678 protein-coding genes, 7 tRNA genes and 5 pseudogenes (1 of these 690 cut by a window edge) are annotated in these 922,746 nt (G+C 59.2%); 360 read left to right on the forward strand and 330 right to left on the reverse strand.

All coding sequences use genetic code 11. The features are described 5' to 3' along the window. Nucleotides 1-3,147: the 5' portion of a DUF7133 domain-containing protein gene (locus VSP_RS11670; RefSeq protein ID WP_009960786.1), read on the reverse strand. 1,356 nt of this gene lie to the left of the window's left edge; only the first 3,147 of its 4,503 coding nucleotides appear in the window; the start codon lies at nucleotides 3,145-3,147; its stop codon lies off the left edge, out of view. 292 nt (nucleotides 3,148-3,439) lie between these two features. On the opposite strand from VSP_RS11670, the gene VSP_RS39285 reads away from it, so the two are divergent. Continuing rightward, nucleotides 3,440-6,205, forward strand: a complete 2,766-nt coding sequence (locus tag VSP_RS39285; RefSeq protein ID WP_081452505.1) for a WD40 repeat domain-containing serine/threonine protein kinase — start codon at nucleotides 3,440-3,442, stop codon at nucleotides 6,203-6,205. Between the two features lie 442 nt (nucleotides 6,206-6,647). On the opposite strand, the gene thrC is transcribed toward VSP_RS39285, so the two are convergent. Continuing rightward, on the reverse strand, nucleotides 6,648-8,006 hold the full coding sequence (gene thrC, locus VSP_RS11680; RefSeq protein WP_009960788.1) for a threonine synthase: 1,359 nt from the start codon (nucleotides 8,004-8,006) through the stop codon (nucleotides 6,648-6,650). Nucleotides 8,007-8,205: 199 nt separating this feature from the next. Here thrC and VSP_RS11685 point away from each other — a divergent pair, with 199 nt between their 5' ends. From VSP_RS11685 to VSP_RS11730, 10 genes are all read left to right on the forward strand, one after another. Next, complete coding sequence (locus tag VSP_RS11685; RefSeq protein WP_009960789.1) at nucleotides 8,206-9,813, forward strand: ABC-F family ATP-binding cassette domain-containing protein; 1,608 nt, start codon at nucleotides 8,206-8,208, stop codon at nucleotides 9,811-9,813. Nucleotides 9,814-10,242: 429 nt separating this feature from the next. After that, complete coding sequence (locus VSP_RS11690; RefSeq protein WP_009960790.1) at nucleotides 10,243-10,476, forward strand: hypothetical protein; 234 nt, start codon at nucleotides 10,243-10,245, stop codon at nucleotides 10,474-10,476. Between the two features lie 89 nt (nucleotides 10,477-10,565). After that, nucleotides 10,566-12,002 (forward strand): DUF4126 domain-containing protein, encoded by a 1,437-nt coding sequence (locus VSP_RS39290; protein WP_009960791.1) that lies wholly within the window; start codon nucleotides 10,566-10,568, stop codon nucleotides 12,000-12,002. A gap of 158 nt (nucleotides 12,003-12,160) precedes the next feature. Beyond that, nucleotides 12,161-14,380, forward strand: a complete 2,220-nt coding sequence (locus VSP_RS11700; protein WP_009960793.1) for an SLC26A/SulP transporter family protein — start codon at nucleotides 12,161-12,163, stop codon at nucleotides 14,378-14,380. A gap of 147 nt (nucleotides 14,381-14,527) precedes the next feature. Beyond that, entirely contained in the window at nucleotides 14,528-16,402 is a 1,875-nt protein-coding gene (locus VSP_RS11705; RefSeq protein WP_029190364.1) for a potassium transporter Kup, read from the forward strand. Nucleotides 16,403-16,511: 109 nt separating this feature from the next. Beyond that, nucleotides 16,512-18,389, forward strand: a complete 1,878-nt coding sequence (locus VSP_RS11710) for a potassium transporter Kup (protein ID WP_009960795.1) — start codon at nucleotides 16,512-16,514, stop codon at nucleotides 18,387-18,389. Nucleotides 18,390-18,597: 208 nt separating this feature from the next. Continuing rightward, nucleotides 18,598-20,136: a bifunctional phosphoribosylaminoimidazolecarboxamide formyltransferase/IMP cyclohydrolase gene (gene purH, locus VSP_RS11715; protein WP_009960796.1), complete on the forward strand. Its 1,539-nt coding sequence runs from the start codon at nucleotides 18,598-18,600 to the stop codon at nucleotides 20,134-20,136. 128 nt (nucleotides 20,137-20,264) lie between these two features. Next, entirely contained in the window at nucleotides 20,265-21,011 is a 747-nt protein-coding gene (locus tag VSP_RS11720; RefSeq protein WP_009960797.1) for a pyridoxine 5'-phosphate synthase, read from the forward strand. Between the two features lie 19 nt (nucleotides 21,012-21,030). Then, on the forward strand, nucleotides 21,031-21,414 hold the full coding sequence (gene acpS / locus VSP_RS11725; RefSeq protein WP_009960798.1) for a holo-ACP synthase: 384 nt from the start codon (nucleotides 21,031-21,033) through the stop codon (nucleotides 21,412-21,414). 174 nt (nucleotides 21,415-21,588) lie between these two features. After that, nucleotides 21,589-22,797 carry a magnesium transporter gene (locus VSP_RS11730; protein WP_044133510.1) on the forward strand — a complete coding sequence of 403 codons (1,209 nt, stop codon included), beginning with the start codon at nucleotides 21,589-21,591 and terminating at the stop codon, nucleotides 22,795-22,797. 262 nt (nucleotides 22,798-23,059) lie between these two features. Here the strand turns inward: VSP_RS11730 and VSP_RS11735 are convergent, their stop codons facing one another. After that, on the reverse strand, nucleotides 23,060-23,380 hold the full coding sequence (locus VSP_RS11735; RefSeq protein ID WP_009960800.1) for a catalase-related domain-containing protein: 321 nt from the start codon (nucleotides 23,378-23,380) through the stop codon (nucleotides 23,060-23,062). 93 nt (nucleotides 23,381-23,473) lie between these two features. On the opposite strand from VSP_RS11735, the gene VSP_RS11740 reads away from it, so the two are divergent. Then, nucleotides 23,474-24,346, forward strand: coding sequence for a LysR family transcriptional regulator (locus VSP_RS11740; protein WP_009960801.1), 873 nt, complete (start codon nucleotides 23,474-23,476; stop codon nucleotides 24,344-24,346). Nucleotides 24,347-24,358: 12 nt separating this feature from the next. On the opposite strand, the gene VSP_RS43005 is transcribed toward VSP_RS11740, so the two are convergent. The 14 genes from VSP_RS43005 to VSP_RS11815 all read right to left on the reverse strand — a co-directional run bounded on the left by VSP_RS43005 (nucleotide 24,359) and on the right by VSP_RS11815 (nucleotide 37,918). Next, complete coding sequence (locus VSP_RS43005) at nucleotides 24,359-24,694, reverse strand: cupin domain-containing protein (RefSeq protein ID WP_009960803.1); 336 nt, start codon at nucleotides 24,692-24,694, stop codon at nucleotides 24,359-24,361. A gap of 841 nt (nucleotides 24,695-25,535) precedes the next feature. Continuing rightward, complete coding sequence (locus tag VSP_RS39295) at nucleotides 25,536-26,351, reverse strand: urease accessory protein UreD (RefSeq protein ID WP_157210846.1); 816 nt, start codon at nucleotides 26,349-26,351, stop codon at nucleotides 25,536-25,538. Nucleotides 26,352-26,369: 18 nt separating this feature from the next. Continuing rightward, nucleotides 26,370-27,032 (reverse strand): urease accessory protein UreG, encoded by a 663-nt coding sequence (ureG, locus tag VSP_RS11760; RefSeq protein ID WP_009960806.1) that lies wholly within the window; start codon nucleotides 27,030-27,032, stop codon nucleotides 26,370-26,372. 18 nt (nucleotides 27,033-27,050) lie between these two features. After that, nucleotides 27,051-27,725, reverse strand: a complete 675-nt coding sequence (locus tag VSP_RS11765; protein WP_009960808.1) for an urease accessory protein UreF — start codon at nucleotides 27,723-27,725, stop codon at nucleotides 27,051-27,053. Next, nucleotides 27,715-28,146: an urease accessory protein UreE gene (locus tag VSP_RS35060; protein ID WP_009960809.1), complete on the reverse strand. Its 432-nt coding sequence runs from the start codon at nucleotides 28,144-28,146 to the stop codon at nucleotides 27,715-27,717. The genes VSP_RS11765 and VSP_RS35060 overlap by 11 nt, the downstream gene beginning before the upstream one ends. Before the next feature lie 116 nt (nucleotides 28,147-28,262). Next, nucleotides 28,263-29,984, reverse strand: a complete 1,722-nt coding sequence (ureC, locus tag VSP_RS11775; protein ID WP_009960811.1) for an urease subunit alpha — start codon at nucleotides 29,982-29,984, stop codon at nucleotides 28,263-28,265. Continuing rightward, entirely contained in the window at nucleotides 29,981-30,310 is a 330-nt protein-coding gene (locus tag VSP_RS11780; RefSeq protein ID WP_009960812.1) for an urease subunit beta, read from the reverse strand. Before VSP_RS11780 ends, ureC begins: the two co-directional genes overlap by 4 nt. A 25-nt stretch (nucleotides 30,311-30,335) precedes the next feature. Beyond that, nucleotides 30,336-30,638 carry an urease subunit gamma gene (locus tag VSP_RS11785; protein WP_009960814.1) on the reverse strand — a complete coding sequence of 101 codons (303 nt, stop codon included), beginning with the start codon at nucleotides 30,636-30,638 and terminating at the stop codon, nucleotides 30,336-30,338. 24 nt (nucleotides 30,639-30,662) lie between these two features. Then, the gene (locus VSP_RS39300) at nucleotides 30,663-31,274 is read right to left on the reverse strand and encodes a HupE/UreJ family protein (protein WP_009960816.1); all 612 of its coding nucleotides are present in this window, start codon (nucleotides 31,272-31,274) and stop codon (nucleotides 30,663-30,665) included. A 95-nt stretch (nucleotides 31,275-31,369) separates the two neighbouring features. Then, nucleotides 31,370-32,071, reverse strand: coding sequence for an urea ABC transporter ATP-binding subunit UrtE (gene urtE / locus VSP_RS11795; RefSeq protein ID WP_009960818.1), 702 nt, complete (start codon nucleotides 32,069-32,071; stop codon nucleotides 31,370-31,372). A 42-nt stretch (nucleotides 32,072-32,113) separates the two neighbouring features. Further along, nucleotides 32,114-32,881, reverse strand: a complete 768-nt coding sequence (gene urtD / locus VSP_RS11800; protein WP_009960819.1) for an urea ABC transporter ATP-binding protein UrtD — start codon at nucleotides 32,879-32,881, stop codon at nucleotides 32,114-32,116. Beyond that, on the reverse strand, nucleotides 32,878-34,044 hold the full coding sequence (urtC, locus tag VSP_RS11805; RefSeq protein ID WP_009960820.1) for an urea ABC transporter permease subunit UrtC: 1,167 nt from the start codon (nucleotides 34,042-34,044) through the stop codon (nucleotides 32,878-32,880). Before urtC ends, urtD begins: the two co-directional genes overlap by 4 nt. Beyond that, nucleotides 34,044-35,741, reverse strand: coding sequence for an urea ABC transporter permease subunit UrtB (gene urtB, locus VSP_RS11810; RefSeq protein ID WP_044134292.1), 1,698 nt, complete (start codon nucleotides 35,739-35,741; stop codon nucleotides 34,044-34,046). The genes urtC and urtB overlap by 1 nt, the downstream gene beginning before the upstream one ends. Before the next feature lie 680 nt (nucleotides 35,742-36,421). Continuing rightward, the gene (locus VSP_RS11815) at nucleotides 36,422-37,918 is read right to left on the reverse strand and encodes a PLP-dependent transferase (RefSeq protein WP_009960822.1); all 1,497 of its coding nucleotides are present in this window, start codon (nucleotides 37,916-37,918) and stop codon (nucleotides 36,422-36,424) included. Between the two features lie 88 nt (nucleotides 37,919-38,006). On the opposite strand from VSP_RS11815, the gene VSP_RS11820 reads away from it, so the two are divergent. Further along, nucleotides 38,007-39,260 (forward strand): IS4-like element ISVsp5 family transposase, encoded by a 1,254-nt coding sequence (locus VSP_RS11820; protein ID WP_009960198.1) that lies wholly within the window; start codon nucleotides 38,007-38,009, stop codon nucleotides 39,258-39,260. 154 nt (nucleotides 39,261-39,414) lie between these two features. Here VSP_RS11820 and VSP_RS11830 read toward each other — a convergent pair whose 3' ends face one another. After that, the gene (locus VSP_RS11830; protein WP_009960823.1) at nucleotides 39,415-40,584 is read right to left on the reverse strand and encodes a trans-sulfuration enzyme family protein; all 1,170 of its coding nucleotides are present in this window, start codon (nucleotides 40,582-40,584) and stop codon (nucleotides 39,415-39,417) included. Nucleotides 40,585-40,658: 74 nt separating this feature from the next. After that, complete coding sequence (locus VSP_RS11835) at nucleotides 40,659-41,549, reverse strand: alpha/beta hydrolase (protein ID WP_044134294.1); 891 nt, start codon at nucleotides 41,547-41,549, stop codon at nucleotides 40,659-40,661. 7 nt (nucleotides 41,550-41,556) lie between these two features. Here VSP_RS11835 and VSP_RS11840 point away from each other — a divergent pair, with 7 nt between their 5' ends. Continuing rightward, complete coding sequence (locus tag VSP_RS11840) at nucleotides 41,557-42,684, forward strand: Gfo/Idh/MocA family protein (RefSeq protein WP_198141368.1); 1,128 nt, start codon at nucleotides 41,557-41,559, stop codon at nucleotides 42,682-42,684. Nucleotides 42,685-42,895: 211 nt separating this feature from the next. On the opposite strand, the gene VSP_RS40885 is transcribed toward VSP_RS11840, so the two are convergent. Further along, on the reverse strand, nucleotides 42,896-44,668 hold the full coding sequence (locus VSP_RS40885; protein ID WP_009960827.1) for a 3-keto-alpha-glucoside-1,2-lyase-like domain-containing protein: 1,773 nt from the start codon (nucleotides 44,666-44,668) through the stop codon (nucleotides 42,896-42,898). Between the two features lie 133 nt (nucleotides 44,669-44,801). Between VSP_RS40885 and rnr the strand changes: the two genes are divergently transcribed. Continuing rightward, complete coding sequence (gene rnr / locus VSP_RS11855; protein ID WP_009960828.1) at nucleotides 44,802-47,627, forward strand: ribonuclease R; 2,826 nt, start codon at nucleotides 44,802-44,804, stop codon at nucleotides 47,625-47,627. Nucleotides 47,628-47,926: 299 nt separating this feature from the next. Here the strand turns inward: rnr and VSP_RS11860 are convergent, their stop codons facing one another. The 22 genes and pseudogenes from VSP_RS11860 to VSP_RS11960 form a co-directional block, all read right to left on the reverse strand. Continuing rightward, complete coding sequence (locus tag VSP_RS11860; protein ID WP_009960829.1) at nucleotides 47,927-49,381, reverse strand: DUF1501 domain-containing protein; 1,455 nt, start codon at nucleotides 49,379-49,381, stop codon at nucleotides 47,927-47,929. A gap of 123 nt (nucleotides 49,382-49,504) precedes the next feature. Next, nucleotides 49,505-51,109 (reverse strand): hypothetical protein, encoded by a 1,605-nt coding sequence (locus VSP_RS43370; RefSeq protein WP_232289564.1) that lies wholly within the window; start codon nucleotides 51,107-51,109, stop codon nucleotides 49,505-49,507. Nucleotides 51,110-51,148: 39 nt separating this feature from the next. Next, nucleotides 51,149-52,030: pseudogene (locus VSP_RS43950) on the reverse strand (M56 family metallopeptidase); the annotation flags it as partial. Further along, nucleotides 52,027-52,440 (reverse strand): BlaI/MecI/CopY family transcriptional regulator, encoded by a 414-nt coding sequence (locus VSP_RS11870; protein ID WP_009960833.1) that lies wholly within the window; start codon nucleotides 52,438-52,440, stop codon nucleotides 52,027-52,029. The gene VSP_RS11870 and the pseudogene VSP_RS43950, both read right to left, overlap by 4 nt. Before the next feature lie 204 nt (nucleotides 52,441-52,644). Further along, nucleotides 52,645-53,223 (reverse strand): hypothetical protein, encoded by a 579-nt coding sequence (locus VSP_RS11875; RefSeq protein ID WP_009960834.1) that lies wholly within the window; start codon nucleotides 53,221-53,223, stop codon nucleotides 52,645-52,647. Nucleotides 53,224-53,468: 245 nt separating this feature from the next. After that, the gene (locus VSP_RS11880; protein ID WP_156346201.1) at nucleotides 53,469-54,059 is read right to left on the reverse strand and encodes a hypothetical protein; all 591 of its coding nucleotides are present in this window, start codon (nucleotides 54,057-54,059) and stop codon (nucleotides 53,469-53,471) included. 137 nt (nucleotides 54,060-54,196) lie between these two features. Further along, nucleotides 54,197-54,568 (reverse strand): hypothetical protein, encoded by a 372-nt coding sequence (locus VSP_RS11885; RefSeq protein ID WP_009960837.1) that lies wholly within the window; start codon nucleotides 54,566-54,568, stop codon nucleotides 54,197-54,199. Between the two features lie 100 nt (nucleotides 54,569-54,668). Then, nucleotides 54,669-54,869, reverse strand: coding sequence for a hypothetical protein (locus VSP_RS11890; RefSeq protein ID WP_156346202.1), 201 nt, complete (start codon nucleotides 54,867-54,869; stop codon nucleotides 54,669-54,671). A gap of 258 nt (nucleotides 54,870-55,127) precedes the next feature. Continuing rightward, on the reverse strand, nucleotides 55,128-55,727 hold the full coding sequence (locus tag VSP_RS11895) for a hypothetical protein (RefSeq protein ID WP_009960839.1): 600 nt from the start codon (nucleotides 55,725-55,727) through the stop codon (nucleotides 55,128-55,130). A gap of 228 nt (nucleotides 55,728-55,955) precedes the next feature. Then, nucleotides 55,956-56,630 carry a hypothetical protein gene (locus VSP_RS11900; RefSeq protein ID WP_029190369.1) on the reverse strand — a complete coding sequence of 225 codons (675 nt, stop codon included), beginning with the start codon at nucleotides 56,628-56,630 and terminating at the stop codon, nucleotides 55,956-55,958. A 66-nt stretch (nucleotides 56,631-56,696) separates the two neighbouring features. Next, nucleotides 56,697-57,050, reverse strand: a complete 354-nt coding sequence (locus VSP_RS11905; RefSeq protein ID WP_009960840.1) for a DUF2200 domain-containing protein — start codon at nucleotides 57,048-57,050, stop codon at nucleotides 56,697-56,699. A 113-nt stretch (nucleotides 57,051-57,163) separates the two neighbouring features. After that, on the reverse strand, nucleotides 57,164-57,547 hold the full coding sequence (locus tag VSP_RS11910; protein WP_009960841.1) for a nuclear transport factor 2 family protein: 384 nt from the start codon (nucleotides 57,545-57,547) through the stop codon (nucleotides 57,164-57,166). 96 nt (nucleotides 57,548-57,643) lie between these two features. Beyond that, on the reverse strand, nucleotides 57,644-58,126 hold the full coding sequence (locus tag VSP_RS11915) for a DUF4279 domain-containing protein (protein WP_009960842.1): 483 nt from the start codon (nucleotides 58,124-58,126) through the stop codon (nucleotides 57,644-57,646). 145 nt (nucleotides 58,127-58,271) lie between these two features. Further along, the gene (locus tag VSP_RS43955; RefSeq protein ID WP_081452508.1) at nucleotides 58,272-58,862 is read right to left on the reverse strand and encodes a GFA family protein; all 591 of its coding nucleotides are present in this window, start codon (nucleotides 58,860-58,862) and stop codon (nucleotides 58,272-58,274) included. 107 nt (nucleotides 58,863-58,969) lie between these two features. After that, a complete protein-coding gene (locus VSP_RS11925) occupies nucleotides 58,970-59,374 on the reverse strand; it encodes a VOC family protein (RefSeq protein WP_009960844.1) in 405 nt (134 codons plus the stop codon). Between the two features lie 220 nt (nucleotides 59,375-59,594). Continuing rightward, a complete protein-coding gene (locus VSP_RS11930; RefSeq protein ID WP_198141369.1) occupies nucleotides 59,595-60,854 on the reverse strand; it encodes a beta-ketoacyl-[acyl-carrier-protein] synthase family protein in 1,260 nt (419 codons plus the stop codon). 9 nt (nucleotides 60,855-60,863) lie between these two features. Further along, entirely contained in the window at nucleotides 60,864-61,385 is a 522-nt protein-coding gene (locus VSP_RS11935) for a GtrA family protein (RefSeq protein ID WP_029190372.1), read from the reverse strand. Between the two features lie 68 nt (nucleotides 61,386-61,453). Further along, nucleotides 61,454-62,371 carry a sugar phosphate isomerase/epimerase family protein gene (locus VSP_RS11940; protein WP_009960847.1) on the reverse strand — a complete coding sequence of 306 codons (918 nt, stop codon included), beginning with the start codon at nucleotides 62,369-62,371 and terminating at the stop codon, nucleotides 61,454-61,456. A 135-nt stretch (nucleotides 62,372-62,506) separates the two neighbouring features. Beyond that, on the reverse strand, nucleotides 62,507-63,772 hold the full coding sequence (murA, locus tag VSP_RS11945) for a UDP-N-acetylglucosamine 1-carboxyvinyltransferase (RefSeq protein ID WP_009960849.1): 1,266 nt from the start codon (nucleotides 63,770-63,772) through the stop codon (nucleotides 62,507-62,509). 24 nt (nucleotides 63,773-63,796) lie between these two features. After that, complete coding sequence (prmC, locus tag VSP_RS11950; RefSeq protein ID WP_009960850.1) at nucleotides 63,797-64,720, reverse strand: peptide chain release factor N(5)-glutamine methyltransferase; 924 nt, start codon at nucleotides 64,718-64,720, stop codon at nucleotides 63,797-63,799. A gap of 96 nt (nucleotides 64,721-64,816) precedes the next feature. Next, complete coding sequence (locus tag VSP_RS11955) at nucleotides 64,817-65,173, reverse strand: Crp/Fnr family transcriptional regulator (protein WP_009960851.1); 357 nt, start codon at nucleotides 65,171-65,173, stop codon at nucleotides 64,817-64,819. 142 nt (nucleotides 65,174-65,315) lie between these two features. Further along, entirely contained in the window at nucleotides 65,316-66,380 is a 1,065-nt protein-coding gene (locus VSP_RS11960; protein ID WP_009960852.1) for a hypothetical protein, read from the reverse strand. A gap of 71 nt (nucleotides 66,381-66,451) precedes the next feature. Between VSP_RS11960 and VSP_RS11965 the strand changes: the two genes are divergently transcribed. The 5 genes from VSP_RS11965 (at nucleotide 66,452) to VSP_RS35080 (ending at nucleotide 72,684) form a co-directional block, all read left to right on the forward strand. Beyond that, entirely contained in the window at nucleotides 66,452-67,162 is a 711-nt protein-coding gene (locus VSP_RS11965) for a hypothetical protein (protein WP_009960853.1), read from the forward strand. Nucleotides 67,163-67,284: 122 nt separating this feature from the next. Continuing rightward, a complete protein-coding gene (locus VSP_RS11970; RefSeq protein WP_009960854.1) occupies nucleotides 67,285-67,584 on the forward strand; it encodes a gamma-butyrobetaine hydroxylase-like domain-containing protein in 300 nt (99 codons plus the stop codon). A gap of 24 nt (nucleotides 67,585-67,608) precedes the next feature. Continuing rightward, nucleotides 67,609-68,268, forward strand: coding sequence for a hypothetical protein (locus tag VSP_RS11975; protein WP_156346120.1), 660 nt, complete (start codon nucleotides 67,609-67,611; stop codon nucleotides 68,266-68,268). Nucleotides 68,269-68,402: 134 nt separating this feature from the next. Further along, nucleotides 68,403-71,090 carry a phosphoenolpyruvate carboxylase gene (locus VSP_RS11980; RefSeq protein ID WP_044134300.1) on the forward strand — a complete coding sequence of 896 codons (2,688 nt, stop codon included), beginning with the start codon at nucleotides 68,403-68,405 and terminating at the stop codon, nucleotides 71,088-71,090. A gap of 691 nt (nucleotides 71,091-71,781) precedes the next feature. Continuing rightward, nucleotides 71,782-72,684: a DMT family transporter gene (locus VSP_RS35080; RefSeq protein WP_009960858.1), complete on the forward strand. Its 903-nt coding sequence runs from the start codon at nucleotides 71,782-71,784 to the stop codon at nucleotides 72,682-72,684. 108 nt (nucleotides 72,685-72,792) lie between these two features. On the opposite strand, the gene glmM is transcribed toward VSP_RS35080, so the two are convergent. Beyond that, nucleotides 72,793-74,163, reverse strand: coding sequence for a phosphoglucosamine mutase (gene glmM / locus VSP_RS11990; protein WP_044133516.1), 1,371 nt, complete (start codon nucleotides 74,161-74,163; stop codon nucleotides 72,793-72,795). A 161-nt stretch (nucleotides 74,164-74,324) separates the two neighbouring features. On the opposite strand from glmM, the gene VSP_RS11995 reads away from it, so the two are divergent. Further along, nucleotides 74,325-74,906, forward strand: coding sequence for a type 1 glutamine amidotransferase domain-containing protein (locus tag VSP_RS11995; RefSeq protein WP_009960860.1), 582 nt, complete (start codon nucleotides 74,325-74,327; stop codon nucleotides 74,904-74,906). A gap of 4 nt (nucleotides 74,907-74,910) precedes the next feature. Here the strand turns inward: VSP_RS11995 and VSP_RS12000 are convergent, their stop codons facing one another. Beyond that, nucleotides 74,911-76,602 (reverse strand): LamG-like jellyroll fold domain-containing protein, encoded by a 1,692-nt coding sequence (locus tag VSP_RS12000; RefSeq protein ID WP_009960861.1) that lies wholly within the window; start codon nucleotides 76,600-76,602, stop codon nucleotides 74,911-74,913. Beyond that, complete coding sequence (locus VSP_RS12005) at nucleotides 76,592-77,164, reverse strand: sigma-70 family RNA polymerase sigma factor (protein WP_009960862.1); 573 nt, start codon at nucleotides 77,162-77,164, stop codon at nucleotides 76,592-76,594. Before VSP_RS12005 ends, VSP_RS12000 begins: the two co-directional genes overlap by 11 nt. Nucleotides 77,165-77,298: 134 nt before the next feature. On the opposite strand from VSP_RS12005, the gene VSP_RS12010 reads away from it, so the two are divergent. The 8 genes from VSP_RS12010 to VSP_RS12045 all read left to right on the forward strand — a co-directional run bounded on the left by VSP_RS12010 (nucleotide 77,299) and on the right by VSP_RS12045 (nucleotide 91,150). Further along, entirely contained in the window at nucleotides 77,299-80,310 is a 3,012-nt protein-coding gene (locus tag VSP_RS12010; RefSeq protein WP_029190376.1) for a PSD1 and planctomycete cytochrome C domain-containing protein, read from the forward strand. Between the two features lie 35 nt (nucleotides 80,311-80,345). Continuing rightward, nucleotides 80,346-81,827 carry a DUF1501 domain-containing protein gene (locus tag VSP_RS12015; RefSeq protein ID WP_157210849.1) on the forward strand — a complete coding sequence of 494 codons (1,482 nt, stop codon included), beginning with the start codon at nucleotides 80,346-80,348 and terminating at the stop codon, nucleotides 81,825-81,827. A gap of 131 nt (nucleotides 81,828-81,958) precedes the next feature. After that, complete coding sequence (pyrF, locus tag VSP_RS12020; protein WP_009960865.1) at nucleotides 81,959-82,708, forward strand: orotidine-5'-phosphate decarboxylase; 750 nt, start codon at nucleotides 81,959-81,961, stop codon at nucleotides 82,706-82,708. A gap of 111 nt (nucleotides 82,709-82,819) precedes the next feature. Next, nucleotides 82,820-83,806, forward strand: coding sequence for a malate dehydrogenase (locus VSP_RS12025; RefSeq protein ID WP_009960867.1), 987 nt, complete (start codon nucleotides 82,820-82,822; stop codon nucleotides 83,804-83,806). A gap of 397 nt (nucleotides 83,807-84,203) precedes the next feature. Further along, a complete protein-coding gene (locus VSP_RS12030) occupies nucleotides 84,204-85,007 on the forward strand; it encodes a hypothetical protein (protein ID WP_157210850.1) in 804 nt (267 codons plus the stop codon). Continuing rightward, on the forward strand, nucleotides 85,004-89,725 hold the full coding sequence (locus tag VSP_RS12035) for an Ig-like domain-containing protein (RefSeq protein ID WP_009960869.1): 4,722 nt from the start codon (nucleotides 85,004-85,006) through the stop codon (nucleotides 89,723-89,725). Before VSP_RS12030 ends, VSP_RS12035 begins: the two co-directional genes overlap by 4 nt. A 9-nt stretch (nucleotides 89,726-89,734) precedes the next feature. Continuing rightward, the gene (locus tag VSP_RS12040) at nucleotides 89,735-90,532 is read left to right on the forward strand and encodes a hypothetical protein (RefSeq protein ID WP_009960870.1); all 798 of its coding nucleotides are present in this window, start codon (nucleotides 89,735-89,737) and stop codon (nucleotides 90,530-90,532) included. 243 nt (nucleotides 90,533-90,775) lie between these two features. Then, nucleotides 90,776-91,150: a hypothetical protein gene (locus VSP_RS12045; RefSeq protein ID WP_009960872.1), complete on the forward strand. Its 375-nt coding sequence runs from the start codon at nucleotides 90,776-90,778 to the stop codon at nucleotides 91,148-91,150. A 63-nt stretch (nucleotides 91,151-91,213) separates the two neighbouring features. On the opposite strand, the gene VSP_RS12050 is transcribed toward VSP_RS12045, so the two are convergent. Beyond that, a complete protein-coding gene (locus VSP_RS12050; protein WP_009960874.1) occupies nucleotides 91,214-92,467 on the reverse strand; it encodes an IS4 family transposase in 1,254 nt (417 codons plus the stop codon). Nucleotides 92,468-93,299: 832 nt separating this feature from the next. Between VSP_RS12050 and VSP_RS12055 the strand changes: the two genes are divergently transcribed. From VSP_RS12055 to VSP_RS12065, 3 genes are all read left to right on the forward strand, one after another. Next, the gene (locus VSP_RS12055) at nucleotides 93,300-94,112 is read left to right on the forward strand and encodes a lactate/malate family dehydrogenase (RefSeq protein WP_009960875.1); all 813 of its coding nucleotides are present in this window, start codon (nucleotides 93,300-93,302) and stop codon (nucleotides 94,110-94,112) included. Nucleotides 94,113-94,534: 422 nt separating this feature from the next. Further along, nucleotides 94,535-97,216 carry a PSD1 and planctomycete cytochrome C domain-containing protein gene (locus VSP_RS12060; protein ID WP_009960876.1) on the forward strand — a complete coding sequence of 894 codons (2,682 nt, stop codon included), beginning with the start codon at nucleotides 94,535-94,537 and terminating at the stop codon, nucleotides 97,214-97,216. A 157-nt stretch (nucleotides 97,217-97,373) separates the two neighbouring features. Then, on the forward strand, nucleotides 97,374-98,753 hold the full coding sequence (locus tag VSP_RS12065; RefSeq protein WP_009960877.1) for a DUF1501 domain-containing protein: 1,380 nt from the start codon (nucleotides 97,374-97,376) through the stop codon (nucleotides 98,751-98,753). A 200-nt stretch (nucleotides 98,754-98,953) separates the two neighbouring features. On the opposite strand, the gene VSP_RS12070 is transcribed toward VSP_RS12065, so the two are convergent. Further along, on the reverse strand, nucleotides 98,954-99,913 hold the full coding sequence (locus tag VSP_RS12070; protein WP_029190377.1) for a helix-turn-helix domain-containing protein: 960 nt from the start codon (nucleotides 99,911-99,913) through the stop codon (nucleotides 98,954-98,956). Nucleotides 99,914-99,983: 70 nt separating this feature from the next. On the opposite strand from VSP_RS12070, the gene VSP_RS12075 reads away from it, so the two are divergent. Then, complete coding sequence (locus VSP_RS12075; RefSeq protein WP_009960879.1) at nucleotides 99,984-101,201, forward strand: MFS transporter; 1,218 nt, start codon at nucleotides 99,984-99,986, stop codon at nucleotides 101,199-101,201. 45 nt (nucleotides 101,202-101,246) lie between these two features. Here VSP_RS12075 and VSP_RS12080 read toward each other — a convergent pair whose 3' ends face one another. Beyond that, nucleotides 101,247-101,738 (reverse strand): cytochrome c oxidase assembly factor Coa1 family protein, encoded by a 492-nt coding sequence (locus tag VSP_RS12080; protein ID WP_009960880.1) that lies wholly within the window; start codon nucleotides 101,736-101,738, stop codon nucleotides 101,247-101,249. 151 nt (nucleotides 101,739-101,889) lie between these two features. On the opposite strand from VSP_RS12080, the gene VSP_RS39310 reads away from it, so the two are divergent. The 8 genes from VSP_RS39310 to VSP_RS40530 all read left to right on the forward strand — a co-directional run bounded on the left by VSP_RS39310 (nucleotide 101,890) and on the right by VSP_RS40530 (nucleotide 108,042). Next, nucleotides 101,890-102,804, forward strand: a complete 915-nt coding sequence (locus tag VSP_RS39310) for a UbiA family prenyltransferase (protein ID WP_009960881.1) — start codon at nucleotides 101,890-101,892, stop codon at nucleotides 102,802-102,804. A 46-nt stretch (nucleotides 102,805-102,850) separates the two neighbouring features. After that, on the forward strand, nucleotides 102,851-104,035 hold the full coding sequence (locus VSP_RS12090; RefSeq protein WP_009960882.1) for a 3-dehydroquinate synthase: 1,185 nt from the start codon (nucleotides 102,851-102,853) through the stop codon (nucleotides 104,033-104,035). A 41-nt stretch (nucleotides 104,036-104,076) separates the two neighbouring features. Beyond that, nucleotides 104,077-104,529 (forward strand): cyclic pyranopterin monophosphate synthase MoaC, encoded by a 453-nt coding sequence (moaC, locus tag VSP_RS12095; RefSeq protein WP_009960883.1) that lies wholly within the window; start codon nucleotides 104,077-104,079, stop codon nucleotides 104,527-104,529. Between the two features lie 56 nt (nucleotides 104,530-104,585). Continuing rightward, entirely contained in the window at nucleotides 104,586-105,074 is a 489-nt protein-coding gene (locus VSP_RS12100) for a MogA/MoaB family molybdenum cofactor biosynthesis protein (protein WP_009960884.1), read from the forward strand. 24 nt (nucleotides 105,075-105,098) lie between these two features. Continuing rightward, on the forward strand, nucleotides 105,099-105,509 hold the full coding sequence (locus VSP_RS35095; protein ID WP_009960885.1) for a TfoX/Sxy family protein: 411 nt from the start codon (nucleotides 105,099-105,101) through the stop codon (nucleotides 105,507-105,509). Nucleotides 105,510-105,527: 18 nt separating this feature from the next. Then, complete coding sequence (locus VSP_RS12110; RefSeq protein ID WP_009960886.1) at nucleotides 105,528-105,944, forward strand: secondary thiamine-phosphate synthase enzyme YjbQ; 417 nt, start codon at nucleotides 105,528-105,530, stop codon at nucleotides 105,942-105,944. A gap of 108 nt (nucleotides 105,945-106,052) precedes the next feature. Continuing rightward, entirely contained in the window at nucleotides 106,053-107,045 is a 993-nt protein-coding gene (locus tag VSP_RS12115) for a DNA cytosine methyltransferase (protein ID WP_009960888.1), read from the forward strand. Nucleotides 107,046-107,058: 13 nt separating this feature from the next. Beyond that, entirely contained in the window at nucleotides 107,059-108,042 is a 984-nt protein-coding gene (locus VSP_RS40530) for a BsuBI/PstI family type II restriction endonuclease (RefSeq protein WP_044133521.1), read from the forward strand. A gap of 27 nt (nucleotides 108,043-108,069) precedes the next feature. Here VSP_RS40530 and VSP_RS12125 read toward each other — a convergent pair whose 3' ends face one another. The 13 genes from VSP_RS12125 to VSP_RS35105 form a co-directional block, all read right to left on the reverse strand. Further along, nucleotides 108,070-108,396 (reverse strand): putative quorum-sensing-regulated virulence factor, encoded by a 327-nt coding sequence (locus VSP_RS12125; protein WP_009960894.1) that lies wholly within the window; start codon nucleotides 108,394-108,396, stop codon nucleotides 108,070-108,072. Then, nucleotides 108,393-109,451 (reverse strand): DUF72 domain-containing protein, encoded by a 1,059-nt coding sequence (locus VSP_RS12130; RefSeq protein WP_009960895.1) that lies wholly within the window; start codon nucleotides 109,449-109,451, stop codon nucleotides 108,393-108,395. The genes VSP_RS12125 and VSP_RS12130 overlap by 4 nt, the downstream gene beginning before the upstream one ends. Nucleotides 109,452-109,457: 6 nt before the next feature. After that, nucleotides 109,458-110,672, reverse strand: coding sequence for a homoserine O-acetyltransferase MetX (gene metX, locus VSP_RS12135; protein ID WP_009960896.1), 1,215 nt, complete (start codon nucleotides 110,670-110,672; stop codon nucleotides 109,458-109,460). A 71-nt stretch (nucleotides 110,673-110,743) separates the two neighbouring features. Further along, the gene (locus VSP_RS12140; protein ID WP_009960897.1) at nucleotides 110,744-112,213 is read right to left on the reverse strand and encodes a sensor histidine kinase; all 1,470 of its coding nucleotides are present in this window, start codon (nucleotides 112,211-112,213) and stop codon (nucleotides 110,744-110,746) included. Then, nucleotides 112,210-112,860 carry a response regulator transcription factor gene (locus tag VSP_RS12145; RefSeq protein ID WP_029190378.1) on the reverse strand — a complete coding sequence of 217 codons (651 nt, stop codon included), beginning with the start codon at nucleotides 112,858-112,860 and terminating at the stop codon, nucleotides 112,210-112,212. Before VSP_RS12145 ends, VSP_RS12140 begins: the two co-directional genes overlap by 4 nt. A gap of 32 nt (nucleotides 112,861-112,892) precedes the next feature. Beyond that, nucleotides 112,893-114,107 (reverse strand): ABC transporter permease, encoded by a 1,215-nt coding sequence (locus tag VSP_RS12150; protein ID WP_009960899.1) that lies wholly within the window; start codon nucleotides 114,105-114,107, stop codon nucleotides 112,893-112,895. Between the two features lie 98 nt (nucleotides 114,108-114,205). Further along, complete coding sequence (locus VSP_RS12155) at nucleotides 114,206-114,919, reverse strand: ABC transporter ATP-binding protein (protein WP_009960900.1); 714 nt, start codon at nucleotides 114,917-114,919, stop codon at nucleotides 114,206-114,208. Continuing rightward, nucleotides 114,916-116,259, reverse strand: coding sequence for an efflux RND transporter periplasmic adaptor subunit (locus tag VSP_RS12160; RefSeq protein WP_009960901.1), 1,344 nt, complete (start codon nucleotides 116,257-116,259; stop codon nucleotides 114,916-114,918). Before VSP_RS12160 ends, VSP_RS12155 begins: the two co-directional genes overlap by 4 nt. Before the next feature lie 55 nt (nucleotides 116,260-116,314). Continuing rightward, a complete protein-coding gene (locus tag VSP_RS12165) occupies nucleotides 116,315-117,736 on the reverse strand; it encodes an efflux transporter outer membrane subunit (protein ID WP_009960902.1) in 1,422 nt (473 codons plus the stop codon). A gap of 361 nt (nucleotides 117,737-118,097) precedes the next feature. Next, a complete protein-coding gene (locus tag VSP_RS12170; RefSeq protein WP_009960905.1) occupies nucleotides 118,098-119,555 on the reverse strand; it encodes a glycoside hydrolase family 130 protein in 1,458 nt (485 codons plus the stop codon). Continuing rightward, nucleotides 119,552-121,837 carry a glycosyltransferase family 4 protein gene (locus VSP_RS12175; protein WP_009960906.1) on the reverse strand — a complete coding sequence of 762 codons (2,286 nt, stop codon included), beginning with the start codon at nucleotides 121,835-121,837 and terminating at the stop codon, nucleotides 119,552-119,554. Before VSP_RS12175 ends, VSP_RS12170 begins: the two co-directional genes overlap by 4 nt. Nucleotides 121,838-121,956: 119 nt before the next feature. Continuing rightward, nucleotides 121,957-122,706, reverse strand: coding sequence for a hypothetical protein (locus tag VSP_RS12180; protein ID WP_009960907.1), 750 nt, complete (start codon nucleotides 122,704-122,706; stop codon nucleotides 121,957-121,959). A 175-nt stretch (nucleotides 122,707-122,881) separates the two neighbouring features. Next, a complete protein-coding gene (locus VSP_RS35105) occupies nucleotides 122,882-124,036 on the reverse strand; it encodes a ferredoxin reductase domain-containing protein (protein WP_009960908.1) in 1,155 nt (384 codons plus the stop codon). A gap of 177 nt (nucleotides 124,037-124,213) precedes the next feature. Between VSP_RS35105 and VSP_RS12190 the strand changes: the two genes are divergently transcribed. After that, nucleotides 124,214-125,287, forward strand: a complete 1,074-nt coding sequence (locus VSP_RS12190; RefSeq protein ID WP_009960909.1) for a PA0069 family radical SAM protein — start codon at nucleotides 124,214-124,216, stop codon at nucleotides 125,285-125,287. A 57-nt stretch (nucleotides 125,288-125,344) separates the two neighbouring features. Here VSP_RS12190 and VSP_RS12195 read toward each other — a convergent pair whose 3' ends face one another. Next, nucleotides 125,345-127,315 (reverse strand): hypothetical protein, encoded by a 1,971-nt coding sequence (locus VSP_RS12195; RefSeq protein WP_156345543.1) that lies wholly within the window; start codon nucleotides 127,313-127,315, stop codon nucleotides 125,345-125,347. A gap of 167 nt (nucleotides 127,316-127,482) precedes the next feature. Between VSP_RS12195 and VSP_RS35110 the strand changes: the two genes are divergently transcribed. The 11 genes from VSP_RS35110 (at nucleotide 127,483) to VSP_RS12250 (ending at nucleotide 142,017) form a co-directional block, all read left to right on the forward strand. Beyond that, the gene (locus tag VSP_RS35110; protein WP_198141370.1) at nucleotides 127,483-130,698 is read left to right on the forward strand and encodes a DUF1553 domain-containing protein; all 3,216 of its coding nucleotides are present in this window, start codon (nucleotides 127,483-127,485) and stop codon (nucleotides 130,696-130,698) included. 5 nt (nucleotides 130,699-130,703) lie between these two features. Further along, nucleotides 130,704-132,152, forward strand: coding sequence for a DUF1501 domain-containing protein (locus VSP_RS12205; protein WP_029190381.1), 1,449 nt, complete (start codon nucleotides 130,704-130,706; stop codon nucleotides 132,150-132,152). A gap of 14 nt (nucleotides 132,153-132,166) precedes the next feature. Beyond that, a complete protein-coding gene (locus VSP_RS35115) occupies nucleotides 132,167-133,189 on the forward strand; it encodes a glycosyltransferase family 2 protein (RefSeq protein ID WP_009960914.1) in 1,023 nt (340 codons plus the stop codon). Nucleotides 133,190-133,246: 57 nt separating this feature from the next. Next, nucleotides 133,247-135,229 (forward strand): hypothetical protein, encoded by a 1,983-nt coding sequence (locus VSP_RS12215; protein ID WP_009960915.1) that lies wholly within the window; start codon nucleotides 133,247-133,249, stop codon nucleotides 135,227-135,229. Between the two features lie 86 nt (nucleotides 135,230-135,315). Then, nucleotides 135,316-136,437, forward strand: a complete 1,122-nt coding sequence (locus VSP_RS12220) for a glycerate kinase (RefSeq protein ID WP_009960916.1) — start codon at nucleotides 135,316-135,318, stop codon at nucleotides 136,435-136,437. Nucleotides 136,438-136,479: 42 nt separating this feature from the next. Beyond that, nucleotides 136,480-137,412: an ACP S-malonyltransferase gene (fabD, locus tag VSP_RS12225; RefSeq protein WP_009960917.1), complete on the forward strand. Its 933-nt coding sequence runs from the start codon at nucleotides 136,480-136,482 to the stop codon at nucleotides 137,410-137,412. A gap of 96 nt (nucleotides 137,413-137,508) precedes the next feature. After that, nucleotides 137,509-138,510: an enolase C-terminal domain-like protein gene (locus VSP_RS35120; protein WP_157210851.1), complete on the forward strand. Its 1,002-nt coding sequence runs from the start codon at nucleotides 137,509-137,511 to the stop codon at nucleotides 138,508-138,510. 21 nt (nucleotides 138,511-138,531) lie between these two features. Next, a complete protein-coding gene (locus VSP_RS12235) occupies nucleotides 138,532-139,770 on the forward strand; it encodes a M20/M25/M40 family metallo-hydrolase (RefSeq protein ID WP_009960919.1) in 1,239 nt (412 codons plus the stop codon). A gap of 3 nt (nucleotides 139,771-139,773) precedes the next feature. Then, nucleotides 139,774-140,208: an NUDIX domain-containing protein gene (locus VSP_RS12240; RefSeq protein ID WP_009960920.1), complete on the forward strand. Its 435-nt coding sequence runs from the start codon at nucleotides 139,774-139,776 to the stop codon at nucleotides 140,206-140,208. A 125-nt stretch (nucleotides 140,209-140,333) separates the two neighbouring features. Beyond that, nucleotides 140,334-141,254, forward strand: coding sequence for a polysaccharide pyruvyl transferase family protein (locus tag VSP_RS12245; protein WP_157210852.1), 921 nt, complete (start codon nucleotides 140,334-140,336; stop codon nucleotides 141,252-141,254). Between the two features lie 118 nt (nucleotides 141,255-141,372). Next, nucleotides 141,373-142,017 (forward strand): glycosyltransferase, encoded by a 645-nt coding sequence (locus tag VSP_RS12250; protein ID WP_198141371.1) that lies wholly within the window; start codon nucleotides 141,373-141,375, stop codon nucleotides 142,015-142,017. A 1,299-nt stretch (nucleotides 142,018-143,316) separates the two neighbouring features. Here VSP_RS12250 and VSP_RS43010 read toward each other — a convergent pair. Beyond that, the gene (locus tag VSP_RS43010) at nucleotides 143,317-143,937 is read right to left on the reverse strand and encodes a hypothetical protein (protein WP_009960926.1); all 621 of its coding nucleotides are present in this window, start codon (nucleotides 143,935-143,937) and stop codon (nucleotides 143,317-143,319) included. A 16-nt stretch (nucleotides 143,938-143,953) separates the two neighbouring features. Here VSP_RS43010 and VSP_RS12270 point away from each other — a divergent pair, with 16 nt between their 5' ends. The 7 genes and pseudogenes from VSP_RS12270 (at nucleotide 143,954) to VSP_RS12295 (ending at nucleotide 154,258) form a co-directional block, all read left to right on the forward strand. Continuing rightward, nucleotides 143,954-149,569: an RHS repeat-associated core domain-containing protein gene (locus VSP_RS12270; RefSeq protein ID WP_157210853.1), complete on the forward strand. Its 5,616-nt coding sequence runs from the start codon at nucleotides 143,954-143,956 to the stop codon at nucleotides 149,567-149,569. A 374-nt stretch (nucleotides 149,570-149,943) separates the two neighbouring features. Further along, the gene (locus tag VSP_RS12275) at nucleotides 149,944-150,303 is read left to right on the forward strand and encodes a hypothetical protein (protein WP_009960929.1); all 360 of its coding nucleotides are present in this window, start codon (nucleotides 149,944-149,946) and stop codon (nucleotides 150,301-150,303) included. A gap of 301 nt (nucleotides 150,304-150,604) precedes the next feature. Continuing rightward, the gene (locus VSP_RS42185) at nucleotides 150,605-151,432 is read left to right on the forward strand and encodes a hypothetical protein (RefSeq protein WP_156345546.1); all 828 of its coding nucleotides are present in this window, start codon (nucleotides 150,605-150,607) and stop codon (nucleotides 151,430-151,432) included. Further along, complete coding sequence (locus VSP_RS12285) at nucleotides 151,432-152,229, forward strand: glycosyltransferase family protein (protein WP_009960931.1); 798 nt, start codon at nucleotides 151,432-151,434, stop codon at nucleotides 152,227-152,229. Before VSP_RS42185 ends, VSP_RS12285 begins: the two co-directional genes overlap by 1 nt. A gap of 54 nt (nucleotides 152,230-152,283) precedes the next feature. Further along, nucleotides 152,284-152,661, forward strand: a pseudogene (locus VSP_RS43960) (class I SAM-dependent methyltransferase); the annotation flags it as partial. 300 nt (nucleotides 152,662-152,961) lie between these two features. Next, complete coding sequence (locus VSP_RS43375; RefSeq protein ID WP_232289566.1) at nucleotides 152,962-153,426, forward strand: hypothetical protein; 465 nt, start codon at nucleotides 152,962-152,964, stop codon at nucleotides 153,424-153,426. Nucleotides 153,427-153,859: 433 nt separating this feature from the next. Next, a complete protein-coding gene (locus tag VSP_RS12295; protein WP_157210854.1) occupies nucleotides 153,860-154,258 on the forward strand; it encodes a hypothetical protein in 399 nt (132 codons plus the stop codon). A 96-nt stretch (nucleotides 154,259-154,354) separates the two neighbouring features. On the opposite strand, the gene VSP_RS12300 is transcribed toward VSP_RS12295, so the two are convergent. Beyond that, the gene (locus VSP_RS12300; RefSeq protein WP_009960935.1) at nucleotides 154,355-155,089 is read right to left on the reverse strand and encodes a hypothetical protein; all 735 of its coding nucleotides are present in this window, start codon (nucleotides 155,087-155,089) and stop codon (nucleotides 154,355-154,357) included. Nucleotides 155,090-155,165: 76 nt separating this feature from the next. Between VSP_RS12300 and VSP_RS12305 the strand changes: the two genes are divergently transcribed. Next, nucleotides 155,166-156,344 (forward strand): ISAs1-like element ISVsp18 family transposase, encoded by a 1,179-nt coding sequence (locus VSP_RS12305; RefSeq protein ID WP_009959057.1) that lies wholly within the window; start codon nucleotides 155,166-155,168, stop codon nucleotides 156,342-156,344. Here the strand turns inward: VSP_RS12305 and VSP_RS40890 are convergent. The 4 genes from VSP_RS40890 to VSP_RS35130 all read right to left on the reverse strand — a co-directional run bounded on the left by VSP_RS40890 (nucleotide 156,305) and on the right by VSP_RS35130 (nucleotide 159,262). Continuing rightward, nucleotides 156,305-156,652 (reverse strand): glycosyltransferase family 25 protein, encoded by a 348-nt coding sequence (locus VSP_RS40890; RefSeq protein WP_081452513.1) that lies wholly within the window; start codon nucleotides 156,650-156,652, stop codon nucleotides 156,305-156,307. The genes VSP_RS12305 and VSP_RS40890 overlap by 40 nt on opposite strands. An 82-nt stretch (nucleotides 156,653-156,734) precedes the next feature. Continuing rightward, complete coding sequence (locus VSP_RS12310; protein WP_009960936.1) at nucleotides 156,735-157,367, reverse strand: sulfotransferase family 2 domain-containing protein; 633 nt, start codon at nucleotides 157,365-157,367, stop codon at nucleotides 156,735-156,737. A gap of 22 nt (nucleotides 157,368-157,389) precedes the next feature. Continuing rightward, on the reverse strand, nucleotides 157,390-158,025 hold the full coding sequence (locus VSP_RS12315) for a glycosyltransferase family 32 protein (RefSeq protein ID WP_009960937.1): 636 nt from the start codon (nucleotides 158,023-158,025) through the stop codon (nucleotides 157,390-157,392). A gap of 4 nt (nucleotides 158,026-158,029) precedes the next feature. After that, the gene (locus VSP_RS35130) at nucleotides 158,030-159,262 is read right to left on the reverse strand and encodes a GlcNAc-transferase family protein (protein ID WP_009960938.1); all 1,233 of its coding nucleotides are present in this window, start codon (nucleotides 159,260-159,262) and stop codon (nucleotides 158,030-158,032) included. Between the two features lie 197 nt (nucleotides 159,263-159,459). On the opposite strand from VSP_RS35130, the gene VSP_RS12325 reads away from it, so the two are divergent. Both VSP_RS12325 and VSP_RS43015 read left to right on the forward strand, forming a co-directional pair. Then, nucleotides 159,460-159,975, forward strand: a complete 516-nt coding sequence (locus VSP_RS12325) for a hypothetical protein (RefSeq protein ID WP_009960939.1) — start codon at nucleotides 159,460-159,462, stop codon at nucleotides 159,973-159,975. 151 nt (nucleotides 159,976-160,126) lie between these two features. Further along, nucleotides 160,127-160,366 (forward strand): hypothetical protein, encoded by a 240-nt coding sequence (locus VSP_RS43015; RefSeq protein ID WP_198141372.1) that lies wholly within the window; start codon nucleotides 160,127-160,129, stop codon nucleotides 160,364-160,366. 121 nt (nucleotides 160,367-160,487) lie between these two features. On the opposite strand, the gene VSP_RS39320 is transcribed toward VSP_RS43015, so the two are convergent. Beyond that, entirely contained in the window at nucleotides 160,488-161,306 is an 819-nt protein-coding gene (locus VSP_RS39320; protein ID WP_009960941.1) for a VOC family protein, read from the reverse strand. Nucleotides 161,307-161,418: 112 nt separating this feature from the next. Beyond that, nucleotides 161,419-161,934: a DoxX family protein gene (locus VSP_RS12340; protein ID WP_156346515.1), complete on the reverse strand. Its 516-nt coding sequence runs from the start codon at nucleotides 161,932-161,934 to the stop codon at nucleotides 161,419-161,421. Between the two features lie 204 nt (nucleotides 161,935-162,138). On the opposite strand from VSP_RS12340, the gene VSP_RS12345 reads away from it, so the two are divergent. Together VSP_RS12345 and VSP_RS35140 are read left to right on the forward strand one after the other, a co-directional pair. Continuing rightward, on the forward strand, nucleotides 162,139-163,050 hold the full coding sequence (locus tag VSP_RS12345; RefSeq protein ID WP_009960944.1) for a LysR family transcriptional regulator: 912 nt from the start codon (nucleotides 162,139-162,141) through the stop codon (nucleotides 163,048-163,050). An 810-nt stretch (nucleotides 163,051-163,860) separates the two neighbouring features. Further along, nucleotides 163,861-165,358, forward strand: a pseudogene (locus tag VSP_RS35140) (IS1380-like element ISVsp19 family transposase). A gap of 326 nt (nucleotides 165,359-165,684) precedes the next feature. Here VSP_RS35140 and VSP_RS12360 read toward each other — a convergent pair. After that, on the reverse strand, nucleotides 165,685-169,596 hold the full coding sequence (locus VSP_RS12360) for a DUF7133 domain-containing protein (protein WP_009960949.1): 3,912 nt from the start codon (nucleotides 169,594-169,596) through the stop codon (nucleotides 165,685-165,687). 281 nt (nucleotides 169,597-169,877) lie between these two features. Continuing rightward, complete coding sequence (locus VSP_RS12365; RefSeq protein ID WP_157210855.1) at nucleotides 169,878-170,174, reverse strand: hypothetical protein; 297 nt, start codon at nucleotides 170,172-170,174, stop codon at nucleotides 169,878-169,880. 380 nt (nucleotides 170,175-170,554) lie between these two features. On the opposite strand from VSP_RS12365, the gene VSP_RS12370 reads away from it, so the two are divergent. The 4 genes from VSP_RS12370 (at nucleotide 170,555) to VSP_RS12385 (ending at nucleotide 175,882) form a co-directional block, all read left to right on the forward strand. Next, nucleotides 170,555-171,667: a hypothetical protein gene (locus VSP_RS12370; protein ID WP_009960953.1), complete on the forward strand. Its 1,113-nt coding sequence runs from the start codon at nucleotides 170,555-170,557 to the stop codon at nucleotides 171,665-171,667. 21 nt (nucleotides 171,668-171,688) lie between these two features. Beyond that, nucleotides 171,689-172,927 (forward strand): outer membrane protein assembly factor BamB family protein, encoded by a 1,239-nt coding sequence (locus tag VSP_RS12375; protein WP_198141373.1) that lies wholly within the window; start codon nucleotides 171,689-171,691, stop codon nucleotides 172,925-172,927. A gap of 209 nt (nucleotides 172,928-173,136) precedes the next feature. Beyond that, on the forward strand, nucleotides 173,137-174,441 hold the full coding sequence (rsmA, locus tag VSP_RS43380) for a 16S rRNA (adenine(1518)-N(6)/adenine(1519)-N(6))-dimethyltransferase RsmA (RefSeq protein ID WP_044134314.1): 1,305 nt from the start codon (nucleotides 173,137-173,139) through the stop codon (nucleotides 174,439-174,441). 547 nt (nucleotides 174,442-174,988) lie between these two features. Beyond that, nucleotides 174,989-175,882 (forward strand): sugar phosphate isomerase/epimerase family protein, encoded by an 894-nt coding sequence (locus VSP_RS12385; protein WP_009960957.1) that lies wholly within the window; start codon nucleotides 174,989-174,991, stop codon nucleotides 175,880-175,882. A gap of 190 nt (nucleotides 175,883-176,072) precedes the next feature. On the opposite strand, the gene secA is transcribed toward VSP_RS12385, so the two are convergent. The 3 genes from secA to VSP_RS35145 all read right to left on the reverse strand — a co-directional run bounded on the left by secA (nucleotide 176,073) and on the right by VSP_RS35145 (nucleotide 182,488). Further along, nucleotides 176,073-179,270, reverse strand: a complete 3,198-nt coding sequence (secA, locus tag VSP_RS12390; RefSeq protein WP_009960958.1) for a preprotein translocase subunit SecA — start codon at nucleotides 179,268-179,270, stop codon at nucleotides 176,073-176,075. Nucleotides 179,271-179,542: 272 nt separating this feature from the next. After that, a complete protein-coding gene (locus tag VSP_RS12395) occupies nucleotides 179,543-180,079 on the reverse strand; it encodes a hypothetical protein (RefSeq protein WP_009960959.1) in 537 nt (178 codons plus the stop codon). A 369-nt stretch (nucleotides 180,080-180,448) separates the two neighbouring features. Further along, nucleotides 180,449-182,488 (reverse strand): VIT domain-containing protein, encoded by a 2,040-nt coding sequence (locus VSP_RS35145; RefSeq protein ID WP_009960960.1) that lies wholly within the window; start codon nucleotides 182,486-182,488, stop codon nucleotides 180,449-180,451. Between the two features lie 400 nt (nucleotides 182,489-182,888). Between VSP_RS35145 and VSP_RS12405 the strand changes: the two genes are divergently transcribed. Further along, a complete protein-coding gene (locus tag VSP_RS12405; RefSeq protein ID WP_009960961.1) occupies nucleotides 182,889-184,517 on the forward strand; it encodes an NAD(P)/FAD-dependent oxidoreductase in 1,629 nt (542 codons plus the stop codon). Nucleotides 184,518-184,700: 183 nt separating this feature from the next. Here VSP_RS12405 and VSP_RS12410 read toward each other — a convergent pair whose 3' ends face one another. From VSP_RS12410 to VSP_RS12425, 4 genes are all read right to left on the reverse strand, one after another. Continuing rightward, the gene (locus VSP_RS12410; protein ID WP_009960963.1) at nucleotides 184,701-185,654 is read right to left on the reverse strand and encodes a hypothetical protein; all 954 of its coding nucleotides are present in this window, start codon (nucleotides 185,652-185,654) and stop codon (nucleotides 184,701-184,703) included. Nucleotides 185,655-185,728: 74 nt separating this feature from the next. Continuing rightward, a complete protein-coding gene (locus tag VSP_RS12415; RefSeq protein WP_009960964.1) occupies nucleotides 185,729-186,694 on the reverse strand; it encodes a phosphatidate cytidylyltransferase in 966 nt (321 codons plus the stop codon). Between the two features lie 50 nt (nucleotides 186,695-186,744). After that, nucleotides 186,745-187,395: a lysophospholipid acyltransferase family protein gene (locus VSP_RS35150; RefSeq protein WP_009960965.1), complete on the reverse strand. Its 651-nt coding sequence runs from the start codon at nucleotides 187,393-187,395 to the stop codon at nucleotides 186,745-186,747. Further along, nucleotides 187,395-188,096, reverse strand: coding sequence for a CDP-alcohol phosphatidyltransferase family protein (locus VSP_RS12425; protein WP_009960966.1), 702 nt, complete (start codon nucleotides 188,094-188,096; stop codon nucleotides 187,395-187,397). The genes VSP_RS35150 and VSP_RS12425 overlap by 1 nt, the downstream gene beginning before the upstream one ends. 117 nt (nucleotides 188,097-188,213) lie before the next feature. Between VSP_RS12425 and polA the strand changes: the two genes are divergently transcribed. Further along, the gene (gene polA, locus VSP_RS12430) at nucleotides 188,214-191,129 is read left to right on the forward strand and encodes a DNA polymerase I (protein ID WP_009960968.1); all 2,916 of its coding nucleotides are present in this window, start codon (nucleotides 188,214-188,216) and stop codon (nucleotides 191,127-191,129) included. Between the two features lie 53 nt (nucleotides 191,130-191,182). On the opposite strand, the gene VSP_RS39335 is transcribed toward polA, so the two are convergent. After that, complete coding sequence (locus VSP_RS39335) at nucleotides 191,183-191,860, reverse strand: SdpI family protein (protein ID WP_081452516.1); 678 nt, start codon at nucleotides 191,858-191,860, stop codon at nucleotides 191,183-191,185. Beyond that, nucleotides 191,769-192,140 carry an autorepressor SdpR family transcription factor gene (locus tag VSP_RS12440; protein ID WP_009960971.1) on the reverse strand — a complete coding sequence of 124 codons (372 nt, stop codon included), beginning with the start codon at nucleotides 192,138-192,140 and terminating at the stop codon, nucleotides 191,769-191,771. Before VSP_RS12440 ends, VSP_RS39335 begins: the two co-directional genes overlap by 92 nt. 151 nt (nucleotides 192,141-192,291) lie before the next feature. On the opposite strand from VSP_RS12440, the gene VSP_RS12445 reads away from it, so the two are divergent. The 3 genes from VSP_RS12445 to VSP_RS12465 all read left to right on the forward strand — a co-directional run bounded on the left by VSP_RS12445 (nucleotide 192,292) and on the right by VSP_RS12465 (nucleotide 201,686). Continuing rightward, nucleotides 192,292-198,042 (forward strand): autotransporter-associated beta strand repeat-containing protein, encoded by a 5,751-nt coding sequence (locus VSP_RS12445; RefSeq protein ID WP_081452517.1) that lies wholly within the window; start codon nucleotides 192,292-192,294, stop codon nucleotides 198,040-198,042. Between the two features lie 1,893 nt (nucleotides 198,043-199,935). Then, nucleotides 199,936-200,634, forward strand: coding sequence for a 3-keto-disaccharide hydrolase (locus tag VSP_RS12460; RefSeq protein ID WP_009960975.1), 699 nt, complete (start codon nucleotides 199,936-199,938; stop codon nucleotides 200,632-200,634). Nucleotides 200,635-200,726: 92 nt separating this feature from the next. Continuing rightward, nucleotides 200,727-201,686 (forward strand): amidohydrolase family protein, encoded by a 960-nt coding sequence (locus VSP_RS12465; RefSeq protein ID WP_009960977.1) that lies wholly within the window; start codon nucleotides 200,727-200,729, stop codon nucleotides 201,684-201,686. Nucleotides 201,687-201,765: 79 nt separating this feature from the next. Here the strand turns inward: VSP_RS12465 and VSP_RS12470 are convergent, their stop codons facing one another. The 3 genes from VSP_RS12470 to VSP_RS12480 all read right to left on the reverse strand — a co-directional run bounded on the left by VSP_RS12470 (nucleotide 201,766) and on the right by VSP_RS12480 (nucleotide 208,252). After that, entirely contained in the window at nucleotides 201,766-206,796 is a 5,031-nt protein-coding gene (locus VSP_RS12470) for a PVC-type heme-binding CxxCH protein (RefSeq protein ID WP_009960979.1), read from the reverse strand. A 102-nt stretch (nucleotides 206,797-206,898) separates the two neighbouring features. Further along, nucleotides 206,899-207,303 (reverse strand): GxxExxY protein, encoded by a 405-nt coding sequence (locus VSP_RS12475; protein WP_009960980.1) that lies wholly within the window; start codon nucleotides 207,301-207,303, stop codon nucleotides 206,899-206,901. Nucleotides 207,304-207,388: 85 nt separating this feature from the next. Further along, nucleotides 207,389-208,252, reverse strand: a complete 864-nt coding sequence (locus tag VSP_RS12480) for a phosphoenolpyruvate hydrolase family protein (RefSeq protein WP_009960981.1) — start codon at nucleotides 208,250-208,252, stop codon at nucleotides 207,389-207,391. Between the two features lie 164 nt (nucleotides 208,253-208,416). Here VSP_RS12480 and VSP_RS12485 point away from each other — a divergent pair, with 164 nt between their 5' ends. From VSP_RS12485 to VSP_RS12495, 4 genes are all read left to right on the forward strand, one after another. Beyond that, nucleotides 208,417-209,349, forward strand: a complete 933-nt coding sequence (locus VSP_RS12485; protein ID WP_009960982.1) for an AraC family transcriptional regulator — start codon at nucleotides 208,417-208,419, stop codon at nucleotides 209,347-209,349. 39 nt (nucleotides 209,350-209,388) lie between these two features. After that, a complete protein-coding gene (locus VSP_RS42190; protein WP_009960984.1) occupies nucleotides 209,389-209,574 on the forward strand; it encodes a hypothetical protein in 186 nt (61 codons plus the stop codon). 62 nt (nucleotides 209,575-209,636) lie between these two features. Then, nucleotides 209,637-211,775 carry an FAD-dependent oxidoreductase gene (locus VSP_RS12490; protein ID WP_009960985.1) on the forward strand — a complete coding sequence of 713 codons (2,139 nt, stop codon included), beginning with the start codon at nucleotides 209,637-209,639 and terminating at the stop codon, nucleotides 211,773-211,775. Between the two features lie 136 nt (nucleotides 211,776-211,911). Beyond that, the gene (locus VSP_RS12495) at nucleotides 211,912-213,069 is read left to right on the forward strand and encodes a GTP-binding protein (RefSeq protein WP_009960986.1); all 1,158 of its coding nucleotides are present in this window, start codon (nucleotides 211,912-211,914) and stop codon (nucleotides 213,067-213,069) included. Between the two features lie 14 nt (nucleotides 213,070-213,083). Here the strand turns inward: VSP_RS12495 and VSP_RS12500 are convergent, their stop codons facing one another. Next, complete coding sequence (locus tag VSP_RS12500; protein ID WP_009960987.1) at nucleotides 213,084-213,521, reverse strand: hypothetical protein; 438 nt, start codon at nucleotides 213,519-213,521, stop codon at nucleotides 213,084-213,086. 94 nt (nucleotides 213,522-213,615) lie between these two features. Here VSP_RS12500 and moaA point away from each other — a divergent pair, with 94 nt between their 5' ends. Both moaA and VSP_RS12510 read left to right on the forward strand, forming a co-directional pair. After that, complete coding sequence (moaA, locus tag VSP_RS12505; RefSeq protein ID WP_029190390.1) at nucleotides 213,616-214,617, forward strand: GTP 3',8-cyclase MoaA; 1,002 nt, start codon at nucleotides 213,616-213,618, stop codon at nucleotides 214,615-214,617. A gap of 110 nt (nucleotides 214,618-214,727) precedes the next feature. Beyond that, nucleotides 214,728-215,168 carry an NYN domain-containing protein gene (locus VSP_RS12510; protein ID WP_009960989.1) on the forward strand — a complete coding sequence of 147 codons (441 nt, stop codon included), beginning with the start codon at nucleotides 214,728-214,730 and terminating at the stop codon, nucleotides 215,166-215,168. A gap of 779 nt (nucleotides 215,169-215,947) precedes the next feature. On the opposite strand, the gene VSP_RS12515 is transcribed toward VSP_RS12510, so the two are convergent. Both VSP_RS12515 and VSP_RS12520 read right to left on the reverse strand, forming a co-directional pair. Then, nucleotides 215,948-216,655 (reverse strand): MBL fold metallo-hydrolase, encoded by a 708-nt coding sequence (locus VSP_RS12515; protein ID WP_081452519.1) that lies wholly within the window; start codon nucleotides 216,653-216,655, stop codon nucleotides 215,948-215,950. Nucleotides 216,656-216,681: 26 nt separating this feature from the next. After that, entirely contained in the window at nucleotides 216,682-217,650 is a 969-nt protein-coding gene (locus tag VSP_RS12520; protein ID WP_009960992.1) for a LamG domain-containing protein, read from the reverse strand. A 296-nt stretch (nucleotides 217,651-217,946) separates the two neighbouring features. Here VSP_RS12520 and VSP_RS12525 point away from each other — a divergent pair, with 296 nt between their 5' ends. Together VSP_RS12525 and VSP_RS12530 are read left to right on the forward strand one after the other, a co-directional pair. Next, on the forward strand, nucleotides 217,947-219,197 hold the full coding sequence (locus tag VSP_RS12525; RefSeq protein ID WP_009960993.1) for a homoserine dehydrogenase: 1,251 nt from the start codon (nucleotides 217,947-217,949) through the stop codon (nucleotides 219,195-219,197). A 38-nt stretch (nucleotides 219,198-219,235) separates the two neighbouring features. After that, nucleotides 219,236-220,624 carry an FAD-dependent oxidoreductase gene (locus tag VSP_RS12530; RefSeq protein WP_029190391.1) on the forward strand — a complete coding sequence of 463 codons (1,389 nt, stop codon included), beginning with the start codon at nucleotides 219,236-219,238 and terminating at the stop codon, nucleotides 220,622-220,624. Between the two features lie 13 nt (nucleotides 220,625-220,637). Here the strand turns inward: VSP_RS12530 and VSP_RS12535 are convergent, their stop codons facing one another. Beyond that, nucleotides 220,638-221,099, reverse strand: a complete 462-nt coding sequence (locus VSP_RS12535; RefSeq protein WP_157210856.1) for a DUF4112 domain-containing protein — start codon at nucleotides 221,097-221,099, stop codon at nucleotides 220,638-220,640. A 102-nt stretch (nucleotides 221,100-221,201) separates the two neighbouring features. Between VSP_RS12535 and VSP_RS12540 the strand changes: the two genes are divergently transcribed. Continuing rightward, complete coding sequence (locus VSP_RS12540; protein WP_009960996.1) at nucleotides 221,202-221,597, forward strand: DUF423 domain-containing protein; 396 nt, start codon at nucleotides 221,202-221,204, stop codon at nucleotides 221,595-221,597. 224 nt (nucleotides 221,598-221,821) lie between these two features. On the opposite strand, the gene VSP_RS35160 is transcribed toward VSP_RS12540, so the two are convergent. Further along, nucleotides 221,822-223,678: a DUF1592 domain-containing protein gene (locus VSP_RS35160; protein WP_009960997.1), complete on the reverse strand. Its 1,857-nt coding sequence runs from the start codon at nucleotides 223,676-223,678 to the stop codon at nucleotides 221,822-221,824. A 115-nt stretch (nucleotides 223,679-223,793) separates the two neighbouring features. Continuing rightward, nucleotides 223,794-225,173: a hypothetical protein gene (locus VSP_RS12550; protein WP_198141374.1), complete on the reverse strand. Its 1,380-nt coding sequence runs from the start codon at nucleotides 225,171-225,173 to the stop codon at nucleotides 223,794-223,796. A 337-nt stretch (nucleotides 225,174-225,510) separates the two neighbouring features. Between VSP_RS12550 and VSP_RS12555 the strand changes: the two genes are divergently transcribed. The 7 genes from VSP_RS12555 (at nucleotide 225,511) to VSP_RS12590 (ending at nucleotide 242,685) form a co-directional block, all read left to right on the forward strand. Then, a complete protein-coding gene (locus VSP_RS12555) occupies nucleotides 225,511-226,335 on the forward strand; it encodes a PEP-CTERM sorting domain-containing protein (RefSeq protein WP_009961000.1) in 825 nt (274 codons plus the stop codon). A gap of 848 nt (nucleotides 226,336-227,183) precedes the next feature. Beyond that, nucleotides 227,184-228,023 (forward strand): PEP-CTERM sorting domain-containing protein, encoded by an 840-nt coding sequence (locus tag VSP_RS12560; RefSeq protein WP_198141375.1) that lies wholly within the window; start codon nucleotides 227,184-227,186, stop codon nucleotides 228,021-228,023. 105 nt (nucleotides 228,024-228,128) lie between these two features. After that, a complete protein-coding gene (locus VSP_RS12565; RefSeq protein ID WP_009961003.1) occupies nucleotides 228,129-229,367 on the forward strand; it encodes a Tm-1-like ATP-binding domain-containing protein in 1,239 nt (412 codons plus the stop codon). Between the two features lie 224 nt (nucleotides 229,368-229,591). Next, nucleotides 229,592-230,392 (forward strand): hypothetical protein, encoded by an 801-nt coding sequence (locus tag VSP_RS12570; protein WP_009961004.1) that lies wholly within the window; start codon nucleotides 229,592-229,594, stop codon nucleotides 230,390-230,392. Then, entirely contained in the window at nucleotides 230,389-239,994 is a 9,606-nt protein-coding gene (locus VSP_RS35165) for an RHS repeat-associated core domain-containing protein (protein ID WP_009961005.1), read from the forward strand. Before VSP_RS12570 ends, VSP_RS35165 begins: the two co-directional genes overlap by 4 nt. Continuing rightward, nucleotides 239,957-240,628 carry a hypothetical protein gene (locus VSP_RS12580; protein ID WP_157210858.1) on the forward strand — a complete coding sequence of 224 codons (672 nt, stop codon included), beginning with the start codon at nucleotides 239,957-239,959 and terminating at the stop codon, nucleotides 240,626-240,628. Before VSP_RS35165 ends, VSP_RS12580 begins: the two co-directional genes overlap by 38 nt. Nucleotides 240,629-241,356: 728 nt before the next feature. Beyond that, on the forward strand, nucleotides 241,357-242,685 hold the full coding sequence (locus tag VSP_RS12590; protein ID WP_009961009.1) for a universal stress protein: 1,329 nt from the start codon (nucleotides 241,357-241,359) through the stop codon (nucleotides 242,683-242,685). 13 nt (nucleotides 242,686-242,698) lie between these two features. Here the strand turns inward: VSP_RS12590 and coaBC are convergent, their stop codons facing one another. Then, the gene (gene coaBC, locus VSP_RS12595; RefSeq protein WP_009961010.1) at nucleotides 242,699-243,262 is read right to left on the reverse strand and encodes a bifunctional phosphopantothenoylcysteine decarboxylase/phosphopantothenate--cysteine ligase CoaBC; all 564 of its coding nucleotides are present in this window, start codon (nucleotides 243,260-243,262) and stop codon (nucleotides 242,699-242,701) included. A gap of 134 nt (nucleotides 243,263-243,396) precedes the next feature. On the opposite strand from coaBC, the gene VSP_RS12600 reads away from it, so the two are divergent. From VSP_RS12600 to VSP_RS12610, 3 genes are all read left to right on the forward strand, one after another. Continuing rightward, the gene (locus VSP_RS12600) at nucleotides 243,397-245,757 is read left to right on the forward strand and encodes an SGNH/GDSL hydrolase family protein (RefSeq protein ID WP_009961011.1); all 2,361 of its coding nucleotides are present in this window, start codon (nucleotides 243,397-243,399) and stop codon (nucleotides 245,755-245,757) included. Nucleotides 245,758-245,821: 64 nt separating this feature from the next. Continuing rightward, nucleotides 245,822-247,612 (forward strand): ABC transporter ATP-binding protein, encoded by a 1,791-nt coding sequence (locus VSP_RS12605; protein WP_009961012.1) that lies wholly within the window; start codon nucleotides 245,822-245,824, stop codon nucleotides 247,610-247,612. 102 nt (nucleotides 247,613-247,714) lie between these two features. Further along, nucleotides 247,715-248,398 carry a GNAT family N-acetyltransferase gene (locus VSP_RS12610; RefSeq protein ID WP_009961013.1) on the forward strand — a complete coding sequence of 228 codons (684 nt, stop codon included), beginning with the start codon at nucleotides 247,715-247,717 and terminating at the stop codon, nucleotides 248,396-248,398. Nucleotides 248,399-248,519: 121 nt separating this feature from the next. On the opposite strand, the gene VSP_RS12615 is transcribed toward VSP_RS12610, so the two are convergent. The 3 genes from VSP_RS12615 to VSP_RS12625 all read right to left on the reverse strand — a co-directional run bounded on the left by VSP_RS12615 (nucleotide 248,520) and on the right by VSP_RS12625 (nucleotide 251,606). Continuing rightward, entirely contained in the window at nucleotides 248,520-248,870 is a 351-nt protein-coding gene (locus VSP_RS12615; RefSeq protein WP_009961015.1) for a DUF6614 family protein, read from the reverse strand. A gap of 22 nt (nucleotides 248,871-248,892) precedes the next feature. Then, nucleotides 248,893-250,956 carry a TerD family protein gene (locus tag VSP_RS12620; protein WP_009961016.1) on the reverse strand — a complete coding sequence of 688 codons (2,064 nt, stop codon included), beginning with the start codon at nucleotides 250,954-250,956 and terminating at the stop codon, nucleotides 248,893-248,895. Nucleotides 250,957-251,231: 275 nt separating this feature from the next. After that, nucleotides 251,232-251,606, reverse strand: coding sequence for a YciI family protein (locus tag VSP_RS12625; protein WP_075089356.1), 375 nt, complete (start codon nucleotides 251,604-251,606; stop codon nucleotides 251,232-251,234). Between the two features lie 310 nt (nucleotides 251,607-251,916). Here VSP_RS12625 and VSP_RS12630 point away from each other — a divergent pair, with 310 nt between their 5' ends. After that, on the forward strand, nucleotides 251,917-252,396 hold the full coding sequence (locus VSP_RS12630) for a VOC family protein (RefSeq protein ID WP_009961018.1): 480 nt from the start codon (nucleotides 251,917-251,919) through the stop codon (nucleotides 252,394-252,396). Nucleotides 252,397-252,460: 64 nt separating this feature from the next. On the opposite strand, the gene VSP_RS12635 is transcribed toward VSP_RS12630, so the two are convergent. After that, a complete protein-coding gene (locus VSP_RS12635) occupies nucleotides 252,461-253,342 on the reverse strand; it encodes a CHAD domain-containing protein (protein WP_009961019.1) in 882 nt (293 codons plus the stop codon). 32 nt (nucleotides 253,343-253,374) lie between these two features. Next, nucleotides 253,375-253,881, reverse strand: coding sequence for a hypothetical protein (locus VSP_RS12640; RefSeq protein WP_009961020.1), 507 nt, complete (start codon nucleotides 253,879-253,881; stop codon nucleotides 253,375-253,377). A 149-nt stretch (nucleotides 253,882-254,030) separates the two neighbouring features. Between VSP_RS12640 and VSP_RS12645 the strand changes: the two genes are divergently transcribed. From VSP_RS12645 to VSP_RS39340, 4 genes are all read left to right on the forward strand, one after another. Next, nucleotides 254,031-254,810, forward strand: a complete 780-nt coding sequence (locus VSP_RS12645) for a glycosyltransferase family 2 protein (protein ID WP_009961021.1) — start codon at nucleotides 254,031-254,033, stop codon at nucleotides 254,808-254,810. A 6-nt stretch (nucleotides 254,811-254,816) separates the two neighbouring features. Continuing rightward, a complete protein-coding gene (locus VSP_RS12650) occupies nucleotides 254,817-255,926 on the forward strand; it encodes a glycosyltransferase family 4 protein (RefSeq protein ID WP_009961022.1) in 1,110 nt (369 codons plus the stop codon). A 96-nt stretch (nucleotides 255,927-256,022) separates the two neighbouring features. Then, nucleotides 256,023-256,730: a response regulator transcription factor gene (locus tag VSP_RS12655; RefSeq protein WP_009961024.1), complete on the forward strand. Its 708-nt coding sequence runs from the start codon at nucleotides 256,023-256,025 to the stop codon at nucleotides 256,728-256,730. 40 nt (nucleotides 256,731-256,770) lie between these two features. Further along, entirely contained in the window at nucleotides 256,771-258,039 is a 1,269-nt protein-coding gene (locus VSP_RS39340; protein ID WP_009961026.1) for a sensor histidine kinase, read from the forward strand. A 115-nt stretch (nucleotides 258,040-258,154) separates the two neighbouring features. On the opposite strand, the gene VSP_RS35175 is transcribed toward VSP_RS39340, so the two are convergent. From VSP_RS35175 to VSP_RS12680, 4 genes are all read right to left on the reverse strand, one after another. After that, a complete protein-coding gene (locus tag VSP_RS35175; RefSeq protein WP_157210861.1) occupies nucleotides 258,155-258,931 on the reverse strand; it encodes a C40 family peptidase in 777 nt (258 codons plus the stop codon). A gap of 40 nt (nucleotides 258,932-258,971) precedes the next feature. Further along, a complete protein-coding gene (gene mdoH / locus VSP_RS35180) occupies nucleotides 258,972-261,107 on the reverse strand; it encodes a glucans biosynthesis glucosyltransferase MdoH (protein WP_044134323.1) in 2,136 nt (711 codons plus the stop codon). A gap of 23 nt (nucleotides 261,108-261,130) precedes the next feature. Next, the gene (locus VSP_RS12675) at nucleotides 261,131-261,745 is read right to left on the reverse strand and encodes a hypothetical protein (RefSeq protein WP_157210862.1); all 615 of its coding nucleotides are present in this window, start codon (nucleotides 261,743-261,745) and stop codon (nucleotides 261,131-261,133) included. A gap of 62 nt (nucleotides 261,746-261,807) precedes the next feature. After that, nucleotides 261,808-263,466, reverse strand: a complete 1,659-nt coding sequence (locus tag VSP_RS12680) for an OpgD/OpgG family glucan biosynthesis protein (RefSeq protein WP_053332334.1) — start codon at nucleotides 263,464-263,466, stop codon at nucleotides 261,808-261,810. A 217-nt stretch (nucleotides 263,467-263,683) separates the two neighbouring features. Here VSP_RS12680 and VSP_RS12685 point away from each other — a divergent pair, with 217 nt between their 5' ends. Then, entirely contained in the window at nucleotides 263,684-265,045 is a 1,362-nt protein-coding gene (locus VSP_RS12685; RefSeq protein ID WP_009961031.1) for a voltage-gated chloride channel family protein, read from the forward strand. A 128-nt stretch (nucleotides 265,046-265,173) separates the two neighbouring features. On the opposite strand, the gene VSP_RS12690 is transcribed toward VSP_RS12685, so the two are convergent. After that, nucleotides 265,174-266,409, reverse strand: coding sequence for an LL-diaminopimelate aminotransferase (locus tag VSP_RS12690; protein WP_009961032.1), 1,236 nt, complete (start codon nucleotides 266,407-266,409; stop codon nucleotides 265,174-265,176). 231 nt (nucleotides 266,410-266,640) lie between these two features. On the opposite strand from VSP_RS12690, the gene VSP_RS12695 reads away from it, so the two are divergent. Next, nucleotides 266,641-267,018 carry a GxxExxY protein gene (locus VSP_RS12695; RefSeq protein ID WP_029190398.1) on the forward strand — a complete coding sequence of 126 codons (378 nt, stop codon included), beginning with the start codon at nucleotides 266,641-266,643 and terminating at the stop codon, nucleotides 267,016-267,018. 72 nt (nucleotides 267,019-267,090) lie between these two features. On the opposite strand, the gene VSP_RS12700 is transcribed toward VSP_RS12695, so the two are convergent. Both VSP_RS12700 and VSP_RS12705 read right to left on the reverse strand, forming a co-directional pair. Further along, nucleotides 267,091-267,564, reverse strand: coding sequence for a DUF421 domain-containing protein (locus tag VSP_RS12700; protein ID WP_009961035.1), 474 nt, complete (start codon nucleotides 267,562-267,564; stop codon nucleotides 267,091-267,093). Nucleotides 267,565-267,668: 104 nt separating this feature from the next. Continuing rightward, a complete protein-coding gene (locus VSP_RS12705; RefSeq protein ID WP_009961036.1) occupies nucleotides 267,669-268,586 on the reverse strand; it encodes a sugar phosphate isomerase/epimerase family protein in 918 nt (305 codons plus the stop codon). A 219-nt stretch (nucleotides 268,587-268,805) separates the two neighbouring features. Between VSP_RS12705 and VSP_RS12710 the strand changes: the two genes are divergently transcribed. The 4 genes from VSP_RS12710 to VSP_RS12725 all read left to right on the forward strand — a co-directional run bounded on the left by VSP_RS12710 (nucleotide 268,806) and on the right by VSP_RS12725 (nucleotide 277,835). Further along, entirely contained in the window at nucleotides 268,806-270,095 is a 1,290-nt protein-coding gene (locus VSP_RS12710) for a DUF3142 domain-containing protein (protein ID WP_029190399.1), read from the forward strand. After that, complete coding sequence (locus VSP_RS12715; RefSeq protein ID WP_198141376.1) at nucleotides 270,070-272,307, forward strand: hypothetical protein; 2,238 nt, start codon at nucleotides 270,070-270,072, stop codon at nucleotides 272,305-272,307. The genes VSP_RS12710 and VSP_RS12715 overlap by 26 nt, the downstream gene beginning before the upstream one ends. A gap of 791 nt (nucleotides 272,308-273,098) precedes the next feature. Then, on the forward strand, nucleotides 273,099-274,355 hold the full coding sequence (locus tag VSP_RS12720; protein WP_009961039.1) for a hypothetical protein: 1,257 nt from the start codon (nucleotides 273,099-273,101) through the stop codon (nucleotides 274,353-274,355). A 51-nt stretch (nucleotides 274,356-274,406) separates the two neighbouring features. Then, nucleotides 274,407-277,835, forward strand: a complete 3,429-nt coding sequence (locus tag VSP_RS12725; RefSeq protein ID WP_081452527.1) for a substrate-binding domain-containing protein — start codon at nucleotides 274,407-274,409, stop codon at nucleotides 277,833-277,835. Nucleotides 277,836-278,243: 408 nt separating this feature from the next. Here VSP_RS12725 and VSP_RS12730 read toward each other — a convergent pair whose 3' ends face one another. The 6 genes from VSP_RS12730 to VSP_RS35185 form a co-directional block, all read right to left on the reverse strand. Further along, nucleotides 278,244-279,365 carry an acyltransferase family protein gene (locus tag VSP_RS12730; protein WP_009961041.1) on the reverse strand — a complete coding sequence of 374 codons (1,122 nt, stop codon included), beginning with the start codon at nucleotides 279,363-279,365 and terminating at the stop codon, nucleotides 278,244-278,246. Between the two features lie 219 nt (nucleotides 279,366-279,584). After that, on the reverse strand, nucleotides 279,585-280,688 hold the full coding sequence (locus tag VSP_RS12735; RefSeq protein WP_009961042.1) for a type IV pilus twitching motility protein PilT: 1,104 nt from the start codon (nucleotides 280,686-280,688) through the stop codon (nucleotides 279,585-279,587). 71 nt (nucleotides 280,689-280,759) lie between these two features. Further along, on the reverse strand, nucleotides 280,760-281,893 hold the full coding sequence (locus tag VSP_RS12740; protein ID WP_009961044.1) for a type IV pilus twitching motility protein PilT: 1,134 nt from the start codon (nucleotides 281,891-281,893) through the stop codon (nucleotides 280,760-280,762). Then, nucleotides 281,890-282,291: a hypothetical protein gene (locus VSP_RS12745; RefSeq protein ID WP_009961045.1), complete on the reverse strand. Its 402-nt coding sequence runs from the start codon at nucleotides 282,289-282,291 to the stop codon at nucleotides 281,890-281,892. Before VSP_RS12745 ends, VSP_RS12740 begins: the two co-directional genes overlap by 4 nt. Next, nucleotides 282,261-282,671: a phage holin family protein gene (locus VSP_RS12750; RefSeq protein WP_157210863.1), complete on the reverse strand. Its 411-nt coding sequence runs from the start codon at nucleotides 282,669-282,671 to the stop codon at nucleotides 282,261-282,263. The genes VSP_RS12745 and VSP_RS12750 overlap by 31 nt, the downstream gene beginning before the upstream one ends. A 73-nt stretch (nucleotides 282,672-282,744) precedes the next feature. Beyond that, nucleotides 282,745-283,092, reverse strand: coding sequence for an ElaB/YgaM/YqjD family protein (locus VSP_RS35185; RefSeq protein ID WP_009961047.1), 348 nt, complete (start codon nucleotides 283,090-283,092; stop codon nucleotides 282,745-282,747). 196 nt (nucleotides 283,093-283,288) lie between these two features. On the opposite strand from VSP_RS35185, the gene asnB (VSP_RS35190) reads away from it, so the two are divergent. Next, nucleotides 283,289-285,223, forward strand: a complete 1,935-nt coding sequence (gene asnB / locus VSP_RS35190) for an asparagine synthase (glutamine-hydrolyzing) (RefSeq protein ID WP_009961048.1) — start codon at nucleotides 283,289-283,291, stop codon at nucleotides 285,221-285,223. A gap of 10 nt (nucleotides 285,224-285,233) precedes the next feature. Here the strand turns inward: asnB (VSP_RS35190) and VSP_RS12765 are convergent, their stop codons facing one another. Continuing rightward, nucleotides 285,234-285,731: a hypothetical protein gene (locus tag VSP_RS12765; RefSeq protein WP_029190402.1), complete on the reverse strand. Its 498-nt coding sequence runs from the start codon at nucleotides 285,729-285,731 to the stop codon at nucleotides 285,234-285,236. A gap of 136 nt (nucleotides 285,732-285,867) precedes the next feature. On the opposite strand from VSP_RS12765, the gene VSP_RS12770 reads away from it, so the two are divergent. Next, the gene (locus VSP_RS12770) at nucleotides 285,868-287,727 is read left to right on the forward strand and encodes a DUF1549 domain-containing protein (protein ID WP_081452528.1); all 1,860 of its coding nucleotides are present in this window, start codon (nucleotides 285,868-285,870) and stop codon (nucleotides 287,725-287,727) included. Between the two features lie 7 nt (nucleotides 287,728-287,734). On the opposite strand, the gene VSP_RS39345 is transcribed toward VSP_RS12770, so the two are convergent. Next, the gene (locus tag VSP_RS39345; RefSeq protein WP_157210864.1) at nucleotides 287,735-288,652 is read right to left on the reverse strand and encodes a hypothetical protein; all 918 of its coding nucleotides are present in this window, start codon (nucleotides 288,650-288,652) and stop codon (nucleotides 287,735-287,737) included. 76 nt (nucleotides 288,653-288,728) lie between these two features. Beyond that, a complete protein-coding gene (locus tag VSP_RS12780; protein ID WP_009961053.1) occupies nucleotides 288,729-289,886 on the reverse strand; it encodes a Gfo/Idh/MocA family protein in 1,158 nt (385 codons plus the stop codon). A 246-nt stretch (nucleotides 289,887-290,132) separates the two neighbouring features. On the opposite strand from VSP_RS12780, the gene galE reads away from it, so the two are divergent. From galE to VSP_RS12805, 4 genes are all read left to right on the forward strand, one after another. Then, nucleotides 290,133-291,149 (forward strand): UDP-glucose 4-epimerase GalE, encoded by a 1,017-nt coding sequence (gene galE, locus VSP_RS12785; RefSeq protein WP_009961054.1) that lies wholly within the window; start codon nucleotides 290,133-290,135, stop codon nucleotides 291,147-291,149. A gap of 48 nt (nucleotides 291,150-291,197) precedes the next feature. Further along, on the forward strand, nucleotides 291,198-292,070 hold the full coding sequence (locus VSP_RS12790) for a hypothetical protein (protein ID WP_009961056.1): 873 nt from the start codon (nucleotides 291,198-291,200) through the stop codon (nucleotides 292,068-292,070). Nucleotides 292,071-292,318: 248 nt separating this feature from the next. Next, nucleotides 292,319-293,059: an SDR family NAD(P)-dependent oxidoreductase gene (locus VSP_RS12795; protein WP_009961058.1), complete on the forward strand. Its 741-nt coding sequence runs from the start codon at nucleotides 292,319-292,321 to the stop codon at nucleotides 293,057-293,059. 325 nt (nucleotides 293,060-293,384) lie between these two features. Further along, entirely contained in the window at nucleotides 293,385-294,095 is a 711-nt protein-coding gene (locus tag VSP_RS12805; RefSeq protein WP_009961060.1) for an SDR family NAD(P)-dependent oxidoreductase, read from the forward strand. A gap of 85 nt (nucleotides 294,096-294,180) precedes the next feature. Here VSP_RS12805 and VSP_RS12810 read toward each other — a convergent pair whose 3' ends face one another. The 4 genes from VSP_RS12810 to VSP_RS12825 form a co-directional block, all read right to left on the reverse strand. Beyond that, nucleotides 294,181-294,738: a hypothetical protein gene (locus tag VSP_RS12810; protein ID WP_009961061.1), complete on the reverse strand. Its 558-nt coding sequence runs from the start codon at nucleotides 294,736-294,738 to the stop codon at nucleotides 294,181-294,183. Nucleotides 294,739-294,741: 3 nt separating this feature from the next. After that, nucleotides 294,742-295,083, reverse strand: coding sequence for a DUF6717 family protein (locus VSP_RS12815; protein WP_009961062.1), 342 nt, complete (start codon nucleotides 295,081-295,083; stop codon nucleotides 294,742-294,744). 241 nt (nucleotides 295,084-295,324) lie between these two features. Next, a complete protein-coding gene (locus VSP_RS35200) occupies nucleotides 295,325-296,542 on the reverse strand; it encodes a molybdopterin molybdotransferase MoeA (RefSeq protein WP_009961064.1) in 1,218 nt (405 codons plus the stop codon). Between the two features lie 12 nt (nucleotides 296,543-296,554). Next, entirely contained in the window at nucleotides 296,555-297,220 is a 666-nt protein-coding gene (locus VSP_RS12825) for a hypothetical protein (RefSeq protein ID WP_009961065.1), read from the reverse strand. Between the two features lie 6 nt (nucleotides 297,221-297,226). Between VSP_RS12825 and dnaX the strand changes: the two genes are divergently transcribed. The 3 genes from dnaX (at nucleotide 297,227) to VSP_RS12840 (ending at nucleotide 300,130) form a co-directional block, all read left to right on the forward strand. Continuing rightward, entirely contained in the window at nucleotides 297,227-299,299 is a 2,073-nt protein-coding gene (gene dnaX / locus VSP_RS43025) for a DNA polymerase III subunit gamma/tau (protein ID WP_198141377.1), read from the forward strand. 59 nt (nucleotides 299,300-299,358) lie between these two features. Continuing rightward, entirely contained in the window at nucleotides 299,359-299,673 is a 315-nt protein-coding gene (locus VSP_RS12835) for a YbaB/EbfC family nucleoid-associated protein (RefSeq protein WP_009961067.1), read from the forward strand. 64 nt (nucleotides 299,674-299,737) lie between these two features. Then, nucleotides 299,738-300,130: a hypothetical protein gene (locus VSP_RS12840; protein WP_009961068.1), complete on the forward strand. Its 393-nt coding sequence runs from the start codon at nucleotides 299,738-299,740 to the stop codon at nucleotides 300,128-300,130. A gap of 840 nt (nucleotides 300,131-300,970) precedes the next feature. Here the strand turns inward: VSP_RS12840 and VSP_RS12845 are convergent. Further along, entirely contained in the window at nucleotides 300,971-302,926 is a 1,956-nt protein-coding gene (locus tag VSP_RS12845; protein WP_009961069.1) for a phospho-sugar mutase, read from the reverse strand. A gap of 122 nt (nucleotides 302,927-303,048) precedes the next feature. Here VSP_RS12845 and VSP_RS42195 point away from each other — a divergent pair, with 122 nt between their 5' ends. The 7 genes from VSP_RS42195 (at nucleotide 303,049) to VSP_RS12880 (ending at nucleotide 309,390) form a co-directional block, all read left to right on the forward strand. Beyond that, a complete protein-coding gene (locus VSP_RS42195; RefSeq protein ID WP_009961070.1) occupies nucleotides 303,049-303,285 on the forward strand; it encodes a hypothetical protein in 237 nt (78 codons plus the stop codon). Further along, nucleotides 303,269-303,559, forward strand: coding sequence for a type II toxin-antitoxin system RelE/ParE family toxin (locus VSP_RS12855; RefSeq protein ID WP_009961072.1), 291 nt, complete (start codon nucleotides 303,269-303,271; stop codon nucleotides 303,557-303,559). Before VSP_RS42195 ends, VSP_RS12855 begins: the two co-directional genes overlap by 17 nt. Beyond that, a complete protein-coding gene (locus tag VSP_RS12860) occupies nucleotides 303,541-304,467 on the forward strand; it encodes a class I SAM-dependent rRNA methyltransferase (RefSeq protein WP_009961073.1) in 927 nt (308 codons plus the stop codon). The genes VSP_RS12855 and VSP_RS12860 overlap by 19 nt, the downstream gene beginning before the upstream one ends. Before the next feature lie 36 nt (nucleotides 304,468-304,503). After that, nucleotides 304,504-305,790: a histidinol dehydrogenase gene (hisD, locus tag VSP_RS12865; protein ID WP_009961074.1), complete on the forward strand. Its 1,287-nt coding sequence runs from the start codon at nucleotides 304,504-304,506 to the stop codon at nucleotides 305,788-305,790. A gap of 73 nt (nucleotides 305,791-305,863) precedes the next feature. Next, entirely contained in the window at nucleotides 305,864-306,721 is an 858-nt protein-coding gene (locus VSP_RS12870; RefSeq protein WP_156345975.1) for an AraC family transcriptional regulator, read from the forward strand. 234 nt (nucleotides 306,722-306,955) lie between these two features. Beyond that, the gene (locus VSP_RS12875; protein ID WP_009961076.1) at nucleotides 306,956-308,212 is read left to right on the forward strand and encodes an MFS transporter; all 1,257 of its coding nucleotides are present in this window, start codon (nucleotides 306,956-306,958) and stop codon (nucleotides 308,210-308,212) included. A gap of 104 nt (nucleotides 308,213-308,316) precedes the next feature. Beyond that, the gene (locus VSP_RS12880; RefSeq protein ID WP_009961078.1) at nucleotides 308,317-309,390 is read left to right on the forward strand and encodes a Gfo/Idh/MocA family protein; all 1,074 of its coding nucleotides are present in this window, start codon (nucleotides 308,317-308,319) and stop codon (nucleotides 309,388-309,390) included. A 464-nt stretch (nucleotides 309,391-309,854) separates the two neighbouring features. Here the strand turns inward: VSP_RS12880 and VSP_RS12885 are convergent, their stop codons facing one another. The 6 genes and pseudogenes from VSP_RS12885 to VSP_RS35210 all read right to left on the reverse strand — a co-directional run bounded on the left by VSP_RS12885 (nucleotide 309,855) and on the right by VSP_RS35210 (nucleotide 315,247). After that, entirely contained in the window at nucleotides 309,855-310,874 is a 1,020-nt protein-coding gene (locus VSP_RS12885) for an endonuclease/exonuclease/phosphatase family protein (RefSeq protein ID WP_009961079.1), read from the reverse strand. Nucleotides 310,875-310,933: 59 nt separating this feature from the next. Then, on the reverse strand, nucleotides 310,934-311,191 hold the full coding sequence (locus tag VSP_RS12890) for a Sec-independent protein translocase subunit TatA/TatB (RefSeq protein ID WP_009961081.1): 258 nt from the start codon (nucleotides 311,189-311,191) through the stop codon (nucleotides 310,934-310,936). Between the two features lie 183 nt (nucleotides 311,192-311,374). Then, nucleotides 311,375-312,349: an MDR family NADPH-dependent oxidoreductase gene (locus VSP_RS12895; protein WP_009961082.1), complete on the reverse strand. Its 975-nt coding sequence runs from the start codon at nucleotides 312,347-312,349 to the stop codon at nucleotides 311,375-311,377. Nucleotides 312,350-312,664: 315 nt separating this feature from the next. Continuing rightward, nucleotides 312,665-312,925 (reverse strand): annotated as a pseudogene (locus tag VSP_RS43965) (DUF6922 domain-containing protein); the annotation flags it as partial. A gap of 146 nt (nucleotides 312,926-313,071) precedes the next feature. Continuing rightward, nucleotides 313,072-314,073 (reverse strand): alkaline phosphatase family protein, encoded by a 1,002-nt coding sequence (locus VSP_RS12905; protein WP_009961083.1) that lies wholly within the window; start codon nucleotides 314,071-314,073, stop codon nucleotides 313,072-313,074. Between the two features lie 16 nt (nucleotides 314,074-314,089). Next, entirely contained in the window at nucleotides 314,090-315,247 is a 1,158-nt protein-coding gene (locus VSP_RS35210; protein ID WP_009961084.1) for a TIGR03364 family FAD-dependent oxidoreductase, read from the reverse strand. Here VSP_RS35210 and VSP_RS35215 point away from each other — a divergent pair. Then, nucleotides 315,246-316,613, forward strand: coding sequence for a DUF5690 family protein (locus VSP_RS35215; RefSeq protein WP_009961085.1), 1,368 nt, complete (start codon nucleotides 315,246-315,248; stop codon nucleotides 316,611-316,613). The two genes, VSP_RS35210 and VSP_RS35215, sit on opposite strands and share 2 nt — an antisense overlap. A 21-nt stretch (nucleotides 316,614-316,634) precedes the next feature. On the opposite strand, the gene VSP_RS12920 is transcribed toward VSP_RS35215, so the two are convergent. Next, nucleotides 316,635-317,378, reverse strand: a complete 744-nt coding sequence (locus VSP_RS12920) for an AraC family transcriptional regulator (RefSeq protein WP_009961086.1) — start codon at nucleotides 317,376-317,378, stop codon at nucleotides 316,635-316,637. Nucleotides 317,379-317,479: 101 nt separating this feature from the next. Between VSP_RS12920 and VSP_RS35220 the strand changes: the two genes are divergently transcribed. From VSP_RS35220 to VSP_RS35225, 3 genes are all read left to right on the forward strand, one after another. Continuing rightward, a complete protein-coding gene (locus VSP_RS35220) occupies nucleotides 317,480-320,761 on the forward strand; it encodes a bifunctional proline dehydrogenase/L-glutamate gamma-semialdehyde dehydrogenase (protein ID WP_009961087.1) in 3,282 nt (1,093 codons plus the stop codon). 26 nt (nucleotides 320,762-320,787) lie between these two features. Further along, nucleotides 320,788-321,864 carry a Glu/Leu/Phe/Val family dehydrogenase gene (locus VSP_RS12930; protein ID WP_009961088.1) on the forward strand — a complete coding sequence of 359 codons (1,077 nt, stop codon included), beginning with the start codon at nucleotides 320,788-320,790 and terminating at the stop codon, nucleotides 321,862-321,864. 145 nt (nucleotides 321,865-322,009) lie between these two features. Then, nucleotides 322,010-323,959, forward strand: a complete 1,950-nt coding sequence (locus VSP_RS35225) for an OPT family oligopeptide transporter (RefSeq protein ID WP_009961090.1) — start codon at nucleotides 322,010-322,012, stop codon at nucleotides 323,957-323,959. Nucleotides 323,960-324,003: 44 nt separating this feature from the next. On the opposite strand, the gene VSP_RS12945 is transcribed toward VSP_RS35225, so the two are convergent. Further along, nucleotides 324,004-325,230, reverse strand: coding sequence for an AraC family transcriptional regulator (locus VSP_RS12945; protein WP_029190405.1), 1,227 nt, complete (start codon nucleotides 325,228-325,230; stop codon nucleotides 324,004-324,006). Nucleotides 325,231-325,423: 193 nt separating this feature from the next. Between VSP_RS12945 and VSP_RS12950 the strand changes: the two genes are divergently transcribed. Further along, nucleotides 325,424-326,254, forward strand: coding sequence for a PEP-CTERM sorting domain-containing protein (locus VSP_RS12950; RefSeq protein ID WP_157210866.1), 831 nt, complete (start codon nucleotides 325,424-325,426; stop codon nucleotides 326,252-326,254). On the opposite strand, the gene VSP_RS12955 is transcribed toward VSP_RS12950, so the two are convergent. After that, entirely contained in the window at nucleotides 326,238-327,407 is a 1,170-nt protein-coding gene (locus tag VSP_RS12955) for a class I SAM-dependent rRNA methyltransferase (protein WP_009961093.1), read from the reverse strand. The two genes, VSP_RS12950 and VSP_RS12955, sit on opposite strands and share 17 nt — an antisense overlap. A gap of 278 nt (nucleotides 327,408-327,685) precedes the next feature. Here VSP_RS12955 and VSP_RS12960 point away from each other — a divergent pair, with 278 nt between their 5' ends. The 5 genes from VSP_RS12960 to VSP_RS39350 all read left to right on the forward strand — a co-directional run bounded on the left by VSP_RS12960 (nucleotide 327,686) and on the right by VSP_RS39350 (nucleotide 332,720). Then, nucleotides 327,686-328,630 (forward strand): hypothetical protein, encoded by a 945-nt coding sequence (locus VSP_RS12960; RefSeq protein WP_157210867.1) that lies wholly within the window; start codon nucleotides 327,686-327,688, stop codon nucleotides 328,628-328,630. 107 nt (nucleotides 328,631-328,737) lie between these two features. After that, nucleotides 328,738-329,412, forward strand: a complete 675-nt coding sequence (locus tag VSP_RS12965) for a cysteine hydrolase family protein (RefSeq protein ID WP_009961095.1) — start codon at nucleotides 328,738-328,740, stop codon at nucleotides 329,410-329,412. Between the two features lie 67 nt (nucleotides 329,413-329,479). Next, nucleotides 329,480-331,078: a hypothetical protein gene (locus tag VSP_RS35230; RefSeq protein ID WP_009961096.1), complete on the forward strand. Its 1,599-nt coding sequence runs from the start codon at nucleotides 329,480-329,482 to the stop codon at nucleotides 331,076-331,078. Between the two features lie 358 nt (nucleotides 331,079-331,436). Then, on the forward strand, nucleotides 331,437-331,814 hold the full coding sequence (locus VSP_RS12980; protein ID WP_198141378.1) for a cupin domain-containing protein: 378 nt from the start codon (nucleotides 331,437-331,439) through the stop codon (nucleotides 331,812-331,814). Nucleotides 331,815-332,267: 453 nt separating this feature from the next. Next, entirely contained in the window at nucleotides 332,268-332,720 is a 453-nt protein-coding gene (locus VSP_RS39350) for an RNA recognition motif domain-containing protein (RefSeq protein ID WP_009961099.1), read from the forward strand. Nucleotides 332,721-332,810: 90 nt separating this feature from the next. On the opposite strand, the gene VSP_RS35240 is transcribed toward VSP_RS39350, so the two are convergent. Continuing rightward, nucleotides 332,811-333,671 (reverse strand): IclR family transcriptional regulator, encoded by an 861-nt coding sequence (locus tag VSP_RS35240; protein WP_009961101.1) that lies wholly within the window; start codon nucleotides 333,669-333,671, stop codon nucleotides 332,811-332,813. Nucleotides 333,672-333,803: 132 nt separating this feature from the next. Between VSP_RS35240 and VSP_RS35245 the strand changes: the two genes are divergently transcribed. Further along, nucleotides 333,804-336,077 (forward strand): FAD-dependent oxidoreductase, encoded by a 2,274-nt coding sequence (locus VSP_RS35245; protein ID WP_198141379.1) that lies wholly within the window; start codon nucleotides 333,804-333,806, stop codon nucleotides 336,075-336,077. A gap of 157 nt (nucleotides 336,078-336,234) precedes the next feature. Here the strand turns inward: VSP_RS35245 and VSP_RS13000 are convergent, their stop codons facing one another. Further along, nucleotides 336,235-336,834: a 3-keto-disaccharide hydrolase gene (locus VSP_RS13000; protein ID WP_009961104.1), complete on the reverse strand. Its 600-nt coding sequence runs from the start codon at nucleotides 336,832-336,834 to the stop codon at nucleotides 336,235-336,237. A gap of 52 nt (nucleotides 336,835-336,886) precedes the next feature. Beyond that, nucleotides 336,887-338,740 carry a glutaminase A gene (gene glsA / locus VSP_RS13005; protein ID WP_009961105.1) on the reverse strand — a complete coding sequence of 618 codons (1,854 nt, stop codon included), beginning with the start codon at nucleotides 338,738-338,740 and terminating at the stop codon, nucleotides 336,887-336,889. A 214-nt stretch (nucleotides 338,741-338,954) separates the two neighbouring features. On the opposite strand from glsA, the gene VSP_RS13010 reads away from it, so the two are divergent. Further along, nucleotides 338,955-339,779, forward strand: a complete 825-nt coding sequence (locus VSP_RS13010; protein ID WP_044133532.1) for an ABC transporter ATP-binding protein — start codon at nucleotides 338,955-338,957, stop codon at nucleotides 339,777-339,779. A gap of 439 nt (nucleotides 339,780-340,218) precedes the next feature. On the opposite strand, the gene VSP_RS13020 is transcribed toward VSP_RS13010, so the two are convergent. Both VSP_RS13020 and VSP_RS13025 read right to left on the reverse strand, forming a co-directional pair. Continuing rightward, nucleotides 340,219-341,217, reverse strand: coding sequence for a choice-of-anchor A family protein (locus VSP_RS13020; RefSeq protein ID WP_009961108.1), 999 nt, complete (start codon nucleotides 341,215-341,217; stop codon nucleotides 340,219-340,221). A 210-nt stretch (nucleotides 341,218-341,427) separates the two neighbouring features. Beyond that, nucleotides 341,428-343,044: an MFS transporter gene (locus tag VSP_RS13025; protein WP_009961109.1), complete on the reverse strand. Its 1,617-nt coding sequence runs from the start codon at nucleotides 343,042-343,044 to the stop codon at nucleotides 341,428-341,430. Between the two features lie 149 nt (nucleotides 343,045-343,193). On the opposite strand from VSP_RS13025, the gene VSP_RS13030 reads away from it, so the two are divergent. The 6 genes from VSP_RS13030 (at nucleotide 343,194) to VSP_RS39355 (ending at nucleotide 351,489) form a co-directional block, all read left to right on the forward strand. Continuing rightward, the gene (locus VSP_RS13030) at nucleotides 343,194-344,579 is read left to right on the forward strand and encodes an FAD-binding oxidoreductase (protein ID WP_029190407.1); all 1,386 of its coding nucleotides are present in this window, start codon (nucleotides 343,194-343,196) and stop codon (nucleotides 344,577-344,579) included. Between the two features lie 3 nt (nucleotides 344,580-344,582). Then, nucleotides 344,583-345,950: a (Fe-S)-binding protein gene (locus VSP_RS13035; protein WP_009961111.1), complete on the forward strand. Its 1,368-nt coding sequence runs from the start codon at nucleotides 344,583-344,585 to the stop codon at nucleotides 345,948-345,950. A 200-nt stretch (nucleotides 345,951-346,150) separates the two neighbouring features. Continuing rightward, entirely contained in the window at nucleotides 346,151-347,395 is a 1,245-nt protein-coding gene (locus VSP_RS35250) for an exo-beta-N-acetylmuramidase NamZ family protein (protein WP_009961112.1), read from the forward strand. Between the two features lie 130 nt (nucleotides 347,396-347,525). Further along, nucleotides 347,526-348,104 (forward strand): ribosome silencing factor, encoded by a 579-nt coding sequence (gene rsfS, locus VSP_RS43030; protein WP_009961113.1) that lies wholly within the window; start codon nucleotides 347,526-347,528, stop codon nucleotides 348,102-348,104. Between the two features lie 5 nt (nucleotides 348,105-348,109). Then, the gene (locus VSP_RS13050) at nucleotides 348,110-349,366 is read left to right on the forward strand and encodes a competence/damage-inducible protein A (protein ID WP_009961115.1); all 1,257 of its coding nucleotides are present in this window, start codon (nucleotides 348,110-348,112) and stop codon (nucleotides 349,364-349,366) included. A gap of 80 nt (nucleotides 349,367-349,446) precedes the next feature. After that, nucleotides 349,447-351,489, forward strand: coding sequence for an Ig-like domain-containing protein (locus tag VSP_RS39355; RefSeq protein WP_157210868.1), 2,043 nt, complete (start codon nucleotides 349,447-349,449; stop codon nucleotides 351,487-351,489). A 22-nt stretch (nucleotides 351,490-351,511) separates the two neighbouring features. Here the strand turns inward: VSP_RS39355 and VSP_RS13060 are convergent, their stop codons facing one another. Further along, entirely contained in the window at nucleotides 351,512-352,621 is a 1,110-nt protein-coding gene (locus tag VSP_RS13060; protein WP_009961118.1) for an alpha/beta hydrolase family protein, read from the reverse strand. Between the two features lie 399 nt (nucleotides 352,622-353,020). Between VSP_RS13060 and VSP_RS43035 the strand changes: the two genes are divergently transcribed. Next, nucleotides 353,021-353,242: a hypothetical protein gene (locus VSP_RS43035; RefSeq protein WP_198141380.1), complete on the forward strand. Its 222-nt coding sequence runs from the start codon at nucleotides 353,021-353,023 to the stop codon at nucleotides 353,240-353,242. A gap of 199 nt (nucleotides 353,243-353,441) precedes the next feature. Further along, nucleotides 353,442-353,774, forward strand: a complete 333-nt coding sequence (locus VSP_RS13070; RefSeq protein WP_009961122.1) for a hypothetical protein — start codon at nucleotides 353,442-353,444, stop codon at nucleotides 353,772-353,774. 39 nt (nucleotides 353,775-353,813) lie between these two features. Here VSP_RS13070 and VSP_RS42210 read toward each other — a convergent pair whose 3' ends face one another. The 3 genes from VSP_RS42210 to VSP_RS13085 all read right to left on the reverse strand — a co-directional run bounded on the left by VSP_RS42210 (nucleotide 353,814) and on the right by VSP_RS13085 (nucleotide 355,096). Further along, on the reverse strand, nucleotides 353,814-354,038 hold the full coding sequence (locus VSP_RS42210) for a hypothetical protein (protein WP_198141381.1): 225 nt from the start codon (nucleotides 354,036-354,038) through the stop codon (nucleotides 353,814-353,816). A gap of 268 nt (nucleotides 354,039-354,306) precedes the next feature. Beyond that, a complete protein-coding gene (locus VSP_RS13080; RefSeq protein WP_009961124.1) occupies nucleotides 354,307-354,975 on the reverse strand; it encodes a hypothetical protein in 669 nt (222 codons plus the stop codon). A gap of 45 nt (nucleotides 354,976-355,020) precedes the next feature. Continuing rightward, a tRNA-Ala gene (locus tag VSP_RS13085) sits at nucleotides 355,021-355,096 on the reverse strand. Nucleotides 355,097-355,834: 738 nt separating this feature from the next. On the opposite strand from VSP_RS13085, the gene VSP_RS13090 reads away from it, so the two are divergent. After that, entirely contained in the window at nucleotides 355,835-357,931 is a 2,097-nt protein-coding gene (locus VSP_RS13090) for a TonB-dependent siderophore receptor (RefSeq protein ID WP_009961125.1), read from the forward strand. 178 nt (nucleotides 357,932-358,109) lie between these two features. On the opposite strand, the gene pelA is transcribed toward VSP_RS13090, so the two are convergent. After that, nucleotides 358,110-359,834, reverse strand: coding sequence for a pectate lyase (gene pelA, locus VSP_RS39360; RefSeq protein ID WP_198141382.1), 1,725 nt, complete (start codon nucleotides 359,832-359,834; stop codon nucleotides 358,110-358,112). A 172-nt stretch (nucleotides 359,835-360,006) separates the two neighbouring features. On the opposite strand from pelA, the gene VSP_RS13100 reads away from it, so the two are divergent. After that, complete coding sequence (locus VSP_RS13100; RefSeq protein ID WP_053332335.1) at nucleotides 360,007-361,149, forward strand: ISAs1-like element ISVsp7 family transposase; 1,143 nt, start codon at nucleotides 360,007-360,009, stop codon at nucleotides 361,147-361,149. On the opposite strand, the gene VSP_RS13105 is transcribed toward VSP_RS13100, so the two are convergent. From VSP_RS13105 to VSP_RS13165, 13 genes are all read right to left on the reverse strand, one after another. Continuing rightward, complete coding sequence (locus VSP_RS13105; RefSeq protein WP_157210869.1) at nucleotides 361,129-361,299, reverse strand: hypothetical protein; 171 nt, start codon at nucleotides 361,297-361,299, stop codon at nucleotides 361,129-361,131. The two genes, VSP_RS13100 and VSP_RS13105, sit on opposite strands and share 21 nt — an antisense overlap. Nucleotides 361,300-361,389: 90 nt before the next feature. Then, on the reverse strand, nucleotides 361,390-361,797 hold the full coding sequence (locus VSP_RS13110; RefSeq protein ID WP_009961128.1) for a hypothetical protein: 408 nt from the start codon (nucleotides 361,795-361,797) through the stop codon (nucleotides 361,390-361,392). Between the two features lie 62 nt (nucleotides 361,798-361,859). After that, the gene (locus VSP_RS13115) at nucleotides 361,860-362,348 is read right to left on the reverse strand and encodes a hypothetical protein (protein ID WP_009961129.1); all 489 of its coding nucleotides are present in this window, start codon (nucleotides 362,346-362,348) and stop codon (nucleotides 361,860-361,862) included. Between the two features lie 268 nt (nucleotides 362,349-362,616). Next, a complete protein-coding gene (locus VSP_RS13120) occupies nucleotides 362,617-364,797 on the reverse strand; it encodes a carbohydrate binding family 9 domain-containing protein (RefSeq protein ID WP_009961130.1) in 2,181 nt (726 codons plus the stop codon). Between the two features lie 286 nt (nucleotides 364,798-365,083). Beyond that, nucleotides 365,084-365,569, reverse strand: coding sequence for a hypothetical protein (locus VSP_RS13125; RefSeq protein ID WP_075089328.1), 486 nt, complete (start codon nucleotides 365,567-365,569; stop codon nucleotides 365,084-365,086). A 134-nt stretch (nucleotides 365,570-365,703) separates the two neighbouring features. After that, nucleotides 365,704-366,240, reverse strand: coding sequence for a hypothetical protein (locus tag VSP_RS13130; RefSeq protein ID WP_009961133.1), 537 nt, complete (start codon nucleotides 366,238-366,240; stop codon nucleotides 365,704-365,706). Nucleotides 366,241-366,276: 36 nt separating this feature from the next. Continuing rightward, entirely contained in the window at nucleotides 366,277-366,522 is a 246-nt protein-coding gene (locus tag VSP_RS13135; RefSeq protein WP_009961134.1) for a hypothetical protein, read from the reverse strand. A 46-nt stretch (nucleotides 366,523-366,568) separates the two neighbouring features. After that, nucleotides 366,569-367,210 carry a PP2C family protein-serine/threonine phosphatase gene (locus tag VSP_RS39365; RefSeq protein ID WP_009961135.1) on the reverse strand — a complete coding sequence of 214 codons (642 nt, stop codon included), beginning with the start codon at nucleotides 367,208-367,210 and terminating at the stop codon, nucleotides 366,569-366,571. A gap of 11 nt (nucleotides 367,211-367,221) precedes the next feature. Continuing rightward, complete coding sequence (locus tag VSP_RS13145; protein ID WP_009961136.1) at nucleotides 367,222-367,782, reverse strand: hypothetical protein; 561 nt, start codon at nucleotides 367,780-367,782, stop codon at nucleotides 367,222-367,224. A gap of 63 nt (nucleotides 367,783-367,845) precedes the next feature. Then, on the reverse strand, nucleotides 367,846-368,283 hold the full coding sequence (locus VSP_RS13150; protein WP_009961137.1) for a hypothetical protein: 438 nt from the start codon (nucleotides 368,281-368,283) through the stop codon (nucleotides 367,846-367,848). A gap of 124 nt (nucleotides 368,284-368,407) precedes the next feature. Beyond that, nucleotides 368,408-370,291, reverse strand: coding sequence for a hypothetical protein (locus VSP_RS13155; RefSeq protein ID WP_009961139.1), 1,884 nt, complete (start codon nucleotides 370,289-370,291; stop codon nucleotides 368,408-368,410). An 86-nt stretch (nucleotides 370,292-370,377) separates the two neighbouring features. Beyond that, complete coding sequence (locus tag VSP_RS13160; protein WP_009961140.1) at nucleotides 370,378-370,791, reverse strand: hypothetical protein; 414 nt, start codon at nucleotides 370,789-370,791, stop codon at nucleotides 370,378-370,380. 144 nt (nucleotides 370,792-370,935) lie between these two features. Then, complete coding sequence (locus VSP_RS13165) at nucleotides 370,936-372,879, reverse strand: ATP-binding cassette domain-containing protein (RefSeq protein WP_009961142.1); 1,944 nt, start codon at nucleotides 372,877-372,879, stop codon at nucleotides 370,936-370,938. Between the two features lie 109 nt (nucleotides 372,880-372,988). On the opposite strand from VSP_RS13165, the gene VSP_RS13170 reads away from it, so the two are divergent. The 4 genes from VSP_RS13170 to VSP_RS13185 all read left to right on the forward strand — a co-directional run bounded on the left by VSP_RS13170 (nucleotide 372,989) and on the right by VSP_RS13185 (nucleotide 378,477). Further along, on the forward strand, nucleotides 372,989-374,524 hold the full coding sequence (locus tag VSP_RS13170; RefSeq protein WP_009961143.1) for a translocation/assembly module TamB domain-containing protein: 1,536 nt from the start codon (nucleotides 372,989-372,991) through the stop codon (nucleotides 374,522-374,524). A gap of 94 nt (nucleotides 374,525-374,618) precedes the next feature. Next, nucleotides 374,619-376,589 carry a tetratricopeptide repeat protein gene (locus VSP_RS13175; RefSeq protein WP_198141383.1) on the forward strand — a complete coding sequence of 657 codons (1,971 nt, stop codon included), beginning with the start codon at nucleotides 374,619-374,621 and terminating at the stop codon, nucleotides 376,587-376,589. Between the two features lie 52 nt (nucleotides 376,590-376,641). Continuing rightward, a complete protein-coding gene (locus tag VSP_RS13180; protein WP_044133534.1) occupies nucleotides 376,642-377,055 on the forward strand; it encodes a hypothetical protein in 414 nt (137 codons plus the stop codon). Nucleotides 377,056-377,289: 234 nt separating this feature from the next. After that, nucleotides 377,290-378,477 carry a GAF domain-containing sensor histidine kinase gene (locus tag VSP_RS13185; protein WP_009961146.1) on the forward strand — a complete coding sequence of 396 codons (1,188 nt, stop codon included), beginning with the start codon at nucleotides 377,290-377,292 and terminating at the stop codon, nucleotides 378,475-378,477. Between the two features lie 682 nt (nucleotides 378,478-379,159). Here the strand turns inward: VSP_RS13185 and VSP_RS13195 are convergent. Further along, a tRNA-Thr gene (locus tag VSP_RS13195) sits at nucleotides 379,160-379,234 on the reverse strand. 129 nt (nucleotides 379,235-379,363) lie between these two features. Between VSP_RS13195 and VSP_RS13200 the strand changes: the two genes are divergently transcribed. The 6 genes from VSP_RS13200 (at nucleotide 379,364) to VSP_RS13230 (ending at nucleotide 386,070) form a co-directional block, all read left to right on the forward strand. Next, the gene (locus VSP_RS13200) at nucleotides 379,364-379,843 is read left to right on the forward strand and encodes a hypothetical protein (protein ID WP_009961149.1); all 480 of its coding nucleotides are present in this window, start codon (nucleotides 379,364-379,366) and stop codon (nucleotides 379,841-379,843) included. Beyond that, complete coding sequence (locus tag VSP_RS13205) at nucleotides 379,840-380,787, forward strand: hypothetical protein (RefSeq protein ID WP_009961150.1); 948 nt, start codon at nucleotides 379,840-379,842, stop codon at nucleotides 380,785-380,787. Before VSP_RS13200 ends, VSP_RS13205 begins: the two co-directional genes overlap by 4 nt. A gap of 174 nt (nucleotides 380,788-380,961) precedes the next feature. Beyond that, complete coding sequence (locus tag VSP_RS13210; protein ID WP_081452531.1) at nucleotides 380,962-383,139, forward strand: LTA synthase family protein; 2,178 nt, start codon at nucleotides 380,962-380,964, stop codon at nucleotides 383,137-383,139. 666 nt (nucleotides 383,140-383,805) lie between these two features. Continuing rightward, a complete protein-coding gene (locus tag VSP_RS43385; RefSeq protein ID WP_009961154.1) occupies nucleotides 383,806-384,822 on the forward strand; it encodes a DnaJ C-terminal domain-containing protein in 1,017 nt (338 codons plus the stop codon). Between the two features lie 7 nt (nucleotides 384,823-384,829). Further along, on the forward strand, nucleotides 384,830-385,141 hold the full coding sequence (locus tag VSP_RS35275; RefSeq protein ID WP_009961155.1) for a chaperone modulator CbpM: 312 nt from the start codon (nucleotides 384,830-384,832) through the stop codon (nucleotides 385,139-385,141). A gap of 68 nt (nucleotides 385,142-385,209) precedes the next feature. After that, entirely contained in the window at nucleotides 385,210-386,070 is an 861-nt protein-coding gene (locus VSP_RS13230) for a histidinol-phosphatase (protein ID WP_009961158.1), read from the forward strand. A gap of 240 nt (nucleotides 386,071-386,310) precedes the next feature. Here VSP_RS13230 and VSP_RS13235 read toward each other — a convergent pair whose 3' ends face one another. Together VSP_RS13235 and VSP_RS13240 are read right to left on the reverse strand one after the other, a co-directional pair. After that, entirely contained in the window at nucleotides 386,311-387,564 is a 1,254-nt protein-coding gene (locus VSP_RS13235) for an IS4-like element ISVsp5 family transposase (protein ID WP_009960198.1), read from the reverse strand. Between the two features lie 132 nt (nucleotides 387,565-387,696). Then, nucleotides 387,697-389,586: a glycosyltransferase family 39 protein gene (locus VSP_RS13240; RefSeq protein ID WP_009961160.1), complete on the reverse strand. Its 1,890-nt coding sequence runs from the start codon at nucleotides 389,584-389,586 to the stop codon at nucleotides 387,697-387,699. Between the two features lie 123 nt (nucleotides 389,587-389,709). On the opposite strand from VSP_RS13240, the gene VSP_RS13245 reads away from it, so the two are divergent. From VSP_RS13245 to hpf, 6 genes are all read left to right on the forward strand, one after another. Beyond that, nucleotides 389,710-390,243: a hypothetical protein gene (locus VSP_RS13245; RefSeq protein ID WP_009961161.1), complete on the forward strand. Its 534-nt coding sequence runs from the start codon at nucleotides 389,710-389,712 to the stop codon at nucleotides 390,241-390,243. Between the two features lie 88 nt (nucleotides 390,244-390,331). Beyond that, complete coding sequence (gene kdsA / locus VSP_RS13250) at nucleotides 390,332-391,174, forward strand: 3-deoxy-8-phosphooctulonate synthase (protein WP_009961163.1); 843 nt, start codon at nucleotides 390,332-390,334, stop codon at nucleotides 391,172-391,174. Then, nucleotides 391,155-391,991 (forward strand): hypothetical protein, encoded by an 837-nt coding sequence (locus VSP_RS13255; protein WP_198141385.1) that lies wholly within the window; start codon nucleotides 391,155-391,157, stop codon nucleotides 391,989-391,991. Before kdsA ends, VSP_RS13255 begins: the two co-directional genes overlap by 20 nt. Nucleotides 391,992-392,080: 89 nt before the next feature. Then, nucleotides 392,081-393,190 carry a hypothetical protein gene (locus tag VSP_RS13260; RefSeq protein WP_157210873.1) on the forward strand — a complete coding sequence of 370 codons (1,110 nt, stop codon included), beginning with the start codon at nucleotides 392,081-392,083 and terminating at the stop codon, nucleotides 393,188-393,190. A gap of 176 nt (nucleotides 393,191-393,366) precedes the next feature. Then, the gene (gene lptB, locus VSP_RS13265) at nucleotides 393,367-394,065 is read left to right on the forward strand and encodes an LPS export ABC transporter ATP-binding protein (RefSeq protein ID WP_029190413.1); all 699 of its coding nucleotides are present in this window, start codon (nucleotides 393,367-393,369) and stop codon (nucleotides 394,063-394,065) included. Between the two features lie 51 nt (nucleotides 394,066-394,116). Then, nucleotides 394,117-394,716, forward strand: a complete 600-nt coding sequence (gene hpf, locus VSP_RS13270; protein WP_009961168.1) for a ribosome hibernation-promoting factor, HPF/YfiA family — start codon at nucleotides 394,117-394,119, stop codon at nucleotides 394,714-394,716. Between the two features lie 340 nt (nucleotides 394,717-395,056). Here the strand turns inward: hpf and VSP_RS13275 are convergent, their stop codons facing one another. The 8 genes from VSP_RS13275 to VSP_RS13310 all read right to left on the reverse strand — a co-directional run bounded on the left by VSP_RS13275 (nucleotide 395,057) and on the right by VSP_RS13310 (nucleotide 403,533). After that, nucleotides 395,057-396,703, reverse strand: a complete 1,647-nt coding sequence (locus VSP_RS13275; protein WP_009961169.1) for a PrsW family glutamic-type intramembrane protease — start codon at nucleotides 396,701-396,703, stop codon at nucleotides 395,057-395,059. A 429-nt stretch (nucleotides 396,704-397,132) separates the two neighbouring features. After that, nucleotides 397,133-398,143 (reverse strand): glycosyltransferase family 9 protein, encoded by a 1,011-nt coding sequence (locus VSP_RS13280; protein ID WP_009961170.1) that lies wholly within the window; start codon nucleotides 398,141-398,143, stop codon nucleotides 397,133-397,135. Then, nucleotides 398,140-398,862 (reverse strand): metallophosphoesterase family protein, encoded by a 723-nt coding sequence (locus VSP_RS13285; protein WP_009961171.1) that lies wholly within the window; start codon nucleotides 398,860-398,862, stop codon nucleotides 398,140-398,142. Before VSP_RS13285 ends, VSP_RS13280 begins: the two co-directional genes overlap by 4 nt. An 89-nt stretch (nucleotides 398,863-398,951) precedes the next feature. After that, on the reverse strand, nucleotides 398,952-399,728 hold the full coding sequence (locus tag VSP_RS13290; RefSeq protein ID WP_009961173.1) for a hypothetical protein: 777 nt from the start codon (nucleotides 399,726-399,728) through the stop codon (nucleotides 398,952-398,954). A 16-nt stretch (nucleotides 399,729-399,744) separates the two neighbouring features. Next, nucleotides 399,745-400,650: a hypothetical protein gene (locus VSP_RS13295; protein WP_009961175.1), complete on the reverse strand. Its 906-nt coding sequence runs from the start codon at nucleotides 400,648-400,650 to the stop codon at nucleotides 399,745-399,747. Nucleotides 400,651-400,674: 24 nt separating this feature from the next. After that, nucleotides 400,675-401,562 carry an ABC transporter ATP-binding protein gene (locus tag VSP_RS13300; protein ID WP_009961176.1) on the reverse strand — a complete coding sequence of 296 codons (888 nt, stop codon included), beginning with the start codon at nucleotides 401,560-401,562 and terminating at the stop codon, nucleotides 400,675-400,677. Nucleotides 401,563-401,572: 10 nt separating this feature from the next. Then, the gene (locus VSP_RS13305; RefSeq protein ID WP_009961177.1) at nucleotides 401,573-401,848 is read right to left on the reverse strand and encodes an acylphosphatase; all 276 of its coding nucleotides are present in this window, start codon (nucleotides 401,846-401,848) and stop codon (nucleotides 401,573-401,575) included. Between the two features lie 95 nt (nucleotides 401,849-401,943). Beyond that, complete coding sequence (locus tag VSP_RS13310) at nucleotides 401,944-403,533, reverse strand: hypothetical protein (RefSeq protein ID WP_009961178.1); 1,590 nt, start codon at nucleotides 403,531-403,533, stop codon at nucleotides 401,944-401,946. A gap of 180 nt (nucleotides 403,534-403,713) precedes the next feature. Here VSP_RS13310 and folP point away from each other — a divergent pair, with 180 nt between their 5' ends. From folP to VSP_RS35290, 16 genes are all read left to right on the forward strand, one after another. Continuing rightward, nucleotides 403,714-404,565 (forward strand): dihydropteroate synthase, encoded by an 852-nt coding sequence (gene folP / locus VSP_RS13315; protein WP_009961179.1) that lies wholly within the window; start codon nucleotides 403,714-403,716, stop codon nucleotides 404,563-404,565. A 148-nt stretch (nucleotides 404,566-404,713) separates the two neighbouring features. Continuing rightward, nucleotides 404,714-405,757, forward strand: coding sequence for a type I glyceraldehyde-3-phosphate dehydrogenase (gap, locus tag VSP_RS13320; protein ID WP_009961180.1), 1,044 nt, complete (start codon nucleotides 404,714-404,716; stop codon nucleotides 405,755-405,757). Between the two features lie 513 nt (nucleotides 405,758-406,270). Next, nucleotides 406,271-410,200, forward strand: coding sequence for an FG-GAP repeat protein (locus tag VSP_RS13330; protein WP_232289567.1), 3,930 nt, complete (start codon nucleotides 406,271-406,273; stop codon nucleotides 410,198-410,200). Between the two features lie 68 nt (nucleotides 410,201-410,268). Continuing rightward, nucleotides 410,269-411,684 (forward strand): hypothetical protein, encoded by a 1,416-nt coding sequence (locus VSP_RS13335; protein WP_009961184.1) that lies wholly within the window; start codon nucleotides 410,269-410,271, stop codon nucleotides 411,682-411,684. Between the two features lie 169 nt (nucleotides 411,685-411,853). Next, nucleotides 411,854-417,991, forward strand: coding sequence for an RHS repeat-associated core domain-containing protein (locus VSP_RS13340; protein ID WP_029190417.1), 6,138 nt, complete (start codon nucleotides 411,854-411,856; stop codon nucleotides 417,989-417,991). 22 nt (nucleotides 417,992-418,013) lie between these two features. Then, nucleotides 418,014-418,769 (forward strand): hypothetical protein, encoded by a 756-nt coding sequence (locus tag VSP_RS13345; protein ID WP_157210875.1) that lies wholly within the window; start codon nucleotides 418,014-418,016, stop codon nucleotides 418,767-418,769. A gap of 364 nt (nucleotides 418,770-419,133) precedes the next feature. After that, nucleotides 419,134-421,071, forward strand: a complete 1,938-nt coding sequence (locus VSP_RS43390) for an RHS repeat-associated core domain-containing protein (protein ID WP_009961187.1) — start codon at nucleotides 419,134-419,136, stop codon at nucleotides 421,069-421,071. A 35-nt stretch (nucleotides 421,072-421,106) separates the two neighbouring features. Continuing rightward, entirely contained in the window at nucleotides 421,107-421,673 is a 567-nt protein-coding gene (locus tag VSP_RS42215) for a hypothetical protein (RefSeq protein WP_009961188.1), read from the forward strand. Nucleotides 421,674-421,969: 296 nt separating this feature from the next. Continuing rightward, nucleotides 421,970-423,946, forward strand: a complete 1,977-nt coding sequence (locus VSP_RS42220; RefSeq protein WP_009961189.1) for an RHS repeat-associated core domain-containing protein — start codon at nucleotides 421,970-421,972, stop codon at nucleotides 423,944-423,946. 21 nt (nucleotides 423,947-423,967) lie between these two features. Beyond that, entirely contained in the window at nucleotides 423,968-424,567 is a 600-nt protein-coding gene (locus VSP_RS13365; RefSeq protein WP_009961191.1) for an SMI1/KNR4 family protein, read from the forward strand. Nucleotides 424,568-425,066: 499 nt separating this feature from the next. Continuing rightward, entirely contained in the window at nucleotides 425,067-426,464 is a 1,398-nt protein-coding gene (locus tag VSP_RS13370) for an RHS repeat-associated core domain-containing protein (protein ID WP_009961193.1), read from the forward strand. After that, nucleotides 426,461-427,714, forward strand: a complete 1,254-nt coding sequence (locus tag VSP_RS13375; protein WP_009960198.1) for an IS4-like element ISVsp5 family transposase — start codon at nucleotides 426,461-426,463, stop codon at nucleotides 427,712-427,714. The genes VSP_RS13370 and VSP_RS13375 overlap by 4 nt, the downstream gene beginning before the upstream one ends. 203 nt (nucleotides 427,715-427,917) lie before the next feature. After that, nucleotides 427,918-428,370 (forward strand): hypothetical protein, encoded by a 453-nt coding sequence (locus VSP_RS42225; RefSeq protein ID WP_157210876.1) that lies wholly within the window; start codon nucleotides 427,918-427,920, stop codon nucleotides 428,368-428,370. A gap of 86 nt (nucleotides 428,371-428,456) precedes the next feature. Next, a protein-coding gene (locus VSP_RS35285) for an IS3-like element ISVsp13 family transposase (RefSeq protein ID WP_086010718.1) occupies nucleotides 428,457-429,631 on the forward strand; the annotation gives its coding sequence in 2 pieces (ribosomal slippage) (nucleotides 428,457-428,733 and nucleotides 428,733-429,631; 1,176 coding nt in all). 311 nt (nucleotides 429,632-429,942) lie between these two features. Continuing rightward, entirely contained in the window at nucleotides 429,943-430,209 is a 267-nt protein-coding gene (locus VSP_RS13390; protein WP_009961195.1) for a hypothetical protein, read from the forward strand. Nucleotides 430,210-430,923: 714 nt separating this feature from the next. Further along, entirely contained in the window at nucleotides 430,924-431,979 is a 1,056-nt protein-coding gene (locus VSP_RS35290; protein ID WP_009961196.1) for a transposase, read from the forward strand. A 6-nt stretch (nucleotides 431,980-431,985) separates the two neighbouring features. Here the strand turns inward: VSP_RS35290 and tnpB are convergent, their stop codons facing one another. Together tnpB and VSP_RS39370 are read right to left on the reverse strand one after the other, a co-directional pair. Continuing rightward, nucleotides 431,986-432,561, reverse strand: a complete 576-nt coding sequence (tnpB, locus tag VSP_RS43970; protein ID WP_081452532.1) for an IS66 family insertion sequence element accessory protein TnpB — start codon at nucleotides 432,559-432,561, stop codon at nucleotides 431,986-431,988. A gap of 486 nt (nucleotides 432,562-433,047) precedes the next feature. Further along, nucleotides 433,048-434,136 (reverse strand): L,D-transpeptidase family protein, encoded by a 1,089-nt coding sequence (locus tag VSP_RS39370; RefSeq protein WP_009961199.1) that lies wholly within the window; start codon nucleotides 434,134-434,136, stop codon nucleotides 433,048-433,050. 200 nt (nucleotides 434,137-434,336) lie between these two features. Between VSP_RS39370 and VSP_RS13410 the strand changes: the two genes are divergently transcribed. The 3 genes from VSP_RS13410 to VSP_RS13420 are packed head-to-tail and all read left to right on the forward strand — an operon-like array spanning nucleotide 434,337 to nucleotide 439,056. After that, nucleotides 434,337-435,248 carry a sugar phosphate isomerase/epimerase family protein gene (locus VSP_RS13410; protein ID WP_009961200.1) on the forward strand — a complete coding sequence of 304 codons (912 nt, stop codon included), beginning with the start codon at nucleotides 434,337-434,339 and terminating at the stop codon, nucleotides 435,246-435,248. A gap of 44 nt (nucleotides 435,249-435,292) precedes the next feature. Continuing rightward, complete coding sequence (locus VSP_RS13415; protein ID WP_009961201.1) at nucleotides 435,293-437,542, forward strand: c-type cytochrome; 2,250 nt, start codon at nucleotides 435,293-435,295, stop codon at nucleotides 437,540-437,542. An 8-nt stretch (nucleotides 437,543-437,550) separates the two neighbouring features. Further along, nucleotides 437,551-439,056 (forward strand): DUF7133 domain-containing protein, encoded by a 1,506-nt coding sequence (locus VSP_RS13420; protein WP_009961202.1) that lies wholly within the window; start codon nucleotides 437,551-437,553, stop codon nucleotides 439,054-439,056. 1,091 nt (nucleotides 439,057-440,147) lie between these two features. On the opposite strand, the gene ispE is transcribed toward VSP_RS13420, so the two are convergent. Then, complete coding sequence (gene ispE, locus VSP_RS13430) at nucleotides 440,148-441,002, reverse strand: 4-(cytidine 5'-diphospho)-2-C-methyl-D-erythritol kinase (protein WP_009961205.1); 855 nt, start codon at nucleotides 441,000-441,002, stop codon at nucleotides 440,148-440,150. A 195-nt stretch (nucleotides 441,003-441,197) separates the two neighbouring features. Between ispE and VSP_RS35300 the strand changes: the two genes are divergently transcribed. Beyond that, entirely contained in the window at nucleotides 441,198-442,778 is a 1,581-nt protein-coding gene (locus tag VSP_RS35300) for a gluzincin family metallopeptidase (protein ID WP_009961207.1), read from the forward strand. Between the two features lie 12 nt (nucleotides 442,779-442,790). After that, nucleotides 442,791-443,138 (forward strand): VOC family protein, encoded by a 348-nt coding sequence (locus tag VSP_RS13445; RefSeq protein ID WP_009961209.1) that lies wholly within the window; start codon nucleotides 442,791-442,793, stop codon nucleotides 443,136-443,138. 92 nt (nucleotides 443,139-443,230) lie between these two features. Here the strand turns inward: VSP_RS13445 and VSP_RS13450 are convergent, their stop codons facing one another. Together VSP_RS13450 and VSP_RS13455 are read right to left on the reverse strand one after the other, a co-directional pair. Beyond that, entirely contained in the window at nucleotides 443,231-443,968 is a 738-nt protein-coding gene (locus tag VSP_RS13450) for a DUF6794 domain-containing protein (protein ID WP_009961210.1), read from the reverse strand. 195 nt (nucleotides 443,969-444,163) lie between these two features. Further along, nucleotides 444,164-445,384, reverse strand: coding sequence for a KamA family radical SAM protein (locus tag VSP_RS13455; protein WP_009961211.1), 1,221 nt, complete (start codon nucleotides 445,382-445,384; stop codon nucleotides 444,164-444,166). 169 nt (nucleotides 445,385-445,553) lie between these two features. On the opposite strand from VSP_RS13455, the gene VSP_RS13460 reads away from it, so the two are divergent. After that, nucleotides 445,554-446,630, forward strand: coding sequence for a helix-turn-helix transcriptional regulator (locus tag VSP_RS13460; protein WP_009961212.1), 1,077 nt, complete (start codon nucleotides 445,554-445,556; stop codon nucleotides 446,628-446,630). Nucleotides 446,631-446,808: 178 nt separating this feature from the next. Here VSP_RS13460 and VSP_RS13465 read toward each other — a convergent pair whose 3' ends face one another. Then, nucleotides 446,809-448,710 (reverse strand): sulfatase family protein, encoded by a 1,902-nt coding sequence (locus tag VSP_RS13465; RefSeq protein ID WP_009961213.1) that lies wholly within the window; start codon nucleotides 448,708-448,710, stop codon nucleotides 446,809-446,811. Between the two features lie 74 nt (nucleotides 448,711-448,784). On the opposite strand from VSP_RS13465, the gene hprK reads away from it, so the two are divergent. The 3 genes from hprK (at nucleotide 448,785) to ptsP (ending at nucleotide 451,954) form a co-directional block, all read left to right on the forward strand. Further along, nucleotides 448,785-449,762, forward strand: coding sequence for an HPr(Ser) kinase/phosphatase (gene hprK / locus VSP_RS13470; RefSeq protein ID WP_009961214.1), 978 nt, complete (start codon nucleotides 448,785-448,787; stop codon nucleotides 449,760-449,762). Between the two features lie 39 nt (nucleotides 449,763-449,801). Further along, on the forward strand, nucleotides 449,802-450,077 hold the full coding sequence (locus tag VSP_RS13475) for an HPr family phosphocarrier protein (protein ID WP_009961215.1): 276 nt from the start codon (nucleotides 449,802-449,804) through the stop codon (nucleotides 450,075-450,077). Nucleotides 450,078-450,184: 107 nt separating this feature from the next. Beyond that, entirely contained in the window at nucleotides 450,185-451,954 is a 1,770-nt protein-coding gene (ptsP, locus tag VSP_RS13480) for a phosphoenolpyruvate--protein phosphotransferase (protein WP_009961217.1), read from the forward strand. Nucleotides 451,955-451,984: 30 nt separating this feature from the next. Here the strand turns inward: ptsP and VSP_RS13485 are convergent, their stop codons facing one another. Both VSP_RS13485 and rfbD read right to left on the reverse strand, forming a co-directional pair. After that, complete coding sequence (locus VSP_RS13485) at nucleotides 451,985-452,764, reverse strand: hypothetical protein (RefSeq protein WP_009961220.1); 780 nt, start codon at nucleotides 452,762-452,764, stop codon at nucleotides 451,985-451,987. Nucleotides 452,765-453,064: 300 nt separating this feature from the next. Next, entirely contained in the window at nucleotides 453,065-453,955 is an 891-nt protein-coding gene (gene rfbD, locus VSP_RS13490) for a dTDP-4-dehydrorhamnose reductase (RefSeq protein WP_157210878.1), read from the reverse strand. 126 nt (nucleotides 453,956-454,081) lie between these two features. Between rfbD and VSP_RS13495 the strand changes: the two genes are divergently transcribed. Continuing rightward, nucleotides 454,082-455,050: a GDP-mannose 4,6-dehydratase gene (locus tag VSP_RS13495; RefSeq protein ID WP_009961222.1), complete on the forward strand. Its 969-nt coding sequence runs from the start codon at nucleotides 454,082-454,084 to the stop codon at nucleotides 455,048-455,050. Between the two features lie 20 nt (nucleotides 455,051-455,070). Here the strand turns inward: VSP_RS13495 and VSP_RS42230 are convergent, their stop codons facing one another. The 3 genes from VSP_RS42230 to VSP_RS13510 all read right to left on the reverse strand — a co-directional run bounded on the left by VSP_RS42230 (nucleotide 455,071) and on the right by VSP_RS13510 (nucleotide 457,443). Beyond that, on the reverse strand, nucleotides 455,071-455,247 hold the full coding sequence (locus tag VSP_RS42230) for a hypothetical protein (RefSeq protein ID WP_156345625.1): 177 nt from the start codon (nucleotides 455,245-455,247) through the stop codon (nucleotides 455,071-455,073). A gap of 182 nt (nucleotides 455,248-455,429) precedes the next feature. Then, on the reverse strand, nucleotides 455,430-456,422 hold the full coding sequence (locus VSP_RS13505) for an alpha/beta hydrolase (protein ID WP_009961225.1): 993 nt from the start codon (nucleotides 456,420-456,422) through the stop codon (nucleotides 455,430-455,432). A gap of 46 nt (nucleotides 456,423-456,468) precedes the next feature. Then, on the reverse strand, nucleotides 456,469-457,443 hold the full coding sequence (locus VSP_RS13510; protein ID WP_081452534.1) for a 3-hydroxyacyl-CoA dehydrogenase family protein: 975 nt from the start codon (nucleotides 457,441-457,443) through the stop codon (nucleotides 456,469-456,471). A gap of 148 nt (nucleotides 457,444-457,591) precedes the next feature. On the opposite strand from VSP_RS13510, the gene VSP_RS13515 reads away from it, so the two are divergent. The 3 genes from VSP_RS13515 to VSP_RS13525 are packed head-to-tail and all read left to right on the forward strand — an operon-like array spanning nucleotide 457,592 to nucleotide 461,310. After that, the gene (locus VSP_RS13515) at nucleotides 457,592-459,196 is read left to right on the forward strand and encodes a maltokinase N-terminal cap-like domain-containing protein (protein WP_009961228.1); all 1,605 of its coding nucleotides are present in this window, start codon (nucleotides 457,592-457,594) and stop codon (nucleotides 459,194-459,196) included. 54 nt (nucleotides 459,197-459,250) lie between these two features. After that, a complete protein-coding gene (locus tag VSP_RS13520) occupies nucleotides 459,251-460,528 on the forward strand; it encodes an amidase (protein WP_009961230.1) in 1,278 nt (425 codons plus the stop codon). Further along, nucleotides 460,525-461,310, forward strand: a complete 786-nt coding sequence (locus tag VSP_RS13525; RefSeq protein ID WP_232289568.1) for a tetratricopeptide repeat protein — start codon at nucleotides 460,525-460,527, stop codon at nucleotides 461,308-461,310. Before VSP_RS13520 ends, VSP_RS13525 begins: the two co-directional genes overlap by 4 nt. Before the next feature lie 85 nt (nucleotides 461,311-461,395). Here the strand turns inward: VSP_RS13525 and asnB (VSP_RS13530) are convergent, their stop codons facing one another. Further along, nucleotides 461,396-463,399 carry an asparagine synthase (glutamine-hydrolyzing) gene (asnB, locus tag VSP_RS13530; RefSeq protein WP_009961233.1) on the reverse strand — a complete coding sequence of 668 codons (2,004 nt, stop codon included), beginning with the start codon at nucleotides 463,397-463,399 and terminating at the stop codon, nucleotides 461,396-461,398. A 304-nt stretch (nucleotides 463,400-463,703) separates the two neighbouring features. On the opposite strand from asnB (VSP_RS13530), the gene VSP_RS13535 reads away from it, so the two are divergent. From VSP_RS13535 to VSP_RS35310, 9 genes are all read left to right on the forward strand, one after another. Continuing rightward, entirely contained in the window at nucleotides 463,704-471,365 is a 7,662-nt protein-coding gene (locus VSP_RS13535; RefSeq protein WP_009961234.1) for a type I polyketide synthase, read from the forward strand. Nucleotides 471,366-471,369: 4 nt separating this feature from the next. Next, nucleotides 471,370-472,719 (forward strand): condensation domain-containing protein, encoded by a 1,350-nt coding sequence (locus tag VSP_RS35305; protein ID WP_009961237.1) that lies wholly within the window; start codon nucleotides 471,370-471,372, stop codon nucleotides 472,717-472,719. Nucleotides 472,720-472,741: 22 nt separating this feature from the next. Next, entirely contained in the window at nucleotides 472,742-473,722 is a 981-nt protein-coding gene (locus tag VSP_RS13545) for a fatty acid desaturase family protein (protein WP_009961238.1), read from the forward strand. Nucleotides 473,723-474,309: 587 nt separating this feature from the next. Next, entirely contained in the window at nucleotides 474,310-475,053 is a 744-nt protein-coding gene (locus VSP_RS13555; RefSeq protein WP_009961239.1) for a hypothetical protein, read from the forward strand. Nucleotides 475,054-475,327: 274 nt separating this feature from the next. After that, on the forward strand, nucleotides 475,328-476,116 hold the full coding sequence (locus tag VSP_RS13560; RefSeq protein WP_009961240.1) for an outer membrane lipoprotein-sorting protein: 789 nt from the start codon (nucleotides 475,328-475,330) through the stop codon (nucleotides 476,114-476,116). A gap of 91 nt (nucleotides 476,117-476,207) precedes the next feature. Continuing rightward, nucleotides 476,208-476,936: an ABC transporter ATP-binding protein gene (locus tag VSP_RS13565; protein WP_009961241.1), complete on the forward strand. Its 729-nt coding sequence runs from the start codon at nucleotides 476,208-476,210 to the stop codon at nucleotides 476,934-476,936. Beyond that, nucleotides 476,933-478,048 carry an ABC transporter permease gene (locus VSP_RS13570; RefSeq protein WP_009961242.1) on the forward strand — a complete coding sequence of 372 codons (1,116 nt, stop codon included), beginning with the start codon at nucleotides 476,933-476,935 and terminating at the stop codon, nucleotides 478,046-478,048. Before VSP_RS13565 ends, VSP_RS13570 begins: the two co-directional genes overlap by 4 nt. 134 nt (nucleotides 478,049-478,182) lie before the next feature. Further along, nucleotides 478,183-479,295, forward strand: coding sequence for a hypothetical protein (locus VSP_RS13575; protein ID WP_009961243.1), 1,113 nt, complete (start codon nucleotides 478,183-478,185; stop codon nucleotides 479,293-479,295). A 150-nt stretch (nucleotides 479,296-479,445) separates the two neighbouring features. Next, nucleotides 479,446-481,110, forward strand: a complete 1,665-nt coding sequence (locus VSP_RS35310; protein WP_009961244.1) for an esterase/lipase family protein — start codon at nucleotides 479,446-479,448, stop codon at nucleotides 481,108-481,110. A gap of 228 nt (nucleotides 481,111-481,338) precedes the next feature. On the opposite strand, the gene VSP_RS13585 is transcribed toward VSP_RS35310, so the two are convergent. Both VSP_RS13585 and VSP_RS13590 read right to left on the reverse strand, forming a co-directional pair. After that, complete coding sequence (locus tag VSP_RS13585; protein ID WP_009961246.1) at nucleotides 481,339-481,872, reverse strand: cupin domain-containing protein; 534 nt, start codon at nucleotides 481,870-481,872, stop codon at nucleotides 481,339-481,341. A 66-nt stretch (nucleotides 481,873-481,938) separates the two neighbouring features. Continuing rightward, nucleotides 481,939-484,032, reverse strand: coding sequence for a TonB-dependent receptor plug domain-containing protein (locus tag VSP_RS13590; protein WP_009961248.1), 2,094 nt, complete (start codon nucleotides 484,030-484,032; stop codon nucleotides 481,939-481,941). 179 nt (nucleotides 484,033-484,211) lie between these two features. On the opposite strand from VSP_RS13590, the gene VSP_RS13595 reads away from it, so the two are divergent. Further along, a complete protein-coding gene (locus tag VSP_RS13595) occupies nucleotides 484,212-484,607 on the forward strand; it encodes a YciI family protein (protein WP_009961249.1) in 396 nt (131 codons plus the stop codon). 240 nt (nucleotides 484,608-484,847) lie between these two features. On the opposite strand, the gene VSP_RS42235 is transcribed toward VSP_RS13595, so the two are convergent. The 4 genes from VSP_RS42235 to VSP_RS13620 form a co-directional block, all read right to left on the reverse strand. Then, nucleotides 484,848-484,988: a hypothetical protein gene (locus VSP_RS42235; protein WP_157210879.1), complete on the reverse strand. Its 141-nt coding sequence runs from the start codon at nucleotides 484,986-484,988 to the stop codon at nucleotides 484,848-484,850. A gap of 230 nt (nucleotides 484,989-485,218) precedes the next feature. After that, a complete protein-coding gene (locus tag VSP_RS13605) occupies nucleotides 485,219-486,715 on the reverse strand; it encodes an IS1380-like element ISVsp19 family transposase (protein WP_009961251.1) in 1,497 nt (498 codons plus the stop codon). Nucleotides 486,716-486,737: 22 nt separating this feature from the next. Then, nucleotides 486,738-487,391, reverse strand: coding sequence for a response regulator transcription factor (locus VSP_RS35315; RefSeq protein WP_009961252.1), 654 nt, complete (start codon nucleotides 487,389-487,391; stop codon nucleotides 486,738-486,740). 870 nt (nucleotides 487,392-488,261) lie between these two features. Beyond that, nucleotides 488,262-488,534 (reverse strand): hypothetical protein, encoded by a 273-nt coding sequence (locus VSP_RS13620; protein ID WP_009961253.1) that lies wholly within the window; start codon nucleotides 488,532-488,534, stop codon nucleotides 488,262-488,264. Between the two features lie 316 nt (nucleotides 488,535-488,850). On the opposite strand from VSP_RS13620, the gene VSP_RS13625 reads away from it, so the two are divergent. Continuing rightward, complete coding sequence (locus VSP_RS13625) at nucleotides 488,851-490,233, forward strand: OprD family outer membrane porin (RefSeq protein ID WP_081452536.1); 1,383 nt, start codon at nucleotides 488,851-488,853, stop codon at nucleotides 490,231-490,233. A 207-nt stretch (nucleotides 490,234-490,440) separates the two neighbouring features. Here the strand turns inward: VSP_RS13625 and VSP_RS13630 are convergent, their stop codons facing one another. Then, a complete protein-coding gene (locus VSP_RS13630) occupies nucleotides 490,441-490,944 on the reverse strand; it encodes a ferritin-like domain-containing protein (protein ID WP_009961256.1) in 504 nt (167 codons plus the stop codon). 211 nt (nucleotides 490,945-491,155) lie between these two features. Between VSP_RS13630 and VSP_RS13635 the strand changes: the two genes are divergently transcribed. Then, the gene (locus tag VSP_RS13635; protein WP_009961257.1) at nucleotides 491,156-492,394 is read left to right on the forward strand and encodes a Gfo/Idh/MocA family protein; all 1,239 of its coding nucleotides are present in this window, start codon (nucleotides 491,156-491,158) and stop codon (nucleotides 492,392-492,394) included. 491 nt (nucleotides 492,395-492,885) lie between these two features. On the opposite strand, the gene VSP_RS35320 is transcribed toward VSP_RS13635, so the two are convergent. From VSP_RS35320 to VSP_RS39375, 10 genes are all read right to left on the reverse strand, one after another. Further along, a complete protein-coding gene (locus VSP_RS35320; protein ID WP_044134356.1) occupies nucleotides 492,886-493,629 on the reverse strand; it encodes a response regulator transcription factor in 744 nt (247 codons plus the stop codon). Nucleotides 493,630-493,730: 101 nt separating this feature from the next. After that, nucleotides 493,731-493,958, reverse strand: coding sequence for a hypothetical protein (locus VSP_RS42240; protein WP_156346127.1), 228 nt, complete (start codon nucleotides 493,956-493,958; stop codon nucleotides 493,731-493,733). Nucleotides 493,959-494,455: 497 nt separating this feature from the next. Continuing rightward, complete coding sequence (locus tag VSP_RS42245) at nucleotides 494,456-495,019, reverse strand: collagen-like domain-containing protein (protein ID WP_157210881.1); 564 nt, start codon at nucleotides 495,017-495,019, stop codon at nucleotides 494,456-494,458. Nucleotides 495,020-495,081: 62 nt separating this feature from the next. Continuing rightward, nucleotides 495,082-495,879 carry a DUF2092 domain-containing protein gene (locus tag VSP_RS13655; RefSeq protein WP_009961260.1) on the reverse strand — a complete coding sequence of 266 codons (798 nt, stop codon included), beginning with the start codon at nucleotides 495,877-495,879 and terminating at the stop codon, nucleotides 495,082-495,084. Nucleotides 495,880-495,978: 99 nt separating this feature from the next. After that, a complete protein-coding gene (locus VSP_RS13660; protein ID WP_009961261.1) occupies nucleotides 495,979-498,306 on the reverse strand; it encodes an arylsulfatase in 2,328 nt (775 codons plus the stop codon). 97 nt (nucleotides 498,307-498,403) lie between these two features. Continuing rightward, nucleotides 498,404-500,071, reverse strand: a complete 1,668-nt coding sequence (locus VSP_RS13665) for an esterase/lipase family protein (RefSeq protein WP_009961263.1) — start codon at nucleotides 500,069-500,071, stop codon at nucleotides 498,404-498,406. A 47-nt stretch (nucleotides 500,072-500,118) separates the two neighbouring features. Further along, complete coding sequence (locus VSP_RS13670; protein WP_009961264.1) at nucleotides 500,119-500,304, reverse strand: hypothetical protein; 186 nt, start codon at nucleotides 500,302-500,304, stop codon at nucleotides 500,119-500,121. A 75-nt stretch (nucleotides 500,305-500,379) separates the two neighbouring features. After that, nucleotides 500,380-500,541 carry a LuxR C-terminal-related transcriptional regulator gene (locus VSP_RS40915; protein WP_009961266.1) on the reverse strand — a complete coding sequence of 54 codons (162 nt, stop codon included), beginning with the start codon at nucleotides 500,539-500,541 and terminating at the stop codon, nucleotides 500,380-500,382. A 105-nt stretch (nucleotides 500,542-500,646) separates the two neighbouring features. Beyond that, on the reverse strand, nucleotides 500,647-501,225 hold the full coding sequence (locus VSP_RS13680; RefSeq protein WP_009961267.1) for a YdeI/OmpD-associated family protein: 579 nt from the start codon (nucleotides 501,223-501,225) through the stop codon (nucleotides 500,647-500,649). Nucleotides 501,226-501,493: 268 nt separating this feature from the next. Further along, nucleotides 501,494-502,345, reverse strand: a complete 852-nt coding sequence (locus VSP_RS39375; RefSeq protein WP_198141386.1) for a glycerophosphodiester phosphodiesterase — start codon at nucleotides 502,343-502,345, stop codon at nucleotides 501,494-501,496. Between the two features lie 185 nt (nucleotides 502,346-502,530). On the opposite strand from VSP_RS39375, the gene VSP_RS13690 reads away from it, so the two are divergent. The 10 genes from VSP_RS13690 (at nucleotide 502,531) to VSP_RS13745 (ending at nucleotide 511,751) form a co-directional block, all read left to right on the forward strand. Further along, complete coding sequence (locus VSP_RS13690) at nucleotides 502,531-503,172, forward strand: hypothetical protein (RefSeq protein ID WP_009961269.1); 642 nt, start codon at nucleotides 502,531-502,533, stop codon at nucleotides 503,170-503,172. A 311-nt stretch (nucleotides 503,173-503,483) separates the two neighbouring features. After that, nucleotides 503,484-503,762: a DUF4339 domain-containing protein gene (locus VSP_RS13700; protein ID WP_009961271.1), complete on the forward strand. Its 279-nt coding sequence runs from the start codon at nucleotides 503,484-503,486 to the stop codon at nucleotides 503,760-503,762. Nucleotides 503,763-504,394: 632 nt separating this feature from the next. Then, on the forward strand, nucleotides 504,395-505,054 hold the full coding sequence (locus tag VSP_RS13710) for a hypothetical protein (protein WP_075089475.1): 660 nt from the start codon (nucleotides 504,395-504,397) through the stop codon (nucleotides 505,052-505,054). A gap of 45 nt (nucleotides 505,055-505,099) precedes the next feature. Continuing rightward, nucleotides 505,100-506,830 (forward strand): GspE/PulE family protein, encoded by a 1,731-nt coding sequence (locus VSP_RS13715; protein WP_009961275.1) that lies wholly within the window; start codon nucleotides 505,100-505,102, stop codon nucleotides 506,828-506,830. Between the two features lie 46 nt (nucleotides 506,831-506,876). Further along, nucleotides 506,877-508,151: a type II secretion system F family protein gene (locus tag VSP_RS13720; protein ID WP_009961276.1), complete on the forward strand. Its 1,275-nt coding sequence runs from the start codon at nucleotides 506,877-506,879 to the stop codon at nucleotides 508,149-508,151. Between the two features lie 48 nt (nucleotides 508,152-508,199). After that, on the forward strand, nucleotides 508,200-508,631 hold the full coding sequence (gspG, locus tag VSP_RS13725) for a type II secretion system major pseudopilin GspG (protein ID WP_009961278.1): 432 nt from the start codon (nucleotides 508,200-508,202) through the stop codon (nucleotides 508,629-508,631). Between the two features lie 26 nt (nucleotides 508,632-508,657). Next, nucleotides 508,658-509,182 carry a prepilin-type N-terminal cleavage/methylation domain-containing protein gene (locus VSP_RS13730; RefSeq protein ID WP_009961279.1) on the forward strand — a complete coding sequence of 175 codons (525 nt, stop codon included), beginning with the start codon at nucleotides 508,658-508,660 and terminating at the stop codon, nucleotides 509,180-509,182. Then, nucleotides 509,179-509,637 (forward strand): hypothetical protein, encoded by a 459-nt coding sequence (locus VSP_RS39380; RefSeq protein WP_009961280.1) that lies wholly within the window; start codon nucleotides 509,179-509,181, stop codon nucleotides 509,635-509,637. The genes VSP_RS13730 and VSP_RS39380 overlap by 4 nt, the downstream gene beginning before the upstream one ends. A 5-nt stretch (nucleotides 509,638-509,642) precedes the next feature. Beyond that, the gene (locus VSP_RS13740; RefSeq protein ID WP_269724136.1) at nucleotides 509,643-510,317 is read left to right on the forward strand and encodes a PulJ/GspJ family protein; all 675 of its coding nucleotides are present in this window, start codon (nucleotides 509,643-509,645) and stop codon (nucleotides 510,315-510,317) included. A 219-nt stretch (nucleotides 510,318-510,536) separates the two neighbouring features. Next, nucleotides 510,537-511,751 carry an IS110-like element ISVsp10 family transposase gene (locus VSP_RS13745; protein WP_076612168.1) on the forward strand — a complete coding sequence of 405 codons (1,215 nt, stop codon included), beginning with the start codon at nucleotides 510,537-510,539 and terminating at the stop codon, nucleotides 511,749-511,751. A gap of 575 nt (nucleotides 511,752-512,326) precedes the next feature. Here the strand turns inward: VSP_RS13745 and VSP_RS13750 are convergent. From VSP_RS13750 to VSP_RS13825, 16 genes are all read right to left on the reverse strand, one after another. Continuing rightward, entirely contained in the window at nucleotides 512,327-514,606 is a 2,280-nt protein-coding gene (locus tag VSP_RS13750; protein WP_009961284.1) for a secretin N-terminal domain-containing protein, read from the reverse strand. A 15-nt stretch (nucleotides 514,607-514,621) separates the two neighbouring features. Further along, entirely contained in the window at nucleotides 514,622-515,311 is a 690-nt protein-coding gene (locus VSP_RS13755; protein ID WP_009961285.1) for a hypothetical protein, read from the reverse strand. Further along, nucleotides 515,308-515,838, reverse strand: coding sequence for a hypothetical protein (locus tag VSP_RS13760; protein ID WP_009961286.1), 531 nt, complete (start codon nucleotides 515,836-515,838; stop codon nucleotides 515,308-515,310). The genes VSP_RS13755 and VSP_RS13760 overlap by 4 nt, the downstream gene beginning before the upstream one ends. After that, nucleotides 515,825-517,048 carry a hypothetical protein gene (locus VSP_RS13765; RefSeq protein ID WP_157210883.1) on the reverse strand — a complete coding sequence of 408 codons (1,224 nt, stop codon included), beginning with the start codon at nucleotides 517,046-517,048 and terminating at the stop codon, nucleotides 515,825-515,827. Before VSP_RS13765 ends, VSP_RS13760 begins: the two co-directional genes overlap by 14 nt. Nucleotides 517,049-517,177: 129 nt before the next feature. Beyond that, nucleotides 517,178-518,143, reverse strand: a complete 966-nt coding sequence (locus tag VSP_RS13770; protein ID WP_009961288.1) for a type II secretion system minor pseudopilin — start codon at nucleotides 518,141-518,143, stop codon at nucleotides 517,178-517,180. Between the two features lie 21 nt (nucleotides 518,144-518,164). After that, on the reverse strand, nucleotides 518,165-519,373 hold the full coding sequence (locus tag VSP_RS13775) for an ATP-binding protein (protein WP_009961289.1): 1,209 nt from the start codon (nucleotides 519,371-519,373) through the stop codon (nucleotides 518,165-518,167). 80 nt (nucleotides 519,374-519,453) lie between these two features. Then, a complete protein-coding gene (locus tag VSP_RS13780) occupies nucleotides 519,454-521,163 on the reverse strand; it encodes an ABC transporter permease (RefSeq protein ID WP_044133541.1) in 1,710 nt (569 codons plus the stop codon). Beyond that, on the reverse strand, nucleotides 521,160-522,263 hold the full coding sequence (locus VSP_RS13785) for an extracellular solute-binding protein (protein ID WP_081452540.1): 1,104 nt from the start codon (nucleotides 522,261-522,263) through the stop codon (nucleotides 521,160-521,162). Before VSP_RS13785 ends, VSP_RS13780 begins: the two co-directional genes overlap by 4 nt. Before the next feature lie 9 nt (nucleotides 522,264-522,272). Next, nucleotides 522,273-523,370, reverse strand: a complete 1,098-nt coding sequence (locus VSP_RS13790) for an ABC transporter ATP-binding protein (protein WP_009961292.1) — start codon at nucleotides 523,368-523,370, stop codon at nucleotides 522,273-522,275. A 68-nt stretch (nucleotides 523,371-523,438) separates the two neighbouring features. Further along, nucleotides 523,439-524,137 (reverse strand): pilus assembly FimT family protein, encoded by a 699-nt coding sequence (locus VSP_RS13795; RefSeq protein ID WP_157210885.1) that lies wholly within the window; start codon nucleotides 524,135-524,137, stop codon nucleotides 523,439-523,441. Between the two features lie 78 nt (nucleotides 524,138-524,215). Continuing rightward, nucleotides 524,216-524,923 (reverse strand): hypothetical protein, encoded by a 708-nt coding sequence (locus VSP_RS13800; protein WP_009961295.1) that lies wholly within the window; start codon nucleotides 524,921-524,923, stop codon nucleotides 524,216-524,218. 12 nt (nucleotides 524,924-524,935) lie between these two features. After that, nucleotides 524,936-528,439 (reverse strand): hypothetical protein, encoded by a 3,504-nt coding sequence (locus VSP_RS13805; protein WP_009961296.1) that lies wholly within the window; start codon nucleotides 528,437-528,439, stop codon nucleotides 524,936-524,938. A gap of 15 nt (nucleotides 528,440-528,454) precedes the next feature. Next, nucleotides 528,455-533,320, reverse strand: coding sequence for a beta strand repeat-containing protein (locus tag VSP_RS13810; RefSeq protein ID WP_009961297.1), 4,866 nt, complete (start codon nucleotides 533,318-533,320; stop codon nucleotides 528,455-528,457). 157 nt (nucleotides 533,321-533,477) lie between these two features. Next, a complete protein-coding gene (locus VSP_RS13815) occupies nucleotides 533,478-534,242 on the reverse strand; it encodes a type II secretion system protein (RefSeq protein ID WP_157210886.1) in 765 nt (254 codons plus the stop codon). After that, complete coding sequence (locus VSP_RS13820; RefSeq protein WP_157210887.1) at nucleotides 534,239-534,775, reverse strand: hypothetical protein; 537 nt, start codon at nucleotides 534,773-534,775, stop codon at nucleotides 534,239-534,241. The genes VSP_RS13815 and VSP_RS13820 overlap by 4 nt, the downstream gene beginning before the upstream one ends. Nucleotides 534,776-535,504: 729 nt before the next feature. Beyond that, a complete protein-coding gene (locus VSP_RS13825) occupies nucleotides 535,505-538,657 on the reverse strand; it encodes a beta strand repeat-containing protein (protein ID WP_009961301.1) in 3,153 nt (1,050 codons plus the stop codon). An 885-nt stretch (nucleotides 538,658-539,542) separates the two neighbouring features. Here VSP_RS13825 and VSP_RS13830 point away from each other — a divergent pair. Next, nucleotides 539,543-540,874, forward strand: coding sequence for a YncE family protein (locus tag VSP_RS13830; RefSeq protein WP_009961303.1), 1,332 nt, complete (start codon nucleotides 539,543-539,545; stop codon nucleotides 540,872-540,874). A 487-nt stretch (nucleotides 540,875-541,361) separates the two neighbouring features. Here VSP_RS13830 and VSP_RS13835 read toward each other — a convergent pair whose 3' ends face one another. Next, nucleotides 541,362-542,873, reverse strand: coding sequence for a choice-of-anchor I family protein (locus tag VSP_RS13835; protein WP_157210888.1), 1,512 nt, complete (start codon nucleotides 542,871-542,873; stop codon nucleotides 541,362-541,364). A 120-nt stretch (nucleotides 542,874-542,993) separates the two neighbouring features. On the opposite strand from VSP_RS13835, the gene VSP_RS13840 reads away from it, so the two are divergent. From VSP_RS13840 to VSP_RS13865, 6 genes are all read left to right on the forward strand, one after another. Beyond that, nucleotides 542,994-543,329, forward strand: coding sequence for a hypothetical protein (locus VSP_RS13840; RefSeq protein WP_157210889.1), 336 nt, complete (start codon nucleotides 542,994-542,996; stop codon nucleotides 543,327-543,329). 1,144 nt (nucleotides 543,330-544,473) lie between these two features. After that, nucleotides 544,474-546,321 carry an ice-binding family protein gene (locus VSP_RS42250; RefSeq protein ID WP_198141387.1) on the forward strand — a complete coding sequence of 616 codons (1,848 nt, stop codon included), beginning with the start codon at nucleotides 544,474-544,476 and terminating at the stop codon, nucleotides 546,319-546,321. Between the two features lie 501 nt (nucleotides 546,322-546,822). After that, nucleotides 546,823-547,059: an aspartate-alanine antiporter-like transporter gene (locus VSP_RS43975; protein ID WP_157210891.1), complete on the forward strand. Its 237-nt coding sequence runs from the start codon at nucleotides 546,823-546,825 to the stop codon at nucleotides 547,057-547,059. Beyond that, the gene (locus VSP_RS13855) at nucleotides 547,056-548,324 is read left to right on the forward strand and encodes an ATP-dependent 6-phosphofructokinase (RefSeq protein ID WP_009961309.1); all 1,269 of its coding nucleotides are present in this window, start codon (nucleotides 547,056-547,058) and stop codon (nucleotides 548,322-548,324) included. Before VSP_RS43975 ends, VSP_RS13855 begins: the two co-directional genes overlap by 4 nt. Nucleotides 548,325-548,368: 44 nt before the next feature. Next, nucleotides 548,369-551,476 carry a discoidin domain-containing protein gene (locus VSP_RS13860; protein WP_009961310.1) on the forward strand — a complete coding sequence of 1,036 codons (3,108 nt, stop codon included), beginning with the start codon at nucleotides 548,369-548,371 and terminating at the stop codon, nucleotides 551,474-551,476. Nucleotides 551,477-551,507: 31 nt separating this feature from the next. Continuing rightward, nucleotides 551,508-555,308: a GH36-type glycosyl hydrolase domain-containing protein gene (locus VSP_RS13865; RefSeq protein ID WP_009961312.1), complete on the forward strand. Its 3,801-nt coding sequence runs from the start codon at nucleotides 551,508-551,510 to the stop codon at nucleotides 555,306-555,308. Between the two features lie 220 nt (nucleotides 555,309-555,528). Here the strand turns inward: VSP_RS13865 and cls are convergent, their stop codons facing one another. Next, nucleotides 555,529-557,028 carry a cardiolipin synthase gene (cls, locus tag VSP_RS13870; RefSeq protein WP_009961313.1) on the reverse strand — a complete coding sequence of 500 codons (1,500 nt, stop codon included), beginning with the start codon at nucleotides 557,026-557,028 and terminating at the stop codon, nucleotides 555,529-555,531. A gap of 357 nt (nucleotides 557,029-557,385) precedes the next feature. Here cls and rfbF point away from each other — a divergent pair, with 357 nt between their 5' ends. From rfbF to VSP_RS39400, 14 genes are all read left to right on the forward strand, one after another. After that, nucleotides 557,386-558,159: a glucose-1-phosphate cytidylyltransferase gene (gene rfbF / locus VSP_RS13875; protein ID WP_009961315.1), complete on the forward strand. Its 774-nt coding sequence runs from the start codon at nucleotides 557,386-557,388 to the stop codon at nucleotides 558,157-558,159. Continuing rightward, nucleotides 558,153-559,265 (forward strand): CDP-glucose 4,6-dehydratase, encoded by a 1,113-nt coding sequence (rfbG, locus tag VSP_RS13880; protein WP_044133542.1) that lies wholly within the window; start codon nucleotides 558,153-558,155, stop codon nucleotides 559,263-559,265. The genes rfbF and rfbG overlap by 7 nt, the downstream gene beginning before the upstream one ends. A gap of 16 nt (nucleotides 559,266-559,281) precedes the next feature. Next, the gene (locus VSP_RS13885; RefSeq protein WP_009961317.1) at nucleotides 559,282-560,511 is read left to right on the forward strand and encodes a class I SAM-dependent methyltransferase; all 1,230 of its coding nucleotides are present in this window, start codon (nucleotides 559,282-559,284) and stop codon (nucleotides 560,509-560,511) included. A 46-nt stretch (nucleotides 560,512-560,557) separates the two neighbouring features. After that, the gene (locus VSP_RS13890; RefSeq protein WP_009961318.1) at nucleotides 560,558-561,433 is read left to right on the forward strand and encodes an NAD-dependent epimerase/dehydratase family protein; all 876 of its coding nucleotides are present in this window, start codon (nucleotides 560,558-560,560) and stop codon (nucleotides 561,431-561,433) included. Nucleotides 561,434-561,440: 7 nt separating this feature from the next. Then, complete coding sequence (locus VSP_RS13895; protein ID WP_009961319.1) at nucleotides 561,441-562,901, forward strand: glycosyltransferase family 2 protein; 1,461 nt, start codon at nucleotides 561,441-561,443, stop codon at nucleotides 562,899-562,901. A gap of 17 nt (nucleotides 562,902-562,918) precedes the next feature. Beyond that, nucleotides 562,919-564,406 carry a glycosyltransferase family 2 protein gene (locus tag VSP_RS13900; RefSeq protein ID WP_157210893.1) on the forward strand — a complete coding sequence of 496 codons (1,488 nt, stop codon included), beginning with the start codon at nucleotides 562,919-562,921 and terminating at the stop codon, nucleotides 564,404-564,406. 24 nt (nucleotides 564,407-564,430) lie between these two features. Then, nucleotides 564,431-565,867 carry a glycosyltransferase family 2 protein gene (locus tag VSP_RS13905; protein WP_157210894.1) on the forward strand — a complete coding sequence of 479 codons (1,437 nt, stop codon included), beginning with the start codon at nucleotides 564,431-564,433 and terminating at the stop codon, nucleotides 565,865-565,867. A 21-nt stretch (nucleotides 565,868-565,888) separates the two neighbouring features. Further along, the gene (locus VSP_RS13910; protein ID WP_009961323.1) at nucleotides 565,889-567,364 is read left to right on the forward strand and encodes a glycosyltransferase family A protein; all 1,476 of its coding nucleotides are present in this window, start codon (nucleotides 565,889-565,891) and stop codon (nucleotides 567,362-567,364) included. Between the two features lie 30 nt (nucleotides 567,365-567,394). Further along, entirely contained in the window at nucleotides 567,395-568,885 is a 1,491-nt protein-coding gene (locus VSP_RS13915; RefSeq protein WP_009961324.1) for a glycosyltransferase family 2 protein, read from the forward strand. A gap of 92 nt (nucleotides 568,886-568,977) precedes the next feature. Continuing rightward, on the forward strand, nucleotides 568,978-571,518 hold the full coding sequence (locus tag VSP_RS39390; protein ID WP_009961325.1) for a glycosyltransferase family 2 protein: 2,541 nt from the start codon (nucleotides 568,978-568,980) through the stop codon (nucleotides 571,516-571,518). After that, nucleotides 571,512-573,137 carry a glycosyltransferase family 2 protein gene (locus VSP_RS39395; RefSeq protein ID WP_081452542.1) on the forward strand — a complete coding sequence of 542 codons (1,626 nt, stop codon included), beginning with the start codon at nucleotides 571,512-571,514 and terminating at the stop codon, nucleotides 573,135-573,137. The genes VSP_RS39390 and VSP_RS39395 overlap by 7 nt, the downstream gene beginning before the upstream one ends. Before the next feature lie 89 nt (nucleotides 573,138-573,226). Then, nucleotides 573,227-573,610 carry a hypothetical protein gene (locus VSP_RS13930; RefSeq protein WP_156345712.1) on the forward strand — a complete coding sequence of 128 codons (384 nt, stop codon included), beginning with the start codon at nucleotides 573,227-573,229 and terminating at the stop codon, nucleotides 573,608-573,610. Nucleotides 573,611-574,217: 607 nt separating this feature from the next. Beyond that, nucleotides 574,218-574,646 carry an ATP-binding protein gene (locus VSP_RS13935; protein ID WP_009961329.1) on the forward strand — a complete coding sequence of 143 codons (429 nt, stop codon included), beginning with the start codon at nucleotides 574,218-574,220 and terminating at the stop codon, nucleotides 574,644-574,646. A 319-nt stretch (nucleotides 574,647-574,965) separates the two neighbouring features. Next, on the forward strand, nucleotides 574,966-575,640 hold the full coding sequence (locus VSP_RS39400; protein WP_009961330.1) for a response regulator: 675 nt from the start codon (nucleotides 574,966-574,968) through the stop codon (nucleotides 575,638-575,640). Between the two features lie 147 nt (nucleotides 575,641-575,787). Here VSP_RS39400 and VSP_RS13945 read toward each other — a convergent pair whose 3' ends face one another. Both VSP_RS13945 and VSP_RS42260 read right to left on the reverse strand, forming a co-directional pair. Continuing rightward, nucleotides 575,788-576,201 (reverse strand): response regulator, encoded by a 414-nt coding sequence (locus VSP_RS13945; protein WP_009961331.1) that lies wholly within the window; start codon nucleotides 576,199-576,201, stop codon nucleotides 575,788-575,790. A gap of 404 nt (nucleotides 576,202-576,605) precedes the next feature. After that, a complete protein-coding gene (locus VSP_RS42260) occupies nucleotides 576,606-577,490 on the reverse strand; it encodes a response regulator transcription factor (RefSeq protein WP_157210896.1) in 885 nt (294 codons plus the stop codon). On the opposite strand from VSP_RS42260, the gene VSP_RS35365 reads away from it, so the two are divergent. Together VSP_RS35365 and VSP_RS41735 are read left to right on the forward strand one after the other, a co-directional pair. Then, nucleotides 577,380-578,554, forward strand: a protein-coding gene (locus tag VSP_RS35365; protein WP_086010718.1) for an IS3-like element ISVsp13 family transposase whose coding sequence is annotated in 2 segments (ribosomal slippage) — nucleotides 577,380-577,656 and nucleotides 577,656-578,554 — 1,176 coding nt in all. Because the reading frame shifts where the segments join, the coding sequence is not laid out codon by codon here. The two genes, VSP_RS42260 and VSP_RS35365, sit on opposite strands and share 111 nt — an antisense overlap. A 520-nt stretch (nucleotides 578,555-579,074) precedes the next feature. Then, nucleotides 579,075-579,692 (forward strand): annotated as a pseudogene (locus VSP_RS41735) (DDE-type integrase/transposase/recombinase); the annotation flags it as partial. An 11-nt stretch (nucleotides 579,693-579,703) separates the two neighbouring features. Here VSP_RS41735 and VSP_RS13970 read toward each other — a convergent pair. Beyond that, nucleotides 579,704-579,778, reverse strand: a tRNA-Arg gene (locus VSP_RS13970). A 200-nt stretch (nucleotides 579,779-579,978) separates the two neighbouring features. Between VSP_RS13970 and VSP_RS43050 the strand changes: the two genes are divergently transcribed. The 6 genes from VSP_RS43050 (at nucleotide 579,979) to VSP_RS42265 (ending at nucleotide 606,477) form a co-directional block, all read left to right on the forward strand. Next, a complete protein-coding gene (locus VSP_RS43050) occupies nucleotides 579,979-580,350 on the forward strand; it encodes a hypothetical protein (protein ID WP_009961336.1) in 372 nt (123 codons plus the stop codon). Between the two features lie 143 nt (nucleotides 580,351-580,493). After that, entirely contained in the window at nucleotides 580,494-581,078 is a 585-nt protein-coding gene (locus VSP_RS13980; protein ID WP_009961338.1) for an SGNH/GDSL hydrolase family protein, read from the forward strand. Between the two features lie 20 nt (nucleotides 581,079-581,098). Further along, complete coding sequence (gene ku / locus VSP_RS13985) at nucleotides 581,099-581,992, forward strand: non-homologous end joining protein Ku (protein WP_009961339.1); 894 nt, start codon at nucleotides 581,099-581,101, stop codon at nucleotides 581,990-581,992. A gap of 44 nt (nucleotides 581,993-582,036) precedes the next feature. Next, nucleotides 582,037-583,791, forward strand: a complete 1,755-nt coding sequence (gene ligD / locus VSP_RS13990; RefSeq protein WP_009961340.1) for a non-homologous end-joining DNA ligase — start codon at nucleotides 582,037-582,039, stop codon at nucleotides 583,789-583,791. 4 nt (nucleotides 583,792-583,795) lie between these two features. Next, on the forward strand, nucleotides 583,796-584,731 hold the full coding sequence (ligD, locus tag VSP_RS13995) for a non-homologous end-joining DNA ligase (protein WP_009961341.1): 936 nt from the start codon (nucleotides 583,796-583,798) through the stop codon (nucleotides 584,729-584,731). A 728-nt stretch (nucleotides 584,732-585,459) separates the two neighbouring features. Next, complete coding sequence (locus tag VSP_RS42265; protein ID WP_009961343.1) at nucleotides 585,460-606,477, forward strand: autotransporter-associated beta strand repeat-containing protein; 21,018 nt, start codon at nucleotides 585,460-585,462, stop codon at nucleotides 606,475-606,477. Between the two features lie 56 nt (nucleotides 606,478-606,533). Here the strand turns inward: VSP_RS42265 and VSP_RS35375 are convergent, their stop codons facing one another. The 5 genes from VSP_RS35375 to VSP_RS14030 form a co-directional block, all read right to left on the reverse strand. Next, the gene (locus VSP_RS35375) at nucleotides 606,534-606,926 is read right to left on the reverse strand and encodes a DUF1294 domain-containing protein (protein WP_053332337.1); all 393 of its coding nucleotides are present in this window, start codon (nucleotides 606,924-606,926) and stop codon (nucleotides 606,534-606,536) included. Nucleotides 606,927-607,009: 83 nt separating this feature from the next. Next, the gene (locus tag VSP_RS14015) at nucleotides 607,010-607,288 is read right to left on the reverse strand and encodes a DUF4404 family protein (RefSeq protein WP_009961345.1); all 279 of its coding nucleotides are present in this window, start codon (nucleotides 607,286-607,288) and stop codon (nucleotides 607,010-607,012) included. Nucleotides 607,289-607,444: 156 nt separating this feature from the next. Then, the gene (locus VSP_RS14020) at nucleotides 607,445-608,791 is read right to left on the reverse strand and encodes a 3-keto-disaccharide hydrolase (RefSeq protein ID WP_009961346.1); all 1,347 of its coding nucleotides are present in this window, start codon (nucleotides 608,789-608,791) and stop codon (nucleotides 607,445-607,447) included. Nucleotides 608,792-608,947: 156 nt separating this feature from the next. After that, nucleotides 608,948-609,586, reverse strand: a complete 639-nt coding sequence (locus VSP_RS14025) for a phosphoribosylanthranilate isomerase (protein ID WP_029190438.1) — start codon at nucleotides 609,584-609,586, stop codon at nucleotides 608,948-608,950. A gap of 34 nt (nucleotides 609,587-609,620) precedes the next feature. Next, nucleotides 609,621-610,040 (reverse strand): PleD family two-component system response regulator, encoded by a 420-nt coding sequence (locus tag VSP_RS14030; protein ID WP_009961348.1) that lies wholly within the window; start codon nucleotides 610,038-610,040, stop codon nucleotides 609,621-609,623. Between the two features lie 175 nt (nucleotides 610,041-610,215). On the opposite strand from VSP_RS14030, the gene VSP_RS14035 reads away from it, so the two are divergent. From VSP_RS14035 to VSP_RS14055, 5 genes are all read left to right on the forward strand, one after another. Further along, complete coding sequence (locus VSP_RS14035; protein ID WP_157210897.1) at nucleotides 610,216-610,896, forward strand: RNA polymerase sigma factor; 681 nt, start codon at nucleotides 610,216-610,218, stop codon at nucleotides 610,894-610,896. Between the two features lie 124 nt (nucleotides 610,897-611,020). After that, on the forward strand, nucleotides 611,021-613,513 hold the full coding sequence (locus VSP_RS14040; protein WP_009961351.1) for a bifunctional serine/threonine-protein kinase/formylglycine-generating enzyme family protein: 2,493 nt from the start codon (nucleotides 611,021-611,023) through the stop codon (nucleotides 613,511-613,513). 511 nt (nucleotides 613,514-614,024) lie between these two features. Beyond that, nucleotides 614,025-614,588, forward strand: coding sequence for a response regulator (locus tag VSP_RS14045; RefSeq protein ID WP_009961353.1), 564 nt, complete (start codon nucleotides 614,025-614,027; stop codon nucleotides 614,586-614,588). Nucleotides 614,589-614,797: 209 nt separating this feature from the next. Further along, complete coding sequence (locus VSP_RS14050; RefSeq protein WP_009961354.1) at nucleotides 614,798-615,649, forward strand: class I SAM-dependent methyltransferase; 852 nt, start codon at nucleotides 614,798-614,800, stop codon at nucleotides 615,647-615,649. A 200-nt stretch (nucleotides 615,650-615,849) separates the two neighbouring features. After that, nucleotides 615,850-617,034, forward strand: a complete 1,185-nt coding sequence (locus VSP_RS14055) for an AI-2E family transporter (protein ID WP_198141388.1) — start codon at nucleotides 615,850-615,852, stop codon at nucleotides 617,032-617,034. A 69-nt stretch (nucleotides 617,035-617,103) separates the two neighbouring features. On the opposite strand, the gene VSP_RS14060 is transcribed toward VSP_RS14055, so the two are convergent. Continuing rightward, nucleotides 617,104-617,679, reverse strand: a complete 576-nt coding sequence (locus tag VSP_RS14060) for a DJ-1/PfpI family protein (protein WP_009961357.1) — start codon at nucleotides 617,677-617,679, stop codon at nucleotides 617,104-617,106. Nucleotides 617,680-617,780: 101 nt separating this feature from the next. Between VSP_RS14060 and VSP_RS14065 the strand changes: the two genes are divergently transcribed. Beyond that, nucleotides 617,781-618,827, forward strand: a complete 1,047-nt coding sequence (locus VSP_RS14065; protein WP_157210898.1) for a LacI family DNA-binding transcriptional regulator — start codon at nucleotides 617,781-617,783, stop codon at nucleotides 618,825-618,827. A gap of 286 nt (nucleotides 618,828-619,113) precedes the next feature. Here VSP_RS14065 and purU read toward each other — a convergent pair whose 3' ends face one another. Together purU and VSP_RS14075 are read right to left on the reverse strand one after the other, a co-directional pair. After that, nucleotides 619,114-619,974, reverse strand: a complete 861-nt coding sequence (purU, locus tag VSP_RS14070) for a formyltetrahydrofolate deformylase (protein WP_009961359.1) — start codon at nucleotides 619,972-619,974, stop codon at nucleotides 619,114-619,116. Nucleotides 619,975-620,037: 63 nt separating this feature from the next. Beyond that, a tRNA-Leu gene (locus tag VSP_RS14075) sits at nucleotides 620,038-620,119 on the reverse strand. A gap of 1,376 nt (nucleotides 620,120-621,495) precedes the next feature. On the opposite strand from VSP_RS14075, the gene VSP_RS14080 reads away from it, so the two are divergent. From VSP_RS14080 to VSP_RS14125, 9 genes are all read left to right on the forward strand, one after another. After that, nucleotides 621,496-622,338, forward strand: a complete 843-nt coding sequence (locus VSP_RS14080) for a DUF2092 domain-containing protein (RefSeq protein WP_009961360.1) — start codon at nucleotides 621,496-621,498, stop codon at nucleotides 622,336-622,338. A gap of 56 nt (nucleotides 622,339-622,394) precedes the next feature. After that, on the forward strand, nucleotides 622,395-622,997 hold the full coding sequence (locus tag VSP_RS42270; protein ID WP_009961361.1) for a DUF6515 family protein: 603 nt from the start codon (nucleotides 622,395-622,397) through the stop codon (nucleotides 622,995-622,997). 209 nt (nucleotides 622,998-623,206) lie between these two features. Continuing rightward, nucleotides 623,207-624,007, forward strand: a complete 801-nt coding sequence (locus VSP_RS14090; protein ID WP_009961362.1) for a hypothetical protein — start codon at nucleotides 623,207-623,209, stop codon at nucleotides 624,005-624,007. Nucleotides 624,008-624,205: 198 nt separating this feature from the next. Then, the gene (locus VSP_RS14095) at nucleotides 624,206-625,699 is read left to right on the forward strand and encodes an arylsulfatase (protein WP_009961364.1); all 1,494 of its coding nucleotides are present in this window, start codon (nucleotides 624,206-624,208) and stop codon (nucleotides 625,697-625,699) included. A gap of 72 nt (nucleotides 625,700-625,771) precedes the next feature. After that, complete coding sequence (locus VSP_RS14100) at nucleotides 625,772-627,382, forward strand: arylsulfatase (protein WP_157210900.1); 1,611 nt, start codon at nucleotides 625,772-625,774, stop codon at nucleotides 627,380-627,382. Between the two features lie 53 nt (nucleotides 627,383-627,435). Next, nucleotides 627,436-628,875 (forward strand): DUF1254 domain-containing protein, encoded by a 1,440-nt coding sequence (locus tag VSP_RS14105; RefSeq protein ID WP_009961367.1) that lies wholly within the window; start codon nucleotides 627,436-627,438, stop codon nucleotides 628,873-628,875. 106 nt (nucleotides 628,876-628,981) lie between these two features. Beyond that, nucleotides 628,982-630,631: a lipase family alpha/beta hydrolase gene (locus VSP_RS14110; RefSeq protein ID WP_009961368.1), complete on the forward strand. Its 1,650-nt coding sequence runs from the start codon at nucleotides 628,982-628,984 to the stop codon at nucleotides 630,629-630,631. 239 nt (nucleotides 630,632-630,870) lie between these two features. After that, nucleotides 630,871-633,231, forward strand: coding sequence for an arylsulfatase (locus VSP_RS14120; protein ID WP_029190440.1), 2,361 nt, complete (start codon nucleotides 630,871-630,873; stop codon nucleotides 633,229-633,231). Nucleotides 633,232-633,301: 70 nt separating this feature from the next. Next, complete coding sequence (locus tag VSP_RS14125) at nucleotides 633,302-633,487, forward strand: EF-hand domain-containing protein (protein WP_198141389.1); 186 nt, start codon at nucleotides 633,302-633,304, stop codon at nucleotides 633,485-633,487. A gap of 312 nt (nucleotides 633,488-633,799) precedes the next feature. On the opposite strand, the gene VSP_RS14130 is transcribed toward VSP_RS14125, so the two are convergent. Next, complete coding sequence (locus VSP_RS14130; protein WP_009961373.1) at nucleotides 633,800-634,357, reverse strand: hypothetical protein; 558 nt, start codon at nucleotides 634,355-634,357, stop codon at nucleotides 633,800-633,802. Between the two features lie 194 nt (nucleotides 634,358-634,551). Here VSP_RS14130 and VSP_RS14135 point away from each other — a divergent pair, with 194 nt between their 5' ends. From VSP_RS14135 to VSP_RS35390, 4 genes are all read left to right on the forward strand, one after another. After that, complete coding sequence (locus VSP_RS14135) at nucleotides 634,552-635,238, forward strand: hypothetical protein (protein WP_157210901.1); 687 nt, start codon at nucleotides 634,552-634,554, stop codon at nucleotides 635,236-635,238. Nucleotides 635,239-635,314: 76 nt separating this feature from the next. Continuing rightward, nucleotides 635,315-636,682 carry a neutral/alkaline non-lysosomal ceramidase N-terminal domain-containing protein gene (locus VSP_RS14140; protein ID WP_029190441.1) on the forward strand — a complete coding sequence of 456 codons (1,368 nt, stop codon included), beginning with the start codon at nucleotides 635,315-635,317 and terminating at the stop codon, nucleotides 636,680-636,682. A 52-nt stretch (nucleotides 636,683-636,734) separates the two neighbouring features. After that, on the forward strand, nucleotides 636,735-637,652 hold the full coding sequence (locus tag VSP_RS35385; protein WP_009961376.1) for a sugar phosphate isomerase/epimerase family protein: 918 nt from the start codon (nucleotides 636,735-636,737) through the stop codon (nucleotides 637,650-637,652). Nucleotides 637,653-637,684: 32 nt separating this feature from the next. Continuing rightward, nucleotides 637,685-638,965 carry an outer membrane protein assembly factor BamB family protein gene (locus VSP_RS35390; protein WP_198141390.1) on the forward strand — a complete coding sequence of 427 codons (1,281 nt, stop codon included), beginning with the start codon at nucleotides 637,685-637,687 and terminating at the stop codon, nucleotides 638,963-638,965. Nucleotides 638,966-638,991: 26 nt separating this feature from the next. Here VSP_RS35390 and VSP_RS14155 read toward each other — a convergent pair whose 3' ends face one another. Beyond that, complete coding sequence (locus VSP_RS14155) at nucleotides 638,992-639,426, reverse strand: hypothetical protein (RefSeq protein WP_198141391.1); 435 nt, start codon at nucleotides 639,424-639,426, stop codon at nucleotides 638,992-638,994. Between the two features lie 106 nt (nucleotides 639,427-639,532). After that, entirely contained in the window at nucleotides 639,533-640,039 is a 507-nt protein-coding gene (locus VSP_RS14160) for an NlpC/P60 family protein (RefSeq protein ID WP_009961379.1), read from the reverse strand. Between the two features lie 92 nt (nucleotides 640,040-640,131). Here VSP_RS14160 and VSP_RS14165 point away from each other — a divergent pair, with 92 nt between their 5' ends. Continuing rightward, nucleotides 640,132-640,827: a 7-carboxy-7-deazaguanine synthase QueE gene (locus VSP_RS14165; RefSeq protein ID WP_009961380.1), complete on the forward strand. Its 696-nt coding sequence runs from the start codon at nucleotides 640,132-640,134 to the stop codon at nucleotides 640,825-640,827. A 204-nt stretch (nucleotides 640,828-641,031) separates the two neighbouring features. Here the strand turns inward: VSP_RS14165 and VSP_RS41020 are convergent, their stop codons facing one another. From VSP_RS41020 to VSP_RS14180, 3 genes are all read right to left on the reverse strand, one after another. Further along, the gene (locus VSP_RS41020; RefSeq protein ID WP_081452544.1) at nucleotides 641,032-641,922 is read right to left on the reverse strand and encodes a nucleotidyl transferase AbiEii/AbiGii toxin family protein; all 891 of its coding nucleotides are present in this window, start codon (nucleotides 641,920-641,922) and stop codon (nucleotides 641,032-641,034) included. A gap of 52 nt (nucleotides 641,923-641,974) precedes the next feature. Continuing rightward, a complete protein-coding gene (locus VSP_RS41025; RefSeq protein WP_082407887.1) occupies nucleotides 641,975-642,460 on the reverse strand; it encodes a hypothetical protein in 486 nt (161 codons plus the stop codon). Nucleotides 642,461-642,846: 386 nt separating this feature from the next. Beyond that, the gene (locus VSP_RS14180; RefSeq protein WP_009961383.1) at nucleotides 642,847-645,183 is read right to left on the reverse strand and encodes a carboxy terminal-processing peptidase; all 2,337 of its coding nucleotides are present in this window, start codon (nucleotides 645,181-645,183) and stop codon (nucleotides 642,847-642,849) included. A 111-nt stretch (nucleotides 645,184-645,294) separates the two neighbouring features. Here VSP_RS14180 and VSP_RS14185 point away from each other — a divergent pair, with 111 nt between their 5' ends. Then, on the forward strand, nucleotides 645,295-645,912 hold the full coding sequence (locus tag VSP_RS14185; protein WP_009961384.1) for an MBL fold metallo-hydrolase: 618 nt from the start codon (nucleotides 645,295-645,297) through the stop codon (nucleotides 645,910-645,912). A gap of 14 nt (nucleotides 645,913-645,926) precedes the next feature. Here VSP_RS14185 and VSP_RS14190 read toward each other — a convergent pair whose 3' ends face one another. The 6 genes from VSP_RS14190 to VSP_RS14230 all read right to left on the reverse strand — a co-directional run bounded on the left by VSP_RS14190 (nucleotide 645,927) and on the right by VSP_RS14230 (nucleotide 656,286). Next, nucleotides 645,927-647,498, reverse strand: a complete 1,572-nt coding sequence (locus VSP_RS14190; protein ID WP_009961385.1) for an arylsulfatase — start codon at nucleotides 647,496-647,498, stop codon at nucleotides 645,927-645,929. Between the two features lie 210 nt (nucleotides 647,499-647,708). Continuing rightward, entirely contained in the window at nucleotides 647,709-653,822 is a 6,114-nt protein-coding gene (locus VSP_RS43055) for an FAD-dependent oxidoreductase (protein WP_198141392.1), read from the reverse strand. Between the two features lie 126 nt (nucleotides 653,823-653,948). Next, nucleotides 653,949-654,377 carry a hypothetical protein gene (locus tag VSP_RS14215; RefSeq protein ID WP_075087317.1) on the reverse strand — a complete coding sequence of 143 codons (429 nt, stop codon included), beginning with the start codon at nucleotides 654,375-654,377 and terminating at the stop codon, nucleotides 653,949-653,951. A gap of 90 nt (nucleotides 654,378-654,467) precedes the next feature. Further along, nucleotides 654,468-655,019 carry a GNAT family N-acetyltransferase gene (locus tag VSP_RS14220; protein ID WP_009961389.1) on the reverse strand — a complete coding sequence of 184 codons (552 nt, stop codon included), beginning with the start codon at nucleotides 655,017-655,019 and terminating at the stop codon, nucleotides 654,468-654,470. 115 nt (nucleotides 655,020-655,134) lie between these two features. Continuing rightward, nucleotides 655,135-655,884 carry an SGNH/GDSL hydrolase family protein gene (locus VSP_RS14225; RefSeq protein WP_009961390.1) on the reverse strand — a complete coding sequence of 250 codons (750 nt, stop codon included), beginning with the start codon at nucleotides 655,882-655,884 and terminating at the stop codon, nucleotides 655,135-655,137. A 120-nt stretch (nucleotides 655,885-656,004) separates the two neighbouring features. Beyond that, nucleotides 656,005-656,286, reverse strand: a complete 282-nt coding sequence (locus tag VSP_RS14230) for a hypothetical protein (protein ID WP_009961391.1) — start codon at nucleotides 656,284-656,286, stop codon at nucleotides 656,005-656,007. Between the two features lie 134 nt (nucleotides 656,287-656,420). On the opposite strand from VSP_RS14230, the gene VSP_RS14235 reads away from it, so the two are divergent. The 6 genes from VSP_RS14235 (at nucleotide 656,421) to VSP_RS35425 (ending at nucleotide 664,198) form a co-directional block, all read left to right on the forward strand. Next, a complete protein-coding gene (locus VSP_RS14235; RefSeq protein WP_198141393.1) occupies nucleotides 656,421-657,500 on the forward strand; it encodes a substrate-binding domain-containing protein in 1,080 nt (359 codons plus the stop codon). Between the two features lie 167 nt (nucleotides 657,501-657,667). Beyond that, complete coding sequence (locus VSP_RS35420) at nucleotides 657,668-658,225, forward strand: RNA polymerase sigma factor (RefSeq protein ID WP_009961393.1); 558 nt, start codon at nucleotides 657,668-657,670, stop codon at nucleotides 658,223-658,225. Continuing rightward, nucleotides 658,222-658,719, forward strand: coding sequence for an anti-sigma factor (locus tag VSP_RS39435; protein ID WP_009961394.1), 498 nt, complete (start codon nucleotides 658,222-658,224; stop codon nucleotides 658,717-658,719). Before VSP_RS35420 ends, VSP_RS39435 begins: the two co-directional genes overlap by 4 nt. Nucleotides 658,720-658,738: 19 nt before the next feature. Next, entirely contained in the window at nucleotides 658,739-660,199 is a 1,461-nt protein-coding gene (locus VSP_RS43060; protein ID WP_009961396.1) for a TolB family protein, read from the forward strand. Nucleotides 660,200-660,228: 29 nt separating this feature from the next. After that, nucleotides 660,229-662,703: a PSD1 and planctomycete cytochrome C domain-containing protein gene (locus tag VSP_RS14260; protein ID WP_009961397.1), complete on the forward strand. Its 2,475-nt coding sequence runs from the start codon at nucleotides 660,229-660,231 to the stop codon at nucleotides 662,701-662,703. Nucleotides 662,704-662,785: 82 nt separating this feature from the next. Further along, nucleotides 662,786-664,198, forward strand: a complete 1,413-nt coding sequence (locus VSP_RS35425; protein WP_157210904.1) for a glycoside hydrolase family 183 protein — start codon at nucleotides 662,786-662,788, stop codon at nucleotides 664,196-664,198. 29 nt (nucleotides 664,199-664,227) lie between these two features. On the opposite strand, the gene VSP_RS14270 is transcribed toward VSP_RS35425, so the two are convergent. Beyond that, nucleotides 664,228-665,010, reverse strand: coding sequence for an FkbM family methyltransferase (locus tag VSP_RS14270; protein ID WP_009961399.1), 783 nt, complete (start codon nucleotides 665,008-665,010; stop codon nucleotides 664,228-664,230). Between the two features lie 441 nt (nucleotides 665,011-665,451). Here VSP_RS14270 and VSP_RS14280 point away from each other — a divergent pair, with 441 nt between their 5' ends. Further along, nucleotides 665,452-666,906 carry a DUF1501 domain-containing protein gene (locus VSP_RS14280; protein WP_009961401.1) on the forward strand — a complete coding sequence of 485 codons (1,455 nt, stop codon included), beginning with the start codon at nucleotides 665,452-665,454 and terminating at the stop codon, nucleotides 666,904-666,906. A 230-nt stretch (nucleotides 666,907-667,136) separates the two neighbouring features. Here the strand turns inward: VSP_RS14280 and VSP_RS42285 are convergent, their stop codons facing one another. From VSP_RS42285 to VSP_RS14295, 3 genes are all read right to left on the reverse strand, one after another. Then, a complete protein-coding gene (locus tag VSP_RS42285; protein ID WP_009961402.1) occupies nucleotides 667,137-667,604 on the reverse strand; it encodes a hypothetical protein in 468 nt (155 codons plus the stop codon). Between the two features lie 170 nt (nucleotides 667,605-667,774). Beyond that, nucleotides 667,775-670,378: a DNA topoisomerase III gene (locus VSP_RS14290; RefSeq protein WP_009961403.1), complete on the reverse strand. Its 2,604-nt coding sequence runs from the start codon at nucleotides 670,376-670,378 to the stop codon at nucleotides 667,775-667,777. A 180-nt stretch (nucleotides 670,379-670,558) separates the two neighbouring features. Continuing rightward, nucleotides 670,559-672,094: an MFS transporter gene (locus VSP_RS14295; RefSeq protein WP_044133547.1), complete on the reverse strand. Its 1,536-nt coding sequence runs from the start codon at nucleotides 672,092-672,094 to the stop codon at nucleotides 670,559-670,561. 599 nt (nucleotides 672,095-672,693) lie between these two features. Between VSP_RS14295 and VSP_RS35435 the strand changes: the two genes are divergently transcribed. From VSP_RS35435 to VSP_RS35445, 4 genes are all read left to right on the forward strand, one after another. Then, the gene (locus VSP_RS35435) at nucleotides 672,694-674,283 is read left to right on the forward strand and encodes a sodium:solute symporter (protein WP_009961406.1); all 1,590 of its coding nucleotides are present in this window, start codon (nucleotides 672,694-672,696) and stop codon (nucleotides 674,281-674,283) included. 104 nt (nucleotides 674,284-674,387) lie between these two features. After that, on the forward strand, nucleotides 674,388-675,698 hold the full coding sequence (argA, locus tag VSP_RS35440; RefSeq protein WP_009961407.1) for an amino-acid N-acetyltransferase: 1,311 nt from the start codon (nucleotides 674,388-674,390) through the stop codon (nucleotides 675,696-675,698). A 198-nt stretch (nucleotides 675,699-675,896) separates the two neighbouring features. Continuing rightward, on the forward strand, nucleotides 675,897-677,846 hold the full coding sequence (locus VSP_RS14310; RefSeq protein ID WP_156345288.1) for a hypothetical protein: 1,950 nt from the start codon (nucleotides 675,897-675,899) through the stop codon (nucleotides 677,844-677,846). Nucleotides 677,847-677,879: 33 nt separating this feature from the next. Next, nucleotides 677,880-680,033, forward strand: coding sequence for a glycosyltransferase family 2 protein (locus VSP_RS35445; protein ID WP_009961410.1), 2,154 nt, complete (start codon nucleotides 677,880-677,882; stop codon nucleotides 680,031-680,033). A gap of 322 nt (nucleotides 680,034-680,355) precedes the next feature. On the opposite strand, the gene gmd is transcribed toward VSP_RS35445, so the two are convergent. From gmd to dusB, 7 genes are all read right to left on the reverse strand, one after another. Further along, nucleotides 680,356-681,363 carry a GDP-mannose 4,6-dehydratase gene (gene gmd, locus VSP_RS14320; RefSeq protein WP_009961411.1) on the reverse strand — a complete coding sequence of 336 codons (1,008 nt, stop codon included), beginning with the start codon at nucleotides 681,361-681,363 and terminating at the stop codon, nucleotides 680,356-680,358. A gap of 67 nt (nucleotides 681,364-681,430) precedes the next feature. Continuing rightward, nucleotides 681,431-682,633, reverse strand: coding sequence for a DegT/DnrJ/EryC1/StrS family aminotransferase (locus VSP_RS14325; RefSeq protein ID WP_009961412.1), 1,203 nt, complete (start codon nucleotides 682,631-682,633; stop codon nucleotides 681,431-681,433). Between the two features lie 61 nt (nucleotides 682,634-682,694). Continuing rightward, the gene (locus tag VSP_RS14330; protein WP_009961413.1) at nucleotides 682,695-683,750 is read right to left on the reverse strand and encodes an Mrp/NBP35 family ATP-binding protein; all 1,056 of its coding nucleotides are present in this window, start codon (nucleotides 683,748-683,750) and stop codon (nucleotides 682,695-682,697) included. Nucleotides 683,751-683,873: 123 nt separating this feature from the next. After that, on the reverse strand, nucleotides 683,874-685,274 hold the full coding sequence (rpoN, locus tag VSP_RS14335; protein ID WP_009961414.1) for an RNA polymerase factor sigma-54: 1,401 nt from the start codon (nucleotides 685,272-685,274) through the stop codon (nucleotides 683,874-683,876). 89 nt (nucleotides 685,275-685,363) lie between these two features. After that, nucleotides 685,364-686,386, reverse strand: coding sequence for a hypothetical protein (locus VSP_RS14340; protein WP_009961416.1), 1,023 nt, complete (start codon nucleotides 686,384-686,386; stop codon nucleotides 685,364-685,366). 1,468 nt (nucleotides 686,387-687,854) lie between these two features. Then, on the reverse strand, nucleotides 687,855-689,102 hold the full coding sequence (locus tag VSP_RS14350; RefSeq protein ID WP_009961418.1) for a M48 family metallopeptidase: 1,248 nt from the start codon (nucleotides 689,100-689,102) through the stop codon (nucleotides 687,855-687,857). Between the two features lie 129 nt (nucleotides 689,103-689,231). After that, nucleotides 689,232-690,227: a tRNA dihydrouridine synthase DusB gene (dusB, locus tag VSP_RS14355; protein WP_009961419.1), complete on the reverse strand. Its 996-nt coding sequence runs from the start codon at nucleotides 690,225-690,227 to the stop codon at nucleotides 689,232-689,234. A gap of 109 nt (nucleotides 690,228-690,336) precedes the next feature. On the opposite strand from dusB, the gene VSP_RS42290 reads away from it, so the two are divergent. Beyond that, complete coding sequence (locus VSP_RS42290; protein WP_009961420.1) at nucleotides 690,337-690,792, forward strand: hypothetical protein; 456 nt, start codon at nucleotides 690,337-690,339, stop codon at nucleotides 690,790-690,792. A gap of 240 nt (nucleotides 690,793-691,032) precedes the next feature. Here the strand turns inward: VSP_RS42290 and VSP_RS14365 are convergent, their stop codons facing one another. After that, nucleotides 691,033-692,229, reverse strand: coding sequence for a hypothetical protein (locus VSP_RS14365; RefSeq protein ID WP_009961421.1), 1,197 nt, complete (start codon nucleotides 692,227-692,229; stop codon nucleotides 691,033-691,035). Beyond that, nucleotides 692,226-692,768 (reverse strand): hypothetical protein, encoded by a 543-nt coding sequence (locus VSP_RS14370; RefSeq protein ID WP_009961422.1) that lies wholly within the window; start codon nucleotides 692,766-692,768, stop codon nucleotides 692,226-692,228. Before VSP_RS14370 ends, VSP_RS14365 begins: the two co-directional genes overlap by 4 nt. A gap of 418 nt (nucleotides 692,769-693,186) precedes the next feature. On the opposite strand from VSP_RS14370, the gene VSP_RS14375 reads away from it, so the two are divergent. After that, on the forward strand, nucleotides 693,187-694,974 hold the full coding sequence (locus tag VSP_RS14375; RefSeq protein ID WP_009961423.1) for a hypothetical protein: 1,788 nt from the start codon (nucleotides 693,187-693,189) through the stop codon (nucleotides 694,972-694,974). Here the strand turns inward: VSP_RS14375 and VSP_RS14380 are convergent. Continuing rightward, nucleotides 694,911-695,114, reverse strand: coding sequence for a hypothetical protein (locus tag VSP_RS14380; protein ID WP_029190446.1), 204 nt, complete (start codon nucleotides 695,112-695,114; stop codon nucleotides 694,911-694,913). The genes VSP_RS14375 and VSP_RS14380 overlap by 64 nt on opposite strands. 195 nt (nucleotides 695,115-695,309) lie before the next feature. Here VSP_RS14380 and VSP_RS35460 point away from each other — a divergent pair, with 195 nt between their 5' ends. The 6 genes from VSP_RS35460 to VSP_RS14410 all read left to right on the forward strand — a co-directional run bounded on the left by VSP_RS35460 (nucleotide 695,310) and on the right by VSP_RS14410 (nucleotide 700,682). Next, entirely contained in the window at nucleotides 695,310-696,854 is a 1,545-nt protein-coding gene (locus tag VSP_RS35460) for an MFS transporter (RefSeq protein WP_009961425.1), read from the forward strand. A 139-nt stretch (nucleotides 696,855-696,993) separates the two neighbouring features. Then, on the forward strand, nucleotides 696,994-698,577 hold the full coding sequence (locus tag VSP_RS14390; RefSeq protein WP_009961426.1) for an MFS transporter: 1,584 nt from the start codon (nucleotides 696,994-696,996) through the stop codon (nucleotides 698,575-698,577). A gap of 128 nt (nucleotides 698,578-698,705) precedes the next feature. Next, nucleotides 698,706-699,407: a LolA family protein gene (locus VSP_RS14395; protein WP_157210907.1), complete on the forward strand. Its 702-nt coding sequence runs from the start codon at nucleotides 698,706-698,708 to the stop codon at nucleotides 699,405-699,407. A 412-nt stretch (nucleotides 699,408-699,819) separates the two neighbouring features. Then, complete coding sequence (locus VSP_RS14400) at nucleotides 699,820-700,254, forward strand: 3-hydroxyacyl-ACP dehydratase FabZ family protein (protein WP_009961428.1); 435 nt, start codon at nucleotides 699,820-699,822, stop codon at nucleotides 700,252-700,254. 29 nt (nucleotides 700,255-700,283) lie between these two features. Continuing rightward, a complete protein-coding gene (locus VSP_RS14405) occupies nucleotides 700,284-700,511 on the forward strand; it encodes an FmdB family zinc ribbon protein (RefSeq protein WP_009961430.1) in 228 nt (75 codons plus the stop codon). 81 nt (nucleotides 700,512-700,592) lie between these two features. Beyond that, nucleotides 700,593-700,682 (forward strand) — tRNA-Ser (locus tag VSP_RS14410). Between the two features lie 169 nt (nucleotides 700,683-700,851). On the opposite strand, the gene VSP_RS14415 is transcribed toward VSP_RS14410, so the two are convergent. After that, nucleotides 700,852-701,427 (reverse strand): DUF892 family protein, encoded by a 576-nt coding sequence (locus VSP_RS14415; protein ID WP_009961432.1) that lies wholly within the window; start codon nucleotides 701,425-701,427, stop codon nucleotides 700,852-700,854. 129 nt (nucleotides 701,428-701,556) lie between these two features. After that, nucleotides 701,557-701,796 (reverse strand): hypothetical protein, encoded by a 240-nt coding sequence (locus VSP_RS14420; RefSeq protein WP_009961433.1) that lies wholly within the window; start codon nucleotides 701,794-701,796, stop codon nucleotides 701,557-701,559. 381 nt (nucleotides 701,797-702,177) lie between these two features. Here VSP_RS14420 and VSP_RS14430 point away from each other — a divergent pair, with 381 nt between their 5' ends. Then, nucleotides 702,178-704,058, forward strand: coding sequence for a HEAT repeat domain-containing protein (locus VSP_RS14430; RefSeq protein WP_157210908.1), 1,881 nt, complete (start codon nucleotides 702,178-702,180; stop codon nucleotides 704,056-704,058). A gap of 117 nt (nucleotides 704,059-704,175) precedes the next feature. Here VSP_RS14430 and VSP_RS39445 read toward each other — a convergent pair whose 3' ends face one another. Further along, nucleotides 704,176-704,733 (reverse strand): Fur family transcriptional regulator, encoded by a 558-nt coding sequence (locus tag VSP_RS39445; protein ID WP_009961436.1) that lies wholly within the window; start codon nucleotides 704,731-704,733, stop codon nucleotides 704,176-704,178. 301 nt (nucleotides 704,734-705,034) lie between these two features. Here VSP_RS39445 and VSP_RS39450 point away from each other — a divergent pair, with 301 nt between their 5' ends. Together VSP_RS39450 and VSP_RS14445 are read left to right on the forward strand one after the other, a co-directional pair. Continuing rightward, complete coding sequence (locus VSP_RS39450; protein ID WP_009961437.1) at nucleotides 705,035-705,757, forward strand: type II secretion system protein; 723 nt, start codon at nucleotides 705,035-705,037, stop codon at nucleotides 705,755-705,757. A gap of 21 nt (nucleotides 705,758-705,778) precedes the next feature. Continuing rightward, complete coding sequence (locus VSP_RS14445) at nucleotides 705,779-706,591, forward strand: choice-of-anchor M domain-containing protein (RefSeq protein WP_081452546.1); 813 nt, start codon at nucleotides 705,779-705,781, stop codon at nucleotides 706,589-706,591. Between the two features lie 102 nt (nucleotides 706,592-706,693). Here the strand turns inward: VSP_RS14445 and VSP_RS14450 are convergent, their stop codons facing one another. Next, nucleotides 706,694-707,461: a choice-of-anchor M domain-containing protein gene (locus tag VSP_RS14450; RefSeq protein ID WP_009961440.1), complete on the reverse strand. Its 768-nt coding sequence runs from the start codon at nucleotides 707,459-707,461 to the stop codon at nucleotides 706,694-706,696. A 417-nt stretch (nucleotides 707,462-707,878) separates the two neighbouring features. Here VSP_RS14450 and VSP_RS39455 point away from each other — a divergent pair, with 417 nt between their 5' ends. Then, nucleotides 707,879-714,736 (forward strand): choice-of-anchor M domain-containing protein, encoded by a 6,858-nt coding sequence (locus tag VSP_RS39455; RefSeq protein WP_009961441.1) that lies wholly within the window; start codon nucleotides 707,879-707,881, stop codon nucleotides 714,734-714,736. Between the two features lie 48 nt (nucleotides 714,737-714,784). Then, nucleotides 714,785-715,924, forward strand: a complete 1,140-nt coding sequence (locus tag VSP_RS14460) for a CobW family GTP-binding protein (RefSeq protein ID WP_009961442.1) — start codon at nucleotides 714,785-714,787, stop codon at nucleotides 715,922-715,924. A 42-nt stretch (nucleotides 715,925-715,966) separates the two neighbouring features. On the opposite strand, the gene VSP_RS14465 is transcribed toward VSP_RS14460, so the two are convergent. Continuing rightward, nucleotides 715,967-716,365 (reverse strand): nuclear transport factor 2 family protein, encoded by a 399-nt coding sequence (locus VSP_RS14465; RefSeq protein WP_009961443.1) that lies wholly within the window; start codon nucleotides 716,363-716,365, stop codon nucleotides 715,967-715,969. Nucleotides 716,366-716,436: 71 nt separating this feature from the next. Here VSP_RS14465 and hisI point away from each other — a divergent pair, with 71 nt between their 5' ends. From hisI to VSP_RS14480, 3 genes are all read left to right on the forward strand, one after another. Further along, complete coding sequence (gene hisI, locus VSP_RS14470; protein ID WP_029190450.1) at nucleotides 716,437-716,922, forward strand: phosphoribosyl-AMP cyclohydrolase; 486 nt, start codon at nucleotides 716,437-716,439, stop codon at nucleotides 716,920-716,922. After that, nucleotides 716,919-718,016, forward strand: a complete 1,098-nt coding sequence (locus VSP_RS14475; RefSeq protein ID WP_009961445.1) for a GTP-binding protein — start codon at nucleotides 716,919-716,921, stop codon at nucleotides 718,014-718,016. Before hisI ends, VSP_RS14475 begins: the two co-directional genes overlap by 4 nt. Nucleotides 718,017-718,499: 483 nt before the next feature. Then, nucleotides 718,500-719,144 (forward strand): TIGR03943 family putative permease subunit, encoded by a 645-nt coding sequence (locus VSP_RS14480; protein ID WP_157210909.1) that lies wholly within the window; start codon nucleotides 718,500-718,502, stop codon nucleotides 719,142-719,144. A 150-nt stretch (nucleotides 719,145-719,294) separates the two neighbouring features. Here VSP_RS14480 and VSP_RS43610 read toward each other — a convergent pair whose 3' ends face one another. The 6 genes from VSP_RS43610 to VSP_RS14510 form a co-directional block, all read right to left on the reverse strand. Next, a complete protein-coding gene (locus VSP_RS43610; protein WP_009961448.1) occupies nucleotides 719,295-720,017 on the reverse strand; it encodes a DUF4384 domain-containing protein in 723 nt (240 codons plus the stop codon). Between the two features lie 126 nt (nucleotides 720,018-720,143). Then, entirely contained in the window at nucleotides 720,144-721,634 is a 1,491-nt protein-coding gene (locus tag VSP_RS14490; RefSeq protein WP_029190451.1) for a hypothetical protein, read from the reverse strand. Nucleotides 721,635-721,771: 137 nt separating this feature from the next. Continuing rightward, the gene (locus VSP_RS14495; protein WP_009961450.1) at nucleotides 721,772-723,187 is read right to left on the reverse strand and encodes a sensor histidine kinase; all 1,416 of its coding nucleotides are present in this window, start codon (nucleotides 723,185-723,187) and stop codon (nucleotides 721,772-721,774) included. Continuing rightward, entirely contained in the window at nucleotides 723,184-723,879 is a 696-nt protein-coding gene (locus VSP_RS14500; protein ID WP_009961451.1) for a response regulator transcription factor, read from the reverse strand. Before VSP_RS14500 ends, VSP_RS14495 begins: the two co-directional genes overlap by 4 nt. Before the next feature lie 19 nt (nucleotides 723,880-723,898). After that, nucleotides 723,899-724,387, reverse strand: coding sequence for a hypothetical protein (locus VSP_RS39460; protein WP_009961452.1), 489 nt, complete (start codon nucleotides 724,385-724,387; stop codon nucleotides 723,899-723,901). A gap of 112 nt (nucleotides 724,388-724,499) precedes the next feature. Beyond that, on the reverse strand, nucleotides 724,500-725,210 hold the full coding sequence (locus tag VSP_RS14510; RefSeq protein ID WP_044133550.1) for a GNAT family N-acetyltransferase: 711 nt from the start codon (nucleotides 725,208-725,210) through the stop codon (nucleotides 724,500-724,502). 91 nt (nucleotides 725,211-725,301) lie between these two features. Here VSP_RS14510 and VSP_RS35485 point away from each other — a divergent pair, with 91 nt between their 5' ends. From VSP_RS35485 to VSP_RS14525, 3 genes are all read left to right on the forward strand, one after another. Further along, on the forward strand, nucleotides 725,302-726,777 hold the full coding sequence (locus VSP_RS35485; protein ID WP_009961455.1) for a sulfatase: 1,476 nt from the start codon (nucleotides 725,302-725,304) through the stop codon (nucleotides 726,775-726,777). Between the two features lie 47 nt (nucleotides 726,778-726,824). After that, nucleotides 726,825-728,300 (forward strand): sulfatase family protein, encoded by a 1,476-nt coding sequence (locus VSP_RS14520; RefSeq protein WP_009961456.1) that lies wholly within the window; start codon nucleotides 726,825-726,827, stop codon nucleotides 728,298-728,300. A gap of 137 nt (nucleotides 728,301-728,437) precedes the next feature. Continuing rightward, a complete protein-coding gene (locus tag VSP_RS14525) occupies nucleotides 728,438-729,151 on the forward strand; it encodes a carbonic anhydrase (protein WP_009961457.1) in 714 nt (237 codons plus the stop codon). A 117-nt stretch (nucleotides 729,152-729,268) separates the two neighbouring features. Here the strand turns inward: VSP_RS14525 and VSP_RS14530 are convergent, their stop codons facing one another. The 3 genes from VSP_RS14530 to VSP_RS14540 all read right to left on the reverse strand — a co-directional run bounded on the left by VSP_RS14530 (nucleotide 729,269) and on the right by VSP_RS14540 (nucleotide 733,092). Continuing rightward, complete coding sequence (locus VSP_RS14530) at nucleotides 729,269-729,721, reverse strand: MarR family winged helix-turn-helix transcriptional regulator (RefSeq protein ID WP_009961459.1); 453 nt, start codon at nucleotides 729,719-729,721, stop codon at nucleotides 729,269-729,271. A gap of 606 nt (nucleotides 729,722-730,327) precedes the next feature. Beyond that, complete coding sequence (locus VSP_RS14535; RefSeq protein WP_009961461.1) at nucleotides 730,328-731,176, reverse strand: FAD:protein FMN transferase; 849 nt, start codon at nucleotides 731,174-731,176, stop codon at nucleotides 730,328-730,330. After that, a complete protein-coding gene (locus tag VSP_RS14540; protein ID WP_009961462.1) occupies nucleotides 731,173-733,092 on the reverse strand; it encodes a flippase activity-associated protein Agl23 in 1,920 nt (639 codons plus the stop codon). The genes VSP_RS14535 and VSP_RS14540 overlap by 4 nt, the downstream gene beginning before the upstream one ends. 99 nt (nucleotides 733,093-733,191) lie before the next feature. On the opposite strand from VSP_RS14540, the gene VSP_RS14545 reads away from it, so the two are divergent. Continuing rightward, nucleotides 733,192-733,884: a DUF1573 domain-containing protein gene (locus tag VSP_RS14545; RefSeq protein ID WP_009961463.1), complete on the forward strand. Its 693-nt coding sequence runs from the start codon at nucleotides 733,192-733,194 to the stop codon at nucleotides 733,882-733,884. A 13-nt stretch (nucleotides 733,885-733,897) separates the two neighbouring features. Continuing rightward, the gene (locus VSP_RS14550; protein WP_009961464.1) at nucleotides 733,898-734,341 is read left to right on the forward strand and encodes a rhodanese-like domain-containing protein; all 444 of its coding nucleotides are present in this window, start codon (nucleotides 733,898-733,900) and stop codon (nucleotides 734,339-734,341) included. 10 nt (nucleotides 734,342-734,351) lie between these two features. On the opposite strand, the gene VSP_RS14555 is transcribed toward VSP_RS14550, so the two are convergent. Continuing rightward, nucleotides 734,352-734,729 (reverse strand): VOC family protein, encoded by a 378-nt coding sequence (locus VSP_RS14555; protein WP_009961466.1) that lies wholly within the window; start codon nucleotides 734,727-734,729, stop codon nucleotides 734,352-734,354. A 272-nt stretch (nucleotides 734,730-735,001) separates the two neighbouring features. Here VSP_RS14555 and VSP_RS42300 point away from each other — a divergent pair, with 272 nt between their 5' ends. Both VSP_RS42300 and VSP_RS14565 read left to right on the forward strand, forming a co-directional pair. After that, on the forward strand, nucleotides 735,002-735,154 hold the full coding sequence (locus VSP_RS42300) for a hypothetical protein (RefSeq protein ID WP_157210910.1): 153 nt from the start codon (nucleotides 735,002-735,004) through the stop codon (nucleotides 735,152-735,154). A 225-nt stretch (nucleotides 735,155-735,379) separates the two neighbouring features. Next, complete coding sequence (locus tag VSP_RS14565) at nucleotides 735,380-736,774, forward strand: IS1182-like element ISVsp16 family transposase (protein WP_009961471.1); 1,395 nt, start codon at nucleotides 735,380-735,382, stop codon at nucleotides 736,772-736,774. Nucleotides 736,775-736,970: 196 nt separating this feature from the next. Here VSP_RS14565 and VSP_RS14570 read toward each other — a convergent pair whose 3' ends face one another. The 7 genes from VSP_RS14570 to kdsB all read right to left on the reverse strand — a co-directional run bounded on the left by VSP_RS14570 (nucleotide 736,971) and on the right by kdsB (nucleotide 745,439). Continuing rightward, nucleotides 736,971-737,678, reverse strand: a complete 708-nt coding sequence (locus VSP_RS14570) for a PEP-CTERM sorting domain-containing protein (RefSeq protein ID WP_009961472.1) — start codon at nucleotides 737,676-737,678, stop codon at nucleotides 736,971-736,973. 135 nt (nucleotides 737,679-737,813) lie between these two features. Beyond that, nucleotides 737,814-741,704 (reverse strand): FtsK/SpoIIIE domain-containing protein, encoded by a 3,891-nt coding sequence (locus VSP_RS14575; RefSeq protein WP_009961473.1) that lies wholly within the window; start codon nucleotides 741,702-741,704, stop codon nucleotides 737,814-737,816. Continuing rightward, on the reverse strand, nucleotides 741,697-741,909 hold the full coding sequence (locus tag VSP_RS14580; protein ID WP_009961474.1) for a hypothetical protein: 213 nt from the start codon (nucleotides 741,907-741,909) through the stop codon (nucleotides 741,697-741,699). Before VSP_RS14580 ends, VSP_RS14575 begins: the two co-directional genes overlap by 8 nt. A 73-nt stretch (nucleotides 741,910-741,982) precedes the next feature. Then, a complete protein-coding gene (locus VSP_RS14585) occupies nucleotides 741,983-742,519 on the reverse strand; it encodes a hypothetical protein (RefSeq protein ID WP_009961475.1) in 537 nt (178 codons plus the stop codon). Between the two features lie 18 nt (nucleotides 742,520-742,537). Further along, nucleotides 742,538-742,810: a WXG100 family type VII secretion target gene (locus tag VSP_RS14590; protein ID WP_009961476.1), complete on the reverse strand. Its 273-nt coding sequence runs from the start codon at nucleotides 742,808-742,810 to the stop codon at nucleotides 742,538-742,540. 243 nt (nucleotides 742,811-743,053) lie between these two features. Next, nucleotides 743,054-744,664, reverse strand: a complete 1,611-nt coding sequence (gene pyrG / locus VSP_RS14595; RefSeq protein ID WP_009961477.1) for a CTP synthase — start codon at nucleotides 744,662-744,664, stop codon at nucleotides 743,054-743,056. Nucleotides 744,665-744,692: 28 nt separating this feature from the next. Next, the gene (gene kdsB, locus VSP_RS14600) at nucleotides 744,693-745,439 is read right to left on the reverse strand and encodes a 3-deoxy-manno-octulosonate cytidylyltransferase (protein WP_044134397.1); all 747 of its coding nucleotides are present in this window, start codon (nucleotides 745,437-745,439) and stop codon (nucleotides 744,693-744,695) included. Nucleotides 745,440-745,576: 137 nt separating this feature from the next. Here kdsB and VSP_RS42305 point away from each other — a divergent pair, with 137 nt between their 5' ends. From VSP_RS42305 to VSP_RS14615, 3 genes are all read left to right on the forward strand, one after another. Further along, nucleotides 745,577-745,717: a hypothetical protein gene (locus tag VSP_RS42305; RefSeq protein ID WP_009961479.1), complete on the forward strand. Its 141-nt coding sequence runs from the start codon at nucleotides 745,577-745,579 to the stop codon at nucleotides 745,715-745,717. A 111-nt stretch (nucleotides 745,718-745,828) separates the two neighbouring features. Beyond that, on the forward strand, nucleotides 745,829-747,745 hold the full coding sequence (locus VSP_RS35490; protein WP_009961480.1) for a DNA topoisomerase IV subunit B: 1,917 nt from the start codon (nucleotides 745,829-745,831) through the stop codon (nucleotides 747,743-747,745). Nucleotides 747,746-747,825: 80 nt separating this feature from the next. Next, nucleotides 747,826-749,862, forward strand: coding sequence for a DNA gyrase/topoisomerase IV subunit A (locus tag VSP_RS14615; RefSeq protein ID WP_009961481.1), 2,037 nt, complete (start codon nucleotides 747,826-747,828; stop codon nucleotides 749,860-749,862). A 1,912-nt stretch (nucleotides 749,863-751,774) separates the two neighbouring features. On the opposite strand, the gene msrB is transcribed toward VSP_RS14615, so the two are convergent. The 5 genes from msrB to VSP_RS14640 form a co-directional block, all read right to left on the reverse strand. After that, on the reverse strand, nucleotides 751,775-752,200 hold the full coding sequence (gene msrB, locus VSP_RS14620) for a peptide-methionine (R)-S-oxide reductase MsrB (protein WP_009961482.1): 426 nt from the start codon (nucleotides 752,198-752,200) through the stop codon (nucleotides 751,775-751,777). Nucleotides 752,201-752,289: 89 nt separating this feature from the next. Then, entirely contained in the window at nucleotides 752,290-752,667 is a 378-nt protein-coding gene (locus VSP_RS35495; protein WP_009961483.1) for an RNA-binding S4 domain-containing protein, read from the reverse strand. A gap of 62 nt (nucleotides 752,668-752,729) precedes the next feature. Beyond that, complete coding sequence (rsmB, locus tag VSP_RS14630; RefSeq protein ID WP_009961484.1) at nucleotides 752,730-753,974, reverse strand: 16S rRNA (cytosine(967)-C(5))-methyltransferase RsmB; 1,245 nt, start codon at nucleotides 753,972-753,974, stop codon at nucleotides 752,730-752,732. Then, nucleotides 753,971-755,284: a UDP-glucose dehydrogenase family protein gene (locus VSP_RS14635; RefSeq protein ID WP_009961486.1), complete on the reverse strand. Its 1,314-nt coding sequence runs from the start codon at nucleotides 755,282-755,284 to the stop codon at nucleotides 753,971-753,973. The genes rsmB and VSP_RS14635 overlap by 4 nt, the downstream gene beginning before the upstream one ends. A 457-nt stretch (nucleotides 755,285-755,741) precedes the next feature. After that, on the reverse strand, nucleotides 755,742-758,201 hold the full coding sequence (locus VSP_RS14640) for an LptA/OstA family protein (RefSeq protein ID WP_009961488.1): 2,460 nt from the start codon (nucleotides 758,199-758,201) through the stop codon (nucleotides 755,742-755,744). Nucleotides 758,202-758,453: 252 nt separating this feature from the next. Here VSP_RS14640 and VSP_RS14645 point away from each other — a divergent pair, with 252 nt between their 5' ends. Genes VSP_RS14645 through VSP_RS14655 form a run of 3 tightly spaced genes read left to right on the forward strand, consistent with a single transcriptional unit; the run spans nucleotide 758,454 to nucleotide 765,409 of the window. Next, nucleotides 758,454-761,930, forward strand: coding sequence for a transglutaminase family protein (locus VSP_RS14645; RefSeq protein ID WP_009961489.1), 3,477 nt, complete (start codon nucleotides 758,454-758,456; stop codon nucleotides 761,928-761,930). A 42-nt stretch (nucleotides 761,931-761,972) separates the two neighbouring features. Then, nucleotides 761,973-764,480 carry a circularly permuted type 2 ATP-grasp protein gene (locus tag VSP_RS35500; protein ID WP_009961490.1) on the forward strand — a complete coding sequence of 836 codons (2,508 nt, stop codon included), beginning with the start codon at nucleotides 761,973-761,975 and terminating at the stop codon, nucleotides 764,478-764,480. Nucleotides 764,481-764,533: 53 nt separating this feature from the next. Beyond that, entirely contained in the window at nucleotides 764,534-765,409 is an 876-nt protein-coding gene (locus VSP_RS14655) for a transglutaminase family protein (RefSeq protein ID WP_009961491.1), read from the forward strand. Between the two features lie 26 nt (nucleotides 765,410-765,435). Here VSP_RS14655 and lpxA read toward each other — a convergent pair whose 3' ends face one another. Next, nucleotides 765,436-766,233 carry an acyl-ACP--UDP-N-acetylglucosamine O-acyltransferase gene (lpxA, locus tag VSP_RS14660; RefSeq protein WP_009961492.1) on the reverse strand — a complete coding sequence of 266 codons (798 nt, stop codon included), beginning with the start codon at nucleotides 766,231-766,233 and terminating at the stop codon, nucleotides 765,436-765,438. A 432-nt stretch (nucleotides 766,234-766,665) separates the two neighbouring features. Here lpxA and aqpZ point away from each other — a divergent pair, with 432 nt between their 5' ends. Beyond that, nucleotides 766,666-767,361: an aquaporin Z gene (gene aqpZ / locus VSP_RS14665; protein ID WP_009961493.1), complete on the forward strand. Its 696-nt coding sequence runs from the start codon at nucleotides 766,666-766,668 to the stop codon at nucleotides 767,359-767,361. Between the two features lie 1,087 nt (nucleotides 767,362-768,448). Here the strand turns inward: aqpZ and radC are convergent. Beyond that, nucleotides 768,449-769,144, reverse strand: coding sequence for a RadC family protein (radC, locus tag VSP_RS14670; protein ID WP_009961495.1), 696 nt, complete (start codon nucleotides 769,142-769,144; stop codon nucleotides 768,449-768,451). A gap of 74 nt (nucleotides 769,145-769,218) precedes the next feature. On the opposite strand from radC, the gene VSP_RS35505 reads away from it, so the two are divergent. Beyond that, a complete protein-coding gene (locus tag VSP_RS35505; protein WP_009961496.1) occupies nucleotides 769,219-770,100 on the forward strand; it encodes a transglutaminase-like domain-containing protein in 882 nt (293 codons plus the stop codon). Between the two features lie 24 nt (nucleotides 770,101-770,124). Beyond that, nucleotides 770,125-771,024 carry a transglutaminase family protein gene (locus VSP_RS35510; RefSeq protein WP_009961497.1) on the forward strand — a complete coding sequence of 300 codons (900 nt, stop codon included), beginning with the start codon at nucleotides 770,125-770,127 and terminating at the stop codon, nucleotides 771,022-771,024. 62 nt (nucleotides 771,025-771,086) lie between these two features. On the opposite strand, the gene VSP_RS14685 is transcribed toward VSP_RS35510, so the two are convergent. The 3 genes from VSP_RS14685 to cysK all read right to left on the reverse strand — a co-directional run bounded on the left by VSP_RS14685 (nucleotide 771,087) and on the right by cysK (nucleotide 774,402). Then, complete coding sequence (locus VSP_RS14685) at nucleotides 771,087-772,097, reverse strand: polyprenyl synthetase family protein (RefSeq protein ID WP_009961499.1); 1,011 nt, start codon at nucleotides 772,095-772,097, stop codon at nucleotides 771,087-771,089. Between the two features lie 272 nt (nucleotides 772,098-772,369). After that, on the reverse strand, nucleotides 772,370-773,359 hold the full coding sequence (locus tag VSP_RS14690) for a tetratricopeptide repeat protein (RefSeq protein WP_009961500.1): 990 nt from the start codon (nucleotides 773,357-773,359) through the stop codon (nucleotides 772,370-772,372). A 59-nt stretch (nucleotides 773,360-773,418) separates the two neighbouring features. Then, nucleotides 773,419-774,402: a cysteine synthase A gene (gene cysK, locus VSP_RS14695; protein ID WP_009961502.1), complete on the reverse strand. Its 984-nt coding sequence runs from the start codon at nucleotides 774,400-774,402 to the stop codon at nucleotides 773,419-773,421. 134 nt (nucleotides 774,403-774,536) lie between these two features. Between cysK and VSP_RS14700 the strand changes: the two genes are divergently transcribed. Beyond that, nucleotides 774,537-774,821: a 4a-hydroxytetrahydrobiopterin dehydratase gene (locus VSP_RS14700; protein WP_029190458.1), complete on the forward strand. Its 285-nt coding sequence runs from the start codon at nucleotides 774,537-774,539 to the stop codon at nucleotides 774,819-774,821. Nucleotides 774,822-774,833: 12 nt separating this feature from the next. Here VSP_RS14700 and VSP_RS14705 read toward each other — a convergent pair whose 3' ends face one another. Continuing rightward, nucleotides 774,834-775,250, reverse strand: coding sequence for a ketosteroid isomerase-related protein (locus VSP_RS14705; RefSeq protein WP_009961504.1), 417 nt, complete (start codon nucleotides 775,248-775,250; stop codon nucleotides 774,834-774,836). A gap of 207 nt (nucleotides 775,251-775,457) precedes the next feature. On the opposite strand from VSP_RS14705, the gene VSP_RS14710 reads away from it, so the two are divergent. The 5 genes from VSP_RS14710 (at nucleotide 775,458) to VSP_RS39465 (ending at nucleotide 780,270) form a co-directional block, all read left to right on the forward strand. Further along, a complete protein-coding gene (locus VSP_RS14710; RefSeq protein ID WP_009961505.1) occupies nucleotides 775,458-776,435 on the forward strand; it encodes a D-alanyl-D-alanine carboxypeptidase family protein in 978 nt (325 codons plus the stop codon). 77 nt (nucleotides 776,436-776,512) lie between these two features. Then, entirely contained in the window at nucleotides 776,513-777,598 is a 1,086-nt protein-coding gene (locus VSP_RS14715) for a 6-phosphofructokinase (RefSeq protein ID WP_009961506.1), read from the forward strand. 224 nt (nucleotides 777,599-777,822) lie between these two features. Then, nucleotides 777,823-778,302 carry an Lrp/AsnC family transcriptional regulator gene (locus VSP_RS14720; RefSeq protein WP_009961507.1) on the forward strand — a complete coding sequence of 160 codons (480 nt, stop codon included), beginning with the start codon at nucleotides 777,823-777,825 and terminating at the stop codon, nucleotides 778,300-778,302. Continuing rightward, a complete protein-coding gene (locus VSP_RS14725) occupies nucleotides 778,299-779,498 on the forward strand; it encodes an aminotransferase class I/II-fold pyridoxal phosphate-dependent enzyme (protein WP_009961509.1) in 1,200 nt (399 codons plus the stop codon). The genes VSP_RS14720 and VSP_RS14725 overlap by 4 nt, the downstream gene beginning before the upstream one ends. 19 nt (nucleotides 779,499-779,517) lie before the next feature. Next, nucleotides 779,518-780,270, forward strand: coding sequence for a CAAX prenyl protease-related protein (locus tag VSP_RS39465; RefSeq protein ID WP_009961510.1), 753 nt, complete (start codon nucleotides 779,518-779,520; stop codon nucleotides 780,268-780,270). A gap of 627 nt (nucleotides 780,271-780,897) precedes the next feature. Here VSP_RS39465 and VSP_RS14735 read toward each other — a convergent pair. The 4 genes from VSP_RS14735 to VSP_RS14750 all read right to left on the reverse strand — a co-directional run bounded on the left by VSP_RS14735 (nucleotide 780,898) and on the right by VSP_RS14750 (nucleotide 789,420). Continuing rightward, the gene (locus tag VSP_RS14735; protein ID WP_172683164.1) at nucleotides 780,898-782,511 is read right to left on the reverse strand and encodes a hybrid sensor histidine kinase/response regulator; all 1,614 of its coding nucleotides are present in this window, start codon (nucleotides 782,509-782,511) and stop codon (nucleotides 780,898-780,900) included. Between the two features lie 726 nt (nucleotides 782,512-783,237). Further along, the gene (locus tag VSP_RS39470; protein ID WP_009961512.1) at nucleotides 783,238-784,482 is read right to left on the reverse strand and encodes a hybrid sensor histidine kinase/response regulator; all 1,245 of its coding nucleotides are present in this window, start codon (nucleotides 784,480-784,482) and stop codon (nucleotides 783,238-783,240) included. Between the two features lie 31 nt (nucleotides 784,483-784,513). Continuing rightward, nucleotides 784,514-787,384, reverse strand: coding sequence for an ATP-binding protein (locus VSP_RS14745; protein WP_009961514.1), 2,871 nt, complete (start codon nucleotides 787,382-787,384; stop codon nucleotides 784,514-784,516). Nucleotides 787,385-787,413: 29 nt separating this feature from the next. Then, nucleotides 787,414-789,420 carry a response regulator gene (locus VSP_RS14750; protein WP_009961516.1) on the reverse strand — a complete coding sequence of 669 codons (2,007 nt, stop codon included), beginning with the start codon at nucleotides 789,418-789,420 and terminating at the stop codon, nucleotides 787,414-787,416. 180 nt (nucleotides 789,421-789,600) lie between these two features. Between VSP_RS14750 and VSP_RS14755 the strand changes: the two genes are divergently transcribed. After that, nucleotides 789,601-791,232: an NAD+ synthase gene (locus VSP_RS14755; protein WP_009961520.1), complete on the forward strand. Its 1,632-nt coding sequence runs from the start codon at nucleotides 789,601-789,603 to the stop codon at nucleotides 791,230-791,232. 506 nt (nucleotides 791,233-791,738) lie between these two features. On the opposite strand, the gene VSP_RS35525 is transcribed toward VSP_RS14755, so the two are convergent. The 4 genes from VSP_RS35525 to VSP_RS14775 all read right to left on the reverse strand — a co-directional run bounded on the left by VSP_RS35525 (nucleotide 791,739) and on the right by VSP_RS14775 (nucleotide 798,436). Then, a complete protein-coding gene (locus tag VSP_RS35525) occupies nucleotides 791,739-794,069 on the reverse strand; it encodes a peroxiredoxin family protein (RefSeq protein ID WP_009961522.1) in 2,331 nt (776 codons plus the stop codon). A gap of 779 nt (nucleotides 794,070-794,848) precedes the next feature. Further along, nucleotides 794,849-796,051 (reverse strand): glycogen synthase, encoded by a 1,203-nt coding sequence (gene glgA / locus VSP_RS14765; protein WP_009961524.1) that lies wholly within the window; start codon nucleotides 796,049-796,051, stop codon nucleotides 794,849-794,851. 91 nt (nucleotides 796,052-796,142) lie between these two features. After that, nucleotides 796,143-797,543, reverse strand: coding sequence for an MBL fold metallo-hydrolase RNA specificity domain-containing protein (locus VSP_RS14770; RefSeq protein ID WP_009961525.1), 1,401 nt, complete (start codon nucleotides 797,541-797,543; stop codon nucleotides 796,143-796,145). Nucleotides 797,544-797,620: 77 nt separating this feature from the next. Continuing rightward, entirely contained in the window at nucleotides 797,621-798,436 is an 816-nt protein-coding gene (locus VSP_RS14775) for a sugar phosphate isomerase/epimerase family protein (protein ID WP_009961527.1), read from the reverse strand. 178 nt (nucleotides 798,437-798,614) lie between these two features. On the opposite strand from VSP_RS14775, the gene VSP_RS14780 reads away from it, so the two are divergent. After that, nucleotides 798,615-798,689 (forward strand) — tRNA-Met (locus VSP_RS14780). A gap of 264 nt (nucleotides 798,690-798,953) precedes the next feature. Here VSP_RS14780 and VSP_RS14790 read toward each other — a convergent pair. From VSP_RS14790 to vccA, 5 genes are all read right to left on the reverse strand, one after another. Then, entirely contained in the window at nucleotides 798,954-799,715 is a 762-nt protein-coding gene (locus VSP_RS14790; RefSeq protein ID WP_009961531.1) for a hypothetical protein, read from the reverse strand. Between the two features lie 679 nt (nucleotides 799,716-800,394). Continuing rightward, nucleotides 800,395-801,030: a Verru_Chthon cassette protein D gene (vccD, locus tag VSP_RS35530; protein WP_009961533.1), complete on the reverse strand. Its 636-nt coding sequence runs from the start codon at nucleotides 801,028-801,030 to the stop codon at nucleotides 800,395-800,397. 20 nt (nucleotides 801,031-801,050) lie between these two features. Next, entirely contained in the window at nucleotides 801,051-802,250 is a 1,200-nt protein-coding gene (gene vccC, locus VSP_RS14800) for a Verru_Chthon cassette protein C (protein ID WP_009961536.1), read from the reverse strand. 35 nt (nucleotides 802,251-802,285) lie between these two features. Continuing rightward, a complete protein-coding gene (gene vccB / locus VSP_RS14805; RefSeq protein WP_009961537.1) occupies nucleotides 802,286-802,759 on the reverse strand; it encodes a Verru_Chthon cassette protein B in 474 nt (157 codons plus the stop codon). 69 nt (nucleotides 802,760-802,828) lie between these two features. Continuing rightward, on the reverse strand, nucleotides 802,829-806,791 hold the full coding sequence (gene vccA / locus VSP_RS14810; protein WP_009961538.1) for a Verru_Chthon cassette protein A: 3,963 nt from the start codon (nucleotides 806,789-806,791) through the stop codon (nucleotides 802,829-802,831). A 541-nt stretch (nucleotides 806,792-807,332) separates the two neighbouring features. Here vccA and VSP_RS14815 point away from each other — a divergent pair. Together VSP_RS14815 and VSP_RS14820 are read left to right on the forward strand one after the other, a co-directional pair. Further along, nucleotides 807,333-809,165 carry a HEAT repeat domain-containing protein gene (locus VSP_RS14815; RefSeq protein WP_029190460.1) on the forward strand — a complete coding sequence of 611 codons (1,833 nt, stop codon included), beginning with the start codon at nucleotides 807,333-807,335 and terminating at the stop codon, nucleotides 809,163-809,165. 156 nt (nucleotides 809,166-809,321) lie between these two features. After that, nucleotides 809,322-809,960, forward strand: a complete 639-nt coding sequence (locus tag VSP_RS14820) for a hypothetical protein (protein WP_029190461.1) — start codon at nucleotides 809,322-809,324, stop codon at nucleotides 809,958-809,960. A gap of 176 nt (nucleotides 809,961-810,136) precedes the next feature. On the opposite strand, the gene VSP_RS14825 is transcribed toward VSP_RS14820, so the two are convergent. Then, the gene (locus VSP_RS14825; protein ID WP_009961541.1) at nucleotides 810,137-811,537 is read right to left on the reverse strand and encodes an acetylxylan esterase; all 1,401 of its coding nucleotides are present in this window, start codon (nucleotides 811,535-811,537) and stop codon (nucleotides 810,137-810,139) included. 338 nt (nucleotides 811,538-811,875) lie between these two features. Between VSP_RS14825 and VSP_RS14830 the strand changes: the two genes are divergently transcribed. From VSP_RS14830 to VSP_RS14840, 3 genes are all read left to right on the forward strand, one after another. Beyond that, nucleotides 811,876-814,524 carry a DUF1553 domain-containing protein gene (locus VSP_RS14830; RefSeq protein WP_044134407.1) on the forward strand — a complete coding sequence of 883 codons (2,649 nt, stop codon included), beginning with the start codon at nucleotides 811,876-811,878 and terminating at the stop codon, nucleotides 814,522-814,524. Then, complete coding sequence (locus VSP_RS14835; protein WP_009961543.1) at nucleotides 814,521-815,969, forward strand: DUF1501 domain-containing protein; 1,449 nt, start codon at nucleotides 814,521-814,523, stop codon at nucleotides 815,967-815,969. Before VSP_RS14830 ends, VSP_RS14835 begins: the two co-directional genes overlap by 4 nt. Nucleotides 815,970-816,324: 355 nt before the next feature. Next, nucleotides 816,325-817,473 carry an IS4-like element ISVsp14 family transposase gene (locus VSP_RS14840; RefSeq protein ID WP_009961544.1) on the forward strand — a complete coding sequence of 383 codons (1,149 nt, stop codon included), beginning with the start codon at nucleotides 816,325-816,327 and terminating at the stop codon, nucleotides 817,471-817,473. An 878-nt stretch (nucleotides 817,474-818,351) separates the two neighbouring features. On the opposite strand, the gene VSP_RS14845 is transcribed toward VSP_RS14840, so the two are convergent. Continuing rightward, nucleotides 818,352-819,155: an alpha/beta fold hydrolase gene (locus tag VSP_RS14845; RefSeq protein WP_009961546.1), complete on the reverse strand. Its 804-nt coding sequence runs from the start codon at nucleotides 819,153-819,155 to the stop codon at nucleotides 818,352-818,354. A gap of 221 nt (nucleotides 819,156-819,376) precedes the next feature. On the opposite strand from VSP_RS14845, the gene VSP_RS42310 reads away from it, so the two are divergent. Next, the gene (locus VSP_RS42310) at nucleotides 819,377-819,547 is read left to right on the forward strand and encodes a hypothetical protein (RefSeq protein ID WP_009961547.1); all 171 of its coding nucleotides are present in this window, start codon (nucleotides 819,377-819,379) and stop codon (nucleotides 819,545-819,547) included. Nucleotides 819,548-820,060: 513 nt separating this feature from the next. On the opposite strand, the gene ppk2 is transcribed toward VSP_RS42310, so the two are convergent. Both ppk2 and VSP_RS14865 read right to left on the reverse strand, forming a co-directional pair. Then, nucleotides 820,061-821,062, reverse strand: a complete 1,002-nt coding sequence (ppk2, locus tag VSP_RS14860; RefSeq protein ID WP_009961550.1) for a polyphosphate kinase 2 — start codon at nucleotides 821,060-821,062, stop codon at nucleotides 820,061-820,063. 130 nt (nucleotides 821,063-821,192) lie between these two features. After that, a complete protein-coding gene (locus tag VSP_RS14865) occupies nucleotides 821,193-821,543 on the reverse strand; it encodes an aspartate 1-decarboxylase (RefSeq protein WP_009961551.1) in 351 nt (116 codons plus the stop codon). Nucleotides 821,544-821,658: 115 nt separating this feature from the next. On the opposite strand from VSP_RS14865, the gene htpG reads away from it, so the two are divergent. Both htpG and VSP_RS14875 read left to right on the forward strand, forming a co-directional pair. After that, nucleotides 821,659-823,500, forward strand: coding sequence for a molecular chaperone HtpG (gene htpG, locus VSP_RS14870; RefSeq protein WP_009961553.1), 1,842 nt, complete (start codon nucleotides 821,659-821,661; stop codon nucleotides 823,498-823,500). 313 nt (nucleotides 823,501-823,813) lie between these two features. Continuing rightward, the gene (locus VSP_RS14875) at nucleotides 823,814-824,152 is read left to right on the forward strand and encodes a hypothetical protein (protein ID WP_009961555.1); all 339 of its coding nucleotides are present in this window, start codon (nucleotides 823,814-823,816) and stop codon (nucleotides 824,150-824,152) included. Between the two features lie 36 nt (nucleotides 824,153-824,188). Here VSP_RS14875 and VSP_RS14880 read toward each other — a convergent pair whose 3' ends face one another. From VSP_RS14880 to VSP_RS39475, 3 genes are all read right to left on the reverse strand, one after another. Then, nucleotides 824,189-824,422 (reverse strand): hypothetical protein, encoded by a 234-nt coding sequence (locus VSP_RS14880; RefSeq protein WP_009961557.1) that lies wholly within the window; start codon nucleotides 824,420-824,422, stop codon nucleotides 824,189-824,191. A 96-nt stretch (nucleotides 824,423-824,518) separates the two neighbouring features. After that, complete coding sequence (argS, locus tag VSP_RS14885) at nucleotides 824,519-826,285, reverse strand: arginine--tRNA ligase (RefSeq protein WP_009961559.1); 1,767 nt, start codon at nucleotides 826,283-826,285, stop codon at nucleotides 824,519-824,521. A 74-nt stretch (nucleotides 826,286-826,359) separates the two neighbouring features. Next, nucleotides 826,360-827,742 carry an NAD(+)/NADH kinase gene (locus VSP_RS39475; protein ID WP_009961561.1) on the reverse strand — a complete coding sequence of 461 codons (1,383 nt, stop codon included), beginning with the start codon at nucleotides 827,740-827,742 and terminating at the stop codon, nucleotides 826,360-826,362. 164 nt (nucleotides 827,743-827,906) lie between these two features. Here VSP_RS39475 and VSP_RS14895 point away from each other — a divergent pair, with 164 nt between their 5' ends. From VSP_RS14895 to VSP_RS39480, 5 genes are all read left to right on the forward strand, one after another. Then, nucleotides 827,907-829,247, forward strand: a complete 1,341-nt coding sequence (locus VSP_RS14895) for a hypothetical protein (RefSeq protein WP_029190464.1) — start codon at nucleotides 827,907-827,909, stop codon at nucleotides 829,245-829,247. A 253-nt stretch (nucleotides 829,248-829,500) separates the two neighbouring features. Next, nucleotides 829,501-830,850 carry a DUF1501 domain-containing protein gene (locus VSP_RS14900; protein WP_009961565.1) on the forward strand — a complete coding sequence of 450 codons (1,350 nt, stop codon included), beginning with the start codon at nucleotides 829,501-829,503 and terminating at the stop codon, nucleotides 830,848-830,850. Nucleotides 830,851-830,979: 129 nt separating this feature from the next. Then, nucleotides 830,980-833,415: a PPC domain-containing protein gene (locus tag VSP_RS14905; RefSeq protein ID WP_156346148.1), complete on the forward strand. Its 2,436-nt coding sequence runs from the start codon at nucleotides 830,980-830,982 to the stop codon at nucleotides 833,413-833,415. 80 nt (nucleotides 833,416-833,495) lie between these two features. Continuing rightward, a complete protein-coding gene (locus VSP_RS14910; protein WP_009961569.1) occupies nucleotides 833,496-836,315 on the forward strand; it encodes a DUF1549 domain-containing protein in 2,820 nt (939 codons plus the stop codon). Nucleotides 836,316-836,494: 179 nt separating this feature from the next. Beyond that, a complete protein-coding gene (locus VSP_RS39480; RefSeq protein WP_009961572.1) occupies nucleotides 836,495-840,046 on the forward strand; it encodes a WD40 domain-containing protein in 3,552 nt (1,183 codons plus the stop codon). A 510-nt stretch (nucleotides 840,047-840,556) separates the two neighbouring features. Here VSP_RS39480 and VSP_RS14920 read toward each other — a convergent pair. Then, on the reverse strand, nucleotides 840,557-841,810 hold the full coding sequence (locus VSP_RS14920) for an IS4-like element ISVsp5 family transposase (protein WP_009960198.1): 1,254 nt from the start codon (nucleotides 841,808-841,810) through the stop codon (nucleotides 840,557-840,559). Between the two features lie 75 nt (nucleotides 841,811-841,885). Here VSP_RS14920 and VSP_RS14925 point away from each other — a divergent pair, with 75 nt between their 5' ends. Further along, nucleotides 841,886-842,710 (forward strand): TlpA family protein disulfide reductase, encoded by an 825-nt coding sequence (locus VSP_RS14925; protein WP_009961574.1) that lies wholly within the window; start codon nucleotides 841,886-841,888, stop codon nucleotides 842,708-842,710. 352 nt (nucleotides 842,711-843,062) lie between these two features. Here VSP_RS14925 and VSP_RS39485 read toward each other — a convergent pair whose 3' ends face one another. Beyond that, nucleotides 843,063-843,920, reverse strand: coding sequence for a hypothetical protein (locus VSP_RS39485; protein WP_009961575.1), 858 nt, complete (start codon nucleotides 843,918-843,920; stop codon nucleotides 843,063-843,065). Between the two features lie 580 nt (nucleotides 843,921-844,500). On the opposite strand from VSP_RS39485, the gene VSP_RS14935 reads away from it, so the two are divergent. After that, entirely contained in the window at nucleotides 844,501-844,941 is a 441-nt protein-coding gene (locus VSP_RS14935; protein WP_009961577.1) for a hypothetical protein, read from the forward strand. 156 nt (nucleotides 844,942-845,097) lie between these two features. On the opposite strand, the gene VSP_RS14940 is transcribed toward VSP_RS14935, so the two are convergent. The 4 genes from VSP_RS14940 to VSP_RS14955 form a co-directional block, all read right to left on the reverse strand. After that, nucleotides 845,098-846,090 carry a sugar phosphate isomerase/epimerase family protein gene (locus tag VSP_RS14940; RefSeq protein WP_009961580.1) on the reverse strand — a complete coding sequence of 331 codons (993 nt, stop codon included), beginning with the start codon at nucleotides 846,088-846,090 and terminating at the stop codon, nucleotides 845,098-845,100. A gap of 180 nt (nucleotides 846,091-846,270) precedes the next feature. Continuing rightward, nucleotides 846,271-847,722, reverse strand: a complete 1,452-nt coding sequence (locus VSP_RS14945; protein ID WP_009961583.1) for a DUF1501 domain-containing protein — start codon at nucleotides 847,720-847,722, stop codon at nucleotides 846,271-846,273. A 33-nt stretch (nucleotides 847,723-847,755) separates the two neighbouring features. Beyond that, entirely contained in the window at nucleotides 847,756-851,073 is a 3,318-nt protein-coding gene (locus VSP_RS35550; protein WP_009961584.1) for a DUF1553 domain-containing protein, read from the reverse strand. 223 nt (nucleotides 851,074-851,296) lie between these two features. Next, entirely contained in the window at nucleotides 851,297-852,454 is a 1,158-nt protein-coding gene (locus VSP_RS14955) for a Gfo/Idh/MocA family protein (protein WP_009961586.1), read from the reverse strand. A gap of 159 nt (nucleotides 852,455-852,613) precedes the next feature. Here VSP_RS14955 and VSP_RS14960 point away from each other — a divergent pair, with 159 nt between their 5' ends. The 9 genes from VSP_RS14960 to VSP_RS39490 all read left to right on the forward strand — a co-directional run bounded on the left by VSP_RS14960 (nucleotide 852,614) and on the right by VSP_RS39490 (nucleotide 864,652). Then, a complete protein-coding gene (locus tag VSP_RS14960) occupies nucleotides 852,614-853,384 on the forward strand; it encodes an ABC transporter ATP-binding protein (protein ID WP_009961588.1) in 771 nt (256 codons plus the stop codon). Beyond that, the gene (locus tag VSP_RS14965; protein WP_009961590.1) at nucleotides 853,381-855,009 is read left to right on the forward strand and encodes a hypothetical protein; all 1,629 of its coding nucleotides are present in this window, start codon (nucleotides 853,381-853,383) and stop codon (nucleotides 855,007-855,009) included. The genes VSP_RS14960 and VSP_RS14965 overlap by 4 nt, the downstream gene beginning before the upstream one ends. A 46-nt stretch (nucleotides 855,010-855,055) precedes the next feature. Then, on the forward strand, nucleotides 855,056-855,571 hold the full coding sequence (locus tag VSP_RS14970; protein ID WP_009961592.1) for a chemotaxis protein CheW: 516 nt from the start codon (nucleotides 855,056-855,058) through the stop codon (nucleotides 855,569-855,571). Continuing rightward, nucleotides 855,568-857,034 carry a CheR family methyltransferase gene (locus VSP_RS35555; RefSeq protein ID WP_009961594.1) on the forward strand — a complete coding sequence of 489 codons (1,467 nt, stop codon included), beginning with the start codon at nucleotides 855,568-855,570 and terminating at the stop codon, nucleotides 857,032-857,034. The genes VSP_RS14970 and VSP_RS35555 overlap by 4 nt, the downstream gene beginning before the upstream one ends. After that, entirely contained in the window at nucleotides 857,024-857,599 is a 576-nt protein-coding gene (locus VSP_RS14995) for a chemotaxis protein CheW (protein ID WP_009961596.1), read from the forward strand. Before VSP_RS35555 ends, VSP_RS14995 begins: the two co-directional genes overlap by 11 nt. Nucleotides 857,600-857,632: 33 nt before the next feature. Continuing rightward, nucleotides 857,633-859,255, forward strand: coding sequence for a methyl-accepting chemotaxis protein (locus tag VSP_RS15000; RefSeq protein ID WP_009961598.1), 1,623 nt, complete (start codon nucleotides 857,633-857,635; stop codon nucleotides 859,253-859,255). A gap of 46 nt (nucleotides 859,256-859,301) precedes the next feature. After that, on the forward strand, nucleotides 859,302-861,440 hold the full coding sequence (locus tag VSP_RS15005) for a hybrid sensor histidine kinase/response regulator (protein ID WP_081452556.1): 2,139 nt from the start codon (nucleotides 859,302-859,304) through the stop codon (nucleotides 861,438-861,440). Between the two features lie 67 nt (nucleotides 861,441-861,507). Then, nucleotides 861,508-862,569, forward strand: a complete 1,062-nt coding sequence (locus tag VSP_RS35560) for a chemotaxis protein CheB (RefSeq protein ID WP_009961601.1) — start codon at nucleotides 861,508-861,510, stop codon at nucleotides 862,567-862,569. Next, nucleotides 862,562-864,652, forward strand: a complete 2,091-nt coding sequence (locus VSP_RS39490; RefSeq protein ID WP_009961603.1) for a response regulator — start codon at nucleotides 862,562-862,564, stop codon at nucleotides 864,650-864,652. Before VSP_RS35560 ends, VSP_RS39490 begins: the two co-directional genes overlap by 8 nt. An 89-nt stretch (nucleotides 864,653-864,741) precedes the next feature. Here the strand turns inward: VSP_RS39490 and VSP_RS15020 are convergent, their stop codons facing one another. Then, on the reverse strand, nucleotides 864,742-865,221 hold the full coding sequence (locus tag VSP_RS15020; protein WP_009961605.1) for a redoxin domain-containing protein: 480 nt from the start codon (nucleotides 865,219-865,221) through the stop codon (nucleotides 864,742-864,744). 172 nt (nucleotides 865,222-865,393) lie between these two features. Between VSP_RS15020 and VSP_RS15025 the strand changes: the two genes are divergently transcribed. Together VSP_RS15025 and VSP_RS15030 are read left to right on the forward strand one after the other, a co-directional pair. Continuing rightward, the gene (locus VSP_RS15025) at nucleotides 865,394-866,014 is read left to right on the forward strand and encodes a nitroreductase family protein (protein ID WP_009961607.1); all 621 of its coding nucleotides are present in this window, start codon (nucleotides 865,394-865,396) and stop codon (nucleotides 866,012-866,014) included. Between the two features lie 14 nt (nucleotides 866,015-866,028). Continuing rightward, nucleotides 866,029-866,544, forward strand: a complete 516-nt coding sequence (locus VSP_RS15030; protein WP_009961609.1) for a DUF456 domain-containing protein — start codon at nucleotides 866,029-866,031, stop codon at nucleotides 866,542-866,544. A gap of 60 nt (nucleotides 866,545-866,604) precedes the next feature. On the opposite strand, the gene gatA is transcribed toward VSP_RS15030, so the two are convergent. The 5 genes from gatA to VSP_RS15055 all read right to left on the reverse strand — a co-directional run bounded on the left by gatA (nucleotide 866,605) and on the right by VSP_RS15055 (nucleotide 871,307). After that, entirely contained in the window at nucleotides 866,605-868,053 is a 1,449-nt protein-coding gene (gatA, locus tag VSP_RS15035) for an Asp-tRNA(Asn)/Glu-tRNA(Gln) amidotransferase subunit GatA (protein WP_009961611.1), read from the reverse strand. A 57-nt stretch (nucleotides 868,054-868,110) separates the two neighbouring features. After that, complete coding sequence (gatC, locus tag VSP_RS15040) at nucleotides 868,111-868,395, reverse strand: Asp-tRNA(Asn)/Glu-tRNA(Gln) amidotransferase subunit GatC (protein ID WP_009961613.1); 285 nt, start codon at nucleotides 868,393-868,395, stop codon at nucleotides 868,111-868,113. 152 nt (nucleotides 868,396-868,547) lie between these two features. After that, nucleotides 868,548-868,931, reverse strand: a complete 384-nt coding sequence (locus tag VSP_RS15045; protein WP_009961615.1) for a hypothetical protein — start codon at nucleotides 868,929-868,931, stop codon at nucleotides 868,548-868,550. A 17-nt stretch (nucleotides 868,932-868,948) separates the two neighbouring features. Then, the gene (locus VSP_RS15050; protein ID WP_156345982.1) at nucleotides 868,949-869,644 is read right to left on the reverse strand and encodes a hypothetical protein; all 696 of its coding nucleotides are present in this window, start codon (nucleotides 869,642-869,644) and stop codon (nucleotides 868,949-868,951) included. A gap of 31 nt (nucleotides 869,645-869,675) precedes the next feature. Beyond that, nucleotides 869,676-871,307, reverse strand: a complete 1,632-nt coding sequence (locus tag VSP_RS15055; protein ID WP_157210912.1) for a putative ABC transporter permease subunit — start codon at nucleotides 871,305-871,307, stop codon at nucleotides 869,676-869,678. Nucleotides 871,308-871,582: 275 nt separating this feature from the next. Here VSP_RS15055 and VSP_RS15060 point away from each other — a divergent pair, with 275 nt between their 5' ends. Continuing rightward, nucleotides 871,583-873,325, forward strand: a complete 1,743-nt coding sequence (locus tag VSP_RS15060; RefSeq protein WP_198141395.1) for a tetratricopeptide repeat protein — start codon at nucleotides 871,583-871,585, stop codon at nucleotides 873,323-873,325. A gap of 423 nt (nucleotides 873,326-873,748) precedes the next feature. Here VSP_RS15060 and VSP_RS15070 read toward each other — a convergent pair. Both VSP_RS15070 and VSP_RS15075 read right to left on the reverse strand, forming a co-directional pair. Further along, nucleotides 873,749-873,824 (reverse strand) — tRNA-Ala (locus tag VSP_RS15070). A 230-nt stretch (nucleotides 873,825-874,054) separates the two neighbouring features. Continuing rightward, nucleotides 874,055-874,666 carry an RNA polymerase sigma factor gene (locus VSP_RS15075; protein ID WP_009961629.1) on the reverse strand — a complete coding sequence of 204 codons (612 nt, stop codon included), beginning with the start codon at nucleotides 874,664-874,666 and terminating at the stop codon, nucleotides 874,055-874,057. Nucleotides 874,667-875,136: 470 nt separating this feature from the next. On the opposite strand from VSP_RS15075, the gene leuA reads away from it, so the two are divergent. Then, entirely contained in the window at nucleotides 875,137-876,795 is a 1,659-nt protein-coding gene (gene leuA / locus VSP_RS15080) for a 2-isopropylmalate synthase (protein ID WP_009961631.1), read from the forward strand. A gap of 84 nt (nucleotides 876,796-876,879) precedes the next feature. On the opposite strand, the gene VSP_RS15085 is transcribed toward leuA, so the two are convergent. Together VSP_RS15085 and VSP_RS15090 are read right to left on the reverse strand one after the other, a co-directional pair. Further along, the gene (locus VSP_RS15085) at nucleotides 876,880-877,542 is read right to left on the reverse strand and encodes a gluconate 2-dehydrogenase subunit 3 family protein (RefSeq protein ID WP_009961633.1); all 663 of its coding nucleotides are present in this window, start codon (nucleotides 877,540-877,542) and stop codon (nucleotides 876,880-876,882) included. Between the two features lie 73 nt (nucleotides 877,543-877,615). Continuing rightward, nucleotides 877,616-879,397, reverse strand: coding sequence for a GMC oxidoreductase (locus tag VSP_RS15090; RefSeq protein WP_009961634.1), 1,782 nt, complete (start codon nucleotides 879,395-879,397; stop codon nucleotides 877,616-877,618). A 300-nt stretch (nucleotides 879,398-879,697) separates the two neighbouring features. Here VSP_RS15090 and mqo point away from each other — a divergent pair, with 300 nt between their 5' ends. Together mqo and VSP_RS15100 are read left to right on the forward strand one after the other, a co-directional pair. Further along, nucleotides 879,698-881,197, forward strand: coding sequence for a malate dehydrogenase (quinone) (mqo, locus tag VSP_RS15095; RefSeq protein ID WP_009961636.1), 1,500 nt, complete (start codon nucleotides 879,698-879,700; stop codon nucleotides 881,195-881,197). Between the two features lie 97 nt (nucleotides 881,198-881,294). Further along, nucleotides 881,295-882,494 carry a glycosyltransferase family 4 protein gene (locus VSP_RS15100; RefSeq protein ID WP_157210913.1) on the forward strand — a complete coding sequence of 400 codons (1,200 nt, stop codon included), beginning with the start codon at nucleotides 881,295-881,297 and terminating at the stop codon, nucleotides 882,492-882,494. A 69-nt stretch (nucleotides 882,495-882,563) separates the two neighbouring features. Here the strand turns inward: VSP_RS15100 and VSP_RS15105 are convergent, their stop codons facing one another. After that, nucleotides 882,564-883,022 carry an SRPBCC family protein gene (locus VSP_RS15105; RefSeq protein WP_009961639.1) on the reverse strand — a complete coding sequence of 153 codons (459 nt, stop codon included), beginning with the start codon at nucleotides 883,020-883,022 and terminating at the stop codon, nucleotides 882,564-882,566. On the opposite strand from VSP_RS15105, the gene VSP_RS15110 reads away from it, so the two are divergent. Both VSP_RS15110 and VSP_RS39495 read left to right on the forward strand, forming a co-directional pair. Beyond that, complete coding sequence (locus VSP_RS15110; protein WP_009961641.1) at nucleotides 883,021-883,236, forward strand: hypothetical protein; 216 nt, start codon at nucleotides 883,021-883,023, stop codon at nucleotides 883,234-883,236. The genes VSP_RS15105 and VSP_RS15110 overlap by 2 nt on opposite strands. A gap of 76 nt (nucleotides 883,237-883,312) precedes the next feature. Next, nucleotides 883,313-883,786 (forward strand): HNH endonuclease, encoded by a 474-nt coding sequence (locus VSP_RS39495; protein ID WP_009961643.1) that lies wholly within the window; start codon nucleotides 883,313-883,315, stop codon nucleotides 883,784-883,786. A gap of 137 nt (nucleotides 883,787-883,923) precedes the next feature. Here VSP_RS39495 and VSP_RS15120 read toward each other — a convergent pair whose 3' ends face one another. Both VSP_RS15120 and VSP_RS39500 read right to left on the reverse strand, forming a co-directional pair. Next, complete coding sequence (locus VSP_RS15120; protein ID WP_009961645.1) at nucleotides 883,924-885,150, reverse strand: MFS transporter; 1,227 nt, start codon at nucleotides 885,148-885,150, stop codon at nucleotides 883,924-883,926. Between the two features lie 64 nt (nucleotides 885,151-885,214). Then, the gene (locus VSP_RS39500) at nucleotides 885,215-886,072 is read right to left on the reverse strand and encodes a helix-turn-helix domain-containing protein (RefSeq protein WP_009961647.1); all 858 of its coding nucleotides are present in this window, start codon (nucleotides 886,070-886,072) and stop codon (nucleotides 885,215-885,217) included. A 149-nt stretch (nucleotides 886,073-886,221) separates the two neighbouring features. Here VSP_RS39500 and VSP_RS35585 point away from each other — a divergent pair, with 149 nt between their 5' ends. The 8 genes from VSP_RS35585 (at nucleotide 886,222) to VSP_RS39505 (ending at nucleotide 896,423) form a co-directional block, all read left to right on the forward strand. After that, a complete protein-coding gene (locus tag VSP_RS35585; protein WP_009961649.1) occupies nucleotides 886,222-886,953 on the forward strand; it encodes an iron-containing redox enzyme family protein in 732 nt (243 codons plus the stop codon). A 65-nt stretch (nucleotides 886,954-887,018) separates the two neighbouring features. Next, a complete protein-coding gene (locus VSP_RS35590) occupies nucleotides 887,019-887,930 on the forward strand; it encodes a fatty acid desaturase family protein (RefSeq protein ID WP_157210914.1) in 912 nt (303 codons plus the stop codon). Next, nucleotides 887,927-889,051: a DUF3419 family protein gene (locus VSP_RS35595; RefSeq protein WP_009961652.1), complete on the forward strand. Its 1,125-nt coding sequence runs from the start codon at nucleotides 887,927-887,929 to the stop codon at nucleotides 889,049-889,051. The genes VSP_RS35590 and VSP_RS35595 overlap by 4 nt, the downstream gene beginning before the upstream one ends. Before the next feature lie 148 nt (nucleotides 889,052-889,199). Then, a complete protein-coding gene (locus VSP_RS15150; protein WP_198141396.1) occupies nucleotides 889,200-890,012 on the forward strand; it encodes a hypothetical protein in 813 nt (270 codons plus the stop codon). Between the two features lie 78 nt (nucleotides 890,013-890,090). Further along, nucleotides 890,091-891,068, forward strand: coding sequence for a hypothetical protein (locus VSP_RS15155; protein ID WP_009961655.1), 978 nt, complete (start codon nucleotides 890,091-890,093; stop codon nucleotides 891,066-891,068). A gap of 168 nt (nucleotides 891,069-891,236) precedes the next feature. Beyond that, the gene (locus VSP_RS15160) at nucleotides 891,237-894,368 is read left to right on the forward strand and encodes a PSD1 and planctomycete cytochrome C domain-containing protein (RefSeq protein WP_063607731.1); all 3,132 of its coding nucleotides are present in this window, start codon (nucleotides 891,237-891,239) and stop codon (nucleotides 894,366-894,368) included. Nucleotides 894,369-894,414: 46 nt separating this feature from the next. After that, nucleotides 894,415-895,845, forward strand: a complete 1,431-nt coding sequence (locus tag VSP_RS15165; protein WP_009961660.1) for a DUF1501 domain-containing protein — start codon at nucleotides 894,415-894,417, stop codon at nucleotides 895,843-895,845. Between the two features lie 14 nt (nucleotides 895,846-895,859). After that, entirely contained in the window at nucleotides 895,860-896,423 is a 564-nt protein-coding gene (locus VSP_RS39505; protein ID WP_081452561.1) for an AAA family ATPase, read from the forward strand. Here VSP_RS39505 and can read toward each other — a convergent pair. The 3 genes from can to VSP_RS15185 all read right to left on the reverse strand — a co-directional run bounded on the left by can (nucleotide 896,420) and on the right by VSP_RS15185 (nucleotide 899,200). Further along, on the reverse strand, nucleotides 896,420-897,091 hold the full coding sequence (gene can / locus VSP_RS15175) for a carbonate dehydratase (RefSeq protein ID WP_009961664.1): 672 nt from the start codon (nucleotides 897,089-897,091) through the stop codon (nucleotides 896,420-896,422). The two genes, VSP_RS39505 and can, sit on opposite strands and share 4 nt — an antisense overlap. Before the next feature lie 96 nt (nucleotides 897,092-897,187). Beyond that, nucleotides 897,188-898,378, reverse strand: a complete 1,191-nt coding sequence (locus tag VSP_RS15180) for a prenyltransferase/squalene oxidase repeat-containing protein (protein WP_009961666.1) — start codon at nucleotides 898,376-898,378, stop codon at nucleotides 897,188-897,190. Between the two features lie 27 nt (nucleotides 898,379-898,405). After that, a complete protein-coding gene (locus VSP_RS15185) occupies nucleotides 898,406-899,200 on the reverse strand; it encodes a YdjY domain-containing protein (protein WP_009961668.1) in 795 nt (264 codons plus the stop codon). Nucleotides 899,201-899,540: 340 nt separating this feature from the next. Between VSP_RS15185 and VSP_RS15190 the strand changes: the two genes are divergently transcribed. Continuing rightward, nucleotides 899,541-900,302 (forward strand): hypothetical protein, encoded by a 762-nt coding sequence (locus tag VSP_RS15190; RefSeq protein WP_009961670.1) that lies wholly within the window; start codon nucleotides 899,541-899,543, stop codon nucleotides 900,300-900,302. Nucleotides 900,303-900,426: 124 nt separating this feature from the next. Beyond that, nucleotides 900,427-900,669 (forward strand): acyl carrier protein, encoded by a 243-nt coding sequence (locus tag VSP_RS15195; protein ID WP_009961673.1) that lies wholly within the window; start codon nucleotides 900,427-900,429, stop codon nucleotides 900,667-900,669. 116 nt (nucleotides 900,670-900,785) lie between these two features. On the opposite strand, the gene VSP_RS15200 is transcribed toward VSP_RS15195, so the two are convergent. Then, a complete protein-coding gene (locus tag VSP_RS15200; RefSeq protein WP_157210915.1) occupies nucleotides 900,786-901,757 on the reverse strand; it encodes a lysophospholipid acyltransferase family protein in 972 nt (323 codons plus the stop codon). A gap of 23 nt (nucleotides 901,758-901,780) precedes the next feature. Between VSP_RS15200 and VSP_RS15205 the strand changes: the two genes are divergently transcribed. After that, entirely contained in the window at nucleotides 901,781-902,803 is a 1,023-nt protein-coding gene (locus VSP_RS15205) for a M20/M25/M40 family metallo-hydrolase (protein WP_157210916.1), read from the forward strand. A 15-nt stretch (nucleotides 902,804-902,818) separates the two neighbouring features. On the opposite strand, the gene VSP_RS15210 is transcribed toward VSP_RS15205, so the two are convergent. After that, complete coding sequence (locus VSP_RS15210; RefSeq protein WP_009961679.1) at nucleotides 902,819-903,751, reverse strand: AEC family transporter; 933 nt, start codon at nucleotides 903,749-903,751, stop codon at nucleotides 902,819-902,821. 128 nt (nucleotides 903,752-903,879) lie between these two features. On the opposite strand from VSP_RS15210, the gene VSP_RS15215 reads away from it, so the two are divergent. From VSP_RS15215 to ffh, 6 genes are all read left to right on the forward strand, one after another. Continuing rightward, complete coding sequence (locus tag VSP_RS15215; protein WP_009961681.1) at nucleotides 903,880-904,407, forward strand: hypothetical protein; 528 nt, start codon at nucleotides 903,880-903,882, stop codon at nucleotides 904,405-904,407. A gap of 18 nt (nucleotides 904,408-904,425) precedes the next feature. After that, nucleotides 904,426-905,397: a LysM peptidoglycan-binding domain-containing protein gene (locus tag VSP_RS15220; RefSeq protein WP_009961683.1), complete on the forward strand. Its 972-nt coding sequence runs from the start codon at nucleotides 904,426-904,428 to the stop codon at nucleotides 905,395-905,397. A gap of 27 nt (nucleotides 905,398-905,424) precedes the next feature. Next, nucleotides 905,425-906,387 (forward strand): acetyl-CoA carboxylase carboxyltransferase subunit alpha, encoded by a 963-nt coding sequence (locus VSP_RS15225; protein ID WP_009961685.1) that lies wholly within the window; start codon nucleotides 905,425-905,427, stop codon nucleotides 906,385-906,387. A gap of 82 nt (nucleotides 906,388-906,469) precedes the next feature. Continuing rightward, complete coding sequence (locus VSP_RS15230) at nucleotides 906,470-907,609, forward strand: RMD1 family protein (RefSeq protein WP_009961687.1); 1,140 nt, start codon at nucleotides 906,470-906,472, stop codon at nucleotides 907,607-907,609. Nucleotides 907,610-907,722: 113 nt separating this feature from the next. Next, nucleotides 907,723-909,105: a polysaccharide deacetylase family protein gene (locus VSP_RS15235; protein WP_009961689.1), complete on the forward strand. Its 1,383-nt coding sequence runs from the start codon at nucleotides 907,723-907,725 to the stop codon at nucleotides 909,103-909,105. A 55-nt stretch (nucleotides 909,106-909,160) separates the two neighbouring features. Next, a complete protein-coding gene (gene ffh / locus VSP_RS15240) occupies nucleotides 909,161-910,600 on the forward strand; it encodes a signal recognition particle protein (protein ID WP_009961691.1) in 1,440 nt (479 codons plus the stop codon). Nucleotides 910,601-910,802: 202 nt separating this feature from the next. Here ffh and VSP_RS15245 read toward each other — a convergent pair whose 3' ends face one another. From VSP_RS15245 to VSP_RS15260, 3 genes are all read right to left on the reverse strand, one after another. Beyond that, the gene (locus tag VSP_RS15245; protein ID WP_156345363.1) at nucleotides 910,803-911,234 is read right to left on the reverse strand and encodes a hypothetical protein; all 432 of its coding nucleotides are present in this window, start codon (nucleotides 911,232-911,234) and stop codon (nucleotides 910,803-910,805) included. A gap of 853 nt (nucleotides 911,235-912,087) precedes the next feature. After that, nucleotides 912,088-913,242: a Gfo/Idh/MocA family protein gene (locus VSP_RS15255; RefSeq protein WP_009961696.1), complete on the reverse strand. Its 1,155-nt coding sequence runs from the start codon at nucleotides 913,240-913,242 to the stop codon at nucleotides 912,088-912,090. Nucleotides 913,243-913,309: 67 nt separating this feature from the next. After that, the gene (locus tag VSP_RS15260; RefSeq protein WP_009961698.1) at nucleotides 913,310-914,101 is read right to left on the reverse strand and encodes a sugar phosphate isomerase/epimerase family protein; all 792 of its coding nucleotides are present in this window, start codon (nucleotides 914,099-914,101) and stop codon (nucleotides 913,310-913,312) included. A 155-nt stretch (nucleotides 914,102-914,256) separates the two neighbouring features. Between VSP_RS15260 and VSP_RS15265 the strand changes: the two genes are divergently transcribed. Continuing rightward, nucleotides 914,257-915,090: a helix-turn-helix transcriptional regulator gene (locus VSP_RS15265; RefSeq protein ID WP_009961700.1), complete on the forward strand. Its 834-nt coding sequence runs from the start codon at nucleotides 914,257-914,259 to the stop codon at nucleotides 915,088-915,090. Nucleotides 915,091-915,333: 243 nt separating this feature from the next. Here VSP_RS15265 and VSP_RS15270 read toward each other — a convergent pair whose 3' ends face one another. From VSP_RS15270 to VSP_RS15295, 6 genes are all read right to left on the reverse strand, one after another. Then, entirely contained in the window at nucleotides 915,334-916,611 is a 1,278-nt protein-coding gene (locus VSP_RS15270; protein WP_009961702.1) for a putative sensor domain DACNV-containing protein, read from the reverse strand. Between the two features lie 92 nt (nucleotides 916,612-916,703). After that, nucleotides 916,704-917,351, reverse strand: coding sequence for a class I SAM-dependent methyltransferase (locus VSP_RS15275; RefSeq protein WP_009961704.1), 648 nt, complete (start codon nucleotides 917,349-917,351; stop codon nucleotides 916,704-916,706). Between the two features lie 25 nt (nucleotides 917,352-917,376). Next, nucleotides 917,377-919,431, reverse strand: a complete 2,055-nt coding sequence (locus tag VSP_RS15280; protein WP_009961706.1) for a response regulator — start codon at nucleotides 919,429-919,431, stop codon at nucleotides 917,377-917,379. 7 nt (nucleotides 919,432-919,438) lie between these two features. Further along, nucleotides 919,439-919,918, reverse strand: coding sequence for a response regulator (locus tag VSP_RS15285; protein ID WP_009961708.1), 480 nt, complete (start codon nucleotides 919,916-919,918; stop codon nucleotides 919,439-919,441). Continuing rightward, a complete protein-coding gene (locus VSP_RS15290; RefSeq protein WP_029190474.1) occupies nucleotides 919,908-922,163 on the reverse strand; it encodes an ATP-binding protein in 2,256 nt (751 codons plus the stop codon). Before VSP_RS15290 ends, VSP_RS15285 begins: the two co-directional genes overlap by 11 nt. Nucleotides 922,164-922,171: 8 nt before the next feature. Beyond that, entirely contained in the window at nucleotides 922,172-922,744 is a 573-nt protein-coding gene (locus VSP_RS15295) for a biliverdin-producing heme oxygenase (protein WP_009961712.1), read from the reverse strand. Nucleotides 922,745-922,746: the final 2 nt, after the last annotated feature.

Genomic DNA, 922,746 nt, shown 5'->3' on the forward strand with positions numbered 1-922,746 from the left:
CACACGGGTAATGAGGCCGTTCACCACTTCAGGTTTATGGATCATGGCGAGGGCGCGCAGTGCACTTATGCGGGCCGTGTCATCAATGACTTTCTCCACAGCACTGTCGGTAGGGTTCGCGTCAATGATGCCGAAAAGATCCTTGCTCGCACCGGACATGCCGAGGGCTCGGATGGCCACATGGCGGGCGTAGTCGTCCTGTTTGGCATTGAGAAAACGGGCAATATTCAGCGGGCCACGGGGAGCCTGGTCCGAGAGAGCCAGGAGTGTGCGGGCCATCTGCACCGTCAGGCGTGGGTCTTCGTAGATGGAGGAAGTCTTGGTTGAGGCTGCGATGTTCACCGTGCCGAAGGGCACTGATGTCTCATGCAGCTCTGCGCGATAGGCATTGGCCACCACCTGCCAGTCGGCCTCAGTCTCGGGGGAGGCCAGGCTGACGACGAAGTCGGACGGCTGCTTGGCACCCAGGCGCATTGTGTAGATGGCAGCGATGCGGGCAGCAGGGGACAGGTCCTTGTTGCGGAAGATGCCAGCAAGATCGACTGCGACCTCCTTAGTGGCCTTGCGACGCACCAGTTCGCGCTCAGCCTCGATGCGGCGACGGTAGCTGGGGGAGGACAGTTCCTTCACCAGTTCACTATTGGAGGCCTTCGCATAGTTCAGGAGGGGGGCGGCCTTGAAGTCCTTGGGCTTAACCCGCACCACGTAGCCTACGTTCGGACCTGCCCAGTTGAAGGTCGCTCCTTTCCAGCTTGCACAATACACGTTGCTGTTGGCGTCCACATCCGCATCCGTCGGACGCGTCATTTTGATGAAGGGCTGCGGGGCGCTGGTCTCCTCATAGGTGGAGCCTTTGACCTTCACACTGTGATGCCAGAGCGCTCCGGTGCCCCAGTCAGCAGTGAAAGGTGCATTGTTCCATTTGCCAAAGCCGGGCTCGTCGATGTACACCGCACCGCAACCGGAGCCGCCGCCGTAGTCAGCCAGGGGCGTGATGGCTTCGTCTGCGAAGTTCTTGTAAAGGCGGGGATAGCCGTGGTTCTCAAGACCGGTGAAGTGATGGAAGCGCACGTTCCAGCCGCCGCCGTCGTTCGTATTGTCACGGGCAAAGATGTCCATGGTGGGGCTTACGGCCACTTCCAGGATGTTCCGGGTGCCAGTGGAGTAGATCTCCAGGCCAGTACCATCGGGGCGCACGCGAATGACGCCACCGCCACGATGCTGCACCTTGCGGCCATCCGTGCCTTCCGCTTGCATGAAGCCGAAGTCACCGCCAGCGATGTAGAGCCAGCCGTCCACACCCAGGCTCAGGCCGTTGGTGGTGTGGTCGGCGGGGCGGTCTTTGAAGCCAAATGCGAGGTCTTTGACGAGGATCTTCTGCTCATCAGAAACACCGTCGCCATCCTTGTCGATGAAGACAGAGAGGTGCGGTGGGTGCACGAGATAGAGGCGGTCGTGATCCCAAACCAAACCGCGGGGGGAGTCCACGTCTTTGACGAACTCCTTCACTTCATCGGCACGTCCGTCGCCATCCACATCCTTGAGGCGAATGATTCGACCCCGCTTTGGGCTTCGGCCCAGAGATCCGTTGCCATCACTTGAGACATAAAGGGTGCCGTCTGGAGCGGCGGCAACATAGACAGGGTAGTTGACGGCGGGAGGGGTGGCGAAAACTGTTGCCTCGAACCCATCTGGAACTTTCACGTCCTTGAGCACTTCGGCTTCCTGCTCGGCGGTGAGTTTGACGATCTTGGGGGTGATGTCATCTTCATTGGAGGTCTCATCGGCCTTCTTGCCTCCATCTTTTTTCTCCACCGCATTTTCCTTGGCGGTGCCTTTGGCCGCGATGGACTTGATGCCGTCACCCGTGACGGAGATTTCGCGGACGCTCACCCAGCCGGTGCCGGGCGTGCCGCCCACGGTCAGTTTCAGGTACTTCGCATCTTTGGCGGTGAAGCTGTGCGTGGTATCTCCACCCTTGGGGGAGTTGGTCGTGTCGGCCACCACCGTCCACTTTTTGCCATCGGTGGAGGTCTCAAGTTTGTGTGGGTAGATGGGGGCGTTGCTTTCCCAGACGATTTTTGCGCCGGTCAGCGACTGGGGCTTGTCGAACTCAAGCTGCAGCCACTGCGGTCTTCCTCCGCCATTGGCGCACCACCGGCTATCTTTGCTGCCGTCCACGGCTTTCCACGCATAGTTGGCGTTGCCTGATTCCTCGCTCGAGGCGGTAGCCTTCACGGGAGTGGCGTCCCCGGCAGATACAGGCGGAGCCTGAGGCACCGCAGCCGACTGGCTTTTAGCTTTGCCTTCCGTTTTGGCGTTGGCCTTGACGAAAGTCACCTTGTTTTCTCCGGTGAAGGGGATCAGGTAGGCAGGATCAAGCTTGCCGCAGGCCCAGAGGATGCCGCGGGTGAGGAGATCCAGATAGCGGGCGTCGGCGACGGTGTCGTTGTTGTGGCCAATGGTGGTGCTGAAGCTTCTGGCACCAGCCTTCTCATTGGTCCAGGCCACGATGTACTCAACATCCTTCACGCTGCCGTCCTTTTGCTTGATGGACTGTTTGCCCATCGCCAGGGGGTGAGCGTCGAAGATGTTGACGTTATTATAGAGCTCTTCCTTGATCGTCGTCCAGTCCTGGAGTGGCTTGGTGATCGGGTGCGCAGAGTCCACGTACCGGATCGCGATGGGTTCCTGCGGGCCATGGCCGGTGGACTGCAAGCCCAGGTGTTTGAACCAGGCGTCCGATCCCGTGCGGAAGCTGTGCATGGCGCAGTGGAGGTGCACGGAAGGGATGGTCTTGTGCGCGTCCAGGATGCGCTGGAGCACGGCGGGATCCTTCTCTCCGGCTGCGCACTCATCGTGGATGATGATGTCGTAGCCCTTGGCCCAATCTGGGCTGGCATACAACGGCAGAGGCGGGGCGGTTCCCTTGTCATCAGTCCAGATCACATCGACCTGGACGTTTGCGCGCGACTGGATGCCCTTGCTCAGGATCTCCTGTTGCTTGGCGTAGTCATGGCAGCAGCCCCCTGCAATCAGGAGGGCCTTCAGGGGCTTGGGTTTGGCATCGCCCGACTGCGCGGGCAGCATGTGGTAGGAGCTGACCGCAGCCAGCGCGAGAGGTATCAGGAACAGTAGGCGTCGCATAAAAAGCGGAGAATGGGACAGAAAAGTACGGTTGTGAATGTCGGATTTTGCTGGTCTTGCCATCTTTACCGTGAATTTGGCAAAACCAGACGCGTGCTTGTAACCTTTGGTCGCGAAAAAGGGCGATCTGGAGTGAATGACGCTGTCAGAGGAAGTGGGACCTGCATCAGAGACAGGAGATCTTTCCTGCCGGGGGATTGCTGTTTGATCCTGAGAAGGTTGAGCGAATCGGCAAGTGGGAGTACCAAGGGTGCTCGACGTTTTTTGCTTTTTTGCCCAGTCCTGATTGCCGATGCCATTCCCTCCGGTCGCTGATTCTGCTCTGCCTTCGCGCTGTGCTCGTTGTGGCACGCCGGAGGTGCAGTGGGAAGAGATGACCTTTTGCCCGAGGTGCATCCGGGAGTTTTCCGGGTCAGACCGGTTGGGGAAAGTCGGCCCCTATTCACTCGAGACCCTGCTTGGACAGGGGGGCATGGGCTATGTCTATCTTGCCTGCCATGAGAGCACGGGAAGGGCGGTGGCGCTGAAAACACCCCGGCTGGAAGGGCGGGATCGCGAGTTGTTCTACCGGCGCTTCCTCCAGGAGGCGAAGGCACTGTCCGCCCTGGATCACCCCGGCATCCTGCCGATCTACGAGGTGGGGGAGGAGAATGGCGAGCCGTGGTTTGCCATGAAGCTTGCGGAGAGTGGCACCCTGGCAGATCTGATGGCCAGCGGGAAGGGGCGGCTTGATCAGCGGGAGGCCTCCTCCATGCTGGCGGACATAGCCAATGCCGTGCAGTACGCGCATGACCGGGGTGTTCTGCACCGGGATCTCAAGCCCCACAACATCCTTCTGGATGAGCGCGGGCAGGCCATGGTGGGAGACTTTGGGCTGGCCCGTTGGGAGGGGCAGGAATCAACGATGAGCGTAACTCTGCTTGCCCTGGGGACGCCAGAGTACGCCGCCCCTGAGCTCGCTCTTGGCCGGGCTCCTTCAGCAGCGGCGGATATCTACTCTCTTGGCGCGGTCTTTTACCACACGCTGGCAGGGCATCCTCCCTATCGAGGTGCCAACCCGGCAGGCACACTCACGTTGGCGGTGGAAGGCCGGGTGGAACCCTTGACCCAGCACGGGATCGCTGAAGATCTGTGGCAGGTCTGTCGCAAGTGTCTGGAGCCAGATCCCACAGACCGCTACAACACGGCGAGCGAGCTGGAATTGGACCTCCGCTCGTGGCTCGCGGGGGCGGCGGTCAGCGTGCGGCGACTCTCGCCCACCGAAAAACTAAGGCGGGTGGTACGGCGCAATCCCATGGTGACCGCGCTCTCTCTGACCACTGCGCTGGCTCTCGTGCTGGCCCTGGCGGCGGTGGTGGTGGCAGATCGTCGGGTGCTTGGCTACGAACGGGAACGCGGCCAGATGGCGGGACGACTGGCTGAGGAGAGGTTGCATACCGCCCGCCTCGCTCAGGTGGAGTTATTGCTGTCGAGTCGTCGGGCGGGGCAGCGTACCCGGGCGCTGGAGATCGTGAGAGAATCGTGGCACCGCAAACCCGAGCCTGGGTTGCGGGAACTGGCGGTGCGTGCTCTTGCGCTCGGAGACTTTGTTCAACGGGAGGGGCCCACTGTCCTGCCGAGGCGGTTCAGCCTCCCACCGGGCACCACGGAGGCGATGTCACGGAGCAGCCAGCGCCGGGCCAGACTTCTGCCCTCTGATGACGACGGAGACATGGTGCAAATCGTGAGTCCCGCTGGGAATGAGGAAACCGTGCTCAAGCTCGATGGAAAACTGATGGCAATGGCATGGAATGCAGAGGGGGATCAACTCGTGCTCGCCTGCACTGCCATGCGCACCTATCGCTGGAGGGCGGGGACAAAAGAGATGGAAAACCGCCTCCGGCCCCGAGACAGTGCGACGATCGGATTCGTCTGGCACCCTGGAGGCAGGCACATTGCATGTGTGGCGGCGGATGGGGTGTTGTGGATCTGGGATCTGGATCGTGCGGATGAGGTGATCGCCGAGTCTCTGGGCGCGGTGGTGGACCCGTTGCCTGAATGGAAAAATGAGGGGCGAGAACTCGCGTGGCAGGATGCCAATGGCACGCGCCGGCAGATGGTGGTGGTCCTCCCCACAGGCGTGCGCATCTTGCGGCGTCAGAGTGACGGGCTGCGGAGGGAGAATTTCTCCACCATAGCGGTCGATGCCCGGCGGGAGCAGGTGCTGTGGTCCACGGCAAATGGCATCCAGATATGGGAGCCTGTGGTGGGGAGGCAACGGCAAGTGGCCCTCAAGAGCGGGCGCGAATGGATGGGCGTGCGCTTCACCGGGGCTGGTATTCAGACCTGTGGATGGAACTCAGGCTTGCGCGGTCTGACGGATGCGCAGCTTGCGAGCGGCGAAGTTTTGCCGGATCGGCCCGGGGTGTCGCCGTATGTTGGGGCCGTGCTCATGGGCGGCTCCGGAAACGGCTGGCTGGCCCTGTTGCAGGGGCCGCTGCAGCGCTTTGTCGTGGTGAAACCCGGAGTCAAAGGGGCCCGCACCCTGCCTCATCCGCTGCCATACTCTGTCACCTTGAATCATGATGGCAGCCGTGCAGCCACGAGTAGTTTTCAAAATCCCGGCGTCTTGATCTGGGATCTCTCCGGCCCCGGCATGAGCGCGCGCCAGGGACGGGAGCTGGCCGAGGTGGAGCCTGCCGCCTCCCTGGCGTTTTCACCAGATGGAGGGCGCCTGCTTACTGTGAGCAATCATCGGGGTGCGGTATGGGATGTGACTTCAGGGGCGCTTCTCGCCAACCTCGGGGCCGGCGAATCTTTCAGCTTCGGGGCATGGCTGCCAGATGGTCGCACCGTGTTGGTGCAGAATGGGCGTGGCTCGCAACTCTACTCCGCAGAGGGGGGCGAACTTCAGGCCCGGTTGCCACATCCTGCGCCTCTGGCCGGGGATGAACATGTGGCGCTGGCGGTGGATGTGAGGGAAAACTGGATCGCGGAGCAGCTGGAAGACAGCTCAGTGATTCTCTGGGACTGGGACGAGGTGCAGCGTGAACTGACCCAGCTTGGCATGTGGGAGTGATGGCGGGGAGCGGTTGTTGAATCTGGCATTCAACGATCAAATGCCCACTTTATCAGGGAAAAGGTCCGGGTTGGCGCTCTGCCTCAAGAGGACCTAAGGTCCGGCATCATCGCAGCCTTGGGCAACGCCCAAGGTTTGAGTTCTGAAAATTCATAGAGGGCTGAAGGCCCGGTCTCATCAAGCCTGCCCCGATAAGCTTCCCGGAATGACTCCGGGCCTTCAGCCCTCATTCTCTTCAAATACCTGTAACCTTGGGCGCTGCCCAAGGCTGCAATAAAGCCGGGCTTTCAGCCCTTAGCTCGCCTGCGAATTCGGCATGATCGGACCTGCCACCTTTTCCTTGATGGCATTGGTCCCGCATGCGGGACGGACAGGCCACGAATATCCAGCGAGATGGTCCCTGCCGACGCGCTCGGCAGGGGCTGCTCTTTGTGCACCAGCGCTATTCCGCGTGATGCGCTGTGATGAACGCCTTCAGTGCTTCCACATCGGCGGGCAGGGGATTGGTGACCAGGGGCAGCGCCTTCAGCATCTCCAGAGTGGGGTGCAGCGGTTCTTGGCCCGTGGACTGGGTCACTACCTCGGGGAATTTGGCCGGGCTGGCGGTGGCCAGCACGACGCTGGTGCGATCCGCGGCCATGTCGGTAAAGGCGCAGGCGGTATGGGGGTCGGCCACATATTGATACTGCTGCCAGATGCGGGTGATCGTCTGTGCGATGCCGTGATCCGCCATGCGGGAGGCGCGGAAGGTGCCTTCAGGGGAGGGAAGGAGGACCGGAGCCCCGGACTTCATCGCGCCCATGACATCACGAACGCTTTCCGGGTCTTCATCCAGAAGGAAGTAGAGGAAGCGTTCGAAGTTCGACGCCGCCTGGATGTCCATGCTCGGAGCATAGCTGGGCTGGACCTCACCGGGCACGTATTCGCCCTTGGTGAAGAAGCGGTACAGAATGTCGTTGTGATTTGTCGCCACGCGGAAGCCCACGTCCGGCAGACCCATGCGGTGGGCCATCCAGCCTGCAAGCACGTTGCCAAAGTTGCCCGTGGGCACCACGAACTCCACGTTTTTGCGGTTTTCCTCGGGCAGGCGAAGCCAGGCCCAAATGTAATACACGCACTGTGCGAGCACGCGGGCGATGTTGATGGAATTGACCGCTGAGAGGTGCTGGGATGCGGCAAAAGCGGTGTCGCCAAAGGTCTCTTTTACCATGCGCTGGGCGTCATCAAAGGTGCCCGGCACCGGAATGGCGAAGACGTTGGCTGCGCCGGTGCAGGCCATCTGGCGCTCTTGAAGAGGGGCCACCCGGCCTTGAGGATAGAGGATGAAAATGTTGATGCCTTCCTGCCCCATGCAGCCGTGAATGGCGGCGGAACCTGTGTCCCCAGAGGTGGCACCCAGCACCGCCAGACGGTGGCCCGTGTGCGCGACCTGGCGCTTGTAGAGCAACCCCAGCAACTGTAGGGCAAAGTCCTTGAACGCCAGGGTCGGGCCGTGGAAGAGCTCCAGAACAAAGGTACGATCATCCAGCTTCTTAAGCGGAGCCACGTCTGGGGAGTCGAACCGTGCATAGGCCTGAGTGGTCAGGCCCAGCCATTCCTCATGCGGGATGTCGGGCGCAAAAAGAGTGAAAAACTCTGCGGCCAGTTCGGCATAGGAAAGCGTGGCCCACCCGGCCAGTTTGGTGCTGATGTCCGGCCAGGATTCGGGCAGGAACAGGCCGCCATCAGGTGCCAGTCCGGCTTCAACGGCTTCAGCAAAGGTGTGCGGGCGAGTTTGGCCGCGGGTGGAAATGTAATGCATGAGGTGGGCGTGCAGAGGGGCTGGAAAGGTGCCTCAGAATGGGAAAATTCAAACTTCAAATACCAAACTTCAAGAGCGAACGGGTGCCGCTAGGCAGCTGGGAGCCAGCTTGAAGTTTGATTTTTGGGATTTGAAGTTTCCCCGCCGGGGCGTTCGGCATTTGCTTTTCGGCTATTTTGACGGACATAGACGGTCCGCCATGCTGACCCTGCGCAACGTTACCAAGTCCTTCAACAATCGTGTCCTGTTCAAGGATGCCTCCATGACCATCAACTATGCCGAGCGTGTGGCATTGGTGGGGCCGAACGGGGCGGGGAAGTCCACGTTGTTCTCCCTAATCCTGAAAAATGATACGCCGGATGCAGGTGAGATTGAGCGTGATGAGTGGACGACGATTGGCTACCTGCGCCAGGAAGCGGAGCCGACCGGGAATGAAACCATCCTCGACGTCGCTACCGGCAAAGCCGGGGAGATGGAGCGTCTGGAAGCGATTCTGAAGAAGTGCGAGGCGTCAGGCGACGTGAGCTCCATGGAGTATCTGGAGGCTCACTCCCAGCATGAGGCACTGCACAACCCCCAGGCGGAGGCCAAGGCGAAGAAAATTCTGAAGGGCTTTGGGTTTAAGGACGTCGATCAAGACCGCCCAGCCAGGGAACTGTCCGGCGGCTGGATCATGCGCGCCCACCTGACCCGCCTGCTGGTGATCGAGCCCGATCTCCTGCTCCTGGACGAACCTACGAACCACCTCGATCTCATGTCGCTCTTGTGGTTCCGCAATTACCTGAAGAACTATCCCGGCGCGATCCTCCTGATTTCCCACGACCGGGATTTCATGGATGAGATCATCGAGACCACGTATGACATCGATGAGGGCAAGCTGATCGCGTACACGGGGAACTACTCCGACCACGTGAAGCAAAAGGAGGAAGCCTGGGAACGGGCGACCCAGGCGTACCGCAATCAGCAGAAGGAGATTGAACACATTCAGGAGTTCATTGACAAGTTCCGCTCCGTGGCCTCCAAGGCGTCCCAGGCGCAGAGCCGTGAGAAGCAACTTGCGAAGATGGAAAAGCTCGAGAAGCCCAAGCCGCTTCGCAAGGCCTTCCGTTTCAACTTCCCCCAACCCACCCGTATCGGCCAGCGCGCCATCGGGCTGGAAGGCATCCACCAGGCCTACGGTGAGAAGAAAGTGTACAATGGCCTTGATCTCGACATTGAGCGTGGTGAGCGCACCGTGCTGGTGGGGCCGAACGGCGCAGGTAAATCCACGCTGCTGAAGATCATGGCCGGAGTGGTGCCATTCCAAAAGGGCGAGCGCCGTTTGGGGGCCAACGCCAAGCTGGGCTATTTCTCCCAGCACCGCGCTGATACACTGGACCCGGAGAAGACCATTCTCGACGAGGTGCGTGACTCTGCCGCGGATCTGAGGGATGACGACATTCGAGCCATTTTGGGCAGTTTCCTCTTCAAGCGTGAGGATGTGTTCAAGAAGACCAAGGTACTGAGCGGGGGCGAAAAGAGCCGTCTGAATCTGGTGAAGTTCCTCGTGAACCCGCCCAACCTCCTGCTCATGGACGAGCCCACGACGCACTTGGACATCTGGAGCATCGAGGGTCTGATTCTCGCCCTTCAGCGGTTCGAGGGAACGCTCGTCTTCATCAGCCATGACGTGCACTTCATCCGCACTTTGGCGACGAAGGTGCTGCACATCAACGCCGGCCAAGTCACCGCCTTTGCGGGTGATTATGACTACTACCTGGAGAAGAGCGGCATGGAGGAAGATGCGAGGGCCGCGGCCGTTCTATAGACAGGATTAAAAAGATTGGGTCTTGGGTCTTGGGTGGCGCGTTATCTCATGAACCCGGAGGGTTCGCCATGCGTAGCCATGGGTCGGCCGAGCGTAGCGAGGACTACCCATGGAATACTGGACGAGGTATTCTACCGCGGAGCGGTAGGCCCATAGCGGCCAAGAGACGAACTGGGTCCATCGCGGATTGACCTTGGCGGTCGGCAACACGATGGGCCTACCGCTCCGCGGTAGAGGATGTGGGGGCGCGCATCCATGGGTTTCACTCGCTTCGCTCGCTGCACCCAAGGCTACTCATGGTGAACCCTTCGGGTTCGTCGTGGGAGGAGGTGATCCTGTGATTCGCAAGGGCAGATGCCGCCCAAGAGCACCCCTTGAAAATTGAAGTTTGAGGTTTGAATTTTGAAGTTTCCTCTTTGATCTTCTCCCATGGCCCTCGGAACCAAGAACCGTCTGCAGCAAACGGCCCAGGAATGCCGGCAGTACCTTCGTGAAACTCATGCCGACCAGCGGGAGCTTGTGGAGGAATACATCCTTGAGATCGAGGGGCCTGAACATGCGGCGGATCCCGCCCAGTGGAACCAGTTCGTCGATATCAAGCGCAGCAGGGCGGAGATGCTCCTGCGCCTGGACGCGGCGTTTCGGCAGTGGTTGAATGGTTGACTGGAGTCTTCCCTGGCCGGTTCATCCCGCCCGGTCTTTGAACACAGGTGCTGGCGCTTCGTCAGAGGTCGTGATAGCTTGGCTCCAACATGCACATCCTGGAACAACTTGGTGTCGCGCTCGGGCTCGCCTCGCTGGCGGGGGTAAACCTGTACCTTACCGTGCTGCTGGCCGGTCTTGCGGTGCGGTTTGACTGGCTGCATATTGCCGCTCAGCACCAGAATCTAGAAGTGCTGGGGCATCCCGTGGTGCTGTTCGTCGCGGGACTGCTCTTCTGCCTGCAGTTCTTTGCCGACAAGGTGCCGTGGGTGGACTCACTGTGGGACAGCGTGCACACCTTCATTCGCCCGGTGGGCGGCGTTTTGTTGGGCGTGGAAGCGGTGGGCGACATGCCACTCTACGTGAAGGTAGCGGCTGCGTTCCTGGCAGGAGGGGCTGCGCTCACCGCTCATGGGGCCAAGGCCGGTACGCGCCTCCTCGTCAATCAATCCCCGGAACCAGTGAGCAATGTGGCGGTAAGTGTGTCCGAAGATGTGGCCGTGGCTGGAGGCGTAGCGCTGACGCTGCTCAATCCCATGGTGGCACTGATCACGTTTGGCAGCATCCTCATCATCCTGTGGTTGTTGTTGCCCCGTCTCTGGCGTGCTTCCAAGGCAGCATTGTGGCTGGTGTGGAGGAAGCTGCGCATGCCGGGCATGCGGCGGACACTGGCCCAGCCTTTGGAACTAGAAAGGCGGGTCAGCGATGACCTGAAGGATCTGCTTCTGCTTCAGGTGGGCCTTGATGAAAATGACGTGGTGGCCACCGTGCGCTGCCTCAGTGGTAAAGGCCGGGGCGTGCGGGGACTCAGCAGCAATCTGCCAGGTTTGCTGGTGCTGACCCGACAGAAGGATCACGTTTACTTTGCCGCAAGCAAAGGTCTGAGCGACCGGGTTTTTCGGCTGCCGCTGGAAGGTGTGGAGATCCAGACGGACTCCCGTTTTTTAAGTGAAAATCTGTCGCTGGAAGGGGCCGCCTTTCGCGCTGTCTTCCGCTTCCCCAGAGGGGAGGGCGACGTGGTCGAGACGCTGGCTCTCCGCTTGCGGGACAATCCCTTGCCTCAAGACAAAGTGGCGGAGGCTCCGGTGGTTTCAGGAAGCAAACAGGTCCGGATCAAGCCGGGAACGGGGCAGTTGCCCGCTGTTGGTGTGGATGCACCGACTTCGCCAATCATGCGCCCCATTCCAGGCCTTGCCGGGGTTTTAGAATCGCCACCACGATCTGCTGCCGCGTCCGCACCAGAGCAGGTCGGTGCGCCAGATTTGAAAGGGCCCGAGTCTGCCAGCTTGAAGCCGCTGGTCCTCCCGCGGCCCAGTGTGAGCAGTGAGGTGGTCTTGCGCCCCCTGGATGATCCACCCGCGATCAGTGAGCCCCAAGCGGACCTTCCTCTCCCGGCGGATTCCCCGTCAAATGAGGAGTCTGACAAGCCGGCTGAGGGAGCAGAGCCCAAGAAAGAGGCCCTGCCCGCGTTCCCTGCGTTGCCGTAAAGTCGGGCCGTTTTGGGGGCTTGTGACTTTTTTGTTGCACAATAGTGCCGCCTCTTCTGCGGCACCTTCCTATATGAAGGGGGATATCAGCGCTGCGGAGTATTGACGGTGGTGGACTCTCGTCCGTCGGTCCGACGGCCGACTGATCTCTGCCAGTCATGTCTCACCCCCAACGCTCCAAGTCTTCTGCGGCCGCGCCGCCTGTCGTTTCCCGCAAGCTGCCGCATCCCTCAGAGTTTCTAGCTGGGTTTGTGACCTCCCTGGTGGGCTTGGTTTACAGCATCTCTTGCGCCGCCCTCGTTTATTCCGGGAACCTCACGCCCTGGCTGGGTTATGGGCTGGTCAGTTCACTGGTGACGGCGGTCGTGCTGGGGCTCGCAGTGGCGTGGCGCAGTTCTCTGCCGTTTGCCGTGGCAGGACCGGATACCCGGGCCGCTGCCATCCTTGCTGTGGCAGTCTCTGCGGTGGCGGCTAGGGTTGGAGGAACCAATCCCATGACGGCGCTGTGGCTGACGGTGATGACCAGCGGCCTGAGCACCGGTGTCATTCTCTTTCTCCTGGGGCGGTTCAAGGCCAGCCGCTTCATTCGCTTTATTCCCTACCCTGCGGTGGGCGGCTTCCTGGCAGGCACGGGCTGGCTGCTGGTGACGGGGGCGTACAAGGTGATGACAGGGCAGATCCTGACCTCACAATCTTTGGCGGCTCTCATGAACAGCCCCTCCACTCCCATTTGGATGGCGGGGCTGGGTTATGCACTGGTGGTGCTGGTGGCCACGCGCCTGATTTCGCACTATCTGACGCTGCCGTTGTTGGTGATTTGCGGGGTGGGGGTGGCCTACGCTGTTGCATGGGGCAGTGGGATAGGCGTGTCGCAAGCCCGGGAGATGGGGTGGTTTTTTGACATGCCGGCTCCGGTCTCCCTATGGGAGCCGTGGCAGCAACTCCGACTCGATCCCGGTCTGGGACCTCTCATTGCTTCCCAGGCAGGAAACTTCGTGGCGCTCGCGATGGTGATGGCCATCACCATCCTCCTCTCTGCCACAGGGCTGGAACTGAAGACCCGTAGGGATGCCAATCTGGATCTGGAACTGGAGGTCAATGGGTGGGGCAACGTGCTTTCTGGCATGGCGGGTGGCATGGCGGGGTGCCTCTCCATCAACCGCACCCTTCTGAACCACCAAGCCGGTGCCCGCACCCGGCTCGCGGGCGTACTGGTGGCGCTGGTGTGCGCCGTCGTTCTGGTGTTTCGGTGGCCTCTTCTGTCCTACACCCCCAAGCCCTTGCTGGGTGGGCTTTTGCTCTATCTCGGTCTGAGTCTCCTGCATGAGTGGCTCATTCTCAACTGGAGCCGTCTCTCCCGGGTGGACTACGGCATCGTGGTGGTCATTCTGTTGGCGGTTGCGAGCTTTGGCTTCCTGCCGGGTATGTTGCTGGGAGTGGTGATTGCGGCCATCTCCTTCGCCGTCAACTACAGTCGCATCAATGTGGTCAAACACGCCCTCACCGGCTCCCAGCATCGCAGTAATGTGGAGAGATCTCCTGCCGCAGAGCGGTATCTCCAGGAGCATGGGCGGGAGGTTCAGATCTTCTGGCTGCATGGATACCTTTTCTTCGGCACGGCCAACCGGCTGGTGGACGATGTTCGGCGGAAGATTCGCGGTGCCGATGGCAAGGCGCCGGTGAAGTACCTCATCCTCGACTTTGCCCGGGTGAGCGGCATGGACTCCTCTTCCGTGCTGAGCTTTGCCAAGATGCGGCAGACCGCCCGTCAGCATGACGCGGTGATCCTGTTCTGCCGTGTGCCAGAGGCTCTTTCTGAGAAGCTGCATGGGGAGACTCCCAGCAGTGAACGGACGCGCGCGTTTCACGATGTGGACCGGGCGCTGGAATGGTGTGAAGACCAACTGCTGGAGCACGCGGACCGGGAGCGGACACAGTACAACGGCCTGCTGGATCTGGTGAATCAGCAGTTCGGCAGCAGTACCATGGCACGGGCGTTTGTCGGGTATCTGGAGCGTCTAGATGTCACGGCTGGTACTTACCTGTGCCGGGAAGGGGAGGCCTCCACGAGTCTCTACTTTGTGGAACGAGGCCGCATCTCCGTGACTGTGGAGCTGGCCAACGGGCAACAGAAGCGGCTTCGCTCCATGGGGGCGGGGACGGTGGTGGGAGAGATGGGCTTGATTCTGGGGACGCCACGGTCTGCAGCTGTCGTGGCCGATCTGGACAGCCGGGTCTATCGCCTCTCCGCAGAGTCCTTGCGACAGATTCAGCTGGAGGTGCCAGAGATTGCCACAGCCTTCCAACAGTTCCTCCTGCGCCTGCTGGCGAGACGGCTCGTGGCGGCGAATGGTGAAATCAAAGCTCTACTCGATTGATTTTCCGTGGAGGCAAAGAGGTTTGTTTGTAGTTGATAATCAATTGGTTATGAGCGTGTGTGCAGGTTGCCTCTTGCGAAAATCATGCTTCGGTGCATAGGTGGTCTCCCCGTATCATGGGTCGCGGCAACGCGCGAAACCCCTCCAATGTCACAACATAAATCTTCGAGCTGGACGCTGGCGTTGCTTGCCCTAGGGGTGGTGTACGGAGACATTGGGACGAGCCCGCTGTATGCCTTGCGGGAGTGTCTTCATGGTCGCTATGAGGCCGGGAATGCGCTCACCGTTCTGGGTCCTGTATCGCTGATGATCTGGTCGCTGACCATCATCGTGATGATCAAATACCTGTTCCTCCTGAGCAAGGCGGACAATCAAGGCGAGGGAGGGATCTTTGCCTTGTACTCCCTGCTGCGTCAGCAAAAAGCGGGCTTGAGCAAGCGGGCGGTGGGCGTGCTGAGTCTGATCGCTCTCGTGGGGGCGGCTTTGTTATATGGAGACGGCATCATCACTCCGGCCATTTCCGTTTTGGCAGCGGTGGAGGGGATCGAGCGGGTCAGCCCGGGATTGCCGCATTGGGTGATTCCTGTCATTGCGGCTTGTATTCTTCTGGGGCTGTTTCTCGTGCAGCGGCACGGCACAGGGCGCATCGGTGGCAGTTTTGGTCCGGTGATGCTGGTCTGGTTTTCGACTCTGGCCGCGCTTGGGCTCTGGCATCTGCTCCGCGATCCAAGCGTCCTCTGGGCGCTTTCCCCTCACTACGGGGTGCAGTATCTCTGGTATGAAGGAGGGCAGGCCTTCCAGATCATGGGGACGGTGCTGCTGGCGGTCACGGGCTGTGAGGCCTTGTACGCGGACATCGGCCACTTTGGCCGGGAGGCCATGAAGCGCTCTTGGATTTATGTCGCCTATCCGGCGCTCGTGCTGAACTATCTGGGACAGGGAGCGCTCCTCATGAACAATCCCAAGGCGGTAGAGCACCCCTTTTACAGCATGGTGGAAGGCAATCTCCTGATCCCGCTGGTCATCCTGGCGACCCTGGCCACCATCATCGCCTCCCAGGCCATGATCACGGGAGTGTTCTCCCTCACCCAGCAGGCGGTGCAGTTGGGCTTTGTGCCCCGGCTCAAGATCGTCCACACCTCTCCAGACGTCCGCGGCCAGATCTACATGCCGCAGATCAACACCCTGTTGTGCGTGGCGTGTCTCGGTTTGGTGCTGTACTTCAAGGAATCATCCGCGCTGGCCTCGGCCTACGGTCTTTCCGTCGCCTCTGACATGGTGCTCAGCAGCATCTTGCTGTTTATGGTGATGACCCGGCTGTGGAAGTGGGAGACTTGGAAAGCAGCCATTCCAATCACTCTCTTTCTGCTGCTGGAGAGTGGGTACTGGCTGGGCAGCATCTTCAAGCTCTTCCACGGGGCATGGATTCCGCTTATCATCACGGGCCTGCTCTGGATGCTGATGAAAACCTGGCGGGACGGCCGCGCCATCCTCATCAAGCGGGTCACCCGCAGCCTGGTGCCGGTGGTGCATCTGGTGGATGAGATCAAGCGTGGCAAGATTCATCGCGTGCAGGGCATTGGTGTGTTCATGTCATCCTCTGGCGATGGCCTTCCTCTGGTGCTGTTGCATCACCTGAAGCACAACAAGGTGCTGCATGAGGTGGCGGTGTTGCTGACGGTGAAGTTCGAGGAGGAGCCCTTCATCGCCTCAGAGCGCCGTGTGGAGGTGGTGGACTTGCACGAGAGCTTCTTTCGTGTGATCCTGCACTACGGCTACAGCGAATCCCCTGAGGTCATGCGTGACATGTGCCGCGCGCTGAAGGATCGTGGGATCACCAAGCTCAACGACATGAGCTTTTACCAGAGCCGCGAGCTGTTGCTGACCGATGGCAACGGTCGCATGGCAACATGGCGCAAGAAGCTCTTCGTTTTTCTCTCCCGTGTGGCGCGTCCCGCCACCGGCTACTTCCAGCTGCCTTCCCGGCAGGTGATTGAACTCGGTATTCAACTCGAACTCTGATCGACGTAAAACGCCGCCCTGCTGGCATGAACCCTGTTCACAAACCACCCTGCCAAAGTTGAGGGAGAAAATTCTCCCGGACCCGAAATTCTTGAGGGCCGGGAATGCTATGCAACACAACGACACGTCAAAAAGCTGGCCCCTGGCGCTCGCCGCCTTGGGGGTAGTGTATGGGGACATCGGAACCAGCCCGCTGTACGCACTGCGGGAGTGTTTGGGAGAGGGGAGATTCCTTTCGACCGATCCGGTGACGGTGCTTGGGCCTGTGTCGCTGATGCTGTGGTCCTTCATTCTGATCGTCTCAGTGAAGTATCTGCTCATGCTCACCCGGGCGACGAACCAGGGAGAGGGCGGGGTGTTTGCTCTGCTGTCCATCCTCAAACAACCGGTGGCCGGGCTCAGTTCCAAGGCCATCTCGTGGCTGGGGCTCTTTGCCATCCTCGGGGCGGCGCTCATGTACGGGGACGGCGTGATCACGCCCGCCATTTCTGTGCTCTCGGCCGTGGAGGGGTTAAAGGAAATCGACCCCCACTTTGAGCAGTACATTGTGCCGGTGGCGGTGGTGATCCTGCTGGGGGTGTTTTTCGTGCAAAGGCACGGCACCCATCGCATCGGGGCCAGCTTTGGCCCGGTCATGGTGGTGTGGTTTCTCGTGCTGGCCGGGACTGGGATGGTGAATGTGGTGGAGCATCCGGCGGCTCTGAAGGCTCTATCCCCACACTATGGGGTGCGCTACATCCTGGAGCATGGTCACCATGGGGTGGGCATCATGGGCTCGGTGCTGCTATGTGTGACCGGGTGTGAGGCTCTCTATGCAGACATCGGCCACTTTGGGGCCACGGCCATGCGTCGCTCCTGGTTCCTCCTGGCGGGACCGGCGCTTTCCCTGAACTATATGGGTCAGGCGGGCCTGGTGCTGGCGAATCCGGAGGCGCACGGCAACCCTTTCTACCGCATGGTGCCCGGCGGCTGGCTGGTTCCCATGGTGATCCTGGCGACCATGGCGACCATCATCGCCTCCCAAGCGATGATCACTGGTGTCTTCTCCCTCACGCAGCAGGCGGTGCAGCTTGGCTACCTGCCGCGGCTCAAGATCAAGCACACCAACCCCGATCTTCGCGGTCAAATCTACATGCCGCAAATCAACACCCTGCTGTGCGTGGCCTGTCTGGCGCTGGTGGTGGGCTTCGAAAGCTCTGGCGCCCTCGCCGCCGCCTATGGGTTGTCCGTTTCAGCCAACATGGTGCTGAGCACCATCCTCTTTTACGCCGTAGCGGTGCGCGTCTGGAAGTGGTCGCTCTGGAAGGCTCTTGTCCCGGTGGTCGCCTTCCTGCTGCTGGAGTGCTCGTATGTGGCGGGCAGCCTGACGAAGTTGTTCCACGGGGCTTGGATGCCGGTGCTGGCCACCGTCGTGCTGTGGATCGTGATGAAAACCTGGCAGGATGGGCGGGCTATTCTCTGGCGGCTGGTCAAGCAGGGGCAATTGCCGACGGAACACCTCATCGCTGAGCTGGAGAACAACCGGATCACTCGCGTGAAGGGGACAGGCGTTTTCATGAGTGGTACCGCTGATGGTCTGCCGCTGGTCCTGCTCCACCACCTGAAGCACAACAAAGCCCTCCATGAACGGGTGGTACTGCTGACCATCCAGTTCCATGAGGAGCCGTATGTGAAGGAAGAGAAACGGGTGTCTGCCATTGAGCTGGCTCCCAAGTTCCACCGGGTGGTGCTGCACTACGGCTTTGTGGAGTCACCAGACGTGATGCGGGACCTCTGCCATGCGTTGCAATTCAAGAAGATCCACGAAATGAGCAATATCAGCTTCTACCAGGCGAGAGAGCTTCTCCTGCCTACGGGGCGGGGGAAAATGGCCGAGTGGCGCAAGAAGCTTTTTGTCTCCCTGTCCCGCGCTGCCCGTCCGGCTACCGGCTACTTTGACCTGCCCTCCCGGCAGGTGATTGAGCTGGGGATTCAGATGGAACTGTGACAGACCCTGATGCGGGTTGAAGCCGAGACTGTTGGACCGGGTCAGGTGGGGAGCACGTCTGCCCCCTGACCGGATTTAAAATCAAAAATCACAATTTCAAAATTTTCCCTTCACCCCAGCGGCAGAACTCCGGCGTGAAATATTCCCTTTGCACCGGGGGTTTTCCTTCTATGTTCCGCCGCTCGCCCCAGCAACCATCACCTATTTAATGAGCATTCAACGAGCGCTTCTCTCTGTATCCGACAAGACCGGTCTTGCGGATTTTGCCAAAGGTCTGTCTTTGATGGGGGTGGAACTCCTCTCCAGCGGTGGCACGGCCAAGTTCCTGGCAGCGGAGGGCATCGAGGTGAAGGAAGTCTCTGAGTTCACCGGCTTCCCTGAGCTCTTCGACGGGCGGGTGAAGACCTTGCACCCCAAGATTCACGGTGGTCTCCTCCAGCGTCGCGATCTGCCAGAGCACAAAAAACAGGCGGAAGAGCACAACATTCCCTGCATCGATCTCGTGGTGGTGAATCTCTATCCGTTTGAAGAGACCATCTCCAAGCAAGATGTGACCTTGGAAGACGCTATTGAGAACATTGACATCGGTGGCCCCTCCATGCTGCGCTCAGCCGCCAAGAACTACCAGAGCGTGACGGTCATCACCGATCCGGCGGACTACTCGACGGTGCTCAAGGAAATGAACCACAACAAGGGGGACACGAAGCTGTCCACCCGCGAGCGTCTGGCCACCAAGGTCTTCCAGCGTACGGCTGCTTACGACGCCGCCATTGCCCGCTACTTGAACAAGGAGCAGGAGACGGCCAAGAGCTTCAACCTCAGCCTGCCACTCTACAGCGAGCTGCGCTACGGTGACAACCCGCACCAGGAAGCCGCTCTATACGGCAACTTCGGCGACTATTTCGTGAAGCTGCACGGCAAAGAACTTAGCTACACGAACGTGCTCGACATCGAGAGCGCGGCGGGGATTGCCCTTGAGTTCCGTCGTCCTACGGTGGCCATCCTCAAGCACACCAATCCGTGTGGCGTAGGCTGTGCGGACGGGGACCTGCGCGAAGCGTGGGAAAAGGCTTTCGAAACCGACAAGCAGGCGCCATTTGGCGGCGTGATCGTCACGAACCGTCCCATGACCCTTGGCCTTGCCAAGATCATCGGAGAGATCTTCACCGACGTGATCATCGCTCCTGACTACGAGGCGGATGCCCGCGCCCTGCTTCAGAAGAAGAAAAATCTGCGCCTCATCCAGATGCTGCCGAACGTGGCGGAAGCCCTGGCTCAACCAGTGCTGCGCTCCGCTCCCGGCGGACTCATGGTGATGGACAGTGATCCCAAGGCCCTCGGTCTCGACAATATCGAAAGCAAGGTCAAGACCAAGCGTCCTCCGACGACAGAGGAGATCGAAGCCATGCGCTTTGCCTGGCGCGTGGTGAAGCATGTGAAATCCAACGCCATCGTCTTCGCTTCCAGCGACCGGACCCTCGGTATCGGTGCCGGCCAGATGAGCCGGGTGGACTCCTGCCGCATTGCGGTGTGGAAGGCCAAGGAAGCGGGCTTGTCCCTTCAGGGCAGTGCCGTGGGCAGCGATGCCATGTTCCCCTTCGCCGATGGGCTCATCGCCTGTGCGGACGCCGGTGCCACCTGTGCGATCCAGCCGGGCGGATCCATGCGGGATGAAGAAGTCATCGCCGCTGCCAACGAGCGGGAAATGGCAATGGTCTTCACCGGTTCACGGCATTTTAAACACTAGGGGCAGAAAAGTTATGAGTTGAGCGTCAGGAGTTAGGAGAGGGGACATCTCCTCCTGACTCCATAATGACAGACGGTACGACGGCGTGACTCATAATTCCTTCCTCATAACACCTACCTCCTGTATTCATGCTCTCCCTCGGTGTTAACATCGATCACGTGGCGACGCTGCGTCAGGCGCGGTATGCCACCATGCTGGATTCACCCAATGCCGAGCCCGTGCTGCTGGAAGCCGCGCGGGAGTCGGAGGCAGCGGGGGCTCATTCCATCACGGTGCATCTGCGGGCGGATCGTCGGCACATCCAGGATGCGGATGTCTGGCTGCTGAAGCGTGAGCTGAAGGTGAAGCTGAATCTGGAGATGGGCAACACGCCGGAAATTCTGGACATTGCCCTGGAGGTGAAGCCTGACTTCGCCTGCCTCGTGCCGGAGAACCGCCAGGAGATCACCACCGAAGGCGGTCTGGATGTGCCAGGGTACGCCAAGTCCCTCAAGGCAACTACCACCCGGCTCAAGGAGAACGGCACCCTGGTCAGTTTCTTCGTGGATCCCGTGCTGGATCACATCTATGCCGCGGCCGACTGCGGGGCAAACATGGTGGAGCTGCACACCGGCACCTTTGCCAACGCCACCGGGGAAGCCCGTGCGGTGGAGGTTTCCCGTCTGGTGGCGGCTGCCGCGCTGGCCAGGGATCTCGGGCTACAGGTCAACGCCGGCCATGGGTTGACGACGCGCAATCTGCCCGACCTCTTCACAGTTCCGCATCTGGCGGAGCTCAACATTGGGCACAGCCTCGTGGCCCGTGCCATCACCGTGGGCTTGCGCAGGGCTGTGGAAGAAATGCTGGAAGTGATGGCTGCCTACGGGAAGCATTGATCACGTTAAACTTTACTGGATGACACCCTTTTCCACCGGCCTGGACCTGGTCGAGGTGCCCCGCATCCGGGCGCTGCTGGCGAAGCACGGCAATCGGTTTAAGGAAAGAACGTTCACCGCCGGCGAGATTGCCTACTGCGATGCCTGCGCGGATCCCGCCATCCACTATGCCGCCCGTTTTGCGGCCAAGGAGGCTGTGGCCAAGGCGCTGGGAACAGGCTTTGCCGATGGGGTGAGCTGGCAGGATATCGAGGTTCTGAGGGACGGGCGGGGGTGTCCATCGATTGAGCTGCATGGTGGAGCCGTGCATGTGGCGGAGTTGTCCGGGATCAAGAAGGTATTGCTGAGCCTCACCCACACCAAGGAGATGGCTGCGGCCAGTGTGGTGGCCTGTTCAAGCTGAGCCTGGTGGTCTTCGAGGTTCATAGCCGAGTGAAGTCTGCTGGGTGAATTCACTTATGGTGTGGAGAAACAAGGGGCGGGTGCCAATTGATGGCCCGGTTTTCAGCCTCAAGAATCGATGGGTCTGTGTGTGATTTCTCATTTGCCCTCCCGGGGAGAACGGCAAGAATGGGCGATGCTCCCTCGCGAAGACATTGATCAACTGGCTGCGGATACAGTCCAGCGGGCGCCCCATGAGGCTGCCGAACTCCTCACCGGCCACAAGGACGAGGACGTGATCGCGGTGTTGGAGCTGGTGAACCCATTGGTCTGTCAGCAGATCCTGCGTGAACTGGATGATCGCCGTCGGTCGGAACTGCTGGCTTCTGCACCTGTGGAAAAGGCCCGGCAGTGGATGCGGAACCAGGAGTACCCAGAGGACAGCGTGGGCTGGCTCATGGAACCTCCCGTGGCGGTGTTCCGCGCGCACATGACGGTGCGCGAGACCATCGAGGCCATGCGGAAGCTCACCAAGAAGGCCTTCATCACCTATGGCTATGTGACCGATGGCCACAATAAACTTATTGGGGTGCTGGTCTTCCGTGACCTCATGCTGGCCGAGGCGGACAAGAAGCTGAGTGAGGTGATGTACACCAATCTCTTCTGGCTCAACCCCCAGATGGCGTTGACCGACGCCATGAAGAGCACCCTGAACCGGCACTTCCCAGTTTATCCGGTCTGCGACGAGGATGGGCACCTGATGGGCCTCGTGCGCGGGCAGGCTATTTTCGAGGCCCGTGCCATGGAGCTCTCCGCCCAGCCGGGTACCATGGTGGGGGTGAATGAGGAGGAACGTCTCTCCACTCCCATGCCGCGCAGCCTCTGGATGCGCCACCCTTGGCTCCAGTTCAACCTCCTCACCGCCTTCATCGCCGCCGCGGTTGTTGGCGTGTTCCAGAAGACCTTAGACGAGATCGTGATTCTCGCCGCGTTTCTCCCGGTGCTCGCTGGTCAGAGTGGCAACACAGGCTGTCAGGCCCTGGCGGTGTGCCTGCGTGGCCTGACGCTGGGTGACCTCAAGCCCGGTGATGAAAAAATCCTCTTTGCCAAAGAAGGCGTTCTGGGACTCCTGAACGGCGCGCTGGTCGGCGTGGTCGCCGGGGTGGGCATGTACGTCTTTGCCCGCATGCAGGGCAACGAACACGCCTTCATGCTGGGCGTGGTCGTGTGGATCTCCATGATCGCAAGTTGCGTCATCAGCGGATTGTCCGGGGCGTTGATTCCGCTCACGCTTCGTCGTTTCGGGGCCGATCCTGCCACCGCGTCCAGCATCTTCCTGACTACCGCGACTGATGTCGTGAGCATGGGGACCTTCTTGGGGTTGGCGACGTGGTTGATTCGGTAGGGGGGGACGTTAGGGGTTAAGGGTTAGAAGTTGGATGTTCTGAGCCGTGGGAGACTGTCTCGTTACGACTGAGGGGATCTGGCGGTGTAGTCCGACGGTCTCCGACGGTCAGGCAGCGGAGGGATTGCACGTGAAATACCAGGTGGCGCGGCCACCAAACAAAGAGGGCGGCCGGAGCCGCCCTCTGGGGATTTGGTGGGGTGTTTTTTATTGGGGAGGAGTGGCCATTGGGGTTCAGTATCCACTCACAGGGGGCAGGGGCTCAGGCACTGGTGGGCGCCGGAGTGCAATGAAGCGACCGACGCTGCGACAAAGCGCGTGGCACGGAAAAGCCGAGGGCATTCGCCAGGCCGATGCCATAGGAGGGATCGGTCCGAAAGAGGTCACAAATTTGTCGAAGCTGTACCTCGCGCGGCAGCTCTCCCATGAGTCGGGCAATGTTGCCGAAGAGACGCTTCTGAAGATCCGCCGTCATGAACCGGAAAAGATGACCGGGCTGGCTGAATACTTCATTCTCCCCGACGGCAGCTACCGTCGCGGACTTCGGCAGGGGAGCGAACTTGAGTGCAAGAGTGGGTGACATGACGGGAAGATCTTGTCGTTGAATAACCCATTCTTGTTCAGAACTTGCTATAGTTAAAATACTATGTTCCTATTGCGACTATAGATACAGCCTATGGAATTGCATCAGCTCCGTTACATGGTGGCCGTGGCACGGACCGGAAATTTTAGCCGGGCGGCGCAAACCTGCCATGTGTCCCAACCCTCTCTGAGCCAGCAGATTCAGAAGCTGGAGGATGAGCTGGGCGAGCGGCTTTTTGACAGGTTGCGCCGACATGCCAAGCTGACCCAGGCAGGTGAGCGGTTCCTGCCCAGGGCGGTGCGAATTTTGGAGGAGATGGATGCCGCGACCCGGGAAGCGCGGGCTGCCAACGATCTGGATCAGGGCCGGATCACGGTGGGCGTGCTGCCCACCATCGCTCCCTATTTATTGCCAAAGCTCATCGCTGCCTTCAGCGCGAAGTATCCTGGTGTGCAGGTCGTCGTGCATGAAGACACCACGGCCCGTCTCCGGGAGCTGACCGCCGCCTGTGAGGTGGATATCGCGATTGCCAGCCTGCCGCTGCAGGATGAGCGGTTTGAGGTGCGGGAGCTGTTTGACGAGGAGCTGCTGCTGGCCCTTCCGAACAACCACCGCCTGGTGGACCAAAAGAAGATCATTCCAGAGGACTTGCTGGAGGAGAAATTCATCCTCATGAAGGAAGGGCATTGCCTGGGCGATCAGGTTTTGCACTTCTGCCATCGCCAGGATTTTCACCCTCAAGTGAGCTGTCGAAGCGCGCAAATGGAGACGGTGCAGTCGCTGGTCCAGTCCGGCATGGGCATCACCCTTGTGCCCAGGATGGCGCTACAGGAGGATAGATCCGTGAAGCCGGTGTATCGCTCCTTAAGTGACCCCTCGCCAAAGCGCACCATTGTGGCCTTCTGGCCCAGACAGCGCCCTCTGGGAAAGGCGGCGGCCGCCTGGCTGAAGTTGATGGAGGAGTGAGGGGGGCGCTGGTTATTCCTCGCCCCGGTAATAGTCGTCGTCTTCACCCCGCACCATGCGGCGCTCCGGGGATCGGACCAGCCATTTGTTGCTGTCCGGATAGTGGCACGATTCGCCGATCGGATTGTCCGCCACCACGTAGATCAGGAGGTCGGTATCTCCATTGTTGATGAGTTGGTGAGGCTCACCCGGCTTGAAGACAAAGGCATCGCCCGATTCAACGGGCTCGATCCCTGCCTCGTGACGTACGGTGCCGACGCCGGAGATCACGTGGTAAAATTCCCACTGGGCACTGTGAGAATGATAGGGGTACGGTGTGGCTCCAGGCGGAATGCGCAGGATCTCCACATCGAATGGGTGCCGAGTGAGTAGATCTGTGGACTGGGCATCCCGTCCCAGGGCGATGGAAAGTGATTTGCTGGAGCCGAGGAACCGGCCTTTGGGAGCGGAGGAATGGCGCGTGGAATACGACGCCCGTAGTGAACGATCATTGCTCCGAGGAAGGGTGCGAGCCGCAGTTGCGCCAGACCGCCACAACTCCTTCGAGGTAGTCTCTCATCTCACCCATACCCAACGTAGCATCGCTCAAGGCTCGTCAAAGTTGGGCTTGTAGCAGTATCCTCTTCAAGGAAGAGCTTCGCCTGATGTGAAGGGGGGACGCTGAAAGGCAATCTGACGATCAAGCCCCCATGGACTTTCAACACGTGATCCCGACTTGTCGGGATTTTGGGAGTGCGGCGAGAATCGCCGCTTTGGGGAGTCCTGTGTAGGTGGAAATGCCGGATGAAGGGAGCGGAGGATGTGGGCTTCGGTGGGGAACGAAGGGTTCAAGTAAATCACAAGGCCCGGCGAAGGCGGTGATTCTCACCGCAGTCCCAAAAGCGCTGCGCGCTCAGGCGGAGGAGGCGGTGAGGGGGCTTGGGGCCTTTGATCGGCTTGCGATGCTTGAGGGCTGAAAGCCCGGCCTCATAGGAGCCTTGGGCAACGCCCAAGGTTGGCGTTGGTTTAAGATGTTGAGGGCTGTAGGCCCGGGGTTATTCAGGGATGCTCTTCGTGGGCAGGCTCGATGAGGCCTGGCCTTCAGCCCTCTATGAATATTGAGATGCACACCTTGGGCGTTGCCCAAGGCTGTGATGATGCCGGACCTTTGGTCCTTCTGAGGCAGAGCTTCTGCATTGGCAGCCTCCTCTCAATACCTTCCCAGGGTCGGTTGGGCCTTTCCGCGTGCTTGGTAGATCACGGTGCGCAGGTCTTTGAGCAGCTTACGGGTGACCAGGGAGTCCCGGCAGATGGCCTTCACGGTCCAGGCATTCACGTTGCCAGCAAGCGGGGCGGATCCCAGATAGACGGAACTCACATCTCCTCCGAGGGCCTCGACCTCCGCTTGGGGAAAGGGCACGCCCTCTGGCAGGATGACGAAACACCCGAGGTAGTGGGCGAGATCAAACGGGAGGCGAAGGGACTTGAGGCTGGCGTCGTCTGGACGAAGCCGGTAACGCTCCCGGGCAATCAAGACGTCGCCTGACCACACGTCGGTATCCCAGCAGAGCTCCTCGAACTCAAAGGCCTCGCCGCGAGCGACGCGTCCCGGGGAGAGCCACTCAAAGAAGAGAAGTTCGCCGCCGGGCGCGACCTGGATCACATTGTGCTGGCGGTAACGGGCACCGGCGTGGGGAATGAAGGGTTCCGGGTAAAACTCAAGGAAGCCTCCGGCACCCACGGTCATGGTCTGGCGGACCAGGGCGGTATCACCCTTGCGGGAGCGGTACACGCGGCTGGAACTGGGCGTGGTCAGGACCAGAGAGGCCCCTGGATCGACGGTGAAATTCAAATTGATCTCGTCGTTGTCAAAGATGCCCGCAGTGGGATTGACGAGATTGGTCACCAGTGCACCTGCATCCACATGCGGCTTGCTCAGATGCATCGGGGCACAGAAGGACTGCTCCCGTAGGTACGGGATGCTGCCGTCCCGGAGGGCGCAAGCGAGGTGAAGGTGGCCTTTCAAGGGAGGGAGGGCGGACGCTTACACGAAGAGATACTCACGCTTCAGCCAGCCGATGAGATCGTCTTTGCCCTTCTCCGACTTGAGGTCGGCAAACAGGAACGGCCGGTTGCCGCGCATCAGCTTGGCATCGCGATCCATCACCGCCAGATCTGCGCCCACATACGGGGCAAGGTCGGTCTTGTTGATGAGTAGCAGGTCGCTGGTGCGGATGGCCGGGCCGCCTTTGCGCGGGATCTTGTCTCCTTCGGCGACATCGATCACGTAGATGTACGCATCCACCAACTCAGGGGAGAAGGTGGCGGAAAGGTTGTCGCCGCCGCTTTCAATGAGGATCAACTGCAAATCGGGATGGCGCTTCTCCAGCTCGATGACCGCAGCCATGTTCATGCTGGTGTCATCGCGGATGGCGGTGTGAGGGCAACCGCCGGTCTCCACGCCCATGACGCGATCTGCGGTGAGGACGTTTTGCCTGATCATGAACTCGGCGTCTTCACGGGTGTAGATGTCATTGGTGATGACCGCCATGGAGTACTCCTCCTTGAGCCACTGGCTGAGGCGCAGCACGCACATGGTTTTACCAGAGCCCACCGGGCCGCCCACTCCGATGCGGATGGGGCGCTTGGACTCAAACTCGGACCCGTCGCTGGCAGCGGCGGGAGAAGGGGAGGCGGGGAGAGACATGTGAGGAAGGAATGGAGTTTAGGAAATAAAGAGACGTTCCTGCGCTCGGGCATGGCGCATGGAGGAGATTTCCAGGAGCGGATTGAACCAGCCAATATGGGAATTGTCCTCCACACGCATTGCGGACTCGATGTGTGGAGCCAGCGTGGCCATGGCGTGCCGTACGATGAGCTGGCAACGCTCCTGGCCCATGCGCATGAGTTTCATGGAGGCGGTGGCATAGCCGCTGAGGGTCTGCAGGCCGAAGGCGCAGCCCGCAGCAGCGGCAGGCAGGGTGCGCAATTCCAACGCACAGATGATGAGGTGATGACAGGGGGCGTCGCGCTTGGCGTACTGCTCCAGCAGCGCGCTGTTTTCCAGCTTGTGGGCCATGACGAGGCGCCGCGATCCGAGCTGCCGGCTCGCCTGCCGCAGTTCCGCCGCGAGCTTCCAGGCTTCCAATTCGTCGTCCAGCGCGCGGACTGTATTGAGGTCTTCGGCGGCTGCTGCGGCGTGGGCGCGGGCGAGAAAGGGGAGCTCAAAGGCCTTCAAGCTGGGGATGATCTGCTCGTGCAGAAACTTCTCCAGATCTTCCGGTTTGCGGATGTAGTCGCGCTGGGTGAGCTCCTCCAGACCCATGGAATGCGCATAGGCTCCGCTGGGGAACTGGGAGTCATTGACCTGGAGCAGCCAGGGGAGCCATTCAGGAAGCATGGGGCACCACGCGCATGGGGTTGAAGATGGCCATCGCTTCCACGACCTTCCATTTCTCACGCTCAAAGAGCTGGGTGATGGCGGAGTCGTGGAGGATGCGAACGCGATCCGGCAGAACCTGGATGGGGAAGTGCAGGTTGCCCACCTTCCAGCCCACCAGGGCGGCAAATTCAGGCGTGGGCGTTTCGATTTCGTAGATGAGTTCGGGCTGCTGCAGGACGACGTAGTCGTGAGTGCCGGTCTGATGGATGACGCACCCGTGATTGAGGCGGGTTTCCAGATCAAAGCCGAACTCTGTGCCGTCGGGTGCACTGATGCGCCAACGCCTCTTCAAGAACATGGCGCGCTCCACCAAGAGGTGGACCTGTTCCGCAACGGGTCTCACGGATTGGGGGGCAAGTTTGTTCTTGATGAGGATCATGGAAAAGACACAAGACTTGGAGACACAAGACGCAAGACCTGAGTCAGAAGGCGTTGAGGCCCGGACTGGTCAGGAAAACTTGGCATGCGCCAGGCGTGGATACCGGGGAGTGGCCTTTAGAACAGGAAATAACGCTGGGCCATCGGGAGGACGGCGGCAGGTTCGCAGCGGAGTTCCCGACCGTCGGCCTTCACGGTGTAAGTCTCGGGATCCACTTCGATCTTGGGCAGGGCGTCGTTCCACAGCATGTTCGTTTTGCCGATGTTGCGGCAGTTCTTCACGGCGCTGAGCATCTTGTTCAGGCCGAGCTTCTGGACGTTGCCGTGGGCGAGGGAGGCCTCGCTGACGAAGGTAATGTTCGTCTTGTACTTGGCGCGACCGTGAGCGGCGAACTGGGGCCGGTAGAACATGGGCTGCGGAGTGGGGATGGAGGCATTGGGATCGCCCATGTTGGCCATGGCAATCATGCCGCCCTTCAGCACCACTTCAGGCTTCACGCCAAAGAACATCGGCTTCCACACCACGAGGTCGGCGAGCTTGCCCACCTCAATAGAACCCACCTCATGGGAGAGGCCATGGGCGATGGCGGGGTTGATCGTGTACTTGGCCACATAGCGCATGGCCCGGAAGTTGTCCGCTGCGCCGTGGGCGGGGCCGTCCAGCTTGCCAAACTGGGTCTTCATCTTGTGTGCCGTCTGCCAGGTGCGGGTGATGACCTCACCGAGGCGGCCCATGGCCTGGCTGTCGCTGGACATCATGGAAATGGCACCCAGATCATGCAGCAGATCTTCTGCGGCGATGGTCTCCGGCCGGATGCGAGATTCGGCAAAAGCGACGTCCTCCGGAATGCGGGAATCCAGGTGGTGGCACACCATGAGCATGTCCAGATGCTCGTCGATGGTGTTGACAGTAAAGGGGCGAGTCGGATTGGTGGAGGAGGGGAGGACATTGGCTTCTCCGCACACACGAATGATGTCCGGAGCGTGGCCACCGCCAGCGCCCTCTGAGTGAAAGGTGTGGATGGTGCGGCCCTTGAAGGCATTGAGTGTGCTTTCAACGAACCCGGCTTCATTCAGAGTGTCCGTATGGATGGCCACCTGCACGTCCAGTTCCTCCGCGACACCCAGGCAGGTGTCGATGGCGGCGGGGGTGGTGCCCCAGTCTTCATGCAGTTTCAGACCTACGGCACCCGCCAGCACCTGTTCCCGGAGGGGCGGTGCGGTGGAGCAGTTCCCCTTGCCCAAGAACCCAAGGTTCATGGGGTACTCATCGGCCGCCTCCAGCATGCGCTGCATGTACCAGATGCCGGGAGTGCACGTGGTGGCATAGGTGCCGTGGGCCGGACCGGTGCCACCGCCGATCATGGTGGTGATGCCGCTGGCCAGAGCGTGGTCAATCTGCTGCGGGCAGATGAAATGAATGTGGGTGTCGATGCCGCCAGCGGTGATAATGCAACCCTCGCCAGCAATGACTTCCGTGCCCGCGCCGATCACCATGTCGATGCCGTCCTGGAGCAGGGGGTTCCCGGCGTGACCAATGCCGACGATGCGGCCATGCTTCACACCGATGTCCGCTTTGATGACGCCCTGCACGGCATCGATGATCAAGGCGTTGGTGATGACGAGGTCGAGACTGTCGGCATCCAGCGCCAGGGAGGACTGGGCCATGCCATCGCGGATCACTTTGCCGCCGCCAAATTTCACCTCGTTCCCGTAGCCGCCTTTTTCAGCGATGAGGTCGCGCTCGACCTGCACAAAGAGCTCGGTGTCGGCCAGGCGCACCTGGTCACCCGTAGTGGCACCGAACATGCTGGCGTGTTGTTTGCGAGTGATCTTCATGCGTTGGCGGGAGCGGGCAGGGGACCGTTGACGAGGTTGTTGAGGCCATAGACCTCGCGTTTGCCGGCGAATGCGACGAGCTCCACCTCACGGGTGTCACCGGGCTCGAACCGCACGGCAGTGCCCGCCGCAATGTTGAGGCGGAAGCCGAGCGATGCCGGGCGGTCGAAGTGGAGGGAGGTGTTCACCTCAAAGAAGTGAAAGTGACTGCCTACCTGAATGGGTCGGTCGCCGGTGTTGGAAACCGCTACAGTCACCGTGGCCAGGCCGACATTGGCCTCCAGGTCACCGGCACCTTCGGGATGGATGATTTCTCCGGGGATCATGAGGATGGGAGAGGAGCTCGACCAGCTAGCGGACGGGGTGGTGGACGGTGACGAGTTTGGTGCCGTCCGGGAAGGTGGCTTCCACCTGGATGTCGTGGATCATTTCCGCGACCCCTTCCATGACTTCATCCCGTTTCACAATGGTGGTGCCATAGCTCATGAGCTCTGCGACAGACCTGCCGTCGCGGGCACCTTCGAAGATCTCCGCCGTGATGAGCGCGATGGTCTCAGGATGATTGAGCTTCACGCCACGGTCACGGCGACGACGGGCCACATCGGCCGCCACTACCACCAAGAGCTTCTCCTGTTCGCGAGGGGAAAGGTGCATGTGTCTATGAGGAGGCGGTGGAAATCAGACGAAGTGAGTGGCGCAGAAGACGCAGCCAGCAGTGCCCACGGCGAGACCTGCATAACGCCAGGGGCTGGCGGTGATCTGGGCGAAAGGCAGGGTGATGATAGCCCCAAGGCTGACCACCAACAGCGTGCCCAACCACAGGCCCATGGCGAAGAGTCCGCCGGCGTTTTCCAAGCCATGCGCGTTTCCGTGCCAGAATCCGATGGCGGCGACGATGCCGAGTCGGAGAGCCTGGCTGGAGTTTTTGTACAACATCAACATCACACCAAGGCCTAGAACGGAAAGCGCGAGACCCTGCTCAAGAAAAGGGACGCCAAGACCAGCACGGCCCACGGCAGAACCGATCGCCAGCATGCCGAGGAAGCTGGCCGCAAGAGCCAGGCCCATGCGCCTCCCCATGGCATAAGCCAGGAAGCCGATTGCGATAGCGGCCACCAAGTGGTCCAGTCCAGTAAAGGGGTGGGCGATGGCGCTGAAGAAAGACTCGGTGTCAAACTCATCCACTTGATCGCCTTCCGGATGATAGTGACCGGGGTGGGCGGAGAGGCTTTGGACGAGGGTGAGAGTGGCGAGGGGGACGGTTGTCTTGGTGAGATCGCGAAAGGTCATGCGAGGCAGGGATGGGAGTCTGCGGGAGTTTGAGAGATGGACTGGCGGGAGCTTGATGTGGAACGGCGCAAAAGGCAAGACCGACTGGGGCCGGGTCAGACGGTGAGAAACTCCTTGATCATCTCCTCGCTGAGATCCGACATTTTCCCGGCAGCAGCCACCGTGCCACGCTCCAGGATGGTGAAGACGTCGCCCAGTTCCTTGCAGAAATCGAGGTACTGCTCCACGAGCAAAATGCTCATCTGGCCCTCGGCCCGCAACATCTTGATGGCGTCGCCAATCTGGTCGATGATGTTGGGCTGGATGCCTTCTGTGGGCTCATCCAGGATGAGCAATTTGGGATTGGTGAGCAGGGCGCGACCAATGGCGAGTTGTTGCTGTTGACCACCGGAGAGCATGCCGCCCTTGCGCGGGAGGAACTCTTTGAGGATGGGAAAGAGCGTGTAAATGCGATCCAGTTCACCATTGAGCTTCTTGCCACGGGCGATGGGGCCGATGTGGAGATTCTCCTCCACGGTCATGTGGGGGAAAATGTCGCGACCTTGTGGGACATAAGCCAGACCCAGGTGGGCGCGTGCCTCGGGACGCATGCCCTTGAGCTCCGTGCCGGTGAGGTTGATCTGGCCCTTTTCCGCAGCCAGGAGGCCCATGATGGACTTGAGCGTGGAGGTCTTGCCCACGCCGTTGCGTCCCATGAGGCAGAAGACGGACTTTTCCGGGATGGTGAGGTCGATGCCACGCAGGATGCGGCTGCCACCAATGGAGGCTTGAAGGCCGCTGACTTCGAGAACGTTCATGAAGGTGAGGGAGGAGTTCGTTCGGATGTTTGGGCTTTGGCGTCAGGCGGCCTTCGACTTGCGACCGAGGTACACTTCGATCACGCGCTCGTTGCTCTGGACGAAATCCACCGAGCCTTCGCAGAGCACCGAGCCCTGGTGGAGCACCGTCACGCGGCGGTCTTTGGAGATCTGGCGCACGAAGGTCATGTCGTGCTCGATCACCACGATGGTGTGCTTGCCGGCGAGGGAGAGGAGGAGCTCCCCCGTGCGGTGTGTTTCCTCGTCCGTCATGCCGGCGGCGGGCTCATCCACCAGGAGCAGCTTTGCGTTCTGGGCCAGGAGCATGCCGATCTCCAACCACTGCTTTTGGCCGTGGGCAAGCGCACCGGCCTTCCAGTGGGCGCGGTCGGTGAGGTTGATCGTCTTGAGGATGCTCTCAATGCGGTCCTTGTCCTCGGACTTGAGCCGGTAGAAGAGGCTCTTCCACACACTGCGGGAGCCACCCAGGCTGAGCAGCAGGTTTTCAAAGACGGAGTGGTCCGTGTACACTGTGGGGGTCTGGAACTTGCGACCAATGCCGAGGCGGTAGATCTCGTACTCGTTCTTGTGCAGCAGGTCGTGTGTTCCCTCAAACTGGAGCGTGCCCGTGTCCGGCTTGGTGCGTCCGGTGATCAGGTCCAGGAAGGTGGTCTTGCCGGCACCGTTGGGGCCGATGACGGTGCGTAGCTCACCTTCATCCAGGTAGAAAGAGAGATCGGTGATGGCCTTGAATCCAGAGAAGCTCTTGTTCAGGCCTTCGGCGGCGAGGAGGAAAGGTTTCTGGCTCATTCAGCGCTGGGTGAGGAGGGGGTGCTGGGAGTGGGCTTGACCGTGATGGCGGCGGCGGGGATCTGCGGGGCGTCTTCGTCAGCAGCCGAGCGGGACTTGTACTTCACAAAGGCATTGCGCAGTTGGAGAGGGAGACCCACCAGCCCTTTGGGCATGAAGAGCACCGCCAGGGTGAAGCCTGCGCCCAGGAAAAGCAGCCAGTAGTCCGGCATCGCACGGGTGGCCCAGCTCTGCAGGGAGTTCACCCCGATGGCACCGAGGATGGGGCCGATCAAAGTGCCGCGTCCGCCGACAGCGACCCAGACCACTGCCTCCAACGACTTTTGTGTGGTCATCTCACTGGGGTTGATGATGCCCACTTGAGTCACGAAAAGGGAACCGCCAAGCGAGGCGATGATGGCGCACAGTACGAACACGAAAAGCTTGTAGTTCGCCGCAGCGTAGCCGGAGAAAAGCACACGATTCTCGCTGTCACGCACGGCCCGTTGAATGAGTCCGAACTTGGTGGTGGTGAGCCAGCGGCAGCCCGCATAGACGCCCAGCAGCACGATGGCGGTAACGATGAACAACGTCCGCTTCGTGCCGTCACTCCGGATGTCGGCCCCCAAGATGAATCGGAAGTCAGTGAAGCCGTTGTTGCCGCCCATGTTCAAGTCATTGCGGAAGAACATCAGCGCCGCGCCGTAGGTCAGTGCCTGCGTGAGGATCGAGAAATAGACGCCCTTGATCCGGGAGCGGAACGCGAGGTAACCGAAGATGAAGGCAAGAATGCCTGGAATCACCACCACCATGAGCAGCGCAAACGGGAAGGAGTAGAAAGGCTTCCAGATGGCGGGAAGTTGGGTGTGGCCAAGGAACACCAGGAAGTCTGGCAAATCACTCTTGTACTGCCCCAGCTTGCCGATCATGAGCATGAGGTACATGCCCATCATATAGCCGCCCAGGGAGAAGAAGAGGGCCTGACCAAGACTCAAGAGACCTGTGTAACCCCAGAGCAAATCCACGGCGATGGCCAGGATGGCGTAGGAGAGGTACTTGCCCCAGGTGTTGAGCGTGAAGGGGCTGATCCAACCGATGGAACTGGCCAGCGGCAGGATGACGACGAGGAGGAGGGCAAAAGCAAAGAAGATGATGCTTTCGCGGCGTTGGAAGGAGCGGTTCATCAGGATTCGAGGCTGCGGCTGCGGGTGACGAAGATGCCCTGCGGTCTCCACTGCAGGAACAGGATGATGGTGCCCAGCACGAGGATCTTCCCGAGCACCGGGTTGCCGAGGATTTGCTGGAGAGACTGGTCAACGACCCCGATGCCGAGGGCGCTGATGACGGTGCCGATCATGTTGCCGACGCCGCCCACGACCACCGTCATGAAGGAGTCCACGATGTAATTCTGACCGGTGTAGGGACCGACGTTGTCGATCTGGGAGATGAACGCGCCTGCCAGACCTGCCAGGCCACTGCCGAAGCCGAAGGTGAGCATGTTCACGCGCTCCGTTCGCACGCCCATGCAGGCGGCCATGTCGCGGTTTTGCATTACGGAGCGGATGAGGAGACCCAGCGGCGTCTTGTTCAGCACTGCCCAGGTGAGCACGATGATGATGACCGCAAAGCCAATCACAAAGAGACGGTTCCAGTTGAACGCGATGTCATTCACCACCCAGCTGCCAGAGAGCCACGCAGGGCTTTCCAGGGCCACGTTTTGCGGGCCGAAGATGAGGCGCAGCAACTGCTGCATGACAATGGAGACGCCCCAGGTGGCGAGCAGGGACTCCAGCGGGCGCTTGTAGAGGAAGCGGATGATACCGCGCTCCAGGCCGATGCCTACGAGGGCTGCCATGAGGAAACTACAGGGCAGTGCGACGAGGAAGTACACGCTGAACGTGGCCCCTGTGGCATGCATGCCGGGGATGGTGAACGTCAGCGAACTCTGGCTGAATGGCGCGAGCGTGAGCCCGGCACCGAAGATGCACTGCACCACATAAGTCGTGTAGGCACCGACAACGAGCAGTTCACCGTGGGCCATGTTGATCACGCCCATGAGGCCGAAAGTGATGGCCAGACCGATGGCGACCACGAGCAGGATGGAACCGGTGGAAAGGCCGCGGAACATGGTGCCAGCGGTGTTCACCACCTTTACGTGGGCGGCGATCTTCTCCAAGGCGGCAGTGGCTGCGGCGGCGACCTCCTTTTTGCCTTCCTTTGTGGCTTCAGACGCGAGCGTCTTCAGTGCATCCTGGCTGGGGATGGACCCCATGGCCCCGAGGGCGGCGCAAGCCTTGATGCGTTCGGCATCATCGGGCGACTTGAGCTGGGTCAGTGCGATGGATTGTTCGAGGGCCTTTTTCACTCCCGGATGCGTCTCCACCTTTTGACGTTCGAGAAGAGCAGGCAGCTTTTCGAGATTCAACTCCAGGCCCACATCACTGACGGCACGAAGGCGGATCTTGAGATCCGGATTGGAGAGGGCCGCCATGTCTGTGAGATCCTTCATGGCACGGCGGATGTTGGAGTCCGTCTCTGCACCGCTGACCTCGGCCGGGTCAATCAAGATAGGTTTGCCCTCAGCATCCTTGAAAGGGGACTTGTCGAGGACGAGCAGGGCGGCCTGTTTGCCGTCGGCATCCTTCTCGCCGGTGAGAGTCACTGGGGTAATCTTGCCCTCGTCGTCCTCGTGAAGATAGATGCCGCCTTCTTTCCAGAGCGTCAGGAGCTCTGTCGCGATCGGACCTGCATCGGCAGGGATCTTGCGGATCGCAGCCACTTGCTCGGCGCTCTCTTGTTTTGTGAGTGCCTCCACCACCGCGGCTCGCACCGTGGCCTCAGAGGTGGCGGGGCCGTCTGCCGCCAGTGTGCTGGACCTCATCAAGGAGGCCAAGCCCAGTGCGAGCAGGGCACATGTAAAAGTGTTTCGCAAAAGCATGATTGGACGCCCGTCAAAAGCAGCGTCCGTGCCAGATTTAGGAGATCGCTGGCATAAAAATCTCGCACTGTGCCCAAAAGGGGTATTGGGGGATTAGGATTGGACAGAATTAACAGAATTAACGGAATTGGTGTATAGAGCAGGAGGGCTTAAGATGAGTTTGAGCCCTGCACGCGAGATGCGAGTCTCGAGTCCCGGAGGGACTCTGGAGTGGAGCCGGTGGTGAAGGGCCTGTACTCAGGCCGGGAACCACCGGACGACGGGGCATTAGATCATTCCGTCCCGGATGGGACGGCGGACAGTGAGGCGTCGAGTCGTTGATTGGTGCCGACAGGGCGGGCGCATGATCCGGCGTCCCTTCCGGGACGCATGGATAGCGGTATGCAATGTCCGGTGGTTGTCACCACCGGCTCCATTCCGCCGTCCCTCCGGGACGAGTTGCCTGGGCTCTTTGTCCCCTCGGCAACTGCATTGCTTACGCCGACATCAACCCGGGATCCCAAGTGAAAATCACCGCGTCCCTCAGTCAAAACCCAATTCTGTAAATTCCGTTAATTCTGTCTAAAAAATCAGCCTCTGTGCCCTCTGCGTCTCTGTGGTTTATTCCACATTCACTCGCTCACTCACTCCGCTTTCGCCAGCGCCTGTTTCATCCGCTCGATGATGACTTCCGCAGGCTCCAGACCCACAGAGACGCGGATGAGGGAGCGGTCCACACCGCAGGTCTCAGCCCAGTCCAGCTCATCATAGTGGGCGAGCAGGGTGTAGGGGCATACCAGGGTGTAGTTAGTGCCGAGGCTGGGGCCTTTGCAGAACTTCATCGCATCGTACACTGCGGGCGCTTTGGAAGGATCCTTGAGGACAAAGGAAAGCAGGCAACCGTGGCCGCCATCATCACGCTGGAGGTGATCGTAGATGCCGCTCTCATCGACCAGGCTATGATACACCTTGGCGACCGCAGGGTGCTCAGAAAGGTATTCAAAGAGGGCGACGCCGTTGCGGCTTACTGACTTTACGCGGTCCACGTAGTCGCGGGAGTTCTCCTCCAGCACCACGGCATCGCCGCGCCAGAGCTCGTGATCGGCGTGCTTGTTCAGGAACTCGGCAAACTCGTCGTGGAAAGGGGAGTCGCTGTTCAGGATCACGGATCCCGCCAGGACGTCACCCACGCCTGAGAAAGCCTTGGTGAGGCTGGTGGTGACCACGTCAGCGATGAGGAAGGCGTCCACATTGACATTCGTGGCCACGGTATCGTCCACGATGATGGGGATATCCTTCTCCTCAAGGAATAGCATCTCACTCACCCGGCGCAGGTCCACGGTCTTGAGCTGCGGGTTGCTGGGGACCTCGGCAAAGATGCCAGCCAAGGGTTCGGCTTTGATGATATCGCGAAGCTTATCGTAGTCCGCCTCCCCAGTGAAAGGCAGGAAGTGTGCCCCGGTGCCGAACTTTTCCTGGAGCTTCAGCACATCCACATAGGGAAAGTCGAGCTGCACCGTGCGACGCTCGGGCAGCAGGGTGGTGAGCATGCGGTGCACGGCATAGTTTGCAGCCATGCCGGAAGGGAAAAGAAAAACATCCTCTGGACGCTGCCCGGTGATCTCCGCCAAGCGCTCCTTGATAGCTTGATTGGCCCGGGCACCCGCCTCAACGGTGTACTGCTGGCAACCAGCCCCGGTGGCAAACTCCGCCTGACGGATGCTCACCACCTCACCGGCAAAGCGCCAGAATTGCCGGGCCAAATCGTAGGCGGCTCCTGGGAAAAACGTCACTCCCAGGGCTTCCGGCCCATACTCCAACGTGCGAGCGGCATCGACGCGATGGCGACGCAGGTAGTTGGCGCAGCGCTCTGCGTGCACGAGGCGCGGGAAAACCAAGGCCCGCTCGCCCGGTTGGGCGTGTTCCTTCTCCACCTTGTCAAAAAGGGCTGCGATGGCTGGCGGCACAAAGAAGCGGGGATACCCGCTGCGGAACTGACCCACCACGGCCGGATCCTTCTCCTCATACCCGATCACATGCGACCAGAGCGGCAGGCAAACCGAGATCCCATACGGCGTGGGCGGAATGGGCGAGCCGAGGTCTTCGGGTTTGCAGAGGGGGTCGGTCAGAAGGTTGCGCACGTCGAAAAATGATGAATTAGGAACACAGCCGTCCCACAGCGAAACAAAAAGGTGACTGGCGGCCTACCCCACACAGGGTAGGCCTGAGATGAAATTCAAACCAGCCAAAGTCATTGGAAGCGTTCTGGGGCAGCTTTGCAAGCTCATTCCCGGGCACTTGGTCGCGAACCTCTGCGCTCAACACCACCACGGCAGCCAGCCGCGCACCTTCAGTTCCTGGAGTCACGTGGTCAGCCTGCTCTACGCGCAACTGACACACTCCATCAGTCTCAACGATGTGTGCGACAGCTTGAGGCATCATGCCGGGGCCCTCGCTGCCATCCGCGGAGCGACACCGCCAGCCCGCAACACCCTGTCCCATGCCAATAAGAATCGGGACAGCGACCTGATGGAGACCCTCTTTTGGAAGATGTTGGATCATCTCCAGCATCGGCACCCCGGGTTTGGCCTGCGCTATGAAGGACTGCCCCGGCGGTTTAGACGGGCCATCTACGCCATCGACTCCAGCACCATCGCCCTGGTGGCCAACTGTATGAGTTGGGCCAAGCACCGGCAGCGCAAGGCGGCGGCCAAGCTCCATTTGCGTCTCAACCTGCAAACCTTCCTGCCAGCCTTTGCCATCATCGAAGAAGCCTCTCATCATGATGACTCGCGCTCCCGCGCGCTTTGTGCCAGCCTCAAAGACGGGGAAATTGCCTTGTTTGACAAGGCTTACATCAACTTTGCCCACCTCTGGGAGTTGACCGGGCGGGGCATCTTCTGGGTCACCCGTGCCAAGGACAACATGAGCTACCGGGTGACGCGCAAGCTCCAGGCACGGCCGCAAGGCAAGGTGCTGCGCGATGACCTCATTGTGCTCAAAGGAGCCAGGAGCCTTTCGCAACATCCCGGCCCGCTGCGCCGGGTGGAGATGCTCGTGGAGCTTGACGGCAAGGAAGTGCGCATGGCCTTTATCACCAACCAGACAGAATGGGCCGCCAGCACGGTAGGAGAACTCTACCAGAGCCGCTGGGGCATTGAAGTGTTCTTCAAGCAGATCAAGCAAACGCTCTGCATCTGTGATTTTTTGGGACATAGCAAAAACGCGATCCGCTGGCAGCTCTGGGCGGCCCTGTTGCTCTATGTGCTGCTGCGGTTCCTGGCACAAGTATCGGGCTGGCCGCACAGCTTCACCCGCCTCTTCACGATGATCCGAGGGGTGACTTGGAGCCGGGTGGATCTGCTCAGATTGCTGGCGTTCTATGGGACAGCAGGCGGTCCATGGAAGATGCGAGCCAGCCCGCAAAGCGTGTATCTGCCTGGGCTGGAGCCCCCCGTCTATGGGACAGCAGGCGTCGCATAACGGAGCAGGACCGCCCCGTTTGAGAAATCACTTTCGCAAAAGGCACTTCAAAACATCACCAACTCAAGCCTCTGGCGCTGCTTTTGCAGGGCTATGGGATGACTGTGAATTAGGAATTAGGAATGATAAATGGGGAGCGACCAGATAGTTCCCTTCACCCCAGCGCCTGCTCGACGTCCGACCACAGGTCCTCGATGTGCTCGATGCCCACGGAGAAGCGAACGACGCCATCAGTGATGCCCACCGATTCGCGGACCTCACGGGGGATGCTGGCGTGCGTCATGCTGGCGGGGTGGCAAATAAGGCTCTCGATGCCGCCCAGGCTTTCGGCTTTGGTGAAATAGCGGGAGCGCTGCATGAATGCCATCGTTTCCTCCAGGTTCAGCCCTAGATCAGCAGTGATGATGCCGCTGCCGCCGCGCATTTGCTTCTTGGCAAGTTCGTACTGGGGGTGAGAGGGGAGGAAGGGGTAACGCACCCAGCGGATGCCGCTGCGCTGCTCCAGCCGCTCGGCAAAGGTGAGCGCGTTGGAGTTGTGTCGCTCCATGCGGATGGCCTCGGTCTTGAGACCACGGGAGGTGAGCCAGGCGTCGAACGGAGACGGCTGCAGTCCCAGAGCCTTCTGGGCAAAGATCATCTTGTCCTGCCACTCATCGCTATCGGTGCAGACGGCACCGCCGAGGGCGTCAGAGTGGCCGTTGGAGTACTTGGTGGTGCTGAGCAGGGAGAGCGTAGCCCCCAGGGCGATGGGCTGCTGCACGTAACTGGAGGCAAAGGTGTTGTCCACCAGCACCGGGGCGTTCACGCTCTTGGCTACCTCGCTGATGGCGGCGATGTCCAGCACCTTGAGCATGGGATTGGTGGGGGACTCGATCCACACCAGCGCCGGCTTGAGCTCGGTGATCTTGCTGTAGTTGGCCGGATCGCTCAGGTCGAAGTAGCAGGGCTTCACGCCAAACTTCTCGAACACCCGGGCGAAGAGGCGGTAGGTGCAGCCATAGACGTTCTCTTCCAGCACCACCACGTCGCCCGACTTCAGTGTGGAGACGACGGCGGTGATGGCGGACACGCCGCTGGCGAAGACGCAGGCGTGGCGGCAGCCCTCCAAGGCGGCGAGGGTCTGCTGGAGGTTCCGGAAATTCGGGTTGCCGGAGCGGGTGTAGTCGAAGCCGCCCTCATTGCCGTACTCAAACGTGCTGGTGAGGTACACCGGCGGGATGACCGCACCCGTTTGATCCCGCCAGTCGTGGCCAACATGGATGGCGGCGGTTTCAAACTGTTGAGAGGGTGAACCGGAGGGAGAGGAGGGCGAGGACTGGGACACGGGAGGCGGACACTGGCACAGGGGGATACGAAGTGCAACCGGGGGACAGATGTCCGCCAAGGGTGGGGCGGGGGCTATTTTTCCTTCAGATGCTTGTCAAAAAACGCCAGCACCAGGGGGCGGAGGTCCTTCTGCTTCGGCTGGAGGTGGAAGGTGTGCGGGGCACCCTCGATGATCTCGATCTGGTGCTCCACGCCGACCTTCTCCAGAGCCCGGGCAAAAAGGCGGGACTGCTCCACATCCACCGTGGTATCGGCGGTGCCGTGCAGGATGAGGAAGGGTGGGGCGTTCTTGTCCAGGTACGTGGTCACGGAGAACTGCTTGTACAGGTCCGGGGCCTGGGCGCGAGACTTGCGCAGGGCGGCGACGTCTTTCCAGGACAGGAATTCAATGGGCCCGTACAGGTCCACGGCGCACTTGATGTCGCAGGGGTACTCGCCATAGGGCCCCTTTGGATCAAGCCCGTCCTTGGCCTGGGTGACTGCCAGCATGGAGGTGAGGTGGCCTCCGGCGGAGCCACCGATGGCCCCGATGCGCTTGGGATCAATGTGAAGGCGTTCGGCGTTCTTGTGCAGCCAGCGCACAGCCGTCTTGCAGTCGTGCAGGTTCTGCGGCCAGCAGATCTGGTCCGGCGGGCTCTTGGGATCGTGGAGCTTGTAGTCGATGCTGAGTGCCACGTAGCCGTGGGTGGCCAGGGTGTTGCCGATGTTCTCCTCGCGGGCGGCGTTCTTCACTCCGCCGGTCCAGCCGCCGCCGTGGATGATGACCACTGCCGGATAGAGCGTGCCGGATGGGGGAGGGGTGGCAGGCTGGTAGAGATCGGCCTTCTCCTTCCGGTCGGGTTCAAGGTAGGTGATGTCTTTCTCCAGCGTGACGCCCGGGGCGGCCTTCTGGGCATGAAGAGGGCCCGCCAGAGCCGCGGTGAGGAGGATCGACGCAAGAACGGGAGTTGGGGAGAGTTTCATGTACCTGATGATGAAAGAGAACGGGAACTTGGAGTCACCCAGCACACGGGTGTGGGGATCAGAGAAAACTGAGCTGTCACGCCGGTCCTTTCACCGGGTGATGATGGGGGCTGGGCTGGCGGTGGGACTGGGGACGAGCTCCGCTCGCGCAGCCGCCGGGGCGGGGCGTCTCAAGATTGGCCAGATTGGTACCAAGCATGCTCACGCCGGAGGCCAGTTGGCGGCGGTGCGATCCTGTGCTTACTTTGAAGTGGTGGGGGTGGTGGAGCCGGATGAAGCCCAGCGGCTGAAGGTCAAAGATCACCCAGACTATGCCGGGTTGCCCTGGCTGACGGAGGAGCAGCTCTTCAACACCCCCGGGCTGCAAGCGGTGGCGGTGGAGACGGATGTGGCCGGGCTGCTGGATGCAGCCGAGAAGGTGGTGAAGGCGGGGCTGCACCTGCATCTGGACAAGCCGGCGGGCGAATCCCTGCCGCAGTTCCAGCGCATCCTGGAGACAGCCACCCAGCACAAGAAGCTCGTGAAGATGGGCTATATGTTCCGGTGCAATCCCGCCTTTCAGCTCATGATCCAGGCCGTGCGGGAAGGCTGGCTCGGTCGGGTCTTCGCCATCCATGCCGAGATGAGCAAGCTCCTCAGCGATGGTGAGCGTCAGGGGCTGGTGCAGTACAAAGGCGGTTCCATGTTTGAACTGGGCTGCCACCTCATCGATTCCGTAGTGCGTGTCCTGGGCAAACCGGAGGCGGTGATGCCGCATGTGCGCAAGACGCGCTCAGACAACTGGCCGGACAACATGCTGGCCGTGCTGGACTACAAGGAAGCCACCGTGAGCCTGCGCAGCAGCATGGTGGAGGTGGATGGCGGCTCCCGGCGTCAGTTCGTGGTCTGTGGTGAATACGGCACGGTGGAGATCCGCCCTCTGGAGCCCGCCGGCATGATCCTCACTCTCGATCGCCCGCGCGGCCCTTACAAAAAAGGCCGCCAGGAAGTGAAGTTTGAAAAAGCCCCGCGCTATCTGGCCGACTGGGTGGACTTCGCCAAAGCCATCCGCGGTGAGGTGAAATGGGAGTTTACCGCCGAGCACGATTTGATCGTGCAGGAGACGGTGTTGAGGGCGGCGGGGTTGATGGAGTAATTTCAATTAACCGCAGAGGCACAGAGAACACAGCGGGATGACTTTTTAGACAGAATTGACGGAATTAACAAAATTAAGGTTCAAGCTTCAGACCAGGGAGCTCTGACACGTTAGTCAGAAGCTAAATCTAATTCCGTAAATTCTGTTAATTCTGTCTAAATCTCAGCTTCATTCCTCTGTGTTCTCTGTGCCTCTGTGGTTAAACTTATTCTCATTTTGCCTTCGGTGCCTGAAGTAGCAACTTCTCCAGCGCCGCCTCCACGGCGCGATCGCTCAACACGCCGTCTTTGTTTTTCTTCTTGAGGAGATAAGCCTGGCGGCTGTCGGGTTGGGCTTCCCAGGTGAAGGTCATGTCTGGCTTCAGGGCCATGTGGCCCTGGTCTTGGATGTCCCAGAACTCTCCCCGGCCGCGCACGGCGTGGAGCACGCTCGCAAGGTCTGCCACGTGGCGGTTCTTCAGCTCGCCGCCGAAGTAGAGCTCATAAGCGACTCGCACGGGGTGATCTGCCGGTACGTCGCGAAGGCATTCGCCCACGGCCACGCCGCTCGGTACGGAGCAAACTTCCCGGCCGGCAAAAACCAGATCGCCGGGCCAGTTCTGAATCGCGTACAGGGTGGCGGGGGCGTCATAGGTAAAGTTCACATTGCCGAGCTTCAGATCATCCCGGGCGGGTGTGCCGATGAAATTACCTCCCATGCACACCCAGGTGCGGACTTTCTGCTTCACGAGGTCGAGGCCGCTGGGCTTGCCGTCTTGGGCGGGGGCTTTGAGCAGGTTGGCGACATTGGTCAGGTAGCCGACGGTCACCAGCACCACGGACTGGTCGGGCTGCGCCTCCAGGATCTGGCGATACACTTGAAGCGCATCGGGGGCGGCATCGCTGGATTTCACGTCATGGGGGAAGCGTTCGGCCACGCCCTTGGTGTACACGGACTTGCGCAGCACTCCCTTCCCTTTGACGGTGCCAAGCGGGACGTCTGGGCGGCCGTAGTAGGTGTTGATGGCATCGATGGTGGGCACGGCCCAGGGATCCAGGGTGCTGCACAGCATGGCCAGGATCTCGCATTCCCCATAGTCCGCCAGGGCATGCAGCACTCCCAGGGCACCGGCGTCATCGCAGTCGGTGTGCATGTCCGTATCGAAGATGATCTTCACTGGGCCGGCGGCTTCGGCGGCATCGGCCTTGGTAGGGGCGGCGGTCGCGGCGGGTGCTGAGGGCTTGGCTGGAGCTTTTTTCAGCATCTGTTGCACGCGCTCGTTTTCCTTTTGCAAGGCGGCGGCTGGAATGGGCAGGGGTTGGAAATCGAGCCGAGTGAGCTTTTCATCTTTGGGCACGGTGCGGAGGCGCAGATGGCGGAACCACACGTCGGCTCCGTGGTCCTGTAGTTTGATCCGGCCTCCACGGGCATTGAGGTTGGCTCCGCGAATCCGCAGCAGCTCCACCTGCTGTGCCCACTTGGGGTCGGTGTAGTCGAAGTCCAGGACGAGCTCGCCATTCAGCCAGTGCTGAATCAGTGTGCCCTGGCAGAGGACGCGGCCCTCATTCCATTCGCCCAAGGGGCGCGTGGCGTCTTTGTTCGGGGCCATGCAGAAGAAGAGGGAGGCAGCACTCTGCCGGGGATTCTCGCCATACGGGCTGTTCACGTTGTCCAGCACCTGGTACTCGTACTGGCCTGGGCGGTAGTAAACGCCGCTGTTGCACCCTTTGGAGACCTTCCACTCAAACCGGAGTTCAAAGTCGTCTGGCACCGTGCTGGCGGTATAGGTCAGGTCGCCGCCTTTGGCTTTCCGGTAAAAGGTGCCATCCTCCTCGATCACCCAGTTGCCCTTTTGATCCCAGCCCTGGAAGGTCTGGCCATCCGAGAGGGGCTTGAACCCCAGCTTTTGTTCTTGATCGGAGAGCGCCGGGCCTGCGTGGAGCAGGGAGGTGCAGAGCAGCGCCAGCAAGGGACCGAGGCAGCGGGTGAGGGGGGTGGGATTCATGGTGCGATGCAGATAAAACGCAAAAAAGTTGGACGACTACGAGCGGTAAGCGTATTCTCCATCATCAGACGGAGCCCATGATGTGCTCCAGATACCCTCCGGCCAATGATCCGGAATTGTGCGATAGTTAGTTATGGAAAGTGATATTCTCGAATTGCTCGGAAGGTCCGAGTATGTGCCCGCTAATGTACCCGGCCTGTTGGCTGCCCTCGATTGGGCTCCCAATCGTCAACAGGAGCTACAGGCCTTCTTGCAGGAACTGGAAACCCGAGGACGGGTAGTCCGCACCAAGGGCAACCGCTATATCCTCGCGGATGAAGCCGACCTGGTGGCTGGAGTCATCCAGATCACCCGCAGTGGCAAAGGCTTCCTGCTGCCCTCGGCAGCAGGGGTGCATGAAATCGTGATCCCGGAGAGTGCCACCGGTACTGCCATGCATGGCGACCGGGTGCTGGTGCGCCGTGATGTGAGGCCGCAGGGCTACAGCAAGGTCCGGCCTGAGGAAACGACGGGTACGGTGATCCGAATTTTGGAACGCAAGCGGTCCACCATCGTGGGTACTCTGCAGAAGGGGAAACAGTTCCTCTACGTGGTGCCTGATGACCCGCGCCTGCCGCGCGACATCTTTGTGCCGCCGCCCAAGGATGTGGGCCGCCGTCCCAATGTGGGCGACAAGGTGGTGGTGGAGATGGTGCAGTGGGAATCCCGCCACACCAACCCCGAAGGCGAGATCGTGGAAGTACTGGGCCCGCCGGATGAGGAGGGCGTGGACATGCTCTCGGTGCTGCGCCACTACGATCTGCCCCTGCGCTTCCCCAAAGAGGTGCTGGACGAGGCCAACACCATTGCCAAGTCGCGGCCAGACAATCAACCCTCTCCCGATGAAGTCGCGGAGCGGGTGGACTGCCGGGAACACCTGGTGGTGACGATTGACCCGGATGACGCCAAGGATTTCGACGATGCCATCTGCCTGAAGCGCGAGGGCAAGGATCGCTGGCGGTTGTGGGTGCACATCGCGGATGTGTCCCACTATGTGAAGCCTGGCGGGGAACTGGATAGAGAAGCCCGGAAACGTGGCAACTCTACGTACCTGGTGGATCGCGTGATCCCGATGCTGCCTGAGGCGCTCAGCAATGAGCTGTGCTCGCTGAAGCCGGGGCTGGACCGCCTCACGAAGTGCGTTGAATTTCTGCTCAATCCCGATGGCCGGGTGCTGGAGACAAAGTTCTATCCCGCCGTCATCCACTCCAAGAGACGCTTCACCTACCGGGAAGCACTGGCGGTGATTGAGAACGGAGCCAAGAAGGATGATGCCATTGAGCGCATGATCCTCGATGCTCACGAGATGGCTCAGGCCATCCGTCGCGCCCGGTTCAAGGCCGGCTCGCTGGACATGGATTTTCCGGAGTCAAAGATCCGCCTGGATGAGGAGGGCAAGGTGGCCCGCATCGAGAAGATCGACAACGACGTCTCCCACCAGCTCATTGAGGAGTACATGCTCCTGGCCAATGAAGCGGTGGCCTCCCGGCTCATGCACCTGAACCGACCTGCGGTGTACCGGGTGCACGAGCCGCCCAAGGAGAAAAAGCTCAAGGACTACCGCGAGGATGTGCTGGCTCACAAGGTGGAGTGCGGCAATCTGACCAAGCGCTCTGAGGTGCAAAAGCTCCTGGAACTGCTGGGCACCCTGCCGATTGGCGCGGCGCTCAAGATCGGGTTCCTGCGCTCCATGATGAGGGCGCGTTATGCCATGGAACCCCTGGGACACTACGGCCTGAACAAGGCCAAGTACACCCACTTCACCTCGCCCATCCGCCGCTATGCGGACTTGGTGGTGCATCGGGTGCTGTTTGAGAATCAGGCCATCCAGGCCTCTCGTATCCAGGAGATTGCTGACCATATCACCGCCACGGAACGCAATTCTTCGGATGCGGAGCGCGACAGCAAGGATGTGAAACTCTACGCCTACCTGAAGGCGCAGATCAAGTCTGGCAAACTCGTGACTTACCCGGGTCTGGTGACTGATGTGAGGAACTTCGGCTTCTTTGTGGATGTGAGTGACCTGGGTCTTAGTGGCATGGTGCACCTGTCCTCCGTGCCGGATGACTTTTTCACCTTTGATCCCGTGCGGGCTCGCCTTGTGGGTCGTCACAGTGGCAGGATCATCCGTCTGGGTGACAAACTGCCTGTGCAGGTCTATCGGGTGGATGACTTCAAGAAACAGGTGGACTTCCGCATCGCGTCCGAGCGGTCCGAAGGAGCGCGTGAACAGGAACCTGCGCGCGAGCGGGGGGGCTGGCGACCGGACCGCGGTGGTCGGTTCCGTCCTGGTCCCAAATCAGGCGACAGACAGGACTTGCGCGACCGCGGCAAAGGCAAGCCCGCATGGGACAAAACTAAGCGCCAAGATGGGCCAAGGAAAACAGCTCCTACCGCAGGCCAAGAGAAAGGCAAAGAAGAGTCTGACAAGCCGTTCTGGCAGAAACGTCAGGATGCCCAACCCGCCTCCAAGACCAAGTCCAATTCGGCTCCCAAGCCGAACAAGGGGCGTCGTCGGGAAAAGGACCGTGACTGGGAGATCATCAAGCCTGAAGGGAAGGTGAGTGTGAAAGGACCGGTGAAAAGGAAAGAAGGCCCGATTCCACGGCGCGCTGAGCCGCAACCGCAGGCCCCTCAAGGGAAGCCCAATTTCGGCAAGAAGGCGAAAGGCATGGGGACGAACCAGGAAGTGCCAAAGCCGACGTTCCGTCCTGAGGTGGCTCGCGCGGACAAACCTCAGCCGCCACCGCAGTTCGTCAGGAAGGACAAGACCAAACCAGCGCCCTCGGCGAAGCCCACCGAGAAATCCAAGGGCAAGCCGGAACGTTCATCCTCCAAGCCTTCAAACCCCGCAGATTCCACCAAGCCCACCGAGAAATCGAAGCCGGGCAAAGTGGCAATAAGCAAGCGGAGCCGGTAAGAGTGGACTCGTATTCTTCTGGTAACGGGTAGCGCCGATTGGCAATCGGCATCAGTTGGTGGCAGATTGGAAGGTGCCGGATTTGGTCTCACACAATGGCGCGCAGCACTGTAGAAGAGCTGTCCCGGCTCTTGGTAGGCGTTTGTGCTGGGTGATACTGGAACAAGAACCGAGACGGTTCTTCCACATTTCCTTGTGCCACGCCAAAGCGGAGACTTCTTTTCTCCCATCCACGACGGGGCCCCAAGCACTAAGAACTAAGCACTAAGAACTAAGCACTAAGAACTAAGCACTAAGAACTAAGCACTAAGAACTTGCTTCACCACGTGCCCATGCACATCCGTCAACCGGAACTGGCGCCCCTGGAACCGGAAGGTGAAGCGCTCGTGATCAATCCCCATGAGATGCATGAGTGTGGCCTGGAAGTCGTGCACGTGCACCTTGTCCTCCACTGCGTTGAAGCCAAATTCATCGCTCGCACCGTGGCTTATGCCAGGTTTGATCCCGCCGCCTGCCATCCAGAGGGTGAACGCGTAGGGATGGTGGTCCCGGCCCCATTGTTTGGTGTCGGCGATCTTTCCTTGAAGGAACGGGGTGCGGCCGAATTCACCGCCCCAGATGACCAGTGTGTCGTCCAGCAGACCCCGTTGTTTAAGATCCTTCACCAAGGCGGCTGAGGGGGCATCAGTATCCTGGCACTGGATCTTGAGCTGGCTGTTGAGGTTGCGGTGTTGATCCCAGCCCGCGTGCATGATTTGCGTGAAGCGGACGCCGCGCTCGGCCAGTCGGCGGGCCATGAGGCAGTTGTAAGCATAGCTGCCCTGGCGATGTACCTCAGGGCCGTACATATCCAGGATGTGCTGCGGTTCCTTGCTGAAATCGGTGAGCTCCGGCACGCTGGCCTGCATACGGTAGGCCATCTCATACTGGGAGATGCGCGTGGCGATTTCCGGATCGCCTTGTTCCCGCAGTTTGATCTCATTGAGCCTGGCCAGATCATCCAGCACTCCACGGCGCACACTGCGGCTCATCCCGTCAGGATTGCTGAGGTAGAGCACCGGGTCACCACTGCCGCGGAACTTCACCCCCTGATACTTGGAGGGGAGGAAACCGCTGCCCCAGTAGAAGTCATAGAAGATCTGCCCACAGGATGCTTCCTTATCCCGCGAGGTCATGACGACGAAGGAAGGCAATTCATTGGAATCGCTGCCCAGGCCGTAACTCAACCAAGCGCCGATGCTGGGGCGTCCGGCCTGTTCGCCTCCAGTGAGAAAGTAAGTGATGGCTGGCGCGTGATTCACCGGCTCGGTGTGCATGGACTTGATGAAGCACAAGTCGTCCGCGATGGCGGCGGTGTGAGGCAGGAAGTCGCTCACCCAGGCACCACTCTGACCATGCTGGCTGAACTTGGAGATCTCACCCAGCACAGGCCGGTCGGTCTGCCCGCCTGTCATGGTGCTGAAGCGTTTCCCGCCTGCCACCTCATCCGGGATCTGCTTGCCGTGCCACTCCCTCAGCTTGGGCTTGTAGTCAAAGAGGTCCACATGGGATGGAGCCCCGTTTTGCAGCAGGTAGATGATCCGCTTGGCCTTCGGTGCAAAGTGGGGCAGCACCGGAGCCAGCTTGTCCGGCGGCAGGGCCAGCCCATCCCGTGTGAACAATGACCCCAACGCCATCGCGCCCAATCCCATGGCCGATTTCCCAAAGAGGGCGCGGCGGGTGAGGTGGAGTGGGTGATCGGTGAAAGGGGGCATTCAGAACGGGGCTTTGTAAAATCGAAGCAGGTCCGGCCCGTGCAGGCAACGTCGGTTTGCGTGAGTATCCGGCGACTTGGATGGAGTATCTTCGCTCCCCAGTCTGGCTTGTCCGGGCCATAGTCACTTCACGGCTTCGAAGGAGAGCAGCACAACTTCGCTCAACTGTGACTGAGCGTCGCCATCCGCACCTGGCATGAGGCGGCCCATCACGACGGTCTGTTTGTCCCAGATCGTTACACTCGTGGTGACTGCTTTAGAGGCATTCCTGTTCTCAGACTTGATGTTGATGTCCAGGGCGAATTCCTCGGGGCCGACCACCGGACTCACAAGCAAGTCCGAGGGCGTCGTGCCCTTGAAATCGAAGGGCAGATCCGGACGCTCCTTCGTGGCAGTTTCGTTCTGCTGCGTCATCTGCCCGGCTGCTGCATGAAGTTTGACCTCCTTTATCAGGCTATCTGTCTGTTCCGGCGTCATGACGCCCAATAGGAAAAACTCATCGGTCGCGGGTTGCATTGATGCTAAGGCGGGAATGGCATTTTCCACGGTGGTAGCAACCTCTCTATCACTGGGAATCGGTGGCCAGAATACGGTGAACAAATCCTGTAGCTTCCTGTTTCCTTCTGAAGGGTTGAACTTGAGTGCGAGGCCTGAGACGGCTACGGGTTTGGCTCGTGAAGCGCCAGGGTGTTCGCGCCCGGGAGTGCTCTGGCGATTCAACTCGCGCTCCAAGTCTTCTGGCTTTGTGAGAGCTTCTGCCGGTTTTACTATTTTTGATGTGACAAAAAGGAGGAGCCGACGGTGGTCTTCGGCGGTGCCGATATCCATGCAGACGGTTTCTCCGTCAGTGAGCGAGACTTCCGCTGAGTTTGTGAATGCAAGTATCCGTTCTCCGGCAGGGAGGATGCCATCTTTAATGAGGGCGTTGCTCTCAGCGATGCTTCTGCCTGCAAGACGTCGCAGTTTTGCAGTCATACTGACTTGGACTTTCTTTCCGTCAGCAGTGCGCACAGGCTCGAATGAATTCTGAATGCCGACAAAATGGTCGTCGTTGAGGCCCTTGGCTGCCTCACCAGGACGGCGCACTTCTCGGATAACCTCGACCACTGCCTTCTGGCCCATTCGTGTGGTGACAGAGGGGTTGCTGACCAGATGGACGCCTTTCTGCTGACTGAAGAGACGTATGATGTTCTGGTAGTCGGGATCACTGAGAATCGCTTCATTGGCCCGACCATTCGCAGTGCGTTTTTCCTGGAGCGTCGCCAGGGCGGTGCTGACTGGGCCTCCTTCTTCAGGTGGGGCGAGCAATTCAATCCAACGGGTTTCCAGTAACACTTGGAGGGGGGCGTGGGCGGAGAGTTGATCGAGCAGTTGGTCCACGCGGTACAATTCTGCGATCGTGGACTTCACGATAAGCATTGAGGACTTCGGAATGAAGACAGCGCTGCCTCCTTCTGGGAAGGAAATGCCAAGAAACTCGAGGATTTCTTTGGCAGTCTTGCCTTTGAAGTCCTCTCTGGCGGTCATGAAATCAGGCCGTACCCGGTAGGTGCGAATCTGAATTTTGCCGTCCCCAGATTTTGTGTCGTTCGGGGTTGCTGACTTAGGTGTCACCTCGGCTGTCTTTCCTTGCGAAAGAGGCTCCGCAAAACCCATCTGGGCCAGCAGCACCATCAGCCCTGCTCCCACCAGAGAATAGCCACCCATGAACCAGCGGCTGGTGCGCACTGAGACCGGGTGCCCATTGAGCAAGGCGTGGATCCTGGCGCGCAGGTGCCGTGCGGGTCGGGAAGTCGCCATGGCGGATGATGCCATGGGCAGAGGTGCGGCAATGGATTGCGCCGCCACCGTCAAAAGCAGGTCTGCATAGTCGCTCGCTTCAGCCGGGGATTGGAGCGCGGCGTGATCGCAAATTTCTTCCCTTGCCTGCGCCCATTGAAGGGTGAGAGCGTGGAGGAAAGGATTCCACCAGAAGATGGCCCGCAGCACTCCCAGGATGGCTGCCACCATCGTGTCGCCTCCTAAGCGGTGTTGCTCCTCGTGCCGCAGCACCCAGTTCCATTGGGCGGCGCTCCAGTCGCGCATGGACTCTTCTGGAACCGCGATGACGGGATGCCACCATCCCGCGACGCAAGGGCTGCCTTTGCCTTTGAAAAATCGGATCGGGAAGACGTTCGTATCTCGAGGGAGGGTTTCCCACTCGGCGGCATCAGGCCGCCGAAGCCGTCTTTGCCAAGAGATGGCTCGCAGGGTGCTCATCAGGTGATGGGTCGAGCCCAATGCTGCTCCGGCTACCCACAGCATGCTTAAGAGTTTCATCCCATCCGCCAGAGTCCAGTTTTGCGAGGGCAAGGTGGTCGGTTGCAGCGGGGGGTTGGAGGAGAGAGTAGCTACCGAAGTCGTTGTTACCTGAATCTTCCAGGTTCCCTGTGGAGATGTGTCAGGTGCACTTGCCGTCGTTGCAGGCTTTGGGAGGGCCATGGGAAGCAGAGGCCCGATCCAGGGCGACATTATTCCCAGACTGATGGATGCCAGGGCTGTCCATGTACGAAACCGGGCGTCACGGAGAAACCACCGCACGAGTACCCAGCCCATGGCCGTGAAGGCGAGCAGATGGAGGGCGAGATTCCACCAAAGGATCGTGTTCATGGGCGGGTGTCCTTTCCAGCTGGCTTCTTCGCCTGAGCCACCATCTCTTTGATCTCAGTCAGTTCCTTTTCTGAGATTTCCCCGTTCTCCACCAGGCACCGCACCAGGGCCAGGCTGCTGCCTCCAAAGAAGCGCTCCTTCAGTGCGGCCAAGACACTGCGGCGGCCGTGGGACTCGGCGACGGCGGGCGCATAGATGTGGGCCCGGCTGGTGTCGTCGCGCTTCACCCAGCCCTTGGCCTCCAGGCGGGTGAGTTGGGTTTGCAAGGTGGCCCGGGAGATGGGCTCCTGCCGGTCCGCATTCACGGCTTCCAGCAGATCATTGAGCGAAGTCGGAGCCAGCCGCCAGAGCTGATCCATGATGGCCTGCTCCGAAGAGGATAGCGCCGCTGGTGCCGATTTTTTGGACATGCGGCGATTCTTGCCGACAAATGTAAGAGTATGCAAGATTAAAAGTGAGACAAATGTCGGATGTTGTGGCTACGCCAGACAATTTCGGAGGCCTTTGCTTGTGATGGGTGAGAGATGCTCTAGAGCTCGACTGTAGTCCGACCCATGAAATTGACGGGGGAAACCGGGTGAAGATGCGCCTCATCTCAGAACGGCCTGATCACGTCACTCGTAATTCTGCCCGCACCATGAGAACTCGGAGATCATCTCCCAAGTGACTTGGAATATTTCAACTGGCTCGCGATCAAGGTCCCTCGGATCAGCAGAGGTGAGCGAGCCATCTGGGGCAATACAGACAACTGGTCCTGGCACGTAGCTACGTCCAGTGTCATCCCCCTCGGCCCAGCCGCCCAGTGCCCCTGTGGTGCCGCACTCGATGTACGTGCATGGATCGAAATTGTACCAGTATCGTCCGCTGGGAGCGGAGATGCCGAAATACCGCTGTTCATCCTTCAGTTGACCATTCTGGTCCATTTGCTGCAGGTCTTCAATTTGTCGTCCTACCTCACTCTTCCATTTCAGGTAGCCAGCATTTGCGTCGACATCAATAGCGTGCCCGGGACCTTGGAATGCGTCTCGTAACAAGGAAAAGAACTCGCTTAAGGTTAGACTCTCGTTGCTGGCAAATTTTCCAGCACGCCTGATCAAAGCAGAGAGATAGATCTCAAGGGGAGGCATGGCTTTGTCCTGCTTCTCCTTGATGAGAGTTGCGATGTGTTTGTAAAAGTCCCGGTTCGTGTTCACAGAATGCAAACAGGTAATTTTAAAGTGAAGGTGACGCCGGCGGTACGCCGGGCATCAGGGCTGTTTAGCTTCCGTCTTGCGGGCCAAGTATGCCAGAGCTCCCGCTACCGCCAGTGAAAAGGGACGAGAAGCATGATGGATCCCGAATAGACGGCTGCTGTTGCGATTCCCCATTTGTTTCTACTTTGATGAATGGCGGCATCGATAGCATTCGCAAGGGTGCAGGGAGGCCCGAGTGCGAGGCTTTAGGCGTCCCATAGTCCGCGACTGGCCCGTTGGATTTCCACCGTATAGCCCAAATCGATGAGTCGTTGAGCAAGGCTGTCGGCCTGCTCCTGGTAGGAAAGCGGAAACTCAAACGTGCTGCCTTGTTGGCACGACTCGAATCCTGATCGTGTATTCTTTTCTGGTATGAAGATGGAAAGCCGGGAAACGAGATGGGCAGCTGTTGCGACGTGTGGTGCGTCAACCTTTCCTGTGACTTGCAATATCAACGGTGGAGAAATGTGCGCGTCCAACGGAGCAAGAAAGGACGGGAATTTCTCGTGAGGTTCGGATGAAAGAGGAGTCCTTTCGCAAATGAGATTTTGTCGAATAAAGTCATTGGCGATCCGGTGAGCATCCTTGTCATCTTTCACACCGAGTTCCAGCACGGCGTCGTTTTGCAAAAGATTCAGTGGATCGTCTTGGTTGTCGGGCGAGGTGCCAAAGTGGCGCTTGAGAAGCTCCCTGACGCCTTCAATGTCGAATGCGGGGGGATCGCCCGCTTCGACTGAAAGTTTCCACGAAGCTCCCCACAACGAGGGGTGGGAAAATGTTGGCTTTGATTGATTCATGAAACTTTGAGGGTGTGGGCTGGAGTTTGGTGAGACAGAGATTGGTGCATTGGGGATCTGTCGGGCGAATCTCGAAATAGCAGTTGGCGATTGGCGTTGTGATCGTGTGTTGCAACTAACACAAGCAGTTGGACCAGTTAGCCAAGCTCGGTCCTGAGAGCCTCCAGCAGCTCGGCCTGTGAATGGAGTACTGATGCCTCCACTTCACGACCAAGTTTCGAGTATTCATTGGCTGCATCCCTGCGCTCTCGAATCTCGCGTTCAATGATCGTTGCCACAGCCTCTAGGCTAAGCAGGAGAGGTGTGACTTCGCCTGCTCCGAGTCCATTCACGCTGCCAGCAATGAGGTGGTCCGTATGTATCGGGGCGGAGGTAGCTGGTGGGGCCTCAGCATTCTCGATGGCGGCCAGAGTCTCGCGGAGGACTGCTATGACGTGACGCTGCCGTGCCCCAAGAGCCTCCCGCAGTTTGATGCGGAGCAATGTCTTCCAATCATCGACCATCTTCATGAGCGCAATCTAGCCCCTGCGCGAATGTCGGGTCAAACTGAAGATTTCAGGCTGGATGTGCAGGAGTCTTTGAAGGCATGCTATCTGCTCCCAGACGGGGCTACTTGCGCCAGAATGCCCACCAGCGTTTGGGGGTTACGTCAAGGCAGTCAGGAGCGTCCTGAAAAAGGTCCCGATACCGCCTATTGTGCTCGTCGGCGGAGTTGCCAAAGCCCGTGGTCTCAAACAGATCCCTCCAATGCCGCTTGGCGAGTTCAAAAATGAGGTCTTCGTCAGTATCGGACCTGGAGACTAGCTTCATGATGGCAAACCGAATGCGGTCCATTCCTGCGGAGTCACTGTTCTCGTGAAATGGAATGTTCTCTGATGCCTCGGCAAGCGGCCGATTTTTGACATGGACGTATGGGTGTCCTTCGAAAATTCGGGCCGCGATTTTTTAGCATCGTCATGACAAGGGGAGCGGCATGAGGGGAATCGCAAATAGGCTGGAGAAAGCGTTTTCGGTACGGGTGATTCAGAAGGACTCAAGTGTTCGCGTCAGTGCGTAGGGGCACTTAGATCATTTGGGCGAAACAAAAAACGGGTAGAGACGGCGCACCTCGTCGATCTCATCGGTCTTCACCTCGGGCTCCCCGCCGCGCTTGCCTGACCATATTGGGCCGTATGAGGCGAAGCCACGCAAGCCGACGATGACGGATGGGGAGTTGGTGCTGAATTGAAGTTCCTTTGCAGCCTGATCGGCGGCTGTCCAGGCGAGCTTTGCCAGCGTTTCCCGCGTCTGCGCATCTTTGTAGCTTTTCAGTTTGGGCACCTGGACGATGAAGGCAATCGAGTCGGGATTGTGACGGCAGTAGGTGAAAAAATCTGCACCCCCTAAGAAGGACCCTCCGCTGCCTCCAGTGAAGCGGTCAGCGTGGAGTGTCTTGATGATCGAGGCGAATTTTTCCGCTGCCCGTTTGGCTGGTATCGAATTACCGTGAGCCACACCATCGGAACCGGTAGAGATCAGTGAATTTGGCTCCTGAAATTCCGTCTTGCCCGGGTAGTCCTTGCGGTCGCTTACGAAATAACCGATGACCAGGCAAACGGCGAGAAAGGTGGCACCAGAGACGAGTTTGTTGACGAGTATGGATGCGAGTTTCCTAAGAATGGTTGCCATTGCGAGGGTGAGGTCTGACGTTCAGAGTGAATAGGGCTGCTGAGCCGCCTCCATCGCCTTGTGCTGCCTTGGATTCATGATCAGTCTTTGACCCATGACACTGTTTCAGTTCGCCCGCCAACGTTATTGATTCGATGTATCTATGCCGGAGCGTTCACCGGGGACCGTTGCAAGGGCAGGGTAACTCAGAGTCAACCTTTCATGCCCGAGTCATTTTGATGCATCCCGTTAGAACGCGTCCTTGGGAGGTGTCGTCGGCGATTCAAGTGGCGTCTTGGATCGGTGTCGTTCGGGGAGCTGAAAAGACTTCAAGTCATCATCCTGGGGGAAGGACGCTTGGGCAAGATTGAAGATGGCCTTTTCCAGTTCCGGTGACATCCCGAGCTCCGAAACGTGCGGCATAGGATGGGTCGCAGTCGGGCGACGGACCACGTGGAGATCGTGACAACGGAAGCAGCAGACGATGATGAACTCCGGCTCATCATCACCGATGAAGATCGCCAGCCCCGGCTCAAAGGCGCAAAGAGAAGCGTCTCCAAAGTGCTCGATATCGAGTAGCTGCTTCAACAGTGGCTTGTACTGGACATCTTTGAGCTCAGTCGCTTTTGCTCCAGCGTCAAGTTTTGGCAGCACTGGCCCTTTTCTCTCAAAATCCCAGTATCCAAGAGTGCCAATCGCTGCGTCAGTTGGACAGCGGAACAAGCGGACGCGCTTCGCAGCCGCCAGTTGTTTTGCGATGTCTGTTCGATCAAAGATGTCATCTGCGCTTTCCTCATCGTCCCGAGGGGTGATGCCTATCGTTCGCCACTCTCGAATGGAATGGAAGCCGCCATCGTCCTCGGCTTGCGAGCTGCAGGTGAAGACAATGATGAGCAGGGCAGCTAGAAGTGCAGGAAAGATCATAAAAATCTGGTTTGCCTGGCGTGGTTGTTGGCGATGGATGGTCCGACATGACAGCTAGTGCGACGATCAAACCCGCAAGATCTTCTCCATCGCTTTGCCCTTTGCCAGTTCGTCCACCAGCTTGTCCAGATTGCGGATCTCCCGCATGAGCGGCTCTTCGATGTCTTCCACCCGGATGCCGCAAACCACGCCTTTGATGAGATTGCGTGAGGGATTCATCCTGGGAGCCTCATTGAAGAACGTTTCGAAGTCCTTCTGGGCTTCCAGCAGCGCATCCAGCTCTTGCTGGCTATAGCCGGTCAGCCAAAGAATGATGGCATCAACTTCCTGCTTGGTCCGTCCCTTCTTTTCTGCCTTGGCGACGTAGAGAGGGTAGACACTCGCGAAGCTGGTCGTGTAAATACGATGCTTGGTGCTCATGCGGAATGAAAGTTGGTGGGCGTTGAGCAAAAGCAATGTGCGACACTTTTGGAGGGTATCCAGTACTTCGAGGCAGAAGTGAAGGCCTGGAACTAAAATCACCGACCGTCCCTTCAGGATGACTGAAGCGCCGTGGGAAGTGGAGCGACCTCCATGGCTTTGATCAAGCCGTTTGCAACGGTGAAACGATGGGCCACCACGTTGTCCGCAAGCACCGTCCCAGACAAGTCGAGTACGACCTGATGAACCTGCACCAGAATGCAATCGTCGTCTTCCTCATGAAAGGCGACCGGTTCGACGTGAGGATCAATCTCACTCCACTGTTCTGACCAGTAAGCCCGAACTTCCTCGGGGCCCTGGACAAATCCGCCCTTGAAAGCTTTCGGCCAGGTCACATCAGACGTCATGAGGGCGAGGGCGGAATCAATGTTGCGTGCGTTGAATGCCGCATAGGCGGCGCGAAGCACTCCGATTTTCGACGGGGATAGGTCAGGCATGGGGATGGGGAGCTTAAGGAGAGAGGGTTTTTACACGTGCCCGTATACATTAGGAGAAAGTTGGGTGGACTAGTCGCAGGGGGGCGAGGTGCATCCTCAGTCGTTTGGATCCCTCTCAGGGCAGTCTGGAGTCAGGTCGAGGTTCAGGGGTAAGTTTCGCCGGACAAGGCCGCGCATGAGCGAAACGGGAAGCTCGAACGAGCAGGACTTCGGAGGGACTGCAAATTCGCAAAAGATGTCCGCCTGATATTTGGTTGTGAGACGTTGCCACAGATCCGGGTCGTCAGGCAGCCTGCTTAGCATGTACTCGACGCCTTCGTGCCAAAGCGAATCGGGAGCTCCTCGGATAACCCACAACCAGGAACCATGCCGGCTGGTCATTTCGGTACCATCGGGCAGTGTGAGGATTGAATTGGGGGCGTTCGATGAGGTCGGCTCAATGCCTAGCAATTCTGTCAATTCGGTCGGATGCTCATCAGTGCTGAAGAAGCGCAGCGAAATCTCTGGCGCAGGAGGTGGGCCACCGAAAAATGCCTGCTCGATGAAGGTGCCGAATGTTTGGGAAACTGTATCACTCATGGGGTGCTTTGGGGTGAAGTGGAAAGCAGGGGCGCTCAGGTTGTGTAAACATCGCCAGCACCGCTTTATTTGAAGACGGGACGCCTTGGAATTTAGTCGTGGTGATGAGATTGTCGGCGAATTAGTCATTGCCTCCACAGCCACGTCAAGCCAACGGCCCATCATGCTTGGCAATTTGATCTGCGGGCGCAAACCAAGGAGCATGCTCCGCCCAACAGATGTTCGCCTGAGGCCTCATGCCTGGATCCGAGTCTAATGTTCCGCTCGGCACGACCCAGAACTGCCGATTGCGGCTCAACTTGGGCACAGGTGAGCCACAGTTCTTGCAAAAGCACCTCGGGAACCCCGGGTTCTCATTGGTGTCCACAAACATCTCGATGAGGTCTTCGCCCTGGGTCCATGTCACTGAACCTTCGGGAAATGCCAGGTTCGCGGCATGTATGGAGCCACTCGATTTTTGGCATGAACGGCAGTGGCAATAGAGAAACTTAAGCGGTACTCCTTTAACCTCGAAGGCTACCTTGCCGCAGAGACACGACCCTGTGATTGGAGCCGCCTCTGTGTTGGGTCCTGTTGATTCCAGCTTTGTGCTCATCGGATGTGGGTGAGTTCTACGGTGTTTAGCAAATCCAAAAGCCTCCGGATGTCGACTCCTGTAGGCATTGGAATGGCTCCGTTTCAAGGATTGGCGATAGATAAGTTCGATTGGAGGCCCCGGTGGTTGTCTCTGGCGCATTGTCCGTCCCCTAAAGTCTGGTTAGACTTCTTTTCTTGGGGTGCCTTGTCCATTTTTACCAGACCAGTGCTGAGGTCCAGCTGCGAGTGGCCAAGCTCTGCGACGATCTATGCTTGGGGGTGTTGCCAGCTCTTGTAGACCGCTTCCAGGCTGTAGCCGTCGGGATCAAAAACGTTCGCAGCGTAGTAGCGGGGATCGTAGTACAAGCGAGCGGCAGGTTTACCATTGTCGGTGGCGCCCGCAGCCATTGCCGCATCGTAGAAGCCGTTTACCTCGGCCTGACTCTTGGCGACAAAACCGACGTGCGCAGCCTTGGCGTCTGCTTCGCCCTGCCTGAGCCAGAAGAAGACGCGGCCATCCCGTCCGAAGCCCTTAAGATCGGGGTGGCCGGGTGGGCCATCCTTACCGTCGTAGGCGATCACATGCTCGATGCCGAGCGGATTGAGCGCCGCTTCGTAAAAGGCAACGGATCGATCGATATCCCTGACCGTTATGAAGACGTGGTCGAGCATAGGTCCGTGTTTTTGTTGATGGATTGTAAGACGTTGTGGTGACGTCTGTCGATAGGGGCGTTGCAGATACTCAGGTGAGCATGCAAATGGACGTCGCTGGCATTCCATCCGGGATGCAATTACCCTTTTTGATCATCCGAAACAATATTTCTACTTCCCAGTGGAGAGATGCCCCCCTCGCACATGCGGTTTGTAGATAGCTTGCCGAACAGACCAGAAACTACACCTTCGCCACCACCAAGCTCGAATCCACGCCGCCGAAACCAAAGGAGTTCAGCAGCGCGGCTCGCACCTCCGCCTCGCGCCCATGATAGGGCACGTAGTCCAGCGGGGCGCAGTTCGTCTTTTCTAAGTGGAGGGTGGGCGGGAGCCAGCCGTTTTCCATCCCCAGCAGGGTGATGGCACACTCCATGGCCCCGGCAGCGCCGAGGGCGTGACCGGTGTAGGGCTTGGTGCCGGAGGTGGGGGGCGTGTCCGGGCCGAAGAGGGCGGCGATCTGTGCGGCCTCATTCACATCGTTCTGGGGCGTGCTGCTGGCGTGGGCGCTGACGTAGGCGATGTCGGAGGCGTTGAGCCGCGCGTCATCCAGCGCCATCTGCATGGTGCGGTAGAGCGGCTCGCCATCCGGACGGGGGATGGTCATGTGGTGGGCCTCGCTGGTAAGGCTGAAGCCCACCAGCTCTGCATAGATCCTCGCGCCACGGCGGGTGGCGTGGTCGTAGCTCTCGACCACAAAGCAGGCGGCACCTTCGCCCATGACAAAGCCGTCGCGGCCCACATCGAAGGGGCGGCAGGCGTGGGCGATAGGATCGCCCTGCCAGCGGCTCATGGTGTGGATGAGATCAAATGCTGTAAACGTCAGCGGGCTGAGCGGGGCCTCTGAAGCTCCGGCGATGATGACATCCGCGTGGCCTTCGCGAATCAGCCGCAGCGCATCGCCCAGAGCCACATTGCCGCTGGCGCAGCTGTTCGAGTGGGTGGTAGCCGGTCCTTGCAGGCCGAAGTGGATGGAAATGTTGCTGTGCGTGGAGCCGCCGTAGATCTGCAGGGCAAGAGCCCGGGGCACGCTCTTGACACCTTCGGAGAGAAACTTGGCGTGATGGCGTTCGGCATCGGCGATGCCGCCCAAGGCGCTGCCAAAGCTCACGCCGATGCGGGGATACTTGGAGCCGGGAGCGAGATCCAGGCCGGCATCTTCAATGGCAAGCTTCGTCCCCACCATGGCAAACTGGGTGCAGCGGTCCCAGCGTTTGGCCTCGTGGGAGGGGAACCACTGGTTGACATCGAAATCCAGCATTTCCGCTGCGCACTGGGCCTTGTTGGCGCTGGCGTCGAAGCTGCGAACGCGGGCAATGGGGCTCTTCTCTGCCAGCAGGCCCTGCCAGAAGGCGGACTTGCCCGTGCCGATGGGCGTAACAGGGCCGATACCGGTGATGACCGCGCGGCGTGGGTCGGGATAGCGGGGGATGTCTCGGCTCACGGGCACGGATCAGCCTTTGAAGATCACAAACTTGCGCATGGCGTAGTTCACCATGAAGGAGGTGAAGACGAACGCGAGCTGCGCCACGGAACTGGGGACTGCATAGCGGCCCACGAGGAAGTCAATGACCCACAGACCTGGGAAGAATCCGCAGGCGGCCACGCCGAAAAAGAGGGCCATCTCCTTCCATTTGCTGTGGCGACCAGGGGTGAAGACAAACAGGATGTTCGTAAAGTAGGCGGCCACCGCGCCAAAGGGGAAGGCAATGATGTTGTTCAACAGCAGGTTGTGCTTCCGCGCTTCCTCCGTGAGCGCCACGCCGTCCACCAACATCCCTTTCAGCGCGGGGAAGGCGGTCAAGGAAAGAACCGCGACCAGGCCCTGATGGATGACGGTGGCAATGACGCCACAGGTGGCGTACACCATGAACTGGACGAAAGGGGGCACATCGCGGTTTCGCACCCGGATTAGAATGGTTTTCAGGTCATTCTTGAGCAGGAACGTAAACGTCTCAGAGAGGGCGGAAGTCATGTGGCGGCAGGGGATGTAGCCCAATCCAGCGCGGCAGCAAGGGAATGCGGAGGCGTGAGTCTGAACTTTCACTCACCGAAGCGGGATTTCCACTCCACCAGGCGCTCCTGCACGTGGGCGCGGCGCTGGCCGGGGCTGAGCTCCCAGACCAGCGGGGTGCCCTTGGGAACGAGGGGGAGGAGCGTGTCAAAATCCACTCCGCCGCCGGTGAAGGGGATGCGGTGGTCCCGGGCGGGCCACTCCACGTCATGCACATGGCAGCCCAGCAGTCGGGGGGCGATTTCCCCCAGAAGCTCGGCGTGATTCAAAAGACCCAGGTTCGCCTTCCGCTGGACGTGGCCGAAGTCATGCCAGAAGCCGATCCACGGGCAATCCCGGTAGTGGTCTAGCAGTCCCAGCATCTCAGGCTCATTTGGCACCTGCTCGAAGTGACTGCGGGTCTCGACCCCGAGGACGATCTGGTATTGCTCACACTTGGGCAGCAGTTCATCCAGCGCGGCGCGAGCGAGGTCGAGGTAGGGTTGGGAGAGCTTGGTCCGCTTCTCCACGAACTCAAGTTTCAGTGCGGTGTACTCCCGGGAATAGATCTTTCCGGCCAGCGTGAGAGCCTCCAGTTTGGCGGTGTAGCTCTTCATCGGCACAGTGCCCAAATGCAGGACCACCCGACGGGCGCCAAGCCTGGCCGTCATCTCGAGAGTGGCCTCCGTGAGATTCAGCGCGCGGAAGCGCTCCGTCTCGCGGTGGGACGTGAATTCAAACGCATCCGGGGCGTCCATCAGCACCTCCACCGGCGGGGGGCAGAAGTTGTGCACACTGGAGATCTGGATGACCTTCTGATCCACCGCCTGGAGGAGCCCCGGGAGGTGGGTCACCTTCAGCCCATGGCTGACTTCGATGTGATCGAAGCCCAGCATCCGTGCCTCCATGGCAAGCTGCATGCCGTCCTCATGGCGGTGGCTGTTCCAGCAAGTGGAAAGGGAGAGCATGGGGGAAAGTTAAAAGTTAAGAGTGAGAAGCTAAAAGTTCAGAGAAGCGGGCCATATTCAGAGGGCTGTTGAACAGGGGCCTCGTGCTTGGTGGTTGTCTCATCACTCATCACATCTAACGCTTAACCGCTCGCGCTATTCCTTCACGCGCTCAGTGACAGCACCCAGCATGCTCAGCTTTTCATCCAGGTGCTCATAGCCACGATCAATGTGATAGAGGCGGTGGATCTCAGTGGTGCCTTTGGCGGCGAGGCCGGCCAGCACGAGGGCGGCGGAGGCGCGCAGATCACTGGCCATGACTGGGGCACCACTGAGGGTTTCGACGCCCGTGATGCGGGCGGTGTCGCCATCGAGCTCGATGTTGGCGCCCATGCGCTTCAACTCAGACACGTGCATGAAGCGCTGGGGGAAGATGGTTTCCTTGATGCTGCTCAATCCGGGGATGAGGCAGGCCAGGGCGCAGAACTGGGCCTGCATGTCCGTGGGGAAGCCCGGGTACACCCGCGTGGTGAGGTGGAAGCCCTTGGGCGCACCGCTGCCGGGCATGATGGTCACGCTGTCCTTCGTGGAGGTCACCTCGTACCCCGAAGCCAGGAGGGTGTCTGTCACATTCTTCAGGTGCGCGGGAACGACCCTCTTCACCATCACGCCGTCACCAAAGATGGCGCCGGCAACGAGGAAAGTACCCGCCTCGATGCGGTCCGGAATGACGGTGTGTTCCGCACCATGCAGTTCTTTGACGCCTTCGACGACGATGCGCGTCGTGCCAGCACCCTCGATCTTGGCCCCCATCTTGATCAGGAAGTTGGCCAGGTCTTCCACCTCGGGTTCTGCGGCAGCGCCTTCGATGATGGTGGTGCCCTTGGTGAGCACGGCGGCCATGAGCACGTTGTCCGTGCCCAGCACCGTGGAGCCGAACTTGCCCAGCAGGTTCATGGTACAACCCTTGAGCGGCTTCTTGGCCTCAATGTGGATGTTGCCCCCGTCCATCTGCACCTTGGCGCCCAGATACTCCAGGCCCTTCAGGTGGAGGTCCACAGGGCGGTCACCAATGACGCAGCCTCCGGGCATGGAGACGACGGCCTTGCGCAGGCGGCCCGTGAGCGGGCCCATCACGCAGATGGAGGCGCGCATCTTCCTCACCAGGTCATAAGGGGTGTCGGGGATGATTTTCTCCGCCTTGATGTTCACCGTGCCGCTGGCGCGCTCCACTTCCGCCCCCAGGGCACGGAGGATCTGCAGCATGTAGTTCGTATCGCTCAGGTCAGGCACCTGGCGGATCACGCAATCATCCTTGGTCAGCAGCGTGGCCGCCAGGATGGGCAGGGAGGAGTTCTTGGAGCCGCTGATGAGAACCTTGCCGCGCAGACGGTTGCCGCCGTGAACGATGAGCTTTTCCATGAGAGAGGAGTTAGGGGAGAGGGGTCAGGATGGAATTGAAGAGGAGTCGTCCGCAGTGCTTGCTTCATCCGGTGAGGCCGGTGGAGCGGGCGGCAGGGGAGGGCGACGGGCAAAGACGAACCGGGGAATGCCCGCGAGATCCTCGGCCGACTGGATGGCCTGAAATCCGAGTTTCTGCAAGCGTTCGCTGACGGCAGATGCTTGATCGTAGTGGAGCTCAAGGGCCAGCAGGCCGTTTTCCGTAAGGTGCTCTGGAGCCGTTTCCAGCAGTCGATCCACGATAACCAGCCCGTCTGGGCCACCATCGAGCGCCAGATTCGGGTCATGCGCGACCTCACGGCTGATCTCCTTGAGTTCGGCCGTGGGGATGTACGGGAGATTGGCCACGATCAGGTCAAACGCTCCATCCGCATGCTCCAGCAGGTCGCTGCGCACCAGGCGAACTTTTTGCCCATTGAGACCGAGCCGTCCGGCATTCAGTCGGGCCAGTTCCAGGGCATCTTCCGAGATGTCCACCAGGAGCACTTCGGCGGCAGGCCAGGCCTTGGCAAGGGAAAGGCCGATGCATCCTGATCCGGTGCCGACATCCAGAAGGCGATGCGGAGGCTCACTTTTGGGGAACCATTTGTCCACCAGCAGATGCACGAGATGCTCCGTCTCCGGCCGGGGAATGAGGGCGCGATGATCGCAGACAAACTCGCTGTCGTGGAACTCCACCGTGCCGAGCAGGTGTTGCAGGGGCTCACCCTCGCCGCGACGCTTCAGAAGCACGCGCAGCGGCTGTAGTTCTGGCTCAGCGAGCGTCTGGTCAAACCGGAGATACAGATCCAGCCGACGGCAGCCCAGCACATGCGCCAGGAGGTGCTCCATGTTCAGTCGCGCGTCTTCCACCCCGCGTTTGGCGAGGTAGTCCGCGCCAGATTGCAGGGTCTCCAGAAGCAGCTTCATGAACTGCGTTCCGTAGCAGGGAATGCAAGTCAGTAAAAAGTAAAAAGTGAAAACTGAAAAGTTTCCAGGGAGCCTGAGTACTCAGGGCCCAGTCTTTCAGCCTCCTTCATCCACACTGCGGAGGCGACGGCTCAGGCCGCGCATGACGTGGAGGGCGAAGTTCGGCACCTCGTGCACCATGAACTCAAACCGCTTTTCGTTGATGGGGATGAGCTCGCAGTCCACACTGGCGACGGCGGTGGCGGTGCGTGGGCCGTTCTCGATGATGGCCATCTCGCCAAAGAAGCCATCCGCCTTCACCACCTCCACGAGGCGGCCTTTGACCTTCAATTCCACCTCTCCCTCTTTGACGACATACAGGGAATCGCCGTCTTCGCCCTCGGTGAAAATGACTGTGCCAGCAGGAAATGGAACAGGCGGGGTGTCTGCTTCAAAAATGTTAGGTAGTCTCATGGAGGTGGCGGGAGAAGGTGCTGGGTGCGGGCAAGTGCCCGTGCTGGAGCCATTAAAACAGTGTTTTCAAATGCTGCCAGAACGGGTTGATGGCAAAAATGCGCCCTCCCTCCACCGCAGGAATCGGGCCTTTGTGCTGCTGTCAGTGAGGATGGGGGGACGTTTTTTCCCCGAGTTGCTTGCCCAACATGAATTCGATATGCCTCTCCACGATGTCGCCCATGCTCAAGCAGTCGTCGAAGACGTCGGTACCGTGGTACTCGCCGAGTTCCGTCTTGAGTTGCACCACCTTGGGCGGCGGCTCGGCAGGGTGGTGTTTCATAGCGCGGAAGAGGGAGCGGAGGCGGGACTTCTCTGAGAGGTACCTACGAGCGATGAGGCTGCGCTCCTCCTGCTGGTACTGCTGCATGGTGGCGTAGTTCAGGTACTTCGTGCAGAGTTTCACCACAGGGAGGTTCTCCTTGTAGAACTGGGGCAGGTACACGCTCTTGGCGCCCTCGTAGCTCTGTTGGTCAAAGTCGATGGCCCGCACGCGGTACTGCGTCTCCTCAAAGTCCGGCGTCATGTCCACCACGTAGTTGTAGCTGCGCATGTCCCCCAGCAGGCGGATGAAGCAACGCTCGCTGAACTTCACGAACTCCTTGGCGATACGGACGCGGTTCACGTCAGAGCGCTCGAAGTACTCGCTGATGAAGACGTCCCCTGGCACGCCGGCGATGTGCTCCTCGATCAAGGTGTCCTCATGCACGAGGTAGTTGATTCGGTTGGGGGAGAGGAGGTGCTCCAGTTCCAGTCCATACACGCGGGAGGCATCCGCCACCTTGATGTAGAAGTGGTCGTAGTTGTCGTTGTACTCGTTGACCACGCGGATGCGGAAGGGCTTGCTGTTGCCGAAACCGCAAAAATCCACCCGCTCCACATAGAGGTGGGGCACCGCTTTCAGGTCGCCTGTCTTGAGCAGGGAGTAGATGCTGGTGAGGCGTGGCCACAGGTCCTTCAGCTGGGAGCGCTCATACACCACGGTGTCCCAGAGGGTGCTGCGCCCCTCCTTGTCCATCAGCGGGTAGGCGCTCATGAAGCTCTGGAGATCCCGATAGAGCGCAGGAAGGGCCGCGAGCCGGCCATAATGCCGGAGGTAGGTTCTGAGCTCGTCACTGATGGTGATGAACTCTTTGCGACGCGTGATGGTGGGAGCTTCGTCCGGCATGGGAAATTTTTGAGGAGTCTAGCCTGAAAGAGTCTTGTCAGCACGCAGCAAACCTGCCATTAAATGCCGCCGTGAATTTTTGGCAGCTAATTCCGTGCCTCCTCGCCACCTCCAGTCTCGCACTGGCGGAGGACGAACTGCCGTTGCCGGTGTTCGGTCCGCTGCCGGAGCGTGCGCCCGAGGTCCAGAGCCAGGGGCTGCTCAGCCCCACCGCCGTCATCAAGCCGCCCACCATGGGGCCTGTCTTGGTGACGCCCGACATGTCCCGGCCGACCGTGGTGATCAAGCCGCCTACCGGGGATGCTCCCGTGGCGGTGGCCCCGGTGCAGGCTGAAAAAGAGATTCTCCCGCATGTCACCATTGGTGGCGTGTACACCCCTGGTAAAACGCCGCGGGAGCTTGCCCAGGCGGAGATCGAGCGTCGCAATCAGGAGAAGGCCATCCGCCAGCAAATTGCGGAGGCTCACGTGAATGGCAGCACCACCCAGCTCCGTCAGGTGATCGTCATGAGCGGTCCCGTGGATACAGCGGTGGGCCGCTCTCCCACGCCTCCTGGCGGGGGTGTGCAGGGGACAAAGGTGACCTTGATTGGCATTGCGGGCAATGACGCGGTAATCAAGAACTTGGAGCCCTTCTTTGGCTCGCCAGTCACTCCGGACAGTGAGAAACGTCTTATTGAAGCCGTGAAGACGGAGATCGCAGGGAAGGGCATGGAGGTCCGGATTGCCGGATGGTGGCCCCAGGAAGGCGTGATGGCCGTGAGCGTGGTGCCTAAAGGCTAAGCTGGTAGTTCGGTGATTCAGTCGTTCAGCGAACTGGTCGAGGGATTTGCTCCGAAGGGGGCCCGATAGATGGTCTTGAGACTATTGGTTGCTGAGTGGCGGGGTTGTTGAATGTTCGGCTCATGATTCGCCCGCTCAACATCGCCGCCATTGGAAACGAGATCGCCATCGCTTGGGAGGACGGCAGGGAGAGCTTCCTCCCCATGGAGAAGCTGCGCGCGGCATCGCCGAGTGCGGAGAATATTGGCGAGCGGGATTTGCTGGGGAAGCTGTACGGTGGCACGAACCAGAAGGAATACCCGGGGGTGAGTGTGACCGGGTGGAAGTCTGTGGGGGGGTATGCGCTGCTGTTTGAATTCAGCGATGGGCACTGCACCGGGATCTACCCGTTTGACTATCTTCGTCGTTTGGCCGACGAATGATGGAACAGGAAAAAGGAGATGCCCATGCCTCTAGCAGTTGATGTGCCCCCCGTGCTTAATCACCGTCTCGTCGGCAAGACGCAGGGGGCGGGTTTAGGATGTTCACTCATCGCCGCCATCGTCTTGCTGGGTTTGGGGAGTTCGATTCTCTTTTACGGCTCCACCGGTGCGGACAAGAGGTGGCTGGCTTGGCTGGTGGGTGGCGGCATGTGTTTCCTGGGCACGCTTTTCATCTGGTCATGGATCACCCAGCTCTTTGCGGTGGGAACGATGGCCACATTGGTGGAGGTCTCTGAGCTGCCGATACGACCAGGCTCCGAGTTCAAAATGGCGCTGATCCAGCCCGGTCCGGCCGCTCTCCGCTCTGTGAAGGTGAAGGTGATCTGTCGGGAGACTACCAGCCGGGTGGTAACCAAGCACATGGGTAAGGGCCGAGCTCCTCGCCGTGATCGGATGGTGAGCGAGAAATTTCTCCATGAACAGGTGCTGGCAGAGGCCAGAGACCTTCGGGTCACGGCGGGCGACGCCTGGCAACAGACCTATGATGTCGCCCTCCCGGCAGGACTGCCAGGGTCGGAGCTGATGAAAACGCCCCAGGTCCGGTGGACGGTGGAACTCACGGGCAAGCTCCATGGACTGGGCCGGTTTTATCGTGTGCATGAGTTGGATGTGGCAGAAGGTTGACGCTTTTAACGACCTTTTCCGGGCGCGGCGGCATGTCTTGTGCTTGGTTGGGAGACAAGACCTTGGAAACGAAGCCTGCCTCAACACTGATCGAACATGGATTTAAACTCCTTGATAAGGAGTTGTCCTTTCTCATGGAAGCCTTTGCTGCGGCCCTGCGCCGGATTGGCGAGCCTGAACTGGCGGATCGCATGCCCTGGACGGGGCAGCCTCTGCCGGAGCAATCCGGGCCCAATCGACCGCTCTGCCAGGCATACTCCACCGCATTCCAGTTGCTGAACCTAGTCGAGGAGCGCGTCGCCCTACAGGTGCGACGCCTGCGCGAGAAGGAACTCGGACCCCTGGCTGAGCGGGGGCTGTGGCCAGACAAGCTGGCCGCCATGCGGGAACTGGATCTGGATGCCCGCGCCATGGTGGAAATCATGAAGTCCGTGCGCGTGGAGCCAGTGCTCACGGCGCACCCCACGGAAGCCAAGCGGGACAGCGTGCGCGAACGGCATCGCGAGATCTACGACCTCCTGGAGCGCAGGGAGAACCCTGCCTTTACCCCTCGCGAGCAAGAGCGTGTCCGGGGTTTCTTGGAGGCCCAGTTGGAATCCCTTTGGCGCACGGGAGAAATTCACGTCACCCGACCCAGCATCGCTGAGGAACTGGAGAATGCCCTCTTCTTCTTGCGCGAGGTCTTTCCTGAGGCGGTCACCCGGACCCGGACCCATTTGCGCGAGGCCTGGATTGCGGCGGGGCTTGACCCCGTAGCGTTGAAGGAGCTTCCGCCTTTAATCCGCTTTGGCACCTGGATCGGTGGCGACCGCGACGGGCATCCGTTTGTGACTGCCGAGGTCACGAAGTCTTCTCTCCAGTCACTGCGCAATAATGCGCTCCGGCTCTTTGCCCGCAAATTAAACCGGCTCGCCTACAACCTCCCGCTGAGCAAACACTTCCAGGAAGTGCCTGCCTCACTGGGGGAACTGGTGACTCGTCTGGTAAAGGAGCTGGAAGGCTACGAGGTGGTGGATGTGCCAGCCCTGCTGGATCACCACGATGAGGAACCCTGGCGTCTGGCCGCTTCTTTGATGCGCGGAAAGCTGTTGCTGACGCGTGATCATCCGGATGCCGCCACGATCTATGCCGCTCCTGCGGCACTGGATGCTGACCTCCTTCTCCTGGCGGAATGTCTGAGTGCGGTCGGCGCAGAGCATCTGGTGCAGGATTATGTGGATCCTCTTCGCCATCAGCTTGCGGCCTTTGGCTTCCATTCGGCGATCCTGGATGTGCGGCAGAATTCTGCCTTCCATGAGAAGGCGCTCACGCAGCTCCTGGTGAAGGCGGGTGTGCCCAATGCCGCCAGCTTCCCAAGCTGGTCGGAAGGGGAAAAACGGACGCTGCTGGACCATGAACTGGCGTCGCCCCGGCCGTTTCTTTCCCCTGGTCTCTCGGCGGGACCTGAGGCCGATGCGGTGCTGGAGTGTTATCGCGTGCTGGCCGAGTACCGTGCCCGCCACGGCGGGGCAGGTCTCGGTTCGTTGATCGTTTCCATGACCCGCGGGGTGAATGACCTCCTCACGGTTTATGTGCTGGCGCGGGAAGCGGGCCTGATCGAGCTCACCGCTCAGGGCCTGCGTAGCCCGCTGCCAGTGGTGCCCCTGTTTGAGACCATGGACGACCTCGCCCATGCGCCGTCGGTGGTGGATGATTTCCTCAGCCACCCGGTCACCCGCATCAGCTTGACGGGGGAGGGCGGTAGCAACACGCCCGACTTCCAGATGATGCTGGGCTACTCGGATTCCAACAAGGACTGCGGCATCTTTGCCAGCCAGTGGGGCCTTCATCGTGCCCAGGAGGCCTTGTTTGAGGTGACGCGTCGTCACGGTGTGCGTCCGGTGTTCTTCCATGGGCGTGGTGGGACAGTGGGCCGCGGAGCCGGTCCGACCCATTGGTTCATGGAGGCTCTGCCTCATGGATCGCTGGGCGGCTCGTTCCGCATGACGGAGCAGGGGGAGACCATCTCCCAAAAATACTCACACCTTGGCTCTGCCACCTACCAAGTGGAGACCCTCACCGCTTCCGTATCCGCCGCCACGGCCAAGCACCGCCATGCGTCCAAGCCTGCTGATCCTTGCCGCGAGATCCTGGACCGGCTCGCCGGCTGGAGTATCGAGGCCTACCGCGGCCTGCTGCATGCACCGGACTTCATCACCTTCTACCGCGAGGCTACGCCAATTGACGCGCTGGAGAACTCCCGCATTGGTTCGCGTCCCTCGCGTCGCACGGGACGCGCCAGTCTGGAGGATCTTCGGGCCATCCCCTGGGTCTTTTCCTGGACGCAGTCCCGCTTTTATCTGCCGGGTTGGTTTGGGGTCGGCTCCGCCTTTGAGCGGCTCAAGGTGGAGGCTCCGGATGACTATGCAGCTTTGGAAGGCAGCATCTCAGAGTCCAGCTTCCTCCGCTACGTGCTGACCAACATGGACGGTTCCATCGTCAGTGCGAATGAGGAGATCATGCTGGCCTACGGGTCCCTCGTCACCGACGAGGCCGTCCGGACGCGGTTCATGGAACTGATCATCGCCGAGTTTCATCGTACCCGCGAGCATCTGGGCACCATCCTGCACGGCGGCGGCTTCGGCTCCCGCCGACCCCGCATGGCCCGCACCCTTCAGGTTCGTGAGGCTCCGCTCAAGGTGCTGCACCACCAGCAGGTCGCCCTGCTGAAGGAGTGGCGGAGGCTTACAGCCGCCGGAGACACTGCCGCTGCGGAGGCCATGATCCCGGACCTGTTAATCTCGATCAACGCCATTGCTTCGGGGTTGAGGACCACGGGTTAGGGCGGTTCGGTGCGTCAGTGCGTCGGTTGGGGGTTCGAGGTATCTTGAGCCTCCAGCGTGATGCTGGCCTGCAGTGGGTCCTTCTTCGGGGGGGGAGCAACACCTGGATGCGGAGCATCTTTGGGACTGCGGCGAGAATCGCCGCTTTTGGGAGTCCTGTGTGGGGCAAGTAGCCTGTGTGTGCAGCGGAGTTCGTGAGTTTTTGCGGGGACCAACAGGTAGGAGTACCTCATAAGGCCCTGCCAAAGCGGTGATTCTCACCGCAGTCCCAAAATCCTGCTTCGCAGGATCAGGTGGTGGATGCAGTGGGTAGTTGGGTGTGTGTTCGGCTTCCCGTGTCGTGGGGTGGGGGGCTGAACCGCTGGAAGCCGGTGGCACTTTTCATTTCACTTGCACTCCGCCTCTTCAGCCGTATCCAGTGGCCAGTTTATCTCCTTAATGTCTCTCCTCGTCACACGCCCTAAATGGCAACACCTCTGGCTTTGGCTGCTCAAGCCAAAGGGCGCGGTGATCGAGTGACGCGCTGGATGATTGAAACGCAAGCCCTTAAGTGGCGCGATTTTCCCGGATCCAGCAGCAGGCTAGGTGCCTGCCAGGCTTCTCTCTTCACTACCCGCCCGACGCTCCCAGCCTCGGGCGTTTATGTTTCCATGCCTCGGTTTCGCTTTGCCTTCCCTTGTCCCCCTGACCCATGTCCCGCAGTTTCAAATCCTCGCTCGTTACCTTTCTCATCGTTGCTGGCAGTTCGCTGTTCTTCTGCTCCAAAGCTGTGTTCGTAAAACTGGCCTACCGCTATGGGTTGGATGCCGTGACGACGCTGGCACTGCGCATGGCCATGGCGTTTCCGTTCTTTTTGATCGGCGGGATTTGGGCCTCGTCTGGCAAGCAGGTTCACCCGCTCACGAGCCGTGACTGGGCGAGGCTGGCCTTGCTGGGATTTTGCGGGTGGTATTTCTCCTCTGTCATCAACTTCATGGGCCTGGAGCATGTGAGCGTAGGGCTGGAGCGGATGATCCTGTACACCTATCCTTCCATCGTGCTGCTTGGATCGGTCATTGTCTTGCGCAAGCCGCTGAGGTGGGGTGTGGCAGGAGCCATGCTGCTCTCCTACTTGGGCATCTTGATTGGCTACTATGGCGAGGCCAGTGCCAAAACAGGCGGGGAGACGTGGCTGGGAGCGCTGCTGGTATTCGGCAGTGCGATCTCTTACGCCATCTTCGTCCTCATGAGCGGTGAGATGATTGCGCGAATCGGTCCTATCCGCTTCACCTCATGCGTGGTGGGTTTCTCCTGTCTGTATGTCCTCATCCACTTCGTGCTCACGCATCCCCCGGGAGCCATCCTGAAACTGCCCCCGGGTGCCTATGGCTGTGGAGTGGCTCTTGCCATCGCGGGCACGGTTATACCCTCTTACCTGTTCGGCATCGGGCTCAAGCGCGCTGGAGCTCAGGCCTTTGCGGTCATCGGAATGATCGGCCCCTTGGGGACCGTCGGACTCGCCTGGATGCTGCTGGGAGAAGCCATCAATCCTGTGCAGGTGCTGGGTCTGGCATTGACCCTGGCTGGTGGGGCGATGGTGGCGGTGAGGAAGTGAGACAAGAGCAAGGAGTTAGAAGGTATGGGTGATGAGTGAAGAGCGCTGATTCGGCAGTTTCAGCGCTACTTGCACTTAACCCTTAACTTCTAACTCTTAACCTTCACTTCACACCCCAATCTGCTCCTGAATCGCTGCCGCAATTTTGCCAGCTTGATCCTCGATGTACTCGGGATCGCGGCCTTCAATGAGCAGACGGATGAGGGGCTCGGTGCCGGAGTAGCGCAACAGCACGCGACCCAGACGGCCGAGCTTTTTCTCGGTCTGAATGATGAGGGCGTTGGCGGCTTCAAGCTCCTGGATGGCCGGCTTGGATTTCACGCGAAGGTTGCGCTTGGCCTGGGGGAAAGGGGTGAGCACCTTGCGAAGTTCGCTGAGTGGTTCACCCGTCTCGGCCATGATTTTCAAGATCTGGAGGGCGGCGATGAGGCCGTCGCCGGTGGAGGCGTGATCACGAAAGACGATGTGACCGCTTTCCTCAGCTCCAAAGTTGAGGTCCTGTTTGCGCATGGCGGCGATCACATAACGGTCGCCCACATCGGTGCGCACCACTTTGCCCCCCATGCCTGTGACGAGGTCGTCCAGGCCGTAGTTGCTCATCGTGGTGACCACGGCGGTGCTCTCACGAAGGGTGCCCTTGCGCAGCATGGAGACCACGGCGATGGCGATCAGTTCATCTCCGCTCAGGCGCTGGCCCAGTTCGTCGCACAGGGCCACCCGGTCCGCGTCGCCATCGTGGGATACGCCGACCTGGGCACCGGTTTGAGTGACGAGGGCCTCAATGATCTCCGGGTGAGTGCACCCGCAGTGAAGATTGATGTTCGCGCCGTCTGGGGAGGAGTGAAAAGGGATCACCTCTGCACCGAGACGTTTCAGCGTTTCCGTGCTGGTGAAGGATGCTGCCCCGTTCGCATTGTCGAGGGCGATCTTCATGCCAGTGAGCCGGCGGCTCTGCATGGAAGCCATGGCATGGGCGATGTAACGTTCTGCGGACCCCTGCAGCACGTGGGTGCGGCCGATGCTGGTCTCATGAGGCCGGTTGGCCAGGAGGGCCTCATTCGTCATGGCGGCCTCAATAAGCAACTCCTCGTCATCCGTCAGCTTGTATCCGTCACCGCCCACGAATTTAATGCCGTTGTCGTAGAAAGGGTTGTGTGAGGCGGAAACTACCGCTCCAAAGCTGGCCCCTTCCTGTTGGGTGATCAGCGCCACGGCCGGGGTGGGTACCAGGCCGCACAGATGCACATCCACCCCCATGGAGTTGAGGCCAGCCACGAGTGCTGCCTCCAGCATGTCTCCAGAGAGGCGAGAGTCTCGGCCTACGATGCAGCAGGGGCGTGCACCCTTGCGAGAGGCCCCCTGGCCAAGCACCTTGGCAGCCGCCTGACCCAGGCGCATGACGAATTCAGGCGTCATAGGGTGTTTGTTGGCCACTCCTCGCACACCGTCGGTACCAAAGTATTGTCGCTTCGCTGACATGGGAGGGCGGTTGTACCTCAAATGCCCTTCGAAGTCAAAAGCGAGCTGGGGTGGGATTTGGCGCACTTCGGTCAGAAAAGATCCACCACCCCGATGGAAGGGCAGGGGCGGGGAGGGGAACTGCACCCGGCCGTACCTGCGCCCCGTCCCGAAACCCTGATATGAGTGCAATCTTGGAAAACAAGCGGGTGGCCATTTTAGCCACAGACGGATTTGAACAGGTGGAGCTGGAAGAACCCATGCATGCACTGAAGCAGGCGGGGGCGACTGTGAGCATTGTGTCCCCCAAAGCCGGGACGGTGCAGGGAATGAATCACCTGGAGAAAGGGGACAACTTCAATGTGGACCTGACTCTGGACAGCGTGAATGCCAGCGACTTCGATGCCCTGGTATTGCCGGGCGGGCTGGCCAACCCCGATACTTTGCGCTCCACCCGGGATGCAGTGAACTTTGTGCGGGATTTTGCCGAGGCGGGCAAACCCATCTGTGCGATCTGCCACGCCCCGTGGATTCTGATCGAGGCAGGCCTCGTGGCCGGGCGTACTCTGACCTCCTGGCCTGCCATCCAGTCCGATGTGCACAATGCGGGTGGGAACTGGGTGGATCAGCCAGTCGTGGTGGACAATGGTCTGGTCACGAGTCGTAAACCGGACGATCTCACCCAATTCATCGCCAAGACTATCGAGGAAATCAGTGAAGGGAAGCATTCCGGCATGTCCGAATCTGCTCCCCCCGAAGGATAGGAATTCATCGGGCGCTGGTTGCTCTTTCCTTGATCTCTCCGATCGTGAGCAATCGGTCGTAGATGGCGACTTCGGCCATTTTGCCTGAGAAGACTCGCTGGAGATTTTTCAACAACATGCCTTCGTTGAACCGGAGACAGCCGAGCTGGATAGTGCATAGGAGCTGCGGCGCAAAGGGATCCGCGTCCGCTTTGCCCACCAGGTGGCCATTCAGGTACAGTTCCATCTTGCCGTGTGCCTGTTGGGCGACGAGGTGGTGCCAACGATAGGGGAGGAATTTGGGTTCCGTGTAAATGTTGATGCCGCCACCGCTGCCAGCGGGCCAGCGGGTGAGATAGCGGACAATCCCCGGGCGTGGGCTGCGGCCAGGTTGGCGGAGGGCGAGTTCCACGAGTTCGAGGTGATCGTTTGGAGCTTTGCCGGTAGTGAAGGCAAAGAGGCTCATTTGCTCTGTGGTCGTACTGGCAAACCACATCTCCACCGCATGGGCAGCTCCGGGTGCCAGCCACGGCCCGACTGAGTGGATGGCTCCTGGGTTGGTCTGGCCTGCAAAGTTGACTACGGTTCGCGCCGTGGGGGACTCGGGCGAAGCAGGTTCAAGCCGGATGCCACCCACGGGACGCAGGGCTGGGGCACCACGGACTTCATTCGGGATCAATCCTTGTTCCAATCGGTCCATGCGCCAGTAGTGAACCGGGCGGGAAGCGATGATGTTTTCCTCGTACCCGGCGGCGAGCTGGAGGGGGGGGACGTGGAGTTCAGTAGCGGGAAGGAATCTGGCCAGATCCGGCGAGGTGGTGACGATCTCACCCGTGGAGGGAATCAACTTGGCGGACTGGTGAGCAGTGAGGAGTTCCGTGCGAACCCCTTCTTGACCCGGAATGCGGAGGGAGGCTTCCGCCTCACCTTCAAACACGGCCACCTGGGTGTTGCCATCTTTGCTGACAGAGACTCCCAGCTCTGTGCCCAGATCCGTGACAGCTCCTCCGGGGGTTTCAATGCAGAACCCTTCAGCACCTTTTGGCACTCTGAGCCGCACGCGACCGTCGTGGCAGAGGACGCGATCAGCGGTGAGAAGGTCGAGATGGGCGGGGCCTTCCACATGCAAAACGACACCGCTGGCGAACATCAGACTCAGCCGGCCTGATTCCAGAGCAAGTGGCCCCGTGGTGAGGTTCATGCCGCTGGAGGGAGGTCGTGAGCCCCAGGTGCCAACCGCTTTGGCATACTCCACCTGCACCAAAACCGCCAGGGGAGGGGATTTCCGCAGGTCGGGTTCCGGATTGGCCGGTCGCAGCATCGCCCAGATAGTGAGACTTCCAGCAGCAGCCATCATAGCGGCAAGCCCCAGCCAGGGCCACTTCGCTGCCCGGGGGGCTGGTTGAAGCGAGGGTTCATCCTGGAGCGCCGCCCGAAAAGCAGCGTCAAACTCCGTGTCTTCATGGGAGTTGCCAGCATTTCCGTTCTCGATCCCGAGAACCTCGTTCAACTCAAGCCATCGGGGTTCGGGGGCTTGGGCAAGCCGGGCCTGGGTCAGTGTCCAGACTTGGAGGGCGAGTGCTCTGCGAAAAGTCGCATCATTTCTCACCCGAGTCAGAAGCTCCTCCGTCCGATCCTTGTTGATCCCGAGGGAGCCCTCCTGCCAGGCGATGAGCGCATCTTGGAGGTCTCTTTCAAATATGGTTTCAGGATTCACTGGCCACCTCCTTTTCCACGCACTCGCGCAGCAGTTTCAGGGCTCGATATTGCAATTGATATACGGCACCGACGGTCGTTTGCATTTCCTCGGCGAGGGCGGTCGATTTTCCCCCGTCCATCCAGCCGCGCACTACTTGTCGCATGCGTTCTGGCAGCTTGTGAATGCAGCCCAGCATGGCCTGAAGATGCGCCGCCCCGGTGCGTCCTGCTTCCTCGTCGAGCTCTTTGGCGAGGAATGTGGAGGCGTCTTTGCGGAACTTCTCCAGCGCCTCGTGCCTACGACCTGTCTTTTCAAAGTACTTGAGCAGCTTGTTGCGGGCAATGCCCCGAAGCCAAGCTCCAAAGTCCTGGTCGAGCCGAAACTTAGGAAGCCCCCGATAGGCGGCGATGAAGGTCTCCTGGGCCATGTCATCCACATCATCCAGATGGTACATCTGGCTCGCCAGATAGGCCCTCAAGGAGGGACGATAGGCGTGAACGATGATGAGAAACGCATCCGGGTTGCCGTTCAGGACGGCCTGGATTGTTTCGTTCTGGGTGATTGGCGGGACTTCAGCCATTGCTCCAGTATTTCAGGCACTGATGCGATTCTCACGAGAATTTCGGAGATTTCTGTCTTGGTCTGAGGCTGGGCGGGAGAAGGAATTTTTTGTGAGATATGTCCCTCGGTCAGAAAGTTAGGGGAGTAAGCACCATGTTGACCCGCTCTCTCCCATCTCCTGGCCGTCGTCACCATTCTGCTCCGCTTTTGGGTGCGGTAGGGGCCATGCTGGCTCTCTCCGTCGCACCTCTGGCTGCCGCAGAGGAGGGGATGGGCAAGGTGCGCTTCAATGAACAGATCCGGCCCATTCTCTCTGACATGTGCTTTCACTGTCATGGGCCTGATGACAAAACCCGCGATGCCGATCTGCGACTGGACACGCGAGAGGGAGCACTTGAGAACGGGGCCGTCGTTCCTGGAAAGCCGGATGAGAGCGAACTGATGGTGCGGATCCTTTCCCATGATCGATCTGAAATGATGCCCCCGCCCAAGGCCAAGAAGCCGTCCCTCACAGAGGCGCAGGTGGCGACGTTCCGCCGCTGGATCGAGCAGGGCGCTGAATATGAAGGGCACTGGGCTTTCCTGCCGCTGCGGCAGACGCCACCCCCTGCTCCCAAAAATGACGGTTGGTCGCGCAATGGAGTGGACCGGTTCATCTCGACCCGCCTGGAGAAGGAGGGGATTCAGCCTTCCGCCGAAGCGGATCGGGCCACGCTGATTCGCAGAGTCTCGCTGGATTTGACCGGGTTGCTGCCCACTCCGGCGGAAGTAATGGCGTTTGAGAAAGACGCCGATCCGCTCGCCTACGAGCGACTGGTGGACCGCCTGCTCGACAGTCCCCACTACGGCGAGCGCTGGGGGCGCCACTGGCTTGACCAGGCCCGGTACGCTGATTCCAATGGGTACACCATCGACGGAGAGCGTGGTATGTGGCCCTACCGGGACTGGGTGATCAAGTCACTCAACGAGGATCTTCCCTTCGACCGCTTCACCATTGAACAGCTGGCGGGGGATCTGCTGAGCAGACCGACCAGGAACCAGCTCGTTGCCACCGCATTCCACCGGAACACACTGATCAATGAAGAAGGGGGCACAGATCCTGAGCAGTTCCGCGTGGAAGCAGTGATGGACCGCGTGAACACGACTGGTGCCGTCTGGCTGGGGCTCACCGTGGGTTGTGCCCAGTGTCATACGCACAAGTTCGATCCCATAACGCATGAGGACTACTACCGCATGTATGCGTTTTTCAACCAGGGCACGGACGTGAACAACAAAGGCACCACCATGGAGGTGGGAAGAGGAGAGGTCTTTGGGAAGACGGTCAAAGCCACCCCAGAGCCCGCTCCGCTGGCGAAGAACGCCAAGACACCAGCCAGCACTCAAGTGCCCGGCACGGGTGTCATTCACGCACGGCTCGCCAGTCTGAAGTGGCAGCCGCTGGAGTATGTGGCGTATGACACCACGGCCAATGCGGGCCTTAAACTTTTGCCGGACAATTCTCTCCTGGCGGACGGAGGTGGGTCCTTCAACGACACCTACCGTGTGGTGGCCAGGAGCTCGCTTAAAAAGATCGCTGCCGTGCGTTTGCGGGTGTTGACTCATGAATCCCTCCCCAAGGGCGGGCCTGGCCTTGCAGGGAACGGAAACTTTGTCCTGACCGATTTCGAGATCAGCGTGGGCGGAATGGAACTGCCCGTGAAACTGGCCTCTGCGGACCACTTCCAGCCCAACTTTCCCGCCCAGGCGGCGGTGGATGGGGATGCCAAGACCGGTTGGGCCATCAACGTCGGGAAAGGCTCGGCGAGCGGGGCCAGGATGAATGCAGATCACGATGCGGTATTTGTACTGGAGCAGCCAGTTTCTCTGGAGGGCCTGCAATTGGAGGTCAGGCTTCATCATGACCTCAATGAGAAGTATCTCGTGGGTCGATTCGCTCTTGATGGCGTGGAGGCCGTGCCGGATCTGCCCAGGTCTGCACCCGTGGTGGCCACTGCCCGGAACACGCCCGCGACCGCAGCCAAGAAGACGAAGCCCGGTGCCACGGGAGACATGGCGGAACTCATGATCATGAAGGATCTGGAAAAGCCGCGGCAGACGTTCCTGTTCCAGCGGGGTGACTTCCTGCGGCCCGATCAGAAGCTTGGGCCGCTGACGCCTGGTGTGATCGCCGCAGTGCTGGCTGCCATGCCGGAGTCGCAACGCCCACAGCGCTTTCAGAACCGCCTGGACCTGGCCAAGTGGCTCGTGAATCCCTCGAACCCGCTGACGCCCCGGGTCACCATGAACCGCTTGTGGATGCACTACTTTGGTCGCGGGATTGTGGAGACTGAGGAGGACTTTGGCTCCCAAGGCTCGGCTCCGGTGCATCCCGAGTTGCTGGATTGGCTGGCGGGGGAGTTCATTCGTCAGGGATGGAGCTTCAAGGCCATGCACAGGCTGGTAGTGAACTCCGCCACCTACCGGCAGAGCTCCCGGAGTCGTCCCGACCTGATGGAAAAGGACCCGCGAAATCTCCTGCTGGCCCGACAGGAACGCGTGCGGGTGGAAGCGGAGATCATACGTGATGCCGGGCTCTGTGCCAGTGGTCTGCTGAACCCCGCCGTGGGCGGGCCGAGCGTGCGGCCACCTCAGCCGGAGGGCGTGTATTCCTTCACCCAGAACAAGAAGAACTGGGTCACCGCCGTGGGACCGGATCGCTACCGGCGGGGTATGTACACGCTGTTCTATCGTAGCGCTCCGCATCCGCTGTTCACCACCTTTGATGCGCCGGACTTTCAGCAAGTTTGCACCCGGCGTTCCCGGTCTAACACCCCGCTCCAGGCGCTGACGGTGGCCAATGACGAGGCCTTTGTGGAAATGGCCCGCGCCATGGCTGCCCGGCTCTGCAAGGAGATGCCGGGGCCGGTTTTCGCTGGACTTCGTGAAGGGCGGATTTTGCTCGCCTGTCGCATCGCCTACAGCCGAGGTCCTTCGTCGGAGGAGTTGAAATTGCTGCAGAAGCTCGCCACCGATCTGCTGGGTGAGTATGAAAAAGACCCTGCTGCGGCAAAGGCCGCCTGGGGGGCGCTTCCGCTGCCTGATGGGGTTGCCTTGGCAGAGGCTGCGGCACTTGTCAGTGTCACCCGTGCCATCCTGAACACGGATGCCTTTGTCACCCGGGAGTGATTTCCTGAATCTTCGAATCTCTTGATCACCTTCTCATGAATCACTGTTCTCCACAACTTCTTGCCGAGACGGAACGCCGCATGGTGTACGACCAGACGCGTCGTCATTTCCTCGGTCGCTGTGGCATCGGACTCGGCTCCTTGGCCTTGAATTGCCTGCTGCAGCAGGACGGATTCGGAGCCATGGCCCCGGGAAGCTTGAAGATTGATCCCGCCAAGCCGATGTCGCCCCGGGCGGCTCCGCAGCCGGCGACGGCCAAGAATGTGATCTTCCTGTTCATGGCGGGTGGCCCCAGCCAGTTCGAGTTGTTTTCTGACAAGCCGCGCCTTCGTGAGTTCAGTGGCCAGGCCCCCCCGGCCAGTCTCATGGCAGGCAAACGCTTCGCCTTCCTGAAAGGCAACGAGACGTTGCTGGGCTCGAACCGCAAGTTTGCGCAGTACGGGCAGAGCGGCATGACCTTGAGCGAACTGCTCCCTCACCACCAGAAGATTGTGGATGACGTGTGCTGGCTGCGCGGGGTGAGCACGGATGTGTTCAACCACGGCCCGGCCAAGCTCTTCATGAACACGGGATTTCAGGTGCCGGGGCGACCCAGCCTGGGAGCCTGGCTCACCTACGGTTTGGGCAGCGAGTCTCAGGATCTGCCCGGCTTTGTGGTGCTGCAGAGCGGGCCTCGTGGTCCGCGTGGTGGGAACTCCCTGTGGAGCAGCGGCTTCCTGCCGACGTCCTATCAAGGGGTGCCTTTTCGCAGCAGCGGCGATCCCATCTTGAATCTTCGCAGCCCTCAGGGCATGTCACCTGGCCGCGAGAGGAAACTCTACGACACGGTGGCTGCGCTGAACCGCAGTCGTCTGGATGAGGTGGGAGACCCGGAGATCATGACGCGCATCAACGCCTATGAAATGGCGGCCCGCATGCAGACCAGTGCCCCGGAATTGATGGACCTCAGCAAGGAGTCTGCCTCCACCCTGGATCTCTACGGGGTGAAGGCGGGGCAGCCCAGCTTTGCCACCAACTGCCTGCTGGCCCGCCGATTGGTCGAGCGCGGCACCCGGTTCGTTCAGCTCTATCATACAGACTGGGATCATCATGGAGACCAGAAGAACAACCTGAGCGATGCCCTGGAGCAGCGGTGCAAAGAGGTGGATCAGGCCGCCGCAGCCCTGGTGATGGACCTGAAACAGCGGGGCATGCTGAAGGACACCCTCGTGATCTGGGGGGGCGAGTTCGGTCGCACTCCGATGGGTGAGGTGCGGCAAACCGTGGGACGGGACCACCATATTGAAGGGTTCACCATGTGGATGGCAGGTGGCGGGGTAAAGCCCGGCTGCCTCCACGGCGAGACGGATGAGCTGGGCTTCGGCGTCACCCAGGACCGGGTGCATGTGCACGACCTGAACGCCACCATCCTGCACCTGCTGGGCTTCGACCACGAGCGGCTGACCTACCGATTCCAGGGGCGGGACTTCCGCCTCACGGATGTGCACGGGGAGGTGGTGAAGGGGATTTTGGGGTAATGCGAAGGCTGAGATTCTTAACCACGTAGGGCACAGAGTTTTGCAGAGAAGCGCTTCGGAATTCAAATTTTAGAATTCCTCTGTGAAACTCTGTGCACTCTGTGGTTAACGTGGGGCTATTCCTTCCAGACATGACCTACCTCGAAAAGCTCCGCCATCGCATCGCAGTCACTGGATCCGGCCTCTGTGTCGGCTTGGACATTCGCCTGGAGAAGGCAGACGACGCTGCCCGGGCGTTCATCGCGGACGTCATCACCCAGACGGCTCCCTACACGGCGGTGTACAAGCCTAACTCGGCCTACTTTGAGGCGCTGGGCTGGGAGGGGATGAAGCTCCTTGAGGAAACGATTGCCATGATTCCGAAGGACATCCCGGTGATCCTTGATGCCAAACGTGGGGATATTGGCGAGACCCAGCGGTACTACGCGAAGGCCTGTTTCGACATCCTCGGCGCAGACGCGGTGACGTTGAACCCCTATATGGGACGGGATACCTTGGAGCCCTTTCTGGATTATCTGGACAAAGGGATCTATCTCCTTGGGGTAACCTCCAATCCGGGAGCAGTCGATATTGAACTGCAAACCTTGCAGGGGGGGGGACAGGTGTTTGAACTCGTGGGCAAGATGACCGCCCAGCATCCCCAGGCTGGCCTTGTCTTGGGGCTGACCAATGCCACTCCGGAAACGCTGGCCCGGATTCCCGATGTGCCGCTGCTGATTCCCGGATTGGGCGCTCAGGGTGGGGACATCGCGGCGCTCCACGGCGCGGCCCGTACCGCTCCCTGCGTGGTGAACGTCTCCCGCGGCATCCTCTATGCGGAGCCAGAGTTGACCTTCGCCCAGAAGGCCGAGAAATGGGCCCGGGTGATCGCGGGCAATTGAGTCCCTCCCTTTCGCCCTGAGAGGAAATTGGGATTTCCCGGACACAGGAACGTCAAATTTTCCCGGCGGACCTTGCGTTCCGCTCCGGCTTCGCTTTGGTGGGGGCTCTCTATGAAGTCTCCCATCACTGTTGCTGTCACCGGAGCGGCTGGCCAGATTGGCTACTCCCTGCTTTTCCGCATCGCCTCCGGCTCCATGTTTGGCCCGGATCAACCGGTGGCCTTCAGGCTGATTGAAATCGAACCCGCCCTGCCGACCCTGGGTGGTGTGGTGATGGAGCTAGATGACTGTGCCTTCCCGCTGGTGCACAGCATCACTCCCACCTCCGACCTCAACGAAGGCTTCAGAGGCGTGAACTGGGCCCTGCTCGTCGGTTCCGTGCCCCGCAAAGCGGGGATGGAGCGCAAGGACCTGCTCAACATCAACGGGAAGATCTTCGTGGGCCAGGGCCAGGCGATTGCCAAGAACGCCGCCTCTGATGTGCGCGTGCTCGTGGTGGGCAACCCCTGCAACACGAACTGCCTCATCGCCATGAACAACGCCAAGGAGGTGCCGGCGGAGCGCTGGTTCGCCATGACGCGTCTGGACGAGAACCGCGCCAAGTCCCAGCTCGCCCAGAAGGCTGGCGTGCACACCACGGATGTGACCAATCTGGCCATCTGGGGCAACCACTCCGCCACTCAGTATCCTGACTTCACCAACGCCAAGATCAAAGGCCAGGCGGTGACTGAAGTGATCAGCGATCAGGCCTGGCTCGAAGGAGAATTCATCACCACGGTGCAGCAGCGTGGTGCGGCCATCATCAAGGCCCGTGGCTCCTCCTCCGCGGCCTCTGCCGCCAACGCAGTGGTTGACACCGTGAAATCCCTCGTGACGCCGACCCCGGCGGGCGACTGGACCAGCGTGGCCGTCTGCTCCGATGGCAGCTATGGGGTGGAGAAAGATATCATCACCTCCTTCCCGATCCGCACGGACGGCTCCAAGTGGGAGATTGTGCAGGGCGTGTCCGTTAGCGAGTTCAGCCAGGGCAAGATCGACGCCACCGTCAACGAGCTCAAAGAAGAGCGCGACGCGGTGAAGGAACTGGGTCTCATCTAAGGGAAGCCCGGAAGACTTTATCCATTGTTGAAGCGGAACCCGCGAGGCGGGTTCCGCTTTTTTGTGCCCGGAATTGGAAGTGCCCCAGAGATCAAGGCCGGGCCATTTTGACGAAAAAGACAGTTTTCAGACCAATTCTCCCTAATTCCCATTGACTGAGTGTGGTTCGTGGAAATTTTCAAGGACGTCGGAGATCACCACAACAACCTGCACAAAGGCCTGCTGGATCGCGCGGCCTCCATCGACCTCAGGGAGTCTCGTTGTGTTTACGGTGTAAATCTATCTTGTTTTGTGCAAGCGCGCTGACAAAACCTTCCGGTGCCCAGACCGTTCTAAATTCACTTGTCAGTTGGCGCAAATTAACCCTACTGTGGAGTATCCCCCCCCAGGAACTCCCGTGAACTCTGATCCGTCCGTTCCCCCCAGGCGCTTCCTGTTGTTGGCTGGCTCGGTTGCTGCCGCAGGGCTGGCGATTTTTGCCGCTGAGCCCGAGACTGCACAGCCCCCTCCGCCGCAGGTTTTGCAAGAGGCCATTGTCTACGACAACAGTCGTCTGATTATCATGCAGAGGCTTGATCGCGCCCCCGCGCCTTCGGTCGCGCCGGTGCCACAGCAGGTAGTGGCTGTTGAGGATGCTTCCCAGTTCGAAGACGAGGCTGCCCTCAAGCCTCATCACCTGCTGTTCCTGTCCTGCACCGTGTATGACCATCAGGTTTCTCTGGTCCGATGGTCGGTGGAGGGGAGGCCTTATCAGGCTTACGTGAATGCGGATTTCAACGATGTGGCTGGTGGCATTGGGTCCTTTGAAGACGCGGAGGGTTGCTGCTCCTTGTTCATGGCGGTGGGCAACGAAACGGCAGAAAGCCTCAGCCTCCACAATGCAGATCTTCAGGCGGCGGGTTATCCGTTGATCGAGTTGCCTGCACCTGCCTCGTTCCCGGCCGGATATTCGAGTTACATGTTGTCTGGATCGGCGGATCCGGCCCATGTCGAGGCGGATTGCAAAGGCCTCGAAGCGTTGCTGGCGCATTTTGACGCCAACAAAGCGGCGCTCCAGCAGGCCCGTCAGCAGCGTGAGACCGAACGTCTGCAGCGGGAGCAGTATTTGCGGGACCATCCCCCGCAACCGCAGAACACTGTGATCCAGTTCTGGCCGGTCAAGAGCCAGCGTTATCCCGTGGCACAGGAGGTGCAGCCATGAAGAGGCTGCTAGCGTTCCTGGTAGCGTTGCTATGCGCCCCGGTCCTTTCTGCTCCCACGGCCAGCGACCTCAATGAAGGGTTGCAGCTCACCCAGGAAAGCCCCGGGGTGTACAACCTCTCATGGTGGGGCCGGAGCGGTTGGACTTACTTCATCCAGCAGTCTGAAGATCTGGTGAACTGGCAGTATGTGCCGGTGGTTGAGGCAGGTGGCGGTGAGGTTATCAGTTGGGGGTTCAGCAGCACGGCGGAGCGGCAGTTTTTCCGGCTGCGACTTTCTGACGCTCCGGCAGGAGGAGATCCTGGGGCGGCAGATTTCGATGGCGACGGCATGGGCAATGCTCAGGAACTCGCCGCAGGCGGGGATCCTCTCAACTACTACCGCCAGGGAAGCGCCACCGTGGTCCCAGTGCTGGAGGTCGTTTCCGGGGACAATCAGTATGCACCGGCATCGCAATTCACCGGAAGTCCTCTGGTCGTCAAGGTCAAGGATCTTGCTACCGGTGTGGGTCTTGTAAATGCACCAGTGAACTTTTCGGTCGCCCAAGGCGGAAAGTTGGCGCTGAGCAATCAGGGCACGCCTGAACTGAAGGACGCGACGCAACTGCGCAGTGATGCCGGGGGATTGGTGCAAGTGTACTACAAGCAACCTGCGTTTCCAGAGACAGAGAGCAGCATTACCGTTACTGCGGGCGCGGCAGCTTCTTTGGATTTGCATGTCTACCCCACGGTCATCTCTGCTACCCCCAACCCGCTAATCGCTGAGGTGGCGTTAGACTCAGTCTCGCCCCGCACAGTGACGCTTACCAACCGCGGAACGCAGTCATTGGATTTCAACGTTGCAACCATCAACACCAACGCCTTCGACGGTGCCAACTATCATTGGAAAGATTCGGACATGGCGAATGGACCGGTCTATGTTTGGAATGACATAAGCAGCAGCGGCTCTCTCCTTGCGTCTGTTTCAGAGGCAGATGATGCATTTGAGGAAGCTGCATTGAGCTTTTCCTTCCCGTTTTACGGCCAAACTTTTACCCGCATATTTGTGGGCTCGAACGGCTACGTCACTCTGGGTGAGGGTTCTGATGAATACGCAAACGCGTCCCTGCCCAGTGAAGGGATGCCGGGAGGGCTTATCGCGGCATTATTTGACGATCTCTCTCCGCGAGCTGGTGGCGATATCTTCTTCCAGGACTTCGGGGATCATGCCGTGGTGCAGTTTCAGAACGTTTCATTCTACGGAGGAGGAGGTGCAGCGACGTTTCAGATCGTTCTCTGGTCTAACGGCGACATTTTCTTCTACTACAAACAGCTCTCGGGAACCCTCTCCAGTAGCACTGTCGGTTTGCAGAACCCTGCGATGGATATCGGAACCTTGGTTGCATTCAATGAGGTCTATTTGAAAGATGAGCTGGCCGTCAGGATCAACTCGATCACGCCCTGGCTGAGCGTCTCGCCTGCCAGCGGCGCAATCGCCGCTGGGCAATCCGTAGAGCTCACCGCGACATTTCAGGCACCCCAGTATCTTGCGGGGTCTCCCTGGGAGGGCACAATACTCGTGGACCACGATCTCCCAGGCGCGGAACCACTTGAACTTCCTGTAAAGCTGATCGTCAACCCGCTCCCGGAGGTGGCATTCACAGCCCCGAGATATCGTAAAAACATCACAGAAGGGCAACCCGTTACCCTGGTAGCGCAGGCATCGGACAACAGTGGCCAAATTGACCAGGTGGAATTCTTTGCCGGAACTGCATCACTCCAGACCTTCCACCAGGCCCCCTATGAATGGACCTGGTCAACTCCGCCCTTGGGAAATCATGCTATGACGGTGAAAGCCACCGATGGGTTGGGAGCCGTGGGGATTTCGCCACAAGTGCTGCTCTCCGTTCAAGTCGATAGCGATGGAGATGGCCTTGGTGATGATTGGGAACTCCAATATTATGGAAGCCTTGATGAAGGCCCCACCGAGAACAATGATGATGATGGAGCATCCGCCTTGGAAGAATTTGAGCATGGATCTGACCCAGGGCTGAAGGATACAGATGGAGATGGAATTCCCGATGGCTACGAAATCACCCACGGTCTCGATGTGCGAAGGAATGACGCTGATGGTGACATTGATGGCGACCTCTTCAGCAACATCGAGGAATTTCTGGCTGGCACCCTTGACTCAAATCCCAGTTCGACCCCTTTCAAAGTGCTCTACAGTCGCCCTGTGGATGGGGAAACCAATGTGACTCTGGACAAGGTACTCGTTTTAGGGTTTGATCGTTCCCTCCCCATGTCGCTTGGAGCTTCAATCGTTTCTGTTGAGCTCGTTCACCTGGGAAGCGGCCAGCCAGTTAGGATGACCCGGCAGTGGATGAGCGACCACCGCACCTTCGCTATACTGCCTTCAAGCGATCTCGAGGCCGGTCAGGTCTACGAAATCAAAGTGCAGAGCGATTCTTCCTCGGGGTTCTTCTGCGTTCCTTACCGGATCGTTTTTGAAACGGAACCGGTCTCCAGCCCTGCAAGCAAGCCCTATGTGATGAGCACGAACCCGGGCGCGGGTAGTGTCCATGTATCACCCAGCATCGTGATTTCCACTTGGTGGAGCGAACCGCTGGATGAATCTACGGTCAACACCACGGCGTTTGCCCTGGCGGGCCCCGACAGCAACCCGGTGCCATTCAGCGTTGCTTATGACCCCTACTGGTATTGCGTGAAACTCACGCCACTCACTACCTTGCAGGAAAACACGACCTACACCGCGAGCGTGTTGACCGGGGGCGTTGCCAATTTGCGAGGCCAAACTGCGGCTGTCACCCACCGTTGGTCTTTTACGACCAAGTCTCCGCCACTGGCGGTGCCGGACACAGGGCCTCACGTCATCTCCACCACACCGGGGCACCATTTTGTCAATGTCAGTAGAGATGCGGCCATCCGCGTAGCCTGGAGCGAACCTCTCGACCAATCCACATTGATTGCTGACAACATTCAGCTGATCAATCAGTGGACCGGCGATGTCGTGCCGTTGAACATTACTTATGCTGCTACAGGAAACCTGGTCACGTTGCAGCCCCTGTCGCCGTTGGGTTGGGCAAGCGGCTACCGCCTGGTTTTCGGGGAAGGCGTCAAGAGTGCGAGCGGGGAGGCTTTCGAGCAGGGGGGGGCGTGGGAGCTGGTCTTCCGGACACGTCCCTCAACATATGGTGTTCAAAATTCCGGAGCGACCACCGGCAATGGCAGTCCGGGACCTGGAGGACCTGGTGGCGCAAACAGCGGTTCAGGGGGCGGCACTGGGTCCGGCTCGGGCGGAACAGATGAATCGGGGGGCAATGATCCTGGGGAGGGTGGTGCCGCCGATGGCGGGAAAATATTCGAACTTCCCGTCGGCTGGGGAGATCCCAGCGGGAGCGCTTCGGAAATCTGGGCCCTGTCGGTCGTAGGCCAGGGTCCTGATGACTACTCAACCAGCACGCTGAATAGCAGCGATTTCGGTCAGGTATCCCAGCAGACATTTGCCGTCACCCGCAACAATAAGTATGAGATCACGCTAAAGCATACGAGAACCCGACCGGAGTACATGGAGCAGAACCAATCTTCCGACTACGATTGGCAAGCTCAACTTGAGGGCAACCCACCTACACCCGTTAAGGGACCTGGCGACAATGCCGGACAATCCGGGCAGTATGTGGTTGCGGCGGAACACTGGCTGGTTGACAACACCAATGGATTGCTTGGCACTGTGGATGATAGTTTTGACTCGCAGGATCATTCTACGGGCAAGAAGGCGACGATGGTACCCGTCATAAAGCGGGATGAAGAAGGTGGGACTGTGGAGTGGAAACTGATTGCCGGTGCACTTGCCAAGGTGTTGCCCGGGCAGCGCATGAACCTTAAAGTTGATGTCTCCGATCTGCCTAATGCACCGTCAGTCAACAACTTTCATTGGGCAGTCACTGGTGGTAAGTTTAAAGACTACACTGCCGACGGAAGTCAGGGAGTTAGAACTATGCTCCAGCAAAGTGAGTACGAGCAGCAGGACATACACTATTACTGGTCGCAAACTGGTGTGCAAAAGGTCCAACTGATCTGTGACCTAAATGGTCAGCAACATGTCTTCAAGACACCGATAACCGTGGTAGATCCCGGGTCCACATTGTCTGCGCCCATTGGCACCACGCAGATCACTGGTGGGGGCTACACGATAGTATTGCAAGGCATTAGCTCCGGAATTGCTTTCAACGGAAAGGTCAAGTCCATCGCTACCGAGTTCGGAACTGAAGGTGAATGGACTTATGTCCAAACTTTGAATGAAAAAAGGACGGACACTGCAAGGAATGGAACCGCATTTACTCTTTTGAAGAATAAATTTTGGGGCGAAACAGTTTTGGACACCACTTTCCCTTACCCCAACTCTATCTACGCTACAGGTGAGTCCCGTTCGAGTCATGACACCCCTTCGACGGTGTTTGGCTTGAATCACCAATTAACCACCGTAGAAGATTTGCATGATTTCAAAGTCTATATCATATTCAAACCACCTGGTGAGAATTCAAAATGGGTCCCGCTGAGGAAGGTCGATTGGAGTTGGAACTGGAAAGTGACGGACAAGATCGATGGGGGCGGATGGAAGTTTGACTACAAGAATGAAGCCTCCAGTGAATCGACTCCGACGCACACGCATCCAGAGTGGACGAAGAACTGGAAAGATGACGTCATGATCGTTCAATAGTTTCCCTCTATGTACCGCATCCCAATAATCAAGATCGTAGTGTGCCTTGTTTTTTTGGCGGCATCTTTAATGGCGACAGCTGGTGAGTTTGCCGAGGCGAGGGGCGCAATTGACGATATTGAAATCACCGTAAAATACCGGCCGTCTTATCCGTCATCCAAGAGTGTGGTTCTCGACTACGTGATAGCCAATAACTCGACTGCCGTGATCAAGAGATTTCAGGCAAACGAGACGCTTGATCTTATCGTCAATTTGCTTGATCCTTCCGGGAACCCGATCATTGCCTACAAGGATGAGCCAGGCGTCATCGAACCCGAGGTTTATAAGAGGCTTTACGTTCAGGACATGCTTCCCGGAACGCAATCAACCGGCACCATTGACCTGGCCACCCACTATCCACTGAAAAGCACCGGAATCTATAAATGCACCCTGACAAGGGTCCTTTATAAACAGAATGCGACTATCAAATGGGAGGGAGGGACATCTCCCCCGGGCGATCGTTTCGAGATTCCCACACCCCAATTTTCTTTCGATCTAGAATCCATCGATCCCGATTTTCGATCTCCGTTCTCTTCATTGCTAAAAATGAAAGATGGAGTGATTACGAAGGATGGGGTGCCAGTGAAGGGAGTGAATGTGAATCCGACACCGCCCCCAACCAATCCCCATTCGCCACCCGGATTGAATGAAGCAGAAGAAAGATTGCGGGCGGCAGACACTCCCGCAAGGCCGCCTTACTGGATCATTTTTCTTCTGGTGGCAGGGATAGCCGGCGCTGTGTGGGTGCTGACCAAGAAACGGAACTGACGCTCTCTAGGTGGACCAATGCGAGCCTCACTTGTCCTTGTGATAGGGTTGCCAATTTCTCTGCGCACCAGCGATCCCACGAGGTTCGTTATGCCTGGCTGATCATCCGAAGGCGATCGACTGGTCTAAAGCAGATTATTGTCTTCAATGGGCAGGTGAATTCGGCGGCTACAGACTTCGGCGAAGAGGGAGATTGTACGTCCGAGCGATGTAACTACGAAAGACGCTGTCGTGGAGCCAGGAATGAAAACGCTTCTTCTTTTTACATTAATCATCAACGCTGCTCTGTATTCTCAGGAGCCGGCCACACTGGGGCGAGGTTCGAGTAAAGAATCCACAGAACTGGTGTTGCTGAGCAACTACCTGTCCAAACGTATTGGGGCCGGTAAGGGGGCAACCGCTGCGAATGACCTCAACTGGAACGAGATTTGGAATGTGGATGGGTTCGCTGACATTTGGTCAAAGACCTTTCTGTTGAAGCCATGGGAGCGTTACCGCTTCCTGAAGCAAGGCTACCCGGTGCCACTTGGTTATAGGGACAGAGAGGTGGATGGTATGATTTTTCTCATCAAAACACAGTCATCCCATAGCCCTGCAAAAGCAGCGCCAGAGGCTTGAGTTGGTGATGTTTTGAAGTGCCTTTTGCGAAAGTGATTTCTCAAACGGGGCGGTCCTGCTCCGTTATGCGACGCCTGCTGTCCCATAGACGGGGGGCTCCAGCCCAGGCAGATACACGCTTTGCGGGCTGGCTCGCATCTTCCATGGACCGCCTGCTGTCCCATAGAACGCCAGCAATCTGAGCAGATCCACCCGGCTCCAAGTCACCCCTCGGATCATCGTGAAGAGGCGGGTGAAGCTGTGCGGCCAGCCCGATACTTGTGCCAGGAACCGCAGCAGCACATAGAGCAACAGGGCCGCCCAGAGCTGCCAGCGGATCGCGTTTTTGCTATGTCCCAAAAAATCACAGATGCAGAGCGTTTGCTTGATCTGCTTGAAGAACACTTCAATGCCCCAGCGGCTCTGGTAGAGTTCTCCTACCGTGCTGGCGGCCCATTCTGTCTGGTTGGTGATAAAGGCCATGCGCACTTCCTTGCCGTCAAGCTCCACGAGCATCTCCACCCGGCGCAGCGGGCCGGGATGTTGCGAAAGGCTCCTGGCTCCTTTGAGCACAATGAGGTCATCGCGCAGCACCTTGCCTTGCGGCCGTGCCTGGAGCTTGCGCGTCACCCGGTAGCTCATGTTGTCCTTGGCACGGGTGACCCAGAAGATGCCCCGCCCAGTCAACTCCCAGAGGTGGGCAAAGTTGATGTAAGCCTTGTCAAACAAGGCAATTTCCCCGTCTTTGAGGCTGGCACAAAGCGCGCGGGAGCGCGAGTCATCATGATGAGAGGCTTCTTCGATGATGGCAAAGGCTGGCAGGAAGGTTTGCAGGTGAGACGCAAATGGAGCTTGGCCGCCGCCTTGCGCTGCCGGTGCTTGGCCCCAACTCATACAGTTGGCCACCAGGGCGATGGTGCTGGAGTCGATGGCGTAGATGGCCCGTCTAAACCGCCGGGGCAGTCCTTCATAGCGCAGGCCAAACCCGGGGTGCCGATGCTGGAGATGATCCAACATCTTCCAAAAGAGGGTCTCCATCAGGTCGCTGTCCCGATTCTTATTGGCATGGGACAGGGTGTTGCGGGCTGGCGGTGTCGCTCCGCGGATGGCAGCGAGGGCCCCGGCATGATGCCTCAAGCTGTCGCACACATCGTTGAGACTGATGGAGTGTGTCAGTTGCGCGTAGAGCAGGCTGACCACGTGACTCCAGGAACTGAAGGTGCGCGGCTGGCTGCCGTGGTGGTGTTGAGCGCAGAGGTTCGCGACCAAGTGCCCGGGAATGAGCTTGCAAAGCTGCCCCAGAACGCTTCCAATGACTTTGGCTGGTTTGAATTTCATCTCAGGCCTACCCTGTGTGGGGTAGGCCGCCAGTCACCTTTTTGTTTCGCTGTGGGACGGCTGTGTCATCAAAACTGTGCCCTCTGACCTTCAGGCACGGGGGGACTCTACTACCAAAGAGGGACTGTGGTGGGATTTTCTGTGGCTGAACACAGCCGGAGAAGTAAAGTTTGGCCAGTTCCCGGAAGCCGCACTTCCCTCCCAAAATGGCATAATCGCATTGGGTGTTAAGGAACCCAACATCACACCTGAACGTATCGCCGAGTACGAACGAAAGCTCTCCGAGTTGGGAGGAGTCACGTTCCACAGCCGCGACAACTCTCCCGATTATAGCAAGACGAATTCAGGTTTAATGGAAACCCCGCGTCCTTCTTCTTCCATAGGTTCAGAGTCTGGGGTCAAGAAAGTTGCTACGGCGGAACCTCAGGCTGACAAAGTTAGGTTTCTCCCTGTCTGGGGCGCTGTCGTACTGGTGGCAACAGGCCTACTGTGGTTATTGCTAAAGAGATTTAGGCGGTGAAGGATGAACGATAGAGAAGATTGCCTGCCACCCCCAAACTCAATAAGCAAGGCTACGACAACGCAGCATAGCGCCGCACGAGGAAAGACCAAGCGCGAGGGAAAGGCTTTTCCCGCAAAGAGGTCGAGCACGACACGCAATCGCAGCAGATGAGGCGTGTTCATTGGTGTTTCTGGTGGTCCTGTTCAAAACCGAACGAGATTCTTTCTTCAAATGCAGATGATTGCAAAGTCTCTGGGGTGCCGCCCCGACCTACGATACAAATTCAGCATTGCAGCGAGTAGGCAGGTTTCAAATGTGGGCCTCGATTCGATGATCGAGCTGATGATGGATGGGGCGGACGGCCAGATCGGCTACTCCCTCCTCTTCCGCATTGCCTCCTGTTCCATGTTCGGCCCGGATCAACCGGTGGCTCTGCGCTTGATTGAAATCGAACCCGCTCTTCCGACCCTCGGTGGCGTGGTGATGGAACTCGATGACTGCGCTTTCCCGCTGGTGCACAGCATCACCCCCACTTCCGATCTCAACGAGGGCTTCAGAGGCGTGAACTGGGCTCTGCTCGTCGGTTCCGTGCCGCGCAAGGTAGGGATGGAACGCAAGGACCTGCTCAACATCAACGGGAAGATCTTCGTGGGCCAGGGCCAGGCGATCGCCAAGAACGCCGCTTCCGATGTGCGTGTTCTCGTGGTGGGCAACCACTCCGCCACTCAGTATCCTGACTTCACCAACGCCAAGATCAAAGGCCAGGCGGTGACTGAAGTGATCAGCGATCAGGCCTGGCTCGAAGGAGAATTCATCACCACGGTGCAACAGCGTGGTGCGGCCATCATCAAGGCCCGTGGCTCCTCCTCCGCGGCCTCTGCCGCCAACGCAGTGGTTGACACCGTGAAATCCCTCGTGACGCCGACCCCGGCGGGCGACTGGACCAGCGTGGCCGTCTGCTCCGATGGCAGCTATGGGGTGGAGAAAGATATCATCACCTCCTTCCCGATCCGCACGGACGGCTCCAAGTGGGAGATTGTGCAGGGCGTGTCCGTTAGCGAGTTCAGCCAGGGCAAGATCGACGCCACCGTCAACGAGCTCAAAGAAGAGCGCGACGCGGTGAAGGAACTGGGTCTCATCTAAGGGAAGCCCGGAAGACTTTATCCATTGTTGAAGCGGAACCCGCGAGGCGGGTTCCGCTTTTTTGTGCCCGGAATTGGAAGTGCCCCAGAGAGCAAGGCCGGGCCATTTTGACGAAAAAGACAGTTTTCAGACCAATTCTCCCTAATTCCCATTGACTGAGTGTGGTATTGAGTTAGAACTAGCATGTGCAGGGCTGACCCAACCAATGGGATGCACCTCCGATGCCATGTAGAGCACTGACCGGTCGTCCGGAGTTACTCGCAGGCATTTGCCGCCACACCACCAATAACGACGGGATGACTGTTTCCCGGGCCAGGCATGTGGAGTCGAAGCAAGCGCTTCGGCCATAGATGGCCCCATCTCTCGTTTTCCCTGGCTGGTGAGGCTTCCTCGCGTCGCATTGCCATTCCCCAGTTACTTCCATGGAGCCTTCATTCCATCCCTCTCCCCTAAAAGACTTTGTTGGAGCACAGGCCGCCGTGCTGCGTCGCACGGCAGGTGTTGTGTCCATTGTTGCCGGGCTTGCTGCCCCTTCACTACTGGCCAGTCCAGCGGTGGATGCTGGTCAGGACCAGTCGCTTGAGTTCTTCGAGAAGAAGGTCCGCCCAATCCTCGTCAACCATTGCTACACCTGCCACTCTGCGGAGACCAAGCCCGCAGGGGGATTGCGGGTGGATGACCGCAATGGCTTGATCATGGGCGGTGACGAAGGGCCGGCTGTGGTTCCAGGAAACCCGGACAAGAGCCTGCTCCTGGCCCGTGTGCAGCGGAACCACGCCAAGGTGATGCCGAAGGAGGGTGAACTGCTGACCGACACCCAGATTGCCGATCTCTCCCAGTGGATCAAGGACGGCGCAACGTGGCCGCGGGAGCGCATTCCGGCCTCCATCGGTCGCACCAGCGCAGAGTACGACAAGCTCAAAGCGGAACACTGGGCCTGGCAGCCCTTGAAGGCACCCGTGGTGCCCGCAGTGAAAGACACGGGGTGGGCACGCGACACCATTGACCAGTTCATCCTGGCCAAGTTGGAGGAAAATCAACTCTCCCCGGTGGGCGATGCGGACAAAGTCACCTTGATCCGCCGCGTCACTTATGATCTCACCGGCCTGCCGCCCAAGCCGGAGGAAGTGTATGCCTTCTTGAAGGACACATCGGATAATGCCTTCGCGAAGGTGGTGGATCGTTTGCTACAGTCCCAGCAATTCGCTGAGCAATGGGGACGTCACTGGCTCGATGTGGCCCGCTATGGTGAATCCACCGGCCCGTCCCGCAACATCCCTTATCCTCACGCGTGGAAGTATCGCGATTACGTGCTGGATGCTGTGAATCGGGACATTCCTTATGATCAGTTCATCCGGGAGCAGATAGCAGGAGATCTCCTTCCTGCCGAGTCGTCTGCAGAGCGTGACCGGCTGCTGACGGCCACTGGTTTCCTCGCCCTCGGTGTGAAGGATGTGAACCAGCGTTTCAAGGTGCGCTTTACCATGGACAACGTGGACGAGCAGATCGATGCGGTGACCCGTTCGATCCTCGGGCTTACGGTGAGCTGCGCGCGTTGTCACGATCACAAGTTCGATCCCATCCCTGTTACGGACTACTACGCCCTCGCAGGCATCTTCACCAGCACTGACCATTGCGCCGGGGTACGCAACAAGATGGGTGGGGGAGGACTGGACTACTACGACCCGGCCATGCTGGTGAAGCTCGCCTCCGATGCTCCTCCGGTGCCGGAAGGGGATGTGGAGAAGCTCAAAGCTCAAGTGGCGGAAGCCAAGGAAGCCTGGGACAAGATCCGTGGCACGCCAGAAGGCCTTGCTCGCGGGGCCAATGGTCAGCCCAAGCAGCGTGCTTTCCGTGTCAAGTTTGACCGCCTCCAGGGCGACCTGCTGGCTCTGACCGATCCTGCGGCTCGCGGCCATGCCGTTCACGGTGTGCGCGACGCTACGACCGTGGCGGATACCGAGGTGCGCATTCGCGGTGAGGCGGAACGTTTGGGACCAACGGTGCCCCGTGGTTTCCTCAGCGCCTTCCAGGTGCCGGGAACGGAGCCGGTCAATCCCCAGCAGAGCGGTCGTCTGGAACTGGCCAAGTGGCTCACCAGCGCGAACAATCCGCTCACCGGACGTGTCATCGTGAACCGTGTCTGGCAGAGCCTTTTCGGCACCGGCATTGTGAACACGGTGGACAACTTTGGCATCAATGGCGGTCAGCCCTCTCATCCGGAGTTGCTTGACTACCTGACCCAGGAGTTCGTTCGTGAAGGCTGGTCGCTCAAGAAGCTCGTCCGTCGGGTGGTGCTTACTCGCTCCTATCAGCTGGGTGTGGAGGCTCCCGATGCCAATCGGGAAGTTGACCCCGCGAACCGGCTGGTCTGGCGTCACTCTCCACGTCGTCTTACGGCGGAAGAGATTCGGGACACGCTGCTTGTCACCTCGGGTCAGCTCCTGCCCAAGCCTGAGGCTTCTGCGGCCAAAGAACTGCGCATGGTGGAGATGCGGGACAACGGCGCAGAGGCGGCCTCTATTCATCGTGCCGCTGACAAGAGCCTCTCCCGCAGCGTCTATCTGCCGCTGCTCCGCGGCGTGACTCCTGGGAACCTGCAGGCCTTTGACCCCGTCGAGCAGACGTTGGTGACCGGCCAGCGCGATGCCACCACGGTGCCCACTCAGGCGTTGTATCTGCTGAACTCACCCTTTGTGAGGAAGGAAGCACTCGCCCTGGCCAGCAAGGCGGCCGGTGATACGGCAAGGACCGCTGGTGATTGGGTTCGCCAGATCTACCTCCTGACTCTGGGGCGCTCACCCAGCGATGTCGAGGCAGCCCGTGCCGAGCAGTTCCTGGCGGACTATGAGTCCACCTACCAGGCAGAACTTGGCAACGCTCCAGTGCTCGCCCAGGCGGAGGGCCGGGAAAGCTCTGACACCAGCACCACGGACGAAACGGCTGCCAAGCCGCCGGTTGTACCCGAGAACCCTGACAATGTGGACCGCTCCGACCAGGTGGTGGTGGATGAAGCGGTGGTGGCCCCTGACGCAAAAACCGCCGCATGGCTCAACCTGGTGCAGGCCCTCTACGCCTCTGCTGAGTTCCGTTTCGTGAGGTGATGGGGGAGAGGGGTGAGGGTTAGAAGTTATGGGTTATGAGCTGCGAGGCAATTCCCGGGAGCGGTCCCACTTCTAACATCTAACCCTTAACGCCTAACCTTTCTCCTCATCTGAAGTGCCTCCATCCATTTAACAAGCTTCCCCAATCCCAGTTACCATGTTTCGTTCTCCTCAATCTCCCCAGCTTTCCCGCCGTACGGTGCTTCGCTCCAGCGGTGCGGGGTTTGGCTATCTTGCCCTTGCCGGCCTGCTTGGCCAGGATGCGTTGAAGTCCCAGGCATCTGCCGCGGTGGAGCAGCCGCTGCTCCCGAAGGCCCCGGTGCTGCCGACCAAAGCCAAGCGCATCATCTTCATCTTCATGGAAGGAGCGATGTCCCAGCATGACACCTTCGACTACAAGCCAGAGCTCATTCGCAGCAATGGCAAGTCGGGTCCAGGAGGCGGCACGGTCACGGCCTCCAAGTTCCGCTTCAAACAATATGGCGAGACCGGCACCTACTTCTCGGAGTTGCTGCCTAACATTGCCAAGCATGCGGACAAGATGTGCTGGTTGCGCGGCTTGCACACAGACACGCCGGCCCACCCACAGGCAGTGGTGCAGCTTCACACCGGCAGCGCCAACGCCGCACTCACCCGGCCCAGCATGGGATCGTGGCTGCTCTACGGTCTGGGCACTGACAATCAGGATCTGCCCGGCTATGTGACCATCAACCCGCCACCGAACTTTGGCGGTGCTGTCAACTACGGCAGTGCGTTCCTGCCGGCTCACTATCAGGGGACGCGTATCACCGATCAAGGATATCTCCCGAATCTCAAAGCGGCCTCCGCTGCGAAGTTGCAGCGCAAGCAGCTCGATCTGATTCAGGGCATGAACCGTGACTTTGCCCGTCAGGCCGGATCCCCAGATCCGGTGGACGGCATCATCGCCTCCTACGAGCTGGGCTTCCGCATGCAGGACAAGGTGCCTGAACTGCTGGATATCTCCAAGGAGCCAGAGCACATCCGTGATGCCTACGGGGTGAAGGACGGTGCGGCAGGTTCCTTTGCCCGCCAGTGCCTCATGGCCCTGCGCCTGAGTGAGGCCGGTGTGCGGTTCGTGGAAATCTGCCAGGGTGGGTGGGATCACCACAACAACCTGCACAAGGGCCTGCTGGATCGCACGGCTTCTATTGACCAGCCGACGGCAGCGCTGCTGTCTGACCTGGAAGCCCGGGGCATGCTCAATGACACCTTGGTGCTCTTTGGTTCTGAATTTGGACGTCTTCCTACGGCGCAGGGCCAGGATGGTCGTGACCACAACATCACCGGCTACTCCATGTTCCTGGCCGGCGCGGGTGTGAAGAAGGGCTTTACTTACGGTGCCACGGATGAGCTGGGCATCAAGGCTGTGGAAGGTCGCATGCATACCAACGATCTGCACGCCACCCTGCTCGCCCTGATGGGACTGGATCATGAGCGTCTGACTTACCGCTATGCCGGACGCGACTTCCGTCTCACGGATGTGGCCGGGGAGGTGGTGAAGGATATCTTTGCTTAGAGGTAGGGACTGTTAAACCACAGAGGTATAGAAAACACAGAGGAATGACTTTTTGGACAGAATTAACAAAATTTACAGAATTAGGGTTTCAAATGCGAACATGGGTGCGCTCATACGGAGAGCCAGAAGATGAACCCTAATTCCGTAAATTCTGTTAATTCTGTCTAAACCTCAGGTGGAGTCTCAGTGTTCTCTGTGGTTTATTTCATCGTTGCTTCTCTTCCTCTCCTCATATGCCTTCGGAGGGACTGCGGACTCTGGCCGTAGAGTTTGACAAAGGCTTGGCGCATTCGCTCCGCCTGGCCGAATCCGACGCTGGCGGCGATCTGTTCCAGGGATTCATCACTGTCTTCGATCCGCGGGCGCGCGGCCTCGGCGCGAAGCCGTTCTACCGCCCGGGCGGGAGTTTGGCCGGTCTCAGCGAGAAACACCCGCCCAAACTGGCGGGTGCTCAGGCCCACCGCCGCGGCCATGGCCGCCATGGGGAAGTTTTCAGCCAGATGCTCCCGGGCGTAGTGCAGGGCGTCGCGGATGCGGTGGGATTCTGGTTCCAGGTCCAGCATGGCCGAGAACTGTGACTGCCCGCCCAGACGGCGGTGGGACATGACCAGTTCGCGGGCCACGGTTTTGGAAACGACGGTGCCCAGATCCTCCTCAATCAAAGCGAGTGCGAGGTCAATGCCGGCCGTGATCCCGGCGGAGCTCCAGACTTGGCCGTCTTTGATGTAGATGCGGTCGTCATCCAGCATCACCTCCGGGTGTTCCGTGCGGAACCTGCCCGCGTGCCGCCAGTGCGTGGTGGCCTTGCGACCGGAAAGCAGTCCCATGCGAGCCATTAGAAAGGCTCCGGTGCACACGCTGGCCACGCGGCGGGCTCTTTCTGCCGTACGCAGCAGCTTTTGAAATGAGCCCGGAGTGGTGCAACTCTGATGGACCCCCCGGCCTCCTACCACAATGAGTGTGTCTGGAGGAGAGCGATCCGGAGGGGAAGATGCGACCACCAGACCTGCGGAGCTCGGCATCAATCCGCCCGTCTCAGAGACCACCTGGGTGCTGTAGCTGCCGGGGCAGGCACGCTCCGCCAGATCAAACGCTGAGAGCGGTCCGCTCAGGTCGAGTAACTGAAATTGCGGATAGATGAAAAAAGTCACCTTGCGGATCATGGCGTGAAACGTGGGAATAATGTCGTTTGGGACAAGAGTCTTCTGGGCCAATCATGGAAAGTCAACCATGAACCCCAGTACCCACAGCCATCGCAACGCCCGGATTCTCGCGGTCTGCCAGGCGCTCTACATTTGCGCCATCTCCATCGACCTCACGCTCACGGGCCTGACGGGGTACGAGCTGGCTCCAGACAAATCTCTGGCCACGCTGCCGTTTGCCATGATCACGGTATCCGGGGCCGGGGTGTCGTATTTCGCCGCCTTTCTCCTGCAATGGCTGGGCAGGCGGTTGGGATTCACTTTGGGGGCACTCATCGGCGCCGTGGGAGGTGGGATATCCGTGTGGGCGGTGATGGAAGGGCGCTTCTGGCTCTTCTGCGCAGGCACGGCTGGCGTGGGCGTGTATCAGGCCTTTGCTCTGTACTATCGACTGGCGGCAGCGGATGCGGTCGAGCCTGAAGCCAAGAGCCGTGCCATCTCCACAGTGTTGGCTGGTGGGGTGCTCGCCGCCATCATCGGACCTGCGTTGGCTGCATGGAGCAAGGATCTGATTCCTTCAGCCTTGTTTGCCGGGGCGTACCTCATGGTAGCTCTGTTAGGGGTGATTGCGGCAGGGTTGCTTTGGACATTCTATTGTGACGGGGATCCGATAACGGCGGGTGGCGTTGCATCCATGGACGATGCGGGTCCTCGTCCCCTGGGGGTCATCGTTCGGCAGCCTGTTTTTGCGGCTTCCATGGCCAACAACGTGATCGGCTCGGTCACCATGTTGTTTGTGATGACCGCTGCACCGCTCGCCGCCGTATCGTGCCACCACAGCATCGATGACGGTGCAAACATCATTCAGTGGCACTTGGTGGGCATGTATGCCCCGTCTCTTGTCACCGGGTGGTTGATCCGTCGAGTTGGGCTGCTCAGTCTGCTGGTGGCCGGGGGAGTCTTGAATGTGGTGTGCGTCGTGGCGGCGGTGTCTTCGACGAGTTTGCCAGCGTTTTATGTCGCGCTCTTCGCCCTCGGGGTAGGGTGGAACTTCATGTTCGTGGGCGGCAGTACGCTTCAGGCCCAGTCTTATCGCCCCTCCGAGAGGGCCAAGACGCAGGGGGTGTCCGAGTTCCTCCGCTATGCCACCACGGCGGGGGCGACTCTGGCGGCTGGGCCGGTGCTTCAGCACTATGGCTGGAGTACCGTCAATCTCGCCATCCTGCCGCTGTTGCTTGTCGCAACAGTGCTGACTCTGTGGTGGGGACGCGCTGAGCGTCTCAAAAAAGAACCCCTGCCAGCGTGATCACTGGCAGGGGCAGATTCGAGAAATCAGATGGATGACCGGAGGTTAGTTCTGCGGTGCAGGAGCCGGTGCCGCCGCAGGATCTGCCGGCTGGCCTTCGGTCAGCAGGTCGATGTCAGGACCGCTCGGCGCGACCTTGGCGGTCAAAACGCTGAACTGCCATTCGCCGCCTGCAGGCTTGGTCGCAGAGGCGGTGACCACGGCCGCACGGCTGTTCGTGCCTTCCAAAGTGAGGATAATATTGGCTTCACCCGCACCATTGTTGACGCTGGCCGAGCCCATGGGCGAGAAGAAGTTCTCCTTCATCGGGGAGCCGATGGCCGCCTGGAGAGCGGGGGAGTTCTGCGCCTTGGACAGCGCGATCTTGTACGCATCCGTCTGCTTGATGGCACCCAGGACGATAAAAACGAAGCCCACGACCCCGGCGATGCCGAGGGCGATCAGGCCGAGGCAACCGCCACAGCCAAAGAGGACCCATTTCTTGCCGCTGCTCTTGGGAGCAGGGTTCTGCTGATATGCGGGAGGTGTCGAGGTCATATGAAGGTATAGATTAACTGTTTTGTGTATCGAGCAACTGACAAAATTGGGATGTATAGAGTTCCGCTAATGTGACATAGGATTTACCTGCCCTTGACGTCGGAGTCACGCTTCACGAACGTACAAGCTCCTTTTTTTTGGTGAATTCCGCATGAAATTGCTCCGCCCCTGGCTGGAACTGGCCCGCATCTCCAATCTCCCGACCGCCTGGACCAATGTCCTGGCGGGGTGGTTGCTGGCGGGCGGGGGGCGGGACTACTGGGGAGTGGGGTGGATCTTGCTTGGCGGATCGCTGCTCTACACGGGCGGTATGATCCTGAATGATGCGGCGGATGTGAAGTTTGACCGGGAGCACCGGAAGGATCGTCCCATTCCCTCGGGCCGGGTCTCTGCGAGCACCGTCTGGCTGGTGGGGCTGGGGATGATGGTCGGCGGTGCCGGAGCGTTCATTTTTGGTGGGGGTGCCTGTCCCTGGCTGGTCGGGGGACTGGTATTGGCCATCCTGGCTTATGACTTCTACCACAAGCCCTGGGCGGGTTCGGTCTTCGTCATGGGCAGTTGCCGCACCTTGCTGGTGCTCTCTGCCGCCTCCGCAGTCACCGGCGGACTCGATCCCCATGCAGATCTGCCGGTGGTCCTGCGGGCCATCGCCTTGGGCGGCTACATTGTAGGCGTCACTCTGATTGCCCGGCATGAATCCCGGCCCGCCCAGGCAGGTGGCTGGCAGCGCGTGGTGGGGTACCTTGGCCTGGCTCTCCCGGTGCTGGTCACGGCGGGCATCCTGGCTACCCAGCAGCCGCTGGCCTCCTATTTCCAAAATCCCCAATGGACTCATGCGGTGGCCCTTGCCGCCATGCTGCCGGTCATCCTCTGTGTGAGGAAGGCTCTCCGGCTCATGCGCACCCCCCCCCCGTCAAACATCGGACGCGCCGTCGGCCTTTTGCTGGCGGGGATCGTATTTGTAGATGGGCTCGCCGTCAGTCTGACGGCTCCGGCGTTCACCCTCGTCTTCGTGCTGTGCTTCCCGCTGCTGCTTCTGTGGCAGCGAAAGATCGCGGCCACGTAAGCGTAGTTATCCACCCTTCATCACCCTCCCAGAAAGACTCTGTTAGATGTTAGAAAACCGGTTCCACGTGGAGTACACGCAGCGTGTGTTGTTTACACGCCACGTGTTTGACAAGGAGAATCTAACCTTGCGCGAGCTGCTTCAATCCGCCCGGGAAGGCGGACGCTCTACGAAGGCCATTGCCTTTGTGGACAGTCATGTGGCGGATGCCAATCCGACCTTGTTGGCGGACATGGAACGCTATGCTGCGGCACATTCTGATGTTTTTGTGCTGGCCGCGCCCGGAGTGATCATTCCCGGTGGAGAGCCCTGCAAAAATGACTTCGATCTAGTCCAACAGTGCTGGCAGCAGATCAATGATGCAGGCATAGACCGCCATTCCCAAGTCTTCGTCATTGGCGGTGGGGCTGCGCTGGATCTGGTATGTTTCGCCGCAGCCACAGCCCATCGGGGTATCCGTCATGTGCGCTTTCCCACTACCACGCTGAGCCAGGGGGATGGCGGAGTGGGTGTTAAGAACGGAGTCAACTTCTTCGGCAAGAAGAACTGGGTGGGATCCTTCTCCGTCCCCTACGCCATCGTCAACGATTTCGCCTTCCTGGATACCTTGCCCGAGAGGGAAAGGCGCTGCGGACTAATCGAGGCGATCAAGGTAGCATTGATCCGTGACGCGGATTTTTACCTCTGGCTGGAAAGCAACGCTGTCAAGCTGGCCTCTTTGGAACAAGACGTGGTGGAGGAGGCCGTGCGGGCCAGTGCCGCGCAGCATGTGCAACACATCACCACAAACGGTGATCCCTTCGAATACGGCTCCGCTCGTCCGCTCGACTTCGGTCATTGGGTAGCTCACAAGTTGGAGCAGGTGTCCAATTTTGAGATCCATCATGGAGAGGCTGTCGCCATCGGGATGGCCGTGGATTTGCTTTACTCCGTGAAAGCGGGAATCTTGGACGAGGCTATTGCCCAGCGTGTTCTCACGTTCATTGAGCAGGTGGGGTTCGCGACCTTTGCCCCCCAGTTGCTGGAGCGCACTCCTAAAGGGGAGTTGGTTATCCTCGCGGGCCTGGAGGAGTTCCGCGAACATCTGGGCGGGGAGCTCACGATCACGCTCGTGCCGGAGATCGGCCGCAAGCTGGAGGTTCATGAGATGGACCGCGCCAAGATCGTGGCTGCGGTGCAGGATCTTAAAGTGCGAGGCAATGTCTTTGGGCGGCAGTTGGTGGAAGCCTGAGCTTGAGCCTTCGGCCGGTCCAGCGCTATACAGTTCCCTTCATGTCACTGACTCACATCAACGAGCAAGGCGAGGCCAGCATGGTGGACATCTCCGGCAAGGCGGTGTCGCGGCGTGAGGCTGTGGCTGCCGGACGCATCCATCTGGATCCGGCGACTCTGGAGCTGATCCGGGACAACCAGATTCAAAAAGGGGATGTCCTGGCGGTGGCTCGCATCTCAGGCATCCAGGCGGCAAAGCAGACTCAGCACCTCATTCCCCTTTGTCACCAGTTGGCCCTGACCAAGGTGGCCGTGGACTTTGTGCTCACCGATGATGGCGTCACCGCCACCGCCATGGCGCGCACGACGGGCCAGACGGGCGTCGAGATGGAGGCCCTCACGGCGGTGTCTGTGGCGCTGCTCACCATCTATGACATGTGCAAGGCGGTGGACAAGACGATGCGGATCGACGGGGTGCACCTAGTGAGCAAGACCAAGGAAGCGGTGGGGTAAGGCTCGTGTTCGGTTTGCCAGCTTGAATCAGGGTGGGCTTGGGCGTACATCCTGACATGGCTGCTCCCATCTCTGTTGGCATCATCACTGTGTCTGACCGCGCCAGTGCCGGCGTGTATGAGGACTTCGGAGGTCCCGCCGTGCGCAAGGCGTCAGAAGGCTACGGCTGGACGGTGCTGGCCGAGGCCGTGGTGCCAGATGACCAGGGGGCGATCCAGCAGGCGATTCGCTCCTTTTCTGCGCAAGGGTGCGGGCTGGTGCTTACGACGGGCGGCACCGGCATCGCCGAGCGCGATGTGACTCCGGAGGCCATTCGCGGAATCATGCGTGTGGAGATTCCGGGCTATGGAGAGGTGATGCGGGCAAAGTCACTGGAGATCACCGCCAACGCCATTTTGAGCCGCTGTCTGGCCGCCATTGTGGACCAGTCGTTGGTCATTGCTCTGCCGGGCAAGCCCCAAGGGGCGGTGGAGTGCCTCAGCTTCGTCGTGGGAGCTATTCCGCACTCGGTCAAGCTGGCACGTAAGGAGCCCACGAGCTGCTAGGCGGTTCTCACCTCCCATCCCGTCATGTCCACGTTTGTTGATTCTCTCCTGGATCTATTGACCCCACTGGGGGACGTGACCGCCCGGAAGATGTTCGGCGGTTACGGTATCTACAAGGAGGCACTCATGTTTGGGCTGGTGTCGCAGAATCGCTTTTACCTCCGCACCGACGACGAGACCAAAGACCGTTTCATCGATCAGGGGTGTGAACCCTTCGTCTTCTGCCTGGACAAGGCAGGCAATCCCGTCGTTTCCAAGTACTACGAGCCACCGGAGATGGCGTTTGCCAATGCGCAGCGTATGAGGCCCTGGGCCACCATGGGATGGGAGTGTGCCCTGCGTTCGGTGACGACCAAGGCTGCCAGGAAAAAGCGGGCCAAGCCCGCCAAAGCAGTGCCTGTGAAGCAGCCGAGAGCAAAGAAGAAGAAACCGTAACACTCCTGTACCCATCCTATGGCGGCCCACGCAGACATCTTTTTGATCAACACCCGCGGCAAGGGGACCTATGAAATCACCGACGCCGTCGAGCTCATTGTGAAGGCTGCGGGCATCAAAACCGGCACCGCCACAGTCTTCGTCCAGCATACCAGTGCCAGCCTCGTCATCTACGAGAACGCTGACCCGTCAGCCCGCAAAGACCTTCACGAGTACTTCGAACGGCTCGTCCCGGAGAACACACCGTGGTTCGTCCACACCAGCGAGGGGCCAGACGACATGCCCAGCCATCTCCGCATGGTGCTCACCCGAACCAGCGAAGTCATTCCCGTCATCAATGGCCGCCTTGCCCTCGGCACCTGGCAGGGCATCTTCCTCTTCGAGCACCGCCGCGCCCCGCACTCCCGCCGGGTGGTGGTAAGTGTGGTGGGGTAAGCGAAGGTGGAGGAGAAAGGGTGAGGGTAGGGTTCTCCCCCCCTCCATGGCGTTCAAAATACCACTATCGAGTGTTGCCATTTAGGTCAATTCTGCCACTTTTGTGCCATGCTCTCCTTCCCGGAAGTCATCAACTCCACCCTTATTCCGACTGACCAGGCCGGGTTGGTTGCGATTGACTTGTTTGCTGGCTGTGGTGGGCTTGCCTTGGGGTTCGAATCGGCAGGGATTTCGACGATTGGTTTCGAGAAAGATCGCGATGCGTGTGCTTCGTATCGCAGAAATCTTGGAGGGGAATGCTTTGAAACATTGCTGACGCCTGAATCGCAGTTTCCCAAGTGCGACCTGATTATCGGCGGGCCGCCGTGTCAGCCGTTTTCAGTTGGAGGGCATCAAAATGGGCTGAAGGATTCTCGTGACGGGTTTCCTACATTCATTTCCGCAGTCGCAAGGTTGCGTCCGAAGCTCTGGATGTTCGAGAACGTGCGGGGGATGATGTATGGTAACAGATGGTACCTTGACCAGATTCTGGCAGAGCTGCGTGATCTTGGGTATGAGGTGGATCTTCGAATCTTGAACTCGGTTCATTTCGGGGTTCCCCAAAAGCGTGAACGATTGGTAGTAGTTGGTCACCTTGGGGGCTTTGTGTTTCCTGCTCCCTCAGCGAAGGTGTGGACTTCTGCCGATGCCCTGGAGGGGATGCTCTATGCGACGCCGCCCGAATCGCGATTTCTTACGCCGAGCATGGACAAGTACATTGCCAACTATGAAAAGGCGTCGGCATGTGTTCGACCGCGTGATCTTCATTTGGATCTACCAGCGAGAACTTTGACCTGTCGGAATCTCGCCGGAGCGACGGGAGACATGCAACGAATAAAGTTGCCGGACGGCAGAAGACGGCGACTTCTGCCACGTGAGGCAGCTCGTCTACAATCTTTTCCAGACGGCTTTGAGTTCATTGGCTCTGAAGGAAGCGTTTTCACTCAAATCGGCAATGCGGTTCCGCCAATGATGGCATATGCGTTGGCTGGATCGGTCGTCCGATACTTCAAACTCAAACGACATAGCGTTCCTCGAGCTGGACAAAAGGTTGCGGCCTGATAGACAAAAAGGCATGGCTGGAAAGAACAAGGCAGCGAGTGTTCGCAGGGTTGTGAATGAGGCTATTGAGGTGCTTCAAGCATTGGGAGTGCCGCTATCCTCAGCGACTCAGCGGAGTCGTGAAATGACTGCGATGTGCTTTCTGGCGGTAGCTGGAGTGACGCACTCCGCCGACTGGCCGTCGGCCGCCAAACATCCGGGCCCGCCACTCGGAACCCGGCAGATCATAGACTTCATCAATCGCCACTTTGAAGAGTCGATCTCTCGCGGATCTTACGACGACATTCGGCGCAAACATCTGAAACTGGCGATCTTGGCTGGCATTGTATTGAAAAGCGCTGCCAAGCCCCATGCAGCTGCAAACGATCCTACGCGTGGATACGCAGTCAATCCCCTGCACGCTCCTGTCATTCAGTCATTTGGGCAACTTGGTTGGGCGGCTCATGCTGCCAAGTTCATGGAGGGGCAGACCGCGTTGACTGACGTTGTTGGAGGAAAGAGTTCAGTTGCCGCAATATCATTGGTCTTACCTAATGGTTCCGAACTTCGGCTGGGACCTGGTCAACACAATGCGTTGCAAAGAGCCGTGGTTGAGCAGTTTCGACCAAGATTTGCTCCAGGTTCACTGGTCCTGTACCTTGGTGATGCCCAAGATCGGACAATTGTGTGCGATACGGAGAGACTGACGGCGATTGGACTGCCGTTGGCAACCTCAGGAAGCCTGCCTGATATTATTTTGTTAGACGAGGCACGAGGATGGCTGTTTCTGATTGAAGCAGTTCACAGTTTTGGCCCCATCTCACCCGAGAGGTTATTGACGCTCGATCAACTTTGTCAGAATTGCTCGATACCTCGCGTGTATGTGACGTCCTTTCTGGACCGTGGTGCATTCCGCAAGTTTGCTCCCGATATTGCTTGGGAAACTGAGGTGTGGATTGCTTCGGAACCTGATCACATGATTCATTTCAATGGAGATCGCTTTTTTGGACCTCGCTGAGTTCTGAAGCGAAATGTAAATCCTGTCTCAAAAAGGCGGCTCTTCACCCGCCCGCCACTCTCTCGGCCGATCTTCGCGCAACTGGCTGCGGCCGCCACGGCGGCGGCGCATGCCGTCGAAGGCACTGTCTGAGCCGTCTGCCTTCATTTGATGGACGATCTCCAGCAGTTTACCGAGCTTGCCTTTCGGGAAGCCTTTTTTGGCGAACCAGCCCAGGTATTCCGCAGGCAGGTCGAAGATGGGGATGCCGTGAGGAGGGAAATGCTGGGGGCCGAACTTGCCGAACGGCATGTGCGTTCTTTCAATGTCGGCAAGATCGGAAGCCATGCGGGCGGCAAGTTCCTCAGGGCTCATAGGAGGGTGGCGGGTGGGTTTGAGGAAGGGGGCATGATGGACGGCGGCAGGAACCCGAATTTTTCCAACTGTAGCTTCACCAGAATGGCAATGATGGTCTGCAGGGAGTTTCCTTCAAGCCGGTTGTTCACGTACACGAAAATGGCTTTCCGTGAGTGCTTGGGCGCAGGTTTCAGGTCGTACTCCACAGTGGGGCGGATCAGGGCCGCAGCGGCTTCCCGGGCTCCTTCGTGGGGCTCCTTCGTTGCCGTGTAGGGCGAAAACAGCTTTACTGCCTCCTCATAGCTTCGCCCCTGCTTGAGGAGGAACCTGGCGGCGACGAAATCGGCGCAGTCCATGGCACCGGGCATCGCCATCTGCTCGGAAGCATCTGGCATGCGGGCCCATTGATTGATGACATGGCCCACCCCATGTGACTTGAGCATGGCAAAGTAGTCTGGGTGGAGGAAATTACGATTGCGGATTTCGACCGCGTAGCGCCACCCTTTGGGCAGGGCTCCCAGAAACTGGTCCAGTGCCTCCATGAAGTCCCGTCCGCGCTCAAAGTCCCGGGCATGAAAGTGGCTGAACTCAAAGATCAGAACTCCCACCTTGGACTTGAACGATGCAAAGGGCGTGAGGAAAGCCCGGGTGAAGAGGTCCGCATTGAGGAAATGCTCGTTGCGTTTCCCGGCCTTGTCACCATGCCGGGGCAGATTCGGAAAAGTGCGGGCGGTGATGTCATCGGTGACCTTGAAAGTGAACCGGTAATGATCGGGTGTCTGCTCCATCAGACCTGCGACATACTTGGGTGAGGGGAAGCGATAATAACCTGCGTCCACACAGACGGAGGAAAACGTCTCGGCGTGCTCGTAGAGACAGTCCCGTTCGAAGCGCGCCTGGGAGAACTTGCCCCTGGTCAGGTAGCGGTCTGGCGAGTAGATGCTGCCCAGCCAGCCTTCATACTTCCAGGAGGATGTGCCGATGAACACCTCCCGCTCCGCCAGCCAGCGCAACTGAGCCGCCAGCAGGGAGCGGTCGATGAAGGGAGCGCTGCTGGCTGCGGAGGGGTTCATGACGGCTCAGATGCCGGGACTGGCGGCATCGTGATCCCAAGCGTCATTGAGCTGCACACCCCGTCGCAGCGTGTAGCTGAGGTGAGGGGTGTAGAGCTCTGGCTCCAGGAGAAATGAGTCGTGTCCCTTGTCCGAGTGCACGGTGATGTGCATGGAGGACACGTCCGCCTGTTCCAGCCAGCGCACCAGTTCGGCCTGTTCTTCCGGGTAGAAGCAGAAGTCGGAGTCGATGCTGAACACCAGCCAGTGGTGACCAGCCCTGCGGCTGATGGCAAAGAGGGCCCCATGGTCCTCGACACCCGCGTCTTTGAGCGGGTCGAAGCGAAGCCACATGTCACAGATGCGCAGGTAGGTGTTCGCGTCGAAGCGTTTCACGAACTTCTTGCCCTGGTGGAGCATGTAGCTCTCCACGTTGTGTCCCACGCGGTACCAGGAAAGCTGGTCATCCCGCTGAATGACGTCGCCCCGGGCGCGGCGTTCGATTGCATCCAGGTGGACAAAGGTCTTGTGGCTGATCATCCGCGCCAGGGCCAGCCCATAAGCGGGCGGGTCGCTGTCGTAGTAGTTGCCCCCTTTAAAGTGCGGATCGTTCTCGATCGCCATTACTTGCTCGAAGACACCCAGACGAGAAAGTACCGTGGTGCGCTGACCGCTGGCTATCGAGACGACAAGCCTGACGCGCTCTGGGAATAGCGTGGCAAAGTTCAGCGTGAGCAGGCCCCCCACGGAGGCGCCCATCACTGCATGCAGCTTTTCGATTCCGAAGTGGTCCAGCAGGAGGGCCTGGGAGCGGACGACATCTGCGGTGCTGACCTGCGGAAACTCGGGGCCATAGGGGCGTCCCGTCTTTGGATTTAAAGAGGCTGGGCCAGAGCTTCCGTAACAACCGCCCAGATAGTTGGCGCAGATGACGAAGAACTTCTGGGTATCCAGCGCCTTGCCCGGGCCGATGAAGAGGCTCCACCAGCCCTGCTGGCAGTCCTCCGTCCAGCGGTCGTCCGTGTGCGGCACATGGCGACAGACGCCTGCGGCATGCTGGCTGCCTGAGAGCGCGTGGAAGAGCAGGATGGCATTGCTCTTGTCCTCATTAAGCTTGCCGTGGGTCTCGTAGGCGAGGGTCAGATCATCCATGACCATGCCCGAAGTGAAGCGAAAAGGCTTCTCAGGCGTGGCAAAACGCAGAAACTGCGTCTGACTTTCAGGGATGGTCTTGTTGGACATGGGAGGGTAACCATGACGGGAACCGCGTTTTAGTAAACCGGCAATTTCCAATAAACCGGAAATTCATGGCGCTATAGGCTCCTGTCGCTCTTTAGGGTAACCTCAAAGGTGGAGCCTTGTCCAGGGGTGCTCTGGACGCTGATTTCACCGCCGTGGTTGTCCACAATGGCTTTGGCAATTGCCAGCCCCAGTCCGGTGTGACCGGCGGCACTGGTACGGGCCTTGTCCGCACGGTAGAAGCGCTCGAAGATGTGGGGAACATGTTCATCCGGGATGCCGGGCCCGTCGTCGCGGATGACAAAGAAGGATTCGCCGTTGGGCCGGGTGCCACTGGCAAGCTGGACAGTCCCCTGAGGGCCCTGATGGTGTTGCAGAGCGTTGTTGACCAGGTTGGTGGCCAGTACGGAGAGTGCTCCGGGATCGCCCACACAGGGGGCGGGGTGGAGATCCGCAGCCAAGGCAATGCCGCGCTCCGCCGCCAGTGGCGCGAGGTGGATGCGGGAGTCCTCCAAAATAGCGGCCAGATCGCAGGTGCTGGTGTGACCATTGAGCCCCTGCGTGGTTTCCTGACGCGCCAGCAGCAGGAGCGCCTCCACGAGATGTCGCATCCGCTGGGCGGTCATGTTGCAAGTTTGCAGAGCCTCACGGTACTCCTCTGGACTGCGGTCTCGTTTCAGAACGCGCTGCGTTTCCGAGAGCAGAATGGTGATGGGGGTCCTGAGTTCGTGGGAGGCGTCGGCGGTAAACTGCCGCTGCCGCTCGAAGGCGTCATTGAGCCGGTCAAAAGTATTGTTGAGCACCTTGCTGAGCTGGCCCAGCTCACTGTCCGTGTCAGTAATGTCGATCCGATCCTTGAGATTGCCTTCGGCGATGCGAGTAGCCGTGCGGGAGATGGTCTGAATGGGACGGATGGCACGACCGGAGAGCCACCACCCGCCTCCCAGCCCCAGAACCCACAGCCCCAGGCAGGTGGCGGCCTGCGTCCAGGCGAAGCGGGAGGCCGCATCCAAGTCCGGAGAAATGTCCCGCCCTACGACAATTCGGAAGCCACTTGGACTGCTCCGGCGCACTTCCCTTCGTCGCTCAATAGTGCGCGTGTCCTCCAGGTGATCCGACTTGGCGGGAGGGAGGAAGGTGATGTCGTCCGGGGCATTGGGAGAAGTAAGCAGCACCTCGTTCTGCGCATTGCGGATGCTGAAGTAGGCATAACCCGGCTCGCGCCCCTGGAAGAGGGCGGCGACATCCGCCGAAGGGGTGACAGGCTTCTCCCGAAGGTACTCCAGGAGCTGGCCCAGAGAGATCATGGGCCGGTCTCCGTCTTTGTTCTTGGCGTTGTCCGGATAGAGGGACACGCGGACGGACTCCATGAGAGAGCGAAAGAGGCGTCGCTCCAGTTGCGACACGTCCTTGTCGATTCTTTGCAGCTGGTTGTCGAGGGCGATGCGGTAACCGGGCGCACAGAAGCCAGCCACGACCAGGAGCAGCAGGAGACCGTGCCAGACCTGGAGCCGCCAGCGGATGGACTGGAAGGGGGAGGTCATTCGATGCTGTAGCCGTGTCCCCGGCGTGTGGTAATGAGTTCGGGGGCCAGTTTTTTCCGGAGGTTCGAGACGTGGACATCCAGGAGATTGGACAGCGTGCTGTCGTCCTCATCAAACAGGTGCTCATACAGGGTGGTGCGGCTCACCACCTCCCCTTGATGAAGGGCCAGATACTCGATCAGGGTGTACTCGCGGGCCGTCACCGGCACCTCCTCACCCTTCCAGAGCACTTTGCGTGCGGCAGTGTCGATGGAGAGGTCCCTGATGGTAAGGACGGGCTGGGGCTGGCCTGCGGCACGTCGAATCAGAGCGCGGATGCGTGCAAGCAATTCCTCGATGTCGAAAGGCTTGGTGAGGTAGTCATCTGCCCCTTGATTGAGACCTTTTACACGGTCCTGAACGGCGTCCCTGGCCGTTAGCATGAGCACGGGGGAGGTCTTGGTGGGGCGCAGCTTTTGAAGAAACTCCCAGCCGCTCAGCCCCGGCAGCATCACATCCAGCACGATGACGTCGTACTCGTTTTCAAGGGCTCTCTGGAATCCTTCTGCGCCGTCGCCCGCTGCATCCACGGCATAGTTTTCCTCCCTCAAGGTGGCCACGAGGCTGCGCCGCAGGTCGGGATCATCTTCTACAACCAGGACTCGCATGGAGAGTTCAGTAAAAAACATCAGTGACCCCATCACTCGTGCCGGAGCGCTTCAATAGGGTCAAGTTTCGCAGCGCGACGTGCCGGGGTGAAACCAAAGAGCACGCCTACTGCCGCAGAGAAGATGAAAGCGATGACGTTGATCCGGGTGTCGAACTGGAAGGGCACCTGGATCACTTGGGCGAGGAAGTAACAGAGGCCGAGGGCAATGCCGATTCCGACCACCCCACCCACGCAAGAAAGGGTGATGGCCTCGACGAGAAACTGTAAAAGCACCTCCCGAGCCCGTGCCCCGATGGCAAGCCGGATGCCGATCTCCCGCGTGCGTTCCGTCACGGAGACCAGCATGATGTTCATGATCCCGATGCCACCCACGAGCAGGCTGACGCCTGCTACCGCAGCCAACAGCATGGTCATCATCTTTGTGGAGGAACTCAAGGTCTCTGCAATCTGGCGGGTGTCGAACACGGAGAAGTTGTCATCCTCGTTGGGGCTGAGGTTGCGCCGCTGGCGCATGAGCGAGGTGATCTCGCCAATCATGGCGTCGCTGTTCGTGTTGTCTTCCGCGGAGATGTTGATCTGGTTCACTGACCGGGCGGAGGTGCGACCGGTGAGCCGGCGCTGCAGGGTGGACAGGGGGACAACGATGGTGTCATCCTGGTCGCCCATGCCGGACTGGCCCTTGGCTGTGAGCAGGCCGATGACTTCACAGGAGGACTTGCCGATGCGGATCTTGGCCCCTATGGGATTCTCGGAGCCGAAAAGCTGGCGGCGTACCGTTTCTCCAATGACGCACACGGCGGCACCCGAACGAAGGTCAAGATCGGTGAACAGCCTGCCTTCGCCAATGGTCCATTTGCCGATATGGAAGTAATCCGGAGTGCTGCCGGTGATCTGAGTAGTGCGGGCAGTCTGGAGGTAGATGGTGCTCAGAGAGGTCTGGGCCACGGGGGCTACCGCCGCCACACCTGACACTTGTTCCATGACTGCCTGGGCATCCAGCATGGTGAACCGCGGCACCCCGGCGGAGGTGGAGCGGGGACCGAAGCCGGATCCCGGACGGAGAACCAGCAGGTTGCTCCCGAGGCTGGAGATCTGGTTCTTCACCGCCTGCGTTGTGCCCTGGCCCAACGTGACCATCGTGATCACGGCCGCGACGCCGATAATGACCCCAAGCACCGTGAGGAAGGCACGGGTGAGATTCCGGCGAATCTCCCGGAGGGCGATGAGGAGGGCGTTGAAGAACACGGGATCGAAAAATTATGAATTATAAATTATGAATTATGAATGAAGGGGTGAGGGCGGGGCCAGGGCAGGAAGTTAATTCCTAATTCCTCATTCATAATTCAAAATTTGTTAGTAAGGTCTGACTCGATGGTGCCGTCTTTGACCCGCACGGTGCGTTTTGCGTAGGAAGCGACTTCGTCTTCATGGGTGACCATGAGGACGGTGATGCCGCGCTCCTCATTGAGGCGGGTGAGAAGTTCCATGATGTCATGGGTGGTGCTGGAGTCGAGGTTGCCGGTGGGTTCGTCGGCGAAAAGGGTGCTGGGACTGGTGACGATGGCGCGGGCAATGGCCACGCGCTGCTGCTGACCGCCGGAAAGCTCCGCCGGGGTGTTGCGCATCTTGGTGGGGAGCCCGACTGAGGCGAGTGCATCGCGGGCGAGGGCGTGGCGCTCATTCCTGGGGATGCCACGATAGAGAAGAGGGAGTTCCACATTCTCCAGGGCGCTGGTGCGGGCCAGAAGGTTGAAGCCCTGGAAGATGAAGCCCAGAGCATGTCGGCGCAGCAGGGAGCGCTGGTCTGCGCCGAGCGTTTCCACCGGGATGCCCTGGTAGAGGTAGCTGCCTGTGGTCGGGGTGTCCAGACAGCCCAGGAGGTTCATGAGCGTCGATTTCCCGGAACCACTGGGGCCCATGACGGCGACGAACTCGCCTTTATGAATGGTGAGGTTGATCCCCCGCAGAGCCTGAAAGGCGGCGTCGCCCTTGCCATAGGTCTTGGTCAGGCGGCGCAACTCGATCAGCGGCGGGGGCGTGGAGGGGGCGACACTCATGACGCTGAGGGAACGTTGGCGCGGATGATCACCGGAAGTCCTTCTTTGAGCCCTTCCCCCGACACCTCGGTATTGCGACCGTCCGTGAGACCCAGTTTGACTTCCAAGGCCACCGGTTGGCCGTCTTTGAGAGTCCAGATGCGTGCGGTGCCGTCATTTCGCTGCTGGGACTTTTTCTCTTTACCGCCTCCTTCGTCGCCGGGGCGGGGGCGGTTGCTGCTGAACCGGCGTGGCCCCGGCATCAGGTTTTGCACAAAGGACTTCTTCTCCTGCGGAGGGCCGCCTGCTTGGGAGGCGGCGGCGGCGGGGTCGAACCGAAGCGCGGCGGTGGGTACGAGGAAGGTGTTCGTGCTCTCAGCCACATGAATGTCGGCGGTGGCGGTCATGCCAGGACGCAGGCTGAGGTCTTTGTTGGAAACTTCCAGCTCCGTTTGGTAAGTTACGACGTTGTCCGTGATCACCGAGCCGAATGAGACACGGCGCACATTGGCGCTGAAGGACCGTTCTGGCCAGGCGTCCACGGTGAAGGTGGCCTTTTGACCGGCTTCCACCCGACCGATGTCGGCCTCAGCTACGGCCACGTTGAGCTCCATGAGTTCGAGGTTCTCCGCCAGCACGAACAACTCGGGGGCGGTGAAGCTGGCTGCCACGGTCTGACCGGGCTCAAGGCTGCGAGTCAGCACAATGCCGTCGATGGGAGACTTGATGACGGCCTTTTCCAGGTCGCGCTCGTTGATTTTCACCTGGGCTTCCGCTTCCTTCACGGAAGCCTCTGCAGTAAGCAAGTCTGCCTTGGCCCGGTCCATCGTGGCAGTTGCTGTATCCAGATCAGCCTGCGCCGGCATCTTACCGTTGCTGATGCGATGCAGGTCCCGAAGTCGGTTCAGGCTTGCTTCAGCCTCCTTCACGGTGGCCTGTACCTGCGCGACTTTTGCATTGGCGGAAGCCACGGAAGCGCGGCTGCTCTCTGTCTGTTGTTGCAACTTGCTCGTATCGAGCTTCGCCAGCGGTTGCCCCTTTTTCACGCGGTCATTGATATCCACGTACACTTCCAAGGTGGTGCCGGAGAGTTCACTGCCAATGGTGACTTCATTGGTGGGCTCGAGATTGCCTGTAGCGGTAACGGTAAGCCGGATCTCGCCTTTGCGCACCTCCTCAGTGGTGTAGGGGGAGATTTGGTTCTGGGCCTGCTGCTGGAGTCGCCACCAGTACCAAGTTCCGGCAGCAGCCCCGATCAATAGCACGATGAGAACGAGGCGGAACACGAAGGATTTGCGTGATCCTTTGGCGTGGATGATATCTGCCAGATCCTGGGGTGGAGCGACGGCGGTGGCTTTCATGGGTGAACAGGGGGGAGGCTTTTTTTGGAAAGGGGGGGAGCGAGGAAAATGGATGCTAGGAGGACCATCCTCCACCTAGGGCCTTGTAGAGCTGGATGTGGGCGCTGGCCTGATTGGCGCGGGTGGTAACTTCCTGGTCTTCCAGACTCAGCAAGGTACGCTGCGCCTCCAGCACCACGAGCAGATCCACCAGACCGGCTTCATACTGTTGAGTGGACAGCTCTTCTGCCTGACGTGCGGCCTTAAGGGCCTGCTCCAGGATGACCAACCGTTCTGCGGTGCGCTGGATGCCGATCAAGGCGTTCTCCACTTCAGACAGAGAGGTGAGCACGGTCGCTTCCCAGCCGATCAGGGCTTGGGACTCCAGCTCGCTTTGAATGTTGATATCCTGGCGGATACGGCCAGCATCAAAGATCGGGGCTGCCAGTGAGCCTGCGATGCTGGCCGCGACATTCTCCGGGGAGAAGATGCGGCCCGCCTTCAGAGCGTCCACCCCGATGGAGCCAGAGAGGCTGAGGTCCGGGTAGCGCTCCGCCACGGCGGACTTCGTGCGGGCCACCGCGGCATCCACCCGGCGTTCCGCCGCGCGGATGTCGGGACGCTGGCGAAGGGTATCTGCGGGGATGCCGATGGCGATGCGAGCCGGAGGAGACGGCATCTTGTCGGATCGGGCGAGCAGCTTATCCAGCGCACCTGGCGGCAGGCTGGCGAGCAAAGACAGCTGATTCTGCGTCTGGCTGATGGTCTGCTTGAGAGAAGGCACTTGGGCCCGTGCCTGCTCCAGGGTGGAAATGGCCTGCTGGGTGTCCACCGATCCGGTGATTTTGGCCTCTTCCTTCCACCTGGCAATCTGAGTGGTCTCGGTACGTGAGGCAAGAGTCCGCTCCACCACCGCCAGTTGGGCCTCCGCCTGGCGCAGGGAGACGTAGGTGTCCGCCACCTCGGCTGCGAGAGACACTTGGGCGGCATAGAGGTTCTCGCCAGCCTCCCTAAGATCTTCAGTGGCGGCTTTGATGTTCTGGCGCTGCTTGCCAAAAAGGTCAACCTCCCAGGTCATGTCGATGCTGGCACCGTAGTTTTCGCTGGAACTCACACCGGTGTTCCGGTTGTCGGTGCGCTCACCGCGCGCGCTGAATCCAGCGTCCACCGTGGGGAAAAGCCCCGCAGCCTGAACTCCGCGGCGGGCACGGGATTCCCGTACTTTTGAAACGGCGGTGCGGATGTCGGTGCTGTTCTGCAGCGCAGTTGAGACGAGTTGGTTCAGTACCGGATCATGGAATCGCTCCCACCATTTCGGGAGAGCAGCCGTGTTCAGCGGGCGTTGCGGGAACCCGGATCGAGCGGCACCTTTCCACTTGCCCGGCACCTTGAGTTCCGACTGGGCGCGATCTGGATTGGATCCAACACAGCCAACCAGCCCACCGGCGAAGGCGAGCAACAGCAATGGGGCGACGGCCTGAGGAGGCAGACAATTCATGTGGCTAAGCGGTGCAATGGCGGTGGTTTTAGACCTCTTGACCCAGATTCTGCTCCAAGGAACCTTTAGAGAAGGTGAAGGAGAATCGTTTTTGGCGGAAAAAGAAGGGCTGCTTTCCTACGGTTGAACCCTCGCGATAGCGGGGCGGCCGGTGTCAGTCGCTGGGCTCCTTCAATCTCCGGCATCGTGCCATCTGGGCCGGGACATGATCCGTTTGTCAAAACAGACAACCCAACTTCCCGATGGGGTTACCTGGCCAAAGAACCGCAGGAGTCCGCAGCACCAGAATCTGGTGTGTGCGGAACTGATCCTCCTGGGAGCTGCCCCTGCGTTGGGGGAGCAGCATGAGACGGACCCACGACTAGGCGGTCAGGGCTGCCAGAAGCTTTTTCAGGGACAGGCTGGCCACGGCAGTTGCCTTGTCGCTCATTGCGTAGGGCAGGATCAATTCCGTGCCATGGATGAGAGAGCCGCAACTGTACACGACGTTGGGAACGTAGCCTTCGCGCTCATTGCCCTCCGGGGAAAGCAGCGGTTCGCGGAGTCTGCCTATGACCTTGGTGGGATCATTCAAATCTAGAAGGGCGGCACCCAGGCAGTACTTTCGCATGGGGCCTACGCCGTGAGTGATGACCAGCCAGCCGGCCTCGGTCTCAATGGGAGACCCGCAATTGCCCACTTTGACCGTTTCCCATGGTTCTGCGGGACGGAGGAGGATCTGGGGATCGTTCCAATGGTGGGGGTTGTCTGAGAACATGATGAAGAGGTTCTCATCATCCTGCCGCGACAGCATGGCATAGCTGCCATTGACCTTTCGTGGAAACAACGCCATGCCCTTGTTCTGCACCGCATTGCCATTGAGCGTGAGGATGCGGAAGTGAAGAAAATCCTGCGTCTCAATGAGCTGCGGAAGAATGGCCCGGCCGTTGTAGGCGGTGTAGGTCGCGTAATACATGACCGTTCCATCGTCTTCCGTAAAGCGGACAAACCGGGCGTCTTCTATGCCATTGCTCTCATTGTCTGAGATGGGGAAGATGATGCGCTCGCTCAGTGCGAGATTGGCGGGGAATTGCACCTCATAGTTGGAGTCTGCCAGCCATTGGATGCACTCTAGAGTACGCCTGAAATCGTGCGAGATGGGTTGGGTCTCACGTCGGACCTGGGAGACGGTGAGCGTGAGTTCACTCCTCGTGAACTCGTCGCCCAAAGGGCTCATTACTGCGACGGCACACTCATTGTAGAACCCGATTTCGTGCAGTTTGACAATGAAGCGTTTTTTGCGGTAGAGCGGGTTGGGTACGACCTCTGGCAGCGTCACGTAACGGGACACCGGATTGATGCTGAGGGTGCCCTCGGGAGACAAGAGCCCTTCGCGAAACTCGATCGAGGAGATGTGGCCTTCACCGGTGGCGCGAAGACTCATGATGAAGCGCAGCCCGCCTGCTGGTACATCCTTTTGATCAGGATGGGGAACGATGGAGGGGTTGAAAAGGGCCGCAGACTCCAGAGCATATTCGCCGGAAAACTGGGCTCCGATGAGGAGGCGGCGCTCGCGCGAAAGAGGGCGGTCGGTGAAGATATGTCCTTGAACCTTGAAAAACTGCTCCATGAGCAGGGAGGCGACGTCAAAATGCCGGGAATCAAATTCGCCGAAAACGGACTGCAACTCCCGGTCAACCTCCTGGTCAGAGAGGGCCAGCGTCCTGCCGATGATGGTGGCGATGCGTTGCGGACTGGTGGGGACGAAGGGGCGGATGATGACGCGCGCGCTCTCCGGACCCAAGATGATGTTGTGCCGGTGGATGGGGATGGCGCTCATGTAAGAGAAGGTGGCAAGTGAGTGAGGGGATTCTGCGCCCAGTCCATCTCTGCGAGGGCAAGGAGGAAAGCCAGAGTCGATTCCGCACCCTGATTTTCGTTGACGCGGTCGGCGTGAAGTCCATCGCCACAGCCGCCGTTGCTGGAATCGTAGAGAGGAAGGCCCAAGTCATTACGGCCTAAAAACCACTCGAAGGCACGGCGGGCCTCGCTGGACCATGTGGAGTCCTCCGTGGCGTGGTAGGCCTCCAGGCAGGCGGATACCATGGCCTGGGCTTCCACGGGTTGTTGATCAAAGTCGGCGCGGGCACCTTCCTTGACATAAAAGCCATCGCTGCCGATGGGGCGGAAATGGCCGCCTTGAGTGCGTTGAATTGAAGCCAGCCAGCGCAGAGACTTCAGCCCAATCTCCAGTGCCTCGGGGTGGGGCATCCAGCGACCACTCAGGATGAGAGCCTGACAGAGGCGGGCGTTGTCATAGGTGGCGCTGGACTCAAACCACGGCCAGTTTTCATCTGCGCAGTCCTTCCAGAGCTTGACCAACCAATTCGTCAGCCTCTCCCTGACTTTCCCTGCTTTGGGGCAGGTGGGGTGGTTGCGAAGGAATTCATGAATGCCGAGGAGGGTGAATGCGACGGCGCGCGGAGAGGTGAAGTTCAATACTGCAGGAAGGCCGATCTCAAAAAGCTGCACGCAGAGCCGGCGGCGTCCCTCATTGCGGGAGTGGCCTGCCCCGTTGCCGAGGGCCCAGAGCGCGCGGCCGTGACTGTCCTCGCTGCCGCAGTCCTCCAGCCATTGACGCCCATGGCTCATGAAGTTCCGGAAACGCCCGGTGTCTCGGTTCAGTGCTGCGGCGAGGAACGCGAGATAGCTGCTGGCCAGATGATCCAGGTTCTCTCCCGGAGGGGACGCTCCCAGCTCGGCCAGGAGATTGCAGAGGATGAAGGCCCGGGCGTTGTCATCAGTGCAATAGCCTTCGTGATAGTTGGGCACATTGAAGATCGCATGCTGAAAAATGCCGGTGTGATCACTCATCCGTACCAGATGATCGAGCCTCACTGGTGGCAGGTCATAGGGACGGCTGGCGAGCGTCCAACCCGCGAAGGCGGTGCGGGGCGCGGCTTTGCGGTCAGCGCGCGCATGCTGGAAAGATTCAAGATAGCGCTGGGCGACGGCGGGCCAGATCATCTCCCGGCCATGGTGGTGGGCTTGCCTGCGGGTGACCTCAAGCTGGTAAGGGTGGTTCAGGTAATCACAGACCGCGTCTGCGATCGCTTCCGGATTGCGAAAGGGGACCAGGGTGCCGCGCCCGTCCGCCAGCAGTTCCTGGGCGTGCCAGTAGGGCGTGGAGACGACTGCCTTTCCGGCACCAAAGACGTAGGCAAGGGTGCCTGAGGTGATCTGGGCCTCGTTGAGATAGGGGGTGAGGTAGATGTCCGTGGCGCCGATGAACTCCTTGAGGTCCTCAAGGGAGACGAAACGGTTATAGAAGATAACGTGTGATTTCACCCCGCGATCCTCCGCCAGCCGTTCCAGGCTGAGCCGGTAGCGCTCTCCCTCCCGGGCCACGAGGTGGGGGTGGGTGGCTCCTAGTACCAGATAGACCACATTGGGATGTTCCTTGACGATCGCAGGCAGGGCTTCAATGGCATGCTCGATGCCCTTGCCCGGCCCCAGCAGCCCGAACGTCAACAATACCACGCGGCCCTCCACGCCGAACTGGGCCTTGTAAACGGCGGAGTCCGAGAATGCAATGTCGGGAATGCCATGGGGAATGATGTCCACCTTGGCCTCCGGCACGCCATAGGTCTCGCGGAGAATCTCGGCACCTTTCCGGGCCATCACCACCAGGCGGTCGCTGCGCATGGCCAGTTCTTCCATCACCTTGCGCTGTTGCGGGCTGGGCTCCCGCAGGACGGTGTGCAACGTGGTGACAACGGGCATGCGCACTTCTTTAAGAAGCGCGAGCAGATGGCTGCCCGCTGCACCGCCGTAGATGCCGAACTCGTGCTGAACGCAGAGGACATCTACGTTGTTGAAGTTCAAGAAATCAGCGGCACGCCGGTAGGAGTTGAGATCTTTTTCCTGCAGTTCAAACCGGACGCGAGGAGGATACTTGTACCCCTCTGGCCGGTCGTTTACGGCTCCTGTGATGCACTGTGCGGAAGGGGCAGCAGCGCTGACCGCCTCGCATAGATCATGCGTGAAAGTGGCTATTCCACAAAGCCTCGGCTCATAGCCACCCAAAAAAGCGATGCTCCCTGCCGGAGCCTGTCCGCTCAAGATAATCCTCTCAAATGCTGCGACATGAGAGACAATAGACCCCCATTCTGGCTAAGCAAGGCGTAGTTCCAACAAACGGGTCAGTGGAACAGACGCTGCGACCGGTGCGGGCCGCCACGCTAAGGCTGGGGCTTGGGAGGGCTCTCGGTTACGCCCAGGCTTTCCACCCATTTTGCTTCCATAAGAGAGTCGATGTAGGGCACCAAGATGGGTTGCTTGTAGATGCCAGCGGCTCTGCCCAGCCATTCGTTGCCCTCGCCCTTCTTGCCTTCCTGATAAGCAAAGGCAGCCTTGCTGTAGTAGTAAGCAGGGGTGTCATCCATGAAGGTGAAGTTCTTCGCGATCTCTTGAGCCCCCGACACGTCCCCCTGTTTGAGCCGGCAGACAAGCACCTTGAACTGGCTCAGATGACGCACCTCAAGCTTGAGTTTGGGATAGTCGGTCAGCAGTTTGGAGAACCCTGCCTCGGCTTCCGGATACTTTCCTTCCACGTAGTCCAGTTCGACCAGATTAAACTTGGGCTCGAAAGCTTCCGGGCTCAAGGAACGCGCTTTTTCAAAGTTCTCCCGCGCCTTGGGGATGTCCCGCATGGCGGTGAAAATACTGCCGCGGACATTGGGAATGAGGGGGCTGCTGGGTTGGAGCAACTCTGCCTCATCGAGCTTCTGGAGGGCGTCAAAATTCTTTTGCGTGGCGTGCAACCCCTGAGCTTCGCGGATCAGATTGAAGAAACGGGCGTCTTCCGGGGTGGGAGCTTCGTTTTCCGCCTGGGGCGCAGCTTTGTCGCTGTCCTTCCCGTGGGCTATGGGTGCGGTCAATCCACTGGCAAGGAACAGCAGAGCGAGTAGGGAGGGGATTCGGGGGGCCATAGTGGAAACGTGTTGCGGGTGGCTTGAAGGGGTAGTTTGCCCTTCGGTAGCAGGCCTGCAACGAAGTTTCCGGGGCAATTGGGAAGGCTCAGGACTTTGCAGGGCAAAAAAAAGCGCACCCTGAGACAGAGTGCGCTGTGGTAAGGTCGATGTGGGTAGATCGCTGTCCTCTACCTCAGTACACGTCGCGACGGTAGCGCTTGCTGGCCTTCAGGTTGTCCATGTAGGCGTTCACTTCCTCCGGGGATTTGCCGCCCTCTGTGGCGACGATCTCGCGAAGCGCGTTGTCCACGTCCACGGCCATGCGGGCGGCATCACCGCATACGTAGAAGATGGCCCCCTGCTCCAGCCAGGCGAAGAGTTCCTTGCCCTGCTCCAGCATCTTGTGCTGCACATACAGCTTCTGGACCTGATCGCGGGAGAAGGCGGTGTCCAGGCGGGTCAGCGTCCCGTCAGCCAGATAGGCCTCGAACTCGGACTCGTAGAAGAAGCAGGTGGCGCGGTTGATTTCACCGAAGAACAACCAGGCTTTGCCCTTGGCACCTGTGGCCTGGCGTTCCTGGAGGAAGGACCGGAAGGGGGCGATGCCGGTGCCTGGTCCCACCATGATGATGGGCGTTTCATCTTCCGGGGCGGGGAGGCGGAAACCTGCGCCCGATTTGATGAAGGTGGGCAGAGGGGTGCTCTCGTCGATCCGGTCCGCCAGGAAGGTGGAGCACACCCCACCCCGCATGCGGCCGTGGCTCTCATAGCGGACGGTCGCCACGGTGAGATGCACCTGCTCAGGATTGGCGGCGAGGCTGGAGGAGATGGAGTAGAGACGGATGTTGAGCTTACGCAGCAGGCCAGTCAGCTCTGCGGGCTCGAATTTAGCCGTTGGGTTTTCCTGAAGGATATCCAGCACATCACTGCCCCAGAGATAATTCTTGAGGTCCTCTTTGCGCTCGGGAGTGGTCAGGGAGAGCAGCTCACTGTTGCCTGCTTTTTCGGCCACGGCCTTAAGGATCTTGCTGTCCACTTCCGTGACGGAGTAGATCTCGATCAGCGCCTGACGGACGGTTGTTTCGCCGCCTTTTGGGTGGGGCACGGTTTCAGCGCCACTAAACCCCTGCACCTGCAGGATAAGGTCCACCAAGGCTGGGTCATTCGTGGGCAGCACTGCCAGGGAATCACCGGGGAGGAACTCCATCCCGGAGCCGGTCAGGTCAATTTCGTAGTGACGCGTGTTCTTGGATGCACCGGGGCCGGTCAGGTCATAGGCACGCTTGAGGCGCGCGATGAACGGATTCTTGACGTTGTAAGCGGGCTTGTTCGTTGCGGCAGTGCTCATGTGTTCGGTGCGTAGCAGATGGAAAGAGGGCGGTCAAACTAGGGGGGCGAAGGGGGCTGTCAACCCGATGGGATATCTTCCTTTGGCTCAATCTGGGGCTAGAGAAGCAAAACCCTCGCCAATGCAGGTGGCAGTTATAGGTTTGACGAGTGTTCAAATGAACTGTAACCTTGGCGCATGAACGAAGCCGCTCACGCGCAGATAACCCGTCCTCGTGGTCGTGGTGCCGGCGATAATCCTGACCAGAGATTCACCCAGCTTCATGTGAGCTATGAGGAAGGGGAGGCCCCCTCAAAGGTGACCACGAAGTTCTTCGTGGATCATTCCCAGAGCATCATCACCACCAACAACAGTCCGGATCTGGGCTTCGGCGGGAGCATCAATCCGTACCGGGGCTGTGAACATGGCTGCGCCTATTGTTACGCGCGGCCCACGCATGAGTATCTGGGCTTCAGCGCCGGACTGGACTTTGAGTCGCGCATCATGGTCAAACCGGACGCTCCAGGATTGCTCCGCTCAGCTCTGATGCGTCCCAAATACGAACCTGACCGACTGGCCATGAGTGGGGTGACGGACTGCTACCAGCCGGTGGAGCGGAGCATGAAGATCACCCGGGGCTGTCTGGAAGTGCTGGCGGAGTGTCGTCACCCAGTGGTGTTGATCACCAAGAATCATCTGGTCACCCGGGACATCGATTTGCTGGCCAAGCTGGCTGCTGATCAGGCCGCAGCGGTGTATCTCTCGATCACCTCTCTGGATCCCAAGCTCGCTCATGTGCTGGAACCAAGAGCCTCCTCGCCCGCCATGCGTCTGCAGGCCATGCGAACCTTGCACGAGGCGGGGGTGCCGGTCGGAGTCTCGGCCGCGCCGATGATCCCCGGGTTGAACGATCATGAGCTGCCTGCTATCATTGAGGCGGCGGCGGACGCCGGGGCGAGCTTCGCCAGCTATACGGTGGTGCGGCTTCCCTTCGCAGTGAAGAACGTGTTTGCAGATTGGCTGGATGAGCACGTTCCCGGGCAAAGGGAAAAGGTGCTGGGCAGAATTGAGGAATCGCAGGGGCGAACCTTGTCGCACCCGGAATTCGGCAAACGTTTAAAAGGGGTCGGCGTGTGGGCGGATCAGATCGCCCAGGTGTTTCAAGTCAGCCTGAGAAGAAGCGGTATTGCGCAGAAAAGGCCGCCGGTGCTCAGCGTGGCGGCCTTCCGCAGGCCAGTGGTGCGTGGGGCACAGATGGAACTCCAGTTTTGACGGGATTCACAAGATTTTTGAAGATTAACAAGATGGTGGCTTTGGCCGGACTCGTGATCAGTTTGAGTCGGCGGACTCTTTGGACTGAGACTTGTCTTTGCCTCCCTCGGTCTCGATGGAGATGGTTTTGGTGCCCTTGTTGACCTTGATGAGAGCGGGAAGGCGGGCCACCCGGTTGTCCTTGACGTTCAGCGCCCAGGCTTGAAGGGCGAGGTCTCCGTCAGGAAGGGCGGGGGCTTTCACGATGCCTTTCCAGGGGTACAACTGGGGCACGGTGAGATCCTCAAGGTTCGAGAACTCATAGTCGAGTCCGTAGATGCGCAGCCACTGGTGGGTCTGGGGTTGCATCAGACCGATGACCTTATCCCCCTGGGTGATGAGCACGAGATCGCTTGGGTGCTTGGTGCCGAATCGCGCATGGCCGGAAATTTCCAGCCCGCCGTCTTCAAGGAATTGTGAGGTCAGGACGTTCGCCTTGTCCTTGGGCAGGGGTTTCTTGTCCTTGGTGAAGGTGCTGAGATCAGGCGACTCCAGGATGCGAGTCTTGAAGAGTCCCTGGCTGCGAAGGATGTTCACAGCATCCAGGCAGTATTTGTAGTCCTTGCAGAGCACGTTCATCTCATCCCTGCTGAGCTGGAAGTGAGGCAGGAACATGGTGAGCCCCTTCGACTGCCAGCGGGCGCGGTGCCAGATTTCTGTGAGGTGAAGGGAGTAGCGCCAGGTGGGAATCTGAGCGGTGCAGAAGATGGCCAGCATCGCGGTGGCGATGATGGCGGGAGCATTGGAGGGAAGGATGCGCGCGGCCCAGTTCCCCGGATTTTGCCGTAGCCAAGTCACCCACTCGCGACTGTGCAGGTAGGCCAGGGCCATGGTCGCGATAGGCAGGAAGGAACTGATGACCAGGTAGCGGGTGGTGGTGGACCGGTGTTCCCCAATGTGGGCCCGCCCTTTGCTGATGGAGAGAGCCACCCCGATGACGTAGGCAGCGAGAGCCAGCCAGGGAAGAGCCTGCGGCCAGAGCCTGCGACCAGTTTTGGTGAAGACAGTCAGGGCTGCCACCATCAAAAACGCTGTGAGCACCCAAATCCCATAGAATACTGAGGAGTCCAAGGGGTGATCTTCAAACGGAGTGCGAGCGAAGGGGTTGCCCAGGAATCCGAGGAAGAAGCCTACGAACTTCTTGATGTTCTCCGCCGAGTTGAGGCTGATGCCGCCTTCCAGGGCGTAGTCGCCCGGCTTCAGATTGTAGGCGTGGAAGGCGACGTTGTAGAAGTTGCTGAAGTAGGAAACGATGGTGCCGGCGGCCACGGTAATCCAAATACCCCCCATGAGAATCCGGGTTTTCAGCGGGGCAAGATGGGGATGCAGGAGGATGAAAACGAGGATCACCGGCCAGAAGACCAAGCCATGGGAAAAGGAGTGGGTGGCCATCTCCGCCAGGAGCCATGCAGCGGCAAACAGCAGCCAGGGATGTTTGGCGGTTGCAGGGATGGTCGGTGCCGGGGAGTCTGGGGTAAAGGCATTGAGAATGGCTAGCAGACAGGGCACCGGAATGGCCATCCACATGGCGGCTCCCCAGAAGAGAATCTGGAAGAGCATCGGTGAAAAGATGAGCAGATTCGCGGCAAAGGCCATCGCCGCCACCCAGAGGCCGCGTCCCAGGGTCTTGCTCATGATCCGCCAGGTGAGCAGGCCGCTGACGAAGAACAGGAAGAACGTGAAGTAGTTCTCCCAGCGGAAGTCTCCGCCGCTCAAGTGGCTCAGGGTGAGGATGATGAGGCGAGGAATGACGATGCGGTGCTGGATCTGCGGCGCATAAAGGTCATGCCAGCTCAGGGTGCCGTTGTGCCACTTCTGTAGGAGAGGGGCATTTTCCCAAGTGTCCCAGCAGGCGATGTCCACGCTCTTTTCCCAGACGAGCAGGCCGGTGAAGAGGGCCGGCGTGAAAGCCAGGAAAAAGATCAGGACCCGTTTCCAGGAAAACGAGCGTCTGTTGTGGGCGGCGGGCTGGCTTTTGTCGAGGTTCATGTGAGCGTCGGGCCGATCCATAGCCGTGTATCAACTGGGTGCGAGAGTAAATCCATGAACAAAAGTTTAATTGATGCTGGCTGTGAGGAAAATAACCTCCGTTTGTCCCAGCACCTCCGGCAGGAATGGCAAATGAACCCGCGACCCACCACTCCTGGCATCCTTGGATGTCTTCCTTTGTTTTCTTGATGCTGGGAGGGGCTGCGGTCCCGCTTTTTGCAGCAGAGGGGACCAAGGTTCTCCAGTACAATCGGGACGTTCGCCCCATTCTGGCGGACCATTGCTTCAATTGCCACGGAGCGGACGAGCGGCAACGCAAGGGCAAGCTGCGCCTTGATGAGAGGGAAGGGGCATTGTCTGGCAAGGCCGTCGTTCCTGGTCATCCTGAGGCGAGTGAACTGATCAAGCGCATTCTCACAGAGGATCCGGAGGAGGTGATGCCTCCGCCCAAGTCCCACAACACGCTCACGGAGGCTGAAAAGGCCACTCTGAGGCGCTGGATCGAATCCGGGGCGGAGTACCAAAAGCATTGGGCGTTTATTCCCCCTCAGAAGGTCGAAGTACCCGCGCCCAAGACACTTCCATCTGGATGGGATGGTGCGGTGGACGGCTTTGTGCTGAAACAGTTGGAGGAGCATGGGATGACTCCGGCCGGGCCAGCGAATCGAGAAGCGTGGCTGCGCCGGGTGACTTTTGCCCTCACCGGGTTGCCTCCCGGGATCAAGGAAATGGACGCTTTCCTGGGTGACATCTCAGGAACGGAAGCCGATGCACGGGCCAAGGTGGTGGATCGCCTGCTGGGCTCACGTTCCTATGGCGAACATCTGGCAAAGGACTGGCTGGATGCGGCGCGCTATGCCGACAGCTATGGTCGTCATGAAGACGGGGACATGCTGGTGTGGCCCTGGCGGGACTGGGTGATCCGTTCCTTCAACAACAACCTTCCTTACGATCAGTTTGTCCTCGCTCAAACTGCAGGTGACCTCCTGCCGGGATCCACGCGGGATCAGAAGGTGGCCACTGCCTTCAACCGGCTGGCGCAGCAGTCCAACGAGAGTGGGAGCGATCCCGAGGAGTTTCGGCTGGATCAGGTGAGCGATCGGGTGCGGGCCAATGGTCTGGCCTTCATGGGGCTGACCATCGAGTGCGCCAAGTGCCACGACCACAAGTATGACCCCATCAGTCAACGGGAGTACTGGCAGATGGCGGCCTTCTTCGACAACATCGACGAGAACGGCGTGTACTCGCAGTTCTGTCCCAAGGCGACGCCTTCGCCCTCCCTGCTGCTGCCAGATGCCTCTCAGGAGGAGAAGCTGGTGGAGCTGCAGCATCAGATCGAGACGCGTGAGCATGCCCTGGAAGCCATGCGCAAGGAGGTGAGGCCTGCCTTTGAGAAACGGATCGCTGAAGAAGGTATCCCCGGGGCGTCCAAGTCCGGTCTCGTCAATAGCATCAAGGCGTTGTTTGGCCAGCGGGAGTTCAATCCCTGGACCCAACGGGCCAAGGCGCACTTCGACTTTGAACCCGAGTCCGTGGCCAGGCAGGACGGCGATCGGGTGCTGCTGAATCGTGAGGACAAGGCGAAGTCTGCACGGCTCCGCGTCAAGCTGGATCCGGTGGAGAAAGGCGCACGTGGCAAGGCCATGCTTATGAAGGGGGATGATGAAATAAACATCCCGCGCATGGGTGACTTCAAGGAGTATGACGCCTTCAGTTTCGCGGTCTGGCTCCAGCCGGGTGAGACGCGGGATCGGGCGACTGTGGTGGCCTGCTCGCGTGGCGGCAATGATGATGGGAGAGGCTACGAAGTGGTGCTCGAAAATGAGGTCCCTTCCTTCGCCCTGATGCACTTTTTCCCAGGAAACGAAATCCGCATTCGTGCCCGGACGTCTTTGCCGCTGAACCAGTGGAGTCATCTGGCCGTGACCTATGACGGCTCCAGCCGGGCTGAGGGCATGAAGATGTATATCAACGGGGAACTGGCCTCCGTGGAGGTGGTGCACGACCACCTGAAGCGGGACATCTCCCGCCGTGAGGAGTGGGGGGACATAGGCATCGACCAAGTGCGTTTCACCCTGGGCGGGCGTGAGCATGATTCGCCGCTCAAGAACTGCGGGGTGGACGAGTACTACGTGTTCGGTCGCGGCATCTCCGCGGGAGAAGTGAAGAATCTGGCCGGCGTGCCTTCTCAAGCTGCGGACTGGCTGGACTGGTGGCTGGCGCTCAAACACGATGGCTGGAAGACGGCCCAATCAGAGCTGAGGAAACTACGCGAGGCCCGGACGGCGGTGACCAACGAGGTGCTGGAGATCATGGTGATGCAGGAGTTGCCCGCGGCTCGGCCCGCTTTTGTGCGACTAAGGGGCGACCACCGCCAGAAAGGGGAGCCGGTGCAGCCGGACGTGCCGCAGCAGATCCTGCCGTGGCCGGAAGGGGCGCCGCGCAACCGGCTCGGCTTTGGCCAGTGGCTGGTGAGTCCGCAGCATCCGCTGGTTGCCAGGGTAGCGGTCAATCGCATCTGGCAGATGTTCTTTGGTCGCGGTCTGGTGGGCACGCCGGAGGATTTTGGGACACGCGGGGAACTTCCCTCTCACCCGGAGCTTCTCGACTGGCTGGCTTGCGACTTTCGTGAGCACGGCTGGGATGTGAAGCGGCTGTGCCGCATGATCGCCCTCTCAGGAACCTTTGGGCAGAGTGCCATTCCAGGGGATCCCATGCAATTGACTGCCGACCCCGCCAACAAATGGTTGGCTCGCGGGCCGGTGGTGCGTCTGGCCGGGGAGGAACTGCGAGATCAAGCGCTGGCCGCCAGCGGGCTCTTTGTGGACAAAGTGGGAGGCCCCAGTGTGTACCCTTATCTGCCGCTGGGGATCTATCGCGACAGCGGCTTGCAGCAGAACTACGTGGAGAGCCAGGGGGAGGGCTTGTATCGTCGCAGCCTCTACACCTTCTGGCGGCGCACGCTGGCACCACCGAATCTGGCGGCGTTTGATGCTCCCACGCGCGAGTTCTGTGTAATGCGTCGGGAGAAGACCAGCACCCCGGTGCAGGCCCTCGTGTTGCTGAATGATCCCCAGTACGTGGAGGCTCAGCGGGTGCTGGCGGCCCGGGTGTTGAAGGAAGCCGGGGATGATGATGCGGCGGCCTGTGCTACGGCCTTCCGGCTGCTGCTGGGCCGGCTGCCCACCGGGCAGGAGCAGGCTGTGCTTCTGTGTGTGCTGGGTGGCCACTCGGATCACTATCGGACCCACTTGGATGAAGCCAGGGCCTTCCTCCAGAACGGCCATCATGCGGCCGATGAACATCTCGAACCCGCACGAGTGGCAGCCATGGCCATGGTGGTGCGCACGCTCATGAGCCACGTGGAAGCCGTCAACCGTTGATCCCCATGACTGACAATTCCAAACTCACGCGGAGACAGATGCTGAGCCGGGCGGGCTGTGGTCTGGGCGGCCTGGCCTTTGCCAGCCTGTTGGGGGCCGCAGAATCGGGCGCAGGCCCGGGGCTCTCCAGTTTGCCCGGGCTGCCGCACTTCGCACCCAAGGCCAGGCGGGTCATTTTCCTCTTTATGAGCGGAGGGCCGTCGCATGTGGACAGCTTCGACAACAAGCCAGTGCTGCTGAAGCGCCAGGGGGACAGCCTGCCAGAGAGCTATCGCAAGGGGGCTCAGAAGCTGCCCGGCATGTCAGGCAATCAGACGCTCTTCCAGCTCAAAGGTTCCTCGTACCCGTTCAAGCAGTACGGCCAGAGCGGGGCCTGGGTGAGTGATGCCTTTCCCCACACGGCGAAGATGGTGGACGACCTCTGTTTCATCAAGTCGATGCATTCGGAATCGGTGAACCATGATCCGGCCATCACGTTTATCCAGACCGGCTCTCCGCTGGCAGGTCGCCCCAGCGTGGGCTCCTGGGTGCAATATGGGCTGGGGCGTGACAACCAGAACCTGCCGGCCTTCATCACCATGATCTCACGACGGCCCGTGGATCAGCCATTAAGTGCCAAGCTGTGGGGCAGTGGGTTCCTCCCGACGCAGTACGAAGGCGTGCAGTTTCGCGCTTCCAAGGATCCAGTGCTCTACCTGGGAGACCCGGCGGGGGTCAGCCGCGACACGACCAAGCGGGTGCTGGATGGTCTGAGGGATCTCCAGGCAGCTCAGCCGGGAGTAAGCTCCCAGGCCGCCACGGCTGCTGCGCTCGATGCCCGGTGGGCGGAGTACGAGATGGCCTTTCGCATGCAGTCCTCCATCCCAGAGGTGACAGACTTGAAAGGAGAACCCGATCACGTATTTGATCTCTACGGTCCCGATGCTCGCCATCCGGGGACTTTCGCTGCGAACTGCATTCAGGCCCGCCGTCTGGCCGAGCGCGGAGTGAAGTTCATCCAGCTCTTCCATCCAGGATGGGACCTGCACAGCAACATGGAGAAGGGCTTTCCAGTCCTGGCCCAGGAAGTGGACCAACCCTGCGCCGCACTCATCGCCGATCTCAAACAGCGCGACCTGCTGAAGGACACTCTGGTCATCTGGGGTGGGGAATTTGGACGCACCTGCTACCTACAGGGGCGTCTGGGCAAGATGGGACAGGGGGGCAGGGATCATCACCCCAACTGCTTCACCTTCTGGATGGCGGGAGGTGGCGCGAAGCCGGGGGTGACCTATGGGGAGACGGATGAACTGGGGCACGCCATTGTGCGGGACCCTGTGCATGTGCATGACTTCCATGCAACCCTCCTGCACCTGTTGGGTATTGATCACGAGCGGTTCACCTACCGCTTTCAGGGACGGGACTTCCGGCTTACGGATGTGTCGGGGAGTGTGGTGAAGCGGATTCTGGCATGATCGCGTCGCATTCTATGGACTTTTCCCAGTTGCATCCCGGGGCCGACGGTGGAGTATCCGCGCCGATGACCGAGTCCCCGGCACTGCCGAAGTTTTGTGTGGTGATACCCTGCTACAATGAGCAGGAGTCGATCCCTGTGCTCGTGGAGAAACTGACTCCAGTGCTGGAAGAGGGAACGGCTGGATCGTGGCAGATTTTGTTTGTGGACGATGGCAGCCGGGATGCCACCCCATCCATGATTTGGGATCTCCACGCGAAGGACCCCCGCTATCAGGGAATCCGGCTGAGCCGCAATTTCGGACACCAGCCCGCCGTGTGGACGGGCATCGTCAATGCCCGGGCTGAATGCATCGGCGTCATCGACTGCGATCTTCAAGACCCACCCGATGTGCTCATGCAGCTCTACCGGAGAGTGGTGGACGGCGGGGTGGACATCTGCGCCGGGGTGCGTGGAAAGCGCGAGGAGGCCCCCTGGTGGCTCTGCATTGCCTACAAGACCTTTTACCGCCTGATGGGCTGGCTGGCAGAGCATGACTACACCCTGGACAGCGGGGACTTCTGCGTGGTGAACCGCCGTGCGCACGCCGCCCTCTGCCGTCTGGGAGAAGCCGCTCCGGTCCACCGTGGACTGCGTTCCTGGGTGGGGTTCAAGCAAGACACCATCACCTACCTCCGCCCGCCGCGTCTTCACGGGCAGAGCAAATACAACCTGACCCGCCTCGCGGTGCTGGCGATCAACAACCTGGTGAACTTCAGCACTGCTCCCCTGCGTCTGGCCACGCTGGTGGGGCTGTTTATGGGGTTCATCACCTTGATGGCTGCCGGATTGTTCCTCCTGAACCGCATCTTTCCCAGCTTCTCGCTCTTCGGTTATTATGTGGGTGCCAACCCGGGTACGGCCACCTTGGTGCTCTACACTTCCTTCATCTCGGCCGCCCTCTTCTTCTGCCTGGGCATCATCGGGGAGTACCTGGCTGTGGTGATCAAAGAAGTGAAAAGGCGGCCGGTCACTGTCATTGCGGAAAAAACCGAGTGACGAGCTAATGCTTGCCGAGGGGCACCGGGGGTGCTTTGATCCGCGCTTCCTCGTACTATGGCATCAGAGATTGTCCCAGCCCCCGCCAAACGCAGCCGTGTCTGGTTTGAAACCGCATGGCCCTGGCTGAAGCGGATCGTGCCCTGGTTGCTGGTACTGCTGCCTGCGATTCTGCTCAATCGCCTGATTCACGAGCACAAGGTGAACATCCCGTTCCTGGATGACTGGATGTTCGTCCATATGGATGCCAAGCTCGCTGAGGGCACCCTCCGCTGGCAGGACTTCTTCATGGTGCAGATGGAGCACCGGATGGCGTTTGTCCGGGGGGTGATCATGCTGTTTCACCACTTCTTGCCCGGCAACTACACGGGGCAGATGTGGCTCAGTTGGGTATTGCTGGCCCTGACGCTGGTGAATGTGGGAATCCTCTTGCGCAAGACGACGGGGGTGCCTTTCCGGGTCTGGTGGCCGCTTCTGGCGCTGGCGAGTGTGGCGCTTTTTTCCCCGGTGCATTACCGGATCGTCCTGTGGGCCATGATGTTTCAGGTGATCTGCCCGGCCTTCTTCCTCTCCCTGGCGATGGTGCTCTTGCTCGCCCGGTGGCCCCTGTGGATCCGCTTCGTCGGGGCGGTCCTGTGTGCCCAGTGTGCCACCCAGTGTTTTGCCACGGGCATTTTGGTCTGGGTGCTGATGATCCCGATGATCCTGTGGTCCGGGGCGATCCCCAAGACGCAGAGCCGCTACATCTTCCTGATCGCCTGGATCGGGGTCTTTCTCGTGACCATGGGGCTTTATTTTCATGACCTGAAGAATGAGACGGATCCCCAATTCTCCTACAAGCAGGGGGAAGAGCAGACGATGGAGAGGAACTTCAGTTCCTTTTTTAAGAACCCGGGCAAGGGGCTGGAGTTTGTCGTACGGTTCCTCGGGTGCCATTTGGGGCGAGGCTGGAGCGTTTCTGTGATGGACGCATCCCTGTTGCTGGGGGGGCTTTCCTTGGGGCTGATCGTGGTGTTCTCCCTGTTGTGGTTGAAGAAATTCAGGGATGAAACGTTGAGGGAGCGTTTGCTGCCCTGGCTGCTTTTCGGAGGTTATTCGGTGGGGGCCGCTGTGCTCACGGCGGTGGGCCGGAGCTGGGCCTCCCAGTCAGGGGACAACGCCATCCATGCCCGGTACACCATTCACGCGGTGCCGCTGACGATCTCCCTGGTGGTGCTGGTGTGGATGATCTCCCGGGAGATCCGGCATCGCCGCCCGCAGTGGACCAAAGTGACGGTGCAGACCGTGACGGCGGGGGCCTACATGCTGGTGGTGATTCAGGCGGTGTCCTGGACCTTCGGCGAGCGCATGATGGCAGTCTGGGAATCTTCCCGACTGCGTGGAGCGGCCAATACCCTGTTCTTCAACACTGTGTACAACACCGAAGGCGATATCGCCGGGAACCGCGATCTGGCGCGCAAGGCCAACGAGCTGAATCTGCTCAATCCGCCGATGCTGAAGAATTCACGATTGGACAACTTCAGTCTGATGCCGCAGCTTTTGAACCAGAATACGGCTTTTTTCCGGTCGTGCCTGGTGCACTCTGTGGAAGGGGAGTCTAAGGCGGTGGTGGAGGGCTACGCCTGCCTCCCCAATCGTGTCCGGGTGGCAGATGCCGTGATCTTTACTTACAAGGACAAGAGCGATGGGCACTGGGAGATCTTTCACGTCTGCCAGGTGATGGGCATGCCTCTGTATCTCGTGGACCTGATGGCACGGGACCTTCAGTTTGTTCACACGCCGCCCGGCTCTCTGGAGCAGGAGGGGCTGGCGGGATTCCGGGGGAGTTTTTCCCTCCAGCAGCTTCCTCCAGGTGAACACAAGATCATGGCGTGGGCGTTGGATTACAAGAACCAGCGCGTCTATCCGATTTCCGGATACTTCGAGGTGGATACGGTCAAAAAGAGGGTCAAGAAGCTGGGCTCCGATCCCAAGGCGGTGAATTTGCAGTGGTTCATTGAGAAGGGGAAAGGCAACCCGAACTGGGAGCAGCTAAAATGATGATGGGGGCAAAACCGGCCCCAAATGGGGTGAAGGTTCTCCCCAGAAACCGTTGAAACTCCGATCACTGCTGCTAGGAAGACACCATGCGTATCCTGCTTGCTCTGGACAAGTTTAAAGGCTCCCTGTCCGCTCGTGAGGCGTCGGATGCCGTCCGTCGCGGGCTGGCTGCGGCCGGAGTGGAGGCAGAGATCTGCGCATGCCCCATCGCGGATGGCGGGGAAGGCTTTACAGAGGCCATCATGACCTGCGTGGGCGGGCATTGGCATGAAGCGCCCGTGCACGATGCCCGGGGGCGGGACAGGATCGCCCGATATGGCATCATCGACCGCAAGGGCCACACGGAAGCGGTCATGGAGATGAGCGCGGCTTCCGGGCTGGCCATCGTGAATGACCTGCCGCTGGATCCTGCTGTGGCGACCACGCGGGGCACGGGCGAAATGATGCTCCATGCTCTGGAGCAGGGGGTGAAGCGCATTTTGATCGGCATTGGCGGAAGCGCCACGAACGATGGCGGCACGGGCATGGCTTCGGCGCTGGGCGTCAGGTTTCTCGACTCTGACGAGGTGACGGTAGAGGACCTGCCGGGACAAATCGAAAAGGTGCGTCGGATTGCCAAGACGCATCGGCTGCCTGTGGACGTTGTCGTGGCCTGTGACGTGACCAATCCGCTGCTGGGCGAACACGGGTGCACGCATGTATATGGCCCGCAGAAGGGGGTAAAGGATCTGCCCTTCTTTGAGCAGCGGATGACCCGTCTGGCAGAGATGGTCCGCCGGGATCTGGGCTGCGACCACCAGAACGAGCCTGGTGCCGGAGCCGCAGGCGGCTTGGGATTTGGGCTGATGAGCTTCTGTGGAGCCCGCCTCCAGAGCGGATTTGACCTGGTGGCTGAGGTCACGGGCCTGAGAGAGCATATCCTGGAAGCGGACCTGGTCATCACTGGCGAGGGCAAACTGGATGCCCAGACCCTGCACGGCAAGGGGCCCCTGGGCGTGGCGGACCTGGCCCGCGAAGCCGGGAAGCGGGTGATCGGCGTGGGTGGCATCATTGATGACAGCCCTGAACTGCGCCGACGGTTTGACGGACTGGTGCAGGTGAAGCCCCCTGAAGTGCCCATTCCAGAAGCCATCCGCCGGGCCTCCGAACTCCTGGAACAGGCCATCACCAAGTGGGCCTCTCACTACGAATTTATGGCTCCTGTGTGAGTCGTTTCAATCATCCACTTTCTCGTTAGAGCTGTTGAATTTATGGGTAAAAAAGTTGTTCTGTTGTTCTCGGGCCAGGGTGCCCAGAAGGTTGGCATGGGCCAGGATCTGGCCGCTGCCTATCCCAAAGCCAAAGCCTTGATCGACCGTGCGGATGAGACGCTGGGTTTCAAGCTTTCCGAGGCGATGTTCCAGGGACCCATCGAGGAGCTTACTCGCACGTCCCGCTGTCAGCCCGCCCTGTACACTCATGGCCTGGCGGTGTTGGAAGTGTTGAAGGACCTGGTGCCTGATCTGGAAGTGGCCGCTTGTGCAGGCCTGTCCTTGGGGGAATTCACCGCCCATGCTGCGGCAGGCACATTCGATTTCGAAACCGGATTGAAGCTGGTCTATCAGCGCGGTTCCTTCATGGAAGAAGCCTGCGAGGAGACCAAGGGCGGCATGGCGGCCCTGATCGGGGGCGAGGAAAGTGCAGTGCGTGAACTCGCTGCAGAATGCGATGTGGATGTGGCCAACTTCAACTCTCCTGGGCAGATTGTGGTGAGTGGCACGGAGGAGGGCATCGCGAACGTGATCGCACGGGCCAAGGACAAAGGGATCCGCAAGGCTGTCCCGTTACCAGTTGCAGGAGCTTACCATTCACGTCTGATGAAGTCTGCTCAGGACAAGCTGGCCTCCGTTCTTCAGAGCACCTCTTTCAAGGTCACCGATATTCCTGTGGTGAGCAATTACGAGGCGGATGTGGTGACAAGTGAGATCGTGATCCGCTCCACTTTGGAGCGCCAGGTGACGGGCTCTGTGCGCTGGGTGGAATCCATGCAGCTCTTGCTCAAAGAGGGGCATGACCTCTTTTTGGAGCTGGGTCCGGGTGGGGTGCTGGGGGGCTTCATGGGTCGCATCCAGAAGGGCGTGAAGGTGATCTCGATTGAGGATGTGAAGGGCATCGAGGCGGCGGTGGCGGAGTTGAACGCCTGATTCTACAGGGGATAAGATTACGTTTTTGGGGCGGCGGCTTTCGTCTGGGGGCCGCCGCTCTTGTGTGTCCGGCCAAGCCGTTCTATGGTCGGTTCCATGAGTGCAACACCCCTGCAAGCCGGGCTGAAGACCCTGCAACTCACGGAACCCTTTCGGATTGCTCACGGCACCTCCACGGAGCGGCAGGTGCTGCGGCTGCGCTGGAACGGGGCGGTGGGAGAGGCACCCGTCGTGCCATATTACAAGGAGAGCGCCGCCGTCACCCTGGAATGGCTACAGGCCCTGGACTGGAACGGCAGCCCCGCTCCCAAAGATGGCCCGCGCCTGGGGCGTCTCGCGCTGGATTTGCTCTGGCATGATGCGGTGGGCCGGGATAAGCGGCAGACGCTGGGCCAAATGCTCCATCTGAATCCCGCCCAGACTCCTCCCGGTTGCCGATCCTTCAGCATCCCCACCGATCTGGACAAGTTCGCGGAAAAAGTCGCGCAGGTCAGCAGGCAGTTTCAGGTGCTGAAACTCAAGACTGGCAGTGGCAATGTCGAGTTCGACGAGGCCATCGTCGCCACCGCCAGAAAGGCGGCTCCGGACGCCAAGCTGCTGGTGGATGCCAATGGGGGATGGACGGTGGAAGAGACGGCCGCGATCCTGCCGAAGCTGGTCAAGTATGACCTGACACTGGTGGAGCAGCCGTTTCATCACGATGGCGGCTCTGAGTCCTGGCGGGAGTTGAAGTATCTGCTGCCATCACATTCCATTCCGCTTTATGCCGATGAAAGCGCGCAAGGGCCGGACGATGTGCTGACGCTGGCGGGTCTGGTGGATGGGGTGAATGTGAAGCTCCTGAAGTGTGGCAGTATTGCGGAGGCCCAGACGATGATCCGTTTCGCCCGGGCCAGCGGTATGGGCGTGCTGTTGGGGTGTATGATCGAGAGCAGTGTTGGCGTGACGGCGGCAGCCCACCTGGCTCCGCTTGCCGACTGGATCGATCTGGACGGCCATCTGTATGTGGCGGACGATGACTACGAAGGCGTATCGTATGATGAACAAGGGCGTCTCCATCTGCGCGACCTCCCTGGACTGGGCGTGACCCCTCGCTGACGGATCTCCATCTCGACTGCTATGACTCTACAGTCCTTGAATGACTGGCTCACCGCCCAAATGCCGGAGGCGCTCGAATGGCTGGAGCGCATGGTACGGATCAACAGCTTCACCACCAACCGGGAAGGGGTGAACGCCCTGGGAAAGCTGACGGCGGAGGCCTTTGCCGAGCTTGGGTTTGAGCCCGAGTTTGTGCCCTCCACCGAGCCAACGCACGGCTCGCATCTCTACCTCCGGCGTCCTGGGGCAACCGGGGCGCAGGTGTTGCTGGTGTCTCACCTGGACACGGTGTTCCCTCCTGAGGAGGAGTTGCGGGAGAATTTTCAATGGGAACCCGTGCCAGAGGAGGGTCGCATCTATGGTCCCGGCACCGTGGACATCAAAGGCGGGACTGTGTTGATCTGGATGATCCTGGGGGCACTGCAACGGCTGGCTCCGACCGTGTTCGAGGAAACGAACTGGCTCATTGCCCTCAATGCATCGGAGGAGGTATTGAGTGCCGACTTTGGCGTCCGAACAGCGGAGCGTTGCACCCAGGGGGCGACGGCGGTGCTGGTGTACGAAGGTGGACCCATGGTGGGAGGAGCTTATCATCTGGTGACCGCGCGGAAAGGGCGGGCGAGTTACCGTCTCGCTGCCCACGGGAAAGCGGCCCATGCGGGCAGTTCCCATGCCGAGGGGATCAATGCCATCGTGGGACTGGTGGATGCTGTGAAAGCGGCGGCGGCGCTGACCAGCTATGATGACGAGCTTACGGTGAACGTCGGGGTGATTCACGGAGGCACGGTCACGAACCGGGTGCCGCACGAAGCTACGGCCGAACTCGAGATGCGGGCCTTTGATCCTCATGTCTTGAAAGAGGCTCAAACGGCGGTGGAGGCCCTTGCGATCGAGGGAGATCCTTCGAGGAGTGAACCCAGAATCGAAGTGATCTGCGAGGGGGACACCCCCGGTTGGCCCAATGACGAACGCACGCAGCAGTTGTTCCAGTGCTGGGCAGACGCCGCGGCATCACTGGATCATCAGGTGATCTCAGTGCCCCGTGGTGGGCTGAGTGATGCGAACTACCTCTGTCACTTGGGACCCACTCTGGATGGTCTGGGGCCCTTCGGAGCCAATGCTCATTGCTCGGAGCGCAGTGCGGACGGTGCCAAGGTGCCCGAGTACGTGGTGCCGGCTTCCTTCGTGCCGAAGGCTGCGATCAATGTGCTGGGGATCTTGAAGCTGCTGGGGCGTGAGGCTGAACTGGAAGGGGCCTGAGAGATGTCACCTTATTACGAGGAGCTTCGCAAGGTGTATGGGAAAGGGCTACTTATCATGCCCTCTGTCGCGGCCGTCATTCGAGACACGACGGGGCGCTTGCTCTTGATCGAAAAGCATGACGGCAACTGGAGCCTGCCTGCCGGTGCGATCGAGCCGGGTGAAACTCCCGAGCAGGCGGTCGCTCGCGAAGTGAAGGAGGAGACGGGCATGATCTGCACCGCGTGTCGACTGCTTGGGTTGCTAGGGGGATCTGACTATCGGTACACCTACTCGAACGGGGATCAGGTGGAATACCTCGTAGCCTTGTACCGTTGCGATGCCCTAGACGATGGAGCGCCTACGGATGTGCAGGAGACCCGGAGCGTGCGCTATATCGCGAGGGAGGAGATGCCGGGTCTGGCTCTTCCTTATGATTTTGATCTTTTGTTTCAGTGAGTCGTAGGGTGGGGATCAATCTCCACTCCGAGTGGCACAAAACGTCTTAGCTTCACTACGTCAAAGACTTGCAATCCATCGAGGTTTACGTGATGGCAGTTGCTGGCGCTCCCTCTTTTTCGGCTATGAAAATTCTTTGTACCCATGGATGGCTCATGAGCAATTTGGGAGATCAGTGGATGACTGACATAGTCCTTAAGGTCCTGGTGGCAAGAGGGCATTCGGTTGCTGTTTCCAGCAGGGGCTATCCCAATGGGTGGGCTTGCGAAGGCGTAGAGCGTCTTCAAGTGTGCACGGAAAGCTTGGACGTGGCCGCGAGGCGACATTTATTTTCTGAGTACGACAAAATCGTAAACCTGCCTGGAGGAGGGCTTCAGGGAAAGGATCACCGGTCAGTCGCAATACTGAAAGACATCGAGATCTGTTCGTCGTTGGGCATTCCTTATGCTTTAGCTGGTCACAGTATCTATTCCCAAATACCCGCTGCTACGCTGCGTAAAGTAAGCTTGATTCTAGCCAGGGAGCCCTGTACCGCGGCATGGCTTCGTAGCCAGCAGGTCGACCATCTTGAAACTGTGGATGCAGCCTGGTCCCAGGAAATTGGCGCTAGCACTAGATCCGAAAGAACCGTCATTATGTTGAGATGGGACGGTGAATTTACTTCTGGGAATGTAAGTCTGAGCGGATCTGACTTGAAGATTGGCTCGCACACCTTCGGTCCTTTCCACTCGATCATTGTTTCAACCAGTGATTCGATAAGAGACGAAGCCTTGGGTGTGAAACTCGCGAGACAACTGTCAGCTTCCTGGGAACCATGTCGGACAATTGACGAACTGAAGATGATTATCTCCGGCGCTGCGCATTTGATCACTGACCGCTACCATCCGGCTATTGTTGCCAAAGTTACTGGCACTCCACTAAGCTTTATTGGCAGCCGTAGTGTTAGGAATCAAGGTTTGCGTGAGTTAATGGGGAAGTCGATCGAGGAGCTAAGAGATTCCTCCTGTGCTGGGTTGTCAGCCCTTGGAGCTTGGTCGAGCAAATAGTACGAGGTGTGCTTCAACAACTTGTTGCTCTTTGCTGGATTTTGTGTTTGGGAATTTGTCGCTGCACAGTTGCAAGTCGAACCAAGCTGGATCTCAATCGTTAGCCATTGCCATTCGCATGTTGACAGTCGTCCTGACTAGCTACGCTAGGCCAAAAAATGTGCATTTGATCCATCGGGTGCTGCAAGCGCAGAGCTTGAAGCCGAAACTGTGTCTTTGGGACAACAATCCTACAACCCATCTAGATGCATTGGGGTGGGATCTCTATGCTGCTTCCACCGAGAACAGGTTTTGCATTCCGCGGTGGCATATGGCCAAGCTGGCCTCCACGCCCTACGTTGCTGTCATGGATGATGATCTGATTCCCAATGACGAGAATTTTCTTGGTGATGTGGTTTCATCCCTATGTGAGCATCCGGAGATTGCGGCTGTAGGCTTGTTCGGTGTTGTCTTGCAGTCCAATGCATCCTATCGCCATTGTGCCCATATACCCAACCGCAGATTTCAAGGGGATGTGAATGTGAGTTTGCTTAAAGGCAGGTTTGTCGCTTTCAGAGTCGAGAGTATCATGGACTTCACTCCGGTTACCTTTGACTGTGAAGACATCGAGGCCTCGGCGTACCTCGGCTCCCTTGGAACCCTGGTGGTTCCCGAGTTGCTGTCCAACCGTACCCGAGATCTCCCACGACAAGGGGGACTGGAATTTCGGCCGAATCACTATGACAGACGAGAGGCGGCACGCCGCCGATTCTTCAAATGCTGAAACACTGTGCCTCGGAAAGCAATGGCTTCTTCCATCAAAGTGAATTGAGTTACTCTTGGGAAGGTTTGCGTTGAAAGACTGTCATGCCCTGGGGCGTGTGGGTGATTTTGCACGCAACGCGAAACTGATCAACAAGCTCAGTTTCCAGGTTCTGGTTGCGGGGTGGTTGATCCGAGGTGCCATGAACAAACAACCACCCTCCAGAAGCGATGATGCTACGCAAATCCTTTAGTGGATCTGGGGTGGTTGTGCCAAATGCAATGCCTACATCTACGGTGTTTTGTTCGAAGACCGGTAGTCGAGCGTCTGAGGCCAACTTTATGCTCTGAGAGGCGTAACGAGAACTGCTCTTGAAAATGGCAGTCAGGAAATCGCAGACCTCTGGACTTCCGATGATGAGGATTCGACTGCGTGGCCTGATGACAGAGAGGATGGCGGTGGCTTCGTCGTCGTGAACAAGATCGCTACCTTGGGGGTGGCTCCAAGTCCGACGCCCACGCATTCCTCCAATGTTATCGCTGGAGAAGTGTCTTTGAAGAGCAAGCCATCTTTCGGGTGCGTAGGTAGGGATCTCAGACTGCAATTTCCCCAAGGTTTGGTCACTGAACATCGTTCGGAAGGGCTTTTTACCGAGTTCCTTGAGAATTCTGGGGGGCGCACCAACGGCGAATCATCAGAGCATGGTTAAAGTGGGTTTTGACACAACGGACCAACCCTGGGGAACCGGTCTCCAGGGTTGGCCTGACATGATTTCCACCTAGAAAGAACATTCCCCAACCATCGGGTAAGTTGTCGATCAAGGAGTCGATCCTACTTGTGAAATCTTTAGTAAACATCACATCGTCCTCTAAGAGAAGCAGTACATCGTCATCAGACTGGAGAAACCTTCGGATCGCTATCCTTTTGGATAGTCCCACAGCGTAAGCCCTCTTCCCAATGTTCCACTTGCGACATTTCATTTCTGAGACGCATTCCCCATCGGCGGCGTCGATAAACTGGATGATCGTGGTGAGAGCATGGGGGGCGGTTTGCAGGAGGACAAAACGACGATCATGTCGACGAGGCAAATTCATGCAGATGCAGCTTGTTTGCAGCGTCCACTTCTGGCCTGGTTGTTTCATTGTAGGTAAGAGGGACATTGGCTCACGTGTCAGCAATGATCAATCGTGATACGGTTCTTACAAAATTTTTTCATCCCACGATGTAGGTTGATTTTTACTGTAACGTTTTTATTATTGTCTCGACAAAGTTTGCGCGGCAATCCTTAGTGTTGGCAATAATTTCAGGATAACGGGGCTTTTACCAGGTTCCCCCACGATATCCCGTGAGTTTTGATTCGCTTTCCCCCATGAAAAAGGCGTCTTCCTCCAGCAACGTACCAAATCCATCGGGCAACATTGAGCCAACGCCCACGCCGACGTTTGTACCCGTTACTCCGACTCCGACGTTCGCACCAGTCACGCCAACGCCAACGTTTGCGCCTGTAACGCCGACCTTTGTACCGGTGACGCCCACGCCAACACCAACGTTTGCGCCCGTCACGCCGACGTTTGTACCGGTGACGCCCACGCCCACGCCGACGTTTGCACCGGTCACGCCAACGTTTGTGCCCGTCACTCCGACGCCGACGCCAACGCCTACTCCGACACCGAGCAGCTCGTCCAGCTCTGGCAGCAGTGGTTCCAGCTCGGGAAGCGGAAGCAGCTCTGGCTCCGACAGCTCTTCTTCGTCCAGTTCCAGTAGCTCCTCTTCTTCATCTTCCTCCAGCTCCAGTTCGAGCAGCAGTAGTAGCAGCAGTTCCTCTTCAACCTCCAGCTCCAGTTCTTCCAATAGCAGCAGCTCGAGCAGCAGTGAGGGGCCATGTGACAATCCTTCCTCCTTCCAGGACTTCTCCGAGGCATCCGGGCCGCAGTATCGCAAGGTGGCGCTGAACGGCTTGCCTCTTTCGGACTCAAAACCTCAGGCGGCGGATGAGTCGGACGAGGACTCGGAGGAGACCTATGTCGATGCTCTTACGTTGTCCCTCAGGCATGACACCAGCGACATCTATGTGCCTCTGCCTGGGGGCGAGCTTGCTCTCGCAGTGAAACGCAGCGTATCCGAGGAGCAGTGGAGCACTCATCCGGGATTGAAGCCCAGTCAGCAGGTTGACCAGCCTTTCGGCCCTTGTTGGACATCTGGTCTGGCAGCGCATGTCAAATTCACCTGGAAAGACGCCGATGCTCCTTCGGGCCATCAGTGTGAGGTGGAGCGCCCCGATCCTGATTACACCTTTGTGGTGGACGAGAACGGTGCCTCCCATCGGTTCGTCCTTATTTGGAACAAGTCCGGTGGGGGAGCCTCCCCCTATTTCATGCCGATTGCTTCCAATCGGTCTGAGAAGGACTCCTTTCTCATGCGCCTTGAGGTGGTCAATCCCGGCGACCCTCGCTCGCAGTGGCGCTTTCTGTTCACTCGCAAGTTTGGCACCAAGCTTGAGTTCGAGACCGCCGGCCTGCTTCAGAGCTACCAGCTCAATCCAGGGGCGTCGCCGCCCAAGATGCAGTATTATTCCTACTGCCGCCTCAAAAAGGCCACGGATCGCATGGGGAATGAGATTAACTTCTCTTTCAGTGGTACGGGCACCTTGATCCCGCAGACCATTGCGTGTGGAAGCCGCAGTATCGCGGTCGAGCGAACCGGCCAGCTTATCACAGCCGTCACTGACCCCCGCGGCAATCGTACGACTTATCGCTACGGAACCGTCACGTTCGGAGGCAATACCTTCCAGCGGCTGATCGAGGTCGGTCGGCCAGAGGGCATTCGTATTCGCTATGGCTATGCGGGTGCCACTGAGTCGGACAATACGCCTCAGGCTCCGCCTTCCCCTGGGCAGCCGTCGCCTCCGCCCCAGTACTTCTACCACTACAATGTCTCGGCGATCACGGACCCTCTGGGGCGGTCCCATCGGTTCCTGTATGCGTTTGACCATTCCAAAGAGACCTACTCTACGGCATCTGGCACTCCTACGTGGTACTTGCAGCCTGGTCTTCCCAGGGTAGTCCAGCGCGTGACGCTGCCAGACAACAACTTCAGCATCTTCTCCCAAGCCGCGGCGCCTCTGCGCATCCAGTTTGAGGCTGATCCGAGTGAGCCGGACGGGTTTCGTAGCTACCTCACAGGCGATCGCGTGAATACGGTCACCGATGCCTTGGGCAAGGGCAGGGTTTACACATTCTCCCAGCCGGAGTTTATCGACGCCAAGGAGTTTGAGGATCTCTTCTTTGACACAGGCAGCCCGCGCAAACGCTTTTTCCTCATTCTCTGGACGCGCCTTGCGCTCAAGCATCCGACCAATGTCACTGAGGTGTTCCGGTTCAATCCGGAGGCCAACATGGCCTTGTCCAGGATTGACGATTACAGCGGCAACACGACGACGTTTGCTCACGAGGACTCGTGGTCGGTGGACGACGTCTTCCCCTGGCTTCCTGCTGCGCTGAAGAACAGTCCCATTTTTGTCACTCGCTATTCCGATCCCACCAGTCAGACAAACGCACTCGGTAAGACTAAAACTTTTGAGTACCTCTCGGAAGACCCGACTCTCCCAGGTGCCCGGGTGATGACGCTCATCATCGATGAGGAGGGGAGGCGTACGGAGTACGATGTCGATAGCACACGAGGGCTTCGTCATTCAGAGAAAGTACGAACCGCCGGCGGTTCGCTGGTTCGGCAGACCGACTATGAGTACGGCAACGGGAGCTTCCCTTCCTTCCTCACGAAGACCACGGTGCAAAATGGGGTGAGTGCCGGCAACGACCTCGTCACCACCTACACCGCCGATGCCTACGGCTACAAGGCCACGGAAAATGTCGGCGGCCTCATGCCTCGCTCCTTTGATCACGACTCCAATGGCAACCAGACAAGGATGACAGACGGCCGCGGACTGGAGACGGAGTTCGTCTATGACGACGCCAATCGCCTCATTCAGACGGATTTTGAAGACGGTTCCTCCCGCTACATGGGCTACGACACGGCGGGGAACAAGATCCAGGAGGAGGACGAAAACGGCCACATGACGTGGCACACCTACGACCGGCTCAATCGCCTTCTCTCCAGTACACGGGACATGGATGACGGTCCACCGCTGGTCACATCAAACACGTACAATGCGTTGGGCTCGCGGCTTACAACGACGGACCCCCGGAACAACGTCACGACCTTTGAGTATGACGACATCCAACGCCTCACCAGTACGACGGATCCGCTGAACCACACCACCAGCCGTTTCTATGGGGCCAACAGCGGGTCCAGCGCCTTCGACGTCTCCGGATTCAAACCCGTCCGCATCCGTGATCCCCGGGGATACGACACGCATTTCACCTACGACGCTCTCTATCGCACCACCGAACAGGCCACGGAATACGGCAGCGGTACCGCTACCACGGAGACCGACTATGACGACGTCGGCAACCCTGTCTCGGTCACGGATCCACTTGGACACACGACCGCTACGGAGTTTGACGCCCTGAACCGGCCGGTTCGTGTCACCTTTGCTGACACCACTTTCACAGAGAAAACCTACACACCGGCAGGGCTGGAGCGGACCCTGACCGATGAGATGGGACGGGTGACCACGCATCACTACGATGACGCTGGCCGTCGCATCCGCACGGTCTTCCCCAATCCGGGTGGCGGAGCCCCGGAAGTGCTCATGGACTATGACGACGCAGGCAATCTGGTGTCTCAAACCGATCCCAACCTGCACGTCACCACTTTCACCTACGACGACAGGAATCGGAAGACTGAGGAAGAGCTGGCCGCCATCTCGCGGCTCATCGTCACCGCGTATGACTTCGTGGGCAACGTGACCTCGGTGACGGACGCCAATGGCAACACCACCACGACCGACTACGATGCTGCGAACCGACCCGTGCTGGTGACCGCAGCCGACGGTGCGACCACGGAGACCTCCTACGACGCCAAAGGCAACGTTCTCACTGTCACTGATCCGCTCGGCAATGTCACGATCAATACCTACGACGACCTCAATCGCCTCCTGAGCACCACCACCACGCCCTCGGTTGGCGATGACATCGTCGTGAGCTACGCCTACGACCAGGTCGGCAATCGCACCCGCCAGACAGACGGGCGTGATTGCATCGTGCGCTTCACCTACGATGGGCTCAACCGGCTCCTCACCACCGTGCACGATGCTGACACTGCCCTGGTGGCCACGGAAACCAACGGGTACAATGACCTCAACAAGGTCAGTTATGAAGATGCCGAAGGCCGGGTGATTGAGTACGACTACGACGTGCGCAACCGCCTCACTGGCGAAACCGTCCCGAGCCGTCCCCAGGACAACCGCACCCGCACCTACGACGATGTGGGCAATCTCCTCTCCGTCACCCACGCTGGGGATACGTGGCGGGATACCGCTCAGACTTACGATGAACTGAACCGCGTTGTGAGTGAGACGAGTTCAGGGCTTACCCATAGTCACACGTACGACAAGGCCTACAACCGGCTTACCACCACCTACGGCAAGACTGGCCGAGTTCTCACCCGTACTTATGATGCTGGCAATCGTCTCCTCACTCAGGAGGATGTGCTCAGCGGTGAGCCCACGCGCCTCACCAGCTTTGCGTACGATCCCCAGGGCAACCTTTTGGTGAAAACCCTCACTGATAGCAGCACGGAGAATCGCACCTTCGACGTGCGCAACCGCGTTGTGGAGTTGCATGTGAAAGAGCCCGATGACATCACCACCCGGCTGCTCCAGACCTATGAGTACGATCTAGCGGGCAATCTCACCGCCCTGGAAGAAATTGGTGGCGTGGGCGGCCTGCCCACACGCGTGCTCACTTGTGCTTACGACGGCACCCATCGTCTCATTGTTGAGGCCGACCAGCGGGGTGTGGATCCCGCTATCGTCACCAACTATACCTACGACAAGGCGGACAACCGCATCTCGCGCGAGGTCTTCGGCGGTCCTGATGCTGGCACCACCACCTATGCCATTGGCAATGGAGGCAACGGCACCGGAGCCAACCAGATCGCCAGCCTCACCCGGCCGGACACCAGTGTGGTAGCATTCACCTATGATCTGACCGGGACTCGCATCAGCCGCGCTGACGACACGCGCACCGATGCGTACACTTATGACGTATGGACGCGACTTCTCACGCTGGACCTGCAAACACCGGCGACTCCGGGCGACCGCGGACTCTATGAATACAGCTATGATGCACGGACCCGGCGGGTGTCTCGCGAGGAATTGAGCATCCCTACTGTGCTCAGCTTCCAGGGCGGGGTGAGCATCCAGGAATATCCAGCCAGTCCCGGTACCAGTGCGGGCAGTTTGCCTGCGCCGACCGTGGAATATGTCCGCGGTCCCGATCAAGGAGGTGGAGTCGGGGGAGTCCTCTACAGTGTACGCAGTGGAGTTGCCAGCCTCGCCCACAGTAGTGCACGGGGGGATATCATCGCCAAAGTCGACGAGAGCACCGGTGCCATGACCTGGCAGGCCCATTATGAAGCATTTGGGCGTCGTCCTGAGGAGGTGGGTGCCAACGAAGACCGCCAGAGAGCGAATAGCAAGGATGAAGATCCCACGGGGCTGCTCAACGAAGGATTCCGCTATCGGGATCTGGAGACTGGAACCTTCATCACGCGAGATCCTGCCGGTTTTATGGATGGGGCGAATTTGTATACCTATGTAGGGCAAAATCCGTGGACAAGTTTTGACCCGATTGGTTTGGCAGAAGAATCCATCAACTTAAAGGATGCGTTGAGTAGTGGTGATGTTAGTATGAAGGAAATGCATCGGTTGCGTTTAACCGATCAAGAGACAACCCAAGTCTTCAAGCAATCGGGCGAGCAACCACGGTGGACATCCGAAAAAGTCAAAAGTGAAGTTGGCTTCGAGCCTGACGGTTTTGCGAATAGCTACAATATGTTCACTGAAGCGGGGAGATTGCGTCGAGCCAACCCAGGCAAAACGGATGATGAAATTGCTGTGATTGAGTCTGCGCGACGAAATCAGGCCCAGGCAAAATGGCTGTTGTGGAAAGAAGTGGGATCAAAAACGGACAAAGATCGGTTTAGAATCCTGGATGCTCTGCATGATCTAGCTTCAGTGGCGACGCTTCCCCTAATGGTTCCAAGCGCCGCAGGGACTCCATGGGTCGGGACCAAGCTAGCTACACAAGTGGGAAGGGGGGCACCGCTGGTGTCAGTTGCAACTGAAGGTCAAATGATTATCTCAAACAATGCTACTCTAAGCAAGCTGATGAATTATCATAAACAGGGCAAAACAGTGACGATAATGGTAAATGGTCGCCCCGTCCAAGTTCAGCCAGGTCTCCCCTTTGCCGGGTTTAGCAACACGCGAACTGGTGGGTGGACCTTGGGGGATGAGGCGTTTTCAAGCGTCACTGAACTAAAGGCATCAATGCTGCATGAGCTTCATCGCGTTCGTACTTCACAGATTCCCCTGCGAGGAGTGGATTCTGAACGTGCGGCAGCCGAGACGAGCGCCGCATTCCAGTTCTCAAAAAAATCTTCTCAATGAAAGAGAACATTAGAGACGAGTGGACAAGGATTGCGGCACGCCTTGCCGTAAATCCTAACGAGCGATTGTTGTGCCCACATTGCCGCCAGCATGTGATTGAGACCAGAGACGTACCCGTTGATGAAGATCGTATAGAGAGGTTTTTGATCTGCCCAGAATGTGGAAAAGGGGACGCAATTCTGATTCGTCGGCATCGCAAATAGCGGCTACCTTCAATGTTTGCTTCAGACATTAACGCAATACAAAACGTGACAACCCATAGCAGCCTATGTCAACGGACTGCCAAACACCTAAACAAGCTCCTCGAGAGCAGAGGCTTTGTGAGCGTGCTCTCTCATCATCCGAACGCGTCAACACACGGTCCCGCCACCATAATGATGAACCAGCTGTCGCTAAGTGAATATCTACGCCGTCCAATCGAGGACGTGGCGGTTCTCGAACAAGAGCCAGAGTACTTTGAGAGGGAAGGTCTTCTGATCTTTACTGAGACTTACGATGATCTTGATTGGTACAAGATAGCGATATTTACCGATAGCAAAGGGCAAGCTTTTGGGATCAAACGCTATCGCAATTGCCCAAGTCCTGGGGTGTTTTTGCTAGCAGAAAAAAATCACTCTATCTCCCTTCATGAGCAGATCGAAGGGGTGTTGCAACTGCTTGGTTTAAGTGGTGAAAGCGTAGTCTGGGCGCGAGATGATGCTCATTGGCCAACTGATAACTCCGGTAATCAATAAAACTTGACAACCCCAAGCAGGCTACCTTTACAAGAATAAACGCCAAAACAGATCCTCGTGAGCAGCGGCTTTGTGGACGTGCTCTCTTACCATCCGAACACGTCGACACATGGGTCCTGCCACCATCCAGCGTTCCCCCACGCAACTATTGGGGCATGGTTAAGCAGGCGTGTTTCAATCTGTCTCTTGCACACGAACCAATTTTTGGCTTCTTCATTTTGACTCCACAATGGGTTCAGCTTTTGTTCTTGTGCCAATCAACATACTAAGATTTTCTACGGTCAGCAATTGAGCAAACACAATGCATTTTGAGAATGGGATGTGGCGTTGTGACGAGGGTGAGTTCTCCCACACAGGAAAACTCGGTGACCTCATCTACGCACTGGCGGCAATCCGCTGGTGGTCTGTTCGCAATAGAACTCCTGCCACCCTAATATTGGTTGGGGATGAGGATGAGCAAGTAAACGATTCTGAGCAAAGAACTCATTGCGAGTATTGGAGAGACAATTTTGCTAGTATGCGTTTGCTTTTGCTGCACCAGAACTATCTCAAGACAGCAATTGTCTGCGAACAGAATGTGCAGTGCGCGATGCGGGGATGGAACGATTGGTGGAATCATGGTGCCATTCCCAAGCGTCATCTACACACGGTAGGATGCGAAGATCCTGCTGTACTGCATGAACCATGGATAGCTGTGGAAAATCCAAAAAGAGTGGCGTCATGCATATTCAACTGGACCGATAGATACCCTGAAAACAACAACCCTCGTTTCCCATGGGCTCAGCTCGCGCGTCGTTTTGCGGGCGATGCTGTCTTTGTTGGTTCGTCGGAAGAGTACGAACGCTGGTGCGGTAAACTGGAAGGTGTGCCGCTGCCCCCTCACTACAAGGTCAGGGACATTCTCGAATTGTCTGAGGTCATTGCGGGCACGGATCTTTTTGTAGGGAGGCCCTCGTTGCCTCATGCCATAGCAGCCGCTCTTCGCAAGCTTCGCATTCTTGAAGGTTGCCTTCACTGCGATGTTCATTGGGGGGCGCCCGAGTGCATCCTGTTGAGTCGACACCGGCATCTGACTGAAAAGAGACTTGATTGGTATCTCCAAAATAGGCACACGCTGCAATCCATCTAATGAAGATCGTAGGCGATTTACACATTGCTGAGGAAGGGGAGTACAGCCATACAGGGAAGATCGGTGACGTGATCTATGCCCTTCCCGCCATCATTGAGGACCTTCGACACAAAGACTTGTCGGCAGCTCACCTTTTTCTGTACGATGACTACGCCACAACAGAGGGGCATATGGACCAAGATCTCGTCGCCAACGTAGCCCCACTTCTTTTAAGCCAAGCTTACATTACGAGGGTGTCATTTTCCCCGCGACCCGTGCAGTGCAACCTGACAGGATGGCGATCATGGATGGGGCGCTACGATACCATTGTGGGAGCTCATCTTGCAACACTTGGGCACGGTGATGCAGATGTTTTTTCGGAGCCGTGGATTAAAGTAGAGAGACGACGTGTGAAGCAGGTGATCTTCAACCTGACTGCCAGATGGAAAGACCACCAAGCATTTCCATGGGAGATGGTGGCCAAACGGTTCGCTGATTGTTCGGGTTTTGTGGGTACGCAAGAGGAACATGAGAACTTCTTACGCCTCACAAATACGGAGATTCCTCGCTTGCATACTCGTCACCTGCTTGATCTCGCCCAAACAATAGCGGGTGCCGATCTTTTTGTGGGAAACCAAAGCTCCCCGTTTGCGTTGGCTGCAGCCATGCGGGTTCCTCGCCTGTTGGATGCATCGTCAGCCTACGACAACTGTGACTGGGGGGCGCCAGAGTGCATTGCCGTCAAAAAACATACGGTCCTGACCATGAGCCGAGTTGACTGGATCATGGAGCATGGTGCGCACGCTTCAAAGCACTAGACAAGTTTACGCTGCATGACTTCCCGTCGATCCACCTTTCCTACACGTAGGTCAATGTTTGAGAGTCTTCCCTCTGGTTCAATAGGGGCCGAGTTGGGTGTCTTTGAAGGAGAGTTTACCGAACAAATATGCCAGGCGTGCGAACCCTCACGAGTCTATGCAGTCGACTTTTGGGCGGGTGCCGCTACCAGCGGAGATGTGAACGGGGACAACGTGAAAACAATCGACTTGGGGCGAGTCTACGAGATCAAGTGCAAAGAGTGGCGAAGATGGCCTATCGAGATTGTCAGGTCCAGAACTCATGCTTGGCTCTGGGAGCAGCAGCCTAGCAGCCTGGACTGGGTCTATCTAGACAGCGATCATTCCTATGGTCATGTTGCAAATGAGCTCGCGGCGGCCCGCCATGCGGTTAGAAACGGAGGGTGGATTATGGGGCATGACTTCCATCCTCACCAGTTTCCTGGAGTGGTTCGAGCTGTGCGAGAGTTTGCCAGGAGGTGGAATTGCGCCATTTCCCTCACCACAAACGAGAAGCTCTCGTCATTCCTTATGGTGAACAACAAGTGGGAATCTGAAGGACAAGCAACGTGTGGCGTAGTGCTTCAAGTAGGGATCGGGAAAAGGGACTCGATGTTGCTGGACTTTGCAGGGGGGGACATTCGCAATTGGGCTACGCGCCACGGTTGGCAGTATAAGGAAGTTCGGGAAAATACTGCGGCACCGAGGGGCCCGATGTGGTCGAAGCTCGACTGGGAGCTTAAGCTGAGTGAACATCACGATGCGATACTTACACTTGATGCTGACGTGATGCTTGCCGATATGCAGACTCCCCCACATCATGCCTTTCAGGCGGGCGGGATCGGAGTTGTCTATGCAGGGTTTGCGAACAATATTCCGCATTTCAACTGTGGAGTGCGGGCGGTGCGTTTTGATCATGAACTCTCACTGGCAATGCTGCTTGTGGCGTGGGCCGATCATGATCGGGTGGTGAACAATCCGTGGCTGGAGCAAGCTGCCTTGCATGGTCTTCAAGCCCATTTCCCTGACGTGATGCATCCGATCAACCCGTGCTGGAACTACAATTTTGCAGATCGCCTGCATTTAGGGAGAGTGAACCCCGTGTTTCTTGCCTATCACGGTCAAAATCATCGCTTGGAGAAGATGATGGTGGATAGGGAATCATTTCCACTTTCCTGATTCCTCGGGCGTCATGAGTGCACTTATGCTGTCTGCGATAAACATCGGCGATCTGACTCACTAGCCAAATATTCGACATGGCCAATAAATGACAATTGTAAATCTTCATGCCTTGGAAACGCAAAACTTGGGCGACAGAGTTTGCGCTCCGACTCTGTATTTTGATCTCAATTCGAGGAGGCTTGATTTGGGCTGCACCCCGCAAGGGGATTTGCCTCTAATTATCGGAGGCGGCGGTTTGCTCCATCCATGGTTCACTGATCGGGTATTGCGCCATTTGGAAGCCACCAGCAGCCCTGTTGTGGTCTGGGGTGTAGGTACGAACACCCATGGGGTTGCCGAAGCTCAAGATCCGGAGTGGCTTCAACGATGCGATTTGGTTGGATTGCGAGACTACCCCACTAGTCATAGATGGGTGCCATGTGTCTCGTGTATGTCTCCCGAGTTTGATCGACAGGAGCGTCCATCACACAGGGTTGTCGTCTACCGGCATGGTGGGGAGCCTGACAACATTCCAGATAGAATGGGTCTCCCGACGTTGACCAACCATGCCGAAAGCCTCGAATCTGTGGTCGATTTTCTATTGTCTGGAGAGTTTGTTGTAACAAATACTTATCACGGGATGTATTGGGCTACGTTGTTAAAGCGAAGGGTGATTGTATATCCCTTTAGTTCTCGGCACTATCATTTGAAGTATCGCCCCGCAATCGTCACTGACGGAAAGCACTGGAAGGAGGTGCTGGATCGGGCGCAAGAGTATGAGGGTGCGGTGGACGAGTGTCGCGCAGCAAACGAGTCATTTTTCTCTTCTGTCAAAGAGCTGATCGCCTAGAGTGGATTGTGGTTAGACTTACCACCGCAGGAGGCGGCCGCCAGTGTCAGCTCATTTTTTGGGCAAGCTTGTTCTGAAAATGGGGAGGTAACCCATTTATGAGATTTGAGAGCGCGGGCTTTCGGTGTTGATGGCCACTTTCATCGCCATCGTAGATATTCGTTTGTACATCTCTTCCTTTGAGGCGCTCATTTGTTTTGGCGTCCAGGGTATGCATCCCCCAGGCCATACCTTGTTGAGGCGAGTGGCAGTGATTGCTGGATGTTGAATTGCTGGCAGTCTTTCGATGTCCAATGCTTCCCCTCCAACGCAGTCCAGCCAGTGCAAAAGACGATCATCACTGATTGCGGCAACATCGAGGGATATGTCCTCAAAGGTGCCTGATTTGAGGTTGTAACCACCATGGAGATTGATTTCGTCACCATGGAGCGCTGCCCCTACTCCAGAAGGGATCCAGACAAACGGTAGGTGTCGAGACCACTCACGGGGATGCCACCAGTGTCGGGAGTTGTATCTACCGCTGATGTTGCTCCATTCTTCATCCTGGCCCGCAATCCAGTATGAAGGGCTGTACACCGGCCAGTCCCCGCGCTCATGTGCAATTCCCAGTTGGTGATCAATGTGCCATCCACCTGGGTGCTGGATGTAGTCAGGTGCGTGCCAAATATGCTGGTGCATGCGTACCATGGCGCGGCTGTGTACGGCAAAGGCATGCGTGCGATTCACACAATGGCATTTCAACACGTATGGTGAGGCCGGAACCGGGGTGGCGTCCTTGAGGTGTTGTCCACCGAGATAGATTTGGCCCCAGTCGTCTGGGACTTGCTTCATGAATCCCTTCAGAAGGGACCCAGGGCTTACGCATCTAGTTTTTACAAAGCACGTGGAAATTAGTTAAGATGTGTGAATGAAGTGGGGCATGTCTTCCGCCTCTGCATCTCCTGACAGCAATCTTCGTGAAGTTTTTCAGAGCATTGATGACTGGAGGGTGCAGCGTACCCAGCGACATGATCTGGCCGACATCCTGGTGATTGCCACCTGCGCCATGCTGTGCGGTCAGGGGCATTACACCCATATGGAAGCCTTCGGCAATCTGAAGCGCACTTGGTTGGAGAGCTTTCTTGCCCTGCCCAACGGCATTCCCAGTCACGACACGTTCCGTAAAGTCTTCAGCCTGCTTGATCCCAAGCGCTTCATGGAAGCCTTCAGTCTCTGGACCCAAGGTGTATTGCGCCAACTCTCCAGCGAGGGGCTTGAGAGCGGTCTCAAAGGGGTGATCGCCATTGATGGAAAGGCACTGCGCGGGGCCGTCGACAAAGGGCAGGCACCTGCGGTCATCGTGGGGGCTTGGGCCAGTGAATTGAGCCTGTGCCTTGGACAGGTCAAGGTTGCTGACAAGAGCAATGAGATTGGCGCGATGCCGGAGTTGTTGGAAATGCTGGCGTTGAAAGGCTGCATCGTGACCATCGACGCCATGGGCTGCCAGAGGGAGGTGGCCAGGAAAATCATCCAGCAAAAGGGGGACTACATCCTGGCCCTCAAAAGCAACCAGGAAAGCCTCCATCAACAGGTCAGCCACTATTTGGACACGGGGGAGGACCTGGCCAGGGCAGAAGGCAACTTTCATCAAGAGGAAAGCGATGGGCACGGCCGGCATGAAGTGCGTCGCTGTTGGGTGAGTGAGGAAGTGGAATGCTGGCTGCAGGGGGCAGAAAAGTGGGCGGGACTGCGCAGCGTGGCTGCGGTGGAATGCGAGCGCACCGTGGCGGGTCAGACCACGGTGCAAAGGCGTTACTTCATCAGCAGTTTGAAAGCCGATGCCGCGCTCATTGCAGCCTCAGTACGCGCTCACTGGGGGATTGAAAACTCGCTGCACTGGGTTCTAGATGTGACCTTTGGCGAAGATGAGAGCCGGTCTAGAAGCGGTTACAGCGCGGAGAATCTGGCCACCCTTCGACGCCTGACTCATGCAATGATCAAGCGAGAGAACCCAAACTCCAAAAAATCGGTCAACCAACGCAGATTCGAAGCCGGACTCAGTACAGACTATCTCCAAACCTTGCTTGGAGTAAATTTAGATGCGTAAGCCCTGAGAAGGGACCCGGCATCAGGTTGAAACACAACATCGTCTTCGAGGATGAGGACGTTCTCAATCCCGTCGGCAATCGCTTCGGCCAGGACTCGCGCGTGGGAAAGAAGGCAGCCCCATGCTCCGTTGCCGGCATTCCACCATGCCGGCGGGGGCATTTTGTCTCCGGAATACGATCTTACCCAGGTTATATTCTTCTCAAAGCCTTGCTCGGCGAGATGGCGGGTCAGCCTCTCCAGGCGCTCTGGCTTATAAGGTAGATTGAGAATGCAAATGCGTTCAAAGTAGTCGCTCAGGGTGGCCATAACGGAGAAAAAAATTAACGCTAAAAGTCATCGCCATGGCAACAGAAAGTTGACCACAGGCAGAGCTTTGTGAACATGCGGATTAGTCACTTGGCATTGGCGAAGTGAGCGTGACGGGGCTGTACCCAAAAAGGGCGAAGTCTTTTTGGTAGAGACTTGCCACCAGTTGCAGCGATGCTGGGTCATAGCAGTCCTGCCAAGGAGCATGTGATGACGCATTCCTCTTCGGCAAAGGGGTGCCGTTGAGAGCGTATCTGCGGCAGAGTTGAGTCCAAGTCATTGTCATTGCTTCGAATCGAAAGATTTTGTCCACCAAGATTTTCATTGTGGGGTCGCACACAAAACAATGTTGAGGCATCAAATGCACGATCTTCATCAAGAGATCCTCTGACTCTGCAAGTTTGACGACAAACGATCGAAAATCTTTCGCTTCGTGGACAATCTGATTGTTTAGGGCAGGGTTGGTGGGTCTCTCTCGCAGATAGTTGAATGCAGAGACGAGGCGATCAGCCGGATGACGAACGATTGCGAACTTGAAGTAGTCACGGAATTTCTCGGGGAATGCTCGCCGGTAGCCCAACGCAGTGGTGTGCCCTCCCACAACGCGGTCTTGCGATTCTTTGAGGGCGTTTTCAATTGAGGTGCCAGCACACTTTGGCACGTGCACAAAGATGGCTCGCAAGTGGTCATAGATCTGAGGATTGGGATAGACCATGTAAAGTGCCTGGGAGTGAAGTTCATTGGCGCTGCCAGGTGGCCGCGCGGATGTGATAGCCGTAGCGACGCTCGCCAACACCATCACCACACCGTTCGTTGTCAAATATGTCTGGATCGAGTATTCTGATGCAAGCTACGTCGGCCTGCCTGGATAGGAGCGATTCGTAAAATGCACCCAGGGCTAGAGGACCTGTGTGGCGCAAGACTGGTGTGTTGTCTGGCAGGGCCAGCATGAAGTCCACCGCTTCCAGCCAGAATTCCTTGCCGGGGGTCGCGGCCATCCACGCATTGCCGAGGAAGGACCACTTCTTGACGCGAGCTTGGGTGGACTGGTAGAAATACAATTCAGACTCGTCTTCAAACAAGTTGTCGATGCAGTCGGTGAAGACGAAATCGAGATCTGCATACACACCGCCAAAACGGTGCAGGATGAAGTAGCGAGCCACGTCAACTTTCTTGATGGGCTTGTTCAATGCCTTCCAGCGTTCATAGTACGCGGAGTAGCACTCGCGGATGAAGCTGTCTAGGTCATCATCGGTCCAGAATCTGTATTGCCAGTGTCCCAGATGGGTTCGTATTGAGGCCTGGGACCGCTTGAAAATCCAGAAGGTAATCTCGTTGACCTTCCAAGTCTGATGAATCACCTGAGGAACCATGATCTTAAAGCGAGTACACGGTCTTTTTCATCCACCCCTGCGAGCGACTCACCGGCCACACTACCAGTCGAGCAGGGGAAGAGCCGGCCAAAAACTGGACTTGACGTTGTTGGACCGAACCGAGTGCCTCCAGACTATCGAAAGGGGCATCGTGCCGATACAGAACTTTTCCGTTTGCGTCCTCGATGCCAAAGTACACAAACTGAAGGTCATCCGCCAGGAGAACGTCTGTGGGCTGCCAACTGTAGGTTAGAGTATAGTTGCGCGCGAATTGCTGAGCCCACTCGGGCTCCGTCGAGAATGTGCTGGGCGGCTCCTTCCCCGCGATGGTGTCGTTATGCAGGAGTCGGTCTGCGAAGTTGATTCCAGCATAGATTTCATAGTCGCGATGACTGCGAACTGAACCCAGACCGAAACGTCCCAACTCCACTTCGTTCTCTTCCTCCTTCAGCAGCTTTCGCAAACGTCTTTTGCTCACGACATCGCGTTCATGCCAGGCAGCTCCTACCAGCTCTTTGTTGGCAGTGGTGTGATCATCCCAGTGCTTGACCCTGCCTTTACGAGTGTATTCGTGCCAGACCAAAGTGCGGTGGGGATGAAACAGGTCATATCCGAGCGTGTAGGATCGGATGCTTAGGCTGATTTCATCTCCAGCGAAATACAAGTTGGGATCGTAGGCATACTCTTCACAGTGCTGGCCGATCGTGAAAAAGTAGTGTCCCGAAACAAATCTGGCCCGGACTGGGCCGGTGAGGTCGCGCCAATTTGGGATAAGATGGGGGCGAAACAGGATAGTGCCCGACGGCGTGAAACGATCTGCGACCATTTTGAAGGGCTCGTTTCCTGCCTTTGTGTTGGTGGGAGGATCGTAGACGCCGGCATAGGTGGTCAGAATGGGCTTGCGACTTCCAATCGACTCCAGGTCGGATAGAAGCTTGCGGTCCCACTCTTTCTCAAAACGATGGTGTGAGTCGAGTTGTAGGGTGAAAGATTCGCCTTCATACATTTTCTGGATCCGAGAGCGAGCCCAACACAGCCCCTTGCTCTCCTGCCATGGGACTTCATCTATTCTGAAGTTTGACCTGGTCTTCCATTCATCGAGTCTTCGATCTTCGCTGTCACTTTGCCAGCAGATCCCAAAAGTGAGATTGTTCTTATACTTGGCTTTTGAAATGCAATCCTCCAAGGTAGGAATGAGTTCAGGATCCCGATATGCTGCGATTTGCACGTAAATCATAGGCTCAACGTGAAAAACTTTTCGTCTGACGGAACCCTAGCAATCGGATGATTGAATGTCGAAAAAAAATGATCTTCCCGTAAGAGATTCTTTAGAACCGGTTGGGTGCGGGCAACTAGTGGCTATTGAAGGCGCTCAAGGTTTTGGCATGACATGCGCTTGACCCTTTATACCAGTGAGCGGTAGGATGTCAGCGAATGTCACCTCCCGACTCTGCAACGGCAAAGAACCTTGCGATCAGCGCTGGTATCGTCCTCGTGGCGTCGGTGGTGGCTGTCTTCGGATGGGGTATGTTCAAATTCCTTGAGGGTTCGAAAACGGACTATTGGCGTCGGGACTATGCTCCAACTGCCGCTGACCTTGCCAGATTTGCTGAACAGCGCTATCCATCGTCAATTCACCGGGTGTTTGAGGTGGGGCATTCATCGCGGGTCAACGGAGATGGAGAGTCCCTGACGATCTGCAGCTATGATCCCGCAGACTCCGAGGCGTTCATATCGGTGATCATGGCTGGAAACGGCTGGGCCGAAGGACTTCCCAAGGACTCGCATTGGCGAAACACGCTGGAGCGCGATGCCCCGCGGCACCTGTGGATTACTGCCTCAGACGTGCCTGAGGACTTTGTTCACGCGGTCAAGGGGCCGAATGAACTGACCTGGCGACTGGTCAACCACAAGAGGGGTATTGTTTACCTCTATACCTCACCCATATGAAAGTTTTTTTAATAATACACAGACACCATAACGATGAACCAGTTGTCACTAAGTGAGTATCTGCGCCGTCCCATCGAGGACGTGGCGGTTCTCGGACAAGAGCCAGAGTACTTTGAGAGAGAAGGTCTTCTGATCTTTACTGAGACTTGTGATGACCTTGATTTGGTACAAGATAGCGCTATTTACAGATAGCAAAGGGCAAGCTTTTGGGATTAAACGCTATCGAAATTGCCCAAGTTCCGGGGTGTTTTTGCTAGCGGAAAAAAATCACACTCTCTCCCTTCATGAGCAGATTGAAGGGGTGTTGCAACTACTTGGTTTAAGTGGTGAAAGCGTAGTTTGGGCGCGAGAGGATGCCGATTGGCCAACTGATGGTTGCGGTAGACAATAAAACGGGGCAACCCCTGGCACCGATGTTCGACGCCCTTGGCGTCAGAGTATTTATGAGTGTGAAGGCTCGGAACCGTGGTCGCTTGGGTGCGCGCGGATTTGGTCAGGGGACAAGCTTTGGATTAACCCGGAATCAGGCTCACTTCAGCCCCTGCCGGATCGGTCCAGCCTCGGTTGGAGTTGTCTCCGGGAACCGCCATGTCCCAACCCACCAGGCCGGTGGCGTTTGGGGCATTGCTGATGCCGGGGCGGGTGTTCCAGGTGTTCACGGCGAGGTGATGGTGGTAGCGTCCGCGCGCCATGAAGATGGCGCCGGAATAGTTGTCCTGGGTGACGCGGAGTTGGAGGTGGTCGAGATAGGCTTGGGCGTTGGTGAGTTGAGAAGTCTGCAGGTGGATGTGACCGATGTGCATCGGTGCCACAGGAGCATCCTTGACCGCATCTTGTTGGGCCAGGATGGTGCGGAGAGGCAGGGAAAGACTGACCATCTGGATCTTGTCGCCCTTCCAGGGCCACTCGTTCTCGGGCTTGTCCCAGGCGAGTTCTATGCCGTTGCCGTCGGGGTCTGCCAGATAAACGGCCCAACTCACTGCGTGGTCCGCAGCTCCGTGGAAGTCCAGTCCCGGCACGGCGAACATACGACGCAGGGTGAGCTTCCACTCCAGCAAGTCGGGAAAGAGAAACGCGACATGGAACAAGCCCGGAGCGCCGGGTGTGGGGGCAGGCGCGTTCTTGTCTTCAAGAAGGGTGATCAGCACGGCCTTGCTGACGGGATGCACGAGATTGATGGTGCCAGCCTCTCCGGAGCGGGACTCGGGGACCAGGCTCAGCAGGTGAGAGTAGAAGGTCCCCAGCGCCTTGGCATCGCGGGTGCGGAGAATGACCCGCCCGATGATGGAGTTGGTGATGGGGGCATTTGAAATGGGGGCGGGGGCATTCATGGCAGGAAAGGTGGCGGGTGGATGAGCGGAAGGTGTGGCGGGCGGGGGCGGGCGTTGCTCAAGGGCGACCCGGACCGGGCCGCCCTCGGAGGCAAAGGGAGCTGAAGATTGATTACGATTGCTTGCTCAAGGCACGGTCAACCGAGAAGCGGCCAGCACCGGAGATGACGAGGGCGAGGGCGATGCCCAGCACCAGGACGAAGAATTCAACGCCTTCACCCTTCTGCGTGCCCATCCAGTTCATGAAGAACCCGTTGGCGAGGTGGACCTTCACCATGGCGGTGCCGAGCACGGTGCCGATGGCGATGGCGGCAGGGCGGACGGCGGCACCTGCGATCAGGAAGAGGGGCGCAAAGAACTCCACAAGGATCACGCCCAGGGCGAGGATCCAGGGGATGCCCATCGTGCTGGTGAAGAAGCCCATGGTGCCTTCATATCCGTAGCCGCCGAACCAGCCGAGGAGCTTCTGGGCACCGTGGGGGAAGACGACGGCGGCAAGGGCCACTCGGAGAACGGTAGGGGCGAGGGCGTTGTTGGTGCCGAGTGCGGTGTTGAGGACCGTGCGGACCACACCGTTGTCGGTGGTGTTGGAACTAAGCACGGCAGGGGAAGTGGAGGTCGTATTCATCTTGGTTACTTGATGGAAGATTTTCGTTTTCTGTTTCAGGCGGGTTGCCTGTCTGGGGTGAGCATGGCTCACCATGTGGTCTCGCGATAATGCCCGTCCGCTCTTGCCGTTATGCGTTTTGCGTATACCCTTGACGCTGTTGAGAGCTTTTCAGAGACAGGATTGACAAGATTTTCAATGGATTAACAAGATGAGCTTCCTTCTATGATTGATTTGCTCAGGGCGTTCTTCGTGGTGCTGGAGGAGGGGAGTCTCAATCGGGCGGCGACCCGGTTGCATGTGACCCAGCCTTCCTTGTCCAGGCAGATGCAGGCTCTGGAGCATGAGATTGGGGGACCTTTGTTGGAACGTCAGACGAGTGGCGTGAAGCCAACGGCACTGGGGCAGGCGACGGTGGCCTGCATGAAGCCGGTGCTGGAACGGTATGAGAGTGGGCTGGCAGAGCTGCGCCATCAGGCGCGGGGGCAGCGCTCGGAGTTGCGCATTGGCTACATCGGCTCGGCGGCCCAGTTTTACCTGAACCCCGCGCTGACGGAGCTGCGCAAAAGGCATCCGGAAGTGCGGGTGAAGCTGCTCGATCAGGCTCCGGGCGAGCAGATCGCGGCGCTGCAACAGGGCGAGATTGATCTAGCCTTGATTGGTCAGGAAGGCGCGGCGCTTGCCGGAGAGTATTACACCAAGAAGCTTGCGACGATGGGAGTCTGCGTGGTGCTGCCGTCGGATCACCCCCTGGCGGGGCGGCGGGAGCTGGCCCCGGTTGATCTGAAGAAGGAGGTCTTCATCGGCGCACCTGAGAAGGATGTGCCGGGGCGGAATCGGTGGATCACACGCATCTGCCGGGCCGGTGGCTTCAAGCCCAAGTTCATTGCTGATGCGGAGAGCATTGGTGAGGCGTTCTCCATGATCGCGAGTGAGGGCGCGGTGACGCTGCTGCCGGACTATTTTGCCCAGAGCCCACCTCCCGGCGTGGCGCTGGTGCCGCTGATCGACAAGGCGGCCACCTGGGACCTTCTGCTGCTCTGGCAGCGGGGCAAGGCCTCGACGGTGCTCAAGGCCATGGTGGAGATCCTGACGAAGGTGGGGGAGCGCAACTCACGCGCCGGCAAAGAGAAGTGACAGGCCGGGGTGATGGTCGCGTAATCGCCTCCATGAAAGGTGAGCTGGCAGTGTATGTGCAGCACACTTCCAAGCAGGTGATCAGCCAGGAGGAAGTGAGGGCCTTTACTCAGTGGCTGTTGAGCAAAGGAGGACTCTGAGGCTGTTGAAGCGCGAGTCGTTCAAGGAGCGGCGGTTGGTCATCATGGACTTCTGAGGAAGTCGGGGACGCATGAGTATCGGACCGGCCTCCACACCTGAGATGCTGCATCGTGCGGTACCCAGGGTTGACTCGCTTAGGGCTCGTCTAACCCCTGGGCTGTGGTAGATATCCCCTTCGGGGATGAGCTACCAGTAACTCGCATCGAAGCGCTCGGGATGGCGCGTCCCGTGAATGAGCGTGGTTTCTCGTTTTGATCTACTCCAAAGCCTGCATGCGCTACGGAGAAGACACGAGTCCTCACCTGACTCACAAGAGCGCATCCGTAAGTAAAAGGAGCGAGGGACATTCATGTCCCGGTCCCGGCCAAACGTCCCATGAAGTCTCCTCTCTTCTCTCCGCCACCGAACCTCCCCACAACATCTTTAGGGTATTCCGAAGTGTCGGGATTGCCTCAGTCAGGGGCCGCTCGTGGCAAGCGGAGCGCTTGCCCTACAGCGCGCTGGATGCTGGGGGGGCGGCAGGGAAGCATCTCGCCAATCGCTCCGCTTACCATCGGCGGTTGTGCAAGCACAAACCGCCGCTCCTTAGCCCGCATTTCTCATGCGCGAGAAGCTTGAGCCGGGTGCAGCGGCGCATTAGTCTTTGATTACCAAGGCAAAAACCAAGGCATGCACCAGACTCAAGCAGCGACACAGTGTACACAGGCCAAGTTGGAGTTTCAAGCGCTGGGTGGCAGGCGTGTGGAGGCGGATTTCTCAGGAGGTTACCTCTCCAGTGAAGGGGGCAGCCTCCTGTTGCGCCAGATCGACCAGAAGCTGGGCCTGTGTGAGAAGCTGGCGGGTTGTTTCACGGACCGACGCGACCAGCGCTTCGTCGAACACGATCTGGCGGGCATGCTGCGTCAGCGTATTTTTTGGTCTGGCCCTGGGCTACGAAGACCTCAATGACCACGACTGTCTGCGCCGAGATCCCCTCCTGGCTGCCGCTTGCGGGCGGGCCGATGTCTTGGGGCAGGAGCGGCATCATGCGCAGGATGCAGGCTGCCCCCTGGCGGGCAAGAGCACCCTCAACCGCATGGAGCTGGGTGCCCAGGAACACGCGCTCACCAAAAAGATCCACGCTGATGCCGACAGGATCCAAGACCTGCTTTTGCAGATGGCGGTGGCGGCCATCCCACGCAAAAGCGGGGTCATTGTCCTGGACTTTGATGCCACCGACGACCTGCTTCACGGCCACCAGGAAGGCCGCTTCTATCACGGTTACTACAAAGGCTACTGTTACCTGCCCCTTTATTGCTTTTGTGGGGATGTGCCTCTGTGGTCACAGTTGCGCACCGCCGACGGGGATGCGGCAGGCGGCACCCTGGAGGCCCTCCAGAAGATCGTGAAGGCCATCCGCGGCCGGTTTGGCAGGCAGGTGGTCATCATTGTGCGTGCCGACAGCGGGTTCTGCCGCGATGAGCTCATGAGCTGGATCGAGACCCAGCCGCAGCTGTACTATGTTTTTGGACTGGCCCGCAACGTCCGCTTGCAGGAGATGCTCGCCCCCACCTTCTGGCGGACGGCCGCGAAGCTCGATGCCGAGGCGGTGCGCCTTGCAAAAGCTGCCGGAGCCAAGGCTCCGCCCGAACTGGAAGGAACCGCACGGGAGTTTGAGGAGTTGAGCTACCGCACGCTCAAGACCTGGAGCCGGGAACGGCGTGTCATCGGCAAGGCCGAAATAACCCAGGGCAAGACCAACCCCCGTTTCATTGTCACCAACATCAGTTCCAGGGAGCCATGGGCGCAGGGGGAGGAGCAGTTTGCCACGGGCAGCGGGTTGTATGAACGCTTCTATTGCGCCCGGGGCAACATGGAGAACCGCATCAAGGAACAGCAGCTGGACCTGTTTGCCGACCGCACTTCCACTGCCTGGAAGAGCAGCAACCAGTTGCGTCTGTGGTTTTCGACTTTTGCCTATTTGCTGTTGAGCCAGATGCGTGCGGTGGCCTTGCACGGCACGCCTCTGGCTACAGCCACGGTGGGCACGATCCGGCTGAAGTTGCTCAAAATCGCGGCCCTGATCACCGTGAGCGTGAGGCGCATTTATGTGCAGCTGCCAAGTGCCTGCACTCTCAAAGAAGTCTATGGTCTGGCCCAGCAAAGACTGGCTGGATGCAGCCCCTGAGACCGGGGGCTTTTCACTCAAAGGGACATCTGCAGCCCATGCAGAGGGATGCTTATGCCTTCGAACCCTGGGCAAAGAGCATCCAGGCCTCTTGAACACGCCCTGAGAGCCTTCAGTCCCCTGGCCCGACCCATTTCGCCCACCAAGTCTCCCCCCCACAGAAGGCGCACACCCAAAAACCCGCTGATCTTGGGTTGTCAAGTCAGGGGGTATGAGAAATGCGGGTTAGGGGGCTGAAAGGACCATTGGAAGTCACTCTTCAAACAAAAAGGGGCAGCCGATGCGGCTGCCCCTGGACAAATCTCAGGTCTTCTGTCTTTCGTCTTTTAGTCTTTGGTCTTCTTGTAAGGTTTGGCCTCAAGCTTCTTGGCTTCGCCTTTCAGCGGCTTCTTGAGGGTGCTGAGCCAGGCGACGATGTCGCGGGCTTCATGAGCGTTCAGGAAGACGCTCATAGGGGGCATGGCGGAGACCGGTGGGGAGGCGGTGGCGACATCGGCCTTCTTCACGCTCCAGAGGTCTGGTGCCACGAGAATCTCGTAAGCATCGGGCGTCTCGTTCTGAAGCACTCCGCCCACGCTGCCGCCGTCTTTCAGGGTCAGGAAGACCATGCCGTAGCCGGGGGCGACTTTGGCACCGGGATTCATGAGGGCTTCAAGGAAATAAAGCCGGTCATGCTTGCCGCCCACGCCTGCCAGATTCGGGCCTGCATCGCCGCCTGCATCGTGACCGCCTTCACCCGCACGGTGGCAGCGGAAGCACTGGGCGCTGCCGTGGCTGAAGAAGAGGCCGCCGCCACGCTCTGCGTTGCCGCCGTAGAGGGCGGGCATCCACTTGGCGAGGAGATCCGCCGGGTTTAGGCCGCTCTCATAGGCACTGAGCGCTGCCTTTACGGCCGGTTCACCGCGTTTGGCGGCGGCTTCGAGGATTTCGAGCTGGCTCTCCTTGTCCGATTGCGGGCTGGGGATGTCCTGCACGCCCTTGGCGATGAGCTGGGCAGCGGCCTCCCCCGGGATGGTGGCGAGCACGGTCCAGGCGGACTGGCGGCGCGTCACCGACTTGGACTTGAGCGCCTGGGTGGCACCTGCCAGGGCTTTCTCAGGGCTGGTCTTGGCCAGATCCGTGAGAGCGGCGGCGGCGACTTCATCGGCGGAGTCGGTCGAGAGCTCAACCAGGAGGGAGTCCGCATCCTTCGGCTTGCCTGCGATCCACAATTCCAGAGCCGTGGCGCGGGCGGCGGCGGGAAGGGTGCGGGTGGTGATGATACGGCGCAGGTCGGCCTCGGTGAAGGCGGAGCGGCTGAGGTGCAGATCCTCCACCAGCTTCAACGTCGGGGCGAGCAGGGTCTCTTCCGCAGCGAGGAGCGCGGGAATGCCAGCCTCGAGCACGGGAGCGACTTCTTTGGGATCGCGGGCAGGCTTGGGATCCAGGCGGCCCAGAGACTGGTCCACCGGATGGGGCTGCGGCCACTGGAGCAGGAGGCGGAGGGCTTCCTTGCGCTGGTCGAGGTCAAAGGACTTCTGAGCCGCCAGTTTGATGAGGCGGTCGGCATTCTCCTTGCCGCCAGTGCGGAAGGCTGAGTGGATCACACGCCGGGCGATCATCGGGCTCAGCTTGCGGGCCTTCGCGGCATCGGGGCCGATGTAGGCATCCAGCAGCGCGTTCAGCGCGGGGCGGGCGGCATCCACCTTTTCCTCGTGGATGGCGCGGATGGCTTCGTCAATGATGCGGGGCTCGGCATCGACCAGGAATCCGGCCAGTTCCTGACTGTGCAGGCGGCGCAGGGCGATGACGGCGGCCATGCGCACCGCGGGGGCATGGTGTGACTTCAGCGCGGCGAACTCCGCCTCACCACCGGCACCGAGCAGGCCCATGATGGCGGCGTGGCGCAGGTAGAGGTCGGCATCGCCGTTCTGCACCAGTACCTCGATCAGTGGGGCCCAGGCCTCCTTGGACTTCAAGCGGCCCAGGGAGATCGCGGCGAATCCGCGAACGCGGTTCGAGGAATCTGAAAGCAGCGGCAGGAGGCTGGCAGGAGGGGTGCCTTTGACCTCACCCAGCACGTGGGCGGCCTGGGCACGCACTTCAGCGTCCTGGTCCTTCAGCAGGGCGACCAGGGTGGTGGCTGCGGCGGCGTCGCCAGTCTTGCGGGCGCGAATGCCAAGGCCCCAAATGCCGTGCAGGCGGGTGAGGAGATGGTCCTGGTCTTGCGAGGCCTTCACCAGCAGCGGGGTGCTGCCGTCCTTGGCCGCGAGGGCAATCTGGGCGCGCAGGCGGACGCGCTGGTCAGCGTGCTGTAGCAGGCCCGCCAGTTCGTCCTGAGAGCGCTGGGTGAAGCCTTCCGCCATGAGCTTGGCGACATCCGGCGTGCGACCGGCGTTCTTCTCCGAATCTGCCGTGATGGCATAGATGCGACCGGCGTCGTGGGATTCCCAGCCGCTGATGAAGTCCGAGACGAAGAGGCGGCCATCATAGCTGTACTCCACATCCGTGGGGCAGACACCCCAGTTGAACTTGTAGGGATCTTCGAACTTCATCCCTGCGCCGTCGCGGGTGACCTTGAAGGACCAGATGCCGGAGCTGGCAGCATTCGCACGGTAGTCGCAGACGAGAAAGCGGCCTTTCTCAGATTCGAGGAAACCACTTCCAGGGTGGTAGGTGAGACCAGAGGGGCCGCTGGTGATGGCTCCCACGGGAGGCACGATGTAGGCTGGCTGGGAGGGATTGCGGGTCTCGGCCATGCGCTCTGTCATCCACGGCGAGATGGGGCGCTCGGGGAGGCCAATGTCATCGCGGAAGGTGTGGAGCGCCTGATGTTGCATGCGCCAGCCGGAGTCGGCACCTTCCATCATGTACACGACGCGGGCGGGATCGCCCTGGTCGGAGTTGTTGTCCACGCTGATGCCGTTGCCATACTCGTCGAAGGCCAGCTCCTTGGGATTGCGCAGCCCGGTGTGCACGACTTCGAAGTTGGAGCCGTCGGGCTCGAACCGGAAGATCGCTCCCTGGTCGGGTGACTTGTAGGAGACGCCTTCCTTGGTGGTGAAGCTGAAGCCTCGGTCACCCACGGTGCCGTAGATGCGGCCGTCCATACCGAGCACGAACCCGTTCAAATCGTGACCGGAGAGGGACACACGCACGCCGAAGCCGTCCTCGATGATGTCGCGCTGGTCAGCCTTGCCATCACCATCCTTGTCCAAGAGGGAGTAGATCTTGGGGATGCAGGCAAAATACACGCGCCCTTCATGGGCGAAGACGCCAGCGGCGGTGCCATCCAGCAGGTCATTGAAGCCGTCCGCATAGACCGTCATCTTGTCGGCTTTGCCGTCGCCGTTTTCGTCCACCAGCTTGCGGATGACCTCGGACTTCTCCGTCATGGATTCCAGCGGGACCTTGGCCTTCCACTTCTCGTGCATGGCGCGGCGATCCGCAGTGGTCTGGGAGGCGATGTCGTCCAGGTACCAGTAGCGGTTGTTCCGGTCATCGTGAATGCCGAAACGGAAGCGGTGGGTCTCCGCCACATAGAGCGCGCCTTTTTCGTCAAAGGCAAAGGCCGTGGGACTGGTGACTTTCTCTCCCTCATGAGTGGCAAAGATCTGGATGCTTGTGCCCTTCGGGATGCTGTTGCCCGGGATGACCGGAGTGGAGACCAGCTCGATGGCATTTTCATCAGAGCCAGCCTTCTTGGGTGACTCCACCTTGATGACGAGGTTCTTGTCAGGGGAAAAGACGAACTCGTCCGCCACGATCAGACCCCAGCCTCCGGTGGCCTGGTCCACGATGCGCAGCTGGCCTTTCCTGCCCTGCCAGGGGCTGAGATCCCACGTGACCTGACGAAGCTGCAGGCTGTTCTGGCCTGTCGCTTCTTGGACCACCTTGCCATCCACCAGAAGCTGGACGGCGGTCTTGCCAGGTTGATTGCCGCCAGCGACCAGGAAGTGCAGATGGCCGCCGGTGATCGCGATCTCAGGAGAGGTCAGGGTGCCGGTGGCGGGATCGCCTCCATGGCCGGAACAGGCAAAGGCGTGACCGGCAAAGCCAGTGACCGTGCCGTTCATGCCGGGAACTTTTCCAGCGGCAGGGCCACGGCCAAAGGCGCTGCCTTCTTCGGTCCAGGTGTCAAAGCCATCTCCTTCAAAGGAGAAGTGTGAGCCGGAAGGGGGACTGGCCGGGGCTGAGAGGAGGGAGGTGGTCGTCAGCAGGGCGCTGAGCGCGGGCAGGAGCTTGAAACGGAGGGACAAGGCGGGACGGTTGTGGGTGTGAGACAGGTACTGAAGAAACTACAGCCGAAAGGATTTCCGACGGCCGGGAAGCAGGGACTGGAGGAAACGTGAATCCAGCAGAAATCAAACGTCCGCGGAGATCAAATGTGGACTTTTCACTGCAAATTCTGAAGCGCAGAAGATGAAAATGAAGGCAAATTCAGCCAAAAGTGAGGGGCTCGCTGGCCGCGAAGGTGCGTTGGCGGGGATGGCGCCAGAAGGAGTTGCAAAGGGGAGCATGAAAGGTCTGGGACTTGCCTTCATTCCGGTGTCACGCGCTGGATTGATTGAGGCGAGATAGCTTCGGGGACAACTGGGGTGGCGGAGATGGCCTCCGGCGCGATCACCTGTGCTGGAATCTCAATCGGCAAAATCAAGTGTGTGGGCACTGGATCGGCCTGAATCGGATCGGGGAGGATTATCACTCTGGTGAGGTCAACCGACACGGCTTTCTCTGCGTTCACCGGCTGAGCTGCGATCTTTAGGGGCACCACTTCGTCGGGCGGAATGGGAGCTGCTTCCACGGGCAATGGGGAGAGGGGAACCGGCTCGATCATGGGCATAGATTACCGCCGAAAGCCAATGCGACAATTGCTCAAAAGAGCTGGGGGCTCCGGCGTGCCAACCAGGCAGGGAGCACTGGGACGGAAAACGAAAGGGAGATCTATGGCATCCGCTCAAGGAAACGAGCATAGGCGAGCCAGAGCGCCGTGAATCCTGCTGAAACACACAGCAAGTTTCGTGTTTCTGGAACATTGAAGTCTGACTCCCAAGGTATCTCATTTCATCTGGCCGAAAGCACAATGCTGCTGGTCATGAGACCTGAAGGAATTTGGACTAGACGGCATGGGTGCTGGAGGATGCGTCAATTGATCAAACTCCAGAAATGAGATGTGACATTTTGGCGTAGATTCTGGCAGACTTGCCACGCTTTGCCATGATCCTACGTTCCTCCTGCTTGCTGCTTCTCATTTCTGCCTCGCTTGCGCAGGCGGATGTCCCTTCCTCCGTCAAAGCCCTCCTGGCCGTCGGCCGGGAGGGGCAGGGCAATGAGGATGCGAGTGAGGCTTGGCGAGATCTCGTGAAAGCGGGGCCGCAAGGGCTGCTTTCCATCGTAGAGGCGGCTGGTAAGGGCAACGTCGTGGCGGACAACTGGTTGCGCATGGCTGCGACCGTGATCGCGGACGAGGCCCTGGAGGCCAAGAAGCCTTTGCCCGTAGCGGAGTTGGAGAGCTTTCTGCGGGACACCCGCCATGCATCAGCTGCCCGATCGATCGCGTTTGACGTCATTCAGCACGTGGATCCAGCCAGGGCGAATGCGATTGAGCCGACCCTGATCAGTGATCCCGCCCAGGAACTGCGACGCGGTGCCGTGCAGCGTTTGATCGTGGCCGGGAAGGAAAAGGCGGACGCCAAAGACGAAGCGGCGGCAAAGAGCACCTACCAGGCGGCTCTGGATGCTGCCCGTGACGAGGATCAGGTGAAAGTGATCGCAGAAGCGCTGACTAAGCTGGGTGTGGAGGTGGATCTGCCCAAGCACTTCGGCTTCATCACGAAATGGAACGTGATTGGGCCGTTCGACAATGCGCAGCGCGCAGGGTTTGACGCGGTGTATCCGCCGGAAAAGGAGATCAAGCTCGATGCGAAGTATGCGGGCAAAGGGGCGGAAGTGGCCTGGCAGCCCTTTGAGACCAAGCATGAGTACGGCAAGCTGGATTTCAACAAACCGCTCACGATGCTGAAAGACGCCACGGCTTACGCGGTGAGCGCGTTTGATTCCGCCACGGACCGGGATGCCGAGATACGGCTGGGCTGCAAAAATGGCTGGAAGGTGTGGCTCAACGGAGAGTTGCTGTTTGGACGGGACGAGTACCATCGCGGAGCGCAGATGGATCAGTACACTCTGAAATGCCGGCTTAAGAAGGGTGCCAACACCATCCTGGTGAAGTGCTGCCAGAACGAGCAAAAGGAGCAATGGACCGTGGAATGGGAGTTCCAGCTTCGGGTCTGTGACGCGGCCGGAACCGCCATCATTGCCAGCAATCCTTGAATCCCTATTTCCTGTATCCCGATGACTTGTAAAGTTTCCTCGATCTCAAAGGCCGCCTTTGTTTCCGGCTTGCTGGCGATGGCGGCCCCAGCCTCTGTCTGGGCGTCTGACTGGCCCCAGTTCCGCGGTCCCAACAGCGCGGCCTATCTGGCAGAGGCAAAGATGCCTGCTGCCCCCAAGGTGGAGTGGTCCGCAGAGCTGCCGGGGAGGGGGCTGTCGAGCCCCATCATCGTGGGTGACAAAGTCTATGTCACGGCTTCCAGCGGGCCCAAGCAGGAGCGGTTGCACGTTATCGCCTTCAATGCCAATGACGGCAGCAAGGTGTGGGAGCGTCAGCTCCGGGCTACGGGCCGGACGATGAGCCATGGCAAGACCTGTGTGGCGGCTCCGACACCGTGCAGTGATGGCAAACGGGTGGTGGCGCTTTGGTCATCGAATGATCTGGCAGCATTTGATCTGGAGGGGAACCTGCTTTGGGTTCGAGGGCTTACGGTGGACTACGCGAATGCGAGCAACAGCCTGGGCATGTCCTCCTCTCCCATCATCGTGGGTGAGACGGTGGTGACCGTCATCGAGAACGACAGTGAGAGTTACACGCTGGGCATCGACGTGACCACGGGGCGCAACCTGTGGAAGCTGGAGCGCCCCAAGGCGGCCAACTGGAGCAGTCCGATTGTGTGGCAGCCCGATCCTGCCAGTCCCCCTGTGGCCGTGCTGCAATGCAAGGACGGGCTCATGGGCGTGGATCCCGCCACCGGGAGCAGACTGTGGGAGTACAAGGACGGGGCATCCACCATGTCCTCCAGCGTGGCGGCCAATGGCGTGATCTACGCCGCCTCCAAAGGCATCACTGCCATCCAGCCGGCCAAGACGGGGGGCGACCCCGCCCAGATCTGGCGGTCTGAGCAGATGAATGCCGCCACTGGCAGCCCGGTGGTGATGGGGGACAAAGTCTTTATCATCAATAGCGCCGGCGTGCTGGCCGTGGCCGACGCGAAGACTGGTGAGCGTGGGTGGAAACTCCGTCTCAAAGGCCCCTTCAGCGGATCTCCCGTGGGCGCAGGCAATCTGCTGGCCGCCGTGGGAGAGAAAGGCCTGCTGCAGATCGTGGACGTGACTGCGCCAGAAGGTGCGGTCGTGGGATCCTTGGATTTCAAAGATGAACTGGCCGATAAGGAACTGATCCTGTGCACGCCGTCGCTCAGTGGCGGGAAGATCTTCGTACGCAGTGACCGCAAGCTTTGGAAGGTGGGCGGGTAGATCAGTGATTTAGTAATGCAGTGATTCGGTGGGTCAGTAAAGCAGGCGGTTGGCGTGGAGGTGCAAACCTCTATTGATGTCAATTTTTGGGTAGTCCGACGGTCCCTGTCGGCTCAGGGGACGCATGGATGCAGCTTCCCTCGACTGAGAGCCTCGTAGCCTCCCCACTCGTTGCATGCTGTCCCGGCATGCGCTATGTCCTCCGCGACATGGCATCCTCCTTTGCACCCAAGAAAAGCCTCGGCCAGAATTTCCTCCACGACGCGGGAATCGCGAAATGGATTGCGGACGAGATCAAGCCCGATGGCGCGCCCCTCGTGGTGGAGATCGGTCCGGGGCAGGGGGCGATGACGACGCATCTGGTGGGGCGGGCAGCGAAGACACTCCTTCTTGAGAAGGACAATACCCTGGCGGCGGACCTGAAGGTGAAATTCGAAGGCCGGGAGGATGTGGAGGTCTGGCATGGGGATGCCACCCGGTTTGACCTGCGCCCTCTGTTCAAGTTTGGCGGGGTGAAGGTGATTGGAAACCTGCCCTACTCCATGGGAGGCGAGATCCTGCGCCATGTGCTGACACCACCGACCCCGGTGACTGAGGCGGTGTTTATGCTCCAGAAGGAGGTGTGCCAGCGTCTCGCGGCCGATCAGGAGGACGACGCCTACGGCGGTCTGAGCCTGGTGGTGCAGCATGACTGGGAGGTCGAGATTCGGCGCATCATTCCGCCGGAGGTGTTCAAGCCCCGCCCCAAGGTGGATTCCGCGATTGTCCGGCTTACTCCGCGGCCGCCAGGAGATCTGCCAGTGCATGACCGTGCGGTATTTGATCGCCTGGTGCGCATGGGTTTTTCCCAGCGGCGGAAGCAGTTGAAGAATCTCTTGCCGGAATGTCCCGGCGGGTGGGACAGCCTGATGGGTAGCCTGAGCAAGCCGCTTACCGTTCGGGCCGAGGAACTAACGCTTTGGGACTGGGTGGCGTTGACCCGGCACTATGAAGGGCGTCATGAGGAGGATCGCGGGCAGAAGGCGAGCGAAATCTTTGACGTGGTGGATGAGAACAACGTGGTGATTGGCCAGGCTCCGCGTGGCGAGGTGCATGCCAAGGGGCTGAAGCATCGGGCAGTGCACATCTTTGTCTTTAACAAGCACGGCGAACTCTGGCTTCAGAAGCGGTCGCATCTGAAGGATGTGCACCCGTTGACCTGGGACAGCAGCGCCGCGGGACATCTGGACAGCGGCGAAGACTATGCCACCTCGGCCGCACGGGAGCTACAGGAGGAAATCGGCATCAGCGCCCCGACCCGGTGTGTGGCCACGATCCCGGCGTGCGAGGCCACAGGCTGGGAGTTTGTGGAGCTGCATGTTGCGGAGCACAATGGGCCCATGAAATATGCGCCAGATGAGATCGCCACAGGATTGTTTTTTCGAGTGGAAGAAATTCAGGCCTGGATCGAAACCCGACCGCAGGATTTTGCGACGGGGTTCATTGAGTGTTTCGCGCGGTGGCGGAAGTTGTAGGCCGTGGCGGAGCGTTTGTGGAACTTCTTTGGAGTTCGGGGTTCCTATGTGGCCTACCCGGGGTGGCGGGTTGGGGCTCGCCTGACCTGGGGCTATTTTGTATCACGCCGTTGGCGTGAGGGATCGGAGCAATGGGGCGACCGGGTGATGGGGCGACCGGATGATGGGACGACCGGATGATGGGACGACCGGATGATGGGACGACCGGATGATGGGACGACCGCATGATGGGACGACCGCATGATGGGACGACCGCATGATGGGACGACCGCATGATGGGACGACCGCATGATGGGACGACCGCATGATGGGGCGAGCGTGCGATGGGGCGACCTGGCTGGGTGGGGCTGGACAAATGAGACCATGTGAGGCCGTGTCAGCCGGGGATCTGGGGGTATGATTTGGGCGATGATGTCGAGATGTGGTTCCCGGCGGGGCGCGTCGGCGGTTAGCCATGCGGAAAGCATCACTCGTGGCTGGTGGGCTAGAGATGCAGGGACTTTTGCCCGACGTTGACAGTTTGCCCTCGGCCTGTCAGCTTCGCGGCATGAGCATCCGTACGCGCCGCCAATTTCTCCATCAGTCTGTTGCCACTGCCGCTGGGGCCTTGGGGCTTTCCGCGTTTGCTCAGCAGGTGAAGCCTCAGGGGGAGAACATCTCCTTTGGTCTGGTGACCTACATGTGGGGCGCCGAGTGGGATATTCCCACCATCATCGCGAACCTTACCCAGCTCGGCATTTCTGGCGTGGAGCTGCGCGTGGATCATGCTCACAAAGTTTCTCCCACCCTGAGCCCGGAGCAGCGGAGCGAGGTGAAGAAGCAGTTCACTGACGGGGGTATTGAAATCGTGGGAATGGGCACGAATGCGGCCTTTGATTCCCCGGACAAAGGCAAGCTTTTGACGAACCTGGATGTGGCCAAACAGTACATCAAACTCAGCCACGACATCGGTGGTAGCGGGGTGAAAGTGAAGCCGGACCAGCTTCATGAAAAGGAAGGCGTGCCGAAGGAGAAGACTCTGGAACAGATCGGCAAGTCGCTTGCGGAACTCGGTGATTTTGCGCTTGGTTTCGGCCAGGAGATCCGTCTGGAGGTGCACGGTCAGGTGACCGCGTTGCCAGACATCAAGAAGGTCATGGAGATTGCGTCCGCGGACAACGTGCGCGTCTGTTGGAACTCGAACCCGGCCGATCTGGAGGGCGAAGGTCTCGAGAAGAACTTCGCGCTCGTGAAGGAGTATCTGGGCAAGACGACCCATGTGCGTCCTCTGGGCGATGAGAAGTACCCCTTTGCCAAGCTGATCAAGCTGCTGGTGGAAGCGGACTACGAAGGCTGGGTGCTGATGGAGGCCAACACGAAGGTGGAGGACAAGGTCAAGGCGCTGGGCGAGCAGAAGGCGTTGTTCGACAAGTATCTGGCGGATGCGAGAAAGGTGTCGTGAGTAACATATCCTGACAGCGAGCTGCGGATTGTTGCGGCGTTGCAGGGGCTTACACTTGAGCTTGAGGGGGCGTGATTCAGCTCAAACCAGTAAGTGTGAGGTTGTGAAATCAGCTCCTCCTGCATGATACAAAAAAGCCGACCCTCTCACGAAGGCCGGCTTTTTTGGTGAATCGAGGAATCAGGGCAGATCAAGCGCCGCGACCGCAGCAGGCTTTGTACTTCTTCCCGCTGCCGCAAGGGCAGGCGTCGTTGCGACCTACTTTGGGGATGTCGCGCTTGAGCGGGATGGTGATGCGGGGACCTGGTTCTTCCTGGGGGGCGCTTTCCTCGCTGGGGGCCATGGACTGGCGTGGGGCATTCTCCGGCCCGATCTGGCGGGCGTTGTTGAGCATGCTGTTGCGCAGGTGCTCCATGAATGCCTGGAGACGCTGGTGGCTGCTGAAGAGGTTGGAGACCACCTTGTTGTAGATGTTGGTCATCAGCTCTTCGAACATGATGTACGCTTCGGACTTGTACTCCACGAGGGGGTCCTTCTGGCCGTAGGAGCGCAGGCGGACACCTTCACGGAGGCCGTCGATGGCGTACAGGTGATTCTGCCACTGCTCGTCGATTGCCTCCAGGAGGATGATGCGCTCGCTCTCTTGCAAGAGCTGGGGCAGCACGCCGGTGGTCTTGAGATCGTAAGCACGGCGGACGCGTTCGATGACGAACTGGACGGTTTCATCAAAGCTCTTCGTCTCCAGCGCGGCTTCCTTCTCAGTGAGCCCGAGGGGGAAGGAGGTGTTGAGCCAGTTGAGCAGAGCCGGGTAATTCGCCTGGGTGTCGCTGCTGGAATCCTTGGGGATGAACTCCTCAAGGCGGGTGGGGATGACTTTGTCCAGCACTTCCTCAAGCAGCAGGCGGGGATCGGGGCTGTCCAGAACCTCGTTGCGATAGGTGTAAACCACCTCGCGCTGCTGGTTCATGACATCGTCATACTCCAGCACGTGTTTGCGGGAGAGATAATTGCGCTGCTCCACTCGCTTCTGGGCGGTTTCGACGGAGCGGTTCAGCCAGGGGTGTTCCAACTCCTGACCTTCCTCCATGCCGAAGCGTTCCATGATCTTCGTCATGCGCTCGGCCGCACCGAAGTTGCGCATGAGATCGTCTTCGAAGCTGATGAAGAATTTGCTGTTCCCCGGGTCACCCTGACGGGCGCAACGACCGCGGAGCTGACGGTCCACACGGCGGCTTTCATGCCGTTCTGTACCCAGCACGAAGAGGCCACCGAGCTCGGCCACGCCTTCGCCCAGCTTGATGTCCGTACCACGACCCGCCATGTTGGTGGACACGGTGACGGACCCCTTCTGACCGGCTCGGGCCACGATCTCCGCTTCCTGGCGGTGGTACTTGGCGTTGAGCACGGAGTGGGGGATCTTCTGCAGCTTGAGCAGACGGGAGAGCGTCTCTGAGGATTCCACGCTTGCGGTACCGATCAGCAGGGGCTGGCCAGTGGCGTGGGTCTCAACGATGAGCTTGAGGACGGCCTGATACTTCTCACGACGCGTCTTGAAGATGCTGTCGTTGTGATCCTTGCGCTTGATGACGCGATTGGTCGGGATGCTGAGCACATCCAGACGATAGATGTCATGGAACTCTGCGGCATCCGTCTCAGCGGTACCGGTCATGCCGCCCAGCTTTTGGTAGAGTCGGAAGTAGTTCTGAATGGTGATGGTCGCCAGTGTCTGGGTCTCGTGGTCGATGTGGACACTTTCCTTGGCTTCCACGGCCTGGTGGAGACCATCGCTCCAGCGACGGCCAGGCATCTTACGGCCCGTCTGCTCATCCACGATGATGACCTTGTTTTCCTCAACGACGTACTCCTTGTCCTTCTCGTAGAGGCAGTAGGCGCGCAGGAGCTGGTTGATGTTGTGGATGCGCTGGCCCTGGGTGTCCAGCTTGGCCTGCATTTCTTCCTTCCTGGCCAGACGCTGGGCGTCATCCAGCGCGGCGTCGGCATCGATGTCTGCATAGGCAGAGGCGATGTCGGGCAGCACGAATGCATCGGGTTCATCTGGGTTGAGGAACGTACGGCCCATTTCGCTGAGATCCGCATCATGCGTCTTCTCATCGATGGTGTAGTAGAGTTCTTCCTTGAGCTCAAAGAGGGCGGTCTTCTGAGTGTCCTGGTAGAAGCTCAGTTCGGCCTTCTCCATCGCACGGCGCTTGTCCGCGTCTTCCTGGGCGCGAAGCAACCCGCGGTTCTTGGGCTGACCCAGGCGGACCTGGAAGAGCTTGCGGCCGGCTTGCTCGTTCTCCTTTTTCTCGAAGTGCTCGTTGGCCTCCTGAATGAGACGGTTGCACAGCGTGTTTTGACGGCGCACGAGCTGCTCCACGAGCGGCTTGTAGCGATCGAACTGATGTGTGCTGGTGGCCACCGGACCGCTGATGATCAGAGGCGTGCGGGCTTCATCAATGAGGACGGAGTCCACTTCGTCAATGATGGCGAAGTAGTGGCCGCGCTGCACCTGATGGTCCTTGCTCCGGGCCATGCCGTTGTCGCGCAGGTAGTCGAAGCCAAATTCACTGTTGGTCCCGTAGGTGATGTCGGCCACATACTGGTCGCGTCGCACATCGGGAGCCTGGTCATTCTGGATGCACCCCACCGTCAGTCCCAGGAACTTGTAGAGGGTGCCCATCCACTCGGAGTCACGACGGGCGAGGTAGTCGTTCACGGTGATGACGTGCACACCACGGCCAGTCAGGGCGTTGAGGAAGACGGGCAGGGTGCCCACGAGTGTTTTCCCTTCACCTGTGGCCATTTCCGCGATCATGCCGCGATGCAGCGCGACACCGCCGATGAGCTGAACGTCGAAGTGCACCATTTCCCACCGCAGGGGCTGGTCACACACGAGCACCTCCCGACCGCACAGACGGCGGGCTGCATTTTTCACCACTGCGTACACTTCGGGCAGGATCTCCTCAAGGATGCTGGCTTCGATCTGGCCGAACTTGGGGGCGATGGCCGTGTAGGCTTCTCGGGCCTTGGTGATGCGCTCTTTGCGGGCCTCCAAGGGCTCCTTGGCCCACGCGTCTTCGTTCACGAGATTGACGTCCAAGCTGGGGAAGTGGGTCTTCAAGCGATTGAATCGGTCGGCCACCAGGCGAAGACAGTGGTCCACCTCCTCCTCACCCGCCACACGCAGCCAGACGCCAGCGAGGAACTGGGGCTCATGGAAGGCGCGGAAACGCTCCTGCCAGCCTGCAGTTTTTTCGCGGAGCACGTCTTCAGGTTCATTCTGAAGGTTGGCTTCAATCTGGTTGATCTGGTGGACCAGAGGCCAGAGGCGCTTTACGGCGCGCTGGTTCTTTGAGCCTATAATTTTTCGAACGATCCAATCAAACATGGCAAGGGGAGGGAAAAGGGACGGTAGGATGGCTGAGGATTGACTTTGCGCAAGGTAAGTGTTGAGCAGGCCTCCGCAGGCAAACCTGAGGAGGTGCGGAGCTGCGCACAGTCAATTTTTCGATTAAGGACGGGCACAATGCAGAAGCTGCAAAAGGGCAGGATCTGTCAGAAAACTGCGCCAGCCATCACCCGGTAGAGGGGTGAAGGTTCAGGGAAGAGTACATTGTCTTCCACAGGGGAGGGGCAGGGCTCCCACGGTGCTGGTGAGGCTCAGGCCTCTATCCCATCGGGTGCGCGGAGACACCCCCGCATGAATTCCCACTTGTCGGTGAACCGGTGTTGCTGATGGTCTGGGTACTTGGCCTGTCGGGAAGTCAGCTCCGTTTCCGCCTGCCGCTGAAGATCTATTTGGGTGGCGAAAGGGGTCGCTGCGGGGTCGAAATGCAGCGGGGGATGGGCGACTTGGTCGGAGTCGGCCAGCACAGGAACCGCACTCTGCCACGGCAGCGCCACTTGGGCGGCGGCACGGGGGCGTTCCTGATTGCCGGTCAGAATAGCGACGAGCGCAGGCGGGGTCACCCTCAGGGGTGACGCAGGGCTGGAAGAATCCAGCGGAGTACGCTTTTGTCTGTCAGGCTCACCGGAAGAGGGCCTGACAGGGGTAGAGAGCAGTGGCAGCTTGATGGCCGCCACGCCTGCCTGATCTTCCCCAGCGTCACGGGCCAGGCGTGGCTCTGCCGGAGACAGCCCCACCAAGCCTGCTCCCAGAAACAGGAAGGCACAGGTGGAAAGTCGGCTGGAACTCATGGCGGGAAGATTAGCGGACAACAAAGTTGCAACGAGGGGTACGCGGCTCCCAAGGTCATGGGAGCGGAGAACCTAGCTGAAAACTCCGGCTGTCCAGAATGCGCAACTTCTCACAGTCTGGGCGCAGGTAAAGCAATTGCGTCCGGCTACAGTGTAAAAGCCAGGAGAAGGGCCTGCCACGGCATCGACCTGACGATTTGGTCACCATCACGGTCATGGCCCGCCAAGGTGCCTTTTTAGAATTCCAGAATGCGGGCCAGTACCATCTGGAAACGTCGGTGCGACAATGCGGCTGTGATCATGCTTTCCCGGCATCTTGTCCAGAGCAGGCCGTTGAAGGGGATGAGTGCCAAAAGCCCGAGCGGTGCATCAGACGGGTGTTCTCCCGGGGCGCTGGCGGTTCATGAGCACACAGGCAGCGGCCAGCAGGATCAGGCTTGTCACGCCGGGTTCGGGCACGGCTCCGGGCGTGCCGCCCTTGGAAGAGGCAGTCACAACCATCACAGGCTGGCCTGCGCCTGCGGGTGGGTTGGCAGATTGAGCCAGGGCGAGGACCTCTTTCGGAGACTCATCGACGCCGACGAAGGAGGTGTACGGCGTCAGTAAGGCGTAGCGGACGCCCAGATCGGTCACTGTCTTGATGGTCTTCGCGTCTGGCGTGATCTGGAGCTCGTAGTTGAGAGTGCGAACCCGGTCCTTGGCCCACAGGGGGCGCAGAGCGGGATTCGACAGTTCCTTGATTGCCTCCTGGCCGACGTTGAAGCTGGCCTCATAGGGGGAGCCGCCGGTTTTGCCGCGAATGATGATGCGACCTTGGGGCTGACCGCGCCATTTGCCGATCAGTTCGATCGGGCGGTCGGCAAAGACATCCGGGATGCTGGCAGGCTCAGTTTCATAGGCGTCAAAGCCCTCGTAGGTCACCTGAACATCCGTGAGCACGGGGCGGGAGATGTATTCCCTGAAACGTTCCGCGGCGGCGGCCGCATCTTTTTCCGAAAGCACCACGAAGGGATCGCCCTGTCCTGCATGCGCGAGACCTTCAATGAGCCAGCGGTTCACGGCGGTGCCGATGCCGAAGGTGAAGACGTTGGCATTTTGCAGTTCCTTCCTCACGAGGCGGAAGGCTTCCTTCTCGATGGTCACATACCCGTCAGTGAGAATGACAATGCTGCGCGACACGCCTACCTCCCGGGGCGTGGCAAGCGCCCTCTGGAGGGCTGGGAGCAGCTCAGTGCCGCCATTGCCGCGATGCCGGGAGAGATCTTTCGTGGCCAGATGAATGTTTTCTGGGGTGGCGGCCAGGGGCTTGGGGGAAAGCACGGCGCTGTCGGACGCAAAATGGAGGATGTTAAACGTGTCGCCGGGATTCAGTCCTTTGAGGAGGTCGCTCATCAGGCGCTTGGAGGTCTCGATGGGGAAACCATTCATCGAACCACTCACATCAAGGACGAACAGGTAGTCCCGGGGAGGTGTCTGCCCGGCTTCCCATTTGGCAGGAGGCTGCACGTTGAGCAGAAAGAAACTCTCCGCCTCAGGGCTGGATCCGGCGGGAGCCTGGTGCAACAGCAGTCCGGTGGCCACCTCGCGCCCGGAGAGTTGGTAGCGCAGGACGAAGTCGTGGTTGGCGTGATCTGCTGAAGGGGAGAGCGTGAAGGAGGCGCTGCTCTTGCCGCTGAACTGCATCAGCCCCTGATGGCTGGGGGAGGTGATGGACTGGAGGGGCATGCCTGCCTGGAGTTCCAGATTCAAGGCAAAGGTCGCCGCGCCGACCGAGCCGGTGGCAACGTAGGGATTCTCCATCCAGGCTTCGCCGGTGCCATTTCCTGAACCGCTCTGATAGCGAGGGCCCACGACCGTGGGGAAGACGAATTCGTAAACCCGGTTTGAGGGAAGCAGCTTTTCACTGTAGTGGAGGGAGACCTTCACCTCCTCCCCAGGCAGGATGTTGGCCACACTCATCTCAAACACATTGGGGCGGTGCTCCTCCAGGAGGGAGGCGGATTTGTTCTGGCTTTTGGCCTTTTCGTAGGTGGCCTTGGCCTGGGTCTTCTCCTGGATGGTGGACTTGATGACGCGCTGGCCCAGTCGCATCTCCACGCCATGCACGGCTGCCCGGGTGGAGGCGGGGAAGACGTACTTGGCCTCAATGGGCCCGTCGCCCGTGTTCTGGTACACCTGCTCTACGGTGACGTCAGCGATGACGCCGGAGATTTTTGTTTGGACCTGGGTGGATCTCAGGGGCAGGACATCGGCCTGGCTGGTCTTAGTGCCCGTGACTTGGAATGTCGGAGCGAGCGTCTTGTCCGGCGGCCCATCGCCATAGGGATGGGCTTGGGTGATGGCCAGCGCGATGGGAGTGGCACAGAGTGCCAGCAGGACGGCCGCGAGCGGGATGAATCGCTTTTTCATAGGGCAGGGGAGCTTCCGAGGTTGCGTTCCTGAATTCTCCCCGCCCTGGATGAAGGGATTGTGAACCGATGGTGAAACCGACGTGAATTGCCCGTGAAGCCCACAGGTGAAAATCGCAGGTTTTTCCGTACCCGCATAGCGGGAGCCCCGGAGGGGGGGCACTCGGGAGAATGGGCCGTGTAGTCCATCTCGGTCACGGCAGAGATCGAGTTCGAGAGACTCGTCCCCCACCGTGGCCTACTCCATGCCCGCAGGGACGACGGGTGAGCCTGAGCGGATGCCCTGTTCGGGCTTCTCAAGCACTTGATGGCTCCTGACTCCTGAATCGTGTCCCTATGGGAATTCTCCGCAGAGGAAGCTGGAGTTTTGGCCCGGATCGGGCTAGAGCAGGCATCATCTCATGCTTCAAATCAGCCAGTTCCGCTTGCCCATCGATCACTCTGATGACGACCTGAAAAAGTCAGTCTGCAAGGCGCTGGAGACGCGTCCTGACCGGCTGGGAAAGATCAAGATCAAGCAGCGGGCGGTGGATGCCCGGAAGAAGAATGAAGTCTTGTTCTGCTACACATTGCTAGTTGAGGTGCCGGAGGAAGAGCGTGTCTTGCGACGTGTGGGCAAGCCAGGTCGCATTGAGAAGGCCCCTGATGAACGCTATCTGGAACTGGACCGGTTGACCGCGGAGGCTGCTGCCAATGACAAGGCTGCCAAGCCGAAGATCGTGGTAGTGGGCACGGGCCCATGCGGACTCTTCTGCGGCTTGCTTCTCGCACGACAGGGGTACAAGCCCATCTTGCTGGAGCGGGGCAAGGCGGCGGGACCGCGCGCACGGGATGTGACCGGGTTCTGGCGGCGTGGGTGGGCGTTCGATCCGAATTCCAATGTGCAGTTCGGGGAGGGGGGGGCAGGCACCTTTTCAGATGGCAAGCTCTACACGCAGATCCGCGACCGGGAGAACCGCATCCCCTGGATCTTGAAGGAACTTGCCAAGGCGGGAGCCCCGGAGGACATCCTGGTGAAGAGTCGGCCACACGTAGGTACGGACCGCCTGATCAAGGTGGTGCGCACCATTCGCGAGGAGATCATCAGCCTGGGTGGCGACGTTCGCTTTGAAACCCGCGTGACGGATGTGGTGCTGGAAAACGGAGTCATGCGTGCGGTCAAGACCGATTCGGGTGAGATGATCGAGGCTGAGCGGTTTGTCTTTGCCGTAGGGCATAGCTCCCGCGACACCTTTGAGGCGCTGCACAAGAGTGGGATTCCCTTTGAAGCCAAACCTTTCTCTGTAGGGGTGCGTATCGAGCATCCCCAGTCGCTCATGGACCATTCCCAGTTTGGGAAGTCGGCAGGGGATCCCAAGCTGGGAGCCGCGGCCTACAAATTTGTGGCGCATGCCCCGACTGGGCGCGCGGCCTACAGCTTCTGCATGTGTCCGGGCGGGTTGGTGGTAGCTGCCAACTCTGAACCCGACATGGTGGTGACCAATGGGATGAGCAGCTACGCTCGTGCGGAGTCCAATGCCAACTCAGGATTCATGGTGGATGTCCGGCCGGAGGATTTCGCCGCTGAGAATGTTCTGGGAGGCATCGCCTTTCAAAGAAGTCTGGAGCGTCGGGCCTTCGAGGTCGGAGGACGGAGCTACCACGCTCCCGCTCAGTTGCTCGGCGACTTTATGCGTGGAAAAGCCAGCACGGGTCCAGGTAAGGTCCTGCCATCCTATGAGCCAGGCGTGTTCTGGACGGATCTGCGGGAAGTGCTGCCGGACTTTGTGTGTGATACGCTGAAGGAAGCGGTGCCCATGATTGAAAAAGGGCTCAAGGGTTTCACGCTGGATGACGCGGTGATGACGGGCGTGGAGACCCGCAGTTCCTCCCCGGTGAGGATTCCCCGTGATTCGGAGACCTGCGAGTGCTTGGGGGTGAAGCATTTTTATCCGGCGGGTGAAGGCGCGGGGTATGCAGGTGGGATCATCTCTGCGGCGGTGGATGGGATGCGCGTGGCGGAGAAGATTATTGCGGGGATACAGGGGTAGAGTCGGTCGGCGTTTTGGGCCGCTCAGTTCGTCGTTGGGGTTGGGTTCGTGTAGTCCCTACGGGGACTGAGCCGACGGGGACTGTTGGACTACTCCCGAAGCGTCAACTTGAGGGGGGCAGACAAAAAAGGCGTCTCGCGCTTTCACGCGAGACGCCTCAAAGAGCATCGTGGTCGAGATGGTTTAGGGAACCACTTCGCCGGAACCTGTGTAGATCCATTTCTCGACCTTGCCGCCAAAGACGCGGGCCTGGGCCTGGGTGTCGAAGTCGCCGAACATCGTCTTCGTGGTGTAGTCCACGATGATGGTCCAGTACTCCTTTTCGTCGATCTTCTCGAGCGCGGCATCACCCCACTTTTTGATGTTGGTGGGGGTGATTTCGGTTACCTGACCTGCCTTCATGCTGGCGAGCAGGATGTCATAGGTGCCTTCAGCGTTCTTCACGGGCTTGTCGCCGCGGGTGGCGACGGCCGGGCTGGAGGCGGCCGTGGCCTTGGCGTTGCTGGCGGAATTCTGGGCGAAGAGGAACTGCCGCTTCAGCATGGCGGTGCGGTCCACCTTCCAGCGCTCGTACACATCCGTCAGCACGGCTTTGAGATCCGTGTCATCCACGGAGACCGTAGCCCGGGCGGGCGAGGTTGGGGTGGGGGCAACGGTGAGGTTTTCACCGTTTTGGCCGATCGCAGTGGCGATGCCGCCGGCGGTCATTTTGGAGCCAAACTTGTTGCCGTTGATCTCCGCCATGAACTCGACGTTCTTCATGAGCTTGATGGGGCGGGGGAAGGCGGACTTCGGAATTTCTGTCCAGTTCTTGACCACCTGTTCGATCGGCGGGAAGTCCGGGGTGAGGAAGCCATCGGCGTCGGGCTTCTTCAACTCAGCGCCCAGGCCTGCCATCATCGGGGGTGGGGTGGGCATGGGTTCTGGCTTGGGCGGCTCCGGTTTGGGCGGCTCAGGCTTGGGTTCAACCTTCATCGGCTTGGGTGGTTCCACCGCCACCAGTTCAGGTTGCTTGACCTCCACGGTCTGTGGTTTGGGCTTTTCCAGACCAAAGTAGTCCGCCACGGGCGGATAGGCGTACTGGAAGCCGACAAAGCCGACGCCAAGGAGGAGGATTAGAATGCCAAGGGCTTTCATGGGTGGGTTAGATCAGCGCACTGAGCGGATGTTGGGGAGGGAAAAGGTACGGCTTGCTGGGAGGTTTTCAATATTCAGCCGTTGAAAAAATAGCGGAGGATATGGTAGTATAAGGGCGCGGAAAAGCAGAGGGAATCGATCCGGTCCATCATGCCGCCGTGTCCCTCGATCAGGGTGCCCCAGTCTTTGATGCCGCGTTCGCGCTTGATGGCAGACATCACCAACCCACCAAAGAAGGCCACCAAGCAGAGCAGCAGCGACACCCCAAAGGCCTGAAGTGGAGAAAAAGGAGTGAGGCGATGCATCAGCGCCCCCAGCAGGCTGGCAGAGAGCACTCCACCAATCAGACCTTCCAGGGTCTTTTTCGGGCTCAGTGCTGACACCGGGGTCTTCCCGATAAGCTTGCCCCACACGTACTGGAGCACATCGCTGCCCTGGATCACGGCCACCAGGAAGATGATGAGTCCGGCGCTGCCCATCTTGAGAGGAGGCAGGTTGTCCAGATTCTCCAGCATCGGAATGTGGCTGATGAAGTACACACAGACCATCAGGCCCCATTGCGTACGAGCGTTGCGCTCCAGGAACTCCGTCACGTCCGGCGTGAGCACCGTGACGATGGGGATCAGGATGAACGCATAAACGGGGATCATGATGGCGAACATCCCGTACCACGGGGTGGCGACCAGCCAGTACTGGTAGGGAAGGATGACAAAGAAAGCGGCAAAGAGTCCCCAGTGGTCGCCCCTACGCGTGGGGGTGGCGGTGATGAACTCCCGCAACGCCAGAAACGAGATGAGGGCAAAAATGATGGTGGAGCCCGCTCGATTGAAGGACAGAGCGGCGAACAGAACGATCACCATGACCCACCAGCTGTTCACGCGGGATTTCAGGTTGGCCACCGTCGCTTTGCCGCCCTCGCTCTTCACCCTGCGTCCCAGGATGAAGCTGATGGCGCTGGCCAGAAAGAGCACTCCGAACACCGCAATGATGAGGTTGCGGGTGACGTCGGAGCTGTAGTTGATGGAACTGAGGAGGGGCACGGCAGAGGCTGGGAAGGCGCTGGATTCGAAACGGATGGAACGAGAATTCGTTAGGCAGGTCCTGAGGCGGGGTTGGGGCTGCCCCCGTGGGCATGGGGCATCAAGTTGAGCACCGCGTCACGAGTGCGACGGAGGAACTCGGGTTTCCTCTCCCCTTCTTCCAAACGGAGGGGGGCTCCAAATACCACCGTGCTGATGAGCGGAATGGGGAGGAGGTGGCCCTTGGGAAGGATACGGTTGAGATTCTGCAGGTACACCGGGATCAGTTCCGCTTCCGGCACCTTGTTCGCCAAGTGATAAAGACCGGGCTTGAACTCAGTGATATTCCCGTCCAGGCAGCGGGTGCCTTCTGGAAAAATGATGAGGGACTGACCGGCTCGCAGGGCGTCTGCCATTTGGGAGATCGGATTTTCCGTGCGGGAAATGGCCTCCCGGGCGATGAGAAGGGAGTTGAAGATGCCGCAGGCAACCGCCCGGGTGAGACGGGTCCGCCCCCAGTAGTCACGGGCCGCCACCGGGCGGGTGCGCTCCCGGGCGGCGGATGGCAGGGCCGCCCAGAGGGTGGCAAAATCCAGGTGACTCCCATGATTGGCGAAGTAGATGCGCAGTTTTTCGCACTTGGGGTCGCAGCCTGCCCACACGGCGTTGGCACCGGTGATCAGCTTGGTCAGGAAGATTGAGGCTGGTCTCAACATGGGCATCACGGGTTCGTTGGAGTATTCTTGTAAAGATCCCGCGAAATAATACACAGCCTCCGCCAGCAGGTGAAAACACAGCCCACTACGATGACGGCCAGGGCTGCGGTCATCACCATGTCGGCCTTGCCGTCAGGTCGGATCCATAGCTCTGCGATGCTGCCCAGGCAGGCAATGGTGATCACGGCCATGCGGTGCTGCTTGGCCATGGGGCCGGCAAAGGATTGGTTCCCCGTGAGCGTCCCGCCCAGCACCCGGATGTAGGCCGTCATCACAGCCAGCACGGCGGCCACCCAGCCCAGAGGCATGCCCCAGAGCTTGATGATCCAGTCGCTGCTGTAGCCTGCGGCCATGAGGATCAGGGGATCAGCAATGCGGTCGGGCACCTCATTGTAGAGACCTCCCACCACGCTTTTTTTGCCCCCTTCGATCGCGACCATGCCGTCCAGCAGGTTGCAGAGCAGACGCATCTGGATCCCCACGGCGGCTCCGATCCAGAGCAACGTGGCGGCAGTGGGGCAGCAGGCCTCGCTGGCAGTCATCAGGCAAGCTACGCTGACGAGGGCAAAGACCACGCTGAGTACGGAGATGGCGTTGGGCGTGAGGCCCCACGCGTCCACTTTGACGGCCAGACGTTGCGCCCATGGTTTCTCACGGGACTTCAAATAGCGCCGTGCTCCCACGCCTCCAGGGGTCTCTTCTTGCATGGCGCACTGTTGGCAGATTCGCCCTCCATGCAATGCGATTTGTTGAAGGTGGCAACTGGCAGCCAAAGGGCATGACTTCCTGCTTCTCAGATCGCCCTTCCTGCCTATGCTGCCGGGATGCCCCAGTCTCAGCCTCAGCGCCTTTTCCTCCTGGACAGCATGGCCCTGCTGTACCGCGCCCATTTTGCCTTGATTCGGAAGCCGATTTTCACCAGTGATGGCGTGAACACCTCTGCCCTGTTCGGCTATGCCAATGCGTTGTTGGACATTCTGCAGAACCAGAAGCCGACCCATTTGGGGGCCGCCTTCGACACCAGTGCGCCCACGCCGCGCCACACCATGTTTCCCGCCTACAAGGCGCAACGGGAGGAGATGCCAGAGGATCTGAGCGTGGCCATTCCCGCTGCCAAACGCCTGCTCAAGGCCATGCGGATTCCCGTGCTGGAAGTGGATGGCTGGGAGGCCGACGACATCATCGGCACTCTGGCGCACCATGCCGAGGCCCGGGGCGGTTTTGAAACTTACATGGTCACCCCTGACAAGGATTTTGGGCAGCTCGTGACGGAGAACACGCTGATCTACAAGCCAGGCCGCCAGGGGGCTGACACGGAGATCTTGGGGGTCAAAGAAGTCTGTGAACGCTGGGGCGTCAGCAATCCTGGGCAAGTGATTGACCTCCTGGGCCTCATGGGAGATGCCAGTGACAACATTCCAGGCATTGCCGGAGTGGGTGAGAAGACGGCGGCCAAACTCATCCAGCAATTCGGCAGTGTGGAGGCCATGCTGGATCGGGTCGATGAGATTGAAGGCAAGCTCAAGGACAAGGTCAAAGCGGGCGCGGAGATGGCCAGAATCTCCAAGCAACTGGCGACGATCATGGTGGATGCGCCGCTGACGGTTCAACTGGATGATCTGGCGTTGCTGGGATTCGATGAAGAGGCGCTTAAGTCCATCCTGGTCGAGTTTGAGTTTAATGCACTTGGCCGTCGCCTTTTTGGAGACGATTTCAAGGCGGGGAGAGGGCGTCAGCTAGGGGGCGGGGTTGCGCCTGTCTCTGCGCCGGCCCCTCCGGCGAAGAAGTCCAAAGGCGGAGACCTCCAGGGGGATCTGTTTGGAGCGGGGGCGGAGACGATCCCGGTGGCGGCGGCAGGAGATGAAGGATCAGCGGAAGCGATGGCGGATGCCGCTGCCGCGCCTCACCTGCCTGGGTTGAAGACCATCCGGGACATCCCGCATCGCTATGAACTGGTAAAGACGGCAGATGAACGCAGGGCATGGCTGGAGAAGCTCGCCGGGGTGGACGCCTTCTGTTTTGACACGGAGACGGACGGACTGGATCCGCTCTCCGCCCGCATGCTGGGCATAGCCTTCAGCATCGCTCCTCATGAAGGTTGCTATTTCCATATTCCCGAGGAGCGGGATGAGCACCTGGCCGTGCTGAAAGAAGTGAAGACCTTCCTGTCCACCTCGAAGGCGGAGAAGATCGGTCACAACTTGAAGTTCGATCTGCGGGTGTTCCTGGCCCACGGCATCGAGGTGGCCGGACCCTTCTTCGACACCATGCTGGTGCATGCGCTGGTCGAGCCGGATCAGCGTCATGGCATGGACTACCTGAGTGAGCGCTATCTGGGCTACAGTCCGGTGTCGATCACGACGCTTATCGGTGAGAAGAAAGGAGCGACGCCGCAGAAGAGCATGGCGGAGGTGCCCCTGGAGCCTCTTGCCGAATATGCCGCGGAAGACGCGGATGTGACGTTGCAGCTATCCCAGAAACTGCGTCCTGAGCTGGAGCGTCTGGGGTTGATGAAGGTGTTCTATGAGATCGAGGCACCGCTGCTGCCCGTGCTTGCCCATATGGAACATGAGGGGGTGAAGGTGGATGTGCCCACGCTGGAGGAGTTTGGTCAGGAACTGCTCAGTCAGGCCAATGTGCTGAGAGAGCGAATCCAGGGCTATGTGGATTGGCCATTTAACCTGAACTCACCCAAGCAGCTTGGGGAGGTGCTCTTCGATCATCTCAAGCTGATGGAGAAGCCCAAGAAGACGGCCACGGGGCAGTACCAGACCAACGAGCAGACCCTGCTCACCCTGCAAGGGAGGCATCCCATCATCGACGACATCCTGGCTTATCGGGAATGCACGAAGCTCAAGAGCACCTATGTGGATGCATTGCCTGCCGCAGTGAATCCGCTGACGCATCGGGTGCACACGACGTTCCATCAGCTCATGGCCGCGACGGGGCGCATGGCCTCGACGGATCCCAATCTTCAAAATATCCCGATTCGGACGGACCAAGGACGGGAGATCCGTAAAGCATTTGTTCCCGAGAAGGAAGGCTGGGTGCTAATGAGTGCCGACTACTCCCAGATCGAGCTGCGCGTGATGGCGGAGTTGAGTGCTGATCCGGCAATGATGGAGGCCTTCCAGGAAGGGCATGACATTCACCAGGCCACCGCCGCCAAGGTCTATGGCGTGGCGCTGGATGAGGTGCTGCCAGAGATGCGCCGCACGGCCAAGATGGTGAACTTCGGCATTATCTATGGCATCAGCGCCTTCGGCCTGAGCCAGCGGCTCGGAAATACCTCGCGTACCGAAGCCGCTCAGATCATTGAAAACTACTTCAAGCAGTATCCTGGTGTGAAACGGTACATGGAAGACATTGTCACCCAGGCCCGTACCCAAGGCTATGTGGAGACGCTTACAGGGCGACGCCGCTACCTTCGTGACATCAACTCCTCGAACATGACCGTCCGCAGCGCCACTGAGCGAGTGGCCATGAATGCCCCCATTCAGGGAACGGCGGCAGACATGATCAAGCTGGCGATGGTGAATGTCGCCAGATCATTGCGTGAAGGTGGGTTCAAGACCCGGATGCTTCTCCAGGTGCACGATGAACTCCTCTTTGAGGTGCCGTTAGAAGAGGTGGACAAGGTGAAGCCGGTGATTGAGCAGGGGATGAGGGAGGCGCTGCCGCTCAAGGTGCCGGTTCTGGTGGAGGCTGGGACTGGCAAGACCTGGCTGGAGGCGCATTGAGGGGGTTAAGTTGAGAGTTATGGGGCTGAGGCTTGAAGTTTTCAGCCCCTCTTTCACAACGCCTTCGACTGCAGTTTTCGTGAGGTGAAGAAGGCGTACCCGAGGGCGAGCGCTGACCATCCCAGAAGCAGTGTAAGCAAGGTCCAGATATAGGGCACGGCGCTCAGTCCGGAGAGTTTGAGTGCAATGAGGAGCACGCTGATGCCCATGAGGATACGGCCGGCGAAGCGATGGGTTCGGTTCCAGACCTCGGGAGACTCCAAGGTCCAGGGACAACGGATGCCGATGGTGTAGTTGGGGCGCAGCTTGCCGAAGTAGTTTCCCAGAAACAAGAAGAGCAGGGGAATGCCGTAGAAGATGGTGCTCTTGATGACGCCCAGGTTGCCCCATGAGGCGTAAACGATGCCCACGGTGCATGAGCCGAGAAGGACGCACACAGCCAGCATCGATTTACGCAGGACGTTGCGCACCTGGTCGCGGGTATCCGGTTCATATTTTGCCATCTTGGGGTCGAAATTGAACCAGATGAGGGTGGCGACAGTGACCAGAATGGAGGTCATCGGCAGCAGGAGCACGCCTGGCAGGCGGTTCATGAAACCATCTGGCCGGAAGTGGATGTTGAAGTGAACGGGAACCCGGTCAGGGATCTGTGGCCAGACGACGGCGAGATACACCAGAGGAGCGGCGAGCACCACGATCTCGGGCCAATGTTGGATCAGTTGCTTTTTCATGAGACTTGGGTGACTCGGCAGGTTTGGCTGCCGTGAGGCTGAGCAGCCAGCGGACGGCGTCTTCCACCACGCTGGTGGCGAGGGAATAGATGACGAACTGCCCCTGTTTTTCGGAGGTCACGAGGCCCGCCCGTTTCAGTAGATCCAAATGATGGGAGACGGTGGGACGCCCCAGCTTGAAATGCTCTGCGATGGCCCCGGCAGACAGGTCTCCACCCCGCAGCAGATCCAAAATGGCCCGCCGGGTGTCATCATTCAGCGCCTGAAAAAGAGTCGTCACAGGATTGATTCGATATTTCGACAATCGTAGAAATGATTGACGTTGTCAAGGCGGCCAAAAATATTTTGTCCAATGGGCAAAATATTCTGCCTTTTGTTCAACAGCCTCATCACCTCGCACGTTAAGGTCCAAGGTTTAAGTTCGTACATACATGGTAACAACCCCTTTTGGCTCCCATGCCCGGTGCAACCGAGCCCTCGGTTCGCTGGCAAATCTACTACAGGGCCCGGGCAGATATGCCGGTTGGTGGGAGGGGTTTTGTGCGGCAATCATCCTGTTGGCCACGAGCGCGGAACTTCCTGCGGCGAACATCTACTGGGGTGGCACGAGTGACGGAAACTTCCAGACGTTGGGAAACTGGTACACGAATGTGACGCAGACCACGGCAGCGTCGGCCCTCCCCGGGGCATCGGACATCGCCACCTTCAATGCCCAAGGGACGGTGACGAACGCCATCAGCACGCTCGGGCAGTCGCTGGCCCTCCAGGGGATGCTCTTTAATAGCAACGCGTCGGGCAACATCACCCTCGGTACGTTGAACGACTTCGTGGTGACGTTGGGCACGGCAGGGATCTCCGTGCAAGCTGGCAGCGGGAGCCACACCCTCAATTCGGGAGTGACGGTGGGGAGCACCCAGTCATGGACGAACAATGCGGGGAGCAACAAGGTGCTGACGGTGGCGGGCAACGTGACGTTGAGCGCCAACCTGACCCTGGCGGGGGATACAGGGATCAATGTGACGGGTCCGATCACGGCCACGACCAACCGGACTCTCACGATCTCCAATACCAGCGGTGCAGTCAATTTGGGGGCGGTGAGCACGACGAACACCCAGACCTTCACTGTGCAATCGGGAGCGGCGGCGACGGTGAATGGTGTGGTGTCGGGTGCGAACTATCACAAGGATGGAGTGGGAACCCTGACCTTCGCAGCAGCGAATACCTTTACCGGGAACCTGCGCATCCTCGATGGCAAGGTGGTGGTCCAAGCCTCAAACACCACCAATCATCAGTTGATCTTTGGCAACGCCTCAGGTGGGGCGGGCTCAAATGGATTTGGCACCTTCGAACTCGACAACACGGTGGCGGATGTGAACTACCGCATTTCCACGCTCTATGTGCATCCCACCAGCGACGGAGCGGTGATTCAATCCTCGGGTGGGGCCTTTGCTGCCAACCTCTTCCTCAACGCAAATCGCGACTTCATCGTCAATGAAACTGCGTCGGACATCGATCTGCTGGTGAACGTGGGGATTGCCAACGGTGATGGCACGGCACGCAGCCTCAACAAGCGGTCGATCGGTACCATGGTGATGCAAGGGGTGAACAGCTACACCGGCACCACCTCGATCGCTCGTGGCAAACTGGTGCTGGACTACAGCGTGAACAACAGCAACAGCCGGCTGGCAGATGCTGCGGTCGTATCCATGAGCGGCGGGAATCTGGAACTGCTCGCGAATGGATCTGCCTCGTCGGCGGAGACCGTCGGTTCCCTGACGCTCGGTTCAGGAACCAACGGAATCAAGCTGGTGGAAAATGGCGCAAATGGCGTCACGCTGACCGTTGCGGCGGGCATCAGCCGGGCGGCACCCAGCTCGTCCAGCGGCTCTGGAGTGGTGAACTTTGAGCTGGGCAGCGCAAGTCTGAACAAAGTGGTGTCCGTGGGGGGCCTGGGGAATGACGCCCGCGGCATTCTCGGTGCGTGGGCAACCGTGGGAGGAGATCGTTGGGCGACGAAGAACGGCAGCAATGAGATCGTGGCCCACGCGGCCACGGTACAGAGCAATCAGTCGGCCTGGGCGGCCCTGGATCATGTGGTGGTGGACTCGGTGCTGATGGGCACATTGCGGACAGCGGAGGTGGCCTCATTGGTCTTCGACGCTCCGGTCGCCAACAATCTGGTCATCAACAATGCGGCGGCAGCGCTCATGTTGGGATCTGCCGGGGTGCTCGTGAGCGACGATGTGGGGGCGAATGCCACGACGATCTCAGGAGGCCAGCTGCTGGTACGCAATGCTACTCAAGGGGCCAACGCTGAGCTGGTGCTCACCAACTATTCTACGGGCACCCTTTCGGTGATCTCGCATATCGGTGCCAGCAACACCACGCAGTCGGCCACGCTCAACATGACGCTGGCCGGGACGGGCCTGATTGAGATTGCCGGGAACAACTACTACAACGGCGTCACCAACATCCAGGGCAACGTGCGGGTGAGTGGGGGCAATGCTCTCAACGACTATGCAGCCCTGGTGATGGCGGCCGGCGGACAAATGACGACCCTGGGGGCCACTTTGAACCTAAATGGTTCCACTGAAATCGTGGGGTCTCTCCAGGGTGGAGCAGCTACGGATGACACCTATGCCGAGCTGGGGCGAGGTGAACTGTCCCTGGGCACGGGGGGCACCCTGATTGTGAACCAGTCTTCGAGCAACTCCTTTCACTCCCGCATCAGCGGCAGTGGCACATTGGTCAAACGGGGCAGCGGAACTTTGACGCTCTCCACCAATGGCAACCACACCATGACGGGAGAGCTGCGGGTATTGGGAGGATTGCTGGACCTCACCGGAGGCGTTGAAGGATTCATCAACATCAACACCATCCGGCTCCGGGGTGGGCAGCTTCGTGTGGAGCAGAATCAAACCGGACAAGTCAACAAGCTGAACAACAGTGCGACGCTCGTTCTGGAAGGCACGTCCGGCGACGGCTACCGCATCACAGGCAACCAGAATGCCACGCGGACGGAGACGGTGAACATCCTGGAACTCCAGGGTGGGGCGAACACCTTTACTTTAAACCATTCTCTGACGGCGAGCCCAACGAACAACGCAGTGCTGACGACCTTCGCGTTTGGCAGTACGGCGACGAGCAACTTTGTGCGGAACAACGGGGCCACGCTCCTGGTACGAGGTGCCAACTTGGGCGGGACCGCCAGTGCCACCACAACCGCCACACGCGTGACCTTCGGCAGCTACACCAAGCTGGACAGCTTCTTGATCGGGGATGTGAGCAACAGTGGTACGAAACGCAAGATTCTGCCGTTCATCATCTCGGACAGCTCGGCCACTGGCGCTGGAAACACCTTCGTCACGCGAGATACGAATGGCCTGAGAGCCCTGGATGTTGCCACCGAATACGTGATCACCTATGCGGTAGCAGCGGCGGGCGACAACGTATCGCTCAACAGCGCCGTGGCGACGGCGGGCACGGCGACGGTCAACTCCTTGAGATTGGATGGCAGCACCGCTGGCTTCAGTGTGACGGGGGCAGGTGGAGGCACCAATGTCCTGACCCTGACGAGCGGCGCACTTTTGTTCACGGCAGGTGCCACCGACAATGACGTCACGATCAGCGGGTACGATCAAATTCTGGCGGGCACTGCAGACGCAGTGGCGGATGAACTGGTCGTCTTCACCACCAGCACACATGCGACAAGCCCGGCAGGGGCGACGCTCACGATCGCTTCCCAGATTGCCAACCAGGGGACGGCGGCGACCGGAGTCACCAAGGCCGGGAATGGCACTCTGGTGCTGAGCCACACAAACAACACCTACTCGGGCCCTACGACCATCAACCAGGGAGTGCTGGAGTTTGGAGCGGCGGGCAGCCTTGGCAGTGGCGGCGTTGTCCTGGCGGGAGGCACGCTCCGCTGGGGGGCGGGAAACAATGCTGATATCAGCAGCGGGCGTTCGGTCGAATTGCTGGGGGCTTCCGTCTTCCTCACCCCAGCCGGTGGGGGTGCCATCCTGAATGTGGGCAGTGTGTTCGACGTAGGGGCAAACAACGTCACTTTGAGTGGGGCGATTGGAAACAACGGCTACGGCGGACTGACCAAGATTGGAGCAGGCACCCTCTCTCTATCTGTAGCACCCACCTATAAGGGCGCGACGGTGGTGGCCCAAGGGGCAATGAACTTTCAGACGATCGCGGCGAACACGACCGAGGCTCTCTACCTGGTGGCGAGCGGTGGCACGGTCTCCTCCATCGTTGAGAGTGGCCTCAATGTGCAGTCGCTGATTGTGGGCGGAGTGTATGGCACGGCTCAAGGCGTGACGGGGCAGTTGACCGTGAACGGTGGTGCAGTGAACATCGGCGATGGCAGCAGTGATGATTTCCTCCTCATCGGCTACCGTGACACGACTGCATTGGGAGGCGTTGACACAACGAGCAGCACCCGGGGGGATGCGAATTTTTCGGCCACCAGCTCGGTAAACATCAATGTGAGCCGGCTTCTGATTGGGGCCTACCAAGGGGCTGTGCCCTCCACCAACTCCCATACGGCGACTGGGGGCCTTGTGCTGTCCAACACCTCCAACACCATCACCGCGGGCACTTTCATCATCGGCTTTTCTCCCACTGCGGTGGTCAACACAAATTCCGCCTCGACGGTGAATTTGGGAACAGGCTACACCACCATCAACGTGGATTCCTGGGTGATCGGAGGGGAGCGCTCCAAGGCCACGGTATCGATTGGTGGCGGTGGAAGCCTGACGGTGAGAGGGCAGGCGGGTGGGGAAACGGGTGCCAATCTTTTCATCGGTGACAACGACATGGTGTCCACTGGAACTCCCAACGTCTCATCGCTTGATCTGACGGGGGCGACCTCCATCGATATGAAGCTCAACCTGCTCATCCTCGGGCGCATTGGGAATGCGAGCAGTACCAACGGGTATGGGCGCGGGACTCTGATATTTGGGACCGGTGTGATCGAGGCCACAACGATCCGGATGGCTGACCACGAGTATTCTTCAGCGGGTTCTGGCACCCCATCCAACACTCAAGGCACCATCACCCAACGGGGGGCATCCACTTTCCGGTTCGGGGAAATGAGCCAGGGCACGGGCACCGCAACCTACAACTGGGAGAGTGGTGCCATTGAAAACCTGGAGGGACGCGACCAGTTGAATCAAAACGTGACGATTTCCTTGAACGGGGCGGGCGGGGTAAATGATGTCGGGTTGCGAACTTATTCGGTAGGAGCGGGCCAGCAATCCACGTTTGAAGCTGCGGCGGAATTTGCCGGGACTGGCTCCTTCACCAAGGCCGGTCTGGGGGAGCTCATTCTGAATGGGATCAATCTGAACTCGGGTAATCTGCGCATTGCTGCAGGTCGCGTTTCTCTTCGCTCCACCGCGACGATGGATGATGTGGCCTGGGTCAATCTGGATTCGGGTGCCGCATTCGACGTGAAGAATCGCACGGCTTCGAGCTACACCACGGATGCGGTCATTTCAGGCACGGGCGTGATCGATGCCACAGGAGGTACTTTCACTGTCGGAACGGGAGTGGGGGGAACCTCCCGGGTGGGCGTGCTGCGACCTGGGGAGTCCAGCGTGGTAAACAGTGCCGCCTCCGCGAGCACCGTGGGAGACGCCACCGGTACTCTCACGGTTCTAGGAGGCCTGAATCTGGCTGGAGATGCAAGCCGGGTGGATCGGGCAATTCTGCAGGTGGGAGGCACCACCCGCAACATCGCCTCCACGTTCAGTTCCTTTGCCACGGTTGGGGAATGGGTGGATTCCATTCCCACCGCTCATGCCAGCTTTTTGGAGGATAGCGGAGGCAACCACGACTTCATCGACGTGCAGGGGGCGATCACACTCAACGCCAATGGCGGCATCACCGTGCAGACCACTTCTGGCTACACTGGGGCGTTCGGCGATGTGTTCAACCTCATCGACTGGTCAAGCATCATCAACAACAGCTTCACGGTTCCCAATCGCTACGACGATGGCACAGGGCTGGGGCTGATGCTGGATCTGCCCACATTGAGTGCTGGCCTGACTTGGGACACTTCTCTGTTCCTGGACCACGGCACTCTGGTGGTGACGCCAGAACCCTCCCGCATGTTGTTACTGGTAGCGGGCTTCAGCATGGCTCTGCTTCGTCGTCGGAGGAAAGCGTGAACTTGGGGGGAAATTGCCGGGGCAGGGACTGCCCCGGCTATAGGCCCTTGAAGGCTATGGAACAGCCGAAGAAGAAAACCGAGACACTGAGAAAGATACCCGCAAGAAAAAGTCCGATTGCCAATCCGACCGGCGACTTGGCATCGGGGTCGACTTGCAATGCCCGTGCCAGCACGGTACTGGCAACGAGGATGAGCACCACTCCGGCGAAAACAGCCAGCAGGAGGCTTTGCCTGATGGCATCAACTTTTCAACGACGCCCATCGCCACAAGGGGATAAGCCACGACAGCTCCGAACCAGACGATGCAGCCCATGCCGGGGCTGGTAGGCGGACGGGATTCGAGGTCTGACATCGTGGGGTGAATCGACCCTATGGCGTGTCATGCACCCGTGGCGGGCAAACACGTGCTCCTGACCAGGTTCTTACGAACCCAGCCACGAATGCCTCTGCAAACGTCCGCCGAGGAGAAGCTTGTGGCTGCGTTTGTGAAAACGCGGAAGGGGTGAATCGACCCTATGGCGTGTCATGCACCCGTGGCGGGCAAACACGTGCTCCTGACCAGGTTCTCACGAACCCAGCCACGAATGACTCTGCAAGCGTTCGCAGAGGCGAAGCTTGTGGCTGCGTTTGTGAAAACGCGGAAGGGGTGAAGCGACCCTATGGCCTGTCATGCACCCGTGGCGGGCAAACACGTGCTCCTGACCAGGTTCTTACGAACCCAGCCACGAATGCCTCTGCAAACGTCCGCCGAGGAGAAGCTTGTGGCTGCGTTTGTGAAAACGCGGAAGGGGTGAATCGACCCTATGGCGTGTCATGCACCCGTGGCGGGCAAACACGTGCTCCTGACCAGGTTCTCACGAACCCAGCCACGAATGACTCTGCAAGCGTTCGCAGAGGCGAAGCTTGTGGCTGCGTTTGTGAAAACGCGGAAGGGGTGAAGCGACCCTATGGCCTGTCATGCACCCGTGGCGGGCAAACATGTGCTCCTGACCAGGTTCTCACGAACCCAGCCACGAATGACTCTGCAAGCGTTCGCAGAGGCGAAGCTTGTGGCTGCGTTTGTCAAAACGCGGAAGGGGTGAAGCGACGCTATGGCCTGTCATGCACCCGTGGCGGGCAAACATATGCTCCTGACCAGGTTCTTACAAACTCAGCCACGAATGCCTCTGCAAGCGTCCGCAGAGAAGAAGCTTGTGGCTGCGTTTGTAAAAACGCGGAACGTGGCAAGCGACCCTATGGCCTGTCATGCACCCGTGGCGGGCAAACACGTGCTCCTGACCAGGTTCTTACGAACCCAGCTACGAATGACTCTGCAAGCGTTCGCAGAGGCGAAGCTTGTGGCTGCGTTTGTCAAAACGCGGAGGGTGCAAACGACCCTGTGGCCTGTCATGCACCCGTGGCGGGCAAACATGTGCTCCTGACCAGGTTCTTACGAACCCAGCTACGAATGACTCTATAAGCGTTCGCCGAGGAGAAGCTTGTGGCTGCGTTTGCCAAAACGCGGAGGGGGTGAAGCGACCCTGTGGCCTGTCATGCACCCGTGGCGGGCAAACATGTGCTCCTGACCAGGTTCTTACGAACCCAGCTACGAATGACTCTATAAGCGTTCGCCGAGGAGAAGCTTGTGGCTGCGTTTGCCAAAACGCGGAGGGGGTGAAGCGACCCTATGGCCTGTCATGCACCTGTGGCGGGCAAACATGTGCTCCTGACCAGGTTCTCACGAACCCAGCCACGAATGCCTCTGCGAGCGGTCGCGTGGAGGTCGTTGCACCTATCGACCGCTTCAATGCTGCATTTGCCGAAAGATCAGGACGGGCCCGGAACGTTTCCCTTGCCCGCCATTTCCGGCCAATGGAGAGGCGGTGAACTCACTTGGATTCCTACTACACTCATGAAGAAACTGCTTCCTGCCCTTTTCCTGGCCGCTCTGATGACGGCCCAAGCTGAAGACAAAAAACCGGCTGCCGATGAAGGCAAACCCTGGAAACAATGGTTCACAGACGGCAAGCTGGATGGCTTCACGATCGTCAGCGGCACGGCCAGCTACAAGATCGAAGATGGCGTGCTGGTGGGGACGACGACTGAAGGCAGTCCCAATTCTTTCCTGATGAGCCCGAGCTTCAAGGACTTCGAGCTCGAGTTCGAAGTGAAGGTGGACGACGCCCTCAATTCTGGCGTGCAGGTGCGCAGCCATCTGGCCAAGGAAGGTGACCCGGCTCCTGAAGGAGCCAAGAAGCCTCTCCCGGCTGGACGTCTCTACGGACCGCAGTGCGAAATTGCCATCAATGGAACCGCTGGTGATTTCTACGACGAGGCCCGCCGCGGCACCTGGTGGAGCGAATTGACCCAGACCAAGGACGCCGTGCGCACCGAGGCGGCCAAAGCAGCCTTCAAGAAGGGCGAGTGGAACCAGTACCGCATCGTGGTCAAGGGAGACCATTATCAGAGCTTCGTGAACGGCGTCAAGGCGGCCGACTTCAAGCAGCCCAACGACCCCGAAGGCCACATTGGCTTTCAGGTCCACGGTATCAAGAAGGGCACTGGCCCGTTCAGCGTGCGCTGGAAGAATGTGAAGATCCGCGAGCTGTAATCGGATCGCTGGATCATCGGGGGATGAGGTTTCGCCGCAGGCAATCTTGCATTAGGCGAACAACCTCATCCCCTTTTTGCGTTTGAATCCCGATGAAACGCAAGAACCACAGCCGACGTCAGGTGATGGGGACACTCTTGGGTGCGACCACCGCTACATTGATGCCACCCGCTTTTGCTCAGGAGGCGGATTCATTGGGCGAAATGGAAATCGTGGACACGCACACGCATTTTTTTGACCCCACCCGTCCGCAGGGGGTGCCGTGGCCGCAGCCGGGGACGCAGCTCTATCGCAAAGTGATGCCTTCCGACTGGAAGGCTCTGGCCAATCCGCTGGGCATTTACCAGACGGTGGTCGTGGAGGCCAGCAAGTGGGTGGAGGACAACCAGTGGATCCTCGAACTCGCGGAGCGGGAGAAGAGCATCGTAGGGTTTGTGGGCAACCTGGATCCGGGAACGCCGGAGTTTGGGGACCAGTTGAAGCGGTTTGCAGCCAATCCGGTGTTCCGGGGCATTCGTGTAGGCGGGTCGAGGTTGATCAAAGGGGTGGAGGAGCCGGAGTTTGTGGCGGGGATCAAGCGTCTCGTGGATCGGGATCTCTCGCTGGATGTCAACGGTGGCCCTGACCTGCTGATGGCGGTGGACAAGCTTGCCGTGAAGGTCCCCGAACTGCGGATCGTGGTGGATCATGTGGGTGGGGCCGGTGATGCGGCCAAACCCAGCAGCGCGTGGAAGGAGGGGATCAAGGCTTCCGCCCGACATCCCAAAGTGTGGTGCAAGGTAAGTGGGCTGGTGGAAGGGCCAGGTGGCGGGAAGGGAAATGCACCCAAAGACGCCGGATACTATGCCCCGGTGCTGGACATGGTCTGGCATGCCTTTGGCGAGGACCGACTCGTATTTGGCAGCAACTGGCCGGTCAGCGATCGCGGGGCACTCTTTGACGTGGTGGTGGGACTGGTGCGGCAGTACTTCGAGGGCAAAGGCAAGACGGCAGCGAGGAAGTACTTCTCAGACAACGGGAAGGCCGTTTACAAGTGGATCGACCGTTCCTGATTGCCGGCAGCCCCAAACGCAAAAGACCGCCAGCAGAGCTGACGGCCTTTTGGTCTCGGAGGTTAAAGCGGCTCAGGAGTTATTTCTTGGTCCACTTCACGGCATTGATCAGGATCTTCTGATAACCTTCCAGTTCATGGGTGCGGCCATCATGACCCAAGGTGATGCCGACGATGCGGGCCTTGTCGTTTTGGGTGACCCACACCGCGGGGTGAGGCTTCTTGTACTTGTCGCTGGGGGAGGTTTCCGCCAGGACTTCGATGGGGGCGGTTCCTTCCGGCACGCCTTCCGCGTTCATGTAGTACAGCTCGTCCTCCACCTTAAAGCTGGCAGGCACGCCCGCCATGACGGGGTGATCCTTCTTCAGTGTGTTCACGTCGAAGGGGTGAATCTTGTCGTGACCACGGGAGCCACCACCGACGATCTTGGCGTTCACTTCTGGCCAGCGAGGGAAGCCATACCAGGTGCCGGGGTGGAGCATGATCACGCCTTTGCCCGCCTCCACATGGTCGAAGAGAGCCTTGCGCCAGGCAGGGGTGTCAAAGAACGTGCGGTTGGTGCTGCTGATCACGACATCCGCGTTCTTGATCTCTGCCGTGGCCTGGGGGCTGTTCTCCGTGTAGTTCACGGAGAAGCCTGCGGACTTGAGGAACTGGCTGTCATACTCCTCGAACCACTTCTTGAAGTCGTGGGAGGAGCCGCCGGCGACGATGAGGACTTTGATCTTGCCGTCCTCCCACTGGATGGGGATGGGGGCTGGCATCTCGTCCTCAGGCTTCTTGGCTGGAGCAGGAGCGGGTGCAGCGGTCGCGGCAGGCTGGCGCGGGGCGGCATCCAGCTTGGCGCCAGCCTTGCCTTCCACATCGGCCGTGATGGCCACGATCACAGGAGTGACCCCGTTGTTGTAGCTTTCCAGCTCGACCTTGGAGATCACGGACGATTTGGCGATATCCAGGCTGATCAAGCGAAGCTGACCACGGGAGACCACACCTTCAGCAAAGGCGGACTTGGGCACATCGATTTCACGATTGTAGTCGGCAAATTCCACGCCGTTCTTCATTTCATGAACTTCGGTCTGGCCATCTGCATAGGTCACGGTCAGTTTCAGTGCCGGACGCTCATCTTTGGTGGCGGGGAAACCCCAGCCGGCGATGCCGCTCAAGAGGTGCAGCTTCTTGGCCGTTACGCCGACCGGTGCCTCGACCTTCTGAGGGAAGGTGTAGGCGAAGGTCTTGTCACCGCCACCTTTGAGGGTGACGACGTTCATCCCGGTGGAGGACTTGGCGGGATCCATGATGTAGAAGGGGATGCCGTCCACGGTCACATTGCCGAACTTGGAAAGGAACACTGTGTCTCTGGTGGCCTCCTCGCTGTTGAAGAGACCTCGACGTGTGTCGGCAGTGTAGGTCTTGGCCAGGTCCACAATGCGGAACTTGGCATCACTGCCGCCGCAGATGAAGGCGAGAAGATCCCGCATGACCTCCGGTCCGAGCGCCTCAAAACCTTCCGGCATGAGGGAGCGACGGGTGTTTTCCCGGTTGGCGATGTTCGCCTTGGGGATCTCCACATCGCCCGTCTGGCTGCGCAGCGTCACGCTGGCGGCGTTTTCACTGGTGATCACGCCGACCAGGGTTTCGCCCTTGTTGGTGGTGATGTTCCACTGCCAGAAGCTGGGGTCCACCTCACGGTTGGGGTCCACAATGTGCACGAGTAGCTCGGCAGGACCATGAGCGCCCATGCCGGTGAGCGGGGGGCCGACGTCTCGCGTCCCCACATCACCCAGCTTGTGGCAGATGGCGCAGGCAGCGGTGAACATCAGTTTGCCGTTGGCCACGTTGCCAGGCTTCAACACCTCGGGGGTGAGGGCGGCGATGGCCTCATTCTTCTGCTTGGTCTGTGGGCTCAGGGTGTCCAACAGCGCAGCAGCCTGCTTGGCCACAGCCTTGTTCGGGTGGGTGCGCAGACGGGCAACATTGCCGGGGCCGAGGTCGGTCACGGTGATCTTGCCGTCCTTCACTGACCCGAGGAAGGCGAGGGTGGCGTCCGGACGTTGCAGGATCTGGTCAAAGGCCTGTGTACGGACGGCACCTTGCAGGGAACTGAAGGTGGACACCAAGGCGGACACCTCTCCACTGTTGCCCAGAGCCTCAATGATGGCGGAGAGCAGGGGTGCGGGACTATCGCTGGCGGTGAGCACGGGGACGACGGACTTCTGGCCTTCGCCACCGACACCGATTAACGCTTTGGCGGCATTGATGCGGGACTCCACGGACTGGGCCTTGTCGGCGAGTTGGGTGGAGAACTGGGTGATCAGGGCCTTCACGTCATTGGCCAGGGTGCTGGCTTGGTCCCACTTCACCACGAGGGGAAGGGTGGAGGAGGCGAGGGTCGGCTGGCTGATCAGCTTCTTCAGTGTGGCGGCCAGTTCAGGAGTAAGGTTGACCTTGAGGTCGCTGGCGGAGCCGATGGAGCGGAGCACGACGATCTTGATGGTGTCGGAGGTCGAGGGAGCATCGGCACAAGCACTCAAGAGTTGGGCGGCGTTTTGCGAGGGCGTGAGCGTGACGTTCTTACCATTCAAGACCACGTTGACTTCGTCTCCCGTCAGTGACTTGGCCACGAGTGGCTCCACCAGAACCGTCAACTCTGCGGCGCGGGGATGTTGCAGGGCATCGGCGATGGCTGCCACAGGGTACGTGGAGAGTGCCGCGATCATGGCAGACCGGGTCCAGTCATCGGAGGCCGCAAGGAAGTCGGCAATGCCTTTGTCGCAGATGGCCTTGGTGTCACTTTGTTGAGCCAGGAGTTGTTCATAATGCCGCAGGACCTTGCTGCCCATTTGGGGAACGGTGGCCACGTTTTCCAGTGCCTTCGCCTCGGCACCAGCCGGGGTGGTTTCGGAGATGAGACGCCAGGCGTTCTGTTTCACCTTGGCGTTGGGGCTGGTATCGAGGACCGTCGCCAAGCTCTTCAGGTTTTTTGGATCGAGCACCGGCACGTCCAGCTTCTTGGCCTGCTTGTGCTGCACCTTCCAGATGCGGCCAAAGTAGTGGTCGCGATCAGGACGCACGGCGGCGTTGGCCGGTCCATGCAGGGGACCGCGGGTGTCATTGTGGATGACGGCCTGGTTGTAGAAATCCACGACATAGAGGGCCCCATCGGGACCCACCCGGTTCTCAATGGGGCGGAACCAGAGGTCCTTGCTGCGGATGAACTCGGTTTCTTCTCGGCCTTTTTCCTTCTCCACGGTGTAGCTCACGCCATCCGGCTTCACGAACTCATGGTGCACGATGTTGAGGGTGGGCTCAGTGGTGAAGTAGCTGTAGTTCCACTTCTCCGGCCAGGCCCCGCCTTCATAGACGGCGCAGCCAGCGGCGGCGGTGAAGGCACCCACCTGGTCAATCTGCACATAGGCCTGCTCCGGCCAGCTCATGAGCGGGTGGGTTTTCTGTCCGGTGATCATGCCTTTCCAGGAGTTGGTTCCAGGAACCTTGCCCTTGGCGAGCACGTACTCGGGCAGGACGGTGTGGAAGAAGACGGTGCCGCTGGTGGGCTGGGTCCAGAAGACCTGGCCATCCCAGGTGATATCCAGCCCCCAGGTGTTGCCACCGCGGGACGAGTACATCTCAATCTCAGAGCCGTCTGGCTTGAAACGCACGACACCGGAGGCGATGCGCACGGGAGGTTTGGGGGACTTGACACCCAGAGAGGTGACATCGCCGGCTGAGTAGCCATGAGTGGCATAGACCCAGCCATCGAGCCCCCAGCGGAGGTTGTTCATCACGGCATGGGTGTCGCCGTTGCCGAGCCCGGTGTAGAGCTTGGTGCGCTTGTCGGCCACATCATCGCCATCGGTGTCTTCAAAGGACCAGATGTCCGGTGCGGCAGAGACAATGACGCCTGTCTTGTAAAAGCAGAAGCTGGTGGCCAGCTCGAGCTTGTCGGCAAAGATCTTCTTCTTGTCCATCACGCCGTCGCCATTGGTGTCGGAGAGGATGGAGATCACGTCGCGGGGCTCGCGTTGGTCGTAACCTTCTTTGGAGATGGAGCCGGACTCCTTCCAGGCATCGGTGTTGGGCACGCGGCGACCATTGGGATACTCGGGCGTCTCGCAGACCCAGAGGCGGCCTTTCTCATCCCAGTCGATGTTCATCGCCTTGTTGATGAGCGGCTCAGCGGCGACCAGGGAGATTTCGAACTCCGGATGCACCTCGATGAGGGCTGCGGCCTTGTCAGGCCGGGTGGGGCCGCCTTCCACATAGCGGAGGCCGTCGCCCAGTTCCTCGGGCTTGCAGAACTCATCCGCATTCTGCCTCTTTCCGGCCCAGGCGATGCCACGCAGCAGGATGGCGCGGTAGTTGGGACGGTTGAAGTTGATGTAGAGGTGCCCAGGAATGCTCACGAAGGAGCGGTAGGCGGTGCTGCCTTCCGGAGCCGTGGTCTCATAGGTCCACATCTGCGGCTGGATGTCGTAGATGGAAACCTTTTTCCCGCCACCCGTTATCTCCTCGGCCCGCTTCGCGGCCTGGGCATTGCGGGCACCAGCCGGTTTGGGAGTGTAAGCGCCGGCAAGGATGCGAGCCTCCGGGAGGATGTCCATGTCATAGTAGATCTCATCGTCCATCGCGAAGTTGGAGCAGTCTTTCGTGATGGGGTTCTCGCGATCTGTGAAGTAGAGGTGCATGGGCCCCTCCAGCCACTTCGTGGTGCCCTGACGCCAAGAGCCTCCGATGATGCCCTTGAACCAGTCCGTATCCTGCGAGACTGCCCCAGCGTGCAGGGTCACCAGACCGCCGCCGCGCTTGAGGAATTCCAGGAGGTTCTTGCGTTCTTCACCGATCTTGATGTTACCGGCCTCCTGGGAGTGGAGGATCAGCACGTCGGTCTTATCGAGCTGTTCTTTCGTCGGGAAGGCCAAGGCTCCATCGGCCTGAATGCCGCGCTCCTTGAGCAACGGCACCCAGTCTTTCAAGAACTGGGGATAGTCATGGGCCCCCGGGCCGTGGGATTTCTGTCCCGCCCGGATGAAGACCCGCAACGGGGCTTCCGCCGCGGCGAGCATGCTGCAGGGCAGCACGGCGCAGAGGGTGAGGAGGATAAATGATTTCATGGAAGAGGAAATGCGAGGGGAGGAACCACTAATTGACACTAATGGAACACTGATAAATGAGATTCAAAACAACCCAGAACTATGATGGGAGAGAGGAGCTGGCTACAGGATGAACCGCTGCCATCTAAGCTTGTCGAGCGGAGCAAAGTTGAGGAGGTAACCCACCGGTTTACGTGCAAGCCGCATGTAGTTCATGAGCTGAGCCACGTGTTCAGGGAGAAATTCGCCAACGGCTTTCAATTCCACGACCACTCCGCCGTACACACAGAGGTCTGGGATGTAGCATTTGCGGAGCTGCTGACCTTTGTAGTAGATGGAGAGCGCTTGCTTTGCCACAAACGGAATACCCCGTGCTGCGAGCTCCATCTCCAGGCACTCTTGGTAGACTTCTTCCAGCAATCCACCGCCAATCGTGCGATGAACCTCGAACGCAGCGCCTACAAGAGCATAGCCCTCGTTTTTGAAGGGCGTAGCGATCTCGATATCCGGAAAACTGCTGGCATCCATGGAGTGCGAATGAAGAGTCTATGAACCCGTGTTATTTTTTGGATTTCATTAGTGTTAAATTAGTGTCAATCAGTGGTTCGGAATTCTACTGCTTGAACGGCACCTTCTTGAACTCCTTGGTCAGGTTCGTCAGGCTTTCTTCCACGCCCATGCGCTCCAGGCTGCTGGCACCGACGAAGCCGTGGGCGGAGGTTTTGCCGAGGATGTACTCCACGTCCTTGGGTGTGTTGATGGGGCCGCCGTGGGTCAGGAAGAAGATGTCCTTCCGCACCTGGCTTGCGGCGTCGATGATCTCCTGGGTGCGGGCCACGGTGTGGTCCCAGGAGACGACCGCATTGGTGACGCCGATGCTGCCGCCGACTGTGGTGCCGACGTGGGCGATGATGCAATCGGCTCCCTGTTTGGCCATCTCCACGGCTTCCTCCGGGGTGGCCACATACACGATGCTGAAGAGGTCCATGCGACGGGCGAGACCGATCATCTCAAACTCTTTCTTCACGCTCATGCCCGTCTCTTCCAGCACCTGGCGGAAGTGGCCGTCCACGATCGTGTGGGTGGGGAAGTTGTTCACGCCGGAGAAGCCCATGTCCTTCACCTTGCCCAGCCAGTGCCACATGCGGCGGCGGGGATCGCTGGCGTGCACGCCGCAGACCACGGGGATCTCATTCACCACGGGGAGTACTTCGTACTCGCCGATTTCCATGGCGATCTCGTTGGCATCACCATAGGCCATGAGTCCGCAGGTGGAGCCGTGACCCATCATGCGGAAGCGGCCGCTGTTGTAGATGATGATCATGTCCGCCCCGCCACGTTCGATGAACTTGGCGCTGATCCCGGTGCCGGCACCGGCGACGATAAGAGGCTCGCCGCGCTTCAGTGTGGCATTGAAGCGGTCAACGACTTCTTGGCGGGTGTAGGGATTTCCGATTCCGGTCCAGGGATTGGGCATGAGTTGGGAATTGCTGATTTTTGGTTTTGGTTGGCGGATTGGCGTTGCGGCGAAACCCATTCACGCGCTTCATGTCTTTGGGACCGAATCGCCGTCGTGGATCGACGCGGGTTTAGCAGCCAAGAAACCAACGCCTTCCGCCCGCTTTTTTCACTCACCGTCGCATGAGCAAGACGCACCAAGACCTATCCGAAACCCACATCCTGGGGGAAGAAACCACTCAAAAAGTGGTACGGGTGGACGGGCGAGACCGACGGGAATGGCTGGCGAAAGCCCCTGCCTGTAGCGCTCTGGCCCAGCACCGGATCGCCCATCTCGGGATCTGTGAAGCCCAGGCTCCCTACAACATTGTGCGCATGAAGCAGAGCGGTACCTACTTCATGGCCTGCTATGGTGGGGAGGGGCGGATCCTCGTGGACGGACGCTGGCAGAGATGCCGGGCGGGTATGGCCTGCCTGCTGCCGCCTCATTTGCTCAATGCCTTCCATGCCGTCCCCAGCAAGCCCTGGAACTTCGTCTGGGTGCGCTACCAGGCGGTACCGGAGCAGCGCCCTCTGGTTTCAGCCAGTTCACCGGTGCTGGCCAAGTTTGACCCCGAGCCCTTGCGTCTGGCCATGCTGGGTCTGCATGCGGAGTGTGTCCGTTCACTGGCAGATTCTTCTGGAGACAAAGTGCCTTCCTCCGCCCCACCCACTCCCGCGCCTGTGGCCATGCACCACTGGGTGGAACTGGTGCAGACCTACGTGCTGAGGTTCGCCCAACCCTGGCAGATGGATGACCGGCTCTCCCGTCTGTGGGAGAAGATCGCTCATCGGCTGGGTGAGCCATGGACTCTGAGCCAGCTGGCTCACGAGGTGCATATGAGCGAGGAGCATCTGCGGAGACTCACCACGCAGCAGCTTGGTCGGTCGCCCATGCGCCAGCTGACCTACCTGCGTATGCGGCACGCGGCGGAACTGTTGTCCAGCACGGAGGACAAGATTGAGTCGATCGCCCTTGCGGTGGGCTATCACAATGCGTTTGTGTTTTCCACCACCTTCAAGAAATGGACGGGGTGGCGGCCCAGCGAGCATCGGGCCCGTACTCACCGTGCGTAGACACTGGTTTGTTCCCGATCCTTCCTTCCCCTGAGTTGCATGTCCGCTCCCACAACAATTTTTACCTGGATCATGTGGTTGTTACTGGCTGGGCTGGTGGCATTGGCTGGCTGGATTTTCTGGGCCGTCGGCAAGGTGGAGGATGCCAAGCGGGAGGGCGCTATACCCGCGGTGGTGCCAGTGTCACCGGCCGCTCCAGGGCATGTGACAAACCCGACCCCATAGTCGGAGCCTCGCGCACCGAGCGATTTCTTGTCCAAAAGGGTGAGTCGTGGCCTTACCCTGTCATGACGTTCCAACGTTCCCTCCTCACACTTACCCTAACGGCGCTTTGCGGCGTGCCTCTGGCGGCGCAGGCCGAAAAGGAAAAGCCCAAGGCAAAAACCAAGGGCGAAGCGAAAGCTGAACCCAAGACCGAGACCTACGATATCGTCGTCTATGGCGGTACCTCCGGCGGTATCACGGCTGGCATCCAGGCGGTCCGCATGGGGAAGACTGTGGTGATCATCGAGCCAACCAAGTTCCTTGGCGGCCTGACGACGGGCGGCTTGGGGGCCACAGACATCGGGAACAAGAAGGCCATTGGCGGCATGTCCCGGGAGTTCTACCACCGCGTGTGGCAACACTACCAGCGTGACCAGTCCTGGGTGCAGCAGAAGCGGGAAGAATATGTGGCGAAGCGTCACGGCGGAAACACGCCCAATGAGGAAACGATGTGGACCTTCGAGCCGCATGTAGCGACCAAGATCTATGACGAGATGATTGCCGAGACCAAGGTGCCGGTGGTGTATGGGGAGCGCCTGGACCTCAAGAACGGAGTCAAGAAGGAGGGAACCCGTATCACGGAGATCGTGATGGAGTCGGGCCGCACCTTCGCTGGCAAGATGTTCATTGATGCCACCTATGAGGGCGACCTCTTTGCGAAGGCGGGTGTGTCCTATCATGTGGGGCGGGAGGCCAACGCCAAGTACGATGAAAAGCTCAACGGGGTGCAGACTGGCCACGCCCGCAGCCACCAGTTCATCAAGAACGTGGACCCCTATGTGGTGCCCGGCGATCCGAAGAGCGGGGTGCTGCCCGGTGTGCAGACGGATGGACCGGGGGAGGAGTTTGCCGGTGACCATCGGGTTCAGGCCTACAACTTCCGCATGTGCACCACGGATGTGCCGGAGAACCGTCTGGCCTGGCCCAAACCGGCCAACTATGATGAGAAGAATTATGAGCTGGCGCTACGCAACGTAGAGGCCGGCGACGGGCGTTTTTCGTGGAATCCGGTCTGGATGCCCAACCGCAAGACGGACACGAACAACAACTTCGCCATCAGCACGGACAACATCGGGATGAACTACGACTATCCAGATGGTGACTACGCCACCCGGGATCGCATCATCCAACAACACCGCGACTATCAACTGGGCCTCATGTGGACCTACGCCAACCACCCACGGGTACCGGAGAAGATTCGTGAGCACTTCACCAAACTGGGGCTGGCCAAAGATGAGTTTGCCGACAGCGGTCACTTCCCGCGCCAGCTCTATGTACGTGAGGCCCGCCGCATGGTGTCCGACTATGTGATGACGGAGAAGAACTGCCGCCGTCTTGAGATCGTGCCGGACTCCGTGGGCATGGGGGCTTACAATATGGATTCCCACCATGTGCAGCGCTACATCACGAAGGAAGGTTTCGTGCGCAACGAAGGCGACGTGCAGGTGGGCAGCCGCCCCTATCCCATCAGCTACCGGTCCATCGTGCCCAAGGCGTCCGAGTGCACGAACGTGCTGGTGCCGGTGTGCTTGAGTTCTTCGCACATTGCCTTTGGGTCCATCCGCATGGAGCCGGTGTTCATGGTGCTGGGGCAGAGTGCGGCCACGGCTGCCTCCCTGGCTATCGACGCCAAGGTGGATCTCCAGAGGCTGGACTATGCTGCCCTCAGGGCAAAATTGGATGCTGACCAGCAGGTGCTGGACTTCGAATCGCCGGCCAAGCCGATGGTGGAGTCTCTCGACAAGGCCAAGCTCGGCGGTGTGGTGGTGGATGATGCTGACGCAGTGCTGACGGGCTTCGAATCTCATGGCACCAGCGCTTCGCCGTTCATTGGCGCTGGCTATGCTCACGATGGCAATGTCGAGAAAGGTCACCAGAAAGCAGTGTTCCGCACCCAGCTTAAGGAGGCGGGCCAGTATGAAGTACGCCTCGCTTACCAGGCCCTGGCAAACCGCGCCAGCAATGTCCCGGTTACCATCCGCAGCGCGGAAGGTGTCAAGACGGTGAAGGTGAATCAGAAAGAGAAGGCTCCCATCGATGGCGTGCTCTACGCTCTAGGCAGCTTCAAGTTTGAAGGGGGGCAGGATGCCGTCGTGGAAGTGTCCAATGAAGGCACGGATGGCCACGTGATCGTGGACGCTGTGCAATGGATCAAGAAATGAGAGTGAAGACATCTTTTGTCTGACAACAAGGGGCCGTCTGGTGAATGCCAGGCGGCTTTTTTACGGGGATGCCTATTAAACGCAATAAAATTGCGAAAATGGTTGCGGGATTCCTTGCATGATGGCCCTTTGTGTAATGCAATCTACATGCATTAGTGTTCCTCAGTCCAATGCAAAACTCCCTGTCACTGTTCTCTCGGGCTTCCTGGGGGCAGGAAAAACCACGCTGCTGAATCACATCCTCCGTAATCGGGAGGGGAAGAAGGTGGCAGTGATCGTGAACGACATGTCCGAGGTGAACATGGATGGCCTGCTGGTGAAGCAGTCGGATGTTGCCTTTGCTCGGGCAGAGGAGAAGCTGGTGGAACTGTCGAACGGATGTATCTGCTGCACCCTACGGGAGGATCTCCTCATTGAAGTCGGGCGATTGGCGAGAGAGGGGCGGTTTGACCACTTGGTGATCGAGAGTTCCGGCGTTTCTGAACCCATGCCTGTCGCGGAGACCTTTTCATTTGCGGATGAGTCAGGGCGCAAGCTATCAGATGTTGCTCAACTCGACACGATGGTGACCGTGGTGGACGGGTGCAATTTCTTGAGTGACTTCCGCTCTACCGAGGACTTGAGAGAGCGGGGCCAAGCGATCGGAGAGGGGGATGAGAGGTCCGTGGTGGATCTCTTGGTGGACCAGGTCGAATTTGCCAACGTCATCTTGATCAACAAATCTGATGCCATGGATGCAGATTCCCGGGTGGCGGTGCGAGCGATTGTGAAAGCGCTCAATCCCAAGGCCCAAGTCTATGAAACGGCGCGGTCGGAGGTGCCCCTTGAAGCGGTGTTGGGCACGGGCCTCTTCTCCGAAAGTGAGGCTGAAGCCAGTGGCGGATGGATGGACAGTTTGGTCGGGCACACCCCGGAGACTGAGGAGTACGGCATCGCCAGCTTCGTGTACCGCGCCCGGCGGCCTTTTGACCCGCAACGCTTTGAAAAATGGAGCCAGGAAACCTGGCCGGGGGTGCTGAGGGCCAAAGGGTTGGTCTGGCTAGCCGACGAAATGGAAAAGGCCTGCTTCCTCCAGCAAGCTGGCGTCATGCGGCAGACGGAAGACATCGGATATTGGTGGGCCGCCGTGGATAAAGCGGCCTGGCCAACCGATCCTTCAGAGCGGAAGGAACTGCAGGAAAACTGGCGGGAGCCCTGGGGGGATCGGCGTCAGGAAATCGTGGTGATCGGTCGGAAGATGGACGAGGCCGCCCTCCGACGCGAGTTCGACTCCTGTCTTGCCACCGGATACTGAAGTAAGGTCAGGGGCTACTTGGTGACTGACCAGGCGGAGACTTTGCCATTCAGGAACTCGACCCGCCCTGCTTCGTAGGGCACCTCAACAAAGGGATCATAATAGAAGAGCGGGTCATAGATGTAGCGATGGCCCCAGAATCCGGGAGCGTACCCGTACCCAAAGCCGCCGCCATAGGCGGGGACCGTGTCGGTGCCCGTGTAGCTCCAGCGTTCATACTGTTTGCCGCCTCTGGTTCCTCGGCCGACGCGGTCCGGCCGTCCCCAAGCGATGAAGACGGCTCCTTTAGACATGCCTTCTTCGATCTTGCGCTGGGCGACCATCGTCTTGTGCCGCTCACTCAATCCACTGTAAATCTGCGGGTTGCGCTCAATGCGCTTCTGCACAGGGGCCGTGCAACTGGCCAGAAGGCCTAGCGCGGCCAGGGCAAAAATGACCGGGAACTTTTTCATGGGGCAAGCGTAGCATATTTGGACACGTGTTCACCAGCGCTGTTCAGCGTTGTGGTGGTTGCCTTTGTCCAGCGTTGTCCTACCTTTCTCCTCTGTGGAAGATCCCTTTGGTCATCACATTTCCTATTTGAGAGTCTCTATTACCGACCGCTGCAATGAGCGGTGTCGGTACTGTATGCCCGACGAAGAGCAGCAGTGGTTCGACCGGGCAGAAGTGCTCAGTTACGAGGAAATGCTGCGAGTGATCCGGGTGGGCACCCGGCTGGGCATTCGGAAAGTCCGCATTACGGGGGGCGAGCCGCTGACCCGACCCGGGGCTGTGGATTTCTGCGCGCAGGTAGCTGCGCTGCCTGGCATCCGGGATGTGGGCATCTCCACCAACGGGACGCTTCTCTCCAAGCCTCTTGCGGATGGCCGCACCGCCGCGCAGGCCCTGGTCCAGGGTGGGGTGCGTACCGCCAATCTCTCGCTGGATTCGCTGGATCGGGCCTCATACTTTTCAACCACTCGCCGGGATCTGCTGCCCAAGCTTCTGGCGGGTGTCGATGCCGCCCGGGATGCGGGGTTCGAATCCATCAAGTTCAACTGCGTTCTCATCCGCCACCAGACGGAGCGGGAGCTCATGAATCTCATCATGTTTGCCCGGGAGAAGGGTGCCTTGATCCGTTTCATCGAGCTGATGCCAGTGAGCACCGCCGAGGTGTTGCGCGAGGACAGTTTTCTGGCCTGTGGCCAAGCGAAAAAGCTCATCGAACGCGAGGCGGGACCTCTCATCCCCAGGCCGGACTACAAGACGAATGGGCCCGCGAGTTACTACCAGATCCCCGGCACCGATCAGCTGATCGGCTTCATCGGGGCCATGACCAACTTCCATTTCTGCGAGACCTGTAACAAGCTGAGGCTCACCTGCGATGGCAAGCTGAGACCCTGCTTGGGCAGCTACCTGGAGTTCGACCTGCGAGAGGTGCTGCGCAGCGGATGCTCAGATGACGAACTGGCCGAATTCTTCCTCCATGTGGTCGCGAGGAAACCCAAGGAGCATGACTTCCGGGGAAGCTACCAGCCGGGGCGTCGCATGATCGCCATCGGCGGATGAGATTGCGGGAAATCGATGGAGCGGCGATTCAGTAAATGGGCTCCCTCGATTGTCTGGCGGCTTCTGCTTGCCCGGCATCGTAGCCTCTGGAAAGCTGGCATCGAAAGACCATGGCGGACACCTCCTTGCAGTTTGTCATCGTGGACGGGCACAGCGTCATCCACGCGTGGGATGAACTGCGCCGGATGCATGCCGCAGGGGCGCGAAGATACCTGGCCCGGGAGGCCTTGCTGAAGAGGTTGCGTCTTTACCAGGATATGACCGGAACCCGGGTGGTGGTGGTCTTCGACGGGGTGGGGACGAAGGTGACCGACGAGCGGGAAGCGGCCGGCCTCCAGGTCTTCTACGCGGATGCTGGACGGACCGCAGACTCCGTGATCGAGCGACTCGTCGCCAAATACGCAGCCACATTTGCCATCCGGGTGGCGACAGCTGACCAGATGGAGAGAGACACCGTCGAGTCTTTCGGAGCGGTCTGTATGTCCCCTGAGGAGCTGAGATACGAAGTCGAACGGGCTGAAACAGACCTGGGTCATCGCATCAAGTCGTAGTCCGATCCATTCGTTTGAGGATCGGGGGCGTGGCTGATAGGGCCCGTCAAACCTGGGGCGATGAACGGGCAACCACCTCCAAAGACACACGACAGACTGCAGAGATTCGGCATCTTCCGTTTGGTGATTGGACGGAGAAATAAGATTCCATTTTTAGTCACCGCCTTTCGTGGCCATGGAGCAATTTTAGCTTGCGGATTTATTAAGATAGATTGATATTCAGGATATACGGAATAAGTCATGAGGTGAATTCTTGTCACGAATTATTCGGAAAAAGGTGTGTGAGTAACATATAGTCGATAAATCCGACAGGGCAGCATGGAAAAAGTATTTAGCTAGTGCATCACATTGGTTGTCATATTTTTAAGATGGGTTTTAGTGTGATTAATTGGTAAAAAGAGATCCGAAGTAGGAAAAAAATGGTGATGTGGATATCGCCGATTTGATCTGGGCGAGGTGAATCGAAGTTGCCCCCACAATTACTCACAGTTTATTCACACGAGCTGCCATCCTGTTCATTACGTGTTATTCTGGCATATATATTTGGTAATCAGGCACTAAATTGTGGTTTTCACATAAATGATAATGCGGGAAATGAAAGCCTCTGCGAACTAAATTGTGAATAACGCGATCTGAATTTTCGAACGCGAATTGCAGGTTGAGGCCCCCAATTGTGAATCGAATGTGAGCAACTTTAGGCCATCTGATGTTCGGCAGTGAATAAACCCGATGTTCCCAAGGCTGTCGCTAGAGAGGCGAGGGGCTGGTGGATCAATCTGCTAGATCACGTATCGACGTGCCAGCTGGTGAAGTTGCTTTAGGTGGTGAGAAGGGGAGGCGGGCCAGCCGTGGTTGGGAAGTGCCCCCTCCAAATCCAAGCTCGCGGTAAGATTGAGACTGTGGCGAAGCCGTTCGGGGTCGCTATTCAGAATGCGAGGGGGCAGATGTGAGAAAGCTCCGAAGCTGGCGAAGAGGTCACCACTGAACAAGAGTTTCCGACGAGTGTGGTGGTAACCCATGTGGCCCCCGGTGTGGCCTGGCAGATGCACCGCTGTCCAGCCGCTGCCGATGGGGATGGTGTCACCCTCGTCTATCCAGAAGTCCACCGGAAAAGAATGAAAGCCCAGCAAGCGCCGGCCGCCGGCTTCGAGCCACCCGCAGATTTGTGACCAGCTATGGTAGGGATGCCTTCCTTCGCAGTGCAGTTTGTCCAGTCGTGGGGCCGCCACCCAAGCCCCTGTCTCGCGGACCAGTTCAGCCACATTCCGGGTGTGGTCGTAGTGGCCGTGGGTGAGGACGATGCCGCGGATCGGGAGGTGATCCCAATGCCGTTGCCTCAGCGTGCGCCGAAGTGCGGAGATGCCGCCTGCCATTCCCGTGTCGATCAGGTAGAGGGCCTCCTCTCTTTGAACTTGAATAACGTGAAAAGTCACCCAAGGCGTCCACACCGGCTGAATGTCCGGTGGGTAGCCAGGTGGCGATTGCATATTCGAACGGAGGAGCTTGGCTGACGCTACTTCAGTGCCTCAATTCGTGCTGACTCATGCAGGTGTTGGATCTCGTCATCGCTGAGCGCCCGATTGAAAACGGCAAGTCCGCCGAACTTGCCTATGGTCGCCTTGCCCTCGGCGAAGAGGCTACCCACTGCATATCGGGCCCCGACAATGAAGTCGGATCCGCCCATGGGCTTGGACTTGGCATGCTTTTCACGGTCATAGCGGAAAATGCCCCTTCCATGGTAATAGGGATTGAGGCCGCGGCCCCCTCCGTCTGGGCCTTCTTTGAGGAAGTAGGGATCGGTGCGCTTGTGTTTCACCGGATCCAGCTCGTTGGCGTCAAGTCGGCCGTTGATGTAGGCCCGGAGGTATTTGGAATCATAGGTAAATGCCAGGGTGCACCATTTTTCGGTCGGGACGTCCCCCGCGCTCACGGCGTAGTCGGCGCACCAGGGGAACTTGGAGCCGTCCGCCCGGCGGGTGACGCCGCCCTCTGCGGAGATGTGGGGGACGAGTTTGTTGGGGCCGCCGTACGCTGGCATGTTCATGAGCAGTGCGTATTGGCGGGTGCCGGAGTCGTCGTCCTTGCCTTTCCCCTCGCTCCACATCCCGGCGATGGTGCGGCTGACGTGGAGGTTCTCGATGCGAACGACGGCGAAGAGGGTGACCTGGGCGTTGGGACCTGAAATGTTCAAGTCGGCGGTCTCTGCGTAGGGAATGTGAAGGAAGTTCTTGCCGTTGAGCACGGCACTGTAGCCGGAATAAGGGCCGCCATCGGAGCGTGTGACCGGGTCACCCGCTTCCTTCAGAGGGTGGGGATTGGGAGTCCCTGTGGAGAGGCGGGGCTGACCTGAGGGCTCTCCAAAGGTCCAGAATGCCACAAGACCTGGAGTTTGCGTCACGAGGGCGGGATCGCCAGATGGAGGGGCGGCCGGGAGCCAGTAGCTGGCCAGCAGCAGGGGCAGGAGGGTGGTCAGGTGACGCATGTTGCATGCTGGATGAGACCTTGTTTCCAGGCTACGATTTTTGTTCCCGCACCGGGCTCATCGTGTGTCGTCCGCATCAGGAGAGAGATATGATCGATTTTTCATTCAGGAGGGGGAGGGGGGCGATCGGGGGATCTGAGTTGGCTGCAAGGGTGGCTCATGCAGTGAATATCCGCCTGCGGCAGGCATTGCGCGTTCATCTGGGCGACGGTGGTTCTCCGGATTCTGACCATTTTCATGCATTCCCATACCGTTTGACAGCCCGGTGATGCCGTGTTGAATGCCCGCCCTACATCATGTTGCAAGAACTCAAGCAGAGAGAGAAAGAAGGCCGGCCCATCCAGATTGGATTGATCGGGTCTGGCGCCATGGGAACTGGCATTGCCTACCAGATTGGCCGGACCCCGGGCATGCGGCTTGCATTCGTTGCCGACCAGAATCTCGAGGCTGCGCAGAAGGGGGCCGACAAGTACGGCAAACCGACTCTTGTCACCACGGACGGCATGGCCGCCCTTCGTGATGAAAAGCTGCACGTGGACGTGTTTGTGGAGGCCACGAACTCCATCATTGCTGCGTATGACTACTGTATTGCGGCGATCCAGCGAAAATCGCACGTCGTGATGATGAACGCAGAGGTGGACCTCATTCTTGGGCATCTGCTCCAGGCCGAGGCTCAGAAGCACGGAGTGGTGGTGACCAGCGACGCTGGCGACCAGCACGGAGTGCTCGCCCGCATGATGGAAGAGATCGAGATGTGGGGCTTTGACATCGTCCAGGCAGGCAACATGAAAGGGTTCTTGGATCGTCACCGTGACATCGAAGGCACCGTGGAGATCGCCAAAAAACTTGGCCTGAGCACCATTCAGTGTCTCGCTTACACGGACGGTTCCAAGTTGAACATCGAAATGGCTGTCATCGCGAATGAGTATGGGTTGACCCCGTTCGTCCCGGGCATGGAAGGCCCCAAGGCCAACAAGATGCAGGATGTGGTGGATCTCTTCGACTTCGACAAGTACAACGGCCAAGGCCGTGTGGACTATGTGCTGGGTGCCAAAGAGCATGGCGGCGGCGTTTATGTGGTGGCCAAGTGTGAGAGCGAGTTCCAGCAGGGCTACATGAACTACTACAAGGTGACGAACAAGCACCCGTACTACGTGTTCCTGCGTCCTTATCACCTTTGCCATCTGGAGACGCCCCGGGCCTCCGCCCTGGCTGCATTGTACAACAAGCCGGTCTGCACCCAGCGCATGGGGCGCATCTCGGACTGTTTCGCGTACGCCAAAAAGGACCTCCCGGCGGGCACCCGTGTGGAGCACGCCATCGGTAGCGATGAAGTTTACGGCCTCATTGAAGAAGCCGCTCCTGCCTACGCGGCGGGTCGTATGCCCCAGGGCGTGTTGGACGTGGAGGAGTCCAACGAGCGTCCGGTGCTCAAGCGTGCGGTCAAAAAAGACGAGCCGCTGTTCTGGGATGATTTCAATATGCCGGCCAGTCGCATGGTCGAGCTCTGGAATCAGCAGATGGCCCTGCCCGGCATCAAGAAGTAGTCGGGAAGTTGCAGCGGCAAGGCACGAAAGGCACACGGATGGCAGCTACCAAGAAACATGTCGCAATCCTCGGTGGAGGAGTGTGTGGGCTCTATGCCGCCCGCGTCCTCACTCGTGTGGGCATTCCGGTCACCGTTTTGGAAAAAGGAGCGCAGCCAGGAGGGCTGGCCACCTCCCATGAGCGGAGTGGCAACTGGTACGACTTGGGGTGCCACATGCTTCATGAGTTCGACAAAGAGGTCTATGAAGACATCATGTCGCTCATGGGGGATGAGAGCATCCCGGTGCAGTTGGATGCCAAGATCCGCTGGGCAGGCAGCTTCTATCGCTACCCGCTACAGTTCCAGGACATGATCAAGGGGATTCCCATTTTCACCCTGGCCTTCTATACCCTTGGTTTGTTTTACGCCCAGATCCGTCAGGCTTTGGTGCCTTGGCACCCGAAGAATGCGGAGGAGGCTTTGATCCAGCTCTATGGGGCTCCTCTGTATAAGTTCTTCTTCAAGGACTTCACCCATCGCTACTGGGGCATTCACCCGCGCGAGCTCAGTGCCACCTTCATCACCACCAAGATGCCGCGGCTCAGTGCGGTGGATGTGATCAAGAAGGCGCTCGGCAAAGTGGGTGTGAAGGACAAAAGCTTGAAGGCAGTGGACAGCGCTCTTCACGAGGAGACGCTGCACTATTCCCGCACGGGTGCGGAGGCCATGCCCCGGGCAATGGCCCAGGCGGTGACGGAAGCGGGCGGGAGTGTGATTCTCAACGCCGATGTCCAGCAAGTGCAGATGACCGACGGCCGGGTGACGGCGGTGACGTATCGGCAAGGTGGGGAGACCCACGTGGTGGAATGCGATGAGTGCATCTCTACGATCCCCCTGCCTTGGCTGGTGCAAAAAGCAGATCCGGCCCCGGCAGCGAGCGTGGTGGAAGCTTCCCATCAGCTCCGTTTCAAGCCCATCTCCATTTACGGCCTGCTGGTAAAGAAACCGAAGTGCATCGACGGCCTCTACATCTACTACCGGGATCGATTTTTCCATCGCGTGGGCGAGCCCAAAAACGCTGGCCTCGTGGTGAAACCCGAGGGGCACACTGTGCTGATCGTGGAGACCACCTGTGAAATCGGCGATGCTAAATGGAACGGCACTGAGGAAGCCAAAGAGCGGCTCTTTACGGATCTGGAACTGGAGAACATCTGTGCCCGGGAAGACGTTGTGGAGGTGAACATTCTGCACGGCGAGACAGGGTACCCGATCTTCAGCCTCGGCTTTGAGCCGCACTATGAGCAAGTCATGCAGTGGGTAAAAGGGGTCAGCAACCTACAGTCCACCGGACGGCAGGGGGGCTTCAAATATCCCAACATGCACTCCGCCATGCGTATGGGGGCGACGGCCGCCCAAGTGGTTTTGAAGCGGTTGCAGCATTCGTAGGCTCGAGGAGCCATCACAGATCACCGCCCTTGGGCGGTGTCTTCCAGGACCGTTCCATCGGTGGGAGCTGAAAGTGCTCCCGAATCATGTCCACATTCTTGAGATTGGCCTTCACGACGAGGTCAAAAATGTCACCGGCAAAGGGGACGGACCCCACACCCGTATCAACAAGAATGTTCATGACCATTTTGGCCAGCTTTGCGCGAGGCAGTCCCAGCCTTCCTGCCTGGACGACGATGAATCCAGAGGCCAGAGAGGTGGCGACATCGCCCACGACCGGCAGCAGCATGCCGATGACTCCATCTGCGCCCACCCGCCAGTTCAGTCCGGGGATGTTGATCGCCGAGTCCAGAATGCGGGCCAGTTTCTCCACTTGCTTGAGGATGAGCTCTTGGTCAGGGGTCAGGTCTGTCGGCGTGTATGAAGCTCCGGGCATCTCTGGTGGCAGGACTTCGAAATCGGTTTCGTTTGGCATGGTCGTGGATGAGGTGGTCATACGGGTTGAGACAGCTCAGACACTGTTACCGCGACATTATTTCACTGGCATCGCTTCAAACGCTGGAGAGAGTGTTTTTTTATGAAGGCAGATCTCCTCAAGCTCCGCATTGCAGGCATCATGGGATTCCTGGCCGTAGGCCTAGGGGCGATGGGGGCGCATGCGCTGAAGACCAAGTGGGAGGCCACCTTGGGGACTGTGGAGGCGGCGTATCGATTGGATGTCTGGAAGACGGCGAGCCAATACCATCTTGCACATGCTGTGGTGTTGCTAGTCCTCGCATTCGCCTTTAGCCGCCCCGATCAAGGACGTTGGGCCAGTCGATTGATGACCGGGGGCATCGTGTTTTTCAGCGGGAGTTTGTATCTGCTGTGCTTGAGCGGTGTGAAATGGCTCGGTGCCATCACGCCAATTGGCGGGGTGCTTTTTATGCTCGGCTGGCTCGTTCTGCTCGTTCCTGCAAAAGAAAAGGCGTAATTCCAGGGCCAGGAGAAGGCGGCGATGTTGCCAGCCGAAGTTCCTTATCGGGGAAGTGCTTCGACTGAGTGCTAGCTTGGGTAGGTCGGTTATTTTGCCAGTCGCGCAGATATTGAGTGACTGCGTGTAGGCAGGTCCCCAAAAGCGGCGACGGGGCGACTCGCCTGGTGTCATCCGCGCATTGACCCATGCGGATCGAGGAATTCGCTCCGCTCGCATCCAGATTAGCGTGTCTGCCTGCGGTGGAGGAAGGGGAAGCTCTGGACGACGGCGATGATCAAAGGTTCGCTCCGATAGTCGGCTTTTTTCAGGGTCTCCTCCAACCTCAGCAGGGTGGGCTGGTCGCTCACCTCCAGGCCGCGGTTCAGGGCATAACCGAGGAGGCGGGAGCACAGGGTGCGGACAAACATGTCCTTCTCCTGCATCAGCACTTTCCGCATCTCGGCGGGTCCCGCAAAAGCGGTGCCGTCGGGCATCAAGCCGCTGGCATCAAGAGGCTTGCCGTTCTCATCGTTCCGCCACTTGCCGATGGCGTCGAAGTTCTCAAGGCCAAAGCCCAGGGGGTCCATGCGGGCATGGCAGCCGGCGCAGACGGGCTTGGCGCGATGCTGCTCCAGGCGTTGACGGAAGGTGAGTTCACCTTTGATGGAGCGATCGTCTTCCGGGAGTTCTCCCACATTAGGAGGAGGGGGCGGGGGAGGGGCGCTGAGCAGTTGTTCCAGCACCCACTTGCCTCGAAGAACTGGGCTGGTCCTCTGGGGGAGGGCGGTGACGGCGAGTATGGCACCCATCCCGGTGAGACCGCCACGCTTGTTGTCGGTGAACTTCACCTGGCGCATTTCCTTGCCCTGAATTCCGGGGATGTCGTAGAGCTTGGCCAGCGGCTCATTGACGAAGGTGTAGTCACTGTCCAGCAGATCAAGCATCCGTCCATTGTGGCGCAGTACTGCGTCGCAGAAGGTGAAGACCTCGTCGTACATGGCCTGCCGGAGGGCGTCGTTGAAGTCCTTGAACTTCCGGCGATCGGGATCCACGGCATTGAAGAGCTGCTCGAAATGGAGCCACTGGCCGGCGAAGTTCTTGGTGAAGGCCAAGGCCTTGGGGTCGGCCAGCATGCGCTTGGTTTCCGCTGCGAGCACTGCCGGGTCGTGAAGTTTCTGCTCTGCAGCCAGCTTGAGCAGGGCGTCGTCAGGGGCTGAGACCCAGAGGAAGTAGGAGAGCCGGCTGGCGACCTCGTAGTGATTGACCTTCCATGGTTCCTTCGCCCACGGCCGATCCTCTTCTTCAATCAGCAGGAACTTGGGGGACAGGAGGATCGCTTTGAAGGCGACCTTCATGGCACCGTCCCAGTTTTCGCCCCGCTGGAGCGCCGCGGCAAAGATCTTGATGACCTCTTTGAGTTCTGCCTCCGTCGGGGGGCGTCGGTAGGCCTTGAGCAGGAAGGGGCGAAGCGCAAGCTCTGCGCCCACCTCGGCGGGGAGCTTGTCGCTGGTGACAGGGGCCATCAGGCGGCCGCGCAGTTCTGGCTTGCTCCAGACTTCGGCGATGGCATCATTGGCACCGCCCATGAATTTTTCCATCAACAGCGTGGAAAAGGTCAGGGTGTCGGCATTGTTGGCGAAACCCTCGCCACCAGCGCCATCGGCAGGGAACTTGTCGCCGGGTCGGGTGCTGATCCCCAAAAGATCACGAAGGGTGTTGGAGTACTCTTCACGATTGAGGCGGCGGACCTTGCGATGCCCTGGGTCTGATGCCGGGCTGGCTTTGATCGCGAGTTCATTGGCCTTGATCCAGTCGAGGATTGCCTGCTTCTGACCCGCATCGAGTGGTGTCTTGTTCTTTGGCGGCATGGTCCCGGACCGCACCTGCTCTCGAACCTTGTCCCAAAGGCGGACGTTGTGCCGGTTCAATCCCGGCTGGCGCAACGATTCCAGGCTGACGTCCCCCTTCTTCATCTCCTCGTCATGGCAGTCGATGCACCGCTGTTCCAGGAGAGGAAGGATGCTTTTCTCGAAGGACTCAGCGGACGCTGCGAGCGTGGCCGGTGCGGGCTCCGCCATGCACCACGAACTGGTGGCCATAACGAAGAGAATTCGAATGATACGGGAAGCTGCGCTGGAAGCCATCTGGGGGATCAGGATTACGCCCCCGGAATGCCCATGCTATCCACAGAGTTGGTCTGGTTCTGCGTTCTGGTTACGGACTTAGCAGCTTCCTGACCGCGCCCATGAGAATCTCTTCGCTCTCGGGGCCGACGTTGGTGGAGCGGGGCTCCATCTCATAGCCACCCTGGGCGTAGGCGGCGCGGGTGCCGATGTAGCCGGGGCCGTAGTCACCGTAGGCGGCCATGGCCACTTTCAGGTCCGGGCGCAGGGCCTTGGCGTTGAGTTGGTACTCGACGAACAGTTCGCCCGGCATGTGGAGGATGCGGGCGGGGCCGACGGCGAGGCAGGCGATTTCAATCTGATGCTGGTTTCGGTCGCGATCCAGAAAAGAGAGCTGATCGATCTGCCCAATGTACCCCATCCGGACAGAAGTGCTGAGCAGTGCTTTTTCCAGGTCCTCTTTGACAAGGTGTTTGCCGGCGGGCAATCTCACCGGTTCGTAGGACCAGCGGACCTCGCTCGCATCCAACGGGAACTTTTCAGTGGCGGCATAGGCTCTCGCCATGGCGTCGGCCAGTCGGGTGGCGAGGATGAGGCGGTTTTCTTTGGAACCGTCGTTATACTTGCCGGCGGCCACGTTGCCGCCGGCACCGTTGAAGTGCACATGCAGGGCTTCTGGAACGGACTGCCCACGCATGAACCGGGCGATGCCGGGGAAGTCGCAGCTGGGCACTCCGGTGCGGTAGTAGCTCTGCGGGTGGCACGCGTAGTAGCTCAGCACTGCCAGCGGCTTCTCACCATTCCAGAAACTCAACTGGGAAACGACGGGATCAATCAGTCCCTCGGGTTCAGCTCGCAGGCTGGCATCTTTGGTGGCGCTGCCTCTCATGGGGCGGAGCCGGCCTTCCGGTCCGACAATGCGGCGGTTGGAGGCAACTTCGATAGCTTTGGCCTCGCCCCAGCCGACATGGGTGGCTGGCTGGGCCAGGGGGAGTGCGACCTTCACGGCCTCGGCGAGCCGTGCCACCACTTCCCGATGAAAGGTGCCTTCGCAACGGCCCAGGTCTGCGATACCCAGCTCCTTCATGATCCTCTCTCCAGTGAAATCGCAGCCAGGTGCGTCATGTTGATGGAGGGTGTGCACAGCGACACGGTGCACTGAGGTGTTGGCCGCCGCGGCCAGGGCCTTGCAAAAGGCGTCGTGTCCTTCGTTTCCGATTCCGATCCAATCCACTGCACACAGCACAATCGGCGGGTCTTGTCCCAAGATGACGATGCCGCGGGCTCGCAGGGTCAACTCGTCGAGCCGTCTCACTTTGTCATAGGCCATGCTAGAGCCGATGGGCGGGGTCGCGTCCACGTCGAACGTGGCGATCTTGACGCCATCAGCGCAAATCATTGACGTGGTTGCGAAGAAGGTAAGCAGGAGCACGGCGAGATGCAGGGTTGCTCTGTGACAAACGGTGGGCATGGGGCCTGATACGGTGTGCAAGGGCTGTGATTCTGCCTCTGATGACTATCCGATTACAAGAGGGCAAAAGAGTACCACGTGAGGGATCGGCAGTCTCCGCTGGGGTTGAAGGAGGGGGAGCAGAGAGGGTGAGTGCGATTGAGGCGCAACGATGAGAAAAATATGGAAAACGATGCTTGTTGCGCCTCGATTTGCATGATTGGTAGCTTCAATGGCGCACAATACCTAGTGGAAGAGGCGCATAACCGAGACAAATCCCGTAAATGCGATAATATAAAGTTGCTTTTCTGATGGAGTCTGTGAAAATTGAGAAATCAACCGCGTGACGCTATCAATAATGAGATTCCCCATTCTTGCCACTTTAGCTGCCCTCTTCGTAGGGGCTGGCCTTTCCGCAGCGGAGTCGGTGGATATTGAGTTTGACAACTTCTCCGGGAATCAAACCGGGACGCTGCAAGATCTCGGTCCGTACTACCAGTCTTCGGTGATGAAGTTCACCAATGTGGCGAGCGTGGGAAATGTGTCAGTTGATCTGCGCGTTACCGCCTCGGCTTGGGGAGCCTACGCGTTCACGGGGCACCTGCCTGACTACAGCCAGACCTATGGTCAGCCCAACGGTGACTTGGGGCTCTACTACACAGCAACATCCTATGGTTCCGGCGGGCTGCACTACACACTCGAGTTTTTCAAAGGGGGTACGAATTTCAGCACCACCTTCACGGTGAGCCAGTTTGATCTGCTCATCTACGATGTGGACGGCGAAACGAAGCAGTCCGAAGCCTTCCGCGCCTACCTTTCCGATGGTTTGACTTCCTATCGTCTGGCAGACAGCCCGAACAGCGTGTCGGCTTCCTACTTCACCGATGGGGTGCTCTTCAGCGGTCCAGGGTACAACATTTCCGAGACAGATCCGTCCGCTGCGGCGATCCTGACCTACAACAACACGAACAAGATCACCCTCGACTTCGAGTCCAAGACGACCGGGGGCTCCTTGCCGAACGGGATTTTCACCGCCATCGATGGTGACTTGAGTCTGGTTAAGGGAGACACGAGCGATTTTGGCAATCCTGTCGCGGTGCCTGAGCCTTCCGGCCTGGTGTTCATTGCAGCGGCTGGAGTGGTGCTGGTGCTTCGCCGCAAGCGCCGTACGACTGCTGATTGATCGACACCTTAAAGCTTGTGCGCCTGGCCCACTTTGAGTGGGCCAGGCGTTTCTGTTGGCGGAGCAATACATCCGGTAGCGTAATGTTGCAGGCTTGGGGCGTGTTGAAGATCTGGCGAAAGAGGAGCATGCGAATTTCGCCCGCGCGCACAGAAGGGACGCCTACCCTTGACCTTCCTCAGCCACTGGCATGTCGCAGGACATGACCCCGTGCCGGAGGGCCATAGGAATGTGTGCTGCGGCATGCATTCTCGGGCAGGGCAGAGTGGAGTTAGCCTTTCCGGATCGTGAGGGGATCCGTTCTGAGATTGCTTGTGATGGGCTGTCCCGTGGGGCCGGGCAAATCCATAGGGAGTTTTGGTGATGTGTTGGCCCAGGTGGGTTGGGGGCTCAGGGCAATGATGAGCCTAGATTCAAGGTCGCATCTACGGCGGACAGGCCTGTTTCTCTACACCATTCTGTCCTCGAGCTTTGTTAAGGAGGGGTCATATAGCGTCCTGGTCCGATATGGGTGCTGCAGTGTAGCAGGAGCTTGACACTGGTCTGCTTGGGTTGGGTTGCTCATCATTCCCTGCAGCGGCTGAGTCGCCTTGAAAGGAAGGCTGTGCGCGGATTTTTGCCAGGGGGTGGCTTGAAAGTTTGGGTGAGGCACATGTAAAAGTTTTTGAGCGCTAAAGTTGTTGAGGCTGTGATGGCTATAAGAAAAAATAATAAGGAATGCGGTGGGTAATTAGAAAACGTTCTTGTTTTTGTATTAAGATTGCTACTATTATGTCTTCGTGCAAAGTAGCGCCATTAATGCAGGGGGCTTCTCCTGGTGGCGTTCAATCCTCCATCCATTCAGCGTCATGACTCCAACAACTTTTTTCCAACGCGGTGCCGTTCCGGTGCTGGCCTTGCTGCTGGGACTGACAAGTGCCGCACCAGGGCAGTCGGTTGTCCCAACCAACTTCTTTGAGCCGGCGTTTTCGGCCGAGACGGATGGCCCGGGTGGGGTTTTATCCATTACAATAGACACTGTGACCGCTGCAACTGCCGGGCCCCAATCGTCCGGGGGATCGCCAATCTGGAACCATTCGGCGACAGGCTTGATTGAGGCTGGGGTGATCCTTGTCGGCGAAGCGACGCTCTCCACGACGACCACGACGACCGGCAGTGAACTGGTATTTGGTCGCCAGTTGGAGTTGACTGGGACATTGGGGATACTCAATCCGCTGGTCTCGAACGTTTTGGGCACGAGCCTCTTGAGCAACTGGAGTTCCGATGCCACCGTCAACGGGTTAAGCTTGGCGGGAGGGAGCGCCTATTCTGTGACCTTCGACATCACGGAGGGGGCGGGCTTGGATGTTTCGGCACTTTCATCGGCCTCCTTCCAGCTCTTTGGCAATGGCAACGCCATCACGGGAATTGATACAAGCTCGTTGGTCAACCTGCTCGATTTGATTCAATTGGGTGGCAGCTTGAACAGCTTTGAGCTGACCTTTATCGCTCCCGAGCCGCTCACCTCGCTGGAATTCCAGTTCAATGCGAGTGCCGTGGCTGATGCCAGCCTTCTGGGCGGGACCAACGGCAACTCTAATGTGCTGACCTTCTCCAACCTCGCCGTGACACCAGTGCCGGAACCTGGCAGCCTTACCCTGCTGGGGCTGGGAATCTATTTCCTGGTTCGCCGTCGCAATCGCGGGTGAGGCGCTCTTGAATTTCTTTTCTTCTCAAATGGGTGCCGGGACACTGGCATCCATTTTTTTGTTTTTTGAGTACGAATTCGCTGTAGATTTGCCTATGGATGGAGAATGTCTTCGCAGCCCTCACTGAAAACGATTGCAGTCCTCGGCACTCTTGATTCAAAAGGCGATGAGCATGCCTATGTAGCGGGCATCATTCGCGACAAAGGTCACCGGGTCTTGTTGATTGACGTGGGTTCGCTGGAGCCACCCAAGGTGGCCCCCGACATCACCCGTGAAGAAGTGGCTGCGGCTGGGGGAGTGGATCTGCCAGCGCTACAATTGCGGCAGGATCGCGGAGAGAGTGTGACCGCGATGGCGGGAGCGGCGGCCAAGATGCTCTCAGGCTTGGTGAGTGCTGGGAAAATCGACGGGGTTATTTCCCTGGGGGGAGGTGGTGGAACTGCTATTGGCACCGCCGCGATGCGGGCACTTCCGGTGGGCTTTCCCAAGGTGATGGTCAGCACCCTCGCGGCGGGGAATGTTGCTCCCTACGTTGGCACCAAGGATATTGTGATGTTCCCCAGCATTGTGGACGTGTCTGGCCTGAATCGCCTTTCCCGGGTTCTCCTGGCGCGAGCCGCGGGTGCCATCTGCGGCATGGTGGAGGTGGTGCCGCCTACAGCAGACGAGAAGCCTTTGATCGTGGCTTCCATGTTCGGCAATACCACGCAGTGCGTGAGTGCGGCCAAGCATATCCTCGAAAAGGCGGGGTACGAGGTGCTGGTGTTTCACTCCACTGGCATGGGCGGGCGCATCATGGAATCGCTCATTGAGAGTGGTCTGGTGAGTGGTGTTCTTGACGTCACCACCACCGAGTGGGCGGACGAACTGGTGGGTGGTATTCTGGGCTCCGGTCCCACGCGCCTGGAGGCGGCTGGTAAAGCAGGCATCCCGGCGGTGGTGGCCCCTGGCTGTCTGGACATGGTGAACTTCGGCGAACCCGCCACCGTTCCGGCCAAATTCGCCGGACGCCTCTTCTACCAGCACAATCCCCAGGTCACGCTCATGCGCACGAATGCGGAGGAAAACGCGGAGTTGGGACGGATTCTCGCCGAGAAAGTGAATGCCTATACGGCTCCTGCGACTCTGTTGCTTCCGTTGCGCGGGGTGAGTGTGATCAGCGCTGAAGGCGGATCTTTTTACCAACCTGACTCTGACCATGCCTTGTTTGAGGCGGTGCGGCATCATGCCCGCCCCGGTCTGCCTGTGCTGGAGGTGGACACCACGATCAATGATACCGCGTTTTCCGAAGCGGCTGCGGAAGCTCTTTTGAAGAATATTGCGGCGTCCAAGCAGGCTCCCTAAAATTGCGCCTCCACTTGCATTGCATGGAATTATGGCGAAAAGACTGAAGGTTGATTTTCCAATTCGTGCAAAAACATCGGCGCCGTTGGACTTGTTTTTAGCGGAGTGTCTTCTGGCGCGACGGGGGCGTTGGCGCACTTGAAAATGTAACAGAGTTTTGCTTGCTGGTTGGTGAATGTTAACTGATGCATGGAGGAAAGTTGGCTAATTTCCCAAACTCCCCCATGAATCCCAACTCGTCCCGATCTCCCAAGATCTTGCTGGCCGCGGCAGGCGGCATCGCTGCCGCAGGGCTGGCGATTTTTGCCGTCGAGTCCCAATCCGAAGTGGTACCCGCCCCACAGGTGCTGCAAGAGGCGGTGGTTCACGAAAACGGTCGTCAGATCATCATGCAAAGGTTGGACCGCGCCCCTGCGTCTTCGGTAGTGCCGGGGCCGCCGCAGGTGGTGGCCGTCGAGGGCGCCTCCCAGTTCGAGGAAGAGGTTTCTCCCAAGCCTCATCAGATGTTGTTCCTGTCATGTACGGTGTATGACCATCAGGTTTCTCTGGTCCGGTGGTCGATTGAGGGAAGGTCGTACCGGGCCTATGTGAATGCGGATTTCAACGATGCGGCGGGCATTGGATCCTTCGAAACCACGGAGGCCGGCTACTCCCTGTTCATGGCCCTAGGCAATGAAACTGCTGAAAGCCTCAGCCTGCACAATGCAGATCGTCAGGCGGCGGGTTATCCGATGATCGAGTTGCCCGCGTTCGCCTCGTTCCCGGCCGGGTATACGAGTTATCTTTTGGACGGACCAGCTGACCCGGCCCATGTCGAGGCGGACTGCCAAGGCATGGAGGCGTTGCTGGCGCATTTTGACGCCAATAAAACGGCGCTCCAGCAGGCCCGGCAGCAACGTGAGGCTGATCGCCTGCAACGGGAGGCGTTTTTGAGGGACCATCCTCCGCAACCGCAAAACACAGTGATCCAGTTCTGGCCGGTCAAGAGCCAGCGTTATCCCGTGGCACAGGGGGTGCAGCCATGAGGAGGCTGCTTGCGGTTCTGGTAGCGTTGCTGTGCGCCCCGGTGTTGTCTGCTCCCACGGCCAGCGACCCCAATGAAGGGTTGCAACTCACCCAAGAAAGCACCGGTGTGTACAACCTCTCCTGGTGGGGCCGGAGCGGCTGGACCTACTTCATCCAGCAATCTGACGATCTCGTGAACTGGCATTATGTGCCGGTGGTCGAGGCAGGCGGCGGGGAAGTCATCAGCTGGGGGTTCAGCAGCACGGCAGAGCGGCAGTTTTTCCGGCTGCGGCTTTCCGATGCTCCGGCAGGCGGAGATCCGGAGGTGGCTGATTTCGATGGCGACGGGATGGGCAATGCCCAAGAGCTCGCCGCAGGAGGGGATCCTCTGAACTACTATCGCCAGGGAAGCGCAACGGTGGTCCCGGTTCTGGAGCAACTCGCGGGTGACAATCAATATGCCCCGACAGGGCAATTCACAGGAAGTCCCCTGGTGGTCAGGGTCAGGGATGCTGGTACGGGCGCGGCGCTGGTGAACGCACCGGTGACTTTTGCCGTGGGAACTGGCGGCGGGAAGTTGGCGGCAACCAACCTGGGCAGTCCATCACTGTCGGATTCTCTCCTGATTCAGACAGACGCGTCCGGCAACGCCCGGGTGTACTTCCAGCAGCCTGCCAGTCCGCAGCCGTTTGGAACGGTATCGGCGGTGACGGGACCGGCGACTCCTGTTGCGTTCCAAGTCTCCAGCACCCCCTTGACCCTGACACCTTTGGCGGTGGCTGCCACCGTTCCTGCGGGCACTGAAGCTGCCCGCCCGCTGCGACTGGTCAATCACAGCGAACAAGGGGTGAGTTATGCCCTGTCACTAGAGAACACCGTCGTGCCTGGAGACGGCCAGATTTACGACTGGCTGGACTCGGACATACCGCAGGGGCCGCCCTACAGCTGGACGGACATCAGTGCCACGGGAACCCTGCTCTCCGCGGTCTCGGACGCTGACGATGACTTTGAGGCAGTGCCGTTGTCTTTTGAATTCCCATTTTACGGCACGTTTTACGATGAGATTTTTGTGAGTTCCAACGGCTATCTCACGCTGGGTGAGGGTTCTGATGCCTATGGCAACGCCTCCCTGCCGGGCGGCAGTGTCCCGGGCGGCCTGATTGCGGCGTTCTTCGATGACTTAAACCCCGGAGAGACAGGCGACATCTATTTCCTCGATCAGGGCGACAGGTGCATCGTCCAGTTCGAAGGAGTCGGACTTGTGGATGGCAGCGGCACGGTGACGTTTCAGATCGTCCTGCATGAAAACGGCAGGATCGAGTACTTCTACAAGACCCTGACTGGAACGTTGGACAGTGCCACGGTGGGCATTCAGAACCCCTCGCGGGACATCGGGGTCACGGTGGCGCACGACGCCCCGTATTTGAAGAATCAACTCGCGGTCCAGATCGTTCCCGAAGTCCGCTGGTTCGGAGTCACCCCGCTTTCAGGCACGCTCGCAGCAGGCCAGGGGGTCGATTTGGAGGTGGTCTTCAAGGCCACCTTGCTGACTTCCGGTCTCCTGGAGGGGGGCTTGACCGTCGATCACGATCATCCCGACCAGGCTGGGATTGAGGCTGCGGTGACGATGAGGGTGAATCCCGGGGCGCCATCGGTAGTGCTGGTCGAGCCGGTCGCTCCCACGGTGGCACTGCAATGGCAGACGCTGGCTCTCAAGGCGGAAGCGGAGGACGAGAGCGGTATCATCACGAGGGTGGAGTTTTATGCCGGTACGACCAAGGTGGGCGAGGACAGCACCGCCCCCTACCAGTTGAACTGGAGCAACCTGCCCGTCGGCACATTCCAGCTCACGGCTCGCGCTTATGATGATCTGGGTACGCCGGGAGATTCCCAGGCGGTGACCTTACAAGTGTTGGCAGACACGGACCGCGATGGTCTGGCCGACGCATGGGAGCTGCAGCATTTTGGAGACCTCGTCCACAATGGCGGGGGGGATGAGGACGAAGATCAGAGATCCAATCTCGACGAATACCTTCAAGGTACATCCCCGAGGGACTTTTTCAATGGCGACACCCCGAGAGTGTTGTTGGTAAGTGGAAACAACCAGACCGGAGGGGTGGGGGGCGCCCTGGCTGCCCCGCTGGTCATCAAGGTGACCACGGCAGCCGGGGTGCCCATTGCCGGGGCTCCCGTACGCTACGCGGTGGGAGATGGCAATGGGTCGGTGCTGGGGGCGTCGGGGATTCCGGCCATTTATTCGACCACGACGGATGGGCAGGGCGTGGCCCAGGCGGTTTTCCTGCCTGGAACTAACCCTCTCAATCGGATCATTGCTGGCGTGCTCAGTCAACCGCCTGTCACGGTGTCATTCTCCGCCTACACTTCATCGGGCCTTGCAGGAGGCGGAGGATATGGGGACCCCAATGCCGCGCCCAGTGCTGGAGGGGGGGGCGATGCTCCCGACTTGGACCTGGATCCCACGGATCCCCGGGTCTCAACGCTGACCCTGACGTCTACTGATCGGCTCAACGGCATGACGGAGTGGGATGAAAGTTTCGATCCCACGAAACTGACCATCGAATGGAACACCGTTGTTCCTGGATTGCAATACATCCTGGAGCGGAAGGTGAGCGATGGTCCATGGCAATTCGTTCAACTGGTCTCGGGGTCAGGGACGCTGAGCGTGGCCCAAACGGGGCTGGAGGGCGATACCCGATATCACTACCGCCTATTCACTGTGGTCTCGTTGAATGGCCAGACCTTTGCAACAGAACCGTCGTCTGTGGCCGCTTATGAACCCCCGCTGTTGAGATCTCTCGATGCCAAGAAAAAGATCGCCTTTGCGATTAATCCTGGCATTCGTGACTATGCATACGGGGACTCGGGCTGGGTGCCGAGGCACTACCTCCGTGAAACTGTGACTTGGAACATCTCCGTGGTCAGAGATTTGTGGGGAGTGAGCGAAAGTGGCACTTCGGCGATCTCGGTGGATCTGTTCATTGATGAATTTAACGATTTAAACTACGACCTTTCTTACGAGGGTTCGAGTTCCACATCGACTTACGAGTACGACATCTTTGGCAACTATTCCTCTGATTCCTACTCGGCCACCGTTGACCCGGATACAGGTAATTGGACTGGCCGAAGGAGTATCAGTGTGGATTCTGCGGGGCAACGTCATGACGTGCCATATACGGAATTTAGCATTGAAAGGATCAACCCGACGACGCTTCAAGGCAGTTACCATCTTGATTCTGGCAGCTGGACGGCGACATTAAGTGATGAGTATCCCGTTGCCACATTCATCTCTGATACGCACAATCTGTTGGGTGACTATCCGCAGGAGTGGGACCGAATTCCACTGATTTTGGAGTTCTTCAACGCGCATTATCAACAGTCACTTACTAGCGGTCGCAACCTGCACAGAGAACACAGTTATTACGGTGCAGGCAAAGTTAAGTACAAACTCTCGGCATTTCCCGCTTCAGGGCGTACGGTCAAATGGATGGAGGTGTATGTTGAAGAAGAAAGTGCAGAACCCGAGGAGGAGCGCACTTTTGTTCAGAACATAAGGAGCTGGACCATCAACTCCTCGTCTGCGTCGGAGAGTCCCGAGTACGAGCTGGACGGCACTGTGAAATCAAAAAATGGCCATTTTGAGCTGCGGTTCCTGCCCCGCCTTGAAATTGGAAACGGCGGCTGGGGCGGCCTTGATGAAGATGAATTGGAGCACCCTGTCAGAGTCGGGAAAGGGGAGGACGGGGCATTGATTTTCCACTTGGAAAGAATGGTGTATGACGGCTACAGCCATGTGGTCAACTGGAGCGGCGATGATGACATCGAGATCCATGCTTACCACCGCGCGAGCGGGCAGTGGGTGAAACTCTCCCGTGGTCAGGTGATGACTTACGAGGAATATGGCATGACTTTTCGGGTCTACGTCGGAGAAAATGCCGTGGATGGAGACCGCATTGATTTTTCAATCACCTTCAAGGCCCCGGATGGTACCACCTTGAACACGGAGGCGGCCGCCTTTGAGTTTCAACCTCGCCGCAGCCTGAGTGTGCCGGTGGATGAGTCGGCAGGAGCCAGGTATCGTAAGATCGCGCTCAACGGCCGCCCCCTCCCTGATGGCAAACCTCAAACGGCCAGCGAAGATGACCAGCAGGCGGAGGAGACCTTTGTGGACGCGCTGACCCTCGGGCTGCGCTACAGTTCCACGGACGCCTATGTGCCTACGCCCGGAACCGAACTGCCCCTCGAAATCCGGCGGGATTTTCAAACGGAGATCTGGACGACACGCAGCGGTCTGCGGCCGCATGAACGAGTGGACCGCCCATTTGGCGCGGCCTGGGGCAGCAACCTGGTGTCCGCAGTGCGGATCGTCGAAAGTCCCGGGAACAACTCCAGCACCAACCCTGAGCCCAACTATGCCTATGTGACCGACGAAAACGGCTCCACCTTCCGGTTTGCCATCTACCAGGAAACCGTCGGTGGGGTGTCGTTCACCAGGTTCTTCCCGATGCCGACCGGGCGGCACGAAAAGGCGGCTTACCTGGCCAGTCTGGCGTTTGAGGACGATCGGCTCGTCTTCAGGAAGAAGTTTGGTTCGGTGCTGCGGTTTGAAGCCACCAGCCTCCTCCATGAAGTGGCGCAGGACCGGCTTGCGGGTCATGGCGCGAAGGAGAAGACCACCTACTACCGCCTGGCCACGGTCACCGACCGGCTCGGGCAGTCCCTCTCTTATGACTATGAGACCCTGGAGACTCTGGTGCCGAAGGTCATCAGTGTGGACGGTCGCGCCGATCAGGCCCTCTTCATCCAGCAGAATGCCAACGGCCTGGTGACAGCCATCTGGGACCCCAACTGGAACAAGACCCAGTACAGCTACGTTCATGACAACACCAGGAATGTCTGGCTCCTGCAAAAAATCACTGCGCCTGATGGGGCGGAGACGCAGTTCACCTACGACTTTGCGCAAGAGGCCGATCTTACGCCAAGGTTGCCGGAAATCACTGACCCAGGCACAGTGCACATCCACTGCGACCTGGCCTCGGTGCAGGACCCCAATGGGAAGGTGTATGGCTTCGAGTACCGGTACAACCATGACGGGACCAACACCGGTCGAGGGAAATACAATTTCAAGTGGGACAGCGACAACCCCGAGCTCGCCGGGTACTACGCCACCACAGGCCATCCGCGCCAGGTGAAGAAGGTCACCTTGCCTGACGGGGCAGGTTTGACCGAGTTCGAGGACTTTTCGAAGGTCAAGATCGAACGAGACCCCCAGGGCAAAGCCCGGCTGACGGCAGACAGCTTGCGCAAAACCCGCGTGATCGACGCGGAGGGCCACGCCCGCACCTACCAGTGGTCCGATGGGGTGGTCCATGAGGTGGACACCTTCCGGGAATACTTCCCCTCCCAGGACGTCAGCGACCCCAAGATTGTCTATTTCACGACCATGGCTGTGACCCACGAAGGTTACGGCACGGAGACCTTCCAGTTTTCTGAGGAAGCAGGTATGGCGCTGAACAGCAGCACGGACCTTTCTGGCAATACGACGACCTTTGCTTTTGGTGATGCCTGGGCGGCCCCGGTAAAGTACAGGCAGATTCTGCCGCTCAGCACCGGGTTGAACGGGTTCTATGAAGATCCTACCTCCCAGACCAATGCGCTGGGCAAAACCAGGTCCTTCAGCTACGACAGCCGCCGGATCATGACCCAGGTGGTGGATGAAGAGGGGCAGCGGACGGTCTATGATACGGATGCCCTCGGTCGGCGGACCCAGGAGTCCGTTTATTCCAGCACCAACACCCTGGTGCAGCAGACCGCCTTCGAGTATGGAGACAGCCAGTTCCCCGGATTCATCACTCGAAAGACCGTGAAGTCTCTGGCAGGAGATCCTGCGTGGGCCGGAGACCTTGTTACTGAGTATGTTCCTGATGGCGCAGGCCGGGTGGCGCAGGAAATCGTGGCCCCGAGCGGCCTGGCTCTGACCACGACCACCACCTACCTGCCCAATGGCAGCAAGCGATCGGTGACCAATCCACGCGGGCATACGACGTGGTTCCACTATGACAAACGCAACCGGCTCATCGGGGTGGAGAACCCGGATGCCACGGAAAAGGAAATCGCCTACGACAGCCGGGGCAACAAGGTCCGGGAGGAGGACGAGAATGGCCATGCCACCTTGTTTGAGTACGATGGCTTGAACCGCGTCATCAGGCAGGCTCGTGACATGAACGGCAATGGCGTGATTGACGCCCCGGATCTGGTCACCCAGCAAGCCTACAACGCTGTCGGCTCGGTGACGACCTCCACCGACTCACGTGCCAAGGTCACCACCTATGTGTATGACGGGCTGCAACGGCTCAAGGAGCAGCATGCCCCCATGAGCGCCACCACGCTCTTTCAGTACGGAGCCAACAGCGGTGGCAGCGTCTTTGACTCCACGCCCTTCAAACCCACGCGCAGCGAAGACCCCAGGGGATATGTCACCGGTGTCACCTACGACGCCCTCTACCGGGCGGTCGAGACGCGGACAGGTTATGGCCCGGGCGCGGTGGCGATTACGACGACGGACTACGATGACGTGGGCAATGCCATCGAGGTGACCGATCCGCTCGGCAAGCACATGTCGACCGAGTACGATGCGCTCAACCGGCCGGCGCAGGTGACCTTCGATGACGCCACCTTCCAGAAGTCGTTCTACACTTCCACAGGTCTCAAATGGAAAGCCCAGGATGAGCTGGGAAGGACCACCGCGACGGAGTATGACCGGGCTGCCAGAGCGGTGAAGGTGACCCTGCCTCCAGTGTTCAACACCGCCACCGGCCTTACAGAGTCGCCCGTCGTGCGGACCGAGTACGATGAAGCAGGCAATGTGTCCGCCACCATCAACGCCCTGGGGCGGCGCTGGGAGTATGAATACGACAATCGCAATCGGAAGGTGTCCGAAAAGCATCCAGAGGTGTGGGATGCGGAAACGGCTGCTTACGTCCACCCTACCATTGAGACCGACTATGACGACGTGGGGAATGTCGTCCAGGTCGTGGATGCCCGCGGTTACCCTGCGAACAACACCTACGATGAGGCCAACCGGATGCTCACCCACAAAGGGCCGCTGGTGACCAAACCAGACAACACTACCGCACGTCCTGTCACCGTCACCACCTATGACAAGAGCGGTCATGTGCTCACGGTCACAGACCCCAACGGCAAGGTCACCACCAACACCTATGACGACCTCGGGCGGCTGGAGACCACCACCGATGCGGAAGGCATGGTCGTGACCAACGAATATGACAAGGTCGGCAACCGTACGGCGGTGATCGATGGCAAGAACCAGCGCACTGAGTTTGAATACGATGGGCTCAACCGCAACACGGTCATCCGTGATGCCTTGAACCGGGAGACGGTGTTCGTTTACAACAACGTCAACAAGACCGCCCGGGTGGATGCCATGGGCCAGCGCACGGAGTACGGCTACGATGACCGTCACCGGCTGGAGACGGTCACCTACGTGGGACGCACGGCCGACAACCGGAGCTATGACTACGACGCGGTGGGCAACCTCCTTGGAGTCTCCGAACCCGGCAAAGCTGGCAAGGCTGACGTGGCCTACACCTATGATGCACTCAATCGTCCGCAGAGCGAAACTTCCGGCGGGGTGACCCACCAGTACCGCTATGACCTGGCAAGTAACCGCACCCTGGTAACCTACGGGGGCACAGGCCGGGAGATTGTGAGCACCTATGACGCGCTCAACCGGCTGGCCACGATGACGGAAAATGGCCGGATCACCAGTTATGCCTACAATGCAGTCGGGGCGGTGTCCATCCGCAGCCTGCCCAATGGCGATGCCACCACCACCCTCTACGATGCGCTCAATCGGGCGACCCAGATCCAGGGGATGACCGCTGCGTCCGGCCTGCTCTACACGCAGACCATGAAGCACGACCTGGTGGGCAATGTGGCCCAGGTCTCGGAAGTCTATCCCTCCGGTCTGGCCAATCGCACGGTGGTCAACACTTACGACGACGTCTATCGCCTCGTGACCGAGTCCACGACCACGGCAGGCAGTGGAACCGTGAGCGTGACCTATGGGTACGATGACGCCAACAACCGCTCGCAGAAGATCGTGACGGGCGGCCCTACCCCAGGTACCACGGATTACTCGTACAATAGCATCAACCAGCTCACCGGGTGGACAGACGGCACAAGTACCGTCAGCTACACTTATGACCTCAACGGCAACCGGGCATCCCGTACCCAGGGGGCGAACGGCGATGCCCTGGCTTGGGACTATGAGAACCGCTTGGTGAGCTTTGACAAGAACACGGGAGAAGGGCAGGGGCTCTACTCCTTTGTGTACGACTACCGCACCCGGCGGATCGAGACGGTCAAGGATGCGGTGCCAGCGACGAAGTTTGTGTTCAGCGGTGGCACCTCGGTGCAGGAGTTCGATGGCGGCGTGCTCTCCGCAGAGTTGGTTCGCGGCAGCGACATTGGCGGCGGTGTGGGCGGGTTATTGTACTCCCTGCGGTCTGGGACGCCCAGCTACACGCACTACAACGCCCGTGGCGACGTAGTGGCCAAGACCGACGGCGTGGGAGCCCTGACCTATCAGGCCGCCTACGAAGCCTGGGGCGAGATCAAGGCGGAGTCCGGCAGTACCCAAGACCGCCAGAAGAGCAACAGCAAGGACCGGGATGTGCCGGGGTATGCCAATGAAGGGTTCCGGTACCGGGATCTGGAGACAGGAGTGTTCCTGTCAAAGGACCCTGCGGGGTTTGTGGACGGCCCCAACGTTTATGCTTACGTCCGGCAGAATCCTTGGACGAGCTTCGATCCAGATGGATTGTTCCTGAAGTACCTCGTCGACAAATTTGACGAGCATGTCGCGGAGCCTTTCGCCGACAAGGTGTCAAGTCTGTTGTCCGACGAGACTTGTGTTGCGTTGAGTGAAAACAAGTCGTTCCAGATAGCGGGTCAATCTGCGAAAATCGTTCACGCGACTTCCAAAGGAGCCCTCGACGCTCTTGCGCCTGGAAGCGCGACAGCGGAGGCGTTGGAAAACCTTGCAATCAGAGGAGAAGGAACCCTCCTGGACGTCGCCAAGGCCGGAGTCGACGACTTTGGTGGCAAGAAGCTGAAGATTGCAATGGCTGCAGGGGTAACCGTAGCCTCCCTTGCTGAAGGTGATGGGATGGGTGCCTTGCAGGCGGGAGCTGAGGGGTTGACGGAAATATTTGTCAAAGGCGGCAAGAAAGCCACAAAAGGGGGAATCGACTATCCGCTGAAGAAACCCCCAGGTGTGTCAGATGCTGATTGGAACGCTAAGCTGGCTGCTATGAATGAACAAGCCGCAGCAGGTAAGGCAAAAGTAGTGCACAGTCCTGTGCGGGATGGAAAGGCACAGAAGCAAGCCAGACAGCAAGGAATGATTGAAGATGGACACGACGCCGATCATGCGCTTGATTTACAGTTTGGCGGTGCTGATGACATCGGGAACATCCGGTCAACGCCAAGCCGTGTGAACAGGAGCGTAGGCGGGCAAGGCCAAGGACGGAAGCAGCATCCAGATGGAACCCCAATTGACCGATTCGTTGATGATGAGTGAAATCGAAGACCACCTTGCACCAGTCCTGCGGTATCGGCGCCCCCCCTCTGGGGAGGTTCCTCAGGATGTCGTGGGATATGAGTGTCCGAAAGGACTGATTACGCTACTTGGAGTTGCTGATGGCTTCATCACAGGCGATGGGTTGTTCCGAGTTTTTGGATTTGGACATGATGATCAACTCCCGAGTCTAGAACAGTGGAACCGGTCGGAATGGAAGCAGGCTTACGGTCCACTTGCTCACGGAATTGTGTTCATCGCTGAGGATGTTTTTGGAGACCAATACGGCTACGATTTTCGCGGTAAGCGCCAGTTTGTGAAGTTTTATTGCGAAGGCGGTGAGATCGAGGCTTTGGAAGGCGGGATCAATTGGTTCATCGAGGCTTTGGTTGACCCTTTTGGCTCCGGTGCTCTTGATGGTGAACTGATCAAAGCTGTTCGGCTTCGCGGCAAATGGCCATCACATAAGGAGCATCTAGCATTTAAGTTGCCGCTCATAGCTGGCGGTGATCGAACCGTTGACAATCTTGAGGTTGAATCTGTGGACCTTCATCTTGGTATACTCGCACAACTCAGCAGGCAAAATCTCGATCAAGTTGATGGCACACCTATCGCTCACTTCAAAAGTGAAAAGTGACAACCCAAAGCAGGCCGTGCCAACAGCCTGCTTTCGCAAAATAAGCACCAAAACAGGCTCCTCGTGAGCGGAGGCTTTGTGGGCATGCTCTCTTACCATCCGAACGCATCAACACACGGTCCCGCCACCATCCAGTGTTGGTCCCCGGCAACCATTGGGGAGGGTTAAAGCGGTCTATTTCAACCTGCCTCTTGCACACGAACCAGGTTAGACACGCGACTTGTCTGGCTATGTCATGCGCAACTTGCCTGTGGGTCGGCCATCGTCAACCACCGGTTCTCATGGCGAGGGGGGCGCAGCAAGCGACGATGCGATTGATCCTCCAGCTTTGCGTTGTGCTGTTGCTGTTTATTGGCGTGGGAAACCACGTCTGGGGCAAAATGGACGTGGGCGAAAAAGCTCGATGGGGATTTCGACTGGAGTCTGCCACAACCAAGTGGCAAGGCTCCGACGAGACGGCAGGAGGATCGGAGCCATATCAGAAGAATTTCGGCCTGGCAGCAGGACCCCGCGACGGTGAGGGGGTGTCTTGAGTTGTCATCTGGTGCGCGATTCTGGTCTGGCTAAACAACCCTATTTGTCCAAGACTCCGCGGTGGTGGTGGCCGGGTGAGGCCGCAAGAAGCGCCTGACGATCCGCAGGATTCGTCAAGCCGACGAGGCGCGGAATACGATGCTATAGATGAACCAACAATGGGAGTGGGGGTCACTCCTGGGAGGACGTTTGCCATGCATGTCTTGTGTCCCACGGATTTTTCGGAGTCTGCCCAAGGGGCGGCAGAGGTGGCTGCATTGCTCGCGGCCAAGATGAAGATGCCCCTCAAACTCCAGCACAGCGCCCCGGATGCGGTCGTGAGTGTGGAAATGCCGATCATCAGTCAGATTGAGGACCGGGCAAAGGCTGCGCTGGAGGAAGAGGCGGGGAGGTTGCGGGCGCTCGGCGCGGAGGTGGAGACGGATCTGCACTTTGGCAGGGCAGTGGATGATGTGGTGCTGGGGACCCATCAGGAAAACACCCGGATGGTGGTGTTGGGGTCAGCCGGTCGTGGGATGGCGGGCCGCTGGCTCACTGGAAATGTGGCCGAACGGGTGGCCGAGGCGGTGCCAGTGCCGACGCTGGTGGTGAGGCAGCCAGCTCCACTGCTGAAGTGGTTGCGTGAGGGGACTCCTCTGAAAATCCTCTGTGGGGTGGATTTCTCCATCTCGGCAGATGCCGGGCTTTTGGCCGTCAAATCCCTTGCCAAAGTGGCCCCCTGCGAAGTGGACGCTGCTTTCATCGAATGGCCTCATGACTGGCCCTGGCAGGAGGGCGGAGAGGGCAACCCGGAGGGGGATGCTGAGTGGAAGGAAACGATGGAAAGCCATCAGCGCGATCTCTGGGAGCGGGTCGGCGGCCTGCTTGAGGGGGTGCCCGTGCGGGCGCATGTGCGTGGGACGGGGGGCAGGCTCGACTACGAGTTTGTTCGACTGGCGGAGGAATTGGCAAGTGGATTGCTGGTGGTAGGGGCTCACCAGTGGCATGGGTTGCAACGGCTGCGGGGCCCCTCTTTCTCTCGTGGGGTCCTTGGGCAGGCGGCTCGGAACGTATTGTGTGTGCCTCTGGCCTCCTACACCCCTGACTTTTCTGTTTCGCCCGTGCGTAGCGTGCTGGTGGCGACGGACTTTTCTCGCAACGGAAACGCGGCACTTCGTTTTGCCTACGGCATGCTGGAAAATGGCGGAAGTATCCACCTCTTTCACGTGGCACCTCTTGGCAAAGGGGACGCTGTGATCCTGGAGGATGGGGCTGCGCACTCCGTAGCGGAGGAGGCGCGGCTCTTGGCATTGGTACCCAAGGAGCTGGCCTCACGCTGGCTGAGAGTGGACGTGAAGTCCGTCCACCGTCACGATGTGGCAGGAGCGATCTGCGAAGAGGCGGAACGGCGCCGCGTGGATCTCATCTGCATGGGCACCCGCGGGCACACAGGCGTGGTGGCAGCGGTCTTGGGATCCGTGGCACAGGCGGTGCTCGCCCACTCGCGGATTCCCGTTTTGGCGGTGCCGGCCCGTGAGGGCTGACGATTCGCAGGGCTCATTCCTCGACCGGCAGGGAGGCGGATCTGGCTTCCAGCATGCTCATGGCGCGGTCCACAATACCTTCGACTGGCCACAATCGACCTGCGCCTTCATAGCCACAGGCCAGCATGCCTTCATCCGGGCCGATAAACTTGACCCCGCGGCTCTTCAAGGTGCTCACATTCTGCTGAGTGGCCGGGTGGGACCACATATGCCCGTTCATGGCAGGAGCAATGAGGACGGGAGCGAGCGTGGCGAGGGCGATCGCGGAGAGGGCGTCGTTTGCAAAGCCGTGCGCCAGGGAAGCCAGCGTATTCGCCGTGGCCGGGGCAATCAGGAGAAGGTCGGCATGATCGGCCAGATGAATGTGCCCCGGCCGCCAGCTTTCTTTCTCATCAAACAGGCCCGTCACCACAGGGTTGCGTGACAGAACTTGAAGGGTGAGAGGGGTGATAAATTCTTGAGCCCCGGCGGACATGATGCACGTGACCTTGCAGCCACGCTTCACAAGCTGGCTGGAGAGATCTGCCGCCTTGTAGGCGGCGATGGAGCCGGTGACACCCAGGAGGACATTTTTCATCAGGGCAGGAAACTAGCGTGAAAGGTCTTGATTGCCAAGTACGCTGGAATTCGACCGGTGGGCTGAGTGTGATTTCGTGCTGGAAATGCCGCGCCCATGGTGGAAATAGCCTGTTCCCGATGACCACCCCCCCAATGGCAACTTCCCTCATCCGTCTGGTTGTTTGTTTTGCGCTGCTGGCAACCCAGGGTCTCCAGGCGGCCAGTTATGACCTCACCATGGAGCAGGAGGTGCGGCTGCGAAAGTTCGTGCCCCGCGCCTATGCCAAGTTGCTGCGTCGTCAGCCCGTTCACGCGATCTGTATCGGTGACAGTGTGATGAACATGCAAAGCAACGACGCCGACAATGGCAACGCCCTAAAAGCATGGAGCGGTGTGTTCCTCCAGGAACTGGCAGACCAGTTCGCCTACACAGGCGGGCTCCGCCTCATTCGTCCCCCCAAGGGGCAGCCGGAGAAGATGCACTCCCTGCAGGGGCCGGAGATCACGCTTCAGAACTTCTCCCGTGGCGGTCGTCTCATGCTGCACGCGACCCAACCCCTCACGACGGTGGCTTTTGAAAACAAGCCTGACATCGTGATCGTGAGCTACGGCATCAATGATGCCAACTCTGGGCTCCCTCTGGAGGTGTATCGCAGCTACGTGCAGCAAGTGGTGAATCTGGTCGCGGCCGAGAAGTCAGACCTGATTCTCTGTGGTCCCACCGTCATCATGAGCGATGTCCCCGAGCAGGGGCTGGCCCACACCCGCCCCTACGCGGATGTGATGCGGGAGGTGGCAGAGGCCAACGGGGTCTTCTTCGCAGATTTGGGAGATCTCTCCTGGCTGCTCAAGGTGGATGACCGCAAGTCTCCACTCGGTCCGCCCAAAAAGCCCAAAACGGATCCCGCCGCCGCAGGCAGCCCCGGGACTGCGACAGCGCCCACTGCCGCCGCGCCACCAACCGTGGTGCCGCCCGTGCCTACCGTGGATGGTAATCCACCGCCTGCGCCGCTTCCGGCACCCAAGGTGGAGAACCCCGTGGCCAAGGACTACGATCCAGATCCAGACAAGATCGCGATGCGACTTTTCCAGCAGGTGGTGGATGCGATGAAGCAGCGCTTCCAGATGGTAAATCCTCCAGACTGGCTGCATCCGAATAGCGTCACCCAGCGAGCCCTGGGCAAGAGGGTGTTTGCCGAGCTTCTAAACGGGCCCCGGCCGGTGCCTTGGGAAGTGGGCGGTGCCACGGCGAATCTGGTGAGCGGCGGCAAGTGCGAGCTGGCCTGTCGGTTGGAGAATCCAACCCTGGAGGAGCGGACCTACACAGTCCTGCCCTTGGTCACTTCTAGCCTGCGTCCCCTGGATGCCCCCTCACGTGTGACTTTGAAAGCTGGCAAAAAGGCGATGGTAAACATTACCTACGAACGGAGTGCCGCTCCTGATCCCGCCTCGGGCGGAGGGAGGATGGATTTACTCCCCAGTCAGGACTACTACCTCCGCCTGCCGGTGGTCATCACCAGCGGCGACACTGTCCGGATCGAAGTGGTGCGGGCCACGATGACGCCTGTGGCGTTGGTGTGGAACACAGGGGTGCTGTACAATCAAGAAAATATCGCAGAGCTCACTGGCCGCCTTATCAACACGAGTGCCCAGCCAGTGGATGGGAAGTGGGAGGCCAAATGGTTTGGGCAAGCGTGGGGTGGGGCCTTCAAGGCCGTCCCTAAGGGCGAGCACCCCCTGGCCATCCCGGTCAGGCTGCCTACGGGTACCAATGCCCCGGGACGCCAGAAAGGCACCCTGGCCGTGACTGTGAGCGTCGGCGGACAAGTCTTGAAGTTTGACCGCGAGATCGAGCTGGTGCGCAATCTCGGGCTCAAGGAAACGACGGTGTTGCTGAGCCCGGCGGCCTACGTGCGAGACCAGGTTGTGACGCCTCCGATCCCGGGACCTGCGGCTCCGAGTGTGGCCTTCCGTGCGGATGCGGACTCGAACGCCCTCTATCTTACCTGGGATGTCTTTGGCCTGAATCTGCAGGACAATCCCGGTGGTGGCGGGGCGTTGCAGGTGGATTTGAACCTCGACGCCCGCAGTTATGGCAAACGGCTCACGCGCGGTACCACGGATGTCATCCGGGTGGCGGCTGCGGCTGCTGACGGCGACGCCAAAGTTGGGCCTCTGCCTCCATGGGTGTTTGGCACGGGATATGGCATGTTCTTTGACGAGAAGGCGGTGAAGGCCCGTCTGACAAGCCGCCCGGATGGTTCAAGGAGATTCACCATGACGGTCCCGCGGTCTTATCTTTATCTGCATGAGTGGGCCATGGGCAATGGCAATAGCCAGGTCGGCGTCAACACCCAGTTCTCCCTCTGGCAGGCCAACGAGGCGGGGACTGGCGGAAGCTATCTGCCCTTCATCCTGACCAGCAACGGCCGCTACCGTGACGATGCTGAGTCGCTGGCGGTGCTGGAGCTCACGGACAAGCCGACGTCCCGTTGGACGGTACGTTTCTACTAGGTTCATTTTGGGGGCTGCCCGGCCTCCGTTTATCAATCGTTCTCTCCCTTCCATCCACCCACCTGTGTCGCGATCATCCTCCTCCGAGCGCAAGAGCAATCTCAAATCCGGCTTCAAAGAAGAGGCGGGCTTTTTTATCAAGTACCTGAAGCCGCATGCGTCGGTGTTCATTCCGGCGTTATTTGTGCTGATCATCACCGCACTGCTGACGCTGGTGCTTCCGGAGTTCATGGGCAAGATCGTGGCGCGAGCCGTGCCCGCTCATGGTGAGGATGTGGGACAGGCGTTGCACACGATCAATCACTACGCGCTGCTCATCGGCACGGTGTTGGGAGTGCAGGCTCTGCTGGCTTTCTGGCGCATCTTCTTCTTCAGCAAGGCAGCGGAGCGGGCGCTTGTTCAGGTGCGGCTGGACACCTTCAGCCGGATTTTGAAGCTGCCGATGGCTACGCTCCAGGCCCGCCGGGTGGGAGAATTGGGCTCCCGGCTGGCGAATGATGTGGAGGTGATCCGGGAGACACTTGTTTCCACGATCCCTCAGATCATCCGCCATAGCATCATGCTGGTGGCGGGGATTGTTCTTGTCTTCACGAAGTCGGTCAAGCTCTCCCTCTTCATGCTGGCCTGCATCCCGGCCGCCGTGCTGCTGGTGGCCATTTTTGGTGCCAGGATCCGCAAGGTCTCCCGCATGGCGCAAGATGAGCTGGCCGCGAGCCAGGTGGTGGTGGATGAGAGCCTCACCAGCATCACCAGTGTGAAGGCCTTTGCCAATGAGACCCAGGAGATCGGGCGCTATCACGGCTTCCTGGAAAGCTTCCTGAAGGCGGCCATGCGTGGGGCCTGGCTGCGGGCCGCGTTCGTAGCGTTTATCATCTTCGTTTTCACCAGCGTCCTCACGTTGTGCATCTGGTTCGGGGTACGCATGGTGATCAACGGAGAGATTGATCGCGAGCGTTTCATCCAGCTCACACTGTTCACGGCGGTCATGAGCGGTTCCATTGCCACGCTGCCAGAGCTGGTCTCCCAGCTGCAAAAGGCGGTGGGTGCCCTGGAACGCGTGCGGGAGATTCTGGAGGAGCCTGAGGAGAATCTCCGTCCCGACGAATCGGTGCGTCTGCACGGCGACATCGCCATGCAGGGCGTGTGGTTTCACTATCCCTCCCGTACTGACACCACGGTGCTGGCAGACTTCAACCTGGAAGCAAAGGCGGGGCAGAAGATCGCGCTCGTGGGTCCCAGCGGTGCTGGGAAGAGCACGGTGGTCAATCTGTTGTACCGCTTCTACGAGCCTGAGAAGGGCGAGGTGCTGTTGGACGGTCGTCCGGCCCGGGACTATCCGCTGGCGGCCCTCCGCAAAAACTTCTCGCTGGTTCCTCAAGAGGTGCTGCTCTTTGGCGGTTCCATTCAGGAGAACATTCGCTATGGCCGGCCAGATGCGACAGATGCGGAAGTGGTGGAAGCGGCCCGCCAGGCCAATGCGCACCTGTTTATCGAGAAGCTGCCAGAGGGCTATCAGACCCTGGTGGGCGAGCGTGGCACCCAGTTAAGCGGAGGGCAGCGCCAGCGTGTGGCCATCGCCCGTGCCATTCTGGCCAATCCCGCTGTCCTGGTTCTGGATGAAGCCACGAGCAGTCTGGATGCCGAGAGTGAACGTCTCGTCCAGGAGGCTCTGGACAAGCTCATGGCCAATCGCACCAGCATCATCATTGCCCACCGCCTGAGCACGGTGCGCCGGGCGGACCAAATCCTGGTGATGAGCGGCGGCACCGTCATCGAACGCGGCACCCATGATGAACTTTATGCGCGGGAGAACAGCTTGTACCGCACGTTGGCCAAGTTGCAGCTGGAGGAGTGAAGGGAAGGTGAGGAGTTACACGTTATGGGTTATGGGTGGTTTGAGTTCCAAAGGCAGTTGTCAATCAATTAACGGCTAACATCTAACCCCTAACTCTTCCCCATGCCCCTCCCTCCGCTGATCTGGGATTCCGTGGACGCGGAGGCCGTGCCGCCGGAGGGGATGGACCTATTGTGGTCCACGGGCTGGCGGCATTTTGGGAGGCAGTTCTTCCGGTACAGCGTGGCGGAGCATGCTGGCCAGTGGCAGGGCATTGTACCGCTGCGGATTGATCTGCAGGCTAGCTCGCTCAGCAAGAGCCAGCGCCGGGTGCTGAGAAAGAATGCCGACCTGACCGTAATCTGGACGTCGGTACGGGTTTCTGAAGAGACCGTGGCGATGTTTGACCGGCACAAGGCCCGTTTTAAAGAGAATGTCCCGGAATCGCTGGCCTGCTTTCTGGGCGAAATTCCCGAGAAAGGACCGTGTCAATGCCTCGAACTCCAGTGTCGTTTGGGAGACAGGCTTATCGCCGTGAGTTTTGTGGATGTCGGACATCGTGCCGTCTCCAGTGTGTACGGCATGTTTGAGCCAGATGAGTCACGCCGGAGTCTGGGCATCTTCACCATGCTGCTGGAGCTGGAATGGGCGCGACAGCAAGGGTTCCGTTATCACTATCCTGGCTACGCCATGACTGGCCCCAGTCACTACGACTACAAGAAACAGTTCAACGCAATGGAGGGCCTGGACTGGGAGTCAGGGGAGTGGCGTCCCCTGGATAAGGACGGTTTTGAGAGAAAGGATTAACAAGATTTTTGAAGGATTAACAGGATGGAGTGCAGGATTTGGTTGGTCGGATTTAGACATTATCTGGAGATTGGACAAGGTGAGTCTGTGCGGGAGTTGGATATGTCTGTGTGTTCAAACTTTAGTCTGTCGCAGCTTCGGAAGTGTTGGCTTCGTGCATCGCGATTCCGCTAAACACTTCAACGTGAAACTGGGCGATCACTTCCAACATCTGGCCGTGAAGTCCGGCGTGGATGCCTTCTTGGGCCTGTAGTTTCATGGCCGATCCCAAGGCTTCGCCGTCGGCGAAACAAATTTCGGCATGGTAGGGCAAGAGCTTGGACCGGGGAGGCTGGCCGTTGTTTCGGGCCAAGTGAAAGTCCACCGCCCGGGACTCTTTGCACAGTTTGGAGAGGAAGGCGGCCACGGCCCCCAGTCCTTGTTGTTCGGGTATGTCCTCCTTGAAGCTGAACCAAACGTGAAAGTGGGTCATGGGAATGGAACCAGTACCTCTATCACAAGAAATCGGCCTTGATGTGATCCAGGTCAAATGGGGTTATCCCATGTTCAACCGCGAAGACGGTGTCGGCCTCCCTCAGATTTGCTGCATGGTGCCCGCGAGCACGGATGTGCAGGTCAAACAGGGTGTGCAGATCCGGTTTGCGCAGTTGTGCAAGCGTTCGCAACATGAGGGAAACGCCACGCAGGGAACTTTGCACATTGTTGTAAACGCGAGGGTGTTGGGTGAGGGCAATATCCGCCCAGATGACCTTCCCATCCACGATGTCAAAAATGGCGGGCAGGCAAATGCGAGTGTTGGCGGCGACATCCACTTTGTCCACCACGGTGGAGGGTTCAAAGATCTCGCCGGAATTGGGAGCAGAACGCGCCATCCAACCGGCAAAACACTCTGGGAGCTCGCAGTAGGGCTGTTCCGTGAAACTGTGCAGGCTCATGACGATGTAGCGCACGCCCTTCTGGCGGCACAATTCTGGGGTGACATCAATGAACTCTGCTGCTCCGTGTGGAGCATCCACGATGTCGCCGCTGTGGTGTCCGCCGAAATTCTTCAAGCTGTAGTAGCTGAGCAAGTCAACGTATTGGAATTTCTCATCGTACATCGTGGCGGATAGGTCGATGTCCACCCGGCTCCGGCCGTTCTTCCACCAGATGAAGAAGCGGAGAACCTCCCCGTCAGGTAAAGACAGCCGGCTGCCGCGTACCAGGGTCCGGAGCGATTTGGAGGCTGATCGCAGAGCGAAAGGGACTTGGTAGTCCTTCAATTCGGGATCGAGGTAGCAACGGCCCAGTGGTGGCAGTCTCGCGTAGTGCTGGAGCAGGGCTTCATCGCAGATGGCGACGAGCTTCTCCGTGATGGCTACAGGAATGGGAGGGAGAGGCTCTGTGGTGGCAAAAACGTTCGCAAGGGTGCCCTTCGGGAAAAAAGTTCTCAGCGGGGCAGGGGAGTGGCGATGGCGGAAATGGACGAGACACTGGAGCAACACGGAAGTGGAAACTTCGTGTGCGTGCTGTCTGAACGCAGTCACCACCTCGTCTGGTGACGAGCTGATTCTAACCAGGTGATCCAGCCTGCGAGCAAACTCGCCCGGTCTTGTCCTGAGCAGCTGGAGAAGACCAGGAACATCACGGTGGAGAAGTCCTGCCTCCAACGCGCTGTTAAGCGTGAATGAGGGCAGATTGTTCCGTAATACATCGAACGCCTTCGCGGTTTCCGGAAAACGTGAGGCATGCTCGCCGGGATGGAGACGCTCTCCCAACCGGATCCATCGGGGCTTCCACCGCAACATATCTTCGACCCGATTCGGGAAGCTTTCCAGCCATGTGAGGAACTTCAATCGCAAGCGACGGCCGATTTTGCCAAATCGAACCGGCTTTGCCAACGAGACATCTCCTCCGCTCAGCGCCACTGCCAGGCGCAACACATCTGTAGCGGTCTTCATCCGACTGTCGAGATAAGCGATCCCAATGGAGGTGTGTTTCACCAACTCTGAGCCCAGGTAAGCGAGGTTTTCCCGGGAGGTGACACAGGCTGGCAGCAGTGGAAGCACCTTGTCGCCGTACTGAGACGCCAGCCAGGCGATGTCCTCTCTGTCCTGGGGGGAGTACGCGACACGGGAGCGCATGAGTTCTGCCATCGCCTGATTGAAATCGGCCGTATCACCCAGACGGATGATGCGAAGGGAGGGGCGATCCTGCAGAGGAGGCCGTGACTCGGCGGGGAGTTGCTGCCGGTCCAGCGTCCAATAGTATATGACAGCGCGGAAGTAGAGCTCCGCTTCTTCCATCTCCATGACTTGCGCGGGGAAATTGGGGTAGAACGGCTCGAACGGATGATGGGCACCTACCAGGATCTGGAGGTCATGGGTCAGGCGGAGGTAGAAATCTTCCACTTTCGCGGGTGAAAGGTTTTTCAATTCACGAATGACCTCCTCCGAGAGGAGATAGCCGAGAGACTCAAGATTCTTCTGGAGCGCGGCGAGGACGGGCAGGGGCGTGGTGCCGCCATCGGTTGCAGGAACCGTCACCTTGCTACGGCGCCGGATGTAGATGGAGTTCATAGCTGGCGAAAAACAGGAGCCCCGGTCGGCTGGTGTGCCGCCGGGGCGCTGAATAGGGCGGAAAGCGAGGACCCTAGGGTTTCGAAGGTTAGAAGGAAGGATCTTCAGAGCCGCCGTGAAAGGAATACTTCGCCAGCGTGGTGATTGCAAGCTTATGGCGCAAACATCCGGGGGGCCTGACTGGGGAGTCAGGACCAAAAAAATAGAACCCGTTGTTGCTTGGGTATAGGAAAGAACAAGTGGCCCCCTGCGAGTTGAAGCAGGAGTGCCATGGCTCAGCCCGCCTCAGCGAGGGCTTCCCGGGGCTGACGCAGGCTCGGGCAGATGTCAGCTACGGGGCGGACCTCAACGGTGAGGCCAAGGCGCACGCTGGGGCAGTCGCTGGCGATCTCCACCGCTTCTTCCAGGGTGTTCACCGTCAGGAGAAAGTAGCCACCGACAGCCTCGGTGGATTCCACAAAGGGGCCAGCCACCGTGCGACTCCCAGACCGGGAGACGACGCGGCCTGTGCCTTCGAGAGGGTGACCTCCCTCGAGTTTGCCCTGGCTGGAGAGACGCTGATACCACTCATTCCACTGTTGGAGCAGTTCCTGCCGTTGGTCCGGAGAGATTTGGTGGTGGCTGGCGTTGCCACCACGGAAAAGGAGCATGAATCGGGATGAGGGAGGGCTGGTGGTGGAATTCATAGGGTGTGAGCGGTTACAGGTTTCCTCAGAATGACGATCAGACGGGCCCTGGTTGGACAGCCACGAAATGGTTGCATCGGATTTCTGGTTCCGGATGCGCGTGTCTGCAGGAGTGGGAGGGACCAAGTTTAAATAAAATTGCGGTGAATGTCCGAAACGACCGTTCCAGTTCGTCGTGACGATGAAACGCCGGGATCACCGGTTTTTCCCAACCTCATTCAACCAGGAATCATCCCACCCAAGTCCAACCCTACCCTAACCAACCCAATTTGATATGAGCACGAGTAAAGTGGAAGCAGTGCCAAGCGACATGCGCACCGTGACGCCGCACCTCATTTGTGATGGGGCCGCAGACGCGATCGAATTCTACAAAAAAGCGTTCGGTGCCACCGAAATCTGCCGCCTGCCCTCGCCCGAGGGCAAAATCATGCATGCCGCTGTGAAGATCGGCGACTCCATGGTGATGCTGGTTGACCAGTATCCGGACTGGGGCTGCATGGGCCCGGCCGCTCTCAAAGGCTCCTCGGTGACGATTCATCTGCAGGTGGAGGATGCCGACGCTCTCTTCCAGCAGGCGGTGGATGCTGGAGCGAAGGTAATCATGCCGATCGAAGACGCCTTCTGGGGCGACCGCTATGGCAAGGTGGAAGATCCCTTTGGCCATCACTGGTCCATCGCCACGCACGTACGTGATCTGACGCCAGAACAGATTCAGGAGGCCATGAAATCCTCCTCCTGCGCGGGCGAGGCCTGATCGGGAGATGGCTGAAAACCTTGTGCGGCACCTGGGGAAACACGGTGCCGCCATTCTGTTGTCCTCAAGCTTCCAGTTCCGGCAGAAGAGTCTTCACCTTTTCCTCCATTTCATGGGGAGATCTGGCGTACACGCGTGCGGCCTTTCTCTGGATCTTAGACAGCAGCTTCTCCCGTTTCTTCTCAAGGAGCGTGTGAGTTGGCTCATCAACCCCCTGGGTGCGGACGAAGACGTCAATGTCATGCACCTTGCCGAGCAGGGAACTGAGCCTGCGGGTGCGTCGCAACCGACGGGGGTGGCCCAGCCACGCGTGGAGCGCCAGGGTCTGGTAGTAGTGGTCTTTGACGGCCTTCCGCCAAGAGTGCAGTGCCTCCGTGCCGGTATCCTTGTGGCTCCGTTCGAAAGCTTTGTGCCCTTTGCGGTAAGTCTTTGCATAGGCTTCAGCCACGGTTTCCCAGGAAAGGGAAAACAGTCGCAGCCGTCCCAGTCGGTCTGTCAAACTGGATGACTGCCGGGTGAGTTGTTCCATGGGGGGCTCGGTCACCACGGCAGGGCGGACAGATTTGCGGCGGATTTTTCGGCCGTCCGCATCCTTGGGGCAGAGTCCGTCCTGGTCGAGCGATTTCAAGAGTTCGTCCATCACCACCTGATCTCGCTGGGTGGCGACAGTGCGTTTTAGATTCCGGATCGCCCCCTTTAGCGTGGCAAATTGCTCGACGGACAGGGCGGGGCGGGCGAGACGCAGGAGAGCAAAGAGTTTTTTCATGCGTTTGCGAAGCGCATGGATGGCGGTGTCCGGCTGAGTCCGTACCCGGCGGGTATCCTGCTCCGCAAGCGTGGCCATATGCACGAGGAGACGCTTCAGCCACACCGCAGCCTCAGGTGGGGCGGCATGAGCTTTTTCAGAAGTGGAGCACCGGGCGATCACGGGTGTGAGCGGCTGCATTGCCGGAGCGGTGGCCCACCGGATAAGTCAGGCTAACGCCCTTCCCGAGTCAGCAGGAACTGACGTCTCTGAATGCGGGTGGCCCGTATGTGTGCCATCTCCTGGGCTTCGGTCAACTCCCAGCGTCTGTCAGAAACGCCAACTTGCCAGTGGCAGGCGCGGATGAGAACCCGCTGGCCTTGGGGATTGAACCACTCCAGCAGCAGCATGTTTTTGAGCGTGGAGTTGTCGAAAACGAAACACGGGTGGCTCGGTCGGCAGCTTCTCTGCCAGAGCTGGCTGACGCGTCGGGAGGCGGACATCTCGCCAGCCGTCCCCGTCTGATGCGAATGCATTGCAAGCGTGTCTTCCAGACTGGGCTCAGGAAAGGGATTGAAGAAACTGATGCGGCACCCTGCAATGTCGCGGAGGAAATTACCCCGAAGCTCGACGATGACGGGTTCTGAACAACCGATCACCCACAACCGTCCCCGGATATGGTGGGGTACCTCGTTGGAGAGGTAACCGTGTGATACTGGATTGTTCAGGAGAATGTCCATTATAATAACTATAACGAAGCAGAGACGTGCGGCAAGAGAAACTCTTAGCACATATTTAGCTTTGCATGCAAATGCAAATGCCTTCTGACGGGTTGCGCGGTCAGGAAATTTGTCGGACACATGAGCATCGAACTTTTCCGCTGAACTGGATGCCGCTCCCCCTGTCTCTTTCCATCATTTCTTTTAACGAAGAAGCCAATCTCGGCCGATGCCTGGCCAGTGCCGCAGATCTTGCTGAGGAGATCGTGCTGGTGGATTCTGGCTCCAAAGACCGGACCCGGGAGATTGCCGAGTCCTATGGAGCGCGGGTGGTGCACCAGGATTGGCTGGGGCATCGGGATCAAAAGAATGTGGCGCTCAGTTTGTGTACACGCCCCTGGGTGCTGGCGTTGGATTGCGATGAGGAGCTCTCACCCGAACTGCGGGCCAGTATTTTTGAGTTCTTCCAGTCGGGTGAGGCGATCCGCTTTGATGGTGGCGTCTGCAACCGCAAGGTGTGGTTCCTGGGCAGGTGGATCACGCATGGCGACTGGTACCCAGACCGGAAACTCAGGTTGTTCAAGCGGGAGGGCTCGCGATGGGCGGGCAGCCCGGAGCATGATTACATCGAACTGGGCGGGCCCACCGTGCATCTGAAGGGGGATCTGCATCACTTCTCCTTCCCGAACATGAGCCGCTACGTGGACAAGATCAACGGCTTCGCAGATGTGTTCCTCGAACGGCAAAAGGCCGAAGGCAAGCGCTGGTCTCTGGCATCCAATGTTTTCCGACCCTGGTGGCGGTTTGTTCGTGCCTACATCCTGCGCAGGGGATTTCTGGACGGCTTTCCAGGGTTCTGGATTGCGGTGGCCACGTCTTTCTTTGCATTTGTGCGCTACAGCCGGAAGTATGAAGACGAGGTGGGATCGCAATCGCCACCCCGACAATAGTTCATCATGCGCATCGCCCTCATCTATCATCAGTTTGTTCCACGTGGTGGCCTGGAGGGCTACCTCATGGAGTTTGCGCTCAGGCTGAAAGCGGCCGGGCATGAGCTGGATGTGGTGGCGGGGGAGATTCACCCCGCACTCGAGAAGGAGTTGGGGGCTCAGGTTCATCAGGTGCCCCTTTTGCGGGGTTCTCCTTTGCTGCGGATGTGGCAGTTCGAGCGGGAAGCCTCCCGCCTGGCGGGCGAGCTTCCGGTTTCGGTCACTATTGGATTTGGCCGCACCACCACCCATGACCTGCATCGCGCCGGGGGCGGATGCCACGCGGTGTACTCCCGCCTGCTTCCGCCGTGGAAACGGTGGTCCCTGAAGAATCTCCTCGAACTAAAGCTGGAGCGGCAGCTGTACACCTCAGGGAGGACCCGCCAGTTTGTCGTGAACTCCGCACAGGTGGCGGGCCAGTTGCAGGAGCTCTATGGCACGCCTGCCGACCAGTTCCAGGTGATCCACACGGCGGTGGACACCGCGCGCTTTCAGCCTGCGGCAGACCGGGCGGCTGTGAAGGCGGCTGTCTGCAAACAGCTGGGAAGCGATCCCGACCGACCGGCCTTTCTCTTTGTTTCCCTAAGCCATCGGCGCAAAGGGCTGGACCCGCTTTTGGAGGCGTGGCGTGGCGTGGATGCTGATTTGTGGATCGTGGGCAAGCCTCTGAATGCCCACTACCGGGCACTGATTGCCCGGCATGGTCTAGGGGAACGGGTCAAAACCATGGCCCCGCAGTCAAACGTGGCCCTGATTTATCAAGCGGCTGACTGGTTCATTCACCCGACACAGTACGACGCTTGTGCCAATACGGTCTTGCAGAGCATGGCGTGCGGCCTTCCGGGACTGATTTCCGTGCATGATGGGGTCATTGATCTTCTGGAGGAGGGGCGCAATGGACTGCTCCTGGGGCAGCCTGGGGATCCGGCTGCCATTGGAGCCGTGGTGGGGCGGGCCCTGGGGCTGTCCGAAGGGGATCGCATTGCCTTGGGAGAGGCGGCACGGGCGACCGTTGAGCCTCTCACCTGGGAGGCGCATGTGCGAAAGTGGATGCTCCTGATTGAAAAAATGGACTAGTGTCAGATGTTAGGCCGGGGTGACGATCTTGTCACACTCGCAGGTTTGTTGAGCTCGACGAATCCGTCACATTCAAGGGGATACCCCAACACTCCTATGTCTGACAAATCACTCATTCTCATCGCGGACGACGAAGAAGATGTTCGCGAACTCGTCGGGATGAATCTCCGACGGGCTGGATATGACACTGTCGAGGCGGCGGACGGGCTGCAGACGCTGGCCCAAGTAAGAAGACGCAAGCCCGATGCCATCGTGCTGGACGTGATGATGCCGGGCCGGGATGGCTTTGGTGTCTGCCAGGAATTGCGGGAGGACGAGAGCACCCGCCACATTCCGGTGATCATGCTCACTGCCAAGGGGCAGACTCAGGACCGCATCGCCGGCCTGGAACGCGGGGCGGATGATTATCTGTCAAAGCCCTTCAGCCCCAAAGAACTGGTGCTGCGGGTGCAGGCGTTGTTGCGGCGGGCTGCCACGGTGGGCTCTGGATCCGAGCTGAAAGAGGGGCCATTCGAATTTGATCTCTCTGGAGTGAAGTTGAATCTGGGGGGGCAGCCCATGGATCTGACGCTTCTGGAGTTCAAGCTGCTGCACCTGCTCGCCAGCCGGAAAGGCGAGGTGGTGGAGCGCGACTTCATTCTGCGTGAAGTGTGGGGATATACCGAGCAGGTGCGGACGCGCACGCTGGATACCCACGTGAAACGCCTGCGTGAGAAACTGGGTGAGCATGCCGAGTGGCTGCAAACGTCTCGTGGCTTTGGCTACATCTTCAAGGAACCTTCGCCGGTGGCGGTTGCCGTTTAGTCCTGGCATCGCTCTTGGCACCCTGGCCCTTACCGCTCGAATGACCGCTTTTGCCATCGGGGTGCTGTTTACGTTGCTGGTGTGCGGCTGGTTGTGGCTGCGGTCTCGGATTCACGTGCGTGAGCTGGAAGCAGACCTGATGAACAAGCTGAAGGTGGAAGAGGGCTTTGTGCAGCGTAATCAACGCAGGGCGGAAATGCTTCACCAGCTGGTGGACGGCATTGACGATGGGTTGTTCATCGTCAGCCCCGAGCTCAAGGTTATTTTCGTGAACCGCGGTGCCATGCGGTTCTTTCAGCCGGTGTCAGAGCCGGTGGGGCGCACTCTGCTGGAGTGCGTGCGGGATCATCGCATAGTTGAGCTGGTAGCCACTGCGGCCGAGAAGGGGACCCGGATGAAGGAGGAGTTCCTGGTGGCCATGAGCGGCCAGTCCAAAACGATCGAGGATCGTGTCTATTCTGTGGAGGTGCTTTCCCTGCGGGCCACCATGCCCACAGAGATGGATGGTGCACTTCTGATGGTGCTGCGGGATGAGACGGACAAGCATGCCCTGGAGAAGATTCGCAAGGACTTCGTGGCAAATGCCTCGCATGAACTGCGTACGCCGCTTTCCATCATCAACGGGTATCTCGAAAATTTGGTCGAAGGGGACATCGAGACTCCAGAAGAGGCGAAGCGCGCCTACACGGTGATGAAAAAGCATGGCGACCGCCTGGCTTCCACTGTGGAGGACCTGCTGGTGATCAGCCGCATGGAATCGGGTGAGCATGATGCGGTGAGAGCGGAGGAGTTCGACTTCCGCGCCTGTGCCCAGGATGTCGTGCACCGGCTCAGTCCCGTGATTCAGAGCAAGGAAGCCTGTGTAACGCTGGATATGGAGGAAGGCTCTGCGGTGATTTCTGGGGACCGGTACTATTGGGATCAGATCCTTTTCAACTTGGTGAGCAATGCGCTCAAAGAAAACCTGGCCAAAGGGCTGGAGGTGGTGATCAGACTGCGCCAGGAAGTGGAGTCCTCGGAGATCCAGGTGCGTGACAATGGCGTGGGTATTCCCCATGCCGACCTGCCGTTTGTCTTCAAACGTTTCTACCGGGTGGCCCGCCATCACTCCCAGGAGATCAAAGGCACTGGCCTTGGTCTCTCCATCGTGAAGCGGGCGGTGGAGGCCCACCGTGGCACCATCACGCTGCACAGCCGGCCCGGGATTGAGACCGTCTTCACGATCCGCATCCCGCGCAAAGGTGGAGAACTAGCGAACACAGAAGGGGCCGGGCAGGGCACCCCTGCCATGCTGACGGCGAATGGATGACGGTGGGAGATCCTGGCTGAACTCAGCAGTATTGCGGGCAGCCGTTGGGAACCGCTCTCACCTGCGAGTGGGAGGTGGCGGCTCAGCGGCGTGTACGGTGGCCTGTGATTCCGAATTACCGTGACTTTCCGCTCCGGATCTTCTCCCATGCCGCGCTGGGCAGTGGGGCATAACCGTAAAACTCCGCAGGGCTGCCAGCCTTCGGAAGGGGGAAGTCAAAGACGCTGACACCGTTTTGGCGCTCGCCATCAAAGGAGCGGCCATCGCTGGCACCAAAGATGACGGGCTTGCCGTTCTCCTTGCGCTTGCCGAAGTAGATCATCACATGGGTGACCGGTGTGGAGCGGGGGGCATTGGACTCATAGGTTCCGGTCCAGAAGAGCAGATCTCCGGGCTTGAGTGCGGTGAAGGCGGGATCTTTGAGGTTTCCCACATGCTCTGTCCGGTACAGCATGCTCTGGCGCATCGTCCAATCACACACTTCACTGGACTGCCGGGGCACATCGGAAACGCCCAGCTTGTGCAGCAGGTGATAGATGGTTCCTGAGCAGTCCATGCCACCGGATTTGGGGTCCGCAGAGCCAAATTGGTAGCGGAGATTGAGCTTAGTGAGCGCCAGGGCCTCAGTGATGAGGGTCTGAAGCGGTGCGGGATAGGCATCGAACCCTTCGATCTCATTGGGGGAGAGGGTGGCAACATGCGCCGCCTTGGCCGACTCCGCAGGTTTGGCAGTCGCCGTCATCTCCGAGGGCTCTGGAACCTTGGCCCTTGGGGCTGCGGTGGGCAGAGGGGGAATGGGAAGTGTGTTGATGCTGGCGGAATCCTGGGCACGCAGGACCGGAGCGGATAGCAGACCTGCCAGCAGGCATGCCAGGCAGGTGGAAGACGTCACGGGGTGCATACGGGGATGCTACCAGACGATCGCGCCGGGCTCAAGCCGTCACTTCCTTCTGTGCAAGCAGATGGGTGAAGGGATTCGGGGCCACGAGGTTGTACTGCCGGATGGCCAGCCGCCAAAACGGTGCGAGGTTTTCATCAGCCGCTGACCAGAGCTGGTAGTGCAGGTGGGTGACCGTGTCCTGATCGTAGAGCACCGCCACCAGTTCTTTCGAGCTGAGGGAATTGGGCCCCTGGGTGACCAGCTTCTGCGCCAGGTAGGCGAAATATTCGCGGGAGTGGTGCGGGTGCTTTCTGCGGCGGAGCAGGCTCACATGCAGACCGTTCACATACGGATCCAGACACACCTGGATCAGGCCGTAGCGCTGTTCCATTTCGGGCTGCATCTTCGGGCGATCTTTCACTTCCTTGAGGTGTTGGTTCAAGGACTGAAGCACTGGCGGAGGGTGCAATTCCTCAGGTGTGAGGAACAGACCAAACCGCTGGAGGGAGCGATTGCTGGAGGTCATGATGGCAAAGGGAATGGCCACCACAAGGGCAAGCAGCACCGGACTGATCCAAAGCAGGAAGTTTGAGGAGATGAAAAAGGCCAGAATGCCCCAGGCAACCCCCAGGAGGGAGGTACCCCCAAACGTAAGAATCGGCTCCCGCCAGTCAATGCCGGAGCCCAATTTCCGGCGCTGTGCCACCCAGCTAACCCCCTGACCCAGGATGGTCTTCATCACAAACTTGCTGTGGAAGATCATCATCACGGGGGCCATGAAGGTGAACAGCAGGGTATCAAGCAGGCTGCTGAAGGCGGTGAGCATGCGAAGGCGGAACGGCTTGAAGAGGCGTCCTGTGACCACCTCATCCATCACGATCACAGTCTTCGGCAGGAAGATGAACATGAGGGTGAGCCCCAAAAGGAGTTGACCCGCAAAACTGGCCTGCTGCCCCATTACTCCCTCCCCCATGCCAGCCATGATGGTGCCCAGAACGAGGAAGATCAGCCACAGCGGTGAGCTCACGTAGCTCATGATGCCATGGAAGAAGTTTAGCCGGCTGATGGGGTGCCAGCCGCGGGCGAAGAGCAGCCAGAAGTGCTGCATGTTCCCCAAGCACCAGCGACGGTCACGCTTGAGCATGTCAATGAGCGTGGGAGGGCCTTCCTCATAGCTCCCGTGATCGGTGGGAATGAGGCGCACGGCATAGCCGGCCTTACGCATGAGCGCTGCTTCCACAAAGTCATGGCTCATGATGTGGCCGCCAAAGGGCACCTTGGCCGGGAGTGGCGGCAGAGCGCAGTATTCAATGAACGGCGCGAGACGGATGATGGCGTTGTGACCCCAGAAGTTCGCCTCACCGCATTGCCAGTAGTTGAGCCCCGCAATGAAAGCGGGACCGTAGAGCGCCTGCGCAAACTGCATCACACGACCCAGGAACGTGTCTGCCCCGATCTGCTTGGGGAAGGTCTGGAGGATGCCCACGCCCGGGTTCTTCTCCATGAGGCGAACCATGTTCACCATGAGTGATCCGCTCATGACGCTGTCCGCATCAAACACGATCATGTACCGATAGCGCTTGCCCCAGCGGCGGCAGAAGTCGCTGACGTTGCCGCTCTTGCGGTTGATGGGGGTGCGACGCTTGCGGTAGAATATGCGGCCAAAGGCATTGAGCTGGCGGCAAAGTTCCAGCCAGCCGGTTTCTTCCTCGATCCATTTGTTGGAATCGTCGGAGTCACTCAGGATGAAAAAGTCGAAGTGTTCCAGCCTGCCGGTTTTATTCAGAGAATTGTAAACAGCGCGGAGACCCTCGAAGACGCGGGTGACGTCTTCGTTGTACACGGGGATGATGATGGCCGTGGTGGCGTGGAGCGGGGCGTCGATGTCATCCTTGGTGATGGTGCGGAAGAGGTCGATGGGATCGGGCTTGGCCCGGTTCATGATCCACACCCCGATCAAAGCCGTCCAAAAGCCGACATTGAGCTGATAGTAGAGCGGGATGAAGACGATGATGATACCCAATTCATACCACGCCAGGCCATCCACCTGTAGCATGAGGAAAAGCAGCCAGATGCCAATGACGGTACCCAGGAAGACGAAGGAGAAAAACGTGGCCCGGCGCATCCGCGAAGTCGTGACGGAGGGCAAACCTGCATGAGATGCAAGTTGCGCGGTGCGGCTACCCATGGGCGGGTTAACGGCGGGGGTGCTCATTTGTCGATGGTCAACCGGTAAACTGCTGTAAGGACGGCGGCCACAAACAACAACAACACGAAATAGCGGACGAAAGCGAAGGGACGACGGTCGGTCTCATCTTCCTCCTCGTCACCAAACAACCCAAGGTCGATTGGGCGGGGGGTCATCTTGGAGACCTGGAGACGGGGGCCGGAGGCCCGAATGGCAGAGCGCATGGCCTCAGCCATGTCTGGCGGAAGGTTGTCCCGGTCGATAAAGAAATGGGGCCAGCGGGTGGGCCCATCGCAAAGGTGAAAGCCGAGGCGGCCTGAACCTTCGATTTGGGATTCTGTCAGCTCCATGCCCTCATAGATCTGCCCCAGCCACTCGCGCAGCATGAGACGGGCCTGCTCGATGGCGTGGGCAGTTGGAGTCCGCTTGGGATCTGTCTCGTGAGCATCTGCCGCACGGCGGAGAGTCTCCAGGATGAGTTGAGTCCTCCGGATGCGGTTGTGCAGCCGGAAGGACCGGAAGTAGTCAGCCAGCCGGGCGTAGGCCTCGTTCCATTCCTCTTCCGAACCCGTCTTGGGCGCGAAGTGAATGGTGACGGCCTCCATGGGGAGGGCGGATTGAAAATCAGATAGCGACATGGAAGAACGGGGCCGCGGGCCGGAGAGTTGATACAGACGCAAACCCGCAGCAGCTTATTCTACTATCGACGCCATTGGTAGTTCCAGCGCTCGGAAATGGGATTTTTGTCGTCGAGGAGATCACAGGTGATTTCCAGCAACTTCGTGGTGGGTGGAATATCGAGCTTGAAGAATGCACGCCAGCCGCCGGTCTCTGGATTGGCCATGACGCGTTTGTCGAGCACCTTGGCATCGCCCTGGATGTTCACAGCCACGTCCGGCACCCAGCCTTGTGGCTTGTTGGCAGGGACGGGGCCCTTCGTGAAGTCCAGGACGAACACGAAGTCGTTCAGGACTTCTGTGGTGGCAACGCCCTCACCCCAGCGGCTGGCGGTCACCTTGGCGAGCGAGTGTTCGTGCTCCTTCAGCCAGTTGAGCTTGTAGGCAAAGCGGAGAGGTTCGGTGGAAGTGGGGAAGATATCCGGCTCCCAGAGGGTGACCACGTTGTCCCAGGTCTCCTCTCCGGTGGGGATTTCAATCAAGTGCAGTTTGCCACGGCCGAATCCTTCGATCGGCTCGACCCACACCGCGACGCGCTCATGGTAGCGGGCCTCAAGGTCCTCGAAATTCTTGAACTCGCGGTCACGCTTTTGCAGGCCAAAGCCCTTGATGCCTTCGATCGCGAAGACGCTGTGGCGAAGTTCCCGGCCGTTGTCCAAGGGTCTCCACAAGGTGGGAGCGTGAGCCTGCTCGATGAGCAGACCATCGGAATCGTGCACCTCTGGGCGGAAGTCGAGGGGTTTTGGGTGGGTGTTTTCCCCGTACCAGAACATGCTGGAGAAAGGTGCCAGACCCAAGAGCTTCACGACCTTGCGCAGGAAGATGGAGCCGCTGATTCGCATGACCGTTGTTTCGCCAGGTTCGATTTCGAACTCGTAGGCACCGGTTACGCTGGGACCGTTGAGGAGGGCGTAGAAGTGGAAGATCTTGTCACCCGGCTTGGGGGTAAGGAACCAGAAGTGAGTGAAGTCAGGGAATTCTTCTGGTTCACCACCAACGGTGTTGATGGCCAGACCGCGGGCGGAGAGTCCCCAGCCTTGCTTGGTTGTGACGGCGCGGAAATAGCTGGCACCCATGAAAACCATGAACTCAAAACGCTTGTCGAGCAGCGTGTCAGGGGCCAGGAGACGCATGCCGCTGTAGCCGTTCGGGTAGATCGCCTGATCAGGGACCTTCAGATCACCGTAATTAAAGAGCGTTTTGTCGAAAGGAATGAAAGTGGGCTGACCCGCATCGATCTGAAAATATTCGACGGGCTTCCGGAACATCCAGCCTGGGTGGAAAAACTCCACCTTGTAGGAGTGATCCACATCGCCATAGAGAGCTTTTTCGGGTTTGAAGCGGATCTGGCGATGGCCGTCGTATTTCAATCCTTCGAAAAACGGGTCCAGCTTCATGGCGGGAGCCACATAGGGCTTCTGCGCCAGCTGAGAGGCGTACGCCTCCAGGTCGAGATAGGTGCGGATCGACGGGATGCCCGCGACAGGGGATGGAGCCACCTCCACCGGGACGGCTGGCGCTGGGGCCGGAGCGGGCGCAGGCGCGGGATTTGGAGCCGGGCTGGGGGCGGCTTGCGGGGCGGGCGCAGGCGCTGGAGAGGGTGCCGGGGCGGGAGTTTGCGCCACGGCGGGCAGCGACAAGACCAACGAGCACAGACCTGCGAGAGTGTAACGGCGATGCATAGTGCGATGCTTCACAGAAAAAGGTGCGGAAGCGCGGCAAGAATGCCGCGACTTCCTTTTCCGTCAAGCGTTCCAAGCGGCATGTTCAAAATGGATATTACTGCGCGGGTTGCGGAAGATGGTCCGCGTGTTTAATTCCTAGACACAAGCTAATGAATCCAGTGTGTATCATGGTGGAAAATGGAAACATCCGGGTTGAAGGATCCCGTGGCGGGGCATGAGCGTGACCAGTGCAGGGCGTCAGTGGGCGACGGAGTTTGTCCCGTTGTTCAGAGGAATTCTCCTGGCGCTGCCGGTGGCCTTGCTGGCTGGAAGCGCGAGCGCCTTGTTTCTCAAGGCGCTGGACTGGGCGACCGCGATGCAGTGGCAGCGCCCGCAGTTGTTGTGGGCGCTGCCTGCGGGAGGGCTGCTGGTGGGGCTGCTCTACCATTTTTGGGGCAGAGGTTCTGACAAGGGAAACAATCTGATCCTTGAGGAGATCCACGCCCCTGGGGGAGGGGTGCCAGGCCGCATGGCTCCGTTGGTGTTGTTCGGCACCTTGGTCTCCCATCTCTTCGGCGGCTCCGCTGGCCGGGAGGGGACGGCCGTGCAGATGGGCGGCAGCCTCGCCTCGCTGCTGTCCCGCGTGTGTCGGCTCGGCCCTGCCGCTCGCCGGATGATGTTGATGTGCGGAGTCTCTGCTGGCTTCGGTTCCGTTTTTGGTACGCCGCTGGCCGGTGCCGTCTTTGCCATGGAAGTGTTGGTGGTGGGCCGGGTCCAGTACGAAGCGCTGGTCCCGGTGCTGGTCGCCAGCATTGTAGGTGACGCCACCTGTTCCGCCTGGGGGGTGCATCACACCATCTATCATCTGGATGTCGCACCTGGCGCAGGCAGTCACGCTGCTTTCCAAGCGGTATTGTTGGTGAAGGTGGCGGGTTCTGCGATCTGCTTTGGTCTGGCCAGCCGCCTGTTTTCAGAAGTGACTCATGGATTGCAGCGTTGTTTTGCCAGGTTGCTTCCCTTTGCCCCGCTTCGCCCGGTGCTGGGCGGGTTGCTCGTCATCGGGCTCGTATTACTTACTGGCACCCGGGATTTCTTGGGGTTGGGGGTGCATGCGCCACCGGGTGGGGCTGTTTCAATCTTGTCTTCCTTCGAACCTGGTGGGGCGTCTGGCTGGAGCTGGCTCGGCAAGCTGTTGTTCACTAGCGTGACACTGGGGAGCGGGTTTAAAGGGGGTGAGGTGACCCCGCTATTCTATGTGGGCGCGACACTGGGAAATGCCATTGGAGCCCTGCTTCAGGAGCCGGTCGGGCTGTTTGCGGCGCTCGGGTTCATTGCCGTATTCGCCGGTGCGGCGAATACGCCGCTAGCGTGTACGCTTATGGGTATCGAACTTTTTGGTGCTCACTACGCGGTCTATTTTGCCGTCGCCTGCTTTGTGGCCTTTATGGCCAGCGGGCATTCCGGTATCTACCTTTCACAGCGCGTCGCTGTAGGCAAGGGAACCATTCAGGACGGCTCAGGCGAGGGAGACGTGACCTTGCGGGATTGGTACAAGCGAGCGATACAGGATGAGGAGCCGCCCCCGCCGAAGTCCTGAGAAACGGTTGCCATCGCGAACTCAGGCGATGGTCGCCGCATGACGATTGGGCCAAAAAAAGGCCCGGTTCAAGGAACCGGGCCGAAGAAAATCCTATGGTCCTGAGGGCCATAGGAAGACAGCAAAGACTACTTCAGCGCGGCGATACGGCGGCAGACTTCTTCCACATTGGCGCGACTGTTGAAGGCGCTGATGCGGAAGTATCCTTCGCCAGCGCTGCCGAAACCGCTGCCAGGAGTGATCACCACATTCGCTTCGTTGAGCATCTTGTCGAACATCTGCCAGCTGGTGAGGCCTGCGGGGCAGCCCACCCATACGTAGGGTGCGTTGACACCCCCAAACACGGAGAGTCCGGCGTTCTTGCAGGCTTCCACTAGCAGGGCGGCATTGCCCATGTAGTGCTCGATGAGAGCCTTCGTCTGGGACTTGCCTTCGTCCGTGTAGAGAGCCTCGGCACCCTTTTGGACGATGTAGCTGGCACCATTGAACTTGGTGCTGTGGCGGCGGGACCACAGCGGGTGCAGGGCCTGGGCTTCGCCATTCTTCTTGCGGCCCATGAGGGACTTGGGAATGACCACGTAGGCGCAACGCACACCGGTGAATCCGCCGTTCTTGGAGAAGCTACGGAACTCAATGGCACAGTCGCGAGCCCCTTCGATTTCAAAGATCGAGTGAGGGATCGTAGGATCCTGGATGAAGGCTTCGTAGGCGGCGTCGTAAAGCAGCACGGAGCCGTTCTCGCGGGCATACTTGACCCATGCCTCAAGCTGGGGGCGGGTGGCGACGGCACCGGTGGGGTTGTTGGGGTAGCAGAGGTAGATCAGGTCGGCTTTCTCCTGGGGAATGTCGGGCACGAAGCCGTTCTCGGGCGTGCACTTCAGGTACACAAGACCTGCGTAAGCGCCGTTTTCGTCTGCCTCTCCGGTGTTGCCGATCATGACGTTCGTGTCCACGTACACAGGGTACACGGGGTCGGTGATGGCGATGGTGTTGCCCTGGCCGAAGATGTCCAGGATGTTGCCGGTGTCGCACTTGCTGCCGTCGCTGATGAAGATTTCATCCGCCTCGATCGGCAGGCCGCGGGCCTTGTAGTCGTTGTCGGCAATGGCGTTGCGCAGGAAGTCGTAGCCCTGTTCCGGACCGTAGCCCTTGAAGGTGGAGCGATTGCCGAGTTCATCCACCGCCTCGTGCATGGCGTAGCGCACGGCCTCGGGAAGGGCCTCGGTCACGTCACCGATGCCGCAGCGGATGAGGCGTTGGGCGGCTTCCGGGTTGCCTTCGGTGAAGGCCTTGACGCGGCGGGCGATTTCCGGGAACAGATAGCCAGCCTTGAGCTTGAGGAAGTTTTCGTTGATGAGGGCCATGTAGGGAGCGGGTGATAGAGGGGAGGCAGAATAGCGAAGGATGAGAGAATGCCAAGTGATTCTAGAAGCTGTCCCAAGCCCGAGGGGAGATGGTGGGTTTTTAACCACAGAGGGCACAGAATTTCACAGAGTTTTGGCTACAGAACTGCATTATTTTGTGGACGAGTGTCCGACTTTCCTTTCATTCCGGAAGCCATGACGTCCTTACCGCAATTGTTCCCCACAAGGCCTATGGAGCAGCTCAACGCCGTGACGGCAAAGGTGATCGGTGCGGCAATGAAAGTCCATACCCGACTCGGGCCGGGTCTATTGGAGTCGGCCTACACCGCTTGCCTGGCTTATGAGCTTAGAAAGGGCGGGCTTAAGACTCTCGCTGAAGTTGCCTTGCCGATCGTTTATGATGAGGTTCAACTCGATGTTGGCTACCGGCTGGACCTGCTCGTTGAAGATTGCGTTGTAGTGGAGCTGAAATCGGTCGAAAAACTCTCGTCGCTCCACCAGGCGCAACTTCTGTCTTACTTGAAGCTTAGCGGTATCCGGTTGGGCCTGTTGATAAACTTTAATGTAACCAGCCTAAAAAATGACGGGATAAGGAGGATCATGAACTAAGGGGGCTGCTGTTCAGTACTCTGTGAAACTCTGTGCCCTCTGTGGTAAATTCTTCATCGCATACCCTTTTTCTCACTCTTCCTTCATCTTCTGCACCACGCTGATCTCCCCATTGTTCTCCAGCACCGCGAGCCGCACTTCCCCTGGGGAGGTGCAGCCGTGGCGGCGGAGGGCGAGTTCCAATTCGTGCCGGGTGAGTTTGGCGTCGGACATGATTGCGTCATCCACCTGGCCCTTGTGAATGAGGACCTGAGGTTTGCCTTCAATGAGTGTCTCCAGCTTGCGGCTTTTGAAAGTGGCCAGGCCAAAGAGGTAGTTGAGGCCTACCAAGGTGCCAGCGAGGACGAGGCCGCCGGTGATGGAGTTGTCTCCTCCATTCATGGAGTTTTGCACTGCGTTGGAAAGAAGCAGGAGCAGGACGAGGTCGAATGGCGCGAGCTGTCCTACTTGCCGCTTTCCGGTGACGCGTAACATGAGGAGCACCAGCACGTACACCACCGCAGCGCGGACGACGAATTCCCACCAGGGCAGGGAGATGGACCACATGTCACCAGCATGTCCACAATCGTGCCCTGAGAAAACAAAAAAACGCCCATCCCGCGATGGGATGGGCCAAAGGCAAAACAGGGCGGGACGGAAGGAACTTCAGATCACGCCAGTTGGGCTCCCACCTTCTTCAGGAGGGTCTCGAGCTGGCGGCCATACTTCACGTAGCTGTCGTACTGCTCCTTCGCCTTGGCCTCAGGGGAGAGGTCGTCGGCGGCTCCTGCCCCGTGGAAGACCACGGCCACGTGAGGTTCGATGCTGATGTAGCCATCGTAACCGCTGGCAACTACGTCTGAGAGGATCTTCTCCACCTGACCGTCGCCTTCACCGGGGAAGGTATAGTCGGCATCGTTCTTCTCTTTGTTCCAGCGGCCGTCTTTGACGTGGATGTGCACCATGTGGGGCTTGATGGCCTGGTACATCTCCCATGCGTCCTGCTTCTGGCCAGGACGGTCACGGTCGTCGATGAAGACGGGGTTGCCGGTGTCGAACACCCACTTGATGCCGGGAACGGCTTCGTTCATGCGGTTCACATAGCTCACGCTCATGCCACCCCAGTTCATGCAGTTTTCATGTACTACGGTCAGGCCAGCGTCGTTGAAGCGCTTGTTGATTTCACGCATGCGCTTGATGCGCTCGTCGGCCATCTGGTCCTCCAGATCCTTGCCGGTCTCGTCTTTGCGCACCGCGTAGCTCATGACGCGGATCAGCTTGGTGCCCAGCTTTTGCATGCGAGGGATGGCCCGGGCGATTTCGGCTTCGGTGATGGAGAAGTCGTCCTCAATCTTGTGAGCCCAGTTGGCGATGATGGAGCCAAAACCGCTGATCTTCATGTTGGAGGCGGTCAGGATTTCACAAGCTTTCTCGAAGGTGGCCTCGGGCACCTCGTGCAGGTTGCCTTTCACTCCGTCGATCTCGATGACCCGGGATTCAATGCTGTCCCATCCCAATTCCTGGTGGGCCTTGATTTGCACGTCGAGGGACGCGCCTGCTTCGTCTGCGATGCCGGTGAGCTTGATCATGGAACGTCAGAATTGGAACGATCCCCAACGGGGTGCAAGTACGGATTTCTCTCAATATGTGACAGGTTCTGCTGGCCATGTGATCTAGTGGCGGGCAGATTTTTTAGGTCGGTCCCATAAAGCAGAGCTGAATATGGACGAATCCCAGCATCCCCAGAGTCTCAGGTTCTTCCGCACGTTTCTCCCAAAGACGGTGGAGTGGGGGGTGCCGCCCACGGCATGAAATCACTGGCCGCACTCACCATGTTCGCGGGAATCGCCAGTCTGGTCGTGTTGGCGGGCTGTCGGAATGAATCCAGGGCGATTCGTGATCTGCCGCAGCGGGCCTATGTGTGGCAGCGTGACTGGAATGCTCCAGTGGCAAGGTCCCTTCAGGAGGGAAGGGGGGCGCTGGACGGTTGTGTGGTGCTGGGGGCGGAGGTGGAATGGCGCAATGGATTGCCTGTGCCGATCCGGCCCCAGATCGACTGGGAAGCGCTGCGGACGTTTGGGAAACCCGTCAGCCTGGCGTTGAGAGTGGCTCCCTATGCTGGCCCTTTCAGTGGGGAGGGGAGTGTGGTGGTCAGCCTGAAGCGAGTGGTGGAGGAGCTTCTCGTGGAGGCGAGGTCCGCAGGGATGGAGATTCAGGAATTTCAGCTCGATTTCGACTGCGCCCAGAAAAAGCTGACCGGTTATGCCGAATGGGTGAAGGCGCTGCGGCATAGCACCGGCTCCGTTCCGCTGGTGATTACGGCTCTGCCATCCTGGCTTTCCGAACCGGCCTTTCCATCCCTGGCGCGTGAGGCAAAGCGCTATGTGCTCCAGGTCCATTCAGTGGTGTCTCCACTGGGGGATGATAGGACCCAGATCTGTGATCCTGTGCTGGCGAAGCGCTGGGTGGTGCAGGCTTCCGGGATTGGCCTTCCGTTTGAAATCGCGCTTCCCACTTATCGATCTTATGTCGGCTACAGTCCGGAGGGCAAGCTGGTGGGGGTTGCTTCAGATTCCGTGAGCCCATCGTGGCCAGCGGACACCCGCGTGAAGGAGTATGGACTGGATGCTGCGGCCATGGCGGTCATGGTGAAGGAGTGGCAGGTGAGGAGACCAGCTCACGCCGAGGGCATCCTGTGGTATCGGCTTCCCGTGGCCACGGACAAGAACAACTGGCGTTGGCCGACCCTGCGGGCGGTCATGGAGGGGCGAACCCCGACCCAGGCATGGACGGTGAGGGTGGAGGGAGCCGGTGTCGCAGGGGATGTCGCCCCAAACCCGGCTGACTTCGTATTGCGCAACACAGGCGAGGTGGATGAGGCGCCCCTGTGCTGTGTTGAGATCCATTGGGACGCTGAGTCTGTCCCAATCGCCGAATCTCTTCCAGGGTGGGAGGTTCGGCGGGGGAAAAAATCGGTCGTGTTTTTCCGTGCTAGTGGGAACGGGAGACGATTGCCGCCTGAGGCGGAGTGTGCTATCGGCTGGTTGCGCCTGGAACCCGGCGCTCCATTCCATGTTGAAGTTGTCCCTGTTCGCTAGAGTTGGGCTGTTGGTTGGTATTGCAGGTGCCTCGGCACAAGTCTTTGCCACGGGGATGTGGATGCCCCGTTCCTGGATCGGGGAACGTGGGGTGCCTCTCGTGGCGGCTCCTGAGTTCTTCTGGGAGTTGGAAGTCAAGCGACTGGCGGCAGAGCAGACAGCACCTGAGGAGCGCATCCCTGCGCCCTATCCAGAAGATTCCACGGATCAGGAGGCCTTCGAAGGCTATCGGCAGGCGTTTACAGCCAGGGTGGACATCGAGGAGTTCGAGTCGGCGCTCAAAGCAGGCGTGGTGAAGACCGCAGACCAGGCCAAAGCACTGCGAGCCCACCGGTATGCCAGGCAAAAGCTGAGCGGCATTGCCAAAGAGGATGCTGAAGCGGCTGCAGCGGAGGAAGTGCCGGGTGAATTCTCCGATTACCACGCGGGAGCTCTTGCCATGGACAGTGACCAAGCGAAGGCCAAGGCGGTGTGGGAGACGTTGCTCCAGCGTCCGGCGGAAGAGCGCAAGTACCGCTCCACCTGGGCGGCTTACATGCTGGGGAAGCTGGCGCTTGGTGAGAAGAAGTACGACGAGGCGGTGAAGTGGTTTCGAGAAACTCGCAAGCTGGCCAAGGAGGGCTTTACCGACGGTCTGGGACTGGCGGCAGAGAGTTATGGGTGGGAAGCCCTGGCGGAGATGGAATCCGGCCATGCGGCGCAATCTGCGCGGCTATATCTGACCCAGTTGTCACTTGGCGACTTGTCCGCGGTGGTCTCGCTGAAGTATCTGGTGCCGGATCGCGATTCTTCTCCGTATTCAGCCGATGATCCGGTGACGGTGTCCCCTGTGGTGGGTACCGCTTATGCAGTGGACTCGACAGAGGCCGCATTGGTGAAGGCGGCTGCGGATCCGCTGCTGCGCCGTCTGGTGACCGCCCACGTCCTTGCGGTTGGCGTTGGCTCCACGTGGGACAATGACAGCGGGGTGTCCAGGCCTGACGCATCACGGCAGGCCCGGTGGTTGGCGGCCATCGCCAAGACCGGTGTGAAATCCACCCCTGATGCTGAGTACCTGGGTTGGGTCGCATACAGCATGGGCAAGTATGAAGATGCCGGTCGCTGGTTGAAGCTCTCCGATGGCACCGGTGCCGCCGCCCGTTGGCTGAAGGCCAAACTCGCCCGGCGTGCTGGGGATCTGAAGTTGGCGGCGACCTTGATGGCGGAGGTGGTGCGCGATCTGCCTGAGAATGAGTGCTTGGAGAATACGCTTGGTGATGATGCCTACCCCATGCCGCCGAGCCGGAGTGCGGCCTGTGATCTGGGGATGATCCAACTCACGCGTGGAGATTACCTGGCCGCGCTCGATGCCTTCCTAACGGTGAATATGTGGGATGATGCCGCCTACGTCGCAGAGCGGGTGCTGACGACCATGGAATTGCTCGCCTATGTGGCTGAACATTTTCCTGAAGTGCCCAAGCCTAAGGACCCTGACAACTACACGGAGGAGGAAGCGAAGCGGCATGATGAAGCCACCCGAATCCGTTCGCTGCTGGGGCGGCGTCTGATGCGGGAAGATCGCTATGCCGAGGCCAGGTCCTATCTTCCAGAGAATCAATGGCCCAATCATGACCGCTATGTGGCAGCCTTGAAGGTGGCGGCCGATGAGAAGGCCGCCAAGCAGGAGCGAGCCCGTGCCTTGTTCACGGCCGCGTGGGTGGCCCGTTATCATGGCATGGAACTGATGGGGACGGAAGGCGGCCCTGATTCCAGCTCTACGAATGGGGACTTCATCTCACCCAACACGGCGATGGAACGGCTCACCGGGCAGAAGCAGAAGATGGGTTACTCGGATGAAGAAGAGGAGCAAGACTTCAAGCCCGGGCCAGCGGGGCTGGTCGTGCCGGTCAGTTCGGATGAGAAGAAGCGTCTGACGAGTACAAAGCTCAATCCTGAAAAGCGCTATCACTACCGCCACGTGGCAGCAGGCCTGGCCTGGAAGGCGGCAGGTTTGCTGCCCGACCAGTCAGAAATTACCGCCGATGTGCTGAACACGGCGGGAGGGTGGCTCAAGGGGCGCTATCCCAAGGAGGCGGATCGTTTCATCCAGGCCATCGAACGGCGGTGCTACAAGACCGAGATCGGCAAAGAGGCTGGCAAGAAGCACTGGTTCGTGGAAATGGAAGGGCCCTGGAGCAAGGAGGAGGAGGTGGTGGATCCGGTGCCGCAGTAGCCGGTGTGTCAGTTTGAGAGTTATGTCATGAACCCGGGGGGCGCCATGCGTAGCCATGGCTCGGCCGAGCGGAGCGGTAGGCCGACTGGGTCCAAATGACGGATGGGATGCGTCGCGGGATTGTTGTCTGGGGGCTGGCAACTCGATGGGCCTGCCGCTCCGTGCAAGCACGTGAATGGACGAGAACCACGGGCAGCCCTCGCTTCGCCATGGTGGACCCGTGGCGTCCATTCATGGCGGGTTCTTCGTATTTGCTGCTTGGTATGGTGTCACAGAGCTGGGGTGGCACTTGGGCCGGGGATGAAGCAGATTGTCTATTTTTCCGGTGCCAGTGTCATTGATGATTGTCTCGTCGGTCAGGCATATTCAGGGAGCTCAAGCAGGGTCGAGGACTTGTGAATGCTCACACGATGATGGCGCGCCACGCATTCCATGTTGAGGGAGTAGTGGAACTCGTGAATCTCTTCTTTGGACCCAGGGTGTTGCCAGGGAGCTGGTGCGACCAGGTTCCCATTGCTGGATCCGTGGGCTATGGGCAGTTGCCCCGTCGTGAGAAAGGGCGGCGCATCGTGACGTTTAGGGTGGTGAGCTTTTGATGGAGAAAAAAGTTTTGCGATGGGGAAATAAAATTACAAGTGAAGCTGAGATGTGTGGATGGGTGTGAAACAATTTTGTTTCATTAACATGGTTGTGTAATTGCTTGGGAAAAAATATAGGTCCAATGTGGGGTTTCGTGGCTTTGTCTGACGCAAGTCTGGGCTCCAGTGATGCAAGATACGCCTATTATCTCAATGAGTGGTTCAGTATCAAAGTCTTCAGCAGACCTGTCTGCGGGCGCAGCCGAGCAGGTGCCTTCCCCTGCAAATGTGAATCAGGCAGACCTGGTGGCGCGTCCCGACGCCTATCAGCCTGGGGCAGCTTACAATTTCCAGCCCTCGCAGGACGCACTGCGGCGTTACCTGTCCACAAGGAAAGACTCGTTTTCCCTCGGTGGCGTGAGCATGCCCGGGTTGTTTCAACAACCGTACGGGGCGGACAAAGGGTTGTTCCGCGTCGCCATCATCGTCGAGCTGGTCACCGCCATCTTGTTGAGTTTGATCGTGGTAAGCGTGTTCGACCTTCCCTTGTTGGCAGGCTTGATCCCGTTTTGTTTTTTCGTCGGCGCCGACGTGCTCCTGGCCTTTTTCCACCACTACCCCGTGAAGCCGGTGAAATGCCTCAGGGAAAACCAGAAACTCCTCGTCATCCCCGATCTGCGCGCTGGTGCCCGGCGGGATGAGAAGTTCTATGGCGACTTCCACGCCGTGCTCAAGGGCAAGGAGGAGGCCACCGTTTGGCAGAAATGGCTCTCCTTTCTTTGCAGCCTCCTCATCATCGGTCTTGCCGTGTTGAAGATGTTCTTCATGGCGGGAAACGTAGATGAATTGGCGACCATCTTCTCTCCCAAAAATGTCTTGGACCCCTTCGCGGCGGACTCATCCTTTGCCTCCATCTTGAAGCACTCTGAGTACCGCACCGCAATCTTTGCCATCTTTGCAATGCTCTATGGCGGTGTTGCGTACATCCACATCCGGCACACAGGCTGGGCCATCGCTGCCATGTCTCTTGTGGGGGCCTTGAAGCGCGACCGCAAGGAGAGAGACAAAGACCCCCGTGACCCCCGGTTTATCTGCACCCCCTATTCCCAGCAGGTGAATCTGGAGCGTTTTGCCAAGGAGCTGCAGGATAGCAACGACCCCGTTTACTCGCGGTTGGCATCGGCAGCAACGCCAGGGAGCAATGCCATTAAAAGCGGTCTCAAGACCAGCCTCAACGCAGGTGAACAACGTGCCATTGCCCCGCACACGATCGAAATACATGGGGATCAGTTGGGGAACGCCGTTCCGGGCAGCTATGTGCTCACCCGCTACGGCGTGCTCACTGATGAACAGCTTCAGGCATGGGTGAATATGCAACCTACGGACTTCGCCAAAGCCGTCGTCGCCCTCTACGGGCACAAGATGCAGATGAATCTGATCGGGGCGGAAGACATTGACGGTCCTCATTGACTCTCCTCTATCAAGAGAGACTGCATTGCACGCCACTTTTATTAGTTTTCAATGAAAACATTATTGTCTCACTTCCGGCCGGCGGCGGCAATCGTGACGCTGTGCAGCAGTATGCTCAGCCCCTCGCTGTTGGCCGACCCCAAAGACAAGGTGCTCGAAAATACGACGTTGTGCATTCTTGCAGGGCCTTTGGAAAAAACGGCGGATGCAACCTTTCCAGAGGCGCTGCGTGCCTTGCTGGCGCCATTGGAGATCGTCGTCCCTGGCAGGAGTAGTAAACCGGTCGCTGTGCCTGTGGCTTTGCTGGAGCGGCTGGAGGCACCTGCGCCCCAGACATTCGCCTTCCCCGAAGTGCAGAAACCATGGAACAGGTTTCGCTGGACAGCAGTGGACAGGCGGCTGGCGGTGCTGGAGAAGCTAGAGTCCGTCGCCGTCGGACCAGGGTTTGCTGGAGTGTGGGAGTCCGTCAGTTTTGACAATGCGGTGGAAGCCCGCGTGGCCGCGCTCGCCAGCGCTGGCGAGGTCTCCACCTTGCTCGTTTACCACCTCGCCGCCAAGCAGAACAAAGTGCCAGTGAAGATTGCCGGGAAAGATGGGCTCGTCTTTAACGACATGGTCTCCTTGCGGCATGAGCTTGCGTCCTTCATCGGTAAGAACGCAGAAAAAGACCTTGCCGCAGATCCCACCAGAGTCTTCACCGCAAAGTACAACGCGATCGTTGTCTGGCAGCCAGACAGAGGGGATGCCGCGCTCTTGGCGCAGGCAAAGGCAGACTTGCACCCGGGAGGGGGGCCTCCTGGCCCCGCGCCTCAGGCCAACCTTCCCCCTCACTCCACCGTCCTGCGCATCCATGGGTCCAATACTCTCGGGGCCAAGCTGACTCCGGAGCTCGCTCGGGCATTCCTCCAGAGGGCCTATCCCGGAGCCGCCGTACAAAGCTACGTGACCGAGCGCAAAGCTCACACCGGTGCGGATGGGGCCACCCATGACGAAATCCTTGGCACCCTCCTCATCGCGGCCAACGGCACCTCCCAACCGCCCGCGGTGGAGATCAAGTCCCACGGCTCCAAGACCGCATTCGACGAAGCACCCGACGTGAAGCAGGTCGGCCTGCGTGGTGGTCATGCCGACATCGGCCAGTCCTCCAGCAAAATCAAAACTGAGGTCGTGGAAGCCCTCGCCTCTGCTGGCCTTGGCAAAATGGACACCTTCGGCCCGCTGCGCACCGAAGGGGCCGAGCACCGCGTCGCCCTCGACGGGGTGGCTGTCTTTGTGAACGACAAAAACCCAATCGAGGACATGGACCTCGACACCCTGAAAAGGATCTTCAAAGGAGAGGTTACCGACTGGTCCCAAGTCCCACTTGGCAGGGAAGATGCCACCCCGGGCGGCCACGGGAAGCGCGGTCCCATCAAGCTCTACCGCCGGGACAACAACTCCGGTACCTTCGACTTTTTCGCCAGCGTGGTGCTCGGCGGAAAGGAGCACATGGCCAAGCAGGCTGAGCAATACGCCGACAGCAAGGAGTTGGTCAAGGCCGTGGGTGCTGATCCCAACGGCATCGGCTTCTCAGGCATCGCCTACTCCGCCACCGGGGCCAGACGCCTTGCCCTCAGCAAGAATGCGGGGGGCTCCCCCGTGGTCCCCAGTCGGGATGCTGTGATCGCCAAGTCCTACCCGCTGTCTCGTCCCCTGTATTACTATCTCCCGGAGCACACTAGCAACCCCGTCGCCAGAGACTTCGTCAAATTTGCCCTGTCAGATGAGGGGCAGGAAGTCATCTCCACTCGGGCCGGGTTCCTCGCTGTAGCCGGGTCCCCTGATGAGTTGCCAGAACGTCAGCCCCCCGTCATCACTGAGCCCTCCAGCTTCGGCTTTCGGCCGGGAGAGCTCTTCACCATCCAGCTCAAAGCCGACCAGCAAGGCGTCCAGTTTGCCGCACTCGAACTTCCTCCAGGGGTTGTGCTCGACGCCCAGCGCGGCATCCTCAGCGGGCGTCTTCTTGCCCAGGAAACCCATGTGATCAAAGTCTTCGCCACCCTCGGCACCCTACGGGGGCGGGAGCACAACCTCACCCTCGTCGCCAACGCTGCCCCCAGTCGTATCATCCTCCGCCTTCACGGCTCCAATACCATAGGCGCAAAATATGCCGTTGAGCTGGCCAAAGGCTACCTGAAGCGCACTCTCTCCGCCAACACCCAGCCCCAAGTCCGGGAGGCAGGGAAACGTGAGACATCCGAAGGGGTGGCCACCGATTGGCAGGTCTCTGCGGATGTGGACGGAGACGGCGTGCTGGAGGTCATCGAGATCCAGCCCCACGGCTCCAGCACCGCCTTCTCCGGTCTCGCCGCTGGCCATTGTGACATCGGCATGGCCTCCCGCCCCGCCGCCGCCGGGGACTTTGTGGACGCAGCCCTTTTTAAGGAAATAACCACAGAAGGCATGGAGAGCCCCGTCGAGGGCAACCAGATCATCATCGCGTGGGATGGCATCCAGATCGTCACTCATCCGGACAACCCCGTGCGGGAGCTTACCGTGGGCGACCTGCGTGGCATCTTCACCGGCACCACCACGGATTGGGGCGACGTCCCGGGCGGTCGCCGGGGTGCCTCCATCGTCACCTACAGCCGGGATGACAAATCTGGCACTTACCAGTTTTTCCGCAAAAGCGTCTTTCCGGATGGCCGACTAGCCAACCCGGCGAACAATCGTTTTGAAAGCGGCTCCAAGCTGGCCATGGCCGTCGGACAAGATGTCAACGGCATCGGCTTCGTTGGTAAGGCAGACGCCAAGAACCTCAAGAAAATACCTGTAAAGGCCGCGGCAGACACCCCCGCATTGCTCCCTACCGAGCTCACTGTGCCTTCACAAAAGTACGCCCTGACCCGCCCCCTCTACTTCTACCGTCTCCCCAGTCGCGCTAGCGGCGGCAGCGCAGATGCAGAGCGCCAACGTGTCGCCAAAGAGTTCATCATCTTCACCATGTCTCCCACCGGGCAGCGTATCGCAGAGGATGTTGGCTTCTTCATCCAGCCGGAGCGCCAGGTGCCTCAGTCACCAGATCCTGATGACACGGGTAAGCGGAACGAGCAATCCACCTGGCTCACCCTGCGGTTCGATTCCAATGACGGCAATCTCAATGCTCCCTCCGTCCAGCAGCTCAACCGCTTCTTCATCGGTGCCCCTACGTTGGATGACGAAGAGAAAAGGATAGACAGGAAGCGTCGCAGTGATCTTCTGATACAGTACCGGTTTGTCTTGGAGGGGCACGCAGACTCTATCGGCACGGAGGCTTCCAACATGCGTCTCTCGGAGCGGCGTGCTCGCACAGTCGCGACGTTCATTGAATCCATGGGCGTGGATCGCAGCAAGCTGTCCATCAAATGGTTTGGTGAGTCCCTGCCTGTTGATGACAACAGTGTTGAGGCGGGGAGGTATAAGAACCGCAGGGTGGAGATCCGGCTAGTGCCTAATCTTTGAACCTTTTTCCTTCTTCGAGACGGGTGACGGGGGAGGGGGGAGGGTAAGAGCTCGAACCGATAGTCGCAGCCGCTCTCGGCCAGATGGAGGCGTGCTCTCCATCACCAATGGTGTCAGGAGCCGTCTGAGCAGGTTCATCCACGATGCGGTGCGGCAGTGCTGAAGATGCTTGTGGCGATGGGGAGATGTCGAATGGTTTTCCGAGGCTAATGAGCCAGGCTTGTAGCTTGCGATCAGGTGCATTGGCAGGTTGGAGGTCCTTAACCCGACGGAATTGCAACATAGGCACTGAGTTGCTGGGTCGCGTTCTCAGTGATCTTCTTTCCCCCAAGGAGACCTTAAAATCGCCGCTGGACCTGCTCCTGTGGGTAGTAGATGCTCCGCCGTCGAGAGCTCTGCCTTGTAATGTCAGCAATGCTGGACTCTCCGTTGCCGCCAGGTATCCAACCTGTTTTCGATCAATGAGGCCAGTGCGGCTGCGAGGAGGATGGAAACCACCATACAGATTCCGGTGAACAGCAGATGCCCTTGCGTTGTGGTGCCGAGCGCATTCTTTAATCCCAGTTGATCCCCAATCCTGATGACGCTGACATGGACGAGGTACACTGGATAGGAGAGATTCCCCAGCCATCGATCCCAGCCCAGTTTACGGGTTTGTGAGAACATTAGAGGCAGCGTCGCGATGGTCAGGAGGTAGAGCATCATTTCCGAACCTGTTGAACTGATGGAGGTGGCAGGTTTAAAGTCCAGTATCAGCAGTACCAGAGCCAGGGCGAGGGCGAACTGGGGCCACCGGGGTAAGATCTCCATGCGGGGACGGAGGACGTGATAAGCAACCATCCCACCCAGGAAGTAGCCCATCTGCATAAAGCCCAGGAAGTCTGCCGCAACGGTCGAAACGTTCGCAGGGAGCCAGTGATAGCTGGAGAAGGCAAACCCCATGACCAACAGGCAGAGACCGACAAGCCAGTGTGATCGGAGGCGGTTGAGGAACGGTGCCAGCGCATAAAACAGCAGTTCGCATGAGATGGTCCACATCTGCCCCATGGGGAAGGGCTTCCATCCGCGGAATTCTCCCGGACCGGGAGAGCCATGGTAGAACTGAAACGTCGCGTCCTTGGTGATGGTGAACAAGAACGCAAGATCCACTCCAATGGATGAGATCTGGCTCACAATGTAGGCGCTTACCACGCCCCATTTCCCATGCTCCACGAGGAACTGAAACGCCGGGAGCCATGCGGATTCCACTGGGGACCTCCCCATGGACAAGAAGGCCAGCGTCACGATGATCTCCAATGCCAGGACAATCCAGAACGGCGGGAAGATTCTCAGTGCGCGGTTTGAATAAAACAGCCATTTCCTCCGATCTCCCTCGTGATATTTTTCCGAGAGGATCATGGCCATGTAGAAGCCCGAGATGATGAAGAAAATCCGGACGGCATGTTTGCCGCCGATACAGGGGAGAAGGCCACCTGCACTGGTGTGTGCAACGATGACCACACAAGCCAGAAAAAGACGAAGGGCGCCCATGACAAATGCGAAAAAGCAGGGCTGAAGCAGGTGTCCGCCTGTCCCCACGTTGTTCCTGACAGCGAAAGGGGCCCAGGTCAAGTCTGCGAACCGTCTCACCCGGGTTTGTTTTGTCTTTCAGGTATCCTTGTTGCAGAGCAAAAAAGAAGACACCCCTGACCTTGCCAGTCAGGGGTGTCTGTAAATCAAAGCTGCGGGATCCGACTGAATCGGTCCGGCTTACTTGTTGGCCTCAGCGCCCGAAGCCACGGCCACGGCAGCTTCGTCCGGAGGCAGGAAGGCTTTGAAACGGTTTTTGTCGATGGCCTTCATGTAGGCTTCCATAGGGCTGATGTAGCCGTCGCGGAGCTTTTCCCAGATGGCTTCGTCCATGAACTGCATGCCTTGAGCTTTGCCCCCGATGATGACGTCGTAAAGCTTCTGGGTGGCACCTTCACGGATGATGGCACCCACGGCTGGCGTGGAGACCATGATCTCGTTCACAGCGGCACGACCTTTGCCATCGGCCTTTTTCACCAGCAGCTGGGCCACCACTCCGCGGAGGGAGGCGGCAAGCATGGTGCGCACCTGGCTCTGCTGGTCAGCGGGGAACACGTCCACAATACGGTCGCAGGTCTTGCGAGCATTGTTGGTGTGCAGGGTGCCAAAGACGAGCAGGCCCGTTTCTGCGGCTGTCAGAGCGAGAGAGATGGTTTCATAGTCTCGCATTTCCCCCACCAGCACGATGTCCGCGTCTTCACGGAGGGCGGCCCGGAGACCGTCAGAGAAGGTGGGGGTCTGAATGGGCACTTCACGCTGGGTGATGATGCTCTTCTTGTTCCGGTGTACGAATTCGATCGGCTCCTCAACCGTGATGATGTGACGATTGAAGTTGGAATTGATGTAGTCGATCAGCGCGGCCAGCGTGGTGGACTTGCCGGAGCCCGTGGGGCCGGTGACCAGCACCAGACCGCTGCGCATGTGGCCAAACTCCTTCACCACTGGAGGAATGCCGAGCTGCTCCAGCGAGGCGATCTTGGTGGGAATAATACGGAAGACGGCACCGTAGCCGCTGATCTGGCGAAGGTAGTTGCAACGGAAGCGGGAGTCCTCGTCCATCTCATACGCGAAGTCGAGGTCGCCCCGTTCCCGGTAGCGTTCCCAGGCGCGAGGCTCGCAGATCTCGCGCATCATGGTTTCCATGTACTCTTCCGTGAGAATCTCGTCGGTAATCGGCTTGATGCTGCCGTGCACGCGGACCTTGGCCGGCTGGCCCTGAGTGAGGTGAAGGTCCGAACCGCCCAGCTCGATGAGGCGGCGGAAATAGTCGTCAATGATGGGCATGGTGGAAAAAGAAAAAAGAGTCGTTAGGAGGGTGGTGGGAGCAGGCGGTGGTGCGCCCCGGTCACGTTCACTCAGCTTTCGAGGAACTTCTTCATGCTCATCTTGTCATCGGCGCGCCCGAAGCACTCGTCACGGGAGATGTAGCCTTGGGAGTACAACGTCTTCAGGGAGTCATCCATCGTGACCATGCCCACAGACTTGCCGGTCTGCATGATGCCGGGCAACATGAAGGTTTTTCCTTCACGAATGCAGTTCGCGACAGCAGGGGTATTTACGAGGATTTCCAAGGCCATGATGCGCCCCTGGCCGTCCTGCCGGGGGATCAGTTGCTGCGAAATGATGCCACGCAGAGACTCGCTCACCATGATGCGGATCTGATCGCGCTGGTCGGAGGGGAACACGTCCAAGACACGGTCCAGGGTACGTGGAGCGTTGCCGGTGTGCAGGGTTCCGAGCACCAAGTGACCCGTTTCTGCAGCGGTGATAGCCAGTGAAATGGTCTCAAGGTCACGCATTTCACCGACCATGATCACATCCGGATCTTCACGGAGGGCACCACGAAGGGCGGCGGCGAAACTTTGCGTATGGGAACCCACCTCACGCTGGTTGACGTGGCATCCCTTGGCGGCGAATACGAACTCGATCGGGTCTTCCAGGGTGATAATGTGGTCCTCACGTTCCTTGTTCACCTCATCCACGAGGGCGGCAAGGGTGGTGGATTTGCCGGAGCCGGTAGCTCCGGTCACCAGGACCAGCCCGTTGTGATAGCGGGTGAGGGTGCGGCAAGTTTCCGGGAGGGCGAGATCCTCAATGGACCGGATGCTCGTGCTGATGACGCGGAAAACCATGTCAATGCCCAGGCGTTGCTGCACGACAGAGCAGCGAAACCGGCCATAGTTCGGAGAGTAGGCGAAATCCACGTCTCCTCGCTTCTCCAACGTCTTGATGTGACCGTCGCCAAGAAATGAGTAAGCCAGTCGTTGGGCCTCCTCAGCAGTGATGAGTGAGGCGTTGTTCCAGATGGGCTGAAGGGTGCCGTATCGGCGCCACATCGGCGGGGAGCCGGTGGCGAGGTGAAGATCGGAACAGTCGTACTGCTGGGCAAGCTGCAGGTACTCGTCCACGGACGAAAGCGTGGCCACCCGGGGAGCTTCTTCTTCCACGGCGACGGCGACGGCAACGGCTTCTTCTTGGTCTTGACTCATTCGAAAGTTTCTTGCTTCGGGGGTGACTGGAAACGGGACAAATATTGGAGAGCTATGGGCATCAAATGTTGTGCGGCGAGGCCGAACAACGGTTCGCGCGCCAAATTCCAAATATTTGACAAAAGGAAGCTGGCGAGGGTGCGTTTTCTAGCGGGTTTTGCAGAAGTGTCACGACTATTCTGCCGGGAGCCAAAAATCATTCGAGTGGCAATAAATCCTGCAACGGCGGCACTGATTATCACAGCCAGCCGATGCTTCTCGACGCTCTGTTGAATCAGATGTCGGGGATGCCACTGTTCCCGCACTTGAGCGATCTCGCCCCCAAGGGAGGCTCGGGCGAGATCCAGAGAGTGAATCACCTGCGCTTTTAGCGCTTTCCTGTCTGTCGGGCCAGCCATGCGCGGTCTTTCTTGAATTCGTTGAGGGTGTCTGCAAACCAGCGCATGGAGGAGAGGCGCTTGGACATGGCCAGGAGGAAGATGAAGGCCAGGAGGAGGTTTCCGCCGCCGACGGCCAACGCGGCTTTGAGCCAAGGCCAGCCGGATTGTTCGACGAGCAGGCCGATCAGGGCTGCCACCACGAGTCCCCAGCCCGTGAGTGCGGTGATGCCGCCAATGATGGCAAAGACCAGAGTGCGCAACACTTGCTGGACTGCCTCCTGGGCTTCAATGGTCAGCAAGACGCTTCGGGCCTCCAGATAGGCGGCCAAAGACGAGGAGAGTCCCTCCTGAGAATGGGGGGAAGCGGAAGGTTTGGATACCGGCGGGGCCGTGTCCATGTAGGAAAGGAGAGGGACGTAAAGAACCACCCGGCAGACCATCCGCCGGAATTGCAAAGCCTACACGTGGAAGTTAGCGCTTAAAGATGGCTCCGAGCACAAATCCCACCCCGAAGGCGGTCAGCAGGGCCTGGAGAGGCTTTTCACGGGCGAATTTCTCTGCCTCGACAGTGAAATCCTTGGCTTGGGTGCGGGCACCATCCCATGCTTTGCCAGCGTAGTCCTTGAACTCGGCTGCTTTTTCGCCTGCGGCGTCCTTGAAATGTTGGGCTTGGTTCTCGGCCACGGAGCGAAACTCCTCTGCCTTGGCCGCAGCTGCTGCGCGCAACTCCTCGGCAGCTTTCAGGGCGCTCGCCTTGGCAGCGGCGAAGGGATCGCTGCCAGGTGCAGCGCCGAAGGTGTCGTTTGGCAGGTCACTCATGGTAAAAAAGGGTGGAGGATTGAGTGTAAAAAGTCGGGTTGGGGGATTCAACTACAAGATGCCCGTGAAGCGAGGAAAACTTGTTTTACTTTGATACGGGCCAGACAGCACAGTTGGCCCCTTGTTTCCATTTGCCCGGTGCGGGAGGGCTGGCATACTCCGGCTTCCTCTTCACCCTCCTTTCCTTCGCAACAACATGTGTGGCATCTACGGTTTCGCCGGTTTCAAAGAAGAAAATTTGCTAGACCGGATGGGAAAGGTCATTCACCACCGGGGTCCAGACGGTCAGGGGCGGTATGAAGCTCCGGACGGCGTGCCGTTTAGCATGGGAATGCAGCGCCTTTCCATCATCGATCTGGAGGGGGGCTGGCAGCCGGTGTACAACGAGGACTCGACGGTGGCTGTCTGCTACAACGGTGAGACCTACAACTACGTCGAACTGCGCCAGGAGCTCATTGCCAAGGGGCACGCCTTTCGCACCCACAGTGACACGGAGTGCATTGTGCACGGGTATGAGGAATGGGGGATCGAGGGTCTCCTGCGCCGGATGAATGGCATGTTCGCCTTCTGCCTGTATGATGTGCGGAGGCGGGAGTTTCTCATTGCCAGGGATCGCTGCGGGCAGAAGCCGCTGTATTACCATCATGCCAATGGGCGTTTCCTCTTTGGCAGCGAGGTCAAGTCCCTCCTGGAGAGTACGCATGTCAGTGCCGAGCCCAACATTGAGGCCATCGATCCCTACCTGACACTCCGGAACGTGCCGGAGCCTCAGACGATGTTCAAGGGCATTTACATCCTGCCGACCAGTCACTACCTGCGCTACAAGCTGGCAAACCATTCTCTGGAGATCCAGCGGTACTGGGAGGTCCCGCTCCTCGATGCCCGCACCGCCACCTACAAAAGCGAGGGTGAGTACTTTGAAGCGCTGGAAGAAGTCTTCAATGATGCGGTGCGACTCTGCATGCGCAGTGATGTGCCGGTGGGTGCCTACTTGAGCGCCGGAGTGGATTCATCCCTTACGGTGGCGGCGATGACGAAGCATTCCTCCAACATCAACACCTACTCGGTGGGCTTCAATTCACCCGTGGATGAGACCCCGGCCGCTCGCGAGACCGCAGCGTTTCTGGGCACCAAGCACCACGAAATCATCTGCCAGCCGGAAGACTTTGACCTGTTGCCCAAGATCGTGTGGCACATGGACCGCCCGGTGGGCGATGCCTTGCTCATTGCCTTCTACAAGCTGGCCCAAGGGGCAAGCAAAGACCTGAAGGTTGTCTTGGGAGGAGAAGGAGCCGACGAGGCCTTTGCGGGCTATTCGTTCCAGGGGGTGATTACCAAGGTGGAGAAGATGCGCCGCAAAATTCCGGGGGTCACCAGTCTGGCGGCTCCCCTTTTTGCCGCGACGCCAGCGAGCTTGCTAAACAAATTCTTCAAGTTTCCTGCCGACCTGGGCAGCCAGGGGAAGAAGCGGGTGGTGGAGTTTCTGGCCGGATACACGCGCCGGGATCTGAACCACAACTTCAATGCCCTGCGCACTCTCTGGAGCCATGATGAGCGTCATGACGTGTACGCAGAGAGCTATAAACGACTGGCCACTGATGCCTGGATGGCGAAAGAGAAGGAGAAGGACAAGGGCGGGCCGTTTCTGGATCGTCTCCTGAAACTCCAATACGACGAATGGCTTCAGGATTGGGCCCTGATCCGGCAGGACAAGAACACCATGGCCCACAGTCTGGAGTACCGGTTGCCCTTTCTGGACCATCGCCTGATCGAGCTGGCCTTCACCATGCCAGCGGAGATGAAGATCAACAATGGCACGGACAAATACATCGAGCGGAAGCTGGCGGACAAGATCTTCCCGCCGCACATCGCCCGGCGTGCCAAGATCCCGTTCTACCTGCCCGTCGAGTATTTCCTGGATAAACCGCAGTTCCGCAAGCTGGTGGCGGAGACGCTGAACGAGACGGCGGTGAAGCGCCGTGGTTACTTCGAACCGGCCAAAGTCCGGGCGCTGGTGGAGAACATGAACCGCACCCGGGAGTTTGTCTTCTGCAAGCAGGTGGTCTCACTGGTGATCCTCGAGCTCTGGCACCAGGTGTTCGTGGACAAGGCGTTCTCGTTTGGACGCTGAGCCTGCCGGTCTATCTGCGTGGCACTTCCTCGAACTCGAACTCTACCGCCGCCCAGGTTTTTTTGTCGGCGTCGAACTGCCACAGCGTGGCTTTCAGTCTGGCTTTGCCCGACTTCCGTCCGATGAGTTTCCATGCAGTCAGGGGCGGGTAAGGTTCTTTGCGGTCGGCAGGCGGAAAGAAGGTGAGCAGACCGGTGCCGCGGATTTCGAGGAGCTCGGTGTTTTTGCCTTTGGGATCCTTCTTCAGGACAGCAGCGAAGGGGAGCTTGGTCTCGGGAGTGTTCTCATCGTCCTGGCTGTAAATTTCCACGGCTCCGGAGGCGAACTCATTGGCCTCATCGAACTGGTGGAAAACCACCCGGTAGGTGTGTTTCAGCCCCCCGTTCTCAAGCACCATGGCCGGTGGCTCGGCAGCCTGAAGCGGAGGCGGGACCAGGGTGGCAAGGATGACCACAATCGCCGTCGGCAGGAGGATGAGGCGAGTCAGGTGGGACCACAAGCTGCTCATGGCATAGCATGCGGGCAGATGGGCCGGCAGCAAGCAGGATGATCGAAAAATTCCGGAAGAGGGCGGGTGCCGCCTAATACAACTCGCACCGCATTCGTTTGGGTGATGCAGTTGTGTAGCTCCATCGAATGCCCCCATGCGCTCCTCATTGATGACTCTCTTGGTCGCGCTCGTGGCTGTCTCCGGCCCGGCAGGTCTCCCCGCCAGCGTGCCGGGGATCATGGCCGCGGCACAATCCAGCTCGTTCTCGATGACGCCGGAAGCCGTGGCTGGACGGATTGACCAGGCCATCCTGCAGATGGAGGGGGACATCTGGCGGCAACAAAACGCAAAGGTTGAACCTGCGCAGCGCATGCCGCTGAAACTGCCTCCTCAGGTTTCCGACGAGGTATTCATCCGACGTGCATACCTGGATCTGCACGCCAGGTTGCCAGATGCCGCGACGGTGCGCTCTTTTCTGGTCAGCACCCATCCGCAGAAGCGGCAGGTGTTGGTGGACAGGTTGCTGACGGATCCCATGTCCGGAGCCCGGCGGTTTCTCAGGCTGGCAGATATGCTCCGGGTCAAGGACGTGGTTTTGGGGTATCCCATGCGCTCGTATGTGGAGTGGCTGAGGGCGGCTGCGGCGAACGACATGCCCTATGACAAAATGGTCCGAGCCCTCCTGACCTCGTCAGGCGATGTCGGCAGGGTGCCGGCTGCAGGATTTCTGATGACGGATGGTGGTCACATGGAACTGACCATGCAGGAGATCGTGAGGGTGTTTCTGGATGAGAACATTCAGTGCGCGACCTGTCATGATCACCCCTTCGCGGATACCACCCAGATGCAATATTACCAACTGGCAGCCTCGCTCACCGGCGTGGAGGTGACCAAGGGTGTGCCGGGGGCGGTGCAACCGCAGCGCTTGTGGCCGGTTCATGGGGCGCTGGCGGAGCCAGACCGTCTCGTGATGCCGGGTGAGCAACTGACGACTCAACCCGCCAAGGTGCGGGTGCCGGTCTTCCTCCCCAAGGACTATCTTTACCGCGATGGCAAACCTGGTGATGCGGTGAAACCGGGACTGCCAGTCTGGACACCCAAGGGTATGGGGGTTCCCAGAGCTTTTGTGCCCGCAACGGGTAGAAATGGCGAGGTGGCAGTCGAGCTGGCGGAGTGGGTGATCGGGAGCGACCGCTTTGCAGAAGTGGCCGCGTTGCGGACCTGGCAGGAGCTTTTTGGGCTCCCTGCACAGGCTGCGGATGTCTGGATCAAGGAAGACTTCGCCACGGGGAAAACAGCGGTGGAGGTTTATCAGTCCCGATCCTGTGAAGGGGCGGGACCGCGGACTGAGACGGGCGGCTATATGGGATACGGCAATCGTTTTAGCACATTTGTCGGGGATTCTGCCAACGAACCCCACAGGCGCTTTACGCAGGTGTTGGCGGCGGAGTTGGTGCGGATGAAGTACGACCTGCGGGAGTTCGAGAGGGCTCTGTGCCACACCCAGGCCTATCAACGTCAGGCGCAGGTGGTCGCGTTGGGGGAGCCTGGCTATGCCTTTTCCCCGGCCTTCCGCCGACTGCCCGCAGAGACGATTTGGAACAACCTGGTGCTGGTGCAGACGGACGGTGCGGCGGTCGGCAAAGCCCTGCTGAGCCACGAGCTGCCTCAAGTGCCTGATGTTGAGCATCCCTCCCGCGCGCTCGGGCGGGCAAATCGGGCCTGGGGGGACGATTCGATGCGGACGATCACTCATCGTCTGGTGCAGACGCTGATGACGGGGGATACGGTAAAGCAGGCGAGTGCCAAGGAGGGTCCGCTGGTGCAGCGGCTTAAGAACACGCAGCCTGGAGATCTTGCCGTGGAGGAGGCATTCCTGGCTGTGTTGGGTCGCCTGCCCACGCGCGTGGAGAAGATGAAGACTTTGGACTACTGCCTGGAGAACCTGGGAACTGGGTGGAGTGACACGGTGTGGTCACTGCTCAACACGAGCGAGTTCGTATTCCAATATTAGGGCGGGCTCACGCATCCGGTTGATTCATGGCGTGGGCATAGTCGGGATAGAGCCTCCGCACGCAATCAGGACAGATGCTGTGGGAGAATTCTGCTTCTGTGTGTCGCTGGACGTAGGATTCGATCTTTTCCCAATGACCGTGCCCGTCGTGGATGCTCTTGCAAGAGGCGCAGATGGGCAACATGCCGCGCAGGACTTTGATTTCGGCAAGTCGTGCGGTGAGTTCGGCCTCGGAATCAGCCAGTTCTTCCTCAAGCCGCTGGCTGTTCGCGAGGAGAAAGGCCATGCCCATGCCCATCTCTCCGAGGATGGCCCCCAGCACATAGGGGGCATGGAAGCTGGACGCTTCGAAAAGGCCGGCCTCAGGATGCCTGCACCACAAGACGGCCCGGAGGAGCAGGGCAGCGGCAAACGCCGCCATCATGAAGGAAATAGCGCGATACAGGACCAGGCGCCGGGCACCGGCATGCCGGAGAAACTCCCAGGCCATCTTAAGACAGATGCCCGCGACGGTCAGGCTCATCGCGAGGTTCCGCAGGCTGATGCTGGGCTCTATGAAATAGAACCACGCCAGGATTCCGGTGACGATGGGTATGAGGAGATAATAAGCACGGCCGGCCGGGACACCTCGCAGAAATCGAGAGGTGGCTTCCAGCCGAAGAACTGCCGTGAGAACGAAGAGCGCATTCCCCACCAGGACGCTGACCGCTTCGTGGCCGGACAGGCGGATCAAGAGGGCGATATAACCACAGATGGCCACCACATTGCCAGCCAGCCAGTAGTTAAAGCCGGCATACGTTTTGAGATGAACCCGGCAAAACAGCAGCACCAGGGCGACAAACCCCACCATGCTGACATGGCAGACAGCGATTGTCTTGAGATCCAGACCTTCGAGCATGAGCAGCGTGGGAGTTGAAGAAGACAAGGGGAGAAGCAAAAGGGCGGCGACCGTGCTCTGCGGTCACCGCCCCCACATCACTGATACGCGCCAGGCGTTCTGCCTAGCGGAAGCTCTTCGCGAAGTCGTCGGACGAGGCTTTGGCCACGACCTTTGTCTTCTGGAAGGTGCTGTTTTCGGACTTGTCCTTGAGGATATCTTCGTAGTCGCTGGCAGCCATGGGCAGCTCGATGGTGGCATCCTTCCAAGTCGAAAGGAGGATGGCATTGGCCAACTCTACGCTGCGGATGCCTTCCTCGGCCGGGGAGAGCAGTTTTTCCCCCTTGAGAATGGCGCTGGTGAAGTTCTGCAGGATTTCCACGTGCTGACCACCTGAGTTTTCCACAGGGATGTCCATGTGCCAGCTCTCCGGCATGGCGAAGGCGGCTTCTGCGGTCATGCAAAACTCGCTCATGGGCTGGCGGTTGCGCTGGAAGTGGATGTGCGTGCCGTCTTTGACGGTCAGGCGGCCCTTCTCGGCAGAGATCTCGAGCACGTTGCGTCCCGGAGCTTCGCCAGTAGAGGTGACGAAGGTGGCGGTGGTGCCGTTGTCGTACTGGAAGACGGCGGTGACGTCGTCTTCCACCTCGATTTCATGGAACCGGCCGAACTGGCAGAAGCCGCGGACGCGCTGGGGCATGCCGAAGAGCCACTGGAAGAGGTCCAGATTGTGGGGGCACTGGTTCATGAGCACGCCGCCGCCTTCACCCTTCCAGGTGCCGCGCCAGCCGCCGGTGGCGTAGTAGTAGTTCGTGCGGAACCAGTTGGTGACTTCCCAGTGAACGCGGCGCACTTCGCCCAGTTCGCCGCTGTCGATCAGGTCCTTGACCTTCTTGAACACGGCGTTGGTCCGCATGTTGAACATGGCGGCGAAGATCTTCTTCTTGTCTGTGTGGGCGGCGATCAGCCGTTCACAGTCCGCCTTGTGCACGGAGATGGGCTTTTCCACCAGGACGTGAAGGCCTGTTTTGAGGGCTTCGATGCCGATGGAGGTGTGGGAATAATGGGGTGTGCAGATGAGGATGGCGTCAATTTTGCCACTGTGAATCATGGCATTGACGTCGGTGTAGGCGCTTTCACCCTCCAGCAGCTTCGGCAGGGTGCCGACGCTTTCACAAAGGCAGGTGACACGCAGGCCCTCCACTTTGCCTGCACGTATATTCGCAAGGTGAGCCTTGCCCATGTTTCCGAGTCCAACGATGCCGAGTCTAACAGTATCCATGGGCGGCGAGGGTAGAGGGAAAGGGCGGGGGGTCAAGGAGAGTTGCTCTTTCGTGGGGTGCAGCGAACATATTCCCCGGCTGCGAGGGCCCATAATTGGCTGAAAGTGCAACAAAATGAGACATTTGTGCCTCATATTGAGATTTTTAGACTCCCGGGTAGTTTTGGCAACAAGGGTTGGCTCCACCTGCAATCCCGTTGCAGGTGACCGTTGCATTTGCGTGGGGGGCGTGCTGAGTTGGGCTCAATGCAAAAAACAGGTACTCTCCTCATTACCGGTGGCGCGGGCTATATTGGCTCTCATACCGTCAAGCATCTGTTGAAACAGGGTGAAAAGGTCGTGGTGGTGGACAACATGGTCTTCGGCCACCGCGAGGCCCTTGACCTGGAGCGCGTGACGCTGGTGGAGGGGGATCTGGGGGATGCTGAGTTGATGGACCGGGTCTTTGCCGAGCACCAACCCGAAGCGGTATTGCACTTTGCCGCCTATGCTTTCGTCGGAGAGTCGGTGGAGCAACCCCTGAAGTACTACCAGAACAACTTGACGGCTCCGCTGGCCTTGCTGGAGGCCATGAAAAAGCATGGTACCCGACGGTTCATTTTCTCCTCCACCTGCGCGACCTACGGGAATCCCCAGTACATGCCCATGGACGAGAATCACCCTCAGGTGCCGGTGAATCCCTACGGGGCAAGCAAACTGATGTTGGAGCGCGTTCTGCTGGATTGCGGCGTGGCCTGGGGACTGCAGAGTGTATTCCTCCGCTACTTCAATGCCAGTGGCGGCGACCTGGAAGGAGAGATCGGGGAGGATCACACCCCGGAGACGCACCTCATCCCGCGCATCCTCATGGCTGCCAAAGGGGAGATCGAGCACATCACCGTCTTTGGGACGGACTACGCGACGCCGGACGGCACCTGCATTCGCGACTACATTCATGTGAACGATCTGGCACGCGCCCACGCCCTGGCATTGAACCACCTGCGAAACGGCGGGGAAACCACCGCAGTGAACTTGGGCACGGGGCGCGGGTTCAGCGTCCGGGAGATTTTGGCAACGGCAGAAGCGGTGACGGGGTGTTCGATCCCAGTGTCGTACGGCCCCCGCCGTGCAGGAGATCCGCCGGAACTCGTGGCCAATCCTGCCAAAGCACTCGAGGTGCTGGGCTGGGAGGCGGAGTACAAGGATCCTCGCCAACACATTGAATCCGCGTGGAAATGGATCGCAGGACCCCGTGGTGGACGTTATAGGAGCAGAGGGCAATAATAGATTTTAGATCGCAACAAAGAGAGTGTGCCCGGTATGCCGTCTCCCATGAGCGCCGTCAGCAAGAGCCAGCGCAAACGCCGCAAACTGCTCAAAGAGCAGAGTGAGGCCAAGCAGCGCATCAAGGAACTGCAAGACGCGGCTGGGATGACCCGGGGCAAATCGGCGATCATCAGTGTGGAGCAGGACGCTGGAGAGGAACTGCCCGCCTGGCGGAAACGGAAGGCGGTCATGGGGGTGCTGCTGTTGCCGGTGTGCCTGCTTGCCTCTGTGATCTTCATGGAGTTGCTCTTTAACGCCGCGGTGGACAAGGCTTTCTGGAAGTCTGAGGGCTTCTGGTTCTTTGGGTTCGGGTGTGTCTTCTGGTTGAGCCTTGGCTGGGTGAACCTGCAGCCGGCCGTGGCTTACGTGTTTGCCCACGAGATGACCCACGTCATCACCGCGCGCCTGAGCGGGGGGGAGGTGCATGGCATGCACGTGGAGGAGTCTGGCGGGTACGTGGAAACAGACGCGTCCAATACGCTGGTCACACTTTCACCGTACATGGTGCCTTTTTACACGGTGGTGGTATTTGCGCTCTACGGCTTCTTCTGCCTCTTTGTGGACATGCACCGGCCGGTGACGATCCCGCTCATTGTCTGGTCCATGGAGTTTAAGTGGATCTGGATCTTCTACTGGCTGGTCGGTTTGACTTGGTGTTTTCACATCACCTTTACCCTTCAGGTGCTGCGGACTGAGCAGAGTGACCTGCAGCTCAACGGGGAGTTCTTCTCCATGATGCTGATTTTCCTGGCCAATATTGCGCTGCTTGGGGCGCTGTTCATCAGTGCCTCACCCACCTTGGGGTGGCAGGATGTCTGGGAGGATGCACGGAATATTGTGATCACCCTTTGGGCGTGGATGAAGGGTGGGGCGACGTAAGCGAGGCTGGCGCGAATGGGACATCAGCCGACCGATACGACGCCTTCGGAGTAAACACTCAGTCCTCGCATACGTGGGCTTGATGGTATCTCCCAAAAAAGCAGATTTTCCAGAGCGCGGCCATTCGTCCGGGTCCTGGGGCCGTTCAGCCGGGTGGGTTGCCGTTCCACCCATTCTTGCGGTGACGGCCCTGGCCTGGGGTAGTCTTCGGGGCAAACAACCCCCGAAAAAAGACCCCGCAAACCTCCATGAAAAATATAGCCCTGGTAACCGGTGCCGGGTCCGAGCTTGGACGCGAAGTCGTTGGTGAACTGTTGAACCAGGGCTGGGGCGTCGTCGCTGCCTGCAAAGATGGCGACGGCGTCCCGATGGGGCGTGAGGGGATGCTGGCTGTGACGCTGGACATTTCCCGCCATGCCACGGTGGTGGAGGCGGTGGCGAAGGGCTTGTCAGCATTCGGTCGGATCGACTGTCTCATCAACATCCCGGAGATCGATGAGGATCTGCTGGAGCGCGGCGATTTTACGCGGGGCATTCAGGCCGTGTTTCAGACGGGTATTGCCTCTGGGCTCAACGCCACCCTGGCGCTGGTACCGTTGTTCCGTCATCAGGGGTTTGGCGCTGTGGTTCAGGTGATCATTCAGCAACACGGCCCTCCTGGGCCTTTGAGTTCCGCCTGGGAAGTCGTCCGTTGTGTGGGGGAACGCATGGCGGATCTCGTCAAGTCTGCACCTCGCGGGCTGAACGTCGCGGTGGGGTTGGCAGAACTGGACTGGAATGAATCCTGGGGCCGGCGTGTTGCGCAGCCTTTCAATTTCTCCCAACAACCAACACCCCATCCCCGGCGGGAGGCGGTCGGCAATATTGTCACGGAAGCCTGCCGCGCCCTCACGGAGGCTCGTGCCGCCTTTCGCCGGGGATCTGCCTTGACTCCTGCCCAGTATCGATGGCTGGAGAGCTGGAAGAATGCGGCGCAGAGCGCGGTGTAGTCGCGCTGATCGGTCAATGCGCCTGAAAGGCGGTTTTGCTTCGGGAGGCCTGCAGGGGCGTCTGCATGATCCACATGGTTTCAAATAACCCCCAAAAAAACATGCATCATCTGAAAGCCATCAGACTCTGTCTGCTGCTCGCTGGCGTCGCGCTTGTGCTGCCATCCTGCGTGATTCCCTCTGACCCTCATCACGATCACGATCATGATCGGGATCGTAGTCCGTGGCGCTATTGATTGCGTGACCAGGATTCGTCCAGCACAAAGCCGCTTGAGCATCAGTCGGCAGTGCTGGATGTTTCCCCAACCCCCAATTGACTTGCCTCATGAACTCAGTCTCCCCGCGCACGGCGGTGATTGCAGGTGCCTCTTCTGGCATTGGCCTCGCATTGGCACGCTTGTTGGCATCTCGCGGCTACCGACTGGTTCTGCTGGCCCGTCGGCGCGAATTGCTGGAGCAGATTGCAGAGGAGTTGCCAGTTGAGGTGGTCCTCAAAGTGATGGATGTGGGCGATGCAAACGCGCCGGAAGCTTTCTCCGAACTGCTCGATCAGCAGCAAGCCGTGGACCAGATCTACTTGAGCGCGGGCACCGGGCATCTCAATCCCGGTCTGGACTGGGCGCTGGAGGATGAGACATTCCGGGTGAATGCGCTGGGCTTTGCGGGCATGGCGGCAGCGGCCTATCGCTACTTCGAGCGGCAGGGGCATGGACACCTCGTTGGGATCACTTCCATCGCTGCCCTGTTGGGGTCACCTGAAGCACCGGCGTACAACGCTTCCAAGGCCTGTGCCTCGCGCTACCTGGATGGACTGCGCATGCGGGCCAAAGCTGCGAAACTGCCGGTGTATGTCACAGACATTCTCCCCGGTTTCGTGGATACAGCGATGATGAAGGCGGAGAAGCCCTTCTGGGTGGCCAGTCCGGAAAAGGCCGCCGTGCAGATTGTCTCGGCGGTGGATAGGAAGAAGGGGAGGGAGTACGTATCACGCCGGTGGGGCGTGATTGCCCTGATTCTACGACTGCTGATGAAGTAGCTTGGAGACAATGTAGGCAGTGACCATGCCGCCAGCTCCACAACGGAGGCCGGGAAGCAGGGAGATAACTCCCAGCCGCTGAATGCTATTCATTCAGAGTGGAAAGGCTGGCTTCGTTTTCAGCGATTGCTTTAGTCAATGACTTCCTGAGGGATTCTCCATCTTGATTCACGATATCGGACACGACCCAATCTTGATCCGACCGATCCAAAACCAGGATGATGGTCCATCGATAAGCAGGCTTTGAGACAAGGTACTCCAAGTGAACAGGGACCTTGACGGTTCCACTTTTCAGGATTGGGAAGCCCACCGCGAAGGTGTCGAAGCTTTCTGCAATCGAGGCAAAGAGGTCGCCTTCCTTGCTCCAGGCGCTCTTCAGCACCCTAGGATGGGGATCGTTCTTGTATTTGCGTTTGATGCCCGCCTGTTCACGAGCCTTCTGTGATTCTGCCTTCTTGAAAATCTGGATGAGTTCCTCACCCAGAAGAGGAGAGAGCAGGTTGATTTCCCTGGCATCGGGGACGCCGCGAATTTCCCATTTGTAGAGAGAATGGAAAAAGCGCTTGGTGAATTGCGATGGGGATTCCGCTCTCGTTGAGGTCAGGCAGAAGAGAAAAGCCGTCAGGATAGAGATCTTCCTCATGGCCTAACGGGCGGAGACCTTCACGAAAAGTTCCTGAGGAGCAGACTCGAAGTATTTGAACAAGGCGGGGCAGAGCCAACCGTCCATATTCCGCTCCGGCCAGGAGTACCAGTTGCCGCCATACTCAGGTCGGTTCCAGGTGAAACGGGCATGGAAACCAGGGAACGGATCGGGTGAGAAGATCAACTGGAAGCCTTCGGCGGCATTCGGGAGGTTCTCTGTGAGCGCATCAATGATGGTATCCGCGCCGCTGACAAACGGTTCTTGAGTCAGGCCGACGCGCGGGTCATCAAAGACCCAGATGCCCTCGTACTTGTACGGGGCGATGATGAAGAGGGAGTTCATGGGGATTTTTGCTACTATACATGCACCCAATGCAGAGCGGCCACTGGATTCTTGTGCAACCGCTGACGAGAGCAGGCCGACACTGATCAGCGTGCGGCGTAAGTATCACTCCTCGGCAGTGTGGGGAACGAGCGGAGTTCTGGGATAGACGGAGAGCAGTCGGTGACAAAGGTGTGCCGCCGCATCTTTGATCAAGAATGAGATCATGGTGTCACCACAGCCTGGCGTGGTCTGATCCCAATCAAGAAACGAGTAGCACCTGCCCGATGGAATCTCCTTCGTTCAATACTTCGTCCGCCTCCATTCGCAGCAGTGCATTCGCACGGCTGAGGCCGAAGAGGGCGTGAGACTGCTGGATGCCCAGGGGAGTGAATACACCATTTTCATAGAACCCGCGCACATAGTGGGGGCGGTCACCGCCGTTGGAAAGGGGGGTGGAGAGGGTGGCGCTGACGATGGGGAGACTGAGGTGCTTGCCCGCGGCCCCCATGGCCTTGAGCAGGGCCGGTCGCACAAAGAGCAGAAAGGTCACGAATGACGACACCGGGTTGCCCGGAAGTCCGAAGATGTGGCAGAGGCCGCCGTCAGGGCGTTTCGCCTGGACATAGAGGAGAGGTTTCCCCGGTTTCACCTTTACTCGCCAGAACTCCGCAGGGTGACCCAGTGCCTGGAGGGCGGGCTTGATGCAATCGTGATCGCCAACGGAGACCCCACCGGAAAGGATCAGGAAATCATGGTTGGCGATCAATTTGTCCAGTGCGGTGGTGGTGGCGGCCAGGTTATCGGGCAAGTGCTGGCTGTGAACCTCCGTTGAGCTGACTTGCCGCACCAGACTCTCCAACATGAGTCCGTTGGAATTATAGAGCTGCCCGGGTTGGAGTGGGAGCCCTGGGGGTACGAGCTCGTCTCCGGTCGTCACCACTGCCACCTTGGCGGGTGGATGGACCCAAATCTCGCGCAAGCCTTGAGAAGCCAGAACCCCCAGCACCATGGGGGTCAGGGCTGTGCCCGCCTCAAGGAGTTTCTGCCCCATGCAGAGGTCGCTGCCTGCACCGCGGATGTTTTCATCCAATTCAACGGGCTCCCGGCAGACGATGCGGGGGCCTGAGGGAGAAGTCTTGAGGTCCACGTCCTCCTGCATGATGACGGCATCCGCCCCTGCGGGCACAGGTGCGCCAGTAAAAATGCGGATGGCTGCTCCGAAGGGAAGGGTGAGATTGAGCGAAGGCCCGGCAGGTTGCTCGCCGACGACAGTCAGTGGAGTGTCTGACCGAGTGTCGGCCGCATGCACCGCGTATCCATCCATTGAGGAGTTGTCGAAGCCAGGCAGCGGTACACTGGCATGCACCGCCCTTCCTGCAAAACAGCCGAGCAGGGATGAAGTGAGGGGTTGAGCGATGGGCGGGAGAGGCGTGACGCCTGCCAGCACCCTCTCCAAGGCGGCCTGTTCAGTGAGCATGGGAGCGGTGGCTCAGTTGATGGGTGGGGGAAGCGCATCCGTGGGTCCCTCGGCGGCACCGCCTTTGACATCGGCTGGCACCTTGATGGAAGGGGCCTTCTGGACAGGCTGAACTGGCTGGACCGGGATTTGGGGGGCGGCAGGCGCAGGGGTGGGAATCCCTGGCTGACCTGACGGATCGCGGGTGAAAGCGGGTGGCTGCATTGAGCCATGGGGGGCTTGCCCTGGCATGACTCCAGGGATCATGGCCTCCGGGCCTGCCGGAGTGCCGGATGCGGTGCTGGGCGCTCCGACGGCGGGCGGTTGGCCAGCCGCGGGCAGGATCACGACATCTCCACGCTTTGGGAAGCCGTCCACAATATCCGCAGAGATGAAGTTCTGCTTGGACTCGGGAGTAACGATGAGTGAAGCCTTGTTGCCCGTCTGTGGCTGGGTGATCAGCTTGGTGCCGGGAGGGAGCGTCATTCGCGATTCCGTCCGGACCAGGACAAACTGCTGTTCCGGGTTGACGACTTCCACCAGGCCGATGGCCGCGTCCTGTTTGGGGGGCTCTTCCTTGGCCTTTTCCGCAGGTTTTTCCTCCTTGGGTTTGTGCATCAACTTGCTCATCGTGCTACAGCTGGTGCATGCCAGAGTGGCCAGGCCAAGGGTGAGCAGGATGGATTTCTGAAGAAGCATGGCGGGATGCTAGACGGTCATCTTCGTTTGGAAATTAAAAATGCCGAAATGCGGGGTGGAAAGGACGGGGCTCCCCGCTACGATTGGCGGGTGAGTTATCAGGTTTTCGCCCGCAAATACCGGCCGCGCACGTTTGAAGACGTGCTGGGGCAGGACCACGTCGTGCGCACGTTGCGCAATGCCATCGCTCAGAACCGTTTGGCGCATGCCTACCTCTTCGTGGGGCCCCGTGGGACGGGCAAGACCAGCACCGCCCGTATCTTTGCCAAGGCTCTGAACTGTCCGAACGGACCTCGGGTGGATTTCGACCCCGATGACGAGGTCTGCGTGGAGATTGAAAAGGGGATCAGCCTCGACGTGCGCGAGATTGACGGTGCCAGCAACAACGGTGTGGAGCAGGTGCGTGAGCTGCGTGAGGAGGTGAAATTTGCCCCCACCCGCTGCCGGTACAAGATCTACTACATCGATGAGGTGCACATGCTGAGCACGGCGGCCTTCAACGCGCTGTTGAAGACTTTGGAAGAGCCGCCAGAGCACGTGAAGTTCATCTTCGCCACCACTGAGGCGCATAAGGTCCTGCCGACGATCATCAGCCGCTGTCAGCGGTTTGATCTGCGCCGCATTCCTGCCGGTCTCATTGCCAAGCATCTCCTGCACATCGCCACCCTGGAAAAGGTGGCCTTGAGCGAAAAGGCTGCCTATGCGATTGCCAAGGGGGCAGAAGGCGGGATGCGTGACGCGCAGTCCATGCTGGACCAGTTGGTGGCCTTCTGCGGGGAGCGGATTGAAGAACAGGATGTGCTCGACATTTTTGGGTTCACCCGGGGTGAAACGGTGGCCAATCTGGCAGCACGCGTTCTGGACCGCGATACGGTTGGGGCACTGAAGGAGCTCCACTCCCAGGCCGACACCGGCAAAGACCTTGGGCGCCTGTTGACCGACCTCATCCAGCATTTTCGCACTCTTCTGGTTCATCAGGTGGATCCGGCAGCGGCGGAGGAGGATCTCTCGCCAGAGGTGGCGGACATGGTCAGGCAACAGTCCGCCATGGTGCAGGCTGAATCCCTGCTCCGGGTGATGGACGGCCTTGCTGAGGTGGATGCCCGCATGCGCTGGGCCAGCAACAAGCTGCTGCATCTTGAAATTGGCGTCATCCAGGCTGTGCAGACCCTTGGAGAAGTGACCTTGAGCGAGGTGATTGAGGCCTTGGGTGGCGCACCCAGTCCGGATTTGATTGCCAGGCGAGCTGCTCCTCCCGTGCCATCCCGTGCCGTGGTGGAGGCTCCAGCCGCGGAGCGCCCTCGGCCAGCGCCTGTGGCGGTGGCGGCTCCGACGCCTGCACCAGTTTCTTTATCCACGCCGAAGCCTGCTGCCGCACCGGTAGTTGAGCCAGCGCCGCTCCCGGCACTCTTCCGTGAGGAGCCACCACCTCAGGCTCCCGTGCCGCCGTTGTTCCGCGATGAGCCCCCTCAGACGGACCGCCCCGCACCCGTTGCTGTTGCCCCGACTCCGCCGCCAGTGGCAGTTCCAGCTGAGGTTCCTCCCGCGGTGGAACCTGCCGCGCCCACTCCCGCCCCGGCACCCGTGGCCGAGGCACCGACATCTCCTCCCGCTGCTGCGGGGGGGACTCCAGAAGAACAGTGGCGTCAAATCAAGGATCGATTCCGGATCAAGAGCCCGCTCAAGGCGGACTATCTGGATGTGGCGGCGTTTCAGTCTTGTGAAGGCAAGACGCTGCGCATAGGCATGCCCACTTCTGAGGCCGGACATCGGGATGCTCTGCTCTACGCTCCCGTCCGCAAGGCACTGGAGGAGATCATGTCAGACGTGATCGGGCGCCCCATGATGCTGGAGATCAACCTCGATCCCAGCATGGAGCCCCCGCCCATGGCGGAGCCGATGTTCACCTTCTCCGATCCGGAGCCCGCCCCTGCAAAAGCACCGGCCGCTCCGAAACCAGAACCCAAGGCGGAAGCCAAATCCGAGGCAGCCAAACCGGCCATTAATGAAGATTTCTACAATGACCCCCTGATTCAGGAGGCCCTGGTCAAGTTCAAGGCCACCCTGGTGAAGCCCTGAGGTTTACAAGGGCTCCCGTTGATTTCCTTACCAACCAACCACGCACCCACCTTTCTCGCATGAACATTCAGAAGATGATGAAGCAAATGCAGCAGATGCAGTCCAAAATGGCTCAGACCCAGGACGATCTTGCTGGTAAGACCATGGAAGTGAGCTCCGGCGGCGGCCGCGTGACGGTCACCGTCACAGGGGCCCAGGAAATCACTGCCATCAAGATCAACAAAGAGATCGTGGATCCCGAAGACGTGGACATGCTGGAAACCCTGGTGCTGACCGCTGTGCAGCAAGCCCTCGCCAAGAGCAAGGAAATGGCCGCTGGCGAAATGGGCAAGCTGACCCAGGGGATGGGACTGCCTCCCGGCATGGGATTCTAAACGCGATGCTGTAAAATTCGCACTCTCCCAGGTGTTGCTTCGCTGAAGGCACCTGGGGAGTGAGGTGAACTCCCAGTGGATTGAACCCCGCGAGGGCGGCGAAAAGGTGACGCACTCGCTTGTGGGTCAGCGGGACACGCCCGCAGACAGTGCGGGGCAGGAGATGGAGGGCGATGAGGCGGATGACGAAGACCGGCTTGATGATGAGGAGCTGGAGGCACCAGAAGCGCAGGGGCGAGACGAGGTGGGACGTTTGGTGCGTGAGCGGGGCTGGGAACCCCTGCCTCCTGTACCTGAAAACAAGCTACCCGTGACTTGGCCGCAGAGTAAAGGAGGCGGGGTCTCTGGCCCCGCGGTCTGTGGGGTGTGCGGAGCGGGGAGGGCATCAAGGGATGTTTGTGGCGTGAGCGGGGCTGGGCCCCCCCGCCTCCTGTACCTGAAAACAAGCTACTCGTGACTTGGCCGCAGAGTAAAGGAGGCGGGGTCTCTGGCCCCGCGGTCTGTGGGGTGTGCGGAGCGGGGAGGGCATCAAGGGATGTTTGTGGCGTGAGCGGGGCTGGGAACCCCCGCCTCCTGTACCTGAAAATAAGCTACCCGTGACTTGGCCGCAGAGTAAAGGAGGCTGGGTCTCCGGCCCCGCGGTCTGTGGGGTGTGCGGAGCGGGGAGGGCATCAAGGGACGTTTGTGGCGTGAGCGGGGCTGGGAACCCCCGCCTCCTGTACCTGAAAACAAGCTACTCGTGACTTGGCCGCGGAGTAAAGGAGGCGGGGTCTCTGGCCCCGCGGTCTGTGGGGTGTGCGGAGCGGGGAGGGCATCAAGGGACGATTGTGGCGTGAGCGGGGCTGGGAACCCCCGCCTCCTGTACCTGAAAACAAGCTACTCGTGACTTGGCCGCGGAGTAAAGGAGGCTGGGTCTCCGGCCCCGCGGTCTGTGGGGTGGGCGGAGCGGGTAGGGCATCAAGGGACGTTTGGTGCGTGAGCGGGGCTGGGAACCCCCGCCTCCTGTACCTGAAAATAAGCTACCCGTGACTTGGCCGCAGAGTAAAGGAGGCGGAGTCTCCGGCCCCGCGGTCTGTGGGGTGGGCGGAGCGGGTAGGGCATCAAGGGACGTTTGTGGCGTGAGCCGGTTGGCACAACCGGACTACGCCTGTGGCGGCCTCGTACGAGCTGAGCTCAAGTCTTGTGTCTCCCGCGGAGCGGGTCGGCTGAAAGCCACTGACCGCGGTGAAACAAAACAGGCGTTCTACCAGCAGGGCCAGCAGAACGCCTGAAATGATCAACGAGTTGACGGCTAGAACTAGGCGAGGCGGGCGTCGATGTCCTTCTCGATGGCGCTCCAGAGCGTCTTCAGGCTGCTGCTGACCTTCTCCTTGGCGGCGGAGAGTTCTTCGGCAGTGAACTTGCCACCGGAGGGCTGCTGGCGGCCATAGAGGTAGTATTTGATCTTGGGTTCCGTGCCGCTCGGGCGCACCGCAAAGGCGCGGCCATCGGCGGTGAAGACCCAGAGCATCTTCTCCTTGGGGATGGTGTCGCCTTCTTCATCGAGGTGGCCGCCCTTGCTGTAGTCCACAGTGCGGATCACCGGGCTGCCGTCAAACTCGGTCGGAGGCTGGTTAGCATAGGAGTCGGCCAGCTTCTGAATCTTGGCGGCTCCTTCCGCGCCCTCAAAAGTCTTGCTGTGGTTGCTCTCGAGGAAATAGCCGAACTCGGCGTAGATGTCGTCGAGCAGCTCGACCAGGGTCTTGCCTTGTGATGCAGCGTACGCGGCCACTTCGGCAAACATGACCACGGCACCATTGCCGTCCTTGTCGCGGGTGGAGTCGGTGCCGAGGTAGCCGTAGCTTTCCTCACCACCGAAGACGAAGAACTTGCTGTGCTCCAGACGGGCGGCGCGGGTTTCCGCATCCGTCATGTCGCGATATTTGGCGCGGATGTCGGCGGGAAGGGCCTGCTCGTATTTCTCCAGCTTGGCGCTGATGTATTTGAAGCCAGTCAGGGTGTTTACCACGCCGATGCCGAAGCCTTCCGCCACTGCGGACTGGAGATCGGTGGTGACGAAGGTTTTGATCAGTACGGCGTTCTTCTTGTTGGCGTCGTTGATGATGCCAAGATCGAAGAAGGTCTTGATGCGATACCAGCCGATGAGAGAGCCGATCTGGTTGCCGGTGAGGAGCTGCATCTTGCCATCGAGACCACGCACACCCACGCCCATGCGGTCGCAGTCTGGGTCCGTGCCGATGACAATGTCCGCGCCTTCCTTGTCAGCGAGGGCCACTGCCATGGCCAGTGTTGGGGCGTTCTCCGGGTTCGGGGAGGCAACGGTGGGGAAGCGTCCGTCGAAGATGTCCTGCTCCGGCACGGTCAGGGTGTTGAAGCCCAGCTTGCGGAGGATGCGGGGAACGAGCACGCCACCAGCGCCATGCAGGGCGGTGTACACGATCTTCAGATTCCGGGCCTTTTCCAAGAGTTCGGGTTGGAGCATGAGAGCTTCCACCCTCTTGAGGTAGATCTGATCCATCTCCTCGCCCAGGATGGTGAGGGTGCCGCGCTGGTCTTCCGGAAGGGGAGTGTAGGCCTCGCTCTTGATGGCGTTCACTTCCGTGATGATGCCGGTAGCGTGCGGTTCCACGATGCCGGCACCGTCCGCATAGTTGACCTTGTAGCCGTTGTCGTGGGCGGGGTTGTGGGAGGCAGTGAGCATGACGCCTGCGTCTGCGCGAAGCTGACGGACGGAGAAGGACATCTCCGGTGTGGCGCGGGGACCGTCGAAGAGGTACACATCACAGCCGAGGTCGGTGGCGATCTTGGCGCAGTCCTTGGCAAACTCCGGGGAGAAGTGGCGCGTGTCGTGGGAGAAAACAATCTTGGGCTTGCCCGCGAGGCCGGCGTTGGCGCGGTACTTGATCGCGTAGGCCACGAGTCCCTGAGTGGCGCGGGAGACGTTGTACTCGTTCATCGAGTTGGTGCCCACGCAGGCATACTCGGGTCGGGCGTCGGCAGCGGCGTTGCCACGCTCTGCGGTGGTGACGATCTTGCCGATCGTACGGCCGCGGAGGCCCCCGGTGCCAAATTTAAGGGCGGCGTAGAAGCGGTCATTCAGCTCCGTCCACTGGCCGGCGTTGGCCAGTTCTTCGACGCTGGCGCGGTACACAGGATTGACGCTGCCCGCGAAGAGGGACTGGATGTTTTTGAGGCTGGATTCGAGAAGTTTGCCGTCATCGGCGGCTTGCTGGAGGAGGGATTCAAGCGACATGGAGGGAGTATGGCGATGGGATTGGCAGGGGTAAAGCCGATCTTAGGGCTGGCCCTGAGGTTTGCAAATTTTGCGGGTGGAAGTCGTTGAAGGGGGCGGGGGTGGGACGTATCCTATCCGACATGGACGCCGCTACGATCATTGAGGAGGTTAGGCATCTTTCGCCTGAAGAGCGATCTTTGGTTATTGACGCCCTCCTTAGCTGCGGAGATGAAAGAATTTTGTCCCCGCTGGAAGTAGAACAGGTGGTCACGGTAGAGATGCGATATCAGGACTTCCTTCGTGGCGAAGCCATCATGGAAGATGGGTTTGAATCGTTGCAATCAGTGCGCGAGAAATTGCATGCAGTTGCGCGTTGATTCCCGGGCCAGTCGAGATGTTTTTGAGGCTGCTTCTTTCTATGAGAGGGAGGTATCCGGGCTGGGGGACGACTTCCTGAATGAGATTCAGGCCGCATACCAGCAAATAGTGACCCACCCAACCGCATGGAGGGAAATGGCGAAAGGAGTTCGTCGTTTCTTGGTGAACCGCTTTCCTTACGGTGTCTATTACAAGCTCGGGGAAGACACCATTCTCGTCTTTGCCGTACTGCACTTGTATCGACACCCTGACGCATGGAAGAAGGAAAACTAAACGTCGCGTGGAATCGCCGACAATCGATCATCACCCCAGACACCACCTGCTACCGCCTGCTTGACGCGGAAGGGGACGGGTTCCCAGATCTGTGGGTGGAGTGGTTTGATGGACGTCTGCTGCTCCAGACCCAGCGGCATCAGCCAACAGACGTGCGTCCGTTGGTCAAAGCCTTTCCGGGGGTTAGATCTATCTACTGGAAGCGGCTGGATCAGCGGGACAAGGAGTCGCCAACCTGGCTGTGGGGGGAGACGGTGGAGGAGCCGTTCACGGTGCTAGAGAACGGCGTGACGTACGAGATCAGCTTCACCAGCGGCTACTCCCAGGGGATCTTCCTGGATCAGCGGGACAATCGCCTGGCGATCAAGGAGCGGTTGGCCCAGACCGAGCCAGGCAGTCAGCGTGTGCTGAATCTCTTTGCCTACACCTGCGCTTTCTCTGTGGCGGCGGCCGCTGGCGGCGGGATCGCCACCAGCGTGGATCTGAGCCCCACCTACCTCGACTGGGGGAAGCGGAACTTGCAGCTCAACGGGATGGATCCTGCGGGGCACTATTTCGTCAAAGGGGACGCTTTTGACTGGCTGCAGGCCTTTGCCAAGAAGGGCCGGAAGTGGCAGGGCGTCATCCTGGACCCGCCCACTTTCTCTCGGGGGCAGGTCAAAAAGGTCTTCCGGGTGGAGGAGGACTACGCGGAACTGGTGAAGCTGGCCACCCAGGTACTGGAGCCTGGGGGGTGGATGCTCTGCTGTGCCAACACGCGCAAGGTGTCCTCATTTGAGATGGAGGAGCAGGTGCGCAGCGGGGTGGCTCAGGCCCGACGCCGGTTGAACAAATTCCAGAGTGCCTCCATGCCGGCCGATTTTACGGGCGACGCGTATTTGAAATCATTCTGGCTGGATGTAGCCTGAGCGCCCTGGTCAAAACCCCAGACAAGACATCTTTCCATGAGAATCCTCCGCTACACTGATGCCGCCTACGCTGACGCTCTCTGCCGCCTGAACCGCCGCGCCGAGGCCTCTGACCGCGTGCGGGACGTGGTGGCCGCCGTGATCGCAGACATCCGGCAGAATGGGGACAAGGCCCTTTTGGAGCTGACTCAGAAGTTTGACGGGGCGACCCTGACGGCGGAGCAACTCGTGGTCTCCACGGAAGAAGTGGCTGCCGCCGTCGCCAGTCTGACGCCGGAAGTGCGTGCAGCGCTGGATGCCTCCCTCCGGAACGTCACCACGTTTGCCCACCAGAGTCTGCGCAAGGACTGGTCGATGATCAACGAGCAGGGCGCAGAGGTGGGAGAAGTGTACCACCCCTTTGAGCGGGTGGGGGTCTATGTGCCCGGGGGCACGGCTCCTCTGGTGAGCACCGCCATCATGACGGTAGCGATTGCCGCCGCGGCTGGTGTGCCGGAGATCGTGGTTTGCTCGCCCTGTGGCAAGGATGGCAAGGTGAACGCCAACCTCCTGGCTGCGTTGAGTCTGGCAGGCGCGACCGAGATTTATCGCGTGGGGGGCTCCCAGGCCATCGCCGCCATGGCGTTTGGCACGGAGACGATCAAGCCGGTGACCAAGATCTTCGGCCCTGGCAACAGCTATGTAGTCGAGGCCAAGCGGCAGGTGTTCGGCGTTGTTTCCGTGGACCTGCTTCCCGGACCCAGTGAAGTGATGGTGCTGGCTGACAGCAGCGCGAATCCTGCCTTCATCGCGGCCGACCTGCTGGCGCAGGCGGAGCACGGCAAGGACAGCGGCGTGGCCTTTCTCACCGATGACGAGACGCTCCTAAATGCCGTGGTGAGCCAGGTGGAAACGCAGGGCCAGAAGCTGACGCGCCAGGAGATGGTGCGCTCGGTGTTGGACAAGGAGTGCTTCCTCATGCTGGTGCCGACCCTGGAGGAAGGCGCGGAGATCGTGAACAATTACGCTCCGGAACACTTGAGCCTCATCACCGCCCGAGAGCATGACATTCTGCCGCTCATACGCACCGCCGGGGCGATCTTCCTTGGAAACTACTCTCCGGTGGCGGTGGGAGACTTCCTGGCCGGGCCGAGCCACACGCTGCCTACTGGGGGTGCAGGCAAGAGCTTCCCAGGGCTCACGGTGGATATGTTCCAAAAGCGCACCAGCATCGTGCGACTGAGCAAGGAAGCCTGCGCCAAGTCTGAGCCGATTGTGCGGGTGTTCAGCGAGATCGAGGGGCTCGACGCTCACGGCCTGAGCGTGAGCGTGCGCGGTGAGTAGTTGAGCAGACTCTCCCTGCATAAGAAGAGTTTCTTCTTGCGGCGTGGGGCAGGCATGCGAGACGTGGCATGCCGTGCACACGCTGCCGATCCGTGAACACATCCCCCGCCGCCCGGAAGATCCCATCTTCTGTGAGCATCTTGCTGGCTCCAGCTATGGAACGCCATGGCATTTCCATCCCGAGCTGGAACTTGTGCTGGTCAAGAAGAGCCAGGGGTATCGCATCGTGGGGGATAACATCACCAATCTCTCAGCGGGCGATCTGGTGCTGGTCGGGTCCAATCTGCCGCATCTCTGGCACCAGGACAACACCGCAGGCGAACTGGAAGCGGTGGTGGTGCAGTTTGTGGCCGATTTCCTGGGTCGGGAATTTGCCGGGCGCAGCGACTTTGAGCCGGTCCGGCAACTGATGGACAAGGCCCGTCGTGGTCTCCACATCACCGGCGACGTGCGGGACCGCGTGGCCGATCGCATGAGCGCCATGGTCGGGCTGGGGCCACTGAGGCGTCTGGCCGAGTTGCTGAGCATTCTGGATGACCTGGCTCATTCTCCTGGTGTGGCGTTTCTCAGCTCGCCGGGATTTGCCCCGCAGTTGGGTCTGGGGGATCAGGCCCGCGTGGACCGGGTGATGCAGTTCATCCACAAGCACCTCTGCGAGCCGATCAACCGCGATCAGGTGGCGGCCATTGCCGCGCTCAGTCCCGGTGCCTTCAGCCGGTTCTTCCGCAGCCGCACCGGCAGGACCTTTCCCGCCTATCTCAATGAGCTTCGCCTGGGAAGGGCTGCGAGACTCCTCTCCACCACCGATCTGCGTGTTGTGGACGTGGCGGCGGATTGTGGCTTCAGGAATCTGGCGCATTTCAACCGCCTGTTCTTGAAGTGGAAGGGCGTCACCCCCAGTGAGTTCAGGAAGCGCCTTGGCGGAACCTGACCCGTGGGTTCGAGGGAGCTCAGGGGCTAAACTTTTATGTCATTTATCGATGGAAATGACATGCGGAGCAACGCGGCGGGTGCTCACGACATAAGTTGTACGTACCTCGGCCAACCATGACCTTTTGCGGTTTTGTGGGACGTGAATTCTCCGGTTCCAACGGTGAATATTTCTGTTCCCAACCCGCAGTGTTCAATCCATAATCCGCGCCAGTTTCATCTTCAACATCCGCCCATGAGCAGTCCATCTCGATCTCCCTTCGCCAAGTTGTTCACCATGATGATCCTGGAGTTCTTCATCTGGGGGGCGTGGCTGCCACTGATCTGGGGCTATATGGGGGGTGCGGTGGACAAGGGAGGACTTGGCTTTACAGACTTCCAGCAGGTGTGGATTGGCAGTGCGTTCGCCATCTCCTCAATCCTCGCCATTTTCTTCAGTAATCAGTTTGCTGATCGCAAGTTTGCCGCAGAGCGCTTCATGGCCTTCAGCCATTTGGTCGGCGGCATCGCGATACTTTCTCTGTATTGGGTAAAGAGTTTTGAGCTGTTCTTCGTGCTCATGCTCATCCACTCCATTCTCTACGTGCCCACGATCTCTGTGGCCAACTCGCTGGCTTTTGCCAACATGTCGAACGCGACCCGGGAATTCGGTCTGGTTCGCATGGGCGGCACCATTGGCTGGATTCTCGCTGCCTGGCCGCTCTACTTCGTGCTGCAGGGCAAGGAAGGTGTGGAAGCGATGAACGCGACTCGGAACATCTTCCTCATCTCCGGCGGTGCCTCACTCGTGCTGGCGGCTTTTAGCCTTACTCTGCCGCACACACCCCCGAAACCTGCCACTGGCGAAGCAAGTCTGGCCTGGCTCAAGGCGGGCAAGAACCTGATGATCCCGTGCATCCTGGTGCTGTTCGTGGTCACCTTCATCGACTCCACCATCCACAACGGTTACTTCCTAGTGACGGGTGGTTTCCTCGAAAACAAAGTTGGCTTCAAGAAGGAGTGGATCATGCCCATTATGAGCCTTGGCCAGGTGGCGGAGATTCTGACCATGGCGGTGCTTGGTCTCGCGCTCAAGAAACTCGGCTGGAGGAAAACGCTGCTCATCGGCATTGCTGGTCACGTTGTCCGTTTCGCCGCCTACGCTTATTTCCCCCAGAGCCAGGCTCTCATCATTGTGGTTCAGCTGCTGCACGGGATCTGCTATGCCTTCTTCTTTGCCACGGTGTACATCTTCGTGGATGCCATCTTCCCGAAGGACGTTCGCTCCAGTGCCCAGGGTTGGTTTAACCTCCTTATTCTCGGCCTTGGTGACCTGGCGGCCAAGTGGACCTTTATTCCGCTCGCCAAGTCGCTCACCAACGCTGAAGGCGTCGTGGACTACAAGAACCTGTTCCTGGTTCCGACCGGTCTGGGCGTCCTGGCCATGCTGTTGCTGCTTGTGGCATTCCACCCGCCGAAGGACGTTCAGCCAGATGGCAATGTGAGCCATTAAGGTCCGCGAAGGGCGAAAGGAAAGTCATCTCCGGGGCCGTCCTGTATTCATCTGCAGGACGGCCTGCTTTTTTCCAAGAACCGTTACAGCACTCCTTCCTCCTCATGAAAACCTGGCGCATTGCCGGCATCAATTTCGATCACTTCCACATGGGCGACCTGCTGCGGATGGTGCATGAGCATCCCTCGGCGGAGATTGTGGCCATCAGTGACGAGCAGCCTGAACGGCTCGTGGTGGCAACGCGCAATTTCGGGCTGGGTGAGGGACAGGTGTTCACTGACTATCGGGCGTGCCTGGAGCAGACCCGGCCGGACTTGGTGATTCTCTGCCCTGCGGCGTCCTGTCACGGCGAGTGGGTGGAGAAGGTGGCTCCGTATGGGGCCCACGTTATCATGGAGAAGCCTTACGCCGGAACGCTGGCGGAGGCGGATGCCATGGCGAAGGCGATGGAGGCGTCGGGCAAGGAGCTGATCGTGAACTGGCCACTGGTGTGGTATGCGGGCCAGCAGACGGCCCATCGGCTGGTCCAAGAGGGCTTGATCGGCGAGGTGAGGGAGTTTCACCACCATGGTGGCAACCGCGGGCCGCTCTACCACGGTGCGGACAAGATCGACAAAGAACCCACCTCAGAGGAGAAGGCTGCCAGTTGGTTTTACAGCAAGTCGTTGGGTGGGGGATCGCTGCTGGACTACATGGGCTACGGCACCACCTTGGGCACATGGCATCTGGGTGGTCGGAAGCCAATCGAAGTGACCTGTACCTGGGATGAAACCCCGGGACTGGAGGTGGATGAGCATGCGGTGGCAGTGATCCGGTATGCCACAGGGCTGAGCAAGACGGAGACGCGCTGGGGGACCTTCACCGATCCGTGGACTCACCAGCCTCAACCCAAGTGCGGCTTTGTGCTGAAGGGCACGGACGGGACGATCTCGTGTTATGACTACGAACCCACGCTCTTTGTGCAGACCCGGGAGCGTCCGGAAGGGTACGCGGTGCCTGTGGATGTGCTGAAGTCGCCCAATCGCAATCCGATTGAGCACGTGCTTCATCATCTGGAGACGGGGGCACCGCTGATCGGGCCGCTCACGCTGGAGATCTCCCGCATCGGTCAGCAGATTGTGGATACCGCCTATCTGAGTGCGCAACAGAAGCGGACGTTGGCTTTGGTTGGCGGCTGAGGATATCGGGAACCGGGAAGAGCCGGTCCCGGCTCTTGGGTGCGCTGAGTGGTGCGGGGGCAAGAACCGAGACGGTTCTTCTACCATGGATGATGGACGCTGCAGAGAGGGTAGAAGAGCCGTCCCGGCTCTTGGGTGCGCTGGGCGGTGCGGGGGCAAGAACCGAGACGGTTCTTTTACCATGGATGATGGACGCTGCAGAGAGGGTAGAAGAGCCGTCCCGGCTCTTGGGTGCGCTGGGTGGTGCGGGGGCAAGAACCGAGACGGTTCTTCTACCATGGTTGGTGTACTCCGCAGAGAGAGTAGAAGAGCCGTCCCGGCTCTTGGGTGCGCTGGGTGGTGCGGGGGCAAGAACCGAGACGGTTCTTCTACCATGGTTGGTGTACTCCGCAGAGAGAGTAGAAGAGCCGTCCCGGCTCTTGGGTGCGCTGGGTGGTGCGAGGGAAAGAACCGAGACGGTTCTTCTACCTTGGCTCTTCCGCCTCGCCCGGAGTCGCTTTGGCCTTCTTACGTGCGCGAGACGTTGCGGCACCGCGATCAATCTTGATGACCAGCGGACGGTGGTCACTCGCGTCATAGAAGTTCGGCGGATCATACACGAATGACTCCGGCTTCTTGATGTCGCTCTGCAACGCCCGATTCACGAAGCAATAGTCGAGGCGCGAGTAGTGGTCGGCGGCATCCCAAAAGTGGGTCCATGTTTCGCCCCGGGAGTCGCGCAGCCTGACATCCATCATGGAGACATCAGTGCCGGGGACACCTTCGATCTCGACAAGAGCGGCTTCGTGTTTGCTCTCGTTGAAGTCGCCGTAGGCGAGGAGTCGGGTGGCGGGCTCGGTCGTCAAAATAGACTCGATGTGCCGGCGCAGGAGATGGGCCTCGTTCCGGCGCATCAGCTTCTGATCCATGCCGGGGACCTCCCGCTGGGACTTGAAGTGGACTCCCAAGAAGCGCACCTCGAAGTTGGGTCTAAGAGCGACGGTAGCGTCCAGGATGCCCCGTTGCATGGGGAGAATCACGTCCCCGATGTGGTACTTCAGCTCTGATTGAGAGTTTCGAGAAGTGATGGGAAACCGGCTGAGGAGGGCCAGTCTGCGAGTGGGATCACCGCCATTTCCCATCTCCGAGTGCGGCAAATCGATGTCGCGGACCTTGAGCCGTGCCTGTAGGTCCGCCAGATCTTCGGCGTCGCCAATCTCGCAGACGCCAAGAATATCGGGCTTAATCGTGGCGAGGATCTCGATGAGCGGGGCGATTTCCTTGTCGGGCTTGAGAGCCTTCTCCTGGATTGCTCCATCCACGGAGCGGGGCATCTTCAGGTAGTTGCGCAGGTTGTAAGCGCAGAAGGTGACGATGCGGTTTCGCTCGTCGAACCCGGCAGACGTAGATTCTGCTTGGGAGTAAACCGGCAAGGTTGTGGTCGCGAACAACCACAACCAGGCGCTCGCGAGAAACCACTGACTCCCAAAAAGAAACCGCTTCATGCTGCGCGAGGCAACATGAAGCGGTGACGAATGGCAAGTAAACTTCAGCGAATGGAGACTCAGACTTCCGTCGTGGTCGGAATTCGCTTCTGTTCAGGCTCCTTGGTAGGTGCGGGAGAATTGACGACGTCGTCTTGGGCGCGGGTAAGTTCGTGTTCGAACTCCTCACGCGCCTTCTTGAATTCACCCATGCTCTTGCCGAGGCTGCGGGCAAACGTAGGAAGTTTCTTGGCACCGAAAAGCACGAGAACCAAGACGGCGATAATAACCATCTCCCAGGTGCCGAGGGGGCCAATTGCGAGGAAGGGACTGCTCATTGGATTTAACATAGGGGAGAAACGTGGTGCTGCAATGGGAACTTTCAGAGGTGAACAGCCGTTCATTGTGCGGGAATCCGCATCCAATAGGGGCCATCGTTTGATTTGACCAGGTGATAAAAACTTGGTTGAACCGTTGCAGGCGTAATCTGAGTAAGGGGCTTGCCTATTGGAACCCTACCATCAGAACTTGAGGATGATTTTCCCGTTTCGTCCGCCCTCCAAGGCGTGGGTTATCGCCTGCTGGAAGTCGGCCACCGGGTAGATCGTATCCACTGGGAGTTTGATGATGCCTTTCCGCATCAGGTCGGCCAGGGGCTGCAAAACTGTGCGGATCTCGTGGTGCGGGGCCTCGTCGAGCCAGCGGCTCAGCCAGTAGCCGCGAATTTCCAAGTCCTTGAAAATCAGGTATTTGTTGGGAATTTTAAGGCTCCGGCGACTCATGGCACCGTAGGTGACCAGGGTTCCTTTGGGGGCGAGAATCTCCATCAGTCGCAGGGCGCTGTCGCCACCCACGGCGTTTAGGGCCAGACGGAGAGGGTGCGGCCCCACTAGGGCTTGGGCTTGGGCGACCCCGGTTTCGTTGTCGAGCACCACCACATCTCCTCCCAGTTCGGTGAGTTCTGCCACCAGTTCGGGTCGGCGGACGAAATTGACGGTTTTCAGCCCCAGATGCCGGGCGATCTGAATGACGGCGGTGCCGACACCGGAGTTGGCGGCGTTCTGCACCACGAAGTCGCCCAAGTCGAGCTCGCGAAAGTTGTGGATCATCTGCCACGCAGTGGTGGGATTGACTCGGAGCATGGACGCTTGGGCCAGATCAATGTCCTCCGGAAGCTTCGCATATCGGTTCTCAGCCGCCACCACATACTGGGACCAGCAGCCCAACGGATGCAGAGCAATGACCAGATCCCCTACGGCGAGGGACTCGACCTCGTCACCGATTGCCTCGACCCGACCACAGCCCTCGTTGCCGGGCACCGCAGGGAAGGTGGGCTGGCGGCCGTAGGTGCCCTCGATGTAGTTCAAGTCGGCCGGATTGATGGGCGCATAGAGCATGCGCACTCGCACTTCATGACGCTCCGGTACGGGCGGTTCGAAGGACTCCAGGCGTAGAACTTCCGTGGGCTTGCCAGATTCGTGAAAACAGAGACGCATGACAGAAAAGATACGGGGTCGAAGGACCGACGAAAAGACTTCGCGTAAAGAATCTGCGATGGATCTGTTGGGTGCGAGAAGTGCCTTAAAGAAAGGCCTTCACGGCACCCGATATGGCTAGTTTGACATCGTTCCGAGAACGAGGCGCAAGCGATTCCGGATCGGGATCATCTTCAGCATCGTCGAACTACACGAGGCTTCTGAGCGCTATCATGGAATCGGGATCGATTGACACCCGGTGGCCCAGACGCAGAGCCAATGCGTTACCCTAAGCGAGACCAAAGGCGGAATACTTCGGTGATGAGCAAATCTGGATCAGGAGGTCCAGGGTGCTGGCGGGAAGGGCTTCGCGGTGAAACATCTAAAGTCTGTTGGCTGCAAACCAAAAACAACGCAACGCGATCGCATGCTGTTTTGGCTGAGGTTTCGCAAGCTGGTCACGACTTTGCGAAGAGCGTCGTCCCCGTAGAAGGTTCTCATGCGGTGCCAGGCGTGGAGGCCTCCATACTCCAGCACTCGCTCCACGATGCAGCGCGCGTGTTTTTCAGGATGAAGCGCAGCAGGGTCAGTGTCCCAAAAGAGGGCTTCGGATCATCCCAACGGAGCCATGCGCTGGATTACTTCCTGACTTTCAGATTTCGAACTGGGCATCATGGCGGGAGCTCGCATGATCTTGAAGGATGTGTACGGCTGTGGCCCGGCTAAAGCTCCCAATCGATTCTTCAGGGACTGTGCGCGGTGGCGGTTTCCAGGGCAAACACCTCGTTGGTCCAGCCCCAATCGGGGGACGCGGGGACTCCCAGATAGAAAAAGAGGGTGGGGGCGATGGCGGTCTGTCCTAGCGGGGTATCTACCACCCGGTTCCGGGCGATGCCGGGGCCATGGGCAATAATGGGGATGGTGCGTTCTTCCGGGCTCTGGCCGCCGTGCTTCTTGCCGATGCCGCCGTGGTCGGTGGTGACGAGGACGAGCCACTTCTGATCGTTCGCTCCTGGAGACCGTTTTAATGCCTCCAGAATTTCGCCCACATGCTCGTCCACTTTATGGATGGCGGTCATGTACACCGGGTTTTCTGTGTTGAATCCCGTGGCATGGCCCGCACCGTCTGCTTGATCAAAATGGACGACCAGGACATCTGGGGTGGTGGTTTCGAGGTAGCTCAGGGTCTTGTTCTTGATGTCGAGATCGCGATCCGGGTACTTGATGCCCACGCCGCGGTCATGGGCGTCAAAAGCCTCGGGCTGGGCCGCTACGAGGTAGCTTTCAATCCAGCCCCATGCGGAAAAAGAGGCAATGCTCGCCTGTGGGACGGCTTTCTTGAGCCGGTTGGCGAAGTGAGGAGCCCGGTCGAGTTGATAGGAGCCGCGCACGTCGGGCTGGTTCAAAAGAGGGGTGGCGTTGCCGTCCACATTGTGCCGATCCATCCAAACTCCGGTGAAAAGGCTGGTCCAACCGGGACCACTGATCGTGGGTTGCTGGGTGGGTTGGCCCAGCCCGCCGCCGGCGTACGCGTTCCATGTGATCGTTCCTCCCTCCGCGAGGGCTTTAAGATTCGGAGCAAGGCCGCGGGCCATCGCCTGCTGCAAGGCGTCTGAGCGCAGTCCATCGATACCGATTAGCAAAACATGTTTGTCTGAGAAGGCGGACCGCGGCTTGGTGCCGGAGGTCGCCATCAGGGTGGCTAACGCAGCGAAGAGGGGCAGGAGGGGGAGCCAGAGCTTCATGTGAGGAAACGGGGTTTCATGAAATAATGCAGGCGCCGGCTTCCAACCAGTTGGAGACGGTGCGCTCGGCCAGGCCCCAGGACAACGTCATGCCCAGCCCGCCCATGGCGGTGACCATGGTGACTCGTTCACGGGGCTGTAGCACCACCTGCGTCTGGCCTATGGTGCTCTTGAGATAGACTCCGTGCCATCGTGAGTCGATCCGATAGGATGGCAGCCGGGTGAAGGTGGCGAGATAGCCCAGCACGAGGTCGTTGACCCGGCTCCAGTTATCCGGGGTGAAGTCCGGGCCGTACTCATGGGAGTCACCCAGAGTGATCGTGCCGTCCGCGTGTTGCGCGGCAATGACATGCACTCCCCACTGGTGATGCTCTGGCATGGCATCGTGCAGGACTGACTGCAGGTTGGCGATGCTGGGGCAGTCCTGGAAGGCGGGATAGTGGGCGAGAGTGAGATCACTGACCATGATGGCCCCAAGGCGCTGGTTGACCGGACTGGTGCGCATCATCTGCAACTGGCAGCGGCGGATGTGGGACTCTGCCAGTTCCTTGGGGAAGAGAATCTGCATCTCCTCTCCGGCCGCGATCACACACTGGTCAAAAGGCAGCATCCGACCGTCCGCCAGTTCCACCGCGTCATCGTGCACCTTGATGGCACAGGCTCGATTCAGGAAATTGACCCCCAGGCTTTTCAGGTGGGCCACCAGAGCGGTGAGCGCGGTCGCGGACTGGATGCAAAGCTCATGGGGGCTGAAAAGTGCACCCTGTAGCCCCTCGGGGTTTGCCAGGGGATGCCGCTTGATCGTCTCTTCAGGCGACAACAGCTCAAACCCTTCCGCAGCCGAGTCCGGGAGTGCGGCAAATTCCTGCAGCACAGACCAGGCCTCGTTTCGGTAGGCGAGACTAAGGGAGCCGCAGGCGTCCGCAATAAAGCCTGCGTCGCGGGCCAGTTCCTTCCATCGCTGCACCCCGCGGAGCGCTTGCGTGCGTTCTTTGCCAAAAGACAATCCCACCGGCCAGATGGTGCCGAAGTTGCGAATGGAGGCTCCCAAGGGACGGCTGTTGCGCTCTACCAGGGTGACAGTGCAACCGGCCTCCAGAGCGGTGAGGGCATGGGTGAGGCCGATGATGCCGCTCCCGACGATGACGACACGTTCTGAATGGAGATTCTGCATGGCTGGCGAATTTGCGCAGGCTGATCGTGAAAGTGCGCGGTGCGGCACGTTCCTTCTCCGCGCAGGATGCGACAAGATGCAACTTCGCCAGCCAGAGATGCAAAATGGAGAAACTGTCCAGCAGCCCCGGACTGGACTGGTGACGCTGGCGGCAGCGACGGCGGCCTTTGCCACTTACACCTCCATGTATGCCTTCCGACGCCCTTTTACCGTGGCGACCTATGAGGATCTCACCCTCTGGGGTGCCGACTACAAGAGTGTGGCGGTGGCGGTGCAGATTCTGGGGTACATGATGTCGAAGTTCGTCGGCATCAAGGTGGTGTCTGAGACGCCTGCGGCCCGCCGGGTGACCATGATCTTGGGTCTGATCGGCATTTCGGCCTTTGGGTTGCTGGTGTTTGCTGTGCTGCCTGCTCCGTGGAACGTGGTGGGCCTGCTTGTGAACGGGCTGCCACTCGGGATGATTTGGGGCTTGGTATTTGGCTTTTTGGAAGGGCGGCGTGTGACAGAGTTTCTGGGGCTTGGCATGAGTTTAAGCGTCATTTTTGCTTCCGGATGGGTGAAGAGTGCCGGTGGCTGGCTGCTTCGTTTTGGGGTGCCGGAGTTTTGGATGCCGCTGGTCACCGGGCTGCTCTTCGTGCCTTTGCTCCTGGTGGCAGCGGCGGTATTGGGGCGAATGCCGCCCCCCGACGCTGCTGATCAAGCCGCGAGGATGGCGCGGCATCCGATGGACAAGCGGGCAAGGCGCGAGTTTCTGCGGCGTTGGTGGCCAGGGATTGTGTGCTTCACCGGCGCCTACCTGTGCCTCATGACCTATCGTGATGTGCGCGACACATTCATGGCGGAGGTGCTGAAGGAGCAGGGCTATCGCGGAGATCCAGGGGTGTTTTCTGGATTGGAGACCATTGTTGGCTGCCTGGTCATCGTGTCGCTCTTCTGGCTGCGATGGGTGCAGGACAACCGGAAGGCGCTGATTGCCAATGCAATGTTGATTGTTGCTGGCCCCGTGATTGCGGCAGTGGGGACATGGCTATTCCAGCAGGGACTTCTGGGGCCCCAGGCCTGGTTGGTGGCCACGGGATTCGGCACCTACCTGGCCTTTGTACCCTTTCAGAGCTTGATGTATGACCGGCTTCTGGCGGTGTTGCGGCATGCTGGCACGGCCGCGTTTCTGATCAGCATTGGGGACGCGTTTGGGTACTTGAGCACCGTCGCGATCTATCTGAGCCGGTTCGTGGAAGAGTGGCGGATGCCCTGGTCCCTGATGCTGATGGAGGGGAGCTATGTGCAGGCGGTCCTGGTGGCAGTGCTCACCGTGGCAGGTGCCTGTTACTTCCTGAAACCAAGGGCGCGTCGTGAGCAATGAAAGACAGGAAACAGCTCCTGGCTACAGCTTCGCCTCCCGGTATTGCCCGGGGGTGAGACCGGTCGCGGCCCGGAATTGACGGCAGAACATCGCCTGGTCGTAGAATCCGCACTCGGTGGCGATGGTGCCCATGGCAGCGCTGGTCTCTCGCAGCATGGCCGCTGCGGCATCGATTCGTGTCTTGGTCAGAAACTGCCGGGGCGAGAGCTTGAGCACCGCCTGCATGCGGCGTTCAAGCTGGCTGAGAGACATCTTCACGCTTTGTGCCAGGTCGTCGATCCGGAGTGACTCTGCGTAGTCGCGCTGGATGCGCTCGATGATGGTGCCAATGACTCCCAGCCGGGGATCGCTGTCTGCCGGGGCACGAAGATCGCGGGAGATGCCGGCGAGTCCGATCACTCGCCCGTGGGGATCATGGACGGGCACTTTCTGGGCGAGGTACCAGCCGGGACTGCCATCGGGATTGGTCACCATCTCCAGGCGGTCATGGATTTCCTGGCCTGTCTTCAACACCAGATCATCCTGTTGTTCATAACCTGCGGCCAGCAGTGGGGGGAAGAGCTCCCGGGCCGTGCGACCGAGGAGCGAAGACTTGCCGGTGGCACCCACACGGCGGACGAGGGCGAGGTTTACGGCAATGTACTCGCGGTTGCGGTTTTTGACGCAGAAGACGGCGTCCTCCAAGCCCTCGAAAAGTTTCTCGGCGACGACGAGCGCGGGTGCTGCTTCAAAGACGGAATCACGGAGGGAGTCGGGACTTTTCACAGGACAAGAATCTGATGCGTGAAAAACGAATTGTGTAAATTCCGCATCCAATATAGCGGAAAAAACCAAGACCGCCAGTGGAAATGAGAACACCTTCGAGCATGACTGACATCAGCTCACGTGCCGTGGTCCGGGCGGCCCATCTGCTAGCCGCCGCTGTCAAAGAACCGTCTGCAGCCGAGCGGGCGGAGGCTTTCCGGCTCTCCGGTATGGTGGACGACGAGCGCGGAAAGGCGTTCACTCTGGAGATGGTGGACCGGGTTTTCCGGAGCCGGCAGCCCATCCAGCAAGCCAGACGCTTTCGGGAGCTTTTGCAGAAGTTCGGCGTTCCGGCTTACCTCACTCCGGTGCAGCGGGGACTGATGAAGGTGGCCGAGGTGGCGTCCAGATGGCTGCCTGGTGTGGTCATGCCAGCTGTGGCCAGGCAACTCCGGAAAGACAGTGCCAAAGTGATTCTGGCGGGGGAAAAAGGGCCGCTGCGCCGCTATCTGGAGGTGCGCACCCGCCGTGGCACGCGGGTAAATTTGAACCAGCTGGGCGAAGCGGTTCTGGGAGAAGCGGAGGCGAACCATCGTCTGGAAGCCATCCTGGAACTTCTGGCCCAGCCGGAGGTGAATTACGTTTCGGTAAAGATCTCTGCGGTCTTCAGCCAGATCAATCTGGTGGACTGGGACGGTACGTTGGAAGCTGTGCAGCAGCGGTTACGGCGGCTGTACCGGGCGGCTCTGCCGGGAAACAAGTTTGTGAATCTGGATATGGAGGAATACCGCGATCTGGAACTGACGCTTGCGGCCTTCCAGCGCACTCTCAACGAACCGGAGTTCTTCGGTCTGCGCGCGGGCATCGTCCTCCAGGCGTATCTGCCGGACTCCTGGAAGGCGCAACAGGAGTTGACCAAGTGGGCCAGGATGCGGGTGGTCGGCGGAGGGGCCCCCGTGAAGCTCCGCCTGGTTAAAGGAGCCAATCTGGCCATGGAGCAGGTGGACGCGGAGCTCCATGGGTGGAACGCTGCCCCCTATGCCAGCAAGACGGAGACGGACGCGAATTTCCGCCGCATGCTCGAGTTTGGATGTCGTCCGGAAAATGCCCGGGCCGTACGCCTGGGTGTGGCAAGTCACAATCTCTTCGACATCGCACTGGCTCTGGAAATGCGCCAGCAACCGGGTCTCTCACCTCTGGTGGAGCTGGAGATGCTGGAAGGCATGGCCAATCCTCAAGCACGGGTCGTGCAGGAGGAGGCAGGGGGGCTGCTGGTGTACGCCCCGATCGTGAAACTGGCCGACTTCCACAGCGCCATGGCCTATCTGGTGCGTCGGCTGGATGAGAACACTGCACCGGATAATTTCCTGCGGGACCTGTTTGCGCTGGAGCCGGGAAGTGATGCCTGGCACCGGCAGGAGCTGCGCTTCCTTGGGGGATGGGAGATGCGTCATCGCGTCTTTGCGGGATCTTATCGGGCGCAGGCCAGGCCGGTGGGGCGAGGGGGCTTCGAGAACGCTCCGGACACAGACTGGACCCAATCCAGCGAGAGGGAACGGCTGGCCCGGGCGCTCGCGAGCTTCAAGCTCCCCTTCGTGCCCAAAGCGGATGTGGACGGGTGTGAAACGGTGCTACAGACAGCCGTTGCGGCCCAGGCGTGCTGGGAGAGCTTGGGGTTCGAGGTAAGAGGTGAAGTGCTCCGGAGTTGTGCTGAGGAGATGTCAGCCGGGAGATTTCAGTCCATCGCCCTGCTCGTGCATGAAGGAAGAAAGGCGGCCGCAGAGGCTGATACCGAGGTGTCGGAGGCGATCGACTTTGCCCGGTACTATGCGGGATATCGTCCCAGCCCACGGGTGCAGGCCTCTGCTCTGGGAACGGTGGTGGTGACGCCCCCTTGGAACTTCCCCTATGCCATCCCCTGCGGGGGCGTGCTCGCGGCGCTCATGGCGGGGAACAGCGTGATTTTCAAGCCAGCACCGGAGACGCAGGCGACGGCCTGGTGGTTGGTTCAGCAGCTCTGGCGCGGGGGCGTGCCGCGGGAAGTGCTCCAGTTCTTCCCTTGTGAAGACGGGGCGGTGGGGCAGGCGCTCATTACCGATGCTCGTACTGCGGCTGTGGTCCTCACTGGCGGATACGAGACCGCCCAGCTCTTCCAGAGCTGGAGGCCGTCTCTGCGACTTTATGCGGAAACCAGTGGCAAAAACTCCCTGATCATCACGGCGCAGGCGGACCGGGATCTGGCCATCAAAGATCTGGTGAAATCTGCATTTGGACATGCCGGGCAGAAGTGCAGCGCGGCCAGCCTGGCCATCCTGGAGGCTGAGGTGTATGACGACCCTGCTTTCCGCAGACAGTTGCGGGATGCGGCCGTCAGTCTGAGGGTGGGGGATGCTACGAGTGCCGCCAGCGTGGTGACTCCTTTGATCCGGGAGGCGTCGCCGGCGTTAAAACGGGCGCTGACCACCCTGGAGGAGGGGGAGGAGTGGCTCCTTGAACCGCGTCAGGACCCGCGCAACCCGTGTCTTTGGTCTCCGGGCATCAAGCTGGGGGTGATGCCGGGCTCCTGGTTTCACAAGACAGAGTGCTTTGGACCGGTGCTCGGACTGATGCGCGTAGAGGATTTCAACGACGCCATCCGCATCCAGAACGACAGTGATTTCGGCCTCACGGGTGGCATTCACAGCCTGGATGACCATGAGATCGCAGTGTGGCGGAAACGAACTGAAGTGGGCAATGCCTATGTGAATCGATCCATCACCGGGGCCATCGTTCAGCGCCAGCCTTTCGGGGGATGGAAGCGGTCTTCCATCGGCCCCGGGGCCAAAGCAGGCGGGCCCAACTACGTTGGACTCTTCCTGAAATTCGCTGATGCACGCCCGGTTGCATTGAACGCCGTCGCCGCAAACTACGGTCAGGCCTGGGGCATTCACTTTGCCCAGGAGCATGATCCCTCCGGTCTCTGCTGTGAGTCCAACATCTTCCGCTACCGGCCTTGTCGGGGAGTGGTGCTCAGACTGGAGCGGGAGGATGCCACGGTGCTGGAACTGGCAAGGCTCGCAGCAATGACGAGCGGCGTGCCTCTGCATGTGAGTCTGGCTTCCCAGGAGAGCGAGGGGCAGTTCATCGCGCGGCTGCCTGTGCTGGCCGACAAGAGCGAGTTTCTTCGAACCGTGGAGCCACCTTCGGATGCCATTCTGGTTGCGGCTCATGCCGCCGGCTTGAACTGGATTGACGCTCCCTTGGTTGCTGATGGGCGCACCGAACTTGTCCGGTGGGTACGGGAGCAAAGTCTGAGCCAGACCCTGCATCGCTATGGGCAGATGTCCGCTGGCGCGAGCTGGGCCAATTTGGAAAAGGTCGTCCCACCTTCCAAGTCTCCGGTCATGGTTCAAGTGACTGCCTGATTGATACTCATTGCTCTTTCCCGACTATGGAAAACTCCATCCTCCCCGTGCACACGGGGCATGAAACGGTGCAAGTGTGCATGGATCCCGCCACGGGATTGCGTGCCATCATTGCGGTGCATGACACGCGTCTTGGTCCGGCCCTTGGTGGGGTGCGGATGTGGAACTATGCCACGGAGGAGGAGGCGCAGTTTGATGTGCTCCGCCTGGCACGGGGTATGACGTACAAGGCGGCCGCGGCTGGGCTGAACCTGGGAGGCGGCAAGGCGGTGATCATGGGTGACAGTCGTCGGGACAAGTCGGATGCGCTTCTGCGCCGTTTCGGCGAGTTTGTGGAACTGCTGGCTGGTCGCTACATCACCGCGGAGGACGTGGGCATTGGCACCCGGGACATTGGCATCATCAGTGAGACCACATCCCATGTGGCCGGGCTGCCGGGGCAGAGCGGGGATCCCTCGCCCTTCACGGCCCATGGCACCTTTCTCAGCATCAAGGCAGGTCTGAAACGGGCCACGGGCAGTGAGGAGTTGTCAGGTCGCAAAGTGATGGTGCAGGGCACCGGTCACGTGGGGCTGGCCCTGGTCAGACTGCTCCGCAAGGAGGGTGCTGTCGTGTTTGCCCACGATGTGAGAGACGACTCCCTGCGCGATGCGGTAGTGGCAGGGGCGCGTCTTGCGACGGCAGCGGAAGTGTACAGCCGGTCGGTGGATGTGTATGCGCCCTGTGCGCTGGGGGCGACGTTGAATCCTGAAACCATCCCGCTGTTGCGTTGCAAAGTGGTGGCGGGTGCTGCCAACAACCAGCTGCTGGATGAGGACCGGGATGGGCTGGCATTGCAAAGGCGCGACATTGTGTATGTCCCAGACTTCGTCGCCAATGCAGGCGGCATCATCAACATCTCTGTCGAGCGCGAGGGTGGCTATGACCGCGACCGCGCACTCCAATTGACGGAGAACATCCGGAACAATGTTAACCGCGTGTTTGAGATCGAGGATGCCGAAGGTCTTCTGCCGCATCAGGCTGCCATGCGGTTGGCCGAGATCCGGTTGAATCGCGGCCCACAGCCGCGGGCGATGTCTGTTCATGGAACTCCTTTGGTCTAAGGGAATCGATGAAATCCATCCTCATCCCCCTGGAGGTGATCCAGATTTTAAAGCGGGATGAGGCGCTGCGCCGTCATGAGATCATCCTTGGGGCGAAGGCGATGGATTGAGTAAACTGATTGGGAAACTCTAGAAAACTGCCTTCATGCACGCTCCCGCGGCTCCCGCCGCCTCTTCTGAACCTCCTGCGAATGCTGCGCCCGAAGAACGGGATCAATACTGGTACACCCAGGTGTATCAGGGCGATTCCCAGCCGCAACTAACTTTTCGCGCCGTGCTGGTGGGAGGGGTGCTGGGGATGTTCATGTCCCTTTCCAATCTCTACACCACGCTCAAGCTCGGGTGGGCCTTTGGGGTGGCGATCACGGCTTGTGTTCTTTCCTATGTCCTGTGGAATGGTTTGCGTGGGCTCAGCGGAGGCCGGCTCTCGCGCATGAGTCTGCTGGAGAACAACTGCATGCAGTCCACTGCCTCAGCTGCGGGCTACTCCACGGGAGGCACGGTGGGCACTGCCTTTGGTGCGCTCCTGCTGACGACGGGCATGCACCAGCCGTGGTATGTGCTGGGGGCCATGGTGCTTCTCACAGCCCTGCTGGGGGTGCTGCTGGCCATCCCCATGAAGCGGCAGATGATCAATCACGAGCAGTTGCCGTTCCCCAGTGGCATTGCGGCAGCGGAGACGCTCCGCAGTCTCTACGCCCAGGGAGCCACGGCGATGCACAAGGCCTGGTCGCTGCTCATCTCTCTGGCAGTGGGGGGTGTGGTGGGATTTCTAAGAACGGCAGGGGCGCTCACGGAGCAGTTGCGTCACACGGGGCGTCCACAGGCCTGGCTGGAAAGCCTGCTCCGTGCGGTGGGGATTCCAGAGTCGCTGGCTCTGCCCACATGGCTTCACACCTGGCGAGGCGTGGGGCTGGCAGGTTTCGCCTTTGAGCCCAGTGTCTTGCTCATCGGCGCAGGGATGATTGTGGGGCTGCGCGTTTCGCTGTCCATGCTGGCAGCATCCGCAGTGCTGTATTTTGGGTTGGTGCCCTGGCTGATGGAGCATGATCAGGTCCAAGGGGGCGTGGCTGGCTATGTGCCCTCTCTAACGGTTGCACAGGGCATGATTAACCCGGTGCGTTGGGCCTTGTGGGGTGGGACGGCGATCATGGTCTTTTCCAGCCTGACCTCGGTGGCCCTACAATGGCCAACTCTGATGCGGGCTTTTCGGGCAGCGCGGGCGCTTCGTGGCGGACCAGGGGCGGCTGACCCCTTGGCGCGGATCGAGGTGCCTTTTTCCTGGTTGGTCATCGGCGTGCTTCCAGTGGGGGCGGCACTGGTGGTGGTGCAGTGGGTGGCCTTTCATATCTCCATTCCGTTGGGCATCCTGGCGGTGGTGATGTCTTTGCTGGTGGCGCTGGTCTGCTGCCGGGCGACGGGCGAGACAGACACCACCCCCATGGGGGCCATGGGCAAAGTGACGCAGCTGGTGTATGCCATGATGCCGGGATCCGCTGGCAATGCCACGATCAATCTTATGTCTGCCGGCATGACGGCGGCCGCAGGAGCCAGTGCCTCGGATTTGCTGACGGATCTCAAGAGTGGTTATCTCCTCGGTGCCAATCCGAGGAAGCAGTTCATCGCCCAGTTCTGCGGAGTGTTCTTTGGCACCCTGGCGATTGTGCCTGCGTGGTACGCCTTGGTGCCGGACAAGGCGGCCCTGGAAGCGTACAATCCACCTGCGGCCAATATGTGGAAGGCGGTGTGCGATCTGCTGACCCAAGGCGTGCACATGCTGCCCAAGACGGCGGTCCTGGCCATGGTGGCAGGGGCGGTCATTGGGGTGGCCCTGCCGGTGCTGGAAAAACTCCTGCCCCGCTTCCGCCCGTATCTGCCATCAGCGATGGGGCTGGGACTGGGACTGGTCATACCTTTCCAGAACGGTCTCTCCTTTGCGCTGGGAGCGGCGCTGGCGGTGTTGTGGGGGCGGCTGCGCCCGCGGCAGGCGGAGACGTTCTGCATCCCCGTGGCATCGGGTCTCGTGGCGGGGGAGTCACTCGTGGCGGCCATCATCGCCATCCTCTGTACGGTGGCCGGTTTTCTGGGGCGGTAGCACGGTTTGAGGTATAACGACCAACATGGGACGCCCATGTTGGATCACGCCTTGAAGGCGGCACGGTAGTCCTGCAGCGTCTGTCCCGTGCCGCGCCGGAAGAACCGGCGGAGTTCTGCCGCATCCAGAAAGCCGGTCTTGGCAGCGATATCTCCTGGACCCAACTTGGTGGTGGTGAGCCAGTGGCGGATGATGTCGAGCCTGGCGCGGTCCACCTCCTCTTTGGGGCTGATGCCCAGAGCTTCTAGAAAGCGCTGCCGCAGCAGGCTGGCGGAGACGCCAAGCTGGTCCGCAATCTCTCCCACACGTGGGGCGGTGGCCGCAGCCTGCTTTCGGATCAATCGTACCGCTGAGGCCACCAAAGGGTCGCGTATGGACAACACATTCGTGCTCTCCCGGATGGTAACCCCACTCACTGGCACCCGCTGAATGTGGCCGCCTGGGGCGGGGAGCCCCTGCATGAGGGCGTAGATCGCCTCGGCGGCGCGCAGTCCGATGGCCTCACCCGGGTAGGTGACGCTGCTGAGAGGAGGTGTGGCGGCCTGGCAGAAGTGCGACTGGTCATTAAAGCCTACCAGCGCGACATCTTGCGGCACTCGCGCACCGCTCGACTGGGCAGCCTGGAGCAATCCGTGGGCCAGCATGTCATCCGCCGCGAAGACACCGCAAGGACGCGGCAGGGCCTGGAGCAGACCGGAGTAAGTCTCGTGCAACTCCTCCCAGACGGGTCCGTTGTTCCGCCGGGTGGACACCTGGAAGAGCAGCGGCGTGAACCCTGCCTCCTCCAGTGTTTTCCTGAAACCAGCCTCCCGCTCCTGAGAGTATCGCCTGGCGACGCCCAGGCCGGTAAGACCATCGTCCACAAAGGGTGTGGCCCGGCCGACGTAGGCAAAGTGGCGCAAGCCCAGGGTGAGCAGGTGCTTTGCGGCTGCGGCTCCGCCGCCTTCATTGTCGGGAACGATGCTCGGGAACACCCCGCCCAGACGTTCTGTGCTGAGGTTCACCACCGGGATGCCAGCCTTGCGCCAGGCTGTCGCCTCCTGCGGTGTGTAGCGAAAGACGATGAGACCGTCCCCGTGCCATCGCGGACCGATGACTACCGGTGCCAGCTCCCCACCGGAGTCCATGGGGGCCTCAATGACCCACGGCTCGTGGGCCTGCATGAACTTCAGGATACCATCGAACACACCGCGCTGAAAAGTGATCCAGGAAGGGAATCTCACGCCCACTCGCGGCAGAGCCAGGGAAGGTGGAGACGGCGGGCTGGACATCGACATTATAAAAAGCCTGAATTTCCGTCCTGGGCAATGGGGCTTTGTTACATTCGCGTGAGGTCGGTGGCGATTTTGCCTCCAGGACTGTCCAATTTGCGAAATGACGGGCAAGGCGGCTGAAGCATGCTGCCCACGCGGACCAAACTGCGAGGACTCGGGGTGAGGTCGCGTCATCCCATTGTGATCTCTTATGCGACTCCTACCTGTCTGCCATGCTGTCTTGATCCTTGCCGGGCTGAGTGGTCTGACCGCACTCTCCCCTGCTGCCACGGTGATACTCGCGAATTCTCCCAACGCCAATGGTCAACCTGCCAGCAATGCCAATCTGCCAGCGACGTTTGGCGACAATGTAAGTCTTGGGGCACCGGGAAATGCGGTGTTTGCCACCTCTTCAGGGGTAGTGGGCATCGTGGGGACGCCAGACATTGGGCTGACCTGGTCCGCCACGGGCGGGAGTGCTGCCAATGCGTGGCAATCGCACACGTGGAGCGGGTCGGGTGGAAATGCGGGCGGAGGCGCATTGCAGATGGATGGTTCACAGATCAACAGTGTCTTCTCCATCACCTTCACCCCCACGGCTGTCAGCGGGGTGTTGTTGGGGGGATTCAACTTCATCGGCGACACCAACGGGGACTCGTATCAGTACCGGGTGGATGTGGTGAATCTGGCCACGTCACAGACGGTCTTCACCACTACCACAGATCTCTGGACGACCACCACCACTCTGGCCTTTGCCAACGCTCCATCTGTGGATATTGGGTACACCGGTGATTTGAACGTGGCCTATCGGCTGGATCTGGTCCGGATCGGCGGCACGGGAGCGTCGTCCGCCGTCGATATCGCAATCGACAATCTCCGGTTTGATCAGGTGCCAGAGCCGTCGCGGGCGATGCTGCTGACGGCTTCCTTGATGGTGGGAGCCATGCGCCGTCGGAGACGCGGGCGTGCCGGGGTGTGTTGTTTGCTGAAATCCAACCAACCCGGCTACGCTGTTTCTGCCGGAACTACCAGCCCCCCATGACCTCAAGGGTGTAGCCCCGGAGGTACTCCGTTTCCGGAATGCCGGTGATGATGGGGTGGTCAGCGCGCTGGCTGTGCACATCCAGCAGACGAAGAGAACGCTTGGCATCCACCGCTGCGGCATTGATCATGGCGCGGAAATCTCCGGCTCCAACGTGGTGGGAGCAGCTGAATGTGGAGAGGATGCCGCCGGGCTCCAACATCTGGAGGGCGCGGAGGTGGATCTCCTTGTAGCCGCGCAGGGCATCATGGAGGGACTGCTTGGTCTTGGTAAAGCTGGGCGGATCCAAGATGATGAGATCGTAGGTGTTGCCGTTCTTTTCTGCCGTCTTCAGGAAGTCGAACACGTTCTCCGTGCGCGCCCCGAGGGCGACGCCGGCGGAGCGGGCGTTCTGAAGCGCCATGTTGACTGCGCTCTCGCTGATGTCCACGGCAACCACTTCAGAGGCACCAGCGACGGCACAAGCCTGGGCAAAGCCGCCCTGGTTCGTGAAGCAGTCCAGGACGCGGCGTCCCTTGGCATAGCGGGCCACCTTTGTGTAGTTGTCGAGCTGATCAAGATAGAGGCCCGTCTTCTGACCTTCGTAAAGGTCCACCTGGAAATGAAGCTTGCCAGTCTTGATGGAGAAAGGCTTCGGAGCCTGGCCGTGCAGGAGGGTTTTCTCCAGTTCCAGACCTTCCGCTTTACGTACTGGGGCGTCGTTGCGGGCGATGATGCTCTTGGGCTTAAGGAGCTCTTTGAGCGCGTTCGCGATGAGGTCTTGGCGCATAGACATCGCCATGGTGAGAGTCTGCATCACCAGGTGATCGCCGTAGCGGTCCACGATCACGCCTGGCAGGCCGTCGGATTCGCTCCACACCAAACGGCAGAGCTCCTGGTCGATCGGGAGGGTTTTGCGGAAAGCGAGTGCGCGCTCAATGCGGCGCACGAAGAAGTCCTGGTCCAAGTCCTGGCGGCGGAAGGAAAAGCGCCGGGCGACAATCTGTGACTTGGGATTGTAAATAGCGCTGCCCAAGGACCGTCCTTTGACGTCTCTGAGGGTGACCACATCCCCTGGTGCGGGATTTCCGATGGTTCCTTTGACATCACTGGCATAGACCCACTCGTGCCCGTGAAAGAGGCGGGAGCGGGGTTGGACGGTAAGAGCTGACATCCCCCATGGTGCAGGGGAACTGGCATTTGTCCAATGGTGATCGCAATCAGGTGGCATTTGTCCGGTGGACCCGGGCAACCGGGGAGGTCGGGGTGTTGCAAGTGTCGCTGACTGCAACAGGAAATGGTGTGGGGATACGGTTGCTGTCTTGTTCTGTGTGTGTGTTAACCGTTCATGATGAGTGAGTTGAGTGTTGGGGGGCTGAATTGGCATCCCCAGTGCTGAAGATTGTTCGCAGTCGTCCGCCAGTTGCGGACCTGCCAACAACAACACTCCCTATGAAAGCATCGACTCCCGTTTGTCTTCGTGCCCTGCTTGCGACCGCGTCGCTTGGGGCCTGTCTGGGGCTCTCCGCTCCTGCCATGGCTGGCGAACCGTCTGCCAAGGCACCCGTGGCAGCCATCACTCCTGCACCCGAGGAACCTTGGGTGCATGCCTTGTTCCAACTCGACATCTCTGACCACTACATCACGCCTCGCGGCCTGAATGTAGAGAACGAGGGCGTCATCTTCCAGCCGTTGTTTCTGGTGTTTTGGAACCTGTACTCCGACAAGGATGCAGGGTTCCTCACGGATGTGACGCTGACCACCGGTGTGTGGAGCTCCATCCACACGCATGAGTCTGGAGCCGACCCTGGCTATTGGAATGAGTTCGATCCCATCCTGGGGCTCACCTTCAAGTTCGCGGGCGGATTCACCCTGGACACCACCTTTACCTCCTTCGAGAGCATGGTGGATTCCTACCCGACCTCCACCCACTTTGAAGCCAAGCTGTCCTTCGATGACTCCAAGTATCTGGGCAAGTTTGCCCTGAATCCCTGGATCGCCTTCTGGCAGGAGCTGGATGAGAAAGCCACGGTCGTCTTTGACACCAGCACCTCTGATAGTTCCTTCTACTTCACCATCGGGATCAAGCCCTCGTTCAAGCTGAAGAACTTCACCTTCGAGTTCCCGACCTCCATCAACCTGGTGGGCGACGAGTTCTACCAGCAGATGGATGGCTCCCCAGGCGGCTCCGGGCTGGCGGTCTTCTCCACCGGTATGAAAGTAAGCGTACCGTTGACCTTTGTTCCCAAAGACCTGGGGTTTTGGACGGCTTATGCCGGGGTGAAATACTACCACCTGGACAATCAGGGCCTCCTGGATGGCAACAAGGTGCTCACTCCAAACGAGCATCGTGAGGACCTTGTCCAGTTCCACGGCGGCATCTCCATCTTCTTCTAAGCCGTCCCGGCGCGGCAAATGCTTGGCTCCATGGCGGGGAGGTCTCCGCTGTACCCGCCGTGGAGCCTCCTTCTCCATTTCATCCTCCCGGACCATCCATCCAGCCCATGAGCACCCCTTCAGTCAGCATTGACGCGGAACCTTACGCCTTCGAGCTCAAACCGGACCAGTGTGCCCTGCTCATCATCGACATGCAGCGGGATTTCCTTGAACCTGGCGGGTTTGGCGAGATGCTGGGGAACGACGTCTCGCAGTTGCGGCGCACCATCGAGCCCAACAAAACGCTCCTGTCCGCCTGGCGCAGCGCAGGGCTCCAGGTGCTGCACACCCGGGAAGGGCACCGCCCTGATCTGACCGACCTGCCTCCCGCCAAAAAGGTGCGCGGCAAGAGCGAGAAGACCATCGGCGACCCGGGACCCATGGGGCGCATTCTCGTGCGCGGGGAGCCGGGGCACGACATTATTGCCGAACTCTATCCGCTGCCGGATGAACCGGTCATCGACAAGCCGGGGAAGGGGGCGTTCTTCGCCACCGACCTGCATGCGATCCTCCAGAACAAGGGCATCACCCAACTGGTGGTGACCGGGGTCACCACGGAGGTCTGCGTGAACACCACGGTGCGTGAGGCCAATGACCGCGGCTACGAATGCCTGGTGCCGGAGGATTGTGTTGGCTCCTATTTCCCGGAATTCCAGGAGATGGGGCTCAAGATGATCAAGGCCCAGGGCGGTATCTTCGGCTGGGTCACCAGCTCTCCCGCCATCGTGGAGGCCCTGGCCTGACGGCTCCTCTGCCAGTTTCAGATTCTCTCGATCAGCAACGCATGAAACTCAAATAACACCTGCAGTCATGACCACTCCCTCCCTTAGCAAGCCCAAGATATGGGTTCCAGGTGACTGGAACGCCTTTTTCGGATTCGGGACCAACATCCTGGTCAACCTTCTCACCCTCACCGCACTTTTGCGCTATGTCTTGAAGATGCCAGATGACATCGTGTTTGGGCGCATCCTTCCCGCCACAGGGCTGATGCTTTGCCTGAGCACGGTGTACTATGCGTGGCTGGCCTACAAGCTGGCGCTCAAAACGGGGCGTTCTGACGTCTGCGCACTGCCGTCTGGTACAAGCGTGCCGCACATGTTTGTGGTGGTCTTTGTCATCATGCTGCCCATCTCCTTGAAGACGGGGGATCCCATCAAGGGCTGGGAGGCTGGCCTCACGTGGGTGTTTATCCAGAGCTTTGTGCTCATGATCGGTGGCTTCATCGCCCCGATCATTCGCAAGATCACGCCTCGTGCCGCCCTGCTTGGCACCCTGGCCGGTGTGTCCATCAGCTTCATCTCCATGCGCCCGGCGGTGGAAATGTTCATGACGCCGATCATCGGTGTGGTCTGCTTTGCGATCATCCTGCTTAGCTGGTTTGGCGGAGTGCGCTACTTCAAGGGCATTCCGGCGGGTCTCATCGCCATCGCAGTGGGCAGTCTCATCGCTTGGGGATCGAATCTGTTCGGTGCCAACTATGGTGGCATGAGTCTGGAAAAGCTCAGCCAGTCCTTCAGCAGCTTCGGCTTCTCCCTCCCGCTGCCGGCTTTCGGTCACATCTTCTCCGGGTTTGAGTTCCTGGGGGTCATTCTGGTCACGGCCATTCCGTTTGGCATCTACGATCTCGTGGAAGCACTCGACAACGTGGAGAGCGCGGCAGTGGCAGGGGATGAGTTTCCCACCACCCGGGTGCTTACGGCAGACGGTGTCATCAGCCTCATCGGTTGCTGCCTGGGAAATCCCTTCATCAACGCGGTTTACATTGGCCATCCCGGCTGGAAATCGATGGGGGGGCGCATCGGCTATTCAGCCGCCACGGGTGTGGTCGTGATTCTGTTCTGCACCTTTGGGATTGTTTCTCTGATGTCGTCTCTCATCCCGATCGTCGCCATCTCACCGATCCTCCTGTACATTGGCATGTTAATCGGTGCCCAGGCCTTCCAGGAGACGCCGAAGCGGCATGCTCCGGCCATCATTCTCGCGCTGACGCCGCACCTTGCGGCCTGGGGCAAGATGCTGATCGACAACAGCCTGGGCGCTGCCGGAACGAATGCGGCTGCTGTGGGGCTGGACAAGCTCGGCCAGGTGGGCGTGCTCTACCACGGCCTGGAAGTGATGGGCGGCGGTGCCATCTTGAGCGGCGTCATCCTGCCAGCCATCGCGGTCTTCATCATTGACCGCAGCTTCGTCAAGGCGGGTGCCTTTGCAGTGACGGGTGGTGTGCTCACCTTCTTTGGGTTGATGCACGGGGAGAAGATCGGCATTGCCGAGTCACCCGTGATGGCCCTCACTTATCTGTTGGTCGCAGGCGTGCTCTTTGGCTGCGCCAAGTATGCCACGACCGAGCCTCTGCCCGCCGCCCACGGCGAGGAGGAAGAAGAGCTTGGGAAGGCTGCCACCCCGGCTTGACCTTGTGTCACTCCGGTGGCGTGGCACCCATTGTCCCGCTGCCCGGACGCTGCAGCCCCAAGGACCTGTGTGGCTGCAGCGCCCGGTACCGCTCCGGAAGAGGAGCATTCATTTCACTCTGAAATTCTTTCGTCCAGTCAGTCTAGTTCGTTTGGTTGTGTTGGGTAAGTGCCAATTGCCAGAAGGCGGTGCTGCATGACAGCCAGTTGCGGAGGTGAGCCCGCAGCAGGCCAAAGCAAATCCGCTTTCTGGCCTTTTCGTGAAGGTGTTCCTGGAGTTGCAGCTCGGGGCCCTGGAGGCCAAATTGAGGCGCAGCCTGACCTAACCTGACAGTGCCACTCAAACCCTCCCTGCACGCGTGATTCCTCCTGCCACTTCTCCTTCCTTTCCACTCGTCGAACTACCGGATCTATTTAACATTGCCCAGCATCCTGAATCGGTGCCTTGGAGGCCCTTTCGCGACGGCGTGGAAATCCACCGTCTCTATGGAGACGGCATCACTGGGCCCACGGCCGCGTTGCTGAGGTTTCACAAGGCGGCGCACATTCCTGAACATGTGCACGAAGGCTATGAACACATCCTGGTACTGGCGGGGAGCCAGTGGGATCATCAAGGTAAGATCGTGGCGGGTACGCTCCGGATCCATCCGCCGGGGACCAGCCATGAGGTGAGAAGCGATGCGGGCTGCATCGTCCTCGCCATCTACGAGAAGCCGGTCAGATTCCTGGGGGAGTAGGAGATCTTCCTTCCAGACGATTGAAGGGCGGAGTGCGTCAACGATGAATCGAACGAAGGTGGAGACGTAGGAAGGTTGCGTTGGGCCGAGGGCGCTGCCTATTGATCACGACCGACGCATATCCTGCCGCGTGAAGTACGGAGGAGCGGCCTTGAATCTGGAGAAGCAAAGTGACAGGGGGTATTTTTTCTGAGGGCTGGATAATCAAAGCAGGAGGTTTTAATGGTGCCGGGCCGCTATTTGGGCTTGGGGATGAACACTTTTCGTGGAATAGCAAAACTTCCTGTTTCCAATTTGAAGAACCTGTGATAGTTTTCAGTCTCTAGCGAGAACACCTGTCCAATTCAAGGCATGGCAGGTCATCAGGTGAGTCTTTGTATTCAGTGGTGATTTGAAACCCGACGGTCGGGAACAGTCGAAGATGCAGCAGTCGGTCCGAGCAGATGGTACAAGATGAATACGAAGATGTATGTTGGCAACCTGGCCTGGAGCGCCACGGAGCAAGATGTCCGTGAACTTTTCTCCCAGTATGGCGCGGTGACGGAAGTTAGCCTTCCCACGGATCGTGACACGGGCCGCCCGCGTGGCTTTGCCTTTGTGGCAATGGACACGAAGGAGGCAATGGACGCCGCTATCAAGGGTCTCAACGGCCTTGAGTGGATGGGCCGTGCGCTGACCGTGAATGAGGCTCGCCCCCGTGAGGAGCGCCCCTCCTATTCCGGCGGTGGTGGTGGTTACAGCGGTGGCGGTGGCGGCGGTGGTCGCAAAGGCGGCGGCGGCGGTTACGGCGGCGGCGGTGGCGGTGGTTACGGCGGCGGCGGCGGTGGCCGTGGTGACCGTCGTAGCGGCGGCGGTGGTGGTGGTTACGGCGGCGGCGGCGGTAGCCGTGGCGGTGATCGCTGGTAATCTCTCCGACAGCTGTCCAGCACCAAGCTGAACACAAGATTTAGGGTGATGCTCTGTGGGGCATCACTCTTTTCTGTTTTTGGTCAGGTTTCACTCCCAATCGGGCGGAAAAGAGCCCCCAAGGCGATCGGTGAGTCGGGAGGCGTGCTCCTTGATTGCGTCCGCCGCCTGTATGAGGGCAGTGGGCGAGAGACGGTCCACTGGTCCACTGACCCAGAGGGCGGCAATCGGACGGCCGTGGAGATCGAATACGGGTGCTGCGGCACACCGAAACGACTCACTTTCTTCCCCCTCATCCAGGGCATAGCCGACGGTTCGCACCTGGTCGAGGACTCTGGCGTACTCTGCCCAAGTTGTGATTGTGTGGGGGGTAAAACGCATAAAAGTCAGGTGTGACTTCAGGCGGGAAAGGGATGATGGATCCAGAAACGCCAGCATAGCCTTTGCTGGTGCAGCAGAATGGAGAGGAAAGGCGTGGCCCAACTCCACCACCACCTTTACGGGATGGAGGGAGGGGACCTGATCCAGGACGACTCCATGGCTGCCGGCCAGAGTGCCGATCAGGGCTGTTTCCCCGGTAATATTGCGGAGAGATATTAGCACTGGAGCCGCGACTTGCAGGAGTCTGTCTCCGCCCAGGGCTGTGTGACCGAGGGCGAGCATTTTGCGGCTGATCCGGTAGGACTTGCCTTCTTCATCCCTCTCCACATACCCGCGGAGGGTCAGGGTGGAGGCGATCCTGAAGACGGTGTTTTTGGGAATCTTAAGCCCGTCTGTCAGCCCAGCGAGGGTCAACCCTTCAGGCTGCCGGGCCAGCAGTTCAATGAAGTCCAAGGTGCGGTCAAGAATAGGAACACGGTAGCGCGCAAGGGCTGTCAGAGATGGATCAATCTTCTGGAGGCTTTTGCCTGCAGACGGTGAATTCGCTTTCCGCTTCGGCCGGGTAGTCATGTTGTTTTATATCACAAACAAGGTTTTAAATGACAAACGAAATGATAGAGCCGCGAAATAGGTGCTGTTTTGGTCAAGCTGTCCGAACCCGAAGTCTATCCCGTCATGGCGTCATTCCATTTGCCCCCCTTCTTGACCGTACTCGCCAGCGTCGCGACATGGGGCCCCCTGTGCCGGGCTGCCGATTTGGAGGCGGATCTGCTCATTGTCGGTGGTAACGAATCTGCCTGTGCGGCCGCTGTGCAGGCGGCGAGACTGGGCGTGAAGAGGGTGGTTCTGGTGAATGACATCGACTGGCTGGGTGGGCAGTTCAGTGCGGAAGGGGTAGGCTGTCTGGATGAGTGGACGATGGTGGAGGGGCGGCGGGTCAACTTCCCTCGCAGTGGTTTGTTTCTGGAGATGGTGCGTCGCATCCGGGCTCACAACAGCGCCAAGTATGGCAAGGCCACTCCTGGCAATGCCTTCTGCGGGACGGATACGATTGAACCGGCGGCGGCTGCGGAGTTGTTTGAAGGACTGGTCAATCCCTACGTTCAGAACGGCGTGCTGCGCATTGAGCGCGGCTGGGAACCCACCAGTGTCCAGGTGCAGGAAGGGGCAGTGGCAGGGGTGGCGTTCAAACCCGTCGCAGGCGGGGAGGCGAGGTTGCGCATCACTGCGAAATTGACCCTCGATGCCAGCGACTGGGGTGATGTGATTCGTCTCAGCGGGGCAAAGTACGGGGCTGGCCCTGATCTCAAATCCAGGTTTGGAGAGCCCAGCGCCCCCGAAGCATTTGATGAAGCGGGAAATCAAGAAATGAATCCGCTGTCATGGTGTGTGGTGCTGCGTGAGACAGGCGGCAGGCACGCTGTGGTGCCGAAGCCTGCCTCGTATGATCCGCGTTCCTTCGCGGCTCTGGACAAGCTTGCCCCCTGGGTGGACAGTGATATGAGTGCGGGCATTTACAGCCCGAGCGGCAACAGCCCCTACACCCACCGACGGTTGGTGGACCGCTGGCACAACGGCTTCGCGCCAGGCACTGAGGCCACGTTTCTGAACTATCCGGTACAGGATTATCCGCTGTGCCAGCTGCCGCAAAGAGTGGTGGAAGCGCTGGAACGGAACGAGCCTGGGGCATCGAGGAAAAACATCGTGGACCTCACGCCCGCGCAGCGGAAAATCATTTTTGACGACGCCCGGCAGCATGCCTTGGGGGTGCTGCACCATCTGCAGACTGCCGTGCATGACCGGGTGGGGGACTTTCCCCAGTCATTCCGCTACATGTCCCTGACCAGCGAATTTGGAACTGTGGACCGGTTGCCGCCCAAACCCTATGTACGTGAGGGGTTGAGGCTGGAGGCCCTCAGCATGCTCCGGGAGCAGGACATCCGCACGACCGAAAAAGAGCCAAAGTGGGCTCGCGTGCTGCCCCCGGACGGAGTTTTTGGCTTTCAGTTCAACATCGACTTCCATCCCACCCGGCGAGAATACCTCGCAGAGGATCGCAATGGCCCCTGGCAGTATGTGCATACTCCTGCGCGGGGCTGGCACACGGATACGGATCGCGCATTGTTCCCTCTGCGCGGTCTGGTCCCAGTAGCCATGGATGGCTTGATTGGAGGCGGGAAAAACATCGGGGTGAGCAGCGTGGTGCAGTCAGCCTTGCGATTGCACGGGCAGATGATGCATGTGGGCCAGGCGGGTGGGACGCTGGCGTGGCTTTGTCTCAGGGATGGGAGGCAACCGAGGGCCGTGGCGGGAGATCTTGCGCGGGTGAGGGAGCTTCAACAGAAGCTATTGCGCGGTATCGGAGGACCGGGTGTGTTGATCTGGCCCTGGCATGATGTGGATCCTGACGCTGGCTATTTTGAGGCAGCCAATGCGTTGGCGCTGCGCGGCGTCTGGACACCAGAGGCTGGCAGCGTCTTCTTTCAGCCGGGCAAAGTTCTGACACGTCGAGAGCTCGCGAAGGCGCTGGTGAAACTGCATCGAGCAAGTGGGCTGGCCAAGGCGTGGCCTGTGCAGGAGCAACCGCTCTATCAGGATGTGGCGAAAGATGATCAGGATTGTTCTTTCATCGAGGCCATGGTCACCTGGGGTGAATTCCAGCCTACAGCGGAGAAGTTTCGTCCGGATGAAGTCGCCACCTCGGGCACGCTGCATGATTGGTTGACCCGGCTGGGAATGCCTGTTTCCCATGGGCTGCTGGACAACAAGGGGCGTGCTTTGCAGCGGGCTGAGATGGTGCAGCACTTGTGGCGGGCCCTGCAGCAGCAGGGGGAGTGGTTTCCTGAGACCGGCGTTTGGTTGCGTGCTGGTGGGGATGAAGACGGGGATGGGCAGGGCAATCTGGAGGATGCCTTGCCGTTTGATAGCGACAACAACAATGTGCCGGATCGACTCCAGCCGGCCGTTTCATCGTAGCGCATTCTTGAGGATGCGGAGGAGCGGGTGGGAGCGGCCTTTTGTGTGGTTTCATCCTGCGTCGTGCAAGCTGCCCTGGCCAGGCTCTTGCAAACGCAGCCACGAGCAACAAGCGACTCTTCACTCCTAACTCATAACTTCCAACCGCGCCCCACCCTTACAGCTCCCTCAACTGAATATGGCGGTACTCCATAGTGCCGCGATCGCCCTCAAGACCGATGGGGCCGGTGGCGGGCAGAGCCAGCGTGGCCTCGAGAACCTCACCATTGCAGGTGCAGTGTGCCACGCCGTCTTTCACGGTCACCACGATCTGATTCCAGTCCTGGGCCTTGTATTGCTTGAGTTCCTTGTAGGGGCCAGCCATCAGATAGTCACGGCACTGGAGCTGGGGCTTGCGCAGGAAGATGCCGCTGTCGGCATTGACCGACGCGCGGAACTCCAACTTGAGCACGAAGTCCTTGGGGAACTCCTTCACAGTGTAGATCTGCTGGACGAGCCGGGGGACATCCTTGGGTGGGTTCACGGTAAGTACACCGCCGGCGGCGGTGTAGCGACCGTCGCTGGAGGCGGTTTTGCCGTCGAAGTTCTCGCCCTTTTTGGGATCGTTCCACCCGGTCAGATCTTTGCCGTTGAACAGGCTCACAAATCCGGTCTCGGGCTGCCAGGTGTCATCTGGGGCGGCATGGGTGGGGCTGACAAGGGTGGTGACGATCGCCAGGGTGGCGGCAATGGCGGGAACGAGGGCGGGCAGTTTCATGCGGCTCTCAAAACGTGGAATCTGCCAGGTTTCGTGCGGGATTTTTTCTGGTTCAGTAGTCAAAAATGCTGACCTCCCGGTTGGCTTTGCGCAGCTTGGTAGAGAGATATCGCGCCAGATTGCGAAGAAGCACGATCTTGATGTGGGGATGGGTGTCCTCCAGCCTCTCAAAGGCCTCGATGGGCAGCAGGTCGCATTCAACATCGGTGTCAGCCATGACCACAGCGGAGCGGGGAGACTCATCCAGGAGCGCCATCTCGCCGAAAGCCATTCCTGGCGAGAAGGTGGCCAGGCGTTTTTGCATGCCGCTGGCCAGCGTGACGGTGACGCTTACCGTGCCGCGGGCAAGCACGAAGAGCTCCCGGGCGGCATCACCCGCATTGACGACCACGCTGCCCTTGCGGTACTGATGTCTGACAAAGAGGGCGGAGACGATGGAGACCTCGGCGGGGGTCAAGCCCTCCAGCATCTCATACTCTGAGTGCGTGGCGGAAAGTTCTACATGATGGTTGGGGTGCAACTCGGCCAGGAGGTGGTTCTCACACCACTCCAGGGCAGGATCATTGTCGTCAAAGAAGTGGAACAGTGAACTCCAGTTTTCACCGAGCTTGGCTTTCATATAGCGCCGCAGCATGGGGGCTCTGAAGATGTGGGTGAAAATCAGCTTGATGCCCGAGGAGGCCAGCTTCAGGAGCAACTGGTGGAAGAGGCGGCAGGTGCTCTCATTCACCACGAGCGTCCTCTTCAAATCCAGAATGATGAAGCGCCGGTTGCCCAAGTCCTTCATCGCCTCCCGCACCACCACCTCAGCAGTGGAGAAGACCAGGTTGCCCTGAAGCTGGAGGACCTGTATCGAACGACCCGCCGTTCTCAACAGGCTGGCTTCTTCCGGCGTGCGAACCCGGCTGGAGTTCACTTCGGATCCGTTGAACTCCAGCCGCACGACTGAGGAACTGGTGTGGGGGGAGTTGAACAGGTGGAGGTCAAAGTGTCGTGAAAGGTCATCGCACACCTTGATGCCCCGCACGCTGTTGCCGCGCACATCCAAGGGGGGGGAAAAGATACCGATTCCCAATTGGCCGGGCAGCACGGCCACAATCCCGCCAGCGACACCGCTCTTTGCCGGCATGCCAACTCGATAAATCCACTCCCCCGCGTAGTCGTACATGCCGCAGGACGCCATCACGCTGAGCACGCTCTCCACATACTCGCCCCGGATGGCCCGCTTTCCAGTCACAGGGTTGATGCCGTGATTTGCCAGCGTGGCACCCATGATGGCCAGATCGCGACAGGTCACGGAGAGGGAGCACTGCTTGAAGTAGAGATCAACCACGGGCAGGGGATCTTCCGTGAGGATATCGAAGTTGCGCAGCATGTAGCCAATGGCGCGGTTTCGGTGTCCGGTGTCGCTCTCTGACTGATAGACACTGGAGTCGAGTGCCAGCTCACGTCCTGCGTAGAGGGAGAAAGTGTCGAGAATCCGCTGCAGGCGCGTGTTCTGTGACTTGCCTGCGATCTGGCCGACGGCGGCAATCGCGCCAGCGTTGATCATCGGATTGCGGGGGCGGCCGGTATCTGGCTCCAGGCTGATCGCGTTGAAGGCGTCACCTGTGGGCTCCACGCCGATCTTGGTAAAGACCTCCGTGCGGGTCTTGTCTTCCAAGGCCATGCCGTACACAAAGGGCTTGGAAATGGATTGAATGGTGAAGGAGTGCTGGCTGTCGCCCACCTCATAGATCTGCCCGTCTGCAGTTACCAAGCATATACCAAACAGGGATGGGTCAGCCTTCGCAAGTTCCGGGATGTATGTGGCTACGGCACCCTCGTCCAGAGAGATGTACTTGGCGTGCAGCGATTTGAGGTAGTCGAGAATCGGGGAGGACAAGGAGGAATCGGCAAGGTTCATTGATAAGCGTGTCAGTGAGAGCGTCTCCGATGTCACAGCAGGTGAGGGCTGCTTCACGGATGGTGTGGACTCCGATACCCGGGTGAAGGGGTTCGATGTGGAAATTTCGGGGGCGTTGACCGGACGGGTGGTTCCGGCTATGAGAAGAACTCCCGTCAAGCAACAAGCATGCCACCGTGTTTTCTTCATGATTAGCGAAAACCTGCCTCCGCCCATGTCTCCACAGGATTCATCCTCCGCGACTTCCAAACAGAATGCCACCATTGCCATCCAGGGGCTGCGCTATGTCCGGGACCGGGAAATTTTGAAAGGCATTGACTGGCAGGTGGAGCCAGGGGAGCACTGGGTCATCCTGGGGCCCAACGGCTGTGGGAAGACCTCGCTGATCAACTGCCTGACCGGCTATGAGATGGCCACCGCAGGAGATGTTTTTGTGGATGGCGCTGAATATGGCCGTACTGACTGGCGCGAGGTGCGCAAACGCGTAGGGCTGGTGACGAGTACGCTTACCTTCTACCTGGAGCCAGGTGAGCCGGTGCTGGATGCAGTGGTCAGCGGGCGGGACGCCATGATCAATCTCGTGGGGGAAGTGGATCCAACCTTGCGCCAGGAAGCGCGTGCCCTGCTCAACCGGATCGGCTGCGGTTACCTCACAGATTCCAGGTGGGGTGTGCTTTCCCAGGGGGAACGGCAAAAGATCCTGATCTGCCGTGCGCTGATGGCGCGGTACAAGGTGTTGATCTTGGATGAACCCTGCGCGGGGCTTGATCCCGTGGCCCGTGAGCGCTTTTTGCAATGGTTGCAGACTCTTGCCCGGGAAGAAGGGGCACCCTCCATGGTACTGGTGACCCACCATGTGGAGGAGATCCTCCCCTGTTTCAGCAGGGTGCTACTGCTGAAAGACGGGGCTGTACTGTGTGCGGGGCCCAAAGAGGAGGTGATGTCTCCCAGCCTGCTAAGCCAAGCCTACGGTGCACCGCTCCAGCTCATTCAGAGTGGGGAGCGCTATGTCCTGCAGGTCGTACCTGAGGCGGTCTGAACGGCGAGCCTAATCGAATCTTCGGCCCTCCTGTCGTGGTCTTCCTGCCGCCGAGTGGGAGACAGTTGTTCTCAGGAAACTCCGCGGAGGGCCTCGAAGGCAATTGCGGGAACGGGAGTCAGATTCTCAGATTCTGTGGAGGGACGTCCAGACAGAGGCAGTGCTCCCCTCTCCAGCAGGTTGGATAAACTGGTTTCCAAGGTTTGGAAATGCAGCCCCGGCAGAAGCTTGTCCGTGCCAGGCTTCTGAATTTTGAGAGCCGCTGTGGTGTTCATGGCATATACAAGAATATTATCACTATAGAATCAAGAAAATGATTATATTATCTACGGGTAAAAAAGGCAGAAATCACATTTGATAGCCTTAACCTTCGTGCCATCAAAAAACCCCCACCACCTGATGAAACAGGCGCGATGGGGGTGTCTTGAACGGTTGAAACCTAGCGGCGCAGATTGGACCGGCGACGGGTAAGGATAATCAGGCCAGCCACGGCCAGGAGAAGGGCGCTGCCGGGTTCGGGTACGGCTTGGGCGCGATAGCCTGCGTAGGAGTTGGCGCTGCTGCTGCTTGGCAGGTGGACTTCGCCGGTCAGGTTCAGGTTATTGGCGATGACTGCGCCGTCGATGTTGTTGGAGGTCGTGATTGTGGCATTGGGGGCCAGGATGCTCCCATTGAACTGGTGGCTTCCAAGATTAATGGTGGTGGCTTCGTAGAAGTTCCAGACGATGTGCGCCTGCCAGTAGTCGCTGGTGAAATCACCCACCATGTTGCCAGCATTCTGGATCCAGTTCACGGTGGTGCCGGAAACGTTGATGACGATGTTGGTGGCGCCATTGGCAACGAGGCCAATCTGCTGGGAGAGGTTGCTGCCGAAGATGGCGTCTGCGCTGATGCTGAAGACGGCGAGACCATCGCTGCCCGCGGTAGCGGTGAAAGTGACAGGGCCTGGTTGGCCGTTGGTGGATGAGGTCACCACGCTGTCGGTAGCGAGGGATTTGAGATTGGCGCTCTCGCTGAGGAAAGCCTGCTTGAGGGTGGACAAATCCGTGGACTGGCTGACCTGGCTGCCGCCACCATTGTAGTTGATGGTGCGGCCGTTGGTCCCGCCCAGGTATAGGCTGCCTTTGTTGAGTTGAAGCGGGTTCCCGCTGCCAATGTTGCCGCCCACCACCAAGGTCTTGTCTGTGGCAGAGGTGCCACTGGGAAGGCCGATTCCGAAGTTCGAAGAGTTGCTCCCGCTCAAATTTCCACCCACTAGGGTGCGTCCTTCGATTTCACCCTGGATGTTCAAGTTTCCGAAGATGATCGCGTTGTAGTTTTCCCAGGTGTAGCTCTGTGCCTTGGCTTGGCTGAGGCCGAAAGTTACCAGGCTTGAAACGGCGAGAACTATAGACCGTGCCACACGGTTCGCAAAGGTGAGAGATGCTAGGGGTTGCATTCTCGAAAGTAATACTCACACTCTCAAACGCAATAGCAAATATCGCCAGAGAATCGCAAATACTAGAAACTGAGTCAATTGGGGGCGTGGTTTTATTTGCGCGCGGGCAAGGTTTCCATAAGATGATCGCAAAACTACGCTTTCGCCGCATGATTTATCATGTTTGCGAATCTCTCATTTGGGGGGTAGGGCGATGCCGTGGTCCCGGACCTAGAGTTCCACCATCAGCAGATGTCGAACGCGCGGGGGCTCATCGCCGCGGTGAAGTGCCACCACCGCGTCTTCAATGCGGCGATCCTCTACTGTGGCTCTCTGATGCTGGCGAAGGTGTTCCGCCCAGGAGCCGACGATAAACGTCTCCCGAAAAACGCGCGGATTGTCGAGATCTACAAAAAGGGAACAACGAAAAGCTCCATCGCGAAGACGGATCTTGCGCAGGGCGCGCATCGCCTCGCGGAAGGCAGGCTCGTCTTCTTGGAAGAGCTGGTATTCAATGGTGATCAAGACCGGGCCATCCTCTGGACCGGGAGTGGTGGTGAGGGTGTGCTCAGGCCAGTCGTTGGATGGGGAGAGGTCCAGCTTGTCCACGTGACTGATGGGCCACCGTCTCTGGAGCGTGATACTGATGAGGAGCCAGGCGGCTGCGCCAAGCAGGGCGACGGTGGCACCCCAGTCTGAGAGTATTCGCCCCCAGGCCAAGGCTCCCAAGGCGAAGGCTCCTTGTACTGCCACCAGATAAATGGCGGAGCTGCGGGCGCGAACCCAGTTGGGGAAGGCGCTCTGGGCGGCAACGCTAAAGGTATTGAGCGCGCTCATCCAACCGGCACCGGCGAGGGCCAGAGCTGCACCCATGCTATAGCGATCAGTTACTGCGGCGAGCAGGCAGGCTGCGAGTGCCGAGGAGAGCCCGGCAGATGTGACCACCATGTCGAAGCTGAGGCGGGCGCGCAGCTTGGGGAGGAGGAACAGGGCCACCACTATGGCCCCCAGGCCGTAGCAGCTCATGAGCAGGCCGTAGTCAGACCCGCTCCACCCGCGTCGATGGATTAATATAGGGAGTAGTGCCACTGGGGCCACGGCGGCAAAGACGTGAACTGCGCCCCGGAGCAGGACGGCCTGCATGGGGGCGGCGTGGCGGGCATAGCGCAGGGCTGCCACCATGGCGCCCATCATCCGCTCCTGTTCGGTGGACTTGGGTGGAGACGGGGGGCTCACCCGCCAGGCTGCCAAGATCACGGCGCCGAATGAGAGAGTATTGAGGGCGAAGACGGGGCCCGGTCCGGCTGCGGCCACCAGCAAGCCGCCTGCCACGGGGCCCAGGGAACGGGCGGTGTTGAAGCCTACGCTACCCAGAGCCAGGGCGGCAGAAAGCTGGGAGCGGCCCACCAAGTCTGGGATCAGGGCTTGCCAGGCTGGCATGGTGAAGGCGGAGGCGACCCCCAGTTGAAAGGTCGCCAACAACAACAACGGCGCAGAAAGTTTACCGGCAAAGGCCAGATAGGTCATGCCTGCTGCGGTGAGCAAGGCCCCTGCTTGAGCCAACAGGATGAGCTTGCGTCGGTCCACGAGGTCCGCCAGAGCCCCGGCAGGCAGGGCCAGCAGAAAAAGAGGCAGCCCTGTCATCGTCTGCATCAGGGCCACCAGCAGTGGAGAGGCGGAGATGGAGGTCATCGTCCAGATGGCCGCCGTGTCATTCATGGTCGTGCCGATATTGGAGACGATATTGGCCAGCCAGAGGCCGCGGAACTGCCAGTCACGCAAGGGGGCCCAAGCGGAGCCCCGCTTCGAAGCGGGGGGCGAGGAGGCGTGGGAGGCGCTGACGCTCATCGGGTGGTTGTGCTGTCTGAAAGTCAAATTGGGCGGGAGAAGCCGCTTGTCCATGGAGCAAACAAAACAGGTCCCCAGACTTGTTACGCATTGTGGTCATTTGGTGACTCGGTCTTGACGTGGTAAATGCGTGTTTCAAACTGGATGCCTTGAACTCTGATGCCACTCCCTGGATCGCCGCGCTCGTGAACCTCTTGGGAGGGGATGCGGTGCTGTCCTCCGACGAAGACCTCGTCCCCTACAGCTTTGATGGAACCGCTGCGCTCAAACAACGCCCGGCGTGCGTGGTGTTCCCCCGCAGCACGGAGGACGTGGCGGCCTGTGTAAAACTGGCCAGGGAGCACGGAGTGCCAGTGGTGACCCGGGGCAGTGGCACCGGTCTCAGCGGTGGCAGTGTGCCTCTGACGGAGTGTCTGGTCCTGTGTTTGGTAAAACTGGACCGCATCCTGGAGGTGGATCCCCGCAATCTCACCCTTAGGGCACAATGTGGGGTGATCACCAAGGAGATTGATGACGCCGCTTCAGGACATGGTCTCTTTTATCCGCCCGACCCGGGTTCGATGAAAATCTCCACGATCGGGGGCAATGTGGCGGAGAACAGCGGTGGTCTGCGCGGGCTGAAGTACGGGGTTACCCGGGACTATGTCATGGGCATGACGGTGGTCCTGCCGGATGGTGAGATCGCGTGGCTGGGCAACAAGTGTGTGAAGGATGTGGCTGGCTACTCGCTCAAAGATCTCTTTATCGGGAGTGAGGGCACGCTGGGGATCATCACGGAGGTGCTCCTCAAGCTGCTGCCCAAGCCCGCTGCGCGGCGAACGATGCTGGCCATGTATGACTCCATGGAGGCGGCCGCGGAGACGGTGAGCGCCATTATTGCGGCACGGATCATCCCCTGCACTCTGGAGTTCCTGGATCGCATGACCCTGGGCTGCGTGGAAGACTATGCGAAGATTGGCCTGCCCACGGATGTGGAGGCGCTGCTGCTCATGGAGACGGATGGTCACCCTGCGGCAGTGGAGGATGAGGCGAATCGTATGATGGATATCGCCCGCCAGAACGGGGCCCGTGAAGTGAAGATGGCTGCCGATGAGGCTGAAGGAGCCCGTCTGGCCGCGGCCCGGCGCAATGCCTTCTCCGCCCTGGCTCGAGTGAAGCCCACCACCATCCTGGAGGATGTGACCGTGCCTCGCAGTGAGCTGGCTGCGATGGTGAAGTTTATCAATGAGACGGCAGCGAAGCATCGATTGTTGATTGGCACTTTCGGACACATGGGAGACGGTAATCTGCATCCCACCTTCCTCACGAATGAGAAGGACGAGGAAGAAATGCATCGCGTAGAGCTGGCTCTGGGCGAGATCGTGGACAAGACCATCGCGATGGGCGGCACCATCACCGGGGAGCACGGGGTGGGGCTGGCCAAGAAGGGATTCTTGAAACAACAGTTCGGCAAGGCCAGCTATGACCTGCTCAAGCTGGTGAAAAAGGCCCTGGACCCGGCCGGCCTCCTGAACCCCGGCAAAATTTTTGACTGAGCCATGAGCATCGAACCTGGCAAAAAAGGGGTGGGGGCGATGTTGCTCAAGCAGCTGGACTACTCAGTGCTCCAGCAGTGCATGCACTGCGGTATGTGTCTGCCCACATGTCCGACCTACGTGGAGACCAAGCGGGAGCGGAACAGCCCGCGGGGGCGCATTGCTCTCATGCGGGCTATGGCAGACGGTGAGGTTCCCGTGACCAGGAGCTTTGCCGATGAAATGTACTACTGCCTGGGATGTCTGGCCTGCCAGACGGCCTGCCCGGCAGGGGTGAACTATGTGGAGCTCTTTGAAACCTCCCGGGCTGAGGTCGAGCGCAGCGGAGTGCAACCTCGCGGGCAGCGGGATTTTTGGCGTTGGCTCACCCTGGAGGTGCTTTTCATGCACCCGCGGCTGTTGAGAGCAGTCGGCCTGATGCTCCGGGTGTATCAGCAGACGGGACTGCAGACCATGGTCCGGAGGCTGGGTCTGCCGAAGCTGATACCAGGGAAACTCGGCTCTCTGGAGCCTCAGACCCCCACGGTGGCGGCGGCTTTCTCAGATGATCTCATTGATGCGGTGGAATCGCCTGCGGAAAGGCCCCGATATCGCGTGGCTTTGCTGACGGGGTGTGTGCAGGATCTCGTCTTCTCCCAGATCAATCGTGATACGGCCGACGTGCTGCTCGCGAACGGGTGCGAGGTGATTACGCCTCGCAACCAGTACTGTTGCGGCTCCCTCCATGGGCACAACGGTGCGCCGGAACTGGCCCGCGATCTGGCCCGACGCCAGCTCGACATGTTTGATGTCGATAGCCTGGATGCGATCATCACCAATGCGGGCGGGTGTGGATCTCACCTGAAGCACTACGGGCATCTGCTTCATCATGACCCTGTGTACGGGCCCAAAGCTGCGGAGTGGGATCGCAAGGTGCGTGACATTCACGAATGGCTGGTGGAAATCGGCATCCGCAAGCCGGTGTCTGCCCCTGCCACAGTGGACAGTACGCCCGTGGAAGTGACTTATCATGAATCCTGTCACCTCTGTCACGGGCAGAAGATCACCAGCCAGCCGCGGGTGGTGCTTGGTGCCATCCCCGGGTTGAAGGTGAAGGAACTGCCGGAAAGCAACTGGTGCTGTGGCAGCGCCGGGATCTACAACATCACCCAGCCTGAGCAATCGGCCAAGCTGCTGGAGCGCAAGCTGAAGAATCTCGAGGCCACTGGGGCCGGCGTGGTTGCTACATCGAACCCGGGATGCCACATGCAGCTCGCCTTTGGGCTGCGGTCAAAGCCCGAAGCAAAATGCCATGAGGTGACGCAACCCGTGAGTTTGTTGGCGGAGGCCTACAGGAGGGAAAGGGAAGAGGGGGGAAGGCAAGAGGAATAAGGGGGAGGCGCTACGCTGGTTGAGGTGCCGCGATCGGGTTAGTTGAGGCGAGGGGTGATTGTTGGCTGCTTTCGTCCCGAAGAGCTTGGTGTGGCTTGTCGTGACCGTGATCGGATTGATTTTAACCTCTTGTAATGCGGGTGTGAGAATCGCCCCGCTGTCTTGCAATCGCTGGCTTTCGTCCTAAAGGGGATAACCCCATGCCTGCACTCAAGATTCTCCTCAGCTTTCTTGTTGGACTCACGATAGCCGGTTGCACCCTTCCCCAGCAGCCTTCAGTGCGTCCGGTGGGGCCCGCAGCGGCCCCCAATGCTCCCTTCACGCTGGGGATTGATGTGCTGGCGAGCAATGGCTATGACCTGCTCCGGGGCAAGCGCGTGGGGCTGATCTGCAACCAGACGAGCATGACGGGCAACGGTACGCTGACCCGGGTGGCATTGAGGCGTGCGGGTGTCAATCTGGTCGCGCTCTATGCTCCGGAGCACGGGGTAGATGGGACCATCAAGGCGGGAATTCATGTGCAGGATCGGAAGGATCCTGTGACGGGGTTGACGGTGTATTCCCTCTATGGCGACACGCGCAAGCCAACACCGCGGATGCTGGCACCCATTGATGTCATGTTGTTTGATCTACAGGACATCGGCTCGCGCAGTTATACCTACATCTCCACCATGGTGGTGGCCATGGAGGCGTGCGGGGAGGGCGGAAAGGAGTTTATCGTGCTGGACCGGCCGAATCCGCTGGGGGGATGGCGCGTGGAGGGGCCGCCGGTGGAGCCTCAGTGGAAGTCTTTCGTAAGCCAGGTGAATGTGCCCTACGTGCATGGCATGACGACGGGGGAGCTGGCAATGATGGTGGCCGGAGAGGGGTGGATCACCCGGCGGCCTCGTCTGAGGGTGGTGAAGATGCGGGGTTATGATCGCAACATGCTCTGGCAGGACACGGGGCTGCGTTGGTACCGTACGTCGCCGAACATTCCGCACGCGGGTTCGCCCTTGTACTACGTGGCGACGGGGATGCTCGGCGGGGCTGCGGCTGTCGATGTGGGGATTGGCACGGAGAATCCGTTCGGCTACGCGGGAGGTCGTGGGGTGAATCCGCAGGTGTTTGTCGACTATTGCCGACGCCTCGGTTTTCCTGGTGTGGGGTATGAGGCGTACGCGCGGGAGGGCTTTGGTGGCGTGAAGCTGCGCATGGATCCCAGAACTCCGGCGAATATCACGGCTCTGGACGTGTACTTGATCGCCGGTCTGCAGAATCAGACTCGTGGGGCGGTGCTTGGGCGGATGTCTGCCTCGCAGATCAGCCTGTTCAACAAGGTGTATGGCAGCGACAGTCTGCGGAGAGACCTGATGCGGGGAGTTTCTCCGACTCGTATTGTCAGTTCCTGGAAGCGGTTCGAGGACGGCTTTCGCGCCAAGCGCCAGCGGTATCTGATGTACTGAGGAGAGGGAGAAGGGAAGAGGGGTAAGGGCAACGGGAGCGAACTTTGGGATGGCGGGAGGGGCCGGAAGTCGTTGGTAGGGCGCGGTTTGGGTTGCAACTAGGCATTAACTGGCTCACAATCCCGTGACCATGGCAAAAAAAGCTGTAAAAAAGGCAACGACCCTCACCTCTCAACGCTCCGATGAGGAGGAGATGGCCTTTGCGGCCGCCACGTTCGCCGATGACAAGAAGGCGGAAGACATCGTGATCATGGACGTGCAGGGAATCTCGCCTGTGGCAGATTACTTTGTGATCTGCACCGCGACCTCGATGCCGCACCTCAAGGCCATTCGCAACGAGGTGAAGGACCGCTTTTGGGTCGAACACAATCGCAAACCCATCGCCGTGGATGAGAAGATGGAGAGTCTCTGGATCATCCTGCACTACGGGGATGTGATGGTGCATGTTTTCCACAAGGAAAAGCGCGACTTCTACGCTCTGGAAGAGCTCTGGGGCGACGCGCCGCGGGTCGCCTGGCAGCCGACCGTGCCGGTGCCCGCCGCTCCTGCGCCCAAGGCCAAGAAAGCAGCTGCTCCTGCCAAGAAAGCAGCTGCTCCTGCCAAGAAAGCAGCTGCTCCTGCCAAAAAGGCCGCTGCCCCTGCCAAGAAATCTGCCGCCAAAAAAGCCTCTGCAAAGAAGGCTCCTGCCAAGAAGGCCGCGCGTAAGTAGTCGGCATGAGGTTGGAACTCATCAATACGGGCACGGAACTGCTCATCGGCGACGTCATCAACACGAACGCGGCCTGGCTGGGGCAGCGCATGGTTGATCTGGGGGTGCTCGTACAACGCGCCACCATCGTGCCGGATGGCATGGCGATTGAGGAGGCGCTCAATGAGGCGGTGCGCCGTTCAGATGTCGTGATCATCACGGGTGGACTGGGCCCGACAGCAGACGATGTCTCCAGAGAGGCTGCCGCAGGAGTGCTTGGGCTGGCCCTTGAGACGGATCCTGAGGTCATGAAGGTGCTGGAGGCGATCTTTGCCCGATCGGGCAAGCTGGTCAATGAGCACAATCAACGACAGGCCTTGGTGGTGAAGGGGGCGCATGTGCTGGCCAATCCCCATGGCACCGCTCCGGGATTGCATCTGCCCGCGAGCTTGGGCGCACCCAAAGGTCTGCATTGCACACTGTTTCTTTTGCCCGGACCGCCCAGGGAACTGAAGCCGATGATGGTGGAGCTGGTGGAGCCCATCATACGGGGGATGCTGCCAGGTGGCACGGATAAGGAGTGTCGCTATTTCAAATTTACCGGGATTGGTGAATCGGACATCTCGATGGCGCTCCAGGAAGGCCTGGAAGCCATTGGCGACCTGGAAATTGGGTATTGCCTGGGTAAGGGTGATGTGGACGTGCGGTTGAATGGACCCGTCGGCGCTCTGGATCGTGCCGGAGTCTTCTGTCGGGAGAAGCTGGGCGAGTTCCTGGTTTCTGATGACCGTCGCCTCGTGGAAGAGGTGGTGGTGGGCCTGTTGAAGGATCGCGGGGAATGGCTTGCCACGGCGGAGAGTTGCACGGGTGGCTTCATCGCCCATCGCGTCACAAACGTCAGCGGGGCCTCAGGCGTGTTCGGGCATGGCTTGGTGACCTATGCCAATGAGGCCAAGATCCAGCACCTCGGCGTGCCGGCTGAACTGATCGAGGAACATGGTGCGGTCAGTGAACCGGTGGCTGCGGCCATGGCGGAGGGATGCCTCCGCGTTAGCGGTGCGGATCACGCCGTGGCGGTCACGGGAATAGCCGGGCCTACGGGGGGAACCTCTGAGAAACCCACCGGCACGGTGTTTATCGCGCTGGCGTCCAAGGGTGTTCCCGTAGAGGTGCGCAAGCGCTGGTATCGGGGAGAGCGGGAGCGATTTAAGATTCTGACCAGTCAAACGGCGCTCGACTTTGTCCGGCGGCGTCTGCAAGGGTATGCCTTGCCGAACGGCTGATTCTGGTTCAAGATATCGGTCCGGATGATTATTTTTGCTGGCGTCCTCTTGGTGTGCCAGCCACCCTTATCCTGGCCCACATGATTTCTTTGTCCGTACTTTTGCCATGGTCTCGCGCTGCCCGTATGGGTGGGTTGTTGCTTGCCCTCACCGCTCTAACCTCTGGCATGGCCCTGGCGGATGTGAAGCTAAGGGCGGGGGACGGCAAGCGCAGCAAGGGCGACGTTTTCATCCCCGAGGCACGTGATGTGTCTGCCAGCTTTGTGGCTGGAAATGCTGTTGATATTGAACTGATTGGGACCATCGGAACCCTGAAACAGGCCGACTTTGTGATTCGTCAGCTTCCAGAGCACGGTACGCTCACCAACCTGCGCCCGCATCCCCGCGAATCCAACAAGTCCCTTATCACCTACACCCATGCCGGGGAGCAGGCGTCTCTGATGGACCGCTTCACGTACTCCGTGCGGGTGGATGGGGGGCCTTTTTCGGCACCTGCCACCGTCACGCTGCGTGGGCAGCGCATGGAGCCGATCCTCTCCATCGTCAAAATGCCCTCATTTGGCAGGGTGTTTTTGGGTGGTGAAGCTTCAGGCGTCGTCTCCGTGCGAAACATGGGGCGCGCGCCCTACCGGATGAACATGGTGTGGAGTGAGGGCTGGTCCGGTCCTCCTACGCTGGAGGTAAACCCGGGCGATACGGTGGATTTCCAGATGATCTTCAAGCCAGTCCGTCCGGGTGAGGTGCGACAGGAGATCGAACTCCAACCCGGTGTGAAAACGAGCAAGCTGACCCTTTTTGGTGAAGGCGTGCGAGCACTGACGGTCAGTCCTGGTTATCTCACGCTGGACTACAATCGCGCCACTGGAGTGCGCTCAGGGATTCTGACGCTGGTCAATGGACGCTCCGATCCGATGAAGGTGACCATCAAGTTTCCCATCAGGCTGCTGGCTCCAGCGTCACTGGAGATCCCGCCGCAGCAAAAGGCTGAGGTGCTGTTGCAACTGCCGGCTACGGATGTGCCCCAGTTTCTTGGTGAAGTGGTGGTGGAGGCAGACGGCGTATCCGAGAAAGTCGCGGTGCAGTCCCGGCCCAAGCCGGCTGAACTGAAAGTCGTTTCCCCAGAAAAGGGCACCTTGGACTTCGGTCAGGTGACCCAGCGTAAGGCGACCAGCCGCGACATCATTCTGGCCAATACAGGTGGAGAACTGCTCGTGGTGGAGGTGCAGGCTCGCAATCCGTACGTGTCGGAGTTTTCCGGTCAGGCCCTGCGTCTGGAGCCTGGCCAACAACGCAGCGTGAAGGTCTTTCTGAAGAGCGAGTCTCTGGGGAATGTCATCAGTGACCTTCGCATCATTGGGGGCGCATCGGAGTCGGTGGTCACCCTCAAATCTTACGTTCGTGAACTGGCTGCTCCTGACGTCGCCCCCGCGCCTCCGGTCGTGGCTGCTAGCCCTGTCGTTCCAGTGGCTCCTTCCACGGGGGGCTCACAGCCTGCCCCGGCCCCGATGGCACCTCCCGTGGCGGCACCTCCCGCACCTGCTCCGGTAGCAGTGGCTCCGAGCCCCGTTGCCGCCCCGGTGCGTAGAACGGCACCTCCGGACGCGCCCCGCGCCCCGCTCAACAATGTGCAAAGTGCACTGGCGGCCTACCTGGCGACGGAAGGGTTGCCTATGCCTTCCAGCTCGATCAACCCGCATCTGGACCGAGTGAACAGTGTGGAACTGGTGGATCGGGAAACTTCCAACTTCACCATCGCCTGGAAGAAGCCTGGTGTGGCTCCTGCGGGCTGGGCCTTGGAGAGTGCCTCCATGTCCAAGGATGAAAGTAGCAACCTCTTCATCAAGACCTGGAACCGTGTGAATCATTGGAAGACGGTCTCCGGCGACAATGACAAGGTGGTTGTGAAGGTGCTGGCGCTGCGCCCCGCCTCGCAATACGAGATGCGCGTGCGCGGTGTGGATCGCGATGGCAAATTCTCCGAACCGTCTCCAATCTTTGTGGTAACCACCCCGGAACCTTGGCGGGTGCCCGCCTGGGCTTGGCGTGGGATGCTCGTGAGTGCGTTGCTGGTAGTGATCTACATGCTCTGGCGTGCGCGCCGTGGGGACTTCGAGTTCGCTTGAGCAGGTTGTTGTCCGCTGCCTGCTACGAGGCGGGGCCGCCCTTTGCTTTGCGCAGGGTTTCGAAGAGACGGTACGCCTGCTCACGGGCTTCATTTGGGAAGTCGTGATCGCAATCTGGGTGGATCACCTGGAGGCGATCCGCTGCGCTATAAAGGCGATACACGTCGCGTGCGGCGGTAGCGACCCGGTCCACGCTGTCCCATTTGAAATTGCCGTCCCGCAAGGGCGCTGAAATGAGAACATGGCGGGGGGCCACCGCGGCGAGGAGTTCAGGGAAGTCAAAAGGCGCATCCTGCGGCCGACCCACGTACTGGGCCATGCGGGGCATGTAGCGATCCTGCGTCCACCCACGGAGGTCTCCGTTCTTGTAGTCGCGATAAGAGTCCAGGCCGCAGGAGCTGACCACAATGTGGATCCGAGGGTCGAACACGGCGGTGTAAACGGAGTTGTGCCCACCCAGCGAGTGGCCCACCGCACCATATCGCCCATGCTGCACGTACGGAAGGCTGTCGAGCACATCCAGAGCTCGTATATTGTCCCAGATCGCCTTCATAGTGCCGCTGTCGTACCCCAGCCCCTTGAGATCCGGGGTGTATCCGGCCAGGTGTGGATAGCTGGGCGCGATGGTGACAAAGCCACGAGCCGCGAGTTCGCTGGCGTACTGGCGGTTGGCCTTGCCTCCCAGACCCACGACTACACCATAACCCACCTGGTTGTCGGTAGGGTGCAGACATAGAACCGCTGGATGGCGGGGTGGGCTGCCGGACTGGAGAGCTGTCTTGGGCACGCACAGATAGGCGGGGGTGCGACTGCCTGGCTCGGACTGGTAGGTGATGCGCTGCCGGATGTAATTTCCTGCATCCGTCTGTTCCTCGATCTGGACATCCAGCGGACAGCGTTTGCTGACATCTGGCAGAGGACCCATCACGGACTGGGCTGCTTTCAGAATCTCCAGCCGGCGAGGTTCCCATTCTGCAGGAGTGGTCGCTGGCTTGCACCCCCCGTTGGGAAGGCGGATTTCCAGAGGCTTGAAGGGGTCCAGTCGTGCAAGGTGGGCGACTGGGCTGTCTGCGGCAGCGGAAGCGTGGGCAAGGAGGCTGGAGGCAGCGATGAAGGAGAGCGCGCGGAGCATCGCGGAAAATACGAGGGCAGGAGCCCGTTCCTTCTGGGAACCGGAGGGGTTGGGCGAGACTCTCTTTGCGCAAAAATCGAGGCTTCCTCAGAGCTAGTCTGGGGTGGTAGCATGAGGGGGGGCGGGTGTCTGCATTCTCAATCTTGCTGCCATAAGAGTGGCGCGTAGCGGGATCTGGCCACGGCATTGAAGCCTGTCGAAACCACTCCCACGCTGGGTGGAGATGCTGGCGGAGAATTTTGCCTAGCTGGAAGCGCACGACAAGATGCACAAAGTTTCCTTGCAGCGGACTTGGCGAGAAGGAGTGGTCGCTGCGGATGAACCTGCACGAGCCTGTTTCTGGCAAAAAAACTCTTCTGAGAACCCATCCAGTGGGCGGTTCAAATACGAATCGCGGGCATGAAGTTGTACCAAGTTCTCCTAACTTCCGGAGGGTCAGGCCATGTGACCGCTGAGGGCTACACTCGCATTGGTGAGCTGATCATGTTTTTCCGCGGTCCGTCCAAGGGCTGGGTCGCCTCCTATCGTTCAGATTTGGTGGCGAGCATCCGCGATGTATCGGTGTCTCCTGCTGCGGGCGGAGCGATCGCAGAGGAGCTTCTGGCAGCAAGGGCAAATTGACTTTTCAGGGCGTCGGGCCACCGGATGATTTTCCTCCACTTTTGCAACGAATTGACGCACACTGGGTTTCATGAGGATGCCTCTCTCGTCGCTTCGCCATTTGCCGCTGTTGGGTCCAGGTTGGAAGAAGTTCTTCACGCTCGTTGCGTTGTCTGGCGCTGCGCTTGCGGGCCCAAGTTGCACCTGTTGTGATTCCGGAGTGGCCTCAGGACCTGGTCAGGTGCGTTACAACAGCTGGATTTCGTGCGATCCTGATCACCCTGAGACGCTGGTCTCCCGTGGCAAGGTGCGCATGCAGGATCCAGCGTGGAAGTTGATTCCTCACCCGCGTGACTGTGATTCCACGGTGTATCGCACGTGGCTGCATTATGACGAGCCCCGTCTGGCCATCGATGACAATGTGGTTGCGGGAGAGTATCGCAATGGTCGGGATTCGGCCAGATGCCCCGAAGGGCAGGGGGACATCACCGCCACCTACGGCGGGCCGAGCGGGTCTCCAACCAATCAGCGCTGGGGAGACTCGGGCAAGTAGTCGTAACCCATCGCGGTGAGGTTCGCGCCGCGGGTCAGCCTAGAGGTATTCCCGAAATCCCAGAGCCCGCAGCACGAGGTAATATGTGAGCGCTGGCAAATACAATGAAACGAGCAGAATGGCGGTGATGATGAGATGCCCCTGGCTGATCAGCAGCAGGGGAACTGTGGCATATCCCAGAAGCACGCCCAAGAGCAGCAGCGGCTCCATCGACCAATGCACTGAGAGACGCTGCTCCGCGAGATAACTGGCGATGGATGCCACAGGGGCGAGAATGATGAAGCCGAGCAAGATGGCGATTGCTCCTGACAACGCAAATGAAGCTCCAATCAATGGGATTCGACTGCTTGCCAAGGCATGGCCAATGCCATCAAGCCCAGAAACCACGCTCAGGAGTAGGGTGGAAGCAGTGAATCCTGCAAAGTGTCTGAGAAGAAACTTCATCATCGCGAGGAAAGTTTTTTGCGGAAGCTGTAGGCGAATCAAGGGCTGGCGCAACGGGAGGATGATCCGTCTGGAATCGGGTGGTGTGCTATGGCTTGGCCGCCCCGCCCACGGGCGTAGGGTCGGGCGGAATGGTCGCATGACAATCTGGTTGAGTGATGTTGGCCAGTTTAATCAAGGAGCGAGTCACTTGATTGAATCCCGAAAGGCCCCGTTCCTGCCAGTTGATCTCGGGCGTGTCTCTTCTGATGATCCGGTAGCTGCCAGCCTCAATGATCTCGACCAGATACATGTAGGGGTGACCAATGGAGACCGGCTTATCATCATCCAGCGCGGTACGGAAGACGGGAGAATCGATGCTATGGACCAGTGTCAGGCGCTCTGTCTCGCTGAGCGGGACTGTGCCCGACCGGGTGGGTTGGTCCTGAAATCTGAAATCGTGCTCGGTCCACGTCAACTTTGCGTCCTTCGAACGGGGCTGAACGACATGAAAAGCATAGACAAAACCCCGGCTGCTGAAGCACATCAACCGGATCGATTCATAATCTTTGGACTGGGTCGCTTGGGGGCGCAGGTCCTCTAGGTTGAACTTCAGCAGCGTGTCGAGGCTCCACTCCGTCGCCCGGGATAGCAGTGGAGGTTCAGCTTCAGTGACGTGGGATGCGGTGGGGTGGGGTGGGCTTTCCGCCAACAACACAGAGACGAAGAACCCGATGACGCCGAGGATTGATGTCCTGGTTGCATGTAGAGAAACCATGGGCGGCAAAGGGCGGGCGGTGAGGCGTTCCCCAAAGAGGAGGCTTGGTGGAGATAAGGGGATTCGAACCCCTGACCTTCTCATTGCGAACGAGACGCTCTACCAACTGAGCTATATCCCCAAGCAGACTGAATGGTGTGAGTTCGGCTTTGGCAGCCTGACACCTACCCCCAGCACGACTCGTACTCTGCTACGGGAGTCTCTGGCTGCAAGCGGAAAAAGCAGGGGAAGTCGTAGCGGGGTCTTGCCGCCGCCTGGGATGAGGAGGTGTTGCTTTCGCGGGTACGGGTGAGGTCGGCGGCCAGGGGTGCACATTTATTTCCATGTCGCTATTGAATATGCTGACGCGATTTGCCCGATTTTTGCTCCAGACGGTGGCGACGTATGGCCTTCACACCTGAGACCTAGCAGACTTTGTGGCCGCGCCCAGTGTGGGGCAGTCATGATTTTTTTCCCAGTGGGGTGTTGTCTAAACCTGTCTAGATGAGAAAAGCCGGGATGTTTTGTAACGCCTTCTCCCAAGATGAGTGATCGCTGAAGAGCGGTCTTAGGGGCGCGAACCCCGGAGACGGCAACCTGACAGCCGTGGTAGTGGGGCGGGATTGGTAGAGCATCTCATTCGCAATGAGAAGGCCAGAGGTTCGAATCCCCTTATCTCCACCGAGGTTTGTGGGATTTTGGTGGTGCGCCCAATGGATCCTGTCCTCTGGCGGGTCCCGCGCAGGGGAGGTTCAGAGGCATGGGGAGGGGGTGATCGCCCCCGTCAGGGTGCCGTCCCGATAAAGCTTGGCTCAGAGTTTGATTATTGCTCTTGAAACTCAGTCTTAATAGTGAATGATGGCCAACCACTCGATTCCCTATGAGTTCTCTCCGCCAGATCATCGCTGTACCCGTCATCATGGGCTCCGTTTTCTCTTCCTCAGGCGCGCTGGCGCAGGATTCCGCCACTCGTCCGGCCCCGGGCTCGACCACCGTTTTGGATGAGGTCACTGTGGTGGCTGCGGCGGAGCCGAACGTTCTGGACCTGAAGACGGAGCTGCCCAGTGCCGCCCTGAAGACGGGGACGGCTCTGCTGGAGACTCCGCAGTCCATTTCCGTGGTGCCGCTGGAGGTGATCCAGCTCCGCGGCAGCCGCCAAACATCCGAGGCACTGCGCTACAGCGCGGGCGTCACCACCGATTCCTACGGCTACGATCCGCGAGGCTACGAGTGGATCAGCATCCGGGGTTTCGACAGCTTCAACAGCCAGTACCTGGATGGAATGCGCCTCTACAACTACGAGATGGTGGAGACCTTTGGTCTGGAGCGCATCGAGCTGCTCAAAGGGCCGAGCTCCGTGCTCTTTGGCCAGTCCACACCCGGTGGCCTCATCAACAACGTGAGCAAGAAGCCCAAGGCCACCCGCTTTGGCGAAGTCGGCTTCGAGTATGGCACGGGCGAGTCCTATGAGGGCAACCTCGATTTCGGAGACGTGCTCCTGGGGAACGACGAGCTTTCTTACCGCGTACTCAGCCTTTACCGGAACACCGAGGAGGATCCGAATGGCAACACGATCGACAGCGAGCGCATTTTCGTCGCTCCCTCTCTCACTTGGAAGCCCACTGAGGACACCACCCTCACTCTGCTCAGCAGCTACTTGCGCTGGGAGAGTTCCCAAGTGCCGGAGTACTTTAAAGGTCCTCAAGGCTTGGTGAGAACCAACGACCTCCGCTGGGACCGGGAGTTCAGTGAAATCTGGCGTCTCGGGTATGAGTTTGAGCAGAAGCTGGGGGACAACGTCACCTTCCGTCAGAACGCCCGTTACTCCCACTATAACTCGGCTTCGAAGTACTTCTCCATCAACGAGCTCGTCTCCCCCACGGAATTGAGCCTTCTGGCCTCGGGTTACAGCGTGCAGAACCGCGCCTGGACTCTGGATAACCAGCTGGAGTGGCGCAGTGAGCAGGGTTCGATCAAACAAACGCTGCTGGCCGGGTTTGACTACGGCTACGCCACCTCCAAGTCCATGCAGCACGATGGCCCGGCTCCCACGCTGGACTTGCTGGACCCCCAGTATGACACCCCGTTCTCCCGCCCCTCTGATCTCGTCTCCCAGTTCGAACAGAAGGTCCGCCAGATCGGCGTCTATGCGCAGGATCAGGTGAAGATGGGCGACCACTGGGTGGGCGTGGCCAGTCTGCGTCATGACTGGGTCGCCACGGAGAGTGCAGAGCGCACCAGCGGCGGCTCTTCGGAGGACCAGGATGACAAGGCGTTCAGCTACCGCCTGGGGCTCATGTACCTGGCCGACAACGGTCTGGCCCCATACGCCAGCTACTCCACCTCCTTCTTCCCCAACGCAGGGGTGGATGCGCAGGGCAGCACCTTTGACCCCACTGAGGGCAATCAGTACGAAGTGGGCCTCAAGTACGCTCCCAAGGACTTCCGCGGTGGCCTCACTCTCTCCGCTTTCCATCTCACCCAGGACAATGTGCTCACTACGGATCTCCGGAATCAGGCCTACATGAAGGCCAATGGCGAGTGGACCTCCAAGGGCGTCGAGTTCGAGGGTAATATCGGCCTTACCGATCAGCTCACCTTGCTGGGCAGCGTCACACTCATGGATATTGAAATCACCAAGAGTGCTGATGGCGACGAGGGTAAAACCCCTGGGCAGACCCCGGAGAGGACCGCCTCCGGCTGGGTGACCTACTCCTTTACCGATGGTGTCCTGGAGGGGCTCACTCTCGGCAGCGGTGTCCGCTACACCGGCTCCAGCTACCAGGACACCAGCAACACCGCCAAGAACGACAGCCTGGTTTGCGTGGATCTCGTGGCCAGATATGTGCGTGGTCCATGGATGGTGGCGCTGAACGTGGACAACGTGGCTGACGAAACGACGTACAACAGCGATGGCTTCGGTTACTACCAGAGCGCTGGTCGCACGGTGCGGCTGTCGCTGGGTTACAAGTGGTGACTGGAGGTGCTGTGAAAGGCATTTAGGGAGCGCAGGTGGCCCGCCTGTTGCAGGGGCGGCCTGCCCCCAGATTTAGTGAGGCGGGCCTGCGCTCCATCGCTCCGATGCAGGGCTTGGGGAGAGCGGTGGGCACTCGTCAACGTTGGGATGGTGGAGGGGTGGGTTCTAGGAAGGAACGTTACCGGCGAAACCACTGCCCCACTGCGGATTCCGGCACCTGTTTCTTGAATTCTTCCACCACAAGGTCCGCAAATTCGATGCTGCCCGGCACGTTGAGATGCGTGCCATCGCGACGGGTGGCTGGTGTGGAGGTTGGAAAGTCGATGTCAGACGGTGCAGGGGCCGTGACTTCCGCGGTGGTTTGGGGGGGTGTCGTGCCGGTGGATGGAGTCGTCGTCGCATCTGCACCAGGAGCAGGCGCTGGCATGGTGGCAGGTTTGACCGGGAGGATCGGCTCAAAAGGCTCCACGCCTTTGGGGCCGAGTTTCACCACCTGTTCCGCGCTGCGGGTGTAAAGATCTACCAGCGGGACTTTCTCCTCTGTCGCAACCCGTCGCATGGCAGTGGCATACGGTGCCAGTTCACCCCGCAACTGCCCGCTGCCATCACGATTGAAGATGCGGCGTACCAGAGGGGTCACCAGTACCGGTGTGGCCCCTGCAGCGCGGACCTCATGCACATAGCGACGCAGGTTCTCGGCGTAGGTGGTTTCGGGATCCGTTTCGCGTTTGGGGCCTTTGCCCTGCATGTCATTGTGGCCGAACTGGATGAACACGTAGTCTGGCTTGCTGGCCAGCACCTTCTGCCAGACACCGGTGTCGCGGAAACTCTTCGAGCTCTGCCCGCCGCCGGCGAAGTTCTGGCAGAGCACCTTGCCGGTGATCGCTTTCTTAAACCCAAAGCCCCAGCCTGCTGTGTCTGTCACGGTGGAATCTCCGGCCAGGGCGATGCGCACGGCTGGTTGCCAGGGCGCGAAGGCAGGTCCTGGGCCTTCTTTGGCCAGACGCTTTTTCCAGGCGGGGTAGTCCTTGTTCAAGAGTGATAGGGCCCAGTCGCCGGTCCAGACGTAACCGTGACGGGCCCAGCCGATCTCCGCCATGCCCAGCTTCCGCACCCCATCCCGGTTGGACCAGAGGGGTTGGTTGGTAGTGATGTCATAGAACCTGGCCCAAAAGGGCTCCGCCGAAGGATCGGGGGTGGCGGAGAAGTTGTGCCCCTGGGTGTCATCCGTGGTGAGTTCCTGGATCCTCCAGCCATCAATGCGGGAAGTCTGCAGCCAGGCCACGGCGGACTCGATGGAATCGACGATCTCCGGAGCGGGGCGGGGGTGGCTCATGAGGAGCTTGACGAGGGCCACGGATTCCGCGCCACTGAGGGATACCAGCTCAAACTTCCGTGCGGGGCGTGGGCTATAGTCGAGCTCGTCGTGCTGGGCACACCAGGCAGTGAGGCGGCCATCCACCTTGATCTGGCATTTCAGGATGCACTCAATGCCCCGGTGAAAGGCAATCTGCGCTGCGGCACGTCGGTCAGCGTCCAGTGAGTCGAATACTCCCGGCATGCCCATCTCCTGGAGGAGCAGCAGGATGCGCACCATGGAATTGTCGTTGAACGTGATGTGACGGTGATACTCCGCGTCCAACGGGTAGAACTGCGGCCAGCCTCCGGTGGGATACTGGGCGATGAGGATGTAGTCGAGCCCGTCCTGCACGGCGCGTAGGTAGCGGTTGTCACCTGTGGCCTTGTGCATGCGGGCCAGATAGCGGATCTCGTCAGTTGTGGCGCTGTTGTCGAAGATGGGCTTCAACTCACCCACCAGCTCATCGCGACGCCCCGTGAAAGGCTTGGCAGTGAGATCCAGATTTTTGGGCCAGCCGCCGAAGTCGGACTGATACGAAAGCATGTTGGCCGCCATGGTTTTGGCTTCCTCTGTGGCAAACCATGCTGGAGGTCTCTTGAGAAGGTCCTTGGTCTCCGCAGCCTGGATCAGGGCTTACGCATGAACAGAGTGAGAAAACTTAACATCTCTTAACGATATGATTTTTCTACAGGGCACCGCTGTTTAAGCTGGGAGAGTGACCCACTCCCTTCCTCCTCAAGGCACTTTGGAAGCCCTCCGGGCCAAATTTGCCCAGATTCATGATCCCCGCCAGGCTGGCAAAGTACGTCATCGCATTGATGAGGTGCTCATCATCGCTTTCTGTTCGACTCTCTGCGATGGCGAAAGCTATTTGGATATGGGGGATTTTGCCCAGAGCCAGCTGTCGTGGCTGCAAAGCTTTCTTCCTCTGAAGCATGGGGCTCCGTCCCACGACGTGTTTCGCAATGTGCTCATGGCCATACAACCGCAGGCCCTGCTTGAGGTGCTCACGGGCTGGTGTGGCGACCTTGAGGGCAGACATATTGCCATAGATGGCAAAGCTCTGCGCGGCACTCACAACGCTGAAACCGGCAGGCACTTGGTCCATTTACTACGGGCCTGGGTGGACGACTACCACCTCAGCGCCGGGCAGATCACCTGCCATGAGAAGAGCAACGAAATTGAGGCCATTCCCCGTCTGCTGGAAAGCCTGCAACTCAAAGGGGCCACAGTCACCATTGATGCCATGGGCACCCAAGCTCACATTGCCGAGCAAATCACCGGGGCAGGGGCCGATTATGTCCTGGCACTCAAGGCCAACCACCCAACGGCTCATGAGACTGTAAGAAAGCACTTCACGGAAGCCGAGCGCCTGGACCTCAGCCCCTCCCACCATCGCAAAAGCGTGACGCTGGAACTCTCCCACGGGCGCTGTGAAAGACGTGAGTACACCATCACTGAGGAACTTGACTGGTACCACAAGAGCTGGAAATGGGCCGGACTGCAAAGCGTGGCACAGGTGCGCCGCCAGGTGCAGCGCAGCCACGATGGGCCGCCGTTGGAAGAGGTGCACTACTTCCTGTGCAGCTTCAAAGCCGATGTGGAACGCCTTGCCAAACTGGTGCGCGGACACTGGAGTGTTGAAAACCGCTGCCACTGGGTGCTGGATGTGACCTTCAATGAGGACCACTGCCAGGTGAGGGACCGCAACGCGGCCCACAACCTCACCATCCTGCGCGAAATGGTCATCACCACCCTGCACCGGCACCCAGCAAAAGTCAGCCTGCGCAGGAAGCGCAAAATCGCCACCATGGACCCGGCCTTCAGGCTCCAAATGCTAGGCCTCCTTCATGCGTAAGCCCTGAGCCTGGATGCACAGGGCGGAAACCATGCTGGCGGTGGCGGTGAGGAAGGTGAATACTTGAAGCGAGGTGCGGTGCATGGAGCCGGGGGAACAGAGGAGGAAGCGCTGTTTCCTAAACGCCACATGGCGGAAGGTTTCTCGCAAATCAGGCGGATGAATGTGGCTGGGACTGACTATCCGGCTGAACACCTGCAGCAAGGCTCTTTGCTGACCACCCGGGAGCATCGAAACCGATCACACGACGAACTCCCGACGATGCTTCCACAGGTATATTACGAACCATGCGCCAAACAGGGTGCCAAAGGGGGCCAGGAGCATCAGTGGCGGGCTGACCGCAAGGAGATAGCGGTACAACCATACCGCGCGATAGCGGCAGGCCAACAGAGCAAGGACGAGCACCGCGACCACTGGCAGGGCCACAAAGCCACGCGCCGCCAAGGTGACGAGCAACTCCCCAACGGCTCGCCCCAGGAGTTGGGCGTCGCTCGTGCCCTGCTGGGCCAGTTCCCGTATCATTCGTATGACCACCAGCCCGGCATCGATCAGGATGTAGAGCAGAAAGACCGTGCCCGGGATGGCGAAGAAAACCCCGCTACCAAACGGACGAATACCAGGAGTCGTGGGCGGTGGAGGAGTTTCCATGCTGTGCCAAACATGGAGAAACATTTGGCTCTCGCAAGTTTCGCTCGCGTGGCCCCCTCATCCTAGGCCGTGGTATGCAGCAGCCGCAATCCTGCGCGCAACCGCGCTTCTTCCACCAGACTTTCCTGAGTCTGGGACTGATCGAGCAGGGCTTGATACTGGCCGCTATCCGATCCGGTGGGAAGGTTGTCAGCCTCTTTCAGCAGTGTCCACAGGGCAGACTTGCCCCGGATCCCAAGAGCCAGTGTTTCAAAGGCCTGGAGCCAGAATACTGGCGGGGTTTCGCACTTGGCTATCCATAGTTTCAGGAAGCCTGCTTTCTCTGCCAGCCACGCCCCGGCATCCGTCCACTGGTTGCGACTGGAGTCGAGTGCCGTGATGAGATCCGTCAGGACGGACTGCTCACCGGTGATCTCACTTTCAAGGCGGTCCAGAAGCTGGGCTTCCGGGGGCGGCGGGTCAGATTTTTTCAAATGGGCGATGAGTTCCAAAGCTCCCACTGAGGCTGAGCAATGGTCCTTCAAGTACAAGGCGAGGCCGTCTTTGTCCATGCCCGGGGATCGATTGCTGAAGACGCGGTGGTCTTGAGAATTGAAAGACAAAACCTGCCAGATGGTTTCAAGGACGACTGGACCAGACCGCAACTGCTTCGGAGTAGAGCAGGGCTCTCCTTGGGCACGGGGATTCTCCAGTGGCCAGACATCGTCAACGGGGAAATCAGTGTTCTTCCAAGGAGCCACCTTGCGAGACGGAGCATCTACACAACACTTTCAGCGTTAGGAGCCTGGCAGACCACTCCCCAATGTTGTTTCTCCAGTCTCAGAATCTCCACGTCACGCCGGCCTTGAGCGCTGCCTCGGACTGCACGTACTTCAACCGCCGCTTGTCCTGCACGGCATAGCCCTGGTTCACAATGAAGTAGATGTCCGTGCCGGGACGCACGGTCCAGCGGATGCGGCTGTTCACCCCAAAGGTGTCGGACTCATTGTCATACTGCGCCAGGGTGTTCCAGGACAGTCTTGGGGACAGGGCCAGGTTCAACCTTGCGGTCAGGAATCGGCTGGTGAAATCGCCGCCAGGGAGTTGCACCCCGTATTGCTCATAACCGATGCCGGCGAATACATGTGGTGAGGGGCGGAAGTCGATCTGGGTCCAGAAGGAGTGCAGCTGACCGTTGTAGAAGTCGCCGATCTCAAAACCTGCGGAGGGGGCCAGCATGCGGGAGGGGGCTCCAATATACTCGCCCTCGACGCTGTTGAACTTGTAGTCGCCGGGTTCGATGAGATTGCCGGGACGGATGTCGAAGGGCTCAAAGAGCTGCTCCTCTTTGTGATTGAGCCAGAAGGCGATTTCTTCTCCGCTCTCCAGCTCCCAGCGCAGGCCGGGCAGGACGTGTTTGGCGGATTCCAGCCGGTCATCCAGATCGGTGATCAGATATGGAGCCACCCGTATGTTGAAGCTGCGCAACCAGGAGCTGTTGATCTCGTAGCGGTACACAGCGTCGAGCAAGTATTCCCGTACGCCCTGGCGTTCCAGGAAACCGAGTGCCGGGTCAAAGTCATCGCCGATCTGACTGGCGGTGGAAAAGATGTCCCAGGGGGCGTTGCTGTAGCCTGCGCTCCAGCCAAAGGCGGCATCCCGGCCGGACTGGTCATCGTCGCTGCCCAGTCCCCACAGGGTGGTGTAAAGGTTCTTGTCACCGAAGAATCGAGCGGTACGCCAGGTGAGATCTCCACCAAAAAGCGTGTTGTCGCCCGCCTGATAGGGATCGCCATGGGTGAGCAGCATGCCCAGGGTGATTTCCTCAGAAAGCTCGCGGGTTACGCGGGCTACAAGGAGGTTCTTGTCCGGCAGGCCATCGTGGCCATCCTGCTGTACATCCAGAATGCCGAGCGTGTAGGGGCCGGCCCGACCGGTGAACTTTGCCCCTGCCAGAATGTCCACTGGAGCCCCGGCTGCACTGCGGCCGATGTTCCGGGAGAAGAATGGGGTAAGCAGGCTGGTGTTGGTGGGAAAGCTGAAGTAGGGGGCGTCTCGCAAGAAGAAGTCGCGCTTCTCCGGGAAGAAGAGAGGGAAACGACTCAGGTTGACCTGACGGACATCGGCCTCGGCCTCGGCGAAGTCAGTGTTCACCGTGATGGTAGCTGTCAGCGCCGGCGTGATGAGCCAGCTCGCGTCGAAACCGCCGCGGAGTTCAGTGGTGCTGCCATCCGTTTTGTTGTCCGTATGGCGAAGGACCGTATAGGGCTTGAACTCCAGCCCGAGACCTTGATCAAGCTGGGTCATGCCATCCAGACGACCGATGTCTGTGAGCCAGTCGCCGTCGCGGGACTGAGTGGGCTGTGCCCAGCGGATCATCTCCTCCCGGCGCCGGATGAGGCGCTGGATGTTCACCCCCCAGGAGTCGCGGCCAGGATCAAAGCTCAGCGTGCTGAAGGGAATCTTCATTTCCGCAGTCCATCCGCGGGCATCGTGCCTCGCACGTGCATCCCAGATGCCGTCCCACTCCACCACGGTGGTGGTGCTGTTTTCAATGCGGCCATCCGTCATGGCACCCAGTGGATTTACGGCGAAGAGGAAGCCATCCCGCTGCCGGCCGAACGGATCGATCACGATCTGGACGAAGTCGTCAGCGGGAAAGGATTCTCCACTGAACGAGTCGCGCTGGAGCTCGCGAGCTGTGATACGGCCAGGCTCGCGGTCATCACAACGGATGGCGATATAGAGGTGCTGGTGATCGTGGGCGAAGCGCACCTCAGTGGCGTCTGCTGGTGTGGCCCCCTCCCTTGGAAACACCTGCCGGAGGTCGCTGGCCGGGGTGGCGGCCTGCCAGCAGGCGTCGTCCAGCACGCCATCCAGCTCGGGGGCCTGGTGGGTCTGTCCGTCCAGGATCAGGGCGGGCACCCTGAGTGGTTCAGCGGAGCCTGGCAAGGTGACGGAGAACTGGGCTGCGAGAGACAGGAGGAGGGAAAGATGCTGGCGGAGCACGAGATTTTTCAAGGAAGGCAGATTTTCTGACAGCAGAAGGCGATGGGGGCAGTGAGCGCCCGTGCCTTCTGATCTGGGTAGGGGAGTGTTGGCGGCTAGAACTTCCAGCTCACCGGGGTACTTAAATCGAACTTTGCACCCCGGCGGTCATCCCGCAGATGGCGTTGAAGCTCCTACAGGTTATTATTGCGAGAGAGACGCTGTTGCAATAAGTATTTGCGACGGACTCGCAATAAGGGATTCTGTAATCGGATTCGTTCCCCCTTTCTGAGTCACGAATTCTCGCGGTGCAACTGGGTCAAAAGAGACGTTTCAGTGCCTTGTAGTCGGGCTCCCTCACCACCTTGACTCCTTGGGCGCGGTATCCGAGACAGGAAAAGCAAATGTCCATGTGGGCTACCATGTTGCCGTCGTGTGTGTAGAAGGCAATGGCGTGGCGGGGAAAGAAACACCGGGCGTGAGGGCTTGGGTGGTTCTTGCCCGTGGTGGCATCCAGCAGAGTGTTCACTTCCCTGTCGTCCAGGGTACGGCCATCGAGAGGTGAACGATCGGGGTTCAGCTTTCCGTCGATCAACAGAGTCAGGCTTGGTGAGGGGGAAGGAACGCTCTGATTGAGGACATACGCCGCCACCCGTTCGCACTGCTTGACTCCTGCCTTTGCCAGGCGTGCCTTCGTGGCCTCTGTCATCGCAAGACCGGGAGAGGGGGTCGAGGGCACTGGCTGGAGCTGGCATCCGGCAGTGCTCACTGCCAGAAGGGTGCAGAAATGGCGGCGTCTGATCATGGGTTCGATGGACGGACGGAACTTTCTCGGATAGACGATGGATTTTGTCCAGTATTGGCAGGCGCGACCAAGCGGGTGACAGCGACCGAGATGCGCCTTGGGGATCGGCGGCAGCCTGCGGCCGGGACTGGATTTCAGTCCGGCGGCCAGGACTTTGTCACGCCGTAGGCCGCTCTCTGCTCAGTCACGGAAAGGACTCCATTGCGCAGGAGCGTCACGAAAGTCAGGCCCTGTGCATCAGGAAATTCAAACTGGAGTTCCACTTGGCCCACGAGGTATTCATAGAACAACAGCGTCTCGCCCCCGCTGCGATCCGTCCAGTAAGGCTCGCCGAAGATGGCCTGGACGTCCCTCTCGTTCATTTGGGGTGACAACGTCAGCGGGCCACCCTTCCAGGACAACGTCCCGGTGAAGTCTGCCAAGGTGATGAAGGCATGGTCAAAGACGCCATGCTCCATCCCAATCTCGATGCCCTGCCCAACGAGTTCAAATACTCCGCTGGCGGAGTTGATCACCTCTTTAGGGACAATCGATGCAGGCGCTTCACCGAGTGAGACCCCGTTGAGTCGGAACCATCCCAAGTCGATCTCGATATCGATGGGCTCAACGCTTTTCTTGACGAACACCTCGCTGGGTGCCGGGCGACGATTGAAAAAGGAGAGGAAACCCATGAACAAGAGAGATGATCAACGAAACGTAGTGGTTTCTCAGCGAAAAATCCAGCAGCCACCGCTCACGATGACGGCAATGCCCCAAAGCACCCACCTGGAGGTGTGCCAGATTTCCAGGAGGCGGAGCGTCCACGAGCGGGCATCTCTGTCCCAAGGAGCTTCACCGATAAGGGATGACTCAGCTCTCCAGCGCTCGGCATCATAAAGCGCTGAGACGATGCGCATGATGCCATCCAAGATGACAAATAGCACCAGAATAATCAGTGCAATACCTTCGATCATGAAGAAATCCAACGTGCCTTGGAAGCTGCAAAAGCTTCATACAAGGTTAGCGAAAATCAAGAGCGATCAGGCTGAAGTCGTCGGGTAGCTCCCGACCGACTCGTGCGAGCGTCGCAGTACGGAGGTGAGCTGCCGCTGTGGTGAAATCGGCGAGGGCGAACGCCGACTGGAGCGCCTCATACCCGCAGTACTTCCAGACACCGTCAGACATGATGAAGAGGCCATCCCCGGCATCAAGGTCCTGATGGAACATCGTGAACTGGCACTCACCGCTGCCTACGGGTGGATTGCGGAACTGCCGTGAAGTCCATTCCTCGATGTTTCCGGATCGACGGGGGAAATGGTACAACTTGGAATCACCACATGATCCGCCCGTTACACTCTCACAGGTGATGGCGGCTGCCACCAGCGTCGTGAAGCCCTCAGTCTCGCTGACCTCCACATCCACCTCGTCGAGCAAGGCTTCCCAGCAGGAAAGCTCCAACAAATCAGAAGGAGCCGAGTCCCGGGCGAGTTGCATGGCGGTCGCACAGGCGACCCGCGCCGCTTCTGCACCATGAGCCCGGCCCCCCTGACCATCGGCCAGGAAACATAAGATCACGTCGTGCGCCATGGGATGTCGCTGCACCAGGACGTGATCTTCATTGTCTGGTTTGCCACCGGGTTCGCTGTGGACGTGAAAACGCATGGTGTGAGGAGCTAACCCTTCCAGTACTTGGTGCGATCCGTGCCCCCAGCCGTCTCCGGAGAGTCCTCGGCCTCATACAGGCTAAGTTTGATATCTTCAGAAGGCAATGTGTTGCCTTGTTCCTGACAGAGGGTGTTGAGGCGAGCGATCAAATTGTCCCGTGATGGGGCCGAGAGGTGGGACTCAATGATGGCGGTGCGGAAAAAATAGGATCTTACTCCAGCAAGGCGCAACTCGTCGTCATAGCGGAGCAGGGCTGCGTCTTTCCAGGGGGCAAGCCATCGTTTTCGGAAGGGGAAGGCACCTGCCTGAAGTTGCAGCCCCTCCGCGGTTGCTGTGAGAACTCTGGGAAAGAGATGGATCCACTGAGACCGCAATGCCCGGATGCAAAGGTAGAGCGAGAACAGGACCGGGAAGCAGTCCCAGAGACTGCGATGCCGAAGATAGGCTATTGTGCCCATGTAGAGCATGCCGAAGATGAGGATCGCCAGAAAGCCGACCAGAATCCAACTCGGAATGCGGTGCCACCTTTTGCCCTGGGGCGGAATGCTCACCTGATTCGGCTGGGACATGAGGAAAAAAAGACGAAAACCCGCTCAAGGCAAGAGCAAACCGGGATCGGCCCAAGTGGGACACTAAGAAGCATGCTTGCAGTTGCCGATTGTCAGGTGCAGGGGCAGGGAGGGCTCGCGTTCCAGTCCCAGGCTTTCGCGGTAGTCCAGTGCTGCCGGACAATGGACGGGCAGCCAGACGTAGCCGCTGGTTTCCTCGGGCTCATGGGAATACTCCAATGTGACCTCTTGTCCCGCGAGCGTGGCCCAATGCTCCATGAAGGGCGGTTTCTCGCCCCGGATCACTGAAACATGAGTGCCCCACAAAGGCTCTTGCAAGGTGCGCACGCGGTGGTGCTCCACGGCAAATAGTTCGCGAAAATAACGTCCTGCGTCTGGGGCGCAGCGGATGATGAGCCACCACTCGGTGGTGAACCCGTCCCGGCGCACGCGCGTGCCTTTGCGGTCCAACGGCGGGGAGAATTCAAAACGTCCGGTGAGGGTGTGCCGGAATTCGGTCATGTCGATGTCCTCAACAAGGTTTTTCCACCGAGGCGGGGGGCTGCTTCATCCACCCACGCGCACATGACCACCCGGTGAGGAAGTCGCTGAATCCCTATGGGTGGGCGCGAGGTTCGCTCTCAGGTCAGGGATTGGCTCCGGGATCCGTCGAGCTCAGCTTGCCTACCTGGCGATTGATCCCTTCCCGGGCGAACTCGCTCGGCGGATACTGGGTTTTGGCCTTCAGGTACCAGGCGAGGGCGGAGCCCGTTTGACGACGATCCTCGTGCTGTTTGGCTTTTTGCAGGGCCCCGACAAACTCCGTGGCCTTGATGCTGAAGTCAGAGCGAAGGCGGGAGACCTCTGGATCATCGGGGAACTCGGAGTAGGTCCTTTCCATGGTCTCCCAAGCACCGGCAAGGTTGCTGGACTGGGCAAGGTTTGTGGCGGCGGCGATGGAGAAGTTCACCCGGCCCATGTCGGTGAGCACCTTCTTCAGCGACTCCTGGCGCTGTGGATCGTCCATCACCGCAGCGAGATAACGCCCCTGGTCGTTGTAAATCTGGCGGAAGTTGCGCTGGCTGATGAGGCGGTCCAGATCCAGGGCGGCCTGGGTCTTCACATCCGCGTTGCTGCCGATCATGTTGGTGAATTCCCGCAGCTTCGGGTTGGTCGGCCAGATCATGGTGGCCTCTGTAAGAGCCTCGGTACTGCCTTTCTGGTCGCCTTGCATGGCGGACACCTTGGCCTTGTTCAGGTGCATGTCGCTCACCGTGCGGGCGGTCTCGATCATCGCCTTGGGCTTGCTGTAGTCGAAGTCCTTGGCGAGCTTCATGAGCTTGGTCACGAGTTGCTCGGCCAGGGTGTAGTCCTTCATCTCCATGGCGGAGATGAGCTGGTTGTAGTCCCGTGTAAAATCCAGGACCATCAGCTTCTTCTGCATGGGCACGCGGCGCACGCGGGGCAGGTACTCGCCCACCATGAACGCCTCGCTGATGCGCTTGGAGCCGCTCGCCAGATCTCCGCGCTCCAGCAGGTTGTCAAAGGCCTGGACGGCCTCATCGACATCGCGAATGGCCTCGTTGGCAAAAGCGTCCAGGCCGCTGATCGTGGGAGAAGTGCCGAGGGTGGAAGCGAACATCTTTTCCGCATCAGACCCTTCCTTCAGGGAGAGGATCCCGCTCGGGTCCGAGAAAATATGGCGGTAGAAGCGGCAGGCAAGGACGACATGCTCAAACCGGCGCTGAAGGGCGAACTGAATGATGAGCGCCTGGAACTCGGCCTTGGCCGTGAGTTGGGAGGTGCCCATGGCCAGCTCATTGGCCTTCATACGGGCCTCCAGCTCCGCGATGGAGGCGATGTACTTGGCGGTGGCGAAGGTTTGCAGCGTCTGGGACTGGGCCGCCTGCTGGTTATTTCCTCCTCCTGTGGGGCGAGGGGCGCTCCCGGAGGGTGATCCCGTGGCCGAGGAATGCCGGGCCTGGAAGGTCTCTCCACGCACCCGTTCTGCCATGGCGCTGTTGGTCTGGCGCAGGCTCGTCACGTTCTTCTGGGCCAGCCACACGCCGTAGATGGCATTGGCGAGGGAGTCACAAAGTTTGGCATCGATCTTGTATTGGGCCGCCTCGGGCAGGAGGGCCACCGCCTGGGGCAGGCTGGGATTGCCGCCATTGTGGCCAGGGGAGAGCAGTTTGGAGATCTGCTCCAGTACATCGCGATATGCCTGGTCATCCGGGGTGTTGGCCTCGGGTGAGGCCAGGTACTTCTCCAGCCGGGCCTGGAACATGCGATTGTTCGTCACGTTCCACACCTTGCCATCCCAGGCAACATTCTCGCCGCCCAGATCCATAAACGGCAGGGCATCGCCCAGCAGGCTGCTCTTCTTTTGCTGCTGACCTCCGCCACCAGATGAGGAGGCGGGCGCAGGTTGAGCGGGCGCAGGTTGGGGATTCGATGGCAGGACCTGGGCGCTCAACAGGGTGGGCAGCAGGGCACCGGACGTCAGAAGCAGGCGGGTTCGGAGCGACATGGGAGTTGAGATGCCTGAGGGTGGTGGTGGGCTGAGGGGAAAAAGAGAAAAGGAGGCTTCGGTCTGGCGCGGGCAGGAAGGGTAGATCAGGATTTGGTGAGTTCCTCCACCTCCAACACGCCGGATTCCGCCTGCACGGTGACTTTGAACTTGAAGCGTTGTCCGCGTTGAATGTTGGTGCTGTTTAGCCTCTGGGGCACCAGCACGGGCAGGGGTGAGGTGTCGGAGCTGTCCTCCACCAACACGCTAAAAAGCCGCCCTTCAGCCGAGCGCCAGTTGTCCAGGCGTTCCTCAATGGTGCCTTCAATCTGGTAGGTGTTGCCGCTCAGTGCATTGGAGTTCTCCATGTACTCCCGCACGCTCAGCTGGGCGGTGCCGTTGAAGCTGGCCCCCGAGGTGCGGTGCATGAGCGTGTAGCCCCCCCAGATGAAGACCGCTACGGCGGCGACAATGATGACGATGTGTACGGGACTGAGGGAGGATTTGGCTCGGCGGGCCATGGGGCGGCAATGGGGTGCGGTGACGACGTGAAAAGGGAAATCAGCGGGGCGGAATTATCCCACAGATTCTGTGCAGGTCAGATTATTGAACTCCAGACTTTTGTGCGGTGAATCCTGTGAATCTTGCCTCCGGAAGGGTGGGGGTCAGTCCCATTGCGACTTCTTGACCCCGGCATAAGCCAGGGTGAGCCCGACAACGAGGTGGATGCTTAGCACGAACATGGCCAGATTGGCTGGCTCCAGGCTGGTGTTGGTCACTGCCTTCACGGCATCGTAGAAGGAGGTGCTCTTCATTGTGCTGAGGCTGCCAGACCAGCTCCAATAAGCGACGATAAACGGCTGGATGAAGGGCTCGATCGCCTTTGGCAAGGTCAGCACGGCCCCGCTCAGCGGGAGCTGGAAGCCGACCAGATAGATGCTGAGGATGGTGGCTTTCTCTGGAGAGCGCATGAGCCCGGAGATGCCCAGGCATACAGCCGTCATCGAGGCCGAGGCCATGACAAGGAGCACCAGCTTCACCACCAGATCACCCGGGATGCCATTGCATAACATCTCTACGAATAGCCCCATCCACAGGGCCTGCGCGAGCACGAAGCTCCCCAGAAAAAGAATCTTGCTCAACAAGTAGCTGATGGCGCGCAGGCCTCCCAGCCGCTCGCGCTCCAGAATATCGCGCTCTGCCGCAATCTCGCGAGCGGCGTTATTGGACGCCATCAAGGTGACCAGCACCACCTGCATGAGGACCAGACCGGATACGAGGCCACCTGCCTTCAGCAGACTCTCCTTGTGGGCGATCTGTTCTTTGATGTCCAGCAGCACATTGGCATCGTGCCGTACGGACATCTGGCGCACCTGAGGCACGCCTTCGAAGCCGAAGATCACTACCAGCAGGGGAAAGCCAAAAAGCATGGCGGCATGAAGCCACATCTGGGATCGGTCGCGTCTGAAGATGGTCCAACGGCGGCGCAGGAGTTCGCGCGTCTGGGCGAACACTCCAGGAAGTTGATGGGGGGCGTCCACCTCCACATCGTGCTCGTGGCGCTTGTGGTGTTTTTTGTGTTCCTCCTCCTCGTCCGCCTTCTTTTTTTCCCGGTTCTTTTTGTGCTTCGCCCAGGAGTCCTCCTCCTCTGGCTCAGTGTGGGCGGAGTCCTTGTCGCTCTCCTTCCGTTTCTTCAGGTCGGATTCATCCTCGTCCGTCAGGGCCTTGGCGCTGGGTAGCTTGATGCGGTCCGGTTCGCGGTTCTCTACGATCTTTGCGTCGGCAAACGGCACCTCCTCTGCGGGAGCCAGCTTGTAGGCCTTGTAGTAGGAATCGCGATGCCTGGCCCAGGAGTCACCCCAGCGCTCGGCGCTGCGGCGGGCGAGCTTCGGGTAGATATCCTCCGCCTGCTCGACGCTGAAGTAGTGGTTCAGCGCCCGGGGAGGGCCGTGGTACACCACCCGGCCTTCGTGAAGCACCAATACCGTGTCGAAGAGCGACAGGTTCGTAAGACTGTGTGTGACGTTGATGACGATGCGCTTGTCATTCTGACGTGCCAGATCGTGCAGCAGTTGGGTGATTTCCCGTTCCGATTTTGGGTCCAGACCGCTCGTGACCTCGTCGCAGAGCAGAAGGTTTGGGTTGGTGACGAGTTCCAGGGCCAGCCCCAGGCGGCGCTTCTGGCCGCCAGAGAGCACCTTCACCTGCCGGTCGCCCAGGGCAGTCAGCCCAGTCTGCTTCATGACTTGCTCTACTACCGCCCAGGCAGATTCGTGATCAGCCTGCCGGGTGCGCAGGGCCACGGCGCTGGCCACGCACTCCTCCACCGTCAGCAGATCATGTGCGATGCTGAACTGCGGCACGTAGCCGAGTTCGGAGGGGTGGAGGTCTCCATCCTCCGCAAGGTTTCGCCCCTGCCAGCGGATTTCGCCATTGTCCTCCTCTTTGAGGCCGGCAATGGTCTTCAGCAGCGTGGTCTTCCCACAGCCGGAAGGACCGACGATTGCCAGCAGGTGCCCGGTAGGCACGGAGAAGGTCACATCGTCCAAAAGGGCCTGCGACTCTCCGTCGCGTTCCAACGTCAGGGAAATATTGCGGAGTTCGAGCATGAGAAGAGCGTTTCAGGCTGCCGGGGGGATTAAAGCGGAATTTGATGGGCTGGCGAGAAAAACTTGTCTAACGTGCCTGCGCGCCGATTTCTCCCGCGCTGGCAAACTCATGAGCCGTCGTACCCACCGCCCCAGTCCGATCAAGCAATTCATTCTGTGGAGCTTGCTCGCGTGCGTCCTCATCGTCACCGCCCTCGGCCTCTACGGCTACTTTTGGGTGCAAAACTACCTGCGCAGCGATGCCATCCGGGTGATGCTGGAGGCCCGGCTCGGGCAGTTGACGCAGGGGGAGGCCAAGTTGACGACCCTGGAGTGGTCCGGCCCCGCCGCCTACATTTCCACCGCCTCCCTGACGCCAGGACAACCTGCGGGCTGGCGGAAGGTGGAGGCTGAGGGGGTGCAGTCCCAGGTGGACTGGAGCGGGATTCGCGAAGGGGTGTGGCGGGTGCCGGTCGTGGCCATGGACTGGTTGAAGATCGAGCTCACTCCTCCTCCGTCCCCAGCGGTTCCAGGGGCAACGCCGGTTGTCGAGAAGGCTCCCGTGTTGGTAGCCGTTGATCCGCCAACACCCGCGGCCCCGCCTTCCGCACCCGCCTGGTTGCAAGGCTGGATCCCGCAGCGGACGGATATTCATAAAGTGGAAGTCGCCTCCTTGGAGATTGCCCCTCCAAAGGGGGCCATCGGCACACGATTGCGTGAGTCCAAGGTGGTGGCAAAGCCCGCCGTTGATGCCGGGGCCTGGGCGCTGGAAGGGCGTGGAGGCAGGCTGCTGCTGCCTGGCTGGACGGACGAACTCAATCTGCAGGTGGTGAACGCCCGTCTGGATGCAAGGGCCCTTACCATCAACCATGGCGCAGCCCGCTGGCTGGGCGACAGCGAAATCACGGTACGGGGCGAGTTGCCTTTCCAGGGCGGTCGTCCATGGAAGTTCTCCGGCGCAGTCACGCATCTTGAACTTCGCCATGTCTTGTCGCCAGCCTGGCAAAATAAACTGCACGGGGTGTTGGAAGCAGACTATGCGGTTGAGCCTGGCGTTCTCTCTGCCGTCGTGACCATAAAGAACGGCGTGGTGGAGAATCTGCCTCTGCTAACCCGCATTGCCGACTTTACCCGCACCGATCGCTTTCGTCGGGTGGCGCTTGAGCAGGCCAAAGGAGATGTGACCCGCCGTGGAGCAGACTTGGAGATCAGAAAGCTGATCCTACAGTCCAGCGGTCTGCTTCGCGTTGAAGGGGACCTTGACATCAAGAATGGCAACGACCTGAACGGCATCCTCCAAGTAGGGGTATCCACGGATGCCCTGCGCTGGATGCCTGGAGCGCAGACGCAGGTCTTCACAGAGAGCCGCCCTGGTGGCCCGCCCGGCTTCGCTTGGACGGAGGTCCGTCTCACGGGTACGGTGGAAGCACCGAGAGAAGACCTGAGCAACCGCCTCCTTGCTGCTATGGGGAAAGAGCTGATCGCCGCCCCCTTGGGCCTCGCGGAGAAAGGGATCGAGGTGCTGGGAACGGCAGGAGGTGAGCCTGGGAAGGGGGCTGCCGAGGTGGGCAGAGAAGTGCTCAAGACCACGGAGGATGCCGCAGGCAAGGTCATGGAGAGCGGCGCTGACTTGCTGAAAGGCGTGGTGCCCCTGTTTGGGAAGTAGTAGGAGATGTAGGGGACGGTGCAGGAGGCTTCGTCGCAGACTGCTTACAATTCTGGCATTGACGGATTTTTGGCGGCCTGAAAGCATGGCCGCCATGAAAGCGCTCAGCCTCGCATGCCTGCTCTTTGTGATTGCCTTGGACGCTCACGTTGCAGCTGCTGAGCAGGAAGATCTGGCAAAACGGCTGGCGCAGGCGCAGTCCGCGCAGAGGAGCCGGAACTTCGATGAGGCTATTGATGCCTATGAACTGGCACTGAAGTCAGATCTGGGCTCCACGACGAAGACCGTGGTCTTGATCAATCTCGGTGCTGCCTACAACGGCAAGCGTCAGTGGGACAAGGCGGTACCCTGCTTCGAGGCCGCGCAGATGTTGCAGCCGGAGCAGCCCGCTTCGTGGTACTTCATGGGGGACTCACTATTTGCCCTGAACCGTTTGGAGGAGTCCCTGGCCGCCTACACACAGGCCATCAAACTTTTGCCCAAAGAGGCGGCATTCTACAGCGGCCGGGCCAGTCTCTTTCTGAAGATGGGCAAGTATGAGCTGGCGTTGGAGGATTGTGACGCGGCAGTGAGGTTCGAGCCCAAAACAGCTCTGCACTATGACAAAAGGGCGGCTGTTTACTATGCACAGAGCAACATCCCTGCTGCGGAACGGAACTACACGGAGGCCATCCGCCTGGATCCGGCCAATGTCTCCGCTCTGAACAACCGCGGAGTGCTCTACCTGCACACCCAGCAGTGGGACAAGGCCATCGCCGATCTGAGCCTCGCACTGAAACTGGCACCCGAGCATGACAGCGCCCGGTGCAATCGTGCCCAGGTCTTTGCCGGCATGGGCGACTGGGCGCGGGCAAAGAGCGACTATCAAGAGGCCGTGAAGCTCTTTCCCAGGGACGAAACCAGTTGGATGGGACTGGCCATCTTGTACGGATCCTGCCCCGACGAGAGCCAGCGTGATGGCAAGCTGGCAGTTGAGGCCGCAATGAAGGCGGGGGAACTGTCGCAATGGAAGTCGGCGAAGTCACTGGATGTCCTGGGCATTGCGTATGCCCAGGCAGGCGAGTTCGACAAAGCGGTCGAAGCCGCCGACAAAGCGCTGGCTCTGCTGGAGGCTTCAGCGCCTGAGCGGGAGGGGATTGAAAAACACCGTGCGCTCTATGTGAAAAAAGAAGCCTTCAGGCAGACCGGGAAGAATTGGGGCTCCGTCGCCGCCGCGAAGGAGGCCGATACGGTGGAAGGCTGGCTGGCGGCGGGAAACATCGCCCTGCTGCAAAAGGATTATGACAAGGCTTTTGATCTCCTTTCCAAGGTTCTAGCACTCGACCCTGAGCCCAAGGATCGGGCAATTGCCCTGGGAGGGCAGGCTCTCGTCCATGTGCAGCGTGGGCACTGGGATGAGGCGGTGCAAACTGCCACTGAGGCGATCGGGATTTCACCCAAAGAGGAGACGTTTTACCAGTTGCGGGGAAAGGCCTGGCAGGAAAAAGGGGAAAGTGAGAAGGCTGTCGCTGACTACAGTGAGGTGCTCCGCATCTCCCCCCGTGATTCAAAGGTCCAATGTGAGCGAGGGAGGCTGTACAAGATGCTGGGCAAGCCTGATCTCGCCGAGAAAGACTTTACCGCTGTGGTCGAACGTTCGCCCAAGAGCCTGGAAGGCTGGACACTCCGGGCGCTCCTTTATCTGAATGAAGGGCGCTGGATCGAATGTCTGCGCGATGGGGATCGAATGTTGGCATTGAAACCGGACATGCCCGAGGCGCTCAGCATGCAGGCCCTGGTGCTCGCCATGGCACCCGATCCCACCATCCGGGATGGGAAACGGGCGGTGGCCAAGGGTACACGAGCCTGTGAACTGACCCAGTGGCAGGACTGGCAAAACATGTCCCACCTCGCCTCCGCTCATGCAGAGAGCGGGGAGTTCCAAGCTGCAGACAAGGTGTTGCAACGAGCTCTGGCGCTGGCGGGACTCCCAGAGTCCGCGGTCAATCAACTACAGGACATGAGGCTGCAATACGCCAAAGGGAAGCCGCTCTACATGAGTGCCAAAGGCAGGGTGGGGCGGTGAGACGGAAAGCGGCAGTCTTGACGTCACTCCGCAGCATGGGGATAATGCAGCCATGCGCCTGACTTCCCGTGGATCGCTTGCTTTCAGTACGTTTGCCATGGTGCTCTGCCTCTGGCTTGCCAGTCTGCCGGGGGTGGTTCAAGCTGTTACGCCTGAGGAGGCGCTGCAGCTCGATGGCAAGAACGGCACCATAGAGGGGATTGTGAGTGATGTGAACATCACCGAGCGCGGGCACGCCTTTATCAACATGGGGGGCGTTTATCCCAGCCACACCTTCACCGCCTATGTGCCGGCGGTCATTGTGCCGATCCTGGGGAAGGAGTACCTGGAGAGCCTGCGGGGGAAGGACATTGCCGTCACGGGCAAGATAAAGATCTACAAAGGCAAGCCAGAGATCGTGTACAACAAGAAGGATCAGGTGGTCGTGAAGGGCGGGGAATCTGAGAAGAAGGAGGCCGCGAAATAGTTTTTTTGAACCGATGGGATTGCGGAGGTTCAAAGGTCCTGCCGCGCCATGAAAGCTGCTTCCGTCACGTTCGCCATCTTACTGGGAGCTGTCTCCTGGGTGCCTTTCCTCTTGGGTGAAGCTGGAAAAGCTCAGATTTCGACTTTGATCCAAATATGAGCGGGGAGGGATATTCATTTTCCCTTCAGGGGTAAAGCCGCTACATTGGTCCGTCTCGCCCGCCCCCCCCAGCCCATGTCCCAGGACCCCCTGCAAGGCGATGTCGCCGTCATTAATAGCATCTCAGCGGTGCCTTCCATCCTGGACGTCGTGTGCCGCACGACGGGAATGAAGTTTGCCGCCGTTGCTCGCGTCACGGAAGAGAAGTGGGTGGCGTGTAGCGTGCTGGACTACCTCGAGTTTGGTTTAAAGCCAAGTGAGGAACTTAAGCTGGAGACGACCCTTTGCAATGAGGTCCGATGCGTGAGGTTGCCCGTGGTGATCGACGAGGTACGTGAGGATCCCGTGTACCGGGATCACCACACACCCAAGATGTATGGATTCCAAAGTTACATCTCCATGCCTATCTTTCTTCCCGGAGGAGATTTCTTTGGGACGCTTTGCGCCCTTGACCCCAGGCCGCACCGCCTGAACACGCCGGAAGTTCTGGGCATGTTCCGGCTCTTTGCCGACCTCATTTCCAGCCACTTGGGCGCGCTGGTAAGGATCGCCGACAGCGAACAGCAGGCTGCGGCTGAGCGACTGGTGTCCGAGCGGCGGGAGCAATTCATTGGCGTTCTGGGCCATGATTTGCGGAGTCCTCTAGGTGCCATCTCCATGGGGGCCCTGATGTTGAAGGAGGGAGAGCTGAGCGAGGATCAGCATGCGACCGTGGCCATGATGGAGCGCAATGTGGCCAAGATCTCGGACCTTGTGGATGATGTCATGGATCTCACCCGGGGCCGACTAGGGGGTGGGATTTCGCTGAAGGATCTCACCGATGCTCCCCTGGAGCCCGTGCTCCGCCAGATCGTGGAGCAGGAGCAGACCATCAGGCCGCAGCCGCTGATCGAGTGTGTATTTGCCATCAATCACCGTGTTTCCTATGATCGGAACCGGATGGGGCAGTTGTTCTCCAACCTCCTCTCCAACGCTATGAAATACGGACTCCCGGGTGTGCCTGTGGCGGTGCGTGCGTCCACAGATCAGGAAAGATTCACCCTCTCAGTAAGCAACGGTACGGACCCCATTCCTCAAGAGGAACTGGACAAACTCTTTCTCCCTTTCATGCGAGGACCTGGGGCGCGGGAGGAGAAAGGGCTGGGATTGGGACTGTACATTGCCTCAGAAATTGCCGCCTCTCATAGTGGCAAAATCGATGTGGTTTCAGAAAAAGGAGTGGTGTGCTTTACCTTCACGATGCCTGTACGGCAGGCGGCCTGACTCGAAGCGGAGCCCGAGGACTTTGCGCAGGATCGATGATGTAACGCGTCAGTCGCTCGCCCGCCCGGCTGCGGTCTTTCAACGTGCTGACCATTGCTTGTGGGACGACCTCAATCTGGTCAGTCGAGTCGCGGAAGTTCCCGTCAGGGCTGGGGCCAGTGCACAGTACGCCTTGGGAGAGACTCCAACCCTCCCAAGGCGCAGTGGCTGCGGGTGCAGCCGGGAAAGCCTCAAGATCGCTTTCGCGGATTAGCGGCCTTTAACCTTCCGTGACGTCACACTACAAAAACCATGCTTGAACGTATACCACGCAATTGAGGGGGGGATCCGATGGTTGTGCCCACCGACCACCCTTGTAGCCTTGCTGTGCATGGCAGACAATGCATCCGAAGGGCAACTCCGAATCATGGTGGTGGAAGATCACGCCGAAACGCTCAAGGCTCTCTCCCTGTGATCTGGAGCGAGAGAGTGAGAGTGTATGAGGCGGGAGACCAAGGACGCTCTACCATTGGATTCGGTGGCTCTCTCCCCTCGGGGTCATTCATCCAGCGCTTTTCGGCGGAAGATGGAGGCGTGAAGGATTGGGGAAGCGCAGAGAACTTCTCTTCCGGAGTCGCCTGCCTACGGGGAGGCGGAAATTTTCAAAAGCTCTTTTGCTGCTCGTTAAGACGCAATGAAAAGATGGAGCCGAAGGCGGGAATTGAACCCGCGACCCGCGCATTACGAATGCGCTGCTCTACCTCTGAGCTACTTCGGCGTTCCGGGCTGGCAATCTATAGGAAGCTTTTCTGATTTGTCACCCAGTTTCTTTTCTTGATGATCAAAATCTCAGAGGGAATTGCCAAAATCCTACTAGCCTCCGCCCGCAATCTCGGTTTCATGCCGCATGCCTGAATTTGTCCAAATGCTGCAGCGACTGTGGCGCAAAGTTCCATTTCGACACGTCCTGGCGGCGACCGTCTTTCTGGCGGTAGTCGGGGAGCAGTATCCGTTTTCGAATTTTCCGATGTATTCGCACCTCGACAAGGAGGCGGATGTTCTTTATGTGACAGACCAGACAGATCGGGTGCTGCCTATGGAGAAGCTATTCGGAACCAGTTCCAGCACCCAGAAGAAGGTCTTCATCACAGAACTGAAGGAGATTTGCAATCCGAAGGGGCGGGATACTCGGGATGCCCTGCCGGAAGAGCGTAGTGCTGCGGGTGCCAAACTTGGAGAAAAGCTTTTTCCCAAGCTAAAGCCCCACAACCTGGCCCAGGTGGGCGGGGAAGTGAAGGGGCTGCGACTCTACTACAAGGTCTTCACTGTGGAATCAGGGGCAATTAGTACCGGTGCCCCTCAACTCGTGGCTGAAAAAGCCCTATGAAATATCTTTCTGCCTCCAACGCCATGTCAGCAGCTTCCCATCGCCGCTCGCGGTTCGACGCGAGCGATTTCCACCTTGGCTCCGTGGAACTCCTTCTCATGCGCCTTGGCTTTGCGCTTCTCGTGTTTTTTGCCATCAAGTGGGAGGTGTCCGGCTTGGGTGCCGCCGATCCCAAAAAACTCACCGGTCTGACTCATCTGATCAATCTGGACTGGCTGCAGTCCCTGAGCCCCATCTGGCTTTGGCAGACCGTCACCATCTTGGGTCTCGTCTCCTACGTGGCGGGCATTGCCCCTGCCTTGGCATTGTTTCCGGCCTTGTTCTTCAGCATCGGGATTGGCACTCTGGCCAACTCGCAGGGTGCTGCGAACCACAGTACTCAGCTGATTTCCATGATCTTGCTGGGGCAGTTCATCGCCTACATCTGGCCCAGGAGGCAGGAGCTGGGTGGTCCGCCTTCCACATGGGCGTTCCCTGATCTGGCCGTGCACCAGAAGGTGGTGTATGTCTCGATGGTGATCTTTGCCGCCAGCTACGTGGTCTGCGGCTGGGTGAAGCTGGACAACTCGGACTGGAAGTGGATTCAAAATGTCCCCAATCTTTCGGTTGAACTCCAAAAGAGCAACTGGAGCGAGTATTACGATACTCTCACTCCGGTCCCGGACTCCCTACAGTCGGTCGTGACGATGATGAATGAGCACCCCAACTTTGCCCGGGTGCTCTTTGGCAGCGGCTTGCTGATCGAGCTCTTTGCCTTCCTGGCACTGATGGGGCGGCGTTGGGCCTTCTTCTACGGGGTGATCATCATTCTGTTCCACCTCAGTGTGAGCCGCCTCATGCAGCTCGACTTCTGGTATCACATGGGGGCGGCTTTGGTCTTCCTCGTGAACCTGCCTGGCTTGAGGAAGACCTTTGTTGGCAAGCCTGACCGGCTGATGCTGTAGTGGTCCATTTCCAGAGAAGTTTTGAAGCGGGGCCCGATGGGTCCCGCTTTTTTAGGGGAATTTGCGCATGCGCGCTCAAGCGTCATCTATGGGGATCTCTCCGGGAGATTAACCAAATTGTTACGGGATTGTCACGGCACCGTTAGTTCGGGGCGATAGCATGACAGAATCCTCATGTCACGCCCTTCCGATGATGCTACTCATTCCTCCAGTTCTGCCCCGTCCGCTCATTTGCAGTCCGTCCACGTCCGTCTGAGGGCGTTGGTGAGCCGGTTCCGGCTGCCTTTGTGGAACGCGCTGTTCCTCTTCGTGGGATTTCAGATGGTGCGTGTGTTGCTTGTGGCGAGGTTTCACCCAGTGGAGCCGCAGCCTCTGGGCTCCTACGCGCGCCTCTTTTTGGTGGGCTTGCACAGGGATCTGGTGGTGTCTCTGCTGCTGAGCACGCCGCTTGGCTTGTGGTGTGCCATGACTTCGAGCCGCGGTGCAAAACCTCCCGGCAGGGGGGGGAGGGCGCTGCTCACAAGTTTCTTGGCGTTTTCCTGGCTGCTCCAGGTGTTCCTGATGGTGGCGGAGTTGAATTTCTTTGCCGAGTTCAATTCTCGGTTCAATACGGTGGCGATCGATTACCTGATCTATCCACATGAGGTCTTTGCCAATATGTACCAGTCGTTTCCGCTGGGTTGGATTCTCGGGGGTGTGACGGCGGGTGGCTCGGTGATCACGTGGCTGCTGCTGAAGCTGGCAGGCCCGGCCCGCCAGGTGCCCAGGAGTTCTTCCATCTCTGCCCCGCGGCGCGCTGGTTCTGCGTTAAGCTGGGTGTTGCCCGTGGTCCTGCTTACGGCGACTCTGCCTCTCGTCCCATGGCAGCAGAGTCATGACCGGGTGATGAACGAGCTGGGGAACAATGGGCTGGTCGCAGGGGTGACCGCAGCGGTGACGCGAAATCTGGACTATACTGCCTTCTATCCGCACATGGACCGTGAGGCGGCCTACCGTAGGGTGAAGGCGCTGTTGGCCACACCGGATGCGACTTATGTGGACCCGCACGACGTGTACAATCTCCGCCGCCGGATCCATGGCCGGCCGGGCACCCGGCCTTTCAACGTGTGTCTGCTCATGGAGGAGAGCCTGGGCAGCGAGTTCTGGGGCAGTCTGGGCCGAACCAAGAAAGACGGCACTCCTCACACCCTCACCCCGCACCTGGACCGGTTGGCGAACGAGGAAGGCTGGCTGTTTGACAACCTCTGGGCCGACGGCAATAGGACCATTCGCGGGTTCGAGGGTATTTTGGCAAGCTTTCCACCGCTGCCAGGTGACAGTATTGTGGCGCGTGACCGGACGGAAAACGTCGAGACCCTGGGACGGGTGATGACCCGTCAAGGGTATGAGACGCTCTTCATGTATGCCGGCCGCAGCCTGTTCGATGGCATGGGCCCCTTTGCCATCAAGAATGGGTGGAAGCGCTTTTTGCATCAAGGCAATTTCGAAAAGCCTGTCTTCACGAATGCGTGGGGCGTCAGCAATGAGGATCTCTATGCCCGGGCCATCCTGGAAATGAGGTCAATGCATCAGACGGGGAAACCATTCCTCCTGACGATGCTGTCTGTCTCAAACCACGTGCCTTTTACCTATCCTGCAAGGGGCCCGTCGCCTTTGGATGCGCTGCACCTCGAAAATGGGAAAGCCGCTCCAGACTATCCTCAAGGAAGGATTTCTCAGAACCCCGATGAACATCGGAGAGATTTCGCGGTGCGTTATGTGGACTGGTGTCTTGGACGCTTCTTCCAGGAGGTTAAAAAGGAACCTTTCTGGCAGGATACCCTTTTTGTCGTGGTGGCAGACCATGGGGCGCGGGTTTACGGGAGCCAGGCGGTCCCGATCAAGAGCTATGAGATCCCCATGCTCGTTTTAGGCCCGGCTGTGGTGAAGCAGCCGCAACGCCAGTCGATGCTGGCCTGCCAGTTGGACGTGGCACCAACCATTCTCGGCCTCATCGGGCAGCCTTACGAATCTCTTTTCTTCGGCAGGGATCTTCTGCATACCCCAGAGACGCCCTTTGCCAAGGTGCTGATGCACCACAATCGGGAAGTCGCTTCTTATCGAGATGAACGGATGGTCGTGTTTGGATTGAACCAGAGCATGGAGTTCTTTGGTGGGAATCCCAAAAGTGGAAAGATGGCTCCGCTGCCCGGCGTGGACCCCCGTGGCGCTCCGATAGCTGATGACGCCACCGCCCTGTTTCAGGTGGCCGATGATCTCTACATGAACAGGCGCTACCGGATCGATGGAGTGGAATCGTCTGCGGGTGGGGCGGAGCAACCCCGCGTGGCCAAGGCGAGCCCAGTTCGATGAGTGCTCAGGTCTGGGGCAGGAACTGGGGTGGGTGCCTGATAAACTCCTTCCTGGCAGACAGGCTATTCAAAAAAGAAGCTGTGGAGGTGGGTGAGATCCGCTTCCTGCAACGGTGTGGTGCGGTGCGGTGCGGCGGTCAGCGTTCCGGCGTGTGGTTTGATTGAATGGCGGCAACGGTATCTTCGATTTTTGCCGCCATGCGTTGCATCTTCCGATTGCCCAGGAGGAGGGTGGTCAAAGACAAGGCCGCGAGGGGCAGCCAGACGATGAGTACCCATTTGCCCCACGTGAACTGGGTCGCGAAGAAGGTGCACAGGATCGCGCCGAGGGGGGGGGCGTGTGATCCAGCGCATCAGCTTTGCTCGAAGGTAATTCTTGGTGTTGAGCAGCACCTCGTCCTTTTGGGCCAGGAGCATTGCCTTTGGGCCGGAGTTGTCCGATGGTTGCAGAGACGGGGAGCTCATCGGAGGCGGAAGGCGATGCCTGATGCGAGTTCCTCGTTGGTCTTCGAGGCAGACACAGCAATCAGGGGAGATCGATCCCAAGCGGTTTTCCCCAATTGTCTTTCGAAGTGGAGGCGGGTGAATGGCAATCGTGGCGCGGGACAGGGCAGGAAGTGAAGTTTTTTGTCCGTAACAGCTACAGACCTGCACCTCCAACCGTATCATGTCTGTGGAATTCAAGGACTACTACGCAACTCTTGGTGTCGCCCGGGACGCCAAGGAGGAAGACATCAAAAAGGCCTTCCGCAAGCTGGCCCGGAAACACCATCCGGATGTAGCGGAGGACAAGAAGGGGGCGGAGGAGAAGTTCAAGGAGATCAACGAGGCCTATGAGGTGTTGGGTGATCCTGTGAAGCGTCAGAAGTACGATACTCTAGGGTCGAACTGGCGCGAAGCGGAGCAGCATCAGGGACAGGCGCCGCCGCAATGGGGTGGAGGAAGACGGTACACAAGCGCGACAGGACCACAGGGCCAAGGCCCCGCCCAAGAGTTTCATTTCGATGGCACGGGTTTTAGTGACTTCTTTGAGCAGTATTTTGGCGGAGGCGGTCACAGCGGCCAGTTTCACGGATTTGGCGATGAGGAAGGGTTTGCCGAAGAAATGCATCGGCAGGAGAACCGGCCTCGACGGGGGCACGATGTGGAGGGAGACATCTTGGTCACGCTTCACGAGGTGCTGCATGGGACGGAGCGCCCCCTCTCTCTGGCCACCACAGACCCTCGCACTGGAAAAAGGGAGGCAAAGTCCTTCACGGTGCGAATTCCTCCAGGAGCACCGGAGGGCAAGCGCATCCGCGTGGCGGGGCATGGTGGAGAGGGGGCCGGCGGCGGTGCTGCTGGGGACCTGTTTCTAAAAGTGCGCTACGCGGCGCACCCTGATTTCCGAGCGCGGGGAGGGGACCTCTACTACGACCTCGATCTAGCCCCTTGGGAGGCTGTGCTGGGCACAGAGGTCGTGGTGCGTGGGCTTCAGGGTGGCATCAAAGTGCGCGTTCCCGCCGGCACCGCCCAGAATGCTCAGCTCCGGCTAAAAGGTCAAGGATTGCCCCAAGGCAAAACCGGGGAGCGAGGCGATCTCTACGTGATTGCCCACATTCAGGTCCCCACCCAGTTGAGCGATCAAGAGCTCGCCCTCTGGCAGAAGCTCGCGTCCGAGTCTCACTTTAACCCCCGTTCCTGAGCAAGCCATGAATCCGACTGATCCTGCTGAGTCTGAAACCTTCACGGTGCATTCCCTGGAAGGAGTGGTGGAGCTGACTCACACTTCTCGTCACTTGGTCGCCGTGTACTGCCGGCACGGCTTCATCTCCCCCCTGAGTGAGGAGGTGCATGGAGGCTGGACCTTTGACGATGAGGCGGTGCGGAAACTCCGCCGCATGGAATCCATGAGGTCCGCCTTCGGCATCAATCTAGCGGGACTCCATCTGATTGAGGAACTTCAGCAGGAGTTGGAGACCCTGCGTGAGGAGGTGCGCTTCCTCCGTGGGCAGGTGCGATGATCTTGGCTGCTGCCCGCATCATCTGGGACGTCACCTTGCGCGTACCGTGATTGATGCTAGTTGAGAAAATGCCCCGTTCTGCTCCGATCTATTTCGACTCCCACATGCACACCCCGTTGTGCAAACACGCATGGGGAGAGCCCGAAGAATACGCCCGCCGTGCGGTCGAGCAGGGGCTCAAAGGCATCATCATCACCTGTCACAGCCCCATGCCCCGTGGCTTCTGGCCGGGCGTTCGTATGGCGGACTCGCAGTTCGACGAGTATGTCGCGCTCGTGGAGAACTGTCGTGAAAAGTTTGCCGGTCAGGTTGAGGTGCGCCTCGGGCTGGAGAGTGACTACTTCCCGGGGTTTGAAGATTGGGCAAGGGATCTGCACCAGCGGGCCGACTTTCACTACATCCTTGGCTCCGTGCACTGGCAGGGACCTGAGTACCGATCCCTGTTTGAGCAGAAGGGGCCAGACGCGTTCCGCCGCAGCTACTTTGACAACCTTGCCACCTCCGCCGAGACGGGCCTGTTCGACAGCCTGGCCCACCCGGACCTGATCAAGAACTACCATGCCGATGACTGGAAGTTTGAGCACTGGGAAGACGAGGTGGTGCAGGCGCTTGATCGCATTGCCAAAACCGGCGTGGCCATGGAGCTCAACACCTCCGGCGTCCATAAAAGCTACTCAGAGATGAACCCGAGTCTGCCCATGCTCAAGCTCATGCAAGAGCGCGGCATTCCCGTCGTGATGGGATCCGACTCCCACAAGCCCAGCCGGGTGGCAGAAAGCTTCGTCAATGCCCTGCGCACCGTGCAGGATGCGGGCTATGATCGCGTCAGTATTTTCCAGAACCGCAAGCGCGAGGAATTGCTCATCGCAGATATCCTGCCGACGTTGGGGAAAGGCGCTGAGACGGTGGACGTGGCGGAAGTTCGTTGAAATAAGCCGCGAGGCGCAGCGAGCATGGAGGAGCGAATCTGAGGTTCAGACAGAACTCACAAAATTGGGGTTCAGCTTTCGAGCTGCGTATTTCTCAAACCCCAATCCCATTCTGTTATTTTGTAAATTCTGTCACAGTCATCCCATAGCCCTGCAAAAGCAGCGCCAGAGGCTTGAGTTGGTGATGTTTTGAAGTGCCTTTTGCGAAAGTGATTTCTCAAACGGGGCGGTCCTGCTCCGTTATGCGACGCCTGCTGTCCCATAGACGGGGGGCTCCAGCCCAGGCAGATACACGCTTTGCGGGCTGGCTCGCATCTTCCATGGACCGCCTGCTGTCCCATAGAACGCCAGCAATCTGAGCAGATCCACCCGGCTCCAAGTCACCCCTCGGATCATCGTGAAGAGGCGGGTGAAGCTGTGCGGCCAGCCCGATACTTGTGCCAGGAACCGCAGCAGCACATAGAGCAACAGGGCCGCCCAGAGCTGCCAGCGGATCGCGTTTTTGCTATGTCCCAAAAAATCACAGATGCAGAGCGTTTGCTTGATCTGCTTGAAGAACACTTCAATGCCCCAGCGGCTCTGGTAGAGTTCTCCTACCGTGCTGGCGGCCCATTCTGTCTGGTTGGTGATAAAGGCCATGCGCACTTCCTTGCCGTCAAGCTCCACGAGCATCTCCACCCGGCGCAGCGGGCCGGGATGTTGCGAAAGGCTCCTGGCTCCTTTGAGCACAATGAGGTCATCGCGCAGCACCTTGCCTTGCGGCCGTGCCTGGAGCTTGCGCGTCACCCGGTAGCTCATGTTGTCCTTGGCACGGGTGACCCAGAAGATGCCCCGCCCGGTCAACTCCCAGAGGTGGGCAAAGTTGATGTAAGCCTTGTCAAACAAGGCAATTTCCCCGTCTTTGAGGCTGGCACAAAGCGCGCGGGAGCGCGAGTCATCATGATGAGAGGCTTCTTCGATGATGGCAAAGGCTGGCAGGAAGGTTTGCAGGTTGAGACGCAAATGGAGCTTGGCCGCCGCCTTGCGCTGCCGGTGCTTGGCCCAACTCATACAGTTGGCCACCAGGGCGATGGTGCTGGAGTCGATGGCGTAGATGGCCCGTCTAAACCGCCGGGGCAGTCCTTCATAGCGCAGGCCAAACCCGGGGTGCCGATGCTGGAGATGATCCAACATCTTCCAAAAGAGGGTCTCCATCAGGTCGCTGTCCCGATTCTTATTGGCATGGGACAGGGTGTTGCGGGCTGGCGGTGTCGCTCCGCGGATGGCAGCGAGGGCCCCGGCATGATGCCTCAAGCTGTCGCACACATCGTTGAGACTGATGGAGTGTGTCAGTTGCGCGTAGAGCAGGCTGACCACGTGACTCCAGGAACTGAAGGTGCGCGGCTGGCTGCCGTGGTGGTGTTGAGCGCAGAGGTTCGCGACCAAGTGCCCGGGAATGAGCTTGCAAAGCTGCCCCAGAACGCTTCCAATGACTTTGGCTGGTTTGAATTTCATCTCAGGCCTACCCTGTGTGGGGTAGGCCGCCAGTCACCTTTTTGTTTCGCTGTGGGACGGCTGTGAAATTCTGTCTAAAAAATCATTCCGCTGTGTTCTGTGTGTCTCTGTGGTTTGATCGTCATCACCATCCTACCCCTGACTTCCTCTCCAACGATAAACGTGGTACCCAAACATCTCCTCTGTTCCCCGGAGGTGGGTAAGCATCTCAAACTCTCCCGACTTCTTCACCCGTTGAAAAAGCTCTGGGTGCCGCGGGCCGGTGACGGACTCGCCGCAGAGATAGATGTAGAGCGGCAGAGAGCGGGTCTCGGCGTCTTTGATGAGGGCGTCCAGATCAGCGGGGGTCTTTAGTACATGCACATCGTGGTCGTAGCTCTCTGCCTGGCGATCGCTCACGCCGAAGGTGCCGGTGAGGGCAGTGGGTGCCTGCAAACGAACGTACTCCACCGTCTCGCGGATGGGTTGGCGGTCGTGCTCACGGATCTTGGCCGTGGAGTCCCAGGTGACCCATGCAAATGCGCCCACCAGGAGCGTCAGCAATCCGGCTTCCAGGCGAGGTCTGTGGCGGGTCAGGAGCTGGACGCCCAGAGGCAGGACGAGCACCATGGGGATCACGGTGTAGATCAAGTACCACACCCACATGGGCTGGTGCTTCAGGGCGGTATGTGCGTAGGCCAGCGCGGCAGCCACCGTGACAGCCGTCACTCCGAGAAATTGGGATGCTGGCTTGCGCCAGGCAGCGACGAATCCTAGAAGCGCCAGCGCGGGCAGTACACCGAGCATGAGCATCTTGAAGGGCCATCCCGCGTGCGCCATCTCCATTTCCCAGCTGGAGCCAGTGTGAAGTTCAGGGAGGGGATTCGTGTGCCCCCAGCCGATGGCCCATCCTGATAGCAAATCCCGCAGCCAAGGCCAGCCCATGTCGAGGCGCGGTGAGTCGGGGTTGTTCAGGTACGCCATGATCTGTGGGACGCTGGGTCCCATCCACCAGATCACCGGTATGGCTCCCAGGAGATTGAAGCCCACGAGCTTCAGGATATCTCGATGACGTCCGGAAATCCAGAACTCTGCCGCAAGGAAGAGGTTTACCGCTGCCGCCACATACAGAGATCCCGCAAAGCAGAGCAGGTAACCCGCCTCCGTCACCGCAAAGATGAGCCACCAGCGCAGACGACCCTCTCTGGAGGCCAGCAGAGCTGCGGCCAGATTCACCGCCATGAAGGCCAGCATGGTGGAGTAGCCCTTGGACTCAGCCGAATAACGTATATGCCAGGGGGAGATGGCCAGAAGGGCGGCTGCGGCCAGGCCCACCGCGGGACCGCCCATCTGGCACCCCAACCAGCCTACGAAGATGATCGTTACCAACGATGACAGAAAGGAAGGCATGCGCAGCGCGGCTTCGTCAAATGCTCCGGCAGGGGCTCCGGTGAATGTCCGCCAGATGCTGAGTGAAATGCGGGTGGCGGCGGCAGTGAAGACATGGTTGTTTCCATGACCGTTGTCGAAGAGGGTTTTCTCCCAGGTTACGGGTTTGAAAAGAGTGACACCGTCCTTTTGAACCCATTCTCCGTGGGAATAGACGCGCAGTGAGTATTCCTCGTCATTCCAGAGACTGTGATGAAGGCGTGGCGCACGTTCCCAGGCTCCAAGGAGCGTGATGGCCAGGATGGCCGCCCAGAACCATGCCGGGGCACCCCGGCTTTGCTGAGGCAGCTTGTCCTTCTTTTTTGGTAGCCATGACCGGTAGGTGGCGAGCAGCAGAGCGGCACTGGCTGCGCTGGCAATGCTGGCCCACCAGAGACCGATGATCCGATATTCCGGCACATCCAGTTCGCGCCCTTTTGCCAGACGCTTTTGCACCGTCTTTCCCCAGGGGGCTTCTGCTTCCAAAGTGTACACCACACTGCCCACCAGCAGGGCTGCCAGCACGAGAAGCAGCACGGCTCCCGCCCGCCCATGTTGCGTGGTGAGACGCTGCCAGTGCTGGCGGATGTGGGTGAGAGGGGTGGGCAAACTCATGTGGTGCAGAAGGGCGTTTGACGGTAGGGCGGTTGTCCCTATGATGCCGCAGGCGCAAGATGCGCAACGTGTTTCCGCATTCAAAAATCAAAACCGCAAACCCCAGAAAGATCCCCATCCAACATGAGTGACGCGTACGAGTGGGCCGCCCGATTTGGCGAGATGTTCGTGAGCTGCTGCGACGAATACGAAGAGGGGAATACTGACTATGAAGCGTGGTTCGATGAGGAGGATCTGGCCAACCTCAAGGCGATCGGCTGCAAACCCCGCGAGTTCTTTGACTTCGTGGAAGATTGCTGCGCCGCAGAGGGGCTGGAGCCGACGCCGGAGTCAGCCCTCCTCATTGCCGCAGCCCGGCGGGATTACTTTCTGATCGAGCAAAAAGGGCAGACCAGCTCTCACGTGGTGCCGCCTTCGGAACTCCCGGCCAAGACGGCGGAGCTGGACGGCATTCCCTGGTTGCCCCGTATTATCGCCAAGGCTGAAGCCAAGCTGCGCGGGGAGATGGATCCGGACACGATGTATTTCTGCGGCGGAGATCGTGCGTTTCTGAGCCGCCATCACCTGCATCCCGCAGATTTCCTACGGGTGGTATGGGCAGCCAAAGGGGACACCGCCCGCATTTTGGAATTTGTTAAAACGGGCAAGTTTTTCTGAGGACGGAGCGGCAATGCGGGGCTAAAGCCTCATTGCCTTTTTCCTTCTCCTTCGTACAATCGGACCCACACTATCGCTCCCTTCTCCCTTGCCTGCTGACTTCATTTCCTCCCTCCCCGTCGTTGAAATTGGCCAAGGTGTGCGCTTTGACGGCGTGCGCCCCGTTTTTATCCTTGGCCCTTGCGTGATTGAAAGTGAGGACTTTATCTGGGACATGGCCCGGAAACTCAAAGTCATCGCTGATGGCCTGGGCATCCAATGGATCTTCAAGGCCAGCTATGACAAGGCCAACCGAAGCGCGGGCAGTAGCTACCGTGGGCTGGGTCTTGAAACGGGTTGTGGCATCCTGGGTGCCATTGGCAAAGAACTTGCAGTGCCGGTCACGACGGATGTGCACAGTCCGGAGGAGGCGACCAAGGCGGCCGAGTGGATCGACTTTCTACAGATCCCGGCATTTCTCAGCCGTCAGACCGACCTCATTCTTGCCGCAGGTCGCACGGGCCGGGCGGTTAACGTGAAAAAGGGCCAGTTCATGGCTCCCTGGGATGTAAAGAACGTGGCCGACAAGCTCTTAAGCGTTGGCTGTGAAAATTTTACGTTTACTGAACGCGGAACGACCTTTGGTTATCAGAACCTCGTCGCCGATATGAGGTCGCTTTACTGGATGAGAGAACTTGGCTACAGAGCAGTGATGGATGCCACTCACTCCGTTCAGCGGCCTGGGGGACTGGGCACCGCTACTGGCGGTGATGGTAAACTAGCCCCCGTGCTCGCCCGTGCTGCTGTGGCTGCAGGATGTGATGGGGTTTTCCTTGAAACCCACATTAATCCCGCCGAAGCTTTTTCGGATGGGCCCAACCAGATTCCTCTGGCGGATCTCCCGGCGTTGATTCAACAACTGTTGCGAATCCATGAAATCGCCCGCGAATAAAGGCCCTCGTGTGTCTTGGCATCGTTCCTTGCTGCCGCGTGTGGCATGGCAGTTGCTGTTGCTGGGAACCATGCCGATGCTTGCCCAAGCCCAGAAGGGCGGGGAGAAGTCTCTGACTGGCGCTCCCGAGGGAGCGTCAGGTGTCGCTGCGGTAACGAATTCCCAGGGATTGGGGCCGTTTGGCCGGATGCTTCCGGTGGGGCAGCGGAATCTGGACGTGAAGATTCCCTCGTTTCGTGACGGTCGGCCCAACTCGCTCATGCGTGCTGGCAGCATGACTCGCCTGGATGAGGACAACATGGCCATCGAGAAGATGGACATCCGGATGTTTGGCCCGACCAAGGACAGGGACGTGCGTGTGCAGTTGAAGACTGCCACCTATCACATGCCGAGCGCCACCCTGAGCAGTGAGCAGCGCAGCCGCATCAGCCGCGAAGACTTCCAGATGGAAGGGGACAGCATGGTTTTCGATACCAAGACCCAGCAGGGCAAGATGACCGGCAACGTGCGAATGGTCATTTTTGACACGGAAGCTTTTACCAATGGCGATGCAATGAGCAATGCAGCCCCGGCACCCAATGGACAGCCCCTGGAAATGAGCCTGGACGAGGAGTCGGCCGAGGGGGGGGGCAGCGAGCCTGCTCCAAAGGTCTCCACCATGGACATTAATGCCAAGGCGGTGGAGCGGCCTTCTGCGTCCGCATCAGCAGGAGGCTTGCCTGTGCCTACGCCAGCTCCGCGTGAACCCGCTGCCGTTGTGCCCGTGCCCAAAGCTGAAGCTGTCCCAGCGGCTCCTCCAGGGGTACGTGCGAAATGAGGTGCCCCAGCCTGCCGCTCCTTGCACACAAACTCCTGACCAGTGATTTTTGTTTCTCTCCGCGAATGATCCCACTCCGCACGCCTCCCATGAAAACACTTTGGACGATGATCGGCCTCGCCGCCCTTTCGCAGGGGCTGCTGGCCCAGACCAACCGAACCCCGGGTTCCGCCTCAGGGAGCCGGGATGAGGCCGCCAATGCTCTGGCCGAGGCCAACCGCGTGCTGGAGCGGGCCCGTGCCAGTGGCCAGACTGAACTCCAGCGCCGGACCCGTGAGCAGGCTGCCGATAACGGTCGCATGGAAAAGCTCATGGCGGAGGCCAAGTCGAATGTAGCTCCCTCGAACCAAGCGCCTGAAAAAGCGCGTGTGGCCCAGTCGGATGCGCGGTTGAGCCAGGCGATCTCCACCATCTCGCCAGAAGGCAAGGCTCTTTTGGCGCAGAATGAGGCGGTCATCCCCACGCTGAGGGTGCCTGACCCGGTGCAGCCGCGTGCCGTCGCGACGAAGCCTTCAGTACTGACCGCAGACGGTCCAGGACCCAAGCCGCAGCCGCTCAAAGCCACTCCTTTGACGCCCGTGGCGAAGAAGGCTCCGGAGCAGACCACGATCACGGCCACAGGACCCGATTCGGCCAGCTTCTTCGATGGAAGCCAGTCCATGGGCGTGTTCACAGGCGATGTAGAAGTGACGCACCCGCAGTTCCATCTGACCTGCGACACCCTTGAGGTTTACATGGTGAAGGATGCTGACAAAAAGGAGGCGAAGCCTGCCGCAACGGGGGCCACCGCAGGACAACTCGCCAAAGAAGGTGCTGCTGGCAAGTCAGGCTCCGTCAGTGAGTCCACTGACAACAGCAATATCAAGCAGGCGATTGCCAAGGGGCGCAAGGTCGTCATCAACAAACTCAGCGACACTGGTGAGATGCAGATTGGCACGTGCCGCCACGCCACCTTTGTCGGTTCCACGGGGGATATGATCATGCGCGACTATCCGCAGGTGCAAAAAGGCACCAACTTGATCCTGGCAACCGATCCTTCTACAACGATCACCATCCTCAACAATGGACAGCTCAAGGTAAACGGCCCTGCAACCACCAAGATCATCCAGCAAGAGGAGAAGAAGAAACCGGCTGCCGCCGCTGCGGTTCCCGGTGCCACCACACCCACTCTCAGCAAGCCCCAAGGAGCACCACAGTGAGGAAAAAAGGGAAGATAAAGCTGCCTGAGCCCAGAAACTCCGGCCAGCAAGGCATTGATGAACTGGATCTCGGGGAGACCGGAGAAACCTCCGATCAGGAAGAGGACTTTTTCGCCCGTCAGCAGGAGAATTTTGACACCTCTGCAAACGGTGAAGTTCTCCTCTTTACTCGCGGTCTGAAAAAGGTCTATGATGGGCGCACTGTGGTAAATGGCGTGGATATTGAAGTCCGTCGTGGCGAGATTGTGGGCTTACTTGGTCCCAACGGCGCGGGCAAAACCACCTCATTCTATATGATTGTGGGCCTGGTGCAGCCCAACGATGGCAAGGTCTTCTTCGATGGCCTGGACACCACGAACGAGCCCATGTTCAAGCGGGCTCGTCTCGGGATGGGGTATCTGCCGCAGGAAGAGTCTATTTTTCGAAAGCTTTCGGTGAGGGAAAACATCCTTGCCGTCATGGAGACGCAAAATTACACGCCCGAAGAACGGGAAATGCAGTGCCAGCAACTCATGGAGAAGTTCGGCATTGACCACGTGGCGGACAACTTGGCGCTCACTCTCTCCGGTGGCGAAAAGCGCCGTCTCACCATTGCCCGGTCCCTCGTGACCGAGCCTAAACTCATCATGCTCGACGAACCGTTCTCAGGGGTTGACCCTCTGGCGGTGGAGGATATCCAGAAGATCATCCTCATGCTCAAAAGCGTCGGGCTGGCCATTCTCATCACGGATCACAACGTTCGTGAAACCCTCGGGATCGTGGACCGCGCCTACCTCATTCATGAGGGTCGCGTGCTGCTTCACGGCACCCGGGACGAGATCGTCAACAATCCCCTGGCAAGGGAGCGATACCTTGGCGAAAACTTCAGTATGTAAAATAACACCACCCATCATGTGGATGGTGGAAACCCACAAGGAGGAACAACCATGCAAGTGCATAACGTAAACCTGCCCATCACCGTAACGGGACGCCACGTCAGTGTGACTGAGTCCATGCGTGAGTATGCCCAGAAGAAGATCGAGAACCTCCACCTCGACTACCCGCGAATCATCGACGCCAAGGTGATTCTCGACGTCGAAAAGAAAGAGCGACAAAAAGCCGAGATCATCCTCCACTGCGCGAACCACATCACCATTGAGGTGGACAGCGTCAGCAGTGACATCTACGCCAGCATTGATGAGAGCATCTCCAAGCTGGCGCGCAGGATGCGGAAGTACAAGACCCGTCTCCTCAAGACCCATCACCGCCCGCGCAATGGATCCATCAAGCATCTGGCGGAGCACGTTTTCCAGGAAGTTGACCTTCACAAGACTGAGCACGATCAGATCGAGCCGGTCATCATCCATCGCGAGAACTTCCGCATGAAGCCTCTCTTCCCGGATGAGGCCATCATGGATCTGGAGCTCAGTGAGCGTCCGTTCGTGGTGTTCCAGAATGCCCACAGCAATCGTCTCGCCATTCTCTTCCGTCGCAAGGACGGTGAGTACGGCATGATCGAACCCGACGCCACCAGCCAGGCGGCGTAGGTTGCCTTGTGGCAATCTGATCTTCCAGTCGAACGGCGGCCTGCGGGCCGCCGTTCTTGTTCTAGGGGGGGTGGAGAAGCCCGGGGGCCGGGAGATGAGGTCCGTTTCCTGAAACCACCATCTCCGTCGCATGGTGAGCACGGGTAGGAAGGAGTGACACGGCCAGATCTATCCGAGCACGCTCCATAGGGCGGATGGTTTTTATCCCTCCGTTTCACCAAGCCGGTTGGCGCAACCAGATTACGCCGCAGCTGGGAGTTTCAAGGTAGTGACAGGCTTTTGCCTGCCTACGGAAGATGTGGATAGTACGACTGAAGTGCTGACGTTTTGCGCGACTCCGTTACCTTCTGATTTCATTGAACTCGTGCTGGTAAATCAGGGCCACGGGCACCAGGGCGATTGCTTGGGCGAGCGTTTCCGTGATGCCTGAGAGGCTCTGCATGTGGAGAACGGAGGGAATCATGAGTACACCCACCAGCAGAGCGGCACCGAACCAGAAGACGCAGGTGCGGGAGATCGGGCTGCCGGAGGCGCTTGGCTCATTGTCATCATGCAGCATCTGGAAATACATCCTGGCCGACAGGGCCACGATGATGATTTGCGCAATGTTGATTTCCCACCTCATTCCAATTTCGCTGCCGGCGAAGTTATACAAGCCGTGGGCCGTGCTGACACCGAGAAATGCGAGCAGGAAATTGGTCGCATGATGAAAGCGGCTGCGGACGAGTATGAAGAGGTGATAGCCGAGGATGCCGGTGAGAGAGAAGTGGATGACATTGGCGGTGAGCAGTCGTACCATGGCCACCTGGGCGTTGTGATCTGTGAAGTAGGCGATGTTCTCGTTCAGCGCAAAACCCAGGCCGACGCACCCGGCTGTCAAAGCAGCCTGACGGGCGGAGCGAGCCCTTGTCAGCACAGGCAGAAACAGGGTGAAGAGCAGCAACTTGCAGGCTTCCTCAGGCATGCCGACATAGAGGACCCAGTGAACCATTTGTTTGGTCGCGTTGTCCTCAGGGTTGGGGACGGGGGCGTATTCCAGTGAGATCTGCAGCCAGTGCAGAAGCATGACGCTCATCACACCGGCGAACAACGGCAGCAAGTACCGCAGCCAACGATGGGGATCGAGCCGGCCGGAGTGGACCAAGATGAGGTACCAGATGGCGGCGGCGAACAAGGCGAGGGAGACGGCGGAGGCCTTGGACCAGCGAGCCAGCTCCAGTACCACCGTGGCCTTGAAGGCCAGTCCCTGGTCATTCAGTTGGTTGGCCAGTTCCCTGAGCTGGGCGGCGTTGGCCTCTGCAATCACCATGGGGTTCGATGCCAGTTCGTGCAGTGCCTCCAGATCATTTTCCTGGAGTGCGAGCTGTAGGGCTTTGCGCCGAGGGTGCCTTGCATCCACATACTGGCACTCCTGCAAATAGAAGGGAATGGCCTTCGCGGGCTGGTGGGCAAAGTAGTAGAAGTCTCCCAGAAACTCCCCAGCATGACGAACGGCGGGGCGTTGGTTTGCGGCCTGGATCAGAAGCTCGCGCTCGGCGCTTGCATCCATGTCTGGTGTCGCAAACAGGCAGCGCACATACGCGCTAAAGAGGGGAAAAGCATCCGCTGAGGAGGCGTGCTTGCGCACGACCGGTTCCAGTTCCATCTCGCCCAGTTTCAACGCCACAGGATCGAACGCCGGGCGATGGCGTGGCTCGGTGTCGGCGAGAATGGCGGCGGTTTGTCGAATCCAAGTGGAGAACCGGTCGGGCTGGGGATCGGCCACGAGTTGCAGACGATGGAACTCTTCGAACATCTGCGCATCTTCTTCCGCCGCCGTTGCCATTGCAGGTGGAGCACTGGCGGTGCGGGCGACGTGAACGAAGGCGGCCAGCAGGGCAAAAATGCCTAGAATGATGAGCACCCCCTTGATGAGGAACCGACGGTCACGAGTAAGATGGAACGCACGGGCACGCCAGGGGCGGGAAGAAATGGAAGGGAGCGCCATGCTGCTACCAAAGCCTGCCCCGGGCGGAAGTCATCCAGCCATTTTGAAAAGCCGGGCGTCGCCTACGGGAAAGTGAGGTGCCAGGGAACTTGGGCTGCCTCAGGCGGACTGCTACGACTTCTGCGGAGTGGTTTGTTATCCCTCACCTACCCCACGGAGGCTCGCTGAAGGCTCGCCAACGTGGGGCTTATGGGCGCAACCTCTTCGCGGAAGAGCTTCGTCTGAGCCTCAACACTGTTCCCGATTCCAATCAGCTTTTGACGCTGTAGGGCGAGGCCCCGCTTGCGTCGCGTGGGTACTGAGGTGGCATGCGTGTTACGTTAAACGGCCAGACATGCTTCAATTACGCCGCCCTCAAAACAGCGGCTCAATGAAGCGGCCGGATTGAGGTGTCACTTTCCTCAAACCGTCAGGCCGGCATGGGATGGCTCAATACCACTCACCAAGAATGAAATCCGAAATGCGCCGAATATCCCGGATGGCAACGGCCTGGTCGGCCTCGCCTTCTTCCTCGGAAAAATCGAGGCGTGGGGCGATGCGTCTGCCCTTCCACACCCGGGCATTTGGATTGTAGGGTCCGACCTGGCGGGGATTGCTCCAGGTATGGATGGCGAGCGTCCGCGCCTGGAGAGCGGCAGCCATGTGCATGGGCCCGCTGTCCACGCTGACACAGGCGTGCGAATGGCGCAGCAGCCAGATGAGCTCCTCCAGCGTGGTCTGGTTGATCAGGGAGGTGACGTGATTTCCGTGAATCTGGGCTGGGTTGGCGTACTTGCCAGCGAGTACCACCGGGTGAGGTGCCAGGCAATCGCACAGGGCCTGGATGGCCTCTGTGGTGAGGGACTTGCCATCGCCACGTGAATAGGGGTGCAGTACGAGGAATTTGCCCTCCTTTGGAGCATTTGCCGGAGCGGTGCCGATCGGCAGGGTGAAGCTGATGTCCTCCGCAGGGGTCGGGATGCCCAGGGCGCTCACCAGCGTCAGATAACGGTCCACGGCGTGAGCCTTGGGATCGACGTCCACCACATGCTTGTAGAAGAAGGTGGCTCCTTCACGGGCGTCCGAAAGGCCGACGATGGGCTTCACTCCTCGCACCTGGCAGATGAGGGCGCTCCGGAGCAGGCCTTGAAAATCGAGCGCGATCTCCGGTTTCTCGCGAGTGCTGGTATGCAGGCTTCTCGCCCAGCCAAAGAGCTTGGGGAAGGTGCTGATCCGGCCAAACTGGCTGCGGGGGAAGGGGATGATCTCTGAGATGTCCGGATTGCCTTCCAGCAGGGGCATCCACTCGGGATTGCACACCCAGCGGATGAGGAGTTCAGGATGCGCTTTCTTTAGAAACCGGGCCGCAGGCAGGGTGTGTACAATGTCTCCCAGCGAGCTGGGTTTCACCAGAAAGACCGACTTGTACTGCGCCAGATCCGGGAACGGCTCAACCATCATCTTCCGAGGGCAAGGCGTTCCGCCAGTATGGGGGGCAGTCCGGCGTCGCAAATCTTCTGCTGCGCGGTGCGCAAGTCGTACTCCAGCCGACGGATGCTGACCGTCTGTTTCTCGACATCGTACACGGCGTAGGAGGACCGCCAGTCACCGTCGCGAGGCTGGCCCACAGAACCTACATTGATAAAATACTTCACGCCGCGGCGCAGGGTCGCGTCCGTCTCGCGCAGGCAGCGGACAGTGTCGTCCTTCTCATACACCCGGGGTGCGTGAGTGTGCCCGTAGAAGCAGAGCTGCGTGAACTGGTAGCTGAAGCTTGCCATCGCATCGAAGCGATTGGTCACATAAGCCCAGCTGCCGGGAGAATCGAGGGTGGCGTGGACGATGGTGAAGTCCCGCACCTGGCGCACCAGCTTCAGGTCCCGCAACCACTGCTTCTGGTCAGGGGTAAGTTTCTGTCGGGTCCACAGCAGGGCGCTCTCCGCGAGGGGATTGAGCTCGTCGAGGGTGCGGTCCTGAGTGGCTTCTTCGTCGTGGTTGCCTTTGACTACAGGGCAGTTGAGCGCCTTGACGTACTCCAGGCATTCGCTCGGATTGGCGTTGTAGCCGACAATGTCCCCGACGCAAACATAGTGGGTGCACTCCTGCTCCTGAGCGTCACCCATGACGGTCATCAGGGCTTCCCAGTTGGCATGAATGTCTCCGAAGATGGCGTAACGCATGGAAGATGGCGAAGTCTAAACGTGGCGCGGACCGGGTTCAGGTCAAGCACTCGTAGCAGTCTGTGGAGGAAAAATGCTCTCCGGAGGGACTATTTCCGGCGAGGCTGTGGTGAGGGGGGCAAGGGCTGCCCCACTCGCTGAGCGGCGGGGATGTTGAGTTTCCGTTCCAGAATGTCAAGATCCCTGAGCACGGAGGGGTAGCGGAATCCCTTGTCATAGTGTCGTTTCAGAATCTCGTACGCCTGCTGCAGGTCAGGGGGCTCGCCCAGTTTCACCAGCTCATAGGCACCCATCCGCTCGTAGAAAGGCTTGGCACCACTCTTGGCGGCCAGCAGGAACGCTTCCGCGGCAGGCCGGGGATCTTTCAGCCGGTCGCGGTAGATCTCTGCCTCCCGCACGAGCAGCTTGGGGTTGTTCGGATTGTACACGAGCCCCTCCTGCACAATCTTGAGACCTCGCAGGACGTAATCGCGGAAGTCTTTGTTCCGGATGGCCGCCCGCAGGTCCTCCCGCTGCTGGGTGCTGGTGGCTGCGTTGTAAGCCATATGCCAGGCGGCCTCATCCCAATACATGGCCTCACGTGGCTGCATGCGGGTGGTCAGCGTCATGAGGCTGTCCACGCGCCCCCAGTCGCGATCCTCAAATGCCACGTAGGCCCGCAGATAGGTGATGCTGGCGACCAGTGAGCGAAGGCCGCCCAGCGCTGCGGCAAAGGCCATCTGGCTCACTGTCTCCCGCAGGCTTAGAGCCACCGGGGCGTCCCTTAAATCGGCTGCTTTCAGCGTGGCTGCGACGCGGTCTTCCAGCGGTACCTTGGCCACCCCCATGGTGACGAGCAGGATCACTGCGAGAATCTTGTTTTTCATGGGTGCGGCGGTCGGACTAGAGTTCCTTCTCCACAAAAAACAGATACGCCACGCTGGTGTAACCAACGATGTACAGCAGGGCAATGCCAGACACCTCTGTGAGCACTCCCAGGGGAATGACCTCACCCCGGATGGCGGGCTCCGCCAGATCAAAAAGCGTGAGGTCTGGGCAGAAAATCGCTATGGCACCACTCAGGGCTTTTTGCCAGAAGCCGGACATCTTGTCCAGAAACCATTCCCTCAGGAGGGCCTGTCCCTGACCCGCAATGACAAATGCCATGCCCACCAGAATGGTGAAGAGGGTGGAGCTGGCAAAACAGGAGATGAGCAACGACACCGCTGCCACGACGGAGGCCTTCAGAAAGATGGCCCACACCGCGCCGTGCAGACTGTAGGTGAGGCCGAAGCGCGAGTTGAGATCCTTGATGAAGGCGATGTTCTCCGGAGTGGCGGCCTGCTCCTTCTCCAGCGCGGCGATCTGGCTGGAGATGATGAGGGACTGCTTGACGTAAAGCATGAGGCTGAAGACCAGATCCATCAGCAACAATCCGCCCCCCAGCAGCAGCATGACGCCCAGCAGCTTGCCGATCAGGTACTCATAGCGGGGCACCGGCTTGCTCAGCGTTGTGTAGAGCGTGCGATCCTCCAGATCGCGAGGGATCAACAGCCCGGTGGCTGCGATGGCGATGATGACGAAGAACACCTGAAGCGCGCCAAAGGTCCAGTCTTTGAGCAGCTTCAACTGCTGCTCAGGGCTCACTGCGGGAAAGGCAAAGGCGGCGATGACGATGACGATGCTGATGATGCCCATGAAGACGAGGATGCGCATCCGGATCAGCTGAGTGACGGTGTGCGTGGCCATGGTCCAGATGCGGCCTGGCGAAAAGGATGAGTAGGCAGAGCGGGGGGAGGCTGAGGACATGGGAAGGCTGAGGGCAGATCGAGATCATTCGCCATCACCCGTCTGGGTGGTGGACTGGAGGAAGAGTTTTTCGAGCGTGGTGCGAGGTTTGCCCTCAGAGACCAACTGGCTTTTGCCGCCCGCCTCCTGCACGAGGGTGCGGATCCTTGCGAGCAGCTCCGGCGGCGCATCCTGAAGGATGAGTTCCGTCTGGTTCTCCACGGAGATCAGGTCTTCCAGCTTGCCTTCGCTCACCATCCGGCCGTTGGACATGATGCCCACGCGATCACACACCTCCTGCATCTGCTCGAGCAGATGGGAGGTGACCACGATGGTGATGCCCCGTTGTTTGAGCTCCAGAATGAGATCGCGAATGCGCCGGGAGCCCACGGGGTCCACCCCGGCAGTGGGTTCGTCCAGAATGAGTAAGCGAGGCTCATGGATCAGCGCCTGGCCCAGGCCCACGCGCTGAAGCATGCCCTTGGAGTAGCCTCCCACCCGGCGCTCGGCGGCGTGGGTCAAGCCCGTGAGTTCCAGCATGGCCTCCGTGCGGTCCTTCAGCTCGGCACCTCGCAGGCCACAGAGTCTGCCGTAGAAGTTGAGCGTCTCCCGGCCGCTCAGGTGCTTGTAGAAATAGGGGTTCTCTGGCAGGAAGCCCACGTCTTGCCGGCTGGCGACTTCCTCGCTGTCCCGGCCAAAGATGGTGGCCCTGCCTTGTGTGGCCTTGAGCAGGCCCAGCATCACCTTCATGGTGGTGGACTTGCCGCAGCCGTTGGGGCCAATCAGCCCATAAACCTCCCCCGCGCTCACCTCGAAGCTGAGCTGTTTGACGGCCAGGAGCGGTTTCTTGGTGAAACCCGATTTGAACACCTTGGTGAGGTTTTCCACCGTCACGGCGGGTGTCGGAGGGGCTGAGGGAGAGGGGACGTCCATGGCCGCGTATTCAGGAAACGATGGTAAAGCCTCTGACACCGGTCAGAGGGGGGATGTTGTTCACTTCCACTTCCTTGATGTTCCCGCCCAGTGAGCTGTTCTGGATGTCCTCCAGAAAGGCATCGAGCTCCTCCTCGTCATATGAGCTGGCTTGTAGCTCCACCCGGCCGTCGGGCAGGTTCTTCACCCAGCCGGTGACCTCGAAGCCGGAGGCAAGGCGTTTGACGGTGTATCGAAATCCTACGCCCTGGACTCTGCCAGAGTAAAATACTTGCTTTGAGGTCATGGGTGCGATTGAAGAAAGAAGCGATGCTATTTCATGCCACGTTCCCGTTGGGAAGGCAACATGAGAGCCAGCGATCGAGGAGGCGGGAGGGGCGCCTATTTGCCCGAGTTTGACGGTGTAGCGAGGGTCTTTTGCGCTGCCCTGGCAAACGCCTCTGTGGCGGCATCGATGAAGAGCACGCCCTGGCCGTTGTGGGTGCGCTCCATGCTCACGAAACGCTCCGGGCCATCGAGCTGAAAGACTCCCTTGGTAGCCTTGGTTGAAGGGGTGGCTCCTTTGTACCGGCTGAGGAGCCCTGTGCGCATGGCGGAGAAAAAGGCGTCTGCCGCATTGCTGTCTTTCCACAGAGTCTGCCAGACGGCGTGGTCGCGCTTGGTTCCTGCGCCCGCGGAGTAGGTGAGCCACACGTCATTGGCCCAGCCCGGGGCGGTGCTGGCAGCGATGGGCTCAGCCACGTGCTGCTTCAGAAGCAGCACCATGCCCAGGGGGCCCATGGTATCCTCCCAGATCGGGGCGGCCCCGGCGATCTTCTTCTCCGGCAGGCGCAGCGTCAGCGGGCGGAATGGCTCCTCAGCCAGGTACAGTTGGGGATCCAGGATCTCGGCGGACGCCGTGGGGAGCCGATCGTAGGTGGCGTTTACCTGCTCCCAGCCACCGATGCTGTGCATGGACTGCATGAAGTCGAACCCCATCCCGAAGGGGAGCAACTCCAGCTCTCGCAGGAAATTGGGAATGGGGACGGCCCGGGAGGGATCGTCCGGATCCTCGCCCACGCCGCCGCCGCCGCCTTTGTCAGGGTGCCGGAGAGCATGAAGAAAGCGCGTCAGGGAGGCATCTCCTGCCAGCAGGGATTCCCGGGCGAGGCGTTGATCCAGGCTGAGGGGCTTGGCCTCTGGGGGGAAGACGGCTTTGCCGTAGTGCTTGAAGAGGTAACCGTAGGCCAGGGCCAGGGCGTTTTCCCGATCACTTCCGTGCTCCGCCATGAAGAGGGTCTGGCTTTCCTGATCAAACCAGCCTCCGATCTGATGGGAGAGAAAGGCGCCCTTTAGGGCGATGGCATCGACGGGCTCCGGTATGGCGCCCACCGCGGCGAGCGCCCTGCCGAATTGCTTGCCATAGGAGGGCGGAAATTGCGTGGCGAGCCACGCCGTGATGCGATTCGCCACCTCGGCACGGTCCACGGAGAGGGTGGGCAGAGGGATGTCCTGGATCTCGCGCGTTTTCACCAGCTCGATCCCGATGCCCACAAAGTCGGGTGCCTCCCCGTTTGCGGCGGGCTTCATGTCCGGGCTGCAGGGGGGCGTGAGGCTCGGGTTTTTTCCCGTCAGGGAGGCCAGCTTGTCCAGCAGGGTGGAGTTCTCATGGCGCAGGATGTCCACCTGTTCCTGTAGGTAGGTCACCTGCGATTGCAGCGTTTTGACCTCCTCGGCGGAGCCGGAAGTCCCCGGGAGAGGGGGCGCTTCCATATCCACGGAGGGATCCAGCCCCGGCAGGCGGGGTGGGGGTATGGAGCCGAGTTCCGCCCCTGGCTCTGGCAGGGGGTTGCTGGACGACGCCTGGCCTGGGGAGGAGGAGGGGGCGGGGCGGGGCGATGGGGAGGGGGATTTTTGCAGATGCTGTATCAGCAGACCTGCACCCACACCCGACGCCACCAGGACTGTAAGAAGAATCAAAGGCCGGGCCATGGGAAATCGTAGAGCAGTTGGGGGGATTGTCGATGGAGGAATCTCGCGCACCCTGAGACACTTTCAGCGGAAGGGTGTTGGACAAGGAATCTCATATTTTGAAACAGATTTGTCGAATCTGTGGAATGCCGCTTGAAGGGAGGATGGGGCTGTCCACCATGCGCTTTTTGATCTCCTCCCATGGGCACTCTCTGGCGCATCCATCATCAGAACCATGAATTCACCTCCCGCGGCTGGATCATGGGCGTGCTCAATGTCACGCCCGATTCCTTTTCTGACGGGGGCAGATTCTTTGGCACCACGCTCGCGGTGGAGCGGGGGATGGAAATGGCGGAGGATGGGGCGGACGTGCTGGACGTTGGGGGCGAGTCCACCCGCCCCGGTGCCGAGCCGGTGAACGTGGCGGATGAGATCAAGCGGGTGGTCCCCGTCATCAGCGAGCTGCGCGGGAGGACACGGGCGCTCATCTCTATAGATACCATGAAGCCTGAGGTGGCCCGGGAGGCCGTGGCTGCGGGGGCAGATATAGTGAATGACGTGAACGGTCTCCGTGAGCCGGGCATGCTGGAGGCCGTCGCGGGCACCTCAGCAGGGGTGATTGTCATGCACATGCAAGGCACCCCGCGCACCATGCAGGCTCAGCCTTACTACCGGGATGTGGTGCAGGACGTCAGAGACTTCTTTGTCGAGCGCCTGGACACGCTGGCCCGGGCAGGCATTGATCCCCTGCGCGTGGCTCTGGATCCGGGCTTCGGATTCGGGAAAACCCTGGCCCATAATCTGGAACTGCTAAACGGGCTCGACCAATTGCGTATGGAGGATCGACCGTTCGTCCTGGGGGTCTCCCGCAAGTCGATGCTGGGCACCTTGCTGGGCGATTCCCGGTTGGAGCATCGCGCCTGGCCCACGGTGGCTCTGACCTCGTGGATGCGTGAATCGGGCGGTGAAATCATCCGTGTGCATGATGTGAAGCCGAACGCTCAGGCCATGCGGATGACAGAGGCCATCATCGGGCCAGCACGGTCTGCATGATGGGGTGGGTTTCTCCATCAGTGCGGCACTTTTCCTGCTTCTGGGTGAATCATTCGCAAGTTGACGCCCCCTCCAATCACAACTATAGCCTAACTCCCGTCGTAACCAAGATGACGGTCAGACTCAAACTACTACCTCCCCTAGCAACATGATCAAAATCGGCATCAATGGTTTCGGGCGCATCGGGCGTCTCGTTTTTCGCGCCATCTGCGACCAGGGCCTCCTCGGTAAGGAAATCGACGTCGTCGCCGTGAACGACCTCGTGCCGGCTGACAACCTCGCCTACCTCGTGAAGTATGATTCCACGCAGGGCAAGGCCAAAGAGGAAGTGTACAGCAAGAAGTCCAGCCCCGATGTTGCGGAAGACGACGTGCTCGTGGTGGACGGTCATGAGATCAAGTGCCTTGCCGTGAGAGAAGGTCCTGCCGCCCTTCCTTGGGGTGAGCTTGGCGTGGACATCGTCATCGAGTCCACCGGTCTCTTTACCGAAGCTGAGAAGGCCGCTGGCCACCTCAAGGCTGGTGCCAAGAAGGTCATCATCTCCGCTCCCGCCAAGAATGAAGACATCACCGTGGTGATGGGCGTGAACCATGAGAAGTATGTGGCCGAGTCCCACAACATCATCTCCAACGCGAGCTGCACGACGAACTGCCTGGCTCCTGTGGTGCACGTGCTCCTCAAAGAAGGTTTCGGCGTGGAAGAGGGTCTCATGACCACCGTCCACAGCTACACCGCCACGCAGAAGACCGTGGACGGCCCGAGCAAGAAGGACTGGAAAGGTGGCCGCAGCGCTGCGATCAACATCATCCCCAGCACCACCGGTGCTGCCAAGGCCGTGGGCCTTGCCATCCCGGAAGTGAAAGGCAAGCTCACTGGCATGTCCTTCCGCGTTCCCACCCCGACCGTCTCCGTGGTGGACCTCACCGTGAAGACCGTGAAGGAAACCAGCTACAAGGAAATCTGCGCGGCCATGAAAAACGCCAGCGAGACCTACCTTCAGGGCATCCTCGGCTACACCGAAGACGAAGTGGTCAGCTCCGACTTCATCCACGACAGCCGCAGTTCCATCTTCGACGCCGGCAGTGGTCTCGAACTCAATAGCCGCTTCTTCAAGCTCGTGTCCTGGTACGACAACGAGTGGGGCTACAGCAACCGCTGCGTTGACCTCGTGAAGTACATCGCTGGCAAGTAAGCTGCGATGTCGCCACCAGGTGACGTAGAGTAAGTGTTCACTAAAAGCCGACGGGGGAAACTCCGTCGGTTTTTTGTTTGTGGGAGCTTTGTCGGGTGCCGGATAGGCTGGGGGGATGCTGGCGAGAGGGCTGCGCAAATGCTTTTGCACAGCTTAACCTAAAAAGGAAAATGGAAGTGGTGAAAACAGCGCTTCCCGCTGTGTTGCAACGATTTGAACAGGAGGACGTTATCACTTAAAAGTTCCATCGCGGAGCGATGGGAGTTCATACATCGTGAAGGCCTTGGGCATCTTCACTGTAGTTTCATTTTCCTTTTTAGGCTTAAATGTTGGATCTCGAACTTTGACTTCAAGGATATTCCTTCGGTATTTATTCCACGCATTTTTTGAAGGAAAAAACTTGGCATGAGGGCTTAGGATTGGTATGAATAAGGGAATCCCCTAATTCATATGCGAGCCTGCTTCCGCAGACTGGTGGCGACTTCTTGGTTGTTGCTTGTCGTACCTCTTTACGTGTCTCCCAGGTTGGTCTGTGCCCAAGGAACAGACTTCTACTGGAATCCTGTTGTCATTCGCATCGGCTCCACGCTGCCTGCCGGCTCCATTGATGCGGCGACAACTCCTGGAGTTCGCACACTTTCCACGAACGCCGCAGGCTTTGGTGCGTTGCCCAGTTCCAGTGAGAGCTTGTTATTCGCTTCCGTTCCCAGCAGTTCCTCCGGGGCGATCGCTTGGACTGCTCCTGATTCATCAGGTTCTGTGATGACCGCAGGGAGTGTTGCGGGGGTGATGCTGCGGTTCTCGGAAACCACAGCTCCTGGCGCGCCATTTGTCTTTGCAGGGGTTCGCCAGGGAGTGTCGGGCGTGGAGTTGCGTTGGCGACTGGTACAAAACGGAGAGATGAAGTCAGTCTCGGGCGTGATCAGCGGGACGGATTTTCCTCCAGGCAGCAAGTTGAAGCTGGAGGCGATTGCGGGGCGGGCGTTTTTGTCGTACAAAATGTCCAGTGATCTGCCCACAGATCCATGGCGGAAACGGGTGGCAATAGACTTCACGGGTTCAGGTTCCGTTCGCTCCGGGCTGGTGCTTGCCACAGGTGGCAGCGGCACGGCCAGTCTGTCTGTGAACAATGATCATGTACAGGTGTGGCCCATGAAAGAGGGCGCGCATTGGGTGCGATTGGTGGAACCTTTTGACCCCGGGTACGGCGGTGACAGGATAAGCACCAGAGAGTCAATGTTTGGGTGGGAAGATTGGTCCTTTGAATCCACGGTGGACGTTGAAACGGGGCCAGCAGCCCAGATCTACTCTGGAGGCGACTACTGGAAATGGAGCCGGGAGGCTTCAGCCTGGACTATTGATCCCGATCTGGAAGATCGCGTCACGGTGTACATGACAGACATACACCCGACGACGGCATCAGAAGATGCAACTGACGTCTATGTGCGATACGGTGCCATCACGAGCCACACTGCTTCTCCCTCCGTCGATTCGCTTATCTGGGATGGTGAATCGGTGCTGAGCAGTCACCCTGTTGCCGGTGTGTTGGGAGAGGGTCTCTGGGTTTTCCTGGCCACGCTGCCCAAGCCCGTTTATGCCGATACTTCCCTTCAGCTCATCATGGGCTGGACCTTTACCCAGACGCCTGGCGGGCTAAAGAATGAGGCATCGCTCGACGGATTGCTTCTCGTAGGTCAGGGCCCTCAGACAGACAGCAATGGTGACGGTTTGCCGGATGAGTTTGGCGGGCTTTTTGCCCCGTGGTTGACGTCAGACGGGGATTTTGATGGAGATGGCCTGACCAATGCCGAGGAGTATGTGCTGGGTCTGTCACCTACAACCTCCAGTTCCGGGGTGCCTCCCACCGTTTCGGTGGTTAAACCTGGTTCTTCGCCTTGGCTTCTCGCACGAGGTAGATGGTCCGCAACGCCAGCCGAGGTAAAGGCCGTGTATCCTGGCACCTCTCCCCCAGTGCCGATCAAAGGCTATGGATTTTATCTCAAGACCTCGGAGAACACCATCGGATTCGGCTCTTCCCGGAACGCCGCTGCTTGGAAAGGGGACTATCTCACCACCACCGATTCGTTGGGGGTGGCACGTGCCTACCTCTGGGTTGATGCGGAGTGTCCGACGCCTGCGGGCTCTTCGAGCACAGGCTACGATATCAATGTGCGGGATTTTTATGCCTCCTTCAAGGTGCGGCCCTATGACAATACCTCTCCGGGTCCCATCGACATCTTGGGGGCTGCCCAGTACCGATTGACCCCCTCAACCTTTATGTCGCTTTCCTCCAGTACCTTCAGTCTTTTGGGGGAATGGCTGATCAGCGCCGACACCACGGGGGCAAACCTGTGGCGATGGAGTCCGTGGGATAATTCGTGGTCATCACGGCCTGGTTTGTTTTCTGGCCTTTCGATGAGTTCAATCACAGGGGATTCAGACACCTTTGTCGTGAGCGGAAATCAAGTTCACACCGGGATTTACGATGCTGGGCAGGAGGTGTGGTCAACGTGGGGCACTGCCTTCTCTCCCACGGTGCCTGTGCAGCCCACTCAACCTGTAGGATATACCCCAAGAACGGGCGACTATGAGTGGGCGAGCCAGCTCGGTTTTATCAACCTCTATCAGGGCTTTCCCCGCGCTTTGGCCCTGCGAGGGGGATGGCTGGCAGTTGGTCAGGCCGATTGGAACGGCACGGTCGAGCTCTACAAGAAGGAAGGATCTGGTTGGAGCTTGCACTCAACTCTCGCACCCTCCTCTGGGAGCCACTCTGATACATTCGGCTACTCGGTTGCTTTTTCAGAGGATGGGCAAAGGCTGGTGGTGGGGGCGCCCGGAGACGCGCGGGGACATGCGGCGGGAATGTATGCCCTGTCTTACCTGCCCACCATCTTGATCGACGTGCCGCACACGGAGGATGTCTGGGGTTGGGGGGAGGATGAGTTTGGGAATCCCATTTGGACCGTCATAGGGCAGAATACCTGGAATGAGGTGACGGTAGGTATGACAAGCGGCTCTCCTCCTCCCTCGGCACAACCGTCGGCCTATGTGTATGAGTTAGATCCCAATGACGATTGGAACCAGGTCGCCCGACTCGTTTCTTCAACCACGGGCCCCTCTGTGACCTATGACTTGGAGATGTTTGGTGCCTCGGTTGCGGCAGTGAACAATTGGGTGATTGTCGGTGCGCCATACTTCAACGAAGGTGCTGATATTCCTACATCCGAGCCTTTACCGCAGGGGAGCGTCTATGGCTTCAAACACGATGGCACAGCCTGGGTTCAACAAGATGTGGTCCGCCGGAGCAATCCAAGATTTGGCGAAAAGGTATTGGCGAGTGGAGACCGGGTCCTGGCAGTGACCCCTCCCACGTCCTATCCCATCGAGCAGGCCGCACTGCCGGGTTATGCCGCCGTCCTCCATCCAGGGAACACGGATCTGAACCCGGTGGGCGAAATTGCCAATCCTTACAGTGCTCCTTCATCTGCTGCTGATGAAAGCACATTTGTCAGCAAGACTTCCGCAACCACGGCCCAGGAGTACCTATGGCTGCCTGCGGTGCCTTGGGATGCCACCGAAGGCACTGCCAAGGTGGGCTGGCTCACCGTCACTGACGAGGACCTGGCCAATGCCAATGCCAGCCTGGAACAAATCAGCCTGCTTGCAGGTGACTCACTGCGGTGGTTGCTGGATACCTCCCTGTCGCAGCCGGGAGCCCCAGCCCATGAGGCCTGGCAATCTGAGCCCAAGGCGCTCAAGGTTAAACTGGGGGCGGACCTTGAGTCCTTTGCGCCGGGCATTGACTGGCTGGAAGTCACCGCCCTGGATCGGGCCGGGGATGCCTACACGGAGTACTTGGGCATCCGTGTCACGGGGCAGGCCCCCAGTGTGCCCGTCTTGCAGTCAGTCAGCGGGGCGGGAGGGCGGCAGGTAAGAGTGGCCTGGAGCGCCTCGTCGCACTCTCCAGCCACTTATGTTGTGGAGACGGCTGACCATGCCGTGATTGAGGACTTGTTGAGCAACGGCGGCACCCCGCAGCAGATCAGTGATGCCTTCTCAGAGCGAGCCCGGGTCATGGGATCTCAGACGTCCTACTATCACCAGGTCGCGACACCTGGGGATGTTTATACCCTGAAACTCGCGTTCCGCGTGCGGGCCCTGAACGAGGAGGGGCTTTCGGATCCCAGCAATTACATCATCGCCAATCTCGACGAGGATGATGATGGCCTGCCAGACTGGTGGGAGGCGTTGCACGGGGGTGATCTCGATCCCACCCTGGATGATGACAGTGATGGGCTGACCAATCTTCAGGAATACGCAGCCGGTACAAATCCCATGGTCGCCGACTCGGATGGCGACGGCACCCTGGACGGGGCGGACTCCGAGCCGCTCAATGCCAAGGTCAACAGTTTGTCCTTCGTGCTTTTCACTCCGGTGGAGTGATTGGCGCAGGGCGACTCGGTCGCTCCCGCCGGACGGGTTTGCTTTTTCATCTCTATTTTTCCGCGCCTATGTCATTGCCCACATGCTTTTCTGTTCCCCTTCTGGGTTGTCTGCTCGCCCTGCCGCTAACGGCGGCGGAGAGCCCGCCCAGCGCAGCAAAGCCCGTCCAGAACTCCGGCTGGGTCCTGGTCACGCCGCGGCATGCCAAGGAGACTGTCCTGCTTGATTCCCACGGAAAGGAGGCCCATGTCTGGCCAGCCAACTGTGAGGCCGCTGGTTCAGCCCGTTTGCATCCGGATGGCAGCATCTTGCGCTTGGGCCGCATGCCCTTGCCCGCTCCCTTTGACAAATCAGGCTTGCGCGGTGGCCGACTTCAGATCATTGGCTGGAATGGCAAGGTGGAATGGGATTTCCTAGATGCGGTGAGCGATCATTTTGCCTTTGGCGATGCCGTTCGCCTGCCCAATGGCAATGTGCTCACTGCGGTGCTTGAGTACAAGAGCCGCCAGGAATGTGAGGCACTGGGGCGGGCGGGTGATGCCGTGACGGATGCGGGCCTGTATTTCCCGGGCCTCATGGAGTTCAAGCCCCATGGCAAGGGCAGCGGCCTGCCCGTTTGGAAGTGGAGCCTTGCCGATCATGTGTTTCAGGGGCGTCACCCCAGTCTGCCGCATTACGTCTATCCAGGTGAGAATGCAGGAAGGATGGACGTAGGCGTGAAATCCCATCTCAAAGGACCGGTCTGGCTGCAACCGCTGGAGATCGACTACCATCCGCAAGAGGATTTGGTGCTCATGGTCATGGGGGGCACCGGCGAGGTCTGGGTCATTGACCATTCCACCACCCAGGCAGAGGCGGCCACTTCAGAAGGTGGCAAACGGGGCCGCGGGGGCGACCTGCTCGTGCGCTGGCGGGGACCGACGCCAGCGCCGGGCATGGAGCAGAAGTCAGTGGTGCTGTCTGCGGAGTGGGCACCAGTTGAGGGAAGTGCTTTGGGGGTGAACGTGTTGCGCATGGATGGAACGCCTGCGACTGCAACGGTAGAAAAGATTCAGGTAGCCAGAGAAGCCTTTACTGTGTCCGATCCAAAGCTGCTTCTGAAAGACCAGACAGCTCCGCCGACTAGTGCGGATTGGAACCCTCTCGGAAGCATGCCCTCTTCAGTCGCATACGATCCTGTCTCGCAGTTTGTGGTGTTGACTGACGGTCTGCAAGGGCGAGTCCGGACGCAAAACCGAACCGGAGTGCCCTGGACCCATCAAAACCAGCGGGGGCAAATAAAGATGAGGATTCACCGGGGGCCTATGCCGGGTCAAGAGTGCTGTGGGAACGCTACTTCTTCTACAAACGAACCATCTGACGTCGTGAAGGCCTCCCAATCAGAGCAAGTGAAGATGAAGGAGGTCCAAACGGCTCCACTCTTGAAGGCCCGAGTTTACGGTTCGTCAGTGCTGAAATCGATTCCCGATCTGGAATCGCGATAATTTCCTGAAACGGCAGATAAACCCTCCCAGAATCTTTTTGGCTATGTCTCTTTTCGTTCCTCGACTTACCCGCCGCTCCTTGGATGCATTCCTGTTTGGTTGGATCACTTGTCTCTCTGTCGCCAGCGCATTCCCGTTGATGGCTGATGAGTCATGTTGCGACAAATCCATGTTCACGGTGCACTGGACGAAAGGTGCAGGGACACTCGTGGTGGGGGATCAGACTGTGACAGTGATCGAGGGGCAGCCGCTACAGACTCCGTACTATATTTGGGCCGAGGACAACGGTAGCAACAAGATTCCCTTCCAGCTGACCTACAATGGCGATATGGGAAACAACGCCGCCCTGATGGGCGGGGTGTCGCTGCTGGAAGTTCAATGCACCCAAGGATGCGACAAGGGTTTTGGTGAAACCATCACTGGTGTGGGCAGCATGGTCTGTGCCCTGGTGGAAAATCCCGCTATTCCTTGCGCAAGCCCCAATCCATGGTGCGAGGGGGAATGCACGTTTGTATCTTTCATGGAAATCGCTGAGCCGACGAAAACAGGTGTGTACAAGACGATCCCTGATGAATCGCCTCAAAACGATCCCGGCGAGATTCAGCCCCCCTCTCCGCAGCCTCCCGCTCCTCCGCCGACACCTGAACCCAATGAACCCAATCAACGTCCAGATGTTCCTTCGTCCGTCTCGCAGAAAATGAGCTTGGGGCGTCATTCAAGCGGGCGTCCCTTGGGCAGGCTGAAGTGGAAGTTTGGAGTCAATGATAGTTCTGTTGATGCCAGTCAGATCCTTCTCCAGCTTGGCGACGATGGCGGGGCCACCGTGGAGAAGAGTTTCTCTGGCGGACACCGTCAGGTCCTCAGCGAAGCCATCCTGGCGGACATCACGCCGGTGGATTCCATGGATCTGGCCAAAGGGTTTGTGGTGACCGCTTACAGGGCGGCGGGTCTGGCCTTCCCTCCGGGTGATGTCTCCATTCCCACCCCAGCCGCCTCCGCCAAGATATCCCGGGTCACGGTGCAGAAGACTTCGCTGACGCGGGATGCCGTGACGGTTCCTGGCATCAAGGTGGAAACGCAGAACGAGGGTTCGGGCACGCAGGATTTTGCGTTGTACGCGGAGACCAACCTCACGGGCGACGCGGGAGAGTGGATTGAGGCTCGCGGGGCCACGGCGAGGCGCACCGTGCGAGCCCCCCTGGTTGGCGGTATTCGTACCGAGTTGATCGAAGAGCTGCGGCGAGATCCGGATACCGGCAACTACTTCGTCACGGCTTCCCGCACGCTGGAGTATGAGCAGTTTGCCTGGGGTGAGGAGATGGTGTCCACGACAGAGGGTTCGGGAGTCAACACCCGAACCTCCACGACGAGCTATTACACCACCCCGGCAGTGCTGGCGGGAAAGGTGCATGTGCAGATCAATGCGGATGGTACATGGAGCCGCTCGGTTTACAACGAAACCACGGGCGATCTGGTGGCGACTTATCGCCCCTGGCTGGATGCGGGCGGTGCCGGAGCGCTGACTCCGGCGGCGGTGGCCGCCATCCCAGCCAGCGAGTGTGAAGTCACCGAGTACTCGGAATCTCCCGGTTTTCCCTTCACTCGTACCACCACGGTAAAGATCAAAGGCCAGCTCATGAGCCGGCTGGTCACGACGGAGAAGACACTGATCGACAGTGTCACCGGTACGCCCGTGATCGAGGTGCGGACGGAGCAGTTTCGGGCGGACGGTCAGCGTGTCTCGGATGATCGCGCGGGATATGCGCAGGTGGCGGGTCCAACAGGAATGGAAAGAGGTTCCATGGTTTATCAACTGGCCGGCACCGGCGCTCGCACGACTTACCAGGAGACCCTGGTGGAAGGGGTGACGCCCACCCGAACCTCCACTGTGACTCGGGGCACGCAGGCTCATCCGTGGGGAGAGCCTTTCAAAGGCACTCGGGAGATCACGGTTTCGGGAGCTGATGGGGTGATCAGTCAAGAAACCCTGGTGGCGACGGGGGGAGGGCAGTTCTCCAGTGTCAGCCTGCGTACCTACGCGACCGCTCTGGTGAGTGGCGAACTTGTGACGACGGAGACCTGGGACGGCGTGGTGAGCCAGAGCACCGCTGTCGCGGAGGATGGCACCACGACCACAGCGGACGAGGCCGGGCAGGTGACCATCAGCGCGGAAGATCCTCTCACGGGGGTGCAGACGACGACCCGTGTGGGTTTGGCAGTGGTGGACAGCAGCGTAACACTGCATGATGGGGCGGACCTGCAGACCATCGTGCGCTATTCACCTCGGACCACCGGGGTTGGGTACTTGCAACAGATGGAGCGCAAGTCGGGTGCAACCACCTTGTTGGAGTCTGAGCAGGTGTACGATGAGTTTGGGGATTTGGTGGCCTCCAAGGACCAAATGGAACGCATCACCACCTTCACCTACGGGGTCAGGTCTCAGGGCGGGCGTCTGGTGACGGAGACGCTGCCTGGTGGCGGTACCCGCATTTCTGCGTATCATCGGGATGGTCGGCTTGACAGTGTGACTGGCACGGGAGTGGTGCCGGAGTATCACTCTTACGAGATCACCAACGGGTGTGTGGCTGAGACCGTGCGCCTGGGCAGTGCCAACTCCCCTCGCTGGCAGCGCACGTTGGTGGATGGCACTGGGCGCACCGTGCGGTCAGAGAAACCTGCCGCGGGTGGTACGGGAGAACTGGAGTGGAGCAGCCAGATCTACAATGATCTGGGGCAACTGGTGCAGGTGCTCAGGTCCGGTGGTTTGGCGCCTCAATTGACCGAGCATGATTCGGCGGGGCGGCCTTGGCGTCAAGGGGTGGACCTGGATCTGGACGGTGCCTTGCTGCCCGGCTCTGAGGACCCGCTGGTGGAGGCTGAGGAGTTGTACGAACAGGTCAGCGGGCAGTGGTGGCAGGTGCAGCGGCGCACGACGTATCTGGCGGCGGGTGGTGACGCAGGGTCTCGCCGGACCGGTGTATCCCGTCAGCGACTGGGCGTGGGTCCCAACAGTATTTCGGAGTCCATTGAAGGCGGACGGCGTACCGTGAGCACGGTTGCCGTGAACCGGTCTTTGAAGAAGCGGGAAGTCACCACCACCGTGCCGGGAGCGACCGTGACTGGCGTGCAAACTTATTTGAATGGCCTGTTGTTCTTCAGCCGACAGCCTGCCGATCTGGCGCAGACCGTTATCTCCTACAAGGAGTTTGACCGCTTGGCAGGGAGCAAGGGGCCCGAAGGGACTGTGGTCTATGACTACTATGACGAGGGAAACCTGCACACGGAAACTCGCACTGGCTCTACAGCGGATGTCGGGGTGACGACCTATGAATACATCGCTTCGAATCTACCTGGAGCTGGACATGTGAAGAAGGTGACGGCACCCGTAAGCCCAATGAAGGTGGGGACGCTGGCCAGCACCTGGTATAGCTATGATTCGTTGGGGAGGCGGGTGGGACAATGGGGAACGGGTAACTATCCCATCCAGTATGGCTACAACACCTACGGTGAGATGACTTCCATGACGACCTATCGGACGTCCTTCGGGGATGACACCGAGCCGTGGGATGCCCCCTCAACCACTCCCGCACAGACGTCTGTCACCACCTGGATTTATGACGATGCCAGCGGACACCTCCTGGGTAAGAAAGACGCTGCGAATCAAACCGTCGCCTATACCTACAATGCCGCTGGGCTCCAGAGCACCCTCACCTGGGCGCGGGGCGCCGTCACAACTTACACTTACGATGGCGCGGGGCGACTGGTGTTGCAGGACTACAGCGACGCCACTCCCGATGTGGCTTACACCTACTACCGGCATGGAGCGGTGCGCAGCCGCACGGATGCCGCAGGTCTGCATGTCTTTGACCAGTTGGACGGGTTGGGTTCACCAAGTTTTGAGACGGTCAGTGATGCCCCCGCCGGACCTTCGCTGTTGTCGGGTTTGAGATTCCACACCCTCAAGGATGAAGCAGGCCGGGTGGCCGGTCATCAAGGGATCCTGACCCCGCCGGGTGTCAGCAGTCCACCCCTGGTGTTACCAGGAGTCCAGTATCAATATGACAGCAAGGGGGAGCTGGGCCAGGTCAAGAGCGGCTCCCGGCAGGTGGACTACCAGCGTGCCTTGGTTGGTGGGAAGAAAGTGCTGACAATGAAGAGGCCCCCCCACGAGGGGCACGCGACGGGCTTTTCCACCCAGAGGGTGAGCGATCCCGTGGTGGGAATCGTAAGCATGGTGCACAACAATCTTCAGCAGAGCAGCACCTCGCTGGCCTCCGGCACCGCCAGTTCCACCTTCCAATCGCGGGTGAGAGCCGGCCTCAAGATCAACCATAGGGATGTAGCTCCTACAGTGGTCAGCACCAATTGGAACTATGAGGTTGACAGTCGTGGCCAGGTGATCAGCGGGCAAAAGCGGGTGGGCACATCAAGCGCGGGTACGATCTTCAAGGGGTGGGATGCCGCCTATGCCTATGACGACATCGGTAATCGTACAGAATCACGATTTGGAGGTCTGGGAGGTAGTAGTGATCCTGTCGGGTCAGAGACCATCACCTACACAGCCAATGCGCTCAACCAGTACGAGGAGATTGCCAATCCGCGTGCCGCCTATGTCATGGGCACGGCGGCCTATTCGGCAACCGATCCGTCATTGCACACGGAGGTGGTGATCAACGGCCAGACCGCAGATCGTATCGGCGTTAACTTTGTGGAGAAGCTGAGTCCATCAGGCACAGGACCGAAGTGGGAGCCGTTGAATTTTGAGCTCGTGCGCAATTCTGTGACGCAGAGCTTCCAGCAGCATCTGTACGTGTCCCCTGTCCAGGAAACCCTGACGTATGACCTCGACGGCAACCTGACGGGGGACGGGCGCTGGACTTACGCTTGGGACGGGGAGAACCGTCTGGCGGGCATGACCACGCAGGCCGTTGCCGAGTCGGCAGGCGTGCCAGGGCTGAAGCTGACCTTTGCCTACGATGGCCTGAGCCGCCGGGTGCAGAAGAAAGTGGAGGGGCGCACGACATCGAGCGACCCTTGGGTCTTGCGTTCGGACACCCGGTTTGTGTATGATGGCTGGAATATGGTGGGCGAAGCGGAATACCTGACCACGGCAGAGGACGCGCCGCCGACGTTTGGCGGCGGCACGGTCGGACCGTATTGGCGTCGCACCTATGTTTGGGGTGAAGACCTCAGCGGCAGCCTGCAAAGAGCCGGAGGTGTGGGCGGGTTGCTGCTTATCAACCGCCACGAACGCGGCAGCAAGCCGTTGCGGACGAACTGGGCGACCACTGACCTGAACGGCAATGTCATTGGCCTGGTGGAGAACAACCTCAAGGCAGTGTACGAATACGACCCATTCGGCAAGCCGCTGCGTGTAAGTGAGCCTGAGGAGGATCTCAATCCGTTTCGGTTCAGCACGAAGTACACGGATGCGGAGACAGGGTTGTGCTACTACGGGTATCGGTATTATGACGCGGTGCGAGGAAGGTGGTTGAACCGTGATCCGATTGAGGAGCGGGGTGGATTGAATTTGTATGGGATGGTGGGGAATGATGGAGTGAATCGTTGGGACTATCTTGGGAAATGGGATTCAATTTCTGCCAGCGCCGTTAGCGTAGATACCATCTTGGCGAGACAGGCGCTGGAAGTCTTAGCCGAAGTTGCTGTGCAACAGTCAATTCAACGTCTCACAATGGCGGGAGTCACGGCGACTGCATTGGCAACAATTGCCTATGCAGGAAATCAGAAAATGGCGAAAGAGGCGATTGAGGCGCTGCAGAGCAAACCTGGTGCGGAATGTCCTTGTTTTAATGGCAACTGGACGCATGCCTCGGGCGGTAAGCCTCGCTATTCACTGGCCTCATATGCTGCACCTGGGCTTGGACTACCCAGGAAATCACTTTCACACATAAGTCCAGCAGGATGGAGCGCGGCTCAGACTGCGCATAGGGGGCTAATGGAAAGATCGCATTTGGTTCCGCATCAGTTCAATGGGAGCGATACCTTTGAGAATTTGATAACAGCATTTGCGGACGATAATGACCCGAAAATGAGAAATGTTGAGCGCAGAATTGAAGCTCTTGCTAAAAGTCACAAAGCTGTATGCATATTGGTGACGCCAATATATAGAAAATACAATGAATCGGGGGAGGCTTTTGTGCCAAAGTATATCATGTATAACGTTGTTACCAGTGATGACAATGGAGGTAAGGAGTGGATTAATACAGCCGTCAAGTTGCGAGACGTCTTCCGCTTGGACAATGACTGGTGGAGCTCAGCGGGGCCTACCCTTACACCTATCAACTGATCACAAAAACGTTGACAAAACAATGAAGAGCTTTTCAATAGACTTTTGCGTCACATCCCAAGTTGCGCCTTTGACCGAAAGTGACTTGGCAACGTTAGGAAGGCACTCTCATATTCCAAAATTGCTACGAGAGCTGTTAGCTAAGAATGGGGTGGGATCGTTTAACTCTTCCGTATTTCTCGTTCGTCCGTGCGATTATCTGGTGTCATATCACCTGCAGCAGTCGACATATGAACTTCCAGAGGGGCTTTCAATTAGTGAAAATGTGGCAGGGATCGTTGTGGCGAAAAATGATGTTGGCGACATTGCAATTGTTGGCGGTGATTGCGGTCGTCGTATATTCGTCCAATTTGCTCGCCGTTCTCAGCTGGTGGATTGCAATGACGATATCTTCGGTGCCATTAGGATGCTTCTGTTTGGTTGCGGGGAAAAGTTTGGCGAGGGTACTGATGTAGTATATTTTAGTTCGGCATTGGACACGGTGATGTCAGTTGGTGCGTTTTCGGAGAGCGAGAAGGCGGCTAATGTCATAGAGGATATTAACAATCTTCAGCCTGATGTGACATTTTCAGACCGCGGAACCCGATGTTTCTATTTCCGGAACAGAGAAGTTCTTGTTTCATTTGGAAACTACGAAGAGCACTTCAAGAATCGCGCCGCTCCAATTCAGGTGCAAATAATCCTGAATCCAAAGGTTGTTGATTTGCAGGATCGATTTTGGGTAATGCTACAGAAGTTTGTCCAAAGAGGCAGAGAGGAAAGCGAAAACCAAATTTGAAAAAAAGTGACAACCCATAGCAGGCCGTGCCAATAGACTGCTTCCCGAAAAATAAGCACCAAAACAAGCGTCAAAAGTGACAACCCATAGCAGGCCGTGCCAACAGACTGCTTCCCGAAAAATAAGCACCAAAACAAGCGTCTCGTGAGCAGAGGCTTTGTGGGCGTGCCCTCTTACCATCCGAACGCGTCAACACACGGTCCCGCCACCATCCAGTGTTCGTCCCCGGCAACCGATGGGGAGGGTTAAGCGGTGTTTTTCAACCTGCCTCTTGCGCACGAACCGGGTTAGACACGCGACTTGTCTGGCTATGTCATGGACAACATGTCGGCAGGCTGGGTGCTGTCAAGAATTGCCCACGGCAGTGAGCACTAGCTGGACCTATGGCGTGGACAGCCGCGGGCAGGTGATCAGTGGGCAGAAACGGGTGGGCACCTCGGGCACGGGCACCATCTTCAAGGGGTGGGATGCTGCTTATGCCTATGATGACATCGGTAATCGCACGGAATCACGCTTTGGGGGCTTGGGTGGCAACAGTGATCCGGTCGGGTCAGAGACCATCACCTACACGGCCAATGCGCTTAACCAGTACGAGGAGATTGCCAACCCACGGGCCGCTTATGTCACGGGCACTGCGGCCTATTCGACAACCAATCCGGCATTGCACACGGAGGTGGTGATCAACGGCCAGACGGCAGATCGTGTCGGTGTTAACTTTGTCGAGAAGCTGACTCCGTCAGGCACGGGGCCGAAGTGGGAACCGTTGAACTTCGAGCTTGTCCGGGACTCTGTCACCCAGAGCTTCCAGCAGCATCTGTACGTGCCCCCTGTCCAGGAGACCCTGACCTATGACCTAGACGGCAATCTGACCGAGGATGGGCGCTGGACCTACACCTGGGACGGGGAGAACCGTCTGGTGGGCCTGACCACACAGGCTGCGGCCGAGACGGCGGGCGTACCAGGGCTGAAGCTGACCTTTGCGTACGATGGCCTGAGCCGTCGGGTGCAGAAGAAAGTGGAGGGGCGCACGACATCGAGCGATCCTTGGGTCTTGCGTTCGGACACCCGGTTTGTGTACGATGGCTGGAACATGGTGGGCGAAGCGGAATACCTGGCCACGGCAGAGGATGCTCCGCCAACCTTTGGCGGCGGCACGGCCGGACCGTACTGGCGCCGGACCTATGTCTGGGGAGAGGATCTTAGCGGCAGTCTGCAAGGAGCCGGAGGCGTGGGTGGGTTGCTTCTGATCAATCGGAACGAACGTGGCGGCAAGCCTTTGCGGACGAGTTGGGCGACCTGTGACCTGAACGGCAACGTCATCGGGCTGGTGGAGAGCAACCTCAAGGCCGTGTATGAATACGACCCCTTTGGCAAGCCACTGCGGGTGAGTGAGCCGGAGGAGGATCTGAACCCGTTCCGGTTCAGCACGAAGTACACGGATGCGGAGACCGGGCTGTGCTACTACGGGTACCGGTATTATGATGCGGTGCGGGGGCGTTGGATCAACCGAGATCCAATCGGCGAAAGGGGCGGGGTGAATTTGTATGGGATGATTGACAATAGTCCGGTATCTTGGGTAGACTACGCAGGGCTTTTGAAAAAGGCACCCGCACTCGAGGGAGTGACTGGTGTGAAAGGCGCTATAAAGATTAGTAGAGCTGCAAAAGCGTCTGCAGGTCTGACAGTGGTTGGCTGGATCGAAATTTTCGATGAACTGCTTTATCAAAATTATCAGTATCATCATCAATCGGAGGGTATGCCGGGTGTATATCAGATTTTACGGGACCAGCCCCGCCCAATCGCAGCCACCCAGGAGCAGCATGAAGACCTGGAGAATGCGGTTATAGCTACCCTAGATCGAGGAACAATACCGAGAATATGGAAACTAAAGAGGTGTGAAGTTGATCCCGCAACCCAGTGCAAGATCTTTTGGGAAGGAGTGGACCGTGGAGGCTATCCGCCTCACACTCAGTATCTCGGGAGAAATTTCACCCCACCGTATGGGGTCGTGGTCGTAGCCCCCGACGGTGACTGGGCAAGCTATGATGGAGGCAAACCCTACGGCTTGCCCCAGGCAGTTTTTGAACTCAAGACGGGTCGGGAATGGGCAGGTGTTCTGCCGATGAATATGTGGGCACCAATAATGCACAACATATATGGACGCGATACCCAGCAGTTTGCGCGGCAAGCTCGAATTGCAATGAAATGCAAGCTGCGCTACGAAATTTGGATTGAGTCAAAAAATGGGGCGGCTGGCTACGCCTCGAAAATGCCTGGATATAGCATTTTCTACAAGCCCTAAGCTCTAATACGTATCAGGATGTAACTCGCATTTTTATGTGTAATCTAATCAAGAAGCAGCTGTCTATTGGCGGAAAAGTGACGGAAATTGAGTTGTCAAATGCAAGCTATGACCGACACCAAGTTGACCTGTTTCGTTCCAAACTGATCAAGTCACTAGGCTCTTCTGGCGAAACTCTAGTCACAATTGTCGAAGAGGAGTGTTTCTCACCAGATGAGCGAGCTGTATCTCCTGGCGGGAGTCTAATTCGCCAGAGCTTCCGACTGTGCAAAGTAAGGGTGGAGCTTGATATACTAGTAGACTTGGCAGTTGCTCTCGGATTTCGGCCAAAACATAGTGGCTCTGATGTGATGACTTTAAAGGATGAGTTGACGGACTTGATTTTGAAACTCAAGGCTTCAAGCAATCTTGCCTTGACTGAAGTTGCCGCTGACTATTTCAAATTATGCGCACACGGTATACAGTTAGATGAATCTGACGTGGACAGGGTATTGGATTTCGACTGCAAGCGTCTAAATGCGAAGTTTAGTGGAATTGGTCGCGGTCCCTACAAAAGAATTTTTCTGCAACACGGTCTGCTTATCATAGGCAGTGGGTTTTGAAAAAAAGTGACAACCCATAGCAGGCCGTGCCAACAGACTGCTTCCAGAAAAATAAGCACCAAAACAAGCGTCTCGTGAGCAGAGGCTTTGTGGGCGTGCTCTCTTACCATCCGAACGCGTCAACACACGGTCCCGCCACCATCCAGTGTTCTTTCCCGGCAACCGTTGGGGAGGGTTAAGCGGTGTCTTTCAACCTGCCTCTTGCACACGAACCGGGTTAGACGCGCGACTTGTCTGGTTATGTCATGGGCACAACATGTCGGCAGGCTGGTTGCTGTCAAGAATTGCCCACGGCAGTGAGCACCAACTGGACCTACGGGGTGGACGGTCGCGGCCAGTTGGTCAGCGGGCAAAAGCGGGTGGGCGCATCCAGCGCGGGTGCGATCTTCAAGGGGTGGGATGCCGCTTACGCCTATGACGACATCGGCAATCGCACGGAATCACGCTTGGGGGGCTTGGGTGGCAACAGTGATCCCGTGGGCTCAGAGACCATCACCTACACGGCCAATGCGCTCAACCAGTACGAGGAGATCGCCAACCCACAGGCGGCCTATGTCACGGGCGCGGCAGCCTATTCGACATCCAATCCGGCATTGCACACGGAGGTGGTGATCAACGGCCAGACGGCAGATCGTATCGGCGTTAACTTTGTAGAGAAGCTGAGTCCATCAGGCACAGGACCGAAGTGGGAGCCGTTGAACTTCGAGCTGGTCCGGGACTCAGTCACCCAGAGCTTCCAGCAGCATCTGTACGTGCCCCCTGTCCAGGAGACTCTGACCTATGACCTGGACGGCAACCTGATTGGGGACGGCCGCTGGACCTACACTTGGGACGGGGAGAACCGATTGGTGGGGATGACCACGCAATCCGTCGCAGAGACGGCGGGAGTTCCAGGGTTGAAGCTGACTTTCGCCTACGATGGCCTGAGCCGCCGGGTGCAGAAGACGGTGGAGGGGCGCACGACTTCGAGTGATCCTTGGGTCTTGCGTTCGGACACGCGTTTTGTGTACGATGGCTGGAACATGGTGGGTGAAGCGGAATACCTGGCCACAGCAGCAGATGCGCCGCCGTCGTTTGGCGGCGGCACGGCTGGACCGTACTGGCGTCGGACGTATGTTTGGGGCGAGGATCTCAGTGGCAACCTCCAGGGAGCAGGAGGCGTGGGAGGATTGCTGCTGATCAATCGGCACGAACGCGGCAGCAAGCCCATGCGGACAAGCTGGGCGACCAGTGATTTGAATGGCAATGTCATTGGACTGGTGGAAAGCAACCTGAAGGCGGTGTATGAATACGATCCCTTCGGCAAACCGGAACGGGTGAGCGAGCCGGAGGTGGATCTGAACCCGTTCCGGTTCAGCACGAAGTACACGGATGCGGAGACGGGGTTTTGCTACTACGGATACCGATACTACGATTCGGTTCGGGGGAGGTGGATCAATCGGGATCCGATTGAGGAAAAAGGTGGGGAGAACATATTCGCAATGTGTTTCAACAATTCTGTCTCAAATTTTGACACTGATGGCAGGATCGTAAATACAGATACCATATCGGACAAGCTCCCGGGCGGACTTAGTGCCTATATACAGGAATTTTTAGGGGGCAATCTTGCAGCTAGTGATTTTTACGCAATCTTAAACGGATTTGCGATCTCTGCCCTCATTGCCGACCACGTTATAGATGTCGCCAATTATACGGCCGAGCAATTTTCAAAGCTAAACGCCGGAGAAAGAGCGCAGGCCGAGCGCTATCGCGTGTTGACTAGAGAGATTAATGAGGAGATTAGCAGGCGTCGCGGCTGCCCACCTGTTTGGCCAGTGTTTGAGATGTTTACCCCGAATATTTATGCACACACAAGAGATCACATGGTTAATGGGAGGCATTCCCTCCTGAACTATGATGGTCTGCATGAGGGGCATCCTATGCGCGACCAAAAGCGGAGAGCTGCGCTTCGACCAATTTGGACAAGATTGAACAGTCTTCTTCGCGCAGGCAAAGATAGCGAGGCTCTCGATCTCTATGATCCAATCAACCAGCAATTGGATGAATTTCCTTACGCGAGCACGACCCAGGGAGGAGTCGGCGCAAGTGTAAAGGCAGTCCCGATTCTTGAAAATACAATTCAGGGGGTGGGGTTGAGTGTCTTCTACAGGTTGCCTTTGTGGGGAGGTAGTCAAGCTAGAAAGGGTTCGATATTCTACGTCGCCCTCGTAAGCGGAAGCGTTGGAAACGCAAAGTCAATCGTGGACGATATAATGGAATCACTTCGGAAGTGAAAACGGCTTATATCTAACTATATGTCAATCGATTTAACTATTGATGGGTTGCTGCTTGCGATGGCAGACAACGGAAGTCGGATCTCTGACTATGTGATTCCCGGACTGGGCGCGGATGAGTTGCGTGAAGCCGAAGAGAAAATGGAAAGTTCTTTTCCAGAAGATCTGAAGCAATTTCTTGCACGATTTGGAAACGGATTTCGCGAAACCGAGAAGAAAGCTGACACTGAAGTCATGATGGACTTCATGGTTCTTCCGTTTGAAGCTGTGGTTAGGTTTCGAAGTCGGTATGCGAACACTATTGTACTTGGTGGGGATCTGCTCGACACGAGATTGAAAGTAACGGAGTATCCACTAATGACATCTGGAGCTGAGTTTATTTCGTTTGTCTGGTCGGAGGATAGCAGTGCGGTAGTATGGAAGGTGAATGACTACGCATCCAATTCTAAGGTGTGGACCTCCCTGCAAAGGTTCTTAGAATATCTTATTGAGTGCTGGAATCGGAAGGTGTATTGGATCGATAGGGATAACGACGAGATTGCCGGAGATTATGCAGCGGCAATGCAATTGTTGCTTGAATTCGGGCGTCAAGTAAAAAGAGAAAAAAGTGACAACCCATAGCAGGCCGAGCCAACAGACTGCTTCCCGAAGAATAGGCACCAAAACAAAAGTGACAACCCATAGCAGGCCGTGCCAATAGACTGCTTCCCGAAAAATAAGCACCAAAACAAGCGTCTCGTGAGCAGAGGCTTTGTGGGCGTGCCCTCTTACCATCCGAACGCGTCAACACACGGTCCCGCCACCATCCAGTGTTCGTCCCCGGCAACCAAAAGTGACAACCCATAGCAGGCCGAGCCAACAGACTGCTTCCCGAAAAATAAGCACCAAAACAAGCGTCTCGTGAGCAGAGGCTTTGTGGGCGTGCCCTCTTACCATCCGAACGCGTCAACACACGGTCCCGCCACCATCCAGTGTTCTTTCCCGGCAACCGTTGGGGAGGGTTAAGCGGTGTCTTTCAACCTGCCTCTTGCACACGAACCGGGTTAGACGCGCGACTTGTCTGGCTATGTCATGGACAACATGTCGGCAGGCTGGGTGCTGTCAAGAATTGCCCACGGCAGTGAGCACTAGCTGGACCTATGGCGTGGACAGCCGCGGGCAGGTGATCAGTGGGCAGAAACGGGTGGGCACCTCGGGCACGGGCACCATCTTCAAGGGGTGGGATGCTGCTTATGCCTATGATGACATCGGTAATCGCACGGAATCACGCTTTGGGGGCTTGGGTGGCAACAGTGATCCGGTCGGGTCAGAGACCATCACCTACACGGCCAATGCGCTTAACCAGTACGAGGAGATTGCCAACCCACGGGCGGCCTATGTCATGGGCACGGCGGCCTATTCGACATCCAATCCGGCATTGCACACGGAGGTGGTGATCAACGGCCAGACGGCAGATCGTGTCGGTGTTAACTTTGTGGAGAAACTGACTCCGTCAGGCACAGGGCCGAAGTGGGAGCCGCTGAACTTCGAGCTTGTCCGGGACTCTGTCACCCAGAGCTTCCAGCAGCATCTGTACGTGCCCCCTGTCCAGGAAACCCTGACGTATGACCTCGACGGCAACCTGACGGGGGACGGCCGCTGGACCTACACTTGGGACGGGGAGAACCGTCTGGTGGGCATGACCACGCAGGCCGTTGCCGAGTCGGCAGGCGTGCCAGGGCTGAAGCTGACCTTTGCCTACGATGGCCTGAGCCGCCGGGTGCAGAAGAAAGTGGAGGGGCGCACGACTTCGGGTGATCCTTGGGTCTTGCGTTCGGACACCCGGTTTGTGTACGATGGCTGGAACATGGTGGGCGAAGCGGAATACCTGGCCACGGCAGAGGACGCGCCGCCGACGTTTGGCGGCGGCACGGCCGGACCGTACTGGCGCCGGACCTATGTCTGGGGGGAGGATCTCAGCGGCAGCCTGCAAGGAGCGGGTGGTGTGGGTGGGCTGCTCTTGATCAACCGCCATGAGCGCGGCAGCAAGCCGTTGCGGACGAGCTGGGCAACGAGTGACCTTAATGGCAACGTCATCGGACTGGTGGAGAGCAACCTGAAGGCGGTGTATGAATACGACCCCTTCGGCAAGTCGTTGCGGGTGAGCGAGCCTGAGGAGGATCTGAATCCGTTCCGGTTCAGCACGAAGTACACGGATGCGGAGACGGGATTAAGCTATTACGGCTACCGCTATTATGACGCGGTGCGGGGACGTTGGATGAACCGGGATCCTATTGAGGAGCAGGGTGGGTCGAATTTGTATGGGATGATTGGGAATAGTGCGGTGAATAAGTGGGACTACTTGGGTTGTTATATGCCTATGTCGCCGGCTTATGGTGGGGCGCCAGTTGAGGCGCCTCCCATACTTGCAGGCGTGGGCGGGGAGTTGAGGGCAATGCTTTTTCCAACTCACAGCCGTCCCACAGCGAAACAAAAAGGTGACTGGCGGCCTACCCCACACAGGGTAGGCCTGAGATGAAATTCAAACCAGCCAAAGTCATTGGAAGCGTTCTGGGGCAGCTTTGCAAGCTCATTCCCGGGCACTTGGTCGCGAACCTCTGCGCTCAACACCACCACGGCAGCCAGCCGCGCACCTTCAGTTCCTGGAGTCACGTGGTCAGCCTGCTCTACGCGCAACTGACACACTCCATCAGTCTCAACGATGTGTGCGACAGCTTGAGGCATCATGCCGGGGCCCTCGCTGCCATCCGCGGAGCGACACCGCCAGCCCGCAACACCCTGTCCCATGCCAATAAGAATCGGGACAGCGACCTGATGGAGACCCTCTTTTGGAAGATGTTGGATCATCTCCAGCATCGGCACCCCGGGTTTGGCCTGCGCTATGAAGGACTGCCCCGGCGGTTTAGACGGGCCATCTACGCCATCGACTCCAGCACCATCGCCCTGGTGGCCAACTGTATGAGTTGGGCCAAGCACCGGCAGCGCAAGGCGGCGGCCAAGCTCCATTTGCGTCTCAACCTGCAAACCTTCCTGCCAGCCTTTGCCATCATCGAAGAAGCCTCTCATCATGATGACTCGCGCTCCCGCGCGCTTTGTGCCAGCCTCAAAGACGGGGAAATTGCCTTGTTTGACAAGGCTTACATCAACTTTGCCCACCTCTGGGAGTTGACCGGGCGGGGCATCTTCTGGGTCACCCGTGCCAAGGACAACATGAGCTACCGGGTGACGCGCAAGCTCCAGGCACGGCCGCAAGGCAAGGTGCTGCGCGATGACCTCATTGTGCTCAAAGGAGCCAGGAGCCTTTCGCAACATCCCGGCCCGCTGCGCCGGGTGGAGATGCTCGTGGAGCTTGACGGCAAGGAAGTGCGCATGGCCTTTATCACCAACCAGACAGAATGGGCCGCCAGCACGGTAGGAGAACTCTACCAGAGCCGCTGGGGCATTGAAGTGTTCTTCAAGCAGATCAAGCAAACGCTCTGCATCTGTGATTTTTTGGGACATAGCAAAAACGCGATCCGCTGGCAGCTCTGGGCGGCCCTGTTGCTCTATGTGCTGCTGCGGTTCCTGGCACAAGTATCGGGCTGGCCGCACAGCTTCACCCGCCTCTTCACGATGATCCGAGGGGTGACTTGGAGCCGGGTGGATCTGCTCAGATTGCTGGCGTTCTATGGGACAGCAGGCGGTCCATGGAAGATGCGAGCCAGCCCGCAAAGCGTGTATCTGCCTGGGCTGGAGCCCCCCGTCTATGGGACAGCAGGCGTCGCATAACGGAGCAGGACCGCCCCGTTTGAGAAATCACTTTCGCAAAAGGCACTTCAAAACATCACCAACTCAAGCCTCTGGCGCTGCTTTTGCAGGGCTATGGGATGACTGTGTTTCCAACTGACGAAATTGGGAGAGTTATATCGCGTGACTATATATGGGGGAATGGCCAGTTTCGGCACTATGAGGATGAGAAATGGACGGCTTACATGACCAATGAAAACCGGATAACAAAGAAATTTATTAATAGAATGAGAGAAGTTCTTACTGAAGCTGCGAAAAAAAGATGTGGTCGTATGAGGCATGGTCAGAGTGAGCGGATACATTTTGCAGGGGATGTATCAGTGGGTGACAATGAATGGAATAGTATAGGGTACAATCTTATTGGAGGTGCCAATCCTCATTTCTACTTTGTTGGCAATGTCAAGAAGTTGAATAGCTCTGGTCCGTGTTGTGAAATGGAATTTGATCTGCGCTATGTATGGTATGATGTAACTGATCGTAATCTTAAATATACAACAGATCGGAGGGAAGGGGCGGTTGCGGAAGCCTTGGGGGCTAAACCATATAGCTATGTTATAACATGGAATGGGAAGTCAATTTGGCGAGAATGCTCTTCAGGTAGTGGATGGCCGCACGGAGGTTCGGATATTGGCGGCTGAGGTGGACCCCGGAAATCGGACCAGTGCTGAAGTTGGAGTTTTGGAGTTGGGCAGGGCTGGAGTAAACCAGAACCTGAAACTCGAAAATGAAAGCCAAACGTAGAAGACACGACCCCGAATTCAAGGCCCGAGTGGCGCTCGAAGCGCTCAAAGGCCTCAAGACCATTGCCGAGATTGCCAAGGAGTACGACATCCATCCTGTGCAGGTCTCTGACTGGAAGAAGACGCTCCAGGCTGGGATGGCCGGGGTCTTTGGTCAGGACCATGGCCGTGCCGACCAGGAGGAGCACGAGCGCGAACGGGCCCAGTTGCACTCCAAGATCGGGGAGCTGGCCGTGAAAGTGGACTTTCTGCAAAAAAAGTCCAAACAGCTCGGCATCTGGAACGACCTGCCGGGCTGGTCGAAAAAGAACACCCCGTTTTGAGCATGAGAAGCCAGTGTGAACTGCTGGGGGTGTGCCGCTCGATGCTAGCCTATGAGGCGGTGCCTGAGAGCGGTGAAGACCGCCGAATCATGAGGTTGCTTGATGAGCTCTACCTCAAGGATCCGTGCCTGGGGACCCGTCGCCTGGTGAAGGTGCTGGAGCGCGACCACGGCTTCAAGGCCAACCGCAAGCGCTTGCAGCGGCTGCGACGTCAGATGGGGCTGGAGGCCATCTACTGTCGTCCGCGCACGAGCCAGCCTGGAGACGGGCACCGCATTTATCCGTACTTGCTGCGGGAGATGGCCGTGGAGCGTCCCGACCAGGTGTGGTGCGCCGACATCACCTATGTGCCCATGGCGCGAGGCCACGCCTATCTGTGTGCAGTGATGGACTGGCACACGCGCAAAGTGCTGGGGTGGCAGGTGAGCAACACGATGGATGTGAACCTGTGTCTTGAGGCGCTGGAGATGGCGGTGAGGGAGACAGGGAGCAGGCCGGAGATCTTCAACACCGACCAGGGCAGCCAGTTTACCTGTGAGCAATGGACCGGGCGGATTGAAGAGCTGGGAGCGCGCATCAGCATGGACGGCAAAGGGCGGTGGATGGACAACGTGTTCATCGAACGGCTGTGGCGGAGCGTGAAGTACGAGGAAATCTACATACGCGAACATGGCACCATCCTTGAGCTTGAGCGGGGGCTGGCCCGGTGGTTTGAGCGCTACAACACATGGCGTCCCCACGAGGCCCTGGGCTACCAGACACCTGAGCAAGCCTACAAGGGCATTGCGAAGCTGCCTGCGACAGTGCCGAGGATGCCCATGGCTCTTGCCGCATGAACACACCAAGCGGCCTTCCAGAGCCCGCTTGGATGCCCCCCAGGGGCGGCGGTCCGACCGAAGGGGTTGTTGCACTTCAGGCTCTCCGCTTCGCTCCGAGCCTTTCGTTACACAACCCCATCGGTCGGAAGTGCAATGAGGAAGTTGACATCAAGACAGAACCAAACTAACCCAATGAACAGCCAGCCCACCATAGCTTAACTTCCAGCAACTCTGGCCGAAGAACGGGGTCCACCTCAGGCAATGATGTGTCGATTGGAGGGATGTGGCGAACCGACCCCTCTGCATGCAATCACTTTAGAAGATGAATTATGAAAGATCGTTTATTTCTAAGTTGGCTCTGGTTGTTCGGGGTTCCGTCGTTACTTATTTGCGACATGGCATTGGAAAACTTGACTGCGTGGACGTCCCAAGTGCAAGATGCGCTAAAATTGGACGTGGGGAAAGATGCTCCAGATATCGAGTTTTTGAGAGAGGGGGTGGGTTGGTCATGGGTCGCGTTGCGTTGGCTCTTGTTGGGCACTATCCTTTTTGGCGTGACAAAATCTATTCGAGCATTTTCAAAAGGTGAAAAGTGACAACCCATAGCAGGCCGTGCCAACAGACTGCTTCCCGAAAAATAAGCACCAAAACAAGCGTCTCGTGAGCAGAGGCTTTGTGGGCTTGCTCTCTTACCATCCGAACGCATCAACACACGGTCCCGCCACCATCCAGTGTTCGTCCCCGGCAACCGTTGGGGAGGGTTAAGCGGTGTTTTTCAACCTGCCTCTTGCACACGAACCGGGTTAGACACGCGACTTGTCTGGCTATGTCATGGGCACCATGCTGGCAGGCCAGTTGCGGTCAATTTGCGTCGCTGTTTCCTGTTGAAGGGGTGTGCCCGCCTCTGTGGTTGATAACTTGAAACCTCTTATGGTTTAAAAATTGCGCCATATGAACAAACTCCTGAAGATAAGTGTAATGCGCCTCTCTAAGCTACGGCTCTTGGTTATAGGGGCGTGCCTGATCGCATGTGGGCGTGATTCTGGGCCATCTTGGCAGAGATTCGCCCTTTCGGGATTTTCTGATTTTGAGTGCCCAGTCGCTCTAAAGGAGGATCCACGAAGTGGGAAGGGCGAAGACAAATGGTCTTTCTACTACAGCCGTGACGACGGCACGTTAAATGTGGCTGTGAGTGGTTTTTTTCACATTCCAGACTATGATAGAACTGAGGGGGAGAGTAAGTGCGAAAAGACAGGCTATTACAAGAAAAAGAAAGTTGACCGCGTTCCATTTTTGGGCGATGGGCCGTCATGGCCTCGCCTCGATACTTTGCCGATCCGCTGGTTCCGGTTGCGTACTACCACTGCATTTCTCGGGTGGTTGAGCGGCGGCTGGCGTTTGGACCGGAGGAGAAGGAGCAGTTTGTGCGGCTCATGCGGGCCTATGAGGTGTTCTGCCAGGTGCGGGTGTTGTCCTATTGCGTGATGTCCAATCACTTCCACATCATGGTGGAGGTCAGGAAGCGGCCTGAAGGGGAGGTGTATTCGGATGAATGGCTGCTGAAGCAGGTGGCGCTGATCTATTCCAAACCGGCGGTGCGGATGCTCAAGGAGACGCTGGAAACCTTTCGCAGCCAGGGGCATGACGCGGCGGCAGAGGAGCTCAAGGAAAGATACCTGGGCCGGATGTGGGATGTGAGCCAGTTCATGAAGGAGCTCAAACAGCGCTTCAGCTTGTGGTTCAACAAGAGGGAGAATCGCAAAGGCACGCTCTGGGAGGAGCGCTTCACCAGTGTGCTGCTGGAAGGTGAGCTGGCCACGCTCTCGGTGATGAGTGCCTACATTGATCTCAATCCGGTGCGGGCGGGACTGGTGGAGGATCCCAAGGACTACCGGTGGTGCAGCTATGCGGAGGCGGTAGCGGGTGGACGCAAGGCGTTGTCAGCCCTGTACACGATCACGAATGAGCACCGGGCGCATGAGCGGAACCAGCCAGGGGGCTCGCAGCGGATTCCCAGTGCGGCCAAGGTCCTTTCCGGCTACCGGGTATGGCTCTTTGGCCAGGGGGAGGAGGTTCGAGACGGTCACGGCTCCGACAGCCAGGTGTTGCGCAAGGGGATCAAGCGCGAGGTGGTGGAGCAGGTGCGCACGGAAGACGGCAAGCTGACCCTCGCGGAGACGCTGCGCCACCGGGTGACGTACTTCACGCTAGGTGTGGCCTTGGGAAGCCGGGGGTTTGTGGATGAGTTCTTTGAGGCGCGGCGGGAGCAGTTTGATGCCCGCCGCCAACGAGGTGCCCGCCCCATGAAGGGCGGAAGTTTTGCCGGAATGTTCGCCTTCCGAGCGCCGAGAGTCGGGGTGGTGTGAGGGCAATCAGGGGTGCCGCAAAGAAGGGTGGCTCGCATTAACGGCTATAGGGGGCCAAGGGGTATTGTGCCCCTGGGGAGTCTGTGGATTTGTATCCAGGAAGAGTGCTGATTGCTGCCTGGAATGCTGCGGGTAATTCCGCCGAGGGGTGTGAAATGGGGCAGAGATTGGAGGCATGCCTCCAATGATGATTTGGATTGTGATTTTCTCTTCTGGGTTTGCGTATAGCCTGTCTTTGCACATTTCTGTCTTTGCACATTGTCTTTGCCACCAGCCCGAACCGTCCCAGTAGAGGATCTTGAGCACCGAGTGGCGCCTGTTGCTGAAGACAAAGAGCGAGCCGCTGCGGGGATCGTCCTGCAGGTTTGCGTATAGCCTGTCTTTGCGCATTGCCTGTCTTTGCACATTGCGGCGGTTCAGAATGGTGAGCGATGGCTCTTGCATGTGGGGGATGCTTATTACTTGCAAGCCGAGCTCTCGACGGATGATCATCCGGTGTCGGCGCTGGCGGCGATGCGGGCCGAGGATGACTGGTTGCGGCGGGCGAGTTTGGAGGAAATGCGTCGTTTGGTAAGGGACCATGCCGCGGAAATTGATTTAGTGGGTTACCACGACTTTGGAGAGTTTCCGTCTGGGGTGTGAAATAGGATTGGAGCGGTCCTGGCTGTGATCATCCTGGAAGGGGGCTGACACGGTTTGTAGAACTCACTTCGGAGTTCCGATCTCCTTGGTGATGTACCCAGGGTGGTGGCTCGTGCCTCGCCTTACACTGGGCTGGAATGTTTGACGCCTTTGGCGTCAGGTGCCCTGATTCACGTAACTACCTTGCTTCGGGTGTTCGTGGGTTGGGAGCGGTGATTCCTGCCGCGCTGTTCCCGATTCCGCGGTGTCTGCTTCACACAGGACTCCCGAAAGCGGTGATTCTCACCGCAGTCCCAAAATTCCGCTGCGCGGAATCAGGTGGTGGTGACGTGGAGTGGATAGGAGCGGTATCTAGCCTCCCATCTTGAAAATGCAAAGGATGACACCAGCCAGACGGGCGGGCGTGTTGAGGCCCGGGTCCTTCCCTTACGGAATAATATGCACCTCGTCGCCCACGCGGACCATGCCGAAGACCTTCTTGGCGATTTCGTAGGGGAGGCGGATGCAGCCGTGGGAGGCGGGGCGACCGGTCACATAGCCGCTGTGCAGACCGATGGAGCTACAGTTCAGCCGCATGAAGTAGGGCATGGGCACCTTGTAGATGGTGGAGGTCCAGTCCTTGTACTTGTTGGTGATGACGTAGCGACCGGCAGGGGTGCGATAGCCAGCACGGCCGGTGGAGATCTTGGTGTCGATCTGCCGTACGCCTTCGATTTCCACCCAGGCCTTTTGATTGCTGAGATCCACGGTGACCAGAATGTGGGGCTCGGACTCGGGTTGGCGGCCCAGGAGGATGCGCATGACGTACAAGTAGCGCCGGTCGGCCGCGAAATTGATCGCGTACCGGTAGCTGGGCATCGTGTGCGCCTGCTTGTTGGCCCCGTATTCCAGCAGGAGCGCGACAGCTTCCACATCACCGCGGCCCGAGCACGCCATGAGCGGGGTAATGTTCTTCTCCCGCTTCAGCTGCCAGCGGAGGAATTCATCACTTACAGAATTGATAATCTCCGATGAAACAGGGGAGGCGAAGGGCTTGCTGGGATTGCCCCCGGCGGCCAGGAGGGCTTTCAACAGGAAAGGATGGCGACGCAGAGAGGCCAGGACTACCGGCGTCTGGCCGTCGGCTCCCGCCATGTTGGGATCGGCCCCATGCAGCAGCAGAAAGATCGCCATGGCTGGCTGGCCAGAGCGAAGGGCCAGACACAGGGGGGTATCCTTCTCTGGCGTGATCTCGTTGGCCGAGTACCCTTCATTCAGCAGACCTGCTACGAGTTCCTGATCGCCCGCGAGCACGGCCTCATAGATGCCGGGCTGCCCGGGCACTTGATTTACGGCACTTGCTGGCAGGCTGGGGGCCACCGTCGCGGGCAGTTCCGTCACCTCAGCTCGCTTGGGCATCTCCGTCACAGCATTGGAGCGCCGCGTGCTGGTCTCCATTGACAGGAGTTCTTCCGCCTCCAGGCTGGAGAGAGCAAGAATGGGCAAGCACAAGGCCGCGAGATAGAGCGGTTTCATGAATCGCCGTAGGTGAGAGTCGGGGAATAATGTGGGGGAAAACACGATCTGCAAGCGGTGTCTTGTCTCTATTCGCCGATGACCTATTGGGTGAACTCCAAAAACCGGGAAAAAGTCGGAAAAGTTTACGGCATGAGTCTGCGTTAGACTTTCTCCCCATTTTGCCCAGTTGCCTCTGATTGACTTTCGACCCCCCCACCATGAGACGCCGCGACTTTCTTCGATCTGCCACGCTGGGTACTGCTGCCCTCGCGATTTCCCCTGCACCCAGTGCGGAGGCCCCTTTTGCCTTTCAATACCTCACCAGCTCCGCGATGTACGGCAATCTCCCGCTGGAGGCGGTGATTGCTGAGACCCCCAAGACTGGTGCGGCGAGTCTGGATGTGTGGCCGCGCAGGCATGGCACCCAGCGCGAGCAGATGGACGAGCTCGGGCATGAGAAGGTGGCGGCCCTGCTGGAGACCCATAAGGTGAAGCTCGACTGCATCACCCGCTACGATCTGGGCCCGTTCAAGCTTCAGGAGGAGATGCTGGTACTCAAGAAGTTCGGCGGCAAAGTGCTGGTCACGGGAGGTTCCGGACCGGTGGGACTGACAGGGCCAGATCTGAAAAAAGCGGTCCAGGAATTTGTGGAGAAGCTGAAACCTCATCTGGCAAGAGCCGGGGAGCTCGGGCTGACCATCGCCATCGAGAACCACGGCAAGAACTTGATCGACGCCCCCGACGCCATTCGCTGGCTCGCGGAGTTCGGCAAGGATCTGCCGTTGGGCATTGAACTCGCCCCCTATCACCTGCCGCAGGATCCGGAGCTCATCGCTGGGCTGATTCGCGAACTTGGCAGCAAGCTCACGGTCTTCCTGGCCTGGGAGTACGGGATGGGGTGCATGAAACCCATGCCTAAGGACGAGGAACTGCAGCAACTGCCCGGGCGGGGCAAGTTGGACTTTGTCCCCATTGTGAAGGCTCTCAAGGAGGTCCGGTTTGGCGGATACACGCAGGTCTTCATGCATCCCACGCCGCGGGGCATCCCGATCCTGCCCACGGCAGAGCAGACCACCGCAGAGATCAACCGCTCCCGAACTTATCTGGAAAACTGTCTCGCCAAGGCCTAGGTCAGACTTGTGGCCACCGCGTTCATCTACCTCACTGCCCCGGCATGCTCCTGCTGCGTTACCTCACTCCTCTGGCACTCTGTCTGGTCCTCGTCGGTAAATCTGCCGCCCATCCTGGACAGGCAGACCCTGTTGAATACCCCTTCGTGGCGGGCTTTGACCGCTTCTACTCTGCGGAGGATGATGAAGATCACCTCGCGCAGGGCGGGATGCTCCTGCTCCAGGAGTTCAACTGCACCGGCTGTCATGTTGCGCCCAAGGGCTGGGAGGATCGCCTGGAAACTCGCCCTAAAGTGGCTCTGGATGGAGTTGGCAGCCGATTGAGTGCCGATGAACTCTGGTTCTTTATCCGGAGTCCCCAGCATCGGAAGAAAGGCACCCTCATGCCGGGCTTGTTTGCGGGCGAGGATCGGGATCCGAAGGTGGTGGAGGCGCTGACGGTGTACCTCTCCAGCCTGAAAAAGGAGCCAAAGAAGTTCCCCCAAGGGGATGTGGAGCGAGGTCGCCAGCTCTACCACACGATCGGCTGTGTGGCCTGCCATGAACCTGCTGCGCTCACGGACTACAAGCCCATCGAAGCCCCGCCCGGACTGGATGTGGAAAAGCCGGGACTGCCGTCTGTGCCCCTGCTGCTGGCGGACAAATACGACTTCCATGCCCTGGCGGCGTTCCTTCAGGATCCGCTGAGCATCCGCCATGCCGGCCGGATGCCCGCCACGGAGCTCTCCGACCAGGAATCGGCCGATGTGGCTGCGTACCTCCAGTTAAACCGCGAACCCTCGAACACCATGGAGCGCACGCTGCTGGCGTTGCCTCCTCAAACCCCGGAGGAGGGGCGCAAGCAGTTCGTGGCCCAGGGCTGTACGGCCTGCCATGACGCTGGCAAGGTGGAGCCTCTGCCCCGAGTGAAGCCGCTGAAAGAGGTGCGGGTGACGGAGGGATGTCTCTCCACTACAAAGAAGGCGGGCATTCCCGACTACGGTATGAGCGATCTCCAGCGGCGGGCCCTGCTGCTGGCGCTGAAGGAGGTGCAGGGCACTGCTCCGCAGCCGCGGTCCACCCTGCAGACGGTGGATGCCTTCCTCATGAAGATGAACTGCTACGCCTGCCACGAATGGCGGGGCACGGGTGGGCTGGAGGAGCCACGGGCGCAGTACCTGACCGTGTACGAGGCTGCCGCGCACTCTCTGGGTGAACTGGGCCGCCTGCCGCCCAAGCTGGATGTGGCAGGGCGGAAGCTCACAGACGAATGGTTTGCCAAACTGCTCTGGGGCACCGGGGGAGGGGTGCGGTCTTACATGACCACCCGCATGCCCCGCTTTGGCCAGGACAACTGTGTAGGCTTCCTGCCTGCCCTCAAGGAGTCGGCCAAATCGGAGAAGCCGGTTGCGATCGATACCAGCGGTCTGCTCAAACACCATCGTTCCGAACTGGGACGCGGGCTCATGGGGGTGGGCACTGGCGGCCTGGGTTGTGTGTCCTGTCACGGGCTGAAGGACCGCAAATCTCTGGGCGTGCCGGTGATCAATCTTACCCACACCGTGCACCGGCTGACGCCAGAGTATTTCAAAGAACTCCTGCTCAACCCCCAGGTCACCCAGCCGGGCACCTTGATGCCGCCGCTCTTCATGGGCCGGAAGAAGGCCGACCAGGAAATCGAGCAGCTCTGGACCTATCTCAAAGAGCTCGACCAATCCCGTCTGCCGGAGGGGCTTCTCCAGACCGGAGACTATGAGATCAAGCCGGAGAAGTCCGTCCGGCCTGTGGTGTTCCGTACCTTCCTGGAAGGCGCGGGCATGCAGGCTGTGACCGTGGGCAGCCCCAAAGGTGTGCATGCCGCCTTCGATGCGCTCGAAATGCACTGGGCTGTGGTGTGGAAGGGGCGCTTCATTGATGCCATGACCACATGGGAAGAGCGGGCCATGACCCCGGCGAAGCCGCTGGGCACCTTGGGACCTGTCCTGCCACCGCGCATGCCCTTGGCCCGCCTGAAGTCCGCCAGTGACGGCTGGCCCGAAGCAGTTGGGGAGGCGGCAGGATACCACTACAGCGGCTACCGCCTGGATAAAGACGGCACTCCCATCTTCCTCTATGAGGTGGGTGGACTGAAGGTGGAGGATTCCATGAGCTCGGCTCCCAAAGGGGACGGACTGCTCAGGAAGATCAAGATTACCGGGGCCAGCGATGCGGTTGCAGAAGGCTGGTACTACCTTGGCCTGGGCAAGGCCGCCCAACCTGAATCCGTGAGCCTCACCAAGGGGATGGTAGAGTTCGAGGAATACATCAAGTTTTAACACGCGACATGCGAAAGTACCTCTCCTCCGGGCTGCCCATGCTGGCCGCCCTCCTCATGGCCCACCTTCCATCGGTGGCACGGGCTGTTGGCTCGAACCCTGCCTACACGGTCACGCCCTATGTGCTGCCCGATGGCGTAAAGCTGGAGGCCAGCGGCCTGGCTCTGCTGCCCGATGGGCGGCTGGCGGTCTCCGTCCGCAAGGGGGAAATCTGGATACTGGAACATCCTGAGGCTGACCCCACGGATGCCAAGGCCGTGGGCTACCGTCTCTTTGCCTCCGGATTGCATGAGCCCCTGGGGCTGCTCTGGCATGATGGCGCTCTGTACACCGTGCAGCGCTCGGAGCTGACGAAGATCCGCGACACTGACGGGGATGGGGTTGCCGATGAGTATCTGGCCGTGGCGAAGGGCTGGGGAGTGAGCGGAAACTACCACGAGTACGCCTACGGACCGGTTCTGGACCGGGACGGGAACTTCTGGATCACTCTGAACGCCTCCATGGGTGGGCCGGTGAAGCTCGCCGGTCACCGCATGCAGGAAAAACACTGGCGTGGCTGGGCGGTGAGCGTTTCACCTGATGGCAAACTGTCCCCAATGAGTGCGGGTCTCCGCTCGCCCTGCGGGATTGCCGTGAACGAGGAGGGGGACGTTTTCTGCACGGACCAGCAGGGCAACTGGTGGAGCACCAACCCGCTGCTCCATCTGCGCAAGGGCGCGTTCTTTGGTCACGCGGAGTCTCTGCCGGATGCCCAGCTTCCGGAGTCGCCGGTGGCAGATCCCGGGAAGCTGCCCCAGGGCATCACCGTGGTGGAGGCCTCCCGCCAGGTAAAGGGGTTTGCGCTGCCGGCCGTATGGTTCCCGTATGTGAAGGCGGGGCAGAGCCCCACAGGGTTGGTCTGCGACCTCACGGGCGGAAAGTTTGGTCCGTTTGAGAAGCAGATGTTCGTGGGGGAGTTTGTTCTTTCTGGCGTGAACCGCGTCTTCCTGGAAAAAGTCGGCGGTGAGTATCAGGGAGCAGTGTTCCGGTTCCAAGACGGCTTGCAGAGCGCCGCCCTCAGTCTGGCTTTTCTGAAAGATGGCTCGCTGCTGGTGGGCGAGTCCAACCGGGGCTGGAACTCGCAGGGCACACGTTCGTTCGGTCTGGAACGCATCCAGTGGACTGGTCAGACACCCTTTGAGGTCCAGAAGATGGAAGCTCAACCTGATGGTTTCCGGGTGACCTTTACCGATGAGGTCGATACAGGGACCGCCAGCAACCTGGGCAGCTACCAGATGAGCAGCTACACCTACCTCTACCACCAGAAGTACGGTGGAGACGAGGTCGAGACCCAAAAAGTGACCATTTCCCAGGTCGTCTTGGAGCCCGGTGGGAGAAGTGTTCTTCTGAGGTGTGAGGGTCTCCGGGAGGGCTATGTGCACGAGTTGATCATGCCCGGAGTGCGCTCAAAGAAGGGGGTGCAACTCACTCATGCTGAGGGCTATTATACGCTGAACCGACTTCCAGGGAAATGAGGGGTGTCCGGTCCGTGAAAATTATTTCAAAAAAAATGACCCCGCATTGAACGCACGGGTTGGGAGCAACTCTAATCTATCTGTAGTGCTGAGTGAGTGATTACCAGCGCTGCTGTCTTGAGAGTGATTGGTTGTTGTCAATCAAACCCGCGCAAGCGGGATATGTGTTGAGGTTGATGCCAAAAGGGCTGGGCGAATGGGAGTTCGCCCAGCCCAACTCTTTTTAGGGTGGATGCCAACAGGGAAAAAGTGGCGCAGGCGGATTGCCTCCCTTTTACCAAAAAATCTGACGGGCTGGCGTGGCGCCAGTTCTTGGCAACGACAGGGCGCGGTCAGGAATGCAAGACGTCGAGGGGGCATCTCGTGTAATCCAAGTCGTCAGGCATGATTCAGGATCTTCGGCCCACCTGAAGGGCAATCCTTCGGCACAGGCATGACGGATGCACCATCGCGCGGCTCCGTGGGCAATGCTTTTTTAAGGAGGAGCGCCCAGCCAAGGCAAGCCGTCGAGAATGGCACCAGGATCCGTCCTGACAATTTGGGATTCTTTGAACACTCTCTCCCTCGCTGATACTAACTCCTCTGTAGTGCTGAGTGAGTGATTGCCAGCGCTACTGTCTTGAGAGTGATTGGTTGTTGTCAATTAAGTAAGCCCGCGGAAGCGGGATATGTGTTGAGGTTGATGCCAATAGGGCTGGGCGAATGGGAGTTCGCCCAGCCCAATTTTTATTTGTGACGATTTGGTCGCTTTGGCTTTACAATGTAATAGCATCGATGATACAGGTCGCATCGATGAAACTAACCCCCATCCTACTCGCTCTAGTTGCTCTGATTATTCAGACCTCCTGTGCCTCTCGTCCCCATGTCGGGGATATCGTCTCTGAGAAAGTCGTACGCTTTGCAGGGAAGAGTTTTGTGCAGCAGCGGATTTTGCTCACCACGGACCCCTACGAGACTGAGTTGCGCACGATTCAGCTCAGATAGCCGATAAAGTTATCGGATAACCGAGGGGCTTGTTTGAAACGAATTGTGCCTGAAGAGCCCAGAATTTGGTGCCGCTCGGCTTCACCATCAAACCATTCAAACAAGCCCTACAGGGAGCCAGCCCGCACCACCTTCACCCAGGTGGTTTCACCACAGTATGCAGTCGCCTTGGCAGCCAGGGCTGCTGCATCCCTCTCAGACTCCGCAACTGCAAAGACGGTTGAACCAGAGCCTGACATCAGGGCGGCGCGGGTTTCTGCTTGATCCAGAAGCCACATTTTTAGGGTGGGGAGGAGGGACCACTTCTCAAAGACCGGGCGCTCCAGGTCATTCACCATGGGTCCCCAAGGGCAGAGCTGCGGGGCGTAGAGCACCCCTTGAAGCGGGTGGGACGTGCTCCACTGCTTGTACGCCCAGGGAGTCGGGATGCCAAAGGGCGGTTTGACCAAGACCACAGGGAGCTGCCAGGGGAAGTCCACAGGAGTCAAGATTTCACCCCGGCCGGTGGCATCACACACGGCGTCGTACAGGAAAAACGGTACATCGGACCCCAGTTGGGAGCCGAGTGTGACCAGAGTTTCCTGGGTAAGAGGGCTTCCAGACAGCAGGTTGAGCCCTCGCAGGGTCATGGCAGCGTTGCTGCTGCCGCCGCCCAGGCCCGCCCCGTGGGGAATGCGCTTTTCCAGATGCAAGCTCCAGGACTGGACCGTCCCCGTCGCTTTTTCGAAGGCGCGCACGGCCTTCATCACGAGATTCGTCTCATCTGTGGGTAGGGACGAGTCGGTGCAGGTCAGGTCGCTTTTCCCAGCAGTTGCTCCCTCAGAGAAGGACAGGGTGTCACTCAGGTCCAGCGGGCAGAGGCGGGTGTCGAGAGCATGAAAACCGTCCTCCCGCTTGCCTAGCACACGCAGGTGCAGGTTGATCTTGGCGGGGGAGGTGAGCTGGAGAACGGGTGACGACATTACCTTCGTGAATACGCGGTTCAGGCCTCTGGTCAACGAGGATGCTTCCCGATGCGAATGTTCAAAAAAGCCAGACGAATTGTCCAAAAAACTTGTCAAATTCCCGCTAATTCAAGTAGCCTTGGCAAAAATTCACCAGGACCTTTGAGGAGGGTTCATGGGGCGGACATCTGGCACGTTTTTGTCATTCACGTCATGAAGAATCTCAAGCGACCCCCTGCTAAGAAGTCGCCAGCAAAGACGGCCGCTCCGCTCGCAAAGAAACCAGCGCTGGTAAAGTCAAAGGCTGTACCGGGAACCATTCCGGCTGGGCAGAAACCATCGCCCCAATCGGCTGCAAAACCCCCAGCGAAGCCCTCCACTCCTGCGGTGGTGTTGATCGCCGCCTGGGAGGATGATCCTGAGTCGGGCTTGAAGCTGGCCCATCGCTCGCCAGCCACCCTCACTCTGGGGAGCCTGCCGCTCCAGTTGCGGGGAGAGGCTCCCAAGCCCGGGTTGTACCCGCCAGGGACTGATAATTTTCGATACTGGAATGTCGCCGACGCCCTACGCCGGGCAAGGGAGGTCTGGAGGCCCCATCTACCCGAGACCGTGCACTGGCAGGGTGGGGCACCTCTGGAGGTGGACGTGGCCGGTACGGATGACCTCAACGCTTACTACGACCGGAAGAGCCTTTCCTTCTTTTTGGGGGAGGTCAAAGGGCGGCTCATTCATACCGCTGAGAGCCCTGACATTGTCGCCCATGAACTCGGGCATGCCGTGCTGGATGCCCTTCGGCCGGATTTGTGGGACGCTGCGCTCGATGAGGTGGCGGCGTTTCACGAGTCGTTTGGGGATATCACAGCGTTGTTGACCGCCTTGCAGTTGGAGTCGGTCTGCGAACACGTCATCAAAGAGACAGGAGGGCTGATTTATCAGAATTCCACCCTGTCACGCATCGCCGTGCAGTACGGGAAGGCAGTGCACGATCTGAACTCGGGCTCTGCGCCACCGGACTGCCTGCGGAATGCGGTAAACTCATTGTTCTACCGTGAGCCCATGCACCTGCCGCCCATGGCACCGCATTCGGAGCTGTCCTCAGATCCCCACTCATTCTCCCGCGTATTCACTGCTGGCTTCTTTGAGGCCATGGCGGGCATGCTCAAGGTGCATGCGGCTGAGCCGACTGCCAGAGACCTTCTCTCCGTCGCAAAAGACGCCGCCGCCCTGCTGGCCAAGGCCGTGCGGACGGCAGCGCTGAGCGCGGCGTTCTACAGTGAGGTGGCGGCGCAGGTGATTTGGGCGGACGCTCCCCTTTTCGGCGGCAAGTATGACGAGGTGCTCCGGAGCGCCTTTGTGCGTCGGGGTCTGTTGAGCCTGGAAGCGGTGCGCAGCCTGCGTGCGGAGGCGAATCGGGCGCTCAATGCCGGTAAACCTACCCCGGGAGGCGATGAGATGCCTCGTGGTCGCGACATGATGATGCGTGCTACGGCCTACGGCTTGGGTGAGGGGGCGCTGGTTGTGAGGACAGCTTCGTTTTCACGTCGCGGCATGATTGCTCCGGCCGCTCCGGATGCCGGGTCCACGCCAGTACCGGGAGTGGAGCAGGCCACGCAATCCTTTCTGGAAACGCTGTTTCGAAGGGGGCGCGTGGATTTCAGCCTCTGTAAACCAGGTCTGAGCAGCGTGCCGCACACCCACGTGAAGCGGAAGACTCACTATCTGGTGGAACAAAATGGGCAGTATCACTTGCGCCGCCGATGTTTTGATGAAGGGTTCGAGGACTTGATCGCCTAGACGAACCCTCGCATGAAACTCGAGAAGGTAAAGTACGTCCTCATGGCCCGGGACATGGATCGGGCCGTTGCGTTTTATGTTGGCACCTTTGGCCTGAGAGAGGGCTTTGTCAGTCCTTGGTGGTCAGAGCTTCTGTTTGGCGATGCCATCGTGGCCTTGCACGGAGGAGGGGAAGGGGAACAAACCGCCACCGGCCTCAGCTTCCAGGTGGATGATGCCGCCGCGGCATGTGGCGTGATCGAGGTGGCTGGCGGGAGCATCGTAGAGCCGCCGGTGCAACGTGAAGGCGAGCCGATCAAGCTGGGAAGGTTTGCAGATCCAGCGGGGAATCTGGTGATGCTGACGGAGTATCTGGGGTGAACTAAGGTCGATGAGTCAATATTGCCTTGGCAGTCACAGCCGTCCTTTGTGGGGGGCGACTCCGTGAAAGTGGCTTGCCTCGCATGATGCAGTCACTTCACCACCTCGAACTCAGCAGGGGGCTCCGGCCAGGCATGGGGTTCGTGGAATACCAGTTCGATGTTGGGCGGTGCGTGTCGGACTGTAAATCCGTTGCGCCAGGAGATCCAGTTCAGGTACATGCTGATTGGCACGGGATTCCCTTCGAACTCCGCCCGTGTGTAGCCATCGAGGTTGGGAGATCCTGAAGTCGTGATGTGAAGGTGGTGGCCGGCTTCATTGGCAAGCTGCGTGTCGATCTGGTCTTGTATCTGGGCAATTATTTCGCCGATACGGGCAAGATGAAATCCTTGGTAGTCGATTTTAATATTCTCCATATATTGGAACTGTTCATCAATCGCCTTGACCAGCGCGGGAGATTCCTTGGCGCGTACCGAGTGCCACAGCGCCCCCAAGATGATCCCTGAGCAGTCGTCGGCGCCCAATTTTCCGCAAGAGTACTGCAATGGTAAGTTCCGTCCCCATAGACCAAATTCGTTGCGAATTTTCATGCCAAGGGACAAGTGCATGTTGGTTAGCGCCAGTGGCTTCGGAGTCCGGAGCATCCAATCCCGCGTGTCGGCGGGAAGGTCTCGTTCGAGACTGCGCACCGCTCCCGCCACGGTCCAAGGTTGGTCGAACGGGAAGATAACCCACGCGATTCCTGTAACCAGAAGTAGGAGCGTGGCCAGTTTGACGGCGAGCTTCAGAGATACGCGGAAGAGCTTCTTGCGTGCGGTGGTGACTGGCATGGTGACGCATTTGAGAACTCCCTTACACTGATCCCTGGATCTAAAACAGGCGACGGGAGGACAATCAAGGAAGGCCCTGTATAATCGTGGTGAAAGCAGAACCCGAAGCCTCTCCCCCGTTTCGAAGAAAAAGACTCAAAGCCCTCTCGAGGGGGGAGGGGGGCTTGAGTCTCAAGATGATCGAAGACGGAGGCCTTACCACTTGGCCGATGGTGCCCAGGTCATGGACAGACGATTGGTGCCGCTGGCAAAGAGGTTTGCGGATTTGGCGGTCTCCGGTTCGGGGTAGTCGAACACTTTGCCCTCGTAGTTGCGGATGAGGGTGTGGTGACTGTCCTTGGCAAGCACGTATTCCGGGTTCACTGGCACCTTGCCGCCACCGCCTGGAGCGTCGATGACGAATTGGGGCACACCGTAGCCAGTGGTGTGGCCACGAAGGCTCTCGATGATCTCCAACCCCTTGCTCACGCTGGTGCGGAGGTGTGAGCTGCCTTGAATGAGGTCGCACTGGTAGAGATAGTACGGGCGCACGCGGCTCATGAGCAGCTTGTGCACCAGAGCCTTCATCACTTCTGGATCGTCGTTAACGCCACGCAGGAGCACGCTCTGGTTTCCCAGCGGGATGCCGTGATTGGCCAGGCGTTCGAGAGCTTCTTTGACCTCAATGGTGATTTCACGCGGGTGGTTGGTGTGCACACTCATCCACAAGGGATGGTACTTGGCGAGCATGGTGCACAGTTCGGGCGTGATGCGCTGGGGCAGGAAGATCGGCACCCGGGAACCGATACGAAGGAACTCGATGTGGGGGATGGCACGAAGGCGTTTGAGGATGCCTTCCAACTTTGCGTCGGAGAAGAGAAGGGCGTCGCCCCCGCTCAACAAGACATCCCGCACCTCGGTGTGGGCTTCCAGATACTTGAAGACGGCTTCAAACTCTGTGTGCAATTCCTGGTCCCCTACGCCGCTCACCACGCGGCTACGGGTGCAGTAGCGGCAGTAGCTCGCGCAACGGTCCGTCACCAGGAAGAGCACGCGGTCTGGATAGCGGTGTACCAAGCCGGGCACTGGCATGTGGGAATCCTCGCCACAGGGGTCGGACATCTCATCCGGGTCATCCCAGGTCTCCTCGATGCGGGGGATCACCTGGCGACGGATGGGGCAGTCGGGATCCGTGGGGTGAATCAGGTTGAAGAAATGGGGCGTGATTGCCATGGCCAGCTTGTTGCCGGAAAGCAGCACTCCGGCGCGCTCTTCCTCGCTCAAGACCAGATGCTCCTCCAGTTTGGCCAGAGAGTTGACCCGGTTCTTCAACTGCCACTGGGCGCTGTTCCACTCCGCTTCGGATACGTTCTTGTCTTTCCAATAGCCGGGGGCGTGGCTGCGGAACGCTTTTTCAGGAAGTCTGGATGTGAGCATGGAGTGTTGTGCCGTGATGCTAGAACGACCGTTGTTAGTGTCAAATTCGTAAGAAGTACGACAGCTGCGGCTGTCGTGGTCACCTTCTGGATTGAAACTTTTCATGGGGATTGGTTGCTGCGGGATGGAAATGTTTCAGCGTAGCGCTACCCTGTGTTAAAAAGACGCCATGTTGCAGCACGCCCGTGAAATTGCCCCTTCGGTCTCCTGGGAGATCCTTGTCCGGGTGAAACGCAGCGGCGGCATGTCCGTCAACGAACTGGCGGCGGAGTTGAAAATGTCCTACATGGGCGTGAAACAACACTGCGATGATCTGCGAAAGCAGGGTTATGTGGATACGTGGCGTCGTCCGAAAGGGACGGGGCGCCCCGAGAAAATTTACCGGCCGGCACCCAAGCTCGACCTTGTGCTGACCAACTGGGGAAGTGAACTCTGCCTGGGGCTGCTGGCTCACGCCGCCCAGGCGTATGGGGAGTCTGCCCCGGAGCGCCTGCTTTACAGCTATCTCCAGCAAAAGGCGGAGCGCTGGTCGTCGAAAATGAAGGGTAAGACCCTGCGCGAACGCCTGGTGGAACTGGTGAAGATGCGCAATGCGGACGGGTGGATGGCTGAGCTGGTGACCGATGAGCACGGCACGCGCCTGCTCGATCATCACAGCCCCCTCGCCGAGGTGGCACGCCTCTACCCAAACGTCTGGGAGATGGAGTCTCGGGCGCTGACCAAGGTCCTTGGCATTCCCATTGAGCGCACCGTAAATGGTGCCCGCAGCGAGATGCGACTGATCACGGGCGATGAGGTGCCTGCGTCGGCGGTGGTGCCTGTTTCAACCCTGGTGCAAGCGGTGGCCCCCGTGTTGGAGCCGGAACCTGATCCCGAACCGGAATTTTCCCAGAGCCCTGAGCCTGTGCCGTTGGAGGAAGCTGAGGTCGAACTCGTGGAGCAGGCGGCGCCTTTGCCGAATCCTGCGCCTCCTGCGCCTCCCTTGGTGGAGGAAGGCTCCTCGTGGCCCGAGCCGCTCAGTTCTCCAGTTTTTGCTGATGTGCCCGACGTTAGATTCGAGCCGGAGGATGTGGTAGCGATCGAGGAGGAGCCGACTCTGGCTGCCGAAGCAGAGGAGCCTGACGCACCCTCTCTTGATTCCGCCCCGCTCGAAGTGGTGCCAACTGTTCCGACCCCGAAATCCAAAGCCTCCACTGCGTCTGCCAAAAAAGGTCAGGCAGTGCAGGCTGACTTGTTCGATTTCTAGAGATTCGTGTGAAGGCCTGCACACCACCTGGGCTGTCCGTGACGGTCTCAAGACCTGCCGACTTTGCGTTGCTCATCGGTTGTGAATCTCGATTCACGCCCTCTTCGCGGTTTGTCCTGACTCAAAATGCCTCGCAATACTCCCAGCGTTTTTATCCCAACAGGTTCTCACAATTCGATTACTTGCCGGTGTCTTGGTTTTTGCCAGCAGGTGCGGGCATCCCCAGGTCGGTTGAGATTTTTTCATGGAGGCGCACGACGTATTCCTGAAGTCGTTTTGGGGTGTTGGGATCTCTCAAGGGCAGCGCGGCGATGCGATCCTTAACGGGCAAAGCTTTTTCATCAAGGGCGTCCAGCCCATTGAGCGCCTCCATCGCCGCGGGTTGACTGCTCTGGGTGGGATCAGCCTCCCTCACCAGGAGGGCAAGGCACGCCAGGAGGTCAGATGATGGGCCGTGCAGGCCGATTGCGGAAGCAGCGGCGATGCGTACGCTGGGCGAGGTGTCGCCGAAAAGAACAAGCAGGCGATCATGACCAGCTTGAACTCCGGCGGCTCCGCGCATCTGGAGTCCTAGCACTCCCCAATAACGCATGATGGGATGGGGGTGCGAGAGTGCGTTGACGAACGGAGTGGGGTCGGCATCCGAGTAGCGGGAGGCGCGAGACGCCAAATCGAACACCGCCTCAAAAGGATAGGCCGCCTCAGTCTGGAAGGCGTCCCGGGGTGACTGCTGGTTCCCGGAAATTCGCAGCCGTTCAGCCTCTGGAATGAAGCCCAGATCGCGAACCTGACGGGCCTGGTTCTCCAGAGCTTTCCGCAGGGTGTTCAGGCTTTTCTGGTGTTCGGGAGTCTCTGCCAGATTGTGGATCTCCCATGGATCGGATTGCAGCTCATAGAGCTCTTCCACGGGTTTGGGCTCCCAGAAATGGCGCTGATCGGCATTCAATTTCCCCGCGGCGGCCAGATCCCGCCAGACGCGGGCAGTAGGCATCTGGAACATGTAGCCGAGATGCTGACCGTAGGGCAGATGAGGCATGTAGTGTCGCATATAGACGAAGCGACCATCCGTGACGCTGCGCACCAGATCGTAGCGTTCATCCATGCGCCCGCGGAATCCATGGAGAAACTCCGGGGCGGGGGCGGTGTGGGCTCCCGCGAAGGCTCGTCCTTGTAGGAAAGGGGGGGCATCTTTGCCGATCAGGCTTAGCAGCGTGGGAGCCAGATCCACGAAGCTGACAAGGCGATCAGTCGAACCGCCTGCTTGGTAGCCCTCGGGAGCAAGGTGGGCATACTTGGGTGGAAAATAAACGATGAGCGGCACCTGCAGTCCGCTGTTGTATGGCCATCTCTTGCTCCGGGGCATCCCTGCACCGTGATCGCCGTAGTAGAAGACGATGGTGGTCTCTGCCAGACCGGATTCGTCCAGCTCCTTCAGTCGCCGACCCACTTCCTGATCCATCTCTGTGAGTTTGTCATAATACTGCGCCCAGTCGTGCCGCACTTCCGGCGTATCAGGATGGTAAGGGGGGAGGGGGGCCGCTGCGGGATCATGCACCAGCTTGTGACCGGGTGTCCGGATCTGGCTCTCGTGCGAGATCGTCGTGTTAAAGACCGCGAAAAACGGCTGATTTGCGGGCCGCTTGTTGTAGTGCGCCTTGGCACTGCTTTCGTCCCAGGTGCCATCAGGCTTGTCCAGGTTGTAGTCTTCCTTGCTGTTGTTGGTGCAGTAGTAGCCTGCCGCCCGCAGCAGTTGCGGATAGAGCAGGGTCCCGGCGGGCAGGGGAACCATGGATCGCATGTGCTCACCGCCATCGCCCGTGGGGTAGCGCCCGCTGATGATGGTGGTGCGGGCCGGGGCGCACACGGGTGCGTTGGACCATGCCTTGTTGTACCGCAGACCGCGGGCCGCCAGCGCATCAAGGTTGGGCGTCCTGGCGTACTTGTCGCCATAACAACCCAGTTGCGGTCCGTTGTCCTCACTGGTCAGCCACAAAATATTGGGCGGGGTTTCCGCATGGGTCGTGGCGGGAGGAATAAACAGAAGCAGTAAAAAGAGCAGAAGGAGGCGACGGGGATGCATCCCGCTAAGACGAAGTGGGAGAGCCCTGAATTGCAACCATTTGCCCATGGGCCGAAAGCCTCTATGGTGGGCTCATGCCAGAGCATGTCATCCATCACAAGGTCAAACGGCCGTCGTCCATCACCGTGGGCGAGTTCTTTGAGCGGAACCGGGAGGCACTCAAGCTCAAGCTGATGGGAACGGTGACGGGATTCTCCCGGAAAATCAATGAACCCTCGGTCAACCGACCGGGCTTGGCCCTGAGCGGATTCTTCACCTATTTTGCCTACAAGCGCATCCAGGTCATCGGCAACTCGGAGGTCTCCTATCTCAACGGGTTGGCCCCAGAGGAAGCCGGCCGCCGGTTCAGACAACTCTGCATGGCGGACATCCCTTGTCTGGTTGTGGCGAGAGAAAAGCGACTGAACCAGGATTTGATCCGGGTCGCGGATGATAATGGCATCAGCGTCTTCCAGACTTCCATGGTGACCATGAAATTCATCAACGCTGCCACCATCCGTCTGGACTGGGCGTTTGCGCCCACCACGGTCATTCACGGATGCCTCGTGGATGTCCAGGGGGTGGGAGTGCTGATCCAGGGCCCCAGTGGTAGTGGTAAGAGTGAGGCAGTCCTTGGGCTTTTGGAGCGCGGGGCCAGCATGGTGGCAGACGACGCCGTGCACTTTCGCATGATCGAGGAGCGCGAGATCCATGGCCGGGCTCCTGACCTGACCCGCAATCTCATCGAAGTGCGGGGAATTGGCCTGCTGAATGTTGCCGCCATCTTCGGCGTGGGGGCGGTTCGGTTGTCTAAACGACTTGACCTGGTCACCCAATTGTTGCCCGATGCAGACCTGAGTGAAGTTGAACGGTTTGACGCGGGCACACACACGGTGAACATTCTGGGAATGGATGTTCCACTTCTTCAAGTACCGGTCGTCGCCGGTCGTGATGTGGCCGGACTCATCGAAATTGCCGCCCTAAACCACAAACTGAGAACCTTTGGCTACAACAGCGCCGCGGAATTCGACCAAAGGCTCTTGAAAAAAATGGCGGATGAGCAATCAGGGTAGCCTCAGATCGCACTCTTGGCCGTTAGGAAAAAAGACAGCATGAGCACTTGCACCCAAGAATTTACCATCAGCAACAAACTGGGCATGCATGCGCGCCCTGCAGCGCAATTCGTCAAGAGAGCCAGCAAGTACAAGTGTAATGTCTGGGTGGAGAAGGATGACGAGCAAGTGAATGGCAAGAGCATCATGGGTCTCATGATGCTGGCCGCCGGCCACGGAGCGAAAATCATCGTCACTGCGGAGGGGGCCGATGCCGAGGCTGCTGTCAAGGAACTTGGCTCTCTCATCCAAAGTGGGTTTGACGACGGGGACTGACGCTGCTTGCATAGGCGCCTCAGTGAACCTTCTTATCCCTTGCTGGCATGATTCCCGCTAACGCGGGGGTCGTCATTTGCCTTCTAGGGGGTCATTCCTCATCTCTCATGCCCGAAACCGCCATCAAGACCGAGCGCGTATTTTTAGGCACGCCCGTCTCTGGCGGCGTGGCTCGCGGGGTCGTGCGTCTCATTGGAGGCGCCTTCGAAGAACCCCACCGCCGGATCATCCCGAGGGGGAAGATCGATGCAGAGATCGAGTGCTTCTATGCGGCTGTCGAAGCAACGCGTGAGGAACTGGAGGCCCTCATGGCGCGACTGGACGGAGAGGAGGACCGCCACTCCAGAGAGATCCTGGAAATGCACACCATGGTGCTGAACGACAGCCTGATCACTGACCAGGTGGAGGAGGCGATCCGGGAATATCGGGAGTGTGCCGAGTACGCCTACTATCGGGTGGTCCGCAAATGCATTGACTCATTTCAGCGCATCCCAGACTCCTACATGCGCGAGCGAGCGCTCGATATTCGTGATGTCGCCCAGCGGGTCTTGCGTCACCTCACCGGAGACAAGCGGGAAGTGGACCACTCGGACACTCCTGCCGTGTGTATTGCCCATGACCTGACTCCCAGTGAGACCGCGCAGCTTGACCGGAATCAAGTCCTCGGTTTTGCGGTGGAACTTGGGAGCAAGACTTCCCATACCGCCATCGTGGCCCGGTCGCTCAATCTCCCTGCCGTGGTGCGTCTGCATGGGATTTGCGAAGAACTTTACAATGGAGACGAGGTGCTCCTCGACGGAGATGAGGGGCTGTTGATCCTCAATCCCACCAAGGAAACCCTGGCGCGCTATCGCAAGCGTGAGGCCGCTGCGGAGAAGCGTGAGGCTGCCTTGCTGGCCCAATGTGGGGAGCCCGCAGTCACTCTCGACGATCGGCGCATCACTGTCGCCGCCAATGCAGAGTTCGTGGAGGAGATTCCCCACATTCAGGAGTGCGGTGCCGAGGGGGTGGGTCTCTTCCGTACAGAGTTCCTCTATTTGGAAAATCCTGACGCGCCTGAGGAAAAGCTCATTGAGGTCTATACTGAGGTAGTCAGGGCCATGGCCCCTCAACTGGTGGTCTTCCGCACCCTGGATCTTGGCGGTGACAAACTGGACCCCGCGTATGCCGAGGAGGCGGAGCAGAATCCTTTCTTGGGCTGGCGGGGCATTCGAGTTTCCCTCGCCCGGCCGGAAGTCTTCAAGCGGCAGTTGCGGGCGATCCTGAAGGCGAGCCAGTACGGGCGCGTGGCCATCATGTACCCCATGGTGTCCAGTGTCCGTGAAGTCGTCGAGGCGAACCAACTACTCGACGAATGTCAGGCGGAGCTCACGGCGGCAGGGGAAGCCTTTGATCCCAAGATCCAGCGGGGTGCCATGATCGAGATTCCCAGTGCCGCGGTCATCGCTGACCTGTTGGCACCTCATGTGGACTTTTTCAGCATCGGGACGAATGACCTTGTGCAATACACCCTGGCGGTGGACAGGGTGAATGAGCGCGTCTCAGAACTCTACCAGCCCTCCCATCCCGCCGTGTTACGGTTGATCAAGACGGTCGTGGAGGCGGCGCACCGTCAAGACGTCTGGGTGGGAATGTGCGGGGAGATGGCTGGAGACATCGCCTTGACTCCGTTGCTGGTGGGATTGGGGCTTGATGAGCTGAGCGCCTCCAGTGGCCAGGTTGCCAAGGTCAAACACGCCATACGGAAGCTAAATTCCGTCGAATGCGTGGAGTTGCTGGAACGCAGCCTGAAGGAGTCGGACGCGCTGAAGATCCAGCATGAGGCACAGAAATTCGCCCGGAAGCATTATGGCGACCTGATGCCTGAGACCCACTAGGCTTTGTGAAGCAAAGTAGGAATCCGCCTTTCATGCAGGTAACGCCGCTACAGGGGCGGTTTTTTTGCCTCGCGCTGATTTTTGGCTGGCAGGGAGACGCTCATTGACTGCAATGGCAGCGCGACAAGCATCGCCAAAGAGCAGGCGACGCGCGGGGTCGAGTTGAGCCGACAGCTTGACCATCCATTTCTGCAGCAGTCCCTGAAGAGGCATGTGGGTCCACTCGTGTGCCAGGGCGTCGCTTAGATCGAGATCGATGGTGTGAATCTCCGTTTCCAACTCGGCAGAAGGTGCGGGGAGGGTGACGTCCACTCCATCCAGCAGGTCCATCATGCGGGCTGCTCTGCTATTTTCCCAGACCGTCTCGGCCTCATCGTACTCGCTTCCGGTAGCCATGTGGAAGACGGCGTACTGCACCTGATCTCCATACGTCCGCGCGGCAGAGAGCACGCCATCGAAGCTCTCCTCGTCACTGGTTACCGGCAGGGCCATCAATATCTCCAGTGCGTCCCGTTCGAGAGATGCCAGAATGCTGAAGTGTTCGAGGTGCTCGGAGACCGCTTCTGCAAGCCCTGACTCCACCTCCAGCAGCACCAGATCGACCGCTTGAAGGTAAGGTTCCAGGCCATTTTGATAGAGGGCATCCACCGACAGGCGCTGGATACCATCTTCATCATCCCCCTCTGCTTCCGTGAGGCAAAGCGCCAGATGAGGCACTTGATGGCGATCCAAGTAACGCTGGAGGACACGCATAAGAGTGGTTTTACCGGACCCCGTGAAGTCGTTTTGGATGAGAATCAGCCTCTTCATAGAAAGTGGTGTGGGTTAACTTTGATAATCTATATAAATACAACGAATGCCAGTCAATATGAAAATTATGGTTAAATTGATAATTTCTAAAGCATCTGGTGCGATGTGACATAGTGCTGGCCGAAAATTTTTAAACAACTTGGAAAATCACCCCCATTTGGGTGATCGGTATAGCGCTGGGGGCGGCTCGAGGCCGGTACAGCATTCTAGCTATGTCCCGAGTTGATTTAGCCCGGCTCGGCTTGAAATGGGTACGGTGAGTCGGAGGCAATAACCCCAGCCAATGCAACGAGCACCGTTCTAGAGGTACTGTCCGCGCAGATAGTCTTCCAGCGCTTCCTGCCAGGCCCTCGGCGTGGTGCCAGAGAGTTCCATATAGCGGCTGATGTCAAAAGCGGTGAACTCCGGTCGGGCCGCTTTGAAAGCGGGGAAATTCACCCGAGACTGACCTTGCACGGTAGTCGCTCGCAACGGCAAACCGAGTGAGGCAGCGATGTCGAGCGTCTTCTGCCCGTACTCCTGCCAAGTGCAGGAACCGCTATTGCAGAGGTGGAGGATGCCGCGATACCGGGTGTCCGAGATCATGGGCTCAATCCATTCAGCGAGATCATCGCTGAAAGTGGGGCAGGATACCTTGTCGGCGATGGCGAAGACTTCGTCATTCTCCAGCGCGCGTTTGAGAATCATGTCCGGAAAACTGGGCCGGTCTTTGCCAAAAAGCCAGGAAACGCGCACTACCAGGAACTCGGGAGAGGCATTCAGCACCGCTTGCTCGCCTACCAGCTTGTGTCGTCCATAGACATTGATGGGCTCTGCCAGGTCGCTCTCCTTGCGGGGGAGAGGGTCATTCCCGCTGAAGACATAGTCAGTACTGATGTGGATCAACCTCGCACCATGAACCTTGCAGTACTCAGCGAGCCTGGCAGGGGCCTCGGCGTTCGTCTTGAGAGACTCTTCGGGGTGCTCTTCACAGAGGTCCACATTCGTTGTGCCCGCCGTGTAGATCACCACGCTGGGGTGGTGACTTTGCAAGTATGGAACAATCGCATCTGACTGCGAGAGGTCGAGGTCTGCGCGACGCACCGGCACCACATCATGTTTCGGGGCATACTTCGTCACGAGCGCTGAGCCCAGCCGCCCGCCCGCTCCAATGATGACAACCTTTCCGCCCTGAGTCATGCGAGCGGGCATAGTGGCGTGATCAGGGGGGGAGGCAAGCAGTTTCTGCTCGTCGCATTTCGGGGGCATCGGTCAAACTCCTGTCCGCCTCGCCTTCGATCTTGCTCAGAGTCAAGATCGTGCCACGATGGCGTGAGAATGAAGCGGGCACTCATCACTGGGATCACGGGGCAGGATGGCACCTATTTGGCGGAACATCTGCTCTCTCTCGGGTATGAAGTGCATGGTCTGGTGCGCCAGACGAATCTCGAAAGTCTGGAAGGAGGGAGGACTGGGGGGGGGCTTAGTCAGTGCCTCTTGCATGCGATCAGTCTGGACAGCTTTCCCGGGCTGCACCGCCTCATCAAGAAGTACAAGTTCGATGAGTGCTATCACCTCGCTTCAGTGAGCTTCGTGGGCGAGCATCTGGCGGATGGTTTTCACACCATGTTTGCCAACATCAGTGGCACCCATTTCCTGCTCGCCACCCTTCAGGATCTGCAACCGGACTGCCGGTTCTACTTTGCGGGGAGCAGTGAGATGTTTGGTCGGCCCACAGAGGCTCCCCAGTCGGAGCAAACGCCATTTCTTCCGCGCAATCCTTACGGTATCAGCAAGGTGACTTCTCATCATCTGGTGCGGAACTACCGGGAGTCTTATGGGATGTATTGCGTGACCGGCATTTTATACAATCATGAGAGTCCCAGACGTCGTCCTGAATTTGTGACGCGCAAAATCACCCGGGCGGTAGCCCGGATCGCGTCAGGGCAAAAACAACATCTCGAACTGGGGAATCTGGACGCCCTTAGAGACTGGGGCTATGCGCCGGACTACGTGCGTGCGATGCATTTGATGGTCACGCAGCCTGCGCCCAAGGACTATGTTCTCGCCACCGGCCATCTGCGCACCGTCCGTGAATTTTGCGCGGCGGCCTTCTCGCAGGTAGGATTGGATTGGCAGGAGCATGTGGTCAGCGTTGATCGCTTTTTCCGTCAGGAGGACGCTGTGCCATTGGTGGGAGATTCCAGCCTCATTCGTGCTGAGCTGGGGTGGTCCCCCAAGTGCACCTTTGATGAGATGGTTCGTGAGATGGTGGAATATGACTTGACCCTCGTCAGGCAGCCTTGACGGGAGATCTCTCCCCGCTCTTATGGCCGGGCTTCGACCGGCTGCGCTGACTTTCCGGCCTCCTCATGCCCTTGGGACCAGATCATGCCCCAAGTGATGATGGTGGCGATGAAGGCGAACAGAATGGCGAGGACGACTCCGACAAGCAGGGCTCGATTCTTGGGAATGGGGGCGGGGTTGGGTGGTTCCAATTTCATGGGGGCACGAGGTTGCTGGAGATGAGTTCCTGCCACTGAATCGCGAGTCCCCATGCGACTGACCGCGAGGAAGTCTGCATGCGCCTCCCAGTGGGGGAGGGCTGGGAGGGCTGGGAGGGCAACTTGGAAGGCCCAGCTTGTCTGGTTCAGGGAAATTGACTTCCCGCCGCCATGAGGGGGTGTTACTTCGTTGCCGCAGCCGGCTGCGATGGGACAGGGGTTGTCGCAGGCTTCTTCACTGGTGTACTGGGCAGGGTGGTGGTGCCGAGCTTGAAGGGGGCGCTGGGTTCCTGACTCAGCAACTGGAACTTGAACCATTCCACCATACGGGTGGTGTCCTGGGGCATCTCCTGCCAGCCGCCGTGGCCGGCGCCATCGCGAATGAGGAGCTCGCACTTCACGCCAAGCTCCTGGCACTTTTCATGAAATCTTGTGGATTGAGTGTGGGAGACCTGAGGATCCGCATTGCCGTGCACGATGAAGATGGGGGGCTGGCCCTTGTGCGCCCAGTAGATCGGGGAGAGCTCTCGTCCCAGCTTTTCCCGGCCTTCGGGCGTATCGGACTCGGGGCCGAACGCTGCTTTGTACGCGGCGAGGCGCCCGATCCCCACGGCGTTGTCCCCTGGCTCAAACCAGTTGAGGTAGTCGGTGGGTGGGTAGAAACAGGCCACGGCATTGACAGCGCTGCTCTGGCGATCCACGGGGTCCTTGGCTTTGGGATCTCCAGCGCCTCCGCGGGTGGCGAGCATGAGGCTGAGGTGGCCTCCGGCGCTGCTCCCCGTCACACCCAGCTTGTTGGGATCCACGCCGTATTTGGCGGCATTGGTGCGGATGAATCGGACGGCTCTATTCAGGTCGGCGACGATCTCCGTCACTTGGAAGCGGGGCTGGGTGCCGTGGACCACGACAAAGGTGGTGAAGCCGGCCTGGGGCCAGCCTCCGTCATTGATGCCGTTGTGGTTGGACTTCCATCCTCCACTGACAATCTTGATCACGCCTGCACCGTTGGGATTGGCGGGCTTGAAGATGTCCATGGTCAATGCCACCCCATCGTGTTTGGTGTAGATCACGTCTGTAATGCGTTCGACTTGGGCGGGTGACTCGGCTTGAGCGGCGCTCCAACAGAGCGTGAGGCCTACGGCGAAGAGGGAGAGGAATCGTGCAGGTTGTTTCATGGAATCAAATTGAGGAAAGCGAGGTTGATGTGGGCCTGACACCGATTCAGGGGTGCTCGTCCAGCGCCCCTTGTTCCTTCAGGAACTGGAGTTGTTGCACCACCTGCCGGTCGCGAAGGGCCACCAGCCCGGCGGCGTCCCGGTTTGTCCAGTCATAGAAGCCTTGCCCTGCTTTCATGCCGGTGTGGCCGTCTTGAAGGCGGGTGGTGAGAGATCGTGCGGGTTCGTGGTTGGCAGCCAGGTGGGGAAAGAGGTAGGTCTCAATGCTCTGCACAAGGGGCAGGCCTACAAGGTCCATGTTTTCAAACGGACCCAGAGCTGGCAGGCGGAGCGCAAAAGTCCATTTCACGACGCGGTCCACATCTTGCGCTGTGCACACGCCGGCATCCACCAGAGCCAGAGCCTCCCGCCACATGGCATGCTGGAGGCGGTTGCCGATGAAGCCGGGCACATCGGCACAGCGCACGGCGATTTTGCCCGCATGCTGGAGGAGGGTCATTGCCCGTTCCGCCTGAGCTTCTGGGGTGCCCGCACCAGGGATGACCTCCACTACAGGAATGAGGTGAGGGGGATTCCAGAAGTGCGCCCCCACCAAGATGCCCTCCAGGCCGCTGCCTCGGGCCATGTCTGTGACGCAGAGAGCGCTGGTGCAGGTCATGATCAGCGCCTTGCGCTCCCGGCAATGCGTGAGTTGGCTGAGTAGGGCGGTCTTCTGTTCCATTTCCTCCGCCACGCATTCCAGAATGGCATCGGAGGTCCGATCTATCTGCTCCAGGCTGGATTCCAGCGTCAGAGTGCCCCCTGCATGCGGAGCGGGACCGAAGTGCTCGTTCAGAAAGGCTTCTGTTGCATCCGTGGTTTCTTTGATCTGGGGGTGTTTGGCCACGTTGCGGGCCCAGAGCGCCACGGCATGCCCCGCCCGTCGAAACAGCACGGCGGCGGCGGCTCCCATCTGCCCCGCTCCGAGGATGCCAATGCACTGAGGTGAGAGAGGCGGGGTAGGGGAGGTGGCAGTGGACATGGGTGTAGAGCGAGCTGGCTATAACGGTGAGTGAGTGGCAAACCAATCTCGTCAGGGGCAGAAAATGGCTGGATTCAACTGGATTCAACTGGATTCACTCCGGGTCTCCGCTAGCGTGGCCCCAGGCTCCTTCCAGACAAGACCTCGCATGACAGACCCGCCGGAAACGGATGCTATCAAAGGGATCGACCTGGCTGGCCGGTTGGCGGACTGGCCAAAGATGCTCGTCACTCATCTGGAAACTCAAGTGTTGCCGGAGTACTTCTTTGCGAGCCGGTGGTTCGGAGGCAAGAGGCGGACCCTCCAGCAATTGCGCGTTATTCGTGCGGTGCCGGGACCTTGGCCTGGCGAGGTTCGCCTTTTCATCGCTGAAGTGACTTATGCGGACTCGGAAAGGGAGGAATACCTGTTGCCCCTGGCGGTGGTGTCGAAGGTTCAACTCGACCACGAGGTGGAGGGGAAGCCCGCCACGATGGTCTCCAAATTGGGGCCGGATGACGTCCTGGTGGATGCGCTTACGCTTCCGGCCTTTCGGGCTGCCCTGCTGGCGGTTCTGAGCGGGGCCGATACCATGGTGGGCGGTCTGAAGCCCGCGGGAGAAGGTCTGGCGGCTGCCTTGGAGGAATACGGCAGTGCGACCCGTTTTATGAGCGTGGAGCAGTCCAATGCCTCCGTCGCGGTGGGTCCCCGATTGTGGCTCAAGGTTTACCGTAAGCTTGAGCGGGGCCAGCACGTGGAGGTGGAGGTGATGAAACATTTGCACTGTTCAGGTGCCTTTGCCCACATTCCGCCTGTTCACGGCAGTTTGAGCCTTTCTACAGGGCAAGGAGAATCGACAGTGGCAGTCCTGATGGAGAGAGTCGGCCATGTGGGCGATGGCTGGGCCTCGGCACTCAACTGTCTGGCCAAAGGGTTCGACGAGCTGATGGTCGGCGATTTCCCTGGTTCTGCTGCTGTGGGGAGAGAGTTCCCTGCACCCATGCAGCGATTCTTGGCTCGTGCCCGGCAACTGGGACGGCGTACGGGGGAGTTGCATGGGGCTCTGGCCCTTCCGGGGGGCGAAGGGCGGGCCTTTGCTCCAGAACCGTGGACGGCAGAAGATGCGCAACAATTGCAGCAGGCAACCCGTGATGCAGTGGAGCGGCTCCTGGCTAGCCTTCAAGCTGAAGCGGCGGCAAGGCCACCCGAGTGGGCTCCCTTGGCAAGCCGGATTCTGAAAGGCCAGGATGCCTTGTTGGCCAGAATGGGAATGCCGCCATCCAACCTAGCCGGGGGGCAGAAGATTCGCATTCATGGGGACCTTCACCTCGCGCAGGTGCTGGACACAGGGGTAGATTTCGTGTTCATCGACTTCGAAGGGGAACCCTCGCTGGCAATGAATGAGCGGAGGTTCAAGCGCCCTGCTCTAAAGGATGTGGCCGGAATGCTGCGCTCTTTTCAATATGCGGCTGCGGCGGCACTGAAGAATCGCTCCACGGAGGAGCGCTTGACGCTGGAGGAGGTGGCGATGGCCTGGGCCTCCGAGGCCTGTCGGAACTATTTGAAGGGGTATAGAGAGACGGCGGAGGGTAGGGGCTTTTTGCCGGATTCGGCGTTGGCGTTCGAAGATCAGTTGTCCATCCTGCTGCTGGAAAAGGTGGCGGCAGAGGTGCAGTACGAATTGAGCTACCGTCCGTCTTGGGCGGACATCCCATTGGGGGCGGTTTGCAGTTTGATAAATCCGGACAAATCCGCTTTCTCGAACTCGTTGTGATCCAACACTGTGGCGGATGTTCCCCCCGGGGGAGGTATTGAACAATTCTTCATCATGCACCCCAAGCTTTTTGTACTCGGGTTGGTCTTTGCGGTGGGAATGTCTGGCAGCCTCACCAGCTGTAAAAGCCCTGTCAAGGAGCTTAGAGGAGATCGGGCTTTCATTAGCTACAGACCTCCTCCCGAGGGCTCCCACTACGTGAAGGTGGCGGTAAAAGATCTCATCGATGTCAAAGGGGAGGTCACCACGGCAGGCTCTGAGTACCTCTACAAGCATGCTGCGCCCGCGCAGCAAGATGCGGTCTGCATGAGGCCAGTGCGTCAGAGGAACGTCTGGATCGTCGGAAAGACAAACCTCAACGAGTTGGCGTTGGGGGTGACGGGCATCAACCATTACTTTGGCACCCCGAAGAACCATCTTGCTGGTGAGCGTCGGCTCATGCCAGGCGGTTCTTCCAGTGGGTCGGCGGTGGCGGTGGCCAACGGCAAGGCGGATATTGCAATCGGGACCGACACGGCGGGTTCCATCCGGACACCCTCGGCATGCTGCGGAATATTTGGGCTGAAGACCACGAAAGGTCTCATCTCGTTGAAGGGGGTGCATCCCATTTCTCCAAAACACCTGGATACGGTGGGACCGATGGCCAACAATGTGCCCAAGCTTGTGGAAGGGATGGACCTGCTCAAACCTGGCACAGCCGCGGCGTATGCGGAGCAGGTGGCGGATCAACCCAGTGGCCGAGGCATTCGGGTGGGACGCCTCTACATTCCAGGCACGGACAAGGCTGTGGATGACGCGGTGGATCGAGCCCTCACGGAGGCGGGCTTCAAGATTGTGCGGTTGAACAAGGCCTTCGAAGACGCTTGGGATCAGGCCCAGTCTCATGGCAACAACATCGCGGTAGCAGAAGGGTATGAGAGCGACAAGGAGTTTCTCGACAAACGCGGGGTGACATCTGCCACCAAGGCCGCCCTTTTGCTGGGGGATCTGAAGCATGATCGCCGTAGCTACGATGAGGCGCTGGCTTGGAAATCGACGTGGCAGCGCATCCTGAATCGGAAATTTTTGCAAGTCGATTTCATTGCTTTGCCCACTTTGAAGGGCCCTCCCCTGCGGATCCCGTTCATCGGCAAGACGGCCGTTTTTGAGGCGCTTGTATTGGGCTATCAGAATACAGTCCCAGTGAATTACGCAGGAAATCCCGCTGTGGCCATTCCCATACCGCTTGAGAACAAACGGATTCCGGTCACCAGCCTTCAGCTTATCGGGCCCAGAAATAGTGAAGCAAAGCTTTTGAACGCCGCCAGAATCGTTGCGTCCAAGAGCGCATGATGTGCCTTCCCTCTTACCGCCTTGGCAATCGTGCTGGGGTGCTTCTCACGTCGGCCCTGCTGATCGCCGGGGTCTGTGTTCAGGCCGAGACTCCTGAGCAACTCATGAAGGAAGCTGATGCTCATGATACGAAGCTGGAGGCCTCGCAGGCGCTGGACGACTACTTGAAGCTTGAGCAGCTCCAGCCGAACAATGCGGATGTCCTCGTGCGGATCGCCCGTCAGTACCGGCATCTGATGGCGGATGCCAAGTCCGCTGGCGAGAAGCAGCGGCTGGGTGCCACCGCTCTGGAGTACGGCCGCCGTGCAGCAGCGCTCGCTCCGATGAACTCCGACGCTCAGCTTTCCTGCGCGATCAGTTATGGCAAAATGCTGCCGCTACAGAGCAACAAGGAACAGGTGGCCTGCTCCAAGTTGATCAAGGAAGGGGCGGAAAAGGCGATCAGGCTGAACTCCAACAATGACCTGGCCTGGCACATCTTGGGCCGTTGGCATCGTGGAGTGGCGAGTGTTGGTGCGGTGAAAAAGGCTCTGGCGTCCATGATCTATGACAAGCTGCCTGACGCGACCAATGAGGAAGCAGCAGAGTGTCTGGAGAAGGCTGCCAAACTTAATCCCAACCGTTTGATGCATCAGATTGAGCTTGGTCGCACCTACGCCCAGATGGGCCGTACGGAAGAGGCCCGTCGAGTCCTTAAACGGGGCTTGGCCATGCCGAGTGTGGAGAAGGATGATGCGGCCATGAAAGAGGCTGGGAGGGAAACGCTGGCATCTCTGAACTAAGCGGTCGTCGTTCGTTTTTTTGAACCCCAAAACCTGACTCCGGGGCCTGTCGTCCGCTTAGGCGAGCGACAGGCCCCAGTTGCGTTCAGTGAGTGGTCACCGCAGGCAGGCCTTTCTCAGCCGGTGGGACGATGCTTGTCCAATCCGAAAGGCTACAGAGGGAGCTGTCTATGTACAGGTGATGCCACAGCTGGGTCGCCACCACGGCGGCGAGGCCCATCTCCACCGAGAGTCGAGGCATCGAGCCTTCACGTAGGTCTTGGTACGCTTTGCGCCATTGGTGCACGGCTGTGGCGTCGAAGTAGCCGCTTCGGTTGAGCGACTCCTCGCTCAACAGCTCATTGATGAACTCTGGTGAGGGATCCAGGTGGAAGCTGTCCAGCGGCGCACGGAAGATGACTTTGCCACGCTTGTAGATGGAGGGGGGCACCCAGCGCTCTGCCAGCAGACGGAGAATGTGTTTGTCCCGAAAGCCGTTGAGCTTCCACTTCGGATGTAGCTTGGAGGTGAAATCAAACACCTCCTCGTCCAAGAAGGGGTACCGTACCTCTACGGAGGAGTGCATGGCAACACGGTCGCCCTTGGCCTGGAGCAGGTGGCCTGCGAGGGTGACGCGGCCAGCCATCCAGACGCCGCGGTTGGAGGGGGCCCATTGTTTCGCCCGATTGAGGTCCATGTTGAGCGATTCCCAAGGCTCGATGGTGTCCAGCATGGGGCGCATGGCCTCACTGTAGAAGCGGAACTTCGTGATGCTGAGCAGCCCGAAGGAATCCACCCAGGCATTGGGACCGCCAATCACATCCTCGATCTGCCTGCGGATCGCGCGAGAGTACTGGGGGACCTTGTTCAACCGCAGGTAGCCGCGGCGCATCCAGTCGCTGAGGCGAACATTGGGTAGTACGTCAAGATACCCCAGCACCTTGGCGAGCTTATACCACGGGTAGCCCATAAGCCACTCATCAGCGCCCTCGCCCGTGAGTACCACTTTTTGACCGCTGGCGTTCACCTTTTGAGCGAGCTGAAGCAGCGCCGCACATGACGTGTCGATCACCGGGGCCTCGGCCGCCTGAATGAGGCGCGGGTAGGTATTGAGAATGTCCTCTGTACGGAAGTTCTGAACTATCGGTGAAGGGGCACCAATGTATCGGGCCACCATGCTGGCTGCGTCCAGTTCATCCAAGTCAGGGTGGTCGACGCGGACAGTGTAGGTGTGCACATTTTTACCCTGCAAATGGCAGGCCAGCGCCAGGATCATGCTGGAATCAACCCCGCCGGAGAGGTAGGAGCCCACGGGCACATCCGCACGTAGCCGCATGCCAACGGCGTGGAGCAAATGCTTCTCGAAGTCATCGACAAGGTTCTTTGCGTCGCCGTCCACCTCCTGCCCCTGGTCAGGGAAGTCCATTTTCCAGTAGGCGCGCTCGTCCAAGGTCGGACCCGCGCTCTGGCGACCCGGTTGGATCCGGAGGTAGTGGGCAGGCGGCAGCATGCGCACGCCCTCGAAGCAGGTGGTCGGCCCGGGGAGGGCGGCAAAGGTGAAGATTTGATCGATGCCCTTGTGGTCTGGCCGGGCGGGCACCATCCCTGAGGCCAGCAAGGCCTTGATCTCAGACGCGAAAAGCAACCAGTCTCCCTGTCGAGTCCAGAAGAGGGGGGCAATCCCAAATCGGTCACGTCCCAGGATCAGTTGCCTCTTGGAATCATCCCAAAGGGCAACAGCGAACTGCCCCCGCAGTTTTTCAAAGAAGCCCTCCTGATAGTCTTCCCACAGGTGGGGCAGGATCTCGGTGTCGCAGTGGGTTCGCAGCACGTGTCCGCGTTCTGTGAGCTCGCGGCGCTTTTCAATGTGATCGAAGAGCTCGCCGTTGAAGACGACATGCACGTTCCCCGTCTCGTTTTTCATGGGCTGCTGCCCATCGGCCAGTCCCACAATGCTCAGCCTTCGGGAGGCAAGCCCCACGCCTGGGCGGATGAAGAAACCCTCCTCGTCCGGACCCCTGTGCACGATAGCCCGGGCCATCCTTCGGAGGGCCTCTTCGGGCACGGTGCGTTCACCGCCGAGATCCAGCATGCCTGCAATGCCACACATAATCTTCGTATCGCTTTTGGTGGACTCTAAGGACAGTCTTTTCTGCGAAAATCTGTTGCATTAAAAAAAAGACAAAATGGAGGCAGGAAAAGCGCGACAAATCTCCTCACCGGGAATAGAAGGGGCTCAGTTTCTGCATGGTTGCGGAATTTCGTTGAAAATCGTTCATGCTTCCCGGAAGTGTAGATGTGTCGTACGGCAGTAATTCAGTGATTCACGTATATTTGAAGACAATTCTTGTATGAATAAAGAAGGAATTGCCATCGTTGGTGTTGGATGTCGCTTCCCTGGTAAGGTTGCGGACATGGAGTCCTACTGGAAATTGCTTGCCGAGGGCCGTGAGGCCGTTGGTGAAGTGCCCGCAGACCGGTGGAATTTGGAGCGGTACTATGATGCGGAAGCCGGGATTCTCGGCAAATCGATCGCCAGCCGGGGTGGGTTCGTGGAATCACTCGAGCAGTTCGATCCCCAGTTCTTCGGCATCTCCCCTCGTGAAGCCCCATTTGTGGACCCGCAGCATCGTCTGCTCCTGGAGACTGCGTGGGAGGCCATTGAAGATGCCGGCCTGGTGCTGGACTTCGAGAAGGGGACCGATCTCGCCGTGTATGTGGGCATCTCCCACAACGACTACCAGATCATCCAGGCCTCGCCGTATGATTCCTCGGGCATCAGCCCTCACACAGCTACGGGCAGCGCCCACAGCATTGCGGCCAACCGCATTTCCTACTGTCTGAATCTCACTGGCCCAAGTGTGGCCATGGACACTGCGTGCTCCTCCGCGCTCACTGCGGTGCATGCTGCGTGTGAGCACATCTGGAGCGGTCGTGGTGAAGTGGCCCTTGCGGGTGGCGTGACCATTATGATCAACCCTGGCGGGTTCATTGGCTTCTCCCAGGCGTCAATGTTGTCACCTGATGGTCGCTGCAAAGCGTTTGACGCCTCCGCCAACGGTTTTGTGCGTGGGGAAGGGGCTGGCATGGTCCTGCTGAAACCGCTGTCGAAAGCGATCGCCGATGGAGATCCCATTCATGGCGTGGTGGTGGGCACTTCCATCAACCAGGATGGTCACACCAACGGTATCTCCCTGCCCAGCCCTGAGGCCCAGGCCCGGTTGGTGAGAGATGCCTGTCGCGATGCGGGTGTTGACCCCTCCAAGATCGGCTTTGTGGAAGCACATGGCACGGGTACCGCGGTGGGGGATCCCATTGAGGCGACCGCCCTTGCAGAAGCCCTTTGCGCCGGACGTGCCTCGGACGATCCGCTCCCCATTGGTTCAGTGAAGACAAACCTTGGCCACCTGGAAACCGCCGCAGGTGTGGCGGGGCTTCTGAAGGCTCTGCTGGTGCTGAAGCATCATCAGATTCCGCCGAGCCTGCATTTTGAGACCCCCAGCCCGCACATTGACTTCCCCGGGCTGAAGCTTCGTGTTCCCACCTCTTTGGAGCCGTTTCCGGCCATTGATGGTGAGCGCATCGTTGGGGTGAACTCCTTTGGATTCGGGGGTGCCAATGCCCATGTAATCGTGTCTGAAGCTCCTGCGCGTCCGCAGCCCGAAGGTCCGGTGATGGCTGACGGCCGCTCGTGGCCGCTCGTGCTTTCCGCCCGTTCGGAAGAGGCCCTGCGTGGTAACGCGGCCCGTATCGCCGACTGGCTCGAAGCCCGATCCAACGCCAATGGAAGTACTCCGTTGCTGCCTGACCTGACTTATACTCTGGGTGCCCGTCGCAATCATCACCAGTATCGCATGACGCTGGTGCCGCAGACGATGCCAGAGGCGATCGAAGAACTGCGTGCTTACGCTGCGGGGTCCCCGGGGCCGAAGGTGCAGGTCTCTTTCACTCCGCGGCCGGAGCAGGCGCCTAAAGTGGGCTTTGTGATGAGTGGTCAAGGACCCCAGTGGTGGGGCATGGGCCGTGAACTCATGAAGCATGAGCCTGTGTTCCGCGCCACGATGGAGCGTTGTGCCGAGGCAATGAAGCCGTGGGCACGCTTCTCTCTGCTGGAGGAGTTGGCGAGAACGGAGGAAACTTCCCAGGTGGCCCGCACGGAAGTGGGGCAGCCGGCGATCTTCGCCATGCAGGTGTCGCTCGCGGCACTGTGGCAGTCCTGGGGGGTGAAGCCTGCCGCAGTGGTGGGGCACAGCGTGGGTGAAGTGGCCGCCGCCTGTGTGGCTGGCATCTTCAGCATTGAGGAAGGAGCCCGCATCATCGTGCAGCGCGCCCGTTTCATGGAAGACTGCGCCCGCGGTGAAGGCACCATGCTGGCCGTGGGGCTGTCCGAAGAAGAAGCCCGTGCAGTGATCGCACGTCATGACCGTACGGTGAGTATCGCAGCCTTTAACGGCCCGCGCTCCCTGACCATGGCGGGCCCAAGAGTCTCCCTGGAAGCCATTCAGTCGGAGCTGGAGGGTCAGGGTGTCTTTGCCCGCCTCGTCAAGGTGGACCATCCCTTCCACCATGCGCTCATGCAACCCGCGGCAGATGCCCTCGTGGCAGCGCTGGCAGAGATGAAGCCGCTCGAAGAGACGGTGCCGTTCTTCAGCACGGTGACCGGTGAGCGCTGCTCGGGTGAGTCCTGTGACGCCGCCCACTGGGGGCGCGGCATCCGCCAGCCTGTGCTCTTCGCCCCGGCAGTGAACGCCCTCGCCGACTATGGTGTGGATGTCTGGCTGGAAATCAGCGCGCACCCGGCACTGGCTCATTCCATCCAGGAGTGCCTTACCGCGCGCGGTGTCAAGGCCCCCGTCCTTTCCTCGATTCGCCGCGAGCGTGAGCATGACACCATGCTTGAGACGGTGGCCAATTTGCACCGGAATGCGGTGGAGGTGGACTTCTCTGCCATCACGCCGTCCCGCCGCCAGCTTGCCCTGCCTGCCTATGCGTGGGATCGCAGCCGCTGGTGGAGCGAGTCTCCCGACTGGAAAGAAGGTCGCCTTGGCAAGGGGGGGCGCGGTCTGCTTGACACTCGTCTGCCTCGCGCCACTCCGACGTGGTCGGCCCGTCTGGACTCCCGCCATATGGCCTTCTTGAAGGATCACAAGGTGGAGAGCCATGTCATCTTCCCTGCTGCAGGCTTTGTAGAGCTAGTGTTGGAAGCCGGGGTGCAGCTCTTTGAGGGGCGCCCGTTTGCCGTCGAGGACTTTGAGATCCGCAAGCCGCTCATCCTGCCGGAGAACCCGTCCGGCATCCAGTTGGAGGTGACCTACGACAGCAACGAGCGTACCTTCACGATCCAGAGCAAGTTTGAGAACGCCGCCTCGTGGTCGGTCCATGTGGTCGGTACGATGCGCAGCGAGCGTACGGAATCGACGTTCGCCAACACCGATTGGGAGTCTGCTTCTCAAGAAGTGCGAGGACTGGAGAAGGTGGATCTCACCCACTTTTATGATCACATGGCCGACAAGGGCTTGCGCTACGGTGAGGAGTTCCGCGGGGTGCGCGAACTCGCTGCTGCGGGTGGTCGATCTTCCGGGCGAGTCGCCTTGACCGAGGCTTCCGCAGTCCGGGCAGGGGAGTATCAACTGCATCCGGTGCTCATGGATGGTGCACTGCACGTGTTCTCCGCAGGTGCCCGCACCGTGGAAGGACGCAAAGCCCGGCTCAAGTTGCCCGTGCGTTTTGCCCGCATCCTTTTCCTTCGCTCACCCGGTGCCTCGTGCAAGGTTGAGGCAGGGGTTCAAGGCTTTAATGACGAGTATCTCCAGGGCCGCTTGGGAATCTATGATGAAGAGGGCAACCCTTGCGTGCTGGTGGACGGTTTCCGGGCCATCGCTGTGGCCGGGGTGCGCCGTTCAGGCAGCCCGGGAGGCATCCGGGATCTGATCTATAGTGTAGGCTGGGAGCGCAAGCCGCTCGTTGGCACACCGGCGACGCATGAGCCGCTGCCGCTGTCCCGTCTGAAAGAGGCCGCTGGTGCGGCGCTCGATGAGGTGGTGAATGCACGTGGCCGTGGGAAGCTGGAAGCGGCTCTGGCGGCAGGCGATACGCTTGCAGCCGCCCACTTGGCGCAGGGACTGCGCAAGATGGGGGCCGGTGATCTCATCACTGCGGAGGCTCTGGGCGTGGCCCCGGCGTTGCAGCCGGTTTTTGGCCAGCTCATGGCGGGTCTGGTGCTGCGCGGCTTGGTGGATGCAAAGGATGGTGGCTATGTGCCCACTGCGGAATTTGACCGTGTGGCCGCCTCGGCGGACGACACCCTGCGTGAGTACGTGGAGCAGCATCCCGGCCATCTGCCTGAGGCCCTGCTCTGCGTGGCGAACTGCGCGGAACTGACTTCTATTCTCCGTGGCGAGAAAGAGGCGGTCCAGGTGCTCTTTGGTGGAAGCGGTGCAGACCTTCTGGACCAGTTCTACGGTGACGGCCTTTTCACCTGTCACTGGCTGGCGGCCATTGCGGCCACGGTGCAGGAGGCGGCCAAGGCCCTGCCGGAGGGGCGCGGTCTGCGCATCCTTGAGATCGGTGCGGGCACGGGCGGTCTTGCCTCATACCTGCTTCCGCAGCTTGAGCGTGGGCTGCACAGCTACACCTTCACGGATGTTTCCGCCTCATTCTTCTCCGGTGCTATGCAAAAGCTGGCCGGATTTCCAGAGGTGGAATACCGGGCCTATGACCTGGAGCGATCCCCTGCGGAACAGGACTACCAGCTGGGTTCCTATGACTTTGTCATTGGCACGAACTGCGTGCACGCTGTGGGCGATGTGCGCGAGGCTCTTGGCCACCTGCGTGATCTCCTCGCCCCAGGGGGCAGCTTGGTGTTCATGGACACCGCCTCCCCTCAGCTCTGGACGGAGACCGTCTTCGGTCTCACGAGCGGTTGGTGGAGCCTGACGGACCGCGAGCTCCGCCCGGTGCAGCCGCTCATGGAGCGGGAGCAGTGGGAAAAGGTGCTCAAGGAAGCTGGGTTCGACGAAACGGCCTCACTGCCCGGCCTTACCGGTCCACGTGGTGGTGAAGGACAGATCGGCGTGCTGGCCCGCAAGGCCTGGACGACCGGGGCTGCTCCTGCTGACGTCGAGGAAGCAACGGCCGAAGAGTCCGGCGAAGGCGTGGAACTGGAGACATCCTGGCTGGTCTTTGCTGATGCGGGCGGTCTGGGCGACCAGCTTGTGTCCCGTCTGCGTGAGGCCGGTGCCCGGTGCCGGGTGGTGACTCGTGGTAGTGCATACGCCTCTGATGGCCAAGACCAGTTCACCGTGCGGGCGGAAGCCCCGGAAGACTGGACCCAATTGGTCACGGAGGTTGTGGCGGACGCTGCTCCGGAACGCTTCGTGTATCTCTGGACGCTCGATGAGCCTGCCGCACCTGCGAAGGCTGATGACGTGCTCGGCGGCACAGATGCCCTGCTGCATCTGGCCCAAGCTCAAGATTCCATCTGCCCGGCTTCCAAGGTCCGAATGGACCTAATCACCCGTGGTGCCCAGTCAGTGGGTGAGGAGATCCCCGTTACGAGCGTGGCCCAGTCTCCCGCCATCGGCATTGCCCGTGTGATTCACAATGAGCAGCCGAGCATTTCCTGCCGTTGCGTGGATCTGCCGCCGGTGGCCTCAGAAGGGGATGTGGATCTGCTGCTGGGTGAATTGGGGAACCGCGATGCGGAGCGAGAAGTGGCCTTCCGCGGGGAAGCCCGCTATGCCATGCGTCTGACGCGTGGCCGTTCCGTGCAGGAACAGTGGCTGGACGCATCTGTCCCCCTCCGTCTGGAGTCGAAGGATCGCGGTCATCTGGATGCCCTGGCGTTCGCGCCGTTTGAGCAGCCAGCCTGTGGTCCGGATGACGTGGTGATTGATGTCATGGCCGCTGGGATGAACTTCCGCGACGTGCTCAAGGCCCTGGCCTTATACCCTGGTGAAGCTCCTGATGCTCGCATCTTCGGTGACGAAGTGGCGGGGATCATTACCGCCGTGGGGGCGAATGTGGATCACGTGAAAGTGGGCGATCGCGCCTTTGGTCTGGCCGTCTTCGGCATGGCCACCCAGACGCTCGCTCGTGGTTGTGACGTTCGCGTGATGCCGTCTGCATTGAGCTTCGAAGAAGCCGCCACGCTGCCAGTGGTCTTTATGACCTCCTGGCACTCGCTGGTGAATGTGGCCCGTATGCGTGCGGGTGAATCCATCCTTGTCCACGCCGGTGCCGGCGGGGTCGGTATGGCCGCCATCCAAATCGCCCGTCACTTGGGAGTGGAAGTCATCGCCAGCGCAGGCAGCGCCACCAAGCGCGCCCTGCTGTTGAATATGGGGGTGAAGCACGTCATTGACTCCCGTCGTGGCGACTTCGTGGAGGCTGTCATGGCCCTTACGGACCGTCGCGGGGTGGATGTCGTCCTAAACGCACTGGCCTCCGAGGCCATCCCCATGGGGCTGGCATGCCTCTCAGAATTCGGCCGCTTCATTGAAATCGGCAAACGTGACATCTACCAGAACTCCCGCATCCCGCTCTGGCCGCTGCGCAACAACGCATCCTTCCATGTGGTGGCGATGGACGCTGTCTTCAGCGGTGATGGCAAGCTGGCCCGCCAGCTTCTGGCGGATGTGACCGAGCGTGTGGAGCAAGGTGAATTGCACCCGCTGCCCTTCCGCGCCTTCCCGGCGTGCCGTGTGGATGCTGCCTTCCGCCAGATGGCGCAGGGCAAGCACATCGGCAAAGTGGTCGTTTCCTTCGCCCCCGAGTTTGTCTCGCGGCGTGGGGAGGCTCCAGTGCCTGCATTTGAAGTGCGACCGGATGGTGCTTACCTGATCACTGGTGCCTTCGGCGGCTTTGGCCGTGTGCTGGCCAACTGGCTGGTGGAGGCGGGAGCCCGTCACTTGGTGATGAGCAGCCGTAGCGGCTTGAAGACCCCGGGAGCGGAGGAGTTTGTCCAAGGCTTGGAAGCCAAAGGGGTCCAGGTGCTAACTGTCTCTGCAGACGTAGGCTCGAAGGAAGATGTGGCCCGCCTCTTTACTGAGATCGGCCAGCTCAGTGTGCCGCTCAAAGGTGTGTTGCATCTGGCCATGGTCATCGATGACGCCCCGCTCGGGGTGCTCAACCGGGATCGTATGAAATCGGTGCTCACGCCCAAGTCCTACGGTGGTTGGTTGCTCCATGAGCAGACCACCGGCATGGACCTGGACTGCTTCCTGATGTTCTCCTCGGTTTCGAGCGTGTTTGGCAACCCTGCTCAGGCCAACTATGCGGCTGCCAATGCGTTCCTCGACTCTCTGGCCCACCACCGCCGTGCGCTCGGCTTGCCGGCGCTGACGGTGAACTGGGGTGTGCTGGGGGGTGAAGGTTATGTGGCTCGCAACGAAAAGGTGGCAGAGTTTCTGGCCCGTCAGGGGACGGCGGCTCTTTCCCCTGGCGAGGTGGTCACTCTCCTTGAAGGCTTCCTTGCCTCTGGCACCGCTCAGGGCGTGGCCATTCGGGTGGACTGGAACAAATGGCGTCAATTCTTCCGCGGCATGCAGGAGAACCCGCTGCTGGAGCGCATCTTTGCTTCAGGCATGGACGATCAGGAGGCCGGTGGTGGCACTAGCGACTGGCGTCTGCGGATCGAGTCCGCCTCTGCGGATGAGCGTGAAGGCGTGATTGGTGCCGCCGTGCGGGATGTGGTGGGTGGGGTGCTCCGAGTGAAACCGGACAGCCTGCGCATTGATCAGCCGCTCACCGATCTGGGGCTGGATTCCCTCATGGGTGTGGAAATTGAGAACTCGCTGGAAGCAGCGATTGGCGTGGCTCTGCCACCTACCAGCCTCATGCGGGCTCGAACCATTGGACAGATTGTGACCCTCATCTCAGAGCGTGTGGGAGGCAAGTCGGGGGCTGCCCCAGCCGCTTCCGCCGCACCTGCGGTGGTCGAAACACCCGCCGCGGTGGAAGAGGTGGATATTGAGTCCCTCAGCGATGAGGATCTCGACCGTCTGCTCGGAGATGATGCGTCCGATGATGTTACGCCGCGTGCCGGTTCCACTGGTACGACTTCCGCGATCTCCTGAGGACATGTCTGACGACAAGCGCGCCCGGCTCAAACAGCTCCTCGCCAACGGGGAAATCAAGCTCCACCCACTCTCCCTCTCCCAGAGGGAGTTGTGGGAGACGACGCCGGTGCCGGTTTCGGACCCTGCCAACCACATCTGCAGTCTGATTTTCATGCGGGGCAAAATCCCCCCTGAAATGACGCGGCAGGTGGTGCAGCGGGTGGTGGACCGGCAGGAGGCGCTCCGGCTGTCCTTCCTTCCCGGGAAGGGGCAGCCGTTTCAGATGGTGCGTGCGACTGGGGACGCGAACATCAAGTTCCGTGACCTCCCGGAAGCCCAACAGCGTCCTGAGGCGCTGGAAGAAGCGGTGCAAGAGATCTTCGGCGAGCCGTTTGATCTCATGCACGGACCGCTTTACCGGATTGAAATGTTGTCCCGTTCTGCTGACGACACGGTGCTGGTCTTTGCCGCCCATCATACCATTGCGGACGGATGGAGCCTGGGGGTGTTTGTGCAGGACCTGTGGGCCTCCTGTCTGGGGCTGATGAAGGGATCAAAAGGGCCTTTGCCACCTGTGCCCATGTCGTACTCTGCCTGGAGTGCGGCGGAGCGGGCGATGTGGCCCCAACCTGAGCTTGAGAACAGGGCCACCTACTGGCGTCCTTTGCTAAAAGATGCGCCGCGTTTGTGGAGTTCTCCCGTGCGAAAACCGGGTGAACGTCATGCGCTGAGGCGCTGGGTGACGGAAATTCCCGCCCCCTTGACACAGGCTATTCAGGACTTGGCGAAAAAAAATCACGCCACGTTGTACAGCACACTGCTTGCGGCGTTTCAGACCACTCTCTGCCAGTTCACAGGAGGTGAGGACATCACAGTTGGCTCACCTGTGGCCAATCGCACCCATGCTTCTATGAAGGAGACGATGGGTTATGTGTCCGGAGTGGTGCCAGTGCGGGGGGTGGTCGTTCGGGATCGTCCTTTCTCAGAGACATTAAAGGTGGTGCACGAGTCCACCATGGATGCCTTTGCCAACGCGATGCCTTTTGCCGAGTTGGCGAAGGCGGTGGGGGAGGCACCCTCTCCGGGCCACAATCCGATTTTCGATGTCCGCTTTGCCCTGCAGAACCACCCCGTGCCCGAAGTGGGATTGCCCGGCATCTCGATGAAGCTGCGCATGCGCTCCACGGGTACCGCCCGATTTGATCTCGCCTGCGAAGTGACGCAGGATGGAAATGTGCTGGAATTGGTCTGGTTGTCCCGGGAATCCCTCTTTGACCATGCTGAGATTGAAAAGCTGAACGACCTGTATCAACTTGTGCTGACGCGGGCTTGTCAGGCACCCAGCCAGACCAGCGCTGCGCTCATGTCTTGACGGACCTCCCCCTTCGACCGCCATGAACACCGCTCCAGTTCAAGTCCCCGCCCCGGTCATCAACCCACTTGAGGATCCGCATGAACCTCATTGGGTGAGTCGTGCGGCGTTTCCATTGTTGACCTTGCTGTTGGCCATCAATCTCGCGGGCATCTTTTTCGCGCTGTACTACAACAACTACTGGGTCGCCATCCCCCTGATGCTCACGGCGAGCCATCTCATGCATGGGAACCTCATTGGTTTTCATGAGGCGTCCCACGGCATGTTGCGCAAGAGCCGTTTCCTCAATGAAGTGGACGGTGTGCTCATCGGCCTGCTGAGCAACACCAGCTTCAGCCTCTATCGGGCGGCGCACCAGACTCACCATGCGCACTTGTCTTCAGAGCGGGACGAGGAATTTTGGCCGTTTGTGGATCCCAAAGTGCCCCGCTGGTTCCGCGTGTTGGCCGCTGTGGCGGAGCTTTCTTGTGGACTGTATGTCACCCCCCTGGTCTTTCTGCGAACCTTCCTCCGGAAGAATTCACCCATCCGCAACAAGAAGGTGCGCCGTCGCATCTGGAACGAACTGATTTTTATCGTGGGGTTCTGGACAGTGACCGTCTGCCTGGTGGCCTACTTCGGCGTGTGGAAGTATTTCCTCGGCCTGTACTTCGTGCCGGGGTTTATTGCCGGGAACCTCCAGGCCTGGCGCAAGTACATTGAGCATGTTGGCCTGACGGGTTCGACGATCCGCAGTGCCACCCGCAGCATTGTGGCGGATTCCGTGATGGGGAAGATTGTGTCGTTTTCGTTGCTTCATGAACCCTTTCATGGGGTGCATCACCAGCGGGCGGGCATTCCACATGCTGAGTTGCCGCTGCACCGTGCGGACCTCATGCCCGTGCATGAAGATGAGCATCCTCCGTTTCCCAGCTACTGGCATGCCTTTTTGCACCTCCTGGTCTGCTTGAAGGATCCGCAGGTCGGGGCGCAGTGGCGCAAGGTGGCGGCAACGCAGAAATAGGGTGAGGTAAGCGGGAGGCGGCGGAAGGAAAAGCGGCCTGCGCACCTCGTGCAAGCTCATCCTTTGCCTGGGGCGTTTGGTTCCCTGTCTGGTCCAATTGGAGCGGTCGTCCTCCAGGGCAGTGCCCCGTGATTTTTGACATTTTCAGGGCCCGACTGGCGAGCCAGTGGGTTCTTGGAATTGGAGGACGTAGGTGGCACGACTGACGAGCTGGATCTTCGGATTACATTGCTCCACCTCAGACGTTGTAGAGCAAGCGCCCGGATTGCCACGCGCCACTCCTGACGTTGCGGACGTCATCACGGTTATACGCCCCACGCACTGTATTCGTCCTCTGTCGCTGCCGGTTGGCACAACCGGACTTCGCCGGAGGGGGTAGCTCAATGGAGTTCGGCTGTCGATGCCCGCTTACCCTTTGTCGCATCTCATGCTCCTCTCCCTCAGGGCACTTGGCAGTCTTGGTTTGATCTGTTCCAACCGCAGGCTGGGTGCCGCCCGATCCCTTGGGAAGACCGGCGGCCCTCCACGGAGGTTTGGCCGGTCCAAGCGATATGAAGAACATCTGAACTTTACCCAAGAAACCCATCATGAATCCTACTGCCAAAACATTTGCCGCCAGCCTGTTCGCTGCGGCATTCATCTCCATGTGTACCGTGGTCTCCGCCCAGGTTACCGTTACGGAGACTTCCTCGACCGGCTCCGGCACCATCACGACCTATTCACCCGGGCAAACGCTGGTCGTAAACCAAGAGTCTGGCTCACCGACCAGCTATACCGTCACCAAACAAACAATGTTTGTGGATGAAGCGGGGCAGCCCGTGGAAGCAGCTCACATCACCTCTGGCGCGCCCATCACCGTGAACTACATTCGCGAGGGCGATCGCATGGTGGCCTCACGTGTGATCGTGAAAAAAACGGTTACGACCACTGGCGGACCTGTGGCCACCCAGACGACTCGCACCACGACGACGACCTCGGGTGCAGGCACGATCTCAGAATTCAGCCCTGGCCAGACCATCGTGCTGCGCTCAACTTCGGGTCCGCTGACATACGCCACCTCCAGTTCCACGGTGTATGTGGATGAAACCGGAGCCCCTGTGGCCGTGGAGAAGATCGCGACGGGTGTGCCGGTGACGGTCCATTACGTGCAAGAAGGGGATCGCATGGTCGCCAACCGCGTGGTGGTGACCCGGACGGTAACAACTCCCTCCCGCCCGCTGACCAAGGACGAGCGCGAAGAACTGAAGGAACAGCGCGAGGAAGCCCGCGAGCGCCGCAAGGAGGCTCGTGAGGAAGCCAAAGAACGCCTTGAAGACCTCAAGGATGACTGAAAATCTGTTTGGATAAAATAGCTTCGAGGGTGTCAGATGGGGGCAAGTGACCGGAGAGCATGAAACACCTCAGGTCTCCCTCCCATCTTGTCCAGATTCAAAAAAACTCGTACCCCCTGGCATTTTTATCCGATCAGGTTTCAAGTTACGTTTCCTTCAAAACTTTTCCTTTCAGGCAGCGAATTCCCTCGCAATGATTAGGGGGTTCGCTGCCTGTTTTGTATCTGCAACGACGTGTCAACAATCTTGCGTTAACCTTCATCGCTGACTTTCTATGAAACTGGTACCCTTTATTGCCGCCATGGCTGGTGGCTTCATGTTATCGACTGCTGCGATGGCTGCCGAGGCCCCTGGGGCGGCTGAGCTGGCATCCAAGCTGAGTGAGCTACAGCAGGATGGCAATACGTTCATCCGCGTGAAGATGATCGTCAGCTCTCCGGCCAATCCTTCTGATCCCAAGACCACCCTGCAACTGCAGATCAAGTCACGCCGGAGTGCTGGTCAGACAGATGTACTTTATCAGGTGCTTTTCCCCAAGGATAGAAAAGGCGAGGCAGTGCTCATCAACAGCAGCGGCAGTGGGGCGACTTTTACTCCTCCGGACAAGGTTCAGTCCTTTGACGCCAGCAAGTTCAAGGATTCCCTGTTTGGGAGCGATCTTTCGGTTGAAGATGTTTCCGACAACTTCTTTGCCTGGAAGGACCAGACCTTGGCCGGCAGTGAGAACATCGGCAATGTGAGCTGCCAGATCCTTGAATCCAGGCCCAAGGGTGCCCGTTCCAGCTATGTGCTTGTGAAGTCCTGGATCGACACGAAGCGGATGGTCCCGCTGCGTGTGGAAAAATACGGTGCTGGCAACCAACTGGTGCGCCGCATCGACACTTCCGATGTGGCCAACGTGGATGGGCGTAACGTGCTGGCGATGCTGGTGATCCGCCGCCCGGGCCACGCCACGGCGACGGAAATGGACGGTTCCCGCATCAAACGCGGCGTGTCCTACACCGACGCGGATTTCAGCCCGGAAGGGCTTAAGAACTTGAACGGCCCCAAAGGGGGGGAATAGTCCATCTCGGGGTACACAGTGCGTCAAGAAGGGTATCATGAATGAACAACAATCGTCTGGACCATCTGATGCTCCCCGTGTAGCCTCCGGCATGGCTGAAAACGCGCCGTCGGCATCCACACCATCAGTGTACGAGGCAAGGGGATTAAAAAAAGAGTTCGACGGCGGCAAGGTTGCCGCACTGCGGGGCGTGGACTTGGATGTGAGGGAAGGGGAATTTGTCGCCGTCACAGGGCCGAGTGGTTGTGGCAAGAGCACGCTCTTGCAAATGCTGGGATCTCTGGCGTTGCCGTCTGACGGCACACTGAAATTCCGCGGCCGCTCCATCCCAGAGATGCCAGACCCTGCCCACTATCGCTCCCATGATATCGGCTTTGTCTTTCAAGCGTTCCATCTCCTGCCGACCTTCACAGTGCTGGAGAATGTGCAAATCCCCATGTTCGAAGGAGGGCTGACCAGAGCCCAGCGCAAAGCTCGCGCGGTGGAACTGTTGGAATCCGTCGGCCTGGGGCACAGGCTTACCCACTTTCCGTCTGAGTTGTCGGGTGGGGAGCGTCAGCGCGTCGCCATTGCCCGTGGGCTGGCCAACGGCCCCTCGGTGGTGTTGGCAGATGAGCCCACAGGAAACCTGGACAGTGCCAATGCCGACCAAATCCTGGAGCTGCTGCTGAAACTGCACCGTGATCGCAAGGTGACGCTGGTGCTTGTCACGCATGATCTGGGCATCGCCGGACTGGCCTCCCGTACTATTCGTATGAAGGACGGTCGGGTTGTTTCCGAGGCTGTGTCATCAACGTCGTCCCTTGCCAATCACCCATGACCTTCTTCACCATTGTAACTCGCGGATTGATGCGCCGTCCTGTGCGGACGGGGCTTACGCTGGCTGGTATCTCCATCGGCATCGCCGCGGTGGTGGCGCTGGTGGGCATGGCTTGGGGCTATGAGAAAAGCATCGGCAAGCAGCTCGACGTCATTGGCATTGACATGATCGTCAGCAACATGACGGGCGGGATCATGCCCAAGACCTTCGATGCGAGTGTTGAGACCAAGATCGCCCAGCTTCCAAAAATCAAAGAGACGACCTCGTTGCTCATGCAGCTCATCAGTGTGGAAGACGCGCCCATGATCATGGTGTCTGGCCGCAAATGGGGGGGCTTCACGTGGCACCAGCTCAAGGTGGTGGAAGGACGGATGATCAAGGACGAACATGAGCCGGCGGTGGTGCTGGGAAGGCTCGCCGCAGAAGTGCTGAAGAAGAAAGTGGGGGACACCGTTCAGCTGGACAGCGACGAACTGAACGTGGTGGGCATTGTTGATGGTGGCTCCGTGGTGGAAAATGGTGCGATCATCCTCTCCCTGCCTGTCATGCAGAAGGTCACCCTCAATGAGGGCAAAGTGAACTTCATCGACATTCGGCTCAAGCCGGGATCGGACAAGGATGCAGTGACTGAGACGGCTGCGGAGATTAAAAAGATCTTCCCCGAGGGGCGTGCAGTGAAGGCCAGCGAAGTGGTGGGCACGAGCCAGGGCTTCCGCGTGGCGCGGGCCATGAGCTGGAGCACGTCCATCCTTGCCATCGCCGTCGGTATTTTGGGTGTCATGAACACCATGCTCATGACTGTGTTCGAGCGCACCCACGAGATCGGCATTCTGCTGGCAGTGGGCTGGCGGAGGCAGAGAGTCATGCTCATGGTCCTTTGTGAGTCTGCCTTGCTGGGTCTCCTGGGCGGGATTCTGGGGGTCATGCTCGGTGCTGCCGGCCTGATGATCATGGAGACTACGCCGGCTATCAAAGGGCTTCTGGAGCCGGACCTGAGTCCACGTCTTCTGATCACCTCTGTCATCATTGCCGTGGTGGTCGGGTTGATCAGCGGCCTCTATCCCGCGTGGCGCAGTTCCCGACTGTCTCCTGCTGTGGCGATCCAGAGCTAGCAACGCGATTTTATCGCGAGTGGACCCGCCCGCCGTCGGCGATGGCCCAATTTATTTTTTCACAAGGATCGGTGCAGCATTTGCTTATGCGCGATGAGCATCTTGGTCCACTGGCTGTCTAAAGCGTCACTCGCATGAAGAATTTGAAACCGATGGAGGCTGTCGCCGTGTTGTATGCAACCGGCCAGGAGGATGTGTCGCGGGCAATCGTGGCGAGCTTGAGCGAGGCCATTTTTGGCGGAACCGGGCTGGAACCTGCGAATCGTGCGAAGCAGTTGCTTGCCCGCATTTCGTACCGGCTGTTGAAATGGACCACCCGATCTGTGCTGCCGGATGGGGACGGTCAGGAGGGGGCGACGGTTTACCGAAACGTCATTCTGGACCGTTCGGGTCACCCGTATGCGGCCGCCCTCATGGGCACCACTGACAAGTCAACCCAATGCCTCGTGGAAGGGGGCGATCCAATGAACAGCCAGTACATGATGATCTCGCCCGAGATTCGGCAAAATGCTGGCACATGGGACCGGATCTTCCTCGACTCCGTCCAGGGGAAGGATGTCCGTCTGCGTATGGTTTGGGAGACGTTGGCAACTTACGAATCCGCCCGAGCCTTGTTGGATGCGGGCAAGAGTGTGCGGCTCAAGGCCGTGGCCGCTGGCACTGGGCTGAGCCTGATTCTTGTGTATGACCGGCTCATCCGTGATGGTTTTGACCCTGGTCGTCTTGCGGTCTCGATCACTGACCGTGATGCTGTCAACATCGAGAAGGCGAATCGGCTCATGGACAAGCTCCAGACTACCAAAGGGCGACAGGCTGTTCAGGAGCGCGGCGGCAGCATCCTGGCCAAACCGGAGGATCTCTTCGAAAAAAGCGCTGGTGCCGGACTGGAGCCGTACGATGTGGTCACGGCCATCGGCATCCTCGAGTACTTTCACGGTCACACCTACACCACCACGGAACACCACCTGAATCTGACGGTGCAACCGGAGGCGGCCTCTGCCATTGATCTCGTGCAGCGTCTGGATGAGATGGTGGCTCATCAGGGCAGTCTGGTGGTGAATACGTACCGGCGTAATGCCGCGACCCAACTCCTCGAGTTGTTTGGCCGACGTTTCGACTATAGGGACCGGGAGAATCTAACCGATCTGATGGCGGCTGCCAATTTTGAACTGACCCGCCTGGTGGGCTCCGGCCATGTGTACGATGTTGAGGTGTACGGAAAAAAATCTGTGACATTGCCTGCTTAGCGGGGGTGGGATGACAAGGTCCGCTTGACGGACGCCCCATTTGGCATTTACAGGCGGGCGATCATGCGCCTGCCGTCCACATTCTGTGCTGCTGTACTTTGGATTGTCACTGTGTGTGTGACCGGGTGCTCAGGGTACTCGTCCGTACGCGTGAAGCGCCCCAAAGCCAAGGCGGAGAGCCTCTCCGGTGCGGTACTCAAGAAAGCACTGGGAGATCCGCGAAAGGATCCTGAACTACAGATTGGCCGGCTTCTGAATGCCGCTTCACTGGCTTCTGACAAGCTGCGTCGCAATCCAAAAAACGATCAGGCCCGGCGCGACTATAATTTCGCCATTGGCCGCATCTTTGAGGTCCTTCATGAATCGGGGCTGGAGCCCTGGAAGATGCCGCTCAAATGCCCTGGAAAAGACGGGCAGTGGACCTTTGTCGTAAAGTCAGATGGTGATCCAACGCACGATCCCTCCCTCTTCCGCATTCTACCGGCGGACAGGTTTGAATTCAGTGGCAGTCTCGTGAAGCAGCGTACGGTGAAGCAGGGGATCGGGGCACCCATGGTGGCTTCGAGCAAGCCCGGGTTGGATTTCACGAAGAAGGACCGCTTCATCATGGGGCAGAACGTGTACTACGGTCTCACCGTGCTGATCAGGTTCGACGGGCAGCGCTGCACGGCGGTGTCCTATGACCCGCTACAGGTGGAGAACGTGCAGCTTTCCGGACACAGTTTCCCGCTGGCTGCCGACTTCACCGCCCCCCTCGGTCTTGCTCTCGCAGAGCTCAAACCCCGGCGGACGGAACTGGAACGAATGTTCAAACCCGATCAGTACGCGGGGACAAGCCGTCTTGCCAGACTGCAACCCTACGAGGCACACAAGATCCCGATCCTGTGCATCCATGGCCTGGGGGACTCCCAGGCCACTTGGGCACCCATGATTGAGACCTTGCGTGGCGACCCGGTCATCCGCCAGCATTACCAGTTCTGGTTTTATACGTATCCTACCGGATTCCCGTACCCGCTCATGGCTGCGGATCTTCGCAAGGAACTGGATGACATGGCGGCCCGTTACCCGGGACACAAGAAGTTTGTCGCCATTGGGCACAGCATGGGTGGCATGATTGCTCGTGAATTGATCACAGATAGCGGCATGAAGCTGTGGAACGCCTATTTTGATGTGCCGCCAGATCAGCTCAATGTCTCGCCCCAGGCCCGGCAGATTCTGGAGGGAACCTTGATCTTCAACCACCGGAGCGACATCTCCAGAGTCATCTTTGCTTCCGCATCTTTGGGCGGGAGTGATGTGGCGGTGGGCTTTTTGGGCAGGCTGGGCAAGAAAATCATTGGAAGCAGCACAGCGATTCTAGGGGATATGGATGACACCATGAAGGCAGTGACTTCTGCCAAGCCGGCCAAGACCGGTGAACCCATCCTGGCGATGCCCAACAGCCTGGATGCGCTGGATCCTGACAACCGTTTCCTGACGACGATCAACAACATCCCTCCGACACCAGGTATCCCGTATCACTCCATTATTGCCGATCGTGGAAAGGGAGGCAACTTGGACAAAACAAAGCCAGTGAGCACAGACGGCCTGGTGCCTTATTGGAGCAGCCACATCGATGGTGCCCAAAGCGAGCTGATCGTCCCCAGCGGGCACTGGTCGAATCAAAACCCGCAAGCGATTGCCGAAGTCCGTCGGATCCTGCTGGCTCATATTGGCAGAAAAGCCAAGCCGGTGGCCCCCTCTGCCCCGGCGCCACAGAATCTTAACACGAATGAACTGCAGCTGCCTGCGGGGGCACCTCGGATCTTGGATTGAGGTGGAGCGGGCCAGTTTGCATTGCACCCGCCATGTTGGGGGTGTAGCTGACTTGGGCCTTGGATTCTGCCGCGCCTCACGGCCTTGAAGCATTGCCACGTCCCGAGGACATTCCTCCGGCTGAAGGCAACCGAGTCGGTCTCCCTGCAAACCGGGGTGTCAAATGGGTGATGTGCAGTGGGTAAATAAAGTATCGGTGGTGCGTAATGGGCAGGCGGAAGCCCGCCGCTAGTCCGCAGGCCACCATTTCCTTAAACCACCCTCCTTCCCCAGTACGGGATCAAAGTCAGGCACTGGCACTTGCTTCACCCTTTCCAGAGCTTGAGGTCGCTGGCAAAGTTCTCCCGTGAGGATGTCGCACTTCATGCCATTCGGATACGCGCCCACCACGCTGAAGTCGTGACTGTGCTCAATGCACATGTGACCCACACCGGCAGGGATGATGATGACGTCTCCGGCCTGCACTAGAGTTTCGTGGCCGGTGGAGCCGCCGAGTTTTAGGGTGGCGGAGCCACGGTACACGCCCAGCACCTCATGCGTGTTGCTGTGATAGTGATGGTAGGGGTACACGCCGTTTCTCCACGAACCAGACCACTGATTGATTGCGAACTGCTCTTCAAACACTTTCGCCAGATCCTGCCCGGCATTGGCTGCCAGCCGCACGACATCCCGGTAAAGCAGGAGGGGCAGTGGACTGTTGGGGATGAGTCCGTCGTCATCAAATGTGAAAGTCTCGGAAGATGATGGGGAAAGTGCGGGCATGGTGCGGGGGGGGGCGGCGAAGGGCTTTCGCGGGTGAATCGTACTTGGAGAGGCGGCCGGGTGGCTTCAAAAAGCCCATGAAACTCTCACCCCGGCCCAGCGGGGAGCCCCAACACTCACCAAGCCGTCCCCGGAGCGGCCGGTTACCAACTTTTCATCAAAGACGTTTTCCATCACCACGGACACGCGCAGTTGGGGGCTGATCTGGAAGCTGACGGAGGCATCCCACATGAGGTAGGAGTCCAGCACCAGCGTATTGAGATCGTCCTCGAACTGCTCACTGCCATATCGGGCCTGGAGGAGTGCCTGCCAGCCTTCCACAGGACGCCAGGTGATACCGCTGGTGAGGACGTGGGGTGGGGCTTGGGCGAGCTCTCGGCCGTCCAAACCGGCGGATCGTGCCTTCACCTCAGTAGCGGTGTACTGGTATCCTGCATGGATCTCCAGCCAGGAAGTCGGCTTCCAGCTAGCCTGCATTTCCACGCCGGTGGAGATTACGGAGGACACATTTTGCCGCTGGCGGTACACCCCGCCATCCGGCACCACCGTGCCGTCCGCGGCAGTGCCGGGGCCTTCCAAGACGGTGACGTTGGCCACGGCATCATGCAGTTCGTTCCAGAAGATTGTAGCTCCCAGGTGCCAGGCCTTGTCGGGGTCCCATGTCACGCCCGCCTCTACGCCCGTGAGACGCTCAGGTTCCAGTCCGGCATTGCCCACGGTGATGTCATTGCGCACTCGGAAGGGGCGGTAGAGCTCATTCAAAGTAGGGATACGGAAGCCGGTGTAGGCGGAACCCCTCAGGATGAGTCCCTCAGTCACCGTGTGGGCCAGGCCCACACGGCCGTTGGCCACGACACCCTCACGATCCGGGAAGTCCACATCCAGAAGTGGTATCCCGGTGGCGATGACGCTTTCCGTGCGATGCCCGGAAGAGAGCCGCCAGTAATCCGCACGCCCTCCGAGGGTGACCGCCCAGTCGTCAGGGAGCTGCCATGTCTGCTCGGCAAAGAAGCCCTGCAGCCACTGCTCACCGCCGGCTGCGCGGTGGTTCAGGAAACGACCCGTGTCAAAGCGGAAGCGTTCACGCGTTTCACCCTCGATCCAGCGCCCGTCCATCCCGATGATCAGCCGTGAGCCCTCCTCTGTGACAGGCAGGGGGATGCCGCCTGCCCAGGTGGCGGTGAGGCTGTAGCCGAGGGACTGCGCGGGGACCTTGTACTGGTCCAGTGCTGGAGTCTCTGCCGTGCGCTCCGCATTCACAGAGCTGAAGGTGCTGGCGAACTCGCGGTCCTGATAGTAGAGAAGGCCCTCCCACCGGAATTCACCGGCTGGTCCCCGCAATCCGAGGCTGAGGTCCAGGGCCTTGGATCGGTTTCCTGTGAAGGAGGTGCCGTTGCTGCGGTTTTCCTCGAACCAGGCACCCCGTAGCGTCACCTCCGTTCCGGAGGCCAGGGTGGTGGCGATGCCCGACTCGGCGAGGAAGGAGCGCGAATCTGCGTGGATGTCCACCGGCCCCCGCTGACCCGCCTGCACCACAGGGTAGCCGTCTGTGGACTGCTCATGCAGGGTGGTGGTGATGCGGAACCGGTCTGCCTCCACTTGGGAGAGCAAGGTGGCCTCATGGGTCTGTCTGTCGCCTGTCTGCAGATTGATTGCCACATGCTCCGGCTGATGACGGGTGAGGTAGAGTGTGCCTCCCAGGGCGTTGTTGCCGAAAAGGCCGGCTCCGCCGCCTTGCTCCACCTGCACCGTGCCCAGCAAAGCAGGAGGGAGGCGGTTCCAGTAAACCCACCCACCGAAGGGATCATTCTGCGGCACACCGTCCAGCAAGACCAGTGTGCGGCCTGCTCCGTTAGGCCCCAGATTTCGCAGACTCGGACCCTGTGTGGTGGGATTGGCCGCCTCGCTGCTGGTCCGCCGGAAAAGACTAAATCCCGGCACAGCCGTCTTCAGCACCTCATCCAGCGTGCTCTGGGGCAGGTCCTGCACTTCCTGCCGGGTGAGGGACGTGACGCCGAATGCACTTTGAGCAATGGAATCCGCGGGGTAGCGGGAGGAAACAACCTCCACAGGGGGCAGCTCCTCGAGTGCCTGGGCGCGGGCAACTGCGGGGAGTGCCGCGCAGAGCAGGGCGAAGCGGGTGAGGGGGCGGAGAGGCATGGATGGGAGGACTGCAACTAAACGGTGGCAGGAGGCTGCGTCCCGCAAAGAGAATCGCGTCCCACGGACATCCTGTTCACGAGTAGCCTGAGCGGGGCGAGGGGCAAATGAAGTTGCGATTTGTGTCACAGACGTCCAGACTGCGAAGTTCTCTCCCAACCCCTGACAGACCCCAAACCATGAGTGATCGCAACGCAAAGTCGGAATATCTCGTACTCTCCCGCGGTCAGTGGGACAAGTCTCTCTCCAAGGAGCAGATTCAGACGGCCATCGACTCTTTCTACATGTGGATCGAGGGCATGATCGACGAAGGTAAAATGAAACCGGGGCAGCGCCTTGCGGTGGGAGGCAAGACGGTGGGAGCCAGAGGAGTGATTGTGGACGGGCCTTTTGGCGAATCCAAGGAGGTGATCGGGGGTTACTGGTTCATCATTGCGGACAGCCTTGAAGAAGCGGCCGAGTACATCGCAGGCAACCCCTGCATCCAGTGCGGGCTCTTTTTCGAGTTGCGGCCACTGGAACTGGAGCGAGCCAGTGCCTATGCTGAAAGCAATGAAACCCCACTGGACGCGTAGCGGCAGGGTGGGGAGTGGTTCGGGTGCTGTATAGGGTAAAATCTGCCTGCTCTCTCCAGAGCGGATGCCGCCAGGCAGGTGGATGAGACTGGCTTGTTGCAGGGAGGAGGCACCAATGTCTTTCACTGAACCCCAAGCTCTTGCACTCCATTTGATCACGCTGATGCCGGGATCGGGGTCTTGACGGAGTTTCCTCTATGTGCCATTGATTCCGGGCCCGGAGGGTGAACCCGCATCGACTCAATTGCGCCCTGCGCCAATCCCGTTGGCGGGCTGCTCTCCCAGTTCCTTCCACTCGCGGGCCAGCTTCACCATGTCCTCGGCTGTCTCGATCGAGAGCTTGGTCTTGATATGGGCGCGGTGGGTTTCAATGGTCTTCACGCTAACCCGCATTTCTCATACCCCCTGACTTGACAACCCAAGATCAGCGGGTTTTGGGGTGTGCGCCTTCTGTGGGGGGGAGACTTGGTGGGCGGAATGGGTCGGGCCAGGGAACTGAAGGCTCTCAGGGCGTGTTCAAGAGGCCTGGATGCTCTTTGCCCAGGGTGCGAAGGCATAAGCATCCCTCTGCATGGGCTGCAGATGTCCCTTTGAGTGAAAAGGCCCCGGTCTCAGGGGCTGCATCCAGCCAGTCTTCGCTGGGCCAGACCATAGACTTCTTTGAGAGTGCAGGCACTTGGCAGCTGCACATAAATGCGCCTCACGCTCACGGTGATCAGGGCCGCGATTTTGAGCAACTTCAGCCGGATCGTGCCCACCGTGGCTGTAGCCAGAGGCGTGCCGTGCAAGGCCACCGCACGCATCTGGCTCAACAGCAAATAGGCAAAAGTCGAAAACCACAGACGCAACTGGTTGCTGCTCTTCCAGGCAGTTGAAGTGCGGTCGGCAAACAGGTCCAGCTGCTGTTCCTTGATGCGGTTCTCCATGTTGCCCCGGGCGCAATAGAAGCGTTCATACAACCCGCTGCCCGTGGCAAACTGCTCCTCCCCCTGCGCCCATGGCTCCCTGGAACTGATGTTGGTGACAATGAAACGGGGGTTGGTCTTGCCCTGGGTTATTTCGGCCTTGCCGATGACACGCCGTTCCCGGCTCCAGGTCTTGAGCGTGCTGTAGCTCAACTCCTCAAACTCCCGTGCGGTTCCTTCCAGTTCGGGCGGAGCCTTGGCTCCGGCAGCTTTTGCAAGGCGCACCGCCTCGGCATCGAGCTTCGCGGCCGTCCGCCAGAAGGTGGGGGCGAGCATCTCCTGCAAGCGGACGTTGCGGGCCAGTCCAAAAACATAGTACAGCTGCGGCTGGGTCTCGATCCAGCTCATGAGCTCATCGCGGCAGAACCCGCTGTCGGCACGCACAATGATGACCACCTGCCTGCCAAACCGGCCGCGGATGGCCTTCACGATCTTCTGGAGGGCCTCCAGGGTGCCGCCTGCCGCATCCCCGTCGGCGGTGCGCAACTGTGACCACAGAGGCACATCCCCGCAAAAGCAATAAAGGGGCAGGTAACAGTAGCCTTTGTAGTAACCGTGATAGAAGCGGCCTTCCTGGTGGCCGTGAAGCAGGTCGTCGGTGGCATCAAAGTCCAGGACAATGACCCCGCTTTTGCGTGGGATGGCCGCCACCGCCATCTGCAAAAGCAGGTCTTGGATCCTGTCGGCATCAGCGTGGATCTTTTTGGTGAGCGCGTGTTCCTGGGCACCCAGCTCCATGCGGTTGAGGGTGCTCTTGCCCGCCAGGGGGCAGCCTGCATCCTGCGCATGATGCCGCTCCTGCCCCAAGACATCGGCCCGCCCGCAAGCGGCAGCCAGGAGGGGATCTCGGCGCAGACAGTCGTGGTCATTGAGGTCTTCGTAGCCCAGGGCCAGACCAAAAATACGCTGACGCAGCATGCCCGCCAGATCGTGTTCGACGAAGCGCTGGTCGCGTCGGTCAGTGAAACAACCCGCCAGCTTCTCACACAGGCCCAGCTTCTGGTCGATCTGGCGCAACAGGAGGCTGCCCCCTTCACTGGAGAGGTAACCTCCTGAGAAATCCGCCTCCACACGCCTGCCACCCAGCGCTTGAAACTCCAACTTGGCCTGTGTACACTGTGTCGCTGCTTGAGTCTGGTGCATGCCTTGGTTTTTGCCTTGGTAATCAAAGACTAATGCGCCGCTGCACCCGGCTCAAGCTTCTCGCGTATGAGAAATGCGGGCTAAGTCCGAGACGATCGGCGATCTGCCGGGTACTCAAACCCTTGCCCAGCCAGTGGAAAACTTCCATTTCACGATCGGAGAGACCCTGGAGAGTGAAGCTCTCTGTGGTGGGGGCGCTGCTCTGGAGGAACTGCTGGATGAGGTGCCGTTTGAGACGGGGGCTTAGATAGTAGTCCTGCCTCAGGGCGTGCTCGATGGCGTCCTCCAGGTGAGCGAGGGAGTCATCCTTGCGCAGGTAGCCACAGGCACCGGCGCGCAGGGCTCTCAGTCCGTAGAAGGCCTCATTGTGCATGGAAACAATGAGGATCGGAGTGCGGGGGGATTCTGCTTTCATCATCTTAGTCAGCTCGATGCCGTCGCGACCCGGCAGGCTGATGTCCAGCAGGACGAGATCCGGCTTCAGGCTCCGAAAGGCGGCCAAAGCCGAAAATGCGTCATCCGCCTCCCCGCATACCTCCGCAGACGACATGTTGCTGATCAGCTCCATGAGCCCGTACCGGAAGGCAGGGTGATCATCCACCACCAAGATGCGAGACTTGGTCGGTGCGTCGATGACGGATTGAGGAGTTTCAAGAATGTTTGCTCCCGCCTTCATACTACCACAGGGAAATCGTTTCTCCGGGCACCGCCGCGTGGGCCTCGGATCAAACAGGCTGAAGTTGGGCGCGAAGGATCACCCGTGGAGGGACGCTCAGAAGGGAGGAGTGTGTGGTGGAAAGATGCGGAGCTACAGGGAAAGGTCATATGGAGAGAATCACTCTGCTGTGCACAAGACAGACGGGAGAAGTTGAATGGGGACCAAATGGAGCCGGATAGATGGTGCATCATTCACCCTGATGGATTGCTCAGGGGGGAATGGTGGGCGCTAATGCTCGACCTGCAAATTGAAACTGCCATAGTGACCGGGTCATGCGTTGAGAGTGATGACTTGTTGTGGATGTAGATGACGGCCCGTATGGCGTGAGTGCGTCATACGGGCCGTCTTGGTGTTTCCGAGGATGATCCCGGTCTGTGAGCCGGGGCAGGGAGTGACATCCTGTGGCCACATGAAACCGCATGGGGCCTGTACCGGCCTGCCTGCTGCATGTCCACATGGTATGGCCTCTGCCCGCCTCGTGCCATGTGCCATGTGCTATGGGCCAGCCGGGTGGAAAGGGTGCGGGAGGACTTTGCGCCTGTGGCCAGAACCGGAGCTGAGTCTCCTACAGAACATCATCACACCTGCATTGGGAGGGGGCACTTTTCGTGCCTCTGCACGCAGCTGGCTGCGGTAGCGATGGTGCAGTTCCTTCGGGCAGAGTGGACAGCGCGACAGGCTGCCCAGGTGGATGAACTCCTGGTCGGAGAGTGTGACAGGGGAAATCGGGACGGTTGGATCGTCCACAATACGGGTGCCATGGAATCGCCTTCCGCTACTAGAAGACCCAAGAGTCTTGAGCCTCGGAGGAATTGAGGGCAGAGAACTTCACGGCTGACCCTGCCAAGCACCCCGTTCCGGTGCCATGAACAGACCCAGATCACCGTCACTGGCGATGTCTTCGGTGCGGGCCCATTCGAGCAGGGTGGAGACGAAGGAGGCAAAGGACATGCCCATACGAGCGGCTTCAGCGTCCACCCACACGGCGAGCTCAGCATCGAGCGACACCTTGCGTACGCAGGTGTCAGCGGGGATGGTTTGGGCATCGGAAGCTGCGGGAGTCTGGATAGGGGTGCCGAAGTGCGGATGGGTGGCTTGCATGGACGCAGAGAGGGCTGGGACTTGAGTTCCGAAGTGAGGGGGCGACTGCGGCAGAAAACTTGCAGCACTATAACGGAGGGCTGCCATCCTCTGAATGTTAAGTGCATGCCTGATGAATTTATAGGGGATGTTGCCTAGACTCTAGGGTAGACTGAGCATTTGTCGCTGGGGGAAATGCGGAGGAACCCGGTCACTAAATAATGGGAGGCTGATTTGGGCACCGTGTCGAAGCAGTATTGACTCCAAGACGTTGCACAAGAATTGCTTGCGTCAGAGGCTCCTCAGACTACTTCCGTGATCGCTTCACTGATCTGACATGAGCAAATATTCCTTCCTTACCCATCGCGCGCTCAAACGACACCGCCCATGGGGGGGCGCCCCCTGTCTATGGAGATTGGGATGCACCCTGATGCTGGTTGGGTTGTCTGTTGGGGACCCTGCTCATGCCCAGCCCGAGGCGGTTTCACCGCCGACTTCCTCCGTGGAGCAGGGGCAGACGCCGTTGGACGAGGCGTTCAGTGGTCGTCCCCGGCGGACACCGGCTGCTCAGGCTGCGGGGGTGACCCCGTCGGGGACAAAGATGTACTGGGACCTTCGCACCATGTATCTGGGCCGCCAGAACTATGACGGTTCCCAGACGGAGAGTTTGGCAACCGGGGGATGGGCGGGTGTGAAGACGGACTATTTTCTCGACCACTTCTCCTTCGGTGCCACAGGCTACACCTCGCAGAAGCTGCATGGTGATCCTGACAAGGATGGCGCGCTGCTGCTGGGACGGGGCCAGCATGGTTATGAAGTGTTGGGCGAGCTGTATGCAGATGTGAAGGTCATCGAAGGGCTGAACCTTACCGTGGGGCGGAAGGAGTACGACACTCCCTTCATCAACCGCAACGATTCGCGCCTGACGCCCAACACCTTCGAGGCCATCTCCCTCATGGGGGGCACCAAGGTGGGCTCCAAAGGGGCCTCGCTGCGCTATGGCTTGGGGTATGTGGACTCCATCAAGGAGAGGAATTCGGACGAGTTTGTCTCCATGTCTGTGGATGCCGGCGCTGAAGTCGAACGAGGTGTGATAGCCGCCGGGGGCCTCTACAAGCAAGGGGGCTTCTCCCTTGGAGCGCTGGACTACTATTGCCCGGATATCGTAAACATCGGCTTCGCAGAGGCCAAGATGGAATTCCCCATGGGCGGCTGGCTCACACCCCGTCTGGCGTTGCAGTTTATCGACCAACGAAGCGTGGGTGATGATCTGCTGCTCAACTCCGGCGACAACGGCCAGCAGTACGGCATCAAGGCTGAGTTGCCCGTGGGTCAGGCGCTTTTTACCGCTGCGTACACCAACATCAATGGCGACATGGGCATGATAAGCCCATGGGCGGGATACCCAGGCTACACCAGTGTACAGGTGGAGGACTTCAACCGTGCGGGCGAAGCGGCCTGGATGCTCCGGGCGGCCTATGAGTTTAAGGAAATCAAAGGTCTCAGCACCTATGCCCTCTGGGTACATGGGACGGCCCCTGACCAGCCTGGAAAACATGGCCGCGACGAATACAACTTCAACCTCCAGTGGAGCGCCCCAGCGGGGGTGCTGAAAGGTTTGTCTTTCCGCCTGCGCTATGCGCTGGTGGAGGAACGGGCGGCAGCGACGGATGAATTGACGGATCTCCGCCTCATCTGCAACTACGCGATCAACTTCTAGGGCTAATCCTCATTGCGGAAATGCTTGCTGCGGCTGCTGGAGGTTTGCAGTTACTCCTCTCACGGCCATCACAACCTCTGACCATCTCTTTGTCCGGTCCTGACTAAGGGAGATCCGGATTCGGAGGGCCAGAGGCTGGATGGGGGGGCGAATTGCGACAGGCACCCTTATGGATGCAGCAAGCGTGCCCACGCAAAGGGGTGGGGGCTAGGCCGACAGAGCCTGTGCCTCAACATTAATGGTGCTGATGGCGAGCTTGGTGAGTTTCTTGTCGGTGTCCCCTTCTTCATCCAGGGTGGACTGCAGTACGCTGACGGCGGCAGACTCACCAAGAATCTCAGCAAAGGTGCGAGCGGTGCCGTAGGCTGCAATCTCATAGTGCTCCACCCGTTGAGCGGCACCGATGAGCAGGGCATCCACCACTTCCGGCGTTCCCCCTTTGCTGATGAGATCGGAACCTTCTGCAATGAGCCCTTCCATGGCCTTGCATTTCTCGACCCTGTTGGTGCTCTCACCGAGGTCGGAGAGGATTTTTTCCAGCCGGTTGACGTGTTCTTCGGTCTGGCTCAGGTGTTCCTGGAATCCCGCAGCAAGCTTTTCATTGGAGCTGGCCTTGGCCATCTTTGGCAGGGCCTTGATCAGCTGGCGTTCTGCGCTGAGAAGGTCCTTGAGTTCATGAACGTAGGCGTCGTGGAGTGTTTGCAGTTTCATACACGTTTGCATCGTGGGCTTTTTGAAGGACGGGGGTGAAGGATGCATCCCTGATGCCCGGTTCGGGGAGTGATCGTTCCCACTTCGGCGGGGAACTCCAGTCCATCTCCCTTAGGTCTCCATCGGGCGCGTGAATGGCCCGGTGTGGCAGGGTGTGTTCCAGCGAATGCACTGGTAGTACGTCATTTCACCCTAATCACATTGCAATTTCATGAACCCTGTCCTCAATCGCCGTAGTTTCTTGGGTCAGTCCACCGCGCTGGCATCCGTGGTTTCTCTTGTTGAGGGAGGCTCTGATGCTCAGGCCGCTGCTGCCGCACCCCCAGAGGGTGTCCCTACTGTCGCAGCCCAAGTGCCACCGTTGCTCAAGGATGTGCCGCTGGCTCCGCCGGACAAGCAGCCTCCGGATCTGAATCTGCCCGTGCTCCCGGCGAAGCGGATGGGCTGGGCTGTGGTCGGATTGGGAAGTCTTGCTTTGGAGGAGATCCTGCCGGCTTTTGCCAGGTGTGAGACCTCGCGCCTGGTCGCCCTGGTGAGCGGGCACCGAGACAAAGCGGAGATCGTGGCCAAGGCCTATGGGGTGAATCCCAAGAGCATCTATGGCTATGATAACTACGACCAACTGGCGTCCAACCCGGAAGTGGATGTGGTTTACATCGTGTTGCCCAATAGCATGCACGCGGAGTACACCATCCGTGCACACAAGGCGGGCAAACATGTGCTGTGTGAAAAGCCCATGGCCGTGAGCCTGGAGGAGGCGGAACGGATGATGAATGCTGCCAAGCAAGCGAGCAGGAAACTTATGATTGCCTATCGCCTGCACTATGAGCCCTTGAACCGCAAAGTGATGGACTTGTGCGCAGAGAAGGCCTTTGGAGCCATCAAGTCGTTCTCGTCCAGCAACTGCCAGAATGTGAAGGCACCCAACATCCGCCTCAGTGGTGAGCTGGGTGGCGGCCCGCTGGGAGATGTGGGAGTGTATAGCATCAATGCCGCAAGATATGTGATTGGTGAAGAGCCCGTCGAGGTGACAGCGATCCGCCGACAGCCTTCAGAAGATCCCCGGTTCAGGGAAGTGCTTGAGGGGTTCGCCTTCACTCTGCGCTATCCCTCTGGAGTGCTGGCTCATTGTGACTGCTCCTTTGGCAGCGCTGAGAGCCGGCGCTATGTAGTGCATTGCGCCAAGGGGGTGGTGGAGATGAATCCAGCCTTCAGCTATCGAGGATTGCGGCTGTTTGTCACTGATGGGGAGACGGGGAAGGGGACGGCGAAGATGTCGGAGTTGTTGATAACGCAGGTGGACCATTTTGCCAAAGAGATGGATGCATTTTCCAAGTGCATCATCGAGGACCAGGAACCCCGTACCCCGGGCGAGATGGGGATCAAGGACATGAAGATCATTCGCGCCATTGAGGAGGCCGCACGTCGCGGCGAGACTGTTCAGGTGTGAATCGCGGTCCCCTGGCTGCGCCCAGGCGAGTGGAGGCAGGCGTTTACCCTGCACCCTGATCGTGAATTAGGGGATTCGCCCGACCTGCGTGCAGCAGTAGGAGACCGATCCCTCTGAAAGACTCCGACCGCTTATGAATACACTTCGCCCATTTTTTTCGGCCTGCGTTGGTTGTTTCCTTATGCTCGCTTCGGCGGCGTGTGATCGCAATAAAGAGCATGCTCCGAGGCAGGAAGGACCGCCTACGCGGGACTATGATACGCCACGTGACACCGGATCCGATCCGACACGCCCGGCCACACCAATACCCCCGCAGGGGGGGAGTGCCACACCGGAGGGGGCTTCAGCAACTGCGCCCGGTACGTCTCAATCGCCCGTTCCGACCCCTGCACCGAGCGCGCCTCCTGTTCCCACTGCGCCAGCAACGCCCCAGGTGCCGCCACCTGTAACTCCTGCCCCTCAAGAATGACCTGTCCGTAGGGCCCTGGCGATCAGCCCGCCTGCTGGCAACTCCCGTTCCGTTTAAGCGAACTTGACCGTTCGTCCAGTTCGTGCCACTCACGGGCCAGCTTGACAATCGACTGAGCAGTAGGCATGCGGAGCTTGCTCTTTATGTGCGCCCGGTGCGTCTCGATCGTCTTGATACTAAGACAAAGCTGGGTCGCGATCTGCCTTGTCCCCAGACCCTTGGCCAGCCAGTGAAACACCTCCATCTCCCGGTCTGAGAGCCCCTGGATGGCCGGCTTGCCTTCTTCATCCACCGTGGGGGTATGAGCGAGCTTGTTAATCAGCTGCGCGAGAAGCCTGGGGCTCACATAATGGGTCCTGTTCGCGGTATGGCGAACCGCATCAGCCAGCTGCGTGAGCGTGTCATCCTTGCGCAGATATCCATAGGCTCCTGCTTTGAGGGCGCGGAGACCATAGAACAGTTCATCATGCATGGTGAGCACCAATACGGTGGTGTGCGGTCGTTCTGCCAACATCATCTTGGTCACTTCTATACCATCCCGCCCCGGGAGGCTGATGTCCATGACGACGAGATCGGGCTCCAAGTCCCGAAAGGAGGCTATGGCGGTGGTCGAATCTCCAGCCTCCCCGCACACTTCGAAGCCATCGATATCATGCAACATCTCGACCACGCCGAGGCGGAAGCCGGGGTGGTCATCCACCACCAGCACCCGTGTGGCCCGGGCTGACTTCTGAAGTGAGAGAGCAGGCAAAACAGAAGGAGGCATGACGCCCATAATCGGGGCAGAGATGCTCATCGGGCGTACTACAATGCCGGAGTGATCAGTTGCCGAATGCAATAAAAAGGGGTGCTTTTTGTGCAGGAGTATCAGTATGAGCTGGTCGGAGCTAGGATAAGGTTACGCCGCAAGGCGGGAACGGAATGTTCCCGTCTTGCGATGCCCCCAGCATTTGTACACCCGGTGATGTCTGCCGTACCAGATGTGGCCGTGGTGATGGCGGTGACTACCACAGAAGCGGTGCTCCATCCGCGGTCGGCGATGATGATGATGGCCGTGCCCGTGACCATGACGATGGCCGACGGTTTGAATTTCACGAGATGGCTCTCCGTGGCGCTGACCGTGATGTTCTCGTGCCGTCGCCGTGGAGGGCGTCAAGCTGGTGGCAATTGTCAAGGTGGCCGCTGCAAAAATGGCGAAAAGCGGACGAGGGGTGGGGCTCGGTTTTGACTCGGTTCGTGGAGCAACATCTGCTGCCCGGGACCGAATCTTGGAGGGGATCAGATGAGTATTTATTCATCTGAACGCGGATATCCCGGTGCACCTTCCCTTTGCCCTGACTGGGACAGACTTCTGTCAGACATAAGAAAGGGCGGGAAGCGCAAGCCTCCGCCCTTGTTTACGTGCTGAATGAGTTCGGGATTCTAACTTGTCACGCCTGGCGTCTTTTTTTTGGCATGAGGGCTGTCAGTATCACGAGGTTTAATCGACCGTTTGGATGACGCCGCGGCTCGTGGTGATGCTGTCATCTTCGCGTGAAGGGCTGCTTGGGGTGGTGGCCTTGTCCAGGAAGGTGAGCCAGACAACAAGGCTTTCAATAGGGCCTTGGGGGGACCACGGGTACCCCCTGGGTTACGGTGGTGCGGACGTAAACGGTCTCGCCGTTTATGTAGTAAGCGTAGTAGTAGGTTCCTGCGCAGTAGTAGTACCTGACACCGCCAAAGGTATGCATGGTATAACCTGTGGGCAGGCGGTACATGTAGCGCATGGGGTTTCTGGGATCGAAGGGGCCGCGAGGATCAAACACACCCCGAGGGTCGGCTATTCCGCGGGGGTCGGCTATTCCGCGGGGGTCGGCTACGCCGCGGGGGTCGGCTATTCCGCGGGGGTCGGCTATTCCGCGGGGGTCGGCTATTCCGCGGGGGTCGGCTATTCCGCGGGGGTCGGCTATTCCGCGGGGGTCGGCTATTCCGCGGGGGTCGGCTATTCCGCGGGGGTCGGCTATTCCGCGGGGGTCGGCTACGCCGCGGGGGTCGGCTACGCCGCGGGGGTTCCCCGGGCGATGCTTGGGACCGGCAAGACTGGCAGGGGTGAAGACGGTGGCGCAGAGTACTGCTAGCAGCGGCAGGAGAACTTTGACTTGGTGCGTGAATTTCATGGCAGAAAGAGTGGGAAGTTGAAGCAGAAGTGTGATCAGGAATTGAGAGGGCAGGTACGGCCTTAGCGGCTCTTGAGCATCTGCAGCCGTTGAGAGTCGGCAGCTGGGCGCCTGGAGAACAAGCTTTCGTCAACGGGCACATTCAACTCCCACTTTGTGAGTCGCACGTCCCAGGTCGGTTTGCCCGGGAGGTCAGTGAATGTGAGCAAGTAGCGCCGGGGGAGCAGGTCCTTTTTCCCAATCCAGATATCACCAGTGATTCCTTGCTGTTCGTATTGAAGGCGCTCGCAGCGAGTCCAGCCGACCCACTCCACACCGGTCACTTTGGCTGAGGTGACATTTAGAAAGATCTGGGTGTCAAAGTCACTTGCCAACAGTTCAGCCACAGGTGGTCGGAATCCAAAGCGATCGTCCATACGATTTGCAAACTGGCTGATCGATGCCGCCTTGAGCGGCTCCAGGGCATGGTGCTTGGGACCGGGATGGATCAGACAGAGGGTCCTGCCATCATAGGCGATCTCGCGAGTTTCCCCGCCAGCCTGTTGCACGGCATAGAACTGGTTCGGACGCTTGATGGTGATTACGAGGGGGCCGTTTTCCAGCCTAGCTCCGACGCCAAGTCTAGCGTCCAGCTTGTGCTTGGCGGTGAGGCGAAGGGTCTGGGCGCTGCTGAGTTTTGTCGTAACTTCTTGGGCCAGCGTGGCCGCTGCGGGATCTATGCCTGGTGTAATTTTTGGTGCCGGCCGTGAATTGGTCAAGTGCTGACCCGCGCCGCCTACCTCGGCACGAAGGGAGGTCGGGTCGAGGATGAGGATGGCGAGGGCGGGAGAGAGGAGATGAACAGCAAGGCGGGTGGTCATGGATTTGGTGGAGTGGAGTGGATGGAAAAAGAACGAGGCCGCGCCTGGTGGATGAACCGACGCGACCCGGTTCAGAGAGGTCCTGTCTGGAGGAGTGCTTTACTTCTGCTCTACGGTGACTCTCATGATCTTGCCTGCAAAGATGCTGGGAGGGCCGGGCTTGTAATCGGGGGAGACGTTGGTCTCGGCATCGATGCCCACATCGGCCCCTTCGTCGGCGGAAAAGGCGTAGGGCTGGGTCTTGGGGATATGGGCCTCGGCCACTTTCTTGCCATCGACACTGAGGATGGATTTACCGCCAGTGCCGGGTTTGCTCTCATCGGGGATGAACTCGTAGTTGATTAGGTGCTTGCCGGGGGTGAGGGAGACTTCGCTTCCGATGTTGGTGCGCTCCAGCGCGAAGTAGTTGTACTCGTGCCGCGGCTTGCCGTCCTTCAGGTAGAGTGTCCAGCCACCGAAGTAGCCCGCCTGGGCGATGATGACGCCGTTGGTCTTGTCATTCGCAACTTCAACCTCTGCCTCAATGGTGTGATGGACGCCCTTCACGTTGATGAAGGCGTTCTCAAGCATGCCGATCATGCCGGGATAGACTGTGAGGGTCTTGCGTCCGTTAAGCAGGTCTGGCCTGCCGGCGATTGCGGCGTTGAAGCGCTCGGAGCGGCGGTCATCGATCGGCAGGACGTGGTTGCGTTCCGCTTCCTTCAAGAAGAGGGCTTGCAATTCCTTGAGTTTGTCAGGGTGCTTTGCCGCAAGGTTGTTTGCCTGGCTGAAGTCCTCATCCACATTGTAGAGCTCCCATACGTCGTCCTGTAGTGCCGGCAGCGGCACCATGAGCCATGGGATGGAGTGGCGGGTGCAAGCGACCCAGCCTTCGTGATAGATGCCGCGGTTGCCGAACATCTCGAAGTACTGCGTGTTGCGCGTGTCTTTGGCATTCGGAGCATCAGCGCTGTAGAGCATGGAAACTCCGTCCATCGGGCGTTGCTTGACGCCATTGACCACCTTTGGCTGGGGGATCTTCGCGGCTTCGAGCGCGGTGGGGGCGACATCAATGACGTGATGAAACTGGCTGCGAATTTCGCCCCTGGCTTTGATGCCCTTCGGCCAGTGCATGACCATGCCGTTGCGCGTACCGCCGAAGTGGCTTGCGACCTGCTTGGTCCACTGGAAAGGGGTGTTACCCGCCCAGGCCCAGCCGATGGCGAAGTGAGGGAAGGTGGTCGAATCGCCCCATGCGTCGATGTGATCCATCATCTGTTCGGCTTTTCCAATGATGCCATTGAGCGCCATCATCTCATTGTAGGTGCCCTCCGGGCCGCCTTCCGCGCTGGAGCCGTTGTCGCCTACGATGTAGAAGAAGAGCGTGTTGTCGAGCTCGCCGATCTTCTCAAGCTGTGAGACGAGGCGGCCGACCTGGTCATCCGTGTGTTCCGCGAACCCGGCGAAGGTTTCCATCTGGCGCTCGAAGAGCTTCTTCTGCTGGGCGCTCATGCCGTCCCATGCGGGAATCTCCCTGGGGCGGGCGGTGAGCTGGGTGTCCTCCGGGATGATGCCCATCTTCTTCTGCCGCGCGAAGGTCTCCTCACGCAGCTTGTCCCAGCCGCTGGCGAACTGGCCTTTGTATTTCTCGATCCATTCCTTGGGCGCGTGGTGTGGAGCATGAGTGGCCCCGGTGGCGAAGTACATGTAGAACGGCTTGTCTGGGGTGAGGGACTGCTGCGCGCTGACCCACTGGATGGCCTTGTCCGTCATGTCCACTGTGAAGTGATAGGTGGGGGAGAGTAACGGTTCCGCCCGTGCCACCCCATCGAAGATCGCAGGGGCCCATTGATTGGTTTCGCCGCCGATGAAACCGTAGAATTTGTCGAAACCTGAGCCTGTGGGCCAGCGGTCAAACGGCCCCGAAACAGACACCTCCCATGGGGGCGTCTCGTGGTATTTCCCAAATGCACCCGTACTGTAGCCATTCTGCCGGAGGATCTCCGCGAGCGTGGAGATCTCTTTAGGCCGGATACCGGTATTGCCGGGAAGCGCCGTCGCCAGTTCCATGATTGCGCCCGCATTGTTTGCATGGTGATTGTGGCCGGTAAGGAGTGCGGTGCGCGTGGGGCTGCAGAGGGCGGTGGTGTGAAAACGGTTGTACCGCAGGCCACTTTTGGCGAGCTTTTCCAGGGTGGGCATCTTGATGGGGCCGCCGAACGCACTGCTGTGACCGAATCCGATGTCGTCAATCAGGACGATCACCACATTTGGCGCTCCGGCTGGAGGCTTGATTTCGAAACGCGGCGGAGCTTTCGCGTCGCGGGCGTCGAGCGTGGTGATCGCTTTTACGGTAGGCTCTGCGATGGGGAGTGAGGTTCGGTCTGGCTCTGCCTGGGCGAAGGCCGCCAGGGCAAAGGCGAAAAGCAGGGTTGTAGAGAGTTTCATGGATATGGGTGGAAGGGTGAGGATAGCGGCATTGTGGAATGAAGGGCGCTGCGCCTTTTTGTGGATTTGCAAACAGGAGTGTATGAAATGGCATGTCCTACCTGCCGACGTGCAACAGCAGAATCCGGCGGACCTCGGCGATGGCCTGCGGGTTCTGGTGAGCGTTGTGGCCAGAGGGCACGGTCAGCTCACTCTCCGCCCCGGGCAGGTAACTGCTCCAGTAGGGCACGATGCCGTCTGAGCAGCAGGGTTTGGTCTTGTCCTTGTTGCCCCCCTTCCCCCGGTCGCCCACGATGGCGTTGTAGGGAATGCCCGGGGTTAGAGGAAATGTGTTGATGTTCATCACGAACCGGTTGTTGGGGGCGAGGGTGTCCACGCTGTTGGGGATGCGGTTGAGCTTGAGGGTGCCCTCTGGCAGCGGGGTGAGGAGGGTGAAGGCCTCTGTGCCCACCGCGAGGAGTTTGCCCGGGGCCCTGACCAGACGGGAACCGATACGGCCCGCCACTCCAGAGGCCATGTCTGCCCCCCTGAGCGGAGCGGAGACGAAGATGACGCGACCGACCTCCGGGCGGTGGGTGAAGATCAACGACTGCATGAGCAGGGCCTTGTTCTCCGCGGAGACATTGACCTCGGATGGTGGCTTGCCAAAGGTCTTGAGCCAGAGTTTGTCATCCACATCGGTGACGAGGAGGCGGCTGATGCACCCTCCCATGCTGTGGCCAATGACGACCATTTTCTTCTTCAAGGGGAAACGTTTCTGCACGGCATCCAGCTCATTGCGCAGAATGGCGGCGGAGTAGGGATAGGGGTAGCCGCTGGGGTAACTGTAAAACCAGAACTGGTAGTGACGCCTGATCTCCTCATGAGAGCGGAGTGAGTTGATGAGTGGCGTGTAAGTGGCAGGGGAGGAGTTCAGCCCGTGGATGACCAGCACCACGGTCTTGTTTGGGTCATAGGGCTGGAGCCGGGAGATGCGGGCGGTATCGGCGTATTTCTCTGGATTGAGGAGCCGGGCAAGCCCCATCTTCTCCGGTTTGGTGCTCGCGAGCATGACGGCTACTGGCACCGTGAAGTCCGCGCTCATGGGGAAGGTGTGCGTGCCGATACGGACATCCTCCGTGGCAAGAGGGTCCTCAAAAGCGAGCTCACAGGTCTTGCCTGAGAATCGCGCAACCGCGGTGACGCCGTAGTAGGTGCGGGGGAGGCCGAAGTTTTCCCGGGAGTCAGTGTTCTCCTTGCGGCCTACGGCCACCAGCGGAGCTCCTACCCCCTCCTTGATGGAGCGCTCCTTTACAAAACTGCCGCCCACATCAAACTGGTCTGCGGGGGTGAAGTCATAGAGTGCGGGATTCCACGCCTTTCGGGCATCCGGGCGTCGGGTGAGGACGAAGTCACCACCCGCTGCAGGCACGGTGAGTGGCTTCGTCCACGGGTCGAGCTTCGCATCCCGGATGCTCGTGAAGATACGGGCAACAGCGAAGTTGTAGTCGTCTCTCACAGCCTTGTTTCCCGGGTGGAGCTGTAGCTGTATGGAGGCGGCTTTTGCGGCGCAGAGGTAGTTGCCCAGTGCCGCCATCGGCTCACGTTTGCTGAGTCGCAGGCCGGCTGCGATGCCCCGCTCCACCTCGGTGGAGACTCCCGGGACATTTGGGGCCGATCGATAGGTTGGGGTTCTCTCCCGGACCTCCGCGATGCGGACGCAACTGGAGAGTGTGGTGCAGAGGAGCAGTGCGGAGAGGGGCAGCGCAGGGAGATGACGTCTCATGGACAAGGTGAAGGGGTGATGGCGGTCTTCTTCTCAAGTGGTGGGTTTCAATCCTTAACAAAGAACAGGTAATGCTCCCAGCTTTTGATGCGCAGGAGGAGCATTCGCATGATGAAGAGGGCAGGGGCCTGCTCCATGTAAATGGAACACTGGATAGTGAGCAGACGGCTCAGAGCCTTGCGTATCTGCTCCCCGTCATCCAGCACTGCCACAACTGCTCTGCCTGCTTTCATCAAGTGGCATTGTGACGCAGGCGGGCTCATGCCGCTATTGCCCTTTAGTGCAACATGGCGCAAATAGTTGCAGCTTCATCCGCCCGCACGAGGCCGCCGGTGGAGCCCGGATTTTTCCGCAGCCCGGACAAGGCTGGCCACGGAGTCGAGATTGAGTATTTGCATGAGGTGGGCGCGGTGGACCTTGACGGTCTGCTCCCCTGTGCCCAGCTCCGCGGCGATCTGCTGTGCTGTCATACACTAATGCCCCTGAGGTGCGTCGGGGGCAAGGGCATCGGTGGTAGTGAGTTTGAGATGCAGAATCACTCGCTGCCCAAGTGCCGAGCCGACCCATTTCTAAACTTAGTCGTCCAGTCCTTTGCCGGCGAGAATCTGAGGTGCGCATTTCTCGATCCTCGACTCCCTCGTTTTGGATTGTTTGGCACTGGAGAAGTGCAGCAGATAGGCGCGTTGCCGTCCCGGCGTGAGGGCTTTAAACGCAGCTTTCAGCTTCGAGTTCTTGTCCAGCTTGTCTTGGAACTCTTTGGGCACCTTGTGCTCGGAGATGTCCTTGTAGGGTACTTCCAGTCCAGCTTTCTCCACTTCCATCGCCTCCCGGATGTAGGTCTTCAGGGTGGACTGGTTCTTGACGATGTCTGCGCTCTTGGTGAACCGGGCCTGGCGCGCTGCCTGTGTGTTCTCCGTGGGGCGCACGAGAATCCCTTTGGAATCCTGGAGAAGGGCACCTTTGCAAAAAAGAACGGCGCAGTACTCCTTGAAGCCCAGGAGAATCACCACGTTGCCGCCCTCGAAGGTATAACAGGGTTTGCCCCATTTCAGTTCCTCCGTCAGCCCACAGGAGAGAGCAATGGCTCGCAACCTCATCAGTTCGTCCTGCCATTGTTTGGCCCTGCTCAGGAAGTCGTCGATCTTGGGATTCATACGGCTGCGATGTGGCGAGAATGAATGCGAGCATAGTAGGAAACCAGGCTCTACGCCGCAACTGTCCCTTTGGTAGGAAAGCTTGTTTGCCAACCACAATAATACATCGTTCACGCTGTCTGAGCGATGATCAGGCATCCTTGGTGGTTCCAAGGTCAAGGTGCTGACACGATGCCGAGAACGAGGGGCGAAGGTTCGAGGAAGGAGTGGTGCAGGCCGGTGGGAGGCCCCCGGAGTCGTGCTGTCCGCACGGTCCGCTGTGGCGGGATCAAGGTTGGGAATCGCGAGTGCGGCCGAGAGTGGCTGAGCCCGTGGCAGTGGTTGATTTCAGCAAATCGCTCGGGATATCCGTGCATAGGATGTTGGCTCCAAGCATCACGGCGAGGTCCGCGTCTTCCCGGGATCGGATCGGCCAGAGGGAGAGTTGGAGCCCGGCTTTTTTCACCTCCCGGGCGTATTGGCGGTTGGTGTGATCCAGTGATACGGACAGCCTGCCGCAACCGAGCGTGAGCGCATCCTGGATGAATTCGGGAGTGGGAGGCGTGCCCGTCAGCAGTCCGGTAGGGGCTTCGGGCAACAAGCGCTTCATCAGCGACAGCACCCGCCGGTCAAAGGAGGTGAACCAGAAGGTTCCTTTAGGCATGTCTTTCACTGTAGCGGCCACCAGGCGGCCGTAGGTCTGTAGTCGCCCTTCGTTGTAGGTTTGCGTATCTGAGGTCTTCAGCTCCAGGAGCAGCATGACATCGGGCTTGTCCTTGAAATACGCCACCAGGTCTGTCATGGCGGGAACAGGAACGCCATGTTCCTTCGTTCGGAGCTGCCGCACGTCGGCAAGAGAGAGTGCCTCAATTTTCCCTGTTCCCCCGGTCGTCCGGGAGGTGTCTGCATCATGCATGAGCACCAGATGATCGTCCTTGGTGAGCCGGATATCGACCTCGAAACCGCGCAGTCCGCGTCCGTAGCTCTGCCTGCAGCCCTCGATGGTATTTTCATCGAACTCGTGGCCTGCCCCGCGGTGGGCGATCAGGCGAACACCTTGGTAGTCGGCAGCCGGAGCAATTCCGGACAGGGCCAGAGTGATGGCGAGTGAGAGGAAGCCTGAAATTCGCGAAGGGAGCATGAGCGTGGAGGATGAAGTGATCATTCTTACGCTGTGCTTCAGACCGATGTTTCGCCTGGCATCCTGCGACGGGGTGCGGTTTGGTCCCAACAACCCTGCCGATGAGCATGGAGAGACAGCCGCGCACCTGGGGTCGGTGTCGAATCTGTGTTTGGAGGATGGGGTCAGAGAGACTCCGCACAACCATGCAGACCGTTCGCTTTGCCAAAGTGGTGAAGGATTCCGGCAGTCCGGAAATCTACCTGATGTGGAAGGAACCATCCAAGGACACTGCACTGCAAAAACTCGTGGCCCAGCATCGTGTCATGACACTGACTCAGCCGCGGACGGGCACCAAAAAGGATTGGGGGGAGCTGGGTTTGGGCGAGGACCTTGGTGGGCAGATGCTGGTTTTCCCCAAGAGTCTGGGAAAGATCGATGGCAAACGGGTGGTGGGCATCGACTACCGCCTGCTGAAGACACCGCCTGCGGCTCCAGGCCGGCCTGTCAAAAATCCCGGCCATGCCCGTCAGAAACCTGCTGCATTCACGCGCGGCAAAGGGGAGCGTCGGGATGCGATGACCGTCAAAAATGTAAGCAGGGAGGCACCTGTTGAAAACATCATCCCTCTCCCGCCCCAGTCCGTGTCTGAGAAGGCAAAAGCTCCTATCGAGCCTGAGAGGGACGTGAAAAAGCCAGCATCTGCATTTAAGAAGGCAAAGGTGGACGCCTCCGCGATGTCAAATGCACGGGTTCGAAAAAGGGCAAAATCGGCACTGGCAGCATGGAAAAGTGGCAATCAACTGCCAGCGTATGAATTGCTCGAGAGCTTGGCGGGAGAGAGGTGACACTCGCTGCATGGCGGTGCCTGTGCTTGTTGTCCACCAGAGACAGTTGTTGAAGCACCTTCTCCGTGGGGGAGTTCCCACGTTGAAGGACAGTTTCGCACTCTTCACCAGAACTCTGGCCCATGCCTTGGTCAAAGAGGGAATTTGGGAGATTTTTAAGGAGTTCCAGGGCCGATCAGGAGAGTGAGGTGAGGTGCCAGTGCGGCAACCTTCGTCAGGAGTTGCGATACAGAAGACCGCAGGGGTACTTCATCGCGAATGATAACGACGCCTTGAGCCCGCATGGCATAACCCATATTACACTTCTCTCCATGTCTCATCTCATCTTTATCAGTCGCAATTTCACAGAACTGGGCGGTTTCCAGTCTTCCGAAATCATCGACTTCTACAAAAGAAACATCCTTACCGAGAAGGACTTTGTGCGTTTGGACGGTGGCGAAACCTGGATTCCGTTGCATGCATGGATTTCTGGGGCCCAAGATGCCGTGCCCATCAAGGAACTTTCAAGCGTTGCCGGCAGGGTGACTGCCAAGCGCAACGCCAGCGTCAAGGTGAATGGGGCTGCGCCAAAGAAAACCACGGTGAATTAACCGCTGTCGCGGTACAGTTTGAGCCCGGTTCTGCCGCCCTCTTGTTCCGGCATTCCGTGCAGCTCAGGGATGTCGGATCAAGTGTCCCTCTTCGCGGTCGGTCAACATGTCCCACCAACCGGCCAATGACCGGATGGTCCTTACGGCTGGACTTAATAGCCCGGTCCAGCAGGGGGCGCTGCGCTGGCTGTTGAAAGAGCAAATTGGCATCCTGGTGGCATGGTCAACAGGATCACCAACCCAAGTTCCAACAGTACGCAGAAAATGACGGCGAAGATCATTCTCACAACACGGCACAATGGAATAAAAGGAGCTGTGCTGCAAAATGTATTTGGGCATATCAATATGCTAATAAAAGCCCCTTCATTTGAGAGGATAATGCCAGAATTGAGGCTGGTGGCCCTGGCGCAGGTTGACCCTTTTCAGGTGGAAAACTACTTCGGGTGTTTTCTCGTGCGAAATTGAGAGGAGTGAGTGCATGGCTGGCAGTCCGTGAGAAGAGTATCGCAAAGTAGAATCGCAGATGATTTATCACCATTGACGTGGCGGATTCGTCACGGGTGGCTTTTTGACTTCAGATCCTTGGAAATAGAGGGTCTGGCATGTTCTCAGCAAGGTGCCATTGTATTTTCTTGGCAATCGCCATCATTCTGATGGGAAATGCGAGTGCCTGGTCGCAGGTGCTGGTTTACGAGTTCCACTTTTCTGAGGAAAAGGGGGTGAACTACCACACCTTCGAGACGGGCTACTTTGTGGCTCCCATTTTGGGTGGAACTGGTTCGTTCGTTCTGGCGACGAATGAGGACCGCACCTATGTGACGGCAAGTGAGAGCGGACAGATGTTTCCTGCGGGTGATCGGGATGAGCGCAAAGTCGTGGTCTCTGCGACGGCCACAAAAGGAAGTGCCAAAGGGCAGTTGGTGGTGATCGGCGATGTCGATCATCTGCTCAAGGTAAGCAGCCCAACTGTCAGCCTCTCTGTGAGTGTGGCGAAGGTTCTGAATGGCACGTCAGTCTTCGCTGACAGTGAGGCGGGGGCCGATAAGCAGGTGACAGACTCCAGCTACGGCTCGGCAGGTTCGTCGAAGGTCAGGCTGACCCTGGATGAGAGCGAGACGGAGCGGGCCAACGATGACGGCTTGAGCATTGCGGCCACGATAGAGAAACTTGCCAAGCTTCTGGAGAGGCAAGGTTACGCTCCCTATGAGGGCGGGAGCGAAGCGGGCGGCGCGGCATCCAGCGCGGCGGCGGATGATGACGGTCAAACCAAGCAGGCAGATGACGAGAACTAGCCCTCCATTGCCTGCGGACATCTTTCACCCTCCACCGCACTGAATATGTCGCCCCTCCTGCAAGCTGCTGTGCAATGCACCAGGGTGGATCGTGAGGATCTGGACAAGGTCGTCCGTGGGGCTGTGCTTGCCGGACAGTCGCTGATTGATGGGCTGCTGGACCAGGAGGCGGTGGATGAAGGTGAATTCGCGGCCCACCTGGCGCGTGTGCTCGACTGGAGATGGTTGGGGACGTTTGAGCCGGTGGAGGCAGAGACAGCGGCGTGGCTGAAGTCCGTGTGTCCGGCACGCCTGGCGCTGAAACACCGGTTGCTGCCGCATGTGCTGCCCCGGATCAAAGAAGGGGATGAACCTTCGCCACCGCACGAGTTGCTCATCGTTTGCTACGATCCTTTTGACCTCGCCGCCCGGCAGGCCGTGGCGCGGGCCATCACCGTGCCATGCCGGTGGTGTCTCGCTCCGCGCAGCCAGTTGTTGCCGGCGATTCAGAATCTCTACGGGGTGGGTGCCGACACGTTTGAAGACATCCTCCGGCATCGCGCCACGGATGAGGATGATTCCCACATGCGGGATGAGGCCAATGTCATTGACGCTGATGACGCTGAGGCCTCGGTAGTGAAGTTTGTGAATCAGATCATCCGGGAAGCGTTGACGCAGCGGGCCACGGACATTCATCTGGAGCCTGTGCATGACAATCTGAGAATCCGCTACCGGGTGGATGGCCTGTTGCATGAGGTGCCGGTACCGGAGAACATCCGGCAGCTTCAGGGCTCGGTGCTGGCCCGGGTGAAGGTGATGGCCAAGCTCGATATAGCCGAGAAGCGGTTGCCGCAGGATGGGCGCATTCACCTGAGGCTGGATAATCAGGGCATCGACGTGCGGGTGGCCACCATCCCCAGCGTGGAGGGGGAAAGCATCAGCCTGCGTCTGCTGGGGCAGCAGCGTTTCACCTTGGACCGTCTAGGATTCACGCCTGCCTATCGGGCGAAGATTGATCAACTGCTGGCCAAGCCCAATGGCATCGTTCTCGTCACCGGTCCCACTGGCAGCGGCAAGAGCACCACGTTGTACACCTTTCTTTCTGCGCTGAACAGCATTCACCGCCGCATCGTGACCATTGAGGATCCCGTGGAGCACAAGCTGCCGGGGGTGGTGCAGATTGCGGTGAAGCCTGAGATCAACCTGACCTTTGCCGCCGGTCTCCGCAGCATCCTGCGCGGCGATCCCAATGTGGTGATGATAGGTGAGATCCGCGATCTGGAGACAGCGGAGATCGCCGTGCGCGCCTCGCTCACAGGTCACCTGGTGTTCTCCACCCTTCACACAAATGACTCCATTGGCGGCATCACGCGTCTGGTGGAGATGGGGGTGGAGCCCTTTCTGGTGGCGACCTCCGTGCGGGCCTTTCTCGCACAACGGCTGGTGAGATCCCTGTGCCCGCAGTGCCGGGTGCCGGTGGAGTACAGTGAGGAAAAGCTGCGTGCCCGCGGCTTTGCCGAAGGTCTGGGGCAGACGTTTTACGGGGCAAATCCCGGGGGCTGTCATGCCTGCCGCAGCACGGGCTATCACGGGCGGCTGGCGATCTATGAGATAGCCTTGCTCACCCCGGCCATGCAGGATCTGGTGGCTAGCCGGGCCAGTTCCAATGATCTGCTGCGCCTGGCGCGGGCCGAGGGATTCCTCTCTCTGCGGGAGTACGGATGGCTGAAGGTGCTGGCTGGTCACACCACGGTGGAGGAGGTGATGCGTGTCACCAGTGAGGATCACCTGGACTGACGGACCGACGTGTCGTTCGCGGAAACATTCACAAGCTCACCCCCCCATGGCCGCCTTCTCCTTCATCGCTCTCAATCTGGAAGGCCAGCGTCGCTCCGGCCAGGTGGATGCGGCAGATCGCGGGGACGCGGTGCGGAAGCTCATCCGGCAAGGTTTGCAGCCTACTGAGGTACGGGAGGAGGCTGAAAAGGCCCCTGGAAAAGCCATGTCGAAGCCGTTGGGAAGCCAGCCGAGGGCAGACACTCAGGCCAAGGCAGCATCCGGCGGGGCGGCGTCGGCGCTTTCGTTGCCGGAGAAGCTGGTCATTCAGTTCACTGAGGAGCTTTCTGACCTCCTTGGGGCCGGGTTGCAACTTGAACCCGCCCTGCATTCGCTGGAGAATCGCAACAAGAGTTCCCTACAGGTCCTGGCGGGGCGGTTACGGGAAAAGGTGCGTGACGGCACGCCCTTCTCCGCTGCCCTGAGCCAGGTGTGTGCCTCGTTTGGGGACCTGTACTGCAATCTCGTCGCGGCAGGGGAGGCAGGGGGATCGCTCGCTGCCATTCTGAGACGGCAGGCCCGGTACATGAACCAGATGGCGGCATTGCGGGCCAAGGTGTCCAATGCGCTGATCTATCCGGCCTTCATCATTGCGTCAGGTATTGCCTTGGCGTTCGTCTTCTCCGGTTACCTGCTGCCCAAGCTCACGGTGTTGATCAAGCACACCAGTGGAGATCTGCCTGTCTTTGCCAAGTGGATGCTGGCGGGCAACCTGGCGCTCAAGCAGTGGTGGTGGCTTCTCCTGATGTTGGGCATCCTTGCCACGGTGGCGGTGAAACTGGGGTTCAAGGACCGGGGCAGGCTCACGTGGTGGCACCGGGTGAAATTAAGTCTGCCTGTCTATGGGCCGGTGTTGCAGACGCGGTTCGAGGTGCAATTTTTGGAGACGCTGGGCAACCTGCTGGGGAATGGCCTGCCATTGCACCGGGCGCTCATGCTGACCCGGAATGTGAGCACCAACCTGCATGTGCGGGACCGCCTGGAGCACGTGCAGGCCGCGGTGAGTGAGGGCATCTCCCTTAGCCGGGCCTTGGAGCGTCACGAAGTGGTGCGGCCTGCTGTGGTGGACATGGTTCGGGTAGGTGAGGCTACCGGGGACATGGCGGATGCCCTACAGAAGGCGGCGGAGCGGTTTGACCGGCAGCTTAGCAAAGGGATCGAGTCGGCCACAGCGCTCATCCAGCCCGTTATCATGGTCTTTATGGCCGCACTCGTAGGTTCCATGGCCTGGATGATGATTAGCGTCGTTTACGGCACCCTGGAGCACATGCGCAGCCATTGACTCATCCTCACCCATTCATCGTGTATTGAACCCCATCCAACCCTGATCATGAAACCCATTGCTTCCTCCCGCCTGCGCGCCGCCTTCACCCTCATGGAGATGATGCTCGTGCTCTTCATCATCGCGCTCATCCTGGGCGGCGGTGTTTACCTCATGCAAAACGTGGGTCAGGACGCGGAGGTGAGCAAGGCGGCCTCGGACATCAAAACTTGGGAGACCAACCTGGTACGCTACAAGACGAAGGCGATGATGTTGCCGACCCAGCAGCAGGGGCTGGCGGCGATGGTCACGCAGCCCACGGTAGAGCCTCTGCCCAAGCGATGGAGCGCTCTGGCCAAGCCTGAGGCCCTCAGTGACCCATGGGGTCGTCCCTACCAGTATCGCAATCCCGGCAAGAGGGATCCGGCCGGATACGACTTGTACTCTCTGGGGCCTGATGGCGTGGAGGGCACGCCGGATGATGTGGGGAACTGGCAGTAAGCTCCAGATTCCAACGGGGAATCCCAATGCGCAGCACCCCGCTCTCCACGAGATCATCCACAGGGTTCACCCTGTTGGAAATGAGCGTGGTGCTGTTCATCATGGCCATCCTCGCAGGGCTGTGCATTCACAACTTCAGCAGCCTGAATCAGGAGGAAATCATCCGAAAGCCGGTGGTGGAGCTACAGCGCATGACCATGGGGGCCATGCGCCGTGTGGCTGCTTCTGCCGAGGCGGAGGTCATTGCGTTTGAGCCCAGGGGATTCACCATCCAGTACCGTCGCGCGGCAGATGGTCTGGAGGCCGCGGGCAAGCGGGAGAAATGGCAGCGTCGTGTGACCGTGCCGGAGGGCATGAAGGTGCTGCTCAAGCGCTTTGGCACTTCATCGTTCCAGCCTGCGGCAGGGCAACAAGTGATTTTTCTGCCGGGTAGTTTGTGTGAACCCATGACGGCCCGTTTTGAGTTGGGGACCTCGTGGCTGCAGATCCGGCTGGACCCTCTGACGGGAGGGGTGGCGGAGGAGGAGATGTACATCGCACCGAAGCCATGACTGACATGACTGGCAGGACCAGCAAGGGTGTCCAGGCCTTCACGTTGCTGGAGGCGCTCCTGGCCATGCTGGTGTTCAGCCTGGCGGTGATCGCACTGGTGGAGGCTATCAACCAGATGGGGCTCGCTGCGGTGGAGTCGCAGATGGAGGCGGCTGTGCAATCCCGCCTGGATGACCACCTGCTTCTCACCACCCGGAAGCTGGGGGCGGTGGCTCCTGGAACCGCGCTGCATGAAGAGCGCCGTGCGATCACCGAGGCCAGGGTGCTCTACAACATCGTCGTGAAGTCTGAGGAGGTGAAGAATCGGCGTGGGGAACGGCTTGCCGACTTGTACAGGGTGAAGGTGACTGCCTCATGGATGGATGACGGTCGGGCGCAGGAGAAGTCAGTAGAGTCTCTGGTCTGGCCCCCGCTCCATGCCGCCGTTTCTTATCAAGGAGGGATCGCGCCGTGAGAACAGTGCTGCGTGCTAGAGTTCGAGGTTTCACCCTCATGGAGATGATGCTGGTCATGCTCATCCTCACGCTTCTGGTGGGAGCTATTTTTGGCATCGTGCGGGGCACGGTGGAGCTGGCCGATGACATGACAGTGGAACAGGCGCGGGAGTCCAGGCTGAGGGGATTTGCAGATTACTGTGAGCGGCTCTTCCGCACTCTGCCAGCCGGGGCGGTCGTGCGGCACGAGTTGGAGAACCGCGGGGGGCGCTATCTCTCGCAGCTTGTTTTTGAAAACGTGCCTTCGGGAGTCGGAGGGAGCGGGGTGGACCCAAGGAACCGGGTGGTGCTGCAGACAGAAGAAGCGGTGGACGGGTATCTCCGCATGGTGCTCACAGTCGTGCCTCTGACGCAAGACGCGAGCGAGCCCGTGAAGCTGACGCTGCTGGAAGGCGTGGCCACTTGTGAGTGGGAGTTTCATGATCCGGTGACGGACCAATGGGTGAGCATCTGGAACAAGGGGGCAGGCAAGGGGTTGCTAGCCGCCCCGCGCGATCTGAGCCCTCCGGTTCCAGGCGCGGACGTGCCCCCTTCAGATCCAGGAGTGAAACGACCAGAGCTGGTGAAACTCAAACTGAAGATGGGGGTTGGTGGAGAACGGCAGTTTGCGTTCTGGACACCGCCCGCGAGGGGGCGGTAGGCAGTGGGCGGTAGGCAGTGGGCAGTGGGCAGTGGGCAGTGGGCAGTGGGCAGTGGGCAGTGGGCAGTGGGCAGTGGGCAGTGGGCAGTGGGCAGTGGTGTGGCGCGAGTTGGCTCATGAACCCGAAGGGTTCGCCATGCATAGACGCCATGATGGCGGGATCAGCAAACATCAGGCAACATGCCTGGTGCCACGAGAAAGGCACTGACCCACACCATCATGACCACCTATACTTTGCACACCCCCATCCCTTGTCACGCAGCGATCTGCAAGGCCCTCAACCTTGCTGGCCAGGAACGCCGTGTCACCCTGGGCCTGGATCTGGAGCTAAACACGCCCGCAGGTTCCCTGGTCGTCGCCGGAGGCCAGCCGCTCAATCTGGGCAAGCACCCTCGCAGCCTCTGGGTCGAACTGGTTGGCTGGCTCGTCAATCAAGGCTGTGAAGTCCACTGCGTCCAGGAGGCTTGTGGCTTTGGCTGGGAGTTTCACCGCGAGTTGGAAGGTGCTGGAGCTCATAGTGTGGTGGTTGCTCCCCAGGAACTCAGCGGCAAACGCAAGACCGACAAGCGTGACGCCCGCATGCTGGCCACCCTGCTCTGGGACTACGTGAGCCGGGGCAACCGAGCCTGCCTGCGCCCGGTCAGGGTCCCCACGGTGGAGAAGCAGCAGCAACGAGGGAGTCACCGCCGCCGAGAGCAGGTGATCAAGCTGCGTGGTCAGATTGCATCCCAGGGACGCAGCTTGCTATGGGACCATGGCTGGTTGAGGGATCTCGACAGCTGGTGGGCACCCAAGAACTGGGAGCAGCTCAGAGCCGATCTGCTCGCCGCCGGCCGCACGTGGCTGGTGGACATGATCGAGCCCATGCAGAGAATGTGCCTGCAATTAAATGGTTATAGCGAGGAGCTCAAAAAGAAGGCCATCAGCGAAGTCAAACCTCCGAAGACTGCCATCAAGAAGTCCGAACCAGGCTTGATCTTGAATGCAGCCGAGCCTCCCAGAGCGTCGGAGGAGGCCCCAGCAGCCCAGGTTCGGCCCAAAGGACTCGGCGAACTCAGCTATGCGATCATCGCCGCAGAGGTGGGTGACTGGAACCGGTTCAAGAACCGGGGACAGCCCGGCTCGTTCATCGGCTGCTGCCCCAGTGAGTACAGTAGCGGGGAAAAGCAAAAGCTTGGGCAGATTGACCGGATGGGCAGCTCGCGGATCCGCACGACGCTGGTGGAAGCGGCGTGGAGGATCTGCAGGCTCAATCCGAACTGGAGGGGGGTGAGGAAATATCCTGAGGAACTGGGGCCGCAAGGCACGGTCCGTGGAGCCAGGAAGCGCAAGGCCATCGTGGCCTGTGCCCGGATGCTCATGGTTGATCTTTGGAGATTGCACATGGGGACGGCAACGTTGGAAGGCCTGGGCTTGGAGCCAGCCACCACCTAAGACACCCCCTGTTGAAACACTTTCAGTCGGAGAATCTGATCGACCCATGGCTTGGCCGCCGCAAGGCTTAGCCCGCAGCAGTAGAATGATCGATTCCTGACTGATCCTTGTAGCCCGCAAGGGCGCGATGCACGGCCCTGAGGGCCTGTGCGGATAGGAGCATGAGAGCAGGAGTAAAGCTGCTCAACAGCGCGTGTCATAGACCGGGCTGCATCAAGGATCAGACGACAGAAAGAATCACGACGAACCCTCCACCCTCAAAGAGCAGCAACGCCGAAGAAAACCGCAAGTCACCTCACAAACCAATTGACCCGCCTCATAGGAGCCATGGGTCGACCGAGTGGAGCGAGGACTACCCATGGAATACTGGATTGGGAATTCTACCGCGGAGCGGTAGGCCCATCGTATGGCTGACCGCTGACGACAATCCCGCGATCGTAGCCCGTTTTCGATTGGCCGCTATGGGCCTACCGCTCCGCGGTAGCGAGTGGAAGTTACTTCCACGGGGAGCCCTCGCTCCACTCGGTCGACCCAATGGCTATTCATGGCTGAACCCTCCGGGTTCGGCTGCTCTGTCACTTTGCCGGGAAGGACTTCTTCTCCTGGCGTGCAGGGGCTTTGGCGGGCGGGGGATCCCAGGCGGGGAGCAGGGGAGTGGGTTGGGGTTGTTCCGCGAACTGCTGCACCTCCGGGAAGGAGCGGTTCAGGTTTTCGATTGGAACCTGTTTCTGGGCAATGGAGTCGTCGCTGGCCACGATGATGGGCTGAACAAAGATCATCAGTTCCCGCCGTTCCTTAGTCTTGGCGGTGGAGCCAAACAGGTGCTTCACGAGCGGGATGCGGGACAGGACGGGCACGCCGGACTTGTTGTTCCGATCGCGTTCGGTGATGAGGCCCCCCAGGATGATGGTGGCTCCGTTGGGTACGACCACGGTGTTGCTGAGGGTCTGGGTGGAGAGGTTTGGCACCTGGTTGCCGCTGATCGTGGTGTAGCTGGCGATATCCAAGTTTTGCTGCACGAACTCAAGCTTCACTTCATTCTTGTCATAGATGTGGGGGACGATGTCCAGCTTTAGCTCCGCGGGGATGTACTGGGTGTTGGAGACAAAACCGTTGGTATCCGGATCGGACCCGATGCCGGAGCTGTAAGTCTGCCCGGGTATGGCGAGCTGCTGGCCGGTGGAGATGGTGGCCTTTTTGTGGTTGAGCGTCGTCACATAAGGGCGCTGCAACACGTGAAAGCGATCCGACTCCTCCAGGGTGTTGAGAAAGACGTTGAGGTGCTTGCCGATTTTACCGTACACCGTGAGCCCTTGCAGCGCTGGGAGGAAGTCGGCCACGTTGCCCAGGGCGGCCAGATCGGTCATGGCGTTGGTCTCTGTGGTGGAGGTCTTGTTGATGCCACCGATGACAAGGTTGTCATTCACCTGCTCCAGGGTGCGCACCCAGTCCAGGCCAAAACGGAAGTCCTTGCCCGTGGTGAACTCACCGATGATGGCAGAGAGAATGATCTGGGGTGGGCGCTTGTCCATCTGCGTGAGCAGATCGTCCAGCATGCGCAGCTGGTCCGGCGGACCGGAGGCGTAGAAGGTGCTGTTGGGTGGATCCACGATGACGAGGGTCTTTCCAATAAGGATTGACTGGGATCTGGGCAACACGGTGTCCTCCAGCGTACGGGTTTCATTTTGAAAGGCAGCCGCACCGCCGCCAAAGCCTGAGCCTCCGCCCAATCCGGAGCCGTAGCTGGAACTGCGTCCGCCGTTGTCACTGCTCGTGTTACCAGCCCGGGAGGTGGCGACTGATGTTTGTTGGGTGTTCTGTCCAAGGGGCTGGGGGCCGTTGGGATCCACCACACCCCGGAGGAGAGCATTTTGCGCCACCTCCACAAACTCGGTGAGGTCCATGTAGCGCACTTTGCGCGAGATGAAACTCCGGATGGGGGATTCGTCGTCGAATTCCTTGATGAGGGTTTCGATCTGCGCCATGTCCACCGGGCGAGCGATGACCAGCAGGGCGTTTTGGCGGGCTATCGGCACCAGTTTGGGAGGGGTCCTGCCAGATCCGTTTCCTCCGGCGGTGATCACTCCGCCTCCGGTTACGCCGCCTTTAGCAACGCCCCGACTGTCTCCAGGTGCGGAGCGGGCTGCAGCCGGAGTCGCTGTGGCGGTCGCATCCAGACCCAGAAGGGTGCCGATGGTGCGTGCGACCTCCTCGGCATCGGCGCGTTCAAGGAAATATTTTTTTGTAGTTGTCTCAGAAGACGGGGTGTCCACCTGGCGCACAAGGTCGATGATGGCGCGGATGGTGGTGGAATTTTCCGTGATCACCAGAGCGCTGGCCTTGGGCACGGCCAGGATTTTGCCATAGGGGTGCAGGGTGATGATCTGGCTCAGCGCCTGTCCGGCCTCATCGGCGTCCAGGTGTTGCAGGGGCAGGAGATAGCTTACTACCTGGTCTCCCTGGGGCAGGCGGCTGGCATCCAGGATCATGTCCACCCCTTCGGTTGAGGGGAGCTTGCCTGCCTCAAAGGCGAGCACTTTCACCATCTGCTCCCCACTCGGGACGATGGCGTAGCCGCTGATGAGGAGGGACTTCTCGATGAACTCGATGACCTGGGCCTTGGGCATCTCTCCGCCTGTGTCCATGGAGAGGACGACCCCCTCCAGCTTGGGGTCCCTGATGATTTTTTTTCCGGTGAGCTCCTGGTAGATTTCCAGGATTTCTCCAATGGGAGCACCGGGCTTTTGCAGAGAAAGCCGGGTCCCCGGAGAGGGGGCGGGAATGTCCTGTGAAGCGAGGGTGCCAGCGAGTGCTAGGAATGACAAAACGACAGCGCGGTTCAGGAAGGCCTTCATGAGGAAGCGGTCTGGCTAGGGGGTGTTGGGCACGGTTTGCACGCGCCGACGCTGGCGAACGGTGGGGGACTCTGACCTGCCGGGCACACTGGCAGGGGGCGGCGCGGTGGCCGCGACGTTTTGGCTGGCCAGGGCCTGGGTGGGGGGATGGCCCGGGGTTCGGTTCAAGGAGCCTGCAGGCCCGGCTGAGGGGGAGGCGGTTGTGGCTGTCGGTGAAGCCGGCGCAGTTGCTCCTGCTGTCTTGCGTTCTTTGGTCCCGGCGTTGGAGGGGGCCACACTTGCTGCGACGCTCTTCAAGTAGGCCTCGTTGTATTCCAGACGGGCTACCTCGGTTCCCCGGGCGATCTCTACGTAGCTGGCCTTCAGCGTGGTGGCGCGGTGCACCTGCTTGATGACCAGCCCCTCGGCATTGGGGGCACCTTCCTTGAGCGGATAGCGCTGTTGCGTCTTCACATTCACTAAAATTACGCGGTGGCCTTCGCCCAGATTGTCAATGCCGCCCAGAGCCAGGTCTTTGGCAAAGGATTGGCTCTCTATCGCCACGGGGGCGGTTTTCAAGGTAAAGGGATTGCGGGCCCAGTCCTGCTCGTAGCGAGACTGGGGATGTCGCTGGGGAGGCTCAAACGCCGTCAGTTCGACCTGCAAACAGGAAGTCAGCAAAACGGCACCCCACCATGCGACGGGCAGACGAGCGGGCACGATCATGACTGGGTGAGAGTGAGTTGGTACCAGCGGCGGAAGACCACCCGGCATTGGATTTGCGACGGGTCGGCCTGGTCAGGCGAGAGACGGCACTCTGGCACGGTGCAGCCTTCGGTGGGACCCTGGACGAGGTAGATCCACTGCAACACGGCGGGCAGGGGGCCTTTGACGGTGAGCGTGACTCCAGACTGCCGGTAGAAAGGGGTCTTCACCGGGGCTTCGAACTGCTTGTCCAGAACGGCAAGTTTCTCCTCCCCTGCCAGCTTGAGGACGTGCTCGTAGAGGAGGTTGTCTGCGTCCAGGTCGGTGGAAGCAACGGGCTGGTTCTTCCTCAACCACTCAACGCGCTCCTGCCAGTCTTCCGCCTCTGCGAGAGTTTCCTCGATCTCCAGCTCCTCCAGGCCGATCTGATGAGAGCGGGCTTCCAGCTTCTTCTGCCATGAAGACAGATGCGCCGCGGCAATGAGGCCGCCCATGATGGCCAGCACGGCAAAGAAGACGATGAGCAGGCGTTTTTCACCGGGTTTCATGAGAGCGTCCTCCTTTGCCTGTCAGGCCCTCAGCGCGAAAACTTGCCCGGTTGTCATCCAGGATGGTGGGCTGGGGGAAATTCCAGGCAAACTGACGCAGGCCCGGGCTGCCCGTCACATCAGCCTGGAATTGCTTGGCATGGGCCACGGTACTGGCTTCTCCCGCGACCGTCAGCTTCTCCCGGTCGAGTCCAAACTCTTTCAACCGGATGCCTTCCGGCGGCAGGAGAGAGACCACGCGGTGGAAGATCTCCGGCACATAGGTGTCCGGGTCCACCGCAGGTTCCACCGCGAGCCATTGCTCCTGGGCAGCCTGGGTCTTTTGCATCTGGGGCCGCTGTAGGGCGATGCGATGCTCTCTCTCATCCAGGCTGCGGGACTTCCAGACGAGCGTGGCACCCCATGCGGCGAAGGCCAGAAAGTACACCGCCGCCAGTGAACCCAAGGCGAGCACCCGGCGGCGCTGCCGGGCCTGCTGCTGCCAGGCCTGCGCCACCTGGGGCGGCAGCAAAGGGCGGGTGCTCGCGGGCTGGACTGGCGCGGGCCGGGCTTCTTCCAGGACGGATCCCCCGGAAATCCGGGCTAAAGTTTCCACGAACTCAGGCTCTGACTGGGTCCACAGCCGCACCTCTGTGATGTCCATCGGAATCTCCCAGGCAGCCAGGCATTGCAACACGTCCCGGATCTCCCCCGCCGCCCTGTCATCCAATGTGGTTGCATGCAGGGTGGCAAAGTGCACGAGGTGCCCCTCCACTGTCATAGCCAGGACGTAACGCCCGAGCTCCTTCCACAACGCGAGACCGCTCACTGGCAGAGGCAGGCACCGTGACGAAGGTTCAAAACTCCGGGGATGGCAGCGCAACCACTCCGCGAGTGGCGGTTCTGTGGCGAGTCCGGCAGAGCCGAGCAAGGTGCGCTGTGGCTGTTTCACGGTCTCCCAGCACGTCCAGGGTTGGCCCTCCGCGGAGGTCGCATCTCTGGCGGCCCACCGCAGCGATGCCACTTGCTCCCCATCCAAGGTGCCCTCTTCTGGTTGCACGGCCCACAGGGGGATGGAGTCCAGCACCAGGCTCTCCATGGCAAAGATGCATCCCTCACGATCTGAGGGACGGTTTTCCAGGCGTTCCCCTGTGCCGCCGTGGCGCAGCCTCCAGTATTCACGGCTCTCCTCTCCTGGGAAACACATCAGAGCGAGAGGGGGCGTTCTCATGACAGACCTGATCAACACAGTGACTCGAATGAGGGCACCTTCTGGACATCGGGACCTTCAACAAGAAAACTTTCCGTCACCGCATGAGTTTGCGGAGGTAATCCAGACGATTGCTGAGAAAAGAATTCTTCACGGCCGGCCTGCGGTTGACGGCACGAACTCATGCCAGGCCAGGACTTGCGTTTTGCCATCGCGGCGCTGTAGAGTGACCGCGATGCCCCGGGCGCAGTCATTGACGCGCCCGATACTCACCACACGAGGCGTATAACCATTCAGACCTACTAACTCTCCGGTGCCTTCCCCGCTGGGACGTCCCTTGCCAAGGCGATCATAGACCTCCTCCAGCTCTTCTGCCAGGTTGTCATCCAGCGTGCATGGGTGCCCGTCCAACCCATCCCGATGACGGGTGAAATTTTGTGCGCTGGTTAGAGGCACATCCAGCACGGCGGCGATGAGGGCCGGTTCCGCTTCATTAAGGTTCAGGCGCCCATCACCCCAGAGCGTGAACGCCTCCCGCCAGCGGGGGGCTGCTTGCATGACCCGGTCCATCCCGGGCACGAGCAGCATTTCATCCAGACTGCGAAAGGGTCGGTTGGCGGGACCACGAGACAGGCCTCTGGCTTTGTAGTCTGATGACTCGGCCCCTTTCAGATGCTTGAAGTCATCTTCGTCCACAAAGTCCATCAGTGCATCCACGACAGACTCAGCCTCCACTCGGGACAATCCCCAACTGGCGAAGAGGCGTTCCAGAACGGACCGATGGGTGTCTGTGAGGAGGTGGTTGACGTTCAGCCGGGCTTCCTCTGAGGTGATCTGCACCTCTATGGACTCGATGGAGTCCGGTTTCCCCCTGAGCAATGGATCGCCTGCCTCGATTTGCTGATGGCAGCCAATTGCCAGCCCGGACTCCGCCAGGTGCCGGGCTCGTGAGATCATTTCCCGTGCTACTCCCGCCTCCACGTCTTGCATGGCGATCATCAGGGTGGTGACCATGAGAAAGGACAGCAACGCAATGACCCACAACACCATCAAGAGGGCAGAGCCTCCTGGTGCCCGGTGTGACGGCCAGGCAGGAGCAGAGGTGCTGGGCTGCATGGCGGTCAAGAGATCAGGTGTTCAGGCAGTCAGGTGCCGGCTGGTGACCGTCATCCCACCTGTGTTGTGCAGGGGCAGGCGCACGGTGACCGTGGTTTCATCTTCGCCGGTGCAGGTGGCGGAAATGTTCCCTTCATGCAGGAGAATGACCTCCCGCACCGTGTTCAAGCCGGAGCCTACGCCGATGATGGGCAGCTTGTCTTCTTTGGCCCGGGAGAAGGGTGAGCCAAAGATACGCTGCAACTCGACCTCGGGGAGGACGGCGCCTTTGAAGACGAAACGCATGATGACGAAATCATCCTTGGCCCGGGCCTGCATTTGCAGCTCATGGATCTGGCCCAGGTCAGACACGAGATTGACCAGCAATTGGAGCAGCACCACCTCCAGAGAGGCGGCATCGCCTGCCACGGTCATGTCATCGCCGTCCACCTTGGAAGTGGTCTTGACGCCCTGGCTCTCACTGCGGGAGGAAAAGGAGGCGAACACTTCATCAAAGAGTTCCGTCACGCTGATGGTGTCCTTGTGCAGTTCAAACGACTCCTGTCCGCCGGTGGCAGAGAGCATCAGTTCGCCCACGAGGTTCTCCAGACGCTGGGAATGGCGTTTCATGGACTGGATCACGCGTGTGCGATCAGGAGGAGGAAGGAAGAGCACGATGGCACCGCCCACTTTGTCTTTTTGCAGGTGGATGGGCACGGCGCTGACTTCCAGCGCAGGAGGGCGCCCGACTTCTGATGTGGAGGGGCGCGTCACGCGGGCAGACTGCACTCTGCCAGTGCTCAGGGCATCATTGATCAAGCCTTGTAGTTTCTTCTCGCGCACCACCTCGGCGATGGGGCGCTGTAGTGGGCTCTGAGTAAGCTGGAACATGTGGATAAATTCTGCATTCACCAGGGTGATAACACCCTGGCCATCCACGACGAGGATGCCCTCCATCAGGCTGGCCAGGATGCAGTGCTGCATGAACTCATCCTGCTCACGCCGGGCGTTGGCAGAGGCGACTTGCGCCTTGAGTTCATCCATCTTGTCCGCCACGGCCTGGAGCTCGCGGTGGACCGGTCCCAGCCAGTGGAGGCTGCTGATCTGGAGCTTGCGGGGGAAGTGCCCGCCGTTGCCAAGGCTGGCTGCCCATTTCTCGATTTCACGTCCTGGCTTGATGCCCAGGAAGTACACGCCGGCGATGGCAAGGGCAGCAAGGATGAAGATGGCGAGGAGCAGGGACGACATCATGACGGGAGGGAATCAGAAGGGGAGGGGGAAGTGAGCTTGAGTGACGGAAGGGGTGTGCGCAATCTTGCAAAGGTGACAGATTACAACGTGCGCCGGTAGAATCTCAGATTGGCCGCCACCAGCAGCAGCGTGCTGAGCACCACGGTGCAGAAGGTCATGGCCATGGCTTGGGCAAAGTCACCTTGCTCGAACTGGTTGAAGATAAAGCTGCCGACGGTCTGGATGCCAGGAGGCAGGAGCATGATGGACGCCACCCAGTCGCGCAAACACATGATGACGATCGTGATCCATGCGACGAAAAGGCTGGGGCGCAACATGGGCAGTACGACCCCGAGAAGCACCCGCCACGACGGGGTGCCCAGACAGGCCGCTGCCTGCTCAAGACGCGAGGGGATCTGCTGCATGGCCGCATCCGCAAATCTCAGAGCTGTTGCCTGGTAGAGCGCCACATAAGCGAGCAGCAGTATGCCCAGGGTGCCATAGACGGGGAAGGGCACCCAGGGAACATTCCAAGCCAGGATCATGGCTACGGCCACCACCAGATTGGGCACAACGCGGGGCAGCACGGAGAGTTGGTCCAGGAAGGAGACAAGCCGGCCGCGAAAACGGCTGAGGGCGTAAGCCACCACGGCACCAATGATCACCGTCAGGGTCGCGGCGGTCACGCTGAGCAGAAGGCTGGTGCTCAGGGCCTCGATGCCGCGGGAGCCGGGGCGGAAGATGGCGGCGTAGTTCTCCAGAGAGAGCTCTGGCCTGCCCCCTTGCCAGCGCTTGATCAAGCTCATGTACAGCACGGCGGCCACCGGCAGGACGGAACTGAAGAAAAACAAGGTGCCGAAAAACAGCCAGGATGCCGTGGTGCGACCGCGCCCGAGTGCGATGAGACGCAGGGCGGGGAGCCGCCCGTTGGTCACGGTCTGGCGGGCCATGAGGTGCTGGTTCAGCATCACCAGCGTCATGGCTGTAACGGCGAGCACGGCAGAGAGGGCCGCGCCGAGTGGCAGGTTGGTGGGCCAGCTGGTGAGCAGCTCATAGATCACCTCCGGCAGCAATGGGATGTTGGCCCGTGGGGCCAGGATGGCAGCGATGCCAAAGTTAGACACCGCATCAATGAACACGAGGATGCCCGCGTTCATGATGGCGGGTAGCAGCAGGGGCAGCGTGATGGCGCGGAAGATGCGCCACGGGGAGCTGCCCAGACAGCGTGCGGCATCCTCCATGCGGGTGGAGATGCCCAGCAGGGCGGACTCCACGAGCAGGGCCACGGCACCGAAGGAGGTGAGGGTCATCACCAGGATGATGCCTCCAAAGCTGAAGAAGGAGCCGCGCAGCCAGCCCGGAGGATTGACACCCCAGGTCTCCAGAAGGCCATGAGGCTGGAGCAGCAGCACATACGCCAGGGCCATCAGGTACGGCGGAGACATCACCGGAATGAGCAGGGAGACCCGCAGGACGCTCTTGCCAGGTACAGAAGTTCTAGCCAACAACCACCCGGCGGGAATGCCCAGCAACCAGGCCGCGATGGTGGCGGCGACCCCGCACACGATGGAGTTGCTCCACATCTGGGCCAGGCCGTCCATGCGCATCATCTCCAGATACGGGGAGAGGAAGCCGGAGAAACTCCCTCTTAGAAGAGCGGGAAAGATGCTCTGGAGCACCAGCATGAAAAGCGGGTAGCCGATGGTGAGCGTCACGGCCGCGAGCCCGAGGTACACCGGCCAGGGAAGACGCCGGGCGGTGACGCCACGCAGGCGTCGCGCCGAGCCGCGGGGGAGAGTGCGTGAGCTCATTCTGCGACACCTCCCAGACCTTTTTCGATTTCGAACCGGAATTTTCTCAGGGCGGCATGTTGAGCCTGCTTGGCCTCCACCACATCCACCAGCAGCGGATGCAGGGTGGGGCCTGCCTGACGGACGGCGCTGAGCGCCACGTGGGGATCCGCCGGCAGCAGGTGCTCCGCAGCGATGCGCTCCTGCGTGGGGCGGGAGAAGCAGAACTGGACGAACTGCTCCGCCTCCTGCTGATGGCGGGAGGTTCTAAGTATTCCGATGGGACGCAGGCTGAGGGGGCAGCCCGGCTCGGGAAAGATCATGGCCAGCGGTTCGCCTTTCTCGATCTGGCGGAAGACAAGATAATCCGCAGCGCCCAGGACCGCCTCGTGCGCCCCCAGAATGAGGCTGGTGAGAGCCTGGTTGTTAGGTCCTGAAACCTGCAGCCCGCGGGACTTGATCTTTCTCATGCCATTCCAAAACTTCTCCGGGGAGTCAAGGTGAAAGCTGACCACAAACTCCGCGCTGGAGCCTGATTGGGAAGGCGATGGCATCATGGCATTGCCAGAGATCGCACCATCAAAGACTTCCTGCCAGTCCAACGCATTGCGGTCGTGATTTTTGCGCACGGCCAAGCCCAAGGCACAAGCACCGGTGGCGGCGTAGTAGCCCTCTGGATCATTCCACTGCGGATTCAGTTTCAGGTAGTCCCCCTTGGGCAGACGGGCCAGGGAGCCCTCCTCCTTCAGCACCTGTGCCGCCGTCTGGCCAGCCAGGATGACGACATCCGCCTGGGGTTGGAACTCCTCCGCCTTCAGTTTGGCCATGATCTCGCCCGTGGTGGCGCTGAAGAGCCGGGTGGTCACCCCGGACTGTTTTTCAAAGTCCTTGCACATGGATTCCGCCAGCTCGCGCGGACCGGCGGCATAGACCACGAGGACCTTGTCCGGGGCGGCTTGATGGCATCCGGCGGATCCCAGGAGCAGCGCACCAAGCGTGAGTTGCATGCCGCGGTAAAAAAGGGCGCGCCGTGCGTCATTGAGCGCCCGGAAGGGGGTGCTGACACGGGTGGGGACGATGCAGATGCCCGTCATGGATTGAGGTGAAACCTGGTTGGTCATGATGAGGGCTCAGCTTTCCACGAAGACAATCTGCCGGGGGTCGAACTCGATGACGACCTTGCTGTCCAGGGGCATGGGTTCCCGGGCGAATCCGCGGAAGACCTCCCCCTTGCGGGTCAGGGCGTGCACCTCGTAGCGCTCGCCGGAGAAGCAGTTCTTGATACAAGTGGCCTGCCACTGGATGCATTCATTGGCGGGGAACTCGTCCGCCTGGCTTACGGGGAAGATGCGCACGTGCTCCCGCCTTACCATGAGAAAGCCCCGCTTGATGCCCGGAGGGTGGGGTGGGAAGATGGGTTCGCCGGAAACATCTCTCACCGCCTCCAGCTCATAGGCGTAGGGGAAGGAGTTGGCACTGCCCAGGAAGGAGGCCACGAACGTGGTGGCCGGGCTGTCGTAGATCGTACGCGGTGCGGCGATCTGCTCAATGCGTCCGTCGTTCATGACGGCCACCTTGTGGGCGATGGTCATGGCCTCGGAATGGTCATGGGTGACGTAGATGGTGGTGATGTTGAGCCGCCGGATCAGCCCGGCGATCTCATCCCGCATGGAGTCGCGGAGCTGCGCATCCAGGGAGGAGAGCGGCTCATCCATCAGCAACACAGAAGGCTCCACCACAATGGCCCGGGCGATGGCCACGCGCTGTTGCTGCCCTCCCGAGAGGGTGGAAGGGTGGCGGTGGCGGAAGGGGAAGATGCCGGTGCGCTTGAGTGCCTCGTCCACCCGGGACTGTTTTTCCTCGCGCCCGAGCGACAGGGTGCCCAGGCCAAACGCGACATTTTCTGACACGGTCATGTGCGGCCAGAGACTGAGATCCTGGAAAACCACGGCGAAGCGCCGCTTCTGTGCGGAGAGGGAGAAGTCCGCACTGGAGTCCTCAATGACCGCCCCATCCAGGAGCAGACGGCCACGATCTGACGGCAGCAGGCCGGCGATGATGTTGAGCAGGGTGGACTTGCCGCAACCGGAGGGACCGAGCAGGGCGAGGCACTTGCCGCGCTCAAGGGAGAATGACACGTCCCTCAGGACGCTGGTTTCACCAAAGGATTTGCACAGCCTGTCCACTTGAAGGTAGGCCGTCGATGAGGGTGCTGGAAAGCTGGACATGTGGAACTTGATGGCAGAAGAGGTCGGCGGAGGCGGAAGCGTGAAGGGCGTTTGTTTTTTGTGAGGGGTCAGGGCGAGGTCGTAGCTGCGGGCACAGCAGGCTCCAGCGTGTTCACCCGGCCGGTGAGCCGGTTGATCTGAAGCATGAATGATGAAGCGGTGTCGGCCGCCGTGCAGGTAACCTTGCTGGTTGCTTCATCGAACTGACCCGGGGTGACGGCCAGCACCAGGGGTGCGGTGGCGGGCCGCTCCACGCTGCCCAGAGGGCCAAACGCAATGACGTGCAGCTTGGACGATGGCCCCGCCACGCCGTGTGTGTCCAGCTCTGCCGTGGAGTCTGCAGCCACAGAGCCGGTGGGACCCAGGTCCCAGTAGAAGCCCTTGGGCAGGCTCTGCCACTCCGTGATGGCGCGGTAGGTTCCCGGTGCAGGCGCGGTGGCCATGGAGGCGAGCTCTTCTGCGGTCGGTTCGCGGAACAAGATGTAGGCGTGCATGCGCTTGTCCGCGTCCGGGTGGGAGGCACCGGCCAGCCCCAAATAGATGGTGGAGCGCGACTCGATGGCACTCATGCGCGCTTCCTCAATGGCGCTGCTAAGCTGTAGCATGGCCCCCTGGCGTCCACCGGGGGCGCGGAATCCCAGCACTGTCACTGCGGTGAGGCCGACCAGCAACCCTATCACCGTGATGCTGGCGAGCACCTCGATCAGGGTGAAGGCACCCCGCCCCGTCTCTTTAAACCGGCTGCGGCACGATCTGACAGGGATCACCCCCGGCTCCGATAGGGGTCCGGCTGGATTGGGTTGATGAAGAGGTTGGAGGAGTGGCATGGCAACGGCTGACGTTTTCTATTCACCAGGGGGCCGGGCGGTGGACAGGAGCAAATAGGGCTGTTGGTACCGGTTGCGCAAGAGCACGGCACTGATCTTTGTCCCCGTGTAGTCCAGGGTCATCAGGACCCGGGTTTTGTTTTTGATGATGGCGGAGATGGTCACGGTTTTTCCAAGAACCTGCTCTGCTCTCAGCAGGGTGGGTGTCGCAGAATAGGGGACCTGGAGGGCTTGCCCCTCCCCCACCGTGGCCTGCAGAGGAACGTCCTTTAAAAGATTGTAAACGTAGATCCCGCTGGTTTCCGGATTTGGCGGATAGTCTTCCACCAGGTTGAAGACTGGTTTCCCGTCCGTAAGCACGACCAACAGAGTGTACGAGTTGTCTTTTTTCAGGTTGCGCTCCAGTTCAATGGGCGCACTCTCATCTGCGCCCTCCTTTCTAATACGGAACAGGCATTTGCCAGGGGGAAAGCTTAAATAGTCCACCCCTGTCCCGCTGTTCCACAGTCCGGTCGAATTGGAGAAGAACTTCCAGTCCTTCCCGGACTCTTTGAAGGTGCACGTAAGGGTGTAGCCGGCTTGTGGGTTTTTGTCGCCCAGCGATGCCCAGACCCGGATCCATGCTGAGTCTTTCTCCTTCCCGGGAACGGCTTCTTGAGCGCATGCGAAATGGCTCATGCCAAACAGGATCGCAAGGATGGCTGAGGTCAGTCTTAGGGATGTCATGGTCAATGGGTGTCAGGCGTCTTCCGTGCTTAGGACTTCCACCAAGTAGGTATCTGGTTTCCTGAATCGGGCAGACACGGCACTGCTGTCCGAGGGATCAAAGTCAAGCTCCAGCGGAGGATCGAATTTGGGGTGCAGGCGAACGAGAATTCGTTGCGCTTTGGTTGCGATGGGTTGACCGTCGGCATTCAGTGCCTGACCCACGACATAGATGGAGAAAGTATTGCCGCGGGTCGTGATGAGGTCGACAAGCCTGCGAAACAGTTCTTCCCTTCCGCGATCATTGAGATTCGCCGTCGAGACGCTGTCTTTGATCTGGGACTTGGTGCCATAGGGGCTGAAAAGCTCAAGCTGGGAAAGCTCCCCACGCTCCCAGAGTGGACTGAACCGGGTGGGAAACTGACGTGACAGACGCTGTCCAAGGTATCTCGCCAGGGCGGCACCGCCATCTTTGGCGATTTGGGACTGCGTGGCGGTCAGGTCTTTGAGAACATCGGTGTCGAGCTTGTCCAGGCTGACCGATTTACCCTGAAGTGCTGGGTCTGAGGCGACGCCAGCTTCAAACTGCAGCCCGGCAAGCAGGGCCTTCAAGGCCTGGCCATGGTCTCTCAAGATGCCATTGGGATTGTAAAGCCCGGAGATCTCGAGCTGGTCGCGCACTTGCTGCGTTTCGGCATGGTTCACGGTAAAAACATCTGCGAGACGCCAAGCCGCCCAGTTGCGGCTGCGGTCCACTTGCATCAGCATTTCGTCTTCCGGGGCGGTCGCAGATCGGGTGCCCTTCCAAAAGACGTCGGGCTGCCCCACCGTCAGCGTGCGCCCTCCGCCTCGCCGTGTCATGGCATCAAGGGCCGAGGTGACATTGCGGAGTGGATCGTAGATGTTCCCAAGCTCTGCAATGGACCGCAAGGGACCGTTGCTCACGATCATGGGGGCGTTCATGGCGGAGAATTGCAGCGGAGTCCGGTCTGTGGGCCAAAAGTTAAAGGTTGAGGGAACAGGGTTGCCTGGCCAAGCGCCGAGGTTGCTGTTTGCCCGCACGTCCGTGGCTTTGATATCGTCGGGATCTGCCTTTTCCATGCCATTGAGCAACATGGAGGAGGCGTTCTCTGAGTCGATCTGCACCTGAATAGCTTCAAGATTCGATCTTGGGTCTTCGTTTCCCACATTGCCGCCCGCCAGATAGGATCCCCGGAAGTGGTTGAGCAGAGGATTCCCGCGGTTGCCCTTGTCTTTGAACGCCACCACGTGCTTTTTGGGGCCTCTCATCGCCAGCGACAGGTGGGCGTCCAGCAGACCATACTTGTTGCTCATCAGCAGTTTGGCTTTTCTGCCGACCCGGTTGTCTTCCCTATCGTCGTCACGGCCCATCTGGACTTCCGGGCGATTATCATCCGCGTCCTTGTTGAAGCAAGGCATGATGTACGAGCGGACATTCTGGACTGTGGATGTGACCCGGTTGGGAACATCACCGCTCCATGCTTCCTGGACATGAGGAGGAAGGGAAATCCCCTGATCGCACCGTGTCCCTGAGCCCGGCGCGTACAATTCTTCGGCCACATAGACTGCCGTGTCTGCCGGAATCTTCAGGTTGACCGCGTGTGTCTCCCAGTCTGGATCGGTTGTGATGATCGTGAGTTTGCCGGCTTCGAAGACAATTTTCTCACTCGTATTGCTTCCTCGTTTCCTAAAGCCCCGGTCGAGTTTGATTTCGAACGCCCGGCCCGCCGGGACATCAGCCCCAGTGGGGTAGTTGGGCATCTTTGCGGGATCCGCGTCACCGGTGGCGGAAATCGCGGGCTGATTTTCCATGACCAGCACGGGGTCCGGCCCGAGGTCGCCCAGGTTTGGACGGATGTCCTCTGTGCTCATGTTCCAAAACTCAAAATAGTGGTCGATGTCGATCTTGAACTGCCTGATCACGCCAGGATATTGTGCCGCGAGGCCGGCGCTGGGTTCTGACGTCACATGCCGGGCGTGCATGACGTACTCGGTGAGGTAGGGGATGGCCTTCTTCCCGATCGCCCAGACGGGGTTTGGGTATGGGTTTTTTGGAATGCCATCCATCTGGTAATCGAGATCGGTCAGCGTGAACACCGGCTTGCCAGCCGAGACCACACCTGCATTGTTGATCACAGTGGGATTCCTTGTCGGGCTGCCGTAGTCGAAGATGTTTGCCGCCAGTTTTTGGACGTAGAGGTCCTGGTGAGGGTCCTGCGCGGTGAACTTGACCATGTTGGCAGCGTCCCTTTTCGGATTGCCTGCATAGTTTGAAGGAGTGGGCACGGTAGAGTTGTTCCGGTAGAAACGCTGGCCGAACCTCGGGGAATTGCGGCTGATGGCGGCGGCAATTTGACCAATCGTCCTCTTGGTATTCCCGGGAACATCGACAGAGGCAATGCTGAGATCCGGATGCCCAGACACGTCTTTGGCGACGTTGCTGTAAGTGCGCTCGACGGCCTCGTTCAAATTGAAGCGAAGCGCGCCCGCTCGTGTGAGGTCAAGCCCGGAGCTTTCCGTGGTGAGCAGAAACTTGTAGGTGTCTCCAAACTCCTGTGCGGTGGTGAATCCCTCAGGCAGGGACTTTGAATGACCAAGCTGAAATACCGACAGCATCCGGCCATCTGTGCCGAGCATGTTGGTGCGTGCGAGGCTTAGTTGCTCTGCAACAGCGTTGCTGAACAAGCCTTGCAAACTTGGCTTTGGTTTGAGATATCCGGAAGGGTCAACTTCGGCAAGCAAGGGTCCGCGACCGGAGCCTTTCGCAGTATTGACGTTGACCTTGAAACTCTCGTCTTCGATCCACCACGCATACCGGATGACGGGCGGATTCTTTTTGAGTCGAGTGGTGGGGGCGACATTGTGGTCTTCCGGAGCGGTCGGATCCTTCAGCACCTTCATCCAAGGCACGCGTATCTCTCCGGGCAACGTGGTCTTGCCCGGGAGCGCACCGATCCATCCCGTGGAGGTTCTGGTGCCGAAGGCGTTCGGTTCGTTGATGTCCACATAGGTTTTGGCAACGCCTGCGGGGGGATTGGCCGTGGCAGCGGCAGGCAGGGTGGCCGCGTAGTCGTTCGTCGGGTAGTACTGCCGGACAGAGCTCCCGGAGATGAGCGGGATGGCGTAGATGTTGGGGGGAGTGGATGTGGTGGCGGAGCCGGGGTGCTCCTGGTCTGGAGGCATGTCCCGGTACATGAACACCGTGCCAGGCGTGGTGGTGCCTCCCATGTTGGGGTCCCAGAATGTCACGGAATCAGGATGCTTGCTGAAGAGCTCCACCAGAATGCTGGTGGCTTCCGCCGTGCCAGCCTGGGCGGCCATCTCCGCGCGAAGGATATCGCTGTAGCCCTGGGTGACGCGGCGTTCGACCGTGACGAGGCGCGACATCATGACCAGCAGGACGACAATGGCGGACAGCACCACCAGCGTGAGCAGGAGTGAGGTGCCGGCAGGCGGGCGGGGTCGCGTCAACAGGACGCGAAAGCCGGTCTTGGGAGTCGTTGGCAGGTCGTTCATGGCGGATCGAGGAAACTAGATGGGCTGTTTTGCGGTGCGACGGCGGCGCCGCAAAGCTGCGGCGGCCAGACCAGCGGCCAGCAGCAGGGCCCGCCCCGGTTCCGGCACGGCCCCGGCACCGATGACGCCAAATTCGCTGTTGTGGTTCAGCACCGCCCAGACGGAATTGGTCGAGGCATCCCAGCCAAAGGAACCCAGCTCATAACCTTCCTGATAGGCTCCGGCGTGATAGTAGGTGGAGAAGAGCGTTTCCCAGTCGTCAGGCATGCCCGTGTTGCCGAAGACCGCGTTCACCCAGGAGTCCTCTTCGTTGAACCAGCCCAGCACCGGGATGTAGTCCGGATTGCCACCCTGCATATCTTCCAGCAGCAGAGAGTCGTAGGTGAGTGAGAGGACATAGGTGTCTGTGCCCGTGCCGTTGAGATCCACAATGTCACTCAGGAACGTGGCTCCTGCTGCCGGTGCCTGGTCAAAGCTCATGGTGAGCAGGGTGGTGGCGTGGGAGCTGGTTCCGGAGAGAATCTTGACGGTGGTGCCATGGGAACTGGCGCTGGTGAGACCGAGCCCCGTGTAGCTTTGTCCCAGGGTCAGCCCGGTGGAGTACTGCGCACCATAAGCCGCAGTTTGACCGGAAACGGTGTGCTGGAGATTCACCGTCACGGTGCCCAGATCACCCTCGCCGGCCCCCAGGATGGTCTGGTCGGCGTGTTCCAAGCCAAGAGTGAGTGTTCCCGTGCGGACCGTGCCGTTGAGCAGAAGCGCGTTGTCGAATCCGAATGTGCCCGTTACCGAGCTGTTTTGATTGAGGATGCTGCCGACGGGGAGACCCGTGAGGCCCCAGCCCTCTCCTGACAGCACGCTCGAAATGATTTTGGCTGCCGCTCGTTTTCCGCCGTCAGAGGTGTTTTCATTGCGCACCCCGATGGATTCCCCGGATTCGACAGGGCCAGCATGCGGGACTTCCACAAAGAGGCTGGCACGTTGATAGACATCGGCGGAGTAGTTTACTGAAACGTCGCTGTCCACGGTGGCCCCGACCGACGCCGCTTCGGCATTGTAAAGCAGTCCCGCCACATTCATCGTGCCTGTCTTGGTGCCACTGGTGGTGAAGTTTCCGACCAGACGAATATCGTGAACCTGATTGGCGGCCGAGAAAATGACACCAAACAGCGAACTGTTGTTGGCGGTGACTTCGCCATTGGTCACTGACGTGGAACCCAACGACAGGCCCACACGAGTGCCATGGGCGTCATCCTGGGAGCCGCCCGAAAGTCCGACGATTCCCTCCGAGGAATCGTGGCCGACGAACATTTTGCCCAAGTCAGCGGTGCCTTGGGCAGTAATCTCGCGGTTTTCCACCACCGAGACGTTGCTCACGGTGATCTTGTCATTTTGATCGCGACTTCCGGAGTTGGGATTGCTGCCGTTGTAGGTGCTGGCAAGGTTGTCGATGGTCAGAGTGCCGGCTCCCTTTGCTCCGGTGGTGCTGGTGTCAAACCCGACTCTGATTTTGGCCCCGTCCACCCATGCAGTGCCAGTGGTGGCATCCGGAGAGGTGATACTGCCGGATGTGGTGATGGAGTAGGTGGTGCCTTCGGTGCCGGAATTACTAAGGTCAAACTCCATGTAGCTGGCGGATCCAACCAGCAACCGGGTGTTGGGCAGGGTGGTGGTTTGTCCGCCCGTGGGTTCGACGGCACCGATGAAGAGCCGGCTGTCGCTTCCGCCAGCCGCGACGTCATAGATGGAAACCACGCCCGTTTCCTTGAACTGAGTGACATCCCAGTCCAGGCTGCCTGTGAGGGCGGCCGCGGTCAGGTCCCATGAGATGGCAGAGGTGTTCGTCTGTTCCACAGCCATGGTGAGCAACTGGAACGCCATCTGGTCCGTGGCGGCGAAGCCTTCTGCGACACGCAAGGCCACCGTGTAGGCATTGCCGCTCGTGACCAAGGCATTGGTCGAAATCTGGTCGTATTCGGCGTCCTGGTCCCCGGCAATGTCGAAGGTCATCTTCGAGTTCGGCGCCCCAATGTTGAGACTGGCAATCGTCAGTTTGCCGATTTCAGCACCGTCGCCGGGAGAGATTTCACCGCCGATCAGGTTGACACCGCCGTTGGAGATGAGGTTGGTCGAGGAGCCTGCCAGGACACCACCAGCCAGGACGCGAATGGTCCCGCCGCCCCAGTTGTAGCTCTTGCCTTGTTGCAGGACAACGGTGGTGCCCGCCCCGATGTTTGCGATGTAAGATTTGCCAAGGTCAACTGGAGTGAAGCCACTACCGGTGAAGTAAACCTTGCCGGCCACGGGCAGGGTATAGGTGCTGCTATTCACCCCAAAGGAGCCGAGGCTGAAATTGCCGTCATTCAGCACGGTGACCTTACCCTGGGCGGCGTTGATGACGCCCGCTGAATCTGCAATGAGGGACCACTCCCCCGCGACGTTAAGTTCACTTCCCGCGCCCGTCACGATGACCTCGGATCCGCTGGTGCCCATGGTGAAGGCACCAAGCGTGTTATCCGTGGTCGAGATGATGCTGCCCTCACTGATGGTCTGCGTCGTCTTGGTGTTCCCACTGCCAATGGTGAGCTTTTCCCTCACGGTCATGGTGCTGCCATGGCGCAGGCTGATGCCTGCGACGTTGAAAATGTTGGCACCGCCGCCCACGTCAATGGTGGAACCGTTGTCCACCAGCACGGAGCCAGTGGCGGCAAAGACATTGGCGCCCGTTTTGGAGATGGTGAACACGCCTGCGTCGAGCACTTCAAGCTTTGCGCCTGAATTGAGGGTGAAGGTGCCCCCGCCTGTGTAGTAGCTCCCTTCTCCGGTGACGCGCAAAAGCCCGCCGGAACTGATTGTCGTTGTGTTGGCCACATCGATACCCCCGCCGTCCTTTGCGATGATCTCCGAGCCGTTGGCGGCGGTGACAGAACCACTCGACAACGATTTGTAGAGGCTGCCCTCTCCTTCAACTATCAGGCTTGATCCTGCGGCCACGGCCGTGGCGAAGTTCCCAGCGGCCTGGAACACCTGCCCGCCATTTTTGACGTGCAGCTTGTTGTCGGATTTGGTGGTTGCATTCACATAGTAGCCTCCCTGGATATTGAATGCTCCATTGAGATTGAGAGTGCCGCCGTCTACGATCACCGCGTTGCTGGTCACGGTGGTCGTGTTGGAGGCTCCAATGGAGGCGGTGGTGAACGAGTAGATATTGGATGCGCCTCCGAGAACGGTTAGCGTGTTCCGGAAGCTGTTGTTTCCGCCGACGACCAAAGCCCCGGTGCCATCAAACTCCACTTTGGCATTGGCACCAGCCGCCACGCCGCTGAACTCGTTGTCCGAGCTGTTGTTGGTTCCTACCGTGAGGCCTTTGAAGGTGATCTCGCCGGCTGTGGTGCTGGAGTTTGAAATGGAGAGTTTCACGGTGTTGCCAGAAACACTGCCGAGCGTCAGACCGCCGAAGCTGTAGGTCTTGCCCGCGAGGTCGAACTGCTGAGCAATCCCGCCCGTGGAACTGAGGTTGAAAGCACCGTTGCGGTGGGTGATGCTGACATTCTGCCCGAAGAAGGCATCGAGGCTGAAGGTGGACCCGTATCCGGCAGTCGACAGGATGAGCAGGTTCGTGAAGGCCAGTGTGGAGATGTCGCTGGTGTTCGAGTTGGTGAATCCCACCTTGCCAATGGAGTTCCCTGCCACGGCGGCACCGATGGTGAGCGTTGTGATGTCCAGGTCCATCCCGCGAAGGTCCACCGAGAGGTTGTTTCCCCCTGTGCTCTGAATGGAGAATGAACCGGATCCTGACTGGATGGCGGTGATGTTAGTTCCAAAAAACTCATCCATGCGCAGGGTGCTTCCGTAGCCGGACGCATTGGCGATGGTAAGATTCTTGAAGGAGAACTGCGCCGTGGTGGCAGAGGTGTTGGTGAACTTCACCGTGCCCCCGGCCGTGTCACTGAGCGTAAGACCGGTGAAGTTGAGGGTCTGACCATTGAGATCGAACGACACGTGCTGCCCGCCGGTGGAGGAGACAGTGAAGGTGCCAGTTCCGGTGGTGGCAGCGGTGACGCCAGTGCCGAACAGAAGGTGGCTCGTGCCGTAGGCGGAAGCATTGGCAATCGTGAGGTTGGTGAAAGTCAGCGTGCTGGTCTGGGTCGCGGACGCGGAGTTGGAGAAGGAAACCTTGATGGCATCTGTGGCGCTCTGGCCGAGGGTCAGTGTCGTGAATGCCATGGATCGTCCGGAGAGATCCACGTCATAGGCTCCGCCGGGCGGATTGCCCGTGGAGGCGCTGCTGCCCACCTTCAAAATGCCGCCGCTGATGACCGTGTTGACATTGGAGGCAAAGGCGGTGCCAAAGTTGAAGCCGCTGCCCGCCTGGCCGTTGCTCCAGAGGGTGAGATTGCCAAAAGTAATGGTGCGAGGAGTTGCGCCGCTGTTGGTAAAGGAGGCCGTCCCTACCCCTCCGGTGCTGCTTCCCAGCACCAGGCCTCCCATGGTCAGGTCATTGCCATTCAGATCAAAAGCGAAGACGCCATTGCGTACAGTGAAGGCATCTGCTGTGGTGTCCAGGGTGAGGGACGAGCCCAGCGTGATGGATCTGATGGTCGTCACAAATCCCGGCTCATCGGTGAACAACACCTTTCGATTGGTGGACGTTGCCTGGTCCTGAGGCAGCGTGGTGGCGTCCGCATTGGCAGCGCCAAAGTTCCAGTTGCCCAGCGTGTTCCAGTTGCCATTCGCTTCACCGGTCCAGAAGGAGGTGCTGGCCGTGCTCTGCCCGCAGGCCAGCTGGAAGTTCGCGGAAAGCACAATGGCGGCGGCAGCGAGGGTGTAGCGGGCTAGTCGCTGTCGGAGAAGTTGAGCCTTGAAGCGGAGAGGAGCCATGAGTGGGGGGAGTTGAAGGAGGATGGTGTTGAGTAGAGTCGGTTGGCCGGAGACAATGGGTCCCCTCCTGTCCCCGGGTGGCAGGAACAGTGAATGCAATGGAAGACCGATCCGGCAGGTGCCGGATGCTACGGGATCTCAGGATTGACGAGGTGAGTCAGAGAGGATACCTGATGCTGAACTTTCGGGAGTCTTGCTGGAGGATTTGAGCTCTTCGGGCGGGTGGGGTTTCGGGAGAAAAATAGACTTGGGCAGCACGGGAGTTGATAACATGGAGCTCAATTTCCACGTGGGCTGGTGTGGTCGCGGCACCTCCGCTCCCAGCGGGCGTGAGAGGGAGTGGATTGAAGTTGCTGTCGAGAAACCTTGCTTCAAATCGGGTGACGTTCTGCGCGACCACCTCCGCATTGGGCTGGGCGGGTGAACAAGGGTCAGGAAACAAGGGAGATGCACCCTGAAGGCGGGTAAAGGTCGTGTCACTCGGCAGCAACTGACGGTAGAGGGCAGGGACGGGAGGCGTGGCTCCCGGGATAGGGGCCACATAGTAGGCTGCTGCACAGATGTCGCTCTGGTTTTGGGGAGAGGGCTGGCTTTTGTTCGACACCCGGCAGAGAAAGCCCAGGGATTTACCGGAGGGATTGGGCTCAGAAGCCACCCGGAGGTCGGTGATGAGGGGGCTGATGCCTTCCCTTTGAGGCACCCGTGCGGTGAAGTCCTGACCAAAGATCTGGAGCGCAGCCCGCGCGTCACGATAGCTCTCTTCCCTTCCCGAAGTCTGGTTCCAGGAATCAAGCACACCCCCAAGGACGCTCAGCAGCATGCCGAGCAGAATGGCGGTAAGGGTGCTGGCAAGAAGCACCTCGATCAGGGTGAATGCCCTAAGTCTCCTGGCGCTTCTCACTGCCGGAACGGGTATGCTCATGGCGTAGAAGCTACTGGAGGTGTGGTTTGCGGCGCCAGGGCTGTGCTCATCTGCGAGAGCTTGGTGTAGAAAGTCGCATACCGTGGAGTTGGACCTTCATCCAGCCCGCAAATCCGGATGGCCAGTTGACTGAGTCCCGGATGAGCCGTGTCCGGTGGCACCACGGAGATCTCAGCCTTCATGGTCGCGTCAACTGATGTTGACGGCACTGGGAGTCCTTCCTGGTTGTAGTGCACAACGTGAATCGCTGAAGTGTTGAGGTCGATCATTTGTCGGCCAGACACGTTTTGAGGAAGCGTTGCCGCGTCCACCAAGGGACGGCTGGTGCCTGTGACAGAGGTCAGGTCGTTAATGATCTGCCGTGCCACGAGGGCAGCGCGCGTCTCCTGACCGGACTTCTTGGACTGGCCGAGGAGGATGGGGAAGAGCGCCACCACAGACAGGGCCCCTGCGAAAATGCCAAGGGATAAAACGACCTCCGTAAGGGAGAAACCGCGAGGCAGAGTTTTCTTGGGTAATGGTCTTTCAGGCATTTTTGCCGCAGTTGCATCCATGCAACTCCTTGGGTTGCTAGGGCTATTCGCAGCACGCTGAGAGTCCGAAGGAGTGGAAAAGAGCGAAAACATAAATCAAGTGATGCTGCTTTACGCGCACTGGCGATTTTAGGCACATGAAACGGGGTGAACATTATGTAACGAAATGTAATGATCACAGTATCATGGAGTTAGGAAAATGGCTTGTTGGTCGCTGGCGAGGTGAAATGGGGGCTGAGTGACCTAGATGAGCTCCGGAAATCGCCTGCATGGAGTTTTCTTAGGAAATGGCGCAGCCTTGATTTTCGCGACTTAGAACCGCATTTGCGTTCAGATTCTCCAAGTTGGAGTCTTTACCAGAGTGCCAACGAAGCGGGGCTGGAGTGTCCCATCTCTACTTCAGATCATCACCCTTCCTGCTCGAGTGGAAGGCGAAGAGCGGAGTGAGGCTGGGACGTTGCTCAGCATCTGCGAGATGCCCTTACGACGTGGCATCCAGATTGCAGATCGAGATGCCCCTACAGCCCTATGGCATATTCTCTAGGTCGGGGCTGGCGTTTTTGCCTGGACTAAAGTCTCTGGGGTTTCTCCTAGAGCGTGGGGGCAACGAGCCCGCGACTTGGAGGGCTTGTCATATGCTCAGCAAAGAGCAAAAAGGGATCCCCGCCACTTGGACGAGGATCCCTCTATTACTAAGAGAGCGATCCGGATGGACGCTCGAAGGTTGAATTACTTCAGCTCGATGATGATGTCAGCACCGGAAACGGTGAGCTCAACCTCAGTCACTCCGGAAGGAGCGTTGAGGAGCTTGCCGGAAGCGGCAGTGATGCTCACGGGAGTGGAGCCACCGTTGAGAGTGGCAGAACCGCTGCCACCGGCGATCAACGTGTAGAAGCCGAAGGTGCCAGCGTTGTTGAGGTCGATGACGAGGTCATCGGGCAGAGCGACAGTGCCGTCGATCGTGACCGGTGTGGCGGTCACGTCCACGCCGATGGCGGTGATGTTGGCACCTGAGGTGGCGGCGACGGCGAGGTTGCCAGCGCCTTTGAGGGGGCCCACGGGGAGGTAGCCAATCACTGCACCCAAGCCATCCAGCACTTCACCCTTGGAGAGGTGGCCGCCGGCGCTCACGGAAATGTTGCCAGTGATTTTGCCCACGTTGGCGGCTTCAGCACCAAGCTCGGCGCCAGTCGCAACCGTGACGCTGGAGGCGTCGAGGCTGTGAGCAGCATTGCTGAAGTCGATGGACGTGGTGCCGTTGGTCAGCGTCAGAGCGCCACTGTAGGAGCTGTCGCCTTCGATGACCACGGTGCCGCCGCCAGTACGATTCAGGTTGGCGCTGCCGGAGATCGCTCCCGTGAGGAAGAGGATCTTCTCGGTGCCATTGACGTGGATGTCGGAGGCGGAGTTGATGACGATGTTGTTCGTGAGCACAGCATACTGGATGCCGTCTTCCGGATCGAAGCGAAGACCGCCCAGGTGGCCGAAGCCGCTGGAGGTGATCACGCCGGAGACGTCACGCTGGGTGCTGTTGAGCGCAATGTCGCCACCGAAGGTGTAGGTCGCATCGGCGATGTCGCCGAGGTCGTCCACTCCGGTGGAAAGACGGAGCTGACCACCACTGTTGACCGTCACGCCGGTGCCGCTGATGACACCGTTCTTGGACACCTGAAGCACGCCCTTGGCCACCGTGACGGAACCCGTCAGGGTCTTCGCGTTGTTGGTGAACTTCAGCGTTCCATTGCCATCTTTCACGAAGTTGCCGGAGCCACTCAGTGCGATGTCATAGGAAGGCTTGAGCTCTTCGGCAGTGTCGAGGTCGCCGTCTTCATCATTGGTGTCGAGCACGGCGGTCTGGTTCACCGTCAGCGTTTTGGTGCTGGGGATGGCCAGGAAGCCGGTGTTGGCAGCCGGGGCGGCCGGAGCGCTCGCTTCAAGCCATGCAACCGTGAGGTTGTCATGGAAGACGAATGTACGGGTGTTGGCCTCGTCCTTGATGTAAAGACGGCCTTGACCGGCGGAAGCTCCACCGATGGATGCGCCTGAAGCAAGTTCAAGGCTGCCATTGCGAAGCTCAACGGACGCCAGCGTGTTGCTTGCGTTCGTGATGACAAGGTCGCCGGTACCCGTCTTGCGCAGGCTGCCAGAACCTGCGAGCACGCCGGTGAGGCGCACGATGGTGTCGTCTTCGGCCTTGATGTTGTTGTGGGCCTCATTGACACCGGTGATGTCGGTGGCGTCGAAGGCGATGCCGTTGGTGAGGGTGATTTCCTCATCATCGGTGGTTTCGAATTCGATTTCACCGCCTTTGACGTCGATTTCCACGCTGGAGCCGAACGTGAAGGACTCGTTGGAGCCGCTGTCGTTGGTGATGTAGAGGGTGCCGTGCTGGTCAGGATCCGCATCGAGGCTCGTCTCACCGCGAACGATGACGTCGGCGGTGTTGGTGAGTTCAGCGTTCTGGGTCACTTCAAGCACGCCTTCATCCACCTGGGTGATGGCGGAGTAGGTCTTGGGAGAGGAGCGGAAACGGAGGGTGCCGTTGCCCTTCTTCAAGATCTTCGCCGTGGCATCGGAGCCGATGATGAGGCCGCGGAAGGAGGCCGTGGAGGTGACGTCCATGTCCACCGTCAGCACGCTGCCACCGGAGGACCCGAGGTCCACGATGTTGCTGGCGCTTTCGGAGGCCACAAGGGCTTCTACCGTCACGTCATAGCCGTTGGTCTTGAACGTGCCGTTGTTCACGGACAGTTTGTTGGCGGCGTTGATGGCGTTGTCGATGCCGAGGGTGAGAGTGCCTTGGAGCACGTTCACGCCACCGATATCGCTGGAGTTGACGGCGGAGAGCACGAGCTCACCAGCGCCGAGTTTGTAGATGCCGTACACGCTGTCGAGATCCACCGCAATGGTGCCCACTTCAGAGGCGGCCACATTGATGATGCCACTGGTCGTGAGCACCGGGGAGCCGGAGGACTTGCTGATGGTGAAGCTGTCGTTGAACAGGATGTCCACGACCGAGGCACTGGCGTCCAGATTCACTGGGCTGAGGGTGCTGTTGGTGAAGACGGCGTTGTTGGCGCTGCCAGCCCAAGTGTAGGAAGTCCAGGCGTTGGTGGCGAACCAGTTCGTGCCGCTGGCACCGCTACGGGTGCGCGCAGTGCCGGTGGCAAGGGGAACGATCTTGATGTTGGTGGGGCCGAAGCCGTCACGGGAGCCGCTGCCAGGGCTGGAATAGCCCCAGCGGAGGTAGCCTTTGTCATTGGCAGCCAGAGCCGTCGGCAGGGTGACCAGGGCAGACACGGCCTGGGAGACTGGGGGGCTTACTGCCGCTGCGGTGGACGGGTTGCCCAGCGGGGAGGTCGTGGCGGTGGTGACCACATCCGAGTAGCTGCTGAAGCCGTTGTACGTGGGGCTGTAGCGCAGACCGATCTGGTTCACACGAGCACCGTCGCGCCACTGCTCGATGTCATACGACACGAGGATGCGGCTCACGCTCGCGCCAGTGTCGTTTTTGAGCTTGAGGTACGCACGGGAGTCCGTGGTGCCGGAGGCTTCCAGGAGACCCAGGGTGTAGTGCGAGTTGTACGGGCCGTAAGCATAGAAGCCGGCGGTACCGTTGGAACCGTTGTCAATGCCGCCAAAGGCAGGCGTGTTGGGGTCGTTGCTCACGAAGAAGCCCAACGCTGCGAGCGTGGACTGGGTGCCCGTGAAGGAGGTGAAGAGCTCCGGGGTGCTCGGGGACAGACTGGTCAAGTTCCGCGGGGGAACATTGGTGTCGTTGTCCGGAGAGGTCGGTGCGTACACGTTTGCTGCCCAAGCAGGTGCGCTGCTGGAGGCAAGCACGCTCAGGAGGAGGATTTTTGACACTTTGCGAGTATTCATAGTCTTGTTCGATTTTTATTTATCGTCTTGTGACTACTAGCTTTTTGGCCATCCCAGAGTGGGAGGCGTGCGTATGCGTTGTCGTTTTTTGAGGACGGTGGCCCCTGGCCTGGGCCCGGGCACAGGGGGAGTTCCACCGAAGGGGGATGCCCGCATGACGGGCAAAGGGTTGGAGCGGTCAGCATCCACTGCCCGACGTTCACGAGTGTGAACTGTGCGGAGATCAACCTGGCTACCAGCCACAGGCGGATGATAGTGATGCAGAATGCTGTGCGCTGATGCTGGAGGGAGCGGCTCGGCTGAGGTAGATGAATAACCTTAGAAAAAGAAGACCCCGGTGTGAGGCTTATCTGAGGAAACTCCGAAGACGCTTGGAGAACAGCAATGAAAGTACTGCGATCAGCCGCAGAGGCTGTCGTGGTGATCAAAGCGAAGTGCCGATCCATCGTGAGGCCTCGATCCTAAGAGCATGCAAAAAATAAGCATGAAGTTTAGGGAAACCATTGCGTCACTAAAGGGTAATTACCTCGTGCTCAATGAAATAACGCTAAATGAGGCGGGCATTTCAGTTGTATTGAGCGGACAAAGCTGAGGGAATGTTTTGCTCTGGTGGGTGTGTGATTAGGTTCTCTCAGTTAAGTCTCAAAGCGTGGCGTTCCGCCAAACAGTAGGGCTGGCCATGGATCGTCTGACAGTTTTGATGCCCTCTTTTGCCTCCAATTGCCGGCAAGAGGGGGATGTGGGGCGACTGCGCGCGTTACCATTATGTAACATAACGGAAAGTCGCACAGCTTCATGGGGTTATAGGAATCCATTCCGGAACGCCGGGATATCATCTTGAGATTTCGTCAGAAAACTCTAGAGAGCCCGCGCACCTTCCCTTTTATGAAAATCTGGTTTTACCCTTCGAGGCGGATCGTCCATGAGTCTTTGACCGCAGCATGGATCTTGATGATGGCATGGTGTGCGCCCGTGGTGCATGCGGCCACCTGCTACTATACCTATGGCTCCACCAGTGGTGGCGTCGCCTGCATCGAGCTCAATGACACGACGGGTGAAATCATCAGGCATGAGCCCTTGGGGCCAGCTGAGCTCTCCCTTCCCAAAAAGCTGGCAGTCTCTGGCGATGGCAGGCAACTGGTGGTGACCTCCGATGAGGGCACACAGGCCTGGGTGTATCAGACGAAGCCCGAACCTCAGCTGCTTGGAACGGTAACTCTGGAGGGCAAGACAGAGGATGTGGTGGCCAGCCAACAATCCGCCTTCCTGGTCGCGACCAAAGGGTGGTTCTACTGGATCAACCTACAGACTGCGAAGATCGAGAAGTCCTGGAACTCGAGGGATGGTCTCAATCCACCTGGTCGCAAGGGTGAGGATATCCTGATGGTGCCAGGCAAGGAGCAGGCCCTGGTTACCTTCCAGAAGGACAGTGAGAAGGGCAAGACCCTGGGCAGCCGGATTTTGCTGTTTGATCTGAAGTCCTTCACCCCTGTGGCGGATCTTCAGTTGCCGCGTGATCACCCGGGGCTGCATCTGGGCAATGACATGCGGGAGCAGGGCCCCAATCCTGAGCTGATGTTCTTTGCCCCCAAGACGAACACTCTTGTGGTCTCGCTGGATCTTTATGGCGCGTTGGCATTTGCCGAACTGGACGCGGTGATGAGGGGCTCATGGAAGCGTCTGCAATACATGCCTTGCGCCTTGTCTGGAGGATGGGGGACGGCCTTTCCGGACCGCGGCCTTCTCTTCAACTCAGGAGACAAGGAGTTCTTGCTTGTTTCGAATGCCTCCAAGCAGGGTGGGGTGATTCTGGTGGACGTGGGGCGTCGCCGGGTGTTGCAGGAGTTTCCCGCCCCGGCTGGTGCGGAGACCCCGGTGCTGCTGCCCACGGCCAAGACGGCGGTGACGGTGATTTCGGGCAAGGTTAAATCTCGTGGCGACAGCGGTGTGGAGGCGGGTCTGGCTCCGGGAAATGAGCTGCTGGTTTTCGATTTGAGCCCTCTGGACGCGTATCGGCCTACTTCTTTGACCCGCATTCCATGGGACAAAACCCTGACACGCGTGGATGCCATCAATCCCGCGGCGAATCAGCTCCTTTTGCTGCTTGAGGGCACTGATGATGCCCAGACCTGGGTATTGTATGACCTCGCCACTCGTAGTGTGAAGTGGCGGGAGCCGGTGAAGGGGCAGGTCTCAAGACTTGTGATTCATCGGTAGGATGGGTGCTTGGCTCGCATATTTGGAGCCAGTTTGGCGAACACCTTTGCGGCCACCTCAGAGAGGGCCGCAACCTAGGTAAACTAGTGTTTGTACTTCGAACGGCTTCCCTGAGCCGACTAAATTCGGTACTCCAACCATGGTGCGAACCCTGACAGGGAGTTTGGAATCTCACCTCCAGAGACAAGCCGTGAGCAGCTCAATCCGCCATTCAAACTCAAAAAAAAATGCGCAGCAGGGTTGGAGTACCGCCTTTAGGCGGAATCAGTTTCCGGAGTCGAGCATCTCCTCCAATGAGTGACTTGAAAGCGCTATCCCGATCTCTCAGGCGAGACAACCCAACGTAGCGAAACCAAGGTTCATACAACGGAATATCTTGGGGCAGGCAGAAGCCTGTGATGCGCAGCCTTGTTTTACAGAACCAGAGAGTGCTCACCTTGTTCTCCAAAGTGAGCGCCCTTCAAATGCATTGAGCGGCTCTTCCCCATCAAGGGGCGACTTCAAAGACGCCGATGCCGCCACCGTTGAGCTCATATCCACCGATGAGGAGTGCTTTGCCGGTGGGGTTCTTGTCGCCGGGGATGAAGACGAGGCACTCGGGTGCCACCAGCTTCTCTTTGATGGTGTTCGCGTACGCGGTGAAGATGGGTTTGTCAGATGCAGTGATGTCGTACATCACGATCCCGTTCTGCCGTTCCATGCCAGCGAAGAGATACTGGCGATCTCCGATTTTGCCGACTGTGAGCGCTTCTGGCTCGGGGCCTTTCTTGGCGGAACGTTTGTCGAACTTCCCAGGATTGCCTTCTTCTATATTGTGAAGGGTCTTGTCCTGCTCCAATAACACCGTTTCGAGCGAGCCGGTGTCGGCAACGAGTTTGCCTGTTTCCGCATCCCACAGGGAGAGCGAGCGGGTGCCGAACATCGTCGGGATGTCGATATCACCGTCTTGATCGGTGTCACCGTCCAGTTTGGAGATCTCGAGACTGCCGATCTCATGGAGAGGAAGGCTGGCCGCTACTTCTGGGTTCAGGTTTGCAGCGGCGAGGGCGATCCGGTCAAAGTCGTCGGGCCGGGCATCACCTTCGTTGGCGGTTGCGATGAGGACTTTTGCGTCCTGCTGGAAGACTGCCAGCGTGTCCGGCATGGGCATGCCGGAGATGTTGTAGCGGATCTCCGCCTTCTTGTCCTGGCTGTTGGCGTCCACGGTCTGGGTGATCGTTCCGAGCGAGTGCACGGCGATCCAGACCTTCTCCTTGAGATCAAAAATCGCGATGGCGTTGTTTTCCTGAAGCGTGATATAGGCTTTGCCATCAAGCCCGACCACATACTCGGGTTCCACCGCTTCGTATCGAGGCACGCCGGGTTCGTTCACGCGAATCCTGGCCAGGTCCTGATCCTTGAAGTCGTAGGACTGCACTGTCAATCCTTTGATGTTTTCAATCGTGGCTTCTTTCACTCCAGAAAGGTCCACCACAGAAAGAGAGCCGGGCACCGAAGAGTCCTTCACATACTCGCCTTCATTGGCCACGAGGAGATGTTGTCCGTCTTCAGAGAAACGAACGCAGTCGGGGTGGAAGCCGACATCAAGCGCCTCCCCCAGCAATGCTCCGCTCCGGTAATCGAAGAGTACTAGCTTTCCCAGTGCCTTGCTGTTCTCAATGGGCACCGCCACCACTGCACCCAGGCCGCGACCGAGAGGATCAAGGGCAACGCTGCTGAGGGTGAGGATTTTGCCGTCAAACAACTTGCCCAGATCGAGGATGTGCTCTTCCGCGAGGACACCGTTGCCGTCGAGTTTCAGGATTTGCACGCCGTTGCCATCTTTCCCGCCGGAGAACATGGTGGCGAGCCGATACCCGTCTGGGGTGAAACTGACAATCTCAGCCCCGCCATCCTTTGGATGAAATTGCCCCAGAAGCTTCAGTGAAGCGGCCGGGGAGGTGGTGAGGAGTGATGCTGAGACAACCGCGGTGAGGAGTGGTGGCAAATTTGGCTTCATGCGGCGCATAGTCGTCTGGGCGGTCGAGAAATGGGGATGGTGACGTGCAAAACTTTCGTCACCAAGGGGCGAGGATAAGGCGCAAATATAAATGTCACATTCCCAGAATTGCATCCACATGTGACTTTGTGTTACGTTTTCGTAACGACAACTCGTCAACAAGTACATCCGAATTCCCAAATGAAAGTGCCCAAAACATCAAAAAAGTCTGCCACTCGCAAAAAAACTGTGAAGGCAGTTTCTCTGGATCTTTCAGCCGCCCAGCAAAACGCTGAGGACGCGAGTTCCCAGGTGGCGGCTGCCAAGCTGGCCGTCAAAGCTGCGCGAGCTGCCTTCAAACAAGCAAAGAAAAAAGCGAAGGAGGCCGGCAAGGAGCTGAAGCAGGTGCAGAAAGCATCCAAAGCTGACGCAAAGTCCCCTCAAAGAAAGTCGGCCAAAAAGACCGACAAGGGCTAGGCCATCCTGGCAGCCAGCTGGAGCGTGCTGCGAAGCTTGTGACACGCGGGGCAGAGTCTTCGCCGCTCCAGCGCCGGGTTTGGGAAATACTTCGTGTTGGCTGGGTCTCTGATACAGGCCTTCGCTATGGTGGCGATCAGAAGCGCTTGGGCGAGACATGGCCATGACGGACCCAAGCGACCACTGCGACTGCCCAGATTTTCGGCACGAATTAACTCATGGGAGGGCAATTTGGAGTAGGCGTGCCCGTGATGGGGGGCGACAAGTCCATGCAGCTCGCCAGGCGATGTCCCTAAAGTGGGGGATACCGCATCTGGAGAATGAAAGTTGGAAAGGTGCGCTTGCTTTTCATCCACGGGGCTCTTTGTAGCCTGGGCGCTAGTTCTCGGATTTTGTCAACAGCAGAGACAAGGGCATCCGGAGCGCTTGAGCAGCGATGGATTCGCCACACAACGCCACCGCACCGGGGTCTTTGGTCGGTGTGCAATCTCCACGCATTTGGGCGGCACAACTGCCGGAGCGGGAAAGTGCGATGAGGTCGTTGGCTGTGGTGCCTTGCGATCTGGTTGATGGCTGATGAAGCATGGGCCAGCTGTCCAACAAGGGACATGACTCTCAATGAGGGGCGAAGTCGGCGCGCTTTTTGTCCCTTTGTGTACAATGTGGACAGTTTTTGCGCCAACGAGATGCGAATTTTAAGTTTCTTTTTGGAGCAGCGTGTATCGCCATCAAGGCAATATCCAGCGAGCGTTTGCACTGAACCCCATTCTTTTCGTGGGTGCTTCGAGCTGTTGAGAAAGCGGGGGGGCGCTGGCGTGATCTGCTGAGGATGAGGTTTCTGCGAGCGTGAGGGTTCCATCGAAAAGGTGAATCCATGGCGGTAAATGTGCCCTTGGGATTATCGTGTTAAAAATCAGCAGGAAGAATGGGTAAATGGGATAACATAAATATAAACAAAAATATGCATTGTGCGGATTCGGCCAACCTGTAACAGTGGCGTTATATAAATATACGGCGAAAACATGATTGGCATAATTGCCATGTGTTTTAAAGCTGTCCGTGTCGGCATTTTAGCCAAAATAGAAGGAAAAAAATGAGTCCAATCATCTGCAGGCGGACCGTGGTGTGTGTTATTTCCGCGTTCTTGGCTTTGTTTGTTCACCAGGCCGTCCAGGCGCAGTCGGTGGATCTCGGTACTGCTGACAGTTTTGCGGTGCTGGCGGGATCCGGGATCACCAACAATGGTCCGACCACCATTGTGGGGGACATCGGGACCCACCCAAACCCCTCGATCACAGGTGGTGGCAGTATTACCCTCACGGGAACGAATCATGCCGACGACGCAGTCACGGAGCAGGCTAAAATTGATCTGGTGACCGCGTATAACAGTGCAGCAGGTCTGGCCCCTACCGGTACCATCACCGCAGGGACACTCGATGGCTTGACACTCGTTGCGGGTGTTTATAACGATGGCGGTTTTTCCCTCAGTCTTACAGGTACGCTCACTCTGGATGCGCAGGGAAATCCTGACGCGGTGTGGGTCTTTCAAACTGGCTCGACCCTGATCACTGCTTCCAACAGCTCTGTGGTCATCATAAACGGCGGGCAGGCGTGCCATATCTTCTGGCAGGTGGGCAGTTCGGCAACACTAGGCACTGACTCCACTTTTCAAGGTAACGTCCTGGCCCTCACCTCAATCACTGCCACTACGGGCGCGTCCGTCGTGGGACGGCTTTTGGCACGAAACGGTGCGGTGACACTGGACACAAATGAGATCATTAAAGCGATTTGTGCAGAGGTGATCGACACTACTCCCGACGGCGAGGGGGAAGGGGAAGGGGACTCCTCCGGCGGGAGCGATGCGGAAAAGGCTGAGGAGTTGCGGAAGACCCTGTTGTTGGCGGCCCAAGTGGTGGACATTGCCTCACTGCCGGGCCTCACCTCCATCTACACCCAGGGCTTCTCCCAATTCGACACCGAGGTTTTTAGCGTTCAGCAGCGGTTCGCGGATCTTCGTGCCCAGTCCTATGCTTGGTCCAACCGGCCACCCAATGTGTACAGTCCAGAACCTGTGCCGAGCGAGAAGAACCCGTGGAGCGGAAAAAATCCCTCAGGAGGCAAGAATGCCTGGGGCGGCAAAAGGGGCGAAGGCGTACAGCCAAAAGAAGTGCAGGTGGATGAGGATCTGCGTTGGGGCTTCTTCATCGTGGGTACCGGTGACTACCTCACGGCGGGTGGTGCCAATAGTTACGACGGGACAACGGTAGGGACGGCCATGGGTGTGGACTACCGACTCAGCGAAAAGTTTGTCGTAGGCGTCAGCGTGGGCTATTCGCATACGGAGGGCGACCTCACGGGCACAAGCAATGTGGAAGCCGATGGCGGTAAGGCCGCAGTTTATGCCATGTACCACGATGGCGGCTTCTTCGCGGAGGCCATAGTGGGCGGAGGTTACAACTCATATGACATTGAGAGAAGTGGATTTCTCGGCACGGCCCGCGGTGAAACGGAGGGGAAACAGTTCGACGCTTATCTGGGGATGGGCTACGACTTGAAGCTGGGCGCTTGGACTATCACTCCCATGGCCTCAGTGCTTTACACCCTGGTTAGCATAGATGGCTACGACGAAGTTGGCTCGCTCCTGCCCCTTATCATTGAATCCCAGGATGCAAGCTCTCTGCGCACTCGCATTGGACCTCGGGTCGCCTACACCACCAAGGTGGGTTCTGCTCTTGTGACCCCTTCGGTGGGAATTCAGTGGCAGCATGAGTTTCAGGATGACAGCCTCCCCTTTCAGGCCCGATTTTCCAATGACAGCGGCAGCCTCTTTACCGTGTATGGGCCCGAGATGGGGCGCGACAGTCTTCTGCTGACAGCGGCGCTCAATGTCTCATGGAGACGCTATGCCGCCTATCTCGCCTATCAGGGCAATTTGGGCCGCGAGAACTATGAGAGTCACAGCGGACTGGTTGGATTAAGGGTGAGCTGGTAATATTCGGTGGCTTCTTGACTGTTGGATATGGGTTCTATGGGAGGTTAGTCCATGAACCGAAAGGGTTTGTCTTGCGTAGCCAAAGGGCGACCAAGTTTTGCGAGACTACCCATGGAGGCTTGCGCCTGGCATTCCACCGCGGAGCGGAAGGCCAGGCGATCCAACCGATGGATGGGAGATTTATGAATTGCGTCTGAGGTCATGTTTCGTGGCCTTCACGATGCCGCCTCCCCCCCCCAGTTTACTCGGACTACGGCACCACCAACCGCTCTGGCTCTTGAGGGCCAGCCGGAGGGGGGGGGATGACGTTGGGAGCGGTTCACTCATCCAGGATGGAAGGGGTTTCCCATCCTTCCTTTGCTGCTCTTGGTCAGCCGGAAGGGGGGGCATCTCCAGGGTGGGTTCGCATGCTGGACCCGGCGGAGGCCGATTGGCCGACTGAGGTGCCGCAAATTCATCGAAACCCGGTGCCGCCCAAATAGTGAGCGGGCCAGGGCCTGTGTGACAGTTGTTCCGCTTGTCACAGGCGCGGTATTGGCGAGAATCGTATTCAAGATGAAATGCTTGGATCTGAGCGAGTTGGGCGCGGGCAGCATGGCGGATCCGCCATCCCTGGCATCTGCCTTCAGCATGTCAGCCTCCGATGCGTTGGCCGTGGCGTATGCGACGGTATTTCCTTTCACCTCGCGGGCAAGGATCCTTGTTGCTAATATCCTTGCGATCTTTCTTTGCCTATGAAGACTGCCACAATCACCCGTCTAGGGGAGGCCACGTATGATACACCTATTTTGAACGCCGAAGACGATGGTGGGTGTGTGCCCTCCACCGCGAACTGGCAGAACGGGGCGGTACCGGAGGACCTCGTGCTTTTTGAGAAGGCAGGTCCGCAGAAGCGGCTGTTCTTTGCCCCGGCGGAGACCCGCGCGGCGATCGTCACCTGCGGCGGCCTGTGCCCTGGGTTGAACAACGTGATCCGCTCGGTGACGCGGGAGCTGGTTCGAGGGTATGGCGTGCGTTCCGTGCTGGGCATCCGGGGAGGCTACCGGGGGCTGGATCCGGCAGTGGGCAAGGCGCCGATGGAACTCACGGATGATGTTGTAGAGGACATCCACAAGGAGGGCGGCACCCTGCTGGGCACCTCCCGAGGACCGGTGGATGTGACGGTGGCGGTGGAATACCTCATGAAACTGGGCGTGGACATTCTTTTCACCGTCGGTGGCGATGGCACTCAGCGTGGGGGCAACGCCATCTACGAGGAGGCACTACGCCAGGGACATGATTTGGCCGTGGTAGGGATCCCCAAGACCATCGACAATGATGTGCGCTACGTTTCGCGCACATTTGGCTTTGGCACGGCGGTGGATGAGGCGGTGCGGGTCATCAACTCCGCCCACACGGAGGCTCGCAGTGTGGACAACGGGGTGTCGGTGGTGAAGCTCATGGGACGCCACGCCGGCTTCATCGCGGCGGCCGCGTGTGTGGCGAGCCAGGATGTCAATTTCTGCCTGGTGCCGGAGGTGCCTTTCGCGTTGGAGGGCGAGTCGGGACTGTGCGCCGCGTTGGAGCGGCGTCTGGCGGCCAAGGCGCATGCCGTGGTGGTGGTGGCAGAGGGGGCAGGGCAGGAACTGCTGAAAGGAACCGGAGCGAGGGACGCCTCGGGAAACGCAAAGCTACAGGACATCGGCCTGCACCTCCGGGATGCGCTGAACGCGCATTTCCAGGCGCGGGGGATCGAGATGGCGATGCGCTACTTCGACCCCAGCTACCAGATCCGCGGCTGCCCGGCAAACACGGAGGACGCGCTGCTCTGTGATCGCATGGGCCGCCATGCGGTGCATGCCGCCATGTCGGGACGCACCGGGCTGGTCGTGAGCTTCCTTCATGGGCACTATGTGCATGTGCCCATCGCTCTGATCGCCCGGTCCAGCAAGCAGGTGGACGTGAGCGGGGAGCTCTGGCGGGCGGTACTGGCCACTACCGGACAGCCCGCTCGTCTCATGTAGCGGCCCGGACCGAGTTTGTTGCCGATAACCCATGCCTTTCACAGATGAATGCACGTCTCATGGACGATTTTTCAGATCCGGCGAGTTGGCTGGCCGTCACCTCTGGGAACGCCCGGCTCACCGTGACGAGCGAGGAAGGGCTGCGGGGCCGTGCCCTGCGGCTGGACTTTGACTTCATGGGTGGCGGTGGGTTCGTGGTGGTGCGGAAGGTCTTCGCCATGCGGCTGCCAGAGGCGTATCGCTTTTCGTTTGCGGTGCGCGGGGAGGCTCCAAGAAACAACCTTGAGTTCAAACTGGCGGACTCGTCCGGCCGGAATGTCTGGCGCTGGATGGAGCAGGCGTTTCAGTTCAGCGGGGAGCCCCGTTCCCTCAACATCAAGAGCAGTCAGATGGAGTTTGCCTGGGGACCTGCAGGTGGGGGCATCCTGCGGAAGTTGGGGGCTGTGGAGTTTGTCATCAGTGCCGGGCCGGGCGGTAAGGGCACGGTGTGGCTGGAGGACTTCCGTTATGAGAACCGAACCCTGCGCCGGACTCCGCTGGTGACGGCCTCCACCAGTGCCCGAGGAACGAGTTCCGCTCATCTGCTGGTGAGGAAGACGGGGCCGGGCTGGCGCAATGCCCGCCGGGATGCCAGCCCTTGGGTGCGGCTGGACTTTCGAGGCATGCGGGAATACGGCGGTCTGATCATCGAATGGGCGTCAAAGCCAGCCGCCCGGTCCTTTATCGTGAGCGCTTCAGACGACGGGGAGACCTGGCGGCGCCTTCACCAGTCAACCTGCGACCAAGGATCGAGGAGCTACCTCTACCTGCCGGGTGGGGCGTCCCGCTACCTGCTGCTCTCCTTTGACGGTCCGGCGGCCATCCAGCATCTGGAGGTGAAGTCCTTTGAGTTCTCCCGGTCGGTGGTGGACTTCTTCCATGCCATCGCCTTGCGGAGTGGGCGGGGGCACTACCCGCGCTGGCTACTGCGGGAGCAGAGCTACTGGACCTGCGCCGGGGCACCGCAGGGAAGGACCTGCGCCCTGCTGAATGAGGACGGGCTGGTGGAGCCCGACATGGGTACTTTTACCCTGGAACCGTGGATCGAGATGAAGGGACGGGTCAGTTCCTGGGCAGACGCCCGGCGCAGCGTGCACCAGGGTGAAGACGGGCTGGCCATTCCCTCCGCGCTGTGGAAGCTGCCCGGACTGACGCTGGAGACGACGGTCTTTGGCACCGGGAGCAATGGGAATGCGGTGATGTTTGTGCGCTACCGCCTGCGTAACACCGGAATCCAGCCGGTGAAGCTCCGCTTCTATGTAGCGCTGCGTCCATTTGAGGTGAACCCGCCCTGGCAGAGCGCGCAGGGATGCCTGGGCCTGGGGGGCGTGAGTGAGATCTATGAAATAGCGTGGAAGGAAGGCTCTGCCCAGATCAATGGGGACAAATGGGTGGTGCCGCTGCAGAAGGCCCACGCCTTTGGCACCCTTGCCTTTCATCAAGGGAGCATCACGGATTTCATCGCGGAGGGGAGGCTGCCCACGCAGACTGCGGTGCGAGACGACTTTGGCTTTGCCTCGGCCGCGATGCGGTTTGACGTGACGCTCCAGCCCGGGAAGGATCATGACCTGTATCTGGCGGTACCCTTTGGCTTCAGTCGCATGATTGATACGGACGATCGCCATGTCATGGCAGCGCTGGATGGGGCGGCCCAGTTCGAGGAAGCGGTGCGTGTGATGCACCAGCGCACTGGCACGGTGACTTATAGGGTGCCGGAAGGGATGGCTCAGGAGGCTGCCCGCACCTTCCGCACGGCGGCAGGACAGATCCTCATCAACCGAAACGGCCCGGCGTTCCAGCCAGGGCCTCGGCGGTACACCCGCTCCTGGGTGCGGGACGGCGTCATTATGGGTGCCGCGCTTCTACGCATCGGTGACTACGAGGCGCTGCCGGAGTTCGTCCGCTGGTACGCACCCAACCAGCGGGAGGACGGCTTTGTGCCCTGCTGTGTGGACCGCTCGGGGCCGGACTGGCTGGTGGAGCACGACAGCCACGGTCAGCTCATCTACGGGGTGATGGAGTCCTTCCGTTTCACCGGGGACCGGGATTTCCTCCTTGAGATGTGGCCGTATGTGCGGAAGGCGGCGCGTTTCATCGAACTGCTCCGCTCCCAGCGAATGACGCCGGAGTACCAGACTCCGGAAAAGCTGGCCAGGTATGGGTTGCTCCCGGAGTCTGCCAGCCACGAGGGGTATTTGTCCCACCCCGTGCATGCTTATTGGGATGACTTCTGGGCCCTGCGCGGTCTGAAGGATGCTGCGACCATGGCTGCGGAGCTGGGCCACCCTGATGAAGCGCGAGACTTTTCCGCGCTGGCTTACGCCTTCCGGGACACTCTGTGCGACTCGATCAACCGGGTGATTGCCGACAAGGGGCTGCACTATGTGCCGGGCTCGGTGGAGTGGGCGGACTACGATCCCACGGCCACGTCCAACGCTGTGACCCTGCTACAGAGCATGGCCCACCTGCCGATGAAACAACTGGACGAGATGTTCTCGCACTTTGTGCGGGACTTCCGCCGCAGGCACGGCGGGGAGATGGCATGGAACAACTACACGGCGTATGAGATCCGCATCGTGGGGGCGCTGGTGCATCTGGGCAAGCGGGCGGACGCGCTGGAGCTGCTGGAGTTCTTCCTGACAGACCGTCGGCCCCGGCACTGGAACCAGTGGCCGGAGATCTCCTGGAAGGATCCTCGCAGCCCTGGTCATCTGGGGGACGTGCCGCACACGTGGATCGCGGCGGAGTACATGCTCGTCTTTGCGGCGCTCTTTGCCTATGAGCGGGAGGTGGATGACGCTCTCATCATCGGGGCGGGGGTGGATGAACGCTGGCTCATGCTGCGCGGCGGCATTTCAGTGTGTGGGCTGCCCACCTGGTATGGCCGGCTGGACCTGACTCTGGACCGTCGGCCGGACGGTTCCGTGCTGGTCGAGCTAGGTGGAGGACTGCGAGTGCCGCGAGGCGGTTTCGTCCTGCGGCCACCGGGCAGCCGCGCCATCTGCGCTGTCACCGTGAATGAAAAGGACCTGCGGGAATTCGACGCCCGCGAGGTGGTGGTGCGCGAACTGCCGGCGAGGGTGGTTGTTTCCTTTGCCAACCCGGAAAATTGATCCTCCCCCCCCCATAGCCCAAACCTTTCCTATGAGTGCTCCGCTTCCCCTTGCCATTCCGGAGGCCCGCTTGCTGGCCAACGGCTGCTACTTCACCTTTGTTACGGCTGCCGGCACCGGGCAGTCCCGACGCCACGGCCATGTCGTGAATCGATGGCCGGGAGATCCGGTGGAGGACGCTCATGGCCAGTTCATCTACCTCCGTGACATGGCGAACGGCGATCTGTGGTCCGCCAGCCTGCAGCCGGTACAAAGCCCGGGCGGGCGCTACGGATTCTCCGCCACCGCTGGAGCGTGCCATCTGCTGCATGAGTACGGGAACATCCTCTCGCAGGTGGACATCGCCGTCTCCCCGGCCCATGACATGGAAATCCGCCGCCTAACACTGAAGAACCTCTCCGGACGCAAACGCACCATTGAGGTGACGAGCTATCTGGAGAGCGTGCTCACATGGCAGGGGGCGGACATCGGGCACCCGGCTTTTTCCAAGTTGTTTTTGCAAACCCGCTATGTGCCGGAGCAGGCCGCACTGGTCACGGAGCGGCGGCCGCGGGGCAACGATGAGAAGTGGCCCTGCCTGTACCATGCCCTTGCCGGTGCCCGTCCGGTGGGGTGGGAGACCGATCGCCTGCGCTTTCTGGGGCGGGGACGCACCACGGCGCTTCCTGCGGCGCTGGAGGGGAACCTCTCTGGCACGGTGGGGAATGTGCTGGACCCTTGCTGCAGTCTCCGTGCCGTGGTGGACCTGGACCCGGGGGAGACCCTGCAGTTGGCTTTTCTTACGGGCATCGCGGAGACCATCCGTGAGGTGCGTGCGGTAGTGGAAGGGCACTGTACCGCCGCGCAGTGGGAGGGCGTCTTTACGGCGGCAGAAGGCCAGGAGCGCAATCTTTGGGCGGCGCTCCAGCTCACTGCCGATCAGGCGGCGGACCTCCAATCACTGGCGGCGGCCATGCACTATGGCAGCCGCGAATTGAAGCCAGTGGCAGAGCCCTTGCCGCTGGAGACGGATGTGAACGCCGTGTTCGGGCAGCACCGCATTCCCCGGGACCGCATGCAGATCGTGGTGTGCGGAGGCTGGGGCAGGCCGGTGACACAGGAGGCCCTTCGTGCCCGTCGCTACTGGAGCGCGAAGGGGTTCTTCACAAACTTCATCGTTCTGGCGGAGGATGCCAAACCTGCACCGCCCGCGTTGGATGACCGTGTGTTCACCTTGAACTCACGAGAGCTGGACAGTGCCCAACGCGCCGTGCTACTGGCGGCAGCATCCCTGGTGGTGGAGCACCGCCTGCCTGAGGTGGCGGTGCAGACCGCGCCGCCGCGCCCACCCGTGGTGCCAAAGCTGGAGCCGCAGGAAGCTCCGGCCGCCGTGCTGGGTGAGCCGCTCCAGTTCTTCAATGGGTATGGCGGCTTCAGCCAGGACGGCACGGAGTATGTCATCCGCCTGCCGCAGCGGGGTGGCAGATTGCAGCGCCCGCCGCTCCCCTGGATCAATGTGGTGGCGAATGAAAAGGCGGGGTTTCTAGTGAGCGAAGCCGGGGCGGGCTGCACCTGGGCCAGGAACAGCCAGGCCAACCGCATCACGCCCTGGTCGAACGAACCAGTGAGCGATCCTCACGGCGAGGCCTACTACCTGCGGGACGAGGAAACGGGGTGTGTGTGGTCTCCTTTGCCCGGACCGGTGCCGGGTTCAGGAGACTGCGAAGTGCGGCACGGCTTCGGGCGCACCCGCTTTCTGACCCGGTGTGACGGCCTGTTGCAGGAGATGACGATGTTTGTGCCGGAGCAGGATCCGTTGAAGATCGTGCGCCTGCGTGTTTCCAATCTTGCGCAAACGAGCCGCCGGCTCTCGTTTACCGCGTATCAGAGGCTCATCTTGGGATCTCTGCCAGAGCAGCCCAGTCTCATCACCACGCGTCAGGAGGCAGATGGCAGCTTGCGGGCGGTGAATCTGGCTGCGGGCGACTTCCGCGGTGGCACGGTGTTCAGTGTGCACCATCTGCATGGGGCGGAGGCGGTGGGTACCTCCCACACAGCAGACCGGCTCATGTTTTTGGGCCGGCATGGCAGCCCAGAGAACCCGGCGGCACTGGCTTTGGGCGAGGTGCTGGACGGGGCTGTAGGCACCGGTCTGGATCCCTGCTTTGCACAGCAGGTCGTGTTTGACCTTCCCCCGGGGGGCACGGTGGAGTGCGTGGTGCTGCTGGGTGAGGCGCTGAACGACGACGAGGCGGCAGGATTTATCTCCCGATACCGTCGGTTGGAGGACGTGCTTGCCGCTGAGGAGGAGGCCTGCACCTTTTGGAGGTCGCTTCTGGGCGGGCTGCAGGTGGCCACGCCATCGCCCATTCTGAATGTGATGGTGAACGGCTGGCTGTCCTACCAGACGCTTTGCTGCCGCATGTGGGCCCGGTCAGGCTTCTACCAGTCCAGCGGTGCCTTTGGCTATCGCGACCAGTTGCAGGATTCGGGTTCACTCCTCGCGCTGGATCCCGCCTATGCCCGGGCCCAGATCCTTCTGCATGCCCGGCACCAGTTCGAGGAAGGTGATGTGCTGCACTGGTGGCACCCGGAGCCGATCGGGCGGGGGCTTCGAACGAAGTTCTCCGATGACCTGCTCTGGCTGGCGTATCTGACAGCAGATTACGTGGGTGCAACAGGGGACTCTGCCATCCTGGACGTGACAGAGCCTTTCCTTTCCGCACCGCTACTGGGCGAACACGAGGATGAGGTGTACCTCACGCCGCAGCGCGCGCCAGCGGGGGCGGACCTCTATGAGCACTGCTGCCGCGCCATGGACCGCTCCCTTAAGGTGGGGGCCAATGGACTGCCGCTCATGGGGGTGGGAGACTGGAACGATGGCATGAGCCGCGTGGGACGCGAAGGCCGGGGCGAGAGTGTGTGGATGGCGTTTTTCCTGTATCACATCCTCGGTCACTTCCTGCCTCTCTGCGAACGCCGTGATGACGCGGCCCGGGTGGAGCGCTACACCGCCCACCGGCAGGCGCTGTACGAGGCCGTCAATCAGGGCGGCTGGGACGGAGAATGGTATCGGCGCGCCTACTACGACAACGGCCAACCCCTCGGCTCCTGTCTCAGTGATGAGTGCCAGATCGATGCCCTGGCGCAGTCGTGGGCCATCATTGCCCGGGCAGCACCAGCAGACCGGGCCGCGAGTGCGATGGAGGCGTTGTCACGCCGTTTGATCTCGGAAGACGTGGGCATCATCCGGCTGCTCACGCCGCCCTTTGTGAAAACGGCGAATGACCCCGGCTACATCAAGGGCTACGTCGCGGGCGTGCGGGAAAATGGCGGCCAGTACACTCACGCCGCGTGCTGGGTGGTGAAGGCGGTGGCCGAGTACGGCCAAAACAACCGCGCGGTCAAGCTGCTGGAAATGTTGACCCCGGTGTCTCATGCCCTCACGCGGGCTGCGGCAGACCTCTACAAGACCGAACCGTATGTGATGGCGGCGGACATCTATGGTGCAGAGCCGCATATCGGCCGTGGAGGCTGGACCTGGTACACCGGCTCGTCGGGCTGGATGTTCCGCGTTGCTGTGGAGAGCATCCTCGGCTTGAGGGTGGAGAATGGAGACACCCTGCTGATCCGGCCATGCGTACCGGATGAGTGGAGCGGATACAAGATCGCATGGCGGGACCTGCGCCATGACGCGGTTTATGAAATCACTGTGAACGGAGAACCCGCTGCGGGCCGGAGGGTGGTGCAGGTTGTAAAAGACGGTGCCAGGTGTGAGGTGGTGGAGGGCACCGCCCGAATTCCCATGGGCGGCCACGGCGGGAAGTATGAGGTGAGCGTGACGCTGGGGTGAGCGTGACGCTGGGGTGAGGAGGATGTGCAGTTTCCCATCTCTGCCCTCCGGCACTCTGTGAGATCAAGCAGGGCGGGCTGCTTCGTAGCTCGATCCTTTTCCACGAACCGTCTTCACGGTGCTTCAGCACGGTATCGTGACGGGCAGGGTCTGGCCCGCGCCCTTCAAACGAGATGCACATGATGCCCTGGGCTCGCAGAGCGGCGAAGGCCGTGGCAGGTCATTGGACAGGGGCCATCAGCCACGAGGTGCGGGCGGCCAGACGGAACCACCAGGGCCTCTCCGTGAAGTCGGCGGCATGGGCCGGTACGCTCCGGGCAAAATCTTTTTGAAACATCTGCTCTGCCTGCTGGACCACGCCCTCTTCGGCGAAGAGGACTGTTATCTCAAAGTTGAGCCGGAAGCTCCGGTTGTCGAAGTTCGCGGTGCCCACACCGCAGTAGTCGTCCACCAGGATGGCCTTTTCATGCAGGAACCCGCCTGTGTAACGCCACACCTTCACCCCGGCCTTCTCCAGAGCGGGCAGGTAGGTGAAGCTGGAGAGGTGCACCAACTGGCTGTCGGCATGCTGGGGGACGAGGATCTGTACGTCCACACCGCGCAGGGCTGCAATCTGGAGGGCGGAGGTGAACTGCTCATCCGGGACGAAGTACGGGCTGGCGATCCACACCCGCTTCTGCGCCGCCTGGATGGCGCGCAGGAAGAATAGCGTGCAAGTCTCGAACTCATCTGCCGGCCCGGAGGGCAGGCAGAAGGCCAGCCCATCCTGGCCGCCTGGGGCGGGCTGTGGGACCCAGTTAAGCGTGGGCAACCCGCCAGCCGCCCAGTTCCAGTCCTCCGCCCACGCGATCTGCACGCACTGCACCACAGGGCCCTGCACCTTCACATGGGTGTCGCGCCATGCACCCATCTTGGGATCTTTGCCGAGGTACTCATCGCCCACATTGTGACCGCCTACAAAGGCCGTGACGCCATCCACGATGACGATCTTGCGATGGTTGCGGAAGTTGAGCTGGAAGCGGTTGCGATCACCCTGCCGGGTGTTGAAGGGGCGCACCTCCACCCCGGCTGCCAGGAGTTCGGCCGTGTAGCTGGTGGGCAGTTGGTGGCTGCCGATCTCGTCATAGACCAGGTAGCAGCGCACTCCGGCGCGGGCCCGGTTGATGAGCGCCTCCTTGAGCTGGCGCCCCAGCCCGTCATCCCGGATGATGTAAAATTGCACCAGCACGTACTCCCGGGCCTGGGCGATGCTCTCAAAGATGGAGCGAAATGTAGCCTCGCCATCTATGAGCAACTCCGTGTGATTGCCCCGGGTGGCGGGCAGCTTGGCCAGCCTTTCCAGCAGGGTGGCGGAAGGGGGCACCCGCTCAGCTTGTGGACGCATCGCCAGCAGGTCGGCTGCGAGCTTTTTTTCCTCGTCATTCAGGTCGGCCTCCATCTTGCGGCGCAACACCAGATACCCTTCGAAATTCGAGCGGCCAAAGACCCAGTACGCTGGCACTGCGATGTAGGGGAATGTGTTGAGGGAGATGGCCCAGCCGATCGCCCCCTGGGCCGTGCGAACACTGAGAATCGCATCGATGGACGTGAGCAGCCCAAGCAGGTGGCAGAAGGCCATGATGAGCGCACGCCAGCGGAAGGGGTGGCTTTTCATCCAGCGTAGCACGCTGGCGGCACCCGGGATGGAGTTCACGATCTTCTCACTTGGGACCAGACTCATCCTTGCGATATAGCATAGCAGGGCTCGTTATGTCGACTCTCCAGTTTCATAAAGCCCAGGCTCAAAAGATGAATTGAAGCCCTGTCGGCGGCCTTTTTCCCGTAAAAAAGCGTTGTTGCGACACCTCGCAAAAGCCAGACAAAAGGACCACCATTAGTGAAAGTGAAAGACGACCATCCGCACACTCCCTGAATAAAGGGTGAGAGTGAAGGGGATTTTTTCCAACGAGTTGTGACCTGATGGTGGTTTCCGGGGGAATCCTTAGGCTGTCGGGTTTGCGTTCTGATGGGAGTTTTCTTATCGGCAGTACTCACAAATCAGCAGACCGAATTCCATTCGTCTGTTACCTCATTCCCAATGAAAGTTGTCATCCTCTGTGGAGGTCTCGGAACGCGCTTGCGTGAAGAGACCGAGTACCGCCCCAAGCCCATGGTGCCGATCGGCAACCGACCGATTTTGTGGCACATCATGAAGCACTATGCTGTGCATGGGCACAAGGATTTCATCCTTTGCCTTGGGTACAAAGGGGAGGTGATCAAGGACTTCTTCCGGAACTACCACTGGCACACAAGTGACGTGACGATCGGCCTGGGGCAGGCCTCACCTGTGCAATGGCACAACTCGCATGATGAGAATGACTGGAAGGTCACCATGATCGATACGGGTGAGAAAACTCTCACGGGAGGTCGGCTCAAGAGAGTGCTCCCTTTCATCGATGAAGAGGAGTTCCTGCTCACTTACGGGGACGGAGTCGCAGATGTGAACATCGCTGAGGTGATCGCATTCCACCGATCCAAGGAGGCGACGGTGACGCTCACAGGGGTGCGCCCAGGTGGACGCTTTGGCGAGATCGGGTTGGAAAACGGCATGGTCACGAGCTTCCTGGAGAAGCCGGACGATAGCCCTTCCTATGTCAACGGCGGGTTCTTCGTCATGAAAAAGTCAGTAGGGGAGCTTCTCAGCGGGGACGAGTGCATCCTTGAGCGCTCGCCCCTGGAGACCCTCTCGAAGGCGGGGCAACTCGCTGCCTATCAACATGATGGCTTCTGGCAGTGCATGGACAACATCCGTGAGATGACCCTTCTTAATGAACTCTGGAACGGCGGCAAAGCACCCTGGAAGACATGGTAAAGCCCTTCGACAACATCTACGAGGGTAAACGGGTTCTCGTTACCGGTCACACGGGGTTCAAGGGAGCGTGGATGTCCCTGTGGCTGCATGCATTGGGTGCTGAAGTCAGCGGGTATTCGCTGCCGCCAGCATCCTCCCAGTCCCTGTTCTCCCTGCTCGCGCCTGATTTGTTCAGGGAATCGGTGCTGGCGGATGTGAGGGATGGCAACTGCCTGAAGGGCGCCATCGCCCGCATACGGCCTGAGATCATCTTCCATCTTGCGGCGCAACCCCTTGTGGGGCTGTCGTACAAACAGCCACTAGACACCTTCACCACCAATGCGCTGGGCACCGCGCTGCTGCTGGAGAGTCTGAGGGATATCAAGGCGGAGTGCGCAGTGGTCGTGGTAACCAGTGACAAATGCTACCGCAACGACAACAGCGGCATCCCGTTCAAGGAGAGTGACCCGTTGGGAGGGAGTGACGTTTACTCCATGAGCAAGGCGGCCACGGAGCTCGTGGTGAGCTCCTGGCATTCGTCGTTCTTCAAGAACAACGCTGACCTGGGCGCACTGGCGACCGGACGGGCGGGCAATGTGGTGGGGGGAGGAGACTATGCTGAAGACAGAATCGTTCCTGATTTGGTGCGCTCCTACGTCTCGAAGGAAGCCCTCGTGTTGCGCAGGCCCCATGCCACCCGTCCCTGGCAACATGTGCTGGAGTCGCTAAGCGGCTACCTTTCATTGGGACAGCGTCTGTTGTCTTCACCGAACAAGGAAGAGTTGCTGAGCTTCAACTTCGGACCGGATCCGGACGCTGAGCGAAGCGTCCAGGAACTGGTCGATCAATGGGGCCAGGAATGGCCTTCTGAGTTCTCCGTCAAAACTGATTCCCAGCCGGCCTATGCCGAGGCCTACAAGCTGGGCCTGGACCACTCACTCGCCACGGCCACCCTTGGCTGGAAGCCCGTGTGGGACTTTGCCAAAACGGTGAAGAGCACTGCTGAATGGTATCGGCTCCGTCATGAAGGCAGCGCGTCCACTGAAATGATGGTGGCGTTCACCCGCTCCCAGATCGCGTCGTACGTGGCAGACGCTGCCGCAAAGAAAATTTCCTGGGCCAACTGACTTATCACAACCCCACATGTCCACACCCGTAAAGTGCCGCTCCTGCGGTTCGCAAGACCTGAAAGAGGTGATCAACCTCGGCCAGCAACCCCTGGCAAACAACCTCCTCAGCGCCCAGGATCTAAGCAAGGAGGAGCCAAAATTCCCGCTGGATGTCTGGGTCTGCCAGAAATGCTGGCTGATGCAGATCTCCCACATCATTCCTCCGGTCACGCTTTTCAGCGAGTACGTCTATTTCTCCTCGTTCTCGGACCAGATGCTCGCGCATGCGAAGCAGGCTGCGGGGCGATACACGGAAGAGTTCGGACTGGGGCAAGACAGCTTCGTTGTTGAAGTGGCCAGCAATGATGGCTACTTGCTCAAGAACTTTGTGGAAGCCAACGTCCCATGCCTGGGGTTTGAACCGGCTTCCAATGTGGCTGAGGTGGCGCGCAGCAAGGGCGTGGAGACCCGCGGGGAGTTTTTTGGGAAAGAGTCTGCTTCTGGGCTGGCGAATGAAAGAGGCGGGGCGGACCTGATCCTTGGAAACAACGTGTTCGCGCATGCTCCGGAGCCAAATGACTTCGTGGCGGGGCTAGCGGCATTGTTGAAAACTGGCGGCAGGATAGTCCTCGAATTTCCCTACGGGGTAGATATGATTGAGAAGGTCGAGTTTGACACCATCTACCACGAGCATGTCTTCTACTTCACCCTGCTGCCGCTGCTCCCGCTGTTTCACAGGCACGGGCTGGAGATCTATCACGTGGAGCACCTGCCCATCCATGGAGGGTCACTCCGAATTTTTGCCACCCAGACAGGGAAGGATGCGGTGCGTGATTCTGTCACTGCGCTCGCGGCGCGGGAGTCCGAACTGGGGGTGGACTCGCTTGCCTACTATGAGCGGTTCAGCGAACACGCAGAAAGCGTTAAAGCTGATCTGATTGCATTCCTGGATGAGCAGCGGTCGCAAGGCAAGGAGGTGGCAGCCTACGGTGCTTCTGCAAAAGGAAGCACCCTGCTGAACTTTGTGGGAACTCCTGCGGCTGACCTGGCGTTCATGGCAGACCGCAGCACCTACAAACACGGTCTTCACAGCCCCGGGCTGCACATTCAGATCGTCCCTGCGGAGGAGTTGGTCCAGCGGAAACCGGATTTTGCCATCCTCCTGGTGTGGAACTTTGCGCACGAGATCATGAAACAACAGGCGGAGTATTCCTCCCAGGGAGGCAAGTTTGTAATCCCACTGCCGCGGCTAAAGGTCATCTAGTTCACTGGGCCCGACCTGATCCCTTGATGAAAAACTCACTGTACACATGAAGCTTTTTGTGACGGGTGCCACCGGATTCATTGGGCAGTCGTTCTGTAGAATTGCTGCAGAACGCGGGCATCAGGTGCTGGGGCTTTCAAGAAATGTCCATCGGCCGTCCCAGGATTCTTGTGAGTTGATCGAGGGCTCTCTGGACAAGGTGCCATGGGGAAAGGTTCGAGCCTTTTCCCCGGATGCCTTGGTTCATCTCGCCTGGCTGGTCAAGCCAGGGACGGTGAACTCACCGGAAAATGAGGCGCTTATGGCACAGTCTGCGAAATTGTTCGAGGCCGCAGTAGGTGCAGGCGTGTCCCATATCGCCGGTACGGGAACCTGCATCGAGTACGCTCCCTCCAGTGACAGACTGGACGAGGAAACCTCCCCACTGGGTCCGGAGACAGCGTATTCACGCGCGAAGCTCGCCACCTTGGGCCATCTCAAGCGCCTGGCCTCGACAGTGCACATCAGCTGGTCCTGGTACCGTATTTTCTATGTCTATGGAGCAGGTGAGCACCCCGACCGCCTCTCCGCATCCATCCTGCAACGCCTCTCCCAGCGTCATGACGTGGTTCTGAGGACGCCTCAAAGCGTCAAGGACTACATCCATGTGGATGACGTGGCTTCCGCCATGATCTGGGGGCTGGAAAGGAATCTGAACGGGCCAATCAACATCGGCAGCGGGGAGGGGATTCGCATCGTTGACTTTGCCCGGGCCGCCGCAGCGGTTCTCGGCATTGAAGCGGATCACATCAAAGACTCACAGCCTCCCGCTGTTGACCCTTTTCCGGTAACGGTGGCTGATATCTCGAAGCTGCGCGCCTCAGGGTGGGAACCGCAAGTCACCCTCCAACAAGGCCTGCGAGGCATGGCTGCATTGCTCTGAATGTCTTATGGAACTCTTTACCGTCATTGTGCCAGTTCTGAATCGTGTGCACACGATCGCTCACACGCTGTTGTCGTGTCTGGTGCAGAACGATGAGCGTTTTCAGATCCTCGTGAGCGACAATCACAGCTCAGACGGGACCTATGAGGAGCTGGTGCGATGGGCGGCCAGAGATGCAAGAATCACGCTCATCCGTCCGCCGTGCCGCATGGGACAGGCCACTCACTGGGAGTTTGCCCTTGAGCATGTGAGGGAAGGCTATTTCATGTTTCTGGGAGGGGACGACGCCCTTCTCCCTCGCTGCATGGAGCGGGCACGTGCCTGTCTCGCGGCTCACCCCGGAGTCAAAGCCTTGCATTCCCCCATCTGTGTCACCTACTTGTACCCGGATGTGCATGGGGAACGGGCTGGGTGTTTGACGACCTGGCCGAAGGTCGGAATGGAACTCCGCGACAGCGGTGAGTGGCTGCGCCGGGTGATCGGAGGCGAGTGCGGCATCCTTGAGTTGCCCTACCCGTATGCCTTTGCCTGGTGTCACATGGATGTTTTGGACGATGTGCGAAAGAAGGGCCGCCTCATCCCATGCCGGACGCCACCCGTATTTCTCGCGTTGGCTGCCGCACGGTACAGCTCTCAATTCCTCATGGTGAGTCCTGGATTTGCTGCTCCTGGAGTCTCCCGTGAGAGCATCGGCTACAGCTGCCAGTTCCCCGGAGGGGACCGGGTGCAGGATCGCAAATTCTTTCGTGAAGATGACATCGCGGCGAAGGACATCCCGTACCATCCCAAGGTGGGAGTGTCCCGCTCTGAGCACATGCACGTGGGCGAGACCCTCTTGAGGGCAAAGGAGGCCGGGTTGCTGGATGACAGTACTAAGATAGCCTGGGACCGCCTGGTGGCTCTTGCTTACAGGGAGTTCGCAGTGGCCGACTGGTCGGTTGAGGACCGGCAGGCAAACTTTGCATCCCTCCAGATCGTGGCGCGGAACTTTGGTTGTGAAGCGATGCTGCCAGAGCTCGATGAGAAATCGAACATGGGCTCCTGGATGAAGCAACTGCCGTTCGAGCTTCCCAGGCCGCGGGCTTCTGCACGGGAGATCGTCATTGATCTCAAGCCGCTGGATGTGCAAGGCGTTCACCAAGCAGCGCGCCTGGGCGATGAAATCCTGGAAGCCCTCGTTTGTTCAAAACAGGGCTCGGTCCAAGAGATGCGATGCGATGTGAGGTCGCTGTCCTGGTGCTTCACGCAGATAGTGAAGACTGTTGCGGCAACGGATGAAGTGGCCGAGCTCCTTGAACAGTTGGAGCTGCGAACAGAGGAGTCCAAGCGACGCGCGGCGGAGAGGGACAAAGCCAAGCAGATGGTGGTGGAACTCAATGAGAGGCTCAAGAAGACCAAAATAAACGCCGCCAAACCCTCCAGAAAACTGGGAGACAGACTGAAGCGACTTTTCAGCGCCTCCTCGTGACCGCTGCGACCTGGAACATGGAAGCGCCCCAATCCCATCCTCACTACAACATCGTCATCCCGGTACTCAACCGGGTTGATACGCTTGCTGCGACCCTTCGCTCCTGCACCAGCCAGTCTGGAGATGACATCGGAATCATCGTCAGTGACAACTTGAGTGAAGATGGGTCCGGGGAAATCGCGGAAGCTTTTGCCCGTGAGGACTCACGAATCGAAGTGGTGCGGCCACCCCGTCGTCTGGGGCAGGCGAGGCATTGGGAGTTTGCCCTCAAACATGTCAGGAGGGGCTTTTTCATTCTTCTTGGTGCCGATGATGCCCTGCTGCCAGACAGTGTGTCCAGAGTACGGGCACTGACAGCGCTTTATCCGGAGGTGCAGGCCTTTCATGGGGTGTATCCCCCCATGTACACTTATCCCGAGGTGGGCAACTCCCACGCCGGGCATCTGACGCTTTCTCTCAGCCCGCTGTTGGAGACAAGATCGTCCGCAGAGTGGCTGAGGCGGCTGTTGGAAGGAGAGGGTTCCGTTCTGGATCTCCCCTTTGCTTACGGCATGGCCTGGATGAACATTTCGATCTTGCGGGGAGTAGAGGCAAAAACAGGATCTATGATCCCGTGTCGCACGCCGCCCGTCTTTCTTGCGATCATTGCCGCCCTTGCATGTGAAAAGTTTCTCTGTGTCGTCCCTGGATTTGGATGTCCCGCGGCCTCGGCCAGCAGCATCGGGATCAGTGTGCACAGCCCCTCTGGAGACCGGAGGAAGGATCAGCAGTACTTCGAGGAGACCGGCATTGAGGTCAAAGATGTCTCGTTTCATCCTTTTATAGGCCACTCTCGTTCTGAGCACATGCACGTTGCAGAGACCCTCCTGACGATGCGGGAGCACGGGCTTCTACAGCCGGAGTTGCCCGTCAGATGGGATCGCCTGGTGGCAAATGCCCACCGCGAACTGGCCGCCGGTGCCTGGACCCTTCAGGATCGGGAGGCGAACTTGGCTCACTTGATGAAGGCATCCCAGCATCTGGATTGTGAGCACATCATGAAGCTGGCGCTTGAACATCCCGATCCCTCAGCATGGCAATCGGCCCTTCCCTTTGCGCTGGCCCCCACCTACCGCCCGCCGTCGCTGCTCACTCTCGATCTGCGGCCCTTGGGCGTCAAAGACGTTTTGGGCGCTTCACAAGTCGCCGGTCTGCTCCTTGCAGATCTCCAGCCCAGTGGTGGTCCCGATCTGCCCTTCACCCCTATTGAAGATCCGGGTTTCAACCCCACCACGATCGAGGTTCTGGGCGGGATCTCCTCCGTGGCGCGCATGGTCTGCGGGCTCCAGGAGGAGCTAGCCAAACGAACGGCTGAATCAACGCGGCGGGGGGCTGAAAGGGACCGGGCGAAGTCCCAGGTACAAGCCCTGCGCAAGGAGGTGGCGGCTTTGAAGGTGAGTCTGAGTGACTCACAACGAACCCCCAAAGGCGGCTGGATCCAGCGTGTGCTGCGGAGAGGCGTTTGAACTTGTGACCTAGTGAAGACCAAGATGACCTTCTTCTCAGTTATCATCCCCACCAGCAATCGCTGCCACACCCTGGAGCAGACCATCCGCTCGTGCATGGCTCAGGATGATGAGCATCTCCGGATCGTCGTCAGCGACAACCACAGCACCGATGCCACGCGGGATGTGGTGGAGGGACTGGCAAAAAAGGATGCCCGCATCCTGTATCAACAGCCGCCTCATAGGATGTCGCTTGCCGCCCACTGGGAGTATTGCCTGATGAATCAGAGTGCGGGGCAATACGCCATGCTGCTGGGGTCAGATGATGCACTGCTGCCAGGTTGCATGAAGCGGGCTCGTGCAGCTCTTCATGAGCATCCCGGCATCGAGGTGCTTCACAGCTATCCTTGTCCAGCCTACTATTACGATGATTCCCAGTCGCCCAATGCGGGCAAGCTCTTCATGGTCCTGCGACAGGGCCATGAGATTCGTCAATCAAGTGACTGGCTTCGCCAGGTGGCCGAGGCCAGGGCCGAGATCACGCAGTTGCCGTTCCCCTATCAGCAGAGCTGGGTGAAGACGGACGTGTTTCAGCGGATCATCTCCAGAACGGGTCGGCTCATTCATTCACCCATGCCTGATTTGTTCCTCGCGGTCGCGGTGGCGGCGGTGACGGATTCATACTTGTCTGTTTACCCCGGCTTCGGGCTTGGCGGGTACTCGGCCTCAAGCAATGGGAGCGCTACCACGCAACCTCGCGGCGATCGCAAGCTGGAGGACCAGTTCTATGCCGAGAATGAAATTACACTGCACAAGAAGGTGAATTACTCGCGGTCCCTCCCCGTCTTAGTCGGTGAGGTGCTCCTACAGGCCCGGGACAAAGGACTGCTGCCATCGGACATGACCATTGCATGGGAGAAATTCATCGCCCGCGCTTGGGTGGAATGTCACTCTTGGGATTGGTCCCCGGAAGAAACGGCTGAAAACGCCGCTGCTCTTACCAGGCTGGCGGAAGCCATGGACTGCGTGGAGGTAATGCAACAGTCTCGGACCTTCAGGTCTATCTCGGACTGGGAGGCGTCCACAGAATGGCTGATCAACTGGCCACATTATCCCATTGATCTCGCCTTGGATGTTCGCCCTCTACAGATCCGTGGGGTGGATGAAGTGGCTGAGCTCGTGGAAGACATTCTCCAGTGCGCGGGCCCGGAAGGGCCCATCCCAGCCAAGGCGATTGCACGGGTGATTGACCAGCGGTTCGGGCGTTTCTCCGAGGCCCCCGACGCAGGCCAAAACAAACTGCTTCATTCTGTGGTAATAAAAAATCTCGAGTTGCAATTAGAGCTACAAGAGTCTGCCAACCTGATCACGCGACTCCGTGCCGAATCGGCCCGGCGCGCGCAGGAGAGGGACAAGGCCAAAGCGAAGAGCAGAGAATACCGTGAACAGATCGACCGCATGCGGAAGGAAAAGGTAAAATAGGCACTCAACGACTCCCCTCCAATGTCCATGTTTACTGTTGTGATACCCACCCTGGACCGGGCCGAGACCTTGGCCCACACCCTGAAATCCTGCACGATTCAAGGAGGCGATGACTTTGAGGTTCTGGTGAGTGACAACTTGAGCGTGGATAACACTGCGGAGGTGCTTGCTCATTTTCAGAAGTTAGAGCCGAGGTTGAGGGTTGTCCGTCCGCGCCGTCGGCTGGGTCAGGCCACTCACTGGGAGTTTGCCCTTGGCCATGCCCAACCCGGCTTCGTGATGGTGCTGGGGGCGGACGATGCCCTGTTGCCGCATTGCATGGAGCGCGCGAGGAAAGCGCTGGAACGATTCCCTGACGCGAAGGTCCTCTCCAGTACCGCAGGCATCCTCTACTTCTACCCCAATGCGGGTGGCAAAGAGTCCGGACAGCTCAACTTAATTGATCAAGGGGAGCGCATGGAAGTCAGGAGTTCTCGAGAAGGGCTCTCGAAGCTCCTCAATGCGGACTGCCGGGTGACGGATCTGCCTTATCCCTATGGCTGTGCCTGGATGCACACCAGCCTTCTGGATCGAGTGCGCTCCCAAACCGGGCGTCTGATACCGTGTCGGACGCCACCTGTCTTCCTCACACTAGCCTGCCTTGCCTACACGGATGACTACGTGCATGTGGATCCGGGCTTCGCCTGTCCCGGTGTGTCAGCCAAGAGCATTGGGTACAGCGCCCAACATGCTCACGGGGATCGGGAGCGTGACAAGGAGTTCTTTGAAGAGAGCAATATTGAGGAGAAAGACATCGCCTTTCATCCCCTGGTGGGCGACTCGCGTGCAGAACACATCCACGTTGCAGAGACCCTCCTGATGGCCCAGGAAGCAGGGGTGCTTCCCCGTGAGCCAGCCATTCCCTGGACCAAGTTTATTGCGCTTGCCTACCGGGATTTTCAACGTGGAGAGTGGAGTGAAAGGGATCAGAAGTCGAATCTGGAATCACTGCAACGGGTCAGCAAGAACATGGGGTGTGGCGACATCATTGAGAGGGCTCTGGAACTAGGCGACATCTCTCGTTGGAAGCAGACCTTGGGATTTACCCTGCTGGAGTTCACCATTGACGGGGCGAGCGTCCAGATGGATACCACTCCCATGAAATTGGAGGGCGTGCATGAAGCCGCTCACCTGGCGGACACACTTCTCCAGGCGCGGGTAGAGAGTATCAACGGACGGGCGATTTCTACCATGAATCTTCCTGCTGAATACTTCCTCCGCTGGCTTCTCAGTTCACTGGATGGGAACCGAACACTACGGGCTCAGTACAATACGCGGTGTGTCGAATCAGACCGGCGCGCCGCAGAAAGGGAGCGTGCAAAGGCGCTGCTGGCGGAGGCGAAATCACAGATCCGTGAATTGAGGACCTCCAGGCCGGTCCGGGCAAAGAGCTTGGCAAGCCGTCTCTTTCGCAGATTCAGGATGCGCAAACCGTCGAGTGAGGGGGACGCCATTTAAAGGGGCCCCGGCTGCATCTGCCTGAATACCATGACCAGCTTCGACGAGAAACCTGAGCAGGTGGAGAGATCTGCCTTTCTCTTCACGGTGGTCATTCCCACCTTGAACAGGTGCGAGACGCTAAAGGACACCTTGGAGTCATGCGTTCGTGAGGCGGATCAAGGACTACGCATCCTGGTGAGCGACAATTTAAGTGATGACCGGACGCAGGAGCTCGTCCGCGAATTCGCACAGAGGGATCCACGAGTGAGCTGTGTCCAACCGCCTTCACGTCTGGGGGTGTCGCGGCATTGGGAGTTCGCCATCACCCAGGTTCAAGAGGGTTTCGTGATGGTGCTGGGCTCGGACGACGCGTTGTTGCCCAGCGCCGTATCTCGCGCGCGCAAGCTGTTGGAGGATCATCCCGGAGTGCTCGTTCTTCACGGTGAGCCAGCGGGCGTCTATGTTTATCCCAGTTTTGAAAACGGAATGGGCGACCGCCTGGTCGTTACTTTGGACTCAGTGGGTGCCGGGAGGCTGCGCCGCTCGGAAGAGTGGCTGCGTAGAGCGGCCCGCGCAGAGTGCGATGTGGTGGACCTTCCTGTCGTCTATCAGCACTCTTTCGTGCATGTGAGCGTGCTCCAGAAGATCATCGCCGTCTCCGGTGGCTTGATCCATTCCGTGTTTCCAGATTATTTCCTGGCGGTTGCCGTCGCCACGCAGGTGGATTCCTATCTGCACTGTGCCCCCGGCTTTTCGTTGCCGGGAACTTCCGGTTTGAGTTTGGGTGCAGCGGGATTTCATCCCGGTGGCAATCGGGAACTGGAAAGAGCTTTTAAGGCTGATGCAGAGATTCCATACCATCCTGCGGTAGGGGAAGTCAGGTCCGTGCATATTGCGATGGGAGAGACCCTGCTCCGGATCAGTGAATGTGGTCTCCTGAAAGATGCCCCGCCCATTGCCTGGGACCGAATGGTGGCCAAGGCGATGATGCAGTTTCACACGGAAGGCTGGGGCGATGCCGAGAAGGAGCACAACGTGAAGACCCTTCAAGACCTCGCCCACAGTCTAGGTTGTGCTCACATCCTCCCTCAGGACGATTCGAGTGCTGGACTGGTGGCATGGTCGAAGCAGTTGGGCTTCGCCTTGAGCCCACCAGTCGCCACCACAGGTTGTGAACTCAATGGTCAGTCACTGGGGATCAAGGGCGTGGATCAAGCCGCCATGGTTGCGGAAGAAATGATGATGCTTTGTCAGGATCCCGCCTCCAAAGAGGGAAGCACCTGCCAGAATGTGCTGGCGCATTCATTGCTCACCCAGGTGCAGGGTTTGCGAAAGCTTGCCGGGGGACTTGCCATAGAAGTGCAGAGCTTGCGCGATGAATCCCGACGGCGGGGCCAGGAACGGGATCGTGCCAAACTGGAACTGGCCCGGTTGAAGGAAAAAACTAAAAATCGCCAAGGTGCAAAAGTAAAGCGCCAGCCGGAGGTGAGGTCCAGAGTGCAGAGTTTTTTTCACCTCATCCTCGCAAAGTTCAGATGACTCCTTCATAAGAATGCCCCATCTCAGAGTAAAGACACGGTGATTGCCGCAGACTCATCAAATCCACCCCCCACCCTCCCATCCCTCCCTCAATGCCAAGTTGCGAAGACCTGACCGTACTGATTTTGGCACATGATCGCCCGCATTATCTGCGTTCGGCGCTGGAATCTGTGCGCGGCCAGGTTCTGGCGGGCCGCTTACGCGAAGTTTTGGTCTCTGACAATGGGGCCAAGGGGTTGGCCGCTGAGGTGGTCGGTGAGTTTTCCGATTTGCCGATACGCTACCTTGCGGCTCCCCAAGACACCGACTTTTGCCGCCACGCACACTTTGCCATCTCGCAAGTGGCCTCACCGTTGCTGGCGTTCCTGCACGACGACGATTGGTGGCATCCAGGACACGTTTCCTGCTCGATCCGGGCGCTGGAAGCAAATCCGGAGGCAGCATATGTCGCGTCTGCGAGCTTGTGGCTCGAAGGTGAGAGGAGTGTCGGACCGCCCTTCTACTTCAACTTTCCCATCCTGACGGAGCTGGCAGGCAGTGATGGAGTCAAACCCGTGCTGCTGGACTGGAAACAGGTGTTGATGTTGTCTTGGATCTACACGCCCTACCACCTCTCAAGTCTGGTCGGAAAGACCCAGTGTTTCCTCAATTCTCTGGAGGTATGGCAGGAGACCAACTACCTGGTGGATCGCGCCTTTTTTGGTATCGTTGCCACCAAGGAAAAAATGCCTGTGGTCTTCCTGCCCTATCCGTCAGTTCATGTGAGGCTGCATGAATCGCAGGTGACCAGGGAGAAAGCAGAGATCCAGAAGGCAGGGGCGGTGCTCACCGTCAAGCGGCTACGAGAGCAGTCTGAGAGAGAGGGGATCAATCTCAACGAACTTTGGAGCCGTCATCGTGCCAAGCTGAAGCCAGCTACCAAGTCCCTTTTTGATACTTTGGCGCGCGAATGCCTGACCACCGCGGATCTGGTGGCGATGGGGTGTGACCTTCACGCAGAGGCACGTCCTTGGGAATCTCCTGCCGCTGACGGGGCGAGAAAACAGGGCGATGAGCTCAAGACACGTCTTCAAGCGACGCGTAGGGAGCTCGAAAAGAGCCAGAAGACGTTGGCATCGGTCGTGGGTGCAGTCCAGACGTACGTGCAGAGACTGCTCGGGGCGGCGGACCGGTCTGCCAAACATCCTTCCCGTGCGGCGATCGAGCTCATCGGAGCATCGGGTGCCACCGCTTTGGCCGAGGCCAATCACGAGAAGGCAAACGCCCTTCACTTGGACGCCGCCGAGAAAGGGGCGCATTTGCTTCAGCGCATTTCCCCCCGGTGGTACAGGAACTGGAGAACCTCCAGTGAGACAGTGCCTGGGCTCGTGCAATTGATCGGCAAGGTTCGCAAGGCTGTAGGGCACAGCAAGAAGCCCCCCGTCAAGCGAAGGTTGAAGCCAGATCTCAAGCACTACTCCAAGGCGGCTGGCCGGGTCTTTGCATCCGCAAGTGACGCGCTGAAGCACTACCAAGAGGAGGGATGGCACAAGGACTGGTCTCTCCATCCCTTGTTTGATCCCCAACACTTCCGCAAAAAGAACCCCGAGGTGGCTACAGAGACCGAGCCCCCTTGGGCAATCTATGAAATGATGCTGAACGAAGGGAAGCTTCCTGAGGCGCATCCCCGATTTGGTGGACGATGGCTTCGCGATTACTTCCTGGCTGACTCGGTGCCGCTTCGTCCGCTCCCCATCTCAGTACCCAATAGGCTGGCATCCCCGAATGGTGTCAAGGTCTTGGGCTCAACGCAGATTGTCGTCGGGGTCATTCTGTTTCATACGGAGAGAGAGGAGCTGGCTCACTTGTTTGCCAGTCTGCGGAAGGCGGTGGAACAGGCGCAAGCAGAAGGGCACCTGCCCCCGCTGGTTGTTCTTACGGACAACTCCCATGAATGGAATTCGGCGGATGTTGAGGAGCTCGCAGATCGTGCACGATTGAATGTCTTCTTCCATCCCACGCCTTCGAACATCGGTTTTGGCGCGGGACACAACTTCCTCATGAGGAATGCGTTCCAGTTGCAACACGGCACGCACTATCTGTGCTTGAATCCCGACGGTCATATTCATCCTGAGGCACTGGCGAGTTTCTATCGAACCATTGCCACGTTGAAAGGCGAGGCTTTGGTAGAGGGGTTGCAGTTTCCTGCAGAGCACCCGAAGGACTACAACGCTGCAAGTCATGACACCAACTGGTGCAGTGCTGCCTGTCTCTTGATTTCAAAGCATCTCTACGAGGCCACTGGAGGCTTTGACGAGAGGTTCTTCATGTACTGTGAAGACGTGGATCTCTCCTGGCGGGTGTGGGAGCTGGGCCACCGATGCATCGTAGATCCCGAAGCGCTTTTCTTGCATCATGTGCAAAGCAGGGAACCCAACCCCGCCTCGTTGAGGTGGATGTTTGAGTCCGGGCGTGTCCTGGCTGCGAAGTGGCAGGCAGGCAGGTTCCAGCTGGATTGCGAGCGTAAGCTCGTCGAGGCCGGTCACTACGCCCACACTGGCGATCTGCCCGAACTGGAGGACGTGCCCAAACATACGCCTCATGCCAGAATCGATTTCAAAAACCATTTCACTTTCGCTGCAAGACGATGGTAGCTAGATCACCCCACCACAAGCTTTCCATCGTCGTCTGGCCGGTGTCAGATACCAAAGCGGGCATAAAGCTCCTCGACCGGACTCTGTTTGCTCTCTCTGGCAGCCTGTATGATATTGACGAAGTGGTCATTGGTGCTGATGGCTCGTCATTTGAACGCGTAAGAGAGCTCTTCGGGAAGCATTTCCCCGGGGGGGGGACACGCCTGGCACTGCATGAATTGACAGCCAGCCTTCAGGACTGCCCTGACGTGAGGGAGATCGCAAGTTGTCGCTTTGTCGCACTGGTTCGTCCCGGGGTCTATCCCTACGAGCATGCTTTCTCCACGCTGGTGTGCGAGGTGGAACGACGTGGCGTGCCTGGTGTGGCGGGGGGCTTTCACATCGCCGTGCCCGAAGAAGGCGGAGACAAGATGGCTGCGCGGGTCGAGTCGGTGGCTCCGGGCACGAAGTTTCCAGGAACCACCGTCTTTGACACCAGTCATCCAGAATTCCTCAAGCTTTGGGAGGAAGGCGGGCGTGGTGTGGAAAGAGGGGCAGCCCATGAGGCCGCTGTGGCTGAAACGTTTCCGGTGCATGCGGAACCCCTTTTTCTCGTTGCCGCGGCCATGGATGTGGCCAGGCTTTGCCCTCCCACGGGGGCAGCAAATTCGCCGGCTGGCGCAGTTCAGGAACCTCAAGCGGCACGGACACAGCCGGGTGTGGACATCATCACACGCACATTCCAAAGGCCAGTGCTCCTGGAGCGTGCATTGATGAGCATCCTGGATCAGACGTATGAAAATTGGACCTGGGTGATTGTTGATGGCGGGAAAACGACGGAGGTGCAGGAACTGCTGGAGAAGCACAGGGGCGCCCTTCGCAATCGCGTCACGTACGTTCCCTTCCGCAGCAACCAGGCCCGGATGAGGGGCATTCCGATCAATGCAGGGATTCGGGCCGGCGCAAGCCCGTTGATCACCTTGTTGGACGATGATGACACTTGGGCTCCTGACTTTCTCTCGAAAATGGTTGCTGAGCTGGTGGATCACAAGCCGCACCCTTCTGTGCGCGGTGTGGTGTGTCGAACCACCTGCATTGAAGAGACTTCGGTAGAAGACGGGCTTCGAAAGGTGGGAGAGCGCCCATTGAATGATGACCTTTACAACGTGACCTTGGCCAAACTTTCCATGGTCAACTGTTTCTGCACGCATGCGTTTTTATACGAGCGCGAGGTGATCGGGGAGATCGGTGGCTATCCAGAGGACTACCCGGTTTTGGAGGACTGGCACTTCAATCTACGTTTTGTCCAGAACTTTGAGATTGTCGTCCTGCCTGAGGTGCTGACTTTCTACCACTTCCGCCCGCACCATGTGGACGCAACTGAGTCCAACTCACAGGTTGCGGAAATGCGGCACCATAAATTTTATGAAGGCAGATTGATCAACGAAGCCCTCAGAGAGGACCTTCGCGCGGGCCGACAGGGGCTCGGGCATGTGCTGGCACAGGCGGCGACGATGCGTTGGCTGGGAGAAAAACAACACAACCTCAACAGCAAGGTCAAAGCCATTGGAGAGAAGATCGGAAAAATTGATGCCCGTACGAAGGCTGTCAAAGACAACCTGACACCGCGAAAAGGTTAGCCGGACTCTGATAACGTTGATGGAGCCCAATGGCATTCTCCTGCCAAAATTGACGGAGGAGAGCGATGTGTATCCAACTGACCCACCTCATGAAAGACCATCTGAAGCATCCGTCCGACATGACGCAGGGCGTCGCAATGGTATGCGAGGTTCTCGAGATCGCAGCCGAGCAGTTGCACTCTCCTGAGATCCTGGTGCGATGGTGCAAGTTGTGGGTAGCCGAGACGATCGAGACGGGACGGGTTTTTATCGGCAAATTGGAATTCTATGATCAGGTCCTGCTTTTAGCGTTCGAAATCCGCGTGAGTGGGGATCGCCAGGCGGAAGCCATCCATTTCCAGTTGATTCCTCCCGCTCCAGCTGGTGAATCCACCGTGGTCCTCCCACTTGGCGAAGTCTCCATGGATCGGGTGGGAGAGGTGGTGGAGGAGTTACTGGAACTGCTCTTCGGTGCAACAGGATACAAGGGCTAGTGCCGTCGGCTTACCAGCCAGGCTCACATCTTGTTTGCGGAGTTGATGCTGGGATGATCCACCAACCTTGCCAGCCAGTGAGATGCCCGTAGAACCGCCAGGGTGGAGGTGGTAATGGCCGCAACAATCGCAGAGAGCCAGAGGTGCCACCCCTTTGTTAATCGGTGGGAGTTTTGCTGGCGCGAAATCGGTCAGGTGCGGCGCTCAGTACGAGGACTGGTCTCTCCCACAGAGCGTAGAGACCACACACCATCATCAGCAGCAGGCTCCCGGTCAAGGCGGTCAGTAGGAGCCTGCGGGTGTGAATCATTGTGCTCAATGTGATCCCGCCAACTGTGTGACCTTACAGAGAAGATGAGCGAACGTGATGGCATAGTTGAAACTTCAACTGAGGCAAGCAGCCGGTCCGTCATTCTGCCAGGACTCTGCGGAGGAAGGTATGGCGAGCTGACTGCTGATCGTGCGAAGTTGTCCTGCGCCAGGTGTGGAGACTTGATCCGCCATTTGACTAAGGAGCATACCTTGCTTACGGAGCAATCTGGCGTGAGAACGTGGTCGCTTCGTGAGCCTGAATATGTGCACTCAACCAGAAACCGATGGCTTGCGAATGACCGAATCATCGGGATGCGGCGAGCGCGACGGCACCGTGGGCAGTGTGAATGTGAAAACGGACTTGTTGCCCGTGATGGAAGCGATTCAGAAACTCCTGACAGGCCAGAAAAATCGGGTTGAAATGCGGATTGAGGCTCCTCTGGATCTGAATCCTGTTCTGAGGGATCCGGGCCTTTTGTATGAGCAGTTGATCCAACTGTGCACCCATGCTCAAGATGCCATGAGAAGCGGTGGCGTTCTCGTGCTGAGGGCAGAGAACGTGACTGTGGATGACAACCCACACACAGCGGCGCGATTGGAGCCGGGTTCCTATGTTAGATTGCAGCTTGAAGAGTACAGCAGTGAAGGGTTTGGCTCCTGTCTCCAGTTGAACCTGCCTTCAGCATGTGATCAAGCATGGCCTGATGGCAAGTTCAGGGAATAAACGGAGGCTCTGCGCAACGGGGGGCTGGTATCCATGCATTGGTCGTTCAGCGGTGCCGCCGGGTGCTGGTAACTCCCAATGGAGGCTGGGTCGGGCTTTTGAAAGCCACCTGGGTCACTTCTGCACCCTGACGTGCCGAAGGGAACGGCGTTGCCTTCTAACCCGACACGTGAAAGGAAAAAAGGTAAGGGTTGCACCTGAATTATGGATCGGGGAGATGGCTTTGGTCGGCATTCTCCTCGAAAAATAAGATGTTCCCGCCAAGGAGGGGTACCCCTCTTGCAACTCCTGATAATAGATCCCTTTGACATCCGCCTCCATGCCTGAACCAGATGCCCGGGCGCGTGTTCTGTTGATCGACAACGACACGGGTTTTCGCACAGATCTCGGGCAGCGGATCAATGTCCTGGCTAACGTGAGGGTTTGTGGAGAGGCGGGCGATGCTGCCACCGGACTGGAGGCCGTGCGCAGCCTTACGCCAGAGCTTGCCATTGTGGAGGTAAATCTTCCGGATCGTAATGGCATCAGTCTCATCCCTGAGATCACTTCTGTTTCGCCCCTGACCGTAGTACTGGTGCTGACTGCACATGATGAGGTTTTTTTTGGCCTGGAGGCTCTGAGAGCAGGGGCCTATGGTTATCTGGTAAAGGACGATATCGCGACCTATCTTCAGATGGCGGTGACGCAGACACTGAGGCGCGAGTATTTCCTGCCTCCCAGGTTGGTCGCTCACCTGCTGCACGGCTTGGAACACCCTGAACGCTTTGCCAGCTTCAATCCCAATCCACTCTCTACCCTCACTGATCGTGAGATGGAGGTGTTCCAGTGGCTCTCCAGAGGGTATGGCACCAAGCGGATTGCCGAACGACTAGGGCTTGGCATCAAGACCATTGAGACCCATCGTGCCAATATCATGGCACGGCTGGACCTCCACACGGCCGAGGAACTTGTGAACTTCGCCGTGGAATGGCGGGAGCGAGTCTTGACGTCTTGAGACCTGTTCAGGTGGAGCTACAGGAGCCGGAGGTCTCCACCCACGCGGTCCACACAGATGTTGCCCAACGACGGATCTGGCGGGGCATTTGGTTTGTCAGGCGTCATCTCGTGAGCGCAGTGAATAAAAAGGAACGGTTGGTTTCTTTCAAGAGGCAAACGACTTGTGGTGGGCCCAAGCGGCGTCCAACACCTCGTTGATGTCGTTTGGTGTGAAAGGTTTTGCCAAATGACGATGGAAACCGGCTGCAATGCTTCGCTCTCGATCTGCACCCGAATAGTAACCGCTCATAGCCACTGCGTAAACTTCTCGGGCTGGGTTGAGTTGGAGGAGCATTTCCCTGCCGTCCCCATCGGGCAGACCAATGTCCGAGATAATGAGATGGCAATTGCTGCCGGGCAGAACTTCTAGAGCTTCCTGGATGGTGGTGGCACACTGCACCTGGTGGCCACGCGACCTCAAATAGCGGGAGAGGGCGAGCAGGGTGCCCTCATGGTTCTCAACCACAACAACACGCAAGCTCCGGGGCGGCGTTGGGGGATCGACTGGAAGACGGGACATGCTACGTGGGTGTGAATGTCAAGGGGTGACGCTTTAACCACAGATCACGCGTCGAAGACCAAAGCCGTGCTGAAGGGTGACGAACATCCCCAACAAGGAGCGTCAGAGCGGGAAATCAACGACAGAAAAGATCTTGCCCTATTCGCAATCGATGGAGGTGTAGGATGTAAGCAGAGACCATTGTCCTCATTGTCCGCGGGAGCTGGGGAGGAATGAAGTCAGCTTGATCAAGACGGACCACCTCAACTTTGCGCCTTCAGTTCAATGAAATGGGGGAACTGGCATGGGGGCTTCCTGTTGCGATTTCCACATACCTCGACTGCGGAAGAGCCTCTGCAAGTGCCCGAGATGGAGCATCGACGGTATGGTGGCAGAGGAGACGTGTGCAATGCCCCTGCTAAATTTTATGCAGGATCTGTGGTAGTGACCGGGAGCACGAATCCAAGCTCGTTTTGAGGGTGGGTTTCGACCTGTGTGGATTCCTCAAGCGTGAACCAGTCTTTGGCCAGTCTATTGACTTCTGTCGAGCTGGGAATATTGAGCTTTTTCTTGATGCTGATGCGATGCGTTTCTACCGTCTTTAGCCCCATGCGAAGTTGCTGGGCTATGTCCTTGGGGGGCAGTCCCCGTCCCACGCAATAGAAGACCTCTTTCTCTCTGGGGGAGAGGCATTCGAGTAGATTCTCGGGATGTGATTCATTCCTTGCCATGGAGTCCAGGAGCACGTGGCTTTGGAAGCTCTTGCTAATGTACACCCGGTTCCGGCTCACTCTTCTCAACGCCAGAGCAAGCTCGGCAAGGCCATCATCCTTGCGGAGATAACCGCGAGCTCCGGCCCGCAGGGCTTTGGCAGCGTAGAGGGGATTTTCATGCTGGGAAAGAATCAGCACCCGTACCTCCGGACGCTCTTGGCACATCTGTCGGGTCAATTCAATGCCATTGAGGTCAGGCAGGCAAACATCTACCACGACGACGTCTGGTCGGGTGGCGCGGAAAGCGTCCATCGCTTCCCGTGCATTTCCACTCTGGCCACAAATGATCAGTTCTCCAACTCTCCGCACGATCGCTGCAACACCGCTCCGGAAAGTGTGAGGTGGACCCCGGAAATCGGACCAGTGCTGAAGTTGGAGTTTTGGAGTTGGGCAGGGCTGGAGTAAACCAGAACCTGAAACTCGAAAATGAAAGCCAAACGTAGAAGACACGACCCCGAATTCAAGGCCCGAGTGGCGCTCGAAGCGCTCAAAGGCCTCAAGACCATTGCCGAGATTGCCAAGGAGTACGACATCCATCCTGTGCAGGTCTCTGACTGGAAGAAGACGCTCCAGGCTGGGATGGCCGGGGTCTTTGGTCAGGACCATGGCCGTGCCGACCAGGAGGAGCACGAGCGCGAACGGGCCCAGTTGCACTCCAAGATCGGGGAGCTGGCCGTGAAAGTGGACTTTCTGCAAAAAAAGTCCAAACAGCTCGGCATCTGGAACGACCTGCCGGGCTGGTCGAAAAAGAACACCCCGTTTTGAGCATGAGAAGCCAGTGTGAACTGCTGGGGGTGTGCCGCTCGATGCTAGCCTATGAGGCGGTGCCTGAGAGCGGTGAAGACCGCCGAATCATGAGGTTGCTTGATGAGCTCTACCTCAAGGATCCGTGCCTGGGGACCCGTCGCCTGGTGAAGGTGCTGGAGCGCGACCACGGCTTCAAGGCCAACCGCAAGCGCTTGCAGCGGCTGCGACGTCAGATGGGGCTGGAGGCCATCTACTGTCGTCCGCGCACGAGCCAGCCTGGAGACGGGCACCGCATTTATCCGTACTTGCTGCGGGAGATGGCCGTGGAGCGTCCCGACCAGGTGTGGTGCGCCGACATCACCTATGTGCCCATGGCGCGAGGCCACGCCTATCTGTGTGCAGTGATGGACTGGCACACGCGCAAAGTGCTGGGGTGGCAGGTGAGCAACACGATGGATGTGAACCTGTGTCTTGAGGCGCTGGAGATGGCGGTGAGGGAGACAGGGAGCAGGCCGGAGATCTTCAACACCGACCAGGGCAGCCAGTTTACCTGTGAGCAATGGACCGGGCGGATTGAAGAGCTGGGAGCGCGCATCAGCATGGACGGCAAAGGGCGGTGGATGGACAACGTGTTCATCGAACGGCTGTGGCGGAGCGTGAAGTACGAGGAAATCTACATACGCGAACATGGCACCATCCTTGAGCTTGAGCGGGGGCTGGCCCGGTGGTTTGAGCGCTACAACACATGGCGTCCCCACGAGGCCCTGGGCTACCAGACACCTGAGCAAGCCTACAAGGGCATTGCGAAGCTGCCTGCGACAGTGCCGAGGATGCCCATGGCTCTTGCCGCATGAACACACCAAGCGGCCTTCCAGAGCCCGCTTGGATGCCCCCCAGGGGCGGCGGTCCGACCGAAGGGGTTGTTGCACTTCAGGCTCTCCGCTTCGCTCCGAGCCTTTCGTTACACAACCCCATCGGTCGGAAGTGCAATGAGGAAGTTGACATCAAGACAGAACCAAACTAACCCAATGAACAGCCAGCCCACCATAGCTTAACTTCCAGCAACTCTGGCCGAAGAACGGGGTCCACCTCAGTGGGATGGTCATCTACGATGAGAAGCTTTTGTGTTTGAGGAAGGGCACAAAGCGCCTCTTCAGACGCTGGAGTGTTGGAATTCATGTAGGAGTCAGGTAGCCGATATTCGATTTTGCATATGTCTATGGCCGGAAAAAATGAAACTTTTGAAATAATATGCCGTCAAAGGGAGCTTTTAGTCCCCGGTTTTAGTCGGGCAGCGATTTTCCCCTGTGTTTTTCTACACCGTCGCTCCTGTACGTCAGAGAGGGCTGGAAATCGGACCAGTGCTGAAGCCGGATTAACTGTTGTCCGCGCACGAGCCAGTCTGGAGATGGGCACGCATTTACCCGCACTTGTTGGGGGGCGTCCCCACCCATCGTGTTGCGCCGACATCACCAATGTGCCAATGGCACGAGGCCAGGTTTACCTGAATTCGGTGATGGATTGGCACACGCGCAAAGTGTTGGGGCGGTGGGTGAGCAACACGATTGATGTGAACCTGTGTCTTGAGGTGCTGGAGATTGCGGTGAGCGAGACAGCGAGCAGGCCGGAGTTCTTCAACACCGAACAACACGGCCAATTTACCAGTGAGCAATGGACCGGACGGCAGGAAGAGCCTGCTAGCTCGCATCTGCATGGACGGTAAAGGGCAGTGAGGTGGACCACACGTTCATCGAGCGCTTGTTGCGGAGCGTGAAGTACGAGGAGATCTACATTCGCGAACATGCCACCCTTCTTAAGCTTGAGCGCGGACTGACCCGGTGGTTTGAGCGTTACAACACGTGGCACTGCCACGAGGCCTGGTGCCATTCACAGCTGCGAAACTTGGGTAAACTTCCAGCAACGCTGTCAGGAGAACGGGAGCCACCACGCAGCTTACAGATGCAAATCATCACATCAAACGCCTCACGCTGAGTGGATTGCCGTGGTGCACCCAGCAGGAATCGAACCTGCATCGGCGGTTCCGGAAACCGCTGTTCTATCCGTTGAACTATGGGTGCAAATCGTCTCTACCCGCAGAGCGGAGGACAGGGGAGCAATTTGTACGTGAGAGGCGGCAAGTTTGCAAGCGATGTTTCGTGCGGAGTTCAGTTTGAAGGCGAAAGGGGAGGGCTAGTGGGGTGACCGGCACGGGGTGGGAGGAGAGCGTTGGTCAATTTCTGGTAACCGTGAGGGGGCCACTGTCGTCATTTGCCGTGCCATGACTTCCCGGATTGCCCGCACCGCCAACCTTTCTCGTCGTTCATTTGGATTTGTCCTCGGCTGCTTTGCCAGCACGGTCCTCTGGGGATCGGTCGTTTGGGCGGAGTCGCGGGAGGTGGTTGCCTTTGGAGACAGTCTGACAGACATGGGAAACCGCATGGTGGAGACCCGGAAGCCGGATCTCAAGTTCAAGCTGGACTGGGTGGCTCAACTTGCCGGACCCAGCATGTTGAATGCTGCGGAGATCAAGCCCTCCGGCATGTCCTTCTTTTATGGGGGTCCAACTACGCTGTGGGTGGCGCTACCACGGAGTACACGGCGAAGAACAGCAGCGACCGCAACAAGGGACAAAACCTCACCCAACGGGTGACGCGGCGGTACCTCAATGCCCAGTTTAATTCCGGAGGACCCAAGACTGAGGCTCTGCACGTGGTGGTGATCGGGGCCAATGACCTGATGCGGGCCTGCATCTCTCCGGATCAGATTCTCAGCTGATGGGCCCCTCTGGACGCTGTGGGTGAAGAGCTGGCCAAGAGTACCGAAGCGCAGGTGACCGCCTTGGCCAAGGCGGGGGTAAGACAGGTGCTGTGGGGCAATCTTTTCGATGTCGGCAAGACTCCTTCGCTCGTGGCCAAAGTCACCCTGCTCGGCGGTGCGGAGGCTCCCACTGTGCTCAGGTCGGTTTCCAAGGCGATCAATGCCCACAATCGTGAGATGGATGCCGCCATTGCCAGACTACAGGTGGCTTGGCCGGAACTCCAGATCATCCAACTGGATCTCCACGCGAAGTTCTCGGAAGTGGCGGTCGATCCCGGCAAATATGGATTTGCAGACGTGAGCACCGGTGCCAACGATGACCGCCATCTGTTCTCGGCTGATGGCCTGCACCCCACTGCCAAGGGGCACGAGATGCTGGCCAAGTTCGCGTACGATACGGTGACCCGCCCAGACGGCAGCGGGACAGTGATGGCCGACGGCAGCACGGCTGGGTTGAGATCACGCCGTCTGCGATTCGGCATGCCGAAGCATCCAGTTTCCGGATTGGCCCGATCCGGTAATGGGCGGGTGGCCGTGGTCATCGTCTGCCCTTGTCGTTAACCCTTGTCGCTCCGTCCGCCATGCGTGCCATCTGGAAGGGATCCATCAGCTTCGGACTGGTGAACATTCCCATCGCTCTCTATCCGGCCACTCACCGCGAAGAACTACGATTCCACCTGTTGCGATCGAGGGATTTGAGTCCGGTGAACTACAAGCGCGTGGCGCAAACCGACGGCAAAGAGGTGCCTTGGGACCAGATCGTAAAAGGCTATGAGTATGAAAAAGGGAAATATGTGGTCATCAAGGAGGATGACTTCAAGCGCGTGGACGTGGAAGCGACCCAGACAGTGGACATCCAGTCCTTCGTGAATCTGGAGGAGGTGAGCCCGCTTTTCTTTCACAAACCGTACTACATGGAGCCGCAGAAGGGCGGGGATCGTGCCTATGTGCTGTTGCGGGAGGCCCTGGAGGGTTCTGGCAAGATTGGCATTGCCAAGGTGGTGATCAAGACGCGGCAGCATTTGGCGGCAGTGAAGCCGCAGGATGAGGGGTTAATGCTGGAACTCATGCACTTCCCTGATGAACTCAGGGACGTGGATGAGTTCAAAAAGCCCCGCGAGGCCAAAATCAGCAAAAAAGAGAGCGACATGGCCCGGTCTCTTGTGGACTCGATGACCGAAAAGTGGGATCCGGACAGGATCAAGGACGACTATCGGGAAGCTCTGGAGGAGATGATCGAGGACAAGATCGCTCATGGCGGCAAGTCGGTGGGCAAGGCACCGTCGCGAAAGCATCCTCCAAACGTGGTGGATCTGGTGGCCGTGCTAGAGCAAAGTCTCAGGCCCAAGGGCGGGACCTCCAGCGGTGGCAAACGGAGACCTGCTGCCAAGGCGAAAAAGGCGGCGGGGAAGAAGCGGACTTCAGGCGGGGCGAGTTCGAGGAAGAAAACCTCCCGTGCGAAGAAAGCCGCCTGATTTGACTCGACCCGACCTGAACGGAAGAGCCCCCCCCTACAGCCATGCCACTCAAGGAGTATAAACGGAAACGCAACTTCAATGTGACCGCGGAGCCTTCCGGCAACCTGATGGAATCGGGCGCTCGCAAGCCGCAGCGGAAAAAGGCTGGGTCGGCGAGAAGATTCGTGATCCAACAGCACGATGCTTCCCGGTTGCACTTTGACTTCCGGCTGGAACTTGGAGGCACGCTGGTTTCCTGGGCAGTGCCGAAGGGCCTTCCGCTGAAGCATGCTGAGAAACACCTTGCCGTAAAGGTGGAGGATCATCCCTTGTCCTACTTCGACTTTGAAGGCACTATTCCAAAAGGGCAGTACGGAGGTGGCACAGTACAGGTGTGGGATGTCGGGACCTATGAGCCGCTCAGCAAGACGCCTGCCAAGGAGTTGAAAGGGGGCAAGCTTCACTTCATCTTGCATGGTACAAAGCTGAGTGGCGAGTGGTATCTCGTGAGGCTGAGGGATGGTGACAACTGGCTCATTATACGAGGTGGACCCAATCATGCCAGGATGACCAAAAAAGCGGTCTCCAGTTCAGCCCTCACTGGGCGCACTCTGCCCGAGATCGCGAACGGTGAGAAGCCAGCCCAAGGCAACAGTACGGCCTCCGTCATCAGGGACGCAGATGAAAAAGGGAGGGCAGAAGCCGAAGCTCAGGACAGGAGCAGGAAAGCTGGTGGGGTTCCACGCGACCAAGTGAACGACGGGAGTGAATTCTCGAAGCCGAAGGTTCTGAAAGTTCTGAAGGTTCTGAAGGTTCTGAAGGTGGATGGCGTGAATTTTATAGAACCCATGAAGGCACGTCTGGTGGATGAGGCACCACAAGGTGCTTGGGAGTACGAGGTCAAGTTCGATGGATTTCGCGCCGTGGCCTATCGTCAGGGCGACGGCATTTGCCTGCTCTCCAGAACGCGGCATGACCTGACGCAGAAGTTTCCTGAAATCGCCCACGCGCTCATGAATTTGGAGGAAACAAAGTTTGTGCTGGACGGTGAAATTGTGGCGCTGGATGCCAAAGGGCGCTCCTCCTTCCAGCTGCTACAGGCCTATGAGTTGGGGCGGGAGAAACCTCTGTTGTGCTATTATATTTTTGACATCCTATTTCTGGGCGGCAAGCCTCTGACACACTTGCCCCTCCGGGAGCGGCGGAAGAAGCTCAGGGCTCTGCTGCCCCCTCGTAGCGAGCTCCTGCGCTTTTCCGCGAGTTTGGGGGAGGATGCAGCACCTGTTTTGAAGGAGGTTCAGAAGCATGGCCTGGAAGGCATCATTGGTAAACGGAAGGGGTCCTCCTACGAGCCGGGACGCCGAAGCGGAGAGTGGATCAAGCTCAAGGTTCATCAGCAGCAGGAGTTTGTGATCGGCGGCTACACCGAGCCTTCGGGGTCTCGTTCTCATCTGGGCGCTCTCTTGGTGGGCGTGTGGGAGAGAGGGAAGTTGATCTATTCAGGAAAAGTGGGCACGGGGTTCACCACCGCCACGCTAAAAGAACTGCACCAGCGAATGGTCAAGCTCAAACGGACCACTTGCCCGTTCTCCGACTTGCCCGAAGAGCGTGAGGGGCGGTACGGTCAGGGCATCACGGCGGCCGTAATGAAACGTTGCCACTGGGTGAAACCGATGCTTGTCTGCCAAGTGAAGTTTGGCGAGTGGACGCGTGACGGGCGACTGCGGCAGCCGGTGTATCTTGGCCTGCGTGAGGACAAGCCAGCTCGTGAAGTCGTTCGTGAACGGACTGACGGAATGAGCAATAGAACTCTTTGACAAGATGCCTGCTTCTCAACACACACAGGCCAAGATCCGGGGCAAGGTGGTCACCTTGTCCAACCTCGACAAGGTCTTCTATCCCGCTACCGGATTTACGAAGGGGGACGTCATCAGTTACTATAGCGCGGTTGCTCCGGTTCTTTTGCCCCATTTGAAAAACCGCCCCACCACGCTGAAGCGGTATCCTGACGGTGTGGAGGGAAACTTTTTCTATGAGAAGCAGTGCCCTTCCCATGCTCCAGAGTGGATCAAGACCACGCCTGTGGCGAAAGGCAACGGGGAGATCATCAACTACTGCCTGATCCAGGACGAGCCTTCCTTGGTGTGGGCGGCGAATATTGCCAATCTGGAATTGCACCCGTTCCAACACCGGGCCCGGGCGCTTACCCGGCCCACTGCCCTCGTGTTTGACCTCGATCCGGGGCCCCCTGCGGACGTGCTGGACTGCGCTAGGGTGGCGGTGCGTATTCGCGATGTCTTCGATGGGCTGGGTCTGCGGTCTTTTGTGAAGACATCGGGCTCCAAGGGGTTGCAGTTGGTGCTGCCGCTGAACACGCCTGTCACCTATGACCGTACCAAGGAGTGGGCTCAGGCCATCGCTCAACTGATGGCGGCGAAACTTCCCAATGAGGTGGTCTCCAAGATGACGCGCCTTTTGAGGAAGGGGAAGGTGTTCATCGACTGGAGCCAGAATGATGACACGAAAACGACCGTAGCAGTCTATTCCCTGCGTGCTAAAGACCGCCCCACCGTCTCCACCCCCTTGGAGTGGACAGAACTCGAAAATGCCCTGCGGAGGAAAAAAGCCTACTTGCTGGTCTTCGACACCAAAGCCGTGTTGAAGCGGGTGAAGGAGAAAGGAGATTTGTTTTCCGAGGTGCTGACACTCAAACAAAAGCTGCCGACATTGGGGCGGGTGGACTGGGCTGAGAGTTAATGGCAGACAATTGTCTTGTTTGGAAAGGGTTCCGTCAGATTTGAGAAAGGTTGCTCACCTGACAGAAGGTGAGGGGCTCAATTAGGTGTGTGTATGGATATAAAAGGGTTGAAAATTAAGATTGGATTGGGCTCTACAGCCAAATGCGAACTGATTGTATCTAGACTGACAAACAAAACGAACTGCGGATCAGTAGAGCAATGTTAAAGCATGCGCCTACTCCATTGCGACAGAAAAATATCAGGGAATCTAAATCAATCCGGTAAGTGCGCGCCGTTTAAACGGTTCATCAAGAGCGATATATAAATTGGAGATTGGACTTGGGCACCCAACCCGGGGGAACCCGAAAAACACTCGTGCATGGAGCACCTCGTGGTCTTTGACGGTCAGGTGCATGGAGTATCTGCGCATTCTGAGTGGTGGATCTAAGCCGTAGCTTGGGTGGTGCTAAGCAAATTCCTTGCGCACATTAGTTGTTTCTGAAACAAATGGACCCTTCCGCGTATATCAGTGCTGACGTGACTCCATTGTAGGTACAAGCCATCTGTTCCAAGCGATCCTGCGACTCGTTCCCGAGAGGGGTGAGGACTTTCGTGTTGGTGAAGTTGGCTTTTGCCCCCTTTGGATACCCCTCGGCAAAGCAGGCTCTGTTGATAGGCTCCCACCTTGTCATTGAGCCAAGCACTGCCCGGCATCTCGAATTGTCCTCCTCACCTCGCTTGTCCCTCATGAACTTTTTCACCCGCTGTCGCTCTTCCCTTGCTGGCATCACAGTCGCTATCGCCGTCTGTAGCCAGCTGGTTCCAGCCCATGTGAGAGCGGCGGACTACTACTGGGACCCTGCGGGTGATCAAACCAACTCAGGCGGTTCAGGCAATTGGGATGTGACCAGTCTCTTCTGGAACAACGATGATGTGGCGCCTAATTCGGCTTGGTTCAATGCAGGCAGCACGCAGGCGTTTTTTCAAGGGACCGGCGGGCAGGTGACCGTCACGGGTGGCACCGGCATTAATGCGGATGCCATTGAGTTTCTGGTGGATGGTTATGTCATCCAGTCGGCAGCGCTGGCCGACGTCTTGAATCTGAACGGGGCCTCAACAATTTCGGTGACTGAGGCGGGCCATACCGCCACCATTCAGTCCGCCATCGCTGGCTCGACGGGGTTGATCAAAACTGGGGCAGGACGCCTCATACTTTCTGGGGCGAACACCTTCACTGGTGGGACGACAGTGACCTCAGGCGCTTTGCAGGTTGCCGTTGCAACCGGCGTCAATCCTCTGGGCACGGACAGCATCACGCTGAGCGGTGGGACGCTGGAACTGATCCCCACGGCAGCCACCACCACACAGGGTGCCTCGTTTCGCATTGGGTCAGGTGGTGGCGGTGTTGTCAGCTCAGTAAACTTCGGCACGCTCACCAGCGTGGTGACCGGCACCACCGCAAACATGAACCTGCCTTCCATGAGCACCGGGACCGTGCTGGGACCGAATGCTCTACCAGGGCAGGTTGCGCTGGTTAACTACGGGGTGGAGTTCCGGGGCAAGATCAACCTTGCGACGGGTGGAACAGTCACCTTTGCGCTCGCCTCGGACGATGGTTCCAGGCTCTATATTGACGGCGTAGCGGTTGCCAACAACGACAACGGCCAAGGGGTGGGGACGCCCGTGACCGCCACGATCGCGCTGAGTGCCGGGCTCCATGACATCCGTGTATTGGCCGGTCAGGGTACAGGCGGTGCCGGGGTGACGCTCACCTGGATCCCACCAGGGGGCTCCAGCGAGGCACTCGGTGCCACAGCAGGCACCTTGTATGCGGCTGAGTCCGTCTCCACGGGAGCCACCAGCAATGCAATTGTCCTCGGGAACAATATGTTCCTGACGGACTCATCTACGATCGACTTTGGCACCAACGCCAATTTCACAGAGGTGGCCTATGGATCATTGACCCGGTTCGGTGGAACGACGCTCACGGTCAATGGCCTCGCGGGGAAGCTGCTACGGTACACCAGCACCAACCTCAGTGGTGGCGGCACCCATACCTATGACTCAGCCATGGACGTGGCGGTGGGGCAGATCTCTGATGGTGGACTGGCCTCCACGATCGTCAAGACGGGGTCCGGGAGGCTGATCTTTGATCAGGTCACCCTGGCCAACAACCTCTCTGCTTCCAGCACTATTCGCATTGATCAAGGCACGGTGGTGGGCATCGGCAGCACCGCTGCAGGTTCGAACAACCCGTTCGGCTCTGCCGCTCTTCAACTCAATGGTGGCAACCTGCTGATTGATTCCTACGTGGGAGGACCCACCTTTAACAACGTCATCACCGTCAGTCAGAGCGGTCGCATTTTTGCGCAAACGGTGGCCGCGCAGACCACCACTCTGGGGGGCGCGATTTCCCTCGCAAATGGCACCACCCTGACCCTCGACCCGGCGGGGAACACCACCACCGGCACCGCTCCTCGCGGCGCGGTGCTGCGGCTCAACGGGGTGATCTCTGGAAACGGAGCCATCGTGCAGAACAGCAGCTCCTATGGCTTGGTTTCGGGTGCGTACACTCGCGGTGAGGTCGTACTCGCCGGGGCCAATACTTTCACGGGCGGTTACACGGCACTCAACAACAGCATCATCCGAGTGGGGGTGAACAGTGTGGGCAGCTCTCCAACGATCACCAGCGGTGCCTTTGGCACTGGATTGCTCACCTTGGGGAATAGCTCCGGCGGCACCACCACCATCACGGCGCTGGACGGTACCGCGCGTTCTGTTGCCAATGAGATCAAGTTTCTGGACAATCTGGCCGCCGGGGCCACCGCCACCTTCACAGGCGCGATTACTTTCAGTGGTTCAGCGGATCTCAGCGGTGCGATGCGGACCATCGCCGCCAATGTGCAGACGACGTTTTCCGGCGTGATCTCCAGTTCCAGCAGCAATGCTACCGCCGGCATTGTGAAGACCGGGGGCAGCATCCTTCAATTGGACGGAAACAACACTTTTGCTGGCGGTGTGAGTTTCAGCAACGCCAACAATGGAGGTGTCATCCGGGTTGGTCATGACAACGCTCTCGGTACCGGCGCGCTGGTGTTTGACCTCAATACCAACAACACCACCATCCGCTTCCGCGCATCCACCGCCACCGCCCGGGTGTTGAACAATGCCGTTTCCTTCACCGGAGCCAATACGAATGCTCCCGTGGTATTTGGGGAGAGCGGCAGCGGCACCCTGGAGTTCAATGGCAACTGGGATCTGGGCACTGCGGCCCGCATCCTTCAGTTTGACTCGGCGGTGACGGTTGACGGCGTGATTTCAAACTCGGCTGCCATCGCCAAACGAGGATTCAGCACCCTGACCCTGACGGCGGCCAACACTTACACGGGGACCACGACGGTGCACGACGGCACGGTGGTCGTGGCCGGGAACGATGCCAGCATTTCAAGCAGCTCTGGCATCACGGTGCAGAATCGACTTTCCACCAGCGCGGCCAGTCTCGTCGTTGGCAGCACGACAGACGTTGTCGCGGGTTCCCTGAACCGTCTGGGCAACTCCTCCACCATCACCTTCAACACGACTAACGGAGGGGGGAACATGGGCAATCTGGCCCTGACCTACAACGGACCTGCGTCCGTAGGCTCAGGCGGGTTTGTGGAGACCATCGGCAGTCTCGCTTTCCAGGGGGGTGGCCTGGTGACGCTTACCCTGAATCCCGCCGCAGGGCAGGAACTTGCTCTTGTGCAAAACACTGGCACGACCTGGACGACCACCGGCACCACGGTGTTGGTTCGCGGTACCAACCTTGGCTCAGCCACGGGGCCGGACACCGCCCGGCTGATCCTTGCGAGTGCACCTTTCACCCGCCTGACCGGCGGGGTGCTAGCCTCCGTCATCACCTCCTCCTCCGCCACGGGGACGGGCACCACCTTCGCGACGTATGATACCGTCAACGGCATCCGGGGGCTGACCAATGGTGAATATGCCTCCACCCTGGTGGCAAATGAAAACATCAGCATCGGGGGAGACGCGACCCTATCAGGCGATCTCGCCATCAACTCCCTGCGTTTCACGGTGGGCGGTGCAACGCTCAATTTGGGTGGGAATCACCTCTGGGTGAAATCTGGAAACGTGTTGTTCAACGCAGCCTCGACGATCAGCAATGGCACCCTCGATTTTGGCGTGCAGACGGGCAGTGTTTCGCTCATGGGGGGGGCCTCCGCTCTGAATCCTGTGAGTCTTGCCGCTGATCTCTACGGGATGCGGGGCTTGAACTTCGCCAGCGATCTCCTGGCGAATCGCGCCATTCTGAGCGGCGATAATCGAAGACTCCTGGGGCCGGTGACTGTGGCAAATCTCACGCTCACCTTGGGCAGCACCCATGCACTCAACGACTTCCTGCCGCAGGATCTGAATATCGGCCAGTCAGGGGCAGTGCTTCAGCTTGGAGGCAACAACACTCTCACCGGGTCACTCAACCGCGGCCTGGTGGATGGGGTCGGCGGTGGGGTCATCATCGAGAACGCCAGCGCCAACGCGGCCACGCTCACCATTCAGCAGAGTGCCGCAGGCACCTTTGCCGGCACCATTCGCAACGGAGCCGGGGGCGGGGTTCTCAGCCTCGTGAAGACCGGGGCGGGCACGCTGGATATGCAAGGAGACAGCAGCCAGACGATCACCAACGCGATTTCTGGCTCGCTCACCGTGAAGCGGGGGATCTTGCAACTCTTCCGAGCCGGTGACCTTGACCGGATGACCACCCTCAACATCGCGGGTGGTGGCACGCTCCGTCTCGCCAACCGGGCCAGTCCAAACAACAACACCGACCGCCTTCTGGACACTGCTGCAGTGAATATGAGCGGGGGCACGTTTGATTTTGACAACGACGCCGCTGGGGGGACGAACTTCGCGGAGAACGTCGGAGCTCTCAACATCCTGGCAGGTGCCAACACTGTACGCTCTGACCGTGCCACTACCAACCAGACCACCACGCTAACCTTCGCGCAGCTCAATGGACCCGCGACTTCCGCCGGGGCCACTCTGAACTTCACCGGTGACGGCACGGGCATCGGCGACGACACGCGCAACCGCATCGTCTTTACCACTCCACCGACCATCCCAGCAGGAAACAACTCACTGATTGGTGGCTGGGCCTTTGTGAACGGATCGGACTTCGCCATCTACAACAGCACGGGTACGATTTCAGTCCGCGCCGCTCAGGCGGCCGACTACCAGACGGGTTCGGAAACCACCTGGAACTTCAATCAGAACGCGGCACCGGCAGCGGACGTCACCACCACTGCCAGCAGGAACGTCAATGCACTGAAGCTGGGTGATGGCATCGACATCACCATGGCTCCCACTCACACGCTCAACATCGAGCTTGGCGGAATTGTCAAATCTGGTACCAACGCCAGCATCTTCCGCGGCGGTTCTCTCACCGCCGGAGACACCAGCGCGCAGAACCTGTACGTCTTTACCAGCACCGGGCTGACGCTGGATACGGACATCGTGAACAACGGCGGAGGTGGCGTGGTGGGCCTGGTGAAGAGCGGCGGCAGCACGCTCACTCTCACGGGGGTGAACTCCTATACTGGCGGCACCTTCTTGAATGAAGGCACCCTGATCATCAACTCGGACGCGCGTCTGGGAGCATCTTCGAGCGCGTTGCACCTGCGCGGCGGTACCTTGCAGGTGGCGGCGGGCACCACTGGGGTGCCTTCGGTTCGTCCCATCACTCTCGCGCGCAGTGTCACCATCAACGACGCTGGCGGAACTCTGGACGTGGGAACGGCCAATACCGTCATCATTGATGGCACGCTGAGTGGCAGCGGTGATCGCGGCACGCTCGGTCTGGTGAAGGCCGGCGGTGGCACCTTGGTGCTGGCCGGAAACAACACCTTCACTGCTCCAGTGACCATCTCCGCAGGAATACTGTCCATCAGTGCAGATGCCAATCTGGGCGTCGCGCCCACCACTGAAGTGGGGGACTGGCTGACGCTGAATGGTGGCACCCTAAATACCACGGCCAGCTTTACTCTCAATGCCAATCGCGGCGTCAATGTAGCGACCAACAGCACCCTTGATGTGGCCACAGGGACCGTCCTCAACATCGGCGGGGTGCTTACGGGCACGGCCAACGTGACCAAGACTAGCAACGGCCTGCTCAACTTCCAACAGGGGCTGATGCTTCAGGGCTCGCTCTTCTGGCAGCGCGGAAACGGCAGCCTGGCAGGCTATCGCAATGACATTCTCGGCAGTCTGCGCGTGGGGGACAACACGGTGAACACCGCCACCGACGTGGGAGCCGCGACGGTAACGTACAGCACCGCGGGAGGCATCCTCACGGTGGGCAGCGGCACCAGTGACAATCTGGACATTGGCGTGCGTAGCACCAACGTGGCTGGCATTACCCAGGGCAAACTGGATCTCACGGGCACCGCGATGCTCAATGCCAACGTGGCACGCGTGCGCCTTGGTGTGGAATTGGGGGGGAACGGCAGCGGCGATGTTTTTGGCAACTTGGTTCTTGGGACCAACGCCACCATCTTGGCTTCCACGGAGGTCTTGATCTCTGACAGCAATGCCGTCGGCATTGTCGCACAGAGTGTGCTCCAGACCGGTTCGGGCAACACCATAATTCAAACTCCCCTCATCACCGTCGGCGGTCGTAAGGGCTTAGGCCTTTTGACGGTCGGCACCGGGGGCACCTTGACGTTGGACGCTGGCGCACCGGGAGTGACGGATCTGTACCTCGGTCGAAATGCGATCGACACAGCCACGTGGTCCCGGGGTGTGCTGGATGCCTCTGCTGGCACCCTGGTCGCCAGCTTGGATGAGCTGGTGATGGGCGACAAGAGCAGTGGTGGCAACACCGGTGTGGCCACCGGGGTGCTGATCACGGGCAACAGCGCGGACAATCAGGTTTCCGCTAACTCAGTGGTTCTGGGGCGCATGGGGGCCTCGGCCTCACGAAACCTCGCGGGCGAGACCTCCGGGACTCTGGTCTGGGGTGGGGGCAATCTCAATGTGGCGGGGGACATCGCGCTCGGCCAAGACCTGGGAAGCAACGTGGGCGGTTATGTCAGCGGGGTGCTGACGATCAACGGAGGTGTGGTGACCGTGGGTGGAAACATCAGCTATACCGCCACAGCTTCCAGCCGCGGGCAGGTCAACCTCAACGGCGGTGAGCTGGACATGACGAATGGCAGCATCTCTGCCACCAGTTTTGTTCACCGTGGGGGGACTCTTGCAAATGTCACCTCAGTGACGGCTGGTTCGGCGCACGATGCCTTCAGCTTTGGTGATGTGAATGTGAACTATGCCGTGAATCTTACCTCCACGGGTTCGGCGAACTACAGCTATGTGGGCACCGGGGCGGGAGCCACCTATTCGCAGAACATTGATTTTGGAGCTTACTATCGCGACTTTGTGGTTGCCGATTCAGCCGGTGCTTCCGCTGACCTCACCGTATCTGGTCTGCTTTCGGGCACCGGTGGCTTCAGCAAGTCCGGCGCAGGCACGATGGTTCTCACGGCCAACAATACGTATGCCGGGCGCACCCAGGTCCTTCACGGCACCCTGGTGGTGGGAGATGGAGGCACGGCGGGCAGCCTCGGTGGGGCCGCAGCCGCCGTCGTGGTGAACGGTACGCTCGCGTTCAATCGCAGTGACTCCCTGACGCTTGCTAATCAGGTCACAGGGTATGGTTCTCTCAACCAACGGGGAGGAGGAGGCACCCTCATCCTGACCGGTGCCAACAACTACATGGGCGGCACGGTCATCAGCACCGGGTCGACCTTGCAGGTGGGAGATGGCGGCACGGCGGGGACTTTGGGCAGTGGTGCGGTTCAGAATGCAGGCACCCTGGTGTTCAACCGTTCCGATAGTTTCGTGGTTGGGAACGTCATTTCCGGATCTGGCAGCGTGGTGAAGAACGGTGCGGGTACTCTTACCATTGAGTTGCCCGCATCCTATACGGGCAGCACCAGCATCAACAGCGGCACTCTCGCTCTCGGGCGTGGGCAGCGATTCCTCAATGGCGCGAACGTGCTGGCCAGCAGCATGATGGCACCGACCGCGGCCGTGACAGTGACCAGTGGGGCTACCTTCTCAGTGACGGACAGTCGCAACCGTGTGCTTAAGATTGGCTCGCTCTCGGGCTCCGGAAATGTGGTAGTTGGGGGAGCTACTGCGAGCGTCGGGGGATTAATCGTCGAAACGAACAACCCTACTCCCATCACCTTTGGGGGCGTCATGCAGAACAGCACTGTGGCTGGTTTCTTTATCAAAGCTGGGACCGGGGAAATGATCCTCACAGGGGGCAATACCTACACCGGCTTCACCCGCGTGGATGACGGCACTCTCACTGTGAACAATGCCACGGGTGCCATCGCGGACGCTTCTGCTCTGGTGATGAGCAACCGCAATACCGCGGTGTTTAACGTTGTTCTGTCTGAAACGGTGGGCGCGTTGATTGGCGGTGGCCGCAACTTTGCTTATCAGGGCGTAAACACCTTTGCACCCACTCCAAGCTCCACAGCCTCACAGAGCGTGGCTGTCGGGGGCGACGGTGCTTCGCGGATCACCATTGCCAGCGGTCAGACCCTGACGTCCAGCAGCGCTACGAACTCCACCTTTGGAGGGGTTATTGAAGGGGCGGGTTCGCTCACCATCACGGGTGGCAACCGCAACCTGCTGCTCTACGGTGCCAACACTTTCACCGGTGGACTTCGCATTGGGACCTCTGGCGCAGATGGAGGCACCGTCTATTTGGGCGTTGCAGGACGTGCGACTGGGGTTGGTTCCGTGTATGGCGCAGACTTTCGCGGAAGCCTGGCGGACAACCTTGTCGTCACCTTTGAGAACCGGGCAAACACGAATTTCAATCTCAACAGTGTTAGCGAAACCATCGGCACCCTCGCGGGCGGTGGGAGCACCGGTGGCAACGTCAGCCTGGGCACTGGTCTAGCGGTGCTTACTCTCTCCGATGGAAACACCAGCTATGGCGGTGTGATCAGCGGGAATGGCAGCGTGGTCAAACAGGGGGCTGGTGTTCTGACCTTGGGAGGTGCGAGTACCTTCACCGGTTCATTCCGAATCAGCGCAGGACGGGTGGATGCCAACGTCGCCAACGTGTTTGCTGACTCTCTGCGGATGATTGTGGATGCGGGTGCCGAGTACAGATTGCTACAGAACGACACGATCGCCTCCCTCGAAGGCGCTGGCACGGTGAATCTGAACGCCGGAACGGCCCGCGCTCTGACGTTGGCCAGCCCCAATGGCAGAGTATTCAGTGGCAATATCATCGGAACTGGCGGGAGCTTGACGATCGGCTCCGCCAACAACTGGGGTGGTGCCATCACACTGACCGGAGCCAATACTTACACCGGAGCCACCACCATCACCAATGCCACCCTCATTCTGGATCAGAGCGGGACGGGAGGAAACAACATCCTTGGGGCCACGGCCATGACCTTCAATGGCACCACCATAGACATGAGGGGCTTGCTTGGCACGGAGACTGCCGGGAACACTACTCTGGGGGCTGGGGCTACCAGCATCTTCCGCTGGGGCACGGCTGGATTTGAGAATCACACCGCCCGGCTGGCACTGGGGACGATCACCCGGATTGCGGGATCGGCGCTTTACGTGAACAACACGTCCGCAGAGACTATCCAGTCCAATGTGTCTGGGCTGAACATTCTGGGTGGCTATGCCGTTTACGGCGGCAGTACCTGGGCAGTCGCCAATGGTTCAGGAACGGCCATCTCTGGGCTTCTGGGGGTGAGCTACTCCGCTGATGCCTTTGGCACCAGCCTGCACACTGATATCACCACCACACAGAGTACTGCGGAAACCCAAACGGGCACGCTGCGATTCAACACGAATGCAGGTGGAGCCATCGATTTGACGCTCAACTCGAATCTGGACATCTCCAGTGGCGGTATCCTTGTCACGGGCAATGTGGGAGCAAACACGGTTCGCATCCTCAAAGGAGGGGCTGCGACCACTCTGGGTGCTACGGGGTCAACTGACGTCATCGTTCATCAGCTGAATCCGTATGGGAACTTGGAGATCGACGCCGTGATCATCGGCGGTACTGCCAGCCACTTTACCAAGAGCGGTAACGGAAATGTCATCCTCACCGGAGCCAACACTTACACTGGGACCACCTTCATCCTCGGGGGCGTGCTCCAGATTGGTAATGGCGTCTCGGGCTCCATTTTGGGAACGTCCACCATCGACAACCGTGGTGGGCTGGTCTTCAACACCGCAGCCTCCACCGACCATACTGGGGTGATCAGTGGGTATGGATGGCTGGAAAAGACGGGTTCCAATCTGGTCAACCTCAATGCCGCGAACACCTACACCGGCCGCACGCGGCTTCTGGGAGGAACCTTGCAGACCAACAACGTGGCAGGCCTCGGCAGTGCCACCAACAACATCACGACCGTGGCCTCGGGTGCCACGCTATCCTATGCGCTGACCGGGGCCGGAAACGTGGATGAAAATATCCATCTGCTCGGCGGCACGCTTGCCGTCGCCGGCGCGGGCGATGCGACGTTCCGCACCATCCTGGGGCTCACTGCTGACAGTACCATTCAAGTGGCAGCCGGACGCTCGGCCATCTTCAATACGGCTTCATCCATTATTGCAGGCATGGAAGCAGACGGCACCCTTGCGGATATCACGGTGCAGGGGGGCGGGACAGCCACCTTCCAATCGGCATCGAACTTTGGCGACCTGCTGATCAAAGGAAACTCGGTCGTCAACATCGGCAATAACACAGCGGGCAACGTCGGCGCGGGCGTTTACTACAACAACGGTTCCGTGGGCGCGATTTCCATTGAAGCCGGGTCTTCGCTGTTCATGCGCCGGAACTTCGACAGCGCATTCCACCATCAGCTTAGCGGAGCGGGCAGCCTCACATTCATGCAGAATACCAACTACGTGAGCCAGAACAACTCCGGGTTCAGCGGAGCGGTTGCGATCGGTGTGGCGGGTTCGGGCAATGCCGCCGTCCACCTTGGGCTTGAAGGGTTCAGCGGCGATCTGGGAACGGGGACGATCACAATCAGCGCGAATGGTGGTTCGGCTTCCACGCTGCGAGTGAACCGGATGGACAATGTGGTGTTGACCAACAACTTTGTCCTTAACGGGGCTACGTCCAACGCCCAATTGGTGAAGAACGTTCAGAACGTCGTAGAGTACTCAGGCTCCATCACGGCGGGTGCTGCCACGACCACAGATGGTCAGACTGCCAGGGTCTTTTCCCAGGCGGGTTATCTCAGACTCACGGGGGACCTGATCGACAGCGCCACCAATGCTCTGCGGCTGGAGAACAACTCTGTTATTGATCTTGCTGGCAGCCTGAATCGCGATCTCGCCGCCAATAGCGTGATCTCCGGGGGCGGATTGCTGCTCCACAACGGTTCCGGCATCACCACGCTCCAGGCGAACAACACCTACACCGGCAGCACTGTGGTTAACCGCGGAACCTTGGTTTTCGACCGCAGCGGAGGAGCCATCGCAGACAGCAGTGCACTCTATGTGGCGGGACAGGGGACAGTTCAGTTTAACTTTGCGGAGACCCTGGGGTTACTGGGATCGAACCGTGGTGGACGGGTGGTGTTGAATAATGGGGCTGCTCTGACCCTCAGTGGTCTCGTCGGCACGACAAACACCTCCAGCTACTACTCTGGCACCATTGCTGATACAGGAGTGGGCACTGGATCGGTAGTCAAAACCAACACTGCGACAACGCTCAGCCTCTATGGCACTAATAACTCCTTTGGGGGTGGGGTGGATATCCGTCAGGGCACGGTGGAAGTGATGTCGATTGGACTGGTGGGGGCCAATAGCTCGATCGGCACGAACGGTACGGTGATCCTCGGCAATAGCGGCGATACGGGCACCCTCCGTTATTTGGGATCAGGAAATACCGCGTCTCGTGTCTTTCAGCTTGCTGGAGCCGCCGGCGGCGGGACTATTGAGGCCAGCGGTAGCGGTGCGCTTGTTTTCAATGCATCTTCTTCTGTCTCCGCAACCGCAGCCACAGCCAAAACCTTTACCTTGGGTGGGAACACAGGCGTGCTGGTGGCCATTGGGCCTTATAGCCCGATCATCAACGTCTTTGGAGGGGTGATCAGCGACGGCTCCGCAGTGGTCAGTCTGACCAAGTCCGGAACGTCCGTGTGGGAGCTTTCCAACTCCAACACCTACACCGGACTTACGACGATTGGCGGCGGGGGCGGCCTCCGCGTGACTTCCAACAACGCTTTGGGTTCAGCAACCGGGGTCACGACGCTCAACAACGCCACCTTGGATCTGGTGAACGTCAACTATACTACGGCGGAAGCTCTGACCATGAACAATTCCGCTGCAGTGCTACGCACTTCCAGCGGCACCAGCACCTTCGCGGGGACGGTCACCCTGGCGGTGGCCGGTGCCATGCAGGTGGATGCCGGGGCAAGTTTGCAGCTCAATGGATTGGTTTCTGGAAACTTCGCGCTTACCAAGAATGGCAACGGATTGCTGATCTTTAACAACGATCTCAACACGCTGAACAGCGGTTTCACCATCAACAGCGGGAGCGTCCGCCTTCTCGCTGGCAGCAACAACCGGCTCAATGATGGGCTGCTGGTCACGCTCGCAAATACCGCGGGTATGGGGGCGGTGCTGGAATTCCGCAATGCGTCGGAAACCATGGGGCGTGTATCCGGTCAGGTGGGTTCAACCATCACCCTGGACGGTACGGCGTTGACTCTCAATGTCACCACGGATACCACCTTTAACGGGGTGATTCAGAATGGCACCACTGCTGGCAGCATCACCAAGACGGGTGCCAACCGGCAGGATTTCAATGGGCTCAATACCTATACCGGTACCACCACCATCTCTGGTGGTACGCTGCGCATCTGGCGTCTCGCCAACAATGGGGCTGCCAGTGGGATCGGCATGGGCGGAGCCTCGCCTACGGCAGCGGATCTCGTCATCAATGGTGGCACGTTGGAGTTCGTGGCGCTCGATCCGTCCACGAATGCCAACTCAGGGTTCACTTCCTTTAGCACAGATCGCCAGTTCACGGTTGGGACGGCAGGGGCCACCATCAGTAACAGCAGCACCAGCCCGCTGGCCACTTACAGCTTCACCAACGGAACCGGAAGTGTGGACATGTCTGGTGCCGGGGCTCGTACGCTCACCCTTGGCGGTGCCAATACTGGCGGCACCACAGGCCTCAGCGCAGGTCTCAACAGCAATGACAACGTCTTCGGTCTTTCTATTGGCGACGGTCCCACCTCTGGCAGCGACTTCACCGCTCTGACGAAAGCCAACGCGGGGACCTGGGTGCTGACCCGCTCCAACAACTACTCCGGACTCACCACCATCTCAGACGGCATCTTGGTGGTCACTCAAAACAACGGCCTGGGCAACACGACCGGTGGCACAACGATCAACGGAACCAACGCCACCCTGGAATTCCGCGGCGTAAACTATGCTGCGGCTGAGGCTGTCACCATCACGACCGGAAACATCCGCGGCTCGGGTGTAAGCACCTTCGCGGGTGGCCTCACTCTCAATGGCTCGAGCCATCAGGTGAACGTGCTCGGTGCCTCGGATTCCCTGACTCTGACGGGGGTGGTCAGTGGAACGTCCGCCAACGCGAACCCGCTGTTGATCAAGCGAGGCCTCGGCACGCTGGTGCTGGCAGGGCAGAATACGCTGCTAAACGGCACGGCGGCCAGCGATACGATCCGGGTAGAGGGGGGAACTCTGGCCTTGGACTACACTCTTGGTACGCCCAATACCTCGCGCATCGCGGATACCGCCATTGTCAGGCTCGGCGGCAGTCGCAGTCCCGGCGCGACGCTAGAGCTCCGTGGAGGCTCGCACGTTGAGACGATAGGGAGCTTTGCGATGTTTGAGGGTGCCCATCGCATTATCCGTACGGGTGGGGGTGCCACCTCCCGGATCAATCTCAACGCGATCTCCCGCCAGGCGGGCTCTTCTCTGGACATCCAGAATGGCGACATTGCCACCACGGACAACACCAATACCAATGGCATCATTGGAGGCTGGATCACTGTTAATGGCACCGACTGGGCTCAGAATTCGACAAACGCCGCAGATGGCTTGATCACGGCATTTACCAGCTACTCCAATGATGTCTGGGTGCACAACAGCAACGTCAACGTGACCACGAACGCCACGGAGTCTGGCCAAATCAATACGCTGCGGTTCAACACCGCATCCAACATCACGCTGAATCTCGGCGCGGTGATTCTTGATTCTGGCGGACTCCTGGTGACACCCGGTGCAGGGGCCAACACCATCCTCCTCAATGGCGGCACTATCGCGGTCAATACAACTGCCTCCAGCGGCAGCAACTTGACGGTCATCCATAACGGCGCGGGCATCCTGGAGATCAACTCCAGCATCATCAACAATGGTGGTACAGGTCTTGGTCTTCTCAAGTCTGGAACCGGCACTCTCGTGCTTTCAGGAGACAACACCTTCTCAGCGCGCTCCTTCATCGCGGCGGGGATGGTGCAGATCGGCAACGGCGGCGCGACCGGTACGCTAGGCAACAGTGCCGTGGCTCTTGACTTGTTCACCGGGGCAACTCTGCGGTGGAACACCACTACCGATCAAATCTACTCGGGGGCCATCACCAGCTTGGCGACGGTGGATCTGGATGCCAACACGCCCGGCGGCGGCCTGCTGGTGAAGGATAACACCAACGTTCTTACCTTCAGTGGTGACAACAGTGCCTATTCGGGGGTGATTAGAGTCAACGCCGGCAGGCTGGTGGTGAACCACAATAGCGCGCTGGGTGCCGCTGGAAGCTTCTACACGAACACAGGTTACACCGAGGTCAACTCTGGTGGAATTGTGGAGATCCTGAACTCTCGCAGTTCCGGGGAATCGATTCTGATGAACAACGGGGGGCGCCTCCTCATCAGCACTGCGGCCACCGCTGTAAGTGGGACGTTTTCTGGTCCCATCAAGTTCACTGGAACGAACAATATTGTCGAGGCGCAGACGAACACGACTCTGACGCTGTCCGGTGCGCTGCTGGGTACGGGTGGGTTCACCAAGTCGGGCAGCGGTGTACTGGTTCTTAGCGGAAACTTCTTGGATGCGAACACTCTGGGTTCACCGCTCACGGGCAAGATCACTGCCACGGCGGGTATTCTGCGGGCAGGTAGCGTTCGCGGATTTGGCGCGGGTGGGGTTGGCAATGAAACCGTCATCCAGTCGGGTGCGACCTTTGATCTCAATGATCAGGATCTGAATGTTGCCGATGAAACTGCCACTTCGCGTGAGATCTTCCAGATCAGCGGGACGGGGGTTTCTTCCAACTACGGTGCCATCACCAACCTGGGGGGAGGCTCCGCATTCATCTCCCATATTGAGCTCACGGGAAATGCCAGCATCGGTGGCAGCTATCAAGGCACGACGGATGGCCGGTTCGACGGACGGGCCACCGTTTTGTCGGCATTTGACATCGATCCCAATGCCAACTGGCACAACTGGCAGCAAGCCACGCTCAAAGGCAATGGCTTCAACCTCACCAAGATCGGGGCCAATGGCTGGATCTTCCGCAATGTCGATATCACCAGCATGGGACTGCTCACGATAGCCGAGGGACGCGTCTTCCTGGATGAAATGCGTGTGCTGGACTCCGCTGCGTCTGATGCCCAGCTTTACGCACCCACTTTGCTGAGAGCCTCCCAGATCCAACGAGTCGTTGTGGCCTATGGTGGTCCTACGATTGATGCTGTGACGAACACCTTGAACCCCATATTTGGGGCCAAGCTGGTTTTCAACAACCAGAACAACACCGTCGGCCAGACCAATGACGTGCCTATTACCCTGAACAACGGCTACATCGAAGTACGAGGTGACACGAACTCCCACTCCGATGTCGCCAGCGGTCGTGCGCCCATCGTCACCCGCCTTTCCGGCGAAATCACGTTGGAGGGGGATGCCACTCTGAATTTCTTCAACATTGAAGGTGGTAACGTCACTTCGCCCACCGCTCTCAGCGGCATCTTGAGTGAAGTGCCCAACAAGCTGGTCATCAGTGGCTCACTCACTGGCAACAGCGGTTTTGCCAAGCTAGGATCGCGTGAGCTGCGCCTGACTGGGAACAGCACCTTCACCGGGGCCACCTATCTCACACGCGGCACCTTCGGCACCTTCCCGTTCTACGATCTTTCCCAAGGCTATGCCGACTATTGGGGAACCGTGCTCTCTGGACCTGCCGGGGCGCTATCGGGGACCTCCAAGGTCCAGTTTGAGCGCAATGCACATCTGATGCTGGACAATTCTGATACGTTGGATGCCAGCTCCGGTACCACCACAGTGGGGCCCAATGGCAACCGGATCAACGACTCCGCGAGCCTGGTGATGAACGGGGGTTATCTTGAGATTCGTCCCTATAATACGGGAGCTTCCAGTGAAAGCATCGCCACCGGAGCGGGCTCCACTCTCAGCATCAATCGTGGTACGAACTTCATTGACTTTGATCTCTTTGATCAGGCAGTGGATCTCAACCAGAGCCTGACACTCACGATCGGTAACATCAGCCGCAGCGAGGGGGCCGTGCTGAAGTTCCGTAGCTTCGATTCCACCTCCACGTTCAGCACCAACAGCATCGGTGACAGTGTGCGTGTGGTGGTGAACAATCCTGCCGGTCTCGCACTCGTCGGAGCGGGCACGGGGCTGACGGACAAGGCGATTGCCCGGGGCATCTTCGGCGGCATCGCGCCTTATGCGTCGGACTTCCGTGTTTCGGATTATCTCTCCCAAGAGCGCAACCGTCAGCAGTTCACAGGAACTCACTTTATGACACTGGATGCAGGAAACATCCTGCGTCCCTTGAATTCCAACGAGTACGCGACCTCACTGATTGCCGGTCAGAACGTGAATCTGAGTGAGATGTACACCGTGGCCCGGAATTCCATCAGCATCAATGCGCTGCGCCTCGGGAACCTGCAAAACAACAATCAGACCGGGGGCTTCGGTCAGGATCAGAGCACGTTGGTGGATCAGGAAAATACCACGGTCACCCTCGCCATCGATAGCGAAGCCACTGTTTCCATTGAGTCCGGAATGATCATTGCGGCCTCCATGGGGTCCGCCAACAACGGCACTGGCATGGTGATTCAAGGAGGCGGCACACTGGATTTCGGAGCCAATGAGGCCATCATTCAGAGCAACGGAGGATTCTTCCGACCCACGGACGGCACCTATCAGGGTTCGAGCCTGGAGATCCGTACCCGAATTGCCGGCACAGGTGGATTGAGCAAGACCGGCTTCCAGAACCTGTTACTGGAAAGCGCGAACACCTACAGTGGCAACACGTACGTCAGTGAGGGCTCCCTGATTGCCCTCAACAATCAGGCCTTGGGGAACTCCAAGCAAGTGTACGTGGATGCATTGGGCAACTTCATCATCGCGGGCGGAACCAACCAGGGGGCGGGGTCGAAGATCACCGCCAGGGTGCTGAGCGGCGATCAGATCGTCCTCCGCAGCTTGAGCGGAAGCGGCCAGGTCAATACTTGGGCCGGGGACGTTGAAATCGACAACGTGGATGCTTTGGGCCACGCCTTGTTCCTTCCCCGCCTGCGGGCAGAGAGCAACTCGGTACTCCGGGTGGAAGGAAATATCTTTGGAGGAACCACCGCCATTACCAATGACATCTACTTCAGCGACTCCCGCATCGTTTCCACCGCCTCCGATCAAACCAACAACATCTTCTTGCTATACGGACAGGTGCGCGACAAGGCCTCCGGGGCCGTGAGCGGTACCGTAACCCTCCAGCCCACCGGTGGCGGGCTTGTGAATGAAAACGAGGTGATGCGCTTCCATGTGGGGGGGCGGGATGACACCAACGTCGTGATGTACAGCCAGTACAACGCTGCGGGTCGCCTCATTCTGGACCGCGGCTACCTGCGTCTCATGTATGACCCGAACGCGGTCGGTAACGATGGAGCTGGATTCTGGACCGACACTGCATTGTCCCGCATCCCCAATGGCAACTCCAATGCCGTCCTTCAGAGTGCTGGCGATCCAACTTCTGGGATGACAGGCTTCATCATGGGGACCAATGTGACGGAAGCGGGTGGAACCTCCCGTACCAGCCTCCTCCTGACGCAGGATCAGCAGCGGTTCAACATGGGGCAGTGGCGGGTGAATAACTCCTCGACGGGTACCTTCCTTATTGGCGGTGAAAACACTTCCGGAACCGTTTACTTTGGCAATGGCTCGGCACTGAGCACCATCGAGCTCAACTCCCGCAGTGTGAACCTCTACGCTGCCGCTGGCGGCACGGTGGAATTCCAAACGCGCTTCAACCGAGTCGCGGGCAACGGAGGTTACACGAAGGTCGGCCGCGGCAATGTCATCCTCTCTGGTAGCCTCGCAGGTGGCAGCAACGCCGATCGTCTGTCTGTGCGTTCAGGTCGTCTGGTATTTGACTACGGCACCGGCTCCACCGGGCTCAATACGAATCGCGTGGATGGGGCAACGCTCCTGACCTTGGGCGGCGGCACCCTGCACCTCCTGGGGAATGACCAGGCGGCGACGGCTCAGACGATGACCGGGGCCATCGCGGTGAGCCGCGGCGGCAGTGAGGTGGCGGTAGAGTCCAGATCGGGCACGGGGGCGTTTAATACTTCCCTTGCCATTGGTGGCAGCGGTTCCGCGCTGACCCGGTCGGCTGGTGGTACGGTGAACTTTGTGGAGGTGGATCCGCTGGGCGGTGGCTCTGCAGTGCTCACCTTCCAGACCAACACTGCTGGCATTATGGATACCCTCCAGGGATGGGCCACCTATGGTAATGCCCTGGGCCAGGCCAACGACTTCGCCTTCTTTAACACCACCGGCTCGGTTCGCGTTGTTTCCTTTGCTCGTCCGGCTGGCCAGGAGAAAAATGATGTGTCCACTTGGCTGGCGGGGGAGAACGTCTCTGAGAACAACACGGCAGGTTCCACCGGGTTCACCGGCACATTGGGCGCGTCTCTGGCGGTGAACTCCATTCACTTCGATGTGGCCGCAGACAGCACCATCAATCTGGGCGCGAACAACCTGACGGTGAGTTCAGGCGGTATTCTGGTCTCCAGCCAGGTCGGCGGGGCGAACAAGACCATCACCGGCACCGGTAATCTCACGGGTTCCACCACGGAGCTGATTCTTCACCACTACGGCACGGGGACGCTCGAGATCGCCACACCGATCTCTGGATCCAGTTACAACCTGGTGATCAATGGGGCCAAGTCCACTTCGGGCGCCCCGGCGGAGGTCAATGCAGCAGGTGTGGTTCGCCTGAGCGCAACCAACACGTTCTCTGGCAAGACCTTGCTTAACGGGGCCATCCTCTCGGTGGACAGCATCGTGTCCCGTCTTGGTGCAGATCCGGGTTCAGTCGTGGGGGATCAACTCTACTTCAATGGTGGTGCATTGAGATTCACCGGGACTACCGCGAATAACTCTATCAACCTGAACCGGGGTATCACCTTGGGGAGCAGTGGGGGCGCCCTTGAGGTGTCGGATCCCAGTGGCGTGTTGATCTTGCGCTCAGTGATTGCTCCTGAGAATGCCGGCAGCCAGGGTGACGGAGATCTCATCATCCGGGCCAATGGGGCGGTTCAGTTTGGTCTGGGCGGCACGGGAACGAATACCGATGGCGTTGCCAATACTTATAGCGGGATGACCATCGTCGAGTCGGGAACTGTCATCGTGGAGGGTCAGCCTGGTTCCGATGCCACCATTGATCCCTTTGGAACCAATGAGAGCTATCTCGATGCGACGTACATGAAGAATGGCACCAGCTTGATAGTCCGGCCCACCGGTTCCAACACCAACCAGGTCCGGATCAACGAGTGGTTTGTCTTCGAAGGAAACAACACACTGACGACTGGCGGCATTGACTCAACCGGAAACAACTCCGCCCGGCAGATCCGTCTCAATGGTGTTTTGGACGTGCGCGGCACTCTGATTTTCAATGCCATCAGCGAACTCGTGCTGAACTTCGATGGGGCAAACGGCTTCATCACGGGCAATGGCACGATCATCAAGCAGGGCACTGGGACCGTTCAGTTCCGCGAAAACTCGCCGGATTGGAAGGGGCAGCTCATCATCAATGAAGGTCGCGTGCTGGCCGGCAGCCAGGGCAATCCGCTGGGGACCGGCACCCTTCCCATCCTGATGGGCAACGACAGCATGCCTGCTGGAGGGACGGCCCAGTTGATGCTGCATCCCGAGAACGGCTGGGGGAACTATGAGATCAACCACGATATCGTGGTGCGGTACAGCCCGCTGCAGGAAAAGCGCATCGGCGGCATCAGCATTAGTGACAGCGTTCCTTTCGCCAATCTGGCGTTCAACGGGGACATTGAGCTGAATGACAACGTGACCTTCATACTGGAGGACGGCACGACCGCCCCTGGAGGAAACTATGTTCACATGTCCTTCAATGGTGACATCAAGGACGGTGCCAGCACTTCTGGCAATATCCTCTTCCGGGTGTTGGCTTCCGACAGCTCCGTTGGAGAGATGTGGACCTATTTTTATCTGAATGGCAACAACTCGGCCTGGACCGGGGACGCCATCATCAGTTCCAACACGAGCTATGATGATGACCAGAACGCCATCGTGCGAGTGGGCAGCACGAATGCCCTGGGCATGGCCAATGATGTGATCATGAACTTCAACTCCCGTCTGCAAATTGCCGGGTTTGACACCACGATCGGATCGCTCTGGACTCAGGGCGGAACGGGAGTTCAGAGCACAGAAGTCATCGAGAACGGTTCCAACACAACCGCCTCTCTGACCATCACTCAATCCACCCCGTCAACGTACGAAGCGCAGTGGGATGCCCTCTTCCAGGATGGGAACCTCGCCAGTCACTTGGTACGTCCCGATGAGGCTCAGGCGGGCACAGGCAAGTTCAACTTGGTGAAGGCTGGGGACGGCTGGGCCACCATGACGGTCAACAATGGCTACACTGGCACGACAACCGTGGCCGCGGGGGTCCTTCAGGTGGGACGCAATGGCATTGGTGACACGGGAGCAGACAACAACGCGGGAGGCATCATCGTGCAGTCTGGGGCAACTCTCGCGGGGACGGGCGTCGTCCAAGGCAAGGGAGCTGGGTTCACGCAGCATTTGATTTCCGGGAACCTCAAGCCGGGGGATCTGGCAGGAGAATCTACGGGAACCCTCACGTTCAATGGCAACACGAAGTTCGAGAACGCCAACGTGTCCCTTCAGATCTTCCGCGCCTCTTTTGTGGACTACGGCCTGACTGCCTACGACCTGAACAATGATGGACTGGTCGATTCGACTTATGACAGCCGTGTGGCCGCCTTACCGAGTACCTACAGCAGTCTGCTGGCGGAGCCAGTCACACCGAACGCCCACGATCACCTGGAGATCAACGGCACCTTGACGGTAACGGGCACGAAGTTCTCGGTCGTGAGCACTGGTTATAGCGCGCAGATCGGCGATGTGTTCAATCTCATGGATTGGGTGGGGACTCTGGCCGGGTCATTGAACGTGGGAGATCGCCTTCGTGTGGGTGGGGAAAGCGGCACTGATCTGGATCTGCCCACCCTGGGCGGTGGCTATCGCTGGGACACCTCATTGTTTGCCTCACAAGGCATCTTGATTGTGACGGCGGTGCCTGAGCCAAGTCGGGCGCTCCTGTTGCTAGTCGGATTGGTGATGATTACTCGCCGCCGCCGTCGCCGGTGAACGGGATGCCAACAGGCGAGGCGGCCGGGAGATTTAGCTCACCGCCGACCCCTCTGCTACCTCCCCATCTGCCCCAGCAGAGGCCAGCCCAGCAGGCCGTCGATGGCGACGGCCTGGTACCCAGCGACAATGATCCAAAAGACGGTTTGGAAGAAGGTTTTGGCCGTCTTGTGCCGATAGCGCTGTTGGGCCAGATAGGCACCCGGCCAGCCACCCAGCAGGGAGAACAAATGAAGACGGGACTCCGGAATGCGCCACTTGCCAGCCCGGGCGCGCTGTTTGTCATAGGCAAAAAGTCCGTATGACGCCACGCTCATGGTGAGGAAGTAGCTGGCCGCCACCCATGGGCGGGGCATGGCCAGGACAATCAGGAGGACGGGAAGAAGGAGCAGCCCTGCGAGCAGGCCCCACTGGCGGTGGGTGAGGGGGCTGGTGGAAAGCGGTTGCATGAGGCACCGCATAGTCCTGGTTTTTCAAGATGCAAGGCCGTCAGCCTGACGCCCTTCGTTCTGATGGCTTCGCGGAGCTTGCTTCAGATTCCCATGTTGCCCAGAACGGTCGCGATCCGGTTCACCGTCGCGGTAATTTCCGGGTGTGACGCCTCGAGTTCTTCCACGGAGGAGACGAGGCGGTCAATGCCTTGAGGCTCATCTGCTGCTTGAGCACTGTCATCAGGTTCTTCCAGGGCGATGTTGGCGTGGCTGGACTCCATCGCCTCCACATGCTGGAGAAGATCGGCACGCGTTTCTTCGGGAAGGTTGTCAGCGCGCTCCACCTGCTTGCGAAGTTCGGCCAGAAGGTTTTCGATCATGAATCCACGTTAACGAGGGGAAGCGGCGGAGACAAGGAAATATGGCAGCTCAGTCATGCAAACGATGCGTCACTTCCGCGATGCGTTTCTGAAGGAAACTAAAAGGCGGCCCGATGAGGGGCCGCCAGAGAGAGTCTGTCTGCGATGATATGAGGCTTACAGCTTTTTGAGGCTGATCTCGCGGAAGCTCACCGGATCGCTGTGACCAGCGAAGCCGAAGAATCCGTTGGTGCGGTCTTTTCCGGGGTGGGGGGAGTTGGCCATCACGGTGCTCATATCCACCTTGCTCAGGTCGGCGTTGAGGATGACCGTGCCATTCAGTTCGACCGTGATTGTCGAGCCTTTCACTGTCACTTCTTCAAAGTTCCATTCTCCAGCGGGGCGGGTGTAGCCACGCTGGGCGGCCACCATGCCGTAGGCGCTGCCGTGGAACTGGCGCACGTCCAGCTTGGCGTACTTGGGAGCGTCATTGTCCAGCACCTGGAGTTCTGTCATGCCCACATAGGCAGTGTTGCCGTTTCCGGGGTAGCGGATGGCCAGGCCATTGTTGCCGCCAGGGGGCACGTTGTATTCAAGACGGGCTTGGAAGTCCTTCAGGTCTTCATTGAAGTAAATGGTTCCCCCTTTCTTGTCTTTGCAGCGGATGGTGCCATCCACCACCTCATAGTTCTCCACCGGGCCTGCCCATCCAGTAAAGTCCTTGCCGTTGAAGGCGGACTTGAAGCCTTCTCCACCCTTGCTGGAGAGGATCTTGTTGGCTTCTTCTGTGCCGATCTCACGGAGGAAGATGTTGCGCCAGCGGATCTCACCACCGTGAGTCTGGAGTTGGATGGGGCCCTTGGCAGGCACTGGGCGCTGCTGGTCCGCGGGGAGTTTCTTGTCGTAGTAATTTTCCAGAATGGCATGATCCACCACGAGCTGGTCGTTGAGCCACACACTCACGCGGCTGCCCACCATCACGATGCGGAACTTGTTCCATTCGCCGAAGGCCTTGTCCGCCTTTACCAGCGGATCCCGTCCGGGAGCCGTCGCGGCGTTGTTCCAGAGTCCACCGGAGCCCTTGGGCTTGCCCAGTTGCACAGCCTTCTCATCATTCTCGGTCGAGTCCCAGATCTGCACCTGGGGCACGCCGCGCAGGTAGATTCCGCTGTCTGCCTTGGGAACAGTTTTGTATTCCACCAGCAGTTCAAAGTCACCGAAGTCCTTCTCGGTGGTGGCGTAGTCACCGAATCCATCGTTTACCAGTTCCTCACCCTCCACATACCAATGGGGTTTGCCAGTCTTGTCGCTCTTCGCCGTCATTGTGGCCGTCCACTTGGCGATTTGGGCCGCGCGCGCATCTTCCGGCATTTCCAGCAGTTTGCGATGGTCAAAGGTGCTGCCACCACGCCATCCGGTGAGATCCTTTTCATTGAACAGCGACTTGAATCCAGCCGGAGGCGCGCCGGCAAAGGCGGTACCGGCGACAAACAGCAGGGTGGTGAGAGCAGGGATCAATTTCATGTTGGGATGATGAAACAAGGGTATCGGGAACAAATACGAAGGGTAATAAATGGTGTTTCAGCAATATCGTGCATCACTGATCACAAAAGTATCAGAACACGACAAAGACCAACTGCCAATGTCCCTTCACAACGATGCGTGACGCAAAATGTTGAACTATTCTGCCTTGCGGACCGCCTCGATGAAGGCTTGGACCCTGGCCAGATCCTTCAGTCCCGGTGTGCCGCACTCGACGCCGCTCGCCACATCGACGGCGTAGGGATGAAGGCGGCTCACCGCCGTGGCAACATTTTCTGGAGTGAGGCCGCCCGCCAGGTAAAGCCGGTGGTGGGGATGGCGATGCTGGAACAGCGTGGCTAGTTCCCATGGGAAAGTGTGGCCCAGTCCGCCCCGTTCCTGCGGGTGGTAGGCATCCAGCAAGATGTCCTTTAGGGGATGGAGGGCGATCGGAGCCAACATGGCTTCATCCTGCACCTGAAACGCCTTGATGACAGGCAGCCCCAGCATCTGCGCCTCCGCGCAGAACTCGGGCGTCTCATCCCCGTGCAACTGTATGGCAGAGAGCACGTTCAAATCCGCTGCCTCCCTGAGATAACTCAAGTCTGGGTTCACAAACACCCCCACGAGCCGGGAGGTCCGGGGTACATCCGCCAGCCAGCTGGCCGCTGCGAGAGGGAGGTAGCGTTTCGACTTTGGCCAGAAGTTGATGCCGATGAAGTCGGCACCCATGTTGGCTATTTTCCGAGCCTGATCTGGCTGGGTGACACCGCAGATTTTGATCAATGTGGAAGGCACGGGATGGGAAGGCAGGGTAGGGGGTGTCTTCAGATTAAAGTGCGGGGCCTTTGGGCGGGAGGAGGGAACCTGCCACTTGCATGAGTACGTCCAGACTCAGGGGCAGGGGTACGGCACCCCGCACCCGGGCATCGCGCTTTACGGCATTAAATTCCGCACTCTCGTCCGGCCGGATGAGAAAAATCACGGGTGGCGCCGACAAGATTGTCGGGTGGCAGCGGGAGTACACCCTGGCGATCATCCGGTCCAGCAGGGCTCCGTTGATGTCAGGAAGGGTGAAAGCCACCAAAAAGAGAGCGTACTCCCGCTGGGTGATACGCTCAAACGCATGCTCCCCGCTGGCGGCGTCGTCCACCTCACAGGCGCAGAATGCGGTCAGCAGTTCCCGGATGAGGCGCCGGTTGGGCAGGCTCTCATCTGCTACAAGCACGCGGAGGGGGGTCGGCTCAGGCATCGTCGGGATGATGTACGGAGGTTCTGGCAAAATCCAGTGCGGACGGACTCTGTTTGCCAGTTTTGTACGTACCGATAGATGAGGATCGAATTGACGACCGATTCTGCACAGAGAATGACGCATGGGTCCCATTTTCCTCTTGCGTTCCCCTGTAGCGTTTCCGAAACTGCCTGTCATGGCGCGCAGCACCCTTGATTTGAGCAACGCAAGACCCAGCACTGAAGAGCGGAAGCAACGCGCCCTCTGTGAGAAGACTCGTAAGAGCCTGATTGAGAAGCTTGACAATTGGGAAGATCACAAGGTCTGGGACGAGTTCTATCAGACCTACTGGCGTCTCATTTTCAGCGTCGCGACGAAGTCCGGACTCACGCGTGAGGAGGCCTTTGATGTGGTGCAGGAAACCACGCTCGCCATTGCCCGCCAGGTGAAGAAGGGGCAGTACGACCCCCGCGCAGGGTCCTTCAAGGCCTGGCTTTTGCAGATGACCCGCTGGCGCATTCTGGATGTCTTCCGTGCGCGTAAGCGCCAGCCGTCCTTGGCCGATCAAGGAAATGAGAGCTCCGACAGCGCTGATCTGGCCATGGAGCGTCTCAGCCACGAGAAGGACAACATTCTGGAAAAGGTCTGGGACAAGGAGTGGCGCGACAACATTACTTCCGCCGCTCTGGAGCGGGTGAAGTCCCGTGTCTCCCCCCGTCAGTATCAGATTTTTGACTGCTATGTCCTCAAGGGCTGGGGGGTGAAGAAGACCTCTGAGGTTCTGGGCATCAACGCCGCCCAGGTTTATCTGGCCAAGCACCGGGTCGGTGCGCTGGTTAAAAAAGAGGTTCAGGCTCTGGAATCCACGATGCTTTAGGCATTCATTGGGCTGCCTTGGGATCTTTCTCAGGGATAGACGGGGTGGTTCGGGTGATGCCGCCGTTTTTCTTGCATCGTTCACTGGATGGCAGGGATCATCCTTGCTAGGTTTGCTGCAATCAATGCCCGCCCCTGACGAGCCCCAAGCCCCGACCCCCAACGCTGGCGACAAGTCATCGGAGAAAGGTGGTCGTGCTTCGGCTCTGCCTCCGCCACCCGGCGACGTGAAGCAGGGGGTGAAGATCGAACCTCGCGGTCAGGTGAAGGCGGATACCCGCATCCCGCCCGAGGAGCCCGTCAGCACCCGGGACAACGATATTCCCATACCCGACTTCAAGCTGATCCGGCGCATTGGGTCTGGAGCCTATGGGGAGGTTTGGCTTGCTCAGGCCATCACTGGGGCTCTCCGTGCCGTGAAGATCGTCTGGCGGGAGGACTTCGAGTACGAAAAGACTTTCCGGCGTGAGTTTGAGGGCATCCAACAGTTTGAGCCCATCTCCCGAGGTCATCCTGGACTGGTGAATGTGCTTCATGTGGGATGGAATGACGCCCACGGCTTCTACTATTATGTGATGGAGCTGGCCGACGATGCCCAGAGTGGGCGTGATGTCGATATCACCACGTACGTGCCCCGCACACTCACCACAGATTTTCGCAACCGGGGGCGCATCGGCCTTCAGGAGTGCAAAGAGACGGGAATCTTCCTCGCAGACGCCCTTGGCTACATGCACAGCCACGGCCTGACCCACCGGGACATCAAGCCGTCCAACATCATATATGTAAAGGGAGCCTGGAAGCTCGCCGATATCGGTCTTGTCGCAGTCCACGGAGAGCGTTCTTACGTCGGCACGGAGGGATTTGTGCCCCCAGAAGGCCCTGGCACATTTGCTTCTGACATCTATAGTCTGGGAAAAGTGCTCTATGAGATCAGTTCCGGGAAGGATCGCATGGAGTTCCCGGAGGTGCCGGAGGATCTGGGAGCGGCAGAGTGGAACTTGTGGCGGGAGTGGAACACCGTCATCTGCCGGGCCTGTGCCCCCAGTCTGAAGGAACGCTACGCCAGCTCGGCCGACTTTGCCGCCGCTTTGCGCATGGTGGGAGTGCCTCGCCCTGTGCCTCTTTCCCGCCGGGTGGTGAACGCTACCTGGCATTTGGCGGTGGGCTCTGTGTTGAGCGGAGCGCTGCTCGCCGTGGTGCAGAGGGAGACAGCGTGGAGCTACCAGATTCAGGCTCCCGAGGCCAAAAAACTCACCCCGGAGGAGATTGCCCAGGCCAAGCTGCCCAATCCAGGGCGCATGTGGCTCAACAGCTTTGACATGCGCTTCACCTGGCAGAAGGATCGCCATGTGGCCGACCGGCCCGTTTCTCTGGAGCTGTTCAATCAGTTTCTGGAGTCCACCATGCAGTCCTTTGAAGGCGAGGTGGTGCCCAGCTTCCAAAAGGGGGGCAAACCGGAATACTCGGTGGTGGTACCTCGGGCAGATGCCACTGGGTTCTGCAACTGGTTGACCGATCAAGACCGCGCGGCGGGCGCTCTCGGGGTGGACATGGAGTACGGCTGGCGCCCAGACACCACGCTCAAGCGCAGCCCTGGCTCGCAGAAGAACTGGTTTGCCATGCGCCTCACTCTGGAGAAGCTGCAATTTGGCCAGGTGCTGGTGGAGAGCCTGCCGCCGCATGCTGAGGTCATCAACAATGGCGAGGTGTTGGGCACCACCCCGTTGTCCCTTTCGCGGATGCGGGTGGGCGAGGCCTCCTTCGTCATGAGCCTGCCGGGCTACAAACGCGAAATTCTCAAAGGCAAGGTGGAAGAGGGTAAGCTGCTCACCCTGACGGCCAAGATGAAGCCCACGGATGCGGTGGCATTCGGTCGCAAGTGGAAGAACTCTCTCGGCATGGATTTCGTCCCGCTGGGAGCCGTTCTCATGTCTGCCACAGAGATCCGCAGGGCGGACTACGCCAGCTATCTGAGATCCGTCCCCATCACAAATCCGCCGCCAGTTGACCCGTCAGAGGACAGCACCCTGCCCATGACCTTTGTCAGCCGGGATGATGCCATGCACTATGCCAGGTGGCTCACCCGCACCGAGCAGGCCAAGGGACTGCTGGAGGAGAATCAGAGCTACCGCCTGCCGACAGACGATGAGTGGAGCATGGCCGCTGGCCTGCCGCGCGAGCGTGGTGACACGCCGGCGGAGCGCAATCGCCGGATCGAAGGGTTCTACCCTTGGGGCTTCATTTGGGTTCCGCCAGTGGTGCCAGGTAACCTCTGGGACCAGAGCGCCGCTGATGAAGCAAAACAGAAGAGTGGCATTCCGGGGCTGAATGATGGCTTCGTTGGGCTCGCACCTGTAGGTTCCTTTACGCCGGATGCTCGCACCGGCCTCAGAGACCTTTCGGGCAACGTCTGGGAATGGGTGGCAGAGGATTTTGGCGGGTCTGAGCCAAAGCAGCAGCGTCTGGGAGTGGTGCGTGGTGGGAGCTGGCGTACTCGCGAGAGGGAGGAGCTGCTTGCTTCATATAGAAGACCCATGCCCACTGGCACCCGCAATGATGAAATCGGGTTCCGTCTTGTTCTGGGAGAGAATGGAGTTCTCGCCCGAATGGATGAGTAGTCTCGCCCACATGGGCTGTGAGACTAGGGGCATCCAACACGTCGTGTCACCCGCCAGAATTGGCTCGGGGTTGGCGGAAGGACGTTTCTATCAGCCCTTAAATTTTTAGACCGCTCGTAGTTCGAAAGGTGGATGCAATCCTCCTCCAGGGGAGGTGCTCTCAGATGAGAGAAACTAGAACGATGCCTCTTCTTTGTTGTCCAAGTTATCTGGAGAACCAAATGATTATTCTTACCATTGGAGAAAATTATCCCAATCTCGTCGCTCTTGCATGAGAATTGCGGTTTTGTCACATTCCTCGATCGTATAATGGGATCATCTTTGACTCGCAAATTTGAAGTTTAATTCCACTTAACCTTAATTTTCTCACAATTCCGGGTAGTTTCTTCTTGTCATTTTTTTGAACTTATAGTAATTGTGTGTCACATCGCTGCTAACCAGAAGCGCAGATTTTCCTGCTCATTCCTACGACACGATTTCTCAATCTTCATCCACCCTTCTCTTGAACACTATGGCTGAAACCTCACCCGAATTGATGACGGTCAAGGAAACCGCGGAATATCTGCGGATTCCTCTTCCGACCGTCTATTACCTCGTGCAGCGGGGGCAGCTTCCTGCTGTGCAGATCGGAGGACGCTGGCGCATCAAGCGCAGCCTGTTGGACCGTGATGTGCTGCGCAAGGAAGATGAGGCTGGTCAGCCTACGGTGATGGTCGTGGATGATGACCCCGCATTGCAGGCGCTGTTTAAACAGTTCCTCAAGAAGGCTGGGTTCGGTCGTCTTGTAGTGGGATCTGGTGCTGAAGCCATCTCTCTGGCCAAGAAGCAGAAGTTTGACTTCGTTTTCCTCGATCTCAAACTACCCGATATCCCGGGAGATGAGGTTTACATGCAGTTGAAGGATATTCATCCAGACCTGCCTATTGTGGTGATCACCGGTTACCCTGACAGTGAGATTCTCAGTAAGATCCTCTCGACGGGGCCGGTTACCGTGATCAAAAAGCCCATCGAGTTCGATCAGCTCAACAAGGCGGTGAAGCAGCTTGGCCACAAGGGTGCTGAGATCGGCCTCTGATCTTATCCCACTGGGGAGCCGGAGCTGTCCCCTGGTCTTTGACTTTTGCAACGGCCAGCCGGCAGTTCCGGCTGGTCGTTGTTTTTTGTGAGGGATCGGAATTTGGATGAGCCTACATCCGATTGCCCCTGGTGCGCGCGATTGCAGAAGGGGGGGCGTTGAACTGGGCTCCATGTCTGGCACGGCATCCATCTCTACATTGAAGCGCCATGGTTGAATCCTCTCTCCCGATCTCTGTGGACGATGTGGCGCGGCATTATGATCAACTGGACGGTTTTTATCGCGAGATATGGGGGGAGCATGTTCACCACGGATTGTGGGAGACGGGGAGTGAAAGCTCTTATGAGGCTGTTCGGGCCATGTCTCATCTGGTGGCGATCAAGGCTGCGCTGGTGCCAGGGGCGGAAGTATGTGATCTGGGGTGCGGCTATGGCGGGACTTCCCGTCTTCTGGCGGATGAGTATGGGGCTCGGGTCACGGGATTGACAGTCTCTCCTGCTCAGCAGCGATATGCTGTTGATGTCACCCGTACGCCTGGGAATCCCTCGTATTTGGTGGAGGATTGGATGTGCAATCAGCGTCCGGATGCGGTCTTTGACGCCTTGGTGGCGATCGAAAGCACGGAGCATATGGCGGACAAGGCAAGGGTGTTTTCTGAAGTTGCTCGCGTCCTGAAACCTGGGGGGCGCATGGTGGTGTGCGCTTGGCTGGCAGGGGAGGCGCCCAAGCCCTGGCAGGTGCGGCATCTGGTGGAGCCCGTATGTCGCGAGGGCAGGCTTCCTGCCATGGGGACGGAGGAAGACTATGTGGCCTGGATGGAGCAGGCGGGTCTTGCGTTACGGGAGCGACTGGATGTGACACGGAAGGTATCCCGCACTTGGCCCATCTGCGCATGGCGCTTCGTTGTTGGCCTGATCAGGCGACCCGGTTACCTCCGGTTTATCCTCAATGCCCGCAATGACAATCGCATTTTCGCGATCACCATGCTCAGAATTTGGGTGGCTTATTGCACAAAAGCGATGCGCTACGTGGTGTTCGTGGCGGAGAAGCCATCTCGCTGACTCCTTTGTCTCCCTTTGCTCAACATCTTCATGTGTCACCTTTGTCGAGTCGCCACGGACCAAGGGGGCGTATCTGACACAGAGATTAATCGCTTTCGTCTTCGTGCTCTGTATCGTTGCCAATTGTTTTGTCAGAGTAGAATTATTCCAACCTCCAGGAGATGAGAGAACGCGAAGCTGATCCCCCCATTCCCCGTGCCATGAAGGCCGGACGCGCTTTGCTGACGTTGGGATGCGTCATTGTCGTCATCGCCGGACTGAAGGCGGGGGCGGGTTTTCTCGTGCCCATTGTTGTCGCGTTCTTTTTGAGCGTGCTCAGCTTTCCGCTCATGCACTGGCTCATGTCCAAGAGATTGCCCCACATGGTGGCGCTTTTTGTCACGGTGGGGGCCATTGTGCTCACGCTGGGGCTCACCGTGTATGCCGGTGCCAGTCTATTGCGCAAGTTTCAGAGCGAGGTTCCTGGTTACGTCCACAAACTCAAGTCGTATGTGGATCAGACGGGAGCCTGGCTGGAGGAGCGAGGTGTGGAGGGGGCCAAGGATACGGCCAATCAAGTCTTTGACGTGCCAACCATCATCTCGCTGGCGACCAATCAGGATGTGGTGAAAAATGTTGCCTCCATGGTAGGGACCACTTTCGGAACGGTGGCCACCTGGCTGGGTTCGACGATCATTGTCCTTGTGGTGATGATGTTCATTCTCATGGAGGCTCCTGGTACGACGAGTCGTGCCTCTGTGGTGGAGCAGGCTGGCGGTCCGAATCTTGCCGTGCTTCTGCAATCCGCTACCGACATCCAAAAGTATCTAGGAGTCAAAACGCTCATCAGCGCTGCCACCGGTGTGGCAGCTTTCATCCTCTGTTGGAGCTTCAATTTGAAGTACCCCTTGCTGTGGGGCATCCTGGCGTTCGCCTTCAACTACATCCCGGCTGTAGGCTCCACGGCGGCGGGCATCCCTGCGGTCATTGAGGCGCTCGTGCAACACGGCGTAGGACCCGCGGTAGGGGTGGCTATTGGCTATGCGGTCATCAACTTCTGCCTGGACAGCCTCTGGCAGCCCATGCTCATGGGGCGGCGATTTGGCATTTCCGGGCTGGTCATTGTGCTCAGTGTCATCTTCTGGGGTTGGCTATGGGGGCCCGCAGGCATGTTCCTGGCGGTTCCGCTCACGATGATGATGAAGGTCATTCTGGAGAATACGGAGGAGTTTCGCTGGATTTCCGTGGCCATGGCCAAGAAGAAGGTTCGCCATGGGGAAGTGGTGCTGGAGGTCCCGGAGCTGGAGGACGACGAAGACACCATGGGTGGCGGGGCGGCCACGGAGCCGCCGGCAAATATTCCACGCACTCGTGTGGAGAGCATCAACCGCACTCGCCGACCCTGACAGGGCATGAAAATGCCGGCAGAAAGTTCTGCCGGCTGAAGAGGGGGATGCTGAAGATTGGAGGCCGGACTAGGTGGTCGCTTGGCGACGATTCCGTTCCTCATCCAACAGCTTCATCCAGGCGCCCATGTAGTGGCCGTGGTCATGGAAGGTGCGACCGCTCACAAGGTTGCCGTCCACCACGCAGGCTTCGTTGACGAAGATGCCGCCACAGACTTCCAGGTCGAACTGGCACTTGGGTACCGTGGCCATGCGTCGCCCCCGAACGCAATCGGCCCGGGCAGGTATCTCCACGCCATGGCAGACGCTTGCGATGGGCAGATTCTTCTCAAAGAAGTACTTGGTGACTTTCAGCAGATCCTGGTCCTCGCGAATATACTCCGGAGCGCGACCGCCGCTAAAGAAGATGCCAGCATACTCCTCGGCCTTGATTTCGGCGAAGGTCACGTCGGCGTTGATGGTGTAGCCTTCCCATTCCTTGGTGATGGTCCAGCCAGGCCTCACCTCATGCATCACCATCTGGTAGCGCCGCTTTTCAGGGGCGGCGACGACGGGTTGGTATCCGCCTTCGATCAGGCGGTAGAAGGGGTAGAGGGTGTCCACCGTCTCGGTGGCATCGCCGACAATGATGAGAACTTTTTCCATGGTGAGGGGAGCGGAAGGCTAGGTTGTGTTCTTGTGCGCCCATATGATGGCAGGGAGGAAAATGCGTGACAAATTGTCGGTTGTGCACGTCGTTGCGCACTGTGACTTCAGCCAGTGAAAAGTGTGAACCTGAACGCCCGGTGACCATGGAGGAGGTGGCCCGTGCGGCAGGCGTGTCCCGGTCCACGGTCTCGCGTGCCTTGATCAATCATCCCCGGCTTCCCGCAGAGCGATGTGAAGCCATCCAGAAGTTGGCGGGCGAAATGGGCTATCGTCGCAATGCCATGGTATCAGCCTTGATGGCGGACCTCAAATCCCACCGACAGGCTCGGACGGTCAATACGCTGGCCTACATTACGGCGCATCCGAGCCGTGAGGGGTGGCGGTACCCCAATCCGAGCTTCGTTGAGTACTATGAAGGCGCGCGTGATCGTGCGGCTGAACAGGGTTATTTGCTCGAAACCTTCTGGATTCAGGATCCGGCGATGGAGGCCGGGCGCTTCAACAAGATGCTGCATACCCGCCACATCAGGGGGGTATTGATTGCTCCGCTTCCCGAGCCAAACGGCACGTTGCCGCTATGTTGGGAGAATCATGCGGCCATTGCCATTGGGCACACGCTGCTGGAACCGGCCGTCTCCAGGGTGGTTCCCAACTTTTACCAGGGAAATCTGGTGACGCTGGAGCATCTGCAGGCTCGTGGTGCCCGGCGTATAGGGTTTGCCACGGATGCTAAAACCCATGAACGGGTGCAACTTTCATGGCTGGCGGCCTACCTCGTGTTTCAGCAACGGTTGCCGGCGAGCCGTCGGCTGCCGCCCTTTATCTGTCCCGATGCCGAAGGTGCTGGCATGGCTGAGTGGATGCGGGCTCATCGGCCCGATGCCGTGGTGGGGACTCAAAACCAGATTCTCAGCTGGATGCGAGCTGCTGGCAGGGGTGTTAACTGTCCTGGTGGACTTGTCTTCGCCAGTCTCAATACCGGGCGCTCTCCGGAGGATCCGCCAGGGATCAATCAACAATCGCGGCTTGTCGGGGCGACCGGGGTGGATTTGGTGATCGGCCAGATTCATCGAAATGAGCAGGGGATTCCCGGTCAGCCGATGCTCACTCTGGTGCCGGGAGTCTGGCAAGGCACGCTGACTTAGCTGTGGGGATCCAGCGACCTGCCTTGTAAAGAGACGGGTGTTGGCGCGGGTTTGGCGGATGCTGTCGAGAAACCCGGGAACCTGACGTGAAGGTGGTGGCGGCGGTGGGGAGAAGGCGCCTGCGGTCGGCCTTCACCCCTCATCCTCCTCCGCCGACGCACCCAGGGGTGAATCGCTCAAGGCTTGTTCAACCACAGGGGGCCGGAAATCCCTTCATTGACAGCGGACTGAGCACGACTTGGCCCTTCGGCGGCCACCTCAAACGCGCGCGGTTGGTCCGTTCTCCTCAGGAGAACACCACCGTCTTGTTGTGGTACACCAGCACCTTGTCTCTCACGTGCCACCAGAGGGCCTTGGCCAGTACGGTCTTTTCCAGGTCTTTCCCCAGTCTCACCAGGTCGGCCACGCTGTCCTCATGGGTCACCCGCATCACGTCTTGGTGGATGATGGGTCCCTGATCCAGGGCTGCTGTCACATAGTGGCTGGTGGCCCCGATGATCTTGACCCCCCTTTCATAAGCTTGATGGTAAGGTTTTGCTCCCACGAATGCTGGCAGGAAGGAGTGGTGAATGTTGAGGATCTGATTGGGAAACTCGCGGATGAGATCCTCGCTCAGGATCTGCATGTAGCGGGCCAGCACGACGGTGTCCACCCGGTGCTCCCGCAGCAGATCGATTTGAGCTTTCTCCTGCGCTGCCTTGGTGCCAGGGGTCATGGGGAAGTGGTGGAACGGGATACCAAATCTCTCCGCCGCTGGCCGGAGGAGTTCGTGGTTGCTCACGATCACCGGGATCTCGACGGGGAGTTCGCCTGCCTCATGCCGCGAGAGCAGGTCATAGAGACAGTGACTTTCTCTGGAGACGAAAAGCGCGACACGTTTGCGCTCGCTGGAGAAATGCAGCGTCCAGCCCATACGGTACTTTTCACCCAGGGGGGTGAAGGCGGCCGAGATCTCCTCCTTGGCCAAGGTGAAGTTCTCCACGGCCCATTCCACCCGCATGAAGAATAAATTCTCCGGCGGATCGATGTGCTGCTCCAGATCCAGGATGTTTCCTTGATGGGCAAAGATGAAGCCCGTCACGGCATGAACCAAGCCCGGTTGATCGGGGCAGTGGATGAGGAGAGTGGCTGTGTCTGTTGAGGGCATGGGCAATGGGGGCGGGAGATCGCCCGGATTGCCGGTCTCAACTCCACATAGTAAGGGAGAAAGTGCGCGGGAAGGGACTCGAACCCTTAAGCCTTTCGGCACAAGATCCTTAGTCTTGCGCGTATACCAATTCCGCCACCCGCGCTGGTCGAGAGGGGCTTTCTATGTACGCCAGACCGGAAAATGTGCAAGCATCTTTTGCAAAGTTTCTGCGAAGTTTTTTGAGAGCCCCAGACGAAGGGCTGGCCGCTCAAGTGGAAGAGGATGAGTAGGGTGCAACTGGGGGGGCGTGCTCTGCTTCCGCAGACGCATCGGCGGGGCGTGCCAATGCCGGGTGGCGTCTGGGGATTCGAAAAACGGCAGTCATTGCTATCCGTCGATGAAAGGGGGCGGTCTCACTGCATTGGGCCGCGCGGCTGAAATATCGAGCCGAGTTGCGCGCTTCGCTGCACCCATTTGGCACTTCACAACACCCCACGGGCAAACATCGCTTCCCTGGAAGCCTGTGCCAGCCTTGTGAACCGGGGTGGTGAAGCGCGGTCTGGCGCACTCTAAAAGGGCCTGTGCCGCTGAAGGCAGGGCGAAGCATGCATCTTCGGTGCGGTTTCCGGCATCTTGGCAGGAACGTCGATGAGCGTGCGGAGTCGCGCCGTGCAACCCAACCTTCGAGTGAAGTGGAGGCGTTAAAGAAGTTGCGAGGGAAACCCGAACACGTTCGCTTCTCTCACGGCCACCGATACGTCCATATCGCCCCCCAGAGTCTTTGGAAGGCACTCGCCAAAGTGTCAGCAGGCTTCGCATTGTCGCCCTTGTCGCCAAGTTGTGACGGGCTCCGGTCCTTCTGGTGCAGAGCGCGTGAGCATGCCGCTTACACCTCACTGCGCCAATTTCGGCCGGCTATCGACGCTCCAGACAAGTGCCCCGCTTGCGCCACGCCCAGCTCTAAGTTTACAGAGTGCAATCGCATTGAACCCTCCTCTCGCACCCCTCGCTTTGCTCCCCTAGTTGGTTGGCATACCCAAGTCCAAAGCCATGCTCCAGCCGAGGTAAGTGCAGAGTTGTAGTAACACGATTGACAATTTATGAGGTGTCATCTGAGAGGTTGTGCTGGCGGAGTCGTACAAAAATTTTGTCATCGTTTTTCGGAATCTGGATAGACGCTAATCTAAATATCTGCGAAGATAAGTGCACGTTAGGTTGGTGCGTGCGCATCGCGCGACACGTCTCGTGCTGAGGGCTGGTTGAGGTCCAGGCAGGGATGGTTGCGCTCTAGATCAGAGTAAGTCATGAGCATGCGTTTTTCCAGAAAGAGGCAGACGGTTATGGTGCAGGAGTCGCGGCGCATATCGTGTGCTCCTGACGCAAGATGCGTCCGGTGCAATTCACCTGGTGACCTGGCACTCGCTGAAGGCGTGGTGCCATTCAACGAATGGCTGGTGTTTCAGACAGCAACTCAATCAGTGGAGGAATATGAAGATCATCCCATGTGTGCCACTCGCATTCGTTACCTGTTTGGTGTCGATGTCGCCGCTCCATTCTCAGGCGGATGCAACGAAAGAAACAACCGTTGATCCCCAGGCTTTAGTCATTATCAAGCGGGCTTCTGAACTTCTAGGGGATGCGAAAAGTTCCTCATTCATAGCGGAAATCTGGGAGGATGTGGCAGTTCCAGACGGGCCCACGGTACAGGTGAGCCGCACCGTGGATATCAAGATGCGCCGCCCGGATCGCCTGGTGATTCAAAAGAGTTCCTCCGAGCCGGAACGCGCCTTCTACTACAACGGAAAAGAACTGACAGTTCATGACCTCAAGGCAGGATGCTACGGCAGCATCAAGACTCCGGCGACCATTGACGCCATGGTGGAGGCCGTGGCGGAAAAGTATGACATCGCGCTGCCGATCGAGGATCTCATCATCAGTAAACCGTTTGGCGATGGTGCTGCGAAAGCGAAGGCGGGGCAGTACCTCGGGCTGGATCGTGTGCTTGGAGTGACGTGCCATCACGTTGCCTTCCAGAATGACAACGTGGAGTGGCAGGCCTGGGTGGATGCCGGCTTATTGCCCGTGATGCGCAAGGTCGTCATCACCTTCAAAGGCGGTGAGGATGATGAGGGAAACAACGAGACGAACGACGCCGCTGCCAGGGGGAAAGACAAGGAGGACAAGAGGGAAAAGGCGAAAGGACCGAAACAGGAAGAAGTGGCCAATGTGGTGTTGGAAGTCGAGGACGGCAGGGACACGCACCTTGCCGCCATCTTTTCCAACTGGGATTTCAATGCCCATCTCCCGGATCTCGTTTTCGAGTTCACCCCACCTCCAGACGCGTTGAACATCGAAGTGCTGGCTGTGAAGACTCAGGAGTAAGGGCATAAGAAAGCCATGCCGCTGGCACACCATTTCCTGCTTCCCCATTTTATTCCATGAACAACCGGATTCTCCACTTCTACCGTGGCTCTGCCGTCGCCACTCTGGTGACCGCCCTCGTCATTCCACATGCACTCGATGCAGGTCCCCGGGGTGGCAGTGTCCATCGCAGTGTGAATCGGAGCACGCATGTGCACGCCAGCGGTGGCTATAATCGCTCGCATGTGGATGTAAATCGCAATGTCCACCGTGACACACACGTGAACGTGGACCGTCGGCATCAGGATATTGATATCCATAGAGACGTGCATCGCGATGTTGATATTGATGTTCACAACCGGTACTATGGTCGCTCCGGCTTTGTCGCGGGTGCTGTGACCGGCCTTGCCGTGGGGGCCGCTATTGCCACCTTGCCACGTGGCTATCGGACCGTCTATGTAGGCAGCGTCCCCTATGCCTATTCTGGTGGAGTGTACTATCAGTCTGCCGCCTCGGGCTACGTCGTGGTGGATCCACCGGTGGGGGCAATCATCCCTGAACTGCCTGCGGGTGCGGTGGTGACGGTCAGAAGCGGAGTAAACTACTATGTGGTGAACCAGGTGTATTACCAGCCCGTGATTGTGAGCGGTGTCACCCAGTACAGGGTCGTGAGGTTCTAGATATTAGTTGCCTGCTTTGTGAAGCCCAAGGTGCCACGCATGAAGCCAGTTGCCAGGGCGAGACACGCAAGTGGATGTCATCCCGGGAGTCCATTGATTGGCTTTTCGAGGAACCTAGGTGGAAAAAACAAGTCAAGTAGATCTGTAGCTTACCTCTCATGAAACTCCCGTTCCCTCCTCCTTTTACCAGGAGTCTTCTGCTTGCCGCCATGGTCTCTGCCAGCGTTCAGGCGGCTCCTCCATCTCCTTCAGCAGGTGCCACCGTGCTTACACATGCTGAAGGCGCAAACAGTGCAGATGATCTTGCGAAGAAACTGTCCAATCCCGTCTCGTCACTCATCAGCCTGCCGTTCCAGAGCAACTTCGATTTTGGATATCCCGATGACGGGTTCCGGTATCTGATGAACATCCAGCCGGTGGTGCCCATCGCCTTGAGTGACGAGTGGAATTTGATCTGGCGCACCATCTTGCCCGTGATCAGCCAAGAGGATGTCATACGCGGTTCTTCTCAATCCGGGTTGGGGGATACGACGATGAGCTTCTTCTTTTCCCCGGCGCAGCCCACGGCCTCTGGAGTCACTTGGGGCGTGGGGCCGGCGCTGTTGCTGCCCACGGCGACGGATGACTTGTTGGGGACGGAGAAATGGGGGGCTGGCCCTACCTTCGTTGTCCTGAGGCAACAGGGGAGTCTTACCTATGGCATGCTGGCAAATCACCTCTGGTCGTACGCGGGAGAGGATGATCGCAACGATGTCTGCTCAACTTTTCTCCAGCCGTTCATTTCCGTGGGGCTGGGCAAGGGGGCGACTATCACCCTGAACTCAGAAACCAGCTATGACTGGGAAGGGGAGCAATGGACGGTGCCGATCAACCTGGTTTACAGCAAGGTCCTTAAGATCAGAGGCCAGATGTTACAGTGGCAGATCGGTGGGCGAGTTTATGCCGAGGCACCGGACGATGGCCCTGAGTGGGGCGTGCGTACGGGTCTGGTCTTCCTGTTTCCGAAGTGAGAATCGTTCCATTTTGCGGTCACCATTCAAACCGGGGATGGCCGGCCTCCTCAGCCCACCCGCAACTCCAATCCCGTCCCCAAACAGAGCAGGCTTTCAGTAGCATGACACACACACATACCCAAAGGAAGACGGACTTAAAAGCACGAGCATATGAAACAACATGTATTCCTTGCCGCTCTATGCGGTCTCCTAACCATGGCCTCGGCAGGCGCGCAGGCCAAGAAGCCCAACATTCTTGTCATTTGGGGCGACGACATAGGCACCTGGAACATCAGTCATAACAATCGCGGCATGATGGGCTATCAAACGCCGAACATTGACCGCATTGCCAAAGAGGGGCTCTCATTTACCGACTACTACGGACAGCAAAGTTGCACGGCAGGTCGGGCGGCATTTATCGGCGGTGGCGTGCCGGTGCGCACAGGAATGACCAAAGTAGGGGTCCCCGGGGCGAAGGAAGGCTGGCAGAAAACTGATGTCACCATGGCCACAGTGCTGAAAAGCCAGGGCTATGCGACGGCGCAGTTCGGCAAAAACCATCAGGGTGATCGGGACGAACACCTCCCCACCCAGCATGGGTTCGATGAGTTCTTCGGCAATCTCTACCATCTAAATGCGGAGGAGGAGCCTGAGAATCGCGACTATCCGAAGAGCCCGGAGTTCAAGAAGAAGTTCGGGCCGCGGGGCGTCGTCAAGGCAACTGCCGATGGCAAGATTGAGGACACTGGTCCGCTGACAAAGAAGCGGATGGAGACGATCGATGCGGAAAGCGTCGCGGCAGCCAAGGAATTCATCCAGCGCCAGCACAAGGCCGGAAAGCCGTTTTTTTGCTGGTGGAATGCGACGCGTATGCACTTCCGGACGCACGTGAAGGAGGAACACAAGGGCCTCTCGGGCCCAAGCGGGGACGAATATCACGACGGGATGGTGGAGCACGACCTGCAGGTGGGTGAGCTGCTTAAGCTGATCGACGAGCTAGGTCTTGCGGAGAATACCATTGTACAGTACTCGACCGACAATGGACCGCACTTCAACACCTGGCCGGATGCGGGGAATACCCCTTTCCGCAGTGAGAAGAACTCCAACTGGGAAGGGGCCTACCGCGTGCCGTGCTTTGTGCGGTGGCCTGGCCATTTCCCGGCAGGCATTACTCTGAACGGCATCGTATCCCACGAGGACTGGTTGCCCACGTTTGCTGCTGCTGCCGGAGTGCCGGACATTGCGGAGAAACTCAAGGTAGGCGTGGAGCTCAATGGTCGAAAGTATAAAAACTACATCGATGGGACCAACCTACTCGACTATTTGACCGGCAAAACGAAGGAATCTCCCCGCAGCGAATTCATCTACGTGAACGATGATGGACAGGTGGTGGCCATCCGGTACGACGACTGGAAAGTTGTCTTCCTTGAAAATCGCGCCCATGCCTTTGAAGTCTGGCGAGAACCATTCACGGAATTGCGGGTGCCGCTCCTGTTCAACCTGCGTCGCGATCCCTTCGAAAAAGCACAACACAGTGCAAACGTGTACAACGACTGGTTCCTCGAGCGCGCCTTTGTCTGCGTGCCTCTCCAGGCTCTGGCCGCGAGGTTCCTGCAGTCCATGAAGGACTATCCGCCGAGCCAGACACCCGGCTCCTTCAATCTGGAAAAAATCCAGAAGACCCTTGAAGCCGCAGCCAGTGGTAGTTAGTCAAGTGCAGGCAAGAGAGTGTCGCCGGAATGGGCGACGCTCTTTTGGGGCTCCCTCCCGCCTCTTCGCACCATGAAGACAATTGTCGCGCACATTCCAACGGTCACCTTTATGACAGGGATCAAAGCGGCCATGATGCTGGCTCTGACCGTTCCTCCCTGTTTGCATGCCCAGACCTTTGACCGGTCACTGCATGCTAGGGAAAACATGGAGGCCGCAATCCCACGGCCTGACCAGGACGAGGCCGTGGCGGGAAAGCTGGCCGCACAGGAAAGGAAAACGGGGAGGAAGCCCAATATCCTGTGGATCGTGGTAGATGACATGGGCTATGGCGACCCCGGATGCTATGGCGGCGGGGCGATCACGGGAGCGTCCACGCCGAACATCGACCGTCTGGCGGCGGGTGGCTTGAAGCTGACTTCCTGCTATGCACAGCACACCTGCACGCCCACACGCTCGGCCATTCTCACAGGCCGGCTGCCGGTGCGCACGGGACTCACCCGCCCCATCCTTGCGGGTGACAAAGTCATGAAGAATCCCTGGGATGGTGAAACGAGCCTGCCCAAGTTGCTCAGTGACGCGGGTTACTTCACCATGCTGACTGGCAAGTGGCACGTTGGCGAGAGCAAGGGCATGCGCCCGCATGACATTGGGTTCGATGAATATTACGGATACTATCCTGCCCAAAAGGAAATCTCCCAGCGTTTCGATGTGCGGAGATACCCCGGCCTGGTGCTCGATCCTGAGCGGCTGGCAGCGTTTGAGGCTGTGGGGCCGTCGGATTTTCTCACTCATGGCTTCAAAGGGGGCGAGACAAAAGAACTGGCGCAGATCAAAACCATTGAGGATATGGGGCGGGCAGACAGCGTCCTCATAGAGCACACGCTAAAGCGAATTGGAGAATTGGCGAAGGGCGACAAACCTTTCTTCATCGAGCATTGCTTCATGAAGGTACACTGCGACAACTTTGCCAATCCTGACTTTGTTGGGGAGAGTGAAGCGAAGTACCCCTACAAGGATGCGGTGCATGAGGTGGATCTGCATGTGGGAGCACTCGTGAAGGCTCTGGAGGACGCGGGAGTGCAGGGGAACACCTTTGTGTTCTTTACGTCTGACAACGGGCCGCAGATGGATGCCTGGCCTGATGCCGGATACACTCCGTTTCGCGGAGCCAAAGGCACCACCTATGAAGGCGGGGTGCGGGTGCCAGGTATCGCGTATTGGAAAGGAATGATCGCTCCAGGGCGCATAAGTGATGACGTGTTCGACCTGATGGATCTCTTTGGTGTCGCTTTAAGTCTGGCCGGAGTCTCAATGGACAGGCTGCCTCCGGATCGATACTATGACTTTGTGGATCAAACGTCATTCCTTCTCCATGATTATGGGCTGACCCGGCGTGAAGCCGTGTATTTTTGGTGGGGCAAGGAACTTATGGCCTGCCGGATGAAGGAGTTCAAAGCACATCTAAAGGTCATCATTCCGCAGGCGCCCCATATGTACATCGATTTGTCGCTGATTCAGGACGTTGGACTCGCACCATGGTACTTCAATCTCTATCTTGACCCCAAGGAGGAGATGACGGTGGGCCATCGGCTTGATCCTTGGATGGCCACAGTTGTGGGCAAGCTCAAGACTCACGCTGCCACCTTCAGAACGTACCCGCCGAAAAATGTGGGGCTGTGAGTTCAAGATCATACTATTATCAGCCAAAGCCGCCGCATCCTTTGCCGAACACCATGAATCTATTACCAGTTACCCTGGCCATCTTGTTGGGATCTTCCTGGACGGCGTCTGCTGCCGACAAACGAACGGCTCCACCCGAGCTTGGGGATCTGGCGGGGGCTGAAGCCAAGGCATTCTACCTCGGGCTGGATGCGGTGATCTGGGGCTATCCGGCGGTCTTTTTCGAAGATCTGATGCTGGAGCGCACCCAGCCGGAGATTGTAAGAAAAGGCAATCCTCAATCGCTCGTGAATCAATTTGGGCACGTGCGTGAGCTGCGGGGGCCGGAGTTTACGCAGATTGCAACTCCCAACAACGACACTCTTTATTCCCAGGCCTTTTGCGATGTGTCGCGCGAGCCGCTCATTCTTTCCGTGCCGAAGGTGGACGACAAGAGGTACTACGCAATGCAATTTTGGGATCCGAATGGCGACACCTTCGGCTATGTCGGCACCCGAACGACGGGGCGCGAGGTGGGTCACTATGGACTCGTGGGGCCCGGCTGGAAAGGGGAGCTGCCTGCGGGTGTGAAGCGTATTGACTGCCCCTACAACGGCTTCGTCTCATGGGGGCGAACCGGAGTGAATGGACCGGAGGATGTGCCGAATGCCCGTGCCATTCAGGACCAGCTCCTGCTAACCCCGCTCAGTCGCTTTGGCAAAGCTGGAGCGCCAGTTGTGCCAGACGAGAGTTTTTCCAGGCAACGCGTCACCTTCTCCGTGCCGGAGGATCTGCCAGAGGAGCTCCTTTTTTTCTTCAAGCTGGCCCGCGCCTTGAGATTTACACCTCCCAAAGCCGGTCAGGATGATGTGATTGCTGCCAGCCTTGCCAAGATTGGTTTCAAAGATGGAAACACGGTTTTTGACTATCACCATCTGACTGCGGGGCAGAAGCGCGGGCTTGCCAAAGCCTACCAGTTTGGTCAGCACCTCATGGATGTAGAAGCGGAGACCACCGGGCAAACCGTTCGGGGCTGGCGGTGGAGCCCCAAGTCGGGGATTCTTGGTACTGACTATCTTTTCCGCGCAGCATGGGCCAAGTGGTTCACTGGCGGCAACGCTCCCGAGGAAGCAATTTACATGGATGGGCGAAATGACGACACGGGGCAGCCGTTTGATGGGAAGAAGCGCTATGTAATGCACTTCGAAAAGGAATCGCTGCCGAAGGTCTCAGCCTTCTGGTCGATTTCTATGTATCACCTGTCGGACGGTTCCTTCGTTGAGAACTCCATCAAACGCTATTCCATCGGAGATAGGACTCCGGGGCTGACTGCGAACGAAGATGGTTCGCTAACGCTGTACATTCAACACGATCCTCCGGAAAGTGCCACGCAGAAGGCCAATTGGCTCCCAGCACCCAAAGGAGGCTTCTATCTGAACCTCCGACTCTACGGGCCAGATGACAGCCTGCAGACTGGCGTCTGGGCACCTCCTCCTGTAACGCCCGTCAAGTGACATCGAGGCCCAAGGTGCCAACTTCAGAAGGTGCCCGCCGAAGAATATAGGGTGGTTACTTTGCCCGCCCTCCCAATTGCAACACCACCTGAGCCAGTCTCCTTTGATGAACAATCGCTTCTTCTCATGTACAGTGATCGCTCTGGCGACGGTGGCCCTGGCCGGGTGTAACACCTACTCCATCGCAACCCAAAAGAGGCCGGTCCACCGTTCGAGCACGGTTGCTGGACAATACATTGACCGGGCCGGGAAACGTGATGGCTCCGGACCTGAGGCCCAGATTGGGATCTATCTGGATGCCGCTGCCGCCGCGACTAAAGTGCTTGCGAATGCTCCTTCCGAAGTACAGGCACGTGCCGACTACAACTTCGCGGTGGCGCGTATCTTTGACATCATTGACGCCGCCGGGCTGAAGCCCTGGTCGGCGCCTTTGCGATGTCCAGGAGCCACGCACGAATGGTTTCTCTCGCTGAAGTCAAACTCGCAGCCGGATCAAAGCCCTGCCCACTACCAGCTCGTTCCGGCAGATCGCTATTCATTCAAAGGCAGGCTGGTGGTGGAGCAGGCTGACAAGGAAGGGGTGGGGGCGGCACTCGTGGCCAAGAGCAAGGTGCCAGATGCCACAAAGATCGATCCCTTCGCGCAAGGAAAACACGTTTACTATGGCATCACGGGGCTGGTGGACATCTTGGGGGTAAATGCCACGCTCAGGGTGGTGGACCCACTTGCCCAAGAAACGGTCGTGATGCAGGGGCGCACGTATCCTCTGGCCGCAAACTTCACCGCTCCCATTGCTCTTGCTCTGGCGGAATTGAAGCCGCGCAAGCGTGAGTTGCGCGGTCTCTTCAAGCCCGACGAGTTCACTAGCGGCCCGCGGTTGGCAAGACTCCAGCCCTATGACCCGAAGAAGATTCCAATTCTCTGCATCCACGGGCTCGGCGATTCGCAGGCCACCTGGGCACCGATGATTGAGTCGCTGCGCGCCGACCCGGTCATCCGGCAGAACTATCAAATTTGGTTTTTCAGCTATGCGTCTGGCTATCCCTATCCCGCCAGCGCGGCCTTCCTGAGGACGCAGCTTGACCTGATCAATGCCCGCTATCCGGACCACAAACGCATCGTGGTCATTGGACATAGCATGGGCGGCATGATCAGCCGCACGCTCATGACGGACAGTGGCATGAAACTCTGGTATGCCACCTATGAGAAGCCACCTGCGGAAACACCTTTCGCAGAGGAGAGCACGCGCCAATTGATGGCAAAAGCACTCATCTTTGAGCACCGCCCTGAGATCTCGCGCGTCATCTTTGCCTCGCCGTCACATAGAGGGGCGGACATGGCCACCAATTTCTTTGGCCGCCTGGGCTCCAAGATCATCGGTGGCCCGAGGAATCTGCTGATGGGGGATACCAGCGCCCTGGATCTCGCCAGGCCCGGCTCATCCGGCTCCCAGTTGAAGAAGATGCCAAACAGCATTGATTTCCTCGATCCTGACAACCGCTTTGTGAGGAATCTCGCCGAGTTGCCGCTCGCCCCCGGGATCCCGTATCACACCATCATAGGTGATCGCGGGAAGGGCGGGAATAAGGATCGCACCCCGCCAGTGAGCTCTGATGGCATCGTGCCTTACTGGAGCAGTCATCTGGACGGTGCCCAGAGCGAGCTCATCATCCCCAGTGGGCATTGGAGCAACCAGCACCCCCGGGGCATCGCGGAGGTCAACCGTATTTTGCGTCTGCATCTGGAGGAGGATTGAGGCTCTCCCAATGGCGCAACGTTCCAAGCCACCTCCTGATCATTTTGCATCGCATTGCCCCATGAACACTTCTGCGAAAAATCTTGTTGCCAACCTGGGCGCGCTTTTTGTCGCAGCAGGCATCTCCGCGCAGGACAAGAAGCCGAACATCCTCGTCATCATGGGAGATGACATCGGCTAGTGGAATATCAGCGCCTCTCACCAGCACCCATTCATCGCCCGGACACCACCAAGATTTTATGAGAGCTTTGATACCCTTTCTCACGCTTTGGTGCGTGGCCGCCGGGACTCTGCCTGCAGCCACTCCGGGCGATGGATCAGTGCTGCCATTTCCTCCTGCTCCCATGGCGGGGGAGGCGAAGCCGCGGCTACAGGACTCTACCATGAAGTGGCCTGACGAGCCGCAACGTCTTCCCAAGGATGCGCCAAGCATTCTCATCGTGCTCATCGATGATGTGGGCTTTGGCGTGGCGGAAACCTTCGGAGGTGAGGTGCATACGCCCACGCTCACCAAGCTGGCGAATGAAGGGTTGCGGTACAACCGGTTTCACACCACCTCGATCTGCTCTCCCACTCGTGCCTCATTGCTCACGGGGCGCAATCACACAAGGGTGGGATCAGGCACCATCGCGGAGCGGGCCGTGGCGTTCGATGGCTATACGGGCATCATTCCCAGAACGGCCGCCACGCTCGCGGAGGTCCTGAAGCAATATGGTTATCATACGTCAGCCTTTGGCAAATGGCACAACACGCCCGCCACGGAGACCACCGCCATCGGCCCGAAGGATCGCTGGCCCAATGGGTACGGATTCGAATATTTCTACGGGTTTCTCGCGGGTGAGACCTCACAGTGGGAGCCTCGGCTCGTGGAGAATTATGATGCGGTGGAACCGCCCCATGATGACCCCAGGTACCACCTCACGGAGGACATGGTGCAGAAGGCGCTCGAATGGCTCGACAAGCGCGAGTCCTTCGCCCCGGACAAGCCCTTTCTCATGTACTGGGCCCCCGGTGGGGTGCATGGCCCGCATCACATCTTTCCCGAGTGGGCGGACAAGTACAAAGGCAAATTCAATGATGGATGGGATGCCTATCGAGAACGCGTGCACAAGCGCCAGCTTGAGAGGGGTATCATTCCTCCTGGCACCAAGCTCACGCCGCGTGATGAAACCATGACCGCCTGGAAGGACATTCCCGAAAACCAGCGAGCCTTCCAGCAGCGTGGCATGGAGCTCTTTGCTGGCTATGTGGAGCACACAGATGCGCAGGTGGGGCGCCTGGTTGCTGGACTGGAGAAACGCGGGCTGCGGGAGAACACGCTCATCTTCTACATCTGGGGCGACAATGGCTCTAGCGCGGAGGGCCAGCAGGGGTCGATCAGCGAGTTGCTTGCCCAGAACAACATCCCCAATACGGTGGAGCAGCAAATCGCCGCGCTGGAGAAGCTGGGAGGGCTTGCTGCCCTGGGCTCTTCAAAGACGGACAACATGTACCACTCAGGATGGGCGTGGGCGGGAGGCACCCCTTTCAAGGCGACAAAACTCGTGGCCTCCCACTTTGGCGGGACACGCAACCCCCTGGTTGTTTCCTGGCCCAAGGGTATCAAGCCAGACAAGGCCATCCGCAGTCAGTTCGCCCATGTCATAGACATCGCACCGACCCTCTATGAAGTGCTCGGGATCCTGCCGCCGAAGGTGGTGAATGGTCAGGAGCAGATCCCGCTCGACGGAATGAGCTTTGCCTCCACCTTTACCAAGGCGGATGCACCTGCGGCAAAGACGGTGCAGTTCTTCGACAACAATGGCAGTCGTGCCATCTACAAGGAGGGCTGGTACGCTTGCACCTTTGGTCCCTTCATCCCCTGGAACACGCCGGCATCTGCGCCGCGGATTGCCAAGTGGGACTCCGCCGCTGACGAGTGGGAGCTCTACGATTTGACGAGGGACTTCTCGCAAGCGGACGATCTGGCAAAGCGGAGGCCGGACAAGCTTGCGGAACTGAAGCAGGAATTCCTGACGCTGGCAGAGGACAACAAGGACTTTCCCATTGGGGCGGGCAACTGGCTGCGGCTGCATCCTGCCGACCGGATCCAGACCTCCTACACAAGCTGGACTTTCAACCGCAATACCCGTCGGATGCCGGAGTTCGCTGCGCCAGGCATTGGTCGGCAGAGCAATGCCATCACCATCGATGTGGAAGTTAAAGAAGGGGCGAGTGGCGTGCTATACGCGCTCGGTGGCTCAGGGGGCGGGGTCACGTGTTACCTCGACAGGGGCCATCTCGTGTACCTCTATAACATGATGATCATCGAGCAATACGCAGCCCGAAGCGAGATCCAGCTTCCCGCTGGCAAGCACAAAATTGAAGTGCTCACCCACATTGCCGGACTGGCCAAAGGGGGGGCAGTCACTCTTCAGGTGAATGGAAGGGAGGTGGGAAGAGCGGAGCTGAAGCGCACCGTGCCCGCGGCGTTTTCCGCCAGCGAGACTTTTGATGTCGGCGTGGACCTGGGCTCGACGGTAGCCCTCGACTACTTCGACAAGCGTCCGTTTGCCTTCGAAGGGGAGATCCACGCAATAAAAGTGGCGTTGACGAAGTGAGCCCATTCGGTTGCCGATCCTCGGAATTCGATCTCCCACCAAAACCAACCACCTGCTCATCTGGTTGCTCGTGCTGATGCTCGCAGTTTGTGCCGATTCCTCTGACCGATTCCTGGTTCAGGAGGCAGACAGAAACAAAGACAGGCGTTTGGCCCTCGCTGAGGTCAACCCGGTGACCCTGCCCCGCCTGTTCAACCGCTATGACATCAACGGAGATGGCACCGTGACGCTCTTGCCTAAGAACCTGTTTGGATAAAAACAGCCGGGTGTCGCAGGTTCAAATAAGGGAATGAGATGGGAGCGGCTTCGCCGAGCCTGAGGACTGCCCCTCCGGGTTGCGGTCCTTTTGAGCCTGGACGGCGTTGCTCATCGGTTGTGAATCTCGATTCACGTCCTCTTCGCGCTTTTTCCAGACTCAAAATGCCTCGCAACACACCCAGCGCTTTCAGCCAAACAGGTTCCAAGGGGCACCCGCCGGGGAGCCTCGGGGCAGAGGTTAGTGCTGACGGGAGGCGAAAAGCCAGTCCCGCCCCGGGCCCTGCCTTTTGGGAGGCTCGTGAGAGAAGGGCTAGCGCGGATCGCGGCCCGTCATTTCAACGAACTGCTGGCGAAGGCTGTGGCAGCGCTCGGACCAGGCACCCACCTCACGCTGCAATTCCATCACCTGCTTTTCCAACCACAGACAACGTTGTTTGAGGTTTGCGTTGGCTTCGCCGGTGCCGAACTCTTCGCCATACCCAAGGCTGATTTCCTGGGTGCCGCGCACCCGGTGGGGACTGGCCTTGAAAAAGGGGAGTTCGCTGAGACGGGTTTTGGTGCCTTCCAGGGTGTTGATGACGGAGACGTTTTCGTCGATCTCACCCGTGGCGAGGAACTCCTGCAGCGTTCCGACGCTCGTGGGGCCGTAGAGGAAGTTGTCAGACATCTCCACCAGCCAGTCCATCTGAAGGGCTGTTACCATCGGAGCCCGCATCCACGTCCGGCGCTCATCATTGGAGACGCGATCCATGGGGGAGATCTTGGCTTCGGCAGCCCAGATCCTCAACTGGTCCAGAGGGGCGGGTCCAAAGATCTCGTTGCCTGCCACTTTAAGGAGATACCAGTGATTGCCATCCATAAAAAACATCCTAACGGAAACGCGGTTGGCGAGCCAAGACAAAAATGTTGGCTCACGAGAGGCGTATTATTTTCATGATGGTTTTACGTGCGGCTTTTGACTATGCTTTATTCATGGGCGAGCAGTTTTTCCAGGTTACGCGGCAGAGGGCAGGGTTTGCGGCGCTGTGTGTCGCCTTCCTGACTGGCTGCGCGGGGGTACCCATGTCTGATGCTCCCCCTGGTGCCCATCTCAGTGGTCTGCCGCAGAGGGGGGAGAAGGTGGATGCCGCCTCGGTGCTCTCCATGACCTTTGAGGAGGCCAAGAAGGTGAGCCCGAAGAGCCTGGAAATCCCTCCCTTTTACAAGGTGGCTGCTGATGAAATTACCGTGCTCAAGTCCGACGCCGCCGGGCAGCCCCTCCGGGTGCGAGCCCGCGGCAAGGTCTATATGCAGGTGGATTTTCGCGAACAATTGCGGACGCTGGGGCAGGAGGCCTACATCGAAAGTGGTGGTGAGCTTATTGTGAGGGGCAAGCCGTTGTTGCAGCGGGGGCGCAGTGTGGTGGAGGGCTTGAGCGACTACACTGTCTTTTATATTAGAGGTCTGCGTCTCCAGGTGATCGGCAGTCACCGAAAGTCCTCGCAGGATGCCACAGGGACACCGGTGGTGATGCCTGAGTGGAAGCGTTCATGGAAGGAGGGGCCCAATCCGCTGTTGCCGGCGCTCTCGCCTGAGGATGTGCCCAAAGAGATCCGGTCCAGCCCGCTGCTTCCCCCCGTGGAAGGAGCCAGTGACATCCCGCAGATGCTGCCCCCGGAGACTCCTCCTCCTCCTCTGAAATCCAAGAGCACTCCGGTGGATGCGGTGGAGACTTCAGAGGACAAGCCCGCTCCGACTGACGCTCCTTAGCCGCGACAAGGTGAGGTGGCTCAGGTTATTTCCGGTCTCCAGGCAAGAATGGCGCTTCAAGGCACGCATTGGTGCTATGAAATGTCGTGCACTATTTCTGGCCGGTTGGATGCTGCTGGCCGCGGGAGGGGCTGCATGGGCTCAAGAGAACAGTGGCTGGAAGGCGGCCGCTGCGTCCTCCAAGATCACGCCCAACGGGCCCATGTGGATGGCGGGGTATGCCTCGCGCACCAATCCCTCTGAAGGGGTGACCCAAGATCTTTTTGCGAAGGTGCTGGTACTGGAGGACGACCAGGGCGGCCGGTTCGTGACTCTGACCATGGATCTTATTGGCATTCCGGCCTCGCTGCGAAGCTCAGTAGTGGAGGCATTGCAGCAGCAGCATCGGCTCCCATCAGAGAGGGTGTTTATGAACTGCTCCCATACCCATTGCGGGCCGGAGTTCAGGGTGGGGAAGTCTCTTTACCTGGAGGTGATGGATCACGGCGACAATCGCGGCGCCGAGTACGGCACCTGGCTGGCGGGCGAACTGGTGCGGCTCACGGGCGAGGCGATCGGACGGCTTGCACCTGCAAAGGTGGGGGTCACCCATGCCAGGTGCGGTTTTGCCATGAACCGCCGGCTGCCCACCCGGCTGGGGTACAAGAATAGCCCGTATCCAGATGGTCCGGTGGATCAGTCGGTGCCGGTGCTGGAGGTGCAGGCGGCAGATGGCAAGTTGCTGGCAGTCATGTTTGGCTATGCCTGTCACAATACCACTCTAAGCTTTCAGCAGTTTTGCGGGGACTATGCTGGCTATGCGCAGGAGTATCTGGAGGAGGCGCATCCTGGAACGGTGGCCCTTTTTGTGATGGGTTGTGGGGGTGATCAAAATCCCTACCCACGGGGCAAACTGGAACTCGCCCAGCAGCATGGGCGGGCTCTTGCAAATGCGGTCGAGGCGGCGCTCACCGTCACGCAGAAACAAGCGGTCAAGGGACCTGTGAAAGTGGCCATGGGGAATGTGGCCCTCCCTTTCGCGCTCCCGCCGCCCAAGACAGAGCTGGAAAAGATGGCAGCTTCCAAGAACCGCTGGGAGGCGGCTCATGCGAGCCTGCAACTCAAGAAGCTGGAGGTGGAAGGCAAGCTGGCCGAGAGCTATGACTACCCCGTGCAAGTCGTGAAGCTCGGCTCTGACTTCACCCTGGTCGCTCTGGCAGGAGAGGTGGTGGTGGACTACGCATTGAGATTGAAGCGGGAGCTGACCACAGAATCCACCATCTGGGTGGCAGGCTACTCCAATGACGTGATGGGCTACATTCCCAGTCGCCGTGTGCTGGAAGAAGGCGGGTATGAAGCTGGCGGGGCCATGCTCTACACGGCTCATCCTGGCCCCTGGAGACCTGAGGTGGAAGAGCTGATCATTGGCAAAGTTCACGAATTGCACCGGCAGTTGGCTGAGTGATATTCCGGGAGACGCCGTTACTCTCTACGCATTCTTTTGCGCCTTAACACCCATGCATAATCGTCGCGACTTTTTACTTGCCACCCTCCAAGGTGCCGGGGCCTTGGCTTTGCCCTTGGCCACTGCTTCTGCCGCACCGGCCACAAGTGTTGATCCCAAGCACAAGTTTTGCTTCTTCACCAAGCATCTGCAGGGGCTCAGCTTTGAGGAGATCGCCTCCCATGCCGCACAACTCGGAGTGGACGGGATCGAAGCACCCGTGAGACCCAAAGGACACGTGGAGCCCGAGCGGGTGGAGGAAGATCTGCCCAAGCTGATCGAGCAGCTCAAGAAGCACAATCTGGAGATGACGATCCTCACCTCCGGCATCAATGAGGTTTCTGCGGAGCAGAACACGGAGAAGGTGCTGCGGACAGCCAAAGCTCTCGGAGTGGCCCGGTACCGCATGAACTACTGGAAGTATGACCTGAAGCAGCCCATCTGGCCCCAGTTGGACAAAATCAAAGCCGGGGTGAAGGATCTCATAGTCCTAAGCAAGGAGATAGGAATTCAGCCTCTCTTCCAGAACCACCACGGCAAAGATTATGTGGGAGCTCCGGTATGGGATGTGGCCACGCTGATGCGCGACTATCCCGCAGACGACTGGGCCTTTGCCTTCGACATCCTGCATGCTTCAGTGGAAGGCGGAACTTCCTGGCCTATTGAACTGCGACTGGTGCAAGACAGGATCGGCGCGGCTTATTTCAAAGACTACCAGTGGACCGGCGGCAAGGCAGAGGTGGTGCCATTGGGAGAAGGGATGGCACCGGGCAAGGAGTATGCAAAACTGCTCAAAGCAGGCGGTTATGCCGGTCCCGTCAGTCTGCATGTGGAGTACATCAAGAATAAACTCGTCACCAAAGAAGACGTGCAGAAGGCATTTGAGGCCACGCGGCGTGATCTGGCCGTATTGAGAGAATGGTGGTCATAGAGCAAAAACGCGGTGAGGCACGACTGATGCTCATGAAGAAGGCTTACATGCGAATCCAGCAGGCAGGCTACATCCTCATGAGCACACTCCTGATTGTGGGAGGGTCTCCCGCCGCGGACTGGCCCCAGTTTCTGGGTCCCAACCGGGATGGCGCGTCGGCTGATAGTGAGCAGATGATCAAGGGATTTGCTTTCTCCGGTGTGAAGTTCCGCTGGAAGCATCCTGTTGGCACCGGATTCGCCGGTCCCGTGGTGGCGGGGAATCGGGTGATTCTTTTCCATCGGATCAACGATCAAGCCATCGTGGAGTGTGTGGATGCCGCTACAGGAACTGAAGAATGGCGCTACACCTACGCCAATGCCTTCAAAGACAGCTTCGGATTCGACAACGGTCCGCGCGCCTGCCCGACAGTGGCGCAGGGCAAAGTGATCATTCATGGAGCTGAGGGTACGGTGCAGGCCCTGGACCTCACGACGGGGAAGCGGCTCTGGGGATTCGACACGGTGAAGGAACTCAACTCCCCCCAGGGTTTTTTTGGAAGAGCATGCGCACCTTTGGTCACAGAAGGGAAGGTGATCATGGAAGCGGGTGGATCCAACAGCAAGGGAGCGGCCGGCCTGATTGCCCTAAGTATCGACGATGGCCGCATTTTGTGGCAATGCCTCAAGGATGAAGCCAGCTATGCGGCACCCATCCTTAAACACGGAGGCGGGGCAACATTTCCCGCGATCATCGCCTGGATGCGCAATGACCTGGTGGTGGTCAATGCATTGGATGGAGGCGTGAAGTTTCAGCAGAGACTACGGTCAGAGGCGGATGCCTCGGTGAATGCCGCAACGCCGATCTGGTGTGGAGAGGACAAACTTTTCCTCACCGCTTGCTATGACGTGGGGGCCAGTTTGTGGCAATGGAAGCCGGAAGGCAAGTTCACCCGCCTCTGGAAGAAGGAGGACGTGCTGGATTCCCACTACAGCACGCCAGTGTACTATGACGGGTACCTCTACGGATTTCACGGCCGTCAGGAGTTTGGCCAGTCGATTCGTTGTGTCCGGGCGCAAGATGGCAAGGTGATGTGGGAGTCTGGTCGGGTAGCTGGCGGGACCCTGCTGCGGGTGCACGACACGTTGCTGGTGCTGACAGAGGCTGGAGAACTCTGGCTGGTGGATGCTTCCCCGACGAAGTTTAACCGCCATGGGCAGGAGCAGATTCTCCGTGGCGGCCACCGGTCGCATGGTGCTTTTTCAAATGGGGTGTTCTTTGCCCGCGATGACCGCCAAGTGGTTGCGGTGGACCTCCGCCCCCGTGAGGATTAGCCGCCCGACCGGATCGCAGGGAGACGCTACTGTTGCTCTGCTGGAGGCGGGGGCTCTGATTTGGGAGCGTCTGTCTTGGAAGGGGCTGCCGGTGGCTTGCCCTTCTGGGCTTGGTCTTCAGCCTGAATTTTGTCGAAGAGCTCCCGCGCCACTTTCATTCTCTCTTCAGGCGTCGAACTGGCAATGGTGTCGCGCTTGTCACGCATGGCTTCGATGAACTTGCGTCGCCCTTGGTCAGATAGGGAGTTGAAGCGCTTGCGTTGCTCACTTTGAAACTCGCGTTGCTCTGATGTCATGGTACGGCGTTCCCCAGGCCCGGCAGAGTTCTGGTCCCGCTTCAACTGGGCGAGAGAGTCTTCCAGGGAAGTGACTTTTTTCTCGAGAGTCGCCAACCGTTCGGCCAGAAGCTTGATCGTCTCCTTGTCTGACGGTGCTGGTTCTTGGGCAACCAAAGTGGCCATCAGAGAACTCCAGCCGAGGGCGAGTCCCATTCCCACCAATCGCAAGCAAGGGGCTTTCATTCCCACCAGCATAGGCAAGGTGGCATCGTCCCGTCAAGCCAGGTCTCTAGAGACCTGGAATATGACGCACAACGCAGCCCTTGGTGGGGCGGGGGCGCGTGGACCATTTGGGGCCCTCGTTCTCACCGTTGTAGCCGGTATCCAGGCGCAGTCCGGCGATGGTGCAGAATACATGCCCTCTGCGCGCATAGATCGTAATCCATTTGCCGGGGCCAGGTTTTCCAAACGTGCGGAACTCGCTGGAAGCCATGGGTGTTTTCAGCAGCCCGGCATGGTGAAGGACGTAGGACAGGGTGCCGGAACAGTCATAGCCCACGTCGTCGATTCGCCGATGACCCCCACCGTAAATGTACGGTTTGCCCTGAAGGCGATTCCCCGCTGCCACGGCGCGTTTCACTGGCTCCGGGCAGTTCTCGGGGATCAGGGCGTATTTTCCCTGAAGCACGGCCGATTTCCCGGGGACAAACTTGTAGGTATAGGATTCAGGCGTGCTGCTACAGCTGGCGAGCAGAACGAGGCAAAGGATGGTTGCGATGGAAAGGAGACGATGCACGAGCTTGGTTAAGGTAACTTAAGGGTTTTAGAAGCGGGTGGCGAGAGCAATTTCAGGCGCATTTCCCAGTCGTATGCTAGCTATGAAAGGACATGCGGATTTCGGAGACATTTTTTTCTGTGCAGGGCGAGGGGAAACTGACCGGGGTCCCTTCCGTATTCATTCGCACGTCAGGGTGCAACCTGAGGTGCCGTTGGTGTGATACCCCCTATGCCTCATGGAATCCCGAAGGGGATGATGTGTCTGTAGAAGACATCCTGGCAGAAGTGAATCGTCACCCCACCCGGTACGTCGTGGTCACTGGAGGCGAACCGACCATTGCTGCGGGCATGCGTGAATTGCTCCAGGGCCTTCGGGATGCGGGCAAGCACATCACGATCGAGACGGCAGGTACCGTAATGCCGACCGATCTGGCCTGCGATCTGGCCTCCCTCAGCCCCAAGCTGGCCAACTCCACCCCCAGTGTGGAGGAAGCCGGGCGGGGCTGGCACGATCGCCATGAGAAGACCCGCTGGCAACCCGAAGTGCTCCGTGCCTGGACGGAGGCGTGCGAACACCAGCTTAAGTTTGTCGTGTCGGCCGAGGCGGACCTTCTTGAGATCGAAAACCTGCTGGCCGAAGCAAAAATCCAGACAGCCCCTGAGAACATCCTCCTCATGCCCGAAGGCCGCGAGCAAACCCGCCTCCACGCCCTGGCACCTCAAGTCGTGGAATGGTGCAAAATACGCGGTTGGCGCTTTTGCGCCCGGTTGCACATTGACCTTTTTGGGAACAAGCGGGGGACGTGAGCCCGCTGCGCGGGGAGACGGAAGACTGGAAGACGGAAGACAGAAGACTTGAGGCCGGGGGGAGATGGGGCGCTCTGGAGGCTTCCTCCCCGCATCCGACCGTCGGTTGTCCCTTCGATGATCTGAGGCGTGGTTGGAGTACCGACTTCAGTCGGCGTATTCCGCAAGGGGGCATGTGGTCGAAGGGCTCACTGTACCAGAGCCCTAATAACAATAGTTCTCTTTCGCCTCATCGATGATGGGTCGCATCACGGCAAAAAAACGATCGCACCATTCCTGAGCCGTTCCTTCCACCCAGGGATACTCTTTCAAGAACATGCCCCAGTTCATAAGGGACGCGTCTTTCCAGGCAAATGGTAGCTGGTCCTCGGTCCATCCACTCTCCCATAACCCTGCGTGGGAGAGGACGCTGTGGAGCAGATCAGGTGAAGGCACGCTCCGCTCTGCCAGGAGGACTGCGTCATACAGATCCTTTCCATTTGGGCGTTCGTCCTCAACAAGCCAGCGGACCTTCCATGCAAGTGACTCTTCCATGCTTGCCATTACAACTTCCGTGCCGGTGCTCATCTCAAACTTGATCTCCCCTGATGAAACGGGCGCGAGCAATGATTCACCGAACACGAAGTCCATTTGGATCTCTGCAAGAGGGAGATCCCCGCATCGCCAGGGGATGACCACGCGATGCCCCGGAGCATCGTCGTAGATCCAGATGTCAGTTCGGGTAATCTCCTTGTACTCGATCCGAATGTCGTCGAAAGCAGAAGCTGTAGTCACGTCGATGACGATGTCGTTGATTAAACGCTTCCCTCGAAGATCGTTGATCCCGACCGTCCCGGGCCGAATAATCCAGTCGACATCTCCCGGCTCTCGAGCTTCATGGCCAAGACAGGACTTGAGGGCAAGGCTGCCTCGCAGGACAAGTTGGTCCAGCCGGGGGCCGGCAACCGCAATGTCAACCAAGTGGGTCATCACCCGGCGTCTGGCTGTGATCCAACGCTTCTGATCTTCGAAGGAAAGGATGGGATCACCCGGACGACGTGCTCTGGGGACATGCTCACTCGCTGGGGTGAATGCTGAATGGTCGTTGTGGGGCATTGGGAGTGGGGGCAGGGCTGGAGTTGTTGTTGAGGGGCGGCATGCGCGGCGGTCAGTGACTGGGGAGCCATCCGGAATCCAGCCCCAGATTGTTGTCGAAGACCACGTACTCCGCTTCTGTTTCGAGGATGTCGAACGAATGTTCTGAGAGGTCCAGTATGAGGTTGGTTAGCGCATTGGTGGAAGCATCGCGATCGGTTCCGCACTGACGTTGGGTGAGGAAGCGCTCCTGCATGCCGTCCTCACGAGTCCGCAGGGCATTCCTGGATAGTCGGGCTTCATGTCGAAAGGCGACCAATTGAAGGAGCGACAAGTCTGCTTTGGGAGGAAGAAGCAACTTCACATGATGCTCGAAGTAGCATGCCGAGGATGATTGACGGGCGACATCGTCCAGTGTGGATGGAGCGAATGCGTGCCTTGAATCGACTTCGATTTTCACTCGCAGAACTTCCGCGCCCAGTGCATGGAGTTGTGCTGCCAGTACCTGGGTCGCCTTTAGTTCGGTTTGATACTCGCCCGAACTGCGGCGCGTGAGCATCGGCTGTGAGGGATGAATGCCGTCGCTCAACACGATGTGCGTCAACTTCAGCCCAGCCTGCTTTGCCCAGCCAATGACCCTCTCCACATCATCGGTGCGAAGGGTAAAGTGGGTCTCGAATTCACCTCTGAAATTCACGCTTTAACGAACGATAGTTTTGACGATGGGCAAGCATATGAAGCGGGCGCATTGGAGAATGTAGATGAGCCGTCCCGGCTCTTGGGTGACGCTGTGTGGATTTGGCAAAGAACTAGAACCGAGACGGTTCTTCTAGATTGCCGATCGCCGAGGAAGGTGCGAACAACGCCGCGCACCTCTATTCGAGCCCACAATAAAGCCCCGATCCGCAGGGCGGACCGGGGCTTCAACACTTCACTCTCTCGCCGTTACTGCTGAGCGGGCTTCTTGGCCTCGCTGGCGTTGGCGGTTTGAGGCTGGTGGCTCGAAACTTCGATGAGGTCACGCATCACGTTGACAGTCTCCAGTTTAACCGGCTCCACGCCGAAGGGGAACTGGCTGTCATCGGAACCGTCATCATCGTCATTGCTGGAGGCCATGCGCATGCCGGTGGTCTGCTCCTTGGTGAAGCTGGACTCCTTGACGAGTTCGGTGGCGTCCACGTTGTCCAGAGTGAGGCGATAGCGCTCAAAGCCCTGCTTGTACTGTTTGGCTACCTCTTCCGTGCGGTTTTTACGCTCGGTCTTCCTGGCCTCGGAGCGGGCTTTGTTCTCGTCGAGCTCCTTCTGACGGTCTTTCTCGTTGAGGCTGACGGTGTTTTTGTCGAGACGCTCCTTGATGCGCTTGGTGTCCTCGATCACGTATTGGAATTCCGGATTGGATTCCAAACGGGATTTCACGCGGGTATTCAACTCCTGCAAGGGCAGGGGCGTTTTGGTCGCGTAGGTGAAGGTCCGTGGCGGGATCGTGTCATAGGGCAGAGCCTGAGGCAAGGAGTCTTCACCGATCTCCATCACGTCGCGGATGCTGGGAAGCACCACGTCAGGGACGACGCCGCGAAGCTGGGTGGACCCACCGGCGATGCGGTAGAACTTCTGGATCGTGACCTTCAGGGAGCCAGCGCGGCTCTTGTCGCTAAAGAAAGGCATGTAGCGTTCCACAGGAAGGATGGTCTGCACGGTACCTTTGCCGAAGGTGGACTTCTCGCCCACGATGACGGCACGGCGGTAATCCTGAAGAGCAGCCGCGAAAATCTCGCTGGCAGAGGCACTGGCCTTGTCGGTCAGCACGATCAGGGGACCCTCGTACACTGGGCGCTCGTTGTCGCAGTCGCGCCAGGTGATGTTGTTGCGCCAGTCTTTGGCCTGCACCACGGGCCCCTTGGGAACGAAGAGTCCCGTCAGCTTGATCGCTTCCTCCAGAGAGCCGCCACCGTCGCCGCGGAGGTCAACCACGAGACCTTCGATGCGCTCGGCCATGAGGCGCTTGAGCAGGCGGGTTACGTCAGCCGTGCAGCTCACCGTGCCGTCTTCCATATCAGCGTAGAAGGAGGGGAGGGTGATCCAGCCAATCTTCGTGCTCTTGCCGTTGACAGGAGGGGTGAGGAGCAGCTCGGCATTGGCCAGCTTTTCCTTCAGCTCCACTTCACCGCGCACGATAGAGATGATCTTCACTTCCGAGGGGTCCTCAGCGGCGGCCGGGTTCACTTTCAGGCGCACCACGGTGCCAGACTTGCCGCGGATCATTTCCACGACCTTCTGGAGCTTCATGTACTTGATGTCCACCCAGTCGCTGTTGGGACCGGTGCCATCACCTTGAGCCACGGCCAGGATCTTGTCGCTGATCTTGAGCTCGCTCTGCTTGTCGGCCGGGCCCCCCACCACGATCCCTTGGATCTCTGCCACATTGTCCTTCGTGCTCAGCAGTGCGCCAATCCCCACGAGGGAGTGGTTCATCTGAATCTTGAAGTTGTCGGACTCCTGCTGGCTCATGTACTCCGTGTGCGGGTCATAGCTGCCCGCAAGGCAGGAGAGGAAGTAGTTCACGATATCTTCCTGCTCGTTCTCGGCGAGCTGCTCAAGGAGGCGCTCATAGCGCTTGAGCACCCGCTTGTCCGGCGGGTCTTCCTCACCCGGGTCTGCTTTCACGGCCTTGTCAGCCTTCGCAGCGGCCTTGGCGGCTTCTTCGGGATTCTCGGCAGCCTTCTTGGCTCTTTCCTCAGCCTTTTTCTTCTTGGCCTCTTCCCGGGCCTTGTCACTCAGTCGCTCGGCGAGGAGGTCACCTTCAATCAGGTCATTCCAGAGTGCGTCGGAGGCGGCTTCATTCGCAGGCCAGGGAGCCTTCTCACGCTTGACCTCCAGGGAGCGGTTGGAGTCGAAAGCGAATTTCTTCGTTTCCAGCACTTTCTTCGCGTAGGCCACGCGCTGCTTCACCCGCTCTTCATACTTGTAGTAGATGTCGAGCGCCGGACTGATGTTCCGGGTCAGGATGTGCTCATCCAGGCTGGTGGCGTAGTCGGTCTTGAATTTGTCCACATCCTCCTGGGTGAGGTAGATGTGGGAGAAATCGAGAAAGTTGAGGTAGCTGTCGAGCAGGCGCTTCGAAATCTCATCATCAAACTCTTTTCGGGAGTAGTGATGGTTCTGAAGCATGTAGGCCACATGCATGGCCACCTGCCCATAATTGGTTTCGGCGCGGACCTTTGGTCCTGCAAGCAGCAGTGAACCGAGGACCGCCGTGGAAAAGAGCGTGGAGGCGTAGCGCATGGACACTAGAGGTCTTATTTATAATCAAAACGTCGCTCGAAAGCACTTGATCTCCAAGAATTTGCTTTTCCGCATTGAAATGTCCACCTCTTTCCCGCTGATTACCCGCCCATGCTGAAGATTTCGTCTTTTACTGGCGGCATTGCCGCCACCAACGGTTACCTTGTAGAAACCGGAGAATCAGCGTTTGCGGTGGACGCGCCTGAAGGTATGGCTGCCTGGCTCAAGGCACAAGGGAAATCCACGCTTCCCAGCCTTCTGATCACACATCTTCATTTTGACCACGTGCAGGACGCGGCTGCCATACAGCGGGAACTGGGGGCGAAGGTGTATGCGTATGCCGACTTCTCCAGGGAGCTGACGCTGGAGTTTTTGATGGCTTTCGTCAGTGGGACACGCTTTGAGGTGGCCCCGTTCCACGTGGATCAGCTGCTGAAAGACGTGCCAGCTGTCATGGCCGGGGGGCTGACCTGGCAGGTGGCTCACGTCCCCGGGCATTCCGCAGACAGCATCACCTTCTACAACCCGGAATCAGGCGTGGTGTTTGACGGGGATGTCTTGATGGCGGGCGGCATGGGGCGGTGTGATTTCCCCGGCGGCAGTGAAGAGGTGTTGCTGGCGGGAATCGAGAAGCATCTCATGAGCTTGCCAGACGAGACCGTGGTGTACCCCGGTCATGGACCAGAGACCACCATCGGCACGGAGCGCGAGACCAACCCTTATCTTTGATTCAGGGCGGGCGGTCAGCCCCCAGCCGGGCCTTTACCCGGTTTTTGGGTGCCGGGTGCCTTGGTCGAGCCCAGGTCCTTGGCCCGGTCTGGGCTCATGGCCTCCAAGTCCGCTGGGGTGGGGCCACCGCCGAATTGCTTCCAGTAGAGTTCTTTAAAGGGGTTTAGGGCAGGCAGCGGGGCGTTTTCGTTGATCATCTGGGGTCTGACGGACTGCCACCAGGCGTCGTAGGCTCCCGCCAGCTCCTGCACCACTTCCGGCTTCTCCCTCGCCAAGTTTCTCTCCTGGGCGGGATCGGTCTCCACATCAAACAACTGCCAGGAGGGGGCTGTTGGGCTGGCTGGCTTCCCGGCGCTCACCAACGTGTAGGAGCCCCGTCGCACGGCACAGTTCTGGTACTTGCTGGTTTCAGGATCGGCCCGGAACGGCCAACGCCCCACGTGGGTGACGAGAGTGCGCTCCGCCCATGGGGCGTCAGGCTTTTCCAGAAGGGGCAGGAGACTACGTCCCTCCACTTGAGCTGTGACCTCGGACGTCGGGTGAACTCCCGCCAGAGCCGCCAGGGTGGGGAAGAAGTCCAAATGCGCGGTGAGCGCGTGGCAGTCGGCGGGAGCCAGTGTCCCAGGCCAGCTCCAGAAGGCGATCGCCCGGGTACCACCCAGCCAAGGGGTGCCTTTGGTGCCACGCATGCCTGCGTTGAACACCTTTGTACCTGCTGTCCCGCCGTTGTCGTTCATGAAAATGACGAGTGTGTTGTTCGCCAGGCCCCAGTCACTTAGTCGTTGCCGGAGCTGCCCCACATTTTGATCGATGTTGTGGATCATCCCAAAGAAATTCGCCACGTCCTCGCTGGGGGTCTTGTCCCGATAGAGGGCCGCGTCTTCCGGCTTGGCCACATAGGGGCCATGTGGGGCATTCGTGGCAATCCAGCACAGGAACGGAGTGCCGCTCTGGCGCTGGCCTTCGATCCATCGGGTGGCTTGGGTGAAAAACACATCCGTGCAATAACCCTTCGTCTTCTCGAACTGCCCGTTGTGGAGGATGGCGGGGTTGAAGTAGGTGTTTCCTGGCGCATCACCGCAACTGCCGGGGTAAGTCTGGCCAATGCCGCCTGCTCCATGAATGAAGGTTTCGTCGAAGCCCCGGCGGTCCGGGCGATGGTCTGGCTCGTCGCCCAGATGCCACTTGCCAAAGATGCCGGTGCGGTAGCCAGCTCCTTTCATCACCTCGGCCAAGGTACGGGCGTCCGGCGTGAGCCGCTCCCGTTCCAGAATGGTGTGCGTGATTCCATTCCGAAACTCGTGACGACCGGTGAGCAGGGCGGAGCGGGTGGGGGCGCAAGTGGGGCTGTTGTGCCAGTCGGTGAATCGCAGACTCTGGGCATGAAGGTCATCGAGATGCGGTGTCTTCAGCACGGGGTTGCCATGCACGGAGAGATCGCCATAGCCCTGATCATCCGTGAGGATGAACACGATGTTGGGACGTTTGCCCTCCAGCGAGGCGGCAGGGACGGCGGTGGCAAAAACAAGGTATCCGGCCACGGTGACGGTGAGGGATGCGGATGCGATCAAGAACCGGAGAGACATGCGTGGGCGTGTGAACGCGATACCCGCCGATTTCTGTCACCGTCTTTTCATTGCCCGAACCGTTGTCCAGTTGGGAAGCCGCTCCAGTTCCATGCCTGGGTAGCCGCAGCCGCCAAGATTCCGCGCATGGATGTGGAGAAGCTTGATCCGATATTGGCCCGGACCTGATCAGCCCCTAAGCGAGAAGGGCGAGATAAGGCTTCACCGTGGTCATGGAAGGGTGGTGAACAATTCCTGCAGCACTGCGCCACGCGTGGCTCCAACCTCTGGCGAGGCCTGGCTTTCGGCAGCGCGAACCCGTTTCGCGAGTTCCATGGGCTGCAGCTTTCCGGCACGCAACGCCATCATGCCATTGTCCCAGGCCTGCTGAACCGCCTCTGTCAGCGGTTGGTCGAGGCGCACATTGTAGTCGGCGAAGAAGCCCTTCGTGCCGAAGTACTGCGCGGCGGCGATGGCAGGATGATCGGCGGTAACCTCCACATCATTGAAGAAGCTGATCATCATCCGGTTCACAACGAGTTTGCGGATCACGGCTTCGGGATCGAGTTGTCCTGGAGTTGTCTGTCCTTTGACCGCCAGCGCCGCGGCGAATCCGGCACTCTCTCCGAGCTGCATCCAGACCGGCTCCAGGCGGATGCTGCCCCAGCCGACGTGCGATGCGCTGATGGCGACGGGCACGAGCAGGTTTTCAACTTCCCTCGAAAGGATTGAGCGATAGGGCACTTGGGCGGGGCGCGATTCTTCGCCGAGAAATAGGATGCCGTCGGTGTTGCCGCCGGGAATGCGGCGCGGCAGGCAGGCGACGGAATCCACCGGCCAGTCAGTGATGGCGATGCTGTCCGCATGAACCGGTGTACGGGCAATGCCTTCGGCAATGACGTTGTCCTGCTCCTTGAAGACGTATCGCCCGACGAGCCGGCGTGCTTCTCGCACGTAGATTTCATACGGTGCGTGGTTGTTGTCGGGGAATTCATCCGCCGCGAGGCCATAACCGGCGAACTGCTTGCGCTCCTTTTCCGGCGCTTCGGGATCGTTCTGCATCCACCACAGGCGCATGAGCATGCTTTCGAGATAGCGTCTCGATATTTCTTCACGCTTCGGCCACTCGGCGGCAGGATAGTCGTTTTGCGGGCCGATGAGGCGGCCGCCGTTCCACGCGACTTTGCCATTCGGCAGGTTTGGCACAAAACCACCGCCGCCCGCGGCCTTGGCGATGCTCGCATCGTAGTTTGCGGGCTTCTCGACCATGATCTTGTTCGCGGGATCACGCGTGAGGACCAGACGGTAGTTATAGGACATTACGGAACCATCGGCCTCACCGCTATGCGGCCCTTCGAGGATGTCCGCGGTGGCGTGGCTGTTGTAGCGGATGTTGAGCGTGCCTTCATCAGCGGCCTTTGGGAAGCCGCGCTGGCCGGGCTCCTTGTGACGTTCCTGCGTGTAGATCACCCCCGCGTGCTTCTCGCCGTACTGAGCACGCGACTCGCGGCCGATCTGCGTCTTCACACCTGCGGCCGCCATGAGGTCTCCCTCATACATGCCGTCAGCGAACACTTTGCCAATGACAGTTATGGTGTTGTCGCCATGCATTGGCTTCAATGTGACGGACTTGATCAATGCACCATCGCGCTCTGCCTTCGTGACGACGTGGCCCAGCAGCACGGTCAATGACTTCTCGCTCCCGACCATCTTGTTGAATAGCATCTCCGCAATGCGCGGCTCAACTTTTGGGCGGTCGATGTGCGCACGACTCGTCTTGCTGGGCATGGAGGCAACGTGCTGCGGCGAGCCTTCACCGTAGTTCTTGCGATAATAATTTGCCGCGCCTTCGAGCATTTCCGCGTAGAGCGGCGCGCGCTGGCCGTCATAGGGGGCCTCCCATCCGCCTGCGCCACTGGTGACAAAGCCGCCGAGATGCTGCGTGTGATTCACGAGCAACACGTTCAAGCCCTCACGCGCCGCGCGCACCGCACATGCGATGCCGCCTGGAGTACCGCCGATGACGACAAGATCGTAGGACTTTCCGTTCACGTCGGACGGTTTTGCCGCGCCCTCCAGCAGCATCGGCGGCGGAATTTTCACCGGCACTGCCGACGAGCTGCTCTGCATAGGGAAGCCCGCACTCGAGCGAGTGTTGCGCTCCTTTGCCGCTTCGGGCTCAAGCACGAGCTGCAGGGCGTCCACGACCACAAAGCCATCCGCATTTGCATTGGAAATTTCGATCGTGCCGGCCTTCCCTTTGGCGAAGGCAAAGGTGCCCAGCGCCCGCGGGATGCCGTCTTCAAAGCAAGCCTCGCGCTGGTTCAGGACAACCGTCTTTTCGCCCTCCATGGCGCGAATGGTGATGGTGACGTTGCTCGCACGGTTGCTTGCCGGCACATAAAGGAGCCGCAGTTCGTAGCGGCCCGCCTCCGGGATCGACGGCGTGAACTTCGCCGTCGCGAGCTCTTTCTTGCCCCTGTCGTCAACGCGATACGAGGAGCCGACGAGGGGTGCCAGCTTCTCTCTGACCTTCCACATCCCCGTAAACTCTGCTTCCTCATCATCGAGCAGGATGCCAGCCGTCTTGCGGTCGGCTGGAGCCGCCGCCGTCGTTTTCGGCATTTTGTCCGTTTCTTCGAGCTTGAAGCGCACGCTTACCACGGAGTGCTGCTCTGGACCTTCGCGGTACTTGACGTAAGTGGTTGCCACCACGGTGCCGTCTGGCAGGAGCTCCACACCAGGGTAGCCGCAGTCGCTGCCCTTGTAGCTGTGGAGGAGTTTGATCCGGTACTGGCCGTCTCTACCGGAGGTGATGTCATCGTACCGTCCCACCCATGCGACAAAGTGGGTGCGGGTGGCGCTGCCTGGGCCGGTGTCACGAAAGCACACCACCATGCGCCCATCAGCCACCGTGCGGATCATGTGGCGGTCCCCGTTCAGGCCGGGAGGTGTGGGTTTGGGGGCGGACCAGGTGCGGCCCTCGTCCTCGCTGGTCATGTAGAGGGAAATGTGTTTCACGTTCTCCCGCATGAGGCAGAGCAGTTGTTTCCCATCCGGCGAGCGCACCACGGCAGGTTCGCAGGGTTTGAGGGGGCCCAGGTCGAGGAGCGTGCGCCACGGGCTCCAAGTGAGGCCGCCATCGGTGGACTCGCTCTGGGTGATGATGTTGGAGGTCTTGTCCTGCGTCTCACCGGGGCGACGGGTGTTGGAGAGACCGATAAGTTTCCTGCCGCCTTCCACCGGGACGATGGTGCAGAAGGGCATCACCGTCAGCAGGCCGTTGGAGGTCATTGGGGTCCAGGTCTTGCCCTCATCTGTGGAGAAGGATTGCTGCATGGTCTTGTCCGGACCTTGTCCGGCGAAGACAAAGAGGCGGGTGTTTCCCTGGGGATCGGTGAGGCGGTAGAGGCTGGGGCAGTTGCGTACGTCCTTCCAGTTCTCTGGGACGGGCAGGAGCTCGCTCCAGGTCTTGCCACCATCATCGCTTCGCTTCATGGGGCCGCAGCCGCCGCCGTGACCATAGGTCCACACGGCGTACATCGTCTTGCCGTCTGGCAGCAGCGTGGTGGTGGGGTGCCCCTGATAGACTTCCGGCGTGCCTTGCGCCACCACGACCTGACGGGACGTGTCGGAGGAGAGATCCACAGTCGGTAGCTTGGTCGCCACTGGTCTCGTGGCCTTGTCTCCTTTGGCAATCCAGTCCAGCGTGAACTTCGCAAGCGTGAGCCGTTTGTCCCGCTCATAGAAGCAGAGACCGGTGCCATCGGGCAGCACTGCCAGGTCGGAGTAGGCGCTCCGGCCCGGTTCGAGAGTTCGACCGACTTTCCAGGTCTTGCCATCGTCCAGACTGAGCTTCAGGGAGAGATTGACCCGATCACCCCGGCCGCCGGGGACTTCCTGGGCGCGCTCGTCCAGTTTCAAGCTGTGGGGATTCGAGAACACCAGTGCACCGGGCTTCTTGGGGAAGGCGATGATGCTGCCCATGCAGATGGGCTCCCAGAGCGATTCCTCGAACTTGGGTGTGGTCCACCCCGTGGCCCCGTCGGCACTGGTGGTGACCAGCCGACGGCTCTTGAGCGAGGTGCTGCGGGCGTTGAGCATGACGCGACCGTCGCTGAGCTGGACCGCCGCAGTCTCGTTGGGGTTTTTGAAATCGCCTTCGTTGGGCAGAGCGATGTCACCGGCCTGCCACGTGGCACCCTGATCATCGCTGTAGATCGTGCCCGTCACGGAGGGGCCGTGATCGCCCTCCTTGCCGTAGGCCAGCCACACGGGGATGACAAGGCGGCCATTCTGAAGCTGGATGCCATGTCCCGGTCCGGTGGCCAGCACCTTCCAGTCGCACTTGGGCCGGAAACCTTCGAAGGCCGCCGTGATCTCCACGGGAGCGGTGAAGGTTAAACCGTCGTCTTCACTGCGCATGTAGAAGCAGCGCTTGTAGTTCAGGCAGTACAGGAAGTGAATGGCTCCGGTCTTGGCATCCACGATGGCCACCGGATTGTTCACCGTCTGTTCCTTCTCGCCGCCTTCTTTCTTGTGCGGGTTGCCCTCGTCGCGAGCCCCTAGGTGGGCAACGTGCTGGGCGGGAGAGAAGGTCCTGCCGCCATCGGTGCTTCGGCGCAGATGCACCTCAATCTCGCCCCAGTCTGCTGCACTGGTGCGGCGGGCCTCGCAATACGCCAGCACCGTACCCTTCGGAGTGACCACGATGCCAGGGATGCGGTAGAGGGAGACGCCATTCTCTCCGCCGACGAAGAGATCCGTCTTCTCCACCTCGTTTGCTGCCGGTGCCGCGGGGGCGGGATCCTTCCAGTCATCGGTGCGGAAGGGGGAGGCGGGCAGGCCGACGCCATTCACGAGATTGCCTGTAGGATTCCCTGCCCAGGCGTAGCGGACCGCCACAGGCTGGGGAACTTCGGGGTTGGAAACTACCACGGTACGGCCTGCGATCGTCGCGGTGGCGGATTTCCACTGGCGGTCGGCACCGGCAATCAGAAAGTCCCGGAGGGGGCCGTCTTTGGCCTTTAGCCCTTGGTCGGCATGATTGAAGGTGACCGTCACCTTGCCGCCCTCGATCTTGTGCTCCGCTGGCAGGGGACCGGAGTAGGAGGGCAGCTTCTGGTGGTACACCCGGTCCAGTGCCCAGAGGGCGAGACGGTTGCCCACCGCAGCCTTGTTGCGGGGGTGGTTGTCATTGGCTTCACCCACATCCACGGTGATGGCCATGCCGGTGTTGTTGACCGAGAGAGACTTCAGCATGGCTTCTCTCACGATAGGGCGAAAGTCCTTGCGATCCAGATTGGGCAACTGAACCCAGGCAAAGGGCAGTTCCTGGCCCCAGCGGGCCCGCCAGTCCTGCACCAGGAGGGGCAGCTGTTTTTCATAGAGCCGGGCTTTCTCCTCGGTGGAGGTGTTGTGCTCTCCCTGATACCAGATGACTCCACGGATGCCATAGGGCAGCAGAGGAGAGATCATACCGTTGTACAGGTTGGCAGGATGGTTTTGGTCAGTGGAGGGTTGGGTCGGTTCCTGGGGCTTGCGGGGTGGGGGATTGCCCGCCGCCCTGGCCTGCTGCACTCGCGTCTTCCACGTCCCCAGCGCTTTTTCGTAGGATGCCTTTGCCTCATCCGGCTTGAAAGCCGCATCTTCCGCTTTCCAACGTTCCACCTGAGCCTTCAATTCGGGGATCTTCACCTGGGCATCTTCACTGGTCCAGGAGGCGATGTCTGTGCCACCCCAAGAGGAGTTGATCATGCCCACAGGTGTCTGGAGCTTGTCCAGCAAATCCCGGGCAAAGAAGTACGCCACGGCGGAGAAGTTGCCCACGGTTTCAGGAGTACACACTGCCCAAGAGCCTTCGCATTCAGCCTTGGGCTCGCGGCTGGACTGTTTGGAGACCGTAAAGAAGCGCAGCGTGGGGCGGTTGGCGGCAGCGGATTCTTCAGGCGGATACTGACCGCGGCTGAAGAGGTAGGCCATGTTGGACTGCCCGGATGCCAGCCAGACTTCTCCCACGAGCACATCTTGAATGGTCGCGGTGGGTGAGTTGCTTCCTTTGACCGTGAGGGTCTGTGGTTTGTCACTGGGCTCCAGGGGTGGAAGAGTCACCTTCCACTTTCCGGCAGCACCGGTCCTGGTGGATTGAGTTTGCCCCGCCACCGTGACGGTGACCTCCTCCCCCGGCGTGGCCCAACCCCAGACCGGAGCAGATTGGCCGGACTGGAGCACCATGTGATCTGAGAAGATCGCTGGTAGCCGGAGTTCAGCGGCGTGAAGCCACGAGCCACCCAGCAGGGTGGCGGCGATGCCCGGGAGAAGTTTGAGGAGCGTGCGGCGGATCATGCTGTGCAGGGTGAGGGGTTGAAGCGCGATCCCGGTAACGCGCTCCAACACGGCGAAATAGCGCAAAACGTGCTTCGCAGACTGGAGAAATGATTTGACCAGTGAGCCGACGGTGGCCCGGGAAGTTCAGCGTCGATGACGTTCAAGCCTCTTGCCGTGAGCGCGAAGCCGCGCTTCCACGAAGGGAATCACGCCCTCTGGAAGTTGGAGGAACCCGGGATGGACGACGATGGAATTCCCCAGACCATCCGATAGGAAAAGGGAGGGGACATCGGTGTCTTCTCCAGGATGAGGTTTGTATTCCGCGCTGGTAATCTCGGAGAACGAAAGGGTGGTTTCGCCCAGAATGCCGACGAAGGTCAGCGAGCTATCACTTAGAATCAGGCGCTGCTCCGGTTTGCCTATTTGCATCCAGATCTGTAAGGCAAGCAACAGGAGGCACAGGATGCCATCTCCGACGATAATCCAAAACGGAGCGCCAAAGAGCGCGAGGCAAATCCAAACCAAGGTGTTGCCCCCAATGACAACCCAGCCAACCCAGGGTGCCTGTTGCATGAGGGGCAGTGTCAAAGTCCTGGTCATGGCTGGTGGCTGGGTAAATCGTTCTTTCCTGGACCTCGGAGTCAGGTGGTGATCAGAGCCTCATCACCTCTCATCGAATTGTCGCAAGTAGTAATCATACCGCTCATCATCAGGTGATTCGACACCTTGAAAACCTACGCGGTGCAGCACCGCCCGGGATTTGTCATTGCCTCTTTTTGTACGAGCGGTGAGCGAGCGAAACCCTGCCTTGGCGGCCTCCTCGCACATCAGCTTCATTGCATTGGTCATCACCCCGCGATGATGCGCGGAGGCCCAGTAGCCTGTTTCGGCTTTTTCAACATCGTTGCTCTTGATGTCGCAAGCGGCGACCACCCTCCCGGTCTCGTCTTGCACCACGAAGGAGAAATGCGTGTTGCCCTTCCATCCTGCGTGCGTCCATGTAATCCAATCTGCCGCGTCTGTTTTCAGGTACGGCGCCCCCTCACACCGATCCCTGAAAAGCAAGGCATACACCAACGGTTCGTTAGCGCATTCCGTAATCTCCAAGAGTCGGTCAGGAGTGGGTTCAATCTGATCCCCGCTGACCAGGAAATAGGTGGTGCCCGTCAGGGCATTCTGAAAGGTGAGGCGCAGATGTGGGGGGAAGTTGATCATGCTGCTCTGATGGTATCACCACTTCACCTTGCATTCGGGGCGATGGCAAGAATCTCCCTACCGGAAGTCAGTCACCCCAGCAGTCTGTGGTGCTCCAGCCGACCCTCAGGGTTCCTTACTTTTTGCCAGGAAGTTGCGACTCGATGCTGGCAGCAACCGTCTTTGCCAGCGCTTCTGATCCCGCTGGGGTGAAGTGGACGTCTTTGGGAATCTGCAGCTTGGCCACTTTGGGCTGGATCTCCTGGTAGAGATCATCCGTCACCACTCCCTTCTCCTGCATGACCTTGGCCGCGATCGCATTGTATTCGGCGACACTGCCAAAGGTGCGGGGCGGATTGAGGGGCCCGTCAGGGATTGGGGTGGTCGTTGCCCAGATCAGTTTGGCACCGGTGGCCTTCATCTGGTCCACCAGCTTGCGCAGGTTGGCTTCATAGTCCGCAGGCTCCACCTGGCGCTTGCCATCTGGCATGTGTTTGAGGTCATGAATGCCCCAGTTGAAGTGAATGACATCCCACTGGTCATTTCCACCGGTGTTGAGCCACTTGCTGAGATTGGCGACGCCGTTTCTGGTTGGCCCACCATTGGTGGGGATGCGGTGCACATTGGCTTTGCCCTCGAGCAGTTTCCGGACCGGCAACGTGTAGCCGATGGAGATGGAGTCACCGATGATCAGCACGCGAGGCAGACCGGGTACATCCTGCACCTGACCTAGCGCGGGCAGAGGGGCGGGTTTGGCCCCCTTTTTGGCGGCGGGCGCATTGGGATCATCCGGCAGGGGGACGTCTGCCGGGGCGGCGACCAGAGTTCCCAAGATGGTAGCGGCCAGGCAGGGCGCCAGGAGGAGGCGGGTGATCAGAGGATGCATGCTTCCGAGAACGGCACACGCCATCAGAACTTAGCAGTGGAACGAATATTCCCCACTCGGATAGAATAGTGTCAGTCGCCGTCAGGCAGTTAGGTATCAATATTTCGGAGTCGACGAGTGTCAGGTTTTAGCCGATTTCAGTTCCAATGCCATTTCTTCCACACGAAGTTTAAGGCCGTCAGGTAGATCAAACTCTGCTTTCGGATGAAAGCAGTGGGCTGCTTGTGATGCGGCTGCCCGGCGAATGTCCTCTGGGGCATGGCGCAAAACGTAGGCCCGCATCTGGCAAAGCTTCAGGCGCTCATTCCGCCAGTCATATTGAGCATGATTGGAGAATGCATCTCCTGATTGCTCCAAAAGAAATGCAAGATGGTCAAAGTCTCTGGGGCGGGAGGGATTCATGCGATGAGTATCGAAAAATGGGTCTGTTCTAGCTTCGTACCAAATGCAAATGTTCGGCGCTGGAGGATCCCAATGCAAAGCCGGCAGGGCAAATGTCTTGACCAGTTGCGATGCAGCCTGTGAAGTGCTGGCCCATGCCCGATTCGACCCTGCGACCCCTAAAAGTCTCGTTGATTGCGGAGACGGCGAAGGCCTTGCGGGAAGGCATTGAATCCGGCCAGTGGCAGGGGAATCTGCCGGGAGAGCGGGTGCTCTGCAATCAGTGGCAGGTCAGTCGCCCCACTCTGAGGGCGGCGGTGGATCTGCTGCGGCGCGAGGGCTGGCTGGAAGTTGGGCAGGGTCGAAGGACAAAGATTCTCGTGAGTGGGGTTCGTTCAGGACCGTCTGTGCTCACGGTGGGACTGCTTAGTCCCGAGCCGCTGGAAAGCCTGCCTCCCACCGTGATGCATTGGGTGGATGAGCTGCGGGGGCAACTGGCTGCCTCAGGCCAGACGCTGCAAGTCACCGTAGGGAAGGGGGGCTTTGGCAAAAAGAGCCCGGTGCAGGCGTTGGAGGTGATCACCTCCGGCTCACCGGCCACGGTCTGGGTGCTGTATCAGGCCACGGAGGCCATGCAGCGTTGGTTCGAGGAAAGCGGGCTGCCCTGCGCGGTGGTGGGTTCCACCTTCCCTGGTGTGACGCTGCCTTCTGTGGACCGGGATTACCGGGCGTCCTGTCGCCATGCTGTGGGTGCCCTGGTGCAGCGTGGTCACCGGCGGATCGCATTTTTGCTTCAGGAGAACCGGTATGGCGGTGATCTGGAGAGCGAGGCAGGTTTCCGCGAAGGTGTGGCAGCGGCCGTGCGACGGGAGATCACCGGTGAGATCGTCCACCATGATGGCACCCTGGATGGCATCTGCACCAGCCTGGACATCCTGCTGGCAGGCCGTGTGCGCCCCACCGCCCTGCTGGTGGCTCGCTCAGGCTATGCCCTGACCGTGCACACCCATCTGCTGCGACGCGGGGTACGCATCCCGCAGGACATGGCGGTGCTTTGTCGGGATGACGATGCCTTTCTGGACTGGGTCGTGCCCCGCATGAGCCGTTATGCCGTGAGCCCCGTCGCCTTTGCGAAACGGGTCTATCTCATGGTAACCAGGCTGGTGGAAGAGCGGCCCATCAAAGAAACGGGCGTCAAGGTGGTGCCGGCCTTTCTGGGCAGGGAGTCGGTTTAGCGGTTGATGACAACTGGCCCCGTAGTGTGACAACTGCGCGACGCAAGATTTTGCGCTCCCCAGTGAACCTTTTTTCCGCCAGACTCCACGTAGAGTTTGAAAGGGGGCGCTGGGTGACCGGTGCCGCTGCACGATTACCCGTCCGTCCTCGTCCTTAACACTCAGCCGTGGAATCTGTTCCCCATCCGCTTCTGCTAGAGCGCCTCTTCAGTGAGAGTTCCGGGGATCTCTCTCGCTATTTCACCCGCCGCCACGGGGCAGGAGAAGCGGTGCAAGACCTGGTGCAGGAGACGTTTCTTCAGATGGCCCGGAGCCTGGAGGACGGGCGGAAGTTGGAGTGTGCCCGGGGCTACTTGTTTGGCATCGCCCGCCGGATTAGCCAGGCTGCCTGGACCCAGCGACACAAGGACCAGAACGTGGTGCCCTTTGATCCCGAGGTGGCAGACTCTCATGGTGAGGCCTCCCTCGCCTTGTCGCAGACGGATGATCGAGTCACGGCGGCTCGTGAGACGATCGCCGGGCTGTCTCCCCTGCAACGGGAGATCCTGGACCTGCGGTTTTCACAGGACCTGTCGTACGCTGAGATCGCCCAGGTGCTGGGTATCCCCGTCGGGACGGTCCGGTCCCGGCTTCATCACGCCGTGGCGGAAGTGCGGCACCGTTTGTCAGCGGATGCGTCGGACTCCGCCCATCCCACCCATCAACCAAGAGACCCAAGTCTATGAATGCACAAGAACTTCAGGCCCTGATCATGGACTGGCACATGGGAGAGCTCCGACCCGAGGTCGAGGCTCTGCTCGAAGCCTATCTCGCCCAGAATCCCGCCGCCAGGGCGGAGTCTAAACGAATCGAGGAAACTCTGGCCGTGACGAAAAAGGCGGTGCAGGTACATCCGGAACTGGTGCCATCCCCGGGGACCGATTTGAAGGAGGCAACCAAGGTGCCCGTTTCAGCCCGGCGCTCCCCACTGCCGTGGCTGAAACTCGCCGCCGCTCTGGCAGTGGCCGGTGGGGCCGGCATTTTTGGCTTCCAGCTGGGTGCGGGAAGCGCCGGCCCTCAGGGCGGACTCGCATCTGCCCCGGGAGAGCAGGCTCAGGGCAAGGTTCAGGAAGTCCGGCCAGCTCTGGCGGCAAACACGCCCAGCCCTTGGGCAAAGTACAGGATCTCTGGCAACAACGATCGCCAGGGCCCCCTGTTCACCCGCGTGGAGGGGAACTGATCCAAAATTTTTGAGTTCGATGAAACCGACATCCCATTTTCTGTTGTTGCTGGGCTTGGTCCTGATGGTCACCGGCTGCCTTCCTCACGAGCGGGTCTGGTGGTCCCCTGATGGATCCCATGCTGCCGTTCTCCTGAAGGACGGGCTGCATGTGCTGAAGCCTGGCGACACGCCTGGGGCACCGCTGGTGGCTGGCAGTTCGCAATCTGCGGAGCTGCCGGGCGGGGTGAGTTGGCTGCCAGACGGGTCGGGATTTGTCATGGTGCGCAGTCGTACCTTTCCCACCTGGGATCTGGCACGGGTCCACATCCCCGCGAAAGAGGTGGAGGAAGTGGAGCGCCTTTCGCTCGGAGTTCCCGGCTTGGTGGAAGCGCTGATGGCATCGGGTGTCGCAGCAAAAACGTCACAGGAGCTGCTCCAAGGCTCCCCACTTACGAAGCGCGGTCCCCAGATCGCCGCCTTTCTTTATGCCTACGAACGCAAGCAGCAACTCATCGACGCGATGCTCAAGCGCAGTCCTGCCGGTCAGGAGCTGATCAAACAACTTCAACAAGAGAAGATCGGCCAGGTGGTGCATGAGATTTGTGTGGTGGATCTCAAGACGGTGAAACCAGGCGGGCCGGAGCCTCGCGTCCTCCTTCGCAGCCTGCGGGACCTTACCTCACCCAAAGTTTCCTCGCGCCATGCCACGGTGGCGTTTCTCCGAATGATGGAAGAAGATGAATCGGCCTCGCTCGAGGTGTGTGCGCTTAAAGGCGGTGAGCCCACCGTTCTCGCCCAGCAGGTGGGGCTGAGCTTTGACTGGAGCCCAAATGGGCGCTCGCTTGTGTACACGACGGCGTTCTCGGGGACCGGGAGCGTGATGCGCCGGGTTCACCGGGTGACAGCGCTGGATGAGAAGGGGGAGGTGGCGAGTGAGGAGACCCGAGGGACGGTGGAGAATTTGGCGCTGGCAGTGATGCCATCGCCCAACCGGGTCCAGAATTTGCCAGATGGCAGAGTCCTTATTTCCGCGCTGCCGCTAACACTGCCCATGGCAGGCACGGAGCCAGAGGTCGAGTCGCGTCTCTACATCATCTCGGTGGATGGCAAGACCCTGACGCCGGTGCCAACTGCACCAGGCGGCCTGCCGGGTGATCTGGGCTACTTTGTGGTCTCTCCTGACGGGAAGCGGGTCGCGGTCGCGGAAGGCGGCTCTGATGCGGTGGCGGTGGTGGAACTGGATTCAGGAAAAACCACCATGGTCTCCCCGGCTCATCCGAACTGGCAATGCCGCACGTTGCCTGCCTGGAAGTCGGCCACAGAGCTCACCTTCGCGGCACTCGATGGCTCTCCGGCTGCACCCCGTTGGATGATCTGGTCAGAGGAGTCTGGCACCCGGAGCCTGAGTGCCTCGTGGTCCGCAGAAGCGACAGCGGAATGGCTGGAACTCAAGACCAACAGAGAATCCCAACCGGCAGCAGAAGCCAAAACGCCGTGATGCCCTGCAGGCACCTCCCGTTCTGCCTGGTGGCAGCCAGCCTTCTTGGCCTGGTTTCCACCTGGGCAGATGACACCTCCATCGAGGGTCAAGTGCGCTTCTTTGAAGCGCGCATCCGCCCTGTCCTGGTTGAGCACTGTTACGAGTGCCACTCGGCCGAGGCAGGCAAGGCCAAGGGCGGACTCGTGGTGGACACGCGGGAGGGACTGTTGAAGGGCGGAGAAGGGGGCGCGGCCGTGGTACCGGGAGATCTGACGAGAAGCCGTCTGCTCATCGCAGTGAAGCATTTGGAGACAGATCTGGAAATGCCACCGAAGAATCCCAAACTTCCCGCTGGTGTCATTGCCGACTTTGAAAACTGGATCAAACACGGCGCACCCGATCCGCGCGTCGGGCAGGTCGTCGGGCATCATCCATCCAGCATCGATCTTGAGCAAGGACGTCAGTTCTGGAGCTGCCAGCCCCCGGTGATCGTGCCCCCTCCACCGGTGCATGACGCGGCTTGGGCCCGTCGTCCGCTGGATCTCTATGTCCGGGGCAAACTCGAGGAGGCAGGGATGGTGCCCTCCGCCGACGCCAGTCCAGCCATCTGGCTTCGGCGTCTGCACTTCGATCTTGTTGGTTTGCCACCCTCGCCTGAAGGCACCGCCGCCTTCGTGGCGGGATGGGAAAGGTCCGCAGTCATCTCCGCAGCCGCGCTGGAGGCGCATCTGGCCGCTACAGTGGATCGTTTGTTGGCCAGTCCCCAGTTTGGCGAGCGCTGGGGGCGGCACTGGTTGGATGTGGCGCGGTTTGCGGAATCCAATGGACGGGAGTCCAATCTCACCTTTCCCCATGCGTGGCGGTATCGGGACTATGTCATCGACGCATTCAATGCCGACTTGCCCTATGACCGTTTTCTACAGGAGCAGATTGCGGGTGATCTTCTGCCTGCTGCCGACGATGCTGAACGCGCCCGGCAGCTCATCGCGACCGGATTTCTGGCCATGGGGGCGAAGGGGTTAAATGAGATGAGCAAGGCGCAGTTCACCGCTGATCTGGTGGATGAGCAGGTGGATACAGTGACCCGGGCGGTGCTGGCCAGCTCAGTGGCCTGCGCGCGTTGTCATGATCACAAGTCCGACCCCTACCGGATGGAGGACTACTATGCGCTGGTCGGCATTTTCCGCAGCACGCGCACTTACTATGGGACCTGGATCGATTCCGAAAGCAACCATGGCGGGGAGCTGCTGCGACTTCCCAATTTGCCGGGAGAGGTGATTCCCAACAAATCTCTGCGCTCTCAGGAGGTGGCAAACCTGAAGGCTGATCTGGCCACGCTCAATCGCGAGGAAGAGGAGCAGAATGCCATGGTGAAGAGAGCAATGGAGGAGGGTCGGGACATCAGCGAGGACTCCTTCAAGCTGATGCAAAATGCCATCCGGATTTACTGGAGCCGGGGAGGGATCGAGGGACGACTCCAGACGGTGGATGAGGAGGGGCGGGCCCTGCCGCTGTGCATGGGCGTCACTGATGTGGAGCCTGACAAGGTGCAGGATGCCGTCCTCATGGAGCGTGGTGACATTGGCCATCCTGGGCAGAAGGTGCCCCGGGGTGTGCCGGCAGTCTTCACGGGACAGGGCAAGGTGGCCCCGACCATGCCAGCCCGCCAAAGTGGACGCTTGGAGCTGGCCTGCTGGCTCGGGAGCCGGGAGAACCCGCTCACTGCGCGTGTGATGGTGAACCGTATCTGGCGTCAACTGTTTGGAATCGGACTCGTGCGCACAGTGGACAATTTTGGCACTACTGGGGAGCTGCCCAGTCATCCGGGGCTGCTGGACGCCCTCGCGGTGCAGTTCATGGAGAATGGCTGGTCGGTAAAGGCCGTGGTGCGGGAGATCGTGCTGTCACGCACGTACCGGCAGTCCGCCGGGTACCGCGCTCAGGCCTACGAGCAGGATCCTGACAACCGGTTGCTCTGGCGCATGCGATCCCGGCGCCTGGATGCGGAGGCTATCCGCGATGCCATGCTTGCGGTTTCAGGGAATCTGGATGTGTCGCGTCGTCGGGGATCTTTGGTTGCCGAGCTGGATGGCCAGTCAGTATCGCTCATTGGGTTCAATGAAAAGATTCCTGCTGACCTGGACGGTTCGCGACACCGTTCCGTGTACTTGCCCGTGCTGCGCGACCAGTTGCCAGATGCATTGCAGACCTTTGACTTTGCCGAACCAAGCCTGGTGACGGGGGATCGGGACGTGACCAACAACTCGCTCCAGGCTCTCTACCTGCTGAACGGCCGGTTCGTACGGGGGCAGGCGGAGGGGTTCGCCAGCCGGCTCTCCCGGGGAGTCTCTTCCACTGAAGACCGCATTCGACTGGCATTCCGTCTTTGTTTTACCCGCGAACCTGATGCCGCTGAGATGCGTCTGGCCCGGCAGTATCTTGAGACCGGGATGCAAACAGAAGTCTGGACGGCCTTCTGCCAGGCCCTGCTGGCCACCGCAGAGTTCAGGATTGTGGAGTGAGCTCACGCTCCGCAACCGAGCTTCACCTGCCTCCAGCTGCCTTCAGCATCGGATTCCTTTTTCGCGATCTATTCCCTCTACTATGATACCCATAAGACAACTGCTACCAGCGTTCCTGACCCTGACGATGAACTCCCTGATGGGGGCGGAGGCAGGAACGGTGCCCCCCGGGCTGTGTCGCATCCAAGTGGTGGACATGGAGAACGGCTGGCCCGTACCGCTGGTGGAATTGAGAACGGTGCACCAGCAGCGTTACATCACGGACAATGCCGGGGTGATCGCCTTTGATGCGCCGGATTTGCTGGGGAGGCTCACTTGGTTCGATGTCATCGGGCATGGCTACGAGGTGGGCAAAGACGGCTTCGGCATACGGGGCATACGAGTGACCCCTGAGTCGGGCAAGACGCTGAAGGTGGAGGTGAACCGGACGAACATTGCCCGCAGGATCGGTCGGCTCACCGGGGCCGGTCTGTATGCCGAGAGTCAACGCCTTGGCCAGATGTTGGACTGGCAGGAGCAGGGCATTGTGGGCTGCGATAGCGTGCAAAACGCGGTGCACAATGGCCGCATGTTCTGGGCCTGGGGGGACACGGCCATACCGGGTTATCCGCTGGGCGTATTCGACATGAGCAGCGCCACCACCCCGGTGCAGCCCCTGGATCGGTTCGATCCACCATTGAAGCTGCGCTTTGATTATTTCCGCGATCACAAGGGGGCGGTGCGGGGCGTGGCCAAGATGCCGGGGAGCGGGCCCACCTGGGTGAGCGGCTACACCACTCTGCCGGACAAGGCGGGCAAGATCCGCCTGGTCGGCTCCTATGTGAAGATCAAGCCTCCCATGGACGCCTATGAAAGCGGCCTGTGCGTGTGGAGTGAGGAAACAAATTCGTTCGTTCAGCACAAAGTCCTCTGGAAGCAAGATGCCGCCCAGCCGAAGCAGCCACCCATGCCCTCGGGTCATCCAGCCCTGTGGAAGGATGAGCAGGGGAGGGAGTGGATCTATTTCGGCGATCCACTGCCCGTGCTCCGCTGTCTGGCCACGTTTGAGGCATGGGAAGATTCAACCCAGTGGGAAAACCTCCAGCGTCAGGAGTCTTTGATGGGGACTGGCGGCCAGGAAAAGGTGGTGCCCCATAGCGGCTCCATTGCCTGGAACGCCTACCGGAAGCGCTGGGTGAGCGTGTTCATGGAGAGCTTCGGCAAGCCTTCCGTGTTCGGTGAGCTGTGGTATGCAGAGGCAGATCATCCCACCGGCCCATGGGGGCCAGCGGTCAAAGTACTCACCCATCAGAACTACACCTTCTACAATCCGAGACTCCATCCAGAGTTCACACCGGAGGGCTCACCCATCCTGATCTTCGAGGGGACCTATACCATGCAGTTTGCTGATCACGCCCACGCCACGCCGCGATACGACTACAATCAGATGCTGTATCGCCTGGATCTGGATGATCCAAAGCTGTCGGAGGCAAAAGAGGTGGCAAAGCCGCAGTGACGCGGGGCTCCATGCTGCGTGAAGTTGCCTCAGGGCGCTGGCGGCTTGGGCAGGGGCTGAAGCCCGGCTGCTTGCAGGAGCACATCGGCGGAAGGGGGCACGGCCAGAGTGTCACCCTGCAGCCGGTACAACGAGTAGTGGGCGCTGAGAAAACGCACAGACGCTTCAGCCTCCTCATGGGTCAAATGCTTGTGCTCGAACAGGATCACCCTGGGTTTCAGCGTGTTCAGATTCAACTGGCGGAGAATGGAGTAGTCGGCACCTTCTGTATCGATGTGCAGGATGTCCACATCCCGTATGCTGTGCTTGGCGAACAACGTTTCCAAGGTCATGCCGTTCAGAAGAGACTCCTTGATATAGGGCTCCACGACGGGCAGGCAGTAGGTGATATGATGACGCTTGAAAGATCCCAGTTGGTCGAACCAAGGGGGCAGGTCTTTTAAGAACTCACGGGCTGCGGGGTCCACCCAGTAAAACTGGCAGGCGCTGCCATCATTGATCAACGCGTTCTCAAAGGCGAAGCGTTCGGGGTCCTTGTAGTTTCCTTTCAACCTTTCAAAGAGATAGGGAACTGGCTCGACGAAGAGCGCTTTCCAGCGGTGCCGACGGCGCAGCAGACGATGAAGGGGGTCCCCGGTTTTGCCGTCGTTGGAGCCGACCTGCACAATCTGGGCACTGGCGGGGCCAACGATCTTACCGATCCAGATGGAAGGATCTAGTTTCCAAGTCCCTTTGATCCTCGCGTTGAACCAGCGCGCCAGAGCGAGCAGGGCCGGGCGGGATTTGATCGCTTTCTTAATATTTAAGTTCAATGGAAAACAATAAAGGTTTCGCGTCCATACGTGCGATTACAGATTCTTCAAGCAACCTTGTTCAGGATAAACATTTCACTGCTATAGCGGAAGCCGAATCCTATTCCCAATGTTTGAGATCTTTCGCAGGCATCGCGATATGGAGCCGAAGGCCGCGAGCTAAGGCCCTTTTAGGGTGGAAGGAATTTTCTGTGGAAGGTGAACTTTCCAAGAGTGAATCGGCACGTTGTTTGAGGGAGGGCAGTTCTGAACCGTCCGAGCATCTCAATCCAATGGAATATTCACCGTTATGACCCGCACAAAACGGTTGAAGAGACTTTGCAGGGCGAGCGTCGCCATGATGTGCGTCGAGACAGTGAAGGCGGAGTTGATACCAAACGGGCTGTACCTGAGCGATGTGGCCTATGGAGTGTGCCGTGAACAAATGCTCAAAACCATGCAATGGCCATGAGCCCGATTCTACAAAGCCATCTCACCCCGCAGTTTCCACGCTTCGGCACCACCCGTCGTGAGATGCTGGTGTCCCTCTCGTCCGGCATCGGCTGGTTGGCGTTTGCAGCACTTGCTCAGAATGGACGTGGGGCAACGGGTCAGGACGAGCCTCTCAGAGCCCATTTTCCTGCGAGAGCCAAGCGCGTGATCTTTTTAACCATGCGGGGTGGCCCCTCCCATGTAGATCTGTTCGACTACAAGCCAGAGTTGATTCGAAGGAATGGTGAGGTCGTCAGGCGAGGGCGAGACGCCGCAGGGGCGAAGTACTTTGGGCCAGCTCACGGTTTTGCTCAGCACGGGGAGTCGGGGCACTGGATTGCCGATACCTACCCGCTCCTGGCCCGCCATGCAGACGATCTGTGCATCGTCAACTCCATGCACACGGATCAGCCCAACCATGCCCAGGCGTTTTGCCAGATGCACACGGGGAGCTTTCAGTTCGTTCGTCCATCCCTGGGAGCGTGGACGATCTATGGTTTGGGAAGTGAAAGTTCCAACTTGCCAGGGTTTATCACCCTCAACCCTCCCGCAGATAATGGCGGGGCGCAGAACTATGGGAGTGCCTTCCTTCCGGCTGCCTGCCAGGGGACGCGTCTGGGGAGCAGTCAGCTGCCAGAATTGTATGCCGCATTATTCAAGAAAGACGTGGCTCCGGGCCCTCCTCTTAAGAATCTGATCAACGAAAATCTCACGCGACCAGAACAGCGTCGGCAGGTCGATCTAGTTCGGGCGCTAAACGAGCACCGTCTGACCCAGGCGGGGCATCAGCCGGAGATTGAGGGGACCATTGAGTCCTTTGAACTGGCGTTTCGCATGCAAGCTGAGGTGCCGGAAGTGTTGGATCTTCGGGGAGAGTCGGAGATTGTACGCAAGCTTTACGGGGTTGGCGAGCCCAACGACCGGTTTGCCCGTCAGTGCCTGCTCGCGCGAAGGCTTGCCGAGGCCGGTGTCCGGTTTGTTGAGATCGCGTCTCCGACGGGATGGGACCACCACCATCTCCTCAAAGACGGGCTGGCGAAGGCGTGCTCTGCAACGGACAGGCCGATCGCCGCCCTGCTTACCGACCTCAAGGCGCGTGGTCTGCTCAAAGATACGCTGGTGGTTTGGGCGGGCGAATTTGGCCGTACTCCTTACGCTCAGAGTGGGGATGGACGGGATCATAATCACCGTGGCTACTCCATCTGGATGACCGGAGGCGGGGTGAAGGGGGGATTGCGATACGGTGCCACCGACGAGTTTGGTCATCTGGCGGTGGTAGATCCGATGCACATCCATGACTGGCATGCCACCGTCCTCCACCTGCTAGGGCTGGATCACAAGCTTCTGACATTTAATTATGGAGGGCGCGACTTTAGACTGACCGGGACGGGGGGCAATGTCGCGGTGCCCATCATTACTTCTTGAGAACCGTTCTCCGGAAAGCTGCCGGGTTCAGGAAGTACACCAACTGGGACGGTGACTAGTTAGGTTTTTGTAAACAACAGCACCATGATAAGGTGCCGCAGGAACCATTCTGGTTTTTTTTACACTGCTTGATGGGCTGGACAAAAAAAGGACGGCACCGTGGTGCCGTCCTATCAGGTTCAAGAAACTATATTTAGGATAATCTCCCCTAAAGCAGCTCCGAAAGTGAGTTACTTGCGCTTGCCCTTCTTGGCAGGTGCTTTCTTGACCGCTTTTTTCACTGCTTTCTTGGCCACCTTGACGGCGACTTTTTTTACGGCAGCTTTCTTGGCGGGCTTCACGGGCGCCTTCTTGATGGGGGCCTTTGTCACTTTGACCGCCTTTTTAGCCACTTTGACGGCTTTCGCCGCCTTTTTCACCACGGGTTTGGCGGCGGCCTTCTTAACAGGGGCGGCAACCGTTTTACCTTTGGCTTTGGCTTCTTTGGCGGCAAGGCGCTTGGCGCTTGCACGCTTTTTGCGCATGTAGTCGCGGGCGTAAACGCGACGGCGTTCTTTTTCTTCCTCAGTTGCACGCTCCGCCCACCAGGCGGCTTTCTCCGCGAGGTGTTTCTTGCGGAACTTGGCGTTGGCGCGGTATTCGTTGCGGAACCACGCGGCCTGGGCCTGTCTTTGTTTTTCTGGATCGGCGTAGGGCATGACTAGTATTGGTTTGGTTGCTAGTTCCTAGAACCTGTAAACAAAAGCGGGACATTTTGCAAGAAAAAAATGAAAAACACTCCTTGACTAAGGGGTGTTAATTCGGCCGGAGGCGAACTTTGGCCCGCTTCCGGCCTTGCGAAATTTACCTAGAGCCCGGTTCGAGGGGGCTAGGGTTGTTCCTCTGCCGGGACGGACTTCTGACGTCCGAACTTTGCTCCAGGAGACTTGGCGGCCGCGGTTTTGGGCTTGGGCTCCCTCGGCGGGAACTCCCAGCCGAGGATGCGCTTGTCACCAGCCTTGCACACCAGGAAGGCGCTGAAGGGACGGTTTTTCTTGGAGATCATGCCTTCGATGACATCCGTCTTGCCCTGGGTGAAGAATTTCCGGGCATTATCCTCGCTAATCCTCTTTTTGCAGAGTTCCAGAGGGAGCTTGGCGTTGCATTTCTTGGGCTCTGTAATGGCGGTGTGGCACACGTAGCCGACCGGCAGGATGTGAATGTTCGCCTTCCTGCCTTGTTTGGCACATACCGGGCACTCACAGAGGACCGGGGCCTCATCCCAGTTGACTTCATCGCTCTGTCCCTTCTCGAAGACAAAATTGACCTTCCGGTCGTCCTTGATTTCCAGGCCGGCGCTGAACTCTTTGCCGACGCGGCTGCGGAAGCCGTCCATCGTGGGGAGAAACCGCTTTTCAATCAGTGTCCGGAGTTCTTCATCGTTCAGATTGCGCCCCGCCACGTTTTTGAAAACCCGCAGTTTGCAGTCCTCTGTCCGGCAGGCCACAAACTCCTCCGTGTTCTTGAAGGCCTTGGAACCGCAGAAAGGACAGGTGGCGATAAAGTCCGGCAGGACACGCTCTTTGGCTGCCTTTGCGTAGGCTTTGCTCTTGTCCACGATGTCTGCCGCCAGCGTGCGGATGTCCCGCATGAAGCTGCTGCGGTCGAGCTGCCGGTGCTCCATGAGCTTGAGTCTGTACTCCCACTGCCCGGTGAGTTCCGGCGAGCAGAGGGTTTCGGCACCCAGGTCGGAAAGCTGTTCCACAAGGTCGAGCCCCTTGGTGGTCACGATCAACTCGCGACCCTGTCGCTCGACGTATTTGTCCATGATGAGACCTTCGATGATTGCGGCTCGTGTGGCCGGGGTGCCCAGCCCGCGTTCACTCATGGCCTCTCGCAGTTCGTCATCGTCCACCAGTTTGCCTGCCCCTTCCATGCTGGAAAGCAGGGTGGCTTCGTTGTAGCGGGGTGGGGGTTTCGTGGATTCCTCGCGCATTTCCACGGTTTTGGCATCGGCCATTTCCTTCGGCTTCACGGCCACGAGCACTCTGCCTCCACCTTCGCCTTCCTGTTCATCCACAGCTTTTTTGCCATAGACTTCTAGCCAGCCAGCTTCGCGCAGGACTTTGCCGTCGGACTTGAAGACATCTTCACCAATCCGGGAGAACCGGGTGGTGACGTCGAACTCAGCCGCCGGGAAGAAGACGGCCAGGAAGCGACGCAAGACCATGTCGTAGAGTTTCTGCTCGGCTTCATCCAGGCTTTTTGGAGGGGGCTGACCCGTTGGGATGATGGCGAAGTGATCGCTCACTTTGCTGGTGTCGAACACACGACGGTTAGGGCGCACCCAGTCCTCGTCCAGGATCTTGTCGCAGAATGGACGTAACTCCACAGGGAATGCCCCGGCCTTGCTGGCCGTCAGATCTGAGAATCCACGAATGGTCCCTTTCACCGTCGCAATATAGTCATTGGGAAGGTAGCGGGAGTCGGTACGTGGGTAGGTGAGGGCCTTGTGTTTTTCGTACAGCGCCTGGGCCAGCTGCAGGGTGCGACGGGCGCTGAAGCCAAAGCGATTGCTCGCCTCACGCTGAAGGCTGGTCAGGTCGTACAGCAGTGGTGCTACCTGGCGGGTGGGCTTGGTGGTTTCCTCCACGGTCGCCTTTTTCCCAAAACAACGGGCGACGATTGCTTCCGCAGTCTCACGATCCCAAAGGCGCTCCGCCTTCAGGTGTTCGTCAGTTTCGTCTTTCTTGAAGGTCTCGTCCAGCCATCGTCCGGCGTACTCGCCAGCGGCGACGTCGAAGAGGGCGTGAACTTCATAATAGGTGCGAGGCTCAAAAGAGGTGATCTCGCGCTCGCGCTTGGCCAGAATGGTCAGGGTAGGGGTCTGGACGCGACCGACGGGGGTGAGGCGGAAGCCGCCATGGCGGGAATTCAGAGCCGTCAGGGCCCTTGTGCTGTTGATACCCACGATCCAGTCGCTCTCACTGCGGCACTTGGCGGCATTGGCCAGAGGTTGCATGTCCTCGTCCGTCCGCAGCTTGTCAAAGGCCTCTAAGATGGCCCCGTTGGTCATGGACTGCATCCACATCCGGCTGACAGGCTTTTTCGTCCCAGTCGCCTCTATGATGTTGCGGAAGATCAGCTCGCCTTCCCGCCCGGCATCGCAGGCATTGATGATATCGACCACATCCTTGCGCTTGATCAGGCGGGTCACGGCCCGGTAGCGATCGGCCGTCTTGTCGATGGGCTTGAGCTCAAACTTCTCCGGGAGAATCGGGAGAGTTGTGAACCCCCAGCCGATTTTCTTGCCGTCTTTCATGGGCATTTCCTGCTCCAGCAGGTGACCGACGGCGGAGGTGATGACGTGCGTTTCGTTTTCGAAAAAGTCGCTTTCCTTCTTAAAAGGAGTCATGCCGGGGGCCTTGGCAAGCGCGCGGGCAAGGTCCGCAGCGACGCTGGGCTTTTCGGCAATGATGAGGGATTTGGACATAGGAACAGGCACAAAGGCATACGAACGGCGGGGGTGTCAAGGGAAGAGAGGGATTAGGACGAAGGGATAAGGGAAAAGGAAGCCCTAAGGGATTTCCCCGGCCTACCTCTGCTGTATTGGAGTCCGCAATGGACGTGTAAAAGCACCCTTATCCCTTGACTCTCAATCCTTTTACCTTGGCTATTGCAATGCCTTCCCCTTGGTTTCCGGGGCGAACCAGATGAGGATCATACCCACCAGATAAACGCTGCACAGAACCGTGAAGGCGCTGGCCGAGGCTTGGAGTTTGGAGGCTCCGTCGCCGCCAAAGACTGCGATGAGGTTGGCCAGTTGAAGTCCGCCGATCGCCGCGATGATGCGGCCTACGTTGAAACAGAACCCCTGGCCGGTGGCGCGAACCGCCGTTGGGAAGAGTTCTGGCAGATAGAGGGGGAAGAATCCATAGAAAGAGGCCGTCAAGCCGCCCATGAGGAAGGCACTGATGAAGAAGTTGGTGTCGATCTGAGTGTTGAACCGGAAGAAGAAGATGCTGGAGGCCATGGCGGTGATACAGCAAAAGAGGTAGGTGAGCCGGCGATTCAGGATGTCTGCGAGCAAGGGTGTGAGGAGCGCAAAAACCGTGGCTCCAAGCGCTGTGCAGATCTGGGTGTACTGCATGGGGTGGGAATACCCATTGGGAGCAAGCTCTGTGGACCACTTGGGTGCCTGTTGGGCGGCTCCCCAAGTGCCGAGCAGCGCAATGCCCGCGAGGGTGGCACCGATGATGAGGTTGGACCGCACCTTGCGGCGCATGTCCTCCGACATGTTGCCTGCCGCCGTGGACCGCTGTAGATAGCGGCGTACTGGCAGGAGGAAGCCCCAGACCACGGCGCAGAAGCCCACGATCGTGATGATGGTGGCCGCAGGGGTGGCCACGCCCATGGGTGACCACGCCCAGATGATGAGCATCGCGACGACGGCCCCGAACAGGACGCCAAGCAGATCTGGGGTGCTCCAGTGTGAGGTGGAGCCAGTCTTCTTTTCCTCCTCCCACTTGTCGGACTCCGGCACGAAGAGCCGGATGAAGAAGATGAGCACGGCGGGGAAGGCACCGCTGATCATGAGGAAGCGCCACGCTTGGTTGTGCAACAGATAGTCCGAGAGACCCTGCGAAGCTCCCAATGAGGCGAAGATATCCTGAACCGAGGTGAGGAAGTTGTTCATGCCGAGGCTGAGGAAGGCCACCAGCAGGTACCCAATGTTCGCCGCGGCTCCGATTGCTCCTGCTACCCAAGCGCGGTTGCCCTTGGTCCAGAGTTCATTGACCAAGGCCACGCCCAGAGCCCATTCCCCCCCCATTCCCAAGGATGCAATGAAGCGTAGGATCGCTACATGCCAGGCCTCAGTGGCAAATCCGCACAGTCCAGTGAAGATGGCATACGTGAAGATGGAGAAGGTCATGGCCCGAACGCGACCGATCCGGTCGCCCAGCCAGCCGAAGAAGACGCCTCCTGAGGCTGCTCCCACCAGGAAGGTGGCGATGATTACCGTGAACCAGCGGTCCACTCCCTGGGTGATCGCAGCCGCATCTCCGGTGCCGGCCAGCAAATCCTGTAGCGCTGGCTTGCCAATCAAGGGGAAAAGCCCCATCTCAAAACCGTCAAAAAGCCAGCCAAGAAAGGCTGCGGTGAGCGCCATATTTCGGCCGCGGGCGTTAGGAGGGGGAATGGAGGCCATGAGACGGGAGGCGAAGTGTCAGCGGAGGTTGGTGTGAATGGAGGCGGAGCGGGAGATGAGATCGGAAAAACGATGACAATGGCCGGGTGCGGCCAAAAAAGCCAGAGCTAAACGCCGGGAGGTGGGGGGAGCTATCACCAGTGCCATGCCGGAGGTTGAAATGTATTTTGTGAATCGGAAGGCTGGTCCCCCTTTGCGAACGAGCTCACCACAATCGCCAAGGCCAGGGTGGCCCCGATTGTGATGGGTAGTAATCGCGCTGGAGGCATGCAGATTTGATGGCAGAGAGGTTGAGTGGAACATATGTCGCGAGATGGCAAATGGTTGCAGAGCTTGACGTGGGAATTGCTTCCAACCGCAAAAGCGGTGCATGGGGCTGCCTTTGATCAAGGATCTGTGATCCGTCGAAGCTGTCTCTTTAGCACTCCCAGCCCGACGTAGGCGTCGTTCGCATGGTGCTCGCGGGGGGGGGGGGCGAAGACCGGCGGTGGGGGTAGGTTGCTCCTTCTCTGGTTGTGTTTGGGGTGGAGGATCGAAAAAGTTCTGTTCAGTCTGGACGGGCCTTGTCAACGCTGGTTGTTCACGCCATCGTCGGCCCCATGAATTTCACGTGGGATATCTTGGTGCTGCTGCTCTATTTCGCCCTGATTCTGGGGATCGGTCTCGCCCAGAGCCGGAAGAACAAGAGTGTGGAAAGCTATGCCCTGGGGGACCGGGAAATGGCTTGGTGGGCAGTCCTGGCATCCATCATTGCTGCCGAGATTAGCGCGGCGACGTTCCTAGGGGCACCGGAGACGGGTTTCAGCAAGCAGAACTGGAGCTACGCGCAATTTGCCATCGGCACGGTGCTGGCACGTATCATAGTGAGCTTTTTGTTCATTCCGGTGTTTTACAAGCACAATGTGGTGTCGCTCTACGAGTTCCTGGGCACCCGGTTTGGCCCATGGACGAGGAAGTTCGCCTCGGTGACGTTTTTGGTGACACGAGTTCTGGCGATGGGCACCCGGCTGTATGTTTCGGCGATTATCATCGTACTGGCCTATGCTCTCTGGACGGGGGCACCGGTGCAGCCTGAGATGAAATTTTGGCTCTACGCCGGTGCGGTGGTGTTGGTGACCCTCATGACCGCCATCTACACCTCAGTGGGTGGGATTCGGGCAGTGATCTGGACAGACTTCATCCAGGTGGCGGTATTGCTGGCGGCGCTGGCATTTACAATTCCCTATCTCCTCGGGCGCATCCCTGGAGGCTGGGAGACTGTGGGACAGGTTATCAAGGAGCCGGCATTTTTTGATTTTGCCAAACCCAGCGAGCCTGGAGCCTGGGCTTGGATCAAGAATGTGCTTACCACGGAATACACCATCTGGGCGGCCATCATCGGCAGCACTTTTGTCACGATGAGCACTCATGGCATCGACCAGGACACGGTGCAGCGCATGCTGACGGCGAAGAACCGCCGCCAGAGCGCATTTGCCACGATCTTGTCCGGTATTGTTGATCTGCCACTGGTCTCGGCCTTTATTTTTATCGGCGTCCTGCTGTTCGCCTACTACCAGGCGCATCCAGATTCGGGCATGCCAGCGGAGTCCCGGGAAGTCTTTCCGTATTTCATCATGAAGGAGATGCCGGCTGGCATGCGGGGTTTGGTCACTGCGGGAATCCTCGCGACCGCCATGGGTTCGCTGAGCACGGCGCTCAACGCCCTCGCCACCAGCTTCTCCAGAGACTTCATTCTTCCACATCTCCCGGCGGATGCGCCAGAATCCAAGCGCATTTCTGTTCTGCGCTGGAGCACGGTGCTTTTTGCGGTGCTTATCATCCTCGTTGGAGTGGCAACCGCGTGGTACATGGCCCACCATCCCGAGGCCAAGATCATTCCGCTGGTGCTTGGTATTCTGGGGTTCACTTTTGGTTCGTTGTTGGGAATCTTCCTCGTCGCAGTGCTCACAAAATCTCGGGGGCGGGATGACACCAATATCCTGGCCATGGTCTGTGGGATTCTCGCGGTGTTGTTCTTGAGTAATCCAATGGGCATCCAGCAGATGGTAGGGATGAAGGAGCCGTTTGTACTTTCGTTCCCCTGGCGCATTACATTGGGCACTCTCGTAACGGTGGGGGTGGCGATGCTGTTCTCAACCCCCCAGAACAAGCGGACGGAGATGTCGAATGTGGTGGACCGCGGGGAATAAGTGGCCGGGGGGGGCGTCCTGTCCTGACTTCCCCAATCAACCTTTATTGCCCAAGGGCTTGTATCCCCGCCAATCGATGGGAATGTTGAGGGCTTCTACCTTCAATGAGCAAATTCGAAGACCTGAGAGGCATTCTCCAGTACGTTCCCCAGTTCCGGGAGCGGATTTTTGTGATCGCTCTGGATGGCGCAGTGATGCGCCTGCCGAACTTCACCAGCCTGCTTCAGGACATTGCTGTCCTGCAGTCGCTTAACATCCAGGTCGCCATCTCATTTGGCGCGCGGCTCCAGATTCGGGATCTGGCCCAGGCCCGGGGTATCACGTTATCCAGTGACGATGGGATCGGGCGCACCGACACCGCCACTCTTGAAGTCAGCGCTGACGCGATTTCACGACTGACCAGCGAGTTGGTGGCGGATCTCACCGCGCTGGAGCTCCGTGTTGCCGTCCCCAATGCCCTGGCCGTGCATCCGGCGGGAGTGATCGACGGCGTTGATCTGGAACACACCGGACGGATCGAGCGGGTGGATTCCCGGATGCTCATCGGTATGCTCAAAGAGGGGATCATCCCAGTGTTGCCGCCCTTTGGCTATGACGGACGAGGCACCACGTTGCGGTTGAATTCGGACGCGGTAGCCGTGGAGACAGCGCTGGCACTGGATGCTGCCAAAGTGATCTTTGTGGCAGAGGAAGGGTTGGTGAATAGCGAGGGCCAGCGTCTGGCGCAGCTCCCCATCAAGCTTGCTCGTGAAATTGCCAAGCGTCGGGATCCTCACATGGACCCCAGTCTGGTATCGAAGCTGCGGTATGCTGCCCTCGCCTGCGGCGAAGGCGTGGCCCGTGTTCACATCATCGATGGCCGCCAGGACGAGGTGTTGCTGGCCGAGTTGTTCAGCAATGAAGGCGTGGGCACCATGATCCACGCAGACGAGTATCAGCAAATTCGTCGTGCCCGGGTGAGTGACATCCCCTCCGTCATGTCGATGATGCGTCAGTCGGTGGAAGATGCCGCCTTGGCCCCGCGCTCACGCGAGCAGGTGCAGAAGCGTATCAACGACTTCTTTGTCTTTGAGCTGGACGGGAATCTTGTGGGTACCGTAGCGGTGCACATGTATGAAACCGACAAAAGGGAAAAGGTGGCTGAACTGGCCTGCCTGTTCGTCAGCCGGGCGCACAAGAACAAAGGCCATGGGCGTAAGCTTGTGACCTTTGCCGAGGATGTCGCGCGGCAGCGCGGTGCCGTCTGGATCTTCGCCCTCAGCACCCAAGCCTCCCGGTTCTTTGAAGAAAAGATGGGGTATGTGGACGTTGGCCCTGGCATTCTTCCCTCTGATCGGCGCGAGCAATACGACCGCAGCGGACGGAATTCGAAGGTGCTAAAGAAGGAGATGGTTGGCAAGTCTGGCGTGTCCTGAGCTGGTCTGGTGGCGGAGTTTTTGAGAGTCCGTGTGAGGAAATTTGCAGGAGGCAGCGCGTGCCTTCTTGATCAAGCACGCCAATGCACTTTCCGAGACATGGCAGGAACGGATGATATTTCCTCTTTGGCGATGAAGTTGGTTGCCTGCAAAGGGAAGCTGCGGATGATGGCCGAGGCTCGGCTCCTCTGTCCACCCATGAAAAATAGCTTCACGGAGTTCCCTTCAAAGTGCACGCGTGGCACTTTAGCGAACTGGGGCGGGTATCGAGAAATCGGCCTGCTGAGCGTCGCCTTATTTCTGATCGTTTTTGGCGTGCGACTGGTCTGGATTCAAGACATGGCGTCGCCAGCCCCGTTTTGGGACCAATGGAATGCTGAGGGGGGAATTCTCTATCCACCCTGGGTGGAGGGCCATTTTGACTGGCGCACGCTCTTTGAGCAACACAATGAGCATCGGATTCTCTTTTCGCGTTTGATTTTCCTCGCGCTGCTGGATGCCCACGGTATCTGGGACCCCATTCTACAGATGGTGGTATCCGCAGGTCTCCATGCGCTGTTTGGAGTGCTCCTGTTTGTATTGTTGTGCCACCTCACTCAGGAGGCCTCAAGACTCAGTCTGGTGGTGGTGCTGGGACTTGCCGCTCTGCCGATGGACTATGAAAACCTGCTGTGTGGGTTTCAGAACTCCTTCCCGTTGATGGGTCTCTTTGGACTCGCTGTGATCTGGGTGATGGCTGGAGCTGCCCGGCCTCTTGGTGTTCGGTGGTGGTCGGGCTGGCTGCCGCTGGTTCTGGGAGTGGGCACCATGGCGGGTGGGTTCTTCCCAGCATTGGCGGTCGCCGGAATGTTGATCGTTGAAGCGCTGGCTGCACCGCAGAGGCGCACCAAAGCCCAAGTTTGGGGGGTGGGCTTTCTCATGCTTTTCGCTTTTGCGGCACTGGCATTTCATCTCCCCGGAGGCAAGGAGGCCGAGATTCATCATTCGTGGTGGGATCGGTTGCGCGGTTGGTTCGTATTCCTTTCCTGGCCTGTAGGCGCTGGAGGGTGGGGCTGGTTGCTGGTTCAGTTGCCCACCGTGGCGGGCTTGGTCGCGATCTTCAGGGGACGGTTGGTGTTGGATTCGCGGGTGCGCATCGCCATGGCGCTTTCCCTTTGGGTGGCGGTGCATGCGCTCGCGATTGCCTATGCGAGGTCGGAGGCCGTGATAACCAGTCGCTACTTTCCCATCAGCGTTTGCGGGCTGGCAGCAAATTTCGCCTGGGCTGTACTCTTGGTGCGCGGGAACGCGCCAGAATCAGATGTCGTCCGAAGACCTGTAGTCATGCGCGGGGCATTGATTGCTTGGAGCGTGGTTGTATTTGGGACACTGTTAAGCGACTTTCTCCTCGTCCAAATGCCTGCTGCCCGAAACTTTGCCCGGTTGAAGAATCAGCACACCGTGAGCATACGCCAGTATCTCAGTGCAGGCGACGACAGGGGTCTCTATCAGTCGAAGGACAACCCTCTGCCCCCATTGCACGATGGTGACCTGCTCAAGAAGATCTTGGATTCAAAGACGCTGCTGGACTTGCTGCCAGCGGACCTCAAGGATGCCCCGCCTTCCCAAATGGTGGCCGGGGATGAGGGTGCCTTCGTGAGGAATGGCGGCTTGGATGCAAGGACTGGTCCGGCTCCGCATCGACCTTACTGGGGAAGCTTTCTTCAGCCTGCCGGAAGTGCCGCCACAGGTGAGGTGTCGCTGGAGTTTGCCGGCACTCCCTCTACGCAGTGGGTGGAGATTTGGATGGCAGGGGCACCATCCCCCAAAGGTTCATCTCTGGAGATCCAAGATTTGGCCGGGCGTCGTAAGATTCGCCTCTTGCCAGAAGAGCGTCCCGGAGATCAATGGAAGCGATATTTGGTGCGTATTCCATATCGTCCCTACCGCATCAAGGCCGCAGACCGCTTCAATGACCGCTGGTTTGCTTTCACCGAGCCTAGAGCTGTGGGACACCTTGAGCGGGAGAAGAAGTGGTTGCTAGACAACGGGATGAACTTTGTCCTGGCAGGAGGGGGGCTTCTCCTGCTGTGCTTCTTTGTGGAAGGAGTGTTGAGGTTGGGAGTTCGTTCTGAAACCGCTGGACTCACCGGGGGACGGAGAGAATAATCGGCGATCCCTGATCTGTAGAGTGCGACCGAAATGCCTGAGTCCCCAGTTGTGCTGCATGCCATTGAATTCCCTGTGGAGCGCAAGCTTCACAGTAGAAAGCTGACGATTCATGGCTGGTGTTTCGACCTTACAGGGGAGTTTCTCAAAGGGGTGAGGGCCACGGTCGGAGAACAGATTTTCACTGCTCGCCGCAAAAGACCCAGGCCTTATCTGGGCTACCGCTATCCGGATCATCCCGAGGCGGCGGTCAGTGGGTTTCAGATCGACGTGGAAGTGCCGCGAGGTCGAAGCATCATTCAGGTGGAATGCAAACGGTCAGACGGCAGGTGGGTGTTGCTGGAGGAGCTTCCAGTTGCCGCTCCGTGGATTGCCTGGCCGTGGAAACAAAAAGTCTCCGGGCAGGATTACGAGACGTGGGTGCACCACTATGACACGATTCACGCGGACGATCTTGTCAAGCTGCGGCAGACGGGGGCTGCGCTCACTGACGGGCCTCTCATCTCGGTGTTGCTGCCTGTTTACAATACTCCGCTCCGTTGGTTGAAACGAGTGATCGAGACGGTGCTGGGCCAGGCTTATCCCAAGTGGGAGCTCTGCATCGCCGATGACGCTTCACCAGATCCGCAGGTGCGGAAGACGATTGAGAGCTATGCAGCTGGCGACCCGAGGATCAAGGTCGTGTTCAGACCCAGCAACGGGCACATTGTTGCAGCCACGAACAGCGCCTTGGAGCTGGCCACCGGATCCTTCGTGGCGCTGTTGGATCACGATGATGAGTTGCGGCCCCACGCGCTTCTGGAAATGGCCCGGGAGATTATGGGCAATCCGGAGGCCGCTCTCATCTATTCAGATGAGGATCATCTGGATGAAGCGGGGGTACGGTATGCTCCCTACTTCAAGCCCGACTTTAACTACGACCTGCTTCTCTCCCAAAACTGCGTCTGCCATCTCGGCGTGTACCGCGCCGATCTGGTGCGTCAGTTGGGCGGCTTTCGTGCCGGCACGGAAGGCGCGCAGGACTGGGATCTGGCACTGCGTGTTTTCGAAGCAGTGGGCCGGGATCGGATTCATCACATTCCCAAGATCCTCTACCATTGGCGCAGCATCGAGGGCAGCACCGCGCGTGGCGTCTCCGAGAAGTCCTATGCCTCCAGCGCTGGAAGGAAAGTGGTTGAGGACCACCTGTCACGAACCAATCAGGCGGTGGAGGGCGTGGAAGAGGTAAAACAGGGACACTTGCGGGTGCGCTGGAGCTTGCCCAATCCTCCGCCAGTTGCCATCATCATCCCCACCCGAAACTTTAGGCATCTGCTGGAGGTCGCGGTGGAATCTGTGCTGGCTCGTACCGACTACCCGAATTTCAGGCTGGTCATTGTGGACAATGACTCGAACGAGGAGTCAACACTGGACTATCTGGCGAGTCTGCAAGCTCAAGGCAAGGCGGACGTGCTTCGGATTCCCGGGCCCTTCAATTACTCGCTGCTCAACAATCGGGCAGTTGCCGCATGCACGGAGCCGGTGGTCTGCCTGCTCAACAATGACATTGAAATACATGAGCGCGACTGGTTGCGCGAAATGGTGAGTCAGGCGGTCCGGCCAGGCGTAGGCGCGGTAGGTACCAAGCTCTACTACCCGGATGGTCGCATTCAGCACGCGGGCGTGATTCTCGGGATGGGGGGGGCAGCCGGGCATTTTCTTAAGGGATGTGACAGCAGCAATGAGTCCCACGGGGGGCGGCTTCACGTTTGTCAGAATTTCTCTGCTGTCACGGCCGCTTGTCTGGTGGTGGAGCGCCGCAAGTATCTGGAGGTGGGTGGACTGGATGAGGGCGACTTCAAGGTGGCCTTCAACGACATCGATTTCTGTCTAAAGCTGGATGATGCAGGCTATCGAAACGTGTACACCCCTTTTGCCGAAATGAGCCATCATGAATCCGCCTCCCGTGGAGCAGAGGAACGTACGGACGCTGGGAAAGAGAGGGCAACCAGGGAGACCATGTTGCTTCGCCAGAAATGGCAGCCGTATTGCGAGGCGGATCCAGCGTTCAATGTAAACCTGTCCATGGTGCATGAGGATGGCTCACTGGGATTCCCGCCAAGAATCGGAGAGTGGCAAACTCGCCGCGAAAAGAGGCGCTCTGAGTCTTCAGCATTGCTTCCGCCTCGGGGTGGGGGGCTGGGGTGACGGCGTGAGCGGCGTGGGGGGGGGCTCGCCGGTTTGAGGGGATCGGTGCCTATGTGTCCTCCCTCATCGCAAGCCTGATGCCGATCTACAGGTTGCTTCCGATGCTGGTGGCTTTTTTGAAGGAACAAATCTTCGACCACATGCAAACTGAGGAGGAGGTGGATCTTCGGAAGTGTGGCGGGAATCGCCGCTTGGTGAGTTCCTTGTGCCGGGGCGTTGGAGCAGGTGGGGGTGTGCCGTCACCCCTGGGACAAAAAATCCGCTTCATGAGGGTGCGGCTCTTTCACCATACTGGACCGTCGGCGGCTCGCCGATTCCTGCGTCAAACCTGTAGCGCTCGTTTCTCGGCCTCGGCAAGTTTCAAATCAGCGTCAACCATGATCTTGACGAGTTCTTTGAAACGCACTTTGGGCTCCCAGCCCAGTTGACGCTTAGCCTTGGCAGGGTCACCGATGAGGAGCTCCACCTCGGCGGGGCGCTCGTAGCGCTGGTCGTGTTTCACGTATAGTTCCCAGTCCAAATCGAGGCATGAGAAAGTCTCTTGCACGAACTCCCGAACGCTGTGGGTTTCATTCGTAGCCACGACATAGTCATCGGGCTGGTCCTGCTGGAGCATCATCCACATCATCTCCACATAATCTTTGGCAAAACCCCAGTCACGTTTGGCATCGAGGTTGCCGAGGAAAAGCTTGTCCTGGAGCCCCAGTTTGATGCGGGTGGCGGCGCGGGTGATTTTACGTGTGACAAAGGTCTCGCCGCGACGCGGGGATTCGTGGTTGAAAAGAATGCCGTTGCTGGCGTGCAGGTTGTAGCTTTCGCGGTAGTTCACTGTCAACCAGTAGGAATACACCTTGGCGCAGGCGTACGGAGACCTGGGCCAGAAGGGGGTCTTCTCCGTCTGCGGAACCTCCTGCACTTTGCCGAACATTTCCGAGGAGGATGCCTGGTAGAACCGGACTTTTTCCACGAGCCCGGTTTCGCGAATGGCCTCAAGGATCCGCAGAGTGCCGAGGCCGTCGATATCTCCGGTGCTCTCCGGGATGTCGAAGGAGACCCTCACATGGCTCTGGGCGCCAAGGTTGTAGATTTCATCGGGTTTCAGGGCATAAAGCAGCTTCACCAGGGCCACGGAGTCCGTTAGATCCCCGTAGTGAAGAAAGAGGCGGGTGTTGTCAAAGTGGGGATCGGTGTAGAGGTGGTCAATCCGGCTCGTATTAAAGGTCGAGGCGCGGCGAATGATGCCGTGTACTTCATAGCCTTTGGCGAGCAGCAGTTCCGCGAGGTAAGAACCGTCCTGCCCAGTGATGCCGGTAATGAGCGCTTTTTTCATGAAATTGAGATTCTATATTTAACCGTGGATCGGGTCGCCAAATCGGGCAACGCCATTCTCCAGAACATCATGCTACAGACTGTGTGGCTAGGAAATGGGCAATTGCGGCCACGACTTCCTCCTTTTGTTCCACCGTGAGTTCTGGGTAGATGGGAATGCTCAGGACCTCGCTGGCCAGCACGTGAGAAACTTCGCAGCCAACCTTGGAGGAGGCTGGCAGGCTGGCAAAACAGGCCTGCTGGTCCATCGTAAGGGGATAGTAGATCTCACAGCCGATTTGCCGGGCAGCGAGATGATCCCGCAACGCATCACGTTGTCCTGCGCCTGCGATGCGCAGGGTGTATTGGTTCCAGATGTGATCGTGCCCTGGCAGTGCCTGTGGCAGAGTGATACGCGCTGCTGGCTCCTGCTGCGCGGGGGTGGGACTAAGGCCAGCACAGGCATCCAGGGATGCCTGCCCCACTCCCGGCAGGGCGCTCAGGCGTTCTGTGTAGAAGGCGGCATTTGCCCGACGGTTGGCGGTGTAACCAGCATAGTGGGGGAGCTTTACTCGCAAGAACGCTGCCTGAAGCGCGTCGAGACGGAAATTGCCTCCAATGTGAGAGTGGTAGTACTTGGGGCTCATCCCATGGTTGCGGAGGGAGATGGCTTTCTTGGCCAGTTCGTCGTCTTCCGTCACGAGCAGGCCGCCGTCGCCGAGGCCGCCAAGGTTCTTGCTGGGGAAGAAGCTGTAGCATCCGAAATCGCCCATCGTGCCCACGCTCCGGCCATGGTAGCCAGCCCCGATAGCCTGGGCGGCGTCCTCGATGACTCGCAGGCCCTTTTCTCTCGCTAGTTCCAGGACACCGTCCATGTCGGCGCTTTGGCCAAAGAGGTGCACGGGTACAATGGCCTTGGTGCGAGCGGTAACCTTCTTCCGGGCGTCGCGGAGGTCCAGGTTGAAACACGTTGGACACACGTCCACAAATACTGGGGTGGCTCCGGTCCGGGCCACGCAGCCAGCCGTCGCGAAGAAGGTGAAGGCCGGGCAGAGCACTTCATCACCAGGTCCGATGTCCAGTGCCATCAGGGCCAGCAGGATGGCGTCTGTCCCTGAGGAGATGCCGAGAGCGTGTTTTGATTTTACCAGAGCGGCGATCTCCTGCTCAAATGAGGTCACCTCCTGGCCCATGATAAAATGGCCTGTGTGGAAGATCCGGTGAAAGGCGTTGGTAAATTCGGACTCGAGAGGGTGATTTTGGGCGTTGACGTCGAGAAGTGGGACTGCCATTCGGAGGGAGGTGTCGAGGGTGCAGGAAATAATAAAGGCGGGGGCTTCCGCTTTGCCGGTATCAGGAGTGACGCTGCTCAATCATGGATACCAAGGTCTTGGCCAAGTTGTGGAAGGCCTGGCTCGCCGGGTGTTCGGCTGGATTTTCCAGCGCAACGGGTTTGCCTTCGTCGCCGCTCTCCCTCACCTGGATCTCCAGCGGGATGTGGCCCAGCAGAGGCACTCCCAGACGTTTGGCCTCGCGCTCTCCGCCCCCTTTGCCAAAGATGTGATAGATGTTGCCGTCGTTCGGGCAGACAAAGTGGCTCATGTTTTCGATGATGCCAAGAATGGGGACGTTCACTTTGCCGAACATCGTGGCTGCCTTGCGGGCATCGATCAGGGCGACTTCCTGCGGGGTGGTAACCAGCAGCGCACCGCTGAGCGCCACGGTCTGCACGATGGTCAGCTGGATGTCGCCTGTGCCCGGAGGGAGATCGAGAATCAGGTAGTCGAGGTTGTTCCAGGCGCACTGGCGGAGGAACTGCTGGGTATAGCGCGTGGCCATGGGGCCGCGGACGATGACGGGCGACTCGTCATCCAGCAGGAAGCCCATGCTCATGAGCTGGAGGCCGTAGCGTTCGATGGGGACAATCTGGTTGTCATCCGTGGCGTAGGGGCGCTCATCTGTGCCGAACATGAAGGCGATGCTGGGGCCGTAAAGGTCGCAGTCGCACAGACCAACCCGAGCGCCCGTTTTGCTCAGGGCCACCGCTAGGTTGGCGGAGACGGTGGACTTCCCCACGCCGCCCTTTCCAGAGGCCACGGCGATGACGTGCTTCACGCCCGGGATGCCTGCCTGCACGGCATTCTGGCCCGGGGTGGCACCCGGGGGCTCCTTGATGTCAAAGTTCAGTTTGATCTTGCCCACACCCTGTAGAGTCTGAAGGGCCGCAGTTGCCTGCTCGTGGATCTGACGGGGAATGTTGGCGTCGCGCGTCGCGACTGTGATTTCCACCTGCACGTCCGCTCCTTCCACCTTCACGGCTTTGACCAGACCAAATGAGACAATGTCCCGTGAAAAGCCCGGGTATTTGACCGTGGCCAAGGTGGAGCGGACGAGATCTTCGGAAATCATGTGGGAGGTGTTCTTCAGTGTCAGGTATCAGGGCGTCAGGAGGGGGATACGCACCAGCTCTGTGGCTGGCGACCTTCTCCATCGCTGAAATCTGTGCCCTGAAAACCGAAAACTTGCATCATCTCACGCACTTTTGCGCAAATGGCTAGGAAGTACCCCCATGGCCTCCCGGTACTTGGCCACGGTACGGCGTGCGACCTTGATGCCGCGCTGACCCAAGTGCTTGACCAGTTGCTCGTCCGAGTAGGGCTTTTGCGGAGGCTCGTTTTTGATGATCTCTGCAATCGAGTTCTTCACTGCCGTATTGCTGACGTCGTCGCCGGCCTCGGTGCGTACGCCACTGGTGAAAAAATATTTCAGCTCGAACACACCGTGTGGAGTGGCCATGTATTTGCCAGCAATGGCCCGGCTCACGGTGGTTTCATGCACGCCGACTGCATCTGCGACAGTCGCCATGTTCAGGGGTTTGAGCTGGCTCGGCCCCTTTTCGAAGAAGTCGTGCTGGTGCTTCAGGATTTCAGAGGCGATTCGCTGAATCGTCTGCTGGCGCTGCGCGATGCTGCGGATGAGAAATTTGGCTCCACGAATTTTCTCCCGGATGTAGCTGCGAGCTTCGCTGCCGGTCTCGGGCTGTGCCAGAATGTCTTTGTAGGCATTGCTGATGCGGAGATGTGGGAGATCGGTGTTGTTCATCACCGCCACAAACTCGGAGTTCTGCCGCTCCACATGAATATCCGGCGTGACGTAGTGATTTCGCATCACGGCGAAGCCCTGCGCGGGACGCGGGTCCAGTCCGGCGATAACCTCCACGGCGCGGCTAATTTGATCAGGAGGGGCGGCGAGCTTTTTGGAAAGCAGAGTGTAGCGCTTGTGGGCGAGGTCCCCGAGGTGATGATCCACAATGCGATAGGCCAGGCTTGCTTTACGCCCCTGGCGCTCCAGTTGCAATAGCAGACACTCACGCAAGTTCTCTGCGCCCACTCCGGCCGGCTCGAAGCTCTGAACGAGAGCTTTGGCCTTTTCCAGGTCATCGAGGCGAAGGGCGTGACGCAGGCTTAGCTCCTCCAGCGTCGTGTGAAGCAATCCGTCATCATCTATGTTTCCGATGATGAACTCACACATCTCACGCATTTGAGAGTCCTGCACCTCGCTCAGGTTGAGCTGGCTCAGCAGATGTTCCTGAAGCGTGGTCTGTGCCACGATGGAGTCCATCATGAAGCGATGCCGCTCCTCGTCGTCGGATGTGCGAGGGGAGGACTGCGCGCGATTCTGGGCATAGTACTCGCGCCATTCTTCGTCCAGGCGAGAGAGATTCGAGATGTCCGAATCGGGGTCTTCGGAGGCTGTCTGCTCGATGGAAACTTCAGGAGACTCAACCTCGAGCACCGGGTTCACGGCGACTTCTTGTTGAATGATTTGCTGCAGTTCCATGGCAGGCGCCTGCAAAATCTGCAGGCTCTGCTGCATTTGAGGCCCGATGACCTGCTTGAGCGCTTGATGCTGAAAGAGGCCTTGACTTGACATAGTGGAATGAGGTTGCTGCCTCATAGAATCCCACTTCAAGAAGGATGCAAGCAAAATACGTGCCAGCTCGCCAAAATTTCCATAGTGAGCTATTTCCGGGCTGTATCCGTGCCAGAGCAGTCCAGAACAACATGGGTGGGGTTTCCCCCAATTTCGGCCTTGCCCACAAGCAGATCCACCAGGTAGATCTCCGCCCACTTCAGGTGAGTTTCTAGTAGGCGGCCAGCGGGGAGGCCCTTGTTGACGTAGAGCACGGTGCTACCCTCGGGTGAGAGGGAACCCTGCGCTTCGAGACAAATATAGGCATCTTGAGTGTCCTTGGGCAGGTCAAAATCATGCCGCCGTTTGCAAAGGACAGAGAACCACTCCGCCTTGCGCTGTTCAGGGGGCGGATTTGATTTCACAAATTTGTCAAACTGCTGCTCATGAGTCTGCATGAACAGGGGCCAGTCAAGGAGCTGGGTGTCATTGGGACCGGCCTCGAGGTGCAAAATGGCCCCTTTGGAGCAAGTGGCCGTCACCAGGCGAAAGAGACGAAGTTTAGGGCCGGAGAGAAGGGGGCTGACGACAGCCGGAGTCGGATCAAGCAGGATTGGCTTAAGTTGGTTGCCGATGGCGTCAAAGAAGCGCTTCACATCGGCCTTGTGATCCTGCGCATGGGAAATGACCTTGAGTCGGTCCTCCTCGCTATTGGCGGCATCCAGGGTCTTCACCAACGCTGCGGCACGATCTGCTGCAGCGATGTTATGGGTGATATCCGGCGTGGCGGCCTCCAGGGGGTCTAGGGATGGTTCAAGCGTTGGCGCTGGAGTGGCAGGCACGAGTTCCAGAGCGGGAGGGGGCATGATGGTTTCTGTCTGACTGGAAGGTGCCAGTTTGAGCAGCTTGGCGCGATGCTTCCATACATACCAGAAGGTGCCACCGATGATGGCGAGCAACAAGAACACCAAGACGGGTGAAGTGCGCTTGGTTGACGGGGCAGGGGCGGTCCCTCCCAGGCCTCCTGACGCAGGAGAGATCTGATTCGCGGTATGGGACGGTTCTCGGGCAAACAGGTTGGCGAAGGGGTGGTTGCGCTGATCGCTGCCTTCCAGCCCCAGACCGGGCCACATAGGCGGAGGGTGATTGACTGGTTCGGCTGGCGGAATTGGGTGATGGGCGATCTCGTGTGCAGCGTGAGCGATGGGCGGTGCTCCGGGTGCCCAGCTCAGAGAGTTGCTTGGAACCGCCTGGTGGATTTCTGGTGATGGTTGCTGGGGTGGCCAGGAAAATGGGGCGGGCTGGATGGGTGGCAGCTTCTCTGCTGGCAGGGTTGCATCCTCGGGGTTGGCTTCGACGGGCTCCTCCTGCGCAGGAATGCCGAAGAACGCGAGAGGCGTGTTGGCCGGGGGGGCAGCGGGCCTCGTGAGGGGATTGTTTCCGCTAAGCTCAGGGGAAGAGGGGGGCGGCGGAGCAAGGGGTGAATGGACCTGCTGCTCAGGTGAAGGATGGTTGGGTTGAATCGCTCCCAGCGACCACGGCGGTGTGGCGACCGATGATGCTGGAGGTCCCCATCCAGAGGGGTGACTCGGCCCGGCAAATGCGCTGGGGGCCGATGTGGCTGCGGGGGGGGGAGGGGTGACTGGAGCTGGAGTGACAAAGCCCTGTGGGGGGGCTGGCGCAGGTGCAAATGCTGGTGGCGGTGCGGGAGCTATTTCTGGTGTGGATGCCGGGGTGAAGTATGAGTTCGAGGTGAGGGGGGCCGCGGCTCCAAAACTGGCTTCCGGTTTACTGTAAACAGGCATCTGCTGCTCTGTCGCAAACTGAGGGGGAGGCGGTAGCTGTAGGGGGGAAGCCGGGGTTGTGATCGCAGGACCAGGCCCGGGCGCTAGGGTGGTTGGGATGGGGGAGGCTGGAGCCGAAAAAGGCGCTGTAGCAAACCCTTGGGGTGCGGCGGGTGCAGCCTGCCACCCGCCAGGCGCAGGGGCGGGTGATCGAGGTGTCGGATCCGGCCAAGCTACCGCAGGGAAGTGCAACTCCGGAAGTTGCGCCTGGGGTGGTGGAGCTTCTGCCTGGGGAGCGATTGGCGGAATGTGCTGCCCATAGGAAATTGGCGGAGCGCGGAACAAGGGCTCGGCGGGAGGCTGAGCGAAGCTGGCAGTTCCCGTCAGCCCCTGGCCCTGAGGAGTGAGCTGAGGTGCTGGCTCCCATCCTTGGGGAGTGGTCGCTGGAGTGGAGAGCGTGGTGCCTAGGCTCTGACCCGGTGCGGTGCCTTTGTTGTGGGTGTCCAGGCTCTCCGCTTCCTGATGTATCAGGCGGGGGGGCTCGCCTGTAGCCCGGCGAGATGGCAGCGTGGTACGATGGCGTGGCTGTGGTGCACCTTGGGCTGGGAGGAACAGGTTGCGGGGCGAGGAAACTGCGCAGTGCGGGCAGATCTCCATGGGGCCGCTGCTCTGCTGCAAGGTGAGGAAGATGCCTCCACAGCTCGGGCATTGCAGGGTAATGGCGGAGTTGCTCATTCCAGAATCAGCGGGAGTGCAAATAGTCTTGTGGTTTCAATAGTCGTAGAAAATTCCGGAAACTGCACCTGCTTTTTCGGAGTCACCCCGCCGTTTTGCCCTCCAGTGCTTCCAGTCGCTGTAATACCGGCGGGTGGGAGTAGTGGAGGAAAACGTAGAAGGGGTGTGGGGTTGGGTTGCTGAGGTGGTCGCGGCTCATTCGGGTGAGAGCGCTGCTCAGAGAGGCCGGTCCCCCCATTGCTTCCCTGGCGTACGCGTCCGCTTCAAACTCGTGCTTGCGGCTCAACCACGAGGTGACCCAGCCCAGCGCGGTGCTAATCGGCCGGTAGAGGATGCCGAAAAAGAGCAGACTCCAGGCGATGGTAGGAGGAGTCACTCCGAAAGCTGCGGTGAGTCGGGGGTCGTGTACGGCGAAGTGCAGCAGCGTGAACATGAGCGCTGAGGTTGCCAGGCTGAGCGCGATCTGTCTCGGGACATGTCTTCTTTTGGAATGGCCGATTTCGTGGGCCAGCACTGCCAGGATCTCCTCGCGGGAATGGTTCTCGACCAGGGTGTCGAAGATCGCTATGCGTTTGAGCCGACCCATGCCCGTGAAAAACGCATTGGCCTTTGCGCTGCGGCGGGAGCCATCCACCAGGCTGACATCGCCCACGGGAAACTGCAACCGCTCGCTCATGGCCACAATCTCGGACTTTAATTGTTCGTCTGGCAGGGGTTGGAACTTGAAGAACAAAGGAAGGAGCAAGCGGGGGGAAAGGAATGTCATCGCCAGGGAGAAGCCGGTAAGGATGAGCCACCCGTAGAGCGCCGCCAGGGGTACGTGGTCGAAGAGCCAGAGAAGGATCGCAAGAAGAGGTCCGCCCAGGGCGGTGAGCAAGACCAGCCCCTTCATCCGGTCCATGATAAAGGTGTGAATGGTTGTCCGGTTAAACCCAAACTCAGCCTCTACAAAGAAGGTCTGGTAGATCTCAAAAGGCAGGCTGAGGAGCGACTGTGCGACCGAAAATACCGCAAAGATGGCCAGTCCGGTGAAGAGAGGGTTCAGACCCCAGCCCTGGATCCACTGATCCATGGCATGGAAGCCGCCAGCCCACCAAAAGGTGATGAAGATACCGACGCTTGCGCTGCTCTCGATGACGTCAAGTCTGGCATTGGCGCGGGCGTATTCTTGCGAACGTTCCAGCTGTTCCTGGTTCATCCAGTTCTTCAGCTTCTCAGGCACGGCAGGAACCAGAGATTTCAGATTGAGCAGGATCGCAAAGAGCTCAAGCTTGTAGAGTCCAATGGTGGCCAGGAGCGCCAGCCAGAACCAGGGATTGGAAGGGTGCATGATGGGGTGGGTGGTGCGTGATGCGCCGTGGCAGCGGGTGTTATGACATAACCGTCGGACCGATTTCCGGCAGAGAGGGATCGTACGGGAATGTCTTTCAGGACGAACGAATAACCGGGAGGGGAGGTCTCAGGCGACGCAGGCGAGTTCTTCCTTGCGGCGCAGGTACTCGGCAGCGATGTCTTCCAGTTCGGTGATGCTTTCGATGTGGCAGAAGCGCATGCGCAAGTGCTTGCTGCCTGGCAGGCCTTGGGTGTAGGTCATCAGGCGGTTGCGCATGGAGCGCAACGCCTGAATCTCGCTGCCATAGCGCTTGGAATGCACCGCCAGCCGGGTGTGCCGGAGCATGAGCTCAAACCGCTGTTCAGTGGTCGGCGGTTGTAGGTGAGTGCCGTGCTGGAGAAAGTGTTTGGCTTCACGGAAAACCCACGGATTGCCCATGGCAGCGCGGCCAATCATGACGCCGTGCACGCCGGTTTCACGCTGACGTCTGGCCACATCCATGCCGGTGGCAATGTCGCCGTTGCCAATGATGGGAATCTTCACGGCAGCGGCGCATTCGGCGATGACGCCCCAGTCGGCCTGGCCTGTGTAGCCCTGAGCCCGCGTGCGACCATGGATGGCGATGGCCTGGATGCCCGTATCCTCAAGCAGTCGGCACACCTCCACGGCATTGATGGAGGTGGCATCCCAGCCGATGCGGATTTTTGCGGTGACGGGTACGGGTACGGCCTTGACGATCCCTGCGGCCACACTGCTCAGAAGCGGGCAGTCCTTGAGCAGGGAGGAGCCGCCATTTTTGGCCACCACCTTGTTGACCGGGCAGCCAAAATTGATGTCGATAAAGTCGGGGCTCTTCCAGTCCACGATCTTGCGGGCGGCCTCGCCCATGCGTTGGCCGTCTGCGCCGAACAACTGCACTCCCACCGTGCGCTGGGCGTCGTCAAATTCGGTGTACTTCCGAGTGCGTTCATCCGCCTGTAGGATGCCCTCTGCGGAGACGAACTCCGTCACCATGACATCGGCACCCAGCTCCTTGCACAGACTGCGAAAGACCATGTCTGTGACGCCCGCCATGGGGGCGAGATAGAGGGGGAATTTGCCAGGGGAGAGCCAGGGAAGCATTTCTATAACATGGCTTCAAATTGCCAAATCCTCAAGGAGGAGCAATTTTGGCGAACAAAGTGCGCAATCCGGGTTGTATAACTATCCTCACTCTGAGAAGATACATACCATGAAACTGAAGCACATCCTCATCATTGCCCTGCTTGCTGGCGGCATCACCGCCTGCGAAAAGAAAGCGGGCTCGCAGACCGAAGCCGACAAAAAGGCCGACGAGGCCTCTGAGAAGGTGGAGCAGGCTAAGGACGCCATCAAAGACGCCACCAAGGCGGCTGGTGATGCCGCAGCTGCCAAGCTCGACGAAGCTAAAGAATCCGCCACCAAAGCCGCTGATGAACTCAAGGCCAAGGCTGAGAAGGCTGCGGCAGATGCCAAGGCTGCCGGAGAGAAGGCAGTTGGAGCCACAGCGGATGCCGTGAAAGACGCCGCGAAGAAGGTGGAAGAAGCCGTGACCCCGGCTCCGACGCCTCCTCCCGTCCCTGCTCCGGCACCGGCACCGGCCCCAGTGCCTGCTCCGGAAGCCGCCCCGGCTCCCGCGCCAGCACCTGCTCCCGCGCCTGGTTCCTAGGCTCGGAGTGTGAGAGGAGATCGTCGTTGACGATCTTGAAATGATTCAAACGGCATCGAAGCAATTCGATGCCGTTTTTGCGTTGTGACTGGAGATGGGTGCCAGATTTCCAGGAACCCCTTGCGGGAGAGATGTGTGAGGCACCATGCCTCAGATTCTCTCTGCGGAAAGGCCCGCCCCAAGGCACATTCATGTGCGAATGGGGCGGGCCAGGAGATCGAGCGGGCCTGAATCTTTCGGCTATTGGGGAGATCTTGCCGGTTGTTCCTTTCCGCGGTTTGTGGCGTGGACAAGAATGCCGCCGACTGCTCCCATTGCACCGCCGCCAGCCACCGTAAGGGCGATTGGGGTGGTGAAGCCCAGGAATTTGCGCCAATCTTCGGCAGAGAGGCTGTTCCAGACATCAACCGACTTGACCACATTCCAGCCGTAATTCACAAAAGAATTGCTTCCAGAGCCCCCGGGATGGAGCCAGAAGCTGGCAAAAAACCCCGCCGTGGCACCCGCGACCAAGCCCCAACGAATCCAACGTGAGGAAACGCGATCTACTGGCCAGGACAACAGGAAGGGCAGGTTCACCAGGAAGATGAATGCGAGCAACTCATTGTTGATAAATGCCACCCCCCCCATGAGCCAGTCGATGCTGCGGTGCATCACGAGCAGGGAGATCCCCGTCAAAAAGCCCAGGACACGATTCCCGATGGCAAAAATGCAGAGGAACTCCAGGAAGAGTCCGCTGCCGAAGAACAGGCGCGAGAGCCCGGGGTGCTCCAGCATCCAGATCGCCTCAGGCGGATTGCCTGCGAATGCGGGGTCGAAGTTGTTTAAATAGCTCTGGCGGGCGGTCTTGAGCATATCCATCGCCACGTTGTTGGAATTCCAGAGCCACATGCCTCCAGAGTTGTCGAGCTTGGTGAAGACGGAGATGAAGTACATTCCCGTGAGAATGACCTGGGCCTGCACAAACATCCAGGCGCGCAGCTTTTCATCAGGCGGGGCCAGGGTGAACTTCTCCCGGAAGTTGTAGTAGAGAACCGCGATGGCCTGGATGATGAGCGTGCAGCTCACGATCTGGTACCCGTGGTGGGTGAAGCCCTGCGAGTTGTACAAGGTGAACGGCAGGACATGCATCAGTGCCAGCACGGGCAGCACCAGCGGGAGAGCCGCTCCGGCGACGTAGAAGACGAGCAGACCCGCAAAGATGGCGCGGTAAACATTCCAGGTGGAGGGGTCCGCCAGCCAGGTGAGCCAGAGCTTTCCATCGTTGATGCCATGCAGCAGCTTCAGCAGGCCCACGGGGTGCGGCTCCTGCGTGTAGTCGATGCTCAGCCGGAGGGTGAACAGCAGGAAGAGCGAGAAGAGGAGCCGGGAGAGAAAGCCCTCTACGGCAGAGACTTTGGGCAGGGTATTCCAGCCAGAGAAGAGCCATTTGATCATCGTGCCTGGGGGGTGAGGGTTTCCTTGCCGATCAGTTCGACTTCCTCGACTACTTTGCTGTCTTTGTAGCTGATATATGACTTGATGATTTGAAGCTGGTCGGGCAGGACCTGGTTCTTTCCTTTGGCCTCGTGCCGCATCTGGACGAACATTTCATCACAAACTTGTTGCACCATGGCGGGAGGCAGATCTTTGGCCTTGATGTCGTGCTTCTTGGCGAGTTCCTCCGCTTTTTTGCGGTAGATTTTCCCGATCTTCGGGCAGGTGATGCCGGTCAGCTTCTGTACCGGGATGGGCTGCCCATTCCCATCCGCTACTGTGTAGTAGGGGCGTTCGGCACTTGGATTGGAGTACATGGGGTAGTTGGAAAACGGATAGTTCTCCTTCAACAAGAGTGAGAGGGCAGTGTAGATCAGAAGTGCGCCAATGGGGCTGCGCTTGAGAAAGGCCCAAGCTTTTTTTGCTGGGGGGGATAGGTGCGCCATTGGGGAAACCCTGATGGGCTCCTGAATGGCGGGGGGCTGGACAACGGAAGGCATGGCGGGTAGACGGGAAAAGTCGGGCGGAGAAAAGCAGGTACCTTTTGCTAGCTGCATCACGTATCCATGACAAGTCGTTGATTGACAATGGCTCCGCGGATTTTGATTGTATGGAAAGATTGAGTGAGGTAAATTATCAACGGTCGTGAAGTATTTCTTTATGAAACGGCAAGTTCTCCCCTGGTTTGCGGTGGGGAGTGTTTGCGCCGCTGTCTTGCAGTTTAGCATTTTTGGCCAGGACCCGGGAGTTGCAATCTCTCCGGTCCTGCCTGCAATCGCACCTGTGGTGGAAGGGTCAATTAGGGTGTTACCGAGTCCCTCGCCGGTTGACCCCGTTGCCCATCCGGCGGCTCCACCCTCGGTGGAGGGACCCGTCATCCCGCCGACGGTGGTCGCGGCGTCCGCGACTCCTGGGGACATGCCGGTGGGGACCCTGCCGGAACCCATTGCGGAGCCCCGCCGGGTGCGCCAACCCCTTCAGGAGTACTTTACGGTGTTCGATCCCCAGCGGGAGGCTCGCCAGAACGTGCACGAGAAGGTCAACCCGTTCATCACCTACACCCACCTCGGCACCGACTTTGGTTTCATTGGCAACGGCCAGGAGTCCATTGGCTGTGAGCGGGGTGCCGTGCTGATCAACATGCCTCAGGGCTACTGGGCGGGCATGTGGCATGGGCTGGCAGGCATCGGCACTGATCTGGACTCCCAGCTCGACTTCCGCGCGTGCTACCCGCCCTTCATGAACACCAAGTTTCAGCCCAAGATTGTGGGTTTCGAACTCCGTGGGAAGGGGAAGGGGACGTTGAAGGTTGAGATCAAATCCTCCCTGCAACAGGTGCTGTGGATGAAGCCCTTTGTTCTGGATACCCCGGATATCCGCACCCAGGTGGAGCCCGTGAACCCAGACCAGGTAGGGAAAGCCAAGTACCTCAACTGGGTGGCTGAGTCTGGGACGGATGTCTCCTTGGATTCCGTTTCTTTCATTGTCCAGGCACCGGCCATTCCTTTCGACGAATATGTGTTTCTCACCAGCTATGCCAAGCTGGCGCGCTGCTTCAGTCTGCGGACGGCTTGGGTAAGAGACCGTGCCCACATCCGGGATGGGCATTTTGACAACGTTCCGGCCACGGGCCTTTTTGCCATGTGCTCGGCGCTGGCCGCGGAACTGGGTGTGGTGGACCACAAGTTCGCACGGGACCTGGTGTACCGCGTAAATGACAACATCACCCGGCTCGACAGCTCGCGCGGGCTGCTGCCTCACTTCGTGAAGGTGTTTGAGAATGGACACTACGGCATTGTGCCAGGCACGGAGTACAGCCTCGTGGACACAGCCATCTACTACCATGCCATGTTGGTGGCAGCAGAGATTTTGCGGGATCAGCCGCTCAAGGATCATCTGACAGATCAATTGCGGGCTATTGTGCTGGATGAGATGCTGGTGGATGGGGAAGGGTACATCCGTCACGGCGTGCGCGAGGATCGGGTGACACCATTGCGTGCCGTGTGGCGTGACTGGGGTGGGGAGACCGCACTGGTGCTGGCCATGGCCAACATGACCGCCAAGCCCCCGCCGCTTAAGATGGCCACTACTGGGCGGGTTTACGACGGCACAGGGTTCATTCCAGAAATTCAGAGCCTGTTCTATCCAGACTTCGATCAGGAAACGGCGGATGCGATCTCCCGGCAGAGCTGGCCAGCCATCCGCAAGGACATGCTAAAGCGCCAGAAGGAATACTTCCCCAAGAACTGGCCGGACAGCCAGGCGGCCAAGGAGCGCTTCTTCGGCCTCTCCGCTGGCGAGGCTCAGCACGGTAACGGCTACATGGTGGGAGGCGTGGACCTGCCGCAGCAGACCGTCATTCACCCGCACTATGTGCTGCTCTCCGGGAGCACTGATCCCGACCCGGAAGGTGTTTATGATCTGCTTCGCAAGATGGAGGATGATCAGCTCTTTCCCCCGTGGGGGATGGTGGAGAATTTCACCAAGGACCTTGACGAATATCTTCCCATGTTGGGGGCTCTGAATGCCAGTTTTGAATGCTTGGGGGCGTACAACCTCATGGCCAGGCACCGCAAGGCCAAGAACCTGGTTTACGAAGCGTCACGTTCGAATTCTGAACTCCGCCGTGGAGTCAGCATCTTCTACCCGGTGGCCACCACTTCGGCAGAGGCGAGCAAGACGGGCATTTCATTGACGGTGCGGTAGATCCGGCTGCCGTCCTCTGTTGCCAGGGCTTCCTCGTCTGCAGGAATGCCGTGGGCGCTCTTTTCAGCTTCCGTGGCCAGGCGCAGCGGCTGCTTGGTATTGGGGCAGCGTAGCAGGGCGATCATGGCTGGGGAGAGCATGATCCAACCTATGATGGAGACGGAATCCGGGCAATCAGGAAGTTGCCTTGCCTGGGGAGCAGGAGCGGGGCTTCGGTAACGCCGGGCAGCAGTGGAAAAAGGATTGTCTTGGAGTGGCGGTTTTGTTGCAATGCCGCGCTTGGAACTCCGTACTGGGTTCCACTCGTTTTTTCCTCAGCCTCCTTGCTCCCACCCATGACCAATTCGACGACTGCAATCCGGCCGGACATGCGCCTCTTCTGGGCGTGTTTCATCGCTCTCGTGGCGACCTCCTTCGTTTTTGGGGTGAGGGCGAATACCATTGGCGACCTTCAGGCCACCTTTAACCTCTCCGAGCAGGAGAAGGGTGCCATCAACGGGGCGGGCATGTGGCCCTTTGCGCTCAGCATCATCTTCTTCAGTCTCATCATTGACCGCATTGGCTACAAGACGGTGGCGGTGTTCGCCGTGATTTGCCACGCCGTGGCGTTGATTCTCACGCTCCGGGCAACGGGATACCAGTCGTTCTACTGGAGCACGCTGTTGGTCTCCGTGGGAAATGGCACCGTTGAAGCCTTTGTAAACCCGGTGGTGGCAACACTGTTCCCCCGCCAGAAGGCAAAGTGGCTCAACATTCTTCACGCTGGCTGGCCCGCAGGTCTGGCCCTGGGGGCGCTCTTTGCCGTGCTGCTCGGATCCGGGGCTGACAAGGCTGCCAACCTGAGGTGGGCGTATGGTGCCTGCTTTATACCAGTTGTGATTTATGCGGCATTGATCCTCCCACGGCAGTTCCCGGCGAACGAACGTGTGGCGGCTGGCGTGAGCTATCGGGACATGCTGAAGGAAGTCGGAGCGGTGGGTTTCTTCATCATCACGGCTTTGACCGTGCCTGCGGTGTCTCAGATGATGAGCCAGCCTGCGTCTCTCCCCGTCGTGCTTGCGATAGCCTCGGTGGTTGCGATTGCCATGGGGCTGTACACCCGGTCCTTGGGAAACTGGCTCTTCATCTTTGTCCTCATCACCATCGGACCACTGGCGACCACTGAGCTGGGTACAGATGGTTGGATGCCCGACCTTCTCAAACTCAGTGGTCCGGACTTCCCGCACTTTGAGACCTGGATCTTCGTGTACACCTCCGTGATCATGACGGCGCTGCGATTCTATGCTGGCCCGATCGTGCACAAGTTCTCGCCCATCGGGCTGCTGGTCATCGGTGCCGCCATCGCTGTGGTGGGGCTTCTCTGCCTGTCGCAATCGGCCGGCTGGGTCATCTTGGGGGCGGCTACCGTCTATGCCTTGGGAAAAACCTTCCTCTGGAGCACAACGTTGGGAATGGTGTCCGAGCAGTTTCCCAAAGGTGGGGCGCTTACCCTGAACGGTGTTTCCGCCGTGGGAGTCCTCTTCCTCGGCGTGCTGGGTACTCCTGCGATTGGCTACAAACAGGACCTGGACATGGACAAGCGTCTCTCCGCGACTGAGAACGTTGCCCTCTATGCCAAGGTCAAAGGGGAGGAAAAACCCACCATCTTCGGCAGTGCGCCGAGCCTGGACCAGACGAAGATCAAGACTCTGACTCCCGAAGAGACCAAGCAACTGGAGCGGGCCCAGGCTGCGAGCAAGCTGCATGTGTTCGTGAACATTGCCATTCTCCCAGCCTTCATGTTCTTGTGCTATTTAGGCATGTTTTTGTATTTTAAGGCCAAGGGCGGCTATAAACCCGTCGCACTGGGGCATGCTGACGAGGCAGATCCCGGTTTCTAACCGAGTTTTTCCTTGAGGCATCCCGCCTTTCTGTTTAAAAACGCGGCTGCTTCAGCCGTTCCTTGGTTTCGTACGGAGCTTCTTCCGGCAAAGTCACCTCACTCACCAGACAGACATCAACCAAATACACAACACACACATGAGTAGCAACGCGGGCATCGCGCCCAATGCAAATCGCCTCCTTTGGGCAGGCTTTATGGCCATCTTGGCCGCCGGCGTCGGATTCTCCGTTCGCGGCGGAATCTTGGGCCAGTGGTCTCACCAGTTCGGCTTCACCATGACGGAGCTGGGCACCATCACCGGAGGGGGGCTTACCGGCTTCGGCGTTGTGATTATATTGACAAGCCTTTTTGCCGACAAAATTGGCTACGGCAAGCTGATGATCGCAGCATTCCTGCTGCACTTCGTCTCGGCCGTGCTAACGCTTGCCACGCCAGCATTCTTTGCGTCCGGTGGAAAGGAAGCCGCCTACTGGTGCCTCTTCTCGGCCATGTTTATCTTCGCCATTGGTAATGGTGTTTGCGAAGCGGTAGTCAATCCTCTCACTGCGACGCTGTTCCCCTCGAACAAGACCCATTACCTTAACATTCTCCACGCCGGTTGGCCTGCAGGTTTGGTGATCGGTGGTCTCGCTTCCACGTTCATGTCGGCCAAGACGGATGCCTCTGGTGCCGTCATCGCTGCCGCAGTGGACTGGAAGATCCAAATGTCCTTGTTCCTCATTCCTGTCGTGCTCTACGGCGTGATGTTGATTGGGCAGAAGTTCCCGAAGTCCGAGGTGGAGTCCGCTGGTGTGACGATTGGCGAAATGGTCAAGTCCGTCATTGCTCCTCTATTCTTTGTCCTCATCGTGTTGCATGCTCTGGTGGGCTATGTTGAACTGGGCACGGATTCCTGGATTGCCAAGATTACCGGCAATATCATGGCCAGCCCTGCCAATGGATTGAAGCTGATGGTTTACACCTCGCTTCTCATGTTCGCCCTGCGCTTTGTGGCGGGTCCGATCGTTCACCGTATCTCTCCTCTGGGTCTGCTTTTTGTCAGCGGGATTCTGGGCTGCATCGGTCTGACGCTCTTGGGCAATGCGACCAGCATCGCCATGTGTGTGGTGGCCGCCACGGTCTATGCCTGCGGGAAGACCTTCCTCTGGCCGACCATGTTGGCCGTGACTTCTGAGCGGTTCCCCAAGGGTGGTGCGGTAGCCATCGGATTGATTGGTGGCGTGGGAATGTTGTCAGCTGGTCTCCTGGGGGGGCCTGCCATCGGTTACAAGCAGGACTACTTCGCAACGAAGCAGCTTGAAGTGAAGGCTCCTGAAACGTATGGCCGCTACTCTGTTGCCGAGCCCAAGGGGTTCCTCTTCCTTCCGAAGATCAAAGGTCTGGACGGTGCCAAAGTGGGCGTCCTTGAGGACAAAGGTAAAGAGCTTGCCAACGTTGGCGCGGCTCTCGCCAAAGATGGCAAGCAGGATAAGAACCACGATGCTCTCGCCACCTGGTGGGAATCCTCCAAGTCTTCGGTCGAAGCTGACATTCAGCCGGTCAAGGATGCCACACTTGAAGGCAGCCGCATGGCCCTAAAGGTGACGGCAGCCGTTCCAGCGATCATGGCGGTCCTTTACCTGCTCCTGATTCTTTACTTCAAGGCAACTGGAGGCTACAAGGCCCTGCAAGTGACTGGTGAACAGATCGCTGGTGGTGTGCAAGGCCCTGGTGAAGGCTGAGACGGCGATCCTCCCTGAGTTCGAATAGACGTTTGTGGGACGAGGTCTGTGCCTCGTCCCATTTTTTTGGTGGTTGGGTCAGACGCTTGAACTGCTTGCCCATGCCGGAATGGACTGCATGGTTAGGCATGAGGATTCGAGAAATGTGGTGTCTGGCAGTCACAGCGGTCGCACTGATCGCAGGTCGCGCCGGATTCGCGGCCACTCCCGACGAGGCCCGGACTGCGCTGGAGAAGTGGCTGGTTTCGGCCTCTAAAGTGAATTCGGTCCAGGCCAAGTTTGACCAGTTGCGCCAGCTCAAAAGCGTGCGCAAGCCGCTCAAGCGGGAGGGCCAGATGTGGATGGAAAAGACAGGTGGTTTCCGCTGGCAGGTCGGACAGGTGCCTGATCTCCTGGTACAGCGGGGGAGAGACGGCTCTCTATGGGTCCTGGATGGCAAAGACAAGAAAGCCCGGGTCTGGAGCAAGGAAGCCCTGGAGGCCCAGGAGAAGGATGGCAAGGGGCAAGGGTTTGCCATGATCCAGTCCATGCAGGCGATCTCCTTGAAGGAGTTCGAGGAGCAATTCAAAGTTCGCGGCGGGGAGCCTGATGCCAACAACGCAGACCTCTGGACATTCGAGCTGGGATTGAAGGACAACAAGGCCGCCCTCTTTGTCATCAAGGTTACCCTCAAGGGGAACGTCAAGGAAGGTGCACTGCATGCCCTCACCATCCATATGCGGGATGGATCCAGCATGACCACCGCGATCACGGAGTACCGTTTGAACGGAGCCATCCCGGACAGCGTGTTCAAGGTGGACACTGCGGGGTATGAAGTGGAGAAGGAGTAAGAACGCAGGTTTCTGAATCCAAAGTATAGAACTCCAAGATTCATTGATTGGGGATGGACGTCGTGGGCAGACTTGATGAGGTTGGACCTTCCGCCTTTAGAGAGGTTTGGTCTTGCAGACCTTGAGCGTTGCCCAGGGGCTCCTATGGAGACGGTGGTCCCGCTTGGGACCATCTCGCAGAATACAACGCCTCTCGCACGGAAGAACAGCGCACGATGGATCCCACCTCGTGGGAGAGCATCTCGGTGATATCGCCAGGACGGATAGGGAGGTCACGCAGCCGGGAGCTTTTGGTCAGGGGCCTCCCTTAGATGACGAGGGACTCCTGATCACCGGAAGAGAAGGGGGCTCCCAAGCGAATCATCCCTCACTTTGCGATTGATCCGACCTCTTTCGTCATCATTGCTGGGGCATGGATTTTGACTCAGCGCTTCGCGCCCTGCCCCATGGTCCCGAGTTCAGATTTGTGGATTCTCTCGTTTCCCTGGAGCCAGGGAAATCTGCGACTGGCTCCTATCGACTGCGTGGTGACGAGCCCTTTCTGAAGGGGCATTTTCCTGGTCTGCCGCTCATGCCCGCCGTGCTGATGGTGGAGGCCATTGCCCAGATCGCCGGGGTGGCCGCGCAAACAGACCCGGAGATCCCGCCGCTCGCCGATCTTCGACTCACAGCGATCCGGTCGGTAAAGGTGTTTGGAGCGGCTTTCCCGGGGGACGGCCTACAGATCGAAGCCGAGGTGCAGGGGAGGATGGGCCCCCTTATTCAGGCCACAGGCCGGGTGCGACTGGGGGAGAAGATCCTCGCGGAAGGCCAGGTGACCCTGAGCGGTGGAGCTGCGCCTCCTTGAATTCGCAGAGGCGCGTGGTATTTCAAATCATGGCGACATACATCTACGAAACCATTCCTCAGACGGAAGGGGAAGCCCCGAAGCGTTTTGAAATCAAGCAGAGCATGCGCGACGCCGCTCTGACGAACCATCCGGAGACAGGAGTGCCTGTCCGCCGTGTCATCACTGGCGGGGCAGGGCTCATGGGCGTTGGGCAGACTGCTCCGGTTTCTTCCGGTGGTGGCGGGCATTGTGGCACCGGGTGCGGCTGTCATTGAAAATGAATTCATTAGAGGTGTAAAAAAGACTTGCGGGAATGCGGAATCTACGCAAACTGCGCGTCCTCAAATGAATTCCAAGGACAGGTGCCAGAGTGGTCGAACGGGCACGATTGGAAATCGTGTGTACTAGTGATAGTACCGAGGGTTCGAATCCCTCCCTGTCCGCCATTCATCACCAGAGCGTGATGTTGTAAGAAAGGCCAGTTGGCAAAAGGTTGCTATTTGCCGCAGTGCGAACCACCGCCTGCTTGAATGTTTCACAGGGTGTCAGGTTCGATAAAGCTTGCAGCTGCCTACGGTGCGGTCAGCCATTTTATGGTGCGATTCTCCGTCTGACCTAGCTTAGAATTCCTGGCATGGTCATCTGAGGCGGCGAAGAGCGGGCGAGATGACCATAGGCATCGCATTGAAGCTCTGTCCCGTTGTTTTCAACGATGGCTTGTTTGTTGCAACGGAAACGGGCCAGCTTGATCAATAGCTGGTCTGCGGTCCTTTCCTCTGAGAGGAGTTCTTGCAGGAGTCCGGTTGCTTCGTCGTTCCTCAGAAGCAAGGACCACTCGTACAAACTGCCATACGAGGCGATTTCGAGGTGCTCAATCTTCTGGGCGGCCCCTGCCAGAGCTGCGTTGATGGCGGGAGAATTGCCGAACGCATGGATCATGTGATGGCACTCTTGAATCAGCTTCGCGGTGACTTCGCACTTGGTGGCAATCGCTGGCTGGTTGAAGGCCTGAAAGACATGCGTTAGCTTTTCAATCTGACGTACCGTCTCATGGTGGTGGGACAGCATCAGGCTTTGCAAGGTGGAGGCCGTTGCTTCCTCGATGACATAGGGCATTCCCAGGACCAGCTGCATTTCCGAACTGAGTCTGCTGCCGAGCTGATGGAGGAATAATTCCTTGAGGCTTTTCATGGGGGTAGCGACGAGTGGTGGTGCCTTGTTGTTGTTATTTTCTGTTAAACTGAGGGATTGCACCCTGCGTAATGAGGGGCGCGGGTCCCTGCCTTTTGTCGCGAAACCGTCGTTTTGCCGATGACGAGGCTATTTGGCATCTGTTTGCCCGGATGACAGGTCTTCCGCCGGGGGATTGGGTGGCGGGACGAAGATGGAAGAACCAGTCAGGTCGTTGAGGGTCAGGCTGCTCGGAGCTTGTTGTTCGCTTGGCCGGTACTGTTCACTCTGGGTGTCTTTGTCCTGTGGCCCGGTACACAGCAATCCTGGTGAGGTGATGCCCATTCCAGGGCGATATTCAGCGATGTCGTAGCTGCGGTGAGTATTCATGAGGATAGGTAGTTGGCGGTGGTCCATGTGGCACCACTCTCGAAGGGTTGGCTGAAAATGTATATGGGGTGAACGCCCCATTATTTGTGAATCAGGCATCTTGCTTTCGGGTCACTCACCGCGATGCACCGTGTGGGAAAAAGACTGCTCAATGGAGCAAAAAGGCTCAGATGCCCATTGCGTCATCTGATTGATGTATGGCATGTTTTGGCCGTGAAAATGTTGAATTATCTCTGCCAAAGCGGCCGTGAGTCAGGTCTTGGTCTAAGCCTCCTCATGGTTGTGTGTGGAGTGCTTCCTTTTCTGTCAGCCCAAGAAAGGCTGATTGATACCGCTGACGAGTCAATCGCGTCTCAGTCGTCTCTGGCCGAGGTGGTGTCCATGGCCCGGTGGTCGGAACCTGTAAATGGATTGGCGGCGCGGGTGGACTTTGTGGACCCTACTGGACCCGCAGGATACGTGGTGCTGCTGCAATTGCGCAATGTCGGTGCCTCGCGACTGAGAGTGCCCATGGGGAACCCGCCAGATTCCCAACTCGCCCGCCTTTTTGAATTGCACAAGCGTGACCGGAGAGGAGCGTGGCATCGGGCTCCATGGATGCCGGGTGAGCATCTGGACGGTGACGGTCCAAAGGTGGAAAGAGGGGGCGTGATTTACGCGGGGCTTTCAGCTGGGCAGGATATCGTACGGCCACCCGTTGTCTTGCAGCCAGGGGAAGGGGCATTGGTCTATCTCTGGGGTGATAGGCCTGGCGGTGATGAGCGGAGGCATCCACTGGATGTAAAGATCGTCCTCCGTCTCAAAGAAGGTCTGGATTCAGCCGCTGCTGTTGATGGTCCGTCATTGACAGCACCGAAGGGGGGGAAGCTCCTGACTGCGACCAAGCCCTCCAGTGCGTTGGTTCCAACGTGGACGGGTGTGCTGGAGACGCCTCCATTTCCAACGCGACGAGCCATCAAATTTCACGCTCATCGACGTGGGCAGTTGGAGTGTCCGACGATTCTCCCGCCCATCAGCTACGCCATCGGGCATCCTCTCACTCGTGACATGTGGGGCACGCAGTTCGAGGGGCTTTGCCAGTCCAATATTGCACTCGATGCAGCGGTTGATCTTTACCAGCCACTCCCGATGCGGAGCATCTTGGAGAAGCGAATGGGCGAGGCTTCTCCGATGGTCGTGAAGCTGTTGATTGCCGTGCCAGCCGTAAGAATGAGCAGTGCCCCCGCGATGAGCTTGCTCAAAAACTGGGCGCAGACTACGGAGTGGAGTGAGGTCAGGGAACTTCACCGGGCGCTGGGTCATCTTCTATACTGCTATGGTCAGGAGACTCCACCCTGGTTGCTTGCATTGATCGAGAAGGTATTGACCGACGAACGTAAACTCACTTTTGATCACTCTTCTGGCCCAAGTGGCGTGGCCGCCCGCACCGTGCTTGAGCATGGGACTGAAGAGGAACGGCTTCCGCTAGCACTGGCGCGAACCAGGTGTCCCGGGGCGTTCTCGGTATTGGAGGCAAATTTTAAGAAATACCCCAGCGACTACGGAGTGCTGGCTCTGACTTGGCTGGGCGACCCACGCGCCGCGCCGCTTCTACTGGATGCCTTGCGGACCAGGACTCTCGCGTTGCAACCTTCGAGCTGGCCTGATGTTGACGATCTCTCAAGGGCCGTGGCAAGGTATCGGATTCAAGAGTCTGTGCCGCTGCTTATGGAGCATCCGAAATCCCCTGAAGCGGTGACGGCATTGGGAAGGCTCGGTGATCTTCGCGCCCAGGCTTACCTCGAAAAATTGATCAACACGGAGCCTGGCCAGATGACAGAGATTTCCCTTGCCGCCAGGATCGCCCTGGCTGCCCTTGAGCCAGCCAAACGACGGGTCAGGTTCGAGGAATTGATGAAAGGGCCATTTCATGGTCGATGGAGAGCTGTCGAAGTGGTGAGGAAGATGGCCGGGCTTGAAGACCCCAGCTTGAGCCCTTTGTTCATGGCCTATGTTGCCACCAGCGATGACAAGTACATTGTCCGCGCCTCAGTGGAGCACCTCGGTCAGATGAGAGCGCACGAGGCAGTGCCGGTGTTGCTCGCGAGCTTTGATCGGAAATTCGATCCTGAGTCTGACAACAGCAAGAGCTCCTACACAAGTGCCGAACATCGCGCCAATGTCGTTGGTGCTCTTGAACTAATCTCAGGAGAGGACCTGGGGCCCGACCTGGAACCCTGGATGAAATGGTGGAAAGGGCGGGTGCAGAATCTGCAGCCCTGAGTGAGGGCATTCAGCGAACATTGCCAGAGCCGCCAACCCAATCGATCGAGCTCGAAGCCTATGACGAATGGGTGCTTTCAGCGGTGACGTTCGAGCTCTTGCCTCGTACATCGGTCTCTACTTTTTCACACACGCTGGACAGATGCCATAGAACTCCAGCTCCGCCTGAATCTCGTGCCAGCCTGTTGAAACCGTGACGGACCTCTGCAAGCCATCCAGAGGCAGCTTCACCTCAACGGAAGTGATTTTTTCGCAGCTTTTGCAGATCAGATAGTCGTGCTGGTGTCCCCTCACAAGAAGCTGGAAATGGGTCGATCTCCCTCGAAAACTGAACCGGCGCACAATTTCCGCTTCCTCGAGTTTCATCATCAGGCGATAGATGGTGGCTTGGTCCAACTTGCTGAGATTTGGCTTCGCTCCCAGTTCCAGAAGCGTCATCGGATGGTGGTGAATGGCCATTTCCATCAGCAACGCCACCAACCCACGGGTGCGACGCATGTTCAGAGGTTTCAGATTCTCAACCAGCTGCTCCACCAGTTCGTCAGCCTCAGAGGCTGGAATGGAACACATCAAGTGCTCGCAGCAGTGTTCATGACCACCGGCACCTGAAGTCGATTCCCGGGAAACTGGATTGATCACTTTCGTGCGCGAGGCGGTGGCAACCTTTTTGGTCATGTGCGCAAACAACAGCCTAATGCAAACAATTGCAATAAGCTCGTGCTGGATGCTGGCAATTACGGCACCTCACACTGAAACTCGCTGTGGACGTGTCATCCAGCCAGGCACAGAAGGTGGCAACGGCTCTCAAGGGCAGTGTTGAGAGTTGCGTCGCCATCGTAAGCGGGCGAGGATTTGAGCGAACTCGGGAAGGGGTTCTCTTCCAGCTAAATTACAACTCAGCAGTTCACTTTTTCGGTAATGCAAATCAGTTGCATTTAAATGCTTGACCCTTGAGGACGATGCCAAATAGTGATTCATGCAAGTGAGTTGCGGTTATAGGAGGGGGTTTACACTTCTGGAGTTGCTTGTGGTCATCGGCGTCGTGGCGGTGTTGGCTACCTTGGTCCTGGTTGCTGGGAGGTCTGTCCTGTCGAAAGCCAGGCAGGCCAAGTGTGCAGGGAATCTCCGCCAGCTTGGCACAGCCATCTTGAGCTATACCCAGGACCACGATGGCACGTTTCCCATGACCTCGCACGGGCTCGATGCATCCAGCTTCGAGAAGGGCTGGATCTTCAGCCTCAGAGATTACCTGGCGAATGTGGACGAGATGCGGATATGCCCGGTGGACCCCAAGGGGGAGGAACGGCTGGCAGGCAACGGTACCAGCTACCTGCTCAACAGCTTTCTAACTGTTCCGCAGGTCGGGCCCTTCGGTGAGAATCTCGGTGGCTATACGAGCCTGAACCAGGTGCCCCGGCCCCAATCAACACCTATCGCGTTCATAATCAATTTCTCCCGGGGTGCCGGGATGACGAACGATCACACCCACTCGGAGTCCTGGGAGGGCTCATGGTCCTCATTGCGGCGGGACATTCAGCCCGACGCCTTCTGTGGCGGCACCCGCTCGGAGGACGGTTGCAAAGGCTCCTCGAACTATCTGTTTGTAGATGGGCATGTGGAATCAATCAATGCCGAGACCCTCCATCAATGGATCACTGGCGGCTATAACTTCGCCGACCCTGCCGCGGTACGAGACTGACGCACCCCCCCACCAGAAAAGATGAATGCCCCCATCCGAATTGCCTGCCACACTCTCATGTTGCTTGGTGCCCTTGCTTCTCGCTTGGACGCCGCGATCACAGTGCTTGGTCCCGGGCATATGGACTTTGACATCAATGTAGATTCGAGCGGTGAGTGGTCCACATCCCTGAGCCACGATGTTCAAGGAGCATTCGCCACCGATACCGATTCAGTCCTGTATCTGATCAATCAATCCATGCCGACTGGCAGCCGTGCAGCCAGGCCCTCCGGGAGCCAGTGGAGTTTCCTCGGGACACCGGCTGGCGGTAATGTGTGGATCCTCCCGCAAACGCAAAGCGCATCCCCCAACGCTGTCTGGCTGGGGCTTAGCACGGAGGGCACATCCGCGTCGTACCTTGGGGCGTGGGACCCCGCCCATACAAGCGTGGCCTCGGGCCAATGGATCGAGCTCCGGCTGCTAGGGGTCGAGTACCATGGCAATGAAACGAACAATCAGTTCTCCATGTGGCTGACAGACGGTTTTGGCAATCCCAACGTGTGGATGGACACTGCGGACGGTATTGCCACCACCGGGCTCGATGATGTGTACTACATGCCCATAGGTGGCCATGTGCACATGAACTGGGGGTTCACCAGCATGGGCATCTATGACGTTACTTTTGAGGCCCGGACCTATCTGGCGAACGGTTCGGAATCCATCAGTGAGGACTTTACCGTCCGCTTTGGGGTGAACGCGACAGACGTGGTGCCCGAGCCTGGCCGGGGTCTGTTGCTCATGCTGGGGCTCAGCATGCTGTTGGGGCGTCGCGGCCGGAGAAGAATCAGGGGCTGAGCTGGCGGGCCAGCCTTTTCTGGAAACCGGCCTGGGTGAACCAGCATGAGGGCCTCACCCAGCTGGTGCACCCGCGCAGGCAGCAGGGCGGTTGACTGCGACTTAAATCGTCATCCCTGCTGGGTTCGCACCGTTTCGGCGGTTGCGACGGAAAAGAGCCAGGGCCAGTCCACCTGCGGTAAGCAGTATCCGCGAGGGTTCTGGCGTCACCAGGAAGCTGAATGTGGCAGGGGTGGAGAGCGGGGTGTCCCCTTGATAAACACTCGAAAACGTGAACTCCAGTTCGTAAAGACCCGGCTGGGTGAACCCGAATGCGTAGTGGGTGTGGTCTCCCACCTCCACACTTAGCCTGTTGTTGTCCAGCGTAGAGCCGGGGTCGTAGGTTGAGAAGATGACATCACCGCTTGCACGATTGCCCCAAGTGGCGCCCAGTCCAGTCGTCTCGTACACCCCGAACTGGGCCCCCTGAGGCATCGTCCAGTTTGTGAGCACCATGTGAATGACGGAGGCCGTGACCGGATCCCCTGTCCATGGGCTGGTGAATTCATGGATCCAGTCCTCATCAAGCAGTCCTTCCCCCGAGAACCCCAGATAAGGCCCGGTGCTCGCCCCTCCCATGACCCAGATGGACTGGCCAGCTGAGATTCCGAGCATTCCGGCAAAGCGATTGATTGACGCCTGGTTGTTGGTGACCGTGGTTCGCGCGGCATCTGTCTGGATCAAAATATCCTCCGGCCCATAGGTGGCTCCGCCGTCCATATGGATGATCGGATTGAGCTCTTGCGTTTGCGACTCATATGTCACGCGGAAATCGCCATGGCCCGTGGTGTAAACATAGGCTGAGGACGCGAGAGTAGGTATGATGAACATCGCGAGTATTGGCAGGAAGCACGATGGCTTCAGCCGCAAACGAGCGCCATCCCTCTCAGCAGGTCCGCCTGATATCGCAGGGTGGGGATTGGGGAGAAGCAGCGAGATCATCAGGATAATGAAAAGCAAGGTGTGGATGCAATGAAGTTGCGTTAAAAACATTGGCTTCGGGATCCAGCGTTCGTCAAATCATTTAATGCAAACGGATTGCAAAAGAAGGGCGGCGCTGCCACCGTTTCCGGCTGGGGGCTAAGTTCAGCGGTGGACGTATTGATGAATTGTCCACGGGGTTTTAGCGTGATTGCGATCACGGAATGTAATTTATATTGCAAATAGGTTGCGGGAAAGGTTTATGAGATAATGTATGTCATTTGCATTATGAGGCATAGTCACGATCCTCCGCAGCCTGTGTTTCGAATGGGGCTGACCATCTTGCTGGCGCTTTTGCTGGGCCTGGTCACCTCGTCCGCTCTTGCTCAAAACACAGGGACGGTCGGGTTCGAATCGGCCAGCTATCAGGTCAATGAGCAGTCCGCCTATCTGACGGTGCTTGTCCGGCGAACGGGAGGCAGTAGTGGCACTGTATCGGTCAACTTTGCCACGTCTGACGGCACCGCGATAGCGGCTACGGCGGGAGTCGCGAATGACTACACTCCCACGAGTGGGACGCTTGTGTTCGAAGATGGCGAGACGGAGAAGGTCATCACTGTGCAGATCGTCGTGCCAACTTCGGAAACGGTTGCGGAGCCGAGCGAGACGTTCAGTTTAACCCTCACTGGACCAAGTGCAGGGGGAATAACGACGACGACGTTTACCCTCAATGACACGCCGCTCTACTTTGCTCCTGCCGACCAGACGACGACCATCGGCACCCCCACAGCCTCCATTGCGTTTACCATTGGCGATGCAGAGACCGCGGCGGGCGACCTGCTCGTCAGCGCGTTTTCGAACAATCCCACGCTGCTGCCGGATAGTGGGATCGCTCTGGGCGGCAGCGGTGCCAACCGTACCGTGACGCTTACGCCTTCGGCAGGGCAATCGGGTGCCGCCCAAGTCATCCTCATCGTCACAGACGCGGGTGGGGCAACGATGGCTCGTTCCTTTTATCTTCGCGTCGGAGCGGCAACGGCGGCGACGGCAATGGTGGAGGTGGAGGCGATTCCCGATGTGTCCCTCACTGCTGATGATTCATTTACGCTCAACTATGCCATGACAAATTCCGCGTGGGTTACCTCCGTCAGCCGCAGCAATACCACACTATTCAACGCCCCTGGTACCGGTACGGGCAGTGATTTGCGCACCCAGCCCACCAGCGGGGGCACGGCCCGAACCCTGCGCATTCGTCCTGGGGACCGGAGCACCGAAGCTGGGCTCTACGGTACATCGACAGTCACACTCGGTTTTACCGGCGTGGGGGCTCCTGCGGCGCGTACATTCAACGTCCGCGTCAATCCTCGAGCTGTTGTGGACAATCAGTTGCTGGGAATCTCCGGCACCACCAGCACCTTCGACGTTCTGGCAAACGATGTGGTGCCGCTGGAGGGGCACGCTTTTGCGATCACGGCGGTCACTGCTCCTGCCAACGGCACACTCGCCATCACGCCCGATGGAAGGTACCTCCGTTACACACCCACCAACCCAGCCGCGACGTACGACTCGTTTACCTACACGGTCACCGTGACCTCGGCCGATGCGTTCAATGGCTACACCTTCCGCGGATCCGGCTCCGTAAAGATCGGCGGCTATGTAGTCGTTGACTCGGCGGTGGCGGGGCAGCATACCGACCTCGACATCGACTATGTCAACGGCGTGTGGACCCAGAATATCCGCACGGACGCCTTCATCATGGGGGCAGTCCAGAGTGGCACCTTCAGTCAAACAGTGTTGGACTCCGATGAAGGGGTGCTTTTCCTTGACGCATCCACCAAGCAAGCGCGTCCCTCAGACCCATTGTGGGACGTGCTGGGAGTTCCGGCTGGAGCGGATGTATGGCGCGGGCCGGAAAGTACCAGCGGTCACAAGATTTACCTGGGAATTGCCAACGAGGCCACCAAAGAATCGACAGTGGATGCCTACAGCCCGGTTGGCGACCCGCGGGCGGCTAGCGAAAGCCATTGGGTCAGGACGGACCTCGTCGGCTTCTCGGGGCCGGGCGACTTTGCTGCGTTTTATGGGGGCGAGGTCTCATTTGATACGCTCGATGGGCTGAATGGTGCGAACGAATCGGCGATCGGCGGGAATCCTTCCGACACCTTCTGGGGCTTTGCGGGTTCACACGCCCACCTGGCATGGTGCTTCACGGCTCCCGGTCGGTACACGCTCACCTTCCGCTCCACCGTCCGAGTGAATGGTGTATTCGTGACCAGCCCAGACACCACATTTACTTTCGACGTTGATAGTGTGGCGGGCGACTTCCGGCTGACGGAGAACGCTCCCTTGGTATTGGCAGATAACGCAACCATGGACGAAGACGGCGCGCCCCTGCCCATTGATGTCCTCAGCAACGACGCGTCGTCGGCCGACAATTACGAGGTGCTGAGCGTCACTGGAGTCACACAGGGAACGCATGGCAGCGTGACTATTCCAGCAGGAGCAGGTGCGGTGGTCTATGTGCCCAATGCCAACTTTCACGGCAGCGACAGCTTCACATACAACGTGACGGACGAACACGGAGGCGGGGCTGCCGGCGCCGTGACTATCACGGTGAACCCGGTGAATGATGTCCCGTCTTTCGTGAAGGGAGCCAACATTGAACACACAATCGATGACCACGGCTCCAAGACCTTTCCCTCGTGGGTGACTGAGATCAGTGACGGTGACCTGAATGTGGAGCAAACGCTGACCTTCCAGGCGAATGTGATCAGCGGGGCTTCCATCTTCGCGGTGATGCCGACCGTAAGTGCCAGCGGCACCCTGGCTTATGAGCTGAATGGAACTCCGGGGGTCGCCACCGTGGAACTGCGCCTCACTGACGACGCAACGGCAGGGAGTGCGGCGCTCACGACGGAGCCGCAAACCTTTACTGTGACATCTTTGTCCGCGCCCAACTACACCGTGACAGCTATCGGCACGTTAGGCGGTGCCACTTCTTCTGCGCTTGACGTCAACAACAAGCGCCAGGTGTCGGGCAACTCCCTCGTGACCGCGGATCCGGGGTCAACGGGCTCACTGTTGCGTGCCTATCTTTGGTCAAACGGTACGATGACAAACCTTGGTGCCATGGTGCCCATTCCTCCGAGCACCAGCGCGAACCGGTTTGGACGAGGCTATGCGGTGAATGACGCGGGCATCGTAGTTGGAGAGTTCAACAACGACTCGTCACGCGCATTCGTGTATAGCGGTGGGGTCATGTCTGGTTTGACCCGGCTCGCAGGTGGGAATGACAATGGAGTGGCCGTGGACATCAACAACTCGAACGTCATCGTCGGAGCGAGCAGCAACGGTGCGGCTAGCAGACCGACAAAGTGGACACGCGATGGCGGTGTCTATATTCCGTCTGACCTTGGCACGCTAGCGGGTACATCTTCATCAGGAGGGAGGGCCGCGGCGATCAACGAACGAGGTGACTGCGCAGGGCAGTCGCTTAACAGTGTCGGCACCACCCAGGCCACATTGTGGAGCGAGGGGGGCATCGTCAACCTCACCTCTCTGGGGGATGGGACTCGCTTTAGCCAGGCCATGGGGCTCAATGAGCGTCTTCATGTTGTTGGATCGTCCTCTACAGGACAGACTGTCGGCGATCTCATCGGTACCACCAGCACGACCGGCATCACGAGAGCGTTCATCTGGTACCGAGGTGTCATCACGGAGCTGCCGCCCGTCAATCTGTACACTTCGACCAACAACGGCCCCACGACGAATTACCACAGCGTCGCCAACGACATCAATGATGCGGGAGTGGTCGTCGGGAACTCACAGAGAATCTCGGGCAGCCCAGCAGTCGCCACCGTATGGGAAGATGGCGTGCCGACTGACTTGAACTCGTTGTTGCCTCCTGGTACCGGGTGGGTGCTGACCAATGCCGACGGGATCAACGACCGTGGCGACATTGCTGGGACGGGCACCTTTGGCGGAGTGTCACGCGCTTTCCTGCTGCTGAGAACTCCTGTGAATGACAGGCCGGCGTTTGTGAAAGGTGCAGATCTGGAGCACTTTGGCAACAACAACGGCCCCCAGATCTTCACTGCCTGGGCCACTGAGATCAGCGATGGCGACGTGGAAGTGGAGCAGGAGTTGACCTTCGAGGTCAATGTTGTGAGCGGAAGCGGCATCTTTGCCACCGCCCCAGCGGTCAGTCCGAATGGCACCCTGACCTACACTCTGAATGGCACCCCTGGCGTTGCCACCGTGGAAGTGCGCGTCACCGACGATGCGACGGCAGGCAGCGCGGCTCTCACAACAGAGCCGCAAAGCTTCAGGGTGGCATCCTTCTCAACGGTGCAACGTCGCGTCATCGCTGGTGTGCATGCCGACGTGGTATCGGTGTTTGACGACGAGGGCGTGCTCACATTGGAGTCCATGGCTGACATTGACGGGCAGTTTCACGTGAGGCTCAACCCCAGTGAAGTGATCTTCAATGTCGAGGAGTCAACGCGTTCCTCCGTGCCCGACCTGGCAGAGTATGCTTTCCTGGGCACCCCGGGAAGTGACGTCTGGATTGCCCCGGAGCAAAATCCTGGCGGCGTGGCGCTCTGGCCGGGATTGAACACCGAAAATGTGCCTTCTGGAGCCTATGACAACGATCAGGTGACCCTCCGGCTGGAATCTGTGGGAGGGCCTGGAAGAGTGGAGATCTATCAGTCGAGCCCCTTTGGCTCCCCAGAACGCCGGATAAGCAGCACAGACCCCAACTATAAAACGTGGACACTTGGATCCGGCCAGCATGTGCACGCCAACTGGGCCTTCACCGCTGCGGGCACTTACACGCTGACCTTCTCCGCCAGTGCCACCGCCAATGGCACGCCCGTCACGACTTGGCAGAATTACACGTTCATTGTGGGCAGCATTCCCACTGGCGTGGAAACCGACACCTCACTGGCGGTAAATCCCCCCGTTACGGAGATTGGAAACCCGGTGATGCTGACTGCCACAGTCACTCCTGCAAATGCGCTCGGCTTTGTGGAGTTCTTGAACGGTGCCACGGTGCTGGCACAGAAGCCGGTGAGTGCTGGGGTGGCGACGTTCGCCACCTCCAGTTTGAGTGTGGGTACGCATGCGATCACCGCGCGTTTCGTGCCTGGGTGGGTCCATAATTTTGGCGCATCCACATCTGCTCCAGTCCTTGCCACCATCACAGAGCCGGGTGGCATTCCCTTTGGCATAGTCGGGGTCGTGGACCCCTACCAGCCGGGGCAGACATTGAGTGCTCAGGTGGTGGGATACACTCTGCAGCCCGGCGAGTCTTTCCGATGGTATTTGCGCATGCCTCCCAATCGGGAGTTGCTCTTCGCTACCGTGGAAGGATCGACCTATTCCAGGTATGTGGATGCTGCCCTGAACGGGTTTGAGTTGGGTGTCAAAGTGCTCTCCGGCAGCGCCATCGTGGCGGAGTCCGCATGGGTGCCCGTCAACGTTGTCCAGAGCGGCGCACGACCGGTCCTCACCCGTGTGGATGCTATTGGCAACCCCGTGCTGCCTGGAGAGGAGGGGATTGCGTTCACTACAAGCGGACGCACCCTAGCCGTCGGTGAATCCGTGCGGTACGTAGTATTCCTGTCCTATCTGGGAGGCGCTCTTTCCCAAGAGTATGCCGATTTTGAAACGACTGCCGTATCGACCCTTTTTCAGCCTGTGCAGAGGGACAGCTCTGGGTTGATTTTTCATCGGACCACGGCAGCTTCGCTTCCGGCAGACGCTGGCATCGCCGCTCAGATCGTGCGCGAGGGCATTGTTGTCGCCCAGTCGGAGCCGGTTTGGATCACGCTCCAACACCGTGAGATTGTCATAGAAGGCGTCCACTCGATTTATCGTCAGGGTGGTGCACTCCAGGCGACTGCAAATATCTTTCCGGTACGCTCCACGGATGTTTTCACTTACACCTGGGAGCTCACCAAAGGCGGGGTTACGACTGTCTGGGGGCAAGCCCAGCAAACCACGCCCGAGGTGACAAAAACAAATCTCACTGTGGCGGAGCACGACGACGGCCGACTATCTCTGAAACTCTACAACCACGGGGTACTGGTGGAAACCGTGAGTGGCGCGGCACGGCCCACCATCCGCGTGACTGACGATCCGAACGGTCAAATTGTCCTTCTTGCTGCTCTTGCAGGGCACTACCACCAGGGAGACAGCGTTAATCTCAACTTGATCCTTGATCCAGCCCCCGTGCCGGGGGATCAGATCATCTGGGAATGGAAGTGGCCGGGAAGCGAAACCTGGCTGGAAATTCCCGGGTTCACCGGCACGGGAAATACGGTGATGGCTGAGCAGGCACTCCATAACGTGCAGGTCCGTGCCACGCTGGACTTTGCCGCAACAGGCATCGCCTCTGTGACCTCGGAGGTTCGCACCATCCTTGTGGATGATCATGGTGCCGCGCCACGCCAGCAGCCGAGCGTCGCTGGGGCGACTTCTTACTTGGGGGGTGATCCCGTCAACCTGATCCGGCAGCTTCCTGTCAATGGTCCTACCATTCTTACTACCCATCTCTGGGAGAGGAAAGCCCCGGGTGCACCGTCGTTTGAAGCCCTCCTCGGCGAGACGAGTGCCACCTTGTCATTCGTGGCACCCATTGCGGACCATGGGGCACAGTATCGAGTCTCCATCCTCAAACCCGGGGGGAGCATTGCCTACGGTCCATCCAATCCGGTCACTCTGGAGGTTTCCAACCCAATCGCGAGCTGGCGTCAGTCGTATTTTGGGACGGAACAGAACGCAGGGAATGCTGCAGACTTGTTTGATGCTGACCAGGACGGCCTGCCGAATCTTATGGAGTATGCGTTCGGATTGAATCCTCTCAACGGCGCGGCGGGCAGTCTGAAATTTGCCGGGGGCGTTCTGGAGGAAACCGGCCCGCCTGTCGTCGGCATCGTGGGTGCCAATGGGGAATCACAGGTTCTGTACGCCCGATTCACCCGATGGAAAAATCCGGCGGCTCTGGGGCTAAGCTACATGGTGAGATTTAGTGGCGACCTCACCCAATGGGAGGACTCAGTGGCAGTGCCGCAGGTAATCGCTGAAAGTGCGGACATGGAGGCTGTGCAAGTGCCATTCCCCGCCACCGTGCTCGGGCATCCCGCACGCTTCTTTCGGGTGGTGGTTCGAAGCTCGTATTAGATGGAGATTTATGAGGTTCTGCCGTGGAGGTCTGAAGCTGTTGCGCATATGCAAATTACCTTGATCACCGGATTTCTTGGGGCTGGCAAGACGACCTTTCTCAAACGCATTCTGCGTGAACAGGGGCCATCGGTCCGGTTCGGCGTGATAGTGAACGACCTGAGTGAGCTGGAAGTCGATGGTGAGTTGATCCGCCTGGGCCACTCGGTGTCTGAGGAAGATGGTACTTTGATCAGTCTGTATCATGGGTCCATCTCTGACACAAGAAGGCGGGATTTTGGCAGAGCACTAAGACAGATGCAGGAGGCGGGCGTGTCCCATGTGCTTGTGGAAACCTCTGGGGGAAGCCGGCCCGGAGAAGTCATTGAGGAATTGAAATCATGTGGAGGGGCTGTCCTTCATGCGGTGGCGTGCCTTGTCGATGCCAGAGCCCTGGTGCACGACTACGATGGGGGCCCCGGGCTGCTGCGCATCCTGTTGGAGAACGAAGACACAGGTCGCCGCACCACTGAGAATCTGCTGGCTGAACAACTGCAGTCTGCGAGTTTCGTCATCATCACCAAGGTGGACACGATGGATGAGCACTCACTTCCGGTGCTGATTAGGACCATGCAGATCCTCAATCCCCAAGCGCAGTTGCTTGCCAGCGCTTATGGCAAGATTGACTTTCGGACCCTGCTCCATGCTCCCCCGTACAGCCTGCCTGCAAGCCCATCTCGTCTGCCGACAAGTGAGGCTGATGAAATCGGATACACCGTCATCAGGGATGCAAGGCCGCTGCACCCTCAGCGATTTTACGACCAGTACCGGCTGCGATTGGGGACGGGTCTGTTTCGCAGCAAGGGGTTCATCTGGCTGGCGAGCAGGCCGGATCAAGTTCTGCTGTGGAATCAGGCGGGAGGTGCGCTGGGCCTGGAGTTCCTGGCCATCTGGCGGGCGCACATCCTTGAGACGGACCGTCGGCTGGCCCCCGAGGAAATTGCCCATCTCAAAGCGAAGCTGGCCGATGCGCACCCGGTGTATGGTGATAGGTTGTGTGAAATAACATTGATCGGGTTGAAGCGGGACCGGGACATTTTTGCCCGGGGGCTGGATCAGTGCTTCTGCACGGAGCAGGAGATCGCCCACTGGAAGAGGGGCGGGGCCTTCATTGATCCTTGGCCGAGGCAGTTGCGAAAGCTGGCTTGAATGCCGGGTCAGATCACTCGTGGGCCGTGGCATCACAGGCACTCACGGGAGATTCCGGGGGATCTGGGACGAATGATGAGTGATTATGGGGGCTGCCAGAGTCAGGTCGAGCACATAGGTAAACCGCGCTTCAAAGGCCAGGGGCTCATCATCAATCCTGAATGAAAATCGATAGATGCCGCTGGCTGCTTCTATCTCTGCACGCAGCGGCTGCACTCTTAGCGTGCTTTCATGCAGCGAGACGTGCAAGTCCTTCTGAGCAGAGAGGTTCTGGAAATACTGCCTCATCGCTTCGGGCGTGTGGATGGGGCGCGAAGAGAAGGTGGGCAGCAGGATTGCGTCTTTTGCATAAAGGTCGATCAAGCCCTCCACTCTTCCAGAGTTGGCGTTGGCAATCCATTCTGCGATCAAGGCGGCGGAGGAGTCAAACATGACAGCCATGATGATGGAAGATTTATGTAATGCAAATAACTTGCGTTATGATTCGAGTTGGGCTCCTTTGTTTCACGCGAATGTCTGCCCCACTACCCAGTCCCCAATTTCAACCTCGCCACTCCGTTGCCCAAGTGGAGGAAGGTTGTGAACTCGCCCCCAAATTTGATGAGCAAGGCTTGATCCCCTGCGTGACTACTGACGTTGAGAGCGGTGAGGTGTTGATGCACGGCTATATGAACGCGGAGTCTCTGTCGAAAACGATTCTCTGGAGGCAGGCGGTGTATTGGAGCCGGAGCAGAAAGAAGCTATGGCACAAAGGGGCAACCAGCGGGCTCGTGCAGAATGTGGCGGAGATACGCGTGGACGATGACCAGGACTGCATCTGGCTCAAGGTGCGCGTCACAGGCGGAGCCTCCTGCCATGTAGGCTACCGCTCCTGCTTTTACCGGCGTGTTTCATTGAGCCCGGCAGACAGCGGGTACGCACTGGAGTTTGCCGAAGATTCCAAAGTGTTTGATCCACAATCCGTCTATGGCGATGCGCCGAACCCCACCCGTCTATGAAAAAAATTCCACTTGTGTTGATCGCTGGATTTCTTGGAGCAGGCAAAACCACTTTCCTTCAAGAGTTGCTCACCGCCTTAAAGCGATGGAACGTCCCGGCAAGCGTGGTGATCAACGATTTCGAGAACGCTGAAGTGGACGCTGCGCGACTGCGCCACACGGCTGGCATGGTCGTGGAAACGGTGAGCGGCGCTTGCGTATGCTGCTCGTCTCTGGAGGAGTTTCTGGGAAAGCTCGCCACCATTGAAGTCGCTGAAGGAGGCGTGTTGCTGGTGGAGGCAAATGGCACTTCGGACTACATCACGCTGATTGCGGCTCTCACGGCACGGGCGGAGGCCGGGAGGTTCATCTCGCCGCTGCAGGTGACCATGATTGATGCGAGCCGTTGGCAGAATCGCTACTGGCACAACAAACTGGAGTGTGAGCAGGTGCAAACCTCCACGCACTGGTGCCTGCGTCATCATGGGAAGGCTGCCAAGAAGCGGTTGCTGAGTGTGCGCAAGCAAGTGACAAAACTTGCTCCCAAAGCGGTTGAAACCGACGCGGATTACTTTGCGCAATACCTGAGCCTGTTGTGCACTTTTTCCACACCCGAGGAAGCCCCCCAACCGGTGGGGAGGCTTGAGTCACATTCAGACTTTGGGGACGAGGATGATGACGGCGACACTTCAAGTCCCTCTCATCGACCGCATGTTCATCATCACGTTCATCACCACCATGACGAGCTGGCCTTCACCTCCATGATGGTAACGTTGCCTGAGGTGGTAGAGACGCGGGATCTGAAACGGGTGCTGGATGGGCTGCCAGAGAGTGTTTTGCGGGTGAAGGGCATCTGCAGGCTGGCGGCGTATCCCGGCATGGTGTTCTCAATCCAACACCTTCGTCCCGAGGTGGAGACATGGTGTGAGCCGGTCGGCGAAGTGGAAATCGAGCCCACTTGCATCATCATCGGTGTGGGCATGCCCGCTCACGAAATCCGCGCCGAGTTTCAGGCAATACCCCTGGCAAGAATGCAGGACGACCCACTCGACCGCACCCGTGCATTGCCGGAGATAGTTTCCTCTGCCCAGCATGGCGCTGATGCCTGGACGTGAGACGGGAAGAAGCAATTCAGCCCGAATCATGCAAAAAGCGTCATGCCCCGAAGAACGGCACACACCATCGGCTGCTGCATCCTGTTGCTGTGGGGCACGGTATTCATCTACTTTTACGGTAGTGGTCGTGTCATCCACTATTTGCCGGAAGACGGATGGTTTCGACCAATGGTGCTATGGGGTGGGATAGGCATGGCGGGGCTGGGGCTGTTTAACCTGATCGCCTGCCAACCACCGCCAGGCGAAACCAGGGATCACTCCTGCCGGGGATGTGGTCCTGAAGACACCGGTGCTGCTGGGCCATTGCCGTTGGCGGATGGCCTGGGCGAACACGTGAAAAGCCTGGAAACCGACAGTCTGAGTCGGGTGGATGCGATGATTTTCTCATCAAGAATTCATCTCCCTCAAGGCGTCGAGGTCGGGGATACCCTGCCTTGGAAGGACGATTCGTCTCATTCCGGTGAATTTCGGCCGCAATGGGGAATGTTAGAGTGGGTTCAACTGGGGTTCCTCGCCGTCCCCATCGCCATCTCGGCCATGTTCAGCCCTGACCAGTTCAGTCTTCATGCGCTGGAGAACAAGGGGCTCTATGAGGGGGAGTCCAACCAAACGGGCAGACTCCGCGGCTCTCTGCCCGTCTTCAACGGGGCCGGAACGGTGGGCGGTACGAGTCCGGATGGGCGAGGTGACTACATCGTGATTGACGAGCAGAATCTCCGGCGGTCCTTTAAATTGAGTGATCTCGAAGCGACTGTTCCACGATCACAGGAGGGAGATTTTCAGTTGAGTCTGGCGGAGCTGTATCTCATCGCCGGGGACCCTGACATGGCCAGTGTTGTCGATGGTCAGCCCGTGGAGACGCTGGGCCGGGTGATCCCTGAAAAGGGAAATACCGAAGGCGGCAGACGGTTGCGTCTATTCAGGCTTGAGGTGATGTGTTGTGCCGCTGATGCCCGGCCGTACTCGATTGCGGTGGGGGTGGGGGAGCCTCCTCCTCCTCTCAAGAGCATGGCCTGGGTCAAGGTCCGCGGGGTCATCCGCTATCTCCCCAGCAAAGGGAGGTGGCTGCCGCGACTGCATGCCAGATCCATCCAGCCGACAACTGCCCCGCTGGAAAATCCGTTTTAGCGCAAGCAAAGAGGGATGGGACCGGTTGTGACACATTTAATGCATTGGATGTGCCTTGGTTTTTGAACTGCGGAAAGCGCAGTCAAAGTTTTTTGCGATCATAAGCGGCAGCGAAGCGCTGTCTGCGACGACGCTCGCACCTTGCCAGACTCACGGTGCCGGTTTCTCAGCATGTTCTGGAGCCCGCGTGATATCATACTCACGCCATGCCACTTGATGTTTGTCGGTCTTAGGGAAACACTTGGAGCCTGGGGAGGTAGGTTTGGCACCTTCGGCGAGGATCCCGGCTTTGGTGAGGGCATCACGTTGATCCACGCCCCAGTCCAGCTTCAGATCGGCGATGGGTTGATGGGAGAGGATGGCAAAGACGATCTCGCGGCTCTTGTTCACGCCTTCGGGGAGTGCCGTGTTGATGTCCCACATTTCTTCAGCACGAAGCCCCGACTCGGGCGGAAGCTTGATGGTGCGGTCCTTGAACACCTTGCCGCTGGGCTGGGAGGGGTTGGGATAATAGAGGAGCACGCCTCCATCTGCGTTGATCGCCCCCACATAGAGCCAGCCACTTTCGGGTGTGCGGATGCCCACGCTCTGGCGGTCACCAGTCTGGTAGGAGGGTTGGTTGGTGGTGATCTGGAAGGGCCCTTCCGAGGCACCTGCGGGAGGGAGATTTGCGGTTTCGGCGGCTGTCGGGACAGCGCTGGTGGAAGGCTTGTCTGTCGTGGTGGCTGCGGTAGCCGTTGCGGGGGGAGCGGTCGTTTGGGTGGAGGGAGAAGCGGGGGCTTCCTTCTTGCACCCAGCGGTCAAGGTGACGAAAGCCACCGCGGCAGCGGCACAGGCAATATAGGCGGAGGAGGAGAGGGAGGGGCGGACCATGATCAAAGGAGTGCGGCAGCTACTGTTCCGGAGGTGGGCGCATTGGCAGGCGGCACCCGGGATCTACTACTGGGACGGTCCCGGCGGGGCGTCAAGCTGAGCGTGTTTGCGCTGACGTTCCACGCTTTAATTTCGACGTGACATTTGCTTCACAGTGGATTCCCGAGCCTCAATAAGGCGGGTGATGAAGTGTCGAAATGGATCATTCCAAATGTCGCCGTGGCCATCAATGACTGCCTTGTCCGCTTGGGCGACCATGAAGGGGCCGATGCTGCTGGCGTCGTCCACCAACCCCTGAGTCTGGAAGGGGGACATGAAACCCCGCCCGTGTTCGCCTGCGGACAGGGGCTTCATCGCAGCCAGTCCGGTCTTGCCTTTCTGCTGGGGGATGGCCCGCAACATGGCACCGTCGCCGGATTTGACTAGGTCGTGGGTGGCAAAGGGGCGGTAGGCCCCAAGCGCGACACGGAGGCGTACGCCCTGCTCGATCCAGGGAGTCTGTTGTGTGGAGCTGGTGAGATTGCCCAGCGTCTGACCGATGGGGAACAGGGTCTTGTTGGGAACGTCCGTTTTGGAGCCCACCACAATCATCCGCGGAAGGTAGATGTAGGGGACGCGTCGGGACTCGGCCAGACTTGCCAGGCGTTGGTCGCGACTGTAGCGGGCGATGGTGACATAGCGCAGGGCTTCAAAGGCGGGATTCACCAACACCACCATGTCCCAGTTGCGATGCACCCAAGGGCGTTCCTTGCGACGTTCGTGGTCATACACCAGTTCCATGAGGTCATCTTCGTAAGAGCGGGAGACGGAGGAGAATACGGCTGCCGCTCCGAAGCTGTGGCCCACGATGATGGCGCGGGAGTTCTTGTCCGCAGCATTGCGGGGTTCTGCTTCCTCGAACCGCCGGCGGATGAGGGAAATGCGTTTCAAGGTCTCTGCCATGGCGCGGTAGCCGATTTCCTCGGCCGTGCCCTTGCGGTTCCAGAAGCTGAGGTAGTGGGGGATGTTTGCCACAAAGCTGGCTCCTTTGACGCCTTCAATGCCAAGTGAGGTGGCGTTCTGAATGACGCGCCCGCGCCAGCTCAGATAGATGGCGATGACGGGGCGCTTCAGGGCACCGGGCTTGGTGTTCTCATCCTCCCACACTTCGTAAGCGGCCTTGCGGAACTCCCTCAGATTGTCATTTTTCTCCTGGGCGTTGTTGTTCCAACCATGGGCAAAGGCCAGGATGATGACGCCATTACGGTAGCGGGCGCTGTTCTTCGCCAGATCGGTCTCCAGAGTCGCTTCCAGGAACTCGATCTGATTGCGTCCTCGTCCGGGCCGGGTGCCTGAGACGGAATCGACCGCATCCGGTGTGGTCTCCCAGTAGCTGCCTTGGTCGTCGCACTCAATGTGGGCAAGCTTGAAAGTGTCGCCGTACACTTCGAAGACGCGGTGCTCGCGGATCTTGGCGGAAACGTTCTCCGGATCCACGGCGGCATGTCGGCTGGGGGGTGATTTTGGCTGCTGCGGCAGCCGTGCCGTGGAGTAGTCTGAGCGATATTGCTTGTGAGCGACACAACTCGTAGCTGCGAGAAGCAGCGTTGCCCAGGCAAAACACAGTCCCATTTTCATCAGCACAGATTATTGCGCGATGTGATGATGTAAAGAAAAAACCTGGCGAAGGGTCACTTGAGACGGACTATCCTCACAACTCTTTGTGCGCTAAGAGCTTCACTGACTGTACCCAACTTTGACTCGCTGGCGGCTCGTCAGCATTGGGGTGTGCTGCCCAGTCTGGTCGCCCGCGACCACGGCACCCTGATGGTAAGGAATCCCCCGGGCTGTAATTCTGCTGTCGCCGTGGTTCCCAGCAATCGGGCGTAGATCGCCACCAGGGAGAGCCCGAGCCCGGAGTGGCTGATGATTCCCTCCCCCTCACCGTGCCGGGAAGGCTTTCTCCAGAATCGCTCCATCAAATGAGGCAGATCCGCACTGGAGAGCCCGGGGGCAGGATTGGAAACCGCCAGCTGTTCCGCAGAAGATTTTATGGTAATGGTCGCACCAGCGGGGGCATGGGAAACGGCATTCTCCAGCAGATTATTGGCGATAGCATCCCAGATCACCGGATCAGACTGCAGATGGCCGGATTCCGGTTTCAATAAAAGGGTGAGCCCGCGCAATTCCGCGGACCCTCTAAAGCGCTCCACGGCTCCCTCGCCCAACCCTGCTGGATCCACGGGCTGCAGGTGCACAGGCTGCCGACCTGCTTCAGCGCGGGAGAGCAGGGTGAGCTTCTGCAGCAATTGCTCGAGCCCTTTGAGTACCTTTTGAGCTTCTTCAAATTGCTCCGTGGTCCGCTCATCGGGCCACTCTGCCATGAGTTCGATGATGGCCCGCAGTTCCGCGAGAGGAGTGCGCAGCTCATGAGCCGCATGGCTGCTGAACCGGCGCTCGCGTTCAATCGCCTCGCGGGCGCGGGTGAGCAGGTCATTCACCCTCCGGCCCACGGGAGCCAGCTCTGTCGGCAGCGTGGTGGCATCCAGGGTGCGGGCGGGGTCATCGACCGGTATTTCCTGAACCTCCCTGGCAAGATCTGTTACCGGCCGCAGGCTTCTCCGCACCACGCTGCGCATCACAATCAGTCCCACGAGCATTCCCATGGCGGCCGTGCTGGCGACCACCATGCCGAGAGTATGCAAGGTCTCGCCCAGGGCGGTGCTGTCACTGGCCACTCCCAGTTCCACCAGGCTGGCCCCGTCGGGCTGATCTCGGGACTTTACGGGGACGGCCAGCCAGAGGGCCCTGCCAGGGCGTCCATCGGGGAGAGTGAGGTATCCATTCAGAGGTTTGCGCGTCAGGGGCTCCGGCAGAGAAGGCAGGCGGTCACGACGCAGGGAAGGGGAGCGCGCCAGCAGGCTGCCACTGGGAGTACGAAATTCGAAGTAGTCGCCCCCGGCAGCGGAGCCAAAGCCAGCAAACTCCTGCACTTCCAGATCGATCTCCAGCTTGCGTCGCTCCATCTCAGATGTCGTCACCAGAGCATCGGCCTTGGCGGCAAGGACGGCGTCGAAATTGCGCAAGAGCAGCCGTTCAGCGGTGAAATAGATGAGCCCCCCCCCCGCTGGCAGGAGGACGACGGCCGCAACGCAGAGAGCCAGCGTAAGGCGTGTAAGGAGTGAGGTCATGATGACGAGGACGGAGAGGCGGCATCTGGATCCAGCAAGTAGCCGAGACCCCTGCGGGTGTGGATAAGCTGGGGTACACCTGGCGGAGAGAGCTTCCGCCGCAGCGAATACACGGCTGTATCCACCGCATTGCTCAGAGGACTGTCCGTTTCACTGTATAGGCGGGCTTCGATCTGTTCGCGGCTGAAGATCTGTCCCGGATGTCTGGCCAGGCAATCCAGGAGGGCAAACTCCCGCGCGGTCAGCGTGACTGGATTGCCCAGCCGGCTCACGGTGCGGGCTGCGAAATCGATTTCCAGCGGACCGACCCGGATCCTGGAGTCAGGCTTGCCGTGACGGCGTCTCACGAGGGCCTCAAGGCGCGCTGCCAACTCGATGATGGCAAAGGGTTTGATGAGATAATCATCCGCTCCCGTGACCAGACCCCGCACCCGGTCCTCCACGCTGTCGAGCGCCGTCAGAAGGAGCACGGGTGTGTCCACCTGCTGTTGGCGCCATGTGGCCAGGAGCTCCAGGCCGGACTGACCGGGCAGCATGATGTCAAGGATCACGGCATCATACGCGGCCAGTTCTGCCAGTTGAGCACCCTCCTCCGCGGAGGAGGCTTCATCAACAGCATGGCCCAGGCGGGTGAGCGCCCGGGCCACGGTCTTGCGCAATCGGGTGGCGTCTTCAATGAAGAGCAGGCGCATTGGGCAAGGAGGATAAGGATCAGTCAGCCTTCTGGGTGAGGATGGTGCCGTCCGCGCTGAAGACCGCTTTAATATCGCCGCCATCCTTTTCCTGGCGGTCAATCTCCACACGGTACGTCACCTTGTCGCCCTCGGTTTCCTTTTCCACGTCGTCCACCCGGCCTGTGGTGCTGGCCAGTTTCTTGGCGGCGTCCTGTACGGCGGCAGGGGCCTCACTCAGGGCGATATCGTCACGCACCTTGGTCACGGTGCCGTTGGCGTTCAGGTAGAGTTTGCGTTCGTGCTTGGCAGAGGGGAGTTTGACCTCGGCCACGTACAGGTTCTGCCCCTGGATGCTGATGAGGTCCACTTCGTCCAGAGTACCGCCCGCGAGGTTTTGATTGATCGCTTGCTGTACGGAAGCAGGGCACTCTGCCAGGGTGATGTCCTTGGCGGAGAGGACAGGGGCGCAAGTGAGGGCTGCGAGCAGCGCTGCGGCAGGAACGAAGAGGAGGCATTTGGTTTTCATAGTCGGATGTTTTTGTAGGGTTTTTGGTTGTGGCTCCAGCAGTGGTGACCACGCAGACATCCTGCCATGCGGACATGACGCGAAGATGATGACACAGAAGTTTTCGAATCTCTCAGCGGGCTTGGGTGGCGCTGGTTGGCACAATTTCGGAAAGAGGACAGAGCTGCTGGCCTTGGGCGTCGAAGTTTTTCCGGGACAGCCATCTCTCAAAGCGTGCCCGCAGGATGGGCCACTCTCCATCGATGACGGAAAACCATGCTGTATCGCGATTGCGCCCCTTCACGACAATGGCCTGGCGGAATATGCCCTCAAACTGGAATCCCAAACGCAATGCGGCGCGGCGGGAGGGGGCGTTGAGGGAGTCGCATTTCCATTCGTACCGACGATACCCGAGGTCGAAGACATGGCGCATCATCAAGTACATCGCCTCCGTGGCGGCGGTGGTGCCTTGCAGGGCAGGGCTGAAGTACAGGTGGCCCACCTCGATCACTCCGTTGACGGGATCGATCCTCAAATAGCTCGCCACGCCAAGTGCACGGCCCGTGGGAATGTCCACGATGGCGAAGAATAGAGGGTCGGAGCCATCGGCACGCTCTGCAATCCATGCGGTGTATTCCGCCTGAGAACGAAAAGGGCCATAGGGCAGGTAGGTCCAGGAGTGTCCCGCGGTGTCCGCACAGGCGGCCTCATAGAGTTCCGTTGCATGATCCACCGTCAAGGGCTCCAGACGGCACCAGCAGCCTGGCATGGGCGAGCGTTTTGGGCAGGGAGGTGGGTTCCAGTGAGGGAGAGGCGCACCGGTGGCAGGGGTTGAGAGATTCATGACCAGGGTAATTGGGGACCAGATTCGCGATCATGGCAATCTCTTGAGAGACGGGGCAGTTCCCGACGTTTCCCCGCGCCTCTCCTGACTTATGAAAAGACTCCTCGCTTCTGTTGCGGCGCTGGTGCTGGGCTCAGTGGCCACAGCCTCGTCCGGGCTCCATGCTGCAACGCCTGCCCGCCCCAATATTGTCTTCATCCTTGCTGATGATCTCGGGTACACCGATGTGGCCACCCTCGGCAGCAAGTACTACGAGACCCCAAATATCGACCAGATGGCGGCACAAGGGGTGAAGTTCACTCAGGGCTACTCATGCGGACCGAACTGCCAGCCTACTCGTGCCGCTCTGATGAGCGGGCAATACGGGCCCCGCACCGGCGTTTACACGGTGGGCGGAATCGATCGATTCCCCTGGCAAACCCGCCCATTGCGCCCGGTGGACAACGTCGTGAACCTGCCGCTGGAGAAGGTGACGCTGGCCCAGACGCTGAAGAATGCCGGTTATGCCACGGCGATGTTCGGAAAGTGGCACTTGGGCAACGGAGAGGCCTATCATCCTTCCAAGCGGGGCTTCGATGAGGCCATTGTTTCCAATGGACGACACATCAACTTCGATACGAACCCCAAGGTGGCTGTCCCCGAGGACGCCTATCTGGCGGACTTCCTTACCGACCGGGCTGTGGACTTCATTCAACGCCACAAAGAAAGTCCGTTCTTCCTCTATCTGCCACACTATGGGGTGCACTCTCCCTATGAGGCCAAGGCGGACCTGATTGCTCGGTTCAAGGACAAACCGGCCGTGGGAGGACATCACAGTCCGGTATATGCAGCCATGCTGGCCAGCGTGGATGAGAGTGTGGGCCGCATCTTGAAGCTGCTGGATGACCTGAAGCTTTCCCAGAATACGTTGGTGGTCTTCTCCAGTGACAATGGCGGGGTGGGTGGCTATGAGCGGGAGGGGATCGACGCCAAAGGCATCACCGACAACGCTCCGCTGAGGGGTGGCAAAGGGATGCTCTATGAAGGGGGCGTGCGGGTGCCATACGTGTTTCAGTGGAAGGGGCACATCAAGGCCGGGCAGGTCAACACCACTCCCATCAACTCCGTGGATCTCTACCCCACACTGGTGGAACTGGCTGGTGCGCAGGCTCCGGCTGTGGCAGAGCAACCGTTGGACGGGGTCAGCTATGTGAACGAGCTGATCGAGCCTGGTGCAACTCCTCGCGGACGGGACGCGATCTTCTGGCATTTCCCTGGTTACCTGGGAGCAGGCGGCGATACCTGGCGCACCACCCCTGGCGGATCGATCCGCCAGGGCGACTGGAAGTTGATCGAGTTCTTCGAAGACGGACGCCGCGAGCTCTACAATCTGCAACAGGACCCTGGCGAGAAGATCAATCTGGCGGATCAAGAGCCAGACCGTGTAAAGGCACTGCACGACCAACTTGAAGCCTGGCGGAAGGATGTGAAAGCCCCCCTGCCCACGGTCAACAATCCACAGGCCGCCGAAGCGGCTGGCAAAAAAGGTGGAAAAAAGAAAGCCAGAAGCGATGCCGATGCCGACTGACAGACATTAACCAGACACCATCCCTCATCCTACTCCAATTGTCTATCATGAAACAACGTCATGGATTGATCCACTGGGCCGCCGCGTTGGCGGGTGTGTTATTCAGCTTTCACACGGCAACCGCCGCGAGTGGTGCCCAGGGATCACCCAATGTGGTCGTGATCTTCGCGGATGATCTGGGGTATGGTGACCTCGGCTGCTTCGGAGCCAAGGGGCAGGCGACGCCGAATCTGGATCGCATGGCGGCAGAAGGAGTGAAGTTTGAGAGGTTCTATGTTGCGCAGCCCGTGTGCTCCGCCTCACGCATGGCGCTCATGACGGGCTGTTACCCCAACCGGGTGGGGATCAAAGGAGCTCTGGGGCCGGGAGCCAAGGTGGGAATCAGCAAAGAGGAGACCACCCTGGCAGAACTGGTGAAGCAGAACGGCTATGCCACGGCGGCGTTTGGCAAGTGGCATCTTGGCGACGATCCCCAGTTTCTGCCAGTGCGGCATGGGTTCGATGAATACCTGGGGCTGCCGTACTCCAATGACATGTGGCCGTACCATCCTGAACTGGTGAATCTGACGCCTGAGCAACGCAAGAAGCGCCGCGGCTTCCCGGCGCTGCCTCTGGTGGACGGGGATCGGATCATCCTGCCGGAGGTCACTACGGTGGAACAGACCCGCCTTACCACCTGGTACACCCAGCGCGCCGTGAAGTTCATCAACACGAACAAGGACAAGCCGTTCCTCCTGTACCTCGCACACAGCATGCCGCATGTGCCGCTCTTCGTGAGCGACAAGTACAAGGGCAATTCCGCGAACGGCGTCTATGGCGACGTGATCGAGGAAATCGACTGGTCAGTGGGAGAGGTGCTAAAGGCCCTCAAGGAGAACGGGCTCGATGAAAATACCCTTGTGATCTTCACCTCCGACAATGGTCCGTGGCTCAGCTATGGCACGCATTCAGGCTCTCCGGGCCCGCTGAGAGAAGGCAAGGGCACCGTCTGGGAAGGGGGCGTGAGAGAGCCCTTCGTGGCGCGTTGGCCCGGGAAGATTCCGTCCGGCAAGGTCGTGACGGAGCCCGCCATGACCATCGACATCCTACCCACCGTGGCGGCCCTGACGGGAAGCAAGCTGCCGGATCACAAGATCGACGGGCGCAACATCTGGCCGCTTCTCTCGGCCACGGACGGAGCGAAGAACCCGCACGAGGCCTACTACTTCTACTACAACGACAATGAACTACAGGCCGTGATGAAAGGGCGCTGGAAGCTCTACCTGCCACACAGCTACCGCACGCTGAATGGACGTCCCGGGGGAAAGGACGGGGTGCCGGCCCCCTACGAACAGCGAACGCTGGAAAAAGCAGAACTCTACGATGTGGTGAGCGACATTTCAGAACGCACGGACCTGGGGGCTGCCAACCCTGAAGTGGTGGCGGAACTGGAGAAACTCGCAGAAGACATGCGGGCAGATCTGGGTGATTCGCTCACCAAGCGTGCGCCCAACGGTGCTCGTCTGGCGGGAAAAGTCGAGTGAAGGGTTGGGCAGTTTGACAGAACTGTCACAAACTGCCGTGAACCAAAAAGAAGGGTGTAGATACATTGGCTGATGGCGCAAAGGCTGCTGGCCGACACGTCCTCCCTCCTGTGTCTCCAAGTCCAATCTGATCCACCATGAGAATCCATCGTGCTCTTTTTGCCGCTGCCTTGCTTGGCAGTGGTGCTTTGGCAACCTCTACGTTTGCCGCTGATCAACTGCCTGCCAAGGCCGACGCCCATGGCCATGCTCCTGATGAGGCCCAACTCACTCCTGAGCAGGCCTTGCAGCGCTTGAAGGATGGCAACGACCACTTCGTGGTCAACAAGCCGGAACATCCCCACCTGACGCCCCAATGGAGAAACCAACTGGCGACCGGACAACATCCCTTTGCCATTGTGCTGGGCTGCGCGGATTCCCGCACCGCACCCGAGGTGATCTTTGATCAGGGGTTGGGAGATTTGTTTGTGGTCCGGGTCGCAGGCAATGTGGTGAACGACGAAATTCTGGGGAGCATCGAGTACGCGGTGGAACACTTGGGCAGCCCGCTGATCGTGGTTCTTGGCCATGAGCGTTGCGGGGCGGTGAAGGCCGCACGCGAGACGATTGCCGCCAAAAGCGAAGCCCCCGGGCATGTGCAATCTCTTGTAAAGGCGATCGAGCCGGCTGTCACGGCCACGGCCAGTGCCGATGCGGAAACCACCGCAAAAGCGAATGTGATGAACGTCGTAAAGGCTTTGGAAAAATCAGGGCCGTTCTTGAGCGAAAAAGTGGCAGTTGGGAAGGTGAAAGTGGTGGGTGCCCATTATGACCTCGACACGGGTGCGGTGGAATTCCTGACCGCAAAGTGACAGCTTGTTAGTGCTGCAATCCAGACACGAAAAAAGCGGAGCTGATGCTCCGCTTTTTTTAACAGCGTTTGTGGGTGACAACCCTTGTTTGAAGAGGTCTGTCTGCCGGGATGCTGACTATCGGGCCTGGGCTGCTTCAGCACCGCTGATGGTCCCCACGAAGGAGCTCATATCCGGGCTGTTGGAGACGCTCATGGCCTCGGCCACACGGTCCTGAAGGGCACCGCGCAGTTTGCCCACAAGTTCCATGCCTTTTTGGGTGATGCGAACCAGCACCTTGCGGCGGTCGTCGGCAGCATGCATGCGCTCCACGTAGCCGAGCTTCTCCAGGCGATCTACAAGACCGGTGGCAGCAGCGGTGGAGTGACCCATCTTGCGGGCGATGTCGGTCATGGTCAGTTCCTTGGATGTGCTGAGGTAGCTCATCAGGTAGAACTGGGCGAAGGATACATTGCCGCGGCTGAGATCCTTGGAGAGGTTCAGCAGGAATTCCCGCTGACTGAAAAGGATGAAGTCAGCGAGTTTGCCAGGATCGCTAAGGTTGGCTGCTTTGGATACGGGAGTTGCCATGAGTGATGAGGAATTAAAGGTTTGCAAAGCCTGAACGTCGTGGTGTTGAGATTACTATACCTTCTAAGTACATAGAATTACAAGATATTTTTCTAAAAACCACACTGGTAATTCCCCCTATTTGTTGAGGGCACACGCCATTTTATAGTCAATGGCTGCAAAATATCAAGCAAAAACGCGACCTTTTTCAAAAAATATACCGCAAATCCAATAATTTTCAAAATCCGGGCCTGAGAGTATGAAGTTTCAATATTGAGTGGAGCTTCCTTTTTCTGGGGAGTTGCCGTTTAAAAATTTGTCCTAGATGCCGAAAAATCAGGGCTTGGCGTGGTTTCCCTCATCGTGAGAGTTTGATTGGATACGCCTTTCAAAAATGAAAGGAGAGAATGGGGGGACTGGAGGCCCAAAAAAGTGAAATTTTTTGGTTTCTTGATCTTCGATGCCCGGTGGCGAGCCGAGGACGGCTGACCGGGCTCGATTTTTGGGTCTTGAGCTGGTACCACACCAGAAGACAGCAGCAGGGGAGTCAATCGATGAGAGGCTACTCCCTATATATAGAGGGAGTGCAAATAGAAGCTCCCTGAGCCCGGTTGCGATATGGTCGCGCTATTCCCAGATGGCTTCCACTTCCAGGTGTCGGGCACAGAAGGCTGTGGTCTCCTGGCGTGTCATCACGGCAAAAGCCGTCGAGAGGGCATCTGAGAGTGCGGCGGTGGGGGCGCTTGCCCAAACGCGCTCCTTCCGCACGGGCATGGGTTGGAAGGTGCGTGGGTTCATGATGTGGTTCCCTTTGACCTGGAAACCGCTGCCACTTACGGCACGATCTGTGAGCCGGAGGGGAATCTTGTTCTCCCCACCCACGCTCACGACCCAGCCTTGCTCTCCTGGCGGAGCCCCAATTGCGAGGATGCTGCTGTCACCCGCGTTCAGAAGGACATTCTGCACACTCCAATCTTCCAGGACAGTTACCACCTGGTCCAGGGCATACCCTTTCCCTACGGCCCCCAGATCCAGAAGTGGGTAGTCCACATGGGAGGTGACGAAGCCGGTCTCGTCGAGATCAAAGACGTGGATGCCCACGCGCTGCTGGGCGAACGCTACTTCCTCGGCGGACGGCGTTCTGGGTGTGCCATCGCTGTTGCGGAAGATCTTCATCAGCGGACCTATCGTGATGTCGAAGGCTCCGTTGGTCTCGGCATGGACGGCCTTGGCCAGAGCCAGGCAATCTGCCGCGGCCAGTCCGACTGGAGCCCTTTCCCCCTTGCGGAGGTGATTCACCCGCCAGATGTCGCTCATCGGGCGGAAGCGGCTCAACTCGTCCTCCAGTCGATCAATCTCTGCGAAGACCGCATCTGCAACGTTGCCAGCATAGGCCGCATCCACATCGTCTTGGGCGATGATGATTTCGAATTCAGTGGCCATCGCCTCATGGCGGGCGCGGTAGAGGGGCGTCATTGACGGGATCTTTTGGAGCGCTTTGGCTGGGGAGTGGATTCGCCTTCCGGGGGAATCTCGGGCACGGGTTCCGCCTGCCGCACCGGGGCATCTCCCAGTGCTGGCTCGGTGGGGCGCGCCAGGGCAGGGGAGAGATTTACCGGCAGTGGTCCAGTGGGACCAAGAGAGACGGGAAAGGGGCTGAGTGACGAATCAGAGGGGGCGGGTGCCGCGAGCTCGGTGCTGTTAGTGGCCTCTCCCGGCGGGAGGACCGGCAGGGTGGCAGGGAGCGGGGGCGCAACTTCCTCTTCCACCACCAACTCCGCCTTGACTGGCGGGACTGCGGGCAACTCAGGGTTGAGATAGGCTTCCCAGAGGTGCTTTTCCACAAGCAAAGAGAGCATCACTCCCGGGCGCAGCCCGTAGTCACTTGAGATGTATTCGCCCTCCAACTTGGCTAGGATCTCTTCGCCTCTCGCCTTGTCAGTGACGATGATGGGGGCTTCCAGTTTGGCTGGGATCTGGTCCTGGTAGCCGACTTGAGTGAGATCACGCAGATACCAGGGGAGGGGCCATCCATGTTCCGCCTGGATGATCTGGACCGGGGTGGACTTCCCAGCAGGGTGGCGAGCGGCCAGTTCATGAATGCGCTTGGAAAGTGCGAGCAGGTTCGTCGTCGTATGAGAATAGACGTACGGATTCCGGCTGTCAGCGGCATAGCGGGTGGCTCCGGGAAAGGAGTAATCCGTGGCGAGGTTCGTCTGGCTACAGAGATGGTAGATCCCGGTACCGAACAGGATGATCAACACCGTCTTGAACAACGGCATCTGTACAGCACGGAAGAGCCGCCGCATGCCCAGTCCTGCCAGCAGAACGAAGGTGTACTGAACAGCCATCACGGACCAAGGGGTCTTGTAGGGAATGATGGAGTAGATTGCCAGCAGAAATACTCCGTACAGCGAAAGGAAGACCAGGAAGGCGCGGACGTTGCTGACCCGGCGCTTGTCCAAGAGGGCATCCAGCATGCCAATCAGGGCCAGAGCGGGAATGAGGGCCTCCGACCAGACAAAGCCGTCCTTCCGCCAGGTCATGAGCTGGAGGTAATAGTGCCACGGCTTCTCATGCCCGCTGCCACCAGATCGCCGCAGGTAGCTGTCATAGGTGACGATGCTGTCGTGCACTCCCTGCCAGTCCTTGAATCCGTTGGAAAACATCCAGACGGACGTCGCCGCTGCAACTCCCGCCACGATGAGCCACGCCAGCCAGTCGGGGATGGTGGGCCGGGCTCCCGCATAGGAAAGGCGGGCATTCCGCGGCTCAAAGGAACCGATGCGGAGGGATACGAGTCCCCAAGCCGCCGCCATTGCCGCCAGATTGAGGACAAAGGTCTCCTTGGTGGCGTGCATGAACCCGAGACATAAACCTGCCAGCAGGAGCCAAAGGAAATTGCGCTTCTGGGACCATCGCCAGAGCGATGCGATGAAGAGGCCGGTCTGGAACACAAACGGCACCTCCATGATATAATAACGGCTGTAATAGTTCAGCATGGGCGAGACCGCCGCCAGCAATGCTGCGACGACGGCTCCCGTCCGTCCCAAGCCGTCGATCAGCAGGAGTGGCAGAAGCACCAAACCCAGGCCGAAAATCGCCACCACCCAGCGGAGCTCTCCTTCATCCATGGCGGTTGGATCCCATCCACGCCACTTGCCGATCAGATCTGCCGCATGATGTAAAAATGGGCCGTGGTAGTCCTTGGGATCGTATTCAAAAGTGCGGCTTTTGGCGTACTCGTGCGTTTTCAGCGCCAGAATCGCCTCATCCGTATGCATGGGTTTCTTAGCCAGATCCGTAAATCGGTACAGAGATCCGAGCCCCAAGGCGAGGATGAGCAGAAGGATAAAGCTTTTCCAGTTCAGCGGAGCAGGTTCGCGCGCCATGGGGCGGCAAGGTTTAGACAGCATCTGCCACCCGTCAATGCAAGCGCACGGAAAACCGCGTGGACTGGGTGAATTCCTCGTGTCAGACTAGAGACATCCATGCGCTTTTCTCTCTACACCTTCCTGCTGACTGTCCTTGTCTCGGCCCGGTTGCAGGCCGGACTGGTGGTGGACAATGAACCCATTGAGCTCAAACCCCGGCCCGAGGACGACGAGGTCGAACAGACTTTCACTTTCAAGAACACGGGCAGCAAGCCTCTCACCATTGTGCGTCTGGAGAGTACCTGTTCCTGTCTGGAGGCCAGCCTGGACAAGCGAGTTTACGCTCCAGGTGAGAAGGGCCAAGGGAAGGCCAAGTTCAAGGTGAGCAGCTTTGTTGGTCGCCATGAAAAGTCGCTGCGCGTGCACACGGATGATGATCAGGAGCCTGAGAAGGTTGTGAACTTCGTGCTGGATGTACCGGAAGTGATCAGCATTGAGCCAAAGCTTCTGGAGTGGACCGTCGGTGAAAAGGCCGAGCCGAAGACTTTCGTGGTAAAAATGACCGGCACCGATCCGATGAAGATCACCAAACTCTCCGCAACTCGGGAAAATGTTACCTTTGAATCCAGAGAGGTGACTCCTGGGCGCGAGTACGTGATCACCATGAAGCCGGCTTCCACCGCCGATGTGACCATTGGCGCACTGAAGATCGAGACCGACAGCAAGATCCCAAAGTACAGCCGCCAGATGGCATTCTTCAACATTGTGCGGCCGGAACTGGCGGAAAAGAAAAAGGCGGCGGGGAGGTAAAAGAGAACGGGTGATGAAGACGATCAGCCAAGCAATCGTGATCCTTGCTCTGACGCTGGTGGCAGCGACTGCCACCCAGCGTTGGCATCCCCGTGCCCCGGCGTGGTATGTGGCGGACGAGCGGCTGGCAGACGATGAGGTGACGCTGGCGCTCGTCCAGGAAAAATGGAAGGGAGAGGTCCTATGGATCGATGCCCGTCCGAGAACCGACTACGAAGCGGGGCACGTTCCGGGGGCGGTCTTGCTCAACGAACAGGAAGCCGATAGTCTCATGTTCGACCTCTTCGAGAAGCTGCAGGACAACACCAAGCCCATCGTAGTGTACTGCAGTGGTGAGGCTTGTCAGGCCAGCCGGAAGATTCGTCGGTACTTGAAGGACCGAGTGGGTTCTCAGGAAATCTACGTGCTGCGTGGCGGTTGGAAAGAAGCCCGAGCTTTGGGCCCTGCGAAAAAGTAGGAGCGGACGTTTAGCTCGGGAGTCTGTGGCAAATCTCAAGGCGATTCCCGCACGGATCCTCAAAGAAGATCGCATAGTATTGCGGTGCTTCATATCGGGGTCCTTCTACATGATTGGCTCCTGCTGCCACGGCGATCGCTCCCAGCCGGTTCACCTCGGAGGGTGACTCCGCCCAGAAGGCGATGCGGTTTTCATTGGGCTGGTGATTGGGAGATTCAGTGACGCCAAAGAACTCTGTCACCGGGCCCTCAGGTGCTTCAAACTGGAGCCAGCCTTCAATTTGCTCGTCCCGAGTGAAGCCAAGGGCTGGCAAGAGCGCCTCGTAGAAAGGCTGCACTATGGCCAGGCTGGATACGCGAAGGTCAACGTGATCGAAGCGACGTGACATGAGACGGAAGGGTGGGGGATTTGATCAAAGCGCGAGTTCCAGTGTCGGATCTGGTGCCATGGAAACAAGCTCTCAACGTGTCCGGCTTGGCCAGTGGATGCTTGTTGCCGTGGGTTTGGGAGTGAGCTTGCTCCTTCCCATCGCGCTGCCTTCTGTTTTTCGTGCCGTTGAGGCAGGTGTTCTGGGGTTTTGATGACCAGCCTGTTGGGGACATTCTCTTTTGGCTTGTGGTTGGCATTGTGGCGGCGATAGCACTCTTCGCTCTGACTTGCATGTTGTCTCGGGATGGCAGGAGACGGACCGCGCAATACCTCCTGGTGATCGTGGCGGTGTTTGAGCTGCTGGCCTGGCCGTGTGGGGTGCTCATGACCCATGATGTCGAACGGGTGAATGTTCGCGGGATTTTGTACTCGACTCCGGAGTGATGGAGATGGTTGAGATGACCGGTCATGATAGGTCGGCCCTGTTCTGCTCTCGACGTGGTGGGACGAACGAGTTTCATCAAGGGCTGGTGAGGGGCGACCCCATGGGTAGTGCGCGTCCTGACCGCATAAATGCGGAACTCCAACCCGGCTTATGGAACGGATAGGGGGCTTCCCTAGCAGCCTGTCGGACTTTGAAAATGCGATTGGGCTGTGTTAGGTAGAGCGATGGCGAGCCGGTTTGTAGTCATTGATCACGACACCCCTCTGTTGCTGCCTCCTGACCTGAGGGACTGGCTTCCCGAGGACCATCTGGTGCATTTTATCATGGATGCGGTCAAACTGCTGGATCTGTGCCAGGCCAGGGTCAACACCCGGGGCACAGGTTACGCCCAGTACCCTCCTGGCATGATGCTGGGGCTGCTGATCTATTGCTATGCCACGGGCACCTTCAGCAGCCGCAAGATCGAGACGCTCACTTATGAGAGCGTGGCGGTGCGTTATCTGTGTGCGGACACCCACCCCGATCACGACAGCATCTGCAAGTTCCGGCGTGAGAACAAGGAGCTGCTGGAAAGCAGTTTTCATCAGGTGCTGGAGTGTGCCGCACGGCTCAACGTGCTGCAAGTGGGGCAGGTGGTGTTGTCGGTGGATGGCACCAAGATTTTGGCCAGCGCCAGCAAGCACAGCGCCGTGAGCCATGGGCACGCCCAGCAGCAGTTGCTGCTGCTGGAGGAGCAGATCAAAGAGCTCACGGCCAAAGCCGAGGCCGCAGACAGCACGCCGTTGCGCGAGGGGCTGAGTCTGCCTGAGGAGATCCGGCGGCGTCAGAAGCGGCAGGAAAAGCTGCGGGAGGCAGTGCAGGTCATCGAGCAAAGAGCTCGTGAGCGGCATCAGCAGGAGCAGGCGGCCTATGAACGCAAGCTTCAGGAGCGCCAGGACCGGGAACAAGCGCGGGGCAAAAAGACCGGAGGCAAGGCCCCTCAACCACCCAAGGAAGGGCCTCAAGCCAAAGACCAGTACAACTTTACCGATCCACAGAGCCGGATCATGAAACACGGCGGTGGGGAGCACTTTGAGCAAAGTTACAATGCGCAAGCGGCCGTTGAGGTGCAAAGCCGCCTTGTGGTGAGCCAGCTGGTCAGCGATGCGCCCAACGACAAGGAGCAGCTGGTGCCGGTGCTGGAAAACAAAAGCCCCGTTGTGCAGAGCCTCAGCGTGGTGCTGGTGGACAGCGGTTACTACAGTGAGGCGGCGATCCGACAGGTGGAGGTGCCTGATGCAGACACCGGGGTGAGTCCGCAGGTGTATGCGGCGACGCGACGGCACAAGCACGGGCGTAGTGTCAAGGACCTTGAGCAGCATGACGATCCGCCGCCACCACCGCCCGGAGCGCCGGTCAAAGCGATCATGGAGCAGCGGTTGGAAACCCAGGAGGGCAAAGCCCTCTACGGGTTGCGCAAGCAGACGGTGGAACCTGTGTTTGGCATCATCAAATCTGCGATGGGCTTTCGTCGGTTCAGCCTGCGCGGGCTCACGAAAGTGGGGCTGGAGTGGACGCTGGTCACGCTCAGTTACAATCTCAAGCGTCTGTATCACCTTGGGACAAGGCTCCCAGCCTGAAGAAAGCGGCTCAAGCGAGCTCAGCGGCGGGAAATGCAACGACACGGCTGGCTCCAACCGCGCCTCATCCATCTGACACGACGACTCCGGTTCCCCGATCGCACTCCTGCAGCATCCAGCAAATCCGACAGGCTGCTAGTGCGGGGCGATGAGGCAGGATTTGCAAGGGGCTTCTAGCGAGCCCCTGTCCTTCGGTCTATCTCCGTGGCCGCTGTCTCCGCATAGTGGCGGCAATGCCGGTGAGGAACAGCAGAAGACTACCGGGCTCCGGGACGGGGGCGACGGCAAGGTTGATCTTCGTGAGGGAAGCGCTCTGTCCGAGTGCGGCCACCAAGGTGTTGCCAGCTATCTGAATGTTGACCGGTTGGACATTGTTCACCTCACCCGTCGTGAAGCTAAAGGTAAAGGACTCGGTCGTTGTTTGATCCACGAGGCCGAGCAGCGTGCTGGTGGGCGTCTGGTAGATCGTTGCCCCATTCACCAGAACGTTCACATTTAGCGAACTGAGGATGGAGACTGTGGCTGACGAGTTGCCACTAATGGTGAGGTTGTAGGTGGTATTGTCCAGCAGGGTGATTCCCGTAAACGCCTTGGTGGCAGAGAAGCTTCCTGCGACGCCAGCGACTCCTCCCTGGGCAATCTGAAACAACCCCCCGGAATCATCGGCAATTCCTGGGTTCAATGTCATCGTCTGGGTGGACAGGACTCCCGCAAACGTATTGGAGGCATTCCATCCTGCTCCAAGATTTGAATTGGTGGTGGTGCCCACCGTGGCCACCAGAGTCGTCTGCGTGACCGTCTCCGATGGAGTTCGGTCCAACGCGTTCGCAATGAGCACCTGAGCCGATGCTGTGGAAGCACCGATCCAGAGCCCTGCCGCCAGGATGATTAGCAGGGGTTTCATGAGTCGCCATAAAGATAAGAAAAAGTAATGATAAAGGCAACATCTATTTATTAGCGGCGCTACTGCATAATGAAAAACCCGTTTCCGAAGGCGGTCCGGAAACGGGTTTAATGGGGCGTCAGGCTTTGGGAAGGGTCACTTCAACTTCTGTCCTGCCTCCTCGATCCAACCTGCATCGGGCATGGCGTAGGGACGGAAGGTTTCCAGAGTGCCTTCGTGCTCGTTGTAGAACAGAGCCCGGTGCAGCCCCAGATTGCTGGCCTTGGGGGAGTCAATCAGGCTCGCAGAATCGTTGGCGCTCATCTGGAAGACCACTCGCATCTCAAACTCGCTCAGCGCCTTGCGGCTCAGAGAGCGGTTGACGTTGTTAAACGTATCCACCGTGGTGATGACGTGCATCCCGAGGGAGCTGCCCTCGGTGATGAGATCCACGAACTGGGTGCCTGGGTTGCCACCCCCTTCGTCGTCACTGCTCATGGAGAAGCTGAAGTCATCCTCCTGACGCAGCTTCTTGTACTTGTGCAGGCCATGGATGAGCAGGAAGACCGCGGGGGCGCGGGAAGCTTCGATCTCACCGTTGCTGCGGGCCTTCATCTCGGTGGAGAGTTCGGACATGATCGTGCCGATGTCCTGGCCCCGTGAGACGATGACTTCGTGAGGCACAGCCGCGATGGCCCGCTCGATGAAGTCTGAATCCGTGGTGCCCGGGGTGCACCCGTGGAGCACCACAAACTTGGCGCCTCCCACAGGATACTGGGCGGCCAGGGAGAGCAGGGAGGTGCCCAATAGGGTGAGCGCAGCTTCGTCCCGCTGTCCGACAATGAGCAGGTGATTCCCGCTCTGACGATGGAAGGCGGCTTCCGTGGGCCCCTTGATAGAATTCGGCGCACCGAGCCAGGCCTTGCCAGCCAGAGGCTGACTGGCGGGTTTGGTGTCGAGCGCAAAGCGGAGCAGTTGGTTCTCGCGAAGATCGGCGGGGGCGTTGCCTTCGAAGACGATGGGGGAGGTGTACTCGTGTCCGCGCTCCACGGCCAGATCGTGGACCTTGTCCAGCCACTCGTCCCGTTCATCATCTCCCAGCCAGACCACCTGGAACGGGCTGTTGCCTTCGATTGCGCCAGCGGCATCATTGTAGATGCCCTCGCCCGGACGGGTGAGGAGGCGGGGGGCAGAGTTGTTCTCATCCATGATGAGGTAGGCGTCTGCTTCATTGCACTGGAGGGCCACACGAATGACCATCTGGCCCAGCGTGGCGCGGGCCAGCGAGTAGGCGCCGCCCAGTGTCTGTGAACCCAGGAGCACATGGATGCCAAAGGCGCGGCCTTGACGGACGATGCGGTCAAAAAGCAGGGAAGCCGTCTGGGCGATGGTGTCATCGTCCACGAAGAACTCCTGGAACTCGTCAATGAGCAGCAGGGACCGAGGCATGGGCTCGGTGCCGCCCGCCCGCTTGTAGCCAGCGACGTCCTGCACCCCGAGCTTCCGAAACATGTCTCCACGACGTTTCAGTTCGCCGTCCACACGCTGAAGCACGCTCAAGGCGAACTCACGATCACTCTCAATGGCGACCACCTTGGCGTGAGGCAGTTTTTTCGAGGCATAGCACTTGAATTCAACCCCTTTCTTGAAGTCGATGAGATAGAACTCCACTTCTTCCGGGCTGCAGGTGAGCGCGAGGTTGGTGATGATGACGTGGAAGAGCGTCGATTTCCCTGAACCCGTCTTTCCAGCGAAGAGGGCGTGTTGCCGGGTGCCTTTGCCGATGGCCAGGTACTGGAGTTTGGTGGCACCTGTGCGTCCGATGGCGATGCGCAGTTCGTTGGTGGTTTCGCCCGTCCAGAGTTCTCCTGGCGGCGGGGCGATCTGGGAAAAGGGCACCTGGACGATGTTGGAGTCGATGCTGCTCTTGCCGATCCGGTGGACGAGTTGCACGGCGAGGTCCGGATTGGGCGGGGCGTCGAACACCAGGGTGGCACCAGACTTCTTCACCACATCGTCCGCCAGGACAAAGCCATTCCGTTCCTTGCGCAGGCAGATGCTGTTCTGACGCAGTTCGTCGGGCGTGAACCCATCTGGAAGGGGGTGGCGTTGATCCCAATGAATGAGCGTGTAGATGCCACAGCGAGGGCCGCTGGTGGCAATGCTCTGTAGTCGTTTGGCCGCGGTCTCGCTGAAGTTCACGGGGAAGTCGGCGATGACGAGGAAATGATATTTTTCCGCCACGCTCCCCGCCTGCTCATTGTACTCGGTGATCGAGGCGTACTCATTCCGAAGGTACATCTGGATGACCTTCTCGATGTGTTCGCTCAACTCGGCGAGGCGCTCCTCGATCTGGTCGCGCTGCGTCCAGATACGTCGGTTGATGAGCGTTTCCTCGTAGTCGGAGAGGTGCATGAGGCCGGCGAAACTCTGGCCCAGTCCCACCGGGTCAATGATCGTGAAGCTGAGCTTGCCGGGAGGGGTGGTTGCCAGGAGGCGGAGGATGATGTTGTTCAGCGCATCTATGGCGGTGGTGCCACCCGGTTCGTTGGTCTCGAACAACAGGGAGCCCTGATAGGGGAAGGAGAGTGAAAGCGGGATGGAGAGCTTTGACGGTCCGGGGAGGGCAAGGCGCGGATCCTTGGGCAGAGTGGCGGTCGGTCGAGCCAGATCCACTTCGAGCTGGGCGAAGCGTGTGGCGGGGGTGAAGTCTGTCGGGGGCTTCCAGCCCTCTGCATAACCCGCATGCCATTGGGGGAACCGTGCGGCGGTGGCCGAGTTCATCTGGCTGATGGCATCATAGATCGGAGTGATCTCGCTCTTCCATTCGGTCTCGATTTGATGCCAGCGTGCGCTCTCGCCAGACTCTAGGGAGGCGACATCGGCCTGTTGGGCGGCACGCAACTGGGAGATGATGGCGGAGTCTGTATTCGATACGGAATCAATCTTGTGGGTTTGCTCGGCCTCCACGCGTGCCAGACGGCTGGCAAGGGTGTGGTCAATCTTTGCCAGCAGTCGGGGATGTTGTGCCGCGAGCTTGGCCTTCGTGCGCTCCTCGAACTCCTGAGCCACCTCGTCGGCGCGCAGCTTCTGTTCCTCGATTTCCGCCACTTCACGGTCGAACGCGTCCTGTAGTGCTCCGCGGCCCTGTTGAGTATGCGAATCCACGGTGGCCCGGCAGCTGTCCTGGAGGAAGCGGGCTTCCTTGATCGATGCGGCCAGTTCTTTGGCCAGCGGTTTCACCTTGGACATGCCGATGAGGTGGATGATCCAGACGGAGATGAATGCCACAGCGCAGCCCGTGGCGACGACGCCGTAGTCCTTAGGATGAAGCCCCATCCCATACAAGGCACCCAGGCCGACCAGGACGATGCCGAGAGCGAAGAAGGTGAGAGGGACTTTTGCAAAAAGCCGGGGGAGGGGGAACTGCTTGAATTCCTCCAGTTGCTTCTCACCGGCTGCCAGATGGGCCTGTAGGTGGTTGAGCCACTCCACCTCCTCACCCGCAGGGATGGGGCCCGGAAGAGGGGCCTTGCGACGAACCCGGATCATGCTGATAAACGAGCTGGAGCCCGCGAAGGCATCTCGCGTGCGGTGCAACAGATCGGTGAACTGTGACTGATAGGTGGCCAGACGGCGGGTGAACTCCGGGTTGATCACGCCGGATGCTTCCAACTGACGTTCCAAACGGAAGCGACGCATTTGCAGTTCGCCCAGCCAGCTTTCCCGTACCTCCCTAACGCGGCGGGGTAGATGCCGGGTGAGGACCAGATGGGAGCGTTCCACGCGCGTACGCCGCCTTTCATAGACGTGCTTGAGACGCGCTGACTCAGCCTCCAGATGTGCCTGGGCTTCGGAAACTTCGCGGTCGAGCCGGCCTTGCGCCTGATCAATGGTGACCTGATGTTTTTGTGTGACGATATTGCGCTGTGTGCGCAGTTCCTTCTGTAGCTGATCCTCGCGCTTGGCGAAGTCTGCCACTTTGCTTTCCAGTGCGCCGAGCAACTCGACGCTCCGGCTGGCTCTGAGATCCAACCCGTTACTCACAGTCGTTTTTCACCTTTCTAAGCAAATTGTCCATCTCCTCCATGACGTTCCGCGCATGGGTCACCAGATGCGGAAGTTTTTCGAGGTAGTGTTCCTGAAACTCTAGGGCCTTTTGGTCCCGCCAACTGGACCGCGTTTGCTGCCATTCCACCGTCAATTCACGGAGGGCTTGGGCGAGATTGGAGGCGCTGACGCGAGTGCTCATGTGATAGGAAAAAGAAGCGGCTGAAAAGAATCGAAAACGCCGTGGCGGACGAGGAGTCTTTAGGGACAAAACCTCAGGAGGGTTGTTCAGATTCCGCCGCACTCGGCAAGGAGGTGCTTGGCCCGGAGGGGGCGGGACCTCCCACCTGATGATAGGACTCCAGAATCTTCTGAACCTGGTCCAAATAGGCGACGGCTTTGGGCAGATCGTGATCCACATAATCCCGCAGCATCTCCATCTTTCGCACATGGGGATCAAAGGTGCTGTCGAAGTTCCGGTTCCACGCTTTGACCCGCTCCAGTTTTTGCTCCGCCTCGGCGACGGCTGCCTTGGCCTTCCGGACAGCGGCTTGTTGCTGGGAGGGGGAGTCCACGAACTCGGACATCCGGGCCGTCATGAGCTCGCCTTCTACCTGCTCCAACATGCGTCGGCGCCGACGAATCTGCCCTTCCCAATGAGTGCGCTGTTCCGTCTGTACCCAGGCACGGGCACGGCGGATCTCGTCGCCCGACTGGTCAAGCGAGCGCCGGGCCTTCGTGATGAAAATGACGAGGTGCGCCCGGAAGCTCTGGAGGGCGTCGAGTGAGGTGATTTTTGCCTGATCAGCCATGATATGCTGGAAAGCAGCTTAACGTTGATCGAGGTATTGTTCGATGCGTTGCGCCTTTCGCAGGAGAAAAGGAGTGTGCTTTTCAGAGATCTCCACGAATTTTTTGAGAGCTTTCATGGTGGTGATGAACTCCTCGGCAAACTTCTCATGCTCCTGATCCTGCCAGGTGCCGCTCAGCGCCGCGAAACGAGCATTCAAAGCCGAGGCCTTGGTCTGCACTTCGTCATTGAAGCGCTTCAGCTCCTTGGCGAAGCGTCGCACCTCCTCTGGATCCATGATTGCCTGTGCCATATGTATAAAAGTACGTCTGTGAGTCCTCGTGGACCTTGATTGAACCCTCGCAATTTGCCTTTGGTTGTACCATTTATGCATATTCGAGGGAGGAGGGGCGAGGCAAAAATCCCCACCTGAGGGGAAAAGCACCTTCTTCAGGAAGGCGTCTCAGCCTCGCATCGAATGCAAAAAATAGACCCTCCTGCCGACGGGCGGACAGGAGGGTGGTGATACTAAGGGCCTACCAGCTGAGGGCGGATCTCAGTCGATCGGGGCGTGATGATGAAGTGCCGCCCGCACGAAGCCGTAGAAAATCGGGTGCGGATGGTTGGGCTTGGAAAGCAGCTCCGGGTGGAACTGACAGGCCATGAAGAAGGGGTGGTCCTTCAGCTCGATGATCTCCGCCAAGGTGCCGTCTGGAGACATGCCGCTGATGATGAAGCCCTTGGATTCCATCTCCTCTTTGTAGATGGAGTTGTACTCGTACCGGTGACGGTGACGCTCCGTGATCGTCGCGCTGTGATACAGGTCGTACGCCCTGGTGTTTGGTGCCAGATCCGTGACCCAAGCACCCAGTCGCATGGAGCCACCCTTCTGGGTGACATGCTGTTGTTCCTCCAGCAGATTCACCACCGGGTGGGCGGTGGTCTTGTTGAACTCGGTGCTGTTCGCGTCCGTCCAGCCGCAGACGTTGCGAGCGAACTCGATGACGGCGATCTGCATGCCGAGACAGATGCCAAAGTAAGGGATTCCAGACTCGCGGGCGTACTTGCACGCGGTGATTTTGCCTTCCGTGCCGCGGTCGCCGAAGCCTCCCGGGACCAGGATGCCCTGCATGCCCGCGAGGTGCATGTCCGGGCCGCCTTTCTCGATGTCTTCAGCATCCACCCGCACGACCTCGACTTTGGCGTCATTGGCGGCCCCCGCATGCACGATGGCCTCATAGATGCTTTTATAGGCATCCTGTAGCTCGATGTACTTGCCCACCACCGCGATACGCACGTGATGCGTGGGATTGATGACGCGGTTTACAAACTTGCGCCAGCGGGCGAGGTCGGGCTGCTTGGTCTCGATGTGAAGCAGTTTGCAGACGAGATCGTCGAGCTTTTCCTCGTGCAGCTTGAGAGGCACCTCGTAAATGGAGTTCTTGACGTCTGCGGCCTCGATGACGGCTTCTGGTTCGACGTTGCAGAAGAGCGAAATCTTGTCCTTTACGTCCTGATCCAGGCGCATCTCAGTGCGGCAGAGGACAATGCCGGGGCTGATCCCGATCTCCCGCAGCTTCGCGATGCTTTGCTGGGTGGGCTTGGTCTTGAGCTCTCCGGCGGCACGGATATAGATGATCAGCGTCGTGTGAATGTAGAGGACGTTTTCCGGACCGACTTCCTGGCCGAACTGACGAATGGCCTCCAGGAAGGGCAGGCCCTCGATGTCCCCCACGGTGCCACCGATCTCTGTGATGATCACGTCAGCGGTCATTTCACGGGCGACCTTGCGGATACGCTCTTTGATCTCGTTGGTCACGTGTGGAATGACCTGCACGGTGCTGCCGAGATAGGCACCACTGCGTTCCTTGGCGAGGACGTTCGTGTACACCTGACCGCTCGTCAGGTTGTTAAGTCGGGAGAGATTGGTGCTGGTAAAGCGCTCGTAGTGGCCCAGGTCGAGGTCGGTTTCGGCCCCGTCATCCAGCACGTACACTTCGCCATGCTCGTAGGGGTTCATGGTACCGGGATCCACGTTCAGGTACGGGTCGAACTTTTGCAGGATCACTTTCAATCCACGGTGCTCCAGCAGGGTGCCGAGCGAAGCGGCGGCCAGGCCTTTGCCTAGCGAACTGACGACGCCACCGGTGACGAAGATGTATTTCATTGAGGAGATTGTGTGTGGGATGTGGATGTTAAGAGGACTGTAAAGCTTTCTCGATGGCGATGGCCTGCTCAGGAGTATCTACGCCGGGGGAGGTCTCGTGGGTGAGCGCGACACGGATGGTGGCTCCGTTCTCAAGAGCGCGGAGTTGTTCGAGGGATTCGGTGCGCTCCAGCAACGATGGCGGCCAGTTGACAAACTGGAACACAAAATCGCGCTGGAAGCCGTAGATGCCCAGGTGACGATAGTGGACAATGCCGGAGTCTGGATTTCGCGGGTACGGAATGAGCGAACGTGAGAAATAGAGAGCATCACGCCGGGCGTTGAGCACCACCTTCACCACATTGGCGTCCTGGAGCAGCGCCGGATCGTCAATGGGGGCCGCGGCGGTGATCATGGGGACAGCTGGCTCCTGCACCAAGGTCTGGGCCAGCTCATCGATCAGGGCAGGGGAGATCAAGGGCTCGTCACCCTGCACGTTGATCACCACCTGATGGTTCGGGAAAGACGCCGCTGTCTCGGCCACGCGGTCGGTGCCGCTGGGGTGGTCGGGATCGGTCATCACCACCAGCGCATTGAAGCGGCGGGCAGCATCGGCGATCCGCACATCATCGGTCGCGATCACAACACGATCCACCAGTCGGCACTGGAGACAGCGCTCCCAGACGTGCTGGACGAGCGGCTTTCCGGCGATGAGGTGCAACGGCTTGCCAGGGAACCGGGTGGACCCCCAGCGCGCGGGAATGACAACGAGGACTTGCGGACGTGATGAGGACAAAGCAGGCGGCGCGGTTTCATGTTCATGGCGCGAAAGGATTGCAGAAGCAAACATTTTCCGCACCTTCCGTCCCCTACCAATTGAGGGTGGACGGACATCCTGCTTGCGGTGACCTGTTTCCCCGGCAAACTCAATCTATGTTTCGTGCGTGGCCATGGTGGATCTCCCTCATTCTGATTGCGGTCAGCCTGGGATGGTTCTGGCTGCTCAGCCTTGATCTGCGGTTCGTCAGGGTGGAGCCTGACGTGCGCCCGGCGACCGCTGAGGCGAAAAAGTAAAGGCTTCTTGAGCCCGTCTTTCCCTACTGGTCAAATGAATACCATTGCTTGACGTCGGGGGGAATCGGGTTAACGAAATGTTCAACCTCTCCCACTTTCCCCCCTTCTCTCATGGCTAACCACGGATATACCGAAGACTCCATTCGTTCACTCGACTGGCGGGAGCACATTCGTCTGCGCCCCGGCATGTACATCGGCAAGCTGGGTGACGGCACCGCTCCTGAAGATGGCATCTACGTGCTGCTCAAAGAGGTGATCGACAACACCATCGACGAGCATGTCATGGGTTACGGCAAGGAAGTCGAGATCACGATCGAAGAGAACGTTTGTACGATCCGCGACTACGGACGCGGCGTCCCCTTGGGGAAGCTGATGGAGTGCGCCGCCCAGATCAACACGGGTGCCAAGTACGACAGTGAGGTCTTTAAGCGAAGTGTGGGCTTGAACGGCGTGGGTATCAAGGCGGTGAATGCTTTGTCCGACCGCTTTGACATCCAGGCCTACCGCGAGGGCAAGACACGCGCTATCGAGTTCTCACAAGGGCTCGTGGTCAAGGAGATGAAGAACCCGGTGGCCACGACGGATCGGGACGGTACGAAGATCACGTTTCATCCGGACCCGACTTCATTCGCTGGCGACTATGCCTTCCGGCTGGATTTCATCCGGGAGATGCTGCGTTTCTATGCCTGGTTAAATCCAGGTCTGACGCTGACGTTGAACGGTGAGAAGTTTCGGAGCAAGGACGGTCTCATTGACCTCCTCAATGCCAAGCTGACAGAGGAACCGCAGTATCCGATCATCTATCTCGCCTCGAAGGAGGTGGAAGTGGCCTTCACGCATGGTGTGGGGTATGGCGAGGAGTGCTACAGCTTCGTGAACGGCCAGCACACCACGCAAGGGGGGACGCATCTGGCAGCCTTCCGGGAGGCGCTGGTGGCTGAGGCACGGGAATTCTTCAAGAAGCAGTTCGATCCCAGTGACGTGCGCGGGAGCCTGGTCGCAGCGGTGAGCGTGAAGGTGCAGGAGCCGGTGTTCGAGTCCCAAACGAAAACGAAGCTGGGCAGCACGACCATGGAGCCCAACGGCCGCAGTCTGCGGACCACAATCGTCAACTTTGTCACCTCCCAGCTGGACAACTACCTGCACAAGCATGGCGATGTTGCAAAGGCCATGCTGGAGAAGATCCAGGCCAACGAGAAGGAGCGCAAGGAGATCAGTGGCATTCAGAAGATCGCCCGCGAGAGCGCTCGCAAGGCCAAGGTCCACAACAAGAAGCTGCGTGACTGCCGGGTGCATTTGGACACCAAGAACCCCGATCGTGAAAAGAGCACGCTCTTTATCACGGAAGGGGACTCTGCGAGCGGCAGCATCACCAAGAGCCGTGATGTGAACTTTCAGGCCGTGTTCAGCCTGCGGGGCAAGCCGCTCAACTGCTTCGGCCTCACCCGCAAAGTCTGCTATGAGAATGAGGAGTTCAATCTCCTCCAGAACGCACTCAACATTGAGGAAGATCTCGAAGAGCTGCGTTATCAGAACGTGGTGATGGCGACAGATGCTGATGTGGACGGGATGCACATCCGGTTGCTCATGATCACCTTCTTCCTGCAGTTTTACCCGGAACTCATCCGGCGTGGGCACCTTTACATTCTGCAGACGCCGCTGTTCCGTGTGCGCAACAAGAAGGAAACCTTCTATTGCTACAGCGATGAGGAGCGTTTCAAAGCGATCGCGAAGTGTGGCAAGGCCGCTGAGATCACCCGGTTCAAGGGCCTGGGCGAAATCTCACCGGATGAGTTCAAGCATTTCATCGGCCCCAAGATGCGGCTGGAGCCCGTGCTCATGCCGGAGCACAAGAGCATCAAGGAGCTGCTGACCTTCTATATGGGCAAGAACACGCCCGACCGCCAGGAGTACATCGTGCAGAACCTTCGGGTGGAGCACGATATCGAATTGGAAGACAAGGCTCGTGATGAAGAGGAGCGCAAGAAGAAGCAGAAACAGGTGATTTCCCTGGAGGCCCCCTTCTGATTTCCCTTCCATGCCACTTTTTGAAGTTTGCCTATTGAGTTTTGAGTATTGAGTATTGATTTTTGCCTTTTGTTTCGAGCGTGACTCCTGATTCCCTTCTTCCCCCCTCTGGTCCCTCCCATACCGGGGAACTGCACACCAAGCTCGTGGATGAGCTCTATGGTGACTGGTTCCTGGACTACGCCTCCTACGTGATCCTGGAGCGTGCGGTGCCGCACATCAACGATGGGCTCAAGCCAGTGCAGCGACGCATCCTCCACTCGATGCGTGAGTTGGAGGACGGACGCTATAACAAGGTGGCAAACGTGGTGGGGAACACGATGAAGTATCACCCCCACGGGGACGCTTCCATCGGGGATGCCATGGTTCAGCTCGGTCAAAAAGAGCTGCTGATAGACACCCAGGGGAACTGGGGAAACATCCTCACCGGAGACGGTGCAGCCGCCTCCCGGTACATCGAATCGCGCCTCACCAAGTTCGCGCTGGACGTGGTGTTCAGCCCCAAGGTGACGGAGTGGGCGAACAGCTACGACGGCCGCAATAAGGAGCCGGTGACGTTGCCGGTGAAGTTTCCGCTGCTCCTCGCCCAGGGGGTGGAAGGCATCGCCGTGGGCCTCTCCTGCCGCGTGCTGCCGCATAATTTCAACGAACTCTGCGACGCCTGCGTTGCCGCCCTGCGCGGTGAGCCCTTCCAGTTGTTACCGGACTTCCCGCAAGGGGGCATCATGGATGCCGCTGACTACAACGACGGTCAGCGCGGCGGCAAGGTGCGAGTGCGCGCCAAGATCGAGACCGTGCCCAAGCGGAACATGGTGCGCATCACGGAGATTCCCTTCGGCACTACGGCCGGAAGCGTCCAGGAATCCATCGTCGCCGCCAACGAAAAGGGCAAGATCAAGATCCAGAAGGTGGAAGACAACACGGCGGAGTTTGTGGAAATCCTCGTGCACCTTCCCAGCGGCACGGACCCTGACCAGGCCATTCAGGCGCTCTATGCGTTCACAGACTGCGAGGTCAGCATCTCCGTCAACGCCGTCGTCATCCAGGATGACAAGCCCAATTTCATCTCCGTCACGGAGATTCTCAAATCCAACGCGGAGTACGCCAAGCAACTGCTCAAGCAGGAACTGGAGATCGAACTCGGCGAGCTGGAGGAGAAGTGGCACTTCAGCTCACTGGAGAAGATCTTCATCGAGAAGCGCATCTACCGTGACATCGAAGAATGCACCACGTGGGACGGCGTCATCGGTGCCATCTGGAAAGGCCTCACGCCTTATCTTGGCCTTTTGAAACGCGAGATTACGGAGGACGACATCACCAAGCTCACGGAGATCAAGATCAAGCGCATTTCCAAGTTCAACTCCTTCGAGGCCGATGAACTGATCCGCGGCTTGGAAAGTGACATCGACCAGGTGCAGCGCTACCTCAAAGGATTGACCCGGTATGCCATCTCGTACTTCGAGCGCATCAAGAAGACTTACGGCAAGGATCGTGAACGTCGCACCGTGATTGCTGGTTTTGACCGGGTGGCGGCTTCAGACGTGGCCATTGCCAACGAGACGCTCTATCTCGACCCGAAAGAAGGTTTCGCTGGCTATGGTCTGAAACGGGAAGGGGAGCCCGTGAGCAAGTGCTCCACGATGGACGAAGTCCTCTTCATCACCCGCGAAGGTGTGATGAGCGTCGTGAAAGTGGCGCCGAAATTCCACGTGGGTAAGAACCCCGTCTATCTGGCCGTCTTCAAGCGCGACGAGCAGGCGGTGTATTCGTTGATCTACCGCGATGGCAAGCAGGGCCGTGTGTATGCGAAGCGGTTCCGTGTGGGTGGTATTACCCGCGACAAGGAGTATCCTCTGACGCAAGAGTCCCCCGGGACAAAAGTCATGTTCTTCTCACGGCATGAGACGGAGGAAGAAAGCAACGCCCAGATCTTGAATATCAAGCTCAAGCACGAACTGCGCATGCGGGTGGATGCCTTCCCCTACAAGTTTGGAGACCTCGCCATCAAGGGACGTGATTCCAAGGGCAATCTCGTCACCGAGAAGTCGGTGGAAAAGATCACCCGGTTGCGCAAGAGCGCATCGGGTGAGGCGGAAGAAGAGGAAGTGGTGGAGTAGGAACCCGCTGCGCGGGAGACGCCAGACTAGAAGACACAAGACACCAGACTTGATTGCTGGTGCCTGTTTGAATTCGCCCTCTGTTGTTCGCTTCAGGGGATGTGCGCCTGAGCGGGGCTGGGAACCGCCTCCTTTATGCACGAACAAACTGCGAGGTGACTTGGCCAGGGAGTAGAGGAGGCGGGGTCTCCGGCCCCGCAGTCTGTGGGATGGGCGGGGCAGGAAGGGGATCGAGGGACGTTTGATGCGTGAGCAGGGCTGGGAACCCCCGCCTCCTGTACTCAAGAACAAGCTGCAACATAGCTTGTCCGCGGAATAGAGGAGGTGGGGTCTCTGGCCCCGCGGTCTGTGGGGCGGCCGGGGCGGGAAGGGGATCAAGGGACGATTGGGGCGTGAGCGGGGCTGGGAACCCCCGCCTCCTTTACGCACGAACAAGCTTCAAGGTCACATGGCTGCAGAGTAGAGGAGGCGGGGTCTCCGGCCCCGCGGTCTTGCGGGCGGCCGGGGCGGGAAGGGGATCGAGGGACGTTTGATGCGTGAGCGGGGCTGGGAACCCCCGCCTCCTGTACCCAGGAACAAGCTTCAAGGTCACATGGCCGCAGAGTAGAGGAGGTGGGGTCTCCGGCCCCGCGGGTCTGTGGGGTGGCCGGAGCGGGAATGGGATCAAGAGACGATTGGGGCGTGAGCGGGGCTGGGAACCCCCGCCTCCTGCACTCAAGAACAAGCTTCATGATGACATGGCCGCAGAGTAAAGGAGGCGGGTTCTCTGGCCCCGCGGTCTTGCGGGCGGCCGGGGCAGGAAGGGGATCGAGGGACGTTTGATGCGTGAGCGGGGCTGGGAACCCCCGCCTCCTGTACTCAAGAACAAGCTGCAACATAGCTTGTCCGCGGAATAGAGGAGGTGGGGTCTCTGGCCCCGCGGTCTGTGGGGCGGCCGGGGCGGAAAGGGGATCAAGGGACGATTGGGGCGTGAGCGGGGCTGGGAACCCCCGCCTCCTGCACTCAAGAACAAGCTTCATGATGACATGGCCGCAGAGTAAAGGAGGCGGGGTCTCTGGCCCCGCGGTCTGTGGGGCGGCCGGGGCGGAAAGGGGATCAAGGGACGATTGGGGCGTGAGCGGGGCTGGGAACCCCCGCCTCCTTTACGCACGAACAAGCTTCAAGGTCACATGGCCGCAGAGTAGAGGAGGCGGGGTCTCTGGCCCCGCGGTCTTGCGGGCGGCCGGGGCGGGAAGGGGATCGAGGGACGATTGGGGCGTGAGCGGGGCTGGGAACCCCCGCCTCCTGCACTCAAGAACAAGCTGCAACATAGCTTGTCCGCGGAATAGAGGAGGCGGGGTCTCTGGCCCCGCGGTCTGTGGGGCGGCCGGGGCGGAAAGGGGATCAAGGGACGATTGGGGCGTGAGCGGGGCTGGGAACCCCCGCCTCCTGTACTCAAGAACAAGCTGCAACATAGCTTGTCCGCGGAATAGAGGAGGTGGGGTCTCTGGCCCCGCGGTCTGTGGGGCGGCCGGGGCGGGAAGGGGATCAAGGGACGATTGGGGCGTGAGCGGGGCTGGGAGCCCCCGCCTCCTTTACGCACGAACAAGCTTCAAGGTCACATGGCTGCAGAGTAGAGGAGGCGGGGTCTCCGGCCCCGCGGTCTTGCGGGCGGCCGGGGCGGGAAGGGGATCGAGGGACGTTTGATGCGTGAGCGGGGCTGGGAACCCCCGCCTCCTGTACTCAGGAACAAGCTTCAAGGTCACATGGCCGCAGAGTAGAGGAGGTGGGGTCTCCGGCCCCGCAGTCTGTGGGATGGCCGGAGCGGGAAGGAGATCGTGGGACGTTTGGGGTGTGAGCGGGGCTGGGTTTGTTGTTTCCTATGGGAAGGTGCTGCCCCGGTGTCTCCATTCATCCGCAGCCCTCTCTCCCTCTACCCGTTCTCAGTTGCAGTTGCAGTTGCAGTTGCAGTTGCAGTTGCAGTTGCGGCCCTGAATTCCAAAGACAGCGAATTCACGCAGTACCTCAATCCGGTAGGCTTGGGTCCGTCGGGAAACACATGTCCCAAGTGGGCGCCGCACTTTCCGCAGACGATCTCGGTGCGGCTCATGCCGTGGCTGTCGTCCTCGTGCATGGAGACGGCCTCTTTGTTCACCTGATTCCAAAAGCTGGGCCAGCCGGAGCCGGAGTCGTATTTCGTCTTTGAGTCGAACAGGTCTTCACCGCAGCAGACGCACGTGTAGGTGCCGTCGGCCTTGTGATTGCAAAATTTGCCAGTGAACGGATACTCTGTCCCTTGTTCCTGGGTCACGCGCCATTGCTCTGGCGAGAGGCGCTCTTGGAGATCAGCTTTGTCCATGCTGAAGCATACGTAGATTTGGCAGGGTTCAACAAAGCAACGCCTGCTTCATTGAACCAGGTTGAGGCCGCTGAGGTGGCGACATCCCATCAGGACTGATTGCGTTCCATCAGCTCGCGGATGAGGCGGAGTTGTTTTTTGTCAGGCTTGGCAGCCAATGCATGAGGCGTAAGCAGGACCTTTTCCCGGCGGGCCTCGGCTGCTTTCTGATAGTTCTGCACTGGCGTCAGATCTTCCATGAAGAGCTTCACCAGCGACGCTCCCACTCGGGTGGTGGGGAAAGCAATGACGCGAACCACCAAACTCAGGTCACCCCGCTGAATGTCGAGCACCTCGCCGAGTTTCAACTCTCGGGCTGGCTTCATGGGTTGCCCGCCAATTTGCACCAGCCCACGGGTGCAGGCCTGGGTGGCAAGAGAGCGGGTCTTGAAAATGCGGACGTGGTGCAGATAAAGGTCGGCGCGCATGAAGGGGGGGTATTCTGGCGGAGTGAGAGCTCCGCCAGATTCCTATTCTACGTCAAACAGCCTCAACTTTTCAACAAAAGCGCAGCGAACGCGCCATCGAATCCATCTCTCCAGGGGAGGGAACTCCGAGTTTCCACCAGCTTGAATTCCGGATGAGCGACCAGGAATGAAGCAATGATGTCCTCGTTTTCCTCCCGATCGAGACTGCAAGTGCTGTAAACCAAGCTTCCGCCGGACTTCAGGAGAGGTGACAGAGTGGACAGAATCTTGGTCTGTAGTTGGGCCATCTCGACGAAGACCTCAGGATCCAACCGCCAACGGACATCGACGCGACGACGCATCACGCCCGTATTGCTGCAGGGGGCATCAAGAAGAATGCGATCAACTTGGACGCCTTTCCAGATCGGAGGCAACGGTTTGGTCCAATCCACCTGACGGTTCTCTGCAATGGTTACGTTCAGACGCTCCAGATTCTGCTGCATGCGCTGGAGCCTGCGGGGCACAGAGTCACAAGTCAGGATCCGTCCCTGATTCTGCATCTTCTGCGCCAGATACGCGGACTTGCCGCCTGGTGCAGCGCAAGCATCCAGAATCGTCTCACCCGGTTGAGGGGCGAGGAGATCGCAGGCGATTACCGTACTGGGGTCCTGAGCATAACACCGGCCGCTGGCGAGCCACTCACGCGGCAAGGTGTCGGCGCGGAAGAACCCCGGGAAAGAAATAGGTTCCAGCGGGAGCACCTCTTCCGGGGTGAGCGGCTGCGGGTGCAATTGATTCACCCGCACATACGTTGAGGCGGGCTGTTGGTCCCACTCGCAGAGGGCTTCCGCTGCTGACTTGCCGAACTGCTTGGTCCACCGCTCAGCAAGCCAGGAAGGATGCGAGGTTCGCTCGGCGATGGGGAGGCGATCCATGCGTGCCAAGAGCGGGATTCTCTCCCGGTCCACCCGGCGAAGCACGGCGTTGACCAGCCCGCGAGCCTTGCCAGCCTGGTTCACCGTTTCGTTCACTACGGCGTGGGCTGGCATCTCCAGCAGAAGAAGCTGGGCAATGCCGAGCCTGAGCAGCCAGTGGACACTGGTTTCAAGGTGCTGATTGTCGCAGACCCGTTCCAGCCAGATGTCCAGCAGGTCGATGTTGCGAAGCGTGCCCATCACTAGCGTCTGAAGGAGCGCGGTGTCGCGATGATCAAGGCGATGGGTGGCGGCAGCCTTTTCGATGAGGTCTGCTGCATAGATTTCACTGCGCTCCCATTCGACGAGAATCTGAAGTGCAAGCTGTCGGGAATTAAGGGGGATTACGCTCATTCTGCTGCAAGGGTGCCTCGGCCGATGCCCCGGTATTGGAAGCCGTAGCTGGCTGCTGCGGTCGGGTCGAGCAGATTGCGCCCGTCGAAGATAAGGGGGGTGCGCATCGCGTCGCGAAGTTCTTGGAGATCCACTGTGGCGAATTCCGGCCATTCAGTGGCCACGATGAGCGCCTCGGCACCACGGGCAGCTTCGACAGGATTGTCGGTGAGAGTGACCTTGCTGGCGATGGGAAGCTCGCGGAACTTGTCCATGGCCTTGGGATCGTAGGCCGTGACTTCCGCGCCCTCTTTGACCAAGGTCTCCACAAGACTGATGGCGACGCTGGATCGGACGTCGTCCGTGTTGGGTTTGAAGCTGAGACCCCAGACGGCGATCTTCTTGTCCTTAAGCACCCAAAGGGCCTCCCGTACGCTGTCGAGAAAGCGATTGAGCTGGCGGGCGTTGATCTTCTGAACCTCTTTAAGCAGATTGAAAGGAGTGCCCAGCTGTTCTGCAATCGCGATGAAGGCGGCGATGTCCTTTGGGAAACAAGAGCCCCCGTAGCCAAGGCCCGCGTTGAGGAAACTACGGCCGATGCGCTTGTCCATGCCAATGCCCTCGGCGACCTTCTCCACGTCTGCACCGCTGACCTCGCAAAGCTCGGACAGTGCGTTTACATAGGAAATCTTCAGAGCGAGGAAACTGTTTGCGGCATGCTTGATGAGCTCGGCGCTGTTGATGTCGGTCACGAGTACCGGGGCAACAAAAGGCTCATAGACCTTTTGCATGACCGCGAGAGCGCGGTCGCTGTTGCCGCCGATGACGATGCGGTCAGGGCTCATGAGGTCTTCCACGGCGCTGCCTTCACGCAGGAACTCGGGATTGCTCACGACGTCGAATTCCACGCCCGGCTTGGCGTAGCGGCGGATCGTCTGAGCGACGCGCTCGCCGGTCTTCACGGGAACCGTGCTCTTGTCCACAATTACCCGATAGCTGCCGAGGCAGACGGCAATTTCGCGTGCCACTTTTTCGATGAAGCTGAGATCCACGCTGCCATCTGCCTGGGGCGGGGTTGGTACCGCAATGAAGATCACCTCACCGTGATCGACGCCCTCTTCCGTGCTGGTGGTGAACTGTAGGCGCTTGGAGACAACATTCTTGCGGACGATTGTTTCCAGGCCGGGCTCGTAAATCGGGATTTTGCCCTCCAAAAGGCTTTTGATTTTGCGTTCATCATTGTCCACGCAAACAACGTGATGGCCGACTTCTGCGAAGCAGGCACCTGTAGTGAGTCCAACGTAACCGGAACCAATGATCGTGAGTTTCATGCAAAGAGTGGGGAGAGAGGGGCAGCCTTGGGCGGCAGCAGGACGGGACTAATGCGGAGGTTGGGGGAGGGCACAAGCCCGAAGGACGGGAGAAAAGATACCAAAACAAGCTGCGGATGTCTGAATATCACAAATTGGGGAAGATTGTAGGGACGTGTGAATTTCGCAGGCGTTTTTTGCCCTGCCAAGAGTTTGAATCACCGCAGAGATTTGATTGGGGCTCTGTGAATGATTGAGAGGTGATCCCCCGGCGTGGTCCGACTTTCCCCGCCGGTGTGCGAGCGAAAAGTTTGTGCGGGAGATCCGTCAGTCGAACATCCTCCCGTCATACTGGGGTGTGGATGCGGGCGACCGAGGTGAGGGGGGCGCGGAGAATGTCCTGCGAGCCCAACAAAAAACCCGACATCCGAAGATGCCGGGTTCTGAAGGAATTTCGTTGCCTTTCAGGCGATGGGGACTACTCGCGTCCGCCCTGGCCGGTCGGATTCGGGTCGAGGTCAAGCGGGATGCTGACCTGGGGGAAATCCTTGAGGGTGAGGGAGAGCACCAAGCCGTACTCGTTGGTCTTGCCATCCTTGCCACTTTGGTTTTCGCGGATCAAGCCACCCACGGACATCGTCCAGCTCGCAAGGTCGCGGTGGATGCTGTAGCTCTGGTACTGAAGCGTGCTGTCCTCCATCTCGTAGATGTGGTTCATGGAGAAGCCCCAGTTGGAGTTGATCTTCGTGTAGATGCGGGAGTAGATCAGGCTGCTGTCCACGAAGATCGGGTTGTCGGTCAGCAACTGGTGACCCAAGGACCATGAGAAGGTCTTGGTGGGCATCCAGGTGATGTTCGAGTTGACCTCGGTGAAGTTGTAGTCGCTGCTGCCAATGGGGAGCTGACTGTCGATGGAAAGGGCCAACCAAGGGAGGGGAGCCCAGAAGAGGTCGTTGTAGAGGTTGGATACATCGCGATCAAACTCAGGATCTTCCATAAAGAGATCCAGGTAGGTGTTGATGCCGGCATAGTTGTGAGTGCCGCCGTCACGCTTCGTCTGGAAGAGGTTGCGCACACCGATACGGGCGATGTTCCAACTCTTCAGGTCGTCGATGGCGGTGAAGAAGGGAACGTCGATCGGGCGGGGGCGGGTGGACGGGGTGAGACGGTCGATGCTACCAAGGCCCTCGATGGTGTCGGCCTCGACATAGGAGTAGTTGAGGTAGGGCTGAATGATGTGGCGGAGCCCGTCCAGACCAATCCGGCGGTTCTGTACATCTTCCCAAGTCTTGCTGAATTTCGCGGAGAGGTCGAACCCTGCGGCGAAGATTGGGCGGGTGTCGTTGCCAACATTGGAGGTGCCACCTTCGACATCGTTGTAGTAGGTCACGCCACCGCCGATGCGGGGAACGAAGTTGATCCAATCGCCCTGACCGAAGCTGATCGGGTAGAGGAACTCATGATAAGTGTGGGCGCGGAGGAACTTGTTCTCGTTGAGCTCAGCCTGGAGCAGTTCAAGGTCGTTTTCGACGTCATCACGGGTCAACAACTGCTTGGGTACGGAGCGAATCACGGCCGCGTCATTGCTCACCAGCGTGGTGCCAGCCAGGGCGGTGGTGGTGGAGGGGAGGGCATTGCCATCGGCGTCAAGAAGCCCGGTGGTGCCGCCATTTGCACCATAGGCGGTGCTCAGGTAGTTTTCCTGTTGGGCGATCTTGCTTTGAAGGGTGGCACGCTCGTTGTCGGAAAGCTTGTCACGGTAGGACCCCAAGCTCGTCTCACCCTGATAGTAGATATTGGTGTTGAGGATGCGGGAGCGGGTGAAATCAAAAGCCAGCTCGACGCGCTCATCTGCGTGGTAAAACTCATTGAGCTGCATGCGGGCCAAGAGGGAGGCCGTGAAGCGATCGTCCCGTTTGACCAGATTGACGATGTTGTCCGGTTGGGGCTCAAGACGGAAGTCGTTGAGGAAGTAATCTTCCAGCATGAACTCGTCGCTCAGCTTGGTGAGATCGAAGTCGAGATACCAGGTACTTTCCTGAGGGCCGGGGATGTAGATGCGGTGCTGGAAGCCCACGCGGTAGCGATTCTCATCCACCAAGGCATCGGAACGTGTCGAGTCGTTGACGCCGGTGAGAGGGTCAGTGTCGTAAGCGTAGTAAAGCTTGAGCTGGCCAATGTGGGGATTTTTGCGCCACTTTTCCGAATAGAAGTCAGCACCAATGCCGATGCCGCGGGAGCTGCGAAGGTCCAGGTGGTACTTGGCGAGGGTATGGTCGCCGTGCATCACACCGTACTGGTTGAGCAGGAAAGCGCCCCACTGGCTGGTGTAGCCTGGCTGGAAGAAATAGCCCAGTTCGTCATCGAGCGGCTGGACGATATAAGGGAACCAGAAGACGGGGGTCTTGCCAGCATACACCTTCACGCCCTTCATAATAACGCGGTCACCAGGATAGATCGTGATGGACTTGGCGCGGATCCGGTAGTTCTGAACCTGGCTGTCATGCGTGGTGAACCAGGCATTGGTGCCGTCGATGCGATCCACCTTGCCGGAGTTGGTCTTGAATCCGTCCGTCTGGTAAAAGATGGGGGGGAGGGAGCTGCGAACGCTATTGGCCTTCAGCTCTTCCGTCTTGACGTTGTAGATGATGTTTTCTCCGCGAAAGATCTCCCCGTCTTTCACGACTGTCACATTTTCGCGGGCGACCACATCGCCAGTGTTGGCGTTGTACTCAGCCTGACCAGCCTTGATTTCCACATCTTCGTATTTGATGTGGACATCCCCTTTGGCAGTGGCTACGCCCGTCATGGGGTCGAAGCCGGTTTCCATACCCTCAATGTTGATGTTGCTGGTCAGCGCCCCCAGCACATCGGCCTGGCCGTGGGCGTTGGCGGAGAGTAGAAGGGCGCAACTGGCGAGAGATAAGGCTAGCTTCATGGCGCGGGGAGTCGTGAGAGGTCTCATGCGGGCGCTGGACAGGGGGAGTGGGAGAGGTTGTTAAAACGTATGAAATAGGCGATGCCAGCCGGGGCAGCAAGGAAAAGGAAAAGAAAAATCTGGGCCAACCGGGCCAGCTCTTTGGCCGTTCTTGATGTTAGCCAGGCAAGTTGCGTTTCTCTTTGACGCCGTTGCGGATTCGTCAGGGTGCCACCCTTGGTTTGGCACAAGGCATGCTTTACCTTCGCTCACATGTCCATTCACGTCGCCCTTCATCATCGCACGACCTACTCTTATGACCGTCCCATCTCCCTCGGGCCGCAGACGATCCGGTTGCGACCGGCGCCGCATTGCCGGACCAAGGTTTTGAGCTACTCTCTCAAGGTGGAACCGGCCGATCAGTTCCTCAACTGGCAGCAGGACTCGCATGCCAATTATCTGGCCCGGCTGGTCTTCCCTGAGAAGACGGAGAAACTCGACATCATCGTCGATCTGGTCGCCGAAATGGCGGTGTACAACCCTTTTGACTTTTTCCTGGAGCCCTCTGCAGAAAATTTTCCCTTCCAATACGAGCCTTGGCTGTTCCGGGACTTGTCCCCCTATCTTCAGACGGAGACCGTCAGTCCAGAGGTGCACCGGTATGCGCTCGACTGGCAGGGCAAGCAGATGCGAATGATCGATTTCCTCGTCGCGCTGAACCTCCAGGTTAGCCAGGACGTGAGCTACACCATCCGGATGGAGCCCGGGGTGCAGACGCCCGAGGAGACGTTGAAGATTCGGAGCGGGTCGTGTCGGGACACGGGCTGGCTTTTGGTGAATGTGTTGCGAGCCCTCGGGTTCGCTGCCCGGTTCGTCAGTGGATATCTAATTCAGCTTAAGGCTGATGTGAAGGCTTTGGACGGCCCAAGTGGAGCGGAAAAGGACTTCACGGATCTGCATGCTTGGTGCGAAGTTTACCTTCCAGGAGCGGGTTGGATCGGGCTTGATCCGACTTCTGGCCTCTTTGCGGGGGAGGGGCATTTGCCCGTGGCCTGCACCCCGGAGCCTGGCACGGCAGCCCCGCTGACCGGGGTGCTGGAGAAGTGTGAGAGCACGCTCCATCACGAGATGGAGGTCACACGCATCTATGAGTCCCCCAGGGTGACGAAGCCTTACTCTGAGGAGGAATGGAAAAAGATCGTGGCCCTAGGCCGATCCGTGGATGACAAGCTGCGCCGGGGCGACGTCCGGTTGACGATGGGGGGCGAGCCGACCTTTGTCTCGATTGATGATCCGGATGGTGATGAGTGGAACTTTACTGCCAACGGCGTGAAGAAGCGGGAACTGGCGGGGGAACTTCTGAAGCGTCTGAGGACCAAGTACGCGTCCAATGGCGGGTTTCTGCACTACGGGCAAGGAAAGTGGTATCCGGGAGAGAGTCTGCCGCGGTGGTCACTCGGCTGCTGGTGGCGCAAGGATGGCGAACCGATCTGGAGCGACCCAAATCTGATCGCGGACGAGTCGGTTGACTATGGCTTTGGCGTGGATGACGCGAAAAGGCTTGTTGATCGGATCATGAAGGGCTTGGGAGTGGATCCCCAGTGGCTCATCCCTGCCTACGAAGACGTGTACTACTACATCTGGCGCGAGCGTCGGCTTCCCTCCAATGTGGATCCTCTTCAAGCCAATCTGGCGGACAAGGAGGAGCGCGAGCGCATTCGCCGCATCTTTGAGCGTGGTCTGGGTTCGGTGACCGGGTATGCCCTGCCGATTCAGCGGAGTGCGGATAAAGGGCAGCCAGCGTGGGTAAGTGGGCCGTGGTTTCTGCGCCGGGAGACGCTGTACCTCACACCGGGAGACTCGCCCATGGGGCTGCGGTTGCCACTGGATTCCCTGCCGTGGGTCGAGGAACGGGAGTATCCATGGGTCTATGAGCGGGATCCGATGGAGAAGTTGTCGCCGCTGCCCTCGCGCAGGGATCGCGCCGGGCAGATGTTCGTCGGTCGGGATCCAGAGGTGACTTCCGCCTCCAGAAGTGGACCATTGTATCGGTTTGGAACTGGCGTAAATGACCCCACATCGTCCCAGTCGGGCCCTCTCCCTGGTGCTGGAGGAGGCGCTGGCAATCGAGGTGGCGACAAAGGCGATGGTTCAGGGGGTGTCCCTGATGTGGTGGCGCATCAGAAAATGGCTGACTTGGCACATACCCGCCGCCCCGATCCTCAGCAGAGCGCTCCTTGGATCGTGCGCACAGCCCTGTGTGTGGAGCCGCGGAATGGCCGTCTTCACATCTTCATGCCGCCGGTTGAGACCACGGAAGACTATCTGGATCTGGTTGAAATCATAGAGGCTGCCGTGTCCGATCTTGGCATGCCCGTAGTCTTCGAGGGGGCACCGCCTTCCTACGACCCTCGACTGCAGGTGTTGAAGGTCACCCCTGACCCGGGTGTGCTCGAAGTGAACCTGCACCCCTCAGCCACCTGGGATGAGCTGGTGGACAAAACAGAGACCCTCTATGAGGAAGCCCGCCTTACTCGGTTGGGGACGGAGAAATTCATGCTCGATGGTCGTCACACCGGGACGGGCGGAGGAAACCACATCATCATCGGTGGAGAGACTCCGGCGGATTCTCCCGTGCTACGCAGGCCAGATTTGTTGAAATCCCTGCTGGGTTACTGGCAGAATCACCCGTCCCTCAGCTACCTGTTTACGGGTCTGTTTATTGGTCCTACCAGCCAGGCTCCGCGGGTGGATGAAGCCCGTAATGACTCGCTCTATGAGCTCAATCTTGCCTTCCAGCAAGTGCCGGAGAAGGGAAAAGACATGCCGCCGTGGTTGGTGGATCGTCTGTTCCGCAACCTGCTCATCGATTCCACTGGGAACACTCACCGGGCAGAGTTTTGCATCGACAAGCTATTCAGCCCCGACAGTTCAACCGGGAGGCTGGGGCTGGTGGAACTGCGGAGCTATGAGATGCCTCCCCACAGCCGGATGAGTCTGGCTCAGCAGCTTTTGTTGCGGGCGCTCGTCGCGAAGTTCTGGGACAATCCCTATTCCAGCACACCGGTCCGATGGGGCACTGACATTCATGATCGCTGGATGCTGCCGCATTTTCTCTGGGATGACTTTGCGGATGTCATCAATGATCTCCGGGCGGACGGCATCGAGATGGAGGCGGACTGGTTTGCTCCGCACCGGGAATTCCGGTTCCCGCTGATTGGAGAATTCTCCCAGCGGAACGTGCAGGTGGAGCTGCGCGCGGCTTTGGAACCCTGGCATGTCTTGGGAGAGGAGGGGTCAGCTGGTGGCACGGTGCGATATGTGGACAGCTCCCTGGAACGGCTACAGGTGAAGGTCACGGGTATGGTGGATGAGCGTCATGTGGTGGCCGTGAATGGCCGGAAGCTGCCCCTGCATCCCACCGGGGTGAATGGCGAATATGTGTGCGGCGTACGTTATCGGGCCTGGCAGCCGCCGAACTGTCTTCAGCCGACCATCGGGGTTCACACCCCCTTGACCTTCGATCTGGTGGACACTTGGAACCAGCGTTCACTGGGCGGATGCCGCTATCACGTCGTGCACCCGGGCGGACGCAGCTATGAGACCCTCCCCGTGAATGCCTATGAGGCTGAGAGCCGCCGGCTTTCCCGGTTTGAATCCATCGGGCACACGTGGGGCATGTTGAATCTGCCAGATCCGCCCCGCTCACGTGAGTTTCCGTTCACGCTGGATTTGCGTACCCAAGGTTAGCGTTCTAGATACGGCGTGCCTCACGCCGTATCAACTGCCCCCATGGATTCCTCACCTGAGAGCGTGAGCATTGCTGAAATGCTGACGTCCGCCCGGGCGGCTGGCGACGGCTTTCACGAAGTCTGGCGGCCCGACGGTGCCGCGCGCCCCGCTTGGGGTGCATTTCTGGAAAGTCTGGCCCGTTTGCAGCCTGTTGACCTGGCGCAAAAGCGCGAGGCGGCCAATCAGTTGCTCCGTGATCACGGGGCGACCTACACGATCTACAATGACCAGCAGGCCTTGAGTCGGCTGTGGCAACTGGACATCTTCCCTCACATTATCGGTGCGGAGGAGTGGCGCTCGCTGGAGGCTGGGTTGAAGCAGCGTTCCCGATTGCTCCGGCAGGTCGTCAACGATCTCTATGGAGAACAGCGTCTCCTGAAAGAAGGCTGGATCCCTCCAGGGCTGGTTTTTGCCAACCCGGGCTTTTTGCGGGCGAGTCACGGCATCAAACCGGCGGGGGGCTCGTTCCTCTTTCACCATGCGGTGGACCTGGCCCGTGGCGCGGATGGCCGATGGATGGTGCTGGCGGATCGCACCCAGGCCCCATCTGGGAAAGGGTATGCGCTCGAGAACCGGATCGTACTGACCAGCCTGTTCCCGGATGAGTTCCGGGACATGAACGTGCAACGTTTGGCTTCCTTCTTCCAGATGGAGCGGGACTCCCTGCGGGATCTGGCTCCCCAGCACCGAGGGGACCCTACCGTGGTGTTGCTCACGCCCGGGCCGCTGAACGAGACCTATTTCGAACACGCTTACAAGGCTCGCTACCTCGGCTTTCCTCTGGTGGAGGGGGCGGACCTGACCGTGCGGGGGCGCAAGGTTTTCCTGAAGACTCTGGAAGGCCTGCGTCAGGTGGATGTGATTGTGCGCCGGGTGGATGACACTTTTTGTGATCCCCTCGAGCTCCGTACAGACACCTGGCTGGGCGTTCCTGGGCTGATGGAGGCTTGGCGTGCTGGGACGGTGGCCATCGTGAATGGGATGGGGGCCGGGGTGGTGGAGACTCCTGCCTTGCTACCCTTCCTGCCGGGTCTCTCCCGCCATCTGCTTGGCGAGGACCTGAAGCTGGCCAATGCTGTGACATGGTGGTGTGGCCAGCCTAAAGAACTACAGCACGTGGAGAAGCATCTGGATCGCTTTGTCTTGAAACGTGCCTTTGTCGGCGGAGCGGGGCAGCCGGTGTTCGGTGCCGATCTAACCGAGCCAGAAAGAGAGTCGCTGCTCGCGAAAGTGCGGCTGGCCCCTCACGACTATGCTGCGCAGGAGGTGCTCTCGTTGTCCTCGGCCCCGGTGTTTGACAAGGGGCGGATCGAGTCTCGTCCTTTAGTGCTGCGTTGTTACATCGTGCCGTGTGGGAATGACTTCGCGGTCATGCCCGGTGGATTGACCCGGGTGAGCCCGTCTCCGAAGGGGCTGGTTGTCTCCATGCAATCTGGAGGGGTGAGCAAGGATACCTGGGTGCTGGCAGACGGGCCTGTGGAACAGCTTACTCTGTTGCTTTCTCCCACCATGGCCATCCGGCCGGAGCGTCAGGCGGGCGAGGTGCCCAGCCGTGTGGCGGACCATTTCTTCTGGCTGGGGCGCTACGTCGAGCGTCTGGAAGACGGTGTGCGGGTCCTGAGGGGGGTGGTCCAGAGGTTTGCCGGGGAGGGGAGCGAGGAGCAGGCGAGGGAGCTCGCTGCCTTGGTGCCGTGGATGGTTTCCCTGGGAAGGCTCCCGGACCGATTTGGCAAAAAGGTAGTGCCGGGAGAGTTGCGCGGCGAGCTGCTGGCATTGCTGGAGAATTCCCGCCGTGAAGACAGCGTGAGGGACTTGCTCAACCGTGTCCGCTACAATGCCACTGCTTTACGCGACCGTCTCTCTGACGACACCTGGCGGCTGTTCAATCAATTGGAGCGCCACACCCGCTCTCAGGCCACCCGGTTGAAGGTGCCTGAGGTGCTGGAGATGCTGAATGCTGTGGTCCTGGATCTGGCTGCCTTCTCTGGTATGGAGATGGAGAACATGACCCGCGGGCACGGCTGGCGGTTCCTCGATCTCGGCCGACGTCTGGAGCGGGCGCGTGGACTGGTCCGGCTCATTCATGCGACCATTCACCCTACACCGCGCAATGATGCGGTGCTCGGGCCGCTCTTGGAAATCTGTGACAGTGCCATGACTTACCGGCGGCGCTATCACGCCCGGCCGCAGTTGGGTCCGGTGCTGGACCTGTTGATCGCTGACGATTCCAACCCCCGCTCTTTGATCTGGCAGCTCTACCAGCTCACCCGGCACGCTGCTCAACTTCCACGTGATGGCATGGAAGGCATGACTGGCAGCGAAAAGAAGCAGGTGGACATGATGCTCTCTGAACTGGCTGGCGTGGACCTGAATGCGCTGGCAGGTGCTGAGGATCGCAGTCCTGGATTGCTGGTCCGGCTCTGCACCCGACTCCAGGCGGGCCTGGAATCCCTCTCCGATACCATCAGCCAGCACTATTTCAGTCACGCCCTTCGTCGTGTCAGCTAGGCTCGACCTGGTCTGTCCCGCGTTCGGTATCCTCACTTTAAACCACTAGAGTTTTGCGCTACGAGATTCACCATCGCTCCACCTACACCTATGATGAGTCCGTCAGCATCGGGCATCATCTAGCACGTCTCGCTCCCCGGGAGATGTTGCACCAGCATTGTGAGTGGCACGGGGTGGATGTGGAGCCGGAGCCGATGAGTCTGGCGGGCCACCGGGACTACTTCGGCAATCAGTGTCTGTTCTTCGCACTGCACGGTGCGCACAAGACGCTTACCGTCACGGCGCACAGCTTTGTCGTGGTCCATCCACCCGTGTTGGCGGCTCCGGAGGAGACCCCTTTGTGGGAGGAGTTGCGGGGGGCGGTGCGGGGTGATTTTCTGACTCCCGACGTGGCGGCGGGAGAGTACGCTTTTGCCTCAGTGATGGTGAAACCAGGGAAGCAGTTCGCGGAATATGCCCTGGAGTCATTCAAACCCGGGGTGACGGTCCTCAAGGCGGCGTTGGACCTCAACGAGCGGATTTTTCGTGACTTCAAGTTTGATCCGGCTGCTACGGATGTAGCGACTCCGGTGCATGAGGCTTTTGAAAAGCGTCGGGGGGTGTGTCAGGACTTTGCCCACATCTTGATCGCGTGTCTTCGCTCCGTGGGCATCCCTGCCCGTTATGTGTCGGGCTATCTGGAGACCTTGCCTCCTCCCGGTAAACCCAAGTTGGTGGGCGCGGATGCCTCTCATGCCTGGGTGAGCGTGTGGTGCGGCCCTGTGCATCAGTGGCAGGATCTCGATCCCACCAACCGATGCCGACCCCAGGAGCGTCACATCACCGTCGCTTTCGGACGTGACTTCGCAGACGTGTCTCCGCTGCGTGGGGTGGTTTATGGCAGCGGGGAGCAGAGCCTGAAGGTCGCCGTGGATGTGACGCCGCGGTAGGGCAGCCCCGAAGGCAGGTCCGCCTTCTACTCGTCGTCGGCCTCAGAACGCACGCGCAGAGTGCCCACGCCCTTTTTGCTGGGGGCCTCAAAGAACTGAAGGAACTTTTCCGCATGGTCAGGCCAGGTGCGGGTGCGAGCCTCCGCGACGGCCTGTTTGAGATTTCTCCCGCTACGGTAGATGAGATCAAAAAGCTCCTTGATGTGTTTCCGGTCTTCGGAAGAGAAGCCCTGACGGCGGAGGCCGACTATGTTCATTCCGGTGATCAGGTTGGTGCGTCCGGCCGAGCAATAGTGGGGAATATCCTTGCTGAAGGAACTGTTGCCCTGGACCACACAGTAGTCGCCGATGCGGAGAAACTGGTGAAAGACGGCCCCGCCGCCCAGAAAGGTGTTGTTTCCCAAATGGACATGGCCCGCGATGAGGGCCGCGTTGGCGATGATGTTCTTGTTCCCGAGCTTCACATCATGTCCCAGGTGGGCCCCCACCATGATGAAGTTGCCATCGCCCACCTCAGTGAGGCCACCTTCCTTGGACCCGCGGTGGATGGTGACATGCTCTCGGATGACGTTGTTTCGACCGATGCGGACACCGCTTTGGATCGCAGGCGTGAATCCAATGTCTTGGGGGAATTCTCCGATGACGGCGGCCCGACCGATGGTGGAGCCTTCGCCAATCACGGTGTCACCTACGAGTTGGGCGTGGGGGGCAATGCGGCAGCCCGCCCCGATTTGTACTGGTCCCTCGATGATCGCGTAGGCTCCGATTTCCGCACTCGGGTCAATTTGGGCTTCAGCGGAAACGAGGGCGGTCGGATGGATCATGGGCAGCTGGTGTGTCGGAAACGTGGACCAAAAGATTAGGCGGGAGCGATGGCAGCGCAACCACGCCTCGCGACGGCGGGCGGATTTATGGAACTTTTTGCGGAAATTGGGTAGAAAAAGGGCTCATGGTTGAGATATGATTCATAAATTGAAGCAACCCTAAATGGGCATCGGGTGAGCTTCTGGCCCGTTTCAGCCAATGAATTTGGAAAAACAGATTGCCGAAGGAGTCAACTTGGGGGGACCCGGGCGGCAGATGATGTCGGGGTATCCTCAATGGCAGGGAGGTTCTGGAGGTCCTTCGAAGGACACCTCTTCTTCCGAATCGATCGAGAGAATTTCCCTCTGTCAGCTTGTGCGACGGGGGAGCATCAGAAGCCATATGCGAGACATCAGCATCAACCAAAAATCATAGAGAAAGGAACTCAACTCATGTCCATTGCGAAGAAAGCCATTGTAGAATTTCTAGGCACCTTCTGGCTCGTGCTGGGAGGCTGCGGAAGTGCAGTCTTGGCGGCCGCCTTTCCAGAGGTGGGTATTGGTCTGGTAGGAGTGTCGTTTGCCTTTGGGCTCACGGTATTGACGATGGCCTACAGCATTGGCCACATCTCTGGTTGTCACCTGAACCCTGCCGTTTCCATCGGCTTGTTGGTAGGAGGGCGGTTTCCAGCCAAGGATCTAATCCCCTATGTAGTGGCGCAGGTGGCAGGTGGGATTGTGGCCGGTTTTACCCTCTATACAATAGCCAACGGCAAGGCGGGATTCAGTTTGGAGGGAGGATTTGCCTCCAACGGTTTTGCGGAGCATTCGCCGGGAGGCTACAGCCTGGCGGCGGGCTTCCTGACGGAGTTTGTGATGACCTTCATGTTCTTGATCATTATCCTGGGTTCCACGGATGAGCGGGCACCGGCCGGATTCGCCCCCATCGCGATCGGCCTTGGCTTGACATTGATCCATTTGATAAGCATTCCGATTACGAATACTTCCGTCAATCCAGCCCGCAGCACGGGCACGGCGGTGGTGGTGGGGGGCTGGGCGATCTCACAGCTATGGCTCTTCTGGGTGGCTCCGATATTGGGTGCGGCTGCCGCGGGCATCTTTCACAAGGTGGTGTGCGCGAAGAATTAAGGGTGGGCAGTTTCGTGCGGATCGGGTGCGTTGTAGCTTTCAGTGTGGCTGCGTTTGTGAAAACGCGGTCAGGCTGGGGGCGGGGGAGGTGTTGATCCCGTTACAGGGACGCGCCCCCCCCTCCGCACTTTTACAAGTGCAGCTACGAGCTGCGGTGAGGTGAGCCGCGGAGCGTGTCTGTAGCTTTCAGTGTGGCTGCCTTTGTAAAAACGCGGTCAGGCTTGGGGGGCGGGGGCGGTGTTGATCCCGTGACAGGGCCGCGCTTCCCCTCCGCACTTTTACAAGTGCAGCTACGAGCTGCGGTGAGGTGAGCCGCGGAGCGAGTCTGTAGCATTCAGTGTGGCTGCGTTTGTAAAAACGCGGTCAGGCTTGGGGGGGCGGGGAAGGTGTTGATCCCGTGACAGGGCCGCGCCTCCCCTCCGCACTTTTACAAGTGCAGCGACGAGCTGCGGTGAGGTGAGCCGCGGAGCGAGTCTGTAGCATTCAGTGTGGCTGCGTTTGTAAAAACGCGGTCAGGCTTGGGGGGGCGGGCGAGGTGTTGATCCCGTTACAGGGCCGCGCCCCCTCCGCACTTTTGCAAGTGCAGCTACGAGCTGCGGTGAGGTGAGCCGCGGAGCGAGTCTGTAGCATTCAGTGTGGCTGCGTTTGTAAAAACGCGGTCAGGCTGGGGGCGGGGGAGGTGTTGATCCCGTTACAGGGACGCGCCCCCCCCCTCCGCACTTTTACAAGTGCAGCTACGAGCTGCGGTGAGGTGAGCCGCGGAGCGTGTCTGTAGCTTTCAGTGTGGCTGCCTTTGTAAAAACGCGGTCAGGCTTGGGGGGCGGGCGAGGTGTTGATCCCGTTACAGGGCCGCGCCCCCCTCCGCACTTTTGCAAGTGCAGCTACGAGCTGCGGTAAGGCGAGTTGCGGAGCGTGTCTGTAGGTTTCAGTGTGGCTGCGTTTGTGAAAACGCGGTCAGGCTGGGGGCGGGGGCGGTGTTGATCCCGTGACAGGGCCGCGCCTCCCCTCCGCACTTTTACAAGTGCAGCGACGAGCTGCGGTGAGGTGAGGTGAGGTGGCTGCTACCGTGAGGCAGTTGGAAGGGGCCCTAGATCATGCCGCTCTCCTTAAAGCTGAAGTAGGGCTTTGCTCCGGGTCTTGGAGCTCCGATGACGACGTGGTCCAGGAGCTCTATCTGCATGAGTTGTGCCGCTTCATTGATCCGACGGGTGAACCGGCGATCCGCTTCACTGGGGGCCGGGTCTCCGCTGGGGTGGTTGTGAGCCAGGATAAATGCGTGAGCGCGGTGGATGAGGGCGGCGCGAATAATTTCACGAGGGTGCGCGGGGCTTTCGTTGAGCGTGCCTTGGAAGACCACCTCATCATGCACCAGGCAGAGTTTGGTATTGAGCACCAGGATTCGAAGGGTTTCGTAGCCCTGTCGCGCCATGTCGGCACCCAGATAGCGGTACACCAGTTCCGGGGAATCCATCTTGTCCTCCAGGACCTCCTCCTGGGCAGCGCGTCGGCCCAATTCAAAGGCGGCCACCAGGTGGGCGGTCTTGGCGGGGCCCAGCCCCTTGAATTCCTTCTGCAATTCTTTAGCCGATCTTCGAGACAGATTGCGCAGAGTGCGGTATGTCTTGAGCAGCCGCTGAGCGACTTGAACAGCATTTTCTCCAGGCAGACCCGTATTGATGAAGATTGCCAGCAGTTCGGCGTTGGTGAGGGAATCCGCCCCTGTGTTGAGGAGGCGCTCACGTGGGCGGTCGTTTTCGGGGAGGTCCTGAATGCGCAATTGCATCGGCTAAACAACACCGGGAGATCTGACCCGGTCAAGCGCCACCTTTCCCCAACTTCTGCCAAGCCTCTACTATCATGACCCGATTCAAAGTCGCCAGCGAACTGGAATACACCGCCACCCTCCCCGTCACCTTCCTGCTGAACATTCGTGCGGGCGAATGTGAGCGGCAGCGGGTGGAGGAGGAGCAGTTTGTGATCACAGGGGGCATCCCTTTTGAAACACAGGTTTGCGCCAGCACGGGCAACCGGTTCGATCTCATCACGTTGGAGGTTCCGGGAATCTACCAGATCCGATACGAGGCCACGGTGGAGGTGTCTGTGGAGCGGCTGGATGGGCGGCTGCTTCCTGAAACCGATCCCGGGCATTTCGATCTCGAGCTGTTGAATTACCTCTATCCTAGTCGGTACTGCCAGTCAGACCGTCTTGGCGATCTGACTGCCAGTGAATTCAATGGGGCCGCCACGCCGTACGAGAAGGTGCTGGCTGTCTGTGACTGGATCCGAAATCACGTGAGCTATACCAGCGGGTCCACGCATGCGAGTACCTCTGCGGTGGACACGCTCGTGGAGCGGGCAGGGGTCTGCCGTGACTTTGCGCATTTGGGAATTGCCCTGTGCCGGGCGATGAACATCCCCTCAAGATATTTTACCGGGTATGCCTATGAACTGGAGCCACCGGACTTCCACGCCTGTTTTGAGACTTGGATAGGGGGCAGATGGCTGGTGTGGGACGCGACCGGATTGGCCTCTCCGGATGGAATGGTGCGGATTGGAACCGGAAGGGATGCTGCGGATGTTTCCATCTCGACCGCCTTTGGGGTGCTGCAGCTGAATCGCCAGAACGTGAGCTGCCTGGTCGCTGACGAACGCTACAGGAGAATGAGCCCGGCGGAGATCCGGGACCAGGCCATTTCTCTCACCTCGGCCGAACCGGGTCGGGGGCCGCGCAGCGTGTAGGTTCGGATGTTTTCAGTGAACACCATGACACGTTTTCGCATCGTTCATCGCACGGAGTACCAATATGCGGCCCCGGTGAAGTTTGGCCTTCACCGACTGGTGCTCAGGCCGAGGGAAGGCCATCGCACGACAGTTCGCCAGCATCACCTGGCTCTTCAGCCCAAGGCGCGGTTCTTCTGGATGAATGACCTTTACGGAAACCATGTGGCTCTGGCTGAGATCGAGGAAGAGTCGGACCGGCTGGAGATTGTGAGTGAGGTGAATATGGATGTAGTGGACTCACTTGGCGATGAAGCTCCCATGGAGGGCAGCCGTGGCTCTGTGGTGGCGCTGCCCGTGGTGTATCCGCTCATTGAGACGGCGGTGGTGGACGGCTACTTGAGGTGCAACTATCCAGACGAGTCTGAGGCGGTGCGTGGCTGGGTCAATGAAGTGCTGAGGGCATCTCCTTCGACCTCCGCCATGGGGGCGGTCATTCAGATCAACCGGGTCATTCATTCGGAAACCGGATACCGACGTCGGGAAGAAGCTGGCGTGCAAAGTCCCGCCCAGACCCTGTCGCTCCGTACCGGGTCATGTCGAGACATGGCCACCCTCATGATGGAGGCCTGTCGAACACTAGGGATTGCCGCCCGGTTCACCAGCGGGTATCTCGACACCCGGGCATCCACCGCAGGACAGGGATCCACGCACGCGTGGATCGAGGTGTATCTTCCAGACTGCGGGTGGTGCGGGTTCGATCCCACACTGGGCGAACAAGTTTCCAGCAAGCACATTGCGCTGGGGGCGAGTGCTCATCCTCGTGGTGTCATGCCGGTGAGCGGCATTTTTTCAGGTCCGCCCGGCAGCTACCTTGGGATGAAGGTCAGTGTTTCCATCCAGCGGGAGCAGCTGGGGGCCACAGCCGGGGTGCTGGCAGGGTAGAGGGGCATGCTGTTTCTGGAACCTTCCAGCCGGCGGTCGCATGGACGTGCCGGGAGTCCGCCTCACACGGAGGTGCGGCACTGGTCCAGCAGGCCGTCGAGGTACTGGGTGATTGTGACCAGGGCTTCCTTGTGTGGAGATGCATCCAGGCAGACCAAGTCCTTTCTTGCTTCTTCCAGCATGTCTTTGGCGGTGTTTACCGCGTGCTCGATGGCACCAGCGTAGTCGGCAATGCCAGCGAGGATGGTGGTGTCCATGGGCTCTCCTTTGAGAACCATGCGATGAAGCTTGGTCCGTTGGGCATCGGTGGCATCGCGCAGAAGAAAGAGCATAGGGAGGGTCAGCTTTCCCTTTGCCAAGTCGGTGCCGAGCGTCTTTCCTATCTCCTTTTCATCGCCGACGAGGTCAATGCAGTCATCGTAGATCTGGTAGGCTGTGCCGAGCCGGTTCCCGTAGTTGTACATGGAGGCTACCACGGAATCGCTACAGCCATTGAGGCGGGCACCCAGCTCCGTAGCGCTCGCGAACAGCGCAGCGGTTTTCATCTCGATGATCTTGAAGTACTCCTCCATCGAGAGAGTGAAATCAAAACGCCGCTGGGTCTGTAGAATTTCACCGCAAGCGACATCCCTGGAAGCTCGGGCGATCTTGCGGCAGATGGAAGACTCATCAAACTGGGTGGCCAGCTCGAGAGCGTAGGCGAAGAGGCTGTCTCCCAACAATACGCTGAGGGCGTTGCCCCACTTGGCGGCGGCAGTGGGCATCTCGCGACGGATGGTGGCTCCGTCCATGATGTCATCGTGCACCAGAGATGCGATGTGGATCATCTCCAGGATGATCGAAAGCTGCCGATGCTCATGGGTCACGCCACCGGTGGCTCCGCCCGCCAGCACCGCGAGGGCTGGGCGAATGCGTTTGCCGGAAGTGTTACAGACGTAGGAGATGTAGCCTTCCACATTTGGGTCAAAGGCACGGGCCTGCTCCATCAGCAGTTCTTCGACCCGTTCGATCTCCGGTTTGACAAGCTCAAATGGAAACGCCGGGCGGGGTTTCAAGAACGAGGGAAGCTTCATTTTTCCGGCGTAAGAATCTGATTGTGAAAACTTTCACAAGGAGCGCGAGGCACGGGCGAAGTCAACTTTCGCGGCAAGGAAAGTTTACTTCATTTTGCCATGGGCAGGTGATGGCATCCACCTGCGTATCCCTTCAGTTTTGGTACGCCTGGACTGGGCCAAAGATCGTCGAAAAGCGATCTGGTCGGGGCGAAAAGAACGGGATGACCATGAAAAAGCCGGTCCGGCAAGCGCCGGACCGGCCTCCAGGGTAAAGTAAGAGAGAAACCAAACTACTGTGGTGTCGGAACTGGAGCAGCCGGTGCCTCAGGAGCAGGGGCAGGTGCGGGCGCGGGGGCCGGAGTAGCCGGTGCCTCGGGGGCGGGAGCGGGTGCCGGAACTGCGGGTGCCTCTGGAGCAGGAGCAGGGACTGCGGGAGACGCGGACGATTCAGGAGTGGGAACTGGTGCCGGGGTGGGCAGGCTGGGGATGGCGGGAGGCGTTGAGAGGGATGGTGTCTGTAGGGAAGGAGCCGACAGAGGGCCGCCCGGGAGGCCAGGGATGCCTGGAATGGTTGGCATTGGCAGCCCGGGTATTTCAGGGGCCTTCGGTGCTGGGGGCGGGTCCACCTCAGTCTGAGGGAGGCCGGCATCAATCATTTTGACGCGCTCATCCACCTGATTGGTGAAGGCGGTCATCTTGCCGGGATAGCGGCTCAGCATGCCTTCGAGCAGGGCCTTGGCCTCTGAGGTCTTGCCATCCGCCCAGAGGATGTCGGCATTGTAGATGTCCGCAGCCGGGAGCAGTTCGCTATCGGGATAGGACTTTTTCAGGGTTTCGAAGGACTGGGTGGCCCCGTCCTTGTCTCCCAGGGCCATCTGCTTGCTACCAAGGGCGAGCAAAGTGGTGGCATGCAGTGTGTGCTCTGGGTGCGATTTTAAGAATTCTTTCAGTACTTCTGTGGAAGACTCCTTCTTGCCTTCCTTCCAGAGCAAATCTGCCTTGAGCAGCAGGGCGTTGCCTGCTGCTGCGGAACCGGGATACTTGGCAACCACCACATCGCAATCCTCGATGGTGGAGGCTGCGGTGAAGCGTTCGGCTGCTTCCACTTCCGTCTTGTGTTTGAAGTGGCGCGAAATGGCAATAGTCAGCATGACCAGAGCCAACAAGGCCACGCCCACGAGGATCTTTTTGATGTGTTGCTCCAGGAATTCTTCCACCTTGCCTTGGGGAGGAGGGCTGAGATCAATCTCTGGGGCCGATTTGGGCGTGAATTCTGACATGTTGGGGTGACTGGCTGGGGATGCGTGCGGCGGACTGAAAAAGGAGGCGAGGAAGCAGATTAGGCTCCCACTTTGGCGCGGGCCTCATCCGCCAAAGCGGTGGAGAGGTAACGCTCGCCAGTGGAGCAGGCAATCGTGACGATGAGTTTGCCTTTGTTTTCGGGGCGCTTGGCCACCTCGATTGCGGCCACCACGTTGGCACCGGTTGAGATACCGACGAGGATGCCTTCCTCTTTGGCGAGACGGCGGGCCATGGCGAAGGCGTCGTCGTTGGAGACCTTCACGCACTCCACGATCTGGGGATTGCCCGCGCCATCCTTGAGGTGGAGGTTCTTGGGAACGAAGCCAGCGCCGGTGCCCTGGATCTTGTGCGGGCCGGGCTGGACGGGTTCGCCTGCGAGGGTCTGGTTGATAACAGGGGACGCTTCGGGTTCCACGGCGACGGCCTGGAAGGACTCCTTGCGGGGCTTGATGACTTCGACGCAACCGGAGATGGTGCCGCCGGTGCCGACTGCGGCCACGAGGATGTCCACTTTGCCTTCGGTATCCGCCCAGATTTCTTCGGCGGTGGTTTTCTGGTGAATGGCGGGGTTCGCGGGGTTCTCGAACTGCTGGGGCATCCAGGCATTCGGTGTGGAGTTCACGATTTCCTCAGCCTTGGCGATGGCCCCTTTCATGCCCTGCGGACCTGGCGTCAGCACAAGGTCAGCACCGAGGAGAGCGAGAAGGGTGCGGCGCTCGAGTGACATGGTCTCAGGCATCGTGAGGATCAGCTTGTAGCCCTTGGCGGCAGCCACGAAAGCGAGGGCGATGCCGGTGTTTCCGCTGGTGGGTTCGACAATCACGGTATCCTTGGTGAGCACACCGCGGTTTTCCGCATCTTCAATCATCGCCATGCCGATGCGATCCTTCACAGAGCCGAGGGGGTTGAAGAACTCACACTTCAGAGCGATCGTGGCGTCGAGACCTTCGGTGACCCGGTTCAGCTTCACCAGCGGGGTGCGACCGACGGTTTCTACGATGTTGTTGTAAATCTGACCCATAGGATTTAAGCGGAAGGTGATGGTTGCAGAAAATCGTGCCGTGTGTACTACGGCGAGGGGTTGTTTATAGGTGAGGCGAACTACCTTGCAAGGCAAAAAGGATGCACGTCCGGAAAACCGTGCCATGGTCAAAAATGCCTGAATTGCTCGATGAACCCTTGCTGGAGACGGAACTGGCCACCGTGCCGGAATGGAAGAAGGAGGGGGCTGAAATCACCCGCACTTTTTCATTTCCCTACTACCTTGCGGGCATCAGCTTTGTGAACGAGGTGGCCACCCGGGCCGAGGCCCTGAATCACCATCCGGACATTCAGATCGGGTGGCGGAAGGTAACGCTCCGTCTCAGCACCCATAGCAAGAGCGGCCTGACGGAACTGGACTTCGCCCTGGCGCGCGAGGTTGATCAGATCGCCAGTTAGCTCTTTCAGGGGTTAGGCTCCGATGAGCCGGAGCCATTCCTGGAGATTGTAATAGTTGGTGATGCGGTCCACCCGGCCGCCCACGAGCTCGAAGAAGGCACCTACGCGCAGGTAGTACTTCTGTCCGGTAGCCTCAGGCAATCCCTCGTCGGTGGATTTGTAGGTGCCATCAATGAAAAACTCCGCAGCAGCGCGGGTGCCTTCCTCGTTGGCAAACACCTGGAGTTCTTTGACCTGCTCCGCGTAGCAACGGTCCATCCGTGAGAGGAAGGTGCGGAACTTTTCCCGGCCTGCCTCTTGTCCACCCTGGTTGGTATCGTGACGGACTTCGTCCGTGAGGAGATTCAAAAAGGTTTCACGGTCGCCGGAGTTGAAGGCGGCGTAGTAGGATGTGACCAGGGCGAGGGCGGATTCGCGGGCTGTGGGCATGGTGTGAGGGGTTGGAAAACGGGTGGCGGAGCAACCGAATGTGACCGCAGGTGTTTGGATAGATCGCAGGGGCGTTGGCTGCAAGTGCAGCAGGTGAAGGATTTGCTTCGGGGAGATCTCTCAAGGATGAATTTCGAGAATCAATGCTGGCACCGCGCAACCAAGAACCCTTGACCCTTCCGCCATGCCCGCTAGTGTGCCGCTCCCATGTTTCACCCCAACCATGTGTACGGCAAGATGCGTCGCTCTTTTGCAAAATTGTTAAGTGTCACGGTTGTCGCCTGTTTCGCAGGCGCCAGTACGGTGCATGCTCAGTCGAGCGTCATCGCCGTGGACGTGTACAACAAGAAGATCCATGTCGAGGCTGGCGGGAACTTGAAGCGTCCGGTCGGTGGCTTGACGAAGATGGCCACGGCGCTGGTTGCTTTGGACTGGTCGGAAGCCACCAAGGTGCCTCTCAATACACTGGCGACGGTGTCACCTGAGGCGTTGCAAATCGCCGGGATGAACCCGCTGCAACTGGTGCCGGGCGATCAAATTACTCTGCGTGATCTGCTTTACGCGTCCATGATGTCCTCAGACAATGTCGCGGCGACGACGCTGGCGCTCTTTGTCGGGCAGGACATCAACTACCGTCGTGGCCGCACGGGGGATCCCCTGGCTGCTTTTGTGACGGAGATGAACTACCTCGCGGCCCGCGAAGGGATGGTGAACACCAAGTTTACCAATCCGCACGGGTTGGAAAACAGCCGGTCTGTCCCATACTCGACCGCTGCGGACATGGCACGGCTCAGCATGTATGCGATCTCCCGCGCCCCTTTCCGTTTCTACACCAACCAAAAGACGCGCAACATCACGGTGCTGCGTGGCGGGCAGCCGGTGAGCGTGCCCATGCAGAATACCAATGCACTGCTGGGGGTGGGCATGATCGATGGCATCAAGACAGGCAACACGCCCCGCTCTGGCGGTTGTGTGATCGTGTCTGAAGAGCGCCGTGGCACGATCGCGAAGGAAAATGGCCGTGAAGTTCTCTACCGTCACCGGATGGTGACCGTGGTCCTGGGCTCGGCAGACCCGTTTGCGGAAACCCAAGGGCTGCTACAGCAGGCCTGGGGTGTCTATGATGGCTGGCTACAGTCCGGCCGTCCTGTGACGGATGCAAAACAATTGCTCAGCGGCTTCTGAGGGCTTTTCTCGCGGTCATCTTTCCTCACTATAGCAACCAGATTATTAACAACACCAACACCTAGACTCCCTAAACTATGCGCATCGGCATCCTCAACAGCGGCGGCGATTGCCCCGGACTCAACGCAGTGATTCATGGTGTGGTCGGGGCGGCCACGGAACTCGGCTGGGAGGTCATCGGATTCCGCGACGGATTTGAGGGGCTGCTCCCCAACGGGCCTGGGCACATCAAATTGGATGTGGATCGTACCGTCGGGATTCTCAAACTCGGTGGCACCATTCTGGGCACCACAAACAAGGGAAACTTTGCCGCCAAGATCGGGGTGGACAACGTGGCGCTCGTGCCCGCAGAAATCATGGATCAGGCCAAGGCCACGATCAAATACCTCGGGATTGAGGCCCTGATCATCGTGGGTGGCGACGGTTCCCTGACCACCGCGCTCCAGCTTTGCAATGAAGGCGTGCCCGCTGTGGGCGTGCCCAAGACGATCGACAACGACCTACAAGCCACGGCGATGACGTTCGGCTTTGACTCTGCCGTGGCCACGGTGGTGGATGCTCTGGACCGTCTGCATACCACAGCTGACAGTCACCAGCGCGTGATGGTGGTGGAAGTGATGGGGCGTCACGCTGGCTGGATTGCCCTTTGGGGTGGCATTGGCGGCGGTGCAGACATTGTGCTGCTCCCTGAAATCAAGTTCAACATCGACAACGTGGCCCGCCAGGTGAACCACCTGTATGCGACCGGACACCGCTCGGTGCTGATCGTCGTAGCCGAAGGCGCAGAGCTGGAAGACGGCAGCCTCATGACTCGCGAGCAGATGGATGCAGAGCGTCGTCAGGTGAAGCTGGGTGGCATTGGCGAATACGTGGGCCGCAAAGTGGAGCAGCTCACCGGCAAGGAAACCCGCGACGTGCGCTTGGGCCACCTTCAGCGTGGCGGCTCGCCAACGCCGTTGGACCGTATTCTGGGCACTCGTTTTGGCGTAAAGGCAGTGAACCTTATTCGCGAGAAGAAGTTCGGCCGGATGGTCAGCTACCAGAGCTACCACGTCGGTGATGTCTCCATTGAAGAAGCGGTGAACCAACTCCGTCTGGTACAGCCGGACAGCGAGGTGGTGCAGGCCGCCCGGTCTGTGGGCATCAGCTTTGGCGATCGTTGATCTTGCCGTAGCATTTACTGAGCGCAGGTTCCGGTTCGTCGGACCTGCGCTCTTTTTATGTGTCCGGACGATGGGGGGCATTGGGGCCAAGTCGTTGGTGCCGAGTGCAGCGCAGGGCCGATTGGGAGATCGTGAACTGTGTTCCAACACAGTCACATTTGCATCTAAACGGGGCTGTGAATCCTCTCGCAAGCTGCAAAACCTAGGTTAGGTTTGCCGTCCCTATGGAACGTCTATTGGAACTCCTAAAAGAAAATGCACGCCTCAGCGCGGGCGATATCGCTACGCGTCTGGGCATCACTGAAGCCGAAGTCGCCGCCCGAATCGCCGCCCTTGAGAAGGAAGGTGTCATTCTGGGGTACCATGCTGTGGTGGACCGTGAAAAGACGGATCACTCCGGAGTGACGGCTTTCATTGAGGTACGCATCACCCCGGAGAGCGGCGGTGGATTCGACCGGTTTGCCCGCCGGGTGTCGCAATATGAGCAGGTCCGTGGTTGCTACCTGATGAGCGGTGCCTATGACCTCGCCGTGGTGGTGGAGGGCAAGGACCTCTATGATGTGGCCCGCTTTGTGGCCGAGAAGCTGAGCACGCTGGATGTGGTGCTGTCCACAGCCACGCACTTCCAGTTGCGTACTTACAAGCATGACGGCTTCATGCTCAACACGCCGCCCACCGACGGCCCTCTTCTTGTGTCGCCATGAGTCATCCTCGCAAACTGGATTTGGAGAGCAAGTTGTCCACCCAGCTCAGCGGGATTCCCCGCTCGGGCATTCGTGACTTCTTCGAGCTCGTCATCGGCCGCAGTGATGTCATCTCCCTCGGGGTGGGGGAGCCAGACAAGCCGACTCCATGGCCCATCCGTGAGGCCGCGATCCGCTCTCTGGAGAAGGGGCAGACCAGCTATACCTCGAATCTGGGACTGGAGTCGCTCCGCATCGGGATCAGCAAGTATGTGGAGGAGCACTTCCGTGTTTCCTATGACCCCAAGACGGAGATCCTGGTCACCGTGGGCGTCAGCGAGGCATTGGATCTGGCGTTCCGCGCCGTGCTCAATCCGGGTGACGAGGTGATCTATCACCAGCCCTGCTATGTTTCCTACGGACCGAGCATCACGATGGCGTATGGGGTGCCTGTACCGGTGAATACGCGTCTGGAGGACAATTTTGCCCTCAAGGCCTCCGATGTGGAGAAGGCGATCACGCCGCGTACGAAGGTCATCGCATTGAACTTTCCCACCAATCCTACTGGAGCCGTGGAGCCTCCGGAGGAACTGGAGAAGATCGCCGCTCTGTGTGTGAAGCACGATCTTTTGTGTTTCACGGACGAGATCTACAGCGAACTGCTCTATGATGGGGCCAAACACAAAAGCATCGTGGAGTATCCCGGCATGCGGGAGCGTACAGTACTGCTGCATGGGTTTTCCAAGGCGTTCGCCATGACAGGCTGGCGCCTCGGCTATGCCTGCGCGCCGGCTCCGTTGCGTGAGGCGATGATGAAGATTCACCAGTACTGCATGCTCTGCGCTCCGATCATGAGCCAGATGGCCGGGGTGGAGGCGCTGCGCCTTGGGGCTGAGGCGTATGAGGGCATGCGTCAGAGCTACGAGGAGCGCCGTAACTTTGTGGTGAAGCGGCTCAATGAAATGGGTCTCCATTGCTTCAATCCAGGCGGGGCGTTCTACGTCTTCCCGGATGTGAGCTCGACAGGCCTTACGGGGCGCGAGTTTGCGTTGAAGCTGCTGGAAGAAAAGAGCGTGGCTGTGGTGCCGGGTGATGCCTTCGGCCCGAGTGGCGAGTCGTGTGTACGGTGTTGCTACGCCACCGCACCGGAACTGCTGGAGAAAGCCATGGACGGGATGGCGGCTTTTGTCGCCAAGTATCGCAAGGCCGGAGCCTGATGCAGCCCAACTGATCGGCATGCCGTTGTGGACCGACATACGCCGCTCTCCAGTGGCGGCGCATGTCGTGCCCTTGGCGGTGTTCATGCTGATCGGGGCATTGCAGCCGCTTGTGGGGGTGGAGAATCTCCAGCTGCCCTGGTGGAGACATGCGCCGGAGCACTGGATTTATCCGCTGCAAACATTGGTGGCAGGCGGGCTTCTGCTGGCCTTCCGTTCTCACTATCAACTGGCCCCTTGGCGGAGGCTTGGCTGGGCGGTTGGGTTGGGGGCGCTGGGCATTGTCTGGTGGTGCGGCCCGGCGTTGCTCTATGAGAATTTCGCCACCTCGGGAACGAAGGTTCCGGAATGGATGGAATGGCTGGGGCTGGCCGAGCGAAAGGACGGGTTTGATCCGAGTCTTTTCGCAGGACACGGTGCTGCCTATGCGGTGGTGGTGCTGATGCGGTTCATTCGCATGGTGGTCGTGGTGCCCTTGATTGAGGAGATTTTCTGGCGCGGTTTCTTGATGCGGTATGTGCAGGCAGACGGCGACGATTTCAGGAAAGTTCCGTTTGGCCGGCATGACTGGCGGACGTTTGGCATTGTTACGGGTTGTTTCATGGCGGCCCATGCCCCGGTGGATTGGGTGGGTGCCCTGGGATTTGGAGCGCTGATGTACTGGCTGACCGTGAAGTTTCGCAGCCTGGCGGCGTGCGTGGTGATGCATGCCGTGGCCAATTTGTTGTTGGGGCTGTATGTCATGTGGACGCGGCAGTGGGGGTTTTGGTGAGGGTGGCGGGGTGTTGGGAAGGCGGTTGGACCTGACAGGGAGCACCACGGCAGACGCTTCAGTTAGTGCCTCACTACGTCGACAACTACAATTGGTGTTGTGGGGTGCTCGGCAGGGGGCTTTGTCGCAGACCCAGAGTGTCCGTGGGCACGCTGAGGAGGGCAGGCTGGCGAAAGGTGAGGGGGAGTTGGCATTGTAGCCGGCAGGCGAAAGCGGCGTCGAGCCGCACGCACTCCAAGACGCTTCGCGACACTTGTATGTCCTGGAGCAAGGGGTTGCTCTATTTGGCATGGCCGATCAACGCACCAGCGTCTTGGAGTGCTGGTGGCTCGACACCGCTTTGGCGGACCTTGTAATTTCCTGCAATCCCAAGAGGTCAGCAGGGAGTTGACGACCTCGTATCCCATACTGGGATGAGCTTCGGACCGTGGCAGGTAGGCCGGCAAGGAACCAGCTTGGTTTCTAAGCTTGCTCGAAGAGGATATGCCTTAAAGCCCAACGTTGACGAGCTTCCAGAGAAGTTCAGTTGGGTAGGTGAGAGCAGAGTGTCTGCTCCGGAGGAATTGTAGCGGTCTCTGCCCTGGCCTATGGCAACGAGCAAGGTTCTTGGTGCCAACTTTACTTCCCTTACGACGGCAGGGCCGGCGGAGGACCGGAGGAATGCTTGTCGAGCACGCTGCGGACGGTGCCGGTCAGCTCTCCCACCTCGTAAGGTTTGTAGAGGCTGGCATCGGGCAGCATGCCGTGGGCATCGCGAAAGGCGGCGGGGTCAAAGAGGAATCCGCTGCAAAGAACCACGGGCTGGGAGGGGATCATTTTGCGGATTTCTACCATGGCGTCAGGGCCGGAAAGGCGGGGCATGGCGACATCCAGGAGAACGAGATCGGCTACATTGCCGGGGGTTTTCATCCAGTCCACCGCTTCCTGGCCATCGCAGGCTGTGAAGACCTGGTAGCCGGCACCGCTGAGAAGGCGCTTGCTGACGTTGCGGACCAGCGGGTCGTCATCTACCACCAGGATCACTTCCGTTCCTGACGGTTTGGGCGGAATTGGATTCGCCGTCACGACACCCGTTGTGGTCATGTCGGGCATTGTGGTGCTCCGGGGCAGGAAGACGGAAAAGACGGCTCCTTGGCCCAAGTGGGATTCGCATTCGATCCATCCACCCAGTTTTTCTACTAGATCGCGAGAGGAAGAGAGCCCCAAGCCTGTTCCTTCACCGCGGGGTTTCGTCGTGAAGAAGGGTTCAAACAAGCGGTTCATGACCTCCGAAGGAATACCCGGGCCGTTGTCCTGCACCTCAATGCAGACGTAGTCGCCAAGCTTGGCACCGTTGGAGAGCCCTTCAGGGGGAGCAGTGCGTGCCCGGTTGGAGGCGGTGATGAGGATCTCGCTGTTACTGCGGCCTTTCATGGCGTCCACGGCGTTCACGCAGAGATTCATGAGTACCTGCTGGAGATCACTGCGGTCCGCCATTGCCGGCCAAAGGGTGCGAGGAGTCTGCACCTCCACCTGAACCAAGACAGAGATGGAGTGCTTCAAGAGATCCCGCACTTCAGTCACTATGGTGCGGATGTCGGTGCTCTCAACAGAGTGCTTGTTGTGCCGGGCGTGGCAAAGCATCTGTTTGACCAGTTCGCGCCCGCCTGCTGCGGCTTTGAAGGCATCGGCCAACAACGAGATGACCTCCGCGGTGGACTGCCCTGTCGGATTGGCGTTGAGCTGCTGGAGCGCGATCCCTAGATTGCCGGTGATGGCGGTCAGCAGATTGTTAAAATTGTGAGCGATCCCACCGGCGAGAATCCCGATGGCCTCCATCTTCTGGGCTTGCTGAAGGGCACCTTCGAGATTGCGAATATCAGTCCGGTCCCTCCAGAAAACGACCCTTTCGGAGGCGGGTGTCCCTGGGACGGAGGTGGTGTAAAGCTTGAGGACTTTCGGAGCGGGCTTGATCAGCTCCCATTCTTGATTGTGAAGGGAGGCAGGCTCGTTGAGCAGGAGCTGCCATTTCTTGGCAAAGATCTCTGGCGAGGCGAAGCAACCCTCAATCTGCCCCTGGAGATCTTTCAATCCAGACTGGCAGGGAAGTTCCGGGGCGAGACCAAAAATCTCCAGGAACTTTGCATTGGCTGCGATAATATGGTTGTTTGAATCGAGTACCAGAAAGGCGTCTGGGATGAGGTCAGCGAGGGCGTGAAAACGAGCAAGATTGGGGGGTGGAGGGGAAGACTGAGCGGGCAAGACTTCTTCCTTGGAAGAATTCGGCGTGCCGGTGCTATCATCTGAGTTTTCCCTCACTTGAGACTCTCGACCCATAATTATGAAATATAACCATACTATTGTGAATATAAAACATAATTTTCATAATTATTTGCATATAGTTTAGTTTTGCTGAGTTTTTAAGGATGCGGAATATTGAGGTTTTGGGTCGCGGGTGGAGGCGCGAGAACGGCGGTGGTCCAGCGGTGTTGCCCCCCCCAGACGGGGAATTATCCTGTCACCGGCGTCCCACCGGGACGAAGCGAGGAATCGCGACGGACCGTTGCAGCGCCAGCTTGTGGGAGATGCCTTTCCAGTTCCCAACGAGCTGACCTTAGTATTGGAGTTCCGCGTTCACGCGGTCTGCCCTGGAAGGGCCCAAGGAAGTTGAGGCGGCAGCCTGTTCTGGCACCCTTCGAGAGAGGCGGGGCATCCCTCGGTCCCTTCGATGAACTCCGTGCCCAATGCGTCCGCTGTAGGGCAAGCGCTCCGCTTGCCGCGAGCGATCCCTGATGAGGCAACCGGAGCCGCCGCCTGACAACCCAAGGCCGTTGGTAATCAGAGCGGGTAAGGCGGCGTCGTGGGAAGGTGAGCGAGGAATGTTGGAACTGGGCAAGGTCTCCCCTCGGTGCCGCTACCAACAAGCTCGCTTCCCGCTCTCTGCCGGGCAATGGCTCAGGTCTTGTGTCTTCTAGGTTCGTGTCTTCATCACTGACCAATGCCTCCCATCACCTTTTCGATGACGTCCATAGAGACCTTGCTACCCCGGCAGCCAGAGGAGTTCACGGGGAGGCACAGTTCCACGACGGTGCCCCTTGAGGCGTCGTTGAAAGCCCGGGCCCAACCTCCCTGATTGTGGAGGGTCACATAGCAGGTGGCCAGATTCATGCCCAGGTACTGGGGATTCTCCTGGCGCATGAAGAACGGCGTGAAGACGGTCGAGAGTTTGCCGGAGGGGATGTTGGGACCGGAGTCGGTCACTTCCATGGCGACGTGCTCCGGGGTCTCGCCCGAGCCTGGGGAATGGCGGACGGCTATGTTGATGACGCTGTTGGGCTGGAGATGGTCCAGTTCGTCCTCTAGCACCAAGCGCAGAATGTGGCTGAGCCGGTTCCGGTTGCACTGGATGGCGGGCAGGTCCGGTGGGGACGTGTAGGAAATCGAGATGTGCTTGTCCTCGAAGAGACCGCTAAGCTGCTCGATGACGGCGTACCAGAGCTGATTGAGATCCAAGTACTCACCCTCGACCATTTCCTGCAGGCTGGGGACCGAGGCCAACCGCGTAAGGGTGTCCGTGATACGGCGCAACTGAGTCTTGGCGGACTCATGGAGCTCAGATAGGAAGCTCTCGTCCATGCCCGCGGGCAGGGTGGCGCCTTTTCCGTGTGATTCCACGGCGAGTTGCAGATAGGTCTGAACGGGGACCAGCGCGTTACGCAGGTGGTGATTCATCCCTTCTGCCAGGGCTCCAAAACCGGCTAGACGGTCGGATGCGATGAGCTGGCGCATCAAAGCGGAGCGCTCCTGGAGGAGGTGTTCCTTCTCTGCACGAAGCTGGTGGTACTCCATGGCCCGGCGCAGAGTCTGCACGAGGGCCTCAGGTTCCCAAGGTTTGCTGATGTAGTGATAAATGGCGCCGTCATTGATGGCGGCGATGGCCGTGGCGATATCCGCATACGCGGTGGCCAGAATCCGGACGATGTCGGGAAATTTCTCTCGCAGCTGAGTGAGAAAAGTTGTGCCCTGGAGGCCACGAAGGCGCTGGTCGGAGACAACGACGGCAATGGACTGGAAATGGTGCTCCACGATGCGCAGCCCTTCTTCTGCGCTGGGGGCAGTGATGACTTCAAAATCTTCGCCAACGATTTGCTCGAAGTACTTCAGAGAAAGCAATTCATCGTCAACGTAGAGAATCTTGCAGGAGCTCTTGCCAGAATTGGGGGGCGTCGACATTGGTCCATGTGTCACCCCATTTGCAAAATTATCAAGTAGTCAAAACATGGTCCGCGAATGCATCTGATTCTGCTGGCAGCACGGGGGCTGCTTTTTTCAGGTTTGCCCGGGGCATGCGGATGGTAAACACGGTGCCTCCGCCGGGGGCGGCATCGGCAGAGATGTTTCCTCCATGAGCGGTAATAATACGGTAGCAGACGGAGAGGCCGAGCCCGGTGCCTTCACCCGCTGGCTTTGTGGTGAAGAAGGGATCGAAGATTCTGGAAAGGTTGGTTGCAGGAATGCCTGGTCCATTGTCCCGGATGAGGATGTCCGTGGCAGTGCCTTCACTGCTGGCTGAGATCCAGATTTGAGGGGGAGCAGAGTCGGGTGTCATGCTCGAGGCCAGAGCGTCGATGGCATTTTTGAGCAGGTTGAGCAACACCAACGTGAGCTGGTTGCGGTCCCCTCGCACCACGATATCGGCAGGCACATCCTCATGCAGTTGGATGTGAAACTCCTTGAGGGGCGAGGAAAGAATTCGGATCGCGCTCTGAATGGGCTCCGAAACCGGGCACGCCGCAGCCATGACCGTCTCTGGATGGCAGAAGGTGCGCAGATCCGAGATGATGGTGGAGATACGGTTGATGCCTTCCCGGATATCGGAAACGACTTCTTTGAGGGTTCCCTTGGATTCCTCTGGCAGCTTCCCGGTGCGGCGATCGAGGATGAACAGGGCGCTGCGTGCGAAGTTCAACGGATTGTTGATCTCGTGCATGATGCCACCGGTGAGGATGCCCAGGGCGGCCATCTTCTCGGACTGGATCAGGTCCCTTTCCGCAGCACGGAGTTCGGCCAGGGTTTGTTCGAGCTCGGCATTGCGCAGGGCAAGCTCCTTCTGAAGCAGGCTGGCGTGAACGAGGTTGTGGACCCGTGTGTGGAATTCTGTGAGGGAAAAAGGTTTTACCATCACGTCGTTGGCACCGTTACGCAGTGCCGTGAGGCGTACATCCTCATCCGAGCGGGCGGTTACCAGCATGATGGGCAGCATGAGGGTGACCCGGCGGTCGCGCAGCTCCCGGCACAAGGAGAGTCCATCAAGATTCGGCATCATGTAGTCTGCCACGATCAGGTCAGGGACATGTTTGACGGCAAGCTCCAGACCTGCGGCACCATCGGTGGCCTGGATGACCCGGTAGCGGGGTTCCAGCTCGGAGTGCATGAACCGGAGCATCCCCGGCTCGTCATCAATGATCAGGACGAGCGGCAGCTGGGCGCGATCTCCTTGAACCTCCAGATCAACCAGTGCTGACGTCGCTGACTTGATGGACTCATGCTCTGATTCATCCGCGATCTGCAGTTCTTCGGCTTCGCGGTACACGGACTTGATCCACTGCGCCGCATCGGAATCTCCAGCAGCCTCTTTAGATGCCTCTGTTTTGATGGCTGGCAGGGAAGCTTCTGCGGTGGCGGATTCAATGGGGGCATCGTCTTCACGGGGTGCATGTCCCACCACCAAAATGTCGCCGTTGCGCGTGAAGGGGATGAGTACGCGCATCGTCGTGCCGGCCCCTTGAATGCTTTCCGCTTCGACGCGGCCGCCCATGCGGGTTGCCAGCTCTTTCACAAGTGCCAGACCCAGACCCGTGCCGGGGTGACGACGCGTGACGGAGGAGTCGGCCTGCCAGAACCGGTCAAAGATGAAGGGAAGGTTTTGCTGGGAGATGCCAATGCCGGTATCGATCACTTCGAACACGAGGAAGTCGTTCACCGTGTTGGTGATGAGCGTGACGCTGCCGCCTTTTGGGGTAAACTTAACGGCGTTGAACAGGAGGTTGAGAAGTATCTTTTCGAGTTTTTCTTGATCACTGTCCACCATCTCCAGATGCTCTGGCATCTGCTGGTGCACGGCTACGTCCCCTTGGTGCGCCATGTTGGTGACTGACTGTAGGAGGCGTCCTGTAAAGAGCCGCAGTGAGAAGCGCTGATGGGATATGCGCATGCGGCCGACGTTGGCGCTGGCCAGATCGAGCAAGTCGTTGATGAGCTTCAGCAGGCGCAGGGCGTTCTGGTAGATGCCGGTCAGCTCATCATGCAGCATGGAGGAGGGGGCTCCGCCGTTCCCGCTCTGTGGGGAGCCTGCGGGATAGAGGCGCTGTAGCCTCTGCAAGGGGGCGATCATGAGCGTGAGCGGTGTGCGCAGCTCATGTGTGATGTTGGAGAAGAAATCCGTCTTCAGGCGGTCCATCTCCACGAGTTGGAGGTTCTTCTGCTCCAGCTCGGCCTGGTTGTCCGCCAGGCTGTAGCGGGAGATCACCTCATTGCGCCGGATGCGCTGGTGCACATGGCTTCCCGAGATGACGACCACGCTGTTCATGATGAGGAACACCCCATTGCTGAAGAACTGGCCAAAGGATCCATGCGGTGCAGTGGCGCTGCCAATATGTGGCAGGGTCGCTGCGAGGTAGATCGCCATCGTGATGGCTACGGCCAGCACGCTCTCTCGAAAGCCCCATTGAAAGAGGAAGGCAAAACCGACGAGACAAAGTGTGAGCCCAGAATAATAGGGCGACCCGGGATCGCCCGAGGAGAAGATCATGTAAGCAATGGCCACTGCAGGCAGCAGCGGGACCATGAGCATGAGCGCCGGATAGTGGCGTCGGCCATACGCTGTATTGCTGGTGAACATGAGCCCGATCTCCAGCAGGGCCACGGCACTCCGAATAATGAAGAAGTGATGCCAGAGATGCGGGTAGGTAAAGTGGTCCAGGGTGGACGCACCCATCATCAAGACCATGGCGATCCACGCCAGGGTCTTGACGTTCTTAAGCGTTACCTTCTGGTTTTCCTCCTGCCAACGGGCTTCCCATGCGGGTCGCATCGTTTCCCCATTGGGCTTCGTGGGCGTGGCGATGTCACTCAAGGTTGGGCTCGGGTGGCACCATGGCCCTTTCAGGAGGGACGTGGCGCGGTTGTGGTCTGACGATCATCAGGGATGATTGGAGCGTCAACCGGTTTACGCATGGTAAGGAAAATCTCCACACCATCTGGGGAGTACATCGTCTGGCTTACGGCACCATAGGATTCGTCCACAGCGAGTGACGCGACGGTTGGTTCGTCGCGATAGATGAGCCGCCAGTCGAGGACATAGTCCATGAAGCCCTTGATGGGGTTGGACGGGGCAAAGTTGCTGGCCACGATGACTGCACCAGGAGCGGCCATGTGCCAGAAGATCTCCAGCAGGCGCTTGCACACCCGATCGGAAAGGTAATCGAAGAGCCCTGCGCAGTAGATCACGTCATAGTGGCCCCGCTGGAGGAACCCGGACCGCAGCAGGCGGGGCTGGGTGACCAAACGGCTCCCGTGGGCGAGCATCTGGTGAACGGAGAACTCGCGCACATTGACGTTCACATGACGATTGCCATCCGTCATTGCGGCTTCAATCTTGCTCTGGGCGTGGCGGATGGTGTCAGGATTGAAGTCGAGCAGGGTGAACTCCGTCTGTTCGCTCAAGGGATCGTGGCGGACAAAGTGCTGAGTCTCGCGGGCAGCGCCGCAGCCCAAGCTCAGTACGCGAGTGGGACGCGCTGAGCCGGTGGAAACGCGGGTGACCTCGCGACGGAGCACTCCCACAAGGTGGGCCACGCGGTGGCGATAGGCGTCACCAGCCGGGCTGCGGATGACCCATGCGTTGATCATCTTGGCGAAGAGAGACTTGCCCTCGAAAGGATCGTCCAGCATGCGGTTCATCACCCCAAAGTCACCGGGATAGCCGAGGGGCTTGGTGAAGCAGCGGTGAACGAAGGGCGCGCAGAGCATGATGGGGTGGAGACTGGCCCGCACGTACTCAGCGTGCAGGCTCATCAACTCTTCCGATACAGATCCAGCTTGGGCCTCGAAGGCCTCAAAAGCACGATTCATCGCGGGTGTGAGGACCCGGAGCAGGCGCTCCAGCGTCTCCCTGCTGACGGTGTGGCCATGGCCGGTGGTGTGATGCCAGGAAAGTTCCAGACCGTCCAGCCAGCCTGACAGCTCCCCAAGGAAGGCAGTGGCGTCTGCCACGGCGAGGCGGAACTCCGCGGAGATGTTCCGCGTGGCGCGCCAACGGTCGATGAACCCTTGGGCGGCTTCATCCAGCGCTTGGGGTTGGAAGGCCTGCGGGGTGAGGCCGCTCTTGATCCAGTCTCCGTGGAGGTCGATTTCACCCACGCGATTCGATCCAGTAGAAATGACGCTATTGAGCTTGCCCGGGCCGTCATAGGCCAGCTGTTCGCCCACCCACACTTGCACGGACTTCAGGGACAGACCTGATTCTAGCTCCTGGGTGGGATCGTAGAGCTCGACCTGCACGAGATGACGGCTCAAACGCAGGACCTTGGCCTCAATGCGCTGGCCTGATTCCAGATTGAGCACCATCCGGTTCTCCGCGTGGACGGTGGGATTGCCGCCACGCCAGAGGTCCACCAGCTCATGCTGGCGGCGGGTGAAGTGGGGAGTGGGATCCAGGGTGGCCAGCTGATGACGGGGCTGGTGGGAGTAGTCGGCAATCTGAATATTGCGGCTGACGACGCTGATCAAATCATTCAGCTCGAAAGGTTTGAGCATGTATTCCACGGCACCCAGGCGAATTGCTTTGCGGGCTATTTCGAGGTCGGCATGGCCGGTAAGGATGACGACCGGCAGTCCGGGGTAGAGCTCCCTCAGCTTCTTCAGCCCCTCTATGCCATTGGTCTGAGGCATTTGGTAGTCCAGAATGACGGTGGCTGGTGGAGTGCGGCGGGCCTCGGCGAGCGCCTCGTCCACGGAGGCGACGGCGCACACCCGGCAGGTGCCTGTAAGGGCCTTGCTCAGAAGGTCACGGTGAGATTTCTCGTCGTCCACCACCAGAACAAGGCTGGAGGCTGGAGTGGATAACCCGCTTTTGGCGGCCAGAGGCTCGTGTTGAGGCTGGATTCTCATGGCGGTGCTGGATGCTTCGATAAAAGAACCACAATCGAAATAATTTAGCAAACCTTATATTCTAGTTTTCCTGAATACTTATATATATAAACTATACGGATTAATTAGCTAACTATAGCCAGTCAGATCCACGCACATTCCGCTCGCCAGGAACCCGGCTGATTGCATGGTGAAGGCTCAATGAAAATTGGCCTTGCCCAGATCAACACGACCGTTGGCGACTTTTCGGGGAACTCCGCGCTCATTCTGAAGGCCTACCGCGAGGCGGTGGCTCAAGGAGCGCAACTGGTGATCACGCCCGAACTGGCGATGACGGGGTACCCCCCGCGGGACTTGGTGCATCGCTCCCGGTTTGTGCCGGGTAATATTGAGGCGCTACGTCAGTTGGCAGGGGCGGTGGGCGCGGTGCCCCTCATTGTGGGCTTTGTAGATGTGAACGAAGGGGCGGGGAAGCCCTTCCGGAACGCGGCTGCTGTTTTGCAGGCTGGGCGGATCCATCAGGTGGTGGCCAAGACGCTCCTGCCCACCTACGATGTCTTTGATGAAGACCGCTATTTCGAACCCGAGGAGAATCTGGTGCCGGTGGTCATCGAAGGAATCCGGGTAGGGGTGACCATCTGCGAAGACATCTGGACGGACGATTACCTGCCGCGCCGTCTCTACGATGTGGAGCCGCCGATCGAGCTGGCCAAGCAAGGGGTGGATTTGCTCGTGAACCTCAGTGCTTCGCCCTTCAGCCTGGGGAAGCCGACCATCAGAGAGAAGATGCTGGGCGAGCTGGCGGCAGAGACCGGCGTCCCGGTGGTCTATTGCAATGCCGTGGGGGGGAACGATCAGCTCGTGTTCGACGGGAACTCGCTGGTTATTGGGAAGGACGGAGAAGTCCTGGCCCGGTTGGCGTCCTTCGCTGAAGAGGTGGCGGTGGTGGATGTGCTCAGTGGAGCGGGTGCCCGGGCCGCAGAACCCATGGTGGTGGCGGAGGAGCTCTATCAGGCCCTGGTACTGGGGCTGCGCGACTACGTCACGAAGTGCGGCTTCAAATCGTGCGTGCTGGGGCTCAGCGGTGGCATCGACTCCGCGCTGGTGGCGGTGCTGGCGGCGGAAGCGCTGGGACCTGCGAATGTGCTAGGGGTATCGCTTCCCAGTGTCTATTCCTCAGAGGGCAGCAAGGATGACGCCCGTGAACTCGCGGAGAAGCTGGGCATCCAGTATGAGACTATTCCCATTCAGTCCGTCTTTGAGGCGTTGAAGGGGCAGACCAGGGAGGTCTTTGCAGGGAAACCGGAGGATGTCACTGAGGAGAACATGCAGTCCCGCATACGTGGCCTGATCCTCATGTCTCTCTCGAACAAGTTTGGCCACCTGCTGCTCACCACGGGCAACAAGAGCGAGATGGCGGTGGGATACTGCACGATCTATGGTGACATGTGCGGAGGGCTGTCGGTCATCAGTGATCTGCCCAAGACCAAAGTTTACGAGGTGTCGCGCTGGATCAATCGTGAGCGGGAAATCATTCCCTGGGCGAGCATTGAGAAGCCGCCGAGTGCTGAACTGCGCCCTGATCAAAAGGACCAGGACACCCTGCCGGAGTATGATGTGCTGGATGGGATTTTGGAGCTCTTCGTGGAGCAGGGACAGTCCATTGCCGAGATCGTGGCCCGCGGCTATGATGAGGAACTGGTCCGTTGGGTATTGCGTCGCGTGGATCTGAATGAGTGGAAGCGTCACCAGGCTGCGCCCGGCTTGAAGGTGACGTCCAAGGCGTTTGGCATGGGACGGCGGATCCCGATTGTCCAGCGTTTCCGGGAGTAGAGGGGCGTTTCGTGCTCAGTGTGTCAGTGGGCGGTCGGCGGTGGGCAGTGCATCATTGAGCGGCGCGGTCAGAACATAGGTAAGGCGGCCAAAGGAGCGTGGGCGCGGTCCCTGTTCGCCCGAGTGGCCCATGAGATTCGCCGCACGCCCTAGCATTCAAACTCCGCTGGGTTGTAGGGCGACCGATTCGGTTGCCTCATCAGGAGACGCTCACGGCAAGCGGGGCGCTTGCCCTACAGGGGGTGCGCTGGGTGTGAAGGTCGGAAAAGGGAGCGAGAGACGTTCTTGTCCCGGTTCGCCCCGAGTGGGCCATGAGATTCGCCGCACGCCCTGGCATTCAAACCGCGCTGGGTTGTAGGGCGACCGCGCCGGTTGCCTCATCAGGTGACGATGGCGGCAAGCGGGGCGCTTGCCCTACAGGGGGCGCGCTGGGTGTGAAGGTCGGAAAAGGGAGCGAGAAACGTTCTTGTCCCGGTTCGCCCGAGTGGCCCACCAGATTGCCTCACTCACTGCTTCTGGAACTTCAACAGACGCTTGGACTCCTCGATCAGGAACTTGGTGTTCGTGAAGGGATCTGGACCGACATCCAGCCAGCGGATCTGACCGGCTCCATCCACGAGGAAGGCTCCGTGGAGGGGCATGCCCTCGAAGTCGTCGTAGCAGCGCCATTTGCGGAAGACCAACTGCTCCGGGTCGGCCAGGAGATGGATGGCGTTCTGCTTGGTGGCATCACCCGGGCGGCAGGTGTCGGCGGTGGCGGTGAGGTCCATGGCTTCCTCGCTGCCAATGGCCACGATCTCCAGGCCGGCTTTCTTGAAGTCGTCTGCGGCGGTGGAGAAGGCTTTGAGCTGCTCCATGCAATGAGTGCAGTGGCGGCTTAGGTAGAACAAGACGACCACGGGCTTGCCGGAGAAGTCGGAGAGCGAAACGGGATGGTTGGACTCATCCGGCAGAGTGAAGGGGGCGGCGGAGAAGGGGGTCCAGTGAACAGGGCCCAGGGATTCCATGGCGGGGCGCTTACCGGAATCGGTGCGCGGTGCTTCCGGGCGACGCCAGGGCAGGGGGGCGCCAAACTCTTTGGCAATCGCATCGATGCGTTGGCTGATCGGCACGTTGGTGTCGAGACTGCCTGCGGTGACGCGCAGGGTTTCGAAGTGCTTCTTGGCTTCATCTGGCTTGCCCGCCAGCATCAGCGCATCCACCCGGAGGGCCAGGTTGGGGGCGTCCATGGGCAGTTGCTGGGCGGCGGCCACGGCCTTCTCCTTGTCGCCTACGGCCAGATGGTAGCGAATCAAGCGCTCCTTGGGAGTGTCCTTCAGCGCGGCCAGCTTCTTCTGAAGTTCCGCAAGGGGTTGCTTGTCCAGGATGGCGATCAGGGCGCTGAGCTCGGCTTTGGCATTGCTCACGGCGGAGTCTCCCTTGCCGCCTCGGGCTGGCTTTTCGCCGGGTGCTTTTGCCCCGGAGGGCTTGTTTTCAGCAGGCTTGTCAGAAGCCTCCGGTTGGGTGATTTCCTCGACCTTGGCGGGGGCGGAAGATGGTGTAGGTGCTGGCACTGGGGACGGTTCGGTGGTTTTGGCCACAGGTTTGACTTTGCTGGAGTCTGCGGAGGCTGGGGGCTCCTTTTTCGCGGCAGGCAGCTTCTCCAGCTGATCAAGGCGGGAGGCAACTGCGGCGCGATCTCCCTTGAAGTAGGCAGCCACGCCCTGGGCTCGGATGCGGGCGGCCTCCATGCTGGGATTGGGCGTGATATCGAGGTAAGGGGAGCCGTCGAGTTCGAGGAGCTCATCCCACAGCTCATAGGTGAGGAGGGTGTCCAGCAGGCGGGTCCGGCCGTAAGCGGCGCTCTTGTTCTTGTTGTCCGTCGTGTTGTACTCCGGGTGCCGGGGGATCTCGATGAGATTGCGGGCGAGGGCGGCGGCGTCGTGGGCGCGGCCGAGCTGGTTATAGGTGCGAACCAGCCACTCGGTGTTGTGGGCGTAGTTGTGAATCTGGTCCGGCAGCACTTGGGTCTGGATCATGTAGGCGTGATCCACGCGGGTGGCGGCCTCCTGCTGCCAGGCGGCATCGGGCAGGCGGTTCACCTTGCTGAAGGTGTGGCCGGGCATGTGCCACATGTGGGCGATGGCGGGCGCGCTCTGGCCGCAGAGCGTGGCGGCCTCGACGGCGCGGGCGGGCTTGCTGTCATCCCAGAGGTGGATGCGATAGTGGTGCGCGGGATGCATGGGCTCCTTGGCAAAGACCTGGGAGAGGATCGCGTCCACCGACTCCCGGCTCACCATGGTGACGCCGTCGCCCTTGCCTTCCCAGATCGCCCAGGCGAGGAAGGCCTTTGCTTCAAGATCATCAGGGTTCTCGTGGATGATGTCCTCAATGCCCTTGATGAAATCGAGCTGGCGCTGCTTCTTGTCCTTCTTTGGGTCCTTGTAGAAGTCCTCCAGGAGGGTGATCCATGCCCTCTCTCTGGCGGAGGCGGCAGCCTTCTTGGCCCCGGCCTTTTTGATGAACTCGGCCGCGCGTTTTTCGTTATTCACATTGGCCATGGCACAGCCCCAGTAGGCCATTGCGCAATCGGGATCGAGATCGGCTGCCTGCCGGAAGGAGCGCTCCGCTTCATAGTACCAGAAGCCGTGGATCTGGCCGATCCCCTGGGTGAAGAATTTCTGAGCGAGCTCGTTCTTGGTGGTGACCGGGAATTTGACCTTTCCGCAGCCCTCCATCAGCACTGCGGCCTGGCGCGGACCATCGTCGAAGGCCTCCCCGTGAAAGGAGTGACCCGGCAAAGGATCGGCGGCTGCGGCGGGAAGGGCCGCAGCCAGTGCGAGCAGAAGAAAGCGCATGAAGGGAAAACGACCGAAATGCCGGAATTCTGAAATTAGAATGCCGAATTCTCCAAATCGTGGTTCTCTGTAGGAGAAATGGATGCTTGGGGAGTGTTTGATTCTTCAACCCCTCGCGGCCGTGGAGTGGCCCTTGGGCACGCGGTCGCATTCCGCGGGGAAACAAGTGCCTGCCAAGGAACCTGGGGTGGTGAAGCATCGACTGACAGGCTTCAGATGGCCTGTGCTTGGGAAGCTCGGGGAGCGCACGCATCCTGTGTGCTGTTTGCGGCATCTTGCCGCAAACGTCAGGCAACACAAGACATCAGGTCCAACCGACGTGGGGGTGTTGATGGCGGTGGGGAGAAAGCGGATGCGGTCGGCCTTCCCACCTGATCATCGTCCTGGGAGGTACCCAACGTTGACTCGCTTAGGGCTCGTCCAACGTTGGGCTGTGTTAGAGATCCCCGTTGGGGATCAACTTCGATCTGGGGCGGCCGCCAAGGAACCAGCACGGTGTCGAAGCTCTTCCTCGAAGAGGATGGGGCTACAAGCCCAACGTTGGCGAGCTTCGAGCGAGCCTACGTTGGGTATGAGTGTTGGAGGTTTCTACTCCGAAGGAGTTGCGGCAGTCTGACTGCCTTTTGCGTCCAAGATTCCCTGGCAGGCACTAGCTGAAGGTCTGCGGGTTTCGCCTTCTCGCCGACGTCACCAAGTATCGACAGACTCGGCTGCTGCCCACGCAAGCCAAGGTGAACAGCGATCCTGTCACTGTTCACCCGAGGCTTTGCTCTCGTTCTCTAAAGCAGTGACTGATAGAGATCGAGCGTCTTCTCGGCGATGGCGCGCCAGGAGAAGTGCTCGACCGCGCGCTGGCGGCCTGCCTTGGCCATGCGATCGCGGAGGCTCTGGTCCGCCATGAGGCGGTTCACGGCCTCGGCCAGGTCCTTGGCGTACTGGGCGGGATGCTCGGCCTCATAGGGGCTCTCACACTGCTGGAGGAGGGGGACGAGGATGCCGGTCTCACCGGGGAGCACGACTTCCTTGATGCCGCCCACCGCGCTGGCGACGACGGCGGTCTCACAGGCCATGGCCTCCAGATTGATGATGCCGAAGGGCTCGTAAATGGAAGGGCAGCAGAAGAGGTCGGCGTGGGAGTAGAGGGCGATCTTCTCCTCCACCGGAAGCATGGCTTGGATCCAGATGACGCCGTCCCGCTTGGCTTGGGCATCAGCCACGGCGTGCTTCATCTCGGCGGCGATCTCCGGGGTGTCTGGGGCACCGGCGCACAGCACCACCTGGAAGCCGGGGTCCATCTTTTCAATGGCTCGGACGAGGTGGATGATGCCTTTCTGCCGGGTGATGCGTCCTACGAAGAGGAGGATGGGCTTGTCGGGATCGACCCCGTGTTTGCGCAGGGTGTCGGGGGCGTGCACCTTTTGATACTCTTCCGGATCGATGCCGTTGTGGATGACGTGGATTTTTTTGGCGTCGGCGTCAAAGAAACGCAACACGTCCACCTTGGTCTCCTGGGAGACGGCGATGACGGCGTCTGCCATCTCGATGGCGGTCTTTTCCACCCAGACGCTGAAGTCGTAGCCTCCTGCGAGCTGCTCGCGCTTCCAGGGACGCAGGGGCTCCAGGGAGTGGGTGGTGAGCACCATGGGGATGCCGTAGTTGAGCTTCGCCACGATGCCGCCGAAGTGGGAGTACCAGGTGTGGAGGTGCACCAGATTGGCATCAATGTCTGAGGTGTTGAAGTCGAGTCCGCGCTGTAGGGCACCGAAGACGCTGGCCAGCGGCTTGGGGCAGGTCCACTTGCTGCTGTCCAACCCGAAGCCCCTGGCGTGCAAGCGGGGGTTGAGGTTGTCGTTCTGGTCCCCGAAGCAGCGTACCTCCACATCACAGAGGCGGGAGAGCTCGCGGGTCAAGTACTGCACGTGGATGCCAGCGCCGCCGTAGATATGCGGCGGATATTCGTTGGTCAGAAATAGAGCTTTCATGATGGAGTCGGAAAGGGGAGTGGATGCAGGATGGGTGCCGGACGGGCCAGAGACGCAGAGGGATGATGAACTCGGGCACTTCGCCAGCGGATCACAAGTGAACTTCTTGATGCAGGCGGGCGACTGTGGTCTGGCTCTGAGGGTGGGCTGCTGCGAGGGCGGCCTGGAGGGCCTCGGCCCGCTCGCGCTCACCATGCACCAGGAAGACCTGCCGCTTGGGCCCGGTCATCTTGGCAAACCAGGCAAGCAGTTCATCGTGGTCCGCGTGGCCGGAGAAGGAGTCGAGAATCTCGATGCGGGCCCGCACCTGAAACTCATCGCCCAGGATGCTAACCTTGCGGGCACCGTTGCGCAGCTTCCAGCCCAGCGTGTCCTCAGCACAATACCCGACGAACAGGATGGTGGTGGATGCGTGCTCAATGTGGGTGCGCAGGTGATGCAGGATGCGCCCAGATTCACACATGCCGGAGGCGGCGATGATGACGGCGGGCTCACGTATTTGATTCAGGGCCTTGGACTCCGTCGCCTCACGGATGAAGCGCAGGCCTTCGAAGCCGAAGGGGTTCCGTTTTTCAAACAGGAAGTTGTACACCTCCTCGTTGAAGCACTCCGGATGAAGGCGGAACACTTCCGTGGCGCTAACGGCCAGGGGGCTGTCCACAAAGGTGGGCAGGGCGGGGAAGCAGTTTTGCTCCCGCAGCTTGTTCATGGAATAGAGGAGCTGCTGGGTGCGCTCCACGGCGAAGGCGGGGATGAGCACTTTCCCATCGCGAGCCACGGTCTCATTGATGATGCGACAGATGTGTTCATCACTCGCCATCTCCATCTCGTGCGCTCGTCCCCCGTAAGTGCTCTCCATGATGACGTAGTCCACGTCCTCAGCGACCGCTGGGGGATTGAGGAGATCACTCTTCGGCCGGCCGACATCTCCGGAGAAGAGCAGGCGGGACTTTTGCCCGGTTTCCCGGTCATCGATATCCAGGATGACCTGGGCTGCTCCCAGGATGTGGCCAGCATCGATGAAGGTGAGTTTCACCCCATCGGCGATGAGCATGGGCCGCTGGTACCCGATGGTGACGAACTGCCGGAGGCACAACTCTGCATCCATCCGGTTGTACATTGGCTTCAGGGGAGCCAGGCCGCGGGGTTCGCGCTTGCGATTGAGCCAGCGTACATCTGACTCCTGGATGTGAGCGGAGTCTGGCAGCATCACCGCGCAGAGATCGCGCGTGGCATCGGTGGAAAAGATGTTTCCTCTATATCCCTGGCGGGTCAGGTTGGGGAGGTTCCCGCTGTGATCGATGTGGGCGTGGGAAAGGATCACCACATCGATTGCCTTGGGGTCGAAGGGGAAGTGCTGGTTCCGCTCAAAGGCCTCTTGACGGCGGCCTTGATAGAGACCGCAGTCCAGGAGGATGCGCTGCCCATTAACCTCGAGCAGATGCTGGGAGCCCGTCGTGGTCTCCGCCGCGCCGTGGAAGGTAATTTTCATGAATAAGGAGCCTGGACGGGCTGGATTTGGAGCAGAGAAGCGGCTGGAAGGGAGAATCGAACTCCCGACCAGGCGGGCTAGTAGGCCATCACTTGCTTGAGGTAGGCGATGCTCTTCTCAGCAATCACCTTGGGCCCCATCGAGTAGTCAAAGACCTCTGTGCTCAGCCAGCCGGTGTACCCCACCTCGCGCAGGGCGGCGATGATGGGCTCGTACTTCACCTCGCCCATTCCGGGGCCCAGGAGGTTGGGGTCATTGGTGTGGAAGTGAATGAACCAGTCCTTGCTCTGGCGGATGATGTCCGGGATGGGGGTGCTCTCATCGCTCATGGCCTTCACATCCAGATGGAGTTTGCAGCCTGGGTGATCCACGGCCTTGCAGAACTCAATGCCTTCCGCGGCGGTGTTCATGAAGTTGGTCTCCTTCCGGCCCAGCGGCTCCATGGCGAGGACGGCCCCGTTTTCCCAGGCGACTTCAGCCACACCACGGACCACGTCCACGGCGCGCTTGAAGGACTCCTGCACATCCCATTCCGGCAGGAGGTTGCGGGCCTTGGGGCTGCCCCAGACCATCACCTTGCCCCCCAGAGCGCCGCAGAAGCGGCCCAGCTGCTGGCCAAACTTGAGCACGTCCTTGCGCAGCATTGCGTCAGGCGTGGTCATGCTGAACCACGTGGGGCGGGTGAGCAGCCAGTGCAGGCCGATGATTTCCAGGCCGAAGGATTGGGCGATCTGCACCAGCCGGGTGGCATCTGCCAAGGTCAGCTCGCGAGGGTCTTCCTTCAAGGTGAATGGAGCCAGTTCCAGCCCCTGATAGCCACAGGCTGCCGCATCTTCACACACCTTTTCAAAAGGTGCATTGCCCCAGTGTTCATTGCAGATCGCAAAACGCATGGAACTGCTTCTATACGAGCGTGGGAGGGAAGGCAACTGTTCCCCATGATGAATGCGCCAAAGGTCCAGCTCACGGTGGGAGGACAGGCGGAAACTTTTGAGCAAAAAACAAGGCGGATTGGTTGACAATTCCAGACACCTGCCTAACCTCACACTCCCGCGAATAACCAATACTCATGGCAGGGTAGCTCAGCGGTAGAGCAGGGGACTCATAAGCCCTTGGTCGGGAGTTCGATTCTCCCCTCTGCCACCACTTTTTTCAGAAGTGGAGAATTGCTGCAAAGGCGATGAAGAAATCCCGTTCGGTAGATGTGGCCTGAAGGCTGAAGCCGATGCTGTCGGTGCCCCCCTCCACCTGATCATCGTCCCCGGAGGCACCCAACGTTGACTCGCTTAGGGCTCGTCCAACGTTGGGCTGTGTTACAGATGCCCGCTGGGGATCCGCTTCGAACTGAGGCGGGCATCTCCTGGTGGTTCCTTGGCACCCGCCTCAAAACGCGCGATTGGTCTGTTCTCCCTAGTGCGGCGCGTTGTGCCGGGCGATCTCGTACACACGCAGGGTGCGCTTGCTGCCGTCAGAGGAATCATACTTGCGGGTGCCATCGCGGTTCGCCTGAATGCAGAACTCGTCCTGGTCAGCCACGTCTTTGGGGAGATTGCCAGTGAGGACGACGAGGGTGCCCGTGGGCCACATGCCTGCGGCGGACATGACCACGGGTACAGCGGCTCCCGCTGCAATAGACTGGGGGTCGATCGTGGGCGGGCGTTCCGACATCTTTTCAGCCACGAGGAAGTCTTCCTCGACCGAGACGACGCGCACATTGATGATCTCGGTGTCCACCTTCATGGCCTCACGGCTGATCCAGGTCATGCCGACGGGGCGCAGCTTGGGGCGGCTCTTTTCCAGGCGGACCATTTCCGCATCGTAGAGGAGCTTGCGATCCTTTTCCGCCCGGGCGGTGGCATCGAGTGACGCAGAGTCCTGCGAAACCCGGTAGGCCTGGGCTGCGGTGGCATCGTAGTTGATCGCCTTCTGCCAATCCTCCGGCATGTGCTCGTACGGGATCTTGGCCGTGCCCGCGGAGTGGGAGACTCTGACGCCATCCGGTTCGATCTTGGTGACGGTGCAGTTTAGGAGGGTGATGGTGCCTCCGGGCTTGGGGAAGGTGACAGAAGCTGCCGTGGCCCCCTCCTGGGCCTGGATCGTGCCGGTGGGTGCGAGGCAGGCGCAGGTGATGGCGAAGACAGCGGGCACCAAGAGACGGCGTGGGGGCTTCATGGAATTTTGGCGGGAGACCGGAGTGTGCGGTTACGCCCTTGGACGCAGGTTAACCGGAAGTTATTCAGATGATTAGACGCAATTGTTGCCTTCTTTTTGGGAGATAGACAAGACGCTTCAGTTAGTGCGCGCCAAGGAACCTGAGGAGCTGACGTGGAGGTGTTGATGGCGGTAGGGAGGAAGCGGATATTGTCGGCCTTCCCACCTGATCATCCTCTCCGGGCTTGCCCAACGTTGACTCGCTTGAGGCTCGTCCAACATTGGGCTACAGAGCCCATACTGGGATCAACTTCGGTTTGAGGCGGGTATCTCCAGGTGGCCGCCAAGGAATCGATTCTGGCTCAGTCCAAAGCTAATCCCTGAAAGGGATTTTTAGCACAGCCCAAGGGTGGACGAGCCCAAAGCGAGCCAACCTTGGTTACGGTCGCACAAGCTCTGATCTCTCCGTATGGGATGTCTGAATCTTGGAAGGCGAGCGCGTGCCCAAGGGGCGCTCCATGACCGCGAGGAATCGGGAGCTGGGGTGTGAGGTGACATCGTGGGCCGCTTGGATCGAAGCGGGACAGGAATGTCCCTCGCTCCTCATAGTGAGTTCCCTCCCAGAAACTCACAACGGCAACGGTGGGTCACCCGTTGCCGTTGCTCGTTTGTCTGCCTGCATCTCTCACTCAACCAAATTCTAATAGACGGTAGTCTGTCCGGTCACGGGCTGAAGGACCATGGAGCGGTAGTTGTCGGGTAGTGCGTCTGCGGATTTTAGCTCGTTCTCTTTCACGAAGGTGAAGACCGCATCGGGAGAGCGGGGCAGCGTCGTGGTGCCGTTGGGGAGGAACATGAAAGCGACGAAATTCCGCGGCGCGCCCCGGAGTGGAATCGCATCCTCTGGCGGGGATTGTACCGGCAGGCTTTTGAGGGAGGTGTACTCTGCCTTCTCGTGCAGGATGATGTCATCGGCAAAGTACTTCACCTCAGTCAGGTTCTTGTAAAGGGCCTTGCCATCAGCGGGGGCGTAACCGGTGAGGCGCACGAGTTGAAAGGCCCTGAAGGCGGTTGCGGATCCTCCTCCCAGGTCATCAGGCATTTGGTAGAAGCGCATCTCCACGGGGAAGTTGTCCTTCTGCGCCATCAGGATGGCTTGAGCGCATTCTGAGGCGACCCCTCTGGCCTGGGCTGTAAGTTTCTGGGCCTTCCAGGCGGTGCTGACATTAAGGCTCAGGGCCATGAGCACGCCAATCAGGGCCATCACCACCATGATCTCTATGAGGGTGAAGCCGCCGGAGGCCCGGTGCAGTTGGATGGTTCTAGGAAGTTTCATCAGGGCGGAGTGGCTGTTCCTCAAAGTTTTTCCCGCTCGGTGATCCACTTGGAGGCTCGCAGGGTCACGGTGGTGGTGAAGATCTTGTAGTGGATGTCGAGAGCGTTCAGCCGCGTCTCAATGGTGTCGATCTCGTAGGTTTTGTTTTCGAGGGCCTTGTTAAGGTCCGGGGCGAAGTTGGTCGCCGTGGTGAGCAGGCCTTTGAACACATCGCGGATCTTGGTCTCTGCCCCGGTCTCTCCTTCACGCTGCACCAGGCGGTCGTAGGACTTTTCGTCGGTGGCGATCAAGGTAAGCTCCAGCATGGCTGGCGGCTGGTTCTTGCTGGAGAGCACGTCCTGGGCGGAGTTGCTGGGGCGCCATTGATAGAGACGGGTGTCGTACTCGTAGGACTGTTTCTTGCGGGTGTCCGTCACGCTGTTGGCGGTGGAGGAGCCACCAGTGGTGACGTAGATGTACGGGACGATGACCAGAGCCAGAATGTTGTCTGCCAAGGGTACGGAGTACTCCGCAGTGGTGCCCGTACCGCTTTTGAACGGGCCGCGGAACCAGCGGTAGATGTCGTTTTTGGCTGTCTTGGCACCGATGTTGAAAGTCGGGTCAAAGAGGATGGACACATCCGCAGGCTGGCGGAATTCCATGAGGCGGAAACGTTTGCGCTCCGGATTGAGCTGGAGAGGCATGCCGCTGCGCATGAAGGTGGGTCGCCGGTTCAGATCGCTGCCGTAGTCCACATAGTAACCCCAGCAGTTGAGCAGGTCACTCATCCCCGCGATGGAGGTGCCCATGGTGGTGGAGGGGTCTGAATCCCCCAGCAGTGCCTGGAAAAAGACCCCGTGACCGTTGCCTGTGGCATTCGGCATGAGGTTCTTTACCCCGTCCTGGACGTAGTGCAGATCGCTAAGGCGGCTGTAGTACTTTGGGGTTGGGTTGGCGGCGGTGGGGTTGTCATACACGTAGCCCCAGTAGCTGTTGAGCGTGGCCTGGGAGAGCTTGCGTGCCATGGACTCGAAGGCCAGGCGTGCGTCCTCAAACTCCTCAACCTGGGCCTGGGATCTTGCCACCACGTTCTGCATGTTGCTGAGCACGCTGGTGAGCATGAGCACCATGACCGCGAGGATGGCCACGGAGAGCATCAGCTCGATGAGTGTGAAGCCGCAGGGGCGCTTGCGCACCGCCGCCGCAGCGGCGGCGGGCCCGGTGGCTGACTGGGGGTGCATTGGCGTGTGCATCTTCCGTGGGGTGGGCGTTGCGATCAGAGCTTGGTCTGTTCAAGGTTGGCCACGATCACACTGCGCTCATGATAGAGGAGGGGGTCACTAAAGGCGGCCGTGTTGTTGATCTGGCTGGTGATCAGCACCTTGAGCTTGCGCAGGTGCTTCGATGGGGAGGAATCTCCTGCCAGGGTCGGCGGGGTGGTCTTGTCCACCACTGCGCGCGCCGTGATGGCGTGGTCGATGTCGCCCTTCTTCAGGGCGGTGCCGCGGATGTCGAAGTAGAACTCCTTGTCCGGCAGGGTCATGGCTGCCCCGGGTGAGCCCCAGCTGATCATCTGGTAGGTGCCTACCACGGACTGGATGATGCGCGCCTCGGCTTGTTTCAGCGAACTCTTCCGCAGGTCGTCCAGGCCGGTGGGGATCAGGGCCACCAGCGTGAGCACTGCGATGGAGACGATGCCGAGGGCGGTCACGGTTTCCACTAGAGAGAAGGCTCTGGGGCTGCTTTTCATAAGGGTCATAGTTAGAGGGGTGTTGGGTTTTTTGTGTTTCTGGGTTCAGCAAGGGACGGGTCGATGGGGTCAAGGGGTGAACTGTTTGCGCTGAATGATGCGGATGCGGTAGAAGGTGTCCCAGGAGTACTTGAAGCTGCCGGCCCCGACCATGGCGGCGGCCACCTGACTTTCGTTGGGGTCCAGATACCGTTCTATCATGGTGGAACCGCGGTACTCAGAGGCCACGGTGTCCCGTCCCTCCACCCACTCCGTCGGCTCCGTGGAGCGGGCCTTGCGCAGAGTCTGCACCCGGTAGTGAACCGTGAAGGTGTTCGACTTTGTGGTCAGGCGCGGATAGATGTGATTGTAAGGTTCCTCGCGGGAGTTGTCGCCCGTCAGTTCCATGGCATCCACTTCGCCCAGGTTGCCATTCCACCACTTCGTCATCTCGTTGTAGTTCGTGGGGGGCAGGGGCGCGTCAGAGGCGTAGGTCTTGCCATTCAGCCGCTGTGGTACGAGGAAAATCTCACAGATCTCCGAGGCCGAGTGGAAGATGTCGCCCGTGTTGAAGCGGTTGCGGAAGCCCTGCAACGTGACGGCGGCGTTCACGGCGTAGCGCAGTTCATTCGTGTGTGTGGTGCTGGAGTCAGACTGCTTGTACACGGCAGAGCCACTCTTGTTGTAGGGGCTGGATCCGGAACTGGTGGTGGTTACGCCCGTGCCTTTGCCTCCTGCCGAGCTGGGCGAGATGGCCGTGAGGCGGGTGGACTTGAGCACGGCGCGTATGCCGGTGGTGCGCTCGATGTGGGTGAAGGGGGCCATCTGGTAGTTCATGTTGATCTTGCCCGCGGTGGAGAGGGGCTCGCTGATGGCGTAGGGCTCCGTGATGGGCATCCAGAAGAGGTCGAGCATGAGGTGGTCACGCGGAGCTCCAAAGCCGGGATGGTCAGCGGCGCTGGGTTCAGCATTGGGGGCGCTGGAGCGGGAGGCGGGGTTTGGGCAGAAGAGCAGCGTCTGCCAGGGCTTCACACTGGCGGGAGCGCTGAGGTTCATGCCCGTGGGCAGGGAGCCGAAGGCCACGGCGGAGGCGATCTGACGGCTCGGTGAGTAGGTGACGCCGTCTTCTTTTTCGAAGTGGTGACGGCTCATGTAGGGGGAGCCGGAGGCGTTGCCTTCATCGGGCTTGCGAATGTAGGGTCCGTCCGCAATGATGCCGACGCCATTGTCCCAGTCGCCGGGAGCCGTATTGCTGGCCGTGGTGGTGAGGAATGCACCGTCCAGACCCCGTGGCACTGCGGGAGGGCAGCCGCGTGAGTACATGAAGCCTTTGACCAGGGTTCCGGCGGTATTGTGGTTGGACTGGCGTCCGCTCTGCTCACCCCAGTTCTCCGCCGCGGGCAGCGCCCCGGCATGGGGGCCGAACTGGCCATTGCTCGCGGTCAGGTCCGTGCGGAGGAACTGACGGCGCTCCGTGTTGAAGTCGGCATAGTCGCGGTGCACCGTGAACCAACTGGCAGGCACCACCTTCATGCCGGAGTAGAGGCGGAGGTCACCCTTTGGCGCGGCATTCACATCTGCCTCGACGGAGCGGACGATGTCCCCATCACAGATGAGCCGCGGTTCATAGCGACCACCTGCCTTGTTAAAGCGGGAATCAAGCGAGGGATAGGTGGCATTCAGGCGGGGCAGCTTGAACTTCACCGGCGTCGTGGGGAACGTCATGTTGATGGTCTGAACCAGCTTGTTGTCGTCCACTGCGCCGGTCCAGCCGGGGTAAGTCTTGATGGTGAAGGCCGCACCGGTGAAGGTGAAGTCAGCCGCTCCATCAGGGATCTCGAACGACTGGCCCACGAATGGATACACACTCACCCCGCCGCCGCTGGCCCCGGGTGTCGGGATCTTGGCGGTGGTGCCTCCGGCTGCGAGCAGGTTTCCCATGCCCGTGAAGGGCGTGTTGCCACAGGCCAACTCGCCGAAGGTGCCTTCCGTCACGTTGCAAAGGTTGTCCATGGTCCCCGCAAATCCGAGGCTCTGGTCAGCTCCGGTTCCCACTTTGGCCTTGAACCCTTCCATTCCCTGGATGCGGTAGATGATATTGGCCGTCATGCTGGCTGGTCCGCTCGTGGGCACGAAGGTCTCCAGGATCACATACGGTTGGATGCGATCTTTCGCATTGGCCCCGGTGCCCTTGATGCGCATGAACACGAGAGCTGCTTCAGTGACGGTGGGCCAGCGGCCATAGCCCCGGGCTACGACCGTGTTGCTCTCACGGATATCCATCGGCACGGCACTGGACTGCCCCTTGTTCCCGCTGACGCGGTCTGGCAGGTAGGTGTAGGTGGGCCAGCCCCCTGCAGACACGGAGCTGTAGCTGTTGATGCCCCAGCGGAGCAGGTCGAACGCTCCGGCACCGATCTGGTCTCGTTCACGCTCGCCGTACTTCTGCTTCATGGACTTTACACCAAATCCGGGTGGTGGTTGGGCTTCCAGGCCGGTGGCCCCACCCACACCGCCGGTAAGGGCGCGGTAGTAGCTGTGAAACATGGCGTCATTGCGCATCGTTCCGGGGTAGTCCGCCTTCGGGTCCTGGGAGGAGCCGGGATCGCTGGTGGTAAAGTTCTTTTCTCGAACCCAATACCACTGACGGTCGGTGGTCCCGGTGGTCTCGCTCATGAAAGCCAGCAGCTTGTCCTTGGGATTGCGTTGGGCGGTGTCTTTGGACTGGGGCCAGAGACTGATGCGCGGCTTGCCGAAAAGATTGAGCTCCGGAGCGCGGCTGTGGGCGGTGAGGAAGAACTTGCCCAGCTCCAGGGAGGTGGCGTCCAGGCCGGTCAGGTTTTGCTGACGGGCGGGGTCAAAGAACATCTCCTCCACGCTCGCATAGAGACGCTCCTGCTTGGCTGGCAGACCCGTGGTGGCGCTGCCTGGCGTCGTTGTGCCGGCCATGGTGCCGCCCCAGGGTGTTCTGGGGGAGAGCTTGTGCAGACGGGCGAATACGGCGGTATTGGGTGTGAAACTCGGATCCACGTAGAAATCACTGCCAAAGGCTTGAAACACCGTGCTCAGACTGGTGGTGGCTGGGTGGCCGGGGTAGCGGCTGAACTCGTTCTGTGCAGGCACCCGGGCGGCATAGTCCTTGTCCGTCTGGTTCGTGGAAACTGGGATCTGCCACTCACTGCCTTCACTGGCGGTGTTGATGTTAATTTTGTTGCTGTCGTCGTCAGTCCAGTAGGCGACGCGTCCCACAATAGGGTTGTCCTTGGTGGGTGCAGTGAAATTCGCCTTGGTCGTGTCGGCAGACGTGGGGGTCACCAGGCTGCCGTCCCTCAAGACATACATCCAACGGACGGGCATGGGCACGCGGGCCGCCAGGTCTTTCCGGTTGCTGGCTTTCACCGTGCCTGCCACCGTTGCTGTACCGGCAGGTGCCCCTGAACCACCGCTCGCATAGTAGTCAAAGCCGTCGATGGCGTAGCCAGAAGGGCCGGGGGCTGCAGCTCGGGGGTCAAGGATGGGGAACTTGAGGGTGGGCGTCGTGCCCGGCACCGGGACCGGCTCGTTCAAGTCCGTGAACATGCCAGGCTTGCTGTTCCAGGCGGCAAGATCGTCCATATCCTCACGGAGGGCCGCCGCAGCCTCAGAGGGGTTCATGCCGCTGGCGGTTGCCGTGGCACCAGATTTAGTGACGACCAGTTTGTCATCCGAATAGAGCTTGTAGAGCCCTACTGCCTTGCCACGAAAGTTGCTGCTGTCAGGCTCGACACCGTAAACGCGAATCATCCCCGGCTGAGATGACCAGGTCTTGAATGCAGTTTCAGTGCCGACCGGGGCGAGGTTTTCGGTGGCCTTGCGCAACTGGGAGACCACCAGGTTCACCGGAACGTCGGTCAGGTTACGGACCTCCACGCTCTCTGCAAAGCTGGTGGAAGACTGGGATTCAGTCTGTACCATCGAAAAGAAGGCAAGTACCAACGTGACGAGGATGGTGAGGATGCTCAGTACGATGACGAGAGCGGCACCCTGATTTTGGGGTTGGGGGGACTTTCTCATGCGTTGGAGTCGGTCGTGATATTTGTATCATTCTATTGGAACTTCGTACCGGATGGCAATTACGGATCTGCCAATACAATGTCTGTACTCCGTTAGTGGGGAGTCACTTATGCGCTGAATCAGCCTGTGGCGCGGGCTGCAGCGTTTTTTGTGGTTTTAGGCGTGCTAATGGTGCCCTGGTATGCGTTACGGCCGCTGATCTATGCCAGTATCAGGCCATGGACTAGCCTTCCCAAAGTCTTCTCCTAGAGGCTATTAAGCCGCAGGTAAACGCCCTTATCAGATTATCTCTACTTTTGGGCGATGTCGGAATGTAAATTCCAATTTATTGATGGCAGTCGGAGAAAAAACAGTCGTAAAGACATGCCTCCCGTCGGATTTCTAAACGCTCGAAGCGCCGCGATCTTAGCACAGTCTTAAAAAATACATGTGTTTTTTTAAAGGAGCGATGTGGATTTGGAATAGGTGGGCAACGACAGCATGGGCAACACAGCGCCACTAAAGGGTTGACGGGACTTTTTGTGCTGACGCAAACTTTGGCATGTTTAGAAAATGGACCGTGGTTTTCACGCTGCTCATGACGGCGGCCATTTCTGGGGCTAAGGCGGGCGCGAAACCGTTGGGCCCGGTCCCGGTTGGAGCCGCGGCCAATTTGCAGTTTTACAAGGGCCCGGAATTTGTCCTGGGGGAGCCCATTGAGCTGACCTTTGTGCTGCGAAACGGCGGCCCTCTGACGCTGAAGGCGCAAACGGGCGGCGACTACCGGGCCACGGGTTATCCCACGAGGTACAAATTCGAAGTCGTCGATGACGCCGGATCAAAAGCCGAACCCTCGGCTTGGTACGACATGGGCGGGATCATTGGTGCGCCCCACGAGGTGGCACCCCTCAAGGAGTACCGGGAGCAACTGGTGCTACAGAACTATGTGAGGATAGATCATCCGGGGGAGTACCTTGTAAAGGTGCATCATGACTTCGGCTGGCTGGCGACGACGGAGCGGCCGTATCCCGTGGCGGAGGCTCGCATCAAAGTGGTACTGCCCTCTGCCGAGGAGATAGGCCGACGGGTGCAGGCGCTGGCAAGAAAGAACGAACATCGTCAGTCTCAACACCTGGGGCAGTACTGGAACAGTCCGCCCTTTGTCTGGATGATTCACCCCATTTACCTCCCCGCCCTGGAGCAGGCCGCAGCTGGGGGCTGTCTTCAGGCCTTTGAGGGCATTCATCGCGTCCGCAACACTGATGCGACTCGTGCCCTGGTGAGGCTGCTGGAGAGTGAGCAACCAGAGGTCGCCAGTACGGCGGCGCTCTTCATTGCCAAGCGCCTGCCGGTGCCGAATGGGAAAGAACCCCCGCTCCGGACTCTTAACGGGTTCATCACGCCCGGTGGGGAGATGGAGCTCTATGCGCATCGCTATTGGCTTCCGGAACTGGATGCAATGGTAATCAAGGCGGCGCGCAAGATGGTCACTCGGTCAGAGGCAGACGAAGTGGGGCGTGCTGCGGCGCTTTTGGGCGGGCTGGGGGAGGTGACCGATGCAGAACTGGTCTTCCAGGCACTGGACCGCGTTGTCAGGACCACCAAGGATCGCACGGACCCCAAAGGCGAGACCTTTCTCGCGGCTGCCCCAGGGCCCGCCTTGCTCAGCGCGCTGGAAGACATCCAGCGCCGCGGCTGGAAGTTCGACTTCTCTCAAGACGATGAAACTCGCGCAGCGGGGAGGTTGTGGGCTGGCCTCTGGCTTATGGCAAGCGCTGAGCGCCCTCCCGTCCCCGCGGTTGGGGAGTCGCTTTTCGCACCAGGGCTGGCGTCTCCTTATGCCGTCGTGCGGGAGGCCGCGCTGCGAGCCCTGCCCGACCCTGCATCTGAACGCTGGCGGGACGCCATCAAGGCAGCGCTCGGGGATGCGGATTTCGGGGTGCGACGCGCGGCCATCCACGCCACGCTGGGCACCCGGGACGCCAGGTTCGAGGAGTCGTTGCTCAAGCTTGTGAGAGAAAATCCTGAGCCCAATATCACCCATGATGCCTGTGATGCCTTGATCCAGCTCGGCGCTCGATGGCAGATGACCCAGGTCTGGATGGAAGCCTTGGGGGAGAAGTCGCGCTTTCCGGAGGCGTTGGTGCTTCTGATTGAGCAACTGGTTTGGCCGGAAGGGGCCCGCCTTCAGCGGACGAGTGCAATCTCAGTGGAAGAATCGGAACAGATTCACCAGGCCTGGAAGCGCTTCCTCGGTGATCCGGCGACAGAGGCACATCTCCGTGCCGGCCGCCGCGTACCGGTATCCGATGCGATGCTGATGGAGTTGGGAGGACGTCATCGGGAGTGGCAACTGCCTGATGGGCAGACTTGGCCGCAGGCGCTGTCCCGGTGAAGTGCGTTCCGCCTGGGGTTCTGATGGCGCATAAGCAAACTCCGGCTATGGGTCGAAGGGATGCCCCCTCTTCGATTTTCAGCCGCTCATCTCTGTTGGTTTGCCATCGCGGCCACGGTCCCTTTCACGTCTTGCACCTCTGTCAAATCTGGTAAGGTGGGGCCTCTGAGTTCGGTCACCCGGCAGGAGTGCTTGGCGAAGGCGGAGCAGTATCTCAACCACACTTGGCATCCTACGGAGAAAAACCGTCTGCATGGGATTGATGCCGATGGTCAGCGGGTGGATACCCCTGACCATCTCTTTGCGCCGGAGGGCAAGACACCGGGCTACTGGAAACCCGGCACGGTCAACTACGGCGTGCCGTACTGCTGGGGTGGAAACGACACCCCGGAGTCCTTTGACCGCGCCCTGCGAGCCGGGAAGTATGCGGGGGATGTGTACACAGAGGCCAAGCGGGCGGGGCTGGAGAAGGCTGTGAGCCGACACACTACCGGGGTGGATTGCTCAGGCTTCGTCTCCCGGTGCTGGGGCCTGACGTGGGCCTGTTCCACCCGCACGCTGCCAAAGATCTGCGACGAACTACCCTCCTATGAGGCGCTGCAACCTGGAGATGCCCTCAACGTGTACAACAACCACGTGGTGCTCTTCGCAGAATTCACCAATGCGGAGAAGTCCGAGATGCTCGTCTATGAAACCGGCAGTCCTCTGGGCTGGCGGGTGACAAAGCACACGGTGCCGGTGTGGTTCTTGAAACAACAGGATTTCAAACCCTACCGGTACCGGGGAATTCGGTGATTCAGTAATTCAGTAGGGAGGGGGCAACCCTAAAACACACACCGGATAAGAATGGAAAGGGTGGTTGTACACCCTTTCCATCACTCCGCCACTCCGCCACTCCATCACTCCATCACTCCATCACTCCCTTGCTCCCTTGCTCCCTTGCTCCCTTGCTCCCTTGCTCCCTTGCCCCGTCACTCCTTCCCCGCCTTGAGCTGGGCGACGGCCGCATCAGTCATGGCCTTGACGGCCTGGGGCGAGTTGGAGTGGCCGCTGGGAATGTCGTTGTAGATCGACTTGTTCTGGAGCGGCAGAGCATTGTAGGCCGCATAGACGCTGGTGGGTGGGCAGGTGGTGTCGATGAAGCCGACGGTGACGATCCCGGCTTTGGCCTTGGTGCGGGCGGCGAAGTTCACGGCGTCGAAGTAGCGGGAGGCCTCCAGCGCCTTGGTGTTTTTGCCCCCTGTTTTGTCCACCATTGGGAACTTGGGCCAGCCCGCGACGCGGTTGACCTCCATGCCCGTGTGATCGCAGCCAGCAGGAACCCCGGCTGCGAAGAAGGTGACCCGCTCATCCAGCCCGGCAGCGGCAAAGGCCTGGAAACCACCCTGGCTGGAGCCGTACACGACCAATGTCTTGCCGTCCCACTCCGGCTGGGCGCAGAGGAAGTTCATGGCCTGAATGAGGCGGCGGAACATGCCCAGATAGTAGCAGCCTTCGCGGCTGTCGTTGATGGCGGTGCGATAGTCCTTCAGGACGCTCTGCTCCACGTCCTTGTAAAAATCATCGGGCCGGCCGTTGGGCAGGCCATGCGCATTGATGTCCATGGCCAGAGCCCCGTTGTTGCTCCAGTTGGCGGCACTGTTGAGCTGGGAACTGCGTACCCCGGCACCGTGGAGGAGGAGCACTGCAGGCAGGGACTTGGGGGCGGCTCCAGTGGGTTTACAGAAATAACCCGAAACGGGCGCTCCAATGCAGTCGAGCTGGACGTCGTAGCATTCTCCGACCTTGGCCACATCTGACTTTACAGGAGTAAGCCGGGGATTCAAGGGCACGGCGGCGACCCTCTTTTTCTGATCGGCCCAGAAGGCATCAAAATCGTCTGGCACCGGAAGGCTGGGTTTGATGGACAAGGGATCGACTCCCGCTCCGCCCAAGGCCGTGACAGGCTTCCCATGGTGTAGCACCGTCGCGCGGCACAGGAGGAACCCGGCCTCGGGAAGGCTGCTGGTGACGGTGACCGAGCCTTGGTTGAGCCGCGCTTTGCCTTCCTTGATCGGCGGCACTCCGTCCTTGGAGATGTTCCAGGTGATCTCTGCATCAGGTGCCACGGGCGAGTCTGCGGCGAGGCTGATCTTGAAGGTGACCTCTTCTCCGATCTTGTAGAGGGCATCCGGCTTGGTGCTGGCCACGGTGAGCAGGGGGGCAGGCTTGGGAGCCAGTGCGACAGGAGGAGTTGTCGCTGCGGTCGGAATGGGGGCGTTGGCAGCGGGGGCAGGAGCGGTAGATTGCGCCGCCAAGGGGAGGACGGGTCCGGTGGCGAGGGCCACCAGAGAACTGAGCAGGAGATGACGGAGCCGGAATGTTGGTCGCATGGAAATCGAATGGTTGGAAGCGAACCTCTACGCAGGCCAGGGGCGCAAATGTTGCGGGCAATCAGTCTATTTTTCCGCCGTCGTTCGGCGGGCATGGATTTGTCACCGCTAGCTGTGCATTTGTGATGGCCACCCGGGTGAATCAGGTGGTTTCCATCATAATGTGACCCGGAATCCTGAAATTGTGTCTGATTTGAGGGGTTGTTATGGGTGAGAACCCCTGGAGCCTTTGTGGGGCTGATACAGAGGAGGGAGTTGGACCGTTCTTTGCATGTCTGCGTCTTGCGAACTCTGCGATGCCCTCTGACAAACGCCTCTCCATCCCATCCTTCTCTGACATGTCCGCCTTATTCCGTGCCGGTGGCGGCATCTCCCAGATTCCTCTTGGCCTGATCGTGCTGGGCTGGGGCTCGACTGCTTGGGGATTGCAGGCCGCGGAGATTTCATTTGAGAAGGAAGTGCGACCGATCCTAAAGGCGCATTGCACCCACTGTCACGGTGAGGAGGACAAGCCAGAGGGCGGGGTGGATCTCCGCCTGCGCCGCTTCATGGATGCTCCGCTGGAAAGCGGTGGCACGTTGTTGGTGCCCGGACATGGGGATCGCAGTGAACTCGTGCAGATCATCCGGCGTGGCGAGATGCCCAAGAAGGGCAAAAAGATGTCGGACGCCGAGCTGGCCGTGCTGGAGCAATGGATCGCCCAAGGGGCCAGGACCTCGCGACCGGAACCTCAGCACCTCCCACCAGGGGCGGTGATTTCAGAGGAGGATCGGGCGTACTGGGCATTCCAACCTGTCCACCGTCCTGCGGTGCCGATTGGCGAACAACCGATGGGCCACACACCTGTGGATGCCTTCGTGGGCCAGCGGCTCCAAGCAGCGGGGCTGGACTTTGCCCCGGAGGCAGACCGCACTGCCTTGATCCGCCGGGTGACACTGGATCTGACCGGATTGCTTCCAACCCCGAGGGAGGTGGAGGAGTTTGTGAATGACCCCGCTGTGGGAGCCTATGAACGTCTGGTGGACCGCCTGCTGGCCTCCAAGGCCTATGGAGAGCGTTGGTCCCGCCACTGGCTTGATGTGGTAGGGTATGCTGACTCCAACGGCTATGCAGAAGCGGATTCCGTGCGGCCGCAGGCCTGGCGCTACCGGGACTACGTCATCCGGGCCTTCAATGACGACAAGCCTTGGAACGAGTTCATCCAGGAGCAATTGGCGGGGGACGAACTGGCGGGCGTCACCCACGCGACGACCCAGGAGGCGGTGCTGGATCCGCAACGGCGTGACGACCTGACGGCCACCGCCTTCCTCCGCATGGCACCGGATGGCACGGGAGACACGGTGGATGATCCCAAGCTGGCGCGCAACCAGGTGGTGGCAGAGCAGATCAAGGTCGCCACGTCCTCTCTGCTGGGCCTCACGGTGGCCTGTGCGCAGTGTCATGACCATCGGTATGACCCGATCACGCAAGCAGACTACTACCGGCTGCGGGCCATCTTTGACCCCGCTTATCATTGGGAGGCCTGGCGTACCCCGGCCCAGCGGCTTTATTCCCTTTACACAGCAGAGGAGCGCTCCAAAGCGGCCGCCATTGAAGAGAGGGCCAAGGCTATCGAAGCTGATGCCCGCGCCATGGGGAAGAAGTTCCTGGACGAGATCTTCGAAGTGGAGGTGCTCAAGCTCCCCGAGGCGGACCGTGAACCTTATCGCCTGGCGCGTGCCACTGTGGACAAGAGCCGCACCCCTGAGCAGAAGGCGCTCATCAAGAAGTACCCCTCCGCTCTGGCGCTGTATTCCTTGAACCTTTACGACCAGAAGAAGCAGAACGTGGTGGATGCGAAGATGGCGGAGGCGACCCAATTGCGCGCTACCAAGCCGGCGGAAGGTTTCCTCATGGCGCTGACGGAGGTGAAGGGGCAGGTGCCGGTATCCAAGCTCTTTAATCGGGGTGATCATGATCAGCCCAAGCAGGTGGTGCAACCGGGCGAACTCGGTATTCTCTCTGAGATTCCTGGCGCGATCTTCCAGCCGGTGGTGCTGGCATCGGGCTCCTCCGGACGCCGGTTGGCCTATGCCAAGTGGTTGACCAGCGGGCAGCATCCGCTGGTGGCCCGCGTGCTCGTGAACCGCTTCTGGTTGAATCACATGGGGCGGGGCATTGTGAACACGCCCGGCGATTTTGGTCGCCAGGGGGAGCTTCCCACTCACCCCGAGCTTCTGGACTGGCTGGCGGATGAATTTGTGCAAAGCGGCTGGAAGCTGAAGCATCTCCAGCGCTTGATTCTGCTCAGCCGGACCTATCGGCAGAGCACCGTGCACCTGGCGTCGCTCAAGCAGGATCCCGAGAACCGCCTCTACGGAAGGTTCAAGTTGCAACGCATGGACGCGGAGACCCTGCGGGATTCCGTGCTGGCGGTCACAGGTGCGCTGGTTCAAGACAGCTATGGGCCGCCCAGTGACATCGGCCGGGATCCGGCCGGGCGGGTGGTGGCCGGGGTGGACAAGGGGACCATCGTAACCTTCAAAGTGGAGAGTGGGGGCAAGGCAGACTTTCGGCGCTCCATTTACCTCCAGGTGCGTCGTACCCGCCCGGTCACAGTGCTGGAGACCTTTGATGCACCCGTCATGGTGCCAAACTGTGAAATGCGCAGCCAGACCACCGTGGCCCCGCAATCGCTCTTGCTGATGAACGACACGTTCGTCCTGGAGAACTCGCGGCGTCTGGCGGATCGCCTTGCTGCAGAAGTCCCTGGTGACGCTGCCGGCCAGGTGCAGCGGGCCTGGCATCTGCTCTATGGGGAGGCTGCTCCTGATGCAGCGGTGGCCGAAGCATTGGCCTATTTGAAAGAGCAAACGCAGGCGCTGACGCAGTATCACCACGACATCCAGCACGCCAAGGATGCTCCCAAGCCAAATCCGCCCCAGGAAGCCTTGGCAAGCCTTTGTCAGGTGCTCCTGAGTTCGAACCGTTTTCTTTACATCGAATGAACCACCCTCAGCTATGCTCCCGCCGCCATTTCATGCACGCGGGGGGATTTGGTCTCGGCAGCATCGCGCTGGCATCCTTGCTCAAGCAAGATGGCTTGCTGGCTGCTCCAGTAAAGCCGGCCACCTTTGGCGAGGTCACCTACGACCTGCTGCCCAAGCAGCCGCCGCACGAAGCAAAGGCCAAGGCGATGATCTCGCTCTTCATGATGGGCGGACCGTCGCAGATGGATCTGTTCGATCCCAAGCCGATGCTGACGAAGTACGACGGCCAGAAGTTTCCAGGAGAGATCAAATACGACAACCTCGCCCAGGCATCTTCAAAGGTGCTCGGATCGCCCTGGAAATTTCAGAAGCACGGGCAGTGCGGCATGGAGCTGAGTGAGCTGCTGCCGCATCTCAGCAAGGTGGTGGATGACATCACGCTCATTCGTTCCATGACCTCAGGAGTCAATAACCACGCCCAGGCTTTGTATGCAATGAATGCCGGGCGCACGACCGCGGGCAGACCGGCGCTGGGTTCCTGGCTGACTTATGGTCTGGGCAGCGAGACTCAGGATCTGCCTGCCTACATGGTGCTGGCCCATCCAGGAGGGCTGCCCACTTTCCAGGGCGAGCACTACACCAATGGGTGGCTGCCTGCCCTGTTTCAAGGAACCGTGATCCGCCCCACCGAGCCACGGATTCTGAACCTCGATCCGCCCGCTTCCCTGGCCGGACGTCCACAGGAGCGGCAGTTGCGATTGCTTAAGGCCTTCAACCAAGACCACCTCAGCGCACATCCGGGTGAGCTGGATCTGCAAGCCCGCATCGCCAGCTATGAGCTCGCCGCCAACATGCAGACGGCAGCCCGCGAAGCTCTGGACATTTCCAATGAGCCCGCTTCGATCAAAAAGCTGTATGGGGTGGACAACCCAGTGACTCGTGACTACGGCACCCGCTGCCTCATTGCCCGCCGTCTGGTGGAGCGGGGGGTGCGCTACGTGCAGGTGTTGAATTCCGGGCAGTCGTGGGACCAGCACAGCTCGCTGCTCTCGACCCTGCCCAAGAATTGCGCTGCATGCGACCAGCCCAGTGCTGCGTTGTTGATGGATCTCGAACAACGTGGACTCCTGGACACCACTGTGGTGCACTGGGGCGGGGAAATGGGTCGTCTGCCGGTGTTGCAAAATGACGCCGGCCGGGAGAAATGGGGTCGCGATCACAACACCTACGGTTTTAGCATGTGGGCCGCCGGAGGCGGGTTGAAGCGCGGCTACGTCCATGGGGAGACCGATGAGTGGAGCCACAAGGCTGTGGTGGATGAAGTTCACCACTACGACTGGCACGCCACCCTGATGCACCTCTTCGGCCTGGATCACAACAAGCTCACCTACCAGCGGAACGGCGTCGCGGCGTCATTGACCGATGGGCAGGGAGCAAAGGTGGTGAGGGAGTTGCTGGCGTGATGAGCCAGTGGGCAGTGGGCAGTGGGCAGTGGGCAGTGGGCAGTGGGCAGTGGGCAGTGGGCAGTGGGCAGTGGGCAGTGGGCAGTGGGCAGCGGGCAGCGGGCAGTGGGCAGTGGGCAGTGGGCAGTTCGGGGGATTGTGGAGTAGGCTTTAGCCGAATGCCATCAGGGAAAACGCATCGTCTTGCTGTTTTGCCTTGGCGCGCCTCGGAGCCGCGATGGTGCAACCGCCACGACTGTAACTGGTGAGCGCCTTTCAGAAGGGCCGAAGGTCCGGGTTCATACCAGCCTGGGGCAACGCCCCATAAGCGCTAACTTAACATAGACATGGTAGGATTTTTTGGCTAGCGTGCGGCATGCCCTCCTTGCCCGATGAGAACTGGGATTACCTTTTGAGTCTGCTTCCGGAGAATTGGGAGTCATTGGCCAAGACGACCGGGGCCGTCCAGCGCCTGCGTGGCGCGGAGTCTTTGAGCAGTCTGTTGCGTGTTTTACTGCTGCATGCAGGTCACGGCTGTTCTTTGCGCACCGCTTCTGTGGTAGGCAAGGCAGCAGGCTGGATCAGCATGTCTGATGTGGCCCTGCACAAGAGGTTTGCTCTGTGCGAGGGGTGGCTGCAGCAGCTTTGCGCAGGGCTTTTTGCCCAAAGTCGGTTGCAACTGCCGGCGGCTTACCGCGGCTTGAAGCTGCGCTTGGTGGATGGCACGACCATCAAGGAGCCCGGCGCCACGGGCAGTCAATGGCGCGTCCACTACAGCTTGCGAGTGCCTGATTGGCATTGTGACTTTTTCCGTCTCAATCCAGTCAGGGGCTCTGGCAATGGCGAATCGCTCAAGCATTTTGAAGTTGCCCCTGGAGACTGCTTCTTGGCAGACCGCGGCTTTAGCCACCTGTTGGGGATCGAGCATGTCTATCGGGGCGGGGCGCATGTGATCATGCGGCTTAACGAACAAAACACCCCATTGGAAGATGAGCAGGGACGTCCAGTTGTCCTGCTGCCCTGGCTCCGCAAGCTCAAGCAGCCGGGAGTGGCGGCGGGCCTGGATCTTTGGGTGCGCCCACGTAAGGAGGACTCCTTGGAAAAGCGTGTGCCAGTGCGTCTGTGCGCCGTGCGCAAAAGCGTGGAAGCTGCCGCTTTGGCACAACGCAAAGTGCAGCGACGCGCTCAACAAGATCAGACCAAACTGCGCGCAGCCACCTTGGAGCACACGGCTTGGATCGTGGTGCTGACCACCGTGCCAAGGGACACGCTGAGCGATGTAGAGGTGCTTCAATGGTATCGGGTGCGCTGGCAAATTGAACTGGCTTTCAAGAGGCTCAAATCACTGGGAGATGTCGGACACCTGCCCAAAAGTGATGAGCGATCCAGTCGAGCGTGGGTCTACGCCAAACTGCTCATTGCTTTACTCAGTGAAAAGATGCAGCGCCACGCGGCGGCCCTTTCCCCCTGGGGAGGACGTTGGCTGGAGAATGAAACGCCCCCGCAGCCACTGGCGGGAGACTGAGTGGCTCATTGAGTTGATCCAGGCGGCTACTTGGCCGCCGCTGCGAATCGCTGACTGTCTGAGTTCCTGGAATCAGATCGCTCAAGACCTCGCCGAACGAAAGCGAAAAAAAATGCCGCGTGTTCAAAGCCTCTTAAGTTAGCGCTTATGGGGCAACGCCCCAGGGATAGATGGCCAAACTACCCATGAGGGCTGTAGGCCCGGTGTCATCAAGTCTGCCTATGACGAGCATCCCTGAATGACGTCGGGCCTACAGCCCTCAAGATCTAAAACGAGCGCCTGCCTTGGGCGTTGCCCAAGGCTGCAATGATGCCGGACCTTCGGCCCTCAATACTTTCACAAAAGAGAGATGCTCGACCTCTCCACTTTTCCCTGATGGCATTGGGCTTTAGCCTGCGGGAGTTTGAAGTTTGACATGGCGCGTTATCTCATGAACCCGGAGGGTTCGCCACGAATAGAGCCATGGGTGAAGCGAGCGTGGCGAGTGCAACCCATGGATAGGGACCTGACGAAATCTACCGCGGAGCGGTAGGCCCATGGCGGCCAAACGACCTACTGGTCGCATCACGTGATTTACGTCTGGGGTCCGCAACACGATGGGCCTACCGCTCCGCGGTAGCCATTCCACGGGTAGCCCTCGCTACGCTCGGTCGACCCGTGGCTACGCATGGGGAACCCTCCGGGTTCGGAACTGCGTGGGCGCGCAGGCCTGGGGCATATTGACGCATGAACCCTCCGGGTTCTCATGAAGAGCGTGTGCGTGTCATATCCAGGAGCGATGAAATACCGCAACGGGTGAATCGAGACGGCACTCACAAAAAAGCCACCGCAGATCGCTGCGGTGGCTTTTGACATCGTCCAACTCAACAAATCAGGCGCTAGTGCTTCAGCAACCAGTCCGTCGTGCGAGGGTTGAAGTCGTTCATGCACTCCCAGTGAAAGGCGTGACCGGCATTGTCATAAAGGTGAAGATCTGCACCAGGAATGTTGGCGGCGACTTCCTCGCTCATCCACCGGGGGGTGAAGACGTCGTCTTTGCCGCCGATGACGAGGGCGGGGCATTTTACATTCTTCAGGTCATTCAGCGTATTGTGGCTCATGGCGGCGGCGGCCTGGGCTTCCATGGCATGCACGGGCTGGGGGGCGGCGTTGATGGCGGCATCCCGCAGGCCTTGCTGCATGTTGTTCCAGCAGTCATCGTTGTCGAACCACGGCTTGGTGAAAATCAACATCTGCACATAGTGCATGAAGTCTTCCGGGCGGAAGTTGGCTTTGCACTTCATCATGTGTTCCCAGGTGTAGAGCCCAAATCGGTCCTGACGGGCCCAGGTACACATGAGGATGAGGCTCTGCACCTTCTCAGGGTGGCGTAGGGCCAGCTTCTGGGCGATGACACTGCCCAGGGAGCAGCCCACGACACGGGCTTTCTTGATGCCCAAGGCGTCCATGAGGCCGGCATAGTCATCCGCCATCATGTCTGTGGTGTACGGTCCGGCGGGCTTGTCTGTCATGCCTACGCCGCGGTTGTCACCCAGAATGCAGCGGAAATGCTCCTGCCAGACATTGGCATGGGCCTCCCAAACGCCGCCAGGGGCGGTGACGCCCATGATGCAGATGAGCGGTTCTCCGGTGCCGCGCTCTTCGTAGTACATGTTGATGCCATTGGTCTGGACGTGGGGCATGGGTGAGAAAAAGGTAGTGAGATGGTTGTTTCTTGAAGCGTGGCCCAGGGTCGCGTTGGCTCCCTGGCGAGCCTCAAGAGCTAGCGGAGGGGGGGGGAGATGCCAAGCGCAAAATAATGCCCGGAGCTCCGCATTTCACCGGTGGCAAGATCGACCCAGCGATGGGAGGTGACGAATCTGTTGCGTGCTTCCGGGCATGATTTTTGCGATAATACCGCTGCATGAAAACCAAAGATGCACACAAGCCGGCGTCGGCGGCGCGGCGGCCGATGGCTCCCTTGGCCATATGGATTTTTGAGGCACTCGCCATCGTTCTCCTCACCTTGGTGATGACGGTGATCAACGAGTTCCGCCATCATCCGGCCGCCACTCCTGTGGCCAACGAGACCTAAGCGCACGCTCCGGGCTCTAAAAAACGCAAAAGCCGCTCCCTGCTCCACACATTGGCCCTCCTTTGAAAGTTGGCCAGAGTGGAAGGGGGAAGCGGCTCTGCTGCAAACAGTTGACTTGGCCCGGGTGCCGTGTCGTCGGAGCGCGAAGAGTCGATCCCGACGAAAAGCTTAAACCCCGAGGTTGGTCTGTCTCAAGGGCTGGTCCGGAGGCGGAACAAGGAGGCAACCCGCAGACCAAACTGGATCACAGTGCTGGCCGCATCAAAGGGCCGCGCCACCAAATCCAGGCTGCGAGCGACGCCATACCATGGGCTCGTGACTTGCTTTTCGGGAAGTGGACGGAAGGCGTCTGGGGTGATCATGGACGATTTGTCGGGTGTTGGGGTGAATAGGGAAAAGACTGAGAGGTAGTTTGCAGCCGAAAATATACCAGATGACTAAAGAAATAATAAAAAAACATCGAAAAATAACCTTGCCGTCTAAAACAAAAGGTGTACGCCGGGCTGGCGTCCCCTAGTAAACCTGAGGTACGATGATGTCGTCCGGCACAGGGTTGCGGTGATAGTCCTTGTGCCGCTTCCGCACTGGAAGCGCGACCGGTTGTTTGTCCACTTCTTCATACGGCACCTGCTGGAGCAGATGGTGAATGCAGTTGAGCCGCGCTTTTTTCTTGTCCACCGCAGGGACGACCCACCAGGGGGTCTCAGGGAGGCTGGTTCGTTCCAGCATGATCTCCTTTGCCTTGGTGTACTCCTCCCAGCGGCTGCGAGATTCAAGATCCATGGGGCTGAGTTTCCACTGTTTGAGCGGGTCGTGGATGCGGCAGGTGAACCGGAATTCCTGTTCCTCGTCCGTGATCGAGAACCAGTACTTGAGGACTTGGGTGCCAGACCGGATCAGCATTTTTTCAAATTCAGGCACGGACCGGAAGAACTCTTCGTATTCCTCATCGGTACAAAAGCCCATGACTCGCTCCACCCCAGCCCGGTTGTACCAACTGCGGTCGAAGAGCACAATCTCCCCGCCAGCAGGGAGGTGTGCAGCATAACGCTGAAAGTACCACTGCGTCCGCTCACGCTCGGTGGGGGCAGGTAGAGCCGCGACCCGGCAGACACGTGGATTCAGTCGCTGGGTGATGCGCTTGATGACGCCGCCCTTGCCAGCTGCATCCCGACCTTCGAAGATGACCACCAGCTTGTGCTTGGTGCGCATGACCCACTCCTGGAGTTTGACCAGCTCCCCCTGGAGCCGGAGCAGCTCGCGGAAATAGAGTTTCCGGAACTCCATAGCCTCGGTGGACACGGCTGGGTCATTGGGATCAAACCCCGCGAGGTCATCCAGCTCCATCTCCAGCTCCTCGTCGAAGCTGTCGATCGCTTCTTCATGCAGACGGGCAAAGATCTCGTTGTTGACGCGCAGCGGGGACTCGCCGTTTGAGCCGCCGGTTTTGCTCTTGGTGGCCGATTTCTTGGAGACCTTGGAGACAGGGGAAGGGGACTTCTTGGGAGAGGGCATGGTGGATGCAGGCCCTTTACGCCAGCATCCCCAGCCTCAAAAGAGACCTAACGTGACAAATAGTTCAGGCAAATCTTCTGGAGAAGTCAAAAGACTGAGCACGCCCGATGCTGCCAAGGTGCGGCTTTGCCTACAGCACTTGCTGGGTGAGTGGCTCGTTATTGGGTCCCAACAGCAGGCGCTTGGGGGTGATCGGCTTGTCGTCCAGCCCGAAGGCCATGATGGTCACCCGGTGACCGGCGGTGATGAGGTGGGCGGCAGCTCCATTGACGACGATCTGGCCGGAACCTTCCTTGCCCTCAATGACATAGGTCTCAAGGCGCGCCCCGTTTGTCACTGAGGTGACCAGCACTTTCTCGCCCACCCAGATGTCCACGGCCCTCATGAGATCGGGCGGAATCGAGATGCTCCCTTCGTATTCGACGTTGGAATCCGTAATGGCGGCGCGGTGCAGTTTGGACTTGAGCTGAATGCGTAACACAAGAGCAAAGTGCTTCCCGCGGCCAACCCGTCAAGCGGTTTGCCCTCCGTTTTGACAACGTCGGAAGCGTGTCTATGATCCAGGCCCCAGATTCGCAATTTTCCATCAAAATATCATGAGCAAGGCTCCCACCCACGAGTTCCAGGCCGAAGTCAAGCAGCTGCTGGACATCGTCATCCACTCCCTCTATACCGACCACGAAATCTTCGCCCGTGAGCTGGTTTCGAATGCATCTGACTCCATGGAGAAGATGCGGCTCCTCCAACTGACCGAGAAGGAGATTTTCGACGAGACCCTGCCTCTGGAAATCAACATCAGCACCGATGAGACCGCAGGCACCCTGACCATCTCCGACTATGGCATCGGGATGACCCGTGAAGAACTGGTGGAGAACCTAGGCACCATCGCCCACTCTGGCTCCAAGGCCTTTGTGGAGGCCATGAAGCAGAGTGGCAAAGAAGGCGGCAACGTTATTGGCCAGTTCGGCGTGGGCTTCTACTCCGCGTTCATGGTGGCGAGCGAGGTGAAGGTTTACACCCACTCCTGGCGCAATGACGGGGAGCACCTGGTCTGGACGAGCGACGGCGTCACTGGCTACACCATCGAGGATGCGCCAGGTCAACGCCGCGGATGCAAGCTGGTCCTCCAGCTCAAGGAGGACAAGAAGGACTTCGCCAAACCGGCGCGCATCAAGCAGATCCTCACCAAGTACTCGAACTTCGTGGGCTTCCCCATTCATCTGAACGGGGAGCGCATCAACACCGTGGAGGCCCTCTGGCTGAAGAACAAAAACGAGGTGACGACCGAGCAGTACGCCGAGTTCTACAAGTTTGCCTCTCACTCCTTCGACGAGCCCCGCTACACCTTCCATTTCAACGCGGATGCCCCGTTGAACATCAACGCGCTTCTGTTCGCTCCTACGAACAACACGGAGCAGTACGGCATGGGCCAGATGGAGCCCGGCGTGGCGCTCTATTGCCGCAAGGTGCTCATCGACCACCGCCCGAAGAAGTTTCTCCCGGAATGGATGCGCTTCGTCCGCGGCGTCGTGGACAGCGAGGACCTCCCGCTCAACATTTCCCGTGAGACCATGCAGGACAGTGCGCTGTTCCGCAAACTTGGCCAGACGGTGCAAGGCCGACTCATGAAGTTTCTCGAACGGGAGGCAGACGGGGATGCCAAGAAGTATCAGGATTTTTACAAGGACTTCAGCCGCTTCTTCAAGGAGGGCGTAGCCACGGACTTCGAGAACAAGGGCACCATTGCCAAGCTGCTCCGCTTCGAAACCTCGCTTACCGGTGAGGGCGAAGTGGTCGGACTTCAGGAGTACGTGAAGCGCATGAAGGAGGAGCAGAAGGCCATCTACTACCAGATCGCCCCAAGCCGCGCCGCGATTGAGAACGGACCGTATCTGGAGGCGTTCAAGGCCAAGGGCTTTGAGGTGATCTACCTCTTCGAATCCATCGACGACTACGTGGTCAATGCCCTCGGCGAATTCGATGGCAAGCCCCTCCAGGCGGTGAATTCCAGCCAGGTGGACCTGGGTGATTCCCAAACGGAAGGCGAAACGCTCAGTGCTGAAGATGGCGACAAGCTGGCCTCGTGGATCAAGGACAACCTGGGCAACCGTGTCAAAGAGGTGCGCACGGGCAAGCGTCTCGTGAGCAGCCCGGCAATGGCCGTGCTGCCAGATGGCGAGATGAGCCCTCAGCTACGCCAGATGATGCGTGCCATGAAGAAGGATGATGAACTGGATGCCGCCGAGGTCATTCTGGAGCTCAATCCCTCTCATGCCATTGTCCGCAAACTGGCAGGTGCGACGAGCAGCAATCCGGAACTGGCCGGCCTCCTGGCCAATCAGATTCTGGACAACGCCTTGCTTTCGGCCGGTCTTCTGGACGATCCCCAGGCCATGATTGGCCGCATGCATAGCATCATGGAGAAAGCACTGGGTTAACCGCCAGTTCCCCTCTTTTCCAACTCAGCTTCTCCAGGCGCAGCGATCATCCCGGTCGCCGCGCCTTTTGTTTGGCCTTCACAATCAGGGGATAATAGAAAACTTTTCGCCGCATAGGGGGCGAAATAGGATTGAGAGGTTAGTAGAGTCGCACTGAAAACACTTACCATACCCACCATATGGGGAAAATGGGGTGTTAGCTCGATGATAAGGAAACACCTTATGGTGGTTGTAAATCTTTACTTGAATCCCTCTTTGTTCGTGTGGAAATAATATCTATGTTGCGAGATTAGAACCACTTGCAACCTGCGACATGTATCTGCCAAAATTCAAATCCGCCGAAACTGTCAAACGCTACACGTTCAAGGGGCACACGGCAGTGTTCCTCCGGAACCTCGTCGCGGTCGGGACGGTCGAGTATCGATTTGCGCTGATGGTGTACGCGGATGGGGAGGGGGAGGCTTGCTATTGCGTGGCCTCTGAGGTCAACGGCATGGCGCGGGAGCTCGGAGGCGGCTCCCATTTTCTCGGCGTCTTTGAAGAAGACAGCCACGTTAATTATGGGTCTTCAGACCAATGGGCGGATGAAGAAAAGTTCCTCCATCGCGCACTTGGATTGGCCAGTGGGAAATTTGGCTCGCCCTTGAGCTAGAGGGTGAAGAGGAGAGCCTGATTCGTAGGCTGTAGCCTACTTCTTTTCTTTGCGTTTCTCGCGTTCTTTGCGCCATTCGTCCCGGTGTTCCCCGACCCACTCGGTCAGTGCACGGTCGAAGCCGATGTCCTCGCCAGCCTTTTGGCTTTCGATCCACTTGTGTTTGAGGATCTCATCCCGTTCTTCGAGAAAGTACTCGTAGTACTTGGAAGCGGATTTGGAACTGACGGCCGGGGCGGTGGCCCCGGCAGGAATCTGGCGACTGCTCATGGCTAAAAGGGGTGAGGAAGGCAAAGATCAGCGAAATAGATACGCGATACGCGGCAAGGGAGCGGGTGCGAAACCACTCCCGGAGTTGATTGGACTCTACATGCGGTCAGTTGTTTCAATACCGAGCAATCCAAGGCCAGATTTCAGAACTCGGGAGGTAGTGTCCGCCAGTACGAGGCGAGTGTTCCGCGTCACGCCTTCTGAGCGGAGTACAGGGCAAGCTTCGTAAAAGGTGTGATAGTATCCCGCCAGTTCATAGAGATACTGGGCCAGCAGGTTGGGCCGAAAATCCTCCAGGACATCGTGCACGGCCTCGCCGAACTGGGCGAGTTTCAACGCGAGCTGACGCTCTGCGTCCTCTGTGAAGGACACTTCGGGCGCAAGTTTCACCTCGCCGTCCAGCTTGCGGAAAATGGCACGTGTCCGCACGTAAGCATTGAGCAGGTATGGGGCGGTGTTGCCCTGGAAAGAGAGCATCTTTTCCCAGGCAAACTTGTAGTCGGTCATGCGGTGCTGGCTCAGCTCCGCGTACTTCACGGCGGCAATGCCGATGACGGAGGCGATCTTGGCCTTGTCGTCATCGCTGAACTCACGCTCTTCCACCACGGCACGGGCGCGCTCGATTGCCTCGTCGATGACTTCGAGCAGGCCGACGCTCTCGCCGGAGCGGGTCTTGAACATTTTGCCATCGGGGCCCAAGATGCTGCCGAAGGCGATGTGTACCATGCGGGTGGAGTGACCGCGACGATGGGCAGCCTCAAAGACCTGCCGGAAGTGAAGCTGCTGGGGGGCACCGACCACGTACCAGATTTCGTCCGCCTTCCACTCGATCACTCGATGGTCGATGGTGGCGAGGTCGGTCGTGGCATAGAGGAAGCCACCGTCACTCTTGCGCACGATGCACGGGGCGGGCGTCCACTGACCGTCGCGATTGATCAGGAAGGGGTCTTCTTCGGGCTTCTTCACGCCGTCGGAGAAGACGCAAGCGGCACCTTCGCTGATGCGCGCCTGGCCCTTGGTCAGCATGTCTTCCACCAGGGGAGCGAGGGCATCGTTGTAGTAGCTCTCACCCAGGTAGTGGTCGAACTGGATGCCCAGACGACCGTAGATGTCATGAAGCTGGTCGAGCGTGAGTTTCACGCATTCCTTCCAGATGGCGAGGTTTTCGGCGTCGCCTTGTTGAAGCTTCACCAACTCCGTCTTGCAGGTTTCGAGCACGCTCTCGTCTGCCTTGGTGGCGGCATTGATTTCGCGATAGACTCGCACGAGTTCATGGATGGGATCCTCCTTCAACGCGTCTTGATTGAGGCGGGTCTTCCAGCCATGAATGATCATGCCAAACTGGGTGCCCCAGTCGCCGACATGGTTGTCGGTGACGACGTTGTGGCCCGCCAGCCGGGCAATGCGAGTAAGGCTGTCGCCAATGAAGGTGCTGCGGATGTGGCCCACGTGCATGGGCTTGGCCACGTTTGGCGCGGAGAAGTCCACCACGATGGTCTTGGCTGCATCCACGGCCGGGACGCCGAGGCGTTCGTCAGTGATGAGGCTGGAGAGCGCACCTTGCAGTGCCTCCTTGGTGAGGCGGAAGTTCAGGAATCCCGGGCCGGCGATCTCGGGCTTCTCACAGAGACCGGTCACGTCCATCGCTTCGACGAGCTGGGTGGCCATCGCACGGGGATTGATCTTCTGCTCCTTGGTGGAGAGAAGCTTGGCTGCCGTCATCGCGGCGTTGCTCTGGTAGTCGCCGAAGCGCGAGTCGCTTGCGTTGGTCACTTCAATGACCAAGCCATCCGGCGGACTGATTCCGGCGGTGACGAAGGCGGCGAGGAGGCGTTCGGTGAGGAGCTGGCGATAGGTGGGCATGGAAGATCCCGGACAAACGGGGTCCGCAATAGAGCACACCCTGCGGATTGTGCATCCTCTAACCCTTCGCACTCTCAGTTGCTGAACTGAATCCCAGCGATTTTTTCTGCCATGTCCCGGTTGGCCAGGAAGACCAGTTCCGCCGTGGCAGCCCGGCTCAGGCGAGCGCGCAGGCTGACGATGGGCCCTTGCGTGATGCCATCCACATACGCAGTGATAGGGCGCTTGATGGGGTCGAGATTGCGGAACTCCACGTCAGTATCCATGGAGAGCAGGGCGCTTTTCCAATGGGCGGGCTCCATGACATTGGAGCCTACCAAGAGCCAGGCGGGAGTGTCGGCCAACAAGGGGGCCGCCCCCATGGCGCGAGCGTAGGCTGTGCTCCCCGCAGCGGTGGAGACGAGCGCACCGTCGGCCACCAGCTTGGGCAGGCGGGTCACACCATTTACCTGCACCTCCATCCAGGCGCTCTGGCTGGTGGTTCGCTCCACCCAGGCGTCGTTGAAGGCATAGTCCGTGATGCGTTGTCCATCGACGGTCTCCATTTCCATGAAGATGAGCGGCAGTTGTCGAAAAATCACGTCCTTGGGGGGGAAGGTGCGCTCCTCAAAGACCTGATCCGGGGCATTGAGCAGGAAACCAAGGTGGCCCGCATTGATGCCGAAAAAGGGCAGACGCCGACGCCAGTGTTCTCGAATGGTGCGTAGCATGGCCCCATCTCCTCCCAGGGTCACAATGAATCCCGGATTTCTGAGGTCTTCATGGGGACGGAGTTCGGGTTCCCACTCCTGGCATTTGGGATTGGAGGGATCTGCGAGCAACAGGCAGCGGAGGTCCTCCAGTGTGCCGCGGGACCACGTGGCGGGATTGGTGCCCCGGTAGAGTCCGTAGCGCTCGATGTACCGAAGGGCTGGGGAGGTGAGCAGGTGAGCCACGCTCTCGCCATGCAGCAAGAGGTCGCGAATCTCCGTGCTGGAGTCGTCCAGTTGGATGGGGAAGATCTCCGCGTTCGGAGGCAGGTCGCCTTGGTTGAGGGCGTGGCCAGGGCGCGTCAGGACAGCGAAGCGACCCCTCTGCCACAGTTCCGGCCCCCGCTCCCACCCAGTGTGGATGAGCGATTGGCCAAGCGATCCGCCAGTGAGCCAGTCGGCACCCACCACATGCCAAATTTCGCCCTCTGAGGCATACCTCGATTCAAGAGCAGCGTTCCGGGTGAAGGTGTCCTGCTCCAGGTCAAAAAGATCGACCACGACTTTTTCCAGATCACCGAACGTGAGATCGCAAAGCGCGGCGCGAAAGACGGACGGGACGCTGCCCACCTCCGGCTTGTCCGGTCGGGGACCGCAGGGGACCACTTTGACTTCATCAAACTTCTCTGAAAGCAGAGCAGCGATGCGACGATGATGCAAGCCAGGTGGATTAAAGCTGCCTCCAAAGAGGGCAATGCGGCGGGGCATGGCGGCAAGATGGGTTGAAGTGTGGCAAAGGCCAAGCACAAAACGCTTGGGACTTGGGAGCCGGGTAAGTGCTGTGCTATTTGCCAGCTTAGGCAGCGTTGCAGTCTTGCGTCTGATCGCGGCGAAGGCTAGTTTCAGTAGCCTGCAAAAAATAAATCGTCATCATGCCCCTGGCCCGTCTGGATTGCCCCCACTGTGAGAGTCCCGTGGAAGTGAACGTCACCACCGTGACGCGCTCCAGGGAGTGTCCGTCATGCGGGCGGATGATCATGCTGCAGTTTACCACCAAGACCTCCCGGGTGAAGCACAAGGCGCTGCTCACCAATCTCATGGAGATGGGCGAGGGGGGGAGTGTCGCCGTGATGGCGAAAGCTTCGTCCCGACCAGTCGTCGCTGCCCAGCCTGCCTCCAGCATCGCTGTGGCTGCCCCTGTCAAAGCCGTGGTGCCGCCGCCTGCCAGACCCGTAGCAGTGCCTGCGATGGCGGTTGCGGTCACGCCTGCGCCTAAGCCCGCGACAGCTCAGGTGCTGGTGCCTGCTGCCGATCTCCCGCCAGTCATGCCGCGGCCGCTCGAGGGAGATTTGCGGAACCGGCTGGAACATGATCCGGAGGTGAAATCCAGTGCCCGCTCCCTCATCTGGGGACTAGGAATCGTGCTTTTCCTCCTGGCCATCGCTGTGCTGGGTAAGACGCAAAACTGGTGGGATGAAGTAGCACGTGGATGGGAAGTATTTCATGCCACTTACATGAAGGAGCAGTTGATCCCCAGTGCCCCAGCCTCCTCCGGGAGCGGAGCGGAACGCAAGGACGGATCGGATTCGGGTGCGCCAGTGAAAGCGTCATCCTGGAACCGTGAGCAGGAAGAAGCCATGACGACGCTGAAGTCCTTCCTGGCCGCCAAGGATCTTGATGAGCGCAAAAAGTTCATGCGGGATGCCTCCGTGTTGGAGAAAAGTCTGAAGGACTATTACTCTCGGCAGTCTGATGGTCCTGTGCCCTTCTCCCGGGTGGAGCTTGTAGAAGCTGAGCCGCAGGGACCTCACACTTATCTGTTTGCCGTCGTGGATGCTGAGGGGAACCGCCGCAATGCCATGACGCTGCGACCCGAGCCCGGGGCTCCTTATGTGGTGGACTGGGGCAGCTTTGTTCTCTACAGCGAGATGGACTGGGCGAAGTTCATGGCGGAAAAGCCCACAAGACCGGTGTACTTCCGGCTACAGGTGGTCCCAGCAGAGCACTATAACTACAATTTCCCAGACTCGCAGCGCATGCTCTGCCTTAAGCTGGTGAATCCAGCGCAGAAAGGGGCTCCAGAGCTCTATGGCTATTGTGTGCGCACCTCGACTGTTGGGAGGACGTTGGAGTACCTTACCAAGAAGAATTTTGGTGAAGCGACTGCGATGATTGTGAAGCTCCGTTATCCTTCCCCGGAGGAGAGTGACAGCGTCAACCAAGTGTGGATCGATGAGGTGGTGACGGAGGGATGGATCGCCAGAGGCTACTAGTCCTGACTGTGGGTGTCTTATTTAGAGGAGGTTGTGCGACATCCCTTGCGAGGGCGTGCTCTGTTCACGTGCTGGGATAAGCCCGAGAGATTGAACACGTCGTGGTGATCGATTTGGACAAATATTATTCAGCAATTTTTCGCCCTCTGTAAGAATCCGTCACAGGCACCGTATTTTGCAGCAGTGGTGATCGTGGCACCCGCCGTCACTACCTTCAGCAACCACACCCGTCCTTCATCCTCTTCTCGTCGCCATGAAAATGCATTCTCTTTGCCAGGGCAACCACCTCGACCTGAGAGTGGGACAAAGCCGTCGCGAATTTCTCTATGCAGGTCTCGCAGGTGGTCTGGGGCTGAGCCTGCCGAATCTTCTCAAGCTGGAGGCCGGGTTGACCATTGCCGACGTGCCCAAGGTGGAAGCCAAGGCAGACGCGGTGATTCACATCTATCTCCCGGGGGGGATTGCCCACCAGGAAAGCTGGGATCCGAAGCCCTTCGCCTCCGCTGACTACCGGGGCCCGCTGACCCCAGTGAAGACGAAACTCCCCGGAGTGTACTTTGGCGAACACTTTGCCAAGACGGCTGCCATTGCGGACAAGTTGACGATCATCCGCTCCATGACGCACGGTGAAGCCGCACATGAGCGTGGTACCCACAACATGTTCACGGGGTATCGGCCCAGCCCAGCCATCAAGTTCCCGAGCTTCGGCAGCGTCGTTTCTCATGAGCTTGGGGTGAAGAACAATCTTCCTCCTTATGTCTGCGTGCCCCAGGCTTTCGGTGGTGTGGCAGGTGGTGAATCCATGGGCACTGGCTACCTGAGCACTGCCTACGGACCGTTCAGCCTTGGCAGCGATCCCGCCCAGAGCAATTTTGCCGTGCGTGACCTTGCTCTGCCGAAAGATGTGACTGAGCAGCGCTTCAATCGTCGTCGTGGTCTTCTTGATGCGGTGGATGCTCACTTTAGCTCGCTCGAGAAGTCGGATGCGCTCACCGCCATGGACAGCTTTTACCAGGCCGCCTATGGCTTGGTGAGCTCCCAGAAAGCTCGTGAGGCCTTTGACCTCAATGCCGAGACCGCCAAGCTCCGGGATGAGTATGGGCGCAACCAGGCTGGCCAACGCCTTCTGCTCGCCCGCCGTCTCGTGGAGTCGGGTGTGCGCCTTGTGACGGTGACCTATGGTGGTTGGGATCACCACAGCGACATCAAGAACGGCTTCAAGAACAACGCGCCGAATTTTGACGTCGCCTACGCCCGTCTGATTCAGGACTTGGATGAGCGCGGCATGCTGGATCGTACGTTGGTGATGGTTAGCTCCGAATTCGGCCGCACGCCGAAGATCAACAGCACCAACGGTCGTGACCACTATCCACGCGTCTTCAGTGTCGCCCTGGCGGGTGGCGGTGTGAAGCGCGGCATGGTGTACGGCTCCTCGGATGCCCTCGGTGGTGAGCCTGATTCCGATCCGGTTTCCCCGGAAAGCCTGGCAAAGACGATGTACCGGCTGATTGGCATCAATGCCGACAAGCGGCTCATGGCCGAAGGCAGCCGTCCCATCGACATTGTGAACGGTGGCGAGGTGATCGAAGGCATTCTCGCCTAATAGAACTCACCGCCAGAAATGTGGTAAGCGAAGGCGGTGAAGTGTCTGCTTCACCGCCTTCCTGATATCCGAGCCCACGCCACCCCGAAGCGGGCAGGCGTAAAGATTTCTTTGAGACCGATGTTGACCATGAAAAACTCTCTTCGCCTTGTGGGGGTGGCACTGGTGCTAGCCACCTCAGCCCCGGCCGTGGTGGCCGCTCTGCCCACATTCACCGGCACTTCTCCCACGGGAGTGCAGCGTGGGGTGGAGACGACCCTGACCATCCGGGGGAGCCGACTGGCAGACTTTGACGGTCTCATCTTCTATTCACCGGGCTTCGCTCTCAAGTCCGTGGGGAAAGTGGAGAATGGCTCGGTCGAGACCGTCATCACGGTGGCTCCCGATGTGCCATTGGGCAATCATTTCGTCCGTGTGCGGACTCGTTCTGGCGTGTCCTTTATGCGACAAATCATGGTGGGTCCGTTCGCCAGCGTACAGGAGAAGGAGCCCAACAATGAGTTCGAAGCGCCGCAGGATATTGCCCTGAACCAGACGGTGGAAGGTGTGGCCAACACGGAAGATGTGGACTACTACCGCATCGCGGCCAAAAAGGGTCAGCGCATCAGCCTGGAGATAGAGGCCATGCGTCTTGGGTACATCACCTTTGACCCCTTCATTGCGCTGGTGAACAGTGACCGCTTCGAGGTGGCGGTCTCGGATGATACCGTATTGCATCGCCAGGATGGGCACCTCACCTTTGTTGCTCCCGAAGACGGGAACTACACCATCCAGGTCCGTGAATCTTCCTACCGTGGCAATGGGGATTCCCGCTATCGGTTGCACGTGGGCAGCTTCCGTCGTCCTGAGGTTTGCTATCCCTCGGGTGGCAAGGCGGGCAGCACGCAAAAGGTGAAATTCATCGAAGCGAACGGCGATGTCACGGAGGAGGATGTCACTCTGCCTGCGGAGTCGTCAGACAAGCACATGGTTTACCTCAAGGATGACCCGGCACCCTCCGGCAACATCATGCGTGTCAGCCCTTTTGACAGCTACTTGGAAGTGGAGCCCAATGACAAGGAGGCCAACCGCACCAACCTTGAGGCCCCATGTGCCTTGAACGGGATCATTGAGAAGCCTGGAGATGAGGATCGTTTCTGGGTGAACTTGAAGAAGGGGATGAAGGTGGACTTCTTCGCCTACGCCCAGTCGCTTGGATCCCCCCTGGATCCGGTCCTGGTGCTGACGAATGAGAAAGGAAACCAGATCGGCGCGGCAGATGATGGTGGCACGAAGCGCCGTCTGGACTGCAAACTCTCCGTGACGGCTCCTGCGGACGGTGCCTATTGCGTGATCATTCGCGATCACCTGCAGCGTGGTGGTCCGACGTATGTGTACCGGGTGGAAGCTGTGGCCTCCGTGCCGCTGGTGACGTTCGCTTCGCCAAACTTCGGGGTGAATGACAGCCACAAGCGCCAGTTCATCGCAGTGCCGCGCGGCAATCGCTATGCCACCATGGTGAATGTGACCCGCAACAATGCCTCGGGCGACATGACGTTTGAAGCTCCGAACCTCCCTCCAGGGGTCAAGCTGGTGTCCACGAACATGCCGGGCAATCAGACCAGCATCCCGTTGCTCTTTGAGGCAACGGCAGACGCCCCGCTCGGTGGCGCGGCGGTGCCCGTCACCCTCAAGCCAACGGATCCCGCCCAGAAGGTGGAGGGTAGAATGGCCCAAGAGTTTGATATGGTGCGAAGTGGCAACACGATTTACTACACGGAGCAGGTGGACCAGCTTCCGGTGGCCGTGGTGGAAGAGGTGCCCTATACCCTCGATCTGATCAAGCCGACAACGCCCCTCGTGCCCAATGGGCTCCTGTCTTTAAAGGTGGTGGCCAAGCGCAAAGAAGGATTCAAGGCAGCCATTCGGGTGCTTATGCTGTGGCGTCCCAACGGGATCAACTCGCAGGGCGAGATCGACATTCCGGAGGGCCAGGACGAAGGGACATTCACGCTGGACTCCACGGGGAACGTTTCTCCGGGCACTTACAACCTGACCGTGCTGGGTGAGGCTGAAGGTGGCAATGGGACCATCTATGCAGCCTCACCGTTCTGCGAAGTGACCGTGGTCCCGGCCTATTTGTCCGGCAGCATGCAACTCACCGCGGTGGAGCAGGGGAAAGAGGGCGAGTTCCTTTGCAAGCTGGAGCATGCGCTGCCGTTTGACGGGGAAGCTTCAGCGAAGATTTATGGCATCCCGGATTCCGTGGAGGTCGAGACCTTGAAGTTCAACAAGGACGCGAAGGAGCTGACGTTCAAGATCAAGACGACAGACAAATCCCCGGTGGGCAAGCATGCCAACCTCTTTTGCCAGGTGGACGTGCCGGTGCAGGGGGGGGTGGCAGTGCATCGCATCGCGGGTGGGACGACTCTCCGTGTGGATGCGCCCCGAAAAGCTCCGGCGGCTCCAGCCCAACCGGCCGCCCAAGTGGCTGCGGCCAAACCCGCCACCCCGGCTGCAACTGACGCGCCGAAGAAACAGCTTAGCCGTCTGGAACAGCTCCGCCAGGAGGCTGCTGCCAAGTAGCCCGGTTCTCACCGCGCCCCCTATTCCAGTCCATTTCGCAACGACTCACACTCAAGATCCCCAGGACAGTGTATCCCACCATGAAGACTTCATCTCTCACCTCCAAAGCCCTTCTGGGCATCGGATTGTGTTTCGCGACGGGACTCGTCCGGGCGGAGCAGTCCGGACCGGTGGATTTCGTGCGGGACATCCAGCCGCTGCTTGAATCCAAGTGCGTTGAGTGTCACAACCCCTCCAAGGCCAAGGGCAAGCTGCTCATGGACTCGGGAGAGGGCCTGCTGAAGGGTGGCGAGGGCGGGGCTGCCGTGGTGCCTGGCGCACCGGAGAAAAGCTCCATCTACAGCCGCGTGGTGCTGCCTCATGATCACGATGATATCATGCCGCCGAAGGGCGACCCGCTCACCGCAGAGCAGGCAGATGTGGTGAAGCGCTGGATCGCAGATGGGGCCAAGTGGCCTCAGGGGCTGGTGATCAAGCACAAGACTGAGGAAGAGCTGAAGGCCCTTGCGCGGTTAAAGGAAAAACTCAACAAGCTGGAAAGCATTGAGATTCTGCCCGGGGCATTGACGCTCGAGACTCAGCGCGACAGCCAGCGTGTGCTCGTGTTCGCACGGTTCAATGACGGCACCACCAAGGATGTCACGGAGCTTGCCGAGCTCAAGGTCGCCAACGCTCAGGTGGCCTCGATTAACGGCGTGCATCTCAAGCCAGGTCAGGATGGGGCTACGGAGCTTTCTGCCTCGTTTAGCGGCAAGACGGCCACTGCGGCGGTGAAGGTGGCCAGTGCTACCAAGGACCGTGAAATCTCCTTCCGCCTTGATGTGATGCCCGTCTTCCTGAAGGCGGGTTGCAATACGGGCGGCTGCCATGGCTCCGCACGCGGCAAGGACGGCTTCCGACTGTCCCTCTTTGGCTTTGACCCGGCTGGCGACTATGACCGCGTCACACGTGAAATGAGCGGACGTCGCATCAATCTGGCCATTCCGGAAGACAGCACCTTGATTGAAAAAGCGCTGGGGGAAGTGCCGCACTCCGGCAACGCCTGCTTTGACAAAGACAGCCACCTGAACAAGACGCTGATCGAATGGATCAGCAAAGGCGTGCCGAACGATCCTCCGGACGTGGCGCATGTCACTGGCATTGAGATTTATCCCAAACAGGCGGTCCTTGAAGGGAAGGGGGAGAAGCAGCAGGTCTCTGTGCGTGCCACTTACTCCGACGGCACCGATCGCGATGTGACCAATCTTGTGGTCTTCATGTCCAACAATGATCCGAGTGCGAGCGTGGACAAAGAGGGGCGCGTGACCTCCCATGATCGTGGTGAGGCGTTCATCCTTGCCCGCTTCGACGTGTACTCTGTGGTGTCCCAGTTCATCGTCATTCCGGAAGGATTGAAGTATGAACGGCCGAAGCTGGTGGAAGCCAACTACATTGACACCCTCGTCAATGAGAAGTTGCACAAGCTGCGCATCCTCCCTTCCGGCATCTGTTCGGACCAGGAGTTCCTGCGCCGGGTCTCCCTGGATGTGGTGGGCGTTCTGCCCAGTGCCCAGGAAGTGAGAGAGTTCGTGGCGGATGCCAATCCCAAGAAGCGTGAGGCTCTGGTGGACAAGCTGCTCCAGCGGAAGGAGTTCACCGAAATGTGGGTGATGAAGTGGTCTGAACTGATGCAGATCCGTAGCACGGAGAACAACCAGGGAGCGTACTACAAGAACGTCCTGCTGTACTACAACTGGCTTGCGGACCGCATTGGCAAGAACGTGCCGATGAATGAGATCGTGGCAGAGTTGATCGCCTCCCAGGGGGGCACCATCAACAATCCGCCAACAAACTACTTCCAGATCGAGCGCGAGACACTGAAGGTGACGGAGAATGTGGCGCAGGTGTTTATGGGCATGCGTATTCAGTGTGCCCAGTGTCATAATCATCCGTTCGACCGCTGGACGATGAACGACTACTACGGGTTCATGGCCTTCTTCACCCAGATCGGGCGCAAGCAGACGGATGATCCGCGGGAGACAATCGTATTTAACAGCAAGGGTGGGGAGTCCCGCCACCCGCTGACCAAGGCGGCCATGAAGCCCAAGTTCTTGGGTGGCGACGAGCCCACCCTACAGCCTGGTGAAGACCGCCGTGCGGTGCTGGCCAAGTGGCTGGCCTCACCGGAGAATCCCTTCTTCGCCCGTAACTTGGCGAATATCACTTGGGCACACTTCTTTGGCGTGGGGATCATCGATCCCGTGGACGACGTCCGCATCAGCAACCCTGCTTCCAACCCCGAGTTGCTGGATTCGCTGGGCAAAAAGCTCACGGAATACAATTACGACTTCAAGCGTCTGGTTCGTGACATCTGCAACTCCATGACCTATCAGCGGGCCACCCAGGTCAATGAGAGCAATGAGAGTGACAAGCGCAACTTTGCCCACGCTCTGGTGCGACGCATGCGTGCCGAGGTCTTGGCAGACGCCGTCTCCTCTGTGACCAATACTCCCACGAAGTATCAAGGTTTGCCCCTTGGTGCCCGTGCCGTGCAGATTGCCGATGGTTCAGTGTCGAACTACTTCCTCACCACCTTTGGTCGTGCCAGCCGTGAGACGGTGTGCTCTTGCGAGGTGAAGATGGACCCGACGCTGTCGCAGGCGCTGCACTTCATGAATGGCGATGCCGCCCATGAAAACATCAAACGCGGCAAGGTCGTTGCAACACTGGTCAACGAGAAGAAGCCAGATCAAGAGATCATCCAAGAGCTCTATCTGCGCACCTTTGGTCGTGAGCCTTTGCCCAAAGAGTCAGAAGTCGTACTCAAGCAGATTGCTGAATCCGGCGAGCCCCGTCAGGTGGTGCTGGAAGACCTCTTCTGGGCGCTGCTCAACTCCAAGGAGTTTTACTTCAATCATTAGTCGGCCTCGGTCGCCCCGCCTTGGTCTTCTTTCGGTCACCCTTCAACGGGGAGGCCGGGAAGGAGGTGGGGCATATGTGCCACAGCCGTGCGTGACTCAGTAGAAAGAGAGGGGGCAGATAGCTCCGCCGCCCTTTCTCCGTATTCATTTAGATCCTGTCAGATCGTCCATCCGAAGCCATGACTCATCATCATCGTACTCTTTTCCTCCTCCCGTTTGCCACCGCCTGCGGACTGGCGACCCAGGCTGCTGCCCAGGAGAAGGTCACCTACAATGACCACGTGCGTCCGCTTCTGGAGAACAAGTGTTTCTCCTGCCACAACCCGGACAAGAAGAAAGGGGACCTGGATCTCACGAGCTTTGCTGCGACGATGACGGGTGGGGGCGGTGGCCCTGTGGTGAACCCGGGCGATGCTGAGGGTAGCAAGCTGGTCAGCACGACCAAGAAAACGGCAGAACCGTTCATGCCGCCAGAAGGTGCTCCCCTGAGTGCCGCAGAAATTGAAGTGCTCAGCAAGTGGGTCAATGGCGGGGTCTTGGAGACCGCATCCAGCATTGCCAAAAAGGGCGCGCCCAAGAGCAACCTTTCCATGGTGGTGGCCAAGGCAGGCAAACCGGAAGGCCCCCTGCCCATGCCGGAAAACGTGCTGCTGGAGCCGGTGGCCACGGCACCGCGGACGACCGCGATCACCGCGATGGCGGCCAATCCCTGGTCGCCCCTTGTGGCCATCAGCGGCCTGAAACAGGCTCTGGTGTATGATACCAACACGCAAGTGCTCGCTGGTGTGTATCCCTACCCGGAAGGTTACATCCGCTCCCTGAAGTTTAGCCAGAACGGTGCGCTCCTCATTGCCGGCGGCGGGCGTGGGGGCAAGATGGGCAACGCGGTCGTGTGGGATGTGAAGACGGGCAAACGCGTGGCCGAAGCGGGCAAGGAATTTGATGCCGTGATGAGCGCGGACATCAGCGCCAATCAATCGATGATCGCGATCGGCAGCCCGTCAAAGAAGGTGAAAGTCTTCAATACCTCAACGGGTGAAGAACTCTATGTAAACAAGAAGCACACCGAATGGGTGCTTGCGGTGGGCTTCAGCCCGGATGGCATTCTCCTGGCCAGCGGTGATCGCAATGGCAATGTCATGGTGACAGAGGCGGCGACGGGGGGAGAGTTCTACCAGCTGGACGGGCACAAGGCAGCCTGTACCGGGGTCGCCTGGCGGACAGACTCCAACGTGCTCGCCTCCAGCGGAGAGGACGGCAAGATCAACACCTATGAGATGGAGAACGGCAAGCTCGTGAAGAGCTGGGACGCCCACGCGGGCGGGGTGCTGGCTGTGGCTTTCTCCCCGGATGGCTCCATAGTTTCCTCGGGCCGCGATGGCCTGATCAAGGTCTGGGACATCAACGGGACCAGAAAAGGGGAGTCGAAGAAGCAGGCTGACATCGTGACCGAAGTCGCAGGCTTGTTCGACAGCAAAACCGTTGTCTCAGGTGACTGGAAGGGCGACGTGCGCCTGTGGAGTGCGGACAAGTTCGAAGAAAAAGGTGTGCTTTCCAGCAATCCTCCGCCCATCGCGCAGCGCATCGTGGAGAGTGAGCGTTACGCCACCGAACTGGTGGCCAAGGTGCCCGCAGCGGAAGGTGCCGTGAAGCGGGCCGAGGAGGCCGTGAAGGCGAAGGAGGCCCAGATTGCCGGGCTTCGTAAACAGGTGGAGGACACGGGTGCCCTGCGCAACCAGCTTGATGGTGAGATCAAAAACTACCCCAACACGCTGGCAAGTCTGGAGAAAGCGGTGAAGGAGGCGCAGGCCAAACGGCAGGCCCAAGCAGACCTGATCAAAAAGCACGAGCAACTAGTGTCCCAGAAAAAAGAGCTGGAAGGACAGCTGGCCAAGCTCAATGAGGACAAGGCAAAGCTCACGGCACCCGAGCAGGCGCCCCAGGTGGCGGAGCTCGACAAGAAGATCACCGAGGCAACTGGAAAGCTTGACGGCGTGAAGAAAGAAACCGCCGCGGGTCCTCAGCCTCTGGCGGACTTCGACAAGGCGGTCAAGGCGGCGCAAGATCAAGTCGCAGCCCTGAATAATGGCAAACCTGCCAAACTGAAAGCCTTCGAGGACGCAAAGAAAGCCCTCGAAACGCTGCCCAAATCCATTGCTGAAGCTGAGAAGCAATTGGGGGAATCGCGGGCGGCAGTTGGTGGCGTGCAGGAAAAACTTAAAGCCTTGCGCGATCAGTTGGCGGTGTATCAGAAGCTGCCTTCCATGCTGAGGGCCGCTCAGTTTAACGTGAACGTGCTTGCTGAACGCGAAAAGCTTGAGAAGATGGAGGCCGACTTTGTCGGCTACCAGGAGGCACTCAAGGAGAGCGAGGCTGCCAAGGTCGCGGCTGCGGAACGGATCCAGTTGAGCAAGAAGTCGATTGCTGAAGCGACTGCGGCCTTGCCAGGTGTGGAAGCGGTCCTCGCCAAGGTCAGTGGTGAGCTGCCCGGCGCGGAGAAGATTGTGGAGCCTGCCAAAGCCCAGGAAGCCCAGTTGCTGGGCCAGGTCGAAGAGCAGAAAAAAGCTCAGGGGATGACGGAAGCCGAGCTCAAAGCTTTGGAACAGGAAAAGGCCAACCGGGTGGCTGCCGCTCAGAAGGCGGTGACTGATATCAACAATCAGATCGCGGTACTGGCCAAACAAAGAACGGAAGTCAATGCCAAGCTGGATGCTCCAGGCAAAGCAGCCCAAGCCAAGAAGGAGGCCCTGGCAAAGGTGGACGGTGAACTGAGTGCGGCGAAGACGGCGCTTGAGGCAGCGACAAAGGCCGAGGCCAAGCGCGCTGCTGAGGTCAAAGAAAAGGAAGCTGCCTTGGTGAAAATAAATGAGCGGATCGCTGCAGCCGACAAGGCTGTGCAATTGGCCAAGGTTGCGAAGGAGGAATCCGGAAAGGCTTTGAGCGCAGCACAAGCTGCTCTGGCAGCCGCGGAGAAAGCCCTGGCTGATGCTCCTGCTGAACAAAAGGCAGGCGCTCAGAAGCCTTTGGACGACGCCAAAACCGCCGCAGGAGCTGCCCAGAAAAAGGCGGCAGAGGCTTCCACCCAGCTCGCGACGGCAGAGCAGGTCCAGCAGGCTGTGAAGGGAGAAGCTGCCACCGCAGCTGGTCCGATCGATGCCATCAAGAAGCTCCTGGCCGAGAGCCAGGGGGCTGTGAAACAATCCAAGGCTCAGGTGGAGAAGCTCGAAAAAGCTGTTACGCAAGCCAAAGGCGAATTCGAAGCTGCGGAGAAAATCGCTGCACCCTTCCGCAACCAGCAGCAGAACTTGAACAACCTGATTGCTGCCCAGCAGAAGACTCTGGCGGAAAAGCAGGCCGTGCCCGGTGAGGCCGACAAGGAACTGGCTGCGAAGTCACAACCTGTGCAAGCGGCGCTGGCCCAAATCAAATCGACGCTGGATCCCCTGGAAAAGCAGCTTGCAGATGTACGCGCCCGCATTGCTGAGCACATGAAGATTGTGGAGGCCAAGCGTCTGGAAGTGTCCAAAGCGAATATCGAAGTGGACGGCACCAAAAAGCGTCAGGCTGACGGCCAGAAGACCATTGAGAACTCCATCAAGGAAATCGCCGACAAGGAAAAAGCTGTGGTGGAGATCAAAGCGGAGCTGGCCAAGCTGGACCCTCAGCTGCCCCCTCAGCGTGAAAAGGTGAAGCAGATGACGGAACAGTACCTCGCCATGCTGCCGAAGTAGCCGGAGCGGGCCTCACGGCGTGACTTTCACAATCTGCGTCGGACTATTCTTACAGCGTTGCTGCGAGAGTAGTCCGGCTGCGGACTTCGGACTAGGAGAGGAGAAGTGGGCTCAAGAATTGGCGGTTTGATCGATTATCTCACTGGGGCGAAGTGTTCATTTCGAAGGGCTTGAGCGGGAGCTCAGCGGGCGTTTGACCGGGGGAGCGCAGCTGCGCCGACCCACGGCCGGAGTAGGAGCGTGACGCTCTACTCAGGTGACGTGCACCTCCCCCGAATTTGGGTGCCCATCCTGAATTGGCGTGAGCCCGGCAGGGATTCCTCGTATAGTGCCATTTTTCCCGAGCACGACGGCTCGTGGAGAAGCCCGTCTTGGCGGGACTTCAGACAATCAGTATCCCCTTCACAGTCATCCCATAGCCCTGCAAAAGCAGCGCCAGAGGCTTGAGTTGGTGATGTTTTGAAGTGCCTTTTGCGAAAGTGATTTCTCAAACGGGGCGGTCCTGCTCCGTTATGCGACGCCTGCTGTCCCATAGACGGGGGGCTCCAGCCCAGGCAGATACACGCTTTGCGGGCTGGCTCGCATCTTCCATGGACCGCCTGCTGTCCCATAGAACGCCAGCAATCTGAGCAGATCCACCCGGCTCCAAGTCACCCCTCGGATCATCGTGAAGAGGCGGGTGAAGCTGTGCGGCCAGCCCGATACTTGTGCCAGGAACCGCAGCAGCACATAGAGCAACAGGGCCGCCCAGAGCTGCCAGCGGATCGCGTTTTTGCTATGTCCCAAAAAATCACAGATGCAGAGCGTTTGCTTGATCTGCTTGAAGAACACTTCAATGCCCCAGCGGCTCTGGTAGAGTTCTCCTACCGTGCTGGCGGCCCATTCTGTCTGGTTGGTGATAAAGGCCATGCGCACTTCCTTGCCGTCAAGCTCCACGAGCATCTCCACCCGGCGCAGCGGGCCGGGATGTTGCGAAAGGCTCCTGGCTCCTTTGAGCACAATGAGGTCATCGCGCAGCACCTTGCCTTGCGGCCGTGCCTGGAGCTTGCGCGTCACCCGGTAGCTCATGTTGTCCTTGGCACGGGTGACCCAGAAGATGCCCCGCCCGGTCAACTCCCAGAGGTGGGCAAAGTTGATGTAAGCCTTGTCAAACAAGGCAATTTCCCCGTCTTTGAGGCTGGCACAAAGCGCGCGGGAGCGCGAGTCATCATGATGAGAGGCTTCTTCGATGATGGCAAAGGCTGGCAGGAAGGTTTGCAGGTTGAGACGCAAATGGAGCTTGGCCGCCGCCTTGCGCTGCCGGTGCTTGGCCCAACTCATACAGTTGGCCACCAGGGCGATGGTGCTGGAGTCGATGGCGTAGATGGCCCGTCTAAACCGCCGGGGCAGTCCTTCATAGCGCAGGCCAAACCCGGGGTGCCGATGCTGGAGATGATCCAACATCTTCCAAAAGAGGGTCTCCATCAGGTCGCTGTCCCGATTCTTATTGGCATGGGACAGGGTGTTGCGGGCTGGCGGTGTCGCTCCGCGGATGGCAGCGAGGGCCCCGGCATGATGCCTCAAGCTGTCGCACACATCGTTGAGACTGATGGAGTGTGTCAGTTGCGCGTAGAGCAGGCTGACCACGTGACTCCAGGAACTGAAGGTGCGCGGCTGGCTGCCGTGGTGGTGTTGAGCGCAGAGGTTCGCGACCAAGTGCCCGGGAATGAGCTTGCAAAGCTGCCCCAGAACGCTTCCAATGACTTTGGCTGGTTTGAATTTCATCTCAGGCCTACCCTGTGTGGGGTAGGCCGCCAGTCACCTTTTTGTTTCGCTGTGGGACGGCTGTGTATCCCCTTTATGAAATCCAAATTTGTACTCGTGCTTGCCGCTCTGGCCGGGCTCACCCTGGCTCCCTGTATGATGGGGGCGACCATCAAGGAAGAAATGGTCAAGATCGTCGGTCAGGTGCAGCAGAAGGCTGCCGCAGGCAAGTCCACCGCTGAGGACCTCAAACCAGAGATCGAAGCCTTTGATGCACTGCTGGCGCAGCACAAGGATGAAAAGACAGACGAAGTGGCCAACGTGGCCATGATGAAGGCGATGCTCTATGCGCAGATCATCGAAGACGAGATCACAGCCATCAAATTGTTGGGGCAGGTGAAAGCTGACTACCCCGAAACCAAACCGGGTCAACAGGTGGACAAAGTGCTTGCGGCGATCGAGCGGGGCAAAGCCGCGAAGGAGATTAGCAAGAAGCTCGTTGAAGGCGCTGAGTTTCCGACCTTCGAAGTGAAAGACCTGGAGGGTAAGCCGTTGTCCGTGGCTGGTCTGAAGGGCAAGGTCGTCCTGATTGACTTCTGGGCCACCTGGTGTGGGCCGTGCGTGCACGAAATGCCGAACGTGATCAAGGCCTATGAAAAGTTCCACGACCAGGGCCTGGAGATCATTGGCGTGAGTCTCGATCAAGACCGCGCCGCGCTTGATGCTTTCTTGAAGGAGCACAAGATGACATGGCCCCAATACTTCGATGGCAAGGGCTGGGGGAACGAGGTCTCCGGGAAATACGGCATTCAGGGTATTCCGGCCACCTTCTTGCTGAATCGTGAAGGGAAGATCGCGGGTAAAGACCTCCGCGGCGAAGAACTGTCGGCAGCGATTGAAAAGGAGATTGCCAAGAAGTAACACCTGGTCGCAGAGCAGGTGAATGTCAGCTGAGATCGGGCACCCGGTCTCAGCTTTTTCATTCAAGACGATGGTGCTCCAGGAGTCCGGTTCGGTTGCTCTTCAAAGACTTTGTGGCGGATCTACTCCGAAGGAGTTGCAGCAGTCTGGTGGGTCGCGGACCTTCATTGGATTCCTCGAACCTGGTGAGGTGAGCAGGGCGGTAGCAGGGAGGGTTGTCCTTGCTTCTGCGGTACATCTCATCCCGGCACGTGCGCAGCAGGCAGGCGAAGGCGGCGCTTTACGCACGCACTCCACAGCGACTTCGTCGCCAGGCTTTGGGCGTCTTTTGGAACTTGGCTGATGGCCCGGTTCAGGCAAAGAAAGGCCGCTTGATCTTGGCCACGAAGAAGCCGACAAAGACGCCGAAGCTAATGGCGGAGACGAGGGCAAACTCAGGGGAGGCCGGGTTCGGTGGGGCGTCGAAGAACGTGTAGGCGGCCATGGCGACTGGAGACCAAAGCCAAGTCAGCAGACTGCCTGCGGGAGTCACTGCGGCCCCGGCGAAGGTGATCATCCCGTCCACGATGTGCACCCCGGCCATGAGCAAGCATCCCAAGAGGTTCAACGCAGTGCCAATCATGCATGCACCGAGGGAGAAAGTCCCGGGATTGGCCCGCTGGAGCTCCTGCTCCTCCTGAAGTTCATCGGTGGTGTCGATCAACGGATGGCCGGACAGGAAAGTGGGATAAGGTCTCCAAAAATCTTTGCCGTTTACCGCGGCGATCCAGTCGTCGTTTTCGCGGTGTTCACAAAGTCCCACCGCAGCAAATTCGTCGATGTCATCAGCGCGCTTGGACACACCCATGAGCTGAAGGGCGTGGGAGATCGGGCCGCGGAAGGCGACCGTAGGTGGCATGATGCAACCTCCATTCTGATAGACCGTGGCGCCTTGTTCACCGAAGCCGCCGATATACGTCGTCTCGATCCAGGCGACGGTTCCGTGTTGCGAGAGCTCGCTGAGCGTATCCTTGATTCCAGAGCACAGGTAGATCAACTCGTCATCGTGGACACAGGGATCGGGAAAGAGGTCATCAAGGTGCTCGTCACTCAGCGGGAGAAAGACCAGATCATGCTTCGCAAGTGGTGTGGGACGGTGCAAGTCATGCCTGGCGGCGTAATCCGTGACGAGGTCGGCTGGTCCGATGATCCCGAAAATAGAGTGTCCCATAAGATGAAAAGGGGAGGTTCTACTGCCTGTTGGTTTGTGCCAAAGGACGGATACCATCAAAGACTCGCAAAAATGGAGCGTCCTGCCAAGTGAAATTCGAACACAGTTCTTCAGGCGGACGCCTAAGCTTGGCGGGTTGATGATTTTTCGTCGGCGAGATGCTTGGCCCATTCATTTACTTGAGACCAGGACGCAATTACAATGCCAGCCCTAGATGGCATTGTCCATCGCCTTGCTTGCCAGTGGCGGGCTGGAGCGGCCGCTTGGGATTGATGGACTTCTTATGGATGGGGCGCGCATTGAAGGCGGCGTACACGCTGGTGAGCGGGCAGGGTTGTCGATGGAGCCTGATATCCGGTTGTCGACGGAGACACCTCCCGACATTTGCGCCATGTGGTTGCAAATTACAGGTTACGTGGGTAGGGTGTGCTCGTCTCGTCCATGAACTCAAAATTACAAGCCGTTCCTGGAAAATCCGGAAAAGGAGATGTCACAGGGCTACCTGAAGCCGATCGTCCACACAAATGAACGCGGGCCGCGTGTGGAGTTTGACATCCCGATGAGCTGAAAACAGGGAAAGATGGCAAACCCTGAAATGATGGTGTTTCGCAGCAACTACGGCTACGGGGACCTCTGGATGACTGTCAGTGTTCTCCTCTCAATTAAATCCTTTGTTGATCCCATACCCATGGGGGAAGAGGAGGCGTACCGGCGCTTCACCGAGGACTTCCTTCGTGCGGACTACAAGAAGTTTGGCTTGGGCATCGAGCTGACCTCTTTCACCAAGACCAAACTTAACGGAAGACCGATTGCAGTGTTTACGCGCCGACAGCCGTACGAACAATCCGGCATGAAATCAATCCGCGCAGGACAGGCGATCCGTGTATTCACGGGCAACTACAAGATCAACTTTCAAATCAACACCCTGGATCCGGATGGCGAGCTCAATGCGGAGGATCGTATCAAGGAGTTCGAACCTTTGTTCAAGCTGATAGGCTCCTCACTAAGGATAGGGAAGTGAGGGGGGGCAAGGGAGTATTGGCACAAAGCTACGATTGTCCTCTGTCTCCTCAAAATGCCTGTTAAAGGCGCCGGATCAAAAAAAGGTGCGCCCTATTTTGGGCGCACCCTCGTCTTGGGTGGGAGATTGCCAATCGGAAGGAATTATCCCTGAGCCTTACTTCTCAGCAAACTGGGCGTCGAAGATGATCTTCGAGGTCGGGAAGTCCAGGGCCTTGACGAAGGCGGCGGACTCGGTGGCACCGAACTCGCGGTCCATGCCGCCGTCTTCCCACTCGACGCTGAGCGGGCCAGCATAGTCGATGTCGTTGAGGGCGCGGATGATCTTCTCGAAGTTGATGTCGCCACGACCCACGGACTTGAAGTCCCAGTAGCGGTTGGGGCGGTGGAAGTCCACATGACCGCCGAAGACGCCGGTGTCGTTGCTCAGATCCCAGGCCACGTCCTTCATGTGGGCGTGGAAGATGCGGTCGCTGAACTTGTAGATGAACTTCACATAGTCCACCCCCTGGTAGCCGAAGTGGGAGGGGTCATAGTTGAAGCCGAAAGCAGGGTGGTAGTTCACGGCCTGAAGGGCACGCTCTGCGCTCGCGATATCGAAGGCGATTTCGGTGGGGTGCACTTCAAGAGCGAACTTGATGCCCAGCTTCTGGAACTCGTCCAGGATGGGGGTGAAGCGCTTGGCGAAGTCCTTGTAGCCGTTTTCGATCTGGCTGGGGAGGTTAGGCGGGAAGCTGTAAACCAGGTGCCAGATGCTGCTGCCAGTGAAGCCGTTGACCACGCTGACGCCGAAGCGCTTGGCAGCGTGTGCCGTCTTGATCAACTCCTCTGCGGCCCGCTGGCGCACACCTTCGGGATCGCCGTCACCGTAGATGTAGTCGGGGAGGATCTGCTTGTGACGTTCGTCGATGTTGTCACAGACAGCCTGACCCACGAGGTGGGCGGAGATGGCAAAGCACTTGAGGCCAGCCTTCTCAATGAGAGCGCGTTTGGCATCGCAGTAAGCCTGGTCCGCCTTGGCGACTTCGAAGTGGTCACCCCAGCAACCAAGTTCCACGCCATCGTAGCCAAAGGTCTTGACCTTGCCGAGCAGAGTTTCCAGAGGGATGTCGGCCCACTGGCCGGTGAAGAGAGTGACGGGTCTGGCCATAATCAGTGTCTTGTAAAGAAGCGTTCAGATTTGGTACTTTCGAGCCAGCGATGCTGTCATGGGGCTGCGAGATTGGCAAAGGGAAAACGGCCGCGACAAGTGGGAAATCACCCCGGAAACGGCGGACGAGTGCCAAAAGCTGGCAGTCGAACGATAAAACTCCAGGAGGGCCGGTAGGGGCTACGCCAGGATCGGTGTGACCACCTTGCCTGCGACATCCGTGAGCCGGAAGTCACGGCCTTGAAAGCGGAAGGTGAAGCGCTCATGATCGATCCCCAGCAGGTGCAGCATGGTGGCGTGCAGGTCGTGGACGTGTACGGGATCCTTGACCACGCCGAAGCCCAGTTCATCCGTTTCACCGTAGCTCACACCGGGTTTGACCCCGCCGCCAGCGAGCCAGGAACTGAAGCAATCCCGGTGATGCTCGCGCCCGTATTCCATCTGGGACCCGGTGCCACGGAGGCGGCCTTGAGAATAGCAGGTGCGACCGAATTCCGAGGTGAAGACCACGAGCGTGTCATCCAGCATGCCTTGATTCTTCAAATCCTGCAGGAGCCCTGCGGCAGGCTGGTCCACCCGGCTCGAAAGGCCTTTGAAGTCCCGCAGGATGTTGCCATGCATGTCCCAGCCGGGCTGGTAGAGCTGAATGTAGCGCACCCCGCGTTGGGCCAGACGACGGGCGAGGAGGCAGTTGGCCGCGAACGTTCCCGGAGTGGAGACCTCAGGCCCGTATAGCCCCTTCACGGCGTCCGTTTCCTGGCTTAAGTCCGTCACCTCGGGTACGGAGGTCTGCATGCGAAAGGCCATTTCATACTGTTCCAGGCGCGCCTGAAGCGCAGCCTCGGGTGCATCGCTTTGGGCCTGAAGTTCCTGCAAGGCTCGTATGGCGCGGCGATTGTTGGCCTCCGTGATGCCCGCAGGATTGCTCAGGAAAAGCACGGGATCCTTGGCGGCCCGGAGCTGCACGCCCTGGTTCTGAGTGGGGAGGAAACCACTGTCCCAGAGCCGGGTGGAGAGTGGCTGGTCCACCGCTCCCTTGGTAATGAGCACCACAAACGAAGGTAGATTGTCATTCAGGCTGCCCAGGCCATAGCTGAGCCAGGCACCCATGCTGGGGCGCCCTGGGAGCTGGGCTCCCGTGCTCATGAAGGTCATGGCCGGATCATGATTGACCGCGTCCGAGTGCATGGACTTGATGAAGCACATGTCATCCGCCATCTTGGCCAGATGGGGGAAGGCGTCGCTGAGCCAGGCTCCGGATTTGCCGTGCTGCTGGAAGGGGATCCAGGAGCCAACAAGAGGGAACTTGGCCTGGTTGCCCGACATGCCCAGCAGAACGGAGCGCCCTTTCTTGAAGGAGTCCGGCAGTTCCTGCCCAACGCGCTCATTCAGAAGCGGCTTGTGGTCAAAGGTCTCCAGATGGGTCATGCCCCCGCTCATGAAGAGACAGATCACCCGCTTTGCCCGAGGAGCGAAGTGCGGCAGACCGGGGCTGCCAGAGCGTACTGCGCCAAGGGGGCGTACGGAACCTGTTTCCTCCGCCAGAAGATCTGCAAAAGCCATTCCGCCCATGCCCAAGGCCGTGCGCGCCAGCATCTGACGGCGGTTAAGGGAACGGGGGGAGGAAGTCATGTTTGGGGGAAAGAAGGTTGGGGGTGGGGCGGGTCATTCCTTCAACAAAGCCTCCTCGCTGCCGAGCAAAACGCGGACCACCATGGTCGTGGCGGCCACTTCTACGGAGGGCAGGCTCGCATCCGCCGGATGCTCGCCATTTTTTGTGCGCAGCGCTTCAACGTCCTGCGGAGTCTGGCTGTAGTGGAGGTGCTCCTCCTCCAGCAGCTTGAGAAGAACGGCGGTCTCTCCGGGTCGAGGGCTGCGACTAGAGGTGAGCCGGAAGGCCTCGGTGACCCGGGCGGTCCGATCCTGCGGATGGGCTCTGACTAGGCGTTCCGCCAACGTGCGAGCAGCTTCCACAAATTCCGGTGCATTGAGCATTGCCAGGGACTGCATGGGGGTGCTGGTCGTGTCCCGCCGGGTGAGGCAGAACTCACGACTGGGCGCGTCGAAGATCGTCATGGTGGGAGGCGGCAGGGTGCGCTTCCAGAAGGTATAGAGACTGCGTCTCCACAAGGCCTCGCCATGATCCTGCTTGTAGTGGATCTGGACGCCGGAATCCTCGTAGAGATTGTCCGGCAGATAGGGGCGTACGGGAGGCCCGCCCATGGTTGGAACAAGCAAGCCGCTGATGGCGAGTGCGTTGTCCCGGATCATCTCCGCGGCGAGCCGGTGGCGGGGGCCGCGGGCCAGCAGACGATTGTCCGGGTCATCTTGCAGCAACTGAGGATCAAGGGGCGTGGAGGACTGCCGGTAGGCGGAGGAGAGCACGAGCATGCGACACAGCCGTTTTACGTTCCAGCCATGGTCCATGAAGTCGGTCGCCAGCCAGTCCAGCAATTCCGGGTGGGTGGGCAGTTCGCCCTGGATGCCAAAGTCCTCAGAGGTCCCGACAATGCCGCGCCCGAAGAACACCTGCCAGATGCGGTTGACTGCTACGCGGGCGGTGAGCGGGTTTCGTCTGTCCACATACCAGCGGGCGAGGCCCAGACGGTTGCGGGGAAACTCTGCGGGCAACGGCAGAATACTCGCGGGGGTTTCTGGAAATACCTGATCTCCGGGCTGGTCGAACTGTCCTCTCGCCAGCACATAAGTAGGACGGCGCGGCTCCATCTCACGCATGACCATGATCTCTCTGGCCTGATTCACCAGATTGTCCTGGGCGGTGCGCAGCTCGTGTAGTTTCTTCAGCGCCGCCTGGCCCTGCGGGTCCTGATCTCTCAGCCAGGCTTCATACCCGGCGTCAGGTGAGGGGGTGGCATCCGGGGCCCGGCCCACAAATGGATGCGTCAGGCCATACCAGATGCCAGCCAGGAAGCCGCGCTCTTCCTGCTTCTTGGGCGGCTGGGGAGGTAGGGCCAACAGGGCGGCTTCCTTGGGGGACAGCGTCTTGTCGAAGATCTTGAAATCGTCGAACGTGGCGTTCTTGATGATCTTGTCGTTGGGGCGATAGCCGATCGTGAGGGCGACATCTTCTTCATCGATATTGTCCTGGAGCCGGACGGCATCGTAGTCGCCCCATTCGGGACGGTACAGGATATCTCGATACAAGTGATCTGACATCACCTCCGCCTCGACCGCTTTGCCATTGATGTACAGTCGCAGCCCAGCCGAGCGGCTGGAGCCGTCATAGCTGGCAACGACATGCGTCCATGCCTTCAGCGGGATGGCCACCTTGGATCGAATCCGGATGGAGTTGCCGGGCGCGTAGTGACTCAGCGAGAACTCGGGGTGGAGATCATTAAGGAGCAGCTCGTAGCCGCGGCTGGCGGCATCCAGGCCACTGCGGGTGCGATGGATCACCACCGCACGGTTCTGCGACTCTTCCGGACGGATCCAGATGGCAATCGAAAAAGGGTCCGACCGCCGGAACACGCCGACATGAGGAAACCTGGCACCATTGTCATCCTCGAACCTCAGGCCGAGTCCGCGGACCCCTTCGCTGGGTTCGATGGATTGACGCGCCACGCCGGTGTTCTTGTCCGGGTGCAGGGTGTCGGAGAAGATCTTCCGCTGGCCGCGTTTCCTATCGCCCACGCTTTCGAACTCGTAGTGTGCCACCGGGGCTGCTGGGGGTGGAGGGCCGTGGTCCTCCACCCACTCGCGGTAGCGTTCACGACTGTTGCCCTGAAGGTTGTCCCACGCAGTTTCTGCCTGCTTGATCTCCTGTAGCATTTGCAGATTGCGCTCCTCGTCCGATGGACTCATGAGCAGCAATCCTGGAGCGGGGATGCCCGCGGTCTGCCGGGGGAAAAGACCGAGCTCAGAGATATTATTGAAAAAGGCTGCCATCTGATAGTACTCCCGCTGAGTGAGGGGATCGTACTTGTGGTCGTGACAGCGGGCGCACTCCAGGGTCAGCCCCAGGATCGCAGTCGAGTTGGTCTTGATCCGGTCCGCTACGTGTTCCTGGCGAAACTCTTCCTCGTTGCTTCCCGCCTCGTTCGATTGCGGCACCAGCCGGTTGAAAGCGGTGGCCAGTACCTCTGTCGTCCGGGGGCGGACGGACAGTTGATCGCCGGCGGTTTGCTGGACGATAAACTCGTCATACGGCAGGTTGTCATTGAAGGCCTGGATGACCCAGTCCCGGTACGGCCAGACGATGCTTTCAGCATCCTCGTGGCGTCCATACGAATCCGCGTAGCGGGCAGCATCCAGCCAGTCGGAAGCCATCCTTTCCCCATACCGTTGACTGGCCAGGAGGCGGTCCACCACGGCCTCATAGGCCTGCGGTGACGTGTCAGCCAGGAAAGCGTCCAATTCCACGAGGGAAGGCGGCAGGCCGGTGAGGTCGAAAGTGACTCTCCGCAGCCAGCGCTCCCGCGAGGCGGGGAGGGCGGGCTCGTGACCTTTGACCCTGAGGTGATTCAGGACAAAGGCATCCACCGGGCTGGTAAGGGGAAAGGTCTCCAGAATCTTTGCGTCTGCCGCCTTCGGCTGGGGAACGGCGTGAGACTTGGGCGGGGTAAAGGACCAGTGCCGCTCGTAAACGGCCCCTTCCGTGATCCATTGCTTCAGCACTTCCCGCTGGGGACCGTCAATGGTCTTGTGGGAGTCCGGCGGCGGCATCACCTCATCCTCATCACTGGAAAAGAGGCGCTCAATCAGCGAGCTCGCCTCTGGCTTGCCGGGGACGATTGCCCCGTCTTTGAGAGCGTCTGCACGCACATCGAGACGAAGGTCTCCCTTTCGCTGCTTTTCATCTGGGCCGTGGCACTGGTAGCAACTGCCCGCAAGGATGGGCTGCACCTGAAAATTAAAGCTGATGGGACTGCCGCTTGCGGCTTGAACGCAGCCTCCTGTCAAGATCACGGCGAGCCCGAACCACCTCGCCAGGGCGGGTGTGGGTGGAGGCAAAAGATTGGGCATGACAGAGGTCCGGCGGCGCACCCGCCATGTTTGTTTGAGGAGTGTGGGGAGGCAAATGAAGGGGTGCTCATGGACCCCTGGTTTTGCCAGCCATGCGGGGGAAGGATAGGGCAGATGAGGCCTTTCGCAACCTCAGGCCGCTGAACCGGAAAACAGAGAAGGCACCGTCTGGAGAGACGGTGCCTTCAAGGAGGTGCAGATGCCGTAATAACTCGCCGGGGAACTAGGCGTTAACCGAGGTCCAAGCTGCGTTGTTCTGGGAAGAGTTGACCACCGCCTCGATGAACGCCATGCCACGCACGCCGTCTTCGATTTTCGGGTAGTCGAGCACCAAGGAATCCGGCGTGTTGCCTTCCAGCTCCGCGCGGATATGGGCGGCGAAGTTGCGGTAAATGTTGGCAAAGGCCTCAAGGTAACCTTCCGGGTGGGCGGGCGGTGTGCGGCCAGCGGCCAGGGCGGCTTTGCCGAGGTAGCCGTTGGCGGTGCGATAGACCTGCATCGGCTGGTCGATCCACTTCACCAGGAGTGTGTTCGGCTCGTTCTGGTGCCATTCCAGGCCGCCTTTTTCACCATACACGCGGATGTTGAGGTTGTTCTCTTCGCCCACGCTGATCTGGGAGGCGTGCAGCACGCCCTTGGCCCCGTTGTCGAAGCGGAGCAGCACGTTGCCATCGTCATCGAGGGCGCGGCCCTCCACGAAGCTGGTGATGTCTGCGGCGAGTTCCTTGATCTGCAGTCCGGTGATGTACTCGGCGAGGTTCTCGGCGTGGGTGCCAATGTCCCCGATACAGCCTGCCGCACCGGAGCGCTTGGGATCGGTGCGCCATTCGGCCTGTTTTTGGCCAGAGGCTTCAATGCGCGTGGCCAGCCACCCCTGCGGGTACTCGACCACCACCTTGCGAATCTTGCCAAGCTTCCCGTCGTGAACCATCTCGCGGGCCTGCTTCACCATGGGGTAGCCCGTGTAGTTGTGGGTCAGGCCGTAGAGGCGGCCGGACTTCTTGACGATGTCTGCCAGAGCCTTGGCCTCTGCCAGAGAGAGGGTGGCGGGCTTGTCGGAAAGCACGTGGAAGCCAGCTTCCAGCGCCGCCTTCGCCGGGGGGAAGTGCATGTGATTTGGCGTCACGATGGAGATGAAGTCCATGCGTTCGCCCTCTGGAAGGGCGGCCTCCTTCTGGATCATCTCCTCGAAGCTGCCGTAGCAGCGATCAGCGGGGAGAAAGAAGTCGCTGCCCGAATCTTTGGACTTTTGGGGGTCGGAGGAGAAAGCGCCGCAGACCAGCTCAATCTGGCCGTCGATGTTGGCTGCGATGCGGTGAACGCCGCCGATGAAGGCGCCGCGACCGCCACCGACCATGCCGTAACGAATTTTTCTGCTCATGGATGGGTAAATAGTGTGTGAGGTGAGAGAAGGAACAGGGAAGAGGGGCAAGGGATTAGGGTCAAGCAAAAAGGCGAGATCTCGCGGGGTTTGGGCGGCTTCTGCCAGAGGGGGCTACTTTTGCCTTTTCCCTGAAAGCTTATCCCTGTATTTGAAGCCATGCTCTCCCTCCGAGGCCTGACCAAGCGCTATGGCGTTCAAACAGCGGTGGATCATCTGTCGCTCGAAGTTCCGGCGGGTCAGATCGTCGGTCTTCTAGGGCCAAACGGGGCGGGAAAGACCACGACGCTGCGGATGGTGACCGGTTTGCTCAAGCCGGATGACGGCACGGCGCTGATCGCCGGGCGGGACATCACGCTGGAGCCTGTGGAGGCAAAGCGGGTGCTGGGGTTCGTGCCCGATTCGGGTGCGGTGTACGAGTCACTCACCGGCATGGAGTATCTCCTGATGGTGGCTTCTCTTTACGGGATCGAGGAAAGCGCCGCTGTGGAGCGGGTGGCACGATTTATCGAGTTCTTTGAGCTCGGGATGGATACGTTGGAGAATAAACTGCTGGGTGCCTACTCCAAGGGCATGCGCAGGAAGGTGGTGATCACCGCTGCACTGTTGCATCAACCCAAGGTGGTGTTCCTGGATGAACCGCTGGACGGGCTGGATGCCAATGCCGCAGTGGGATTCAAGGCGCTGCTGGAGACCCTGGCCCGCGAGGGCAAAACGATTGTGTACAGCTCGCACATCCTGGATGTGGTGCAGCGCGTGTGCCACCGGGTGGCCATCATTCACCAAGGGAGGTTGCTGGTGGATGGCTCGCCGGAGAACCTGATCCGGGAGCATGCCGCGGCCAGCCTGGAGCAGCTCTTCACTCGCCTGACGGGCGCGCACGATCACGAACAGCGTGCTGAATCGTTTGCCCGGTCCCTGCGTTCATGAAAACCTCTGCGAGCCAGAGCAACGGAAAGGTCTTGCGACGCCTCTTTTGGACCCTGTTCTTCCGGGGGCGTGCCACCTCCCGGAAGCGGGGCGAGGAAGGCACCGTGAACCGGCATAGCATGCTGGGAACGCTGGGGTTCTATCTGCTGGTGGGATTCGCCCCCTGTCTGGCCATCAGGGAGGTGGATGTCCTGACATTTTCCGTGATGCTGCATGGGGCCACCCTCTTCCTCGTGGTGATGCATCTGGTGGCCACTGCAGGGAGCGTGCTGTTCAACCGGGAGGAGTCAGAGATTCTTTTGCACCGCCCCGTGACGGCGGAGGAACTGCTCCATGCCAAAACCAGTGTGCTGTGTGGGGTGACGGCCATCATGGCGCTGGCCTTGAATCTCCCCGGCATGGTGGCCGGATTGTGGCTGCGGGATGCCCATTGGTGGTTTCCTCTGGCCCATCTAGTCTCGCTGGGCGGGATGATCGGTTTTTGCGCCGGGGCTCTGGTGGTGGTGTATCAGGTGTGTTTGCGGTGGTTTGGCAGGGACCGGCTGGACAACATCATGACCACGTTTCAGACGCTCCTCACTGTGGTCTTGGTGATGGGGAGCCAGTCTTTCCGCCTCCTGGGGGAGGTGAATCTGGAAGAAATGCGTCGCGCATGGTGGTTGCTGTTCCTGCCGCCCACGTGGTTTGGGGCGATGGATGCCGTGCTCGCGGCACATCAGTCCGAGCTGTGGATGATGATGGCTGCTGGAGTGGGCGTGCTGGCGACGCTGCTGGTGGGGTGGCTCGGCATGCACCGGCTCGCTGCGAGCTATGGGGAGGGACTGGCTCTGCTCAATGAGCAGGGGGCACCTGAAATGAAGTCAACAGGCAAGGCGTGGTGGATCCGTCGGATGGTCGGCACACTTCCACTCCGGCGCTGGCTGGCCCACCCAGTGGAGCGTAGCAGCTTCATCCTCACGGCAGCTTATATGTTTCGTGATCGGGAGACGAAGCTGCGTTTATACCCTGGCATCGCCCAGGTTTTGGCGTTGCCCCTGGTGTTTCTGCTTGCTGGGCGGGCAGGTCGCGGGGGCGGGGTGGACGTGGCCCTGGCGGGAATCTACATGGGTTGGTTGCCGCTGATGGCCATGCAGATGCTGGCGTATAGCGAAAACTGGCGGGCAGCGGAGCTGTTCCAGTCTTCGCCGGAAGGGCGCTGGCAACCCTTGTTTCATGGAGCGAGGAAAGCGGTCCTGGTCCTGCTGGCCATGCCATTGATTGCTCTGCTCTTGATGGTCGTGCTCGCCACCCATGGAATCAGCAAGTGGCTGTTTCTTCTATTGCCCAACATGGTGATGCTGCCCGTGTGGTCCCTTGTTCCGGGTTTGGTGAATGAGTGGCGTCCGTTTGCGACCCCGTATGATGCCCGGGATCAAGCCCGATGGGGGTGCCTGACGATGATGGTGGTGATGGGAGTTTCCTCTGCTGTGGCCATGGCCGGGTGGGGGACGATGAAGGTGGGGGTGTTTCCCCTGGCACTGGTGGGGCAGGTGGTCGTGGTTGGGTTGATCTATCTGGTTCTCGTCCGCAAAATTGATGGCTTGAGCAAAAAAAGGAGCAACCAACATGAGCCTGACATCCGTTGAAGGGCGTGTTGATGAGCGTCACCCCGTCTATTTTTGATTTGCGCACATGCCCTCCGCTTTGACATTTTCCCTCTGTGGCGTCTTGCTGGGGATCGATGTTCGTCACGTGCGGGAGGTGCTGCCCTGCGTGCGCCTGGTGCATCCTCCAGAGACGCCACCTGCGCTTCGCGGGTTCCTCAATCTGCGTGGTGAAATGGTGCCCGTCCTTCGACTCGAGAGTGTGCTGCAACTCGCATTGCGGAACGCGGACTGGGATCCAGAGGAGCAGCTACAGTCACGCATCGTCGTGGGCCGCCTGGGTGAATTGAGCGTGGCCTGGCTGGCAGACGAAGGGGTGGAACTCTTGCGCTACGAGGCCGCTCAGACCGTGCGGCTTCCGGCGGATCATGTGCTTAACAACTGTGCAGACCGGGTCGTGGCCCGCCCGGCTCCGGCGATGTCGATCGTGCTGCTCAGCCCGTCCAAGGTGCTGCTGGAAGGTGAAAATCTCCGTCTGCGGCAGTTGACGACTCGTGAAAAGCTTCGTCAGAACGCTTTTGAATTGGCAGAGCAGGAGGCATGAGCGCGGCGGAACCCATGGCGGATCCCGGGGTGTCTGGCCTGCTCAGCGATCCGGAGTTTCAAAAATTGAAGGAGTGGATCATCTCCACCACCGGCTTGTCATACTATGCCGACAAGGATCGCGACCTCGCGACTGCCGTCGGACGCTGCCAGGAACTGGGTGGCAGGCCAGCTCGGGAGGTTCTTGAGGTTTTGAACCGCCGGGGAGGTCCGGCATTGGACCGTTTGGTAGAAGAGTTGACCATTGGAGAGACCTTCTTCTTCCGGCACCTGGAGATGTTCCATGCCTTGCGAGATCACGTGCTGCCAGACCTCATCCAGAGGCGCGCTGCCCTCAGATCCATCCGCATCTGGAGTGCGGGCTGCTCTGTAGGCGCGGAACCCTACTCCCTGTCCATCCTGCTGCATGATTTGCTGGGGGATGCCGCGCGGAACTGGTCATTCAAGATTGTGGCGACGGACATCAATCGGCGATTCCTCGCTCTTGCCCGTGCCGGTGTCTATGACACGTGGGCGCTTAGAGGCATGGACCCAGCATTGCTCCAACGCACCTTCCACCGGGTGGGGGCCCGCTGGCGGATCAATGACCTGTATCGTGAGGCAGTGACCTTTCGGCATCACAATCTGGTTCAAGACAAATTTCCGTCCATCGAGCATGAGCTGAGCGGCCTGGACCTGATCATTTGCCGGAACGTCATCATCTATTTTGACACGGCGACCAACCGGCGGCTTGCGGACCAGTTTTACCGCAGTCTGGTGCCGGGTGGCTGGCTGGCGGTGGGGCATGCGGAGCCTCATACGGAGATCTTCCGCGCCTTCCAGACCATCAATGCGCCCGGGGCGGTGCTGTACCAGCGGGCCGCAGATGGGAAAGGGGGCGGGATTTTTTCTCCGAATGCGGTGCCCGGCACAGCCCGCACTTCCGCCAAACTATCTCCTCCTGCGGATGCGCAGGTGCAGGCAATGCCAAAGAAGGCGGAAGTTCCGAATTGGCTTCCCGCTGCTGCCCAGTCCAGACCAGCCGCTCCAGAGCCCGTCCTGCAACCGAAGCCAGTGTTGGAAGGACTGCCGGAGATTCAGGAAATATCCAAGGCGGCGGACTCTGGTGACCTGGTAGCCGCCAGAAAACTTGCAGAGGGCCTCGCGGCTGCGCAGCCCCTTCATGAGGGGGCGCACTTCCAGTTGGGACTGGTGTTGTTTCAACTGGGAGAATGGGTAAAGGCGCGGCAAGCTCTGAAACGGAGTCTGTACCTGCGCCGCGATCTGGCTGTCGCCCACTACTATCTGGGACTGGTTCAGCTTGGTTTGGGAGAGTTCGCAGGCCGGAGTTTCCAGAATGCGCGCCGGTTGATCTCCCGCCAGGATGGGGTGACGGTGCTCCCCTGGGGAGATGGATTGACCGCTGGAGAATTGCGTGCCCTGTTGCAACCTTACCATGGAGGCACCTCGACACATGAAGCCTGAGACAGAACGAATCAACTGGGAGCTGGTAAGGCAGCGCATGAAAGAGGCAGAGGCCACCCTGCAGCGGGCGTTTGAGCCAGGGACGGAGGAGCGGGAGGCCGTTTTGCTGCGCCGTGCTGCCGCCCTGGCGGAAAAAAAGGAAACGGGGAGGTCAAACCAGGAGGGCACCCAGCAAGTGCTTCTCTTGCGCGTGGGGGATTCAGTGATTGGCCTGGACGCGTCCCAAGTCTCCCAGATCATCAGTTTCCAACATTGGGCTGCTGTGCCGGACGCTCATGACGCGCTGTTAGGTGTCGTAAACGTGCGGAGTGAACTGGTCAGTCTCTGCAACCCATATCCGTATCTCAAGACGAGTGGGGGTGATGTCTCCGGGTTTGCCCGCGGAGCGGTGCTCCGCCATCCTTCACTGCGCCTGGCTCTGGGCTGTCACGAAGTGCTCGGGTTTGTCCATCTGGCACCGGAAGAAGTAAAAGAAAACAATGTATTCGAGGCCGCAGGAAGGCTGGGGGTCCTCTTGGACGCGAATGTTGTTCTTGAACCCTTTTACAGTCTTGTTCCCGCCTAAGACGTTTTAAGTTTACCATCTATACCCTTGTCCATGAATTCCTCTCCCAACGTCTGGCGTGATCTCAAGGTCGGCACCAAACTCACTCTCATTCCGCTGTTTTTCCTCGGAGCCCTGGCAACGATCCTCTATTTCACTGTCAGTACGCTGGACAGTCAGCAGGACAAATTTCTCGTACTTGAGCTGGTAGGGCGTCAGCGGACCTTGCAACAGCAGCATTTTTCCACGGCCCTGTTGCTAATGGAGAAGCGTACGACCCGGGAGAAGCTGGACTATGTGCGGAAGGTTTGGGTGGGCACACAGGAAGGGTTGCTCAATGGTGGGGAGGTGATTGAGCGCCTGAACCGGCCGGAGATGGTGGAGGTGCCCCCCGCCCCAGAGGGCGCTGTACGTGACAATCTGCTGAAGCAGGCCCAGCTCATCACGGTCTCCATCGATGACACGGACCGTCTCGTGGCCATGGAAAAGACCGCGCCTGACTTCGCTCCGCTGCTGACCAGTCTGCTGCAACGAGAGGCTGAGATTCAGGACCTCGGCATCGTCATTAACAAAGGGTACACGCAACTGTTGCAGGAACAGTCGCGGGAGCTGGTCTCCAAGGAGGTGCTCATCACGGTGATCGTAGGCGCACTGGGTTTCCTGATAAGCTGGCTGGTGGCGAGGAGCATTACCGGGCCACTACAGCGGTTGGTGAATCTGGCAGACAACGTTTCCCGTGGCAATTTACGCACGGAGAAAGCGGCGATCGCAAGCCGCAATGAACTGGGCCAGTTGGGAGACGCCTTCGACAACATGGTGATCAACCTTAAAGATCTGAGTGGCCAGATCCTGGGAGTCACGGGGAACATCAACTCCGCTGCGGCGGAAATCCTGGCCTCCACTCAACAGCAGGCTTCCAGTACCAAGGAGCAGGCGGCGACGGTGCAAGAAGTCTCGGCCACAATGCAGGAAATCACGCAGTCCGGTGCAGAGATTGCGGACAAGGCCAAGCAGGTGGCCGCCAGTGCGGAGGCCACCTCTGCCGCCAGCCAGTCTGGCGTGGGGGCGGTGCAGGCAACCACAAAGCTCATGGAGGGCATCCGTCAGCAAGTGGAGGACGTGGCGGTGAAAATCGTGGGGCTTAGCGAGCGGACTCAGGCGATTGGTGACATCATCAGCACCGTCAACGAGATCTCTGACCAGTCCAACCTTCTGGCGCTCAACGCCAGCATCGAGGCGGCCAGCGCCGGGGAGCATGGCACCCGGTTTGCCGTGGTGGCAGGCGAAATGCGCAACCTCGCCCAGCGAGCCAAGGAAAGCACGGTGCAGGTGGGGGGGATTCTTGGAGAAATCCAACGGGGCATCAACAGCACGGTGATGCTCACGGAGGAGGCGGTGAAGCGCTCTGATTCCGGAAGGCAGCAGGCCCAGGTGACAGAGCAGACCATTCATCAAATGACGCAGACGACAGTGGAAAGTGTGCACGCGTTCCAGCAAATCATAGGGGCCACCAGTCAGCAGCAGATAGGCTTTGACCAGGTGACGCAGGGGATGCGCGATATCAGGCAGGCGGCTGAGCAGACCGCCATTGGGACCGCCCAGCTTGAGAAGGCGCTGGGCAATCTCAACGAACTCAGCATCCAGCTCCGCATGGCGGTTGGCAAGTATCAGCTATAATTGCTGCTCTCCCCCTTCATTCGGTTCCGAATTTTGAAGCTCCTTCGTGTCGTCCTCTTCTGACATCCAACAGCGTGTGCTCGCGGCGTTCCGTTTGGAATATCGTGAGCAGGTCGCCGTGCTCCGCTCGCTGGTGGAGGCCTGGCCCTTGGCGGAGGGGCCCTTGTTCGATGAGGCATTCCGCATGGCCCATAGCATGAAGGGTGGGGCGCGGGTCTGTGATCTTCTGGATGTAGAACATCTGGCGCATGATCTTGAAAGCCTGCTTTCTGAAGTGGCCAAAAGGCACGTTCCGGCGGATGACGCCGCGAAAGAACGGATGATCCAGATTATTGATGAGGTGGATGACCTCATGATTCTGGAATGCAGCGGGGCAACCGGCCTGGGCACCGATGCGAGCATGACGCCGACAGAGTCTTTCGTGAACCAGGAGCCTGAAGTGGCGTCCCATTCCGAGCTTGAGCCCGGAGACCGCCTGCCTGTTGCCAAAAAGGCGGTGCCGACGGGCGGGGGCGGGCACGACAGCTTGAGGATCCATGCAGGTCATCTGGACAGGCTGTTGCAATCCAGTGGACAACTCGTGGCAGAGGCCTCAAGGCAGGAGGCCTTGGGCCGTGAACTGGAAGAGTTGTTTGAGCAAACCGAGGCGCTGCGGCGATCCAGTGACCGCAATACGGCGGGTCCGGCAGAACTGCACGCTGGCCTGGTGGCGCTGAGCAAGCAGCTCCAGCGTGTGCGATTGCAGCAGCAGCAGGCGGGATGGTCTCTGCGTACATTGGGCGAGCGCCAGTTGGAAGAAGTGCGTCACATTGGGATGGTCCCCATCAACACCGTCTTTGAGGGATTTCCCAAGATGATGCGTGATCTGGCGGCCGAGACCGGGAAGAAAGTGGATTTCACAATCAACGGTGGCGAACTGCAAGCAGATCGTGCCGTGCTGCAATCTCTAAAGGATCCCGTGATGCACGCTCTTCGGAACGCGATGGCGCATGGGATCGAGTCGCCCTCCAGACGTCGAGCGACGGGGAAAGATGAGACTGGAGCGGTCCGGTTGGACATTGAGGTAATCGGACAGGTGCTGAGGCTTTCGGTCTCGGATGATGGCCAGGGGGTGGATCTTTCTTCAGTGCGTGCGCAGGCGCTGCGTAATCGTCTGGTGACTCCAGAGGTGGCCGAAAACTTGGAGGACTTCCAGTGGCTGGACATTCTTTTTGAGCCACGTTTTTCCACGACGGCGGAGGTCACCCGTGTCTCGGGGCGGGGAGTTGGCCTGTCCGTGGTGAAAGACCGCGCCACCCAGTTGCAGGGCTCTGCACGCATGCTGCAAAACCCGGGAGGGGGCTGTCAGTTGATCGTGGAAGTGCCTGTAAGTGTGTCCACCCATCGCCTCCTGCTGGTGCGTACGGCGGGGCGGACCTTTGCGCTGGGCATGCGTGGGCTGGATTCGCTGCATCGGGTGACGAATGTGCACACCGTGGAAGGACGCTCCGTGATCATGCATGAAGGACGGCCCGTCCCCCTGGTGACGCTGGGGCCTGCGTGCGGGTTGCCGCCGAGTCTGGTTCGTCATGAGGACGGTCACTTGCTCGTGGCGGTTTTGAAAGGGGATCGACCCCTGGCTCTCAATGTGGAGGAGTTCGTGGGTGAGACCAGTGCCCTCATCAAGGCCCTGCCGCATCCGGCTTCGTTGTCGCCGCACTTCTCAGGTGCCATTTTTCTGGAAGGGGGCGAAGTGGCTCTGGTCATCAATCTTCCGGGTTTGATGCAACGTTTCCTTGGAGCCACTTTGCGCGAAGAGAAGCCTGCGGCGACGGTCAGAAAAAAGCCGGTCGTCCTGGTGGTGGACGACTCCTTCACTGCCCGTACGCTTCAGAAATCCATCCTGGAAGCTGCCGGCTACGCAGTACGGGTGGCTGTGAATGGAAAAGCCGCCTATGACATGCTCAGGGCGGATCCGGTGGATGCGGTGGTGTCCGACGTTCAGATGCCTGAGATGGACGGTTTCCAACTGCTGTCTGCGATGAAGAATCACTCCCGCCTCGCTGATCTGCCCGTCGTGCTGGTCACTTCCCTGAACAGCCGTGAGGATCAGGAGCGCGGTCTGGCCCTGGGTGCCGATGCTTATATCGTGAAGGAGCGCTTCGACCACCGCGAATTGCTTGATACCATACGACAGCTGGTCTGAACCGGCTTTGACCACCTGTCTCCCAACATCCCAACCTCTCCCTGCATTGACGAAAAAGACCACAGTGATGATTGTCGAGGACTCTCCGGTGATCAGCATGTTCCTGGAGCACATCATCAGTCAGGATCCCCGGCTCCAGGTGGTCGCATCGGTCAGGAGTGGAGAGGAGGCCCTCGCGGTGCTGGATCGCGTGAATCCGGACGTGATCTCACTGGACATCCGCCTGCCGGGAATGAATGGCCTGGAGGTGACCCGCCGCATCATGTCGGAGCACCCGACACCCATCGTGGTTGTTTCCTCAAGTGTGGAAGATGAAGAGCTCAACATCTCCATGAATGCGTTGCGGATTGGGGCGCTTTCCGTCGTGCAAAAGCCGGTGGGCATGAGCCATCACGACTACGCCGACCTGGCTGCGACGCTGTGCACGAAGCTTTTCATCATGAGCCAGGTGCGCGTGATCCGGCAGCGGTATCGAGTCACCTGGCCAGGGATGCCCGTGCCCTCCCCGGCGACGATGGTTCCTCTGCCGAAAGCGGGGCGCTGGCGGCCGACTGTGATTGGCATGGTGGCCTCCACGGGAGGCCCGAGTGCGCTGGTCCGGGTTCTCGGGGATCTTTCTCCTGCGGTCAAACAACCGATCGTGGTGGTGCAACACATCACTCCGGGTTTTGTGCGCGGGTTTGTAAACTGGCTGAATGATGTGCTGCCTGACCGGGTGGTGATCGAAGGAATGGCCCAGATGCCGCTGGAAGAAGGCATGGTCTATGTGGCTCCTGCGGACCGGCATGCGGTGTGTGTGCCAGGCATGCGCCTCGGGCTGCTGGACACACCCGCTGTCTGTGCGCAGAAGCCTTCCGGGACGGTCTTGTTTCGATCCATGAGCCAGGTCCATGGTGCAAAGGCGCTTGGTGTGCTGCTCACGGGGATGGGGGAGGACGGCGCGGTGGGGTTAAAGGAAATGTGTGACTCCGGTGGGCTTACCTTTGCGGAGCATGAGTCCAGCGCCGTGGTGTACGGCATGCCGGGTGCGGCGGTGCGCCTGGGGGCGGCCCGCGAAGTATTGCCGGTTTCGGAAATCGGACCACGGCTCAATGTGGTCTGTCAGAGCGGGGAGGTTTCCCATGCCTGAGCATCGCAGCCATATCGTCCTGGTGGAGGATTCTGCCAGCCAGGCACTCAAACTGATTTCCCTGCTGGAAGCTGAAGGCTGGTTGGTGACCTGGGTTTCCACCGCGGAGGAGGCCTTTATTACGCTGCGCGACAAGCGGCCAGATCTGGTGCTGCTGGACTACTATCTGCCCGGCATGCGGGGGGATGAGGTCTGCCGTCGCATCAGAATGCATGTGGACAGCCGCAGTCTTCCGATCGTGATCCTCACAGCCCAGGAGGACAAGGAACTGCAAGGGTTGGACAGCGGCGCTGATGATTTCATTCTCAAGTCAGGCAATCCGGAGTATCTGCTGCTAAGGGTCCGGACGCTTCTGCAAAAGGCACGCCCTGAGGGGCGCATCTTTGCCGGGGGTGACACCGGCTTCCGGACGGCCCGCTTGCTGGCCATCGATGACAGCCCCACCTTCCTGGAACATCTGAGGGGTGAGCTGGAGCGGGAGGGATACAAGGTGGACACTGCACTGGATCCCCTGACCAGCCTGGACTTGGTGAGGAAGAACAAGTACGACGGCGTCATCATCGATCTCCTCATGCCCAAGATGGATGGGTTCGAGGTCTGTCGCAGAATCAATGAGCTGCGCCACCAGTTGGAGGTGCCGCTCATTACGATCGTGCTGACCGGAGCGGAGTCCCGGGACAACCTCTTTCGTGCCCTGGAGGCAGGGGCTGACGACTTTGTGGGCAAGTCAGGCGACTACGCAATCCTCAAGGGGCGGATACGGGCTCTGCTAAGACGGAAGTTTTATGAGGAGGAAAACTCACGCATCCTTCATGAATTCCGTGCCCGGGAACTGGAGGCGGCGCGGGAACGCGTGGCCAAGGAGGCCGCAGAAGCCCGGGCGGCCCTTGTTGAAGAACTACAGCAACGGGAGGAGGAGCTGCGCAGTTCCAGGGAAGAACTGAAGAGAGCCAACGAGGCGAAGGACCAGTTTCTGGCGGTGTTGAGCCACGAGCTGCGCACACCGCTCAGCCCGGTGCTGGCAGTCGTGGCAGAGTGGTGTGACCGCCCCCAGGTGCCTGAGGAACTGCGACGTGACCTTCAGATGGTGAAGCGTAATATAGACCTGGAGGCGAGGCTGATCGACGATCTTCTGGACCTGACCCGGATCATTAAAGGCAAGATGGAGATGCGGGATGATGAGGTGGATCTGCGCGAACTGTTGAGCCACGCCGTGGAGATATGCCGTGAGTCTCGCACGGGACTGGACCGCATTGTCACTCATGATACTGCTGCACAGACCCGGGTGCGAGGGGATGCCATGCGTCTCACTCAGGTGTTGTGGAATCTTCTGCGCAATGCCGTGAAGTTCACTCCAGAGGACGGCACGGTTCGTGTGAGTCTGAAGTCCGTAGCATCCGGGACCGCTGGAGGTGATGCTGTTGTGATCGAGGTGGCAGACAATGGCATCGGCATCGCTGCGGAAGACATTGGCAGAATTTTCGACGCCTTTGATCAGGGTAATCGGACGGTGACCCGGCAGTTTGGTGGTCTGGGGCTGGGGCTGGCCATCAGCAAGGCCATCGTTGAGTTGCATCACGGCACTCTCACGGCGGCAAGTGCAGGCCGGGATATGGGGGCGACCTTCACCCTTACGCTTCCCCTGTTTAAAGGGCATGCCGTCTCCGATCTGGTGCTGCCCGCCTGCCAGCCTTCATCAGCACCCGTTGCAACTTCTGCGAAGCCCGCTGGATTGCGCATTTTGCTTGTCGAGGATCATGAGGACACGCGGGAAGTCATGCGACAGCTCTTGCAGCGGCGTGGGCATGTGGTTCTTGTGGCTCGCAGTGTGGCCACGGCACTGGCGGTATTGGAAGATGGTGAGCCTGTGGATCTGCTGATCAGCGATTTGGGACTCCCCGATGGGAGTGGGTTGGACCTCATGAAATCCATCCGGGCCCGGCTGCCGCTCCGTGCAATTGCCCTAAGCGGTTACGGGATGGAGGATGATCACCGCCGGTCTCGTGAGGCGGGGTTTCAGGAACACCTGGTCAAGCCAGTGAATTTTTCCGATCTGCTGAAGGCGATCGACCGGCTGCGATAACAGGTGAGGCGCAGCCAGATAAAATAAAAAGCGGCCGGGGATGGCCCGGCCGCTGAATGAAAAAACGATGCTACGATCCGCAGTCGGGATCAAGAGAGGGAGGCGAGGGCGGCCTTCACTGCTTCAAAGTTGGGCAGCTCTTTTGGGGAAGGCGTCTGCTCCGAGTACTGGATCACTCCATCTTTGTCGATGACGAAGGCGGAGCGTGCAGAGGTGTCGCCGATGCCAGCCAGTCCCGGGAAAAGAACGTCGTATGCCTTGGTGGTTTCCTTGTTGAGGTCGCTCACCAGCGTGATGCTGATTTTCTCCTTCTGGGCCCAGGCTTCTTGGGCAAAGGGGCTGTCCACGCTCACGGCGATGACGTCGGCATTGAGATCACCATAGCTGCCGAGGCCCGCAGTGATGTCACACAATTCCTGGGTGCAGACGCCGGTGAATGCGAGAGGGAAGAAGAGCAGCACGGTGTTCTTGCTGCCAAAATTGGCGCTCAAAGTTACATCTTTGAGACCATCGGCGGTCTTGCTCTTGAGCGTGAAATCCGGGGCGAGGGTACCGACTGCGAGAGGCATGAGAAGAGGGAGAGTTGGGATTCAGGTTTACGGTCATGACGCCGGGCGTCCGACTTGGCCGATTGTAGGCGGTCCGGTGACGGGGTCAACAAATCAACTCGTCAGCTCGCACCTTGACTTGATTCCGAAGCGTCACGAGGGGAACGTCGTACGTTTCCTTCTTGAACTGTCTATGTCCGAAGCTGCGCTCAATCCTTTCCAAAGCATCACTGATCACATCCGGCACCGTCGTTCCGTCAAACCAGCGGACATGGATCCCGGTCGGCCGGTGGGGCGGGGGCTCTTGGAGGCATTGATGGAGAATGCGAACCAGGCACCCACGCATGGGATGACGGAGCCCTGGAGGTTTCATGTCATACAGGGAGCCGCCCGCGCTGATCTCGCCACGTGCATGCAGGCTGTTTACCGGGAGATCATGCCCGCTTTGGAGTTTCGGGAGGACAAATACCGGAAAATAACGGAGAGCACCCAACTTGCGCCTGTCATCATCGCTATCGTCATGGCCCGTCGAGGGGGGGCTAAAATACCGGAGCTGGAGGAAATTGAGGCTGTCGCCTGTGCGGTGCAGAATCTGCATCTGAGTGCCAGTGCTGCGGGTCTGGCGGGCTATTGGTCCACCCCGGCCTTAGTGTATGAGCGGCAATTTGCCGACTGGTTGCAGTTGGGACCTGATGACCGTTGCTTGGGCCTGTTCTATCTGGGCTGGCCCAAGCCGGGGTTTGTGTGGCCGGAAGGTCGTCGCAGTCCTGTGCAAGGCAAGATCACCTGGCATGGAGAGGCCACCGTAGAATGAGCTGGTGGCATGATATGGTGAATTGGTTTCAGGGCCTGGAGATTGGGCACTGGATGGTGTGGTGCCTCACCGTGGTGCTGATGCTGGTCGGCATTCTGGGTACGGTGGTGCCCATGTTACCCGGCCCAGTGCTCCTCTTTGTCGCCGGTGGACTGCACACGCTGCTGATGCCGGAGCACGGGATGAGTCTCTGGGGCCTGGGCATCATGGCGCTATTGCTAGCGGGCACGTTTGCCGTGGATTTTCTCAGCGGAGCAGTTGGCTCCAAATGGTTTGGAGGCAGCCGCTGGGGATTCTGGGGCGTCTTGGTCGGCGGGATCGCAGGCCTGTTTTTTGGGCCATTGGGATTGATCTTTGGCCCTCTCATCGGTGGCTTTGCCTTTGAGGTTTTCTTTGCAAAAAAGAAATTCAACCCCGCCATGAAGGCGACATGGGGCACGGTGGTGGGGACTACCATGGGTATGGTGCTCAAGCTGGGGCTGAGCATCGCCATGGTGGTGTGCTTCCTGGTGGACGTGTTCTGGTGGTGACAACTGGCATGGGAATGCCAGTCGCCAGACTCATGAACCCCAGAGGGGGGCGAGCGCCACTTACCGGGGCTTCTTCAAGTGCCAGGAAGTGGACTGCTCATAGGCATGGGCAGCGCGGAGTAGGGTGACCTCGTCCAGTGCCCGGCCGACCATCTGGAGCCCTACGGGCAACGCGGTGCCGCCATCTTCCACGAACCCGCACGGTACGCTGATGCCGGGGAGTCCGGCAAGGTTGGCAGGGATGGTGAAGAGGTCTGCCAGGTAGATGGAGAGCGGATCATCGCTGTGGGCACCGAGCTTGAATGGAAGCTCGGGAGTGGTGGGGGAGAGAACGATGTCCACCTTCTTGAACGCCTCGTCGAAGTCCTTGCGAATAAGGGTGCGGGCCTTCTGAGCCTTCACGTAGTACGCATCGTAATACCCCGAACTCAGCACATAGGTGCCGAGCAAGATGCGTCGCTTCACCTCGGGGCCAAAGCCCTCAGCACGTGTCGTGAGATAATGATCCAGTACGTCTGTAGTGTTCTCTGCACGGTGGCCGTAGCGAACACCGTCGAAACGCGAGAGGTTCGTGGAGGCCTCGGCTGGTGCGATGACATAATAAGTGGCAATCCCCACGTCCGTGTGAGGGAGGCTGATTTCTTCCACGATGCCGCCCAAGCCTTGAATATGAGTGATGGCGGTCTCGACCGCGCTGCGGATGCGGGCGTCCACTCCATCGACGAGGTATTCCTTGGGAAGGCCAAAGCGCAATCCTTTGATGTCCTGCCCCAGACCGGTGGTAAAGTCGGGCACGGTCGCGTCAAGCGAGGTGCTGTCACGCCCGTCTTTGCCACAGAGATGATTGAGGACCAGGGCGGCGTCTTCGACGGTCTTGGTGATGGGGCCAATCTGGTCGAGCGATGAGGCAAAGGCCACGAGACCGTAGCGGGATACGCGGCCGTAGGTGGGCTTCAGCCCCACGCATCCGCAGAACGCCGAGGGTTGTCGGATGGAGCCGCCTGTGTCTGAGCCCAGGGCAGCGATGGCAATGTCGCCACCCACCGCGGACGCGGATCCGCCGCTGGACCCGCCGGGCACGCGTTCTGTGTCCCACGGGTTCCGGCTTGCGAAGAAGGCGGAGTTCTCGGTGGAGGAGCCCATGGCGAACTCGTCCATGTTCAGCCTGCCCAAGGTCAGAGCACCCGCTGCATGCAGCTGGTTCACGCAGGTGGCGTTGTACGGTGAGGTGTAGTTTTCAGCAAGGAACTTGGAGGCGCAGGTGCAGGGTGCCCCTTTGACATTGATGTTGTCCTTGATCCCGATGGGGATGCCTCCCAGTGGCTTGCTGATGTCCGCATTCGCCGCGTCCGCCAAGGCACGCTCGGCATCCACAGAGAGGTAAGCCTTGAGCGTAGGATCCTGTTTCTCAATAGAGGCCAGCACATCCTTGACGATGTCCGTAGGGGTGATCTCCTTGCTGAGAAGTTGCTTGCGGAGGGAGGCGATGGATTGAGCGGCGAGGGACACGGGAGAAAAACGAAAGGCAGGGTGCGAGGTGGCAGGGGCGAATAGGGTTGTCGCGGGCTATTCCACGACCCGGGAGATCAGGAACTGCCCGGCGGTTTTTCGGGGGGCGTTGGCCAGAGCCTCAGCACGGTCCAGCCCTTCCACGGGCACATCTTCACGCCAGACGTCATAGATCGGCGTGGCGTGTGCGGTCAATTCGACACCCGACAGGTCATGGCCTTCCAGAGTCTCCATATAGTCCAGCACCTTGGCGAGCTGCGCCTCGTACTTTACCGCCTCTTGGTCGGTCAGCTTGAGACGGGCGAGCTTTGCGGTGTGTTGAATGTCGATGTGATGGGCCATGCCCCCCTAATGGAAAGGCGGAGGCGGCAAAGTCAAGCCTCTGGGATATGTGGGAAGGAAAATGGGCGGAGGCTCTGGAGGCCATGGCCGGGCACAAAAAAAGCGGGGCCGCATGACGCGAGCCCCGCAAAAGGATCAAGAGGCTGGGGGGACTAGAAGCCGCCCTGGGTGCGCATCCACCACTGGTAGAGCCACGCACAGGCTCCGATCAGGATGATCGCCGTAACGGCGAACTCCGCCCACTGCACCATCGTCTTGCGGTTGCGGGCGCGGGTCTGCGCCAGCGTGAGCCGACGTTCGCCTTGGGCAAATCCACGGCGGGCGGCAGGCTCAGGAGGCAGGGTGTCCCGGTACTTGATGCGGCGCTCCTGGGCCTGACGGGAGGCTGACACAATGTCCATTTCCACCCGGAGGATCCGGGTCTGCAGGTCATCGGTCTTTTCCTTGAGGGTGCGGGTGCTGGCGGCCTTGTCCTGCTTCGTCAGAGACTTGGCAGTCTTGGCGGAGGGCTTGCGTACACGTACGTTGCTGGACATGGGAGTGCGGCTTGGGGTTAGAGGAACAACTTAGCCAGCAGCATGAGCAGGGCTATGCCTGCAAGAAGCGGGAGGGTGAAGGCGAATCCGGCGCGAAGCCAGCTCTGGAAATCCTGCGGGAGTGCCCCGCCGCCCAGTTGTGAGTTGACGAGGAACGAGGCCTGGCTGCCCTCAGGCAGCACGGTGGCCAGACGACGGCTCGCCTTGCCAAATTCGTTCTCGGCATCTTCAACCGCACCAATGGCGCGATCGAGCTCTTCGTTGAGGTCGCAACGCTTCCAGGTCTCGGGGCGGATGGTGCGGAGGGCTTCGAGGTGGTGCTCAAAGGACTCACGTGCCACCGAGATCTCCTCGATGATTTTTTGCGCGTTGTAGAGCTCGCGCTCAAGGCGGGCAAGGTTCCGGGAAACTTTTTCGGTGATTTCACGCCGGCCCGTGGTGAAGCGTTCTTCCTTGAGACGCTGGGCCTCCAGTTCCTGCGCTTCGCGCTGGGTGCGATCAAGCTCCTGGCGGAGCTTCAGCAGAGATTCCTGCTTGCTCTTGAGCTCACTGAACGGGTCATCGCTGACGGAGGAGGTGGGAGCGCTGTGGCTCACCATCTGGCTGTGGCCATTCGGCTTGGCAGCGTAGTCACTGAAGTCATCCGACTCCTCGAAGCGAAGCACCGGTGCTTCCCTGTCATAGTACATCGAACTTGTAGCGGCTTTAGGCATGACAGACGAGTTTGGTTTACCCGTCTAAGTATTACAGCTCTCCTAAGTTTGCGAGGGTTTTCGTGCGGCGAAGGGCGAAATAGTATGGAATTCCACCAATAAGTACTGTTAATATGAACAGTGCTCCAATGGCCGATGCTTCTAATCCATAAATATTTTCCAGAGGCATGGGAGAAGCCGCCCTGCGACTGATCACAGTGGGGACTATGAGCACCGTCATGGCGATGGCAATGTAGAAGAAGCTGGCCACCAGACAAAGGGTGCCGCCGAAGCTGGACACGATCTTGGCAGAGTTCGTCTCCCTTAGATTAGGCAGCAGGGTGCCCAGAGAGAGGGCAAGGGCATTGAGACCGACGGTCATGAGGACGATGGCGGATACAAAGAACACGGCGCGATGCAGAGGCAGCTTCAAGCTGAAGCATGACACTACCACCAGCAGGGTGGTGAGCGGTGTGGAAGCGGCGAGATTGAGCCACAGCTTTTGCTGGATCACGCGGGTGAGAGGAAAAGGGGCAAGGCCCAGTATCCAAAGACGCTGCCCCTCCAGGCTGAACTGGGGGAAGACAAAACGCGTCGTGAGGGTGGACATGGCGAGGCAGCACACCGTGAGGTTGAGGTGGCTGATGATGGCGCTCCAGGTGGGGTCCTTGTAATTGTAGCCCAGGTTGCGCAGGTTCGAGGTATAAAGCAAGAGCAGGCCGAAGATGAGCGTGCACTGGCCCCACTGCATGGGTTCGCGGAGAAACGTAAGGGCATCCTTGCCCACCAGGGCCAGGGTGCTGCGGCGGAAGGGGGTCACTCTGCGCAGCAGGAACTCGGGCCGGGTGTTGTGGTTGGCAAACACCGCCTGACCGTTGGCGATGTTGCGCAGCTCCGAGTGCTGAAGTGCGCGGTTCCAGGAGGGGTAAAAGTAACGGTTGGCGACCAGGGCGGTGAGGATCCATGCGGCCATGGCATTGCTCAGCAACAACAGGGTGAAGAACATTGCCCGGCCCGGGAGCTCGCGTCCAGAGGCGATCACCACCTCGGCCACCCATGAGCTTGGGAGGAGAGGATGGGTGCAGATTTGCGTGTGCCCGAGGATCTGTCGCACGTTGGTGGCCACGTCGCTGGAGACAAACTGCCCCGTCTGGCTGTCGCGAATCTGCCAGATGATGTAAACCACCATGCCCAAGACCAGAGTGCCTCCCACCTTCAGCCACCAAGGGCGGTAAAACTTGACCACCATGAGCAGAAACCAGGTGCTGACATTGGAGGCGAGGGCGATGAGGCACACGACGGCTGCCAGACTGGAGATGTAAAAGAACGGGCCGGCTTCAAAAATCCTGCCAAACCCTGCCAAAATGGGAGCGCTCAACAGAATGAGGCCCCAGCTGGAAATGAGCAGACCCTCAATGGTCTTCCAGATCACGATGCTGCCATGAGGCATGGGCAGGCTCAGGTGCCAGCCCGTCTCCTGGCGGCGGAAAAGACTGATCCCTGTGATGGCCGCGTTGGACATGACCAGCATCAGGAAAAAGAAGAAAAACAGCAGGTAGAGCATTCGTTCGGTAAGGAGCGGCCCCAGTAGGGGGAGGGCATGAACAAAGCTGAGGCCCCGGTTCACCAGCAGGTAGGCTGCTGTCATGTACAGCAACATGAAGGCTGAAATGGTGAGCGTCATGAGTCGCTTCTCGCCTAAATCTTCTCTCAGGCGGTGTCTCAGGGCTGAGAGATGGGCACGGGCTTGGGCAAGGATCGCCTTGGCGTGGGTCATTTGTCAGTATTGTCAGCTGTCGCCCCCCGCGGGATCAAGTAAAAGTCCCGGTAGCAGTGCGCCCAAATGGCATTTTTCGGCCATGGACCGGATTTTCTTGATTTGAGCGGATCTTTTAGCCAAAAATGAGCGCTTCGACCTCATGCGGGTCTGAATCGCACTCTTCATTCAATACGAAAATTATGTTGCATAGTCTTATTAGCCTCAAGATGGCCGCGATGGTGGCGGCCCTCGGACTCAATACCGCAGAGTGGTCGAACCCCTCGCCTGAAATGACGGCCCAAGTACAAAAGCTTGCCGACGCCATGGGCAACATCTCCTCGGGGGATACCTCCCAGGTGGGGACGGCGGTCAACGAGACGATCAAGAAGATCAAAGATCTCGCCGACACCAAGGGCGACAAGGATGCCCAGTTCGCGGTGGGACTTTTCCTTCAACAGAGCAATCAGCAGGGGGCGCTGGACCAGGCACTTGAGTACTACAAGAAGGCCGCAGCCCAGAACCAGCTTCAGGCCATGAACAACCTTGGCTTCATTCTTGCCGCTTCCGGCAAAGAAGAGAAGGTCACGAAGGAAGGCGTGGACTGGATCCAGAAATCCGCTGACAAGGGCTTGAATGCTGCCCGTCGCAACATGGCCCAGATCCACCTTCGTGGTCTTGCAGGCTACAAAGTGGATCCCAAGGCCGCTGAGGCACTGCTTGAAGTGGCCAGCAAGGACAAAGACAGTCAGGCCAAGTTTGAACTGGCCCAGTTTTACCTCGGCGCAGGTGGCAAAGAGAATCAGAATGACGACAAGGCCTGGGCGCTTTTGAACGAGGCGGCTGACCTTGGCAACCCGGGAGCGCTGGCCAGCCTTGGCTCAGTTCTTTTGGATGGCAAGAAGGTTGGCGAGAAAACCATTGCCGCAGATCCTGCCAAAGCCGTGGCCAAATTCGAGGAACTGGCCAAGCAGAACAACGCCACTGGCCTCCGGATCATGGGTGAGCTGCATGAGAGCGGTCTTGCTGGCGTGACGAAAGACTTCGAGAAAGCTCTCGACTTCTATCGCCGTGCTGCCCAGGGCAATGACTCAATCGCTCAAGTTCGTCTTGCTGGCTTCTACGACAAGGGTGTGGACCTCGACAAGAGCGACAAAAAGATCGACGTCGCCCCGAACGCGGCTGCCGCTCTTGAGTTGTACCGACTGGCTGCCCAGAGCAATGTGCCTCTGGCCATCTACAATGTGGGCACCTTCTATGAAGAAGGTCGTACCGTGGACAAGGACCCGACCAAGGCATTCGCCTACTTCCTGCAATCTGCTGTGAACGGTCTGGCTTATGGGATGCAGAAAGCGGGTGCCTACTACCTGAATGGCAGTGGCACGCTGAAGGATCCCGTCGCCGCTGCGGGCTGGTTCGCCCGCGCCGCTGCCGCTGGTCTTCCGGAAGGCCTCCTCAGCTACGGTCTCGTGAGCGAGCAAGGTCTGGTGATCGACAGCGACAAAGGGTCTCCTTATCAGGCCGCTGCCGCCTCCTACCTTGCGGCTGCAGATTCTCCTGCCGCCAGTGAGGCCGTTCGACTCGAAGCATTTGTCCGTCTCGGAAGCCTTCACTACCGCGGCCTCATGGTTCCCGTTGGTGACACTGCCAAGCCTGACTTTGAATCTGCTTATGTGTTCTTCAAGCAGGCCCAGGAGATCGATCCCAAGAACGAAGTGGTGAAGGGTGCTTTGGATGCAGTGACGAAGGGCAACAAGGCCCTCACTCAAGACAAGATCCAGAAGGCTGAGGCCACCATCGCCCGTATGAAGACGGATCGTGAAGCTCGCAAGGCTAAGGCTGCTGCTGATGCCAAGGCTACTCCTGCGGTGACGCCGCCCGCCGCAGCGCCGGCTGCTGCCCCGGCACCCGCCGCTGGTGCGCCTCGCAAGCCCGCTACTCGCTAATTGGCGGGTCAGGGGAATTTGGTTCCTGATTCACTCCTTAAGAACCCGCACTGGCAACGGTGCGGGTTTTTTGTGGGGATCCATGGGCGAGCGTGGTTTGGCTGCCCGGGTGATGGGAAGAAGGGCCGGCCGGGCCTCGGCTCGGTTCTTCAACACTCGGTGGCGTGTCTTCCGAATCATTTGGCCGATGGCACTGGATGTGGAAAAGTGAGCAAGGGGAAAAGGCGCTGACTGAAGTCAAATCTGCCTCAGAGGAGTGCTGTGAAGAGTTGGGCGTAGTTTATGAAGCCTTCCTCGTGAATACCCTTTTGATCGAGGAGCCAACCGGGGGTGGGGTTTCCTAAACCGGGTTCACAGAAACTAACTGTGCGCCTTTTTGGCTACAGCGTTTTGCGGGGAGTCCACCAAACCAATCTTGAGGTTTGGTGGAGCATAGCGGATTCGAACCGCTGACCTTCTCAATGCCATTGAGACGCTCTACCAACTGAGCTAATGCCCCGTGCTGCGGGAGGAAGAGATAGTACCACGATCTCAAAAACAGACAAGTGTTTTCTGTAGTTTTTTGTGATGTTTTTTTGGGTGGAGAGGAAGTTCCGGGCAGGTGCCCCTAATCAGGTGGAGGCTGCCGTTTCCGTGGAAAAATGAAAACCGGTGGCAAATGCCACCGGTCGAACTTCCGCCTCGATGATGCGGAAACCAGGATGCCTGGAGTCGATGTCAGAATGAAGCTTAAGCGGCTTCGCGACACAGGTTGGAACGGCCCAGTTTCCGCACCGCCAGTTCAATCCGTGTCTTCACAGTACCCAAGGGCAAAGACAGCCGGGCGGCGATTTCACGCTGGCTCAGTCCGCTAAAGAAAGTGAGCTGCACCGCGACTCCTTGTTCCTTGGGAAGGTCGGCGATGAGATGATCGAACAGTTCCGTCAGTTCGTTGTGGCGCACTTCGCGATCCACGGTGGAATCTTCTGCGTGCTCCACTTCCGGCTTGATGGACTCCTCGTACCGGTTGGTGGCTTTCTGGTAGGAGGTGAGCTGGCGTACACGGTCCAGCGCACGGCGGCGGGCGATGGTGATGAGCCAGCCCAGCAGTTGGCCTTTCTTGGCGGAGAAGGTGGCGGACTGCTTCCAAACCTGAATGAAAACATCCTGGAGGACATCGTCCACGTCAGCATCCACGCCTACTACGCGACCGATCACGCCGCGGAGAACGGGGCGGTGACGCTGATAGAGGATTTCCAGCGCCTTCTGATTTTGCTCGTCGGTGATCAACGCCATCAGCGATTCATCGTCAAGAAGTGCGAGTTGGGTGGAGGAGGTTGTGGGGAACGGGATGGTTTTCATGGGAGAAGTGGGGCGGGGGCTTTGGCTGGTGGTTCGCAATCGGAGTTGCGACACCCCTTCCTTATGCATGTCGCGTGCCATCACCGTTTGTTGCGTTGTAACTTGCTGGTTATCAACGGTTTTATGTGGGGCTGGATCCTGGAGGGCGAGGGCCGGGAGTCCGTTTTTCGCTCAGGATGCACGAAGTCTCATGCGTTTTGCACGCCGATACGGCCGAAAGGTGCACGCAACACGACCCCGTCGCCCTCGATGATGTTTTTCTAGACAAATGGATGCCGATGCTTACTCTAAGGCCAGATGTCTTTGACAGTGCACAGCCTTAATCTTCTTCCCGGTCTCCTTCGACTCGGGTTGGCGACCCACTGATCTTTCCCTCCCGCCACCCATGAAGGTGGCCTCGCACATCGGTTTCTGTTGGCCTCCTGCTTGTCAGGGCCCCGTTTCTCTTCATCTATTCTTTTCTCATTTCCATGTTTGTCCCTGCTTCTCAAAAGTACAGTCCCTTTCCCGCCATCGATCTGCCCGGCAGACAGTGGCCTTCGCGAGTCATGACTCATGCACCCCGCTGGTGCAGTGTGGATCTGCGCGATGGCAACCAGGCCCTGGCGGCACCCATGAACGTCTCCCAGAAACTGGAGATGTTCGATGCCCTCGTGAGGTGTGGTTTCAAGGAGATCGAAGTGGGTTTCCCCTCCGCCTCCAACACGGAGTTTGCCTTCAATCGCCGACTGATTGAAGACGGTCGGATTCCGGACGACGTGACCGTCCAGGTGCTGGTGCAGGCGCGTGAGGATCTGATTGAAAAGACGGTCCAGTCTTTGATCGGGGCGAAGAAGGTCATCATTCACCTGTATAACTCCACTTCGCCGGCGCAGCGCCGCTATGTCTTTGGCATGGAGAAGGAGGACATCTTGAAAATGGCGGTGCGCGGAGCGCAAATGATCAAGGAGCGCCTGCCCCGCCTGGAGGGAGCAGATGTCTCGTTGCAGTATTCTCCTGAGAGTTTCAGTGCGACAGAGGTGGAATTCGCCAAGGAGATCTCCGAGGCGGTGATTGATGTGTGGCAGCCCACGCCGGAGCGTAAGATGATTCTGAACCTGCCGGATACGGTGGAAGTCGCCATGCCCAATGTCTATGCCGACCAGATCGAATGGATCGCCACCAACATTCGCAATCGCGAATCTCTGGTCATCAGTCTGCATACCCACAATGACCGTGGCACTGGTACTGCGGCGACCGAGCTGGGATTGCTGGCAGGCGCGGATCGCGTAGAAGGCACTCTGTTTGGCAATGGTGAGCGGACGGGCAATCTGGATATCGTTCAGGTCGCGATGAACCTCTACATGCATGGCATTGATCCAGGGCTGGACTTCTCCAACCTGAATGCCCTGCGCGAAGTTTATGAGCGATGCACCGGCATGTCAGTGCCGCCCCGCCATCCGTATTCGGGAGAACTGGTATTCACCGCCTTCAGCGGTTCCCATCAAGATGCCATCAAGAAAGGCCTGACCGGTTGGGAGAAGAAGGGCGGCGTCTGGGACGTCCCTTATTTGACCATTGATCCGAAGGACATCGGTCGTGAGTATCGCGAGGTGATCCGGGTAAACAGCCAGAGTGGCAAAGGCGGGGTCGCCTACTTGCTGGAGGCTGAGTTCGGCATCGAGCTGCCAAAAGATTTGCAGCGGGAATTTGGCCCGTTGGCCAACGATGAGGTGGATCGTCTGGGGCGCGAAGTGACCGCGAGCGAACTCAAGACCATGTTCTGGAACGAGTATATCGAGAGGGAGCAGCCCTACTCTCTGAAACACTTCCATGCGGATGGCACCACGGGTGTATTCCGCTGCCGTGCCAGCGTCTTCCAGAAGGGGCAGGAGGTGGAGGTTACGGGAGAGGGCAATGGTCCTATCGCAGCGTTTGTGGACGGCCTGGTCAAAAGTGGCGCCCCCGCCTTTGAGATCGCAACCTACCGTGAGCAGTCTCTGAGCGAAGGCACTGGTGCCAGTGCGTTGTCTTTCATCCAGATCAAGCTGGCTGGCGGCAAACACGTCTGGGGAGCAGGGGTGGACACCAATATCGAATTGGCCTCCATCAAAGCAGTGCTCAGCGCGGTGAACCGTGCGATGAAATAATTCAGGGGTGGTGCTCCCAAATGAAAAGCGCCCGCATCCGGTGAGGATGCGGGCGCTTTTGTTTTCGGTAAAGAGGGTCAAGCTTTAGGCCACGTCTTCCAGCCCCAGCATCTTGATGACCTCCTGGGGTACGCCAGGGTAGTCGCCGGGAAGGCTGATGTTCCCCACGTAGCCCAATTGTTTCCAAGTGGCGCTGTGGGTGTAGTACCCGCCCAGGGTCAGCTTGCGGAAGAGACGGAAGAAGCTAACACCGATCTTGTACTGCGGCTTGGCGGTGGTGTGATCGCAGATGTCATCCACGATGGCGGTTTGTTGGGCGGCAGTGAGCTCCACGAAGGTCTTTTCAAACCGGCGGAAGCTTTCGGTATTGAGCCAGCCGAGGCCGCCGCGAATCACATCGCAGTCGTCCTTCTTGTCGTCATAGGGGGCGCTGCACCATTCGTTGATGAAGTCATGCACGCCCACCTCGCTGGCCGCCGGGCCGAGGTTGTCCTTGGGCAGGATGATGTCGGCGAGGACCTTGGTGGTGTTCAGCTCCTCGGGGGAGAAGAGTTTGGTCCACGGATAGACCGCAGGCTTCATGTAGTCCGGGTCGTAGATCGGACTGCGGGTGGAGATTGCCGGAGGCGAAGGTTCCGTCTCATTGGGAGCGGCCAGCACGTCTGGGGCTGCGGCAGTACCGGCTGCGGTGCCGGCAAACCACTTCAGGGCGTCGCGGCGGGAAAGGGGGGCGCGGTTGTCAGACATTGGGAGCGAGGAGAAATTGTTTAACCACAGAGGGCACAGAGTTTCACAGAGGGATTATCTTGAAGTCAGTTTCCTAGATGTTGCCGCGCTTCATCTCCTCCATGAGGTACTCACTGCCGCGCCATGCGAGGGCCAGGATGGTGAGCGTTGGATTTTTGTCCGGGTTCGAGGGGAGTACGGACCCGTCCATGAGGAAGAGGTTCTTCACCTCCCAGGTCTGGCAGTACTGGTTGGCGATGCTGGTGGCTTCGTCCGGTCCCATGCGGGCGGTGCCCACTTCGTGAATGATCTCACCAGGGCGCTGGATGGCATCGCGGCCGGATTTGGGCTTGGCGGTGCCGCCCATGAGCTCAATGAGCTCGGCAAAAGTCTGTTGCATGTGTTCGGCCTGCTTGATCTCGTGATCGCTCCACTTCCAGTGGAAGCGCAGCACCGGGATGCCCCATTGATCCACCACAGATGGATCCAGTTCGCAGTAGCAGTCCTTGTTGGGGACCATCTCGCCGCGACCGGAGAAGCCAAAGCTGGCACCGTAGTAACGGCGGGCATCTTCTTTGAGCTTGGTTCCATAGACCCCGGGGGATTTGCCGTCCAGCACACCCAGGCTGCCCACGCTGGGCATGCGGCGTCCGCCGCCCATCTCAATGTGGTAGCCGCGGGCGAACCCGAGCTTGTTGTGATCGCGAACCAGCCACCACGGGGTGTACACGTGGATGCCGCCAGCGCCGTCTTCGTTGAAGGGCGGCAGGTTTTCCAGAGCGGGAATGTGCGCCCCCAGATTGGTGCCCACGCTGTCCATGAGGTTCTTGCCCAGCTGCCCGCTAGCGTTGGCCAGGCCGTTGGCATCCTTCCCCTTGGAATTCATGAGGATGCGGGTGGTCTCGCAGGTGCTGGCGGCAAGGATGACGACCCTGGCTTTGGCCACAGCATCCTTGCGGGTCACTTTGTCAATGTAGTGGACTCCGGTGGCGCGACCGTCTTTGCCCACGATGACTTCGCGCACCATGGCGTCCGTAATGATGTCCAGATTCCCGGTCTGCAGGGCAGGTGGGATGAGCACCGTGGTGCTCTGGAAGTTGGCCCGGATCGAGCAGCCGCGGATACAATCTGTGGCCCAGAAGCACGGTGCCCGCATGGACATGTCCGTGCCCATGATTTCCTGCGCCTTGGGATTGTTGGGGAAGAGTTCCTTCGCGATCTTGGGCCCGTTCATGGGCTTGGTCAGTACCGCGCGGCGGGCGGCGACGATGGGCACTCCTACTTTTTTGCCTGCCTTGCGGGCCAGCAGATCACCCACGCGAGGTTTCGGCGCAGGCTGTAGCACCCCTGGTGAGGAGTCGGGAGCATTTTCAATGCCACAGTTTTCGCCGTACACCCCGATGAGCATCTCCGTCTTGTCATACCACGGAGCGATGTCGCCGTACCGGATGGGCCAGTCATAGCCCAGACCATCGCGAGACTTGGGGATGAAATCATGTTCACCAAACCGGAGGGAGATGCGGCCCCAGTGGTTGGTGCGGCCTCCGAGCATACGGGAGCGCCACCACCAAAAAGATCCCTCTGTCCCGGGTTTGTTTGTGTACGGCTCTCCAGGCACCTGCCAGCCGCCGCCTACCGTGGCGTCGTAGTAGCCAAAGAACCGGTCGGGTGTGCGGTCACCTCTCAGGGGGGCCATCTCCGGTGTGTTGAACATCGGCGTCTCCTTCATGGGCTCGTAGTTGCGCCCGGCTTCGAGCATCAACACCTTCATGCCGTTTAGGCTGAGCTGCAGGGCGGCCATCCCGCCGCCCGCACCGGAGCCGACGACGATAACATCATATTGTGGTTGAGTCTTGCGATCCGTGAGGAGTGCCATGGAGGAGAGGAGGGAAAGAAGTGAGAAGAACTCAGAAGGGGCAGAAAGTAACGCGCATCGCTCTGGCTCTATTACAATTCAGAGCAAGGAACGCAGCAAGGGGCAAGGTGAAACCACAGGTCTGGACCGAATGGTGGGGCTGCGCCGAGGGACGTGCTGCCGGCTGCATGGATCAACCTATGTGCTCCCATTTGCTCCGCGAGATGTGCTTTTTTGATCAGGTTTTGTCACCGAAGGCTGAAAGAGTCAGGTCGCTGAAACCCTTGATCTCAATCGCGCATCGTCCGTCCGCCAGAAGCCATGAAATACGACTCCCATATCGAGCATCCCGACGTCATTCTCATCGGCAGCGGCATCATGTCCGCCAATCTTGGGGCGATGCTGAAGAGGCTGGAGCCGAAACTTTCCATCCAGGTCTATGAGGCGACGGAAGAGCTGGCCCAGGAGAGTTCGCATGGCTGGAACAATGCTGGCACCGGCCATGCCGGAATCTGTGAACTCAGCTACACGCCCAAGCGTGATGCGGACGGTTCGGTGAACGTCCAGAAGCTGATCGAAATCTTTGCGCAGTTCGAGCAGTCCAAGCAGTTCTGGAGCAACGCCGTGGCCAGTGGCATGATTTCCGGGCCCAAGGAGTTCATCAACCCGGTTCCCCATCTCAGCTTCGTGCATGGGCAGGAGATGGTCGATTTTCTGCGGGACCGATACGAGGGCATGGCCGCCCACCACTTTTTCCGCGGCATCGAGTACTCGACTGACCGTGAGACCATCGCGAGATGGGCACCTTTGTTGATGGATGGCCGAGGAAGTGAGCCGGTGGCAGCCACGAAGATGGACAATGGGACGGATGTGAACTTTGGAGCCATCGCCCGGAAGTTGCTGAACTGGCTGGGTGCCCAGGACCGTTGTGGGATTGCTTCAAACCACCGGGTCACGGACATGAAACGTGGGGCCTCGGGCTGGACGCTGGAGATTAAAGACCTCGCTACTGGCCGGGTTCGCACCAATGACGCCCGGTTCGTGTTTGTAGGCGCGGGAGGCGGGAGCTTGCCCTTGTTGCAAAAGTCGGGAATTGCGGAGGCCAAGGGGCTGGGAGGTTTTCCCATCGGTGGGCAATGGTTGATTTGTGAGAATCCAGAGGTCGTGCGGCGTCACCAGGCCAAGGTGTATGGTCAGCCGCTGGATGCCGCGCCCACCATGGCGGTGCCTCACCTGGACACTCGGATGTTGGACGGCAAGAAGACGTTGCTGTTCGGGCCGTTTGCCGCCTGGACCACCAAGTTCCTGCACAAGAAGGGAAGCCGCCTGGATCTGCCCGGCTCCATTCGACCGGACAATCTCTTCACTTTGATGAACGTCGGGCTGCACAACTTGAGTCTGGTGAAGTACCTGGTGCAGCAGGGGACCCAGAGCATGCAGGATCGTTTGGATGTCCTTCACGTCTTCTATCCAGCGGCCCGAGAGCAGGACTGGAAACTCATTGATGCAGGAATCCGGGTGCAGGCGATCAAGAAGACCGATGGCAAGGCCGGAATCGTCCACTATGGCACGGAGGTGATCACCAGTGATGATCTCAGTCTTTCTGCCTTGCTGGGTGCCTCGCCGGGTGCCTCCGTCTCCGTCAATATCGTGTTGGAGGTTGTGAAAAAGTGCTTTCCTCACCTGCTGGACACTCCTGAAGGCAGCCGACGCATGAGCGAGTTGATCCCCACCTGGCACCTGGATGTCCGGAAGCCGGAGTTGGCAGGACGGTTCCACGAGATTCGCCGGGAAGTGGATGGGACATTGCAGCTGGCTTGATGGGCTCTGGCCGTTTTGTCGGCAAAGGGTGCCAGAATTGCCAACTTTGCGTCTTGTGCCTTGAAGTGTCGTATCTCCTCAAGATACTAGTGCTCCTTTGAAGTCCGTCGCCAACCCATCCACCACTGCTACTCCTTCCCGATTGCTGTATGCCACCAGCGCAGGACTGGGCGGCGCGGGGTTGAACACGACTTCTCTGGAAGGGGTGTTGGCTTCGTGGCGGGGGGGATATCTGAGCAGGGCAATCTGCTATGCGAACCGCCAGCAGGAGGTGCCGGCGGGGAAAGTGAGATCGCTGCAACACCATCCTGTGCGGCTGCTCTCCTGTCTGGGAAGCAAGGACTACTATGCCGCCAAAAAGACCTATCTGGACTGGCACGTGGCGCGAGAGCTGCGGCGGGGTGGCTACGACTTCTTCCATGGTTGGAGCGGGGAGTGTTTCCAATCCCTGGTCGAGGCCCGTATGCGGGGGGTTCCCAGCGTCATGGATGTCCCCACCTGGCATCGGAACAAAGGGGTGGTGAAACCGGCCGAGACCAAAACGGAGCGTGAGGCGAGGTTGAAGGATCGGGGATGGCGTGACTGGCGGAAACACCTGCATGCCACCCGCCTGCACAATCTGGCAGAGTACGACCTTGCCAGCATCCTCCTCATGCCTTCACGGAAGTCTGCTGAGACTTTCCTGGTCGCGGGAATTCCGGAGCGGAAACTGCAGTATGTGGGACGCGGCGTGGATCTCGCCCGATATCGTCCTGCGGAGGCACCGCCCGAGGTGTTCCGAGTGGGATTCGTCGGAGCGCTGATTCAAAGAAAAGGCGTGCATCATCTGATTGAAGCCTGGAAAAGGCTTCGTCTCCATGATGCCGAACTGGTTCTGGTGGGCAGTGTGCACGAGGAAATAAAACCTTTCCTCCATGGGGCCGAGGAGGCGGGAGTGCGAGTGGTCGGCTTCACCTCCAGTGTGCAGGACGAGCTCCGCCGTTGCGCGGTGTTTGCCTTCCCCAGCGAGTGCGAGGGATTTGCCAAATCCACCCTCGAGGCGGCGGCTTGCGGCCTCCCGCTCATCGCCACACGCGAGTCTGGCGATGCCATCGTGGACCAGGAAACGGGGCTGCTCATCCCTCCCAACAACGTGGATGCCCTCTGTGCCGCGTTGGAGCACGCTGCCAAGCACCGGGATGCACTTGCCGAGATGGGCAGGAAGGCCCGTGCCCTGGTGGAGCGTGAGTTCACGTGGGATCACTACAGGCAGCGCATCTCGGCAGGATACGCCCGAGCGTTCGCAGTGGGACGCTGAGGCTCAGGCAGCCATTGCCTTGAAAGGGTTTTAGGAAAACGCGATCGATTCCTGGGGAGGGCCTTGCCATCATTCCCACCGGCCGAACTCTTCCACCAGCTTCTCCTGACGATACGCGAATATCCTCGTGAGTTGCATTTTCACGAGGGGGAAAGCCACGTCTCCAAGCGGTGTCAGCGGAAGTTTGTACACCACATGGTCGCGTGCGAGCGTGCCACCATCTGGAAGTTCTTCAAAAGTGTGAGTGTGCTCCCACAAGGCGTACGGTCCCTTCAGTTGGGTGTCCACGAAGTGGTTTGGCGGATCCCATGCGGAGATGAGGGTGGTCCAGTGAAAGGACATGCCAAAGATTGCCAGCTTATAGTCGATGAGAGCACCTTCCTTGATCTCCAGCGGAAGAGGGGAGATGATGTGGAATTTGAGTTCCGGGGGGGTAATCTTTTCCAGGTTGGTGGCGTCGGAGAAGAAGGCAAACACCTGTTCCCGCGGAGCAGGGAGTTTGAGTTCATAGTCCAGAGTGTGTTCCATGAAATGTGAATACGGTGGATTGTCTGCCGGGGAAACCGCCAAATGTCCTGAAGCAGGGGCACTCATGCGGAATCCGTATTATTTGACCTTGGATGTGCCGCAAGAACTGGCGGAAGTGACTCCGACCGCTTTGACGCAGGCCTTTGTGCAACAGAGGCAGAAGGACACGATGGGTGTGCCGCGCAAAGCGCTCGGAGTATGGGCAAAAAGATGAGTCAACCCGGGCTTTGAAGTTTTTTTCACATTTTCTATTGCAAGGTGTTCAAATGTTAATTATTCATTTGAACACCATGCGCCACCAACGACAATTGACTCCCTACGAGCTCTTGAAGTTCTTCGCCGACGGCGCGCACTGGCGCCGCCTGTTCTCCAAGGTCAGCACCATCGAGACCGCGCCGCAGTGGCGGCACTTGTACGAGACCTACCTGGACTCGCAAGCCTGGTGCGAAGTGCGTCAGCAGCGGTTGGCCTTGGATCAGCATCGCTGTGTGTGCTGCGGCTCCACCGGGGAGGCGGGCCGGTATCTTGAGGTGCACCACCAAGACTACCAGAAGGTGGGGGGAGAGGATGTGGCCGAAGATGTGCGCACCCTGTGCCGCCACTGCTTTCACGGAGACAAGGGACGCCTCGATTTTCTCGCCCGCCTGCGTGGTCCCCGGCCCTGGGATGAAATTTGCCGTCTGGGTTATGACAGCATCATGGAGACGGTCCGCACTCGTCGCGATCTTGCGGCCGCTTCAGCACCCGCTGCCATGGTCGCCTAGGCACCCCTTTCAGACGATGGCCTCACCGGCTGTCGTAAAGCCCCCCTGGAACTGAGGAGGGCGGGACGGTAACGTCGCATCCTTTGATTTTCCTCCAAGTATCAGGTCTGGTGCTTGGAGATTTGAAGTTTGATTCTCTATCTCTTTTGACCTCCCACGTCCGGCAGGAATGCCGTCAGCAGGCCGATCAGCGGCAGATAGGCGCACACTTGATACACATAATTGATGCTGGTGTGGTCAGCCAAATTGCCCAGCAGGGCAGAGCCAATGCCGCCCATCCCAAAGGCGAAGCCGAAGAAGAGGCCGGAGATCATGCCCACCTTGCCCGGCACCAGTTCCTGGGCATACACCAGAATGGCGGAGAAGGCGGAGGACAGCACCAGCCCGATGACCACGCTCAACACAGCGGTCGTGTACAATCCGGCATGCGGCAGCCAGAGAGTGAAGGGAGCCACGCCCAGAATGGAGGCCCAGATCACACGCTTGCGACCGAAGCGGTCACCCACCGGGCCACCCAGGATCGTCCCGGCTGCCACGGCGAACAGGAACACGAACAGGTAGATCTGTGCGCTCTGCACCGGCAGATGGAAGCGGTCCATCAAGTAGAAGGTGTAATAGCTGGTCATGCTGGCCAGGTAGAAGTACTTCGAGAAGATCAACGCTCCCAGAATCGTCAGCGACCACACCACGGTGGAGGTGGGAAGCGCCGCATGAGCTGATTCCAGAGATTTCGCGGACTTGCGGTGTACCCGATGCAGATTGCGGGCCTGCCACAGGCCCACGTTCCACAACACGGCCACTCCCAGAAATGCCACCACAGAGAACCAGGCGATGGAGCCCTGACCGTGCGGCACAATGATCAAGGCGGCCAGCAAGGGTCCAATGGAGCTGCCAGCGTTCCCACCCACTTGGAACAGGGATTGCGCGAGGCCGCGGCGACGTCCCGCTGCCATATGAGCAATCCGGGAGGCTTCAGGGTGGAAGATGGCAGAACCCATGCCCACCAACGCGGCGGAGCCCAGAATGGAGGCAAAACTGCCGGCCATGGAGAGGGCCACCAGACCGCACAGGGTCAGCCCCATGCCGATGGGCAATGAGAACGGCAGGCTGCGCTTGTCGGTGTACCAGCCCACCAGGGGCTGCAACAGGGATGCCGTGACCTGGAAAGCAAAGGTGATCATCCCGAGCTGGCTGAAGGTGAGGTGATACGACTCTTTCAGCAGGGGGTAGATGGAGACGAGGAGCGCCTGGATGGTGTCGTTCAGCAGGTGGGAAAAGCTGATGGCGAACAGCACAGCATACACGGTCGTTTCCGCCGTTCGCAGGGTAGGCGACGGCATGTCTTCATTGCAGGTGGATTCCATAACCCCGCCAACTTCTTGGATCTGGCGAGAGACGCAAAATCACTGGCAGGTGAGAAGTTGTATTTCAGTGGTACTTTTCTCGGATTTGGTCTCTGAAGGATTCTGGAGCGGAGCCGGCATACCTCCGGAAGAAGCGGCTGAAATAGGAGGGATCGTGAAAGCCGAGGTCGTAGCCGATCTCGGAGACGCTCAAGTCGGAATGCAGCAGCAGGCGTTTGGCATCCAGCAGGCGGCGTTGGCGGATGATGTCCCCGGCCGACCGTCCGGTCTGCTCGTGAACGATGTCGTTGAGATGGTTGGCGCTCACGCCCAGAATTTCAGCATAACCTCCCACGGTGGTTATTTCTTTGAATCGCTGTTCAACGGAGAGAAGAAAGTGCCGCACCAGTTGTCCGGCCCGTGACGCCTCCTTATGGGGATGCAGCCGTGCGTACAGCCGGTTTACCCGAACCAGGAAAAGACGCAGAATGGAACGCATGGCGTCTGCTGCGTCCGGGAGCGCAGCGTCAAACTCAGACTGCAAGAGTGGAACCAGCGGCAGAATACCATCAGAATCTCCGTCTGGAATCTGTAGCAGCGCCGCGACATCCACCGAGAAGAAGAACGGGTAGTCGTACAGGACGCTCGGCGGCGTGGACCGGAGATCGAAGAACTCCTGGGAGAACGAAAGGGTGGTGCCTCCCAAATTGTCACTGGGACGAACGGTGTGCACCTGACCTGGACTTAGGAAGACAAGGGTATTGCCGCTCACCCGGTATTCCTGGAAATCATGCATCACCTGCGCCTGTCCTTGCAGAATGAAGATTTGGAAGAACTCGTGGTAGTGGGGCTGGAGCCGCTCGGGATCCATGCGCACCGAGTCCATGAAAGGCACGACCACCACGCCCTGCTGTCGCAGTTCGGCCTGACCTGTTGCGGTCATGCCGTAGTGGGGAATGGACTCTCGCCGGATCATCGGTTCGTCCCACCATGCTTGTCTCGCCGGATGATTTGTCAAATGACTGAGGATGAACGGTCACATCGGACAAAGGTGTATTGACACCCATGGCGAAATCACGAAGACTTTGTGGCATGAGTGCTGGAAGCATCGGTTCCCCCGTCGATCATCCGCCGTCGCACGCCACAGCTCCGCATATTCTGGCTGCTGCCAGGGCGGTGTTGGCAGAGCGCCCCATCATCACCCAGTCGTACTTCACACGTCTGAGGGATGGTTCCATGTCCTATGCGGAGTTCGTCCGTTCCCAACAGCAGTTTTATTTCGCGGTGCGGTATTTTTCCCGTCCGATTGCTGCCCTGGTTTCGCGCTGTCCGGATTCCTCCATGCGGATGAATCTTGTGGAGAATCTGGCGGAGGAGCAGGGCGGCTTTTTACCTTCCCATGCCCATGATCGTACCTTCCTAAGCTTCCTGGAGAGCCTGGGTGCCGCAGCTCCCGAAAAGGAGGGGCCGGAGGTGAGGGCCTTCAATTGCGCCCTGCTCGGGTCCTGTTATGGAGAGGACCTGGAGATGGCATTTGCTTGCTTGGGAATCATAGAGCTGGCCTTCGCAGAGATATCCGCCTGGATCGCCAGCGCTGTGGTGGATCGCGGGTGGATCGCTCCGGACCGGCTGGTTCACTATGCCTTGCACGCGGAACTGGATCATCGGCATGCCGAGGAGTGCTTTGTGGTCATAGAGCCAAGGTGGGAGGAGTCATTGTCCCGGAGACAAGCCATCCAGCATGGCCTTGAGCTCGGGCGTTATCTTTTCTCCCGTCTATATGTGGATCTGGACGCGTTGAACCCTGCACTGGCCGACGAATGAACGGGAAGCAGTATCACCCCAGGCTGAGTGCTCAACTCGCCCGGGAATTACATGAGCATCAGCCCATGCGCCACTATGCCCGGATGGGGTGTTTTGTGGCGATCTATGCAGCCGGTGCGGGCGCGGCATGGTGGTGCTCTGCATTTGTGGCATCACAACCTGCGTGGTGGTTGCTAATGCTGCCTTTCTATCTGGCAGCGGCCGGGGCGTTGCACGGGATCAGTCTGTTCACTCACGAAGCCGTGCACCAGACGCTCTCCTCGCATCCGGCCTGGAATCGAATTTTGGGTGCGGTCTGCGCCATCCCCGTCTTGCAGAATTGCTCTGCCTACCGGGTGTTGCACCTGCGGCATCACCATCACCTGGGTGAGGGCGGGGATCCTGATCATTATGCAAACTACACCCGGTGGTCGTGGATGGTGTCGGTGTTGAACTGGTTGAGGCTGCTCGTGGGGTATCCAGTGTACATCGTTGCCATCCCGATTCTCGGATTCAAACATGGATCAAGCCGGGATCGCGTGGGCATCCTGCTGGAACTGGCCGCCACTTTAGCGCTGGGGATGGTGTTGCTGTTGGCTCCTTTACCCGAGGGCCTGTTGTGGCATGGCTGGTTGGTGCCCATGATCATCATCAATTTCATGGTCAATGTGCGGGGCATGAGTCAGCACACACTGCTGCCGGAGGCGACAGATGAGGTGCGGGGGACGCGGAGCATTCTTACTGGTCCCGTGGTTTCCTTCTTCATGTGCCATGAGAACCTTCATCTCGAGCACCACCTCTATCCCGGAGTGCCGTGGTACCATCTGCCCAAGGTGCATCAGGCGCTCCGTCCGCAGCTGGCGGCCATGGGGGCACCGTACATCGGGTCGTACTCGGCCTTTGTTTTGAGGTTTATGCGCTATACTGTGAATCGAGGCCGTACGGGGGCCTGTGATGTGGGCCGGCTATCGGCCGGGGACGACGGGAGGAAATCATGACCGCAGGTGCCAAGCTGCCGCCACCGGATGCCTGGGCTGTGGAAGCCGCCACATGGCCCCTGGCGTTTGCTCAGGTGCGGGAGGACCCCCGCGTGGATCTGGAGGTGATCCGATTGCTCCCGCCTCGCGCGGAGGTGGTGATGATCGCCTCAGGGGGTGAGACGGCAGTCTGTCTGGAAAGGCACGGCCTGGGGCGGCTCACCCTTGTGGACATCAATCCTGCGCAATTGGCTCTGGCGAAGCTCAAGCGGCATCTGGCAAGGCAGCACGCTGTTGTCTTCTCCCTGCCTTTGCTCGGACATGCCAGCATGCCTCCAGGGGCCAGGCAGGTGGCGCTCTCCGCGCTGCTGGATACGTTGGAACTCGACAGGGGAATTCTGGGCCCGTTGGAAGGAGTGGCAGCGCTGGGTCCGGATCATGTCGGGCGCTATGAAATTACTTTTGCAGAATTGTGGAAGGAGCTTTCGGCCGATCCGGAGACTTTGCAGGTGCTGCTCATGTCCGACCGGATGCCTGGGGCCGTGGAACAGTTGGGACCCGAGACCCAGTTGGGGCAACTGCTGGAGCAGGCTCTGAGCAGGGTCATGAGTCTGCAGAATCTGGTCTGTCTCTTTGGAGAAGAGGCCACGAGAAATCCCCGCCAGCCTTTTGACCGGCATTTTGCAACGCGGCTGCGGGCCAATGCGAGGCGCGGTTTTGCCGCGGAGAACCCCTTCCTCTGGCAGATGCTGGTGGGCATGTTTCCTCCTGCGCAGCCCTATGACTGGCTGCTGCCGGGGCCACTTTCCTCCCAGGTGGACTGGCTGCCTGCTGACCGCATCCAGTATCTTCCGGGCAGGATGAATGAGGTGCTGGAGAACCTGCCGGATGCGAGTGCAGATTTCATCCACTTGTCGAACATCCTGGACTGGCTTTCTCCGGAAGTGGCTACTGCCAGCCTAAAGAGCGTGGCCCGAGTGTTGCGTCGGGGCGGGCGGGTGCTCGTTCGCCAGTTGAATTCCTCGCTGGAAATCCCCGCCCTGCATGCAGGGTTGCAGTGGGACGCCGCTCTTGGGGCGAGCCTTCATGCCAGAGACCGCAGTTTCTTCTATACTGCGATTCACGTGGGAAGAAAGGAGTGAGATGGAGGTGTTGTGCTTTCAGCATGCAGTTCCCTCTGGGCTGGAGCGGACGTTGCAGGAGTTCGAGGAACAATTTTCCTACCCGCTCGGAGAAGGGGAGTCGTTTCACGTGTCCCATGGCGGCAGATACTTGAACTTCTTCCACGCCATGGGACAGGCCAGCCTCTGTGTCGCCATGAGACGGGAACAGGTGTTGGGTACCTTGGTGGGAGTGCGGCGGCCCATGAGGCTGGCGGACGGGCGGGTGGTCGCGGCCACCTATGTGTGTGATCTCAAGGTGGCGTCTGGAGGGCTTCGTGGCCGGGTTTTGTTGGGCCTGGGCAGGGCCTTGGAGGCGGTGTGGCGGGAGGCCGGTGGGGGCCCCGGGTATGGAGTGGTGATGCAGGGGACCGCGCAAGCGCCCAATGCCTACACAGGGAGAGGCCTGCTTCCCGGATTCACGAGCGTGGCGGATCTGGTGATTTTCAGATTGCCAGTTCAAGGAGTCGAGACGCTGGATGAAGAGGTACGCGTGGTGGATCTTGCAGAGGCGCAGCGGGGATTCACTGAGTTGACCGTGAGCGGAATCGTCCCCATTGGAGGAACGCCCTCGAATCGGTCCTCTATGAATCCCGTGCCTCTGGTCTTGGGAGATCCGGTGCGCGCATCTGGCGTGGTCGAGGACACCCGGCTGGGGAAGAGACTGGTCGTCAGCGGGGGGCAGGAGATGAAAGCGGCGCACCTGTCTCACTTTGCGTTCCGTTCCGCCGGGGATGGCGCGCGCTTGATTCGTGCTGCTTTGTCTGAGTCGGATCGTTGCGGGTTCCCCTCGCTGTTCGTCTGCGTGCCCGCCGCAAGGGCGGACGCGTTGCAGAAGTGTCTGGCGGATCTCAAGCCTACGGTGGCCCCGGCGGCGGTGTATGCGCATGACGCTGGGATGAATGGCGGGGCCGACTGGTGGGTGCATTCCTCGGAGATCTGAGGCAAACAATCGTGGGAGACTCGAGGGCGGGGTTCGTGGTAAGTTTGCAGGGATTTTCCCAAGCTGACCCAACCTCCCATGATCGTTCCCGAATACTGGGCAGAAGCCCGCCTCCAGACCAAGGAAGATGGCCGCCAGATCACCATCAGGCGGTTCGGGTGGTCTGATGACAGCCAGGAGGCTGCTGAGGCCATGGCTCAAGAGCGGGCGGCAGAAGCCATGCGGCGGGCCCGTGCTGGCGAAAAGCTGGACAGGCGGGAGTTCAAAACGCCCTACAACGGTGCGGATGGGGTGCCGATCCGGGAGGAGATCCTGGCCCGACATGGCGATGTGGTCATCACCCGGAATTCCTATGGAGCTCCCTGCCTGAATACTCCAGACGTCCTGTTTCTGGATGTGGACTTCGAGGAGAAGGCGGGATGCGGGCTGATGGTGAGAATCTGGCAGTTGCTGGCTCTGATCGTGGTGTCGTACGCCATCTTCGAGCGATCATGGAAGTACGCGGCGATCGGTTTGGCTATCTCAGCGGCCCTGGCTCCTATGGTGGCATCCTTTCTGAAAAAGACCTGGATCCGCTGGAGCGGGGGAGTGGAGAAAGTGGCGAGGAAGCGGATTAACCACTTCCTGAAGGCTCACCCAGACTGGAATCTGCGGGTGTACCGGACTCCGGCGGGATTTCGGCTGTTGGCATTGCATCGCACCTTCCAGTCGGATGATCCGGAGGTGGAGTCCGCCTTCAAATCCCTGGATGTGGATGAGATGTACGCCAGGATGTGCCGGAACCAGCGCTGTTTCCGGGCAAGGGTGGGACCCAAGCCTTGGCGAATCGGCATTGGCGATCACCTTCGTCCGCGCCCCGGGGTGTGGCCTGTGCATCCGGACCGGCTGCCCCTCCGCCAGAAGTGGCTGGAACGCTACCATGCCAAAGCGCCGGGCTTTGCCTCGTGTCAGTTCGTGGAAGACCTTGGCAGCGGGGTGATTGATGCAAAAGTCGCCTCGGTGGCGAAGGTGCATGATGAACTCAGTCGCGCCCACTCAGGTCTGACCCCGGCCTGACCGCTTCCTCCTGAGAGAGATTCCTGAAAGAAGGGACGTCTTTTGGCGGTTGCGACAGACGAAAAAAACAGGTGATTTCTGTCCAACACAATGGGCGAAATTGCCTTCTTCTCCCGTGCGGCCCGTTCGCTTATCGGCCGGATGACTTTCATGATTTTCGTTCCTCCCATGATCCGCCTCAGCTTCATCGTTCCTGTACTGGCTGTCGCCACCTTGACCCCTGCGGCCGAGCCGGACGCCAACCGGGTTGCTCTGGAGTTTTTTGAGAAGGAGATCCGGCCCATTCTCGCCAATCGCTGCTACAGTTGCCACGGCGAGGAAAAGCAGAAAGGCAGTCTCCGTTTGGATGACATCGGGCACGTCCTGGCGGGCGGTGATTCTGGTCCCGCCCTGGTGGCTGGCAAGCCGGATGATTCGCTGATCGTCCAGTCCATTCGCTATACTAAAGATGACTTCCAGATGCCTCCAAAGGAGAAGCTTCCGGATGACGAGATCGCCAAGCTCGAAAAGTGGGTCAAGCTGGGAGCCCCCTGGCCCAAGTCCGCTGCCACCGTGCGTTCCACGGTGGATGAATTCGGCTTCACCAAGGAAGACCGGGCCCAGTGGGTGTTTCAGCCGCTGGCCAATCCCAAGCCCCCTGAGCTTCCAGCGAACAAGTGGGTGAAGGGTCGTATTGACTCATTCGTCGCAGCCAAGCAGGCGGAGATGAAGCTGGTGCCCGCGCCCGCTGCCACACCGCAGGAGCTCGTTCGCCGGGTTTACTTTGACCTGCATGGGCTCCCGCCGTCGCCCGAGCAGATCGAGTCATTTACCTCCCGCCATGATGACAAGGCCTACGAGAAGCTGGTGGATGAACTCCTGGCCAGCCCCCGCTACGGCGAGCGCTGGGCTCAGCACTGGCTGGATCTGGTGCGCTATGCGGAGAGTGATGGCTACAATGCCGACGGCTATCGTGATTCCGTCTGGCCTTATCGCGATTGGGTGATCAAGGCGCTCAATGACGATATGCCCTACGACAAGTTCGTCCGGTTGCAGCTGGCTGGAGACGAGATCGATCCCGGCAATCCCGAAGTGCTGATCGCCACGTCCTACCTCCGGAACGGGATCTATGAGTGGAACCAGCGCGATGTCCGGGGCCAATGGGACCTGATTGTCACGGACATGACGGACAATGCGGGCGAGGTGTTCTTGGGGTTGAGCTTTGGCTGTGCCCGCTGCCACGACCACAAGTTTGATCCCATTTTGCAGAAGGACTACTATCGTCTGAAAGCGTTCTTTGCGCCCGTGCTCTGGCGGGATGACATGAAGCTGGCCACCGCAGAGGAGCAGGCGGCTCATGCCAAACTGCAAGCAGAGTGGGAAGCCGCCACGGTGGACATTCGCAGCAAGATGGATGCGATGACCCTGAAGTCTCTGGATGGAAGCATGAAGCGCGCAAAGGGCCGTTTCTCAGAAGATCTACAGGCCATGATGAACAAGGAGCCCGACCAGCGGGAGACCTTGGAACAGCAGCTTGCCTGTCTTGCCCAGCGGCAGGTGGAGTACGAGCGCGTGCGCTTCGACCCCATGAAGACGCTTAAGAAGCCTGAGGACAAAGCGGCGTATCAAGCGCTGGTCGAAGAGCTCAAGAAGTTCGACAATCTGAAGCCGAAGCCGCTGATGGATGCGTTCGTCGCGACCGATGCCGGTCCCAAAGGGCCTGCGAACCTGTTGAAGACTCGCCGAGGAGAAGCGGATATCGCTCCGGGATTCCTCACTATTCTTGAGCCGAATGAGCCCGAGATTCAACCCATCGGCAAGTCCACGGGACGCCGCAGTGCCCTGGCAAAATGGATCACCCGTCCGGACAACCAGCTTTCCACCCGTGTGATCGTGAACCGTGTCTGGCAGTACCACTTTGGCCGCGGCCTCTCTGGAACCCCGAGCGACTTGGGTAACATGGGAGAAAAACCGACCCACCCCGAACTGCTGGACTGGCTTTCCCGCCGGTTTGTCGCAGAAGGATGGAGCCTGAAAAAGCTTCATAAGGAGATCCTCATGTCAGCCACCTACCGGCAGACGGCGTTGCGTCAGCCTCCGGTTGAGTACGGTCAGATCGATCCTGGTAACAAGTTCCTCTGGCGCTTCCCGCCGCGTCGCTTGGACGCCGAGCAGGCTCGTGATGCCATGCTCATGGCGAGCGGTGAACTGGATCTCACGATGGGCGGTGCGGCTTCGGACGCCAAGGAGCCCCGACGCTCCATCTACACCCGGAAGAAGCGCAACAGTCAGGACGAACTCCTACGGAGCCTGGACGCGCCTGCGAACTTCACCAGCACCTCCGAGCGCCAAAGCACCACCACGCCTACTCAGGCGCTGCTGATGGTGAATGGCGACTGGATCAACTCTCGCTCCCGCAAGCTGGCCACCAGGGCCACCAGCGTCGAAGAGGCCTGGAAATTCACTTTGGGTCGGTCGCCCACTGATCGCGAGAAAAAGCTGGTTGATGCCTTTTTTAAACGACGCTTGGGGGCCGATGCTCCTGCAGTCAACGGCAATCCCTCCTCAGCAGACTCCCATGCGGACTTCAAGGTCGGCACCCCGCAGGAACGCCTGCTGGTCAAAGGGGCTCCCGAGGAAGGGGACGATTTCACGGTGGAATCTGTGTTCACTCTCAACAGCGTGGACGCCGGGGCCTCCGTGCGCACGGTGGCTTCGCGTTGGAACAGCGGCAAAGACACGCAGGAGTCGTTTGGCTGGAGCCTGGGTGTCACAGGGGAGAAATCCCGTTTCAAACCGGGCAATCTCATCGTGCAACTCGTGGGAGAAGACGACAATGCCAACATTGCCCACGAAGTGGTGGCATCCGACATCCGGATCGGCCTTGGCAAGCCTTACCATGTCGTGGTGCATGTTTCCGCAACTGAAGGCGTGGTGGAGTTCAAGGTCACAGATCTGAGCTCGCCCGGGACCCCTCCGCAGACGGCAGAGGTCAAGCACCGGGTACGTCGAGGGCTGGGCAAGGGTGTGTCCGAACTGGTGGTTGGCGGCTTGAACCAGAGAGCTGCGCCGCATCAGTGGGACGGCCGTCTGGACGCCCTGCGAATCACCCGGGGGGAACTGCCTGTGGAGCAGGCGACAGCCAATGCTTCCAGCTGGAAGGACGGCCTCCTTGTCTGGGATGCCAACCGCCCGTTGGATCCCCGGATGGAGTGGGCCGGCTACGACGGAAAGTCGGACTCCGACAACCCCTTCCAGAGGGCGCTTGCGGATCTCTGTCATGTGCTCCTCAACAGCAATGAATTTCTCTATCTGCACTGATCAGGCGTCTGGTACCCAATAAAACTCCAACTCAGCATCTTTGGTTATGGCTTGCAACAACATCACCTACGCTTCCAACCGCCGTGACTTCCTTCGCACCGCGGGTTGCGGCTTTGGAGCTGTGGCCCTGTCCGCTCTTCTGGGGGAAAACGCTTTCGGAGCTGGCACCGCCGACACCTTGAACCCCGTGGCGGCCAAGTTGCCGCATCGGTTCGGCAAGGCAAAGAGCGTCATCTTCCTGTTCATGGAAGGTGGTCCAAGTCACCTGGATACATTCGATTACAAGCCGTTGCTCAATGAACTGGATGGGCAGCCTCTGCCCCCAAGCTTCAAGCAGCCGGTGCTGGCCATGGGTGAGTATGGCGCCCCGATTTTGGGCTCCAAACGTGCGTGGAAACAACATGGCGAGAGCGGGCTCTGGGTCTCCGACTGGTTCTCCAACGTGGCCAACCATGTGGATGATCTGGCGGTCATCCGTTCCTGCCATTCCAACGGCATCAACCACGCGGGTGGGGTGTGCCAGATGAACACGGGTTCCATTTTTGGCGGACGCCCCTCGCTAGGGGCCTGGGTCACCTATGGTCTGGGCACGGAGAACCAGAATCTGCCAGCCTTTGTGGTCTTGAAAGACAGCGAGAGTGGCGTCATCAATGGAGTGCGCAATTGGGGCACCGGATTCATGCCAGCTGTGTATCAGGGCGTGGAGTTCAGTCCGGAAGGGGTGCCAATCAAGTATCTCGACAACCCGAAAGGAATGACGCCGGAGCGTCAGCGGGAGAAGCTGGATCTGCTGGCCGGCCTGAATGGCATCCATGCCGAAAAGCGTCGCGACAATACGGAACTGGAAGCCCGGATTCGCAGCTATGAACTCGCTTTCAAGATGCAGGCGGAGGCTCCGGTCGCCGTGGATATTTCCAAGGAATCCGAAGCCACCAAAAAGCTCTACGGCTTGGACCAGCCGGAAACGGCGGTGTATGGCCGAAACTGTCTCCTGGCACGTCGTCTGGTGGAAAACGGGGTGCGCTTTGTCCAGCTCTACAGTGGCGCTGGCAGCAAGTGGGACTCTCATGCCAATATCGAGGGCAATCACGGCAAGCTCTGCCGTGGGGTGGACCTTCCCATCGCAGGTCTTCTCGCAGACCTCAAGTCTCGTGGCATGCTGGAGGAGACGCTTGTCATCTGGGGCGGTGAATTTGGTCGCACGCCCATCAGTGAGCAGGGTGGCGGACGCGATCACAACCCGACTGGCTTCACGATGTGGATGGCGGGTGGCGGTGTCAAAGGCGGGCAGACCATCGGATCCACGGACGAGCTGGGACTCTATGCCGTGGAAGACCGCCTGCATGTGCATGACATCCACTCCACCGTGATGCACTTGATGGGCCTGGATCACACCCAGGTGGTGTACAACAACAAGGGGCGGCCGGAGCGCATCGACCAAAACGAAGGTCACCCGTACACGAAAATTCTGGGCTGATTGCTTGAGCAACGGTGAATGCCGGTTCACACTTGAGGGTGTGGATCGTCATCACAGGGGCACCAAGTTCAGGCAAGACCACCCTCCTGCGCGAGTTAAAACGGCGCGGCTATGCTGTGGTGTCGGAATCGGCCCGGGAGGTTCTCGAGAGCGGCGAACTCGATGAATCGCGCTCTGATGTCCAGACTCTCATTGAAGAGCGTCAGCAGGCCAAGGAGCAGCAGATTCCCCCAGGTCAGGTCATCGTGTTGGACCGTGCCCTGCCGGATTCGCTGGCTTATCGCCGATTGGGCGGGCTGGATGCGTCGGACCTGCGTGCTCTGATTCGACCTGAGCGCTACGCTGCCGTCTTTATGTGCGGCTTTGGGCAGCATATCGCAGATGGCCTCCGGAAAGACGACGTCGAACGTGCCCGAGAAATCGAGCGACTCTTGCGTGAAGTTTACCTTGAAATCGGGTGCCGGGTCATTGACCTGCCCTGGTTCACGGCTGAAGACCCGGCCACAGGCGTGGCCAGGCGACTGGCGTTGATTGAAGAGGAGCTCGGCATCGCACTGCGGAACAAGGCCGCTCGTTAAATCCACAAGGGCGGCTTGGTCATCAACCGGTGCACGGCGGATTCGCGTTTGGAGCCAATCTCCTCTGAATTGTTGACGCTCATGCTGAGGTCCCGCACCAGGCCGTCGCTGAGCCGGTAAATCCAGCCATGGACCGAAAGTTCCTGGCCGCGCTCCCAAGCTTGCTCCACTACGGTGGTCTGGCAGACGTTGACGGCCTGCTCGATGACATTCAGCTCGCAAAGCCGGTCCACCCGGTCGCTTTCCTCAATGATGGTGGCCAGATGGGGATCATGTTTTTGGTTCACGTCCTGGATGTGGCGCAGCCAGTTGTTGATGAGGCCCAGCTTCATGTTGAGCATGGCCGCTCGCACCCCCCCGCAGCCGTAGTGGCCCACCACCATGATGTGCTTCACCTTCAGCACCTCCACGGCGTATTGGAGGACGCTGAGGCAGTTGAGATCCGTGTGAACGACCACGTTGGCCACATTCCGGTGGACGAAGAGCTCACCGGGCAGGAGGTCAACGATCTCGTTGGCTGGGACGCGACTGTCCGCGCAGCCAATCCAGAGGTACTCTGGTGCCTGTTGGGCCACCAGACGGGAAAAGAATTCGGGGTCCTCGGCGCGCCGAGCATCGGACCAAAGACGGTTTTGGGCGAGCAGAGGGGAAAGGTTGGCAGATGACATGCAAGGGTTGGTTAGCAGCGCAAGGGCCAAAATGCAACGCGCCGTTCCTTCCGGAGGAAGAAACGGCGCGGGGAAAATCCTTAGATGGAGACGGGACTACTGGAGAGCGCGGTAGGTGTGCTCAAGCGCCAGCAGCGTGTATGCGGTCACCAGCACAGGGTCATTCTCCATCCAGCGGCCAGTGTCGTTCAGCCAGGAACCATCAGGCTTCTGGATGTTGAGCAGGTGACGGCCTAGTTCATTGCGCCAGTCCACGGTTTTGCCGTCTTTGGTCTTCAGTTCATCCAGATTTGCCACGGCCAGGGCCTTGGCCATGGTGTGGTAGTAGTAAAACTTGCCTTCCTGGCCCAGGCCGGGATTCTCTTCCAAGGTGAAGTTGTCACCCAGCCACTTCAGAACAGCCTCAATCCGCGGGTCTTCTGGCGTGAGGCCGGCGTAGATGAAGCTGAGCATCCCGGCATAGCTGATGCTGCCGTAGGAGCGCAGGGCGGTGCGTCCATCGGGCAACTTGTCCACATCTGGGGCCTTGCTCACTCCTGGCTCATAGACAAAACCACCGGCGTTCTTGGGGTCGTTGCTGGCCCAGGCCTGGTCATTGGACTCTGGGCGGTTCTGGCAGCGCTCCACGAACTTGATGGCGGCAGCCCAATTGAGGTCGTTCTTTTTGTCCTCTGGAGTGCCCTTATCTTCGAAGAGACGCTTCGAGTAGTAGAGAGACTCCAGGGCGAAGTGCGTGTTGGAGAGATCAGCGTGGGCAGGGCTGTTGGGGCCGGGACGACCGTAGCCGATGCCGCCATCGAAGGCGTTGTCGGTGCTGCCCTTCGTGTCGAAGTCATTTTGCTGCCCCACGACGAAGCGGCGGGCCTTCAAAATTGTCTGCTCATACTCGGGTTTGGCGTTGAGGGTCAGGGCCAAAAGCGACAGGGAGGTGTTGTAGTTGGCGCGGCCCTTGGCGTAGATGCCGCCATCATCCTTAGCGTTGCTGAGGATGAATTTGTAGCCCTTGTCAGCCTCCGCCGGAAGAGGGTCCGCTGGCTTGCGTGTGGGATCCGCCGCGAAAGCGCTGAGCACGAGCGCTGTGATGGCAGGTTCTTCAGGATTGCTCCAGGCCCCCGTCTCCTTTTGCTGGGTTTTCAGGAATGCCAGGCCTTTGCTGATAGCCAGGTCAATTTCCTGGCGCAGCGATGCGTTACGATCCGGTTGGGTGGATTGAGCCTGAAGGCCCGTGAAGCCAAGCCCGAGGGCCAGGCCAGCGGTGACGAGGGAGCGTTGTGTGCGTGTTTTCATTTGAGGGGATGGAAAAGCGGGTCGGCATCAGACACCAGGATTCTTGGGGCTGATCACGAGGGTCACGGGGGTGTCCACGGGGGGGACTTTAGCCGTTTCGACCTTCCAAAGGTCGTCGTTGGCATTCTCCTTTACGGGAAAGTTCACCAGTGAGATGAGATCGAAATAGATGGCCACCATGGATCCGTCGAACTGGGCGGCGAACCCGGTCTGGCTGATCATGGAGCCTGTGTAAGTCCAGTGCTGGCTGTCACGGGCGACCTTGGCGTCCTTCTCGTGAATCCACCGGGTGACGGGCGCAGTTTGTTCCTTGCCGTCCTTGTCCTTCCACTGCACACTCAGGGTGATCTGGTTGGCCCCGGCCTTGGACATAGGTTCCGCCATGAGCTTTTGAGTCATAGGGGTCGGCTCAGGGAGGAACTGGGCAGCCTCTTTGATATTGGGCTCATAGTGAGCCAGAAGCAGGGCCACGTTCAGTTCTGTCGGACTGACAGAAGTGCGCAGGAGGCTTTCGTGGGTTTTCCCGTGTTCGTGCACCAGCACGTACTCCAGGAGGCCCTCTGTCATGTTGAGCACACAAGGCACGCTGATTTGCCGAGTCTTGCTATTGATTTTGATGCCACCCAGATCGTACTCGTTGTCCGCCACTTTCTTGACCCGTGACTGGGCTTCAGCCATTTCCTTGGCGGCCACGGTTTTGCCAGCATCATTGGGCGAGGGCTGTTTCGTGGGCTCCTCATCCTGGGCCAGGAGCAGAGCGGAGCTGAGAGTGGCGGCGACCAGCAAGAAGGGCAGCGTAAAGCGGCGAGGGAAAGCGATCATGGCGGCAATTTTAGGTTGTCGCTTATCATCGTATTTTCCCCAGACCAAGGGAAGTGCGCAGTAGTGAAAAGTCGTCCTTCGAAAAGGTGGCCAGGAACAGGGACATGGGCGTGGAAGGCTGCGCCAAATGGCACACATCGTGCCAGTCGGTGGAAAAAGCGGGCCTTTCCTGCGTGAGTGCGGGATAAATGGTGTTCGAGCCAATGGCGGAGCTGGGAATGAAGGGCGATTTTTGATCCTGTTGAGCTGGTGGGGGTTAAAATTTGGCCCCCTTGTGGTTGTGAATTGATCCTGGCCACGGGCTTGCACGGGCGTTGGAAAGAGGCTTCAATGACCACACATGACGAATGCGGCCCATCCACCGAAAGATCCCGACACCATCATCTGTCATGTGACCTCGTGGTACTATCGGAGGATGGGGCTGCTTGCGGCCATGTTCTTGGGAATGGGGCTGTTCTTTTTTTACGATGGGAAGGTGGGCTATCCAAAAAAGAATGCGGTAGCTGCCAAGAAGGTGTGGTTTGAAGAAACAGTACTCAAGAGCTATGATACAGCGCAGAGCGCAGGGGAGGCGGCTGTGGCTGCCTGGCTGAAGGACGCGCGGGAGAAAGGGTGGATCGTCAATCCGAACCTCCAGCAGCCCCGGTGGGACGACTATGCTGCACCACATGACTGGCCCAGTGATCCCAAGAAATACAGCCCAGAGGAGATTGAGCAGCAGTTTTACTGGGGGGCGGCGATGATCGTCGGTGCGGCCATTGCAGGGATTCTCGTTCTGCTCAACCACAACAAGGTGCTGATCGGCCACCGGTCGGAAATGCAGATGCCCAACGGCTCCAAGGTGGCATTTGCGGACGTGTTCAAGGTTGACAAGCGCAAATGGGACAACAAAGGGCTCGCGACGGTGTACTACCGTGTGGGGGGCACTGGAGCCGAGCGCAAGGCCGTGGTGGACGATCTCAAGTTCCATGGCGCTGATCGCGTCCTGAAACGTCTTTTGGAGGGGTTTTCCGGAGAATTAATCGAAAAAGTGGCAGACAATCACGGAACGAGCGGCGAAGAGAAAGAGAACTCCGAATCTTCCCCTAAAAATACCGCTTAGTGGGCAAGCCCTTTCTGCCTGGAATCGGGCAAAAAGGGGACGTAAAAAATCGCATTTTCCCAGTTGCGAAAAATGGCGCACCCGCTAATGCTCCCCGCCACTTAGCAACCTACAACACGCATTTATGGCCGAATCCAACATTGCAGACAAAGTCCGGGACATCATCGTCGAACAGCTCGGCGTGAACCCCGAACAAGTCACTCCTGAAGCCAAGTTCATTGAAGACCTTGGCGCCGATTCACTCGACACCGTGGAGTTGGTCATGGCTTTCGAAGAAGAGTTCGGCATCGACGTGCCCGATGAAGAGGCTGAAAAGCTACTCTCCGTGGGTGATGTGATCCGTTACGTCGAAGAGAACGCTGAGTAAGCTTCCGCTTACCGGACTGACCCTTCATCTATTTCTGGGAAAGGCACGGTTTACCGTGCCTTTCTTGCGTTCAGTTTTCCCGAGGGTGTGTAGGCATCTTCCTCTGGCCCGGAAAATCACGGCGGGGGCAATTGCGCAACGGGGAGCATCTCCCGGAACTGGCGGTTGGGATTGGCGTACTCCGGATATCGGGAATCGTGTTCTGGGCCGGGGAGGTAGCGCCAGTGCTTGTACATCCACATCCAGCACTCGGGGTGCTGGCGGATTTGGGGTTCGAACCGGTCCCACACCGCCTGGGTCATGGTGTCGATGGAGGGATAGTCTGAAGCCTCCATGGGGTCGAGGAAATGGCAGCGGTACGTCCCATCTGTCAGAGGGAGGGCGGTCGCGGGCAGGAGGGGCAGCCCCAGCCGGAATGCCAGGCTCGTGTGCAGGTTGGGGACACAAGTTTTCAGTCCAAAACACTCGATCACCGTGGCGGCGCGGCCGGGTTTGACGGTGAGATCGGCAAGCAGTGAAGCGTGCCCGTTTCGTTTTAGTTGCTTGAAGATTCGTAACATCGCCCCTTGTTGCGGGATGATTTCGTGGCCAGTTTTCTGCCTGAGCCGGGCAAAGATGTCGGTCAATGCGGCATTTTTGAAGTCTTGAGCGATGGTGAGTTGGGTGAAGCCCTGAAGGCCCACGATAAGGCTGAGGACCTCAAAGTTGCCATAGTGCGGTGTGACCCAGAGTGCGCCCCGGGATTTTGCCATGGCGGGCGTTTCGGAATCCTGCCAGGAAAGCTTCGCAATTTCCGGCAATTCCTCCTTCGGGTGCCCCGCGATCCAGAAAAGATCCAGGAAGGTGCGGGCGAAATTCTGGAAACTGCCGATCGCGATGCGACGAGCTTGGGCGGGAGTAATGTTCTCCCGGGCAAAAGCCGCCTTGAGGTTTGCAATGGCCGTGCTGCGGCCGCGGTAGTCGATGGCAAAAGCGAGCAGTCCGATCACCTTGCTGAGGAGCAAAACTTGTCCCCTGGAGAGTTTTGGGAGCCACCAGACTCCGAAGTTCACTAGAAATGTCTCAATCCGGTGGCGAATCTTCTTCACGATCACGTTTGGTACTGGGAGAAATGAGTATAGAGTGGGCAATGGCCGACACGCTGACCTCTATCCTCAAGAAGCTCCTGAATCAACCGACCGCCCCATTTCATGAATATCATGTGCGGGCGCAAATTGAGCAGCTCCTTCTGGACGTGCCCCATGTGGAGCTGTCCACCGATGCCTTTGGCAATTTGCTGGCGACCTATCGCAAGGGTAAGCGCAAGTCCAGCCCGGTCTGGGTGTTGGGCGCGCACATGGATCACCCGGCTTGGGTGAAGAGCCCTGGCAAGAATGGGGACTGGGAGTTTCTGGGTGGCGTGCCGAAATCGATTGTGGATCTCCCTGAGAACATCGCTCTCCGTCGCGAGAACGGCGAAATTGCGCCGTGGGGTTTCCCCGTCACCATTGAAGAAGGCAAAGTGGGCGCTGCGGCCTGTGACGATCTGATTGGTTGTGCTGTGATTATTGCCACCATTAAAGAGCTGGCCCGTCTGGGTCTGGATGCAACGGTGCATGCCGCCTTCACCCGCGCTGAGGAAGTGGGCTTCCTGGGAGCCTGGCACCTGGGCAAACACTGGCCTTTCGGAAAAGAGGCCGCGTTTCTGTCCGTTGAAACCAGCCGTCCTGTGAACGGTGCGGAAATGGGTGATGGGCCCATCGTTCGTGTGGGCGACCGCCTTTCGGTGTTTGACCATGACTTGATCGCCACGGTCATGCGCACCGCCGCAGAGCAGGGGATTCGAGTCCAACGTTGCCTTCTGGACGCCGGGGCTTGCGAGGCCACTGCGCTCCAGGCCTGCGGGATTCGCAGCGCCGGTCTGAGCGTCCCTCTGGGCAACTATCACAATCTGGACGACGACCAGAATGTCTCTGCCGAATATGTGATGCTTGAAGACGTGAAAGCCACGGTGAATCTGGTGGTGGCCCTGGTGGGCACCGAGCATCAGGGGCTTGGTGAGCGCACCCTTGAAGAGCGTGTGACCCTTCGCATGAAGGAGTACAAGAAGCACCTTGAGGCGTCCAATGCCAAGTTCGAAGAGACTTTGGTCTGATTTTCAGATCGCTCGTCAGGCAGCCAGCCACAGCTTCAGCAGGCTCAGGGTCACGGTGGTCGTGAGCATGCTGACCAAGGTGGTGTAGTACACGGAAGAGGTGGCGAATGAGACATCGCCACCAAATTCATGCGCAAGCAGGGCTGTGTTCACGGCCGTGGGAGCCCCCGTCGCGAGGACCAGAGAAGCTGCTACCGCCGGAGGAAATCCCATGATTTGAGTCAGCCCAAGAGCCAGTAGAGGGCTAAGAATGAGGCGAATGCCCAGAGCGGCAAACAGCGGAGCGCGGAAGGGGGCGGGGCGGGTCTGAGACATCTGGACCCCCAGGGTGAGGAGGGCAAATCCCACCAAAGCGGCCTGGAGCAGATCCAGTGGCTGCCAGAGCCATGTCACCTCCTGAAGGTGAAGCCCGGTGGATTTGGCCAGCACTCCAGCAAGCAGGGCGTAGAGCGTGGGTTGCCTCAGCATTCCATTGAGCGCCCGCCAGTGCGCCCCCGGCTTTTCACCGCGCTCCTGAGCGAGAAAGAGACCGATTGTGAAAGTGGCAACATTCATCGTTGCCAGGACATAAACTTGAACTGCGGCACCCTCATGGCCAAAAGCCAGCGTCACCAGGGGTAGGCCATAATTTCCACAGTTGTAGAACATGGTGGCCAAGCGCAAAGCCTGCCGCTGTTGCGAGTGCATTTTGAGGACTCTGGCTGCAATTGTGCTACAGATGAACATGAGGGTGATGGTGGCCAGGGTGAACCCCACAATCTGCAACGCTTCGTGACCGGCCAGTTCGGTGTCGAGCACCCGGGTGAAGATGAAAGCTGGTACCAGAAGATAGATGTTCAGTTTGACCAGAGTCTCCAGATGGAGCCGGAATTTCCGGTCCAAGAGCCATCCCAGACCCACCACAAAGAAAATGGGAGCGCAAACATTCAGGAAGAGGTCAAAGAACATCTCCGCAGATTCAAGGGGGCCAGCTCCGCATTCAAGAGCGATCTGATGGAATCCCCCTCGCAAATCCAAGCCTCAAAAAACGCTAGCCACGAAGCCATTCCGCACTACCCTCTGCCTCCCACCTAGAAATGCATTCTGAGTTCGATTTTCAGTACACGATCGAAAACACGAAGGTTCTTCACGAGCCTGATCGTCGCATTGATACTTTTGGCACCACCCAGTTCGAGTTTCAACTGGTGACCGAACTCATGGACTCCACCAATGTGACGCGAGTGCGCCAAGGCCGGATCGAGGCGGAACGCCCCATGATCGTCACCCCTACGGTGACAGACGACTGGAGTTTCGAGGGATTCGGAGCCGAGGCGGAGGCTTTTGGCCAGTGGGTGAAGAACCACCTCAAGGATCTTGCGATCCTGCGCTACAGGTTCAATTTTAAGCGTACCACCGTGAGCGAGGAGATCGTTCATGAGTCATTTGCCACTGTGTGCGACAAGTTGCTGACCGAGCAGCGCGCCTCTGGCAATCCCATGCGAGCCATCATTCAGGGTGTTGACGACACCTGGGAGATCTCGCTGCTGAGGTTCTTTTTCGAAATGATTGAGAAGTCCCAAAATATCAACATGTTCGATTTCAAGCGTCGGGGCCTGCTAGGCTGAGCTGATGCCACGGATACGATGAGCCGATTTAAAATCCTCGTCTTCCTTCTTGCGGTGGGTATCGCAGGTTCGGTGCTTGCTGCCGCTTACTGGTACTACACTCGTGTCCTCGGGCATGAGACGGTGGTTCAGGGCCAGATCAAGAAAATGCAGGGCAAGCACACTAGTCTGCCGGATCCAGGGGTGCGCCGTTTTGATGAAGCAATGGAATTCATCAACGCCTCGAACTACGCGGAGGGGCGAAAGGCGCTCTATCGTCTGCTGGACAGCTTTCCTGAGACCTCCGCAGGGCCTGAGGCCCGCCGGATCATTGGCGAGCTGAACATGGACATGCTTTTCTCCCAGGAGGCCAATCCGCAGAGAAAGGACTACATCGTTCAGCCGGGCGACTCGATGGGGCTCATCGCCCGCAAAAACCAGACGAGCGTGGAATGCATCATGCGGGCCAATGGCATGCTGAGCACCAATCTGCAGCCTGGAGATCACCTGTTCGTTTTTCCCCTGGACTTTGAGATCGTGGTGGACATCTCTTCCAAGACCGTCCAGCTCTGGCGCGGGACCCGGGAGAAGGGCTACTTCTTCAAGGAATATCAGGCTCTGGAAGTCCGCCTGCCCCCTGGGATGAAGGCACCCGCCGAGACCGTGATCCAGGCAAAAAGCGCCTGGCACAATGGCAAGGCCGTGACCTCGGAGAATCCTCTTTTCATCAGTGCTGACAAATGGCTGGTTGGTCACAAGACCGGATTTAATCTCCGGGGGCTGCCCAAGGCGAAGCCGCTTGTTGATAAGACGACGACACCCTCCCAGCCCGCTGCGGCGACCAAAGGGAAGTCCAAAGGCGGCTCAAAGGCTGCCAATAAAGTTGTGGACGACGACGATGATGATGGCCTGGCGGGCATCCCGGAAACCGGGGTGTTTCTGGCCCGGGAGGACATTGAAGAGCTGTTCACAATCGTCCGCACGCAGACGAAGTTGTTTGTCGCGCGCTAACCTTAAATTCAACTTTTTGTCAGCAACATGAAACAAGTTTTGGAATTTGAAAAACCGCTCGTCAAGGCGCGGGAAGAGCTGGAAGAGCTGCGCCGCAAGCAGGCTCTGAAGAACACGAGCAAAGTCACGCTTGCGATTGCCGATCTCGAGAAGAAACTGGCGGAGCTACAGGAGGAAACCTACGCCAACCTCAGCCCGTGGCAGCGGGTGCAAATCGCGCGCCACATCCAGCGCCCGTATATGCTTGACTACGCCAGACTCTGTTTTGACGAGTTTGTCGAGTTGCATGGGGATCGTCACATTGGCGATGACAATGCGATGCCCGCAGGGTTCGCCACACTCAATGGCCAGCGAGTGATGCTGATCGGTCAGCAAAAGGGTCGCGACACCAAGGAAAACCTGCTCCGCAACTTCGGCAGCGCCCATCCGGAAGGGTACCGCAAGGCCCTCAGGCTCATGCGCATGGCGGAGAAGTTCGGTCTGCCGGTCATCTGCATGATCGACACCCCGGGGGCCTTTCCGGGCATTGGGGCGGAGGAGCGCAACATCGCGGAGGCCATTGCCTTCAACCTGCTGGAAATGATGAAAATCCGCACACCAATGGTTTCAGTGGTGATTGGTGAAGGCGGTTCCGGTGGGGCCTTGGGCATCGGTGTGACGGACCGAGTCATGATGTTGGAGAACGCCTACTACTCGGTGATTTCACCAGAAGGCTGTGCCGCCATTCTTTGGAAACACCGGCAGCATGCTCCGGAGGCAGCCCAGGCCCTGAAACTTAGCGCCCCTGACCTCATGGATCTCGGGATCATAGACCATATTGTCCCTGAGCCCCATGGTGGTGCCCACAACGACCACCACGCTGTCGCAGCCTCGCTGAAATCTGCCCTTGTGTCCGCCTTGGCGGAACTGACCCCGCTGGGTACGGAAGAGCTGCTCCAAAAGCGGTATGAGAAGTTCCGCTCCTACGGCAAGTTTACCGAAGGCGAGTAAGGTCAGCCTGTCCCTAAGTCGTGGGTGACGGAAACGTGATCCACGGCTTGATACACCGTCCCTGAACGGAGTAGAGTAGTGCATGGCAGAAGGGGATAGCGCCGTCACAGGCTCAGCACTGAAGGGCGAAGTTGTTTACTTTTATGCCTTCGACATTGCTTACGAGTTGCGGCGACCTGGGTTGACGCATCTCCTTGGTAAGCCGTTGGTGGCCCAGCATGTGGGCGTCTCGAAGCGGAGCCCACGCCAGCAGCTTTTCTATCAGCCGAGGATGGCCAGGCTGGAACCTCTGGATCTGCCGCTTGAGGGAGGCAGAGTGGTGAAGGTAGGGCGCTCGGTGAAGGTGCTGCCCATCGGGGCGATCAGTCTGACACTGAGAGTCTCCTTTGAAGTGGATCGCCTGGAGGACCTTAGCCAGTTCCATCGGTCCCAATTTGCAGGGGGGGCTCTGCAACGGCACGCCAGGGAGCTTTCCGAGATTCTCAGGCAGGAACTTGGGACAGTGGCGGTGCGCCCCGTCGAGGTGCTTCAGGAGGAAGAGGCCTACACGGTGTTCTGCGTGGAGTCTCCCGGCGGTTTTGCGGGAGGGCAGTGGTTCAATGCAGAGGAGTGGTTTCGTGTCAATCGGAGGATCATCGCAACGCTCATCACCCAGGAAACCTCTGACCCGCCGTTGTCGCACCAGGAGGCACTCGAATCCACCAGCAAGCACCTTTCTTACTACCAGTCTGACCTGATCGTTGTGGACTGGGACGCTGCCCTCATCGTGGATCGGCCAGCGGACTTTGAGGAATCTCTGTTTGTGATGGAGCTTGCCAACGTCCAGCTCGAGGAACTGGAGGCTTACGACCAGCTCATCGACACAGCGTTGGAACGTTCCTACGCCGACCTCCAGCGTCCTCCCCGCATTCGGGATCACAAGCGGCTTCTGCCCCATCTGCGGGAGGTGCGCATCGATCTGGCTCGTTTTAGCGATGAGCTTTCCAACATCACGAAGTTCTTCGGTGACTGGCATCTGGCTAGACTCTACGACACGGTCTCCCGCCGCTTCCACCTGCCAGACTGGCATCGCAGCATCGACGAAAAGCTGAAGACGCTTGATGACTTGTACGAGATGCTCAAACAGGAGCAGAATCACCGCATCATGTTGGTGCTGGAGGCGTCCATTGTCCTGATGTTTGTGATTGATATCGTGCTGCTCCTCGCAGAACTCGCCAAGTAGTCGGGATTTGCGTGGATCTGGGCTGTGAAAGGGCCCTTTGGCGCAGGGGATCGGACTGCTCGTTGGGTGCACAACCTGCTCGCATTTTCCCGCTCCATACGTAACGTCAGAGGATGCGCCCCCGCAGACCCATTTCTGGTGTCACATTTGCCCGTTTCCTGCCCTGGCTGAAGCAGCTGGCTGTAGCGGTATTGTGCCTTTGTGTCCTGACCTCCTGCCTTGAGAAGCTCAAGGAATTCCTCCCCAAGCCCCCTCCACCCGCACCGCCGCCGCCGGTGGAAGCGCCGCTCTCGGCCGAGGAAGAGAGACTCCAGCAGACGCTGGAGAATGGCAAGATGTTCGCAGCGGATGGCAGCGAGATCGAGGTGCCCAAGGCAGAGCTTTTTGAGCTGAACAAGTCAGCGCTGGTCTCCATCATGTGTTACCATGACTTCGCGGAGAAATCCTCCCGGAGTGATATGGTCATCACTGCCACCACCTTCCGGACGCAGATGCAGGCTCTCAAGGACGCCAAGATCCCGGTAATTCCTCTTGCAGATGTCCTTGCTTGGAAGCGCGGAGAGAAAAACATCCCTGAAGAGTCAGTGGTCATCACAATGGATGATGGCTGGCTGGGGGTGCATGAGTACTGCTTCCCGATTCTGAAGGAGTTCAACTACCCGTTCACGGTGTATCTCTACAAGAACTACGTGAACCGCGGCGGTCGATCTCTGACGCTCGACCAGATTCGCGAGATGATGAAGTACGGTGCCGAGTTGGGCAGCCATAGCGTGTCTCACCAGGCCCTCACTGCCCGGCATGGCAAGACGGACGAGCAGTACCACAAGTGGCTGGAAGTCGAAATTGTGGAATCAAAGAAGTTCCTCGAGGAGACCTTTGGCGTTCCCTGTAGAACCTTCGCTTATCCGTATGGCAACAAGTCTGACGAGATCGCCCAGATGTGTCTGGATGCTGGCTACGAAGCTGCAGTCACGGTGAATCCGCAAAAGACGACCTGGGACACTCCCAATGGCAAGCTCCCGCGCTTCGTGCAGATTGGCGACAAAGACGTGAACTTCCGCCTGGCTACGAACTTCCGCGGAGGTGGTGGCAACATCGCCGACAGCAAGTTCCTAAAAACCGACGAAGTGGACGAACATGGCAACAAGCTCGTTGTGCTACAGCCCCAGCCGGGAGCTACCATCGCAGATCGCAGGCCTTTGATCGAGGCCAATCTAGCCCGGGTGGGGCCTGTGCTGCCGGACAGCCTGGCTCTCCGCGTCAGTGGCTTCGGGCTTGTCCCTGTGGAGTTCGATCCCGCAACGCAGACGGTGCGGTTCCGTGTGCCGCAGATGTTGCGTTTGGAGGAATGCACCGCCCAGCTTTCTTTCCGCCGCGCCAGCGCAGACAAGGCTGAGGTCCTCAGCTGGAAGTTCAAAGTGGACCAGAGCTCATCATACCAACCGGCCGCCGGCTCGGCTGCCACGGCCACTCCTCCTCCCGCGCCCAAAGCTTAATTTCCCATCGCGGCAACAGCCAACCGGCTCCTCCTCCATACTCTTTTCATCTGCCATGTTCGAAGCACTCCAGGAAAAACTCGAAGGCGCTTTCAAAAAGCTCCGCGGTCACAGCAAGATCAGTGAATCCAACATCAGCGATTCGATGCGTGAAATTCGCATGGGATTGCTGGAGGCAGATGTGGACTTCAAGGTGGCCAAGGATCTTGTCGAGAACGTCAAGACCAAGGCACTGGGGGAGGAAGTGCTGCGGACCGTTTCCCCCAGTCAGCAGATCGTCAAGATCTTCCACGACGAACTGGTCGTCCTGTTGGGCGAAGGGACTGCCACTCTGGATTTGAATCCTCCGCAGCGCCTGCTTATCGCGGGTTTGAACGGGGCAGGTAAGACCACCACTTCAGGCAAGCTGGCGGCCCTTTTGAAAAAGCAGGGCAAGAAGCCCCTGCTGGTTGCGTGTGACGTGTTCCGGCCTGCGGCCGTGAAGCAACTCGTGGTGCTGGGCGAGAGCATCGGGGTGCCGGTGTTCCAGCCAGAGGAAGGGGAGAAGGACGCCGTGCGTGCCGCAAAGCAGGGCCTGGAGTGGGTGGAGAAACAGGGGGGAGGTATTGCCATCTTTGACACCGCCGGTCGTCAGGAAGTGGACGAGGGCCTCCTGGAAGAACTGATCAAGATCAAAAACGTAGTGCAGCCGCGTGAAGTCTTGCTCGTGGCAGACGCGGCCACCGGTCAGCAGGCAGTGAGCGTGGCCAAGACCTTTAATGACGCCATCGGGATCACCGGCCTCGTCATGACGAAGCTGGATGGCGATGCTCGTGGCGGGGCGTTGCTTTCCATGAAACAGGTCACCGGATGCCCGGTGAAGTTTGTGGGCATGGGGGAGAAGATTGACCAGCTGGAAGTCTTCCACCCTGATCGCATGGCTCAGCGCATACTCGGCATGGGGGATGTCGTCTCACTCGTGGAGAAGGCCGCAGATGCCATCAATGAGGAAGATGCCATGCGCATCGCCAAGCGGGTGCAGGAGGCGAAGTTCGACTTCAATGATTTCCTCGGCCAGATGAAGTTCATGCGCAAGCTGGGACCGCTGGAGTCCATCCTGGGCATGCTGCCTGGCATGGGCGCACTTAAGGGGCTCAATGTGGAAGAGAAGCGGATGAAGCATGTGGAGGCAATCATCCTGAGCATGACCGCCAAGGAGCGTACCAAGCCGGAATTGCTCAACGGCAGCCGTCGCAAACGCATCGCCAATGGCAGTGGGCGCCCTGTGGTGGAAGTAAATCAGCTCCTCAAGCAGTTTGAGATGATGCGAAAGTTGATGCGGAACAAGGGCATGATGAAGGGGTTGATGGGCAGCATGATGGGCGGTGGCGGGGCTGGTGGCATGCCAGATCTCAGCAGCCTGGGAGGAATGGGCGGCATGCCTCCGGGCTTTGGCGGCGGCGGCAAAGGAGGAATGCCCAAAATGAGCAAGCGGCCGAAGGGCTTCAAATTCTAGACCCCGGGGGGCCGATGCAGCGCTCGGGTGACAAGGCAGACGAGCCGTCTCGGCTCCTGGCTGCTGTGTTTATCGGGAACAAGAACTGAGGCGGCTCTTCTACCTTGGCGGAGAGGCCATGCTGTCTGGTTGGGGATGCCTCGCAGTGACCGGCATCTCCATTTTTATGGGAGCATCCGGGAAATAAGCCTTCCAAGGAGGGCTAAGGCCCCTTCTTTTCCTCTTTTGCACCTGCGTCCGGGGGCGGCACGAGGGGGGTGACCTCTGCAGTGGGGTTGGCCATGTCCCAGATTTTTAGCTCGATGGGACGTGCCAGCAGTGGCTTGATCTTCTCATCCATGATGAGGGTGTATTCCTTAAGCGCGGCATCCAGTTGAGCGCGGGTCACAGGCGCATCCACAGGGATGCCCGCCGTCGGCCCCTTTCTGAAGTCCTCTTTGAGGGCAAAAATCTGGTCGTCCAAAAAGGACGCAGTCTGCGTGGTCTCCTCAAGCTTCTTGCGGGTTTCCCCCAGTTCCTGCCGCAGTTTTTCCAACGCATGTTCCTGGTGCACCACTCGCGATTCCACGGTGAGGGTCAGGTACCCAACTGCCAACGCGATGAGCAGGCTGAGGATGGCCGGGAGGTGATTCATGCTCATGCGTTTTCGATTCGGGGAAGCGAAGGCAGGTGCAACCGACTCAGAATATCCGCCCGCAAGGGAACCCGTACGGGCGGGCCAAGGGGGCGAGTCAAAACACCATAACACTCAATACGATTCCGTCGAGAAGCTTGCGCGTAGGAAGCCTGGCAAATGCCTTCCCGTGACGGGCAAGTTGTCAGGAAGGGCGGGAAACTGCCGAAACCGGACCTGGGGGCAAAACGAAGGTTCCGCACTTGGGACAGAGAAAGCATGAAGGTGCTTGTTGGTAGTCGAGAACTTTCACCTTCTTCGGTCTGGGCGCGTCGCGGCTTTCCCTACGTGGCTTGAAGTACAGGTGCTGGTACCCGTGGCCAAACATCAGAAAGCCCAGGCCCGTGCAGTTGATATCGGCTTTGCCCAGAGTCATCGTCTCTCCGCAGCAGGGGCAAGGGAGCGGGTTGGGGGCATATGTCATCGAGTGAAAACGAAGAGTCGGGCGAATTTCTCGCGAATCTGATCCTCTGCTTTGAGGAAGTGCCCTTTGCGCCGATTCGAGAACAAGCTATCCTAGCACGGTCAAAATTTCAGCAACCAAGCAACTCCTATGAAATCCAACGACGCCAGAAAAGAGAAGAAGAAGGCCCCAAGCAAAACTCCCAAGGAGAAGAAGCTCGCCAAGGCCGAGAAAAAGAAAAATAAGTAGTCAAGCGAGGACCGGATGGTCCGACCTCGCCGTTCGTGGAAAAATCTACACAGGAGTTCGATCCTCCTGTGAAGCCGTTACGCCGTGTAACGGACAGCCAGTTCCGACTGACACGACATCGCGGAGTGCCCGCAGACACTCCGCCAGTGCTCATGGTCGAACTCAGCCCAGTTTCTCAAGATCGATCCACTTGCGCTGTTCCCATGAGGCCAGGCCCGCCTCGGCGAGTTGCACGCCTTTGGCACCTTCGCGGAGAGTCCAGCGGAAGGGGGCATCAATGGCCACGTGCTTCAGGAAAAGCTCCCATTGGATTTTGAAGGCGTTGTCGTAGGTGGTGGCGTCGGGTACCTCCTGCCAGCTGCCGTTGAAGTCGATGGGCTGGTCAATGTCTGGATTCCAGGTGGGCCGGGGAGTGGTGCCCAGGCTCTGAGCCCAGCACTTGCGGAGTCCCACGATGGCCGAGCCGTGGGTGCCATCCACCTGCATGGTGAAGAGGTCATCGCGACGCACCCGGACCGTCCAGGAGCTGTTGAACTGGCAGACCACTCCGGTCTCAGTTTCAAAGGTGGCGTAGCAGGCGTCGTCGGAGGTGCAGTCGTATTTGTTGCCACGCTCATCCACACGTTGGGGGAGGTGGGTGGCCCCCAGGCAGCTCACAGACTTTACTTCGCCGAAGAGATTGTCCACGACATAGCGCCAGTGGCACAGCATGTCCACGATGATGCCGCCTCCCTCTTCTTTGCGGTAGTTCCAGGAGGGGCGCTGAGCCGGCTGATCTTCATCCAGACCGGTGAAGACCCAGTAGCCAAACTCGCCGCGAACGCTGAGGATCTTGCCGAAGAAGCCTTGGTCACGGAGAACCTTGAACTTGCGAATTCCTGGCAGCCACAGCTTGTCCTGCACCACTCCATTCTTTACTCCGGCATCTTCACAGAGCTTGGCCAGGCGGAGAGCTTCATGTGTCTCCACCGCCGTGGGCTTCTCACAATAGATCGCCTTGCCAGCCTGCACGGCCATTTCCACGAACCGGGCACGCTGTAGGGTGCCTGAGGCATCGAAGAAGATCTCGTAGGTGGGGTCTTTAAACACTGATTCCAGGTCGGTGCTGTACTTCTGCACCCCCGTGCGGGTGGCGAGGGCGCGCAGCTTGTCCTCATTCCGTCCGGTGAGGATCGGATCAGGCATCAGCGTCAGATCGTCATTCACCTTCAGGCCGCCCTGCTTGATGATGGCAAGGATGGAGCGGATGAGGTGCTGGTTGGTGCCCATGCGTCCGGTGACGCCGTTCAGGATGATGCCGATTCTGCGTGTTTCCATGGAGTAAGGTTGGCGTGGATTGAAGGAAAGAGGTGCTGGGTATCAGGAAAGAACAGTCCCGCTGTTCTCAGGCCACATGCTCTTGAAAGGCCTGGGTGATCTGGGCCAGGTAGGAGGTCTGGTCCATCGACCAGTAACGGGTGGAGAAGATCTCCACCTCGGAGTAGCCGTGAAAACCGGTCGCTTCCACCCACCCTTTGATCTGGCGGATGGGGATGCAGCCTTCCCCCATGAGACCACGATCATTGAGAAAGTCGGTCGTGGGCGTTTTCCAGTCGCAGACGTGAAAAGCAAAGAGGCGGTTCTTGTTGCCAGTGATCTTGATCTGGGCTTCGAGGGCGTCATCCCACCAGACGTGGTACACGTCCACCGCCAGACCGAGATTGGCGGGTGAGCCGAGGTGGTCGCAGATCTCGTTGGCCTGACGCATCGTGTTCACCGCCGAGCGATCGTCGGCGTACATGGGATGAAGCGGTTCGATTGCCAGTTTCACCCCGGCTTGTTCTGCTGCCGGGAGGACGGCGGCGATGCCGTCCGCGATCTGGCGACGCGACTCGGAGAGGGGCTGCCCGGGGACGGCACCGCAGACCAGGACGATCAGCGGGGCACCCAGCGCGTGGGCTTCGTCGATGGCCCGAAGATTGTCGTCGATGGCCGCTTGTCGGCTGGTGGGGGAGTGGCTGGGAAAGAATCCGCCGCGGCACAGGCTGATGATCTCTAGTCCTGCGCCCCTGAGGTTCTGGCCGGCTTTCGCAATGTCGTGGCCTGCCAGGTGCTGCCGCCAGACCGTGATGCCGCCCACGCCCGCTGCCGGGTAGTGCCGGGCACAGTCGTCGAGCGACCAGGGTTTGGTCGTCATGGTGTGAATGCAGCATCGGCTCATAGGAGTCAGTCGGGAAGGGGGGCGCACGGGAGCAAGTTGGCGGGTTGAGGTTAATCGCAACCTGCTAGAACTATGGCATTTGCACTAGCACTTTTTCGACAGTGCGCTTTTGTCTAGGCGGAGCCCGACCTGTGAAGAACTACCGCCCTCTGCTCATCCAGGATCTGAATCTGCAAATCGCGGGCATCAAGGTCATGCGGTTGCGGATCAACCGCCACCTGCCTGAGGCCCGGTGGAACGAGCACTCCCATGATCACGATCAACTCCTGATCTACCTGATGGGACGGGGTCAGCAGAGGCTGGGAGACGCGCTCTACACCGCCAGGCCTGGCACGGTCATCCATGTGCCGCCTGGGCAACCGCACGCCTTTGATCAGCAGGCGAGCCGCCCGCCTCTATGCCTGGTGCTGGATCTGGAGATGAGCACTGGCAGGGGCGTGGCGCACACTTGTGACCAGCTCACCGCTGATCAGCTCACTGAGACCAAATCCCGCCTGAGCACCTTGTTCCGCGACCCTCAGATTGAGCGGCGGGAGATGAGCTTCCGAGTGGCCGCTGTGGTGCTGGACATCCTGGACATGGCTCTTAAAGCCATTGGGTGGCTTGTTCCCGTGAACCGCTCCAGCAGTGCCCGTCACTACTCGCTGGCCAAGCGGGTGGAGCGGCTGCTGGAGACCAAGGATGCGAGTGACGTGCCGCTGGAAGAGATTGCCCGGCAGAGCGGCTACCAGCAGGATCACCTCAACCGCCTGCTCCGGGCGGAATGCGGCCTCACTCTTGGGCAGATGCGAGCCAGGATCAGGCTAAAGAAAGCCGTCGCATTGATTGAGGAGAACCGGCCCATTCAAGAGGTAGGGGAGAAAGTAGGCATCTTGGATCCCAACTATTTTGCCCGCTGGTTCCGCCAGCAGACCGGCATGACCCCCTCTGCATGGCGAAGGAAGCCGGGGGAATTGAGGTTTTAGTGGATGCGTCCGCCACCGGATGCGCTCGACCCATCGACACCTGCACCTTGAGGCGGGGCCTCAAGGTGCAGGCCGCACTCCGGAGGGTTGTTTCCTCTAAATGCGGGCAGCGCTCTCGTGGCGGGACCGGCGTTCGTTCCTTTCGCACCACTCCTCGTAGTACCCGTCGGGGCAGGTTCCATCATCCTTTGCGCCGCACGTCACTCCCCAAAGTTCTTCTGCCGGATGTTCGCAGTTATTTGTCTAGCCCACACTGTGCGTCCAAAAAAGTACGCGGTCATCCACGTTGGCGATCATGCGTACCTGGCTGTCCTGAGAGATCACAAAGCCGATGACCTCGGGCTCCACGGAGCAAAGCCGGTACACGGACCTATGACGGGTGCCGTCCGCCTGGACATTCCAGGGCACGGTGACGGTGCCGTCCAGATCCTGGGCATGACCTACTTGCAGGACGGTGCGGTCCACGCGGATCTCCCCACCAAAGCCCAGCAGGCAAAGACGCTGATCAAGGACCAGCGCGCCGTCCACTTGCATGAGGTCGGAGAAGAAACGAGCCAGTTCGAAGAAGGATTCTTCCAACTGGTCCAGCTCCGGATCACGGCTGGTGCAGAAGATATCCCAGGCCTGTTCCACGGTGGCACCGGACGGAGACAGTTCACCCACGCGGCGGATGAAGGACTGCAGCAGGTGGCGGAAGCGAAGTCCGGCGTCGTCTGTTTCAGCAGAGTATTTGCAATCGATCCAGCGGGCAGCGGCGTCTTCACCCTCTGCTCCTTCAGGGAGCACCACCACGCTGCCGCCGTGGCCGCTGGTTCGGACGAGGTTGATGATCCGTTTTACAAACTGGAGGGAGATGAGATGGCTGAGCTCTGCATACGCTTCCAGATGCAAGGAGCAGGGGAGACAGTCATCGGACAACTCCGCCACGAGCTTGCGGCGCAGCTCGCGGAATCGATCATTGAGGAGACGGGACTGGAATACATCCAGCCGGGGGCCATGGAACTCCGTGCCGCGCCACTCGGCCATCAGTTCGTACCCGTCGTAAAAGAGAAGCCATCCCGGATCGCGCACATGGATGACGGGGTTCGAGATGTCATTCCCGGCAGATTTGCGCCCCCCCGCCACCAGGTTCATCCAGCGGGGTCCGGTATTGATCACACCCCAGATGGAGAGACTGCGGTCCCGGGATTCATCCGGCCACACTGCCACCACGGAGTGGAAGAAGCTGGCGGCCGGGCTGAGACGTTTGATCTCATTTGGCGTCAGCTTGTGCGGCACGGCGAAGCGGATCGCGTGGCTGGCATTGGGTGGACCGTTCGTGGGATTGAAGCTGTCTGGGGGGGCGAGAATCACGCGGGCCCGGACTGCCCGACCCTCCTCCTTCAGCAGGCTCGCTGCGTAGAGGATCTGACAAATTTTCTCGATCTCGTGCGGCAACGGGCATCCGGCCAGGTGCTGCACACGGGAGTGGATCACATTCAGCGTGTCCTTCAGGGTGAGTTCAGGGGTGGTGCCGGTCATGGTGCGAAGATCGGGCAGGGAGGCGAGTGCATTACGACAGAAGTGCCTCGTCCGTCAACGCAAGATGCGAAGAGGGCTATGCCGTACCCCGCTCAACTCCCGAGGTGGCGCTTGGTGTGCACCCATAGCTTCAGTTGGCCACCAAAGGCGGTGCGTTGGCATTCGTAGCCCTCGGGAATCTCATCGCACTGCCCGGCATACGTCACCACGCGTGCGCCCACCGGGAGGCCCGAAAGCTGGGCCGACACATAGCGGGTGTAGATGTCATACAACTGGGCTTTAAGCTCGACCGTGGCGTCGATCTGGTACGCCTGACGGACATTTTCCTCGAAGGGATTGAAAATGTAAAAGGCGTCATAGTCGGTGAAGTCCACTGTGGTGATGTTCCCATGCACAATCTGCACGCGGGGAATGCCCGACCGGTCGATGAGATTGCGGGCGATGCCTACCAGCTCACCTCGTTGCTCAATCCCGGTGAAGACGCCTTTTGTAGTGGCTGCCCCGATCACGCAAAACTTGCCAGGCCCGCAACCCACATCGAGCACCCGGGTGCCTGGTTTGTTCACAAGCAGGGCAGCTGCCTTTCTGGCGACCTCGGCAGGGGTCCAGTGCCATGGGGAGATCTCCCGCACCTCTCTGGGGTAAAGGCTGTCAAATGAGTCGTCCTCAATGGAGTGAAGAAAACCCGCATCCCACCCAGCGGAGGATGAATCCGGCGGGTCTGCGAACGAAAGTGTCATGACGGGAGAAGGCCACTACAGCGCCTTATTTGGGAGGAGGTATCGCGTACCTTGAGATCGCTGCCTCCAGCTCCTGAATACGTACCGGTTTGGTCAAGTGGGCTAAAAATCCCACTGAGGTGCTGCGGGAAATATCCTGTTCCATGCCATAGCCAGTCAAGGCGATGGCCCTGATGCCGTATCGGGCATGAAGCTCCTCCATCAGATCATAGCCGCTACCGTCCGGCAGACCGATGTCTGAGATCATCAGGTCGAAAGAATGGCGTGCGGCCGCCTGGCGGGCTTCTTCGACTGAGGAAACGCTGATGATGCGGTGTCCTCTCCGCTTCATCAGTGCCGTCAGGGCGGAGCGCGTTGGTTCATGATCCTCGACGATCAAGATGTGCAGCGGTGGGCAGATGCTGTCTGTCGAAACTGCTGGACGACTGGAGGGAGCCGCTGTTGTGCTGATGTTATTCTCCGATTGCAGAGGGATACGTACGCGGAAAATCGCTCCTGCATCGCGGCCGGGACTGGAGGCACTTATCTCCCCGGAGTGCATTTCCACCAGCATCCGGGAGATGGCCAAACCCAAGCCGAGGCCGCCGAATTGATGCGATCCATTTGGCCAGGAGTGTTCGCCCTGTGCGAAGGCATCGAACACGCTGGTCAGCTCCTCTTTAGAAAGACCGATGCCGTCATCTTGCACCTCGACCGTGACCCAGGCTTCCTTGATCTGAGTGGCAACCACGATCCTGCCCCCATCAGGGGTGAACTTCACTGCATTGTTGAGCAGATTCCAGAAGATCTGTTGCAGGCGTACCGCATCTCCCAGCACGTAGGGGGACTCGCCATCAAGGGATAATTGCAGGCGCAAACGCTTCTTGTCCGCCTCCCCCTTCACGCTGGTAAAGGCATCGCGCACGACATCGTGCAAGTCCACCCGCCGCAGTTCCAGAGAGAGCTTGCCCCGGCTGATACGGGTGACGTCGAGCAGGTCATCGATGAGGCGGGCCTCAAGATCCACGTTCTTACGGATAGTGTGGAAATCTGCCCGGACTTCGTCGGGCAGATGAGGATTGTCCGCGGCTTCACTGGCAAGCAGAAGCACGGGATTGAGCGGAGTGCGCAGCTCGTGAGAGAGGCGGGCCAGGAATTCATCTTTGGCACCGGAGGCGGCGAGGGCCTGATCCCTTGCCTCCTTGAGTTCCTGCTCTGCTCGTTTGCGCTCGGTCAGATCGGTCAGAACGGCAACGACACTTACCACCTGGCCCGTGAGATCGTGCTCCGCTTTGTAAACAACATGAATCCAGCGTGGACCCAACTCTTCATATGGCAGTTCTTTCTCAAACTCCACCCGCTGCCCCAGAAAGGCGGCCGTCAATTCCGGGAGGGCGGCGAGGTAGGCCTTTTCACCGACAATCTCCGAGACATGCAGGCCAACGATGTCTTTCACCTCACGACCATAGCGCTCTGCGTAGGCACCATTGACAAACTTGTAGCGGTGCTCGCGGTCCACCTGCGCCAGCAGGACGGAGGCATGGTCCGTCACCAGGCGGAGCTGGGTTTCGCTGGAGCGGAGGGCATCCTCCACACGCTGGCGCTCGGCAGCTTCCTGTTCAAGCTTGGTCACGTGCTCTTCAAGCTGGGCATTCTTGTCGGCCAGCGCACGCCGCTGGGTCTCCAGTTGACGCTGGATGGCTGCCTTCTCCATGGCGTTTTCCACCGCCCGGCGCAGGGCAAAGCCGTCAGCCCCGTTCTTCTCAAGGTAGTCATGGGCCCCGTTTTGAAGGGCCTTCACTGCGACGGAGATTTCCGCCGCCGAGGTGAGCATGACGATGCCGAAGGTGTGGTTTCCATGATCTCTCACGATCTGCCGCACAAATTGCAGGCCGTCCATTTCTGGCAGGTGAAAGTCCACAAGCACACAGTCGGGCAGCTCATTTGCGAGCAAAGCTGTGGCTTCGGCCGCCGTTCCGGCTTCGTTCACATGATACTCCCGGTGAGCTCCACGGGTGAGGTGACGCCGGAATATGACGCGATCCGTGGGGGAGTCATCCACGATGAGCACGCGCACAAAGCGACTTCTGATTTCTGCCATGGGAGGGTCAAGATCCGGAGGGCGTGGCAGGCAAGCTGCCGGACGCGGGAGGCAGCCGGACAGCCTCCAGCCAGTAGGCGACAAGCATTTCCACCCCTCGCTTGAACGCGGAATAATCCATTTCCTTTACGTGATACGAATTGGCACCGTTCTCATAACACCAAGCAATGTCCTGTGGGTTGCTCGACGTGGAGAAGATCACCACCGGCACCGTCCTGAACCGGGGATGCTCGCGTACGGCCGTGAGCACTGTGCGGCCATTGAGGCCGGGGAGGTTCAGATCCAGTACGATGAGGGAAGGGAGTTCCGGCGGGGTTCGGTCGGGGATCAGAGGAGCCCGCATCAGCGTGAGGACCTGCTCTGCAGAGGTGCAGCGCTGGAGACGGGCGGGGGCGTTGGCCCGGCGCAAGATCCGCTCCAGAGCCATGAAGTCTTCGTCACTGTCTTCTACGACTAGAAACGAGGGTTGGGGGGAACTACGGGGCATGTGGCGAGACGACCGGCAGGGTGAAGGAGAAGGTCGTGCTGAACCCAAGGATAGAGTCGATCCAGATGTTTCCTCCATGACGCTCTACGATCTTTCGGACAATGGTCAAGCCCGCCCCAATTCCACCACCGTAATCATTGCGCCCGTGCAAGCGTTTGAATATCTGGAAAACGATGTTGCGATGTTCTGGAGCGATGCCGATGCCATTGTCACGTACTTGGATTTCGCATGTGGCCCCGTCAGCGGATGTTTCAAAGGTGATGACCACCTCTGGGACGGGTTTGTCGTTGTACTTGATGGCGTTGCTAACCAGATTGGTGAAGAGTTCACACAGCCGGTCGGAGTCGCCAAGCACGGTGGGGAGAGGGCGCGGGATGGTGGTCCTCAGGCCGCTCTCCTGGACCCGGGAAACCAGGAATTCCAGAGCATCTGCCACGCACTCGTTGAGGTCCACAGATGATTTTGGAATCTCCAGTCGGGACAGACGGGAATAGTGCAGGAGAGAATCCAGCAGCATTTCCATCCGGTCTGCCAGGCGCATGACCGTGCGGTTGTAGCCTTTGGCCTCGTCCGCCAAATCATCGCCAAAGTCCTCCATGAGGAACTGGGAGTAGTTGCGGATGCCTCGGAGGGGTTCCTTCAGGTCGTGGGAGGCGACGTAGGCGAAGGCGTCTAATTGGCTGTTCCGTTCCTGGAGATCTGCGTTGAGACGTACCAATTGCTCTGTGTGGCGGACGAAATGCTCCAAGATGGCCTGTCGAAGCTGCCGTGCGGCGTGGTACTCACAGGTCAACCAGGGCCGGGAGCGTCCTTTCACTGTCTCTTGCCAGAGGGAAAAGGATTTGCGCGGGGTCAGTCGGTCCCCATGTGGACCCACCGCTACTGCCTTGGCTGGTTCACCTGCCCACTTGACGGTCTGGACCTCCTCCTGCCGGAACCAAAACAGGTAAGCTTCTGCTTCCTGGGAAAGGCGAACGGAGAGTGTGCCACTGGCAGCGGCACAGGATGCTGAGAGACTGGGAAAGCGCTCTCCCAGCCGGTCTGTGCTCCAGACGGGCTCTTCCACCTCCCGGCCCAGACAGCCAGCAAGCTCACGTATGGAATTCTCGTCTGGAGTGATTCCGTAAAGATGGACGTGGTGGTTAAAGAGCAGGGCCGCACCCGTGGCTTCAATTCCACCGATCATGGCTTCAGGCGGGCAGCGCAATGCATCGGGAAGCGAGGGTGAATTGTACAGCTCGGAGACGAGCGCCTGGTGCTCGCGGTGAAGCATCTCTGCATAACTGTGCTGGTCCGCAGCCTCTTTTCCCGCTACTTGAAGAGAGAGGGTATGGGCGAGGAACTCGCAGGCCATGCGGGTGCCATGGGACACGTAACGCGGGGAATAGTGGTGGCAGGCAAACAGGCCCCAGAGACGGTCATTTACGACGATGGAGATGGACATGGAAGCGTCCACCCCCATGTTCTGCAGGTACTCCGCATGGATGGGGGACATCGAGCGGGTGACGCAGAAGCTCATGTCCAGCGGTTGCCGAGTGTCCGGTCGCAACGCGGGGATGAGGGGAACGGGCCGGTAGCGGACATCTGGATTGAGGCGGAGCTGAGAGCGTTTGAATAGCTCTCGCGCCTGTTTGGGGATGTCCGCGGCGGGGTAGTGCAAGCCCAGATAGCTCTCCAGATCCCCGCGACGCGCCTCTGCAATGACATGGCCGGAATCATCCTCAGCGAATCGATACACCATGACCCGGTCAAACCCGGTGAACTCCTTGACCTGCTCCGCAGCCTTCTGGCAGAAGGTCTCCAGCGTCGGCATACGATCAAGTTGCGAGAGCGTCGCTTTGAGAGAGCCGTAAATCTCCTCGTGCACCGCCGTGGCATCTTGGGCCCAATGTTCCATCTCCAAAATGAGCGCGCCTTGATGGCGGTGGGCTATGGCTTCGAACCGGATTTCGTGACCGATAAAGCGCATGCCGGGGAGGTAATGGGGCGCTTCGTCCAAGCTCCTCGGCAGCACTTTGCTCTGGAGATAGCCCAGGTCATGGGCGTCCACCAGTTCTGACAGGGGCCGGTTCAGGCAATTTTCTGCTCCCCCTTTGATCGCGGTGCTGACGTTGCTTGTGATTTGTTGAATCACAAGGTCCGGCTCTGTCAGCACCATGAGGATGGCGTGAGGCTGGATGGAGCCGGGGATGTGGATGGGCTCCCGGTCGCAGTTCGTGAGGTCAACGGTGGTCTCCAGACTCATGAATTTCGCTATCGGTTGAGCCATTGGTCAAAGCTAACAAAGGCAGCCCTGGCTGCGGTGGTTGCCTCTGTCTTGTCCAGTTGGTCCTCCACAGATCGCACCCATTCTCCGAAGGCCCTCCAGTGAGAGACGGTGCCCGCCCCGTAACCAGAGAAGAATCGCCCGCCGTGATCTGGTGTCGCACCTAGGGTAGAGGAGAACTGCTTGGTAATGAGCTGCCCACCCAGAGTGGAACCCTCCAGGACATAGAGACAGCCCACAGCGTGGGAAGCTGAGGAGAGAAGTGGAAGATCCTGACAGCGGGGCAGGGCATCGAGCCCGGCTGGGTCTGCTCCCAAGCTCACGAGATCCTGTAACAGCCAAGGCGTCTTGCGTGAAGCCTCGAAATCCCACCCCAGTGAGTTCCAGTTCACGGCCCCAGCGAGCATTTCTTCCAAGGGGGAGTAGAGCGTGTAAAAGCTCTCGAGCAAGCGGCGATAAGCGGCGAGATCGGTGACTCGGTTGAAGAGGTCCAGTCTGTCCTCAAGGAGCCGATGTTCTTGTTGAGTGTCGGCTTTGAGCGAAAGGAGCAGTTCTGGCATTG

Origin of the sequence: Verrucomicrobium spinosum DSM 4136 = JCM 18804 (assembly GCF_000172155.1) — a bacterium.
Taxonomy (GTDB): domain Bacteria; phylum Verrucomicrobiota; class Verrucomicrobiia; order Verrucomicrobiales; family Verrucomicrobiaceae; genus Verrucomicrobium; species Verrucomicrobium spinosum.

Bases quoted from the DNA above. Each gene is read 5' to 3' on its own strand.
- VSP_RS15220 (WP_009961683.1), top strand. From the start codon at position 904,426: ATGAGCCGATTTAAAATCCTCGTCTTCCTTCTTGCGGTGGGTATCGCA.
- VSP_RS35105 (WP_009960908.1), bottom strand. From the start codon at position 124,036: ATGAGCACTGCCGCAACGAACAAGCCCGCTTACAACGTCAAGAATCCG.
- VSP_RS43375 (WP_232289566.1), top strand. From the start codon at position 152,962: ATGTGGTCGAAGCTCGACTGGGAGCTTAAGCTGAGTGAACATCACGAT.
- VSP_RS15205 (WP_157210916.1), top strand. From the start codon at position 901,781: ATGAGTATAGAGTGGGCAATGGCCGACACGCTGACCTCTATCCTCAAG.
- VSP_RS13110 (WP_009961128.1), bottom strand. From the start codon at position 361,797: ATGGAAACTCCTCCACCGCCCACGACTCCTGGTATTCGTCCGTTTGGT.
- VSP_RS14910 (WP_009961569.1), top strand. From the start codon at position 833,496: ATGAAGACTTCATCTCTCACCTCCAAAGCCCTTCTGGGCATCGGATTG.
- cysK (WP_009961502.1), bottom strand. From the start codon at position 774,402: ATGGGTCAGATTTACAACAACATCGTAGAAACCGTCGGTCGCACCCCG.
- VSP_RS39500 (WP_009961647.1), bottom strand. From the start codon at position 886,072: ATGACCGCAACAGGTCAGGCCGAACTGCGACAGCAGGGCGTGGTGGTC.
- VSP_RS14685 (WP_009961499.1), bottom strand. From the start codon at position 772,097: ATGAAGCTTCCCTCGTTCTTGAAACCCCGCCCGGCGTTTCCATTTGAG.
- VSP_RS12410 (WP_009960963.1), bottom strand. From the start codon at position 185,654: ATGAAAGCCCTTGGCATTCTAATCCTCCTCCTTGGCGTCGGCTTTGTC.
- VSP_RS14960 (WP_009961588.1), top strand. From the start codon at position 852,614: ATGCTCTCCCTCCGAGGCCTGACCAAGCGCTATGGCGTTCAAACAGCG.
- VSP_RS41020 (WP_081452544.1), bottom strand. From the start codon at position 641,922: ATGCCCCACAACGACCATTCAGCATTCACCCCAGCGAGTGAGCATGTC.
- VSP_RS15085 (WP_009961633.1), bottom strand. From the start codon at position 877,542: ATGTCTGACAACCGCGCCCCCCTTTCCCGCCGCGACGCCCTGAAGTGG.
- VSP_RS12055 (WP_009960875.1), top strand. From the start codon at position 93,300: ATGATCGAGCTGATGATGGATGGGGCGGACGGCCAGATCGGCTACTCC.
- VSP_RS12965 (WP_009961095.1), top strand. From the start codon at position 328,738: ATGAGCACCCCTTCAGTCAGCATTGACGCGGAACCTTACGCCTTCGAG.
- VSP_RS12010 (WP_029190376.1), top strand. From the start codon at position 77,299: ATGTTGACCCGCTCTCTCCCATCTCCTGGCCGTCGTCACCATTCTGCT.
- VSP_RS12205 (WP_029190381.1), top strand. From the start codon at position 130,704: ATGACTGACAATTCCAAACTCACGCGGAGACAGATGCTGAGCCGGGCG.
- VSP_RS13155 (WP_009961139.1), bottom strand. From the start codon at position 370,291: ATGTCGCTCCGAACCCGCCTGCTTCTGACGTCCGGTGCCCTGCTGCCC.
- VSP_RS14955 (WP_009961586.1), bottom strand. From the start codon at position 852,454: ATGAGCAGAAAAATTCGTTACGGCATGGTCGGTGGCGGTCGCGGCGCC.
- VSP_RS35120 (WP_157210851.1), top strand. From the start codon at position 137,509: ATGAGTGCAACACCCCTGCAAGCCGGGCTGAAGACCCTGCAACTCACG.
- VSP_RS12895 (WP_009961082.1), bottom strand. From the start codon at position 312,349: ATGCGTCTCTGTTTTCACGAATCTGGCAAGCCCACGGAAGTTCTACGC.
- VSP_RS14395 (WP_157210907.1), top strand. From the start codon at position 698,706: ATGAGGATTCGAGAAATGTGGTGTCTGGCAGTCACAGCGGTCGCACTG.
- VSP_RS14460 (WP_009961442.1), top strand. From the start codon at position 714,785: ATGCAAATTACCTTGATCACCGGATTTCTTGGGGCTGGCAAGACGACC.
- VSP_RS43060 (WP_009961396.1), top strand. From the start codon at position 658,739: ATGAAACCGACATCCCATTTTCTGTTGTTGCTGGGCTTGGTCCTGATG.
- VSP_RS40890 (WP_081452513.1), bottom strand. From the start codon at position 156,652: ATGGCCACCCTGAGCGACTACTTTGAACGCATTTGCATTCTCAATCTA.
- VSP_RS13310 (WP_009961178.1), bottom strand. From the start codon at position 403,533: ATGGCCCGGCCTTTGATTCTTCTTACAGTCCTGGTGGCGTCGGGTGTG.
- VSP_RS14185 (WP_009961384.1), top strand. From the start codon at position 645,295: ATGCTGAAGATTTCGTCTTTTACTGGCGGCATTGCCGCCACCAACGGT.
- VSP_RS14755 (WP_009961520.1), top strand. From the start codon at position 789,601: ATGAAAATTGGCCTTGCCCAGATCAACACGACCGTTGGCGACTTTTCG.
- VSP_RS12045 (WP_009960872.1), top strand. From the start codon at position 90,776: ATGAAAACGCTTCTTCTTTTTACATTAATCATCAACGCTGCTCTGTAT.
- argA (WP_009961407.1), top strand. From the start codon at position 674,388: ATGAGCAAATTCGAAGACCTGAGAGGCATTCTCCAGTACGTTCCCCAG.
- VSP_RS35145 (WP_009960960.1), bottom strand. From the start codon at position 182,488: ATGAAAAAGCGATTCATCCCGCTCGCGGCCGTCCTGCTGGCACTCTGT.
- VSP_RS14445 (WP_081452546.1), top strand. From the start codon at position 705,779: ATGAATGCCCCCATCCGAATTGCCTGCCACACTCTCATGTTGCTTGGT.
- VSP_RS35585 (WP_009961649.1), top strand. From the start codon at position 886,222: ATGAGTGCTGGAAGCATCGGTTCCCCCGTCGATCATCCGCCGTCGCAC.
- VSP_RS35160 (WP_009960997.1), bottom strand. From the start codon at position 223,678: ATGGCCACCAGTTCGTGGTGCATGGCGGAGCCCGCACCGGCCACGCTC.
- VSP_RS12160 (WP_009960901.1), bottom strand. From the start codon at position 116,259: ATGAAAGCCACCGCCGTCGCTCCACCCCAGGATCTGGCAGATATCATC.
- VSP_RS35215 (WP_009961085.1), top strand. From the start codon at position 315,246: ATGGCTGGCGAATTTGCGCAGGCTGATCGTGAAAGTGCGCGGTGCGGC.
- VSP_RS42195 (WP_009961070.1), top strand. From the start codon at position 303,049: ATGGACGCCGCTACGATCATTGAGGAGGTTAGGCATCTTTCGCCTGAA.
- VSP_RS12855 (WP_009961072.1), top strand. From the start codon at position 303,269: ATGCAGTTGCGCGTTGATTCCCGGGCCAGTCGAGATGTTTTTGAGGCT.
- VSP_RS13445 (WP_009961209.1), top strand. From the start codon at position 442,791: ATGAAACTCGAGAAGGTAAAGTACGTCCTCATGGCCCGGGACATGGAT.
- VSP_RS14775 (WP_009961527.1), bottom strand. From the start codon at position 798,436: ATGCGTTTTGCGATCTGCAATGAACACTGGGGCAATGCACCTTTTGAA.
- VSP_RS13365 (WP_009961191.1), top strand. From the start codon at position 423,968: ATGTCAATCGATTTAACTATTGATGGGTTGCTGCTTGCGATGGCAGAC.
- VSP_RS14405 (WP_009961430.1), top strand. From the start codon at position 700,284: ATGGCGACATACATCTACGAAACCATTCCTCAGACGGAAGGGGAAGCC.
- VSP_RS14040 (WP_009961351.1), top strand. From the start codon at position 611,021: ATGCCCGCCCCTGACGAGCCCCAAGCCCCGACCCCCAACGCTGGCGAC.
- VSP_RS35375 (WP_053332337.1), bottom strand. From the start codon at position 606,926: ATGCAACCGCTTTCCACCAGCCCCCTCACCCACCGCCAGTGGGGCCTG.
- VSP_RS14015 (WP_009961345.1), bottom strand. From the start codon at position 607,288: ATGATCGAAAACCTTCTGGCCGAACTTCGCAAGCAGGTGGAGCGCGCT.
- VSP_RS43955 (WP_081452508.1), bottom strand. From the start codon at position 58,862: ATGCGCCAGAGACAACCACCGGGGCCTCCAATCGAACTTATCTATCGC.
- VSP_RS41025 (WP_082407887.1), bottom strand. From the start codon at position 642,460: ATGCTCACGCGCCGCAGTTCGGGCGAGTATCAAACCGAACTAAAGGCG.
- VSP_RS12500 (WP_009960987.1), bottom strand. From the start codon at position 213,521: ATGAAAAAGTTCCCGGTCATTTTTGCCCTGGCCGCGCTAGGCCTTCTG.
- VSP_RS13420 (WP_009961202.1), top strand. From the start codon at position 437,551: ATGCGAAAGTACCTCTCCTCCGGGCTGCCCATGCTGGCCGCCCTCCTC.
- VSP_RS35080 (WP_009960858.1), top strand. From the start codon at position 71,782: ATGTCCCGCAGTTTCAAATCCTCGCTCGTTACCTTTCTCATCGTTGCT.
- VSP_RS12235 (WP_009960919.1), top strand. From the start codon at position 138,532: ATGACTCTACAGTCCTTGAATGACTGGCTCACCGCCCAAATGCCGGAG.
- VSP_RS12305 (WP_009959057.1), top strand. From the start codon at position 155,166: ATGAAGTGGGGCATGTCTTCCGCCTCTGCATCTCCTGACAGCAATCTT.
- VSP_RS11705 (WP_029190364.1), top strand. From the start codon at position 14,528: ATGTCACAACATAAATCTTCGAGCTGGACGCTGGCGTTGCTTGCCCTA.
- VSP_RS12695 (WP_029190398.1), top strand. From the start codon at position 266,641: ATGGAGCAGCTCAACGCCGTGACGGCAAAGGTGATCGGTGCGGCAATG.
- VSP_RS14750 (WP_009961516.1), bottom strand. From the start codon at position 789,420: ATGAGAATCCAGCCTCAACACGAGCCTCTGGCCGCCAAAAGCGGGTTA.
- VSP_RS12520 (WP_009960992.1), bottom strand. From the start codon at position 217,650: ATGCGTCACCTGACCACCCTCCTGCCCCTGCTGCTGGCCAGCTACTGG.
- vccA (WP_009961538.1), bottom strand. From the start codon at position 806,791: ATGAGAAAGTCCCCCCAACCCCAAAATCAGGGTGCCGCTCTCGTCATC.
- VSP_RS12680 (WP_053332334.1), bottom strand. From the start codon at position 263,466: ATGCATCGCCGTTACACTCTCGCAGGTCTGTGCTCGTTGGTCTTGTCG.
- VSP_RS39490 (WP_009961603.1), top strand. From the start codon at position 862,562: ATGCCTGAGCATCGCAGCCATATCGTCCTGGTGGAGGATTCTGCCAGC.
- ispE (WP_009961205.1), bottom strand. From the start codon at position 441,002: ATGTCGTCACCCGTTCTCCAGCTCACCTCCCCCGCCAAGATCAACCTG.
- VSP_RS13835 (WP_157210888.1), bottom strand. From the start codon at position 542,873: ATGAAGCCAAATTTGCCACCACTCCTCACCGCGGTTGTCTCAGCATCA.
- VSP_RS42285 (WP_009961402.1), bottom strand. From the start codon at position 667,604: ATGCCCTACGCCGATCCAGAAAAACAAAGACAGGCCCAGGCCGCGTGG.
- VSP_RS13290 (WP_009961173.1), bottom strand. From the start codon at position 399,728: ATGAAAAACAAGATTCTCGCAGTGATCCTGCTCGTCACCATGGGGGTG.
- asnB (WP_009961233.1), bottom strand. From the start codon at position 463,399: ATGTGTGGCATTGCAGGCATGCTGGATCTCGGCGGTGAACGCACCGTG.
- VSP_RS12080 (WP_009960880.1), bottom strand. From the start codon at position 101,738: ATGACCTCGACACCTCCCGCATATCAGCAGAACCCTGCTCCCAAGAGC.
- VSP_RS35220 (WP_009961087.1), top strand. From the start codon at position 317,480: ATGACTGACATCAGCTCACGTGCCGTGGTCCGGGCGGCCCATCTGCTA.
- VSP_RS13335 (WP_009961184.1), top strand. From the start codon at position 410,269: ATGTCATTGCCCACATGCTTTTCTGTTCCCCTTCTGGGTTGTCTGCTC.
- VSP_RS11690 (WP_009960790.1), top strand. From the start codon at position 10,243: ATGGCCCTCGGAACCAAGAACCGTCTGCAGCAAACGGCCCAGGAATGC.
- VSP_RS13260 (WP_157210873.1), top strand. From the start codon at position 392,081: ATGAAAACACTTTGGACGATGATCGGCCTCGCCGCCCTTTCGCAGGGG.
- VSP_RS11900 (WP_029190369.1), bottom strand. From the start codon at position 56,630: ATGATCTTTCCTGCACTTCTAGCTGCCCTGCTCATCATTGTCTTCACC.
- VSP_RS13885 (WP_009961317.1), top strand. From the start codon at position 559,282: ATGTCCACACCCGTAAAGTGCCGCTCCTGCGGTTCGCAAGACCTGAAA.
- VSP_RS15195 (WP_009961673.1), top strand. From the start codon at position 900,427: ATGGCCGAATCCAACATTGCAGACAAAGTCCGGGACATCATCGTCGAA.
- VSP_RS14935 (WP_009961577.1), top strand. From the start codon at position 844,501: ATGGCAAACCCTGAAATGATGGTGTTTCGCAGCAACTACGGCTACGGG.
- VSP_RS13810 (WP_009961297.1), bottom strand. From the start codon at position 533,320: ATGGCTCCTCTCCGCTTCAAGGCTCAACTTCTCCGACAGCGACTAGCC.
- VSP_RS12315 (WP_009960937.1), bottom strand. From the start codon at position 158,025: ATGGTTCCTCAGGTGATTCATCAGACTTGGAAGGTCAACGAGATTACC.
- VSP_RS15075 (WP_009961629.1), bottom strand. From the start codon at position 874,666: ATGAAAACCATCCCGTTCCCCACAACCTCCTCCACCCAACTCGCACTT.
- fabD (WP_009960917.1), top strand. From the start codon at position 136,480: ATGGGTAAAAAAGTTGTTCTGTTGTTCTCGGGCCAGGGTGCCCAGAAG.
- VSP_RS13785 (WP_081452540.1), bottom strand. From the start codon at position 522,263: ATGACCAACCAGGTTTCACCTCAATCCATGACGGGCATCTGCATCGTC.
- ku (WP_009961339.1), top strand. From the start codon at position 581,099: ATGCGTGCCATCTGGAAGGGATCCATCAGCTTCGGACTGGTGAACATT.
- VSP_RS15210 (WP_009961679.1), bottom strand. From the start codon at position 903,751: ATGTTCTTTGACCTCTTCCTGAATGTTTGCGCTCCCATTTTCTTTGTG.
- VSP_RS39455 (WP_009961441.1), top strand. From the start codon at position 707,879: ATGGGGCTGACCATCTTGCTGGCGCTTTTGCTGGGCCTGGTCACCTCG.
- VSP_RS12240 (WP_009960920.1), top strand. From the start codon at position 139,774: ATGTCACCTTATTACGAGGAGCTTCGCAAGGTGTATGGGAAAGGGCTA.
- VSP_RS13175 (WP_198141383.1), top strand. From the start codon at position 374,619: ATGAAAGCGCTCAGCCTCGCATGCCTGCTCTTTGTGATTGCCTTGGAC.
- VSP_RS15215 (WP_009961681.1), top strand. From the start codon at position 903,880: ATGCATTCTGAGTTCGATTTTCAGTACACGATCGAAAACACGAAGGTT.
- VSP_RS13770 (WP_009961288.1), bottom strand. From the start codon at position 518,143: ATGCAGCCCAGCACCTCTGCTCCTGCCTGGCCGTCACACCGGGCACCA.
- VSP_RS14500 (WP_009961451.1), bottom strand. From the start codon at position 723,879: ATGCGCCTGCTCTTCATTGAAGACGCCACCCGATTGCGCAAGACCGTG.
- VSP_RS12090 (WP_009960882.1), top strand. From the start codon at position 102,851: ATGTTAGAAAACCGGTTCCACGTGGAGTACACGCAGCGTGTGTTGTTT.
- VSP_RS12790 (WP_009961056.1), top strand. From the start codon at position 291,198: ATGAGCGCCGTCAGCAAGAGCCAGCGCAAACGCCGCAAACTGCTCAAA.
- VSP_RS12590 (WP_009961009.1), top strand. From the start codon at position 241,357: ATGCATGTCTTGTGTCCCACGGATTTTTCGGAGTCTGCCCAAGGGGCG.
- VSP_RS14940 (WP_009961580.1), bottom strand. From the start codon at position 846,090: ATGGCCAGACCCGTCACTCTCTTCACCGGCCAGTGGGCCGACATCCCT.
- VSP_RS13235 (WP_009960198.1), bottom strand. From the start codon at position 387,564: ATGAAATTCAAACCAGCCAAAGTCATTGGAAGCGTTCTGGGGCAGCTT.
- VSP_RS35555 (WP_009961594.1), top strand. From the start codon at position 855,568: ATGAGCGCGGCGGAACCCATGGCGGATCCCGGGGTGTCTGGCCTGCTC.
- lpxA (WP_009961492.1), bottom strand. From the start codon at position 766,233: ATGATCCATCCGACCGCCCTCGTTTCCGCTGAAGCCCAAATTGACCCG.
- VSP_RS35225 (WP_009961090.1), top strand. From the start codon at position 322,010: ATGCACGCTCCCGCGGCTCCCGCCGCCTCTTCTGAACCTCCTGCGAAT.
- VSP_RS12015 (WP_157210849.1), top strand. From the start codon at position 80,346: ATGAATCACTGTTCTCCACAACTTCTTGCCGAGACGGAACGCCGCATG.
- VSP_RS11995 (WP_009960860.1), top strand. From the start codon at position 74,325: ATGAGTGCAATCTTGGAAAACAAGCGGGTGGCCATTTTAGCCACAGAC.
- VSP_RS14235 (WP_198141393.1), top strand. From the start codon at position 656,421: ATGCCCGATTCGACCCTGCGACCCCTAAAAGTCTCGTTGATTGCGGAG.
- VSP_RS12250 (WP_198141371.1), top strand. From the start codon at position 141,373: ATGTTGACAGTCGTCCTGACTAGCTACGCTAGGCCAAAAAATGTGCAT.
- VSP_RS39470 (WP_009961512.1), bottom strand. From the start codon at position 784,482: ATGTCGACGCCCCCCAATTCTGGCAAGAGCTCCTGCAAGATTCTCTAC.
- mqo (WP_009961636.1), top strand. From the start codon at position 879,698: ATGAAATACGACTCCCATATCGAGCATCCCGACGTCATTCTCATCGGC.
- VSP_RS11895 (WP_009960839.1), bottom strand. From the start codon at position 55,727: ATGGCAACCATTCTTAGGAAACTCGCATCCATACTCGTCAACAAACTC.
- VSP_RS39480 (WP_009961572.1), top strand. From the start codon at position 836,495: ATGACTCATCATCATCGTACTCTTTTCCTCCTCCCGTTTGCCACCGCC.
- VSP_RS14465 (WP_009961443.1), bottom strand. From the start codon at position 716,365: ATGGCTGTCATGTTTGACTCCTCCGCCGCCTTGATCGCAGAATGGATT.
- VSP_RS11970 (WP_009960854.1), top strand. From the start codon at position 67,285: ATGATTCGCCCGCTCAACATCGCCGCCATTGGAAACGAGATCGCCATC.
- VSP_RS13125 (WP_075089328.1), bottom strand. From the start codon at position 365,569: ATGATCAGACGCCGCCATTTCTGCACCCTTCTGGCAGTGAGCACTGCC.
- VSP_RS13050 (WP_009961115.1), top strand. From the start codon at position 348,110: ATGAGGTTGGAACTCATCAATACGGGCACGGAACTGCTCATCGGCGAC.
- VSP_RS11780 (WP_009960812.1), bottom strand. From the start codon at position 30,310: ATGATCCCCGGAGAAATCATCCATCCCGAAGGTGCCGGTGACCTGGAG.
- VSP_RS35060 (WP_009960809.1), bottom strand. From the start codon at position 28,146: ATGATCCTCATCAAGAACAAACTTGCCCCCCAATCCGTGAGACCCGTT.
- VSP_RS14705 (WP_009961504.1), bottom strand. From the start codon at position 775,250: ATGCCCACAGCCCGCGAATCCGCCCTCGCCCTGGTCACATCCTACTAC.
- VSP_RS12845 (WP_009961069.1), bottom strand. From the start codon at position 302,926: ATGTCGCTTGAATCCCTCCTCCAGCAAGCCGCCGATGACGGCAAACTT.
- acpS (WP_009960798.1), top strand. From the start codon at position 21,031: ATGACACCCTTTTCCACCGGCCTGGACCTGGTCGAGGTGCCCCGCATC.
- VSP_RS12165 (WP_009960902.1), bottom strand. From the start codon at position 117,736: ATGAATTGTCTGCCTCCTCAGGCCGTCGCCCCATTGCTGTTGCTCGCC.
- VSP_RS13805 (WP_009961296.1), bottom strand. From the start codon at position 528,439: ATGAACGACCTGCCAACGACTCCCAAGACCGGCTTTCGCGTCCTGTTG.
- VSP_RS14825 (WP_009961541.1), bottom strand. From the start codon at position 811,537: ATGCGACCAACATTCCGGCTCCGTCATCTCCTGCTCAGTTCTCTGGTG.
- VSP_RS14370 (WP_009961422.1), bottom strand. From the start codon at position 692,768: ATGCCTTCCGTTGTCCAGCCCCCCGCCATTCAGGAGCCCATCAGGGTT.
- VSP_RS13625 (WP_081452536.1), top strand. From the start codon at position 488,851: ATGAGCAAATATTCCTTCCTTACCCATCGCGCGCTCAAACGACACCGC.
- VSP_RS15225 (WP_009961685.1), top strand. From the start codon at position 905,425: ATGAAACAAGTTTTGGAATTTGAAAAACCGCTCGTCAAGGCGCGGGAA.
- VSP_RS15270 (WP_009961702.1), bottom strand. From the start codon at position 916,611: ATGACCGGCACCACCCCTGAACTCACCCTGAAGGACACGCTGAATGTG.
- VSP_RS14645 (WP_009961489.1), top strand. From the start codon at position 758,454: ATGTCCATTCACGTCGCCCTTCATCATCGCACGACCTACTCTTATGAC.
- VSP_RS12630 (WP_009961018.1), top strand. From the start codon at position 251,917: ATGAGCACGAGTAAAGTGGAAGCAGTGCCAAGCGACATGCGCACCGTG.
- VSP_RS14995 (WP_009961596.1), top strand. From the start codon at position 857,024: ATGAAGCCTGAGACAGAACGAATCAACTGGGAGCTGGTAAGGCAGCGC.
- VSP_RS39335 (WP_081452516.1), bottom strand. From the start codon at position 191,860: ATGAAAAAGCAACTGATCCAACATTGGCCCGAGATCGTGGTGCTCGCC.
- VSP_RS14020 (WP_009961346.1), bottom strand. From the start codon at position 608,791: ATGAAATTGATCCCTGCTCTCACCACCCTGCTGTTTGTCGCCGGTACC.
- VSP_RS11955 (WP_009960851.1), bottom strand. From the start codon at position 65,173: ATGAGACTACCTAACATTTTTGAAGCAGACACCCCGCCTGTTCCATTT.
- VSP_RS14280 (WP_009961401.1), top strand. From the start codon at position 665,452: ATGGCCATGAGCCCGATTCTACAAAGCCATCTCACCCCGCAGTTTCCA.
- VSP_RS42305 (WP_009961479.1), top strand. From the start codon at position 745,577: ATGTTTCGTGCGTGGCCATGGTGGATCTCCCTCATTCTGATTGCGGTC.
- VSP_RS12740 (WP_009961044.1), bottom strand. From the start codon at position 281,893: ATGAGTCAAGACCAAGAAGAAGCCGTTGCCGTCGCCGTCGCCGTGGAA.
- VSP_RS14135 (WP_157210901.1), top strand. From the start codon at position 634,552: ATGTCTGATGCTCCCCCTGGTGCCCATCTCAGTGGTCTGCCGCAGAGG.
- VSP_RS15230 (WP_009961687.1), top strand. From the start codon at position 906,470: ATGGCAGAAGGGGATAGCGCCGTCACAGGCTCAGCACTGAAGGGCGAA.
- VSP_RS14480 (WP_157210909.1), top strand. From the start codon at position 718,500: ATGTTAGAGTGGGTTCAACTGGGGTTCCTCGCCGTCCCCATCGCCATC.
- VSP_RS12620 (WP_009961016.1), bottom strand. From the start codon at position 250,956: ATGAACTCCATCTACATCCGGCGCCGTAGCAAGGTGACGGTTCCTGCA.
- vccC (WP_009961536.1), bottom strand. From the start codon at position 802,250: ATGCACCCCCAGTCAGCCACCGGGCCCGCCGCCGCTGCGGCGGCGGTG.
- VSP_RS12690 (WP_009961032.1), bottom strand. From the start codon at position 266,409: ATGGCCCTCATCAACGAAAACTTCCTCAAGCTCAAGGCTGGCTATCTG.
- VSP_RS15190 (WP_009961670.1), top strand. From the start codon at position 899,541: ATGACGAATGCGGCCCATCCACCGAAAGATCCCGACACCATCATCTGT.
- VSP_RS11840 (WP_198141368.1), top strand. From the start codon at position 41,557: ATGATGAAAGAGAACGGGAACTTGGAGTCACCCAGCACACGGGTGTGG.
- ffh (WP_009961691.1), top strand. From the start codon at position 909,161: ATGTTCGAAGCACTCCAGGAAAAACTCGAAGGCGCTTTCAAAAAGCTC.
- VSP_RS13505 (WP_009961225.1), bottom strand. From the start codon at position 456,422: ATGAAACAACCTGCACGATTCCTCTCCCTCTTCGCCGTAGGCCTCACG.
- VSP_RS35115 (WP_009960914.1), top strand. From the start codon at position 132,167: ATGGACTTTTCCCAGTTGCATCCCGGGGCCGACGGTGGAGTATCCGCG.
- VSP_RS39290 (WP_009960791.1), top strand. From the start codon at position 10,566: ATGCACATCCTGGAACAACTTGGTGTCGCGCTCGGGCTCGCCTCGCTG.
- VSP_RS12115 (WP_009960888.1), top strand. From the start codon at position 106,053: ATGCTCTCCTTCCCGGAAGTCATCAACTCCACCCTTATTCCGACTGAC.
- VSP_RS13130 (WP_009961133.1), bottom strand. From the start codon at position 366,240: ATGGGTTTCCTCTCCTTTTTCAATCGTCGCCCGGCACCCAGCGAGGTG.
- VSP_RS13690 (WP_009961269.1), top strand. From the start codon at position 502,531: ATGCAGACCGTTCGCTTTGCCAAAGTGGTGAAGGATTCCGGCAGTCCG.
- VSP_RS11785 (WP_009960814.1), bottom strand. From the start codon at position 30,638: ATGCACCTTTCCCCTCGCGAACAGGAGAAGCTCTTGGTGGTAGTGGCG.
- VSP_RS12950 (WP_157210866.1), top strand. From the start codon at position 325,424: ATGCGACTCCTACCTGTCTGCCATGCTGTCTTGATCCTTGCCGGGCTG.
- rsfS (WP_009961113.1), top strand. From the start codon at position 347,526: ATGGCAAAAAAAGCTGTAAAAAAGGCAACGACCCTCACCTCTCAACGC.
- metX (WP_009960896.1), bottom strand. From the start codon at position 110,672: ATGTCCAACAAGACCATCCCTGAAAGTCAGACGCAGTTTCTGCGTTTT.
- VSP_RS12540 (WP_009960996.1), top strand. From the start codon at position 221,202: ATGAAGGCAGATCTCCTCAAGCTCCGCATTGCAGGCATCATGGGATTC.
- VSP_RS12140 (WP_009960897.1), bottom strand. From the start codon at position 112,213: ATGACCTCCCCCTTCCAGTCCATCCGCTGGCGGCTCCAGGTCTGGCAC.
- VSP_RS12065 (WP_009960877.1), top strand. From the start codon at position 97,374: ATGTTTCGTTCTCCTCAATCTCCCCAGCTTTCCCGCCGTACGGTGCTT.
- VSP_RS35485 (WP_009961455.1), top strand. From the start codon at position 725,302: ATGAAAAGACTCCTCGCTTCTGTTGCGGCGCTGGTGCTGGGCTCAGTG.
- urtE (WP_009960818.1), bottom strand. From the start codon at position 32,071: ATGAACGTTCTCGAAGTCAGCGGCCTTCAAGCCTCCATTGGTGGCAGC.
- VSP_RS11765 (WP_009960808.1), bottom strand. From the start codon at position 27,725: ATGCTTCCTGAATGGCTCCCCTGGCTGCTCCAGGTCAATGACTCCCAG.
- VSP_RS13410 (WP_009961200.1), top strand. From the start codon at position 434,337: ATGAGACGCCGCGACTTTCTTCGATCTGCCACGCTGGGTACTGCTGCC.
- VSP_RS35320 (WP_044134356.1), bottom strand. From the start codon at position 493,629: ATGCCTCCTTCTGTTTTGCCTGCTCTCTCACTTCAGAAGTCAGCCCGG.
- VSP_RS14725 (WP_009961509.1), top strand. From the start codon at position 778,299: ATGAGTCATCCTCGCAAACTGGATTTGGAGAGCAAGTTGTCCACCCAG.
- VSP_RS13300 (WP_009961176.1), bottom strand. From the start codon at position 401,562: ATGGACGTCCCCTCTCCCTCAGCCCCTCCGACACCCGCCGTGACGGTG.
- VSP_RS42300 (WP_157210910.1), top strand. From the start codon at position 735,002: ATGTTGTCTCGGGATGGCAGGAGACGGACCGCGCAATACCTCCTGGTG.
- VSP_RS13520 (WP_009961230.1), top strand. From the start codon at position 459,251: ATGCACCCCAAGCTTTTTGTACTCGGGTTGGTCTTTGCGGTGGGAATG.
- VSP_RS42185 (WP_156345546.1), top strand. From the start codon at position 150,605: ATGCATTTTGAGAATGGGATGTGGCGTTGTGACGAGGGTGAGTTCTCC.
- pyrF (WP_009960865.1), top strand. From the start codon at position 81,959: ATGACCTACCTCGAAAAGCTCCGCCATCGCATCGCAGTCACTGGATCC.
- VSP_RS35435 (WP_009961406.1), top strand. From the start codon at position 672,694: ATGAATTTCACGTGGGATATCTTGGTGCTGCTGCTCTATTTCGCCCTG.
- VSP_RS13865 (WP_009961312.1), top strand. From the start codon at position 551,508: ATGAGTGCTCCGCTTCCCCTTGCCATTCCGGAGGCCCGCTTGCTGGCC.
- murA (WP_009960849.1), bottom strand. From the start codon at position 63,772: ATGGAAAAGCTCATCGTTCACGGCGGCAACCGTCTGCGCGGCAAGGTT.
- polA (WP_009960968.1), top strand. From the start codon at position 188,214: ATGCCCCAGTCTCAGCCTCAGCGCCTTTTCCTCCTGGACAGCATGGCC.
- VSP_RS35305 (WP_009961237.1), top strand. From the start codon at position 471,370: ATGTCTGACGACAAGCGCGCCCGGCTCAAACAGCTCCTCGCCAACGGG.
- VSP_RS14540 (WP_009961462.1), bottom strand. From the start codon at position 733,092: ATGGCGCGCGAACCTGCTCCGCTGAACTGGAAAAGCTTTATCCTTCTG.
- VSP_RS39465 (WP_009961510.1), top strand. From the start codon at position 779,518: ATGCCGTTGTGGACCGACATACGCCGCTCTCCAGTGGCGGCGCATGTC.
- VSP_RS13150 (WP_009961137.1), bottom strand. From the start codon at position 368,283: ATGACCGAATTCCGGCACACCCTCACCGGACGTTTTGAATTCTCCCCG.
- VSP_RS13635 (WP_009961257.1), top strand. From the start codon at position 491,156: ATGAACCCTGTCCTCAATCGCCGTAGTTTCTTGGGTCAGTCCACCGCG.
- VSP_RS15255 (WP_009961696.1), bottom strand. From the start codon at position 913,242: ATGGAAACACGCAGAATCGGCATCATCCTGAACGGCGTCACCGGACGC.
- VSP_RS14640 (WP_009961488.1), bottom strand. From the start codon at position 758,201: ATGAAGCTAGCCTTATCTCTCGCCAGTTGCGCCCTTCTACTCTCCGCC.
- VSP_RS42225 (WP_157210876.1), top strand. From the start codon at position 427,918: ATGACCAATGAAAACCGGATAACAAAGAAATTTATTAATAGAATGAGA.
- VSP_RS35560 (WP_009961601.1), top strand. From the start codon at position 861,508: ATGATTGTCGAGGACTCTCCGGTGATCAGCATGTTCCTGGAGCACATC.
- VSP_RS15050 (WP_156345982.1), bottom strand. From the start codon at position 869,644: ATGCCTAAAGCCGCTACAAGTTCGATGTACTATGACAGGGAAGCACCG.
- prmC (WP_009960850.1), bottom strand. From the start codon at position 64,720: ATGAAGCTGCTTCTGGAGACCCTGCAATCTGGCGCGGACTACCTCGCC.
- VSP_RS13000 (WP_009961104.1), bottom strand. From the start codon at position 336,834: ATGAAACTGCCCGCCCTCGTTCCCGCCATTGCCGCCACCCTGGCGATC.
- VSP_RS15055 (WP_157210912.1), bottom strand. From the start codon at position 871,307: ATGACGCTCACCATTTCAGCCTTCATGTTGCTGTACATGACAGCAGCC.
- VSP_RS14900 (WP_009961565.1), top strand. From the start codon at position 829,501: ATGAAAATGCATTCTCTTTGCCAGGGCAACCACCTCGACCTGAGAGTG.
- VSP_RS13510 (WP_081452534.1), bottom strand. From the start codon at position 457,443: ATGTCCACTGCCACCTCCCCTACCCCGCCTCTCTCACCTCAGTGCATT.
- VSP_RS15110 (WP_009961641.1), top strand. From the start codon at position 883,021: ATGAAATGTGAATACGGTGGATTGTCTGCCGGGGAAACCGCCAAATGT.
- hisD (WP_009961074.1), top strand. From the start codon at position 304,504: ATGAGAATCCTCCGCTACACTGATGCCGCCTACGCTGACGCTCTCTGC.
- VSP_RS13295 (WP_009961175.1), bottom strand. From the start codon at position 400,650: ATGTCCTCAGCCTCCCCCCGCTCTGCCTACTCATCCTTTTCGCCAGGC.
- VSP_RS14380 (WP_029190446.1), bottom strand. From the start codon at position 695,114: ATGCTCTCCCCAGCCATGATCGCCCTGCTACGCTGCCCCAATACCAAG.
- VSP_RS15090 (WP_009961634.1), bottom strand. From the start codon at position 879,397: ATGGCACTCCTCACGGATCGCAAGACTCAACCACAATATGATGTTATC.
- VSP_RS15275 (WP_009961704.1), bottom strand. From the start codon at position 917,351: ATGACACTTTCGTTCGCAGACCCGCCGGATTCATCCTCCGCTGGGTGG.
- VSP_RS15155 (WP_009961655.1), top strand. From the start codon at position 890,091: ATGATCGTTCCCGAATACTGGGCAGAAGCCCGCCTCCAGACCAAGGAA.
- leuA (WP_009961631.1), top strand. From the start codon at position 875,137: ATGTTTGTCCCTGCTTCTCAAAAGTACAGTCCCTTTCCCGCCATCGAT.
- VSP_RS13280 (WP_009961170.1), bottom strand. From the start codon at position 398,143: ATGATGGTTGAGCCGTTCCCGGATCTGGCGCAGTACAAGTCGGTCTTT.
- VSP_RS35525 (WP_009961522.1), bottom strand. From the start codon at position 794,069: ATGCGCTTTCTTCTGCTCGCACTGGCTGCGGCCCTTCCCGCCGCAGCC.
- VSP_RS13230 (WP_009961158.1), top strand. From the start codon at position 385,210: ATGCCCCGTTCTGCTCCGATCTATTTCGACTCCCACATGCACACCCCG.
- gspG (WP_009961278.1), top strand. From the start codon at position 508,200: ATGAAACCCATTGCTTCCTCCCGCCTGCGCGCCGCCTTCACCCTCATG.
- VSP_RS15150 (WP_198141396.1), top strand. From the start codon at position 889,200: ATGGGACAGGCCAGCCTCTGTGTCGCCATGAGACGGGAACAGGTGTTG.
- VSP_RS42245 (WP_157210881.1), bottom strand. From the start codon at position 495,019: ATGAAATTCACGCACCAAGTCAAAGTTCTCCTGCCGCTGCTAGCAGTA.
- VSP_RS12745 (WP_009961045.1), bottom strand. From the start codon at position 282,291: ATGGCTGGCCCGACAGACAGGAAAGCGCTAAAAGCGCAGGTGATTCAC.
- VSP_RS13720 (WP_009961276.1), top strand. From the start codon at position 506,877: ATGGCCGCCTTCTCCTTCATCGCTCTCAATCTGGAAGGCCAGCGTCGC.
- VSP_RS14450 (WP_009961440.1), bottom strand. From the start codon at position 707,461: ATGTTCATCATACCTACTCTCGCGTCCTCAGCCTATGTTTACACCACG.
- VSP_RS15290 (WP_029190474.1), bottom strand. From the start codon at position 922,163: ATGAGTCTGGAGACCACCGTTGACCTCACGAACTGCGACCGGGAGCCC.
- VSP_RS13475 (WP_009961215.1), top strand. From the start codon at position 449,802: ATGAGCACTTGCACCCAAGAATTTACCATCAGCAACAAACTGGGCATG.
- VSP_RS12275 (WP_009960929.1), top strand. From the start codon at position 149,944: ATGATGAACCAGCTGTCGCTAAGTGAATATCTACGCCGTCCAATCGAG.
- VSP_RS12155 (WP_009960900.1), bottom strand. From the start codon at position 114,919: ATGAGTGTCGCCCCCTCCACGCCCCCGCCGCTGATCGAGTTGCGCCGC.
- VSP_RS12650 (WP_009961022.1), top strand. From the start codon at position 254,817: ATGCGCATCGCCCTCATCTATCATCAGTTTGTTCCACGTGGTGGCCTG.
- VSP_RS12560 (WP_198141375.1), top strand. From the start codon at position 227,184: ATGACTCCAACAACTTTTTTCCAACGCGGTGCCGTTCCGGTGCTGGCC.
- VSP_RS14045 (WP_009961353.1), top strand. From the start codon at position 614,025: ATGGCTGAAACCTCACCCGAATTGATGACGGTCAAGGAAACCGCGGAA.
- VSP_RS12465 (WP_009960977.1), top strand. From the start codon at position 200,727: ATGAAACGCAAGAACCACAGCCGACGTCAGGTGATGGGGACACTCTTG.
- VSP_RS11720 (WP_009960797.1), top strand. From the start codon at position 20,265: ATGCTCTCCCTCGGTGTTAACATCGATCACGTGGCGACGCTGCGTCAG.
- VSP_RS15025 (WP_009961607.1), top strand. From the start codon at position 865,394: ATGTCCGAAGCTGCGCTCAATCCTTTCCAAAGCATCACTGATCACATC.
- VSP_RS13135 (WP_009961134.1), bottom strand. From the start codon at position 366,522: ATGATCGAAGGTATTGCACTGATTATTCTGGTGCTATTTGTCATCTTG.
- VSP_RS12050 (WP_009960874.1), bottom strand. From the start codon at position 92,467: ATGAAATTCAAACCAGCCAAAGTCATTGGAAGCGTTCTGGGGCAGCTT.
- VSP_RS14215 (WP_075087317.1), bottom strand. From the start codon at position 654,377: ATGCAACAGGCACCCTGGGTTGGCTGGGTTGTCATTGGGGGCAACACC.
- purH (WP_009960796.1), top strand. From the start codon at position 18,598: ATGAGCATTCAACGAGCGCTTCTCTCTGTATCCGACAAGACCGGTCTT.
- VSP_RS11860 (WP_009960829.1), bottom strand. From the start codon at position 49,381: ATGCCCCCTTTCACCGATCACCCACTCCACCTCACCCGCCGCGCCCTC.
- VSP_RS14295 (WP_044133547.1), bottom strand. From the start codon at position 672,094: ATGGCCTCCATTCCCCCTCCTAACGCCCGCGGCCGAAATATGGCGCTC.
- VSP_RS12625 (WP_075089356.1), bottom strand. From the start codon at position 251,606: ATGCTCCTTTTCCGTGGTGGCAACGCCAGCCACCACCAAATCTCTCCG.
- VSP_RS12955 (WP_009961093.1), bottom strand. From the start codon at position 327,407: ATGTCAGCTCTTACCGTCCAACCCCGCTCCCGCCTCTTTCACGGGCAC.
- VSP_RS13755 (WP_009961285.1), bottom strand. From the start codon at position 515,311: ATGATCGTGCCCGCTCGTCTGCCCGTCGCATGGTGGGGTGCCGTTTTG.
- VSP_RS12285 (WP_009960931.1), top strand. From the start codon at position 151,432: ATGAAGATCGTAGGCGATTTACACATTGCTGAGGAAGGGGAGTACAGC.
- VSP_RS39340 (WP_009961026.1), top strand. From the start codon at position 256,771: ATGACCGCTTTTGCCATCGGGGTGCTGTTTACGTTGCTGGTGTGCGGC.
- rpoN (WP_009961414.1), bottom strand. From the start codon at position 685,274: ATGTCAAGTCAAGGCCTCTTTCAGCATCAAGCGCTCAAGCAGGTCATC.
- VSP_RS12530 (WP_029190391.1), top strand. From the start codon at position 219,236: ATGGCAGCTACCAAGAAACATGTCGCAATCCTCGGTGGAGGAGTGTGT.
- VSP_RS12805 (WP_009961060.1), top strand. From the start codon at position 293,385: ATGAACTCAGTCTCCCCGCGCACGGCGGTGATTGCAGGTGCCTCTTCT.
- VSP_RS35425 (WP_157210904.1), top strand. From the start codon at position 662,786: ATGATACCCATAAGACAACTGCTACCAGCGTTCCTGACCCTGACGATG.
- urtD (WP_009960819.1), bottom strand. From the start codon at position 32,881: ATGAGCCAGAAACCTTTCCTCCTCGCCGCCGAAGGCCTGAACAAGAGC.
- VSP_RS12580 (WP_157210858.1), top strand. From the start codon at position 239,957: ATGGAACCCCAATTGACCGATTCGTTGATGATGAGTGAAATCGAAGAC.
- VSP_RS14830 (WP_044134407.1), top strand. From the start codon at position 811,876: ATGTCCGCCTTATTCCGTGCCGGTGGCGGCATCTCCCAGATTCCTCTT.
- VSP_RS12810 (WP_009961061.1), bottom strand. From the start codon at position 294,738: ATGAGGAAGATCTCTATCCTGACGGCTTTTCTCTTCTGCCTGACCTCA.
- VSP_RS14230 (WP_009961391.1), bottom strand. From the start codon at position 656,286: ATGAATCCCTCCCGCCCCAGAGACTTTGACCATCTTGCATTTCTTTTG.
- VSP_RS12385 (WP_009960957.1), top strand. From the start codon at position 174,989: ATGAGCATCCGTACGCGCCGCCAATTTCTCCATCAGTCTGTTGCCACT.
- gmd (WP_009961411.1), bottom strand. From the start codon at position 681,363: ATGAAAAAAGCGCTCATTACCGGCATCACTGGGCAGGACGGTTCTTAC.
- VSP_RS39475 (WP_009961561.1), bottom strand. From the start codon at position 827,742: ATGCCCCGCCGCATTGCCCTCTTTGGAGGCAGCTTTAATCCACCTGGC.
- VSP_RS13700 (WP_009961271.1), top strand. From the start codon at position 503,484: ATGTCTCATCTCATCTTTATCAGTCGCAATTTCACAGAACTGGGCGGT.
- VSP_RS42260 (WP_157210896.1), bottom strand. From the start codon at position 577,490: ATGGATGTCGTACTCCTTGGCAATCTCGGCAATGGTCTTGAGGCCTTT.
- VSP_RS13900 (WP_157210893.1), top strand. From the start codon at position 562,919: ATGGAAGCGCCCCAATCCCATCCTCACTACAACATCGTCATCCCGGTA.
- VSP_RS35240 (WP_009961101.1), bottom strand. From the start codon at position 333,671: ATGACTACCCGGCCGAAGCGGAAAGCGAATTCACCGTCTGCAGGCAAA.
- VSP_RS15245 (WP_156345363.1), bottom strand. From the start codon at position 911,234: ATGAATCACCTCCCGGCCATCCTCAGCCTGCTCATCGCGTTGGCAGTT.
- VSP_RS13570 (WP_009961242.1), top strand. From the start codon at position 476,933: ATGACCTTCTTCACCATTGTAACTCGCGGATTGATGCGCCGTCCTGTG.
- VSP_RS39355 (WP_157210868.1), top strand. From the start codon at position 349,447: ATGATTTCTTTGTCCGTACTTTTGCCATGGTCTCGCGCTGCCCGTATG.
- VSP_RS15235 (WP_009961689.1), top strand. From the start codon at position 907,723: ATGCGCCCCCGCAGACCCATTTCTGGTGTCACATTTGCCCGTTTCCTG.
- VSP_RS15160 (WP_063607731.1), top strand. From the start codon at position 891,237: ATGATCCGCCTCAGCTTCATCGTTCCTGTACTGGCTGTCGCCACCTTG.
- VSP_RS13945 (WP_009961331.1), bottom strand. From the start codon at position 576,201: ATGTCCCGTCTTCCAGTCGATCCCCCAACGCCGCCCCGGAGCTTGCGT.
- VSP_RS13275 (WP_009961169.1), bottom strand. From the start codon at position 396,703: ATGGCGCTCCCTTCCATTTCTTCCCGCCCCTGGCGTGCCCGTGCGTTC.
- hprK (WP_009961214.1), top strand. From the start codon at position 448,785: ATGCCAGAGCATGTCATCCATCACAAGGTCAAACGGCCGTCGTCCATC.
- VSP_RS12340 (WP_156346515.1), bottom strand. From the start codon at position 161,934: ATGAATACGACCTCCACTTCCCCTGCCGTGCTTAGTTCCAACACCACC.
- VSP_RS43610 (WP_009961448.1), bottom strand. From the start codon at position 720,017: ATGGTCCGCCCCTCCCTCTCCTCCTCCGCCTATATTGCCTGTGCCGCT.
- VSP_RS14715 (WP_009961506.1), top strand. From the start codon at position 776,513: ATGCGCATCGGCATCCTCAACAGCGGCGGCGATTGCCCCGGACTCAAC.
- VSP_RS13860 (WP_009961310.1), top strand. From the start codon at position 548,369: ATGAATGCACGTCTCATGGACGATTTTTCAGATCCGGCGAGTTGGCTG.
- VSP_RS35390 (WP_198141390.1), top strand. From the start codon at position 637,685: ATGAAGAAGGCTTACATGCGAATCCAGCAGGCAGGCTACATCCTCATG.
- VSP_RS12025 (WP_009960867.1), top strand. From the start codon at position 82,820: ATGAAGTCTCCCATCACTGTTGCTGTCACCGGAGCGGCTGGCCAGATT.
- VSP_RS13855 (WP_009961309.1), top strand. From the start codon at position 547,056: ATGAAGACTGCCACAATCACCCGTCTAGGGGAGGCCACGTATGATACA.
- VSP_RS13255 (WP_198141385.1), top strand. From the start codon at position 391,155: ATGAAATCGCCCGCGAATAAAGGCCCTCGTGTGTCTTGGCATCGTTCC.
- VSP_RS39485 (WP_009961575.1), bottom strand. From the start codon at position 843,920: ATGGGACACTCTATTTTCGGGATCATCGGACCAGCCGACCTCGTCACG.
- VSP_RS12445 (WP_081452517.1), top strand. From the start codon at position 192,292: ATGGTAACAACCCCTTTTGGCTCCCATGCCCGGTGCAACCGAGCCCTC.
- VSP_RS39380 (WP_009961280.1), top strand. From the start codon at position 509,179: ATGACTGACATGACTGGCAGGACCAGCAAGGGTGTCCAGGCCTTCACG.
- VSP_RS14690 (WP_009961500.1), bottom strand. From the start codon at position 773,359: ATGTCAGAATTCACGCCCAAATCGGCCCCAGAGATTGATCTCAGCCCT.
- VSP_RS12510 (WP_009960989.1), top strand. From the start codon at position 214,728: ATGGCGGACACCTCCTTGCAGTTTGTCATCGTGGACGGGCACAGCGTC.
- VSP_RS14700 (WP_029190458.1), top strand. From the start codon at position 774,537: ATGCCTGAATTGCTCGATGAACCCTTGCTGGAGACGGAACTGGCCACC.
- VSP_RS39460 (WP_009961452.1), bottom strand. From the start codon at position 724,387: ATGAAAACCAAATGCCTCCTCTTCGTTCCTGCCGCAGCGCTGCTCGCA.
- VSP_RS13485 (WP_009961220.1), bottom strand. From the start codon at position 452,764: ATGAAGAGGCTGATTCTCATCCAAAACGACTTCACGGGGTCCGGTAAA.
- VSP_RS14525 (WP_009961457.1), top strand. From the start codon at position 728,438: ATGAGAATCCATCGTGCTCTTTTTGCCGCTGCCTTGCTTGGCAGTGGT.
- VSP_RS14835 (WP_009961543.1), top strand. From the start codon at position 814,521: ATGAACCACCCTCAGCTATGCTCCCGCCGCCATTTCATGCACGCGGGG.
- VSP_RS39375 (WP_198141386.1), bottom strand. From the start codon at position 502,345: ATGCTCCCTTCGCGAATTTCAGGCTTCCTCTCACTCGCCATCACTCTG.
- VSP_RS15260 (WP_009961698.1), bottom strand. From the start codon at position 914,101: ATGACGACCAAACCCTGGTCGCTCGACGACTGTGCCCGGCACTACCCG.
- VSP_RS11905 (WP_009960840.1), bottom strand. From the start codon at position 57,050: ATGAGCACCAAGCATCGTATTTACACGACCAGCTTCGCGAGTGTCTAC.
- VSP_RS14635 (WP_009961486.1), bottom strand. From the start codon at position 755,284: ATGAAACTCACGATCATTGGTTCCGGTTACGTTGGACTCACTACAGGT.
- htpG (WP_009961553.1), top strand. From the start codon at position 821,659: ATGAGCAAGGCTCCCACCCACGAGTTCCAGGCCGAAGTCAAGCAGCTG.
- VSP_RS13560 (WP_009961240.1), top strand. From the start codon at position 475,328: ATGAAACTGGTACCCTTTATTGCCGCCATGGCTGGTGGCTTCATGTTA.
- VSP_RS35150 (WP_009960965.1), bottom strand. From the start codon at position 187,395: ATGCCCATGTTGAGACCAGCCTCAATCTTCCTGACCAAGCTGATCACC.
- VSP_RS12770 (WP_081452528.1), top strand. From the start codon at position 285,868: ATGCGCTCCTCATTGATGACTCTCTTGGTCGCGCTCGTGGCTGTCTCC.
- VSP_RS11980 (WP_044134300.1), top strand. From the start codon at position 68,403: ATGGAAGCCTTTGCTGCGGCCCTGCGCCGGATTGGCGAGCCTGAACTG.
- VSP_RS42215 (WP_009961188.1), top strand. From the start codon at position 421,107: ATGTGTAATCTAATCAAGAAGCAGCTGTCTATTGGCGGAAAAGTGACG.
- VSP_RS11820 (WP_009960198.1), top strand. From the start codon at position 38,007: ATGAAATTCAAACCAGCCAAAGTCATTGGAAGCGTTCTGGGGCAGCTT.
- VSP_RS35505 (WP_009961496.1), top strand. From the start codon at position 769,219: ATGACCCGATTCAAAGTCGCCAGCGAACTGGAATACACCGCCACCCTC.
- VSP_RS12610 (WP_009961013.1), top strand. From the start codon at position 247,715: ATGCCCCTCCCTCCGCTGATCTGGGATTCCGTGGACGCGGAGGCCGTG.
- VSP_RS13185 (WP_009961146.1), top strand. From the start codon at position 377,290: ATGTCCCAGGACCCCCTGCAAGGCGATGTCGCCGTCATTAATAGCATC.
- VSP_RS12860 (WP_009961073.1), top strand. From the start codon at position 303,541: ATGGAAGAAGGAAAACTAAACGTCGCGTGGAATCGCCGACAATCGATC.
- VSP_RS39390 (WP_009961325.1), top strand. From the start codon at position 568,978: ATGCCAAGTTGCGAAGACCTGACCGTACTGATTTTGGCACATGATCGC.
- VSP_RS35210 (WP_009961084.1), bottom strand. From the start codon at position 315,247: ATGCAGAATCTCCATTCAGAACGTGTCGTCATCGTCGGGAGCGGCATC.
- VSP_RS42310 (WP_009961547.1), top strand. From the start codon at position 819,377: ATGAAAACCAAAGATGCACACAAGCCGGCGTCGGCGGCGCGGCGGCCG.
- VSP_RS12475 (WP_009960980.1), bottom strand. From the start codon at position 207,303: ATGGATGCCAGCAGTTTTCCGGATATCGAGATCGCTACGCCCTTCAAA.
- VSP_RS12370 (WP_009960953.1), top strand. From the start codon at position 170,555: ATGATCCTACGTTCCTCCTGCTTGCTGCTTCTCATTTCTGCCTCGCTT.
- VSP_RS12220 (WP_009960916.1), top strand. From the start codon at position 135,316: ATGCGTATCCTGCTTGCTCTGGACAAGTTTAAAGGCTCCCTGTCCGCT.
- VSP_RS13830 (WP_009961303.1), top strand. From the start codon at position 539,543: ATGAAAATCTGGTTTTACCCTTCGAGGCGGATCGTCCATGAGTCTTTG.
- VSP_RS14420 (WP_009961433.1), bottom strand. From the start codon at position 701,796: ATGAATACTCACCGCAGCTACGACATCGCTGAATATCGCCCTGGAATG.
- VSP_RS14880 (WP_009961557.1), bottom strand. From the start codon at position 824,422: ATGAGCAGTCGCCAGATTCCTGCCGGGGCCACCGCCCCGGCCGTCAGT.
- VSP_RS12825 (WP_009961065.1), bottom strand. From the start codon at position 297,220: ATGCTTCTTCAGAAATCCATCCTGCTCACCCTTGGCCTGGCCACTCTG.
- can (WP_009961664.1), bottom strand. From the start codon at position 897,091: ATGTCATCTGCCAACCTTTCCCCTCTGCTCGCCCAAAACCGTCTTTGG.
- VSP_RS12490 (WP_009960985.1), top strand. From the start codon at position 209,637: ATGACGTTCCAACGTTCCCTCCTCACACTTACCCTAACGGCGCTTTGC.
- VSP_RS35230 (WP_009961096.1), top strand. From the start codon at position 329,480: ATGACCACTCCCTCCCTTAGCAAGCCCAAGATATGGGTTCCAGGTGAC.
- VSP_RS43015 (WP_198141372.1), top strand. From the start codon at position 160,127: ATGACCTTGATTTGGTACAAGATAGCGCTATTTACAGATAGCAAAGGG.
- asnB (WP_009961048.1), top strand. From the start codon at position 283,289: ATGTGTGGCATCTACGGTTTCGCCGGTTTCAAAGAAGAAAATTTGCTA.
- VSP_RS11940 (WP_009960847.1), bottom strand. From the start codon at position 62,371: ATGCTCTCCCTTTCCACTTGCTGGAACAGCCACCGCCATGAGGACGGC.
- VSP_RS13465 (WP_009961213.1), bottom strand. From the start codon at position 448,710: ATGCATCCCCGTCGCCTCCTTCTGCTCTTTTTACTGCTTCTGTTTATT.
- VSP_RS13060 (WP_009961118.1), bottom strand. From the start codon at position 352,621: ATGCTCCGCGCGCTCTCCTTCATCGCTGCCTCCAGCCTCCTTGCCCAC.
- VSP_RS14495 (WP_009961450.1), bottom strand. From the start codon at position 723,187: ATGACCTCACTCCTTACACGCCTTACGCTGGCTCTCTGCGTTGCGGCC.
- VSP_RS13595 (WP_009961249.1), top strand. From the start codon at position 484,212: ATGAGTGATCGCAACGCAAAGTCGGAATATCTCGTACTCTCCCGCGGT.
- VSP_RS14095 (WP_009961364.1), top strand. From the start codon at position 624,206: ATGGCCTCGGCAGGCGCGCAGGCCAAGAAGCCCAACATTCTTGTCATT.
- VSP_RS12190 (WP_009960909.1), top strand. From the start codon at position 124,214: ATGAACGAAGCCGCTCACGCGCAGATAACCCGTCCTCGTGGTCGTGGT.
- VSP_RS15120 (WP_009961645.1), bottom strand. From the start codon at position 885,150: ATGGAATCCACCTGCAATGAAGACATGCCGTCGCCTACCCTGCGAACG.
- VSP_RS15185 (WP_009961668.1), bottom strand. From the start codon at position 899,200: ATGATCGCTTTCCCTCGCCGCTTTACGCTGCCCTTCTTGCTGGTCGCC.
- VSP_RS35490 (WP_009961480.1), top strand. From the start codon at position 745,829: ATGGCTAACCACGGATATACCGAAGACTCCATTCGTTCACTCGACTGG.
- VSP_RS12495 (WP_009960986.1), top strand. From the start codon at position 211,912: ATGCAATCTACATGCATTAGTGTTCCTCAGTCCAATGCAAAACTCCCT.
- VSP_RS12600 (WP_009961011.1), top strand. From the start codon at position 243,397: ATGGCAACTTCCCTCATCCGTCTGGTTGTTTGTTTTGCGCTGCTGGCA.
- VSP_RS13545 (WP_009961238.1), top strand. From the start codon at position 472,742: ATGAACACCGCTCCAGTTCAAGTCCCCGCCCCGGTCATCAACCCACTT.
- VSP_RS11735 (WP_009960800.1), bottom strand. From the start codon at position 23,380: ATGTCACCCACTCTTGCACTCAAGTTCGCTCCCCTGCCGAAGTCCGCG.
- pyrG (WP_009961477.1), bottom strand. From the start codon at position 744,664: ATGAAATACATCTTCGTCACCGGTGGCGTCGTCAGTTCGCTAGGCAAA.
- VSP_RS42230 (WP_156345625.1), bottom strand. From the start codon at position 455,247: ATGAAATTGGAACCACCCAACCCCGCCCCCATTCCCAAGAATCGAGCC.
- VSP_RS35185 (WP_009961047.1), bottom strand. From the start codon at position 283,092: ATGAGTGACCTGCCAAACGACACCTTCGGCGCTGCACCTGGCAGCGAT.
- VSP_RS39285 (WP_081452505.1), top strand. From the start codon at position 3,440: ATGCCATTCCCTCCGGTCGCTGATTCTGCTCTGCCTTCGCGCTGTGCT.
- VSP_RS14415 (WP_009961432.1), bottom strand. From the start codon at position 701,427: ATGAAAAGCCTCAAGGAATTATTCCTCCATCAGCTCGGCAGCAGACTC.
- VSP_RS14050 (WP_009961354.1), top strand. From the start codon at position 614,798: ATGGTTGAATCCTCTCTCCCGATCTCTGTGGACGATGTGGCGCGGCAT.
- VSP_RS12705 (WP_009961036.1), bottom strand. From the start codon at position 268,586: ATGATCAAGCTCACCGGCATCGCAGACGAAGCAGGCGCGTCCCTCGAC.
- VSP_RS39395 (WP_081452542.1), top strand. From the start codon at position 571,512: ATGGTAGCTAGATCACCCCACCACAAGCTTTCCATCGTCGTCTGGCCG.
- VSP_RS14570 (WP_009961472.1), bottom strand. From the start codon at position 737,678: ATGAAACCCCTGCTAATCATCCTGGCGGCAGGGCTCTGGATCGGTGCT.
- VSP_RS13165 (WP_009961142.1), bottom strand. From the start codon at position 372,879: ATGCTCGAACTCCGCAATATTTCCCTGACGTTGGAACGCGACGGAGAG.
- VSP_RS14090 (WP_009961362.1), top strand. From the start codon at position 623,207: ATGGTCTCTGCCAGCGTTCAGGCGGCTCCTCCATCTCCTTCAGCAGGT.
- VSP_RS12110 (WP_009960886.1), top strand. From the start codon at position 105,528: ATGGCGGCCCACGCAGACATCTTTTTGATCAACACCCGCGGCAAGGGG.
- VSP_RS11890 (WP_156346202.1), bottom strand. From the start codon at position 54,869: ATGAAGCTAGTCTCCAGGTCCGATACTGACGAAGACCTCATTTTTGAA.
- VSP_RS14350 (WP_009961418.1), bottom strand. From the start codon at position 689,102: ATGCACCCTTCCAATCCCTGGTTCTGGCTGGCGCTCCTGGCCACCATT.
- VSP_RS13680 (WP_009961267.1), bottom strand. From the start codon at position 501,225: ATGAATCCCAAGATCGACGACTTCCTGAGCAGGGCCAAACAATGGCAG.
- VSP_RS12300 (WP_009960935.1), bottom strand. From the start codon at position 155,089: ATGAAGCAAGTCCCAGACGACTGGGGCCAAATCTATCTCGGTGGACAA.
- ureG (WP_009960806.1), bottom strand. From the start codon at position 27,032: ATGTCTCTCCCCGCCTCCCCTTCTCCCGCCGCTGCCAGCGACGGGTCC.
- VSP_RS35300 (WP_009961207.1), top strand. From the start codon at position 441,198: ATGAAGAATCTCAAGCGACCCCCTGCTAAGAAGTCGCCAGCAAAGACG.
- VSP_RS11870 (WP_009960833.1), bottom strand. From the start codon at position 52,440: ATGTCCAAAAAATCGGCACCAGCGGCGCTATCCTCTTCGGAGCAGGCC.
- VSP_RS13210 (WP_081452531.1), top strand. From the start codon at position 380,962: ATGTCACGCCCTTCCGATGATGCTACTCATTCCTCCAGTTCTGCCCCG.
- VSP_RS14970 (WP_009961592.1), top strand. From the start codon at position 855,056: ATGCCCTCCGCTTTGACATTTTCCCTCTGTGGCGTCTTGCTGGGGATC.
- VSP_RS35130 (WP_009960938.1), bottom strand. From the start codon at position 159,262: ATGATTTACGTGCAAATCGCAGCATATCGGGATCCTGAACTCATTCCT.
- VSP_RS13035 (WP_009961111.1), top strand. From the start codon at position 344,583: ATGAGCATCGAACCTGGCAAAAAAGGGGTGGGGGCGATGTTGCTCAAG.
- VSP_RS12780 (WP_009961053.1), bottom strand. From the start codon at position 289,886: ATGGATACTGTTAGACTCGGCATCGTTGGACTCGGAAACATGGGCAAG.
- VSP_RS14945 (WP_009961583.1), bottom strand. From the start codon at position 847,722: ATGACTTCCTCCCCCCGTTCCCTTAACCGCCGTCAGATGCTGGCGCGC.
- VSP_RS12395 (WP_009960959.1), bottom strand. From the start codon at position 180,079: ATGAGTTCCAGCCGACTTTCCACCTGTGCCTTCCTGTTTCTGGGAGCA.
- glmM (WP_044133516.1), bottom strand. From the start codon at position 74,163: ATGTCAGCGAAGCGACAATACTTTGGTACCGACGGTGTGCGAGGAGTG.
- VSP_RS13930 (WP_156345712.1), top strand. From the start codon at position 573,227: ATGAAAGACCATCTGAAGCATCCGTCCGACATGACGCAGGGCGTCGCA.
- VSP_RS14475 (WP_009961445.1), top strand. From the start codon at position 716,919: ATGAAAAAAATTCCACTTGTGTTGATCGCTGGATTTCTTGGAGCAGGC.
- VSP_RS13180 (WP_044133534.1), top strand. From the start codon at position 376,642: ATGCGCCTGACTTCCCGTGGATCGCTTGCTTTCAGTACGTTTGCCATG.
- ligD (WP_009961340.1), top strand. From the start codon at position 582,037: ATGCCACTCAAGGAGTATAAACGGAAACGCAACTTCAATGTGACCGCG.
- VSP_RS12880 (WP_009961078.1), top strand. From the start codon at position 308,317: ATGAAAACCTGGCGCATTGCCGGCATCAATTTCGATCACTTCCACATG.
- hpf (WP_009961168.1), top strand. From the start codon at position 394,117: ATGCAAGTGCATAACGTAAACCTGCCCATCACCGTAACGGGACGCCAC.
- VSP_RS13345 (WP_157210875.1), top strand. From the start codon at position 418,014: ATGAAGAGCTTTTCAATAGACTTTTGCGTCACATCCCAAGTTGCGCCT.
- gatC (WP_009961613.1), bottom strand. From the start codon at position 868,395: ATGGCCCATCACATCGACATTCAACACACCGCAAAGCTCGCCCGTCTC.
- VSP_RS14120 (WP_029190440.1), top strand. From the start codon at position 630,871: ATGAGAGCTTTGATACCCTTTCTCACGCTTTGGTGCGTGGCCGCCGGG.
- VSP_RS13670 (WP_009961264.1), bottom strand. From the start codon at position 500,304: ATGAAAGCAGGCAGAGCAGTTGTGGCAGTGCTGGATGACGGGGAGCAG.
- VSP_RS39350 (WP_009961099.1), top strand. From the start codon at position 332,268: ATGAATACGAAGATGTATGTTGGCAACCTGGCCTGGAGCGCCACGGAG.
- VSP_RS43385 (WP_009961154.1), top strand. From the start codon at position 383,806: ATGTCTGTGGAATTCAAGGACTACTACGCAACTCTTGGTGTCGCCCGG.
- VSP_RS13605 (WP_009961251.1), bottom strand. From the start codon at position 486,715: ATGCACCAGACTCAAGCAGCGACACAGTGTACACAGGCCAAGTTGGAG.
- mdoH (WP_044134323.1), bottom strand. From the start codon at position 261,107: ATGGGTAGCCGCACCGCGCAACTTGCATCTCATGCAGGTTTGCCCTCC.
- VSP_RS13620 (WP_009961253.1), bottom strand. From the start codon at position 488,534: ATGCAAGCCACCCATCCGCACTTCGGCACCCCTATCCAGACTCCCGCA.
- VSP_RS13515 (WP_009961228.1), top strand. From the start codon at position 457,592: ATGACAGACCCGCCGGAAACGGATGCTATCAAAGGGATCGACCTGGCT.
- VSP_RS14140 (WP_029190441.1), top strand. From the start codon at position 635,315: ATGAAATGTCGTGCACTATTTCTGGCCGGTTGGATGCTGCTGGCCGCG.
- VSP_RS39445 (WP_009961436.1), bottom strand. From the start codon at position 704,733: ATGACCAAAAAGGTTGCCACCGCCTCGCGCACGAAAGTGATCAATCCA.
- VSP_RS12750 (WP_157210863.1), bottom strand. From the start codon at position 282,671: ATGGACACGGCCCCGCCGGTATCCAAACCTTCCGCTTCCCCCCATTCT.
- VSP_RS35315 (WP_009961252.1), bottom strand. From the start codon at position 487,391: ATGAAGGCGGGAGCAAACATTCTTGAAACTCCTCAATCCGTCATCGAC.
- VSP_RS15045 (WP_009961615.1), bottom strand. From the start codon at position 868,931: ATGTCCAGCAACGTACGTGTACGCAAGCCCTCCGCCAAGACTGCCAAG.
- VSP_RS13200 (WP_009961149.1), top strand. From the start codon at position 379,364: ATGCCTGAATTTGTCCAAATGCTGCAGCGACTGTGGCGCAAAGTTCCA.
- VSP_RS15060 (WP_198141395.1), top strand. From the start codon at position 871,583: ATGTTGCATAGTCTTATTAGCCTCAAGATGGCCGCGATGGTGGCGGCC.
- VSP_RS14225 (WP_009961390.1), bottom strand. From the start codon at position 655,884: ATGCATCCTCTGATCACCCGCCTCCTCCTGGCGCCCTGCCTGGCCGCT.
- VSP_RS13760 (WP_009961286.1), bottom strand. From the start codon at position 515,838: ATGAAACCCGGTGAAAAACGCCTGCTCATCGTCTTCTTTGCCGTGCTG.
- VSP_RS12365 (WP_157210855.1), bottom strand. From the start codon at position 170,174: ATGATCGAGCCGGTTCCCCTCTCCCCATTGCCCGTGGAAGCAGCTCCC.
- VSP_RS35165 (WP_009961005.1), top strand. From the start codon at position 230,389: ATGAGGAGGCTGCTTGCGGTTCTGGTAGCGTTGCTGTGCGCCCCGGTG.
- VSP_RS13630 (WP_009961256.1), bottom strand. From the start codon at position 490,944: ATGAAACTGCAAACACTCCACGACGCCTACGTTCATGAACTCAAGGAC.
- VSP_RS14035 (WP_157210897.1), top strand. From the start codon at position 610,216: ATGGCGCGCAGCACCCTTGATTTGAGCAACGCAAGACCCAGCACTGAA.
- VSP_RS14585 (WP_009961475.1), bottom strand. From the start codon at position 742,519: ATGGCTGATCAGGCAAAAATCACCTCACTCGACGCCCTCCAGAGCTTC.
- VSP_RS11910 (WP_009960841.1), bottom strand. From the start codon at position 57,547: ATGCCTGACCTATCCCCGTCGAAAATCGGAGTGCTTCGCGCCGCCTAT.
- VSP_RS14875 (WP_009961555.1), top strand. From the start codon at position 823,814: ATGTATCTGCCAAAATTCAAATCCGCCGAAACTGTCAAACGCTACACG.
- VSP_RS12425 (WP_009960966.1), bottom strand. From the start codon at position 188,096: ATGCAAGAAGAGACCCCTGGAGGCGTGGGAGCACGGCGCTATTTGAAG.
- VSP_RS12835 (WP_009961067.1), top strand. From the start codon at position 299,359: ATGAACATTCAGAAGATGATGAAGCAAATGCAGCAGATGCAGTCCAAA.
- VSP_RS13340 (WP_029190417.1), top strand. From the start codon at position 411,854: ATGTTCACGGTGCACTGGACGAAAGGTGCAGGGACACTCGTGGTGGGG.
- VSP_RS12725 (WP_081452527.1), top strand. From the start codon at position 274,407: ATGAAAACATTATTGTCTCACTTCCGGCCGGCGGCGGCAATCGTGACG.
- urtB (WP_044134292.1), bottom strand. From the start codon at position 35,741: ATGAGGTCCAGCACACTGGCGGCAGACGGCCCCGCCACCTCTGAGGCC.
- VSP_RS12715 (WP_198141376.1), top strand. From the start codon at position 270,070: ATGTTGAAGTTGTCCCTGTTCGCTAGAGTTGGGCTGTTGGTTGGTATT.
- VSP_RS14580 (WP_009961474.1), bottom strand. From the start codon at position 741,909: ATGAGCACTCGCGTCAGCGCCTCCAATCTCGCCCAAGCCCTCCGTGAA.
- VSP_RS15280 (WP_009961706.1), bottom strand. From the start codon at position 919,431: ATGGCAGAAATCAGAAGTCGCTTTGTGCGCGTGCTCATCGTGGATGAC.
- VSP_RS39365 (WP_009961135.1), bottom strand. From the start codon at position 367,210: ATGCGTTTTCACGTCCACAGCGAACCCGGTGGCAAACCAGACAATGAA.
- VSP_RS35595 (WP_009961652.1), top strand. From the start codon at position 887,927: ATGACCGCAGGTGCCAAGCTGCCGCCACCGGATGCCTGGGCTGTGGAA.
- VSP_RS13375 (WP_009960198.1), top strand. From the start codon at position 426,461: ATGAAATTCAAACCAGCCAAAGTCATTGGAAGCGTTCTGGGGCAGCTT.
- tnpB (WP_081452532.1), bottom strand. From the start codon at position 432,561: ATGGTCCCTTACCAAACGACGCATTTCCTCCAAACTCGCCCGCCGCAA.
- VSP_RS35250 (WP_009961112.1), top strand. From the start codon at position 346,151: ATGCCTGCACTCAAGATTCTCCTCAGCTTTCTTGTTGGACTCACGATA.
- VSP_RS11975 (WP_156346120.1), top strand. From the start codon at position 67,609: ATGCCTCTAGCAGTTGATGTGCCCCCCGTGCTTAATCACCGTCTCGTC.
- VSP_RS13750 (WP_009961284.1), bottom strand. From the start codon at position 514,606: ATGAAGGCCTTCCTGAACCGCGCTGTCGTTTTGTCATTCCTAGCACTC.
- VSP_RS13080 (WP_009961124.1), bottom strand. From the start codon at position 354,975: ATGGTTTCTCTACATGCAACCAGGACATCAATCCTCGGCGTCATCGGG.
- VSP_RS15295 (WP_009961712.1), bottom strand. From the start codon at position 922,744: ATGCCAGAACTGCTCCTTTCGCTCAAAGCCGACACTCAACAAGAACAT.
- VSP_RS13010 (WP_044133532.1), top strand. From the start codon at position 338,955: ATGTCTCCACAGGATTCATCCTCCGCGACTTCCAAACAGAATGCCACC.
- VSP_RS13765 (WP_157210883.1), bottom strand. From the start codon at position 517,048: ATGAGAACGCCCCCTCTCGCTCTGATGTGTTTCCCAGGAGAGGAGAGC.
- VSP_RS12565 (WP_009961003.1), top strand. From the start codon at position 228,129: ATGTCTTCGCAGCCCTCACTGAAAACGATTGCAGTCCTCGGCACTCTT.
- msrB (WP_009961482.1), bottom strand. From the start codon at position 752,200: ATGGACAAAGCTGATCTCCAAGAGCGCCTCTCGCCAGAGCAATGGCGC.
- VSP_RS15165 (WP_009961660.1), top strand. From the start codon at position 894,415: ATGGCTTGCAACAACATCACCTACGCTTCCAACCGCCGTGACTTCCTT.
- urtC (WP_009960820.1), bottom strand. From the start codon at position 34,044: ATGAACCGCTCCTTCCAACGCCGCGAAAGCATCATCTTCTTTGCTTTT.
- VSP_RS12945 (WP_029190405.1), bottom strand. From the start codon at position 325,230: ATGTCCAGCCCGCCGTCTCCACCTTCCCTGGCTCTGCCGCGAGTGGGC.
- VSP_RS14550 (WP_009961464.1), top strand. From the start codon at position 733,898: ATGAAGACGATCAGCCAAGCAATCGTGATCCTTGCTCTGACGCTGGTG.
- VSP_RS13790 (WP_009961292.1), bottom strand. From the start codon at position 523,370: ATGTCCAGCTTTCCAGCACCCTCATCGACGGCCTACCTTCAAGTGGAC.
- rnr (WP_009960828.1), top strand. From the start codon at position 44,802: ATGGAAAGTGATATTCTCGAATTGCTCGGAAGGTCCGAGTATGTGCCC.
- VSP_RS12375 (WP_198141373.1), top strand. From the start codon at position 171,689: ATGACTTGTAAAGTTTCCTCGATCTCAAAGGCCGCCTTTGTTTCCGGC.
- VSP_RS14790 (WP_009961531.1), bottom strand. From the start codon at position 799,715: ATGAAGCCCCCACGCCGTCTCTTGGTGCCCGCTGTCTTCGCCATCACC.
- VSP_RS40915 (WP_009961266.1), bottom strand. From the start codon at position 500,541: ATGACAGCACAGCAGATCGCCGCGGAGCTGGGCACAGGGGAGCAGACC.
- VSP_RS13915 (WP_009961324.1), top strand. From the start codon at position 567,395: ATGACCAGCTTCGACGAGAAACCTGAGCAGGTGGAGAGATCTGCCTTT.
- VSP_RS35385 (WP_009961376.1), top strand. From the start codon at position 636,735: ATGCATAATCGTCGCGACTTTTTACTTGCCACCCTCCAAGGTGCCGGG.
- VSP_RS35510 (WP_009961497.1), top strand. From the start codon at position 770,125: ATGACACGTTTTCGCATCGTTCATCGCACGGAGTACCAATATGCGGCC.
- VSP_RS14325 (WP_009961412.1), bottom strand. From the start codon at position 682,633: ATGGCAGTCCCACTTCTCGACGTCAACGCCCAAAATCACCCTCTCGAG.
- VSP_RS43035 (WP_198141380.1), top strand. From the start codon at position 353,021: ATGAAGTTGTACCAAGTTCTCCTAACTTCCGGAGGGTCAGGCCATGTG.
- VSP_RS13910 (WP_009961323.1), top strand. From the start codon at position 565,889: ATGTCCATGTTTACTGTTGTGATACCCACCCTGGACCGGGCCGAGACC.
- VSP_RS11835 (WP_044134294.1), bottom strand. From the start codon at position 41,549: ATGAAACTCTCCCCAACTCCCGTTCTTGCGTCGATCCTCCTCACCGCG.
- ppk2 (WP_009961550.1), bottom strand. From the start codon at position 821,062: ATGCCCTCTCCCAAGAAGTCCCCTTCCCCTGTCTCCAAGGTCTCCAAG.
- VSP_RS14130 (WP_009961373.1), bottom strand. From the start codon at position 634,357: ATGTTTTTTATGGATGGCAATCACTGGTATCTCCTTAAAGTGGCAGGC.
- VSP_RS11685 (WP_009960789.1), top strand. From the start codon at position 8,206: ATGCTGACCCTGCGCAACGTTACCAAGTCCTTCAACAATCGTGTCCTG.
- thrC (WP_009960788.1), bottom strand. From the start codon at position 8,006: ATGCATTACATTTCCACCCGCGGCCAAACTCGCCCGCACACCTTTGCT.
- VSP_RS14815 (WP_029190460.1), top strand. From the start codon at position 807,333: ATGTTTAGAAAATGGACCGTGGTTTTCACGCTGCTCATGACGGCGGCC.
- VSP_RS12685 (WP_009961031.1), top strand. From the start codon at position 263,684: ATGAGCGTGACCAGTGCAGGGCGTCAGTGGGCGACGGAGTTTGTCCCG.
- radC (WP_009961495.1), bottom strand. From the start codon at position 769,144: ATGCAATTGCGCATTCAGGACCTCCCCGAAAACGACCGCCCACGTGAG.
- VSP_RS14770 (WP_009961525.1), bottom strand. From the start codon at position 797,543: ATGAAAATTACCTTCCACGGCGCGGCGGAGACCACGACGGGCTCCCAG.
- VSP_RS13665 (WP_009961263.1), bottom strand. From the start codon at position 500,071: ATGAGACGTCATCTCCCTGCGCTGCCCCTCTCCGCACTGCTCCTCTGC.
- VSP_RS14720 (WP_009961507.1), top strand. From the start codon at position 777,823: ATGGAACGTCTATTGGAACTCCTAAAAGAAAATGCACGCCTCAGCGCG.
- VSP_RS14895 (WP_029190464.1), top strand. From the start codon at position 827,907: ATGCCCCTGGCCCGTCTGGATTGCCCCCACTGTGAGAGTCCCGTGGAA.
- VSP_RS15020 (WP_009961605.1), bottom strand. From the start codon at position 865,221: ATGCCTCTCGCAGTCGGTACCCTCGCCCCGGATTTCACGCTCAAGAGC.
- glgA (WP_009961524.1), bottom strand. From the start codon at position 796,051: ATGAAAGCTCTATTTCTGACCAACGAATATCCGCCGCATATCTACGGC.
- VSP_RS13525 (WP_232289568.1), top strand. From the start codon at position 460,525: ATGATGTGCCTTCCCTCTTACCGCCTTGGCAATCGTGCTGGGGTGCTT.
- VSP_RS12930 (WP_009961088.1), top strand. From the start codon at position 320,788: ATGGAAAACTCCATCCTCCCCGTGCACACGGGGCATGAAACGGTGCAA.
- VSP_RS14840 (WP_009961544.1), top strand. From the start codon at position 816,325: ATGCCCTCCTTGCCCGATGAGAACTGGGATTACCTTTTGAGTCTGCTT.
- VSP_RS15180 (WP_009961666.1), bottom strand. From the start codon at position 898,378: ATGAAAACACGCACACAACGCTCCCTCGTCACCGCTGGCCTGGCCCTC.
- VSP_RS14310 (WP_156345288.1), top strand. From the start codon at position 675,897: ATGAAAAATAGCTTCACGGAGTTCCCTTCAAAGTGCACGCGTGGCACT.
- VSP_RS39300 (WP_009960816.1), bottom strand. From the start codon at position 31,274: ATGACCTTTCGCGATCTCACCAAGACAACCGTCCCCCTCGCCACTCTC.
- folP (WP_009961179.1), top strand. From the start codon at position 403,714: ATGGGCACTCTCTGGCGCATCCATCATCAGAACCATGAATTCACCTCC.
- VSP_RS12640 (WP_009961020.1), bottom strand. From the start codon at position 253,881: ATGGACATTCTCCTGAACAATCCAGTATCACACGGTTACCTCTCCAAC.
- VSP_RS13415 (WP_009961201.1), top strand. From the start codon at position 435,293: ATGCTCCTGCTGCGTTACCTCACTCCTCTGGCACTCTGTCTGGTCCTC.
- VSP_RS13145 (WP_009961136.1), bottom strand. From the start codon at position 367,782: ATGTCCCAGCCGAATCAGGTGAGCATTCCGCCCCAGGGCAAAAGGTGG.
- VSP_RS35275 (WP_009961155.1), top strand. From the start codon at position 384,830: ATGAATCCGACTGATCCTGCTGAGTCTGAAACCTTCACGGTGCATTCC.
- rsmB (WP_009961484.1), bottom strand. From the start codon at position 753,974: ATGAGCGTAATCCCCCTTAATTCCCGACAGCTTGCACTTCAGATTCTC.
- VSP_RS12245 (WP_157210852.1), top strand. From the start codon at position 140,334: ATGAAAATTCTTTGTACCCATGGATGGCTCATGAGCAATTTGGGAGAT.
- VSP_RS12525 (WP_009960993.1), top strand. From the start codon at position 217,947: ATGTTGCAAGAACTCAAGCAGAGAGAGAAAGAAGGCCGGCCCATCCAG.
- VSP_RS14510 (WP_044133550.1), bottom strand. From the start codon at position 725,210: ATGAATCTCTCAACCCCTGCCACCGGTGCGCCTCTCCCTCACTGGAAC.
- VSP_RS12795 (WP_009961058.1), top strand. From the start codon at position 292,319: ATGAAAAATATAGCCCTGGTAACCGGTGCCGGGTCCGAGCTTGGACGC.
- VSP_RS35095 (WP_009960885.1), top strand. From the start codon at position 105,099: ATGTCCACGTTTGTTGATTCTCTCCTGGATCTATTGACCCCACTGGGG.
- VSP_RS12890 (WP_009961081.1), bottom strand. From the start codon at position 311,191: ATGAGCAGTCCCTTCCTCGCAATTGGCCCCCTCGGCACCTGGGAGATG.
- VSP_RS14180 (WP_009961383.1), bottom strand. From the start codon at position 645,183: ATGCGCTACGCCTCCACGCTCTTTTCCACGGCGGTCCTCGGTTCACTG.
- VSP_RS14535 (WP_009961461.1), bottom strand. From the start codon at position 731,176: ATGACGCCCCTCTACCGCGCCCGCCATGAGGCGATGGCCACTGAATTC.
- VSP_RS12765 (WP_029190402.1), bottom strand. From the start codon at position 285,731: ATGAGCAGCTTGTGGTCCCACCTGACTCGCCTCATCCTCCTGCCGACG.
- pelA (WP_198141382.1), bottom strand. From the start codon at position 359,834: ATGCTTTCGTATCAGTCCGACTTCGGCGGCTGGCCCAAAAATCTGGAT.
- VSP_RS35460 (WP_009961425.1), top strand. From the start codon at position 695,310: ATGACCAATTCGACGACTGCAATCCGGCCGGACATGCGCCTCTTCTGG.
- VSP_RS39310 (WP_009960881.1), top strand. From the start codon at position 101,890: ATGAAATTGCTCCGCCCCTGGCTGGAACTGGCCCGCATCTCCAATCTC.
- rsmA (WP_044134314.1), top strand. From the start codon at position 173,137: ATGGCATCCTCCTTTGCACCCAAGAAAAGCCTCGGCCAGAATTTCCTC.
- VSP_RS13825 (WP_009961301.1), bottom strand. From the start codon at position 538,657: ATGAATACTCGCAAAGTGTCAAAAATCCTCCTCCTGAGCGTGCTTGCC.
- VSP_RS12720 (WP_009961039.1), top strand. From the start codon at position 273,099: ATGAGTGGTTCAGTATCAAAGTCTTCAGCAGACCTGTCTGCGGGCGCA.
- VSP_RS12735 (WP_009961042.1), bottom strand. From the start codon at position 280,688: ATGCCCATCATTGACGACTATTTCCGCCGCCTCATCGAGCTGGGCGGT.
- VSP_RS14165 (WP_009961380.1), top strand. From the start codon at position 640,132: ATGCGGATTTCGGAGACATTTTTTTCTGTGCAGGGCGAGGGGAAACTG.
- VSP_RS14390 (WP_009961426.1), top strand. From the start codon at position 696,994: ATGAGTAGCAACGCGGGCATCGCGCCCAATGCAAATCGCCTCCTTTGG.
- VSP_RS12515 (WP_081452519.1), bottom strand. From the start codon at position 216,655: ATGCAATCGCCACCTGGCTACCCACCGGACATTCAGCCGGTGTGGACG.
- VSP_RS11880 (WP_156346201.1), bottom strand. From the start codon at position 54,059: ATGAATCAATCAAAGCCAACATTTTCCCACCCCTCGTTGTGGGGAGCT.
- VSP_RS13020 (WP_009961108.1), bottom strand. From the start codon at position 341,217: ATGCAACCCCTAGCATCTCTCACCTTTGCGAACCGTGTGGCACGGTCT.
- VSP_RS13780 (WP_044133541.1), bottom strand. From the start codon at position 521,163: ATGAGCTCACGCACTCTCCCCCGCGGCTCGGCGCGACGCCTGCGTGGC.
- VSP_RS14590 (WP_009961476.1), bottom strand. From the start codon at position 742,810: ATGGCACAGGCAATCATGGATCCAGAGGAGGTGCGACGCTTCGCCAAG.
- VSP_RS40885 (WP_009960827.1), bottom strand. From the start codon at position 44,668: ATGAATCCCACCCCCCTCACCCGCTGCCTCGGTCCCTTGCTGGCGCTG.
- VSP_RS12075 (WP_009960879.1), top strand. From the start codon at position 99,984: ATGAACCCCAGTACCCACAGCCATCGCAACGCCCGGATTCTCGCGGTC.
- VSP_RS13715 (WP_009961275.1), top strand. From the start codon at position 505,100: ATGTCGCCCCTCCTGCAAGCTGCTGTGCAATGCACCAGGGTGGATCGT.
- VSP_RS14520 (WP_009961456.1), top strand. From the start codon at position 726,825: ATGAAACAACGTCATGGATTGATCCACTGGGCCGCCGCGTTGGCGGGT.
- VSP_RS14110 (WP_009961368.1), top strand. From the start codon at position 628,982: ATGAACAATCGCTTCTTCTCATGTACAGTGATCGCTCTGGCGACGGTG.
- VSP_RS42190 (WP_009960984.1), top strand. From the start codon at position 209,389: ATGTCCGCTCCCACAACAATTTTTACCTGGATCATGTGGTTGTTACTG.
- VSP_RS11700 (WP_009960793.1), top strand. From the start codon at position 12,161: ATGTCTCACCCCCAACGCTCCAAGTCTTCTGCGGCCGCGCCGCCTGTC.
- VSP_RS15030 (WP_009961609.1), top strand. From the start codon at position 866,029: ATGGTGAATTGGTTTCAGGGCCTGGAGATTGGGCACTGGATGGTGTGG.
- VSP_RS12615 (WP_009961015.1), bottom strand. From the start codon at position 248,870: ATGACCCACTTTCACGTTTGGTTCAGCTTCAAGGAGGACATACCCGAA.
- rfbF (WP_009961315.1), top strand. From the start codon at position 557,386: ATGAAAGTTGTCATCCTCTGTGGAGGTCTCGGAACGCGCTTGCGTGAA.
- VSP_RS14905 (WP_156346148.1), top strand. From the start codon at position 830,980: ATGAAAAACTCTCTTCGCCTTGTGGGGGTGGCACTGGTGCTAGCCACC.
- VSP_RS12295 (WP_157210854.1), top strand. From the start codon at position 153,860: ATGTCTCCCGAGTTTGATCGACAGGAGCGTCCATCACACAGGGTTGTC.
- ligD (WP_009961341.1), top strand. From the start codon at position 583,796: ATGCCTGCTTCTCAACACACACAGGCCAAGATCCGGGGCAAGGTGGTC.
- VSP_RS12470 (WP_009960979.1), bottom strand. From the start codon at position 206,796: ATGAAATCATTTATCCTCCTCACCCTCTGCGCCGTGCTGCCCTGCAGC.
- moaC (WP_009960883.1), top strand. From the start codon at position 104,077: ATGTCACTGACTCACATCAACGAGCAAGGCGAGGCCAGCATGGTGGAC.
- vccB (WP_009961537.1), bottom strand. From the start codon at position 802,759: ATGAAAAGCAGCCCCAGAGCCTTCTCTCTAGTGGAAACCGTGACCGCC.
- VSP_RS14340 (WP_009961416.1), bottom strand. From the start codon at position 686,386: ATGTGGCCCGGTCTGGGGCTGGAAGGCAGCGATCAGCGCAACCACCCC.
- VSP_RS12730 (WP_009961041.1), bottom strand. From the start codon at position 279,365: ATGGGCGCCCTTCGTCTTTTTCTGGCTTGTGTGGTCATCGTTGCACAC.
- VSP_RS13025 (WP_009961109.1), bottom strand. From the start codon at position 343,044: ATGAGCGTCAGCGCCTCCCACGCCTCCTCGCCCCCCGCTTCGAAGCGG.
- VSP_RS14565 (WP_009961471.1), top strand. From the start codon at position 735,380: ATGGCGAGCCGGTTTGTAGTCATTGATCACGACACCCCTCTGTTGCTG.
- VSP_RS35495 (WP_009961483.1), bottom strand. From the start codon at position 752,667: ATGCGCGCCGACCTTTATCTGCACCACGTCCGCATTTTCAAGACCCGC.
- VSP_RS39370 (WP_009961199.1), bottom strand. From the start codon at position 434,136: ATGAAACCGCTCTATCTCGCGGCCTTGTGCTTGCCCATTCTTGCTCTC.
- VSP_RS14080 (WP_009961360.1), top strand. From the start codon at position 621,496: ATGTCGCCGCTCCATTCTCAGGCGGATGCAACGAAAGAAACAACCGTT.
- VSP_RS12675 (WP_157210862.1), bottom strand. From the start codon at position 261,745: ATGTCGCTATCTGATTTTCAATCCGCCCTCCCCATGGAGGCCGTCACC.
- VSP_RS13565 (WP_009961241.1), top strand. From the start codon at position 476,208: ATGGCTGAAAACGCGCCGTCGGCATCCACACCATCAGTGTACGAGGCA.
- ptsP (WP_009961217.1), top strand. From the start codon at position 450,185: ATGCCCGAAACCGCCATCAAGACCGAGCGCGTATTTTTAGGCACGCCC.
- VSP_RS42265 (WP_009961343.1), top strand. From the start codon at position 585,460: ATGAACTTTTTCACCCGCTGTCGCTCTTCCCTTGCTGGCATCACAGTC.
- VSP_RS14545 (WP_009961463.1), top strand. From the start codon at position 733,192: ATGCGCTTTTCTCTCTACACCTTCCTGCTGACTGTCCTTGTCTCGGCC.
- VSP_RS13905 (WP_157210894.1), top strand. From the start codon at position 564,431: ATGACCTTCTTCTCAGTTATCATCCCCACCAGCAATCGCTGCCACACC.
- VSP_RS12885 (WP_009961079.1), bottom strand. From the start codon at position 310,874: ATGAAGCGGTTTCTTTTTGGGAGTCAGTGGTTTCTCGCGAGCGCCTGG.
- VSP_RS13305 (WP_009961177.1), bottom strand. From the start codon at position 401,848: ATGACCTCAAAGCAAGTATTTTACTCTGGCAGAGTCCAGGGCGTAGGA.
- VSP_RS13890 (WP_009961318.1), top strand. From the start codon at position 560,558: ATGAAGCTTTTTGTGACGGGTGCCACCGGATTCATTGGGCAGTCGTTC.
- VSP_RS12480 (WP_009960981.1), bottom strand. From the start codon at position 208,252: ATGCCCAATCCCTGGACCGGAATCGGAAATCCCTACACCCGCCAAGAA.
- rfbD (WP_157210878.1), bottom strand. From the start codon at position 453,955: ATGCCCGCTCGCATGACTCAGGGCGGAAAGGTTGTCATCATTGGAGCG.
- VSP_RS13575 (WP_009961243.1), top strand. From the start codon at position 478,183: ATGAAGAATTTGAAACCGATGGAGGCTGTCGCCGTGTTGTATGCAACC.
- VSP_RS14290 (WP_009961403.1), bottom strand. From the start codon at position 670,378: ATGTCCAAATCCCTCATCATTGCCGAAAAGCCCAGCGTCGCTGCGGAC.
- VSP_RS12035 (WP_009960869.1), top strand. From the start codon at position 85,004: ATGAAGAGGCTGCTAGCGTTCCTGGTAGCGTTGCTATGCGCCCCGGTC.
- cls (WP_009961313.1), bottom strand. From the start codon at position 557,028: ATGAGTCTGGTCCCAAGTGAGAAGATCGTGAACTCCATCCCGGGTGCC.
- VSP_RS13450 (WP_009961210.1), bottom strand. From the start codon at position 443,968: ATGCCAGTCACCACCGCACGCAAGAAGCTCTTCCGCGTATCTCTGAAG.
- VSP_RS14555 (WP_009961466.1), bottom strand. From the start codon at position 734,729: ATGTCACGTCGCTTCGATCACGTTGACCTTCGCGTATCCAGCCTGGCC.
- VSP_RS14530 (WP_009961459.1), bottom strand. From the start codon at position 729,721: ATGGCAACTCCCGTATCCAAAGCAGCCAACCTTAGCGATCCTGGCAAA.
- VSP_RS14925 (WP_009961574.1), top strand. From the start codon at position 841,886: ATGAAATCCAAATTTGTACTCGTGCTTGCCGCTCTGGCCGGGCTCACC.
- VSP_RS11730 (WP_044133510.1), top strand. From the start codon at position 21,589: ATGCTCCCTCGCGAAGACATTGATCAACTGGCTGCGGATACAGTCCAG.
- VSP_RS12405 (WP_009960961.1), top strand. From the start codon at position 182,889: ATGCTTCAAATCAGCCAGTTCCGCTTGCCCATCGATCACTCTGATGAC.
- VSP_RS35110 (WP_198141370.1), top strand. From the start codon at position 127,483: ATGTCTTCCTTTGTTTTCTTGATGCTGGGAGGGGCTGCGGTCCCGCTT.
- VSP_RS11885 (WP_009960837.1), bottom strand. From the start codon at position 54,568: ATGAAGATGGTCGATGATTGGAAGACATTGCTCCGCATCAAACTGCGG.
- VSP_RS12040 (WP_009960870.1), top strand. From the start codon at position 89,735: ATGTACCGCATCCCAATAATCAAGATCGTAGTGTGCCTTGTTTTTTTG.
- VSP_RS35445 (WP_009961410.1), top strand. From the start codon at position 677,880: ATGCCTGAGTCCCCAGTTGTGCTGCATGCCATTGAATTCCCTGTGGAG.
- VSP_RS13775 (WP_009961289.1), bottom strand. From the start codon at position 519,373: ATGATGTCGTCCCTGCTCCTCGCCATCTTCATCCTTGCTGCCCTTGCC.
- VSP_RS13745 (WP_076612168.1), top strand. From the start codon at position 510,537: ATGACCACCTATACTTTGCACACCCCCATCCCTTGTCACGCAGCGATC.
- VSP_RS11740 (WP_009960801.1), top strand. From the start codon at position 23,474: ATGGAATTGCATCAGCTCCGTTACATGGTGGCCGTGGCACGGACCGGA.
- VSP_RS12485 (WP_009960982.1), top strand. From the start codon at position 208,417: ATGAGCAAGACGCACCAAGACCTATCCGAAACCCACATCCTGGGGGAA.
- VSP_RS14710 (WP_009961505.1), top strand. From the start codon at position 775,458: ATGTTTCACCCCAACCATGTGTACGGCAAGATGCGTCGCTCTTTTGCA.
- VSP_RS12145 (WP_029190378.1), bottom strand. From the start codon at position 112,860: ATGCGAGTCCTGGTTGTAGAAGATGATCCCGACCTGCGGCGCAGCCTC.
- VSP_RS12700 (WP_009961035.1), bottom strand. From the start codon at position 267,564: ATGTGGTCCATCTCCCTGCCCTGGTGGGAATTCGTCGTCCGCGCTGCG.
- VSP_RS39320 (WP_009960941.1), bottom strand. From the start codon at position 161,306: ATGAATGCCCCCGCCCCCATTTCAAATGCCCCCATCACCAACTCCATC.
- VSP_RS14490 (WP_029190451.1), bottom strand. From the start codon at position 721,634: ATGAAAATGGGACTGTGTTTTGCCTGGGCAACGCTGCTTCTCGCAGCT.
- aqpZ (WP_009961493.1), top strand. From the start codon at position 766,666: ATGTCCATTGCGAAGAAAGCCATTGTAGAATTTCTAGGCACCTTCTGG.
- VSP_RS12100 (WP_009960884.1), top strand. From the start codon at position 104,586: ATGGCTGCTCCCATCTCTGTTGGCATCATCACTGTGTCTGACCGCGCC.
- VSP_RS13240 (WP_009961160.1), bottom strand. From the start codon at position 389,586: ATGAGTTTGCCCACCCCTCTCACCCACATCCGCCAGCACTGGCAGCGT.
- VSP_RS15105 (WP_009961639.1), bottom strand. From the start codon at position 883,022: ATGGAACACACTCTGGACTATGAACTCAAACTCCCTGCTCCGCGGGAA.
- VSP_RS43055 (WP_198141392.1), bottom strand. From the start codon at position 653,822: ATGATCCGCCGCACGCTCCTCAAACTTCTCCCGGGCATCGCCGCCACC.
- vccD (WP_009961533.1), bottom strand. From the start codon at position 801,030: ATGAAACTTCCTAGAACCATCCAACTGCACCGGGCCTCCGGCGGCTTC.
- VSP_RS40530 (WP_044133521.1), top strand. From the start codon at position 107,059: ATGGCTGGAAAGAACAAGGCAGCGAGTGTTCGCAGGGTTGTGAATGAG.
- ureC (WP_009960811.1), bottom strand. From the start codon at position 29,984: ATGAAGATCACTCGCAAACAACACGCCAGCATGTTCGGTGCCACTACG.
- VSP_RS35200 (WP_009961064.1), bottom strand. From the start codon at position 296,542: ATGCTCACTGAACAGGCCGCCTTGGAGAGGGTGCTGGCAGGCGTCACG.
- VSP_RS14105 (WP_009961367.1), top strand. From the start codon at position 627,436: ATGAATCTATTACCAGTTACCCTGGCCATCTTGTTGGGATCTTCCTGG.
- VSP_RS13160 (WP_009961140.1), bottom strand. From the start codon at position 370,791: ATGGCCCGCCGAGCCAAATCCTCCCTCAGTCCCGTACACATCGTCATC.
- VSP_RS13090 (WP_009961125.1), top strand. From the start codon at position 355,835: ATGAGTTCTCTCCGCCAGATCATCGCTGTACCCGTCATCATGGGCTCC.
- VSP_RS14030 (WP_009961348.1), bottom strand. From the start codon at position 610,040: ATGCCTGAGCCGACCCCCCTCCGCGTGCTTGTAGCAGATGAGAGCCTG.
- VSP_RS13655 (WP_009961260.1), bottom strand. From the start codon at position 495,879: ATGACCACCCGCCTTGCTGTTCATCTCCTCTCTCCCGCCCTCGCCATC.
- VSP_RS35590 (WP_157210914.1), top strand. From the start codon at position 887,019: ATGCGCCACTATGCCCGGATGGGGTGTTTTGTGGCGATCTATGCAGCC.
- VSP_RS13205 (WP_009961150.1), top strand. From the start codon at position 379,840: ATGAAATATCTTTCTGCCTCCAACGCCATGTCAGCAGCTTCCCATCGC.
- VSP_RS13455 (WP_009961211.1), bottom strand. From the start codon at position 445,384: ATGCTCACATCCAGACTTCCTGAAAAAGCGTTCCGCAGCCACGCCCCC.
- VSP_RS12815 (WP_009961062.1), bottom strand. From the start codon at position 295,083: ATGAACTCCCTCTTCATCATCGCCCCGTACAAGTACGAGGGCATCTGG.
- VSP_RS13800 (WP_009961295.1), bottom strand. From the start codon at position 524,923: ATGACATCCCTAAGACTGACCTCAGCCATCCTTGCGATCCTGTTTGGC.
- VSP_RS13585 (WP_009961246.1), bottom strand. From the start codon at position 481,872: ATGCCCGCACTTTCCCCATCATCTTCCGAGACTTTCACATTTGATGAC.
- VSP_RS12170 (WP_009960905.1), bottom strand. From the start codon at position 119,555: ATGAGCGCCATCCCCATCCACCGGCACAACATCATCTTGGGTCCGGAG.
- VSP_RS42290 (WP_009961420.1), top strand. From the start codon at position 690,337: ATGAAACTGAAGCACATCCTCATCATTGCCCTGCTTGCTGGCGGCATC.
- VSP_RS13390 (WP_009961195.1), top strand. From the start codon at position 429,943: ATGAAAGATCGTTTATTTCTAAGTTGGCTCTGGTTGTTCGGGGTTCCG.
- VSP_RS15000 (WP_009961598.1), top strand. From the start codon at position 857,633: ATGAATTCCTCTCCCAACGTCTGGCGTGATCTCAAGGTCGGCACCAAA.
- VSP_RS11710 (WP_009960795.1), top strand. From the start codon at position 16,512: ATGCAACACAACGACACGTCAAAAAGCTGGCCCCTGGCGCTCGCCGCC.
- VSP_RS14365 (WP_009961421.1), bottom strand. From the start codon at position 692,229: ATGATCAAATGGCTCTTCTCTGGCTGGAATACCCTGCCCAAAGTCTCT.
- VSP_RS14375 (WP_009961423.1), top strand. From the start codon at position 693,187: ATGCCGGTGGGGACCCTGCCGGAACCCATTGCGGAGCCCCGCCGGGTG.
- VSP_RS14965 (WP_009961590.1), top strand. From the start codon at position 853,381: ATGAAAACCTCTGCGAGCCAGAGCAACGGAAAGGTCTTGCGACGCCTC.
- VSP_RS13660 (WP_009961261.1), bottom strand. From the start codon at position 498,306: ATGAAACTCTCTACAACCCTGCTTTTCGCCTTTGCCCTGGCGGCCTTC.
- glsA (WP_009961105.1), bottom strand. From the start codon at position 338,740: ATGAACCTTGCCGATTCCTCCTTGTCCTCCCCGATTCTCGACTACCTC.
- galE (WP_009961054.1), top strand. From the start codon at position 290,133: ATGCAAAAAACAGGTACTCTCCTCATTACCGGTGGCGCGGGCTATATT.
- VSP_RS14430 (WP_157210908.1), top strand. From the start codon at position 702,178: ATGGCCCGGTGGTCGGAACCTGTAAATGGATTGGCGGCGCGGGTGGAC.
- VSP_RS14400 (WP_009961428.1), top strand. From the start codon at position 699,820: ATGGATTTTGACTCAGCGCTTCGCGCCCTGCCCCATGGTCCCGAGTTC.
- VSP_RS12005 (WP_009960862.1), bottom strand. From the start codon at position 77,164: ATGGCTGAAGTCCCGCCAATCACCCAGAACGAAACAATCCAGGCCGTC.
- VSP_RS12555 (WP_009961000.1), top strand. From the start codon at position 225,511: ATGAGATTCCCCATTCTTGCCACTTTAGCTGCCCTCTTCGTAGGGGCT.
- VSP_RS13495 (WP_009961222.1), top strand. From the start codon at position 454,082: ATGAAGCGGGCACTCATCACTGGGATCACGGGGCAGGATGGCACCTAT.
- VSP_RS12905 (WP_009961083.1), bottom strand. From the start codon at position 314,073: ATGAAGCTCTGGCTCCCCCTCCTGCCCCTCTTCGCTGCGTTAGCCACC.
- VSP_RS12215 (WP_009960915.1), top strand. From the start codon at position 133,247: ATGGCATCAGAGATTGTCCCAGCCCCCGCCAAACGCAGCCGTGTCTGG.
- VSP_RS14330 (WP_009961413.1), bottom strand. From the start codon at position 683,750: ATGATTTCCGAAGATCTCGTCCGCTCCACCTTGGCCACGGTCAAATAC.
- VSP_RS12325 (WP_009960939.1), top strand. From the start codon at position 159,460: ATGTCACCTCCCGACTCTGCAACGGCAAAGAACCTTGCGATCAGCGCT.
- VSP_RS12875 (WP_009961076.1), top strand. From the start codon at position 306,956: ATGAGCAGTCCATCTCGATCTCCCTTCGCCAAGTTGTTCACCATGATG.
- VSP_RS14920 (WP_009960198.1), bottom strand. From the start codon at position 841,810: ATGAAATTCAAACCAGCCAAAGTCATTGGAAGCGTTCTGGGGCAGCTT.
- VSP_RS39450 (WP_009961437.1), top strand. From the start codon at position 705,035: ATGCAAGTGAGTTGCGGTTATAGGAGGGGGTTTACACTTCTGGAGTTG.
- VSP_RS14060 (WP_009961357.1), bottom strand. From the start codon at position 617,679: ATGGAAAAAGTTCTCATCATTGTCGGCGATGCCACCGAGACGGTGGAC.
- VSP_RS35290 (WP_009961196.1), top strand. From the start codon at position 430,924: ATGGCCTCGCCTCGATACTTTGCCGATCCGCTGGTTCCGGTTGCGTAC.
- coaBC (WP_009961010.1), bottom strand. From the start codon at position 243,262: ATGAAAAATGTCCTCCTGGGTGTCACCGGCTCCATCGCCGCCTACAAG.
- VSP_RS14055 (WP_198141388.1), top strand. From the start codon at position 615,850: ATGAAGGCCGGACGCGCTTTGCTGACGTTGGGATGCGTCATTGTCGTC.
- VSP_RS14220 (WP_009961389.1), bottom strand. From the start codon at position 655,019: ATGATCAACTTCCCCCCACATCTGCGCCTCACCTTTCAGAATGCCCTG.
- VSP_RS13460 (WP_009961212.1), top strand. From the start codon at position 445,554: ATGTTGCAGCACGCCCGTGAAATTGCCCCTTCGGTCTCCTGGGAGATC.
- VSP_RS13535 (WP_009961234.1), top strand. From the start codon at position 463,704: ATGGAGTCCTACTGGAAATTGCTTGCCGAGGGCCGTGAGGCCGTTGGT.
- VSP_RS13935 (WP_009961329.1), top strand. From the start codon at position 574,218: ATGACCGAATCATCGGGATGCGGCGAGCGCGACGGCACCGTGGGCAGT.
- hisI (WP_029190450.1), top strand. From the start codon at position 716,437: ATGTCTGCCCCACTACCCAGTCCCCAATTTCAACCTCGCCACTCCGTT.
- VSP_RS39495 (WP_009961643.1), top strand. From the start codon at position 883,313: ATGCGCCACCAACGACAATTGACTCCCTACGAGCTCTTGAAGTTCTTC.
- VSP_RS12345 (WP_009960944.1), top strand. From the start codon at position 162,139: ATGATTGATTTGCTCAGGGCGTTCTTCGTGGTGCTGGAGGAGGGGAGT.
- VSP_RS13115 (WP_009961129.1), bottom strand. From the start codon at position 362,348: ATGGACAAAGACGGCCTCGCCTTGTACTTGAAGGACCATTGCTCAGCC.
- dusB (WP_009961419.1), bottom strand. From the start codon at position 690,227: ATGCTTCCCTGGCTCTCCCCTGGCAAATTCCCCCTCTATCTCGCCCCC.
- VSP_RS12570 (WP_009961004.1), top strand. From the start codon at position 229,592: ATGAATCCCAACTCGTCCCGATCTCCCAAGATCTTGCTGGCCGCGGCA.
- VSP_RS12060 (WP_009960876.1), top strand. From the start codon at position 94,535: ATGGAGCCTTCATTCCATCCCTCTCCCCTAAAAGACTTTGTTGGAGCA.
- VSP_RS12535 (WP_157210856.1), bottom strand. From the start codon at position 221,099: ATGCCAAACGAAACCGATTTCGAAGTCCTGCCACCAGAGATGCCCGGA.
- VSP_RS12460 (WP_009960975.1), top strand. From the start codon at position 199,936: ATGAAGAAACTGCTTCCTGCCCTTTTCCTGGCCGCTCTGATGACGGCC.
- VSP_RS15285 (WP_009961708.1), bottom strand. From the start codon at position 919,918: ATGCCCCGTAGTTCCCCCCAACCCTCGTTTCTAGTCGTAGAAGACAGT.
- VSP_RS35500 (WP_009961490.1), top strand. From the start codon at position 761,973: ATGGATTCCTCACCTGAGAGCGTGAGCATTGCTGAAATGCTGACGTCC.
- VSP_RS42270 (WP_009961361.1), top strand. From the start codon at position 622,395: ATGAACAACCGGATTCTCCACTTCTACCGTGGCTCTGCCGTCGCCACT.
- VSP_RS11925 (WP_009960844.1), bottom strand. From the start codon at position 59,374: ATGCTCGACCACGTCTTCATAACGGTCAGGGATATCGATCGATCCGTT.
- gap (WP_009961180.1), top strand. From the start codon at position 404,714: ATGATCAAAATCGGCATCAATGGTTTCGGGCGCATCGGGCGTCTCGTT.
- purU (WP_009961359.1), bottom strand. From the start codon at position 619,974: ATGCCCTCAACAGACACAGCCACTCTCCTCATCCACTGCCCCGATCAA.
- VSP_RS12645 (WP_009961021.1), top strand. From the start codon at position 254,031: ATGCCGCTCCCCCTGTCTCTTTCCATCATTTCTTTTAACGAAGAAGCC.
- VSP_RS39400 (WP_009961330.1), top strand. From the start codon at position 574,966: ATGCCTGAACCAGATGCCCGGGCGCGTGTTCTGTTGATCGACAACGAC.
- VSP_RS13285 (WP_009961171.1), bottom strand. From the start codon at position 398,862: ATGCGTTACGCCATCTTCGGAGACATTCATGCCAACTGGGAAGCCCTG.
- VSP_RS11960 (WP_009960852.1), bottom strand. From the start codon at position 66,380: ATGCCGGACGAAGCTCCCACCATCACGCGTCGCAAAGAGTTCATCACC.
- VSP_RS12310 (WP_009960936.1), bottom strand. From the start codon at position 157,367: ATGGTCTATCCCAATCCTCAGATCTATGACCACTTGCGAGCCATCTTT.
- VSP_RS12960 (WP_157210867.1), top strand. From the start codon at position 327,686: ATGAAAGCATCGACTCCCGTTTGTCTTCGTGCCCTGCTTGCGACCGCG.
- VSP_RS11915 (WP_009960842.1), bottom strand. From the start codon at position 58,126: ATGAGTGATACAGTTTCCCAAACATTCGGCACCTTCATCGAGCAGGCA.
- VSP_RS35550 (WP_009961584.1), bottom strand. From the start codon at position 851,073: ATGCCCAATCTTTTGCCTCCACCCACACCCGCCCTGGCGAGGTGGTTC.
- VSP_RS13245 (WP_009961161.1), top strand. From the start codon at position 389,710: ATGAGTGACGCGTACGAGTGGGCCGCCCGATTTGGCGAGATGTTCGTG.
- VSP_RS13555 (WP_009961239.1), top strand. From the start codon at position 474,310: ATGAATCCTACTGCCAAAACATTTGCCGCCAGCCTGTTCGCTGCGGCA.
- VSP_RS14155 (WP_198141391.1), bottom strand. From the start codon at position 639,426: ATGGCCACTTTGGTTGCCCAAGAACCAGCACCGTCAGACAAGGAGACG.
- VSP_RS14190 (WP_009961385.1), bottom strand. From the start codon at position 647,498: ATGTCTCTCCGGTTCTTGATCGCATCCGCATCCCTCACCGTCACCGTG.
- VSP_RS13815 (WP_157210886.1), bottom strand. From the start codon at position 534,242: ATGAGCATACCCGTTCCGGCAGTGAGAAGCGCCAGGAGACTTAGGGCA.
- VSP_RS12130 (WP_009960895.1), bottom strand. From the start codon at position 109,451: ATGAACCCCTCCGCAGCCAGCAGCGCTCCCTTCATCGACCGCTCCCTG.
- VSP_RS12710 (WP_029190399.1), top strand. From the start codon at position 268,806: ATGAAATCACTGGCCGCACTCACCATGTTCGCGGGAATCGCCAGTCTG.
- VSP_RS12550 (WP_198141374.1), bottom strand. From the start codon at position 225,173: ATGCCCACCGTTTGTCACAGAGCAACCCTGCATCTCGCCGTGCTCCTG.
- argS (WP_009961559.1), bottom strand. From the start codon at position 826,285: ATGCCCACCTATCGCCAGCTCCTCACCGAACGCCTCCTCGCCGCCTTC.
- dnaX (WP_198141377.1), top strand. From the start codon at position 297,227: ATGCTAGACGGTCATCTTCGTTTGGAAATTAAAAATGCCGAAATGCGG.
- VSP_RS14100 (WP_157210900.1), top strand. From the start codon at position 625,772: ATGAAGACAATTGTCGCGCACATTCCAACGGTCACCTTTATGACAGGG.
- VSP_RS13170 (WP_009961143.1), top strand. From the start codon at position 372,989: ATGAGCCGTCGTACCCACCGCCCCAGTCCGATCAAGCAATTCATTCTG.
- VSP_RS12125 (WP_009960894.1), bottom strand. From the start codon at position 108,396: ATGAGCCCTGAGGAACTTGCCGCCCGCATGGCTTCCGATCTTGCCGAC.
- VSP_RS12180 (WP_009960907.1), bottom strand. From the start codon at position 122,706: ATGGCCCCCCGAATCCCCTCCCTACTCGCTCTGCTGTTCCTTGCCAGT.
- VSP_RS13730 (WP_009961279.1), top strand. From the start codon at position 508,658: ATGCGCAGCACCCCGCTCTCCACGAGATCATCCACAGGGTTCACCCTG.
- VSP_RS12195 (WP_156345543.1), bottom strand. From the start codon at position 127,315: ATGAACCTCGACAAAAGCCAGCCCGCCGCCCACAACAGACGCTCGTTT.
- VSP_RS13590 (WP_009961248.1), bottom strand. From the start codon at position 484,032: ATGCCTCTCCGCCCCCTCACCCGCTTCGCCCTGCTCTGCGCGGCACTC.
- secA (WP_009960958.1), bottom strand. From the start codon at position 179,270: ATGTTTGATTGGATCGTTCGAAAAATTATAGGCTCAAAGAACCAGCGC.
- VSP_RS14845 (WP_009961546.1), bottom strand. From the start codon at position 819,155: ATGCCCCACGTCCAGACCAATGGCATCAACATGTACTACGAAGAGCGC.
- VSP_RS12635 (WP_009961019.1), bottom strand. From the start codon at position 253,342: ATGCAGCCGCTCACACCCGTGATCGCCCGGTGCTCCACTTCTGAAAAA.
- VSP_RS39435 (WP_009961394.1), top strand. From the start codon at position 658,222: ATGAATGCACAAGAACTTCAGGCCCTGATCATGGACTGGCACATGGGA.
- VSP_RS13895 (WP_009961319.1), top strand. From the start codon at position 561,441: ATGGAACTCTTTACCGTCATTGTGCCAGTTCTGAATCGTGTGCACACG.
- VSP_RS13820 (WP_157210887.1), bottom strand. From the start codon at position 534,775: ATGCCTGAAAGACCATTACCCAAGAAAACTCTGCCTCGCGGTTTCTCC.
- rfbG (WP_044133542.1), top strand. From the start codon at position 558,153: ATGGTAAAGCCCTTCGACAACATCTACGAGGGTAAACGGGTTCTCGTT.
- VSP_RS12655 (WP_009961024.1), top strand. From the start codon at position 256,023: ATGTCTGACAAATCACTCATTCTCATCGCGGACGACGAAGAAGATGTT.
- VSP_RS11935 (WP_029190372.1), bottom strand. From the start codon at position 61,385: ATGACTTCCGCCCTCTCTGAGACGTTTACGTTCCTGCTCAAGAATGAC.
- VSP_RS43050 (WP_009961336.1), top strand. From the start codon at position 579,979: ATGACTTCCCGGATTGCCCGCACCGCCAACCTTTCTCGTCGTTCATTT.